Here is a 908868-nt window from a genome sequence, read left to right as displayed (position 1 = left end):
GAGGCCGCCGCCTGCGAGCGTGAAGCGTTCGGCACGCGTCGGCGTGGGGTCGTTTTCCGGCGCGAACCAGTCGCGCAGGCGAGCATGGCGGATTTGCTCGAAGTGGGATTGAAGGGCAGTCCAGGCGGGGAGCGAATTCAGCGTCATGGCGGTTCGAGTGAAGCGTGAATCGGGAGGAATGCCGCGCCGGCTCATCGGGATCGGAAGGCCGGCGGACGAGAGGGCCCGCCGTGCGGCGGGGCAGTCAGTATAGCGGCCTTATGTGTCGGCGCGCGGCGACGCGTAAAAAAGGCGATTGATCAGCGTGCGCACCATCGGCGCGAGTTCGCCGGCCGTGAGTCCGGCCGGGCCGGTGCCGTGTGCGGTCAGCGTGTCGGCCGCGAGGCCGTGCAGGTAGACGCCCGCGAGCGCGGCCTCGTACGGTGCGACGCGCTGCGCGAGCAACGCGCCGATCAGTCCGCCGAGTACGTCGCCGGTGCCGCCCGTGGCGAGCGCCGCATTGCCGGTCGGATTGATCGTCACGCGGCCGTCGGGCGCCGCAATCACCGTGCCCGAGCCTTTCAGCACGACATGCGCCGCATAACGAATCGCAAGCGCCTGCGCGGCCGCGACGCGGTCGCGCTGGATGGTCGCCGTGTCGCTGCCGAGCAACCGGGCGGCTTCGAGCGGATGCGGCGTCAGCACGCACGGATTGCCGCGCGCACCGCGCGTGGCGACGGCGGTCGCGAGATCGGCATGTGTCGCGACGAGGTTCAGCGCATCGGCATCGAGCAGCGTCGCGGCATCGTGCGCGAGCACGTCGCGCACGAGCGTCGCCGCGGCCTCGCGCGTGCCCAGCCCGCAGCCGGCCGCGATGGCGGTCATCGCGCCGAGATCGAGGCCGTCGGCCGGATGCAGCATCAGTTCGGGGAACGGTGGGTCGTACGGCGGTGCGCCGGCGCCCAGGAAGCCGACGTGCACCTTGCCGGCACCGGCGTACAGCGCGGCGCGGGCGGCCAGGATCGGCGCGCCGCACATGCCCGTGTCGCCGCCGAGTACCGCGAGACTGCCGAACGTGCCCTTGTGGGACGCGAATGCGCGCGCGGGCAGGGCGGCGGCGAACCGCGCGGGTGTGTTCAGCATGATGGCCGGCGCGGCGGGTGGCGCGGCGTCGAGCGAGGCGACGTCGATCTCGCCGGCGAGATCGCGGCCTTCGCCCGTGTAGAGGCCCGGCTTCGCGGCGATGAAAGTGAGCGTATGGGTGGCGGCGACGGCGACGCCCGCGCCGACGATCCGGCCCGTATCGCTGTCGAGCCCGCTCGGGACATCGAGTGCGAGCACGTGGCCGCCGCTGCGCGCATGCGCGGCGATGCGCTGGGCCTGCTCGGCGAATGCGCCGTCGAGCGCGCGGCCGAGACCGATGCCGAACAGCCCGTCGACGATCCATGCAAAGCTGTCCAGCGAAGCAGGCGGTGTGGCGGATACCGGTACGCCCGCCGCGCGCGCGAGGCCGAGCGCCCATTGCGCGTCGTCTGGTTTGACTGGCACCGGCATCCACGCTTGCGTGGCGACGCCAAGCTGCTGGAGGTGAGCGGCGGCAACCAGCGCATCACCGCCGTTGTTGCCCGGGCCGACCGCGAACCACACGGGCCGGTCGTCGCCGGCCATGCGCTCGGACAGCCAGTGCGCGGCGGCGGCGCCGGCGCGACCCATTAGCGTATGCGGCGGCAGCGCCGCCGCGGCGTCGATTTCGGCCGTGCGCAGGTCGGCGACGCGCAGCAGCGCGATCGGATCGGAATCGGGGAGCGGGCGGGTATTGGCGGTCATCGCGGGGTCGTGGCGGCTGGCTAGGTGGCCGCCGGGGACGGGCCCGCGGCGGTCAGGTCGTGAAGCGCCCGGCGCGCAGCGCGGCGAGCGTGTCGGCGGGCCAGTGCTGCACGTCGCCGCCCAGATAGTCGGTCACCACTTTAGCAGACCCGCAGGCGAGCCCCCAGCCGGCCGGACCATGTCCGAAATTGACGAACACGCGCGGATGCGGGGTCGGACCGACGACCGGCAGGCCGTCCGGCGACAGCAACTGCGTGCCTTGCCACGACAACGCGGCCGAGATGCGTGCGGCGCCGGGCACCCAGTCGTGGACGGCCTGGCCGAGCAGCGCGAGCGCGGCCTCGGACAGCGGCTCGGCGAGCGGCTTCGCGGTCTCGGGCAGGCTCTGCAGCACCGCGCCGCCGCCGACGCGCAGCCGCTGGTGGGTGCGCGTGATCGAGATCCGCTTGATCGAATCGATGACGTTCAGGTGCGGTGCGTGTTCTTCGTACGCGACCGGTGCGGTGAGCGTATGGACGCGCACCGGGTGCAGCGGCAGGCGCCAGCCGAGCCGGTCGAGCAGCGGCAGGCTGCCGGCGCCGGCGGCGACCACGATCGCATCGGCGGAAATCACGTCGACCTCGCGTGCGTTCGACGCACGCCGGTCGCCGGGCGGGACGAGCTCGACCGCGGCACGGCCGGTGTCGACGCGGATCGCGGCGACTTCCGCGCCGAAGCGGAACTGCACGCCATGCTCGTCGAGCGTCTGCTTGACCAGTTTCGCGAACAGCGGGCAATTGCCGGTGCGTTCGGTCTCGAGCAGCACGCCGCCGGCGAAGCCGGGCTCGGCCGGCACCGACGGTTCGAGCGCCGCGCATTCGTCGGCGGAGAGCAGGCGGTACGGCTGGTCGAGCGTGCGCAGCAGGTCGAGCGCGGGCTGCATCGCGTCCCAGTCGCGCGGATCGCGCACCACGTGCAGGATGCCGGGCTTCTGTTCGAATTCGAGTTCGAGGCGCGTCTCGATGTCGGCGAGCGTGTCGCGCGACGCATCGATCAGCGGGCGCAGCCGCGCGTACTGGGCGGCGAACGCGTCGGGTTCGCGCAGCGTGCCGAGCTGCTTGACGAAGCGGCGCACGCCGCCGTTGAAGCCCGGCTTGTAGACGATGCCGCTGTCGCGCGGCTGGCGCTGGCGCATGAAGGTCGGGCCGAACCAGACGTCGAGCGGGCTCGGCAGCAGCGCGCCGCCGTCGCCGTAGGTCGCACCCTGCGCGACGGTGGCGTGACGTTCGACCACGCACACGCGATGGCCGGCCGCGCGCAGCTGGTAGGCGGTGGCGACGCCGCTGATTCCGCCGCCGATGACGATGACATCCATGGATTGCTTCGATGACGGGCGGCGCGCAGGCGCCGCCCGGTGAGAATTCGCTGAGGGCCCCGGCCCGGTGAACCCGGAATGATAGCGCCAAAATCGCGGGAACCGGCGCCGGGAGAGCACGGACCGTGCAGCCGCGCCACGGCCGCCGGCTGCCGCGCCCGCGCGGGCGGGCTGTACACGGCGCGCACCGCGGCACCGTTGCGGTGCATGCGGGCTACCGATTGGCCGGTCTGGGGCGACCGACTTCCGGGTATAATTACGGCCTTCCTTTCGCCCCACGTCGCCACTTCGCGCGACTCATCGACGTCAGTCCAGCCCATGGCTCACTTCTCGTGTTTTCCCGGCGCTTCGGCCCTCTCCGATTTCCGTCAAACCCGTCTGCTCGACACGCTCAAGCAAATCGACGCCAACATCGTCGCGGTGCGCGGGCAGTTCCTGCACTTCGTCAATGCGGCCGAGCCGCTGTCGGCCGACGACAGCGCGCGCATCGACGCGCTGATGCACTACGGCGCGCCGTTCGAGCCGGCGGCCGAGAAGGGCACGGCCGAGACCTTCGTCGTGCTGCCGCGTTTCGGCACGGTCTCGCCGTGGGCGAGCAAGGCGACCGACATCGCGCAGCACTGCGGCCTCACGCAGGTGCGCCGCATCGAGCGCGGTGTCGAATTCACGGTCACGCTGAAGTCGGGCCTGCTCGGCGGCAAGAAGGCGCTGTCGGACGACGCGCGCGCAGCCGTGGCGGCCGCGCTGCATGACCGGATGACCGAAAGCGTGGTCGCGGCTCGCGACGACGCGAAGCACCTGTTCGACGAACTGCCGGCCAAGCCGCTCGCACGCGTCGACGTGCTGGGCGTCGGCCGCAGCGCGCTCGAACGCGCGAACGTCGAGCTGGGCCTCGCGCTCGCCGACGACGAGATCGATTACCTGGTCGACGCGTTCCGCAAGCTCGAACGCAACCCGACCGACGTGGAACTGATGATGTTCGCGCAGGCGAACAGCGAGCACTGCCGCCACAAGATCTTCAACGCGCAGTGGACGATCGACGGCGAGGCGCAGGACATGTCGCTGTTCGCGATGATCCGCAACACCGAGAAGCTGAACCCGCAGGGCACGATCGTCGCGTATTCGGACAACTCGTCGATCATGGTCGGCGCCGAAGCCGAACGCTGGTTCCCGCGCAACGCAGGCGCGGCCGGCGAGCCGGGTGAACGCTATGGCCGCCACACCGAGCTCACGCACACGCTGATGAAGGTCGAGACGCACAACCACCCGACGGCGATCTCGCCGTTCCCGGGTGCGGCGACCGGCGCGGGCGGCGAGATCCGCGACGAAGGCGCGACGGGCCGCGGTGCGCGCCCGAAGGCCGGCCTCACGGGCTTCACCGTGTCGAACCTCGATCTGCCCGACGCACGCCAGTCGTGGGAAAACGCGCGCGACGCGGCCCAGCCGGTCGGCGAGCGCAACCCGAACGAGCAGCACGGCCCGTACGGCCGCCCCGACCGCATTGCGTCGCCGCTGCAGATCATGATCGACGGCCCGCTCGGCGGCGCCGCGTTCAACAACGAATTCGGCCGTCCGAACCTCGGCGGCTATTTCCGCGTGTACGAGCAGAACGTCGGCGGGAAGGTGCACGGCTATCACAAGCCGATCATGATCGCGGGCGGTCTCGGCAACATCGCCGACCAACATACGCACAAGCACGACGTGCCGGCCGGCTCGCTGCTGATCCAGATCGGCGGCCCGGGCATGCGGATCGGGATGGGCGGCGGCGCCGCGAGCTCGATGGCGACCGGCGCGAACACGGCCGAACTCGACTTCGACTCGGTGCAGCGCGGCAACCCGGAAATCGAGCGTCGCGCACAGGAAGTGATCAACGGCTGCTGGCAGCTCGGCGCGGAAAACCCGATCCTGAGCATCCACGACGTCGGCGCGGGCGGCCTGTCGAATGCGTTCCCCGAGATCGTCGACGGGGCGGGCAAGGGCGCGCGCTTCGAGCTGCGCAAGGTCGCGCTCGAGGAATCGGGCCTGTCGCCGCGCGAAATCTGGTCGAACGAAGCGCAGGAGCGCTACGTGCTGGCGATCGCGCCGGCCGACCTGCCGCGCTTCGAGGCGATCTGCGCCCGTGAGCGCTGCCCGTTCGCGGTGGTCGGTGTCGCGACCGACGAACGCCAGTTGAAGCTCGTCGACGACGAAGCGACGGGCGCCGACGAATACCCGGTCGACATGCCGATGGAAGTGCTGCTCGGCAAGCCGCCGCGCATGCATCGCGACGTCACCCGCGTTACGACCGAGCGTGCGCCGGTCGACGTGACGGGCATCGCCTTGTCGGCGGTCGCGGTCGACGTGCTGAAGCACCCGACGGTCGGCAGCAAGTCGTTCCTGATCACGATCGGCGACCGCTCGGTCGGCGGCACGTCGGTGCGCGACCAGATGGTCGGCCCGTGGCAGGTGCCGGTGGCCGACTGCGCGGTCACCGCGCTCGACTACGCGGGCTTCAAGGGCGAGGCGATGACGATGGCCGAGCGCACGCCGCTCGCCGTGATCAATGCGCCGGCATCGGGCCGCATGGCGGTCGGCGAGGCGATCACGAACATCGCGAGCGCGCCGATCGCGTCGCTCGACAAGCTGAAGCTGTCGGCGAACTGGATGGCGGCATGCGGCACGGCCGGCGAGGACGCCGCGCTGTTCGACACGGTCAAGGCGATCGGCATGGAGCTGTGCCCGGCGCTCGGGATCGGCATCCCGGTCGGCAAGGATTCGCTGTCGATGAAGACGAAGTGGGACGAGCAGGGCGTCGCGAAGGAAGTGGTGTCGCCGGTGTCGCTGATCATCTCCGCGTTCGCGCCGGTCGAGGACGTGCGCCGTCACCTGACGCCGCAACTGCGCCGCATCGCCGACGCGGGCGACAGCGTGCTGATCGCGATCGATCTCGGCCGCGGCAAGAACCGGATGGGCGGCAGCATCTTCGCGCAGGTCACGCAGCAGGTCGGCGACACGACGCCGGACGTCGACGATGCGGAAGACCTGAAGCGCTTCTTCAACGCGATCCAGTCGCTCAATGCGCAAGACAAGCTGCTGGCCTACCACGACCGCTCGGACGGCGGCCTGTGGGCGACGGTGTGCGAAATGGCGTTCGCGGGCCACGCGGGCGTGTCGCTGAACGTCGACATGCTGACGCTCGACCCGAATCACGAATCCGACTACGGCGACGCGAAGGACTGGGCGAAGCAGACGAGCGGCCGCCGCGAGGATCGCACGCTGCGCGCGCTGTTCTCCGAGGAACTCGGCGCCGTCGTGCAGGTGCGTGCGACCGATCGCGACGCGGTGCTCGGCGCGCTGCGCGAGTTCGGCCTGTCGGCGTGCTCGCACGTGATCGGCTCGGTCAACGATCGCGACGTGATCGAGGTATACCGCGACGCGAAGAAGATCTTCGACGCACCGCGCACCGAACTCCATCGCGCATGGAGCGAAGTGAGCTGGCGCATCGCGCGCCTGCGCGACAACCCCGCGTGTGCGGATGCCGAATACGACGCACTGCTCGACGCGGCCGATCCGGGCATCTCGCCGGTGCTGAGCTTCGATCCGGCCGACGACATCGCCGCGCCGTTCATCGCGACGGGCGCACGGCCGCGCGTCGCGATCCTGCGCGAGCAGGGCGTGAACTCGCATCTGGAAACGGCCTACGCGTTCGACCGCGCGGGCTTCGATGCACACGACGTGCACATGAGCGACCTGCTCGCCGGCCGTGCCACGCTCGCCGATTTCGCGGGTGCGGTCGCATGCGGCGGCTTCTCGTACGGCGACGTGCTGGGCGCGGGCGAAGGCTGGGCGAAGACGATCCGCTTCAACGCGAACCTCGCCGACATGTTCTCGGCCTTCTTCGCACGTCCCGACACGTTCGCGCTCGGCATCTGCAACGGTTGCCAGATGCTGTCGAGCCTCGCGTCGATGATCCCGGGCGCGGATGCGTGGCCGAAGTTCACGCGCAACAAGTCCGAGCAGTTCGAGGCGCGCTTCTCGTTCGTCGAAGTGGAGAAATCGCCGTCGATCTTCTTCGCGGGGATGGAAGGCTCGCGGATTCCGGTCGCGGTCGCGCACGGCGAAGGCTATGCGGACTTCTCGCAGCAGGGCGACATCGATCGCGTCGCGGTCGCGATGCGTTTCGTCGACCACCGCGGCGAAGCGACCGAGCGCTATCCGTTCAACCCGAACGGCTCGCCGGCCGGCATCACGTCGGTCACGACGGCCGACGGCCGCTTCTCGGTGCTGATGCCGCACATGGAGCGTGTGCATCGCACGGTCGCGATGAGCTGGCACCCGGAAAGCTGGGGTGAAGCGAGCCCGTGGATGCGCGTGTTCCGCAACGCGCGCCGCTGGATCGGCTGATCGGAATGATGTTCGATCCGCACGCACCGGTCGAGGTCGTCACGCTGCGCGATGAGCGTGCCAGCGAGGCCGACGCGATCGGCCGCGTGATCGTCGCCGCGTTCGCGGGCGAGCCGGAAGGCGGCCAGTTCGAACGGCGGATCGTCGATACGCTGCGTGCCGACGGTGCGTTGAGCGTCTCGCTCGTCGCGGAGCGCGACGGCCGCCTGATCGGGCACGTTGCGTTCTCGCCGGTGTCGATCGGTGGCGAACCGTCCGGCAGCCAGGGCTGGTACGGGCTGGCGCCGCTCGCGGTGCTGCCCGATTGCCAGCGGCAGAGCATCGGTGCGGGGCTGGTGCGCACGGGGCTCGACGCGTTGCGCCGGCTTGGCGCGCGCGGTTGCGTGCTGCTCGGCGAACCCGCGTACTACACGCGGTTCGGCTTTGCGCCATCCGGCGACATTGTGTTCCCGGGCGTGCCGCCCGGGTATTTCCTCGCGCTGTCGCTCGACGATTCGGCGCCGCGGCCGTCAGGTGACGTTCGCTATCACGACGTGTTCCATCCTGCCTAGCCTGCCGCGCTTGCGGTGCGCGCGAATCCGGCACGGGAAAGGCCGCTCTTCGGAGCGGCCTTTTTCTTTTGCCGGGCTGCCAGCGAAGCGCATCGTGACTCGTCCGCAGGCAGTGTGCGCGGGCAATAAAAAACCGCTCCGAAGAGCGGCTTTTCGAGGCGCGTGTGGCGCGTGCCGGCGTTACTTGACCGTTGCCTGCTGGCGCAGACCTTCCTCGAACGCCTGCAGCTTCTGCTGCACGAGCTGCTGCGCGATCTGCTGCTTCACCTGCTCGAGCGGCGGCGGGGCGATGTCGCGGATGTCGTCGACGCGGATGATGTGCCAGCCGAACTGCGTCTTCACCGGCGTGTCGGTCATCTGGCCTTTCTGCAGCTTCTGCGCGGCCGCCGCGAATTCCGGCACGTACGCCTTCGGGTCGGACCAGTCGAGATCGCCGCCGTTCTTGCCCGAACCCGGATCCTTCGAGTATTGCTTCGCGAGATCCTCGAATTTCGCGCCGGCCTTGATCTTCGCGATCAGGTCCTTCGCCTGCTGCTCGTCGCTGACGAGGATGTGGTGCAGGTGGTATTCGCGATTGCCGCCGGCGCCCTTGACGAGGTCGTCGTAGCGCGCCTTCACTTCGGCGTCGGTCGGCTGGTTCTTCTTCAGGAAGCTCTCGATCATCGAACGCAGCACGACGGTCTGCTGCGCGACGGCGACCTGCGCCTTCACGTCCGGACGGTTCGGGATGCCTTCACGGATCGCTTCCTGCATCAGGATTTCGCGGTTCACGAGTTCCTGGCGCACGGCCTGCTGCAGTTGCGGGCTGTCGGTCTGGCCTTGCTGGACGAGCTGAGCCACCATCGCGTCGGCGCGCGACTTCGGAATCGGCGTGCCGTTGACGACGGCGATGTTCTGGGCAAATGCCGGTGCCGCTGCAAAAGCAGCCGCCGCGACCCACAGGCGGGGGGATTTCAGGATCATCGGGAATTCCTAATGAGACTAGATTGAAGATTCGTTGAATTCTTCGGGCGTGTAAGCCACGATCGCGAGCGCGTGAATGCCGCGCTGCATCGCATCAGCGAGCGCATCATACACCAGCCGGTGCCGCGCGACGCGCGGCTTGCCCGCGAAGGCGGCCGACACGATCGTGACCGTGAAATGGCCGCCGGCGGACGCGCCGGCGTGGCCCGCGTGCTGTGCGCTGTCGTCGCGCACGGTGAGCGACAGCGGGGCGAGCGCCGCGGTGAGGCGCGCTTCGATCAGCGCGATGCGCTCGTCGGGCGACGCGTGGAGAAAGGCGTCCGTCATGTCACTCGTCCTTCAGGTATTTCGTGAGCCACAGGCTCTGCAGGATGATGAATACGACCATCGCGCCCGTCGTGCCGAACAGCTTGAAGTTCACCCATTGCGATTCGGTGAAGTTGTGCACCACGTACAGGTTCGCGACACCGAGCACCGCGAAGAACAGCGCCCAGGCGACGTTCAGCTTGTCCCACACGGGGTGCGGCAGCGTGAGCTGCTTGCCCATCATCTTCTCGATCAGGTTGTTGCCGAACGCATAGCGCGCGGCGAGCAGCCCGATCGCAAACAGCCAGTACAGCACAGTCGGTTTCCATTGAATGAATTTCTCGTCATGCAGGACGAGGGTGGCGCCACCGAAAACGACGATCACGCCGAGGCTGACCCACAGCATCGTGTCGACCTTCCGGTGCCGGAAGGCAACCCAGGCGACCTGGGCCAGCGTCGCGACGATCGCGACGGCGGTGGCGGTAAAGATGCCCCAGACCTTGAAGGCGGCAAAAAACAGGATGATCGGAAACAGATCGAACAGGAATTTCATGGCGCTCGCAGCTGCGTGAAAGGCCGCTTGCGCGGCCTTTCACCGTTGTAGGGACCCGCCAGGCACCGCCGGAGCGGATCGGGGCGGCGGCGCGAGGGGCGCCCCGCGGATCCGCCCGGCGCCGCTCATTCGTTTTCGGGTCGGGACTCGAAGTTTAACGCAGCCGAATTGATGCAGTACCGCAAACCGGTCTTGTCGCGCGGGCCGTCCTCGAAGACGTGGCCGAGATGCGCGCCGCAGTGGTTGCAGCGCACCTCGACGCGCACCATCCCGTGCGAGTAGTCGACCTTTTCGTCGATCACCTCGCCGTTGAGCGGCTTGAAGTAGCTGGGCCAGCCGCAGCCCGAATGGAACTTGGCGCCGGACTCGAACAGCGGCGTGCTGCAGACGACGCATTTGTAGATGCCGTCGTCTTCGGTGTCGGTGTATTCGCCGGTGAACGCACGCTCGGTGGCCGCATGCTGCGTGACTTCGTACTGCATCGGCGTGAGCCGGCGGCGCAGCTCGGCGTCGTCCTTCTCGTACGGGAAGGTCTTGTCGTCGGAATCGTGGGACATGTGGGGTTCTCCTGATCGGTCGGTCGATACGCGCGGGTCGGGGCTCAGGACGAGCAGCTCACTTCGAGCGACCCGGCCCAGTCGGGCGGCAACGCCGCGTACGCTTCATGCTCCGGTTGTTCGTCGAACGGGCGGCGCAGGATCTGCGCGAGCCGCTCGACCTCCGAAAAATCCTTCTCCTTCGCGCGCCGGATCGCGACTTCGGCCAGATGGTTGCGCAACACGTATTTCGGGTTCACGCGGTTCATCGCGGCGGCACGTGCCGCGTCGTCGCGTGTTTCCTCGGACAGCCGCGCGCGGTAGAGGTTCGCCCACGCATCGAACGCGTCGCGGTCGATGAACAGGTCGCGCACGGGCGCGTCGCGGCTCGCGTCGTGCTTCGAGACCTGCGCGAGCCGGCGGAACGTCAGCGTGAAATCCGCGTGGCTCGCATGCATCGTCTCGAGCAGCTTGTTGGCGAGCTCGGCATCGTTCTCGCGTTCGAGCGCCAGGCCGAGCTTCGCGCGCATCGCACGTTCGAGCGCGGGGCCGAAACGGTCCGGGAACGTCGCGAGCACGGCCTGCGCGTCCTCCACCGCACGCTCGGCGCGCGCGTCGTCGTCGGCGATGCCGTGCTGCAGGCCGATCAGCGGCAGCAGCGCCTGCGCGAGGCAATAGCAGTTCCAGTGCGCGATGCGCGGCTGCATCCGGTATGCATAGCGGCCGCTCGTATCCGAGTGGTTGCAGATGTGGTTCGCGTCGAACGCGTCGACGAAGCCGAACGGGCCGTAGTCGATCGTCACGCCGAGGATCGACATGTTGTCGGTGTTCATCACGCCGTGGCAGAACCCGACGGCCTGCCACTGCGCGACGAGGTCGGCCGTGCGCAGCGTCGCGGCTTCGAGCAGCGCGAGGTACGGATCGTCGACGTGGCGGCAATCCGGATAGAAGCGGTCGATCACGTGATCGGCGAGCTGGCGCAGCAGGTCGGGGCGATCGTTCGAGAAGAAGTGCTCGAAGTGGCCGAAGCGCACGAAGCTCTCCGACACGCGCGTGACGACGGCCGACGTCTCGATCTCCTCGCGCACCACCGGCTGGTCGGAACCGATCACCGTCAGTGCGCGCGTGGTCGGGATGCCGAGGTGATGCATCGCTTCCGAGCACAGGAATTCGCGGATCGACGAGCGCAGCACCGCGCGGCCGTCACCCATTCGCGAGTACGGCGTGCGGCCGCTGCCTTTCAGCTGCAGCTCGTAGCGGCGGCCGTCCGTGCCGGTGCGCTCGCCGATCGTCAGCGCGCGGCCGTCGCCGAGCTGGCCGGCCCACACGCCGAACTGGTGGCCGGAATATACCGCTGCATACGGCATCGCGTGCGCGGGCCAGTCGCGTGTCGGGTTGCCGGCGAACAGCTCGGCGAAGCCGGGCTGCGCGGCGATCGACGGCGGCAGGTCGAGCAGTTGCGCGACTTCGTCGGAAAAGCCGACGACATACGGCGCGGCAAGCGGCGCGGCCGGCAGCCGCGTATGAAACGCGTCGCCGAGCGTGACGAACGCGCCAGTGGCGGGCTCGCCGAGCGTGGCGGCGAGGTCGGGGAGGGTGTCAGCCGGATCGGCTGCGCTTCGGGAAAACGACATGTTGAGCGCCTCTGGGTAAGCCGATATTGTAAGGCGGCGTCGCGCCGCCCGCATGGTGGCCCGCGTACCGTGCGCCACGCCCGTCCGGGGCCGCTGACGGGCGCGCCGCAGAGGCACCGATTCGCATCCTCACGGAGAACGAGACGATGGGTAAGCCGTTGCTGGGCCAGATGATGGACATGCCGTTGCTGGTGTCCTCGCTGATTTCTCACGCCGCGCGGCACGCCGGCGATACGGAGATCGTGTCGAAGCGCGTGGAAGGCGATCTGCATCGCTACACGTACCGCGACTGCGAACGCCGCGCGAAGCAGCTGGCGCAGGCGCTCGCGCGGCTCGGCGTCGAAACCGGCGATCGCGTCGGTACGCTGGCGTGGAACGGCTACCGGCATCTGGAAGCCTATTACGGGATCGGCGGCATGGGTGCCGTGTGCCACACGATCAACCCGCGCCTCTTTCCCGAGCAGATCGCGTACATCGTCAATCACGCGGAAGACCGCTACGTCTTCTTCGACATCAATTTCGCGCCGCTCGTCGAGGCCATCGCGCCGCAATGCCCGCACGTGAAGGGCTGGGTCGCGATGACGGACGCCGCGCACCTGCCGTCCGGCACGACGCCGTTCCTCTGCTACGAAACGCTCGTCGAAGCGGAGGACGGCCGCTACGACTGGCCGCGCCTCGACGAGCAGCAGGCGTCGGGGCTGTGCTACACGTCGGGCACGACCGGCAACCCGAAGGGCGTGCTGTATTCGCACCGCTCGACCGTGCTGCATGCGTACGGCGCCGCGCTGCCCGACGCGATGAACCTGTCCGCGATGGACGCCGTGCTGCCAGTCGTGCCGATGTTCCACGTCAACGCATGGGGGCTGCCGTACGCGGTGCCGCTCACGGGCGGCAAGCTGGTGCTGCCCGGCAAGGATCTCGACGGGAAATCGCTGTACCAGCTGATGGAGGCCGAGCGCGTGACGTTTTCCGCGGGCGTGCCGACCGTGTGGCTCGGCCTGCTCAACTACATGCGCGAGGCCGGCGTGCGCTTCTCGACGCTGAACCGCACGGTGATCGGCGGCTCCGCGTGCCCGCCCGCGATGCTGCGCACCTTCGAGGACGAATACGGCGTGCGCGTGATCCACGCATGGGGGATGACCGAACTGTCGCCGCTCGGCACGCTCGCGAAGCTCAACTGGGCGCAGTCGCAGCGGCCGCTCGACGCGCAGCGCAAGCTGCTCGAGAAGCAGGGGCGCGTGATCTGCGGCGTCGACATGCGCATCGTCGGCGAGGACGGCCACGAACTGCCGTGGGACGGCGTCGCGTTCGGCGAACTGCAGGTGCGCGGCCCGTGGGTGATCGATCACTACTTTCGCGGCGAATCGTCGCCGCTGTCGGACGGCTGGTTCCCGACCGGCGACGTCGCGACGATCGACCCCGACGGCTTCCTGCAGATCACCGATCGCAGCAAGGACGTGATCAAGTCGGGTGGCGAGTGGATCAGCTCGATCGACATCGAGAACGTCGCGATCGCGCACCCGGGCGTGGCCGAGGCCGCCTGCATCGCCTGTGCGCACCCGAAATGGACCGAGCGCCCGCTGCTCGTCGTGGTGCCGCGCGAAGGGGCGAACCTGAGCCGCGACGCGCTGCTCGCGTTCTACGAAGGCAAGGTCGCGAAATGGTGGATTCCCGACGACGTCGTGTTCGTCGAATCGCTGCCGCACACCGCGACCGGCAAGCTGCAGAAGCTGAAGCTGCGCGAGACGTTCCGCGACTACGTGTTGCCGACGGCGGTCTGCGAGCCGTAACGCCGGCCCGGGCCGGACGCGGCGCGTGACGCGGTCGCCCGATCCGTCCCCGGATCAGGCGACCGGCATCGGCAACAAAATTCAAATTGAACGACCGTGCTTTTTCGTTGTATGCTGACTCCGTTCATCAGGACATGCGGCTGTTCGACCGCGCACAATGAAGCGCAGCCACCCCGGCGCGCGATGCATGGAGGCAGGCAGAGATGGCAGTGGATTACTCGACTCGTGACGGCGTGGCCGTCCTTACGCTCAACAATCCGCCCGTCAACGGGCTCGGCCTGTCGACCCGTCAGGGCGTCATGGACGCGCTCGATCGCGCCGCGCAGGACCCGTCGGTCACGGCCATCGTGCTGACCGGCGCGGGACGCGCATTCTCGGGCGGCGCCGACATCACCGAATTCAATACGCCGAAGGCATTGCAGGAGCCGACGCTGCACACCGTGATCCGCGCGGTGGAGACGAGCGCGAAGCCCGTCGTCGCGGCGCTGCACAGCGTCGTGATGGGCGGCGGCCTCGAGCTCGCGCTCGGCGCGCACTACCGCATTGCCGCGCCCGGCACGCAGGTCGCGTTGCCTGAAGTCAAGCTCGGCCTGCTGCCGGGCGCGGGCGGCACGCAGCGCCTGCCGCGTGCGGTGGGGCTCGAAACCGCGCTGAACATGATCGTGTCGGGCGCGCCCGTGCTGTCGGAGCAACTGGCGAAGAGCGGGCTGTTCGATGAAATGGCCGACGGCGACCTGCTCGACGCGGCCGTCGCGTTCGCCCGCAAGGTCGGCGCGCAGAAGCGGCCGCATCCGCGCGTGCGCGATCGCAAGATCGTCCATGAGAACGCCGCGGGTTTCATCCAGTTCGCGCGCAATTCCGCGAAGGCCGCCGCACCGAATTTCCCGGCACCGCACAAGTGCATCGACGCGATCGAGGCCGGCGTGCTGCACGGCTTCGACAAGGGCAGCGTTGCCGAGCGCGAGGGTTTCGTCGCGCTGATGATGACGCCGGAAAGCCGCGCGCTGCGGCACGCGTTCTTCGGCGAGCGTGCCGCGAGCAAGATTCCCGACGTGCCGGCCGATACGCCGCTGCGCGAGATCCGCCGCGTCGGCGTGATCGGCGCGGGCACGATGGGCGGCGGGATCGCGATGAACTTCGTCAACGCGGGGCTGCCCGTCACGCTGCTCGAGACGAAACAGGATGCGCTCGAGCGCGGCGTCGCGACGATCCGCAAGAACTACGACGCGCAGGTGAAGAAGGGCAAGCTCTCGCAGGAGAAGCTCGACGCGCGCATGGCGCTGATCACGCCGACGCTGTCCTATGACGACCTGAAGGACGCCGACCTGATCGTCGAGGCCGTGTTCGAGGAACTCGGCGTGAAGGAGCAGGTGTTCAAGAAGCTCGACGAAGTCGCGAAGGCGGGCGCGATCCTCGCGTCGAACACGTCGACGCTCGACGTCGACAAGATCGCGGCGTTCACGAAGCGTCCGCAGGACGTCGTCGGCATGCACTTCTTCAGCCCGGCGAACGTGATGAAGCTGCTCGAGGTCGTGCGCGGCGCGCAGACCGCGAAGGACGTGCTCGCCACCGTGATGGCCGTCGCGAAGAAGATCCGCAAGACGGCGGTCGTGTCGGGCGTGTGCGACGGCTTCATCGGCAACCGGATGATCGAGCAGTACATCCGCCAGGCGCTCTTCATGCTCGAGGAAGGCGCGCTGCCCGCGCAGGTCGATCGTGCGATCGAGAAATTCGGTTTCGCGATGGGCCCGTTCCGGATGAGCGACCTCGCCGGCAACGACATCGGCTGGGCGATCCGCAAGCGCCGCTACGTCGAGCAGCCCGATCTCCATTACTCGAAGATTGCCGACCGCCTGTGCGAGCAGGGCCGCTTCGGCCAGAAGACGGGCGCGGGCTGGTACGACTATGTGCCGGGCGATCGCAAGGCGAAGCCGTCGTCGCTCGTCGACGAGATGGTCGTCGCGTATTCGAAGGAGCGCGGTGTCGAGCGTCGCAAGATCGGCGACGACGAGATCGTCGAACGGCTCGTATTCGCGCTCGTCAACGAAGGCGCGAAGATCCTCGAGGAGAAGATCGCGTCGAAGGCGTCCGACATCGACATGGTCTACCTGACCGGCTATGGCTTCCCGCTGTGGCGCGGCGGCCCGATGCTGTACGCGGACGTGGTCGGCCTCTACAACGTCGAGCGCGCGATTCGCCGCTATGCGGCGGCACCGAACGGCGACGCATGGCAGCTCGCGCCGTCGATCGCGGAACTCGCGAAGGCCGGCCGCGGGTTCAACGGCTGACGCGCCGGATCGCGGCGCGACGCACACCCGGAGAAATGCAATGAAACGCACCGACGACGTACTGCTCGTGATCGACGTGCAATACGACTTCATGCCGGGCGGCGCGCTCGCGGTGCCGGACGGCGACGCGGTCGTGCCGGTGATCAACGCGCTCGCGCAACGCTTCGACCAGGTCGTGCTGACGCAGGACTGGCACCCGCGCGAGCACGTGTCGTTCGCGGCGAATCACCCGGGCCGCGAACCGTTCTCCACGCTCGCGTTGCCGTACGGCGAGCAGGTGCTGTGGCCCGTGCACTGCGTGCAGGACACCGACGGCGCGGCGCTGCATCGCGATCTCGACATCCCGCACGCGCGGCTCGTGATCCGCAAGGGCGGCGACGCGCAGGTCGACAGCTATTCCGCGTTCGTCGAAGCCGACCGCACGACGCGCACCGGGCTCGCGGGCTATCTGCGCGAGCTCGGCGCGAAGCGCGTGTGGTGCTGCGGGCTCGCGACCGACTATTGCGTCGCGTGGTCGGCGCTCGATGCGCGCGCGGCCGGTTTCGAAGCAGCGGTGATCAACGATGCGTGCCGCGCGATCGACCTGAACGGGTCGCTCGCCCACGCATGGCAGCAGATGCAGGCAGCGGGCGTCGCGCATGTGACGTCCGCGGGCGCGCGCCCGGCGGCGTAGCGCATTCCCTATCCGATTCAGGACATGAGCAGGACCGAAGGAGACTCGCATGACCGAAGCCGTAATCGTATCGACCGCCCGCACGCCGCTGGCGAAATCCTGGCGCGGTGCGTTCAACATGACGCACGGCGCGACGCTCGGCGGCCACGCGGTCGCGGCCGCTGTTGAGCGCGCGAAGCTCGACCCCGCGCGCGTCGAGGACGTGATCATGGGGTGCGCGAACCCCGAAGGCGCGACCGGCGCGAACATCGCGCGGCAGATCGCACTGCGCGCGGGGCTGCCCGTGACGGTGCCGGGGATGACGGTGAACCGTTTCTGCTCGTCCGGGCTGCAGACCATCGCGCTGGCCGCGCAGCGGATCATCGCGGGCGAAGGCGAAGTGTATGTCGCGGGCGGCGTCGAATCGATCTCGTGCGTGCAGAACGAGATGAACCACCACATGATCCAGGAAGGCTGGCTCGTCCAGCACAAGCCCGAGATCTACTGGAACATGCTGCAGACGGCCGAGAACGTCGCGAAGCGCTACGGCATCTCGAAGGAGCGGCAGGACGAGTACGGCGTGCAGTCGCAACTGCGCGCGGCGGCCGCACAGGAAGCCGGGCGTTTCCGTGACGAGATCGTGCCGATCACCGTGCTCGCGGGCGTGGCCGACAAGGCGACGGGTCGCCTGTTCACGAAGGAAGTGACGGTCTCGGCCGACGAAGGGATTCGCCCCGACACGACGCTCGAAGGCGTATCGAAGATCCGGTCGGCCGTGCCGGGTGGCGTGATCACCGCGGGCAACGCGAGCCAGTTCTCGGACGGCGCGTCGGCCTGCGTCGTGATGAGCGCCGACGCCGCGCAGCGCGAAGGGCTGCAGCCGCTCGGCGTGTTCCGCGGTTTCGCGGTGGCCGGTTGCGAGCCGGACGAGATGGGCATCGGCCCCGTGTTCGCGGTGCCCAAGCTGCTGAAGCAGGCAGGGCTGAAGGTCGACGATATCGGCCTGTGGGAGCTGAACGAAGCGTTCGCGGTGCAGGTGCTGTACTGCCGCGACACGCTCGGGATTCCTGAGGATCGTCTGAACGTGAACGGCGGCGCGATCGCGGTCGGCCATCCGTACGGTGTGTCAGGCGCACGCCTGACCGGCCATGCGCTGATCGAAGGCAAGCGGCGCGGCGTGAAGTACGCGGTCGTCACGATGTGCATCGGCGGTGGGCAGGGCGCGGCCGGCCTGTTCGAAATCCTCTGATCTTTGGCACGGAGCGGCCGCGGTTTCGCTTCGGCGAGACCGGCGGCCGCGACGCGAATCGGCGCGACTGATCCGCCATTCGAAACAATCGGGAAGCAAAAGGCATGCGCCCGGCAATGCCGTTTCCCCTTACTTGTCAAACGAATTGCCCCACCTATACTTGCTCTGACATTTGCCTTTCGGCACGATGGGCCGGATCGCGCGTCGTGCGATCCGTGCCGCGAAGGTTCGAACCAACGCAGCAGACCGACCGGGGACCGAATGAGTACGACCTATGCAGCCGGGGAACCGCCGCGCGTCGTCAGCGCGGCCGCAAGGCTCTACGCGAAATGCCTGCTGGTCGGATTCGCGTTGCTGCCCGCCTATCTGATCGCCTATCTGTGGTTCTTCAGCGATCCGCACGTCGTGTTCGAGAACCACGCGTTCCATGAAATCGCGATCGCCGCCGCGACCCTCGAAGGCGCGTTCGTCACCTACGTGACGTGGGTCTGCTACCGGTCGTCCGGCGAGCCGCTGCTGCGCTGGCTGACACTTGGCTTTCTCGGCTTCGCGATGATCTATGCGCTGCACGGTGGATTCACCGGGATGGCGCATCACAACATCTGGCTGTTCCTGCTGTACGGGCCCGCGTCGCGGCTCGTGATGTCGATCCTGCTGCTCACGGGCCTGCTGTCGTATTCGCGTCCGCCCGATCGCCTCGAGAAGCGCACGAGCGTGCGCACGTGGCTGCCGTGGATCGTGTTCTTCGTGATCGTCAACGTGGTCGTGGCGTACATCGCGTATTCGCCGGTCGCGGGCGCGCCGGGCACACGGCTGTCGATGGAAGGCGGCGCGCTCCTGTTCTCGCTGCTGAACGTCGCCGTGCTGCTCGCGCGGCGGATCCGCTCGCCGCTGATGGTGATCTACGGCGTGTCGATCATGGCGTTCGCGCTGTCGTCGCTCGCGTTCATTCTCGGCAAGCCGTGGAATCACATGTGGTGGCTCGCGCATGCGATTTTCGCCGGCGGCTTCTTCCTGCTCAGCTACGGTGTCGTGCAGGCGCTGCAGACGACGCGCTCGTTCTCGGCGATCTACAGCCAGGAAGACCTGATGAGCCGGCTGTCGGAATCGATGGCGCGCACCGAGAGTGCGCTGCAGGAGCTGCGGCGCACGAACCAGAAGCTCGAATACATGGCCGCGACCGATCCGATGACGGGCGCGTCGAACCGCCGGCAGTTCATCGCGCAGGTCGAGCGCGAGATGGTGCGGGCCGAGCGCGACGGCACGCCGTTCTGCCTGCTCGCGCTCGATCTCGACAATTTCAAGAACATCAACGATGCGTACGGGCATCAGATCGGCGACGAGGTGCTGCGCGGCGTGGTGCGCCAGTGCCTCGATGCGATCCGGCCGGCTGGCGGGCTCGCGCGGGTCGGCGGCGAGGAGTTCATGGCGCTGCTGCCGGACATGCCGCTCGAAGGCGCGCGGATGACGGCCGAACGCGTGCGCTCGTCGATCGCGAGTTCGCCGTTCGGGCTCGATTTCAAGCGCGTGCAGGTGACGGTCAGTGTCGGTGTCGCGCAATACGGGGCCGACGGCAGCACGGTCGATGCGTTGCTGCGTGTGGTCGACGAACGGTTGTACCAGGCGAAGCGGGAAGGGCGGAACCGGGTCGTGGCGCGGTGATACGGGTTCGCGCGGCACACGGGCGCGGGTGAACGGACGCGGAACATTCGGCCACCCGGGCGTACAACGACTGTGTCCAACGCCTCGATCTTTGACGAAGCCCCGGAGGCGGTCACGCCCCGGGGCTTTTGCATGCCCGGTCGGCACGCGACCGGCGACGCGCTACCGCGCTGCCAGCGCCGCCGCGTTCTGCTTCGGCTGCGCATCCTGCATCCGCTGCGACGCCTGCCACCAGTACTTGCCCGCGCGCTGCTGCGGATCGCGGATCGCGAGATACGTCGTACTCCAGAGCTGTGCCGCGTTCGCCTCGGTGGCGTCCGCGCTGCGCGTGCCGAATGCATCGGTCTGGTACTTGCCGTTCACGTAGGACCACGTCCACATCTCCGACGTGCGCATGTCGCGCCCGTTCGAGATCACCTGCCAGATCGTCTGCCGTGCCTGCGTGAGCAGCGTGCGCGTCGCGGCCGACAGGTCCTGGCGCGCGAGCTGGCGATCGAGCCCGGCCACCCACATCGCCTGCTGCCACGACCAGATCACCGTCCCGTGATACGCGGAGCTCGTGAATTTCGGCCACAGCGCCTGATTCGCATAGGCCGGGTTCGCGATCAGCATGCCGGCATCGGTCACGAGCCCGGTCGGAAACGGCCGCGTGACGTCGGTGACGATCCGCTGAAGCTCGTCGTCCGGCGGCGTGCCGAACAGCAGCGCGAAGCCGCCGTCCGAATTCATCACCGGAATCGGGTTGCCCTGCTGATCGAGCGACAGCGCGTAGAACGCCAGCGGCGTGCCCGGTGCGGCGCCGGCCGGCACGCCCGCGGACGGCGCATAGGCCGACACGTCGGTGGCTGCCTGTGCAGCCGGCACGCTGACCTGGAACAGCGGCGGCGCCTGCGTTTCCCATGTGGCCGCCTGGTTCGCCGTGTTGGCGAGCGTCGCGCGCTGCCCGGCATTCAGATACGGATCGAGCAGGCCGCGCGCGAGGAATGCGTTCGCCGCACGCAACGCGGCCGGCACGAGCACCGCGTTGACGTCATACGGATAGACGCCGCCGCCGAGCCCGTCGGTGCTGTCGCGCCAGTTGCCGACGATTTCGCCGGGCCGCAGGTGGATCAGGTTCGCGACCGTCGGCTGTTGCGCGAACGGCTGCGCGGTCGTCGCGACGTGCAGCAGGTTGACGACCAGGCGGCTGCCCAGGGTCTGCCCGTCGCTGCCGCGCTGCGCGAGATAGGCGGCCGCGCGGGCCTGGCCGCGCGTATCGTCGATCAGCCACGCGGCCGCGATCGGCGCGAGCAGGTAGTCGCTGTCGATCATCTTGTAGTCGTAGGTCGGCGTCGGATCGTTCGGCCGCCCGTTCTTCTGGTTGTCGACGAGGGCGAATTCGCCGATCCCTTCCTCGTGCGCGACCTTGCCGTCGGTCGACAGCCGGCTCAGCACCGACGACAGGCCGGCCTCGATCGCCGCGGGCTCGAGCACGGGCATCAGCATGCGGACCGAGATCAGCGTGTCGCGGCCGAAGTAGGTGTCGTACTGCCACGAGCCGGCCAGCAGCTTGTCGTGGAAGCTCAGGAATTCGAGCACGTTCTGGCTCACCGGGTCGGGGTTCACCGAGGGCGCGAGCAGGTCGGCGTGCGTGATCGGTGACAACGGCGTCTCGCCCGACAGCGCATCGACATGCAGCCGCAGCGTGTGCGAGCCCGCCGGTGCGCTCAGGACGAGCTTGCCGCCCGCTGCCGGCGCGATGCTGCCGCCGTCGCGCAGCGTGATGCGCAGTGAATAGCCGGGCGCGCCGTCGATCCGGTCGCGTTGCCATTGCGCGGCGCTGCCCTGGACCGTCGGTGCGGCGAGGATCTCCTGCGGAATCGTGGCGCCGCCGTTGAAGTCGCGCAGGAAGCGCACGTTGCTGAGCACGCCCTGCCGGATCGTCAGCGTGTTGGTGTCCACCGACACGTCGGCGCCGATGCCGTACAGCGGACGGCCGTGCGTGTCGGGCGCCGATAGCGCGGACGGCGGCGTGTCGAGGCTCCAGTTCACCGGCTGCGCGGTGTCGTCGAACCACAGCCCGGTGCCGCTGTTGCCGGCGGGGAAGACCACGAGCAGACGCGGCTTCGTCGACGAGCGCACCAGCAGGTGTGCGGCGACCTTGTCCTGCCGGTAGAACGCGTTGATCTGGCCGCCGGTGTCCATGCGGAACGACAGTGCGGCGTTGTTCGACGGCGGGGTGCTCGATTTGACGTCGTCGTCATTGCAGGCCGCGAGCAGGCCGGCGCAGATGAATCCGAGACACAGCGACTTCGCAAGGCGATGCATGTTGATGTCCCTCCTGCTGACTGGCGATTTTTATGAGAATTATCGAATGAGCGGGTGCTCGATCTGCTTCGTCCGGTATTGCGGAATTCCTGGGAAATTCGGAATTAATCCGGGCGTGCTTCTGGGGTGAATTGAATGGTAATTAACCGGTTGATGGTTAATGCCGGAATTGAAAGCAAAAGGACGCGCTGCCCCGGCCAGGCATGAAACACTTCTCTGTTGGCGTTCCGGTACCGTGCCGACATGAGGGCGTGCACGGCGTGAAAAACGAAACGTAAGCTGTCGTAGGGGATTCTAAAGTTCGGATAAAGTCGAAGTCAATAATGATTTGATGGTTTTCGAATAATGTTCCGGAATGATGTCGCAATTCTTGCTTGTTGGGTCGGTAAAATATGCGGTTTCACTGGGAAATGGAGATGTTCTGATTATCGAGTTTGATGAGAATCGATTGGCAATCGATGTCGGTATTGGTGATTGATTACGAACCGGGATTGAATGGTGGCGGTTTGCCTGTCGCCGTGTCTCGGGCGTGGATTCGGCGATACGGTGAGCAACCGGCGTTCCTGCGACCGAACCGGTGGGTGATCCCGAGAACCGGACTCCATGTGATCGCGTCAATGGCGCTGGCAAGTTTGGTAGTCTTGGAGACCGCTTCCGTTTACCGAATTGAAGCAATCGGCCATTGATGCGATTCGATATTCGTCGTTTGCGGGGCTGACGATCTTGCGACCGAGCGACTTTTCATCGATGGCCGATGGTGGTTGACCTCGCCTTCACTCCGGAGAATGCACCGTGCTGCACGTGCCCGACGATTCAGTGGTCGTATTGGTTGATTTTCAGACGCGGCTGATGCCGGTGATTCACGAAGGGTCATCCGTCGTCACGCAGGCAGTCCGACTTGCCCGTATTGCGCAAATACTCGGGGTGCCGGTGATGGGTACCGAGCAGAGCCCCGTCCAGTTGGGCCGGAACGTACCGGAGATCAAGGAGCTGTGCTCGCACACCGTCGTCAAGGACCATTTCGACGCGTGCGCGGAGGGCCTGGTCGAGGCCTTGCCGGACGGGCGCAACAGCGTCATCGTCGCCGGTTGCGAGGCGCACGTGTGCGTGTTGCAAACAGCGCTCGGGCTGTTGCGCAGCGGCCGCAAAGTCACGGTGGTCAGCGATGCCGTGGGGTCGCGTAGGACGATCGACCGGGACGCGGGGATCGCCCGGCTCGGGGCGGCGGGGGTGCAAATCGCGACGGTCGAGATGATCGGGTTCGAATGGCTGGGTTCCAGCCGCCATCCGCGTTTTCGCGAGGTGCTGCGCCTGATCAAGTGAGTCGCGGCGCTCGTGCGCTGACGGGAACAGCGTTTCCTGGAGCCGGATGCGCGAATCTCGGGATGTCGGCGCATTGGCGCCGTCAGGTTTGGCAGGCTGGCTGCCGGCGGTCGTGGGCAGAATCCTCGCGTCGGCGTGCGACACGGAGAAGAATCGTGCGTGAACGCCTGGTCGCGACCCTCCGAGCGCGCGACGACAGTTCTCGTCGAACTGTCGCGCCGGCTCGAAACCTCGCCGTCGTTGAGGGCGAGGTTTCTCGGCCGCCGACAGCGTTCAGGCCGCTGCCGCCTGATGCGCCGAGTCGCGCTGCTCGCCACCCAGGATATCGATGAGGCTGGCCAACATCCGCGCCAATTCACCGGTCATCAGCGTGACATCCGAGTCGAAGCGTTCATCGTCGTTCTGCGCGGTCGGATCCGCCGCTTCCTTGATCACGTCGAGCGGCGTCACGCGCTTGATCGTCAGCGACGGCGTCAGCACGAAGGAGATCCGGTTGTCCCAGGTCATCGCCAGGCGCATGCATTGCTTGCCGGCCTCGATGTGCCGGCGCATGTCGTTCGCTTCCAGCGCGTGGCCGACATATCGCACCGTGGCGCCGCCTTCGCCGCTCGAGCGCAATTCGGCGTCCTGGTCCACGGTGAATCCGCCCGGCGCCTCGCCGGACAACAGCCAATCCGTCATCGCGGCGACCGGCGACCGCACCACCTGAACACCGGCGAGCGGCAACTGATCGATCGATTTGACGAGCAGGCCGCGAACGTCGTCGGCAACAGCCTGTGAAGCCGCATCGATGACGAGCCAGCCGTTCACCGTATCGATCCACACGCGGGTATCGCGCTGAATGGTGAACGCGCGCGGGAGCAGTTCGTCGGTCACCTGTTCCTTGAGTTCGCGCATCTGCTTTCGTCCGACCTTGAAGCCCTGCTGCTCCTCGATTTCAAGCGCGCGGGCCTTGGTCACCTGGGTGACGACCGACGCCGGAAGCAGCTTCTTCTCGGCACGAAACGTCAGCAACATCTGCCGGTTGATCGAATACACGAGTGCGCCGTCGTCACGCGGCGACGCCCATCCATGACTCTGCATTTCGACGCTGGTGCCTGGCTGAAACGCGTGGGGCGCCAGCCATTTTTCCATCTGATCGGGGGTAACGGCCCAAGGTGCAGGAAGACGATGAAGCTGAAGGTTCTTGAACCACATAGGAGTACGGGCAAAGCGCACCATTCTATATGACGGTGATGCTTCGGGTGCGGATTCGGTTGCTCGAGGTGACGGTCCGATCGTTGATGGATGTCGTGCCGGGTAGGTGGACATCGCTCACCAAATTCGCCACGGAACGGGAGCGACGCCCTGCTCGAAAAGTTGCTTTGCCTTCGCCGATGGCAAGGAGATTCTCCGTCCCGACAATTCTGTACCTGGACGGCCAGAGCCTGGAGCAGGACGGATGCGCCAACAGATCCAGCCCATCGAAGTCGGCAAGTTTGGTAGGCTTGTCGTCTGCCTTCGCTGGTCGGAACTTGATGGCATCAAGTGGCACGGTGAAAAAGCGGGTATCGCCTTCGGGTGATCGAAACGATACCCGCTTTATTACCCGCATCTTGCTCGGCCGGATGCCACTTCCGGCGAACGCAAGCGAGCGGCCGAAGGGCGTAAGATGCCCGATTGGCAAGGGTGACAGGCAAATTGCCGAACCGGAACGAACAGGAGCAACCGAAGTGATCCGTCATATCGTCATGTGGAAGTTGAAAGAATCGGCCGAAGGCGCGACGCGCGCACAGAACGCGCTGAAGCTGAAGGAAAAGCTCGAAGGCTGCCGCGACCTCGTGCCGGGCACGCTGCAGATCGATGTCGGCGTGGCGACGCCCGGCCTCGACGCGACCGCCGACATCGTGCTGGTATCCGATTTCGCGGACAAGGCCGCACTCGATGCCTACCAGGTGCATCCGGTTCACCAGGAAGTGAAGAAATTCGTCGTCGCGGTGGCCGAATCGCGCGAGTGCGTCGACTACATCGTCGACAGCGCACGATGAGCGACGCGGCAACCCCGACGGACGGCCCGTCGATCGAAAGCCCGTTCGTCGACATGCTCGGCGTGCAGCTCGTGTCCGCGAAGGACGGCGCAAGCGAGATTGTGCTGCCGCTCGAAGAGCGGCACATGAACACGTGGAGCATCGCGCACGGCGGCGTGACGATGACGCTCGCAGATATCGCGCTCGCGATGGCCGCACGCAGCCTGACCGACGACGGTATCGGCGTCGTCACGGTCGAGATGAAGGTGAACTTCATGCAGCCGGGGCGCGGCGAGCTGCGCGCTTACGGGCGCGTGATGCATCGCTCGACGACGATGGCCTACTGCGAAGGCGAAGTGCGCGACAGCGACGGCAATTTCGTCGCGAAAGCGCTCGGCACGTTCAAGTACATGCGGCGGCTCGCGGTGGGCCGCGACATCAAGCGGCAACGTTCGCGCACGGCGCCGGACGCCCAGCCCGGCCCGAGCGACGCGTAGGCGCCCGGACGCACGGCGGCCCTGCCTCTTCACCGGCAGGGCCGTTTTGTTTTGCGGCGTGCATCGGCACACCGCGGAATGCCGCAACGCACGGCGCATCACGCCCGCCTGACGCGCGCATGGCATCATGCACGCTTGTCCGTTCACGGTGCCCCGCAGGCGCCGTCCTCACCGATGCCGCTGAATCCGAAGATCGCCCAGGTGCTCGACATGATCGAGCGCGCGAAACGTCCGTCCTATCACCACCAGACGCCGCAGCAGGCGCGCGCCGCGTACGAGAAGAGCGCGCCGATCCTCGACGTCGCCCCGGCGCCGATGCATTCGGTCGAGGCGTGCGTCGTGCCGACGCGCGACGGCCGTACGATCGGTGCGAGGCTGTACCTGCCGGTCGCGCCGAGCCTCGCGGAGCCGCTTCCCGCGCTCGTCTACTACCACGGCGGTGGCTTCACGGTCGGCAGCGTCGATACGCACGACGCGCTGTGCCGGATGTTCGCGCACGATGCGCAATGTGCGGTGCTGTCGGTCGGCTACCGGCTCGCGCCCGAACACAGGTTTCCGACGGCGGTGAACGATGCCGACGACGCGTTGCAATGGCTGCATCGCGAAGCGGCCACGTTCGGCATCGATGCCGAACGATTGGCCGTCGGCGGCGACAGCGCGGGCGGCACGCTCGCGACCGTCTGCGCGGTGCTCGCACGCGACGCAGGTATTCGCCTTGCGCTGCAAATGCTGATCTACCCGGGCGTGACGGGCTTCCAGGACACCGAATCGCACGCACGGCTCGCGAACGGCTACCTGCTGACACAGGACACGATCCAGTGGTTCTTCACGCAATACGTGCGCGATCGGGCGGACCGCGACGACTGGCGTTTCGCACCGCTCGACGGCACGCGCGATGCGCCGTCGTTCGCGGGCGTCGCGCCGGCGTGGATTGCGACGGCCGAATACGATCCGTTGAGCGACGAAGGCGCCGCGTATGCGGAGAAGTTGCGCGCGGCGGGAAACGCGGTCACGCTGGTCTGCTATCCGGGAATGATCCACGAATTCTTCAAGATGGGCGGCTACGTGCCCGAGGTGCGGGCCGCGCATGCCGACGCGGTCGCGGCGTTGAGGGCCGCATTCGACGACGTTTGACAACGTTTGACGGCGGTGGTTGAGCGGCGCATGCGCCGCATGGGGGCTGCGATGACGAACGGCGTGGTGGAAACGGGCGACTGGACGGTCCTGGGCGGCGACGCCGCGCGGATCCGCGACGCGGTGTTCGTGCGTGAGCAGCAGATACCGCCGGAATGGGAACTCGACGACGACGATCCGCTGTCGCTCCATGCGGTGGCGTACCGCGTCGATGCGGCGACCGGCGCGCGCCGCGCGGTCGCGACGGGGCGGCTGCTGCCGTCCGGCACGATCGGCCGCGTCGCGGTGCTGGCCGATGCGCGCGGGCAGGGCGTCGGATCAGCGGTGCTGAACGCGCTGCTGGAGGCGGCGCGGCGCCGCGGCGAAATCGTCGTACGGCTCTACGCGCAGGATTCGGCCGTGTCGTTCTACCTGCGGCACGGCTTCGCGGCGGTCGGTGAACCGTTCGTCGAAGCCGGTGTGCCGCACGTCGAGATGGCGCGCGCGCCGTAGCGCGGCGCCTGCTCGCGTGCTCAGCGCGGCGGCGTCGCGTCGAGGTCGAACGTGAACGCGCGCTCGAACGTGCCCGGGCGAACGGTGCGGTGCGAGCCGTCGTCGTCGCAGCGCTCCTTGATCTCGACCGTCAGCCGCACGCCTTCCTTCATCGTGACGCGCAGCGCGGTCGTGCCGCGCGTACCGTATTCAGGCGTCTCGATGAACGCAGCCGACAGCGCACGCTCGCGTTCGATCGGAATGCCGGTGTGCGGCAGTGCGTCGTCGTCCGCGACATGCGGGTCGCGCATCAGCGCGATCAGTTCGTCGAGCGACGGGGTCGGATTGTCGGTGAGCAGCGTGCCGAGCTCCGCGCGCTTGCGCACCACTTTCGGCCAGGGCGTATCGAGTCGCGCGTTCGACAACGCATGCACGCCGGGCGCGATCGCGACGGGTGCGGAGACAGCACTTTCGCCCTCGGGCGCGCGATTGCAGAACCACGCGAGCTCACGCCGTCGCCAGTCTCCGACGAGCAGGTTGAAGCCGTTGTAGACGGCCGCATGCTCCGCGAGCCGCCCGAGGTAGTCGAGCGGCGCGACGGACGGGCCGCCGAGGAAGTCGGACACGAGCTTGCCGCGGGTCGGCGCGCCCGCGCGGATGTCGAACGGCGCGCGGTAGTTCGTCAGCGCGGCGAAACGGCCGTCGCGCGATACGCCGAGCCACGTGCCGCCCGCTTCGAGATCGCGGCCGGCCAGCACGCCCGGTACATCTTCCCACCACGAGAGCGGCGCGCTGGTCCGACGAAAGAACTCGTCACGGTTGGCGGTAAGGGTAAAGACGGGACCGGCGGCGACATCGGGCTGCCAGTCGAAGGCAATCAGACACATCGGGCGAATCTCTCGCAGGAAACATCGGGCGCCGGCTGCGACTCGCGAGCCGGCGCGCGAACGGGTTGTCAGTGCATCACGCTTCCGTCGGCCACGCGTACGGCAGCGTATCGAATGCGAGCACCGGGCCGTCGGCCGAACCGAGGTGCACCGTGCCGCTGTCGAGCGCGGCGAGCTTGATCTCGACGAGCGCGTCGACACCGCCCGCGGGTGCGGCCGCCGCGTTGACGATCATCCCGCAGGGCTGGCCGGGATCGTCGCTGTGGAACAGCTCGACGCCGGCATGCACGGTATCGGCCTCGCCGGCGACGTGCGCGAGCGCCGTGCGGCGCTTGATCGTGCCGCGGTACTGGCTGCGCGCGACGATTTCCTGGCCCGGGTAGCACCCTTTGCGAAAGTTGACGGCGCCGATCACGTCGAAGTTGACCATCTGCGGCACGAACTGTTCGACGGCCGGCTGCGTGATGCGCGGTTCGCCCGCGCGGATGTCGAGCCAGTCCCAGACGGCCGGCGACACGACCGGCAGCGACCCGCCGAGCGCGGCGATGCGCGCGTCGACTTCGGCACGCGGGCCGATCCACAGATAGCGCTTGCGGCCGGCTGCATCGGGTACGCGGATCAGCGTGCCGGCGGGGCCGTCGACCTTCACGTGCACGCCATCCGGCAGCGCGTCGAAGATGCCCGACAGCGCGTCGCGCACGTCGCCCGCGAAACCGACCACCGCGAGCGTGTCGCTCGCATCCGTCAGCTTCGCCTTGGCGCGCAGCACGAACATCGACAGCCGCTTCTGCACGGCGGCCTGCACGTCCTTCGACACCAGCAGGCGCACGCCGTGGCCGGCGCGCCACGCGAGGAACGAGCCGAGGAGGCGCCCCTTCGGCGAGCAATAGCCGGACAGCCGCGCGCTCGCGGCGTCGAGATGTTCGATGTCGTTGGTGAGCTGGCTGTGCAGGAACGTCGCGGCATCATCGCCGGCCACGTCGATCACGCCGAACTGCGGCAACGGCATGCAGGCGCCCGGCGCATCGAAATCGGCGGCGGACGGACGGGGGAAAACGGGGAGCGAGGCGGGTGCGGCCTGGACTGCCGGTGAAGCGAACGGTGTGCTCATGGAATGAGGGAACAGTCAACCCTGACTTTGACGGAGGCGAGCAAGTATTATATGGGTCTTACCTGAGTCACGTTTCCATGTCCCTACTGAAGAAATGCGCCGCGACGATCGTGGCGCTGGCCGTCGTCGTGGCCGCTGCCGGCGCGGGCGGCGGGTATTATTGGGCAACCCGGCCACTGCTGCTGGGTTCGGCATCGCTCGACGTCACGATCAAGCCGCGCAGCAGCGTGAAGAGCGTCGCGCTGCAGTTGAAGCGTGGCGGCGTGCCGGTCGCGCCGCTCGGCTTCGTTGCGATGACGCGCGTGCTCGGGCTGTCGAGCCGGCTCAAGTCCGGCAACTACGAATTCAAGACCGGCATCACGCCTTACGAGGTGCTGCAGAAGATCGCGCGCGGCGACGTAAACGAGTACGTCGCGACCGTCATCGAAGGCTGGACCTTCAAGCGGATGCGCGCGGAACTCGACTCGAACCCCGATCTTGCGCACGCGACGGCCAGCATGAGCGACGCCGAGCTGCTGCGCGCGATCGGCGCGCCGGACAGCGCGGTGCAGCGCGGCAGCGGCGAGGGGCTGTTCTTCCCCGACACCTATCTGTTCGACAAGGGCACGAGCGACCTGAACATCTACCGGCGCGCGTACCATCTGATGCAGACGCGTCTCGACGAGGCCTGGGCCTCGCGCGTGCCGGGCCTGCCGTACAAGACGCCTTACGAAGCGCTGACGATCGCGTCGATCGTCGAAAAGGAAACGGGCCATGCGGCCGACCGCGCGTTCGTCGCGGCCGTGTTCGCGAACCGGCTGCGCATCGGCATGCCGCTGCAGACCGATCCGTCGGTGATCTACGGGCTCGGCGACGCGTACGACGGCCGCCTGCGCAAGCGCGACCTGCAGGCCGACACTCCTTACAATACCTACACCCGACGCGGGCTGCCGCCGACGCCGATTGCGTTGCCGGGCGTGGCCGCGCTGCAGGCGGCGATCAATCCGGCACCGACGAGCGCGCTCTATTTCGTCGCGAAAGGCGATGGCACGAGCGTGTTCTCGGACACGCTCGGCGACCACAACAAGGCCGTGGACAAGTACATACGAGGTCAATAATGGCGAGCGGTAAATTCATCACGTTCGAAGGCATCGACGGGGCGGGGAAGACCACCCACCTGCAATGGTTCTGCGAACGCCTCCAGGGCAAGCTGGCCGCGGCCGGCCGGCAAGTCGTCGTCACCCGCGAGCCGGGCGGCACGCAGCTCGGCGAGAAACTGCGCGAGATCCTGCTGAACCAGCCGATGGATCTCGAGACGGAAGCGCTGCTGATGTTCGCCGCGCGCCGCGAGCATCTCGCGCTCGTGATCGAGCCGGCGCTCGCGCGCGGCGACTGGGTCGTGTCCGATCGCTTCACCGATGCGACGTTCGCGTACCAGGGCGGCGGCCGCGGGCTGCCGCGCGACAAGCTCGAGACGCTCGAGCGCTGGGTGCAGGGCGGTTTCCAGCCCGACCTGACGGTGCTGTTCGACGTCGCGCCGCAGGTGGCGAGCGAGCGCCGCGGCGCCGCACGCATGCCCGACAAGTTCGAAAGCGAGTCCGACGCGTTCTTCTCGCGCACGCGTGGCGAATACCTGCGGCGCGCGGAAGAGGCGCCGCACCGCTTCGCGATCGTCGATGCGACGCAGACGATTCCGGAGATCCGCCAGCAGCTCGAACGCGTGCTCGCCGCGCTGTAATTCGCAAGGAACGCACCCCATGATCTATCCGTGGCAGACCGACGACTGGAACCGCCTGCAGCAACTGCGTGCGCAATGGCCGCACGCGCTGCTACTGCATGGCCAAGCCGGGATCGGCAAGCTGCAGTTCGCGCAGCATCTCGCGCAGGGCTTCCTGTGCGAATCGCCACAGCCGAACGGCGAGCCGTGCGGCACCTGCGCGGCCTGCACCTGGTTCTCGCAGGGCAACCATCCGGATTACCGGATCGTGCTGCCCGAGGCGCTGGCAGGCGAGGCGCCGGGCGCCGCGGACGACGCGAAGGCGGCCGACGCGGACGAAGGCGGCAAGAAGACGCGGGCGCCGAGCAAGGAAATCAAGATCGAGCAGGTGCGTGCGCTGCTCGACTTCTGCGGGGTCGGTTCGCACCGCGGCGGCGCACGCGTCGTCGTGCTGTATCCGGCCGAAGCGCTCAACGTCGCCGCGTCGAACGCGCTGCTGAAAACGCTGGAGGAACCGCCGTCCGGCGTCGTGTTCCTGCTCGTGTCGGCGCGCATCGACCGCCTGCTGCCGACCATCATCAGCCGCTGCCGGCAGTGGCCGATGGCGGTGCCGGCGCCCGACGCGGCCGCGGCGTGGCTCGCCGCGCAGGGCGTCGATCAGGCGCCGGCGCTGCTCGCCGAGGCCGGCGGTGCGCCGCTCGCCGCGCTGGCGCTCGCGAGCGACGAGAACCGCCCGCTGCGCGACTACACGCTCGGGCAGCTCGCGGCCGGTGCGGCCTGCGACCCGTTCGCGTGCGGCGAGACGCTGCAGAAACTGCCGGTGCCGCTGGTGCTCGGCTGGCTGCAGCGCTGGCTATACGATCTGCTCGCGCAGCGGATGGCGGGCGCGCCGCGCTACTTCCCGATGCACGCGGCGGCGCTCGCGCGCTGCGCGGAAGCGGTCGATGCGAACGCGTTCGCGCGCTTCATGAGGGCCGTGACGCGGCAGCGGACGGTCGAGAACCATCCGCTCAACGCGCGGCTCGTATTCGAGGAATTGTTTCTCGGATACCGGGAAATGTTCGCATGATCCGGCATTGTTTCTCGTGGGTTGTGAAACGATGACGGGCCCACGCCGCGACGCGACCGTGGCCGTCCGGCCCGCGAACGCCGCCCGTTGCCGCATGCCGGCGCGCGCATGAGCGCCCGCCTTACGTATTCAGGAAACACGATGTTCGTCGACTCTCACTGCCATATCAATTTCAAGGGCCTGGCCGACCGCCTGCCGGCCGTTCTCGAGAACATGCGCGAGCACGACGTCACGCACGCGCTGTGCGTGTCGGTCGATTTCGAGACGCTGCCGGAGGTCCTGGCGATCGCGGACGCGCACGACAACGTCTATGCGTCGGTCGGCGTGCATCCCGATCACGAGGACGTGCACGAGCCGACGCTCGCGGAGCTCGTCGAGCTGGCCGCGCACCCGAAGGTCGTCGCGATCGGCGAAACGGGCCTCGACTACTACCGTCTCGAAGGCCGCTCGATCGCCGACATGGAATGGCAGCGCGAACGCTTTCGCACGCATATCCGCGCCGCGACCGCGACGATGAAGCCGCTGATCATCCACACGCGCTCGTCGTCGGAGGACACGCTGCGGATCATGGCCGAGGAGCGCGCGGACGTGCCGGGCGGCGTGATGCACTGCTTCACCGAGCCGTGGCCGGTGGCCGAGCAGGCGCTCGCGCAGAACTTCCATATCTCGCTGTCGGGCATCGTCACGTTCAAGAATGCGACCGACGTGCAGGACGTCGCGCGGCGCGTGCCGCTCGACCGGCTGCTGATCGAGACCGACTCGCCGTACCTCGCGCCGGTGCCGTATCGCGGCAAGCCGAATGAACCTGCGTACGTCAGCCATGTCGGACGCTTTATCGCATCCGAGCGCGGGATCGCCGTCGAGGCGCTTGCCGATGCGACGACGCAGAACTTTTTCCGGCTGTTCAAGATCGCCCGCTAACGACGGGCGCACAGCCGACAACCCAGGGAAGGAGCCCACAACAATGACGAAGCCGACCAACCATCTGCCGAAACGTGCACTCGTTGCCGCCGCGCTCGTTGCGAGCGGCCTGTTCGCGGCAGCCGGCGCGCATGCCGAATCGCTCGATGCGATCGTCAAGGCCGTCAAGTTCGACGACATCGCCGACATCGGCAAGCAGCTCAAGAGCGGCAAGCTCGACCCGAACACGATCGCGCCGAACGGCGACCCGCTGATCGTGATCGCCGCGCGCGAGAAGTCCGACAAGGTCGCGGCGGCGCTCGCCACGACGCCGAACGTCGACCTCGAGAAGGAAGACAAGGCTGGCGAAACCGCGCTGATGCTCGCGTCGCTGAACGGCGACGTCGGCCTCGCGAAGCTGCTGATCGACAAGGGCGCGGAAGTCAGCAAGAAGGGCTGGGCGCCGCTGCACTACGCGGCCACCAATGGCCAGGATGCAGTCGTGAAGCTGCTGCTCGACCACGACGCGTACATCGATACCGCCTCGCCGAACGGCACGACGCCGCTGATGATGGCCGCACGCGGCAACCATCCGTCGACGGTCACGCTGCTGCTCGACCAGGGCGCCGATCCGCAGGTGAAGAACCAGCTCGGCATCACCGCGCTCGAATTCGCGAAGCACTACAACGCGCCGGACGCGATCGAGATCCTGAGCAAGCGGACGACCCGCATCGGGGCATCGACGCCGGCAGAGGCGCAAAAGAGTGCAAAATGACGGTTTTCGGTGCGGCAGACGGTGCCCGCCCGGCCGGTTTCCGGCCGGAGCAGGGCGTCCCGGCGCCGCGCCGGCCAAGGCAGCAGGCGGCCTCGGGCCGCATTGACATAAGGAACACCATGTTGCGCGCAATGTTTTGTGCCGCGGCGTTTGCCGTGCCGTTGTCGGCGGCGGCTTTCACGGGCGCTGATCTCGACCGGCTGTGCGCGAAGACGGACGTCAAATCGCGGGCGTCGTGCGCGGCCTACATCGAAGGCGCCGCCGACGGCGTCTACAACACCATCGATGCGATCGGCGGCACGACGGGGCCGCGGGTCGGCCAGTATTTCTGCCTGCCGCCCGACATCCGGGCGCAGCAGATGACCGACGCGGTGCGCAAGTACATCGCGGAAAATCCGAAGCTGGCCGACTACAACGCGAGCACCGCGGTGTCGCTCGGTCTCGGCAAGGCGTTTCCCTGCAGGAGCGGCAACTGACCTGACGCCGTGTCCGGGCCCGCGCGCGGCCCGGGCGTCGCCGACGCATCCAGGACGAGGCGTGCGCGCCTCATAACCCACGGGCGCCGATGATTTCAATCGAGGAACTGCAGCGCATCACCGATGCGCCGTTGCATTCATGGCTCGGCACGCTGGCCGTGTCCGTCATCGTCTTGCTGGTCGTCACGGTCGTGCACCGTCTCGGCGCACGCATCGTCAAGCGCATCGCGCAGCCGTATCCGTTGATGAGCGCGATCCTGCGCTACATCGACCGGCCGTCGCTCGTCGTGCTCGCGCTGCTGGCGCTCGAATTCCTGTGGGTCCAGGCCGACGACGGCATGGCGTTCGTGCGCGGCATGCGCACGGCGGCGGCGGTCGGCTCCATCGTTTCGCTCACGTGGCTGCTGGTGCGACTGGCGGCCGGCGTCGGCGACGCCATTATCCAGGCGCATCCGATCGACACGGCCGACAACCTCCAGGCCCGGCGCATCCATACGCAGGCCAAGGTGCTCGTGCGGACCGTGATGGTGCTGATCGTGATCATCGGCACCGGCGCCGCGCTGATGACGTTCCCGAACGTGCGCCAGGTCGGCGCAAGCCTGCTGGCGTCCGCCGGCGTCGCGGGCCTGGTCGCCGGTATTGCCGCACGGCCGGTGCTCGGCAACCTGATCGCCGGGCTGCAGATCGCGCTCACGCAGCCGATCCGGCTCGACGACGTGGTCGTGATCCAGGGCGAGTGGGGGCGCATCGAGGAAATCACGGGTTCGTTCGTGTCGGTGCGGCTGTGGGACCAGCGGCGCCTCGTCGTGCCGCTGCAGTGGATCATCGAGAACCCGTTCACGAACTGGACGCGCAGCAGCTCGCAAATCATCGGCACGGTCTATCTGTCGGTCGATTACCGCACGCCGCTCGCGCCGCTGCGCGAGGAACTCGCGCGGCTCGTCCACGCGGCGCCGGAGTGGGACGGCCGCGTGCAGGTGCTGCAGGTGACCGACGCGACGGAGCGCACGATGCAGTTGCGCGCGCTCGTGAGCGCGGCCGATTCGTCATCGTGCTGGGACCTGCGCTGCCGCGTGCGCGAAGGGTTGATCGCCTACCTGCAGGACCGCTATCCGCAATGCCTGCCGCGCAGCCGGATGGAACTGTATCCGCACGATGCCGCGCCGGACGCGCCGAATCCCGAACGGCCGCACGCGCGCTCGCCTGCCGCCAGCACGGCGGCCAATACCGCGGCCGACCCGCAGACCGCCGAAGGCCGCTGACAGCGGCCCGCATGCTCACCGTCCATCGTCATGACCGCGCTGAACACGCTCGCCATCGCCAATTACCGCTCGCTGCGCGAGCTGATCGTGCCGCTCGCGGCGCTCAACGTCGTCACGGGGCCGAACGGCAGCGGCAAGTCGAGCGTGTACCGCGCACTGCGGCTGCTCGCCGACACCGCGCAGGGGCGCGTCATCCCGTCGCTCGCCCGCGAAGGCGGGTTGCCGTCGACGCTGTGGGCCGGCCCCGAGCGCTTTTCAAGGGCGATGCTGGACGGCGATATGCCGGTGACGCCCTTGGTGCGCAGCGGGCCGGTGAGCCTGAAGCTCGGCTTCGCCTGCGACGATTTTGGCTATGCGATCGATCTCGGCATGCCGGTGAAGAACGACGCGACGCAGTTCTCGCTCGATCCAGTGGTGAAGCGCGAGTGCATCTGGGGCGGCGCGATGTTGCGCCCGTCGACGTTGCTGGTCGACCGGCAGGGCGCGCAGATCCGCGCGCGCACCGCATCGGGCGACTGGCAGACGATTCCGCAGCCGGTGGCCAGCTTCGACAGCATGATGACCGAGTTCGCCGATCCGACCGGCGCCCCAGAGATGATCGCGGTGCGCGAACGGATCCGCTCGTGGCGCTTCTACGACCATTTCCGGACCGACGCGCAGGCGCCGGCGCGACAGTCGCACATCGGCACCCATACGCCGGTGCTCGCGGACGACGGCGCCGACCTCGCCGCCGCGTTGCAGACGATTCGCGAGATCGGCGACGGCGCGGCGCTCGATGCGGCGCTCGACGACGCGTTTCCCGGTGCGTCGGTCGAGATCGACAATCCGGGCGGCCGTGGCCGCTTCGACGTGCTGATGCGCCAGCCCGGGCTGCTGCGGCCGCTCGCGGCGGCCGAGCTGTCGGACGGCACGCTGCGCTACCTGCTGCTCGCGGCCGCGCTGCTGACCCCGCGGCCGCCGGCGCTGATGGTGCTGAACGAACCGGAGACGAGCCTGCACCCGGATCTGCTGCCGGCGCTCGGCCGCCTGATCGCGCAGGCGGCGCAGCGTTCGCAGGTGCTCGTCGTGTCGCACGCGGCGCGGCTCATCGCGACGCTCGAGCGCGAGGCCGGCTGCGAATCGCTGGTGCTCGACAAGCAGCTCGGCGCGACCGGGCTCGTCGATGCCGATACGCGCGACCTGCCGCCGTGGAAGTGGCCGTCACGCTGACGGGCAGGGCGGCGGCATGCGTTCGGGCGCGATCGTCGCATCGGGGGCCGGATCGGCCCGGCAGGCGGAATGTATCCTGCCTGTAACAACACCCATAAAATGAAAGACGGGCGGTTCCGCGCAGCGGGATCGCCAATAATGAAGGGATATCCGGCTGGCGCTGCATGGGGGGCCGGGGCGCGAAAGCCCGAAGGCCCGCCGGCCGTGACGCAACGGACAGGACACAGGAGACGTGGACCATGAGAATTGCCCAGATCGCGCCGCTGACCGAATCGGTGCCGCCGAAGCTGTACGGCGGCACGGAGCGCGTCGTGTCCTACATCACCGAGGCGCTCGTCGAGCTCGGCCATGACGTGACGCTGTTCGCGAGCGGCGATTCGACGACGCGGGCGAAGCTCGAGCCGGTCTGGCCGCGCGCGCTGCGGCTCGATTCGTCGATCCGCGACCGGGTCGCGCCGCACATGCTGCTGATGGAGACGGTCGCGCGCCGCGCGAAGGATTTCGACGTGCTCCATTTCCACATGGACTACTACTCGTTCTCGGTCTTCAACCGGCAGGAAACGCCCTACGTGACGACGCTGCACGGCCGGCTCGACCTGCCCGAGCAGCAGCCGGTGTTCGACACGTTCAACACGGCGCCGGTGATCTCGATCTCGAACGCGCAACGCCAGCCGCTGCCGCAGGCGAAATGGCTGACGACGGTCTACCACGGGCTGCCCGATACGCTGTACATGCCGCAGCCGGTCGAGCCCCGCTATCTCGCGTTCCTCGGCCGCATCTCGCCGGAGAAGCGCGTCGACACGGCGATCCGCATCGCCCGCCAGTGCGGGCTGCCGATCAAGATCGCCGCAAAGATCGACGCGGCCGACCAGGAATACTTCGAGCGCGAGATCAAGCCGCTCTTCGCGTTGCCGCACGTCGAATTCATCGGCGAGATCGCCGATCACCAGAAGGCCGAATTCCTGTCGGGCGCGCATGCGCTGCTGTTCCCGATCGACTGGCCGGAGCCGTTCGGCCTGGTGATGATCGAGGCGATGTCGTGCGGCACGCCGGTGATCGCGTTCAATCGCGGCGCGGTGCCCGAAGTGGTGGACGAGGGTGTGTCGGGTTTCATCGTCGAGGACGAAATCAGCGCGGTGGCCGCCGTGAACCGCCTGCACCTGCTGCCGCGAGCGCGCGTGCGGCAGCGCTTCGAGGAACGCTTCACGTCGCGCCGCATGGCGCAGCAGTATGTCGACGTCTACCAGTCGGTGATCCGCGCGCAGAAGCGCTCGCGCTTCAAGGTGATCGACTCGACGACCTGACGCGCGAGGCGCACGACGCGCGCGGATGAAAAAACGGCGATGCCCGCAAGGACATCGCCGTTTGTGCATGGCCCGCGCGCGGTGCGCACGGGCGGTGCGCGAGCGTCAGATCTTCAGCTTCGTGACCTTCGTGCCGTTGATCGACACGTCGCCCATCAGGCCCGCGTTCGTCAGCACGACGACCTGGACCGGCGCGGTGGCCGTGTTGGAGTCGACCGCGCCGTTCGCGCCCATCTTCACGAGCGCGACCGACGCGCCTGCGCCGGCTGCCCAGCCGTCCGAGCCGCGGAATTCATCGAGCGCTTCCTGCGTCATGAACAGGAACACGATCGCCTTCGACTGCGCACCGGCCTGCAGGCCGACCGACAGCGACGACGTGTTGTAGTAGCCGACCGTGCTGCCGCCGACGCGCAGTGCGCCGTTGCCGGACTGTCCGCCGACGATGAAGCCGGCCTGGATGACGTCCGGGAAGACGAGCACGCCGCGCGACTTCGCGACGAGTTCGCGTGAACCCTTGACCGTGGAGTACATGCGCGACAGCGTGGCGTCGACGCTCGAGTCGATTGCCTGGCGCTTCGACGCGTTCGTTGCGGCGTTGTCCGGCTTGTCCGGGGTGGTGGTGCAACCGGTGAGCGCGAGGCTACCGACGATGAGCGCCGCGGCGGCTTTCAGCACAAGATTCCGTTTTTGCATCGTTCTTCTCCATCGGATGATGTTCGGAGTGAGTCTCGCTCAGGGAGCGGATCACGTCGGCAGTTATATCACAGCGGATTACAGCCTCTTTTCGTTGCAGCGTGAAAAAGCGTCAAATCGCTCGGGGATGTCGCGGCGCGCCAACGGACGAACCGGCAACCGCGCGCCGACATCGCATCGGCATGCGGGAAACACGGCGCTTGATCGGACGGCGGCGGCTGCCGCGCGCATCAGTGCGTGACAGGTGGAACAGGCGGCTTGATCGGGGGACGGCGCAGCGCGCGGCGGATCAGCGCGATCACGACCCCGCAGGCGAACAGGAACGCGGCCGGCACGACCCAGTAGCCGACGAACGCATGCCACAGGTAGCCTGCGAGCGTATTGCGGCGCACCACGTATTCGTCGCGGGCTGCCTGCTGGCGCGGTGCATTGGCGGCGAGCACGTCGGCCGGGCAGCCGGCCGCGCGCGCCTCGTCAGGATCCCCGTGGCACTTCGCGGCGGCGCCGGCGGCCTGCTGCGCGTCGCTGAGCTGCCAGGTGGTCAGCGCGAGTTGCAGGTCCGCCTTGTTGTACGCCATTTCCTCGCGGATCTCGCGCACGGCGACGATCGCAACGGGCACGGCCCAGAACACGATCACGATCAGCCAGCGGCGGAACCAGCGGTGTTGTCTCCATGCCATCCATGCCTCCGTTTGACGCGTGTGCGCGTCTGTCTCGAGGGCGGCCCGATGGCGCTTCTTGTACTTGGATGGGCCGCGTTGCAGCCATCATAGAAGAAAACGCGGCGAATTGCCGCACCATATGGCGGCGCCGGTACGGCAGGCTGGAAAAGCGGGGCGGGAGGCTGTTGCAACAGCGCGGCGGCGGGGCCGAGCGGGGCGCGTCGATGCGCGTGCAACGAAAACAAAAATGCCGCGCCCGCCGAAGCGCTGCGCGGCATTCGATACGGGAGCGCCGGAACTCAGGCGGCCGGCTGGCTGCTCAGGCAGCTCTTCATGAACGCCTTGCGGTCGTCGCCCTTCTTGCCGGTGGCCTGCGTGTTGCACGCCTTCATCTTTTCCTGCTGCGACATGGCCTTCGCGGGCTTCGCCGACAGGCAGTCCTTCATGAACGCCTTGCGTTCGTCGCCCGTCTTGCCGGCTGCCTGGGTGTTACAGGCCTTCATCTTGTCCTGCTGGCTGTTCGCCGCGAACGCGGGGGAAGCCAGCATGCCGCCGAGAAGCACTGCGGCTACGAGCGATTGGATTTTCATTTCGACACTCCCATGGGGTGAATTGCGTGTTATCGACGCCGTCACGAAGCACCGTGCAATGGCGATAGGGTTGCATCGCACAGCGCGCTCCGATTATGGCAAATCAATGTGAAAACACCAAAACGGCACTTTCTATAACGTTGCGGATGCCACGGCCGTTGACGGCACGTGTTGCCGGACGATCGGGACAAACCATGATGCGCGGCGGCCGGCCTCGGTCGCCGCGCCGGAACCTGGCCGCAAGCCTTTACAATCGCGGCCATGAACACTTCGAATTCCGCATCCCCTTCGTCCGCGTCGGCCCTGCCGCGCATCGCCGTGCTCGCCACCGGCGGCACGATCGCCGGCGCCGCGCCCGACGCAGCCAGCACGGCCGGCTACCAGGCCGGCGCGCTCGGCGTCACTTTCCTGGTCGACGCAGTGCCGGCGCTTGCGTCCGTCGCGCGCATCGACGCCGAGCAGATCGCCAGCATCGACAGCAAGGATCTCGCGCTGCCGCTGTGGAATACGCTCGCCGCGCGGATCGACGCGCTGATGGCCGACCCGGCGGTCGACGGCATCGTGATCACCCACGGCACCGACACGCTCGAGGAAACCGCGTATGCGCTGCACCTGGTCGTCAACGGCGACAAGCCGGTCGTGCTGACGGCCGCGATGCGGCCGGCGACCGCGCTGTCGTCCGACGGCCCGCTGAACCTGCTGAATGCGGTGACGGTGGCCGCACATCCGTCCGCGCGCGGGCAGGGCGTGCTGGTCGCATTCAACAACCGGATCCACGGCGCGCGCGACGTCGTGAAGACGAGCACCTATGCGGTCGATGCATTCCAGTCGCCGGAGCTCGGCGCGCTCGGCTGGGTGCAGGACGGCCGGGTCGAATTCGCCCGCCACGTCACGCGTTCGCGCGACACGCAACTGGCGATCGCCGCCGCGTGGCCGCCCGTCGAAGTCGTCGCGAGCTACGCGGGCGTGACGCGCACGGCCGTCGACGCGCTCGTCGCGGCCGGCGTGCGCGGTCTCGTCGTCGCGGGCACGGGCAACGGCTCGATCCATGCGACGCTGCAGGCGGCGCTGGCCGATGCGGTGAAGGCAGGCGTCGCGGTGGTTCGCGCGTCGCGCGTCGGGTCGGGGCACGTGATGCGCAACGGCGCCGCGAGCGACGATGCGCTCGGCTTCGTGAGCGCAGGGTCGCTGAACCCGTTCAAGGCGCGGGTGCTGCTGATGCTCGCGCTCGCGAACGGCATTCACGGCCGCGACGCGCTGCAGCGCGTGTTCGATACGCTGTGACCGGCTGACCGATACGCGCGGCGCGGGCCGCGCGCGTCACCATGAAAAAAGCAGGCCATCGGCCTGCTTTTTTTGTCCGTCAGTCCGGCAACAATGCTCAGGACTGCGGCGGAATCACGAGCTTCTGGCCCGGGTAGATCCGGTCCGGGCTCGACAGCATCGGCTTGTTCGCCTCGAAGATCACCGGGTACTTGTTCGCGTCGCCGTAGACTTCCTTGGCGATCGCCGACAGCGTGTCGCCCGGCTTCACGTCGTGGTACTGCACTTCCGGATCGTCCGGCTGCAGATCGTCGTCATTGACGCCCGCGACGCCTTGCACGTTGCCGGCCGCGACCTTGACCTTGGCCTTCGTGTCGAGGTCGGCGACGCTGCCCGACAGCGTCACGGTGCGCGATGCGCCGTCGAACGCCACGGTCAGGTTCGACGTGTCGAGACCTTGCGTGTTGATGTAGTTCTTGATGGCATCGGCCGCGGTCTGGTTTGCGGCATTCGGATCTTCAGCGGCTTGCGCATCGGCATGACCCAGCAGTTTTTCACCCGCCTCTTTGATAAACGAAAGAAGACCCATCGTTGCACTCCTTAGGTGGTTGAAAAGAAAACGCGCCGTGAAGTGGCGAAAAAAACACCGCGCTGGGCGCGGTCAACGGAGGTGAACGCTAGCGCGGCGGTTTTCTCGAAAGGCGTGGCGAAAGTGTAGGCGTTCATGACGACGATTGCATGAAAAATCGCACGCTTGAACGTAAAGAAATGTAATACGCGAAATCCGACAGGCGGACACCCGACGACGACGTCTGACCGACCAAGGCTTCCCCGGCGTCGCCGGGTGCCGCTGCGGACCCCACCACGCCGCTCTCAGCCCAGAGCGGCGTTTTTCGCCCCGTCCCGCATGCCATCGGCAGTGCAGGGCGGGGCGCCCCACCGTGATGCGCGAGCGTGTCGCGCATCGATGCGACCGGCCGTGCCGGTCACGTGTGTCTGTCGCGCGCGTCCGCCATCGCAGCGGAAACGCGCATCGTTGCAGCCGTGTTACGCGGCCGGCGTCTGGCCGATCTCGAAGTTCGACATGATCTCGAGCGCGCGCACGAGTGCCGAGTGATCCCATGCCTTGCCGCCGTGCGACGCACACACGCTGAACAGCTGCTGCGCGCTGGCCGTATGCGGCAGCGCGAGGCCGAGCTTGCGTGCGCCGTCGAGCGCGAGGTTCAGGTCCTTCTGGTGCAGCTCGATGCGGAAGCCCGGATCGAACGTGCGCTTCGTCATCCGCGCGCCGTGCACTTCGAGGATGCGCGACGCGGCGAAGCCGCCCATCAGCGCCTGGCGCACACGCTCCGGATCGGCGCCCGAACGTGCGGCGAACAGCAGTGCTTCGCCGACCGCCTCGATGTTCAGCGCGACGATGATCTGGTTCGCGACCTTGCAGGTCTGGCCCGCGCCGTTGTCGCCGACGAGCGTGATGTTCTTGCCCATCTTCTCGAACAGCGGCCTGGCGCGCTCGAATGCCGCCTCCGGGCCGCCGACCATGATTGTCAGCGTCGCTTCGCGTGCGCCGACTTCGCCGCCGGACACCGGCGCGTCGAGGTAGTCGCAGCCCAGTGCGTTGATCTGCTTCGCGAATTCCTGCGTGTCGAGCGGCGAGATCGAGCTCATGTCGATCACGAGCTTGCCGGCCGTCAGGCCCTTCGCGACGCCGTCGTCGGCGAACAGCACGTTACGCACGTCCGGCGTATCCGGCACCATCGAGATGATGATGTCCGCGTTCTTCGCGACTTCGGTCGAGTTCGCGACGACCTTCGCGCTCGTGCGCAGGTCGTCCGGGATCGGGAACGCGCCGTTCACGACGAGCTGGTGGTCGCCCTTGAGCAGGTTGCGCGCCATGTGCGCGCCCATGATGCCGAGGCCGATGAAACCGATGGTTGCCATGTGAAAGTCTCCTATAGGGCTGAAAACGGAAAGGGCGGATCTCAGGCGGCGCGACGCGCCGAGCCCGGTGCGCAGCCGGCGACGCTGTGCAGCCAGCCGAGGCCTTCCGTCGTGGTGGTGCGGGGCTTGTACTCGCAGCCGACGTAGCCGGCATAGCCGAGCCGGTCGAGCAGCGCGAACAGGAACGCGTAGTTGATCTCGCCCGTGCCCGGTTCGTTGCGGCCCGGGTTGTCCGCGAGCTGGACGTGGCCGATCGATGCGAGGTTGCGTTCGATCGTCGCGGCCAGTTCGCCTTCCATGCGCTGCATGTGATAGATGTCGTACTGCAGGAACAGGTTGTCCGAGCCGACCGCGCGGATCACGTCGAGCCCTTCCGACGAGCGGTTCAGCGCGAAGCCCGGGATGTCGAAGCTGTTGCACGGCTCGACGAGCAGGCGGATGCCTTCGCGCTTCAACGCATCGGCGGCAAAGCGCAGGTTGTCGACGATCGTGACGAACGTCTTGTCGCGCGCCGTGCTGGCCGACGGGATGCCGACGAGGCAGTTCAGCTGCGGCACCTTCAGCGCCTTCGCATACTCGATCGCACGGCCAACCCCTTCCTGGAACTCGCCGACGCGATCGGGCAGGCACGCGATGCCGCGCTCGCCCTGGTCCCAGTTGCCGGCGGGCAGGTTGTGCAGCACGAGGCGCAGGCGATGCGTCTCGAGCCGCTCGGCGAGTTCCTCTTTCGCGTACGGATACGGGAACAGGAACTCGACGGCGTCGAAGCCCGCGTCGGCGGCCGCCTTGAAGCGGTCGAGGAACGGCACTTCGTTGAACAGCATGGTCAGGTTTGCAGCAAACTTCGGCATGAGCTAAGCCTCTTCGGTCGGTCAGTCAAAAAATGTCGTGCGGTTCAGTCGAGCATCGAGATCGCGGTCGGTGCGTGCTCGGCCTTTTCGGCGAGATCCTCGAATTCGTTGATCGCGTCGATTTCGGTGCCCATCGAGATGTTCGTCACGCGCTCGAGGATCACTTCCACGACCACCGGCACGCTGAACTCTTCCGCGAGCGTTTGCGCCTGGCGCAGCGCCGGCTCGATCTCTTCCGGCTTGAACACGCGCAGCGCCTTGCAGCCGAGGCCTTCCGCGACGGCCACGTGGTCGACGCCATAGCCGTTCAGTTCCGGCGCGTTCACGTTGTCGAACGCGAGCTGCACGCAGTAGTCCATGTCGAATGCACGCTGCGCCTGGCGGATCAGCCCAAGGTACGAGTTGTTCACGACGACGTGCACGTACGGCAGCTTGAATTGCGCGCCGGCGGCCAGTTCCTCGATCATGAACTGGAAGTCGTAGTCGCCGGACAGCGCGACGATCGGGCGGCTCGGGTCCGCTGCACGCACGCCGAGCGCGGCGGGGATCGTCCAGCCGAGCGGGCCGGCCTGGCCGCAGTTGATCCAGTTGCGCGCCTTGAACACGTGCAGGAACTGCGCGGCGGCGATCTGCGACAGGCCGATCGTGCTGACGTAGCACGTATCGCGGCCGAACACCTTGTTCATCTCTTCGTACACGCGCTGCGGCTTGACCGGCACGTTGTCGAAGTGCGTCTTGCGCTGCAGCGTGCGCTTGCGTTCCTGGCATTCCGCGACCCATGCGCTGCGGTCCTTCAGCTTGCCGGCGGCCTTCCATTCCCGTGCGACGGCGACGAACAGTTCCAGCGCGGCCTTCGCGTCCGACACGATGCCGAGATCCGGGCCGAACACGCGGCCGATCTGCGTCGGCTCGATGTCGACGTGCACGAACTTGCGGCCCTTCGTATAGACCTCGACGCTGCCCGTGTGGCGGTTCGCCCAGCGGTTGCCGATGCCGAGCACGAAGTCGGACGCGAGCATCGTGGCGTTGCCGTAGCGGTGCGACGTCTGCAGGCCGACCATGCCGGCCATCAGCGGGTGGTCGTCCGGAATCGCGCCCCACGACATCAGCGTCGGGATCACCGGCACGCCGATCGTTTCGGCGAACTGGACGAGCAGGTCTTCCGCTGCTGCGTTGAGCACGCCGCCGCCCGACACGATCAGCGGCTTGTCCGCGTCGTTGAGCATCGCGAGCGCCTTCTCGATCTGCGCGCGGGTGGCCGCGGGCTTGTAGACCGGCAGCGGTTCATACGTGTCGATGTCGAATTCGATTTCGGCGAGCTGCACGTCGATCGGCAGGTCGACCAGCACCGGGCCCGGACGGCCCGAGCGCATCAGGTGGAATGCCTGCTGGAACACGCGCGGCACGAGCGCCGGCTCGCGCACGGTGACGGCCCATTTCGTGACGGGCTTCGCGATCGACTCGATGTCGACGGCCTGGAAGTCTTCCTTGTACAGGCGGGCACGCGGTGCCTGGCCGGTGATCGCGAGGATCGGAATCGAGTCGGCGGAAGCGGAATAGAGACCGGTGATCATGTCGGTGCCGGCGGGGCCCGACGTGCCGATGCACACGCCGATGTTGCCCGGGGCCGCACGCGTGAAGCCTTCGGCCATGTGCGACGCGCCTTCGACGTGGCGTGCCAGTACGTGGCTGATGCCACCCGACTTGCGCATGGCCGAGTAGAACGGGTTGATCGCTGCGCCCGGCACGCCGAACGCGGTCTGGATGCCTTCTTTCTCGAGCACGAGCACAGCTGCGTCGACGGCTCTCATCTTGGCCATGAATGTCTCCTTGAATGGGGTGGATCTTGCAAATGGGTCTGTTGGGGACACTTTAGGGATGCAGGAAAGGTTTGATAAGATCAGCCGAAGTCGCTTTTTTCGAAACTAAAAGTATGGAATGACGGCCGGGCGGGGCTTTCCGTCGGTGCCGGCACAGAGACGGAGACGGGAGATGGATCGCTTCAAGCAGATCGAGACGTTCGTGCGGGTGGCCGATGCCGGCAGCCTCGCGGCGGCGGCGCTCGAGGAGGGCGTGTCGCCGGTGGTGCTCGGGCGGCGCATCGACGCGCTCGAAAAGCGTCTCGGCGTGAAGCTGATGTACCGCTCGACGCGGCGGCTGGTGGTCAGCGAGGAGGGCGCCGCGTTCCTCGAGCGTTGTCGCGGCCTCCTGTCCGAATGGGACCAGGCCGAAAACGAGCTGGCCGCCGGGCGCCGCGCGGTCAGCGGCCACCTGATCGTGTCCGCGCCGGCCGCATTCGGGCGCAAGCACGTCGCGCCGCACGCCCCCGGCTTTCTGGTCGACAAACCCGAGATGCAGCTGTCGTTCAACCTGACCGACCGCGTCGTCGATCTCGTGCGCGAAGGCTACGACCTGTCGATCCGGATCGGCGGGGCGGTCGATCCGAACTTCGTCGCGGTGAAGCTCGCATCGAACCGGCGTGTCGTATGCGGCACGCCCGAGTATTTCCGCCAGCACGGCCGGCCGAAGTCGCTCGACGACCTGCTCAAGCACAACTGCCTGGCGTTCAACCTGCAGGGCGGGCAGAACCGCGGCTGGTATTTCCAGCGCCACGGCAAGATCGCGACGATGCGCGTGGCGGGCAATCTCGACTGCAACGACGGCGAGTTGCTGCACCGCTGGGTGGCCGAAGGTCTCGGGCTCGGCTGGCGCTCCACGTGGGAGATCGCCGCGCAGCTCGAGACGGGCGAGCTTGAAACCGTGCTCGACGAATATGCGTTGCCCGACTACGACATCCTCGCGGTCTACCCGCAGCAGCGCTACGTGCCGGCGCGCGTGCGCTACTTCATCGACTACCTGCGCGCCGCTTACGCGAGCCCGGGCTACTGGAGCACCACGCCGTAACCGGCGCGGGCGGCCCGGCCGCAGGACCGACCGGCGATTTTTTACGCTTCGGGCGCGCGGCGCGGGAATAAACTCGACGCAACGACGGTAAGGTCATCAAGCGTGCACGTTGCCAGTCTGTCCGGGCGTCGTGCTCGGAACGGGCGCGGCTTCGGCCGCCGGGACCAGGGAGGCCATGTGGGGCAAGCCGGACAGGCGATCGAAGAGCGGTCGGCAGACGACGCGGTGGCGCGCGGCGAGCGGTTTCGTACGCTCGTGCTGCCGCATCTCGACGCCGCGTACAACCTCGCGCGCTGGCTGAGCGGCAACACCGGCGATGCGGACGACGTCGTCCAGGACGCGTGCATGCGCGCACTGCGCTTCGTCGATTCGTGTCGTGGCGACAACGCCCGGCCATGGCTGCTGACGATCGTGCGTCACACCTGGTACACGGAATGGCGGCGCCGCACGCATGCGCACGAGGTTGCGCTGCCCGACACGCTCGACGACACCGACGTGCCCGACGACTGGCAACCCGCGACCGACGATCCGCTCGCGCACCTGCTGCGCGGAGAGAACGTGCGGCTCGTGAACGAAGCGCTCGCGAAGCTGGCACCCGAATACCGCGAGGTGCTCGTGCTGCGCGAGATGGAGGACCTGAGCTACCGCGAGATTGCGGCGATCGCGGACGTGCCGGTCGGTACCGTGATGTCGCGGCTCGCACGCGGCCGGCGCAAGCTCGCCGCGCTGCTGGGCGGCGAGCCGGCACCGGCGGCCGAAGGCAGGCCGGGCCGTGCGCCGGCTGGCGGAACCGCATCGGAGGCTATCGATGGACTGTAACGAAGCGCGAGCGTTGCTGGACGCGGACGTCGACCGCGAGCTGTCGGCGCCCGATGCGTTGCGGGTCCAGCAGCATGTCGAAGGATGCGAAGTGTGCCGCCGCGAACGCGCGCGGATCGTCACGCTGGTGCAGGCCGTGCGCCAGGCCGACTACCACCGTGCGCCGGATGCGTTGCGGGCCAGCATTCTCGCGAGCCTGCCGGCGGCGGCCGATGCGCCCGGGCGCGAGCAGGCGCAGCCGCAGCCCGAACCGCGGTCAAGGCCGCAGCCGCGTCCGCGCGGCCGCCGCTGGTTTTCGTGGCTGACGGATCAAGGCGGGGCGGCACGCCCGGCGTCGGCCGGCATGGGGCCGCGCGTGGCCGCGCTGCCCGGCCTCGGCTGGGGCGTCGCGCTGCTGGTGGCGCTTGCCGCGGCGGGCGGGATGACGTTGTCCGCCCGCCACGCCGACACCGACCGCACGGTCGACGAACTCGTGTCGAGCCACGTGCGGGCCGACCTGTCGGCGCGCGACATCGACGTGATCTCGACCGACCGGCACACGGTCAAGCCGTGGTTCAACGGCCGGATCGACTATGCGCCGCCGGTCGAGGATCTCGCGGCGGCCGGCTTCGCGCTGGTCGGCGGCCGGCTCGACTACGTCGGGCGGCGTCGCGTCGCCGTGCTCGTCTACCGTTACCGGCAGCACGTGATCGACGTCTACGTGCGGCCGGCCGGGGAGGGGCCGGGGGCGCCGTACACGACCGTGTCGCAAGGCTACGCGCTCGACCGCTGGGAGGCGGCCGGAATGACCTGGTGGGCCGTGACCGACGCCGAACCGTCGGCGCTCGCGGCGTTCAGGACCGCGCTCGATGCGCGACTCGGCGTGACACGCACCGAGTGACGGCGGCGGGCGGCGGCCTGCCGCCTGGCGCGCGTTTCTGTTCCGACCCTGACCGGGAAATGCGCCGAAGAACGCCCGGGCTGCCCGGGTTCGCCCCTTCAAGTCTTTGAAAACATGGCCGAATCCGCGCGCGAATCGTCGATTGGCCTTGCATGCGCCCCGTATCCGGGTTAGAATCTTCGGCTTCTCACTTGCCACACCGGTTCAGACGCCCGGGTGGCTTTAATCCACAAGGAGTGTGTAATGCGTCATTACGAAATCGTATTCATCGTGCACCCCGATCAGAGCGAGCAAGTGCCCGCGATGATCGAGCGTTACAAGACCACGATCACGTCGCACGGCGGTCAGATCCACCGCGTCGAAGACTGGGGCCGTCGCCAACTGGCCTACATGATCGAGAAACTCGCGAAGGCTCACTACGTCTGCATGAACATCGAGTGCGACCAGACGACGCTCGACGAACTCGAACACGCGTTCAAGTTCAACGACGCCGTGCTGCGCCACCTCATCGTCAAGATGAAGAAGGCCGAAACCGGCCCGTCGCCGATGATGAAGGAAGTTCAGCGCGAAGAAGCCAAGAAGGCGGCTGCAGCTCAGCCGACCGAAGCGCAGGCTTAAGTTCGTCATTCATTAAGCCATCAAGGAGCGCGTCACTCACGTGAACAGGTTGCAATTGACGGCAAGCGTCGTCGAACGCGCACCGGTGCGATATACGCCGGCAGGTGTTCCGATCGCAAGCGCCACATTGCATCACCGCACGGAAGTCGTCGAAGCAGGCATTCCCCGTCAGGTCGAAATGACGATTGAGGCGGTGGCGGCCGGTGAGGCGAGTGGCAGGCTGGAGAGTCGTGAAATGGGCGTCGAAACGCTGTTCACGGGCTTCCTGGCAAAGAAAAGCCGCAACGCGAGAACCTTGGTGTTTCACATCACAGCATTGCAGGACATTGGAAAGGACTGAAATCATGCCCCGCCCGACTGGTAAGAAATTCGACAAGCGTCGTCAGCAACAAAACCCGCTCTTCAAGCGCAAGAAGTTCTGCCGTTTCACGGCTGCAGGCGTCGAGCAGATCGACTACAAGGACACGGAAACGCTGAAGGACTTCATCGGCGAAAACGGCAAGATCACGCCGGCTCGTCTGACGGGTACGAAGGCGCACTATCAGCGTCAGCTGGATACGGCCATCAAGCGTGCGCGTTTCCTCGCGCTGCTGCCGTACACCGATCAGCACAAGGCGTAATCAGGCGACGCAATAAGGAGAATTCGAATGCAAATCATTCTGTTGGAAAAAGTCGCCAATCTGGGTAACCTCGGCGACATCGTCAAGGTCAAGGACGGTTACGCTCGCAACTTCCTGATCCCGAACCGCAAGGCTCGCCGTGCAACGAAGGAAGCGATCGCCGAATTCGAAGTTCGCCGCGCCGAGCTCGAAAAGATCGCCGCTGAAAAGCTGGCAGCATCGCAGGCAGTCGGCGAGAAGCTGAACGGCCAGTCGTTCGAAATCACGCAGAAGTCGGGCGTTGACGGCCGTCTGTTCGGCTCGGTCACGAACGGCGACGTCGCGGAACTGCTGAAGAAGGCAGGTTTCGAAGTCGAGAAGCTGCAAGTTCGCATGCCGGAAGGCCCGCTGAAGATGATCGGCGAGCACAACGTCCAGGTCGCGCTGCATACGGACGTCGTCGTCGACGTCACGATCAACGTGATCGGCGACCACGCATAAGCGTACGCAAGCTTTCCGGGCGGCTTCCGCCGTCCGGACAAGGGCAGGCGCCCGGGCAACCGGGGCCTGCCTTTTTTATTGCTCGTTCGCCGGTGGCCGGTATGGCGCCGTCCTGTGTAATTCGCGATAATCCCAACCCATGAACGCGCCGCAAGATCCTCAAATCGAATCGCTGAAAGTCCCGCCGCATTCGGTCGAAGCCGAGCAGTCGGTGCTCGGCGGCCTGTTGCTCGACAACGCGGCCTGGGACCGGATTGCCGACTTCCTGTCGCAGGGCGATTTCTACCGCTACGACCACCGGATCATCTACGAGCACATCGGCCGCCTGATCGCGTCGACGCGCCCGGCCGACGTCGTGACCGTGTACGAAGCGCTGACCACGTCCGGCAAGGCCGACGACGTCGGCGGGCTGGCCTACCTGAACGCGCTCGCACAGAACACGCCGAGCGCGGCGAACATCCGTCGCTATGCGGAAATCGTGCGCGACCGCGCGGTGCTGCGCCGGCTCGTGTCGGTCGCCGACGAAATCTCGGCCGATGCGTTCAACCCGCAGGGCAAGGAAGTCCGCCAGCTGCTCGACGAGGCCGAGTCGAAGGTGTTCTCGATCGCCGAAGAGGGCGCACGCGGCAACCAGGGCTTCCTCGAGATCGGCCCGCTGCTCACGCAGGTCGTCGAGCGCATCGATACGCTGTACCACACGGCGAACCCGAGCGACGTCACGGGCACGCCGACGGGGTTCGTCGACCTCGACCGGATGACGTCCGGGATGCACGGCGGCGAACTGATCATCGTTGCGGGGCGCCCGTCGATGGGTAAGGCACAGCCGCTCGACGCGCGCGTCAGGACGTTGACTGGCTGGAAGCCGATGGGCGAGCTGGCGATCGGTGATGCGCTTGCTTCGGTCGACGGGGCATCGTCGATCGTGACCGGCATCTATCCGCAGGGCGAACGCCAGGTGTATCGGGTCAGCTTTTCGGATGGACGTTCGGCCGAATGCTGCGACGAGCACCTGTGGTGCGTCCATTTCCGCGAGTGGGAAAAGCCGCGAGTGCTGTCGACCGCGGAGATTCGCACGTTGCTGACGCGCGAACGCTACCGGAACCGGTTGTGGATCGACATGCCGACCGGCGAGTTTGGTCATTGCGAGGCGCTGCCGGTTGATCCCTGGGTACTCGGCGCGCTGCTCGGCGATGGTGCGCTCGGCGGGACTGCCGTGCGTTTCAGCGTGAAGGCCGAGGAAACGTTGAACCGGATGCGCGAGCGTGTCGACGTGTCGCTCGAACTTGAATACGCAGGCCAGTACGACTGGCGCATCAAGCGCCGGCGGTCGACGGCCGCAGAGGCCCGGCCGTCCGCCAACCCGCTCAAGGCTGCGCTCGAGCAGCTCGGTGTGTGGGGGAGGACGAGTTACGACAAGTTCATCCCGCGTATCTACCTCGATGCGGACAAGGACGCGCGGCTGGATTTGTTGCGCGGGCTGCTCGACACGGACGGCTGGGTCGAATCGTGGGGTACGGTGCGTTATTCGACCGCCAGTGCGCAGTTGGCGAGCGACGTGCGCGAACTGGCGCGTTCGCTTGGTGCGTGGTGCCAGGTGGTCGAAAAGGCGACGAGCTTCACTGTCGACGGCGAACGCAAGGCCGGTGCGACGGCTTACGTTTGCACGATCAGTCATCCAGATCCGCAGAGCCTGTTCCTGTTCGAGGGCAAGCGCGAGCGGCTGACGGCCGGCCGGACGCGCCGCAAGCTGCCGGTGATTACTGGTATCGAGCCATCGCGCCGGACTGCCACGCAGTGCATCTCGGTTTCGCATCCGTCTCGGCTGTACGTGACCGACGATTACGTCGTGACCCACAATACGGCCTTCTCGATGAACATCGGCGAATACGTCGCGGTCGAGTACGGGCTGCCGGTCGCGGTGTTCTCGATGGAAATGCCGGGTACCCAGCTCGTGATGCGGATGCTCGGCTCGATCGGCCGGCTCGACCAGCACCGGATGCGCACGGGCCGCCTGACGGACGAGGATTGGCCGAAACTGACGCACGCGGTGCAGAAGATGAGCGAGGCGCAGCTCTTCATCGACGAAACCGGCGGCCTGAACCCGATGGAATTGCGCTCGCGCGCACGGCGGCTGGCGCGGCAATGCGGCAAGCTCGGCCTGATCATCGTCGACTACCTGCAGCTGATGTCGGGTTCGTCGCAGGGCGAGAACCGCGCGACCGAAATCTCGGAAATCTCGCGATCGCTGAAGAGCCTCGCGAAGGAACTCGACGTGCCGGTGATCGCGCTGTCGCAGCTGAACCGTGGCCTCGAACAACGCCCGAACAAGCGCCCGGTGATGTCGGATTTGCGCGAATCCGGCGCAATCGAACAGGACGCGGACGTGATCCTGTTCATCTACCGTGACGAAGTCTACAACCCGGACAGCCCCGACAAGGGCACGGCCGAAATCATCATCGGCAAGCAGCGTAACGGTCCGATCGGTCCCGTTCGGCTCACGTTCCTGGGGCAATACACGAAGTTCGACAACTTTGCAGGGGCGCAGACGTTCTACGGCGAGTAACGCCGGTTGTAAAGCCCTAAATCGCCAAACGTTGTATCCAATCCCGGCGCGCGCATGTGCGCGCGTCGCGGCGCGACCGAAAACGGTACAATGTCGCCCGTTTTCGTGACAGTAGTTTGACAATCTCTCAGGAATCCCATGTTCGGTCGATTCATGCCCACCGAGGGCAAGTTCTTTGAACTCTTCAACGCGCACGCGAAGCACATCGTTTCCGGTGGCCGCGAGCTCGAACTGCTGATCGACAATCTCGCCGACGCCGAGATTCACAAGCAAAACGTGCAAACCGCCGAGAAGGCCGCCGACAAGCTCACGCACGAGGCGATCGATCTGCTGCACAAGACTTTCATCACGCCGCTCGATCGCGACGAGATCCACAAGCTGATCACGACGATGGACGACATCCTCGACCTGATGGAAGACGTCGCGACCGCCGTGTCGCTGTATGACGTCCGTTCCGTCACGTCCGAAGCGAGCCAGCTCGCGCACATCGTCACGCAGTCGGCCCAGCACGTGCAGCAGGCGGTCGGGTTGCTGTCCGACATGAAGCAGTCGGCACAGATCCTCAAGCAGTGCGAGGAGATCGACCGCTGGGAGTCGGAGGCCGATCGCGTGCTGCGCGCGGCCATGTCGAAGCTGTTCCGCGAGGAAGACGACGTGAAGACGCTCATCAAGCTGAAGGCGATCTACGAGCTGCTCGAAGAGATCACCGACAAGTGCGAGGACGTCGCGAACATCATCGAAGGCATCGTGCTGGAAAACGCCTGAGCGGACCACGATGCATTCGATACAACTCGCCCTATGGATGGTCGCGGCACTAGTGCTCGTCGCGCTCGTATTCGACTTCATGAACGGCTTTCACGACGCGGCGAACTCGATCGCCACCGTCGTGTCGACCGGGGTGCTGAAGCCCCAGCAGGCCGTCGTGTTCGCGGCCGCGTTCAACGTGATCGCGTACTTCATCTTCCACCTGAAAGTCGCCCAGACCGTCGGTAAAGGCACGATCGACCCCGAGATCGTCGACCATTACGTCATATTCGGCGCGCTGGTCGGCGCGATCGGCTGGAACGTGATCACGTGGTACTACGGGATCCCGTCGAGCTCGTCGCACGCGCTGATCGGCGGCCTCGTCGGCGCGGCGCTCGCGAAGTCAGGCTGGAGCTCGCTGAACATCGACGGGCTGCTGAAGACGATCGCGTTCATCTTCATCTCGCCGCTGCTCGGCTTCATCCTCGGCTCGCTGTTCATGCTCGGCGTGTCGTGGCTGTATTTCCGCACCGCGCCCAGCAAGGTCGACCGGCGCTTCCGGCGGCTGCAGCTGCTGTCGGCCGGGCTGTACAGCCTCGGCCACGGCGGCAACGACGCGCAGAAGACGATCGGCATCATCTGGATGCTGCTGATCGCGTCGGGCTATGCGTCGGCGACCGCCGATGCGCCGCCGGCGTGGGTGATCGGCGCGTGCTACCTGTCGATGGGCCTCGGCACGCTGTTCGGCGGCTGGCGCATCGTGCGCACGATGGGCCAGAAGATCACGAAGCTCAAGCCGGTTGGTGGCTTCTGTGCGGAAACCGGTGGCGCGATGACGCTGTTCCTCGCGTCGTTCCTCGGCATTCCGGTGTCGACCACGCACACGATCACCGGCGCGATCGTCGGTGTCGGCGCGACGCAGAAGCTGTCGGCGGTGCGCTGGGGCGTGGCCGGCAACATCGTGTGGGCATGGGTGTTGACGCTGCCCGCAGCCGCGTTGTTCGCGGCCGGCGGATGGTGGCTCGGTCACCAGATCTTCTGATCGCCGACGTAGCCGGATCGACATCCGATGCGCCGCAAGCCGAAAGGCTGCGGCGCATTTTCTTTTGGAGCGGGGAGTTTGCGACGGAACGGGCGGGGTGGCGGCACATACCGCCAACGTGATTGACTGTCGAGGTTCGGGCAGCCGGTCAGTAGCTTCCGTTCGCAAACCGCGCGATCGGATCGTCTGCCGTACTGGTGCGCGGGCTGACGGGCGCGGATTGCGTCGACGCGCGCAATACCTGCACCGGTGCGGGTTCGATACCGCGCGGAGACGCCGGCGCGGCGGCAGGCGGCGGTTCGGCATCGAACGCGGCGGCCTGGGCGGCCGTGAGCGCCGTCGTCGGAATCTGCGTGCCGGACTCGACCGGGGCGGTAGCAGGCGCTGCATTGGCCGTCATCGCGGTCATCCCGTCATTCACTGAGGTTGCCTGTTGCTGCGCGGCCTGCCTGCGCGGTGGCGGCGGTTCGTACGGATCGGCGGCCGGGGCCGCGGGTGCGGCTGCGGCGGTCGTCACGACCGGCGCGGCAGCGATAACCGGCGCGGGCGCGGGCGCTTGCGCGGTTCTCGCTTGCGACGACGCATAGGCAGGCGGCCGCGGCGCAGCGGCAGTCACGACCACCGGGGCCGGTGCGGCCGCCGGCGCGCTGCGCGGCTCGTCGCGCTTCGCCTCGTAGGTCGGCGAATCGAACGGCGTTGGCGCCCCACGCGGCGGCGCGACGCGGCGAATGCCGTCGAAACGCTTGGCCCAGTACGGGTTCGTCAGGTAGTCGAGTCGCACGGTGCCGCCCGTCGACGGTGCGTTGACGAAGCGCAGCTTGCCGACATAGATGCCGACGTGCGAATGCGGCCGTCCGGTCGTATTGAAGAAGATCAGGTCGCCCGGCGCGATCTGGTCGGGCTCGATCGACACGCCACGGCCGCTCATGTCGGCCGTCGTGCGCGGCAGGTTCACGTCGGCCGCCCGGCCGATCACGTAGCGCACGAGCCCGCTGCAGTCGAAGCCGCTCGTCGGCGTATTGCCGCCCCAGCGATACGGGACGCCGACGAGGCTCATCGCCTGGATCGAGATTTCTTCCTGGCCGACGCTGTGATCGACGAATTTCGGGAAATTGGCGGGGGCGGGGAATGCGCGCGGCGTCGTGATCCTCATGCCCGAATCGGAGCGCGAGGCCGACTGCGGCGGCACGCTGGAGCAGGCCGCAAGCAGGGAAACGACGGCGACGGGGACCCAAATTCGAAGCATGGCGAGGCGGGCGAGCGCGGCGCGCTCGCGAATCGTATGACAACAGACAGACCCGATGGTAGACGCTCCGGCGGGGCTTAAGCAACCATTCCTGAGAATTTACTTGAAGTTTCGCGCGTAAACTGCGTTGTTGCGTGACGAAGCGTTACTTACGTCTTCGACCCCAAATAAAAACGGCGCTCCTGAAAGGAGCGCCGCGATGCGTCGAAAACCGGCCGACGGGCCGGCCTGTCGCGTTACAGGATGTCCGACGCGTAGTCGGCGAGCCGCGAGCGTTCGCCGCGCGCGAGCGTCACGTGGCCGCTGTGGCCCCAGCCCTTGAAGCGGTCGACGACGTACGTGAGGCCCGAGCTGCCTTCGGTCAGGTAGGGCGTGTCGATCTGCGCGATGTTGCCGAGGCACACGATCTTCGTGCCCGGGCCGGCGCGCGTGACGAGCGTCTTCATCTGCTTCGGCGTCAGGTTCTGCGCCTCGTCGATGATCAGGTACTTGTCGACGAACGTACGGCCGCGCATGAAGTTCATGCTCTTCACCTTCAGGCGCGAACGGATCAGTTCCTGCGTCGCGGCACGGCCCCATTCGCCCGCAGCGTCGTCGGTCTTCTGCAGCACTTCGAGGTTGTCGTCGAATGCGCCCATCCACGGCTGCATCTTCTCTTCCTCGGTGCCCGGCAGGAAACCGATGTCCTCGCCGACCGGCACGGTCGCGCGCGTCACGATGATCTCGTTGTAGCGCTTGTCGTCGAGCACCTGCGCGAGGCCGGCCGCGAGCGCGACGAGCGTCTTGCCGGTACCGGCCTGGCCGAGCAGCGTGACGAAGTCGATCTCGGGGTTCATCAGCAGGTTCAGCGCGAAGTTCTGCTCGCGGTTGCGCGCGGTGATGCCCCACACGTTGTTCTTGTGGTGGCTGTAGTCGCGCAGCGTCTGCAGCAGCGCCGTCTTGCCGTTCAGCTCGCGGACGATCGCATGGAACGTCGGCTCGCCGTTCTGCGGCTCGAGATAGACGAACTCGTTGACGAGCATCGACGCGACGAGCGGGCCGGTCACGCGGTAGTACGTGGTGCCCGTCTTCGTGTCCTGCCAGCTCTCCATGCCCTTCGCATGCTTGGTCCAGAAGTCCTGCGGCAGTTCGCGCACGCCGTTGTACAGGAGGTCCTTATCCTCGAGCACCTGGTCGTTGAAGTAGTCTTCCGCGGGCAGGCTGAGCGCGTGCGCCTTGATCCGCATGTTGATGTCTTTCGACACCAGCACGACCTGGCGATCGGGTCGGTCGCGCTGCAGCGCGCGCACGACGCCGAGGATCTGGTTGTCGGCCTTGCCTTCGGGCAAGCCTTCGACGGGCGCGATGTCCGCCAGCTTCGTCTGGAAGTACAGGCGGCCGAGCGCCTCGCGGCTGCCGAGGCGCGACAGCGGGATGCCGGCCGTGATCGGGCCGGCATCGGCGACGAGCGCGTCGAGCGTGCGGCTGACCTGGCGTGCGTTGCGCGCGACTTCGGACATCCCCTTCTTGTGGTTGTCGAGTTCCTCGAGCGTCATCATCGGCAGATAGACGTCGTGTTCCTCGAAGCGGAAGAGGCTGCTCGGGTCGTGCATCAGCACGTTGGTGTCGAGCACGAACAGTTTCTGCAGTTCGGCTTCGGCGGGCTTGCGGCTGCGCGACTTCGTCGCGGCGCCGGTATCGCGCGCGGGCGCGGCGGCCGGTTTGTCGGCAGCCGGTTTGTCGTTGCGTGCAACGACGGGTGCCGCGGGTTCGGCGGGCGCCGGCATCGGCTGCAGCAGGGCAGCCGTCTGTTTGGTCTTGCGGCCGCGAGCGGGTGCGCTCGCGGCATCTTGCGCCGAAGACGCGACGGCGCGCAAAGGCGCGGCCGTGTTCGCGGCTTCGGTCATCGGTTGGGCCACGCTCGCCGGACCAAAGTCACCGGCTGTGGATGCGTCCCCTTCGGCGGATTTCTTCGCGGCTTTCGCGGGCCGCGCTTTCGCCTTGTATTCGTCGGGTGGCAGCAGGCTGCCGAGCTTGCTGGGGGGAGTAGGCAAAGGCATGGTGTCCCTCGGGAGGAATCGTGTCGCATGGCGTGCGCCGCTGATCGCATCCTGCGTGACGTAGACGCATGCAGTTTGCGCGCGGTGGCGCACAGGAAGTTCGTCTAGCCGGTTCGCCTAAGTGTCGATCAGCTCCTTGACGCGGTGAGGGCCGGACCGAGGCCCGGCGCGCAATCCATAAAAAAAGCCGCTGCCTCGTCGATAGAGGCATGCGGCTTGGCTGATACGGTCGTAATGCGCGTCAGGTGCCGGCAAGCATCGCAACGAGCACCGGCGCAGCTACGAGAAATATGGGGCGAACTGGCATTCATTGCGGCCCAATATAACGCGCCTCAAAGCGCTTGTACAGCACTTAGCACGTCGTCCACATGACCCGGTACCTTGATGCCGCGCCATGCCTGGCGAAGCACGCCGTCGGCGTCGATCAGGAACGTGGAGCGCTCGATTCCGCGCACTTCCTTGCCATACATTTTCTTCATCTTGATGACATCGAACAGCGCGCACAGCGCCTCGTCGGCATCGGAAATCAGCGGGAACGGCAGTTCGAGCTTTGCCTTGAAATTGTCATGCGAGCGCAGGCTGTCGCGCGACACGCCGATGACTTCCGCACCGGCTTTCTTGAACTTCGGATAGAGATCGCGGAACTGCAGCCCTTCGGTCGTGCAGCCCGGCGTGTTGTCCTTCGGATAGAAGTACAGCACGAGTTTCTTGCCCTTCAGGTCGGACAGCGAAATGTCGCCGCCCGTGGCCGGTGCGGTGAAATCGGGAACTTGACGGTCAACTTCGACGGACACGTGTTTCTCCTGTTGTTATGGAAAGGCGCCGCTGCGGCGGCGCGGTACGGCGGGGCGTCGCGGCATGCGCCGCAAGGGCGCAGCGGCGACGCCGGCTCGTGCGAACTCAGTCGGGCTGGACGATCAGTTCGCCGGAGCGGCCGGGGATTTCGCCCCACGTGACAGGGTACGATGGCAGCGAGTCGCGGTCCAGCGTCGCGTGGTAGTCGCCCATCGTCGCGAACGTATGGCCTTGCGCGCGCCAGCCGGCGAGCAGTTGCTCGAACACGGGCGCGAGCTTCTGGCCTTCCAGTTCCGCATGCAGCGTGAACACTTGGTCGTGCGGATTGGTTTCGGTGAACTTGAGGATGTGCGCGGCGACGTTGTGCGTGTCGACGCCGTCGATGCCGAGCACTTCGTCGAGCGTCGGCAACGTGGTGGGCATCTGCACGTGCGACAGCGTGCGGCCGTTGACGACGGGCAGGTACGGCGAATGGCCGCGGCCGTCGGATGCGTAGCGCATCCCCCATGCGTCGATCTGCTCGAACGCGGAATCGTTCATCTGCCAGCCGGCCGCGCCGTGCGTGACGGGCGGCGCGCCGAAGACCTCGATGAAGCGCGCGTGACTCTTCTGCATTTCACGCGCGGTCCAGTCGCGATCGCGCGCGCGGACGTTGTCCTGCCAGTACACGTGATCCCACGTGTGGATCCCGCATTCGAAGCCGGCCTCGTGAATCGCGCGCATGTCGGCGATCGCGCGGCGGCCGATGTCGGGGCCCGGCAGCAGCACGCCGTACATCAGCTGCTTCACGCCGTAGTGCTCGACCACCGACGTGCGCGACACTTTCTTCAGGAAGCCGGGGCGGAACACGCGCCGCAGCGCCCAGCCCGTGTGATCGGGCCCGAGGCTGAAGAGGAAGGTCGCGCGCGCATTGAAGCGGTCGAAGATGCGTGCGAGGTTCGGCACGCCTTCGCGCGTGCCGCGCAGCGTGTCGACGTCGATCTTGAGGACGATGCGAGCCAAGCGAACGTCCCGATCAGCCTTGCTGTTCGACGAGCGCGCGCGCGTCGGCGACGTGGCCGCGATACGCTTCGAAGATGTTGCGCAGCGCGTCGTCGAACGTCGCTTGCGGCGCCCAGCCGAGTTCCTGCATCGTGTTGTCGATCTTCGGCACGCGGTTCTGCACGTCCTGGTAGCCGTTGCCGTAGTAGGCGCCGGACGTCGTCTCGACGAGCTTCACCTGCTTGGCCGAATCGGCGTACTCGGGGAATTCCGCCGCCAGTTCGAGCATCTTGTGCGCGAGTTCGCGAACCGAGAAATTGTTCTTCGGATTCCCGATGTTGTAGATCTTGCCCGACGCGACGCCGTCCTTGTTCTCGATGATCTTCATCAGCGCGCTGATGCCGTCGCCGATGTCGGTGAACGCGCGCTTCTGCGAGCCGCCGTCGACGAGGCTGATGTTCTCGCCGCGCACGATGTGGCCGAGGAACTGCGTGACCACGCGCGAGCTGCCTTCCTTCGGCGTGTAGATCGAGTCGAGGCCCGGGCCGATCCAGTTGAACGGGCGGAACAGCGTGAAGTTCAGGCCTTCCATCCCGTAGCCCCAGATCACGCGGTCCATCAGCTGCTTCGAGCACGCGTAGATCCAGCGCGGCTTGTTGATCGGGCCGTAGGTGAGGGCCGATGCATCCGGGTCGAACTGCTCGTCCGAGCACATGCCGTAGACCTCGGAGGTCGACGGGAACACGAGGTGCTTGCCGTACTTGACGGCCGAACGCACGATCGGCAGGTTCGCCTCGAAGTCGAGTTCGAACACGCGCAGCGGCTGCTGGACGTAGGTGGCGGGCGTCGCGATCGCGACGAGCGGCAGGATCACGTCGCACTTCTTCACGTGATACTCGACCCACTCCTTGTTGATCGTGATGTCGCCTTCGAAGAAATGCATCCGCTCGTGGTTGACGAGGTCACCCAGCCGATCGGTCTGCATGTCCATGCCGAACACTTCCCAATCGGTGGTTTCAAGAATGCGCTTCGACAGGTGATGGCCGATGAAGCCGTTCACACCCAGGATCAGGACTTTTTTTGCTTTCATGAATGACGGGAAGAATGAATGAACTGCGCGAATTCCGCGGGCGTCACGACGGTTTCGCTGCCGTCGCGCTGCTGCCACAGCTCGAGAATGGATAGGGCGCGGCTGTCGCCGCAGACGCCGAATAGCGCATTATCGCTTACGTGCAGGCCGGGCGGCAAATCTGCCGCGGCGGCCGCAGCCGCGCTGCCGGGCGCCGCCAGGCGCGCGCGCGCGATCACGAAACGCGTGCCGTCGACGTCCGTGAACGCGCCCGGATACGGGGGCGCGACCGCGCGCACCAGGTTGTAGACCTGCGCGGCCGGCTTCGACCAGTCGACGCGGCCGTCCTCGGGCTTGCGCCCGCCGTAGTAGCTGCCGGTCGAGAGATCGTTCGGCAGGTGCGGCGCCTCGCCCGCGAGCAGCGCGGGCAGCACGCGCCAGAGCGTCTGCTCGGCGGCGACCGTGACCTTGTCGAACACCTGCGTGGCCGTGTCGTCCGGCAGGATCGGCACCGCGGTCTGGCCGATGATCGCGCCGGCGTCGGGCTTCGCCGCCATCTCGTGCAGCGTCGCGCCGGTTTCGGTTTCGCCGTTCAGCACCGCCCAGTTGGTCGGTACCCGACCCCGGTATTTCGGCAGCAGCGACCCGTGCATGTTGTACGCGCCCTTCGGCGCGATCGCGAGCAGGTCCACCGGCAGCATGTGCCGGTAGTAGAACGAGAAGATGAAGTCCGGCTGCGCGTCGGATACCGCGCGGCGCAGCGCCGGATCGGCGGGATCGGCCGGCGTGACGACCGGAATGCCGTGCTCGGCCGCGACGGCCGCGACGCTGCCGAACCAGATGTTCTCGTTCGGGTTGTCCTCGTGCGTGACGACGAGCGCGACGTCGACGCCGCGCGCGAGCAGCACCTGCAGGCAGCGCACGCCGACGTTGTGATACGCGAAGACGACTGCGCGCGGCTTCATTGCGCGGTACCCGTGCGGTTCGCGCCGGCCGGCACCGGCGGCACGCCGTCGTGCTGCTCGAGCACGGCCTGGATCAGGTAGCGCGGCCGTGCACGCACCTGCTGGTAGATGCGGCCGACGTACTCGCCGAGCAGGCCGAGCGCGAAGATGATCACGCCGAGCAGGAAGAACGTGATGGCGAACAGCGTGAACACGCCTTGCACTTCCGCGCCGACGATGAAGCGTCGCACGAGCAGCAGCACGAACAGCGCGGCGGAGCCGAGCGACAGGATCACGCCGATGAACGACAGCCACTGCAGCGGCACGACCGAGAAGCCCGTCACGAGGTCGAAGTTCAGCCGGATCAGGCTGTACAGCGAGTATTTCGACTCGCCGGCGAAGCGCTCCTCGTGCGCGACCTCGATTTCGGTCGGTTTCTGCGCGAACGTGTACGCGAGGGCGGGGATGAACGTGTTGACTTCGCCGCACACGTTGATCGTGTCGATGATGCGGCGGCTGTATGCGCGCAGCATGCAGCCCTGGTCGGTCATCTTGATGCGCGTGATGCGCTCGCGCAGGCGGTTCATCATCTGCGACGCCTTGCGCCGCCACAGGCTGTCCTGGCGCTGCTTGCGGATCGAGCCGACGTAGTCGTAGCCCTCGCGCATCTTCGCGATCAGCTTGCCGATTTCCTCGGGCGGGTTCTGCAGGTCGGCGTCGAGCGTGATGACGATCTCGCCGCGCGATTGCGCGAAGCCGGCGAGGATCGCCATGTGCTGGCCGTAGTTGCCGTTGAGCAGCACGATGCGCGTCGTGTCGGGACGGACGTGGAACTGATCGGCGAGCATCGCGGCCGAGCGGTCGCGGCTGCCGTCGTTGATCAGGATCACTTCGTATGACGTGTCGAGTGCGTCGAGCGCCGGATACAGCCGCGCGAACAGCGCAGCGAGGCCGTCTTCCTCGTTGTACACGGGGATGATGACCGATACTTCGGGCCGGCCGGCGTCCAGGTGCCCGGCGGCCGGATGCCCGGCGCGTGCTTCAAGGTGACTCATGTACGCTTATTTTCCGTATTGTTCACAAATCTGGTTGATGGCGTCGACCACGCGACGCACGTCGCCGTCCGTCATCTGCGTGAAGAGCGGCAGCGTGACGGTCGACGCGCCGTACCGTTCGGCGTGGGGGAACATGCCCTCCTTGAAGCCGCGTGCACGGTACAGCGTGAAAAGATGGATCGCCGGGTAGTGGATGCCCGTGCCGATGCCGCGTTCCTTCATCTGCGCCATGAACTCGGCGCGGGTGATCGTCAGGCGCTCGAGCGGCAGCGTGATCAGGAACATGTGCCAGTTGCCGTTCTCGAATTCGGCGATCGGCAGGCCGACGCCGAGCTTCACGGCTGCACTGCCGTCGAAGGCGGCGAAGTAGGCACGCGCAAGCGCGCGGCGCTGCGCGGTGAAGCGTTCGAGGTGCGGCAGCTGGCCGAGGCCGACGCGCGCGGCGACGTCGGTCAGGTTGTACTTGCCGCCGAGCACGTCGCAGTCCATCCCGTCGAAGCCCGTGCGCGTGATGCCCTGCAGCCGGTACTTCTGCGCGAGCGTCGCTTCTTCCTCGTTGTTCAGCACAAGTGCGCCGCCTTCGATCGTCGTCAGGTTCTTGTTCGCGTGGAAGCTGAACGACACGATGTCGCCGATCGCGCCGATGCGCTTGCCGTTCCACGTCGAGCCGAACGCCTGCGCCGCGTCCTCGATCACGCGCAGCTTGTGCGCGCGCGCAATGGCGTACAGGCGGTCCATGTCGACCGGCAGGCCGGACAGGAACACGGGGATGATCGCCTTCGTGCGCGGCGTGATCGCCTGCTCGAGCTTGTCGAGGTCGATGTTGCGCGTGACGGGATCGATGTCGGCGAACACGGGCGTCGCGCCCGTCTCGAGGATCACGTTGCTGGTCGAGACCCACGACGCCGGCGTCGTGATGACTTCGTCGCCGGGGCCGACGCCCGCGATGCGCAGGCCGATCTCCAGCGTGCAGGTGCCCGAATTGAACGCGCGGACCGGACGGCCGCCGCAGTACTCGGACAGCGCCGCTTCGAATTTCTGGCTCTGCGGGCCGGTGGTGATCCAGCCCGAGCGCAGCACGTCGACGACGCCCTGGATGGTTTCCTCATCGATCTCGGGGCGGGTGAACGGCAGAAACGGAGCGGTAGTCTGGCTCATGTACGCTTTGGGCCTGTAATGGCGTGTAATAAAAGGGTCGGGCGATCCCGGCCGAAACCGGCATTAAACACCGGTTGGCGGAATCGCACCGTGATTTTTTGTAGGCAGACGCTTAATGCGCGCGGCGGGCGTGCTCAGCTTCGCGCGAGCACCAGCACGCCGATCAGGATGATGCCGATGCCGACGAGCCGCTGGACCGAGAGCACTTCGCCGAACAGGTACCAGGCCGCGAATGCGTTGACGACGTAGCCGAGCGACAGCATCGGATACGCGATCGACACGTCGACCCGCGACAGCCCGACGATCCAGACCACGACGCTCAGCACGTAGCAGCCGAGGCCGCCGATGATCGGCAATTGGGTCGCGATCTTCAGGCCGACCGGGACAATGTTCGCACGGCTGAATTCGAAGTGTCCAACGGCGTTGACGCCGGCTTTCAGCAGAAGTTGCGCACAGGCGTTGAGCATCACGCCGGTGATGATGCAGACGAACGAAACGGGATTCATGCAGCGGGCGTCCTTACGATTGCGGTTTCTCGACGATCACGCGGCGGTTGTCGCGTGCAATCACGCGCATCGGCACGCCTTGCTTGACCAGGTTGTCGTACTCGCCGGGCGGCATGATCGCGAGCGCATGGGTTTCCTGCTTCCAGCGCGTGATCCACTCGTCGACGGTCGGAATCCACTTGTTCGGCTCCATCGAGATCCCGAACGCGAGCTCGTCCTGGCGCTGGACCATGATCGTCGTGTGGCCCATGTAGAACGGGAACGTGTGATCGAGCATCTCGATCGAGTAGAACGGCGTGTCGGCCGGCAGTTTCGCCAGTTCGGCGCGCACGGTGGGCGCGAGCAGCGCGCCGGAGCTGTAGCGGCCGAATTCGTCGTGACCGGTGCCGCCGATCGTGCCGAACGCGAGCCAGGCGGCGCCGAAGGCCGCGAGCGCGGCGGCCACGCCCGCGCGGCGGTTCAGCCATGCGGCCGCGAGGGTCAGCGCGGCCGCGACCGCGAGGCCCGCGTACAGCCACATCTGGAACGCGCGGTACAGCGCGTTCGGCGTGCGGGCATCGCCCTGGTACGCGAGGAAGATGATCCCGAACGCCGCGACGACGAGGAACACGAGGTAGCCGAGCAGGTGGCGGCGGAACCGGTCGGCGCTGATCAGCGGCAGGTACGCGCCGATGATCAGCGCGAGCGCCGGCGCGACCGGCAGCACGTACGAGATCAGCTTCGAATGCGACGCGCTGAAGAACAGGAAGATGAATGCGCTCCAGATCAGCAGCACGAGCATCGGAGAGAAGCCGTTCGGCTGGCGCGGCATCCGCAGCGCATGGCGGATGCTCTGCCACGCGACCGACAGCCACGGCAGGAAGCCGACCAGCAGCACGGGCACGAAGTAGTAGAGCGGGCCCGGGCGGTTCTGTTCCGGGGTCAGGTACCGGCGGAACTGCTGGACGATGAAGAAGAAGTTGAAGAACTCGGGGTTGCGCTGCTGGACGAGCACGAACCAAGGCGTGACGATCGCGAAGAAGATCACGAGGCCGCTCACCAGGTACAGGCGCTTCCACAGCGCCCAGTCGCGCGCGATCAGCGTATAGAGCACGAGCACGGCGCCGGGGAGGATCAGGCCGACGAGGCCCTTCGACAGCACCGCGAACGCCATCGCGGCCCAGCATGCCCACATCCAGCCGCGTGCCGCGGCCGGGCGCAGCCCGGGCCGCTGCGCGAGCAGCAGCGAGCACAGCGACAGCGCCATCCAGAACGCGAGCCCCATGTCGAGCGCGTTGAAGTGGCCCATCAGGTTCCAGTACGGCGACGACGCGAGCACGACGGCGGCGAGGAAGCCCGACAGCGGGTTGAACAGGCGCGCGCCGGTGTAGCCGACCAGCAGGATGCCGGCGAAGCTCGCGACGGCCGTGTAGAGGCGCGCCTGCCATTCGCCGATGCCGAACCACGCGAACGTGAGCGCGTTCAGCCAGGTCTGCAGCGGCGGCTTCTCGAAATACTTGTAGCCGTTGTAGCGCGGCGTGATCCAGTCGCCGGTGACGAACATCTCGCGCGCCATTTCCGCATAGCGGCCCTCGTCGCTCGGGATCAGGTGGCGCAGCCCGAGCGGCGCGAACCAGACGATCGCGAGCGCGATGACGAGGAGGACGAGCGTGATGCGATTGAGCGGTAGCCTCGACGGCGTATCGTTCATGGATTTTCAGCCTGTTGGTTATTGTGACGGGCCGCCGGCGGGTTGCGCCGGGGGCGGGCGGCCTGGCCGGGCCGATCCGGGGGATCGACCCGCTGCGCCGGCCCGAGTTTTACCGCATCGGGGATTAACGTTCAATTAAGAGCGCGGCGGCGACTTTGCGGCCCTCGGCCATCAGGATGTTGTAGGTGCGGCAGGCCGCCTGGAAATCCATCGTCTCGACGCCGATCCGCTTCGCCGTGAGCGCCGCGACGAGCCGCGGGTGCGGGAAGCGCAGCCGCGCGCCGCTGCCGAAGATCACGAGTTCGGGTGTCGGGTCGAGCAGCATCGCGAAATGCTCGGGCGCGAGCGCGTCGAACGACGACACGGGCCATGCCTGGACCGGCGCGCCGGGCAGCACGATGACGCTCGTTTCATGGCGTTCGAGATTGACGTCGACATAATCGGAGCCGTAGCCGGTGACGGTGTTGAGCGCGCCGCTCGTGTCCTGGTGCAGTTTCAAATCGGTATTCCGCGGTTCCGTAGGGGGAATGTATCGCAGGGCCACACGGGCCCGAATGGCCGGTTTCGCTTGCCCGAGCACGCGGGATGCCTGACGGCGCGGGCCCGGCGCGGCTATGGTGCATTGCGAAAGTCAGCCAAAATCCGCTAAATTATAACTTTTTGGTCGCCCCCGGGCGCCAATTGCGTCGCGCGTCGCCACAAGCCGCGCCCGACCGCCCGCTTTTTCCCCAGTCTAGACAGCGCGCACAGACCGGCCGCTTTCCAGTTTTGATCCCGTCCCCCGGCCGCAAGGCCAACCCAGGAACCGTGTCGTCGTGAAACCGATTCAGAAGTCGAACAAGCTGCTCAACGTCTGCTACGACATCCGTGGCCCGGTGCTCGAGCACGCGAAGCGCCTCGAGGAAGAAGGCCACCGCATCATCAAGCTGAACATCGGCAACCTCGCGCCGTTCGGTTTCGACGCGCCGGACGAGATCATCCAGGACATGATCCGCAACCTGCCGACGTCGTCCGGCTATTCGGATTCGAAGGGCGTGTTCTCGGCGCGCAAGGCCGTGATGCACTACACGCAGGAAAAGGGCGTCGTGGGCGTCGGCCTCGACGACATCTACATCGGCAACGGCGCGTCCGAGCTGATCGTGATGGCGACCCAGGCGCTCTTGAACGACGGCGACGAAGTGCTGCTGCCCGCGCCCGACTACCCGCTGTGGACGGCGGCGGTCAGCCTGTCGGGCGGCACGCCGGTGCATTACGTCTGCGACGAGCAGAACGCGTGGATGCCCGATCTCGACGACATCCGCCGCAAGATCACGCCGAACACGAAGGCGCTCGTCGTGATCAACCCGAACAACCCGACGGGCGCGCTTTATTCGGACGAATTGTTGCTCGAACTGCTCGAGATCGCGCGCCAGCACGGGCTGATCGTGTTCGCCGACGAGGTGTACGACAAGATCGTCTACGACGGCCTCGAGCACACGGCGCTGGGTTCGCTGTCGGAGGACGTGATCACCGTCACGTTCAACAGCCTGTCGAAGAGCTATCGCTCGTGCGGCTATCGCGCGGGCTGGATGGCCGTGTCGGGCCTCGGCGGCGACAACCGCCGGCACGCGAAGGATTATCTCGAGGGGCTCGGCATCCTGTCGTCGATGCGCCTGTGCGCGAACGTGCCCGGGCAGTTCGCGATCCAGACGGCGCTCGGCGGCTACCAGAGCATCAACGAGCTGATCGTGCCGAGCGGGCGCCTGTACAAGCAGCGCGAACTCGCGTACGACATGCTCACGTCGATCCCGGGCGTGACCTGCGTGAAGCCGCAGGCCGCGCTGTACATGTTCCCGCGCCTCGACCCCAAGCTCTATCCGATCCAGAACGACCAGCAGTTCATTCTCGACCTGCTGCTCGAGGAGCGCGTATTGCTCGTACAGGGCACGGGCTTCAACTGGACGACGCCGGATCACTTCCGCGTGGTCTTCCTGCCGAACCTCGACGACCTGACCGATTCGATCAACCGGATCGCACGCTTCCTCGACGGCTACCGCAAGCGCCATTCGGCCTGAGCGGCACGGCCACACGGACTCACTACTACTTACTCATTCGATCACACGCAGCATGGAACCGATCAAAGTTGGCCTGTTGGGCTTCGGCACGGTGGGCAGCGGCACCTTCACGGTGCTGGGCCGCAACCAGGAAGAAATCAAGCGACGCGCGGGGCGCGGCATCGAGGTGACGCGCATTGCCGTGCGCAACCCGGCCAAGGCGCTGGCCGCGCTCGGCGGCCACGCCGGCGCCGCGCAGATCACCGACGATTTCAATTCGGTCGTCGATGATCCGTCGATCGCGATCATCGCCGAGATGATCGGCGGCACGGGCATCGCGCGCGAGCTCGTGCTGCGCGCGATCGCGAACGGCAAGCACGTCGTGACAGCCAACAAGGCGCTGCTCGCGGTGCACGGCACCGAGATCTTCGAGGCCGCGCGCGCGAAGGGCGTGATGGTCGCGTTCGAGGCGGCCGTCGCCGGCGGCATCCCGATCATCAAGGCGCTGCGCGAAGGCCTGACCGCGAACCGCATCCAGTACATCGCGGGCATCATCAACGGCACGACCAACTACATCCTGTCGGAAATGCGCGATCGCGGGCTCGACTTCGCGACCGCGCTGAAGGCCGCGCAGGAGCTCGGCTATGCGGAAGCCGATCCGACCTTCGACATCGAAGGCGTCGACGCCGCGCACAAGGCGACGATCATGAGCGCGATCGCGTTCGGCGTGCCGGTGCAGTTCGAGCGCGCGTACGTCGAGGGCATCAGCAAGCTCGACGCGACCGACATCCGCTACGCGGAAGAACTCGGCTACCGGATCAAGCTGCTCGGCATCACGCGCCGTGCCGAAAACGGCATCGAGCTGCGCGTGCATCCGACGCTGATCCCGGAGAAGCGCCTGCTCGCGAACGTCGAAGGCGCGATGAACGCGGTCGTCGTGCACGGCGACGCGGTCGGCACGACGCTGTACTACGGCAAGGGCGCGGGCGCGGAGCCGACCGCATCGGCCGTGGTCGCCGATCTCGTCGACGTCACGCGCCTGCACACGGCGGACCCGGAGCATCGCGTGCCGCACCTCGCGTTCCAGCCCGACAGCCTGTCGAACACGCCCATCTTGCCGATCGAGGAAGTGACGAGCGGCTACTACCTGCGCCTGCGCGTTGCCGACCAGACCGGCGTGCTGGCCGCGATCACGCGCATCCTCGCCGAATCGGGCATCTCGATCGACGCGTTGCTGCAGAAGGAGTCGGAGCAGGTCGACGACGCGAAGGGCGAAACCGACATCATCCTGATCACGCACGTCACGGTCGAGAAGAACGTGAATGCGGCGATCGCGCAGATCGAGAGCCTCGCGACGGTGGTCTCGAAGGTGACGAAGCTGCGCATGGAAGCGCTGAACTGAGCTGAGGACGACATGAACTACATCTCCACGCGCGGCGCCGGCATCGGCGAGCGCCACACGTTCTCCGACATCCTGCTCGGCGGTCTCGCGAAGGACGGCGGGCTCTACCTGCCGGCCGAGTATCCGACGGTGTCCGCCGACGAGCTCGCGCGCTGGCGCACGCTGTCGTACGCGGATCTCGCGTTCGAGATCCTGTCGAAGTTCTGCGACGACGTGCCGGCCGACGACCTGCGCGCGATCACGCGCCGCACGTACACGGCCGACGTGTACCGCAACACGCGCCATGGCGAGAACGCGTCCGACATCACGCCGCTGAAGACGCTCGGCACCGAGAACGGCGCGCCGATCTCGCTGCTCGAACTGTCGAACGGCCCGACGCTCGCGTTCAAGGACATGGCGATGCAGTTGCTCGGCAACCTGTTCGAGTACACGCTCGCGAAGCACGGGCAGTCGCTGAACATTCTCGGCGCGACGTCCGGCGACACGGGCAGCGCGGCCGAATACGCGATGCGCGGCAAGGCCGGCGTGCGCGTGTTCATGCTGTCGCCGCACAAGAAGATGAGCGCGTTCCAGACGGCCCAGATGTTCAGCCTGCAGGATCCGAACATCTTCAACCTCGCGGTCGAAGGCGTGTTCGACGATTGCCAGGACATCGTGAAGGCCGTGTCGAACGATCACGCGTTCAAGGCGCAGCAGAAGATCGGCACGGTCAACTCGATCAACTGGGCACGTGTCGTCGCGCAGGTCGTGTACTACTTCAAGGGTTACTTCGCGGCCACCCGGTCGAATGACGAGCGCGTGTCGTTCACGGTGCCGTCGGGCAACTTCGGCAATGTCTGCGCAGGCCACATCGCGCGGATGATGGGGTTGCCGATCGCGAAGCTCGTGGTCGCGACCAACGAGAACGACGTGCTCGACGAGTTCTTCCGCACGGGCGCATATCGCGTGCGCAGCGCCGAGAACACCTATCACACGAGCAGCCCGAGCATGGACATCTCGAAGGCGTCGAACTTCGAGCGTTTCGTGTTCGACCTGCTCGGCCGCGATCCGGCGCGCGTGATGCAGCTGTTCCGCGACGTCGAGGAGAAGGGCGGCTTCGATCTCGCGGCGAGCGGCGATTTCTCGCGCGTCGCCGAGTTCGGTTTCGTGTCGGGCCGCAGCAGCCACGCGGATCGCATCGCGACGATCCGCGACGTGTTCTCGCGCTATGACACGATGATCGACACGCATACGGCCGACGGCGTGAAAGTCGCGCGCGAGCATCTCGACGCGGGCGTGCCGATGGTCGTGCTCGAGACGGCACAGCCGATCAAGTTCGGCGAGACGATTCGCGAAGCACTCGATCGCGAAGCCGAGCGGCCGGCCGCATTCGACGGTCTCGAGGCGCTGCCGCAGCGTTTCGAGGTCGTGAAGGCCGACGCGCAGCAGGTGAAGGACTTCATCGCCGCCCATACGGGCGCATGACGCACGGCCGGGCCTGCGGGCCCGGTTGAGCGGGACGGCCGGAACGCCGATTCGTCGAACGGATCGGGGTTCCGGCCGTTTCGTTTGACGGTGCCGCGCGGCTATCGACGCGCTACACCGAAACAAGTGTCAGACCGGCGTGCTCGCGCGAATCACAGTTTCCGCATGTCGGCCATATCGCGCGCCCGCGCGACGGCGTCGCTACAATGACGTATTGAATCCAACGATCCCCGATTCCATCGATGTCGAACCCGAATCCCGCGGCGCCGCGCGCGCCGATGCTGTCGACCGCCGAGGCACTCGCCGCGCTGCTCGATGCCGCGAAGCCGTTGCCCGGCGCCGAAACCGTCGCCACGCTCGACGCGCTCGGCCGCGTGCTGACGGCCGACGTGAGCTCGCCGCTCGACGTGCCGCCGATGCATACGAGCGCGATGGACGGCTATGCGGTGCGCGTCGCCGACCTGCTGCATGGCGAGCGGCGCTTGCCGGTGTCGCAGCGCATTCCGGCCGGTCATCCGGCCGCGCCGCTTGCTGCCGGCACGGCCGCGCGGATCTTCACCGGCGCGACGGTGCCGCCCGGCGCCGACGCCGTCGTGATGCAGGAACAGACTTCGGCCGACGGCGATGCAGTCGAGATCCTGCACACGCCGAAGGCCGGTGAATGGATCACCGCGCAGGGCGCGGATATCCGGCAGGGCTCGGTGATCCTGCCCGCCGGCACGCGGCTCACGCCGCAGGCGCTCGGCCTGGCCGCGTCGGTCGGCTGCGCGCAATTGCCGGTTGCGCGGCGGATTCGCGTCGCGGTGTTCTTCACCGGCGACGAACTGACGATGCCGGGCGAGCCGCTGAAGCCCGGCGCGATCTACAATTCGAACCGCTTCACGCTGCGCGGGCTGCTGGAGCGGCTCGGCTGCCACGTGACCGACTACGGGATCGTGCCCGATTCGCTCGCCGCGACGCGCGACACGCTGCGCGAGGCTGCACGCGATCACGACGTGATCCTGACGAGCGGCGGCGTGTCGGTTGGCGACGAGGATCACGTGAAGCCGGCCGTCGAGGCCGAAGGGCGGCTCGCGCTGTGGCAGATCGCGATGAAGCCCGGCAAGCCGCTTGCGTACGGCGCGGTGCGCCGCGGCGACGATCGCCCTGACGCGCACTTCATCGGACTGCCCGGCAACCCGGTATCGAGCTTCGTCACGTTCCTGCTGTTCGTGCGGCCGTTCCTGCTGCGCCTGTCCGGCGTGCGCGACGTCGCGCCGCGCGCGCTGTCGCTGCGTGCCGACTTTTCGCAAAACAAGGGCGACCGGCGCAACGAATTCCTGCGTGCGCGCGTCAATGCGGCCGGCGGCCTCGACCTGTTCCCGAACCAGAGCTCGGCGGTGCTGACGTCGACGGTGTGGGGCGATGGCCTGATCGACAATCCGCCGCAGCACGCGATCAGCGCCGGCGAGACCGTGCGTTTCATTCCGTTTTCCGAACTGCTGTCGTAACGCGACGGCTTCCCGAACCATGAAGATTCAACTGAAATTTTTTGCAAGCGTGCGCGAGGCACTGGGCGTTGCCGACGAGCAGGCCGACGTGCCGGACAGCGTCACGACCGTGGGCGACGTGCGCGCGTGGCTGCGCGTGCGCGGCGGTGCGTGGGCCGAGACACTCTCGGAAGGGCGCGCACTGCGCATGGCGTGCAATCACGAAATGACCGATCCCGACACGCGGCTCACCGAAGGCTGCGAAGTCGCGTTCTTTCCGCCGGTGACGGGCGGGTGAGGCGCCGGCGATGGCAACGGTACGAATCCAGACCGACGACTTCGACCTGAACGCCGAGGTCGCGGCGTTGCGTGCGCGCAACCCGAAGATCGGCGCGGTCGCGTGCTTCGTCGGCACGGTGCGCGACCTGAACGAAGGCGATTCGGTGGCCGCGATGGAGCTCGAGCACTATCCGGGGATGACCGAGAAGGCGCTCGAGAAGATTGCCGCCGAGGCCGGCCGGCGCTGGCCGGGCATCGACGTCGCGATCGTGCATCGTGTCGGCCGGCTCCTGCCGCTCGACCAGATCGTGATGGTCGCAACGGTGGCGTCGCACCGCGGCGATGCGTTCGCGTCGTGCGAGTTCGTGATGGACTACCTGAAGACCGAAGCGCCGTTCTGGAAGAAGGAAACGACGCCGGATGGCGAGCGCTGGGTCGATGCGCGCAGCACCGACGATGCCGCGCTCGCGCGCTGGGGCATCGAATCGGGGAATACGCGGCGCTGAGCATGGCGCCAGGGTAATGCGACGCTATGCCGCATGCGCGCCAAGCGTCGCGCGTGATGGCTGCCCGTTACGCGTCCGGATCGCCGCTGCGCCCGATGATCTTTGTCGGAAACGGCTCGCCGCGGGCACGCGACGGCAACGCGTGCGGATCGTCGCCTGCATCGCGACGGCGCGGCGCGATCGCGTCGAGCAGCGCCTGCTGCTCGGGCGGAATCGGGTAGTCCCAGCCGAACCGGCTCAACTGGAGGCTCTGCGCGATCCGCAGCGCCGGCTCCATGAAGCGGATCGCCGCGGGCGGCGCGTAGCGCGCCTCGACGGTCTTCAGGAACAGCGACAGCCAGCGGCTGAAATGGGCCGGCTCGATCCCGTCGAGCGGCTGGTGCGCCTGCTGCACGTTGCCGCGATAGCCCTTGGTGCCGAGCACGAGGCTCGACCAGAACGTGACCATCTTCGGCAGGTGGTCGTCCCAGCGGCCGGCCAGCTTTGCGTCGAACACGGGCCCGAGCAGCGGATCGGCGCGCACACGGTCGTAGAACGCGTAGACGAGATCGCGGATGTTCGCTTCGGTCGGCTCGGTGTCGCGTGGGCGGGCCGGTGCGGTATCGGGCGAGGCGGGCAGGACGGTCATGGCAAAAGGGCCGGCAGAAATAGGCAACGACAGGGGCGGCGCGGGCATCGAGTAGGACGCCGGCCGAATTTTGACGCAAAATAGCGTCCAACACCCCTGAAAAACGTGTAAGTGTCACGCATCTTATTGCGCGCGCGCCATCCCGGCAACCCGGGGCCGCGGAGCAGGGCCGTCAGACGGCCTCGTGCGCATCCCGGTCGGCCCGGCTCACGTCATCGGGGCACGATCGATTTTTTCCGTATTCGCCCATGAGACTCACCGACTACACCGACTATTCGCTGCGCGTGATGCTGTACCTTGCCGTACGCGGCGAGGGGCTCGCTACGATCCAGGAGATCTCGGACGCCTACGGCATCTCGAAGAACCATCTGATGAAAGTCGTGCAGCAGCTCGGCGAGCTGGGGTGGGTCGACACCGTCCGCGGTCGCAATGGCGGGCTGCGGCTGTTCCCGGAATCGTTGCAACTGACCGTCGGCGAGGTCGTGCGTGCGACCGAGAGCGATTTCGCGCTGGTCGGCTGCTTTTCGGCCGATGGCGAATCGCGCGGCTGCGTGATCGAGCCGCATTGCCGGCTGAAGGGCGTGCTGGCGGCCGCGCGCGATGCATTTTTCGCCGAACTCGACCGTCACACGCTCGGCGAACTGATCGAGCCCGCTTCGCCGCTCGCCGCGTTGCTCGGCATCCACCCGGTCGTGCGCCTGCGCGCCGAGCCTTTGCCGGAAGACGCACCGGCGTCCGTCGAGCCGCCGTCGACGGCCGGCTGATACGCGCTCGCCGCGCGTCTCGATCCGGCCGCGGCCCGTCCCGGGGCCGCTTCAAGGATATCCATCGATTTTTGCGCTGAATCAACCCGAATTTCGCTTGAAAGCCGCATAACCATCCTCATCTTGGTGGTAATCGAAAATTGGAGGTCTCGACTAAATGAGAATCGACAAGCTCACCACCAAGTTCCAGGAAGCACTCGCGGACGCGCAAAGCCTCGCGGCAGGCCGCGACAATCAATACATCGAACCCGTTCACGTTCTCGCGGCGCTGGTCGCGCAGCAGGACGGTTCCGCCCGCTCGCTGATGTCGCGCGCGGGCGTTCACATTCAGGCGCTGCAAGGCGCGCTGAACGAGGCTATCTCGCGCCTGCCGCAAGTGACGGGCACGGGCGGCGACATCCAGATCGGCCGTGAACTGGCCGGGCTGCTGAACCAGGCCGACAAGGAAGCGCAGAAGCTCAACGACACGTTCATCGCGAGCGAGATGTTCCTGCTCGCCGTGTCCGACGACAAGGGCGACGCCGGCAAGCTCGCCCGCCAGCACGGCCTCACGCGCAAGGCGCTCGAAGCCGCGATCGCCGCGGTGCGCGGCGGCTCGCAGGTGCACAGCCAGGACGCGGAAAGCCAGCGCGAGGCGCTGAAGAAATACACGGTCGACCTGACCGAGCGCGCCCGTGCGGGCAAGCTCGATCCGGTGATCGGCCGCGACGACGAAATCCGCCGCTCGATCCAGATCCTGCAGCGCCGCACCAAGAACAACCCGGTGCTGATCGGCGAGCCGGGCGTCGGCAAGACGGCGATCGTCGAAGGGCTCGCGCAGCGGATCGTCAACGGCGAAGTGCCCGAGACGCTGAAGGGCAAGCGCGTGCTGTCGCTCGACATGGCCGCACTGCTCGCGGGCGCGAAATATCGCGGTGAATTCGAGGAGCGCCTGAAGGCGGTGCTCAACGACATCGCGAAGGACGAAGGCCAGACAATCGTCTTCATCGACGAAATCCACACGATGGTCGGCGCGGGCAAGGCCGAAGGCGCGATGGATGCGGGCAACATGCTGAAGCCGGCGCTGTCGCGCGGCGAGCTGCACTGCATCGGCGCGACCACGCTCGACGAATACCGCAAGTACATCGAGAAGGATGCCGCGCTCGAGCGCCGCTTCCAGAAGGTGCTCGTCGACGAGCCGAGCGTCGAGGCGACGATCGCGATCCTGCGCGGGCTGCAGGAGAAGTACGAACTGCACCACGGTGTGGACATCACCGACCCGGCGATCGTCGCCGCGGCCGAGCTGTCGCACCGCTACATCACCGACCGCTTCCTGCCGGACAAGGCCATCGACCTGATCGACGAAGCCGCTTCGAAGATCAAGATGGAAATCGATTCGAAGCCCGAAGAGATGGACAAGCTCGACCGCCGCCTGATCCAGCTGAAGATCGAACGCGAAGCCGTGAAGAAGGAGCAGGACGAAGCGTCGCAGAAGCGCCTGCAGCTGATCGAGGAAGAGATCGAGCGTCTCGGCCGCGAATATGCGGACCTCGAGGAAATCTGGACCGCCGAGAAGGCCGCGGTGCAGGGCAGCGCGCAGCTGAAGGAAGAGATCGAGAAGGTGCGGGCGGACATCGCGCGGCTGCAGCGTGACGGCAAGCTGGAGAAGGTTGCCGAGCTGCAGTACGGCAAGCTGCCGCAGCTCGAGGCGCAGCTGAAGCAGGTCACGCAGGCCGAAGAGCAGGAGCAGCACAACCCGACGCGGCCGCGCCTGTTGCGCACGCAGGTTGGCGCCGAGGAAATCGCGGAAGTCGTGTCGCGTTCGACCGGGATTCCGGTGTCGCGGATGATGCAGGGCGAACGCGAGAAGCTGCTGCACATCGAGGAAAAGCTGCACGAGCGCGTGGTCGGCCAGGACGAGGCGATCAGCGCGGTGGCCGACGCGATCCGTCGTTCGCGCGCCGGTCTCGCCGATCCGAACCGTCCGTACGGCTCGTTCCTGTTCCTCGGCCCGACCGGTGTCGGCAAGACCGAGCTGTGCAAGGCGCTGGCGTCGTTCCTGTTCGATTCGGAAGAGCACCTGATCCGCATCGACATGAGCGAGTTCATGGAGAAGCACAGCGTCGCGCGGTTGATCGGCGCGCCGCCGGGCTATGTCGGCTACGAGGAAGGCGGCTACCTGACGGAAGCCGTGCGCCGCAAGCCGTACAGCGTGATCCTGCTCGACGAGATCGAGAAGGCGCATCCGGACGTGTTCAACGTGCTGCTGCAGGTGCTCGACGACGGCCGCATGACGGACGGGCAGGGGCGCACGGTCGACTTCAAGAACACGGTGATCGTGATGACGTCGAACCTCGGCTCGCAGGTCATCCAGGCGATGACGGGTGCGCCGCAGGAAGAGATCAAGGACGCCGTGTGGCTCGAGGTGAAGCAGCATTTCCGCCCCGAGTTCCTGAACCGGATCGACGACGTCGTCGTGTTCCATGCGCTCGACCGCAGCAACATCGAGTCGATCGCGAAGATCCAGCTCGCGCGCCTGCACGACCGGCTTGCGAAGCTCGACATGGCGCTCGACGTGTCGCCGGCGGCGCTCGAACAGATCGCGAAGGTCGGCTACGACCCGGTGTTCGGTGCGCGGCCGCTGAAGCGCGCGATCCAGCAGGAGATCGAGAACCCGGTCGCGAAGCTCATCCTCGCGGGCCGCTTCGGTCCGAAGGACGTGATCCCGGTCGACGTCAACGACGGCCAGTTCGTGTTCGACCGCGTCGTTCACTGATCGCAGGCCTTCGGCCGCCGCCCGGTTCGCGCCGGGCGCGCAAAAACAAACACCCCGCCTCGGCGGGGTGTTTGTTTATGGCGCGTCGCAACGACGCAGCGCGTCAGCCCTGCTTGTTGCCGCCGAACATGCCGGCGATCTGCGACAGCGAGCCGAGCACATTCGACGGGTCGACCTGTGCCTGGCCATCGGCCGGCACTGCACCGTCCGGCGTCGCATGGTTGACGACGTGCGGCAGCACCTGCGCGAGGACGGTCGAGGCCATCGACGGATCGACACCGAACTTGCTCGCGAGCGCACCGATCGCGTCCGAGCCGAGCACGTTCTGCAGTGTGTCCGGCGAGATCGGCTGGTTCTGGCCGGTGCCGACCCACGAGCCGATGATGTCGCCGGCGCCGCCGGCCTTGAACTTCTCGATCAGGCCATTCAGGCCGCCCGGCTGGTTGTTGATGAATTCGAGCGCGGTCGTGATCAGCGCGCTTTGCGAGTTGCCGCCGGCCTGGCCGCCGAGCAGACCGCCAACGATGTCGAGGAGACCCATGGTTCTTCACCTTTACCGATAAGGGCGCCACGCCGTGGGCGCCCGTTGAACGAATGCCGCGCGCACGCCGTCGCGCGCGCGGCGCACATCAGGCGCCCGACGCCGCGGCGGCGGAGGCTGCCTTGTCCTTCTTGCTTTTCTTCTTCGAACCCTTCGTCGCTTTTGTCGACGACGCTGCGGCCGGTGCGCTCGCACCCGCATCGGCGGATGCCGCCGCTGCTGCGGCCGCTTTTTCCTTCTTCGTCAGGCGCTTGGTCTTGGCCGGCTTCGCCGCCGTATCCGGCGCGCTTGCCGCCGGTGCCGGCGTGCCGGCCGTCGCGGTCGTGGACGTCGACGCCGTGCCTGCCGACGTCGTGGCCGACGTGGTGGTCGATGTCGTCGCGGCCGGCTTCGACAGCTTCACGCCCTTCGGCGGCGTCGACGCGCCGCCGATCGTCAGGCCGTTTTCCTCGAGATGCCCGACCGACTTCGTGCCGAGGCCCTTGACGCGATTCGCGAGATCGTCCGCGTCCTTGAACGGGCCGTTCTTGGTGCGTTCGTCGATGATCGCCTTCGACTTCACGGGCCCGAGACCCTTCACGGATTCGAGCGCGGCCTGGTCAGCCGTGTTGACTTCGACGGCCGCGGCAAGGCCTGCGGCGAGCGACAGCGATAGCGCGACGAACAGCATCAGCAGCTTTTTCAGCATGGCAAAGGCTCCCTGGTTCTGACGGATGAATGGCTGTTGCAACGGACGGCGGCGTGACGCCCGGCCGGGCGTCGCCGTTAAGCATAGGACAAATGCGTGCCCTTTTTAAGACAGGCTGACCGAATCTTGCTGAAGGCTTGCGGTGCTGTAAAGACCAAAACCTGCGCCGGGCGGCGGTTTTGACCATTCTTTACGGTGTCGCCGGGGTGTCGCCGGGGTGTCGCCGATGATCGTCGTACTGGCTGTTCGATAGCGCTTGACTTAGAGTGAACTCTAACTCCTAACCTTGTTCCTGCCATGTCGAAAACCGTAACCCAACCTTCCTCTGCCCCCGCCGGCCCGCTGACGATCGGCCAGGTCGCCGAAATGACCGGCCTGTCGACGCATACGCTGCGGTACTACGAGCAGGCCGGCCTGCTGCGCGCGATTTCGCGCACGGCGGCCGGGCACCGGCTCTATGCACCGGCCGACCTCGACTGGCTGGCCTTCGTGATGCGCCTGAAGGCGACCGGCATGCCGATCGCGCAGATGCAGGCGTTCGCGGCGCTGCGCGCGCAAGGCGAGTCGACTTTCGGTGCGCGGCGCAGCCTGCTCGTCGCACATCACGAGGCAGTGCGCGCACATATCGCGGAGCTGCAGGCGAGCCTCGATGTGATCAGCGACAAGATCGTGAACTATGAGGCACAGGAGCGGGAGATGGCACGACGGGCAAGACCTTCTCACTCTCTATCGGAACAGGACGGACACAATGGAACGACTCGTTGAAGACCGCTACACGCGCGGCTGGAACAAACTGAAGGAAATCGACGGCGAAGTGGGCGAGCGCGTGATCGCGGCGCTCGCGCCGATCGCGCCGGACTTCGGGCGGCTCCTGGTCGAATTCAGCTTCGGCGACATCTACAGCCGGCCGCAGCTCGACCTGAAAGCGCGCGAGATCGCGACGATCGCGGCGTTGGCCGCGCTCGGCAATGCGCAACCGCAGCTGAAGGTGCATATCGAGGCCGCACTGAACGTCGGCTGCACGCGCGACGAGATCGTCGAGGTGTTCATGCAGATGGCCGTGTACGCGGGGATGCCGGCCGCGCTCAACGCGCTGTTCGCCGCGCATGAGGTGTTCACGCGGCGCGATGAGGCGGCCGGTAACGCGGCAGATGCGAACGAAGCAGCCGTGCAGCCCGCATGACGAAGCACGCGCCGGCGTGTCACGCGCGGTGCGGCGCGACGATCCGATGCTTCGCGATGCGCCGGTACAGCGTCGCGCGCGAGATGCCGAGCGCCTGCGCGGCCGCGTCCGGCCGCCAGCGATGCGCGGTGAGCGCCGCGACGATGCGGCCGCGTTCGTCGTCGGGCAGCGTGCCGGGCACGACGCCGCCGAGTTGCGCGGCGATCCCGGCCGGCAGATCTCGCCGCGTCACGCGCGCGGCGTCGCACACCGCGCACGCATAGCGCAGCACGTTGCGCAATTGCCGCACGTTGCCGGGCCACGGATACGCGGCGAGCTGTTCGGCGAGCGTCGCATCGAGCGTCAGCACGTGGCCGGTGGCCTGCGCTTCCTCGGCGAACACGGCGGCGATCACGTCGCGCACGTCGGCACGCTCGCGCAGCGGCGGCAGTTCGAACGTCGCGCCGCTCAGCCGGTAGTACAGGTCCTCGCGGAACGTGCCGTCGGCCACCATGCGTGCGAGATCGCGGTGCGTCGCGCAGATCACGTCGAGATCGACGCGCACGGGCGTATCGCTGCCGAGCGGCACGACTTCGCCATCGGCGAGCACGCGCAACAGGCGCGTCTGCAGCGCGAGCGGCATGTCGCCGATTTCATCGAGGAACAGCGTGCCGCCGTCGGCGAGCGCGATCTTGCCGCGTGCGCCATGCTTGCGTGCGCCGGTGAACGCGCCGGCCGCATAGCCGAACAGTTCGCTCTCGATCAGCGCTTCCGGCAGCGCGCCGCAGTTGACCGCGACGAACGGCCGCGCACGCCGCGCGCCGGCATCGTGGATCGCGCGCGCGAATACTTCCTTCCCCGCACCGGTTTCGCCGAGCACGAGAATCGGCAGCCGCTTGCTTGCGACACGCAGCGCGAGTTCGGCCTGCTGCGCGATATGCGCATCGCTGCTGTGCAGAAACGGCGTCAGCGCGCCGACGTGGCGTTGTGCGCTTCCCGGGCGGCGCGAGGCCGTGCCGGGTTCGCGGCCGGTGCGTCGTAGCGGCGCACGCAGCCGCGCATAGAGCGGCGCGCCGGTCGCGCGCAGCCGCAGCGCGACGATCGCATCGAGCCGCGCGGCATCGCGCAGCGGCATCTCGGTCGCGTCGAAGATCTCGTCGATATGGCGCGGCTCGCGCAGCGCCGGCAGCGCGTCGCGCGCCTGCCGGTTCGCGGCGACGATGTTGCCGCATTCGTCGAACGCGATCAGCCACTCGGGCTGCGCTTCGACGTAGTGACGATTCGGATGCCCGAACAGGATCCAGTGCTGCGTGGTGCTGTGCACGAAATAGCCGTCCTCGATCAGCGCCGCGCTCTGCCGCACGAGCTGATAGACGAGACGCTGGCTGTCGCGGCCGTCGGGCGAATGAACGGCCGACGCGTCGAGCACGCCGATCAGCTCGCCGCCCGGCGAGAAGATCGGCGCTGCGCTGCAAGTGAGCGTCGTGAACGCCGCGCGAAAGTGATCGGTCTTGTGCACGGTGATCGGCGCGAGATCGGTCAGTACGTTCGCGACGCCACAGGTGCCTTCCTCGCTTTCCGACCAGCACGAGCCGATGTGCAGCCCCGCATGGCGGAAGTCGTTGCGGCGCTCGCGGTCGATCCGGTAGTCGATCGTCACGCCGTGCGCGTCGGTCAGCATCACGCAGTAGTCGGCGACGCGGATCATGTCGTGCAGCCGCGTCAGGCACTGGCCCGACGCGCGCAGGAAGGCCTCCTCCTTGTCGCGTACTTCGCGGAGTTCGGCCGCGGTCAGCACGCGCGGGCCGATCGACGAAGCGGGGTCGAGGCTGTAACGCTCCAGCGACCGCTGCCACGACGACACGAGGCGCGTGGAGTCGGCCGGCGCGGGCAGGCGTCCGGCGAGCGCGCCGAGCACGCGGTCGGCGTGCTGGGCCTGAGGGACGGCGTAGGGCATGGTCGGCTCCGGTTCCGTACGGCGGGGATGCGATGTTCTTGTAGCACATCCCGTTCGACGGATCACATTGCATCGCAGCACGCGGCGAGCCTGAGACGTTCGTCTCACGGTATCGCGGGCTGTCTCGTGTCGTTGAGACGCGTGCGTGTGCGACAGGCGGAGATCGTCCGGCATGACGCGGCCTGCGCGGCGCCGCGATATGGCGGGGTTTGCGGGCAGGGCGGTGCGCTTGCACCGGCGTCGCGGCGGCCGTTTCGTCGTATCGACGCTGTGAGACGAGCGGGCCGAATGGCCGCGCGCGCCGTGCTTCCCGCGGCGATTCCGGCACACCGGCATTCCCGTCGCGTCAGCATTCACAAGGGTTTCACGTTCATCGCACGCAGGGTGGCACGCCGCTTGCAGAGATCACGGGCAAGTCGGCGCGGTCGCGTCGACGACGATCCGCCGCCCGGCGATGGCAGCGGACGAGACAGGCAGAGCCGCGGCACGCCAACGCACCGCGACAGGCCAACTGGATGGAGACGAACCCGTGACGATGCCCGTTACCGTCGGCGTGATCGCGAACCCCGCATCGGGGCGCGACATCCGCCGCCTCACGACGCATGCCTCCGTGTTTCCGACGGCGGAGAAGGCAAACATGATCGTGCGCCTGCTGGCCGGCCTCGGCGCGATGGGCGTCGAGCGCGTGCTGACGCTGCGCGACCGGACGGGCATCGCGACGCTGCTGCTGCGTGCGCTCGACACGCACCGTGCGGTCGCGCCGCACGAGCGCTGGCCCGAGGTCGAATTCGTCGACCTGCCGATCACCGATACCGTCGCCGACACCCAGGCCGGCGCCGCGTACCTGCACCGGATGGAAGTCGCGCTGATCGTCGTGCTCGGCGGCGACGGCACCCATCGTGCGGTTGCCGCGCACTGCGGCGCGACGCCGCTCGTCGCGCTGTCCACCGGCACCAACAACGCATTTCCCGAACATCGTGAAGCCACGGTCGCCGGCGTCGCGGCAGGACTCGCCGCGACCGGCGCGGTGCCGGCCGAAGTCGCGTTCACGCGCAACAAGCGGCTCGTCGTGCGCTGCGTGGCGGGCGCGCAGCCGGGGCGCGAGGAGATCGCGCTCGTCGACGTGTGCGCCGCGCGGCAGCGCTTCATCGGCGCCCGCGCGATCTCGGGGTCCGACGATATCGATTCGCTGTACCTGACATTCGCGGAACCGGACGGGATCGGCCTGTCCGCGCTCGGCGGCGCGTGGGCGCCGCTCGAACGCAGCGCGCCGCACGGGCTGGCGATGCGCTTCGCGGCCGAAGGCAAGACGGCCGGCACGCCGCTCGTCGCGCCGATTGCACCGGGCCGCGTGGACCGCGTCGTGATGCGCAGTTGTGAGCGGCTCGAGCCGGGTGCGTGGCAGGCGATTCCGTTCGAGCACGGCACGCTCGCGTTCGACGGCGAGCGCGAGATCGAGGTCGCGCGCGGCGATCGCTACGAGATCTCGCTCGACTGGCGCGGGCCGCTGACGGTCGACGTCGGGCGCACGCTGCGCTACGCGTCGTCACGCCAGCTGCTGCGCGATGCCGGCGAGTGGCGCTATTGAGCAATGTTTTACCGAGTGACATTTCGACATCCATAACGATCGACAAGGAGACATCGCCATGACAGCCCCACTCGAAGGACAGGTCGCCATCGTCACGGGCGGCGCGCGCGGCATCGGCCGCGGCATTGCCCTGACGCTTGCCGGCGCGGGCGCCGACATCCTGCTGGCCGACCTGCTCGACGACGCACTCGACGCCACCGCGCGCGAGGTACGCGCGCTCGGCCGCCGGGCGGCGGTGGCGAAGGTCGACGTCACGCAGGCCGCGCAGGTCGACGCGATGGTTGCGCAGGCGCTCGCCGACCTCGGTCGGCTCGACATCCTCGTGAACTGCGCGGGCGTGATCAGCATTCATCCGGTCGGCGAACTGACCGAGCGCGACTGGGATTTCGTGATGGACGTGAACGCGAAGGGCACGTTCCTCGGCTGCCGCGCGGCGCTCGCGCCGCTGAAGGCGCAGGGCCGCGGCCGGATCATCAACGTCGCGTCGATCGCCGGCAAGGAGGGTTTTCCGAATCTCGCGCATTACAGCGCATCGAAATTCGCGGTCGTCGGCTTCACGAACGCGCTTGCGAAGGAACTCGCGCGCGACGGCGTGACCGTCAACGCGATCTGCCCCGGCATCGTGCGGACGTATATGTGGGACCGGCTGTCCGACGAATGGAAGACCGACGGCGAATCGGTCGAGGAATCGTGGCAGCGGCACCAGTTGACGCTGATTCCGCAGGGCCGTGCGCAGACGCCGGAGGACATGGGCCGGCTCGCGCTGTTCTTCGCGACGATGGACAACGTGACGGGCCAGGCCGTGAACGTCGACGGCGGCTTCACGTTCCACTGACGGCCGCCGGCCGTGTAATCCGTCGCCGCGGCCCGGCCGCGGCGGCATTCGCAGTCAGACCTACTCAGGAGACACACATGACCGCTTCGACACAGCTCAGCAGGGACAAACTGCTGGACGCCTACCGGCTGATGCGCACGATCCGCGAATTCGAGGAGCGCCTGCACGTCGAATTCGCGACCGGCGAGATTCCCGGCTTCGTTCACCTGTATGCGGGCGAGGAGGCGTCCGCGGTCGGCACGATACTGCACCTCGGGCTCGACGACTACGTCGCGACCACGCACCGCGGCCACGGGCATTGCATCGCGAAGGGCGTCGACGTGCACGGGATGATGGCCGAGATCTACGGCAAGAAGACGGGCGTCTGCCACGGCAAGGGCGGTTCGATGCACATCGCCGACCTGTCGATGGGGATGCTCGGCGCGAACGGGATCGTCGGCGCGGGCGGCCCGCTCGTCTGTGGCGCCGCGCTCGCGGCGAAGCACAGGAAGACCGGCGGCGTCGGCGTGTGCTTCTTCGGCGACGGCGCATCGAACCAGGGCGTGATCTTCGAATCGATGAACCTCGCGTCGGTGTGGCGGCTGCCGGCGATTTTCGTGGCCGAGAACAACGGCTATGCGGAGGCGACGTCGTCGAGCTGGTCGGTCGCGACCGACAACATCGCCGATCGCGCGAACGGGTTCGGGATGCCGGGCGTGATCGTCGACGGCTTCGACTTCTTCGCGGTACATGAAGCGCTCGGCGAAGCCGTCGAGCGCGCGCGCAACGGCGGCGGCCCGACGCTCGTCGAGGTGAAGTTCACGCGCTATTTCGGCCACTTCGAAGGCGATGCGCAAACCTATCGCGCACCGGGGGAAGTGCAGAAGCTGCGCGACGAGAAGGACTGCCTGAAGCATTTCGAAACGCGCGTCGTGCGGGCCGAAGCGCTGACGACCGCCGACCTGCGTGCGGTCGATGCCCAGGTGAAGGCGCTGATCGACGATGCGGTCGCACAGGCCAAGGCCGCGCCGGTACCCGACGCCGCCGACCTGCTGACCGACGTCTACGTGTCGTACCCGTGAGCGCGGCCTGATACCGCAGCCGGCACGGCGAACCGAACATTCCAGGAGACAGACATGGCAAGGAAGATCACTTATTCGCAGGCGATCAACGAAGCGCTCGCGCAGGAAATGGCGCGCGACGACAGCGTGATCGTGATGGGCGAGGACAATGCGGGCGGCGCGGGCGCGCCGGGCGAGGACGACGCGTGGGGCGGCGTGCTCGGCGTGACGAAGGGGCTGTTCCACAAGTTTCCGGGCCGCGTGCTCGACACGCCGCTGTCGGAGGGCGGCTACATCGGCGCGGCGGTCGGGGCCGCCGCGTGCGGGATGCGGCCCGTCGCGGAGCTGATGTTCATCGATTTCATGGGCGTATGCTTCGACCAGATCTTCAACCAGGCCGCCAAGTTCCGCTACATGTTCGGCGGCAAGGCCGTGACGCCCGTCGTGATCCGCGCGATGTACGGCGCAGGCCTTCGCGCGGCCGCGCAGCATTCGCAGATGCTCACGTCGCTGTTCACGCACATTCCGGGGCTGAAGGTCGTGTGCCCGTCGACGCCGTACGACGCGAAGGGGCTGCTGATCCAGGCGATCCGCGACAACGATCCCGTGATCTTCCTCGAACACAAGCTGCTCTATACCCGCGAAGGCGACGTGCCGGAGGAGTCCTATGCGATTCCGTTCGGCGAAGCGAACGTGATGCGCGACGGCGACGACGCGACGATCGTCACGTACGGCCGGATGGTGCATCTCGCGATGGACGCGGCCGCGAAACTCGCGAAGGACGGCATCCAGGTCGACGTGATCGACCTGCGCACGACGTCGCCGCTCGACGAGGACACGATCCTCGAAAGCGCGGAGCGCACCGGGCGCGTGGTGGTCGTCGACGAAGCAAACCCGCGCTGCTCGATCGCGACCGATATCGCCGCGCTCGTCGCGCAGCGCGCATTCCATGCGCTGAAGGCGCCGATCGAGCTCGTGACCGCGCCGCATACGCCCGCGCCGTTCGCAAGCGTGCTGGAAGACCTGTATATCCCGTCCGCCGATGCGATTGCGCAGGCGGTCCTGAAGACGAGGAGCTGACACGATGTCGATTCACATGATCACGATGCCCAAGTGGGGGCTGTCGATGGAGCAGGGGCAGGTCAACGGCTGGCTGAAGGCGCTCGGCGAACGCGTGACGAGGGGCGACGAAGTGCTCGACGTCGAGACCGACAAGATCTCGTCGGGCGTCGAATGCGCGTTCGACGGCACGCTGCGCCGGCAGGTCGCGCAGGAAGGCGAGACGCTGCCGGTCGGCGCGCTGCTCGGCGTCGTCGCGGCCGCCGACGCGAGCGATGCCGACATCGACGCGGCGATCGCAGAATTCCAGCGCGATTTCGTGCCGAGCGCGGCGTCCGACGAAGCCGCGGGCCCGCAGCCCGAGAAGGCGCAGATCGGCGGCCGGACGGTGCGCTTCCTGAAGCTCGGCGAAGGCAGCGGCACGCCCGCCGTGCTGATCCACGGCTTCGGCGGCGATCTCAACAACTGGCTGTTCAATCACGCCGATCTCGCCGCGCACCGGCCGGTGTGGGCGCTCGACCTGCCCGGTCACGGCGAGTCGGGCAAGGCGGTCGAGACGGGCAGCCTCGATGAGCTGGCCGACGCGGTGCTCGCGCTGCTCGATGCGAAGGGCATCGACCACGCCCACCTGATCGGCCATTCGATGGGCGGCGCGGTGGCGATGGCGGCGGCCGAGCGCGCGCCGCAACGGGTCGCGTCGCTGACGCTGATCGCGAGCGCGGGGCTCGGCACCGACATCAACCGCGCTTACATCGACGGCTTCGTCGCCGGCAACAGCCGCAATACGTTGAAGCCGCACCTTGGCGCGCTGTTCGCGGACAACGCGCTGGTCACGCGGCAGCTCGTCGAGGATCTCGTCAAGTACAAGCGCCTCGAAGGCGTGCAGGCCGCGCTGGAGAAGATCGCGCACGCCGCGTTCGACGGTGCCGCGCAGCGGCGCGTGTTCCGCGACCGGCTCGCGACGCTTGCGCCGCGCACGCTCGTGATCTGGGGCGAGCGCGACCAGGTGATCCCGGCGCAGCACGCGCAGGGCTTGCCTGACGGCGTGCGTGCCGAGGTGATCGCCGGCAGCGGGCACATGGTGCAGATGGAGGCGGCCGCCGACGTGAACCGCCTGATCGTCGCGTTTCTCGGAGACTGACGATGGCCGCCGCGCTCGAACGACCCAGCCTTACCGCGCTCGGCCAGCCGGGCGCGAGAAGCCGTGACAAGCTCGCGCGCATTCCGGTGCGCGTCGAGCCCGCGGCCGGTGCGGCGTTGCCGAAGCCGCCGTGGCTGCGCGCGCGGCCGATGATGAGCGCGGCGGTCGCCGACATGGCGGCCGTACTGCGCGATCATCGGCTGCATTCCGTCTGCGAGGAGGCGATGTGCCCGAACATCGGCGAATGCTTCGCGCAGCGCACGGCGACTTTCATGATCATGGGCGGCCTGTGCACGCGGCGCTGCCCGTTCTGCGACGTCGCGCACGGCCGTCCCGAACCGCTCGATCCCGACGAGCCCACGCGGCTGGCCGATGCGGCCGCGGCGCTCGGGCTGCGCTACGTCGTGATCACGTCGGTCGATCGCGACGACCTGCGCGACGGCGGCGCCGCGCATTTCGCCGCATGCATCGCGGCGGTGCGCGCGAGCGTGCCGGGCATCGGCGTCGAAGTGCTGACACCGGACTTCCGCGGCCGCGTGGCCCGCGCGCTCGATGCGCTGTCGACGGCCTGGCCCGACGTGTTCAACCACAACATCGAGACGGTGCCGTCGCTGTATCGCGCGGCGCGGCCGGGCGCCGACTATCGCGGCTCGCTCGAACTGCTCGCGCGGGCGAAGCAGGCACGGCCGGAGTTGGTGACGAAATCGGGGTTGATGCTCGGCCTTGGCGAGTGCGACGACGAAGTGCGCGACACGCTGCGCGACCTGCGTGCGCATGACGTCGACGTGCTGACGCTCGGCCAGTATCTCGCGCCGTCCGCGCACCATCTGCCCGTGCGGCGCTACGTGAGCCCCGACGCATTCGCCGCGTGGCGCGACGAGGCGCTGTTGCTCGGTTTCAGGGAAGTCGTCGCCGGCCCGCTCGTGCGGTCGTCGTATCACGCGGCCGACGTGCTGGAGGAGACGTAGCGGGCGGCGTGTCAGGCGGACGTGGAAGCAGCGGCATGCGCACGACTGACGCGGCGCAGGTACAGCACGAGCCCGGCGCCCGCGAGCATCAGGCTGATGGTGTTCGCGAACCAGAAGCCGCGCGCGCCGGTCAGCCACGCGGGCGCGATGCCGCCCACGTCGAAACCGAGCGCGTAGCCGCCGCTGAGCCCGACGCCCCACAGCGCGACCGCATAGATCACGGTCGGCACGACCGCGACCTTGTAGGCGCGCAGCACGAACGCCGACGTGACCTGCAGCGCATCGAAGACGTGGTAGCACGCGACGATCGCGACGAGCGGCATCGCGGCCGCGGCGACGGCCGGGTTCGGCGTATAGCCGCCGATGATCAGCGGGCGCAGCACGAACACGAGCAGGCCGTAGGTCGCGGCAATGCCGCACGCGAAGATCACGCTGTGCCGGCCGAGCAGCCGGGCTTCCTCGGGCCGTCCGGCGCCGAGCGCGCGCGCGACCAGCGTCGACGCCGCCACGCCGATCGACAGCGGCGTCATGTACAGCACCGCGCCGATGTTGCCGGCGATCTGGTGGCCGGCGAGCGTCGTCGTGCCGAACTGCGCGATGAACAGCGCCATGCACGTGTACGACGTGACCTCGATCAGGTACGACAGGCCCATCGGCACGCCGAGTTTCAGGATCGCCTTCTGGCGCTCCCAGACCGGCCAGCAAAAGCGGGAAAAGATCGCGAGCGGCGCGAACACGTCGAGCTTCGCGAGCAGCGTGTAGCCGATCAGCGCGAGCGCCCAGTTGATCAGCGTGCTCGCGAGCCCGCAGCCCGGGCCGCCGAGGGCCGGCACGCCGAACCCGCCGAAGATGAACCACACGTTGAGCGGGAACTTGAGCAGCAGCGCGCCGATCTGCAGGATCATCGCGAGGCGCGGCTTGCCGGCCGCGTTGGTCAGCGCGTTGTAGATGCGGAAGACGAGGCTGGCGGGCAGCCCGTACGACAGGATGCGCAGATAGTCGACGGTGCGGTCGTGCAGCGCGGCGGGCGTGTGCGCGACGCGCAGCAGCGGTTCGGGAAAATGCAGCAGGAGAAAGCCGGGCACCGCGAGCAGCAGCGCGAGCCACAGCGCCTGGCGCACTTCCTCGCCGATCTCGGCATAGCGCCGCGCGCCGTACAGCTGCCCGGTGATCGGCTGCAGGGCGGACAGGATGCCCGTCAGGCCGATATAGATCGAAATGTAGATCGACGAACCGAGCCCGAGCGCGGCGAGATCGACGGCCGAGTAGCGCCCGACCATCGCGGTGTCGATCACGCCGAACGCGATGATCGCAAGCTGGCCGACGAGCACCGGCCACGCGAGACCGACGATCCGGCGGATGTCGCCGAACATCGTCAATCGGCCGGCTGGCGGCGCGGGGGACGCCGCTTGACGGGCGTCTTCGGCCGTTCGATGCGCTCGTACAGGCGGAAGCGCTCGTCACGGTCGGCGGCGCGGCGGCCTTCCCACACGAGACGCCACACGTATTGCGACATCGAGCTCGGCTCGCCGAAGTCCGAGCGGTCCTGGCGCAGGATCACGTCGCAGTCGCCGGAGAAATCGAAGCGCATGTTGCCGAAATACGCGAAGGTCGCGATCTGCGCGTCACCGAGCCGTACCGGCGAGATGCACTCGTAGTCGGACGGCAGGTGCACCGCGATCTGCTGCGCGACGTCGCGATAGGTCCGGCCGTAGTTGACGATCGGCAGCCACAGCGTCATCAGCAGCACCCACATCAGCGTGGTACCCGCACCCGACAGCACGACGCTGCGCCACAGCACCTTCGGCTGCCGCGAGATGCGCCAGCGCACCAGGAAGCACCAGCACACGGTGGCGATCACCGCGCAGATGAACGACAGGATCTTGAAGTGCGGCTCGTAGCCGGGCACGAGGCGGGCGAGGTTGCGCGCGAGCGGATGCGGGAAGCCGGTGATCGAGGCGAGCCACACGAGCCACACGAAGGTGCCGAGGATCGTGAAGCTCAGCACCGCGAACCAGTCGATCGCGTTGATCGCGCCGCGCTTGAGGGTCGGCAGCGCGAACGTCGCGAGCACCGCGAGCGGCGGCAGCAGCAGCATGTACATGCGGTTCGACTGCTGGCTCTGCAGGATCACGAGCGCGACGAGCGGCACGGCGACCGACAGCGGAATCGCGACGTGCGCACGGCGGCGCATGCCGGCCCAACTCCACCATGCCCAGATCGCGAGCGGCCACGCGGGCCACGTGAACAGCGGCAGGTTCTTCGCCGCATAGCCGAGCACCGCGGTCGGCGGGCCCGAAAAGCGCATCAGGCTGCCGTGGATCCACTGGTTGAAGAACCACGCGGCATCGTCGGGCGCCGCGACGAACGCGGCCAGCGGCCACAGCGCGAAGATCGCTGCCGCGAGCGGCACGCCGACCAGCGGCAGGCGCAGGTTGCGCATCTCGGGCGTGACGAGCCACAGCACGGCCGTGCCGGCGAGCAGCGCGACGACCAGCACCGGATTGCCGGACAGCGCGACGAGGCCCATCGCGAGGCCCCACCACAGCGCGCCCTGCATCGGCTTGTCGATGCCGCGCACGATCCCGTAGACGAGCATCGCGATCCACGCGAACTGCGCGAGTTGCGGCGTCGTTTCGTGCCCGCGCTCCGCGAGGCCGAAGCAGGCGACGAGCACCAGCAGCGCGCCGTCGGCGAGCGTGCGGCCGTAGTCGCGCGGCTCGGGCTCGCCGCCGAATGCGTATTTGAACGGCTGGACTTCGGCACGCCGGCCGAGCAGGTAGGCCGCGTACCAGACGAATGCACACGCGACGCAGAACAGCACGCCGGTATCGACGCGCGACGCGTTGCTTGCGTCGACCCACGGGCCGAGGCCGCGGATCGACAGCGCGCCGAGCCAGTAGCCGAGCGGGCCGTCGGTCGTGATGAACTTGCCGACCAGGTTCGGCAGCAGCCAGTCATGCCAGCCGCCCTTGGCCATCGTCCACATCACGCCAAAGCCCGCCGCGTCCTCGTTCTTCCATGGGTCGCGGCCGAACAGGCCGAACGCGGCGTAGACGAAGCAGAGCGTGAGCAGCAGCCAGCGCGGCAGCGCGCGCGTGGCGGAGGCGGTGAGACGGACGACAGGCTTCATGCAGATGAGCGATTTGTTATGGGCGGGTGGCCGGCGCGGATGCGCGCGGTCGAACCGGTTTCGAGCATCCGGCATTGTAGACGCGCCCGCTGTTGCGCGTCAGGTCGATGCCCGGGCGCCGGCTGGCGCCTGCCGGGCGAGCAGAGACAAAAAAGGGCAGCCTGGGCTGCCCTTTTGTGCGGTACCGGTGCAATGCAACCACCGGATGCAGTGCGAAGCTTACTTCGCCTTGCCGCTGGCGCGAACGCCGAACTTGTTCTTGAACTTCTCGACACGGCCTGCCGTGTCCATGATCTTTTGCTGACCCGTGTAGAACGAGTGCGATTCCGACGACACTTCGATCTTGGCGAGCGGGTAGGTCTTGCCGTCGAGTTCGATGTTTTCGCGCGTCTGGATCGTCGAGCGCGTGATGAACTTGAAGCCGTTCGACATGTCTTGGAAGACGACTTCGCGGTAGTTCGGGTGGATGCCTTCTTTCATGGTCTTTCCTTGGTGAGAGCGGTAGCCAACCCGCCGCTTGCCGTGCCGGAACGCGCACATTGCGCAAACCAGACGACGCCAAGCCCGGCGCGAGCCACTTGCCTAAGGTCGAAAAACGGCGATTATGCCAGAAAATCAGATGGTTGACGAATAATTTTCACGGTGCGTCGAGCGCGCCGGTGCCGGCCGGATCCTGCCGGTAGTAGCGCGCGAGCAGCCGGTACAACTCCGGAAATTCGGACTCGAACGCTTTCGGCCGGACGAACAGCGCTTCACTGCATACCGCGAAGAATTCCGACGGGTGGTCGGCGGCATAGGGATCGATCAGCGAGTCCCGCTCGAAGCGCGCCCACGCACGGTCCGGCACCGCGTCGACGCGCGCGCAGAACTGGTCGTACGCGTGCTCGAACACGTCGGCCCAGGCCTGCGCATCGAGGTGCGGCGCGTGCCAGCGGCGAAATAGGGGCGGATAGCCATCGGCCGCGCCGTTGACCATATCGATCTTGTGCGCGAACTCGTGGATCACGACGTTGTACGCGTCGTGGCCGTCCGTCATCTGCGCGTCTTCCCAGGACAGGATCACGGGGCCGCCTTCCCAGGCCTCGCCGCTCGCATCCTGCTCGACTTCGTGCACGACCCCGTCCTCGTCCTGCACCGTCTTGCGGATCACGAATTCGCCCGGATACACGACGACGCCGACCCATCCGTCATACAGCGACAGATCGAGATTCAGCACGGGCAGGCAGGCCTGCGCGGCGATCGAGACGATCATCGCGTCGGTCAACTCGAGCCCGTGCGCGGTCGAGAACGATTTCTTCGCGACGAACAGGCTCGTCAGTTCGCGCAGCCGGCCGAGCGCGTCGGGCGGCAGTGCCGCGAGGAACGGCAGGCGCTCGACGGTGTCCTGCCACAGCGCGTCGGGAATCGGGTGGCTGCGCAGCGCGCGGTCGCGGCGGCGGTCGTCGAACCAGCGGGTCAGTTTCGAGAGCATGAAGGCGGCTCGCGGAAATCCAAAGCCTGTCTTTTAACTCAATCGATCTCTTTTTGCCATGCCGCGAAGAGGCCGCCGACGAGCGCCACGCCCGCCAGGAAGTAAAAGCCGTCGAGCGACGCGAGGAACGACGCCTGTTGCGCGACCATGCGCGCGATCGACGCGATCGCGAGGCCGTGCGCCTCGCTCAGCGCATGGCCGGCGGCGGCATAGCTGTGCGTCAGCGCATCGACGGTCTGCTGGAACAGCGGATCGAACACATTTGCACGCTCGACGAGCCGCGTCTGGTGCACGGCCACGCGGTGCTGTTCGACGATGATCACCGACGACGTCGCGAACGAGATCGTCAGTTGCCGCACGATGTTCTTCAGCCGGTAGCCGTGCGTATATTCGTCGATCGCGAAGATCCGGAACGTCAGGTTGGCCACCGGCAGCACGATGAAGAGCAGCAGCAATCCGCGCAGCAGCAGCGGGACGATCAGCGCGGCTTCGCCGACCTGCGGCGTCATCCGCGTCATCCACAGCGCGGCCGTGATGGCGATCGCGAACCCCGGCACGACGAACCACTTCTTGTGCGTGACGAATTTCGCGTAACGCAGGTACGCGAACAGCGCGGTGGCCGAAATCAGCGACATCGTGCCCACCAGCCGCCCGGCGTTCTCGACCGGATAGCCGAGCCCGCTTTCGAGAAAACGCGAGGTCAGGTAACTGAAGCCCGTCGACTCGTAGTAATAGAACATGTAGAGCAGCAGCCCGACCTGGAACGTCCGTTCGCGGAACGCGTGCAGGCGCACGAGCGGCGTCGGGTGATGCCACTGGTGATACGCGAACCACGCAAGCGCGCCGATCCCTGCGACCGTCAGCAGGATCAGCATCGGCGAGCCGCTATAGAGCTGGTAATGCACCTGCTGCAGCACGATCTGCAGCGCGCCTTGCGCGAGCGCGAACACGACATACGGCCAGAAGTGTCCGGAGCCGCGTTCGTCGTCGGGTGTCCTGCCCGAATCGGGCAGCGTAAGCAGCGCGAGGATCGCGAACGCGATGCCGGCCGGCGCCGAGCACGCGAACAGCGCGCGCCACGTCGAATGTGCGACGAGCAGGCCGCCCACGATTGGCGCGAGCGCGCTGCCGAGCAGGATCATGATCAGGAACGCGCGTGTCGCGGGCGGCCGTTCCTGCGGCTTGAAACTGATCTGGATCAGGATCCGGCACGCGCCCATCATCGGGCCGATGAAATAGCCCTGAAAGCCGCGCGCGAACGCGAGCTCGAGCGACGTGTCGGCGAGCGCGGCCGCGATCGCGCCGAACGAGAACATCAGCATGCAGCCGGCGACGTAGCGGCGATGGCCGAGCCGGTCGACCCACCATTGCTGCTGCAGGATGCCGAGCACGGCCGTGACCGCGTAGGCGCTCGACGACCACACGAGTTCGTCGGGCGATGCGTTGATGCCGCCCGCGATGTAGCTCGCGAAGAACGAGAAGATCGCGTTGTCGAAGTAGTCGATGCCGGTAACGAGTGCGAGCGCCCACGGGAACAGGTCCGCACGCAGGTTCGCGCGGCTCCACAGTGGCGAGCGACCGGGCATCGCGCTCACTCACGCGCCTTGCGCGTGCGCCGCGTGCCGGCTTCGGCCTGCCGCTGCGCGATCAGCGCATCGGCGTTTTCGCCGGCAAGACGCCGTTCGACGTAGTCGATGTCGTGCTGCAGCTCCTTGCGCAGCGCGACGGCTTCCTTCAGTTCGCGCTGAACGGCCGCGATCCGCCGGTCGAGCGTGTCGACCTGGTCGGCCAGGCCGGTCCGGATGTCGCGCAGCGACGCGTCCGAATAGCGGCGCCGGCCGTCGCCCGTTTCTTCCAGTGGGCGCTTCAGCATCTCGGTGATGCCATGCAGCGAGAAACCGAGCGCGCGCAGCCGCAGGATGCGTGCGAAGCGCTCGAGGTCGGCCTCGTCGTAGAGGCGGTAGCGGCCTTCGCTGCGCGACGGCGTGACGAGCCCGCGTTCTTCGTAATACTTCAGCGTGCGCGGCGTGACGCCGAGCCGTGACGCCGCATCGCTCACGGTCAGCAGCGGGGTGGAGGTGTCATTCGGCATCGGGAGGACGAGGGAGTTCGGACGATGACGCGATTATAGATCAACCTGTACGTTCACGTTCAGGTTGGCACCGAAAAACGGCCGCCGGGTAGGATGCGCGGGCGGCCGTTTTTGGAGTGCGGGGTGACGGTAATCAGCCGCCGCGGCGCATCAGGTCGAAGAACTCGGAGTTGCTCTTCGTCTGGCGGATCTTGTCGAGCAGGAATTCCATCGCTTCGACTTCGTCCATGTCGTGGATGAACTTGCGCAGCACCCAGATCTTCTGAAGGATCTCGGGCTTGATCAGCATTTCTTCGCGACGCGTGCCCGACTTGTTCAGGTTGATCGACGGATACACGCGCTTTTCCGCGAGACGGCGCTCGAGGTGCACTTCCATGTTGCCGGTGCCCTTGAACTCTTCGTAGATCACGTCGTCCATGCGGCTGCCGGTTTCGATCAGCGCGGTGCCGATGATCGTCAGCGAACCGCCTTCCTCGATGTTGCGCGCCGCGCCGAAGAAGCGCTTCGGACGTTGCAGTGCGTTCGCGTCGACACCGCCCGTCAGCACCTTGCCCGATGCCGGGATCACGGTGTTGTACGCGCGTGCGAGGCGCGTGATCGAGTCGAGCAGAATCACGACGTCGTGCTTCATTTCGACGAGGCGCTTGGCCTTCTCGATCACCATTTCGGCGACCTGGACGTGGCGCGTGGCCGGTTCGTCGAACGTCGATGCGATCACTTCGCCGGCGACCGAGCGCTGCATTTCGGTCACTTCTTCAGGGCGCTCGTCGATCAGCAGCACGAACAGGATCACGTCCGGGTGGTTCTGCTTGATCGCGTGTGCGATGTGCTGGAGCATCACGGTCTTGCCCGACTTCGGCGACGCGACGAGCAGGCCGCGCTGGCCCTTGCCGATCGGCGCGATCATGTCGATGATGCGGCCCGTGACGTTTTCCTCGCCGCGCATTTCGCGTTCGAGCGACAGCGGCTTGTTCGGGTGCAGCGGCGTGAGGTTCTCGAACATGATCTTGTGTTTCGAGGCCTCGGGCGGCTGCCCGTTGACTTTGTCGACCTTCACCAGCGCGAAGTAGCGCTCGCCGTCCTTCGGCGTGCGGACTTCACCTTCGATGGTGTCGCCGGTGTGCAGGTTGAAGCGGCGGATCTGCGACGGGCTGATGTAGATGTCGTCGGTGCTCGCGAGGTACGACATTTCCGGCGAGCGCAGGAAGCCGAAGCCGTCCGGCAGCACTTCGAGCGTACCGTCGCCGAAGATCGTCTCTCCCGTCTTGGCGCGCTTTTTAAGAATGGCAAACATCAACTCCTGCTTGCGCAGGCGGTTCGCGTTTTCGATCTCCAGGCCATTGGCCATTTCGATCAGTTCGGAGACGTGCAGAGACTTGAGCTCGGATAAATGCATACGGAGAACCCGCCAGGGAGGAGACGACGAAAGAAATAAAGGGAGGAGGGCGAGCGGAAGCGCTCAGAGACTTAAATGCGTCTTGTAGACGTTTTTTAATTCTAGCATAGGCCGATTCGCGCTTGAGCGAGCGATCGGCGGCTTGTCGACGGACGTGTTGCCGGCTGACAACACGTCCGCGGAACTGCCTGTATTACAGGTGGCTGTCCAGGAATGCGGTGAGCTGCGACTTCGACAGCGCGCCGACCTTCTGCGCGGCGGCCGCGCCGTTCTTGAACAGGATCAGCGTCGGGATGCCGCGCACGCCGAACTTCGCGGGCGTTGCCTGGTTGTCGTCGACGTTGATCTTCGCGATCTGCAGCTTGTCGCCGTAGTCCTTCGCGACTTCGTCGAGGATCGGGGCGATCATTTTGCACGGGCCGCACCATTCGGCCCAGAAATCGACGAGCACGGGCTTGTCGGATTTGACGACGTCCTGTTCGAACGATGCGTCGCTGATGTGTTTGATCTGTTCGCTCATTGGGTCAATACCTCTTACGGTTCGGGGACTGCCTGCTTGCGCGTTGCGGCGTACCGGCTGCCGTGGGCGGCCGGCCGCCGCGGCAGGTCACTCCACTCTCCGGAAAGGAGGCGTGTAAGCGCTGCATGCCGCGGCTCGCGGGTCGTTCGGGCGTCATATTAGCCTAAATTGCTATCTGCTGCGGGCGGCGATAGTAGCCGCTACGCGAGTAGGGGTACGACGCGACGTTCGACCGTTGTGTCCAGCAGGTGGAGGCCGGCTCGCGAATTACAAGGGGTGGACGTGCAGGCCATGCGCGTCGGGTGGGCTTCGTGGCCCGATGCGCGTCGGTTTGTCGGGTCATATTCGCATTGATGCGAACAAACGGTCGCATTCATCCGGAAGCGGTGATAGAATATGCCGTGACGGGCCTCCTCGCATGGTGGGGCGGTGAACCTGGTCAGGTCGGGAACGAAGCAGCCACAATCGTTTTCCGCCAGTGCCGAGGGTTGGGCTCGTCACCTTCCATCTCGCCCCGTTCGCCGGGCGTTTTTTATTTCTGCACCCCACTCCGTTTTACCTGCGCGTTGCCTGTCTTCCGCACCGTTTCGCGTGTCGGCGCGACGCAGCGTTACTGATACAATTTCCCGATGACCTATCAAGTTCTCGCACGCAAGTGGCGTCCGAAGGATTTCGCTTCGCTCGTCGGCCAGGAGCACGTCGTCAGGGCGCTCACGCACGCGCTCGACGGCGGGCGTCTCCATCACGCCTATCTGTTTACCGGAACCCGCGGTGTCGGCAAGACGACGCTGTCGCGGATCTTCGCCAAGGCACTCAATTGTGAAACCGGCGTCACGTCGCAGCCGTGCGGCGTGTGTCGCGCCTGTCGCGAGATCGACGAAGGGCGTTTCGTCGATTACGTTGAGATGGATGCCGCGAGCAACCGCGGCGTCGATGAAATGGCCGCGCTGCTCGAGCGCGCGGTGTATGCGCCCGTCGATGCGCGCTTCAAGGTCTACATGATCGACGAAGTGCACATGCTGACGAATCACGCGTTCAACGCGATGCTGAAGACGCTCGAAGAGCCGCCGCCGCACGTCAAGTTCATCCTCGCGACCACCGATCCGCAGAAAATCCCCGTCACCGTGCTGTCGCGCTGCCTGCAGTTCAACCTGAAGCAGATGCCGGCCGGGCACATCGTGTCGCATCTCGAACGGATTCTCGGCGAAGAGCAGATCACGTTCGAGCCGCAGGCGCTGCGCCTGCTCGCGCGCGCCGCACAGGGCAGCATGCGCGACGCGCTGTCGCTCACCGACCAGGCGATCGCCTATTCGGCCAACGAGGTGACCGAGTCGGCCGTGTCCGGCATGCTCGGCGCACTCGACCAGACTTACATGGTGCGCCTGCTCGACGCGCTCGCCGCGGGCGGCGGCCCGGAAATCCTCGCGATTGCCGACGAGATGTCGCTGCGCAGCCTGTCGTTCTCGACCGCGCTGCAGGATCTCGCGAGCCTGCTGCATCGCATCGCGTGGGCGCAGTTCGCGCCGGGCTCGGTGCTCGATGAATGGCCCGAAGCGGGCGACCTGCGCCGCTTCGCCGAGACGCTGAGCCCCGAGCAGGTCCAGTTGTTCTATCAGATCGCGACGGTCGGTCGCGCCGAGCTCGGCCTGGCGCCGGACGAGTACGCCGGTTTCACGATGACGCTGCTGCGGATGCTTGCGTTCGAGCCGGCGGTTGCCGCCGGCAGTGCGCCGGTCGGCCAGCCGTCCGCGCCGCGTGCGGTGCCGGGCCCGCGCGTGGCGGCGGCATCGGCCGCTGCGGCGAAGCCGGTATCGGCTGCACCTGCCGAAGCAGTGCGGTCGCAGGCTATTGCCCCGGCAGCGCCCGCGGTACCGGTTGTGCGTGCGGCGCCGGTGCAGTCCGGCGACGAAATAGACCGGCCGGCCGTGAAACCGGCTGCCGTCGAAGCTGCCGCGCCGGCCCCGGTTGACGCGCCAGTCATCGAAACGCCGCAGCCGCAGACGGCTGCAGCACCGCAAGCGGAGCCGGCCGGCGATCACCCGACGCCTGTCCGTAAGGAACCCGAGCCGCCTGCTGCCGTTGCGCAGCGAAGTGACGAGCCGGCTGCGCCGGCCGAACCGATGCCGCGCGCTGCGCCGCCTGAGCCCGCCGCGCGTCCGGCGGCGCGTTCCGGAGGAGCCGCCGCCGCGCTCGACGTGTTGCGCAATGCGGGGATGCGCGTGTCGTCCGACCGCGGGCGCGCAGGCGCCGCCGCCGTGAAGCCGGCAGCCCAGCCGGCCGCCGAGAAGCCGGCCGCGCCGCGTCCCGCCGCCGTCCAGGTGCCGACGCCGCGCGCCGCGGCCCGTGCGCCGCAGGCGGCCGATTCGCGCCAGGCGTCGCCGCCGTGGGAGGACATCCCGCCCGACGACTACGTGCCGCTCAGTGCCGATGAAATGTTCGGCGGCCCGCCCGACGACGGCTTCGTGCCGGTGTTCGACAGCGGCCCCGACGATGTGCGCGTCACGCCGAGGCCGGCGGAAACCCGTCCGTCCGCACCGGTCGACACGCGTCCGTTGCCGCCCGCGATCGCACTCGATCCGGTCGGTTTCGACGGCGAATGGCCGGCACTGGCCGCGCGGCTGCCGCTCAAGGGCGTCGCGTACCAACTCGCGTTCAACAGCGAACTGACGGCCGTCGACGCGACGACGTTGAAACTTTCCGTGCCGGTGCCGCAATATGCGGACACCGCGCAGGTGGCGAAGCTAAAGGCCGCGCTGGCCGATGCGCTCGGCAAGCCGGTCGAGGTGGCCGTCGAGGTCGGGCCCGCACGGCGTACGGCGGCGGCGCTCGATGCGGCCGCGCGCGCGGCACGCCAGCGCGAGGCCGAGCAGGAGATTCACGGCGATCCGTTCGTCCAGCAGCTCGTGCGCGATTTCGGTGCGCGCATCGTCGAGGGTTCGGTGCGCCCGCTCGCCGACGCGGCGCCGGACGGGCCGCCGCCGACGCTGCATTGAACCGAGCGCCTCGCGACAGGCACAATCACGCCCACACATTGGCCGGCACGCGCCGCGTGCCGGTTTTCACACGATCAAGAAGGAGTATTCCCATGTTGAAAGGCAACCTCGCCGGACTGATGAAGCAAGCGCAGCAAATGCAGGAAAACATGAAGAAGATGCAGGAGCAGCTTGCGCTGATCGAAGTCGAAGGGCAGTCGGGCGCCGGCCTCGTCAAGGTGACGATGACGTGCCGCAACGAAGTGCGTCGCGTGTCGATCGACCCGAGCCTGCTCGCGGACGACAAGGACATGCTCGAGGATCTCGTCGCGGCCGCGTTCAACGACGCCGTGCGCAAGGCCGAAGCGACGTCGCAGGAAAAGATGAGCGGCATGACGTCGGGCCTGCCGTTGCCCCCGGGCTTCAAGCTGCCGTTCTGAGCGTAGCGTCCGTGTCACTTTTTGCTGCCGTATGAAACAGCCGTCCGCCCTGTCCGCGCTCGTCGAAGCGTTGCGCGTGCTGCCCGGCGTCGGGCCGAAATCCGCCCAGCGCATGGCGGTCCACCTGATGCAGCACGATCGGGAGGGCGCGGAGCGGCTCGGCCGGTCGCTGCTGTTCGCGACCGAGCACCTGCAGCACTGCGAGAAGTGCAACACGTTCACCGAAGCGCAGATCTGCGAGGTCTGCAGCGACGAAGAGCGTGATCCGACGCTGCTGTGCGTCGTCGAGACGCCTGCCGACCAGATCATGCTCGAGCAGACGATGACTTACCGCGGGCTGTATTTCGTGCTGATGGGCCGGCTGAGCCCGCTCGACGGGATCGGCCCGAAGGAAATCCATTTCGACCGCCTCGTGCGGCGCGCGTCCGACGGTGTCGTCAAGGAAGTCGTGCTCGCGACCAACTTCACGAACGAAGGCGAAGCCACCGCGCACTACCTCGGCCAAACGCTGAAGGCGCGCGGGCTTGCGGTCACACGCCTCGCGCGCGGCGTGCCGGTGGGCGGCGAGCTCGAATACGTCGACGCGGGCACCATCGCCCGCGCGATGCTCGACCGCCGCACGATGTAAGCCGGGCGCCGCCGGCCGCTCGCCGCGTTACGCTCCTTGGCGATACGTCCAGTATTCGCGGCGTCGCGCGCCTCGCGAGCGGCCGTTTTCGTGGCAACGCATGCGCGTTCCATATGTAAACAGACCCTAGGAGACACATGAGCACCAGCCAGGGCCCGCTCGCGGGCGTCAAAGTGCTCGAATTCGGAACGCTGATCGCGGGACCGTTCGCGTCGCGGCTGTTCGCCGAATTCGGCGCGGAAGTGATCAAGATCGAGGATCCGAACGGTGGCGACCCGCTGCGCAAGTGGCGCAAGCTCCATCCGGAGCAGGGCGGCACGTCGCTGTGGTGGTCCGTCCAGGCGCGCAACAAGAAATCGGTCACGCTCAACCTGAAGGCCGACGCCGGCAAGGCGATCGCGCGGCAACTCGCGCGCGAGGCCGACATCGTGATCGAGAATTTCCGCCCGGGCCTGCTCGAAAAGCTCGGGCTCGGCTACGACGTGCTGTCGGCCGAGAACCCGGGCCTCGTGATGGTGCGCTTGTCCGGTTACGGGCAGACCGGCCCGTACCGCGACCGGCCCGGCTTCGGCGCGATCGCCGAATCGATGGGCGGGCTGCGTCACATCACCGGCTATCCCGAACTGCCGCCGCCGCGCATCGGCATCTCGATCGGCGATTCGATCGCCGCGCTGCACGGCGTGATCGGCGCACTGATGGCGCTGCATCACCGCAAGGTCAACGGCGGTGCGGGGCAGGTGGTCGACGTTGCACTGTATGAAGCCGTCTTCAACATGATGGAAAGCGTGGTGCCCGAATACGGCGTGTACGGGATGGTGCGCGAGCGCACCGGCGCGTCGCTGCCGGGCATCGTGCCGTCGAATACGTATGCGTGCCGCGACGGCAGCATCGTGATCGGCGGCAACAGCGACCCGATCTTCAAGCGGTTGATGAAGGCGATCGAGCGCGACGACCTCGCCGACGATCCCGCGCTCGCGCAAAACGACGGGCGCGTGCCGCGCACGCAGGAGATCGACGACGCGATTGCCGCGTGGCTTGCGCCGCGCACGATCGAAGAAGCACTCGTCGTGCTCAACGCGGCCGACGTGCCGGCCGGGCGCATCTACAGCGCCGCCGACATGTTTACCGATCCGCAGTTCGTCGCGCGGCAGATGATCCAGCGCTTCAAGCTGGCCGACGGCACCGACATCCCGCTGCCGAACATCACGCCGAAGCTGTCCGACACGCCGGGCGAAACGCGCTGGCTCGGGCCCGAACTCGGCGAGCATACGGACGAGGTGCTGCGCGGCCTCGGCTATGACGCGCCGGCGATTGCCGCACTGCGCGAAGCGGGCGCGATTTGAGCACCCTCGGCCCCGTCGCTTCGCGCCGGGCTACCGGAACTGGGCATGCCCCAACGGCGCCCCGTTGGCGGGGGAAAACCCGGGGCGGCGCAGCGTTTTCCTGAGCACGCGGAACGCCGCGCAGCAGCGCGGCGGCGCGGCGTGTCCGGGTGCTCGCGGCCGTCCATTCGCAGTCGCCGGACTGTCGCTCTCGCGCCATCTTTCCTCGGTTACAATCGCCGGATGCGAATCCTACTCAGCAACGACGACGGCTATCTCGCCCCCGGTCTCGCCGCGCTCAGCGACGCGCTGCAGCCGCTGGCCGAGCTCACGGTGATCGCGCCCGAGCAGAACTGCAGCGGCGCGTCGAATTCCCTCACGCTGTCGCGGCCGCTGTCGGTGCAGCGCGCGGCGAGTACGGGTTTCTTCTACGTGAACGGCACGCCGACCGATTCGGTACACGTCGCGTTGACGGGGATGGCCGACGCCAGGCCGGACCTCGTCGTTTCCGGGATCAACAACGGCCAGAACATGGGCGAAGACACGCTCTATTCGGGGACAGTTGCGGCCGCCACCGAAGGCATCATGTTCGGCGTGCCGGCCATCGCATTCTCGCTGGTCGACAAGGGCTGGGCCCATCTGGCGGACGCCGCGCGCGTCGCCGCGGAAATCGTCGAGCACTATCGTGCACATCCGCTGCCGGGCCAGCCGCTGCTCAACGTCAATATTCCGAACCTGCCGTACGACGAACTGAAAGGCTGGAAGGTCACGCGCCTCGGCAAGCGTCATCCGTCGCAGCCGGTGATCCGCCAGACCGACCCGCGCGGCGAACCGATCTACTGGATCGGCGCGGCGGGCGAAGCGCTGGACGCCAGCGACGGCACCGATTTTCACGCAGTGGCAAACGGTTTCGTGTCGATCACGCCGCTGCAGCTGGACCTCACGCACACGCAGATGCTGCCCGCGACGCGCGAATGGGCGCGCGCCGGAGGGCGGGCTTCATGAGCGGCGAGCGCGCGAAGCGGTTCCCGCTCGCGCTCGAAGATCTCAAGCGAGCGCCACGCAAGTCGGACGGTCGGGCCGGCGAACGCCATGCGGCGGTCTCGGCATCAAAGGCCGCCGACAAGCCTGCGGCCGTGCTGAAACCGGTTGCGGTGAAGCCTGCTGCGACGCGATCGGCCTTGCCCGGCTCCGCCGCCGCGAAGCCGGCGACCGCGCCGAAGCCGACCGCACTGAAGCCCGCGATGCCGAAGCCGGCCGCGCCGAGCGTCGCGCCGGCCGGCGCGTTCGCGCTCACGTCGGAACGTGTGCGCGAACGGATGGTCGAACGGCTGCGTGCGAACGGTGTGACCGACGCGCGTGTGCTGGAAGCGATGGCCGCGGTGCCGCGACACATGTTCGTGGATCCGGGGCTCGCGACGCAGGCCTACGAGGATTCGGCGTTGCCGATCGGCCACCAGCAGACCATTTCAAAGCCGTCGGTCGTCGCGCGCATGATCGAGCTCGCGATGGCCGGCCGCACGCTCGAGCGCGTCCTCGAGATCGGCACGGGCTGCGGCTATCAGGCCGCCGTGCTGAGCCACGTGGCACGCGACGTGTATTCGATTGAACGCATCAAGCCGCTCTACGAGCGCGCGAAGCTGAACCTGCGGCCGCTGCGCGTGCCGAACATCCGTCTGCACTACGGCGACGGGCGTGTCGGCCTGCCGTCCGCGGCCCCGTTCGACGCGATCGTGATCGCGGCGGCGGGGCTCGACGTGCCGCAGGCGCTGCTCGAGCAGCTCGCGATCGGCGGGCGGCTCATCGCGCCGGTCGGCGCGCAGAGCGGGCAGCACCAGGTGCTCACGCTCGTCGAGCGCGTCGCGCACGCGCAATGGCGAGAGTCACGGCTTGATCGCGTTTTCTTTGTCCCTTTAAAATCCGGAGTAATTTGAAACCGATGAGTATGTTGCGCGCGATGCAAAACAACCGTTCCAGGGAACCGCTCACGCTCGCCCAGCGGGCGATCTGTGTAGCTGCGTTCTCCACGCTTCTGGCCGCCTGTGCGACGCGGCTCGACAACGCGCCCGTCGTCGATCGCTCCGGTTCGCTCGGCACGACCGGCACCGCGCAGCCCGCGGCGCCGCTTCCGCCGGCGCCGCCGGGTTACTACCGGGTGAAGCCGGGCGACACGCTGTACCGGATCGCACTCGAAAACGGGCAGAACTATCGCGACATCGCCGCGTGGAACAACCTGGCGAACCCGAATCAGATTGAAGTCGACCAGCTGCTGCGCGTTTCGCCGCAGGCCGGTGCCGCCGTTGCGGGCACGCAGGTCGCCGCGCCGATCGCGGGCGCTGCCGTTGCGACCGCACCGCTCAGCAGCGGCCCGGCAACGCCGGCCGCCGGCACGTCGTCGTCGGTCGCGACGCCGCCTGCCGCGGCAGCCGCATCGAGCGATACGGCAGCAGCCGCACCGAGCGGCCCCGTGACGTTCGCATGGCCCGCGCGCGGTCCCGTGCTGAACGGTTTCGACGACGCGAAGAACAAGGGCGTCAATATCGGCGGGTCGGCCGGCGAGGCCGTGAAGGCGGCGGCCGACGGTCGCGTCGTCTACTCGGGCAATGGCCTGCGCGGCTACGGCAACCTCATTATCATCAAGCACGATGCAACTTACCTCACGGCGTATGCACACAATCGCGCTTTGATGGTAAAAGAGGGGGACGCGGTAACGAAGGGGCAGAAGATCGCCGAGATGGGGAACAGCGATTCCGACCGCGTGATGCTGCATTTCGAGGTTCGCCGGCAGGGTAAACCTGTCGATCCGCTGAAGTATTTGCCGCCTCAATAACCGAGACGACCATGCCGAAATCGAAGCGCCACGAGCCGCAAGCCGAGTCTGAGAAAATCAGTCGAGCCACGCAAGCATCGGTGGGGCGAGCTGGTGCTTCGACGGACGACGAAGACGATGTCGCGGACAACGAGCGTGACCTCGAGGCACGCGACACCGACGCGGACGGTGGCGACGACGAGCGCGAAGGCCGTGCCGAGGCGGCGCCCGATGTCGACGATTTCCGCACGATGCTGCAGGCCGAGCTCACGGCCGACACGATCCAGCATTACCTGAACCGCATCAGCGTGAAGCCGTTGCTCACCGTCGAGGAGGAGCAGCGCTATTCGCGTCTGGCCAAGGCCGGCGAATTCGAGGCGCGGCAGGTGATGATCGAGCGCAACCTGCGTCTCGTCGTCAGCATCGCGAAGGGGTATCTGAACCGTGGCGTGCCGCTGCTCGACCTGATCGAGGAAGGCAACCTCGGCCTGATGCATGCCATCGAAAAATTCGACCCGACGCGCGGTTTCCGTTTCTCGACCTACGCGACGTGGTGGATCCGGCAGAGCATCGAGCGCGCGATCATGAACCAGGCCCGCACGGTGCGCCTGCCGGTGCACGTGATCCGCGAACTGAACCAGGTGCTGCGCGCGAAGCGCCACCTTGAAAAGAACTCGATGTCGACGGGTGAAGCGGCCGAGCGCCGCGAAGCCAGCATCGACGACATCGCCTATCTCACCGGCAAGACCGCCGAGGAAGTCACCGACATCCTCGCGCTCAACGAGCACACGGCATCGCTCGACGCGCCGCTCGACCTCGATCCCGCGAGCAGCCTGCTCGACCTCCTGCCCGACGACCAAAGCCAGTCGCCCGACGCGGAGGTTCAGCACCGCGAGCTCGAGACGCTGACGCGCGCGTGGCTGTCGCGGCTGTCCGACAAGCATCGGCATGTGATCGAGCGCCGCTTCGGCCTGAACCACATCGAACCGGCAACGCTCGAGGAGCTGGCCGACGAAATGGGGCTCACGCGTGAGCGCGTGCGCCAGATCCAGCAGGAAGCGCTGGTGCGCCTCAAGCGGTTTTTCGCCTCCAACGGTGTGCGCAAGGACGCCGTTCTGTAACTGATGACTCCGATTCTTGTTTTTGACATCGAGACGATTCCCGATGTCGACGGCATTCGCCGTCTGGAAGACCTGCCCGCGACGCTCGACGATGCCGCGGTGGCCGAACATGCATTCGCCGCCCGCCGCGAGAAGACCGGCGGCGATTTCCTGCCGCACCACCTGCAGCGCATCGCGGCGATTTCCTGCGTGTTCCGCGACAACAACGGTTTTCGTGTGCGCTCGCTCGGTACGCCGCAGGACAACGAAGCGACGCTGATCCAGTCGTTCTACCGCGTGATCGAGAAATACACGCCGCAGCTCGTGTCGTGGAACGGCGGCGGCTTCGATTTGCCGGTGCTCCATTACCGCGCGCTCGTGCACGGCATCCCCGCGAGCCGCTACTGGGATCTCGGCGAGGACGACCGCGATTTCAAGTGGAACAACTACATCTCGCGCTACCACTCGCGGCATACCGACCTGATGGATGTGCTCGCGATGTATCAGGCGCGCGCGAATGCGCCGCTCGACGCGCTCGCGAAGATGTGCGGCTTTCCGGGCAAGCTCGGCATGGACGGCAGCCAGGTGTGGCCGGCGTTCCAGGCCGGGCGGATCGAGGAAATCCGCAACTATTGCGAAACCGACGTCGTCAATACCTACCTGCTGTACTGCCGGTTCCAGTTGATGCGCGGCGGCCTGACGCCGAGCGAGTATGCGGACGAGATCCTGCTCGTGAAGAACTCGCTTGCACAGGAGCCTGCGTCGCACTGGGCCGAATACCTGGCCGGTTTCGACGCATAGCGCGGGCGAGGTGCGCTGCGGCCGGCGGCCCGATCATGCCAGTTCGAGCAGCACCGGCTGGTGATCGGACGCGCGCACGTCGCCGTCGATTTCGCAGCGCGTGACGCGCGGCAGCAGCGTATCGGTCACGAACACGAAGTCGCACGCGAGCGGCCCCTCCGACCATTGCACCGTATCGTAGACACCCGCCGTCGGCGGTGGCATGCGGCCCGGGTGTCGAGCGACCCATGCGTCGATGAAGCACGGCGCGTCCGAGATCGGCTCCAGGAGTCGGCAATAGGCGTCGCTGCCGAACGCGCTGTTGAAGTCGCCGCAGACGATCGCATCGCATGGCTGGCCGGTTGCGCTGAACGGCCCCTCTGCGTTTTCGGCGGGCGCCGGTCGTGCCGCATGCGCGCAGGCCTCGCGGTGCCGGTCGCGCAATGCGTCGACCTGGGCGAGCCGCTGGCGCGCCGAATAATATTCCAGATGCGTGGTGACCACCCGCAGTAGCCCAACGGGCGTCTGCAACTCGACGTCGAGCGCGACGCGCGGCATCGACGGCGCGCCGGCGTTGGCCGGCCACGGCAGCAACTGGCGGAGCACGCGCCCGACCGGCAGCCGGGTCGCGATTGCGTTGCCGAACTGGCGGCGCGGTGCGCCGGTTTCAATGGGCGGCAAGTCGGCACCGATCGCGTCGATGATCGTATATCCGGGCAGCAGCGCCGCGAGTTCGGCGAACTGGTCGGCACCGGGCCGGCCGGGCAGTGCGCCAAAGCCGCGCGTGACTTCCTGCAGGCACAGCACGTCGAAGTCGCCGAGCGCGCGGATCGCTGCGACGGTGCGCGAAAGATCGACGCCGCCGTGCGCGTCCCGACCCCATTGGATGTTCCAGTCGATCAGTTGCATGGTCGAATCTCCTGTCGGGCGGATCTCGGGCCCCCGGGGCCGCTCCTGAGTCGGCGCCACGGGCACGCGGCCGCTGGTCTCTCGGGCCGCCTGTCTCGCCGTTCCGGCGCAATGCCGGGCCGTCTATGCTTAAGTATCGACCCTTGCCGCATGCAAAGCGGGCGATGCGGGCTCGCGTCGTCTACAATCTCGCCTTCTTCAACGTTTGTCAGGAAAAGCTGGTGTCCGAAGCCGTCCCCACTTCTGCGCGCAAATCAAGAAACGCGCCCGTCGCGCCCGGAATCGCCCCGGTTCTCGAGATCGAATCGCTCGACATGGAAGCGCGCGGTGTCGGCCGCACGATCACCGAGGACGGCGAGCCGGGCAAGGTCATCTTCGTCGAGGGTGCGCTGCCGGGCGAGCGTGTGACCTATTCGAGCTTCCGCCGCAAGCCGAGCTACGAGCAGGCGACGGTCGTCGACATTCTGCGTCCGAGCGTGATGCGCACGAAGCCTAAATGCGCGTTCTTCGGTACCTGCGGCGGCTGCTCGATGCAGCATCTCGACATGCGGGCGCAGGTGGCGGTCAAGCAGCGCGTGCTCGAAGACAATCTGTGGCACCTGGCGAAGCTGCGCGCGGAAACGATGTTCGCGCCGATTCACGGCCCGTCGTGGGGTTATCGCTACCGCGCGCGCCTGACCGTGCGCAACGTCGCGAAGAAGGGCGGCGTGCTGGTCGGATTCCACGAGAAGAAGAGCAGCTACGTCGCCGACATGACGAGCTGCGAAGTGCTGCCGCCGCACGTGTCGGCGCTGCTCGTGCCGCTGCGCCGGCTGGTCGAGGGGCTGTCGATCCGCGATCGGATGCCGCAGATCGAGCTCGCGGTCGGTTCGGAAGTCACGGCGCTCGTGCTGCGCGTGCTGGAGCCGATCAACGCGGACGACGAAGCGCTGCTGCGCGCGTTCGCGGACGAGCACAAGGTGCAGTTCTGGCTACAGCCGAAAGGGCCGGATACGGTGACGCCGTTCTATCCGCTCGACGTGTCGCTCGACTACACGCTGCCGGAATTCGGCATCCGCATGCCGTTCAAGCCGACCGATTTCACGCAGGTCAACCATCAGATCAACCGCGTGCTGGTGGGCCGCGCGCTGCGCCTGCTCGCGCCGTCGCGCGACGACCGCGTGCTCGACCTGTTCTGCGGGATCGGCAACTTCACGCTGCCGCTCGCGCGGCTGTCGCGCGAGGTGATGGGTATCGAAGGCAGCGATACGCTGACGACGCGCGCGCTGGCGAATGCGCGCGAGAACGGTGTCGACGGCCACACGACGTTCGCATGCCGGAACCTGTTCGAAGTGACGGGCGACGACATGCGTGCGCTCGGCGCATTCGACAAGTTCCTGATCGACCCGCCGCGCGAAGGCGCGCTCGCGGTGTCGAAGGCGCTGGCCGAGATCGCGCAGAGCGGTGATGGCCCGCTGCCGAAGCGCATCGTGTACGTGTCGTGCAACCCGTCGACGCTGGCGCGCGACGCGGGCCTGCTCGTGCACGAGGCCGGCTACCGCCTGAAGGGCGCCGGTGTCGTGAACATGTTCCCGAATACGTCGCACGTCGAATCGATCGCGCTGTTCGAGCGCGACTGACTCAGGCGGCGGACGTAAAAAAACCGGCCCGCGGGCCGGTTTTTTCATGGGGTGTAGCGAACGTCAGTTGCGGTTGCCGCCGAAGATGCCGAGCAGTGCGAGCAGGTTCGTGAACACGTTGTACAGGTCGAGGTAGATCGCGAGCGTGGCCGAGATGTAGTTCGTCTCGCCGCCGTTCACGACGCGCTGGACGTCGAACAGCATGTAGGCGGAGAAGATCGCGATCGCGAGCACCGACACGGTGAGCATCAGCGCCGGGAGTTGCAGGAAGATGTTCGCGACCGATGCGAGCAGGATCACGATCACGCCCATGAACAGCCACTTGCCGAGCCCCGAGAAGTCACGCTTGCTGACGGTGGCGATCGTCGCCATCGCGGCGAAGATGATGCCGGTGCCGCCGAACGCGAGCATGATCAACGACGGGCCGTTCGAGAAGCCGAGGATGAAGCTCAGCAGCCGCGACAGCATCAGGCCCATGAAGAACGTGAAGCCGAGCAGCACGAATACGCCCGCTGCGCTGTTTTTGGTCCGCTCGATCGCGAACATGAAGCCGAACGCGATCGCGAAGAACGCGAGCAGGCTCATCATCGGGCTCGTGGCCGCGAACAGCGAGAAGCCCGTCGCGACGCCGACCCAGGCGCCCAGCACGGTCGGCACCATCGACAGCGCGAGCAGCCAGTACGTGTTCCGCAGCACGCGGTTGCGAACCTCGGCGGTGCTGACGGAACCGCCGCGGCCGAAATTGTACGGATAGTCGTTCATGGTTTCTCCTAACATTGAACGCGTGGGCGTCCGGGGCCGGTTCGGCACACGCGGTGTGCGGCGCAGCAAACCGGAGCAGCTATGGCTAAGATACGTTCCGTGCCGGGAGGTTTCAATGGCCAGGCGGCACAAAACATATGGATTCGGAACCTTTCACGTGTGTAAGGGTTCAATCGCAATGATACACGGGATCGTGCTACAATAGCGGATTCATTTGAACCTGTAACTTCTTAATTTTTTGGAGTTTTTATGGCAATCGAGCGCACCCTGTCGATCATCAAGCCGGATGCGGTGGCAAAGAACGTGATCGGCCAGATCTACAGCCGTTTCGAAGGCGCCGGCCTGAAGATCGTCGCATCGCGCATGGCACACCTGTCGCGTGCTGACGCAGAGAAGTTCTACGCGGTTCACGCAGCGCGTCCGTTCTTCAAGGACCTCGTCGATTTCATGATCTCGGGCCCGGTGATGATCCAGGTTCTGGAAGGTGAAGGCGCGATTCTGAAGAACCGCGACCTGATGGGCGCAACGGATCCGAAGAAGGCAGAAAAAGGCACGATCCGCGCCGACTTCGCCGACAGCATCGACGCGAACGCCGTGCACGGCTCGGACGCTGCTGAAACGGCAGCGGTCGAAATCGCGTTCTTCTTCCCGGAAATGAACGTTTACTCGCGCTAAGCCCTGGCTGGCAGCAAGTAGGCAGGATTCAGCGCACGCGGCAAGGCAGCACATCATGACGAGCGAAACTTCCGTCAATCTTCTCGACTTCGATGCCGAGGGTCTTGTCGCGTACTGCGGCAGCCTCGGCGAGAAGCCGTTCCGCGCCAAGCAGTTGCAGCGCTGGATCCACCAGTACAACGCTGGCGACTTCGACGGCATGACCGATCTCGCGAAGTCCTTGAGAGAAAAACTCAAGGGCCGCGCGTCGATCGGCATGCCCGAGATCGCCAGCGATCACGTTTCCGCCGACGGCACGCGCAAGTGGCTGATCGACGTCGGAAACGGCAATGCGGTCGAAACCGTGTTCATCCCGGAAGAGACGCGCGGCACGCTGTGCGTGTCGTCGCAGGCCGGGTGTGCGGTCAACTGCCGCTTCTGTTCGACGGGCAAGCAGGGCTTTTCCCGCAATCTGTCGACAGCTGAAATCATCGGCCAGCTCCGGATGGCCGAATTTGCATTGCGAGCGTCCCTGGGCCGCGCGCCCGGCCCGAACGGCAAGGCCGAACGGGTCGTCACCAACGTGGTGATGATGGGCATGGGCGAGCCGCTGCTGAATTACAGCGCGGTCGTGCCGGCGATGCGGCTGATGCTCGACGACAACGCGTACGGCCTGTCGCGCCGCCGCGTCACGCTGTCGACGTCCGGCGTGGTGCCGATGATGGACCGCCTCGGCGCCGAGCTGCCGGTCGCGCTGGCCGTGTCGCTGCACGCGCCGAACGATCCGCTGCGCGACGAGCTGGTGCCGCTCAACAAGAAGTATCCGCTGCGCGAGCTGATGGCGGCTTGCCAGCGTTATCTGAAAGTCGCACCGCGCGACTTCATCACTTTCGAATACTGCATGCTGGACGGCGTCAACGACACCGAAGCGCATGCACGCGAACTGCTGGCCGTCACACGCGACGTGCCGTGCAAGTTCAATCTGATCCCGTTCAATCCGTTTCCGGAATCGGGCCTCATCCGCTCGAAGCCGGAGCAGATCAAGCGCTTTGCACAGGTCCTCATCGACGCGGGTGTCGTCACGACCGTGCGCAAGACCCGCGGCGACGACATCGATGCCGCGTGCGGCCAGCTGGCCGGCGCAGTGAAGGACCGCACGCGCCTCGCGGAACGGACGGGCGCAGCAGGAAAAATCATCGAAGTTCGGGCGATTTGACAGGGATGCCTGGCCGGGGATGCCAGGGCCTTTAAGCGGTACAACACGCGAATAGCGATCGGTCGCGGCGCCTCGGCGTCGCGCATGGTATGGACAGTTGCGGGTGCCGGCCGGCGGGAACCGGCGGCGGCCGCCAGTGAAGAAGAATCGACGCGAGGACAAGGATGAGTGAGCCGCAGCCGTCTAACGGCGCAGAGACGAATGGCGCGAAGCCGGCACCGGCAGGGTTGGAATCGCTTGCGGCAGTCGGCAGCCGACTGGCGCAGCTTCGGGAGACGCGGGGTTGGACCGTCGACGACGTGTCGGCGCGACTCAAGGTCGCACCGCAGAAGCTGCGGGCACTCGAGGCCGGTGACATCAGCCATTTGCCCGGCGTGACGTTCGCGCTCGGGGTCGTGCGCAGCTACGCGAAGATGCTCGGCGTCGATCCGGAACCGTTCGCGCAGGCGTTGCGCCGTGAGCGCGGGGTGCCGGAAGTCGACCTGTCGATGCCCGCGTCGTCGGGCACGGATCTGCCGCGCGGTCGCGTGTCGATTCCGCTGGGCGGGTCGTCGCGGCATCACCCGTGGCTCTGGGGCACGGGGATCGTCGTCGTCGCGGTGGTTGCCGTACTGATGTGGCACACTGGCGGCGATTCGTCGGGCCTGCTCGCGCGCTTCAAGAGCGGCGATGCGGAGCATGCGTCGGCCGCGAGCGCGTCGGCGGCATCATCGTCATCCGTCGAAGGGGCGGCCTCGAACGGTGCATCTGCGGTAGTTGCGAATGAGGTTCCGGCCCCGGCTGTTGCGTCTGCAGCCTTGGCGCCGGCAGTTGCGTCGGCTGCTCCGGCGCCTGCGCCCGTGGCGCCGGTCGTGACGGCAGCCGCATCGCAGCCCGTCGTTGCAACGTCGGCGGCAAGCGCCGCCGCGCCGGCCCAGCCGGCGAGCGTCGCGGTGGCGGCCGGCCAGTCGATGATCGAACTGAAGGTCAAGCAGGACAGCTGGTTCAGCGTGCGCGACAAGAGCGGCAAGGAGCTGTTCTCCGGGCTGGTGCACGGCGGCGAGGCGAAGCAGGTCGCCGGCGACGGTCCGTTCAAGGTCACGATCGGCAACAAGGCGGGCCTCGACGCGATCGCGTTCGACGGAAAACCTGTCGATCCGGCAAAATATTCGGCAGCGCGGGGTAATGTGGCGCGGTTCACGTTGCCCTGACGTCAAGCGCCGTGGCGAAGGCCTGTCGTCGATATCGGCAGGCCGTGAGGGCACGGCGCTTTTTCAATTCATGCGCCGCGTCGCGGCGCATTCCGCGTAAATGGATCTATCGATGCAATCCGAAGCTCAATCCCCACGCAGCAGTCAGATTTGTTCAACCGAGCCGGTGTTCGGCGGGCACCAGCCGCGCCGCGTATCGCATGCGGTGGATGTCCGCTGGGGCGGGCAGCTCGTGACGATCGGCGGCGACGCGCCGGTGCGCGTGCAGTCGATGACGAATACCGACACGGCCGACGCGATCGGCACGGCAATCCAGATCAAGGAACTCGCGAACGCGGGCTCCGAACTGGTGCGCATCACGGTCAACACGCCCGAGGCCGCGGCCGCCGTGCCGGCGATCCGCGAGCAGCTCGACCGCATGGGCGTGACCGTGCCGCTCGTCGGCGATTTTCACTACAACGGCCACTTGCTGCTGCGTGACTACCCGGGCTGCGCCGAGTCGCTGTCGAAGTACCGGATCAACCCGGGCAACGTCGGCCAGGGTGCGAAGCGCGATACGCAGTTCGCGCAGATGATCGAGGCGGCGGCCAAGTACGACAAGCCGGTGCGGATCGGCGTGAACTGGGGCAGTCTCGACCAGGACCTGCTCGCGCGCATGATGGACGAGAACGGTGCGCGTTCGCAGCCGTGGGATGCGCAGAGCGTGATGTACGAGGCGCTGATCCAGTCGGCGATCGGCTCGGCCGAGCGTGCGGTCGAGCTGGGCCTCGGCCGCAACCGCATCATTCTGTCGTGCAAGGTCAGCGGCGTGCAGGACCTGATCGCCGTGTACCGCGAACTCAGCCGCCGCTGCGGCTTCGCGCTGCACCTCGGGCTGACCGAGGCCGGCATGGGCTCGAAGGGCATCGTCGCGTCGACGGCTGCACTCGGCGTGCTGCTGCAGGAAGGGATCGGCGACACGATCCGCATCTCGCTGACGCCGGAACCGGGCGCATCGCGCACGGGCGAAGTGATCGTCGGCCAGGAAATCCTGCAGACGATGGGCCTGCGCTCGTTCGCACCGATGGTGATCGCGTGCCCGGGCTGCGGCCGTACGACGAGCACGCTGTTCCAGGAACTGGCGATGCAGATCCAGACCTACCTGCGCGAACAGATGCCGGTCTGGCGCAAGGCGTATCCGGGCGTCGAGAAAATGAACGTCGCGGTGATGGGCTGCATCGTCAACGGCCCGGGCGAATCGAAGCACGCGAACATCGGCATCAGCCTGCCAGGCTCGGGCGAGAACCCGGCCGCGCCTGTCTTCATCGACGGCGAGAAGGTCAAGACGCTGCGCGGCGAGCGGATCGCCGAGGAATTCCAGCAGATCGTCAGCGACTACGTCGAACGCAACTACGGCCGCGCTGAGGCCACGAACTAATTCGTCCACACACACGATGACTGAACAAAAACGCAAGATCGAGAAGCTCACCGGCGTCAAGGGCATGAACGACATCCTTCCGCAGGATGCCGGCCTTTGGGAGTTCTTCGAAGCCACGGTGAAATCGCTGCTGCGCGCCTACGGTTACCAGAACATCCGCACGCCGATCGTCGAGCACACGCAGCTCTTCACGCGCGGCATCGGTGAGGTCACCGACATCGTCGAAAAAGAGATGTACAGCTTCACCGACGCGCTGAACGGCGAGAACCTGACGATGCGCCCGGAAAATACCGCGGCCGTCGTGCGCGCGTCGATCGAGCACAACATGCTGTACGACGGCCCGAAGCGCCTGTGGTACATCGGCCCGATGTTCCGTCACGAGCGTCCGCAGCGCGGCCGCTATCGCCAGTTCCACCAGGTCGGCGTCGAGGCGCTCGGCTTCGCGGGTCCTGATGCGGACGCCGAGATCATCATGATGTGCCAGCGCCTGTGGGACGACCTCGGCCTGACCGGCATCAAGCTCGAGATCAACTCGCTCGGCCTCGCCGAAGAGCGTGCCGCGCATCGCGTCGAACTGATCAAGTACCTCGAGCAGTTTGCCGACGTGCTCGACGAGGATGCGAAGCGCCGCCTGTATACGAACCCGCTGCGCGTGCTCGACACGAAGAACCCCGCGCTGCAGGAAATCGCGCAGAACGCGCCGAAGCTGATCGACTTCCTCGGCGACGAATCGCGCGCGCACTTCGAAGGGCTGCAGCGCCTGCTGCTCGCGAACAACATTCCGTTCAAGATCAACCCGCGTCTCGTGCGTGGCCTGGACTACTACAACCTGACCGTGTTCGAGTGGGTCACCGACAAGCTCGGCGCGCAGGGCACGGTCGCCGCCGGCGGCCGCTACGATCCGCTGATCGAGCAGCTCGGCGGCAAGCCTACCGCCGCGTGCGGCTGGGCGATGGGCATCGAGCGGATCCTCGAGCTGCTGAAGGAAGAGGATCTCGCGCCCGAGCAGGAAGGCGTCGACGTGTACGTCGTGCACCAGGGCGAGACCGCGCGTGAACAGGCGTTCATCGCGGCCGAGCGCCTGCGCGACACGGGCCTCGACGTGATCTTCCACTGCAGCGCCGACGGCGCGCCGGCGAGCTTCAAGTCGCAGATGAAACGGGCCGACGCAAGCGGCGCCGCGTTCGCGGTGATCTTCGGTGAAGAAGAGGTCGCAAACGGCACGGTGGGCGTGAAAGCGCTGCGCGGTGCGGGCGGAGACGGGGAAAAGAACGTTCAGCAGACCGTACCGGTCGAAGGCTTGACCGAATTCCTAATCAATGCGATGGTTGCATCCGCCGAAGACGGCGACGACTGATCGCGCTGGCATCCGCTCGACAAGAAAAGCCTGAACAGGAAGGAATCGCTCGCCGATGAGTTACCACGACGAACAAGAATCGATTGAAAGTGTCAAGGCGTGGTGGGCCCGCTGGGGCAACCTCACCACGTGGATCGTGCTCGCGGCGCTCGTCGTCGCGGCCGGTTTCAACGGCTGGAACTACTGGCAGCGCCGTCAGGCTGCCGAGGCGTCCGGGCTGTACGAACAGGTCCAGAAGGCCGCCGCCGCGAACGACAAGGCGACGATCGCTCGTGCGGCCGCCGACATGGAAGACAAGTTCGGCAGCACGCCGTATGCGCAGATGACTGCACTCTCCGCTGCGAAGACGCTGTACGCAGCCGGCGACTCGGCCGGTGCGAAGGCGCAGCTGCAATGGGCCGTCGATCACGCCAAGGATGACGAGTACAAGCAGATCGCGAAGCTGCGTCTCGCGTCGCTGCTGCTCGACGAGAAGGCGTACGATGCGGGCCTCGCGCTGCTGTCGGGTACGCCGGTCGATGCATTCAAGGGCCTCGTGGCCGATCGCCGCGGCGATCTGCTTGCCGCGCAAGGCAAGACCGACGATGCGCGCGCGGCGTACAAGCTCGCGCTCGACGGCCTGTCGAAGGACGACCAGTCTGCGCGTCAGCTCGTGCAGTTCAAGCTGGACGCGCTCGGCGGCTGAACCCCGGTACCCTCAACCTCTTAACTCTGCTTCGCTAACCGATGAATTTGCTGAAACGTTACGCTGTGCCCGTTGCCTGCGCGGCGGCTGTCCTCGCACTGGCGGCCTGCTCGTCGTCGAAGGACGCGCGCCGCGTGCCGACGCCGCTCACCGAGTTCAAGCCCGTGATGGACGTGCAACAGGTCTGGAAGGCGAGCGTCGGCAAGGGCGGGCGCTACCTGTTCTCGCCGGTGGCCGTGGGCGACGCCGTCTATGCAGCGGGCGAGAACGGTTCGGTCGAGAAGATCGACGCGAAGACGGGCCAGACGCTCTGGCGCGCGAAGGTCGGCTCCGACCTGTCGGCCGGTGTTGGCAGCGATGGCAACCTGACCGCGGTCGGCGCGCTGAAGGGCGGCGTGTTCGTGCTGGGCCCGGACGGCAAGCAACTGTGGAAGACCACCGTGCAGGGCGAGATCTTCTCGCCGCCGCTCGTCGGCAACGGCCTCGTGGTCGTCCGCACGATCGACGGCCAGGTGATCGCGTTCAATGCGCAGACGGGCGAGCAGAAGTGGAACTACCGCAACCGTGCGGTGCCGCTGAACCTGCGCGTGTCGGCCGGCATGACGTTCGCGGGTGACGCGGCAGTGCTGGCGGGCTTCCCCGGCGGCGGGCTGGTCGCGATCAACCTGCAGACGGGCGAGCCGTTCTGGCAGACGCCGGTATCGTTCCCGAAGGGCGTGACCGAGGTCGAGCGCATCAACGACGTCAGCGGTCCGCCGACGCTCGTGGGCGCGGAAGCCTGCGCGGTGACGTTCCAGGGGCAGCTTGGCTGCTTCGATGCGAACTCGGGCCGCCCGCTGTGGGAAAAGGCGTTCTCGAGCCGCAGCGGCCTCGCGCAGGACGATTCGGTGGTCGCCGGCGGCGACGACTGGTCGGTCGTGACCGCGTACGATGCTGCGTCGGGCAACCAGCTGTGGCGCAACGACAAGCTGAAGAGCCGTGACGTCGGCGTGCCGTATCTGCTCGGGCATGCGGTCGTGTTGGGCGACTACAAGGGCTTCGTGCACTTCCTGTCGCGTGAAGACGGCAGCTTCATCGCACGGATGAAGACCGACGGCAGCGCGATTACGGCGGCGCCGGTCCTCGCGGGCAATACGCTCGTCGTGCAGACGAAGGACGGCGGCCTGTACGGATTCCGTCCGCGCTGACGCGCAGGAAACATGCGCGGCCGCGGCGCGACGGGCTTGTCCCGTGCGCCGCGGCCGCGTGACTTGAAGGCGGCCGGTGCTCCCGGCCGCTCGGTATTTGAAAGGCAGTTCGAGACGAAAGACGATGGCGTGCAACGCGCGCCAGGCGCGCGCATCCGGCGCGGCGCGAATTCGTGATATTTTCATTCAGCGCAGCCGCCCGCAGCAGCGGGCCTCCCGCTGCTGCGCTTCACCGTAGAAAACACAGATGAAACCGGTCATTGCCCTCGTTGGGCGCCCCAATGTGGGGAAATCCACGCTGTTCAACCGGCTCACGCGCTCGCGCGATGCGCTGGTCGCCGACTTGCCGGGCCTGACGCGCGATCGCCATTACGGCGAAGGGCGCGTCGGCGAGCGGCCGTACCTGGTCGTCGACACGGGCGGCTTCGAGCCCGTCGCGAAGGACGGCATCCTGCACGAGATGGCACGCCAGACGCGGCAGGCCGTCGAGGAAGCCGACATCGTCGTGTTCATCGTCGACGGCCGCAACGGGCTCGCGCCGCAGGACAAGTCGATCGCCGACTACCTGCGCAAGACCGGCCGGCCGATCTTCCTCGTCGTCAACAAGGCCGAGGGGATGAAGTACACGGCGGTCGCGACGGACTTCTACGAGCTCGGGCTCGGCGATCCGCGCGCGATCTCGGCTGCGCACGGTGACGGCGTCACCGACATGATCAACGAGGCGCTGGATGTCGCATATGCGGACCGTCCGGAGGAAGAGGACGAGAACGATCCTTCGCGCGGCATCAAGATCGCGATCGTCGGCCGCCCGAACGTCGGCAAGTCGACGCTCGTGAACGCGCTGATCGGCGAGGATCGCGTGATCGCGTTCGACATGCCGGGCACGACGCGCGATTCGATCTACGTCGACTTCGAGCGTAACGGCAAGAAATACACGCTGATCGACACGGCCGGCCTGCGCCGCCGCGGCAAGGTGTTCGAGGCGATCGAGAAGTTCTCGGTCGTGAAGACGCTGCAGTCGATCTCCGACGCGAACGTGGTCATTCTTCTGCTGGATGCGCAGCAGGACATTTCCGACCAGGACGCACACATCGCCGGCTTCGTCGTCGAACAGGGCCGCGCGCTCGTGATCGGCGTCAACAAGTGGGACGGGCTCGACGAGCATGCGCGCGATCGCGCGAAAGCGGATTTGACCCGCAAGCTGAAATTCCTCGACTTCGCGAAATCGCACTTCATTTCGGCCACGAAGAAGACGGGCATCGGCACGCTGATGCGCTCGGTCGACGACGCGTACGCGGCGGCGATGGCGAAGCTGCCGACGCCGAAGCTCACGCGCGCGCTGATCGAGGCGGTCGAATTCCAGCAGCCGCGCCGTCGCGGCCCGGTGCGTCCGAAGCTGCGCTACGCGCACCAGGGCGGCCAGAATCCGCCGATCATCGTCATCCACGGTAACGCGCTCGACGCCGTGACGGAAACGTACAAGCGTTACCTGGAAAACCGGTTCCGCGAAACTTTCTCGCTGACAGGGACTCCATTGCGCATAGAGTTCCGTTCGTCGAACAATCCGTACGCGGACAAGAGCTGAAGACGTCTGTTACACGCGTCACGCAAGGGGTTGGCCGCAAGGCCTATGCCCCGGGCGGGCCAGGCAAAATCGGCTATAGTGTAGCGATTGGCGCCGGATCTCTTTTTCTTCGCCGCCAGTCCAGATCAACCTGCAAAAAAAGATGGAGTACGCCATGAGCAACAAAGGGCAATTGTTACAAGACCCGTTTTTGAACGCACTGCGCAAAGAGCACGTTCCCGTTTCGATCTACCTCGTCAACGGCATCAAGCTTCAAGGGAACATTGAATCGTTCGACCAGTACGTCGTGTTGCTCCGTAATACGGTGACCCAGATGGTGTACAAGCACGCCATCTCGACGGTCGTGCCGGCGCGCCCGGTGAATTTCCACCCGGACGCGGAAGCCTCGTCCTAACCTATCGCTGCGGCCGGCATCCGGTCGCCGCGAGCGACCGATGCCAGCCGCCTTATCTTGACACCTGAAAATTTGATCAACGCAGCGCTCGTCGGCATCGATTTCGGCAAGACCGATTTCGAAGCCAGTCTCGAAGAACTCAGTCTTCTCGCCTCCAGCGCGGGGGCCCGTCCCGCAGTCACCCTCACGGGTCGTCGCTCCAGTCCCGATGCCAAGATGTTCATCGGCAGCGGCAAAGCCGAAGAACTCCGGCTCGCCTGCGACGCGCACAACGTCGAAATCGTCATCTTCAACCACGCATTGGCGCCGGCCCAGCAACGTAATCTGGAGCAGGCACTTAACAGGCGCGTGGTCGATCGCACCAGCCTCATCCTCGACATCTTTGCCCAGCGTGCCCGCAGCCACGAAGGCAAGCTGCAGGTCGAGCTCGCGCAGCTTCAGTACCTGTCGACGCGGCTCATTCGCGCATGGACCCACCTTGAGCGGCAGAAGGGTGGTATCGGCCTGCGCGGCCCCGGTGAAACCCAGCTCGAAACCGACCGCCGGCTGATCGGCGAACGCATCAAGATGCTGAAGTCGCGGCTCGACCGGCTGCGTCGGCAACACAGCACGCAACGCCGCCAGCGCGCGCGCAGCGGCACGATGTCGGTGTCGCTCGTCGGCTATACGAACGCGGGCAAGTCGACGCTGTTCAATGCGCTGACGAAAGCGCAGGCCTACGCGGCCGACCAGCTGTTCGCCACGCTCGATACGACGTCGCGGCGCGTGTACCTCGGCGACGAGGTCGGCCAGATCGTCGTGTCGGATACGGTCGGATTCATCCGCGAGTTGCCTCACCAGCTGGTCGCCGCATTCCGCGCGACCCTCGAGGAAACGATCCACGCGGATCTGCTGCTGCACGTGGTCGATGCGTCGAGCGCGGTCAGGCTTGAACAGATCGAGCAGGTCAATGGCGTGCTGCACGAGATCGGCGCGGACACGATCCGCCAGGTGCTGGTGTTCAACAAGATCGACGCCGTGCCTGAGCTGGCGGCCCGCGGCGACGCGGTCGAGCGGGACGAGTATGGTAATATTTCGCGCGTCTTTTTGAGCGCGCGCACCGGTCAGGGTCTTGACGCGTTGCGTGCCGCCATCGCCGAAATCGCCTCCGCGGAACACCTTTCCAGCGCGACGTTACCCAACGGCGCGCTCGACGGCGCCCCCGCTGAACCACACGAAGACCACACGATTTCCGAACACGGGCGCTAACCGGTCCCGGCCGGTTCGTCGGCGTCTAATCTGGTGAACAAACTCTGGTGAACGAATACAACGAGCGGAGTACCTGGCGGCGGATGCGCGCCTTGCTGTCGATCAACGATCCCCGCTGGGGACGCGGCGAAGGCAATGGCAAAGACGGATCCCGTCCCCGCCCGAACGAATCGAAGCGTCCGCAAGGCGGCGACGGCGATGGTCCGCCCGATCTCGACGAGATGTGGCGCAACTTCAACCGGCGCCTGAACGGCCTGTTCGGCGGCAAGGGCGGCAACGGCTTCCGTCCTGACAACGGGCGAGCCGCGCGCGTCGGCGTCGGCATCGTGATCGGCGTGCTGGTCGCGGTCTACGCGGGCAGCGGGCTGTTCGTCGTGCAGGAAGGGCAGACGGGCGTCGTGCTGCAGCTCGGCAAGCTGTCGGGCACGGTCGGCCAGGGTGTGCACTGGCGTGCGCCTTATCCGTTCGCGTCGCACGAGATCGTCGATACGTCGCAGGTCCGCTCGATCGAAATCGGCCGCAACAACGTCGTGCGTCTCGCGAACGTGAAGGAAGCGGCAATGCTGACGCGCGACGCCGATATCGTCGACGTGCGCTTCATCGTCCAGTACCGCATCCGTTCCGCGACCGATTACCTGTTCCGCAGTGTCGACCCCGAGCGCAGCGTCTCGCAGGCCGCCCAGGCCGCGGTACGTGCGATCGTCGGCACGCGCAGCGCGGCCGACGTGCTGAACCAGGATCGCGACGCGCTGCGCGAGCAGCTCTCCGCCGCGATCCAGCGCGATCTCGATCGCTACCAGTCGGGGCTCGAGGTGACGGCCGTCACGATGCAGAGTGTTGCGGCGCCCGAGCAGACGCAGGCCGCGTACGGTGAAGTCGCGAAGGCGCGTGATGAGCGCGAGGCCGCGAAGCGCGCCGCGCAAGCATATGCAAACGACCTGCTGCCGAAGGCGCAGGGCGATGCGGCGAAGCTCGTCGACGAAGCGAAGGCGTATGCCGATCGCGTGGTCACGGAAGCCGAAGGCGATGCCGATCGCTTCAAGCAGGTCTATGCGCAGTATTCGAAGGCGCCCGCGGTGATCCGCGAGCGGATGTATCTCGAGACGATGCAGGAAATCTATTCGAATTCGACGAAGGTGTTCGTCGGCAACAAGGGCGGCAACAGCGTCGTGTATCTGCCGCTCGACAAGCTCGTCGAGCAGGGGCGACAAAACGCCGCGACGTCCACGGGCGCATCCGCACCCGACGCGGCGTCGGCACCGGCGGCTGCCGCACCGGCTGCAGCGGCGCCCGCGAGTGCGGCGTCGGCCGTGGCGGCGTCGGGCACCGACGTGCTGCGATCGCGCGAGGCGTTTCGCAGCCGGTCGCGCGAAGACGATCTGAAGTAACGGGGAGCGCAGAACATGAACCGAATCATTGCGCTCGTCGTCGCAATCGTGATCGTTGCCTTCGCGGCATCGTCGACCGTCCTTACCGTCGATCCGCGCCATGCGGCCGTGCTGTCGGGGCGCGATGGCGCGCAACCCGAACTGGCGGGCCCTGGCATCCATTTCAAATTGCCGCCGCCGCTGCAGACGGCCACGCTGATCGACACGCGCCTGCAATCGCTCGAGTCGTCGGATCCGCTGCAACTGGCAACGGAAGACAAGCGCGACCTGCTCGTCGCCTACGCGGTGAAGTACCGGATCAGCGATCCGATGAAGTATTTCACGACGACGGGCGGTGACCCGTCGGCAGCCGGCGATCGTCTCGCCGGCGCGCTGAAGAGCGCACTCGGTGACGCGTTCGGCAAGCGCGCGCTCGACGACGCGCTCGGCGGCCAGCGTGCGATCGCCGATGCGGCCCGCGACGAAGTGAAGGCGAAGGCGTCCGGTTTCGGCGTCGACGTGGTCGACGTCCAGCTGACGCGCGTCGACTTGCCGGCCGCGCAGACCGATGCCGTCTATCAGCGGATGATCGGCGCGCTGCGCGATCAGGCGGCGCAGGTGCGTGCGCAAGGCGCGGCCGACGTCGAGCAGATCAAGGCGGATGCCGAACGCGAACAGCAGGCCGTGCTCGCGAACGCGTACAAGTCCGCGCAGACGATCAAGGGCGAGGGCGACGCGAAGGCCGCGACGATTGCCGCCGACGCGTTCGGCCGCGATCCGCAGTTCTACCAGTTCTACGCGAGCCTGCAGGCTTACCGGAACACGTTCAAGCGCAACGACATCATCGTCGTCGATCCCGACAGCGAGTTCTTCCGCTTCATGCGCAGCCCGACGGGCGGTGCCGCACCGGCGGCGCCTGCTCCCCGCAAACACTGACCTTGGGGCGTCGCGTCGAGCGGCGCCGTCGCTCGCATGGACCTGGCTGGCTCGTTGTTGCTCGCAGTAGCGCTGATGCTGATCATCGAGGGGGCGTTCCCCTTCGTGTTTCCCGTCGCCTGGCGCGACACGTTTCGTAGAATAGCTGAGCGGCCGCCGCATCATATCCGGATCGGCGGGCTGATCGTGATGGTGCTCGGGCTCATACTGCTGCTGCTCGCGACCTGACCGCAGACTTGATCCGGACGGCTTATCCGCCGTTCGTCCCGCCCGAATTCAGAATTTCCGATTCATATCGCGGCGCGCGTGTCGCGCGCTGTTTCCCGTCGTAGGACCGTACCGATGTCGACCTGGTTACTTCCCGAGAATATCGCCGACGTACTGCCGTCGGAAGCGCGCAAGATCGAGGAGCTGCGCCGCAGGCTGCTCGACCGCTTCCGTTCGTATGGCTACGAAATGGTGATGCCGCCGCTGCTCGAGTATCTCGAATCGCTGCTGACGAGCGGCGGTGCAGACCTGCGCCTGCGCACCTTCAAGCTGGTCGACCAGCTGTCGGGTCGCACCCTCGGCCTGCGTGCGGACATCACGCCGCAGGTCGCACGGATCGACGCGCACCTGTTGAACCGCCAGGGCGTGACGCGCCTCTGCTATGCGGGCCACGTGATGCATACGCGTCCGCGCGGCCTGCACGCGACGCGCGAGCAGATCCAGATCGGCGCCGAAATCTACGGGCATGCCGGGCTGGAAGCCGACCTCGAGATTCAGCAACTGATGCTCGACGCGCTGCATCTCGCGGGCCTGTCGCGCATTCGTCTCGACCTCGGCCACGCGGGCGTGCTCGCGGCGCTGCTGGCGCGCGATGCGCAGGCCGCCGAGCGCGGCGAGTCGCTGTACGACGCGCTGTCGGGCAAGGACGTGCCGCTGCTGAACGAGCTCACCGACGATCTCGGTGCCGATACGCGCGCCGCGCTGCGCGCGCTGCCGCATCTCTATGGCGACGCAAGCGTGCTCGCCGAGGCACGCACACGCTTGCCGGTGCTGCCCGAAATCACGCGGGCGCTCGACGATCTGGCACAGCTCGCGGCACAGGCGAAAGGTGCCGAAGTGGCGATCGATCTCGGCGACCTGCGCGGCTATGCATATCACAGCGGCGCGATGTTCAGCGCCTACATCGACGGCGTGCCGAACGCGATCGCGCGGGGCGGTCGCTACGACCACGTCGGCCAGGCGTACGGCCGTGCCCGTCCCGCTACGGGCTTCTCGCTCGACCTGCGCGAGCTCGCGCGGATTTCGCCGGTCGAGGCGCGCGGCACCGCGATTCTCGCGCCGTGGGCGCAGGACGATGCGCTGAACGCGGCCGTCGCGGCGCTGCGCGATGCGGGCGAGGTCGTGATCCAGGCGCTGCCGGGCCACGATCATGTGCTCGACGAGTTCGCGTGCGACCGTTCGCTCGTCGAGCGCAACGGCGCATGGGTGGTCGAACCCCGATAAACAGGCGTTCGCGGGACGTGCTTCGGCATGCATATCGTTGAAGCGAAACGGAAAAATTCGGAATCGCCCGCGAACATAGGTAGAATACGTTTTTAACCAGCTAACGAATCAACATGTCTGCCAGCGCAGTGAACGTGACTCCCGGGCGCAATGTCGTCGTCGTGGGAACGCAATGGGGTGATGAAGGCAAGGGCAAGATCGTCGACTGGCTGACGGACCACGCTCAGGGCGTCGTGCGTTTCCAGGGCGGTCACAACGCCGGCCACACCCTCATCATCGGCGGCAAGAAAACGATCTTGCGCCTCATTCCGTCGGGCATCATGCGTGAAGGCGTCGCCTGCTACATCGGCAACGGCGTCGTCCTGTCCCCCGAAGCACTGTTCAAGGAAATCGGTGAGCTGGAAGAAGCGGGCGTGAACGTGCGCGACCGCTTGTTCATTTCCGAAGCCACGACGCTGATCCTGCCGTACCACATCGCGATCGACCAGGCGCGCGAAGCGCGCAAGGGCGCGGGCAAGATCGGTACGACGGGCCGCGGCATCGGCCCCGCGTACGAAGACAAGGTCGGCCGCCGCGCGCTGCGCGTGCAGGACCTGTTCGACGCGAAGACCTTCGCTGACCGCCTGCGCGAAAACCTCGATTTCCACAACTTCGTGCTGACCCAGTACCTGGGCGGCGCGGCTGTCGATTTCCAGGCCACGCTCGACACGATGCTGGGCTATGCAGACCGCCTGAAGCCGATGGTGGCCGACGTGTCGCGCCGCCTGTACGACGCGAACAATGCGGGCCAGAACCTGCTGTTCGAAGGCGCACAAGGCACGCTGCTCGACATCGACCACGGCACCTATCCGTTCGTCACGTCGAGCAACTGCGTCGCAGGTGCGGCATCGGCTGGCGCGGGCGTGGGTCCGCAGAAGCTCAACTACATCCTCGGCATCACGAAGGCCTATTGCACGCGCGTCGGCTCGGGCCCGTTCCCGAGCGAACTGTACGATGCGGACAATCCGCAGCGTCAGGACCAGGTTGGCGTCACGCTCGCGAACGTCGGCAAGGAATTCGGTTCGGTCACCGGCCGTCCGCGCCGCACCGGCTGGCTCGACGCAGCCGCGCTGCGCCGCTCGATCCAGATCAACGGCGTGTCGGGCCTGTGCATGACGAAACTCGACGTGCTCGACGGCCTCGACGAAGTCAAGCTGTGCGTCGGCTACAAGATCGACGGCAAGGATGTGGACATCCTGCCGCGCGGCGCCGCTGACGTGGCCCGTTGCGAGCCGGTATACGAAACGTTTGCCGGCTGGAAGGAAAGCACGGTCGGCATCAAGACGTGGGAAGCACTGCCGGCGAACGCGCAGGCTTACCTGACCCGCGTCCAGGAAGTGGCTGGCGTGCCGGTCGACATGGTGTCGACGGGTCCGGACCGCGACGAAACGATCCTGCTCCGCCATCCGTTCAAGGTGTAATTTACAGATGACGCAGCAAATCACGATGACGGCGGCAGACTTGATGACCGATCCGCGCAACGACGACAAGAACCTGTGGGTAGGCTGGGACGAGTATCACCGTCTCATCGAGTTGCTCGCGCTCCAGGTGCATGCATCGGGCTGGAAGTTCGACCAGATCCTGTGCCTCGCGCGCGGCGGTCTGCGCGTCGGCGATCAACTGTCGCGTATCTACGATGTGCCGCTCGCGATCCTCGCGACGAGTTCGTACCGCGAAGCGGCCGGCACGGAGCAGGGCGACCTCGACATCGCGCAGTACATCACGATGACGCGCGGCAACCTGGCGGGCAACGTGCTGCTGGTCGACGATCTCGTCGATTCGGGCGTGACGCTTGCGCGCGTGCAGGAGCACCTGAAGGAGCGCTATCCGTCGGTGACGGCCGTGCGCTCGGCCGTGCTCTGGTACAAGGGTTGCTCGAAGGTCGAGCCCGACTATCACACGCAGTTCCTGCCGACGAATCCGTGGATTCATCAGCCGTTCGAGGAGTGGGACACGGTTCGCCCGCACAACCTCGAGGCGTGGATCAAGCGCGGTCGCGCGCAGCGCGACGGCTCGGGCGCATAAGCGGCCGGCCAATCGAAGGAAAGCCTTGTACGGCGCCGCTTGCGGCGCCGTTTTTCATTGGGGCGCCATCCTTGCCGGCACCGCGCGAACCGTGGATCCGGTAGGCAGGCGCCGCTGCCCCGGCTATGATTGGCAGCCCTGCCACAGCTCGCGCCGGATTGCATGCGCAGCGTGGATCACGTGGTGACAAGGCAACAGAGCAGGGCGGCGTTTCACGGGGGCGCGAGTAGAATAGCGCTCGTTTTGTCCGACCCGGACCCGATTATTACGCTTCATATGAACGACACGATCCACGCGACCGACGCAGCACACGCGCCGCATTCGACGCAACAACACTCGATGCGGGCGCTAGCGATAGCAGCCATCGGCGTCGTGTTCGGCGACATCGGCACCAGCCCGCTGTATTCGCTCAAGGAGGCGTTCAGCCCCGCACACGGCATTCCGCTCACCGAAGGATCGATTCTCGGCGTGATCTCGCTGCTGTTCTGGGCAATCATCCTGGTGGTCGGCATCAAGTACCTGCTGTTCGTGATGCGCGCGGACAACAACGGCGAAGGCGGCGTGCTCGCGCTGATGGCGCTGTCGTTGCGGCCGCTCGACTCGAAGACCCGCGTCGCGGGCGCGCTGATGGCGCTCGGGATCTTCGGCGCGTGCATGTTCTACGGGGACGCGGTGATCACGCCGGCGATCTCGGTGATGTCGGCGGTCGAAGGTCTCGAAATCGCCACACCACACCTGTCCCATCTCGTGCTGCCGATCACGATCGTGATCCTGATCGCGCTGTTCTGGATCCAGCGTCACGGGACCGCGCTGGTCGGCAAGCTGTTCGGCCCGATCATGGTGCTGTGGTTCGTCGTGATCGCGGCACTCGGCGTGTACCACATCGTGCGCGTGCCGGGCATCATGGCCGCCATCAACCCGTATTACGCGGCGTCGTTCATGGCCGATCACCTGTTGCAGGCGTACGTCGTGCTCGGCTCGGTCGTGCTGGTGCTGACCGGTGCGGAAGCGCTCTACGCGGACATGGGCCACTTCGGCGCGAAGCCGATCCGCATCGCCGCCTACGGGCTCGTGATGCCCTCGCTCGTACTGAACTACTTCGGCCAGGGCGCGCTGCTGATCCAGAACCCGAAGGCGATCGAGAACCCGTTCTTCCTGCTGGCACCCGAATGGGGGCTGCTGCCGCTCGTCGTGCTGTCGACGGTCGCGACCGTGATCGCATCGCAGGCGGTGATCTCGGGTGCGTATTCGCTGACGTCGCAGGCCATCCAGCTCGGCTACGTGCCGCGCATGAAGGTGCTGCACACGTCGGAACTCGCGATCGGCCAGATCTACGTGCCGGTCGTGAACTGGCTGCTGCTGTTCGTGATCCTCTGCATCGTCATCGGCTTCAAGAGCTCCGACAACCTCGCGGCTGCGTACGGTATCGCGGTGACGGCGACGATGGTGATCACGACCGTGCTCGCCGCGGTCGTGATGGTGAAGGTGTGGAACTGGAACCGGCTGCTGGTCGGCGCGATCATCGCGGTGTTTCTCGCAGTCGACCTTGGCTTCTTCGGCGCGAACCTGCTGAAGGTCGCGCAGGGCGGCTGGTTGCCGCTCGGCATCGGCGCGCTGCTGTTCTTCCTGCTGATGACCTGGTACAAGGGGCGTCACATCGTCAAGGAGCGCACGGCGGCCGACGGTATCCCGCTCGAGCCGTTCCTGCAGGGGCTGCTCGCGCATCCGCCGCATCGCGTGTCGGGTACCGCGATCTACCTGACCGGCAACGACAAGCTCGTGCCCGTCAGCCTGCTGCACAACCTGAAGCACAACAAGGTGCTGCACGAGCGCACCATTTTCCTCACGTTCGTCACGCGCGACTTTCCTTACGTGCGCGACGACAAGCGTCAGTCCTCGCGTGATGCGGGCGGCGGGCTGTATATCGTCAAGGCCGAGTATGGCTTCAACGAGACGCCGGACGTGAAGGCCGTGCTCGAGGAATTCGGCCGCACGCACGACATGACGTTCGAGCTGATGGATACGTCGTTCTTCCTCGCGCGCGAAACGGTCGTGCCGACGCATCTGCCCGGGATGTCGATCTGGCGCGAGCGCGTGTTCGCCTGGATGCACCAGAATGCCGCGAAGCCGACCGACTTCTTCTCGATCCCCGCAAACCGCGTGGTCGAGCTCGGGACGAAGATCGAAATCTGACGCAAGGTGTGGCGCGCGGGCCGTCGGGCCGCGCGCCGTGTTTGCCGAAGTCGTAAAAAAGCCCGCCTTTCGGCGGGCTTTTTTTTCTGTCGCGCAGGGGCTTGCGGGTGCTCAGCGCTTCAGCTTCGCGAATGCCGCGGCCATCGCGCCTGCCGGTTCCGGCTCGCGCGAACGCTGCTGCGGGCGGGCCGCGCCGCGCCCCGCGTTGCCGCGATCCTGGCCGCCGCGCGACGACATGCCGGGCGCCGCCGCGTCGTCGTCGAGGCGCATCGTCAGCGCAATGCGCTGGCGCTTCACGTCGACGTCAATCACCTTCACCTTGACGACCTGGCCGGCCTTCACGACTTCGTGCGGGTCCTTGATGAACTTGGTCGACATCGCGGATACGTGGACGAGGCCGTCCTGGTGGACGCCGATGTCCACGAACGCACCGAACGCGGCGACGTTCGTCACGACGCCTTCGAGCGTCATGCCGGGCACGAGATCCGACACCTTTTCGACGCCTTCGCGGAACGTCGCGGTCTTGAATTCGGGGCGCGGATCGCGGCCCGGCTTCTCCAGTTCGGACAGGATGTCGCGCACGGTCGGCAGGCCGAAACGTTCGTCAACGAATTCCGTCGGGGACAGGCCCGACAGCGCTTCGCGGTTGCCGAGCACGTCGTCGATGCGCTTGCTGATCTTCGCGAGCATCCGCTCGACGACCGGATACGCTTCCGGGTGCACCGACGAGCGGTCGAGCGGATTCTCACCGCCGTTGATGCGCAGGAAGCCCGCGGCCTGCTCGAAGGTCTTGTCGCCGAGGCGCGGCACCTTGCGCAGGTGCTCGCGCGACGGGAACGGGCCGTTCGCATCGCGGTAGTCGACGATGTTGCGCGCGAGCGTCGCGTTCAGGCCCGATACGCGGGCGAGCAGCGGGGCCGACGCGGTGTTCGCGTCGACACCGACCGCGTTCACGCAGTCCTCGACGACCGCGTCGAGCGAGCGGGCGAGTTCGCGCTGGTTCACGTCATGCTGGTACTGGCCGACGCCGATGGCCTTCGGCTCGATCTTCACGAGCTCGGCGAGCGGATCCTGCAGGCGGCGTGCAATCGAGACGGCGCCGCGCAGCGACACGTCGAGCTCCGGGAATTCCTTCGCGGCCAGCTCGGATGCCGAATAGACCGAAGCGCCGGCTTCCGACACGACGATCTTCTGCAGGCGCAGCTCCGGGTGTTTCGCGATCAGTTCGCCCGCGAGCTTGTCGGTTTCACGTGACGCCGTGCCGTTGCCGATGCTGATCAGCTCGGCCTGCGTCTGCGCGGCGATGCGTGCGAGTTTCGCGATCGAGCCATCCCAGTCGCGGCGCGGCTCGTGCGGGTAGATCGTGTCGGTCGCGAGCACCTTGCCGGTGCGGTCGACGACTGCAACCTTCACGCCCGTGCGCAGGCCGGGGTCGAGACCGATCACGGCCTTCGGGCCGGCCGGCGCGGCCAGCAGCAGGTCGTTCAGGTTGCGCGCGAACACGCGGATCGCTTCCGTTTCGGCCGTTTCGCGCAATTGCGTGAGCAGCTCGTTCTCGATGTGCGGCTGCACCTTCACGCGCCAGCACCAGCGGCATACGTCGGACAGCCACTTGTCGGCCGGGCGGTTCTGGTTCGCGATGCCGAAATGGCGCGCGATCATCGCCTCGCCGGGATGCGGCACCTGCGCGTCGAGTTCTTCGCCGAGGCCGAGCTTGACCGTCAGCACGCCCGCGTTGCGGCCGCGGAACAGCGCGAGGGCGCGGTGCGACGGCACGGTCTTGATCGTTTCCGCGTAGTCGTAATAGTCGCGGAATTTCTCGCCTTCCTCGTTTTCCTTGCCCTCGACGACGGCCGACGACACGACACCCTGGTTGTGCAGGTAGTCGCGCAGCTTGCCGAGCAGCTCCGCCGTCTCGCCGAACTGTTCGGACAGGATGTCGCGCGCGCCGTCGAGCGCGGCCTTGATGTCGGCTACACCCTTGTCGGCGTCGACGTACGCGGCTGCCTCGGCCTGCGGGTCGAGCAGCGGGTTCGCGAGGAGCGCCTGGGCGAGCGGCTCGAGGCCGGCTTCGCGGGCGATCTGCGCACGCGTGCGACGCTTCGGCTTGTACGGCAGATAAAGGTCTTCGAGCACCTGCTTGCTGTCGGCCGCGTCGATCGCGGCGCGCAGTTCGTCGGTCAGCTTGCCCTGTTCGTCGATGCTCGACAGGATCGACGCACGGCGATCCTCGAGTTCGCGCAGATACAGGAGGCGTTCCTCGAGCTGGCGCAACTGCGTGTCGTCCAGGTTGCCGGTCACTTCCTTGCGGTACCGGGCAATGAACGGAACGGTCGAGCCTTCGTCGAGGAGTTGCACGGCCGCCGCGACCTGGCGCGACTGGACGGACAGTTCGGTGGCGATGCGCTGTACGATCTTGAGTGCTACGGTTTCCGTCATGTCGTGGATGATCTGCCTGCTGAAATCGCGGCGGGGGCCGGCAGGCCCGAAGCGGCGGGCTGCGTGGCGGGCCCGACGGGCCGGATGCCGCGGGTGAGTGAAGCGGGGCATTTTGCCATAAATGGCGGAGCGCCCAGCCGGGGGTGATAGAATTTGACACATGTCCCGCAGCTTTCCTACGACGTTGCCAACTTCCCGAATTTCTCTCGTCGCGCTCGGCGCAGCGCTCGCCGCGGCTTTGTCTGCCGGGCCTTCCGGCGCGTTCGCGCAAGCTTCGGACGCAACCGCGCCGGCCGCCGCCGCGGCGGCGCCCGTGACGGCCACGGCCGCACCGGATTTCGACGCCCGTCAAAAAGTGCTCAATCAACGCTCCGCAGAAAACGATTATCGTTATGCGGTGGCCGAGCACGATTGCTACAGCAAGTTCTTCGTCAATCACTGTCTCGGCAAGGCGCGTGAAAAGATGCGCGACGAGCGGGCGAGCATCCGCCAGGAGCAGCTCGCACTCAACGACGAGCAGCGGGCGGTGCGTGCGCAGCAGCGCGACCAGCAGCAGGCGCTGAAGGCGGCGCAGAACGCGGCGGAAGCACCGCAGCGCGCGGCGAACGATGCGGCAAACGCGGCTGCGTTCCGCGACAAGCAGGAGCAGAATGCGCTGAAGCAGGCGCAGCGTGGCGCGGAAGGGCCGCAGCGCGCGGCGAACAAGCAGGCATACGACCAGAAGCAGGGCGACTTCCAGCGCAAGCTCGACCAGGCGCACCAGCAGGCCGCGCAGAAGGCGCAGGAGCGGGCGGACAACGCCGCGCGCTACGAGCAGAAGCAGAAGGAAGCCGTGCAGCACAAGGCCGATGTCGAGCAGCGTCAGAAGGAAGCGGCCGAGAAGGCGCAGCAGAAGCAACAGCAGGGGCAGTAACGTGTTGGATTGATCGAGATCAGTCTCGGGCGCGCTGGCACGCCAGTCGGCGCGCTGCTTCGATGAGGAGGCAAGTATGCAAAACCGTCACACGGAACAGCAGCAGGAATTGCACAACCGTTTGGCTGCATTGCAGGAGCAGCACCAGCAGCTCGCTCGGGAGATCGAGCTGAAGGAAGGGCACTCCGACATCGACGACATCACGCTGCACCGGCTGAAGAAGGAAAAGCTGGCGGCCAAGGACAAAATCATTTTGCTGCAATCGCAGCTGGAACCGGATAAGCGCGCCTGAGCGCGGCCTGGCAAGCGCCGGCGCCGCCCGGGCGCTGGACACAGGAACGCTTGCCTTGAATTCACCGCTTGAAGCCACCCCCGATGCCCGGCGCGACGTGTCGCCCGCCGGGCGCGCTCGTGCGCCCGAAGGCACCTTTGAGCTGAGCCGCAAGCGCGTCGACGAACTCGACACGATCTTCGGCGAAGGCGGATTGCTGGCGCGTGCGCTCGACGGCTACCGGCCGCGACAGTCGCAGATCGAGATGGCGCGCGCCGTCGCGTCCGCGATGGAGGCGTCCGCGCGCCGGATGCCCGAACCCGAGATCTTCGAAACCCGCAAGCGGCCGGCACGTCGCCTCGGCGACGGCGACAAGGCGGCCGAAACGGGCGCGGACGCCGCCGCGGCAGCCGAAGTCGACGGCGATGCCGGCGACAACACGCTGATCGTCGAGGCCGGCACGGGTACCGGCAAGACCTATGCGTACCTCGTGCCCGCGATGCTGTGGGGCGGCAAGGTGATCGTGTCGACCGGCACGAAACACCTGCAGGACCAATTGTTCGCGCGCGACATCCCGACCGTGCGCAACGCGCTGGCGGTGCCGGTGTCGGTCGCGATGCTGAAGGGCCGGGCCAACTACCTGTGCCACTACTACCTGCAACGCACGGCCGACAACGGCCGGTTGCCGTCGCGGCAGGATACGGCCTATCTGCAGGAAATCGTCCGCTTCGCGAAGATCACGAAGAGCGGCGACAAGGCCGAGCTCGCGAGCGTGCCGGAAACGGCACCCGTGTGGTCGATGGTCACGTCGACGCGCGACAACTGCCTCGGCCAGGAATGCCCGCATTACAAGGAATGCTTCGTGATGCAGGCGCGGCGCGAGGCGCAGCAGGCCGACGTCGTCGTCGTCAACCACCACCTGTTCTTCGCGGACATCATGCTGCGCGATACGGGGATGGCCGAGCTGCTGCCGAACGCGAACACGGTCATCTTCGACGAGGCGCACCAGTTGCCGGAAACGGCGACGCTGTTCTTCGGCGAAACGCTGTCGACGACGCAGATCCTCGAGCTCGCCCGCGACACGGTGGCGGAAGGCCTGAGCCATGCACGCGACGCGGTCGAGTGGGTGAAGCTCGGCGGCGATCTCGAGCGCGCGGCGCGCGACCTGCGCCTGGCGTTCGCGAACGACCAGATCGTCCGCATGTCGCTCGCCCAGCTCGGCGACGATCACCCGATGTTCGGTGCGCTCGACGCGCTCGAGGCTGCGCTCGACGCGCTGGCGTCGGCGCTTGCCAGCCAGGCCGAACGGGCGGAATCGCTCGGCGCATGCCTGCGGCGCGCACGCGAGCTGCAGGACCTGCTGGCCGGCTGGGTCGCACCCGGCGCGACGGAAGCGGCGGCGAAGGCCGACGCAACCGCGGCCGGCGACAAGGCGGCATCCGACGGCGATCCGAACGAGAAGGTGCGCTGGGTCGAAGTGTTCGCGCATACGGTCCAGCTGCACGAAACGCCGCTGTCGGTCGCGCCGATCTTTGCCAAGCAGCGCGCGGGCGTGCCGCGTGCCTGGGTGTTCACGTCGGCCACGCTGTCGGTGCGCGGTGACTTCACGCACTATGCGGCGCAAATGGGCCTCAGCTCGCGTCGCTCGATGACGCTCGCGAGCCCGTTCGACTACCAGTCGCAAGGGCTGCTGTACGTGCCGCGCAACCTGCCGCAACCGTCTTCGCCGGCGTTTACCGATGCCGTCTTCGACGCCGCGTTGCCGGCGATCGAGGCGTCCGGTGGCGGCGTGTTCATGCTGTGCACGACGCTGCGCGCGGTCGACCGGATCGCGTCGAAGCTGCGCGACGTGATCGAATCGCGCGGCTGGAACATGCCGCTGCTCGTGCAGGGCGATGCAAGCCGCACTGAACTGCTCGACCGTTTCCGTGCGTATGGCAACGCGATCCTGGTCGGCAGCCAGAGTTTCTGGGAAGGCGTCGACGTGCGCGGTGACGCGCTGTCGCTCGTCGTGATCGACAAGCTGCCGTTCGCGCCGCCGGACGATCCGGTGCTGGCCGCGCGGCTCGACGCGCTGACGAAGAAGGGGCTGAGCCCGTTCGCCGTGCACCAGTTGCCGCAGGCCGTGATCACGCTGAAGCAGGGCGCGGGCCGGCTGATTCGCGCGGAGACGGATCGCGGCGTGCTGATGATCTGCGACACGCGGCTCGTCGACAAGCCCTACGGGCGCCGGATCTGGCAGAGCCTGCCGCCGTTCAAGCGGACCCGCGAGATCGCGGTCGTCCAGGACTTCTTCGACGAGCACCGTTCGGCAAAGCGCACGTGACGGTGCGTGCGGCGATCGTCGCGCGATTGCACCGGCGCCGCCTGAATGCGGCGCCAATAAAAAAACCCGGCTCGATGGCCGGGTTTTTTGTTCGTGCGGCGCGTGCCGCACGGTGCTTGCGTCAGAACTGCCACCACGACTTCTTCGCGCCGGGGCGCGAGTGGCCCGTGACGTACGGGCTGTCGGGGAACGTGCCGGCGAGCACGCGCTTCGTGTCCTCGGCGAGTTCCGGCTGGTTCAGCTTGCCGTACGACAGGATCATGATGTGCAGTGCGTCCTCGATCGCCGGGGCGCCCTTGTAGTCCTTGATCGCGAGCTGCGCACGGTTGATGGCCGCGACGTAGGCGCCGCGCCGGTAGTAGTAGTCGGCCGCGTGCACTTCGTGCGACGCGAGCGCGTTGACGATGTAGCGCATCCGCGCGGCGGCGTCGGGCGCGTACTTGCTCTTCGGGAAGCGGTCGACGACGACCTTGAACGCATCGTACGATTCGCGCAGTGCCTGCGGATCGCGCTCGCTCATGTCCTGGCCGGAGAAGCGGCCGAACAGGCCGAGATCGTCGTTGAAGTGGATCATCCCCTTCAGGTAGTACGCGTACGGGATATCCGGATGATCGGGGTGGAGCTGGATGAAGCGATCGACGGCCTGGTCGGCGGCGGCCGCTTCGTTATCCTTCCAGTTGCAGTATGCAACGTTGATCTGCGCCTGCTGCGCGAAATGGCCGAACGGATCGCGACCTTGCAGCGATTCGAAATATTTCGCGCACTTGCCCCAGTCGCCGCCGGACAGTGCGTCCTGGGCCTCTGAGTATAATTTGTTGTTCGACCAGGTAGCCGTCTCGTCCTGCTTCTGCGGCAAGCCGTGGCAGCCGGCGATGAGGGCCGCGGCCGCTACCGCCGCAGCCCGGGCGGCGACGGTTCTGGCCGTGCGTTTGGTCGAATTCATCATGCTCGCATGTCCTAGCTTCAAGTCTCGGTGACCCAGTCTAAATGACCCGTTCAAGTTCGCAGAATGCCCAGCCGGGCACACCAAATCGCGAAGATTATAGCCCAAGCGATCGGCCCGCCGACGCCGCCTCGGGGGATTCCCTCGATGACGATCTGACCGGCGACGCAATGCAGCCGCCCGTCGTGCCGTCTGCGGCGGTCGATGAAGCGCCGCGCGTCGTCGAAGTGCCGCTGTCGCTCGCGGGCGAACGCCTCGACAAGGCGCTCGCCCAACTGTTCCCCGAATTCTCGCGCAGCCGCCTGCAGAGCTGGATCGAGGCGCAGCGCGTGCTCGTCGACGGCGCGCCGGCGAAGATCCGCCAGCCGGTGCCGCTCGGCGCGAAGATCGAACTCGTGCCCGACCTGCTCCCCGAGCAGCTCGCCTTTACGCCGGAGCCGGTGCCGCTCGACGTGATCTACGAGGACGACGCGCTCGTCGTCATCAACAAGCCGGCCGGCCTCGTCGTGCATCCGGCCGCCGGCAACTGGAGCGGCACGATCCTCAACGGGCTGCTGCATCGCTACGGCGACGCGGCGGCCGGCCTGCCGCGCGCAGGGATCGTCCACCGGCTCGACAAGGAAACGTCGGGCCTGATGGTGGTGGCGCGCACGCTGGCCGCGCAGACGGACCTCGTGCGCCAGTTGCAGGCGCGCACGGTGAAGCGCCGCTATTTCGCGCTCGTGTGGGGCACGATGCCCGAGGAAGGCACGATCGACGCGCCGATCGGCCGCGATCCGCGCGAACGCACGCGCATGGCCGTCGTCACGGGGGCATCGGGCAAGCCGGCGCGTACGCATTTCCGCACGGTTGACACATGCCTGTGGCAACGTCAGCCGGTTTCGGCGATCCAGTGCGATCTCGAGACCGGTCGCACGCACCAGATCCGCGTGCACTGCGCGCACGCCGGGCATCCGCTGCTCGGCGATCCCGTGTACGGCCGTGTGCGCGGCAAGCGCTCGGTCACGCCGCTGCCGGACGGGTTCGCGCGACAGGCGCTGCATGCGTGGCGGCTCGGCCTCGTGCACCCGGTCACGGGCAAGGCGATGCAATGGCGCTGCCCGCTGCCGGACGACATGAACACACTCGTCGCGGCGCTCGGCTTCGGGCAGGGCGACGAGGAATTCGACGACGATGACGGTGTCTACGACGATGACGATTTCGGCGGCGAGTATCACGATGACGAGCCGTACCTGGACGATGAGGAGGAGTGAGTGCCGATGACGAACCTGGCGCCGTTGACGTGGCAGGACTGCGTGCAGCCCGACTGGCAGGTGTCGCCGCGCGTGCGCGCGCTGATCACGACGCGTGACGGCGGCGTGAGCGAAGGCCCGTACGGGCGCTGGCAGCGCGGCGACGCGCTGCCGGGCGGGATGAATCTCGGCCTGCATACCGGTGACGACCCGGCCCATGTGGCAGGGAATCGCGCACGCTTGCTGGCGCTGGCAGGCCAGTCGAGCGCCGCGTGGCTCGAGCAGGTTCACGGCGCGCAGATCGTGCGCGCGGACGAGGTGATCGCGGCGGCGCCGATGGCGACGGCGCCGGTGCAGGCCGACGCGAGCGTCACCGACCGGGCGGGTGCCGTCTGCGTCGTGATGGTCGCGGATTGCCTGCCCGTGCTGCTGTGCGACACGCAGGGCCGCGCCGTCGGCGCCGCCCATGCGGGCTGGCGCGGGCTGGCGGCCGGCATCGTCGAGCAGACCGCGGCGCGTGTCGCGGCCCTCGCGGGCGGTGCGACGGACGCGCTGCATGCATACCTCGGGCCGGCGATCGGCCCGCGGGCGTTCGAGGTCGGCGCCGACGTGCGTGACGCGTTTCTCGACACGGCCCCGCAGTCGGAGCATGATGAAACCCGGCTTGCGTTCGTCGCGATCGATGGCGCGCCCGGCAAGTTTCTCGCCGATCTCTATGCGCTCGCGCGCCTGCGTCTCGCGCGTGCGGGCGTTGCGCACGTGAGCGGCGGGACAGCCTGCACGGTCACCGAACAGGCGCGCTTCTATTCGTACCGGCGCGATCGCGTGACGGGCCGCATGGCAGCAGCGATCTGGCTGGCCGATTGACGGAATGCGCATGCGCGTGGATTTTGGTGCGCCGCAAAATCGGGTTATCTCGATATTTCGGCGGCTATGCCGCACTGCATGCGCGATTGAATGAAGAATCCCGAAGTCAAGTCAACCAAAATGTTTTATGTTTCGCCGGAACCCTTGTCCCGTCTGTTGTGCGAGGATTATCTCCGTACGGAAATGTTCAGCGGTTTGACATGGCGCTTCACATGGGGAAAACGATAATGATAAAAATACCGCACTGCGGCAGAATCTGGAGACGCCTCTCCAGAGCATGACGGCCCGGCTCGCAGCCGGCATGCCGCGCGCGAGCAGGATTTCACGATAGACGCTCACGAATCACCGGTAAGGCAGGTAATGACAGCATCGAAAAAATCGTCGACGTCCGCTCAGGCGGGCACTTCCCCGGGCAGCATTGGTTTCGATCCGGCCGCCCAGCCGATGCAGCAGATGTTCGAGTCGTGGTTGAACGCGTGGCGCGGTTTTGCAGATCCGGCACGCGCCGCGACTGCGTCGGCCACCGTGAATCCGTTCGCGACATTCCAGTTTCCGACATCGTTCCCGTTCCAGATGCCGTCGATGCCCGATTTCGGCGCGATGGCGTCGCCGTTCGCCGGGTTGAAGCTGCCGGCCGCCGCGATTCCGCCCGAGCGGCTGCAGGCGTTGCAGGCCGACTACGCGCGCGATTGCATGGCGCTGATGCAGCAGGCCGCCGCGGCGAAGCTGGAGTCGCCCGAACTGAAGGACCGCCGTTTCAGCGGCGATGCGTGGAAGGCGTCGCCGGCGCATGCGTTCGCGGCGGCCTGGTATCTGCTCAACGCGCGCTATCTGCAGGAACTGGCCGACGCGCTGCAGACCGATCCGAAGACGCGCGAGCGCATTCGTTTCACGGTCCAGCAATGGACGGCAGCCGCCGCGCCGAGCAACTTCCTCGCACTCAATCCCGACGCACAGAAATCGATCCTCGAAACGCAGGGCGAAAGCCTGCGGCAAGGGATGATGAACCTGCTCGGCGACATGCAGCGCGGCAAGATTTCGCAGACCGACGAATCGCAGTTCGTGGTCGGCAAGAACCTCGGGTGTACTGAAGGCGCGGTCGTCTACGAGAACGACCTGATCCAGCTGATCCAGTACACGCCGAAGACGGACAAGGTGTTCGAGCGGCCGCTGCTGATCGTGCCGCCTTGCATCAACAAGTTCTACATCCTCGACCTGCAGCCCGAGAACTCGCTCGTCGCGCATGCGCTGTCGAACGGCCATCAGGTGTTCCTCGTGTCGTGGCGCAACGCGGACGCATCGGTCGCGCACAAGACGTGGGACGACTACATGAACGAAGGGCTGCTCGCGGCGATCGACGCCGTGCAGCAGGTCAGCGGCCGGGAGCAGATCAACACGCTCGGCTTCTGCGTCGGCGGCACGATGCTCGCGACCGCGCTCGCGGTGCTTGCCGCGCGCGGCGAACATCCGGCCGCGTCGATGACGCTGCTCACCGCGATGCTCGACTTCACCGATACCGGCATTCTCGACGTGTTCGTCGACGAGGCGCACGTGCAGATGCGCGAGCAGACCATCGGCGGCAAGAACGGCACGCCGCCGGGGCTGATGCGCGGCGTCGAATTCGCGAACACGTTCTCGTTCCTGCGGCCGAACGACCTCGTGTGGAACTACGTCGTCGACAACTACCTGAAGGGCCGCACGCCGGCGCCGTTCGACCTGCTGTACTGGAACAGCGATTCGACGAGCCTGCCGGGCCCGATGTACGCGTGGTACCTGCGCAATACCTATCTCGAGAACAAGCTGCGCGAACCGGGCGCGCTGACCGTGTGCGGCGAGTCGGTGGACCTGACGCTGATCGACGTGCCGACCTTCATCTACGGTTCGCGCGAGGATCACATCGTGCCGTGGCAGACGGCCTATGCGTCGACGTCGATCCTGTCGGGCCCGCTGAAGTTCGTGCTCGGCGCGTCGGGGCACATCGCGGGCGTGATCAATCCGCCGGCGAAGAAGAAGCGCAGCTACTGGGTCAACGACAGTGACCTGCCCGAATCGGCGGACGACTGGTTCGCCGGTGCAACCGAGCATCCGGGAAGCTGGTGGACGACCTGGGTCGAATGGCTCGACCAGTACGGCGGCCGCAAGGTGGAGCCGCCCGCCCAGCCCGGTACCGCGCAGTTCCCGGTGATCGAGCCGGCGCCGGGCCGCTACGTATTGCAGCGCGATTGACGAAAACCGGACAGCGGCGCAGGCTGTCCGGTGCACCGCAGTTTTTTTAACAGGGCCGGTAGCGATGCGCCGTGTCGTGCGGGCCTGGAGGAAAGGGAAATGACGGACGTAGTGATCGTATCGGCCGCGCGGACCGCGGTCGGCAAATTCGGCGGCTCGCTTGCGAAGATTGCGGCGCCCGAGCTGGGCGCGACGGTGATTCGCGCGGTGCTGGAGCGTGCGGGCGTGAAGCCCGAGCAGGTCAGCGAAGTGATCATGGGCCAGGTGCTGACGGCCGGTTCCGGGCAGAACCCGGCGCGGCAGTCGCTGATCAAGGCCGGGCTGCCGACGGCAGTGCCGGGGATGACGATCAACAAGGTGTGCGGCTCGGGCCTGAAGGCCGTGATGCTGGCGGCGAACGCGATCGTCGCGGGCGACGCGGACATCGTGATCGCGGGCGGCCAGGAGAACATGAGCGCGTCGCCGCACGTGCTGCCGGGCTCGCGCGACGGGTTCCGGATGGGTGATGCAAAGCTGGTCGACACGATGATCGTCGACGGCCTGTGGGACGTGTACAACCAGTACCACATGGGCATCACGGCGGAGAACGTCGCGAAGGAATACGGGATCACGCGCGAAGAGCAGGACGCGTTCGCGGCGCTGTCGCAGAACAAGGCGGAAGCCGCGCAGAAGGCTGGCCGCTTCGACGACGAGATCGTGCCGGTGGCGATCCCGCAACGCAAGGGCGAGCCGCTGCAGTTCGCCACCGATGAATTCGTGCGTCACGGCGTGACGGCGGAGTCGCTGGCCGGGCTGAAGCCGGCGTTCTCGAAGGACGGCTCGGTGACGGCGGCGAACGCGTCGGGGCTGAACGACGGGGCGGCGGCGGTGCTGGTGATGTCGGCGCAGAAGGCGGCGGCGCTGGGCCTGACGCCGCTGGCGCGGATCAAGGCGTATGCGAACGCGGGCGTGGATCCGAGCGTGATGGGGATGGGCCCGGTGCCGGCATCGCGCCGGTGCCTGGAGCGCGCGGGCTGGACGCCGGGCGACCTGGACCTGATGGAGATCAACGAGGCATTCGCGGCGCAGGCGCTGGCGGTGCACAAGCAGATGGGTTGGGACACGTCGAAGGTGAACGTGAACGGCGGGGCGATCGCGATCGGGCACCCGATCGGCGCGTCGGGTTGCCGGATCCTGGTGACGCTGCTGCACGAGATGGCCAAGCGCGATGCGAAGCGCGGGCTGGCGTCGCTGTGCATCGGCGGCGGGATGGGTGTCGCGCTCGCGGTCGAGCGTCCGTAAGCGGCCCTCCGTAACCGGCAGTCCGTCAGCGGTCGTTCGCCACAAGCGAACCGAATTCGTGTGCCGGCCGATTGCGGCTTCGGCCGGCGTCACGTGAAGTCAGAGGGGGCCTCCGGCAGCTCTCGAAACCAAAAAATGGAGTGAGATTTATGTCTCAGCGAATTGCGTACGTAACGGGCGGGATGGGCGGCATCGGCACCAGCATCTGCCAGCGCCTGTCGAAAGACGGCTTCAAGGTGGTCGCAGGTTGCGGCCCGAACTCGCCGCGCCGGGTGAAATGGCTCGAGGAGCAGAAGGCGCTCGGGTACGATTTCATCGCGTCGGAAGGCAACGTCGGCGACTGGGACTCGACCAAGGAAGCGTTCGACAAGGTCAAGGCCGAAGTCGGCGAGATCGACGTGCTGGTCAACAACGCGGGCATCACGCGCGACGTCGTGTTCCGCAAGATGACGCACGAAGACTGGACCGCCGTGATCGACACCAACCTGACGAGCCTGTTCAACGTGACGAAGCAGGTGATCGACGGGATGGTCGAACGCGGCTGGGGCCGGATCATCAACATTTCGTCGGTGAACGGCCAGAAGGGGCAGTTCGGCCAGACCAACTACTCGACCGCGAAGGCCGGTATCCACGGCTTCACGATGTCGCTCGCACAGGAAGTCGCGACGAAGGGCGTGACGGTCAACACCGTGTCGCCGGGCTACATTGGCACCGACATGGTGAAGGCGATCCGCCCGGACGTGCTCGAGAAGATCGTCGCGACGATTCCGGTGCGGCGTCTCGGCGGGCCGGAGGAAATCGGTTCGATCGTCGCGTGGCTCGCGTCGAACGATTCCGGCTTCGCGACGGGCGCAGACTTCTCGCTGAACGGCGGCCTGCACATGGGCTGAGCGTCCGCGCTGCGCGGGCCGGGTGGCCGCGCAGCCGGGCGTTTTCCGAAGGCCCCCGCCTCCCGGATTCGGGCGGCGGGGATTCGTCACTTCCGCTACGCTGCACTCAAAGGCGTTACATGACTACTACAAAGAAGACGGCCGAACGGCTCATCAAGAAGTACCCGAACCGTCGGCTCTACGATACCGAGACAAGCACGTACATTACGCTGACCGACGTGAAGCAACTCGTGCTGGAGCAGGAGGACTTCAAGGTCGTCGATGCGAAATCCAACGAAGACCTCACGCGCAGCATCCTCCTGCAGATCATCCTCGAAGAGGAAAGCGGCGGCGTGCCGATGTTCTCGTCGTCGATGCTGTCGCAGATCATCCGTTTCTACGGGCATGCGATGCAGGGCATGATGGGCACGTACCTGGAAAAGAACATCCAGGCGTTCATCGACATCCAGAACAAGCTCGCGGATCAGTCGAAGAACCTGTACGAAGGCAATGCGATGAATCCGGAAGTCTGGTCGCAGTTCATGAACATGCAGGCGCCGATGATGCAAGGGATGATGACCAGCTACATCGAGCAGTCGAAGAACATGTTCGTGCAGATGCAGGAGCAGATGCAGAACCAGGCAAAGTCGATGTTCAGCACGTTCCCGTTCAAGCAGCCGGGCGCGTCGGAGCCGGAAAAGAAGTAACGGTTTCGCGGCGGGCCGACCGCGGCGGGCAACCCGTCGGGCGTCGGTGCCGCGAAGCAGCGCGGCGCGGGGCGGCCGATCGTGCATTCGTGCGCGACGATGTGCGGCCGCCGCCTGCCGGATCCTCTCGCCGACGGTCGTTCATGACCGTCGGCACCGAATGCGCATGCGGGGTTCGGGCGTGCGTGGCCGTTGTCCAGTCGATCGAGATCCCGTCACTTGCGAAGGAACACCGGGGCGTGTCGTGCCTGGTGGTGCGCGTTCGTGCAGGCGCGCGTACCATGAGCGGCGCTGCGCGGTGTGGCGTGGAAGCTGCGTTCGGCGAAATGCAATGACGCCGCCCGGGCACGACAGGCCGTGATGCGCGATGCCGCGTCGAGGCAATGCGACCAAGAAAAACCGACTGAGAGAAAGCATGCGTGGGATTCGAGTGGCACCGGGTGGCCGACTGGCTGGTTTGGCTTCGATGTTCATGCTGGGTGTTGGCGTGGCGGTGCCTGCCTTTGCGATGGATTGCGCGAAAGCCGTGCAGTCGATCGAGAAGCGCATCTGTGCGAGCTCCATCCTGCGCGCAGCCGACTCGCGGATGAATTCGGCGTACGCGGGTGCGCTGAAGGCCGCACCGGACACGGCGATCCGCGACATGCTGGTGCGCAGCCAGCGCCGCTGGATCAGCGCGCGCAACAACCGTCTCGACGCTGATTACGAAGGTCGTCCGCTCGCCGTCGACGAAGTGCGCAAGGCAATCGATCGGCGCACTGCCGTACTGGCTGATCAATCGAACAAAGGGCTGATCGCGCGTGCGCAGGCCGAGCGCCAGTGGCTCGCGAAATACACGGGCGGCCCGCTTACCGGTTTCGATGCAAACTGCGACTTCATTCCCGACGATGCGACTGGTGCGCACGTTTCCTACGCATGTTTCGGCGCGGTCCATGTGCAGCATCGTGCGCGGGTCTGCAGCCAGAGCGAGGACTGGGCGACCGGGGCGGTCTATCAGTACCGGTCGGTGAGCACGGCCGATGGCGGGAAGGTGCGACCCGTTGCGTACTGCGAAGCGCAGGCCCATGGGAGTGCGTGCGACACCGGTGGCGCGCAGTCGGCGTGGACGCGTGCGGGGGCGTCCGGAGGCGATAACCGCGCGTCAGCGCCGGTAGCCGGGTTGCCGCAACTCGATGCGGAAATGTGGCCGATCGGTGACGGGGACGATGCGGTGTGGTTCGAGCGGTGCCTGACGGCTGCGAAGTTTCCGTGAGCGCCGGATTGGATTGGTCTGTTTTGTGGGCCCGCTTCGGCGGGCTTTTTTACGCGCTCTTGGTTGGCGGTTCAATACGAGGCGGGCCGGGCGTGCGCAATGGCCGACGTTACCGGCCCGGCTTGTCTTATGCCGGGAATCCTTGCTCGTCGTCGTGCGGCGGCAGATCGAGCACGAGTTTGACGGCGCTGTAGTTGGCCTTGAGCGAAAACACGCGGCCGATCACGAGGAACGTCTGGTGAGAATTCTCGAGTTCGACGAAGTCGCCCGGTTGCGGTACATGCGCGCCCTGGTCGTAGGAGAAGCTGGTGCTGGTTTGCTCGCCAATGGCTTCGGCTGCGTGTTCGGTGAATTCGATCGTGATGTGGGTGGTCATGCGAGCCCCGTTGGGTAATGGAAGAGAGGGAAGAGCGTGGACGCTGCGATTTTCGCATAGCGACGGGGCGGTTCCGGCGGAATTGTCGGGAAGCGACGCGTGCGGGTGGATCCCCGTCACTTCGCCGATTTCCGGTCGAAGGCGGACCGCATGGTCTTGGCCAGCACGTTGCGCAGCGCCAGCCAGAGCAGCTTGATCGCCGCCTCGTCGTTCGGGAAGTTGCCACGCATCTTGCCGCACATGGCGTTGACGGTAAGCCGACAGCCCCTCATCCCGCATCAAACCGACGCGAGCGGCACGCACGTTTCCTATACGTGTTTCGGCGCGGTCCATGTGCAGCATCGTGCACGGATCTGCAGCCGGAGCTAGGACTGGGCAACCGGCGCGGATTATCAAAACCGGTCGGTGATTGCGACCGTCGGCGGGAAGCTGCATCCGGTGGCGTTCTGCGAAGCGCAGGCGCACGCACGATCGTGCGATGGCAGCGGCCCGGCCGAAGCCGGGCGGGGCGCGGAACGAAGCGAGGCTGCGGTTATTTCTGCGCAAACGTGCCTGCTTCCACCAACGTCATCTTGTCGGGGTCCAGGTATGTGCGGATGGCGGTGTTGACCTGTTCGACGGTCAACGCGCGGACGCGCTCGGCATAGGTGTCCAGGTCACTCAGCGGGCGGTCCTGGAGCACCGTCTGGGCGATCATGGCGGCCATCTGCGCGGTGGTTTCCATCGCAACTTGATGGCGGCCGATCATGCCGTCCTTGCGTGCGTCCAGTTCCGCTTGGGTCACGCCCTGTTTCCACCAGGCATCCAGAATCCGGCGCGTGCTGGCGACGCCCTTGTTCAGCAGGGGCGGGGCGAAGCTGCTGGTGATGACGAATCCGCCGTCCATCAGGGAGAGCCCGGACAGGCCGGCGCGGATGCCATAGGTCAGGCCTTCCTTGTCGCGGACTCCTGCCATCAGGCGGCCGGTGAAGCCGTTGCCCAGGATGTTGACACCCGCGCTGAGGGGCAGATAGTCGGCATCGTTGGCGCGCAGGTCGATGGCCTGCCCCAGCATCACGCTGACGGATTCCTTGTCCCCCATGGCGATGCGCTGCGTGTCGGGCCGGCTTGCTTTGCGTGGCGGGCCCTGTCGCACGAGTGCCCGGCCCCCGCTCCAGCCCGCGAAGGCTTCGGTCACCATGGACTGCAGGCGGCGAGGGTCCGCGCCGCCGACCACGACGAGCGTCATGTGGGCGGGCCCGTAATAGGCTTGATGAAAGGCCTTGATGTCGTCCAGCGTGGCAGCGGCGATCGCTTCGAGCATCCGTTCGCGCGGCACCGGTGCGTTGAGGTGGGCAGCGGGGTAAATGGACCGATTCAGCGCCTCGGTGGCCCGAGCCGACGGGTTTTCTGCGGCGTTACGGACCGCGGCCTCTAGCCGGCTCTTGGCCTTGGCCAGCTCCTCCGGCTTGAAGGCCGGCAGGCGCAACTGCTCGGCCATCAGGTCGATCAGCGTCGGCAAATCCTTGGTCAGGCTTTGGCCGTGTATGCCGACGTAGCCGCCGTCGGTCTGGAACGACAACTGAGCACCCAGGCTTTCCAGCAGCGCGGAGATCGCCACCTTGTCGCGACGGGTGCTGCCCTCCTGCAGCAACATGCCCGTCAGCAACGGCACGGCGGGATTGGCCGCCTTGCTGGCCGTGTCGGCATCGCCCAGGGGCATCACCCCGGTAAGGGAGACCATTTCCTGCGGCGACATCGAATAGGTCAATAGCGTGATGCTGCCGGCCTGGGCGCGCACGACGCGCTCGGCGATGCCTGCCTGAGCGGCAACAGGCAGGCATAGCACGGCGAACCACACGAGCCACGTCCGCAGAGGGTTGAAACGAACCTGCTTCATGACGATTTCTCCGGGACGAACCAGCCGGTGGTGCTCTGGTTTTCAACGAGGTACTTGCGGGCGACGCGCTGCACATCGGCGGGCGTCACCTTTTCCAGTTCTTCGAGCTCGGTGACGAACCGTGTCCAGTCGCCCAGCGAGACCGCGTGGCCCAATCGGGCGGACGTCGCGCGGACGCCGTCACGCTGGTAGACCTGATCGGCCCGGTAAGGGCCCAGCACCCGCTGGATATCCTCGCGAGTGACGCCCTCGGTCTTGATCCGCTCCAGTTCGGTCCAGGCGAGTTTCTCGGCCTGCTCGTGTTTCGCGTCGGGCGGCAGGCTGACCGTCACGACGAACGGACCGGGATCGCGCAGCGCATGGAAGCCGGCGCCGGCTTGCGTGGCAACGGTGGTGTCGACCAGTGCGCGATACAGCCGGCTGCTCTTGCCCTGGCTCAATACCAGGCCCAGTACGGTCAACGCAGCCGCATCGGGGTCGAGCGCGCGCGGCCCCTTGAAGGCGATGATCAGACTGCCCGTTGCGCCCGCGCGTTTGAGCACCAGCCTTCGCGGCCCCTGCTGCGGCGGCTCTTCGGTCGTGACAGCGGGAATGGCCTGGGGCGCGCGCGGGATGGCGCCGTAATACTGCCTGACCCACCCCAACGCCTGGTCCGGCCGGAAATCGCCGACCAGGATGACGGTGGCGTTGTCCGGCCAGTAGAAGGTGTCGTAGAAACGGCGCAGCTTGTCCACGCTCGCATGCTCGATGTCGCTGCGCCAGCCGATGGTCGGATGGTGGTAGGGATGCGCCTGGTAAGCCGTGGCCATGACCTGCTGGAACAAGGCGGTGAAAGGACTGTTCTCGCCTCGCTCGTACTCGTTGCGTACGACCGTCATCTCGCTGGCCAGGTCTTCCGGGCGCAGCAGGAGGTTGCGCATGCGGTCGGCCTCGATCGCGATGTAGCCTTCCAGCGCATCGCGCCCGAGCGTGCCGAAGTAGTTGGTCCGGTCCATCGAAGTGGTGGCGTTGAAGGTCGCGCCCACTCGCTCCATGTAGCTGTTCAGTGAATTGCCGAGCGCCTTGTTGTAGTGCCGGCTGCCCTTGAACATCAGGTGCTCGAGCAGGTGAGTGTCGCCGGTCGTGCCCGCGGCTTCGTTGCGTGAACCCACCTGGTACAACACCTGGAAACTGACCACCGTCGCGGCGGAATCGGGCGCGGCAAGCACGGTAAGGCCGTTGGCATCCAGACGGTATTCGTCGATGCCGCCCACGGAGCGCACGTGGGTAAAGCCCGGTACCTCGACGGGTTGGGCCATCGCCGTGCCTGCAATCAACGGGCACAGCGAGAGCCAGGTGCATATCAAACGTCGTACTGACATGTAGCGTCCTTTTGTATAGGCAGGATGAACGCGGAAGATCGGGCGCCGGCCCGGCGGTCAGTTGACAGCGATGCGTCGAGCGCGGCGAGCGTGAAGTTTTTCATACTTTTCGATGCGTGTTGACCGAGGGCGCGTTGCGGGGACATCGCTGCCGTGATGCGCCCGTCGACGGCTAGACGTTGCTTGACCGTCGACGCGTAGCGACAGACAGCGCGATTTCAAAGTGAAAGGGACGCATCGGGCAGCCGTCGCATGACGGCCCGCCGGCGCGTCGCGCATCCGATTCGACGGTCGATGCCGCCGCCGATCGCCTGTTTTGCCTCGCCACCCCTAAATGGCTGTAAACTCACGCTTTTGCTGCCACGCCCCCACATTCCAGATGTCCCAATCCCCCAAAGTAGGGTTCGTATCCCTCGGGTGCCCGAAAGTGATTGAATATATACCAGCTGTTACCACCTCGGAGTGACCCTAGTCAGGGACAGAGACGATGCTGGCAGTGCTAGAATCGTCGCCACATTCTCAAAATGCTGAACAATCGGAGCTGCGGTGGACGGGGTGCGACAACTTGTCGCATCTGAGCCCCAGCCGCTTGCGGTGGGCCGCTGCGAGCAAGGCCACACGATGTTGTCAAGCTCTCCCCTTGAAGAATAACTTTTAAGTTAATATCTTGCGCGTAGAAGCCGTTATCAAACATGCGTGGTCCGTCTACGAGGTGCTTAGTGCTCGTGGCGACCGTGCGTTGGACGACATCAAAGACGGTGACATTGAGCGCTGCTGGGCATTCCTCGAACATGTCGCTAATCATGGACCGGAGGCCTTCGCGGAGAACCGAACCCACGATGTATGTGACGACCCCAAAATTTGGCAGTTTGATGTCTCTGGCACGTTGCGCCTTCTGTATTTCTATGATGACGGGCGGGTGATAGTTCTGGCAAAGATGTTCTACAAGGCGGGGGGTAAGTCTGGGAAGACGCCCAAAGCGCATATCAATGCGGTGAAAGAGGCATACACGGAGTACCAGGAAGCCAAGAAGAACGGCACCTTGGAACTTGTTGAAATCGATGGAGAGGAAGATGAAGATCAGTAGCCGCTACAAGGAAGCCTTCAAGCGCGCACAGAAATCTCCCGAATATTGGACCGAGCGTGCATTGCTCGATTTGTCCCGACAGCTTGTCGAGGCAATGAAGAAACTGGGGCTTACGCAAAAGGCTCTGGCGGAACAGATGGACAAAAAGCCGGAGTTCGTTAGCAGGGTCTTCAGCGGCCGACATAACGTGACGATGGCGACCGCTGCGCAGATCGCGCATGCCCTTGATATGCATCTGGACATCAAACTTGAACCGAACGTCGTAGTCGGTCGCAAGAAGACGTTTAGCGTAACTTCGGACAGCGAATCGTTCGTTCCTCGAGACGGGGTCGTCGTCAGAAGTCGGCGCTTTACCCTCATCCAAGGGGCGAATGAAACCTTTACGTCTGCTCCGACTATCGAGGCTCGCAAAGCGGCATGAATCGAGAACTGCTTGATAAGGTTCTGCCTCATCTGCACGTGCAGACGGCATTCCCGACGCGTATCGATGCAAAGGTCGCTACATGGTTTGACCGTCGGCAGGCATTCGAGAGTTTCACGCGGATCAATTGGGCTGTATCGGAAATATCGGTCGCGGAAGTTGTCTTTCCTGGAGCTCCCGATCAGCAACCCATCAACTTCATGAAATTCATGGCGTCTACTAGAACATGGATTGTCAAAACTGGGGATGAGGGTATTCCGGCTAATGATGCGGAGTTGAATGAAGAAGAGGTGGTCTGTGAGCTCCAAATCGACTTTGCTGTCGAGTACATTGTTGCAGGATGCAAACCGGAGGAATTGCCTCAAGAAGCGGTAAGCGAGTACGCGGCCAACAATATGCCGTACCATCTGTGGCCGTACTATCGCCAGACAGTCCAGGATATCGCGCTTCGGTTGCAGGTTCCGATGCCGACGGTTCCGTTCTTTAGAGTTCCGAAGACGCATCAGCCCGAAAAATAATATACAGAGTCGAGCGAGGCTCAGCGAGTTGAAACGGCGCCGCAAGGGCGCCGTTTCTCATTGCTTGATGTGTTCGGGCGGTTTTGCCAATACCCTCAGGTGCCCGTTGCCGATCAAGAAGTTGCGATACGACCGAATCGCGACGTCCCACACCGCACGCATTACGCTCGGGCCGGCCTCGACGATTTTTCCATTCTGGTCGACGACGGCGAGCGTTGCGGGAATGCCGTCAGGCGTCACGATGCTGAGCCCCTGAAAGCTGACAGCGCTGATCGTGCTCGAAATCGCTGCTGCAATCCGCGTGTCGGCAGTCGGGATTTCCTGTTTCGGTTGTTTCTTCGTCATTCCGACGTACCTCTCACTCGTTTGAATTCGACCACCCATACCCAGGGGTTCGTGTTCCAGCCGTAGCCTCGTGCGGCGTTGAGGCCGTCCCACAGGTCATGAAATGCGCGGATGCTCGGCGGCCGATAGGCGCCAGCGCAATACCCGCGCAGGTGGTGATCCTCGATCGTCACGCCTTCGTCGCGCGCATCCGACTCGCTGATGTTCTGCAGGCGCTCGGCGCGCACGCCGGTGATCTCGAGCGTGATGCGCGATGCCCAGCGCGGCATGTGGATCGCCGGAACCGTGGCGCCTTTCTGACCGCGGTATCCATACAGTTCGACCCACCGGCCGGCCGCGTCGCTCGAATCTTCGATCGCGCGGAACGCGCCATCGGCGGGGTAGCGCACGCCGTCGAGTCCGCTGTCGAGTTCATCCGCGCGGCATGTCTCGCGCACCCATAGCCGGTCGCCGGGCTGTCCGTGAGGGCACGAAAGCTGATGACAATGCTCATCGCCGCGCAGCGCCCACCACAAGCCGGTATTCGGGTCTTCGAAGCCCCAGCAGGTCGGGTCATTCCAGTCCGGGACGTCCTTCGGGCCGCCGCCGATGAAGTCGATACAGGTGCGTTTCGGTATCGCAATGCGGCGCGTCTGCGTCTTCCGGCCTTCGAGGATGGCGCGCACCAGCGGACCGCTGAAAAGAATGGGACGTTCGGTCATAGGTCGAGCTCCTTCGTTTCGGCGAACGTGGTCGTCGCGAGGCGGACCATTGCACCGATGTTCGACGACAGCTTCCACGACGGGTACGTGGTCGCGAGTTGAACCTGCAGCTTCTTCCACTCGCCGAGCGTCATCGTCATGGTGAGCGTCATCGGCACGTCGTCGGACCGCTGGATTTTGAACTCGGATTTCATCGAGCCTCCGGGAATTCGTCGTGAGTGCGGCCGTCGAGGTGGCGGCCGGCAGCGCGCTTGCCGCAACGCCACAAGTCGGGCGAGTCGTCGCAGTGCAGCGTCTCGGCCGCGCGCGGCGTGATCGAGCTGAACGACCACTCGCCGTCCCACCAGTGAGCGGTCGCCTCGGTGCGCTTCTGGGGGCCGGCGATCTCGCCTGGCGCCCACTCGCCCCATTGCTTGAACAGGAACGGCACGCCGGCGGCCGAGCACTGGTCGCGCAGATCGCGAGCCCAGTCGGGGTGCATCGGCCGCGCGCCGGGCCCGCTTTCTCCGCCGACTATTACCCAGTCGATTTCGGGCGAGCTGTACCCCGAACCGTCCTCGGCATATTCGGTGGTCGGCCCGTGAATCCACGGCGCGTCGGCGGGGCAGTTTTCGCAAGACTGCATTTCCCGCATGCAGCAGCCGCCAGTCGGATCGAACCATGCTTGCAGATCGACCGGCCCGAGCAGCGGCTCCATCGATAGAAACCGGCGGCGCGCCGGCGTCATCAGCAGCTTTTCAATGTCGCGATCGGCCTCGGCCTGGTTGACGATCGTCGCGCCGAGCCAGACGTTCGACCACGGCCACGGCGTATTGACGCCGCGGCCAGCGAGCTCAAGCGCCCGGGTGATCATCGGCCCAGCATTGCCGATGCGCTTCGTGAGCAGCAACCAGTCGAGGTGCGGCGTATTCCAGATCAGGTCGATCAGGTCCGCACGCCATGCATCCGGCACCGCGTTATCGAACACGTCGGCGAGCGACGCGCAGAATACGCGCTGGCGCCGGCCGTGCGCGGCGAAGAATTCGGCGTGCCGCGCGTTCCAGCGGATCGGCTCGCGCCACGTGGCCGCAGAGGTGCGCACGCGCTCGCCGTGCGGCCCCCAGACGACCTTGTGCATGCGCTTGTCCATCAGCTGCTCGGCGTAGCAGTGGTCGCACCCGGGCGACACCTTTGTGCAGCCGATAAACGGATTGAAGGTGTGATCCGTCCATTCGATCTTCGAGTTTTCAGCCATTACGCTTTCCTCTCCGCTTGGCATTGACCCGCGCCCAGTACTCCGGGCCGCGCGGGGCGCGCACCTTTTCGCGCAGCTTCATGCAGGCGCGGCAGTGGCGCGTGCCATTTCCGGCGACGTAGGTGTTCTGCTCGTCGAAGGCGTGGCCGCGGATGCAGTGCGTCTGGTTCGCGCGGGCGCTGTCGCGCTTCGCATGGCACAACGTGCACACGGCCTGTACGTCGAGGTGGTGCTCGGCCGCGTAGCCGAGGTGGTGGTCATACTCATGGCGCCGCTCGCCGATCGCGTAGATGTGACCGCAGTCAGCGCAGGGCAGATCGTTGGGGTGCGGCCGCCGGCCGGTTCGTACTTCGACATTGACGCGCTGGCGAGCTTGCACCTTGTCACCGTCGCGCGCCGGTGCAGGTGCTGGGCCGGGACGTCCGGTGGCGCGATTGATGCGCACGGCCGCCGAAGGCTTCGAGTCGCACCACTCGATTTTTGTGTTCTCGCTCATGGTCTGTTGTCCGCACCGCAGTTGGGGCAATCGATGGAATAACGGTCAGCGTCTCGCAGGAAGCGGCCGCATCCGACGCAGTTAACGCGGCCGGCGCGCTGCTTCCGCGGCTTGGTCAGCGTGATTCCGGTTCCAGCGAGCGCCTCGTCGCGCCTGATGTACTGCACGTCGACGGCCGGGCGCGTCTTGGCGTCGATGTACTCCTTCGGCCACGGGATGTCCGTCTCGCGGATGTTGTGGTGCTGCTGCGCGTCGTCGCTGGTGAAAAGCCGAGCTTTGCGCAGATCGGTCGTATAGCCGTCGGGATCGGCCCACCACAGCACGTCGTTGCCGACGAACGAACGGCTGTCCTGAAGGTAGAAAAGTGCGGTCATATCTGGATGTCCACGTATTTGGTGGTGAGGCGCGCTTCTTCGCTGTGGTGACGGCGGTAGATGATGCGAATGCCGCCGCCGAGGTCGAGCGACCGGCCGCGTCCGTTGTCGTCGTTCAGCTCGGCTTGGTGGTCGCAGCAGGCCGAGCGCAGTGTGTTGGCGAGGGCGAGGGGATCGGCCGAATCGCGAATTCGATGAAGGTCCGTTTCATGTCGTCGTGAACGCTACGCCCGAGTATCGACCAGGTGCTGCGGCAAATGTGATCGACGGATACCGTGTACAGTCCATCACTACACGCCGGGACGGGGGCGCCGTCGTAGCCAACTTCTTGCAGCATTTGATTCCGCAGGGCGGCCTCTTCCTGACGGCTGAGCAAGCACTGGATCATGGGTCTCGACTAGCACGCGATGCGATCGCTGCCGGGTTCCAGTGAATTAAGAGCGCACCCATCCTTTCGTCGTTGAACGGATCTTCCCTGCCTTGCGCACCGCCTGAAGGCGCCGGTCAACGATGCGCCACCCCACGACCTCACCGAAGGTGGTCGGCCGCGATTCCTCGCGCGCGAGGCGCTCGCTTTCCTCGCGCACTGCGCCGGTATTGACGGCTGCGAACTTCTTCGGAGTCTCGTCGATCGACTCGAGGATCAGCGCGTCGAGTTTCTGGTACTTGCTCATGATGGGTCTCCTGCGTGGGCAGCGCAGACTGGGCCGTCAGGTTTTCGCTTCCAATGCGTGTATTCGGGAAAGCCCGGGCTCACGAAATGGGCTTCGACGATCGTGGGAAAACCCGGATCGCTGTTCCATGCGAGAACGTCGTCGCACGAGACAATCCCTGCATCGCAGGGGCGTTGAACCGCAACGCTGATCCAGTCGTCCGTCACCTCGTCTCGCGGTTCCGGCAGCGCCAGTTCGCCCCGTTGGATTTTGATCGCGTTGTCGAGGGAATTGATATGCTCGGTCGTGAGCGTTTGCGCACGGTCGGCCCCGATCACGGCGATTGCTGCCGCGATGACGCCGGTCGAGGCTCGCGGCTCCGGCTGCTGGGTGGCGAGAAGGGCGCGGTAGTCGCTGCAAACCGCCTTGACCGCAGTCAGGTAGCCGTCGCTGTTCCAGTCCGCATTGGCATGCCGAGAGGCGAGGTCGTACCACTGTCCCTCGTTCAGCCCGACAGGAGCGGATGCCGGCGCTGGAGGCGCGGCAGCGGCGTCGAGCGCATCGTCCCTGTCCTTCCCCGCATGCTCGGTGGTGTTGAACGCGATGAGCGCCTTCGCACGCATCTCGTAGGAGCGCTCGATTGGCACGAGCGCATAGCCGGCCGGGCTCGCCACCGGTTCCACCGCCTGCGCGGGGCCGATCTTGCCGAGCGCGATCGAGTAGTTCGCGGCCAGCCGAGCGCCAGGCGCGCCGGCGTGCTCGATCATGTCGCGCTTCTTCGCGTCTGACACGCAATCGCGCGGATCGTCGACGTGCATCCATGCGACCGTCGCGTCTCCCGCTCCCACTGCATTGGGCGACGAGGCGCGGGCCGCTTCCACGATCTGGCGCAGCTTCTCGCGCCCGAAGAACACGGCGTTCGCCTTCAGCATCGCGTCGACTGCGTCGATCGCTGCCCGCTCGTCTGCCACTGGCGGTTCGGGCTGAGCGGCCACCACGCGGCGCGCACGCTCCTCCCATGCCGCGCACATCGACTCGTGGTACTTCGTGAAGCCATTAGCATTCGCCCAAGCGATACATGCTGTCCGCTCGTCGGCCGGCGCTGCTTCGTGCTGCTCGACAGGCGCGCTTTGCAGCGCAAGCAGAAAGGCATTCCGCAGCGCGAGACGAGCTGCCACGCGCTCTTTGAGCGGACCGTCCTGCAACGCTTCCTGATAGCCGTCCAACAGAACGTCGAACTCGGTAAGGCGATATGTCTGCGCATCAGCGCGGCTCACTTTCGAACTCGTCCCATTGCCGCTGGCGGCGCGCGCGCCGAGAATGCCGTCGGCGGTCGGGACAACCTCCATCTGATCTGCCTCCTTTCCCGGCCGTTGATTCACTGCCTCGCTAGCCTGTTGGGGAGCGGGGCCCTTTTCGTTTTCGATGCTCATGATGTGGTCCTCGGTGTTCAAGTAGCGGGGGGCAGCGTCAGTGCGATAGCGATCGGGCGCACCCAGACTGGCGTCGCGGATAGCTGGAACGTTTCGCCGGATTCGGCGAGCAGTAGCGTCGTGCCCATCACTTCCGCGATCGCCTGCGCGGCGTCCGGCGGCACTGCGTTGCCGATGCGCTCGCGCCACGCCTGGTCGGACAAGCCGTCGAGCTCGAGCTGTTCTTCCGGTTCGACGAGCGACTGCAGCACGGCCAGTTCCAGCGTCGTGAACGGTCGATGCCACGTACCGTCAAGCGCGCGGATCACGGCGACCGTCTTCTCGTTCGCCGCGGGCAGCCGAGGATCCGCGACGGACCAGCGACCGTTGTCGTGACTGGCGGCCGCCGACACGGCGCCGCTGTGCTGTTCCCAGCCGACGACGCCGTAGTGGCCGCCCGTCAGGTACGCGTCGCCGCGTTCGCGGCGCATGCCCGGGCGCGGATCGGCTACGGCGAATGCGCCTTGACCGCTGTCGCTGCGAGCGATGACCGTGCCGGCCGGCTCGTCGAAGCCGGTCACGCGGTACTTGCCGGCGCCTTCGAAGCCAGTGCTCGCGCGCGGGTCGGCGACGCCCTGACCGCCGGCGCTTGGCCCCGTGCCGCCCGTGACAACGCCGGCCGGCTGATCGAACGGCACGATGCGGAAGCAGTTGTTGTGCTTCACGCCCGTACGCGGGTCCGCAACCGAGAAGCGGCCCTGATTGGGCCACTGCTGCCCGCTGATCGTGCCGCTGGGCTCGTCCCAAGGCACAACGCCGTAGTTCTGCCCGTGGTTCCATGCCGCTGACGGGACCGCGCGCGGGTCGGCGACCGAAAAGCTCCCGTTGCCCGGGCGGCTCGCGCCGGCAACCACGCCGCACGGCTCCTCCCAGCGGTTCACGCCGAGCACGCCGTTGTGCATGTCCGGCACGATCAGGTAATCGCGCAGGTGGCCGTTCTCGATCGCGAGCTTGTTCAGACTGCGCCAGTCGCTGCCCGCTTCAACGAACGCGAGGCGCACCCACGTTTTCCACTGCAGCGACGGCACGCGGTGCATCGGGCCGGCCGCCTCGACGTCGCCGGGCAGGGGCATGCGGCCGAGCAGCGTGCCGACGCCCTGCAGGCGCTTCACGCGGGGCTCGTACAGGAACGGCGGCACCTTCGCCATATGGCGCGCGACGAGCAGGAATCGCTTGCGGCTCTGTGCGAGACCACCGATCACACCGCAGTCATGCGTCGTCTCGTTTACGGCGTAGCCGAAGTGCCGCAGTATCTGCCCGATCTGGTCGAGCAGGTGGCGACCGCGCGTCGCGAGCCGGGGCACGTTTTCGAACACGATCAGCTCGACCGGATCATCCTTCCATGCTTCGCACATCAGCCACACGCAGCGCAGCGTCAGCTCGTTCAGCGCCTGGTACTTCGGCGTTCTGCTGAGCGTTTCCGACAGCAGCCCCGATGCGCCTTTGCACGGCGACGAGATGAACACGCAGTGCGGGTGCTCATAGCCGGCCGCCCGGCGCACGTCCTCCGCAGTCGCCTCGCGCCAGCCGTGCGGCGGTTCGGCTTCGTGGAACGCGGTGTACTGAGCGCGCGTGAAGAGGTCCATAAGCGTGCACGGCGTGCCGACCAGCATTTCGAAATCGCTCGCGGCCGCCGGATCGTTGTCGATGCCGCCAATGCAGCGCCACGTCGCGGTCATGTTGCCGACGCGGGAGGTGGCTTTGGTGAACCCCTTGGCGCCGCCGCCGAGGCCGCAGCAGAAACCGAAGCTGTTGTATACGCGCTGATTGTCCATAGGTGCCACAGGTGAAATCGGAAAAAGAAGGGCGCCGGAATACGGCGCCCCCTTGAATGCCGCGCGGTCCGAGGTAAGCCACGCGGGTGTGCTCTGTTTGATCAGCGAGGCATTCGCTGCGGCTCGGCGCGGCCGCGCGCGGCACGCTTCCACCATTGATCGTCTGCGCCGGGCTTGTGGGCGGTGTACACGCGGCCCAACTGGCCCTTGTCGCGCAGAAAGCCCCATTCCTTGGTGCGGCGCGCGCGGTGCGCGAAGATCGTCCAGCACTCGTGCACGCCGTGGTCGCGCGGCAGGATCACGCGATGGAACGAATCGCCGATCAGTGCGTTGAACCAGCGAACGATCTTCGTGCCGGCACGTGTCTGCTCGTAGTACCAGCCGGCGAGAATCAGCGAGACGGCCCAGGGCCACGGGTGATCGTGCAGGCCACGATCGGGATCGCTATCGACGAAGCGGTGCAGGTACACGCGCACGCCGAAGACCGTGATCAGGTAGTAGCGCTCGAGGTAGGGCCGGCCGGCGTCGCTGATGATCCGGCACGGCAGGCGGCCGCTGACGAAGTAGAGAAGGGCGCGGAGCATGATGTCCAATTGGTCGAGGTGTGGGTGTTTAGTCCGATGAGTCGACGGTTTCGCAGAAGCCGCACATCGTGCACGTGTAGCGGTGCAGGCAGTTGCCAACCCGTTCTTCCTTCATGGAGTGATCGCAGCCGAACTGGAACGCCTTGACGGTGCCGTCGCGGTGGTTGCCGATCAGCGCGAAGCTGATCTGGTTGTTCATGAAGAAAAGCCGCGCGTCTCCGATCGTCGTGCGCAGCCAGCCGGTCGCGATCGGCGAGTACCAAAAGAACCGAGACTTCGCGAACGTATCCCACGTGATCTCGATCCATCCGTTCGGCAACATGTCGCAGCCGTACCCATATTTCGGGTGCGGCTCGCACCCGACCTTTCCGCCCCAGTAGATGTTTTCGATCTGGGCTCGAAAGGCGGCGTCGGCACCACCGATTTTGTCGAGCAACATGTCAGGCCTCCGTTGTCTTCGGCGTCGCGGCGTCGAGGTGCCGGATGAACTCCACGACTTTCTCGGGGATGTGCATGGCGTGGCTGCCGTGCATCGCGGCAAACGCCGGCCGCAGCAAGTTGCGATCGGTGTCGCTGAGCTCGGCGTGTTCGAGGCGCGCGAGCGCACGCCAAAGCGGATCTTGTGTATCGGTCATCGGGGAAACTCCTGTTGAATGACAGCCACGACGCGATCGCACGTTGCGACGTCGAACCAGCCGATGTGACATTCCTCGTGGTTTGCCATATCGAGCTGTCGAGCCAGCCAGACGTACGCGTCAGTGCGCGTCATCGCGCCGGATTGCCAGATCGGGTTGAAGGCGGCTTTCGCGCGTTTCCGCGCGTCGCGAGTCGGCCCGTCGGCCAGCGTGCCGAGTGGGATCGCGGTGAAGGGATGCAGGCCGACATATGCCCGGCAGGACCGACAGAGGAACGCCCACGGCCACTCGCCGTACTCGCGTCCGTAGATCGCCGAGTTGTTCACGATCTCGACGGGACCACCGTCGTACGGGCATGTCGTCGGAGCTGGCAGAGGGTTCTTGACGCGAGCAGTCGCGCGCCGTGATGGATTCCACGGTGTCTTCGTCGTTTGCATGATCAAGTCGAAAAAAACGGGCGCTGTGCGAGCCGCCCATAAAAGAAGCAGCGCATCCGAGGCACCGGAACTCGCGCGGCTTGGTGGGAAGGTGGTCGTGCTACGATCGCCACAAAATCACGCGGGGAGGGCCATGAAAAAGGTGTGGCAGTGGATAGAGGTCGGCTTTGCACTGTGCGCGATTGGTGTTGTGACGGTATTTCTTGTCTATGCTTTCAAAGCGCACAGTGAAGGAGCCGCCGCTTGGATCCAGGCGGTTGGATCCATCGCCGCGATTGGTGTGGCAATCTGGATCGGCAACGAGCAGAACAAGAAGGAAATGGAAAGGACTGAACGCGTTGAGCGGAAGGAGGCGCTACGCTCGCTCACGATTCTGACCGCACTTCTCGAAAATCTTCACGCTACGGCAAAGAGCACCGCCAACGCTATGGAAGATCCGAATGTTGGTGATACCCCTGAAACGCGAAAAACCCTGCTTGTTAGCGTTGAGCAACTGCGGAAGTCATTTTATGAACTGCCGTTACAGTCAATGCCGGATGTCCGGTCTGCTCGGCTGTTAGTTAATATCCGATGGTATGCAGACAATTGCGCCATGCATGCGGAGCAACGAAGCAAAATATCCGAAAGTGTCGGCGGAGCACCGGGAAGGGGGGCGGTTTGGCGTACGAAAGAGAACACGTTGCGTGAATTGCTTGAGGAACTTATCGAAGCGAAGAAGGCATTCGAGTAATCCTTGGCTAACCGTTCAGAACGGCCGGCGCCACTCAGACCGCCGCGAATGCTGCACGGACAGGGTAAATCGCGCGGCAGTGCTGCTATCGCGGCATCCACTGCGTGCCGCGCACGATCCGGCCGACCGGTTCGAGCACGAGCACCTCGGATTCCTTCTCGCTGCGTACGAGCGCGCTGCCGCGGCGCTGGGCTTTCTCGAGCGATGCGTGACGCTTCGGCTTGCAATACCGCCCGACCGTCACGAACAGCGGTGCACGCGCGCCAACCGGGCCGAGCGTCAGTTCGTCGATGCGCGCTTCGAGCGTCGCGGCATTCGCGCGCCAGGTGTCGGCTCGTTGCTGCGCGGCGTCGCGCTCGGCGGCGAGGCGCTCGACGTCGGCCCGCAGGTCCGCAATGATCCGCGCGACGTCGACGATGCCGGCATTCGGGGCCAGTGACGTCTCGACCAGGCCGACCGATACCAGAACCGGCGCTGCTGCGGCCGGCGGCGTCTCGCCGACCGGCGTGTCCGGCTGCGCAGCGCGCGCGAGCCAGTACACGTACTCATTGCCGCCGCCGGCGCGCTTCTCGCGCTCGACGACCGCTTTGCCGAGCATCCGGTTCAATTCCTTCGTCACGTCGAGATGCGGGAGCCCGGTTCCGGTCGCCACGGCCTTCGCCGTGGCTTCCGACGTCGCGGCGAGATACTTCTCGATGTCCTCTCTCACGCTGCCTCCCGTATTGTGTGCTGCGCCGCCGGCGTGACCTGACCATCCTCGACCCAGAAAGCCTCGAAGGCTTCGGGGAGGCCGCCGGGCGCCGTTTTCAGGCTCATGAACACGAGCGCCGTGTCGATCTGGTCGCTGTAGGCGAGATCATCGAGCCAGTAGAACAGACGGTCCCGCTCCGGCCCGACCAGGACGTCCGCACGATCGAGCACGAGCAGCTTCAGGCCCGAGAAGTGGCCGATCGCCGCGGCGATGTGCGCGTCAACGCGCCAGCGTTCCGATTCGGACAGCAGGGCGTACGGGCGTCCTTCGGCGAGGATTTCCATTTCGGGCGTGATCGTCACGTCTGCCCATTCGGACATCTCGGCGAGGTCCGTCAGGCGCTCGTTCATCGGTGTGAGCGCTTCGCTGAGCAGGTCGGCCGGGATGCCGTTCGGCGCGAGCGCGTCGGCGATCGCCTCGTAGGCGGCAACGTCTTCGTGCAGCGCCGCAGCCTGCTTTGCCAGGTCGGCAGCTCCGGCGGCGCGCCGCTCGATTTCGCGAAGCGTCGCGATGTCGGTGTCTAGCTGCTTGCGGCGGCGCTGAAGGTCCGCCAGTTCCGAGCGCGCGGCGTCGCCGCTCTCGCGTGCGGCGGCCGCGCCGCTTTCCTCCGCATCGTCTTCGAGCGCGCGCAGCTGCGTCGCCGCCGAGTCCGCTGCCTCGAGGTCACGTTTGCGGTTTGCGGCTGCGTTCTGCAGCGTCTTCAAACCCTGCTCGTACTCGGGCAGCTTCGCGGCCGCGTCAGCATCGCGCGCGCCGGCCGCGGCCGCCGCCGACAGCACGCCGTTGAGGTAGCGCAGGAGCGCGCCGCACTCGGGGCACGCGCATTCGGCACCGGCCGGCGCCGCGCCGGCGCGGACACGAAGCGCTTCGACCTTGGGCAGGAATTCGGCGAGCTGCTCGTCGGCGAGCTGTGCGAGCTCGACCGCTTTCGCGTAACCGGCGGCGCGCGTGCGCAGGTCGGCGATTTTCGACGCCCGCGCACGTGCCGCGGTGTCCGCCGCGTCAGCTGCGCCGATCTGCTGCTGCAGCTCGCCGATCCGGTCGTCGAGCGCCGCGCGATCACCTGTGAGCTTCCGCAATGCTGCCTCGTCGAACTCGACCGCTGCAGGGCGCCACGTCGCTCCCTTCTGGCTGCCGTAGGTCTCGCCGGTCGCTGTGCGCCACGACTGCTTCGCGCCGCGCGCGCGGTCGGCCGCTTCCTTCTGAGCTGCTTCGAAGCCGGCGCGCAACATCGGCGTGATGGCCGCGAGCCGCGCGGCGGCCGGTGCCGGCACCGCATCGGCGCGAAGCCCGAGCTTATCGAGCAGCCGGAGGCGCATTTCGTCCACGCCGATCTTCACACCCATCAGGTCGTACAGGAACGCCCGGCGCTCGGCCGCGCCAAGGTGCGCGAACCGCTGCGAGTCGAGCACCAGAGGAAGGCGCGGATCCTCGGCGAGCTCGCGCTTCAGCTTGCCGGACGGCAGCATGACGCTGTTCGCCTGCTCGCCGCATGCGACCACGATCTGGCCGCCGTCGGCCCCCTCGGTGACGAGCGAGCTGTATTCCTTCTTCAGGGTCACACGCACGGTATCGCCGGTGAGCGCCATGCGCACGGCTTCCTGCAGGCTGCTCTTGCCGGCGCCGTTCGGGCCCGTGAAGAGAGCGATGGGCTTCGCGAGCCGGATGTCCGCCGTGCGGATCCCGAGCACGTTCGCCACGTAGATGTCGGTGATTTTCACGATTCCTCTCCCTGCCGTCCGCGCGGCCGCAGCACCGTGCGGCCGCCGTCCGAATCCATCGCACTGACAATGCCCTTGGCCTCGAGCAGCTCGATCAGCCGCGCGGCGCGGTTGTAGCCGATCTTGAACTGGCGCTGTACGCTCGAAATCGTCACTTTCTGCTGCTCGATCACGAACGCTTCGACTTGGGCGTAGAGCGGATCCTCGTTGCCGGAGGCGGCTTGTTCCTCGTGCCATTCCTTCCAGCCCTTCACCCATGCGATGCACAGCTCGCCGGCCATCACGGGGCATTCGCTTTCGGGCTTCCCTGCGGCGGCAGCCTGCCGGCCGGCCTGATGCTGCTCTTCGAGCTGCGCTTGCGTCGGACCGTCGCCGAGCTTCGGCACCTCCTTGAATTCGGTGTCGACGACGTCTCCATCGGCTTTTTTGCCGTCCATACCGTCGCCGTCCTTGTCGGTGTACTCGCGACCGAGGTCGAACCCGCGCTGATCGGATTCACCACGAATCTCGTCCATGCCCCCGGTGTGTGCAGCAGCATTCGCGACGACGAGCAGGACTGCTTTGCCTTGTGCGTCGTACAGGTCATGGAGATTCGGCGCCGCGCTGCTGAACTCGACCGCAGCCTTGACGCCATCCTTGATTGTGATTTGCACGAGGTCGCCCTGCACGACAACGCGACCGTCGCTCGCGATCAGGTGCGTCGCCATCTTCACGTTGTGCTCGACGCGCGCACGCAGTCGATCGATGACGTCGTTCTGCTTTTTCTCGGACAGCTTGACCCACAGGTCCGGCAGCAGCTTGATTTCGGTGACGAGCGCGGAGAGCAGGTCTTTGCCGATCGACTCGGCGGTCATCTGGAGTACGTGTTTGTCGGTCATGTCGAAATCCTTGGCGGCGGGAGGCGCGCGTTAGTCAGCGTTGATCGGGTTGCGCGGGCGGCGGCCGGCGGGGGCGGTGTTCTGGGCGGTTGCCTTCCCTGCGGCCGCCTGTTCAGCTGCCGCGGTGATGGCGCGCATGCGCGCCGAGGCGAGGGCGTTCAGCTCGGCCTTGGCGGTTTCATCCGGCACGCCGCTGATCGCGCTGCGGGCGAGGTCGAGGTCTTCGGGCGTCTTGGCGGACTCGATGTCTTCGCGGATGCCCTGCACGAGGCCGGCGACATCGAAGTCGAAACCGCCCTGACCATCACCGCCGTCATCCTGCGGGGCGTCCTGGTCGTCGACGGGATCTGCTTGCGTGGTGGTCGTCGTATCGCCAGTGTCGGCGGAGGTCGCGGCGGTACGCGGCTGGCGTACCGTCTGCGACGTATCTCGCTCAGCGTCGTACGCGCCATGCTGCCAACCCGGCTGGGGATCGGATTGCGTTGCGCGGCCGACTTCCTCGGCCTGTTGCGAGCGTCCAGCGCGCATCTCGTCGAGAGTCGTGCGATTGACCGAGTACGATCCGTCGGGGTTGACGTCCACGATGTCAGCCGCTTCCTCAACAGTGATGAGGCCCATCAGCAGTTCGGGGGCGTAGAGCTTCCCGAAGAACGACGCGGTGCGGTACCGCAGCATCACCTCGTCCATCGTCTGCCACTTGCTGCCATTCTTCGTGTACCAACCTTCCTTGACGGCCATCTCGATCGACACGGCCGGCGATTCGATGCGCTCGCCCGTTTCTTTCTCGATCGCCCACGCAACGCAGACTTTGTCGATGATCGGCACACGCTTCGTGACGTTGCTGCGGTTGCCGTTTTCCCAGACAGTGTCGACGCGCTCCACCGTCTTTTCGCCCAGCACCTTGATGTCGAAGCGCAGCGGCGAGAAGCGGCCGCAGCCGTTCACGGCGGCGATGATCCATTGCGACGACCAGGACGGGCGGCCTTCGACGATGTACAGGTTCTGCATCACCATCAGCGGATCGGCGCCCATGCGCTGCGCCATGTTCAGCGCGACGACTGCGTTCGCGAGCGCGTTCGGGTTCTCGCGCGATTCCTTCACGTTGCCGTACTTATCGAGCTTCTCGATCACTTTGCGGTATGCGGCGGGCACTAGCGTCGACGACGCGAGAAGGTTCGCCGCGCGCTGCATCAGCTCGAACGACTGTAGCGAGCCGAAGCCGGGCGTGACGGTGGGGAGATTTGCCTCGCGCGGAAGGGGCGAGCGGACTGCTTCAAGTGTGGTCGGCGTGGACATGAATACCTCGGTTATTCGTGAAACTGGCAGGCGCCATAGCGCGGGCAGTACTTTCGGTCACAGAGGAGTGACTTCGGATTCGGAAAAAAGCGGCCAGACCGGAACATGTCCGCCGCGAACTGGATCAGTCCAGGCGTATCTTCGGTACCGACCATCACGCGCTTGGCGTTCTTCACCGGTGCGGTCGCGACTTCGGGCGTGCCCTTGGTCTTCAGACCGATGATCTCGGCGGTGTCGCTGATTTCCTCACCGGTCGTGTGCTCGTAGAGCAGCTCGTACGTGCCGATCTGCGGGCCGTGCCCCTTCGTCACTGCGACACCCTGGGCAACAGCCTTCGAACCGCTCTTCAAGTCGGCGATGCCCGGGCCCAGTGCAGTGCGCCGGATGCGCGCGCGGTCCATCGTCCCGGTGAGACGGATCACGATGCCGCCACCACAATCGATGTCGAGCGGCTTCGTCTCCATTTCGACCGCGACGAAGTTGTAGCGCGGTGCGACCTCGAGGCAGTACTTCGTCGTGAGCGAGATGCCGATGCGCTCGGCTTCCTTCAGGTTGAGATCGTCGCTTTCCGGGTTGTACTCGTTCGACGGGTCGTAGAGCTTGTCGATGAACGCGCCGGCCGCGTCGTCGACGGTCAGGCCCGAGCCATCCAGAACGCTCTGGTCATAGACGGCGGTGCCGGCGTGAATCGCGGTGCCGAGCGCGGCGCGCAGGCCGACGACGTTGCGCATGCCGAGGATGTGGATTGCTTCAAAGCGGTATGCGCATTCAAATAGCGAGGCCCATGCTGATGCACGGACGCGAAATATCGATGAAGTTGTCATCGTTGAGCTCCGAAGCCCGGGCGCGCGACTGGCACGAACTCCGGCCATGCCGGAGAATTCGCAAGACGGTGGTGCAGAGCGACGTGATACTCGTGAGTGCACACGAGCAGGTTTTCAGGGCGGTTGTCGCTCTTCACGCCATTGATGTGGTGCACGACCTCGGTGTTTGGATTGCCGGTGCCATGACTGCGCAGAGGGCGGCCAAGCGCCGCCTCGGCGACGAGAATGTGTTCGTAACGCCGCGTGTTTGCCGCGACGCGCACGACCACATAGCCTTGCGTGCTGAACGTGCGATTTCCTATCGCCGCGGCCGTCTTCGCGGCCGCCGCTTTGCCGATGCCATGGCCCTTGAGGTACTTCAGCGGTTGGCCCTTGATCCATCCCTTCGAACGATCGTTGACGGGCGCAAGGCGTGTCGGCCGGCCGCAGCCGCACTGGCAAAGGGCTACGATTGTCGCAGTGGTCATGCTTCACCCTCGACGACGGCCTGCTCGGCCGCCGGCATCTTCTCGATGCACACGTACGGGAAGCGCTGATCGAACGGCTTGATGTGCTTGTAGAAATGCGAGCCGATCGAGTCGGCCGTTCTGAGCGCATCGAAGTTCGTTTGCGTGAAGCCGGTGTAGTGGTACAGCGACGTCGGCGCGCCGGTCTTGCGATCCTTGAAGCGAACCGCGAGTGTCTCGGACTCGGCGTCGTAGCCGATGCTGTGGATCTGCGACGATTCGACGGGTTGGGTGTCGATGGTTTTCATCTCGGTTGCTCCTGACAGAGTGATCGGGGCGTGCGCCGGCAGCGCGCAAACTCGCGGCGCGGTGGCACTGGATTCGACGGGGTGGGCGGAGACTGCGGGCGCGTAATCAGGCGCCGCGGCTAGGAGGCGTTACAGAATGCTGAAGTGCTTGGCGATGCCGTCGACGGCGACAGCGAGAAAGGCGACTGCGACGAGGATCGCGACGACGAGTGCGCGCGCGGCGCGCGGGTGCCGCCGCTCGAAGAGGTCGGCATGATCGGTGAAGCGGCTCATGTGGGCCTCGTGACGAAGGCGGCGACGGCCGTGCCGTCCGCGTTCAACCGGGCGAGCACGAGCGTGCACACTGCGGCGATCGTGAGCGCCACGAGGTAGCCGATTATGGGATTCCACTCGAATAGCCGGTCTAGCAGAGCGCCGAGGAGGTCGAAGGGTGTCATGGTCGGTTGTCCGCGCCACAGTTCGGGCAGTTCTGTGAATATCGATCGGCGTCCCTCAGGAACCGTCCGCATCCAACGCAGTTGAGCTGGAAAGCATGTTGCTTCGCAGGTTTGACCAACGTGATTCCGCTATTGCGCAGCGCGGCGGCGCGATTGACGTATTGCACGTCGACTACGACTCGCGTCTTGCCGTCGATATATTCCTTGGGCCACGGAATGTCGGTCTCGCGCGCGTTGTGCTGCGCCTGGGCCTGCTCTTGAGTGAACAAGCGCGCCTTCGAAAGATCTGTTGTGTAGCCTGCCTCCGCCCACCAAAGCATGTCGTTCCCGACATATGCGCGGCTGTCTTGGACGTAGAACAGGCTGCTCATCCGAGGCTCCGCAAGTAGGGTCCGGCGATCAGTACGCCGTACCAGAGGAACCCGATCGCGACGCCGTACGCGGTGACCCATGCCGAACCCTCGATCACGTAGCGCAGGCGCGATACAGGCGATTGCCTGTATTCACGAAATACAGGCTGTAAGCTGTTGAGGGGCGAGCGCATCAGTGGTTTCTCCGCAGGGTACGCTCGGCGAACGTCGCGACGTTGTGCTTCGTACGGTCGAGGATCTGCTGGGCGATCGTCTCGCTGCCGACCATGGCGATGCCGAGTGCGGCCTTGCTGATCAGCATCTCCATCACGTTCGCGAGGGCATTCGGATTGCCGTACGCACCGGATTCGCGCACGTAGTCGGCGATCAGCTTTTCAGCGAGGTCGCCGCATTGGGCAGGGGATTTAAGCTTGCTCATCGGTCGATTCCAGCGATGGTGATGTGGCGAACGGGATCCGGCACGGGCGTCGGGGCGCGGAAACCTGCTTTCGCAAGTGCGTCGTCGACAACGGCACGGATGCCGGACGTGAGCACGGTCTTCGACGCGACTAGGTGCAGCGCGTCGATCAGGTGCGCCATCGGTTGAAGGTGCGCATCGAGCGACCGATCGGCCGCGAGCGAGCGCGCGTATGCGTCAGCCGAAGCGGTGTCGCCGGCGTCCGACGGCAACTCCCCATACGCGAAGCTCGAATCAGCCCGTTCCTGCGCGAGTTCCTTCGCGCGCTGCAGCCATGCTTGGCCGATTGAGTGCTTGTGCTCGCTCATGCTTCACCTCGCGCGCGGAGCATGGCGTCGGCGAGTTCGTACGCACGAAACACAACCGCGTCGCAGTCCCAGCCGGAAAGGTCAGGATTCGCGCGGATACCTTGCATCGCCTTCGCTGCGAAGTAGTCGCGGAGCGTCATGCCCGATGCGATGCGCTCCAGCTCCTTCTCGTAGCGCGGGCGCAATGCGAACGGGTCCGCGATCGGGAAGGCCGGGCCGCCGGTCTTGGTCGTGTCCATCATGCCTCCTTCGGCTTGTAGAGCATCCAGTCGATCCAGTTGATGCGCGCCTCTCTGCGCTCGAACTTCGTCCATGGGATGCGCCGCGCGTGTTCCGGCTTCAGTTGCTCGTGGTGCATGATCCAGTCGTCGAGGGTCCCGAACGGCGCGATCGCGTTCATGACGTGGACCTTGAGCAACAGCGCCGCCTTGCCGAGCTTCGGGTACGTCATCGATACGCTGTTCAGCGCAAGGCACAGGTGAATGCGGCGGCCTTCCGCGATGATCTGGCGGGCGCAATGCAGGGCAGTGCGCTGGTCCTGGGTGAGTGCCATGTCAGACCTCCACCGGGTTGCCGTCGAGCAGGCGGCGCTCGATCACTGCGAATGCGGGATGGTCGCGATCCGAGCCGGCCATTCGCCGGACCACGCGGATCATGGAGAAGTGCGGGAGCTCACCCCTGACGCTGCAGACGTCGTAGTCCTGCCAGCTCGCACCGCTCTCCATCGGGTGGAACGGCGTCGGCGTGATGCGCAGGGCGCCCGTCGCAGGCGGTGCCGTGAGCCTGTCGAGCGCGAGCCCGGCGTTCTCGGTTTCCAGCTTCTCGACCTTCGCCTCCAGCTCGGCAATGCGTGCAGTCGCGGCGGCGAGGCGCTTGCCGGCGTCCTCCAGCAGCGCGACCGCGAGCGCGGCGGGGTTCGGGCGGAACGCATCGAATTCGTTCAGTTGCAGGAACGCGCGGATCACCGCGAGGGCGCGCTCGTCGCTCACCAGCTTCAGGCTTTGGATGTCCATCCTTTTTCTCCAGGGGTGGGTGGTGCCCGCGCGGGGCGGGCGGCGCTGATCAGCCGTCGAGCGCGTGTCGACCGATGTGGTCGGCGCAGTGGGAGAACCCGCCGTTGCCCGGGCCGAAGCCGCGGCCGCATTGCGAGCAACCGACGTTTTCGAAGCGAGGCGCGGCGCCGGCGAGATCGGCGTCGGCGACGCGACGCTTTATCTCTGCGGCGAGCACGTCCTTGCAGACGTTCCAAACCTCGTACACGTCCTCGATGTAACCGCGGCGCAGCGCGGCGTCGAGCACGGCGATCTGCTCGACGGAGAACGGCAGCACGTCGAACGTGATGGCGTCGGCGATCGCTTCGTTGCGTTCGTCGCGCGCCAGAGCGGCATCGTCTGCCGTGGCCTGCAACTGGTCCGCACGTCGGTCTATCCGTGCGGGCAGGATGCGGACGTTGTTGTGATGAGGTAGAGGAGTGTTCATAGCGCCCTCTGTTTAAAGTAGGATTGCTAATCAAACGGCAGTCTTGAACTGCAATGCTGCGAGCGCAGCTCTCACTGGTGACGCCTCGAGATTACGAACCGCCACCGGTCAGAACTGTGAGAAGTGCCGGTTACGTTATCCGGCGCCGGTTAGCATCCCGGCCGTCCTCTTGACCTTCCGTCGGCTTGCCAAGCCCGCTTTCTGAGGTGACGGGCCCAATTCGTTTATTCCTCGCAGGGCTGGCGAGTCGCGCTCACCGATGGAGTTGGATGTCCATCTACCCGGGCGCATTTTCGATACGGGCTCATGGAGCCGGGCCGGCGCTGATCTCCGGCTTCGGGACTCCAGCATTCGACTGGGTGCGCATCAGCCTGCGCATTCCGGCTCCATGAGACTGCATCACTCGCGCGCCCGGCTACTCCCGGCCGTGCCGGCTCCGGGCCGCGCGAGGTTTGTGCCGATTACGACGCCATCGGTCACGTGGTGCTGGCTGTCTTGCATCAGGTTCGTTCAAGCCTGCAAGCGGTAGCCAAACATCGGCCTAGCGCGCTGCGCCTGTCCTGATTCACGACGCTGATCGCGCCGGCCGGTTGCTCCGCAAGTGCGGTCCCGGCTTACCTTCGATTGTTAGAGAGCGATCCGCTTTGGGCGGTGGCGCGGCGTCGGTGCCGCGTTGAACGAATAATCACATACGTGATTTAGCACAGTCAACACAAATGTGATTTTGGTGGGAAAAGTTTGTAACAAGGGGCGGTGAGCGTGCGGCTGAGGCCCCGCCATTAAGCAGTTGCTGACACCAGTTGAAAGCTACCCGGATCTGGTACTAAACTACTGTACATTCATACAGTGTTCGATGCAGAGAGACGAGGGCGACTGATGAAACAAGAAGTGAAGGTGCGTCTGCGATGCAAGCCTGGGGATTTGGCGATCGTGACGAAGTGCGGGGTGTCCGATCGGATCGGGCTACTGGTGCGGGTGATTGAGAGATGCTGGGACGGGCAGCACGACTGGCTCGTAATACTGCAAGGGCCGGGGGTTTGGGCGCGCGGCGCTGTAACGGGGGACGTTACTCTGCGCCGGCGTGCATTGCTAAACGACTGGAATTTGACGCCTATCAGCGGGACGGGTCTTCCAGGCGAAATGGCTCGTCCGGATTCGGAAGCATCCGAAGCATCAGCGCGAACGTTTGTGCCGGCTCACCAGCCTTGTCTGCCTTAAGGATGGCGTCGATTAGTGCCTTCGCGCCTGCGCTCGCGGTAACCAGCGCGGAATCGTAGCTTTCCGCGGTATCGGCATCCGACGTCGGTTTGCCTTTCCCCTCGGCGAGCCATAGCGCACTCACGCCGAGCGTGTCGGCAATTTGAGGAAGGCGGCGGGCGCTATTGCGTGTCCCGGCCTCCAAATTCCCAATCGTCGATTGGGAAACGCCGGCCTTTTCTCCCAATTCCTCTTGGGATAGGCCGGCTCGGGCTCGCGCCCATTTCAGTCTGTCGGCTAGCGTGTACATATCACAATCGTAATAGAACGACCCATTCGATTTGTGTTGACCGCATCAAACACAAATGTGATACTGGGCCATGGACATCCAAAAAGCCGTCTCCGATCTCCTTGGTTCGGGGCTCACCCAATCCCAGCTGGCCGGACTGATTCCGTGCTCGCAATCCCTCATTTCCGCGCTTCTCAGGGGAGCCCGCGGCTCGCGTGTTTCGTTTGCGATCGCGAGTCGCGTGATGGCCCTGCATGCGGAACGGTGTGCGTCCGTGAACGAGAGCGCGTGAAGCGGGTGTCCTCGGGCCGAGCGATGTTCGGGCCGCCTCGATTTTTTGTGACGTAGCCGGTTCGTTCATCGCGGCAGGACTGTTTTCTCCAATGTTGGCCAGGTGTGGACCTGGCCTTTATTTCGAGCCCGGCCTAACTGGGTAAGCAAGTGGGTAATCAACTGGGTAACGATTGATTTTTCGTATGAACCAGACCGAATTCAGGATGTTTGCGCCGTGGGTTCAGGCGGCGACGCTGCCGGACGGGGAAATCGAAGCGATGAGCTTCGAGGACTGCCTCGCGCACGCGCTCGAGCTCGGGCTGCGGCGCTTCGATCGCAAGACGCTCGCGCGCAACTGCGACATTCACTATCCGCACTTCGGCGACCTGGTCGCCGGCCGTCGGCCGTTTCCGGCGACGAAGCTGCACCTGTTCTGCATGTTCACGGGCTGCGACTACCCGCGCCAGTGGCTCGCCATCCAGGAACGCAAGGCGATCGACGAATACCGCCGGCTCAGCCAGCAGGCGATCGGCGAGTTCGTGCAGCAGGCGTTCGGCCAGCGGCAGGCGGCGGCATGACGCTGATTCTCAGCCAGCGCGACGTCGGCAAGCCGTTCGCCCGAAAGCTCGGGCGCCCCATGACCTACCTCGGCATCGTCGAGAACAAGCACCTTTTCATCTTCCGCGATCCCCCGCAGGACTACCTCGCGTTCCGTCCGGACCAGCTCTGGATGCTCGAGCGCGTGCGGCCCGAGGCGGCGCCGATCGAAGCCCAGAAGGAGGGCGGACCGTGCTGACATCGCTCACAACGTGCAATTCAGGGTTTGGTCGCAGGCGCATAGCTTTTGCGGAAGGCATGAGAGCAATCGCCGATAGTTTCCGATCCTCTGTCGATCATGTTGAACGCCTCAAGAAGAATGGAATTGACGAATTCGAGACACTCCTGCCGACTTTCCTTCGTGGGTTTGGGCTTCTCTCCTTCCGTTGCAATGATCTGTTTAGCAATTCGAATTCTGTCAAGCGCTGCCGTGAAATTCTCAGCGCAGTGATTTCCGAGAGGGATCAAAGGAGCCAGCTCGTCGATTTCGATTGCAGGGATCTCAGCAAGCACCACCCCGATTGCTGGAATAGTCGCAGGGCCGCAACCGTTTGCCAGCGCCTCCGAAATGTTCCGCTGTATCGAACGAAGCATGCCGTGAACAACGCCAATGCGTGCATACATTCCCGATGCGCTAACACGTGCGGCAGCGAGTTCATCTCGCTGCTTTCGGCGCGTATCAGCGGAGGCAATATGGAGCGCGACAATTACTGCGCCACAGGTTCCAATCGCGGCCGCGATATCCCAGAAATCCTTCGTCGATCCGACCGCCAGCGCGACGATCGTCCATACGCGGTACACAGCCAAGAATCCGATTGCGATCAGCAGCCAGACGAACGCCAGCTGCGTGACTTCCCACGCGCGTTTCATGCTTCCCCCGTTTTCAATTTTTGGGCGATCGTAGCACGCCCGGCGGAGGGCGCATGAATTGGAACCACGACGATCTCGCGCGAGATCTCGCCGCGCATCTTCGCGGCGCGTCCGATCGCCTCGTATGGACCGACATGCAGCTCGGGCCGGCCGGCTCGCCGCGGCCGGACGTCTACACCGTGCCATGCTCGTTCTCGCGGTTCCAGCCGGTCGCCTACGAATGCAAGATCAGCGTCGCCGACTTCCGCCGCGACGTGACGGCGGGGAAGTGGACGTCATACCTGCGCTTCGCCGCGGGCGTGATCTTCGCTGCGCCGGCCGGCCTGCTGAAGAAGGAAGACATCCCGGCCGGCTGCGGCCTGATCGTGCGGGGCCCGGACGGCTGGCGCTCGCTGAAGGGGCCGACGCTGAAGAACGTCGACAACCTGCCGCGCGACGCGTGGATCAAGCTGATCATCGACGGAATGGCTCGGCTCGCGAACTCGAACCTCGAACAGCTTCGGGTCGGGCTCCATAACGAGTGGACGCTCGAGAAGAAGATTCGACAGCGGCTCGGCGACATCGTCGCGGATGCCGTGAGAGATCGGCTGCACGCGGAACGGCGCCTTGAGGTTGCCACCGAGCGGCTGGAAGGGCTGGCGCAAGAAGCCGAAGACGAGCGCCGCCTGATCCTCGATCGGGCGAAGGAGAGTGCCCATCGCGATGCCGCCCAGATCGACAGCGCTCGCATCGAGCTCGCGCATGCGCTCGGGCTTCCGGGGAGCGCTGGGGCGTGGGAAATTGCCAGCGCCTGCAAGCAAGCCGCGCGCCGGGTCAGTATCGATTCCGAGGTCAAGCGACTCCGTCAGCAGCTCGAGCGCGTCCAGGTTGCGATCGAATCGGCTGCCGAGCCGCTGCCGCACATTGCGCGGGAGGTCGCGTGAACTGGATCGATAGATCACATCGCGGCGACTGCCGCGACCTGATGCGCGCGATGATCGCCGACGGCGTGCGCGTCCAGACGATCGTGACGTCGCCGCCGTACTGGGGGCTGCGCGACTATGGGGTTGACGGTCAGATCGGCCTCGAACCGACATTGCGCGAGTTCATCAGCACGATGGTCGACGTGTTCGACCTCGCGCGCCAGCTCCTCGCCGCCGATGGTATCGCCTGGGTGAACATGGGTGACGGATACATCGCGAGCCGGCCAGACGGCATCAAGCCGAAAGAACTGACCGGTCAGCCTTGGCGCTTGGCATTTGCGCTGCAGGACGCCGGCTGGTATCTGCGTCAGGACATCGTCTGGCACAAGCCGAACCCGATGCCCGAGAGCGTGCGCAATCGCTGTACAAAGGCGCACGAGTACCTGTTCCTGCTCAGCAAGAGCGAAAAGTACTTCTACGACTTTGACGCGATGCAGGAGCCTGTCAGCGGTACCGCGCATGCGCGCGGATCTGGCGTCAACCCGAAGGCGCGTGAGCCGGCTGGATGGGATACGGGCCCTGGCGGCCACCGGGAGAAGGCCGGCCGCTACGCCGGCACGGGCGTCGGTTTCGGCCGCGGCTATGACGCTGTCGCCAAGCCGCGCGCGAAGCAGAACGCGTCGTTCTCTGGCTCGGTGAACGAGCAGGTGACCACGCGCAACCGCCGAAGCGTCTGGACGATCCCGACGCAGGCGTTCGACGGCGCACATTTCGCCACATTCCCCGAAGCGCTGGTCGAGCCGTGCGTGCTCGCCGGCAGCCGGCCGGGCGACGTCGTGTTCGATCCGTTCTTCGGCAGCGGCACCACGGGCCAGGTCGCGCAGCGGCTTGGTCGGCGCTTTCTCGGCTGCGAGCTTAACCCTGAATATGAGGCGCTGCAGCGCGATCGCTTGCGGCAGCCGAGCCTGATGCTGGAATCTGCATGAATCAGCTCCCGAATCCTCTCACCCCAGCGGACTGCAATCTCCGCGACTTCCCGTTCATGCCGATCGAGGTGAAGCGGCTCCTCACGTCCGAAACGTGGATCCTCGGCAGCGGCGATGAGCGTGCGGCCGCGATCTCGTTGTGGCTGGAGAGCTGGCACCAGATCCCGGCCGCCAGCCTGCCGGCCGACGACCGCATGCTCGGCCATCTGTCGCAGGCGAAGAACTGGAAGCGCGTGAAGGACCACGCGCTGCGTGGCTGGGTGAAGTGTGCCGATGGCCGTCTGTATCACCCCGTGGCCGCCGAAAAGGTGCTGGAGGCGTGGCTGTCGAAGCTCACGAGCAGCCTGTCCGGTTCGGTCGGCAACGCCAAGCGCTGGGGCATCGAGATCGATACGGTCGCCGTGCGCGCGCAGGTTGTTGAGGCCGCCACGCTACTAAAGGGCGTCGCCCCCCAATCCGAATGGCTGCGAAAAAAGCAGGTGAAGGACATCGTATCCGATTCGCGTCGCGATCCCGACCCGATCGCCCCCCGATCACCTGAAGCATCGCCCCCCGATTCGCCCCCCGATCGCAAGAGAGAAGGAGAGGGAGAAGTAAACGTAAACCTAAGCGGCGGCGGCACAGCACAGGCAGTAGCGGGCGACCCGCCGATCGCCGCCGCCGCTTTCGTCGAAATCCTTCGCTCGTCGGGCGTCGGCTTCGCCGCCGATGACGCGCGATTGGCGAGCTGGCCCGGGCGCGGCGTGACGGCCGACGACTTGCGTGCTGCCATCGCCACGGGCCGCAAGCGGCGTGAGCGCGAGTGCTCCGAGCAGCCGCTCAACGCCGGGTTGCTCGACTTGATCCTCGGCGATCTGCTCGCCGCGCGCGCCGCGAAGCCAGTGCCCGGGACGCGCGCCGTCGGCGACTGGTGGCGCTCGTGGACCGGAATCGTCGAGCACGGCGGCACGCTCGGCGTCGAGCAGGGTCGCGACGAACCTCCGTTCGATTTCAAGCTGCGCGTGTTCGACGCCGCGGGCGACGGCCCGTGGTGGGACGACCACAACCGCGCGTTTCGCAACACTGCCGGCCCCGTCTCGGCCGGCGCTTTGATGGGGGAAGGGCGATGAACTGCAAAGTCGGCGACATGGCCGTGATCACGTGCGGCAAAGCCCGCGACCGCATCGTCGAGGTGAAAGCACCCTACGGCGACTACCTGGGCTTCGGCTTCTGCTGGTACGTCGAGGCACCGACACCGATCCCGGGGACGGACGTTCTCACGTTTCGGCCGTGCGAGCTCAAGACCGGATGGATTCCGGACGCGTGGTTGCGCCCGATCAGCGGCGTGCCGGTGACCGACGACGTGAGCGACGAGGTGACGGCATGAAGCGGATCACGAAAGCGATGAAGCAGGCCGGCGGCCATCGCTACTGCTGCGAATGCGCGGCTCATGGCCCGCGCGTGAAGGCGCAATGGACGCACAAGGGGCGCGACTACTGCGATGCGCACAAGCCGGCCGAGACGGCGGAGCGGCCCTCGCGCGAGGTGTCGGCATGCTGATCAAAATCTCCCGCGACACGTTTGTCTGCGTGCACCGGCAGGGCTTCTTCTTCCGCCTGCGCGGCAAGGGGCTTGCATTCGAGATCGACCACCGGCGCTACTTCTCGGAGCGCTATGGCTACCGCAAGGTCTACCGCTTCGGCCGGCTCTCGCTGGAGGTGCTTCGATGAGCCAGCAAACCCTCATCACGGCCTCGCCGGTCGCGCGCCGCGTCGAGTTCGTCGTTCCCGGTACGCCGGTCGCGAAGGGACGCCCGAAGTTCGCGCGCCGCGGCGCGCACGTCACGACCTACACGCCTGAGAAGACCGAGCGATACGAGAACCTCGTGAAGATGGCCGCCCGCGCAGCGATGCGCAGCGCCACGCCATACGCCGGCCCGATCCGCCTGATCGTGCACATCGGCCTGCCGATCCCGGCGAGTTGGTCGATGAGGCGCCAGGGCGAAGCTGCCGTCGGCGCCATCGGCGCGACGAAGAAGCCGGATGCCGACAACGTTGTCAAGGCGTTGAAAGACGGCATGAACGGAGTGGTGTACGTCGACGACGGCCAGGTCGTCGACCTCTGGGTGTCGAAGCGTTACGCGCGCACGCCGGGTGTGCGGGTCGAGGCGATCGAGTTGAATCTGAAGTCAGCATAAGGAGCGGGGCCTTGAAAGCAAAAAGCAAACTCACCATCAACGGGCTGATCGGAGTGATGAAGCCCGGCATCCGATATTCGGCGCACGACCTCGCTCGACGCTTGAAGCACCCCGTGTCGTCGGTGCGCCAGCTGCTCGCGCTCGACGTCGCGCTCGCGCGGCTCGACTGCCATTCGGAGAGCCGCGGCCGCGTGTACTCGCTCGCGGGCACGAGCCGCTCGCCGGGCTCGCACGTCGACACGCGCATCCGTCCGGACTTCACGAGCAACCTGACGGGTTACATGCTCGAGCTCAACACGCGGCAGGCGCTGGCGATGACGACGCGAGGTGCACGATGAGCGACGTCGTCGAGTTCAAGTCGGCGTTCGACGCCGTGCGCTTTGCGCTCTGCTACTCGGGGCAGCAGTACGGCGAGACGATGATGGCGAAGCGTCTGCGCGGCGAGTCGATCGGTACCGGCATGGGTCTGGTCGGGCTCGACGGCGCCGGCCAGGCAGGGGAGATCCGGCGGCACCTCTGGGAACTGCCCGAGTTGCACCTCTCCGTGATCGTCGCGCGCGCCGCACCGCACGACCTGCCGTGCTCATGCGGCGCGGCGTGCTGCAGCGGCCGGACGCCGAATCTCGAATGGCAGGCGGCGATCGGGTGGCTGATCCGAGCGTCTGCCGCATACTGCTCGGGCTTCTCGCACTATCGTGTGCGTCGGGCGATCATCGAGCGTCTGTTCGGCGTGAAGTGCGACCTGGTCGACATCGCGCACGACTGCGAGGCGCACGTGAACACCGTCAGCAAGCACAACTCCGCGGTGCGAAAGTGGATCGTGGGCGATAAGAAGGCCGGCGAGGCGGGCGTCGAGGGGCTCGCATGGTCGGTGATCGAGCGACGGTTCAGCGAGCTCGGATTACTGCAGGAACGATCGACCGCTTGACAATGTGTGTTTCGCACACAATAATCCGCGATATTCGATACACGTCATACGTGCGTCCAAAGCAAAAAAGCCCGCGAAAGCGGGCTTTTGCGTTTCTGCGCTCTATCCTCGGTTGCCAGCCAGCGTCCGACGATTAGGGTTTCACTGTGCTCGGGAAACCACCACCGAGCGAGCTCTTCGGGGTGAGCTCGTCGATGAGCATTTGGGCTCGGCCTTCGATCACGATCTTCGTCAGATCTTCGACGGACGTCTCGCCCTCGAACGAGGTGGCTTGTGCGACATTGGACAGCGCCTCGTCCGCGACCAATCGAACCACCTCGGGACGGTTTTCGGAGATGCGTTTCAGAATCGCATCGATGAGCAGGGAATTGGCCTCGGTGATTGCTCGGTCGACCACATCCTTCGGGTACTTTGACAGGTCCATGGCACTTCTCGGTTAGCTGGCACATGCCAGCTAAATGACGTATAGCCGTCGATCCTGAATTCAAGGGCGCCAATCCGGCCCGGAGCAAAAAAATGTCGCGTGCGCGTCGGTCCGATGTTGCGGTCGTAGCAGCCGGCACCCGTCCTGCGCCGCCCGATATGCTCTTCGACGAGTCGAACTGGTTTCGCCATCTCGCGCCAGCCGACGGCGTCGCCGAGTGGGTGACCAAAACGTTCCTGCGCGACGGCGCGCCGCTGCATAACGAAGATCACGCGCACCTGGTCGACGCGGACGTCGCCTACCTCTGGGCCGCCGTCGAGAACGTGCGCCAGATGCGCCGCGTCGTCGGCCAGTGCGAAGAGGTGATGATCCGCGCCGGCGGCTGGCAGCGCGCGCGGCAGGAGCAGCAGCTCTGCGAATGGTTCGGCCGCGTGCCGGCGTTCCTGATCACGCTCGACGCGCATTACGCGCGCGAGTGCAATGACCTGCAGTGGTGCGCGCTCATCGAGCATGAGCTGTATCACATCGGTCAGCGTGCTGACGGGTTCGGCGCGCCGGCCTTCACGAAGGATGGCATGCCGAAGCTCGGCATCCGCGGGCACGACGTCGAGGAATTCGTCGGGATCGTCCGACGCTACGGCGTCGGCGGCGGGGCCGGCGACACCGCGAAGCTTGTCGACGCCGCGCGACGCGCACCGGAGGTCGGCCACGTCAATATCGCCCGGGCCTGCGGCACCTGCATCCTGCGGGCCGCATAGCAACCTGAACGTTTTCCGCCATGGCCGCACTTCCCGAACCGATCAAGGTGTTCGTCACGCAGGCGCTCGCCTGTTTCGACACGCCGTCGCGCGCCGCGAAGGCCGTGCGCGCGGAGTTCGGCGTCGAGGTGTCGCCGCAGCAGTGCGAGCGGTACGACCCGACGAAGCGCGCCGGCTCGGCGCTCAGCAAGAAGTACCGCGAGATCTTCGAGCGCACGCGAGACGAGTTCCTGAAAGACACCTCGCGCATCGGCGTCGCGCACCGCGCGGTTCGCCTGCGCAAGCTCGACCGCGCCGTTGGCGTCGCCGAGGAGCGCGGCAACATCCCGCTGATGGCTCAACTGCTCGAACAGGCAGCCAAGGAATCAGGGGACGCATTCACGAACAAGCACCGGCTCGAACATACCGGTAAGGACGGCGCCCCAATCGATCAGAGGACGGTCGTCGTCGATGAAAAGCAGGTCGCAGACGCCGTCGCCAAGCTCGAAGACGAGTATTGACCCCGCCATCGAGTGGGCCGTCCTGAAGGCGAAGTGCGAGCGGGACCACCTGTTTTTCAGCCGGTACTTCTTCAAGCATCGGCAGGCGATCAAGTTCCGGGTCAACTGGCACCACGTGCTGATCGCCGACACGGTGCAGCGCGTGATCGACGGCAAGCTGAAGAACGTCGTCATCAACGTGCCGCCGGGCTCGTCGAAGACTGAGCTGGTCGCGATCAACCTGATCGCGCGCGGGCTCGCGCTGAACCCGCGCGCGCGATTCCTGCACATCAGCTACTCGGACGACCTGGCGCTGTTGAACAGCGAGACGGCGCGCGACATCGTCGAGTCCGGCGAGTTTCAGGCGCTGTGGCCGCTCCCGATCGCCGACGATGCGAAGTCGAAGAAGCGCTGGAACGTGATGATCGACGGCCGCAAGGCCGGCGGCGTGTACGCCGTTTCGCTCGGCGGCCAGATCACCGGCTTCCGCGCCGGGCACATGACCGAGGGCTGGCAGGGCGCGATCATCATCGACGACCCGCTGAAGGTCGACGACGCATACAGCAAGACCGCGCGCGACAAGGCGAACCGCAAGCTGCTGTCGACCGTGAAGAGCCGTAAGGCGAATCCCGACACGCCGATCATCGTGATCATGCAGCGGCTCGCCGAGGAAGACCCGACGGGCTTCATCAAGGCCGGCAAGCTGCCAGGCGACTGGGAGTTCATCGAGATCCCGGCGCTGATCACGGACGAGTACGTCGCGAAGCTGCCGGCGCACATCCGCGACCGCGTCGAGTGCGACGAGCGAGACGAGGGCGGCCGGTTCAGCTACTGGCCGTACAAGGAACCGCTGCAGGAACTGCTCGCGTCCGAGAAGGCCGACGCGTACGTGTTCAACGGGCAGTACATGCAGCGTCCGTCGCCTCTGGGCGGCGGGATCATCCAAAGCGGCAAGTTCCTGCGCTACGGCGCGCTGCCGCAGTTGCAGTACCGGAAGATTTTCGCGGACACGGCGCAGAAGACCGCCGAGCGGAACGACTACAGCGTGTTCGAGTGCTGGGGCCTCGGGTACGACAACCGTGTGTACCTGATCGACCTGGTGCGCGGGAAGTGGAAGGCCCCCGAGCTGAAGCGCCGCGCGATCGACTTCTGGAACAAGCACGCGGCGATCGGCGCAGACGACCCCGGCGCACCGGTGCTGCGGCAGATGAAGGTCGAGGACAAGTCCAGCGGTACCGGGCTGATTCAGGACATTCAGGCCGAGGGAGGCATCCCGATCGAGGGCATCGAGCGCGTGAAGGACAAGCTGACGCGTGTGATGGACGTCGTGAGCCATATCGACTCGGGCAACGTCGGCGTCCCGCTGGATGCCCCATGGGTCAGCGACTTCTTGACCGAGTGCGACTCGTTCACGGCTGACGACACGCACATGCACGACGACCAGATCGATCCGATGGTCGACGCAATCAACGACATGCTGGGAGGCGCGAAGGACCTGTCGGTCTGGGAGCGGCTTGCCGGTTGAGTACGACAGGATTTCCCGGAATGTCGAAACGGAAGCAACAGACCCGGCCGCCGCGCGCGCCGGCGGCAACGCACGCCCATCGCACGGTCGACTCGTTCGCCAACTTCGAGGCGCGGCTGGGCTGGGGCGCCGATAACCAGGCGTCGGCAGCGCAGTACACGCTGACGTATCAGAGCCGCAACCGCGTTTGGCTGGAGGCCGCATATCGTGGGTCGTGGATCGTGCGCGCCGCGGTGGACGCGATCCCGGAGGACATGACCCGCAAGGGCATCGAGATGTCCGGGCTCGATCCGACGGATGTGTCGAAGATGGAGACGGCGCTGACGCGCAAGGCGATCTGGGACCAGCTCTGCGACACCGGCAAGTGGGCGCAGCTGTACGGCGGCGCGATCGCCGTGATGCTGATCGACGGTCAGGACATGTCGCAGCCGCTTCGGCGCGAGACCATCGGGAAAGGCCAGTTCAAGGGCCTGCTCGTGCTCGACCGCTGGATGGTTGCGCCGCCGGTCGGCGAAGTCGTGACCGAGTTCGGTCCCGACCTCGGCATGCCGAAGTTCTACGATGTGCTGCCGACGGCGATCGGGTTGCCGCAGGGGCGTATTCACCACTCGCGCGTGCTGCGAATGGATGGCGAAGCACTGCCGTTCTACCAGCGCATCAGCGAAAACGGATGGGGCCTGTCGATTCTCGAGCCGATGTGGGATCGGCTGATCGCGTTCGACAGCGCGACGGTCGGCGCCGGTCAGCTCGTCTACAAAGCGCATCTGCGCACGCTGAGCGTCGAGAAGTTGCGCGAGATCATCGCGGCGGGCGGCCCGGCGCTCAATGGCCTGCTGAAGCAGGTCGAAATGATCCGGCTCGGGCAGTCGAACGAGGGCATCACTCTCATCGACTCGACCGACAAGTTCGAGACGCACCAGTACGCGTTCAGCGGGCTGTCCGACGTCTTGCTGCAGTTCGCGATGCAGCTCAGCGGCGCGACGGGCATCCCGCTCGATCGGCTGTTCGGTCAGCAGCCGGCCGGCCTGAGCGACACCGGCGAAGGGTCGCGCCTGCTGTATCACGAGAAGGTGCACACGCGTCAGGAGCGGCGGCTGCGTAACCCGCTGCACGGGCTGCTCGACGTGATGTGCCGGTCGGAAATCGGCCAGCCGCTCCCCGAGGACTTCTCGTACGAGTTCAACCCGCTGCAGGAGATGTCGGCCGCCGAGAAGGCGGAGATCGGCAACAAAACGGTCGACTCGGTGACGAAGGCCGTCGACGCCGACCTGATTCCGCGCAGCCAAGGCATGCGCGAGTTGAAGGCGTCGTCGCCCGACACCGGCATGTTCGGCGACATCCCTGACGAAGCGATCGAGCAGGCCGAGCGCGACGAGGAAGGCGAGGACCCGCCGGGAACTGATCCGGCGCTTCCGCTCGGCCCGGCGCCCGGCGCGGCCGCGCGAACGAACGATTCTCTGCTTCGCAGGCTATTCCGACGTCGATGATCCTCACCCTCGATCGAAAGCGCGACCGGCGCAAGAACCCGGTCCGGCTGAGCGGTGCCGAGCGGCAGTATGGCAGCCAGTTGCGAAAAATCGCTCATCAGGTCGGTGTTCTCGTGAACGGCTTTCCGGCCGATGACGCGTCGTATGCGCCGACGATCGAGGAACTGTTGCGTCGGTATGCCGAGGCGCTGGCCCCGTGGGCCGAGGCGACGGCGGCGCGCATGATCGCCGACCTGAATCGGCGCGACGAGCAGATGTGGATGAAGCAGGCCGCCGACATGTCGCGCGCGCTGCGCGACGAGATCCGCGGCGCGGCCACCGGCGAGACGATGCGCGCTCTCCTGTCCGAGCAGGTGCGCCTGATCAAGTCGATTCCGCTCGACGCAGCCGAGCGGGTGCATCGATTGACGCTCGAGGGAATCGTCGACGGCACGCGTGCTGCGCAGATCTCGAAGGCGATTCAGGAGTCTGGGCAGGTCGCGAAAAGCCGGGCCGACACGATCGCGAGAACCGAGGTCAGTCGAACGGCCGCGACCCTCACCGAGGCGCGTGCGCTCGACGTCGGCAGCCCGGGATATTTCTGGCGGACGTCGGGAGACTCGGACGTGCGCGAGGACCATCGCGAGCTGGAAGGCAAGTTTTTCACATGGGACAAGCCGCCGATCGCGGATAAGCGGACCGGCGCGCGGGCGCATCCGGGCTGCATCTACAACTGCCGATGCTGGGCGGAAGTGGTTTTGCCGTCGGCTTGATTTTGCGAGATGAGAGGGGCCGGTCGTTGGCCTTCGTTTTGAGTAGTTGCCGGGCCGAGCCCGCATGACCCGACAGGCCCATGGCAAAGCATCTGCATATCTACTTCCACACGTATGACACGTCGTGGGAGGAATCGAAGCACCCGCGCTCCGCGAACGGCCAGTTCGGATCTGGAGGTGCCGCAGGTGCAGCGGCGGCCGGCCCTACGACGCTGAAAGGCAACGAGCTTGGCGACTTCACCAGCATGAAGGAACTGCGCCAGAAGGCCATCGCCTACGGTAAGCAGTTCGCCGGGAAGAAGTTCAGGAATGCGGCGACAGGCAACCAGATCGAAGTGACGAACGGCGGGATCAGGCACACCGTCGCGACCGGCCACGATGAGGTGCTGCGCTCCATCCCCGCGTTGCCCGACCTCCTGACGAACTCTCGGCTGATCGACACGCAACCGGACAAGCGCAGCGATCCGAACGTCAAGGCGGTCGAGACGTACTCAGCGCCGCTCAAGCTTGACGGCAAGAGCTATCGGGCGGTGATCACGGTGAAGGTGTTCTACGACGGCCACCGGTATTACAACCAGGGCCTGGTGCGGGAAGGGGAATAGGGCCAGTCGTCGTTTAAATAAGGCACCCCCTGCCTTTCGGCAGTCGGCTCACCTCCGGCGACCGTCCCACTTCGCATTATAGCTAAGTCGTCAAGACTTGCGAAATCCCTGCCGAATCATCGACTTACTTCAAGTTTTGTTCCAGATGCGGACCATTCGAATTCCCACGGCGGACCACGCCTGCAGCTGCGGTGCTGGTGCCGCGCGCGCTCGCGCGCATACCCGCGACGGCATCATCGCGTCGGGCGTGTACGCGACCGAGCAGCTCGGCGAGCGGCAGTCGATCACGCCGGAAGGCTTCCTGCTCTGCGAGGCCGTGCCGATCGCGCGCGTCGGCGCGCAGGACTACGCCTACTTCGAGCTGCCGGAGATCGAGGCGAAGGACGGCGTCATCGTCGCCGAGCGCACGGCCGACGTGCTGTTCAGTCCCGAGACGCTCGCCAGCTTCGAAGGCAAGCCGATCACGATCGACCACCCGCCGGATTTCGTGACGCCGGCGAATTACATGTCGGTGGCGCGCGGCACGGTCCGCAACGTGCGGCAAGGCGAGGGTGACCAGGCCGAGCTGATGCTCGCCGACCTGCTGATCACCGATGTCGAGGCGATTCGCCGCGTCCAGAGCAAGGGCGCCGACGGGCTCACTCAGGTTAGCAACGGCTACGACGCCGACTACGAACAGATTGCGCCTGGGCGGGCGCGACAGGTGGTGATCGTGGGCAACCACGTCGCCCTCGTGAAAAGCGCCCGCTGTGGCCCCGTGTGTTCGATCGGGGATAGCAGTTCCAACCTACTCCCGACAGGAGATGCAAGCATGGCAACCAAGAAAGGCTCCAAGTTCGTCGACGCGTTGCGCAAGGCGTTCATGACGCGCGATTCCGAAGCGTTCGAGAAGGTCGCGAGCGAGATGACCGGCGACGAAGGTGGCGAGGGTGGCGAAGGCCAGCCTCAGATTCACATCCACATGCCCGGTACCGGTGCTGATCCGAAGGCCGGCGCCGGCGGCGTGACGGGCGACGACGCGGCAGCCGGTGGCGAAGTCGATCCGCTCAAGCAGGTGCTCGACGCGATCCAAGCCACCAACGGCAAGATCGACGCGCTCGCCGACCGTGTGACGAAGCTCGAAGGCGGCGGCACGCAGACGGGCGACGCGGACGACGATGACGAAGACCTGCTCGGTACCGGCACGACGGACAACGGCGGCGCCGGCGAGGGTGGCGGCGACGACAAGACCGGCGCACGCACGGGCGACAGCACCTCGCTGCGCGACCAGTTTCAGGACGCGCTCTCGCGCGCCGAAATCCTCGCGCCGGGCGTGCGACTGCCGACGTTCGATGCGAAGGCGGTCCGCAAGAAGACGGTCGACGCCATCTGCGTACTGCGCCGCCGCGCGCTGCGCGCCGCGCTGGACAACGAGAACGCCGAACTGGTCAAGTCGGTGGTCGGCGGCGCGAACGTCGCCAGCATGACCTGCGATTCCGTCGCGGCGTTCTTCAACGCGGCGTCGGAGGTCGTGCGCAGCAAGAACTCCGGTGTGACGCAGCGCCGGACGAACGATTCCACTCAGACCGAGCGGAAAGACATCAACGAAATCCACGCGGAATTCTGGAAGGTCCGCAAGTAAGGAGCCGACATGCCCTCGTTGCAAGCTTATCAATATCGCATGCCGGCAGGCTTTGCCGGCGACCTCCAGCGCGCCGAAGTCGCCACGATCGAGACGCAGCTGATCGACCCGGCAGCACCGCCGACGGCGTTCGGCGTTCCGGTGAAGATGGTGAACGGCAAGATCCAGCCGATCAACAACGCGGCGGACACGGCGGCGCTCGTCTACGGCGTGAACCTCCGCGCGTACCCGATCCAGGGCAACGGCACGGATCCGCTCGGCACGTCGACGCCGCCGACGAGCGGCCCGACGGACATCCTGAAGCGCGGCTACTTCAACGCCGCGCTCGGCGGCACCGCGCCGGCCACGAAGAACGGTACGGTGTACGTGCGCGTCGCGGCGGCCGCCGCCGGCAAGCCGCTCGGCGGTTTCGAAGCGGCAGCCGACGGTACGAACACGGTCGCGATGCCTGCGAACTGGTACTTCACCGGCCCGGCCGACGCATACGGCATCGTCGAAATCGCCGTCAACATCTGATCCGGCGCTGAACAGCGCTTCACCCGAAGCCCCGCAGTCGCGGGGCTTTTGCATTTCTGGAGCCATTACATGGACATGTCCGAACTGAAGCACCTGCGCCGGGCCGGGGCCTCGATCCCGATGTCGGCGGCCGTCGCGGACGCGACGCGCCGGCTGATCCGCGCGCGCACGCAGGACCAGCAGTACACCTACGATCGCCAGACGATCGACTCGACCGGCGCATTCCTCGTCGGCCAGCTCGAACGCCTCGACCAGACGCTCAACGAGCCGCTCGTCGAGTACACCTGGTCGCGCGACATCTTCATCCGCAGCGACGTGTCGGCGGCCGACGAAGTCGCGTCGTTCACGAACTCGGCGTTCGGGATGAGCGGCGGTATCAACCCGAACGGTCTGAACTGGATCTCGAACGAGGGCAACGCGCTGGCGGGCCCGTCGGTCGACATCGGCAAGACCGCACAGCCGATGCTGCTCTGGGGTGCCGAAGTCAAGTACACGGTGCCCGAGCTGATCAAGTCGCAAGCGCTCGGCATGCCCATCGACTCGCAGAAGGTCGAGGCGATGAACATGAAGCGCAACATGGACCTCGACCAGATCGTCTATTACGGCGATCCGCAGATGAGCTTCACCGGTCTCGTGAATTCGACGGCTGCCGTCGGCAGCGTTTCGAACGTCGCGAACGGCGCGGCCGGCACGCCGCAGTGGAACACGAAGACGCCGGACGAGATCCTGAAGGACGTCAACGAGATCCTGACCTCGGCGTGGCAAGCGTCGGGCTGGAAGGTGAAACCCAACCGCCTGATGCTGCCGCCGGCCACGCTCGGCGGTATCGCATCGCGCATCATCAGCAACGCTGGCAGCAAGTCGATCCTCACGTACCTGCTCGAGAACAACATCTGCACGCAGCAGGGCACGCCGCTCGAAATCCTCGAGCTGAAGTGGCTGATCGGCGCCGGCGCGGGTGGCACGCAAGGGCAGCTCAACACCGTCGACCGGATGGTCGCCTACAACAGCGACAAGAAGTACGTCCAGTTCCCGATGACGGACCTGCAGCGTACGCCGCTCGAGTACCGCTCGCTGTTCCAGATCACGACCTACTGGTCGCGTATCGGCCGCGTCGAATGGCGCTACGGCACGACGGCCGCTTACCGGGACGGGATCTGACATGGCGACGACGAAGATCAGCGTCCTGACGGCGTTCACGATCCGGCTGCTCCACGAGGGCGAGGAAGTCGTGCGCCGGATCGAGGCCGGTGTGCAGGAGGTCGAGGACTTCATTGCCGAGCACTGGTACGCGAAGGCGCACACGGGCCCGCTGCCGGAGAATTCCGGCGATTCGAGCGGCTCGCAAAGTGGCGCGGCGGACCAGGCTGCTGCGCTGGCCGCGGCAAAGGCCGATCTCCAAGCCGAGTCGGATCGCCTCGAAAAGCTGCGCACCGAGCTCGATACCTTCGGCAAGGGGCTGGACGACCGTGCGGCCGCGCTCGACGCGCGCGAAGCAGCGGTTGCCGCGAGCGAGCAGGATCTCGCCGCGCGAGTCGCAGCCTTCGAGGCAGCCCAGAAGGACGCCGCGGCGGCCGCGAAGGACGGTGCAACCGACGGCGCGACCCAGAAGTCCGGCGGCGGGAAGAAGGCATAATGGCCTACCGGCGCCGCGCCGTGCTGGCGCGCGCCGGGATTCCGCATTTTGGTAAGGTGGCATGTGGACATCGCCCAGTTCCGACAATCGTTTCCCGAGTTCAACGACACGACGACGTACCCCGACTCGCTCGTCCAGTTCTGGATGACCGTCGCGGTGTCGCTCGTCAACGCGGATCGGTGGGGCGAGCTGACCGATCTGGGTGTCGCGCTGGTCACCGCGCATCATCTCGCGTTGGCTTTGAAGGATCAGAAGACGGCGGCAGTCGGCGGCGTGCCTGGGCAGGTGACGGGGCCGCAGTCGTCGAAGGCCGTCGACAAGGTCAGCGCCAGCTACAACACCGAGGCCGTCGCCATCAAGGACGGCGGCTTCTGGAACGCCACGATGTACGGCGTCCGCTATCTCAGCCTCGCGCTGATGATGGGCTCGGGCGGCATTCAGCTGTAACGCTGCCGCAGCCCGTCGGGAGAATCCCATGGGCAGCATGAAAATTGACCGCCTCGACGAGGTGCTGAAGTCGATCAGCGGGCTCGTGCAGAAGGAGGTGCTCGTCGGCGTGCCCGACAGCACCGCCGGCCGGAAGGACGAAGGTTCGCCGCTCAGCAACGCCGAGATCGGCTACATCATGGAAAACGGCTCGCCGGCGAACAATATCCCGGCGCGCCCGCATCTGGTGCCGGGAGTTCAGGACGCGCGGCCGAAGTTCGAGCCGCAGTTGCAGAAGGGCGTCGAAGCTGCGCTCGATGGCGACCTCGAACAGGTCCAGCGCCGGCTCAGCATGGCCGGTATCGCGGCGCAGAACTCGGTGCGCGCGAAGGTCAACAGCAACGTCGCTCCCGAATTGGCTGAATCGACGCTGGCCGCGCGCCGGCGCCGCGGCGTCACGCGGGAGAACACGCTGGTCGACACGGGCCAGTATCGCAACGCGATTACGTACGTGGTTCGCAAGAAGTAGCTTCCAGTTTTTCCGCTCCAAGGGCCGCCGCGTGCGGCCCTTTTTCGTTGGTGTCCGCGCTATGGCTTTCCTCGACGTCACCGACGTTCTGCTCGATCCGGATTTCATGGACATGGGCCTGATCTGCAATCGCATGACGCAGACAGTCGACGGCCACGGCCGCGCGCAGAACACCGCGGCATCGACGCCGTTCTCGGCCGTCGTGACGAGCGACAGGGGCGACATCCTGCACCGCAACGCGGACGGCAGCCGAATCATCGGTTCGATCACTCTGCACACGCCTTTCCGGCTGCGCGACGGCGCCGTGGGTGGCGACGCCGACGAGGTGATCTGGGACGGCACCACGTACACCGTAGTCAACGTGAACAACTACTCGCACTTCGGCCGCGGCTTCGTCTGCGCGACGTGCGACATCAAACCTCTCGCGGGGACATCATGAACGACAGCTCGACCGGCGGCTACCTGGCGCCAGCCGTCGATGCGCCGCCGGCCGAGGACGATGCCCTCGACGATCTGGTCCATGACCTGATCGCGGGCATCGCGGTGCTGCCGCCCGACCTCGTGCGGCCGCGCTGGCAGCAAACCGTGCCGAAGCAACCGGAGCCGTCCGTCGACTGGTGCGCTTTCGGCGTGCAGGAGCAGGAGCCGGACGCCGGGCCGGCGATCCAGCACGACGGCACCGGCGATGGGCACGACACGTACATCCGGCATCAGGACGTCGACGTGATGTGCACGTTCTACGGCCCGCGCGCGAAGGGCTACGCGCAGCGGCTTACTGATGGGCTCGCGATTCCGCAGAACCGCGAGCAGCTTCAACTGCACGACATGGCGTTCGTCAGCGTCGGCCCGATTCGCGCAGCGCCCGACCTGGTCAACCAGCAGTGGGTGCGGCGCTACGACATTACCGTGACGCTGCGCCGCAAGATCACCCGGACGTATGCCGTTCTGAACATCGTGTCGGCAGATTTCACGCGACGGTGAGGGGGCGAGTCGTGACGTATCGATCTCTCTGGCAACTGCTTATAAGTTGTCAATCAGTGCTTTGATGAACCTGTTGTCGACCGCGGCCAAGAGGTTACGGGCGTCGGTATTGTGATCTTCCATTTCATGGTACTTGCCTCGGATTGACCGATACAGTCGATCAGCATTCCATTGCCGGAATTCGGGCAGCCATCCCTCATGGAAGCACACCCACCGGAAATGGCCGGCCAAAGTATCTCCACCAAGGCGAAGTGTGGGGATTTCCTGGGCCGCTTTATCGATAATCGACATTAATTCGTCATCGTTTAGACCGGCTATCAAATTTCGTGCCGTATCGTTGTGCGTTTGCTTGTACATGATTTCTTCGCGCAAACGCGCAATTGGACGGACGATCTGCATTATCGGATCGGCATCCCTCTTAAGCCAATGTTCGGCGGGCGTGTAGTAAATCTCTACGCCCTCATGCCAAATTGCCCAGAAAACATGTTCCTTTGCTGCGGCAGAGTTGCCCATCATGGTCTCCTTGTGGTCAACGCATACCAGTTGGCGTGCGCGAAGGCGATCTTGTCAGAGAAATATGATCGGGGGCATCCCCAAAATTGGGGATGCTCGATGACGAAGACCATTCACACTCGCTGTTGATTCCGAGTGCATATTTCCGGATCTGTTTTTACTTAGCCGCTTAAATGCGGCTTTTCTTTTTTTGGGGCTACTTATGGCAACTGGTCTCCCTGTGTCGCGTCTTATCAACGTGACGATCAACCTGGCCGCGCTCGCGGCCCAGGGTGCGAATATGAACACCGGGCTGATTCTCGGCCCGTCCGCAATCATCGACACCAACGAGCGTGCCCGATCGTATGGCGGAATCGCCGAGGTGGCGGCCGACTTCGGCACGAACACGCCGGAGTATTACGCCGCGGCTCTGTACTTCAACCAGACGCCGCAACCTCAACAGCTGATGATCGGCCGGTGGGCGAAGATGGCGACGTCCGGCTCGCTGCGCGGCGGCGTGCTGTCGACCGCGCAGCAAGATATGACTGCCTGGAAGGCGATCACGACGGGCGCATTCAACATCTCGATCGACGGCACGGCGAAGACGGTCACCGCGCTCGATTTCTCGGCGCAAACGAACCTGAACGGCGTTGCGACGGTGATCAACGCGAAGCTGACCGGCGCGACGATCGTGTGGAATGGCTCGCAGTTCGTGGTGACGTCGAGCACGTCCGGCACCAGCTCGACGGTCGGCTACGCGACTGCGCCGGGCAGCGGCACGGACGTCTCGTCCATGCTCGGCCTGACCAGCAGCCTCGCCGGTACGCCGGCGGCCGGTATTGCACCGGAGCAGCCGGTCGACGCTGCTGCGGTGTTCCTCGACCGCTTCGCGAACCAGTTCCTCGGCCTCGGCTTCGCTGACGCGTCGATCACCGACACGCAGCACATCGCGGTCGCAACGTTCATCGAGGCAGATCAGCGCCATATCTACGGCATCACGACGCAAAACCCGCAGGTGCTCGACTCGACCGTGTCGACCGACATCGCAAGCAAGCTGCAGGCGCTGAAGCTGAAGTACACGATCGTGCAGTACTCGAGCGCGACGCCGTACGCGGCGACGTCGCTGCTCGGCCGGCTGCTGACGGTGAACTTCAACGGCAACAACACGACGATCACGCTCATGTTCAAGCAGGAGCCGAGCGTCGCCGCCGAGCAGCTGACCAGCACGCAGGCGAACACGCTGCAGGCGAAGAACTGCAACGTGTTCGTCAACTACAGCAACGACACATCGATCATCCAATACGGCGTGACGCCGAGCGGCCTCTTTGCCGACTCCGTCTACAACGCGATCTGGTTCCGCAACCGCATCGAGACGGACGTCTACAACCTGCTGTACCAGAGCCCCACGAAGATCCCGCAGACCGATGGCGGCAACGCGCAAATTGCGGCGACGATCTCGTCGGCCTGCGAGGCTGGCGTGAACAACGGCTATCTCGCACCGGGCGTCTGGAACTCGGCCGGCTTCGGCGCGCTGAACCAGGGCGACACGCTGGCGCAGGGCTACTACGTCTATGCGCCGCCGATCGCCACGCAGTCGCAGGCCGACCGCGAGGCCCGCAAGTCGGTCACGTTTCAGGTCGCGGCTAAGGAAGCCGGCGCGATCCACAGCGTTGACATTCTCGTCAACGTCAACCGCTAATAGGGGCAACACAACATGACGACTTACAGCTTTCAGGACGTCGCGTCGACCATCGTCGGCCCGGGCGGCGCGTTCTCCCTCGGCTATGGCGAAGCGACTGCGGAAGAAGGCATCACGATCGTGCGCGCGGGCGACAAGAACACGATGACGATCGGCTCGGACGGCGAAGGTATGCACAGCCTGCATGCCGACAAGTCCGGTCAGGTCACGCTGCGCTACCTGAAGACCGCGCCGATCAACGCGAAGCTGATGGCGCTGTACGACGCGCAGTCGCTCGACAGTCGGCTGTGGGGCAAGAACCTGATCGAGGTTCGGCAGACGGCCGCCGGTGACGTGACGACAGCTCGCAGTTGCGCGTTCAAGAAGGCGCCGGATCTGAAGTACGCGAAGGACGGCGACATCGTCGAATGGGTTTTCGACGCGATCAAGATCGACAACATCCTCGGGACGTACTGAGCATGACGACTGAAGTCCAACTGAACGGCGCGCGGTACGCGATCGGCAAGCTGAGCGCGATGCAGCAGTTCCACGTGTCGCGGCGTATCGCGCCGATCATCCCGCCGATGATCCCCGTGCTGATGAAGTTCTACGCCGAGCTCGAGCAGGCCGACGTCGTGCGCGAGCAGGCGCGCGCCAATGCAGCGCTCGCGGCGCTCGAAGGCGCCAGCAAGACGGAAGCGTGGGGCACTGCATCGCCGGCACCCGAGGCCGAACGCTCGCGTGAGCTGCTCTCGCTGGTCGACGCGATCGCCCCGGTGCTGCAGCCGTTCGCCGACGCGCTGGCCGGCCTGAAGGACGAGGACGCCGAGTATGTCTTCGGCACGTGCCTTTCCGTTGTCGAGCGCTGGCAGGGGCCGGGCTGGGCGAAGGTATGGAACACCGCTCACAAGACATCGATGTTCGACGACATCGGCATCGACGTGATGCTGCCGCTCGTCGTGCGCGTCGTGGTGGCGAACCTCGGCCCTTTTATCAGCGGGCTGCTTACCAGCCAAGCGAGCAGCCCGGCGGCGACGTAGGCTGGATTCGCACGCTGCCCGGCGGCGAGGACTGGCTGCTCGCACCGGTGCACGCCCAGATGTGCCGTTACGAGTCGCTGCTCGACGGAGCGCTCGGCCTGGCCGACATCGCGCTCATGAACGATTCACTCGCCGTCCGGGCGGACAACGAAGCGGCGTTCCGCCGCAAGATGGAAAGAGAAAATGGCTGATTCGGTCGTCATCCGCGAGTTCCTGGTCGCGCTCGGCTTCAAGGTCGACGAGAAGGGCCTGAAGAACTTCAAGGAAGGCGTCGAAGGCACGACGAAGGGCGTCAAGCAGCTGATCGCCACGGTGTCTGGCGCCGCGCTCACGGTGAGCGCCGGCGTTGCGGCATTCGCGTCGAAACTCGAGCGCCTGTATTTCGTGTCGCAGCGCACGGGCGCGTCGGCGACCAACCTGCGCGGCTTCGAGTTCGCCGCGCGGAACATGGGCGTCTCGGCGGAGGCGGCCACCGGCACGATCGAGAACCTCGCGCGTTTCCTGCGCAACAATCCGGCCGGCGAAGGTTACCTCTCGACGCTCGGCGTGCAGACGCGCAACGCGAACGGCGAACTGCGCGACACGGTCGACATCATGTCGGACCTCGGGAAGTCGCTGGCGAACAAGCCGACGTGGCTTGCCAGCCAATACGGCAACATTCTCGGCATCGACGAGAACCTGATGCTCGCGATGCGCAACGGGGACTTCGAGAAGCTACTGGCGCAGTATCGCGAGATGTCGAAGTCGACCGGCCTCGACAAGGCGGCCGACGACTCGCACCGTTTCATGACGCAGCTGCGCGGGCTCGGCACGTCGTTCGAGAACCTCGGCATCCGCGTCGAGGGCGCGATGCTGCAGAAGATCGGGCCGCAGCTCGAACGGTTCCAGCGTTGGATGGACGAGCACGGCGATGAGATCGCCAACCGGATCACCGATGTCGCCAACGCGGTCGTGAAGGCGGCCGCAGCGATGGGGCCGCCGCTGGCATGGCTTGCGGACAAGTTCGTCGAGCTCGATCGTGGCACCGAAGGCTGGTCAACGAAGATCCTGCTGCTCGGCCTGGCGCTGAAGGCCCTGGGCGTGTTCAAGATCGTAGGTGGTATCTGGAAGATTGTCGGGGCGCTCCGCGCGGGTGGCGCAGCCGCAAGCGGCGCAACAGGTCTGCTTTCGGCGATGGGTGTAGAGCTTGCGGCCCTCGCGTCGAGCGCGGCCGCCGTCGGTGCTGCATTCCTCGGTTGGAAAATCGGAGACGGCGTCCGTGATCAGATCGACGGCCTGATCACCAAATTGTCGGGTGGCCGCTTCCGCTCGCTGTGGGACATCCTCACGCTGAAGGATCGGCGCGGCCTCGACTCGACCGGCGGCTACACGCAGGAGGAAATCGACAGCGTGAAGGACGGTGGCGGTGCAAAGCTAACACCGCCTCGAACTGATCAACCAACGACTCTGGCACCATCCGATGCGCAGGGACCGAATCCCGGCCGGGCAGCGTCGGGGGCACCGGCACCGGCCCTGGCATCGGCATCAGCTCCGGCACCGGCACCGGCACCGGCACCGGCACCGGCACCGGCACCGGCACCGGCACCGACACCAGCATTAGCTCCGGCGGTGGCATCGGCTCCGTCAGGCCCGCCGGTTCCGGCTTCAGCACCGGCGCAGCCTCGCGAAAAGGTATCCGTACCGAATTCGGAAACGTCCAGCCCGTCAAAGCCGACACCGCAGTCGCCGCCGGCGGCGCGGATCGAGCGTGTTGCGGCGCCTGGAGACAACGGTCTTGCCGGTCGGCTCGGCCAGCTCGCGGACACGGCGTTCGGCAAGTTGATCGCGCGCGGCGAAGGCGATTACAACAGCGTGAACCGCGGCGCGCGCGGTGGTTACCGTGCCGGCACTGAGAACCTCGAAGGCATGACGCTGGCGCAAGTGATGGCCGCGCAGCGCGCGGGGCAGTTCAACGCTGCGGGCCGCTACCAGATCATCGGTACGACGCTAGCCGAGGCCGCGCGCGGGTTGAAACTTAACGGGTCCGAGATATTCGACCGGAAGTTGCAGGACCGGATCTTCGAACAGTACCTTGTGCGCAATAAGCGGCGGGCAATCTCCGATTATGTCGAAGGACGTAGCGATGACTTGCGTGCGGCGTTGCGCGCGGCGTCGCGTGAGTGGGCTAGCGTGGCTGACCCGGATACCGGCCGTAGCTACTACGCTGGCAAGGGCAACAATCGCGCGAGTATCTCCGCCGCTGAGATGGAAGCCGCGCTTCGCAACACTCGCGCGACCTATCAACCTCCGGCAGCTGCGATGGCACAAGCGGCGACTGCGTCGGCGACTACGAACAAGGTCGAGGTGAACCAGACCACGCAGATTCACGTGAATGGTGCAGGTGACCCGTCCGCGGCGGGCCGCGCGGTCGAGCGCGAGCAACGTGCGGTGAATTCCGACCTGGTTCGAAACCTTCAGGGAGTAGTTGCATGATCCTCGACATGATCATGATCTCGCCGAAGAAGATCGGCAGCATTACGGTGCAGGTCGCGATCGAGGAGGTCTACAACGACGAGCTGACGATCACGGAGCATCCGGTCGAGCAAGGGGCGCAGATCACCGATCACGCGTTCAAGCGCCAGCCGGATGTTTCGATGCGCTGTGGCTGGAGCAACGCAGACTACGAGGCGCTGCTCGGCGCTGCCGAGGCGACGTTTGACGGCGGCGGCCTGCCATCGGCGCAGTACGTCAACGCGATCTACTCGCAGCTGCTCGCCTTGCAGCAGTCGCGCACGCCGTTCGACGTCACGACGAGCCGCAGAACCTACCAGAACATGCTTCTGCAGGGGCTGCGGCTAACCACTGACGAGAAGACGTCGAGCGCGCTGATCCTTACGGCGACGCTCAAGCAGATCCGCATCGTATCGACGCAGGTGACGAAGTTGCCGCCGCGCGAGGACCAGGCAGATCCGGCATCAACGGCCGAGACCGGCAACGGCGGCACGAAGGCCGCCATGCCGGCGACGCCAGCACCGGGCGGTGCAGTGCCGCCGGGGAGTATGTGATGCCGAGCTTCTTCGAGATTCCGTTTTCTCCGCGGCCGGAGCGCTTCACCGTGACGCTGAGCGGGACCGACTATCGCCTGACTGTCCAGTACCGCAAGGTGGGAGGCGCGGGATGGGTGCTGGACATCGCGGACGCCTCGGACAACCCGCTGGTGTCCGGCATCCCGCTGGTGACGGGCATCGACCTACTCGGCCAGTACAAGCATTTGGGGTTCCAAGGGCGGCTGTGGGTGCAGGGTGCTGCTGATCCGGACGACGTTCCGACTTACGAGGATCTCGGCATCGGATCGCATGTTTTCTGGGTGACGGACCAATGAGCGTTCAGCAGTTCGGCCGGAAGGTCTCGTTGATTATCGGCTTCGACAGCGGGGAGGCACTCGACCTGTCCGAGCTCCGGATCGTGTTCCGCGTGCAGCGTGGCGACCTGCAAACACCGAACTCGGCGCGCATCCGCGTCTACAACGTGTCCGCGACGACGGCGCGGCGCGCACAGAAGGAGTTCACGCGCGTCGTGCTGCAGGCCGGTTATGAGGGCAACTACGGGATCATCTTCGACGGCCAGATCAAGCAGGTGCGGCGCGGGCGCGAGAGCCAGACCGACACGTTCCTCGACATCACCGCGGCGGATGGTGACTCGGCGTACAACTTTGCCGTGGTCAACACGACGCTGGCGGCCGGGTCAGTCGCGACCGATCACGTGTCCGTGGCCACGGCAGCTATGAACCCGTACGGCGTGTCGCTCGGCTATATGCCGCAGGTGACATCGAATCCGCTGCCGCGCGGGAAGGTGATGTTCGGGATGGCGCGCGACTTCCTGCGCGGGATCGCGAAGACCACGCAGACGGTCTGGAGCATCCAGGACGGCAAGGTGGTGATGGTGCCGGAGACGGCGTACATGCCGGGTGACATCCCGGTGATCACGTCGGCGACCGGCATGGTGAGCCTGCCGCAGCAAACGGCGAACGGCATCGAGGTGAAGATGCTGCTGAACCCGAGCGTGAAGATCGGCCGGCTGATCTGGCTGGACAACGCGAGCATCCAGCAGTACGAGTACAGCCTGAACGTCGGCCAGCAGGCCGAGAACGCGCGGATCGAGATGCAGGCGAAGCTGCAAGATGACGGCTTCTACTACGTGATGCTCGCGGAGGTGAGCGGGGACACGCGCGGCGAAGAGTGGTACACGAGTGTGATTTGCCTCGCGGCTGATGTCACGGTGCTGCCCGATTCGTTCAAGGATAAGGCGGCTGTCCCGTCCGCCGACGTCATCAAGAGGTACGGCTAGCGACCATACGTCGGCAGGGCCTTGATGGTCATCGTCGTGCTCTCGCCGTTGCGCTTCACATCTGCGCGCGCGAGCACATTGAGCGGCATCGACTTCGTCGGCATCTTCGGCACGATGATCACGGCATCGCCGTCGATCGTCTCGCCCCAGCAGCCGATGTCCCACACACCGCGGTAGGACTCGTAGCGCCGCATGTTCTTCGCGTTTGCGAGCGGCAGGTCGCACTTCTTCGTCGTGTACAGGATGGTCGGGAATTCGTTCTCGACAGTCACGCCGATCTTCATGCCGGCGAACGGATAGACGTAGGCGTCGTCAGCGACGGCGGCGAGCGGCGCGAGCAGCGCAGCGGTCAACAGCAGTTTTTTCATTTTCTTCCCATGGATCGACGTGAAAGGGTAGGCGACCCGGAGGTCGCACTGCGTGAAGCGTTCGACGGTTTGCGCGCGGGCATCTGGACAGCATTGCCCGGCATCATCCAGTCGTTCGAAAGCGCCGCCGACCGGCCGCCGACGTGCAGCGTGCAGCCGGCGATCAAGGCGCAGGTGCGCGGCATCGACGGCACGATCCAGAGCGTCGCGCTACCGCTGCTGGTCGACTGCCCGGTCCAGTTCCCAGCCGGCGGAAATTGTACGTTGACGTTCCCCGTGGCGCCGGGCGACGAGTGCCTCGTCGTGTTCGCCTCGCGCTGCGTTGACGCCTGGTGGCAGTCGGGCGGCGTGCAGGAGCAGGCCGAGCTGCGCATGCACGACCTGTCAGACGGGTTCGCACTGCTCGGGTTTCGATCGCGGCCGCGCGCGCTCGCCGGCATCAGCGGCAGTTCGACGCAACTGCGTAGCGACGACGGCGCGACGTACATCGACCTGAATCCGACGGTGCAGAAGGTGAAGATCGTAGCGCCGGGCGGCTTCGACGTCGTCGCGCCGCTGTCTACGTTCTCGGCTGCCGTGACGATCACCGGTCTGCTGACGTTCGTCGGGGGCATGGTCGGTAGCGCTGCGAGCGGTGCCGCCGCGGTGTTCAACGGTATCTTGAACGTGATCGGCCAGATCACGGCGAACGGCAAGCGCGTCGACGACACGCACACGCACTCCGATCCGCAGGGCGGCAACACCGGCCCGGTCAACTGAGATTCCCATGCGATACCGAAAACTCGATGCTGAAGGCGACTATGTCTTCGGCGGGGGCGCGGCCGACTTCCTCGTGAATACTCCCGAGACGGTCGGGCAGGCTGTGTTGACACGCCTGCGCCTGCTGCGCGGCGAATGGTTCCTGGACAAGACGGCTGGCATGCCGTGGGACACCGACGTGCTCGGCAAGTACACGAGCGGCAAGTACGACGCGGCAATCCGCCAGTGCATCCTCGGCACGCAAGGCGTGACTGAGCTGACGAGCTATTCGAGCACAGCCGATCCGGAGACGCGTGTGCTGACCGTCACCGCGACGATCAACACCATCTACGGCACCACCACGGTACAGGCGACATTGTGACTATCACGACTCTCGCACCCACTATCGACGCGAACGGCATCACCGCGCCGACGTACGCGGATGTGTTCGCGTTCCTGCAGGACCAGTACCGCTCTATCTACGGCGCAGACACGTACCTGGAACCGGACAGCCAGGACGGCCAGCTGCTCGGCGTGTTCGCGAAGGCGATTAGCGATGTCAACTCGGTTGCGATCGCGATCTACCGGTCGTTCAGCCCGGCGACAGCGCAGGGCGACGCGCTGTCGAGCAACGTCAAGATCAACGGCATCGCGCGGAAGGTCGCGTCGTATTCGAGCGCCGACCTGGTACTGGTCGGGCAGGCTGGCAAGTCGATCACAAACGGAGCGGCGAAGGACGCGAACGGCGTGCAGTGGCTGCTGCCGGCCACGGTGACGATCCCGCCGAGCGGGACGATCACGGTGACGGCAACATGCGCGAACATCGGCGACGTATCCGCGCGCGCGGGCACGATCAACCAGATCGCGACGCCGGCGCTCGGCTGGCAGTCGGTGACGAACCCGGCGGATGCCGCCGAGGGTGCGCCCGTCGAATCCGACGCAGCGCTGCGCCAGCGGCAGACGGTTTCGACGGCGCTGCCATCGCTCACCGTGCTCGACGGCATCATCGGCGCGGTGGCGAACGTTCCCGGCGTCACGAGATACGTCGCCTATGAAAATGACACGAGCTCGACCGACGCCAACGGCATCCCGTCGCACTCGATTTCGCTCGTCGTCGAGGGTGGCGATGCGACGGCGATCGCGAATGCGATCGCAGCGAAGAAGACGCCAGGCGCTGGAACGTTCGGCACGACCTCGATTGTCGTCACGGACATCTACGGCCGACCGATCACGATCAACTTCTTCCGGCCGGTTGGTGCTCCGATTAGCGCCACCGTCACGATCAAAGCGCTCACCGGCTACACCAGCCAGGCGGGCCAGCAGATTCAGCAGGCTGTGTCGGACTACATCAACGGCGTGCAGATCGGCGGCGGCCTATCTGGCAGCGTCGAATGGGGTGACGCCCTGACCGCGGCGAACAGCGTCGGCGGTGGGGTGACGTTCAAGCTGTCTGGGCTGACGCTCGCTGGGCCGCGTGGCGCCGGAACTCCGGATGTCGCGCTGCTGTTCAACGAGGCTGCGTCGTGCACGCCGGCGAACGTGACGTTAGTGGTGACCTGATGGCTGACCTGACCGAATACGCCGCGCTGATCACGTCCGAGCACAGCGACAAACCGCGGTTCATGGCGGTGGTGTCGACACTGGTGCAGCCGCTCGTCGACCAGATGAACCTGATCGAGAGCATGCCTGGAAAATTCGACTTGGACGTCGCGGTAGGTGACCAGCTCGACACGATTGGGGTGTGGGTCGGTGTGTCGCGCCGTATCCGCACGCCGCTGACCGGGATCTACTTCTCGTTCGACATCGCGGGCCTCGGCTTCGATCAAGGTACCTGGAAGGGGCCGTTCGATCCTGATACCGGGCTGACCGTGCTGGACGACGACACCTACCGGCTGGTCATCCGCGCGAAGATCGGCGCGAATCACTGGGACGGGACGCTCGAGCAAAGCGCGGCGATCTTGAACAGCATCTTCGACGCGGACACGCACGTCTTCATCGAAGATCACCAGGACATGTCGATGACGATCGGCATTGCGGGAAAGGTTCCGCCAGCGACGTTCCTTGCGCTGCTCTCCGGCGGTTACATCCCCCTGAAGCCCGAAGGCGTTCGCGTCAACTACACGATCGTGACGACCGTCGACGGATCACCTCTGTTCGGATTCGACATGAGCAATCAGCTCGTGGCCGGGTTCGACGTCGGAGCCTGGAGCAGGCCCGTTTAACCACCAATCGCATTGTCTGCAAGCCACCTTCGGGTGGCTTTTTTTATGCTCGGAGCATTGATGGCAACCAACGACTTTCTCGTGTTCGGTGGGGGCAGTTCCCCGAACGTTATCGATCAGGCGACTTACGCCGCACTCACGGCCCGGTTGGGCGGTTTTCAGTCTGGTACGGCGCTGTCGGCTCAACTCAACAAGGTATGGCGTCAGAGCTCGATCATGGCCGCCGTGCTCGCGCAATTCACGGCGAACTTCTCCGGCCAGAACTCGGTCGATGACGGTACGACGGCGACGCTATTGGCAAACCTTCAGGCGGCTATCAACGCAGCGGGGATCACGGCTCCGCAGTTCGATAGCAGCACGAAGCTTGCAACGACCGCCTTCGTTCAGCAGGCGAACGGTAACTTCCAGGCGCGCCAAGTTGTTTACGGCGCCACGTCAATCACCAACGCCGCGAGTGGGTCTTGGATTGAGTGTGCTGGCGCGGGCGGCTATACGATCACGCTCCCGAATCCGTCCGCCACGAATTTGTCTCTCACGTTCTCTAACGTGAGCAATGGTGTTGTCACTCTCGCCACGCCGTCAGCAAACATCTACGATCAGGGAAACTCGGCGACGACGCTCCAGATCGATCAAAACGCAGTGGTGAAGCTGGCCAGCGACGGCAATTGGGTAGTGATCTGCAATTATTCCCCGACGCCAAAGGCGACAACCGCTGCGCAGTTCGACAATTCGACGAAGCTCGCGACGACTGCATTCACGCAGCGAGCTCTCGGTAATTACCGGTCTGCACGAGGATATGTTGGCAACGCTACTCTAAGTGCCATTGACGTTGGGGCAATGATTACTTGGGACGGCAACGGCACGTTGACGTTGCCGGATGCCACCGCCTTTCCTGGCGGATCTGCAATCCGTGTATTCAAGTATGCAGGGCCGATTGCTTCCGTTCTTGCGGCGAATAAAACCGGGCAAATGAACGTGCCTACTAGCGGGGCCGACACCTACACTTTCCCGGTCGGTGTTTTCGGCTTCTTCGAGCTGATTAACGAAAGCAGCATAAAGTGGGATGTGGCGGGAGAGTTGTTCAGCCAATTTGGAACGACGGCTGCCGCCGGAGACAATAGCTCCAGGATCGCAACGACGGCCTTCGTAAAACAGGCCGGCGAGTCGTATTCCAGCATCCAAGGTATTGCCACTACGTCATCATTGAACGGCGGTCACGTGGGGGCATTCATTTGGGCATACGGCGCCGGCATCACGCTTACATTGCCGCCGGTGGCCGGTGTTCCCAACGGCGCGACGATCACGATCGGCACGCCGATCGGCATGACCGTCAAGGGCAATGCATCGGAGAGCATCAACAATCAGTTCGGAGTGACTGCGAATACGCTCGGCCTGAACGCAGGCGAGCAAGCTCAGTTCGTCAGCAACGGCGGCGCGTGGTACTTGTCCAGCTACACGACTGTTCTCGGCACGACTCCAGCCGCCGGCGACAACAGCACGAAGCTCGCGACAACCTCTTTCGCGAACGGAGTGGGCGGTGTGGTCGGCACCACACGCAACGCTCAAATGTCCGTCGCCTCGGCGAGCGCGAGCGCGGTGTTCACGGCGGACGAGATTGTCGTTGAGACGGCACTCGGCGGTGCCCCGATCCGTCTTGCGAACTTCAACAAGGCGATCAATCTCGCGACGACCGGTGCAGGTGGCATGGATACCGGCAGCGCTCCGGCGTCCGGTTACGTTGCGCTGTACGCCATCTACAACCCCACGACGGGCGCATCGGCGCTGCTGGCGACCAACTGCACTGGCTCGGTTGCGCCGAGCGTCTACAGCGCGGGGAGCATGCCGGCCGGCTACACGGCGAGCGCACTGGTTAGCGTATGGCCGACGAATGGCAGCGGACAGTTCATCAAAGCGCTTCAGCGAGACAGACGGCTTGATTTCCAGCGAACGACGGCGGCAACGTCTACGAGCCAAGTGCCCGAATTCGCGGCCGTTTCGGTGTCATCGATCATCCCGAAGAATGCGATTTCGTGCTCAGGGTGGCTTCAGGTGACGTGCCAAGCTTCGTCGTCGTCGCAGCCGGCATTTAACGCAGCCACGAGCGTGGCTTCTGATTCGTCTGGCTTGGGGGATCAACAATTCGCAACGGCCAACGCGAGTACGAACATCTATACGTACGTCAGCATGTTCCGAGATGTTCCGGTCCTGACAGCTCAGACGCTCTATTGGGCCTCTACCATCGGTGGCGGCACGTTTAACAGCGGCAGTTTCATGATCTCTGGGTATAGCTTCTAACCATGACGACACTCAATGTGCAGTTTTCCGACTCGACCGAGTCCACGATCATTTCGTATTTCGACTGCCCGCAGGATACGGATCAATATGAAAATCTCGGTACTGTTGATACGGATGACAAACGATGGGCGACCTTCTATGCGGAGGCGGGAGGCGCGCAGTGCGGTCTTCCGTCTCCGACCGAGGCCGAGGCCGAGGCCGAGGCCTCAGTCTAGCCTTGCTGGGGCGCCGTGGCTTGGCTACGGCACCCCATGATTTTCCTCATCAGGCTCTTGCCGGGAAGTTCGATCGTGCGGTAGGTCATCCACGAGAGCACGATGGTTGCCGCCACAAAGCCAACGAAAAAGATGCGACTGCTATACGGCAACGCGTGACCGGATGCGACGCTGAAGACGTGGGTGGCGAGTTGCAACGGAAAGTGCACCAGATAAATCGAGTATGAGATGGTGCCGAGAAAAACGAGAGGCGGGAGTTTCAGCAGCTTGTTGACGGCGCTCCCCCTCATTGCTCCAACAATCAGCGTAGGGAAGCAAATCAGCGTAACTGCAAGGTCGAGAGTGCTCGAAAATCTGGCGCTGGAACAGTAGAGAAGGAAGCTCGCAATTGACGCAAGGGCGAGGACGTCGTAGGCAATTTTCGGACTCGAGATGCTGTCGAGCGTGGTGTTAACGCGAAGTAGTCCGACACCGATACAGAATCCGAACGTTGCCCTGAAGATGTCGTTACTCAAGCCGAAGAATTTCGCGTTACTCATTAGGCCGTTGTGCGATATGGCAGCGACCGCGATCCCGAATCCCGCCACCAAGAGTGCGATTGATGCCTTTCTCCGGAGGGTGACGACGGCTAAGAAAACCACGTTTACAACGAATTCTGCCGAGATCGACCACGACGGTGCATTGAACGAAAAGCCTCGTTCCAGCCCGGTTCTGTTGAGGAGCAAGAGATTGAGAACGAATTCGCGTTTGCCGTTGATTGTGTAGATGAACGGAGACGAGTTGAGTCGATGCACCAGTACCCATTGCAATATTGCCACGAGGCAGAGCATGGCGATGTGCAGCGGATACAAGCGCGCGATCCGATCGCGAAGGTTCGAAGAAAAATTCGACGAGCGCCGATCGGTCCAGTAAGTTCGAGCGAGCACGAAGCCGGAAAGCACGAAGAAAAAATCGACGAGTAGGAGCCCATGGCCGTAGAACGGGGCCATCAGGACAGGGAACGGCGACGCTTGAAAATGGTTTGTGTAGTGCCAGGCGATCACGCCGATTGCGGCTAATCCCCTGAGGCTGTCCAGTTCGTGCAGCCGTTCGTTTCTGTTCATCGCGCTATGGGGTCTCGTGTCGAATTTGCCGGATTGTATCCGAGATGAGTTTTCGGACGTGGTGATCGTAAGCGTATGAAGAAACTAGTACCAGCCGCCTCGGGCGGCTTTTTCATTTCGGGGACTCGATGAAGAACGATCTCGCGGTGAGCGCAGCCAAGGCGGCGCCGGCGGTGGGAAGCAATTTCTGGTTGTGGCTGACCGGCCACGACATCAACTGGTGGGTAGCCGTCGCGACGATAGCGTACATCGGGCTGCAGGCGTACTACCTGGTCAAGAACAAAGGTAAGAGGGCACTGCTCGATGGCTAACGTACCGAAGAAGACACTGGCGGGTGTTGTGGGGGCTGCTGCGGCAGCCCTTCTTTTTTCCATGGTCCCGAAGTTCGAGGGGCTCGAGCTCGTCGCGCGGCCCGACCCGATCGGGATCATCACGGCGTGCAACGGCGACACGAAAGATGTGCGCGCCGGCCAGCGCTTCACGCCCGACGAGTGTCGAGCTCGCCTCGAGGAACGGCTCATCGAGCATGCCGAGCCGGTCCTGAAGTGCACGCCGGTCCTGAAGGGCCACACGTACCAGCTCGCGGCCGCCGTGAGCTTCGCCTACAACGTTGGCGCCGGTGCGTACTGCGGCAGCACGACGGCGAAGCGGTTCAACGCGGGCGACTGGAAGGGCGCGTGCCGCGCGATGAACGAGGCGGACAACGGTCGGCCCCAGTGGGTGACGGCCGGCGGCCGCGTGCTGCCGGGTCTGGTGAAACGACGCGCGGAAGAGCGCGCACTCTGCGAGCGCGGCCTATGACGACCACGAAAACTCACGAGACGCGACGGACGTTGTCCGAGGACGTGTTCTACCCGGATCACGAGCCACGTACCGAGTCGGCAACGTTCCGCGCGAGCAAGCGATCGATGAAGGCGGCCGGCGGCTACGTCTGCGCGGTGTGCGGCGACGACCAAGCGGTCGAGTCGCACCACCGGTTCTTCGAGTGGGCGTTCTCGCATGCGATCGACTGGAATTGGATCCGCGAGGTCGCGCTCAACAAATGCGACACGATGTTCAGCCACAAGCTGCGGCGCATCGTGCCGATTCCGCTCCAGCACCCGATCTGGGACGTGATCCGGTTGACGCAGGGTTTCGACTGGGAGGCATTCGATCCGGTGCGGCCCGAGTCGTTCGTCGACTCGACCTACAACCAACTGCTGCTGTGCGCGCTCCATCACCGGGGCAAGGATCACGGCCGGCACGAGGAAAGCGACCCGGTCTGGAGCGTGCAGGCGTTCCTGCTGCCGGGCTTCGTCTACTCGCCCGACGAGCTGAAGCAGCTGCACGCGAAGGAGCACAAATGACCTGGTTCGATCCCCGTGTCTGGCTCACCGTCATCGTGGCGGCCATCGTCGGCCTGGCCGGCGGCTACTTCAAGGGACACGCCGACGGCATGCGCTCGACGGCTGCCGCCGCTCAGAAGGCGCAGCTCGACGCCGTCACCGCGGCGCGCGCCGAAGAACAACGCCGCACCGCGGCTCAACAGGAGATCGCAAACGATGCGAACCAACAACGCACTGCCGCGCTCGCGGATGCTTTTGCTGCTCGCGCTGCCGCTGGCAGCCTGCAGCAGCGCGTCGACCAACTCGTCGCAGCCGCCCGCCATCCCGCCGCTTCCGCCGGAAGCCCGGCAGCCGGCGACGCCCTCGATTTGCTTGCCGACGTGCTCGGCCGCGCTGACCAGCGCGCGGGCGATCTGGCAGAGTACGCTGACCGCGCCCGCATCGCCGGCCAGCAGTGCGAGCGCGATTACGATGCCTTGACGGCTTCTGCACGCTAGCGCATGCCGGCGCGCCTCATCTCTGCTCTAAGTAAGTGCATCAGCCGATGCAACTGGCCCTGCGCGCCGGCCAAGTCCCCTTTGTTCGCGACGTTCTTGTCGGTGTATTGATACCACTCTTCGACGCGCTCGAGCGATTTGCGCAACGCGAGGATCTCTAGGATCAGCCAACGTACCTGAAGATCGGAGTACTCGCGCCACAGTCTGCGCAGCTCGGCATCGTTGGGGGCATCGAACTCGGGCATCGTTGCCTTGATCTTGAAGCGCGGATCCGTCATCGGTACTCGATTGCGATCGATCCGGGTTGCCTCGATAGGCCAGCATGGGCCGAGGAACGTCGACCTTTCGTCCTCATCGATCCAAAGTTCAAACTCCTGTTTTGTGAGCTCGACAGGCGTCCTTAGGCGATTTTTATCGCCTTCGAATCCGTACTCCCAGATGTAAGCCCACTGCGGCTTGATCACATCGCCACCACTGTATAAAAACACAGTATATTTTGAGATATGCTGGTCCCGTCAAGGGCAGAAAATGGGGAGGGGGCGATGTGTACGAACTACCGGGCGCCGCATGAGGACTACGAGCTGCGAGAGCTGAACATCCAACCGTTCAGCGAGCTGTATCGGGACTTCCCGTGGAAGCCGGAGATCTACCCCGACTATCTCGCGCCGATCGTGCGTGCGGCCGGCGAGGGCGCGGAGGCGGTGATTGCGAACTTCGGGATGATGCCGAAGGCGTTCCAGCCGGCTGGAAAGAAGTTCATGACCGTGAACGCGAGATCGGAGACGGTGGCCGAGAAGCCGGCGTATCGCACGGCATGGCGTGCCGGGCAGCGTTGCCTGATCCCAGCGGCGTGGGTCTATGAACCGAACTGGGAGAGCGGGAAGCACGTGCGCTTCCGGATCGGCGTGGGCGAGTGGCAGCCATACTGCGTCGCTGGTATCTGGCGCGCGTGGCGCGGCGCGGACGGCGCCGAAACGCTCGCGATGGCGATGCTGACGGTGAACGCCGACGAGCACGCGGTGATGAAGCACATGCACCGCATCGGCGACGAGAAGCGATCTGTCGTGATCCTGTGTCCGGCCGACTATGACGAATGGCTGCACACGACGAACGTCGACGCAGCGCGCGCGATGCTGCAGCTCTATCCGGCTGACGAGATGGTTGCTGAGCCGGCAACGTCTTAACCGATTTTCCGGATGACTGATGCCGGCGCACAGATTATAGGATCACGATTGCTCTTGAATCTGAAAATTAATATTTTTATCTGTGATCAAACGATAGATGTCCGGATACCTGCTTGTCAGTGTGCCGAATTTATAGTGACCATCCTTGAATAAGCTTGAGCGATTATCCGGAGTGTGAACGATCTCGCGCATTTTAAATGCGAAGTAGTCTAGGGTGTAAATGTTTTCTGGATATACTGTCCCCACTCCACCGGACGGTCCTTTTTTAAAAACAGGGTAGCGCGGAAATTCATTAAATGGATTGAACATATCGGCGATGATCTCAATGTGCTCTCCATTTATGAATGGTTGTGATGGATCAAGTTCCCTGCATATCTGAAGAATATCCCGCAGGTCGTGGATGTCTTTGGGGGTTTGCCCTTTCTCTTTGATATACGCCTTGAGATAGGTTTCAATCATCTGCTGGCCGCAGTATGATCCATATTCCCATAGCGAGAAATGCATTAGTAGTCTTGCGATTGCATAGTGTTGCTCAGCGAATGCGAGGTAATCTGATGCGGTTGCGTTTTCCTTCTCTTGCCTGTAATCTGATTTTGTTTTTTCTGTGATGCTAGGCATATTGATTGCGTCGGGATATTGTAGCTTTGCGTCTCGATTGAAAATCAATATCCTTTCTACTTCCAAGGGATCGTTGAAATTTGGCATTATGGTCTCCGGGCATGTGATTTCACTACATCGCGACGGTTGGCGTGCGATTGGCGCATCGTATCAAAGTGCCGCGGCAAGGGCCAAAAATTTGTAGAAGATGACGATGTTGTAGGTCGCTGAGCAAGGATCTCAGAACTGCGCAAATTTCAATGCTTCGATGTAACTATATGATTCTTTTTGGTAATGAATTGGGATCGTGATTCCTGTCGTCGTGGGTGAGCGGCCATCGAGACGCTTATGCCGGTTCTGCATTGCCTAAACCGAATGGAAGGGTGTCCTCCGCGAGGTCGTGTTCTTGTGCCGCTCGCCATTCGCCAGTCTTTCGGTCGACGTGAAGCATGCGTATGGTGCCGCGCTTTGCGATCAGCAATAGTCCGATAGTCCCGTCGTCATCATCCGGGCGGAATCCAGACTGGAACACGACGATCTTCGAGAAGGTGTCTGCGACGAGTTGGCGCGCCAACATTCGAGCGTCGTAGTCGAGCTGCTCGACCCCGTTCACCAGTTCCCGCCACGCGTCTGCTGCAGCCGGCGCGACGTTCGATGCCGACGCGGCGAGTTGGTGCTCGAACGTATCGACCTCCCGTCGCTCGCTCACAAGCTGACTTTCGAGCTCGCGTACGCGCCGCAACACCGAGGCCGGCGCCTCACCGTCGTCGAATAGCAATGCGTTCGTGACGCGCTGGACCTGAGCCTCGAGCTCGGCGACGCGTTGCCGAGCGCCGGCCAACTGCGCGGCGAGCGACACCGTCCCAGAGTCGCCCTCCAGCAGGCGCGTCAAATTTATCTGGTCTGAGCAATACAGCATCAAGGCCCGTTCGACCGGTACGACGCTGCAACTTCCGCTGACCTTGCACCCGGCGCTCTGGCTGTACGTAACACAGTGCAGCCGGCGGTGGCCGGGGTATGGGCGTCCGTCGGCGGCCCGCCGGCGTCCCATGATGTTCTGCGCGACGATCGCGGCACCGCAGTAGCCGCAGTAGGTGATGCCGAGCCCCGTTACGACGCCGGGGATTTCTCCCTTGCCCTTGCGCCGTCCGCGCTGCTCGGCCAGGTATCGCAGGTCGGCGAATTCGGCGGCCGTTAGCAGGGCCGGGTAGTAGCCCTCAAGCCGGAACGTTTCCCCATCCACTTCGACGGACTTCTCGCCGATCAGCATTCGATTTGCCAGCAGCCGATAGATGTGGCTCGATGCCGATCGGCCGCTGTCCGTTATCTTGAGCTCGCGGTCGGCGAGTTCGCGCACGATCCTGACCGCGCCGTGGCCTTGCTTGAACATTTCAATGACGAGGCGTACCGCGGCCGCCCGATCCTCGGCCAGTTCGAACCGGCCGGCCTCCGTTTCCCTCACCCAATGCGGATCCTTTCCGACGCGGATCGGCGCTCGCCACGTGCCTGCGATCCAGCCCTGGCACTGCCGGCGGATCGCTGCCTTCACCCGCTTGCTCTTCGTGTCCGACTCTTCGTGCGCGCGGATCATTACCAGCAGGCTGTATACGAGGTCCATCGGCTGCGCCTTCAGGCGCTCGCGGTTGTATTCGCGGCCATCGCTGGCCGTCACGACCGTGATGCCGGCGTTCACGATCTGCGCGAGCTGCGCCTGTGCCTGCAGCGGCTCGGCGCGGCTCAACCGATCCAGACCCTCAACGATCAGTACGGAGCCGGCCGGCACCTGATCATCCTCGACAGCACGCAGGAATACGCCAAGCGCGCCTTGCCTCACATGGCGCTGGTGGTACGCCGACAGCCCTTCGTCCCGGAGTGATAGGGACGCATCAAGCTCCATCTCGTTGTCGGCCGCCCAGCGCGCGGCGTACTCAAGCTGGCGATCGACGCTGCCGCCGGCCGCTTGTTTTGGGTCGCTGAACCGTAAATAGCTGTAAACTCTCGCTTTTGCTGCCACGCCCCACACTCCAGATGTCTCAGAAAATTACACCGGCTCCCGCTCCGGCACCGCGTATAGGTATGGTATCCCTCGGGTGCCCGAAGGCGCTCGTCGACTCCGAACAGATCATCACGCAACTGCGCGCCGAAGGTTATGAAATCTCCGGCACCTACGACGGTGCCGACCTCGTCGTCGTGAACACCTGCGGCTTCATCGACGAAGCCGTGCAGGAAAGCCTCGACGCGATCGGCGAAGCGCTGACCGAGAACGGCAAGGTGATCGTCACCGGCTGTCTCGGCGCCAAGTCGAGCGCCAGCGGTTCGAACCTGATCGAGGAAGTCCACCCGAAGGTGCTCGCCGTCACCGGCCCGCACGCAGTGGGCGAAGTGATGCAGGCCGTGCATTCGCACCTGCCGAAGCCGCACGACCCGTTCACCGATCTCGTGCCCGCGGCCGGCATCAAGCTCACGCCGCGCCACTACGCGTACCTGAAGATCTCCGAAGGCTGCAACCACCGCTGCACGTTCTGCATCATCCCGTCGATGCGCGGCGACCTCGTGTCGCGCCCGGTCGCGGAAGTGATGCTGGAAGCCGAGAACCTGTTCAAGTCGGGCGTGAAGGAACTGCTCGTGATCTCGCAGGACACGAGCGCGTACGGCGTCGACGTGAAGTACCGCACGGGTTTCTGGAACGGCAAGCCGATCAAGACGCGCATGACCGACCTGGTCGCCGCGCTCGGCGAACTCGCCGCGCAGTACGGCGCATGGGTGCGCCTGCACTACGTGTATCCGTATCCGAGCGTCGACGAAGTGATTCCGCTGATGGCCGAAGGCCCGTTCAAGGGCCACGTGCTGCCGTACCTCGACGTGCCGTTCCAGCACGCGCACCCGGAAGTGCTGAAGCGCATGAAGCGTCCGGCGAACGCCGAGAAGGTGCTCGAGCGCGTGCAGAAGTGGCGCGAGATCTGTCCGGACCTGACGATTCGCAGCACGTTCATCGCGGGCTTCCCCGGCGAGACGGAAGAGCAGTTCGAAACGCTGCTCGACTTCATCCGCGAAGCGGAACTCGATCGCGTCGGCTGCTTCGCGTATTCGCCGGTCGAAGGCGCGACCGCGAACGAACTCGACGGCGCGCTGCCGGATGAAGTCCGCGAGGAACGCCGCGCGCGCTTCATGGAAGTTGCCGAGGAAGTGTCGGCGAACCGCATCCAGCGCAAGGTCGGCAAGACGCTCAAGGTGCTGATCGACGAAGTCAGCGAGGAAGGCGGGATCGGCCGCACGGCGGCCGATGCGCCGGAGATCGACGGGGTCGTCTATGTCGAGCCGGCGGCGAAGGCATCGAAGCGCTACAAGGTCGGCGATTTCGTGTCCGTGAAGATCACGGGCGCCGACGGCCACGATCTGTGGGGCGAGGTGTAAGCGATGGCCGCCGCATTTCCGGAGATCCTCGCGCTTGGCGAGGCGATGATCGAATTCAACCAGTCGCAGCCGGGCCGGCCTGAATTCCTGCAGGGCTTCGGCGGCGACACGTCGAACTTCTGCATCGCCGCCGCGCGCCAGGGCGCATCGACGGGCTTCGTGTCGGCGATCGGCGACGATCCGTTCGGCCGCCTGCTGGCCGACATGTGGCGCGCGGAACGCGTCGACACGACGTACGTGCGGATCGACCGCACGGCGCCGACCGGCGTGTATTTCGTCACGCACGGCGCCGATGGTCACCAGTTCGACTACCTGCGTGCGGGCTCGGCGGCGAGCCGTTATGCAACAGGTGATCTGCCGCTCGACGCACTGGCTGCCGCGAAAGCCGTGCACCTGTCGGGCATCAGCCTGGCGATCAGCACGGCCGCGTGCGACGCCGCGTTCGCGGGGATCGACCACGCGCGCCGTAACGGCGCGAAGGTCAGCTTCGACACGAATCTGCGGCTGAAGCTGTGGCCGCTGCCGCGCGCCCGCGCGGTGATGCGCGAGGCGCTGCGCCAGACCGACATCTGCCTGCCCAGCTGGGACGACGTGACGGCGCTCACCGGCGCGAATGATCGCGATGCGATCGTCGATGCGATGCTCGAACACGGGCCGCAGGTCGTCGCGTTGAAGCTCGGCAAGGAAGGCGCATATGTGGCGACGCCGAACGAGCGGCGCGTCGTGCCGGGCTTCGCGGTCGAAGCCGTCGACGCGACGGGCGCGGGCGACTGCTTCGGCGGTGCGTTCGTCGCGCGGATCGTCGCGGGCGACGATCCGTTCGCGGCGGCGCGTTATGCGAACGCGGCGGCGGCACTCTCGACGACGGGCTACGGCGCGGTTGCGCCGATTCCGCACCGCGATGCGGTGGAGCGCCTGATGCAGGGCTGACGCGGCATGCGCACACCGGCCACGGCAAGGCGCTCGTGACGATGTGCATGGGCGGCGGGCAGGGCATCGCCGCGATTTTCGAGCGAATCTGAAGCAAGGAGCAACACACGGTGGGTCGATATTCGCAATGGCAACGGGCGCTCGTCGTCGCGGGCGCGCTGGCGGCGGGCATGGTGATGCCGGGCGTCGTCGCGGCGCAGGCTGTCGCGCCGGGCGCGCAGCAGGATGAACCGGCAACGGCGCGGCCGCTGAAGCCGAATCCCGAGTTCGCCCGCCTGCCGCGCTACGAAGGCACGCTCGGTGACCGGCCGATCGTCGTGCATCTCGGCCCGAAGACGGACGAGGAAGGCGTGCACGGCGAATACCAGTTCGCCGATACGGGCGAGGTCGTGCTGCTCGCGGGCGATCGCGACGGCGACACGCTCGAAATCGAGGAATCGAACGACGGCACGAACATCACGGGCGTGTGGATCGGCCGCTTCGACGCGACGGGTGCCCTGAAGGCCGACCGGATGAATTCTGACGAGTCGGATCCGCAGCCCGTCGTGCTGCGTCTCGCGCCGGGCAAGCGTGCGGCGCTGCAGGTGCGCGACGGCCGCGTGCAGGAAATCGAGACGGTGGGCGGCGTCGTCAATCTGCGCACCGACGACTGAACCCGCGCTGGCTCGGTGCATGCGGCGCGCATTGTACCGGGCCAATTGCGCCGATTTTGGCTAATCTAGCTGCATATTCCGCAACCGAACGGCCTCGTGCCCGGCTTCCCGTCATGACTGCATCCACTCCCAAGCGCGCACTGCAAACCCGCATCGTTCAACCCGACGACGTGATCCCGGAAGGCTTCCGTTCGTTCGTGCCGCCGGTCGCGCGCGCGTCGACGGTCGTGTTTCCCGATCTCGCGACGATGCGTGCACTCGTCTGGCACAACGACAACCAGTGGCGCTACGGCCTGCATGCGACGCCGACGTCGCTCGCGCTCGCGCAGCGGCTTGCCGAGATCGAGGGCGGCACGCATGCGCTGCTGCAGCCGTCGGGCCTCGCGGCGATCATGAATGTCTACTTCGGGATCGTGAAAGCCGGCGACGACGTGCTGATTCCGCACAACGTGTACGGGCCGAACGCCGATTTCGGCAACTGGCTCGCGAAGGATTTCGGCATCACCGCGCGCTTCTACGATCCGCTGATCGGCGCCGGCATTGCCGACCTGATCCAGCCGAACACGCGGCTGATCTGGATCGAGGCGCCCGGCTCGGTGACGATGGAAGTGCCGGACGTGCAGGCGATCACGGCGGCCGCGAAGGCGCGCGGCATCGTTACCGCGATCGACAACACCTTTTCGGCCGGGCTCGCGTTCAAGCCGTTCGAACACGGCGTCGACATCTCGGTGCAGGCGCTGACCAAGTACCAGTCGGGCGGCAGCGACGTGCTGATGGGGGCGACGATCACCGCGAACGCGGCGCTGCATGCGCAGCTGAAGCTCGCGCGGATGCGCTGCGGTGTCGGCGTGTCGGTCGACGATTGCTCGCTCGTGCTGCGCAGCCTGCCCAGCATGCAGGTGCGTTTCGACGCGCACAGCAAGAGCGCGCTTGCGCTCGCGCAATGGCTGAAGGCGCGGCCGGAGATCGCGGCGGTATTGCACCCGCAGATCGCCGATTGCCCGGGGCACGCGTCGTTCATGCGCGATTTCACCGGCGCGGGCGGGTTGTTCTCGGTGGTGTTCGACGAACGCTACAGTGCGGAGCAGGTCGACCGCTTCGTCGAGTCGCTCGAGCTGTTCGCGATCGGCTGGAGTTGGGGCGGCGCGTGCAGCCTCGCGATGCCTTACGACGTCGCGTCGATGCGTCCGGACTGGGCGCATCGCGGCACGCTGGTGCGTTTCTATGTCGGCCTGGAAGACGAGGGCGACCTGCGTGCGGACATCGAGCGCGCGATGCAGGCTGCGCTGGGCTGATCGCCCGCCGACAACGTTCGGCAGAAAAACAAGACGCCGGCGCGATGTTGCATCGCGCCGGCGTTTTTCATTTCGGATGCCGCGGGATCAGAACAGCCGCAGCAGCCCGTCGAGGCCGACGTGATCGAACGCGACCGTCGCCGCATCGCGCACGACGGGCTTCGCGTGGTACGCGACCGACAGCCCGGCTTCGGCCATCATCTTCAAGTCGTTCGAGCCGTCGCCCATCGCGATCGCGCGGCGCGGCTCGAGGCCGAGCGACGCGCACGTCTCGCGCAGCAGGCGCGCCTTCACGTCGGCGTTGACGATCTCGCCGAGCACCTTGCCGGTCAGCTTGCCGTCGACGATCTCGAGCGTGTTCGCATGCGCGTAGTCGAGGCCGAGGCGCGCCTTCAGCCGTTCGGTGAAGAACGTGAAGCCGCCCGACACGAGCAGCGTCTTCATGCCGGCGGCCTTCACGCCGGCGAGCATCTTCTCGGCGCCCGGCGACAGTTGCAGCCGTTCCTCGTACACACGTTCGAGCGCGTGCGCGTCGAGCCCGGCCAGCAGCGCGACGCGGCGCGTGAGGCTTTCGTTGAAGTCGCGGATCTCGCCGCGCATCGACGCTTCGGTGATCTCGGCGACCTGCGTTTTCAGCCCGCAGAAATCGGCGATCTCGTCGATGCACTCGATCGTGATCAGCGTCGAATCCATGTCCATCACGGCGAGCCCGAAATCGCCGAGCGAGAGGCCGGCCTCGACGAACGCGAAGTCGAGCGCGTGCGTGCCGCAGTAGGCATCGATGTCGAGGCGCTGCGCCGGGTTCGCGTTGTCGATCCGCAGCGCATGATCGTCGGTCTGCACGATGCGGGTGCCGCGCGACAGCGCGAGCAGCGGTTTGTGATGGGTGTCCGACAGCGGCGCAAGACTCTGGATGACGAGGTTGTGGGTCATGACGGGATGGTTGGGAAGCGAATGAAATGCGTCTGCGGCCAACGGCGGCCGCCTGCCGGTGCGGGCCCTGTCCGGCGGCGGGCCCGTGCGTGGCGAACGCGCCATTGTAGCCGGTTGGCCGCACGCGGCGGTCGGGTGAGGATCGAAACCGTGCGCGGCGGGGCGGTCATGACCCGTCCGCGCGATCCCAGTACGGCGGGTCGCCGAAATGCTCGGCCAGGAACGTGATGAAGGCGAGCGTCTTCAGCGGAACGTGCGCGCGGCTCGGGTAGACGGCCCAGATCGCGATGTCTTCCGCGAACGGATAGTCGTCGAGCACCGTGACGAGCGCGCCGCTCGCGAGCAGCGGGCCGACGTCCCAGGTCGACTTGATCGCGATCCCGAAGCCGTCGACGAGCGCTTCGCGGATCGCCTCGCCGTTGCTCGCGACGAGCCGGCCTCCGACCCGCACGGTGAGCGGGCCTTGCGGCGTGGCGAACGACCAGTCGCGCTGGTCGCCGAGGATCACGCACTCGTGCTGTGCGAGGTCGGCTGGATGGCGCGGCGTGCCGTGTTCGGCGAGATACGCGGGCGAGCAGCACAGCACGCGGCGGTTCGTGGCGAGCTTGCGCGCGACGAGCGTCGAATCCTTCAGCGCGCCGAGGCGGATCGCGACGTCGTAGCCGTCGTCGACGAGGTCGACGATCTCGTCCGACAGCCGCAGGTCCAGCGACACGGACGGATAGCGGCGCAGGAACGCGGGAATCACCGGCGCGACATGCTGGCGGCCGAACGACGAGGACATCGACACCTTCAGCCGCCCGTACGGCTCGGAGCGGCCGTGGCCGACCGATGCGCGCGCGGCATCGGCGGCCGACAGCAGCGTGTCGGCGTGCGCCATGAAGACTTCGCCGTCCTGCGTGAGGCTGATGCGGCGCGTGGTGCGGTGCAGCAGCCGCGCGCCGAGCTGGCGTTCGAGCTGCGCGATGCGCGCGCTCGCGACCGCGGCCGACACACCGAATTCACGGCCGGCGGCGGTGACGTTCGCGAGCAGCGCCGCGCGCACGAACAGCGCGACGTCGAGCAGATCGAGCGGTTTATCCGGGGCCGGAATCGGATCGGAGGCCATTATTCTGAAATTCCTGAAAATGTTTCAGGAAATATAGCGCTTTTCGCGAATGATCGGGTTGCCTACGATGACGTTCATGGGGCTGCGCCGCGGCCCACAGGATTTCCTGAAGGAGTGTCGTGATGAAAGCCGTTGGACTGACCCGTTATCTGCCGATCGACGACCCGCAAGCGCTGCTCGACGTGGAGCTGCCGCAGCCCGTGCCGGGCCCGCGCGACCTGCTCGTGAAGGTCGAGGCGATTTCCGTGAACCCTGTGGACTTCAAGGTGCGCGCGCCGAAGCCGCAGGTCGAGGACACGCCGCGCGTGCTCGGCTGGGATGCGGCCGGCACGGTGGTCGCGGTCGGCGCCGACGTCACGCTGTTCCGGCCCGGCGACGAAGTGTTCTACGCGGGCAGCATCACGCGGCCGGGCGCGAACAGCGAATTCCATACGGTCGACGAGCGGATCGCCGCGCTGAAGCCGCGCACGCTCGATTTCGCCGCATCCGCCGCGCTGCCGCTCACCGCGCTGACCGCGTGGGAAGCGCTGTTCGACCGGCTTCGCGTGTCGCCGCAGGGCGCGGACGCCGGCAAGTCGGTGCTGATCATCGGCGGCGCGGGGGGCGTGGGTTCGATCGCGATCCAGCTCGCGAAGGCGCTCGGCAAGCTGCACGTGATCGCGACCGCGTCGCGACCGGCGTCGGCCGAGTGGGTGCGCTCGCTGGGCGCGGACGCGGTGGTCGACCATTTCGGCGACCTGCCTGCGCAGCTGCGCGAGGCCGGGTATTCGAACGTCGACTACGTGCTGATTTTCAACGACACGGATCGTCACTTTCCTGCCGCTGCGGAGGTCATCCGGCCGCAGGGCGGCATTTGCACGATCGTCGAGAACGACAAGCCGGTGCCGGTCGAACTGCTGAAGGCGAAGAGCGCGGCGTTTCATTGGGAATTCATGTTCACGCGCGCCATGTTCGAGACGCCGGACATGATCGAGCAGCACCGGATCCTCGGCGAAGTCGCGCGGCTCGTCGACGGCGGCACGCTGCGCACCACGGTCGGCGAGCAGCTCGGCACGATCAACGCGGCGAACGTGCGGCGCGCGCACCAGCTGCTCGAGGCCGGGCGTTCGATCGGCAAGCTCGTGCTGAGCGGCTTCTGAGCCGGCCTCGCATGTAAGGTTGCGGCGCCGCGAACGCAAGCGGGGTAACACCCGATGCGTTTGCGGCGCATTGCATCCCGCTTGGCGGTAGACTGGCAGCGCATCATGCATCGAAAACCGCGCGGCACGCGCGTGCCGCCGCATACCAAGGAGGTCAGCATGAGCCAACGCAGCTTGTCAGTCGCCGCAACGTGGTCGGTCGTGTTCGCGGCGGCGTGCGTCAGCGCGAGCGTATTCGCGGCGCCGCCGGTCAAGGGCAGCCTGAAGGGCGGCGGTACCGGGCAGCTCGAATACACCGTCAAGGTCGACTCGAAGAGCTTCGGCAATACGCAGGAGACCCGCAAGATCCGCTCGGGCGAGACGGACGACTTCAACTGGAAGTCGGTGCCGCCGAGCGGGGCGGTCGCGATGCCGGACGGTTGCCCGAACGCCGACAACCTGCCGCGCGACGAGAACGGCGCGATGGTGCGCCAGACCCAGGTGCGGCTCGCGCCGTCGATCGACGCGAAGGGGGTCGCCAACGTGCAGCTGAGCTTCCAGGCGGCCGCGCCGAAAGGCACGCGCAACGTGACGGCCGGCGGCAAGTCGCTGCAGTGTCCGGACGTCGTGTCGGTGAGCCAGGTGAAGTGGGTGTCGATCCCGACCAACGGCGGGTCGAAGTCCGTCACGATGAGCGATGGTTCGAAGGTGACGGTGTCGATCAAGCGTTGAGCGGCGCGTGCGGGCCGGCGTCGGAGCGGGTGCGCGCGCAACGGATTCGACTTGCTGCAATACCACGCGGCGACACGTGACCGTTTCGTGTCGCCGTCACCATGCTTTCTTGCGACCTGCTTCAACGGCATGGCAGCCGTTCGTCGTTCGCCGTGCGACAGCGTCGCATAGCGACCCGCATGACGTCATGCGAATGTCACGCTATGCTCGCCCGCATCATCACCTTCCTGTCACGACATCCCGATGAAATACCGAATGCGCGCGTTGCTGTACGCCATTGCGTTCGTCGCCGCGCACGCGCACGCGGCCGACGATTGCGGCTTCGTGAAGAAAGTCGGGCTGCCGTCGCAGCAGCAGGTGGCGGTCGTGTCGAGCGGCGCGCTCGAACCGTGCTCGACCGGCAGCTACGCGGTGCGCGTGTATTCGACCGCGCATGCCGCCCCCGGCTTCGATACCGATGATTACGTGACGGGCACGCTGCATGCGCGTGATGGTACGGTCACCGATGCATTCACGGCCGACCTCGGCGCACGTGCGCCACAGGCGCTCGTCGTGACGACGCGCTCGGCCGGCAGCGGCGGCTATGTCGGCGCGCAGGCCTATGTGACGACACCGCGTGCGGTAAGGCTCGTCGCGTCGGTCGACGGGCTCGCGCCGGACACGGATATCGCAGCCGCGTTGCGGCAGGCGCTCGGCAAGCGCCGCAGCGCGCGCTGACTGGCGAACCGCGCGAACGCATCGCGCGATGGGGCCGCGTGTCAGTGCGCGCGTTCTTCGAGCCGCGCGGCGAGAAAGCGGTGATCCGCCGAGAACAGCCGGCGATAGGTCATCAGCACCGCGCCGACGGTGCCGAGCGCGGAGGCCGCGGCGATCAGGAACATGATCACGATCTGGTAGCGCACGGCCTGCAGCGGCGACTGGCCGGCCAGCACCTGGCCCGTCATCATCCCCGGCAGGCTCACGACGCCGACGACGGCCATCTGGTTCAGCGTCGGCAGCATGCCGGCGCGCACGGCCTGGCGCGCGGCGTCCTGCGCGGCTTCCCAGCGCGTCGCGCCGAGCGCCAGCGCGGTTTCGACGCGGTCGCGGCGCGCCGTGAGTTCCTCCATCATCCGCTCGACACCGAGCGACACGCCCGTGAGCGTGTTGCCGAGAATCATCCCGAGGATCGGAATCGCGTATTGCGGCGCATACCAAGGGTGGATGCGGATCACGACGAACAGGCCGACCGCCGCGACGAACCAGCTGCTGAACCAGATCGACGCGATGCTGTCGATGCGCTGGCCGCGATACGTGCGCTTGCCGCGCCCCGCGCCGGCGAACCCGGCGATCAGCGTCATCAGCGCGGTGAGCGGCAGCACGATGTACCAGTGAGGATGACCGAACACCCAGCCGAGCACGTAGCCGATCGCGAGCAACTGCACGACGGTGCGCACGGCCGCGAGCGCGAGCTTGCGGCCGAGGCCGAGCGACAGGGCCATCGAGATCGCGCCGTTGACCGCGACGAGCGCGGCGGCGATGCCGACGTCGACGAGGCTCAGGTCCTGCAGGGCGGGGCTCATTGCGCGGCCTCCGTCGGGTTGGCGACGTGCATCACGCCGGCCTGCATCACGAGCCGCATCGTGCCGATCCGCGCGGCCTGGGCCGGATCGTGCGAGATCCACAAGTACGCGCGGGCGTCGGGCGCCGCGTCGAACCATGCGCCGACGAGCGCCTCGATCGCGCGCGCCGATTCGGGGTCGAGCGCGGACGTCGGCTCGTCGAGCAGCAGCACGTCGGGGTCGAGCTGCAGCACGCGCAGCAGCGCGGTGATCTGCGCTTCGCCGCCGGACAGGTCGCTCGCGCGCTTGTCGAGAAAGTCGGGACCCCGGCCGGCCTGCGCGGCGAGCGCTTCGGCGCGCGCGCGATCGAACGCAACGTCGCGATAGATTGCGAGCGAATACGGATAGCGCAGTTGCGATTCGACGGTGCCGTCCATCTGCGCGGGGCGCTGGCGTACATAGGCGACGCTGCGGCGGTAACGCGGGATCGCATTGCGCCGGATCCGTTTGCCGCGCCACAGGATGTGGCCGCCGTCGAGCGGGTCGAGCAGCGCGAGCGCGCGCAGCAGCACGCTCTTGCCCGACCCGGACGGCCCGGTGATAGCAATTCGCGATCCCGCCGCGAGGCTGAAATCGGTCGGGGCGAGCAGGGTCTTGCCGCTGCTGGCATCGCGCCGCGTGATGCGCGCTGCATCGATGAGGCCGGTGGGGGCTGTCATGTCACAAATGAAAAAAAGCGTTAATGGCGCCGAAACGTCACCATGGCGTGCGTCATAATACCGATTGAAAAGCCGCGGGTGTCGTGCGCCGTTCGTCCACGCAAGCGGCCCGGCATGGTGCGGCAACATTTCAGAACAACAACGGAACCGCCATGACGCTAGCCCGAGCCATCGGCAAATCGGCTGCATGGATCGTCGGTATCGTCGCGGTGCTCATCGCGGCGGCCGGCGTCTTTCTCTTTATCTTCGACTGGAACCGCGCGAAGCCGTGGGTCAACGAGCAGGTCACGGCCGCGCTCGGCCGCCCGTTCGCGATCAACGGCGACCTGAAGGTCGGCTGGCGCCGCCCCGACGGCGAAACCGGCTGGCGCGCCTGGGTGCCCTGGCCGAGCTTCACGGCCACGCAGCTCGAGATCGGCAACCCCGACTGGGCGAAGATGCCGAAGTTCGTCACGCTCGATGCCGCGCACTTCGATCTCGCGATCCTGCCGTTGCTCGCGCATGAAATCGTGATCCCGTCGATCGACGTCGTGAATCCGGCCGTCGACCTCGAGCGGCTCGCCGACGGCCGCAACACGTGGACCTTCCAGTTCAAGCAATCGTCGCAGCCGTCGCCGTGGAAGGTGCGGCTCGACAGCTTCGGCTTCGCGAAGGGCACCGTCACGTACCGCGACGCGATCACGAAGGCCGACCTGAGCGTCGCGATCGATACGCTCGGGCAGCCGATTCCGCTCGGTGACGTGCTGAAGGAGCAGGAGCAGACGTCGCGCGCGGCATCGGCGCAGCGGGTCGGCAAGCATGGCGCCGCGCAGTTGAGCGCGAAGGCCAACGCGGAGGCCGCGTCGAGTGCTTCTGCGGCGCAGGCTGCGAGTGCGGCATCGGCAACGGGTGCTGCGGCCGCGTCTGCCGTGGTGCCGGCGTCGGCTTCCTCGTCCACCGCTTCGGCATCGGCTGTTTCAGCCGCGTCTGGTGCAAGCAGCGTCGCAGTGCCCGCGAAGCCGTCCGGCCCGACCTATGCGTTCGGGTTGAAGGTCGACGGCCGCTACAAGAACGTGCCGATCAGCGGTACCGGCAAGCTGGGCGGCGTGCTCGCGATCCAGGACGCATCGCGGCCGTTCCCGTTGCAGGCTGACGTGAAGGCCGGCGACACGCGGCTCGCGATCGTCGGCACGCTGACCGACCCGATGCATCTCGCGGCCATCGACCTGCGACTATGGCTGCAGGGCACGTCGATGTCGCACCTTTACCAGCTGACCGGCATCACGCTGCCCGATACGCCGCCTTACGCGACGGAAGGGCGGCTGATCGGCAACTTCAAGCGCAAGGCCAGCACCTTCCGTTACGAGAACTTCAACGGTCGCGTCGGCGGCAGCGATCTCGGCGGCACGCTCGTCTACGAGCAGCGCGAGCCGCGGCCGAAGCTGTCGGGCGAACTCGTGTCCAACCTGCTGCAGTTCTCCGACCTCGCGCCGGTGATCGGCGCGGATACGGCCGCGAGCAAGGCCAAGCGCGGCGACACGACGAAACAGCCGTCGAGCCGCGTGCTGCCGGTCGAGACGTTCCGCACGGACCGCTGGCGTGCGCTCGACGCGGACGTCAAGTTCACCGGCCGCAAGCTGGTCAAGAGTTCGGACCTGCCGATCACCAACCTGTACACGCACATCGTGATGACGGACGGCGTGCTGTCGCTCGAGCCGCTGCAGTTCGGCGTCGCGGGCGGCACGCTCGCGACGACCGCGCATCTCGACGGCAGCGGTGCGCCGCTGAAGGGCCGCTTCACCGTGGCGGCGCGGCACCTGAAGCTCAAGCAGTTGTTCCCGGCGCAGAAGGTCATGCAGTCGGCGCTCGGCGAGATCAACGGCGATGCGTCGCTGTCGGCGACCGGCAACTCGCCGGCCGCGCTGGCCGCGACGTCGACCGGCGAGGTGAAGGCGCTCGTGACGGACGGCCGCATCAGTCGCCTGCTGATGGAAGCGGCGGGGCTGAACGTCGCGAACGTCGTCTACGAGAAGCTGTTCGGCAACAACGATGTGAAGATCAACTGCGCGGCGATCGACTTCGTCGCGACCAACGGCATTCTCGATCCGAAGGTGTTCGCGCTCGATACGGACGACGCGCTGATCAACGTCGACGGCCCGATCAGCCTGCGCGACGAAACGCTGAACCTGAAGATCCATCCGCACACGAAGGGTTTCCGGATCTTCTCGCTGCGCTCGCCGCTGTACGCGAAGGGCACGTTCAAGAATCCGAACGTCGGCGTCGACGCGGGCGCGCTCGCGCTGCGTGCCGGCGCGATGGTCGGCCTCGGGCTGATCAACCCGTTCGCGGCCCTGATTCCGCTGATCGCGCCGAGCAACAACCGCGACGTGCCGTGCTCGGAGCTGTTCGGCCAGATGAATGCGAAGGCGGCGCAGCGGGCGGCGGCGAAGGCCGGCAAGTGACGCGCGTGCGCGTCAGCGGCCCGCGCGCACCCAGAGCAGCACGGCATCGACTTCCCGGCCGTCGATCCGTACCGGGGCGGCCGTGCCGAGTTGCAGGCGATCGCCGTCGAGCCTGACGGCGCGCTGCTGGACGTTGCCGATCCAGTTCGGGAACAGGCTGACGTCCATTTCGTGGGTCAGCGTGCCGTCGTCGGCGACCTGAAAGGGGCCGGAATACGCAATGTAGCCGCCCGCGGCCGCCGCGCGCTCGTCGGCGGTGCCGCCCTGCAGGTCGCCGTCCGCGTAGGGCGGCCGGCCGGCGGCCATCAGCTGGGCGGACATGTAGCCGTCCGGCGTGTACAGGATCCAGCCGCGCGCGTCGCGGCCGAGCGGATAGGTGACCGCGCTGCCGTCGCGCGGGCGGATTTCGTAGGACACGAGGCGCCATGCGCCGACGAGTTGTTCGCGAAGCTGGCTGGCGAGCATGCGGGATTCCGGTAAGGCGGCGGTGGGGCGCGTGCCGTCGTGTTGGCGGGCCGCCGGGCGGCAGGCCGCGGGGGCCGGAAATGCGCTGCCGGAACGGCGTGGTCGGCAGTTTCTCCGACACCTGCTAAAATACACGGTTTTCCGTCGATTTATCCTTTAACGGGACCTGCCGTGCTTTCTACTGCCAACATCACGATGCAATTCGGGCCGAAGCCCTTGTTCGAGAATATCTCGGTCAAATTCGGCGAGGGCAACCGCTATGGTCTGATCGGCGCGAACGGCTGTGGCAAGTCGACGTTCATGAAGATCCTCGGCGGCGACCTCGAGCCGAGCGCCGGCAACGTCGCGCTGGAGCCGAACGTGCGTCTCGGCAAGCTGCGCCAGGACCAGTTCGCGTACGAAGACGTGCGCGTGCTCGACGTCGTGATGATGGGCCACACCGAAATGTGGGCCGCCATGACCGAGCGTGACGCGATCTACGCGAACCCGGAAGCCACCGACGACGACTACATGCACGCCGCCGAGCTCGAAGGCAAGTTCGCCGAATACGGCGGCTACGACGCCGAGGCGCGCGCGGGTGCGCTGCTGCTCGGCATCGGCATCGAGGAGAAATTCCACAACGGCACGATGAGCGACGTCGCGCCGGGCTGGAAGCTGCGCGTGCTGCTCGCGCAGGCGCTGTTCTCGAAGCCGGACGTGCTGCTGCTCGACGAACCGACCAACAACCTCGACATCAACTCGATTCGTTGGCTCGAGCAAACGCTCAACGAGTACAACTCGACGATGATCATCATCTCGCACGATCGTCACTTCCTGAACTCGGTGTGCACGCACATGGCCGACATGGACTTCGGCACGCTGAAGGTCTGGCCGGGCAACTACGACGACTACATGCTCGCGTCGGCACAGGCGCGCGAGCGCCAGGCCGCGGCGAACACGCGTGCGAAGGAGCGTGTCGCCGAACTGCAGGACTTCGTGCGCCGCTTCTCGGCGAACAAGTCGAAGGCCCGTCAGGCGACCAGCCGTGCGAAGCAGATCGACAAGATCAAGATCGAGGAATTCAAGCCGTCGTCGCGCCAGAACCCGTTCATCCGTTTCGAGTTCGAGAAGAAGCTGCACAACGTCGCGGTGGTCGCTGAAGAGATCACGAAGAAGTACGAGCGCACGATCTTCCAGAACTTCAACCTGTCGGTTCAGCCGGGCGAGCGGATCGCGATCATCGGCGAGAACGGCGCGGGCAAGACGACGCTGCTGCGTTCGCTGCTCGGCGCGCTCGAGCTCGAGCACGGCACGGTGAAGTGGTCCGAGAACGCGAACGTCGGCTACATGCCGCAGGACACGTACGAGGAGTTCCCGAACGACATCACGCTGATGGACTGGATCGACCAGTACCGCAAGGACGGCGACGACGAAACGATGGTGCGCGGCACGCTGGGCCGCCTGCTGTTCACGTCGGACGACATCAAGAAGTCGGTGAAGGTGCTGTCGGGCGGCGAGAAGGGGCGCATGATCTGGGGCAAGCTGATGCTCGGCCGCCACAACGTGCTGCTGATGGACGAACCGACCAACCACATGGACATGGAGTCGATCGAGTCGCTGCAGATCGCGCTCGAGCAGTTCGAAGGCACGCTGATCTTCGTTTCGCACGACCGTGAGTTCGTGAGCGGGCTGGCGAACCGGATCATCGAAGTGCGTACGGATGGCACGCTGTTCGACTTCGGCGGCAATTACGAGGAGTTCCTGACGAGTCAGGGGCAGGAGTAAGTGTCCTGACGCTTCCGTTCATGTGTTGCGGTCCGGCCGTGGTACGAAGCTGGAGCGCATAGCAACGCGAAGCCGCGAGAAGCGCATCGGGCCCGCATCGACAGTATTGTCGATGCGGGCTTTTTCATTTCCGTGCCGGTGAAGCGCGGGGGCGCACATTCCCGTTTCCTCCTCTCAATCGACTTCGGGTAAATTACGCTCCGGATACCACCCTCAATTCCGACCCGGAGCCGCCCCTCGATGCAGGACCATCCTCTCCCGCTCGATTTATCCGGCCTTGCGCCAAGCCTCTATGCACAGGGCACCGAGGAAGGCATCCTGTCGCGCCTGATGGAGCGGATCGCACCGACCAACCGCTTCTGCGTCGATATCGGCGCAAGCGACGGCCTGCGCAACAGCAACACCGCGCGGCTGCTGCGCGAACGGGATTGGTCCGGCGTGCTGGTGGAAGGTAGCGCGTACCGCTTCGGCAAGCTTGCCGCCCACTACGCGGGAGCGGAACGCGTTCGCTTGCACCATGAGCGCGTCCAGCCCGACACGATCGACACGTTGCTCGCCGATGCCAACACGCCAACCGACTTCGACCTGCTGTCGTTCGACATCGACGGCAACGACTATTGGGTCTGGCGCGGCCTGCAAGCGTTCCAGCCGCGTATCGTCGTGATCGAATACAACCCGTACTACACGCCGCCTGAACGCTGGGTCATGTGCTTCAACCCGGATCACGAATGGGACGGCTCGACGTATTACGGCGCGAGCCTCGAATCGCTCGTCCATCTCGGCCGGCAGAAGGGTTATGAACTCGTCTGCTGCGACGACATGGGCAACAACGCGTTCTTCGTGCGGCAGGACCTGTACCCGCTGCTCTGCATCGCGAACAATGATCCTTCGGTGCTGTTCCGCCCGGCGATGTACAAGGTGCGCTACGTCGGGCACAACACGTTCCTGAGCGGCCATCCGTATCGATACGGGCCGGCCGAGCACATCTGAATGGACTCGCTCGCCGCGACCTTCGACGAGATCCGCGATGCCTATGCGCTGGGCCGCAGCGGGGCGCCGCGCCAGGTCGGCGAACGCGTGTGGCACCTGCCGACCGATGACGGCGGTGTGGCGGTCAAGCTCTACGCGTCCGGGCATCATGCGCGTGCGGCCAAGGAGGCCGCCGTGCTTGCGCACTTCGAGACGCATCGCGATGCGCGTTTCCGTGTGCAGATGCTGAAACGCACGGCGTCCGGCGAGCCGCTGTGGACGGGCCAAGGCTCGCACGCGATGCTGACGCGCTGGGAAGCCGGGCAGTTCAGAACCTACGACACGTTTTCACCGGCCGAATGGGATGCGCTCGGCGCGAGCCTGGCCGCGTTGCATCTGAGTCTCGAGCCGCTTCACTTGCCGCAGCTCGACACGATCCGCGCACGCCTGACCGCGATCGACGCGGACGCGGTGCGCCGCAGCCTGCATGATGCACTCGATCGCGCACGCGCGAACCATGCCGCCGACAACCTGCGCCGCTATGTCGATCTCGCGCTGCGCCTGCTCGACCGCTACTATCCGGGCAGCATCGACGCGTTTCCCGTCGACGATCCGCAGCACCCGATCCACAACGACTACAACCAGTTCAACTATCTGTTCACGGGCACGCCGCCGCCGCTCATCCTCGACTGGGAAGCATCGATCGGCGCGCCGCGCGAATACGAGCTGGTGCGTTGCCTGAATCATCTGCCGCTGGAGGCGCCGCATCGGGCGGAAGCGTTCGTGCTGGCTTATCAGCGGACCCGGCCGGTCGATCCCGCGCGCATTGCATGGGCGGTCGATGCCGCGTGCCTGCAGCACGCGCTCAAGCTCTGGATCGTGCAAGGCTGGCTCGACGATCCGTCGCGCTTTGCATCGCATCTGAACGGCGCGGTGACGATGGCCTCCGCGATGGTGGATGCGCGCGACCGTCTGGTCGATTTCTTTTCCCGTTGTGTGGAAGCAGGACGCTGAAGTGAATGCGAATCTGAACCCGATGTCGAAGTCGACGCCGCCCACCGAGCGACAGCATGTGTTTCCGCCGCCGCTCGATCGCGATTACCGCGTCGAAGACGGGCGCGTGCTGACGCGCTCGCTCGAAGCGCACATCGTCGATCACTGCAACCTGACCTGCGCGGAATGCTGCTCGCTGTCGCCGTTGCTGCCCGAGTGGTATGCAAGCCCCGCGTCGATCGAAGCCGATCTGCGCCGCGCCGCGAAGGTGCTGCGCCCGCGCATGTTCAAGTTGGTCGGCGGCGAGCCGTTGCTGCATCCGGCGCTCGTCGAACTCGTCCAGCGCGTGCGCGCCACGGGCATCGCGCCCGTGATCTCCGTCACGACGAACGGCCTGAAGCTCGGCGAGATGACCGATGCGTTCTGGCAGGCGGTGGATGCGCTGACGATCTCGCGCTATCCGAAGCCGTCGCTGTCGCCCGACCTGGTCGCGCACATCGAGCGCCAGGCCGCGCGCTTCGACGTGCGCCTGAACTGGAAGGTGCAGGACGTGTTCACGACGATGAACCGTGCGCAGCCCGGCACCGATCGTGACGCAGCGCAGCGCCTTTATCACGATTGCTGGATCCGCGAGCGCTGCCATATGATTCGCGACGGCATGTTCTACACCTGCACGCGTCCGGCGCATTTCCATACGCTCTACCAGGGCGAGAAGGATTTTCAGTCCGACGGCCTGCCGCTGCGCGACGACGCTGGCATGCTCGACGCGATGCTCGCCTATCTGCAACGCGAGGCACCGCTCGAAGCGTGCCTGCATTGCCAGGGCGGCAGCGCGCCGGTGGCGCCGCATCGCATCCTCAAACGCATTGAAGTGGACGCCTTGAAGGCGCGTTATCCATGATCGTCGGCACGCGCGACCTGTTCGGCTTCGACCGGCTTCACTACCATCCGCGCAGCGGTGCGGCGGCGTCCGGCATCCGGGCCGTCCTGCACGCATCGGGACAACCGGCAGGCGAGCCGGACGCGGCGGCCATCGCCGGTTACCTGAGCGGCGAGCGGCTGGTCGGCCGCACCGTGTTGCGCGACGTGTGCGCGGTGCCGCCCGGCCATGCGCTGATCCGTTCGCCGCAAGGGCTGACCGTGCAGCCGGCACCCGGGCAGCCGCAGCACGCCGATCTGGAAACCGTGCTGCGCGCATCGCTGCAGCGCGCGCTCGACAGCGGCAAGCGCGTCGCGCTGGCGCTGAGCGGCGGGCTCGATTCGGCGCTGCTGCTCGCGTTGCTGCGCGAACTCGGCGCGCAGCGGCACGTGGCGTCCTATGTCCTCGTGACCGACATGCCGGATTATTGCGAGCGCGATGCCGCACTCGAACTGGCCGCGCAGATGCAGGCGAACGTGAAGATCGTGCGCGCGAACGAGGCCGATTTCGTCGCGGCGCTGCCGAGAACGACGCATGCGGTCGAGGAGCCGATGTTCAACCTGCATCCGGTCGCGAAGCTGCTGCTCGCCGAGGCGATGGCCGGGGACGGCGTCGAGGTGGCCATCACCGGCGACGGCGCGGACCAGGTGCTGCGACGCGACCATTCGGCCAACTATCTGCCGCTATGCCATGCATTGTTCGATGCGGCGTCGGTCGACCTGCATCCGCCGTTCGTCGACGCTGCCGTCGTCGCGCATCTGACGAGCATCGCGCCCGACCCGGACAAGCAATGCCTGCGCGATCTCGGTGCGCGCCTGAGCCTGCCGGACCGTCTCGTGCACGGCCCCAAGCGCGGGCGGCTCGCCCCGGCGATGGATCTCACGGCGCTGCTCGATCGCGACCGCATGCACGCGCTGGCCGACACGCTCGGCCTGGCCGCACCCACGCTGCAGGCGGATACCGAACGCGTGCTGTGGACGACGCTGTCACTGATCCTCGATCATTTCGACCACCTCGATGCCGCGCATCGCCCAACCTGAATCGTTCATGAAACGCATCCTGTTCTGCGTGGTGCCCGAAAAAGGGCACGTCAATCCGTGTATCGGCCCGGCCCAGCATCTGCGCACCGCCGGGTGCGACGTCGCGTTCTATGCGCCGGCCGATATCAGTGCGCAGCTCGACGGCGCGGGCGGTTTCACGTTTGTGGGGCCGCGCGAGACGCCCGAGCGCCATGACCTGTCACGCGGCGCGAGCTTCGCCGCGAACATCCGCGACGCGGACTGGCTGCGACACTGGATCCGCAAGCTGCTGATCGATCTCGCGCCCGCGCAGGTGGACGGCATTCGCACGGTGCTGCGTGACTGGCGGCCCGACGTGGTCGTGATCGATCCGCTGCTCTATGCGGCGGCGATTGCCGCTGAACTGGAAGGGCTGCCGTGGGTCTCGATGTCGAATTCGCTGAATCCGGTGCTGCCGGACGATCTCGATTCGGAACTGCTGCGCACGGTGCGATGGCTCACGCCGGAACGCACGCGGCTGTTCGCGCGCTACGGGCTCGATGCGCGCTTTCGCGGTTGCGACATCCTTTCGCCGCACCTGACGCTCGCGTTCACGACCGACGCGCTGGTCGGTGCGCCGCCGCCGGGTGTCGAGCTGGTCGGCCCGGCAATGCCGTCCGGCCCGCGCGGCGACGAGACGCCGTTCCCGTGGGAACGCCTCGATGCGGATCGTCCTTTGGTCTACATGTCGCTCGGCAGCCAGCTTTACTACCATCCCGACGTGTTTGCGAAGGTCATCGAGGCGACGCGCGCGACGTCGGCGCAACTGGTGCTGTCGGTGGGCGAGCTGGTCGATTCGGATCTGCTGCCGGCCGACGACGAGCGCGTGGTCGCCGTGCGTTACGTGCCGCAACTGGCGCTGCTGCAGCGCACGCACGCGTTCGTCAGTCACGGCGGCGCGAATTCGGTGATGGAGTCGCTTGCGAGCGGCGTGCCGATGCTGCTGTCGCCGTTCTGCAATGACCAGTTCCATTCGGCGCACTTCGTCGAGCGGGCCGGCGCGGGGTGCGTGCTGGATCTGCAGCAGGCCGGCGTGGCCGACATCGCCGCTGCGCTCGAACGCCTGTTGCGGCCCGGGACGTTGCGCGAGCAGGCGGCGCGGATCCGCGCGAGCTATGCGTCGCGCGACGGTTCCGCCGAGGCGGCGGGCCTGATCAGCGCACTCGCTTCAGGAAGCCTCCGGGCGACAGCGTCATGAGGACGCGGTCCTCGATGTCGTAGTCGACCTCGAAGCGCTTGTCGCGAGCGAGGTATTCATGCGCGGCGGTGGCCGGGTTGTTGCCTTTGCCGTACGGCTTGCCGTCGAACATTGACGCGGGCAGGTACTCCATGATGGTGTCCATCACGATCGCGTAACTGCCGGGCGTCACGAGCGGCGCATAGCATTCGAGTTCGCGCAGCACGTGCGCGTGGGTGTGCGTGAGATCGAGGATCGCCATCACGCGCGCGCCGTCATCGATCTGCGCACGCACCGAGGCGAGCGTGTCGGCCGCGCATGATTCGCCTTCGATCAGCGTCATCCGGTGGGCGAGCCGGTGCGATTGCAGGCGCTGCCTGACCTCGTCGCGCAGGCGCGGTTCGATCGCGACGACGCGGCCGCTGTCGCCAGCGAGCTCCAGCATCGACGCGGAGAATACGACGCCGCCGCCCGCCGCGATCCCGGTCTGCACGATGCAGTCGGGGCGCTCGCGCCAGATCAGCTCCTGGAGCGCGAGCATGTCGCCGGGCAGGTGGAAGAAGCGCTCGCCGAGCCAGCGCGTCTGGAACAGATGGTCGAATTCGGCAGCACGCGTCAGCCATTCGATATTGATGTCCCGCATGCGGGCCGAGGGACGCTCTGACATGGTCAATGCAACGAGTAGGAGTGACGTGAAAACGCTGGAACCGTGGCTTCACCGGTACTGGAACATCGGGCCGGCGCACTTGCACGCGCTGGCGTCGGGCCATACTAACAAAACGTATCTCGTCGAGTGCGATGCGGGGCGCGCGGTGCTGCGCGTGTCGTGGCCCGGCAAGGCGGTCGAGCAGGTGCATCGCGAGGCGGCGATGCTTGGCCATCTCGGCCACTCGCGTGCGGCGCCGATGCTGCCTGCGCTGCCGAAGCTGCGGCCGACCGTGGACGCACGGTCCGGCGTGCAACTGCCCGACGGGAGCTGGCTGCATCTGTTCGAGCATATCGACGGCCGCCCCGGCCTGCCGGACGAAGCGGAGGCGGGCGCGATCGATGCGATGCGTGCGCTTGCGCATCTGCATGCGGCGATGGCGGCGATACCCGTGACCGAATCGGCGCCGCTCGCGTGGCTGTCTGCGCGCCACGCACGTGTCGCGGCGCGCGCTGCGCCGTCGTTGCCGGGTGACTTGAGCGGCCACTACGAGACGATGATTCACCGGATCGGCGCACATCTCGACGCTGCTGCCCGCTGGCTGACGGGCGCGGTGCACTGGCTGCACGGCGACTATCACGCGGGCAACCTGCTGTATGTGGGGCACGCGGTGAACGGCGTACTCGATTTCGACGATGTCGGGCAGGGCGCGCAGTGGCTCGAAGCGGCTTTTGCGTTGTTCGCGCTGTCGCGCGATGCGGGCAGGGACGATGGCTTCGTATTCGATGCGCAGCGTTGGGATGCTGGCCTGCAAGCCTATACCGCGACGCGGCCCGATGACGTGCCGGACTGGATGCACGACCGACGCGATGCGCTGATGGCCCTGTTCTGCGCGGACCAGACGCTGATCCATCTCGAAGCCGCACAACGCGGGCTGTGGACACCGGGGCCGGGCATCGGCTTTCTCGGCGGCTGGTGGCAGTTGCTCGACGGTGCGGCGCCGGGGCGTTAGCCGGCTGCTTCGTCAGCGCGGGCGATTCAGGAACAGGCGCACCGCTTCGACCGTATGGGGCCGCGCCTCGCGGTGCCGCGATCCGTCGTGCATGCAGAACAGCACGTCACGTTGCCGTGCCGCGCTGGCGTCGACGTGCGCGCACATCGCGTCGAACAGCGCCTGCGGCGACGGCGCCGGCCGCTGCCAGTCGTCCAGTATCGCGGTCCAGCCCGTGTGTTCGCGCTGCAGCCGCGCCAGCACGCCGGCGCGGCTGTCCTCCGGCATCAGGCCGTAAGGCAGGCGCAATGAAATCGTGGCTGGCGCCGGAACGCCGGCTCGACGATAGGCTTCGCGGATCAGCGCGTCGGTCGTCTCGATCTCGTCGATCAGTGCATCGTCCGCCAGCGCGCCGGGCTTCGCGTGCGAATGGGTGTGATTGCCGAGCGGGTGGCCTTCGCTCGCCATTCTTGCCGCGACATCGAGTGCGCTTTCGAGATTCTGGCCGAGCAGGAAGAAGGTCGCCTGGCAGGACGCGGCGCGCAGGACATCGAGCAAGGGGAGGGTCGAGGGACCGGGCCCGTCGTCGAAACTGAGGCGAATGGACATTGCGGGTGAGTGCGCCGTTCAAGGTGTACCGGAGCAACGATAGCGCAAGTCGCGGCGAGCGGCGGCATGCGCATCCATTGGCCGGCTACTGGAGCGGCTCGATTGCCAGCGGACAGGTGCCGATCCGACGCAACTGCGTGCCGGTCCACGCGTAGAAGAACCGGGCGGCCTTCGCGCTGTTGTCGTCGCATTCGTCGTTGAAGCAGCCCGCGACGATCAGCAGCCTGCTGCCGGGACGGAAATCGACGCGCTCCTCGTCGTTGCCCATCACGCCTGCGATGGCCTGCACGCCGGGCATCGTGTACGTCGCGCCCGTGTACTTGTCGACGATCGCGAAATTCCGGCAATCCGTTCCGCAACCCCAGACCGCGACCCGGTAGTGGCCGGCAAAATTGGCCGGTTGCGTGAATTCGTCGCGAATGACGGTGCGGTAGCGGCGGGTTTCCCTGGTGGTCAGGCGGGGTGCCGCGGCCGGCTTGCGCGGCGCGCTCGCGGCGAGTGCCGGATAGCGGTCGAACGAAGGCGACGGGCATGCGGCGGCCGCCGTGGCCGTCGCCGCGCGGGCGGTGCCGGAACCGCAAAGCAGCGCGGCCGATGCGCCGGCGATCAGCAGAAGTCGATGGGCAGGCATCACGCGAGCATCCTTCAGGTTCGGGATGGGGATCGGGCCGGAGGGTCCGAACGGCCGGCGACGACGATTCTATGCCGCTTCACGCGCGCCGGCGACCTGGCGCAGCGATCGCGAGCCTGCGTCAAAACCGACGTTCCGCACACGGCCCGCCGTCAAGCTTTGTCAAATTGCGGCGATATCACGATGCCTGACGTTTCAGGCCGCCTTCGAAGGCTGTCATGCACGGGTCGATTGCGTATCCTTGGATTCGATTCGCGGTACTCATGTCATCACAACCGGGAGGCTTCACATGAATGCACGTCTATACCGCGCGACCGTTGCCGGCGCGCTGATCGGATTGCTCGCGCCGTTTTCGGTGGCGCATGCGCAACTGGGCGATGTCCTGAAGCAGGTCGGCGGCGGCGGCGATGCAGGCGGCAGCGCGGGCGGTGCGCTCGGCAATCTCGGCGGCCTCGGCGGGGCATTGACGGGCGGGGGCGGTGCGTCGCTGATGCCGGGCAGCACCGGCAACGTCGCCGGCCTGCTGCAGTTCTGCATCCAGAACAACTATCTCGGCGGGGCGTCCGGCGGCGCGTCGTCGGTGAAGGACGCGCTGATGGGCAAGCTCGGCGGCAACGCATCGTCCGACAGCGGCTATACCAGCGGCGCGAGCGGGGTCCTCGATGCCGGCAACGGCAGCAAGCTCGACCTGAGCGGCGGCGGCCTGAAGCAGCAGGTGACCAAGCAGATCTGCGACAAGGTGCTGACGCAGGCGAAGTCGCTGCTGTAAGTGTTGCGGTGCCTGGCGGCGCAGGGGGCGGTGCGATGCGTACCGTTTCCGCAGGCCATTCCGGCCGCCCCACGCACATCATCGATGAGAAGACATCGATGAGAAGACGGGCGGCCGCGCGCTGTCGCGGCCCGCACGCATGGACTCAATCGGCCAGCCGCTTGTCGGCGAGCGCCTTGCAGCAGTCTTCGTAGACCCATTGCACGAGTTTCGCCCGATAGTCGAGATCGTCGGTATCGACGATTTCCTCGACCGCGTCGCGGGCCCATGACGCATCGACGAACCCGGCATGCCGCTTCGCGATGTCCTGCGCGAGCGCCGCGAGCTTGGCAACGGCCAGCCAGTCGGCCTGACGGTGATGGCGGTCGAGCCAGCGGTGCGCGGCCTGGACCTGGAACGTGGCGTCCGGCCACGATTCGTTGAGGTAAAACGCGCCGAGATTGCCGCAGGTGAGCCAGCAAAGCAGTTCCAGGCGGTCTTGCGAGCCGAGGATATGGGGTGCGTCGGACATGGCAGCGCTCACGAAATACGTCGATTCCGGGCGGCGCCGGTTGCATTGGGCCGGTGCCGATAATAAAAACATAGCACGATGCGGGCCCGACCGCGCACCCGGGCGGATGCTGACATGGCGGCGGAGAAACGGACGCCGCGCCGGCGAGGATCGCCGACGGCGAAGTGAGGGGACAGCGGGAACGGAAAGTGCGCGCGCGTGAGGAGCGGCGGGGAATGAGGCGGCCGGGGAACGGCCGCCGGCGCCGTGAAGCGGGCCCGTTGCCGGGCCCGCCGCAGCCCGGCCCGCGAGCCCGGCTGCCGGTGAGTGGACTCAGGTCGTCGTGTGCGTGGCGCGCGCGATCGAGCGGATGCTGCGCTCGACGCGGATCAGGATGATCAGCACCGCGAGCGACACGAACGAATACAGCGCGACGAGCGCGGCGACGCCCGCGTAGCGCGCGGTCTGGCCGTTCTCGGCAGCGGTTTCTTCCGCGGCCTTCTTTTCGTCGTCGATCGCGGTGCGGCGTGCGTCGTAGCGCTGCGAGAAGTCGCGCATGACCGTCGACACGACGTCGGTGTACGCCTGCTCGCGCGCATATTCGTCGCCGTGGCCGGTGACCTTCTTCTTGACGCTGGCCGCGACGTCCGGGCGCGACAGCACCTTGTCGAGATACGCGATCTGCTGCTCGTAGTACGCGACGTCCGGGTGGTCGTCGTCGCCGAGCACGCGCTGGAACGACGGCTCGTACGCGTCGCGATCGACCGCGTAGTCCGGCGACAGGGCCGCGCGGCCGTGCTTCTGCACGATGCCCGACAGTTGCGTCGACAGGCGCAGCGCGGGCGACGCATCGTCGTCCTTGGCTGCGGCGCCGCCGGCGGCCGGCGTGGCCTTGGCGGGTGCATCGTTCTCCCACGCGAACGATGCGGGATCGACCTGGATGGCCGAAGCGACCTTCGGCGGTTTCGACAGGCGCGCATCGAGTGCGACCACGCCGAATATGACCCCGCCGATCAGGACTGCGGTCGCGAACAACAGCACGATCACGCGCAATACCTGAAGATAGCCGCCCTCGATTTTGGTCAGGATGCTCAAGGCATTCTCCTTTCTTATGATGAATGAGGCGCCGAGGCTAAAGACCTTTCGAATGGCTGTCAATCGTCACGGCGGGTCACACCGGCGGACCGAAACGCTCGCTAGAATGGCGGCTTTCCTGGAGGCGGAAAGCGATGAAAATCTACGACCAGTTCTATATCGACGGCGCGTGGCGCAAACCGGCCGGCACCGGCACGATCGACGTGATCGACTCGGGCACCGAGGCGGTGATCGGCCGGATTCCGGAAGGTGTCGCGTCCGACGCGCAGGACGCGATCCGCGCGGCGCGCGCAGCCTTCGACGCGTGGGCGGCCACGCCGCCCGCGACGCGCGCGGGCTACCTGCGCAAGATCGTCGAGCATCTGCAGGCGCGCAGCGAGGAACTCGCGCAGTCGATCACCGGCGAAGTCGGGATGCCGATCAAGCTGTCGCGCGCGATTCAGGTCGGCGGCCCGATCTACAACTGGAAGGCGTATGCGAAGCTCGCCGAGTCGTTCGAATTCGAGGCACAGGTCGGCAACTCGCTCGTCGTGCGCGAGCCGGTCGGCGTCGTCGCGGCGATCACGCCGTGGAACTATCCGCTCAACCAGATCACGCTGAAAGTTGCGCCGGCGCTCGCGGCCGGCTGCACGGTCGTCCTGAAGCCGTCCGAAGTCGCGCCGCTCAATGCGTTCATGCTCGCCGAAGCGATTCACGCAGCCGGGCTGCCGGCTGGCGTGTTCAACCTCGTGTGCGGCTATGGCCCGGTGGTCGGTGAAGTGCTGGCCACCGATCCGGATGTCGACATGGTGTCGTTCACGGGCTCGACGCGCGCCGGCAAGCGCGTGGCCGAGCTGGCGGCCGCGGGCGTCAAGCGCGTCGCGCTCGAGCTGGGCGGCAAGTCGGCGTCGGTGATCCTCGACGATGCCGATTTCGCGACGGCGGTGAAGGGCACGGTCAACGCGTGCTACCTGAACGCGGGGCAGACCTGCTCGGCGCACACGCGCATGCTGGTACCGGAAGCGCGCTACGACGAGGCGCGCGCGATCGCGAAGGCGGCGGCCGAAACCTACGTCGCCGGCGATCCGCGGCAGGATGCGACGCGCCTCGGCGCGCTGGCATCGGCCGTGCAGCAGCAGCGCGTGCAGGACTACATCCAGCGCGGGATCGACGAAGGCGCCGAACTCGTGACGGGCGGCACGGGCCTGCCGGAAGGGCTGGATAAAGGCTTCTTCGTGAAGCCGACCGTGTTCGGCCGCGTCGATCCGAAATCGACGATCGCGCAGGAAGAAATCTTCGGGCCGGTGCTGTCGATCATCACGTATCGCGATGAAGACGAGGCCGTGCGGATCGCGAACGATTCGCCGTACGGGCTCGGCGGCGCGGTATGGGCCGGCAGCGACGAACGCGCGATGGGCATCGCGCGCCGCATCCGCACCGGGCAGGTCGACATCAACGGCGGCGCATGGAACATGGCCGCGCCGTTCGGCGGCTACAAGCAGTCGGGGCACGGCCGCGAGAACGGCGTGTACGGGCTCGAAGAATATCTCGAGTACAAGTCGATGCAGCTCAAGCCCGCGAAGCCGGCCTGAGCGTTTCTCACGCATGACATGAAAACGGCACGCTCGCGTGCCGTTTTTTATTGACGGCCGTCAAGGTGCGCGTCGGTGGATCGTCGATCATCGCGGTTCCGATGTTCCGACGAGGTTTCAGATGACCGTACGCACTTCCTTTCCGCCGCTGACGATTCGCGGCCGCACCTTGTTGCCCGTCGTGCAGGGCGGCATGGGCGTCGGCATCTCCGCGCACCGGCTGGCGGGCAGCGTCGCGCGCGAAGGCGCGGTCGGCACGATCGCGAGCATCGACCTGCGCCACCATCATGCGGACCTGCTCGCGCGTTGCCGCGCGCAACCCGATCGCGCGACGCTCGAGGCCGCGAACCTCGAGGCGCTCGCACGCGAGATCCGCCTCGCGAAGACCTACAGCGAAGGGCGCGGGATGATCGCGGTCAACGTGATGAAGGCCGTGAGCGCGCATGCGGACTACGTGCGGGTCGCGTGCGACGAGGGGGCGGACGCGATCGTGATGGGCGCGGGCCTGCCGCTCGACCTGCCCGATCTCACGCAAGGGCACGACATTGCGCTGATTCCGATCCTGTCGGACAGCCGCGGGATCGCGCTCGTGCTGAAGAAGTGGATGAAGAAGGGGCGCCTGCCCGACGCGATCGTGATCGAGCATCCGGCGCATGCGGGCGGCCATCTCGGCGTCACGCAGATCGACGACATGCACGACCCTCGCTTCGATTTCGCGCGCGTGCTCGACGAGACCGCCCAGGTGATGGCGTCGCTCGGCCTCGCGCGCGAAACGATCCCGCTGATCGTTGCGGGCGGGATCAACAGCCACGACACGGTGCGCGCGGCGTTCGACGCCGGTGCGAACGGCGTGCAGGTGGGGACGCCGTTCGCGGTGACGGAAGAGGGCGACGCGCATCCGCACTTCAAGCGCGTGCTGGCCGATGCGACACCCGAGGACATCGTCGACTTCGTCAGCGTGACCGGGTTGCCCGCGCGCGCGGTGAAGACGCCGTGGCTCGATCGTTACCTGCGCAACGAGACGCGCATCCGCACCAAGCTCGGTGCGCTGAAACAGCGTTGCCCGACCGCGCTCGAATGCCTGAGCGTATGCGGCTTGCGCGACGGCATCGAGAAGTTCGGCCATTTCTGCATCGATACGCGGCTCGCGGCCGCGCTGCGTGGCGACGTGGCGAACGGGCTGTTCTTCCGCGGCCGCGAAGCGTTGCCGTTCGGCCGTGCGATCCGCAGCGTGCGCGATTTGCTCGACCTGCTGCTGACGGGCCGTGCGACGGAGCCTGCGGCAAACCGCCCCACGTTTACGCTGGCTTGACGAATATCAAGATAAAGAAAAGACCCTACAGGGAGAATGGAAACCATTCTTTGGGGGTCCGTACCATGCATAAAACGATTCGAACTTGTGTCACCGCTGCGGCCGTTGCTGCCGCTTTCGCCGCGATGCCTTCGCTGTCGCACGCAGCCTCGCCGGGGGACGGCATCAACCAGGGCGACGTCCTGGTCCGGCTGCGCGCGATCAGCATCCAGCCGAACGAACGCGCGAGCGATACGCTGGGCGCGCTCAACGTCGGGGTGAACAACGCGATCGTGCCCGAGCTCGACTTCACGTACATGATCCGCGACTACCTCGGCGTCGAGCTGATCCTGGGTACGTCGCGGCACCAGCTGACGTCGAGCGTCGGCAATCTCGGCGGCGTGGGCGTGCTGCCGCCGACGCTGCTGCTGCAGTACCACTTCAACCATGCCGGCAAGGTGCGTCCGTACGTCGGCGCGGGCGTGAACTACACGTACTTCTACAACAACGGGCTCAACGTCGGCGGGCAGGGCGTGTCGATCAACAAGAGCAGCTTCGGCCCCGCGCTGCAGTTCGGCGTGGACGTGCAGGTGACGAAGAAGATTTTCATGAACGTCGACGTGAAGAAGATCTGGATGAGCACCGATGCGACGCTGGGCGACAAGGGCATCGGCACGCTGCACATCGATCCGCTGATCGTCGGCGTGGGCGTCGGGATGAAGTTCTAGACGCGAAGGGAAAAGAACAGAGTTGGGGTTGGCGGCATGTCGGTCGGCATGCCGCTTTTTTTATGCGCGGCGGCGGCGGATTTACAGCTTGTCGTACTGGAAGCGCATCGCGGTGCCTTCGCGCGAGATGCGCTCCCACACCGCGCGCTTTTCGTCGTCGCTCAGGAACACCCAGTTCGACACTTCGGCAGCCGTGCGGCCGCAGCCCTTGCAGACTTCGTCGAAGAGGGTCGAGCACACGCCGATGCAGGGGCTGTCGGGCAGGTCGTGGAGATTGGAGGCCATCGGAAGGGTTCACGCCGTTGAATCGTCAGCCGCCATTTTAATGCATCGCGGCCGGACGGTCGGACGGGTGCGGCCGGCATGCCGTACCGGTGCAGGGGCGTGACAGTACGGCGGGTTCGGGCACAGCGCGCCAGGCGGTTCGCGTCCGGCCCGCGGACGCAGGTGCGCCGCCGCCCGTTTTTCCCGGTGGACAGCCGCCGATTACCCGATAGAATTCCCCGGGAACGCCCCGCCGCACGGGCGGCCAGCCTGGCCGGCGGCGGTAATCTGTTCCGTTTGCGCGACACCGGCATGATTTTTTTGTGACGGGGCGCGAATGATGGTAGTTTTCGGGGTTTTCGAGGGGCGGCGCGCCAGAATGCGCCGTCATGACGAGGCAGACGGCAGCCGGACACACGGTCCGGCCGTAGGGAGAACGGGATGAAAGCAAAGGTAGTGGGCCGGTTCGCAGCGCTCGCGCTGTGCGTGGGTGCATCGGCGGCAGCGGCGAAGGATACGCAGCTCAATGTCTATAACTGGTCGGACTACATTGCGAAGGACACGATCCCGAACTTCGAGAAGCAGGCCGGCGTCAAGGTCCGCTACGACAACTACGACAGCGACGACACGCTGCAGGCGAAGCTGCTGACGGGCAGCTCGGGCTACGACATCGTCGTGCCGACCAGCAACTACGCGGGCAAGCAGATCGCCGCCGGCATCTTCGCGCCGCTCGACAAGTCGAAGCTGCCTAACCTCAAGTACCTCGATCCGCAACTGATGGCGCTCGTCGCCGGCGCGGACCCGGGCAACAAGTACTCGGTGCCCTGGGCGTACGGCACGACCGGTCTCGCGTACAACCTGACGAAGGCGCAGCAGGCGCTCGGCAAGGTGCCGCTCGACAACTGGGACATCCTGTTCAAGCCGGAAAACATCTCGAAGCTGAAGACCTGCGGCGTGTCGGTGCTCGACGCCCCCGACCAGATGTTCGCGGCGACGCTGCACTACATCGGCAAGGATCCGATGAGCACGAACCCGGCCGACTACAAGGCCGCGATGGAAGTGCTGAAGAAGATCCGCCCGTACATCACGCAATTCAACTCGTCGGGCTACATCAACGACCTGGTCGGCGGCGACATCTGCTTCGCGTTCGGCTGGTCGGGCGACGTCGTGATCGCGAAGCATCGCGCGATCGAGGCGAAGAAGCCGTACAAGGTCGAGTACTACATTCCGAAGGGCGGCGCGCCGGTGTGGTTCGACGTGATGGCGATCCCGAAGGACGCGAAGAACAAGGATGCCGCGCTGCAGTGGATCAACTACATCGAGGATCCGAAGGTGCACGCGGCGATCACGAACGCGGTGTACTACCCGAGCGCCAACGCAGAGGCCCGCAAGTACGTGCGGCCCGACGTCGCGAACGACCCGGCCGTCTATCCGCCGGCCGACGTCGTGAAGACGCTGTTCCTGCTCAAGCCGCTGCCGCCTGAAATCCAGCGTCTGCAGACGCGTCTGTGGACCGAGCTGAAGTCGGGCCGCTGACGCGAGCCGGAGTGAATCAGCAGTCATGAAGCCCCTGGTGCCCCCGGGGGCTTTGTTCGTTCAACGCAGGAGAGAAGCAGCACATCATGAATAGCCAGTCGGGCGCGCCGGTCGCGGGCGCGCCGTCCTCCGTTTCCTCCTCCGGCGCCGATGCGCGCGCCGAGAACTTTGTCCAGATCGTCGACGTCGTCAAGAAATTCGGCGACACCGAAGCCGTGCGCAGCGTCAACCTGACCGTGCGCCAGGGCGAGCTGTTCGCGCTGCTCGGCAGCTCGGGCTGCGGCAAGTCGACGTTGCTGCGGATGCTCGCGGGCCTCGAGACGGTCACGTCGGGCAAGATCCTGATCGACGGCGAGGACCTCGCGCAGATGCCGCCGTACAAGCGGCCCGTGAACATGATGTTCCAGTCGTATGCGCTGTTCCCGCACATGTCGGTCGAGTCGAACGTCGCGTTCGGTCTCAAGCAGGAAGGCACGCCGAAGGCCGAGCTGAAGGAGCGCGTCGCTTCGGCGCTCGAACTCGTGCAGATGAGCAAGTACGCGAAGCGCAAGCCGCATCAGCTGTCCGGCGGCCAGCAGCAGCGCGTCGCGCTCGCGCGCTCGCTGGTCAAGCGGCCGAAGCTGCTGCTGCTCGACGAGCCGATGTCCGCGCTCGACAAGCAGATCCGCCAGCGCACGCAGATCGAGCTCGTCAACATCCTGAACAAGGTCGGCGTCACCTGCATCATGGTCACGCACGACCAGGAAGAGGCGATGACGATGGCCAATCGCCTCGCGGTGATGAGCGAAGGGCAGATCGTGCAGATCGGCTCGCCGAACGAGGTGTACGAATATCCGAACAGCCGCTTCTCGGCCGAATTCATCGGCTCGACGAACCTGTTCGACGGCGTGACCGTCGAGGACGAACCCGACCACGTGTACATCGAGTCTCCGGAGCTGCCGAGCCGGCTGTACGTGAGCCACGGGATCTCGGGCCCGCTCGGGATGCCGGTCACCGTGTCGGTGCGCCCCGAACGGATCGCGCTCACGCGCAAGCCGCCCGAAGGCGCGTTCAACTGGGCGCGCGGCCGGATCAGCAACGTCGCGTACATGGGCGGCTACTCGCTGTATCACGTGAAGCTCGACGGCGGCAAGACGGTGATCGCGAACGTGTCGAGCCTCGCGATTTCGGAGCTCGAGACGCCGGCACTCGGCGACGAGATCTACGTGCGCTGGAGCGCGACGGCCGGCGTGGTGCTGACGTCATGACCGCGTTCAAGTCCCTGCTCGAGTGGCCGGTGCGGCGCTTCAACCTGACGGGCGCCACGGCGGTTGTCGCCGGGCCGTTCACGTGGCTCGTGCTGTTCTTCCTCGTGCCGTTCGTGCTGGTCGTGAAGATCAGCTTCGCGGAGCTGCAGCTCGGCATCCCGCCGTACACGGAGCTCGCGTCGTACGCGGACGGCGTCGTGCACGTCGCGCTGAACCTGTCGCACTACGCATTCCTGTTCACGGACAGCCTGTATTTCGCGACCTACGTGAACTCGGTGTGGGTGGCCGCGATCACGACGCTGCTGTGCCTGCTGATCGGCTATCCGATGGCGTACTACATCGCGCGCTCGAACCCGGCGACCCGCAACCTGCTGATGATGGGCGTGATGCTGCCGTTCTGGACGTCGTTCCTGATCCGCGTGTACGCGTGGATCGGCATCCTGAAGAACAACGGGCTGCTGAACAACTTCCTGATGTGGATCGGGCTCACGCATACGCCGATCGAGCTGTATCGCACCAACTACGCGGTGTACATCGGGATGGTCTATTCGTACCTGCCGTTCCTCGTGATGCCGCTCTACGCCCACCTCGTGAAGATGGACCTGCGCCTGCTCGAAGCCGCGTACGACCTCGGCGCCAAGCCGTGGAAGGCATTCGTGCAGATCACGCTGCCGCTCTCGAAGAACGGGATCATCGCGGGCTGCCTGCTCGTGTTCATCCCTGCGGTCGGCGAGTACGTGATTCCCGAACTGCTCGGCGGCGCGAACACGCTGATGATCGGCCGCGTGATGTGGAATGAGTTCTTCAACAACGCAGACTGGCCGATGGCGTCGGCGGTGACCTGCGCGATGGTGCTGCTGCTGCTCGTGCCGATGGCGATGTTCCAGCACTTCCAGGCGAAGGAGCAGGGAGGCCGCCGATGAAGCCGAATCGTTACCTGCAGTTCGCGGCGCTGTTTGCCGGCTTCGCGTTCCTTTACATCCCGATCATCAGCCTGATCGTCTATTCGTTCAACGAGTCGAAGCTCGTCACCGTGTGGTCGGGTTTCTCGTTCCGCTGGTACGCGGCGCTCGTCGAGGACGACGAGCTGCTGACGGCCGCGTGGCTGTCGCTGAAGATCGGCGTGCTGACCGCGTTCGCGTCGGTGTTCATCGGCACGTGGGCCGGCTTCGTGCTCGCGCGGATGGGGCGCTTTCGCGGTTTCGCGCTGTTCAGCGGGATGATCAACGCGCCGCTCGTGATTCCCGAGGTGATCCAGGGGATCTCGCTCCTGCTGCTGTTCATCGAGCTGGCGAAGTGGATCGGCTGGCCGGCCGAGCGCGGCATGTTCACGATCTGGCTCGGCCACGTGATGCTGTGCATCTCGTACGTCGCGATCATCGTGCAGTCGCGCGTGCGCGAGCTGAACCCGTCGCTGGAAGAAGCCGCGCTCGATCTCGGTGCGACACCGCTGAAGGTGTTCTTCACGATCACGCTGCCGCTGATCTCGCAGGCGCTGATCGCGGGCTGGCTGCTGTCGTTCACGCTGTCGATCGACGACCTCGTGCTGTCGGCGTTCCTGTCGGGCCCCGGCTCGACGACGCTGCCGCTCGTGGTGTTCTCGCGTGTGCGGCTGGGCTTGAACCCGGAGATGAACGCGCTCGCGACGCTGTTCATCGTCGCGGTGACGGCCGGCGTCGTGATCGCGAACTTCGTGATGCTGCGCCAGGAACGCAAGCGGATGGCGGGGTTCGCGGCCTGACGTTCGGGTTGCGATCGCTGCTGTAAAAAAACGCCCGGTGCCGACGACGAGTCGGGCCGGGCGTTTTGTTTGGGTGGCGCTGCGTGTGGATCGGTGCCGGTCTATACGCGATTGCGACAGATGAACGGCATCGTAGACGGGACGCGGGTTCCATTCCCGCGCCGGTCGCGCACCGCCCTACGCGCCGAACGCCGCCTTCGCCAGCAGCCCGAGCGCGACGCACACAAGCACGGCCGCGAACCCGGCCTGCACGTGCCGCGCGGCGAGGTGGCGCGACGCGCCACGACCGGCGGCCATGCCGAGCGCGGTGGCGACGGTGAACCACAGCGTCACGTCGAGCGGTGCGCGCGTGCCCGACACGAGCGTGGCGAACACGCCGCCGGTGCCGACGAGCGCGATCACCATCAGCGACGTCGCGACGACACCGTGCATCGACACGTTCGTGAACTTGCGCAGCATCGGCACGATCACGAAGCCGCCGCCGACACCGAGCAGCCCCGTCATCAGGCCCGTCATCGCGCCGGTCGACGCCAGCGCGACGCCGACCGGCCAGGACCACACGAGCCGGCCCGTATCGGGATTCACGCGGCCGACGCACAGCGGCGACGCTTCCGCGTCGACCGGCGCGTGTCGCAGCGCCTGCCGCAACAGGCGGCCGGCGACGACCAGCATCGTCAGCGCGAACAACGCGAGCAGCAGGCGTTGCGGCAGCACGTGCGCGAGCCGTACGCCGAGCGTGGTCAGCGGCACGCCGGCCACGGCCATCAGCAGCGCCGCGCGATAGCGCACGAGCCCGCGGCGGAACCCTTCGAGCGCGCCGAGCGCGGCGCTGCCGGCCACTGCGACGAGCGCGACGGGCGTGGCCTGCTGCATCGGCCAGCCCATGCCGACGACGAGCGCGGGCACCGCGAGGATGCCGCCGCCGGCGCCGGTCAGGCCCAGCACGGCGCCGACGAAACCGCCCAGTACGAGGGAAATCAGCATGACGTCAGCGGGCTCCGGTCAACGTGCGATCGCGGGCTTCGCAAGCCATTCGCGGCCCTTGAGCATCGCCTTCCAGTAAAGCGGCGGCAGCACGCGTTCCTTGAGCAGCCACGCGAGCCGCGACGGGCGCTTGCCGTCGATCAGCCACGCGGGGAAGGTCGGTGCGACCTTGCCGCCGTACAGGAATTCGGCGAGCACGATCTTGCCGCGCTCGACGGTGAGCGGGCACGAGCCGTAGCCGTCATAGGCGGCATCGCCGTGCGCGCGGCCGAGCGACGCGAGCAGGTTGTGCGCAACCACCGGCGCCTGCTTGCGGGCGGCCGCGGCCGTTTTCGCGTTGGTCGTGTTGGTGGCGTCGCCGAGCGCGTAGACGTCCGGATACTGCTTGTGCCGCAGCGTCGCCGGATCGACGTCGATCCAGCCGGCCGCATCGGCGAGCGGGCTCGACCGCACGAAGTCGGGCGCCTTCTGCGGCGGCACGACGTGGATCATGTCGAACGCACGCACGACGGTTTCCTTGCCGCCGTCCGGCAGCGCGCGCGCGAACGTCGCGCGTCGCGCGGGCCCGTCGATCGACACGAGGTTGTGGCCGAACGACAGCGCGATGTCGTAGCTTTTCACGTATTCCATCAGCGCGGGCACGTAGTCGGCGACGCCGAACAACGCGGCGCCCGCATTCAGGAACTCGACGTTCGCGGCCTCGAGGCGGCCCGCGCGCCGCCAGTGGTCGCACGACAGGTACATCGCCTTCTGCGGCGCGCCCGCGCACTTGATCGGCATCGGCGGCTGCGTGAAGAGCGCGTTGCCGCCGCGGAATGCGCGAACGAGTTCCCACGTGTACGGCGCGAGATCGTAGCGGTAGTTGGACGTGACGCCGTTGCGGCCGAGCGTGTCGGCCAGGCCTTCGATCCCGTGCCAGTCGAGCTTGAGCCCCGGGCACACGACCAGCTTGCGATAGCCGATGCGGCGGCAGCCGTCGAGCACGACCGTGTGCGCGTCGGGCTCGAAGCCCGCGACGGCGGCCTGGATCCGGTGCACGCCGCGCGGCAGCACGTCGGTCATCCGGCGCGCGGTGGTCTCGGGCCGGAATACGCCCGCGCCGACCATCGTCCAGCCCGGCTGGTAGTAGTGGACGTCGGCCGGATCGATCATGGCGATGTCGAGCGATGCGTCACGCGCGAGCAGGCTCGATGCAACCGCGATGCCTGCTGCGCCGGCGCCGACGATCACGATGTCGTGCCGCGCGTCGACGGTCGGTGCCGCCTGCCTGCCGCCTTGCGCGACGCGTGAGGCGATCGCGTGCAGGTCGTAGCCGGCCGCAGCGGCCGTCGCGACGATGTCGTTCAGCGGACGCAGGCCGGCTTGCGACAGCGCCCACAGCGTGGCCGAACGCGTACCGCTGCGGCAGTACGCGAGCACCGGCCCTTCGAGCGATGCGACGAGCGCGCCGAACTGCGCGGCCTGGTCGTCGGTCACCTTGCCGGTATCGACCGGCAGGTAATGCACGTCGATGCCGAGCGGCGCGGCGGCCGCGCGGATTTCGGTGACGGTCGGCTGGTCGGGGCCTTCGCCGTCGGGGCGGTTGCAGATGATCGCGCGGATGCCGGCCGCGTGAAGCGCGGGCAGGTCGGCCGCCGCGATCTGCGGCGAGACCGACAGCGTGTCGGTCAGCTTGCGGATGGTCATGTCGGGGGTCTCCGGATGGGGGGCGTGTCGCTCAGATCGCGTCGAGCGGGATCTTCAGATAGCGCACGCCGTTGTCTTCGGGCTCGGGCAGGTGGCCGGCGCGCATGTTGACCTGCACGGACGGCAGCATCAGCACGGGCATCGCGAGCGTGGCGTCGCGCGCGGTGCGCATCGCGACGAAATCGTCCTCGGTCACGCCGTCCTTCACGTGCACGTTCGCGCGTCGCTGCTCGGCCACGGTCGTCTCGAACTGCACGTCGCGGCCGCCCGGCTGGTAGTCGTGGCACAGGTACAGGCGCGTGTCGGGCGGCAGGCCGAGCACGCGCGCGATCGAGCGGTACAGCGTGCGCGCGTCGCCGCCGGGGAAGTCGCAGCGGGCCGTGCCGTAGTCGGGCATGAACAGCGTGTCGCCGACGAATGCCGCGCGCTGTGTCGCGTCGTCGATGCAGTAGGTCATGCATGCGGGCGTGTGGCCCGGCGTATGCAGCGCGCGGATCGTCAGCGCGCCGAGCGCGAGCGTGTCGCCGTCGTCGAGCAGCCGGTCGAACTGGCGGCCGTCCTGCGCGAAGCCGGGGCCCGCGTTGAACAGCGTGCCGAACACGTGCTGCACGCGGCGCACGTGCGAGCCGATCGCGATCCGGCCGCCGACGTGTTCCTTCAGGTATGGCGCGGCCGACAGGTGGTCGGCGTGCACGTGGGTTTCCAGCAGCCAGTGCACGTCGGCGCCGAGTTCGGCGACGCGGGCGATCAGCCGGTCGGCGCTCGCGGTGTGCGTGCGGCCGGATTTCGGGTCGTAGTCGAGCACGCTGTCGATCAGCGCGCACGCGCGGCTCGCGGTATCGAGCAGCAGATAGCTGACGGTGTGGGTCGCCGGGTCGAAAAAGCCTTCGACCGACAGCGTGGTGGCATGGCTCACGGGGTGTCCTCGATCGGGTTCTGCATCTGCAATCGGGATCGGTAACTCAAGAAGCGTGCCAGCGTGCGCCGACGCACCGGCCGATCCGCCAGGGGCTTGATTCGGCTCGGGTTTTCGGTGCGGTTGCAGCGATGAACGGGTGTTGGCGGCATCCGGCTGCGGCTGCCGACTGCCATGTTTGGCAGTGTCGTGGCAGAATTGGCAGTCTGCCTGGCAGTTCGTCAGGCACTCCTTCACCGAGCGTCCGCATGAATCCGCACGACACCATCCCGATCGTCCCCGCGCCGCGCCGCGACGCCATGCCCGACGTGCGCGCGCTCGTCGCGTATCTCGAGCAGGATCCGCAGCCGATGATCGTCGTCGATCCCGACTACCGCATCCTCGCGGCGAACGATGCGTACCGGCGCCAGTTCGGGGTCGCGGGCGTCGAGCACGTGGGCCGGCACTGTTTCCAGGTCTCGCATCACTACGACGTGCCGTGCGACCAGGCCGGCGAGCATTGCCCGATGAAGCAGGCGCTCGAATCGCGCGGGCTGAACCGCGTGCTGCACATCCACCACACGCCGCGCGGCCCCGAGCATGTCGACGTCGAATTGCGGCCGATCTTCGATGCCGACGGCAACGTGATCGCGTACGTCGAGCGGCTGACGACGGTGCGCAGCGCATCCGCGCAGCCGAGCGCGGAAGGGCTCGTCGGCGGCGCCGACGCGTTCAATGCGGCGCTCGGCGCATTGCAGCGCGTCGCGCCCTCGATGCTGCCGGTGCTGCTGCTCGGCGAATCGGGCACCGGCAAGGAGCTGTTCGCCCGCGCGCTGCACGAGGCGAGCGACCGCGCGATGGGGCCGTTCGTCGTCGTCGATTGCTCGGGGATCGCCGAGACGCTGTTCGAGAGCGAGCTGTTCGGTTACGAGAAGGGCGCGTTCACCGGCGCGAACCAGCGCAAGCCGGGCCTCGTGGAGACCGCGCAGGGCGGCACGCTGTTTCTCGACGAGATCGGCGACGTGCCGCTGCCGATGCAGGTGAAGCTGCTGCGCCTGATCGAGTCGGGCACGTTCCGCCGTGTGGGCGGCGTCGAGGCGCTGCGTGCGGATTTCCGGCTGGTCGCGGCTACGCACAAGCCGCTGCGCGAGATGATCGACGACGGCCGGTTCCGGCAGGACCTCTACTACCGGATCAACGCGTTTCCGATTCCGTTGCCGGCGCTGCGCGAGCGGCGCGGGGACGTTGCGCTGCTGGCCGAATCGATCCTGCGGCGGATCGCGAACACGCGCGCCAGTGCGGGCGATGCGGGCGCGCGGCCGTTCGCGGCCCGGCCGTTCGTGCTGACCGAGCGCGCGCTCGCGTGTCTCGATGCGTATGCGTGGCCGGGCAACATCCGCGAGCTGCGCAACGTGCTCGAACGCGCGTGCCTGTTCGCGGACGACGGGACGATCCGGATCGAGCATCTGCCGGCCGAGCTGGTCGCCGCATCGGTCGCGCCGCAGGACCGGGCTGCCGATGCGCGCGGCGTGTCGGACGCGGAACTCGTGCGGATCGCGCGCACGTTCGACGGCACGCGCAAGGCGCTCGCCGAGCAGGTCGGGATGAGCGAGCGGACGTTGTACCGGCGGATGAAGGCGCTCGGGCTCGGGGCGCGCGAGCGCTGAGCGTGCGCACGCGACGGGCGGCTGGCAGCGGCTGGCGGCTTTGTCGATAATGGCGCGTTCGAATCTGCCTCCCCCTCGCCGATGAAGAGACGCCTCCTTTCGCCTTGCCTGTTTCTAGCAGCCTCTGCGCTGTGCAACGTGGCGCAGGCCGCCGCCGAGTACACGTGGACCGACGCGGCCGGCGCGCATGCGGTGACGCTCGCGAGAACCGAGTCCGGCGACGACGTCGAACTCAAGGTCGCCGCGACGCTCGACGGCCGGCCCGACTGGACCGTGCGTGACTACGTGAAGGCATGCCCGGTCGACGTGATTCTCGACGTCGTCCCCGCGTCGATCGAAATGCGCGACCTGCTCGGCAACGGCCGCAAGCAGTTCCTGTTCGCGTACAAGATCGGCTGCCGCGGCGATGTGAGCGCCGACCAGGTCAAATACTTCCTGATCGACCAGGGCACGAAGTACGTGCTGCGCGGCGAGGAAACGGTCACGGTCAACGGCAAGTTCATGGACGGCGGCGCGGCGCCCGTGCCGAATGCGGACCTGAAAGCCCAACCCGAGTTTCTGCGCTACATGACGAAGCACTGGCACGGGATCAGCGTGCGCGACTATCGGTAGGGACGCGCGCGGCGGTCGCGACGGTGCGTTCGACATGCGCCTGTCGAGGTGAATCGAGCGTGCTGTACGATAAGAAATCATGCGTATGCGATGATTAATTATCGTTTTACGATAATTTTCGGTGTACACTCAACGCACATTCATTTCCCGCCGAGGACTTCGCATGCATTCCGATCGCATTGCCCGTATCAGCCAATGCATGGCTGCCGTCACGCTGTCGTTGATCGTCGGCTTGTTGGTGCTTAACGCAGCGTTCTGGGCCTTTCCGTCGTTGATCCTGAGTCGAACTGGGCCCGGGTTTGCATTCGGCTTGTCCGACTCGGTGATCTCCAACCTGAACGTCGACGTCGCTGCGTTCCCGTGGTGGCAGAAGGTCGGCGGCTTTCTGTTGTCGGGCGTCCCGCTCGTCGCGCTTGCGAACGGCCTGCGTCACCTGCGTCTGCTGTTCCGCACGTATGCGCAGCGCGACTACTTCTCCGCGCAAGCGGCCGGCCATCTCGGCAAGACCGGGCGCGCGATCGGCCTGTGGGTATTGCTGAGCGTACTGTGCGAACCGCTCCTCAGTATGTGGGCGACGATGCTCGAACCGGTCGGCCAGCGGATGGTCAGCATCGGCTTCGGTCTGCCGTACGTCGTCGCGCTGTTCACCGCGGCCTGCATTGCCGTGATCGCACACATCCTCCGGCAGGCGAGTACGCTCGACGCCGAGCATCGGCAGTTCGTCTGAGGCGCGCCATGTCGATCGTGGTCAGGCTCGATGTGATGCTCGCGACGCGCAAGGTCCGCTCGAAGGATCTCGCGGCCGCCGTCGGCATCACCGAACAGAATCTGTCGCTGCTCAAGCAAGGGAAGGTCAAGGGCATCCGCTTCGCAACGCTCGAGGCGATCTGCCGCTATCTCGACTGCCAGCCAGGCGACCTGCTCGCGTTCAGCGATGACGGTGTCGGCGAGGCGGACTGACACACCGCGACTTCCAGGTGCCGAGGTGACGTGGTGGCGGCGTGCCGCCGGTCCCGCGCCGCGCACGGGTTGCAAAGGTGAAGCGGGCGACACGCGGAAAACCCGCCTGCCGCCCGCAACCTCATGCGCTCAACCTGCTCAACGCGCCGGCGCCAGCTGCGCCATCGCCTCCCGCACGAAGCCGATCAGCGTATCGTCGATCCACGAATCCTTCGTCAGCGACGGCTCGTTCATCATCGCGTGGCGGAATTTCGCGTGCGTGGCCGGATCGTTGCCGGCATAGCTGCAGAACAGCGTGAGCCAGCGCTGCGCGAGCGCGCGGCCTTCCGGTGAATCCGGCCGAGCGCCCGCATCGATGGCATCGCGCACGTCGCCCATCAATTGCGGCCATGCCATCGCGCTTTCACCATAGTGCGCCCGCATGAAGCGGATCTCGTCCGGCGCGAGATACTTCTCGAAGATCCGCATCTTGGTTTCCGACGACGCGCGCAGCACATAGTCGCGCAGCGCGGTCGAAATGCCGATCTTCGACTGCATCGCCGGTTCGTGTTCGTGCATCAGGTTCAGCTTCGCCAGCAGCCGCGGATCGTTGTTCGTGTCGCGCACGAGCAGCGCCATCCAGCGGCTGGCGAGCGCACGGGTGCGTTCGTCCTCGGCGGGCACGCCCGCGTCGTGCAGCGCACGCACCTCGTCGACGAGTGCGATCCATTCGGCGTCGCCCGCCTGGCTCTTCTGGTACATCGGCAGGCGCGCGAGTTCTTCCTCGGAAAAATATTTGTCGTACACGGTCATCAACTCCAGTGTGGTGAGCCAATCAGCCAGCTCCGGCTCCGTGCCCGCGGCGAGCTGCGCATGCAGGTTTACGAGCCGCTCGCGCAGCTGCGTGGTCTGCGCGAGCTGACGGTCGAGCAGCGCGATCTGCTTCGCGACGATCTCGACGAGCGGCGTGTCGGGCTGGTTCAGGTGGTCGCCGATTTCGGTGAGCGACAGGCCGAAGCGACGCAGCGCCTGGATCTGGTGGAGCCGGGCGATGTCGTGGCGGTCGTACAGCCGGTAGCCGTTGTCGGCGCGCGCCGAAGGCGTCAGCAGACCGATCGCGTGATAGTGATGAAGCGTGCGAACGGTCAGCCCGCTGCGTTTCGCCAGTTCTCCCACTTTCAGTCGCATTCGTTCCTCCATTCGGGTCGCACACTGGAGTCTCGAACGTTACGCTACGTGAGGGTCAAGCGGAAGATCGGAAATCGGGTGCGCGGCGGGATTCCGCGCACCCGATCGCAGGGCCGGCTTATTGCGGCGCAGGCGGGGTGTCGGCGCCGGCGGCGCGCGCTTGCTGGCCGGTGGCGGCCGCGTCGGCCGACTTGTCGGTCTTGCTCGACTGGTCGGCCTTGTCAGTCTTGTCGACCGGCGGCGTGCCCATCGCCTGGTAAAGCCGCGCGGTATCCGCGAACCGCGCGCCGGTCGCGCGGATCTCGTCGAGCCGTGCGTTGCGATACTGCAGCTCGCTGGCGCGCGCGGCCGACGGCGGCAGCGCGCCGAGCCGCACGCGGGCCGCCGCGTCGTCGTACGCGCCGCGCGCGGACAGCGCGGCACGGGACGACGCGTCGAGCGCCTCCGCATCGTGCTCGAGCGCGGCGAGCGAATCGGCGACGTTCTGGAACGCGCCGAGCACGGCCTGCTTGTACTGGTCGACGGCGGCCTCGTAGGTCGCCTTCGCCGCACGGCGCTGCGCGAGCAGCGCGCCGCCATGGAAGATCGGCTGGCTCAGCGACGCGCCGACGTTCCAGATCGCGCCGGCGCCCGACAGCATCGTCGGCCAGCTGAAGCCGCCTTTGCCCATCGCGGCCGACAGCGACAGCTGCGGGAACATCTGCGCGGTCGCGAGGCCCACTTCGGCCGCGGCCGCCTTCAGCCCCGCGTCGGCCGCCTGGATGTCCGGGCGGCTTTGCAGCAGGTCCGACGGCACGACGACGGGCACTTGCTCGGGCAGGTGCAGATCGGCGAGCGTCAGATCGGCTGGCGGCTGGTCAGGCGTGCGGCCGACCAGCACCGCGAGTGCGTGGCGTGCCGAGTCGCGCTGCTGGCGCAGCGCGGGCAGGCTTGCCGCGAACGTGTCGGCGCTTTGCCGCGCGTTCAGCGCGTCGCTGCGCGAGGCCGATCCGAGCGCGTAGCGGCGTTCGGCATCGTGCGCCTGGTCGTTGGCGAGCGCGACGAGCCGCTCGGTCGTGTTGATCTGCGCATTCAGCACCGACACCGTGATCGACGCGGTGACGATGTTTGCGGCCAGCGCGCGCCGTGCGGATTCGAGCTGGAACGCGCTGACGTCGACGCGGCGCGCCAGCGCGCGGTTCGCGAAACGCGACGCGCCGAACAGGTCGATCGTGTAGCTCGCCTGCAGCTGCCCGACGAATGTGTCGTACAGCAGCGTCGGCGCGCCGAGCGCGGGAATCGGCACGCCGAGCGCGCGCTGGCGCGTCGCCTGGCCGCCCGCGTCGATCGACGGCAGCATCGAGCTGCCGATCTGCCCGCGCAACTGTTCGCGCGCGGCATCGAGCGAGTGGGATGCCGCGCTCAACGTCGGGCTGTTGCGCAGCCCTTCGTCGACGAGCGCGTTCAGCGCGTCGGAGCGGTACTGTTTCCACCAGTCGGGCACCGGTTGCGCGCCGACCTCGAACTGCTGCGTGACGCCTTGCGCGGACACGGTCTGCTGGACTTGCGGCGTGGCGCCATAGTGCGCGGGCGACGGCATCGCGGGCGGCTCGCCGCTCGGCGCGAACCAGGCGCAGCCCGCGAGCGGGCCGGCGAGGCTCGCCACCGCGAGTGCCCGCACGGCGTGTGTTTTCAGGTTCATCGATCGATCCATGGTCAGGCTCCCGACGGCGCGGCAGGCGTGCCGCCAGGCGGCGGGCCGTCATGCGGGTCGCGTTCGTCGTGCTTCACGCGGAACCACGTCGCATACAGCGCGGGCAGGTAGAACAGCGTCAGCACGGTCGCGCTCGTGATGCCGCCCATCAGCGCGGTCGCCATCGGCCCGAAGAAGTTCGAGCGCAGCAGCGGGATCAGCGCGAGCACGGCGGCCGCGGCCGTCAGCGTGATCGGGCGGAAGCGCCGCACGGTCGCGCCGATGATCGCGTCGATACGGCGGTGGCCGACCGCGATGTCCTGCTCGATCTGGTCGACGAGGATCACCGAGTTGCGCATGATGATCCCGAACATCGCGATCACGCCGAGCATCGCGACGAAGCCGAACGGCTGGCCGAACAGCAGCAGCGTGGCGACCACGCCGATCAGCCCGAGCGGCGCGGTCAGCACGACCATCAGCACGCGCGAGAAGCTCTGCAGCTGGATCATCAGCAGCGTGAACACGGCGATCGCCATCAGCGGCATCTGCGCATTGATCGACTTCTGCGCCTTCGCGCTTTCCTCGACCGAGCCGCCGATGTTGATCTGATAGCCGACCGGCAGTTGCGCGCGCAACGTGTTCAGCTTCGCGTCGACCGCATGGGTGACGTCGATGCCCTGCGCGCCGGCGCGCACGTCGGACTGCACGGTGATGGTCGGCTGGCGGTCGCGCTCCCACACGACGCCGTATTCGAGCGTCGGCTTGAAGCGGCCGAGCGAGCCGAGCGGCACGGGGCCGTTCGGGGTCGGCAGCGCGAGGCCGGCGAGCTTGCCCGGATCGACCCGATCGGCGCGCGGCGCGCGCAGGTCGACCGCGATCAGCTTGTCACGCTCGCGGTACTGCGTGACGGTCGTGCCGGACAGCGTCATCGCGAGGAAGCTCGACACGTCCTGCGACGTGACGTTCAGCTCGCGCGCCTTCTTCTGGTCGATCTCGAAACGCACCGAGCGCTCGGCCGGCTCGTCCCAGTCGAACTGCACGTTGACGGTGCGTGCGTCGCCGCGCATCGTCGCCGCGACCTTCTCGGCGATCGAGCGGACCGTCGCGATGCTGTCGCCGCTCACGCGGAACTGCACCGGATAGCCGACCGGCGGGCCGTTCTCGAGCCGCGACAGCCGCGAGCGCACGGCCGGGAACTGCTCGCGCAACGTGGTGTCGAGCCAGGTCGCGAGCTTCTCGCGGTCCTTCACCGATTTCGCGGTGATCACGAACTGCGCGAAGTTCGGCAGCTGAAGCTGCTGGTCGAGCGGCAGGTAGAAGCGCGGCGCGCCGCTGCCGACGAAGTTCACCGAATGATCGATCTCGGGGCGCTTGTCGATCACTTTCTCGAGCCCTTCGGTCTCGCGCAGCGTCGCCGCGAACGACGCGCCTTCGGGCAGCCGCAGGTCGACCAGCAGCTCGGGGCGGTCGGAGCTCGGGAAGAACTGCTGCGGCACGAGCGTGAAGCCCATCAGCGCGACGACGAACAGCGCGCCCGTGATCAGCAGCACGACGAAGCGCCGTTCGATGCACCAGTCGATCCAGCCGCGCAGCCGCCGGTAGAACCGCGTGTCGTAGATGTCGTGCTCGTGGTCGTCGGGCAGGTGCGCTTCATGCGCTTGCCGCTTGCGCTCGGGCAGCAGGTGGAAGCCGAGCAGCGGGATCAGCACGACCGCCGCGAACCACGACGCGATCAGTGCGATCGCCGACACCTCGAAGATCGAGCGCGTGTATTCGCCGGTGCTCGATTTCGCGAGCGCGATCGGCAGGAAGCCCGACACGGTGACGAGCGTGCCCGTCAGCATCGGGAACGCGGTGCTCGTATAGGCGAATGCGGCGGCGCGGGCACGGGTGTAGCCCTGTTCGAGCTTCACGGCCATCATCTCGACCGCGATGATCGCGTCGTCGACCAGCAGCCCGAGCGCGAGCACGAGCGTGCCGAGCGACACCTTGTGCAGCCCGATGTCGAACAGGTACATGAAGAGGGCGGTGACCGCGAGCACCACGGGAATCGAGATCACGACCACCATCCCGGTGCGCAGGCCGAGCGACACGAGGCTCACCACCAGCACGATCGCGACGGCTTCCGCGACGGCTTCGAGGAAGTCGTCGACCGAATGCGCGACCGCATGCGGCATGCTCGATACCAGCGTCAGCTTGAGGCCGGCCGGCAGTTGCGCCTGCAGGTCCTTCGATTCGGCGTCGAGCGCCTTGCCGAGCCGGATCACGTCGCCGCCCGGCTGCATCGTGACGCCGATGCCGAGCACCGCCTTGCCGTTCGAACGCATCTGCGTGACGGCCGGATCGTCGTAGCCGCGCTTCACCGTCGCGAGATCGCCGAGCCGGAACGTGCGGCCGTTGATGCGGATCAGCGTGTCGGCGATCGCGTCGACGTTGTCGAACTGGCCGCTCGGCCGCACGAACACGCGATCGTCGCTGGTCGTCAGCGTGCCGGCCGACGAGATGTCGTTCTGCGCGTTGATCGCCTGCCCGAGCTGCTGCGGCGAGATGCCGAGGCGCGTGAGCTGCGCGTTGTTGACCTCGATGAAGATCCGCTGGCCGGGGTCGCCGAAATAGTCGACCTTGCCGACACCCGGCACGCGCAGCAGCACGGTGCGCAGCTGGTCGGCGTAATCGTGGAGCTGCGCGGGCGTGAAGCCGTCGCCTTCGAGCGTCCAGATGTTGGTATAGACGTCGCCGAATTCGTCGTTGAAGAACGGGCCCTGCACGCCGGGCGGCAGCGTATAGCCGATGTCGCCGACCTTCTTGCGGATCTGGTACCAGGTTTCCGGCACGTCCTTCACGGGCGCCGAATCCTTCATCGTGAAGAAGATCAGCGATTCGCCGGGGCGCGAATAGCTGCGCAGGAAGTCGATGGCCGGCGTTTCCTGCAGCTTGCGGCCGATCCGGTCGGTGACCTGTTCCTGCACCTGCCGCGCAGTTGCGCCGGGCCAGAACGTGCGGATCACCATCACGCGGAACGTGAACGGCGGGTCTTCGGATTGCGCGAGGCGGGTGTAGGCAAGAATGCCCGCGAGCGTCGCGAGCGCGATCAGGTAGACGACCAGCGCCTGGTGGCGCAGCGCCCACGCCGACAGGTTGAAGCGGCCTTCTTCGTAGGAAGCGCTCACGATGCGAAGTCCTCCGGATGCAGCGGCGCGATCGCGCGGACCTTCTCGCCCGCGCTGACCGTGTGCACGCCCTGCAGCACGACGCGTTCGCCGGGCTGCAGCCCGTGCGACACCGTCACCGTGCGCTCGTTGAAGCGCGCGACGTCGACGCGGCGCAGCTCGAGCGTGTCGTCCTTCGTGCGCACGACCCACACGGCCGGCTGCTGGCCGTCATGGAACAGCGCGGTCGCGGGCAGCGTGATCGACTGCGCGTCGCCGGCGGCCGGTGCGCCGTCGAACGCGACGCTGGCCGTCATCCCGAGCCGGATCGCCGGATCGGGCGCGGCGAGCGTGAGCTTCACGCGATACGTGCGGCTTTGCGGATCGGCGGCCGGTGCGATTTCTCGCACCTTCGCGGCGAACGGGCGGCCCGGCAGCGACGGCAGCGTGACGGTGGCCGCGTGGCCCGGCGTGAGCGATGCAAGCGCGGCCTCGGGCACGTCGCTGACGACGTCGACGTCGCCGGACCACGCGAGCTGGTAGACGGCCTGGCCGGCCGACACGTTCTGGCCGGTGTCGGCCTGTTCGGCGGTGATATAGCCCGCGTGGTCGGCGACGAGCGTCGCGTAGCGAAGCTGGTTCTTCGCGAGCGCGAGCTGTTGCTGCGCCTGGTCGCGCTGCGCGAGCGCCGACGTGTAGCTGTTCTCGGTCTGCTCGAGCTGCGCGGTCGCGATCAGGTTTTCGCGCGCCTGCGCGCGATCGCGGTCGAGCTGCTGCTTCGCGAACGCGAGGCTGTGCGTCGCGGCATCGAGCTGCGCCTGCGCGCTCGCGGCGTTCTTCTCGACGTCGGACGGATCGAGCAGCGCGACGACCTGGCCGACCTTGACCGTATCGCCGAGGCGCACCTTGCGCTCGATGATCTTGCCGGCGATGCGGAACGACAGCGGGGTGGCGTAGCGCGGCTGGATCTCGCCGGGGAGCGTGCGGGCGACGGCAGCGTCGTCGGCATGGGCGGGCAGCGCGACGACGGGGCGCGGGGCGGGCGGCGCGGATTCTTTCGGATGACAGGCGGCGACGACGAGCGCGGCGCCGACCAGCAGCGCGACGCGGGAACCGGAGCGATTCACGAAACCCCCAGATGAGGTGAGAGCGAGAGCGGAACGAAGCCGGCAAGCGCGGCGGGCGCTTGCCCCGAGCGGCGCCGGCACGGGCGTGCGGACACCATCTTTCAGAAACTGTGGCGAATTCTAATACACACCTGTATCTGAATGCAAAGATGAATCCGAAAGGTAAAGGGTGCTAGACTGCGCGCCATGAAACCACAGCGCTTAACTCGCGAGCAGAGCAGGGACCAGACGCGCGAACGTCTGCTGATTGCCGCGCACCGTATTTTTCTGAAGAAAGGTTTTGTCGCCGCGAGCGTCGAGGACATCGCGGCGGCGGCCGGCTATACGCGCGGCGCGTTCTACTCGAATTTCCGCAGCAAGTCCGACCTGCTGCTGGCATTGCTGGAGCGCAATCACGCGGAGGTGCAGGCCGATTTCCAGGCGATCTTCGACGGGGGCGGCACGCGCGAGCAGATGGAGTCGATGTCGCTCGCGTATTACCGGACGCTGTTTCAGGACGACGAATATTCGCTGCTGTGGGGCGAGGCGAAGCTGCAGGCCGCGCGCGACGCGAAATTCCGCGTGCGCTTCAACCAGTTCCTGCATGGCAAGCGCCTGCAGATGGCCGAGTTCATCCGGCGCTTCTCCGAGCGTGCGGGTACGCCGCTGCTGCTGCCGGCGGAGACGCTGGCGTTCGGGCTGATGTGCCTGTGCGACGGCGTGCAGTCGTACTACTCGGCCGATCCGCAGCACGTGTCGGCCGAGGTGGCCGAGTCGGTGCTGGCGGGGTTCTTCGCGCGCGTGGTGCTTGGGCGCGCGCCGGACTGAGCGGGCTCCGGCCTCGGGCCACCTTGGTCACGCTGCCGGCGACGAACCGACCGGTCAGCGCTCGCCGGTCATCCGCCGGTACGCATCGAGCAGCGACGTCTTGTAGACGACCCCGGCGAGCGTCGGCTCGGCTTCGCTTTCGATCACCGGCAGGCGTTCGCCCTGGAACGCCATGAAGCGTTCGAGCGCGGTGGCGAGCGGCATGTCGGGCGTGAGCAGCGGAAACGGCGTGTGCACATAGTGCGCGGCCGTCTTGTCGGCCGTGTCGCGCTTGTCGAGCAGGTCCGACGTGATGTCCTTCAGCGCGACCGCGCCGCGAAAGCGCCCGGCGTCGTCGGTCACGTACAGATACTTCACCGGATATTCGAGGAACACGCGCGTCATGTCGGCGACGCTCGCGGTGAGCGGCACGACCGTCTGCGCGGGCTGGATCAGCTCGCGCATCTGCGTGGTGCGGATCCGGCTGCGTTCCTCGGCATCCTGGTGGTGGTGCAGCGTGATCTCGTACATCGACGTCGTGCCGGTCGCGCGCGCGACGAAGTACGCGAAGACGCAGGACACCAGCAGCGGCAGCACGACCTGGTAGCTGAGCGTCATCTCGAAGATCATCAGGATCGCCATCAGCGGCGCCTGCGTGGCGCCCGTCAGGAACGCGCCCATCCCGACGATCGCGTACGCGAAGTACGCCGACGTATGGCCGGGCCACACGGCTTGCATCGCGAGCCCGAACAGCGAGCCGAACACCGCACCGACGAACAGCGTCGGCGTGAACACCCCGCCGATCGCGCCGGAGCCGACGGTGGCGGAGGTCGCGATCACCTTGAACACGAGCACCGCGACGAGTGCCTGCCAGGTCCACGGCGAATGGAGGATGAGGTTCACCACGCTGTAGCCGTTGCCCCACACGTCCGGCACCCAGACCGAGATCACGCCGACGACGAGGCCGCCGAGCGCGAGCCGCACGGGCAGCGGCACGGGCAGCCGCTTGAACTGGTTCTTCGACGCATCGAGCAGGTGCAGGAACTGCGGCGCGAGCACGCCGCACAGCGCGCCGAGCACGACGAACAGCAGCACTTCGGGGCCGGTGACGGCCGGAAACACCGGCATCTCGTACGGCGGCCGGTAGCCGGCGAATTCGCGCATCACGATGTTCGCGACGACCGACGAGACGATCATCGGGCCGAGACTTTCCATGGCGATGCCGCCGAGCACGATCTCCGACACGAAGAAGGCGCCGGCGATCGGCGCGTTGTACGCGGACGTGATGCCGGCGGCCGCCCCGCAGGCGACCAGCAGGCGCAGGCGCGGCGGATCGAAGTGCACGAAGCGGCCGACCAGCGACGCGGCGAGCGCCGCGAGCTGCACCATCGGGCCTTCGCGGCCGATCGAGCCGCCGCTGCCGATCGTCAGCAGCGACGACACGCTGCGCCACAGGCTCTGGCGGACCGGCACGATGCCGTTGCCGAGCGCGACCGATTCCATGTAGTCGGTCTTGGCGGCCTGCTTGGCGCCGCGGGTCGCGAGCAGCAGCACGCAGCCGGCGAGGAAGCCGCCCGCGGCCGGCATCCAGAACCGCACGTACCACGGCAGGCGCTTGGCCATCTGCACGAAGCTGCCGCTTTGCCCGGAGATCAGGTGCTGCATCAGGTCGATGCCTTCGCGGAACGCCATCGTGGCAAAGGCGCCGCCGACGCCGACGATGGCCGACCAGATCAGCATCGTATGGGCGTCCGACAGGCGGAACAGCGTTTGGGCGCGAGTGCGCAGCTTCAGCAGGAACGAGAGCACGGCTGAAAGAGGGCGATGGAAAACGACGCGAAGCATAGCACTGCGCCGCGCCCGCGGGACCTTCCCGTCGGGCGCGGCGCGCGAAGTGTCACGGGCGGGCAACTCAGCCAAGCCAGTGCTGCACGGCCCAGGTGATCCCGTAGCCGCCGGCGATCAGCCACACGTACAGGATCAGGCCGGTCATCAGCGCCCGGGGGCCGGCTGCGCGGATCTGCGCGACGCGGGTTTCGATGCCGAGCGCGGTCATGGCCATCGTCAGCGCGAAGGTGTCGAGCACGTTCAGCGTGTGCGTGACGTCGGCGGGCAGCACGTTCAGCGAATTGACGATCACGAAGCCGAGGAAGCCGAGTGCGAACCAGGGCACGGCCACCTTCCGCTTGCCGTGCGCGCCGCCGGCAGTGGCGCGTGCCGAGCGGGCCAGCCACCCGCCGAGCACCAGCAGCACCGGCACCAGCAGCATCACGCGGGTCATCTTGACGATCGTCGCGATGTGCGCGACCTGCGGGCTGATGTCGCTCGCCGCGCCGACCACCTGCGCGACCTCGTGGATCGTGCCGCCGAAGAACAGGCCGAGGCCGGCCGGATCGAGGTTCAGCAGCCCGGCGTGATACGCGATCGGGTACAGGAACATCGACAGCGTGCCGAACAGCACGACGCTGCCCACGGCCATCGCGCTCTGGTGCGGCTTCGACTGCAGCGTGGATTCGAAGGCGAGCACGGCGGCCGCGCCGCAGATCGCGCTGCCGGCGGCGGTCAGCAGCGCGGAATCGCGGTCGAGCTTCATGATCTTCATGCCGGCCCAGGTGCCGATCACGAGCGTGCTGACGACGACCAGCACCGACACCGTCAGGCCCGGCAGCCCGACCTGCGCGATTTCCTGCAGGCTCACGCGCAACCCGAAGAACGCGACCGCGATGCGCAGCAGCTTGCGCGCGGAGAAATTGACGCCGGCCGCCCAGCTGGCCGGCATGCCGTCGCGCAGCGCGTTGCCGTACAACGCGCCTGCGACGATGCCGACGATCAGCGGCGACAGGCCGAGCCCCGCGATCGCGGGAAGCTGGGACAGGCTCGTGACGGCGGCGGCGAACAGCGCGACGAACAGCACGCCGTTCAACTGGCCGCGCATCGACGGCGCGGCGGGGCTGAGATGGGGAGTCGGAGCAGTGGACATGGAAGCACCGTGATGGAGCGTGTTGCGATGCTGTAATCCTAATTTCGTTATATCGATATGAAAAATTGTGATTTGTGACGTAAACTATCCGGAAAGCCGATAATTTATCCCCATGACCCCGGATCAACTGATAACGTTCGCCGCCGTCGCCGAGCACCTGAACATCAGCCACGCCGCCGTGGCGCTGCATCTGTCGCAGCCGGCCGTGTCGGGCCAGTTGCGGCTGCTCCAGGACGAATTCGGCGAGCCGCTGTACCAGCGCGAAGGCCGCGGTATCCGCCTGACCCCGGTCGGCGAGCAGCTCGCGCAGTACGCGAAGGCGCAGCGCGACACCTTCGCGCAGGCACGTGCGTTTCGTGACGCGGTACGCGGCCTCGAGGCCGGCACGCTGCGCATCGGCGCGAGCACGACGCCCGCGAGTTACCTGCTGCCGTACCTGATCGCGGCGTTCCAGCCGCGCGCGCCGCGCGTGGCGATCCAGACGATGAGCGGCAACACGGCCGACGTGGTCGCGGCGCTGCCGTCGCTCGATATCGCGATGATCGAAGGGCCGCCCGGCGAGGCACTGCCGCCGGGCACCGCGGTGCACGCGTGGCGCGAGGACGAGATCGTGGCGATCGTGCCGACCGGTCATCCGCTGGCCGCTCCGGAATATGCGGCGGGGGTCACGCTCGACGCGCTGGCCGCCCATCCGCTCGTGCTGCGCGAGGCGGGGTCCGCCGTGCGGCAGCTCGTCGAGCGTGCGTTCGCGCAAGGCGCGGCGCCGATGCGCGTCGCGTTCGAGATCGCGGGCGTCGAGGCCGTGAAGGAAGCCGTGCGGGCCGGGATGGGCGTCGGGTTCGTATCGGCGATGTCGCTGCGTCACGACGATGCCGCGCTCGTCTTGCGCTCGCTCGCGCCCAAGCCGCTCACTCGTCACTTTTCCATTCTCGTGCCGCACGGCGGTGCGCCGTCGCGGGTCGCCGCCCAATTCCTCGAAATGAGCCTCGCGCACGACAGCGCCTGAGCGAACGAACCCGGCCCGGGAACGTGCGTTGCGCGCCGTCGGGCGCGCGTTCGCGCCGTGCACCGTCTTAGGGATTTCCTCTATGGCGTGGGTCCGAAGCGAAGCGCACCATCCGTCTCAAGCAAATGGAACCGGTTCCATTCCGGTGAAAAAGGGCAACATGACAGACATCGTGATCGTGGCGAGCGCATTCGGGATGGACCGCGTGCGTCAGGAGGGCCACAGCGCATTCATCGCGACCGCGGCGGCAGCCGGCGCGACCGGCTTCGAGGTGCGGCGTGAACTGTTCACGTCGGAAGAGGCGGCCACGCCTGGCGCGCTGGCCGCGCTCGGCGCGCAACTGGCCAGCCACGGACTGTGGTCGGTGTTCTCGACGCCGGCCAACCTGTACACGGAAACGGGCGCGCTCGATGCGGACGCATTGCGCAGCGCGCTCGCGGAAGCCGACGCGCTCGGCGCGCGCTTCGTGAAATTCCAGCTCGGCGGCTTCGCCGGCGATGCGCACGCAGCCGAGATCGTCGCGCTGTCGCGCGGCGCGCGGGCCCGCGTGGTGGTCGAGAACGGCCAGCTTCCGGTCGGCGGCGCGCTTGCGCAGTTCCGCGGGCTGTTCGACGCACTGGCCGCGGCGGGCGTGCCCGATGCGCTCGGGATGACGTTCGACATCGGCAACTGGCAGTGGCCGGGCGAAGCACCGCTTGATTGCGCGCAAGTGCTCGCGCCGCATGTGGAATACATTCACTGCAAGGCAGTCGCGGGCGAGGGCGCGCGTCGTTTCGCCACCGCGCCGGCCCCGAACGATCCGCTCGTGACCGGCGTGCTCGCGGTGCTGCCGCAGCACGCGCCGCGCGGCATCGAGTTCCCGTTCGACGCGTCCGACCTGGCGGGCGATGCATGCCGGCGCGTTGCGTGGCTCGCCACGGCGTGACGGCGCAAGGATCCTGGAGAGTACATTCATGAAAGCAGCACTCGATGTCGTGACCTACGGCGAAGCGATGGCGATGTTCGTCGCGACCGAGCCCGGCCATCTCGCGCACGCGACGCAGTTCACGAAGCGGGTCGCGGGCGCCGACCTGAACGTCGCGATCGGCCTGTCGCGGCTCGGCTTCCGGGTCGGCTGGATGAGCCGTGTCGGCCGCGATTCGTTCGGCGGCTACGTACTCGACACGCTGGCGCGCGAGGGCATCGACGCGTCGTGCGTGACCGTCGATCCGCGTTACCCGACCGGTTTCCAGCTCAAGTCGCGCAACGACGACGGCAGCGACCCGACCGTCGAATATTTCCGCAAGGGCTCGGCCGCGAGCCACCTGTCGTGCGACGACTACGTGGCCGACTACGTGCTCGGCGCGCGCCACCTGCACCTGACGGGCGTCGCACCGGCGATCTCCGCGACGTCGTGCGAGCTCGCGTTCAAGCTCGCGCGCGAAATGCGCGCGGCCGGCAAGACGATCTCGTTCGACCCGAACCTGCGCCCGACGCTGTGGCCGTCCGCCGACGTGATGGCGAAGACGCTGAACGCGCTCGCGTCGCTTGCGGACTGGGTGCTGCCGGGCATCGCCGAAGGGCGGCAACTGACCGGGCACGACACGCCGGCCGACATCGCGGGCTTCTATCTTGCGCAGGGCGCGCGCGGTGTCGTGATCAAGCTCGGCGCGGAAGGTGCGTACTACCGGACGGCCGACGGCCGTGACGGAACGGTGACGGGCGAGCGCGTGCAGAACGTCGTCGACACGGTTGGCGCCGGCGACGGCTTCGCGGTCGGCGTGGTCAGCGCGCTGCTGGAGGGCAGGACGATCGAGCAGGCGGTGGCGCGCGGCAACCGGATCGGTGCGCTCGCGATCCAGGTGATCGGCGACTCGGAAGGACTGCCGACCCGCGCCGCGCTCGATCGATTCGAAAACGTCAGCAATGGCGCCGATCGCCTAGAGGAAACCTTCACCGCGCAATGAGAGGCCGGACACGGCACAATCCGCGGACTCATTTCGTCGTGCATGCGCACGGCATGGTACGGGACCGGGACGGGCGCTGACGCGTTTGTTCTGGTCGATTGTGGAGCATGAGCCAGAGTAAGCGCTGAAGCGCCAACTCTGGTCGACCGCGAAGCATGGGATCAGAGTAAGCGCTAAAGCGCTAACTCTGATCGACCGCGAAGCATGGGGCCGGAGTAAGCGCTAAAGCGCTAACTCCGGCCGACACAGGAGACATTCTGATGGCCAACTCTCTCGCTGCCCGCCGCTGGTGGACGATCATGCCGATCGTCTTCATCACGTACAGCCTCGCCTACCTCGACCGCGCGAACTACGGGTTCGCGGCCGCGGCCGGCATCAACCAGGACCTCGGGATCAGCAAGGGCCTGTCGTCGCTGATCGGCGCGCTGTTCTTCCTCGGCTACTTCTTCTTCCAGATTCCCGGCGCGATCTATGCGGAACGCCGCAGCGTGAAGAAGCTCGTGTTCGTCAGCCTGATCCTGTGGGGCGCGTGCGCGGCGCTCACGGGCGTGGTCAGCAACATCCCGTCACTGATGGCGATCCGCTTCGTGCTCGGCGTCGTCGAGGCAGCCGTGATGCCGGCGATGCTGATCTACATCAGCAACTGGTTCACGAAGAACGAGCGCTCGCGCGCGAACACGTTCCTGATCCTGGGCAACCCGGTCACCGTGCTGTGGATGTCGATCGTGTCGGGCTATCTCGTGCACGAATTCGGCTGGCGCCACATGTTCATCGCCGAAGGCGTGCCGGCCGTCCTCTGGGCCGTGTGCTGGTGGTTCCTCGTGCAGGACAAGCCGGCCGATTCGCCGTGGCTCAACGCGCAGGAAAAGCGTGACCTCGACGCCGCACTCGCGGCCGAGCAGGCAGCGATCAAGCCCGTGCGCAACTATGGCGAAGCATTCCGCTCGCCGGCCGTGATCAAGCTGTGCGCCCAGTATTTCTGCTGGAGCATCGGCGTGTACGGCTTCGTGCTGTGGCTGCCGTCGATCGTCAAGAACGGCTCCGACCTCGGGATGGTCGCGACCGGCTGGCTGTCCGCGCTGCCGTATCTCGCCGCGACGATCGCGATGATTGCCGCATCGTGGGCGTCCGACAAGGTCGGCTCCCGCCGCGGTTTCGTGTGGCCGTTCCTGCTGATCGGCGCGGCTGCGTTCGCCGCATCGTACGCACTCGGCTCGTCGCACTTCTGGATCTCGTATGCGCTGCTGGTCGTGGCCGGCGCCGCAATGTACGCGCCGTACGGCCCGTTCTTCGCGATCGTGCCGGAACTGCTGCCGAAGAACGTCGCCGGCGGCGCGATGGCGCTGATCAACAGCATGGGCGCGCTCGGTTCGTTCGTGGGCTCGTACTTCGTCGGCTACCTGAACGGGGCGACCGGCTCGCCCGTCGCGTCGTATGCGTTCATGAGCGCCGCGCTCGTCGCCGCGGTGATCCTCACGCTGTCCGTCAAACCCCAGGCGCGCGATGCGCATCCGCTCGCGACGCCGCTGCAAGGAAAATGAATCCGATGAAGCCCCGTATCGTCGCGTACAAGCCGCTGCCCGATGACGTCCTCGCGTACCTGCGCGAGCATGCGGACGTCGTGCAGGCCGACGGCGCCGCCGCCCTTGCCGATGCACTCGGCGACGCGGACGGCGCGATCGGCGCGAGCCTGAAGGTCACGCCGCAGATGCTCGACCGCGCACCGCGGCTGAAGGCGTGGTCGACGATCTCGGTGGGCTACGACAACTTCGACGTCGCGGATCTCACGCGGCGCGGGATCGTGCTCGCGCATACGCCGGACGTGCTGACCGAGTCGACCGCCGATACGGTGTTCTCGCTGATCCTCGCGTCCGCGCGACGCGTGGTCGAGCTGGCCGAGTGGGTGAAGGCCGGCCACTGGCATCGCAGCATCGGCCCCGACCTGTACGGCACCGACGTGCAGGGCAAGACGCTCGGCATCGTCGGGCTCGGGCGGATCGGCGGCGCGGTCGCGCGCCGCGCGGCGCTCGGCTTCCGGATGCAGGTGCTGTACGCGAACCGTTCCGCGCATGCGCAAGCCGAGACGCAGTACGGCGCGCGGCGCGTCACGCTCGACGAACTGCTCGCGCAAGCGGATTTCGTGTGCCTGCAGGTGCCGCTGTCGCCGGAAACGCACCACCTGATCGGTGCGGCCGAATTCGCGAAGATGAAGCGCGGGGCGATCCTGATCAACGCATCGCGCGGGCCGGTGGTCGACGAAGCCGCGCTGATCGATGCGCTGCGCGCGGGCACGATCCGCGGCGCGGGGCTCGACGTGTTCGAGAAGGAGCCGCTGGCGGCGGATTCGCCGCTGCTGCAGATGAAGAACGTCGTCGCGCTGCCACATATCGGCTCGGCGACGCACGAGACGCGCCACGCGATGGCGCGCTGTGCCGCGGAAAACCTGGTCGGCGCGCTGGCCGGCACGCTGCGCACGAATCTCGTCAATCCGGATGCACTCGCGCGCGCTTGAGCCGCGGCGGTGGCGGGGCGACCCCCGGCCGTCCCCCGGCCGGCGGGGCGCCGGCTTCGTTAGAGTCGATGGTCTTGGTGCCGGAGGGCTGGCTGCGTTATGATCCCCGCGCGTCGCATCGACGGCCCGGCAATGCTGCCGGCGGCGTCCCGCGACGGGTATCCGCGCCAGTCCGGTGCGGCCGACTGCTGTTGCAGGTGACCGGGGCGGGTGCCGACGCGCCGGTGCTGAAGGGCAGACGCTGATCGACCGCGAAGCATGGGATCCACGTAAGCGCAAAAGCGCTAACGCGGGTCGACCGCGAAGCATGGGGTCAGCGTAAGCGCTAAAGCGCTAACGCTGACCGACAGGGAGATTCCACCGGGTGGCTTACGTTTCCAACAACAAAGGTCCGTCTGCTCACGAAGCGGCGCGGATCGTACGTCGCGAGGCACGACAGTGACCGATTCGCAACCAACCACGACGCGTCCGGCGACGATCAGCGACGTCGCGCGCGAGGCCGGCACGGGCAAGACCAGTGTGTCGCGCTATCTGAACGGCGAGACGCACGTGCTGTCCACCGATCTGCGCCAGCGGATCGAAGCGGCGATCGCGCGGCTCAACTACCGGCCGAACCAGATGGCGCGCGGGCTCAAGCGCGGCCGCAACCGCTTGCTCGGCATGCTCGCGGCCGACCTGACCAATCCCTATACCGTCGAAGTGCTGCAGGGCGTCGAGGCCGCGTGCCACGCGCTCGGCTACATGCCGCTGATCTGCCACGCGGCGAATGAAGTCGAGATGGAGCGCCGCTTCCTGCAGCTGCTCACGACCTACCGCGTCGAAGGGCTGATCGTCAACGCGCTCGGCGCCGACGAGGACGTGCTGCGCCCGCTGCGCGGCGCCGGCATCCCGGCCGTGCTCGTCGACCGCACGGTCGAAGGCTTCGAGGCCGACCTGATCGGCCTCGACAACGCCGACGCGATCGAGACGGCCCTCGCGCACCTGGTCGAACACGGTTTCGACGCGATCCATTTCGTCGTGCAGCCGTTCGAGCGCGTCAGCTCGCGGCGCCTGCGCGAGGCCGCGTTCCGCACGGCACTGGCCGCGCGCGGGCTGACGGTGCCGTCGACGGTCGTGCTCGACCTGAACGAACCCGACGCGGTCACGGCGGCGCTGGCCGACATCGATGCCCGCATCGACGACGCGGCACGGCGCGGCGTGCGCGCGGCGCTGTTCGCCGCGAACGCGCCGGTCGCACTCGCGATCGCGCGCCACCTGCGCGCGCGCTTCGGCACCGCATGGCAGCAGCGGGCGGCGCTGCTGTCGATCGACGATCCGGAATGGGCCGAGCTGATCGGGATCACGACGATCCGCCAGCCGACCTACGAAATCGGCTACAAGGCCGTCGAATTCGTGCACGAGCGGATCGACGGTGCGGCGGGTGACGTACGCGTCTCGCTGTTGCCGGGCGAGCTGGTTGCGCGCGCGTCGACCGCAAGCTGAGTATCATTCGGGGCACGCAGCGCGTCAGGTGCGCTGCCCCGAACAAGGAAATACATGACTGTCGCTCCCGTCACGCTGGCGGTGCTGATCGCCGCCACGCTGATCATCGCGCTCCTGCCGCTCGTCCTCTACCGACTCCTGCGCAAGCCGCTGGCGCTGAACCGCCGCGACACGATCGTCGGCGTGGCCGTCTTCACGCTGTTCGCGATGATCCTCGAACGCGCGTTCCACGGGCTCGTGCTGAGCCAGACGCCGCCGGACGGCTGGCTCACGCAGCCGCTCGCGTTCGTCGCGTACAGCGCGCTCGCGACCGCCGTATTCGAGGAAGTCGGCCGCTATCTCGGGATGCGTTTCCTGAGCTGCCGCTATGGCCCGTCGTCGGCCGGCGACAGCCGCGGAATCGGCTACGGGATCGGTCACGGTGGCGCCGAAGCATGGTTCGTCGGCGTACTCGTATGGGGCCAGTGGTCGTATCTCGCGTGGCTCGCGAGCCGCGGCCAGCTCGAAGCACAACTCGCCGACCTGCCGGGCGATACCGTCGTGCGGCTGCACGTGATGCTTGCGACGCTGTCGGCGCAGTCGATGCTGCTGTTGCTGCTCGAACGCTGCGCGGCATTCGTGCTGCAGCTCGCGCTGTCGGTGCTGGTCTGGCGTGGCGTGCGCGCCGGCCGCGCGGGCGTGTTGCCGCTCGCGATCGCGCTGCATGCGCTCGCGGCCGCGCCGGCATTGCTGTACCAGGTGCGCGTGCTGCCGGCCGGCGGGGTCGAGGCCGCGTATTTCGTGCTCGCCGCGATCCTGGTCGTCGTGCTGGTGAAGGCATGCCGGCCGTCGCAAGCGGCAGCCTGACGGGAGAGACGGGATGGATGACTATCTGATCGAATGCCAGAGCGCGGAATTCGACGCGCTCGCACGCGTGATCTGCGATCTCTTTCCGGAGCAGACGCGTTTCGCCGAAAGCAGCGACGCACGCGGGCGGTTCCTGTCCGTGCAGTGGCTCGCGATGCGTTTCGGCTCGGCGCCGAAGCGGATGACGCTCGATATCCGTATCGTGCCGGCCGCGCTCGCGCGCTACCTGGCGCTCAAGCCGATGCGGCGGGCGCGCAGCCATGCGGTGCTGCATGCGTATACGGAAGCGATGCTCGGATCGCTCGAGGAGCGTCACGCGGCCGGCGAGGCCGTCGAGCGCGACGCGGAACTCGTACTCGACGAAGACTTTGCGTGACCGTTCGCGCCGGCGCCATGCCGGCGCGCTGCATTACGCGTCGCGGTAGACCTGCGCGAAGCGCTGCGCCTGCACGACGCCGTAGTCGCCGGGCGCGTACTGCATCACCCAGTCGCCGGCCACGCCACGCAGCGTGTCGCCGTTTTCCGAGCGGGCGATCGTGAACGGCTCGTCCATCCGGCGGGCGAGCACGACGGCCGGCCGGTTCCGGTAGGCGCCCGGTTCGCCGTGTGCGAGTGCCGGATCGGCAGGCAGGTATTTGGCGTCGAAGCGCGCGCGCGACACGACCCAGCGGTCGCCGGTCGAGCCCGTGATCAGCGCGTCGCCCGCCGCATAGCGGTTCGGGCCTTCGAGGCTCATCAGTTCGCCGTCGGCCTGCGCGAAGGCGACGGCGACGGTTTCGTCCTTGACGACGCGACGGGCCTGCGGATCGGTACGCAGGTCGAGGTGCTTGAGTTCGAGCATGGCGGGGAAGGGCGGGAAAGCTGTAAAAGCCGGCAGCTTATCCCGAATTCGGCGCGCCGTGTGACGCGCCGGTCGCCTGGCGCGGCGCCGTTCGGCCCGGACGGGCGGTACGGCGCCGGCAGGGCGGGCGTCAGGGCTGCGCGGGGGCGCTGGCGGCCGGCGCGGCTGCCGCCTTGCCATCGGTGCCCTTCGTCTTGCCCTTGCCGCGGTGCTCGCCGCCATGGTGCAGCCAGCTGCGGAACGTCGTGTCGGCCAGCGCCTTCTGGTCGGCCGGGAAGCTCTCGTAGAGCGGTGCGAAGGCGTCGGCGAGCTTCTTCGCGCCGTCGGCGTTCGCCTGCGACAGTTCCGCGTACTGCTTCATGTCGTCGAGCGCGGAGACGTCGTGCTTCGCCATCCGTTCGCGATAGAGGCGGCCCATCGTGTCGCCGTTGTCGCGCATCGTATCCGCGAACGTCTTCCACTGCGGTTCCTGCGCCGACGTGATCTTCAACTGGTCGTGCAGATACTTGATGCGCTGCTCGACGCGCGCTTCATGGCGTGCCGCGCGTTGCTCGGCGCTCGGGGCCGACGCCGCGGCCGTCGTTGCGGGGGCCTGGGCGGGCGCTTGCGGCTGCGCCGGGGTTTGCGCGAACGCGCTGGCTGCAACGGCGAGCGTAGCGAGGGTGAGCGAGATTTTCTTCATGGTTGGCTCTCCGGGGTGGTGTCTTGCGAGCGGGCGCGGCGGCAACTGCCGCAAGCGCGTTTCTCGCGTCGCACGGTATTAGTAGCACGTTGCGTGCAGCGCAGCAGTGAATGCGACACTTGCTTACATCCGATACGAATCGAAATTGAAAGGTCCGACTCGGGTCCGGGCGACGGCGTTTGGGCGGGCCTGCGTTCGGCGCTATCATCGCGTCACCTTCCACTCAGCCGGCGCGTCGTGCCCCGGCCCAGCCTCATGCGTCCACCCCGCCTCGACCAACTCGACGATCTCGACCGGCAACTGGTCGCGCTGCTGCAGGCCGATGCGCGCGCCAGCGTCGCGGATCTCGCGCGCCAGCTCGACGTCGCGCGCACGACGGTCGTCGCCCGCATCGCGCGGCTCGAACGCACCAACGTGATTGCCGGCTACAGCGTCCGGCTCGGGCAGGACGTGCTCGATGCAAGCATTTACGCGTATGTCGGCATCATTCTCACGCCGAAGTTCGGCAAGGACGTGCTGCGCAAGCTCGACCGGATGCCCGAGGTGCAACTGCTGTGCGCGGTGAGCGGCGAGTACGACTACGTCGCGTGGCTGCGCGCCGATTCGCCCGAACGGCTCAACGACCTGCTCGACCAGATCGGCACGCTCGAAGGCGTCGAACGCACGACGACGTCGATCATCCTGTCGCGCAAGATCGATCGCGGGACCATCGGCGGCTGACGCTCAGGCGCGGCCTGCGTCGCGTCGTGCGTGTGGCGCCGGGGTATCGGCCCGGCTGTCGGGCTGCGCCGCGCCAGGCGGCCGCACGAGCGGAATCCGCACCGAGATACGCAACCCGCGCGTTTCCGTTTCATCCGCATAGGCGAGCGCAATGTCGGCACCCATCCGGTCCGCGACGATCTTCACGATCGACAGGCCGAGCCCGGAGCCGATCTGCGCGTTGCCGGGCACGCGGTAGAACGGGTCGAACACACGTTCGCGTTCGTGCGGCGCGATGCCCGGCCCGGTGTCGGCGATCGTCACGCACACGTGCGTGTCCGTGCGTTGCGTCGACAGGTCCACGCGTCCGCCCGGCGAGGTGTAGCGGATGGCGTTGTCGACCAGGTTCATCACGAGCGACACGAGTTCGAGTTCGTCGACGGGCACGTCCGTGTCCGGGCCGTCCTCGATGCCGATGTCGAGGGTTTTCGCGTCGGCGAGCGGCATCAGGTCTTCCAGCACGCGCCGATAGATCGCATGGACGGACACGTCGCCGGGCGGCGCGGCCGGCGCGCTTTGCGCCCGCGCGAGCGCAAGCAGCTGCCCGATCAGGTGGCGGCTGCGGTCGAGCCCGCCGCGCAGCGCGGCGAGCCGTGCGCGCGCATCGTCCGGCAGGTCGGCCTCGGCGAGGCGCTCGGCCTGCAGCGACATCGCCGTGAGCGGCGAGCGCAGTTCGTGCGCGGCGTCGGCGACGAAGCGGCGCTGCGCGGCGACCGACTGCGCGACGCGCTCCAGCATCCGGTTGATCGCGACGACGAACGGCCGCACCTCGACCGGCACGCGCTCGGCCGGCACCGGGCGCAGGTCGTGCTCGTCGCGGGCATCGATGCCCGCGGACAGCGCGGCCACCGGGCGGAACAGCTTGCGCACGAGATCGGCGACGAGCAGCAGCAGGATCGGGACGAGGATCAACAGCGGCAACGCGGTGCGCCACGCGCTTTCGCGTGCGACATCGTCGCGCATGCCGGCTTCCTGCGCGACCGCGATGCGCTCGCCGTTCGCGAAGGTCCGGACCATCACGCGATACGTGCTGCCGCCGGCATCGACCGTATGCAGCCCGTCGGCAAGCGTCGGCGCCAGCGCGAGCCGCGGCGTGCCGTCACTGCCCGGCTGCGGTTGCGGTGCACTGCCGAGCGGCTGCACGAACACGCGCGACAGCTCGTCGCTTTCGCGCGCGGGGCCGGTGCCGTCGGCATGGAGCGACGACGCGTGCTCGCGGTCGAGCAGCGTCGCGACCTCGCGCAGCACGTCGTCCTGCAGTTCGTGCGCTTCGTCGAATGCCGATGAAAACGCGAACGCGGCCGCGGCCGTCGCGACGACCAGGATCGCGGCCGACAGCGCGACCGACAGCCGGAAGCCGATCGACTCGCTCAGGCGCTTCTTGAAACCATCCATCCCGCACCCCTGACGTTCTTGATCACGGTGCTGCCGAGCTTGCGGCGCAGCGAATGGATCAGGAATTCGACCGCATTGCTTTCGACTTCCTCGCCCCAGCCGTACAGGCGATCCTCGAGCTCGCGCCGCGACAGGATCGCACCCGGGCGCACCAGCAGCGCGCGCAGCAGCGCGAACTCGCGATTCGACAGCGGCACCGGCGCGTGCCCGTCGACGGCGGCCTCGCGCGTCGCCGGGTCGAGCGACACGATCCCGTTACTCAACAGCGGCGCGGCCGAACCGGCCCGGCGCCGGATCGCGACGCGAATCCGCGCGAGCAGCTCGGCCATCTCGAACGGCTTCACGATGTAGTCGTCGGCGCCGCCGTCGAGGCCGGCCAGTCGATCGTCGAGCCCGTCGCGGGCGGTGACGATCAGCAGCGGCGCGCTGGCGTCCTTCGCACGGATGGCCGCCAGCACGTCGAGCCCGTCGCGGCCGGGCAGGCCGAGATCGAGCAGGACCAGGTCGTAGGGCTGCGCGGCGAACGCAGTCAACGCGCGCACGCCGTCGGTGACCCAGTCGGTGGCGTACGACGCGTCCTTCAGCGCGGCGTGGACGGCCTCGCCGATCATCGGGTCGTCTTCGACGAGCAGTATTCGCATGCGTGTTCTCCGTGCGGCGCAAACGCCGCCAGCGTATGCGATTCCCGCACGGGCGTCACGTGCGGCGGCGTGCTGCGATCCTTATTTGCCGCTGAACCGGTCGAGCGCCGCGAGCAGGTTCTTCATCGCGGCGGCCGAATCGGCCTGGGTCGGATGATCGGCGCGCAGCGCGGAGAGTGCGCGGTCGATCTCCTGGTCGACCATGTGCCAGTCGGTGGCGGCGCGCGGCTTGAGGCCGGCTTCGGCCGAGTCCCACGCGATCTCGAGATCCTTGATGCGCGTTTTCGCGCCGGGCAGGTCGCCCTTGGCGACGAGCGTGTTCACGTCGACGGCGATCGTGCGGAACGGCGACAGGTCGCCGAGCTTCGATGCGTGGGCCGCGGCAGGCGATGCGGCGGCCGAGGCAGGCACCGGAGTCGCTGCGCTTGCATCCTGCTGTTTCGAGCAGCCGGCGGCGGCGCTCAACAAGGCAATCGTGGCCGCGGCAACGGCGAGACGGGAAACGGGATGGGGGATGCGCATGGCGTGTCCTCGATTCGATGGATGGAAAGAACGGAAAGGAAAGGGCGTCATTCAGTGGTGCCGGCCTGCGTGCGCGGGCCGCTGCCGAACTGCGCGACGGCGACGAGCAGCACGATCACGGTCAGGAACAGCAGGCTCGTCCAGGCGGCGCCGAAGCCGAGCCCGCCGTAGGTGCGGGCCTGCGTGAGCAGGTCGCCGAGCGATGCGCCGAACGGGCGCGTCAGGATGTACGCGATCCAGAACGCGAGCACCGCGTTGGCACCGAGCCGCCACATCACGAACACGGCCGCGATCAAACCGCCGAAGCACAGCGCGCCGAGCGTGAAGCCGAGCCCGAGCGCCTCGGTCGCGAGATCGCCCGCGGCGGTGCCCAGCGCGAACGTGCAGAGGATCGCGGCCCAGTAGAACAGCTCGCGGCGCGGCGTGACGATCGTGTCGATCGACAGCGTGCCTTCGACGCGATGCCACACGAAGAAGATCGCGGCGAGCGCGACGGCAAACGCGGCCGTGCTCGCGTAGAGGCTGACGTTCAGGCCGTCGGTGAGCAGGTCGGTGATCTGCGTGCCGACGATGCTGACCAGCACCACCGTGAGCCAGTAGATCCACGGCACGTAGCGGCGCGTACGCAACTGCAGCCACAGCGCGATCGCGAGCAGCGACGCCATCGCGACGCGCGTGACGGTCTGGCCGAGCCCTGCGTTGACCGCGAGAAAGTCCGCGCCGGTTTCGCCGACCGTGGTCGACATGATCTTGATGATCCAGAACGACAGTGCGACGTCGGGCACCTTGTTCAGCCAGTGCGGCGAGCGATGAGCGGGCAGGGATTGCATGCGGTGCCTCCTTGGGAGTCGGGTGGTCGGCATGCAGTCTGAAACGGAAGACTTAGGCCAGCCATAGCGGGGCCGGCAGCGGTAAAAACGCGTCGTTTCGACACTTCGACGAAATGGATCGTCGAAACGTCGAAATTATCGGTCGTTTCGCATCATTCTTCGTCTTGGAACTGATTTTGCGCGTCCCTACACTGTGTTCATGGCTCAACGCCGTTCACAACACCAACCCATCATCAGGAGATAAGCGCATGAAAATCGCCATCGTCGGCGCAGGTCTGATCGGCCACACCATTGCTCACATGCTGCGTGAAACGGGCGACTACGAAGTCGTCGCGTTCGACCGTGATGCGGATGCGCTTGCGAAGCTGTCGCGCGAAGGCATCGCGACGCAACGGGTCGATTCGGCCGATGCAAACGCGATTCGCGAAGCCGTGAAGGGCTTCGATGCGCTCGTCAACGCGCTGCCTTACTACCTCGCGGTCAACGTCGCCGCCGCCGCGAAGGCTGCCGGCGTCCACTACTTCGACCTGACCGAAGACGTGCGCGCAACCCACGCGATCCGCGAACTGGCCGAAGGCTCCGACCGTGCGTTCATGCCGCAGTGCGGCCTCGCACCGGGCTTCATCGGTCTCGCCGCACACGAGCTGGTGAATGGCTTCAGCGAAGTGCGCGACGTGAAGATGCGCGTCGGCGCGCTGCCCGAGTATCCGACCAACGCGCTGAAGTACAACCTGACGTGGAGCGTCGACGGCCTGATCAACGAATACTGCCAGCCGTGCGAAGCAATCCGCGACGGTCGCAAGCAATGGGTGCAGCCGCTGGAAGGCCTCGAGCACTTCTCGCTCGACGGTACCGAATACGAAGCGTTCAACACGTCGGGTGGCCTGGGCACGCTGTGCGAGACGCTGTCGGGCAAGGTCGAGACGCTCGACTACAAGTCGGTGCGCTATCCGGGCCACCGCGATCTCGTGCAGTTCCTGCTGGAAGACCTGCGCCTGTCGACCGACCGCGACACGCTGAAGTCGATCATGCGCCGCGCGGTGCCGTCGACGAAGCAGGACGTCGTGCTCGTGTTCATCACGGTGACGGGCGTGAAGGACGGCCAGCTGGTGCAGGACGTGTTCACGCGCAAGATCTTCGCGAAGGACGTGTGCGGGATGCACATGAGCGCGATCCAGATCACGACGGCCGGCGCGATGTGCGCGGTGCTGGATCTGTTCCGCGAAAAGAAGCTGCCGCAGAGCGGTTTCATCCCGCAGGAAAAGGTGTCGCTGAAGGCGTTCCTGTCGAACCGCTTCGGCAAGCTGTACGAAGGCGGCACGATGGAGCGCGTGCACGAAGTAGCCTGACCACCTGTCAGCCTCTGGCACGAGGGCCGTACGACGCCGGGAGCGCAACAGCGCTTCCGGCGTTGTTTTTTGCGGGTGACGAAAAAGAGCGGCTGGTCACGCCGGCAGCGGCGGGACGATCGTGGCCGCGAGCGGAGGCGGCGCGATGCGGTACAGCAGCGCCTCGACGTCGGTGTCGGAGGGCGCGGTGTTGTCGAACATCACGATGCCGTCGCATTCGTGGCCGGTCGGCACGAAGCGGCGCTGCCGGTATTCATCCCAGTGCGCGAGCTTGTACGCATCGTTCGGGTTGCCGCGCGCGACGATCCGCTGGTGCGCGACGTCTTCCGACGTGTGGACCCAGACGACCGTCAGCGTGACGTCGGGCGCGATGCCGAGCCAGGCGCGATCGAGAATGCGGCGATCGCGCACTTCGCGCGACAGCGGGCCGACCACGAGCGCGCCGATGCCGAGCGCAAGATTTTCACGGGCCGTGTCGAGCAGTCCTTGATATTCGGGATCGCGCAGGTGCTTCAGGTAGAGCGGGCTGTCGCGGTCGTTCGGATCCTCGGTGAGCGCACCCATCGCGGCCGAGCTGTAGCGGCCGTACAGCGTGTCCTTGTCGAGCAGGCAGAAGGCCTCGCCGGTCGCGCGCATCAGCGGCCCGATGAGCCGCTTCGCGAGCGTGGTCTTGCCGGTGCCGGCGTGACCGCAGAAGAACACCAGATGCGTCACGAAGCCTTGCCCCCCGAGCGCGGGCCCGACGCGCCGTTGCGCTTGTCGCCGCGCGAGAAGACTTCCGCTTCCAGCCACATCGCGTTGATGATGCCGAAGCCGAGCGCCACGCCGATGCCGAGTATCCACGAGAAATACCACATGGGTCTGTCTCCTTGACGGTTGGGCCGCACGGCCGTGCGGCTGGGGGGGCCGAAGTGTCCGGGTGCGCATGCTGCGGCGCACGCAGCCCGATCATGACCAATATCGCCGAGCCGCGCAAGCCGGGCCGCCCGCGCAGCAAACCGGTAAACTGATGCGCAAACCGCAACGTCACGAACACCATGCTGATCAACTGTGCTGCATACCAGGACGGCCGCAAGCTGGCCGACATCGATATCGACGCCATCAGCGACTACGTGTCGAAGCCCGAGTGCTTCGTGTGGGTCGCGCTGAAGGATCCGACGCCCGAGGAACTCGACCTGATGGGCGAGGAATTCGGGCTGCACGAACTGGCGCTCGAGGATGCTCGCAAGGGGCATCAGCGGCCGAAGATCGAGGAGTACGGCGATTCGCTGTTCGCGGTGCTGCATACGGTCGAGCTGGACGACGAGGATGAATTCAAGGTCGGCGAGTTGAACGTGTTCGTCGGCCCGAATTACGTGCTGTCGATCCGCAACCATACCGAGCACGATTTTCGCGACGTGCGCAAGCGCTGCGAGCGCGAGCCGCATCTGCTCCAGGAAGGTTCGGCATTCGTGTTCTATGCGCTGATGGATCAGGTCGTCGACCGCTATTTCCCGATCCTCGAAACGCTCGGCACCGAGCTCGAGCAGCTTGAGGACCGCATCTTCGCGAAGGCCACGCCCGCCTCGTCGCGCGCGATCATCGAGGATCTCTATTCGCTGAAGCGCCGGCTCGTGATGCTGTACCAGCACACGGCGCCGCTGCTCGAGCCGCTGGCGAAGCTCACCGGCGGGCGCATTCCGCAAGTCTGCAGCGGCATGGAGCCGTACTTTCGCGACGTGTACGACCATCTGCAGCGGATCGTGAAGACGATCGAAGGACGGCGCGAGATGGTGGTCACGGCGATCCAGGTCAACCTCGGGATGATCTCGCTGGCCGAGAACGAGGTGACGAAGCGGCTCGGCTCGTTCGCCGCGCTGTTCGCGATCCCGACGATGATCGCCGGCATCTACGGGATGAACTTCGCGAACATGCCCGAACTGCACCTGAAATACGGCTTCTACGGCTGTATCGGCGTGATGGTCGTGGCCGACTTCGCGTTGTGGTGGCGCTTCAAGCGGGCAGGGTGGCTGTAGTCCCGCGTCACGCGTGGGGCGGCGCATGCTTGCCGACCACGACGCGCCACGGACGCACGCGCCACGATTTCACGAGGCCGTTCTGCACATACGGATCGGCGCGCGCGAACGACTCGGCCGCCTCCGGTGAATCGCCTTCGAACACGAGCACGGCCTGGTCGGCCGGGTCCGACAGCGCGCCGGCGAGCACGAGTTCGCCGCGCTCGGTCGCAGCCTGCGCAAGCGCGAGGTGCTGGGCGCGGAACGGTTCGCGACGGGACAGGTAATCGTCGACGAGTTCGTAGGTCAACTGGTAATGCATGGCGGCTCCGGGAAGAATCGCGGCGGCCGGTGCGTCAGCGCGCCGTCAGTCAGTTTGCTGCGGGCAGTATAGGGCACGCGGAGGGCGGCGACACGACGCGGAGGGCGGCGCGTTTCAGTGGTCGAAAATGCAACTAACGGTCTAAGCATCGCTCGCCTTGAAATCCCGGCCGCAACGCGCTTTCCATGCAGCCTAGGTCTACAGGCCGCGGGCGGGGAGGATCCCTACGCCTTGTAGCCGATCGTGCGCAGCAGATCCTTGCGCCAGCGGATGTCGTCGTCATTTTCGACCCCGAGCGGCCCGAAGCCGTCGACGACGCCGACGATCCCGCGTCCTTGCGCGGTTTCCGCGACGATCACCTCGGTCGGGTTCGCGCTCGCGCAATAGATCCGGCAGACCTCCGGCACGGCCTTGATCGCGTTGAGTACGTTGACGGGGAAGAATCCGTCGCCGAGGAACACGATGAACGCGTGACCGGCGCCGATCGCGCCGGCGTTGCGGCAGGCGAGGTCGACGAGCGCCGCATCGGTGCCGGAGTCGCGCACCAGCCGCTTGCCCGACGCCTCGCAGAAGGCGAGCCCGAAGCGGATGCCGGGCACGGTGCCGACGAGCGCCTCGTGGATGTCCTCGACGGATTTGATGAAATGCGACTGGCCGAGGATGAAGTTCACGGTCTCGGGCTTGTCGACGGCAACGGTTTGCAGTTGCAGCATGGCGGACCTCGTCTCGCGATGCGGCGCGTGGGCCGCAATGGGCGCTTCAAGCTTAGTACGCTGCAGCCGGCGACGAAAGCGGCGCGGGCGGCCTATCCTTCGTTGTGTGTGGCGCGCGCTGCGCGAAGGCAATGGAGGGCGACATGGACGTGCGACAAGGCTTCGTCGATTGCGTGGGGCGCACGCCGCTGATTCGCTTGGCGAAGCTCAGCGCCGAGACGGGCTGCGAGATCCTGGGCAAGGCGGAATTCATGAATCCGGGCGGGTCGGTGAAAGACCGCGCGGCACTCTACATCATCCGCGACGCCGAGCGGCGTGGCGTGCTGCAGCCGGGCGGCACCGTGGTCGAGGGCACGGCGGGCAACACCGGCATCGGCCTGGCGCATATCTGCGCGGCGCGCGGCTATCGCTGCGTGATCGTGATTCCCGACACGCAATCGCCGGACAAGATGGCGATCCTGCGCACGCTCGGCGCAGAGGTGCGCCCGGTGCCGGCGGCGCCCTACCGTGACCCGAACAACTATCAGAAGATTGCCGGGCGGCTCGCGGACGAACTCGACAACGCGGTGTGGGCCAACCAGTTCGACAACGTCGTCAATCGCCAGGCGCACTACGAGACGACCGGCCCCGAGATCTGGCGCGATACGGCGGGCACGATCGATGCGTTCGTGTGCGCGACCGGGACGGGCGGCACGCTGGCCGGCGTGAGCCGTTATCTGAAAGAGCAGAAGCCGGACGTCCGGATCGTGCTGGCCGACCCGCACGGCAGCGGGCTCTACGGGTACGTGAAGACGGGCGACCTCGGCGCGGAGGGCAGCTCGATCACCGAAGGCATCGGATCGACGCGTGTCACGATGAACCTTGCGGACACGCCGATCGACGATGCCGTGCGGATCGACGATCAGCAGTGCGTGACGATGGTCTACCGGCTGCTGCGCGAGGAGGGGCTGTACGTCGGCGGATCGAGCGGCATCAACGTCGCGGCGGCGGTCTGGCTGGCCCGCCGGATGGGCCCGGGGCACACGATCGTGACCTTGCTGTGCGACCGTGGCGACATCTATCGCACGCGGCTGTTCAGTCGGGAATGGCTACGTGACAAGGGACTGGATCCGGGGGACTGAACCCGTGTGTCGAGTCGGTGCGAAGCGCGGGAGCGGTGAGGTTTTCCATCCGCCGGAATGCGACCTATGCTGAACGAATCCGGTGCGAACGCCGTTCGCCCGTTTCGCCAAGACGAGGTGTGCCATGCCTGTATCAGCCACCCTGCAGGATTGCCTGCGTCAGAAGTCATCGCGGTACGAAGTGGTGTACCACCCCTATAGCCATACGAGCATGGAGACGGCTGCCGCCGCGCATATTCCCGGCGATCGCCTCGCGAAAACCGTGCTCCTCGAAGACGACGAAGGCTACGTCGCCGCCGTATTGCCGACCACGCACGCCGTGCGCCTGTCGGATCTCTGGGTGAAGACGGGACGCCATCTCGTGCTCGCCCGGGAGGTCGAGTTGCGCGAGCTGTTCAAGGATTGCGACATGGGCGCGTTGCCGCCGGTGTGCATGGCGTACGGCATGAAGACGTTTCTCGAGGAACGTCTCGCGCAGCAGCCGGAAGTCTATTTCGAGGCCGGCGATCACGAAGCGCTGATCCACATGATGCAGGACGAATTCCTGATGCTGATGGAGACGGCCGAGCGCGCGCATTTCTCGCACAAGATGCAGGGCATGCACTCCTGACGCGCGCGGTGCAAGGGCGCTGGTCAGTGCGTGTCTGACACGGCCGCGTATCGAGGCGGCAAGTGGTCGGGCGATATTTAATTCGATATGCGAAATTGTTTGCGGAGTTTCGTCGAGTGCCAGGCCATCATGAAAATTGCATGGCATTGCAGATCAAATTTCCGGATATCCGCAGGGTTTCGGGCGTTCCGAGGGCGCGGTGTCGGCCGGTTCGAGTCAGTTGATCAAGCGTATCCGACGACCGATGCGGGGAGGGGCGTATTCTGCCGGTCGCTTCCGGCGCAGCCCATTTTGGTGCGGTGCGGGAAATATGCCGATATTTATGTCGAAACAGATTAATATCCGTTTTCGCATATATCCATACAATTCAATTACCGTTTTTATAATAAAAGGTTGGTTTGTGCTTACCGGAATATTATTTGAATAAACCCTCCAAACTTTGTATTCGGGCATCAAATAAAGTTTGACGTCAAAATTTTTTCCTTGCTATTGTCTGCACCCAAGTGAACGGCGCCATTGACATCACCGTGTAACGGACGGCGGGTCGTCATACGAAATGTAAGGTGCCGCCCGCTCAGCTGACAATTGCCTGAACGTGCTGGCGCGTTTTTTTCGGTGCATAACCGGGCCGCGCCGGCCGGAACGATTCCTTGAAAAAGAATGAATTGGCATTCGAATTGAATTCTTTCAATTCGGATTGCTAATTGAATTTGAAATGAAATGTTCGGATTGATGCGGTGGCGATGCCGACCAGGCTTCGCCGCCGGCAGCGATCCGAAACTGGGCGAATCGCTTGGGGGATGGATAGTGGGCATGAAAGTCGAAGAACGTCTGGCTACGTCGAACAGCGGACTGGCTACGCTGGGCCGTCCGCGAGAGTTCGGCAAGAAGCAACAGAATCCGGTACGCCGGTTCGGCGGCATCGGAATCGTCCTGGTGCTGCATGTCGTGCTGATCTACGCGCTGCTCAACGGACTCGCGACGAAAGTCGTGCAGGTGATCCAGCACCCGATCGAAACCCGCATCATCGAGCCGGTCAAGCCGCCGCCGCCTCCGCCGATGCCCGTGGTCAAGCTCCCGCCGCCGAAATTCGCGCCGCCGCCGCCGCCGTTCGTCCCGCCGCCGGAGGTGCCGGTGCAGGCGCCGCCGCAGGCGACGATCACGCATCAGTCGGCCCCGGTACCGTCCGCACCCGCCGTGCAGGCGCCGGTCGTGGCGCCTCCCGCGCCGGCCAAGCCCGTCAGCCATGACGTGGGGGTGGTCTGCCCGAATTCGGACACGCTTCGCGCGTCGATCCAGTATCCGAAAGAGGCGCAGGAAAACAACATCACCGGCGACGTGACGATCGAGTTCGTCGTGGATGCGGAAGGGAACATCACGAACGAGCGTGTGGCGCAGTCGGCTGATCCGATCCTCGATCGTGCTGCCTTCAACACCGTGAAGCGCTTCAAGTGCGTCGCGCAGGGCCAGTCGGTACGGGTCCAGGTTCCGTTTTCGTTCAATCTGAATTGATGCAGTGGGCGGCCCGGCGCGATCCGGGCCGGAAAAACCATCTCGAACTGACGTGCTAAGTTCACCGAAATAACTGGAGTGGGGTATGACGAAGCGTTCACTGGCCGCGCTGGCGGCAAGCATCCTGATGTCCGTCGCCGCAATCGACGGGTTCGTTGCACCGCAGCTCGCCCACGCGCAGGCAAGCGGCGCGGCCGGCACGTCGGCGCAGGCCGCGGCGCCGTCGGCCGCGCCGGCCCCTGCCGCCGAGCCGGCTCCGCCGCCCGCGCCGGCTACGACGGAAGCGGTCGAGAATCCGTACGGGCTTGGTGCGCTATGGAAGAACGGCGATTTCGTCGCCCGTTTCGTGCTGATCCTGCTGGTGATCATGTCGATGGGCAGCTGGTACATCATGATCACGAAGTTCCTGGAACAACTGCGGGCCAATCGCCGCGCGAAGCTGGCGGACGCACAGCTCTGGACCGCGCCGTCGCTCGCCGAGGGCGCCAAGCTGCTCGACGAGGCGTCGCCGTTCCGGTTCATCGCCGAAACGGCGATCGAGGCCGGCGAGCATCATGAAGACGCGCTGCTGGAAGCAGTGGACCGCAACACGTGGATCGACGTGTCGGTCGAGCGCTCGATCACGAACGTGTCGAACCGGATGCAGGACGGGCTCGCGTTCCTGGCCACGGTGGGCTCCACCGCGCCGTTCGTCGGGCTGTTCGGCACCGTCTGGGGGATCTATCACGCGCTGACGGCCATCGGCATCGCCGGGCAGGCGTCGATCGACAAGGTCGCGGGCCCGGTGGGCGAGGCGCTCATCATGACCGCGATCGGCCTCGCCGTCGCCGTGCCGGCGGTGCTCGGCTACAACTTCCTGGTCCGGCGCAACAAGTCGGTGATGGAGCGGGTGCGCAACTTCGGCGCGCAGCTGCATACCGTGCTGCTGGCCGGCAATCGGCGCCCGGTACGCGCGTCGTCGTCGTCGCCGGCCGCGGCGTCGCTCGCGAACTGATCGGCTGACGGAGACGCGCGATGGCCATGAACGTCGGGCAGGACGATAGCGACGAGGTGATCGCCAACATCAACACGACGCCGCTCGTCGACGTGATGCTGGTGTTGCTGATCATCTTCCTGATCACGATTCCGGTCGTGACGCACACGATCCAGCTTCAGTTGCCGAAGGAGACGGTGCAGCCGCTGCAGACGACGCCGAAGAGCATCGAGATCGCGGTGAACCGCGATGGCGATTTCTTCTGGGGCGAGCAGCTGGTGGATGCCACGACCCTGCTCGCGAAGCTGAAGAGCGTGTCGCAGCAGCAGCCGCAGCCGAGCGTCCACGTGCGGGGCGATCAGAACACGCGTTATGAGTTCATCGGCCGGGTGGTCACGATGTGCGAGCGCGCGGGGATTGCGAAGCTGTCGTTCATTACGGAGCCGCCGGCGCGCGGGGGATAGTCGCGCAGCGGAATCGGGGGAACGGGGGGCCGGCGGCAAGTGGTGGAGCGCTGACGCTGGTCGACCGGGAAGCTTGGGATCCAAGTAAGCGCTGAAGCGCTAACGTGGGTCGATCGCGAAGCATGGGGCCAGCGTAAGCGCTGAAGCGCTAACGCTGGATCGACCGCGAAGCATGGGATCCACGTAAGCGCTAAAGCGCTAACGTGGATCGACCGCGAAGCATGGGACCCACGTAAGCGCTAAAGCGCTAACGTGGGTCGACAGGAGTTCGACGATGGGAATGAATGTGCCTTCGGGCGGAAGCAATGCCGAACCGGAAGTGATGGTCGATATCAACACCACGCCGCTGATCGACGTGATGCTGGTGTTGCTGATCATGCTGATCATCACGATCCCGATTCAGATGCATTCGGTGAAGATGGACCTGCCGGTGGGTAATCCGCCGCCGCCGGCCACGCCGCCGGAAATCGTGCAGATCGACATCGACTTCGACGGCACGACGACATGGAACGGCGCGCCGGTGCCGGACCGCGCGGCGCTCGAGTCGAAACTGACCCAGGTGGCAGCGGAACCCGTGCAGGCGGAGATTCATCTGCGTCCCAACAAGCTGGTGCCGTACAAGGACGTGGCCGCCGTGCTCGCCTCCGCGCAACGCGTGGGCGCGACCAAGATCGGCCTGATCGGTAACGAACAGTTCATGCAATGACGACACGGACGAGCCGATGAACCAGCGACGATGGAAACGGATGATGGCGGTGACGGCGCTCGGCGCGGCGGCCCTGCTCGGACGCCCGGCGCTACCGGCGGACGCGCTGCGGCCGGACGTGGCGAAACCGCTGGCGGCCGCGCAGGAGCTGTACCGCGCGCACAAGTATCGCGACGCGCTGGGCAAGATCGCGCAGGCGGCTGCCGTGCCGAACCGGACGCCGTACGAAACCACCGTCGTGGAGGAAATGCGCGGCGCGGCAGCGATGGCGGCCGGCGATTCGGGTACGGCCGCGCAGGCGTACGAGAGCGTGCTGAACTTGGGGCGGCTCTCGGGCGACGACGAGCAGCGAACCACGGCGACGCTGGCGGGCATCTACTTCCAGCAGAAGAACTACCCGCTGGCGATCCGCGTCGCGCAGCGCTACCTGAAGGCGGGTGGCTCGGATCCGGAAATGCGCACGCTGCTCACGCAGTCTTACTACCTGTCGAACGATTGCGCGCCGCTCGTGAACCAGTTGAAAGCGAGTACCGACGCGCAGGCGAATGGCGGACACGCACCGGATGAAGGGCAGTTGCAGATGCTGGCGACCTGCGCGCAGAAAGTGAAGGACGGCAACGCGTATCGCGGTGCGCTCGGGCTGCTGGTGGCTTATCACCCGAGCCCCGCGTACTGGGACGAAATGGTCACGGCCATTCGCGGCAACCCCGGGTATCTGCCGTCGCTCGACCTCGACATCTACCGGTTGCGGCGGGCGACGGGCTCGCTCACGACCGCCAACGCATACATGGAAATGACGCAGCTCGCGCTGGTGGCGGGCTCGCCCGCCGAGGGCAAGCAGGTGATCGACCAGGGGTTCGCATCCGGCGTACTCGGCAAGGACGCGCAGGCGGATCGCGAGAAGCGGCTGCAGACGCTCGCGGCGAAGCGCGCGCAATCGGGCGGAGACGCCACGACGCCGGCAGCGCCGATCGACGCAGGCATGAACCTCGTCTTCGAGGGCCATGCACAACAAGGGCTGCCGATGATGGAGCAGGCGATCGCGAAGGGCGGGCTCGAGCATCCCGACGCGGCGCGGCTGCGGCTCGGCGAGGCGTATTACGTGGCCGGCCAGAAAGCGCGTGCGCTCCAGGTGCTGCGCACGGTCAAGGGCACCGACGGTTCCGGTGATCTGGCACGGCTCTGGGCGGTGGTGGCCTCCCGGTAGCGCAACGGACGTGCACGGCCGCGCGCAACGCTGGCGGTCGGAAAGCGGTGTGCCGCCGCGATCGCACGGATGCACGACGGGCAGGTCAGCCGATGAAAAGGGGCAACCTTGTTAATTAGTAAGCCGAATGAAATGGGCGAGCGCTGCGCGGCCGCACGGCGCGAGTGCGTTGCCGCACCGCGCGTGGCTTGCACGTCGCGACAGCGTGCAGCGGGGGATCGCGCCGGGCCGGTCGTGTCACGGCATCGGTCGCGGCTTGACGACATCAAACCGATTTCGACTGCGAGGGACCGTCTTTCCATGGTTTTGCCCCCTGATGAGTCGGTGCTCGTCGCCGTGTCGCTCGGCAACAAGATCCGGGCGCTGCGCCAGCGCCTGAAACTCACGCTCGACGAAACGTCGACGATCGCCGGCATTTCGAAGCCGTTCCTGTCGCAGGTCGAGCGCGGGCGGGCGACGCCGTCGATCACGTCGCTGGTGCGGATCGCGAAGGCGCTGGGCGTGACGATGCAGTACTTCATCGACACGCCGACGGAAGCGCGCTCGGTATGCCGCGGCAACGCGCTGCAGTATTTCCAGTTCACGAACTCGGCCAGCCGGTTCGCCAGGCTGACGAACCTGGTGGACGGCCGCAAGCTCGACGCGATTCTCGTCCGGATGCCGGCGGGGCAGTTGTCGTCCGAGATGACGACGCACGCGGGCGAGGAGTTCGTCTACGTGTTGCGCGGGCAGGTGGCGCTGACGCTCGAGGATTGCACGTTCACGCTGAACGAGGGCGATACCGCGCATTACGAATCGACGATGCCGCATGCGTGGCGCAACACGGCCGACGAAGAGGCGGTGATCGTCTGGGTCGGCACGCCGAGGCTGTTCTAGCGAAGGCGGCCGGCAGGAAGGAGAAGTACCCGGTCGACGGAAGAGGGGGCGCGGTACGGCGCATGCACAGGTTCGCGTTGTACGGAATCCGCTGCCCGTCGAGCCGGGAAGAAGCAGGCAATGCGCTCAATGTAGGTGTTTAGTATGACGAATCAAAATAGAACAAGACGGTGATGCCGAATGGCGCTGGTGCTACGAGGCCGATCCGTTCGAGTCGTGGCAGTCGATAGCGTGGCAATCGCGGGTTCCGGTACACGGGCACCCAGGACGCGCAAGGAATTCACAAGGTTCCGGCGCACAGCAGGTGGGGTCTTACTACGAGCGAGAGGGAACAAGATGAAGCAGAGAGTTTTGGCGTTGGCCATCAACAGGATAGTCTGGGCGGAACTGGCGCTGACGGCCGCACTGGCGCCGCCGGCGTTCGCCCAGAGCCAGCCGGCGCCGGGCGCCGTTGCGATCGCGGATGCGGTCGCGAGCGGCGCGCCCGTGACCGTTGCACAGGCGGGCGGCACGGCGGGCAGCGCCGCCGCACCGGACGCTGCGGCGCCCGATGCAGCACCCGGTGCAGCGGCCGAGGCGACGCCTGCCGCACCCGCAGCGAACGGGCAGGGCAAGGTCGCGCAGATCAAGCGGTTCGAAGTGACGGGCTCGCTGATCCGGCAGGCGGACAAGACGGGTTTCCAGCAGGTGCAGACGATCACGCCGAAGGAAATCCAGGCCAGCGGCGCGGTGACCGTCGCCGACTTCCTGCGCGATGCGGCAGCCAACTCGGCGAACAGCTGGGGCGAAGGGCAATCGGGCAACTTCGCGGCCGGCGCGGCCGGCATTGCACTGCGCGGCCTCTCGGAGAAGTACACGCTCGTGCTGGTCGACGGCCAGCGCGTCGCGCCGTATGCATTCTTCTCGAACAGCGTCGATTCGTTCTTCGACCTCAACACGATCCCGCTCAACGACATCGAGCGGATCGAAATCGTGAAGACGGGCGCCGTGTCGCAGTACGGTTCGGACGCGATCGGCGGTGTCGTCAACATCATCACGAAACACAATTTCCGTGGCCTGCAGCTCGACGGCAGCCTCGGCAGCGCGATCAACGCCGGCAACGGTGACGGCACGATGAAATTCGGCGTGCTCGGCGGCTTCGGCGACCTGAACGCCGACCGCTTCAACGTGACGGCCGCGCTCAGCTACTACAAGTCGAACGGCTTCACGCTGGCCGACCGTGATTCCACGCGCAACCAGGACTTCACGGGCAAGCCGGGCGGCTTCTCGCTGCTCGCGCCGTCGTATTGGAACATGCCCGACGGCAGTGCGCAGGCGCTGACCGGCGGCTGCCCGTTCGGCGGCTCGGTTCATCAGGCCGCGACGAATTCGCTGTCGGCCGGGTTGCCGGGCACCATCTGCGGGTACAACACGGCGGAAAGCACGTCGATCCTGCCGATGACCGAGCGCCTGAACGCGAAGCTCCATGGTGACTTCAAGATCGACGACAAGACGACCGCGTTCGCCGACTTTATGGAGAGCTACAACACGACCACGACCAACGACGGCCTGTGGAACAACGTGATCGGCAACTCGCAGAACCCGGCGCTCGTCTGGAATCCGCAGACGAAGCTGCTGTCGCCGTTCAACTACACGGTGCCGGCCAGCAACCCGTACAACACGACGGGCGCGGCCACGCCGCTCACCTATGCGTTTCCGAACACGGTCGCGCAAAAGACCTGGGCCAACTACTGGCGGGCGGCCGCCGGCATCAAGGGGTCGTTTACGCTGCCGTACGGCGACTGGGACTGGGCGACGTCGGTCAGCCATTCGCAGAGCACGGTGTCGAACGTGTTCACGAACCAGCTGAACGTGAACGCGCTGAACAACATCTACCAGAACGGCACGCTGAATTTCGCGAACCCGGCCGCGACGCCGAACGCATTCAACGGGCTGTTCCAGGAAGCGAACAACCTCGGCATCTCGAAGCTCGACACGATCGATGCGACGCTGTCGACGCCGAACCTGTTCCATCTGCCGGCCGGCGACGTCGGCATCGGCTTCGGCGCGCAGTTCACGCACCAGAGCGAAACGCTGACGCCGGGCTCCGAGTACCTGAGCGGGGCCGTCATCACGCCGGACCTCGAGACGGTGGATGGCCAGCGCAACGTCGCGGCCATCTATTACCAGATCAACATACCGATCATCGAGAACCTGACGTTCAGCCAGGCAGGCCGCTACGATCATTACACCGACGTGGGCGGCGCCTTCTCGCCGCGCTTCGCGCTGCGGTACCAGCCGATCAAGGCGCTCACGTTGTATACGTCGTACAACCGCGGCTTCCGCGCGCCGACCTTCGTCGAGGACAGCAAGTCGCAGACGCTCGGCATCCAGGTCGATCCGGCCACCGGCCAGAACTATACGTCGATCACCGTCGGCAACCCGAACCTCGCGCCGGAACGCACGCGCAACCTCAATATCGGCTTCCAGGTCTCGCCGAGCCGTTACACCGACCTCGGCTTCGACTGGTACAAGATCCGCATCGACAACGTGATCGGCCAGGGCAAGCCATCGCAGGTCGTGACCGACCCGACGACCGGCCAGCTGCTGTACAAGGTGATTCCGTACCAGAACCTCGGCTACCTCGACACGAACGGCTTCGAAGGCACGTTCCGCCAGGGCCTGCCGCTGAAGGGCTGGGGCACGATTACGCTGTCGGGCGACTGGGCGTACGTCAACAGCTACAAGATCGGCTTCCCGGGCGCCGCGCCGGTCAACGGCGCGGGCAACAACTTCACGATCACGCAGCCGTTCGGCGGCAGCTTCCCGCGCTGGCGCGGCAACACGACGCTGGACTGGAACTACCGGAAGTTCGATGCGGCGCTGACGTGGCAGTTCACGGGCCCGTACGCGCAGAACCTGATGCCCGAGCCGAGCAAGGTCGGTTCGTACAGCCAGTTCAACCTGATGGTGACGTACACGGGCTTCAAGAACTGGACGATCTACGGCGGCATCGACAACCTCTTCAACCGCACGCCGCCGTACGACCCGATCTTCGCGAACGGCACGCTAAGCCAGAGCGGGTACGACACGTCGGTGTACTCGTACATCGGCCGGTTCGCGCAGGTCGGCGCGACGTACAAGTTCTGACGGCGATCGCGATGCACTGACAGGCTTTGGACAGGCCGCTCCACGTCCACTACCCCCTTTTCGGGGCGGCCTTTTTTCGCCTGGCGCCACCACGGCCCGCAACCGGGACGCGCGGCGGTGCAGTTCATCCGATCGGGACAGCACGAACCATCCGCGGGACGCGGCCGTATGCGGCGTCCGGCACGGGCATCGATTGCGTGCAGGCTTCACACCCGCACGCTTCCGGACAGACTGACCATGAGACTGTTTAATGGGCGACGGGCAAGCGCGCCGCGCCACTCGCACCTGACGCGCACGCACGGGCGGATGCGAACCGCCACGCGCGCCGCGCTGCTCGCGTGCGCCGTGTGGCTCGTGTCGGGCGGCGTCTTGCCGCAGGCCGCGCTCGCGGTGCCGGCGATCTCGCAATACGACCATCCGAAGTATCCGCCGGGCTTCACGCATTTCGACTACGCGAATGCGGATGCGCCGGACAGCGGCACGCTCCAGTTCGAAAACTACGACGAGGCGCAGAGCTACGATTCGCTGAACCCGTTCCTCGTGCGCGGCGCGCCCGCACCGGACATCAAGAACCTGATGTTCGACACGCTGATGCAGCGCAGCTGGGACGAGCTCGCATCCGAATACGCGCTGATCGCCGACGACGTCGACATCGCGCCTGACGGGCTGTCGGCGACGTTTCACATCAACCCGGCCGCACGCTTCTCGAACGGTGACCCGATCACCGCGGCCGACGTCAAATATTCGTTCGACACGCTGACGAGCCCACAGGCGTCGCCGCTGTACAACGCACAGTTTTCGATCATCAAGCGCGCGGTGGTGGTCGACGGCCACACGGTGCGCTTCGAGTTCAAGCACGCGGAGCGCGACGCCGCGCTGATCGCGGGCGACCTGCCGGTGTTCTCGCCGAAATGGGGGCAGCGCGCGGACGGCACGCGACCGCCGTTCGACCAGATCGCGAACGTACCGCCGATCGCGAGCGGCGCGTACCTGATCGACCAGCGCAGGAATGACAAGCAGATCAGCTACGTGCGTAACCCGCACTACTGGGCAGCGAACCTGCCGTCGCGACGCGGCATGTTCCGCTTCGCGCACGTGTCGTTCAAGCTGTACCTGGATCAATACACGGCGCTCGAAGCGTTCAAGGCCGGCGACATCGACGCGCGCATGGAATACAGCGCGACGCAGTGGGCGCGCAAGTACGTCGGCAAGAATTTTCGCAACGGCATGCTGAAGCGCGGCGAGTTTCCCGACGGCCCCGCGCAGATGCAGGGTTTCCTGATGAACATGCGCAAGCCGATGTTCCAGGACGTGCGGGTGCGGCATGCGCTCGCGCTGGCGTTCGACTTCGACTGGATGAGCCGGATGATGTTCTATGGGCAGTATCGCCGCACCAACAGCTTCTGGGAGGCGAGCCCGTTCGCGGCATCCGGCATGCCGAGCGCGAAGGAGCTTGCGCTGCTCGAACCGTTCCGTTCGACGCTGCCGCCCGAGGTGTTCGGCCCGATGGTCCGGCAGCCGTCGACGCTGCCGCCGAACTCGCTGCGCGCGAACCTGAAGGAGGCGCGCGACCTGCTCGCGCAGGCCGGCTGGCATTACCGCGACGGCGCGCTGCGCGACGCGAACGGCACGCCGATGACGATCGAGATCATCGACGACCAGCCCGGCATGGACCGCCTGATCCTGCCGTACACGCAGGCGCTCGCGATGCTCGGCATCCACGCGTATCTCCACGAGATCGACAGCGCGCTCTACCTGAAGCGGCTCGACAATTTCGAGTACGACATGACGACGTACATTTACCTGCCGGTGACGATTCCGGGTGCGGAGCTGACGCGCCGCTTCGGCAGTGCGGCCGCGTCGCAGCCGGGCTCCGAGAACTATCCGGGTGTGAAGTCGAAGGCGGTCGACGCGCTGATCCGCGCGGCGCTGGCGGCCGACACGCTCGACGATCTCGAGACGGCCACGCACGCGCTCGACCGCGTGCTGATCAACCTGTACGCGCTGATCCCGCAGTACTACCTGCCGAATGCGCGGATCGCGTACAAGGCGACGCTCGGTCACCCGGCGATCGTGCCGGACTCCTATCAATACGAGGACTGGATCATCGACTACTGGTACGTGAAGCAACCGGCGGCGAAACCCGCGCCGGCCGCCTGACGGAGGAACGACGATGCTGGCATACATACTCAGGCGCTTGCTGCTGATGATCCCGACGCTGATCGGGGTGGTGACGATCACGTTCGCGGTCACGCAGTTCGTGCCGGGCGGCCCGGTCGAACAGGTGCTCGCGCAGTTGCGCCACGGCAGTGCGCGCGGCGGGGAGGCGGGCGGAGGGGGCGGCGGCTACCACGGCAGCCAGGGCGTCGACCCGCAGCAGATCGAGCAGATCCGCAAGCAGTTCGGCTTCGACAGGCCGCCGCTCGAACGTTACGTGCTGATGCTGAAAAGCTATGCGACGTTCGATCTCGGCCAGTCCTATTTCGCGCACCGCAGCGTGTGGGCGGTGATCCGCTCGAAGCTGCCGGTGTCGATCACGCTGGGGATGTGGACGGTGATCCTCACGTACCTGGTGTCGGTGCCGCTCGGTATCGCGAAGGCCGTGCGCAACGGGTCGCGGTTCGACACCGTGACGAGCGTGCTGGTGCTGGCCGGCTACGCGGTGCCGGGCTTCGTGCTCGGCGTGCTGCTGCTGATGCTGTTCGGCGGCGGCACGTTCTGGCAGGTGTTCCCGATGCGCGGGCTCACGTCCGATAACTTCGACGACCTGACGCTGATCGGCAAGGCGCTCGACTATCTGTGGCACGTCGTGATGCCGGTGACGGCGTCGGTCGTCGGCAACTTCGCGATCGTCACGATCCTGACCAAGAACACGTTCCTCGAGGAAATCGGCCGGCAGTACGTGCTGACCGCACGCGCGAAGGGCGCGCCGGAGCGCGATGTGCTGTGGAAGCACGTGCTGCGCAACGCGGCGATCCCGTTGCTCACCGGGCTGCCGGCCGCGTTCGTCGGCGCCTTCCTGAACGGCAACCTGCTGATCGAGACGCTGTTCTCGCTCGACGGCATGGGGCAACTGTCGTACGACTCGGTGATCCGCCGCGACTATCCGGTCGTGCTCGGCTCGCTGTTCCTGTTCACGCTGATCGGCCTGCTGACCAAACTCATCGCGGATATCTGCTATGTCCTCGTCGACCCCCGTATCCAGTTCAACCGCCTGGACCACTGACCCGGCGTGCGTCGCGTGTGCGGCCTCGCCGTCGCCGTGGCGGCGCACGTGGCTGCGCTTTCGCGCGCAGCCGCTCGGCTACTGGAGCCTCGTGATCTTCGCGGTGCTGTTCGCGCTCAGCCTCGGGGCGGACCTGCTGTCGAACGATCGGCCGCTGATCGTGCGCTACGACGGGCGCTATTACTTCCCGATCGTGAAGGACTATCCGGAGACGGCGTTCGGCGGCGACTTTCCCGCGATGACGAATTATCTCGATCCGTATATCCGCACGAAGATCGAGTCGCACGGCAACTTCGCGATCTATCCGCCGAACCGTTACCGCTACGACACGATCGACTATTTCGCGTCGCGGCCGTATCCGGCGCCGCCGTCGTCGAGCAACTGGCTCGGCACCGACCAGTTCGGCCGCGACGTGCTTGCGCGGCTGCTGTACGGGTTCCGGCTGTCGGTGCTGATGGCGTTCGCGCTGACCGTATCGGGCGTGCTGGTCGGCGTGCTGACGGGCGCGCTGCAAGGTTTCTACGGCGGCCGCACCGACCTGGTCGGGCAGCGCCTGATCGAGATCTGGAGTGCGCTGCCGGACCTGTACCTGCTGATCATCTTCGCGTCGATCTTCACGCCGTCGCTGTGGCTGCTGTTCATCCTGCTGTCGATGTTCGGCTGGCTCGTGCTGTCCGACTACGTGCGCGCCGAATTCCTGCGCAACCGCGCGCTCGACTATGTGAAGGCCGCGCGCACGATGGGGCTGACCAACGCGCAGATCATGTGGCGCCACGTGCTGCCGAACAGCCTCACGCCGGTGATCACGTTCCTGCCGTTCCGGATGAGCGCGGCGATCCTGTCGCTGACGAGCCTCGATTTCCTCGGCCTCGGCGTGCCGCCGCCGACGCCGAGCCTCGGCGAGCTGCTGCAGGAGGGCAAGAACAACCTCGATGCGTGGTGGATCTCGATCGCGGCGTTCGCGGCGCTGGTGGTGACGCTGCTGCTGCTCACCTTCATGGGCGATGCGCTGCGCAACGCGCTCGACACGCGCACGCGCGGTTCGGCATTCGGCGGAGGGCGGTGATGACGAGACCGTTGCTGCAGATCGACGGGTTTTCCGCGCATTTCGGCGCGAATGCGGCCGTACAGGACCTGAGCCTGTCGATCGGCCGCGGCGAGCGCGTGGCGCTGGTCGGCGAATCGGGGTCGGGCAAGAGCGTGACTGCACTGTCGATCCTGCGGCTCGCGCAGCAGGCGACGCTGTCGGGGCGGATGCTGTTCGACGGCGAGGATCTGCTCGCGAAGACCGAGCAGCAGATGCGCGGGATTCGCGGCGCCGACATCGCGATGGTGTTCCAGGAGCCGATGACGGCGCTCAATCCGCTGTATACGATCGGCAAGCAGATCGCCGAGAGCCTGCGGCTGCACGAGGGGCTGCGCCCGGGCGACGCGCGCGAGCGCGGGATCGCGCTGCTGCGGCGCACCGGGATTCCCGAGCCGGAGCGGCGCATCGACAGCTTCCCGCACCAGCTGTCGGGCGGGCAGCGGCAACGCGCGATGATCGCGATGGCGCTGGCGTGCCGGCCGCGCCTGCTGCTGGCGGACGAGCCGACCACCGCGCTCGACGTGACGGTGCGCCAGCAGATCGTCGATCTGCTGATCGAGCTGCAGGAGCAGGAGGCCGCTTCGCGCGGGATGGCCGTGCTGCTGATCACGCACGACCTGAACCTCGTGCGGCGCTTCGCGCAGCGCGTGGCCGTGATGGAGAAGGGCGTGCTGGTGGAGAGCAACACGACGGCCGACCTGTTCGCGGCGCCGCAGCATCCGTATACGCGCCGGTTGCTCGACAGCGCGCCGCAACGGGCGGTCGAGCCGGTTGCCGCCGGCGCGCAGACGATCCTCGACGTGCAGCATCTCGCCGTCGACTACCGCATCGCGGCGAAGGGCTGGCGCTCGGTGCTCGGCAAGACGACGTTCCGCGCCGTGCACGACGTGCAACTGAGCCTGAAGCGCGGCGAAACGCTCGGGATCGTCGGCGAGTCGGGTTCGGGGAAATCGACGCTCGCGTCGGCCGTGCTCGGCCTGCAGCGGCCGGCGTCGGGCGGGATCGAGATCGACGGGATGCCGCTGGCGTCGCTGCGCACGACGCAGGGCCGGCGCACGCTGTACGGGCGGATGCAGGTGGTGTTCCAGGATCCGTTCGGCTCGCTGTCGCCGCGCATGACGGTCGAGCAGATCGTCGGCGAGGGGCTCGCCGTGCACCGGCCGCAGGTGGCCGGCGACGCGCGGCGGGCGCGGATCGCCGCGCTGCTGCAGGAGGTGGGCCTGCCGCCCGAGGCGATGCTGCGCTATCCGCACGAGTTTTCCGGCGGGCAGCGGCAGCGGATCGCGATCGCGCGGGCGCTGGCGGTGGAGCCGGAACTGCTGGTGCTCGACGAGCCGACGAGCGCGCTCGATGTGTCGATCCAGAAGCAGGTGCTGAATCTGCTGACGAATCTCCAAAAGAAGTACAAACTCAGCTACCTGTTCATCACGCACGATCTGGCGGTGATGCGCGCGATGGCCCACCGGGTCATCGTGATGAAGGCGGGGCGCGTGGTCGAGGCGGGCGAGACGCTCGACGTACTGCACGCGCCATCCCATCCGTATACGCGGGCGCTGCTCGCGTCGTCCATGCTGGCGCCCGAGCGCGGCCCGCAGGAGCAGCAAGAGGGAACCGATGATTGACGAGAACCGGGCGCCGGGCGCCCGAGCCGTGCAGGCAGCGCAGGGGTTGCGCAGCGACGCCGATTTCTGGTCGCTGCGCATCGTCGACGAGACGATCGACGAACACGCGGTGCGCAACGACGTCGCGCAGCCGTTTTCGCGCACGCGCGAGCGCGGTGCGATGCTGACGGCCTGGGCCGGCACGGGCGCCGGCTATGCGGCGACGCCCGACCTGTCCCCGGCCGGGCTGCAGGCAGCGCTCGACATCGCGACCGCGCGGGCCCGGGCCAGCGCGCCGTGGGCGCTGGTCGATCATCGGCAGGCCGCGCGTCCGCAGGCGAGCGGCACCTATGCGTCGCCCGATGTCGATGCGACGCTGCCGTCACGCGCGGAATGGATCGAGCGTCTCGCGCACGAATGTGCGGCGGCAAACCTCGGCGCGCGCATCGTCGAGCGTTCGGCGAGCGTGATGATCGTGCACACCGAGCAGTATTACGTGACGAGCGACGGTGTACGGATCGACCAGCGCTTCCGCTTCCTGATGCCCGAGCTGCAGGCCGTCGCCCATGGCGACGGCGACACGCAGACGCGCTCGCTCGGCCAATCGGGCACGCTGGCGCAGGGCGGCATCGACGTGCTGGCGCGATACGGCTTCGATGGCGCCGGCGCGCGTGTTGCCGACGAGGCGCTGCAGTTGCTCGCCGCGCCGAACTGCCCGACCGGCAGGCGCGACCTGCTGCTGATGCCGGACCAGATGATGCTGCAGATCCACGAGTCGATCGGCCATCCGCTCGAACTCGACCGGATTCTCGGTGACGAGCGCAACTTCGCCGGATCGAGCTTCGTCAGGCCGGAGATGGTCGGCCACTATCAATATGGCTCGCCGCTGCTGAACGTCACGTTCGATCCGGAGCCGACGGCCGAAGCCGCGTCCTACGCATTCGACGACGACGGCACGCCGGCGCGCAAGCAGTACCTGATCCGCAACGGCGTGCTCGAACGGCTGCTCGGCGGGGCGCTGTCGCAGCAGCGCGCGGGCCTGCCGGGCGTCGCCAACTCGCGCGCGTCGAGCTGGAACCGCGCGCCGATCGACCGGATGGCGAACCTGAACGTCGAACCCGGCGACCAGTCGCTCGATGCGCTGATCGCGGGCACCGAGCACGGGATCCTGATGCGCACCAACACGTCCTGGTCGATCGACGACCACCGCAACAAATTCCAGTTCGGCTGCGAATTCGGGCAACTGATCGAGAACGGCCGGCTCACGCAGGTCGTCAAGCGTCCGAACTACCGCGGCATCTCCGCCCAGTTCTGGCGCAGCCTGCGCGCGGTCGGCGATGCGAGCACGTTCGGCATCTACGGCACGCCGTACTGCGGGAAGGGCGAGCCTGCGCAGATCATCCGTGTCGGCCACGCCGCGCCGGCCTGCGTGTTCGCCGGCGTCGACGTCTTCGGAGGCGCGTGATGACGGGATTCGATCCGATGGCACGCCGCGCCGGAATCGACTGGCACGCGTATTTCGCCCGGCTCGCCGACGACGCGCAACGGCTGACCGCGCCAACCGAAACCGTCCTGCTCGGCTTCTCCGGCGAAACGTCCGACTTCATCCGTTTCAACGGCGGCAGGATTCGCCAGACCGGGTGCGTCACGCAGGGGCGGCTGTCCGTGCGGCTCATCGACGGCGCGCGGCAGGCGCACTCGGCGCTGACCGTCTGCGGCGATCCGACAGCCGACCTGCGCGAACTGGCGGACGCACTCGCCGTGCTGCGCGACGGCCTGCGCGATGCGCAGGACGACCCGCACCTGCTGTTCGATACCTCGACGTGGGTGCAGGAAACGCGCCGCACCGGGCGCTTGCCGAATGCGGACGGGCTTGCGCGAATCGTGGCCGAATGCGCGCGCGGGCTCGACTTCGTCGGCTTTTACGCGGGCGGCACGCTGGCGCGCGGCTTCGCATCGTCGACTGGCAGCCGCGGGTGGTACGAGGTCGAGAATTTCAACTTCAGCTGGTCGCTGTACGACCCGAGCGGCCGCGCGATCAAGACCGTCTATGCGGGCGACGACTGGCGCGATGCGGTATTCGCGGCGAAGGTCGACGCGGCCGCCGCGCGGCTGCCCGTGCTCGGCCGCTCGCCGAAGGCGCTTGCGCCCGGGCGCTACCGCGCGTATTTCGCGACGGACGCCATTCACGAGATGACGAGCCTGCTCGGCTGGAGCGGCTTCTCGGCGCGCGCGGTGGCGAGCGCCCGCAGCCCGTTGCATCGCCTGTACGCCGGCGAGGTCGCGCTCGATCCGCGCGTGTCGATCACCGAGGATTTCTCGCTGGGCATCGCGCCGGCGTTCAACGCGGACGGCTACCGGCGCGACAGCGTGCCGCTCGTCGTCGAAGGGCGGGGCACCGGGCAGCTCGTGTGTGCACGCACCGCGCGTGAGCACGGGCGCACGCCGAATGGCGCGGACAATGCCGAAGCGCCGCAGTCGCTGTCGATCGCGGGCGGCACGCTCGCCGACGCCGACGTGCTGGCCGCGCTCGACACGGGGCTCTATGTCGGCAACCTCTGGTACCTGAACTTCTCGGACCCGATCGCGTGCCGGATGACGGGGATGACGCGGTTCGCGACGTTCTGGGTCGAAGGCGGGCGCATCGTCGCGCCGGTCGATGCGATGCGGTTCGACGACAGCTTCTACCGGCTGTTCGGGTCGGAGCTCGAGCAGCTCGGTGCGGCGCCGGCGCTGCTCGCGAGCGACGACACGTACGGCGAGCGCGCCACCGGAGGCGCGCAGCTGCCGGGGCTGCTCGCGCGTTCGTTCGAGCTCACGCTGTAGCGCGTTCGCCGACACTCGCCGATGCCGTCATTCTTCATCGACCGTCCCGTCTTTGCGTGGATCGTCGCGCTCGCGATCGTCGTCGCGGGCGTGCTGGCCATTCCGCAACTGCCGATCGCGCAGTATCCGCGCCTGGCGCCGCCACGGGTCGTGATCACCGCGTCCTATCCGGGCGCGTCGACCGAGACGGTCGATGCCGACGTCGGCAGCGTCATCGAGGAAAGCCTCGACGGCGCCGACGGGCTGCTGTACTACGAGACCAGCAGCGACGGCCACGGCAACCTCGAGATCGACGTGACGTTCGCGCCCAGCACCGATCCGGACATCGCGCTCGTCGACGTCAACAACCGGTTGAAGCAGGTCGAGCCGCGGCTGCCGCAGCAGGTCGTCCAGCAGGGGATCGGCGTGTTCAAGGCGGCGAACACGTTCCTGATGCTCGTCACGCTGACGTCGACCGACGGCACGCGCGATTCCGCGCAGCTCGGCGATTACCTGAACCGCTACGTGCTGCGCGAGCTGAAGCGCGCGCCGGGGGTGGGCGCGGCCGAGCTGTGGGATGCCGACGAGGCGCTGCGGGTCTGGCTCGATCCGGTCAAGTTGCGCGAATACGATCTCGGCGCCGACGACGTGATCACGGCGATCAGCGCGCAGAACGCGACGGTCACCGCCGGCGCGATCGGCGACGCGCCGTTCGTGCGCGGCCAGCAGCTCACCGCGACGGTCGTGGTCAAGGGCCAGCTCACGTCGCCCGAGGAGTTCGGCCGGATCGTGCTGAAGTCGAAACAGGACGGCTCGGTGGTGCGTGTGGGCGATGTCGCGCGCGTCGAGATCGGTCGCGACGACTATTCGTTCTATTCGCGGCTGAACGGCCGGCCGGCCGCAACGGTCGGCATCCAGTTGGGCCCGCGCGGCAACGCGCTCGAAACGTCGAATGCAATCCGCGCACGGCTCGCGGAACTCTCGCGGACGTTGCCGCCGGGCGTCGCGGTCGAGATTCCGTTCGACGGCGCGCATTTCGTCAAGATCGCGATCCACGAAGTCGTGCTGACGCTCGTCGAGGCCGTCGTGCTGGTGTTCTGCGTGATGTGGCTGTTCCTGCGCGACCTGCGCTACACGCTGGTGCCGACCGTCGTGATTCCCGTCACGCTGATGGGTGCGTTCGTCGCGATGTGGGCGCTCGGGCTGTCGATCAACGTGTTCACGATGTTCGGCCTCGTGCTGGCGATCGGCATCCTGGTCGACGACGCGATCGTCGTCGTCGAGAGCGTGCATCGCGTGATGGAGGAGGGCGTGTCGCCGCGCGACGCCACGCGCCGGGCCATGAAGCGGATCGGCGGGGCGATCGTCGGCGTGACCGCGGTGCTGACCGCCGTATTCGTGCCGATGGCGTTTTTCCCGGGCAGCGTCGGCGGCATCTACCGGCAGTTCGCGGTGGCGATGATCGCGTCGATGCTGGTGTCGTCGTTCATGGCGCTGTCGCTCACGCCCGCGCTGTGCGCGAACCTGCTGAAGCCGGTCGCGCGGCACGATCGCGGCGCCGGCCGTGCGCGGCGACGCGGCATCGGCGCGCGTCTGGCCGACCGGTTTGGTACGGCTTTCGCGCGCGCCGAAACGGGTTATCGCCGCGTCGCCGTGTTTGCGGTGCGCCGCACCGGCATGGTCGTGGCCGTCTATGTGGTGCTCGTGATCGGGTGCGGGCTGCTGTACTGGATGATGCCGGGCGGTTTCCTGCCGACCGAGGACCAGGGGCAACTGCAGGTGATGATCCAGTTGCCGGCGGGCGCCACGCAGGCGCGCACGCTCGCGGTCGTCGAGCGGGTGGAGGCCATCCTGCACGGGGAGCCGGCGATTGCGAACGTGACGAGCGTGATCGGCTGGAGTTTCGTCGGCAGCGGGCAGAACGTCGGGATGGCGTTCGTGGAACTGAAGGACTGGGCGAAGCGCGACGTCGATGCGATGGCGTTGCGCGACCGGCTCAACGGGCGGTTCAGTGCGATCCTCGACGGCGACGTCGAAGCGGCGCTGCCGCCGTCGGTGCGCGGCATCGGGCATTCGGACGGCTTCACGTTCCGGCTCGAGGATCGAGGCGGGGTCGGGCTCGATGCGTTGAAGGCGGCCCGCGAGCAGCTTGCCGAGCGTGCGAAGGCGAGCCCATTGCTCTCGGCCGTGCATTTCGAAGACCTGCCGGATGCACCGCGTATCGAGCTTGATGTCGATCGCGCGAAGGCGTATGCGCTCGGCGTGCCGTTCGAGCGGATCGCGGGGCTGCTGGGCGGCACGTTCGGCTCGAACTACATCAACGACTTTCCGGCGTCGGGCCGGATGCGTCGGGTGATCATCGAGGCCGATCCGGTTGCACGCGCAACCGATACGCAGCTAATGGCGCTGACGGTGCCGAACCGCACCGGCGACATGGTGCCGCTGTCGGCCATTGCCGCGCCGCACTGGACGATCGGACCGGTGATGCTGAACCGGTACAACGGCTATCCGTCGCTCGACATCAGCGGCCGGGCGGCGACCGGCACGAGTTCGGGCGCGGCGATGGCGGAGATGGAGCGGCTTGCCGCTGCGCTGCCGGCCGGGATCGGCTTCGACTGGGTCGATGCGGCGCGCGAGGAGCAGGTTGCCGCGCGGCAGACGCCGCTGCTCGTCGGGTTGTCGGTGCTCGCGGTTTTCATGGCGCTGGCCGCGCTGTACGAAAGCTGGACGATTCCGCTGTCCGTGCTGACGATCGTGCCGCTCGGCATGATGGGTGCGATCGCGGCGGCGCTCGCGCGCGGCATGCCGAACGACGTGTATTTCAAGGTCGGGATGATCACCGTGGTCGGGCTGGCGGCGAAGAACGCGATCCTGATCGTGCAATACGCGCGTGATCTGGTCGTGCATGGCGTGTCGTTGCGGCAGGCGGTGGTCGATGCGGCCGCCGCGCGATTCCGGCCGATCGTGATGACGTCGATGGCGTTCTTGCTGGGCGTCGTGCCGCTCGTGCTGGCAACGGGCGCGGGGGCGGAAAGCCGACGGTCGATCGGCACGGGCGCGTTCGGCGGTGTGCTGGCGGCGACGGTGTTCGGGCTCGTGTTCGCGCCGGTGGCGTTTCGGGTCGTGGCGTCGGTCGGGCGACGCGGCGGGCGTAGGGCGATGACGAGATGGACCAAGACAGTACAAGACGATCTGCCTGCTGATCCGAGCCGAACGCATCGCTCGCCATGAAGCCGCAACCCGGCATCACGCCGCCAGTCTAGTCGGACACGGCGACAAGAAAAACCTGCCGAATCGGGACGCGAGGCAGGTCAAAATTCACGGGCCGATTGCTATGTCACTCGGCAAGCGAGCAATCGGAACAGCCCGACGTTGGCAACGGTTCGGCGCGAAATCATACCCGAAGCGTCCCGACGCGACGCTCGGTGCCCCTGGGTACCAGATGTGGCTTGCTCCTGCGGAAGACTATGCGGGCGTGACCAACAGGGCGGCGGCGGTAACTGCGACGGGTAAGGCCCCCAGCGTGCTTCAGTCTTATCGGACTGGTGATCCAATATACGGAATCGCTGTTCCAAAAGATGCGGTTTCTGTACGTCTTCCTGCAGCAACAGATGGGGGGCTAACGAGCATTGGCGACCAGGGGGATATACAGGTGTTCAGAATTCGAAGACGGGGGAATGGACGAGTAGTAACGTCAGAGAAGTGATCACAGATGGCGGCAAGCCAATGCCGGAAGGCTCAGTATTTTTTGAGATGAATCCAGATGGAAGCTGGACTCCAATTAGGAGATTTTGATGTCGTGCGAAAAGTGTAGAAACTTTGGCGGAACAAGCTCTAACTATGAATCCCTGGGTATAAATATTTCCAGGCATGCGGAGCTGTACCGGTGCAAGAATTGTGGTCAACTTCTCGAGATCGTTGCGGAAGCTCGAGTTCCGTACTTTCTTACGCTTGAGCAGGCTGAAGAGCACTTTCCGGATGCTCGCAAAGAGCTCCAGAAGATTGCGTCGGGGAAGTGAGAGGTCGAAGCCGCGGGAGCCGTGCTCGGGTCAGTTGCCTGGTGCGGGTGATGTATCTCGCGGTTTATCTACGCTGGCCACACGACGTCTGCAGGCGAAATATCGTATTTGACATAATCAACATTATCGCTTTTTCGCACTGTAGTGGCTAGATTGAAATGTCCGCTTTTGGCTACATAGAAATGTCCGCTTTCGGGCCGCGTAAGCTGACCGGCCGCCGGGTGTCCGGCGCCGGAGGCTGCAATGGCTGCAACGGAGCGGATCACGATGACGATGCGGGAGCTAGACAGGTTCAAGGTCATTCAGGACGTAGCGGACGGCAAGCTCAAGCCATGGCGTGCAGCGGAACGGCTGGAGTTGACGACACGCCAGGTTCGCCGACTGGTCGCCCGGCTTCGTGAGCACGGCGCGGCGGGATTGGTGTCGGGACACCGAGCGAAGCCCGGCAACCGCCGTCTCGACCCGGGAGCCGCCGACCGGGCGCTGTCGATCATCCGTGACCGCTACGCCGATTTCGGGCCGACGTTGGCCTGCGAGAAGCTCTGGGAATGTCACGGCATTCGGCTGGCCAAGGAAACGGTCAGGAAGCTGATGACGGATGCTGGGCTCTGGATTCCGCGGCGGCAACGCCCCCCGAAGGTCTACCAGCCACGAGCGCGTCGTGCGTGCCTGGGTGAACTGATCCAGATCGACGGCAGCGACCATCGATGGTTCGAGGAACGGGCGCCGGCCTGCACGCTGCTGGTGTATGTGGATGACGCGACGAGCCGGCTGATGATGCTGCACTTCACGCAGACGGAGTCGACCTTCAGCTACTTCGAGGCAACGCGGGCGTACATCGAACGCCATGGCAAGCCGGGAGCGTTTTACAGCGACAAGGCCAGCGTGTTTCGCAACGTGAAGCCGGGCAAGACTGGCAATCGCGTGACGCCGTTTGGCCGGGCGATGTACGAGCTGAACATCGACACGTTCTGCGCGAACAGCAGCTCGGCCAAGGGGCGCGTGGAGCGAGCGCACCTGACGTTGCAGGATCGGCTGGTCAAGGAGATGCGATTGCGCGAGATCAACACGGTGGCCGACGCCAACGCTTACGCGCCCTCCTTCATGGCCGCCTACAACACGCGCTTCGCGAAGCCGCCAAAGAGCGACTTCAATGCGCATCGGCCGTTACGGACCGACGAGAGCCTGGAGCGGGCGCTGACGTGGCGTGAGCCGCGGAAAGTGACGAAGTCGCTCACGGTTCAGTACGACCGGGTGATGTACTTGCTGGACGATACGCCGGTCAACCGGAAGCTGATCGACCGGCAGATCGAGGTGTGGGAGTACCCGGATGGACGGATTGAACTACGGGCTGACGACCGGGTATTGGACTACAGACAGTACGATCGCCTAACCGAAATCGATCAAGGCGCAGTCGTGGAGCACAAGCGCTTGAGTCATGTGCTGGAGGTCGCGCAAGCGCTTCAGGCGCAACGTGATAACAGCCGAATTGGCAAAGCGCCGTCACGAACGCATCGCGGCGACTCAACCCGGACCGATCGAAACGAACCCCAAGCGGGCAAGAAGAAGCAACGCGAGATCACGCAGGCCGACGTCGAGCATGTGATCGTGGAGCTGGCGCAACGTCGGCAAACCGCAAAGCCGCCAACCAAACCTGGCCGTCGGTCCGCAAAAGCTGGAGAAACAAACGTGAGCGCCCTGCCCGTTCAGGCGCCGACCTTCGACATTGCGTAACGCTCAAAACGAGGAAAAAGACGCAGCAAAACCAACCTCAAAACCGGACATTTTTAAATAGCTGGAAGGTGGACATCTGAATCCGGGTATGACATTGGTTGTAGCGGCCATATCCTAATGTCGTGTTCGGGGGTGCGGCGGAATTCTTGGGCTATCAGGAGCTAGTCCATGTACTCATACGAAGAACGCATCCGAGCAGTCAAGCTCTACTTGAAGCTTGGAAAGCGCCTTACCGCGACCGTTCGTCAACTAGGCTATCAACCACGTCATTGGATGCAGCGCCTTGACGCCACAAGACCACTCGAAGAAAACGAAGGCAGGCGTAATGCAGGCCTCGTCCCCACGGCCGTTGGCCCTGAGGCGATGCCGATCCATGATATTCAGTCATGTAACTTTCGTTGTATCCATTTGACGATTCGCCGACGAACCAATCACCTCCGGTGACCCTTTCCCTCGTTCGAGCAAAGTCGGCATTTTCCGATTAGATCGTGAAGAAATGGGCGACGCCCGCCAAGGCCGTTCCTATGGCGACGCCGAGCGCGCACACAACCCCTATTTCCCACCGCCTCCGCTGGGCGATGGCCCGGCGGATCGGTCCTTTATTTACGACGCCAGGTGCAATGAAGTAGACCGTAGCGCCTCGCTCATCGTGAACGGTACGCACGGTTCCGGCGTCCAGCGCCGTCGCCAGGGGCGCCGGCATTGGCAAGTAGGTCGCTAGTATCCAACGAAGCGTTTTCATCGGGGTTTTCCGTTACTTGAGCGCGTGAAGCAAGCAGCGCGAGTTCTGATCCACCGGCCCGTTCACTGCTGTACATCCCACGAGGTCGCTGCAATTTTTCTGAGCAACCGCGTTGGGTCCACCGCCGAGCGTGACGCGAATACCCCGGAGCGTCACGTTCTGGTCAATGACCGGGCAATGCTTCTGCTGCGAAAAGGGGCTTCTTGTGCTCATGACTTTTTCCGCTGTCCATGCTGCACCTTGTTCACGCCGAGGCGGTAGTTGTTGTCGATCCACCGCCTCGCCCACTCGATGCCGCGCTCGTAGGCTTGCCATCGATAGACTCGATTCCCCAAGTCAGTGAAAATGAACCGCTCGCTCCCACGAGAAACGATCACACCCAATGCGAAGAGTCGTTGCTTAGCAAGGCGAATCGGCGAGGCCTCGATTTGCCAGCCCTCATGCTCCGCGAATCGGTTCACGCGTTTCATGTATTCGTCCGGTCGTTTTCGGGTTCAGTCTTCCAGACGTCTGTCGCCGACTTTCAAATGCGGGTCGGTGACACAGCGATTCATCAGTCGCTTCGCATGGAGAATTGCGAAGTCTTTCACTTGGTCTAACGTCAGGCGATCGACGTTGAAAGTAAGGCTGACTGAAACTGAGCTTGTCGGGCCATCGCTCCCGGGTCGCCCCTCCACAAATTCGACTTCGACGCGGGCAAATGAGCGCAGATCGCCCTCAGAGCCGGGAGTTATGGTCAGCTTTCGCACGCTTGCCGCGGACCCTTGCGGAACCTCTTGATCATCGTCTGTCATGTGCCTAATCTGGTTGTTTTCCTAGTCGTTGCCCGCTTTGCCTGAGGCATCGGCTTTGACCTCAGGATTTTCGGCGGGGAGCCTTTGCTTAGCTTTCGCCGGGCGCGGATGCCGCGACGGAATACGCGTCGCGATCTCAAGGACGGACTTTCCGCTGATCACGGTCCGAGCTATGAATTGTTCCAATGCTGCAAGCAACTTGCTGAACTCGATTTCGTCAGGGGACCATCCGCGATGAGCCGCGGCATTTCCGGCATCCGCCACAACAGCAAGTACATCCGCCTCGGTCTCCCCAACAAAGCCGCGATCCCTCAAGCCTTGGACCTTCTTCTCGAGGGGCAAACCAGGGTCAATATTTAGAAGCTCCGTCACCCGATCGAGCGCCGTACGCAATCCCACCGCAGCAAGAATGAATGCGCTCGCAGCCTGTGCTTCGTATGTCTGCATCAGGATCGTAGCGAGCGTGGGGTCCACGCTCGACAAGTTCCAGATCCAGTCTGGCCTGTTACTGCGCTTTTCTGGCATCGGATACGTCGTAACGGTGACAGGGTGGTAGAACTGTTGCGCCCCGTCGGCACCGAGTCGAAAATCCCAGTCCTCGGTATCCCAACTGCTTCGCCAGTAGAAGACTGTATCGCAGCCTAAGCATTTCAGAAGGCGATGGTCGATCTGCCCGCTGGATGAGTTGCGCTCGTCACTCCACTCCCACGGCTCGTCGAGCATGCCGTGAACGCTGCAATTACGTTCACCGTCACATCGAGGACAATGTGCCTTGAGCATCTCCATCCGGCTTTCTCCGCTTTCAGATCACTTTTTGACGGCGCTTACTGCGGCGAGGTACTGGTCCCATATCCCCGACTCCACATCAGAACGCGCGGTCTTCACGAGTTCTTTCAGTGGATCAAGATCCGCAGCCATAGTCGCCGAGATTCCGTCTAGCTTGGTGACGGAGTAGACGTAGCCGTTGACAGGCTTCCCCACGCTATCGGTCGCTCGCACGACAAAGCGCTCACCATCGTCGTAAAGTCGGACATGAACGGTCGCACCTTTGTGATGGAAGGTATCAAGAATCATCATCCATTTGCTCCTGTTTTCCTATCTAAGAACGGTCTCGTCTTTCGACGGCCGGTCATAGCCAACTTCAATGACCCGATGCCGCTTCTCAGTGGCGCTCAAATACCACTCGTTCCAGAAGCTACGCTCGGCCGCGAAGGTGTGATACTTGATGTGATTGGGCACTTGAAGTCCGAGGGCCGCCAAATCGCCCGTCGTCCTGTCAATCACACGTACCTCGCAGTCAGCGTTCCAACGCGATCCGAATGTCTGGATTTCAATCGCGTATTGCTCCAAGAACTTGAGCCAGCTCTCCGGTGTTTCGAAATACTCCAATAGCCGAACATAGGCTCGGCTATTGTCCTTGATAGTCGGCTTCTTGAACCCGTGTGTCGTACGAATGTTCGCGTTTCCCCTCTATCGCTTCCAGTAACCGCTGACGTCCACGGTATCAGCTCCGGCATCACGCCAGCCACGCATTTCCGCGCGCAGCAGATCCATGAGCGCTTGCGTGGCTTCGTCCTGCATGTGGCGGCCACGCGCCGGGGAATTTTCCTTGGTGCCGGCCACGCCGGCGTTTTCCTATCCGTTCAGCGTGCAGCTCGAGGCGCGAATCGCCCGGCGCTCTGCCTTGTTGATTTCCTCATCGGGCCCGACGTTGCGCAGAAGTGTCAGCGTGATTCGATGGCCCACTGACACCGCCTCCGCGAGAGCGCGGTGCACACGCCGGAAGCCGTCCGGTTTGCTCTTACGATACGCCATGCCGGCGATCAACCTACGCACATTTCTTTCGTAGTGACGCAGGGGTCGCTTGCTTCCCCGCACCGCCTTGCCAATGTGGCGCGCGAGTAAGTCGCCCGTCCGCGAATCGTGGATCTCCCATTGATAGAGCAATGGCTTTGCGTCGTCGACACCGTCGCGGATCACCTCGAAGTCCATCACACATCCTTAGCCTGGTCAGACCGCTGTTTGCCATGGTGCCGGCCGCGCCGGCGGATCTACCAGCCCGTAGCCGGACCGGCGTATTTCCCGTTCTGTATTGTCGGCGCGAGCGGCGACATCAAATCTTGATGCATTTTGTGCAGCGCGGGCTCAGACCGGCTTCCCGGCGTCTACACGTGCGGTGATTGCGAGTACAACCTTCCAGGTCCGGCGCCTGTGGCAATTCTGCATCCAGAACATCGCTATGCGTTACAGGGCAGTACGACTCTGCTTCTCGCAGTCGGGCTTTCTGCCAAGCCAACGTTCCGATTGGAAGTTGTGCCGCTTTTTTCGAAGTGGACATCATTCTCTCTCCATTTTTATCGGTTTGCCGACGAGATCCTTCGCCTACCTGAACATCGAACCTAGCTTCATTGCCGTTTTCCGTTGTCAGCGAAGCCAGCCGTAATGACGCATGGCTTCCTCAATTGCCAGCCGCCACCGGGGCGGGCAAGGCTTCACTCGCTCCCCTGTCCGAGTCCCTCGGAGTGGGAGCCCGTTCAATTCCTTGACGTGCGCGATCCAGCACGTCTGCGCAACGATGCCATGCCGCTGCTTCACGATCGTTTGTATGTCCTTGCAGCTGGCCACATCGTCCTCACTTGCCTGTGTTTTCCGTTGGGTCAGCTCAGAAGCGTGGCTAAGCCCTGGCAGAGTGCTGCGGCGCTTGCTGCCAACGCTGCCCACCGGTTCCAGCGTGCTTGTTCAAGACCCGTAGCGAACGGGTTAACCAATTTGCCACTGCCAGACTGCATTGCGATGCTGCCGGGAATGAAGCCATTTTCATCAGCAGGAGGATCGACATGCTCAACTTCGACCCGCGTTGACCAAAACCACAATACAGCGGCAACGAAGGCCGCAATCGCAGAAACGATGTTGAGGAGGTGAGCGATCATTATTTTCCGTCGTATCAGTTGCCAGGGGTAATCCTCTCGATTTGCTGCTCGGCTTCCTCTGCGTTGTCAGCAAAAAACACGGGGCTCATCGCCATGTCCGCAGCGCGGCTAGCTGCCCTGCATTTCTCAGCTACTTCTCGCGTAACGTAAGGGAGCGATAACACCGCGGATCCAGGGCTGGGCCTCATGCCCTCGGTCGTCATGACCCACGTCTGTCTCAATCCAAAGTAGTACGGCATTACGTTTTCCAGTGTCAGATACGGCGTTGACGAAGCACAGTTACAGCGATCACCGGAACCGTCAGGCCGCCCCAGCGGGGGCCAAACCAGAGTGCGGCATCTGCCCCGTGCGCGAGCCAAAGAATGGGAAGCGCGAGCAAGCCAGAACCGGCAAACACCACGCAGTCGCTCCATCGCGGCAGACGTTCGGTTTTCGCAACTGCTTTCATGGTCTGCTCCGTTTTCCTACAGTTCGTGATTCGCGAGCCACATCAGCGCGCCATCACGCTCGCTACCCGCGATGCCCGTCCACATACGACCTTGCTCATCGACCGCGATGCAGCCGGGTCGCCAATGCTCAGGGTTGCGCAGTTGGTTCACCCAACCTTGAACTTCACCTTGAAACAACACCACAACCCCACCCTTACCTACCAGCGCTTCCTGTTCGCGGTAGCGACGCGCGTCATCGATCATCGTCTTTGCGTCCATCGTCGTGTTTTCCTTGCTACCGTCATCGCTGCGACACGACGGCGGCCGATTCCCGGGCAGTCGTATCGGAAAGATCATCGTGCTGGGCACCCGGATAGCCCTGTGGCCAAGTTTCCGCCTCTTGCTCGGAGCGGATGTAGCAGTCACACACGCGTCGAGGCCGGCTGCGTGCGGCAAACGGCTGATGGGCTGTACCGCGTCCCGGCGCAGCTCGGCCCGGATCTCGCCCACGAGCTCGCCGCGATAGTGCCGGCGCAGCGCATGGAAGTTCGACGGCGACAGCCCGTAGCGAGGACCGTCCGGAAGCATCACCGGCACTTCGCCTCCTCCCGCCACGAGCTCGGTCACCCGCGCGGCGTACCCGGTCGGCGACGACGTCACGCTCACGCGGTAGGTACGCGAGGTGCCGGTTAGCGGACTGCGGGACTGGAATTTGAAGCTTCTGGTTACGGATGCTGACATGGGATTTTCTGTTTTCCGCCCCATCAGTGGTTCGAGCGAACGATGGCCGCCAGCGCGTCGGCTTCGGTTGCGAAAGTCGCTTCGCGCCCATCACGCCCCTCATGCTTTCGACTGTCGAATAAGGCGAGCTACCATTGCGACGCCGATAGCAGCTAAAGGGACAGTTGGCCCCAGCCTCTTCGGCGAGCTCTGCCAATTAAAGAGTCAGATCGCTTTCGACTGTTCATCAACATCATTTTCAAGAACCTTAGCGGCAGGCTTCAATAATCCGCATGAGATCAAATACTCGACGTCACCCTTATGGCCGCGTAAGCCCTCGAACATGGCTTCTTCGGCCGTGTAGGACCAGACGGCGTTGTCGACCGGATCCAATGCTGGCCCAGAAACCGTGAGCGTTCTTGCACTCATTTGTTTGACGCGAGCGGTCGCGAAAGGGAAAGATGGAAGCTTGTAGGTAAAGTTCCGTTCTTCTTGCAGCAGACTCGGCAAGGTATTTGCCTCCTTAACGAGATCGCCCGGGACATCCTGCGCGTTCTGAAGGCGTGATGCAACTGCCAATCGAGCCTTCAGCGCTGCTATGGCAGGAATCGCGAAATCGCGCATACGGAAGTACTGCGCCATCTGCATCGAGAGGGCGTTTTCACCCGTCTCACGAAGTAGCTTGCTCTGACCATCTGATGTGCCAGTACGGAGCTTCTGGTGTTGGCAAGCTAACTTCGTATAGTCTACGGCGCTTCGCTCAAATCCTTGAGCCATGTCCGCTGCAATGAGCAACTGGCGAAAATCAGCGTTCAAGTAGTCGGTTGCCGTAACAACTTCCGTATATGCATCGGTGTTCATTACGCCTGCCATCTGATCCCGCTGCCTCTCCAGCTTCACGAGCGGCGACTTGATTGGTCTGATACAACTACCTTGCAGTTGGCTATGAAAGACAAAGGCTTTGCCGCCCATCGACTCGACGCATTTCCCATAGACACCCTGCAGTTCGTCGAGTGTCAAGACTACCTGCTGCAATCCGGATACGGTCGTACTCCGGTTTGCGTCCCTGACTGCGAGCCATTGTTCGATACGATGCGAGGCGAGTATGCCGGCGGCACCGGTGGAAGTTATCAGTAGAGCGGCCGTCACGATGAACTTCAATGAAGGTTTGCGCCACCATTGTCCATAGAAGGCCTCCATCACCCCGGGGCAGCTGCGAATCTGGTCTGACATCGACTGCCAGGCCCATAGCGTAACCGGAAACTTGCCAACGGCCTGGCGGTTTCCGCTAAGGCCGATGACGTATTGCTGGAGGACTGCGTCCTCGCTTGCGGTCGTGACGATATAAAACTCATGGAGCGGACGAGGGTACGTTTCTGCTTCTGCGATTGCATCGTCAATTTGCCGTTGCGTAAGCTTCTTCCCCATGGATGAGGCGCGGCCCTTACATTGCACGCCGATCAAAACACCAGTCCGCAGGCGCCCCAGGACGTCAATTCCGTTTTGCCGCTGCCCACCACGTCCGAATCGGGTGAACTTAGCATCGAACGCTTCACTGAAAACCGCTCGGGATAGTCTCTCAAAATGTTGCCAGTCTGCGGGCGCTGGGATATCTACTGACGTCGGTGATGTCATAAAACCTCGAGAATTTCTCAAATCTTTTTGCCGGCTGAAGAGTGTCACATCGATTGCGATGGTCTTCCTTTCAGTCGTCATAGTCACGTTCTTGGAGGCGTAACATCAAGACTCATCGCTTTGACGTGTCAGAGTGGTAGCGGATCTGCCTTTCCAATCCTTACCAGTTGCCGCAGCATGATGCGAGCGATTGCATCGACGCTGCTGCCACCGCGAGCCGTTGCTTGTACTCCTCCAGCATCCGTGTGCACCGAGACGACTCCATCGACTTCGTGGACGTCTGCGACATAGCGGAGGCCACCCTCTTCAATTTCGACTTTCATGTCTATTTTCCTATGTGATCTGCCGGCGTTCGATGCGGCCCTTCTCGCCGACAACGAGGCCGATTGACCAAAGCACATTAACAACGATCTTATCGAAGACCGCTAAAGCTATTTCGAGCGCGTTGTCGGCAGCAGCTGCGTCGCACGTATACCCCTTGTGGATGATGTCGTTCCGCAGTTCTTGTACGCGCCTGCACTCATCAATGAGCGCAACTGAAACGCCATCTCGACTTACATTTGTGATGTCTAGATTGGCCAGATCCTGAAAAAGACGCGAGAGCAGATTCCGGTAGCGGTCAAAACCTGTCTGTCCAAGTGCGTGCTTGACGATGATGTCAGCGAGACCCTCGTTGTGGACTAAGCCGTAGACGATTGGCTGCAAGAGTGTGGCCTTCAACAGCAACTCAATCGTCGTCGCGAAAAATACGACAGCGGCTGAGTGATGTCCGTTTGCCGTCAGGCACTTCGCTTCTTGGAGTGCATCGACGGCGGGCCTCATAACCATTGGATTGGCGAGATAGTACGACGTCAGTCGATCCTCCGTGAACTCGCCAATCGCCTGGACGCGGTGCTCCGGGTACAACTCATCGCCGATGCGTTGGTACATCTCGTCCCACGCCGCGTCATGCTCGTCGTAGCTCATCGCTTACCTCGAATTTTCCGATTAGATCGTGAAGAAATGGGCGACGCCCGCCAAGGCCGTTCCTATGGCGACGCCGAGCGCGCACACAACCCCTATTTCCCACCGCCTCCGCTGGGCGATGGCCCGGCGGATCGGTCCTTTATTTACGACGCCAGGTGCAATGAAGTAGACCGTAGCGCCTCGCTCATCGTGAACGGTACGCACGGTTCCGGCGTCCAGCGCCGTCGCCAGGGGCGCCGGCATTGGCAAGTAGGTCGCTAGTATCCAACGAAGCGTTTTCGTCGGGGTTTTCCGTTGTCATTTGCGTCGTCGAGCAGGTTCTTCCCACCACCAAACACGAGCACATTCCCCAAGCTTCGATCGTACATAATCGCGCAGGCTACCGACTGGATCTGCGTCGCTCCAGGTCGCCAGCTCTCGCCTGAACGGAGACCTGTCTTCGCTATCAACGCGTGGACGCCAACGCTTAGGTTGTGCTCCCGAGTGAGACTCTGTTACCTCGATTTCCATCACGACGTATCCCGGGCCAAGGCGCACCACGATTGCCTTCAATCGCCCCGATGCCGCCAAGATTTGAGCCAAGACTAGATCGAGCTGGTAACCAGCCAACTCGGAAACCAACACAAGCTTCGAATGTTCGACAGGCGGCCCACCTGCATCACTTTCCCTATGGAGCGGGTGCGACACCCCTATGTGGAAATCCGCATTGTTACTTTTACCAGTCATACGCTACTTCCATTCTCCTTGGTGTTCGAGTGTGGTCAACGGCCATCGCCTCAGGAGGCTGAGCGGGTCATGCTGTCGACGAGCCTCTTTTCGGACACCTTGAATATCACATGAAAAATCGACCAAATGAAGCCAGCCGCAGTCGAGGCAAGGACGAACCCGATCCAGGCCATCTTGTCATGATTTTGATTCACGTCATTAAACGCGATCACTAAATCTGTGAACGGTTTCAGGAGTCCGGCGGTGAGAAAAAATAGAACTGCCGCCGCACCAACCATCTTGCACCAAGCACCAATTGTCGCGAATCTCGAGGACGGAGGACTGACTTCGCATCGGGCACTTGAGTCGCCGCGATCGGATAGCGTATCCGTTTCGGCATCCGCCGAGCGAAATGGAATAGCGCGGCTTCCCACTTTGCTCGCTCCCAATCATGTTTCAACAATAAAGCGATGCGTTGCTCGACCTCTTCCATCTTCCGATGCCGCTCAGTGGAGGAGCAGCTCTCGAGCGCACGAACGGCGTCGACGAGCGCCTGATCCTCCTGATCGACAGGGTTTAGGTTCAGTGCAAGTTGATTCCGTAAAACTCGTATCGCTCGCACGTTGCCTGTACCGACGGCCTCGGTAAGCTCCCGAGCGATCGCACGAAGCATATCTCGCCAGTTGGCTCGGTGCTTAATGACATTGTCGGTCAGCGCATTACGTCCAGTAACGTGCATAGTGGAGAAGACAGATAGGACTGATGCGATGACCGTCGATGTCAGCACGACGCCAAGCAGGGTTGGAGCTTCCATGTTTTCTTCGGTCCCGGCTACCGGCCGATGCGGGCGCTTCCGCCAGTTGAGTTCTTCCAATTTCCCTAGCTAAGTGGTTCACGCCGCAAGCGACGGCGACTGCAGCACCGCGAACGGTCCTGGTCGCCCCGTATCCGTTCGAATTCTCGACACGATGTTCTCGAGCAGGCCCGGTCTGGCACTTCCGAACACCACTAAGCCGAACGCGGATCCGAACCTCGCCTGCAAGACGAGAATGCTTCGATCAGGAGCACTCGAAAGTTTGTATTCGAACTGGTCGTTGAGAAGCCGACCGGACCGTTTCAGGGGCGGCGCCTCGCCTGCCAACGACTGCAGTTGCTCGAAGACGGGGTATCGTCCTTCGCGAAGTAGGTCCGCGTTAGTAAACCAGTTGAGAAGTAAACAGCCGTCGCTGGGAAATGGCGCGCCCGCATCCTGGTAGTAGATACCTTTGGCTAGCTTTCGCGCAAATACACAGACAGCGTCGTGCAATTCGACAGGCACCCTTACAGGGCCCGCTTGCTGATGTGTCTGACCTGACTGCGGAGCAATCCCAAGGTCACGGTTTGCCCGTCGAGCCTCGACTGGGGATGGCATCATCTTCTGAAAAAATCCCGGAAACTGCTTGTTCACTGCTTGCATCAGGCCACGATGGCTGCCGTCCATGTCCCCACGATTGTGGAACGGATCCATCCTCGCCAGTACTGCTACGAGTAGATCTTCGTCACTCGAGCCCGCATTGCAAGAGTCACAGGACGGAAACTCGAATCCCTCCGGCCACTGCCGAAACTGGAACATCGCGCGCGGCGGACAGTGCTCAATCGTTGTGGCGGCCGCATTCCCACCACAAAAGGCACACACGCTATGCGCTTCCAAGAAGCTTCGTCGGTGACGTGCCGCTGCGCCCATATTCCCGCCTCTTCGCTTTTTCCTTTACCGCTTCCCGACGGCCTTGGCCGCCCAAGCTTTGGCGCCACTGACAATCGTCGGCTTACGTGCCGTTTTCTCCGCGCGACGCTCAGTGACGATCTCGGTACACGTATCTATGCATTCATCGCAAATTGCGGCATCTCCAATGCCTCGCACGAGCAGGGCCGCAACATGCTGGCTGTTTCCGCAAAAGTCGCAAAGCAAAAGGTCATTGGCGCTTTTCATCGCGTACCTCGGGTTTTCCGTGCTCAACGGGAAGCCAGGTGGAAGAGCACGTAGACGCCCCACAAGAAGTAAGTGACCGGCAAAACAGGGGCGAGCCAGCTCATGTGCCGCTCGAATAGTTCTCGAATGGTGCTATAGAAGCCGCTGACGAGTGCGAGCGCGCCGGCCGTCAGCGAAAAGACATGAAATGATGAGAGCGCCGGAATAAGAAAATACAGCACGATGAGCAGCAGCGCTGTCGAGCCTAGCCAACCCTCGACATCGAGGCTGTGGCTCGCGTGCCCGGCGTCGATAAGGCACATCGCCGCGCGGAACTGTTCGAAGATCGTCAAGATAAGGCACGCGCCGATGCGTGCTTCGCCAGAGTCCTCGACGTTCGCGCGTGCGATCAGCTTTTCAAAGTTTCCGAGCGTCACGGCAGCAGCGCCCCGGACCGGTTCCGGCCTTGTCATAAGACGTCCTTCAGTTCGATGTGCCCTTACTGTTTCCGGTTTAGACGGTGCGCTTATGGTCGTAGTCTTCGAGGTCCGGCAGTGAGTCAATCGAAGGCTCGTAGCCCCGGTTGATGTACACGTTGGGATCGACCGGCCGCTCCATTCCCGCGTCGTCTCTCACCTGGACGCTATGAACGACTCCTGTGCTAAGCCTTTGCACATACAGTCCCCGTGTTGCCATATCCGTTCTCGATTTAACCCGGCATCCGGCCGGTGCGTGCGCTTGCGCGCCGATTGTTTTCCGATGGATGGAACTTCAACGCCATTCGGGTGTGTGACCGTTGAAACCGCAACGGTCGCAGGTCCAGAACTGACCGTTCCCGGACGTTTCCATGACGCTGCCTTCGATATGTCCGTAGCGCTCACAAACCTCTTGCGGCGTGTGCGTCAATTCATAGAGCCACTTGAACATCGCTTCCCCTTGTTTTTCTATGCGGATGCCGGTTTCCGTCTCCTCGCAGCTAGCTGTCGCTCGATATCGTCACGGGCGTAAAGGCGCAGATTTCCGCGTTATCGAGTAAGTTCTGCGAAGACGTCCGGATAACCGTAGTTGACGCTCCCTCTATTGCCAGGGTTACCTGGTGATCCGGCATTGCCCGGATTCCCGCTATGGCCGACGTTTCCGTAGTTGCCCATGTGGCGATTGACGACCATGTCTTCGTAAAGCTCCCCGACATACGGGCCGCTTAGCTTGTGGACGTGTGTGCCATGAATTTGCCCAATCGCATTGCCCCGCATATCGTGGATAAACTTGCCACGGATGAAACCAACCGCGTTGCCGCGCTGGTCATAAAGGTATTGCGCCATGCGTGGCCCTTCACGTTGTTTTCCGATCTCAGCAAACGGCGTAGGCGCGCAGTGCGTCGCTGGCCGTGCGTTCGTACATCCACACCTTATCGGGGCCGTCTCCGCACGTTCGGGCAATGACATTGGCCAGATGCGATACTGCACTACGCCCTGGCTCGCCCATTTCGGCCGCCATGAGTTCGACCAGAACTGCGGCGGCCGAATGCTCGTAATCTTGCCAGCGGATCGCGTTGCCGCGCGCATCGCCCGGCTTGTCTGGCCGTTCGCCGCAAGCTACGCAGGTTGCCCGCGCTACAGCCTCCCGGACACGTTTTCGCAGATCATCCACGAGATCTTTCCTATACAGGGAATTTTGCTCGAACAACGGCCGCGAGCCGTTCATGCGACGCCCTATTGGCCGGAAAATTGCAGCCTGGAGGGGCAATCGCCCCTGCAGCGAAAAATTCACTCACTCCACATGATCGCAGCCGCTCCTTTGCCTTATTGCCCAACGCAGCGACTACGGCGTTCGGGAACATAGCCAGTTGCGCGTGCAGGAAACGCGCTCCACACTCGCGTACAACACTGATCGGCACCGATCCGCCTTCCTTGCTTGCAGAACATAACACCGAGTCAGTGATCCAAGTCCACCGCATCTGCGTATTAAAATCTGCATCTGGCCAGCACGCGTCGAGCAGCTCGCGCACGCGTCGGTGAAACAGATCCTTCCCCGTCTTGAAAGCCTCCCAGGCATACCGAGCAGCCGATTCTTGGCGCCCACGACTAGAGCCGTCGTCCATATGCGACTCGGAGTGATGGGGGTCACCCGGCTCTGCCATCACGAGCACGAGACGGACCTCAGCCAGCTCCCCGATTGCTCCACAGTATCCACGCGGCACATGCCCGCGCTCTGGCGCCCAGGAAACCTTGTTTCGGCATCCACCCGCCAAGCCCGCGCACGGCTCATAAGCTGGTGCCAAGCAGTCTAAGAGATCCGAGGATGGGAGGATGCGACTGGCACTGCCCGTCGTATTCATGTTCATTGTTTCGGCGTTTTCCTATCGTACTGTGCCGTTTTTGCAGTGACCACACCACATGCCCTTGCTGGAGCTGCACACCGCGGGTCCGCCGCAATGCGGGCAACGGATCGAGATTGCTCCCAGGTTCATTCCGTTTTCCTTCCCGTTAAATCCCGAGCGCGCGGCATGCTTCGGCCCACGCCCACGCCTCCCGCTGACCGTAGCCGAAAACCTTTCGGCCGTTCGGCTTCAGCATCACCTTGAATCTGACATTCCCACCGACGAACGTTCCGGTCTCGCGGATCGCGACCGCTTCAGGGTCACTTCGCCGGTAACCGATCCTTCGCGCGCTTCATATTTTCCGACTGATTCGCGGCCTGCCCAAGTACGCCCCCCACTGTTGCTCGCCTGTTGGCAATACAGCGGTGAGCAGCCCTAGTCGTTGGACGTCCCAACTTGAAGTGTGCAGGCCCGAACAAATTCGCGCCCCAGCACAGTGGCCCTTACAAACGTGAAATTTTTGGGCCCTGTCGAGCTACCGACACTTATACATCCCTCCCTTTCGAGAATCGCGAGCGCTAGAGCCATGGCGTGCAGCGGAACGGCTGGAGTTGACGACCCGGCAGATTCGCCGGTCCGTCCGCAGGCCACGTGAGCACGGCAAGGCGGACGCGATCGATGTCGGGACACCGGGCGAAGGACGCTAACCGCTGTCAGGGCCCGAGTGCCGCCGATCGATGACTGTTCCGTTTCCCTCCACCAGGTTGACGGAACAATCAGACCCAAGACCCAAGCCGCAAGTCAACCGATGCGGGCTTGTCAGACACACAACAGCCCGAGCGAGATGGCCTTCGTCACCGCATGACGACGGCCCTTGGCGTTGAGCTTCCGAACGACATTGCCGATATGAAAATTCACGGTTCGCTCGGTGATGCCGAGAATCTCGCCGATCTCCCAGCTCGTCTTGCCGGCGGAACACCATTGCAGGCATTGCCGTTCGCGCGAACTCATGCCCGACATCCGCGTGGTGCCCTGCCCTTTGGTCTCCCGCGCGATCATGGTGACCTTTTCCTCGATGTACGCGCAAAGCAGACTGAGTTTCGCGGTCTGGCCGAGGTCGTGCGCCGGGATGCCTTCAGAGCCGTCGGATGCCACACTCAGCACGCCGATGTCGCCGCGATGGCCGCGCACCGGCAAGCTCAGGCCGTGAACGAGACCGAAGCGACGCGCGTCCGCTTCGAGGCACCGCTGCTCACCGGAGCTGTACATCGCGCGCTCCCATCGCAGCGGCAGCGAGGACGTGCGTGCGTGGGCGAGTATCGGGTCGATGTTCGCGTAGCGGCGCTCGGCGTAGACATCCTGCCAGGCCGGGCAGTTCGAGATGATGTGACTGAAGGCCGTCTCGCCGGCGGACCCGGACGAGACAACCGAATACATATAAGTTTGGTATCCGGCCTCGCGGCAGAAACTTCCCACGTGGGCCCCGAGCTCCTCCATCGTCTGCGATTGAAGGATAGGCATGAATTCGTCTACCAATTCAAACTCCGTATTGACTCTTCACTGATCTCGAACGTAAGCACGCATCAACACCATCGGAAACGCCGCGCTCGCCCGCCGACAAGCGGCGCCCGCGCGGGTCGATCCGGTATTTCATGGCCGGTACTCGGGGCGAGTCCGGCTGGTGCCGACGGTACGGGAGCGGTTAGCTGCCCGACGCACTTTCGCGCAGCTCGCGCACCTGCTCGACACGTTCATGCACGGCGGCCGACGCGACCGGCCCTGCCTTGAGCAGGACGCGATCCACGGTAATCGGCTGCAGGTCATTCCTGTCGACGACCACGGATTCCAACACCCGACCGCTCTCCCGATCGATCTGCTGAACCGCGACACCGTCGTTGACGAGGTACTTGCTCCCCCAATCGAACAGCACGACCAGCAGCGGGAACAGGTCGATGCCCATCTGCGTCAGCACGTACTCGTAACGCGTGGGTCGCGTCATGTAGCGCCGGCGCTCCAGCAGGCCCTGATCGACCAGGCGTTTCAATCTGCGCGTCAGCGTATTGGTCGCAATCCCGACACTGCGCTGGAATTCGTCGAAGCGTGTGCACCCCTGCAACGCATCCCGCAGGATCAGGAGCGTCCACGATTCGCCGATGCAGTCGAGTGCGCGCGCGGTCGGGCACTCCATCGATTTAAAGCTGGTCGTTCTCATGGCGTGAAGGCTAACATCGTGACTTCTAATATGCAAGTGACTATCCGGACGGATGCCCTGTGGCGTCAAGGGCGTGCCGGACGGGCGTGTCCGGCACGCCCCTGGATCAGGCGTCTGCCGGCGGAGGGCCGAATATCAGCGCGGCATTCGTTCCGCCAAAGCCGAAGGAATTCGACAGCGTGTAACGCACCGGCCGCGACTTGCTGCGGTTCGGCACCAGATCGAGGCCGTCGCATTCGGGGGCCGGGCGATCGAGGTTGATCGTCGGCGGTGCGACCTGGTCGCGGAGCGCCAGCAGCGCGAACACCGCTTCGACGCTGCCGGCGGCGCCGAGCAGGTGCCCGGTCGACGCCTTCGTGGCGGACACCGACGCACCACCGAACAGATGCTCGCCAAACACGCGTTTCAGCGCGGCGATCTCGGCCAGATCGCCGGCGGGCGTCGACGTCGAATGCGCATTGATGTAGTCGATGGCGTCCGGCTCGATGCGCGCACGCTTGAGGGCGGCCAGCATCGCGCGGGCCGCGCCGTCGCCATCATCCGGCGGCGCGACGATGTGATAAGCGTCGCCCGACATGCCGTAACCGATCACTTCCGCGTAGATCCGGGCGCCGCGCGCCAGCGCATGCCCGTATTCCTCGAGCACGACCATGCCGCTGCCCTCACCCATCACGAAGCCGTCGCGGTCGGCATCCCACGGCCGCGACGCACGCTCCGGCGTGTCGTTGAAGCCCGTGGACAGCGCTTTCGCCGCGGCAAAACCGGCGATCCCGACCTCGCACGCGGCGGCCTCCGCGCCCCCCGCGATCATCACGTCCGCGTCGTCGAGCGCGATCAGGCGCGCCGCATCGCCGATCGCATGGGCACCGGATGCGCATGCCGTGACCGTCGCGTGCGTCGGGCCGCGAAAGCCGTACTTGATCGAAATCTGGCCGGCGGCCAGGTTGATCAGGTTCGATGGAATGAAGAACGGCGACAACCGCTTGCCGGGCGCGCGCTCGATTTGTCGCGACCCAGCCTCGATGCCCGGCAGGCCGCCGATCCCCGCACCGACCATGACGCCGGTGCGATTCTGCAGCGCCCGGTCGTCCGGATGCCATTGTGCGTCGTCGAGCGCTTCCGTGGCGGCCGCGATTGCATAGACGATGAACGGATCCATTTTCTTGACTTCCTTCGCCTCGACCCATTCGGTCGCATCGAAGCCGCCGTCCCGCGCATTGCCGGCGGGAATCAGCCCGGCGATCTTGCAAGGCAGATTCGACGTGTCGAAGCGATCGATGGTCGTGATGCCGCTTCGACCGGCGAGCAGGTTCCGCCACGAGTGTTCGACACCGACGCCGAGCGGAGTCACGAGGCCGAGCCCCGTCACGACGACACGCCGCAATCCCAGCGGATGAGGCAGTTGGGGAGTGTTGGGATTCATTGAATTCTCCAGTTGGTTCGCGGTGAATGACCTTGACGCGGGCTCATCGGCTGACCTCGAGTTCGACCGCCTGGTTGCAGAAGCGACCGCCCAGCACACACGCCGACACGAGCACCAGCGCGGACGTCGCGACCGGGAGGACGATCGAGTGCGGCTGCAGCAACGAGGTCACGATCGGGGCGACGCCCCAGGCAAGCGCATTGATCGACGAGACGACGCCCAGCACCTGCCCCTGATCGTCGGCAGTCGCGCGGTTCGACGCGATGCTGAGCAGTGTGACATAGCAGTTGGAGACGGCGAGCGCGAGCAGCGGCACGGCCGCCCAGAGGCTGACGGGGGCGTCGACCAGCATCACCAGTGCGATCAGGACCGGTTGCGCGATCAGGCTGCCCATGAGGTTCTGTCGCGGTGAAAACGCCTTCGCCAGTGCGGGAATGATGAACAGCAGCGACACGGCGAAGCACGCCGAGTAGAACGACAGCAGCATCGCCTCCCAGAACGCGTCGAATCCATACCGCAACAGGGAAAAGGCCGACATGTAGTTGAAGAAGATGTAGTAGCCGGTCAGGAACACCGCGAGGATGACGAGCGGCGTGCGGAGTACCGGCGATGCCGCATTCGCGACGATGCGCCGCCATGCGCCGGTGCGTCGCGCAGGCGTGGTGCCGTCGTATGCGCGACGATCGGAGAAGAACGCGATCACGAACGCGAGCGTGAGCGCCGCCAGGGCGGCACCGATGACGAACGGCAGCGCGACGCCGAACGCACCGCCGCCCGTGCCGGAAAACACACCACCGATGACCGGCCCGATCGCGAATCCCACGCCGTTCGCCGCCGTGATCATGCTGAGGTTGCCGGCTTTCGTGTCGGGCGTGCTGATGTCGATGACGGCCGCCTGCGCAACCGGCAGGCTCGCGGCGGTCAGGCCGCAGATCGCGCGGCCGACGAGCACCCCCCACAGACTGCCGGCGTACACGCCGGCAGCGGTGCCGAGCATGCCGAGCGCGTTGCCGCCCAGGCACAGCAGCAACACCCGTTTGCGGCCGTACCGATCGGACATGTCGCCGAGCAGCGGCGACGCGGCGAACATGGCCAGCGGATAGAGCGCCAGCACGATGCCGTAGATCTGATAGCGCGTGGCCTCGCTCACCGACGCTGCAAACAGGCCGGTTTCGTTGTTGAGCAGCATCGGCGTCAGCGCGGGAAACACGATGCCGATGCCGGCGGCATCGACAAAGATGGTCAGGAACAGCGACGCAATGGCAAGTTTGGATGTCTTCATGGTCAGCGTGCGGACGGACGGGCAACCGTCCATCCGGGTTCAGGGAAAAGGATCAAAGCGCCGCGAGCCGGTCCAGGCAAGCTGCGGTCGTGTCGAGCAGCCAGCTGCCCGAGTCGTCGGCGGCCGGCATTTCGAGCCGGCCGAGTTCGTCGAGATACGCGGCATGTTCGACGGGCCGCCCGCACCCCACGCCGTCGCCGAGCGCGCTGTACAGCGGCAACATCCTGAAGAACGGATCGGATTCGGGCGTCTCGTCGCGGGCACGGGCCACCCATTCGGCGGCCGGTATCCCGCGCAGCGTCGACCCGTTGCGCAGCCGCGCCACGATCGCGCGAAAATCCAGATCGTCGATATGTACGTTGCGCACGGCCGACATCATGGTGACCTTGCTGCGACGGACGATGTAGCGGGCCACGTGTTCCGTCGGCATGACCGGCACCGCAACGGGAAGATCCGGGTAAGCGCCCATCGCCACGCACTTGTTGCTGAACGCGACGAAATGGTTCTGCCGTTTCAGGTTCGGATCGCGGTCGTCGATCAGCAACGGCAGCCGATAGATCGACGTGGGATAGCCGTGCAGTACCGATTGCGCGAAGCAGGCTTCCGCCACGAACTTCGAGCGTTCGTAACCCGACGACAACGCGCGGATCGCCGCGTGGTCGAGCCATTGTTCCGGCAGCGATCCCAGCTCCGTGTACTGCGTCGAAATGTAGTGCACGTGGGCGACTTTCGCGGCCGACGCAAACGCCAGGACGTGCCGGCTCGCGCCGACATTGCCCTCGCGCATGAAGGCGTAGTCGGCCGCGTGATTGACGTGCGCCGCGCAATGCACGACCTGCGTGACATGGGTCAGCAACTGCGCATGGCTGTCGTCGTCCATGCCGAACCGCGGCAAGGTTGCGTCGCCGCGGCAGATCCGGACACGCGCGACCGGCAGCGCGCCGCCGAACATGGCGCGGTAGCGGGCGTCGAGACGCGCGCGCGCGTCGTCGTCGTCGTTGCCGCGCACCAGCACGTAGACGTCCGCGTGCGTTTCCTCGAGCAGCATCCGCAGGAGCCACGCGCCGAGGTGCCCGGTCGCGCCGGTCAGCAGATAGGCGTCCGTCGCCTTCGCCGCCGTCCCCGTGAATGCCGGCAGCGTCGCGGCGGCCGCCAGATCCGCCGCATACGGCGCATCCTCCTGCCGGCTGACGGCGTCGTTCGTCGTCGTCGCCTCGTCGGGCCGGTGCGCACATGCGGCAAGGAAACCGTCGATCGTCGGGTTGGTCAGGAAGCGGCTGAAGTCGACCTTCAGCGCGAGCTCGCGTTCGGCGGCGAGGACCATGCGCGTCAACGACAGCGAATCGCCGCCGAGCTGGAAGAAGTTCTCGCGGGTCCCGATCGAGGCCAGGTCGAGCTGTGTCTTCCATAGCGTGCACAAGGCCGCCTGTTCCGGCGACAACGCCTCCGCCGCGTCGGCGGGACGCCGTGCATCGGCGTCCTGCTCGATCCGGGCCAGCACGCGTTCCGTGAGCGCCTTCCGGTCGACCTTGCCGCTGCTGTTCGACGGAAATGCGTCGAACTGCATCAGGCGCCACGGCACCATGTAATCCGGCAACCGCGCTTTCGCGCCGGCCAACACGGCAGGCTCGTCGAACCCGTCCGCAATGACGCAGCCGACGATCTGCCGTCCGACTGACGAGGCGGCGCCGACATCGACCACGAGTGCGCTCGCGTGACGGACGCCCGGGTGCGACATCAGCACGTGTTCGATCTCGCCCAGCTCGACCAGCAGCCCGCGCAGCTTCACGCGGAAATCGTTGCGACCGATGTAGTCGAGTTCGCCGTCGCGCCGCCATTTGACGATGTCGCCGGTGCGGTACATGCGCGTCGCACCGTCCTGATACGGATTGGCGGAGAACGCGTCGGGCGCCTTGAGCGTGCCGATGTAGCCGCGCGCCACGCCGCTGCCGCCGAGGTACAGCTCGCCGGGCACGCCAGGCGGCACCGGGCGGCCGCGTGCGTCCAGCACCCAGCAGCGCACGCCGTCGCAGGCGACGCCGATCGATGCGCCCGGCCCGTCGGGTACCCGGGTGCACGCATGATGCGTCGCATAGATCGTCACTTCCGTCGGCCCGTACAGGTTGTTGAGCGTCGTGGTCGTGCCCGATGCGAGCCACGCGCGCACCACGGGCTGCATCAAGGCCTCGCCGACCGAAATCACATGGCGCAGCGTCGGGCAGCGGGTGAGCGGCTCGAGCAGCAGGTTCAGCAGCGACGGCACGGTGCTCATCATGGTCACGTCGTGGCGTACGCACACGGCGGCGTGGCCGGCCGGCCCGTCCGTTTCGTCCATCAGCACGACGACCCCGCCCGTCATCAGCGGCAGGCAGAATTCGGGCACCGAGATATCGAACGTCAGAACCGTCCCTTGCAGGAACCGGTCGCTCGCCGAGAAGCCGAAATGGCGCTCCATCCAGCGCAGGCGCTGGGTCAGGCCCAGATGCTCGACCAGCACGCCCTTCGGATTGCCGGTGCTGCCGGAAGTGAACAGCACGTAAGCGAGCTTGCCGCCGCGATCGGCGTAGTCGCCGTTCGGTTCCAGCCGAGCATGATGCTGCACGCGGCCGGCTTGCACGACGTCGCAGTCGATTGCGGTGTGGTCCGCGCGAAGCACGACGTTGCACAGCCCCAGCGCGTCGCGCTCGGCGAGCGCCTGCCGCACGTCGTCGGACAGCCGGTGCCGTTGCGTCAACACCATTGCGCAGCGGGCCGTGTCGATCATGTAGCCCGTGCGCGCCGCCGGATGCTTCAGGTCGAGTGCGACGTACGCGGCAGCGCATTTCCAGATCGCGAGGATCGCGATGATGGATTCCGGGCACCCGAAACGCGGCATCAGGATGCCGACGGTCGTCTCGCTGCCGACGCCCTGGCTTTGCAGCGTATCGGCCACCGTATCGGCCAGCGCGTTCAATTCACGATAGGTCAGCCGTCGTTCGCCCCATTCGATGGCGACCGCATCCGGCGTCTCGTGCGCGCGCCGGGCGAACTGCTCGTGCACGCATGCCGTATCGCCCGGATCGACATCCCGCGTGTCGCGCGGCACCGGGCCGTGCCCGGATGCCAGCAACTGCAGCTGGTCGGCCGGCAGCATCGTGATCGAGCCCACTTCGCGTTCGGCATGACCGGGGTCGGACAACGCAACCAGCAGCGTCGCGTAATGCTCCGCGATCTGTTCGACCGTCGCGCGGTCGAACACGGCATCGGCGTACTTGAGGTCGATCGCCCAATCGTGCTGACGTTGCGTCACCCACGCACTCAGGTCGAATTGCGCTTCCTGCTGCGTGATGTCGAGCGGTGTCGCGTCGCACCGGGCACCGACGTCGACCACCATCTCGGAGGCATCGAAGTAGTTGAAATACGTCTGGAACAGTCCTGCCGAACGGCTGGCGGAGCGCAGGCGTTCGTCGCGCATCAACAGCGCGAGCGGGACGTCCTGGTAATCGACCAACTCGAACAGTGCACGCCGGACCCGGTCGACCGCCGCCGTGACGGTCTGGTTTTCGTCGACTTCGCTGACGAGCGGCAGCACGTTGACGAAATGGCCAACCGTGTTGCGCCAGCGTTGTGCCGAACGACCGTTGAACGCGACGCCCGTGATCACGCGATTCTGGTTCGAGTATCGCGCGAGCAGCAACAGCCACGTGGCAAGATGCACGGCCGCGCGCCGTCCGCCCGGCATCGCGTTGAGCTGGTCGGCCAGGCGCCGCGACACCGGTACGCGCACCGTGCCGCCGGTCTTCGCGCCCTGCTCCGTGCGCACCCGATCCACCGGCAGGTCGACGCTGACGGGGACGCCGTCGCCGTCGATGATCCGCTCGACGAAGAATGCGCGTGCGGCCGTCAGGGTCGTCGCATCGAGTGCCCGTTGTGTGGCCACGAAGTCGCGATAGGGTGCATCGGAATCGACCAGCGGTGCCGTGGTGCCGCACATCGCCTGAAGAAGCTGGACGCCCACGATGAAAATGGTCGCGGCATCCATCACGAGGTGATTCGACGTCACGACCAGATACCATTCGTGCGGCGACACGCGCAGCACGTTCACGCGGGTCGCGAAGTCGGTCGCGAGGTCGGGCGACGCGGCCAGCAACGCCTGGATCCGGGCGTCGACGTCGACACCCGATGCGGCGTCCTCGGTCGCGATCGCGCAACGCGAGAACGTTTCGTCAAGCGAATGAATGACGTATCCCGGCTCGTGCTCGACTTCGTCGAAGGTCGCGCGCAGCAATTCGTGTTCGCCAAGCAGCGCGCGCCATCGCGCCGCCAGCCGAGCCAGGTCGAGCCCCTCGCCGGCCACGCGCCAGCCGACTGCGCAGTTGTAGGCGCGGCTGTCGCGGTGGCGGATCTGCTCGTACCAGATCGCGAACTGATTGTACGAAAGCGGTACGCGGGCCGGTGCACCGCCCTCCTTCACGGGCGCGGCCTCGGCGGGAGCCGTCGCCGTCGCCTGGCTCATCGACTCCACCAGCCGGTCGTGGATATCGGCGACCGTCGCGCTGTCGAAGAACAGGCTCGCGGGCAGGCTCAGCCCGAGCCGCCCCTGCAGTTCGCTGCGAATCCGGATCGTGCCGACCGAATCGAGCCCGAGTTCGTCCAGCGTCGACGTCCTGGCAATCTGGTGCGGCGCATGGCCCGTTTCCGCGGCGATCAGCCCGGTCAGCAGCGCGAACGCGCCATCGGCTGTCGTCGTGGCCGACGCCGGCCCGATCGCGGCCGCGTCGCGTGTCGCGAGCGTGTCGCCCGATCGTGCGGGCGCTTCCGGGACGACGCGATAAATCGCCAGATGCGCGCCGTGCCCGATGCGCGCCATCGCGGCGGTCAATGCCGCGCAGGCGGCTTGCGGGGCGAGCGGTTGCAGCCGTCGCAGCGAACGCGACGGCGCGCGCGCCCCCACCCGCTTCAACATGCCGGTGTCCGCCCACGGCCCCCAGTCGACCACGATGGCCGGCAGGCCGAGCGAAGCACCGTGCGCGGCCAGCCGTTGCAGCCCCGCGTTCGCGATCGCATACGAAATCTGGCCCGGCGACTCGACCAACGACGCCAGCGACGAGAAATACACGATGAACCCGATCGAAGGCTGCCCGCACGCGTAGTCGTGGAGCACCGAGGCCCCGCGCAACTTGGCGCCGAGAACGGTGCCGAGCTGCGCCGCGTCGGTGTCCAGGATGTTCCGGTCGGCGGTCGCGCCGGCCAGGTGAAAAATGCCGTCCAGTGCGCCCGCTTGGGCAGTCAGCCACGCACCGTCGACCTCGGCGGCGGCGAGATCCGCGACGAGCAGTTGAATCGTCGCGCCGGACCGCTCGCGCAGGCCCGCCACCCATCGGTGATCCTCGTCGTCCGGCGTCAACGCGCGTCGGCGCATCAGCACGAGGTTCCGGCATCCGCAATCGTCGACAAGATGTTCGACGAGATGTTTGCCCGCCCCGCCGAACGCGCCGGTCACGAGGTAGCGGCCGTCGCTGCGCGGCTGCAGCGCGTTGTCGCCATCGGCTTCCGGCAGGCCGGCCACGGTTTCGCGGCGCGCCAGCCCAGCGTCGTCGATACGCCATAGCGGTGTCGCGATGCGCCGCGACGTGATGCCCGGCTTGACGTCCCGTACCGCCAGGATCGCGTCGACGACGCGATCGCCCGCGACGGCGACCTCGAGCTGTGCCGCGTCCAGCGCGGGCAGTTCTGCCTGCAAGTGGACCGCGAGCGCCTGCATCGTTGCCGCGCCCAGCACGTCCGGCGCCGCATGACCCGTCTCCGTCACGAGGCAGACCTGTAGCGGCTGTCCCGGTTGCCGGTCCGACACCGTCTCGATGCTGCGCCGCACGTCTCGAACGAAAGCGGCGACCGCGCCGTAGGACGCTGCGCCGGACAGCCACGCGTGAGGCGCCCAGACGACGATCGTGCGTACTCGTGCGCCGTCCGCGTGCGGTTCGTCGATCGGCTTGCCGTCGCGCTGCGACGCTCCCGGCAACGCGAGCAAGCGGCTTGCCGCGCCGCGCGCGGTGAGGCCCTCGTGCCAGCGATCGGGCGCCGGTGCATCCGCCGGTGCGAGCAACAGCCACGTTTCGCCGGCCAGCGACGCGCCGGCCGACAATGCCGGGGCACCGTCGCGCACCCATTCGACCCGGAAGTGCACGTCATGGCGCTCGGCGGCGCTTGCCGACAGGCGCACGCAGGTCACGCCATGCAGTGTGGCAACGTCCCGGCCGGATTCGTCCTGGACGAACACGTCGCCGACCAGCATCGTGTCGCTCGACTCCCGAAGCACGGCCCGGCAAGTCAGCGCCGACGACCAGCGCGCGTGCGGATCGATCCGGATCGACTCGAGTGCGACGGGGGCATAGGCGCTCTCCGGACGGCCTCGGCATACACCGAGCGACTGGAAGCACGTGTCGATGAACGCACTGTGACTGAGCGGCAGCGCCGGCTGCGCGTCCGGCGGTGCGATGCGGCAGCGTACCTCGGTGTCGCTGACGCGCTGGTAGGCGGCGATCCGCTGGAACAGCGGGCCGTACTGGACGCCCCGACGCGCATATTCGTCAAAGAACGCGTCCGGGCGCACCCATTCGCCTGGCTGCTCGTCGAACCGGCCGCTCGACGGCGGCAGCGGCGCGTGTTCCGCTGCGACGTGCACGCGCGCCAGTTCGGCATCGCCATCGTCCGGCAGCCGATAGACGATCGTGTAGCGGCCATCGTGCGCGGGACCGGTCACCTGGCAGGCCACCTCGTGCGTCGCCGCCGGATCGTCGAAGGCGAGCGGCCGGCTGACCGTCAGATCGTCGAGCTGAATCATCGCGCCGGCAGGACCCTGTCGGGGCGCGCGCGCGATAGCCTGCATCGCGAGCGCGACACCTGTCGACAGGTAGAACGCGCCGGGCACGATCGCCCGGCCGTGAATCCGGTGCTGATTGATCCAGTTCAGCGCGGGCGTGCCGAGGTCGACCTGCAAGGTCGCGCGAAAGTCGATGCCCGACCAGGCCGGCGCATCGCGCAGCGGCTGTGGCGGCGCGGCGCGGGTGCTCGCGCGGGAGACCGTGTGCGGCCACGAAGCCGGTTGCAGCAGCGTGTGGTCGAAACGATATGTCGGCAGTTCGACGAACGGCTCGGCGGCCCGCGCATCGCCGAATGCCTGCATGGCCTTCCGGATGTCCAGTGCGCCGCCTTCCGCGAGGCGTCCTGCGGCACGCAGGAACGTTTCGTCGTCGGCTCCGCGCCGGTCGATGCTGGGCAGGCACGCCAACCCGCGCCGTGCCGCCCGCGCGGTGGCCGCGACGAGGCCGCAGAGCACCGGACGCGGCCCGATTTCGAGCACCGCGTCGACGTCGTCGCCGACGAGCCCGGCAGCGGCCGCCGCGAAATCGACGGGCCGCACGATCTGTTCGGCCCAGTAGGCCGGCGAACCCGGTGCCGCGTCCATTTGCACGGACCCGACCCACCCTTCGACGGAACTCACGAAGCGGACGGACGGTCGCGTCGCCGCGACGCCGCCGGCCAGGAGGCGCGCCGCATGCGCGGCGAATTCGTCCGCCGCGGATTGCATCAGCGGCGTATGAAATGCGCCCTGCGTGTCGAGCGGCAGGGTCGTCAGGCCTTGCCGCCGGGCATGCTCCGCGGCGGCCTGCACGGCCGCCTCGGCCCCGGCGACCACGGTCGATTCCGGTGCGTTCAGCGCCGACAGCCACAGCGCGGCCGACGGCAGGCCCTGATTGACTTCGTTGATCAGCGCCTCGACGATCTGCCGCGGCGCAGCGATCGACAGCATCTTTCCGGGGCTGACCGTACACGCCCGCTCCATGGCATCGGCGCGCGCCAGCACCAGGCGGGCCGCCGTGTCGAAGTCGAATGCGCCGGCGAACCACGCCGCCGCATATTCACCGACACTGTGCCCGAGCACGGCGTAGGGCCGGCACCCGAGTTCCTGCCAGAACCGCGCGAGTGCGCATTGCAGGACGAGCAGCGAGAGCTGGGACGTCCGCTGTTCGCGCACGAGCGGCAGCGTCGCGCCCGCAGCCTGCCCGGTGGCCAGCATGCGCGGCAGCAACGGCGTGCTCCAGCCGACGATGCTGTCGACGTGATCCGCGAATTCCGTGAGTAACGCGCGGAATCGCCGGTTGGCGTCGAACAGGCTGCGAGACATGCCGGCGTACTGGCTGCCCTGCCCGGTGAAGACCATCGCGACGCGCTGCAGCCGCGTCGTCGGGGCCGGTGCGGTGCGACGCTCGCGTAACCGTTCGACCAGTTCGGCCGGGTTGCCGGCCGCGACCGCGATCGACGCATGCGGCCACACCTGGCGGGTCGCCAGCGCCGCGTCGCACAGCGCGTGCAGGTCGATATCGGGCGATGCCTCGATCGCATCCGCATAGGCGTCAGCCAGCGCCTGAACCGACGCCGGCGTGCGGGCCGACAGGAACAGCAGGCTCGCGCCGCTGCGGCGCTCCGCCGCCGGCGTGGTCGCCCGATGGGCGCGCGACTCGCCCAGCACGACGTGCGCGTTGGTGCCGCTCATGCCGAACGAGCTGACACCCGCGATCAGCCGCCCGTGCGGATCGCCCGGCTGCCAGCACGTGGCAGTCGCAGGGATCACGCCCTGGAAGCGGGCAAGCGGCAGATCCTCGCTGATATCGTCGGCCATGCAATGCGGCGCGAGTTGCCGCGCGGACACGCACAGAGCCGCCTTGATCAGGCTGGCGATCCCGGCGCTTCCCTCGCAATGGCCGATATTGGCCTTGACCGCCCCGAGATACAGCGGATGCATGCGCTTGCCGAACACGTCGGCGAGCGCCGACAGCTCGATTCGATCGCCGAGGTCGGTGCCGGTCCCGTGTGTTTCGACATAGGAGACGTCGGCCGGCGTCAGCGCGGCGCTCGACAGCGCGTCTTCGATCACGCGCCGCTGGGCGGCCTGCGAAGGCGCGGTGATCCCGTTGCTGCGGCCGTCGCTGTTCACGGCGCTGCCGAGCAGGTTCGCGTAAATCCGCTTGCCGGTGCGCACGGCGTCCGATTGGCGCATCAACACGACGGCGCCGATGCCTTCGCCGCGCGCGAAGCCGTCGGCGTGTCGCGTGAAGGTCTTGCAGCGACCGTCGGCGGCCAGCATGCCGGCCTGCGCCAGATCCACGCTGTAATCGTGCGTCAGCATGAGCGACGCGCCGGCCACGATCGCCGCGTCGCATTCGCCCGCGGCCAGCGCGCCGAGCGCCTGGTGAACCGCCACCAGCGACGACGAGCAGGCGGTATCGACGACGAATGCCGGGCCTTCGAGGCCGAGGTGATAGGCGATCCGCCCCGCGGCCATGCTGCCCAGCGCGCCGCGGCTCAGGAAGCCGTTGTAGTCGTCGCTGCTCGCCATCCGGCGTGCATAGTCGAGCGTGCTCAGGCCGACGAACACGCCCCAGCGCTGCTTCCTCAGCGACGACGGGTCGATGCCCGCGTCCTCGATGGCGTGATAGCTCGTTTCCAGCAGCAATCGATGCTGCGGATCCATATAGATGGCCTCTTTCGGCGCGATCGAGAACACCGCCGGATCGAATGCCCACGGCGAGCGGGCAAGGAAGCCTCCATGCAGCGCTTGCGGCGGCGTCGCGGCGCCGTCCGCGCCGAAACGGCCGGCCGGCATCGGCCCGGTGGCTTCCCGCCCGTCCAGCACCACGGCACGGAAAGCATCGAGCGAATGGGCGGTTCCGGGCAACTCGCACGCCATGCCGACAATGGAGATTTCCTCCGGTACCCGTTCACGCTGCTTCATTGCTCGACTCCGTCGTTGCGTTGTGTTTTTCCGTTCCGTTCTGCGCGTCGATCTGTTGCAGCATGCATTGCACCGAACGGCAGGCGCCTTCGAAAAAGCCCTGCAGGTCCGAATAGGCCTCGCCGCAGATATGCACGCGCCGGTTGGCCGGATCGGCGCCGATGCCGAACGCGGCCAGTTGCCGAATCACGTCCGCCGAGCGGTAGCCGGGACGCCAGAAATGCACGCCGGCGCCGAACGGCGCCATGCTCCAGTCGCGAATGCCCCATTCGAGGATGCGCGGCGTGTCGTCGCGCGAGAACGTCTGCTGCAGCGTCCGGACGAGCGCCGCCTTCAGGCGCTCGCCCCGGTTGCGATACGGGGCCGACTGCCAGCCGCGGCGGCCTTCTTCCGTGTCGATCAGGTTGGCCCAGTACTGATGCCACGGTTCATCGCTGTAGAACATCGCCATGCCGTACCGCTCAGGCTGGCTGGGATGGACCTCGAAATGAGCGGCCCGAACCATCGCGCCTTCGCCGCTGCCTGGCGGCGTGTCGGCGTTCCACCACGGGTCCTCGACCACGCAGCATGCCCACGTGATCGGGAACGGGACGACGGCATCGAGGCTGGCGGTCACGGCCGGCGGCAGGCAGCGGGCAAGCGCCCGGAGCGGGCGCTGCGGCAGCGCGAGCACGACGCGCCCGCACCGGACGACGACGCGGCGCCGCTCCGCAGTCGACACCTCTTCGATCGTCGCGGCGATGGCGCCATCGGGCTGCTCCGACAAGTCGACGAGCGCGTGATCCACGACCACGTCGACGCCCAGTGCGCGCACCGCGCGCCCTGCGTAGTCGATCAGCGTCTGCATGCCGCCGACCGGCAGGTAGGACGGACGCTCGAGCAGGCGCAGGTCGAGCAGCGTCGCGATCCATTCCGCGGCATTCGGGTTCGCGTTCTTGAAGTTGTAGAACGCCCCCTTCTCGCGCGTGAACTCGACCGCTTCATGGCTCAGTACGTTCGACAGCACGTTCCAGATACCCTGCTGGTAAAGCGGCACGCCCCCGAACTGGGCGTGCGTCCGGAATCTCGCCAGTGCCTCGGCCCGGCCGGGCCGGTCGAAGCGGTCGCCGTCGAGGTCCCACTGGTCCGCGACGATCACGCGCACCGCATGCATCAGCAGCGCCCAGGGCGGATCGTGCGCGCGCGGATCCGCCAGCAGCGCGCGCTCGTCCTCGGTCAGCTTCGCCGCACACGGACGGATCGACGAACCTGCCTCGTGCGACGAAATGGGTTGCACGGGTACGCCGAGCGCCTGCACGAAGGTGTCGACGAGCGGCTGAAGATCGGGCTCGATTCGCACGGCGCCGTATTCCGCACGGAATGCGCCGGCGAGCATCTCGTCGGTCTGCACCCGGCCGCCGATGCGAGACAGCATCTCGACCAGGCGAACCCGCAGTCCGGGGTGACGCTTCTTCAGTTCATAGGCGGCATACAGGCCAGCCAGACCGCCACCGGCGATCAGTACATCGGTATCCAAATGAATTCTCCGTCTGGAAGGCCCGGTGCCGCGTGCGCCATTGCGCGCGGCGACCGGTGCCGTTCTCATGCCGTTGCAAGCCGCGAGTGGATTTCCCGCGAAAGAAGGTCGATCGTGTAGTACTCGAACATGTCTTCGGCACGGAGGGACACCCCGAAGGCGGCGCTGAGCCGCAGCGACAGCGCCTGTACGCCCAGCGAATCGAGCCCGATATCCGCGAACGGTTCGTCCCGGTCGATCAACGCATCACTGCCCAGGCCGATCAACTGGGCCAGCGCGCGGCCGATTTCGGACTCGACGTCGTTGGCCGGCACGTCATCCGCTCGGGTGCGCTCGCTGGCCTGGCGGCAGAGGTCGACGAGCGCGCGCCGGTCTGCCTTGCCGCTCGTCGCCTGGCGCGGGATCTCCGCGACCGCGACCCAGTCCTTCGGCAGCCAGGCGGCCGGCAGCGCGTGGGCCGCGGTTTCGCTCAGTGTTCGCATCCACGCGGTGTCGTGGCCGTCGGCCAGAACGACAATGGCGGTCAGCCGGTCGCCGACGACGAGCGCGGTGGCATCGCGAACCATCGGCGAGCGCAGCACCGCGGATTCGATCTCCGCCAGTTCGACGCGCTGGCCGTTGATCTTCACCTGGTCGTCCACGCGCCCCACGCAGTGAACAAGGCCGTCTGCATCGACCCGGCAGATGTCGCCCGTCAGGTAGATGCGCGAGTACACCGGCAGGTCACCGGTCTCGAACAGCGGATTCGCGATGAAGCGCCGCGCCGTTTCCGCGGCGTCGTTCACGTAGCCGTTGGCCAGCGCCGCGCCGCTGATGCAGAGCTCGCCCTCCTCCCCCGGCGTCGTGGGCACGATCGCGTCGGTCACGCCGTCCGCCGCGGTTCGACGCAGGTAGAAACGCGTGTGCGAAACCGGCGCGCCGATCGGCAGCGAATCCCGCGGCGCGTCGTCAAACGGCCATGCGCTCGCCATGATCGTCGCCTCCGTCGGCCCGTACACGTTGTGGACGACCGTGTTGGGCAACAGGTGCCGGGCGCGTTCCGCGAGCGACGGACGGAAGACCTCGCCGCCGACGCAGATCGCCTTCAGGCTCGTGCATTGATCGAAGCCCGGCGTTTGCGTGATGAGGTTGAACATCGTCGGCACGGTGGTGATGTGCGTGGCCGCATGCCGCCGGATCGCGGCCACGATCTCGACGCTGTCGATCCGGTGCGTGCCGCCGAGAAAGCACACCGTCGCGCCGATTGTCAGCGGCGCGAGCAGCTCGTGCATGGAGGGGTCGAAACACGGGTTGATGCTTTGCAGCCAGCGATCGTCCTCGCGGAAACCGAGGTAGTCGATGATCCAGCTGAAGTGATTCCACGCCGCGGCATGCGAGACGGCAACGCCCTTCGGCAGCCCGGTGGAACCGGACGTGAAGATGATGTAGAGCGGATCGTGCAGCTCGGCACCCAGCCCGAGATTGTCGGACGACAACTGGCTCGCCCGATTCAACGCCGCATAGACGTCGCTTTGCGGCACGTCGCCGAGCTGCGTCATCGCGCGACCTTCCAGGGCCGTCAGCACGAACGCGATGCGCGCGCGCTGGACCATGTGGCGCATCCGGTCCTCGGGGCACGCGGCGTCGACCGGCACGTAGACGGCCCCGCACTTCAGGATGGCCAGCAACGCGACGAGCCTGACAGGATCGTGATCCGTGCACACGCCGACGGCCTCGCCGGCGCGGATGCCGACTTCATCGCGCAGGAAACGCGCCAGCCGGTTCGCGCGCGCGTTCATCTCACCGTAGGTCACGCTTTCGCGCTCCGAGAGGGCCGCGATTCGATCGGGGGCCGCTGCGGCGCGCTGCTCGAAGGCCAGATGCGGGATGTGGGGTGAATAGATGGGTTCAGTCATCGCAGGATTCAGGACGAAGGGATTGAACGATCGAAGCGACACAGGCGACGTGCGGCTCCGAGAGCATTGAAAAGTGATTACCGGGTACTTCGATGCCCTGCACGCGATGCTGCAGCGCGTGCGCATGCCAGTCGGGCAGCAGCGGCTCGCGCGCGTGCAGGCATGCCACGCGCGCGGCCGGGGCCGCGGCGGTGCGGTGGGACTTCAGCAATGCCAGGCACGTGCGGCGCATGTCGAGCACCTCGCGCAGGCGGGCGGCGGGCATGCGCCGACGCAGGCAGGCGTCGATTTCGCTGTCGCTGGGCGATTCGGCGAGGACGCGATCGGCTTCCGCCGGCGGAAACATCGCCTTGAGCAGCGTGACGCGCTCCGTGCGGTCGTCGCTCACACGCTCGCGGGCCGCCAGGGCCAGCGACGGATCGAGACTGACCACGACGCCGAGGCGCTTGCCGCGCTGCTCCAGCAGGGCGGCCATTTCGCGCGCCACCACCGCACCGAACGAGTGACCGCCGATCCAGTGGAACGGCCGGTCGTCGATCTCGCACAGTGCATCGACATAGCGGTGCGCGAGGTCCTTCAGGTCGGTGGCCTGCGCGAGTTGCGCCGGCACCCCGCGAAACGCCCTGACGATGAACGGCAGCCGCGCGGCCAGCGGCGCGAACGGCACGACGCTGCCGTCGGCGCCGTGAATCAGGGTCAGCACGGCATCGCTTGCGTCGCGCGCCGGGCGTCCGGCGAGCACGCGGGTGACGTCGACGATCGGATCGACGGCCAGCTGATCGGCGAGCTCGGCTGCGGTGTGACGCCACCTGTCGCCGATGGCGGCCGCGAGCGCCGGCGCGTCGGCAACGCTCACCTGCCATGCGTTCGCGTGCGTCGGGTCGTGCGGCCGCAGCACGATGGGGCCGTGCGCGCCGCCGCGGACCTCGAGCTCCCATTGATCGATGGCGGCGCCGGCGTCCGCGCCCCCCGCCGCGTCGAGACGATCGGCGACCCGTCGAACCAGCATGCGGAAAGCCCCGGCGATCTCGGGCGATCCGATCGTGATCGCCGGGGGCGCAGCGCCGACGGCCGAGCGTCTGCGGATCGTGATGGTCGCGGCGTTGCCGCCATCGATGCCTCGCACCCCGGCGCGGCACAACGCCGCGAGAAAACCGTAATGGAGCGGCGCTCCGAGAACCTGGGCCATGCTGGCCCGCAGGCGCGGGGCGATATCGTCCGTCCGCATCATTCTGTATTTACCCGATTTGCAAACCGCACGTTTCTTTGAACATGCTAAAAATATATTAAATATCAAATCACTGTTGCGGAATGTGATTAGACAATCAAAATCCGTTGTCGTGAACCTGCAATATCTGACAGATATCCCTGACACAAACATCAGGTGTCGTCGGCGTGAATAAAGCTGTCTGTTCTGACAGCGATCATTTCGAGAAAATAGTCGATACAATCCTCCCCCGCTCCACCCTGATACGTCTTGAAAATCAATTAAATCAACATCGGACCATCGAGAGGTTTTAAATGGAAGTGAAAGCACCTGAGAGCGAATCGGCCCGGTCGATTCGGCAAGAAATCGCGTCGTTCCTTCGCAGCAAAAGCAATCTCCCCGTCACCGCGGAACACGCGACGGAGAAGCTTCTCGCCAAATCACTGGACCTCGACGAAATCTCGCGGCGGCGCGAGGCGTTCTCGACGCATGCGGAGATCGACAGCACCGCGGTGCTTGCGAACTACGAACTTCTGCATGGCGTGAAATACCTGGATCGACTCATAAACTGCGAAAAGCAGCAAATCGATGCAAAATGTATTGTCGCCATCTTCAGAGGGACGGAAATCTGCCTGAATAACATTTCCGTCCTCGCCGACCGGATCATCGACGACATCAGCCATTCCCGCTTCGGCGACGTGTCGGTCAAGATTTCGTGGATGAATCATTTCAACGATTCCCTGTACCGCTTTTCGCAGTTGCTGGTGCAAACGGATCTCGGGCGCAATGGCGGGGACTTTCTGTCGATCGAGGATTCGTCCACTTATCAGGCTGCCGCGAAAAAAACCGAAGCGATGTACGAAGCGCTGAAATCGGCGCCGGAAGCGGTCGGCGACGTTTCGGAGAAGGACCTCGACGATCCGCAGCGCTTCACGTTCTTTCACACCTTCGTCAATACCAATTACGAAACGATCTGGCTGGCCGTGCTGCGCCACGTTCGCGTGCCGGGCGTGTTTCGTCTCGAGGGCGAGAGCGCCGAGCAGTTCTATCAGCGGGTCGTGCAGAACGACGAGGTGCGCGATGCGGTCACCTGCGTCGACCTCAAGGATCCGACGTACCTGATGCAGTTCCGTGCGTACCACCAGATCAGCGAAGTCCTCGTGGGCCTCGTCAACGACGTGATCGCGGATTCGATCCTGGCGCTCGTGAACGAAGCGAACGAGTCGTTCGAGCATGAGGCGACGTCGCTGGCGCTGTGCAACAAGTTGCTGCAGATCGTCACCGACAACATCAAGCCGATCGTGCGGACGCTGAGTCCGAAGGCTTACTTCGCGATCCGGCCGGCGCTTGGCATCACGAGCGGGTCTCACTCGCACAATCTGCGCAAGGGGCTGTTCCTGACGATCTACCCGCTGCTGGTCCGTTCGCTCCGCCTGCGGCTGATGGCATTCAACGACACTGCCGCGCGCGACGACGACGCCGTGCTCAAGCAGGCGCAACAGGTGCTGCGCCTGAACACGCAACCGGCGCTCGCCGCGATGATTCGTCAGACGGTCTACGTGTACCAGTACGTGCGGACATGGCGTGACGAGCACATCCAGTTCGTCAAGACGCAGATCGGCGTGAGTCCGGAAGACAACACGCCGACGGCCTCGATTTCGGGCGCCGAAAACGCGGCCCAGACCGCGCACAACTTCCGCAACTCGCACATGAACGATCCGATCGGCCCGCTTTACGAGGCGACGCTCGGCAAACGACCGCCCGCCCCGTTCTCGATCGTCCATCCGGGACGTTTTGACGAGCACATGGCGTTCTTCACGGCGAATGCGGTCAAGGCGATGTATGCCGACGTGCAGCAACGCGCGCAGCGCAAGCGCGACCGCGGGGTCCGCACGGGAGGCGCGTCGTGACGACTTTGCCGCTGGTGATGGTGACGGGCGCGAGTTCCGGCATTGGCGCGGCGGTCGCGCGTGCGTTTGCCACGCTCGGGCATCCGCTGCTGCTGGTGTCGCGGCGGTTGGCCGAGCTGCAGGCGCTCGATTTGCCCAACGCCGCATGCGTCGCGGCGGACGTGACCGACGAGCGTGCGGTGCGGGCCGCGGTGCAGGCCGCGCAGGCGCAGTTCGGCGGTGTCGACTGCCTCGTGAACAGCGCGGGAACGATGCTGCTCGGCGAGCCGCTCGAACAATCGGCCGACGAACTGCGAACCATGCTGGACGTGAACGTCGTCGGGACGATGAACGCGATTCAGAGCGTGCTGCCCGGCATGATCGAGCGGCGGCGCGGCAGCATTTTCAACGTCAGCTCGATCACCGGCCGCCAGGCCTTTCCATTTCATTCGGCGTATTGCGCATCGAAATTCGCGGTGCACGGCATGTCGGCCGCGCTGGGCGCCGATCTCGGCCAGCACAATATCCGCGTGTCGACCATCGCGCCGGGCGTGGTTGACACGCCCCTGCTCGACGCCACCACGTCGGAGTCCGCCAAGACGATGTTTCGCGAGTGGATGAGTACGCTGGCTTCGGTGCTGCATCCCGATGACGTCGCACGCGCGGTGTGCTTCGCCTATGCGCAGCCGCAGCACGTCTGCATGAGGGAGATCTTCCTGACGTCCACCGCGCAAACGTCCTGAAGCCAACCCGCTCGCGATTCGTCGTGAGGCGTCGGGCAGGCGGATCGGGTGTGGGCTGCCGCAATCGTGAGGGAACTGCCGGCGGAGGTTGCCGGCTGGTTCTGCCGGTCGAAACCCTCGAAACGCGACTCGATGAACTGCGCCCCAAAGGCCGGATAGCGATCCGGCTTTTGGGGCGCTTTTCGTGGAGCGCTGTCCGCCGGTCGCGGACAGGTGCCCTGCCCCCCACCTTCCTGCCGCCTCGCAAAGACTGTCCGTCCGTATCCGGCGGGCGATGCTGACCGCGGCATGCTCGGCTACCAAGACTGACGCGTTTGCCGACTGGTCAGTTTTGAAATGAAATCAGGCTATTGTGATAAGAAAAGTTATCCCGACATCGGCATTGAGTTAGCCAACTGCGTGTTCCGCAGCAGACGAATCGGCTCGTCAAATCGTCCGAATAATCGGTCGCCTTCGGTGAGGTCGCGCCACGCTTGAGTATTCGCGCAGCGCATCGAGGCATCGAGGCGCTTGAGGCGCGTTAGGTGCTTGAGCGCGACGTCGAGCGCCGATTGGGCGGGCCGCCCTGACCGCAGTCCCTCACCCCGCCCCGCATTTGTTCCCCCGACGCAAGACTGTTGCTCCACGGTGGGTATTCAAGATCGCAACCGGCGCGCCTACAGTTCGCCCATCGGATTCACGGATCCGGTCGGCACCGAAGCCGAGAACCCTTCACCTATCGAGGCAAATCATGAGCGCATCCAAAGTCATCATCGTCACCGGCGCATCGCAAGGCATCGGCGCGGCAACGGTCGACGCATTCCGGGCCCGCGGCCATCGCGTCGTCGCAACGTCACGTTCGATCGGGCCGTCGAACGATCCCGACCTCGTCACCGTCGCGGGCGACATCGGCGACGCGGCCGTCGCACGGCGCGTGGTCGACGCCGCGATCGAACGCTTCGGCCGCGTCGACACGCTCGTCAACAACGCGGGCATCTTCATCGCGAAGCCGTTCACGCAGTACACCGCGGACGACTACGCGCAGATCACGAACGTCAACCTGAGCGGCTTCTTCCACGTCACGCAGCATGCGATCGCCGCGATGCAGAAACACGGTGGCGGCCACGTGGTCAGCATCACGACGAGCCTGGTCGATCACGCGAACAGCAACGTGCCGTCGGTGCTTGCGTCGCTGACGAAAGGCGGATTGAATGCGGCGACGAAGTCGCTCGCGATCGAGTATGCGAAGGCCGGCATTCGCGTGAATGCGGTGTCGCCCGGGATCATCAAGTCGCCGATGCATACGCCCGACACGCACGCGACGCTTGCATCGCTGCATCCGGTCGGCCGCATGGGCGAAATGAGCGACATCGTCGACGCGATCCTGTACCTGGATTCGGCGCCGTTCGTCACGGGCGAGATCCTGCATGTCGACGGCGGCCAGAGCGCCGGGCATTGAAACGCGGCGTCGACACCGCGAGCCGGCGCGCCTAGCGCGATGCGCCGGCTCGTTTGGCGCGTGTCCCGGCCGGCTGCCCGGCCGGCGCGCGCGCCAGATGCTCGACGAGAAAGTCGACGAACACACGTACGCGCGACGACAAAAAGCGCGCATGCGGATACAGCAGCATGAACGGCCGCGACCGGCCGCCGAGGCCGGGCAGCACTTCCACGAGCGTGCCGGCCCGCAGATCCTGCTCGACGATGAAGCGATAGGTCTGGAACAGGCCCGCACCGCTGCGCGCGAGCGTCACACCGGCAAGGTAGTCGCCCGACGTACCGTAGCTGCCGGTCGTCGCGACGTCGATTTCGTCCGAGCCATCGTTGAACAGCCACGGAATCGTCCGCCCGCTGCTCGGCAGCTCGAACTGGATGCATTCGTGCGCATGCAGGTCGTCGACGGCGGTCGGCATGCCTGCGCGCTTCAGGTAGCCGGGCGTCGCGACGATCACGAGTTCGGCATCCTCCAGCTTGCGTGCGATCAGGTTCGAATCGGCCGGCGCGCTGCCGCGGATCGCGAGGTCGTAGCCTTCCTCGGCGAAGTCGATGTTGCGGTTGCTCAGGTGGGTGTCGACGCGCACGTCCGGGTATCGCTCGCGAAACGCTGGCAGCAGCGGCAGCACGCGATAGTGCCCGTACGGTGTCGGCATGCTGATCCGCAGCACGCCGGCGGGCGTTGCCTGCTGGCCGGTCGCCTCGCGCTCCGCGTCGACCAGTTGCGACAGCGCGTCGCGACATTGCTCGAAATAGCGGCGGCCGGAATCGGTCAGGCGGATCTGGCGTGTCGTGCGAACGAACAGCCGCACGCCGAGACGCGCCTCGAGCCGCGCGACCGAGCGGCTGACCGCGGCCGGCGTGACGCTCGCCGCGTTCGCCGCCAGCGTGAAGCTGCCGAGTTCGGCGGCGAGGCAGAACAGCTCGATGCTGCCCAGCAGCAGATCGTCGAATTGTCGTTGCATGAGGCGATTCCTGCCGTCTGCGGCGCGTGGCGCGCGATGACGCCGAGTGTGCATGAATCTCGTGGCGGAAACCAGCGGACGCGCACGGCGCGATTCGTTACACCGCGTCGTGAATCAATTGCGAGGCTGACATTTACCGGCTTCGGACGCATGGCTACAGTGACTCACAGGCCGTACCGATCGCCCGAACCCTTTTCCCGCAAGGAGCACGACATGACCGTCGAACAGAAACTGGCCGACCTCGGCCTCGCGTTACCCGAGCCGCCGAACCCGCTCGGCAGCTATACGGCCGCCAGCGAAGCCGGCAACCTGCTGTTCGTTTCAGGACAACTGCCGCTGGTCGACGGCAAGATTGCCTATACCGGCCGTGTCGGCGAGCAGTTGAGCATCGACGAAGGCAAGCATGCCGCCCGGCTCGCGGCGCTGAACGTGCTCGCGCAGATTCGCCGGCACCTGCGCGGGTTCGAGCGCTTGCGCAAGATTGTGCGCGTCGACGGGCACGTGAGTTCGGCCGACGGCTTTGTCGGGCAGCCGGCCGTGATCGACGGCGCGTCGGACCTGTTCGCCGCCGTGCTGGGCGAGAAGTCGGGCCACGCGCGCTCGGCGTTCTCCCAGCGCCAGTTGCCGGCCGATGCGGCCGTGATCCTCGTCGTGATCGCCGAGATCGACCCGGCCTGACCGATCGCCCCCCTGCGCGGCGGCCAGCCGTTCCCGGGGCGTTTTCACCTGCCCTGCCCGGATGCGTCGCGCGTCGATTATCGGGGATCGATCGCCGGAATGCCTTTTCCCGCAAGGCGGTACACGTTCCAGATACATTGAAATACAAAATATCGTATGCGATTTAATCGAATACGCTTGACTAGGGTGGTCGTCTCGACGAAACTCCATCGTATGCGATCGAATCGCATCTGAAACAAACCACCCAACTGACGGAGCAAATGATGAGCAAGATCGAAAAAGTGCTGTACACGGGCAAGACGCATACGACTTCGGGCGGCCGCGACGGCGCGGCGCGCAGTTCCGATGGCCGCCTCGACATCCAGTTGTCGTCGCCGGGCAGCGCCGGCACCGGCACCAATCCGGAGCAGCTGTTCGCGGCCGGCTGGTCGGCCTGCTTCATCGGCGCGATGCAGCTTGCGGCGCGTGCCGCGAAGGTGACGCTGCCGGCCGATCTCGCGGTCGACGCCGAAGTGGATCTCGGCACCGCCGGCAATGCGTACTTCCTGCAGGCCCGGCTGAACGTGAGCGTGCCGGGGCTCGATCGCGACGTCGCGCAGCGCATCGTCGATGCGGCGCACCAGACCTGCCCGTATTCGAAGGCGACGCGCGGCAACATCGACGTTGACATCCGTATCGCTTGAACGATGCATCAGGCGGCCTGGCGCCGCCTTGCCGAATGCCCGATTTTCTTTCTTTCCTTTTGAGGTGAATGATGAATACCCGACTGATCGCCGCCCTTCTCGTCGCTGTTTCGGCCACGGTTGCCGCACCGGCGTTCTCCAGCGAATCCACCGTGACGCGTGCGCAGGTGCGCGCCGAGCTCGCGCAGTTGCAACAGGCCGGCTACCCGCTGAATCGCGCGACCGACGCCACCTATCCGAATGATCTCCAGGCTGCCATCACGCAGATCCATGCCACCGATGCGGTCGCCAGCAACGAGCAGGCGTCCGGCTACGGCAGCAACGGCGAGGCGGTAACGCAATCGGGCCGCCGGCATGCGGTCAGCGTGGCCGATCGCTCGGTGTATTTCGGTCATTGAGCGCGACGCATCGTCGATACGCGAACCCTGCCTTCCTTCTATTTCTCTTCTGTCGAGGTAAATGATGAAAACCCAACTGATCGCCGCCCTTCTCGTGGCCGTTTCCGCCTCCGCTGCCGCACCGGCGTTCGCCGATGCAGCCGCCGTGTCCCGCGCGCAAGTGCGTGCCGAGCTCGTCCAGCTCGAACAGGCCGGCTATCGGCCGGGCCGCGCGAACGATCCGCACTATCCGGACGATCTGCAGGCCGCACTGACGCGCATTCATGCGAACGACACCGCGGTGGCCGACGCAGCGACGTCCGGTTACGGCAGCGATGCTGCTACCGCGACGCAGTCGGGCAGCCGGCCCGCGACGCGAATCGCCGAGCGCTCGATTTACTTCGGTCATTGAACGACACCGCGAACGACGCCGGTGGCCGGCGCGCGATGCGTAACCCCTGAACTCCATTTTCTTGTCGAGGTAAATGACGAAGACCCAACTGATCGCTGCCCTTCTCGTTGCCGTGTCGGCTGCCGTTGCCGCACCGGCGTTTGCGGGTGACAGCACCGTGACGCGCTCGCAAGTGCGTGCGGAACTGGTCGCGCTGCAGAAAGCCGGCTACCTGCCGAACCGGCCCAACGACCCGAACTACCCGGACAATCTCCAGGCCGCGCTGCGCCGGGTTCACGACAACACCGCAGTCGCGGCCGAGTCGCAGGCGTCCGGTTACGGCAGCGACACCGGCAGTGCGACGCAGTCGGGCAGCCGCAGCGCGGTTCGAACGGCCGAGCGGTCGATCTACTTCGGCCATTGAGCATGGCGCGTCGGAATCGTCGTGCAAGGCTGGACAACGTATGGGAAACGGGGGCGTGCGAGCACGGTGCGTTCCTCGTCAGCCCGCGATGGAACGTGGCGTTGCAAAGTGACATGCGCGACGCGCTTGCGTCTACCCGGGATTCGATAGTGCGCGACGCCAACGCCGATATCGGTTTTCGCGACCAGTGATCCGGGAAGAAAGAAGCGGCAGCTGCCGCAGCCGGCCAAACAACACCCCATACCCGAACGCGTTCACGATGCTGGACGTCCATCCGCCGATGGCTCGACGCCTCTCGAGTCGAGTGATGGCGTGCTATCGAAGCCGCGCAAAATAGTTGCAACCGCAACCGCAACCGCAACCGCAACCGCAACCGCAACCGCAACCGCAACCGCAACCGCAACGCTCAACGGCCGCGCACCGGGCCACTGATGGCCGGCCGCATCGATCCGGCGTTCGAAGCGATACACGATGGCGGGCGGGAAGTTCATTCACGCGACGCCGATCCTGACGGCACGAATACGTATGGCCTCTAGATGGCGGGCCGGAACCGGACAGCGCCTCACATACGTGAACGGGTAGAACGCGCCGTCGGCAGCCAGAAGACGCGCGAACGCGCAATGAACGATCGCGACGGCCTGTTCGACCGGCATCGCGACGAGCGGCAGCCCGCTCACGATCGCATCCGCGCGCGCCCCGCCGAAGAAATCCCCTGTCATGCCGAGCTGCGCCGCATCCATCCGCATGATCCGCAACGCGGGAAACCGATGTCGCAACGCGTCCGCGAAAGCGGGATCGGCTTCCACCAGCACGAGCTGGTCGCTCGCGACGCCGCGCGCGGACGTCATCGATCAGTGCCGTCCATTCGTGCGGGCCGCAGCCGGCCCAGCGGCGGTCGGCACGCTGGCTTCCGGCCACCGGTTGCCGAGCACGTCATGCAACAGGCCGCCCGCGACGCTGCCGAACGCCGTGACGACGCTGGCTTCCGGCCGTGTCCGTGCGCCCGGCCCGCCCGATCCCGGTCTATGCTGTGCGATCGAAACCTTCAAACGAGGAGCAGCCGATGTCCAATGCAACGACCGGAACCGCGCCAGGCAGTGCGCACCCGCTCGACCGTGTGGTGTGGAATGCGCTGACGGGCCGGCAGCGCCGCTTTGCGGTCGGCCACGACGGTGCATGGCGGTTTCCGGCGGCGGTCGCGCCGTTTGCCGCGATCGAGGACACGAGCGCGGCATCCTTCGACGCGTTGGGCACCCTGATCGCCGCACACGGGCCGGCGGCACTGGTCACGCCGGACGCGATCGAGCCGCCGGCGGGATTGTCGGTGATCCGGCGCGCGAACCTGTTGCAGATGGTCTGGCAGCGGACGCTCGACCCGGCGCCTGAATCGGGTTACGTCACGCTCGCCGAATCCGATGTGCCGGACATGCTCGCGCTGACCACGGCCGCGCAGCCCGGCCCGTTCGGCCCGCGCACGTTCGAGCTCGGCCATTACATCGGCATTCGTAGCGAAGGCCGGCTGGCCGCGATGGCCGGCGAGCGGATGCAGGTCGACGGGTATACGGAAATCAGCGCCGTCTGCGTGGATGCCGCGTTCCGGCGGCAAGGGCTGGCGGCGCGGCTGATGCGGGCGTTGATTGCGGAGATCGATGCACGCGCGGATACGCCTTTCCTGCACGTCCTCACGTCGAACCAGGTGGCGATCGAGCGCTATCTCGCACTCGGTTTCGTCGTCCGCCGCGAGATGAACCTGCTGGTGCTGGGCGACGGGCACGCATGACGACGCGGCCGGCACGCGGGTCGTGCCGGCCGCAGTGTGACCGGGCGTTTATTCGTCGGTCGACCGGATCAGGTTGCCGCGCAGCGTGACGATCGCCTTCTGCATCTTCGCGAATTCGTCCGGCTTCAACCCGGTGGCTTCGATGAGGTTCATGTCGAGCCCCTTCTCGCGCACGCGGCGGCCGCTTTTCGTCAGGCTGACGAGCACCTGGCGTTCGTCCGACGGATCGCGGTGCCGCTCCAGGTAGCCCATCGCCTCGAGCTTCTTCAGGATCGGCGTCAGCGTATTGGATTCGAGGAACAGCTTCTCGCCGAGCTGGCCGACCGTCTGGTTGTCCTGCTCCCACAGCGCAATGATCGTGATGTATTGCGTGTACGTGAGGCCGAGCGATTCAAGGATCGGCTTGTACGCCTTGCCGAACGCGAGGTTCGTCGAGTAGATCGCAAAGCACAGGAACTCGGACAGCTTCGGTGCAGTGTCGGATGGGGCTTCGGTCGGTTTCATGAACGTCCTCCAGCGACGCGAACGGCCGCAGATGGACGCATTATATATCGCGTGCGATCTTATCGGAAGCATGATAATCGTTCTCGATGAACCGCTGCGCCGTCAGTCGGCCCTGCGGCGTTTGCCGGTCTGTGTACGGCTGACCGACAGCAGCGTGCATTGCACCGGATGCGCGATTTCGGTCGCGAGCCCGCCCGCGGCAAACAGCAGGATCATCAGCCAGCGTTTCATGCGTCCTCCACGACCGAGAGGCTCGCGCCGTCGGCGACCGTCGCGTCGAGCGCATACGGGTCGACGCCATCGAGGCAGCCGAGATTGACGCGCCAGCAGGCGGGATCCTTGCGCGTCTGATGGAACGGATAGATGCCGCAATGGCTGCAGAAATAGTGACGGGCCGTGCGCGTGTTGAACTGGTAGCACGTCAGCGCGCCCTCGCCTTCGACGATCTTCAGTTCGCTGGCGGCGAACATCGGGCTCATCAATGCGCCGCGCCGGCGGCACAGGCTGCAGTTGCAGCGCGTCGCCGGCGTAATGGCGGTTCGGACTTCGAATTTGACGGCCCCGCAATGGCAGGACCCTTTGAACCAGCTTGCAGACATGGTGCACTCCCAAAGAGGTCATGCCTGCTTTATAGCGGACGCCCGAAGCTGCGTTGTATCGCGATGTATCCGCGGTTCGTGCAGATACAGAACATTGCAAATCGGCGGCGGGCGGCGAAGTATCGGTGCGGCGATCGGGGTGCGTTCACCGATCGCCGCTATTGGCCAGCGGCTAGCCGCTCGCGAATCGTGCGATCAATCCAGCACGTGCTGCATCCGCTCGATCGTCGCCCGCGTTTCGCGTTCGAGCGCGGCGAACAGCTCGGCCGCCGGCAGCGGCCGCACGAGCGGCGCCGCCTGCCCGGCCCACTGCGCGCCGTAGCCGAATTCCCCCTTTGCCTTCGCGGCCGCGTGCAGCGCCTTGCCGGCGTCGTACGCGATCGGGTACGCAGGCGTGGCCGGCGCGTGCGGGTCGTCGCCGAGCGCGGTCAGCCGGTTCGCGAGGCCGCGTGCGATCCGGCCCGAGATCGCGGCGGTGAACGTCGTATGGCGTGCCGCATCGCCCAGCAGCGCGCGGCGATAGCCGTCGTCGATCGACGTCTCCGGGCACGCGACGAACGCGGTGCCGAGCTGGGCGGCCTGCGCGCCGAGCGCGAGCGCGGCGGCGATGCCCTCGCCGTCCATGATGCCGCCGGCGGCGATCACCGGCAGCGCGCACTCGCGCACGATCAGGCGCGTGAGTGCGAACGTGCCGAGGCGATCGTCATGCGCGGTCGAATCGAACACGCCGCGGTGCCCGCCCGCTTCGATCCCCTGCGCGACGATCGCGTCGATGCCGGCGGCGGCGATCTGGCGTGCTTCGTCGAGGTTCGTCGCGGACGCGAACAGCGTGACGCCCGCGCGCTTCAGCGCGGCGATCACGTCCGCGGACGGTAGCCCGAAATGGAAGCTGACGACGGCCGGCTTTTCTTCGACGAGCAGCGCCTGCATGGCTTCGTCCGCGACGAAGCTCGTATAGATCTCCGACAGCGAGGCGGGCGGCGTCGCGCCGTATTCGCGGAACACCGGCGCGAGCCAGTCGAGCCACGCGCGTTCGACGGCCGCGTCGGCGTGCGCCGGCTGGTGGCAGAACACGTTGATGTTGAACGGCCGGTCGGTGAGCGCGCGCGTGTCGCGGATCATCTTGCGGGCGCCGTCGGCGTTCGTCGCGCCCACGCCGAGCGAGCCGAGCCCGCCCGCATTCGACACGGCGGCCGCCAGCGCCGGCGTGCTGACGCCGGCCATCGGCGCCTGGACGATCGGGGCGCGCATGCCGAGCGTGCGCAACAGCGTCCGGTGGTCGGTCGATGGATTCATGTCGCTTGTCTCCTGCAGGATTCGTCATCGAAATGCGTGGGCCGGATGCGGGCCGACGCGCGTGGGTCGGGTTCGGATCGGTGCGCGTTCGTCGTGCGTTGCGCGCGACCGGTCACGTGAGCGTCATGTTGGAAACGATGGGTAGCCGTGCGGTGCGGCGGTGTCTGCACCTTTGGCGACGGTGCACGTTGTCGCCGCTTCCCGGTGCGACACCGGTCACTGCGCCCATCCTACGCCAGCCCGCGCTCCGCCGGCCAGCCGCTATTGGCCGCGTGCCCCATGCGCAAGCCCCGCGCAGGCCGCCAGCAGCACGCCCGTCACGAAGAACATCGAATGCAGCCCCAGCGCGACGCCGATCTGCCCGCCGAACGGCGCGGGCCACGGCCGGATGGCGTTCGATGGTGACCCGCTTTGCTCGGAGGATACTGCGCTTGCCGTTTTGGCCCTACAATGCGCAGGCGAAGCAACCGCATGATCGGCCGTCAGGATGCCGCGTTCATCGAACGCAGCGTCCGACATTCAAGCGGTTCCGCTGAATAACCAACAACATCCAACCGCACACATGAAAAGAAGAACATTTCTCGCGCTGCCCGCCGTGGCAGCGTCCGGCATGCTCGTCGGCTGCGCCGACGCCGACATCGGCCCCATCACCAATCGCATGATGAAGGATCCGGAATACCGTGAAACGCTCTCGGCATTTCTGATCAGCGCGGACGGAAAGAGCCTCGTCGTCATCGGCAAGCAGTATCACTACATTTTCGATGTGCCGCCGGCCCTCGCCGTCAATCTCACGGCACCCTATCGCTCCAAGCTGTATACCGATTTCGACGATTTCGAGACGCACGGCGACAAGATCTCGGGGCGTTACGTGTTGCGGCTCGCGCGCGAGGACGCACCGACCGGCTCCGAGCTTCGCGAGCGCGCGCTTGCCGACGGTTTCAAGGACGGGCGGTTTGAACTGACGGAGCGAGGCACGATCACCGGAAAGCGTTATCAGCCGAACGATGTCACGCCTTCGTCGATCCCTCAGGCGTTCAATCACGCGTACAACGTCACGGTGATCGAGCGACCGTCGGTGCTCGGTAAGGGGGCGAAGATCGCGCTGTCGCCGATCACGATTGCAGCCGATGGTGCGCTCGGCCTGCTGGGTGTCGCGCTGGCGCCGATCGCACTTACCACGCTCCTCGTGCTGGCTCACTAGGGCCACGGCATCGCGGCGTCACTGAACTGCGTGCCTGCGCGACGCAGCGGAAGGCATCACTGAAATGAAACGAGCCGGTACGCCGCGGTAAATTGCGGCGTACCGGCTCGTGTCGTGACGTTGCCGCATCAGACTTCATACCGCACTGCGTGCGCTTCGGTGGGCAGCGGCAAATCCCAGCGCAGCAGCATCGCCTCGAGCGCGCGGTTCGTCAGCGACGTGTCACGCCGCGCGTTGCGGCGCAACAGTTCTGCGCGCGGCTGTTCGAGGTAGACGAGCGTCACGTCGGCGTTGTATGCAAACAGCAGGTCGAGCGTCTTCTTGCGCATCAGCGGCGACAGGTTCGTCGCATTCCACACGAACGGTTGTTGTGCGCGCAACAGTGCCTTCGCGGCGTCGACCGCATGGTGCGCGACCGCGCCCTCGTTCTGCCCATGACGCAGACCCAATGCATCGCGCGCATCGTCGAACGACACGACCGGCAGATCCGGATGATGCCGCGCCACCCACGTGTTCTTGCCCGACGCGGGCAGGCCCGACATCACGACGACCTGCGCGCCCGGCGTGCGAAACAGCGGATAGTCGGGATGCACGTCCGCACCGCGGAAGTAGCTGAGCGCGGTGTGAGCGTCGGCAAATGCACGCGGCTGGCCGTAGCAGCCCTCTTCCCTCGCCAGTTCGCGCAACAGTTCGATGTTGTCGAGCGCGCGCTGCGTGTCGTCGCAGATGCGCCCGCGAATGTCGGCTTCGGCAAGCAGGCACAGCAGCGGCAGGCTGACCTGCCACGACAGCTCGCGCGCGGTGAACTCCGGTGCGCCGCGGCGCGACCCGCTCATCGCGAAGAACGGCACCTGATGCACGGCGATCATCCGGCAGATCGCTTCGCGCACCGCGAACGGCACGCCGGCATCCCACAGTGCGATCCGCGCATCGATCGCGCCCTTGCGCGAGTGGCCGGGATGGCCGATCGCACCGGTAACGGGATCGATGACCGTCGTGCCGTGCTTCGCGATGTCGTGCAGCAGCGCGGCCAGGAACACGATCTCCTGGTCGCCACGCGATGCGGCCTGGTACTCGGGCAGCGCGAGCAGCGCATCGATCACCATCATCGTATGCGTCCACACGTCGCCTTCGCCGTGGTGCGCGGGCTCCTGCGGTGTCGTTTTCGCGTGTTCGAGCGCGGGAAATGCCGCGAGACACGCGTGATAGTCCGGCTGCCGGCCGGGCGCAGGCACGAGTGCCTGAAGGTGTTCGTACTTCATGATCAAGACTCCTCTCGAAACGGCGTACGGCCGTTCCGCATTCATGGGTTCGGGCGCGCGGCGGGATTCGATGCCCACGTGAGCGTCGGGCGTGGCGCATACAGGTCGACACCCGGCGCGAGCAGGTTCGGGATGAACGGCTGCTCCGAGTGATGGCGCGCCGATTCGAGAATGGCCTGCACGAAATCGTGGCGCACCCACTTCAGGCGCGCGGTCGTCGTGTCGTCCGTCTCGACCTTCACGTAGAGCCCTTCGGAGCGCTCCGACTTGTCGCATTGCTGCCATGCACGCGCGAGGTCGAGCCCCTGCCGCCGCACCGTTTCCTCGAACGCGCGACGCCAGTCAGGCGTCTTCGCGAGCGACGGGCCGAGCATGGCCTTCAGGTCCGCGAGTCGCGCCGGCGCGATGCCTTCGTACAGCACGGGCCCCGACAGCACGGGCCCGTCGGCGAGCAGCGCGCGACGCGCGGGTGTCGACAGGAAGCGGCCCGTTGCGCGATCGAACACGTCGAACTCGAAAAAGTGATGCGGCAGCGCGTCGTAGAACACCGCGTGCTTCTTGCTCATCGTCTCGCCGTACATCACGTAGCGATCGCCGAGGCGATCGAGCAGCCAGCCGGCATGGGCAGCGGCCCAGGTCTTCACGAACCCGAACTGCCGCTCGCGGCCGCCGCCGGCCAGATAGTGGCCGCGTGACTGCAGCAGCAGTTCGCCCGCGGGGCTGAAGCTGATGCCCGTGTTCGCGCCGTCGAGCTTTTCCTCGACGACGAGATGCGCGCCCGCGAGGGTGCGATAGGGAACGTGGTCGTGACCTTCGTCGCCGTCCTGCAGGCGCGAGCCTTCGAGGTGCGGCGTGCGCGGGTAGCGAGCGAGGTCGAGCGATTGCGCGTAGGCGCGGAAATCCAGCGTCATGGTCTTTCTCCGGAAACATCAGAAAAAGCCGACGACGTGAACGAACGATGGGGTGTGCGTTGCGGTGTCAGTGCGTGTCCGGGCGCGGCCCTGCGATCACTGTTCCGGCGCCGCGAGGCAGACGGGAACGGGCAGGACGACACGCGGCCGGGACGGCAGTCGTCGGCGTATCAGGCGAAGGGACGAATGTTTGCGGGCACTTGGATCACCGATTCGATGAGGGTTCAGGGATGAAGCAGGCGGATGCTACGAAACGGCATGTGTGCTGTCAAGCGCGGCCGGGTACAGCCGTTGCGGTGGTCGGCGTGCGTCGAATGCCTGCTGCGGCGTGCCACGCGCGCCATTGACATGGAAATGATACGGATTCCTGTTTGTGTGTTTTTCGCCACATCGAACGCTGATTCGATGGGTAACGCCGCGCCACCCGCTTGCTGCGCTCGTCGCGTGCATGCTAGAGTCGCCGCCATTCCGATCAACCCCTCACTCGCAAGGAGAAGAAATCATGACGTCACGCCAGCACTCCTCCCGTCGCGGGTCGTAGTTCGGGTTTTTCGCGTCCGTTCGTTTCATCGTTCACGCCACGCAGCACACTGTATCGCCGTCACGGCGATGAGCCGGGTCGTTCCGATCCGGTCGTGCCGCCCTCTTCCCGACTTCCGATGTCGGGCAGCGCATGTGTGCGCTGCCTGCGCCATGGCCCGCCGTTCTTCCTTTTCATCGAACGGAAACCTCCATGGGCAATTCCATGCAATACCTGGGCGAGCGCATCACGTTGTGCGCTTGCGCCACCACCTGGATCGAAGGTGAGGCCATCCGGCAGCTCGAACACGCTGCCACCCTCCCCGGCATGCGGCGCGTCGCCGGCATGCCCGATCTTCACCCCGGACGCGGCTATCCCGTTGGCGCCGCGTTTTTCTCGACGGGCCGGCTGTATCCGGCGCTGATCGGCGGCGATATCGGCTGCGGGATGGCGCTGTGGCAAACCGCGCTCGATGCGCGGCGCGTCAGTGCGTCGAAGCTCGCGAGCCGGCTCGGCTCGATCGACGCCACGCCCGATGCAAGCTGGCAGCCGCTCGTCGCGGCCGCCGGGTTCGCGGATCACGCGTACGCGGCATCGCTTGGCACGATCGGCAGCGGCAATCATTTCGCGGAAGCGCAGCGGATCGACGCGGTGTACGACACCGATGCCGTCGCGGCGCTCGGCCTCGACCCCGATCGCCTGCTGCTGCTCGTGCATAGCGGATCGCGCGGCTTCGGCCAGTCGATCCTCGAGCAGCACATGCGCGAGCACGGCTACAACGGCCTCGACGACACGGATGCCGCATGCACGGCGTATCTCGCGCGTCACGATGCGGCGTTGCGCTACGCAATTACGAATCGCGTCCTGATCGCGCGGCGCATGCTGGCGCGCTGGCGCACCGATGGCCGGTGCGTGCTCGACGTGAACCACAACCTGGTGAGCCGCGCGAGGGTCGACGGCGAGCCGGGCTGGCTGCATCGCAAAGGTGCGACGCCGGCCGACGCGGGGCCGGTCGTCATTCCCGGATCGCGCGGCGACTACAGCTACCTCGTCGCGCCGGTGCGGCCCGACGATGCGGCCAGCCTGGCGTCGCTGGCGCACGGTGCGGGCCGCAAGTGGGCGCGCGGCGACTGCAAGGGGCGCCTCGAACGGCGCTTCACGCCGTCGCAGCTCACGCGCACGCCGCTCGGCAGCCACGTGATCTGCGAAGACCGCGAACTGCTGTACGAGGAAGCGCCGCAGGCCTACAAGCCGATCGACAGCGTCGTCGACGCGCTCGAAGCGGCCGGGCTGCTGCGCAAGCTGGCGCGGCTCGCGCCGGTGCTGACCTACAAGACGTCCGGGGAGGCTGGCCGATGCTGATGCAGATTTCTTCGGCGCACGGCCCGCTCGAATGCCAGCTGGCCGCGGCCAATGCGTTGCGGCGGCTGCAGGCGGAAGCCGACGCGCAGCGCGTCGTCGTCACCGTGCTCGATGCGCAGCCGGGCGAACGGCCCGGCACGCTGCGCTCGGCGCTGCTCGACCTCGACGGCGAAGGTGCGCAGGCGCTCGCGGACCGCTGGACGGGCACGCTGCAATGGATTTGCGCGAGCCCGTACCGGTTGCGCCATCCGCGCAAGAACTGGTTCATCGGCGTCACGCGCTGCGCCGACGCGCAGCCGCTGCCGGATGGCGACGTGCGGTTCGAAGCGATGCGCGCACGCGGGCCGGGCGGCCAGCACGTGAACAAGACGAGCTCCGCGATTCGTGCGACCCATGTCGCGACCGGCCTGTCGGTGCGCGTGGAAAGCGAGCGCAGCCAGCACGCGAACAAGCGCCTGGCGCTGCAGTTGCTGCAGGTTCGACTGCAGCAGGAGGCCGACCGTCACGCATCCGATGCGCGCCGGCAGCGGCGGATGCAGCACTTTGCGCTGGAGCGCGGCAACCCCGTGCGCGTGTTTTACGGGGCGGCGTTCGTGCCGGCCGACTGAGCGCGAACGCCTGGCCGCCGGTGGCTTTAGCGCCGGCGGCCAGGCCATCGGCCTCATGGTTTTCCCGGCCTGCCGGTTGCGCGAGCGCGCAATCGGCGCCGGTGCATGACCGCGCGCCAGGCAGGCTGCACGGGCCTGCCGCGTGCATGCCGGTTGCCGCGTGTTCCGCACCCTTTCTGCGCAGGAAAGGACGCTTGAGGCATCCGCAATTATCACGTGCCGTGGATTTGCCCACCATGTGTCGAACGATCGGTACAGCCCGCCTATTCGGCCCTTTCACTGGCCTTGCGGTGCCTGCCGCCACGTCGTGCGACCGGATGCAGCGCGCCGGTTGCGAACGGCCGGGCCTCGCGCCACGGCGTATCGATAATCAGGAGACACGATGAACAGCCATTCCCTCGATCTCGGCGGCAGCGCGGGCGAACCCGCGTCCGCACGGCCGCCGGCCACTGCCGCCGGCGCCGATGCGTCGGCCCTCCCCGGCCGCCGCGTCACGCTCGGCGATTTCATGGACGACCTGCCGGTCGGCGCGTTGCACCGGTTCGTCGTCTGGGTGATCGGCATCGGGCTGTTCTTCGACATGTACGAGATCTTCCTCGTCAGCACGATCGGTTCCGCGTTGCAGAACGAATACGGGCTGAGCCGGCAGAGCACCGATTTCAAGCTGCTGCTCGCATCGGCGTTCATCGGCATGTTCGTCGGCGCGATGTGCCTCGGCAGCCTCGCCGACCGCATCGGCCGGCGCAAGGCGTTCCTGCTGACGCTCACGTGGTACAGCGCATTCTCGCTGGTCGGCGCGTTTTCGGTGAATGCCGACATGCTCGTCGCGTGCCGGTTCCTGACCGGCATCGGCGTCGGCGCGATCTATCCGGTTGCCGACAGCTTCCTGTCCGAGATCCTGCCGAAGGAAAAGCGCGGCAGGCTCGCCGCGTGGGCCTATACGACTTCCTATGTCGCGGTGCCGCTCGTCGGGTTTCTGGCGCTGTGGTTGAACCCGCTTCATGTCGGCGGCGTGGCCGGCTGGCGCATCATCCTCGCGATCGGCAGCCTCGGCGCCGTGTACGTGCTGTTCGTCCAGCATCGGCTGCCGGAGAGCCCGCGCTGGCTGCTCGCGCAGGGTCGCAGCGCCGACGCGCATGCGGCATTGCGACGCTTCGCGGAAGGCACCGCCGTGCGCGTGCCCGAGCAGTTCGCGGAGCCGGTCGAGCCGCAACGGCCGCTCGGGCTTGGCGAGCGTATCGCGCTGCTGCGACGCGAACCGTACGGCGCGCGCTACGTGATGCTCGCGATCTTTCACCTGTTTCAGGGCTTCGGTTATTACGGGTTCGGTACGCTGGCCGGCACGGTCGTGAAAAGTCGCGGCTTCGACGTGACGGACAGCACGCTGTTCATCGCGCTGTCGTTCATCGGCTATCCGATCGGCTCGCTGCTGTCGATTCCGTTGCTCAACTGGATCGAGCGACGCACGCTCGTGATCGTGTCGATCCTGTCGATCGCCGCGTTCGGGCTGTGCTTCGCGTATTCGGGCAATACCGTGCTGATCGTCGGCTTCGGGTTCCTGACGACCTGTGCGTCGAACGTGTTCAGCAACGCGTATCACGTGTACCAGGCAGAGATTTTCCCGGCGCGGGTGCGCTCGACGGCGATCGGCAGCACCTATGCGCTGTCGAGAATCGTCAGCGGGGTGTTGCCGTTCGTGTTGTTGCCGGTGCTCGGCGGTTATGGCGCGGGTGCGATGTTCGGGGTGATCTCGGTCGCGCTCGGTATCGTCGCGGTCACGCTGCGCGTGCTCGGGCCGCTGACTACGCGGCGCAGCCAGGATGAGATCAATCCGGTTTGAGCGGTTGGCGCCGAGGGGACGCGGAAACGCGCTCCCTCGTCACGATTGATGTTTCGCGGTATCTGTCGCTTGCAGATCCATTGAAGTCGTTCGGCCTACCGGGAAGCGGACGCTCGACGCAACCTCAGATCTCGACCGTGATCGACCGCATGACAACCCCTGTACCGCCGGCCATCAATCGCGAGATCCTGCCACCGTCGACATCAAGGAGAACCTTGACGACGCTCGGCGAAGGTTGGGGCATCAAGTGCCCTTGTTCAATGGTGATTTCCGTGTCGCCTGCCCCCATCCGCTCGTACAGCAAGCACGCCAGCGGCCCGGCTGCGGTTCCTGTCGCCGACTCCTCGGCAATGCCGAAACGCGGCGCGAACATGCGGGCTCCTGCATGGCGACCAGGTATTTTCGTCGTCGTCGAGAATACGTAATAGCCAATCAAGTCGAGATCGTCGCTGATCGATTCAATCGCGCGCGGGTCCGGACGAATCGCTGCCACGGACTGCTCGTCGGGCAATGCAATCATCAGAAAGCTGTTGCCGGTATTGACGACGGTCGGGCTTTCGACACGATGGATCTGGGCAGTCGATACGCCAAGCGATTGAGCGATTTTCGCGGAGAACGGGGAGTCCGCTCCGATTGAGCGATAAGTTGGGGAACGCTGCTCCATTAGAACGGTATCGCCATCGATCACGATGTCTCTGCATCCGTCGATCGTCTCTTTCGACGACTTGCCGTCACCTACCCTGCCGATTGCTCTCAAGAGGGAAAATGTGGCGATCGTGGCATGACCGCAATGAGCGATCTGTCGCGTCGGCGTGAAAAATTCCAGCTTGACCGTTGCGATATTCGATTTCGATACGAATGCGGTTTCCGACAATGCGGCCTGCTGGGCAACATGCAGCTTCTGGCCTGCGGTCAGCGCATCGGCATCGATCACCACGCCCGCAGGATTGCCCCCGGCTTTTCCGTCCGTCAACGCATTGACGATCTGAACTTCAACTCGCACTAGTCCTCCCGATGAACGAACCTCAAACGAAGCGCGACGAACACATGCGTTCGTGTCATTGATCGGCGATCTTACGGTCGGCGCCGACTGACTGCAACCGGCCAAGGCGGCGCAATCGGCAGAGACCTGCCAACCGGTACTTTCCTGCCTAATCGTTGCTCGTGGTGGGGCGAGAACCATACAAGCGTCGAGTCGACCCATTCGCAATCCTCGTTCAGTCGACATTGACAGACGGAATCTTGTGAATTCACGAGCGGAACGTCAATCTTGATTTGAATAATCGATCTGCTTTCGATTGACCGTGTGCCGAAATCGCGTCGAGAACCCTCGAATGGTCAAAGCATCTTGTCGGAAACAGGGACTCGGAGGCTGCCCCGCCTCACCGCGCCGACATGAAATCGAACAGCTTCGCGATATCGGTCGTCAGCACGGCGCCCGCCCTCACCCCCACCCACAGCGTTCTCGTCGCCCACGCATCGTCGAGCTTCACGACCCCGAGCCGCGCCGCGCGCTCGCCGGTCACCGCATCGCGCGGCAGGATGCCGATACCGAGCCCCGCCTCGATCATCCGGCTCACACCGTCGAAATTCGATACCTGGATCCGCAGCTTCAGCGAGCGCTCGACCGCGAACGCCGCGTCGGTCATGCGCGCGAGCAGCGAGCTGCCGTCACTGAGCCCCACGTAGTCCTCGTCGAGCGTATCCGCGAAGCGGATGCTGCCGCGCGCGGCGAACCGGTGCGTGCGCGGCACGAGCAGCACGAGCTCGTCGCGCCGGTACAACCGCCGTTCGATGCCGGGGGCCGGCACGTTGTCGGCGAACACGCCGAGATCGGCCTTGCCGGACGCGAGCGCGTCGACGATCTCGTGGCTCAGCCGTTCCTCCAGGCTGACCTTGATGCCCGGATGGTTGGTGAGGAACGCGGCGAGATCGGCGGGCAGGAACTGCACGATCGCGGACGTGTTGGTCCACACGTGGATGTGACCGCGCACGCCGGCGACGTAATCGCTCATCTCGTGCGCCATCCGGTTGACCTGCTCGATCACCTTCGCCGCATGGTCGAGCAGCGCGCGGCCCGCGGGCGTCAGCTCGACACCGCGCGCATGCCGGACGAACAATGCACTGCCCGTCACGCTTTCCAGCTCGGCGATGCGCTTGCTGACCGCGGACAGCGTGAGCTGGCCGTGTTCGGCCGCTTTCGTCAGGCTGCCGTGCTCGGCGACGAGCGCGAACACGCGCAGCGACTGCAGATCGAAATGAAGCGGGTTCACCATGTCGTGGGTCCTGGGAAGGCCGTGCCGGCGCCTGCCGTCGGCGCGGCGGCCTGACGCCGATCATACGCCCGGCCGCCCCCGCGCGATACGGCGCGCCTAGCGCGGCGCGATCGACAGCAAGGCGGTGAGCATCGCACCGTCCGGCTTCTCGAGATCGTCGAGCACGTCGAAGTGCTGCATGCCGGGCAATCCTACGTGGACGATTCGTTCGCCGGCCGCTTCGCACGCCGTCGCGTAGTCGCGTGCTTGCCGCACGAGTTCGGGCAACTCGGCTTCGCCGACCGCGACGACCGTTGGCGCGCCGGGCCCGACATGGCGCAACGGGCTGTACGCGTCGACTTCGTGCGCGGTGAGCTGCAGCTTGTCGTTCAGGCAGCACAGCGAGATCGGTTCGAGATCGACGAGCGGACTGATCGCGAGTGCCGACACGACGGCCGGATGCGCGCGGTGCACGGCCGTCAGGTGGCCACCGGCCGAATGGCCGCTCAGGTGGATCGGCCGCTTCGCGGTGCCGAGGCCGTCAGGGTCGTTCGCCAGGTAGTCGAGCAGCGTGCCGATCTCGCCGACGATGTCGGTCATCGTCGCGATCGGCGCGAGCGTGTATTCGGCGAGTATCACGTCGAAACCGCGCGCGAGCGGCCCGCTCGCCGCGTACGCGAAATCCTCTTTCGCGCAGTGCTGCCAGTAGCCGCCGTGAACGAACACGAACAGCGGCGCATCGGGTTGACCGCACGACAGCCAGTCGAATCGCTGCGCGGGTTGCGCGCCGTGACGCAGGTCGCGCCGGACGGACGCGGCTGCATAGAGCGCTGCGCTGCGCGCCTGCATCGACGCGAGCAACGCAGGGAAATCGGGCACCACCTTCGTGTTCAGATAAGCGGCGTCGAGCGCCGCGCGGTCCATGCCGCGATAGAGGATCGTCATCGGGAATTGCCTGGGTCGGGTTGCGCAAGCGCGGACGCAAGCGTTGCGTCCGCTGCGAAGGCGGCTTCTCAGTCGCCGATGCACGCATTATCCGCAGCGCGGCACGGGCCGGCTATCCGGAATCGGCGAGCGCGGAAACCGGCTGTCCGATTTCGGCGGGAGATCGGCGCGGCATGCAGTCGCACCGTGATCAGGTCCGCTCGCGTGAGGGCGAAGCGGCGATACGACGCGGTGGTGCGCCGGTGCTCAGATCAACTCGGAGATCTCGATCAGGTTCAGGTCGGGATCGCGCACGTAGACCGACCGGATCTTCTGCGTCGCGCCCGTGCGCTCGACCGGCCCTTCGACGATCGGCCAGTCGACGCGCTTCAGGTGTGCGATCACGTCGTCGAGCGGCACGGACGCGATGAAGCACAGGTCGAGCGCGCCGGGCACCGGCACATGCGCTTTCGGTTCGAATTCCGCGCCACGCACGTGCAGGTTGATCTTCTGGTTGCCGAAGCGGAAGGCGATCCGGCCGGCGCCGAAGGTTTCGAGCCGCATCTGCAGCACCTCGGTGTAGAAATGCTTCGTCCGGTCGGGATCGACGCAGGTCAGCACGAGATGGTCGAGGTGATCGATCAGCGCCATGAGGTTCGCTCCTGTTCGTGGTTTATGAGAACGCGCGCTGCGCGGGCATGTCGCCGGCGTCCGCGCGCGGCGGCGGATGAAGGTCCGAGCGGCGCCCGGCTTTCAGGATCTGACTCGGCACGTCATGCCCGATCAGCGCGGGCAGCCGTGCCGACGCGGCCAGCACGGCCGCGAGATCGATGCCCGTATCGTAGCCGTCGAGTTCGAGCATATGCACGAGTTCTTCGGTGCATGCGTTACCGGTCGCGCCCGGCGCGTACGGGCAGCCGCCGAGCCCGCCGAGCGACGCGTCGAAGCGGTCGATCCCGGCGTCGAGTGCCGCGAGCGTATTCGCGAGCGCCATCCCGCGCGTGTTGTGGAAGTGCAGCGTGAGTTGCAGCGCGGCGAAGCGTTCGCGCGCCCGTGCCGACAGGTCGCGCACCTGCGACGGAAACGCCATGCCCGTCGTATCGCACAGCGTGAAGCCATGCACGCCGAGATCCGCGAAGCGCTGCATCCATGCGAGTACGCCTTCTGCTGCAACATCGCCTTCCATCGGGCAGCCCATCGCGGTCGACAGCGACACGTTGATCGCGACACCGGTGCCGCGTAACGCATCGATCACGTCGCGCAGTTGTGCGAACGACTGCTCGCGCGTCATCCGCAGGTTCGCGCGGTTGTGGCTTTCGCTCATCGACATCACGAGGTTCACTTCGTCGACCCGGCACGACAGCGCGCGCTCCGCCCCGCGCACGTTCGGCACGAGCACCGTATAGACGACGCCCGGTGCGCGCGCGATGCCGTGCATCACGGCCTCCGCGTCGCGCAACGCGGGGATCGCCTTCGGCGACGTGAACGACGTGACCTCGATCTTCGCGTAGCCGCACGCGCTCAGCGCGTCGACGAGCGCGATCTTGTCGTCGGTGTCGACGAATGCCGCTTCGTTCTGGAAACCGTCGCGCGTCGCGACTTCGTGGAGGTAGAGGCGTTTGCGTTGGCCGCTCATGTTGTCTTCTCCTGTTTCCGCAGCTCAGATCACGCCGCGCGTGCGCCAGTCACCGCGCGTCGCCGCATCGATGCCGAGCGATTCGAGTACCGCGTCGGTATCCGCGCCGAGCGCGGGCGCCGCGTGTTCGATGCGCCCGGGCGTCGCGCCGAGCTTCGGCACGATGCCGGGCACGAGCACCGGCGTGCCGTCGGGCAACGCGGCATCGACGAGCATGTCGCGGGCGCGGTAATGCGGATCGGCCGCGATGTCGGCCACGTCGTAGATGCGCCCGGACGGAATGCGTGCTTCGTTCAGCGCGGCCAGCACGGCATCGAGATCGTGCTGCGCGCTCCATTCGCCGATCGCCGCGTCGATGCGTTCGACCTGCGCGACGCGTCCGTCGTTGTGCGCGAGCGCGGGATCGTTGCCGAGATCGGGCCGGCCGATCAGCTCCATCAGGCGCCGGAAGATGCTGTCGCCGTTGCCGGCGATCAGTGCGTACTTGCCGTCGCGGCAGCGGTACGCGTTGGTCGGCGCGATGCCGGGCAGGCTGCTGCCGGCCGCCTCGCGCACGGCGCCGAACGCCGAGTATTCGGGCAGCAGGCTTTCCATCATGTTGAACACCGACTCGTACAGCGCGACGTCGACGACCTGCCCCTTGCCGCCCTGCTGCTCGCGATGCCGCAGCGCGAGCAGCACACCGATCACGCCGTGCAGCGCCGACAGCGAATCGCCGAGCGAGATGCCGACGCGCACCGGCGTGCGGCCGGGCTCGCCGGTCAGGTGCCGCAGGCCGCCCATCGCCTCGGCGATCACGCCGAAGCCGGGACGGTCGCGGTACGGGCCCGTCTGGCCGAAGCCCGACACGCGCAGCATCACGAGCCCCGGGTTGATCGCGGACAGCGCGTCCCAGCCGAGCCCCCAGCCTTCGAGCGTGCCGGGCCGGAAGTTCTCGATCAGCACGTCGGTTTCCGCGACGAGGCGGCGCACGACGTCCTGCCCTTCGGGCGTGCGCAGGTCGAGCGTGAGCGAGGTCTTGTTGCGCGACTGCGCGGCCCACCAGACCGACGTGCCTTCATGCAGCAGCCGCCATTTGCGCAGCGGGTCGCCGAGCCCGGGCGGCTCGACCTTGAGCACGTCGGCGCCGAATTCGGCGAGCATCCGGCCCGCGAACGGCCCGGCGATCAGTTGGCCGAGTTCCAGCACGCGGATGCCATCCAAGGGGCGTGTCATGGCTGTCTCCAATGAAATCGTGGTGTCGATGAAGGCGATCATGACGGCGTTCGCGCCCGGCGAAAATCGATCGATGCTCAACCAGCCTTTCCGTTTCGGAAAGGCGCGCGTCGCGCTCCTCATGCACGCGTTGCGTCAGCCTTTCCATCCGGGAAAGCGCGCTCGCGCAACGGGCAAACGACGCCACGCGTACCGCCGGCAGAATCGAACCCGTTCCGCGCCCGCCGGGCGCCTGTCAGCGAGACCCGCCATGTTTTCTGCTTCCTCTCCCGCGAAGATCGTGTTTCTCGACCGCGCGACGCTGTCGCCGCACACCGTGTTGAAACCCTTCCCGTTCCCGCACGTATTGCAGACCTTTGACCGGACGGCCGCGCACGAGACGGCCGCGCGCATCGGTGACGCGGACATCGTCGTGACCAACAAGGTGCGGCTCGACGCGGCAACACTCGCCGACGCGCGGCGCGTGCGGATGATCGCGATCGCCGCGACGGGCACCGACATCGTCGATCTCGACGCGTGCGCGGCGCGCTGGCTCGACAGCGGGCAGTTCTGCTTTTTCGATCATCCGATTCGCGACCTGGCCGGCTCGACGCTCGGGATCGTCGGCGACGGCGTGCTCGGGCGCGCGGTGGCCGGCATCGCCCGCGCGCTCGACATGCGGGTGCGGTTCGCGGCGCACGGCGATGCGGCAGGAGACGACTACGCGCCGCTCGACACGCTGCTGCGGGACAGCGACGTGATCACGCTGCACTGCCCGCTCACGCCGGCGACGCGGCACCTGATCGACGCGGCCGCGTTCGCGCGGATGGCGCGCCGGCCATTGCTGATCAATACCGCGCGCGGCGGGCTCGTGGATGAAGGTGCGCTCGTCAACGCATTGCAGTCGGGGCAGATCGCGGGTGCGGGGTTCGACGTGGTCACGCAGGAGCCGCTGCCGGCCGCGCATCCGTTCCACGCGATCCTGTCGCATCCGGCCTTCATCCTGACGCCACACGTCGCGTGGGCGAGTGACGAAGCGATGCAGGCGCTCGCCGATCAGCTCGTGGAGAATGTCGCCGCGTTCGTGGGCGGGATGCCGCGGCATGTAGTGTGACGCGCGTGGCGCATGGCGCTGCGGAAGGTGATGTGAACCGCGCAAACGGAACGGCCCCGCTCGATGGCTCGAAGCGGGGCCGGCTGAATTCGGGGGCTGCTTACGCCAGCGACTCGGCACGTTACGGGTTCGTGCATCCGCCCTATCTTGCGGCCGGTTTCTGAATTCCTGATGGGCTCTACTTTAAGGAATCCAGACGACCAACGATATAGGACAAGTCCGAAACTAAGTGGGGCCAATTCCGGAAACGACCGTTTCGATCGCAGCGCACCGCGACCGACGCGAATCTCAGTAAGCCGACATCTCGACGCAAGGATCGACCTTGGACGGCGAGCAGATGACCGAGTACTTGGCGCTCTCGCGCATCAGCGCTTCGCCTTCGTGCAGCGCGATCTTGATCTCGGGGTGACGCTCGTACGCGAGGAATGCCGAACACACGACGGCGGACATCACGACGAGGGAAAACACAAATTTTTCAAGGGTTTGGAAACGTTCAGGCATGGTTCGACCTATCTCTTAGGCCGTGATTATATCTCGAAATAAGGGTTTTCCCTATAACGCGGCCCGCATACCGAGGATGCGTTCGGTCTTTTGGGCCAGGTGTTCGCGCCCCTTTTCGGCGAATCGGCGTCGAACGCGGGTCGCGCCGGCCGATTGGCGCCACCCCGCCGGCCGTGGTCGTGCCTGCACGGGCGACGGTCATCGATGGCTTGAAGAAACGGAACGATCGCGGCCCGCAAGGACGAAGGCGCATGCCCGCGGAATCAGGGCGCGCCGTGCCGACGGCGCGTCACTGCGGCGCCGACGCGCCGCTCGCCGCATTGCCGGGCCACGCCTTGCCGATCTCGTCGACCAGCGACTTCGCGGTGCCCGTCACGATCGCGGCGTCGACGCCGGACGTCTGCCACGCGCCGTCGGCGGCCTGCACGAACGTCAGGTTCGCGCGCGAAGGCTTGTAGTCGGCATTGCGCCACGTGACCACGACGTCGCACGAGTAGGTGCGATCGCCGAGCTTCTTGCAGTCGCCGTCGGGCTTCGCCGACACGACATCGGCTGAGACGGGCAGCGGCTGGCCGAACAGCGCGTTCAGGCCGCCGTGGTTTTCCGCCTCGAGCGCGCGGCGCACGGCGGCGTCGACGTCGCTCGAGCCGGGGCCGTCGTGGAGCAGGTTGCAGGCAGCCAGCAGCGTCGATGCACCGGCGAGTGTCAGCAGCGTGTGGAACTTCATGGATATCCGTGATCGGGGGAACGCCGCGTAGTCTGCAACGTCCGCGCGCGGTGCGCGGTATCCATTTGTAACCAATTGCACGGAGGCGCGAGCGGCATCGCGTGCCCGAGCGTCGCGCTCGCCTACTGCCGCTCCTGCTTCACGCGGCTGACGAGCTGCGTCGGGCTCACGAACTGCAGCGCGATCACGACCCACACGAGCGTGATGGCCATGTAGATCATCGCCATCGCGTCGATCGACTGCGGCGCGCGCACGCCGGTCGAGAACACCGCGTAATACAGCGCGACGACGAGCGTCTGCGTGCTCGGCCCCGCGGTGAAGAAGGTCAGCTCGAACATCCCGATCGTGCGCACCAGCACGAGCAGCCCCGCCGCGAGCATGCCGGGCACCAGCAGCGGCAGCAGCACGTAGCGGAAATAGCGCCACGTGTTCGCGCCGAAGATGCGCGCGGCGGCTTCGAGATTCGGGTCGATCTGCTCGATGAACGGCGTCATCACGAGGATCACGAACGGCAGCGCCGGCACGAGGTTCGCGAGGATCACGCCCGGCAGCGTGCCCGCGAGCCCGACCTTGTACATCACGGTGGCCATCGGGATCCCGTACGTGACGGGCGGCACCATCAGCGGCAGCAGGAACACCAGCAGCGCGAAGCGCTTGCCGCGAAACTGCACGCGTGCGAGCGCATACGCGGCCGGCACGCCGAGCGCGATCGACAGCAGCACGACCGCGCCGACGACCTCGACGGTCACCCACAGCACGCTCGCGAGCTGGAAGTCCTCCCACGCCTTCGCATACCAGTGCAGCGTGAAGCCCTGCGGCAGCGGCGTGCCGAACCAGCGGGTCGCGATCGAATTCACCGCGACGGTCGCGATCAGCAGCATCACGTTCAGCAGGAAGAACGCCATCAGCCCCCACACGAGCGCCTTCCAGGCGCGGCCGGCGAGATTGCTTGTCATCTTCTGCGGTTTCCTCGCGTCGACGGGGCGCGCATCGGGCGCATCGGGCGTGTCGTGCTTCGGCGGCCAGGTGCGCGCGGCATGATTGTCGGTCGCCATCAGCCCTTGCCTCCCGTCACCGCGCCCGTATAGAAGAAGCGGCGCGCGCCGAGCATCGACGCGACCACCAGCAACTGCACGAAGCCCATCACGATCGCGATCGCCGACGCCAGCGAATAGTCGTAGCTCTCGAACGCGGCTTCCGCCGCCGCGATCGAGATCACGCGCGTGGGCCCGGCCGGCGCGCCGAGCAGCACGGCCGACGGGAACACCGAGAATGCCTGCACGAACGACAGGCATGCGGCCATCGTGAGCCCCGGCACGAGCAGCGGCAGGTAGATCTGCCGGAACTGCTGCCACGGGTTCGCGCCGAGCGTCGCCGCTGCGCGCGCGAGCGTCGGGTCGATGCCGCTGATGTACGACAGCATCAACAGGAACGCGAACGGAAAGCCCGACACGATCAGCGACAGCAGCACGCCCCAGTAGTTGTGCGTGAGGCGCACTTCGTCGGTGTACAGGTGCAGCCCCTGCAGCGCTTGCGGGAACCAGCCGTTCGGCCCGAAATACGTGAGCATCCCGTCGGCGACGAGCACCGTGCCGAGCGTGACGGGAATCACGAGCAGCGTCGTGACGAACTTCTGGTACGGCGAGTGGCGGCGCAGCGCGAACGCGACGGGCACCGCGATGCCGACGTTGAGCAGCGTCGCCGGCACCGCGAGCTTCAGCGTGACGAGCACGGTCGGCCACATCGCCGCGTCGGTGAAGAACTGCACGTAGTTCGCGAGCGCGCCGCCGCCGTTCATCGGCTGGAACGACAGCACGAGGCCGTACGCGAACGGATAGATGAACAGCGCGACGATGAACGCGAGCGCGGGCGTGACGAGCCACGCTTTCGCGTCGCGCGGCGTGCCGCCGGACGCGACCGTGCTCATGCGGCCTCCCGGTATGACGGCGCGGCGGCCGCGCCGCTCATGTCGGCGCTCCCGGGTAGACGAGCGTGCGTGACGGCGCAACGCGCAGCCGCAGCGGCTCGCCTTCCGTGAATTCGCCGGCGACGCGCGCCCAGATCGGGCCGAACGGCGTGACCGCGCGGATCAGCGAATCGCGGCCGCCGTACTCGACCGTTTCGACGGTCGAGTCGAACGCGTTCGTGTTGTCGCCCGCATCGTCTGCCCGCTCGACGTCGTCGGGGCGCAGCGCGACCACGACCTCCTTCGTATCGAAGCCGGCCATCGGCACGCCCGTGACGCGCACGCCACCGGCCGCGACGTTCACGTAATCGCCGGCCATCCCTTCGAGCGTGAACGGCAGCACGTTGCGATAGCCCATGAAGCGCGCGACGTGCAGGTTGTGCGGGCGCGTATAGACGTCCTTCGGCGTCGCGACCTGCTGCACGACACCCTCCTTCATCACGACGATGCGGTCGGCCATCGACAGCGCTTCGTCCTGGTCGTGCGTCACGTAGATCGTCGCGCGTTCGAGCTGCGTGTGGATGCGGCGGATCTCGGCGCGCATCTCGATGCGCAGCTTCGTGTCGAGGTTCGACAGCGGCTCGTCCATCAGCACGAGCGGCGGCTCGATCACGATCGCGCGCGCAATCGCGACACGCTGCTGCTGCCCGCCCGACAGCTGCCCGGGCAGCTTGCCCTCGTGGCCGACGAGCTGCACGAGTTCGAGCGCCTGCTGCGCGCGCCGCCGCGTTTCCTGCTTCGGCACGCCGCGCATCTTGAGGCCGAAGCCGACGTTGTCGAGCACCGACATGTGCGGAAACAGCGCGTAGTTCTGGAACACCATCCCGAAGCCGCGGCGCTCGGGCGGCAGCACGTCGATGCGCGTGTCGTCGAGCCAGATGCCGCCGCGTGTGAGCGGCTGCAGCCCCGCGATGCAGTTGAGCGCGGTCGACTTGCCGCAGCCCGACGGGCCGAGCAGCGCGATGAACTCGCCGCGCCGGATCTCGAGATCGAGCCCGTTCAGCGCGGCGACCTGCGCGCCTTCCGCATTGGTGAAGCTGCGGCACACGCCATCGAGCCGCAGCCGTTCGAAACTGTGCTTCATTGCGCGAACTCCCTCGACGCGGGCGCCGCGGCGCCCGCCGGTCCATGCGTCACTTCGACTTCTGCGATCCGATCTCGCGATCCCACTTCTGGAACGCGGCGACCATCGCCTGCGCGTTGAGCGGCTGCACGTGCGGGCGCTCCGCGAGCAGCTTCGCGTACTCGGGGCGGCCGAATTTCCTGATCACTTCCTGGCTGTGCGCGGGCGCCATCTCGAGCGTCACGCCCTTCACCGCCGGGCCCGGATAGAAGTAGCCGTCGTCGTAGGTCATCGCCTGTTGCGCCGGTTCGAGCAGGAAGTTCATCAGCTTGAACAGCACGTCGAGCTTTTCCTTCGGCACGCCCTTCGGGATCACCATGTAGTGCGCGTCGTTGACCCACGTCATGTTGTCGAAGGCCTGGATTTTGAACTCGGCCGGCACGATGCCGAGCGCGCGCGGGTTGAGGTCCCAGCCGGTGACGGTCACGGTCATGTCGCGCGTGCCCTCGCCGAGTTCCTTCATCACCGCCGACGTGCCGCCCGGGTAGTACGGCACGCAGTCGTTCAGCGCCTTGAGGAACGCCCAGGTCTTGTCCCAGCCGTTGATCGGATCCTGCGGATTCTTGTCGCCGAGCACGTACGGCAGCCCCATCAGGAACGTGCGGCCGGGGCCCGAGTTCGCCGGGCGCGCATAGATCAGCTTGTTCGGATGCGCCTTGCACCAGGCGAGCAGCTGATCGGGTGTCTTCGGCGGGTCGCTGACCTTCGCCGGGTTGTATTCGAGCAGCGGGCCGGCCGGCATGTAGGTGACTTCGAGGCCGTAGCCCTGCGCGAGATCCTGCATCTTGCGCGGGCCGGGCGCGTATTTGTCGAGCACGCCGGGGAGCGCGGCCGCGTCGTCGGGCAGCAGCTTGCGCCACAGGTTCTGCTCGATGCCGGCGGCCAGCGCGTCGGTGCCCGTCAGCACGAGGTCGATGTCGGCGCGCCCCGCCGCCTGCATCGCCTTGATCTTGCCCGGCAACTGCGGCGCGGGCGCGTTCGTGAACGTGACGTTCGAGACGAGGTTCGGGTTCTTGTCCTTGAAGGCTTCGATGGCCTTCTGCGTGAGCTGCAGGTTGCCCGCGACATCGACGATGTTCAGCGAGACGGGGGCGGCGACGGCGGCCGTGGCAGACAGCGTGAAACCCACGGCGAGTGCGATCCGGCGGACACGGCGAGCGATCGGGGTGGCGTTCATGTCTCCTCACTTCGGTCGGTGGATGGGACCTTTCTTTTCAGGAAATCATGACGGCGTTATACGATGTCGGTCAACAAAAAACCACGGCGCGCGGGGCGGGACTTTCCCTGACAAATACCTTCCGTTTGTTGACGATTTGGATGCCGACCGATGCTGGGGCGTCGTGCCGGGTCGATTGTGCTGCGTGTTAAGACGTCGTATCTCGGCGAGCGGCGAAATGGAATCGGTTCAAGGCCGCATCGCGACCCGACGGTGACGGCGCGCGCGCCGGGCGCCCGGTCGGGCGCGGCGCGCGAAAGGCGGGAATATTCAGTCAGTCAGGCCGTGCCGAGAACGGCCACTTCTTCGATCAACCGCTCTGCATCCCGCCACTCGCCATACCCCGACGCCGGGTTCAGGTGCCCGACCTCCCCCAGATCGACCAGCTTGCTCCCCCACCCTGCCGCCAGCGCCTCGACGCGTTCGAAACCCGCGAGCGGATCGTTGCGGCTCGCGGCGACGATGCTCGGAAACGGCAGCCGTTCGGTCGGTATCGGCGTCCAGCCGTTCGCGGCGATCGCATCGGGCGCCGGATAACCGGCGGGCATCGGCGACTCGAGATCGGCCGGCGCCGCGAGCAGCGCGCCGTGGATCTTGCGCGTGGCCCGGCGCGCCCAGTGCACGGTAATCATCACGCCCGCGCTGTGCGCGACGAGGATCACGGGGCCGTCGATCCCGGCCAGCGCCGCATCGAGCGCGGCGACGCGTGCGGCGCGGCTCAGCTTGTCGGCTTCGAGCGGCGCGACGGCGCGCGCGTTCGGCAGGCGCCGTTCGAGGTGCGTCTGCCAGTGGTCTTCGACGTGATCGCGCAAGCCGGGCACGATCAGGATGGTGGGGGCGGTCGTCAGGGTCATGCAGTCTCCGAAGCGGTCAGGAAAGGTGGGACGCGCGCCGGTCGCGTTCGACGCGCGCGAGGTCGGCCACGTAGCTCGCGCGTCCGATCGCGAACAGCACGGCGGCCATGAGCGGCACGACGGGAATCCATTGCAGTGAGCCGACGAGCCCGGCGCGATCGGCGACCCACCCCGTCAGCAGCGGGCCCGGCGCCATGCCGAGCAGGTTGTTGGCGAGCGTGAGCGTCGCGAACGCCGACGCGTGGATCGCGGCCGGCGTCAGGTTCGCGACCATCGCGCCCGATGCACCGGATGCGCCCGCGCCGACCAGCATGCCCACACAGATCAGCGCGAGTTGCAGTGGCCCGGGCGGCAGCCGGAACGCAATCGCGAGGCACACGCCCGTGAGTACGCAATACGCGATCGCGGTCAGCCACTTGCGCTTGCCGTCGGTCTTGCCGACGCGGTCGGTGACGATCCCGCAGCCGACCATCCCGACACCCGCGAGCAGCACGAAGCCGGCCGCGAGCACGGCCGCGCGGTCGGGCGCCATCGCGTAGTAGCGGTTCAGGTAGCTCGGCAGCCACGCGAACAGCGCGCCCGGCACGAACAGGTGCAACCCGCTGCCGAGGTACGCGCAGATCACCGAACGCGATGCGAACAGCCCCGACATCAGCGCGCGCACGTTGCCGCGCAGGTCGCGCGGTGCGCCGGCGTCGCGCCGGCACGGTTCGATCCGATACGCGGCGAGCCGCCGTTCGGTCACGACGCAGCGATACGCGACGAGCAGCACGATGCCGAGCGCGGCCATCACGCCGAACGACCAGCGCCAGCCGAGATGCGCGCCGACCAGCCCGCCGAGCGCCATCCCGAACACGGAGCCGAACGCGCCGCCGGCCATGAATGCGCCGGTCAGCGTCGCGCGCAGCCGTGCCGGAAAGATGCTGAGGATCAGCGCGACGCCGACGCTGCCGTACGCGGCTTCGCCGAGCCCGACGAGGCCGCGTGCGACGAGCATCTCCGCGTAGTTCGTCGACAGCGCGCAGCCGAGCGTCGCGACGCTCCACAACGCGGCCATCAGCACGATGCTGCGCACGCGCCCGAAGCGGTCGGCGAGTACCGACAGCGGGAACGTCAGCAACCCGACCAGCAGCGCGACGACGCCGGACAGCGAACCGAGCTGCGTGTCCGACAGCCCCCACGCGTGCTTGAGCAGCGGGAACACGGCATTGAGCACCTGCCGCGACATGTAGTCCGACAGCAGCAGGCCGACGGTCAGGCCGAACACGAGCCACGCATACGCGGGCGCGCGCCGGCCGGCGGCGGCGACGTCCTGCATCGACGGCTCGACTTGATGGATCAGCATGCGTGTCTCCTCCGGCGCCGGAGGTCGTGCTCCGGCGCGGCTTGCGTGGCACCGCTCCGTTGACCGGAGTCCGCTCCCGCGCGCTGCGCAGGGGTGGTGCCACGCCACAACGATCGGCGGGCGGCGGCCGTGACGACCGCCTGCCCGGGTGCGAGGCGCGTCAGGCGGCCCGCAGCGGCACGTTCACCTGGCCGGGGCGGCGGTTCGGCGCCATCCCGAGGTGCGCCAGCGTCTCGTCGATGCCGTCGTACTGCACGCCGATCCGGTAGATCGCCTTCGCCTCCTTGCCGGTGGCGATGTCGCGGCCGAGTTCGCGCGCGATCCGTGCGCACTGCTCGACCTGCTGCACCGACGTCATCCGGTTGCCCTTCTGGTCGATGATCGTGTCCTCGATCCCGCAGCGCGGATGCAGGCCCAGCGCCATCGCGACCGTGTTGATCGGCAGGACGTTCTTCATCAGCGATTCGAGCGTGATGCACGCGCCGTCCGGGCAGCGCCGCACGAATTCCATGAAGTTGTACGGATTCGGGCCGTCGAAGCCGCCGCCGATGCCGACCCACGTGACGTTCAGCGGGCCGCGATAGACGCCGCGGCGGATGATCCGCTCGAGCGTTTCCAGCGCGTGCATGCCGGTGAGCTGGAAATGCGGCTGGATGCCGGCCGCCTGCAGGCGGCGCAGGTGTTCGTCGACCCAGCCGGGGCCGGCCGGCACGGTCATCTCGCGGTACGCGTCCCAGTACGCGGCTTCGTTCAACGACGTGCCGGCGATGTCCTGGCGGTTCATCAGCTCGGTGATGTTCATCTGCACGGTGTTGATCGCGACCGTCACCTGGTCGGGCTTCGGCGTCAGCTCGGCAAGCATGTGGCGCGTGTCGTCGGACAGCCATTTCGCGTCCGCCCCCTCGCCTTCCGGCGCGAACGAGATCGAGCCGCCCACCTGCAGGATCATGTCGGGCACCGCCTCGCGCAGCCGGCCGAGCAGTTCGTTGAACTTCGACAGCCGCTTGCTGCCCTTGCCGTCGAGCTCGCGCACATGCATGTGCAGCACGGTCGCGCCGGCGTTGTAGCAGTCGACGGCCTTCTGCACGTGCTCGTCCATCGTCACCGGAATGTCTTCCGGAAAATCGGCCGGCATCCATTCGGGGCCGTACGGCGCGACCGTGATGACCACCTTGTCCTGGTTTTCCGGGTGCAGCGAATCGTCGAGAAATTGCATGTCGTCCTCCAGTGGAAATCGTTGTATTGCGGGCGTACGGGCGTGCGTATCCCGCCGCGCCGGGCGGCGGGCCCGGCGCGTTGCATGGGGTTTCAGAGATGGGCTACGGTGTTGGCGGGCTCAGAACGGCACGTCGCCGACGATGCCCGCGCGCTCCATCTGGCGCACGCACGGCGGGTAGTCCATCACCGCGTAGTGCTGGGTGCTGCGGTTGTCCCAGATCGCGACGCTGTGCTTCTTCCAGCGCCAGCGCACCTGGTACTCGGGGATGTACGCCTGGCTGACCAGGTATTGCAGCAACTGGCCGGCGCCGGGATTCGCGTCCTGCCCGACCCGCACGCGCGCCGGCGTGTGGAAGTTGGTGAAATGCGTGGTGAACGCATTCACGTACAGCACCTTCTCGCCGGTTTCGGGATGCGTGCGCACGACCGGATGCTCGGCGTCCGGGTACTGCGCCTTCAGCGCGAGGCGCTTGTCGATCGGCATCGCCGCGCCGAAGCTCGCCTCGATGCTGTGGCGCGCGCGCAAGTCGTCGATCTGCTGCTTCACGTGTTCAGGCAGGCGCTCGTAGGCGAGCACCATGTTCGCCCACATCGTGTCGCCGCCAACCGGCGGACCGTCGATGCAGCGCAGCACGCAGCCGAACGGCGGCGCCACGCGCCAGCTCGCGTCGCTGTGCCACGCATTCTCGTAGCGGTCGTTCGGCTGGTCGGGCGACTTGTAGATCCGCACGAGCCCCGGATGCTCGGGATCGCTGCCGGCCACCGGATGATCCTCGAGCTCGCCGAAGCGCCGCGCGAACGCGACGTGCTCGGCGCGCGTGATGTCCTGGTCGCGCAGGAACAGCACGCGATGGCGAAGCAGCTGCACGCGGATCTCGGCGAACAGGCCGTCGTCGTGCACGGCGTCGGCGAGGCTCACATCCAGCAGTTCCGCGCCGATCGCGCAGGTCAGGGGTTCGACTCGCATGCGCGTCTCCTCAGACGATGAACACCGACGAACCGGTCGTCTTGCGCGATTCGAGATCGCGATGCGCCTGCGCGGCGTCCTGCAGCGCGTAGCGCTGGTTGATCTCGATCCGGATCCGGCCGGCCGCGACGTGCGCGAACAGTTCGCCGGCCAGGTCGTTCTTCTCGGCCGGATCGGCGATGTAGTCGGCCAGCGCCGGGCGCGTCAGGTACAGCGAGCCCTTCATCGCGAGGCGCTGCGGATCGAACGGCGGGATCGGGCCCGACGCGGTGCCGACGCACACCATCAGCCCGCGCCGCTTCAGCGAATCGAGCGAGCCTTCGAAGGTGTCCATGCCGACGCTGTCGAACACGACGTCGACGCCCGCACCGTCCGTCAGCTCGCGCACGCGCTTCGCGACGTCCTCGCGGCTGTAGTCGATCGTGTGGTCGCAACCGTGTGCGCGGGCGATTTCGGCCTTGTGCTCGCTGGAGACGGTGCCGATCACCTTGAGCCCGAGCAGCTTCGCCCATTGCGACACGATCAGCCCGACGCCGCCGGCGGCCGCGTGCAGCAGGATCGTGTCGCCCGGTGCGAACGCATGGATGCGGCGCAGCAGGTAGGCCGACGTCAGGCCGCGCATCGTCATCGCCGCGGCCGTTTCGCACGTGATGCCGGCCGGCAGCCGCACGAGCGGCGCGGCGGGAATCAGCCGTTCGGTGCTGTACGCGCCGAGCGTGTTCAGGAAGCCCGTGTAGGTCACGCGGTCGCCGACGGCGACGTTCGTCACGCCCGGGCCGACCGCTTCGACCACGCCGGCCGCCTCGACGCCGAGGCCGGCAGGCAGCGGCACCGGATACAGGCCGCTGCGGAAGTACGTGTCGGCGAAATTCAGGCCGACCGCGTCGTGCCGCAGGCGCACCTGGCCGGGGCCCGGGTCGCCGAGGTCGACTTCCTCCCAGCGCAGGACTTCGGGGCCGCCGGTTTCGTGGAATCGCACTGCATGTGCCATCTTTGTTCTCCGTAGGGTGTCAGTCGGATGCGAGTTGCGCATCGTCGGGTTCGTTCGGTTCGTTCGCGCGTGGCGGCGTCGCGGCTGCGCCGTCCGCCAGCGATTCATCCAGTCCGGCCCAGTCCGCGTCGCCGAGATAGCGCCGCGCGGCCGGGAAAATCACGCCTTCCATGCGCCCCATCTGCTCGAACGCGCCGTGCGCATAGCGGGCGAGCGCCGTGTCGAACGCGGCCGACGGCAGCCCTTCCGCGGCCATTCGCATGAGCGCATCGAGCGCTTGCGCATCGCGCTGCCGCTGGCGGTCGAGTTCGTCCAGTTCGGCCGCGACGCACTCCGCACGGATGCGCAATGCCGCGAACAGGCGCGCTTCGGCGGCCGTGCCGAACCGGGCGTGCTGCAGGGCGGCGAGCGATGCCAGCGCCTCCTGCGTGTCGGCCGCGCGCTGTTGCGGCACGTCCACGCCCGTGTGCAAGCTCGAAGCCATCAGCGCACTCAGCCACCCTTCGACCGCACGATGCGCATCGAGGCAACGCGCCATCACGCGCGCCTCGGCAGGCGTGCGCCGCGACGTGCACACGAGCACCGGCACGCCGCTCGTCGCGAGCAGGTGCCGCCGTTGCGCGCAGGCCGCCGCATCGGCTTCGTGCGGCAGCGCCGCGACGCCGATCAGGTCGCAGCCGAGTTCGGCCGCCAGCGCACCGGGCGCTGCGTCGCCGGCCCCCGGATGGCCTGCCCCCGGATGGCCGGCCCCCGCGATCGCATGAGACAACCCCTGTGCGCGTGCGGCGGCTTCCACTTTCGCACCGTGCTCCGGCAGCCGCGCTCCGGATAAACGCGAGTCCGGCGCGGCGCCGGTCAGCATGAACGTGACCCGGGCGCCGACCGCACGCGCCAGTTCGAGCGCATGGCCGATCGCGTCGATGCCGCCGGGCGAGCCGTCGACCGTCACGAGCAGATGGCGGTACATCGTGCCGCTCCGCTTATCCGGCGAGCGGCGCGCTGCGCCGCGTGCCGGTCGATACGATCTTCATGGGTGGGCTCCTCGTGGTGTTCGTCATGCATCGGAACCCATGCTATCGATGCGGTGCCGGTGCGGCCCCACTCGTCGCGGGGGGGATTGACGCGCGAACGCGGTTCGGCCGATCCTTCCCCCCACACCCACCCCGGACGCTGGCCCGCACGGCACCGCCGGAATCCGACTGCTGCCCCGATGGCCCACCCACCCGATCGCGCCGACGTGCCTCCCACCGAACTGGTCCTGAAGACGACCGCGCCGCGCGTGCCGGCGCAGTTGCTGGCCCGCGCGCGGCTGAGCCTCGCCGCACCCGCTTTCGACGGCCGGCCGGTTACGCTCGTGCAGGCGCCGGCCGGTTACGGCAAGACGTCGCTGCTCGCGCAATGGCGCCGCGAAACCCTCGCGCTCGGCCGTGCGGTCGTATGGCTGTCGGCCGACGAGCGCGACGATGCGGCGCGGTTGCTGCAAGGGCTCGTGCAGGCGGTGCGGACCGGTTGCGCACGGCCCGGCTTCGGGCGCCTGATTCCGGTCGGCGCGGCCGACGCGGCGCGTGCGCTGGAGGGCGTGACCGCGTGGCTGGCCGAGGTCGCGCAGTTGTCGATCGATGCGCTGCTGATCGTCGACGATGCGGAGCGGTTGCCGCCCGCCGGCCTCGATGCGCTGACCTACGTGCTGCACAACGCGCCGCAAAACCTGCATGTCGTGGTTGCCGCGCGGCGCGGGCTCGATCACGTGGCCGGCGACCTGCTCGCCGGCGGGCAGTGCACGCTCGCGGGCCCCGACTGGCTGCGCTTCACGCTCGACGAGACGATCGCGCTGGTCGGCGCGCGCTTTGCGCAGCGGGTCGATGCCGACGCGTGCGCGCGGCTGTTCGAACGCGTCGACGGCTGGCCGCTCGGCCTGCAGCTCGCGATGGCCGCGATGGCGCGTTCGGCCGATCCGCGCCAGGCGGTCGACGCACTCGCCGCCCGCGTGGACGGCACGCGCGACCGGCTCGTCGAGCTGCTGCTCGCGAACCTGTCGGCCGACGACACTGCGTTCCTGACGCGCACGAGCGTCGCCGATCGCCTGCATCCGTCGCTGTGCGCCGCGCTGCTCGACGACGCAGGCGCACCCGACCGTCTCGCCCGACTCGCACGCGACACGCCGCTGTTCATTGCGTCGGACGATTCGGACTGGTGCCGGCTGCATCCGCTCGTGCGCGACACGCTGCGCGACCGCCTGGCCGCGGGCCCCGACGCCGAGCGCAGCGCGCTGCATGCGCGGGCGGCTGCCTGGCTCGACGCGCACGGGATGACCGAGGAAGCCGCGCGCCACGCGTATGCGGCCGGCCAGTTCGAGGTCGCGTACGCGCTCGCGCAGCGTTGCCTCGAGGATGCGATCAAGCAGGGCCGCATCAACGACGTGCTCGACTGGCTCGCGCTGCTGCCCGATGCGGAGCTCGACAAGCGCCCGACGCTGCGCGTCGCGGTGGCCTGGGCGCTGGCGCTCGGCGAGCGCCATGTCGAGGCGCAACGCCAGATCGCGGGCATCCTCGCGGATCCTGACACGCCCGCGGCGATGCGCTACGAATGCGCGCTGATCCTCAGCGCGGCCGCGTATTACGCCGACGAAATCGACCGCTTCGTCGAGCTGTTCGAGCCGTGGGCCGACTTCACGCCGCCGGCGGCGACGTGGCTCGCGCAAATGCACGCGAACCGGCTGTCGGCGCGCGCGATCATCGTCGGCGAACCGGCGCAGGCGCGCCGCTTCCAGCACGCGGCGCCGCGCGGCGAGACGGCGGCCGGGTTCGGCTACGTCGCCCGCTGGGGCGAGCTGATCACGGGCCTGAGCTACCTGCGCGAGGGCCAGGTCCGGCTGGCCGACGACGCGCTGTCGCCCGCGCTGGCGCGTGCGGAAGCCGATCTCGGGCGCCGCCATCCCCTCACCTGCATGCTCGCGGCGATGTGCGCGGCGCTCGCGTACGAGGCCGACCGCGTCGACCAGGCCGCCGCACTGCTCGCAAACCGGCTCGATGTGCTCGAACACGCGGGCACGCCCGATACCGTGCTGCTCGGCTATCGCACCGCCGCGCGCATCGCGCTGCTGCGCGGCGTCGAGCACCGCGCGATCGACCTGCTCGAAGCGCTCGACGCGATGGGTGTCGCGCGCCGCCTGCCGCGCCTGTCGGTCGCGAGCCTCGCCGAACAGGTGCGCATTCATGCGGCGCGTTATCGCGAAGCGACCTGCCACGCGCTCGTCGAGCGGATCGATGCGATCGCCGCGGCCGAGTTTCCGTCGCACGGGCCGTTGTGGCGGCGCCCCGTCGTGTTGCTGCAGGCCACCGCGCACGCGGGTGCCGCGCTGGCCGCGCGCCGCTGGGACGACGCGAGCGCGGCGCTCGACGAAGCCGCCGTGCTGGCCCGCGAAATGAGCATGGGGCAGGCGCGCATCGAGATCATGGCGCTCAGCGCGTTCGCGCGCGAACAGTCGTGCGGCGGCGGCCGTGCGTTGCTCGACGAAGCGATGAACCTCGCGGACCTGTTCGGGCTGACGCGCACGCTCGCCGATGCGCATCCGGCCATCGCCGACTGGGCGCGCCGTGCCGGCGACGAAGCGGCCGCCGGCGCCGGCCCCGCGCGGCACGCGCTGCCGCAGCCACGCATCGTGCCGCCCGCCCCGCGCGTCGCGGCCAGCCCGCGCGCGGTGCCGAGCGTCGTGCTGACGCCCAAGGAGCGCGCGATTCTCGAGCTGCTTGCGCGCAACCTGTCGAACAAGGAGATCGCGGTGGCGCTGGCCGTTGGCGAGGAAACCGTGAAGTGGCACCTGAAGAACCTGTTCGGCAAGCTCGACGCCAGTTCGCGCAAGCATGCGGTGCGCCGCGCGCTGGTGCTGGGTCTCCTCGAAAGCGCGCCCTGACGTCGTAACGCCGGTTTCGCCAGTCGGGCGCATCGTCGCGCCCGCTTTCCTTCGATTCTCCGCAACCCTGCCCCCCGCGCATGGGGGGGAGCGGCCGCCCGCCGTTGCGTAGTCTTTCCGCACGGCTCAGGCGGGCGTCGCCTGTCACACCTTCCCGCTAGCCTCCCTGCTTCACCCGGACGGGCTCGACCCCGTCCGGTCCAATACGACCCTGGAGACTTCGATGAAGACGAAACTGGCCGCGCTCGCGGCGCTTGCCGGCTGTTCGGCGCTCGCGCATGCGCAATCCTCCGTCACGCTCTACGGCGTGATCGACTCGGGCCTGCTGTACCAGAGCACGTCGGCGGCGTCGTTCAGCCCGACCGCGCCGAACACGGGCAAGGTGTTCCGCATGAAGGACGGCGGCATCTACTCGAGCTTCTGGGGCATCAAGGGCAGCGAGGACATCGGCGGCGGCTACAAGGTCAACTTCAAGCTGCAGGGCTCGTTCGACAGCGGCAGCGGCAAGCTGCAGCTGAGCGATACGCCGGGCGCCGTCGCGATCTTCAACCAGGTCGCGTCGCTCGGCGTGTCGGGCCCGTTCGGCACGTTCACGGCCGGCCGCCAGATCGTGCCGATGATCTACGCGATGGCCGACACCGACGTGCGCAACGCGCAGTTCTTCGGCAGCGTGCTGATCGCGTGGCTCGGCCTGAACACGGCGGCCGGCTGGTCGGGAACGAGCACCAACGCAGCGATCGGCGCGCTGTACGACAGCAATGCGCTCGTCTACCAGTCGCCGACCTTCGCGGGTGCGTCGATCGCGCTCGAATACGCGCCGGGCGGCGTGGCCGGGCAGTTCCAGGGCGGCACGCGCGAGTCGGTCGTGCTCAGGTATGCGAACGACGGGCTGAACGCTTCGGCCGCCTACTACAACGGCCACGACACGAGCCCGGTGCCGGGCGTCGCGCCGACCGGCGTCGACAACAACCGTTTCATCTACGTCGGCGCGAAGTACACGATCCACGATTTCTCGGTGTCGGCGTCGTACGGCAACGGCCGGAATCCGTCGCATGCGGACAAGGTGAACCTCGACATGCTGTCGGCCGGCATCGGCTATCGCTTCACGCCCGCGCTGCAGGTGACGTCCGCGGTGTATTACCTGAAGGATCGCAACGTCTCGGCGAACAAGTCGACGGCGGTCGTGCTCGCGGCCGACTACAGCCTGTCGAAGCGGACGATGGTCTATGCGCAGGTCGGCCACGTGAACAACCGCGGCACGATGGACCAGATGCTCGTGTACGGGCAGCCGGTTGCGCCGGGCGTCGGCACGACGGCCGCGATGATCGGGCTGCGGCACAACTTCTGAGTGCGCCGGGAGACCGGCAAGGAGCAGGTGGTGCAAGTCCACTGCGATGAAGGCGTAGCGAACCACATTGGCCCCGAGCCGTGCGACGGCCGCCGCGAGGCGACCGGCGAAGCGTCGGTAGGGGAACGTGCGGGCCAGCCATTGAGCCGCGATAGTTGTGTTATTCCGGGTGCCGACGCGGTTCAGAACGCGGAAGGCAACACGAAGAGGTGCGCAAGCGCGAGTGCCTCGACGACCCGGCGTGGTCGGAGAACCTGGCACGTACGGACGCTCTTTGCGCGGGAACCGGGAGGTCTCTCGTTCGGCCAACTGCAGCATGGGTTGGTCCGCGTCGGGAAGGCGAGGAGCCGTAGCCGATGATGAACGGACGAGAGAAGTCAGACTCCGCCATAGTAGCGAGGAAGCCTGCGAACAACGCCGGGAAGCCGGCTGCGGAGTGGGTGGAGCCAAGGGCGGGGACCAAGAGGAGCACGGGTCAGTCGCACACGTGCCGGGCGCAGAACCGGGCAAGCGTGTCACAGGGGCTGGACCGTGTACGGCAGGCTGCAAGGCAGCGGAAGAAGGAACGGTTCACCGCGCTGCTGCACCACGTCACGATCGATCGCCTCAGGGCGTCGTTCTTTGCGCTCAAACGCAATGCGGCCCCTGGGGTGGACGGTTTGACCTGGCGGTACTACGAGGCAGGACTGGAAGACCACCTCCAGCGCCTGCACGCGCGAGTACACAGTGGAGCGTACCGGGCACTACCCGTACGGCGACAGTACATACCGAAGCCGGATGGCAAACAGCGCCCGCTGGGGATTGCCGCGCTGGAAGACAAGATCGTCCAGCGCGCGGTGGTCGAAGTGCTGAACGCGATCTACGAGGGGGACTTCCTCGGATTCTCGTACGGGTTCCGGCCCGGGCGCAGTCAGCACGATGCGTTGGACGCGTTGGCGACAGCGATCACCGGCACCCCGGTGAACTGGATTCTGGACACCGATCTCAAGAGCTTCTTTGATTCGGTCAGTCAGGAATGGCTGGTCCGTTTCATTGAGCACCGGATCGGCGACCAGCGCATCATCCGTCTTGTGCGTAAGTGGCTCAAGGCGGGCGTGCTGGAAGACGGAGAGCTAAGCGTGAGTGAGACAGGCACTCCGCAGGGATCAGTGGCCTCGCCACTGTCCGCGAACGTGTACCTACACTACGTCTTCGATCTCTGGGCCAATCGTTGGCGGCGGCGGGAAGCCAAGGGCAACGTCATCATTCTGCGATACGCAGATGATGTCGTGGTCGGCTTCGAGCACGAAGCCGACGCACGGCGCTTCTGGGATGCGATGCGTTCGAGGCTGGAGGAGTTCGCGCTTGCGCTTCACCCGGACAAGACGAGGCTGCTGGAGTTTGGTCGCTATGCAGCGGCAAATCGCCAACACCGCGGTCTTGGTCGGCCGGAGACCTTCGCCTTTCTAGGCTTCATCTTTATCTGCGGCAGATCGCGCCGTGGTGCCTTCCAGCTTCAGCGGAAGACCCGAGGCGATCGCATGCGGGCGAAGCTCAGGGGGATCAAGGAGGAACTACGGCGGCGTATGCATGAACCGATCCCAGTGCAAGGGAAATGGCTTGGGCAGGTGGTGCGCGGCTACTTCGCGTACCACGCGGTACCGACGAACTCGCGCGCACTTGGCGCGTTCCGTTACCACGTCGTGGATCTCTGGCGACGGGCGCTTCGACGCCGTAGCCAGAAGGATCACATGACGTGGACACGGGTCGAGCGGATCGCGGATGCCTGGCTACCCCAACCTCGAATCCTTCATCCGTGGCCCGACCGGCGCTTTGCCGTCAAACACTCAAGGTAGGAGCCCGGTGCCCGAATTGGGCACGCCGGGATCTGTGCGGGGGGTGTCCAGTAATGGGCATTCCTACCGCGATCGGTTGCCGGCGGCGCCTGGCGATGCCGCGGCGGTCGCGCGTGGCCACCGCCTGCATCGATCCGCGGGATCGGCTACAGTGGGCGTTTTCGGTGCGCTCCGCCCTGCCGTCTCGTCATCGACCGTGGCGCGTGCGGCGGCAGGAACGGGGCGCGGATCCTTCACTTCGACGAGCGACCCTCCATGTCCGACCTGTCCGCCTTCCCGATCACGCAAAAGTGGCCGGCCCAGCATCCCGACCGTCTCCAGCTCTACTCGCTGCCGACGCCGAACGGCGTCAAGGTGTCGATCATGCTCGAGGAAACCGGCCTGCCGTACGAGCCGCACCTCGTGCGCTTCGACACGAACGACCAGCTGTCGCCCGCGTTCCTGTCGCTGAACCCGAACAACAAGATCCCGGCGATCATCGATCCGAACGGCCCGGACGGCAAGCCGCTGCCGCTGTTCGAATCGGGCGCGATCCTGATCTATCTCGCGGACAAGACGGGCCGGCTGATCCCGAAGGATCTCGCGGGCCGCTACGAGACGATCCAGTGGGTGATGTTCCAGATGGGCGGCATCGGGCCGATGTTCGGCCAGGTCGGGTTCTTCCACAAGTTCGCCGGCCGTGACTACGAGGACAAGCGTCCGCGCGACCGCTACGTCGATGAGTCCAAGCGCCTGCTCGGCGTGCTCGACGCGCATCTCGCGAATCGCCAGTGGGTGATGGGCGATGCCTATACGATCGCCGACATCGCGATTTTCCCGTGGGTGCGGAACCTCGTTGGCTTCTATGAAGCGGGTGATCTCGTGGGCTTCAGCGAATTCCGGAACGTCAAGCGGGTGCTCGACGCGTTCGTTGCGCGTCCGGCTGTCGAGCGTGGGCTCAATATTCCGGCGCGAGGTTGACGGGCTAAGCGGTCGCACGCCGTGCGGGCCGCGGCCCGCGACTTGCACGCCCGCCGCATTGCGCGGCGGGCTTTTGAGGTTCATCTCAAATTCGCGGGGAGCGCCGGGAAGACCGACGGCTCTCGGCCACTTCCGTCCGTTCGCCTGAGCGCCCGGATCGGCACTCGAACGTCATGCCCGCTCGGGTAGCGAACCGCAGTCAGTCGATTGCCGCCTTCGCGCCGTCAGATCTTGCGGACAGTCGCATAGCGTCCGGTCCCGCGATCCGCGTATGACTGCTTCCGAGTGAGCAGCGTTTCACTATCCCTGCAACGCCCACGCAAGATTCTTTTCGGCATCCTTGTTACCTTGTTCTGCGGCGCGGCGAAACAACTTGATCGCACGCTCCTTGTCACGGGGCACTGAAATTCCGAACCAATAGAACTTGCCCAATTCATTTTCGGAGAAATCATCGCCCAGCTCGGCGGCCTTTTCGTAATCTTTAACAGCTCGTTCGGACTGTTTCATGCCTTGATAAATTGCGCCCCTTTTGGAAAGGGCGTAACTGTTATTCGGATTCATGCCGATCAGCTTCGACAAAGGTGCGACTGCTTGCTCGTACTTGTGCTCGTGGATGAGTACGTCGCTCATTTGTGTCAGCATGTCCGGGTCGTTTGGCATCAATGCGAGCGCCTGGGCGTAAGCCTTTTCCGCGCCGGGATCATCCTTGTCGCGATACATGACCCAGGCTTTATCTGCAATGACCATCGCGTCGAACTCTCGTAGCGTCGTTGCCGGTAGAGGGAACCGCCGACACTCGTCGACAAAGGCGGCCATCTGTTTAGGGCTCCCGCCCCATCTTGTCTGTATCGAGACGAGATAGGTGCGCCTGACCACTATGTTCCCCGGGTCCCTTTTGACGGACTCGTCGAGCAACTCGCGGCTTTCCTTGTTCGTACCGGTAAGACCCTTCCAGATCTCGATCTCCTGCATATATGACACGGTGGGCTTTGCAGTCAATCCAGTCGACTTCGAGAGGTCGCGCAGCGCCATGCTGTGATAGGCCCTCATTCCCGCGAACTGTCGATCGCTGGTGCTCCGGGCATATGCACTGCCGCGCCTGACCCATCCCAACGCCTCGTAGTACATTCCGCGCGCCAACAACGCCGCATAGGACCGCGGAAACTGCGCGACCCATTGGTCGAACTTCGGCTCCAGGTCTGGGTCGGCGAAGTAAAAGGCGCGGAATGCCTCGACTAACCGCTCGTCGCTGATCGAGCCGTGCTCATAGGCCTGCTGAACGGCGGTCATGGCATGGTCCAGCTCGGCAAACCGGCCTTCCTTGAGTATGGCGCGCCTCTGCGCCGCATCGGGATCAGTCGTCTCCGCCGTGCACGCGACAGCATGGAATGCGACACATATCCAGCAACAGAGCAAGATTCTTCGAATCATTTTAGGCGCCTGGTACCCGTGAATACTTCAGATCAATCGCAATCGCAGTGTCTGGGTATTTCCTGCAGTCAGTTTTACAAGTTATGTGCCATTTTCCCAGCCATGTATGTCGGCGAATTCACCTACTTTCGAAGTCCAATATCCAGATGCGCGTTTGCCGATCGAGTCCGGTTCGACTCCGATCGGCGGTCAAACATGACGCGCTGACCATGGGCGCCCCCGTCGACGCGTTTCGACATTGAAACGTTTTTTGCGCGCGCTCGAGAGCAGGATTTCGGAATCCATGACTGAACGTCCACGGTGCGATTCGTGCACGCACGAAAATTCAAGCAGAACCTCGTGGCCCACGACGTGCGTTTGCGTCACGCATACGGCGGCGCTACTTGCTGTCCGCCCCTTTCGACGCCCCATCTCCCAACCCCGCCAGCAACTTTCCCAGCAGTTCCGACAACTGCGCCTGTTCCGCATCCGACAGCACGGCCAGCAACTCCCGCTGGTTGTCGATATGCGCGACGACTGCCTCATCGATCAGCGCGCGGCCCGCATCCGTCAGCGCGACGAGCGTGCCGCGCCCGTCGGCCGGGTTTGGCCGGCGCTCCACCCACCCTGCCTTCTGCAACCGGTCGATGCGCGCGGTCATCCCGCCCGACGACATCATCAGCGCGTCGTACAGCGCCGTCGGCGTCAGCGCGAACGGCGCTCCGCCGCGCCGCAGCGTGGCCAGCACGTCGAATTCGCCCGGCTGCATCCCGTAGCGCGCGAACAGCGGATTGAGACGGTCGCGCGCGATCACGAGCGCCGCTTCCTGCAGCCGCCCCATCACCACCATCGACGACGCGTCGAGATCCGGACGCTCGGCGCGCCATTGCGCGAGCGCATGCGCGGCTCGATCCATTAACCCTCCTCGGCTCACCAGTTATCTTGACGTCGAGATAAATCCGCATTTATCTTGATGTCGAGATACTTTACATGAAAAGCGCGGCACCTCACCGGAGCGGGCCGCGCACCGATATCGAGGGCCTTGCAATGAATCGCTTCACTTCCCCCGGATGGCGGCTTGCCGCCATCGTCCTGGTCGGGCTGAACCTGCGGCCGGCGCTTGCCGCGGTCGGCCCGCTGCTCGACATGATCCAGCGCGCGACCGGCATCAGTGACGGCGCGGCGAGCCTGCTGACGACGATCCCGATCCTGCTGATGGGCCTCGGCGCACTGAGTGCGCGGCGCCTGCAGCGCCTGACCGGCATCGCGGGCGGCGTCTGGCTCGGCGTCGCGCTGATCGGGCTCGCCTGCGTGTCGCGCATCGGCGCGCAGCACGCGTGGCTGCTGCTCGCGAGCGCCTGCTGCGCGGGCGTCGGGATCGCGATGGTGCAGGCGCTGCTGCCCGGCTTCGTGAAGGCGCATTTCGCGGCGCGGATCGGCGGTGCGATGGGCGTCTACTCGACGTCGATCATGGGCGGCGCCGTGCTCGCGAGCGTCGTCGCGCCGTTCGCCGCGGCCCAGTGGGGCTGGCTCCCCGCGCTCGCGGGCTGGGCGCTGCCGGCCGGGGTGGCCGCGCTGGCATGGCCGCTGGCCAGTCGCGGCGGCGACGCGCTCGCCGCCGGGCCGACGTCGGCGTCGAACGCGCAACCGTCGCGCTCGCCGCGCGCGTGGCGGCTCGCGCTGTTCTTCGGCATCGCGACGGGCGCGTACACGCTCGTGCTCGCGTGGCTGCCGCCGTACTACATGCGGCTCGGCTGGTCGCCGACGGCGGCCGGCAGCCTGCTCGGCGGCGTGACGCTCGCGGAAGTCGTCGCGGGGCTGACGATCTCGGCGACGATCGACCGCCTGCCCGATCGCCGGCCCGCGCTGCATGCGGCGATCGCGTCGCTGTTCGTCGGCTTGCTGGTGATGCTGGCCGCACCCGAGGCGCTCGCGCTGCCGGCCGCGCTGCTGATGGGCGCGGGGATCGGCGCGCTGTTTCCGCTGTCGCTGATCGTCACCGTCGACCATGCGGCGACGCCGGCCGATGCCGCGTCGCTGACGGGGTTCGTGCAGGGCATCGGCTACCTGATCGCCGGGCTGTTTCCGTTCGCGGCCGGCGTCGTGCGCCAGCACCTCGCGGACCTGACGCCCGCATGGATCGCGATGGCCTGCCTGTGTGTCGCGCTGTTCGCGCTGGCGGCGGGGTTTGCGCCGAAGCGGGTGCTGCGCGCGGCGCGTGCGTAGCGCGTGTCCCGCACATGTTTTCCTGTCGCGATCGGATGTGGCGGTAGTCGTGCTCAACAGCTCAACCTGATCCCCGTCGTCGGCATCGCCGCGTCGATCCTGATCTCCGGCGAATCGGCGTCGCCGCTCTGCTTCGTCGGCGGTACGGTCACGATCGGCGCGGCGCGCGACACGCCCCTGCGTGAACGCCGTACCGAACCCGGGCCGGCCCGCGCGTGATCAGTCCGCGCTCGCGTACAGCGTCGAATCCGCGAACCCTTCGGCGTCCAGCACGCGCCCGATCAGGATCAGCGCGGTGCGCTCGATCTGCGTGCCCTGCACCTTGGCGACGATGTCGGCGAGCGTGCCGGTCACGCGTTCTTCGTCCGGCCAGCTCGCGCGATAGATCACCGCGACCGGGCAATCGGCGCCGTAATGCGGCAGCACTTCGTCGACGATACGGGCGAGATGGCGCACGCCGAGATGGATCGCGAGCGTCGCGCGGTGCGCGGCGAGCGCGCCGAGCGCTTCGCCTTCCGGCATCGTCGTCTTGCCCGCGAAGCGCGTGAGGATCACCGTCTGCGCGATGCCGGGCAGCGTCAGCTCGACGCCGAGCGTTGCCGCGCACGCGGCCGTGGCCGTGACGCCGGGCACGATTTCATACGGAATCCCGAGCGCTTTCAAGCGGCGAATCTGCTCGCCGATCGCACCGTACAGCGACGGGTCACCCGAATGCACGCGCGCGACGTCCTGCCCTTTCGCATACGCGTCGGCGAGCAACGCGACGATGGCGTCGAGGTCGAGTTCGGCGGTATTGACGACCTGCTCCGCACGATGGCCGTCGAGCACGGCCGCCGGCACGAGCGAGCCCGCATACAGGATCACCGGGCACGTGCGCACGAGGCGCTGGCCCTTCACCGTGATCAGCTCCGGGTCGCCGGGGCCCGCGCCGATGAAATACACCGTCATCGAAAAATCTCCGTCAATTCAAGGGATGACCGGCCGCGCGGCGTCATGCGCGCGCGGCCGGATCGAGCGCGTCGATGAGCGCCGTGGCCGAATCGAACGCGCGGTCGGCGTCGGGCAGCGGCGGCCGGCGCAGCATCACGACCGGCAGCCTGCGTTCGCGCGCGACATCGAGCTTGGCTTCGGTGGCCGCGCCGCCGCTGTTCTTGCTGACGACGACGTCGATGCCCATCAGCGCGAACAGCGCGCGCTCGCCGTCGAGCGTGAACGGCCCGCGCGCGGCGACGATCTGCGCATGCGCATTGCCGGGATGCGCGTCGAGGCAGCGCACGAGCCAGAACTGGTGCGGCGGGATCGCGTCGAGATGCGCGAGCGGTTCGCGGCCGAGCGTGAACAGCGGCCGCCTGAACGGCGCGAGCGCGGCCTCGATGCCGGCCCAGTCGTCGACCATGCGCCAGTCGTCGCCGGGTTGCGGCACCCACGGCGCGCGGCGCAGCGCCCACAGCGGCACGCCCGCTTCACGCGCCGCGGCGGCGGCATTCGCGCTGATTTGCGCCGCATACGGATGGGTCGCGTCAATCACGAGACCGATGCCGGCGTCGCGCAGATACGCGGCCAGGCCGGCCGCGCCACCGAAGCCGCCGACGCGCACGTCGCAGCGCAGGTCGTCGGGCACCTTGCCGAGGCCGGCCAGGCTGTACACGTGACGAGGCCCGAGCGCGCGCGCGATCTTCAGCGCATCGCCGGTGCCGCCGAGCAGCAGGATGCGCGTGTTCATCGCGCCTCCCCGACGAAGCGGCCCTGCCGGTCGATCGCGAACATCTCGACCGCGACCGACGGCGGCACGATGTCGCGCGCGACGCGCAACGCCTGTGCACAGACGAGATCGCCGAGCGGCACGCCGTCGGCGTGCGCGAGCTTCAGCGCTTCCTGGCTCGTGTTCGCGGCGCGCATCGCGGCCTGCAGCGTGTCGCTTGCGCCCGCTTCGGCCGCCCACTGCGCGAGCAGCGGAAGGTCGATGCTCGAATGGCGGCTGTGCAGGTCGAGATGACCGGCCGCGAGCTTGCTGAGCTTGCCGAAGCCGCCGCACATCGACAGCCGCGCGACCGGCGCGCGCCGCAGGTGCTTGAGCACCGCGCCCGCGAAATCACCCATCTCGATCAGCGCCATGTCGGGCAGTTGATAGTGCGCGCGCATCGCGTCCTCGCTCGCGTTGCCGGTGCACGCGGCAATGTGCGCGATGCCGTTCGCGCGGGCGACGTCGATGCCCTGGTGGATCGACGCGATATAGGCCGAACACGAGAACGGCCGCACGATGCCGGTCGTGCCGAGGATCGACAGCCCGCCGACGATGCCGAGGCGCGGGTTCATCGTCTTCAGCGCGAGCGCTTCGCCGCCTTCGACGCCGATCGTCACGTCGAAGCCGCCCGCATAGCCGTGCTCGGCCGCCAGCGCGTCCAGGTGCGTCGTCATCATCTGGCGCGGCACCGGGTTGATCGCCGGTTCGCCGACCGCCAGCGTCAGCCCCGCGCGCGTGACCGTGCCGACGCCCGGCCCCGCATGAAACCGCACGCCGGGCACCGCCGCGAGCGCGACGCGCGCGAAGATCAGCGCGCCGTGCGTGACGTCCGGATCGTCGCCGGCATCCTTGATCGTGCCGGCTTCCGCACCGTCGGCGGTCGCCCGGCAGAACTCGAGCCGCATCATCACGCGCTGCCCCTTCGGCAGCACGATCTCGACCGCGTCGTCCGCACTACCCGCGAGCAGCAGCCGCGCGGCGGCGAGCGACGTCGCGGTCGCGCAGCTGCCGGTCGTATAGCCGAAGCGTAGCGGCGCGGGCTGTTCGGGAGTCTCGTCGCGCATCACGCGTCCGTTGCGTTCGTCGTGGCCGGCGATGCGGACGTGTCGGCCGCGTCGGGCTTGCGCACGTCGTACAGCGTGACCGGCAACGGTTGTCGCCACGTATCGAAGCGGCCGAGCGGCTCGGCGTGGGCGAGCGACACGCGCGTGAGCGTGCCGCCGTGCGCTTCGCGCCAGGCGGCGAGCGTCATCTCGCCCTGCAGCGTGACCGCGTTCGCGACCAGCCGGCCGCCGGGCTTCAGCGTTGCCCAGCACGCGTCGAGCACGCCGGGCGCGGTCGCCCCGCCGCCGATGAAGATCGCGTCGGGCGCGGCGAGCCCCGCGAGCGCATCGGGCGCGCGGCCCGCGACGAGCTGCAGGCCCGGCACGCCGAGCGCGTCGCGGTTGTGCTCGATGAAGCGCTGCCGCTCCGCATGCGCTTCGATCGCGATCGCCTGGCATGACGGATGCGCGCGCATCCATTCGATGCCGATCGAGCCGCTGCCGGCGCCGACGTCCCACAGCAGCTCGCCGGGCGCGGGCGCGAGGCGCCCGAGCGTCATCGCGCGCAGGTCGCGCTTGGTGAGCTGGCCGTCGTGACGGTACGCATCGTCGGGCAGGCCGGGCGTGAGCGCGCGGCGCGGCGCGTCGGGGCCGGCCTGGCAGTCGAGCGCGACCAGGTTGAGCGCGGCAGTTTCGTCGATGCGCCAGTCTTGCGCGAGGCCGTCGAGACGACGCTCGAGCGGGCCGCCCAGATGTTCGAACACGCTGATGCGCGTCGGCCCGAAGCCGCGTGCGACGAGTTCGGCCGCGACGGCGGCCGGTGTGCGGCCGTCGGCGCTCAGCACGAACAGGCGGCGCCCGGGCAGCAGGTGACGCGCGAGCGTCGCCAGCGGCCGGCCGACGAGGGAGACCGCGCCGACCTCCTGCAGCGCCCAGCCGAGGCGCGCGGCCGCGAGCGACAGCGACGACGGCGCGGGCAGTACGCGCCATTCGTCGGGGGAAAGCTGGCGCGCGAGCGTGGCGCCGACGCCGAACAGCATCGGGTCGCCGCTCGCGAGCACGCAGACGGGCGACGCGCGCCGCGCCAGCACGCCCGCGAGGTCGAACGGCGACGGCCACGCTTCGCGCGCGGCCGGCAGCCGCGCGGGCAGCATGTCGAGATGCCGCTTCGCGCCGACGACGAGCGTCGCGTCGAGCAGCGCGCGCCGCGCACTGCGTCCGAGCCCCGCGTAACCGTCGTCGCCGATGCCCACTACCGTCAGCCACGCCGTCATGCACCCTTCCCCATCGTTCGATTTCCTACCGTTGCGCCAGGCGGCCGTTGAGCCGCCGCGCGTAGGTCCGCGTTGCGAAAAAGCGCATAGTACAGCCTTCCGGGGCGCATTTCACCCTTGCGCAGCAAGACGGCAAGCCATGCCCGGCCAGTATTTTTGGTCGAAAGCCCCAGTATGAAATTATCGGCGCGTTACGTGTCTGTACGCGTCCTCGCGAACCCGCAATCGGCGGCGCAAGGCGACAATTTTTCTGTCGAGATTTCCCTTGAAGTCGCGGCGCGATATGGGATGGCGCGCCGCGTAAGGGCTATCGTCCCGGTGATTCGGCCATAAGCTCCACCGGGGAGCAGGCCGCCGGCTGACCACTCGGTTCGCGCCGTTGGTCGTGCATCAGCCAACGAATGAGCGGTGTAGCGATAAAGGTACTTGCGATCGCCATGATGACCAGCATCGTGAACGTCTGCTTCGGAAGCACACCAAGGTCGTAGCCGATGTTCAACGCGATCAACTCCATGAGTGCCCGGGTATTCATCGAAACGCCAATCGCTGCCGCGCTACGCCGGGATTCCCCCATGAGCCGGCTGGCGATGTAGGTCCCACCGAATTTTGTGACGAACGCGAGCAGGGAGACCAAGCCGCAAATCACCCAATCGCGGGCCGTTTCCAGTGTGCCTACGTCTGTACGCAGTCCGGTGTACGCGAAAAAAACGGGGATGAAAAACACATGCACGAAGCCGCTCACCCGTTCGTTCCATTGCGCCACGAACGGTCTGTTCTCGTGCAGTGCAATGCCGATCACGAAGCCACCGATGATGGCGAAGATGCCCAGGTTGCTGGTGATCGAGGCCGACACGAGCAGCACCAATAGCACCCAGGATATTGTCCCGTTGAGCTGAGAGAGTCCCAGCCCCTTGAGGAAATGAGTCGTCAATTCAACGGTCGACTCGCCAACCATCGGTCGGTCGCGGTCATGCCTTCCTATCACTACCACCTCTACATCGAGCAATCGCTTTCGGAATTACATGGCTGCCAGATTTCCCGACACGCCAGAACCGATGATTGCGATTCTTTTCATGTATAAGAGTCCTTATTTTATTGGTGGCGATAGGGAAAGCACATAGCTAAGGTCGCTCAGAGTGTATTGAGAATCCGCACGATTTCAGACGGTTCCATGCGCTTCGTATAATCACTGTCGACAAACGCATAGGCGATGAGGCGATCCTGGCCAATGACGTAAGTTGCCGCGAGCGGAAGTTCGTAGCTGGCGTCGCCGTTGACGATCGGCAAATTGGCACCGAGCTGATGGTAGATGGGGCGCATCTCGGGGGAAAGGGAGAAGACCAGTCCGTATGCTCGCGCCATATTGTTGCCGACATCGCTCAAAACGGGGAACGTCGTTCTGACCGTCTTCACGGTCGCCGCCGTGGCAACTGGAGTTTGGGGCGAGATGGCAATCAGCGTGGCACCCGCCTCCTGGATCCGAGGCAGTTCACGCTGCAACGCCGCGAGCGTCAGGTTGCAAAACGGACACCATTGTCCCCGGTAGAAAGTCAGGACGACCGGGCCGTCCTTGAGGAGATCGTTCAGCCGCACGATACGGCCGTCAGCGTCGGGAAGCTCAAAGCTCGGCACACGGGTGCCCACCTTTAAAGCCTTTTGCGCAATGCCCGAAACCGCAAGCGCCTGGGATGCGCTGCTCATGGCTTGCAGCATATCGGACGGAATCTTGTCGACCATCGAGACCTTGAGTGCGTCGATATGTGACGAGAGTGACATAACTATCTCCTTGATAACGAGTTTACGCCGCGACCGCGCGACCTTTCTTCCGCAGAGTCCGCAGCGCTCTGCCGACGATGCGATCGGTGGCGGGATTGTTTTCGCACCGCCATCGTTCGCAAAGTTCAAGCACCCATTCGGGTGACGTCTTACTGGCGTCGTTAAGCCAGTTGGCAACGGAATCCTGAACGTATCGCGCCTCGTCAGCCTTCAATGCATCCAGCAAGGGCGCTGCAATTTCAGGGTTGGTTTTCAGACACGCAATGTGCTCGCTCCAGACGCCTCGTGGCCGGATACTCTCGACCGCAAATCGCCTGATATTGGCGTCCGACGCGCGTGTCCATTCGAGTAACAACACAACGGAGCGGTCGATCTCCGCGGCAAGGTAGGGCCGCATTGCCATCCACGCCCATTCACGTACGCCGAAATGCGCGTCTGCCGCAAACGGGCGAATGGCCTGCAGGCGGTCGCCGAGCGCCAGCGACATGTCGGCACGTACCACCGCAAAGGCAGTCCACGAGCGAACCGTGTCCGAGACATGGTGGCGAAGCCGGTCCAGTACGATCGAGGCTTGACGTTTTTTCATGTCCGACAGCGTCTCGCCAATAGCCAGCCCGATTTCAGCAATCTGGCGGCTGATACCCTTGTCGGAAACTCTCTCCTGCGCCGCAAGAACAGAGCCAAGTGCGTGATCGAGCCCGACGCCCGGCAGGACGGTAGCGACCAGTACGGCCTGGTCGACCGCGAGACATTCGGTCAAGTTCTTCGTTGCTTCGATACCGCTATCCAGTGCGGCTTTTCTCTCAGGTACCAAACGGACCATTGCGTCACTCCATGCGCGGTAGTTGGGTGATGCGATCGACGTGTCTGACCGGGGCGTCCCATCTTCCAACGACGGGTGAATCTTCGACGAGTGAAATGGTGCCGATCAAACGACCGGAGCGCATCGCAATGAAGGTTGTCGTGCCGGGAAGAATGTGGTGAGGCGAGAACATCAGACCCGATCGCGCTGGAAGCGCAATGCCTCGCGCAACGTACGACTCATGCACCAATCGAAAAGCCTGCTCGCGTTCGGCTAACGTCCCAGCAAGGCCAATCGTGATGCCCTCAAGCTCGGATTTCTCTATCACCCAGCGCCGCACCATCTCCTTGCGGTAAGCGCCGGCAGGAATCAAGCTGCGCACCAGGCTTCGTCGAAATTCAACGCGGTCTCTCAGAACACTTGTGTTGGCGGTGACTCGAGTTGCGCCCCGCTCTTTATTGAAATGCAACACCTAGCCCTCCTGGCTATTGGAAACCTCGTCCACCAGTCATCCACCGTAGTTCAGCGGACATCGTTGGTCGCAAACGAGCACGACTTACCTTCCTTTTTGATTGCCGCCTAACTGTAAGGCGTCTAACTATATTGTCGATGCCCATCTTCTTTGTCAAGAATTTGTAATCGTCGCGCGCAGCACACGTCCAGTGCGCCTCACTGCATTTTCGACGGAGTCGGACCCGCGAGCCCGCCTCCTTGTCCCTCGCGATGCGTGTCAATGTCGCGCCCTCCCGCCTCCCCACGTTGCTTGACCACGCTTTCCATGACCGATAAAGTTAGCTGCCATTTAATAAGGTACGGTACAAATTGCGATGGAACAGAAATACCTGGCGTTGCTGCAAGAAGCAGCTAGGCGCAATATTCCGAACCTGGGCGGGATTCGTTTGTGCTTCCAATTGCTCTCCTTGTCGTCGGATATCGACCGCGACTGTGCGTCGCTGCTCGCACCGCACGGCTTGTCTGAAGGCCGTTTCGTCATCCTGTTTCTGCTGGAAGCGGCGGGTGAAGGATTGGCTCCGAACGTCCTGGCCGAACAGGCCGGCGTGACGCGAGCAACGGTGACGGGACTGCTGGACGGGCTGGAAAAGGATTCACTGATCGAACGCACGGCAGATCCGACCGACCGTCGTGCGCTGCGTATTCGCCTGACGCGCAGAGGTAAGCAGCTTGCCAGGAAGATCTTCGATCAACACAGTCGCTGGATCGGGGGCTTGTTCGCCAATCTGAATATGTCAGAACGTGAACAACTCGCTGCGCTGCTCACCAAAGTTGCGGCGAACGTCGGCAGCGACACGCCGCCTCGCACGCTGCGCGAAGGTTGCGATTGACGGATGTCCGGCATGGCGCACGAATCCAAGACGAATTGGCTCGTATTTCCGTTGGGAGGCTGTCGCGAATTGACCGATGGCGCGAGCCGCTGAGCCACGCCCAAAATCGGGTATCCTACGGCCGTTCGTTCGCCGGTGCCCTTCGGGGCCGAAGAGGGAACACAGGGCGCGCCACGCGCCGCTGTGGCTGCCCCCGCAACTGTAGACAGCGAGCCGATCTCCCCCTCATGCCACTGGTTCCACCGGGAAGGCCGGGAGCCGGCGCCGACCTGTCAGCCAGGAGACCTGCCGGCCAGAAAGTGCGTGCGTGCCAGTCGGCGTCGGGCGGGGTGTACCGATGCGTTGGCCGCGGCCCGACACTGTCCCGGTACCCCGTTGAGTTCCGCCCCCGTTTCGATTCCTGCGTCGCCCGTCGTGCGCCCGTCGGCCTGTCCGGGGCTCGTGCGCGTGGTCGCGGCCGCCGACGGCGGGCTGTGCCGGATCAAGCTGCCGGGCGGCCGGCTCGATGCGCGCCAGGCGCGTGCGATCGCCGCGGCCGCGCGCGCCTTCGGCTCCGGCACGATCGACGCGACCAATCGCGCGAATCTCCAGCTGCGCGGCATTCGCGACGGCGCGGCCGACGCGCTGACGCGTGCGTTGCTCGACGCGGGTCTCGGCCCGCCCGTCGACGCCACCTCGAATGCAGCCGCCGATGCGGCGGTGCTCGCCGCGAGCGACGACGTGCGCAACGTGCTGCTCAGCCCGCTCGCCGGCCACGACCCTGACGCGCTCGTCGACAGCCGCGCGCTCGCCGCGCCGCTCTTCGACATGCTGGCGCGCGAGCCCCGCCGCGGCGAGCTGTCGCCGAAATTCTCGATCCAGCTCGACGGCGGCGAATCGGTTGCGGCGCTCGATCATCCTCACGACATCTGGCTGGCCGCCTGGCGTCGCGGCGACGGCGCGGTGCGCGTCGCGGCCGGGCTGGCCGGTTGTCCGCCGGTCGCGCACGATGACCCACCCGCTTCTGTCGATGTCGCGCCCGATCAAGCTGCTGCGCTGGTCCGCGCGCTGCTGCTCGCGTTCCTCGATCTCGCACCGGCCGACGTCACGCGGATGCGCGCGCTGCTCGCAACATGCGGCGAACGCGCGCTGCTCGAACGCGCGCAGCACTACCTGCCCTTCCCGCTTGTAGCCGATCCGGCGCTTGCCGGCTGGCGCCGCACGTGCACCGACCCGACGCTGCGTTTCGGCGTGCGCCCGTCGCTCGATGCGACGCGCTGCAACGTCGGCGCGCAATTCGTGCTTGGCCGGCTCGATGCCACCCAACTGGAGCGGCTCGCGGCGCTGGCCGAAACCGACGGCGACGGCACGCTGTCGATGACGCCATGGCAAGGCGTGTTCTTGCATGACGTCTCGCGCGAACGCGCACCGGCCACGCTCGATGCGCTCGCGTCGCTTGGCCTCGTCTGCGCGTCGTCGGACCCGCTGGCGACGCTCGTCGCGTGCACCGGCAGCGCGGGCTGCGCGAAGGCGCGCGCCGACACGAAGCACGACGCACGCGCACTCGCCGCCCGCATCGGCCATGCAGTCGACGTGCACCTGACCGGCTGCGAGCGCCACTGCGCGCTGCCGCATCCCGCGACGCACACGCTCGTCGCGGTTGCGCCCGCGCACTACGACCTTTACCGGCGCGACGCCGCCGCGGGCCTTGGCGCCCCGCTCGCGCGCCATCTGACGATTGACCAGGCCGCGGCCCGACTGACGGGCGCGCGGCACAGCCAGGACACCACCGATGCTTGACTACATTCGCGACGGGCAGGAAATCTACCGCCAGTCGTTCGCGACGATCCGCGCCGAGGCCGACCTGTCGCAGGTTCCGCCCGACCTCGAGAAACTCGCGGTGCGCGTGATCCATGCGTGCGGGATGGTCGACGTCGTCTACGACCTGCGCTTCTCGGCCGGCGCCGGCACGGCGGGCCGCACGGCGCTCGCCGCCGGCGCGCCGATCCTGTGCGATGCGCGGATGGTCGCCGAAGGCATTACGCGTGCGCGGCTGCCTGCCGACAACCGCGTGATCTGCACGCTCGGCGAGCCCGAGGTGCCCGATCTCGCGCGGCATCTCGGCAACACGCGTTCGGCCGCCGCGCTCGAGCTGTGGCGTCCGCATCTCGCGGGCAGCGTCGTCGTGATCGGCAATGCGCCGACCGCGCTGTTCCATCTGCTCGACATGATCGACGCCGGCGCGCCGCGCCCCGCGCTGATCCTCGGTTTCCCGGTCGGCTTCATCGGCGCGGCCGAATCGAAGGCGCTGCTCGACGCCGACAGCCGCGGCGTGCCGTACGTCGCCCTGCTCGGCCGGCGCGGCGGCAGCGCGATGGCGGCGGCGGCGGTCAACGCACTCGCGACGGAGGTCGAATGACAACCGCGCGCGGACGCCTGTTCGGGGTCGGTGTCGGCCCCGGCGATCCCGAACTGATGACGATCAAGGCGCTGCGCGTGCTGCAGGCCGCGCCGGTGGTCGCGTATTTCGTCGCGAAGGGCAAGAAAGGCAATGCGTACGGCATCGTCGAAGCGCACCTCCAGGACGCGCAGACGCAGCTGCCGCTCGTCTATCCGGTGACGACCGAGGCCTTGCCGCCGCCGCTGTGCTACGAGACGGTGATCGCCGACTTCTACGACACGGCCGCCGAGATCGTTGCCGCGCACCTCGACGCGGGGCGCGACGTCGCGGTGATTTGCGAAGGCGACCCGTTCTTCTACGGCTCGTACATGTACCTGCACGACCGCCTCGCGCCGCGCTACGACACCGAGGTGATTCCGGGCGTGTGCGCGATGCTCGGGGGCACCGCGGTGCTCGGCCAACCGCTCGTCTACCGCAACCAGAGCCTGTCGGTGCTGTCGGGCGTGCTGCCCGAGCACGAACTGCGCGAGCGGCTCGCGCGGGCCGACGCGGCCGTCGTGATGAAGCTCGGGCGCAATTTCGACAAGGTGCGGCGCGTGCTCGACGAGCTGGGGCTCGCGAAGCGCGCGCTGTATGTCGAGCGCGCGACGATGGCGAGCCAGCGCATCGTGCCGCTCGACGAAGTCGACCCGATGGCGTCGCCGTATTTTTCGCTGCTCGTCGTGCCGGGGGAAAAATGGCAAGGATGACGACTCCGCCCGCGATCGTGATTCTCGGCGCGGGCGCGCTCGATACCGCGCGGCGCATCCAGGCGCGTTATCCGGGGGCGCTCGTGCATGGCCTCGCATCGCGTGTCGCGGCCGACGTGCCGTTCGACGATCTCGGCGCGCACCTGCGTGGACTCTATGCGCGCGGCCTGCCGATCGTCGCGCTGTGCGCGGCCGGCATCGTGATCCGCTGCCTTGCCGCCTCGCTCGCCGACAAGGGCGTCGAGCCGCCGGTGCTCGCGGTGGCGGAAGATGGCTCGGCGGTCGTGCCGCTGCTCGGCGGGCTGACGGGTGTCAACGTGATCGCGCGGGAAATCGCCGCATGCGTCGGCGTTGCGCCGGCGATCACGACGAGCGGCGAACTGCGTTTCGGCGCGTGCGTGCTCAATCCGCCGGAAGGCTATGCGCTCGCCGATCTCGGCCAGGGCAAGCGCTTCGTGTCCGATCTGCTCGCGGGCGCGTCGACGCGCATCGACGGCGCGGCGCCGTGGCTCGACGATGTCGCGCTGCCGCGCGACGAAGCCGCCGCGCATGCGATCCGCGTGACTCCCGACGCATGGCGCGGTACGCGCGACGAACTGGTGATTCATCCACGCAGCGTGGTGGTCGGCATCGATGCGCAGGCTATCCACGCGGATGAAGCGCTTGCCGCACGCATTGATGCAGCACTCGATTCGCAAGGTCTCGCACGACTGGCGCTCGCGGCCATCGTGGCGCCCGCATCGGCAATCGGTGATGCCGTGCTGGAAGAAGCGGCGCATACGCTCGACGTGCCGCTGCGCTTCGTTGATACCGATACCGACGCTGACGCTGACGCGACAGATGATGCGGCCACCCTGCTCGGCCGTGCGTTGCGCGTCGCGCACACGCTGCGCGCCACGACGGACGGCATCGCATGCGCGGTCGCGTCGCATCCGGTCGATCCCGCCACGCTCGGCCATGCACGTGGCCGGCTGACGGTGCTCGGCCTCGGCCCGGGCGGCGCCGAGTGGCTCACGCCGGCCGCGCGCGCCGCGCTCGCGGACGCGACCGACATCCTCGGCTACACGACCTACGTGAACATGGCCGGCCCGTTCCGCGACGACCAGCGCGTGCACGGCACCGACAATCGCGAGGAGATGCAGCGCGCCCGCCATGCGTTCGAGCTTGCGGCCGAAGGCCGGCGCGTCGCGGTCGTGTCGTCGGGCGACCCGGGCGTGTTCGCGATGGCCGCGGCCGTGCTCGAAGCGCTCGACGAAGCGCGCGATCCGCACTGGGCCGCGGTCGACCTGCGCGTGGAACCCGGCATCTCGGCGTCGCTCGCGACGGCCGCGCAGGCCGGTGCGCCGCTCGGTCACGACTTCTGCGCGATTTCGCTGTCGGACAACCTGAAGCCGTGGGATGTGATCGAGACGCGCCTGCGGCACGCGGCGCAGGCCGATCTGGTGATGGCGTTCTACAACCCGATCTCGCGTGCACGGCCGTGGCAGCTCGATCGTGCGCTCGATACCGTGCGCGCGCACCGCAGCGCCGAGACGGTGGTCGTGCTCGGCCGCGACATCGGCCGGCCGGGCGCGACGCTCACGACGACGACGCTCGGCGCGTTGCGCAGCGACCAGGTCGACATGCGCACGATGGTGATCCTCGGCTCGTCGACGACGCGGCGCTTCGCAATCGGCAATACACGCGAGTGGGTCTATACGCCGCGCTGGTATCGCTGAAGCCGGTCAGCGCGACGGTGTGACGCCGCGTGCGTCGGCCTGCGCGGGGCCGGCTGTGCCGTCGGCATGCCAGAACCGGTACACGAGCACGCCGACGATGGCCTGCGCCGCGACCACGAACGCGACGCAGCCGGCCCATCCCCACCGATGCCAGCCGGGCACCGGCAGGATCGAGCCGAGGCTGCCGCCGAAGTAATAGCAGGACAGGTAGATGCCGATCGCCGTCGAGCGCGCGCTCGACGCCGCCTGCGAGATGAACGTATTGGCCGATGCCTGTTCGACGAACACGGCGGTCGAGCTGAGTGCGAGGCCGGCCAGGATCACCGGCACGTGGTCGGACAGCGTGAGCAGCGCCCCGCCGATCGCGAGCGCGGCCGCGGCAAGCCCCGGCGCGCGCGGGCCGCGATGCCGCGCGAGGCGTCCTGCCAGCGGCGTCACGACCACCGCCACCAGAAACACCGCATAGATCGCTCCGATCCCGACCGTGCCGAAGTTGAACGGCGCGCGGGCCAGGCGCAGGCCGACGAACGTGAACGTCGCGACCTGCGACGCGAGCACGCATGCGCCGATCGCGAACGATGCAAGCAGCGGGCCGCGCGTGACGATGCGCCAGGACGGCCCCGCGCCGCTATCCGCAACGTGCTCGACGCGCCGCGCGATCGCGCCGGACGCCGGCAGGCTCGCGTAGATCGCGACGCCCGTGACGAGACACAGCGCCGCGACGACGTCGAGCGCATGCCGCCAGCCCCAGATCGACGTCATCAGGTTGGTCGCGAAGCGGCCGGCGAAACCGCCTAGCGTCGTGCCGGCGACGAACAGCGCGCTGATCTCGGCGGAGGTGCCACGATCGAAGCGCTCGGCGATATAGGCGATCGACAGCGCGAAAATGAAGGGCATGACGAGACCGGCCGCAAAGCGCGCGCCGAGGAACGACGCGAAACTGCCCGCCTGCGCGGACCACACGACCGGCAGCGCGACAGCCACCGCCGCGAGCGAGATCGCGACGCGCCGCTCGATGCGCGCGGCCAGCACGCCGACGAACGGCGCGATAATGGCGACGGCCGTCGTGGTGGCGCTCACGCCCTGCCCCGCGCGCTCCGCGCTGACACCGAAGGTGGCCGCGAGTTCGTGCAGGATGCCCTGCGTCGAATACAGATTGAGAAACGCGGCGAAGCCGCAGAGAAAGAACGCGATGCGCGTGGTCCTGTCGTTCATCGGAGCGGCCTGTGTCGATACCGACAGTCTGACGAGCGCGCCGCGTGCACGCCAATACCGTTTTCATCGCGATTGATACCGGAACGACAACAATGCTCGACCTGCGCCGCCTCCGCTATTTCGTGGTCGTCGCCGACGAACTGCACTTCGGCCGCGCGGCGTTGCGCCTGCGGGTCGCGCAGCCGCCGCTGACGCGTCATATCGCTGCACTCGAGAGCGAGCTCGGCGTCCGGCTGTTCGAGCGTTCGACGCGCGCGGTGCGGCTGACGCCGGAAGGCGCCGCGTTCCTCGACCATGCACGCCACGTCGTCAGCGCAGCCGCCGAGGCCGAGGCGAGCGCGCGCAAGATCGCGCAGGGCATCGCCGGGCGGATCGTGATCGGCTATGCGAGCTCGATTCCGATGTCCGACACGTTCCCGGACGTGATCCGCGTCGCGAGCCGGACGATGCCCGACGTCGAGCTGGCGTTCCGCGAGGCGGCGACCGCGAGCCAGCGCCAGCAGATCGCGGACGGCACGATGGACATCGGTTTCGGCTGGGCGTGGCACGGTGCGCCCGGCGTGCCGGTGGCATCGCTCGTCGTGTCGCGCGAACCGCTCGTCGCGGCCGTGCCGGCCGGCGATCCGCTCGCGAGCCGTGCGAGCGTCGACGTCGCGGCGCTTGCGCACGCAACCTTCGTCACCTTTCCGCCCGGTTACGGCTCGGCATTGACCGCGGCACTGGACGACCTGTGCGCGCAAGCCGGATTCACGCCGCGGATCGGCGCGACCGCCGCACAGATCACGACGCTCGTGTCGCTGGTGGCCGCCGAGCGCGGCATCGCGATCGTGCCGGGTTTCACGGCCACGCTGCAGCGTCCGGGCGTCGTCTACGTGCCGCTCGCCGGCACGCGCGCGGTCGAGCAGATCGTGTCGTGGAACGAGCCGTTCGCGTCGGCGTGCGTCGAGCGCTTCGTCGCACTGGCGCGCTCGCTCGTCCAGCCGCCATCGGCTTGAAGCGCGACGAGCGACACGCGTCGTGCCTCACCCGGTCGATCGGAAAAATCACCCGCGTCACGCATGCCGGAACTGTGTCGAATCGGCAAGATCGTTACGTATCGGGAATCAAATAACAAAAAGAACTCCTGACTATTCACTATTCGACGCGAATCCTCCAAGATGGGCACGCCGTCGGCCGGGCCTGCCCGGTCGCCCGACCGGCGGCGATACGCGGGCCAGCGTATCCCTCTTCCACTTGGAGAACACAATGAACAACAATGTGTTGCCGCGTTTCATCCCGCGCGCACTTGCAGCGGGTTGCCTGCTCGCCGTGGCGAGCGTGTCCCACGGCGCCGGCGTCTATGCGCCGTATGTCGACGTGACGCTCTACCCGACGCCGCTCGTCGACCAGATCGGCGTCCGGCAAGGCATCCAGCAGTTCACGCTCGCGTTCGTGGTCGCGGGCAACGGCTGTGTGCCGTCATGGGGCGGCGTGCAGCCGATCGGCAACGGCGCGAGCGGCGGCCTGCTGACCGCGCTGTCGACGTCGATCGCGAGCTATCGCGCGAAAGGCGGCGAAGTCGCCGTGTCGTTCGGCGGTGCGAACGGCACGCCGCTGATGCAGGCGTGCACGACGGTCCCCGCGCTGGCGAGCGCGTACCAGACCGTGATCGACACCTACGGCCTCACGCACGTCGACTTCGACATCGAAGGTGCGTCGCAAATGGACACGGCCGCGGTCGCGCGCAACTTCCAGGCGGTCACGCAGCTGCAGGCGAGCTATGCGGCGAAAGGCAAGCCGCTGCACGTCACGCTGACGCTGCCGACGATGCCGACAGGGCTCACGCAGGACGGCCTGAACGTCGTCAACGCGGCGATCGCGAACAAGACCGCGTTCGATGCGGTGAACGTGATGGCGATGGACTACGGCCCCGCGAACCTCGACATGGGCGCGGCCGCGATCAGTGCCGCGCAGGCGCTCTACTCGCAGCTCGATACGGCTTTCAAGTCGGCCGGCCAGCCGAAGACCAACGCGCAGCTCTGGCAGATGGTCGGCGTCACGCCGATGATCGGCGTGAACGACGTGCAAGGCGAAACCTTCACGCTCGCGAATGCGCAAAGCGTGCTGAACGCGGCGGTCAGCAACGGCTACGGCTTCTTCGGCAACTGGTCGGTCGGCCGCGATCAGGCGTGCCCGTCGGGTGGCACGTATGCGTCGCCGACCTGCTCGGGCGTCGCGCAGCAGCCGTACGCGTTCGCGACGATCTTCAAGCGGCTCGACGGCAAGTGGGGCACGGGCGTCACGCAGGATCCGAACTACGGCGGCGGCTCGGACGGCGGCACGCCGCAACCGGGCGCGCCCTGGGCGGCCGGCCAGGTCTATACGGCCGGCGCGACGGTCACCTACCAGGGCACGACGTACCAGGCGCAATGGTGGACGCAGGGCGACGTGCCCGGCCAGGCCGCCGTGTGGAAAGTGGTCGGCGGCGGCACGCCCACGTGGTCGGCAACCACCGCGTATTCGGGCGGCACCTGCGTGATGTACCAGGGCGCGAAATACTGCGCGAAATGGTGGACGCAAGGCGACAACCCGAGTGCGGGCGGCGTGTGGGTGAAGTCGTGATGCGGCGTAGCGGCCGGCGCTAGGCGCGAGGCCTGTGCATCCGGGGCCGTTCACGGCGATCGCCCGCTACGGGATCGCCGGCGGACGGCCCGCTGGGCGGCAGCGCCCTGCCCGCTTTCAGTCGCGCGCGTGCTCGGCCAGCAGCCTGGCCTTCGCGTCGACGAGCAGCGCCGCATGCGTGTCGCGATGCTGGCGAATCCGCTCGGTCGGCCCGACCACCGACAGCCCGTACCAGTCGCCGTCGAGCGTCAATGCAACCGCGATCGCCGACAGCTCGGGCGCGCTCTCGCCGAAGTTCTCGGCCCAGCCGAGTTCGCGAAACCGCGTGGTTTGCGCGACGAGCGCGGGTAGATCCGCCACCGTCGCATCGGTGAAGCGCTCGAACGGCAGCTGCGCGCCGAGCGCCTGCTGTGCGTCGCCGGCCAGTTCCGCGAAGATCGCCTTGCCGATCGAGTTCGCATGCAGCGGGCGCAGTTCGCCCGGCGCGCGCGTATAGCGGATCGCCTGCTCCGACTCGACGACGTCGAGATACGTGACCGACACACCCTGGATCTTGCCGAGCACGGCCGTCTCGCGGCTCGCGTCGCGCAGCGCGACGAGATGCGGATGGACGATGTCGACGACCGGGTCGGTCGCGTCGATCGCGGCGGCGAGCGTCTGCAGGCGGCGTGTCGGGTAGTAGCCGCCGCGCTTGCGTACTTCGTACAGGTAGCCGCGGCTCACGAGCGTGCGCGCCATCGCGAGGCAGCTCGACGCCGGCACATTGAGCAGGCGCGCGAGTTCGGTGAGCGGCAGCGGCCGCCGTTCGGCGGCGAACAGCTCGAACAGGTCGAGCGTGCGGGCAACGAGTTTGACGTCCATGACGAGTGCTTGAATCGGAACGGGACACCGCGCACCGGGCCGGCTGCCGGGGCGGACCGGTCAGTACGACTTCGGCAGCCCGAGCACCTTCTCCGCGATGTAGCACAGGATCAGTTGCGGACTCACGGGCGCGAGCCTCGGAATCATACACTCGCGCAGGTAGCGCTCGACATGGTATTCCTTCGCATAGCCCATCCCGCCGTGCGTCGCGACCGCCGTCTGGCAGGCCTGGAACGCGGCTTCCGCGCCGAGGTACTTCGCGGCGTTGGCCTCCGCGCCGCACGACTGCCCCGCGTCGTAGCGCGTCGCCGCCTTCATCACCATCAGCCACGCGGCCTCGAGCTGCATCCACGCCTGCGCGAGCGGATGCTGGATCGACTGGTTCTGCCCGATCGGCCGGCCGAACACGACGCGCTCGCACGCGTATTGCGTCGCGCGCCGCAGCGCGGCCTGCCCGAGCCCGATCGCCTCGGCGGCGATCAGGATCCGTTCGGGATTCAGCCCGTGCAGCAGGTAGCGGAAGCCGTCGCCTTCGTTGCCGATCAGGTCGCCTTCCGGCACGCGCAGGTTGTCGATGAACAGCATGTTCGAATCGACCGCCTTGCGGCCCATCTTTTCGATTTCGCGCACTTCGACGCGCGAGCGGTCGAGGTCGGTATAGAACAGGCTCAGCCCGTCGGTCGGCTTCGCGACCTGGTCGAGCGGCGTCGTGCGCGCGATGATCAGCATCTTGTTCGCGACCTGCGCGGTCGAGATCCAGATCTTGCGCCCGCTCAGCACGTAATGGTCGCCGTCGCGGCGCGCCTGCGTGCTCAGGTGCGTGGTGTCGAGGCCCGCATCGGGTTCCGTCACCGCGAAGCACGCCTTGTCGCGCCCGGCGATCAGCGGCGGCAGGAAGCGCGCCTTCTGCGCGTCGGTGCCGAACACCTGCACCGGGTTCAGCCCGAAGATGTTCATGTGGACGGCCGACGCGCCGGACAGGCCGGCGCCCGAAGCGCTGATCGTGCGCATCATCAGCGCGGCCTCGGTCATCCCGAGCCCGGCGCCGCCATGGGCCGGGTCCATCGCGATGCCGAGCCAGCCGGCCTCGGCGAGCGCCGCGTGGAAATCGGCCGGAAACCCGCCCGCGCGATCGCGTTCGAGCCAGTAGTCGTCGCCGAAGCGCGCGCAGATTTTCTCGATCGCGCTTTCGATCGCGCGCTGGTCATCGGTCAGGTCGAACTGCATGGCATGCACTCCTGGAAAAGGCCAAGCGGCTACGCCGCTTTCAAGAAGGAAAACGCCCGGCGGCGTCGAGGCTTGCGCTTCGACGAGCGTCCCTTGCGGGATCGCCCTCCCGGAGCGCAGGCACGAAGCGGCAGGTCCCGGGCGCTCACAACGGAAACACGCCCACGATCACGGCGGCGAACACCATCAGCACCGTGGCGGCGAACAGGAACGGAATCGTGAATTTCTGGTGCTCGGCCAGCTCGACGCCGGTCAGGCCGACGATCAGGAACGTCGCGGGGGTGAGCGGGCTCACCGGGAAGCCCGTCGTCATCTGGCCGAGCAGCGCGGCCTGCGCCATCTGGATCGGCGGCACGCCGAGCAGCTTCGCGCTTTCCGCGAGCACCGGCAGCACGCCGAAGTAGAACGAATCGGGGTCGAACAGCAGGCTGAGCGGCATCGACAGCAGCCCGAGCACGAACGGCATGTGGCGCGCATGCTCGACCGGCACGTGCGCGACGACCACGTCCGCCATCGCCTTCAGCATCCCGGTGCCGGACATGATGCCGGTGAACGCGCCGGCCGCGAGCAGCACGCTCGCCATCATCAGCGCGGCCTTGGCGTGCGCGTCGATCCGCTCGCGCTGGGCCTGTACGTCCGGGTAGTTGATCACGAGCGCGGCGACCGTGCCGAGCATGAACATCACCATCGGGTCGACGATGCCCGCCACGAGCGTGACGAGCACGACGAGCGTCAGCACGAGATTGATCCGGAAGCGCTCCGGCCGGCGCAATGCGCGCTCGTCGTCGGTCAGCGCCCGCGGCGCGATCGCGAGCGACGCCGCGCCGGCACGATCGAGCCCGAGCCGCTTCGCCTCGCGCACGCCGAGCACGTAGGCGGTGCCGAACACGAACACCAGCCCGACGATCTGCACCGGAATCATCGGCATGAAGATCGCGGAGCCGGGAATGTGCAGCGCCGCCGATGCGCGCAGCATCGGCCCGACCCACGGCAGGAAATTGACGCCGGCCGCCATCGACGCGACGCACGCGAGGATGCGGCGATCCATCCCGAGCCGCGTGTAGAGCGGCATCATCGCGGGCAGCGTGACGAGAAACGTGACGGCGCCCGAGCCGTCGAGATGGATCAGCAGCGCGAGCAGCGCCGAGCCCATCACGATACGCGGCGGATGGCAGCCGATCACGCGCAGCACGCCCGCGATGATCGGATCGAGCATCCCGGCATCGGTGAGGATTCCGAAAAAAAGAATCGCAAAAACGAACATCCCGGCGATCGGGCCGATGTTCTGCACGCCGTGCACGATGAACTTGCCGGTCGCGAGCCCGAACCCGGCCGCGAGCGACGCGGCCACCGGCACGACGATCAGCGCGACGAGCGGCGACAGCCGCTTCGTGATGATCAGGCCGAACAGCGCGACGATGGCGATCGCGCCGATCCATGCAAGCATGATGCGTCTCCTCTTCAGCCGGTGCGCGCGTCGTCGCCCGGCGTGGTGTTCGAGTGGCCGTGCGGCGCCGTCGGGCGCGCGACACGGCCGGCTGCCGCGATGCGGGTCAGTCCCGGTGCGTGTCGTGGTCGCGGTCTTCAGCGTTGGGCTCGGCGTCGGCAAACACCTGCGCCGCGTGTTCGTTCAGCGCGGGCGGCGGCCGCCGGTACGTGGCCGGCGTGCGGCCGAGCTTGATCGGCGACGCGATGCCGCGATGCCGGCCCAGCTCGACCTTCATCTGCCGATGCGCGACATGCGGATGGTCGAGCGCCGCATCGAGCCCGAGCACCGGCGCGCACGGCACGCCGCGGCGCATCAGTTGCTCGGCGAGCGCCGCGCCGTCGTGTCCGGCCAACGCCGTTTCGAGCAGCGTGCGCAGCGCGGCGCGGTTCGCGCTGCGCGCGCGGTTGTCCGCGAAACGCGGATCGTCGAGCCAGTCGCGCGTGCCGAGCACGTCGCACAAGCCCGCGAACTGCCCGTTGTTGCCGACCGCCAGAAAGATGTCGACGCTCGCCGTCGGAAAGCTGTCGTACGGCGTGATGTTCGGATGCGCGTTGCCGGTGCGCACGGGTGCTTTCCCAGAATGGAAGAAGTTCGGCGTATGCGGATGGAGGATCGACAGCGCGCAGTCGAACAGCGTCGATTCGACGAACTGGCCGCGGCCGCTCGTGTCGCGCTCGCGCAGCGCCATCAGCACGCCGAGCGCCGCGTTCAGCCCGGTGACGAGATCGACGATCGGCACGCCGACCCGCAGCGGCGCGCCGCCGGCTTCGCCATTGACGCTCATCAACCCCGCGAGCGCCTGCACGGCCGCGTCGTAGCCGGGCAGCCCGCCGAGCGGGCCGTCCGCGCCGAAGCCCGACACGCGGCAATGGACGAGGCGCGGAAACCGCGCATGCAGCGCGTCGAAGCCGAGCCCCCAGCGCTCCATCGTGCCGATCTTGAAGTTCTCGACGATCGCGTCCGCATGTTCGAGCAGGCCGAGCAGCCGCTCGCGGTCGGCCGGTTGCGTCAGGTCGAGCGCGATACCGAGCTTGTTGCGGTTCACGCCGAGGAAGTACGACGCGGTATCGCCGTCGAACGGCGGGCCCCAGGTGCGCGTCTCGTCACCGGACGGCGGTTCGATCTTGATCACCTCCGCGCCGTGGTCGGCCAGGATCTGCGTCGCATACGGGCCACCCAGCACCCGCGACAGATCGATGATGCGCAATCCCGCCAGCGCGCCCTGCTGCTCGTGTTCCGCCATGCGTCCCGCTCCTGGTTCCGGTTGATCGGACTGCCGGTCCCGGTAGGCTCGGCGCCTGAGCGCGACCGTCCGGATTCGGCGAATTATTCTTGTGCGTGAATTTATATTCACACTCAGGAAATTCGTTGTCAACCCCTGCGGCACCCTGAGGCGAAGCGAAAGACGCCGCCGTGCGCAAGTCGGGGCGACACCGAACACGGGTCGGTTGCGGTGGCATCCCGCCTTTCGTTAAGCTGGCGGGCAATCTTCATCTCAAAAAAATCGGACGGATCATTCATGAAACGGATGCTGCTGGCGGCCTTCATGCTGGCGTCGACGCTGGGCGTCGGACATGCGCAAACCCAGACGTTCCACTTCGGCGAAGGACAGACCGGGATGCCGGGGGGAGCGCCGCAGTCGGCCTCACCGACCGCCCGGCCCGCGCCCGCGCGCCGGCACGTCACGCCGCCGCCGTCCCACCATCGGCGGGCTGTCCACAAGCGCCGCCAGCCGCGCCATGTGAAGCCCACGCGCAGCGGCATCTATACGCACGCGTGACCCGGCGTTTGCCCCGCGAGGGCGTGCATGGAACTGTCATGAACGGCCGCTAAGATCGGTGCGGCTGCCTCTACGCCGTGGCGGCTGCTGGCGGGTCACGTACCGCCGACACGCATTTTCTCCACGATTCAGCACCTGTTTGACCGAACATGAGTACCGGGCTGGACACTCTCGCCGTCATCAAGGAACGCGCCACGATCGTGTGCCGTCAGCGCAGCAGCGTGCTGCTGGTCGCCCGCACCGCGTCGCGCTGGTCGCTGCCGGGCGGCACGATCCGGCGTGGCGAGACGCCGCTCGATGCTGCACTGCGGGAGCTTGCCGAGGAAACGCGGCTGGAGGGGCTCGCGCTCGACTACGCGGTGCAGTTCGGCGGGTTGACGAAGCTCCATCACGTGTTCGTGGCCGACGTGCCGGCGCACCTGACGCCGCGCGCGAGCAACGAGATCGCCCGCTGCAAGTGGTTTACCGTCGACCGGCTCGACACGCTGCGTGCGAGCGTGCCGACGCGCAAGATCATCGAGCTGCTGCGTCTCGACTGTTTCTCGGCGATCGCAAGCGGCCGGCTGCGCTGACGTCGATAGCGCTCGCGCCGGTCATGCGCGCAGCAACGGGCCGGCCTTGCGTTCGAGCAACGTGACAAGTTCCGGCTGCATGTAGGCGTATCGGTCGGGAATATCGAGGCACACGATCTTCTTGTCCCGCAGATGCGCACCGAATTGCGCTGCCAGCCGCGCCTTGTGCGCACGCTCCATCACGAATACGACATCGGCCCAGTCGAGCTGCTCGGCGGACACGCGCGTGTCGGCATCGGGCGCGAGGCCCGCGGAGTCGGTTTCGACGCCCGGCCACGCGGCGAACACCGCTTCGGCCGTCGGGCTGCGCAGCCGGTTGCGGCTGCAGAGGAAGAGTGCCCGCGTCATGTCGCTTCGCGGTTGCCCGGCGCCTGCCTGCTCACCCTTGCGGAATCGTGCCCGGCCGGACGTACGCGAGCATGTGCGGCACGTAGTCGGCCTTGCCGAGTTCGACGCCGTGGTGGCGCAGGATTGCGTAAGCGGTGATCGCGTGGAAATAGAACTGCGGCAGCGCCCAGTCGCGTGCGTACTGCTCGCCCGTCATGTCGAACGCGATTCCATTCGGCATGTCGAGCGCGATCGGCCGCGCGGCACCGCCATCGAGCGCATCCGGCGCGAGGTCGCCGAGAAACGTGAGCGTGCCGGCGATGATCGCCTGCGCATCGGCGAGCGTGCCGGGCTGCGCATCCGCATGCCATCCTGCCTCGCGCAAGGCGAGCAGTGCGGCCGGCAGCGGTTCGCCGCGCAGCCGGTGGACGGGCTCCATCGCCTGGAAGCACGAGAAGCGCACCTGTGCCGCGAGCGGATACATGTCGGGCGCCAGCTTCAGCGACATCGCCGCGTCGGGCGCGTCGCCCGCGGCCTGGCGGTGTGCGGCAGCCTTGTCGAGCCACGCGGACTGCGCGCGCAGCATCTGGGAGAAGGTCGGAACGAGAAGTTGAGTCGGTGACACGCGTGCGCTCCTATGCTGTGTTGTGGTTTGCGCCACGATAGCAGCGTAGGGACAAATCTGCATCCTCGCAGCGGCGATGCGCGCGATTGAATGCGGATTCGGTGATATAGCGCATGGCGCGCAGGTGTCGCCCCGCGCAGGGCGATCACGACACGCGGCGGCCGCGACACACCCTCAAGGCTTGCCCTGTCGCGCCAGGAACCGGTCGAACTGCGCGGCAAACGCCTTGCCGTCGCGTGCGCTGAACGGCGCCGGCCCGCCCGTGTCGATGCCCGCGCTGCGCAACTGATCCATCATCGCGCGCGTCGACAGGCGTTCCTCGATGTTCTCGCGGCCGAACCAGTTGCCGCGCGGGTCGAGCGCATGCGCGCCCTTGTCGAGCACGGCGGCGGCCAGCGGAATGTCGGCGGTGATCACGAGGTCGCCCGCTTCCACCAGCTCGACGATGCGCGCATCGGCCACGTCGAAACCGGCCGGCACCTGCACCGCCTTGATGAACGGCGACGGCGGCGTGCGCAGAAACTGGTTCGCGACCAGCGTCACGCAGATTTCGGCACGACGCGCGGCGCGAAACAGCATGTCCTTGATGACGGCGGGACACGCGTCGGCATCGACCAGTACTTGCATGGCAGGTTGTTCCAAAGGGTTGAAGCAGAAGCGGCGATCATAGCGCACCGCCGGCCGGCCCTCAGCCGGCGCGGCCCGTGCACAGTGCGTCGGCCGTCACCCACTGCGCGCCCCACGCCGCGGCCAGCCGCGCGCCCTGCCCGATCCGCACGGCCGCGTCGTCGAAGTCGACGAACACGACGTGATCGGCCGCCGCGGGTTTCGCGGGCGTCTCGCGCGTGCGGCCGTCGGACAGCACCCACAGCCAGCGCTGCTTGGCCGGCGCGCGCCGCGCCGCGCGTGCGAGCAATTGCGCGGCGGCCGCGATGCCGTCCGCGAGCGGCGTGCCGCCGCCGCCTTCGACCGGTTCAAGCCAGCGCGCATTCCACCAGCGCGGCACGGCCGGGCCGAAGCGGCGCACGGCGCCATGGCCGCCGAAACAGATCAGCGCGGTTTCGATACGGTCGCGCGCGGCCTGGTCGAAATACGCGACGATCAGCCCCTTCGCCAGTGCGAGCCGCTCGTGCGACAGCATCGACGCCGAGCAGTCGAGCACGAAGCAATGCAGTGCGTCCGGCGTGCCGGCGCGTTGGCGAAAGCGCAGATGGTGGCGCTGCAGCGGGCCGCCGCGCTTCGCGGCGAGCGTCGCCGGCCACGCCACGGCCGTGCCGGCGCGCACCATGCCCGGCACGCGCGCGGCTGCGCCTGATTGCCATCGAGGACCGCGAACGGTGTTCGCGGCGGCGCCGGCTCGATGGCTCAGCGTTTTTTTAGCGGTAGCGGCACCACGCCTTTCACGTCGCGCAGCCCGGCCGGCTCGGGTGGCAGGTAGCCCCAGTCGCCCTGGGATGCCGTGGCATTGCTTTGCGCGGCACCCGGTGAATCGTTGGGGCGATCGCGCGCATCGTGCGCAGAGCGACCGTCGCGTTCGTCGTTGGGTTGCGGCGCGCCGGACGACGGCGGTGTCCCCGCGTGGCGCCGGTGCCGCAGCACCGCGTCGGCCACCCGCTCCACATGCGACACCGTCACCGCATCCGCCTGCTCCAGCGCGGCGAGCGCACGCGCCGCGCGCAGCATCACGAGATCGGCACGCAGCCCGTCGACGGCCGCGTCGATGCACAGTGCGCTGACGCGCGCATGAACCGTATCGTCGAAGTCGAGCGCCGCGAGCCGTGCGCGTGCCGCATGAATCCGGTCGCCGAGTTCGCGTTGCGCGGACGCATGACGGGCGCGGAATGCGTCCGGATCGAGATCGAATGCAAGCCGCGCCTTCACGATCCGCTCGCGCTGCGCGGCGTCGAAGCAGTTCTCCAGCTCGACCATCAAACCGAAGCGGTCGAGCAACTGCGGACGCAGCTCGCCCTCCTCCGGATTCATCGTACCGATCAGCACGAAGCGCGCATCATGCGCGTGCGACACGCCATCGCGCTCGACGATGTTCACGCCGCTCGCGGCGACGTCGAGCAGCGTGTCGACGAGCCCGTCGGCGAGCAGGTTCACTTCGTCGACGTACAGCACGCCGAGATGCGCCCGTGCAAGCAGGCCCGGCCGGAAGCGCACGCCGTTTTCGGCGAGTGCATGCGCGAGATCGAGCGTACCCGTCACCTGCTCGTCGCTCGCCGACAGCGGCAGCGTGACGAACTGCCCTTCGGGCAACAGTTCCGCCAGGCCGCGCGCCGCGGTCGATTTCGCGGTGCCGCGCGGCCCGCTCACGAGCATGCCGCCGAGCGACGGGTCGATCGCGGCGAGCAGCAGCGCCTGCTGCAATGCGTCCTGCGCGACGAGCGCCGCAAACGGAAAAACCGCGCGGGCGCGGTGCGTCGTCGGATCGGTCATCGCCGTCCCCCTTCCTGGAGTTGTTCGCTCGCGAGCCAGACCGCTTCGATCCGCTCGCGATAGTCGCCCGGCTGCTGCCACAGGCCGCGCTGCATCGCCTCGACGAAGCGTTCGCAGATGCCGTGCAGCGCCTTCGGGTTGTGCCGTTCGAGGAACGCACGGGTGGCGTCGTCGAACAGGTACGCGTCGGCGACGAGCGCGTATTGATGGTCGGACAGCACGCGCGCGGTCGCGTCATAGCCGTACAGGTAATCGACCGTCGCGGCCAGCTCGGCCGCGCCCTTGTAACCATGGCGCTTCACGCCGTCGAGCCATTTCGGGTTGACGACGCGCGAGCGGATCACGCGCGCGATTTCCTCGCGCAGCGTGCGCATCTTCGGCGCGACCGGGTTCGCATGGTCGCCGTGGTAGATGCTCGGCTGCTGCCCGGACAGGTGCCGCACGGCCGCCGTCATCCCGCCCTGGAACTGGTAATAGTCGTTCGAATCGAGGATGTCGTGCTCGCGGCTGTCCTGGTTCTGCACGACGACGTCGATCGTCGCGAGCCGCTCGCCGAACACGTCGGCCGCGGCGTCGCCCGCGCTGTTCTGCGCATACGCATGGCCGCCCCACTGGCGGTAGGCATCGGCGAGATCGGCGTCGGTCTGCCAGCGGCGCTGGTCGATCAGGTCCTGCAGGCCCGCGCCGTAGCTGCCCGGCCGCGCGCCGAACACGCGCCAGCCGGCGCGGCGTCGCGCTTCGTCCGGCGCCACGCCCTGCGCGACCCATTTCTCGCGTTCGCGCTCGATGCGCGCGCGGATCGGGTTCAGTGCCTCGGGTTCGTCGAGCGCGGCCACCGCCTGCACGGCCGCGTCGAACAGGTGCATCAGGTTCGGGAACGCGTCGCGGAAGAACCCCGACACGCGCAGCGTCACGTCGATGCGCGGCCGGTCGAAGATCTCGATCGGCAGGATCTCGAAGTCGGTCACGCGATGGCTGCCGTGCACCCATTTCGGCCGCACGCCGAGCAGCGCGAACGCCTGCGCGATGTCGTCGCCGCCCGTGCGCATCGTCGCCGTGCCCCAGACCGACAGGCCGATCGCGCGCGGATAGTCGCCGTGATCCTGCAGATGACGCTCGATCAGTTGCTGCGCGGATTTCAGGCCGAGCGACCATGCGGCCTGCGTTGGCACCGCGCGTGTATCGACCGAATAGAAATTGCGGCCGGTCGGCAGTACGTCCGGGCGGCCGCGCGACGGCGAGCCGCTCGGCCCCGGCGGCACGAAGCGGCCGTCGAGCCCGCGCAGCAGCTGGCGCATTTCCTCGCCGCCGCACGCGTCGAGCGCGGGCAGCAGCGTCGCGCGGACGCGCTCGATCACGGCGAGCGTGTGCGGCCAATCGCCGGGCGGTGTCGCGTCCGTGCCGGTGTTGCCGCCGTCCGCTGCGCACAGCCCGTCGAGCCATTGCTGCGCGAGCCGTTCGAGCCGCTCGCGCGTATCGCCCGCGTGGCGCCACGGCGATGCGTCGAGCGCCTGCAGGATCGCCGGACGCGGGCCAACCCACGGCGCGGCCCAATCGGCCGCGAGCGGATCGAAGTCGTCGCCGAGTGCGAGATCGCGCGCCAGCGCACCGATCAGCCCGGCGCGTGCGCCCTTGCCGTCGCCCACCGGAAAGCGCGCGAGCGCGAGCAGCGTGTCGCGCCGCTGACGATCGATCGGCGACGCGCCGAACACATGCAGCCCGTCGCGAATCTGCGCTTCCTTCAGTTCGCACAGCCACGCGTCGACGCGCGTGAGCAGCGCATCCTCGTCGCCCGCGTCGCGCGGCGGCGACACGCTCAGTTCGTCGTGCAGCCGGTGCTCGGCGATCGTCGCGAGAATCGTCTTGCGCAGCAGCTTCGCGCGCCGCGCATCGACCATCAGCGCTTCGTAGTATTCGTCGACCTGCCGCTCGAGATCCTGCAGCGGGCCGTAGTTTTCCGCGCGCGTGAGCGGCGGCATCAGGTGATCGATGATCACGGCCTGCGCGCGCCGCTTCGCCTGGCTGCCCTCGCCCGGATCGTTGACGATGAACGGATACAGGTGCGGCAGCGGCCCGAGCGTCAGGTCCGGCCAGCACGCGTCGGACAGCGCGACGCTCTTGCCCGGCAGCCATTCGAGGTTGCCGTGCTTGCCGAGGTGGATGACCGCGTCGATGCGGTACGCATCGCGCAGCCAGAAATAGAACGCGAGATACGCGTGCGGCGGCACGAGATCCGCGTCGTGGTAGCTCGCGTAGTCGTTCTCGCCGCGCGAGCGCGACGGCTGGATGCCGACGAACACGTTGCCCGCGCGCCAGCCGGCGATCGTGAAACGGCCTTGCCGCAGCGTCGGGTCGGCTTCGGGCGGCCCCCAGCGTTCGTTCAGCGCGTCGCGCACGGCCGTCGGCAGCCGCGCGAAACGCGCGACGTAGTCGGCCAGCGGGAAGCTCTGGAATGCGGGGCGCAACGCATGCACGGCCGCGTCGTTGGTCACGCCTTCGGTGAGCCGCGCGATCAGCGCGTCGCCGTCGGGCGGCAGGTCGGCCACCGCGTAGCCCGCGTCGCGCAGCGCCGCGAGCACGCGCAGCGCGGACGCCGGCGTGTCGAGCCCGACCCCGTTGCCGATCCGCCCTTCGCTTTGCGGATAGTTCGCGAGAATCAGCGCGACGCGCTTGTCGGCGTTATCGAGCGTGCGCAGCCGGCACCAGCCGCGCGCAAGCGCCGCGACGAACGCGATCCGCTCGGCATCCGGCTGGTAGCGCACGACGTCGACCTCGGTGTGCGGGCAGCGGTACGCGAGCCCCTTGAAGCTCACCGCACGCGTGACGATGCGGCCGTCGACCTCGGGCAGCGCGATGTGCATCGCGATGTCGCGCGCATGCAGGCCCTGGTTGTCGGCCACCCACGCGTCGCGATTGCCGCCGGACAGGATCACCTGCAGTACCGGCGCGTCGCCGGCGAGCACGTCGTGCTCGGGGCTGTCGATCGCGCCGGCCGCGAACGCGGTCGTGTTCAGCACGAGCGCGACGCCGTGCGTGTCGCAGAGCTGCGTGATGACTTCGCGGCTCACCGCGTCCTTCAGCGACGTGACCGCGATCGGCAGCGGATTCAGCCCTTCGTCGATGAGCGCGTCGGCCAGCGCGTCGAACACGGCCGTGTTCGCGGCCTGCCAGTGCGCGCGATAGAACAGGATCGCGACGACGGGCGCGCCGGGCGTCCAGCGCGGCCGCCAGTCGTCGACGCTCGCGCGGTCGCGCGCCGGGTGATACAGCGCGGCGGCCGGCAGCGGGCGCGGCAATTCGGGTTCGTCGCCGAAGCCGAGCGTGTGGAAGGCGATGCTGCGCAGCAGCGCCTCGGCGTTGTGCACGCCGCCTTCACGCAGGTAGCGCCACCACAGCCGGCACAGGTCGGGCGCGACGGTGCTTTTCGCGACGAGGTTCGGGTCTTCCTGCAGGTCGCCCGAGAACATCGCGAGCGGCTGCCCGCGCTTCGACGCGAGCGACACGGCCTGCTCGATCCCGTACGGCCAGTACGCCTCGCCGCCGAGATGATCGATCACGACCGACTTCGCGTGCTGCAGCACGTCGTCTACATAGAAGTCGACCGACGCCGGCTGCCGCAGGAACGTGACGTTCGCGAGCCGCACGCTCGGAAAGCCGGCCGGCAGATGCGGCACGACGCTCGCGAGCAGCGACAACGTCGTGTCGGCCGAGCTCAGGATCACGATGTCGGCCGGTTGCTGGTCGATCCGGACGACGCCCTGCGTATCGTCGACGAAGCCGCCCGGCGTGGTGCGCAGCAGATGCATCGTGCGTTACGCCTGTTGCGGCTCGGCCGCGCACGCGGCGTCGAACGCGCGTTGCAGCGCGGCCGCGTCGAGATCCTCGCCGATCAGCACGAAGCGGCTCGCGCGCGTTTCGCCGTCTTGCCAGCGACGGTCGAAATAGCTGTCGAAGCGGCGGCCGACGCCCTGGATCACGAGCCGCATCGGCGCGCCGGGCAGCGCGGCGAAGCCTTTTGCGCGGTAGATCGTGTGCGCTTCGACGACGCGCTGCAGCGCGGCGATCGTCGCTTCGCGCGTGCCGGCGTCACCCGACACGACCACCGAGTCGAAATCGTCGTGATGGTGATCGTGATCGCCGTCGTCGGCCGAGCCGTGATGGTCGTGACGCACGTGGATCGTTTCTTCCGACGCCGATTCGAGGCCGAGCAGCATCGCGAGATCCAGCTCGCCGCGCGTCGCGCGCACGATTTTCACCTGCGGCGGGATTTCTTCGCGAATCGCGGTTTCGATCTGCGCGAACTCGGCGTCGCCGACGAGATCGGCCTTGTTCACGATCACGAGGTCGGCGGACGACAGCTGATCGGCGAACAGCTCGTGCAGCGGCGATTCGTGGTCGAGGTTCGGATCGGCGCGGCGCTGCGCGTCGACCGCCTGCGGGTTTTCCGCGAACTGGCCGCTGGCGGCAGCCGGCCCGTCGACCACGGTCACGACCGCGTCGACCGTGAAGCTGTTGCGGATCGTCGGCCAGTTGAACGCCTGCACGAGCGGCTTCGGCAGCGCGAGGCCCGACGTCTCGATCAGTACGTGGTCGATGTCCGCGCGGCGCTCGACGAGCGCTTCCATCACCGGATAGAACTCTTCCTGCACGGTGCAGCACAGGCAGCCGTTCGCGAGTTCGTACAGCTGGCCCGCCGCTTCGCCCTGCGCGCCGTCGGCATCCTCGCAGCCGATGCCGCAGCCCTTGAGGATTTCGCCGTCGATGCCGAGCTCGCCGAATTCGTTGACGATCACCGCGATGCGGCGGCCTTCGGCGTGCTGCAGGATGTGGCGCATCAGCGTCGTCTTGCCGCTGCCGAGAAAGCCCGTGACGATCGTGACGGGAAGCTTGCGTAGGGTCATGGTAGGTCCTGTGTCGAAAATGGAATCAGCCCGGGATCGTCGCGTCGAGGGCGGCGTGGCAGTTCATCTGGCGGATCGCGGGCATGCCGCCGCGCGATCCGCACGGACAGTCGCGGGACGGGCGGGACGACGAATCGGACATGGTGCTTCCTTGCGAACGGTCGACATCGTGAATGCCAACACGGCTGCCGCCGGCCCGGCTCGCGCTGCCTGCCATTCGCCACGCCGGCCGGCCGGTGCGGGTTCGCGGGGACGGATCGGTGGAGGAAGCGGGCAATACGCGGGCGTCGGGCCGGCTGCGGCCGTGGACGATGCGCCGCCTCCCCGCGGCGCTGAACCCCAATGTTTCGGCCGGTATCCGGGCTGACGAACACGCCGCTTCGCCTTCCCGGATGCACGGCATCCAGTGGCGGTCGTCCGCATGCGCGCGGCATGCGGCGAAGCGGCGTTGCGTGGCGCTTCTCGCGCGACGCGTTCGCTTACCGTTGCGGGGGCAGCACAGGTTGGCTCGACTGCGGCGCAGGCAGGCTCCCTGTTTCCCGTTTAACTGCGCGCACCGGAGCGGCGCGCGCGAGCACCAAAACGCGTGCGAGTGTAGGCGGCGGTGCGGGGAGCGTCAAGGCGGAGCGGGCCGCCGGGCCCGGTTCCGGATCGCCGCCGCGTGTGGCCGGAAGCCGTGCGCGGCGGTTCGCGCGGGGGAGTCGCTGTGCTATCGTAGCGCCGCGTTCGGTGCCCGCATGCGCATTCCGCGCGTGCAGTTAAACGGGAAACAGGAGGCGGACCCCCGCCCGGCCTGTGCTGTCCCCGCAACGGTACGCCGCCCGCGCGACGCGCTTCCCCGCGCACGCGCCCAGGCCGCCCACGATGCCACTGCCCGTCAGCCGGGCGGGAAGGCTGCGGCCTGGCAAGCGGCCAGCCCGGATACCGGCCGACGCAAGGGGCGAGCCCGACGCTCGCCGAACGCCCGATCCGCGGGGGACGGATGGGGTGCGCATTCCACCCGCGTCCGCGCGGGCTTCGTTCGATCCGTCATGCGTTTCCTGTCCGCTGGCCGCCGCCGTGCCGCTCGCCTGCCCTTTTCCACTGTGACGACACGGTGCACGCCGTGCCGCGCCCGATGAGCCGCGCCTGGCTCGTCGGCGCCGGCCCCGGCGACGCCGACCTGCTGACGCTCAAGGCCGTCCATGCGATCGGCGCGGCGGACGTGCTGCTCGTCGACGATCTCGTGAATCCCGACGTGCTGCGCCATGCGCGCGCCGATGCGCACATCGAGCACGTCGGCAAGCGCGGCGGTCATGCCTCGACGCCGCAGGAGACGATCGTCGCCGCGATGCTCGCGCATCTGCGCGCGGGCCGCAGCGTCGCGCGGCTCAAGGGCGGTGATCCATTCGTGTTCGGCCGCGGCGGCGAGGAGCTGGCCGCGCTCGGCGCGGCGGGATTCCCGGTCGAGGTCGTGAACGGCGTCACCGCGGGCATCGCCGCGCCGGCCGCAATCGGCATCCCGGTCACCCAGCGCGGCGACGCGCAGGGCGTGATCTTCGTCACGGGCCACGGCGCGGGTGCCGACGAACCCGACTGGCGCGCGCTAGCGGCCACGCGCATGACGATCGTCATCTACATGGGCATCCGCCGGCTCGACGCGATTGCCACCGCGCTGCGCGATGGCGGCCTGCCCGGCGAGACGCCGTGCGCGGCGATCGAGAACGCGACGCGCGCCGAACAGCGGCACGTGCTCGCGACACTCGACACGCTCGTCGAACGCATCGGCACGACCGGCATCGGTTCGCCGGCGATCATCGTGATCGGCCGCGTCGCGGCGTTCGCCGACGATCCCGCGGTACGGGCCGCGCTCGGCGGCGGCGCATGATGCGTGTCGCACTCGGCATCGGTTTTCGTGCGGGCGTGACGGCCGCGCAACTCGATGCCGCGATCCGCGCGGCGCTGATGCCGTACCCGGCCGCCGAACCCGCGCTCGTGGCCACGCTCGCGGACAAGGCGCGTGCCCGCGCGCTGCGCACGCTCTGCGCGCGACGCGGCTGGCCGCTCGTCGCGTTCGATGCGGCGCAACTCGCGAGCCGCCCGGAACTGGCCGCGAGCGGCCCGTCGGCCGCCGCGCTCGCCCGCTTCGGCGTCGCGGGCGTGGCCGAGCCGTGCGCGCAGCTCGCGGCGCCGCACGGCCGGCTGCTGGGCCCCAAATCCATCCGGGACGGCGTGACGGTCGCACTCGCCGGCCCGCTCTGAACCTTTTGTTTCGCTTTCTTTCGACAGGACGAATCCGATGAAAACCGACGCCGAATCCCATCAACGGATGACCGAACGCCGCCGTGCCGGCCACGAGAAGAAGCAGGCCGCCGCCGTCAACGAAAAGGGCCTGCTGATCGTCAACACCGGCAACGGCAAGGGCAAGAGCACGGCCGCGTTCGGCATGGCCGTGCGCGTGCTCGGCCACGGCATGCGGCTCGGTGTCGTGCAGTTCATCAAGGGCGCGCTGCACACGTCCGAGCGCGACTTCCTCGGCGCGGTGGCCGAATGCGACTTCGTGACGATGGGCGACGGCTACACGTGGAACACGCAGAACCGCGACGCCGACATCGCGACCGCGCGCAAGGGCTGGGACGAGGCGCGCCGGATGATCGAGAGCGGCGATTACCGGATGGTGATCCTCGACGAGCTGAACACGGTGCTGAAGTACGAATACCTGCCGCTCGACGAAGTGCTCGCGACGCTGACTGCGCGGCCCGAGTCGGTGCACGTCGTCGTGACCGGGCGGCATGCGCCCGATGCGCTGATCGACGCGGCCGACCTCGTCACCGAAATGCGGCTCGTCAAGCATCCGTACAAGGAGCAAGGCGTGAAGGCGCAGCGCGGCGTGGAGTTCTGAGCATGCCCGCCTGCCCCGCGCTGTTCGTCAGTGCGCCCGCGTCGGGCCAGGGCAAGACGTCGGTGACGGCGGGCCTGGCGCGGCTGCACCGCCGGCTCGGCCGGCGCGTGCGCGTGTTCAAGACCGGGCCCGATTTTCTCGATCCGATGCTGCTGGCGCGCGCGAGCGGCGCGCCCGTGCATGCGCTCGACCTCGGGATGGTCGGCGAGGCCGGCTGCCGCGCGCTGCTGGCCGACGCCGCGCGCGACGCGGACCTGATCCTGATCGAAGGCGTGATGGGGCTGTTCGACGGCACGCCGAGCAGCGCCGACCTCGCGGCCGCGTTCGGCGTGCCGGTCGTCGCGGTGATTTCGGCGAAGTCGATGGCGCAGACGTTCGCGGCGATCGCGTTCGGGCTCGCGCGGTTCCGGCCGGGGCTGCCGTTTCACGGCGTGCTGGCGAATCGCGTCGGGTCGGCCCGGCATGCGGAACTGCTGCAACAGGCGCTGCCCGACGACTTGCGCTGGCTCGGGCACGTGCCGGCCGATGCGGGCATCGCGCTGCCGGAGCGGCATCTCGGCCTGCATCAGCCGGGCGACATCGACGATCTCGACGCGCGGCTCGATCGCGCGGCCGACGTGCTCGCGCAAACGGCGCTTGCCGAATTGCCGCCGGCCGTTGCGTTCGCGGAACCGGATGCAGCGGCGCCGCTGCCGCGTGTGCTTGCCGGCAAGCGGATCGCGGTGGCGCGCGATGCGGCTTTTTCGTTCATCTATCCGGCGAATCTCGCGTTGCTCGACACGCTCGGTGCGCAGGTGCGATTCTTCTCGCCGCTCGCCGACGAACCCGTGCCGGACGACTGCGACGCACTGTTCCTGCCGGGCGGCTATCCTGAATTGCATGCGGCGGCACTCGCGGCGAATGCCGCGACCGCGCGGTCGATTCGTGCGCACGCAGCGGCCGGCCGGCCGATCGTCGCGGAATGCGGGGGGATGGTGTATCTCTGTGAATCGCTGACCGATGTCGACGGCGTGACGACGCCGATGCTTGGACTCTTGCCGGGTCAGGCGACGATGCAGCGCCGGTTCGCGGCGCTCGGCATGCAGCAGCTCGACACGCGCAGCGGGACGATGCGAGGGCATACGTTCCACTACTCGCGGCTCGCGACGCCGCTGGAACCGGTCGCGCATGCCGCGCGTCCCGATGGCGCGGCGGGCTACGGCGAAGCCGTCTATTGTTGCGATGCGATCGTCGCGACGTACATGCACATGTACTGGCCGTCGAATCCGGATGCGGTCGTGGCGTTGTTCAGCGGGGAAGCGTTCTAGATTCGGGATCGCACGAGTCATACCGGGATTGCATGCCCCGTCGCAACGATCACACGCCTGCCTTGTGCGATTACAAATGTTGTTCGATGTCCATGCGTTGATGCAGGACCCGAATCACATCGATCGTGTATTCCGTTTCACGATAGAACACGACGTGGGAGCCCACGGCGTACCGGAAATATCCATCGCGAACAATGCAAGTCCGGCCGACCTTTTCACCGCGCGCCAGCGCTTCCATGGTTCCGATCAGATCGCGGTGGTAAAGGTCGGCTTGCTTGAGCGACCCACGCCCGACGGTATCGCGCCAAATGTCTTCGAGATCGAGTTCGGCCAGCGGGGCAGGCCGAAGCTGCCTTTAACCGTCATGCGTCGCCCGCATGCGGGCCAGGAAGGCCTCGCGGTCGAATGGCCTGGGTGCTCCCGATACCTCACCGGCCTTCAACGCTGCCTGCAATGCGCGCACCTGCATGTCGCGTGATTCGAGAAGCCGCAAACCGGTTCGTTCGACGTCGCTTGTGGAACCGTATTGCCCCGATTGCACTTGGGTATCGACGAATTCGTCAAAGTGGCCGCCCCGAGAAACGGATGTGTTTTGCGACATGAGTCATTTTCCTTTCAATGTGGCCAACATTTTCCCAAGTTTGGTACTTCCGGCGCTCCGCTGTTGCGGCGACTTTGTCGATGCAGAGCCTCGCGCCGTAAGCGTCGTTTCCGCTGTCAAACCAGGAACGACTCCGCCAGCTTCACCCAGTACGACGCGCCGGTCGGCAGCGCCGCGTCGTTGAAGTCGTAGCCGGGGTTGTGCACCATGCAGCCGCCCTCCCCGTCGCCGTTACCGATGATCAGGTAGCAGCCCGGCCGCTTCTCGAGCAGGAACGCGAAATCCTCGCTGCCGGTGAGCGGCACCATCCCGTCGATCAGGTTCGCGTCGCCCACCCACTCGCGGGCGACGTTGCGCGCGAACGCGGTCATTTCCGCATCGTTGACGAGCACTGGGTAGCGGCGCTGGTAGTCGATCGTCGCGGTCGCGCCGAACACGGCCGCCTGCGCATGCACGACTTCCTTGATGCGCGTCTCGAGCAGGTCGCGCACTTCCGGCTTCAGCGCGCGCACCGACAGGCGCATCTGCGCGCGATCGGGAATCACGTTCGGCGCCTCGCCCGCGTGGATCGCGCCGACCGTGACGATCGCCATGTCGAGCGGCGACACGTTGCGCGACACGATCGTCTGCAGCGCGATGACGATCTGCGCGCAGACGACCACCGAATCGACCGCCTTGTGCGGCACCGCGCCGTGGCCGCCCCGGCCCTGCACGTCGACGATCACCGTATCCGACGACGCCATGAACGACCCCGGCAGGAAGCCGAACTTGCCCGTCGGGAAACCGGGCATGTTGTGCATCGCGAAGATCGCGTCACACGGGAACAGCTCGAACAGCCCTTCGTCGAGCATTTTCTTCGCGCCGCCGAGCCCTTCCTCGGCCGGCTGGAAAATCAGGTTCAGCGTGCCGGAGAAGCGGCGCTCGCGCGCCAGGTGCTTCGCGGCCGCGAGCAGCATCGCCGTGTGGCCGTCGTGGCCGCACGCGTGCATCTTGCCGGCGATCCTGCTTTCGTACGGCAGGCCCGTGGCCTCGTGGATCGGCAGTGCGTCCATGTCGGCGCGCAGGCCGAGACGCTGTTCGCCGCTGCCGACCTTCAACTGCGCGACGACGCCCGTGCCGCCCAGCCCGCGATGCACCGTGTAGCCCCACGACTGCAGTTGCTCCGCGACGAGGTCGCTCGTCGCGAATTCCTCGAAGCCGAGCTCGGGGTGGGCGTGGATGCGGTGCCGGATCTCGATCATTTCGTCGGCGAGGCTTGCGGGAATCACGCTGTGCGTCACGGTGTCGTCTCCTGTCCTGGGGGGAATATGCAGGCAAGGATAGTGGGTTCGACGGCAACCGGGCAGATGGAAAGTCGTCGCGGTAGCAACCGGCGGTTGCCATATTCGGCATGATGCGCGGCACGCGCGAGCCGGCCATCCGGACGACTGCCGCGCGGAAGCCGAACGCGCAAAACTGTGTGCCACCCATCGATTTCTTGCGCATGAGGGCCCCGGTGACTATCGTTCAGAATCAAAAAATAGTTCCGATACATCAATATCTTGCGAATTCTTGTTCACTTTTTGACGCTTGTACATTTTTTGTGTACGCTGACAAAAAGGTGAACAAGCGATTCCCTTTGATGCCCGTGAACACTTCCCTCTCCGTGTCGGAACAGCACGTGCTCGACGAAGCCTGCGCCGCGTTCGAAAGCTCGACCCGGCGCTTTCGTGCCCGGCCCGTGCGTGTACCGGCCGCCTGCAAGGCGCGCGCCGACGCCATGATCCGCTTCGACGTTGCCGGGCAGGCATTCGAGATGCCGGTCGTCATCAGCCTGCGCGTCGAATCGCTGGCGGGCGCGCTGGCGGAATTGCGCCGCCGCGGCGACACTGCAGCGCCCCGCGAACGGTCGCTGATGCTGGTCGCACCGTATCTTTCGGCGGAACTGGCCGCCGGCCTGACCGACCAGGGCATCCCGTTTCTCGATACCGCCGGCAACGCATGCCTGATCGAACCGGAGGCGACCGTGATGATCGCGGGCCGGCCGAAGCCCGCACGCACACCGCGCCGACAGGCGTCGCGCGCGACGACGCCGAAGGGGCTGGCCGTGATGTTCGCACTCGCGACACAGCCGGGCCTGGTCGCGCAATCGTATCGGGCGATCGCCGCTGCATCGGACGTCGCACTCGGTACGGTCAATCTCGCGATGGACGACCTGATCGCGCGTGGCCTCGTCGGGCAACGCCGCAACGGCGAGCGCCTGATGCCCGACTGGCCGCGCTTCGTGCAGGAATGGGTCGCGCTCTATCCGAGCCGCTTGCGCGCGAAACTACCGAGCCGCCGGTTTGCCAGCCTCGCGCCCGACTGGTGGCGCGGCGCAGATTTCGCGGCATTCGATGCGCGATTCGGCGGCGAGCCGGCAGCCGACCTGCTGACGCACGGCCTGAAACCCGCCGCGATCACCGTCTATACGCACGGCACCGCGTCGAACCGGCTGCTGCTTCAGGGCCGCCTGCGTCCGGACGAGCGCGGCGATGTCGAGATCGTCGAAGCGTTCTGGCCGCGGTCCGCGGAGCTTGCCTGGCGCGAGCAGGAAGTACCGGTCGTACCGCCGCTGCTGATCTACGCGGATCTCGTCGCGTCCGGCGACAGCCGCAATCTTTCCATCGCCGATCGCATCCATGACCGATACCTCGCCCAACCGCCCGCTTGAGGTCAACGCACGCCGGCCGCTGGAGCCCGCGGCGGTCGCGTTGCTGCAGGCCGTCGGCTCGGCCTGCGCGCGCCTCGACACGGCGTTCGTGGTCGCCGGCGCCACCGCGCGCGACATCCTGATGTGGCACGTGCACGGCATCCGGCCGGTGCGCGCGACGCGAGATGTCGACGTCGCAGTGTGCGCGGTGAGCTGGCCGTTTCACGCGCAACTCGTCGAGGCACTTGTCGCGACCGGGCAGTTCACGCGCGCACCGAAACAGCAGCAGAAACTGCTGTTCGAAAGTGGCGCGCACGGTTTCCGCACGGAGCTGGATCTCGTTCCGTTCGGGCCGCTCGAAACGCCTCCGGGCGAAATCGCATGGCCGCCCGACGGTGAATTCGTGCTGAACGTGCTCGGGTTTCAGGAAGCCGTGGACACCGCACTGCCTGTGTCGATCGATGCGCGCACCGTGGTACCGGTGGCCAGCCTGCCGGCACTGGCGCTACTGAAGCTGCTCGCCTGGAAGGACCGGCGTGCGCGCCAGAACAGCGATGCGTACGACCTGCTGTTCCTGCTGCGGAATTTTCACGACGCGGGCAATCGCGAACGTATCTGGGATGCCGCGCCGGACCTGCTCGAGATCCACGCGTTCCAGCCGGGACTCGCCGCTGCCGCGCTGCTCGCGCGAGAGGCGAAACGCATCGCTTCGCCGCAAACGCGTGACGCGATCCGTGCGCTGTTGTCGGACGAAGCAACTTATGCCGTGCTCGGCCAGGATCTGCTGGCACGTGCGTTTGCGCTGTTCGGTGAATTCAGCGATGACGCCGACCGGTATCTCGACGCGTTCCGCAACGCCTTTCTCGCAGACGAACCCGCGTCGCGCGCTTGACGCGCCGATGCGCAACAGCCGAGCGATCGAACAGATCCCGACCGCGTTCAGGCCGCCCAGTCTTCGAGCGACAACCCGGCGACCCGGCCGAACTCGCGGCTGTTGTGCGTGACGAGCACCGCACCGGCCGCGATCGCATGGCCGGCGATCGACGCGTCGTTCGCGCCGATCGGCGTGCCGCGCGCAGCAAGATCGGCACGAATCGCGGCGGTTGCATCGACGGCCGCCGTGTCCCACGACAGCACGCCATCCAGCCGCGCAACAAAGGCCGTCACGAGTTCCGCATGCTTCGGCGACGCCTTCCGGCCAACCGCGCCGAACCGCATTTCGGCATAGGTAATTGCCGAGACGACGATCCGGTGCTGCGCATTGACGCACGATTGCAACCGCGACAGCACCACGGGCGGCCGCTCGCGCATGATGAACGAACAGATGTTCGTATCGAGCATGTAGAGCGTGGTCACTGGCCGGACTCCGTCGGCGCGGCGCCACCGGACAGGTCGAAGCGGCCGGACTCGATGACGGCCGGGCGTTCGGCGAGGAAGTCGGCGTCGGCCGGCGGTTCGCTCGCAAACGAGACCCACGTGGGCCGCACCGGCCGCAGCAGCAGTGTGTCGCCCTCGCGGCGGATCTCGAGTTCGGTCACGCCCTCGAACTCCATGTCCTTCGGGATGCGGATTGCCTGGTTACGGGCGTTCTTGAAAATGGAAACGGTGCGCATGAGCCACTCCATGGGAGTACGATGCGTCCATTCTAGGCATATGCCGGCATATGTCAATGCGGGCGCGCGCAAACCGGATGTCGCGCCCCATGCTGTCGCGGATGTTTTTGCCATGTCGCGGGCCTGTCGTCGATGAGGAGAGCGATCCATTCTTCACGACGCAGGCCGCGCGGTCCATATCCCGGATGGCCGATGCCCGCGCGCCACCTCGCGCCGCACCGCACCCCCGCGCCGTCACGGCAATTTGAAAGTGTCGAAGAATGTATCGCGCTCGATCACGGTGAGCGCCGCGCGCTTGTGCGGGAAGTCGAACTCCTTCAGCGTGTAGAACCCGAGCCGGTGCATGTACGCGATGTGCCGCACGTGATCGACGCGTGGCTCGCCCACGAGCCGCTGCGTGCGCGGTTCGTCGACGAACATGTAGTGCAGCACCCCGCTCCACCACGCATGCAGCTTGCCGGCGCTCTGGAAGCGCGAATCGCCGATCAGCAGATGCAGCCCGCGGTCGTAGTCGTGCGCGTCGTAGAACGGCGCGAGACGGTCCTCCTTTGCCCAGTAGAACTCGAAATAGCCGAACGGCGTGTCGTCGAAATAGCCGATCATCGGGTGCATGTGCGGATCGGCGAGCCGCTCGGCGAGATACGCCGCGTGCTCGTCGCGCGTGCCGCGCTGGTCCCAGAAATGCGCGACGCGATCGAGGTTCATCCAGCCACTGAACAGGTCCGCGTGCGCGTCGACATCGACGGTGCGCAGGCTGAACGTCATCCCGACCTGCGGCATGGTGCGTGCGTAGATCTCGCCGGCCGGCGACGGCGGCCGCACCGGGTGGCGGTGGCCGTTGGTGATCACATGGCGCAGCGGCATGCCACCCGACGCGGGCGCCTTCAGCCACGGCCGCGGGTTCTGCCAGAACGTCGCACGCGACACGGTGAAGCGCAGCGCGTCGCCGGCAACCTGCGCGCCGTCGATCACGCCCTCGCGCACCGCGCGCGCGACGTACACCGCCACGGCTGCCGCGTCGGCGCCGCCGAGCGGCACCGTGATCGTCGCCGCGTCGTAGCGCGTGTCGGTGTTGAACAGCGCGACGAACGCCGTGAGCAGTTCGTCCGGCGAGTCGTCGGGCCGCCACGCGTCGAGCGTGTGCTCGGCGACGGCCATCGCCTGCCCGTGTGCGGCGCCGTCGAGCGCGGCGGCCACTTCCCCTTCGACGGCATCCGCGGCGCCGGCCGGTTTCGTCAACGTGTCTTCCATCACAGTGCTCCCGCGTCGTGGCGGTCGGCGAGGACGTGCAGCCCCCGCTCGAGTGCCGGAAACAGGCTGCGCTGGAAGTTGTTCCAGCGCAGTTCGAGAATCGTGTCGTCCGGCGCGATCGGCGTGTCGAGCACGTCGCAGATCACCTCGCCGGAATCGATGCCGTTGTCGACGTAGTGAAACGACGCGCCCGTCATCATCACGGGCTCGACGGACGACGTCGTGCCGTTCGACCAGTCGACCCGTTCGCCGCGCGCGCCGTGCAGCGCGTCGAGCGTCGCCCACGCGCCGCGCCGCTGGTACGGCGAGCCGTCGGCCGTGATGCCCGGGTGGATGTTGGCGATGCGCCGGTGAAAGCGCGCGCCGGGGCGCACGAGTTCGTCGAGGATCACGAGCAGCCCGTCGAGCACGACGACGTCGGCGTCGAGTTCGAGCAGGCGCTCGAGCAGGCGGCGCTCGAACGCCTGTTTGCCAGCCACGCGCTCGCGCGCGTCGCGCGGCAGCCGCCGGTACGTCGACGCAATCGTGCAGAACAGTTCGTCGACCGGCCGGCCCTGCACCGTCAACCCTTCCGGCAGGATCCACGGGCGGCCCGGCGTGCGGGCGAAACCGTAGTCGGCGACTTTCGCGCGGTCGGCCGGCGAACCGTCGTCGTCGTCGACGATCACGCCCTTGAGCGTGTAACGCTCGCCGAGCGGCGAGTCGTTCAGGCGTTCGACGAGATATTCGAGCGGCGCCTTCATGTAGCGCGTGCCGCCCTGATAAGCGACCGGCTGGCCGGCACGATCGGCCGCGCCGTTGCGCAGCGACTGGATGTAGACGAGATTTTTCTTCGGCATGGATGCGTCGTGGAAAAGCGGACGAAGGCGCCGCGGCCCGCCCGCGCCGGCCGCGAGGGCCGGCCGGCGGGCCGCGGCGCGCATCGTCACCAGTTGTATTTCGCGGTCGCGATCACGGTACGGTCGGTGCCGAACACACAGACGTTCGCCGACTGGCAACCGCTGATGTAGTGACGGTTGGCCAGGTTCGTTCCGTTCACGGCGAAGCGCCAGTTACGCGTGTCGTAGTGCACGCCCGCGTCGAACAGCGTGACGCTCGATACCGTCAGCGAGTTGTCGGCCGCACCGGCCGACGCGCTCTGGTAGCGCACGCCGCCGCCCAGGCCGAAGCCCGCGAGCGGCCCCGTGTGCCACGTCCAGTCGGTCCACAGCGACGCCATCTGGCGCGGGCGCGGAATGTCGACCGGCCAGTTGTTCAGCGACACGTCGTTGGCCTTCACGTTCTTCACGTCCTGATACACGTACGAGGCAATCACCGACAGGTTGCGCGTGACCTTGCCGGTCGCGCTCAGCTCGATCCCGCGCGAACGCACCTCGCCCGTCTGCACCGACTTCGTGCCGGTATTGTCCTGGCTCGGCAGCGCCGGCGTGAGCACGTTGGTCTGGTTGATCTGGTAGATCGCCGCGTTCAGCATCAGGTTCTTGCCGGGCGGCTGCCAGCGCAGGCCGGCTTCGATCTGCTTGCCGCGGGTCGGCTGCGGCAATCCGCCGCCGACCAGGTTCACGCCGATCAGCGGATTGAACGACGTCGCGTAGCTGACGTACGGCGACAGCCCGTAATCGCCCTGGTACGTAAGGCCGACACGGCCGGTGAACGCCGTGACGTCAGCCTTCGTCGACGTGCCGGCCGCGCGGTCGTCCATCCGCATGTTGACCCAGTCCTCGCGGCCGCCGAGCGTCAGCGTCCAGCGGTTCCACTTGATCTGGTCCTGCGCGTACAGGCCGAACGTGTTCATCGTCGTGTACGTGTTGGTGCGGAACGTCGAGTCCGGCGTGAACACCGCCTTCGTGACAGGCAGGTAGACCGGGTTGTAGATGTTCAGCGGCGGCGCGGCGGCGAGCCATTCGCTGTCGGTCGCGGTCTGGCGGTTGTACTGGAAGCCGAGCAGCAGCGTGTGCTGGAGCGGGCCCGTCGCGAAGCGGCCTTCGAGGTTGTTGTCGATGTCGAAGCGGCTGTAGTTCATCTGGAACACGCCGGCCCAGCGCGACACGTCGGTCGTGCTGCCGTCGACGAAGCCGTTGCCGAATACCGAGCCGTTGTCGAGCGACAGGTGCATCAGGCGCGTGTTCTGGCGGAACGTCCACGCCGGCGTCAGGTTCCGCTCGAACTGGTAGCCGACCGACCACTGCTTCTTGCGGTAGTAGTTGAAGTTCGGATCGCCTTCGTACACGTCCTTGTTGATCTGACCGTTCGGGTTCGGCAGCACCGTGCCCGCCGCGGGCAGGAAGTTCGACGAGATGTCGCCCCAGTCCTGCAGATAGGTGGCCGACAGCGTCAGCGACGTATCCGCGTTCGGGCGCCAGCGGAACGACGGCGCGAGCGCAACGCGCTGGTCGTTGTTCGGGCCGGTCAGCGCGTTGCCGTCGCGTGCGACGCCGACGAATCGGTACGCGTACTTGCCGTCCGGGTCGAGCTTGTCGCCGACGTCGATCATGAACTGCTTGCGCGCGTAGTTGCCGATCTGCACGCCGGCCTCGCGCACGCGCTCGCCGTCGGCGAGCTTGGTCTGCACGTCGACGATCGCGCCCGGGTCGCCCGCGCCGTACAGCACCGAGGTCGGCCCGCGCAGCACGCTGATGCTGTCGATCATGTACGGATCGACGCGCCAGCTCGCGAGGTTGATCGTGTTCGGCACCTGCAGCCCGTTCACGTACGCGGTCGGCGTGAAGCCGCGCAGCGCGGCGTACCAGTCGGAACGGTTGTCCGAGCCGTACGACGAGAAGCCCGGCACGTAGCGCAATGCCGCGTTCACGTCGGTCGCGCCGGTCATCTCGATCTGCTGCGCGGTGACGACGTTGATCGTCTGCGGGATCTCGTTGATCGACGTACTGGTCTTCGTGCCGGTGCGGCTGCGCTTCGCCACGAGCCCGACCGTGCCGTCTCCTTCCGAGGCCGCGTTGACGTTGATCGTCGGCAGCGTGCCGGTCGACGCACTCGCGGCCGCACCGTTCTGCGCACTGCTGGCCGCCGCCGCGCCTGCGTTCACGGCCGGCGCCGTCTGGGCCTGTGCGTGCCCTGCCGCCACCCCGAACGCCACGCTCGCCGCGGCTGCGATCGCACGCAAACGCGTGCCTGTTGCCCACTCCATCTTTCTCTGCTCCAGTTTTTTCATGCGGTCTCCGACCGCGCCTTTGTCAAAGAGCGAAAGCCATCCGGCTCGCGCTCGCCCCGTTTTCCTGTCGTTTTTCCTGTGTTGCCCGGGCCGCGCCTTCTTCATGGGCTGGTGCGATCCCGTCTTCGAGCGACGCGCAGATTTCGTCCGCGCGGCGAGCCAGTACCGACAGCAGCGTGTCGGACAGGCCGTGGCTGTCTTCGCAGCAGCCTTGCAGGTAGATGCGCGGCGCGAAGTGCGCGGGCGTCGCGAGCAGGTAGTCGCGCGTGACGTCGCCGCGTGCGAGCGCGTCGCCCAGGTGCGGCGCGAGCCCGTCGAGCAGCGCCGAATGCGTGTCGCGGCGGTAGCCGGTGGCCAGCACGAGCGCGTCGAAGCGCTCGACGCGCGTGTCGCCGCTCATCCGGTCGCGCAGCGTCAGCTCGATGCGGCCGTCGGCGGTGCGCACCGCGGCCTCGATCGCGCTGTTCGCGAGCAGCGCATGACGCGGCGTGCCGTCGATGCGCTGCAGGTACAGCATTTCGTAGATCTGTTCGATCAGCGGCCGGTCGACCACCGCGTAGTTCGTGTCGCGATAGCGCTCGAGCAGCGCGCGGCGCGCGTCGTGCGGCTGCGCATAGACGACATCGGTGAACTCGGGGCTGAAGATCTCGTTGACGAACGGGCTGTCGTCCGCCGGCTTCAGCGCGCCTGCGCGCATCACGAGGCTCGCGTCGACGTGCGGGAAGCGGCGCGCGAGATCGATGAACACCTCGGCCGCGCTCTGCCCCGCGCCGATCACCGCGACGCGGCGGCGCTCGCCGTCCGGCGATGCCACCAGCCGGTCGATGTCGGTCAGGTACGACGACGAGTGGATCACGCGGTCGCGGCCGAGCGCGGCGAACGCGTCCGGGATCGCCGGCGTGCCGCCGACGCCGACCGACAGTGCACGCGTGACGCGCTGGCGCTCGTGGCCGGCGGCGTCGCGCGACAGCACGCGCAGTGCGTCGATCTGCTCGCCGTCGCCGTGCACGGGCTCGATCGCGAGGACGGTCTCGCTGTAGTGGACGCTATCGTCGAACGCGTCGGCCACCCAGCTCAGGTAGTCGTGGAATTCGACGCGGGTCGGATAGAAGTTCTTCAGGTTGACGAATTCGTTCAGCCGGCCGCGTTCGAACAGATAGTTGATGAACGTGTAGCGGCTCGTCGGATCGCGCATCGTGACGAGATCCTTCAGAAACGAGATCTGCATCCGGCAGTCGTCGAGCAGCATGCCGCGATGCCAGCCGAATTCCGGTTGGCGCTCGATGAAGCAATGGGCGAGCGGGCGCGCCGCGCGCCGCTCCTCGAGGCGGATGGCCAGCGCCAGATTCGACGGCCCGAAGCCGACGCCGATCAGGTCGAATACGGTTTCTCTCTGCATGTCTCAGCTCCCTTGTCGGTGAATCCGGCGCGTCAGACGTGACGGCCGGAGAAGAACGTCTCGCGCAGCGTGCGCATCCACAGCGGCTGCGCGTCGGCCAGCGCGAGACGGCGCTGCCGCGCGAAGCCGTGCCGCGCGAGATGGTCGGCAACCCGCGCGTGGCCGGCCGGAACGGCACAGCCGACCGCTTCGGTACGCGGGTCGTCGAGAAACAGGTAATGCACGACGGACGGCAGCCAGCCCGCGACGCACTGCGGGCCGCGCCAGCGCGACTCGCCGACCAGCATCCGCAGCCCGCGGTCGTAGTCGCGCGCCGCGACGTGCGGCGCGAGCGCGTCTTCCTTCAGCCAGTACGCCTCGAAATATGCGAACGGTTCGCCGTCGAAGCAGCCGACGAGCGGAATCACGTGCGGATCGGTGTCGGGCGCGGTGCCTTGCTGGTCATCCGCGCCGGGCTGCGTGCCCGGCCAGCCGTCGCGCACGCGCGGTTCGTCGAACCAGCGCGCGAGGCGTTCGGCATCCTCGGCCGGCTGCCAGCCGCGCAGCGTGAAGCGCACGCCGAGCGCCGGCAGGTCGCGCGCGTAGACCTCGCCGCGCGGCGCAGGCGGCCGGCGCGGATGACGGCGGCCGTCGGTGAACATCGGCAACGTCGCGCACGGCAGATGCGCGCCGACGCGCCACAGATCGGCCTGCTGCGCCCAGCCTTCACGCATGCAGCGGCCGCCGTCGGCGAGCACGCCGCTCGCGCGCAGCGCATCGAGCGCGACCGCCGGCCACGCGGCCGGGTCGAGCCGGATCGCGGCGTGGCGCGCGCTGTCCGAAAACGCCGCGGCGAGTGCCGCCAGCAACGCACGCCGCTGGTCGGCCGCTGCCGCGCGATGGTTGTACGCGACGAGGCGCAGCGCGCCGTCGTCGCCGAGTTGTGCGCGCAGCAACTGCGCGCCGATGCCGTCGCCCTGCGCGACGCGGATCTCCGCGCCGTCGCGCACGGCGAACAGGCCGTCCGCGAATGCGACGCGGTAGGTATCGAGCATCGTGAATCCGTCCGGACGCACTTCAGCCAGCATGGCGCGCCTCCTGTCCCGTTTCCGTGTGCGCATCGAGCCGCGCGCCGAGTGCCGCGAGCGTCGGCGACGCGAACACGTCGGCGACCGTCAGCGTGTGGCCGGCGCGGCTGGCCGCGTCGACGAAGCGCACGACGTCGAACGACGTCGCGCCGGCTTCGAACAGGTCGGCGTCAGGTTCGGGCGCGGCTGTCGCGAACGTGTCGGACCACAGCGCCGCGAGCACGGCCGCCGCATGCGGTGCGCGGAATGGCGCTGCGGCGCGTGCGTTGCTTTCGGTCTGCGCGCGATGCGACGCCTGTGCAACGACGCGCTTGTCCGGCGCACCGAGCACCGCTTCCGACGCGCCGGCGAAGCGCGTGACTTCGTCGTGATAGAGATCGACGAGCGCATCGACGAAACCGCGATCGAGCAGTTCGTCCGCATACGAGAACGCGGCGCTCACGCGGCCGTCCGGATGCTCGACGACGTCCAGCTCCAGCGTAAATACGACGCGATGGCGCACATCGTCGAATCCGGCCAGCGCCAGGCCGGCCCAGTCGCGCGCCGCGGCACCGGTCGGGCGCAGGTAGTTGAACATCACCTGGAACAGCGGATTGGCCTGCGCGGCACGCGGCGCGCGCAGCGCCGCGACGACGTTCGCGAACGGCACGTCCGCATGCGCGTAGGCCGTGAGCGCCGTGTCGCGCACTTGTGCGAGCACGTCCGCACGACGCGCGGCCGGGTCGAGCCGCGTGCGCACGACGACCGAGTTGATGAAGAGGCCAAGCGCATCGCGGGCCGCATCGCCCGTCAGCTCGCGCGTCGACGCGAGCACGCCGACCGGCTGGTCGGCCACGCCCGTCGCGCGGAACAGCGCGGTGTTGAGCGCCGCGTGCAGCAGCATCGGCAGCGTCGCGTGCGCGGCCGATGCCGTGTCCCGTGCGGCGCGGATCAGCGCGCCGTCGAATTCGAACGCGATGCGGGCCGCGCGCCATTGCGGCAAGGCCGGTGCGTCATCGCGCTGCGGCAGCACGCGCGCCGGCAGATCGGCCAGCGCATCGCGCCAGTAGGCGACGCGGGCCGGATGGCACGGTGCGGGCAGCACGAGCGGTTGGGCGGCCAGCTGGACGGCCTCATCGGCCGGCACGGCGCCGGCGCCGCCCTGCACGCGGGCGACATAGCGTGCACGAACCGCATCGAGCCACAGCTCGATCGATTCGCCATCCGACACGATGTGATGAATCGTCACCGACAGCACGTGGTCTTCCGCATCCAGACGCAGCACGCGCGCACGCCACAGCGGCGCATCGGCAGCGAGGTCGAACGGTGCGAGTGCATCCTCGTCGGTCAGCGCTGCGGCGCGGGCGAGCACATCGGCTTGCGCCGACAGGTCAATCACCGGCAGTTCGACAGAAGCATTGGCATCGATCCGCTGGCCCGGCAGTGCGCCGTCACGCGCCACGAGCCGCGCGCGCAGCGCCGGATGCACGGCCGTGACATCCGCGAAGGCCGCACGCAGCGCATCGACGTCGAGCGGGCCGCGCACCCGCAGCGCGACAGGAATGTTGTACGCGGCGCTGTCCGGCTGTGCGCGCCACAGGAACCACAGGCCGAGCTGCGCCGGCGACAGCGGCCACACGCCGTGTGCATCGGGTTTGGCGACGGCCACGCCCGGCGCCGCCGCACCGGCATGCGCGGCGCGCGGCGCATCGGCCACCTGCAACGCATACTGCGCGAGCACCGGCGCTTCGAACAGCGCGCGCACCGGCACGTCGCGGCCGAGCCGTTCGGCCACGCGCGTCGCGACGCGCACGGCGGCGAGCGAATGGCCGCCGAGATCGAAGAAGTGATCGCCACGGCCCACGCGCTCGAGATTCAGCACGTCGCGCCAGATCGCCGCGAGCGCGGCTTCGTCGCCGTCGTGCGGCGCTTCGTACGCACGTTCGACGCGTACCGGCGCCGGCAGCCGTGCGCGGTCGACCTTGCTGTTCGCGTTGCGCGGCAGCGCGTCGAGCACGATCAGCTGCGCGGGCACCATGTAGTCGGGCAACGTGCGGCGCAGGTGCGCGTCGAGCGTCGCGGCTTCGACCGGCTGCGCGGCCGCCTGTGCGTCGGCGGTCAGTTCGACATATGCGACGAGCTGCGCCAGTGCGCCCTGCCCGTGCACGACCGCGCAGGCTTCGCGCACCGCGTCGTGCGCGGCAAGCTGGGCCTCGATCTCGCCGAGTTCGATGCGCAGCCCGCGCAACTTCACCTGGTGGTCGACGCGGCCGATGAAGTCGAACACGCCATCCGCGCGACGCCGCACGAGGTCGCCGGTGCGGTACAGCCGCGCGCCCGGCGCGCCGTACGGATCGGGCACGAAGCGCTCGGCCGTCAGCGCCGGGCGGTCGAGATAACCGCGCGCGACGCCGATCCCCTCGCCGCCCAGGTACAGTTCGCCGATCACGCCGACCGGCAACGGATGCAGCCGTTCGTCGAGCACGTGCGCGGTGCGTGCGCCGACCAGCGTGCCGATCGGCAGGTACGCGGCGTCGCCGAGCTTCGCGAGATCGTCGCCGGGCCGGAACATCCACAGCGTCGGCGTGATGACCGTCTCGGTCGGGCCGTAGCCGTTGACCACGCGCACGTTCGGCAGCGCGCGGCGCAGCATCGCGAACGCCTCGCGCGACGTCGCCTCGCCGCCGACCGTCAGCGAACGCAGCGTCGGCGGTGCGCCGTGCGCGAGCGCCCATTCGGCGAGCTGCGCGGCGCAGCCGGGCGGCACGTAGGTCATCGTCACGCCGTCGCGGACCATCATCGCGCAGGTCTGCGCGGGCGGCCACAGCACGTCGGCCGTCACCGACACGGCGGCGCCCGACATGTATTGCGAAAACCAGCCTTCGTGCGCGCCGTCGAAGTTGACCGACTGGAACAGCAGGAACACGTCGTTCTCGCCCGCGCCGTAACGTTCGGCGATCGCCGCGCAATGCAGCGCGAACGACGCGTGGTCGACGATCACGCCCTTCGGCTTGCCGGTCGAGCCCGACGTGTAGATCGCGTAGGCCGCGTGACCCGGCAGCACGTCCGGCAGCACGACGTGCGCGGCTTCGTCGAGGGCATCGACTTCATCGGCGCGCCACACGCGCAGCTCCGGCAGCTCGGGCAGCGACGCGGCGCTCGCGCGGTCGGTCAGCACGTGCGCGATGTTCGCGTCGCCGACGATCTGCGCGAGCCGTTCGCGCGGATGCGCGGGATCGAGCGGCACGAACGCGGCGCCCGATTTCAGCACCGCGATCAGCGCGACGAGCAGGTCGACCGAGCGCTGCAGCGCGACGCCGACGCGCATTTCCGGGCGGACGCCGGCCACGACCAGATGGCGCGCCAGGCGAGCCGCGCGTGCATCGACTTCGCCGCGCGTCAGCGCGCGGTCGATGTCGGCCACGCCGCGTGCGTCGGGCCGTGCCTGAGCATGCGCGGCGATGCGGGCATGCACCGGCACGAACGGTTCGGATTCGGTTGCGCCTGCCGGTGCGTTCCATGCGAAGAGTTGCGCGCGCTCAGCGGCGGGCAGCCAGTCGAGATCGCCGATCGGCATGTCCGGTCGCGCGAGTGCATCGGTCAGCAGCGTGACGAAGCGAGCGGCCAATCGGGCGATCGCGTCCGCCTCGAACAGGTCGAGCGCGTAGATGAAGGCGGCGTCGAACGTGCCGTCCGGCGTCGCTTCGACCGACAGCGTCAGGTCGAATTTCGCGGACGGCGTGCCCGACGGCAGCAACGCGGCCGCTGCCGCGCCGAGCGCCGGCAGCGCACGGCGCTCGCCGTACGCGGCCATCACCTGGAACAGCGGATGGTGGCTCGCGCTGCGCGGCACACCGAGTGCATCGACCACCTGCTCGAACGGCACGTCCTGGTGCATTTGCGCGTCGACGAGCGCGCGCTGGGTGCGCGCGACCAGCGACGAGAAATCGCCATGCGCGGGCACGTCGACGTCGATCGCCAGCGTGTTGACGAAGAAGCCGATCAGGCCGGCGACCTCCGCGCGTTCGCGGTTCGCGGCCGGCACGCCGACGCAGATCCGCGCGTCGCCGGTCGCGCGCGCCAGCAGCGCATCGAGTGCGGCGAGCAGCACCGCGAACGGCGTGGCGCCCGAGGCGGCCGCGAATGCGCGCAGTTGCGCGCCGATGCGCGCGTCGAGCGAAAACACATGGCGGGCGCCGCGCGCACTGCGGCGTGCGGGTCGTGCCGTCGCGCCCGGCAGCGTCAGTACGCCACGTTGCGGATCGAGCCGTTCGCGCCAGAACGCGAGCTGGCGATCGCGCTCGCCGGCGTCGAGCCAGCGGCGCTGCCACAGCGCGTAATCGGCGTACTGGATCGGCAGCGGCGCGAGCGGCACCGGCTCGCCTGACGCATAGGCGCGGTAGAACGACGCAAGCTCGAACAGCATCACACCCGACGACCAGCCGTCCGACACGATGTGATGCACGGTCAGCGCGAGCCAGTGATGCGTCGCATCGAAGCGCACCAGATGCGCGCGGACGAGCGGCGCCACGCCGAGATCGAACGGCTCGGCTTCGTCGGCCGTCGCGACGGTTTCCGCGCGCGCCATGCGCTGCGCGTCCGGCAGCGCTTCGAGATCGGTTTCACGCCACGGGCAGCGCAACGGTGCGTGGATCGTTTGCGCGACGCCGTCCTGCGCTTCGTCGAAGGTCGTGCGCAGCGCCTCGTGGCGCGCGATCAGCGCGTCGCACGCAAGACGCAGCGCATGCGCGTCGAGCGGGCCCGTCAGTGCCAGGCGCTCGGTGATGTGATATGCATCGGGCGCATCGATCAGCCGCGCGTGCAGCCACAGCCGCGTCTGCGCGAACGACGCCGGCACGCGGTCGCTGCGTGGGGTGCGCGGCGGGATCGGCAGCACGCGGAAGTCGATGCCGGCCGCGCCGAGCTTGTCGATGAAGACCGCGCGCTGCGCGTCCGGCAGTTGCGCGAAACGCGTCGCGAGCGCGAGCCAGTCGGGTTGAGCCTTCGTCATCCGTCGTCCTTATTGGGTTTCCAGTTCGCCGAGCAGCGCATCGATCGCGCTCGCCGCATCGGTCGCGCCGCGGGCCGCGCAGGCCGCGTCGATCGCCTCCGCGCAGCGTGCCAGCGTGCGTGTGTCGAACAGCGTGCGCAGCGGCAACGCGAGCCCCCAGTGCAGGTTCGCCTGCGCGTGGGCCTGCGTCGCGAGCAGCGAATGACCGCCGAGCAGGAAGAAATCGCCGTCGCGGCCGATCGCGTCCACGTGCAGCACGCGTTGCCAGATCCCGGCGAGCGCGCGTTCGGTGTCGGTCGCCAGTTCGACTTCCGCCACTGCTTCGCGCACCGGCGCGGGCAGCGCATGACGGTCGCACTTGCCGTTCGGCGTCACGGGCAACGCATCGAGTTCGATCAGTTGCGACGGCACCATGTAGGCCGGCAACTGCGCGCGCAGCGTGTCGAGCAGCGCCGCCCGGTCGAGCGGGCCCGCGTCGCCGCGTGCGACATAGCCGATCAGTTGCTCGTCGCGCACGATCACGACCGCGTCGTTCACGCCGGGCGCCGCGCGCAGCAGCGCCTCGATTTCGCCCGGCTCGATCCGCTGGCCGCGCAGCTTCACCTGCGTGTCGACGCGGCCGAGATAGTCGAGCGCGCCGTCGGCGCGCCGGCGTGCGAGGTCGCCCGTGCGGTACATGCGCGCGCCCGGCACGAACGGATCGGGCACGAAGCGCTCGGCGGTCAGCGCCGGACGGCCGAGATAGCCGCGCGCAAGGCCCGCACCCGCGAGATACAGTTCGCCGGTCGCGCCGGCCGGCACCGGCTGCCATGCCGCGTCGAGCACGTGCAGTTGCAGGTTCGCGATCGGATGGCCGATCGGCACCGCGGCCGCATGCGCATCGTCGGGGCCGCAGGTCCAGTGCGACACGTCGATGGCCGCTTCGGTCGGCCCGTACAGGTTCACGAGCGTCGCGTCCGGCAGCAGCCGCGCGATCTTCGCGACGAGTTCGGGCGCGAGCGCCTCGCCGCTCGCGACGATCAGGCGCACGCTGTCGCATTGCGCGGCGGCCGAGAAATCGTCGAGATACGCAGCGAACGCGGCGAGCATCGACGGCACGAAGTGCAGCACCGTCACGCCGTGCGCATGGATCGCGGCCGCGAGACGCGCCGGATCGCGATGGTCGCCGGGCGCGGCGATCGCGAGCTTCGCGCCGATCGCCAGCGGCCATACGAATTCCCACACCGATACGTCGAAGCCGAACGGCGTCTTGTGCAGCACGACGTCGTCGCGCGTCAGCCCGTAGGCGTGCTGCATCCACGCGATCCGGTTCGCGAGCGCGCCGTGCGTGTTGCCCGCGCCCTTCGGCTTGCCGGTCGAACCGGACGTGTAGATCAGGTACGCGAGCTGGGTGCCGTCGCTCGTGGCGGTCACCTCGACAGCGTCGCTTTCGGCTTCGTCGGCGAGCAGGTCCGCTACCGTCAGCAGCTGCGTCGTGACGCCCTCGCCGAGCGCGGCCTCGACCTGCTCGCGCAGATGGGCCTGCGTGATCGCGACGGCCGGCCGCGCGTCGCGCAGCATGTAGGCGATGCGCTCGGCCGGATAGTCGGGATCGATCGGCAGGTACGCCGCGCCGGCCTTCAGCACGCCGACCAGCGCCATCACCATGTCGAACGAGCGCTCGACGCACAGCGCGACCGGCGTGTCGGGCTGCACGCCGCGCCGGCGCAGCGCAGCCGCGATGCGTGACGTGCCGACATCGAGTTCGCGATAGGTCGCGCGATGCACGCCGCCGTGAACGTCGGCGTATTCGAGCGCGATCGCGTCGGGCGTCGCCCGTGCCGCCTCGGCGAATTGCAGGTGCAGCGGCTGTTGCTGCGACGCCGGCCATGCTTGGGTAGTGTCTTGCGCCCGCGCCAGTGCGTCACGGGTGGCTTCGTCGGCGATCGATAGCGTGCCGAGCAGCGCATCCGGCGTGCGGGCCAGTGCATCGAGGGCGCACACGAACGCGCGGTGCCACGTTTCAACCTGCCGCGCGTCGACGCGCGCGGTGTCGTAGCCGTAGTCGATCGTCAGTTCGGCACCGCTCTCGATCACGAGCGTCAGCGCGAAATCGGTCGCTTCGATGCTGCGCACGTCGCTCAATGCGAGTGCGCGCGGATCGGCGTCGCGCGCCGACTCGTCGACCGGGTAGTTCTCGAACACGACCAGCGTGTCGAACAGTGCGCCGCCGGCGCCGCGCGCCCAGCGCTGGATGTCGGCGAGCGGCGTGTGCGCGTGCTCGGCGGCGGCCGCGTTCTCGCGTTGCAGCGTTTGCAGCCAGTCGGCCGCGCATTGCTGCGGCGCGGGCGCCGTGATCACCGGCAGCGTGTTGATGAAGAGACCGAGCACCGAATCGACGTCCGCGAGTGCATCGGGACGGCCCGCGACGGTCGCGCCGAACGCGACGGCCGGCTGGTGCGTCATCCGCTGCAGCGCGAGCGCCCACGCGCCCTGCACCAGCGTGTTGACCGTCAGCTTCAGTGCGCGCGCCGTCTGCGCGACACGCGTCAGCGTGTCGGCATCGAGCGTCGCGCGCCACGTGACCATGTCGGCATCCGCGCGGTCGGCCGTGCGTTCCGCGATCAACGTCGGTGCGTCGAGGCGCGCGAGGCGTTCGGTCCAGAAACGTTCGTCGGCGTCGCGGTCGCGCGTGCCGAGCCACGCGATGAAGTCGCGATAACGCAGTGCCGGGCGGCTCGCGAACGGCGACACGGCGTCCGGGTCGCGATAGTCGCGCAGCACATCAGCGAGCAGGCGCGCGGTGCTCCAGCCGTCGAGCAGCACGTGGTGACGCGTCCACACGACGCGCCAGGCGTCGTCGGTCACGCGGATCAGCGTAAGCCGCATCAGCGGCGGCTCGCGCCAGTCGAAGCCGCGTGCGCGATCGGCGGCGAGCCATGCGTCGAGATCGGTATCGAAGGTGTCGCCGCGCGTGCGCCAGTCGAGCTGTTCGACCGGCATTTGCGCGTGGCGATGCACGCACTGCAGCGGCGCGGCTTCGTCCGGCATCACGCTCGTGCGCAGGATGTCGTGGCGCGCGATCGACGCTTCGAATGCGGCCGTGAACCGGTCGGCGTCAAGTGCTGCCGCGGTCGCGACGAGCTGATTCACGTAGCTGGCGTGACCGGGGGCGAACAGCGCATGGAACAGGATGCCCTGCTGCATCGGCGACAACGGATAGACGTCGTCGATCGTGCGCCAGTCGAGCGGCGTGCGCTCGATCGCGGCCTGCGTGAGCCCGGCGGCCTGCGCGAGCGGGAAATCGCCCGGCGTCGCGCCACCGCCGCGATGCGCGACGCGCGACGCGCAGGCGTCGACGAGCTCGCGCAGCGCCGACGCGAAGCGATCGGCGAATGCGTCGATCGTCGCACGCTCGAATTGCGGTGCGCCGTAGACCCAGTGCACTTTCAGCGTGCGTGCGCCGTCGCGATCCGTGTCGAGGTACGCGTGGATCGCGAGCGTATTGCCGAGCGGCCCCTGCGGATCGCGCTCGACGCCGGTGCCGCCGAAGCGCGGCACGAGTGTGGCGTCGCGCGGCGCGTCGAACTGGCCGAGATAGTTGAAGGTGACGCGCGGACGCGGCACGGCGGCCAGCGCCGCACGCGTCGCCGCATCGCCGTAGTCCGCGAGCACACCGAAGCCGAGCCCCTTGTGCGGCACGGCGCGCAGCGTGTCCTTGACCGCGCACAGCGTGTCACTTGCCGTGGCAGCGACCGGCAGCGTCACCGGGTAATGGCTCGTCAGCCAGCCGATCGTGCGGCTGGCATCCACGTCGTCGAACAGCGCCTCGCGGCCGTGCCCTTCGAGTTCGACTCGGCACGATGCGGCACCGCTCACGCCGGCCAGCGCCAGCGCGAGCGCCGCGCCCAGCAGTTCGATCGTCTGCGTGCGATAGGCCGCGTGCGCATCGGTCAGCGCCGCGCGGGTCAAGGCCGCGTCGATCGTCTGCACGACGACGGCCGCATCGGCGTTCGTCGCCGCTGCGTCGGGATGATCGGGCACCATGTCGTCACCCTGCGCCATGCCGGCCCAGTACGCGGCCTCGGCCGCGAACGGCGATGCCGGTTCCGTTGCCGCACGGGCAAGCCGTGCCGCCCATGCATCCGCACGCAGGCCCGGCGGCGACAGTCGGACCGGCGCGCGTTCGCATGCGGCGCGATAGGCCGTGTCGAGGTCGTCGAGCAGGATGCGCCACGACACCCCATCGACGATCACGTGGTGAATCGCGAGATAGAGCTGCGTCGAGCCGTCCGGCAAGCGTGCCGCGCAGGCGCAGGCAAGCGGCCCCCGGCCGAGGTCGAGACGGCGCTGCAACGCGTCGAAGCGCGCGAGCGCGTCGGCTGCGTCGCGGGCGGCGACTTCGACGAACGGCAGCGCGTCGTACGGCTTCGCCGCATCGCTGGCGTGCCACGTACCGTCCGCGCCGCGCGCGAAACGCTGGCGGAACGCGTCGTGATGCGTCAGCAATGCGTCGAACGCGCGCGCGAATGCCTCCGCGTCGAACGGGCCACGCACGTCGAACGCAACCGACTGGTTCCAGTGGCCCGGATGCGGGATGTCCAGCGCGAAGAAGCGCTGCTGTGCCGGCGTCAGGACCTTGGCTGTTACCGGCGCGCTGGCAGAGGCTGCGAGGGCAGGCTGCGCGGCAGCGGCAGTCACGTCCTCCGTCTTCGCGACACGCGCGAGTTCGGCGACCGTCGGGCCGTCGAACAGCTGCTTCGGCGTGAAACGCACGCCGCGTTTGCGCGCGCGGGCGATCACCTGCAGCACGAGAATCGAATCGCCGCCGAGCTCGAAGAAGTTGTCGCCACGGCCGACCTTCGGCGCTTTCAGTACGGCCTGCCAGACTTCGGCGAGCACCGTTTCGACCGCGCCCTGCGGTGCATCGCCAGCGGCGGTCACGACCGGGGCGACCGCCAGTTCACGCAATGCCGCGCGATCGATCTTCCCGTTCGCAGTGACCGGCAGGCGCGCGAGTGCCACGAATTGCGCGGGCACCATATAGTCGGGCAGCGTCGCGGCAAGCGCCGCACGCACGGCAGCCTCGTCGAAGGTCGCGCCGTCGCGCATCACGACGAACGTCGCGAGCCGCAGGCGGCCGTCGTGTTCGATCGCGAGCGTCTCGGCCTGCGCGACCGGGCCGGCCGCGCGCACCGCCGCACTCACCTCGCCCGGTTCGACGCGATAGCCGCGAATCTTCACCTGGTCGTCGATACGGCCGAGGAACGCGAGACGGCCGTCCGCACGCAAGCGCACGCGGTCGCCGGTGCGATACAGCCGCGCACCGGGCGTGAACGGATCGGGCACGAAGCGCTCGGCGGTCTGCGCCGGACGCCCGAGGTAGCCGCGCGCGACGCCCGGCCCGCCCAGGTACAGCTCGCCCGTCGCACCGGCCGGCACGCACGCGCCGAACGCGTCGAGCACCAGCGCGCGCGCATTCGGCAGCGGCAGGCCGAGCGGCACGCCGCTCGCCGGATCGCGCGCATCGGCGGCGATCGACGCCGTGTCGCAGGCGATCGCGCCGACGGTCGCTTCGGTCGGCCCGTAGTGGTTGATCACGCGGCAGGCCGGCGCCAGCGCGGCCAGGCGCGCGACGAGCGCCCACGTGAGCGTTTCGCCGCCGGTCACGAGCGCGTGGCGCGGCAGCACGTCGGCCGGCACACGTGCATCGAGCAGCGCCTGCAGGTGGCTCGGCACGATCTTCAGCACGCCGACGTCGCGGCGGCGCATTTCTTCGGCGAACAGGTCGGGATCGAACGCGCAGGCGGCCGGCAGCAGGTGCAGCGTGCGGCCCGCGCACAGCGCACCGAACAGCGTCGTGTGACCGAGGTCGGCCGCGACGGTCGACACCATCGCGAACGACGCGTCCGGGGCGAACGCGAGTTCGTCGAGCATCCCCTGCACGTAGTCGGCCAGCGCGCCGTGCGACACGACGACGCCCTTCGGCGTGCCGGTCGAGCCCGACGTATAGATCAGGTACGCGCCCTGTTCCGGATGCGGTGCGATGCGCACGCCGGTGGCGTGTGCGAGCGTCGCGTCCTGCGCGAGCGCGTCGACGTCGAGCGGCTGTGCGTCGATGCCGGCAGGCCATGCGGCCGGGTCCGCGACGAGCGCCCAGCGCGCGCCGCAGTCGGCTGCCGCCGCGGCCAGTCGCGCGGCAGGCTGCGCGGGATCGAGCAACACGGCGAGCGCACCGGCCTTCAGCGCGCCGAGCAGGCCGACGACGAAGCGCGCCGAGCGTTCGATGCAGACGATGACGGATGCTTCGGCGGCCACGCCGCGCTGGGTCAGCGCGCGGGCGATGCGGTTCGATGCGTCGTCGAGTTCGGCGAACGTCAGCGACGCCGACGCATCGGCGAGCGCGACGCGATGCGGATATGCGGCCGCCTGCCGCGCGAACGCGGCGACGATGTCCGCATGTTCGACGCGCAGCGCACGGCCGTCGCGCGGCTGGCGCGAAGCGGCCGCTGCGTCGCACGGCAATACCGCCGTCGTTTGGCGCGGATCGCGCGCGGCCGCACCGACGAGCGCCGCGTAGCTGTCGAGCCACGCCCGCGCGGTGTCGGCATCGATGCAGTCGGTCGCATAGGCCGCGACCAGTTCGATGCCGTTCGCATCGTCGGTGAAATCCACGGCGAAATCGAAGCGTGCGGCGAGGTCGGGCCCCGGCGTGGCAACGGCCGTCGCGCCCGGCAGCACGCTGTCGTGCCGCGCGTCGAACTGCTGCGCGAATTTCACGCGCAGCCATTCGTCGCCGCGCTTGACCGGCGGCTTCACCGCATCGACGACCCGCTCGAACGGCACGTCCTGGTGCGCGACCGCATCGAGCGCCGCCGTGCGCGTCGCATCGACGAGCGCGCGGAACGGCAGCGTCGGCGCCACTTGCACACGCAGCGCGACCGTATTCAGGAACAGCCCGAGCAGCGCGCGCGTTTCCGGGCGCTGGCGATGCGCGACCGGTACCGCGACGACGACGTCCGTTGCGCCGGTCAGGCGCGACAGCCACGCGTCGAGCCCGGCCAGCAGCACCGTGAAGACTGTGGCCTGCGCGTCGCGCGCGAGTTGCCGCACGTCGGCCGCGACCGCGTCGGGCAGCCGCACCGACACGCGCGCGCCTTGCAGCGTGCGTATGGCGCCCGGCTGACGATCGACCGGCAGCGCGAGCGGGCCCGGCACGTCGCGCAACGCGCCGCGCCAGTAGTCGAGCTGGCGCTCGCCCTCGCCGCCGGCCAGCATGTCGCGTTGCCAGTCCGCATAGTCGGCGTACTGGATCGGCAGGTCGGGCAGCGACGGCTCGCGGCCTTCGGCATACGCGCGATAGGCGGCCGACAGTTCGTCGAACGCGCAGCGCGAGCTCCAGCCGTCGGTGATCGCGTGATGGGCGGTCAGCAGCAGACGGTGACGGTCGTCGGCGAGTGCGACCAGCGTCGCGCGCAGCAGCGGGCCGTGTGCGAGGTCGAACGGCTCGACCGCATCGCGCTCGGCGAGACGCGCGGCTTGCGCGTCGCGGGCGGCGGGCGGCAGGTCGCGCAGGTCGAGGTCGGCGATCGACACCGGCAGATGGGCATGAATCCGCTGCATCACGACGCCGTCGTCGTTGTCGACGAGCGTCGTGCGCCAGGCTTCGTGGCGTCCGATCACGTGATCGAGTGCGCGCTGCAGCGCCGCGCGATCGAGCGTGCCGTCGATCGTCCAGTGTGCGGCGATGTGATACGCGGCGCTTGCATCGCGCGTTTGCGCGAGTACCCAGAAGCGTTGCTGGGCGAGCGACGCGGCACGGTCGACATGCGGTACACCCGCCGCAACCGCATCGGGCGTCGCACGGCGCGCGGCAATAGCGGCCAGCGGTTCGCCGGTTTCGCGTTCCGCACGATCGACCGCTTCGGCCAGCTCGAAGAGCGCCGGATCGGCGAACAGCGTGTCGAGCCGCAGGTTCACGCGCACTGCGGAACGGATCGCGGCCTGCAACTGCATCGCGGCGAGCGAATCGGCGCCCAGCGCGAAGAAACGGTCGTCACGCGACGGCGTGACGTCGAGGCCGAGCAGCGTTTGCCAGAGGCTGGCGAGCTGCTGTTCGGTCGGCGTGCGCGGGGCGTCGCCGCTGCCTTGCGCGGTGTCGCGCGCGGCGGCGATCCGCTCGCGCAGCGCGGCACGGTCGATCTTGCCGTTCAGCGTGTACGGCAGCGCATCGCACCGCACGAACCGGTGCGGCTGCCAGGCGGCCGGCAGTTGCGCGGCCACATGCACTTTCAGCGCCGCATCGTCGGCCGCCGCGCGCAGCGCGACGCACGCGATCAGCCGCGTCGGCCCGTTGCCGGTTTCGGCAACCACGGCCGCGTCGGCCACGGCCGGATGCGAACGCAGGCACGCGGCGATTTCAGCGGGCTCCACACGCACGCCGCGCACCTGGACCTGGTCGTCGAGGCGGCCAAGGTAATCGAATGCGCCGTCGTCGCGCAGCCGTGCGAGGTCGCCGGTGCGGTACACGCGCGCACCGGGTGCGCCGTCGGCATCGGGAATGAAACGTTCGGCCGTCAGCGCCGGGCGGCCGTGATAGCCGCGCGCGACGCAGACGCCGCCAAGCAGCAGTTCACCCACGCCATCGCCATCGCCGCCGTCGACACGCGCGACGCGCGGCCCGATCACGCGGCCGATCGGCAGCGACGCATACGCATCGTCGGCGGCCAGCACCGGCGTCTCGCCCGGCTCGACCGGCCACAGCATCGGCGAGATCACGGCCTCGGTCGGCCCGTAGCCGTTGATCAGGCGTACCGACGGGAACGTGCTGCGCACGAATTCGAACGCCTGCTGCGGCAGCGCTTCGCCGCCGAACGCGAGCACGCGCAGGGCCGGCGGCACGCCGTCGCGCGCGGCCACCGCCGCGAATTCGCGCAGGTACGCGGGCGGGAATGCGGCCACGTTGACCGATTCATTCACCATCAGCGCATGCGCGGCATCCGGCGCGAACGGCTGCGGCGGCGCCACGACGATGCTCGCGCCGGTCGCGAGCGGCGCGAGCCAGCATTCGTGCGCGGCGTCGAAATTGACCGACGCGAAATGCAGCAGGCGGTCGCCGGCTTCGATCGGCAGTGCGGCCGCGAGCGCGTCGCAGTGCGCGGCGAGCGGCCCGTGTTCGACGACGACCGCCTTCGGCGTGCCGGTCGAACCCGACGTATAGATCATGTAGGCGGCCGAACGCGGGTGGACGGACGCGCCCCCTTCATCGGCGGCAATCTCCTGCCCGTCCACCGCTCCGGCTTCAGCTGCCGCATCAAACGCGTGTTCGAACGGCGTGCCGAGCGCCGCACGGCCGGCCGCGTCGACGATCCCGTGCCGCAACTGCGCATCCTGGACGATCCAGTCGAGGCGCGCGGCCGGATGACGCGGATCGAGCGGCACGAACACGCCGCCCGCCTTCAGCACGGCCAGCAGCGCGACGAACAGTTCGGCCGAGCGCTCGACGCACACGCCCACCCGCACTTCCGCGCCGACGCCGGCCGCGCGCAGTTGCCGGGCCAGCCGCGACGCCCGCGCGTCGAGCGCGCCGCGCGACAGGCGCAAGTCATTCTGGAAAGGGACCGCGATGGCGGGTGCGTCGGGCGCGACGCGCGCCAGTTCGCGGATTCGATGATGCAGCGCAGTCGGGAAACTCGTCATGTGCGTGAAGTCCTTCGGTCCGGCCGCTTCGGCCAAGTCTCGGGGCCGCTTGGGGCGGCTTCACTGGTGTGACGAACGGCGCGGCCGATTTTTTACCGTTTTGTGCGCAAAGCGCGTGCGGACGCATTTTTTGAACGGGCCGCTAAATATTTGCGCGGCCCGTTCGTCTATCAGGGAGGAAAGCCGGAACGGGGCCCCCGCCTCGCCCGCCGCTTTCGCGTCAGTTTTGCCGTTTCCGCGTTTTCGCTTGCCTTCCCTTTACCGACGTTGCCGATGACAGCCGCCCACGAGCCTTCTTCCCCGCCGTCCCTCGACGCTTCCCCCGGCCGCCCCGCGGCGCGCCTGATCCTTGCGCTGTTGCGCGAAAGCCGCGTGTCGCTCGCGCTGGCGCTCACCGCGTGCGTGCTGAACGGCGTCGCGAGCGTGCTGCTCGTCGCGACGCTGAACCGCGCGCTCTCGCAGCCGGGCGCGGCCGACGCGTCGCTCGCGTGGCGCTTCGCGCTGTGCGCGGTGATCGCACTCGTCACGCGGATCGTGTCGGGCACGCTGTTTGCCCGCCTGTCGCAGGACACGATGGCGCGGCTGCGCGTGCATCTCGCGCGGCGCGTCGGCGCGGCCGAGCTGCGCGACATCGAGCGGATCGGCGCGGCGCCCGTGCAGTCGGTGCTGACCGACGACGCCACCAACGTGTCGATGCTGTTCTTCGCGCTGCCGAACCTGGTCATGCACGGCTCGATCGTGTTCGGCTGCCTCGGCTATCTCGCGTGGCTGTCGTGGCCGGTGTGCCTGCTCGCGCTGGCCGCGATCATCGCCGGCTCGCTCGGCTATCACACCGGCGACCGCCGCGCGATCGCGGCGCTCGAAGCGGCCGGCCAGGCGCAGGATCGCCTGTTCGGCTATCTCGGCTCGCTGTTTTCCGGCGCGAAGGAGCTGAAGCTGCACGATGAACGCGCCCGCCAGTTCGTCGACGGCCAGCTCGGCGCCGCGATCGGCGAAGTGCGCGACCACCGCCGCCGCGCGTTCAGTGCGTATGCGGTCGGGGTTGGCTGGATCATCTTCCTGTTCTACGTGTTCCTCGGCATCGCGTCGTTCTGGCCGCAGCTCGGCGTGCATGCCGATCCGGCCGCGGCCGCCGGCTACGTCGTCGTGTTCCTGTTCATGCTCGTGCCGCTCGACGGGCTGCTGAACAACCTGCCGACCGTCAACGCGGCCCGCGTGTCGCTCACGCGGATCGAAGGCGTGATGGCCGAATTCGGCGCGCTGCGCACGGTGCCGCCCGCGTCCGATGCACCCGACGTGCCGCCGGCCGGCGCCGTCACGCTGCGCGGCGTCACGCATGCGTACTTCCACGAGCGCGACGAACGGATGTTCAGCATCGGGCCGATCAACCTGACGATCCAGCCGGGCGAGCTCGTGTTCATCGTCGGCGGCAACGGCAGCGGCAAGACGACGCTCGCGAAGGTGCTGACGGGCCTCTACGAACCCGAGGAAGGCACGATTGAGGTCGACGGCCGCACGATCGGCTGGCGCGAGCGCGCCGCGTACCGGCAGCGCTTCAGCGCGGTGTTCAACGATTTCCACCTGTTCGATGCGCTGCTCGGCATCGTCGACCCCGACGATCCGTCCCGTGCGCAGGCCGATGCGCGTGCGAACGCGCTGGTCGCGAAGCTCGCGCTCGATCACAAGGTGAAGGTCGTCGACGGCGCGTTCTCGACCCGCGCACTGTCGACCGGGCAGCGCAAGCGGCTCGCGCTCGTCGTCGCGTACCTGGAGGACCGGCCGTTCTACCTGTTCGACGAATGGGCGGCCGACCAGGACCCGTCGTTCAAGGCCGTGTTCTACGAGCAACTGCTGCCCGAGCTGCGTGCGCGCGGCAAGGCCGTGATCGTGATCACGCACGACGACCGCTACTTCGATCTCGCCGACCGCCTGTTGAAGCTCGACAACGGGCGCATCGTCAGCGATACGACGCCGGCGCGGTCTCGCGCGCAGGATGGTGTCGACGCGCTGAGCGCGTAACACGGCAAGTCGATGAAAAAACGCCGACGCACTGCCATGGCAGCGCGTCGGCGATTTTCGTTTCAGGAAGCAATGTGGCTGGCGCGTCGCGCGATCGCAGAACGCCTGGAGCGATTCACCGCGCGTCCCGCGCACATGCAGCGGCCGCCGTCGGCGAGCACGCCGCTCGACCGAAGCGCATCACATCGAGCACAACCGCCGGCCACGCGGCCGGGTCGAGCCGGATCACCGCGTGGCGCGCACAGGCCAACCGCAACGCCCTGCCCGTCGAAGTCGAAGCGGCGTCATCCGCCGATCGACCGCAGCGCACTCCACTCAACGCACGGCCGGCAGCTTCAGCATCGTATCGGTCATCACGTCGGCCAGCTTCAGCGCCGACATCGGGCCGCCAAACCCCCAGATGTTGCGTTCGATGAGCGCAATCCGGTGTTCCTTCATCGCGGGCACGAAGCGCCACACCGGCGAATCGAGTTTCGCGGAAAGCGGCACGTCCAGCCCCGACGCGGTCACGAACAGCACGGCCAGCTCGCGCTGCCTGAGCAAGTCGGCCGACGTCACGTACAGCGTGCCTTCCCGCGTCGGCTTCTTCGGCCACGGATCGAGCCCGAGGGCCCGCGCGAGCCCGGCCGACGTGCTGTTGCCGGTATAGGCCCAGTAGCGGTCGGGCAAGCCGAGATCCTGCAGCAGCGCGACGCGCTCGCCCTTGCGACCCGCGGCCGCGAGCCGCGCCGCATTGCGTGCGATGCCCGCATCGAGCTGCGCATCGACCGCCTGCGCGCGCGCGTCGCGCCCCGTGACCGCACCGATCGTCCGAAAGATCTGCCGCATCCAGTCGAGCTGCGTGACCGGCACGCCGCCATCGGACACATTCGGGCTGAACTGGAACAGGATCGTCGGTGCGATCCGGTCGAGCGCGTCGAAGATCGGCGCATGGCGAAAACCGACACCGATGATCAGGTCGGGCTTGACCGCCGCAATTGCTTCGAGGCCCGGCTCCTGACGCGACCCGATGTCGGTCACGTTCGCGAGCCGTTCGCTTTGATAGCCGAGCCAGCCCGGATAGAACGCGGTATCGGCCATCCCGACCGGCACGAGGTCGAGCGCGATCACGCTTTCCGCGAACATGAAGTCGAGCGCGACCACGCGCTGCGGGCGCACCGGCATCGTCGCGCTCGCCTGCGACACGACGGGGTTACCGGCCAGCGACACCGCCCCCGGCGCACGCGCGCCCTGTTCGCGATGGGCATCGAGGGGCGCGGCAACCGCGCCGGACGATGCGGCAAACGCACCGCAGCACGCGGCGCCGAGCGCCGCGAGTGCGCCGAGCGCGTGCCGGCGGCCGGCATCCATCACCGGATCGCGTCCTGCTCGGCCAGCGCCGCGTCGTCCATCGTCAGTAGCAGGGGGCAGCTTCCACACAGTTGCGTTTCTCCAGGAATTTCATAGCGCAGGCAGCACACGCGGCGCGCACGAAACGGTGTCGGCAGCAGCGCCGAGCGCGGCACGGCATCGCGCACGGGCACGCGCAGCGGATTCGGCTCGCCATGCACGCAGCGCGAGCCGAACAGCCAGCTCGCATCGCGGACGGGATCGGCCGCGCAGGGCAGCGCACGATACGTATCGAGCAGATAGTCGAGCAGGTTGCCCGCGTTGCTCCACAGCACGCGCGGCGTGACGCGGCCCATCGCCGCGAGCAGGTCGATCACCGCGCCGAGATGCGCGACGAGCCCCGCATAGCGGGTCGCCGGGTCGTCGCACGGTGCGCCGAGCGCATCGTGCGGCAAGTACAGCGCGGCGGGCATCCCGTCGTCGAGCGCGACGAACGTGCGCTCGGGCGACATGTCGAGCGGCCGGCCGAGCGTCAGCGCGGCGACGACGCCGGCCGGCGCCGCCCGGCCGAAATAGTATTTGCTCCATTGCGACATCAGCGCGCGCGCATGCTGCACCGGATCGCCGCCGTAATGGCCGACCATCGCGTCGAGGATTGCCTCGCGGTGATCGGGCAGCGTGCTGACGGGTACGACGATCCGCCCCGGCGCATCGTGCGCGTCGTCCGGTATGCCGAGCCAGACGACGTCGAGGTGTTCGGCGAACGGTTCCGGCGCGAACGCCGAAAAACGCGTGGCGCGCGCGCCGTCGAGCGCGGGCGTCATCGCCCTGCGCGCCGGGCGCGGCGCCCCTCGAGGATCAGCAACCCGAGCAGATATGGCGCGCCGATCAGCGCGGTCAGCACGCCGGCCGGCACTTCGCGCGGCGCGACGACCGTACGCGCGGCGAGATCCGCCACACCGAGGATCAGCGCGCCGCACGCGGCCGCGAGCCACAGCCGCGTCCGGTGCCGGCGCGCGCCGAGCATCGTCGCGACGTGCGGCGCCATCAACCCGATGAAACCGACCGGCCCGACCGCCGCGACGGCCGCGCACGCGGCGAGCGTCGCGATCGTCAGTGCGAGCGGCCGGAGTGCAGCCACCGGCAGGCCGAGCGCGGCGGCCTGGTCGTCGCCGAGCGCGAGCATGTCGAGCGGTTTCGCGAGCCATGCGAACACGGGCACCGCGAGCACGCACCACGGCAGCAGCATCGACACTTCGCCCCAGCTCCGCCCATAGGTACCGCCGACGAGCCATACGACGAAGCGCGCGGGCTGCACGCTTTCCTGCGTGATCAGCCATTGCGCGAGCGTGGTCCACAGCGCGCCGATCACGATGCCCGTCAGCGCCACCGCGAGCGGCGCATAGCGATGCCGGTGATTCAACGCGAGCGTGACCGCGAGCGACAGCCCGCCGCCGATCAGCGCGGCCGCCGCGAGCGTCACATGACCCATCAGCGGCCACGTCGACAACGCGAACAGCGTGACGAGCCCCGCGCCCTGCGTGACGCCGAGCACTTCGGGGCCCGCGAGCGGATTGCGCACGACGCTTTGCATCGCGACGCCGCTCACCGCCAGCAACGCGCCGGCAAGCAGCGCGCACAACAGGCGCGGCATGCGCAGGTCGATCAGCATCCGCGCGAGCGCATCGTGGCCGGACAGCGCAGCGGACCAGCGTGCGATCGACAGCCACTCGGGGCCGGCCGACACGCCGACGAACACGATCAGCACGCCCGCCACGACGAACAGCGCCGTGCGCAGCGGCCAGCCGAGCCGTTCGAGCCAGCCGACGAGCCGCGTCGAGCCGCCGCCCGACGCACGTTCGGCATCCGCGTGCAGCACGCCCGACCACGCGGCGCCGCGCCGGATCATCGCCAGCATCAGCGGCGTGCCGACCAGCGCGATCGCGACGCCGGTCGACAGCGTCGCGTCGAGACCGGACGCGAGCACCGCACTGTCGGTGACCAGCACGAGCGCACCGCCCGCGAGCGCCGACAGCGGCACCAGCACGCCGAGACGCGCGGCGCGCGCGCCGCGCACCTGGCGCAGCAGGTTCGGCGCGACGAGGCCGACATACGACAGCGGGCCCGCGATACTGACCGCCACGCTCGTGAACGCGACCGCGACGATCGTCGCGGCGAGCCGCGTCGCGTCGACGCGCACGCCGGCCGCAGCCGCCGCATCGTCGCCGAGCGTGAGCGGATTCAGCGGCCGGATCACGAACGGCAACGCGACGAGCGGCACGACGAGCCAGCGCGCGGCGAGCGCGAGGCCCGTCGCGCCCGGCTGGTAGAGGCTGCCGTTGGTCCACAGCGCGGCGCCCGCGATGTTCTGCTCGAAGAACGCGAGCACGAGCGTCGACAGCGCCGCGAACAGCAGCATGCACACGCTGCCCGCGAGCACGAGGCGCAACGGCGTCGCGCGCCAGCCGCCGGCCGCGACGATCGCGCAGGCGGCCGCGGCCAGCCCGCAGACGAACAGCAGCGGCACCGATGCGACACCGGCCAGCGCCGGCACGAGCATCGCCGCGAGCAGGCCGAGCTGTGCGCCGCCCGTCACGCCGAGCAGGTCGGGCGACGCGAGCGGATTGCGCGTGAGCGACTGGAACAGCGCGCCCGCGATGCCGAGGCAGCCGCCCGCGACGAGCGCGGCCGCGACGCGCGGCAGGTTGAGGTCGAACAGGAACACGTGCGCGAGCGCGGCGGCATCGCTGCCGGGCACGGCGCTCCACCACACGCGCAGATCGGGCGCGACGCGCAGCACCGCGAGCAGCGCGATCAACGTGACGAGGCCGAACGCGATCGCGCCGGCCCGGCCCGGCGCCGTGCCCTTCCCCGCCGCCGCGAGGCGCTTGCGCATCGCGAACGTCGTCATACGGCGAGATCCCGATCGAAGACGCCGGCCGCCTGCGGCACGCCGTCGGTCGTCGGCCCGTAGGCCGGCACGCACATCGGCGCGCCCGTCTGCGGATGCGAAAGCTTCAGCATCTCGACGCCGAACGCCACGCGCAGCCGCGCCGGATCGAGCATCGCGTCGGGCGTGCCCTGCGCGACGAGGCGGCCCGCGCGCATCAGCACGATTTCATCGCTGTACGCGGCCGCCTGGTTCAGGTCGTGCAACACCCACACGATCGTCAGCCCGCGCGTGCGGTTCAGCGTGCGCAGCGCATCGAGGATGTCGAGCTGGTGATGGATGTCGAGATAGGTCGTCGGTTCGTCGAGCAGCACGATCGGCGCCTGCTGCGCGAGCGCCATCGCGATCCACGCGCGCTGGCGCTCGCCACCCGACAGCGCGCCGACGTCGCGGTCCGCGTCGTCCGCGAGGCCGCTCGTCTCGAGCGCCTCGTCGATCGCCGCGTGATCGGTGCGCGACAGGCCGCGCAGGAAGCCGCCGTACGCATAGCGCCCGTACGCGACGAGCTCGCGCACGGTGAGGCCCGATGGAATCTGGTTGAACTGCGCGAGCATCGTCAGCTCGCGCGCGAGCGCGCGACGGCGAAACGCCGCGAGCGGCTGGCCGTTGACTTCGACATGGCCGGCACGTGCGGGCTGCAGGCCCGCGAGCGTGCGCAGCAGCGTGCTCTTGCCGCAGCCGTTCGGTCCGCACAGCGCGGTTACGCGGCCGGCCGCGATCGACAGGTCCAGCCCGTCGATCACGACATGGTCGCGATACCCTACCGACAGCCCGCGCGCGGCAAGCGCGGCGGTACTACGCGTCATCAATCCTCCGTTCGGCCGCGCGGGACCGTATAACTCTGCGCCATCGCGACGACGACCTTGCGCGGCCCCTCGAACGGGTCGCGCGCATGCGCGGTCAGCATGTTGTCGAGCATCAGCACGTCGCCCGTGCGCCACGGGAACACGATGCGCTGCTGGTCGAGCACGCTGCGGATTTCCGCGAGCGCGTCGGCTTCGAGCGGTTCGCCGTCGCCGTAATACACGTTGCGCGGCACGTTCTCGAGCCCGACCGCGTCGACGAGCGCTTCCTGCATGTCATCGTCGAGCGCCGACAGGTGAAACAGGTTCGCCTGGTTGAACCACACGCGGTCACCGGTGCGCGGATGCCGCGCGACGGCCTGGCAGCGCTCGCGGGTGCGCAGCAGCAGCTCGCCATCGTCGTCGGTGCGCCATGCGCATTCGATGCCGCGCGCCGCGCACATCCGTTCGACTTCGGCCGGCTCGTCGGTGCCGAACGACTGCTGCCACGGCAGGTCGAGCCCCTGTCCGAAATTGCGCACGTACAGCAGTTCACGTTTCTCGAAACGCGCAATCAACGCCGGATCGAGCGCGCGATAGACGGCGCGGCTGTCCGCGATCGGCGTCGCACCGCCCTTCGGCGCGGCGAGCGCGCAGTGGAACCAGATCCGCAGCGGCCATTCGCGCGTATACGACTGCTCGTTGTGCAGCGGAATCGCGCGGTGCGGCGGATATTCGGTCGACGTGTAGACCGCGCCCTCGACCTGGCTGCGCGGCGTCGATGCGTATTCATAGCCGATCAGCGGATCGCCGAACGATGCCGCGAACTGCTGGAACGCGTCGATCGACGGCACGTGAAAACCCGTGAACAGCACGCCGCCCGCCCGTTCGAGCGTGTCGGCCGCGATCTCGCGCGCCAGCGGCGCGACGTCGGCGATCGACATGCCGTCACTGCCGCGCGGCGACACGACGGTGGGCAGCCCCGGCTCGATACGCAGGTCGTCGAGCGTCGGCAACGAAAGCAGGGTCATGCAACGTCCTCTTCAGGTGGCGCGCCGGAAACCCGGCGCAGCGGGTCACGACGCGCGCGATGCGCGCTCGCCGTCCATCGCGCGGCGCAGGCTCGCGGGGCGCATGTCGGTCCAGACGGTCTCGATGTGCGCGAGACAGTCGGCTTTCGGGCCGCTCACGCCGATCTCGCGCCAGCCGGCCGGCACGGGCCGGAACGCCGGCCAGATCGAATACTGTTCTTCGTCGTTGATGACGACCGTGTAGACGAGGTCATCGGTGTCGGCGGAAGGCGTCGTGGCTTGCGTCATGATCGGAAATCGCTGAGGCGGTTGAAGGTGGCGAAGCGGCGGTTTCGGCCGCTCCTGTCTGATAGACGTTTGGCCGGCGCGGTTTTTTACCGGCGCCGTGCGCGGCCGCCCAGGAACACCGGGCACGCGACGCCGCGATGGCACGCGTCGAGGCATTCCGCGCAGTGGCGTTCCGCGTCGCGCACCATGAAATGCACGAGCGTCTGCGACACGTTCAGCGCGCGCGCCGCGGTCTGCAGCGTTTCCTCGCGCAGTCGCACCATCTCGAACGCCGCACGGCTGCGCGCCGGCAGGTCGTCGAGCGCGGCCCACACGCGCCGCAGCGTGTCGCGCGTCAGCAGCGCGGCTTCCGGCGTCGGCTCGGGCGACGGCACGTCGAAGCCGTCGTCCTCTTCCGTGTGATAGACGTTCTCCAGGCTTTGCCGGCGGCACGCATCGATCGACGCATTGCGCACCATCCGCGTCACGTACGCGACCGGCTGGCGCACCGCGTCCTGGTTCGGAAATTCGACGAGCTTCACGAACACGTCGTGCACGACGTCCTCGGCGCGGCTCGCACAGCCGACGAAGCCGCGCGCGACATTGACGAGCATCGCCCGATGCGAGATCAGCACGTCCAGCAACGCGCCCTGCGCACGGGGCTCCGCGGTGCGGCGCGCACGCGGCGGCCGGTCGGGATAACTGCCGAGGAACGGGTTTGCCGCTGCCGCCGCCGGTCGGTCGAGCACTTCCGCCATCGCCATCGATCTGCTCCGTCAAATTCCGAGATAGCGAAATTTAACGTAAACGCAAATCATTCTCAATACGATTACGAAATGACCCTTTCGGTTGTCAGGATTTGTCTGAACAATCGGCGGAATCTTTGCCGGGCCAGATGGGACGCATGCCGCCGGTCGTGGCAGGAGACACCGACTCGTCTGTCCGGCGCGCACGGCTACCGCTGCTTTCACGGGGTTCTGACGAAATGCCTGGGGTGTCATGTCATGTGCGGTAGCAACTTCTTACCACGTGAAATTTTGAGGGCTCGTACGATCGACGTGCCGTTTCCCCAGGGAGAACAAACATGAAATCCATCGTGCTATCCGCTGTCATGCTGGGCGCGCTGTCGAGCGTGATGCTCACCGGATGCGTCGCCTATCCGGGCCCGGCCGAAGTCACGATCGGCTGGCATGGCGATCGTTACTGGGACGGAAATCGCTACTGGGAGCGCCGCGACTGGGAGGCTCAGCATCGCGGCGGCCATGACGACCGCCGCGACGATCGCCGGGACGACCATCGCGACGATCAGCGGCCGCAGTGGTAATGCGCTGCCGCTCCCGTGACCCACTATTCAACGACAGGACCTCAAACATGAAGACGCTACTCAAGACCCTGACCGTCGCGGCGCTCGCCGCCGCCGTACTCGTGCCGGCGATCGCCGAAGCCCATCCGCACCGCGTGTGTCACTTCGAGCATCACCATCACAAGGTTTGCCGCTGGGTGCGGTAAACGACACAAGGCGTCGGGGAACCGGCGCCTTGCTTCATCGCTTTACCTGCATGCGACCGTGATTGCTAGCGTGCGGCCGGGACCAGCCGGCATTGCACTAGCCGCGCCGGGTTGACCGGCTTGCGGCAGACGTCTCGCCGCATCGCGGCGTTCGGCTTTGCCGCCAGCATGCGTGACATCGCCTTCGGCTGCGACGTCCGTACCCGCGATGCGTCCGCACCCGGGCTCGCCGGCCGCAATGCGCGCAGCGTCGCCGCATCGATGTGCACTTGCCAGAATTGCGGCCTCCCCTCAGGATCGTCTTCGCGATAGCCCTGCCCCGTGATGGTCTGCCCGTCAGGGCTCATGCCGATCGCGCTGCTCAGATTCAGCGTGCCGACCGACAGGCCGGCCTCTTCGAGCAATGCAACGAGGCTGCGCATGCCGCTTTGCGGCGTCCAGACGAAGACACGCGTGCCGTCTATCTGCCCGTTGCTCGATGCGCCGATCACGACCCGCCCGTCTGTGCTGATCGACGACGCGTAGCTATTGTTGTCGCCGTCGAGAAAACCGAGCCGCTGGATCGTGTCACCGCCGTTCGTCCATAGCACGGCCTCCGAGTCGACCCATTGCCCATCCGGCGTGACCACCAGGGTGCCGAGCGAGCCGGCGATCGTCCGTCCGTCCTCGGTCACGCCGTTGGCCATATCCATTCTGGCCAAGCCCGCGCTGATCGTCGGCAACAGTCGCTCGCCGGATTTTTCGGTCCACAGGAGTGCACGCATGCCGTACACGCTGTCGACATTGCCGGCGTATCCGGTTGCAGCATTACCGGATGGGGTCATCGCCAGCAGCTGCGCAAGATAGTCGCCCCCTGATGGCAACTCGCGGAAGCCGGTCCGCTGGTCCCACAGGAACCGTGCACTCCATCCGTTTGTCGTCGTGAAGTCACCCGCCATCCTGGAGCCGTCGAGGTTCGCGACTTCGACCATTCCGCCCCGGCCGGCAGTATCCGGAACGAGTTTCTGTGTGCGACCGTCGCCGGGCCATCGCACCGCCCATCGATCGAGGTTGCTGCTGTCCGCCTGGCGCGCGCTGATCGAGCCGCCGATTACCTGCCCATCGGCCGACACCGTCTGTGCCTGCGAGTCATAGGCGTTCGCCGGCGCGGCCAGCCGCTGCCAGCCCGTCGCGGCCGACCAAGAGAAGGCCATCGAGCCACCGGGCTGCGCTTCGCTCCAGTAGGAACCAATGATCGTCTTGCCGTCCGCGCTGACGGCATTGCCGTTGTACTGCACGTCGCGCGGCCCGCCCAGGTCTCCAATCACCGTCAGCGAATAACCGCCGGCCGATACCGTCTGCGCGTGAACCGCGCTCATTGCCGACACGGCCAGCACGGCCGCGACGACACTGCGTCTCGGATGCATCCCCTTCTCCTCCGTCCGTACATCAATGAAAATTCAGTGCACGCAGCATGTTGCGCGGCGCACGCCGCTCACACCGCACCACGCTCAATACAGGAAAATCCGGATCGTGGCGGCTGCGTCAAACGGCCCGATCTTCGGTGGTCCGAACGACTTGAGCACCGCATCGAGCATCACGGTCTGATTCGCAACGTTGGCCGCAAACTGCGTGAGCGTGAACTGCTTGTTGAACTCGATCGCCTTGCCCTGACTATCCTCGAGGCCGATCCCGAAATTGCTGTTCGCTGCCGGCACCAGCAAACCGTTCTGTACGGTGCCCTTGGTCGCCTCGAAATAGCCGTCGACGCGAATCGGGATGCTGCATTTCTTCGTCAGCGACAACGAGAACCGCCGGCGCGGCACGGCCGGCAGGAAGCCATTGCCGGACGCCTGCACCTGACCGAAATTGACGATGCCGGGCTCGGGCGTCACCAGCACGTCGACGAGGCACGGTGTCGGCTTCAGGCGCGACAACCCGCTCAGCCGGTACTGAAAACTCGATCGGGCCGCGTTGAGGCCGTATTTGCCGTCGAACTGGAAGACCGCATAGATATCGTTCGGCGGCTGCATCCATTGACCCTTCTTGCGCACCACCACCTGATAGGTAATGCTGAGTGGCACCTTCTCGCAGCGCCCCCATGCAAAGTCCCGGGGCGAACACGGACCCACTTCGGTGGTGGTTTCCACGCGCGCGCCCAGCCCGCTACCCAGGCCGAAATAGTCCCGGCCACCATAGCGAATGCCGATTTCCAGTCCCCATGCGGCGGGATCCTGCATTCTCGGGTTCGCGTAGAAGTAAACCTTCTCGGAAAAGGCCAGTGCGTCCCCGCCGTAGTCCTTGTAGCAGTACCCCGTCGTCGTGCGCGGCGGCGATACCCAGATCACGTACCCGTCCTGCGCGTCCGTCGGATACGATGCGACGCCGCCGATCGGCTCGGTCAGCGAATCCGCGCCGCCGTCGCTCAGGCAGCGCAGCGCCCATGCCGGCTGCACCACCGCGATCAGCATCGCGAGCACGACCCAGCGCAGCCATGCCGCGAGCGGCGACAGGCGTTGTCTTGCGCCCCCGCTCATTTCTTCACGCTCTTGCAAGCCCCTGCCTCACACGCATACTCGACCGCCACCTGGCCACCGTAATCATCGACATGCGTGACGAACAGCGTCGACGGCGTCGCGGCCTTGAACGGCACGTCTGTCCTGCTCATCGGGCTCACCATCACCGGCTCCAGCGGCACGGGCGTCTTCTGCGCCCCCGAAGCCAGGTTGACGATCGTGATGTGATACGGCGTCGGATTGTCGAACACGAGCGTGTGCGCGGCCGAGTCGACCCGCAACGTCATCGGCAGCGTCCAGTCCTCGTCGCGCGCCGGCTGCACGGCCTTCGGGCGGTAGAACAGCTTCATCTGCGTATGCAGCGCGATCTGCAGCGTGTTCGGCGTGTCCGTCTTCGGCGGCACTTCGCGGATGTTCAGGTAGAACACCGTTTCGCGATCGGCCGGCAGCTCGGTGCCCGGCAGCTTCGCGATCCGCAGCACGTTGCGCTCGTTCGCCTCGACGCGCTGCAGCGGCGGCACGACCATCAGCGGCGACGTGATCTTGTTGCCCTTCGCGTCCTCGAGCCACGACTGCACGAGATACGGGTACGTCGTGCTCTTGTTGGTGATCGTGACGATCGCGGCCTGTTCGCCTTCGTTGAAGATCACGCGCGTGCGATCGGGCACGATCGCCGCCTGCGCGGCGCCTGCGAACAGCGCGCCGGCGGTCGCGAGCACGCACCATGCGCGCCGCGGAAAGGAAAGGGAGAAGCTATTTTTCATCGCTGGATCCGTGAATTCATCGTTCGACCCGTGCGGCCGCTGCATGCGACTCGCCGGGCGTCTGGCACGTCACCGGAATCGGCGTGCCTTCGAGTTGGAGCTGGTTCGGCAGCGTGTCGATCGTGCAGAGCGTGCGTTCGCCCGCACGCACCGCCAGCGTGGATTTCGGCTGAACCTGGGTCAGGAATGCCGCACCGCCCTCGCCGACGATGCCGAGTTCCTTGCCGTTCGCCACGTCCTGCACCGATGCACCGAACGGCAGCGGCTTGCCGGCCGGGTCGGTCAGCGTCAGGTACAGGTTGCTGCCGCGCGCGGCGGCAAACTTCACGAAGCCGATCGCGCCGTCGGTCAGCACCATGCGCTGGATCGGGTTCGTTACCTGCACTTCGAGCGGCAGCTTCTCGACGTTGACGGTCGCGTCGTACACGTTGTACGGCGAGATGCCGTCGAGCACCGCATAGCCGCGCGAATCGGTGTGCGAGAGCGTGCCGGACAGCGGCACGTCGGGCACGCCGTCGGTCGACACCAGCAGGCGCGTGTCGCCCGCATTGCCGTTCGCGTGCGCCGACACGCCGTATTGCGTCGCGACGAACGAACCGTCGACTTCGAGCGATGCCGCCGCATACGCATTGGCGAGCGTCGACGCCTGCGCGGTCAGCTGATACGCGGACGAGCGCTGGCGGTAGCTCGCGTTCGCTGACGCGCGTCCGTCGGTCGCACCCGCGTTGACCTGGTAGGTCCGGCCGTTCGGATCGTCGTAGATGTAGCCCGCGTTCACGCTCGTGCTGCCGCTGCCCGTCGTCAGGTTCGACGTGACGGTGTGACGGCCGCCGATCGGCAACGTCGCGGTGACCGAGACCTGGTTGCCGCTTGCACCGGCGCTCTGCGTGCGGAACGCCGACACGCTCACGTTCAGGTTGCGCAGCGTGCCGATCGAGAACGCCCGCGTCAGCGTGAGGCCGACGCGCTGTTCGTTCGCGCGTTCCCAGTAGGTCGTCTGGTCGTACGAGAAATAGGTCGAGGTGTCGCCGAAACGCTTCGACAGCGTCGCCGAGTAGCGCTGCTTGCTGTTCGCGAGGCCGTACGCGGTCGGGTCGCCCGAGAACTGCGCGAAGTTCGTGTATTCGCGTTCGGAGAAGCGATAACCGAAGAAGCGCACGTCGGCATCGAGCCCGTCGAAGTGCTTCGAATAGTTGATGCGGTACGAGTTGCCGTTGCGCGTCGCGCCGTTCCACCACAGCTTCGCCCGCGCATGCGTGACGTCGGCCGACAGCGCGCCGAACGCGCCGAAATCGCGGCCCAGGCCGAGCGCGATCGACGTATAACCCGACGCGGCGATGAAGCCGCCGTACGCCGTGACGTCGAACGGCAGACCGTAGGCGATTTCGCCAAAGCCGAAGAACGGCGTGATGCCGGCGCCGCCGAACTGGCGCGGCTTGCCGACGGCGGCCTTGTAGCGCAATTGCCCGGCGCGCGCGAGGAACGGCACGGCGGCCGTCGTCACCTGGAAGCGCTGCACGCTGCCGTCCTCTTCCTCGACCGCGACGTCGAGCGTGCCCTGCACGCTCGTATTGATGTTCTGCAGCGCGAACGCGCCCGGCGACACGCGCGTCACGTACAACACGCGGCCTGCCTGCGACACGGTCACGGTCGCGTTGGTGCGCGCGACACCCGAGATCAGCGGCGCATAGCCGCGCAGCGAAGGCGGCAGCATGCGATCGTCGCTGCGGATCGACGCGCCCGTCAACGCGAACGTGTCGAAGATGTCGGAAGTCAGGTAGTCGTCGCCGAACGTCACCGTCGACTGGATCGACGGCAACGCACGAAATGCATAAAGCCGGCTGAAGCGGAACGTGCGGTCCGCGTAGGCCGTATTGCCCACGTTCGATTGCGCCTGGTAGTCGCCGCGAAAGCGCCATGCCTCCCAGTTCGCGCCCACCGTCCCGTAGGCCTGGATCGAATTCGTCTGGCGACCGTCCGTCCCGAAGTTGCGGTTCGTGTTCGCGATCACGCGATAGTCGAGCATCGCACCCGGAATCCCTTCTGACCAGCGCGACGGCGGCAGGTAGGTCGAATCGGTGAACTCGAGCGCGGCCTGCGGAATCGTGATCTTGAGCCGCCCGTCGCTTTTGAGGTAGCGCACGGTCGCGCCCTCGATCGCGCCGAGGTCGACGCAACGTCCGCCCTGGAAGCGCGGCAGGTCCTTCAGGAGCGACGGCTTCAGCCCGAACTGAGCGACGAGTTCCGGCGGCAGGCACGGCTTGCCCGCCCCTGATGTATCGACGGCGATGAATTCGATCGCCTGCAGCCCGTAGAACAGGTCGTTGACCTGCACGTCGAGCATGTACTCGCCCGGCAGCGTGAAGTCCGCCTGCGAGAACTGCGACAGATCGACGTTGTTCGAGCCGTCGATGTTCAGGAACGACGAATTGAATTCCGTCGCATGGCTCTGGCTGCCGACCACCAGCACGGAGACGCAAAGGAAGGAATGTCTGATTCGCACGCGGCGCTACCGGAAGTCCAGGGAGGGAGAAAAGGAGGAAAAGCGAACGAGGAAGGGTGCGCGCACCCTTCCCCGGTACGGCGGCTTACTGGTAGCGAACCGTGAAGTTCGCGACGCCCTCGGCGGTACCCGGCGTCACGCCGGCTGCGGTCGCTTCGTACATCGCAGCGAAGCGCGCGATGTTCGTGCCGTTCTGCAGCACGGTCGGTGCCTTCTGCTCGGCGCCGTTGTCGAGGTATTCACCCGACGCTGCCTGCAGGCGGATACCGACGTTGGTCGCCGAACCGATCGTCGCGAGCAGCTTCGGCTGGCCTGCGCTCGACGTGCCCGTGAACGTGAAGTACGCGTTCTGCGCGACGCTCGTGTCGCAGTCGGTCAGCTTGATGTCGAAGTTGGTCGGCGTGGACTTGTCGCCAGCCTGCTTGAACACGTTGGTCGGCACCTTGCCGAGGTTCACGGTCTGGTTGACCGAACCCGAATCGATGCCGCATGCGCCCGCGACGATCTCGCCCGTGAAGTTGATCGTGCCGGTGCCCGCTGCGAAGGCCGAGGTCGACAGGGCCGCGAGTGCGACAGCGGTCAGGATGGATTTTTTCATGACGTTTCCCGTAAGGACTGCAAATGGAGTAGTTGACGTGGCGGACACAAACGGCAGCGCATGGTGGCTCCCGTCCGACACGAGGCGGCATTATCGAGATAATCGTGAAAGTTTTCTGTAAATCATTGTCAAATGCATCTGACAATGTCCGATTTACCCCTCTAAATCCACACTCTTTCCTGTCGATTTACAATCCTTCAATTTTTATCCGCAGTCCTTTTTTATTTGCGGGAAGTAACTGAAGATTAAGGAAATTTTCGATCGACAGCCGTAACCACCCTGCTGGCCCTTGCTGGGCTTGGCTCCCGCGAAATCATCGTCGAAAAGGACAAAGCATTGTCCAATGCCGCCATCGTTGCAGAACGACAACGGCAATATCAAATCATTTTCAACAAACAGGAAATTAAACCGCGATTCAATCAATTCAATTTTTTCGCGCAAACGATTGCGACATGAATACAAACGTTTTACTGCGACACTTTGCCGCCCTCATTATTTCCAATATATTGATTAATTCGACCGTCAATTCCTGATCGTAACTCACATGCATGAGCGGTCGCCGGAACCCGTCGTCCGGTCCGTATCGCGGCAGCGCAGGAAGGAAAAATGGCCCGCACACGTTTGCGCGGAATCGCGGCACGAGCGGTCGCCTGACGAGGGCTGTTCCGGAACGCGCACGTGCGCGTTCCGGCAGGATGAAAACGTCCTGGCCAGCCTGTCAGTGAGGGGGAAGATATCGCCGGAACAGCGGTATGGATCGAAGAAAGCGGCAGCGGCACGTCGAAGCGCACCGCCGCCGTCATGCCGCCCGACGCGTTGTCGCGTCAGGCGACAGGCATCACGCGGATGCCGCGGCCTCCGCCGACGCCGGCGACCAGCCGCCGCCGAGCGCACGATACAGCGTGATCGCGTTCGCGAGCCTGAGTTGCTTGAGCCGGATCAGCTCCTGTCCCGACTCGTACGTGCTGCGCTGCGCGTCGAGCAGTTCGAGATACGTCGCGACACCGCCCGCGTAACGGCGCTCGGCGAGCTTCAATCGCGCACCGTCGGCCGCATACACGTCCTGCTGCGCGGCAAGCTGGCGATCGATCCAGTCGCGCGCGGCGAATGCGTCGGCCACTTCGCGGAACGCGGTCTGCACCGTCTTCTCGTAATCGGCGACCGCGATGTGCTTGCGCGCGTTCGCGACGTCGAGGTTCGCGCGGTTGCGGCCGCCCGCGAAGATCGGCAGCGTGAGGCGCGGCGCGAACGTCCACACGCTCGTGCCGCCGGCGAACAGGCTCGAGAACGCATCGCTGACCGAGCCGTAGTCGCTCGTCAGCGTGATGCGCGGGAAGAACGCCGCGCGCGCGGCGCCGATCTGCGCGTTGGCGGCCTTGAGCCGTGCCTCGGCCTGCCGGATGTCCGGCCGCCGTTCGAGCAGCGCACTCGGTGCGCCGGGCGCGACGGGCGCGATCGACAGTGCGTCGAGCGCAGTCGTGTCATCCGGCACGTTGCGCGCGAAGTCGCCCGCGAGCAACTGCAGCGCCCGCACGGACTGCGCATGCTCGCGCTCCAGCGCGGCCTGCGACGCGCGCGCGGATGCCACCAGCATCTCGGCCGAGCGCAGCTCGATCGCGTCGCTCGTGCCGGCCGCATAACGGCGCTGCGTGAGCGCGGCCATGCGTTGGCGCGCATCCAGCGTGCGCTGCGCCAGCGCGAGTTGCTCATGCAGCGAGCGCTCCGATACATACGCGCCGGCCACGTCGGCGATCACGCCGATGCGTACCGTGCGTTGCGCGTTGGCCGTCGCGAAATATTCGGCGAGCGCCGCGTCCGACAGGCTGCGCACGCGGCCGAACAGGTCGAGCTCGTACGCGCTGACGCCGACGCCCGCGCGATACAACCCGCTGATCGCGCTTTCGCGCACGACCGGGTCGTACTGGCGCGTACGGTCATAGCCCAGGTTCGCATCGACCGACGGCAGCCGGTCCGCGCGCTGCACGCCGTACAGCGCGCGCGCTTCCTCGAGGCGGCCGGCCGCGACCCGCAGGTCGCGGTTGTTCGCGAGCGCCGCGTCGATCCACGCCTGCAGCGCGGCATCGGTAAAGTAGCTGCGCCAGTCGTCGAGCAGCGCGGCGTCGGCGGGCGACACCTCGGCCGCCGGCGCGGCACTGCCGTCGACCGGCGTATAAGTCGTCGGCACCGGCGCCGCCGGCCGCTCGTAACGCGGCGCGAGCGTGCAGCCGGCCAGCGCGAGCGCGACGGCCAGCGCAACCTGGGCCCGCAGCGCGGCGCGTGCATTCAGCGCAAACATCATTGAGAACCCTCCATCGTCGCCGGCTGTGCCCCGCCGCGCCGGCGCGGGCCGACGTCGAACAGGCGGCCGACGATCACGAAAAACAGCGGGACGAGGAACACCGCGAGCACGGTCGCCGTGATCACGCCGCCCAGCACGCCGGTGCCGATCGCCATCTGCGCGCCGGACGCGGCGCCCGACGCGAACGCGAGCGGCAGCACGCCGACACCGAACGCGAGCGACGTCATCACGATCGGCCGCAGCCGCAGACGCGCGGCCTCGAGCGCCGCGTCGACGAGCGACATGCGCTGCGCGACCAGGTCCTTCGCGACTTCGACGATCAGAATGGCGTTCTTCGCGGACAACCCGATCGTCGCGATCAGCCCCACCTTGAAGTAGATGTCGTTCGGCATCATCCGCAGCGTGACGCCGAGCACCGCGCCGATCACGCCGAGCGGCACGACCAGCATCACCGCGAACGGAATCGACCAGCTCTCGTAGAGCGCCGCGAGCGCGAGGAACACGACGAGCACCGACAGCGCGAACAGCATCGGCGCCTGCGCCCCCGACAGCCGCTCCTCGAACGACTGCCCCGACCACGAGAAGCCGGTGCCGGCCGGCAGCTTCCCGGCGAGCCGCTCGATCGCGGTCATCGCCTCGCCGCTGCTGTGGCCTGCCGCGGCCGACCCGTTGATCGTGAACGACGGAAAGCCGTTGTAGCGCGTGAGCTGCGGCGGCCCGAGCGTCCAGCGCAGCGTCGTGAACGCCGCGAGCGGCACCATCTCGCCGTGGGTGTTGCGCACCCGCAGCTTCTTCACGTCGTCCGGGTCGAGCCGGTGCAGCCCGTCGGCCTGCACGACCACGCGCCGCACCTGCGTGCCGTGCATGAAGTCGCCGATATAGTCGGAGCCGAACATCACCGCGAGCGTCGTGTTGATCTCGTCCATCGACACGCCGAGCGCGGACGCCTTCGCGCGATCGATGTCGAGCTTCAGCTGCGGCGCGTCCTGCGTGCCGGCGAACATCAGGTCGGTCAACGCCGGATCCTTGCGGCCCGTCTCGAGCAACTGCTCGCGCGCGGCGCTGAACGTCGCGTAGTCGAGCCCGCCGCGGTTCTGCAGCCGGAAGTCGAAGCCGCTCGTCGAGCCGAGATCGGGGAGCGCCGGCGAGTTCATCGCGAACACCGTCGTGTTCGGCGTGCTCGCGAAGCGCTCGTTGATGCGCGCGACGATCGCCTGCACGTGCGCGTCTTCGTTCTTGCGCTCTTTCCAGTTCTTCAGCGTGACGAAGATCATCCCGCCGTTCGGCCCTTCGCCGTACAGGTTGAAGCCGCCGAGCGCATACGTGAACGCGGTCGGCTCGTCGCGGCGGATGGTCGACTCGACTTCCCGCACGCTCTGCATCGTTTCCGCGAGCGGCGTGCCTTGCGGCCGGATCACCATCACCATGAAGTTGCCCTGGTCCTCGTCCGGCAGGAACGCGGTCGGCAGCTGTGTGAGCATCAGCGCCGCGGCGCCGGTCAGCGCGCCGTACACGACGAGCCAGCGCACCGGCTTCTTCAGCATCTTGCCGACGCGCGTGGCATAGCGTTGCGTCGAGCGCGCGACCAGGCGGTTGAACCAGCCGAAGAAGCCGCGCTTCTCGTGATGGTCGCCCGACACGGGCTTGAGCAGCGTCGCGCACAGCGCGGGCGTCAGCGACAGTGCAAGGAAGGCCGAGAAGCCGATCGACACCGCGAGCGACAGCGCGAACTGCCGGTAGATGTTGCCCACCGCGCCGCCGAAGAACGCCATCGGCAGGAACACCGACGTCAGCACCACGGTGATCCCGACGATCGCGCCGCTGATCTGCTTCATCGCCTTGACGGTCGCGTCGTAAGGCCCGAGCCCCTCCTCGACCATCAGCCGCTCGACGTTCTCGACCACGACGATCGCATCGTCGACGAGGATGCCGATCGCGAGCACCATCCCGAACATCGTCAGCACGTTGATCGAGAAACCGGCCGCATACATCACGCCGAACGTGCCCGCGAGCGCGACCGGCACGACCAGCGTCGGGATCAGCGTCGCACGCAGGTTCTGCATGAACAGGAACATCACGAGGAACACGAGCACGCCGGCCTCGATCAGCGTCGTGACGACCTTGTTCATCGATACGCGTACGAACGACGATGTCTCGTACGGGATCTGGTACGTCACGCCCGGCGGGAAATACGCGGACAGCTCGTCCATCGTCGCGCGCACGCGCTTCTCGGTGGAGACCGCGTTCGAGCCCGGCGCGAGCTTGATGCCCATCCCGGTCGCGACCTTGCCGTTCACGTACGACGGATAGTTGTAGTCGTTGCCGCCGAACTCGATGCGTGCGACGTCGCGCAGGTAAAGCGCGGCGCCGTCGGCCTGCGCGCGCAGCGCGATCGCGCCGAAATCGGCGGGCGTCTTCAGCGGCGCGTCCGCGAACACGGTCGCCGCGATCGGCGCGCTGGCCGGCACCGCGCTGCGCCCGATGTCACCGATCGTCACGCGTGCGTTGTGCGCACGCACGGCCGACGCGATATCCGACGCGGTGAGGCCGTGCCCGGCCATCTTCACCGGGTCGGGCCAGATCCGCATCGCGTACTCCGCACCCCAGAACTGCACCTTGCCGACACCCTCGACGCGGCGCAGCGCCTGCACGACGTTCGCCGACGCATATTCGCCGAGCTGCACGTCGGTCATCCGCCCGTCGTCGGACGTCAGCGACACCACGAGCTGGATGTTGTCGGCGGCTTTCTCGACCTGGATGCCGTCGCGTCGCACGGGTTCCGGCAGCCGCGCCTCGACCGTCTTCAGCCGGTTCTGCACTTCGACGGCCGCGAGATCGGCGTTCACGCCCTGCTTGAACGTCAGGTACAGCGACGCGGCCCCGGCGCTGCTGGTGGCCGACGTGTACATCAGCCCCGGCGCGCCGTTCATTTCGCGCTCGATCAGCGCGGTCACCGATTCCTCGACGACCTGCGCGGATGCGCCCGGATACGTCGCATAGATGCTGACGACGGGCGGGGCGATGTCCGGGTACTGCGCGACGGGCAGCGCGCGGATCGCGAATGCGCCGCCCAGCATGATGAAGATTGCGATCACCCACGCGAAGACGGGGCGATCGATGAAGAAACGTGCCATGGTGGTGTGGTGTTGACCAGTCAGGTTTGACGGGCGGCCGCCTGCGAAGCGGCCGCGGCCGGCGCCGCCTTCGACGGCGGCGCCTGCTCGACGGGCTTGACGGCCGTGTCGGGCGCGAACTGCGCGGCGTTGTCGACGATCACGCGCTCGCCGCCCGCGAGGCCGCGCGTGATGCGCCAGTCATGGCCGCTCATCTGGTCGGCCGTGACCTCGACGTCCTTGACCTTGCCGTTCGTGCCGACGACCCGCACCGACGTGCGGTCGGCCGTGCGCAGCAGCGCATCGCGCGGTACGAGGATCGCGCGCTGGTCGACCGCCGTGTCGAGCGCGATCCGCACATACGCGCCCGGCAGCAGCTCGCGCTCCGGATTCGGGAACAGCGCGCGCATCGCGACGGTGTCGGTGGTCGGATCGACCGCGAGATCGCTGAACAGCAGCTTGCCCTTCAGCGGATACGCGGTGCCGTCGGCGCGCAGCAGCGTCACCGCGATGTCGTGCTGCGCGATGCCCGTCGCCCGCCCGCTCTTCACCGCGCGGCGCAGCGCGTCGACGTCGGCGGCCGGCTGCGAGAAGTTCACGTAGATCGGATCGAGCTGTTCGACGGTCGTGAGCGGCGTCGCCTGGTCCTGGCCGACGAGCGCGCCTTCGGTCACGAGCGCGCGCCGGGCGCGGCCCGCGATCGGCGCGGTGACGGTCGCATAGTCGAGCTGCAACTGCGCCCGCGCGAGTTCCGCCTTCGCGGAAGCGACGTCGGCCTTCGCCTGCGTGTCGGCCGCGACGGCCTCGGTGTGATCGCGTTCGCTCACCGCGCGGTCGCGCACGAGATCGTCGTAACGGCGGCGCTTGTCGCTCGCCGCGAGCGCGGCGGCCTGCGCCTTCGCGAGCGCCCCCTGCGCGGCATCGCGCGCGGCCTTCAGCGGCGCGGGATCGATGCGGAACAGCACCGCGCCCTGCTTCACTTCCTGGCCTTCCTCGTAAGTGCGCGCGGTCACGATGCCCGCGACCCGCGCACGCACTTCCGCCTGCCGGTACGCGTCGAGCCGGCCCGGCAATTCGACGGTCATCGGCACGGCCGTCGGGCGCACCGTCACGACCGTCGCCTGTTTCGCGGCCTCCGGCGCGGCGTCCTTGTCGCCCTTTCCACATCCGGCCAGGGCCAGCACGGCCGCCAGCGCGAACGGCGCCAGTCGGTGGCGCAACAGGGAGCGATTGTTATTCATGTGTGACCTCGGATCGTTCGCCACCGATAAAATGCGGCGGCTCAGGGTGGCCGATTATAATCAGTCACGACTGATTAAATACACGCCACTTCAATCTGACCGCCACACTGTCTCAATAAAACGACAGCGAACTGTAAGGAATTTCAGGACATGGCCCGCAAGACCCGCGAAGAATCGCTCGCCATCAAGCACCGGATCCTCGACGCCGCCGAGCTCGTGCTGCTCGAGAAAGGCGTGGCGCAAACCGCGATGGCGGACCTCGCCGAGGCCGCCGGGATGTCGCGGGGCGCCGTCTACGGCCATTACCGCAACAAGATGGAAGTGTGTCTCGCGATGTGCGACCGCGCGTTCGCGCGCACGTCGGAAGGCTTCGACGCGGGCGAAGGGCTGCCCCCGCTCGCCACGCTGCGGCGCGCCGCGTCGCACTATCTGCAGGAATGCGGCGAGCCGGGCCCGATGCAGCGCGTGCTCGTGATCCTCTATACGAAGTGCGAGCAGAGTGAGGAAAACGGCGCGCTGCAGCGGCGCCGCATGCTGCTCGAATTGCAGATGCTGCGGATCACGAAGGCGCTGCTGCGCCGCGCGATCGCGGCCGGCGAAGTCGCCGCCGATCTCGACGTGCACCTGGCCGCCGTCTATCTCGTCTCGCTGCTCGAAGGCGTGTTCGCGTCGATGATCTGGACCAACCGGCTGCGCGGCAACCTGTGGAACGACGCAGAGGCCATGCTCGACGCCGGCTTCGACACCGTGCGCACGTCCGCCGCGCTGCGAAGTCGCGCGCACAAATTGCCGGACTAACGGAATTTGTCGTAATAAATGCTGATTTAACCCGATTTACCGCACTGCGAAACGAATGAGCTGACCCCCTTTAAAATTTTTAACGTTTCGCGGAACATCGGTAGACTGACGCTGTCATCTTTCTTTAGCGTCTTCGTGATAACCGGGTACGACCCGGCATGCACGCCGCCGTTCGAAGCGGGTCCGCCCCGCGCGTTGGGTCGAACGGAAACGATACAGGCCCCTGGCGGGGCCTGTTTTGTTGCACGCCCGCCGCCCGCCCCGTCGCTGCCCGACGGATGTGCCGCCGGTGGACCCTGCCCACACCCCCTTTGAACCGCTTTCCTGGATGTGGACACCTTGGTCAAGTCTGCCGCTACCCCTGATGCTTTCGCGCCCGGCCGCGCGCAGCGCATTGCGCGCGCGCTCGTGCCGGCCGCCGTGCTCGGCGCCCTCGCCGCACTCGGCCTCGCCGCGCTGCCGGCCGTGTCGCAACTGCCGGGCGCCGTCGATTCGGGCACGGCCGCGCTGCCGCAGCGCGTGCTGTCCGACACGCCGTTTCCCACCGCCCAGCATTTCGTGACGAGCGAACTCGCCCGCACGATCGGCGAGCGCAACGATGCCGGCGAACGCAACGACCGCAGCCAGCAGCCGGGGCTGTTCGCGCCGCTCAGCGCGCACCGCAACGAGATGCTCGGCTACGCGAACCTGTTCCAGTTCGCGGCCCCTGAAAACCAGCACGGGATGCGCGCGGGCGACATCGAGCTCACGCTGTCCGATACGCTGAACCGTCTCGACGTGCCGCCCGAGGTGCGCATCCAGCTCGGCGATCTCGTCAGCGGCAAGGTCGCGATGCGGGCGAGCGCGCAGCGCGGCGACTACTACCGCGTCGCATTCGATACGAGCGACGGCACGCCGCGCCTCACCGCGCTCGAACTGCGCGTCGCCGGCCGCACGTTCGGCGCGATCTGGTTCCGCGCGCCGGGCGCCGAGCACGGTGCGTACTACGCGCTCGACGGCTCGCCGCTCGAAGCCGCTGCCTTCACGATGCCGGTCAAGTGGACACGCATCAGCTCGTTCTTCGGCGAACGCATTCACCCGCTGTCGCAGGCGATGGCGTTCCACACGGGCGTCGATCTCGCCGCGCCGAGCGGCACGCCCGTCGATGCGGCGGCCGACGGCGTCGTCTCGTTCGTCGGCACCGATCCGGGCGGCTACGGCCGCTACGTGATCGTCGATCATGCCGATGGTTACTCGACCTACTACGCGCACCTGTCCGCGTTCGCGCACGGCCTCAAGACGGGCGAGACCGTGAAGCAGGGCCAGCGCATCGGCTCGGTCGGGATGACGGGCGCCGCGACGGGCCCGCACCTGCATTTCGAGGTGCGCGTCGCCAACAATCCGGTCGATCCGCTCGTCACGCTCGCGAGCGCGCAGACGGCGCTGTCCGACATGCAGCTCACCGCCTTCCGCCAGGAAGCGGCGCAATGGCGCTTCCGTCTCGCCTCGATTCGTACGGCGCCGTTCGCGTTCGCGCAGAACGACGGGCCGCTGTGGGGCGATTTCGCGACCGACTCATCGACGCTGCGCGCCGTCTTCAATACGCATTACTCGGCATCGTGATGCACGTGCTGCGCGCCGTTGCTCGACTGGCAGCGGCGCGCGGCAGGCTCTCAACCTTCCTTGCCCCTGCGCGCCGGGCCTGACCTGCCTGACGCGTGTCCGCTGCACGAATTCAACGACACGCCATCGTCGGCCATTCGAAACGGCCGCGGCATGCCGCTACCGCGCGGGTTCCGTATACTCGGCCGCCGCGTGCGCCGCACGTTCCGCGCGCGGGCGCCGCGACAGCAGCCAGCGGGCCGCGCCGTCGAGCGACGTGCACAGCACCAGGTAGATCAGCGCGACGAACAGGAAGATCGGCGCCGGATACACCATCAGCCGGTTGTTCACCTGCGTCGCGACGAACGACAGCTCCGGCACGCCGACGATATACGCGAGCGACGTGTCCTTCACGAGCGCGACCCACTGGTTGACGAACGACGGCGTCATGATCCGGATCGCCTGCGGCAGCAGCACGTAGCGCACCGTCTGCCAGCGCGTGAGCCCGAGCGACAGCCCGGCTTGCCATTGCCCGTCGCCGGCCGCGACGATGCCCGCATGCACCGCGTGCGCGAGATACGCGCCGCCGATCAGCGCGAGCGCGCACACCACCGTCGCGAGCCCCGGCACGTCCATGTGCAGCAGCATGGGCATCAGGAAGTAGGTCCAGAAAATCAGCATCAGCACCGGAATCGCGCGGAAAAAGCCGATGAACGCGAGCAGCAGCACGCGCACGGGGCCGCGCGCGAGCGCCATCGCAACGCCGAGCGCGATGCCGAGCACGGCCGACGCGACGGCCGACGCGATCGCGAGCAGCAGCGACAGCGCGGCGCCGCCGAGCGGCCCTTCCGGGAAGGCGCCGACGAGCAGGTACGGCAGATTGGCGAACAGCAGCGAAAGATCCATCGTCAACGCCCCGCTCCCAGCCGGTCGCGCCATTGCGTGGCCGCATACGCGCCCGCTTCGATCGCGGCCACCGCCGCGACGTACAGTACGGTTGCCACGCCGAACGCGGCGAAGGTCTTGAACGTCTCGGTCTCGACCTGCCGCGATGCATACGACAGCTCGGCCACGCCGATCGCCATCGCGAGCGACGAGTTCTTCACGAGATTCATGTATTGGCCGAACAGCGGCGGCAACGCGATGCGCACCGCCTGCGGCAGCACCACGTAACGCAGCGACTGCATCGGCGTGAGGCCGAGCGCGGCCGCCGCATCGTGCTGCGCGCGCCGCACGCCGCGCAGGCCGGCTTCGCACTCCTCGGCAACGAACGCGGCGGTATAGGCGCTCAGCCCGACCCAGCCCGCGACGAATTCGAACGACGGCCACGCAAGCGTGAACGGGCCGATGCTCAACGCATGACGCGCGTTCAGCCACGTGATCCAAGGTTCGGGCAGCAGCGACGCGACACCGAAATACCAGAACAGCAACTGCACGAGCAGCGGCGTGTTGCGGAACGTGACGACGTACGCGGCCGCCATCGTGCGCGGCGCCGTGCCGCGCGCATGGCGCATGACCGCGAGCAACAGCCCGCCGGCGGTCGCGACGACGGCCGACGCGGCCGCGAGGCCGAGCGTCAGCAGGAAGCCCTGCCAGAGCCAGGACAGGTATTTGGGAGCCAACCCGAGCATGCTGTGTTGCGGGCGCGAAGCGCGCGATCGGAAGAAAACGAAAAGCGCCGCGCGGCCGATGCTTTGGCCAGTCGCGGCGCGCGTGCGACGCGGATCAGGTCTTGTCGCCGATCCGGAAGATGCGCGTGAGCGGCGTCTTCGTCGTCGGCCCGAACCATGCGTCGTAAATCTGCACGGCCCGGCCGTTCGCCTCGAGCCCCTTCAGCGTGTCGTTGACGAAGCCGAGCAGGCGCGTCTCGCCCTTCGGCACGCCGACGCCCATGTAGTCGTTCGAGATCGTGAACGCCGGGATCTCGTAGTTCTGCTTGTCCGGCACGTTCGCGAGCAGCCCGATCAGCTTCGGGCCGTCCTGCGTGATGGCCTGCACGTTGCCGGCGCGCAGCGCGGCGAACGCGAACGGCGTGTCGTCGTACGCGACGATCGTCGCCTTCGGGAATTTCTCGCGCAGCGTGATCTCGTTGGTCGTGCCCTTGTCGGCGCCGACGCGCAGCGCGTTCAGCTGGTCGGCCGATTTCAGCACGCCCTTCTTCGCGAGAAACTGCTGGCCCGACGAGAAATACGGAATGCTGAAATCGACCTGCTTCGCGCGCTCTTCGGTAATCGTGAAGTTCGCGAGCACGAGATCGACCTTGCCGGACGTCAGGAACGGAATGCGGTTCGCCGGGTTGGTCGGCTGGAGCTGCAGCTTCACGCCGAGCTTGTCGGCGAGTGCCTTCGCATAGTCGACGTCGAGGCCGACGATGTGATTGCTTTTGCCGTCGACATAGCCGAACGGCGGGTTGCTGTCGAACGTCGCGACGCGCAGCACACCGGCCTTCTTGATGTCGTCGAGACGGTCCGCATGCGCGACGGTGCCTGCGGTGATGAGCGCGGCTCCGACGAGCCACGTAGCGAGCGTGTGGAATTTCATGAGCACGACCTGATTTGTTATGAAGGCCGCCGCGGATCGCGCGGCGGCCCGGTTCGAAGAACATCGCGACGGATGTGTGTCGTCGCGAAGCCGCTAACGTATCAGCACGTGCGGAAAATCCGAACCAACAAATGGTGCTTTGCTCAGCGGGTTTCGTGATGAGGCATGCGCGACGCGGCGCGCGCCATCACGGGAACGTGAACGTGAATTCCGCGGCCCCATTCGCGCTTCCCGGGCTCAGCTCGCCATCCGTGCCGGTTCGGATGTACTGGGCAAGCAGCGGGATCGTCGCCGTGTCGCCGTTGCGTATCATCGGATAGGTCGGGGCCGAGCCCGGATCGCCGTATGCAATCCGTTGCTTCGTCTGCCCATGCATCATCACGATATTGAACCCGCGTGCGACTGGCCGGCCGGCCGGTGCGCTCAACTGCAAAAGCGTTGTGTCGGGATTCGGCTGCGGGGCCTTGTCGCGGAAACTGATCGACGGCTTGGCCGCGGCCGCGCACTGGCTGAGCGTGATATCGAAACTGACGGGCTCCGACACCGCGTGCAAGGCCGGAAAACGGGTGATCGCGAAATTCCCGAGCGTCACCGGCTTGACCCAGTCCGACTGGATCTCGCAGCGGTTCGGCACATGGAATTCGCACTCGCTGCCGATGCACACGTTGCCGACGCCGACGAAGGTTTTCGTCAGCTTGCACAGATTGGAGGGCGTCGTCTGCTCCGGTACCGTCACGGTGCCGCCTACCGACGCGACGCCTTTCGGCAAGTCGATCGCATAAATCGCGACAATTGGATTGCCCGGCAGGTTCTTGACGATCAGCTTGCCTTGCGGCAACTGCGACACCGGTTTGTCGAGCACCAGATACTGCCGGAAAAGCATCATCTGCAGGTCGGAACCGCTTTCGCTCACGCGACCGAGGTTGTGCCTCGCAGTCACCATCGGCAGCCCGACTTGCGGCAACGTGTGCGTGTCGCCGTTGCCGGATACGCCAGCCCACTTGAAGCCGATGCCGTTGATGTTCGTCGGCACGGCACCATTCGTGACAAGAGGACCGCTCGTCCAGTGTCCAGCCGCTACCAGTTCGTGCGCCTCGGACGCCCTGCCGTATTTGAACGAAACGACGAGCGACACAGAGCGTTGGTACAGGATCGCGCCGACCGGTGTCGCGCTCGTCAACGGCGTAACCATCTTCCAGACTGACGCGTCGATGTTGCCGAGCGAGCAATCCAGCGCCATCGAGCCACCGACGCCCTGTGCCATCCCGTGTGCGCCGAATGCAAGCACCAGGTATCCCGCCATCGCCAGGCGACGCATGGCCCGGCCGACTCGCCCGGGTCCGCGCGATTGAATCGTCTTCATGCTACCTCCCGTTGCGGGGGCGGCGGGCGGTGGTCATGCGCGCCCGCCGCCCGTCGCATTACTCGATCACTCGATCACACCGAGATTGAGACCGGCAATCTTCTGCAGCCCGGCCTCGCCGACCGCGATGCTGTTGCGGAAGATGCCCCGGTTGATGCCGACGAGGCCGCCCAAGGTCTGGTACGACGACACGTTGATCCGCCCGCTCGCGGCCGAGCGTTCGACGAACCCCGCGTTCAGGCCGATCAGGCCGCCGAGTGTCGCGTAATAGCCTGCGCCGACCGTGCCCGACGCCGATGCGTCGTGCACGGTGCCGAGGTTTTCGCCGGCAAACCCGCCCACCGTGCTCGATGAGCCGCCCGTCACGTTGCCGGTCGCCGACGCGGTGTCGATCTCGCCGGATGTCGTGTTAGCGCCGGCGAAGCCCCCCACCGATGCACCGACACCGCCGTATACGTCGCCGCTCGCATCGACGTTGGTCAGTTCGGCCGCGTTGCTCCCGACGAAACCACCCGTCTTGCTGTAGTTGCCGCCGGTCGTCTTGCCACGCGCGACCGAGTGTGCAATCCGGCCGCCGAGATGGCTGCCGACGAAGCCGCCATTGGCGCCCTGCCCGCCGGTGACCGCGCCGTGCGCTTCTGCCATGTCGATGAACGCGTACATGCCCAGGTTGATGCCAACGAAACCGCCGGTCGAACCCGTCGATGCGTTCATGACGGCGCCCAGCGCCTTGCTGCCGGTCACGATGCCCTGGTTCAGCCCGACGAAGCCGCCGATCGCTTGCGCATATCGGCCGTCGACGACACCGCTTGCGCTCGAATTGGCGATCTTGCCGGTATTGACGCCGACGAGTCCGCCCGCCGTACCGCCCGAGCCCCCTGTCACGCGCCCCAGCGCCGTTCCGTCGTCGATCCTGCCAAGCAGGTTCGCGCCCACGAGCCCGCCGACGTTCACGCCGGCGATATTGACGCCCGACGTGGTGCCCCGACTCGTCGACCGCAGAATGTCGCCGCCCCGATTCACGCCGACGAGACCGCCGATCGATGCCTGGTTCGATGCGCCGCCCGTGACGGTGGCGTTGGATTCGCTGTCGGACACGATGCCTGCCTCCTGCCAATCCACGCGGTTTTCGCCGACCAGGCCGCCAACGGCATACGACATCCCGTTACCCGCCACGGATCCGGCAAATGACGATTGCGAAAGCTCGCCGCCATTGATGCCGACCAGGCCGCCCAGCGCATTGCTGCGGCTGGCGCCGGCACTCACCTGCATGCCCGTCGCGGTCACGTTCGTGACCTTGCCGGCGTTTTCGCCCACCAGCCCGCCGATGGCGACCGGACCGACACCGGACGCGGCACTGACGCGCAACGACGCCAGCTTGAGGTTGGCGAGCGTACCGGTGTTGCGGCCGAACAGCCCCGCATACGGATCACTGCTCGTGATGATGAGGTTGCTGATCGTGTTGCCGAGGCCATCGAACACGCCGGAGAACGACGCGCCCGAACCGAGGGTCTTGAACGTGGGGCAGTAGTAGTAGGAACAGGAACCGGCGATGTTGTTGCCGAGGACATACAAGCCATCGAGATTCGTATTGATGCCCTGCAACTGCTGCAGGTTCTGGATCACGGTGTAGCGATAACCGTTCGACTCGAAGCCGGCCCCGGTGCCCGACAGCGTCACGGCCGCGGCACCCGTCAGCGAATGCGCGACGCCGTAGTCGAGCGTCAGCAACGCATTCGCGCCGGTCAGTGCGATCGGCGCCGCGATCCGCACGTTGTTCTTCGCGTCGATGGCCACCCGCGCGTTCGCCCCCGTCGCGCGCAGCGCACCGTTGACCGACACGTCGCCTTGCCGGCTGGCCAGCGCCAGCCGGTTGCCGCTGGCCCAGGTCACCGGCCCGTCGACCGATACCGCGCCGCGTTCGGCGACCAGTTCGACATCGGTCGTCGCGAGGTTGCGCGACAGCGTGTCGGCCACGATCGTACCCGGCTGGTTCGCTCCCGCCTTGACCGACACGTCGGACGATGCGATGCGCCAGGTGCCGCCGCGCCCATTGGTCGCGCGTGTATCGACCATCGCGCCGAGCGCCACTTTCACGTCGGCGCCGCGGGTGTCGACCGTGCCGCCATTGCCCGGCGTCGTCGCGCTCGCGTTCAGCGTGCCTGCAACATTGACGGTGCCGGCGTCGTAACCGTCCAGCGAGATCCGGCCCGCGACGTTCCTGAGCGTGCGCGCCTCGATGGTGCCCTGGTTGTTGACCACCGTGCGCAACAGCGTATCAGCGGTCTTCGCGCTCATCAGCACCTGCCCGCCGTCGGCCTTCAATAGCTGTTCGTTGCTGACCAGCGCATTGATGGCGCCCTGGTCGATCTGCACGTTCAGCAATTTGCGGCCATCGAAGTTCAGCGTGGCGTCGCTGCCCGCACCCAGCGCGACGGTGCCCATCTGCGCCTGGACGATCCCCTTGTTGATGACTTTCGCGCCGAGCAGCGCGATCGCGCCGCCGTCGCTCGCCACGAGATTGCCGACGTTGTGCACTTCGCTCGGAGATTTGCCGGAAAACCGGAAGCGGCCGGCCTCGAAATCGTCGTTCTTGATGTCCAGCGTCGTCGCCACCAGGCCGCCGACGTTGACCTGTGCCCCCTTGCCGAACACGATGCCGTTCGGGTTGACGAGGAACACACGGCCGTTCGCCTCGATGTTGCCGTGGATGGCGCTGCCATCCTGGCTGATCACCCGGTTCAGTGCGATCGACCTGTCGGACGGCTGGTTGAACGTGATGCGCTGCCCTTTGTCGACGCTGAACGTCTGCCAGTCCGTCACCAGCTTGTCGGTGTGCTGGTTGACCGACATCTGCTGCCCGTTGTCGTAGCGCAGAATGTCGGCCTTCCCGGACACGATGTTCTCGCCCGTCGGCAGCGCATGCACGGACGTCGCCGCACTACCCGCAAGCAGTGTCGCCACCGCGACGACGCGCGCGCGCATCGCGGACTTGCCGTGCCGGCGTACCCGTTCACCGACTGCCTGCCAAACGCCCTGCCTGGCGTTCCATACCAAAGCGTATGTCTTGTTCATGCTCGTTTTCCTTGTTGTGGTTGAAACCCTGTCGATGCCCCGACAGGACGGGTACTGCAAGCACTGACGGTCCGTCGGTCACGGCGGCGCGAACCGCGCCCGGTATTCGTTCGATGTGCCGCTGTCGTCGACGGCGTCGAACACGATCTCCGCGTCCCCTTTCCCGTCGGGCTGCGTGCCGGCTGGCATCTCGGCCCGACCGAACGGCGCGACGTCCACCGCGCGGTTCGCCAGCACGACGGGTTCGCCGTTCAGCAGCACGCGCGTCAGCGTCACGTAGTACGGCGTGGGATTGGTGGCGACGATCGTGGCAGCAGCCTGCCGGTTCGCGCGCGTCCAGGTCAGCGCATTCGGCGCACGATCCGGCTCGCCGGCCAGGCCGGGTGGTCGATACAGGAGCTTCATGCGCAGCCGGTAAGCGATGCGCAGGGTGTTGTCGTGCGTGGGCACGGCCGGCGGCACTTCGAGCAGGTTGATCCAGAAACAGGATTCCCGGTCAGTCGGCAAATCGCCGCCGATGGACTGCACGCGAATCGCCAGCGGCCGCGCCGGATCGAGTCGCACGAGCGGCGGCGTCACGACGAACGGCACGCGCAGGCGGTCGGGATCGGCATTCGCGTCGCCCACGTCGAGCCACGCCTGAACCAGGATCGGCTCAGCGCCACCGTTGCGCGCGAGGATCGTCAGCGCACGCGCATCGCCGGGATAGACGAAGCGGGTGCCGACCACGGACAGCGCCGCGTGACCGGTGACTGCGCCGACGCTCGCCGCGCAAGCCACCACCGCCGCGCGCACGATCCTCCCGGCGCGGGTCGCGGCGAGGGCTCGGCACGACGATCGGATAACCACCGGTGCGGGAAGGAAATCGTGACCCTGCATCGACCTATTACCCCTCGCCACGGCCTGGAGCGACCGGCGCCGTCACGGGGATCGCACGGCAGACGCGCGTCAGCGTCACGTAGCCGCGCGCGGTCCGCTCCTGCGACGACACCGAGTAGTCGATCACGCACTGCTGATCAGCACGCGCGCCCCATTCGACGCGAATTTGCCCGTCGTCGTCGGCGCTGCGCGCCAGCAGGAGACTGCCCTGCCCGACCGCGCCCAGCATGGCGCCGGTGCGGGCATCGAGCGCACGCGCCGCGAACGGCAGCGGCCGGCCGTCCTCGGTCTGCGCGTCGATCAGCAGCGCGCGCGCCTTCAGCGTGTCGTACGACAGCATGACGACCGATCCCGAGCGCGGCGCGACGCTGCGCGATGTCGTCTTGAGTTCGACATCGTCCGGAATATCCTTCGGATCGAGGTCGACCTGGTTGAGCTGATACGGTGTGAGGCTCGGCACGATCGCGTAGCCGAACCGGTTGACGCGTGCGTTCGTGTTCGCCACCAGGGCGCCGCGCGCGTGCGGCGCGTGCACGACGCCGATCGTCTCGCTCAGGGTTGGCGCGAGCGTCAGGCCGCCCGGGTGCAGCACCACGGCGCCCGCCGCGTTCGCCGACGCCTGCTGATAGTCGCGCCCGAGGCCGATGTTCGCCGACACGGACGCAACGGGCAGTTGGTAGCCCACGCCGAAACTGCCCGACGACGCGCGGTTGTTGCCGTCGTAGCTCGACGACAGCGAGTACGATCCGTCGCTGCGCTCGCCGAAACGCCCGGCCAGGCTCGCCGTGGCACTCGTGCCGTTGCTGCTGTCACGCGTCATCAGCGTGCTGAAGATCGGCGCGCGCCGCGAGTCGCGTCCGAGCGGAATCGAAACGTTCACGCTGACGAGCGTGCTGCCCGCCCCGCCGCCGGACGACGCGTAACGGGTGGACAGGTTGCGCACGCGCTGCACCGACGCCGTCACGGTCGCATCGCGCCATTGCGTGCTGTAGCCGAGCGTGAAGCTGAGCGATTGCCCGCCTCCCGCCCAGTAGCTGAGCGCCGATCCGTTCGCGTAGACGCTGCCCGATCGCCCGATCTGCTGACTCACGTTGAGATCGACCCGATTGCGCAGCCGCGCGAATGCCTCGGCGCCCACGCGCTGATCGCTCCGGCCGTTCAGTATCAACGCGTCGCGCAGGCCGAGATAGCCTTTGGTCGAGTAGCGATACGCGAGCAGCGAAAAGTTCGTGCCGCTGTTCGGCAGGTTCTTGCTGTAAGACACGCGAATACTCGAACCGCTCAGGCGCTCGCTGCCTGGCGGCTGGGTTCGCGCGATCGTGACGTCCGCGGCGAAGCCGCCGATCGGCGTATTGAGCCCGACGCCCATCAGTACCGACTGGTAGCGGTTCGCAAACGCGGCGCCGCCATAGGCCGTCAGTGCATTGTTGACGCCGCGTTGCACCGTGAACTGGCCGACGTACTGCGTGCCGATGTCGCCGCCGAGCTCGATCGCCCGGCCCGCCATCGCGCTGAACCGTGTGCGGCCGGGACGCAGCAGCTGGACCGTCGTCGCGAACGGCACCACGAAGCTGCGTGTCTCGCCGTTGGCCTCGGTCACGGTCACGTTCAGATCGCCGCCGTAGCTCATCGCCTGCAGGTTGTCGATCGCGAACGGCCCCGGCGCGACCGTCGTCTCGTGAACGAGATAGCCGCGTTGATGGATCGTCACCTTGGCATTCGACTGTGCGACGCCACGCACGACCGGCGCATAGTAGCGCTGCTCGTCGGGAAGCATCCGGTCGTCACTGACGATCTGTATACCGCGGAACGACACGGCGTCGAACAGCGCGCCGCTGGTCGAACTCTCACCGGCCAGCAGTTGCGCGTGCCAGTCGGGCAAATCGGTTTGCGCGTAGATGTAGCCGCGCTGATAACGGGCACCCCCGCGCTGCGACCACGTGAGGTTGCCGTTGTGGCGAATCCGGAACCGGCCGGCGCTGGCCGCCATCGAGAGCCCCGTGTAGAGCTGCGAGGATTCGTAGCCGCCCGAACGCGTCGAAAATACACTGGCGTTGTAGCTCAGCAGCGCGGCCGGCACACCGTTCGTCCAGTTCGCCGGATCGACGTAGCTACTTTGACTGGCGACGCGCATGTAGAACTGCGGCACTGTCAGATACAGCTTCTGCTCCGCCGCGTCGAACGACAATGCGGCCCCCGGTACGTACCGGGAAGGTGGGTCGCAGATCAACCCGTCGGGCAGCGGATTCGGCGGCTGGCTGCCATCCTGGCCCCGTGCGCTCCGCTCGAGGTCGACACCGGCGCGCTGCAACAACAGCCGGTCGTAGCAAGGCTGCACGTCATCGCGCGCATCGTGGCGGAACGTGATCTCTTCCACGCCGCGCCACTGCCCGTTGACGATCAGGTCTGCACGATGCTGCCCCGGCACGACGGCGTTCGGACGTTCGAACGGCGTCGTATCGATCGGCCCGCTGTCGGGGCCGTGCATCAGCATCGAATCGTCGAAATGCGTCTTGCCCGCAGCCGGCGATGCGCCTGCGGTCTCGCGATGCGCGTCGTCCCGCACCGCCGTGTCGACCGTAGCCGCGACGGCATTCGCCCCCGACGTCATCGCGACCGACGCAAATACCGAGGCGACAGCCAGCAGGCACGGCCGCTTCGGCAGCCGCGGGGCGAGGTCCGGCGCGCATGAATGATGAAAACCTGCTGAACTGCGCATGTGGATACATTAATTTCGCATACCGAATCGATAATGCGGATCGGTATGCCGGGTCGTGCCTGCTGGATGCGTTGCGTGAAAAAACTGCTCAGTCGGTCAGTTTCTTTGTTATCGTGCTGCGGCCGCCGTAGTCGTCGATGGACATGTAGCGCACGGTCGTCGGGCGTTGCGACGGCGTGACGCCCGGCAACGGAAAGCGCTGGATACCGAACGGCTCGACCATCCCGCCACCGGCCTCGACAAAGGTGCCGCCAACCTCGCCCTCGACCCTGCCGAACGACACGTAATACGGCGTCGGATTGGACACCTCGAGCGCGACCGGGTGCCTGCCCGCATGCGCCGCACCGTCAGCCACCTTCCAGACCAGCTTGTTCTCCGCCATCCCGACGTCGTTCGCCAGCGCCGACGGCCGATAGAACAATTTGATACGGGTTCGGAAGGCAAAGCGCAGCTGGTTGTCCGCGTCTTGCTGCACCGTCGGCACCTCGAGCACATTCAGCCAGAACACCGATTCGCGGTCGGTGGGCAGCGACGCCTGCATGTTCGTGATGCGCAATACGGCGCCCCGCCCGGCTTCGACGCGCACCAGTGTCGGCGCAACGACGAACGGCGTTCGCATCTTCTCGGGCGGAACGTCGACGCGACCATCGTCGATCCAGCTCTGCGCGAGCACCGGTTCCGTGCCGGAATTTTCCATCCGGACCGTCACGTCGCGAGCCCGCTCGGGAAAGATCACGCGGGTACCGTTCAGCAGTAGAGCCGCCTGCGCCAGCGTGGCGCAGGCAGCCCACGCCACGACACCGGCCACGACTCTTGGATAAGGAATCCGAATTGACAATGTCATGACGTGCAACAGGAATGGGACCGATCAGTGGTAAGCGAGCACGTACCGGATGAACGAGTTACCGGAACCGGCCTTGATGCCGGCCGGCAAGGCCGTCGACACGTATGCCGCCTTGTAGGTCAGGGTCGCGGTGTTGTTCGCGACGGTCGCGATCTGCGGGTCGGTCTGCGGCGTGCCGAGCATGATCTTGCCGTTCTTGGTATTACCCGCGTCCTTGATCTGGATTTCGATGCCCTCCGCCGGTTTGGTGCCGAGGAGCTTCAGGTTGCCGGTCGACGGGTTGATGTTGACCGACACCGGATCGAATTCCATCACGACCTTCGTGCCGTTGGTACAGCCCGTATTGCCGCCAATCTTCACACTGAACTCGACGTCATTCGACGTCTTGCCGATCGCGTCGAACATGGCCGGGTCGACGCGATCGCCAAGTTGCACCTCTTGCCGATTGCTGGAGCCAGGTGCCTGGCCGTTGACGTTGCAGGTGACGTCGGAGATGCTGCCGTAGAAGGCCAGCTCACCGTCGAACGCGTGGGCAAGCGACGGTACCAGCGCGGCGCTAGCGATGCCTGCTGCAACGCAACCCCGAAGCAAGTTCATTTTCATCTTTGGAATTCCTCTCAAATGGATGATTTTTGTCGAAACAGTCCGATCGGCTCAGGAGTTTTCATGGGACTTGAAATCCAGAAATACAGATCGCATCGCGTCATCTCGAATAAATGAATTTTTATCCTAGAAAAACGACGACATCGCAATTCTATTTGCCCGGAAATTTTCCTCAAATAGTACGAGTAAGAAATATGAATTCCATTTAGCCATTCGGCCACCTTGCCTCACGACACTGATTCTGGCAGGCAACCCGCTGCGCTGCTTCTTGTGGCTGAAAGTACGGCGCAGACATCACTGGAATGAGACATCGCGCATCGAGGCCAATCAAAAAATAAACAATGAATTAGATTGGATCTAAAATTAAAACAACGAGATATGGAAGCGAAAATCTTAAAAATTTTCCATTTCTCAACATTTCAAAATCAGAAAAGTCAAATTTCCCGCTCTCGAACATGAGTGGGTCGCGCAAGATCGCGCATCGACATGTTGCTCGGGTTTTCGAAATCGACTTCTCGTCGCGGCGTCGCATTTCACCGAGGACGCGTGCAGTCAAATCACACACGAACCGGCTGCATGCGGCGCTGACCCTAGCCCACAAAACTGTCCCATTTGGAAGTGGAAAATTCCGGCATGACGTTGTCATCAAGACCAGGAGGTCATGCCGTGAAGAAGAGCAAGTTCACCGAAGAGCAGATCGCATACGCGTTAAAGCAAGCCGAGCTGGGCACGCCGGTCGCAGAGGTCTGCCGCAAGATGGGAATCAGCGACGCGACGTTTTACAACTGGCGGACCAAGTATGGCGGGCTATCGCCTTCGGAACTGCGCCGGTTGAAGCAGCTTGAGGAAGAGAATGCGAAGCTCAAGCGGCTCGTGGCGGACCTGAGCCTGGACAAGGCCATGCTGCAGGACGTGCTGTCAAAAAAGCTCTGAAGCCTTCCCGGCGCCGTGATCTGGTCACGGACTTGATGCAGCGTTTCGGCGCAAGCCAGCGGCAGACCTGCGCGTTGTTGCAACTTTCCCGCACGGTCTACCGTTACGAGTCGGTCGCGCGGGATCAAAGCGCGCTGGAGATGCGCATCAAGGAGATCACCGAAGTGCGGGTGCATTATGGTGCGCCCCGCGTGTACGTGATGCTTCGCCGGGAAGGCTGGCGAGACAACCATAAACGCGTCGAGCGCGTGTATCGGGAACTGGGGCTTTCATTGCGCCACAAACGACCTCGACGGAACAAGTCGGCTCGGCGCCGACAGCCAAAGCAGTCAGTGAGCGCAATCAACGAAATCTGGAGTATGGACTTCGTCGCTGATGCGCTGTTTGATGGTCGGCGCTTGCGTACGCTCACGATCGTGGACAACTACACGCGGGAATGCTTGGCGATTGAAGTCGACGGCTCATTGCGTGGCGAACACGTTGTCGCCGCGCTGACCCGGCTTGCGCAGCATCGCCCGCTTCCACGCTATATCAAGGCAGACAATGGCAGCGAGTTCATTTCGAAGGCGCTCGACAAATGGGCGTACGAGAACGACGTGGAGATTGACTTCTCGCGTCCTGGCAAGCCAACCGACAACGCGAAGAACGAATCCTTCAACGGACGTTTCCGGGAGGAGTGCCTCAATGCACATTGGTTCTTGTCGCTGGAGGACGCCAGACGCAAAATCGAAGTCTGGCGCGAGTACTATAACGAGGCGCGCCCTCACTCTGCGCTGCAGTGGATGACACCGGCGGAATTCGCCCGCCGGTGCACCGATCGGGCCGATTCGGCCCGCCCCGAAGAGCCGGAATTTTCCAGCTAAGACTGGGACGGAAATTGGGCCAGCCTCAGCGCCGCTGGCGGACAGGAAACTGTTGGCGTATGGAAGGGGTGAAGACCCGTCGCTTCGCGACGAGATGCGCGTTGCCGCACCGGCCCGGAGCGCGGCACCGCGCCGTGTCCTGCCGCTACATCACCCGGCGAGCGCGGTCGCCGCCTCGTCGATCAACGCCGCGACCGCCACCGGCTTCGACGCGAGCGACGCATGGCTTGCATCGAGCGTGATGACGTTGCGCGCGTCCATCCGCGCCGACATCCGCTGCTGGTTCTCCGGCGCGATCATCCGGTCTTCGCTCGAGATCTGGTACCACGACGGTTTCGCGCGCCACGCAGGCGCGTGAATGGTGTCCGCGAAGGTGCTCGCCACCGGCGCCTTCTGCGTGACGGCCATCACGAGCGCTTCTCTTCTTGACGTGGCATGTCATCGAACCGTCACGGGCCCGGCCGATCCGGACCGTCGCGCGGACATGCAGCAACCAGCATAGGCGAGCCGACGGGCGCGACCAATTCCGCCGAGACCGGCGTGAGACGCAGCGCACCAAAAAAGACGCCCGCTGCACGCAGCGGGCGCGAATCCCAGTCAAGGAGGTGTCACACGAACTACAGCCCCAGATTAAGGAATTCGCCCGTCATGGACAACGAATCGATTTCAATATCGATATGACGGGATTCGCTCACGCCGGCACCTCCCGCGTCGAGCAATGGATGCCGCCGCCGCCCGACGCGATGCCGAGGATGTCGACCTGCACGATCGCCCGGTTCCCCGCATACGGCCGGATCGCGGCGACCGCGGCCGCATCTGCCGCCGCGTCGTTGAACTTCGGCATGACGATCGCACCGTTGCAGGCGTAGAAATTGATGTAGCCGGCCGCGAAATTCGTCATCTGCCGGTCGGTCAGGCTGGTGCCGGCCGACGTGCCGAAATTGACCGGCGGCACCAGCTCGACGATCTGCAGCGGCCGGCCGTTCGCATCGGTCTGGCCGGCGAGCCGTTGCCGGTTCGCGTCCGTCAATGCGCGCTCGCCGGTCGAATTCGACGCGTCGTAACAGCACGCGACCACGCCGGGCGCGAGAAAGCGCGCGTAGAAGTCGACGTGCCCGTTCGTGATGTCGGTTTCGCCGGCCGGGGTCGCCGTGCCGCCGGCACCGCCCACGCCGCTGCCGCGCGGATAGGTCGCCGTACCGGGCAGCCAGATGATCTTCCGCACGCCGAGCGTGCGCTGCAGTTCGGCGAGCACCGTGTCTTTCGCCGTCGGCAGCAGCGTCGCATTCGCGATCACGCCGTTCGGGATGTCGAACAGCTGCGGATTCCGGTTCACGTGCAGCACGGACGATTCGGTGAGGATCGCCGTCGCGTCGCCGTCGAATTCGATCGCGCCGCCTTCGAGCGTCAGCGTGCTGCGGATCAGGTTTGCGCCTTTCCGCTGCGCCATCCAGCCCGCCACCGCGTTGTCGCGGCTGAACGGCTGGAAGAACTTGCCCGCCTTCGACCGGTTGCTCGCGGCCGCGACTTCCGGCGGGACCGTCGCGCCCGGGCTCATGCCGGCGCCGTCGGTATTCGCGTTGCCCCAGCCGTTGAAATTGAAGCCGACCGCATTCAGCGCATTGTCGTTCGTCGTATCCCTGACGAACAGGCACCCCGTGTCGCGCACCCAGAAATCGTTGAAGCCGTCGGCGAGCGGCACGAGGTTGATTCCGCCGGCTCCCGCGGCGCGTGCCGCATAGCGCGCGTGCAGGTCGGGATTCGCGACGCTTGCGGTCGCGAGCAGCGCGCGGGCCGCATCGAGATCCGCCGGCAGCACCAGCATGTCGACCGGCTCGGTTGCGCCGATCGCTTTCGCGACGTCCATCAGGTCGGCCCGCACGCGCTCGATGCCGGCATCCGTGCTTTGCGGCGTGACGGGCCTCCAGATGCCATCCGCGCCGGACGCGAAAGCCATGTAGGTCGACGCATGCGGCGCATCTTCGGCCGGCAGCCGGTACTTGACCTGCCGCGTCGACGGGGTCGTGCCAGATGTCGTGCCAGATGTCGTGCCTGGCGACGTGGAAGCCGCGCCGGATGCACCACCGCCACCGCCACCGCAAGCGCTCAGGCTGCCCAGCAGCGGCACGCCGAGAAAGGCGGCCGAATACCGGATGAAGCTGCGCCGGCCGTTATCGGGTGTGCGCTGCATGCGCTTGCCGGTGCTCGCATGGGTACGTCGTTTCGTCATGTTTCAACTCCTTTGTGCGGTCGGCGCGCACGCGTGCACGCCGGCTTCCGTCTCGCAAGACGGACTCCGCATTGTTTTCAGTAGTCCGGAATGAACTGTTGCCTGCTACGGTCGTACGGGCCGGTCACGCATGCCGGCCCGCGGCCGCGCTCAGGCCGGCTGCTGTTGCGTGGTGCAGTGGATGCCGCCGCCGCCCGCGGCGATGCCGTCGATGTTCAGCTGAATGATCTCGCGCCCCGGAAACAGGTCGACGAGCGTGTCGCGCGTATTGCGGTCGGCGCGGCTGTCGCCGAACGCCGGCGCGATCACCGCGCGGTTGCACACGTAGAAGTTGATGTAGCCGGCCGCGAACTCTTCGTTCTCGTATTGATGCCGGACGGACTTCGGCCCCGGCAGCACGACGACTTTCAACGGGCGGCCCTTCGCGTCGGTGGATTTCCGCAGGATCTCCAGATGCTGTCGCGTCACCGCGTGGTCGTATGAAGACGGATCCGTATCGAGCCCGGCCACCACCACACCCGGGCTCGTGAAGCGCGCATAGAAGTCGGTATGCCCGTCGGTGATGTCCTTGCCCGCGATGCCCGGCAACCAGATGATCTTCTTCAGCCCCAGCAGCCGGCTCAGCTCCGTCTCGCACTGTGCCTGGCTGACGCCCGGATTGCGGTTCCGGTTGAGCACGCAGCTGCGCGTGATGATCGCCGTGCCCTCGCCGTCCACCTCGATGCCGCCGCCTTCGAGCACCAGCCGCGTGTCGAGCAGCCGCGCACCGGCGCGCTCCGCGACGAACGGCGAGACTTCCGCGTCCTGGTCGTGCTCCTGCTTGTTGCCCCAGCCGTTGAAATTGAAGCTCACGCCGCCGAGCTGGCCCGACGCGTTCTTCACGAACACGGGCCCCGTGTCGCGCATCCACAGATCGTCGACCGGGTGCTGGACGAGCTCGACCGATGAACCGCACAGCCGCGACGCGATCGCATAGTCCTGCTCGCGCACCAGCATCTTGAGCGGCTCGTGCGCGGCGATCGCCTTCGCGATCGCGGCCAGGTTCGCGCGCGCAACGGGCAACAGCCGCGCGCCCCAGATGTCCTCGCTCGGGCCGAACGCCATCCAGGTCGCCGTATGCGGCGCACCCTCGTCCGGCATGTGCCAGGTTGCGCCCTGCTGCGCGTGCGCGGCGCGGCCGAGCAACCCGCCCAGCGCGCCGGCGGCCAGCGCCGCCCCCGATACGGACAGGCCGCGTTTCAACAGTTGACGTCTCGTTGTCATGGCATTCCTCTTTCGCTTGCCGATTGCTTCGTTAGCTTCGTTTGCTTCGGTTGTTTCAATCGTTCGGCGGCTTCACGATGCGCGTTCACGGCCGCGCCGTCTTGAAGCCGAGCCAGGTCCGGCCTTCCAGACGCATCGCGGCCGGCGATTCGGCGATCGGCGTGAACAGCGTGCGCCGCGTCGCCTCGTCCGGATAAATGCCGGGATCGCGTACCAGCGCCGGGTCCATCAGCTTCAGTGCGCCCTGGTTCGCATTCGCGTAGCGCGTCGAATTCGAGATCCTCGCGATCACGTCCGGACGCAGGATGTAGTTGATGAACGCATGCGCGTTGTCCGGATGCTTCGCGGAGGCCGGAATGACCATCGCATCGAACCACATCAGGGTGCCGATCCGCGGAATGTCGTACACGACGTCGCGTTTCGGATCGCGCGCCTTCGCCTTCTGCGCGGCCAGGTTGATCGCGCCGGAGAAGCCGACCGTCACGCACAGCTCGCCGTCGATCAGCTCGTTGGCATCGGACGAATTGACGAACTCGCGGATGAACGGCCGGATCTTCATCAGCATCGCCTGCGCGGCCGCATAGTCCTGCGCGGACGGGTGCATCGGATCGAGGCCGACATAGCGCAGCGCCAGCGGCAGCACGGTGCTCGCGGAATCCTGCAGGCCCAGCCCGCACTTCGCGGCGACGCGCGCCGCGATCTCCGGCTTGAACAGCAGGTCGAGGCTGTCGGCCGGCATGTCCTTGCCGAGGATCGCGCGCACCCTGGCGCGGTCGTAGCCGACGCCCACGGTGCCCCACATGTACGGCACGCCATACTGGTTGCCCGGATCGGATTGCGCCATCTGCTTCAGCAGCGACGGATCGAGATACTTCAGGTTCGGCAGCCGGTTCTTGTCGAGCTTGCGAAACACGCCGGCCTGGATCTGCTTGGCCATGAAGTCGTTGGTCGGCCACACGAGGTCGTAGCCGCTGTTGCCGGTCAGCAGCTTCGACTGCAGCGTCTCGTCGCTGTCGTACGCGTCGTAGCGCACCTTGATGCCGGTTTCCTTCTCGAAGCCGGCCAGCGTATCCGGCGCGAAGTAATTGCTCCAGTTGTACAGGTTCAGCACCTTCTCTTCGTCGGCGCGGGCCGTGCCGGCCAGCACGCACAGCGCGAGGCCCGGCACCACGAAGCGCAACCCTCCTTGCCGTTTCATCGGGCCTCCCTCATCGATAACACGACGACACGCCGTCGCTGGTCAGCAACGTGCGGTACATCTCCGGGCGGCGATCGCGGAAAAAGCCCCACGATTGCCGGTCGGCGCGAATCGCGTCGAGATCGAACGTGTGCACGAGCACGGCTTCATCGGTACGGTTCGCCTCGGCCCGCTTCTCGCCGGTGTGATCCGCGATGAAACTCGACCCGTAGAACACGCCCGTGAGCCCCTGCTGCGCCGGATTGCCGTTGCCGAAGCCGACTTCGCGGCCGATCCGGTTCGCGGCCACGACCGGCACCATGTTGGCGGCCGCGTGGCCCTGCATCGTGCGCTGCCAGTGGCCGGACGAATCGAACGCACTGCTGAACGGCTCCGAGCCGATGATGGTCGGAAAGCACAGGATCTCGGCGCCCATCAGCGCGAGGCTGCGCGCCGTTTCCGGATACCACTGGTCCCAGCAGATACCGATGCCGATCCGGCCGAAGCGCGTGTCCCACACCTTGAAGCCGGTGTCGCCCGGCGTGAAATAGAACTTCTCCGTATAGCCCGGCCCGTCCGGGATATGCGTCTTGCGATAGACGCCGAGCACGCGCCCGTCCGCGTCGGCCACGGCGATCGAGTTGTACGCGGCATTGCCCGCACGCTCGAAGAAGCCGATCGGCAGCACGATGCCGAGCTCGCCGGCCAGCGCCGCGAAACGGGCGATCTGCGCGTTGCCTTCGAACGGCTGCGCGAGTTCGAGATGGCGCACGTTCTGGTCGAGGCAGAAGTACGGCATCGCGAACAGCTCCGGGCACAGCACGAGATTCGCGCCCTGTGCGGCGGCCGCGCGGATCAGGCGCTCCGCGGTGGCCATGTTGTCTTCGAGATTCCAGCTGCCCGACGCCATCTGGACGGCGGCGACGGTAATGTGTTTGGACGGCATTGCGATTGCTCCTCGGTCGAACCGGAAAGCGCTGACGAAACGTCGCTCAGTCTGCGACGCACGGCTGCTGCTGCGTCGAGCAGTGGATGCTGCCGCCGCCGATCGACAACGTCGGGATCGGCAGCATCTCCACGTTGCGCCCGGGGAACGCGCGGCTGAATACCTCGCGCGCCGCTTGATCCTGCTCGACGCCGAACGCGGACACGATCACCGCGCCGTTCACCAGAATGTAGTTCGCGTAGCAATCGCAGTAACGCTCGGAGCCGAAGCGTTCGGTGACGATCGGCGACGGCAGGTCGAGCAGCTCGAAGCGGCGCCCCGCCGCATCGGTCGCCAGCTCCAGCGCGCGACGGTTTTCCCGCATCACGTGAAAATAGTCGCCCTGCTCCGGCAGCGCGGTCTGGCACAGCATCCGGCCGGGTGCGATGAACGACGCGATGCCGTCCACGTGCCCGTTCGTCTCCACTTCGTCGGGATTGCCCGGCAGCCAGATGATCTTCTCGACGCCCAGCATCCGCCGCAGCTCCGCCTCGATCTCCGCGCGGCTCAGGTGCGGATTGCGATTCGGATGCAGCAGGCAGCTCTCGGTGGTGACCAGCGTGCCCTGCCCGTCGACATAGAACGCGCCGCCCTCCAGCACCAGGTGCGAATTGAAGATCTCCGCGCCGGCCGCGCGGGCGATGTCCTGCCCGGCCTGCTGGCAGCCGTCGTACGGCTGGTACTTCTCGCCCCAGCAGTTGAAGCGGAACACGGCCGCGCCGAGTCTGCGCTGTTCGCTCACCAGGAAGACCGGCCCGCAGTCGCGCAGCCAGTTGTCCTCGGCCGCGACCGGCAGCACGTCGACGCTTGCGCCGACCATCTCGCGCGCGGCGTCGGCCTGGCTGTGGTGCGCGGCCACCACGCAGCGCTGGTAGCGGGCGATCGTCCGCGCGACCAGCGCGAATTCGCGGCATACCTGCGCGTAATGGCTCCCCCACAGATCCTCGCGATCGTGGAGAACCGGCCATCCGAGCCACGTGGCATCCATGGATTCCCATTCCGCGGGCATCCGGTAACCGCGCTGGCGAGCATCAAAGCGACCCATCGTTCAGCCTCCGTTGTGATTGATGGCCGATTGTGCGTCAGGTTAAACTTGATGAATATTGATATTTATTGGCCGAATTAATCAATCTGTCTCATACCTCGATGCAACGCGTTCCTTCCCTGAAACTGCTGACCGGCTTCGAAGCCGCGGCCCGATTGGGTAATTTCTCGCGCGCGGCCGACGAGCTGCACCTGTCGCAATCGGCGATCAGCCATCAGATCCAGCAGCTCGAAGCGCAACTCGGGCAGCCGCTGTTCCGCCGGCGCGGCCGCGGCGTCGAACTGACCATCGCCGGCGAGGTCCTGCAGCGCAGCGTGCAGCGCGCGATGGACACGTTGCGCGGCGGCCTCGACCGCATCGCGACCTACCTGAACCCGGGGCTCGTCGTGCTCGTGTGTCCCGCGCCGTTGCTGCATGGCTGGCTGCAGCCGCGCCTCGAGCAGTTGCAGCACGCGCTGCCCGACCTGTGCCCGCTGCTGTCGACCGACGAAACCGCGCGCTACGTCGACGAAATCGACGTCGACATGACGATCGGCACGCGGCCGATGCTGCAGCCCGGCCTGCTCGATATCCCGTTCATGCGCGACGAATGGGTGACGGTGTGCGCGACGCCGCTGGCAGCGCAACTCGAACGCGTGCCGCGCGACGCGCACCCGCTGCACGCGGGCGTCATCTGTCTCGAAGCCAGCCTGACCGACGAACGTCTCGCGACCGTATTCCGCGAGCGGCTGTCGGCATTCCGGATGCATGCGATCTACGACGACCAGCGGCTCGTGCTGGACGCCGTGCTGCGCGGCCGCGGCATCGCGTGCCTGCCGCGTCTCGTCGCGCAGGCGGGCATCGACCAGCGCACGCTGACCGTGCTCGCCGATTACCCGCGCCTGCCCGGCACCACGTGGTGGCTGTCGCGCATGGAAGGCCCGTCGCGCTCGCCGATCGTCGAGCGGATGTTCGAATGGCTGGTCGAGCAAGGCAGCCTGTCGAGCGCATCCGGTCCGGCGCCCGACCACGCGACGCCTCCGCCCGCGTAATCGCACGCCGCAAAAAAACGTCCCGCCGGATGGCGGGACGTTCGTCATGATGCGAATGCGCTCGATGCGCACACTGCGCAGCCGATCACGGCTCGTGACGCAGATACCCTTCCTTGCTCGGATCGCGCATCCGCCACGACACGATCAGCGAGATCGCACACAGCACGGTCACGTACCAGTAGAAGGTTTCCTCGCTGCCGATCGACTTGAACCACAGCGCGACGTACTCGGCGGAACCGCCGAAGATCGCGTTCGCGACCGCATATGACAGGCCGACGCCCATCGCGCGCACTTCCGGCGGGAACATCTCGGCCTTGATCAGCCCGCTGATCGACGTGTAGAAGCTGACGATCGCGAGCGCGACGGTGATCAGCACGAATGCGGCCACCGGGCTCGTCACGTCCTTCAGCGCATGCATCAGCGGCACCGTGCCGATCACCGCGAACGAACCGAACAGGATCATCGACGTGCGGCGGCCGATCTTGTCGGACAGCGCGCCGAACACCGGCTGCATCAGCATGTAGACGAGCAGCGCGACGGTCATCACGTTGCTGGCCGTCTTCGCATGCATGCCGGCCGTGTTCACGAGGTACTTCTGCATGTACGTCGTGAACGTATAGAAGATCAGCGAGCCGCCGGCCGTGAAGCCGACCACCGTGAAGAACGCGCCCTTGTGCTGCCACACGCCGCGGATCGTGCCTGCGTCTTTCTTGTCGCGCGATGCGGTCGTCGACGTTTCATCGAGCGACTTGCGCAGGTACAGCGAGATCAGCGCGGCCGCCGCGCCGACCACGAACGGGATGCGCCAGCCCCACGCCTTCAGTTCGTCGGCCGACAGCGTCTGCTGCAGGATCACGAGCACGAGCAGCGCGCACAGCTGGCCGCCGATCAGCGTCACGTACTGGAACGACGCGAAGAAGCCGCGACGGCCCTTCAGCGCCACCTCGCTCATGTAGGTCGCGCTCGTGCCGTATTCGCCGCCCACCGACAGCCCCTGGAACAGCCGCGCGACCAGCAGCAGCGCCGGCGCGAGCGCGCCGATCTGCGCATAGGTCGGCAGCACCGCGATCACGAGCGAGCCGCCGCACATCATCAGCACCGAGATCATCATCGCGTTGCGGCGGCCGTGGCGGTCGGCGATGCGGCCGAACAGCCAGCCGCCGATCGGACGCATCAGGAAGCCGGCCGCGAACACACCGGCCGTGTTCAGCAGCTGCGTCGTCGTGTTGCCGCTCGGGAAGAACGCCGGCGCGAAGTACAGCGCGCAGAACGAGTAGATATAGAAGTCGAACCACTCGACGAGGTTGCCCGACGAGGCGCCGACGATGGCGAACACGCGCCGCCGGGTGTCATGCGCGGACAGCGCAGCTTGGTCGGTCTGGACGTCCATGGATTGGTCAGTTCCTTTTAGTGCTTTCTGGGCGAGACGGCTGGGGGCCGCCGCGTGCGATCGTACGTGGCACCGGTTCCGGCGCACGGCGCTACGGAATTTTAGCGAAATGTAAAGTAACAGGCTCTCCGGGTTCGTCCGGATGTAGAAGATTTTTCTCCTGCCACGCGTTCGTCATATGAAAACGCCAGCCGCAAGGCTGGCGTCCGATGCAAACTTTCTGCTGGCGACGTTCAGATCCGCACCTCCGGCGGCACGTAGCGGCACTCGTAGCGCTTGCGCACGGTGCCGGCCTCGTCGACGCTTTCCAGGAACACGTCGAATTGCCAGAGCCGCGCCATGTGCTTGAGCACCTCGTCGCTGTCGTTCGACAGGTGGCGGTTGTCGGTCATGAAGTGGCGCAGCGTGAGACTGCGGTCGCCGCGCGTATTCACCGCCCACACCTGGATGTTCGGCTCGCGGTGATGGATGTCGTACTGCCGCGACAGCGCCTGCCGCACGTACTGGTAGCCCGAATCGTCGTGGATCGCCGATACCTCGAGCGAATCGCGCATGTCGTCGTCGAGCACCGAGAACAGCCGCATGTCGCGAATCAGGCTCGGCGACAGGTACTGCGCGATGAAGCTCTCGTCCTTGAAGTTGCGCATCGCGTAGTGCATCGCCGGCAGCCACGGGGTGCCCGCGATCTCCGGAAACCACTTGTAGTCTTCTTCCGTCGGCGCTTCGCAGATCCGCCGGATGTCGCTCATCATCGAGAAGCCGAGTGCATACGGGTTGATCCCGCTGTAGTACGGCTTCGTGACGGGCGGCTGGTAGACCACGTTGCTGTGCGAGTGCAGGAATTCCATCATGAAGCTGTCTTCCAGCTTCCCCTGGTTGTACAGCGTATTCAGCAGCGTGTAGTGCCAGAACGTTGCCCAGCCTTCGTTCATCACCTGCGTCTGCCGCTGCGGGTAGAAATACTGGCCGATCTTGCGCACGATGCGGATCACTTCCCGCTCCCACGGCTCGAGCAGCGGCGCATTCTTCTCCGCGAAATACAGCAGGTTCTCCTGCGGCTCGGGCGGATAGCGGTCTTCCTGCTCTTCCATCAGCTCGGGCTTCTTGCCCGGCAGCGTGCGCCACAGTTCGTTCACCTGCGACTGCAGGTACGCCTCGCGCTCGCGCCGCAGCGCGGCTTCCTTCGACAGCGAAGGCTTCTGCGGCCGCTTGTAGCGGTCGACGCCGTAGTTCATCAGCGCATGGCACGAATCGAGCAGTTCCTCGACGCGATCGAGGCCGTAGCGCTCCTCGCATTCCGCGACGTAGTTCTTCGCGTACACGAGATAGTCGATGATCGCGTGCGCGTCGGTCCACAGCCGGAACAGGTAGTTGCCCTTGAAGAACGAGTTGTGCCCGTACGCCGCGTGCGCGATGACGAGCGCCTGCATCGTCATCGTGTTCTCTTCCATCAGGTACGCGATGCACGGGTTCGAGTTGATGACGATTTCGTACGCGAGCCCCATCTGGCCGCGACGGTAGCTCTTCTCGGTCGACAGGAAATGCTTGCCGAACGACCAGTGACGGTAGTTGACGGGCATCCCGACCGACGCATACGCGTCCATCATCTGCTCGGCGCTGATCAGTTCGAGCTGGATCGGGTAGATGTCGAGCTCGTATTGTTCGGCGACCTGCGAGATATGCGTGTCGTATTCCTCGAGCAGTTCGAACGTCCAGTCGGACGGGCACGGCAGCGGCTTGCGTTCGGCAACGTTCATACGCGCTTCCTTTTGCCCAGGGCCGGGCAAGTCGGCGGCCGGCGGCGGCGGTTCGGCCTGCCCGCGTTGCTGCGATGTGGCAGGGCCGGCCGTGTCGTCGCCGGAAGGGCGCGGCGCATAGCCGCGCGACTCGTTGTGCAGATGGCGGGTCGTCATGACATTTCCACCTGCTTTTCGAACAATTCGCGAAACACCGGGTAGATGTCGGCAGCCGATTCGACTTTTTTCATCGCGAGGTGCGGCTGAGACAAGGCCAGTTGCGCGTATTCCAGCCACAGGTTCTGCTCTTCCGGCGCGACCTGGATATACGCGAAGTAACGCGTCTTCGTGAGGATATCCTCTTCCAGGATTTTGCGACACTTGGGCGAATCGTCGGTCCAGTTGTCGCCGTCGGACGCCTGCGCGCCGTAGATGTTCCACTCGGTCGGCGAGTAGCGCTCGTTCATCACCTTGCGCATCAGCTCGAGCGCGCTCGACACCACCGTGCCGCCGCTCTCGGTCGAATGGAAGAAGGTGTCCTCGTCGACTTCCTCGGCTCGCGTGTGGTGACGGATGAACACGACCTCGATGCGCTCGTAGTTCCGCTTGAGGAACAGGTAAAGCAGGATGAAGAAGCGCTTCGACAGATCCTTGCGCTGCTCGTCCATCGAGCCCGACACGTCCATCAGGCAGAACATCACGGCCTGGCTCGACGGTTGCGGCTGCTTCACGCGGTTGATGTAGCGCAGGTCGAACGGATCGATGAACGGAATCCGCCAGATGCGCCCCTTCAGATGATGGATCTCGGCCTCGAGCACCGCGATCTCCGCGCGCCGGTCTTCCGGATCGCTCTTCATCGCCTCGAGCTGCGCCTCGAGTTCGCGCAGCTCGTTGACGAGCGGCGAGCCGAGCGCGATGCGACGCCCGAGCGCACTGCGCAGCGAACGCACGACGTCGATGTTGTTCGGCGTGCCTTCCGCCGACCAGCCCGCGCGCACGTTCTTCCAGCTCGGCACCGTCAGCAGGTGCGTCTTCACGAGGCGCGGCAGTTCGAGATCGTCGAAGAAGTACTGCATGAACTCGTCGCGCGACAACTCGAATACGAAGTCGTCCTGCCCTTCGCCCTCGTTGCTCGCCTGACTACCCCCGCCGCCCGAGCCGCCCTGCGGACGCGGGATCTTGTCGCCGCGCACGTAGTCCTCGTTGCCGGGGTGCACGTATTCACGACGTCCGCCAGGGGCGTGCCGAAAATTCGGCTCCGCGATGTCCTTGCGCGGAATCGTGATGCTTTGCGTGCTCTGGATATCCTTGATGCTACGGTCGCGCACCGCGTCGGACACGGCACGACGAATGTAGTTCTTGACGCGACGCAGAAAGCGTTCGCGGTTGGCGATACTCTTGTTCTTGCCGGCCAGCCTGCGGTCGATGATTTGATGAAGCACTCCCGGTCTCCCGCTCGAAAGTCGATATGCCGGGACGCTCGCCGCACATGCCGTCTCCCGTCATGCGGGCGGCGTCTCTGAAAACACCCGTACGGCGACGCCGTACGGGCGCGGTACCGCGCGCGTCATGACGACTTGCGCACGCGCAGGTACCAGTCGCAAAGCAGCCTCACCTGCTTCGGCGTATAGCCCTTCGCGACCATCCGGTTCACAAAGTCCTCATGTTTGCGCTGCTCCTCCGCCGAACCCTTGGCGTTGAACGAAATCACCGGCAACAGTTCCTCGGTGTTCGAGAACATCTTCTTCTCGATCACGACGCGCAACTTCTCGTAGCTCGTCCACACGGGGTTCTTGCCGGCATTCGCCGCCCGCGCACGCAACACGAAGTTCACGATCTCGTTGCGGTAATCCTTCGGATTACTGATGCCGGCCGGCTTCTCGATCTTCTCCAGCTCCGCGTTCAGCGCGGCGCGGTCGAAGCTCTCGCCCGTGTCGTGATCGCGGAATTCCTGGTCCTGGATCCAGAAGTCCGCATACGTGACGTAGCGGTCGAAGATGTTCTGGCCGTACTCCGAATACGACTCGAGGTACGCCGTCTGGATCTCCTTGCCGATGAATTCCGCGTAGCGCGACGCGAGCACGTCCTTCACGAAGGACAGGTACTTCTGCTCGGTTTCCGGCGGGAACTGCTCGCGTTCGATCTGCTGTTCGAGCACGTACATCAGGTGCACGGGGTTGGCCGCGACCTCGCTCGAATCGAAGTTGAACACGCGCGACAGGATCTTGAACGCGAAGCGTGTCGACACGCCCGTCATCCCTTCGTCCACGCCCGCGTAGTCGCGGTATTCCTGGTACGACTTCGCCTTCGGATCGGTGTCCTTCAGGTTTTCGCCGTCATACACCTGCATCTTCGAGAACAGGCTCGAATTCTCCGGCTCGTGCAGGCGCGACAGCACCGAGAACTGCGACATCATCTTCAGCGTGCCCGGCGCGCAGACGGCCTCGGCCAGCGACGAGTTGCGGATCAGCTTCTCGTAGATCTTGGTCTCTTCCGACACGCGCAGGCAGTACGGCACCTTCACGACGAAGATCCGGTCGAGCAGTGCCTCGTTGTTGCGGTTGTTGCGGAACGCCTTCCACTCCGACTCGTTCGAGTGCGCGAGGATGATCCCGTCGAACGGAATCGCGCCGAAGCCCTCGGTGCCCTTGAAGTTGCCTTCCTGCGTGGCGGTGAGCAGCGGGTGCAACACCTTGATCGGCGCCTTGAACATTTCGACGAACTCGAGCAGCCCCTGGTTCGCCAGGCACAGGCCGCCCGAGTAGCTGTACGCGTCGGCGTCGTCCTGCGCGTACTGTTCGAGCTTGCGGATATCGACCTTGCCGACCAGCGACGAGATGTCCTGGTTGTTCTCGTCGCCCGGCTCCGTCTTCGCGATGCCGACCTGCCGCAGGATCGACGGATAGCGGCGCACCACGCGGAACTGGCGGATGTCGCCGTTGTATTCGTGCAGCCGCTTGACGGCCCACGGACTCAGGATGTTCTTCAGGTAGCGGCGCGGAATGCCGTACTGTTCCTCGAGGATCGGACCGTCTTCGTCGTAGTCGAACAGCCCGAGCGGCGATTCGTTGACGGGCGAACCCTTCAGCGAATAGAACGGCACGCGCTCCATCAGTTGCTTCAGACGCTCGGCGATCGACGACTTGCCGCCGCCCACCGGGCCAAGCAGATAGAGGATCTGCTTCTTCTCTTCGAGCCCTTGCGCAGCGTGGCGGAAATAGGCGACCACCTGCTCGATCACCTCCTCCATTCCGTAGAACTCACGGAATGCGGGATAGACCTTGATGACCTTGTTCGCAAAGATCCGCGACAGGCGCGGGTCGTTGCGGGTATCGATGTGTTCAGGTTCCCCGATTGCTTCCAGCATGCGTTCACCAGCCGTCGCGTACGCGGATGGATCGTTCTTGCAGAGCGCGAGATACTCCTCCAGCGAGAGCTCTTCCTCTCGCGTTTTTTCGAAGCGGTTCGCGAAGCTGCTGTAAATATCCATGCTACCTCCCTCGCCTGAGTCTGAAGACGTGCCTGCCTTCGTACGACTGCGCAGAAGCAAGCGCGTTCGAATTCATCCTAAACCCTTTCTTATTTTTTTTCACGAACTCTTCGTATGAAGTTCGTCATTCTCGACAACACCGCTTGGACAACACATTTCGTCGTTTTACAATCGACCTCCCGAGCCGCAGAAACTGCATCCGGCGCGTCTCGTCGAACAACGGAACGTCTTGTGTGTTGGACACCTCCGACGTCGTCGCTTCTCCCCTTCATCCCTATACGTTCGAGCGGTCGTTTTCGACGACACGTTGCGCGCGCCGTTACAAATTTTTTTCGCAGCGCCCTTACGGAAATACCCGTACGACGGATGCGGGAACATGACGCACCACCTGTGCACGCATCCTTCGATGCACGTTTCACCCGGCATGCGACGCGGCACGATCGTCATTCATGCCCGTCGCCTGTCACATTTCTTCCGTCGCGGAAACGACGACGCCCGCATGTCGCGGGCGTCGTCGTCACCAAATGGGGATAGATGCGCGGCGCGCGCGAATCAGAAGGTTTCCCAATCGTCCGCGTCGGCGGTAGCGGCCGCTTGCGCGGGTGCTGCAGAAGCCGCGACAGGCCGGCGTACCGGCGCCGCTGCGGCGACGCGTTTCGGGGGTGCGTCGCGCTCGTCGCGCGCAGCAGCCTGGACGGGCACCGCCACCGTTGCGGCGGCCGCACGCGGCGCGTGACGCACGGCAACCGGGGCCGCGACACCCGGGCGTGCCTCGTCTTCATTGAGCTGGAAGACCGCTGCCGTTTCGCGCAGGCGCCCGGCCTGTTCGTCGAGCGATTGCGCGGCAGCCGCGGCTTCCTCGACGAGCGCCGCATTCTGCTGCGTGACCTCGTCCATCTGCGCGACCGCGCGCGCCACCTGGTCGATCCCGCCGCTCTGCTCCTCGGACGCCGCCGCGATCTCGCCCATGATGTCGGTCACGCGCTGCACCGCACTGATCACGTCGCTCATCGTGCGCCCCGCTTCGTCGACCAGCGTGGAACCCGAGCGAATGCGCTCCACCGATGCGTCGATCAGCACCTTGATCTCCTTGGCCGCGGTCGACGAACGCTGGGCCAGGCTGCGCACCTCGCCCGCGACGACCGCGAAACCGCGGCCTTCCTCGCCTGCCCGCGCCGCTTCGACTGCGGCATTCAGCGCAAGAATGTTGGTCTGGAACGCGATTCCCTCGATGATCGCGATGATGTCCGCGATCTTGGCCGAGCTGTCGTTGATCTCGCCCATCGTGCCGACCACCTGGCCGACCACCGTATTGCCCTTGTTTGCAATCTCCGACGCGTTCGCGGCCAGCGAACTCGCCTGGCGTGCATTGTCCGCGTTCTGTTTCACGGTGCCGGTCAGCTGCTCCATGCTCGACGCGGTTTCCTGCAGCGCCGCGGCCTGCTCCTCGGTGCGCGACGACAGGTCGATGTTACCGGCCGCGATCTGGCGCGCCGCGGTCGCGATCGACTCGCTGCCGCCGCGCACGGTGCGCACCGTGTCGACGAGCCCGCGCTGCATCTTGCCGAGGCCTTCGAGAAGCTGGCCCATCTCGTCACGGCGATCCACGACGATCGGCCGGCGCAGGTCGCCCGCGGCAATCGCGTCGAAATGCGCGAGCGCGTCGGCAATCGGACGGCCGATCGCGCGGCTCAGCGTCAACCATGACACCACCGCGGCGGCGAGGCCGGCCAGCAGCGCGACGATCGCCAGCACGCGCACCGTGTCGAACGCGGATTCCGCACGGTCGAAGCCGGCTTGCGCGTCGGTGAACTGGAAGTTGCGCAGCGCCTCGCTCGCCACCGAGAGGTCGTTGTAGCGCGCCTGGAGCTGCTTCGCGCCTTCGCCGATCCGGTCGGTCTGGTTCGCCCCGATCACGCTCGCGAACGCGTCACACTCGTGCTGCAACGCCTGCCGCTTCGCGGCGACGTCCTGCGCGAGCCGGTCTTCCTCCGGGCCGCGCGGCAACGCGAGGTATTTCTGCCACCACGTGTCGGACTGCGCGCGCATCGCGCGGCTTCGTTCGACGGCGGCCGCCGCGTCGGGCGTGCCGGCCAGCAGCGCCCCACGGTCGAGCGCCAGGCGTTCGCGCGCGGCATAGATCTCGGCCACCGAAACGTCGACCGCGCTGGGCATCTGGTTCGTGAAAACCTCGCGCGTCGTGTCGTTCGCGCGCGTCATGCCGTACACGCCAAGCGCCCCGATCACCCCCAGGAGCACCGCCAGAAACGCCATCGTGAGACCGATGCGCGCACGAATCGTCAGGTTTTTGAACACCATCTTCCTTCCTGTGTTGCGTCGTGATGGACGGGACAGGCCCGTCGCTTCGAAGCATTGCTTCACTTGGTGCATTTACGACCATGCAACGCACAACTTGATGGTGTTTCCGCTATTTTTTCGAATTATTCGTCTGTTTATTACAAACAGCTAAATGAATAATGCGTGTTTCAGTGTGTTTGGAAGCCAAGGAATGGGCGGCGCTCCGCTGCCGGCGCGCGTCGCAGGTAGGCGGCCGGCCGTCGTTTGCGACGTACCGGCCGAGAGGCTTGATCGGGCCCTATTCGGCCAGTTCGGCCAGCGTGGGAATCGACGGCTGCGCGCCCGCTCGCGTGACCGACAATGCCGCGGCGCGTTGCGCGAAGCGGATGGCCGTATCGACGTCCGCGCCGGCCGCGAGCCGTGCGGAAAAGCCGCCGATGAAGGTATCGCCGGCCGCCGTCGTGTCGACGGCCTGCACGGCCGGCGCCGGATAATGCCGCGCCGCGCCGTCGGCCGTCAGCGCCAGCACGCCGCGCGCGCCGAGCGTCACCAGCACGTTGCGCGCGCCGCCTGCCTGCAGCACGCGCGCGGCGGCTTCCGCCTCCGCCGGGTCGCGCACCGGCAGCGCGGTCAGCGCGGCGGCCTCGACCTCGTTCGGGATCAGGTAATCGACGAGCGGCAGCCAGCCGTCCGGCAGCGGTGCGACAGCCGGAGCCGGATTGAGCACCACCGTGCGGCCGAGCCGCCGCCCGGCCGACAGCGCCGCGAACACCGTGTCCGGCGGTGTCTCGAGCTGGCAGATCAGCACGTCGGCCGACGCCAGTGCGGCCTCGTGCCGGGCGACCGTCTCGGTCGTGACCTCGCCGTTGCCGCCCGCGACGATCACGATCGCGTTCTGGCTCGCATCGTCGACGACGATCAGCGCGACGCCGGTCGACGCCGATGCGCTCGTCGCGAGCCCCTTACAGTCGATCCCCTCGGCTTCGAGCCCCGTGCGCAGGGCCGTGCCGTGCGCATCCGCGCCGACGCAGCCGATCATCGCGACCTGCGCGCCGAGCCGGGCGGCCGCGACGGCCTGGTTGCCGCCCTTGCCGCCCGCCGCCTGCGCGAACGCATGACCGGCGAGCGTTTCGCCCGGCAGCGGCAGGCGCGACGCGCGCACGACGAGATCCATGTTGAGGCTGCCGACCACCGTCACGCGGCCGGTGCCTGCCGCGCGCGCCGTCATGCGCGACCGCCGGAGGCCGGCGGCTCGCGGTAGACCGCCGTCGATTCGCGCAGCACGAGGCGCGGCGACACGACGCGGCGGCGGCTCGGCACGGCGGTCGAGCCGCCGCCGATGCGCTCGATCAGCGTCTGCGCGGCCATTTCGCCGAGCGCGCGCACCGACTGGCCGACCGTCGACAGGGCCGGATACGTGTAGCGGGAGAATTCGATGTCGTCGAACCCGATGATCGAACAGTCGTCGGGCACGCGCATGCCGCGCTCGGCCGCCGCGCGCAGCGCGCCGACGCCCATCAGGTCGTTGCCCGCGAAGATCGCGCTCGGTCGCACCGATTCGAACAGCCGCGACGCCGCGTGATAACCGCCGAGGCACGAGAAGTCGCTTTCCGCGATCGCGCCCGGCACGATGTCGACCCCGCGCTCGGCCATCGCGCGGATGAATCCGTGCACGCGCATGGCGCTGACCGCCGTGTCGGTCGGCCCCGTGATGCAGCCGATCTTCGCGTGCCCGAGCTCGAGCAGGTGACGCGTCGCCAGGTACGCACCGCGCTCGTGGTCGATCTGCACGAGGTCGGCCGCGAGCCCCTCGATGTTGCGGTCGACGACGACGAGCGGCGCGTGGATATCCGCGAGCGTCTGCGCGAGTACCGCATCCTCGCCCGCCGACGCGACGATCAGCCCGTCGATACGTTTTTCCTGCAGCACGCGCAGGTAGTTGCGCTGCTTGACGGGATCGTCGTCCGAATTGCAGAAGAACACGCAATAGCCGTTGGCCGCGCACTGATCCTCGATCCCGCGCGCAATCTCGGCGAAGTACGGATTCGTGCTGTTCGGCACGACAAGGCCGATGGTCGCCGTCGCACGCGCCTTCAGCGAGCGCGCCACGGCCGACGGCACGTAATTCAGCTCGCGGATTGCGCCCTCGACCTTCGCACGCACATCCGCGGACACCGGCCGCGAATTGTTCACCACGTGCGAGACGGTCGTAAACGACACGCCCGCCATGGCCGCCACATCCTTGATCGTCGCCATTTCCCGTTTCTCTCTGGTCTGTTCTGTCTGTCTTTCTACCGCACGCGGGTGCGCCGGCTGCGATACGTATCGAGCACGACCGCCACCACGATCACCGCGCCGGTGATGATCCGTTTCGTCGGCTCGTTCGCACCGATCTGCGCCAGCCCCGCGGCCAGCACGGAGATGATCAACACGCCAAAGAACGTGCTGATCACCGAGCCGCGCCCGCCCATCAGGCTCGTGCCGCCGATCACGACGGCGGCAATCACCTGCAGTTCGAGACCGACGCCCGCATTCGGGTCGGCCGCCTCGAGCCGCGAAATCTGGAACAACGACGCCAGCCCTGCGAGGGCGCCCATCAATGCGAATACGAGAATTTTATACGGCCTCGGGTTAACCCCTGCAAGTCGGACCGCTTCTTCGTTCGTGCCGATCCCGACGAGATAGCGTCCGAACACGGTGCGCGTCAGCACGAACTGGGCCGCGATCATCACCGCGACCGCGATCAGGAACGCCGGCGAGATGCCGAGCGTGATCGGGTTCGACAGGAAATCGAACGCGTCGCCGATGTAGGCCGTGCGCGAATTCGTCAGCTGGTACGCGAGGCCGCGCGCGGCCTCCAGCACGCCGAGCGACACGATGAACGACGGGATCCGCCAGCCGACGGTAACCGCGCCGGTCAGCGCGCCCGTCGCGGTCGCGACCGCGATGCCGATCAGCGCGGCCGGCAGCGGCCCCCACTGCCATTTCAGCGCGGCGACGCTGACCATCGACGCGGCGAGCGCGAGCACCGAGCCGACCGACAGGTCGATCCCGGCGATGATCAGCACGAAGGTCATCCCGACCGACATCACGACGAGATCGGGAATCTGGTTCGCGATCGTGCTGAACGTATCGTAGGTCAGGAAATGCGAGCTCAGCACCGAAAACAGCGCAATCATCGCGGCGAGCGCACCGGCGAGCCCGAGATAGTTCGACAGGCCGAGCCGCGTGCCGGACAGCGTGCGCGCACGGCGCCCCGTCACGTCCTGCTGCGCGCCTGCGTCGGTCGGGGTTACGGGAGGCTGGGTCATTGCGGTCGTCCTGTATTCGAAGTGCCGGGAGCGGCGCCTTGCGCCTGCCCCGCGTCCGGATGCTGCGCGCCGCCCGGCGGCGTCTCGCGGCCGAAGCCGGCGAACGCCGCGGCCAGCAGCGCATCCTGGGTCCAGTTGCCGCGCTCGAACACGGCGGTCATGCGCCCGGCCGACATCACGCCGATCCGGTCGCAGATCAGCATCAGCTCGCGCAGGTCGCTCGACACGACGACGAGCGCGCGGCCTTCGCGCGCGAGCGCGCCCATCAAAGTGTAGATCTCGAACTTTGCGCCGACGTCGATCCCGCGCGTCGGCTCGTCGAACAGCAGCACGCCCATGTCGCGTGCGAGCCAGCGGCCGATCACGACCTTCTGCTGGTTGCCGCCAGACAGCTCGCCGACCGCCTGCGTCGCGCCGTGCGTGCGGATCCGCAGCGCGTCGATCTGCTGCTCGGCGAGCGCCGTTTCGCGCGCGCCGTCGACGATCCCGCCGCGCGCGAGCCGGTCGAGCTGGCCGAGCGACACGTTCGCGGTGATCGACTGCGTCAGCAGCAGCCCTTCGCCCTTGCGATCCTCGGTGATCAGCGCGATGCCCTGCTTCACCGCCTCGACGGGCGAACCGATCCGCACCGGCTTCGGCGGCTGGCCGATCGCGATCGTCCCCGCGTCCGGCGCATCCGCGCCGTAGATCAGCCGCAGCAGCTCGGTGCGCCCCGCACCGATCAACCCCGAGATGCCGAAGATCTCGCCCGCGCGCACCTCGAGCGACACGTCGCGCACCGCCGTCCCGCGGCCGAGGCCCGACACGACGAGCCGCGGCGCGCCGATATGACGCTCGCCGAGATCGATGTGCTCGCCGATCTCGCGCCCGACCATCAGCGTGACGAGCCCGTCGGACGTCGTCGCCGCCATGTCGCCCGCGTGGACGAGCCGGCCGTCGCGCAGCACCGCGACGCGCTCGGCGACCCGTGCGAGTTCCTCGAGCCGGTGCGAGATGTAGACGATCGCGACGCCGCGCGCCTTCAGCCGGTCGATCTGCTCGAACAGCAGCTCGACTTCACGCGCGGTCAGCATCGCGGTCGGTTCGTCGAGAATCAGCACACGGCAATCGCCGATCAGGTTGCGTGCGATCTCGACCATCTGCTGGTGGCCGATGCCGAGCGCGCCGACCGGCGTATCGGGATCGACCGCGTCGAGCCCGACCTGCGCCATCGCGGCCCGCGCATCGTCGCGCAGCCGCACGCGATCGATGATCCCGAAGCGCCGCGGCAGGCGGTTCAGGAACAGGTTTTCGGCGACCGTCAGTGTCGGCAGCAGGTTCAGCTCCTGCATCACCATGCGCACGCCGAGTGCCTCGGCCTGCGTCCGGCTCGCCGGCGCATACGGCTTGCCGCCGAGCTGCATCGTGCCGGCGGTCGGCTCGACGAGCCCGCCGATGATCTTCGACAGCGTGCTCTTGCCGGCACCGTTCTCGCCCGTCAACGCCAGCGCGTGGCCCGCCTCGAGCGTCAGCGTGACGTCGGCGAGCACGGGTTCGGCATAGGTCTTGCCGATGCCGGAGACGGACAGCACGGGAGCGGCTGCGCGGGAGGGTTGGAAAGTCGGGTCCATCGCGATCCTGGTTGCGGCCGCGCGCACGCGGCGCGCGGGTGTGACGCTCACAAGTGCATGTGCATGCAGTGGCCGTGATCGCGCTCACCCCGGATAACGGCCGCCGCGCCCAATTCTTGAGGGCGGCGGCCGCATCGGGGCCGCGTCACTTCGTCACGAGATCCACCGGCGTCTCGACCACGCCCGACATGTCGGCCTGCTTGCGATGCTCCGCAATCGCCTTGAGCGCCGTGTCGATACCGAACACGGCCTGCTTCGCCGCGTACTGATCGGCGGTCGCGAGCACGCGGCCGTCCTTCAGCATCGGCTTGATCGCGTTGATGTTGTCGTAGCCGACCACGAGCACCTTGCCCTGCTTGCCGGCCGCGCGCACGGCCGACACGGCGCCGATCGCCATGTTGTCGTTGCCGCACAGCAGCGCCTTCAGGTTCGGGTATTCGTTGAGCATCGCGGCGGCGACCGCATTGCCCTTGTCGATCTCCCATTCACCGGACTGCACCGACACGACCTTCATCCCGCCCGCCTTCATCGCGTCCTGGAAGCCGGCCGTGCGCTGCTGCGCATTGGTCGTCGTCGACACGCCTTCGACGATGCCGACCTGGTCGCCCGCCTTCAGCCGCTTCGCGAGGTAATCGCCGATCTTGCGCGCGCCCTTGCGGTTGTCCGGGCCGACGAACGGCACGTTCAGGTTCTTCGACTTCAGCACGTCGGGATCGAGCCGGTTGTCGATGTTCACGACGACGATGCCGGCGTCGACCGCCTTCTTCACGACCGGCACGAGCGCCTTCGAATCGGCCGGCGCGAGCACGATCGCGTCGACCTTCGACACGATCATCTGCTCGACGATGCGGATCTGGTTCGCGGTGTCGGTTTCGTCCTTGATGCCGTTGGTGATCAGGTCGAACTGGCCCGCGTTGTGTTTCTGGTATTCCTTCGCGCCCGTTTCCATCGTCAGGAAGAACTCGTTGGCGAGCGACTTCATCACGAGCGCGACCTTCGGCTTGGCTGCCGATTGCGCGTGGACGGCCGGTGCGGCGGCGACCGCGACGGCGGCGAGCGCGGCGGTCAGGAAGCGACGGCGAAAGCGAACATTCATACTCATCTCCTGGCGACCGGCCCCTAAGGACCGGACTATTGTTTGACTGTTGTTTTAATGTGAGCAAACGTTTGCGCCACACTACCCGGGCAATAGCCATCGATGCTGCTGTCGGTACCACGGAAGGAAGCGAGGCAGACGGCCGACTGCCTGGCGCGTGCTGTCGTTTACGCGCCGCCGCCGGCGGGACGCCGGCGGAGTGAAGGCTATGCTGTACCGATTCGCGTCGGTGTGCAACCTGTCTGATCAATATTTAAGGGTTTATTCGGAGCGCGTGTCACGCCGGGCCCCGCGGCGCCGGTTCGTCTTCATCGGCCGACGGCGGCTCGCCGAAGCGGTTCGCGTGCGGCGTTCCGGCGATGAAGCCGTTCATCACGAGCAACGCGAGCGCGCCGACGATCGGCACGAACAGCAGCAGCATCCACCATCCCGACTTGTCGATGTCGTGCAGCCGCTTCACGCCGACCGCAATCGACGACCACACCGCGACGACCGCGATGACGACGGCCACCAGCATCACCAGCGGCGGCAGATCGTCTTCCGGCGCACCGCGGGAACCCGCATCGAAAATCGCGCTGAGTACGGTGGAAACCAGCGCGTAGATCCACCACGGCAGGCGTCCGATCCGGCCTTCGAAGGAAAAGAGAAGCCATTTCAGATTCATTGTTTACCTCTTCGTCACGCGTGTTGCGTGCTGCGCGACAGGTCTCCGAGCGTGCCGGGACCGGCGATCCACGTGCGTTGTTTCTTGAAGGCGGACGGGCTGCCGGCTTTGCCTTTCGCACTTCGTTCCGGTGTTGCGCGTTGCGTCGCTGGTGCGATCCGGCCGGCAGGATCGCGACCAACGGACGGCCCGAGTGCGCGTCACCCGGCATTCACGCGCATTGAATCACATTTGCCGGCCGATGGATCGCTCGATATGGCAGATGGCCGAACCCGACACGAAGCGTGCACGCGCACCCTCTTGTTCTTGTCGTTGGGTCGGCAAGCGAATACATGTCGTTCGCCGCGCGCGGCGAAGAATCGGAAGGAAACCGCGATGGCGGTCGATGATACGGTGAGTCGAATCACCCAGGCAGCGGCAAATCGCCTGCCGCTGCCCAATACATGACAACCCGCGCCGGTATGTCGCGCCATCCGCGGTGAGCGCGCGGATGACGCACGACGCGCTGCCGTCAAACGGCTTCGCGCAACAGCCCCGCGATTTCCGCTTCGTTCAGATGCGGCGCGAACATCTCGATCAGCCGGTACGCATACGCGCGCAGGAACGCGCCCTTGCGCAGCCCGACCCGCGTCGTGCTCGCTTCGAACAGATGCTGCGTATCGAGCGCGACGAGCCCCGTGTCGCGCTGCGGATCGTAGGCCATCGCCGCGACCACGCCGATCCCCATGCCGAGCTCGACATAGGTCTTGATCACGTCCGCGTCGATCGCGGTCAGCACGACGTCGGGCACGGCGCCCGCCTGCGTGAACGCCTGGTCGATGTGCGAGCGGCCCGTGAAGTCCTGGTCGTACGTGATGATCGGGTACTCGGCGATTTCCTCGAGCGTCAGGTTCTCGCGGCCGACGAGCGGATGGCCCTTCGGCACGACGACCGTGTGGTGCCACGAATAGCACGGGAACGTGACGATGTCCGGATAGCGGTCGAGCGCCTCGGTCGAGATGCCGAGATCGGCCTCGCCGTTCAGGATCATCTGCGCGATCTGCTGCGGGCTGCCCTGGCGCAGCGCGAGATGCACCTTCGGGAACACGTCGGTGAACTGGCGGATCACCTTCGGCAGCGCGTAGCGCGCCTGCGTGTGCGTCGTCGCGACGACGAGGTGGCCGCTGTCCTGGTCGGCGAACTGGCGCGCGACGCGGCGCAGGTTCTCGGCGTCGAGCAGCATCCGCTCGATCAGCTGGTGCACGGCCTTGCCGGGCTCCGTGAGCCCCGTCAGCCGCTTGCCGCGCCGGATGAAGATGTCGACGCCCAGCTCATCCTCGAGATCCTTGATCTGCTTCGACACGCCCGACTGCGACGTGTACAGCACGTTCGCGACTTCCGTCAGGTTCATGTTCTGGCGCACCGCTTCGCGCACGAACCGCAATTGCTGAAAATTCATGGGTATGCCTCTTAGGCTGTCGTTGTTTGATTGTCGATTCCGAGCGTATCCCGCCCCCTGCCCTGCATTTTCTCGTCAACGCGCGGGAAACACACGCACCGCGCGCGGCACCGCCGTCGCACCATCGCCGACCTGCAGCGACAGCGCACGCCATGCGTCGCGATCGAGTTCCGCCTCGAGCGCGCCGCCCGCACGCGCCTCGAGCTCCACGCGCACCGAGCCGCCGAGCGGAATCACGCGGCGCACGTCCACCGCGATGCCGTCGCGGTGCCCGGCTTCGCCAACCGGCCACAGCTGCAGGTCGTGCGGGCGCACATAGGCGTTCGCGGGGCCCGCGAAATCGGCGTCGACCTCGATCGGCGCGGCCGCCCCCTCGGCGACGAAGCCACGCCCGGCGACCGTGCCCGGCAACCGGTTGGCCGCGCCGAGGAATTCGTAGACAAACGCGCTCTGCGGATGATCGTAGACGTCCTGCGGGCTGCCGACCTGCTCGACGTGGCCGCGGTTCAGCACGACGATGCGGTCCGCGACTTCCAGCGCCTCCTCCTGGTCGTGCGTGACGAAGATCGTCGAGATGTGCAGGTCGTCGTGCAGACGACGCAGCCAGCCGCGCAGCTCCTTGCGGACCTTCGCGTCGAGCGCGCCGAACGGCTCGTCGAGCAGCAGCACCTTCGGCTCGACCGCGAGCGCGCGGGCCAGCGCGATACGCTGGCGCTGGCCGCCCGACAGCTCGGACGGATAGCGCTGCGCGAGCCAGTCGAGCTGCACGAGCTTCAGCAGTTCGTGCACCTTCTCGCGGATCGCGGCTTCCGACGGCCGCTCGCGGCGCGGCTTCACGCGCAGCCCGAATGCAACGTTCTCGAACACGGTCATGTGGCGGAACAGTGCGTAGTGCTGGAACACGAAACCGACCTGGCGGTCGCGTGCGCCGACCGATGCCACGTCGAGCCCCTGCAGCACGACCTGGCCGGCATCCGCGTGCTCGAGGCCCGCGATCACGCGCAGCAGCGTGGTCTTGCCGCAGCCGGACGGCCCGAGCAGCGCGACCAGCTCGCCCGGCGGGAAATCGAGCGATACGTTGTCGAGCGCCGTGAAATCGCCGAAGCGCTTCTGAAGGTTACGGACGGTGATACCCATTCTGGTTGCCTCTTTACGATTTCGACGAAACGGCGCCGACGGGGCCGGCATGTGCGGGAACGGCGTCGTGCGCGTCGGCCAGTTCGGCCGCCAGATGACGCTCGGCGAGCAGCTTCAGCGCGAGCGTGACGAGCGCGAGCAGTGCCAGCACCGACGCCACCGCGAACGCCGCCGCGAAGTTGTATTCGTTGTACAGGATCTCCACGTGCAGCGGCATCGTGTCGGTCACGCCGCGGATGTGGCCGGACACGACCGACACCGCGCCGAACTCGCCCATCGCGCGCGCATTGCACAGGATCACGCCGTACAGCAGGCCCCACCTCACGTTCGGCAGCGTCACGCGACGGAAGATCTGCCAGCCCGACGCGCCGAGCACGCGCGCGGCTTCTTCCTCGTCGGTGCCTTGCGCCTGCATCAGCGGAATCAGCTCGCGCGCGACGAACGGGAACGTGACGAAGATCGTCGCGAGCACGATGCCCGGCACCGCGAAAATGATCTGCACGTCGTGATCCTGCAGCCACGGCCCGAACCAGCCCTGCGCGCCGAACAGCAGCACGTACACGAGGCCCGAGATCACCGGCGACACCGAGAACGGCAGGTCGATCAGCGTCGTCAGCAGCGCCTTGCCGCGGAATTCGAACTTCGCGATCGCCCACGATGCGCACACGCCGAACACGAGGTTCAACGGCACCGCGATCACGGCGACGGTCAGTGTCAGCTTGATCGCCGACCACGCATCGGGATCGGCCAGCGATTCGAAATAGAAGCCGACGCCCTTGCGCAGCGCCTCGACGAACACCGCGGCGAGCGGCACGACGAGGAAAAACGCGAGGAACGCCAGCGCGATGCCCGTGAGCAGCCAGCGCACGACGCGCGACTCGCTGACGGGGTCGAGCCGCTTCGTGGCACGCGCGGCCGGCGACGGGGTTTTCAGCACGACGGTGGCCTCCTGGCTCATTGCTGGCCTCCTGCTGCTACGGCGACGGTGGCGGGCGCCGGGCCGCTCGCGCCCTTGCTCGTACGACGCTGCAGATACCACTGCAGCGTGTTGATCAGCAGCAGCATCAGGAACGACACGACCAGCATCACGACCGCCAGCGCGGTCGCGCCCGCGTAGTCGTACTGCTCGAGCTTGGTGATGATGAGCAGCGACGTGATCTCGGATTTCATCGGCACGTTGCCGGCGATGAAGATCACCGAGCCGTATTCGCCGAGCGCGCGTGCGAACGCGAGCGCGAAACCGGTGAGGAGCGCCGGCAGCACGGCCGGCAGCACGACGCGGCGGAACGTCAGCCAGCGCGACGCGCCGAGGCATGCGGCGGCCTCCTCCTGCTCGCGCTCGAAATCCTCGAGCACCGGCTGCACCGTGCGCACGACGAACGGCAGCCCGATGAAGGTCAGCGCGACCAGCACGCCGGCCGGCGTGAACGCGATCTTGATGCCGAGCGGCGCGAGATACTGGCCGACCCAGCCGTTGGTCGCGTAAACGGCCGCGAGCGAAATGCCGGCGACCGACGTCGGGAGTGCAAACGGCAAATCGACGACCGCATCGACGAGGCGCTTGAACGGAAACGTGTAGCGCACCAGAACCCAGGCGACAAGAAAGCCGAACACGGCGTTGATCAGCGCGCCGCCGAGCGCGGCGGAGAACGTCAGCCGGTACGACGCGAGCACGCGCGGCGACGTGACGGCGGTGACGAACTGGTCCCACGACAGCGTCGCGGTCTTCAGGAACGTGGCGGCGAGCGGTATCAGCACCACGAGGCTCAAATAGGCCACCGTGATGCCTAGCGTCACGCCGAAACCGGGCAGCGCGCTCGGCTTGCGAAAGGTGTACGTCGTCATCGGATGCTCTTGCTGGGTCGATGCTGCTCACGGGTCCGACGCAAACGCCGGCGCAGTGAATCGCGCCGGCGGCCCGTCGGGGATGCGGCGCGCTATCGTGGCGCGCCGCTGTCGTTATGGCGTTACTGCGGCTTGTAGATCGAATCGAACACGCCGCCGTCCGCAAAATGCGTCTTCTGCGCATTCGTCCAGCCGCCGAAGGTATCGTCGACCGTGTACAGCTTCAGCTTCGGGAACTGCTTCGTCAGCTCCGCCGGCACGTTCTTCGAACGCGGCCGGTAGTAGTTGCGCGCCGCGATCTCCTGGCCCTGCGGGCTGTACAGGAAGTTCAGGTACGCATCGGCCAGCTTGCGCGTGCCCTTCTTGTCGACCACCTTGTCCACCACCGCGACGGGCGGCTCGGCCAGGATGCTCACCGACGGCACGACGATCTCGAACTTGTCGGTGCCGAACTCCTTGACCGACAGGAATGCCTCGTTTTCCCATGCGATCAGCACGTCGCCGATCCCGCGCTGCACGAAGCTCGTGGTCGCGCCGCGCGCGCCCGAATCGAGCACGCCTGCGTTCTTGTAGAGCTTCGTGACGAATTCCTTCGCCGTCTGCTCGTTGCCGCCCGGCTTGTGCACCGCATACGCCCATGCGGCCAGGTAGTTCCAGCGCGCGCCGCCCGACGTCTTCGGATTCGGCGTGACGATCGAGATGCCCGGCTTGGTCAGGTCGTCCCAGTCCTTGATCCCCTTCGGATTGCCCTTGCGCACCAGGAACACGATCGTCGACGTGTACGGCGACGCGTTGTCGGGCAGGCGCTTCTGCCAGTCCTTGTTGACGAGCCCCTTGTTCGCGAGCGCATCGATGTCGTACGCAAGCGCCAGCGTGACGACGTCGGCCTGCAGGCCGTCGAGCACCGAGCGCGCCTGCGCGCCCGAACCGCCGTGCGACTGCTTGAAGTTGACGGTCTCGCCCGTCTTCGCCTTCCACTCCTTGCCGAACGCCTGGTTGAAGTCCTGATACAGCTCGCGCGTCGGGTCGTACGACACGTTCAGGAAGGTCGTATCGGCCTGTGCGTGCGTCGCGACGCCCAGCGCCGCCGCCGCGCCCAGCGCGAGTGTTGCGATCAGGCGGCCCACTCCGCCCACCAGCCCCGTATTGCGCTTGCCCATCCTTGGTTCTCCAGTGTTGTCGGTATTGCGATGTCGGGCCAGTCTAACGAACGGGTTACATGATTAAAAATAATCGTTCCTTATTTTTTAATACTCAAAAGTGCTAACGCAGACGGGATGGACGGTTGTGGCAGATGAACCGGCGTCCGGGCGTCGTGAAATCGCGTCGGAACCGGCGCGATCGCGTCGAACCTCACGTAACACTTGAAATTCGCGGACTACTGTATAAAAATACAGCTCACTGTCTATCCATACAGTTGAGCCATGACCAAACTCACCGCCCGTCAGCAGCAAGTGTTCGACTTGATCCGTCGCGCGATCGAGCGCTCCGGATTCCCGCCCACCCGTGCCGAGATCGCGGCCGAACTGGGCTTCAGTTCGCCGAATGCGGCCGAGGAGCACCTGCGCGCACTCGCGCGCAAGGGTGTGATCGAGCTGGCCGCCGGCGCGTCGCGCGGCATCCGCCTGCTCGGCATCGACGATGCCCCGCACCAGTTCACGCTGCCGCACGCCGCCCTGATGCAGTTGTCGCTGCCGCTCGTCGGCCGCGTCGCGGCCGGTAGCCCGATCCTTGCGCAGGAGCACATCTCGCAGCATTACGCGTGCGATCCCGCGCTGTTCTCCAGCAAGCCCGATTACCTGCTGAAAGTGCGCGGCCTGTCGATGCGCGACGCCGGCATCCTCGACGGCGACCTCCTCGCCGTGCAGAAGCGCACGGAAGCAAAGGACGGCCAGATCATCGTCGCGCGTCTCGGCGACGACGTCACGGTCAAGCGCCTGATGCGCCGGCCTGGCGGTCTCGAGCTGATCGCGGAGAACCCCGATTACGAAAACATCTTCGTCAAGGCCGGCAGCGCGGAATTCGCGCTGGAAGGCATCGCCGTCGGGCTGATTCGCTCGGGCGAACTCTGACATTCCGTCTCGCTGAGGAGAACATCATGGAACGCCTTGCCCGTCTGCTGCCTTTCCGTCAATTCGGCCGCCTGCGTCACCTGCGCGGCCGCACGCCCTGCGCACCGCTGTCCGCGGCCGCGCCCGTGCAAGAAGAAGTCGCAGTCGAACGGCAGGCGTCCCTGCTGCCGTCGGCGCTCCCCGCTTTCGCGCGGGTATCGCTGAACGCCGGCCTGAATCACGCCGAACCCGCGCGCCGTGCACCGGTGCGCGTCTATCACGGCCGTTCGCGCCTGATCATGGTCGGCACGATCGATGCCGTGTGCCGGATGATCGATCGCTGCATTGCAGAGGAACGATCGGCCACGCCAGGCGGTCTCTGATTGCGGAACATCCCCGCACCGGAGGCAACGTGACCGGATCTTCGGGCCGCGCATGGCGGCTCAAACCCGTGCTGATCGTCGTGATGGCCGTCGCCATCGTTGCGGCGATCGGCTATGCCTACGCGTCGCCGTACGTCGCGCTCGGTCGCCTGAAATCGGCGATCGATGCGCGCGATGCGCAGGCCATCAGTGAATATGTCGATTTCCCGTCGCTGCGCATCAGCCTGAAGCAGCAGATCACGGAAGAGTTGATGCGCCGGATCGACGCGGTGAAGAAGAACAATCCGTTCGCGGTGATCGGCGCGCTGATCGGGTCGGCACTGATCGGCCCGCTGGTCGATGCGTACGCGACCCCGGAAGGCGTAGCCGCGCTGATGAGCGGATTGCCACCGCGTGGCAATCCAGGAGAGCGTCCACCCGAATGGTCGAATCTGCCGCCAGGCAGCAATACGCCGGCGGCGCCGGCGGCCAATCCGGCTCCTCCGGCAAGCGCAGCCGCTCCGGGTAGCAACACGGCCGCTACCGCTGCGTCATCGCCGCCATCCGCCGCTGCCGCACCGGCCAGCCCGGTCGAGGCAACGCATGTGCCGCACCAGCAGCAAACCAGCGCCGGTTACCGGAATATCGATGAATTCGTCGTGACCTACCAGCGCAGTGCCAATGGCACGCGCTATGCGGCGATATTCCACCGCTTCGGCCTGTTCTCGTGGAAGTTGTCCGCGATCGACCTGCACGCTTGAGCGGTCTTGAGTGGCCGCGGTCAGCGCCCGCCCCACGGACGCGGCACGACGCCCGACCGGCGCGATTCGCCGGTCAGGCAGTCATCGAATCATTGGATCATTTGCCGTTCGCCGTGGCCGCTTCACGCTCCCGCGCGATTTCTTCCTTCTGCTCCTGCGCCGACGAACACGCAACCAGAATGCTGCAGTTCACGCGATCGAGCAGTTGCGTGTTGCCCGACCCCATCCACCATCTGGACAACCCGCTACGGCACCGATGGCCGACGACGACGAGGTCGGCCTTCAGCTCCGTCGCGAGATTCGCGATTTCGTCGATCGGATAGCCGAACGCGAAATGGCCTTCGGCCTGCACGCCGCGCTCGCGCAGCCAGTTCACCCCTTCCTGCAGGATTTCACGCGCGGTTTCCTCGAACCGACCGCACGCGACGTCGGTCAGCAGACCCGCGCTCTGTGCAATGCTCGATCGCATGTCGACCACCGACAGCAAATGCGTCTCGGCCTTCAGGTCCATCGCGAGATTGGCGCCGCAACGCAGTGCCTTGCGTCCTTCGAGCGTGCCGTCGTAACACAGCAAAATCTTGTTGTAGCTAGCCATGAAACCTCCCTGTCACAACACCGAGCCTACGCATTCATCATGGTGCGCCGCAATTCAGGACGCAAGGGATGGAAAACGCTGATTCGCCCCGCTCGGCTCGTGCGCGATGATGCAGTGCACGATCGGTGCGACCATGCATCGCACCGTGCAGGCATGCCCTGAAGAGACGCAGCCGATGCACTAGAATGGCCCGTTCGTACTCCAGCGGGCCATCCGGCGCCGGCGTCGTGCGCTTCGGTCATGCCCGTGTGACACGCAATCGTCCGATCGGTTCGTCAACCGGCCACGCATCCGGCAGCGGAACGCTTCCGCGCCGCCTACAACGACAACATGCCCATGTCCGTTGCACCGATCGATTTCCGGAACGTCGAGAAGCACTATGGCGACAAGCTCGTCGTCAACGGCCTGTCCTTCACCGTCCAGGCCGGCGAATGCTACGGCCTGCTCGGGCCGAACGGCGCCGGCAAGACCACCACGCTGAAAATGCTGCTCGGCCTCACGCATCCCGATGCAGGCACCATTTCGCTCTGCGGCGAACCGGTTCCATCGCGTGCACGGCATGCGCGCCAGCGCGTCGGAGTCGTCCCGCAGTTCGACAATCTCGACCCCGACTTCACCGTGCGCGAGAACCTGCTCGTCTTCAGCCGCTACTTCGGCATGTCGGCGCAGGCCGCGCATGCACTCGTGAAGCCGCTGCTCGAATTCGCGAAGCTCGAGAACAAGGCCGATGCGAAGGTCGGCGAGCTGTCGGGCGGCATGAAGCGCCGCCTGACGCTCGCGCGCGCGCTCGTCAACGATCCCGACGTGCTGGTGCTCGACGAACCGACGACGGGCCTCGACCCGCAAGCGCGTCACCTGATGTGGGAGCGGCTGCGCTCGCTGCTCGCGCGCGGCAAGACGATCTTGATCACCACGCACTTCATGGAAGAAGCCGAGCGCCTGTGCGACCGCCTGTGCGTGATCGAGGAAGGCCGCAAGATCGCCGAAGGCGCGCCGCACGCGCTGATCGAATCGGAGATCGGCTGCGACGTGATCGAGATCTACGGGCCCGATCCGGCCACGCTGCGTGACGAGCTGTCGGCGTTCGCGAAGCACACCGAGATCAGCGGCGAGACGCTGTTCTGCTACGTGAGCGATCCGGAACCGCTGAGCGCGCGACTCAAGGGTCGCACGGGGTTGCGCTATCTGCATCGCCCGGCCAATCTTGAAGATGTGTTCCTGCGGCTCACCGGCCGCGAAATGCAGGACTGATCGATCATGGATGTCCGCAACTATTCGACCGCCGCACCGTCGGCACCGCCGCGCGTGTCGCGCTTCGCGATCGCGATGCCCGCGAACGCGACCAACTGGATCGCCGTCTGGCGGCGCAACTATCTCGTCTGGCGCAAGCTCGCGCTCGCGTCGATGTTCGGCAATCTTGCCGATCCGATGATCTATCTGTTCGGGCTGGGGTTCGGGCTCGGGCTGATGCTCGGCCATGTCGACGGCGTGTCGTATATCGCGTTCCTCGCGGCCGGCACGGTCGGGTCGAGCGTGATGATGTCCGCGAGCTTCGAGTCGATGTATTCGGGGTTCTCGCGCATGCACGTGCAGCGCACGTGGGAAGCGATCATGCATACGCCGCTCGCGCTCGGCGACATCGTGCTCGGCGAGATCGTTTGGGGAGCCAGCAAGGCGATGCTGTCGGGGGCCGCGATCATGCTCGTCGCGGGGGCGCTCGGCTATGCGCAGTTTCCGTCGATGCTCGCGGCGCTGCCCGTGATCGCGCTCGCAGGCCTCGCGTTTGCCAGCATCGCGATGATCGTCACGGCGCTCGCGCCGTCCTACGATTTCTTCATGTTTTATCAGACGCTCGTGCTGACGCCGATGCTGCTGCTGTCGGGTGTGTTCTTCCCGATCACGCAGTTGCCGCCGATCGCACAGCACGCGGCGCAGGCGCTGCCGCTCGCGAATGCCGTCGAGCTGATCCGGCCCGCGATGCTCGGCCGGCCGGCAACCGACGTCGCACTGCATGTCGCGGTGCTCGCCGGTTACGCGGTCGGCGGATTCCTGCTGTCCGCGTGGCTGTTCCGGCGGCGGATGATGCGCTGACGGCCGGCGCACGGGCGCCGGCTTCCTGCGACGACCTTACTCGTCGTCGTCGCTCCACGGGATTTCGACGTCGGTCAGGAACGCGACGGTCGCGAGCGGGCCGCCTTCCTGGCGGCCGAGCTTGCCGTCCGCGCGATGCCATTCGACGCGGAACTGCGTGCCCGGATCGTCGGCCACCAGATACACCGTGCGCAGCTCTTCCTTGTCGGCTTCGTCCACCGGGCCGTCGAACGACACCAGCATTTTCTGCGGCCACAGGCCGTTGACCGGATCGTAAATGCGGTCGCCCTGCGGAATGTCGATGCTGGCCTCGACGCCGATCGTTGCGGAGGCCTCGATGATCATCGTGCCGAGTGCGTTCAGCACGGCAGTCGCCCGCGCGGAATTGGCCTGGCGGATCGCGAGATCGCCGCGCGTCAGCGCCTTTTCGAGTCGAGGATGGATCTTCGGTTGGGTCATGCGTTTTCCTGTTTGCTTCTTGTAAATGGCGCCGCACGCGTGAAACGGCGGCGCCGGATGAATACGACGATTGCGCCCTGCTGGCGCGCCGCCTGCGCGCGTCAGAACCCGAGCGCGACCGCGAGCAGGCCGCTCGCGATCCCGAACACGACGACGAGCGTCGCGACGATGGCCAGCATGTAAGGCTTGAACGAACGCGCGAGCATCGCGAGCGACGGCACGCTGATCGGCGGCAGCGTCATCAGCAGCGCGGCGGCCGGGCCGACGCCCATGCCGAGCGACAGCATCGCCTGGATGATCGGCACCTCGCCGGCCGTCGGGATCACGAAGAGCATGCCCGCAACCGCGAATGCAATGATCCAGCCGAGATGATTGCCGATGTCCGGGCCGATATGCGGGAACAGCCACGCGCGCGCGGCGCCGAGCAGCAGCACGAGCACAATGTATTCGGGCACGAGCCGCACGGCCATGCGCGCAAGCAGCTTCATCCAGCGAACGAACGGATTGCCGGCCGCGGCCTGCTCGGCCGCCAGCGCGGCGAGCTGCGCATCGTCGATGCTGCGGTCTTCAGGGCGTGCGATACGGTTCAGCAAATAGCCGATCCCGAACACCATCGCGATGCCGAGCACGAGGCGCAGCGCACTCCAGTGCCAGCCGAGCACGAAGCCCATGAACACCAGCGCCGCCGGGTTCAGCACCGTGTTGCCGAGCCAGAACGCGACCGCGCCGCCCGGCGATGCATGGCGCGCACGCAGCCCCGCGACGACCGGCGCCGCACAGCACGTGCACATCATGCCGGGCAGCGACAGCAGGCCGCCTGCCGCAACGCTGCCGAAGCCGGTGCGGCCGAGCACGCGCGCAACCCAGTGCGCGGGCAGCAGCGCCTGCACGGCCGAACCGAGCAGCAGGCCCAGCACCATTGCCTGCCAGATCGCCTTGCCGTACGCCCACGCGTAGTCGAGCGCGGCCTTCAGCGACGGCTCGGGCGCGGTCGCCGACGTGCCCATCAGGATCGACTGGCCGATCGAATGGTGCTCGGCGGCGACGAACGCCTTGTTGTAGTACGGAAACCATTTCACATAGAACAGTCCCGCGACCGCGATCAGCAGAAAGGTCATCCAGCCGAGGGCCGGATTGGGTTGGGTGCGTGTGGTCGTCATCGTGTGGTGGTCGATTGGTTTTGGTCAGTTTCGAATGTCGCGCCTGCAGCAAACGCGGCCGATGCGGGTAGCCCGGCCTGTGCGAGCTGGGCCAGCAGCGCACGCGCCTGCTCGCGCCCATCGGCGGCGTTGGGCCGGAACGTGAACGTCAGCGCCCGGTTCGGCTTGTTGTATGCCGCGCGGTAGGTCCGTGCGTAGGCCGGATCGTAATGCTTGTCGATCAGTTCGGTGAACAGTTCGGCCCGCGCGTCCGCATCGATCAGCGCCTTCCAGTGCGTCACCTGCTCGCGGCTGTGCAGGCCGATCAGCCGATTGAGCTGCGCCTTGAACGCATCCGGTTCGTCGAACAGGTGCGCGTAATCGTCGAGGAGAAATGCGATGCGCTCGTCATGCGCCGCGTCGACATGCACCCACGGCCCCGCGTGAAACGCTTCGATCAACGCGATCGGCAACTGCACGAGCCCGATCCGGCGGCTTTCCGACTCGACGAACACCGGCCATTCGGGGTCGAAACGTCCGAGTGTTTCGACGAGCCCCGAATCGAACCCCTTCTGCGCCGGCTGCGGCTTGCCCGGCAGCGCGCCGAGCAACGAACCGCGATGGCACGCAAGCGCCTCGAGATCCAGCGTCTGCGCGCCCACGTCGCGCAGTGCGTTCAGCAGGCGCGTCTTGCCGCAGCCCGTATGGCCGACGAGCGCGATGTAGCGAAAGCGCGTCGGCAGCGAGTCGAGCGTCGCGCACACCGATTGGCGGTACGACTTGTAGCCGCCGTCGAGCTGGCGCGCCTTCCAGCCGATCAGGTTGAACCAGGTCGTCATCGAGCCCGAGCGCTTGCCGCCGCGCCAGCAATAGATCAGCGGCCGCCAGTTGCGCGGACGGTCGGCGAACGTCGTGTCGAGATGGCGCGCGATGTTGCGGGCGACCATCGCCGCGCCGACCCGGGTCGCCTCGTACGGCGACACCTGGCGGTACATCGTCCCGACGAGCACGCGCTCCTCGTTGCTGAGCACGGGCGCGTTCAGCGCGCCGGGAATATGGTCCTCGGCGAACTCGAGCGGCGTGCGCACGTCGATGATCTCGTCGAACTCGCCGGCGCGATCGAGGGTGACAATCAGGTTCTTCAATTTGGCGTCGAACGGGGGCGATGCGGCTCGATGAGCCGCATGGGCACGGAAGGCGGATTGACGATTATCTCACGGGCCGGCCTCTCCGGCCGCGCGCGGCAGTCGGCGGCGCCGACGCGGCCTGCATCGCGTCGATCAGATGGTCGCGGAATGCGCGAACCGACGCGGGCAGATCGCGCCCCGCCATCGTCTGCACCTGGATGCTGCGCTCGCGCAGCTGCGGGTTCGTCACGGGCACGACGACGAAGCCGTCCGCGGCGCAGCGGTCACGCACCGACAGCAGCCCCGTGAACATCACCGCGCCCGTGCGGCGCGCGTAACCGTACATCGCCGCCGTGTTGTTGCTCGTCAGTTCGGGCTCGAGCAGCAGTCCGTCGAGCGCGCACGCGATGTCGATCAGCTGGCGCACCGTCGTGCCGGCCTCGGGCAGCACGTGCGGGTGACGCGCGACATCGGCGAGCGACACGGCTTCCCGCGTCGCGAGCGGATGGTCGTGCCGCACCAGCGCGAAGATCGGCGCGCGCTCGGAGTGATCGACGCGCACGCCCTTCTCCGGCGCGAGGCTGAAGCTCAACGCGATGTCCACATCGCCGTCGCGCACACGCCGCGTCGCGTCCGCCGGCGACACCACCCATACGGAGAAATCGACACCCGGATGGCGCGCCTTGAAGCTGGCCAGCGTGCCGGGCAGGAAGTCGATCGCGAACCCTTCCGAGCACGCGATCTTCAGCAGGCTGCCGTGCAGCGCGTCGAGCCCGCCGATGTCCTTCATCACGTGCTCGGCCTCCAGCAGGCTGCGCTGCGCGAACGCCAGCAGCCGCTCGCCGGCCTCCGACAACGCCATTCCGCGCGGCCGGCGCTCGAACAGCGGTGCGCCGAGCTCGCTCTCCAGTTTCGCGATCTGGCGGCTGATCGCCGATACGGCCACGTGCAGCCGCGCGGACGCGTCGCTGATCGAGCCGGTGCGCGCCACCTCGACGAAATACCGCAACGCCAGGCCATGCAGGAAAGCCGCCATCGCTCTGTCTCCGCCCGTCTGCCGGGCTTGCCGCTTTGCCTTTTCGGCAAAGAAAGGTTCGAAATTCGATCATTGTGACAAAAAAAACGACTTCCTAGAATCGATCGCACTTCACGCTGCATGCCCGATCCGGCGCGTGCGGCGAACCCGTCAGAGGAGACCCGACTTGAGCCGTACCGCCGCCATCCAGCACGCGCTGAACCAGTTCGAATCCGGTGCGTTCTTCACGACCCTGAGCCGCCGCGTCGGCCTGCGCACCGAAAGCCAGGAAAGCGGCAATGAAGCCGCGCTGCGCGCCTACCTGACCGACGAGATCGCCCCCGAAGCCGCGCGCCTCGGCTTCACGTCGCGGATCGTCGACAATCCCGTCGACGGCGGCGGCCCGTTCCTGCTCGCCTCGCGCCACGAAGACGACGCGCTGCCGACCGTGCTGATCTACGGCCACGGCGACGTCGTGCGCGGCTACGACGCGCAGTGGCGAGCGCCGCTGTCGCCGTGGACGCTGACGGCCGACGGCGACCGCTGGTACGGCCGCGGCAGCGCCGACAACAAGGGGCAGCACACCATCAACCTGGCCGCGCTGGCGAGCGTGCTCGACGCGCGCGGCGGCCGGCTCGGCTTCAACGCGAAGCTGCTGATCGAGATGGGCGAGGAAACGGGTTCGCCGGGGCTCGACGCACTGTGCCGCCAGGAGCGGGGCGCGCTCGCGGCCGACGTGCTGATCGCCTCCGACGGCCCGCGCATCGCCGCCGCGCGCCCGACGGTATTCCTCGGCTCGCGCGGCTCGGTCAATTTCAAGCTGAGCCTGCGCGCCCGTGACGGCGCGCATCACTCCGGCAACTGGGGCGGGCTGCTGCGCAATCCGGCGATCGTGCTCGCCCATGCGCTCGCGAGCCTCGTCGATGCGCGCGGTGCGATTCGCGTCGCGGGGCTGCGTCCGCCGCCGATCCCGGCCGCCGTGCGCGATGCGCTTGCCGATCTTTCCGTCGGCGGCGGCCCCGGCGATCCGGCGCTCGACGCCGACTGGGGCGAGCCCGGCCTCACCGCGCCCGAGCGCGTGTTCGGCTGGAACACGTTCGAGATCCTCGCGTTCAAGGCCGGCAACCCCGAGCACCCCGTCAACGCGATCCCGCCCGCCGCGTACGCGCACTGCCAGTTGCGCTTCGTCGTCGGCACCGACTGGGAGGCGCTGCACGCGCATCTGCGCACGCACCTCGATGCACACGGCTTCGCCGACATCGAGATCGACGTCGAACGCGGCGCACCGGCGACGCGCGTGCCGCCCGACGATCCGTGGGTGCGCTGGGCCGTCGCGTCGCTCGCGCGGACCACCGGCAAGAAGCCCGCGATCCTGCCGAATCTCGGCGGCACGCTGCCGAACGAAGTGTTCGCCGACACGCTCGGGCTGCCGACGCTGTGGGTGCCGCACTCGTACCCGGCGTGCTCGCAGCACGCACCGGACGAGCACCTGCTCGCGAGCGTCGTCAGCGAGGGGCTGCAGATGATGGCCGGCCTCTTCTGGGATCTCGGCGACGACGCACCGACCGCTCGCCGCACGGCGCCCGCCGCGTCCGACGCCGCCCTGTAACGCGCTTCGCCCCTTTCACGGGACCTGCACACACGATGAATACGACCACCCTGACCTCGCAGGAAGCCGCCCGCCCCAGCGCCGCGAAGATCCGGCGCATCATCTTCGCGGCGTCGATCGGCAACGCACTCGAATGGTTCGACCTGATCGTCTACGGCTTCTTCGCGGTGACGATCGCCAAGCTGTTCTTCCCCGCCACCAGCGAAGCGACGTCGCTGATGCTGACGCTCGGCACGTTCGGGCTGTCCTACCTGATCCGGCCGATCGGCGGCTTCGTGCTCGGCGCGTACGCGGATCGCGCGGGCCGCAAGGCGTCGCTGCTGCTGTCGATCGCGATGATGATGGCCGGCACGCTGCTGATCGCGTTGATGCCGACCTATGCATCGATCGGCCTGCTCGCGCCGCTCGGGATCATGCTGTCGCGGCTGATGCAAGGCTTTTCCGCGGGCGGCGAATTCGCGAGCTCGACCGCGTTCCTCGTCGAGCATGCACCGCAGCGGCGCGGTTTCATGTCGAGCTGGCAGTTCGCGAGCCAGGGCCTCGCGACGCTGCTCGCATCGGGCTTCGGCGCGTTGCTGACCGCCACGCTGACGACCGCGCAACTCGAAAGCTGGGGCTGGCGCGTGCCGTTCCTGTTCGGGCTCGCGATCGGCCCGGTCGGGCTGTATATCCGCCGCTACGTCGACGAGGGCGTTGAGTTCAAGACGCAGGCACGTTCGGAAGCGCCCGTGCGCGAGCTGTTCGCGGAACAAAAGGTGCGGGTGCTGCTGTCGATCGGCGCGCTCGTGATCTCGACCGCGATCAACTACATGATCCTGTACATGCCGACTTACGCGATCAAGCAGCTCGGCCTGCCCGCCTCGACGGGCTTCGCTGCCACGCTCGCGACCGGCTTCGTGCTCACGCTCGTCACGCCGGTCGTCGGCCACCTGTCCGATCGCACCGGTCGGATCCGCATGATGGCGGTCGCGGCGGTCCTGATGCTCGTCACCGTGTACCCGACGTTCGCATGGCTCACGCGTCACGCGTCGTTCGCGACGATGCTCGCCGCCCTGGTCTGGATCGGTGCGCTGAAGGCGATGTACTGCGGCGCGCTGCCGGCGCTGATGGCCGAGCTGTTCCCGTCGCAGACCCGCGCAACGGGGCTCGCGGTCAGCTACAACACGGGTGTCACGCTGTTCGGCGGCTTCGCGCCGTTCGTCATCACCTGGCTGATCAGCGCGACCGGCAACCGGCTGTCGCCGGCGCTCTATCTGATGGGGTGCGCGCTGCTGAGCCTCGCCGCGCTGTTCGTCGCGCGCACGCGGCTCAAGATGCGATAACGGAAGAACCGACGGCGCGGCGATGCGCTGCCGGTGCGGCCCGTCGCGGCATCGCCGCCGCGCGGGCCGGGCGCCGTTTACGGCGCAGGATTCGGCTGCAGTTCGTGCAGCACGTCGATCTCGGCGAGGATCTCGTCGGACAGCTTCACGTCGACGCTGCCGATGTTCTCCTTCAACTGCTCGAGCGACGTCGCCCCGATCAGGTTGCTGCGCGTGAACGGCCGGCTGTTGACGAACGCCAGCGCGAGCTGCACGGGCGACAGCCCGTGACGCCGCGCGAGCGCGACATAGCGCGACGTCGCCTCGACGGCCTGTGGCTTGCTGTAGCGCTGGAAGCGTTCGAACAACGTGATGCGGGCGCCGGCCGGACGCGCACCGTTTTCGTACTTGCCGGACAGCCAGCCGAACGCGAGCGGCGAATACGCGAGCAGGCCGACGCCATCGCGATGCGTGAATTCCGACAGCCCGTTTTCGAACGTGCGGTTCAGCAGGCTGTACGGATTCTGGATGCTCGCGATGCGCGGCAGCCCGAGCTTCTCGGCCGCGCGCAGGAACTGCGCGACGCCCCACGGCGTTTCATTCGACACGCCGATCGCACGCACCTTGCCGGCCTTCACGAATTCCGCGAGAACGCCGAGGGTTTCCTCGATCGGCACCGTATAGGCGTCGTCGACCCACGGATAGGCGGGACGGCCGAACGTCGTCGTGCTGCGATCGGGCCAGTGCAGCTGGTAGAGATCGACGTAGTCGGTCTGCAGGCGCTTGAGGCTGCCGTCGAGCGCTTCGGTCAGGTTCTTGCGGTCGAACTGGTTGCCTTCGCCGCGAATATGGCGCGGATTGTGCGGCTGCCGCGCCGGCCCCGCGATTTTCGTCGCGAGCACGATGCGCTCGCGCTGCGCGCGATGCTGCGCGAGCCAGGTGCCGATGTACGCCTCGGTGCGCCCCTGCGTATCGGGTTTCGGCGGCACCGGATACATCTCCGCGGCATCGATCAGCGTGACGCCCTGCCCGATCGCGTAGTCGATCTGCTCATGCGCATCGCGCTCCGAATTCTGCTCGCCCCACGTCATCGTGCCCAGGCCGATCAGGCTGACCTCGATGCCCGAATCGCCAAGTGTGCGGTATTCCATGCTGTTCCTGTCGCGTCGGTGGAAAGCAGGAACGCTATCACATTGAAGCGACTGCTTCAGACAGGCGCCGCCCACGCTTACAGGCGGCCTTCGGCGCCGGCAACGAGGTTCACGCGCCGGCCCGGACGATGGCGCTCCCGCCCGCCGTCACTGCGGCCGCTGGATGAAACAGGTTGCCGACGCATGCGCAACAATCTTGTCGTCCGCGGTCTTCAGCGTGCCCTCCGCGACGCCCAGCGAACGCGACAGGTGGATCACGCGCCCTTCCGCGACCAGGTCGACGTCGCGCGGCACGGGCCGCAGCATCTTCACATGCAGGTCGACCGTGCCGTAGCCGACGCCCGCATCCAGCATCGAATGCACCGCGCACCCGGTGACCGAATCGAGCACCGTCGCGGCGAACCCGCCGTGCACGCCACCGAGCGGATTCAGGTGCCGGCCGTCCGCCCGCGCCGAAAACTTCACATAACCGAGTTCGACGTCGAGCGGACGCATCGGGATCGTCTCGGAAATCGACGCGAGCGGCGCATCGCCCGATACCGCCGCGCGCAACAGATCGAGACCAGACAGGGAAAGCGGGTTCATCGGGTTGTCTCCGGGTTGAAAGCGCGTCGCCGCGCGAGTAAGTTCTAAATTGGAACTAATTATTGGCAACGACGGCGCCCGTTGTCAACGTGGCCGGGCCCGTTGCAACCGAAGACGGGTTCTATAATCGAACCCGCTATTTCGCCGAACCGCCGCAAAGGATGCAAGAGACTCGACGATGAAATGGGATGACATCGGCACGCTGAACTGTTCGGTCGCGCGTACGCTCGCCGTGCTCGGCGACCGCTGGACCATGCTGATCCTCCGCAACGCGTTCCTCGGCTGCCGCCGCTTCGACGCGTTCCAGGCCCAGCTTGGCCTCACGCGCCATGTGCTGGCCGAACGGCTCGCGCGACTCGTCGACGAAGGCGTGCTGGTCAAGCGCGCGTACCAGGAGCGGCCGCCGCGGTTCGAATACCGGCTGACGGACAAGGGCCTCGACCTCTACCCGACCCTGCTCGCGCTGACGGCGTGGGGCGACCGCTGGAAAGACGACGGCCAGGGGCCGCCGGTGCAGTTGCGTCACCGCACGTGCGGCCATCTGATGCATGCGGTCACCGTATGCTCCGCGTGCGGCGAACCGCTCGACGCACGCGACGTGCAGCCGGAGCGTGGCCCCGGGTGGATTGCAGCCGAGGCGGCCGGGGCGCCCGCGGCCGAGGATTGACGCAGCGTCGTGCATCCATGAATGAACGCGTAACGCACGCAGATCGTTAGTCGCACGCGCGCTGCTGTCACGGGCCGCATCGAACCCGCCCGGCTGCACGCGCGCAGGGCTTGCATGCCGCGATTCCCCCACCAACGCACGCGCAATCGCGCGCTGCTTTCGACTCCATCCGCTGATCAACCCGATCACGCACTCGGATCCCGCACAACGCAACTTTGCGTCACCGCCTCTGCCACCGCGGTCATCGCGATGCGTCATCCCGTCTCATCCACACGTGACCGGGCCGCCACGTCTGCGTTACACTCACGGCCCGCTGTCTCGAAATTGTTCGCTGTCCAAGATGTTGTCGCGCAATCGCCTCGCCGCTGCCTGTCTCGCCGCCTCCCTGCTCGCCACTCCGTTCGCCGCCTTCGGCAAGACGCAAAGTGAATCGCTGCTTCAGCAGGCGATCGACCTCGTGTCGCGTTGGCTGCCGGCCCCTACTCACGAAGCACCCGCGACACAGGTCGTCGAATCGGCGTTTTCGCCCGACGGCGGTGCCGAAGCGCTCGTGCTGAAAGCAATCGGCGCCGCGCGCAGCTCGATCCGCGTCGCCGCCTATTCGTTCACGTCGCCGCCTGTCACGCGCGCACTGCTCGCGGCCAAGCGACGCGGCGTGAATGTCGCGGTGGTCGTCGACGACAAGGGCAATCGCGCAAAAAGCAGCAAGCAGGCGCTGAACCTGCTCGTCAACGCAGGTATCCCGACGCGCACGATCGACGCCTATGCGATCCATCACGACAAGTACCTCGTGATCGACGCAGAGCACGTCGAAACGGGCTCGTTCAACTACAGCGCATCGGCGGCCAGCCGCAATTCCGAGAACGTCGTCGTGGTGTGGAACAACCCGCAACTCGCGTCGCGCTATCTCACGCACTGGCAAAGCCGCTTCGACCAGGGCACGCCGTACCGCTCCAGCTATTGACGCAGGCCGCGCGGCGCTTGCCCCGTGTTCGATCCGCCGTGTTGCTGATGATCGGCGAGCGCGGCGCGAAGCTCAATTCAGCCGAATGGCCAGCGCGCCGCCGCACTCAATGGATGTCGGGCGTCCGCGCGGTCGCCGCACCGGCCTGCGTCGTCGGCGCACAGCGATTCGCGTGTCCGCTCGCGCCGCTTGCCGAAGACGTCGGCAAACCGCCGGGCAGCGCGCTGCTCACGCAAACGACGCCGAATGCCAGCGTGTTCTGGACCATCGGATAAAGAAGATACAGCGCAAACGCGAGATAGCCCGCGTACAGGAATCGAACCATGGTGCGATGGGAAGCGATGAACGAATGGACTCGTCCTGTTTACGGCACTGCGCCGGGCACCTTGAGGTATCGCGCCTCCGATTGAGCATCGGGGCGAAACGCGGGCCCATGGCGCCTGCTTCGCACCCGATCTGCATCGATTCGCGCCGGGCCGAAACCACCGGCCGGCGGATTCGCAACGTGGCGATGCGCCGAACAATGCGCGATACTGTCCGACATACGATCCCGTAACCGGCGTCGCAGCCGGGACAAAAGGCAAGGCCCATGCAAATCGCACCGAAACCGGCCGACGAGGCGGCCCGGCTCGATACGCTTCATTCGCTCTCGATCCTCGACACGCCACCCGAAGAGCGCTTCGATCGCCTGACGCGTCTCGCACGCAGGCTGTTCGATGTACCGATCGCACTCGTCAGCCTCGTCGACGCCGATCGGCAGTGGTTCAAGAGCCATGCCGGGCTCGACGTCACACAAACGTCGCGCGACGTGTCGTTCTGCGCCCATGCGCTGCTCGAGGGCAATACGATGGTGATCCAGGATGCGCTGAACGACAATCGCTTCCACGACAATCCGCTCGTCACCGGCGCGCCCGGCATCCGCTTTTACGCCGGTCGACCGCTCACGGCGCCGAACGGCGCACCCATCGGCACGCTGTGCCTGATCGACACGCGGCCGCGCTCGCTCGAACCCGACGAACTCGCGCTGCTCGGCGATCTCGCCCACATGACCGAGCGCGAGATCGCCGCGCTGCATTTCGCGACCACCGACGAGCTCACGCAACTGACCAACCGGCGCGGCTTCGAGATTCTCGCCCGCCACGTGCTGAGCCTGTGCGATCGCCTCGACCGTCACGCGGTGCTGCTGTTCTTCGACCTGAACGATTTCAAGTCGATCAACGACCGCTTCGGCCACGCCGAAGGCGACCACGCGCTCAAGGCCTTCGCCGACACGCTGACGGGCGCGCTGCGCGACAGCGACGTGGTCGCACGGCTTGGCGGCGACGAGTTCGTCGTGCTGCTGAGCGCCACCGATCCGGCCGACGTTGCCGAGCCGGTCGAACGCGTGACGCAGGCGCTCGCGCTGCGCAACGCGGCCGACGCACGCGGCTATGACATCCGGTTCAGTGTCGGCCACGTCGACTACGATCCCGCACACCATCGCGACGTGGCCGACCTGCTCGCATCGGCCGATCAACGGATGTACGAGGACAAGCAGCGCGGCAAGACGGCCGGCACGTAAGCGCGGGCGGACCGGGCGCAGGCGCCTGCCACCACCCTGCCGCCCCGCCGCTCAACTGCGGCTGCGTGGTTGCGTCAGCTTCCGCACGGCGGCGCGCTGGCCATGGCCTCCGCGATCTGCTCGGGCGTCAGGTCGCGCTGATGCGTCGCGAGCGACCAGCGATGGCCGAACGGATCCTCGACCTGTCCGTAGCGATCGCCCCAGAACATGTCGGCAGCCGGAATCGTGACCGTCGCGCCGGCCGCGACCGCCTTCGCGATCGCCGCGTCGGTGTCCGGCACGTACAGGTGCAGGCACACCGACGTGCCTTTCAGTGCCTTCGGCCCGAGCGCGCCGTGCTCGGGCATTTCATCCACCAGCATCAGTGTCGAATCGCCAATCACGAGGCACGCGTGCGCGAGCCGGCCGTCGGGCATCGCCAGGCGAAACTGTTCGCTCGCATTGAACGCGCGCTTGTAGAAATCGATGGCTGCGATTGCGCCGGCGCAGATCAGGTGCGGCGTCAGCGTGCGCATCCCTTCCGGGATCGGTTTGACGGACGTAGACATGGGTGTCGCTCCTTCGGGCGGTTGTCGTATCGGAATCGGGACGGACGCGCGATGCGCACGCCTCCGATGCTACGACGGACGAACCCGGCGGAAATCGACACGGCGGCGGACATTTTTTTGTTTTCCCGGGGATCGGCGCACGCGGGTTCCCCGCATCGGGCGTCATCGGCCCGTCAGGTCGACCTCGTTGCCCGGCACGCCGAACTGCCGGCGGCATGCCTCCAGCAATCCGGCCACCGCATCGAGCGGCAGATCGGCAAACCGGGCGATCGGCAGCATCACGCCACCCGGTACCTTGTTGCGCGATGAAAGCGCCGAGAACTGGTAGCCGATGTAGCGATTTCCGGCAACGCTGATGATCCGGAATTCGGTGACGTCACGCCATCGCGTGACGGGTTGCTCGCGCAAAGCCCCGATCAGCCTGAAGCCCGTCTCGTCGACCTGCAGCGCCATCCTGCGTCGCGACGACACGAAGAAGGCGGCCCCCGCCAGCGCCAGCAACACGGCCAGTGCCGCCACCGGCCAAAGCGCCGGCGCGGCCGCGTAACCGCACAGGCTCGCCACGGCCAGCACCGCGCACGCGATCGCCCTTCCTTTCAGGCTCCGGCCGTCAACCGCCAGCGTCATCGGCAACCGGCCGACGACAGTTTCCGCGTCGGGATCGACATGCCAGCCGGAGGAATCGGTGGTTTCGCTTTCGTCGTTCATCGCGCAATCGCCCATATCGACGACAACCGGCTCATCGAGGCCGGACACCCGATCGAAGCGCCGAGACAGGCTGTCTGTCGCCGGAAAATGGTCGGGATCGACGAAGGTGAGCATCGACCCACGACAACGCGCCTTCGTCCGCGCGGAACGGGCCACGCTGCCTCGGCATCGGTCATGTTCAGTTGCACACCTTGACGGTACCGTTGGTCGTGCATTGACCAGTGGCCCAGTGGCTCTGCCCTGCCAGATGAGGTGCCTGGCCGACGCCACGGATCGGCTCGGACGGCGACGATGCCGGCACGGCCGCGGCAACCGACGCGGTGTCGGGCGACGGTAGCGGAGACGGCTCGGGCGCGGTCTGGCAAGCCGACAATGCCAGACAAAGAGCGGATGCCAACAGGGCGATGAGCGGTCTCGACATGATCTCGTACGCGTTTGCGATGTTCGCTTCCGGTAAAACGGGCTGGCTCAAGATCACGTGCCCGTCAGACCGTTCGGCGCAACCGCCAATGCAGCATGACGGTCATCCAATACTACTCCTCGCGATCGACGTCGCGCGAGCAGCCATTCGGCCAGGTGCCGCCCTCCATGCGGCGGCAAGCGCCATCGCTGACGCATGCCGCGCCGGTCAGATTTGCGGCAGGTCGCGCAAAGTACGCGACTCGTTCGTTGCATCGATGTCGAGTTCGATGCCTTCCGATGCATCGCGATACAGCACGCGCTTCAGCCGGGGCCCGATCGCGGTGGCGTCCGATGCCGAGAAGATTGCGCGGACATCGTTTCCGGACGCGAGCGCGCGCGCCACGTCCGCCACCGGTGCTTCGCTGGGCGTCGCCGCCCACGACCGGTCAGCCGGATTCACGGCCGCCCAGCGCACGTGTGTCACGCGCGCGCTGAGCGGATCGATTCGCACGCCATTCACCGCAAACATCGACATCGGCATCTCCTTCGAATTTTTTGCGGCCCGCCGTACCGATACGCGGTCACGGACGGCCCCAGATCTCGCAGACGTTTCCCGCCGGATCGGCCACGGAAATCGCGATCGTGCCGTCGCCGTAGTCCCATTCGTTCAGGATACTGACGCGACACGACTCCAGTCGCGCGACGGCTTCCGACACATGCGCCACTTCGATGGCCAACGCAATGCCATGGCCGGTCGGACGAAACCCAGGGTACGGAAACTGGCCACCGCTACCCGTATGGATGGTCAGCGTCGCCCCACCCACGACAAAGCGATGCCACGGATTCCCCGCAGCCGATACGCCTTCGGCATGCACGGGCAGCGCGAGCGCCAACCGATAGCAATCCACCACCGCCCGGAAGCGATCGTCTTCGACCGGCACCAGGATGCCCAGATTGGCGATCATGCGCGCTTCTCCGGCCCACGTGATTTTCGATGATACATTGGGACGCTTTACAACCGTCAACAGACAATCGTGCACGGGAGAAACACATGACCGACGCCTGGGGAACCTTCCCTGCCAGAATGGGCGACCATCAGGCTTTCATCAGCTTCAACCACAGCTTTGCCGAACTCGCCGAGGGCGATCCGCGCACGTCGCTGCTCAGCGTGCGCGTGCCCTTTGCGCATCCGACACCGGAAGGCCTGCCGAGCGGCGACGAATTCGCCGACCTCGCAACGATCGAGGATCTGCTCGACGCCACGATTACTGCGAAAGGCGGCGTGCAGGTGGGCCGCATCACCGTCGACGGCCACCGCGATTTCCTTTTCTACGTGCCGTTCGATGAAGAAGCAGCGGCGGAGATCGTCGACGCGCTGGCCGATCAGACGACTTACGCCCTTCAGTACGCGCATCAGGACGATCCGGACAAGGAAGCGTACTGGCAGACGCTCTACCCGACCGATGACGACTGGTTGATCATGCGCGACATGCGCGTGCTGGACGAATTGCGGAAGAAAGGCGACGCCAGCGACGTAAGCCGGCGCGTGATGCACTGGGCGTACTTCCCCGACCCGAGCGACGCGCATCAGTTCGCGGACTGGGCCGAATCGAAAGGCTATCCGGTCGAATCGGTGGCGCCCACCGAGGACGGCAAGTCGGCGGTCCGGTTTTCGCATGAAGGCACCATGGCGCTGGCCGACATCACGCGCCATACGATCGCGATCAACCACGAAGTGCGTGCACTCGGAGGGGATTACGACGGATGGGAAACCAGCGTCGAACAGGCTGGCTGAGCGAGTCGACCTGCCCGCTGTGCGACACGTGATGCAACGCATCCGGCGCAAAAAATATCCCGGCGGCCTGCTTGCGCGCCGCCGGGACCAAGGCATCACCGGCCGAAACCGGCGATGGGCCTGAGGGTTCGCCCAGGCACGAGGAAAGCGATTCGTGCGGATCAGGCGAACGGATGCCGGGGTGCGCAATCGATGCGCTCACGCCGCCCGCCGGACGCCTGTCCGGTTCCGTCGACGCAGCCTTCCCACGTCGGACGGGCAAAAAGCCCCCGCTCCTGCGCGAGCGAGCGGGGAAACGGTTGACCGGGCCGGGGAAGAACGGTCAACCGACCAAATTGTGAGCGTGGGTCGCGCAACGATCTGTGCGGCAACTCACCATTTGGTGACAATGCCGCAGCAATTGGTTCGCCCGCGTGCCGCGCGGATCGCGTCACGGTCCAAGCGCAACGCCCGCGACCGGCGCGAGCATCACCACGATGATGGGCGACAGCACCACGGCCCCGATCATCATCACGCCGTCGGCCGCGAGCGTGACAGGCGTCGCGAGCACGCGCACGGCCTTGCCCGCCGTCGTGATGTGGTCGGTGACCGGGATCTTGTACGAATGCGCAAACGACGACCATGTCTTGCCCTGCGCAAAACCATCGGCGAGATAGCGCGATCCGGCCAGTTCACCCTTCATCCCCAGATCCCAGTCTCCGAGCTTCGTGAAGCCGTCCTCCAGCGCACGATTCCAGTCCTCATCGGTCATGTGATCGCGGTGGAGCCGCAGCGAGAATTCGCCCGAAATCTTGCTGCCCTGCGCGACGAACCCAGATAGCGACGCCTCGATCGATTTCCGGTAAGGCGATGCCAGCACCGCGCCGAGATGCGCCGGCATATCGAAGATGTAGTGATATTTCTTGCCGAGCACGACGAATTGCTTGCCGTCCTCGCTGACGAGGAATCGGTCGACTGTCTCTTCGTAATGGCCGTCTTCGAACAGCATGGCAGTGCAGCCTGCCAGGCCGGCAGCGACAACGATCGCGCCCGCCGTCAACAGCGTTCTTCTTTTCATGTCTGGAGTTTTATTTTGTTTTAATTCAATCGGATATTTTCAGCCCGGGCCCAGTCTCCGGTAAGTCGCAGGCGTTGTCAAAGCAGGTTTATTCTATTTTTCCGATCGACACGATTCTGGTTTCATTTTCTTGCACCGATTTTTTCGAAACCGAATTTTGCGAACGCCGTGACTCGCGTCATGACAAGCGGGTTTCGTCATCGTGACGGTCAGCTGAAAAGCCATTCTGCGACCATCTCTATCCAGTCGAGTTCGCCCGCGATATCGATGACGGTTTCGCCGACGATTTCGGCAGTCGATGTGGTCGATACGCCCATCGCCACCGCCCCGGCAGCAACCGCGTTCGCCTTCGCCATTTCGACCGGCGCGCCCGACCTCGGATCGGCCAGCCGCTCCAGCCAGTCGACGATGTTGGCACGCGCATCCTCTTCATCGACGAAATCATGCCGCTCGAGAAAGCGATCGAACACGATCCACGCAAGCGTCTTGCTTCGCGAATCGGATTCGAGATGCCAGTCGACCACACCTGTCCGCCCGGACGCCCTGATTTCGAGCCTCGCGGTGAAACAGTAATCGAGGTACTCGATTTCAAGTTTCGACGACATGGTTTTTCTCCGGTCAATCTGCCAGCGCTGTACTTACGATGAGCCGCGCCCCGGGTTCCCCGACACTGTATGAATCTTCGATGAAATTCGCGCGGTGCATCACGTCCGCGGGCAGTATCGCGATATTCTCGTGACCTGTCGATATCGATCGCCGACACATGACCGCATGCGATTGCCCCACCCTTCCTCTCCGCGGTTTTGCTCGTTGTTCAGGTTCTGCCGCGAATCGCTCCGATTTCCTATTTCGGGTATTGTCCCGCCTCGCCGCTGCAATCGCGCTGCTAAACTGGAATCAATAAGGCCGCTTGCGACATCAGAGGAAACAATGGCACTCGCCCACGCACAGGAAAATGGCGTAGAAGTCTGGGTTATCCAGCTTCCCGGGCACACACCCTATGCCTATACGCACCTCAAGCGGGTGTTCTCGTCTGACGATACGCGCCATCGGGTCGTGACGATCGACCTGACGAAACTGCTGGCATGTGCCGACCGAGACACGACGGACTATGTGTTGCCCTCTGTTCTGTACTGGGCCCCTGGAAAAGCCGCGGGCATTCGCGAATTCCTCGATCCTGAACAGGACAGGATTGCGGACATGCCGTACATCACGTTTCGCGAGACGAGAACGCGAACGCTGCTCGGCATCCCCGGCCTGTCGAAAGTCGGCGTCGCGTCGTTCCGCAACGGCCAGCATCGCGCACGCTATCTGGCCTATGCAGGCGCAACGACCCTGCCCGTCGAGGTGCACGAGACGGAAGCCGATTTGCTCGTGCGGTACTGCGGCGAGTAGCGACGGACTCCGTTCGGCTTGCGCCCGGCGACGGCCGCACATCGTGCGACCGTTCGCTCGGATGTCGCCAGGCCGCTACGCCTGTATCGCATAGATCCGGTCCGTGACCTCCGTCTGGCCGATGCGGCTCGTCTCGATGCCCGCCAGTTGCCATCCGTTGTGTTCATAGAAACCGATCGCGCGTTCGTTGTCCTCCAGCACCTTCAGGTGGACCTTGTCCACGCCAATCGTGCGCGCCCAGGTACGAACGACTTCGATCATGCGCTTGCCCATGCCGCTTCCGTGATGCGAAGGATGGACGTGCAGGCAGTCGAGCAACAGGCCAAGCACCGGGTCGTGACGTCCGCCAGCGCCCGCCTTCTTCACGCCTGACGCGATCGCGTCAGCGCCTGCCCACCGGGCGTCGCTGCAACTCGTTGCCCGTGCAACGGGATGCAGGCAAAAAAAATCCCGACACCATCATTGGTCGTCGGGATCGAACGGCCCTGCAAAGCATGAGGGCACGAGGAAGCCGACACATTACACCAATGTAAGACTGTTGCGCGCTGTCGGTTCACGCCAAGTCCCTGTCCCATTCCGCCATTCATACGCAAAACGCGGCCGTAAACGAAAAAAGCCTGCTCACGCGGAACGCGAGCAGGCAAGAAAACGGATCAGCATTCGAGGCACGAGGGCTGTCCATGGAAGATAACGGCATGGGGCGCGAGAACCTTAGCTGGGACAGGAAACTTCGCAACATCATGTCGGCGGGATACGGCCATCCAATCTCGTGTCGAAGATCCATTGATGAAAACCGGCGACACAGTGACGATATCCTGTCGCTCGCAACGCTGGCCGACTACCAACCGTGCGAAGCTCCACCCGGCTTGCTCGTAGCAAAGCACCACTCCGTTCAATCGGCCATGTATGGCAAACTTCGGCTCCGAATCGACGCAGCGCGCACTCTTCATTGCAGGGGAATCATGTACGTCTTGATCTATATCGCAGCAGTCGCTGTCGCGAACCTGATGGTCGCTCATTTCGGACCAGCTGCTACACCGATCATCGCGTTCTTTCTGATCGGACTCGATCTCGCGATTCGAGACCGACTCCACCTGGACTGGCGCGGCCGCGCGCTTTGGTCAAGGATGCTTGCGTTGATCGCGGCCGCTGGCGTTGTCAGTTACGCGCTCAATCCGGCTGCAAAGGAAATCGCCCTCGCGTCTCTCGTGGCGTTCGGTTCGGCGGCCGTAGCAAGTGCAATCGTGTTTCAACTCGCACGTCGCTTTCCGATACTGGCGCGCGCCAACGGTGCGAACGTCGCGGGTGCGGCTGTCGACTCCATCGTCTTTCCGCTGATTGCGTTCGGGGCAGTGTTTCCGACGATCGCCGCATTGCAGTTCGTCGCAAAGGTGGCGGGTGGCGCTTTGTGGTCGTGGGTGGTTTTTAGAAACGCTCGAACGGCTCAGGCGGGGATCGCGAGCAATGTGGTTGATCGGTGACGACGAGCGCTGTCCAGCTATCGCTGACTACGCTTTTTTGATGGAAGAAGTTCGACGCGCAGGTACCAGCCCGTGTCAGCTTCAGCGCGTGGCGCAAGCATGCAGACGGTGGAAAGGTTGATTCAGCGTCCCGTCAGGAGCGGTCGCCGCGCGATTTCATATCCCAAGAACCAGCGACGCACCAGCCATATCGTCACGATGCCCACGATCACGCCGGCACCGATATCTGCCAGGTAATGACCACCTACCGAGAACGTCGATACCAGCATGACCGAATTGAGCGCAAGCGCGACGGGAAAAATGAAGCGAAGATTACGTGTGACGTAGATCAACATTACCGCGACGACTGCATGAAATGACGGTAACGAAACGATTCCCTGCATCGCCATGGGATTCATCACGATCGGCACCCCACTTCTGGCACTGAAATAATCAGAAAGGTGAGACGCCGGCCCGGAATCACTAATACCGAAGTACGGGAATGCACTCGCCGCCGGATACCACGTCGAAATCGCAACGACGAATATCAGCGAAATCACGAATATCAGCATCATCTCGCAAAGCTCTTGCTTTCGGCGCAACAGTCCGAATAAAAAGCACAACAAGACCATCTGATACGAAATGGTTTTATATGCAAACAAAAGTACTTGCTGAATAACCTCGTAACGCACGACCCATTGGTAGCTTTTCAACCAATCGAATCCGAACGATTGCTCCCATGCCAGAAGTGCATCCTGGATCTCGGGACGGCTGACGGCCGCCCCGATATACGTCGCAATCACTGCCGCCTGCGCATTCATCGTGACGGTCCGAAAGCAAAGGACCGAGAGCGCGATATCCCGACAACGAAGTTTTTCGGCAATTTCCCGATAGCGCGGGATACGTCCGATGCCGACCAAGACACCGCAGATCAGTAGCGTCATGACGCACGTCTCGACCGATTGCAGATACCACTCGTGAATGAGGGACAGCCCAAATCGGCCCATGGTCGCGAAATCGACAGCAAACATGACACCCGTCAGTATCCAAGCAATTGCAAACGCCCCCAATACTCTCGTTCTCATATTTTCCCCGGCCATACTTTTTATTGACGGTGTAGCCGTCCTGTCAGCACATATTCAATCACGCCCGGCAAAAAATTACACTGGGCGTTTGTCATAGGCCAGCCAAATCAGTCATCGCGGGAACGGCACTCGTAGCGGAGGCGGTTGCGGTATTTCCGCCGTTGGCGGGGCGTTTCCGCGTCTCGACCGCCTTGTGTCGATCGAAAGCACTCGCTTAGCCGGTCGACACTCGCACCACTGTTACCCCATTCGAGCTGTCGAGCGCGACGTGCATCGCCTCGCGCGTGCTATCCGGGGAAGGAATCGAAGGGAACGCCCAAGTGCGCGATCCGCGCAATCGCCCTGCGTTCGAATGCTCCGCTCGCCGGAAACCGCAAGATCGAATGCATCGACCTCGCGCAACCGCGAGGCCGGTCACATTCGCGTGAAGCGCGCAATGCAGTGCCGAAAGATGCGCCGCAAGGTAATCGAGCAGTTCGAAATCACGCCAACGCTCGCGGCACGCCCCGATCGGTTGGGGGCGATTCGGCATGAAGGAATGCCTGTCCGTGTTCACGCCAAAGTGCGGCACGCACTACACGCGCGACGGATTCAAGGGATGCCGAGGGAAGTTGATGAGCGAAACGATCGAGGCGAAGGTCATTGCCGGTCGATTCGCATTCCATGACTTGCGCGCGTATTACGCCCCAACATCAGAGCGAGCGCGGCGCCCTGCCCGACCTGCATGCGAACCCGGCGACGACCGCACGGTGTACGACCGAAACAAAATCGGAAAGCGCTGTGAATTCCATTTTGTGGAATGCCAAAACAAAAACGGCACTGTCTTTTGGGACAGTGCCGTCTTTAACAACTTGATACCGCTTGGAATTCTGTGGGGTGGCTGATGGGACTCGAACCCACGACGACAGGAATCACAATCCTGGACTCTACCAACTGAGCTACAGCCACCACTGTTACTGCTTTTTGTTCTTCGCTGCTTTTGTGTTTCAGCAGCGAAGAACAAGATTATACGAACACTTTTGAATCTTGCAAAGCTTTTTTTTCAAAAACTTCTTCGGCCTCGTTCAGATGCGCGCGCGCCTCGTCGAATACGGCCAGATCAGCACGCGCGAGCTTCTTGTTGTCGGACAGCACACGACGCCAGCCGCGTGCGCCGGGCATGCCGCGATACAGTCCGAGCGCGTGCCGCACGATCGCGCCGAGGTAGGTCCCGCGCTTCAGTTCGGCCGCACAGTATTCGATCAGCTTCGCCTCGGCCTCTTCGCGCGTCGGCACCGCCGCGGTCGAGCCGTAGAAGCGCGTATCCACCTCCGCGAGCACGTACGGGTTGTGATACGCCTCACGGCCAAGCATCACGCCATCGACATGCTCGAGATGCTGCGCAACCTCGTCGAGGGTCGTGATACCGCCGTTGATGACGATCTCGAGCGACGGAAAATCGCGCTTCAGCTGATACGCATAGTCGTACTTGAGCGGCGGGATCTCACGATTCTCCTTCGGCGACAGCCCCTTCAGGATCGCATTGCGCGCATGCACGACGAACGTTTCGCAGCCAGCCTCGGCCACCGTACCGACGAAGTCGCGCACGAACGCGTAGTCCTCGACCGCGTCGACCCCGATCCGGTGCTTGACCGTGACCGGCACCGACACCGCATCGCGCATCGCCTTCACGCAGTCGGCAACGAGTTGCGGCTCGTTCATCAGGCACGCGCCGAACGCGCCGCGCTGCACGCGCTCGGACGGGCATCCGCAATTCAGGTTGATTTCGTCGTAGCCCCACTGCTCGCCGAGCTTCGCCGCGCGCGCGAGATCGTCCCGCTCGCTGCCGCCCAGCTGCAGCGCGACCGGCGATTCGTTCGGCGTGAACGCGAGATGCCGCTGGGCATCGCCGAACAGCAACGCACCCGTCGTGATCATCTCCGTATACAGCCACGTGTCGCGCGTCAGCGTACGGTGGAACGACCGGCAATGGCGGTCGGTCCAGTCCAGCATGGGCGCGACGGATACGCGGCGGGGAGGAAATGAAGACGGTACGGACATGGATTTCGGGCAACAGGCCAGGCGGCGCGGAAACAACCCGGTATTTTACCGCAACACGGGCCATGCCTGCCCGGCACGCGTGCTACCCCTCGCCCAGTTCCGCATCGACCGCCCGCCGGGCCTCGTCGAGCACGCGCTCGATCACGCGCCGTTCGGTCAGCAGCATCCCGTCGACCTTGACGAGCCGCCAGTCGATCCGCACCGCGTCGCCCTGCAGCACGCGGTAATGCGCATGCTCGCCGTCCCAGACCTGCTCGGTCTTCACCTCGATCTCGAAGCCGCGGTACGGCTCGCTGAAATCGCCGAGGTCGCTGCCTCTCGGTTCCATCGCACGCTCCGTGGCGACGCAGCGCCAGGCCGCCCGAGCGGCCGGCGCCGTGCGCTCAATCGTATTCGTCGGATAAAAAGGATTTGCCATCGGCCGTCAGGTCGACCCGGTCGGCCGCCGCCTGGTAGATCAGCCCCTCGTTCAGCAACGCGTAGACGACGTCGTCGAACACGGCGGGAACCGGCCGGCTTTCACCGAACTGGTCGATCCATTTCAGTGCCTCGATGGCTTCGGGGGAAAGGATGGGGGTCATGCGTTGGCCTCCGGCATCGGTGTCGCTCCATCCTAGCACTTCGTCCGGACGTCGAATACCAAGGCAAACGCGCTGCGCCAATGCCGGGCGGCGCCAACGGGCAGGTTGCCCGCGGCGCCGCGCCGGTGCAGCACACGCGGGCTCAGAGGCGCGCGATCGAGACTTCGGTCGATTTCACGAGCGCGACGACTTCCGCACCCACCTTCAGTTCGAGTTCGTCAACCGAACGGGTCGTGATCACCGACGTGACGATGCCGAACGGCGTCTCGACGTCGACCTCGGAGACCACCGATCCGCGAATGATCTCCTTGACCTTGCCCTTGAACTGGTTACGTACGTTGATTGCAGTGATGCTCATCAGGTTGATCGCTCCGAAGAAAAAGATCTCAGAACGGGCGGCCGCTGCCGCCCGGAATTAAACGGCCCAGCGGATCTGCCCGACCGGTCGAACGTTGTCTGCCTCATGCGGTGCGTCGTGGTCGGCCGCACCGGGCCCGCCGGCGAGCACGCGTTTCAGCACGCGATCCTCGAGCGCCGCAAACGCGGCCGATGCGCGGGCGCGCGGCCGGTCGAGCGGCACCGGCTGATCCAGCGCCACCCGCCCCTGCTCGATGAGCAGGATGCGGTCGCCAAGCGCGACGGCCTCCTGCACGTCGTGCGTAACGAGGAGCGCGGTAAATCGATGCTCGCGCCACAACCGCTCGATCAGCGCATGCATCTCGATGCGGGTCAGCGCGTCGAGCGCGCCGAGCGGCTCGTCGAGCAACAACAGTTGGGGCCGGTGCACGAGCGCACGGGCCAGCGCGACACGCTGCCGCTGGCCGCCCGACAGTTGCGCGGGCCAGTCGTTCGCGCGTTCCAGCAGGCCGACTTCATCGAGCACCGCGCGTGCCTGGTCGCGCGCGCCGCGACCGAGGCCCAGCATCACGTTCTGCAGCACGGTCTTCCACGGCAGCAGGCGCGCGTCCTGGTACATGATCCGCGTATCGAGTTCGCCGCCGCCCTCGCCGCGCGTTTCGAGCGTGCCGCTGCTCGGCTGCTCGAGTCCCGCGACGAGACGCAGCAGCGTCGATTTCCCGCAACCGCTGCGGCCGACGATCGCGACGAAACTGCCGCGCGCGATGCCGAGCTCGACGTTGTCGAGCACCGTGCGTGCCCCGAAGCGCTTGCTGACACCCGACAGCGTCACGGCATCGTCGATTGCCGGGCTTCCTGGCCGTCGCCGCGCGAGCGGAACGACGGAGGCACTGGCGTCACGTTCGAGAACCGCTGCGTCCCGCGCGTCACCGTCCGCGACACGCGCCTGCGCCAGTTCGGCCTCGAGGTCTGCGCCGGCAAGCGGGCCGTAGGCGGCCGCCGAAGTCGTCGCATTCATGCCTTTGCTCCTGATTGATAAGCGGGGTGCCAGCGCAGCGTCACGCGCTCGAGCCATTTCGCCAGCACGTCGGCCAGCTTGCCGAGCACCGCGTACAGCAGGATGCCGACCACCACCACGTCGGTTTGCAGGAATTCACGCGCGTTCATCGTCATGTAGCCGATGCCCGACTGCGCGGAGATCGTTTCCGCGACGATCAGCATCACCCACATCAGCCCGAGCGCAAAGCGCACGCCGACGAGAATCGACGGCAACGCACCGGGCAGGATCACGTCGCGGTACAGCGCAAAGCCACGTACGCCGTAGCTCTTCGCCATCTCGATCAGGTTCGCGTCGACCGAGCGGATCCCGTGATACGTGTTGATATAGACCGGGAAGAACACCCCGAGCGCAACGAGGAACAGCTTCGCCTTCTCGTCGATGCCGAACCACAGGATCACGAGCGGAATCATCGCGAGCGCCGGGATGTTGCGGATCATCTGGATCGTCGAATCGAGCGCGACCTCGGCCGCCTTCGACAAGCCGGTCGCGAGCCCCAGCGCGAGGCCGACGCCGCCGCCGATCGCGAAACCGAACAGCGCGCGCCACGTGCTGACCTTCACGTTCGCCCACATTTCACCCGACGTCACGAGCGACCAGGCCGCTCGCACGACCGCCACGGGTTCGGGCAGCACGCGGGTCGACAGCCAGCCGATGCGCGCGCCGACTTCCCATGCCGCCAGCAGCGCGAGCGGCACGAGCCACGGCGCGACGCCGCGCCATGCGCGGGCGGCCAGGGCCGCGCCCGTCGTCGACGTTTTCGTTGTCATCGCAGGCCTCCTGTCGCTCAGCTCTGGGCCGCTTTCGGCAGATAGCTGTTGCCGACGATTTCGCCGAACGGGCCCGACAGCGGGCCGGTCGCCTTCGCCGCGCCGTTGCCCTTGATCAGCGGGAATACGAGTTCCGCGAAACGGTACGACTCCTCCAGGTGCGGATAGCCGGACAGGATGAAGGTCTCGATGCCGAGATCCGCGTATTCGCGCATGCGCTCGGCGACCTGCTCCGGGTTGCCGACGAGCGCGGTGCCCGCGCCGCCGCGCACGAGGCCGACGCCGGCCCACAGGTTCGGGTACACCTCGAGCGCCTCGCGGCCGCCGCGCTTGCCGCCGTGCAGCGCGGCCATCCGGCGCTGGCCTTCCGAATCCATGTTCGCGAACGCCTTCTGCGCGCGTGCGATGGTTTCGTCGTCGAGGCGGCTGATCAGGCGCTCGGCGTCGCGCCAGGCTTCGTCCTCGGTCTCGCGCACGATCACGTGCAGACGAATGCCGAACTTGATCTTGCGGCCGCGCGCCTCGGCGCGGGCGCGAATATCGGCGATCTTCTTCGCGACGGCCTCGGGCGGCTCGCCCCAGGTCAGGTAGGTGTCGATGTGATCGGCCGCGATCTGGTGCGCAGCCGGCGACGAGCCGCCGAACCACAGCGGCGGATGCGGACGCTGCACGGGCGGATACAGTGCCTTGCCGCCCTTCGACTGCAGATGCTTGCCGATGTAGTCGAACCCGCCGTTGTCGTGCGACGCGGACAGCAGCCCGCGCCAGATGTTCAGGAAGTCGTCGGTGATTTCATAGCGCGTGTCGTGATCCGCGAACAGGCCGTCGCCTTCGAGCTCGGCGGCATCGCCGCCCGTCACGACGTTGATCAGCAGGCGGCCGCCCGACAGGCGGTCGAACGTCGCGGCCATCCGCGCCGACAGCCCCGGCGATGCGATGCCGGGACGGATCGCGACCAGGAATTTCAGGCGCTGCGTCGCCGGGATGAGGCTCGACGCAACGACCCACGCATCCTCGCAGGAACGGCCGGTCGGCAGCAGCACGCCCTCGTAGCCGAGCGTATCGGCCGCTACCGCGACCTGCTTGAAGTAATCGTAATCCGCGGCGCGCGCACCTTCGGCCGTACCGAGGTAGCGGCTGTCGCCGTGCGTGGGGATAAACCAGAACACATTCATCTGCTGCTCCTGCTTGACTGTCCTTGCCGGAATTTGAAAAAGACACCGCCCTGCTCGCGTCGCGGATGCGCGGCGCATGCATGGTGTGCGTTCGAATCGGGATGGCTCGCCGGTCAGGCCGTGCAGCGGGCGAGGACGCGATTGCACGGCTGTTTCTGGGAAATCAGTCTAGGGATCGGCGCAGGGCTTTGGAACGATTTTTTTGAGCTTAGGTTTTCCGCTTTCGTGATTAGCACGACGCTGGAGCGAATATCGCGGCGGGCGGGCCCTATAATGGCGCACCTATCCGAATAACTCCGCGCGGACGGCCCCGGCCGTGCGCGCCTGCGGTGCACTCATCGATGCAGAAAGTCATCCTGCCATTCCTGTCCGGCTTCCTGGCCGCCCTGTTCTTCCGCGAAGCCACGCTCGCCCTCCTTCATACGGCCGACCTGATCGCCGCAACCGGCTTCTCCACGCAGCCGTTCGCGCCGCTCGGCATTCCTGAATTTGTCGCGAATGCGCTGATCAGCGCGTGCTGCGCGATCCCGATGGCATGGCTGCTGCGCGTCTCGCCGGAGCGCGAGGCCTCGTGGATCGGCGCGCTGGTGTTCGGCGGCATCGTGCTGACGGCCGCCCGCGTGTTCGCGATCGATCCGCTGCGCGGCATCTGGCCGTCGGGCAACATGATGCCCGTGCTCGCGGCCGGCTTCGCGGCGAACGCAGTATGGGGCTTCGGCGCCCTCGTGTTCATGCGCGCGTTCATGTCGGACGACGCGGGCGACGAATAACGCGGCGGCAAGCGCGCTGCACCCTTCGCCGCGCACCGGTCGACACCCATGCAAAAGGCCGCCTGCTCGTGCAGGCGGCCTTGTCGTTTCCGGCGCGCGCTTCGGTCAATCCAACCGACGTCAGTCCTGCAGTTTCCGCAGCGGATGCGTGTCCGGCGTCCACGGGCTGTCGAACATCGCGAGCACGTCCGCGCGGTCGATATCGGCGGACGACTTGAAACGCCAGGCCGGCTGGTGGTCCTTGTCGACGATCAGCGCGCGCACGCCTTCGATCACGTCGCCGCGCGCGAACGTCGAGCGCGTGAGATCGAGATCGCGCCGCAGGCAATCGGCCATCGTTGCCCCGCGCGCACGTTCGACGACTTCCAGCGATACGGCCATCGACAGCGGCGACAACTGTTCGCGCATCGCGTGGGTCGCCTTCTCGACCCAACCGTCGACGGCCGCGCAATCCGGCTCGGCGTCGAGCGACGCGAGGATCGCGCCGATGTCCGGCTGCGCGAAATGCCGGTCGATTCCGGCACGCGCGTCGGCCAGCGCCGACGTGTCGGGCGTCGGCACGACCTTGTGTGCGGCCGCCGCGTCGGCCACGCACGCGACCGCCTGCTCGCCGCTGTCGATGCGCGCGCTGCGCAGCGTATCGAGCAGCGCCGGCAGTGCGGCATCGGGCAGATAGACGTCGGCGAGCTGCGCGTACAGCGCGCCGGCCGCGTCGAGCGTCGCGCCGGTCACGGCGAGATAGCGGCCGAGCGCGCCGGGCGTGCGTGCGAGGAACCAGCTCATCCCGACGTCCGGGAACAGGCCGATACGGGTTTCAGGCATCGCCATCTTCGTCGAGTCGGTCACGACCCGCAGGCCGCCCGTATGCCGCGCCGCCTGCGAAATCCCCATGCCGCCGCCCATCACGACACCGTGCATCAGCGCGATATAAGGCTTCGGATAGGTGAAGATCGTGTGGTTGAGCGTGTATTCCTCGATGAAGAACGTGTCGACCGCATCGCGGTCGCCGCGCTGCCACGCATCGTGGAAGAAGCGCACGTCACCGCCCGCGCAGAACGCGCGCGGATGCGGGCTGTGCACGACGACCGCGACGACTTCCGGATCGTCGCGCCACGCGTCGAGCGCCTGCTGCATCAGCCGGATCATGCCGACCGACAGCGCGTTCAGCGCCTTCGGCCGGGTCAGTTCGAGAAAGCCGATGCGGTTCGCGACAGTCGCGCGCACGTCGGGCTGAGTGGATTCGGCGGAAACGGCAGCGGAAGTGGAATCGGTCATGAGAGTCATCCGGCAAATGGCAGTCGCACGCTCAGTGCGCCTGCATCTTCGAGAACAGGTTCAGCACCACGACGCCGGCGATGATCAGGCCGAGGCCGATCACGGCCGGCAGGTCCGGCACCTGGCGATAGAGCAGCATCGCGACGAGCGTGATCAGCACGATGCCCGCGCCCGACCAGACGGCATAGATGATGCCGACGGGCATCGTGCGCAACGTGATCGACAGGCAGTAGAACGCGATGCCATAACCGGCCACGACCAGCAACGACGGCCAGAGGCGCGTAAAGCCGTCCGCCGCGCGCAGCGCCGACGTGCCGATCACTTCCGCGACGATCGCGATCGCGAGCCAGGCGTAACCGGGAAGCTGCATCGCTCAGCTCCTTGCGAGGGCCAGCACGGCGTAGTCGTGGCCGAGCTCGGCACACAGCGCCTCGACGACGAATTCGTGGTCCGCGCGCTGCGGGAGCCCCGACGCGGTGATCGAGCCGATCACGCCGGCACCGGCGACGGTCAGCGGGAACGAGCCGCCGTGCGGCGAATATTCGGCGATCGGCAGCCCGTGCTTGTCGGCGAGCGTCGCGCCGGCCTGCTGCATGCGCAGGCCGATCGCGTACGAGCTCCGGCGGAAATGGGCGACGACGTTGCGCTTGCGGCGTACCCAGTCGGCATTGTCGGGCGTGGCGCCAGCCAGCGCCGCGTAGAACAGCGGCTGGCCGAACGTGACGATGTCGATCGCGATCGCATGGCCGCGCGACGTCGCGAGCGCGTGCATCCGGTTGCCGAGCGCCCATGCGCGGGCCGGGTCGAAATGGGGAAATACGAGCGCCTGTTCCTGCGCGCCGATCGATTGCAGATCGTGAGCGATGTCCATGAATCCGTCGATACAGTAATGAGAGTCGCAACAGCGCCGAAGCGATCGCGCACGGCCGCGCTGCCGAAGAAACGAAACAAACCGCTCGATTCTAGCGCACGCACCCGCCGTACCGGCCCCACAAGCAGCGACAAGAAATTGTCAGAAACCGCTTGCACGCATTCGGGTTACTCCTTATAATTCATTTCTTCGACGGACGCGGGGTGGAGCAGTCTGGCAGCTCGTCGGGCTCATAACCCGAAGGTCGTAGGTTCAAATCCTACCCCCGCAACCAACCGTCCAGAATTACGCAAAAAGCCCGGCTCCACGCCGGGCTTTTTGTTTTTCCGCCGCAGGCCCCGTCCCGCTTCGCGCGACACGCGGCCTGCACGCGCAGGCGTTCAAGAATGCCGCGCCCCGGTGATACACTCGCATCACCTCGTCCCTTCCATTCGACATGAAATTCTGCTCCGTCTGCGGTCACGAAGTCATCGCGCGCATTCCTCCGGGCGACAACCGCGAGCGCTTCATCTGCGATCACTGCGGCACGATCCACTACCAGAATCCGCGCAACGTCGTCGGCACGGTTCCGGTCTGGGGCGATCAGATCCTGCTGTGCCGCCGCGCGATCGAACCGCGCTACGGGTTCTGGACGCTGCCCGCGGGCTTCATGGAAATGGGCGAGACGACGGCCGAAGCCGCCGCGCGCGAAACGCTCGAGGAAGCCGGCGCGCGCGTCGAGGTGCAGAACCTGTTCACGCTGCTCAACGTGCCGCACGTGCACCAGGTTCACCTGTTCTACCTCGCGCGGCTCACCGATCCGGCGTTCGAGGCCGGCGAGGAAAGCCTCGAAGTGAAGCTGTTCGACGAAGCCGACATCCCGTGGGACGAAATCGCGTTCCCGACCGTCAGCCAGACCCTGCGATTCTTCTTCGCCGATCGCGCCGCGGGCGACTACGGCGTGCACACCGGCGATATCTTCCGCTCGCTGCGCAACGGCTGAGCCCCCGCCCCATGGTCCCCTGGCTCGGCCCGGACGATCCGTTTCCGCCCATCGAACGCGCGCTCGGTCCCGCGACCGGCGCGCCCGGGCTGCTCGCCGCGAGCGCCGACCTGCTGCCCTCGCGCCTCATCGACGCGTACCTGCGCGGCATCTTCCCGTGGTATTCGGACGGCCAGCCCGTGCTGTGGTGGAGCCCCGACCCGCGCATGATCCTCGTGCCGGCCGAATTCAAGGTGTCGCCTTCGCTGCGCAAGACGCTGAAGCGCGTGCTGCGCGAGCCCGAATGGGAAGTGCGCGTCGACCACGACTTTCCGGGCGTGATGCGCGCGTGCGCGCAGGCGCCGCGTCGCGGGCAGCGCGGCACGTGGATCACGGCCGAGATCATCGACGCGTACACGTCGCTCTACCGCTCCGGCAACGCGCACAGCATCGAGACGTGGCACGACGGGCGGCGCGTCGGCGGCCTGTACGGCGTGTCGTTCGGGCGGATGTTTTTCGGCGAATCGATGTACGCGGACGCGACCGATGCGTCGAAAATCGCGCTGGCCGCGCTCGTCGCGCACCTTCGCGAGCAGGGGCTGGAAATGATAGACTGCCAGCAGAATACGTCGCATCTAGCGTCGCTCGGCGGCCGCGAGATCGCACGCAAGGCCTTTGTCGCTCACGTGCGCAGCGCGGTAGCCGAACCGCCGATTCCGTGGCAGTTCGACAAGCGCGTGCTCGCCGCGCTGACGGGCCGCGCCGAAACGGCGGCCCCCTCCGGGATCGAGCGCTAGCGCGGCACTCCCTCCCTGCAACGAGAGCTGCCCATGACTCACCCGACTGAGCTGCCGCTTTCACCGCTTTCGGCGCTGCAATTCTATGCAACGGCGCCCTATCCGTGCAGCTATCTGGACGGCCGCGTCGCGCGCTCGCAAGTCGCGACGCCGAGCCACCTGATCAACTCCGACATCTACACCGAGCTCGTGAAGGCCGGCTTCCGGCGCTCGGGCGTCTTCACGTATCGTCCGTACTGCGACGGCTGCCGTGCCTGCGTGCCGGTGCGCGTCCCCGTCGCCGCGTTCGCGCCGTCGCGTACGCAGCGCCGGATGTGGAAGCGGCATCGCACGCTGGTCGCGACGGTTTCGCCGCTGCACTACGACGAAGAGCACTACGCGCTCTACATGCGCTACCAGTCCGCGCGCCACGCGGGCGGCGGCATGGATCGCGACAGCCGCGACCAGTACGAGCAATTCCTGCTGCAGAGCCGGATCAACTCGCGCCTCGTCGAATTCCGCGACCTCGACGCCCCGGGCGGCGAGCCCGGGAAGCTGCGCATGGTCAGCATGATCGACATCCTCGGCGACGGGCTGTCGTCCGTCTACACGTTCTTCGAGCCCGACGACCGGCACACGAGCTACGGCACCTACAACATCCTGTGGCAGATCGAGCAGGCGAAGAGCCTCGGCCTGCCCTACGTGTACCTCGGCTACTGGATCCGCGAGAGTCCGAAGATGGCCTACAAGGCGAACTTCCACCCGCTCGAAGGGCTGATCGACGGCCGCTGGAAGATACTCGATCCGGAACGGATCGACCTGCCGCCCGTCGATGCGGCGCTGGCCCGTGCGCCGTTGCCGGGCGGGCATTCCGGCTCGGGCTGACGCGCGCCGCGGGGGTGACGAAGCGAAGCGCGCCCCTGCCGCCCAACTCCCGGTAAAATAGCGGGTTGTCATTCATTCCGGCTGTCCGCCCTATTCCCGTGTTCAGTTCCCTCTATCCGCTGGCCCGCGCATCCCTGTTCAAGATGGATGCGGAAGACGCTCACCACCTCACGCTGCGCGCGCTCGGCGCGGCCGGCCGCACGGGCCTTGCCTGCGCGCTGTCGGCCCGCGTGCCCGACGCGCCGCGTACCGTGATGGGGCTCACGTTCCGCAACCCGGTCGGCCTCGCGGCCGGCCTCGACAAGGATGGCGCGGCCATCGACGGGCTCGCGGCGCTCGGCTTCGGCTTCATCGAGGTCGGGACGGTCACGCCGCGCCCGCAACCCGGCAACCCGCGCCCGCGGATGTTCCGCCTGCCGCAGGCCGAAGCACTGATCAACCGGATGGGCTTCAACAACCACGGCGTCGACCAGTTCGTGAAGAACGTCCAGGCTGCCCGCTATCGCGGCATCCTCGGCCTGAACATCGGCAAGAACGCCGATACGCCGATCGAGCGCGCCGCCGAGGACTACCTGTACTGCCTCGAGCGCGTGTACCCGTTCGCGAGCTACGTGACGATCAACATCTCGTCGCCGAACACCAAGAACCTGCGCCAGCTGCAGGGTGCGGGCGAGCTCGACGCACTGCTCGCGGCGCTGAAGGACAAGCAGCAGCGCCTCGCCGACCTGCACGGCAAGCTCGTGCCGCTCGCGCTGAAGATCGCGCCCGATCTCGACGACGAACAGGTCAAGGAAATCGGCGACACGCTGCTGCGCCACAAGATCGAGGCGGTCATCGCCACCAACACGACGCTGTCGCGCGCGGCTGTCCAGGGCCTGCCGCATGCGGACGAAGCCGGCGGCCTGTCCGGCCGCCCCGTGTTCGACGCGTCGAACGAAGTGATCCGCAAGCTGCACGCCGAAGTCGGCAGCGACGTGCCGATCATCGGCGTCGGCGGGATTTTCTCGGGCGAGGATGCCCGGGCGAAGCTCGCGGCCGGCGCGGCGCTGGTGCAGCTCTATACGGGGTTCATCTACCGCGGTCCCGCACTCGTCGCGGAATGCGTGAAGGCCGTCGCCCGCGAACGCCCCGCGTAATATAGCCATAAACAAACGATATTTAGAGGTCGATTGCATTTTTGCTATCATTGACCTCGATATCAGAATCAATGACCCGGACAGGGCAAGGAAACACACGATGAAAATTGCGCTGCTGAAGAAGCTGCTGGTTGCCGGCCTGATCGGCACGTCGTTCGCCGCTGCCACCGCGCATGCGGCCGACCTCCTCGACCAGGTGAAACAACGCGGCACGCTGCGAGTCGGCCTCGAAGGCACGTTCCCGCCGTTCAACTCGAAGAACCCGCAAGGCGAACTCGTCGGCTTCGACGTCGACATCGCGAAGGCCGTGGCCGCGAAGCTCGGCGTGAAGGCCGAATTCGTGACGACCGAATGGAGCGGCATCATCGCGGGCCTGCAGGCCGGCAAGTTCGACGTGATCGCCAACCAGGTCGGCATCACCGACAAGCGCAAGGAAACGCTCGACTTCTCGCCGGCGTACACGTACTCGTCCGCGCAGCTGATCCAGCGCAAGGACGACACGCGTGACTTCAAGTCGCTGGAAGACCTGAAGGGCAAGAAGCTCGGCGTCGCGCTCGGCACGAACTACATGGACATGGCGAAGTCGGTGCCGGGCATCGACGTGAAGACGTACCCGGGCGCGCCCGAGTACCTGCGCGATCTCGCGGCCGGCCGTCTCGACGCGGCGCTCAACGACCGCCTGATGCTCGCGTACCTGACGAAGAACTCGCAACTGCCGCTGCGCCCGGGCGCGAACGTCGGTTCGGCGAACCCGTCGGGCATCCCGTTCAAGAAGGGCAACCCGAAGTTCCAGAAGTCGATCGACGACGCGATGGCGCAACTCGAGGCCGACGGCACCTTCACGAAGATCTCGGACAAGTGGTTCGGCATCGACGTGACGAAGCCGATCAAGTAAGCACGCCTGCATTTCCCGCCTGACGGCGGGCCGGAAAGGGCGGCATCCGTGACGATGCCGCCCTTTGTTTTATTCGTCCGGTTTATGATTGCGCTTTCGCGCACGCATTCGATTCGTATTCCATGTCGACAACGTCCCTGCTCGTCCAATCGCTGCCGGTGCTCGCCCAAGGCGCCGTTCTGACCGTCAAGTTCGCCGTGCTGTCGATGGTGTTCGGCCTGCTTGGCGCCGTCGTGCTCGCGATGATGGGCATCCGGCAAAGCGAAGCGCTCGACGGCTTCGAACGCATCTGGGTCAACGCGCTCGCGTGGCTGGCACGCGCATACGTGAGCCTGATGCGCGGCACGCCGCTGCTCGTGCAGATCTTCGTCATCTATTACGGGCTGCCGAGCCTCGGCATCTCGCTCGACCCGACGCCCGCCGGCGTCATCGCGCTGTCCGCGAACGTCGCGGCCTACATGTCGGAAAGCATGCGCGGCGCGATCAACGGGATCGCACGCGGCCAATGGCTCGCCGCGTACAGCCTCGGGCTGTCGTGGGGGCAGACGCTGCGCTACGTGATCGGCCCGCAGGCGCTGCGCATCGCGGTGCCGAGCCTGTCGAACAGCCTGATCAGCCTGATCAAGGACACGTCGCTCGTGTCCGTGATCACCGTGACCGAACTGCTGCGCAGCGCGCAGGAAGTGATCGCCGCGACCTATCAGCCGCTGCCGCTCTATCTCGCCGCCGCGGCGGTGTACTGGATCCTGTGCCAGATCCTCGAATGGGTGCAGCGCTGGTACGAAAAGCGCCTGTCGCTGCCGTCGCGGCACTGAGCGCACGCCGCGCACCGGGCCGCTCGCGTGTGCCCGGCTCCCGCCTTCCCGCTTACTCGCCCGAATAACGCACGCCAAGCGCCGCTCGCGCGGCATCGGTCATCGCGATCATCTGCCGCGAATGGTCGTGCGTCATGATCGGGCTTTCGGTCTGGCCCGCGCGCAGCAGGTCGCAGAAATGCGCGGTCTCGTAGTTCAGCCCGCCGCCGTCGACCGGCGCATCGAGTTCGACGGTGCGCCCGTCCGCATAACGAATCGTCGCACGCGCGGGGTTCCACCATTTCTCGTGAATCGTCACGTGGCCGCCGGCCGCGGCGATCAGCGCGTCGCCGCGCCCCATCACGTCGAGCCCGCAAAAGAGCTGCGCGATCCCGCCGTTCGCATGCACGCTGTTCAGGCTCGCGAACAGATCGACACCCGTTGCGCCGACGCGGCCGAGCGTCTGCACGTCGCGCGCCGCGCCGAGCCAGTCCACCGCGAGAAACGCCTCGTAGATCCCGATATCGAGCAGCGCGCCGCCCGCGCGATCGAGACGATAGACGGCATGGTCGTCCGGCACCGATGATGACGCGCACCCTGCCCGCACGAGCCGGATCTCGCCGATCGGATCGTCATGCAGATGCGCACGTAACTGACGGTACAGCGGGAAGAACGGCGGCTTCATCGCCTCCATGAACAGCCGCCCGGCGTCGCGTGCCGCACGCAGCACGGTGTCGAGCTGCGCCGCGTTCAGCGTCGCGGGCTTTTCGCACAGCACGGCCTTGCCGGCAGCAAGCGCGGCCAGCGTGTACTGCGCGTGACTGTCATGGAGCGTCGCGATGTAGACCGCGTCGATATCGCTCGCGAGGAGTGCTTCGAGGCTTGCAGCAGGCGTACCGCCGTACGCTTCGCAAAAGTCTGCCGCGGCATCGGCGCGGCGGGCCCAGGCACCGGCGAGCGTGGCGCCCGGCACGTGCGCGAGGCTTTGCGCGAAACGGCGCGCGATGCTGCCTGCGCCAATGATGCCGAAGCGCACCGTGCGATGGTCGTTGTCGTTCATCCTGATCTTCCGTGTCGGTCGTATGACGATGGCCGGCACGCTGCCGGCCGGCCGTCATGATAAACGGCCCGCGGCACACGGATGAGCGATTCGCGCAGCGTCAGGCGCGCATGGGCACGTCGACGGAGAAATCGCGCGAGATCTCGTCGGCGCTGAAATCGATCAGCGCGAGCGAAGCGGCTTCGGCTTCGCGCGGGTCGCGCCGCTCGATCGCGTCGACCACACGTGCATGCGCTTTCACGACGACGTCGTGTGCACCTTCCTTCTGCACGACACGCGGATTCACGAGACGCACCGCACCGCGCACGATCGCCGCCATCTGCTGGAAGAACTGGTTGCCGCTCGCCTGCACGATCCGCGTGTGCAGCAACTCGTCCGCCGTGTCGTAGCCGGAGTCGCCCGGCTGCAGCACCTTGAACGCATCGAACGCTTCGCGGATGCTCGCGATGTCGGCAGCCGTCGCACGCACCGCCGCCTGCGCGGTCGCGCGCGGTTCGATCAGCATCCGGAATTCGATGACGTCGCGCATGAACTGCGGATCGGGTTTCGCCCGGAATCGCCAGCTCACCACGTCTTCGTCGATCATCCGCCAGTCGCGCATCGGCCGCACGCGCGTGCCGACTTTCGGACGCACGTCCAGCATGTCGCGCGCAAGCAACATCGACAGCGCTTCCCGCATCACGGTGCGACTCACATCGAACTCTTTCGACAGCACGTCCTGCGGCGGCAAGATGCCGCCGTACTTGTCCTCGACGATACCCGAGACAAGCCCATCCATCACTTTCGCGACCAGTGACCGGTCTTTGCCCTGCTCCATGACACCTCCCCGTGCGTCGATTTGCGAACACCTGCTCCGCAGTTCCGCCGGCCCTGGTTACGACTGTTCTTATGATCTATAAGTTGATGAGTTCGAGGATATTTCGCTATCTGGTAAACACCTGACAGGGTTATCCCTCTTTTTGACCGGGTGATTTATACGGCTAAAAATAAGGCCCGGGAAGCGCATTGCGCCTACCGGGCCCCGATTTCCACAAGATTTAAACATTCAGTCCATTACGACGCGACACACCATTACGGACTGCTTGCCATATCTTTCAATTAGCCGAATAAACGATCGTTTCAACGCCGTTTTCCGTGCCGAGCAAGCACAGATTCGCACCGCGCTCGGCGAACAGGCCGACCGTCACGACGCCCGGCCATCCGTTCACCTGCGCTTCGAAACCACGCGGATCGGCGATCTGCAGCCCCTTCACGTCGATGATCTCGTTGCCGTTGTCGGTGATATACGGCGCACCGTCCTTCGTCACGCGCAGCACCGGCACGCCGCCGAGCGCGGTCACGCGCCGGCCGATCGCCGTGCGCGCCATCGGCACGACTTCGATCGGCAGCGGGAACGCGCCGAGTACCGGCACGCGCTTGCTGGCGTCCGCGATGCAGACGAACGTATCGGCCACCGATGCGACGATCTTCTCGCGCGTCAGCGCGCCGCCGCCGCCCTTGATCATCGCGCCGCTCGCGTCGATCTCGTCGGCGCCGTCGACGTACACCTGCAGCGAGTCGACCTCGTTCAGGTCGAACACCTTGATGCCGTGCGACTTCAGGCGCTCGGTCGTGGCAACGGAGCTCGACACGGCGCCGCGATAGCGCGCCTTGACGACGGCGAGCGCGTCGATGAAGCAGTTGGCGGTCGAGCCGGTGCCGACGCCGATCACGGCGCCTTCCGGCACGTTCTGGATCACGTAATCAGCGGCGGCCTGGCCGACGAGGCGTTTGAGTTCGTCTTGAGTCATGGAATGGTGATGCTGCGGGATTGCGGAAAACCGCCAGTTTACCGGACTCGGATGACGGCCCGGGTTTTTCGGCGTGCCGGGCACGGCGGATTCAGGGTGCGCCCGCCGCGGGCGCGTTGTCCGCCGGTTGCGTGCCGGGAAAGTACTTGTCGAACAACGCCTGCGCGATCGCGTCGGTTTCGGCGTCCGGGTTGCCTGCATAGTCGGACGGCCTGAAATGCATCTGGAACGCCGCGAACACGCGTCGCGTGCGTGCGTCGAGCACGCCATCGGTGGCCACGTCGTAACCGTAGCGCGCGAGCTTGAGCTGCAGTTCGCGCACGTCGACCGGCGCATGCGGATCGCGACCGCCGAGCCGCACGGCCACGGCCGCATCGTCCGGCCACGCGCCGACGCCGGCCACGGCCAGCGCATGCCAGGGAAACAGCGGCCCCGGATCGATCTTGCGTTGCGGCGCGATGTCGCTGTGCCCGACCACGCGCGTCGGCGGAATCCCGTAGCGCGCGACGATGTCCTTCGACAGCCGGGTCAGCGCCGCGACCTGTTCGGGCGGATAAGGCTGCCAGGTGCGGTTTTGCGGATCGAGCGGCCCGCGGTTCACGTTCTCGATGCCGATCGACACCGCGTTCAGCTCGGTCGTGCCCTGCCACTCGCTGACGCCCGCGTGCCATGCGCGCTCCGCTTCCGGAACGAGCTGGAAGACGACCGGCATCCCGCGCTCGATGCGCGGCTGCGGCGGGATGACGTAATGCACGCTGACCGAATCGCCCGTCAGCGTGCGCAGCGATTTCGCCTCGTCGCTTTCGGTGTAATGCATCACGAGAAAGCGGATCCGCGCATCGGCGCCGCGCGCGTGCAGGCTCGTGTCGGCGTAGTAGGTACCGCGTTCGACGAGCGACGGCGACGTGCAGGCAGCCAGCAGGCACAGCACGGCGCAGGATGCGCCAGCGCGAAACAGGGTCATCGGTCGCGAGCTCCGGAGAGCCGCGTGCCACATCGGATCGCGGCACGCGTCGTTCGGGTCATTCGAGGCCCGCGCAGGGCGCGCGGGACGGGCTGCGTCAGCCCTTCACGCGCCGCTGGCGCACGGCTTCGTACAGGCACACGCCGCTTGCGACCGATACGTTCAGGCTTTCCACGCTGCCGGCCATCGGAATGCTCATCACTTCGTCGCAGGTGTCGCGCGTCAGCCGGCGCATGCCTTCGCCTTCCGCGCCCATCACGAGCGCGACGGGGCCGTCGAGCTTGGTTTCGTAGAGCGTCGCCGATGCCTCGTCCGACGTGCCGATGATCCACACGCCGGCGTCCTTCAGCTCGCGCAGCGCACGGGCGAGGTTCGTCACCGTGATGTACGGCACCGTATCCGCCGCGCCGCTCGCCACCTTGGCCGCGGTGGCGTTCAGGCCGACCGCGCGGTCGCGCGGCGCGATCACCGCATGCGCGCCGGCCGAATCGGCGACACGCAGGCACGCGCCGAGGTTGTGCGGATCGGTGACACCGTCGAGCACCAGCAACAGCGCCGGGCCCTGGATGCCGTCGAGCAGCTCGGACAGGTTCTGCGCGAGCGGGATGTCCTCGACACGCGCGACGACACCCTGGTGACGCTCGGTATGCGCGAGGCCCCACAGGCGCGTTTCGTCGGCTGCAATCAACCGCACGCCCGCTTCCTTCGCGGTGTGCAGGAAGTCCTGCATGCGGCGGTCGCGGCGCGTCTGGTCGTACAGCACCTCCGCAACCGTCGATGCATCGTGCCGCAAACGTGCGGTCACCGCATGAAAACCGTAAAGAACCTTCAGACGTGACATGACTGGAACAACCTTCGATCAAACGTGCGGCCGCGCGACGCGCGCAGCCGCGATCCATGGAAAAGGAAAGCGCCGCGTTGCCGGCTGATGACCGGTCACGCGGCGTCTCTCGATACTGCAGGGCGGGCGCTGGCGCCGCCCCGAACGCTCAATACTTCTTGCGGGCGCGTGTCTTCTTCGCGGTCGGCTTCGCCGCCGCACCGCCACCGCTGCTACCCTTCTTGCGCGCGGCGCGCGCTTCATTCACCGCAACGCTCGGCGCACTCGCGGCCTTCTTGCGGCGCGGCACGGGATCCTCCACCTGCGGCAGCGTGCGTACGCGCGGGCCATTACCGCGGTCGACACCGCCGCCAGCGGAAGCCGGCGCGGGCGACGGACGCGGCGCCTTCACCGGCGTATCGCGCACGAGGCGGAAGTCGATCTTGCGGGCATCGAGATCGACGCGGCTCACCTGCACGCGCACGCGATCCGACAGGCGATAGCGGATGCCCGTGCGTTCACCGCGCAGCTCGTTCTTGATCTCGTCGTACTGGAAGTAGTCCGAGCCGAGTTCCGTGACGTGCACGAGCCCTTCGATGAACAGCGTGTCGAGCTGCACGAAGATGCCGAACGACGTGACGCCGTTCACCATCCCGCCGTACTCCTCGCCGAGCTTGTCGCGCATGAAGTAGCACTTGAGCCAGGCCTCGACGTCGCGCGATGCTTCATCCGCGCGGCGCTCGTTCGCCGAGCAGTGCAGGCCGAGTTCTTCCCAGATCGCCGTGTTCGAACGCGAGCGGCCGCGCGATTCGTCGTCGGCCTGCTGCATCGCGCGGGCGCGCGGCGACAGCGCGGTGTTCAGCTCGAAACCGTCCGGCGCCTTCGGCACGTATTTCTTGCCCGACAGGATCGCGTAGATCGCGCGGTGCGTGAGCAAGTCCGGATAACGGCGGATCGGGCTCGTGAAGTGCGCGTACGCCTCGTAGGCCAGGCCGAAGTGACCGATGTTGTCCGGGCTGTAGACGGCCTGCTGCATCGAGCGCAGCAGCATCGGCTGCAGCATCTGCGCATCGGGCCGGTCGCGGATCTGCGCCATCAGCGCCGCGTAGTCGCTCGCATGCGGCTTGTCGCCGCCGCCGAGCGACAGGCCCATGCCGCGCAGGAACGCACGCAGGTTCTCGAGCTTCTCCGGCGTCGGCCCCGCGTGCACGCGGTACAGGCCAGGATGCTTGTTGCGCTTCAGGAAATCGGCCGCGCAGACGTTCGCGGCCAGCATGCATTCCTCGATCAGCTTGTGCGCATCGTTACGCTGGCGCGGCACGATCTGCTCGATCTTGCCCTGCGAGTTGCAGACGATGTAGGTCTCGGTCGTGTCGAAGTCGATCGCGCCACGCTTCTGCCGCGCGGCGAACAGCGACTTGTAGACGCCGTACAGATCCTGCAGGTGCGGCAGAAGATCCGCGCGGCGCGCAGCCTCCGGCCCCTTCGTGTTCGACAGCACGGCGGCGACTTCGGTGTACGTCAGGCGCGCGGCCGAATGGATGACGGCCGGATAGAACTGGTACGCCTTGATCTCGCCGCGCGCGGTGATCACCATGTCGCACGCGAGCACGCAACGGTCGACCTGCGGATTCAGCGAGCACAGGCCGTTCGACAGCTTCTCCGGCAGCATCGGAATCACGCGGCGCGGGAAGTAGACCGACGTGCTGCGCTCGAGCGCGTCGGCATCGAGCCCGCTGCCCGGCTGTACGTAGTGCGACACGTCGGCGATCGCGACGATCAGCCGGTAGCCGTCGCCGCGGCCGACCTTGACCGGCTCGCAGTAGACGGCGTCGTCGAAGTCGCGGGCGTCCTCGCCGTCGATCGTCACGAGCGGCACGTCGCGCAGGTCGACGCGGAAACGCAGGTCGGTCGGCCGCACCTTGTCCGGCAGTGCGGCGGCTTCGTCGAGCGCCGGCTGGCTGAACTCGTGCGGCACGCCGTACTTGCGCACCGCGATTTCGATTTCCATGCCCGGATCGTCGATGTCGCCGAGCACCTCGACGACACGGCCGAGCGGCTGCGAATGGCGGCTCGGGAAATCGGTCAGCTCGACGACGACGACCTGCCCGACCTTCGCCTTCTTCACGTTCTGCGTGATCAGGATGTCGTGGCCGATGCGCTTGTCTTCCGGTGCGACGATCAGCGCGCCGTTCTCGTTGAGCAGGCGGCCGATCACGCGCTTGTTCGCGCGCTCGGTGACTTCGACGACGTGCCCTTCCGGGCGACCGCGGCGATCGTAGCCGACGATCCGCGCGAGCACGCGATCGTTGTGCATCACCTTCTGCATTTCGCCGTTCGGCAAGAACAGGTCGTCCTGGCCGTCGTCGCGGATCACGAACCCGTAGCCGTCGCGATGCCCCTGCACGCGCCCGGCGACGAAGTTCGACGGATGGGTCAACTGGTAGTGGCCGCGCTTGTCGAGGCGGATCTGGCCGTCGCGTTCCATCGCGGCGACACGCCGGAAGAACCCCTCGCGCTCCTGACGCTTGATCGACAGTGCTTCTGCGATGTCGTTGGCGGCCAGCGGCGCGTCGCTCGTACGCAGCACGCCGAGAATTTCTTCACGGCTCGGAATGGGGTACGGATATTTGCTCAAGGGTTTGTCGATGGTTGTTCTCGTTGCGTTGATTGATGGTGCACGGCATCAACATAGAGGTGTCCTTCAGACAGTTCTATATTGACGGCGGCGGGTCATTCTATCACCCGCCTGTGTCGCCAAAAGACCGGAATGCCGCCGGCAGGCGCGGCGGAGCCCGGTTTGCGATGCATCGCAAAAAAGTGTTGACACGAATAATTGGGGCGCTATAATTTCGCTTCTTTGCAGCAAGCAGCTACTGCAAAACGTGCCCAGGTGGCGGAATTGGTAGACGCACTAGGTTCAGGTCCTAGCGGTGGCAACATCGTGGAGGTTCGAGTCCTCTCCTGGGCACCATCTGTTTTTAAAAAGGTCGGCTTCTAGCCGGCCTTTTTTCATTTCTAGCCCAGAAAGCATTGCGCCGGGGTCGCGCCGAGCCCTCTCCTCGGCACCTCGGTATTCAAAAAGCACAAAAGCCGGCATCGTGCCGGCCGCCTTCGTTTCCGAGCCTTGGGCGCGCCCATCGCGGCCCACCCGGCATCGTCGCGAATCAGCACCAAAGTGGTGCGCGCGTGGCGGATCGACATCCGCCTCGCGCCACGCCCTCATCAGAGCATGCGCTTCAGCACGTCGTTCTTCGACACGAAATGATGCTTGAGTGCCGCCCCCGCGTGTACCGCCACCACGAATGCCAGCGTGTAGCAGCCGAACTTGTGAAGGTCGAACCAGTGCTCGGTCACCGGCCCCGCGCTATACGGCGTCTTCACGTAAAGCACGCCAAACAGCCAGTAGCCGTCCGGCACCATCACGAACCCGCTGAACAGCACGAAAGCGACCAGCGCGTAAATCAGCGAGTGCACCAGGTGCGCGATCGATTGCTGCTGACGCGGAATCGACGCGACGTCAGGCGGCGTGCGGCGGAAGAACGACCACACATAGCGCAGCGGAAACAGCACGATCAGGCAGCTCGCGAGCGACATGTTCAGGGTCGACACAAAACGCCAGAGATCCGGCTGCGTAATGAAGTGCAGCGAAATTCCGGCCACCATCGTGTACAGGATCACGGCCGCGAAAATCCAGTGCAGCGCGCGGGAAAATCGGTCGTATCGACCGCTGGATAATATTTCGTTATGCAAATCTGTTTGGGAAGCCACCTGCATGATTCATCCTTTATCGGTTGCGAAGACATGGTTGCCATGGATATGTGGATGAAATTATCGAGGCGGAAACCCGTGTTGATAACCATTCTCAAGGATTTCCAAATACCCGGCGCAGCGTCAGCGCATCTCGATCAGGAACGTCATCACGCCGTCGCCCGACCCCGCCGTCACGCGCTCGCCGTACTGGTAGTACTGCGCGGTATACGGCAACGTGGTTGCCCCGACCGTCGCGTCGCCGAGGCTCTGCCAGGTATTCAACGTGACCGGCGCGTCGTGCTTCAGCACGCGAATGCCGACCCCCTGCGCGGCGTCGTCGCCGAGCAGCTTCAGCACGTCGGTCGTGCCCGGCACCGTCTCGCCGAGCAGCTGGATCGACAGCGGTGTCGGCCGTGCCTCGCCGAACGGGCTGCAGGTCAGGTCGATCGCGAATTCGCGTGACGCCTGGGTCGAGCCCGGACCGTCGAAGGCCGACGCGGGCACGGCGCCGAGCGGCACGACGAGATGCTTCGAGGCCGTATTGACGGTGCACGCGACGCCCCGCACGTAACTGCTCGTAATGTGCTTGCGCACCACGTAATGGCTCGGATCGCCGCTCACGGGCGACGCCTCGACGACAAACGCCTGGCCCAGCAGGAAGCCCGGCGTCACCGGCCCGATCTTCACGAGCTCCATGTCGATCACGAACGTGCGCGCCGAGCCGTCCCCCGGATGCGTCCCGAGCACGCCTTCCGTCTTGCTGCCGAGATCCTCGCCGTCGCGCACCATCCGCAACGCAAGGCCCGGGAGATTGGTTGCCCACAGGTTCATGCCCGGCGCGGGGCCGAACTCGCTCGAATAGTTCAAGGTCCGCGCCAGCGGCTCGCCCTGGCCGTTCGGCGCACAGGTGAGGGTCAGCGTGAACCGGACCGACCGGACGACGCCTCCGACCTCGACGCCGTCGGCCGCGATCGAACCGAACTCGATCGGATTGAAATCTTCAGGCAGGCTCAGGCACGCGGCAAACGCGGGCGCCGTGCAGAGCGTCAGCGTGACGAACGCCGCCCAGCGGCGCAGGCATGCGGCAAATCGGGATATCGTGGGTTTCATGAACGGGGTGAAGTAGGTGAAGCAGCGTCGGCCCGCAGCGCCGGATGCGTGCGCGAGCAGACGACCTCGAGTTCGGGGAAATTGCTGTGCGGCGTCGACTCGCCCATGTTGTACGACAGCGCGCAGCGCTCGTCCGGGCGTGCCCCCCATCGAACGAACAGGTCGCCGGCCCGGCCGACGCCGGTGACGAAGCCCTGCCCGTTCGGGCCGACCATGCCGACCTCCTTGCCGGCCGCCGTCAGCACGGCGGCACCGAACGGCACCGGCTGGCCCGCGTCGTCGGTCATGTCGAGCATCAGGCGGCCCGCCTCGACCTCGAACGGCGCCAGCACGACCGCACCGTGTGTCGGCACGACATGCACGATCGCGTTGCGGATCTCGAGCTGACGATCGAGTTCCGCCGTGCGCAACGCGATGCGGTTCTGCCGGTAAGGTGTGACGTTCGGCACGACCGCATAGCCCGCGCGGTCGGTACGCACACCGGCATGCGCGATCACGCCGACGTCGGCCGCACCCTCGCTGCGCACCAGAGCGACGGTTTCGCCGAGCGGCTGCGACAGCGTGACGCCGCCGCCGTGCACGACCATCCCGCCCGCCGCACTGACCGAGGTCTGCGAGCCGCTGCGCGTCTGGTTGTGGGTGGCCCCGAACTGGCCGGCCGTCGCACGGTAGTTCAGGTTCACCGCACCGCCCAGGCCGTGTGCCGTGCGATCGGCATCGACGCCATAGCTCAGGCGATCGTCGTCGAACAACGTGCCGAACACGCCCGCGCGCTGCTCGGTGCCCGCGGTACCGGCGATCAGCGTCGCGCTGCCGTACGCATGCGGTGTCGTCGTGCGCCCGCCGCCGAATGGAATCGACAGGTTCAGCGACACCTGCCGGCTGCGCTCGCCGCGCGCGCGCTGCTCGGCGCTCAGGCTCACGTTGTAGGACACGCGCGACACGCTGCCCGAATAGCCGAGCTGGAGCAGCCGGTCCTCGCCCGCACCGTCGCGGTAGGCGCGCCGGCTCGCGCTGACGTACAACGAGCCCGCGCGCCCCAGGCTCTGCGACACGCTCAGCTCACTGCGGCTGCGCTTGCCCGCGCGGCCCGCCCACGTGTCGACCGACGTCGCGTAGCGCACCACGACGTCGGACAGGCTGCGATAGCCGCCCGAGTACTGGTGATGCGCGGCGCGCAGTTCCGTGCCGGTCGACGCGAACGCCTTCGCGTACATTGCCCGCACGGCGCTGCCCGCACCCGCCTGCCCCGCCTGGTCCCGATAACGGGCGTGCGTCACGTCCACCGACAGTGCACCGATGCGCGCCAGGTTGCGCGCGGCGCCGGCCGCCAGCGCCGCATACCCGTTCGCGAACGTCACGCCGCCGTAGATCGTCGTCTCGCCAGGCAAGCCGTAAGCGGCGCTCGCCGACGTGAACCACTGCGATTGGGCGGAATCGGCACGCAAGCGCCCCGCGGCCGCGCGATACGACCAGGCCTTCTGGCGCAGCAGGGTCGGAATGCTCGCCGACGGCTGGATGAAGCTGCGCTTCTGGCCATCCGCCTCGACGATCGTCACCTCGAGGTCCGCATGCGCCGCGATCGCGTACAGGTCGTCGATCTCGAACGGCCCCGGCGGCACGTAGCTGCTGTAGATCAGATAGCCGTTCTGGCGAATCTCGACCTTCGCATGGCTTTGCGCGATGCCGCGCACGACCGGCGCGTAGCCGCGCTGGCTGTCCGGTTGCATCGTGTCGTCGGACGCGAGCTGCACGCCGCGGAATGCCACGCTGTCGAACACGTTGTCGGACGTGAAGTTCTCGCCGAACGTGACGCGGCTGCGCCAGCCGGGAATGTCGCGCTCGAGATAGGTATTCATGAATTGCGTCTGCAGCCCCGACGCGTTGTGGTTCACCATCGCGCTGCTGCGCAGGCGCCACGCGCCGAGGTTCAGGCCCGCGCGCACGCTGCCGTACGCTTCCGTCGCGTGGCCCGACGGCCCGTCGTAACGCCGCTGCGCGGCGTTGAAGCGATAGTCGAAGCGCAGTGCATTGATGCCTTCGTCCCAGCGCGACGGATCGACCGAGCCGCGCGGCACGCGCTTCATCTTCGCCTGCGGGACCGTCAGCGCCAGCGTCTGGCGATCCGGATCCACCGTGACCGTTGCGTCCGGCATCGCATCGCGCGGATCGACGCACGCGAGCGTAGCGCCGGCGGCATCTGCGGCATCCACCTCGGCGACGCGCGGATAGGCCGCGAGGTTCACGCCGAACCCGTCGAGCTGCGCGGCGCCCAGGCAGGGCCGTACCGCACTGCCTTGCTCGTCGCGTGGATCGCGCTCGAAGCGGATGTCGTGCATGCCCGACGCTTCGCCATTGACCGACACCTCGACCGGGTGCACGCCGGGCAGCAGCACGTTCGCTTCGGCGAACACGTCGAGATCCACGTCCGCCTGCGGGTTGCCGAACGCGAGGAACGCGGGATTGAATGCCGTGTTCGCGTGCGCATGCGCCCCCGCGGTCGGCAATCCGAACGCGAAGGTCGAAGCGAGCGCGAGCACGCATCGGCGCAGCGGGTCAAGGCATCGTGTCATGAATGGGGGAACGGCGCGCGCCGGATGAGCGCACGCCGCATGAAGTCAAAAAAATGGAAAGTCGGAAAAGCGGATCGCGGAATGGCCGCTGGCCGGCCCCGCGACCGCGTTGCGTCAAACGGCGCCGGTCGGCACCTTCATCGTGACGGACGGCGTCACCGCGCCGTAGTCGTTGATCGTGCTGAACCGCAGCGTGACGGACTGCGTCGGCACCGCGTGGATGTAGCGCAGCTTGTAGGTCGCCGCCTGCAGCGGCGGCACCATCTCGAGATCGACGTCCTCGATCGTGCCGGCGTCGATGCCGATCTTCGAGAACGTGACGTGATAAGGCGTCGGATTGTTCACCGTCAGCAGCACACCGTCGCCCGACGGCGCGATGCGCCAGGTCAGCGCCGCCGGCGCATCGGCCGACGAGCCGGTCAGGCCTTGCGGCCGATAGAACGCCTTGATCCGCGTCTGGATCGCGATCTGCAGCACGTTGTCCTGCTTCGGCGTGGCTGGAATCTCCTTCACGTTCAACCACATCAGCGACTCGCGATCGGACGGCAGCCCGTGCTTGACGGGCATCACGCGCAGCAGGTTTTCCTTGCCGGGATCGAGCCGCGACAGCGGCGGCGTGACGAAGAACGGTGCCTTCGCGCCGCCCTTCGTCGCCTCGCCGTCAATCCAGGCCTGCACGACGTAAGGCTGGCTGTCCGCATTCTTCACGGGCACGACGGCTTCGCGCCGGTCCTCCTGCAGGATCACGCGCGTCGCGCCCACCACCACGCCCGCCAGCGCGCCCTGGGTCATGCACAGCCCGAGCACGCAGGCCAGCGTACGTTGTCCGAATTGAATCGTCATCGGTCGATCCCGTCTGCTTAGCGGTAGTGCAACGTGAACGACGCCGTGCCGTTCGCCTCGCCCGCCTCGGTCTGGTTCGACGTCGAGACGTAGTTCGCGGCGAAGTTCAGCACGTTGCTGCCCGGCGTCAGCTTGAGCGTGTCGGTCTCGCTGTTGATGCCGATCTGCTTGCCGCCTTCGTCCATCAACTGGATGCCGACGCCTTTCGCGTCGTCCTGCGCGCCGGTGCCGATCGCGAGCAGCGTCGGATCGTCGCCGTTCGACGTGCCCTCGAACTGCGCGCGCACGCCGCTCAGCTGGTCGTTGCACTCGCTCAGCGCGATCTGGAACGGCACGCGGCGACTTTCCTGGCCGGCGGTGGCGAGCTGGTCGATACCGATCGCGCCGAGCGGCACCTGAATATTGCTGTTGTCGATCTTGCAGGTCGTCGCGACGATCTTGCCGTGGAAGTTGATCGTGCCATCCGCGGCGAGTGCGGACGTCGAACCGAATGCGGCCAGGAGCGCGGCCAACAGGAGGGATTTCTGGGTCTTTTTCATCGAGTATCTGGGTAGAGAATTGAGGATTTCCGCTGCCGGTCCCTGACAGCGGAACAACGAACCCGTCGAGTTCGCAGGCATTATTCCGATCCGGCCATCGCCACCCAACAAACTTAAGAAAATTCTCAACGCGTGCCGCCCGGACGGATGAATCACGATGCAATGCGACGCCCGCGACGACGCTTCCCAGCCATCACGTGCGCGCCTGTCGACGTAGCGGAAAGCACCCGGTCAATACGAAAGGAATCCTCACCATCTGGCGAAAGATGCACCGTGCAGCGATATGGCCGTCGGCACGGATGGTGCGCACAAACGCGCCCGAGGCCGGCACGGCCGAGCGTACCGCTCGCGGCGGCGATGACGAACGACGGGAGGAACGGGATGTGACCGGAACGCGGCGAGACGGGCTGCCGTGCCTCGCGAAAGCCTCAGGATAGCCTCGCGCAGGCGCGTCGGTTCAATGCCGAACGGCGGCTGAAGCGGCGTGCCGCGACAGCCTTGCCGGAACGGGAATACGGATGGGGACTGGAAGGATCGGCGATATCGATCCTGTCGTCAGCCGGCGCGCGTCGCCGCGGCCGGCCGATTGCTCAGGTCAACTCGAGCCGATACCCGTAGTTGTAGATCGTCGTGATCGCGAGCCCGTTCTTCGGCCGCAGCCCGAGGCTCGTACGCAACTTGCTGACATAGGTGGCCAGCGTCGCGTCGTACTTCCGGTCCACCACGCCCCAGATACGCTTGATCATCATGTCCTTCGACACGATCCGCCCGACGCTCTCGAACAGCATCAGCGCGAGATCGAACTCGCGCTGCGACAGCTCGACCGGCACGCCATCGACGGTCGCGGCATGCGAGCTCGTGTCGAGCACGAACTTGCCGACCTCGACGACCTTCGCGCGCTGCGTCTCCGGATAGTACTTGCGCGCCTGCGCATTGACGCGCGCGACGAGTTCGCGCTCCCGCAACGGCTTGATCAGATAGTCGTCTGCGCCGGTGTTCAGACCGAACACGATGTCGTTCTCGCCGTCGTGCTGCGTCATCATGATGATCGGCAGCGTGTCGGCGAACGATTCGCGCGCCCAGCGCATCACCTCGATTCCCGACTTGCCGGGCACGTCCCAGTCGAGCAGCAGTACGTCGACGCGCTGCGTGCGCACCAGCTCGATGAAGCTGTCGCCGTCGTGACGCACCTCCGTGTCGTAACCGGCCTTGTTGAGCCAGCCGGCCACGACGCCCGCCTGCGTCACCATGTCTTCGAGTATTGCGACAATCATGTTCGATCCAGTCTCAAGATGCCGCCCCGCCCTCGGGCCCGTTCGCCACTCCGTCGGCCGGAGCGGGCGGCAAGTAAACAAAAGCCCATTCGCCATAGGCGTCGCTGTCGCCGAACGTATCGTACCGCGCAGGGAAGCCCTGGCGCTTCAGCGGCTGCCCCGGCGCCTCGCTGAACACGCCCATGATGCCGCCGTCCGGCGCCTTCACGAGCCCCCACTGCGTCGACCCGGTCAGCGGATCGGCGTACAGGCGCCGCAAGTGACGCTGCGTCGGCAGCGCGCGGCGGTCCTCGAGCAATACGTCGAGCGACTCCGGATAGCGGCTGCCTCCCGCCGCATTGTAGTAGCTTGCGATCGCCGCGCGATACTGGTCGCCGACAAACAGCAACTGCGCCTCGCGATCGCGCTGCTGCACCGTCTGCCAGATGCGCGCGGCCTGCGTCATGCCGAGCCCCAACGCCGCGACGAGCATCAGCACGCCGAGATACGCGATGCCGCGCTGCCCGCGCGGGCCGCGGCATCGGCCGCCACGCCGCCGGTTACCATGTCCCATATGCGCTCCCGTCGAGCGCACGCCCTTTCGCGCCGCTCTTCACGTCCGCGACGCCGCCCCGGTCGCCGGCCTGCGGTTGCCAGGAGCCGCGCTTGCCCGTGACCGGGTCGAGCGGGATCTCGCGCAGATAGCGCTTGTCGACCAGCACCTCGAGCGTGTCGGGATCGCGGCCGTGATCCGCCCGATAGTCGTCGATCGACTGGCGCAGCGTGTTCAGGTTGTGGCGCAGCACCGTTTCCTTCGCGCGATCGCTCTGCTTCAGGTAGCCGGGGGCGACGAACGCGGTGAGCGACGCGATGATCGCCATCACGACGAGCAGTTCGATCAGCGTGAAGCCCGCGGTGCGGCGTGCACGCTTACCACTGGTTGTACGGGACGCCATTGAGGCTCTCCTTGCGGTTGGTCGAGCGAATGTCGAACACGTCCTCGCCGGACGAGAACGCATCGGGGTCGCTCGCATAGCTGCGCGTTTCCCAGGTGTCCTCCGGCGCCTTGCCCTCGCATTCGCACATCGGATCGGCGGGGATCTTGCGCAGGAAGTACAGTCTCGCGCCGTCCGGCGATTTCTTGTCCTCGACGCCGTCGACGAGCGCGTGCAGGTCGGGCGGATAGCCGCTCGCGTCGACACTGCGCTCGATGCGCCCGTCATCGGCCGCCGCCTTGTACGCGTCGAGCGCCGAGCGGATCACCACCAGCGCACGGCGCAGTTCGGCCTCGTCCGAGCGGCGCTTGACCAGGTCGGTCAGCGGCAGCGCGACGGTCGCGAGCAACGCGAGCAGCGTCAACGCCACCAGCAGCTCGATCAGCGTGAAACCGCGCGCGCGCGCACGTCGACGGATGCTCATGCGAAGCCCCGTGCGCGCGACGGCAGCACCGGCGCGTCGGCATACCGCACCGGCGCCGGTTCGCGCTCGCCCGTCAAACGCGCGACGAGCGCCTGGAGCGAGCCGATCAGCGAGCGTACCGCGGCGGTGATGCGATGCTCACCGCGTGCCTGCGGCTCGGCGAGCGCCGCGCGCGGCGCAGCGGCATCGGCCACGGTCACCGGCGCAACGGCGCGCACGACGGCGGGCGATTGCACCGCCTGCGGAGCCGCGTCGACGTCACCCTGCGCGGCGACGACTTCCGCACGCGGGCCGGCAGCCGGTGCCGCTGCAGCGACGGCGCGTGTGATCTCGCCGCGCGGCGCGGCCGCACGGCTCGGTGCGACCGGAGCCGCTACGGTCTTGATCGCCGCAGCCGGTTGCCGACCGGCATCCGCACGCGTACGCATCATCCCGGTGCCGCGCGCGCCGTGCTCGGCCGCCGGGCTCGTCGCGTCGCCCTGCTCGGCCTGCGCCGGCGCTTGCGGTTCCGCGTCGGCGTTGGCCGGTTCGGCGCCCACATCGTTGGCCGCGGGCTTCGACGGCTCGATCGGCGCGTTCAGGTCCGGGCCGTCCGACGACGTCATCCGCGCCGGCACGGCGCGTGCCGACTCGAGCGTCAGCGCTTCGGTGGTCACGCGCGACTCGGTGCCCGACAGGAACGTCGTCACCGCCGACGTCGGCAGGTCGAGATTGCGTTCGATATGCGGCGTGATCAGCAGCACGATCTCCGAACGCTCGCTGCTGCGGCCGTTCGAGCCGAACAGCCGGCCGAGCACCGGCAGGCCCGACATGCCCGGCAGCCCCGCGATGCTTTCACTTTCATTGCGCTTCACCAGGCCGGCCAGGATCTGCGTTTCGCCGTTCTTCGCGGTCATCAGCGTCTCCGCGTTGCGCGTCCCGAGCGAATAGGCGACGAGCCCGGTCTTCGTGGTTTCCTTCGACAGGATGCTGCTGACCTCCATGTTCACCTTGACGCTCACCTCCTCGTTCAGACTGATACGCGGCTCGACCTTCAGCATCAGGCCCACGTCCTGGTAGCTGACCGATTCGGTGACGACGCCGTTCGCATTGGTGGTCGTGACGATCGGCACACGCTCGCCGATCTTGATGTTGGCCTTCTCCATGTTGCGCACGCGGATCTTCGGATTCGCGATCGTCTTGGTCTTGCCCTGCTTCTGCAACATGTCGATCGCGAGCGCGAGCCCGCCCGATTCGCTCGACACGCCGACGCGATCGCGATTCAGGCGCAGCAGGTCGCCGAGCGTCAGTGCGCCGCCTTCCACGCTGCCCAGCGCGTTGAACTGGACCTTGCCGGGATATTGCACGCCCAGATCGAGGCTGTCGTTCATGTTGACTTCCAGCACCTGTACGTCGAGCGTCACTTCCGATTGCGGGATATCGAGGCCCATCACGACGCGCTCCGCGACCTGGATCGTCTCCGGCGTGTCGCGCATGACGACCGCGTTCACGCGCTCGTCCACGTAGACGTCCTTCGGCTTGATCATCTGGCGCAGCGCGGCCATCACCGACTTCGCGTCCGCGTGCGACAGGAAGAACGTGCGAATCGCGAACTCCGTATAGGTGCGCGCCTTGTCCGGCTGCGACGGGTAGACGAGCAGCGTGTGCTTGTCGAGCACCTTCTTCTCGAGCTGGTTGGTGCGCAGCAGCAGGTTGATCGCGTCCTCGGCGGTCGTGCGCTCCGCGAACAGCGTCGCGGCCTGGCTGGTATCCACGTCGCGGTCGAACACGAAGTTCACGCCGGACACGCGCGAAATCACGTCGAAGATGTTCATCAACGGCTGCTGCTTGAAGTTGAGCGACACCGGCTTGCGCAGCGCGTCGGCCAGTTGCGGGCGCACCGTGCGACCGGCCTGCGATTGATTCAGCAGCGTATCGCGCAGGCGCTTCGCGTCCGCATGGTTCGGCTGCTCGGCGAGAATCCGCCGCACGATCTCGAGCGCTTCCTGCGGCTTCTCGCCGCCGATGCGCTGCGCGCGAGCGAGGTCGACCGACATCTGCTGGCGGCGCTTGACCTGCTCGAGCGACTGGCTGGCCTTGAAGTTGCCCGGCTCCTCGCGCAGCACGTTGTTCAGGTGGTCGATCGCGGCGGCATGGTTGCCCTGCGCGACCTGGCGGTCGGCTGCCTTCAGCTCGGCGCGCACATACTCCTGCCGGCTGCCCTCGACGGCGGTGGTGAGGGCGATGTCGTCGGGCGCGGCCTGCTTCTGCTGCTGCAGCGTGCTGAGGCGCTCGGCGGGTGTCGTGGCGGCGGCAGGCGCGGCGTTGAACGGGGTACTCGCGCATCCTGTCAGCGCGAGCGCCGAGATCAGGAGCAAAAGACTGAGTTTACGTTTCATGATGATGTTCGGAACAGGTTCAAATCGGGGTTCATGGAGTCGGGACGGGCGGCGACAGCTCGATATCGCTGCCGCCACGGGTCACGATCACCGCGCCCTGTTTGCCCAGTTTCTTCAGCCGGTAGCCTTCGGCGATCTCGCCGCCCGGCAGTACCGCGTCACGCACGCCGCAACGCGATTCGCACAGCAGGAAAGTCTTGCCCGCGCCGTCCAGCACGACGATGCGATGACCGTTCTCGCGCCACTCGCCGGCAATGTCGAACGGCGCCGACGCAACCGGTGGCGCGTCGATCGGCGTGTCGAGCGGCGGCATGTCGGGCTCGGGCGCCGCGTCGGGCGGCGGCTCGGCGTCGGTCGCCGTCTCCGCGCCGAGCGATGCCCAGCTCTGCGCGGGAAAAAGGTCGACGACCGGCGCCAGCTCGTGCGTCTCGTTCGCCGCGCTGCCGCCGGCGACGCACGCGGCAGCCAGCGCGAGCGCGGCCGCGATCGGGATCAGGGGCGCGCGCATCATGCATCCGGCCCCAGCAGGCTGACCCGCAGGTCGGCGATCACGTCGGGACTGTCGATCCGCTCGCGCTCGACCGACAGTCCCTCGATGCGTACCATCGGCTGCTGCGTAATCTCGCGGATCGCTTCGCGCAGCCCGACATAGCTGCCGGACAGCGCGACGTTGATCGTGAGCCGGCGCAGCTTGCCCTGCACCTCGACTTCGCGGCGATAGGTCGCGTGCTTGCGCTCCATGCCGTGCTGGGACAGGATCTGGAAGATCGAGTACGCCTGCTCGGTGCTGCGCAGTTGCTGCACCTGCTGCAGCGTCATGCCGCCGGGACCGGCCTTCTGGCCCGGCTTCGGCAGCGCGGCCAGCGCCTTCGTCCGCGCGTCGCGATCGGCTTCGAGCTGCTCGGCGCCCGGCTGCAGGTAGCACGCGTGCACGCCGATCAGCGCCACGACGAGCCCCCCTGCCACCAGCCCCGGCATGCCCAGCTTGCGGGACGCCGCGTAGGCGCCCCAGCGCAGCCGCTCGGCGAGCGCGGTCATGTCGATTGATTTCAGGTTCGTCATGGGTGTTCGATGTTCAGGCTGAAATAGAAAATGTTCTTGCCGTCCTCGGCTTTCGTCCGGTGCTGCATCAGGCGGACCTTGCGGTCGGGGTGGCGGTCCTTCAGGCGGTCGACGAACATGTAGATGTGCGACAGATGCGCGGCACCGCCTTCGAGGCGCGCTTCCTGTCCGGCCTTGTCGACCGTCAGCAGCTTCAGCGCGATCTGCGGCGTCCACGCCTGCTCGATCCAGTCGACCACCGCCGGTCCCGCGCCGGTCGCACTCGTGCGCTGCTGGTCGAGCACGCGCGCGATGCGGCGCTCCTCCGCCGTCATGTTCTTCTGCCGGCGCTGCTCGCGCTCGATCGCGCGCTGGCGCTGGTCGATGCGGCTTTCGATGCTGTCGACCTCGTCGCGCAACTGCTCGACGTTGGACCACTCGCTCGCGACGAACGCGCCGGTCAGCAGCGCGCAGCACAGCGCGACGGCCGCCCACGGCGTGACACGCGTGCGAGGCGCCGCGAAATCCAGTTCATTCAGGCGTTTCATGCCGGCTCCTCCTGCGTGGGCACGGCCTGGCCCATGTCGTCGTCGAGCAACGTGACGCCCTCGGCGGCCGCGCTCGGCAGCGTGCCGTCGAGCGCGCTCGCGAAGGCCGCGCCGGCCAGCGGCTGTCCGGCCATCAACGCCGCGGCTGCGAACCAGTCGTCAAGACGGCTGCCCCCCGCGCGCGGCAGCGTGACCACGTCGGCCCACTCGCCCGCACGACGGAACACGCACGTGACGATGCGCGGCTGCAGCAATGCATAGCGGTAGTCGTCGCCGCCCAGGTGCTTCGCATGCGTGGCGAGCGCCACCGACAGCGCGTCGCGCACGCTGACGAGCCGCCAGCCGGCTGCGCGGCACGTCTCGTCGAGCGACACCAGCAACGTGTCGCAAGCCGCCACCGCGAGCTGCGCGCGGCCGCGCCGCCCGCCTTCGAGGCGAATCCGCAGCGCGCCGCGCTGCGCACGGGCAGCGAACAGCGCGCGCGCATAACCGTCCCACGCGGCGTCCGACACCAGCCCGTCCTGCCAGGGCAGCACGACGCCATGCGTCCACGGATGCCCCGCGACGACGTGCACGCGGTTCAGCATCGGCAGGCGCGCCTTCGGCAGGTCGCCGAGCACCTGCGCCAGCGCTTCGGCGGGCGCGCCGTCGTGCGCGACGACGATCCGCGGCTCGCCGGCGCGCCGTGCGCGCCAGTCGCCGCTCGCCCATACGCGCAGACGGTCGGCGTCGAGCACCGCGAACACGTTATTCCACGGCGATCGCACGCTGCACCTCCTGAAACGTCGTCAGTCGCGCGCGAATCGCGGCGAGGCCCGCATCGCGCATCGACTGGTAGTCGGCGTTGTCCGCGAGCGCCTGCGCGCGCTTCTCGATCGAACGCTCGAGCAACGCGGCCTTCATCGCCGCGTCGAGCGTCAGCACTTCGGCGAGGCCGATCCGGCCGTGATAACCGGTGCCCCGGCAGGTTTCGCAACCCTCGCCGGGCGTGACCACGTGCTTCAGGTCGTCGAGCGACGCACCCGCCAGATCGGCACCATCGGCCGCCGCGCCGCCGCAGCTTTCGCAAATGCGCCGCACCAGCCGCTGCGACACGACGCCGTTCAGCGCCTCGAGAAACGTCGACGGCTCGACGCCCATGTAGATGAAACGGTCGATCACGCTGAAGCCGTCGTTCGCGTGCACCGTCGACAGCACGCGGTGGCCCGTGAGCGCCGATTGCACCGCGATCGACGCGGTCTCCTCGTCGCGAATCTCGCCGACCATCACCGTGTCCGGATCGTGCCGCAGGATCGCGCGCAGCCCGCGTGCGAAGGTGAGCCCCTTGCGCTCGTTGACGGGGATCTGCAGCACGCCCTTCAGTTCGTATTCGACAGGGTCCTCGATCGTGATGATCTTGTCGTCGCCGGTGTTGACTTCCGACAGCACCGCATACAGCGTCGTCGACTTGCCGCTGCCGGTCGGCCCCGTCACGAGCATCAGCCCGTACGGCCGGTGCGCGAGCGCACGCACGCGCCGGGCCGTCTGCGCGTCGAAGCCGAGCACGTCGAGGCTCACGCTGTCGCCGCGCTGCGACTTGTCGAGCACGCGCATCACCGCGTTCTCGCCATAGGTGCCGGGAATGATGGACACGCGGAAATCGATCTCGCGGCCCTGCATCACGACCTTGAAGCGGCCGTCCTGCGGCACGCGCTTTTCCGCGATGTCGAGCGCCGCCAGCACCTTGAGACGCGACAGCGTCTGCGCGGCCGTCTCGAGCCCCGGGATGTGACGGATCGACTGCAGCACGCCGTCGATCCGGTAGCGGATCGCGAGGCCGTCGGGTACCGCTTCGAGGTGGATGTCGCTCGCGCGGCTCTGCAGCGCGTCGTAGAGGGTTGTATTGACGAGCCGGATGATCGGGCTTTCGTCCTTCGCGATGCTCGCGAGCGAGATCGACTCGATCGCCTGCGCGAGCGAATCGCCCTGCGCGTCGATGGTCACATCGTCCATCAGACGCTCGTTCGACTCGACGTCGCCGAGCAGCCGCTCGACCTCGCCCGGCACGCTCATCGCCATCTGCACCGGCTGTGCACCAAAGCGCGCGAGCAGTTCGTCGCGCACCTGGCGCGCGAACGGATCGGCCAGGACGACGCAGGCCGCGCCGTCGCGCTCGATCGGCAGCACGCGCCAGGTCAGCGCATCGTGCAGCGGCAGCAGGTCGAAGCGCGTCGGCGCCGCCTGCAGCGTCTGCGCGTCGACCGCGTCGACGCCGAGGCAGGCCGCCACTTCGGCGAGCACCGATGCGTCGCCGCTCAGCAGGCCGTCGACGTATTGCGCGAAGCCAACGCCGGATGCCTCCGATTCCGACTGCCAGCGTTGAGCGATGTGTTCCGTTTTCATTCAGTTTTCTCCTGTTGGTCAGCGGGATCGCGAGAGCCGGGTCGGCCCGGATCGCTATCCGACGCTGCCGGCCAATTCGAAGATCGGCATGTAGAGCAGCAGGACCACCGCGCCCACCGTCGCGCCCACCGCCAGCATCAGCACCGGTTCGAAGACCTTGCTGAGCATCTCGATCGCGCGGTCGAGCGCGCCGTCATGAAACTGCGCGATGTGTTCGCACATCCCGCCCAGGTCGCCGCTCTGTTCGCCGACGCGCAACAGCCGTTCGGCAACCGACGTCGTCAGTGCATGCGCGGCGAGCACGGCGGCGACCGGACGCCCTGCGCGCATGTCGGTCAGGGCCGCCGCCAGCCGCCCGCGGAAATGCTCGGGCAACACCTTGCCGGACAGCTCCAGCGCGACGATCACCGGCGTGCCGCCCGCGATCAGCAGGCCCACGGTCCGGTAGAACCGCGTGAGTGCGAACAGCGCGCAGATGTCGCGCACTTTCGGCGCGCGCCACATCAGCCGCTGCGCGGCGCGCTTGACGGCCGCCGAGCGCACCGCCAGCCCCATGCCGACGAACGACGCCACGACCGCCAGCCCGACCGCCATGCCGTTCTCGCGCAGCAGGGTCGCCCACCAGAGCATCGCCTGCGCGGTCGCCGGCAGCGTGGCCAGCGACTCGAACACCACCGCGAAGCGCGGAATCACGAAGAACGCCATGAACAGCAGGATCGCGATACCCACGCCGATCACGACGACCGGATAGATCAGCGCGCCGGTGACGCGCTTGCGAACCTGTTCGATTCGCACTTCGTACTGTTGGTAGCGCTTCAGCACGACCGGCAACTGGCCGCTGCCCTCCGACGATTCGATCGTCGCGACGAGCAGCGGCGGAAAGATCGCCGGTTGCTGCGCCAGCGCCTTCGACAACGGCTGCCCTTCGACCATCACCGCGAGAATCCGGTCGATCACGTGTTTCGCGTCCTTGCCCGAATCCGCCTTGTCGCGCAGCGCTTCGAGCGCCTCGATCAGCACGAGGCCCGCATCGAGCAGCGTCGACAACTCCTGCAGGAACAGCGTCAGCGCAAACTTCGGCGCCGCGCGGCGACGCCCGAAGCCCGCCTCGCGCCGGATCTCGACCACGACCCAGCCCTGTGCCGCGAGCCGCGCACGCACCTCCGTCTCGCTCGCCCCTTCGGCCGTCTGCTGCGAGACCTTGCCGTCGGCAAGCACCCGTACCCGAAACGTGTTCATCGCGACGTCCTCCGCCATTCGTCGAGTTTCGCGAGGCTCGCTTCACGATCGCTCGTCAGCACCCGGTATTCCTTCCAGACCTTGGTCGCGTAGGCCTTGCGGGCCGGCTCGCGCTTCGGCGAAGACCCGGCGTTGTACGCACCGACCGCGTTCCAGGTATAGCCGTGCCGATCGATGAAATCGGCGAGAATCGATGCGCCGGTGGCAATCGACGTGCACGGCTCGTCGATCAGCCGCCTGTGCGTCACGCCGACCTTGACCAGACGCGGCAGATGCGTGCTGTTGATCTGCATGAGCCCGATGTCGTAGGTGCCGTTCCGGTTCCAGTTCATCGCGCGCGGATTCATCGACGATTCCACTTTCGCGATCGCGACGAGCAGCAGCGGATCGATGCCATGCTGCTCGCCTGCCCAGGTCCAGCAATCCCTGGCAGCGACGCCGGAGGTGCCGGCGGCGAACAGCGCCACCGCGGCCACCCAGCGACGCAGGCCCTTACATGCCGTAGACGAGGTCTGCATCGAGACCACTCCCGCCAACCCGACCGTCGCGCCCGAGCGATACGATCTCCGCTTCGCCGTCGCGGCCCGGCACGTTCCACTGGTACACGCGGCCCCAGCCGTCCTTCGGCACGGCCTTCGCGAGATACGGGCCGTTCCAGCCGTCGGTGCCCTGCGGCGCCGCGACCAGTGCGTCGAGCCCTTCGTCAGCCGTCGGATAGCGGCCCATGTCGAGCCGGAATTGCGAGACCGCGTCGCCCAGCGTCTTCATCTGCGCTTCCGTCGACTTGACCTTCGCCTTGTCGACCTGCGAGAAGAGCTTCGGTCCGACATAGCCGGCCAGCAGCGCAATGATCAGCAGCACGACCAGCAGCTCCAGCAGGGTGAAGCCCTTCTGGCCCCGTCGTTTCGTCCATTTCAGATAGTTCGGTTTCACGTCGTATGCCCTCGGTAGAGATCCCGGCGCGGCATCGCGGCCGGAGGCCGTCGTGTCGCAGACGGCAGGTGAATCGCGCTTTCGCTGATGCGTATTCGATTGAAGGAAAGCGCCGATCGATGACGTCATTTTCCCGGGGGGCGCCCTGCGCCACCACCTTCCTCAACGAAATATCAATAAGGTTTTCAAGGTGCGGGGCGGTACGCGCCGACACCAAAAGAAAAGCCGCACGCATTGCTGCGTGCGGCTCGTCTCAACGCCCGTTCAGGTCGTTACTTGGCGCAGGCGCCCAGGTCCTTCCACACCTTGCCGGTGTGGTCCGCACCCGTCGAGGCCGGGCTGCCCGGAACCTCGTTCTGCGTCCACCAGCGCGCCTCGTACGTGCGGCCGTTGTGCTGCACCTTCGCGCCGCCCGTGTAGGCCGTGCCCTGCTTCCACTCGGCCTGGCATTGCGCGCCTTCACCGCCGCCCGCGTCGCCGGTCAGCTTGAACGTGGTGGTTTCCTGCTTCAGCGTGCCGCCTTCGATCTGCGACGTCGCCACGGCCGTGTGCTGGCCGGCCTTCGCGTTCGCGATGTCGACGCTCACGTCGCCCTGCATGCGCATCGTCGACGACTTCGAGCCGACCAGCGAATTCGACGCGTCATAGACCTTCACGTTGACGTTCGTGTCCTTCGCGTGATTGAACTTCAGGAAGAACTTCGCGGTCGCCTTGCCGTTCTGGATCTTGAATTCACCGTTGTTCGAGATGCTGAAGCCTTCGTCGAGCCCGCTTTCCGGCTGGTGATCGATCGTCGTCTCGGTGCGCACGATGCCGCTGCCCTTCTTCGAGAACACGTCGTTCTTGCCGAGCGACGGCTCGATGCGACCGTCGCGCTCGACGCCGGCCATCAGGTTCGCCGACTGCACGCGGTTGATTTCCTTCGCGAGCAGCATCGGCCACATGTTGCGTTCGCCCTGCTGCGCGGAGCCGATCGTCACCGTGGTCTTCATCGACGGCACTTCGCCGCTCGACTTGAACACGCGGTTCGTGACCTTGTCGCCGGCCTTCAGGTCCATGATCGGCGCGATGCTGCCGACATTCGACCACGAGGGCTTGCCCGGATCGGTCGCGCCGCCGTCGTCGGTGATGTTCAGGTCGGCGACGTTGTAGAACATGCCGGCCGTATCGCCGACGTGCCACGTCGTCAGCATCACGTGATGCCCCTTCTTGTCCGCCGGAATCGTACAGTTGTGCGGGCCGATCTCGTCGGCTTTCTTCATCCCGCCGTCGACCGTGCAGAACGGGTTCAGGTCGAACTGGTCGCGCGTGAGCTTCGCGTTCGGATTCCAGCCCTGCTTCGTCAGGTAGTACTTGAATTCCTTCGTCACGTGCGCCGCGGTGAACGTCCACTTGAACTTCTGCGCGCCCGGCTTGATGCTGGTCTGCTTCCAGCGATCGACCGACTGCTCGTTGAGTTCGCTGAACTGCGTCACGCCGCCGCTCGCGATTTCGCCGTCCTTCGGGCCGGCTGCCGGGAAGCCTTGCTTGCCTTCGATACTTTGCGGCTCATAGGCAACCGAGCCGCAGTTGAAGTTTTCGATCTTCCCCGACTTCGCGCTGCACAGCAGGCCGCGCGACGGCGGCTCGGACAGGTAGCCATGCGCGAATGCGGCCTGGGCGAAGAACATCGACGCGCAGGCAACGAGCGGCGACAGGGTAAAGAGGGTCTTTTTCGCAGTTCGGGTTCTCATCTGATTTCGTTTGGTTGAAAGTTGGTCAGGGTTGGCTTCGTTCGACGGATCGCGTTCGAACGTCCGGAATGGCGTGACGCATGTTCTGCTGACGAAACGCTGAGTGAAGTATCGGCAAGCGTCTTTCGATCGAGAATCTTCCTCAACGATCTCTAAACGATTCCCTGCCGAGTCATCCGCAGTCCTGACATAGGCATGTCCCGCGCTGACCGGCCCGCGTTTAGATTGCATTGAGATTCGTTGCCGCCCCGCCATCCACGAAGAAAAATGCGCTGGCATTCGCGACACTTTTTTCAACACCAGGATGGATGGCTATCAAATTGAATTCGAAGAAACCGACTCTTGATCTCGTGGTTCGACGCCGCTCGCTGCGCCGCACGCACATCGCCTATGCGGCACTCGCCGCGGCCAGCGCACTCAGCTTTGCCAACGCCGCATTCGCCGCACCCGGCAAACCCAGCCTCAAACAGTACGAAATCACCTCGCAGCCGCACGGCTTCGTCGAAATCGACATGCAGAAGGCAGGCGTCGCGCCGTACAAGGACATCGTCAAGCTGAACAAGAAGGTCGACGTACCGCTGCCGTTCGACATCTGGAGCAACGGCACCGCGGTGAAGGCGGTCGCGCTGGTCGACGGCGTCGTCGACGCCACGTCCGAAGTGAAGATGACGCCCGGCGGCACCCAGAGCGGCCAGGTGGTCGCGAACGTGAAGACGCCCGGCGTGAAGAAGATGCAGGTGCGCGTGATCGACGCGAACGGCGCGGCGACCGACAGCGCCCCGCTCGACGTGGTCGTGTTCGACACGATTCCGGAGCTCGCCGACGACCTGCCGAACAACGCGAGCAAGAACCACAAGCCGTACGCGAACACGTCCGGCTCGGTGGTCGGCACGTACTTCGCGACCTGGTCGATCTACGACCGCAAGTTCAACGTCGACAACGTGCCGGTCGAGAACCTCACGCACATGCTGTACGGCTTCATCCCGATCTGCGGCGGCGCGGACGTGAACGCCTCGCTCGCGAAGGACCTGCCGGGCTCGTTCAACACGCTTCAGCAGAGCTGCAAGGGCCTGCCCGACTTCAGCGTCGCGATCCACGACACCTACGGTGAAATGGCCAAGGCATTGCCGGGCCAGACCGCGAACTCGAAGCTCAAGGGCGTGCTCGGCCAGATGATGGCCGCGAAGAAACGCAACCCGAACATGAAGATCCTGCCGTCGATCGGCGGCTGGACGCTGTCCGATCCGTTCTTCAAGTTGCATGACCCGGCGAAGCGCAAGGTGTTCGTCGACTCGACCGAGCAGCTGCTGCGCACGTGGAAGTTCTTCGACGGTGTCGACATCGACTGGGAATTCCCCGGCGGCAAGGGCGTGAACCCGTCGCTCGGCGATCCGGTGAAGGACGGCCCGCTGTACGTGACGCTGATGAAGGAACTGCGGCAGATGCTCGACAAGCTGTCGCAGGAAACCGGCCGGACGTACGAACTGACGTCGGCGATCGGCGCGGGCAAGGACAAGATCGACGTGGTGAACTACAAGGAAGCCACGAAGTACATGGACTACATCTTCGACATGACGTACGACTTCTACGGTGCGTTCAGCCTGAAGGAACTCGGCCACCAGACCGCGCTGTATGCCCCGGGCTGGAAGCCGGACACCGCGTACACGACGCACAATTCGATCAAGGCGCTGCTCGCGCAGGGCGTCGATCCGAAGAAGCTCGTGGTCGGCGCAGCGGCCTACGCCCGCGGCTGGACCGGCGTACACGGCTATGCCGACGGCAATCCGTTCACCGGCACGGCGACGGGTGCGCACAAGGGTCAGTGGGAGCCGGGCATCCTCGACTACAAGAAACTCAAGGCGGAGATGATCGGGCCGAACAACGCCGGCATCAACGGCTACGAGTACCACTACGACCAGACGGCCGAAGCACCGTACGTATTCAACAAGAGCACCGGCGAGCTCCTCACCTTCGACGACGAGCGCTCCGTTCTCGCGAAGGGCGACTACGTGCGCGCACACCAGCTGGGCGGCCTGTTCTCGTGGGAAATCGACTCGGACAACGGCGACATCCTGAATGCGATGCACAAGGGCCTCGGCCACGGCAATGAAGGCGGCGGCGCGGAAAACCATCCGCCGATCGCGAACGCCGGAGCCCCCATGACCGTCACCGGGCCGGCGATGGTGACGCTCGACGCGTCGAAGTCGCGCGATCCGGACGGCGACAAGCTGACCTACAAGTGGGAACAGGTCGCCGGCACGCCGCTGCAGCTCGCCAACGCGACGAGCGCGAAGGCAAGCGTCGACATTCCATCGGTCAAGCAGGACACGAAGTACACGTTCCGCGTGACGGTCACCGATCCGGCCGGCCTGAAGGACAGCGCGCAAGTCGTCGTGACCGCCAAGGCCGACACGGCCGTGGAACCGCCGCCGGCGGAAAACCGCCCGCCGGTCGCGCAACTCGGCGGCCCGGCAACGGCTCAGGCCGGCCAGGCTGTCGTGCTGTCGGCCGAGAAATCGACCGATCCGGACGGCGACAAGCTGAGCTTCAAGTGGAACGTCCCGACCGGCATCCAGGCGACGCCGGCCGGCGCGAAGCTGAACTTCAACGCGCCCACGCTCGCGAAGGACCAGTCGTTCACGTTCTCGGTCACGGTCAGCGACGGCAAGCTGTCGAGCACCGCGAAGCACACCGTCCTCGTGAAGGCCAAGGATGCGGGCGGCGGTAACGGCGGCGAAGGCGGCGGCAACGGCGGCAACGGTGGCGGCGAAGGCGGCAAGTACCCGGCGTACAAGGCCGGTACGCAGTACAACGCCGGCGACATCGTGTCGAACCTCGGCAAGCTTTACCAGTGCAAGCCGTTCCCGAACAGCGGCTGGTGCTCGGGCGCGCCGACGGCGTATGAGCCGGGCAAGGGCTTCGCGTGGAACGACGCGTGGACGCTCTACGGTAACGACGGCGGTAACGGCGGCGGCGGTAACGGCGGCGAAGGCGGCGGCGGCGAAGGCGGCGGTGGCGAAAGCGGCGGTGGTAACGGTGGTAACGGTGGTAACGGTGGTAACGGTGGTAACGGTGGTAACGGTGGCAACGGCGGCAACGGCGGCGGCGAAGGTGGCGGCAGCGGTGGCAACCACCCGCAGTACAAGGAAGGCACGAAGTACAACGCGGGCGACATCGTTTCCAATTACGGCAAGCTGTTCCGTTGCAAGCCGTTCCCGTACACCAACTGGTGCTCGATGGCAGCCTGGGCGTACGAGCCGGGCAAGGGCACCGCGTGGGACCAGGCATGGGATGAACACAAGGAGTAATGCCCGGTCCGACCGGCGGCGCCATCGCGGCGCCCCGGTCAATCCGAACCCGCGTCTTCCGACGCACAACGGCTGATGCCGATATCGCCCTCGCCTCGCGCGAGGGCGTTTTCGTTTGGGTTTAGGTTGGCGGATTGGCATCCGCAACGCTGCGGACGGTTGTGAAGGTGCGGGCGATGCACAAGGAATGCGCGGACCGCAAACGCCACCGCCAGGGCCGACGTCGCCCCGGTGTCATCGCATCATGTCGATGGCTTCCTCGACCTTTCCGCTGTTTCGCGTCCGTGGTCGCATCGCGCCTGCGGGATCGAAGTCCGGCTTGACGGCAGGTCCGCGTCGGAAGACGACACGCGGCGCCCGTGCCTTCGTCCCTCGTGCCGACGTGGCAAGCCATCGCCGCACTGTCCGTTATCGCGCGGTTCTCGGCGACGAGCCTCCATCCGCAAGTCTCGTCAGGTCGGCACCGCCCCGGGACGGCGCGATCGTCACGCAGTCCGAAGCACCGACAGGCACGCCCGTCTCGTCATCCGCCGTGTCGCGCCACTCGCCGGGCCAGAACGCAAAAAAGCCGGGCCCTTGTGCGATACAGGGCCCGGCTTTCCATCCATCCGGTTCAATCTCTACCCGACCTCGACGAAGCTGGCGGCCGCGCTACCGTTGCGGCCCGGCACGGCTCACGCGTCTTCGAGCGCTTCCGCAGCGGTTCTCGGCAAGCGCACGATGAAGCGGCTGCCCTGCCCCGGCGTCGACGTCACGTCGATCGAGCCGCCATGGCGCACGACCACGGCCTTCACGAACGGCAAGCCGAGGCCAACGCCGCGGCTGGCGTCGCGGTGCGAGCCGTCGACCTGAAAGAACGGCTCGAACAGGCGCGGCAGCGCGTCGGCGGGGATGCCGATCCCCTGATCCTGCACCGTCATCGTCACCTGCCGATCGTCGGCAGCGATCCACACGTCGACCACCGTCTCCTCGTCCGAGTACTTGATCGCGTTGTCGAGCAGATTGGTCAACGCACGCAGCAGCATGTCGCGATTGCCGGACACGAACACGTCGTCGCCCTCGTAATGCGGGCCTTCGACGCGGATTCGCTTCGCATTCGCGCTGTGCCACAGATGATCGACCGCTTCCGTCGCCAGATCGTTGGCGGACACGGCCACGTAGGCACGGGTGTCGAGATGCTCGGCGCGCGACAACTGCGTGAAATCCTGTGCGACGCGCAGGCTGTAGTCCACCAGCTTGTGCAGGTCCGTCAGGAAATCCTCGTCGGTCGCGCCGTCGGCGCGGTTGCGCTCCTCGAGCAGCGACAGCACGGTCGACAGCGGATTGCGCAGGTCGTGCGCCATGTGTCGCAGCGTCAGCCGGTCGCTTTCGACCGCGGCCTTGATGTTGTGGATGTCGACGAAGCAGATCATGCTCGCCGTGGAACGATGCTGCTCGCCGTCGCCGAACGGTGTCACCATCATCATCTGCGTGCGCCCGTTCAGCGTCAGCTCCGCCGAGTGAATCTTGCCGCTCGCCTTCGCGATCTGCACTTCGTCGTGCGCAATCGACAGCACGTGCCGGACGGCCGCGTCGCGGTCACCCTCGGTGTCGAACGTCTCCAGCATCGCGCGGCCGCCCGCGTTGCACAGCAGCAGCCGGCCGTGCTGTTCGACGAAGATCGGATACGGCAACGTCTCGATCATGTCGACATAGGCCGTCTGCCAGGCGCGAATCTGCTGCATCGCGATCTCGACTTCGTCCGCGCTCGGCAGCTCGGCATCGGCGCCCGCCGCGTGCGGCAAGCCGGCGAACGCATGCTTGCCGGCCAGCCGGTGCAGCAGCCCGTATTCCTTCAGCATGAACGTCCGCAGGCTGCCGGCACGCCGCCAGCCGCAGAACGCGAAAATCAGCGCGCACACGGCAAACATCGGCCCGAGCGGCATCCAGTACGACCAATGCACCAGCAGCACCAGCGAGACGGAGACGAACGTGGCCATCCACGCGAGCGCGAATGCGTACATGCGCCAGCCCGGCACCAGCATGCAGATCAGCAGCATTCCCGTCGCGACCGCGACGCTGACGCCAACCTGGATCGCCGCCGGCTCGCGCCGCAGAATGCGGCCATCGAGCAGCGCCTGCGTCACCAGTGCATCGACCTCGACGCGCCGCAGCCGCCCCCCTTCCGACGTCGACAGGTCGTACACCCCGGAAAGGTCCGACATCGCGTCGCCGATGAAGACGATGCGACCGCGCCACGCCGACTCGGGAATGCGCCCTTTCAGCACGTCGACGTATGAATAGCGATCGAGGTCGAAGCGCGCAGGCAGGAACAGCGCGAGCGAACCGGTCTCGACGTGCCCCAGATTCGACACATGGTCCTGCACCTGGTGACGCACGTCCCCGGCCGGCAGCGACGCGCCCGCCACGCGAATCGCCTCCAGCGCCACGTGCGGCAGTTCCGCCTCCGCGTTGTCCGCGTGAATATAAGGCACGATGCCCTGCACCAGATGGTCGCTGCCCAGCATCACGCTGCGCTGGCCGATGGCCGCGGCCGCGGCACGCAACCGCGCCTCGGGCAACAGCACGGTGTCGGCACGCGTGGCCTCCTGCGATACGTGGGCAGGCAGCACGACGTGCCCTTGCCGCGCGATCGCGCCCGCCAGCGGCCGATCGCCGGACGCCGCGCTGAACATCGTCATGTCGAGCACGACACTCGCGGCGGCACCCAGCCGATCGAGCACCTGCGCATGGGACGTGCGCGCATAGCTTTCGCCGCTGCCGAGTTCGGCAATGGTCTTCTTGTCGATCGAGATGACGACGACCTCGTCACGATCCCCGTGATCGACGCCGGTCACCACCAGGTTCCAGTACAAACGGTCGAGCGGCGACAGCAACGCCTCGGCGGTCGGCGTGCAGCTGAGCACTGCCAGCAACACCGCGCCGGCCGTGAGCGGCCATACGGCAGGTCGAACGGATGTTGCAATTTTCAAGACTCGATTGAGCCAGTCAGGCATGGTTTGGTCCACGTTATTGTTTTATTCGCCCGAGTTCGTTGCAGTCGCGCACTTCCTGCATGGTTGCGGCCATGGCCACATTATTCGTCGCGCTCGCGATCCCGCCATGCGACTTGCGCTCAGGCGGCCCCGGGTCCCTCAACAGGCAACCGCACGGCATGCTGCCGCGGGTTCCAATGCCGCCATGTTGCCGGAACTATCTCGATTTTTATTAGGCACCGGGTCCAATTAGACCTTGTCCCATATGGTTTCTATTTCGTTTCGGACTCGTCCGAATATTTACCATTCGGACGGTCGTCAGGACGCGTCGATACCGTGCCGGTGCGACCCGTTCGGGACCTTCGATCCCAGGTGAGTTCGTGCAGACAATGCGGTTGTTTGCCCTGGTGGTTCACCCGTGAAGCGATCCTGCCAAACTTTGATGAACGGCGGGAAATTTCGCAACACGTTTTTCCCGACCGAATGGTTTGCCGACGCGCGTCGAGACGAAGCCGGCGTCGGGCTGAATTTTCGCAGCGAGACTGGCCGGCGCCGGCCAGTGTGTGGCAGACCGTTCGACGTGAACACTTTTCGTCGCTTTCGATGAAATTGTGTTGACAGCCTCTTCGGACACGCTATAATTGCGTTCTTTCGCGATGCAGCAACAAGCGAAACGTGCCCAGGTGGCGGAATTGGTAGACGCACTAGGTTCAGGTCCTAGCGGTGGCAACATCGTGGAGGTTCGAGTCCTCTCCTGGGCACCATCTGTTTTTGAAAAGGTCGGCTTCTAGCCGGCCTTTTTTCATTTCAAGCCCAGGAAGCAAAGCGCCTGCGCGCTTTGCGTGAGGACTCGAAAGGCTGCGCTTGCAAGCGCAGCCGGGGTCGCGCATGTGTGACCGAGTCCTCTCCTGGGCACCATCTGTTTTATAAAAAGGTCGGCTTCTAGCCGGCCTTTTTTCATTTCCGGCGCCGAAAATACGCGTCAATCGCAAGATGGCGTCGCCGCACATGCAAGCGGCTCGCATGCCCACCTCCCCCTCCTTCGCCCGACCGAACAGCGTGCTCAATTATTTTCGTTCGCGACCTGAAATTGTATTGACAGCCCCTTCGGACACGCTATAATTGCGTTCTTTCGCGATGCAGCAACAAGCGAAACGTGCCCAGGTGGCGGAATTGGTAGACGCACTAGGTTCAGGTCCTAGCGGTGGCAACATCGTGGAGGTTCGAGTCCTCTCCTGGGCACCATCTGTTTTATAAAAAGGTCGGCTTCTAGCCGGCCTTTTTTCATTTCCGGCGCCGGAAACACACCTTCCCCATCCCAGAGAGCAAACCAGTCGCTTTGGTTTGCGCACCCGGTGCCAGCGAGCTCCAACGGCAGTGGCAAATTCGGCAACAACCCGGCGCCACACGCTCGTACTCCCCCCTCAAGCACCTGCGCCCGATTTTCTCGATCTCCGCGAACCATCCCCGATTCCGAACACCCCGCACCAACCTCCCGCCCCCACCGAAACCGGGATTTCCCTAGGCTGACACGCCGACGTGCGCGCGGTTAAATAAATCAACGTGATTTATTTAATGCGCTGCCGGATAGCGCACCATGGAAGGAGACGCCATGAGAAGCCCGCACTTCGGCCAGGGAAGCAACTCGGCCAACGTGCGCCGTTACAACGAGCGCCTGCTGCTGAAGACGCTGCGCCGCGCAGGCAGCGCGTCGAAGGCCGACCTCGCCCGCCTCGCGAGCATGACGGGTACGGCAGTCGGCAGCATCATCGCGTCGCTCGCCGATGCGAAGCTGATCGAATTCGCTGGCCGCACCGAAGGCCAGCGCGGCCAGCCGGCCTCGCTGATCCGCCTCGACCCGCGCGGCGCATTCGGCATCGGCGTCCATCTCGACCGCATGCGCATCGAAACGGCGCTCGTCAACTTCGCCGGCGACGTGCTCGGCCGCCGCTCGCACGACACGCTGCTGCCGCCGCCCGCCGACGTGCTCGAGATCGTCCGCCACGACATCGACGCGATGCAGGCGCTGCTCCCCGACCACGAGCGCGCCCGCCTGACCGGTATCGGCGTCGCGCAGCCCTACAACCTCGGTGCGTGGATGCGCGAACTCGGCCTCGCACCCGACACGTTCCGCGCGTGGGAAGACGTCGATTTCGCGGCCGACCTCGGTCGCGCGTTGTCGCTTCCGGTATTCGGCGAAAACGACGGCAACGCAGCCGCGATCGCCGAGCTGTTCTACGGATACGGCCGGCAGTGCGACGACTTCGTCTACCTGTTCATCGGGCCGGCCATCGGCGGCGGCATCGCGATCGACGGCGACTGCCTGCGCGGCGTGACCGGCAATGCAGGCGACATCGCCGTGATTCCCGTGCCGCCGAGCCGGCTGGCTTCCGCGCCGCCCCCACGCGGCCCGTGGGACATCCTGCTCGCGCGCGCGTCGCTGCATGCGCTGGTGCGCCATCTGCGCCATCACGGCGAAACGGTCGACAACCGGGCCGATCTCGAAGCATGCATCGCCCGCGGCCTGCCCGCCGTCGACGAATGGATCGACGATTGCGTCGACGCGCTGGCGCCGGCATTGCGCGCGGTGCTGTGCGTGGTCGACGCGCCGGTGGTCGTGCTCGACGCCGATACCGACGCGGGCCTGCTCGACGCGGTCACGACGCGCCTGCGCGCCGCGCTCGTGGCCACCGCGCCCGAAGCGCGCGGCACGCCGGTGCTCGTACGCGGCACGTTCGGCGCCGACGCCGGTGCGATCGGCGCGGCCACGCTGCCGATGTTCTTCAACTTCTCCCCGCGGGCCGGCATCCTCAAGGGCGCCCGCACCGACTCGCAGGAGGTCAACCATGTCGCGATCTGAGTCGCCCCGTCCGTTGCTCGAGATGCGCGGGATCAGCAAGACGTTCCCGGCCGTGCGCGCGCTCGACAACGTCAGCCTGACCGTCTATCCCGGCGAGATCCATTCGCTGATGGGCGAAAACGGCGCCGGCAAATCGACGCTGATGAAGATCCTGTCGGGCGCCTACCGTGCCGACGCCGGCGGCGAGATCCTGATCGACGGAGCCCGCATCGACATCGACGGCCCGCTTGCCGCGCGCGATGCAGGCGTCGCGGTGATCTACCAGGAACTGTGCCTGTCGCCAAACCTGAGCGTCGCGGAAAACATCTATATCGGCCGCGAACTGCGGCGCGGCAACCGGCGCTGGGGCACGATCGACCGCGCGGCGATGGCGCGCGGCTGCGAGGACGTGCTCGCGCGCCTGGGCGCATCGTTCGGGCCCGACACGCTCGTCGACACGCTGTCGATCGCGGAGCAGCAACTCGTCGAGATCGCACGCGCCGTGCACACCCGGGCGCGCATCCTCGTGATGGACGAGCCGACCACGCCGCTGTCGTCGCGCGAAACCGAGCACCTGTTCCGCCTGATCCGCCAGTTGCGCGAGGAAGGTCTCGCGATCATCTACATCAGCCACCGGATGGCGGAGATCTATGAACTCTCCGACCGCGTGTCGGTGTTGCGCGACGGCGCGTACGTCGGCACGCTCGAACGCGCATCGCTGTCGGCCGAGCGCCTCGTCGCGATGATGGTCGGCCGCGACATCTCAGGCTTCTACAAGAAGGAACACGCACCGTACGACCCCGGCCACCTGCTGCTGTCGGTCCGCGACATCGCCGACGGCGCACGCGTGCGCGGCTGCAGCCTCGACCTGCACGCCGGCGAAGTGCTCGGCATCGCGGGGCTCGTCGGCGCAGGCCGCACCGAACTCGCGCGGCTGATCTTCGGCGCCGAACCACGTGTGCGCGGCGACGTGAAGGTGGGCGAACGCACGTTCGGCGCGCACTCGCCGCGCGACGCGATCGACGCGGGCCTCGTCTACCTGACCGAGGACCGCAAGCGCCAGGGCCTGTTCCTCGACATGAGCGTGCGCGACAACATCAACATCTCGGTCTGCAACCGCGATGCGCGGCTCGGTGCACTCGATCTCGCGCGCGGCGCCGAACGCGCGCGGGACGCCATTGCGTCGCTGTCGATCCGCGTGCCGAACGCGAACGTCAACGTCGGCGCGCTGTCGGGCGGCAACCAGCAGAAAGTGTTGCTGTCGCGCCTGCTCGAAACGAAGCCGCGCGTGCTGATCCTTGACGAGCCGACACGCGGCGTCGACATCGGCGCGAAATCCGAGATCTACCGGATCATCAACGAACTGGCCCGGGCCGGCGTGGGCGTGATCGTGATCTCGAGCGAACTGCCGGAGATCATCGGTGTCGCCGACCGCGTGCTCGTGATGCGCGAAGGCGAGATCGCCGGCGAACTCGGCGGCTACACGCAGACGCCCATCACGCAGGAAGCCATCATCGCGCTCGCCACCGGCTCGCAGGCCGAACTCGCCGACGCGCACTGAGGCTCGCCCTTTTTCATTTCCTTCTTACATCCAGGTTACCGAAATGATCAACCCGACCAAGCAGCGGAACCTCGCTTCCGCGACGGCCCAGCCGGTGGCCACCCGCACGCCGCTGTTGCGCGGCGCCGATCAACGCGCCCGCATGCAATCGCTGATCCGCACCGCCGGCATGCTGCCGGTGCTGCTGGTCCTGTGCATCGGCTTCGGCTTCCTGACCGACGGTTTCTTCACGCTGCAGAACCTGTCGATCGTCACGCAGCAGGCGTCGATCAACATCGTGCTGGCCGCCGGCATGACCTTCGTGATCCTGACGGGCGGCATCGACCTGTCGGTCGGCTCGGTGCTCGCCGCCGCGGCCGTCGCGGCACTGCTCGCATCGACCATCCCGGGCTGGGGCTGGCTCGGCGTGCCGTTCGCGCTCCTCGTCGGCCTCGTGTTCGGCGCGATCAATGGCGGCCTGATCTCGTTCCTGCGCCTGCCGCCGTTCATCGTCACGCTCGGCGCGATGACCGCCGTGCGCGGCGTCGCGCGCCTGATCGGCAACGACACGACCGTGTTCAATCCGCAGTTGCCGTTCGCGTTCATCGGCAACGGCACGATCCTCGGCGTGCCGTGGCTCGTCGTGATCGCGTGCGCGGTGATCGCGATCTCGTGGTTCATCCTGCGCCGCACGGTGCTCGGGATGCGCATCTATTCGGTCGGCGGCAATCCGGAAGCCGCCCGCCTGTCGGGCATCAACGTGCGGGCGATCCAGCTGTTCGTGTATGCGGCGTCGGGGCTGCTCGCCGGTCTCGGCGCGGTGATGTCGGCCGCACGGCTCTATGCGGCCAACGGCCTGCAGCTCGGCCAGTCGTACGAACTCGACGCGATCGCCGCGGTGATCCTCGGCGGCACGAGCTTCGTCGGCGGTGTCGGCTCGATCGTCGGCACGCTGATCGGTGCGCTGATCATCGCGGTGCTGACCAACGGGCTCGTGCTGCTCGGCGTGTCCGACATCTGGCAGTACATCATCAAGGGGCTCGTGATCATCGGCGCCGTCGCGCTCGACCGCTACCGCCAGCGCGATTCGGCGCGTACCTGAGCCCCTGCCCGTCCATTCAACCTGGCGGCGCAGGCCGATCCCTGCGCCCGCCCGCCAAGCCACTTCACGGAGACACCACGACATGTTCAAGCACAAAGCCGCCCTGACCGCCGTCGCCTGCGCACTCGCCTTCGGCGCTTCCGCCGCGCACGCGGCCGACAAGCCGCTCAAATCGATCGGCGTCACGGTCGGGTCGCTCGGTAACCCGTACTTCGTCACGATCGTCAAGGGCGCCGAGGCGCGCGCCAGGCAGATCAACCCGAATGCGAAGGTCACGGCCGTGTCGGCCGACTACGACCTGAACAAGCAGTTCACGCAGATCGACAACTTCATCTCCGCGCACGTCGACATGATCCTGCTCAACGCAACCGATCCGAAGGCGATCGAGCCGGCGGTGAAGAAGGCGCAGGCGGCCGGCATCACGGTCGTCGCGGTCGACGTCGCGGCGGCCGGCGCGAACGCGACCGTGCAGACCAACAACGTGAAGGCCGGCGAGCTGGCATGCGACTACATCGCGAAGAAACTCAACGGCAAGGGCAACGTGATCATCGAGAACGGCCCGCAGGTGTCGGCCGTGATCGATCGCGTCAACGGCTGCAAGACCGTGCTCGCGAAAAGTGCCGGCATCAAGGTGCTGTCGAGCGACCAGGACGGCAAGGGCTCGCGTGAAGGCGGGATGAACGCGATGCAGGGCTACCTGACGCGCTTTCCGAAGCTCGACGCGGTGTTCACGATCAACGACCCGCAGGCGATCGGCAGCGATCTCGCCGCGAAGCAGCTGAACCGCCCGAACATCGTGATCACGTCGGTCGACGGCGCGCCCGATATCGAGGTCGCGCTCAAGTCGAATACGCTCGTGCAGGCGTCGTCGAGCCAGGACCCTTGGGCGATGGCGCAGCAGGCCGTCAACGTCGGCTACGGGATCATGAACGGCCAGAAGCCGGCCAACCCGATGATCCTGATCGAGCCGACGCTCATCACGCGCGACAACGTGAAGAGCTACAAGGGCTGGAGCACCCCGCGCTGATCGCCCCCCGTCCGCCCGAGCAACCGGGCGGTGCCTGGCTGCGTCGCTGCATGCGACGGCCCGCACTGCCCGCCTTTTCAGATCAATCGCTGCATCGCCGCGCACAGCGGCGCGGCACAAGGTTTCGACATGACGACGACGTTTCCCCGCCTGATCGTATTCGGCGAAGCACTGACCGATTTCATCCGCGACGACGACCAGCACTGGCATAGCGTCGCCGGCGGCTCATGCTGGAACGTCGCGCGCGTCGGTGCGCGACTCGGCGTGCCGACGGCCTTCGCCGGCACGGTCAGCCGCGACACCTTCGGTGACGAGCTGATGCGCAAGAGCGCCGACGCGGGGCTCGACCTGCGCTTCATCCGGCAGGTCGATCGCGCGCCGCTGCTCGCGATGGTCGTGTCGAAGCAGCCGCCCCACTACTTCTTCATCGGCGAGAACAGCGCCGATCTCGCGTTCGATCCGGCGGACCTGCCCGCCGGCGCACTCGACGCGGCCGAGATCGTGCACGTCGGCTCGCTCGGCGTCGTGCGCGAGCCGCTGGCGTCGCGCCTGATCGACGTGGCGCAAGCGGCGCGCGCGGCCGGCAAGCGGATCTCGTTCGACCCGAACTTCCGCGCACCGATGGCCGCGCCGTCGTATCGCGACACGCTGCGCCGGCTGGCCGGGCTCGCCGACTGGATCAAGGTATCCGACGAGGATCTGCGCGGGCTGTTTCCCGAACTCGATGAAGCCACCGCGCTCGCCCAACTGCGCACGTGGGCGCCGGACGCCGCGATGCTCGTCACGCGCGGCGCATCCGGCATGCAGCTCCTGCATCGCGACATCGTGCTGTTCCAGCCCGCGTTCCCGACCGAAGTGGCCGACACCGTCGGTTGCGGCGATGCCAGCATCGGCGGCTGGCTCGCGAGCCAGCTCGCGCGTCCCGATGCATCCGCCGCCGAGCATCTGCGCTACGCAGCCGCCTGTGCGGCGGTTGCCTGTGCGCATGCAGGCGCCTATGCGCCGACGGCGGACGAAGTGACCGACATGATCGATCGCTCGGCCGACGCCGCGGTTTCGCCATAGCACTCACCGGCGCGGCGCCCCCGCGCCACGCCGTCACGCGGCGGTCGTGCCGTCGCTGCCGTCCGGCGGCATCCGGGCCTGCAGCAGTTGCAGGCTCTCGTCGACGCTCAGTTCGGACATCGCATCGTCGTGCAGCGTATCGTCGGCCGCGCGGCGCAGCGCATGCAGCGCGTGCACCTTGAGCCGCACGATCGCGAGCCGCAACCCGCGCGCCGTGCATTCGGCCGCGAACGTGCGCAGCGATTCGATCGTCGTGCTGTCGACATCCGGCGTTTCCTCGAGGCTCAGCATCACGGTATGCGCGTCCGGCGCGGCCTTCATCAACGCACGCACGCGGTTCAGCATCCGGTCCGCATTCGCGAAGAACAGTTGCGCCTCGGGCCGCACGATCAGCACGCCGGGCACCGGCTTCGCGTCGGCATGGCTCGCCACGTCGACGAAATCGTGACTGTCGCGCAGCCTGCCGAGCACGCTGACGTTCGGCTCGGACAGCTTGCGCAGCGTCAGCAGCAGGCTCACGCCGATGGCCGCGAGCAACCCGTGCAGCACGCCGAGCACGAGCACCGCGAGCAGCGCGGCGATCACCACGAGGCGATCGCGATGCCAGGCCCAGTACGGCCGGAATACCGACGGATGCAGCGAGTGACTGACCGCGAAGATCACGATCGCCGCGAGCACGGGCTCCGGCGTGCGCGCGAGCTGCGGCAGCAGCAGCCAGACGATCAGCGCGACCACGCCCGCCGCCCACAGGCCGGCAAAGCGCGACTGCGCGCCGGCCGCTTCGTTCGCCGAGGTCGCCGAATAGCCGGCGCCGACCGGCATCCCGTGCAGCAGGCCCGACACGAGGTTCGCGCAGCCGAGCGCGACGAGGTCGCGGTTCGGCGACACGCTGTCGCCATGCTTCAGCGCGAAGTTGCGGATCGATCCGTACGATTCCGCGTACAGGATCAGCATCAGCGCGAACGCAAGCTCGATGGTCTGCATCCACGCGTTGCGGTCGAGGGTCGGCAGGCCGAACTCGATATGCTTGAAATCGATATGGCCGACGATCGCGATCCCGTATCGCTGCCAGTCGATCGCGTAGCCGGCCGCGATCGACAGCACGATCACGACGAGCGTCGCGGGCACGCGCGAGCTGCGCCCGAGCGTGAACAGCAACGCCAGGGCAATGGCGCCGAGCACGACGCTCGCGAGATTCGCATGCGGCGCGCCGGTGATCAGGTCGAGCGCGACATGCGGCGCATCGCTGTGCTGCACGGAGATCGCGAGGATCTTCGGCAACTGCTTGATGACGATCGTCAGCGCGAGGCCGAACGTGAAGCCGCGCAACACCGGCCGTGCGACGAAATCCGACATGCCGCCGAGCCGCGCGGCACCGGCCAGGATGAACAGCACGCCCGTCATCGCGACGAGCGCCGCCGCGAGCGCGAGCTGCGCGGCGAGCGCCATCCCCGATTCCGCGAGCACGGTCGCCGCAAGCACGGCAGCCGACGACGACGTCGACGACACGATCGCGAAGCGGCTGCTGCCGGTGAGCGCATAGACGACGAGCCCCGACAGCAACGCGATGAGACCGGCCTGCGGCGGCAGGTTCGCCAGCCCCGCGTACGCGACCGCCTCGGGGATCAGCAGCCCCGCGATCGACAGGCCGGCCAGCGCATCGAGACCGATGCGTCGCGTGGGCGGCGGCGAGGCCGTGTCGAGCGCGGCGAAATGGTCGGCATGCTGCGGGCCGGCATCGGGGCGGATCGGGGCGGTCGTCATGTGGCGGTCAGGGCTTGACGGCGATGACGCCCGACCAGCCGGGCAGATAGCGTGCATCCTGGTCGTGCGCGCGATGCAGTGCGAGGTCGAGCGCCTTCGCGAAGTTCTTGCGGATCTGGTCGAGCGACACGTGCTGGCGCAGGTAGTCGGCCCACAGGAATTCGCTGAACGGCGTCGCATCCTTCGCATAGCCGCCCGCCGTACGCAGCTCGCCGGCGAGGCTGCGGTACGGATCGTCCACGAGCCCCGTCAGCGCCTTCGGCAGATTCGCGTAGTCACGGCGCGTGCCGTCCGCGCCGAACGGATGCACCCACTGGTTGTGTTCCATCATCCGCCAGAAGATCGTGTCGTCGAGCCACGACAGGTCCTTCAGCAGCATCGCGTTCACGTGTGCCTCGCCTTCCTCGATCAGCGCGAGGCCGAGGTGGTGGTGATCGGTGATGTAGTGCAGCCCGCCCGGGCCGAGCACGGCCGGGAACCAGTGCGATTCGATCGCGGCCTTGCGTGCCCGCTTGTTGAGCGCCTTCCAGTGCTTGCGCTTCGCCTTGACTTCGCGATAGCCGACCGTCATCTGCGTGGGACGCAGTTCTTCCAGCTTGACGGGAATCAGGTGAACATCGTTGCCGAGAGCCATGGTCGTACCCCATGTTGCGAAATTCCGGCAACGATACTCCTGATCACGCGAGCCGTTAATACGTCATGACCTCGATACGCCTGCGGTTGACGATCTCTGACAACCGCCCGACGGACCGCCCACGCACGACGCCGCGCTACGCGCGCAGATCGTTGCGTTCGAGACGATGTCGAATGTAAGGAATGCCATCGTGCACGATGCTCACGCGACGCATCCCGAGCTTGCGCGCGACATTCAGCGAGCCGCTGTTGGCCTCGGCGATATCGGCGATCACGCGCGGCAGCCGCACGGTGTCGAACGCGTGACGCACGACGGCTGCCGCGGCTTCGCTCGCGATGCCGCGCCCCCACGTCGCACGCACCAGCCGCCAGCCGATCTCGACGTCGCGCGCGCCGTCCGCATAGTCGGGAATCAGCAGGATCCAGCCGATGAACGCATCGGGGGCGGCCTTCTCGAAGATCGACCAGTAGCCGAGGCCCGGCGGATAGTCGCACGTGATCCGGTGCGTGACGAAGCGCCGATGCTCGACGGGATCGTGCCACGGGCCCGCGATGTGCCGCGTGACCTCGGGATCGCGATCCATCGCGAGGCATGCGTCGCGATCGGCCAGCACACGCGGACGCAGCCACAGCCGGGCAGTCTCGAGCACGGGCAGCGTGGCGGCGGAACGTTCGGTCATCGGGACTCCTGATTCGGTGACGATGCGCATCGGGCGCATTACAAAACAGATACAAACAGCCTTCCGGAATGATACAGAGGCCTGTCGCCGGCTTGGTACGACGGCATTGCCATTTCCGAAACAGTTCATTTCCTAGGGATTATTCCCGATTCGACGTTATCGCGCCCCACATCGTCCGGCGCCGCCGCCTACACTCGATCCATGCCCCCGCACCGCGCGCAAGCCGTGCCGGCATCCGCATGCATAACGTGAGCGCGCAAGCCAACGAGGAGACCTCGGACATGAGCTGGACCCGCGAACAACGCAACGTCACGATCGCCGCCTACCTCGGCTGGACACTCGATGCGTTCGATTTCTTCCTGATGGTGTTCGTGCTGAAGGACATCGCCGCCGAATTCGGGTCGACGATTCCCGCCGTCGCGTTCGCGCTCACCCTGACGCTCGCGATGCGCCCGCTCGGCGCACTGATCTTCGGCCGGCTCGCCGATCGCTTCGGCCGCCGCCCGACGCTGATGGTCAACATCGCGTGCTATTCGCTGCTCGAACTCGCATCGGGTTTCGCGCCGAGCCTGACCGCGCTGCTCGTGCTGCGCGCGTTGTTCGGCGTCGCGATGGGCGGCGAATGGGGGGTCGGCTCCGCACTGACGATGGAAACCGTGCCGACCCATGCGCGCGGCTTCGTGTCGGGGCTGCTGCAGGCCGGCTACCCGAGCGGCTACCTGCTCGCGTCCGTCGTGTTCGGCCTGTTCTACCAGTACATCGGCTGGCGCGGCATGTTCATGGTCGGCGTGCTGCCCGCGCTGCTCGTGCTGTACGTGCGCTCGCACGTACCCGAATCGCCGGCATGGAAGCAGATGGAAAAGCGCCCGCGCCCGAGCCTTGGCACCACACTGAAGCAGAACTGGAAGCTCACGATCTACGCGATCGTGCTGATGACAGCGTTCAATTTCTTCTCGCACGGCACGCAGGATCTCTATCCGACGTTCCTGCGCGAACAGCATCACTTCGATCCGCATACCGTGTCGTGGATCACGATCGTGCTGAACATCGGCGCCATCGTCGGCGGCCTGTCGTTCGGCGCGATCTCGGAGCGGATCGGCCGGCGTCGCGCCATCTTCATCGCCGCGTTGATCGCCCTGCCCGTGCTGCCGCTGTGGGCGTTCTCGAGCGGCCCGGTTGCCCTCGCCGCGGGGGCGTTCCTGATGCAGATCTCGGTGCAGGGTGCGTGGGGCGTGATCCCGGTTCACCTGAACGAGATCTCGCCCGACGAGATCCGCGCGACCTTCCCCGGCGTCGTCTACCAGCTCGGCAACCTGCTCGCGTCGGGCAACGCGACGATGCAGGCGTCGCTCGCCGTTTCGCACAACAACAATTACAGCTTCGCGCTCGCGCTCGTGGCCGGCATCGTCGCCGTCGTGATCGCCGTGCTGATCCAGTTCAGCCGCGAGCGGCGCGGCATCGACATGACGCAATCGGTCAATACGCGTAGCACGGTCGGCTGATCCCGCGCATTGCCGCACCGCATCATCACGCGTGCCCCGTCCCGCCGAGGGCACGCGCGATACTTTCCGCATTCGCACATCGAACTAGAGGAATTTGTCCAGATTCCCCGCTTGCCCGCTCGGTGCGCGATTTTTTATCTTAATAAAAACGGCTGTTTGAATCAGACAAACAAATCACCAGTTCGCGGCCGGGCGACCGGCATGGGAGGCGGGACATGGCAGTAAGTCAGGAAGGGCGGCCATCCGCGGGACGGCCGTCCGGGGCACGGTCATCCGGCACGCGGCAGACCGGCGGGACGAAGGCGCGCATCCTCGATGCGGCCGAGGACCTGTTCATCGAGCATGGCTTCGAGGCGATGTCGATGCGCCAGATCACCTCGCGCGCGGCGGTCAACCTCGCCGCGGTCAACTACCACTTCGGCAGCAAGGAAGCGCTGATCCACGCAATGCTGTCGCGCCGGCTCGACCAGCTCAACCAGGAGCGCCTGGGCATCCTCGACCGCTTCGATGCGCAACTCGGCACGCACATCACCTGCGAGCACGTGCTCGGCGCGATGTTCATTCCCGCGCTGAAGGCCTCGCGCAATCCCGAACGCGGCGGGCCCGGCTTCCTGCGCCTGATCGGCCGTGCGTACACCGATCCGTCGCCGTTCGTGCGCAACTTCCTGACCGCGCACTACGCGAGCGTCGCGGGCCGCTTCTTCGACGCGTTCCAGCGCGCATTGCCGCACCTGCCGCGCACGGAGCTCGGCTGGCGGCTGCACTTCGCGATCGGCGCGCTGTCCGGCGCGCTCGCGGGCGCCGAAACGGAAAGCCTGATCGACGAGTTCTCGCAAGGCCGCACGATGAACGACGTGCAGATGATCGCGCGACTGTCGTCGCTGATCGTCGCCGCGCTGAAAGCGCCGATGCCCGACAGCGCGCAACTGTCGATCTTCGCGGCCGTGCTCGACGATGCGGGGGCCAGCGAAGCGTTCGGGCTGCCGCAGTCGGCTGCGCCCGCCGTCGATACGGCGACGCTGCATTCCACGAACTGAGCGCGCGAGGCCACGCGCCGCTTCCTGTTCACGATTTGATTGAAACGCGCGGTCGTGCGGGGCGTCGAGGCGTCCCGTCGATCGACCGTGCGGCACGGGGCACGGGCCGGCGCCGAAGCGCCCGTCCTCGCCGAGAGCAAAGACCGGAGACTCGTCATGTCATCTTCCGCAGCAACCGCAGCGGCCCAGGTTCCGCCGAACACCGACGGCATCTGGTACGCGTCATACCCGCCCGGCGTCCCGCACGAGATCGACGTCACGCAGTACGCATCGCTCGTGCAGTTCTTCGACGAATGCACGAGCCGCTTCGCCGAGCGCGTCGCCTACGTGAGCGCCGGCGCATCGATGACCTATCGCACGCTCGCGCAGAAGGTCGACGCGTTCGCGTCGTACCTGCAAGGCATCGGCATCAAGCCCGGCGACCGCGTCGCGATCATGCTGCCGAACACGTTCCAGTACCCGGTCGCACTGTTCGGCACGCTGAAGGCCGGCGCGATCGTCGTCAACGTCAATCCGCTCTATACCGTGCGCGAACTCGCGCACCAGCTGAAGGACAGCGGCGCGCAGACGATCGTCGTATTCGAGAACTTCGCGCGCACGCTACAGGACGCGCTGCCGGAAACGCAGGTGAAGAACATCGTCGTCACCGCGCTCGGCGACCTGCTCGCCGACGGCTTCAACGCGAAAGGACGCCTGATCAATTTCGTGCTGAAGCACGTGAAGAAGCTCGTGCCGGCCTACCACCTGCCGCAGGCCATCCGGTTGCGCTCGGCGCTTGCGCTCGGGGCCCGCGGCAAGCCGCAGCCGGTGCCGATCACGCGCGACGACCTCGCGTTCCTGCAGTACACGGGCGGCACCACCGGCGTCGCGAAAGGCGCGATGCTCACGCACGGCAACCTGATCGCGAACCTGCTGCAGGCGAAGGCCTGGATCGCCGACCAGGTCTCGGGCGACGTCGAAACCGTGCTCACGCCGCTGCCGCTGTATCACATCTATTCGTTGACGGTGAACGCCTTCATCTTCATGGGCCTCGGCGGCCGCAACATCCTGATCGCGAACCCGCGCGACATGACGATGGTGATGAAGATCATCCGCAACGAGACGTTCACCGGGATCACCGGCATCAACACGCTGTACAACGCGTTCCTCGACAACGAGGAATTCCGCAAGCGCGATTTCTCGAAGCTGAAGCTCGCGATGGCCGGCGGGATGGCGATGCAGCGCGCGGTCGCGGAGCGCTTCCAGCAGGTGACGGGCCGGCCCGTCGTCGAGGGCTACGGCCTGACCGAGTGCTCGCCGATCGTCACGATGAACCCCGTGGACCTGAACGACATGGCCGCGTTCAGCGGTTCGATCGGCCTGCCGGCGCCGTCCACCGTCGTGCGCTTTCGTCGCGAGGACGGCACCTGGGCGCCCGTCGGCGAACCGGGCGAGCTGTGCGTGCGTGGCCCGCAGGTGATGCGCGGCTACTGGCAGCGCCCCGACGAGACGGCCAAGGTGATCGACGCCGACGGCTGGCTCGGCACCGGCGACATCGGCGTGATGGACGAACGCGGCTTCATCCGCCTGATCGACCGCAAGAAGGACATGATCCTCGTGTCGGGCTTCAACGTGTATCCGAACGAGATCGAGGAAGTGCTGGTGATGCATCCGGGCATCAGCGAAGCCGCGGCGATCGGCATTCCCGACGAGGTGCAGGGCGAACGGATCAAGGTGTTCGTCGTGCGCCGCGACCCGGCGCTGACGGTCGACGACGTGCTCGCGCACTGCCGCAAGAACCTGACCGGCTACAAGATGCCCAAATTCGTCGAGTTCCGCGACGCGCTGCCGCAGACGAACGTCGGCAAGATCCTGCGCCGTGCATTGCGCGACGAGGAACTCGCCAAAATCAAGGCCGCGAAGCAAGGCTGAACGATCCATCGCCCCGGGAGACGCCGTCGATGAACGAAGGAAAGAAGCGCCACGCGCAGCATGCCGCCGCCGTGGCAGTCGCGTGCATGCTGTCGCTCGCCCAGACTGGCCTGCATGCGCAGGAAGCGGCCAGCGCGGTGAGCGCGGCGCAGGAGGTCGCCCTGCCGGCCGATCTCGCGAAAGTCACCCGCGAACCGGTCGCGCAACAGGCGCGCTGGCTACGCACGGCCGCGCAGCGCGGCACGCTCGCGCAACTCGATGACGCGACGCTCACCGCGCTCTTCAAGGCGCTCGATCCGCTCGCCGTGCCGCTCTATATCCGCAATGGTCCCAACGGCTATCCGTCCTACCAGTTCACGATGGTGCGCCAGGAACGCATCAGCGGAAAATGGTCCGATACGCCCGACCGCATGCTCGTGAAGACCACCCGCGAGCCGCTGCGCGTCTATGCGAAATGGCTGCCGGGCGGCGCGCACGCCGGACAGGAGACCATCTACGACACGACGCAGCGCAAGGACGAGATGTACGGCCACCTCGGCGGCCTGCTCGGCAAGATTCCGCTGTGGACGGCCATTGATGGTGCACTCGCGCGCGCCCAGTCGAATCACCAGGTGAAGGATCTCGGCACCGAATTCATCACGAACCTGTACCTGACCGAAGGGAAGAAATATCTGGAAGCCGGCGTGCAGCGGCCGACCAATGTGGAAGCCAGAACGATCAACGGCGTGCGCGTGGTTACGCTCACCTACGAAACACCGACCGGCCGGCCGCAGTTCTACGCGAAGAAGGAAGTTTTGGGGCTCGACCTGCACGCGCCCTATTTCCGGACCGTCGAGTCGTATGACAACGACGGCAAGATCTTCGAGCGGATCGTCATCGAGAAAATCGCACCGGCGACGCTCGACGATACCGCATTCGACCCGAAAAACCCCGACTACGCGTTCTGATGCGCGCCGGCGGGGTGGATCTCGGGCTCAATCGTCATCGTCGTCGCCGTGGTGCCGGTGCCCATGCTTGTAATAGTGCTTGCGCCACTTGCGATAGCGATCGTCGTCGTCATCGCCGTAGTAGCCGTATCCGTAGCCTGGATAGGCGACCACGGCAGGTTGCGGCGCCACATAGACCGGGGCCGGCTCGACATAGACCGGCGCGACCGGTACGCCGATGCCGACCGACAGGTCGACATGCCCCGCCATCGCACTGCCCGAAGCCAGCAACGCCACGCTCCCGACCCACCCTGCCCATCGTCTCTTGTTCATGTTCTGAATCCCTGATATGCCGGCCGGCCCGCCCGGCTCGCGCGACTAAAGTAAACGTCGCGCGCGAACCCAGGTGATACGGCCTTGCGAGAGTCGTAACGCAACGTAACGAAATGGCATTAGCCGTTTGGCCGAATCGCGAAAATGCGCTGGAACGTCTATAGTGGGTTACGGTTCGACACAATCACGACTTCGCGCTCCCCGATCGAACAGGGTAGAATCCCGCCAAACACCTTGTGGACGAACACGCCACACACACGCACAACATATTCTCTGACGCAGGCTCCTGCCGCACCTCAATGGCCAATCCCGCAGAATCCCATCCGCAAAACGACTTCATCAATTCGGCGCGCAAGGAACGTAAGCGCGTTGAAATCTATCTCGTCAACGGCATTCGTCTGACGGGGTGCATCGAGTCGTTCGACCAGTACCTGGTGATGCTGCGCACCCCCGTGGGTCTGCAAGGCATCTACAAGCGCGCGATTTCCACGATCCAGCTCGACACGGGCGGCTCGCGCCCGGGCGGCAGCGGCCCCCGCGGGCCGCGCACCGGCGGGCGCCCCGGCGGCCGTGAAGGCGGCGGTCACAGCCCGTACGGCTCGCACGGCGGCCCGCGTGAATCGCGCGGCGACGGCGGCTACGGCTCCCGCGAACCGCGTGAAGGCTATGGCTCGCGCGAACCGCGCGAGGGTTACGGCTCGCGTGAGCCGCGCGAAGGCTACGGTGCCCCGCGCGAACCCCGTGAACCGCGCGAAAGCTACGGCGCACCGCGCGACACCGGCGACGCATCCGGCAACGCCTCGTCGTCGGATTCCCGCGGCGGCAGCGGGCCGGTCATCGTGACGCGCCGCCGGCGAATCGTGCCGGACGGCCAGTAAAGCAAAAGGGCAAGCCAACCGGCTTGCCCTTTTTACTGGTGCCGCCGGCGCGGCATGTCGCCGCACCGCCGCCGGGTTCAGCGTGCCGTCGTCGGCAGGCCTGCATCGGCCTCACGCTGCAACGAACGCACCTGCTGCTGCAACGCGCGCAGTTGCGACTGAAGCTCGGCCTGCTGCGCCTGCAAGGCGGCCGTCTCGTTGCGTACGCTCTTCTGGCGATCCGCGACCGCCGCCTGCTGCTGGCGGGCGATCGAGATATCCGCCTGCAGACGCCGCGCGCGATCCTGCGTGACCTCGATCTGCTTGTCCATTTGCGCCTTCTGCGATTCCAGCTTCGCCGCCCGCAGTTCGTTCACGGCCAGCCGCTCCGCCTGGCGCGAGAAATCGCGATAGATCGCTTCCGCACGCGTTTCGTCGTAAGTCTTGATGACGCGCCAGAACGCCTTCTGCTGGAACAGCGCGACGAAGTACGCACCGTCCTTCACGTTGAACAGCAGGCTCGCGCCGTAGCTGCCGTTGTAGCTCGTGCGCATTTCCGTCAGCGAGTGCGCCTGGATCTGGCGCTGCAAGTCGTCGACCGTGCTCGGCCCCGTCGACTCGCCCGCCTGCGGCTGCAGCGACGTCTGCGAATCGATCACCGGAATCGCCGCCACCGGCGCCGATGCCTGCTGTACGACGGGCGAACCGCTGTCCGCCAGACTTTGCGCGTATGCGCCCTGCATGCCTCCCGCCAGGGCGAACAATACGCACGCCCTTCCCAACCCCGTCATATGGCTCATGAAGTTCTATTCCCGCCCGAGTCGTTGTAATTCAGCGCGATTTTATCTCATTAATTACTCACTTTCGCGGGTCTCGGGCTCCTCGTCGAAGATCTGGTATTTGCGCATTTTTTCCCACAGGACCTTGCGGCTGATGCCGAGTTGCTGGGCCGTATCCTGACGCCGCCAGCCGTTTGCGTCGAGCGCCGCAATGACGCGGTTGCGCTCGTTCATGTCCCACTTGCTGCGATCGACGAACACCTCGGCCGCACTCTCCGCCGGGACCGGCTGGGCCGAACTGCGCGCGTGCGCGATCAGCCGCTGCAGCCGCGCGGCATCCCACCCGCCCGTCTGCCGCACCGTCACGCCGACACGCTCGGCGAGGTTGCGCAGTTCACGCACGTTGCCGGGGAAATAGCTGTCCGCGACGGAATCCGTCAGCCAGTACGGCAGATCGGACAACTGAGCGAGCCGCTCCTCGCCGACGACCTGCGCGACGAATGACTTGAACAGCGCGATCTTGTCGACGGCGCCGCGCTCCTCCAGCGACGGAATGCTCAGCTCGATCACCGCGAGCCGGTAGTAGAGATCGGCGCGGAACAGGCCATCCTTCACGAGCTGCGGCAGCTTCTTGTTGCTCGCCGCGACCAGGCGGAAATCGACCTTGACCGGCGACGTCGCGCCGACGCGCAGCACCGCGCCGTCCTCGAGCACGCGCAGCAGCTTGACCTGCTGGTACAGCGGCAGATCGCCGACTTCGTCGAGGAACAGCGTGCCGCCGCCCGCCTGCTCGAAATAGCCTTTATGCGCAACAACCGCGCCCGTGAACGATCCCTTCGCATGACCGAAGAACAGCGATTCGAACAGGCCGTCGGGAATCGCACCGCAGTTCACGGGCACGAATTCGCCATGCCGGTAGCGCGAATGTTTTTCGTGCAGCAGTTGCGCGATGCGCTCCTTGCCGACGCCGGTTTCGCCGTGCAGCAACACGTTGGTGTCGCAATCGGCGAACGTATCGACTTCGTGCAGCAGGGCCTGCATCGATTCCGAGTGCGCGACGAGTTCGGTCGGATGCGACGTTTCGGCCGTATGCGCCCGTAGCTGCGTGACGAGCTTGCCGATCATCCCGCGCAGTTCGGCACACGTGAAGTCGAGCGGCAGGATGTGCGAATACTCGGGCGGATACTGCGACGCGTCGTGATCGCGCGCCGCGCCGACCCAGACGACCGGCATGCCGATGTTGGCCTGCCAGTCGCGCAGGAACGCGGCGCCGATTTCGATCATCGTCACGCTGATGATCGCCAGCGACGGCCGCAAGGCGGCGCGCTCGGGCGAGATCTCCGCGTTGTCGGCGCGGATCACTTCGACGTCGAAGCTCGCCATGCACCGGGCGACGCGGTCGACAATGTCCGCCTTGCCTTCCCAGACGTACAGGTCGAGCTCTTCGATTGCGGGCGTGGTTCTCATCGGGTGGTCTTGCTTCTCTAATTGCTGACTGTTTGCGCGACGCCGCAGGTCAGCGACATCTGATGCACCGTGGCGGCACCGAGCTGGACACCGAGCAAGTCCAGCAACGGGTCGATGATACCGTCGAGCGCGGTCAAAAGCGGGCTCAGAACGGTGGTCAGTACCGACAGCAGTGACGAAATGAAATCCGGCGGGATCGTGACGGTGACGATCCCGAACAGCAGGCTCACGGTCGGCGTGATCTGGGCCGCTTTCAGGCCTGCCAGCGCGTTGTTCACGGCCGAACCCAGCGCGTTCGTATTGGTTGTCCAGTAGTACGACGGATCGCTGCCGCCGCGCCCGTAGAACGTATTGGTTGCGGGGCTGCCGGCCAGATTTACCGACACGTTGGAAACGGTCGCGGACACCTCGACGGCGCCGGCCAGAACCAGCACGTCGAGCACCTTGGCCGGCGTCGAGCAACTGTAGTTCGCCGGCAGGTTCAGCAGATTGCCGGCCGTGAGCGGCGGCTGGCCGATGCAGAGATTGGCGACGCTCGGCTGCGCGGTGATCGTCGCGGAATTCGGCGATGTCAGGCAGTTGGTCGACAGCAGCGTCGCACTGCCGGCACCCAGTTGCACGTAAAGCGGCAGATACACGTTCGCGGACACCATGACCGGCAGCGGATTCACGCCCAGGTTGACGACGAGATACAGGCCGACCTGCGCGTTCGTCGCAACCGTCCGCCACGCACCGTTCTTGTCCTTCCCGCCTTCGCCGACCGCAATGGTCGGCGGGCTGATGACCTGCGCCTGCAACTGGACGATCGAAACCGAGTTGCCGTTCGGCAGCGTTAGCGGCACGTTGGCGCCGATCACCACGCCCGGCTTGCCGGCCTGCGAGATCTGCGCCATCGCCATCACGAGATCGAGCACGTTCACGGTCGCGTCGGCCGCCGCCTGCGTGTTCGCGAGGCCGAGCGTCAGCAGCGACGTCGCGCCCTGACCGGTCAGGCTGGCGACCTTGAGCGCCGTGTTGCTGAGCAGGTTCAGGTTGGCGAGGGTGGTCAGTGCGCCGGTTGCGCTGGTCTGCAGCGTCGTACCCAGCGTGGTCGTCTTGTTGACGGCCGCCACCATCGCGTTGAGCAAGGTGCCGACCGACGCGTTGGCATTGACCAGCCCGCCGATCGTACCGTTGCCGACCGACAGCGACTGCAGCGCGACGGCGATGTCGCCGAGCTTGACGTTCGCACAGGCGAGCCCCTGGTAGGACACGAGATTGAGGTTCAGCGGCGTGCCGCCCTGCCCCTGCAACAGCGAGCCCAGCAGCGCGTTCACCAGGCCGGGGTTCCCGCTCGGCGCGCCCGAGCAGCCGACGCCGCCCACCGCGGCCAGCGTCGCGCCGATCGAGAAGGTATCGATGTTGGTTGCCTTCGCGGTCGACGTGGCGGTCACGGTGCGGGTCGGCCCGAAGAAGAAATACGGCAGCGTCTTGGAGACCGTCACCCGCACGGCATTCAACTGCGTCGCGAGCGGCACCGTCGATTTCGACGAATAGAACGAACTCGCCGTCCCGGTCGCCGACGGCGCCCAATAACCGCATTCGGCCGCCAGCGACGTGGTGCCGCTGCCGTCCAGCGTGAAGCCGTTCGTCGTGGCGTTGCTCGTGGCCACGGAGGTCACGTTCGCACACGTGTCGTCCAGCTTCTGAACCGCGGCGAGCGCAGCAAGATCGGCCACGCGCTGCATGTCGCGGCGCGTGAAAAAGACGTTGCCGATATCGACCGAACCGAGAATCACCATCGACAGCAGGATCCACACGGCCGCCGTGACGACGACCGAACCCCGCTGCCGCCGCGGCGACGCGCGACCGGGTCCGGCCATCCGGTTCGATGCATGTCGAGCAGTGCTCATCGAAGCTCCGCTCAATACGATTGCGATGAACCCTGCCCGCCGGACGATCCGTTGCCGTTAGCGTTGACCGGCGACCCCATCGATTCCGGAATCTTGTGCTTGAACGATTCGAGATAGCGCTGATAGGACAGCGACGCGGTATCGCCCAGTGCCGGCAACGCCGGCCCGGCCGCACGTCCGTCACGCTGGAATGCCAGCAGTGCGTTCGTTGCATGACCGATTTCCGACGCGTCGGGCGCCGGCTGATCGCTATACGCCGCGGTAGCGGCCCCCATGAGCACGAGAAGCGCGACACCCTGGCACACGCGTGCCACGCGACCGGGATTCTTGTTGTTCGTCATGTCAGTTCTCCCCAATGCCTTTTTTCATTGTGCAAACCGCTGCAGCAGCGGCGCAGTCGGATCGAATCCCTGGATGTTCGCCACCGGGGACGGACGCTTCGCGACATCCGAGCCCGACACGTCGACCACGCTCCCCGAACCGATCGGCGTGGAAACCGACGCCGAAGCCGGCGCCTGGGACGCGCGACGCCACGTGCGTGCCGCCGCGGTGATCCTCGTCGCGTCGTTGCGGATGTCGTTGCGAACGTCCGCCGACAGCTTCTGCTGCGCCATCAGCTTCTGCGCATCGTGGGTGCGGCCGGATGCGAGCAGGTACAGCACCAGGTTGCTGATGATCTTCGGATTGCTCTGATCGAGCTCCGCGGCCTTCATCAATGGAATGCGCGCCCCCTCGACATCGCCGCTGCGCAGCTTCGCGTAGGCGAGGTCCGAAAGCGTCGACGCATCGGTCGGCGCCAGCACGGTGGCCTGCGACAGCGCCTGCGCGGCGCGCGGAAAATCGCCCGCGCCGCCGGCAATCAGCCCGAGACCGCGATAGCCGCGCGCGGCGAGCGTCGTGTTGAGCAGTTGCGTATACACCGCGGCGCTCGCGGCGGGCTGGTCCGTCATGCGCAAGGCATCGGCGCGCAGCAGGATCGTCTGCGGCGATGCGCCGTACTGTTTTTCGTATGCGTCGATATGCGCCAGCGACGCGTAATACAGCCCTTGCGACTGCATCCGCTCGATCAGGCCGAGATACATGCCAGGCGTATCCGGCGCCGCCTGCTTCTGCGCCGCCGCGTCCATCAGCGCCGCGCGCTCGGCCTGCGGACCGACGCCGTACCCGCTTTCCTTGAACGCCGAGCATGCGCCGAGCAGGCCCACCATCGCCAGCACGCCGGCCACTTTCATGATTTCATCGATGCGTCTCATCTTGCTTCCTTGGCTTTCCGGCATCAGGGCTGCGCCTGGCTCAGCGCGCGCAACACCGAGATCATTCCCGGCCCGGCCGTCACGATCAGCAGCGCCGGCAGCAACGTCAGGATCATCACGCCCGTCATCTTCACCGTCAGCTTGCCGATCCGTTCGCGCAGCATCGCGCGGCGCGCCTCGCGCAACCGGTCACCGAACTGCTTGAGCGGCTCCTGTACCGCGCCGCCGTGTTTGTCGACCTGGATCAGCAACCGCACGATCGCACGCAGATCCTCGTTCTCGAAACCGGACGACAGCCGCTGCAGCGATTGCTCGCGCGTCCGGCCGGCAGCGAATTGCCGCTGGGCGATTTCCATTTCCAGCGACAGCACGGGCATCATTCCCTTGAAGTCGTTCGTCAGGACCTGGATGCTCTGATCGAGCGACAATCCGACACCCTGCAGCAAGCGAAGCATGTCGACCAGCAGCGGCAGTTCGTCGATTACCGATTGCCGGCGCTGTGCCGCACGACGTCGCAGGTAGAGCTTCGGCAACATGAAGCCGGTGACGAGCGCGATGCCCCCGCCGGCCCGCCATTGCGCGCCGGTCAGGTGCGAGCCCATCAGCACGAGGAAAAGCAACGGCACGACGATCGCGCAGGCGAGCCGTGCGCTCAGGAACAGCCCGCGGGTACGCGTGTCGGCGTAGCCGCACTGCTCCAGCAACAGCCGATCTTCGTCGGCGACGAGATACCGGCCCAGACGGGTGTCGAGCAGGCGCGTCCCGACCATCGACAGGCGGTCCAGCCATTGCACGACGAACGACGGCCTGGCTCCGGCATCGCGCCCGACCGGATTCGGCCGGGATTCATCGGACTGCTGGGCGGCCCGTGCGCCCGCTGCCTCGAGCGTCGCGGTGCGCCGCTCGAGCGCGCTGGCCAGCGTGCGATCGCTGCGCGTCTGCGCCCCCGCGCGGCGCACCGCGAGCCATGCCAGCAGCACGACGCCGAGTGCGCCGAGAGCCAGTGCGAGCGAACCGAGTTGATTGGCGGTCATGCCGTCACCTGAGTTTGGCCATGTGGTACAACCAGATCCCGCCCGCGAACTGCAGCATGAAGGCGACGAACAACAGCTGACGTCCCGTGTAGTCGTTCCACATCGACTGGAGATAGAGCGGATTCGTCGCGATCACGAAACTGCCGATCGCAATCGGCAACATGACCAGCACCCACGCGGACAACCGCGTCTCCGACGACATCGCCGCCAGCTCCCGCTCGGCCTGCTCGAGGTCGCGCATGAACGTCGACATCCGGTCGAGCATGACATCGGCGCGGCCGCCGTACCGGACCGAGAGCCGCAGCACCGAACCGACCAGTTCGAACTCCTTGGTCTGATAGACGCTCGCGATATGCCCCATCGCACGGTCGATCTCGACCCCCGTGCGCAACATCCGCGATACGTGGTCCAGACACCCGCGCAACGGCGCCTCCGTCGTCAGCAGCGCAGCCTGGAACGCCGCCGGCACGCTGTTGCCGAGCGTGACGAGACGCACGATGCCGTCGAGGAACGACGGCAACTGGCGCACGATCGTCAGGCGCCGCCGCTGAATGCGGGACACGAGCCAGAACACGAGCAGCGACGCGCCGCACACGAGCGCGGCGATGCAAGCGAGCCAGCCGCCCCGGTTACCGGCCAGGAGCCCGACCGCGGCCAATCCCAGTAGCGCGAGAAGCGCCTTGCCGCGGGCATCCTCGATCCCTGCACGACTCGCCAGGTTGGCGAGGTATTCCGTCGCGATCTCGCGCCAGTGTGCCCAGCGCGAAGCCGGCGCGGCGGATTGCGCGCGCGCCGCGCCGGGCGCGGGCGCGACGTTCGGCGCCGGCCGCGCGTCGCGCTGAATCGCACCCGCCGCCCGCGCGGCCGGCTCGATGCGGCTATCGATGAAGCGCTGCACGTCGGCGCGGCCGCGTTTCGCCTCGCCATGCCGCCACAGCATCAACGCGGCGGCCACGCAAAGCAGTGCCATGGCAAGCGCGCCGGCCATCAGGCTATACATTGAAGCCCCCGCCCCCGCGACCGAATCCGCCGCCGAAACCACCACCGCCGCCGCTACCGCCGAAGCCGGCAGCCTGCAGTGACTGGCGGAAGCGTGCGAGCTTCGGCGAATGCGGATGAATGCCGAGCGACTCCCAGTTGTCGACCTCTTCGCCCTCGGGCGTCACGCGCGCCTCGTAGCGATACAGTTCCTGGGTCGCGATGATGTTGTCCGACAGCCCGGTCACTTCGGTGATCGAAAGAATCCGGCGCCGGCCGTTCGACAGCCGGCCGATCTGCACGATGAAGTCGATGGCATTTGCGATCTGCCGGCGCAGGCTCGATTCCGTTCCCTGGAAACCCGCGAAACCGGCCAGCATCTCGAGGCGATACAGACACTCGCGCGGCGAACTCGCGTGGACGGTACCCATCGATCCGTCGTGCCCCGTATTCATCGCCTGCAGCATCTCGAGCACCTCGCCGCCGCGCACTTCGCCGACGATGATGCGATCCGGCCGCATCCGCAGCGTATTGCGCAGCAGGTCGCGGATCGTCACGACGCCGTTGCCGTCGAAGCCGCCCGGGCGGCTTTCGAGACGCACGACATGGGGGTGATTCAGCGAAAGCTCGGCCGTGTCCTCGATCGTCACGACCCGCTCGTGCTCGGGAATGTAAAACGCGAGCGCGTTGAGCAGCGACGTCTTGCCGGAGCTCGTGCCGCCCGACACGAGGATGTTGCAGCGCGCCTCGACCGCCGCTTCCAGCAACGTACCGATTTCCGTATTGAACGTGCCGTTGGCGAGCAGGTCCGCCGGTTTCAGCGGGTCCTTGCGGAATTTCCGGATCGAGACGACCGGCCCGTCGATCGACAGCGGCTCGATCACGACATTGACGCGCCCGCCGTCCGGCAGCCGCGCGTCGACCATCGGATTCGATTCATCGAGACGTCGGCCGATCGGCGCGAGGATGCGGCGCACGATCCGCAGCAGGTGCGCGTTGTCGGTGAAACGGATCGGCAGCTTCGCCAGGATGCCGTGGCGCGACACGTAGATGTCGTTGTAGCCGTTGATCAGGATGTCCTCGACGTGCGGATCGGCGAGCAGGTCCTCGATCGGACCGAATCCGGCGAGCTCTTTCGTCAGCGCCTCCGCAATCGCCCTGACCTCTGTCTCGTTCAGGGGAATGCGCCGCAGACGCACGAAGCTGTCGATTTCCAGATCGACGAACTGGTTGATCGCCTGGCGCGACCAACGGCCGAATTCGGCGCCGAGTTCCTCGATGCGCGTCAGCAGATGCTCGTGCGCGGCATTCTTGATGTCGTGAAACTGCTGCGACTGGGAGAACGGCGCTGCGCCGTCGGCAAATTGGATGTCGTGTGCCATCGCTTACGATCGCCTGGACGAAGGTTGAATGAAACGCTTCAGGGCGGACAAGCCCAATGCGGTGCGCTGGCCCGCGGAAACCGGGCCGGCCAGTCGATCTGCGAGCGGCTCGAGGGCACGCACATACGGATCGCGTTCGGCCGTATCGACGATCAGCCGCCCCTGGTTGGCCGCCTGGCCGATTGCCACGCGACGCGCCGGCAGCGTCGCCAGGTGCGAAATGCCGAGCCGTTCCGCGATCTGGGCCGGCGTCAGGCTCAGCGTCGCGTCGTACTGGTTGACGACGAGACGAATCTTGCCGATGTCGACGCCCGCATCGCGCAGCCCTTCCAGCAGGTCGACCGCCGAGACGATCGAGGCGACGCCCTGGTCGCACACGAGCCACGCCTCGTCGGCCACCGCCGTGATCTGCGCAACGAATTCATGGTTCGTGAATCCGCCGAGATCGATGATCTGCTGATCGAAGAACGCGCGCAGCCGGTTCAACAGCCCCACGCATGCGGCGTACGACACGTCGCGCAGGTCGGCGAGATTGGGCGGCAACGTGGTCAACGCGACGCCGCTCGCGTGGCGCGTCAGCGCGGTATTGACGAACGTCCGGTCGATGCGCCGCAGGTTGCGCACGGCTTCGACGAAATGGAATTCGCAGCGTGTGTTGAGGAACAGCGCACTGTCGCCCGCGGGAAGCCCGAGATCGACCAGCGCCGTCTGCCGCGCGTGAGGCGCTGCGACGCCGAATGCAGGCGTGCCGCCTTCCGGGTCGGCCGAACCCATCCGCTTGTGCAGCCACACGGACAGATTCGAGGCGAGCGTGCTGACGCCCATCCCCGCGCGTGCGCCGAGCAACGCGACGACTTTGCCGTGCCGGTTGGCCGGCTCGGTGCCGGTATGCTCCAGCAACCCGCGGGTGATCCGCAACGCATCCTCTGCACTACCGGACACGTCGATGAAATCGCGTACGCCGGCCCGCAGTGCGGCCAGCGCGCTTTCCGGCTCCGAGAGCGTGCCGAGCGCGACGACCGGCAGGCCCGGATGGGCCAGCCGTACGGCAGCCGCGGCAGCGCTCGCCGCGCTGTGCGCACGGGAAAAATCGATGAAGACGATCGCTGGATTGAGCCCCGTGATGCGCTGGCTCAGCGCGCCCGGTTCGAGCGACAAGGCTTCCACCGTGCCGGCCGACACGAGTGTCTCCCCCAGCCAGCGGGCATGCTCGTCCTGCTGCGAGGCGCACACGAAATAATCGGTCACGGCAGGCTCAGCCAACGATAGGGTTCTCGCGTTCATGTTGAACACCCCCGGTTACATATCGCGCGACATCTCGTCCCGCATTCATTTCGAAAATCCGGGCGCCGCATCGGGTGATGCGATACCGCCAAGATACGACCGCCACACCGGACCATCGCGCTGTTCGGACAGTTCGCCCGGCGTGGTCGGCAACGGCGCGCCCTTCGCGATCGGCGCAACGAGATGCGGCGTCACGATGATCACCAGTTCCTTGTCGTTCTGCTGATAGTTCAGCGACTTGAAGAAGGCGCCGATGATCGGCAGGTCGCCCAGGACCGGCACCTTGTTGATGTTCGACATCGTTTCGCGGTCGATCAGGCCGCCAATCACGAAGCTTTCCCCGTCGCCGAGCTCGACCGTGGTGTCGGCGCGCCGAGTCGTGATCGCCGGCACCGAGACGCTGTTGATCGTGACGCCATGCTGGAAGTCGAGCTGGCTCGATTCGGGCGCCACCTTGAGTGCGATGCGCCGCTGGCTCAGCACGGTCGGCGTCAGGGTCAGGCCGACGCCGTACTGCTTCCAGTCGATCGCCGTCGAGCCGAGCGCCTGCGGCACCGGCACGGGAATTTCGCCGCCGGCGAGAAAGCTGGCGCTTTGCCCGGACAACGCCACGAGGGTCGGCTGCGCGAGCACACGGGCCAGATTGTTCGCCTCGAGAATCGAAATATTGCCGAAGATGCCGCGCCCCGCCGAATTCACCACCAGGTTGAACGCGGACGCGATCGGAATGCCCCCCGTCGCCTGGAATGCCCCCGTCCCCCCGCCGGTCACCGACTGGAGACCGCCCGGCGAAAATGCGCCGAAAGCGAATCCGTTGCTCTGCTTGAAGAAATTCAGCCCCGCTTCCTTCAGCACCGAACGGCTGAATTCGACGACCCGGACGTCGACTTGCACGACGTTCCGATTGCCGACCGTCGACGCATCGATCACCGCCGCATCCTTGCCGCCCATCCGCTTGCCGACGGCAACTGCCCGCTCGTGCGCGTCAAGCGACGCTGCCGCGCCCGACACGACTGCCGCACCGCCATACGCCCTCACGGACGGTCCCGCACCGTCCAGCACGGCCTGTGCGGCTGCATCGACGACATTGACGTTCCACACGGTCGGCTCGTCGCGACCGCGCTCCCACAGCATCACATTCGTCGAACCCGGTGCCTTCGCAACCAGCAGCACATTGCCGGCGCGACTGCCCTTCATGACCAGCACGTCGACGACCGACGGATCGCCCACCGCGATCCGCTGCAGCGTGCGGCCGGTAGCGACCTGTCGCTGCGAGCCGACCGCCAGATCGATCGACCCGTTTGTGCCGGCAGCCCCGGACAACACGGCGAAGGTCATGGCCCAGATGGCAATCGCGTATGCAATCAGTTTTTTTGTCATTGTGTCGGAGACCGTCATACGGCCTTCTCCCTTCCGTTACTGCTGTCGATGACCGTGTTTAGGTTGTCAATAAGCGACCGTTTCGGTTCGCCCACCCCGAATCACTTCAATGCTGCTCCCGCCTTCGCGCGCGACGATCGGTGCGCGCGGCGCACGCGCCGGCGCCTGCACGCGGGGCGCATTGCGTGCCCGCCCGCCTGAAAGTTCATCGAGCCACACGCCGGCGGCCGCCTGCCCGGAAGGCGTCAGGTCACCGGCCGTGCGGATCGCGACCGTCTGCGTCGCGACTTCGTCATCGCGCGGATTGCGCAGTGCCAGCGTCAGCCGGCCGCTCGATTCCGCGAGCGTCAGCGCATCGACCTGTGCCGTCGGCACGGCGAGCACGGCGGTCCGTACCGCGCCGCCCGGGCCGCCGCTGCCGTCACGATCGGGCGTCGCGTCGCCGAACGACAGGATCCGCAGCTTCGACATCAGCAATCGCGCCTGTGAATTGGGAATTTCCGAGCCGGTTTGCGCCATCCCCGAGTTGTCGCGCCGCAAATTCAGGAACACGTCGACAAAGTTGCCGGGGCGCAACCGGTTTCCGACCGCATTCGTCTCGTCGACCTTGATGGCCACCGCCCGTTCGCCGGGCGCCACCTGGTTCGCCAGCCCCGACGTCAAGCCGCCCTCGACGACCGGCGCGGCGGCAAGAATGTCGTTCGCCGGAATACGCCCGACGGGCAGCGACGGATCGCTGAAGCCGCCGGTCGGCATCATGGGTGCCGAAGCCAGCTTCAGGGCATCGGCCGGAATCGGTTGACCGGCCGGCAGCAGGCGCGTCGCCACGACCACCGGCACCGTCTGCACCATCGCGACGGCGGGCGCCGCGGCCGGCGGATGGGCCGGCGCGCGGCCGAGCATCCACGCATAGATCCCGAGCAGCACGGCGAGCGCAATCAGCAGCCCGGCGATGATCTTCGTCAAGTTGTTGCCCATGGTGAATGTCGAGTGCCGTAAATGTTGTTATGTCGATATGCGAACGCCGCTTGCACCTGTTACCGCGCGCTGCCCGGCGTCCGTTTCATAAAATGGTTGCCGGGTTGATCTGGACGGTTGCCGTGCCGGTCAACTGCGTCGGCGTAACGAGTCCCAGCAGGGGCAGCGACGGAACCAGCGGGCTGGTCTTGTACGGGTACGTCACCGTGACCGTCACGCAATACATGGTTGCGTCGTAACTGCATGCCCCCGACACCGGCGTCGGAACCTGAACGTTGGCCAGCCACGTCGTGAGCCCGACCGCCGTCGACTGTGCCGCCTTCGCCCGGTCCGTCAGCGCCTGCGCCCCCGACCCGTTGGACTCGTAGACATAATTCAGCGCCGTACGCGCCCCTTCGGTCGCCGCGAGCGTCAAGCCCTGCTGAACGGCGAAGATCAGCCCGTACGTCACGATCGCGTACATGATCAGGAAGAACAGCGGAAACACCAGCGCGAACTCGACCGCCGTCGCCCCGTGCTGACGCCGCCACGACCGCGGCTGGCACTGTCGCTTCATTGCACTCCCCCGGTAACGACGAGATAGGCCAGCCATATCGCTGCAGGCGCGACGAGACAGGCCGCGTACGGCGTCGCCCGTCGCGCACCAAGTGCGAATGTCGGCGAACCGCGCGACCACAGCGCGCCCAGCGGCGTATGGGACAGCGTCATCAGCGCGAGGACATGTATACCGGCCACCAGGCTGGCGACAACCCACAGCCACGGCAGTATCGACAAACCGCACCACGCGCCGAGAACCGCGAACACCTTCACGTCCGCCGCGCCCATCACGCGAAATGCAAAAAGCGGGAAAAAGCTCACGAATCCGACGAGCATGCCGACCAATGCCTGCTCGACTGAAATACCGAACGGATTTGCATTGGCCAATGCACTGGCAAGCGCCGCCAGGAGTCCGACGACGACAAGCGCATTTCGAACAAGCCGAAATCGAATATCACCGGCGGCAACGAGCGTCGCCCAGGCAAAAAAAATGCTGGTGCTGAGAAGATGTGCCATATCGCAATCGACCGACCATGTCGACGTAAGGGCGAGCGGGCCGCGAAAACGGACCGCTCGCCACCCATCGAACTACCGAGGATCAGCCGGTCGGCAACGTATTGGCAATCGTGGTGAACAGCGCCGAGATCTTGGTACCGATAGTGGTGACGCTACCGATGATCAAGGCCGCAATCAGACCCGCAATCAGACCATACTCGATCGCGGTAACCCCGTCTTCTTCCCGAAGGAAGCGAATCATCATTGCTTTCATTTTATTCCTCGTGCCTGTATTTACGTTCTTTGGCCTTTTATACGTATACGTCCCCGCATATCTGGCCCTTGCCCCGCGCTGTTCGCCACATCTGCTGTAACGACAACCGGGTGCGCTTTCTTTATAGATTGCCCCGAGGGGCATGGCTCAACATTTGATGCAAGTTAACATTCGCGATAGTGACCCTCCTCGAACGTTGTGTACCGAACCGTACATTTCCTTACATCTGCTCCGGATTCTATCTCCGATCCTATTTAACTTCCAACCTCTTTTAACGGCTTGGATAGAAAAAAATGACCAGGAGCACAACGTATTTGTACGGCGTTTCGGTACGACTTACACATAGGATTTACGATAGGTTAGATGTGCACACCTAATCCACCAGTAAAACAATTGCCTCGTCCACCAAGCCTGCGCGGCCCCCACGTTACGCCGCACGCGTAACGCCAATGTTGTGACGTTACGTTACGAAACGCGCGAAACCGTTCTCATTCGTCTGTCCTTAAACAGATTCAACAATCTTTCAATTTCCATAACCTCCTTTTCCGACAAGGAATTGCCCCGTTTAAAACCTGTTGTCGAACCGTCGAGCATCGAAATGGCACGACAGTTGCAGAGTAGTCCGCGCACCACTCAACACAACGAAGTTCACAACACATTTTTAATGCGAGGACGAAATGGACATTAAGGTTATCCCTCATGGCGTGTTCCGGACGACTCTGATCGCGGCCACCGTTTCAGCCATGCTTTCCCTCTCCGCGTGCGGCGGTTCCGGCTCCATCAGCCAGGGTCTCGGCGGCGGCTCGAGCTCGGGCGGCGGCGATACGATCTCCACCTCCGGCACGAGCGGTACTTCGGGCACGAGCGGCACCAGCGGTACCTCGGGCACCAGCGGTACGTCCGGTACGAGCGGTACGTCCGGCACCAGCGGCACCTCGGGCACGAGCGGCACCTCCGGCACCTCCGGCACCTCCGGCACCAGCGGTACGTCGGGCACGAGCGGCACCTCGGGGGTGTCGTCAAACGCAGTGGGAACTGTCCTCGCAAGCAGCAGCAACATCCTCACGAGTGCCGGCGGGACCGTCTCCGGCCTCGGCTCCGTCATCGCCAACCAGTCGCTGCCGGGTGTCAACCCGGCGACCACGCAAGCCGCGGGCGGCATCGTGCAGAGCGTTGGCGGCGCCGTGACCGCACTCGGCAACGGCCTTGGCAACGGTCTCGGCCAGCTTGGCGCGACGAAGGATCCGCTCGGCACCACGCTCGCCAGCACGGGCGGCGTGGTCAACCAGCTCGGCGGCGCGGTCACGCAGACGGGCAACCTGGTCTCGAGCCTCGGCAGCGGTCCGCTGACGCCGCTCGCACCGGTCACGGGCGCCGTCGGCGGCCTCGTGTCGACGCTCGGCGGCGCCGTATCGAACGGCGGCACCACCCTCACCAACGCACTGTCGACCGGCCCGATCCAGCAAGTCACGCAGACGGTCAGCTCGGCCATCACGCCGATCACGACGATGGTCGGCCAGACGACCCAGACGATCGGCACCGCGACCGGCCTCGGCGCGCCCGTCAACACGCTGCTCGGCACGGTCGGCAACGGCCTGAACCAGGCCGGCGCCCTGCTCGCGTCGGCGGGCGGCAACCCTGTCACGACCGGCCTTGGCAACACGGTCTCGTCGACGGGCAACACCGTGAAGGCCGTCGGCGGCCTGCTCACGGGCGGCAGCGGCGGCGTGACCAACCCGCTCGCCCCGGTTACCGGCCTCGTCTCCACGGTCACGGGTGCACTTGGCGGCGCAGCAGGCGGCGGCAGCGGCCCGCTCGCTCCGGTCACCGGCCTTGTCTCCACGGTCACGGGCGCACTCGGCGGCGCAGCAGGCGGCAGCGGCGGCCCGCTCGCCCCGGTCACCGGCCTCGTCTCCACGGTCACGGGCGCACTCGGCGGCGCAGCAGGCGGCAGCGGCGGCCCGCTCGCCCCGGTCACCGGCCTCGTCTCGACGGTCACGGGCGCACTCGGCGGCGCCACGGGCGGCACGAGCGGTGGCCCGCTCGCCCCGGTCACCGGCCTCGTCTCGACGGTCACGGGCGCACTCGGCGGCGCCACGGGCGGCACGAGCGGTGGCCCGCTCGCCCCGGTCACGGGTCTCCTCGGCGCGGTCACGGGCGCACTCGGCGGCGCGACGGGCGGTGCAGGCGGCAGCAGCCCGCTTGCTCCGGTGACGAACGTCGTGTCCACGGTGACCAGCACGGTCGGCGCACCGGCATTGACCGGCGGTACGGGCGCCGTCACGAACTCGGGTTCGTCGTCGAATCCGCTCGCGCCCGTCACGTCGCTGATCGGCGGCCTGCTCGGCGGCACGCACGGCAAGTAAACCAAGATCCATCAATCGACAAGACAGCGAGGAGTCCATCATGTCCCAGCAACGTTCTCTCACGACAGCCGCCCTGCGCCAGTGGCGCGCGCCCCTCACGGCCTTCGCCGCCGCCTGCCTGCTGGCCGCCTGCGGCGGCGGTGGCGTCAGCTCGCCGCCGACCAGCAGCAACGACAATAACAACCCGAGCACGAGCGGTACGCCAGGCACGAGCGGCACCAGCGGTACGTCCACCGGCACCAAGGGCGTGGTCAGCACGGTCGGCCAGACGGCCACCGACCTCGGCAGCACGGTCGGCAACATCAGCGTGCCGGGCCTCGGCGACGGCGTGACGAAGGGTGTCGGCAGCACGCTCTCCAGCACTGGCACGATCGTCGGCGCCGCCGCCGATGCGGTGAGCAACGGGCTGGGACAGATCGGCACGACCAAGGATCCGGTCGGCACGACCGTCGCGGGCCTCGGCAACGTGGTCGGCGCGACGAGCAACACGGTGTCCGGCCTGAGCTCGACGGTCAAGGCGCTTGGCACCGGCCAACTCGCGCCGCTCGCGCCCGTCACGACGCCGGTCGGCACCGTGCTCGACACGGTGGCCAACGGCTTGACGGCTGCCGGCACGACGATCGGCTCGACGCTGTCGTCGGGCGCCGTGCAGCAGGTCACGCAACCGCTCAGCTCGGCAATCACGCCGCTCGTGATCACCGCCGGCCAGGTCACGCAACAGGTCGGCACGACGACCGGCCTCGGCCAACCCGTCTCGGGCCTGCTCGGCCAGGTCGGCGGCGCGATCAGCTCGGCCGGCAAGCAGGTGGGCGGCACGTCGAGCCAGCCGCTCGTCGGCGACGTCGGTCAGCTCGTCACTGCGGTCGGCAACACCGTGACCAACGCGGGTGGCCTCGTCAACCCGAACGGCCCGAACGGCGCGGCACCGATCCCCGGCCTGATCACGAGCCTCGTCGGCGGCTCGACGGCGACCGTACAAAACGGCACGTCGTCGGGTTCCGGCTCGACGAATCCGCTCGGCGGCCTGCTGTCGGGTCTCGGCTCGACGCCGCTCGGCTCGCTCACGGGCGCACTCGGCGGCGCGACCGGCGGTTCGGGCAGCAGCCCGCTCGCGCCGGTCACCGGCCTAGTCTCCACCGTCACCGGCGCACTGAGCGGTGCGGCGGGCGGCAGCGGCGGCCCGCTCGCCCCCGTCACGAATCTCGTGTCGACGGTCACGGGCACGCTCGGTGGCGCAACGGGTGGCGCAGGCAGTGCAAACCCTCTCGCGCCTGTCACCGGTTTGCTGAATACTGTCACCGGAGCAGCGGGCGGCGCAGCAGGATCCGGGGGATCGAGCCCGCTCGCACCGGTCACGTCGCTGGTTGGCGGCGTCACGGGTACGGCAACGTCGGGCGGCGGCTCGACGGGGCTGCTGGCTCCGGTAACGGGGTTGCTGGGTACGCTGGGTAGCGTTGGCAAGTAAGGAGGACGGTCGCACCTTCGCAGCCGGAGCGGATGGCGCGGCCGTACAAACACAACCGGCATTGCGGCACGCGGCGCGCGGCACCCTGGTGTCGCGCGCCGGCATTACAAAGAAGACGAAGAGCAAGGCCAACGAGGAAGAACAATGAAATCCAGACTCGACAGATGGATGATGCTGCTCGCCATCGCGGCAGCAGGCACGGCACATGCACAAACGCGCGTCGGCGGTAACCCGCTCGACTCCCTGCCCCAGATCAATGCGCCGAAAACCGGCCCGAACGTGACCGTGCAGGTCGCACCGCAAGCGCCGCAATTGCAGGAGTTGCTGTCGCGCCACCTGACGCCGACCACATTCCAGGTCGAAGGCGTGAAGTCCATTCCGTTCGACGAGATCTCGCGCCGCTTCACCCCGCTCGTCGGCAAGGACATCACGATCGGCGAGCTGATCGAAACCGCCAACGGCGTGACGAAGCTGTACCAGGATCGCGGCTTCGCGCTGTCGTTCGCGTTCGTCCCGGCGCAGACGTTCGAGAACGGCGTCGTGCGCATCACGGTTGTCGAAGGCTATGTATCGGACGTCAAGGTCACCGGCAAGCCCGGCGCGATGGAATCGAAGATTCGCGCAATCGCCGCGCATATCACTGCCGATCGCCCGCTGCGGCGCGCGACGTTCGAACGCTACGTGAACACCTTCGGCCTGTTGCCCGGCCTCACGGTCAAGGCGAACGTACCGCCGCCGCAAACCACCGACGGTGCCACGACGCTCGAACTCGCGGTCGACCGCAAGCCGTTCAACGTCAGCACCGGTATCGACTTCAACCACCCGGGCGTCCAGGGACTCATCACCGCGACCGAAAACGGCCTCACGTCGTTCGGCGAGCAACTGAGCATTTCCGCGCTGGCGCCGCCGGGGCGCGACAAGCAAACTTATTTCGCATTCAGCGGCGCGGTACCCGTGGGCAGCAGCGGCCTGATCACGCGCCTCGACGCGAGTACCTATCGCGGCAAGCCGACGGACAATCCTGGCTTGCCGTCGTACATCCAACGTACGGTCAAGAACGAGAAGCTCGGTCTTTCGGCATCCTATCCGATACTGCTGAACAACCAGCGCAGCCTGCTCGGCACGGTATCGGGCTACGCAGCGCACAACGAGGACAATTACCAGAACCAGATCACCGGCGCGACCCTCAACAATCGGTCGCAGGTTCGCGTGCTGCAACTGCAGCTCGACTACACGAACGTCCAGCCGAAGCAAGTGCGAAAGTTGAGCGTCAACGTGGCCAAGGCGTTCGACATCCTCGGCGCGTCGAAGTCTCAGACCGCCCAGGCCAACGGCTCGACGATCACGTACGCCGACCCGACCTCACTGACCTTCGTCCGTACCGGCGCGACCTTCACGCAAACCAACGAGTGGCCGTTCCGGATCGGCACGTCGGTTTCGCTGACCGGGCAATACAGCCCCGACTCGCTGCCGACGTCCGAGCAGATCTCGTTCGGCTCGACGCGTTACGCGCTCGGCTATCAGCCGGGCGAAGCGTCGGGTGACTCGGGATGGGGGATGTCGCTGGAGGTCAACCGCGGCTTCACGCCGGGCTGGACGTACATGAAATCCATTACGCCGTACATCGCCTATGACATGGCGCGCGTGTATCTGCACGCAGGCACACCGTCGCCGAACCGCATGTCGTCGGTCGGTATCGGCGTGCGTTTCACCGACAGCCGCTTCTACAGCCTCGACCTGAACGTCGCGAAGCCGGTGGGTGACGCACCCGTCGAAAGCGCGTCACGCAGCCCGCGCATCAACGCCGCATTCTCATATCAGCTCAACTGATCGGTCACCAAACAGCCCGCACCACGCGGGCTGTTTCGATTAGAGTCCCCTCTATCAAACGTGGCACGCGGTTTCACGTATTCTGGCAAAGCTCGCAACATGCCCGCCCAATGCAGACGGTCGTGCGGGCAAATCGAACACGACATGCAAAACAAGGAGGACGACAATGATTCAACTGACCCGCCCGTTTCGTGCCATCGCCGTCGCCGGCGTACTGCTTGCTTGCGCCGCTCCCACGTTCGCACAGGCAGACAGCCCCATCGGCATGTGGCAGACGATCGACGACAACACGCATCAGCCGAAGGCACTCGTGCAGATCGCCGAGGACGGTGACGGTGCGCTGACCGGCAAGGTCGTGAAGGGCCTCGGCGCGAACGATACGCCCGATCGCCGCTGCACCGCCTGCACGGACGAACGCAAGGATCAGCTCATCAAGGGCATGACGATCATCAAGGCCATGAAGAAGGAAGGCGACCACTGGGACGGCGGCAACATTCTCGACCCGGAGAACGGCAAGGTCTACAAGTGCAAGATGACGCTTGAAGACGGCGGCCAGAAACTCGTCGTGCGCGGTTACATCGGTGTGTCGCTGCTCGGTCGTTCGCAGACCTGGGTTCGCCAGCAGTAATGCGGCTCGCGCTTAAATGCGCGGCGCAATGAAAAAATCGGCCTGCGACGAAGTCGTCAGGCCGATTTTGTTTTGGTGCATGCGTGGCGGGAACTGATGAACATCACGCGGCATGCTTCAGCGCGTCCGACGCATAGATGCCAGGTGCGCGATACGCGGGCGCCGCATTGCTGCGTGCTTCCGCCGCCTTCGATTGCGTGTGCTTGCGCATCCGCGTGGACAACTCGTTGCACAGATTCACGCCTGCGTCGCCATAGAGTTCACGCATGACACTCATCAACGTGCCCGTCTCGTGCCAGACCTTGAAGCGACGATGGCAAGTTTGGTACGACGGGTAACGACGCGGCATGGCCGACCACGTTGCGCCGCTGTAGATCACCCAGAGCACGCCGTTCAGGACGGCACGCGTATTGGCCAACGGGCGGCCGCGCAACTCGGTGCGCGGCTGCATTTCGGGCAGAAGCGACGCAACGCAGCGCCACTCTTGATCGGTCAGATCGCGATACGGTGTCATGGATATCTCCAGCCTTAGTAACCATGACACAACGATATCGGCTCACCTCAACAATGAATATAAGACAAATCCGAAATTACCCTGAGATTGCCTTAATTTGACCGGAATTGACGTTTGAATCCCGTCAATTGCCGGAATTCGCACTCAGGTCAGCGACGTATCGACGATGCGGCGCGGCGTTTCGATGTATTCCTTCGACTGCATCTCGACGATTCGCGAGACCGTGCGTGCAAACTCGTTGGCCATCGGGCCTTCGATGTACAACTGCTCCGCCGGCACCGCCGCGGACATCAGCAGCTTGACCTTGTGGTCGTACAGCACGTCGATGAGCCACGTGAAGCGCCGCGCCTCGGACGCCATCCGCGGCGACATCTGCGGCACTTCGGACAGCACGATCGCGTGGAAGCGGCTCGCCAGCTCGAGATAGTCGTTCTGCGAGCGCGGGCCGCCGCACAGCGTCGCGAAGTCGAACCATACGACGCCGTCCGCCTTGCGCAGTGCCTTCAGTTCGCGCTTCTCGATATGCAGGAGCGGGCTTTCGTCGGGAACGGCAGCGAGCTTCTGGAACGCATGCCGCAATTCGCGATCGGCATCCGCGCCGAGCGGCGTGTGATACATCTTCACCTGCGCGAGCGTGCGCTGGCGATAATCGACGCCCGCGTCGACGTTGAGCACGTCGAGCCTGGACTTGATCAGCGCGATCGCCGGCAGCATGCGGTCGCGATGCAGGCCGTCCGGATACAGGTCGTCGGGATCGTAGTTGGACGTCATCACGAACTGCACGCCGTTGTTGAACAGGCGGTCGAGCAGGCGGTAAAGGATCATCGCATCGGCAATGTCCGACACGTGGAACTCGTCGAAGCAGATCAACCGGTAGCGCTTCGCGATGCGCCGTGCGAGTTCGTCGAGCGGATCGGCCTGCCCTTTCAGTTCCTCGAGCTCACGGTGCACTTCGCGCATGAATTCGTGGAAATGCAGGCGCGTCTTGCGCTGCACGGGCACGACCGCGTAGAAGCTGTCCATCAGGAAGCTCTTGCCGCGACCGACGCCGCCCCACATGTAGACGCCGCGCGGGAGGTCGGGATGATTGATGAGCTTCTTGAATGCGTTCGAGCGGCGCGCCTTGTACTCGACCCACTCGTCGAAACATTGCTGCAGGCGATCGACGGCCGCGCGCTGTGCGGGATCGGACTGATAGCCGCGCGTGGTCAGTTCGCGCGTGTAGTATTCGGTGACGTTCATCGGGCAAACCGGAAAAAACGAAGGCGGGCGGGAATCCCCGCCCGCCTTCGTCATGAGACGGCTGCGCCGGCCGATGGCCGGCCGGCGCTATACCGCGCTCAGCTGTTCAGCGAGCGCTTGTCGACGGCGAGCGCCGCTTCGCGCATCACTTCCGACATCGACGGGTGCGGATGGCAGATGCGGGCGATGTCTTCCGACGCCGCCTTGAATTCCATCGCCACCACGGCTTCCGCGATCAGGTCCGACGCGTTCGCCGCGATCACGTGCACGCCGAGCAGTTCGTCGGTCTTCGCGTCCGCGATCATCTTCACGAAGCCGTCCGGCGCGTTCATGCCGAGCGCGCGGCCGTTGATCGAGAACGGGAACTTGCCCGACTTGATCTCGCGGCCTTCCGCCTTCAGCTGCTGCTCCGTCTTGCCGACCCAAGCGATTTCCGGGTACGTGTAGATCACCCACGGAATGCAGTTGTAGTCGATGTGCGGCTTCTGGCCGTCGATCACTTCCGCGACCAGCACGCCTTCGTCTTCCGCCTTGTGCGCGAGCATCGGGCCACGGACCACGTCGCCGATCGCGTACACGTTCGGCACCGCCGTGCGGCAGTGGTCGTCCACGTCGATGAAGCCGCGCTCGTTCGCCTTCAGGCCGATTGCCTCGAGGCCGAGGTTGTCGGTGTTCGGCACGCGGCCGACCGACACGATCAGGCGGTCGGCGTCGAGCGTCTGCGCGTTGCCGTCCTTGTCCGTGTAAGCGATCGACACGCCGTTCGCGGTCGTCTTCACTTCGCCGATCTTCACGCCGAGGTTGATGTCGAGGCCCTGCTTCTTGAACAGCTTGGCCGCTTCCTTCGCGAGCGCTTCGTCAGCTGCGCCGAGGAAGGCCGGCAGCGCTTCGAGCACCGTCACTTCGGCACCGAGGCGACGCCACACCGAACCGAGCTCGAGGCCGATCACGCCTGCGCCGATCACGGCGAGCTTCTTCGGCACCGAGTCGAACGTCAGCGCACCTTCGTTGTCCGACACGATCTTGTTGTCGACCGGAATGCCCGGCAGGTGACGCGCCTTCGAGCCCGTCGCGATGATCACGTTCTTTGCGGTGACGACTTCGGTTTCACCTTCGCCGCTCACTTCGATCTGCACGCCGGCATCGGTCTTGCCGGTGAACTTGCCATGGCCCTTCAGCCAGGTGATCTTGTTCTTCTTGAACAGGAACTCGATCCCGCTCGTCATCTTCTCGACGATCGCGTCCTTGCGGCCGAGCATCTTCGCGACGTCGATCTTCACGCCGTCAACCGTGATGCCGTGGTCGGCCAGGTGGTGCGACGTGTTCTCGAACTCTTCCGACGATGCGAGCAGCGCCTTCGACGGGATGCAGCCGACGTTCAGGCACGTACCGCCAAGCTTCAGCGCGCCGGCCGGGTTCTTCCACTTCTCGATACAGGCAACCGTCTTGCCGAGCTGCGCGGCACGGATCGCGGCGATGTAGCCGCCGGGGCCGGCGCCGATCACGACGACGTCAAATTCCTTGGACATGACAATCCTTTCTTCTTGTGCAGCCGCACGGGCCGCGCGTGTCGCGCGCCCGTGCGGTGCGGGTCAATGCGGTGAAACTCGGCTTACAGGTCGAGCAGCAGGCGTGCCGGATCTTCCAGCGCATCCTTCATCGCGACGAGCGACAGCACGGCTTCGCGGCCGTCGATGATGCGGTGGTCGTACGACAGCGCGAGGTAGTTGATCGGACGGATCACGATCTGGCCGTTTTCGACGACCGGACGCTCCTTCGTCGCGTGCACGCCGAGGATTGCCGACTGCGGCGGGTTGATGATCGGGGTCGACAGCATCGAGCCGAACACGCCGCCGTTCGAGATCGAGAACGTACCGCCCGTCATTTCCTCGATCGACAGCTTGCCGTCCTTCGCCTTCTGGCCGAACTCGGCGATCTTCTTTTCGATCTCGGCAAGGCTCAGTTGATCCGCGTTGCGCAGGATCGGCACGACGAGGCCGCGCGGCGAGCCGACAGCGATACCGATGTCGAAGTAGCCGTGGTAGACGATGTCGTTACCGTCGATCGACGCGTTCACGAGCGGGAACTTCTTCAGCGCGTGGACGGCCGCCTTCACGAAGAACGACATGAAGCCGAGCTTCACGCCATGTTCCTTCTCGAACTTGTCCTTGTACTTGTTGCGCAGTTCCATGACCGGGGCCATGTTCACTTCGTTGAACGTCGTCAGGATCGCGTTGGTCTGCTGCGACTCGAGCAGACGCTCGGCGATACGCGCACGCAGGCGCGACATCGGCACGCGCTGTTCCGGACGGTCGTTCAGCCAGGTCGCGGCCGATGCCGGCACCTTCACTTCAGGCAGCGACGGCTTCGCAGCGGCGGTCTTCGCCGGTGCGGCAGCCGGTGCGGCCTTCGGTGCGCTGCCTGCTGCCAGCGCGTCGCCCTTCGTGACGCGGCCGTCGCGGCCCGAACCTGCGACGTCGCCCGCCGACAGGCCCTTCTCGGCCAGCAGCTTCGATGCGGCCGGCGATGCGGTGGTCGACGATGCGGCTGCAGCGACCGGCTGTGCTGCGGGTGCGGCTGCAGCAGGCGCTGCTGCCGGCTTGACTTCGGCGGCGCCTGCCGCGGCTTCGGCTGCACCTGCCTTCGCTTCGGTGTCGATCGTTGCGATCAGCTGATCGGCAACGACGGTGTCACCGTCGTTCTGCAGCACTTGCGCGAGCACGCCCGCGGCCGGTGCCGGCACTTCGAGCACGACCTTGTCGGTCTCGAGTTCGATCAGGATTTCGTCTTGAGCAACTGCTTCGCCCGGCTTCTTCTTCCACTGCAGCATGGTGGCTTCCGAAACCGACTCCGAAAGCTGGGGGACTTTGACTTCTACGATAGCCATGTGATTTTCCTGGATGCTTAATCTGGGGTGTGACGAGGTTCGTGCGATTCCTTCGGCCGGTGCGGCGCGCAACGCGCCCGGCGGGCCAAAAGAGACGGGAAAGCGCATGGCGCCTTCCCGTTTCGCTTCCGTCGGTTATTTCGCGATCGATGCGCTCTTCAGGCGGCCGAAAGCACCTTCGATCAGGGCCTTCTGCTGCTCGTAGTGCTTCGCGTAGTAGCCAACCGCCGGCGAGGCCGAAGCCGGACGGCCGCTGTATGCCAGCTTCTGCCCTTCCTTCATGCCTTCCTTCAGATGGTGCTCGACGTAGAACCAGGGGCCCTGGTTCTGCGGCTCGTCCTGCACCCAGACCACTTCAGTCGCGTTCTCGTACTTCTTCATTTCGGCTTCGAACTGCTTGTGCGCGAACGGATACAGCTGCTCGATACGGATGATCGCGACGTCGTTCGCCTTCGCTTCGCGGCGATGCGCGACGAGGTCGTAATACACGCGGCCCGAGCATGCCAGCACGCGCTTGACCTTCTTCGCGTCGATGCCGCCGTCGGTTTCGCCCAGCACCGGCTGGAACGAACCCTTCGCGAGTTCCGACAGGTCCGACACCGCTTCCTTGTGACGCAGCAGCGACTTCGGCGTCGCGACGATCAGCGGCTTGCGGAACAGGCGGATCATCTGGCGACGCAGCAGGTGGAAAATCTGCGCCGGCGTCGTCGGTTGAACGACCTGCATGTTGTGATCCGCGCACAGTTGCAGGAAACGCTCGATACGCGTCGACGAGTGCTCCGGACCCTGGCCTTCGTAGCCGTGCGGCAGCAGCATCGTCAGACCCGACACGCGGCCCCACTTCACTTCGCCCGACGAGATGAACTGGTCGATCACGACCTGTGCGCCGTTGACGAAGTCGCCGAACTGCGCTTCCCACAGCACGAGCGTGTTCGGCTCGGCGGTGGAGTAACCGTATTCGAAGCCCAGCACCGCTTCTTCCGACAGCACCGAGTCGATCACCGTGAACTTCGCCTGGCCTTCCGCGATGTTCTGCAGCGGCACGTACGTGCCGTCGTTCCAGCGCTCGCGGTTCTGGTCGTGCAGCACCGCGTGACGGTGCGTGAACGTGCCGCGGCCCGAGTCCTGGCCGGTCAGGCGCACCGAGTAACCCGATGCGACGAGCGACGCGAACGCGAGGTGTTCGCCCATGCCCCAGTCGAGCGGCTGGTCGCCACGCGCCATGTTGCGGCGGTCGTTGATCACGCGCTCGACGAGCGGGTGGACCTTGAAGTTTTCCGGGACCGTCGTGATGCGTTCGCCGAGGCGCTTCAGTTCCGCGAGCGGCACGGCCGTGTCGGCTGCATCCGTCCACTTGCGGTTCAGGAACGGAACCCAGTCGACCGCGTACTTGCTCTTGTAGTTCGACAGGACCGGGTCGACCGTGTGGTGACCGTCGTCCATCGCCTTGCGGTACGCCTTCACGAAGTTGTCGGCGTCTTCCGCGGTGATCACGCCCTGCTGCACGAGCTTCTCGGCGTACAGCGCACGGGTGCCCGGGTGCTGCGCGATCTTCTTGTACATCAGCGGCTGCGTGACCGCCGGCGTGTCCTGCTCGTTGTGGCCCAGCTTGCGGAAGCAGACGATGTCGATCACGACATCCTTGTGGAACTGCATCCGGTAGTCGATCGCGATCTGGATCGCGAGCACGACAGCTTCCGGATCGTCGCCGTTCACGTGCAGCACCGGCGCTTCGATCATCTTGACGACGTCGGTACAGTACAGCGTCGAGCGCGCATCGCGCGGGTCGGACGTCGTGAAGCCGATCTGGTTGTTGATGACGATGTGCAGCGTGCCGTGCGTGCCGTAGCCGCGCGTCTGCGCGAGGTTCAGCGTTTCCATCACGACGCCCTGGCCAGCGAAGGCCGCGTCACCGTGGATCTGCACCGGCAGCACTTGCAGGCCGTCTTCGTCGCCGCGACGGTCCATCCGCGCCTTCGCGGAACCTTCGACCACCGGGTTCACGATTTCGAGGTGCGACGGGTTGAACGCGAGCGACAGGTGGACCGGGCCGCCTTCCGTCGACACGTCCGACGAGAAGCCCTTGTGGTACTTCACGTCACCGGCCGGCAGGTCGTCGACGTGCTTGCCTTCGAATTCGGCGAACAGGTCGGCCGGCATCTTGCCCAGCGTGTTGACCAGCACGTTCAGACGGCCACGGTGGGCCATGCCGATGATGATTTCCTGCACGCCGCGCTTGCCCGCGTGCTGGACGACTTCGTCCATCGCCGCGATGAAGCTCTCGCCGCCTTCGAGCGAGAAGCGCTTCTGGCCGACGTACTTGGTATGCAGGTAGCGCTCGAGGCCTTCAGCGGCCGTCAGGCGATTCAGGATGTGCTTTTTCTCGTCTGCCGAGAAGTTCGGCGTCGCGCGGGTCGACTCCAGGCGCTCCTGCCACCAGCGCTTCTGTTCCGGGTCGCTGATGTACATGTACTCGGCGCCGATCGTGCCGCAGTACGTGTCGCGCAGACCCTTGACGATGTCACGCAGCGAAGCCTGGTCGAAACCGAAGTACAGGTTGCTTGCGCTGTACGTCTGGTCGAGGTCGCCTTCGGAGAAATCGTAGAACGCGGGTTCGAGCTCGGGAATGGCGGGACGTTCGCGACGCTTCAGGGGATCCAGATTGGCCCATTGCGAGCCGAGGAAGCGATACGCGCTGATGAGGGACTGGACGTGCACCTGCTTGCGTGCCGCAGCCAGGTTGGTCGTGCTTTCGCGCGGGATGAAGGCATTGGCCTTCGCGCGCTCGGCGAACGATTCGACGATCGGAAAATGGGCGACGTCATTGGCATTCGAACCGTCCGTTGCAGGCACATTCTGCAGCGCGTCGAAATACTCTCGCCAGTTCTCCGGCACCGATGCCGGATTGTTGAGGTATGCATCGTACAGTTCTTCAACGTACGAAGCATTGCCGCCGAACAGATAGGAGTTCAGCTGAAACTGCTTCATTACATCTGACATTTTACGCTCACCTTTCTTCGAGCTTCTCGAGAAATAGCGGGTTACTCAACCTTCCGCGACACGGCCTGACCGTTTAGCGGATTGCGAATCAAGTCTTGCTTGGAAGGACCTAAAACTTGCGTGCGCGCAGCATATCACAGAACCGATACCGGAGTTCACGGCGAAATGTGCCTGAAAGCACCGCGCGACGGGGTTTTGCCGGATTGCCACGACCCGCGGGAACAGTGTTTTGCAGACCGCCCGATTGCGCATCGCGCAGATGCAAAAAAGGCTGCCCGCAGGCAGCCTTTTCCGTGATGCAGCAAACGGCCGGAACGCTTAGTCGACCGCGCCTTCGCGGCTCGCGCGGCGACGCTCGTGTTCCTTCAGGAAGCGCTTGCGCAGGCGGATCGATTGCGGCGTCACTTCGACGAGTTCGTCGTCGTCGATGAATTCGACCGCGTATTCCAGCGACATCTGGACCGGCGGCACGAGGCGCACGGCTTCGTCGGTACCCGACGCGCGCACGTTGGTCAGCTGCTTGCCCTTGATCGGGTTCACGACGAGGTCGTTGTCGCGGCTGTGGATACCGATGATCATGCCCTCATAGAGCGCGTCACCCGGCTTCACGAACATGCGGCCGCGATCCTGCAGCTTCCACAGTGCATAGGCCACGGCAGCGCCGTCGTCCTGCGAGATCAGCACGCCGTTGCGGCGCTCGAATACCGAGCCGTCCTTGACCGGTGCGTACGAGTCGAAGATGTGGCTCATCAGGCCCGTGCCGCGCGTGAGCGTCAGGAATTCGCTCTGGAAGCCGATCAGGCCACGTGCCGAGATCTTGTACTCCAGACGCGTGCGGCCGCGGCCGTCCGACGCCATGTCGAGCATCTCGCCCTTGCGGCGGCCGAGCTCTTCCATCACGCCACCCTGATGCTCGTCCTCGACATCGACGGTCAGCAGTTCGTACGGCTCGTGACGCACACCGTCGATTTCCTGCATCACGACGCGCGGACGCGACACGGCCAGCTCGTAGCCTTCACGACGCATGTTCTCGACGAGAATCGTCAGGTGCAGCTCACCACGGCCCGACACTTCGAACACCGTTTCGTCGCCGGTGTCCTTCACGCGCAGCGCGACGTTGTGGTTCAGTTCCTTCATCAGGCGATCGCGGATCTGGCGGCTCGTGACGAACTTGCCTTCGCGGCCGGCGAGCGGCGACGAGTTGACGAGGAAGTTCATCGTCAGCGTCGGCTCGTCGACGGTGATCATCGGCAGCGCTTCCGGCGTATCCACCGCGCAGATCGTTGCGCCGATGCCGACGTCTTCAATACCGTTGATCAGCACGATGTCGCCCGCTTCGGCCGATTCGACCTGCACGCGCTCGAGACCCGTGAACGACAGCACCTGGTTGATCTTGCGGTTCAGCACGTCGCCTTCCGGGCCGAAGCGCATCGCGACCGGCTGGCCCGGCTTGATGCGACCGCGCGTGATGCGGCCGACGCCGATCCGGCCGACGTACGTCGAATAGTCGAGCGACGTGATCTGCAGCTGCAGCGGCGCGTCCGGATCCGCCGGGCGGACCGGCACGTGCTCGAGGACTGCCTCGAACAGCGGGCGCATGTCGCCTTCGCGCGCGGCCGGGTCGAGCGACGCATAGCCGTTCAGGCCCGATGCGTAGACGATCGGGAAATCGAGCTGCTCTTCGGTTGCGCCCAGCTTGTCGAACAGGTCGAAGGTCTGGTTGATGACCCAGTCGATCCGCGCACCCGGACGGTCGATCTTGTTGACGATGACGATCGGCTTCAGGCCGAGCGCGAGCGCCTTCTTCGTGACGAAGCGGGTCTGCGGCATCGGGCCCTCGACCGCGTCGACGAGCAGCAGCACCGAGTCGACCATCGACAGCACGCGCTCCACCTCGCCACCGAAGTCCGCGTGCCCCGGCGTGTCGACGATGTTGATGTGCGTGCCTTCGTACTCGACCGCGCAGTTCTTCGCGAGAATCGTGATCCCGCGCTCTTTTTCGATGTCGTTCGAGTCCATCACCCGTTCGGCAATCTGCTGGTTCTCGCGGAAGGTGCCGGACTGGCGAAGCAGTTGGTCGACGAGCGTGGTCTTGCCGTGGTCGACGTGGGCGATGATGGCGATATTGCGAAGGGCGCGGGTCATAGAAACCTGGAAATCGTTTGAACGCGCAAAAGCGCCCGCTCTCGTTTGTCACGGGCGCGCGCATTGCAGCTTGGAAAGCCACAAATTATAGCACGTGCGGATGTCGCGAGCTGACGGGCACGTTGCGACGCGACACCAGACGGCCGGCACGCCCTCCCCTTGAACCCGCCGGTCGGCCGAAGCCCGCATCATTGGCACGCCCAAAAACCTTATCGGGATAGTGGATTTATGGGACACAAAGCGCGCCCTTTGCCGTTCGATTAACATTTGCCGCGGCAAGCAACTGTGCCTATACTGCTGCCTAGTCAACTATTGCAGCTTCAGGGTTTTATGCCGGATTCTTCTACCCAACCACCCGTCTCGCAGCTGTCTTCATATCAGATGAACGACAGCGTCGGTTATCTGATGTCGCGCGTGAAGTCGGTGATGACCAACCTCGTCACGCAACGCACGCAGGAAGAGCTCGGCATCACGGGCACGCAGGCGAGCATGCTGTTCATGATCGCGGTCGGCAAATGCTCGACGGCCGCCGAGCTCGCGCGCGAGTACGGGATCGACGCGAGCGCGGTCACGCGCCTGCTCGACCGGGTCGAGAAACGCGGCCTGCTGTCCCGCGTGCGCAGCATCGAGGATCGGCGTGTCGTGCGCCTCGAGCTGACCGACGAAGGCCGTGCGCTCGCCGAACGGCTGCCGCCGATTTTCCGCAGCGTGCTCGACCAGGTGCTGGACGGGTTTACGCCGGAAGAAGTCGGGTTCCTGAAGAGCATGCTGCGCCGCATTCTCAGCAACTACTGCGAGACCGCCGGCGGCAGCATCACGTAATAGTTGCCATAACAATTACTTTTGACAGATTAATGTAAGGAAATCCTTGCAGTGTCCATCATTCATTCCGAGTCAGGGATCAGCGCGATGAAATCCACCCCGTTGTCCGTGCGCGCCGGGTCGTGCCGCGCCGCCGTCGCCGCCGCGGTCGCCGCACTGGCGCTGGCGGGCTGCGCGAACTACATCGGCATCAAGAGCGACAAGCAGATCGCCCCCGCGTCGCAATTCGAATCCGCCCAGAGCCTGCCAGCCCAGGGCGGCCAGTGGCCGGCGCTCGACTGGGCCAGCCAGTTCGGCGATCCGCAGTTGCCGAAGCTGATCGACGAAGCCCTGCAGGGCAATCCGTCGATCGCACAGGCGCAGGCGCGCATCGCAAAGGCGTCGTCATACATCGAATCGTCGCGCTCGAACCTGATGCCGAAGGCGGAAGCCAGCTATTCGTGGACGCGCGAGCTGTATTCGTCGAACGCGCTGTTCCCGCCCCCGTACGGCGGCCAGTGGTACAGCGAGAACAACGCGCTCGCGAGCGCGTCGTGGGAGCTCGACCTGTGGGGCAAGAACCGCGAACGCCTGCACACCGCCGTATCGCAGGAAAAGGCGGCCGAAGCCGACATGCAGCAGGCACGCATCACGCTCGCGTCGTCGGTCGCACGCACCTACAACTCGCTCGCGCAACTCTATGCGCTGCGCGATATCGCGCAGCGCGAGATCACCAACCGCGAGACGGTCGGCAAGATCACCGACGGCCGCGTGTCGGCCGGTCTCGACACCAACGTCGAACGCCAGACGGCGCGCGGCAATATCGCAACGACCCAGGCTTCGCTGTCCGATCTCGACGGCCAGATCACGACGGTGCGCTACCAGCTCGCCGCGCTGCTCGGCAAGGGCCCGGACCGCGGGCTGCAGATCGCGGCGCCCGTTGTGAACCCGAGCGGCGAAGTCGCGCTGCCCGGCAACCTGCCGGCCGATCTCGTGTCGCGCCGCCCCGACATCGTCGCCGCGCGCTGGCAGGTCGAAGCCGCGATGCACGACGTGAAGGAAGCGAAGGCCGAGTTCTATCCCGACGTGAACCTCGCGGCCGGCTTCGGCTTCGATGCATTCGGCTGGGGCAAATTCCTGAACTTCGCGAGCCGTCAGGCGCAGTTCGGCCCGGCGATCCACCTGCCGATTTTCGACGCCGGCGCGCTGCGCGCGCAGCTCAAGGGCCGCTACGCGGACTTCGACCTGTCGGTGGCGAACTACAACCAGACGCTGATCAGTGCGCTGAACGACGTCGCGACGCAGGTCGCATCGATCCGCGCGGTCGATCGCCAGATGGGCGATGCGCAACGCGCACTCGACGCATCGACGCGCGCCTATGACCTCGCGGTCATCCGCTACAAGGCCGGCCTGTCGCCGCAGCTGCAGGTGCTGACCGCGGACAGCAACCGCCTCGCGTCAGAGCAGACGGTGACCAACCTGAAGATGCGCCGCCGCGACATGCAGCTCGCGCTGATCAAGGCGCTGGGCGGCGGGTTCGACGCGACCGGCACGCCGCTCGCCGCGCCCGATGCCGACAAGCCGACAAAACAGGCCGCCAACTGATCCGGCGCCACCACTACGCAGACACTCGAAATAACGGACGGAGAAAATCGCCATGAGCGACCAACAAAACGCCGCCAGCGCGCAGCCGCAGAACAACGGCAAGCGCAAACGGATGATGACGCTGCTCGTCGCGGTCATCGTGATCGCGGCCATCGCGTATGGTCTGTACTACTTCCTCGTCGCCCGCTTCCATGAAGGGACCGACGACGCGTACGTGAACGGCAACGTCGTGCAGATCACGCCACAAGTCACCGGTACCGTGATCGCGGTGAAGGCCGACGATACGCAGACCGTCAAGGCCGGCGATCCGCTCGTCGTGCTCGACCCGGCCGACTCGCAAGTCGCGCTGCAGCAGGCCGAAGCCAATCTCGCGCAAACGGTGCGCCAGGTGCGCGGCCTGTTCGTCAACGACGACCAGTACCGCGCGCAAGTCGCGCTGCGCCAGTCCGACCTGTCGAAGGCCGAGGACGACCTCCGCCGCCGCGTGGCCGTCGCGCAGACGGGCGCCGTGTCGCAGGAAGAAATCTCGCACGCTCGCGACGCCGTTCGCGCCGCCCAGGCATCGCTTGACGCCTCGCAGCAACAGCTCGCGTCGAACCGCGCGCTGACCGCGAACACGACCATCGCCTCGCACCCGAACGTGATGGCCGCGGCCGCGAAGGTTCGTGACGCGTACCTGGCGAATGCCCGTAACGTGCTGCCCGCGCCGGTCACCGGCTATGTCGCGAAGCGCTCGGTGCAGGTCGGCCAGCGCGTGTCGCCGGGCACGCCGCTGATGTCGGTGGTGCCGCTGAACGCCGTGTGGGTCGATGCGAACTTCAAGGAAGTCCAGCTCAAGCACATGCGCATCGGCCAGCCGGTCGAACTGACGGCCGACATCTACGGCTCGTCGGCGGTCTACCACGGCAAGGTGGTCGGCTTCTCGGCCGGTACGGGCTCGGCGTTCTCGCTGCTGCCGGCGCAGAACGCGACGGGTAACTGGATCAAGGTCGTGCAGCGCCTGCCGGTGCGGATCGAACTCGATCCGAAGGACCTCGACAAGCACCCGCTGCGCATCGGCCTGTCGATGCAAGTCGACGTGGACATCAAGGACGAACGCGGCGACCAGCTCGTGAACGCGCCGAACACCGTCTACGAGACCAACGTGTTCGCGAAGTACGGCGACGAAGCCGATGCCGAAATCGCCCGCGTCATCGCCGAGAACGCAGGCGGCAACGCACCGGCACCGGCCGCGTCGAAGTCGAATGCCGTCGCGAAAATGATGTAACCGTTCCGACTCCGGAAAAACAACCGACATGGCACAGGCTCCTGTCTCTCACCCGCCCTTGCAGGGCGGGCAACTCGTGATCGGGACGATCGCGGTATCGCTCGCGGTGTTCATGAACGTGCTCGACACGTCCATCGCGAACGTCGCGATCCCGACCATCTCGGGCGACCTCGGCGTGTCGTCCGACCAGGGCACGTGGGTCATCACGTCGTTCGCGGTCGCGAACGCGATCTCGGTGCCGCTGACCGGCTGGCTGACCGACCGCTTCGGGCAGGTGCGCCTGTTCCTCGCGTCGATCATCCTGTTCGTGATTTCGTCGTGGATGTGCGGTCTCTCGCCCAACCTGCCGTTCCTGCTGGGGTCGCGCGTGCTGCAAGGCGCGGTGGCGGGCCCGATGATTCCGCTGTCGCAAGCGCTCCTGCTGTCGAGCTATCCACGCGCCAAGGCACCGATGGCGCTCGCGCTATGGGCGATGACGACGCTGATCGCGCCCGTCGCCGGCCCGATCCTCGGCGGCTGGATCTCGGACAACTACTCGTGGCCGTGGATCTTCTACGTCAACATCCCGGTCGGCATCGCCGCCGCCGCCGCGACGTGGATGATCTATCGCAATCGGGAGTCGGCCGTGCGCCGCGCGCCGATCGACGGCGTGGGCCTCGCGCTGCTGGTCATCTGGGTCGGATCGCTGCAGATCATGCTCGACAAGGGCAAGGATCTCGACTGGTTCGCGTCGACGACCATCATCGTGCTCGCGCTGACCGCCGTCATTGCGTTCGCGTTCTTCGTCATCTGGGAATTGACTGCGGAGCACCCGGTCGTCGACCTGTCGCTGTTCCGCATGCGGAACTTCACCGGCGGCACGGTTGCGCTGTCGATCGGGTACGGTCTGTACTTCGGCAACCTCGTACTGTTGCCGCTGTGGCTGCAGACGCAGATCGGCTACACCGCGACCGACGCCGGTCTCGTGATGGCGCCGGTCGGGCTGTTCGCGATCCTGCTGTCTCCGCTCACCGGGAAGTATCTGCCGCGCACCGATCCGCGCTTCATCTCGACGGCGTCGTTCCTGACGTTTGCGCTGTGCTTCTGGATGCGCTCGCGCTACACGACGGGCGTCGACGAATGGTCGCTGACGCTGCCGACGCTCGTGCAGGGCATCGCGATGGCCGGCTTCTTCATCCCGCTGGTGTCGATCACGCTGTCCGGCCTGCCCGGCCACCGTATTCCCGCGGCATCGGGCCTGTCGAACTTTGTGCGGATCATGTGCGGCGGCATCGGCACGTCGATCTTCCAGACGGCCTGGGACCATCGCAACAACTTCCATCACGCGCAACTGGTCGAGCAGACGAACGTCTACAACCCGACGTTCAACCAGGCCGTCACGCAGATGGGCAACCTCGGGCTGACGCAGGACCAGGCGCACGGGCTGATCAACAACATGGCCACGCAGCAGGCCGCGCAGCTCGGCGTGAACGACCTGTTCTACATCTCGGCGGCGATCTTCGTGCTGCTGATCGGGCTGATCTGGATCACGAAACCCGAGCGCTCGGGCGGCGGCGATGCAGGTGCCGCGGCATCGGCTGCACACTGAACACGCAGCCTGGACGCAAACAAAAAGCCCGGTCGACATCGACCGGGCTTTTTCATTCGAGCGGGAGCGTTCCCGCGGCGGCGTCAGGCCGCCGTGACGACGAGCCGTTCCGGCGCCAGTACGCCGTTCGTCTTGCGCGCCACGCCGAGCAGCCGAGTGGCGTCATAGACGCGCACACGCTCGCCTTCGGCCGCGTCGATCGGATCGAGCGCCGACAGCGGCAGGCGCTGGCCGTGCAGGAACCGTTTCGCGCTGGTTTCATCGAGACGAACCAGCGGAAACGTCGACAGCAACGCGTCGACCGGCTGGAGCCACGCATCGCGCGACGCTTCGTCTGCATCGGACAGCGCATCGAGCGTCACCGCATGCTCGAGCGTCAGCGCGCCGACGCCCGTGCGACGCAGCATCGTCAGATGCGCGCCGCAACCGAGCGCCTCGCCGATATCCTCCGCCAGCGTACGCACGTAAGTGCCCTTGCTGCAGGTCACGCGAAACGTCACGTCAGGCAGGTCGCACGCAAGCAGGTCGAGTGCGAGGATCGTCACGTTGCGGCCCTCGCGCTCGACGGTCTGCCCCGCCCGCGCATATTCGTACAGCGGCTTGCCGTCACGCTTGAGCGCCGAATACATCGGCGGCACCTGCACGATCTCGCCGGTGAAGCGCACGAGTGCGGCTTCCACCGCCGCGTGGTCGCATTCGACGGGCCGCGTCTCGATCACTTCGCCTTCCGCGTCGCCGGTGGCCGTACGCTGACCGAGACGCATCGTCGCCTCGTAGGTCTTGTCCGCTTCGAGCAGATCCTGCGAGAACTTCGTCGCCTCGCCGAAGCACAGCGGCAGCAGGCCGGAAGCCAATGGATCGAGCGTGCCGGTGTGACCGGCTTTTTTCGCGAGCAGCAGACGCTTCGCGCGAATCAGCGCATCGTTACTCGACAGGCCGACCGGCTTGTCGAGCAGGAGGACACCGTCCAGCACGCGCCGGGGCACGCGCGGACGTTGGGGTGCTGCAGTCGTCATAGGCCGGTCGAGCTCAGTCGTCCTTGGCGGCCGAATCGGCCTCGTCGTCGTCCTTCGCGCGCGTCGAGTTCGCTTCCTTGATCAGGCGCGACATTTCCACGGCCTTCTCGATCGTCTGGTCGTAGTGGAAATGCAGCGTCGGCACCGTATGGATGTGCAGGCGCTTGAACAACAGGTTGTGCAAGTGACCCGACGCGTGGTTCAGCGCTTCCTGCGTCTTGTCCGGATCGCCGGTCAACGCGGTGAAGTAGACCTTCGCGTGTGCGTAATCCGGTGTGAGCTCCACGCTCTGGATGGTCACGATGCCGATGCGCGGGTCTTTGACCTCGCGCATGATGAGTTCGGACAGATCGCGCTGAATCTGGTCAGCGATCTGCACGTTGCGATTGGGGGAAGTACGTTTCCTGGACATGATCGATCCGTGATCCGTTTATCAGGATAAAGCGGCGGCCAGTGTTGGCACGCCACCATGAAAATGGGCGGGACAGGCCCAAGCCTGCCCCGCCCATGAGCCGATGCGCGAGGGTTACAGCGTACGCGCGACTTCGGTCACTTCGAAGACTTCGAACTGGTCGCCTTCGACGATGTCGTTGAAGTTCTTCACCGACATACCGCACTCGAAGCCTTGCTTCACTTCCTTCACGTCGTCCTTGAAGCGCTTCAGCGATTCGAGTTCGCCCGTGAAGATCACGACGTTGTTGCGCAGCACGCGCACCGACGACGAGCGCTTGACGACACCGTCCGTCACCATACAGCCGGCGACTGCACCGATCTTCGGTACCTTGAAGACCTGGCGCACCTCGACCATGCCGGTGATGACTTCGCGCTTCTCCGGCGCCAGCATGCCCGACATCGCCGCCTTCACCTCATCCACTGCGTCATAGATGATGTTGTAGTAACGGATGTCGATGCCGTTCGACTCGGCCAGCTTGCGCGCCTGTGCATCTGCACGCGTGTTGAAGCCGATGATAACCGCCTTCGATGCCGTCGCGAGGTTGACGTCGTTTTCGCTGATGCCACCCACCGCGCTGTGCACGATCTGCACGCGCACTTCGTCGGTCGACAGCTTGAGCAGCGATTGCACGAGTGCTTCCTGCGAGCCTTGCACGTCCGCCTTGATGATGAGCGGCAGGTTCTGCACTTCGCCTTCGCCCATCTGCTCGAGCATGCTTTCCAGCTTCGCGGCCTGCTGCTTCGCAAGCTTGACGTCGCGGAACTTGCCCTGGCGGAACAGCGCGATTTCACGCGCCTTGCGCTCGTCCGGCAGCACGATCACTTCTTCGCCCGCACCCGGCACTTCCGACAGACCCTGGATTTCGACCGGGATCGACGGGCCGGCTTCCTTCGTCGGCTTGCCGTTTTCGTCGAGCATCGCGCGCACGCGGCCATAGGCCGTACCCGCCAGCACGACGTCGCCTCGGTTCAGCGTACCGGACTGCACCAGGATCGTCGCGACCGGGCCCTTGCCCTTGTCGAGCTTCGCTTCGATCACGATGCCCTTGGCCGGCGCCTCGACCGGTGCCTTCAGTTCCAGCACTTCGGCTTGCAGCAGCACGTTCTCGAGCAGATCGTCGATACCCGCGCCCGTCTTCGCCGAAACCGGCACGAACGGCGAATCGCCGCCGTACTCTTCCGGCACGACGCCTTCCGCGACCAGCTCCTGCTTGACGCGATCGAGATTCGCGTCCGGCTTGTCGATCTTGTTGATCGCGACGACGATCGGCACACCGCCTGCCTTCGCGTGGGCGATGGCTTCCTTCGTCTGCGGCATCACACCGTCGTCGGCTGCCACCACCAGCACCACGATGTCGGTCGCCTTCGCGCCGCGTGCACGCATTGCCGTGAACGCTTCGTGACCCGGCGTATCGAGGAACGTGATGACGCCGCGCGGCGTTTCGACGTGGTATGCGCCGATATGCTGCGTAATGCCGCCCGCTTCGCCCGCTGCAACCTTCGCGCGGCGGATGTGGTCGAGCAGCGAGGTCTTGCCGTGGTCGACGTGACCCATGACCGTGACGACCGGCGGACGCGGCAGTTGCTCCGCATCGGTACCGGTTTCGCCTTCGACGAGCAGCGCTTCCGGATCGTCCAGCTTCGCGGCAACCGCGCGGTGGCCCAGTTCTTCGACGATGATCATCGCCGTTTCCTGGTCCAGCACCTGGTTGATCGTGACCATCTGGCCCATCTTCATCATCACCTTGATGACTTCGGAGGCCTTGACCGACATCTTGTGCGCGAGGTCGGCAACCGACACGGTTTCCGGCACGTGCACTTCACGAACGATCGGTTCGGTCGGCGCCTGGAACGTCGAGCTGTCCTGGTGACGGCCGCGACCCTTCGGGCCGCCGCGCCAGCCGCGGTCGACACCGCCGCTCGAATCGCCGCGCGTCTTGATACCGCGGCGCTTCGACGCGTCGTCCTGCCAGCCGCCCTTGCCCGCGCCCGGCTTCTTGTTGCGGTCGCCCGCGCCTGCCGGCGCAGTCGTAGCCGGCGCTGCCGCACCGGCCGGCTTCTTCACGGCCGGACGCGCCTGCGCACCTTCCGGCTTTGCCGGCTTGTGCAGCGTGCCCTTCGCTTCGGCCGGCTTCGGCGGCTCGACCGGCTTCGGCGGCTCGACTGCCTTGACCACGGCCTTGCGCGGCGTGTTCATCATTTCGCGGATCGCACGCGCCTCGGCTTCTGCCGCTGCACGACGCTTGCTGATCTCTTCCTGCTCGGCGCGCGCCTTGTCCGCCGCCTCGCGGGCAGCGTCTTCAGCCTTCTTCGCCGCTTCGCGCTGAGCCGCACGTTCGGCGGCTGCGCGTGCTTCGTCCTGCGCGGACTGCGTGCTGGCCGCTTCCTGCTGCTCGGCTGCAGCAGCCTGCTGTGCGGCTGCCTGCTGCTGTGCCGCCGCAGCTTCGGCCGCGGCACGCTTCGTCGCTGCCTCTTCCTCGGCGCGACGACGCTCGGCTTCAGCCGCTTCCTCGCGGGCGCGGCGCTCTGCTTCCTCGCGCTCGAGGCGTTCCTGACGCTCGCGAAGCTCCTGCGCCTGCTTCTCGAGCAGCTCGGCCTCACGGCGCGCTTCTTCTTCACGACGCTTCAGTTCCGCATCGTCGTCCGCTTCGGCGACCTGCGCCTGACCCTGTTCCGCACCCTCGCTCACGTCGTCGCGCTTGACGAACGTACGCTTCTTGCGGACCTCGACCTGAATGGTGCGAGCCTTGCCCGTCGCGTCAGATTGCTTGATCTCCGACGTATGCTTGCGGGTCAGCGTGATCTTGCGCTTGTCGCCGTCGGTTGCGCCGTGCGACTTGCGCAAATGATCGAGCAGACGCGCCTTGTCCGTTTCGGACAGCGCATCGTCTTCACTCGCTTTCTGGACGCCCGCTGCCTGCAGCTGTTCGAGCAGCACACCAGCAGGCATTTTCAGTTCCGCGGCAAATTGGGCTACGTTGTTACTCGCCATTCATTCCTCTTAGTGCAAGGACCGATTCCTTGCGGTTAGCATCGGGTCAGGCCATACGGCCGCCATCAAATCAGTGCGCCATGGTCATTTCTCACTGGAACCAATGTTCACGTGCTTTCATGATCAACGCCTTAGCGGCATCCTCTTCCATCCCGGTCATGTCGACCAGTTCATCTACAGCCAGCTCGGCGAGATCGTCGCGCGTCTGCACGCCGTGTTCGGCCAGCTTCGCGAGCAGCTCCGGCGTGATGCCGTCGAGGCTCTTGAGATCCAGCGCTGCGTTCTCGACCTTTTCTTCGTTCGCGATGGCCATCGTCAACAGCGCGTCGCGTGCGCGATTGCGCAGTTCGTGCACGGTGTCCTCGTCGAACGCCTCGATTTCGAGCATTTCGTTGAGCGGCACGTACGCGATCTCTTCCAGGCTCGTGAAGCCTTCGTCGATCAGGATGTCGGCAACTTCTTCGTCGACGTCGAGACGCGCCATGAACAGTGCACGCAGCCGGTCGCGCTCTTCACCCTGCTTCAGGGCGGATTCGTCCGGCGTCATGATGTTGATCTGCCAGCCGGTCAGTTCGCCTGCAAGACGAACGTTCTGACCGCTGCGGCCGATCGCGACAGCCAGCTCGTTCTCGTCGACGACGACGTCCATCGAGTGCTTTTCTTCATCGACGACAATCGACTGAACAGCTGCCGGCGCGAGCGCGCCGATCACGAACTGGGCGGGATCCTCCGACCATAGCACGATGTCGATGTTTTCGCCACCGAGCTCGTTGCGCACGGCCTGCACGCGGGAACCGCGGATGCCGACGCAGGTGCCGATCGGATCGATCCGCTTGTCGTACGCGATGACGCCGATCTTCGCGCGCACGCCCGGGTCACGGGCAGCCGCCTTGATTTCGAGCAGGCCCTGCTCGATTTCCGGCACTTCCATCTCGAACAGCTTCATCAGGAACTCGGGCGCCGTACGCGACAGCTCGATCTGCGGGCCGCGCGCGGTGCGGTCGACCTTCGCGATGTAGGCGCGCACGCGGTCGCCCACGCGCAGGTTTTCCTTCGGGATCAGCTGATCGCGGCGCAGCAGCGCCTCGACACGGCCCGATTCGACGATGAAGTTGCCCTTGTCGAGGCGCTTCACCGTACCCGTCATGATCTTTTCACCCCGCTCGAGGTAGTCGTTCAGGATCTGCTCGCGCTCGGCGTCGCGCACCTTCTGCAGGATCACCTGCTTGGCCGCCTGCGCGCCGATGCGACCGAACTCGATCGACGGAACGGGTTCCTCGACATACTCGCCGACTTCGACGTCGGGCTTCTGCTCACGTGCTTCGAACAGCAGGATCTCGCGATCCGGCTCCTGCAAGCCTGCCTCGTCGGGCACGACGAGCCAGCGACGGAAGGTTTCGTGCTCGCCGCTTTCGCGATCGATATGGACGCGGATTTCGGCGCCTTCGTCGAACAGCTTCTTGGAAGCGGACGCGAGCGCAGCCTCGAGGGCGCCCAGCACCACATCCTTGTCGACGTTTTTCTCGCGCGCCAGCGCATCCACCAGCATCAACACTTCGCGACTCATTATTTGCGGCTCCTAAAGTCAACTTGCGGAATCAGGCGGGCTTTGTCGATATCGGCCAGCGTGAAATCCAGCATGGCCGCCTCGCCCTTCTTCCTCTCAAATTCCAAACCGATCGTTTCGCCATTCGGCGCGTGCAGAATGCCCCGGTACGTCTTGCGCCCGTCCAGCGGCTTTTTCAAGGTCACGGAAACTTCGCTGCCAGCGAAGCGCTCGAAGTCGGCCAGCTTCTTCAACGGGCGGTCGAGCCCCGGGGACGAGACTTCGAGCCGTTCGTAATCGATGTTTTCGACCGTCAAGACGTGCTGGAGCTGACGCGTGACCTTTTCGCAATCTTCGAGCGAGATGCCGGCAGGCTGATCGATATAGATGCAAAGCATGCCGCGCCCGGTGCGCTCGAGATCCACCAGCTCGTAGCCGAGCCCGGTGACCGTGGTTTCTATCAGTTCCGTCAGTTGCACTGTGTCCTCTCAGGTGTTCGCGCCCGCCGCTCGCGATTACACCCGCGGGCGCGCGCCTTAGCCGGCGCAGGAAGCGCTACCCGAGATGCCTAACCGTTTCAGCAAAAAAAAATGGGCGGAACGCCCATCTTCTTACTGGTGGTCGCACCTGAGCCGCACATTGAATCCGTACGCCCAGCGACTTCGCGATTATAGCGATTTTTGGCGCAAACGCCAAGCCAGCCGGCAAAAGCAGCGTGTCGCCTGCCTTTACGGGCCCAAAAATGCGAAATCGGGCTGCACGATCAACCGGCGCCATGACGGCAAGCCGGAGATCGGTCATGCCAGCGGCCATCCAGCACCGCGTGACATATATACAGTCGAAAGCAATAAACGCAATGCCTCGCGCCGACAAGACCGGCCGGATACCGATCCGGCCGTCACACCGGCGGCCTTGCGCCGCATGCCTGATTGCTCAGCGGCTGCGCGTGCGGCTGCGCTGCGGACGCTGACCGCCACGCGGGCCGCCGCCGTTGCCGGCACCCTCGGCACGATTGCCGTTCGGGTTGCGGTTACCGCCCTTGCTGCCGCCGCGCTTGGGGCCCGCGCCGTCGCGCTTGGGGCCTGCGCCATACGATGCGCGGTTGCCGTCGACATCGCCACGGCCACCGCCAGCGCGATTGCCATCGCGCCCGCCTCCGCCCGCACGGTTGCCATCCCGGCCGCCGCCGGCGCGATTGCCGTAGCCCGACGGCGCGACCGGCAGGCTGCCGTAGCCGCTCAGACCCGGCAGGCCCGGCCCGCCGCGACGACCGCCGCCGCGACGCGGCTGATCCAGCTGCCCGTGTGTCGTCAGCACCGGCTCTCGGCCGATGAAGCCCATCGACGTCTGCATCGGATCGGGCTGGCGACGCTCTGCCTGGCCGGCACCGCCGCGCTTGCCCTTCTCCTCGGTCGGCGCCTTCAGGCCGACGGTCGCCATCAGCTTGCGCACCTGCGTGTCGTCGAGCTCTTCCCAGCGACCGCGCTTCAGGCCGCGCGGCAGCGGAATCGGGCCGTGACGCGTACGGATCAGGCGGCTCACCATCAGGCCGACCGCCTCGAACATCCGGCGCACCTCGCGGTTGCGGCCTTCTGCCAGCGCAACGTGATACCAGTGGTTCGTGCCTTCGCCGCCGCCGTCGCGGATGCGCAGGAAGTTCGCCGGGCCGTCATCGAGCTCGACGCCGTGCAGCAGCTTCTGCCGCATGCCTTCGGCCAGCTCGCCGACGACGCGCACCGCGTACTCGCGCTCGACACTGTAGCGCGGGTGCATGAAGCGGTTGGCGAGGTCACCCGAAGTCGTCAGCATCAGCAGACCTTCGGTATTGAAGTCGAGGCGGCCCACCGCGAGCCATTTCGCCGTCTTCATCGGCGGCAGGCGGTCGAACACCGACGGACGGCCTTCCGGATCCGCGTGGCTGACGATCTCGCCCGTCGGCTTGTGGTACAGCAGCACGCGCGGCGGCTTGTTCGGCAGCTTGCGCTTGACCGGCTTGCCGTTGATCCGCACCTGGTCGGTCGGCATGATGCGCTGGCCGATGTGCGCGGGCTCGCCGTTCACCGACACGCGGCCGGCGACGATCAGTTCTTCCATTTCGCGGCGCGAGCCCATGCCCGCTTCCGCCAGCACCTTGTGAAGCTTCGGCGCGTCGTCGTCCGGCGACAGCACGCGCTTGTTCGCCGGCTGGCTACGGCCGCGACGCAGCATCGGTGCACGCACGCCGCTACCGCCCGCGGAGTTGTCCGCGTCGAATGCCGGCGACGTCACGTAGGCGAACAGTTCGTCCTGGGACGCATCGCCCTCCGCCTTTGCCGCACCGCTTTCAACCTTCGGCGCGCTGCCGCGACGGCCCTGGCCGCCTTGGCCACCCTGAGCCTTGGCCGCGCCTTCGCGCTTGGCCGCCGGCTTGCGAGCACCCTTGGCCGCACCTTCCTTGCGCGGCGCACGCGTCGGCTGCTGCGCTTCGGTGGCTTCGGCCGGCTGCGCGTCAGCGCCTTCGCCGCCCTGCGGCTCGCCTTCGGCGCCCTTCGACTTGGCCGCCGCGCGACGCCGCGCGATCAGGCTGCGCGGGCCTCGCCGCAGACCGCGGCGGGGACGCTCGTCGCCGCCCTCGGCCGAAGCGCCCTGCTCCGGTGCATCGTCGGCACGCGCTGCCTGTACGGCAGGCGCGGACGATTCAATATCGTGGATATCTGTCAAAACAACCTCAAAATGTCAGGTCTCGCGCCCGGCGCGGGCGCGGCAAGAAGTTGGCCGCGATCAGGCGCGACGCTGTTCAGGTTCTGCTTCGTCGTCCGGCAGCGCATCGGCACCGATGGGTGCACTGGCGCTTCGTACGGCATCGGCGAGACTGTCGGACGTGTCGTCCAGCCTCTCGTCGTCCGCAGGACGGGAACGGGGGGCGTCGGCCTGGCCGGCCTCGCCGGGCATGTCGCCGGCCGCTTCCGCTCCGTCTCCGGCAACCGCTTCGGCAGCCGGCTTGCGATCTTCCTCGCTCCAATCCGCACGCAGCGGCTCGGGCTGCACACCGGCTAGCGCTGCTTCGGCGCCAGCCTGTTCCATTCGTTCCGCTTGCCCGCGAACAGCATCGAGCGTATCGCGGCTCGCGATTTCATGCGTCGACGCGACGCCCGCCGCAGGATCATCCGGCAAGCCTGCCGATTGATCGCTGGATGCCTCATCCGTTTGCGGCGCGTCGCCCGTTGCGTCACCGGCAACCGGCATGCCCTCGTCGAAATCCATCGCCTGCTGCGCCAGCAGCGCGGCCTCGATGTTCGCGGCCGGCTCTTCGAGTGCAGGCAGATCATCGAGCGCCTTCAGGCCGAGGTCGTCGAGGAATTGCTTGGTCGTCGCATACAGCGCCGGGCGTCCCGGCACGTCGCGATGACCGATCACCTCGATCCAGCCGCGATCCTCGAGTTGCTTGACCACCTGCGTATTGACCGTCACGCCGCGAATCTCTTCGATGTCGCCGCGCGTGACAGGTTGCCGATACGCGATGATCGCGAGCGTTTCGAGCACCGCACGCGAATATTTCGGCGGCTTCTCGGGATGCAGGCGATCCAGATAGTGGCGCATCGCCGGCTTGCTCTGGAAGCGCCATCCGGTTGCCAGCGCCACGAGTTCGACGCCGCGGCCGGACCAATCCTGTTTCAGATCTTCGAGCAACGTGCGGACCGTGTCAGCCGACACGCCGTCGGCAAAGAGCTTGCGCAAATCGCCGAGTTTCAGCGGTTCCTGCGCGCAGATCAAAGCAGTCTCGAGGACGATCTTCGCCTCTTGGGTATTCATGCAGCTAGGCCAGACCCTGTGGTCAAACGAACCGGATCAACAAACAGACGAAAGGAACGGAAGACGCGCTCGCCCGATTCTGATCGGTCATATTGATGGGAGCACGAACCGGGGGCGGCGAACCAACTTCAGGCCAGGCCCAAACCGGACGGAACAGCACGGCTCAACGACGGAACCGCGTGACTGAGCGCCATATTACGCAAAATTGCCCGGTGCGTAAAGATGAGCCGAACGGGGTGCCGCCAGCACGCCGTGCCCGCTCCGGCCCCGCTTCAGCGGTCGGCCACGCCCCGTGCGAGGAACCGCCGCAACCGCTCGACACCCGCGTCGAGCCGCGCCGGATCGCATGCGTAGCACCAGCGCACGAACCCTTCCCCCTCCGGGCCGAATGCACGCCCGGGCGCGAGGCCGAGCCCCGCCTCGCGCACCAGCGTCTTGCAGAACGCGAGGCTGTCTGACGCGCCCGGCAGGCGCAGGAACAGGTACATCGCGCCCGGCGGAGGCGGCACCTCGACACCCGGCAGCGTGCGCAGCGCGGCGACCAGGTGATCGCGCGCATCGCCAAGCGCCGCGACGAACGACCGCACGAACGGTTCGCCATCGCGCAGCGCGACCTCACCCGCGGCCTGCACGAAGGCCGGCGCACACGACGTGTTGTATTCGACGAGCTTCGACAGGTCAGCCATCACCGCTGCCGGCGCGATGAGCCACCCCAGGCGCCAGCCCGTCATCGCCCATGCTTTCGAAAACGAATTCACGACCACGACCCGCTCGTCGCGTGACGCAATGTCGAGGAACGATGGCGCACCGTCCGCGCCGCCTGCGTCGAACGCGAGCCGCTCGTACACCTCGTCGGCGACCAGCCAGATGCCGTGGCGGCGGCAATGGGCGAGCACCGCTTGCTGGTCGTCGCGCGACATCGTCCAGCCGGTCGGATTGTTCGGCGAGTTGATCAGCAGCATCCGCGTATCGGGCGTCAGCGCCGCAAGCAGCCGCCCGACATCGAGCTGCCAGCCCGCATCGCCATAGCCGAGCGGTACGCATTCGACCTGCGCCCCAAGGATCTTCGGAATCTCGACGAGATTCGGCCATAGCGGCGTGACCGCGACGACACGCTCGCCCGGACCGACCAGCATCTGCGCGGCCAGCATCAGCGCGCTCACGCCCGAACTCGTCACGGCGACGGTGTCGGCCGCCGTCGCACCGTGACGGGCGCTGACGTAGGACGCGATCGCATCGCGCAGCGGCGCAGTGCCGAGGTTGTGCGTGTAGAAGGTTGCGCCATCGCGCAGCGCCGCCGCGGCGGCGTCCCGGATGAAGTCCGGCGTCACGCGATCGGATTCGCCGAACCAGAACGGCAACATGTCCGGCACGCCAAAGCCGGCGTTTGCCACTTCCCGGATCAGCGACGGACGCAACGCGTGCACGGCGTCGCGGGCCGCCGGCGAACCGGCCACCGGAAGAGAATCTGCGGAATGCACCATCGAGAACCACCTTCGAGGAACACGATCCGCGTAGTGTACCGGCCCGCAAGCAGGGCCGGCGCACGCCGATCCGCGTCAGTCGAGGTCCTCTGCCCTCGCCGGCATTTGCCGCACGAGTTCCCAGATCGCCTGCGCAGCGGGCGACAACGACCGGTCGCGGCGGCGCACGAGTTCGACCGTGCGCTCGGTGCGCGGCGTGAGCGGCCGCGCGACGAGCGTCGAGCCGGCTGGTAGCGGCAGCGACAGCCACGGCTGCACGCTCACGCCAACGCCGGCCTCGACGAGTCCGAACACGGTCGCCGAATGCCCGAGCTCCTGCATGACCGTCGCGTTGACATGATGAGCGGCCAGTGCGGCGTCGATCAGCGGCCGGCTTCCCGATGCATGATCGAGGAGCACGAGGCGCTCGCCATCCAGCGCCGTCCAGGGCACCTCGGCGCGCGCCGCGAGCGGATGGTCGGCGCGTGCGACCAGGCAGAACGAATCGGTCATCAACGATTCGCAGACGAGATCGGCCACCGTGAGCGGACCGATCACGACGCCGAAATCGACCTCGCTCGACTTCACCTTGCGCAACACGTCGCTCTGCACGTCGTCGCGCAAACCCAGCGTCACGAACGGAAACTGGCGCTCGCACGACGCAACCACGCGCGGCATCAGCCGGCACGCGATCGTCGGACTGGCTGCGACGATCACGCGCCCGCGGCGCTGCTCGCCGATTTCGCGAATCTCGCGCAGCGTATCGTCGAGATCGTCGAGCAGACGGGACACGCTCGCGATCAGGTTCGCACCGACATCGGTCAGCTGCACGTCGCGCGTCGTTCGATCGATCAGCTTCAGCCCGAGCTCGGCCTCGAGCTCGCGCACGCAGCGACTGACCGCGGACTGCGTGAGCCCGATCTCGTCACCCGCGCGACTGAAGCTCTTGAGCCGCGCGACCTCGATGAAGACGCGAAGCTGGCGCAGCGTGACGTTCATTTCCTGACCTCATCAATCGTCGATATCGATGCGCGATTTTAATGCGCGAATCCGGCTTCGAGGTGCGAATCAGGCACCTGCCCCACATGTTTCGCTGCGGTGCAATACATCCGCGAACGCACGTGGTGCGGGCGAACTGCACAAGATTGGTGATTGTCCCGATTTGCTGGCGGGTTATTTTGGCGTCTTATACGCCCCTAGCTGACTTAGCCGTTAGCTCGCTGCCAAGCGGCTCTCGAGGGAATTACCTCCGACATGGCACGCTTCGTGCATTACCTGGCGCACAGGGCACAGGTTTGGTCGGACGGAAGAGCAGAAACGCCGCTGCCGGCCAACCGGACGCCCCCACCCGGCACTCGACGATCGAGTGCCTGAAGAGTGCGCGGCGCAGGGCAGCGCACCGGAGTTAGCTTCGCTGAGGTGAGGACATGATGCTGTTCGACGATTTGAGAGATAACGAGTGGGCGCTGGTCGAGGGTCTGTTTTGCTCTGAACCCGCACGGAGTGAGCGGCGCGGCCGCCCCCGCGTGGAAGCCCGCTCGGTGGTGAACGCCGTGCTGTGGGTGCTGTCGACGGGTGAAGGCTGGTCGAAGCTGCCGGGCCGCTATCCGTCGCCGCCGACTTGCCGCCGTCGCTTCGACGAATGGCAGGCGGACGGCACGCTCGCCGAAATCGTGAAGCGACTCGGCACGAGCGGCCGGCAGATCTCCCTGCGCGGGCGCATCGGCGCAAGCGCCGCGAAGCCGCCCGCACCACCGAGCCGCGACCGGCTGCGCGGCGCCTTCTGGACCAATCCGGAATCCTGGCGCGCGCCCGTCAAGATGGCGTAACGAATGCTCGATCGGGCGGCTTCGGCCGCCCGGTTTCTTTCAGCGACGCGACCCGTTCGCGACGCCCGCATTGCCGTCGATTACCGTTGTCGTGCCGCGATACATCTATTTACCAATATTTACAGCAAGCCTGCACTCCCACGCTTACCTTAGCGAAATATCAACAGGCCGCATCGACGGCTTGAAGGGAGCCCCGCCATGAAACCAATGTCACTGCTCGTTGCATGCGGCATTGTCATTTCCGTGGCGTTGTCGGCTCCAGCCCACGCCGACGATCGCGTGAAGCCGCCCCACCGCCAGCAGGATCACCGGAACACCCTCCGCCAGCCGCCGTCCGCCAATCCGCCCGGCCGGCAAACCGTGCCGCGTGGCGACCTGCGTGGCGACATCGCCAGCAACGCGCGAGCGCGCATCGGCTCGCAGCCGACCGACGTACCGCGTCATCCGTAGTCCTGCCAATTTCGGGGATTTCGCCAAAGAAAATGCCCGCGATCGGGAACTGCGCCGCATGCGACGAGTCAGAACCTTGCCATGAGCACAGCGTGGCAACAGCAAAAGTATCCGGTACGCCCGTATCCTCGCGATACGGGCTTTTTTTTGGCGCATCGCCAGCCGCACGGCGATGCGCGTGGCGGGATGATCGACCGCTACAGGCGGCTTTCGAGAATCGCCACGGCGCTCGCTTCGCTCAATGCGTAGTCGGCCATGCGGCGATCGGTCCAGGAAAGTAATTTCTCGTCGCGCTCGAGGCGCGAGAATTCGGCTCGACCGCTTTCGGTCAGTACGGCAATGTCGACCGGTGCATGGAAGCCCGGTGCGGGGGCAACGGTTTTCTGCCTGACCGTGTCCATCAGCCCGAGCGAACGGAGATACTCGAACACGCCCGGGCGGCGTGCCCACGGTACCTGGCGGTACTGCACTCGTCTCAATGCGTCGAGCACCGCTTCGTTGGAATACGTGGCCATCTCGATTCTTTCTTAAAGTGCAGCGACAATGCGAAGCGGCGCGCCGGGCGGTGTCTCCGCCCGCCGATACCGCCACCGATTCTGGACGCCGACGTTCGGCGTCGCGTCAGGGCCGGATCGTCAGCCGTCCATAAAAAGACACCATACCCCAATCAAATTGATTCTGTTCGATTCATTTGTACTTCTCTTCATCGGTTTCATGCTCTGCCGCAAGCGGCGACGAATCATCTCGATCGCCGCCGTTGCGCTGTTCTGGCTGCTCGCGACAGGCTGGCTCGCCGCGCCGCTGATCGCCTGGACCGAGGCGGGCGTCGCACCCGTCGAGCACCCGGACATGCATGGACGGACCACACTGATTCTCATCGGCGCAGGGACGAAGCACACCGACTCCGGGCTGCGGCCGCCACCTGACGGAACCGCCCGCATCCACAAGGTCGCAGCGCTCTACCGCACCTGCCGGCAGCAAGCCGAGCGCTGCACCGTGGTGATGTCGGGCGGCGACCCGCAGCATCACGGCGAAACCGAGGCTGCCGTATACGGGCGCCAACTCGTCGCCGAAGGCGTCGCGCCCGCGGACCTCGTTCTGGAACCGGATAGCCGCACAACCTACGAAAACGCGAAATTCACTGCGTCTATACTACGCTCACAGTATGACGACGCACGCATTCTCGTCACTTCCTCATACCAGATGCGCCGCGCGTTGCTCGATTTCCACCGTTTCGGGATCGATCCGCAGCCCGTTTATGCGAATCGCCGGCCTGCGCAAACGGGCTGGCTGCCGCGCTGGCGCAATGTAGTCAACGCCGAGCAGGCGCTGCACGAACTGGTCGGCATCGCGCAGTTCCATGTCTATCGATGGCTCGGGTGGTTCTGACGACTCCGGGGAAACCGGAGCGGAAATGACTGCGACGACGACGATGGCAGCCGCGTGACGAAGCGCGCGAAGTGTTGCGCGACTTCAACGGGGCGTTGCGTCGCGCCACGATCCGGTGCACATTGATCCGTCACTTTTGTTACACTCGACACGCACTCGATTGCAGTCGCCAGACAAAACGGCAACACTCGGGTTCATCACCACTTAGCGGAGGTAAAGCAATGAAGAAGACGTCCCTGGCTATCCTGGTAGCGATGTCGGCGCTGACTGGCGCAGCGTATGCGCAAGAGAGCACGGAAATCAAGACGATTACCGATCCGGCCAAGATCTCCGAGATCGAGCAGCGCGCACAGGCGCTGCAGCAGCAGCAAGCGGCGGAAGCCGCACAGCCGGCGGTGCAGGAAGAGCATCACCACGGCAAGAAGGCTGCTCACCACAAGGCTGCTGCGAAGAAGGCCGGCAAGAAGGCTGCCAAGGCCGCAGACGCCGCCAGCCAGTAAGTTCGGCGGCACCGCACAAGCGAAAAGCCGAATCCGGGCAACCGGGTTCGGCTTTTTTGGTTGCGGTGCTCGTGCGCTGTGCTAAAGTCGCGCACCGAAATTTTCCACCCGTGCGCACCCCGGTGCGGAGGACAGCATGAGCAACATTCAACTCGACATCGAGTGGACCGAAGCCGCCACTCGCCAGATCAAGCAACTGATGCCCCGCGGCTCGGCTGACGCGTTCCTCGCGCTGCCGCCGATCGAGTGCCTGCCGATGGAGGGCGATGTGCTTTTCCTCGGCCCGCAAGGCAAGCAGCAACCGTTCATCGTCGCCGAGCGCCAGTACCATCACGACGGCGACGCCGACTGGACGATCATCCTGATCCTCGACGTACCCAACACGTCGCACTGACGCATCCCGCGACCGGACACGTCCGGTCGCCCCGCCCGGCTCAGACGAGCTTCGACAGCACGCGGATTTCGGAACGCTCGATCCAGTCCGCGGCCGCTTCCCGATAAGCGAGAATGTGCGCAGAACGCGCATGAGCAGCCAGCGCCTCCTCGCTTTCCCAGCGCTCGACGAATACGAATCGCGCCGGCTCCTTCAGATCCCGATGCAGGTCGTACTGCAACGCCCCTGCTTCGTTGCGGGTCGGCTCGACGATCCCTTCGAGCTGGGCACGCAACTTCTCCTCGGCGCCCGGCTTCGCCACGATCAGCGCCACGACTGCAATTTCCGCCATTCCCGTTCCCCCTTCATCTGGAAAAGCCCGAGAATACGCGAATCGCGCATTGGCTGCGCCAGCACGGCGTCACACGACGGCCCCAAAAAAATAGCCCGCGCTTCAGAGAAGCGCGGGCGAAACCGTCGCCCTACGAGGATAGGCGACGGGGCCATCGGGATCCGCACGCTGGCGCGGATCGTCATCCGTTGCGCCGACGCTTGTCGCGTCGACATTCGAAGACGTCGATACCGTTGTTCGGGCGCTCGCGGCGCACCCCCGGCATCTGACGCCATCCTCCCTGTTTCAACAATTCCAATATATAAAGCAGGTTGCGTGCCAACTGCCACAAACCGACCACCTCATTGATTTATAAGGATAAATTTTTGGCTTTCGACGATGCGACATGGGTTTTGCCGCCGTAACGCGCGGATGTTACGTAACGTCACGAGGAGGGACCGAACCTCCGGCACACATGCGCGCCAGCGAGCGGCAATGAAAAAGCCCGCCATGTGGCGGGCTTTTTCATTGCCGCGGAGAAAGTCGAGATCAGCGAAGCTGATTCACGAGCAGCCCCATGATCTGGCGAGCCGGCGACGACGTATCGATCGCACCCGAATCGTCGACGATCGCGATGCGCGTCTGGTCGGCCGTGAGTGCCTTCACGTTGACACGGTACTGCTTCGCCTGCTTTTCCTTCTTGCCGTGGAACAACTGGCTCCAGAAGCCCTGCTCGGCCGAGGTCAGATCCTTCGGATCGACATAGCGCACGAAATACAGGCCCTTCGTGCGATCACGATCGTCGACGGTGAAGTTCGCACGATCGAGCGCGAGACCGACGCGCAGCCACGACCGGTCGTACGGCTCGCCAAGCGTGACTTCCGACGGAACGGCAGCATCAGCCGCATCGTTGCCTTGCGCCGACGTGCGGGACACGTTTTGCGCGGCAATCGCTGCAGCAGCCTTCGACGATGCGTCGTCCGCCTTCTTGTCCTTGGCCACCGGTACCGTGTTGTCCTTGATGTTCGCGATTGGCGGCTCGCCGTTCTTCGCGCGCTGCTCGTTCTGTGCGAGCACCGCCATCAATCGCTTCAGGTATTCGGTCTCGAGCGCGGGATCATTCGGCTTCGGTTCCCACTTGCTCGAATCGTTGTTCGAGCCCGTGATCGCTTCGCGCATCCCCTTCTGGCTGATGAACACGTAGGTGCCGCCATTCGGCGCCGAATCGAGACGCGTACGGTACTTGTTGCGCTCGGCCGTCACGTACGAGTTGCCCATCGCCTTCGAGATCACGCTACGGATCAGGCCGTCGTTGATCTGCGGATGGGTTTCGTTCCAGTCGGTTTCCATCACGCCCTTGTCGCGCTGGTCGACGACGAGCAGGAAGCCCTGCTCCTGCCAGAAGCGGCGAACTTGCGGCCAGACGGCGGCGGGCTGCTTGCCGTCGATCACGAGCCAGCTCTCGGTGCCGTCGCGCTGGATATGCATGCCCGCGACGGCCGGAGCAACAGTGTCCAGCGCAGGCGCTGCCTGCTGGACCTGCTGAAGCGCGGACAGGGAAGTCGCGCCGCCCTGGGGCGGCAGCGAACGCTGATCGGCCGTCTCGTCGAGCATGTTGGGCGGCACTGCGAGCGACGCTTCCTTCGATTTCGAATCGCTCTTGTAGTCCACTTTCGTGGGCGACGACGTACCGCAACCGGCGACGAGCGCGCCGGTGGCGAGCACTGCAGCGAACCGCATGGTAAGACGAAGATCAGTCATGTTCGGGGAATCCTCTTCCGCTAAATCACGGCGCTTTCCGTGGATCAACCTTGCATTTTACCGGGGCCGCGCCGCGATGTGCAAAAAAGCGACCGGCAAGAAAAAACCCGCGTCAGCCTGAGCTGACGCGGGTTCTTTGTCTGGTCGGGGCGAGAGGATTTGAACCTCCGACCACCTGCACCCCATGCAGGTACGCTACCAGGCTGCGCTACGCCCCGAAAGAAAAAAATTATAACAGACAGTTTTGCGATTTAGAACGGGTCGCATGCATTTTGTGAATATTCTTGTGAAATTTTTTGGCGTGAAGGCGCCGATGCGAGCAACGACGCGCGTGGCATGGACGAATTGCCCACCAACCACACGACTCGGCCTCGCCGTCACCGCTTGCGCGCAACGCAGATGACCGTCAGCCCGGCGACGCGGTTGAAGCGGAATATCGGTAACTCGATCCGACAGATCGACTTGAGCAAGCCGTTGACGAACGGATGGTGACGACGCAATTGCGACGCCGGCTCGCTCGGCTGCCGACGCACCCGCTCGCCGAGCCGCAACGCTGCCGCAAGCGGAAACGTGAGACCGAAATAATAGGCGCCGTGCTCGACGTCGAGCCCCGAGCGACGCACCACCTCCTCGAGACTGCCCAGCGTATATCGGCGCTTGTGTTCGAGAAAATCGTCATGACCGCTCCAGAGGAACTGGAACGCGGGAACCGTGATCAGAAAGCGGCTACCCGACGGCGCACCCTTCACGTACTGCGTGAGCAGACCGACATCGTCGTCGACATGCTCGAGCACGTCCATCAGCAACACGAGATCGGCGTCGAATCGATCAATGGATCGCCGAAAGTGGATGGGCTTGCCGGACGCTTCGCCGTCGGTATCGTCGGCGTAGCTCGTATCGACACACCACGCCTCCGTCGCCTGCGTACGCTCCAGCAAGTGCTTCGAGAAAAAGCCTGAGCCTGCACCGACATCGAGTATCCGGTTTGCACCTGGCACCCCCAGGAACCGACGGATCGCACTCGCCTTCGACGCGTAGTACCAGTGATCGCCCACGCCCGCACCCAATACGTCGACTTCCTTGAGATCCATGACGTTTCCCCGTGATGGCTACTGTGCTTTGGTCGATACAGCCACTGATGCCGATCTTACCTCGCTGCTGCCGCCGATCCTACCTGTCGACAACGCGCAGCCGACACCGGCAACCGGCATTACGACCTAATCGAAAAGGACGATGGCCGGTTCGCCGCAAATCGCTACCGTGCGGTTACCCGGCGCGAGATCGATGCGCAGGGGCGAACCGTCCGACTGCATGCCGATCGATCCGGCCCGCCCCGGCTTTGCCGCGTCGCGTGATACAGGGGCGACTTCGGTCACCACCGCAGTCGCGACCTCTTGTAACCGTCTCCGACACAGGGCATTGAATGCATCAGAAAAACGAAATTTCCCGTCGACATTTTCTCCGGCTGGGCGCCGGCACGATAGGCGTGGCGCTGGGAAGCGCATCGCTTCTGTCGGCATGCGGAGGCGACTCGATTTCGGTCGCGCCGGTCACGACACCGCGGCTGAGTTCCGCATCGAATTTTCGCGACACGGCCGGGCCGGACGGAACCGGCTACGTGACAACGAGCGGCGCGAAGATGAAAAAAGGCGTGCTCTATCGTTCATCCGCGCTCGCGTTGTCGGCCGCGGACATCGCCACCGTCGGCACCCTCGACATCAGGCAGGTCTGCGACCTGCGCACGCCCGCCGAGATCAAGACGCAACCGGATGTGCCGCTGGCCGGCGCCACCTGGCAAAACCTCAACGTGCTCGGGGCTGCCAGCATCGATCCGATCCCGACCACCGGCGCCACCGCGACGGCATTCATGTTGAGCATGTACCGCGCGTTCGTCACGTCGGACACCGCGCATGCCAGCTATCACGCGCTCTTCACCGGCTTCGCCGGCTCCGGCGAAAACCTGGTGTTCCACTGCACGGCCGGCAAGGATCGCACGGGCTGGGCAACCGCGATCCTGCACACGATCCTCGGCGCGTCCGAGCAGACGATACTCGCCGACTATCTGCTGACGAACGTCTATAGCGCATCGGAAATCGCCGCTTCGGTCGCCCAGGCGCAGAAAGCCGGCGGGCAAAATGCGGCAGACATGATGACCGCGCTGCAAGGCGCGCACACCGACTATCTGCAGGCAGCATTCGACCAGGTCGCCGCGTCCTACGGCTCGATGACGTCGTATATCGCGAACGGGCTGCAACTCGACCAGGCGACGCTGAACGCAATTCGGCAGCATATGCTGGTCTGATCGACTCGCGGCAGTTGCGACGGGGGCCGGATCGCATCCTCGCTTCGACCGCCGCGGCCGCTGCCCGTCGCATCCGGCGAAACCCGCATCGGCCAAGGCTGCGGCGGATTTTCCCGATCGCAGAAACATTCGCCAACGACGGGCCGCGCAAACCAAACGACCGTTTGATCCGGCCGCCCAACCACCCCGAATCCATTGTCCCGCAGCCCGCCGGACGGGCGCACCCCGGCGCCCGTTGTTTGGTAACGCCGCTCTAGCACGCTATGCCACACTGCACGGCATCGACGCTCGCGCCGTGCAGTGGCGCGCGCCGCCGTCGATCACGACAAGACATGGAGACAGACGATGCGGAATGCGGTCCGGCGCGGCCATCGCTCGCCTTTGGCAATTTTCGACTGGATTTCCGGCCCGCCACGTGCGGCCCGCCCCCTCTCGCCCAAGACGTCCCGCGTGTTCGGCTGCGGCGTGCTGGCGCTCGCGCTGCTATGCGCCGGTTGCGCGGAATCATCCGCGCAGCGTGACGGCAACACGTCGGTCGCGTCGACGAAGATCGAACGCACCAAGGCCGAACGCCTCGCCCGCGAGCAGCAGGTCGCACGCACCGTGCCGTCGCTCGCATCGATCAGCCTCACGCAACCGCGTCCGTTCACGCTGCGGGACTCGGGCCAGAACGGCGCGATGACGTTCCTGCGCGACGTCGATTTCCGCATCGTCAACAATCTCGGCTTCTTCATCCATCAATTGTCGGCCACCTTGGTACCGACGCAAGCCGGCGCGCCGATCGTGTTCGACGATCCGACCAGTTTCCAGATCGACGTGCATGAAGGCACGGTCACGCTCGACGACGCGAAGCTCACCGCCCTCTTCAACACGTACATCTTCGGCTACCGCAACGCACCGCTGCGCAAGCTCGCCGTGTCGGCCGGCGACGGCGTGATCCACCTGCAAGGCGAGATGCAGCGCGACGGCTGGGTGCCGTTCTCGCTGACCGGCACCCTCGCGATCCGTGACGGCAGCCAGCTCGTGTTCCATCCGACGGGCGTGCGCGTATCGGGCATCAACGCGCAGCCGGTGATGCGCGCGGCCAACGTGAAGATGGCCGACCTGCTGAAAGTCCAGACGCCGATCGCGCAACTCGCCGGCGACGATCTCGTGATGTCGGTCGACAAGCTGATGCCGCCGCCGCGCCTGAAGCTCACGATCACCGCGCTGCGCGTGACGCCGGCCGGGCTCGACCTGAAGCTCGACGACGGCACGCATGCCGGCTTCGCGATGCCCGCGAACGCGCCGCAGCAAGCGATGTACATTCGCGGCGGCGACGTGAAGTTCATGCGCTCGATGCCGATGAACGCGGACATCCTGATCGGTCCGGTCGATTCCACGAAACGTGACCAGACTTTCGTATTCGACCTTTATCACTATCGCGACCAGGTGTCGGCCGGCTACTTCAATTTCGACGAAAGCGGCGCGATGGCGATCCGGATGCCGTCGTATGCGGGCCCGGCCAGCGGCGCGCTGCTCGGCAACGCGACTGCGCGCCTGAACGACAGCTTCCTCGCCGCGCAACAGAGTGCGTTGCGCGACATACGCCAGCACTGGGAAGCCTACGCACTCGCGGCGAACCCCGCCCACCCCGGCATGCAGAAGGTCGCGATGCGGCGCACGTCGACCACGCCGTTCAACGAACGGCACGTGTCGAACCGCAACCCGACGATCCATCTGCGCAACGTCGACTTCAACCTGTCCGGGGATATCGGCTTTCACGTCGAGGACCTCGACGTCGAGCTCGTCTCGAAGCGGCCTGGCGAACCCGTCGACCTCGACGATCCGAACCAGTACGACATCCGCATTCTCGGCGGCACCGTCGTCGAGTCGTGGAAGGCGATGTCGGCGCTCTTCAACAACTATCTGCTCGACTACTCACCCCGCTCCCTCAACGACCTGCAACTGAGCGCGGACGGCACGAACCTGCGCGTCCAGGGCGGCATCAAGCTGTGGAACCACGTGCCGGGCGTCTGGCTGCCGACCGACATGAAGGGCACGCTGTCCGTGCTCGACGACCGGCATCTCGCATTCAAACCGTCCCAGGTGTCGGTGCTCGGCATCCCGCAGGCGAAGCTGCTGCGTTCGCTCGGCATCGAGCTCGCGTCGCTGACGCCGTTGCAGCGGCGCGGCGCGGAACTGCGTGGCGACACGCTCGTGCTCGACCAGTACACTGTGTTCCCGCCCCCCGTGCTGAACGGCAAGCTCGGACAGGCAACGGTCGAGCGCGACGGGCTGCGCCTCACGTTCAGGCGCATGGCGGGCGCGCCCGCGCCGCAACGGCCGCAGATCGATGCACCGAGCTACATGTGGATGGAAGGCGGCGACATGAAAATGTTCAACGTGCTCGAACTGAACGTGCGCGCGCTGATCCGGAATTCGGCCGAGGCCGGCCCGATGCGTTTCGACCTGTACGGCTACCGCGGCCAGGTCGCGCAGGGCTCGGTGCGAATGCTGCCGGACGGCACGCTGGTCGTCGACATGGGGCAGAAGAACCCGCTCGCGTCACGCTGAAACGCACGCGGCACGCATGAAAAAAGCCCGGCGGCACGCTGCCAACCGGGCTTTTCACTTCATTCTTCGCGCTTCGCACTCAGTCGTGCTTCAGTCCATCGATCACGTCGAGCAGCGCCTGCCGCAATGCAATGACGTCGACGGTCGTGCCTGGCTTGCCCGGTGTGCGTGCATCGGCGGCCTGCGCCTCGGGCTCGACGGCTGCTGCCGCGGCCCGCTCGCCGGCCGGCGAATCGAGCCGGTTGCGCGCGCCGTTGATCGTGAATCCCTGCTCGTACAGCAACTCGCGAATCCGCCGGATCAGCAGCACTTCGTGGTGCTGGTAATACCGACGATTGCCGCGCCGCTTCACCGGCCGCAGTTGAGTGAATTCCTGTTCCCAATAACGCAGCACATGCGGCTTGACCCCGCACAGCTCGCTGACTTCACCGATCGTGAAGTAGCGCTTCGCGGGAATCGGAGGCAAGACGACTTTCTCAACCGTAGTGGTCATCGTCGGTTAACCGTCGGTAAAGGGTGCGCGGCGGCCGCGCGGAGACGTCAGCGCGCGGGGCTTACTCCGCGCCGTTTTCGACCAGCGCCTTCAGCTTCTGGCTCGCGTGGAAGGTTACCACCCGGCGGGCCGCGATCGGAATCGCCTCGCCCGTCTTCGGATTGCGGCCCGGGCGCTGCGGCTTGTCGCGCAACTGGAAATTGCCGAACCCCGACAGCTTGACGCTCTCGCCGTTTTCGAGCGCGTCACGGATCACCTCGAAAAACGCCTCGACCATGTCCTTCGCTTCACGCTTGTTCAGCCCGACGCTGTCGAACAGCAGCTCCGCCAGTTCCGCCTTCGTCAGCGTGGGCGTCTCGGTGGACGCCGGCGCCGAAGCGTCGCGGTTCATGGCGCTGCGTTGCGCCGTCAGGAGGGCTTCGAATTCACTCGAGGTCATGTCGTTCATATCTGCCATACAGCGCGTTAAATCAAAACTTACGATCGGAAAAGGCCGCCCGCGAGCGGGCGGACCTCCTCCTTAGCCGCGCAGGCGCGCACCGGCACGAGCCATCCGCTCGACCAGCGTCTGGATCGCCTGATCGACGACCTCGTCCTGTAGCGTGCCAGCCGCGTCCTGCAGCGTCACGCGGAAGGCAAGGCTCTTCTCGTGCGCGGCAAGACCACCGGAAGTATTTGATTTTGCACGAAATTCGTCGAAGAGTACAACCTTCTGAACGAATCGGCAGGCCTCTTCGGCAAGCGCCTTCTTCATTACGTCGAAAAGTGCCTGAACCTCGACCGCCTGATCGACGACAACGGCGATATCGCGACGAACCGGCGGGAATTTCGATACGTCGGTCGGCGCGGGCAACGCACGTGCAATCAGCGCGTCCGCGTCGACCTCGAACATCACCGGCGCGTGCGGCAGCTCGTACTTCTGCATCAGGCGCGGGTGCAACTCGCCGATCCAGCCGACCGCACGGCCATCGACTTCGATGCGCGCGCTGCGGCCCGGATGGAGGGCCGGATGCTCTGCCTTCACGAAGCGTGCGGTTGCGGGCGCGAGCAGTGCTTCGAGATCGCCCTTCACGTCGAAGAAATCGACCGCGCGGGTCGCCGTGCCCCATTGCTCGTCGAGCGCCGGACCGTAGGCAAGCGCGCCGACGCGCTTCGGCTGCACGTAGCCCTCGACCGTCAGCTCGCCGGCCTTCGCCGCCGTATCGGTGAGGAACACGCGGCCAGCCTCGAACACCCGCACGCGATCCGCGCGGCGGTTCAGGTTGTGGCGCAGCACGGAAATCAGGCTGCCGAACAGCGTCGTGCGCATCACCGACAGCTGGCTCGCGATCGGGTTCAGCAGGCGAATCGGATGGTCGTTGCCCGCGAAATCCTGCTCCCACTCCGCATCGACGAAGCTGAAGTTGACGGTTTCCGCGTAGTCGCGCGCGGCCAGCGCGTGGCGGATGTCGTGGATCGAGCGCCGCGTCTCGTTGGTCGCGCGCATTTCGCTCGTCGCGACCGGCGGACGCGCCGGGATCTTTTCGAAGCCGTAGATGCGCGCCACTTCCTCGATCAGGTCTTCCTCGATCTCGATGTCGAAGCGATGCGACGGCGGCGTGACGAGGAACGCGTCGTCTGCACGCTCGAACGGCAGCCCGAGGCGCGTGAAGATGCTTGCGATCTCGTCGGCGCCGATCTGCACGCCGATGATGCGGTTCGCGCGCGATACGCGCATCTTCACCGGCGCGCGCTGCGGCAGGTTCACGGACTGATCGTCGACCGGGCCGGCCTTGCCGCCGCAGATCTCGAGAATCAGTTGCGTGATGCGCTCGACGTGCTCGACGGTCGTCGCGTAGTCGACGCCGCGCTCGAAGCGATGCGCCGCATCGGTCGAGAAGTTGTACTTGCGCGCGCGGCCGCGGATGCTGTCCGGCCACCAGAATGCGGCTTCCAGGTAGATGTTGGTCGTATCGAGCGTGACGGCCGTGCTGTCACCGCCCATGATGCCGGCCAGGCTTTCGACCTGACGGTCGTCGGAAATCACGCCGACCGTTTCGTCGAGTTCGACCGTGTTGCCGTTGAGCAGCTTCAGCGATTCGCCACGCTTGCCCCAGCGCACCTCGATGCCGCCGTGGATCTTGTCGAGATCGAACACGTGCGACGGACGGCCGAGCTCGAACATCACGTAGTTCGAGATGTCGACGAGCGCCGACACGCTGCGCTGGCCGGAACGCTCGAGGCGCTCGACCATCCACTGCGGGGTCTTCGCATGCGCGTTCACGCCGCGGATCACACGACCCGAGAAGCGGCCGCACAGATCGGGGGCGGCAATGCGCACCGGCAGCGTCTCGTCGAGCTCGGCGCGCACCGGGCGGATGTCGACCGGCGTCAGCGGTGCGCCGGTGATCGCAGCCGTCTCGCGTGCGATGCCGAACACGGACAGGCAGTCGGCCTTGTTCGGCGTCAGCTTGATTTCGAAGATCGTGTCGTCGAGATTGAGCGTCTCGCGGATGTCCTGGCCGACCGGCGTGTCTTCCGGCAGCACCAGCAGGCCGCTGTGATCCTCGGACAGCTTCAGCTCGCGCGCCGAGCACAGCATGCCCTGGCTCTCCACGCCGCGCAGCTTCGACAGCTTGATCGCGAACGGCTTGCCGCCCTCTTCTGCCGGCGGCAGTTCCGCGCCGACCAGCGCGACCGGTACCTTGATGCCCGGCGCGACGTTCGGTGCGCCGCAGACGATATTCAGCGTCGCGCCGGTGCCGGCGTCGACCTGGCAGACATTGAGCTTGTCCGCATCCGGATGCTTGACGACTTCGAGCACGCGGCCGACGACGATCTTCGACGTCGGCGGCGCAGCCTTGCTCAGCGATTCGACTTCGAGCCCCGCCATCGTCAGCGCGTGCGACAGTTCGTCGGTCGTCAGCTGCGGGTCGACAAAGGTTCTCAACCAGGATTCAGGGAATTGCATGGATGTCTACGTTCGAAACAGGTTAGATCGACGCCCGGGCCCCTCGGAAACGTCCGTCGGGGGCGTGCACGGGCACAGGTCGGCGCGGCGCGCGGCGTTACGCGAACTGGCGCAGGAAACGCAGGTCGTTCTCGAAGAACAGCCGGAGATCCTGGACGCCGTAGCGCAGCATCGTCAGGCGCTCGAGGCCGCTGCCGAACGCAAAGCCGATGTAGCGCTCGGGATCGAGGCCCATGTTGCGAATCACGGTCGGATGCACCTGCCCCGAACCGGAGATCTCGAGCCACTTGCCGGCGTTCTTGCCTTGCTCGAACATCATGTCGATCTCGGCCGACGGTTCCGTGAACGGGAAATACGACGGACGGAAGCGCACGAGAATGTCGTCGCGCTCGAAGAATTTTTTCAGGAAGTCGGTATAGACGCCCTTGAGGTCGGCGAAGCTGATGTTTTCGTCGATCCACAGCCCCTCGACCTGATTGAACATCGGCGAGTGGGTCGCATCGCTGTCGACGCGATACGTGCGGCCCGGCGCGATCACCTTGATCGGGGGACGGTTCATGCGCGCGTAACGCACCTGCATCGGGCTCGTGTGCGTGCGCAGCAGCAGCTGGCGGCCGTCGGCATCCTTGCCTTCGACGTAGAAGGTGTCCTGCATCGAACGCGCCGGATGGTTCTCCGGGCTGTTCAGCGACGTGAAGTTGTACCAGTCGGTCTCGATTTCGGGGCCGTCGGCCACATCGAAACCGATCGAGCCGAAAATCTGTTCGACACGCTCCCACGTGCGCATCACGGGGTGCAGGCTGCCTGCACCGGCGCCGCGGCCCGGCAACGTCACGTCGATCGCTTCGGCAGTGAGGCGCTGATTCAGCAGCGCGTCGGCCAGTGCCTGGCGACGGGCGGTCAGCGCGGCTTCAACCTGCTGCTTCGCGACGTTGATGCGTGCGCCTTCGGTCTTGCGTGCTTCGGGATCGAGCTTGCCGAGGCCCTTCAGCAACTCGGTCAGCGCACCCGACTTGCCGAGAAATCGTGCTTTCTCGTTTTCGAGCGTGGTGATGTCGGCAGCCTGTTCGAAGGACTGCTGCGCGTCGGCGACAATCTGGTCCAGATCCATAGATCCCATCATTTCCAACGTCATTCGGTCTTGGCGAGCGAAATCGCCCACCAAACAAAAAAGGGGCTCGGAAGAGCCCCGTTTTCGCTGCAGCGGCCGAGACTACCGGAACCTCGCTGCAACTAACCACGCAGTGCTAATTTCGCAATTAGGCTGCAACGGCGGCTTTCACCTGCTTGACGATCGCAGCAAAAGCAGCCTTGTCGAACACCGCCATGTCGGCCAGAACCTTACGGTCGAGTTCGATCGACGCCTTCTTCAGGCCGTTGATGAACACGCTGTAGGTCATGTCGTGCTGGCGAACTGCCGCGTTGATACGCGTGATCCACAGTGCGCGGAACACACGCTTCTTGTTGCGGCGATCGCGGTACGCGTACTGACCAGCGCGCATCACCGCCTGCTTGGCGATGCGGTAGACGTTATTGCGGCGGCCGCGATAACCCTTGGCCAGGTTGATGATCTTCTTGTGGCGGGCCCGTGCGGTTACCCCACGTTTGACTCGAGGCATGTTTCTCTCCTTAGAGTATCAGTTAGGGGTTACGCGAACGGCAGCATCGCGCGGACGGAGTTCAGATCGGAATCATGAACTGCCGTTGCGCCGCGCAGGTGACGCTTGTTCTTCGTGGTTTTCTTGGTCAGGATGTGACGCTTGAAGGCTTGACCGCGCTTGACGGTACCGCCCGGACGCACCACGAAGCGCTTTGCAGCACTCTTCTTGGTCTTCATCTTAGGCATGACGAACAACTCCAGTTTATTAGATGGCGATGGGTGTGCGGTTGGCTTGCGCCCTTGACCCGCCCTTCGAAACCCAGTCCACTTGTGTACGGCGAACCGCTTGCGCAGCCGCCGTCATTGTTGGCGCGCCGCCCTGACCGGGCAACGCGCCGAACCTCTGCGAACCTGCGCGCGACGCGCGCGGGCCCGTTACTTCTTTTTCTTCGGCGAGAGCACCATGATCATCTGGCGCCCTTCCATCTTCGGCATCTGCTCGACCTGGCCGACTTCCTCGAGATCCGTGCGCAGACGCTCAAGCATCCGCATACCGATTTCCTGGTGAGCCATTTCGCGGCCGCGGAAACGCAACGTGATCTTCGTCTTGTCGCCTTCTTCGAGGAAGCGCACGAGATTGCGGAGCTTGACGTTGTAGTCACCGTCATCGGTACCCGGGCGGAACTTGACTTCCTTGACCTGGATGACCTTCTGCTTCAGCTTCGCTTCGTGCTGCTTCTTCGACTCCTGGTACTTGAACTTGCCGTAATCCATCAGACGGCAAACCGGGGGAACCGCTTGCGGCGCGATTTCCACCAGGTCAACATCCAGTTCTTCCGATTTACGGAAAGCATCAGCGAGTTTTACGATACCGAGCGGTTCGTTCTCGATCCCGACCAGGCGCACTTCCGGCGCAGTGATTTCACCGTTGATGCGGTGCGACGACTTATCAGTAGCGATGTTACGTTTCCTCTAAAAATTAAAAAAACGAGCCGCGCTGCCAGGGCGGTTACTTGAACGAGCGCAGGTCTTCCTGCAGACGCTCAACGAAGGCTTCGACCGGCATCACGCCAAGATCGACGCCGCCACGGGCACGCACGGCTACCGTTTGCGCATCACGCTCCTTATCCCCCACGACGAGGAGATAAGGCACCTTTTCCAGCGTGTGCTCGCGTATTTTATAGCTAATCTTCTCATTGCGCAAATCGGCCGTCACTCTAACCCCTTGTTTTTGCAACGTTTGGGCCAGAGATTGCGCATATTCGGCCTGACTTTCGGCGATATTGAGCACAACTGCCTGGAACGGCGCGAGCCAGGCAGGCATCGCACCAGCGTGGTGCTCGATCAAAATGCCGAGGAAACGCTCCATCGAACCGACGATCGCACGGTGCAGCATCACCGGACGGCGACGGCTGCTGTCATCCGCGACATACTCGGCGCCGAGGCGCTCCGGCAGGACCATGTCGAGCTGCAGCGTGCCGCACTGCCACGAACGGCCGAGCGCATCCTTGATGTGGTACTCGATCTTCGGACCGTAGAACGCGCCTTCACCCGGCAGCTCTTCCCACGTGAGGCCGCACGCCGTCAGCGCGTCGCGCAGGCCCTGCTCGGCGCGATCCCAGGTTTCGTCCGTACCGGCGCGCTGCTCGGGGCGCAGCGACAGCTTGATGTCGATGTGATCGAAACCGAAGTCCTTGTACACGCTCATCGCCAGCGTGTTGAACGCGATCGATTCCGAGATGAACTGGTCTTCCGTACAGAAGATGTGCGCATCGTCCTGCACGAAGCCGCGCACGCGCATCAGGCCGTGCAGCGCGCCCGACGCCTCGTTGCGGTGGCACGAACCGAATTCCGCGTAACGCAGCGGCAGGTCGCGATACGAGCGCAGGCCGTGCTTGAACACCTGGACGTGGCCCGGGCAGTTCATCGGCTTGATCGCGTAGTCGCGCTTCTCCGACTCCGTCGTGAACATGTTCTCGCGGTAGTTCTGCCAGTGACCCGACGCTTCCCACAGCGAGCGGTCCATGATCATCGGCGTCTTGATCTCGAGGTAGCCGGCTTCGTTCACGCGGCGGCGCATGTACTGCTCGACCTGCTGCCACAGCGCCCAGCCCTTCGGATGCCAGAACACCATGCCCGGCGACTCTTCCTGCATGTGGAACAGGTCGAGCTGCTTGCCGAGCTTGCGGTGGTCGCGCTTTTCCGCTTCCTCGAGCATGTGCAGGTACTGGTCCTGGTCTTCCTTCTTCGTCCAGGCCGTGCCGTAGATGCGCTGCAGCTGCTCGTTCTTCGAATCGCCGCGCCAGTACGCGCCGGCAACCTTCATCAGCTTGAAGACCTTCAGCTTGCCGGTGGACGGCACGTGCGGGCCGCGGCACAGATCGGTAAAGCCGCCGTGCGAATACAGCTTGATTTCGTCGCTTTGCGGAATCGACTCGATGATCTCGGCCTTGTACTTTTCGCCGATGCTGCGGAAGTAGCCCGCCGCTTCGTCACGCGACACGACACGACGCGTCACGGGCTCGTCCTTCTTCACGAGCTCCTGCATGCGCTTTTCGATCTTTTCCAGATCTTCGGGCGTAAACGGGCGGTTGTACGAGAAGTCGTAATAGAAACCGTTGTCGATTACCGGGCCGATCGTCACCTGCGCGTCCGGGTACAGTTCCTTCACCGCGTACGCGAGCAAGTGCGCCGTCGAGTGACGGATGATGTCGAGGCCGTCGGCGTCCTTGTCGGTCACGATCGCGAGCGACGCGTCGCGGTCGATCACGGCCGACGTATCGACGAGCTCGCCATCGAGCTTGCCACCAAGCGCAGCCTTCGCAAGGCCGGGACCGATCGAGGCTGCAACCTCGGCAACTGTCACCGGATGCTCGTATTGTCGAACTGAGCCGTCAGGCAAGCGTATCGAAACCATAGCAATCTCCGTGATGCCGACAGTGGGCGGCAGACCAGGTACGCGATATAAAAATCACGCGGGAAAATGTCGCGACAAAAAAAATGCGGCCCCGCTTTCGAGGGGCCGCATTCGATACTTCACTCAAACTGAAAGGGCGAAAGGGTTCCTCGACTAGCGTCGCTCCGAAAAGGTTTCGGTCAACGTTCGCGGTGTCATAACCGTATTCGCCTTGTTCGCGTTGAGTTATTTGCTGCATCGAACACCCGGAGGCCGGGCATTCTCAATTCGTTGGTAGGCTCGATTGGACTCGAACCAACGACCCCCACCATGTCAAGGTGGTGCTCTAACCAGCTGAGCTACGAGCCTAGTGAAGCTAAGATTATATGGAGCCGTTACCCGCTTGGCAAGTATTTTTATGCGGTCGCAGCAAAATAACGGTGTTCGAACCCCACATCAGGCCTTCCGCCCCGCCCGCACGACGCCTTGCACCTCGCCGAGCAGCGTGCACGCGCGCTGCACCTGCGCCGAGTTCGACACCTCGACCGTGAACTGCATGAATGCCGCATTGCGGCGGCTCTGCGTCTTCACGCCGACCACGTTCATCTTCTCGCGCGCGAACACTTCGGAGATGTCGCGCAGCAACCCTTGCCGGTCGCTCGCCTCGATCATCAGGTCGACCGGATAGACGGACGCACCGCGCCCGCCGAGCACGTCGGCCGACCAGGTCGTCTGCAGTACGCGCTCCGGCGCGCGCTCGACCATCCGGCGGAACGTCGGGCAATCGGTGCGGTGGATCGACATCCCCTTGCCGCGCGTGACGAAACCGCTGATCGGATCGGGCGGCGCCGGACGGCAGCAGCGCGCGAGCTGGGTCAGCAGCGCGTCGACGCCCACGACCAGCACACCGGTCGACGCGCCATGCGCCACGCTGGCGCCGCTGCTGCGCTTCTCGAAATCGGCAGGCGCCTCGGGCGCCGGTTCGGGCGGCGGCGCATCGGACAGCGCGTGCTCGACATTGCGCAGGCTGAACTCTTCCTTGCCGACGACCGAGAACAACTCCTCGGGCGACTTGAAGCCGAGCTTCGCAGCGAGATTGTCCAGGCTGACCGACGTCTTGCCCTCGCGTTGCAGCGTCTTTTCGACGAGCGCGCGGCCATGCGCGACGTTTTCTTCCTGCTCGATCGAGTTGAACCACGCCCGCACTTTCTGACGCGCGCGCGGGCTCTTCATATAGCCGAGCTGCAGGTTCAGCCAGTCGCGCGACGGCCCGCCCTCCTTCACCGCAACGATCTCGACCGTCTGGCCGTTTGCGAGCGGCGTATTGAGCGGCACCATCGCGCCGTCGACACGTGCGCCACGGCAGCGATGGCCAAGCTCGCTGTGCAGGTGGTATGCGAAATCGACCGGCGTCGCGCCCTGCGGCAACGCGATCACGCGCGCCTGCGGCGTCAGCACGTAGATGTGATCGTCGTCGAGCGACGTCTCACGCAATTGCGCCCACGCCTTGTCGCCCGACTGTTCCGCGCCGTCCTCGACGTCATCCTTCCACGCGAGCAGCTGGCGCAGCCATGCAATCTTCTCGTCGTACTTGTCGCTTGCCGAGAACTGGCCGCCGTAGCCGCGCGCGCCGGCTTCCTTGTAGCGCCAGTGGGCGGCGACGCCGTACTCGGCGAAGCGGTGCATCTCCTGCGTGCGGATCTGCACTTCGAACGCGCGGCCGTCGTCGCCGATCACGACCGTGTGCAGCGACTTGTAGCCGTTCGGCTTCGGCCGCGAGATGTAGTCGTCGAATTCCTTCGGCACCGGCTGCCACAGGTGATGCACGATGCCGAGCACCGCGTAGCAATCCTTGATGTCCGGCACGATCACGCGAAACGCGCGCACGTCGTACAGCTCGGAGAAGTCGAGTTCCTTGCCGCGCATCTTGCGCCAGATGCTGTAGATATGCTTCGGCCGGCCGCTCACGTCGGCCTGGATGTGCGCATCCGCCAGCTCTTGCTGCAACCGGTCGATCGCCTGCTTGACGTACGCTTCGCGCTCGATGCGCTTCTCGTCGAGCAGCTTCGCGATCCGCTTGTAGGTGACGGGATCCTCGAAGCGGAACGCGAGATCCTCGAGCTCCCACTTCAATTGCCAGATGCCGAGACGGTTCGCGAGCGGCGCGTAGATCTCGAGCGTCTCGCGCGCGACGTCGGGCGGCGGGTCGATCTTCGCGGCCGCGTAGTAGCGCAGCGACTGCAAGCGCGACGCGAGCCGGATCAGCACCACGCGGATGTCTTGTGCGAACGCCAGCAGCATCTTGCGCAGCGCCTCGATCTGCGTGCGCCGCTCTTCGGCCGCATCGCGCCCCGCGTCGGCCCCCGCGTTCTGCGCGGCACGCAGGCTGACGGTACCGAGCCGCAACAGCTTGCGCACGTCGGACACGAGCCGCGCCACTTCGTCGCCGAAACGCTCGGTGAGCTCGCGCTCGGGGTCGCTCAGGTGCGGCGTCAGCACGAACAGCGCGGCCGCCTGCATCGCGGACGGATCGACATTCAGCGTGCGCATGATCGACGCCGTGCCCGCCGAGTGATCGGCGAGCAGTTCGCCCGACGACAGGCGCACGTCGCCGGCCCGCTCGCGCACGAACGCGAGCACGTCGTCGAACGACGGCGCCGCGACGGGGGAGGCGGAAACGGACTCGGTCATTGCTCGGCCTGGCGAAATGCGATCATCGTCGGGTTGCGTTCAGCTCCGCTGCGCAGCGACGACCACGATCTCGACGAGCAGTGCCGGATCCGCGAGCTTCGCCTCGACAGTGGCGCGCGGCGGCGTGTTGCCGTGCGCGACCCATGCATCCCACTCCGCATTCATGCCTTCGAAGTTCGCCAGATCCGAGATGTAGATCTGAACCGACAGCAGATGCGCCTTGTCGCTGTTCGCTTCGGCGAGCAGGCGATCGATGTGGCCGAGCACTTCGCGCGTCTGGCCCCTGATGTCCTGTGTGGTGTCTTCGGCGATCTGGCCGGCCAGATACACGGTACCGTTGTGGATCGCGGTTTCGGAGAGACGGGCCCCGACGTGGTGACGAATGACTGCCATGGAATGTTCCGGTCGTGAGTGGATGGAGATTCGGTCGGCGGCACGGCCCGCGTGCCGCCGAACCGCATATTATGACGCGTTTATGCGCCGCCTTCGACGAAAAACCGCCGCGCGAGCGCAATCTGGCTTGCGTCGATGAACGCCGGCGCGTGGCCCGCCCCTGGGATCTCGGCGTGTGTCACATGCCGGCCGCGACGCTCCATCTCGGCCACCGTCTCGCGCGACAGCAGGTCGGACGCCTCGCCACGCACGACGAGCAGCGACGCGTTCGTCGTCTCGATCGCGTGCCAAAGCGCAGCCTCGCCGAGCGCCGCCAATTCGGGCGTCGTCGCCTTGAACGGTTCGGCGATGCGCGGATCGTAGCGAACCGTCCAGCCCCCTTCGGGCAGCTCGCGCAGCAGCGGCCCGTTGATCTCGCTCCACTCGTCGGCGGTCAGCGCCCCGAACGGCAGCGACAGCGACGTCAGATAGTCGATGCCCTCCTGCCGGGTCGCAAAGCGCGGCTGCACGCCGAGATATTCGCCGATGCGCGTGAGCGACTCGGGTTCGATGCGCGGGCCGACGTCGTTGACGATCATCCGGCGCAGCGGCGAACCCGGTAGCCCCGCGAACGCCATGCCGATCAACCCGCCCATCGACGTGCCGAACCAGTCGACCGATTCGACGTCGAGCCGCGCGATCAGCGTCACCATGTCGGACACGTATTGCGGGATCGCATAGAGCCGCGGATCGGCCAGCCAGTCCGACTGGCCGCGCCCGACGACATCGGGGCAGACGACGCGATACGTATCGGACAGCGCCGCGGCGAGCCGGTCGAAATCGCGCCCGGAACGGGTCAGCCCATGCACGCAGACCAGCACGCGCGGGTTGGCGGGATCGCCCCACTCGGTATAGGCGACGTGGTGAAGGCCGGCAGCGCTCGCACACTGCACGCGCCGCTGGCGAGGAACCTGGGAATTCGCTGGGGTCGTTGGCATCGTTGGCATCCTGTCGAACGGGGGCGACGCGCAGGGCAACGCTTGCGACGCCCGATGCAAACGATTGTAAACCGCTTCAGCCGCACGGGTCCGCTCGTCGGGCACCCGACGAGCGGCCTGACCGAGGACACCATGACAAACGCCCCGCATGCCGTCGTCCGGCATGCGGGGCGTCGACGCTGCGCGTACGCGCGTAGCCTTATGCGACCGCGCTGATGTCGAGCGGCGCACCCGTCTTCGCCTGGATCTCGTCGGCGCTCACGCCGTCGGCGAGTTCAAGCACCTTCAGGCCGGACGGCGTCACTTCGATCACGCCGAGATCGGTGATGATCAGGTCGACCACGCCGACGCCCGTCAGCGGCAGGTTGCATTCCTCGAGGATCTTGTGCTGGTCGCCCTTCGCCACATGCTCCATCAGCACGACGACGCGCTTCACGCCGGCGACGAGATCCATCGCGCCGCCCATCCCCTTGATCATCTTGCCGGGGATCATCCAGTTCGCGAGGTCGCCCTGCTTGCTGACCTGCATTGCGCCGAGGATCGCCAGGTTGATGTGGCCGCCGCGGATCATCGCGAACGAATCGGCCGACGAGAAGATCGACGAGCCCGGCAGCGTCGTGACGGTCTGCTTGCCGGCGTTGATGAGATCGGCGTCGACTTCGTCTTCGGTCGGTGACGGGCCGATGCCGAGCAGGCCGTTCTCCGATTGCAGCCACACCTCGACACCTTCCGGCACGTGGTTCGCAACGAGCGTCGGCAAGCCGATGCCGAGGTTCACGTAGAAGCCGTCCTGCAATTCCTTCGCCGCGCGCGCGGCCATCTGGTCACGATTCCAGGCCATGTCAGTCTCCTTTCGCGCGTACGACGCGTTGTTCGATGCGTTTTTCGGGCGTCGCGTTCAGCACGATGCGTTGCACGAAAATCCCCGGCGTGTGGATGTGGTCGGGATCGAGCTCGCCGTTCTCGACGATCTCCTCGACCTCGGCGACGGTGATCTTGCCGGCCATCGCGCACATCGGGTTGAAGTTGCGCGCGGTGCGGCGAAAGATCAGGTTGCCGGACTTGTCGGCCTTCCAGGCCTTCACGAGCGCGACATCGGCCGTCAGCGACGGCTCGAGCACGTAGTGGCGATCGCCGAACTGGCGCGTTTCCTTGCCTTCCGCGATCACGGTGCCGTAGCCCGTGTTCGTGAAGAACGCCGGGATGCCCGCACCACCCGCGCGCAGCTTCTCGGCGAGCGTGCCTTGCGGCGTGAATTCGAGCTCGAGTTCGCCGGCCAGGTACTGGCGCTCGAACTCCTTGTTCTCGCCGACGTACGACGAGATCATCTTCTTGATCTGGCGCGTTTCCAGCAGCAGGCCGAGGCCGAAACCGTCGACGCCCGCGTTGTTGCTGATGCAGGTGATGCCCTTGACGGCCGTATCGCGCAACGCCGCGATCAGCGCCTCGGGAATCCCGCACAGGCCGAAGCCGCCCACCGCGAAGGTCTGTCCGTCGCGGACGATCCCTTCCAGCGCGGCAGCCGCGCTTGGATAGACTTTGTTCATCAGTTGTCCCTTCCTCTATGGAAACCAGCGAAACCGGTTCACGCGCCCACGTGGCCCGCAAGCCCGCCGCATCATTCTATGCATGCACGGCGATGCCTGCGTCGAGGCGCGCTGTTTTTATACCGCGGCAGACCGCCACGAGATGCCTGAAAGGGTACGATGCGGCGCGGATGCGGCACAATACGCAAAAATACATAAGCGTTTGCCTCCGCTTGCCTGCGCCATGCCCGCTCTCGATTACCAGACTGCCTTCCACCTCGCGCCGCTCGGCCTCGTGCTGTCGCGCGACCGCGTGATCGAGGACTGCAACGACGCGCTCGCGTCGATCTTCCGCTGCGCGCGGGCCGACCTGATCGGGAAATCGTACGAGGTGCTCTACCCGTCGACGGACGAATTCCAGCGCATCGGCGAACGTATCGCGCGCGTGATGGCCGCGAACGGCATCTACTCGGATGACAGAATCATGAAACGGGCGGACGGCGAGCTGTTCTGGTGCCACGTCACCGGCCGTGCGATCGACCGCACCGCCCCGCTCGCAGCGGGCGTGTGGACCTTCGAGGATTTGAGCGCGACGCGCCGGGTCGCCGTCGAACTGACCCCGCGCGAGCGCGAGATCGCCGCGCAGCTCGCGACCGGCAAGACCAGCAAGCAGATCGGGCGCGTGCTCGACATCAGCTCGCGCACGGTCGACATCTACCGCGCACGGCTGATGCGCAAGTACGGGACCAACAATACGCCGGAGCTGCTGCAGCGCCTGCTCGGGCAGTGAGTGTCGGCGCCGGATGACAATCGGCCGCACCGGGCGGCCGATTCGGGAAACAACGGGTACGGCGTGACGCCCCGGCGACCTTGTGCCGGCCCGGACTCGCCGACTCGACGCTCAGCCGACCTTCGCCGCGAGCGCACGCTCGATCGTGTCGCGCAGCAACTGGGGCAGCGGCACCGACTTGCCGAGCGCGTAGTCGACCCACACGCAGCGTGCATTGCCGCGCGCATAGACATGCTGCGGATCGTCGGCGCGCGTCAGCTCGAAACCCGTATCGAAGCTGCTGCGGCCGGGCTTCGCAGCCGACATCTTCGCGATCACGTCGCCCGGATAGTGCAGCTGCTTGAGAAATTCCATCGACGCCGTGACGATGACGGGCCCCTGCCCCTCGCCGTTGCCGCCGGCAATGCCGAGCTCCTCGAACCACGAGATCCGCGCCTGCTCCATGTAGCGGAAATAAACCGTGTTGTTCACATGGCCGAACGCGTCCATGTCGCCCCAGCGGATCGGCATCGACATCTCAAAAACGGGGGAATAATCACTCATTGCAGTCTTCTTTGTTGCGGTATGTCGTCCGCTCAGGCGAGGCCGAAGCCGTCGTCGGCGGAGATAATCGAGCCATTGATGAACTGCGACTCGTCGGCCGCGAGCAGCAACAACAGCCCGTCGAGATCCTGCGGCTTGCCGACGCGCCGGCGCGGCAGCATCGACTGCAGCTTCTGGCCCTGCTCGGTTTCCCACAGATAATGATTGATTTCGGTATCGATATAGCCCGGACAGATCGCGTTGACGTTGATCCCGTGGCGCCCCCACTCGAGCGCCATCGCGCGCGTCATCTGCACGACCGCGGCCTTGCTCATCGCGAACAGGCCGATCTGCGGAAACACGCGCAGCCCGGCCACCGACGCGATGTTGATGATCCGGCACGGCGGCTTGCCGTTGCCGCTTCCGTTCGCGCGCATGATCATCCGCTTCGCGACTTCCTGCGCGACGAAAAACGCACCGCGCGTGTTGGTGTCGAATACGAACTCGAAATCCGCCGGCGTCACGTCGACGAGCTTCTGCATCGTCGAGACACCCGAATTGTTCACGAGGATGTCGATCGTACCGGCTTCCGTCTCCGCGTGCGCGACCGCCGCCTTGATGCTCTGGACGTCGGTGACGTCGAGCGACACGACGTGCGCGGCGCCGCCCGCCGCCTCGATCTCGGCACGCAGCTCCTTCAGGCGCTCGACCCGACGGCTCGCGAGCACGACCTTCGCACCGGCCTGCGACAGCACCTGCGCAAAGCGCTGCCCGAGGCCGCTCGACGCGCCCGTGACCAGCGCAACCTTGCCTTCCAGATTGATCGACCGACCCATTTGCACTTCCCCTTTCGATATCGTTTCGCCGCCACGAGCAACATGGTTCGAGCGGCATTACCCTAGCACGAAAATAGAACGATCGTGCTAATCTAGCCGCATGCTGTTGCGGCAAGCGTTTCGTTTCGCAGACAATACGCTCCCGAATAAAAGCATTCTAACGGTTAGAGGAACGCCAATGACCCCCGCAAGCCTCATCGAGCAATACGGCCCGCGCGAATCGATGGAATACGACGTCGTGATCGTCGGCGGCGGCCCCGCCGGGCTGTCGGCGGCGATCCGGCTCAAGCAGCTGGCCGCCGAGAAAGGCACCGAGATCGGCGTGTGCGTGCTCGAGAAGGGTTCCGAGATCGGCGCGCACATCCTGTCGGGCGCGGTGATGGACCCGCGCGCGATCAACGAACTGTTCCCCGACTGGAAGGAACGCGGTGCACCGCTCGACGTCGAGGTGACGGAAGACCGCTTCCTGTTCCTGTCCGAGAAGAGCGCGGTCACCACGCCGAACTGGGCGCTGCCCGCCAACTTCCAGAACCACGGCAACTACGTGATTTCGCTGGGCAACGTCACGCGCTGGCTGGGGGCACAGGCCGAAGCGCTGGGCGTCGAGATCTTCCCGGGCTTTCCCGCTGCGGAGATTCTCTATAACGACGACGGCTCGGTCAAAGGCGTCGCGACCGGCAACATGGGCGTGGGCAAGGACGGCGAGCCGACCGAGAACTTCCAGCTCGGCATGGAGCTGCACGCGAAATACACGCTGTTCGCCGAAGGCTGCCGCGGCCACCTCGGCCGCCAGCTGATCTCGAAGTTCAAGCTCGACGCGAACGCGGATCCGCAGGCCTACGGGATCGGCATCAAGGAACTGTGGGAGATCGACCCGGCCAAGCACAAGCCGGGCCTCGTGATCCACACGGCCGGCTGGCCGCTGAAGTCGGACACCTACGGCGGCTCGTTCCTGTATCACATGGACAACAACCAGGTCGTGGTCGGCTTCGTGGTGGGCCTCGGCTACACGAACCCGTACCTGTCGCCGTTCGAGGAATTCCAGCGCTACAAGACGCACCCGTCGATCCGCGCGTTCCTGGAAGGCGGCAAGCGCGTGTCGTACGGCGCACGCGCGATCACGGCCGGCGGGCTGCTGTCGCTGCCGAAGACGGTGTTCCCGGGCGGCGCGCTGATCGGCGACGACGCAGGCTTCCTGAACGCGTCGCGGATCAAGGGCAGCCACGCGGCGATCAAGACCGGCATGCTGGCGGCCGACGCCGCATTCGACGCGGTGCAGGCCGGCCGCCAGAGCGACGAGCTCAACGCGTACCCGGACGCCTTCAAGCAGTCGTGGCTGTACACGGAGCTGTATCGCGCGCGCAACTTCAAGCAGTGGATGGCCAAGGGGCTGTACCTCGGCACGCTGATGGTCGGGCTCGAGCAGAAGGTGATGGGCGGCAACGTGCCGTGGACGCTGCACCACAAGCATGCGGACCACGAAATGTTGAAGCCGGCGTCGCAATGCCAGCCGATCGAGTATCCGAAGCCGGACGGCAAGCTGACGTTCGACCGGCTCTCGTCGGTATTCATCTCGAACACGAACCACGAAGAGAACCAGCCGGCGCACCTGACGCTGAAGGATGCGAGCGTGCCGGTGAACGTGAACCTGCGTACGTACGCGGGGCCGGAGGCACGTTTCTGCCCGGCGGCCGTGTATGAGTTCGTGAAGAACGACGACGGCAGCGATCGCCTGGTGATCAACGCGCAGAACTGCGTGCACTGCAAGACCTGCGACATCAAGGACCCGACGCAGAACATCGTGTGGGTCACGCCGGAAGGCGGCGGCGGGCCGAATTACCCGAACATGTAATTGCCGGAACGCGCCGCCACGAGCGGCACGCTTTTGGGTTGCCGCAAACGAAACGGGGCGCTGCTTGATGCAGCGCCCCGTTTTGCCTGCTCCGCGCAACTGCCGGCGAGACGCGCTGCGCCCCGCCCGCTTGCGTCAGGTCGCGCTGCCCGCGATCTTCGGCGTCGGCGTCTCTACATCGCCGCACTGCGCGCGATGGCGCAATGCATGGTCGATCAGCACCAGCGCGAGCATCGACTCCGCGATCGGCGTCGCACGAATGCCGACGCACGGATCGTGGCGGCCGAACGTTTCCACCGTCGCTTCCTCGCCGGCCTTCGTGATCGAACGGCGCGGCGTGCGGATGCTCGACGTCGGCTTGATCGCGATCGACACGGTGATGTCCTGCCCCGTCGAAATCCCGCCGAGCACGCCGCCCGCATGGTTGCCGACGAAACCGCCCGGCGTCAGCTCGTCGCCGTGCACCGAACCACGCTGCGCGACGCTGTCGAAGCCCGCACCGATCTCGACGCCCTTCACCGCGTTGATGCTCATCATCGCCTTTGCGATGTCCGCATCGAGACGGTCGAACACCGGCTCGCCCCAGCCGACCGGCACACCCGATGCGACGACGTCGATGCGCGCGCCGATCGAATCGCCATCCTTGCGCAGCGCATCCATGTACGCCTCGAGCTCCGGCACGACGGCCGCATTCGGCGAGAAGAACGGATTCTCATGGACGTGCGACCAGTCGATGAACGGCACGTCGATCTCGCCGAGGCCGCTCATGTAGCCGCGCACCTCGACGCCGAAGCGCTCGCGCAGCCACTTCTTCGCGACCGCACCCGCGCCGACGATCGGCGCGGTCAGGCGCGCGGACGAGCGGCCGCCGCCGCGATAGTCGCGGATGCCGTATTTCTGCCAGTAGGTATAGTCGGCGTGGCCGGGACGGAACGTCTCGACGATGTTGCCGTAGTCCTTGCTGCGCTGGTCGGTGTTGCGGATCAGCAGCGCGATCGGCGTACCGGTCGTCACGCCTTCGAACACGCCCGACAGGATCTCGACCTCGTCGGCCTCCTGCCGCTGCGTCACGTGGCGCGACGTGCCGGGCTTGCGGCGATCGAGTTCGACCTGGATGTCGGCTTCGGTCAGCCCCATTCCCGGCGGGCAGCCGTCGATCACGCAGCCGATCGCGGGACCGTGCGATTCGCCGAAGGTCGTGACAGTGAAAAGCGTGCCGAGGGTATTGCCGGACATGATGGAACCGCCCAAAGAGAAATGGACAAACCGATGCGCTGCCCGGGCCGCAGGCAGGTCGATCGTTTGCCGGTCGAGAAAAAGAGGTAAGCCGCTATTATGCCAGCCGTCCCGGGCACGCGGGCCGTGTGAACCGTCCGGACCACACCGGCCGGCCACGGGAACGGCCCCGGGCGACGATTGCCGACCCGCGCCGTTCCGGTCGAACGGGCCCGTTCACGGCGGCCATGACGGCCCGGGGCGATGCCGCTGGGCCCGCCCCGCCTACTTCCGTGCGCCGCGCAGTTCGGTGACTGCCGCCTGAAGCGCTTCGGGTGTCGCGACCGACGCCGGGATCGGCTCGCCGACCGCCAGCGTCAGCCGGCTCATCACGCCGCGCTTGATGGGCCGCGGCATCCGCGCATCGGAATGCCGCGAAAAATAGCTGCCCCACAGCCCGCGCAGCGCCATCGGGATCACCGGCGCCGGCGTGCGGCCCAGGATCTCCGTGATGCCGTGGTGGAACGTGTTGATGTCGCCCGTCTTCGTCAGCTTGCCTTCCGGGAAGATGCACACGAGCTCGCCCTCCTTCAGCGCGGCCTCGCATGCGTCGTACGCGCGCGCGAGCATCTCGGGATCCTCGTGGCGCGGCGCGATCGGGATCGCCTTCGCATGCCGGAACACCCAGCTCGCGAAGCGCGTCTTGAAGATCCGGTGGTCCATCACGAAACGGATCGGGCGCGGGCTCGCGGCGGCCAGCACGAGCGCATCGACGTAGCTGACGTGGTTGCACACGAGCACGGCCGCCCCTTCCGCCGGAATCCGCTCCGCGTGCACGAGGCGAATCCGGTAGAACGTATGCACGAGCACCCATGCGACGAAGCGCAGCAGGAACTCGGGCACGAGCAGGTAGATGTACGCGGCGACGATCACGTTCAGCAGCGCGGTGACGAGGAACAGCCCCGGGATGTTGACGCCGGCCTTGGTCAGCCCCATCGCCATCACGGCCGACAGGATCATGAACAGCGCGTTCAGGATGTTGTTCGCGGCGATGATCCGCGCACGGTGCGTCGGTGCGCTGCGGCTCTGGATCAGCGCGTACAGCGGCACGCTGTAGAAGCCGCCGAACATCGCGAGCAGGAACAGGTCCGCCAGGATGCGCCAGTGGCGCGCACCGGCCAGAAACTCGCCGACCGACAGCAGATGGCCGGGCGACGGCAGCGCATGGCTCGCGAAATACAGCTCGATCGCGAACACGCTGATGCCGATCGAGCCGAGCGGCACGAGGCCTATCTCGACGCGCCGCTGCGACAGCCGCTCGCACAGCAGCGAGCCGAGGCCGATACCGACCGAGAACGTCGCGAGCAGGATCGTGACGACGTCGGGGCTGGCGGACAGCACGTCCTTCGCGAAATTGAAGAACGACGTGAGGAACGTCGCACCGACGAACCACAGCCACGAGATGCCGAGCAGGCTCAGGAACACGGTGCGGTTCTGCCGGGCGAGACCGAGGTTGCGCCAGGTCTCGCTGACCGGATTCCAGTTGATCACGAGGTCGGGCTGCGGCGCCGGTGTGGACGGCACGCGCTGCGCGACGAACCGCCCCGCGAGCGCGATGACGACGACGCTCACCGCGAGCACGCGCTCGCCGTTGCCTTCGATGCCCGCGGCCGCGCCGCCGATGATCGTGCCGATCAGGATCGCGATGAACGTGCCCATCTCGACGAGGCCGTTGCCGCCGACCAGTTCGTGCTCGCCGAGATGCTGTGGCAGGTACGAATACTTGACGGGCCCGAACAGCGTCGAGTGCATCCCCATCATGAACGTGCACAGATACAGCAGCGGCGCGCTGTGCGTGACGAAACCGGCCGCGCCGACCAGCATCAGCACGATCTCGAAGGTCTTCACGAAACGCGTGAGGGTCGCCTTGTCGTACTTGTCGGCGATCTGGCCGGAGGTGGCCGAGAACAGCACGAACGGCAAGATGAAGATCGCGGAAATCAGGAAGGCCGCCGTCTTCGCATCGACGCCGGAGAACCGCGCGGTGTGATAGGTGACGAGCGACGTGAAGCCGATCTTGAAGACGTTGTCGTTCAGCGCGCCGAGGAACTGGGTCGTGAAGAACGGCGCGAAACGGCGCTCGCGCAGCAGGTCGAACTGCGACGCGTGCGCGCGCCGTTCGTCACGCCGCCTGGAAGTGGCTTGCGTTTGATCGCTCATGCGGAATACGCGCGCGCCGTCTGGGCAGCGCTGCGCGGGCCTCGTGTGGTCAATGAAAAAAAGGCGGCGCAGGACCAACCTGCGCCGCCGCGTGCCGGGTGGCGGCGCCCGCGCATGACGGCGACGGGCGCGGCATGGTTCACGGCTTGTGCGCTTCGGCTTCCGATTCCGGCCAGTCGCGGATGTATGCCTTCAGCATCCGGTTCTCGAAGCTCTGCGCCTCGACGACCGTCTTCGCGACGTCGTAGAACGAAATGACGCCCATCAGCACCTTCTTGTCGAGCACCGGCATGTAGCGCGCATGGCGCTCGAGCATCATCCGGCGCACTTCGTTGACGTCCGTTTCCGGCGTGCACGTGAGCGGCTCGTCCATCACCTTGCGCACCTGCACGTCGCCGATCGCGCCGCCGTTCACGTGCAGACGCAGGATGATCTCGCGGAACGTCAGCATCCCGACGAGATCGCCGTACTCCATCACGACGAGCGAACCGATGTCGTGTTCGGCCATCGTATCGACCGCTTCGCGCAGCGGCTTATCGGGCGTCACCGTAAACAGCGTGTTGCCCTTCACTTTCAGAATATCGCTGACGCGCATCGTAGTCCCCTCATGCTTGAATGCAAAACCTCGTTCGATCGTATCGGAAAGCCTGTCAAAAGGAAAGCGCGAGCCCGCCCCGGCGGCCCCGCCCCGCTTGCGGAAGCGGACTGCCGGCAGCACAATGGCCCCATGAACAGCGGCCAGAGGAGACGTCCATGGCGCATACGCATTCGGAGCAATTCGCCAGCTTCGCCGATTTCTACCCGTATTACCTGAATGAACACCAGAACCAGACGTCGCGGCGGCTGCACTTCATCGGCTCGCTCGGCGTGATCGGCTGCGTCGCGATGGCGGTCGCGACCGGCGACTGGCTGTGGCTGCCGGCAGCGATCGTCTGCGGCTACGGCTTCGCGTGGGTCGGACACTTCTTCTTCGAGAAGAACCGCCCGGCCACGTTCCGGCACCCGATCTACAGCCTGATGGGCGACTGGGTGATGTTCAAGGATATCTGTACGGGCAAGATTCCGTTATGACGCGGCCGGGCGCCCCGCTCATGCGGGGCGCGGCGGCCGCGCGTGCGGATCGGGCACGCCGCCCGGCGCCTGCCCCGGCATCGCCGTCGGCTGCGCACCCGCGAGCCGGTGCGCGGCGATCAGCGTCGCGAGCGACACGTCGAAGCGGTCGCTCGACAGCACCGCGAGCAACGCAGCGCCATCCACGTGGCTGCGGCGCCGCTGCAGCTGGTAGGTGAGTTCCGTGCGGTCGATCACCAGCACGTCGAACAGTTGCGCAAGCGTCAGCTGCTCCGGGTTCGCGAGCAGGATGTAGCGCGGCGTGGTCTCGCCGCCGCCGTCGAGCCGCGCAATCCATTCCCGCTCCTCCATCGTCGTCAGCAGGCGCTGCGCGGTTTCCATGTCGCAGCGCAACATGGTCGCGAGCCGCAGCGCCGTGTAGCCGCGCTTGCCGGCCGTGCGCGCCTCGGCCAGCCGCGCGAGCATTTCCAGCGCGTCGAGCAGGTCGCTGCCCGGGTAGTGGATGCGGTGGAACTGGCCGACGCGGATCGCCGGTAGCGCGGACGCCACCATCGCGCCGAGCAGCGCGATGAACCAGCTCAGGTACACCCACAACAGGAACACGGGCAGCGCCGCGAACGCGCCATAGACGGCCGTATAGGTCGGAATGCGCCGCACGTAGTAGCCGAAGCCGCGCTTCGCGAGCTCGAACGCGACGGCCGCGAACAGCCCGCCGATCACCGCGTCGCGCCATGCAACCGTGCAGTTCGGCAGGTACACGTACAGCAGCGTGAACGCGAGCACCGTCAACGGCAGCGAGACGAGCGCGAGCAGCCACTCGACGATCGACGTGGACGGCGCGGCGCCGGTAAACGCCAGCGACTGCGTGAACAGGTACGACGAGATCGACAGGCTCACGCCGAACAGCAACGGGCCGAGCGTGATCAGCGCCCAGTACGCGAGCACGCGCTGCGCGAACGGCCGCGGCTTGCGCACCCGCCAGATCAGGTTGAACGCCGACTCGATCGTCATCATCGTCATCACCGACGTGACGACGAGCACGATCAGGCCGGCTGTCGTCAGCCCCTTCGCCTTCGACGCGAACTGGTTCAGGTACTTGAAGATCTGGACGTTGAACTGCGCGGGCATCAGGTGATCCGCGAGGAACCCCTGCAGCGAGATCTGGAACGACGCGAACATCGGGAACGCGGTGAACAGCGCGAACGCGACCGTCACGAGCGGCACGAGCGCCAGCATCGTCGTGAATGTGAGGCTGCCCGCCACTTGCGGGATGCGATCCTCGGCGCTGCGCCGGGCCGCGAACTGCGCGAGGCGCTTGATGGTGTCGAGATCGACGCTCAACTTCGGCAAACGACTTCTCCTTCTTGATGCCGCGCGCCCGACGGCGCGCCGCCGTCGCGCTGCGCGACGGCTTCAGCCCCTATAATAGCCGCTCGATTCCAGCAGGGGCCGACTGCACCGGGCACGCGCGCGGCCGCACGCGGCTCCGTCGCCCCCATGAAAGACATCCTCGTCCTCTATTACAGCCGCCACGGCGCCACGCGCGATCTCGCGCTCGCGATCGCGAACGGCATCGACAGCGTGCCGGGCGTGCAGGCCCGCATCCGCACCGTGCCGCCCGTGTCGGCCGTCTGCGAAGCCACTGCCCCCGACATCCCCGCCGACGGCCCGCCGTACGCGGAACTGCGGGATCTCGAGGAGTGCGCGGGCCTCGCGCTCGGCTCGCCGACCCGCTTCGGCAACATGGCCGCCTCGCTCAAGTATTTCCTCGACGGCACCACACCGCAATGGCTGTCGGGCGCACTGACCGGCAAGCCGGCCTGCGTGTTCACGTCGACGGGCAGCCTACACGGCGGCCAGGAATCGACGTTGCTGTCGATGATGCTGCCGCTGCTCCATCACGGGATGATGATCGTCGGGATCCCGTACACGGAATCCGCGCTCACCACGACGCGCACCGGCGGTACGCCGTACGGCGCATCGCACGTCGCGCAGCACGATCGCTCGGCAGCCGCCGGGCTGTCGGCGGACGAAAAGGCGCTCGCGGCCGCGCTCGGCGTGCGGCTCGCGCGCGCGGCGGCCGCCCTGTCCAGCGCCCAGGCCGCCGAGACCGCATGACCGCCCCCGCCCGCCCCGCCGTCGCGGCCCGGCCGCGCCACGCGCTGGTCGCCACCGCGTGCCTCGTCGCACTGATCGCGCTGTCGCTCGCGTGGGAGCTGTGGCTCGCGCCGCTGCGCCCGGGCGGCTCCGCGCTGATGCTCAAGGCGATCCCGCTCGCGCTCGCGCTGCCCGGCGTCTGGCGGCGTAACATCTATACGATGCAGTGGGCGAGCATGCTGATACTGGTCTATTTCGCCGAAGGCGTCGTGCGCGGCATGTCCGATCGCGGACTGTCCGCGACGCTCGGCTGGTGCGAGACCGCGCTCGCCGTCGTCTTCTTCGTGGCGGCGCTGGCGTACGTCGCGCCGTTCAAGCGCGCGGCGAAAAAGTCGCGCGCCGCGTCCTGACCCTTACGCGACAAGGTGATGATGTCCTACGAAGCTTTCGTTTCCGCGTGCCGTGACGCGATCGGCGCCGATCATGTGCTGACCGACCCGCACGATACCGAACCGTTCCTGACCGACTGGCGCCGCCGCTACAAGGGTGCCGCATGCGCGGTGCTGAAGCCCGCGAGCACAGCCGAAGTCGCCGCGCTCGTCAAGCTGGCCAACGCACACGGCATCGCGCTCGTGCCGCAAGGCGGCAACACGGGCCTGGCCGGCGGCGCCACGCCCGACGCGAGCGGCAGCCAGGCCGTACTGAGCGTCGCGCGCCTGAACCGCGTGCGCGCGCTCGATCCGCACAACAACACGATCACCGTCGAAGCCGGCGTGATCCTCGCCGACGTGCAGGCGCGCGCCCGCGAAGGCGACCGGCTGTTCGCGCTGAGCCTCGCGGCGGAAGGCAGCTGCACGATCGGCGGCAACCTGTCGACCAACGCGGGCGGCACCGCGGTGCTGCGCTACGGCAACGCGCGCGAGCTGTGTCTCGGGCTCGAGGTCGTGACGCCGCAAGGTGAAATCTGGGACGGCCTGCGCGGGCTGCGCAAGGACAATACGGGCTACGACCTGCGCGACCTGTTCATCGGCGCGGAAGGCACGCTCGGGATCATCACGGCGGCCGTGATGAAGCTGCATCCGCTGCCGGCCGCGCAGGTCACCGCCCTCGCCGCGCTCGAATCGCCGCACGCGGCGCTCGATTTCCTCGCCCTCGCGCAGCGCGCGGCCGGGCCGCTGCTGACCGGCTTCGAGCTGATGTCGGACTTCTGCATGCAGCTGGTCGGCAAGCACTACCCGCAGCTGCGCTACCCGTTCGCGCAGACGCATGCGCAGACGGTGCTGCTCGAACTGTCCGACAACGAAAGCGAAGCGCATGCGCGCGCGCTGTTCGAGAAACTGATGGAAGAAGCGTTCGAGGCCGGGCTCGTGGTCGACGCGGTGGTCGCTGAGAATCTCGCGCAGTCGCGTGCGTTCTGGGACCTGCGCGAACACATCCCGCTCGCGCAGGCCGACGAGGGGCTCAACATCAAGCACGACATCGCGGTGCCGATTTCGTCGATCGCGCGCTTCATCGACGAGACCGACGCGGCGATCCAGCAAGCCGCGCCGGGCGCGCGGATGGTCACGTTCGGCCACCTCGGCGACGGCAATCTCCACTACAACGTGCAGATGCCCGAAGGCGGCGACCCGAAAGCGTTCCTGGCCGCATTCCAGGCGCCGATCAACCGGATCGTCTACGACAACGTGCATCGCCACCACGGCACGATCAGCGCGGAGCACGGCATCGGCCAGCTGAAGATCGACGACGCGCAGCGTTACAAGTCGCCGGTCGAAACGACGCTGATGCGCACGCTGAAGACCGCGCTCGATCCGCGCGGCCTGATGAATCCCGGCAAGGTCCTGCGCTGAAGCCGTCCACTCCGGAGTCCCGCCCGTGAAAGTCCGCGTCCTGTCCGACCTGCATCTCGAAAGCAACCTGCCCGACGCGATCCCGCATGCCGACGCGGATCTCGTCGTGCTCGCCGGCGACATCCACAATCACGCGGAAGGCCTGCGCTGGGCCGCCGAAACGTTCGATCCCGCGGTGCCGGTGATCTACGTGCCGGGCAACCACGAGTACTACGACGGGGAATTCGGCGCGCTGGAGTCGGCAATGCGCGATGCGGCGCAGGCGCTCGACAACGTGCATTACCTGAACAACGACGTCTACGTCGATCCCGGGCAGCACTACCGCGTGCTCGGCACGACGCTCTGGGCCGATTTTTCGCTGTTCGGCGCCGACGAAGCCAGCCTTGCCGGTTCGATCGAGGCCGGGCAGCGCGTGATGCTCGATTTCAAGGGATTGATCCAGGTGACCTGGCCGCACGATGCGGCGCTGCATGGGGCGCCGGGCACGCCGGAGCGGGATTTCTCGCCGGCGGACGCGATCGCGCTGCATCGACGCAGCCGCGCGTGGCTCGAAGCGCAGTTCGCCACACCGTTCGCGGGCCAGACGATCGTCGTGACCCACCATGCGCCGCACCGGCGCTCGCTGGCGGAGCGCTATGCGGAAGATCTTGCGTCGGCGGGATTCGTAACGGACATGGCGGAGCTCGTGCAGCCGCCGGTCAATCTGTGGCTCCACGGCCACACGCATACGTCATTCGACTATGTGGCGGACGGCGGCACGCGCGTGGTGTGCAACCCGCGCGGCTACATCCACCGGCGCACCGGCGAACTGGAAAATACCGCGTTCGCGTGGGACAAGGTCGTCGAACTCGGCTGAGCGCCGAGCCCGCGCGGCCGCGTTGCACGGCCTTTTTCGACCCGGAGCGTGACGGCCGGATCAGCGGCCGGGGCGGCGTTGCTCGCGCACCCGCACCGGCACCGGCTTCATCTGCGCCTTCGCCTTCATCGCGCGCAGCAGGTCGCGGGTCGCCGCGGCGGCCGCGGCCGCGCCCAGCAGGACTCCAAGGCCGATCATCAGGTGCGTATCCATTGCTACTCCGGGGTTGCGTATCTCGTTAATTCCCACAGTATCAAACTGTCTGACACGCGTTCGTAAAAAAATGTTGCGTGAAGGACAAATCTCGTCAGATCGCGGTCAACCGCGCTGTCATGTCGCACGCGTGTACTGCTCGAGCGCGGCTTCGTCGGCGGCGAGCGTGGCCGGCAGTTCGTCACGCAGGAAATCGACCCAGGTGCGAATTTTCGCGTCGAGGTACTGGCGCGACGGATACAGCGCGTAGATGTTCATCACGTGCGACCGGTACTCGGGCATCACGCGCACGATGTGCCCGCTGCGCAGCCAGCCGATCGCCGAATAGAGCGGCAGGCCGCCGATCCCCATCCCTTCCCGCACGGCCACCGCGAGCGCCTCGGCGACGTTCACGCGAAACGGCGGCGCCGTGACCGGCACGACCTCGTCGCCGTTCGGCCCCGACAGCGCCCATTCGTCGAAGTGAAAGCCCGGCGCGATCATCCCGAGGCACACATGCTGCGCGAGGTCGGCCGGCCGCTGCGGCACGCCGTGCGACTCGACATACCCGGGCGATGCGCACACGACGCTGTAGCTCACACCGAGCCGCTGCGACACGAGCCCCGAATCGGGCAGGTCGCGGCCGACGACGATCGCGACGTCATACCCCTCGTCGAGCAAATCGGGCATCCGCTGCGCGAGGGTCAGCTCGACGTGCACGTCCGGGTAGCGCTCGCGATAGCGCGCGATGGCCGGCACCAGGTAGTGCTGGCCGAGGCTCGTGAAGCAATGCACCTTCAGCTTGCCCGACGGGCGCGCATGCGCGTCGCCCGCCTCGGCTTCGGCCTGGTCGACATACGCGAGGATCTCTTCGCAGCGCTGCAGATAACGCTCGCCGGCTTCGGTCAGCGCGATCCGGCGCGTCGTGCGGTTCAGGAGACGCGTGCGCAGGTGCGCCTCAAGGTCCGAGACCGCGCGCGACGCGTAGGCGGTAGTCGAATTCATCTGCTGGGCGGCCGCGGTAAAACTTCCCGCGTCGACCACGCGGACGAACACCCGCATGTTTTGTAACGTATCCATCCCATTGCCCGTTTGAATCCGGACGGATTGTTGCACAGAGGCGAACAAGTATTGTCTCAGGATTCGTAAAAATGACTTGCACCCTTGTCCATTTATTCAGGAATCACTGAAAAATATAATCGCATCCGACTCATCTATATCCGAAAGGGAGAAAATCGTGCAGTCTCCGGCGACAAAAGGGACGCTCGCACTGGCGGTTCTTGCAGTCTCATTAATAATGGCCGGATGCGCGAGCATGGGCGACAACAAGCCGCAGTCGGCCCGCATCGAGGCGAACGCGCTCGATGCCGGCGCCGCGATCCGCGCGGCCGACCGTGACGCGGGCTGGCCCGCGGCCGACTGGTGGCGCGCCTACCGCGATCCGCAACTCGACGCCTGGATCGCCAACGCCCAGGCCGGCAACCCGACGCTCGCGGCCGCCGAGGCACGGGTACGCGAAGCGCAGGCGATGGCGCGTGTGGCCCGCTCGGCCGAGCTGCCGCAAATCAACGGCAACCTGTCGCTGATGCGCCAGCACTGGCCGGACAACGTGTATTACGGCCCCGGCCCGCTCGCGAACACCGATACCTGGAACAACACCGGCACGCTCGGCCTGTCGTACCACCTCGACCTGTGGGGCAAGGACAAGAACGCGACCGAGCGCGCGCTCGACACCGCGCATGCAACCGCCGCCGACGCGCGTGCGGCCAAGCTCGAGCTCGAAGTCAACGTCGTGCGCGCGTACGTCGGCATGTCGATGAACTATGCGCTGCTCGACCTCGCGCACGAAACGTTCGAACGCCAGCGCTCGCTCGCCGATCTGGCGCGCAAGCGGCTGCAGGCCGGCCTCGGCACGCAGCTCGAAGTGAGCCAGGCGGAATCGACGCTGCCCGATTATGAGCGCCAGATCGACAGCTATGAGGAAGCGATCCAGCTCGCACGGCATCAGCTCGCCGCGCTGGCCGGCAAGGGCCCGGGCGCGGGCGATGCGATCAAGCGGCCGCAGCTGTCGCTCGACGCACCGGCCGGCCTGCCGTCGGCGATGCCGGCCGACCTGCTCGGCCGCCGCCCCGACGTCGTCGCGGCGCGCTGGACGGTCGACGCGCAGGCGCGCGGCATCGATGTCGCGAAGGCGTCGTTCTACCCGAACATCGACCTGCTCGCGACGGTCGGCGGCTTCGGCGTGACCGCGCCGTTCACCGACTTCCTGCGCGCGATGAACGGCGGCTGGACGGCCGGCCCCGCGCTGTCGCTGCCGATCTTCGAAGGCGGCAGGCTGCGTGCGCAGCTCGGCGCCGCGAATGCCGGCTACGACCAGGCGGTCGAGCGCTACAACCAGACGATCGTCGGCGCGCTCAAGGACATCGCCGACCAGGTCGTGCGGATCCGTTCGCTCGATACGCAGAAGAAGGACGCCGCACGCTCGGTGGCCGCCAACGACCGCAGCTACCAGCTGTCGCGCGAAGGCTTCCGCCGCGGGCTGACCGACTACGTGAACGTGCTGGTCGCGCAGCAGCAGTTGCTGCGCGCGCAGGAAACGGCCGCCCGCATCGATGCGGAACGCCTCGCCGCGCATGCGCAGTTGATGGCCGCGCTCGGCGGTGGGGTCGAGACGGGTACGGACGTTCGGGGCGGCCATCCGCAGGGCGGCCATCCGTCGCGCGACGAATCCGCCGCGGGCGCAGCCGCGCCTGCCGCCGCGTCGGGCGCGAAGCCCGTGGCGGCCGTCGCCCGGCCCGCGCAGGTGGCCGCCGCCGGTGCGTCCGGCGTGCCGGCCGCACGGTAACGCGGAGCGACGCCATGTCAGCCTCCTCCCCCGCTTCCACACCCGCCGGCGGCCCGTTCGCGGCCTGGGCCACCGCGTTCGGCGACTGGGCCCGCACCGACGGCGCCGCGTGGCTCTATCTGTTCAAGGCGCTGCTCGCGACTTTCATCGCGCTCGGCGTGTCGATGCGGCTCGACCTGCCGGCACCGAAGACGGCGATGACGACCGTCTTCATCGTGATGCAGCCGCAAAGCGGCGCCGTGCTCGCGAAGAGCTTCTACCGGGTCGCCGGCACGATCTTCGGGCTCATCGCGACGCTCACGTTCGTCGGGCTGTTCCCGCAGCAGCCGCAGCTGTTCCTGCTGGCGATCGCCATCTGGATCGCGCTGTGCACCGCCGGCGCCGCACGCAACCGCAACTTCCGCAGCTACGGCTTCCTGCTCGCCGGCTATACGACCGCGCTGATCGGCCTGCCCGCGTCGCAGCACCCGGACGGCGCCTTCATGAGCGCGATGACGCGCGTTTCCGAAGTCATCATCGGGATCGTGTCGGCCGGCGTCGTCAGCGCGCTCGTGTTTCCGCAGTACACGGGCGAGCAGATGCGCACGACGGTGCGCAAGCGCTTCGGCAGCTTCGTCGACTACGTCGCGTCGGCGCTGTCGGGCCAGCTCGACCGCGCGCATATCGAGACGATCCACACGCGCTTCGTCGCCGACGTGGTCGGCTTCGAGGCCGCGCGCAGCATGGCCGTGTTCGAGAATCCGGACACGCGCATGCGCAGCGGCCGGCTCGCACGGCTGAACAGCGAGTTCATGAGCGCATCGAGCCGCTTTCACGCGCTGCATCAGTTGATGAACCGGCTGCACGCGGCCGGTGCGCAGGCCGCGATCGATGCGATCGAGCCGTATTTCCGCGAAATCGCGCCGCTGCTCACGCGCCATGGCGAACCCGTGCGCACGTCGATCGACGCCGCGCATTCGGCCGAGCAACTGCTCGCGTGGCGCGACGCGCTGCCGCGCCGCATCCGCGCGACGCGCGCGGAGCTCGAAACGCAGCCCGGCTTCCCGCTGCTCGACTTCGACACGGCCGCCGAGCTGCTGTACCGCTTCATCACCGACCTGCAGGAATACGCGGCGACCTATGCGTCGCTCGCGACCGCGACGCACGAGCGCGAACGCTGGATCGAGCGCTACGAGCCGCGCACCAACCGGACGGCCGCCACGATCGCGGGGATCCGCACCGCGACGGTGATTCTCGCGCTGGGCTGGTTCTGGATCGAGACCGCGTGGCCGAGCGGCGTGATGCTGGTGCTGAACGCCGCGGCGACCTGCGCGCTCGCGTCTTCGGCACCGCGCCCGACCGCGATGGCCGCGCAGATGGGGATGGGCACGGCGCTGGCCGTTTGTACCGGCTTCCTGCTGATGTTCGGCATCTACCCGCGGATCGACGGCTTCTGGCTGCTGTGCGCGGCGCTCGCGCCGTTGCTCGCGATCGGCATCTACATGACGCTGAAGCCGAAGCTCGCGGGCTACGGGATGGGTTACCTGATCTTCTTCTGCTTCCTCGCCGGCCCCGACAGCATCACGCACTACGATCCGATGAGCTTCATGAACGACGCGCTCGCGCTGCTGCTGTCGATGCTGGTATCGGCGATCGCGTTCGCCGTGCTGTTCCCGCCGACCGCGCCGTGGCTCAAGAAGCGCCTGCTCGCCGACCTGCGTCACCAGGCCGTCGCGGCCTGCCATGCGCGGCTCGCCGGCTTGCGCACGCGCTTCGAGAGCGGCGCGCGCGACCTGATGTACCAGGCGCACACGCTGTCGGCCGACCAGCCCGACGTGCAGCGTGACGCGCTGCGCTGGATGTTCGCGGTGCTCGAAACCGGCAACGCGGCCATCGACCTGCGCCATGAGCTGGCCACGCTGCCCTCCGATCCGCGCTATGCGCCGACGACGCCGTGGCGACGCGCGATCGAGACGATGCGCGCCGCGCTGTCGTCGCTGTTCACGCGGCCGGACGCCGAACGCTTCGACGCCACGCTCGCCGCGGTCAACGATGCGATCGATGCGACCCGGCAGACGCTCGACGCGTTCACGCCGACGCGCGAGGAACGCCACCGGCTGCAGCGGATCCTGAGCCACCTGCATTTCGTGCGCACGGCGCTGCTCGATCCCGAATCGCCGCTCGCCGCGCTCAACCGCAACCGCCCCGTGCGTCCCCAACCAGGAGCCTCGTCATGATGCCGCGTGAAATCGCCATTCTCGATGCCTACATGCCCACGGTGGTGCTGATGTTCGTCCTCGGCGCGCTCGCGACCTGGGCCATCGACCGCCTGCTCGCCTACACGGGCCTCTACCGACTCGTCTGGCACCCGTCGCTGTTCCGGGCCTGCCTTCTCGTCTGCATTTGCGGCGGACTGAGTCTTGCCGTTTACCGTTGATTCCGAACCATCATGATTCTCAGAAAACTCTTCGGCTTCGTCGCGACCGCCGTCATCCTTCTCGTCGCGATCCTGATCGGGCGCTCGCTGTGGGTGCACTACATGGATGATCCGTGGACGCGCGACGGGCGCGTGCGCGCCGAGATCGTCAACGTCGCGCCGGACGTGTCGGGCGCGATCGTCGAGCTGCCCGTGCATGACAACCAGCTCGTCAAGAAAGGCGACCTGATCATGCAGATCGACCCGTCGCACTACCAGATCGCGGTCGAGCAGGCGCAGGCGGCCGTCGCCGCCCGCCGCGCGGAACTGCAGATGCGCCGCGACGACGCGGCGCGCCGCGCGGATCTCGATGCGCTCGTCGTGTCGAAGGAAAACCGCGAGAACGCCGCGCACAGCGCGTCGAGCGCCGATGCGCAGTACCAGCAGGCGATCGCCGCACTCGATGCCGCGAAGCTCAACCTCGAGCGCACGCGCGTCGTCGCGCCGGTCGACGGCTACATCACGAACCTGCAGACCTTCAAGGGCAATTATGCGGTGGCCGGCCAGGCGAAGCTCGCGATCGTCGACAGCCACTCGTTCTGGGTCTACGGCTACTTCGAGGAAACCAAGCTGCCGCGCGTGAAGATCGGTGCGCCGGCCGAGATGCGGCTGATGAGCGGCGGCGTGATGAAGGGCCACGTCGAGAGCATCTCGCGCGGCATCTACGATCGCGACAACCCGCAGAGCCGCGACCTCGTCGCGGACGTGAACCCGACCTTCAACTGGGTGCGCCTCGCGCAGCGCGTGCCGGTGCGCATCAAGATCGACGACGTGCCGGCCGACGTGGTGCTGTCGGCGGGCACGACCTGCACGGTCATCATCGATCCGGACAAGCAGAAGAAGTCGTAAACCCCGGATGGCCGGGGGCGCTTACGCGGCGATGCGGAAACGCCCGACCAGCGACTTCAGCGCCTGAGCCTGCTCGTCGAGCGCATTCGCGGCCGCGGCCGCCTGTTCGACGAGCGCCGCGTTCTGCTGCGTGCCGGCATCCATCTGCGTGACCGCACGGCCGATCTCCTCGATACCGGCGCTCTGCTCGTCGGATGCCGCCGAAATCTCGCCGATGATGTCGGTCACGCGCTTGACCGCGCGCACGACGTCGCCCATCGTGCGGCCCGCATCGTGCGCGAGCGTCGCGCCGTTCGCGACGCGTTCGACCGATGCACCGATCAGCTCGCGGATCTCCTTCGCCGCGGTCGCCGAACGCTGCGCGAGCAACCGCACCTCGCCCGCGACCACCGAAAAACCACGCCCCTGTTCGCCCGCGCGCGCCGCCTCGACCGCCGCGTTCAACGCGAGAATGTTGGTCTGGAACGCGATCCCCTCGATCGTGCCGATGATGTCGCGGATGTTCTTCGCGCTGTCGTCGATCTCGCTCATCGTCGCCACCACACGCCCGACGACTTCCCCGCCCGTCTCCGCGACCGCCGACGCATTGGCCGCGAGCGCGCTCGCCTGCCGCGCGTTCTCGGCGTTCTGGCGTACGGTCGACGTGAGCTGCTCCATGCTGGCCGCGGTGCGTTCGAGCGCGACGGCCTGCTGCTCGGTGCGCTTCGACAGGTCGAGGTTGCCGGTGGAAATCTCGCCCGACGCCGCCGCGATTGCCTCGGCGCTGACGGCGATCTCGCCGACGGTCGCCGCGAGCCCCGTCTGCATCTCGGCCAGCGCACGCACCATGCTGTCGCGGTCGTGCCGGCCCAGCGTGATCGGTCGCGTCAGGTCGCCGCGCGCGATGTCCGCGGCGATCGCCTTCGCGTGCGCGGGTTCGCCGCCGAGCTGCGACGCGAGACGGCGCACGACGCGCTCGGCGATCACGATCGCGAGCACGATCAGCGCAACCGTCATCGCCGCGATCATCGCGAACGACGACGAGAAAATGGTGGCGGACGCATCGAGCGTCGCCTTCGACTTCGCGCCGCGCGTCTTCACGAGTTCGGCGACGAGTTTCTCGAGCTTGCCGGTTTCGACCAGCAGCGACACGTCCTGCGTGCCGACCTGCCAGTTCATCTGCGACAGGTCGAGCGGCTGCGCACGCACGAGTTCGACGAAATCGCGCAGATGCGCGCTCCAGGTGCCGACCGCCGTCGAGAACGCGTGCAGCCGCGCCGAATCGTCGGCGTCGGCCGGATCCGCGTAGCGCTGCAGCGTGCCGAGCGCCTGGCCGATCGACGCGAGCCCCGCGCCCACGTCGGCACCCAGTTCGTCGCGCTCCTTCGCGGTGGTCGCGGTCAGCAGCATCTTCTGGGCACGGCTCGCGCGCAGCACTTCGGCCCGAACCTCCGCGGCCGCGCGGCTCGCGACGTGGCCCTGCTCGTAGACCGACGCGATCGACGCATTCAGCCGGCTGATCTGCCAGAGCGAAAACATGCCGATCGCCAGCGTGCCGGCGAGCAGGATCGCGAAGGCGGCGCGCAACGTCGCCTTGACGGTCCACGGCCGGCGCTCGCGACGCGCCACGCGCAGGCGCCGTGCGGCGCGGCCGGCGGCAACGTCGGGGGCGGCGGCGGCCGCACCCGGCTGTGGATGCAAAGATGCTGCTTTCATCGAACTATCCCCGTATTGATCACGCGGCCGGAAAGGTCGGTCCCGGCATTCCCGCGATGGCTGGCCTTGCCGCGCGTCCTGCGCCCGCACCGGCGGATAGCCGGTGCCGGGCGCGGCGCGCCTGTTGTCATTGGGTCGTTCTACGGCCGCCACCGCCGTTTCTTGAGTCCGGGAAACCACGCACCGGCCCCGGGCGCGCCCTCCCATGACGGGCAGGCGCGCCGCCAGCGTTATACCCGGCCAAAAAAGCGCGTACCTGACGATCCATCAGATGAATGTCCGATTCACGATAAAAGTTGTCCGGACATTCTCGATACGCCACATTACACTTCTTTGACGCAGCAACGAATCAAGACGCGCCAATCCCCAGCAGAGCGCGCCCGCCACCTCAACTCGTTCAGCTCTCACATGGAAACCAGCCTCGACACCGGCTCCGCCGGCGCAGCCGCCGCCCAGCCATCCGCACCACCCGTCGCCCGCACCGTATACCCGGTGCTCGGCGCGATCAGCTTCTCGCACATGCTCAACGACATGATCCAGTCGTTGATCCTCGCGATCTATCCGATGCTCAAGAGCCAGTTCGCGCTGTCGTTCGCGCAGATCGGCCTGATCACGCTCACCTACCAGATCACCGCGTCGCTGTTGCAACCGCTCATCGGCCTCTATACCGACAAGCGTCCGAAACCGTATTCGCTGCCGGTCGGCATGGGCTTCACGCTCGCGGGGCTGCTGCTGATGTCGGTCGCGCCGAATTTCCCGATGCTGCTGGTGGCCGCCGCGCTGGTCGGCTGCGGTTCGTCGGTGTTCCATCCCGAGTCGTCGCGCGTCGCGCGGATGGCGTCGGGCGGCCAGCACGGGCTCGCGCAGTCGGTGTTCCAGGTCGGCGGCAACGCGGGCTCCGCGCTCGGGCCGCTGCTCGCCGCACTCGTGATCATTCCGCACGGCCAGCACAGCATCGCGTGGTTCTCGGCGGCCGCGCTCGTCGCGATGATCGTCCTCACGCAGATCGGCCACTGGTACAAGAAGCATCCGTCGATGAAGAAGAAGGCCGCGGCGGCCGGCCACCCGACGCTGTCGCGCGGCCGCGTGCTGGGCGCGATCGGCGTGCTGGTGCTGCTCGTGTTCTCGAAGTACTTCTACCTCGCGAGCATCAACAGCTATTTCACGTTCTACCTGATCGACAAGTTCCACCTGTCGGTGCAGGCCGCGCAGATCCACCTGTTCGTGTTCCTCGCGGCCGTGGCGGCCGGCACGCTGATCGGCGGGCCGGTGGGCGACCGGATCGGCCGCAAGTACGTGATCTGGGTGTCGATCCTCGGCGTCGCGCCGTTCACGATGCTGCTGCCGTACGCAAACCTGTTCTGGACCAGCGTGCTGACCGTGATCATCGGCGTCGTGCTCGCGTCGGCGTTCGCCGCGATCCTCGTCTATGCGACGGAGCTGATGCCCGGCAAGGTCGGGATGGTCGCGGGCCTGTTCTTCGGCTTCGCGTTCGGTCTCGGCGGGGTCGGCGCGGCTGTACTCGGCCAGCTTGCGGACGCGACGAGCATCCCGTTCGTCTACAAGGTGTGCTCGTTCCTGCCGCTGATCGGCGTATTCACCGTGTTCCTGCCGAACCTCGAAAGCAGCCGGCGCAAGCAGGCGTGACGCACCGGCCGCGGCGTGCGCGCCGCGGCCGGTCGAACGGCTCGAATGAAGGAATGAAGAAAACGGCGGCGGCTTCAGGCCGCCGTCGTCGCATGCAGCGTCAGGAAACGCTTGAGGATGCCCGACGAATAGCTGCTCGCGATCGCCGACAGGAAGTGCGAGAACGACTGCGTCGCGTGATCGTCGGCCGTATCGGAGATCGTGCGCACGAGCGCGAACGGCACGTCGTGCTCCGCGCACACCTGCGCGATCGCGGCGCCTTCCATCTCGACCGCGAGCGCATCCGGCAGCGCGTCGCGCAGCGCGACGACCTCGCGCTCGCTCGACACGAAACGATCGCCGCTGATGATGAGCCCCGCATGCAGCGTCGCACCGGCCAGGCCGAAACGCGCGGCGAACTGCGCGCCCTCTTCCTCGACGAACTGCGTGCACGCCGCCCGCAGGCTGGCGGTCAGCGCCGCGTCGGTCGCGAAACGCGTGATGCCGAGCAGCGGCACCTCGTAGCGCGGAAAGAGCGGCGACGCGTCGAGATCATGCTGCAGCAGCGTATCGGCCACGACGACATCGCCGACCCGCACCGTGCGCGACACGCCGCCCGCGACGCCGGTGAACACGACGCCCGCCACGCCGAACACGTGGATCAGCGCGCTGACCGTAGCGGCGGCCGCGACCTTGCCGACCCGTGCGAGCGTCACGACGCAGGCCGCGCCGTGCACGGTGCCGACGTGATAATCGCGACGGCCGAGCGTGACCGTCTTCATCGCGCCGTCGGCGCGCATCGCGGCGATCAGGTCACCGAGTTCCTCGGGCAGCGCGGCCAGAATGCCGAGCGGGCGGGCCGCAGGCGTCACATCCAGGTCGATGCCCATCATTCCACCGCCTGCAGTTTCGCGACCGCGAGCGCGAGCCACTTCTCGCCGTGCCGCTTGAATTTCACCTGCGCCTTTGCATCGGTGCCGTTGCCTTCGAGCGCGGTGACCGTGCCTTCGCCGAACTTGGTGTGGAACACCTGCTGGCCGACCCGGAAGCCGGCATCGGCCGCGCGCTGCTTGTCCGCGAACGCGGGCAGCGGCGCGGATACGGCCGGGTCGACGATCTGCTCGCGACTGCCGCCGCCCGGCCGCGCGAACCAGTCGCGCCCGTACCCGGCGTTGTCCGACCGGCCGCCCCAGCGCGAACCGGCCTCGACCTTCGGCGTCAGCCACTTCAACACGTGCTCGGGCAATTCGTCGAAGAAACGCGAGCGCACGTTGTAGCGCGTCTGGCCGTGCAGCATCCGGCTCTGCGCGAACGACAGGTAGAGCCGCTCCTTCGCACGCGTGATCGCGACGTACATCAGCCGGCGCTCTTCCTCGAGGCCGTCCGATTCGAGCACGCTGTTCTCGTGCGGGAACAGCCCTTCCTCGAGGCCCGTGATGAACACGGCCGAGAATTCGAGCCCCTTCGCCGCGTGCACCGTCATCAGCTGCACGGCGTCCTGCCCGGCCTGCGCCTGGTTGTCGCCGGCCTCCAGCGACGCATGCGACAGGAAGCCGGCGAGCGGCGTCATCGTGTCGGGGTTCTGTGCCGGGTCGGCGGGCGATACCGGGTCGAGCACGTCGACCGCCGGATCGTCGGTCGCGGTGCCGAGCTCGGGCGCCGCGATCGCACCCGCGCGCAGCGGGATCGAACGGGCTGGCGTGTCGAGGCCGTAGCCTTCCTCGGCGATGAACGCGGTGGCCGCGTTCACGAGTTCCTGCAAGTTCTCGAGACGATCCTGGCCTTCGCGCTCGCCCTGGTAGAAATCGGCGAGGCCGCTGGCGCGCACGATGTGCTCGACGGTGTCGGGCAGGTTCATGTGCTGCGTGTCGGCGCGCATCTTCGCGACCAGGTTCGCGAACCCGCCGAGGCTCGTGCCGGCCTTGCCCGTCACGTACGGGATCGCGGCGGCCATCGAGCAGCCGTACAGGCGCGCGGCGTCGGCCAGCTGCTCGATCGAGCGCGCACCGATGCCGCGGGTCGGGAAGTTCACGACGCGCACGAACGCGGTGTCGTCGTTCGGGTTGTCGATCAGGCGCAGGTACGCGAGCGCATGCTTCACTTCCTGGCGCTCGAAGAAGCGCAGGCCGCCGTACACGCGGTACGGGATGCCCGACGACATCAGCGTGTGCTCGATCGAGCGCGACTGCGCGTTGCTGCGGTACAGGACGGCCACTTCGCTGCGTGCCATCCCGGTGTTGATCAGCGAGCGGATCTCCTCGACGATCCAGCCGGCTTCCTGCGAATCGGTGCTCGCTTCGTACACGCGCACGGGCTCGCCGTGGCCCGCGTCGGTGCGCAGGTTCTTGCCGAGGCGGTGCGCGTTGTTCGAGATCAGCTGGTTCGCCGCGTCGAGGATGTTGCCGTGCGACCGGTAGTTCTGCTCGAGCTTGATCAGGTTGCGCACGCGGAATTCGTCTTCGAAGTCGCGCATGTTGCCGACGTTCGCGCCGCGGAACGCGTAGATCGACTGGTCGTCGTCGCCGACCGCGAAGATCGCGTTTTCGCCGCCCGCGAGCATCTTGAGCCACGCGTACTGCAGTTTGTTGGTGTCCTGGAACTCGTCGACGAGGATGTGCCGGAAGCGCGCCTGGTAGTGCGCGCGCAGCGGCGCGTTGTACGCGAGCAGTTCGTAGCAGCGCAGCAGCAGCTCGGGGAAATCGACGACGCCCTCGCGCTGGCACTGCTGGTCGTACGCCTGGTACAGCTCGACGAACTTGCGGTTGAAGTTGTCGGACGCGTCGACCTTGTCGGGACGCAGCCCCTGCTCCTTCGCGTTGTTGATGAAGTACTGCACGTTCTTCGGCGGGTACTTTTCATCATCGACGTTCGCCGCCTTCATCAGCCGCTTGATCGCGGACAGCTGGTCGGCCGTATCGAGGATCTGGAAGGTCTGCGGCAGGCCGGCATCGCGCCAGTGCGTGCGCAGCATCCGGTTGCACAGGCCGTGGAACGTGCCGATCCACATCCCGCGCGTGTCGATCGGCATCATCGCCGACAGGCGCGCCATCATTTCGCGCGCGGCCTTGTTCGTGAAGGTCACGGCGAGCACGGTGGGCGGCGACGCGTAGCCCTGCTGGATCAGCCACGCGATGCGGGTGATCAGCACGCGGGTCTTGCCGCTGCCCGCCCCTGCGAGGATCAGCGCCGGTTCGTTCGGCAACGTGACGGCGGCGAGTTGTTCGGGGTTCAGATTGGCGAGCAGGTCGGGCATGGAGCGGCAGCTAACGGGCGAGAAAAATGCGGACCCGACATTATAAGTCGGCCGCGCGATGCCGTTCCCGATCCGTTCGGCGGCACGTCGCGGGCGTGCTGCGGCGGCGTCCCGAGAGGCCTGCGCCGGCAAGGCGATGGCTGGTCGATGTGCATCCATTTATAATTGTCAGATTCGGCATCCAATTCACGCATTTTTCGGCAGATTTCCAACATGAGCGACAACACGCTTGCGAAGAGCTTCGAGCCCCACACCATCGAGTCCCAATGGGGGCCGGAGTGGGAAAAGCGCGGCTATGCGGCCCCGGCCTTCGATCCGGCCCGCCCCGATTTCTCGATCCAGTTGCCGCCGCCGAACGTGACGGGCACGCTGCACATGGGCCACGCGTTCAACCAGACGATCATGGACGGCCTCACCCGCTACCACCGGATGCTCGGCGAGAACACGCTGTGGGTGCCCGGCACCGACCACGCGGGGATTGCGACCCAGATCGTCGTCGAGCGCCAGCTCGACGCGCAGGGTGTGTCGCGCCACGACCTCGGCCGCGAGAAGTTCGTCGAGCGCGTGTGGGAATGGAAGGAAAAATCGGGTTCGACGATCACCGGCCAGGTGCGCCGCCTCGGCGCATCGCCCGACTGGTCGCGCGAATACTTCACGATGGACGACAAGATGTCGGCCGCCGTGCGCGACGTGTTCGTCACGCTCTTTGAACAGGGCCTGATCTACCGCGGCAAGCGGCTCGTGAACTGGGATCCGGTGCTGCTGACCGCCGTGTCGGACCTCGAAGTCGTGAGCGAAGAGGAAAACGGCCACCTGTGGCACATCCGCTACCCGCTCGTCGACGGCTCGGGCTCGCTGACCGTGGCCACGACGCGCCCGGAAACGATGCTCGGCGACGTCGCGCTGATGGTTCACCCGGAAGACGAGCGCTACGCGCACCTGATCGGCAAGCTCGTCACGCTGCCGCTGACGGGCCGCGAGATCCCGGTGATCGCCGACGACTACGTCGACCGCGAGTTCGGCACGGGCGTCGTGAAGGTCACGCCCGCGCACGACTTCAACGACTACCAGGTCGGCCAGCGCCACAAGCTCGCGCCGATCGAGATCCTGACGCTCGACGCGAAGATCAACGACAACGGCCCCGAGCAGTATCGCGGCCTCGACCGCTTCGACGCGCGCAAGGCGATCGTCGCCGACCTCGACGCGGAAGGCTTCCTCGACTCGGTGAAGCCGCACAAGCTGATGGTGCCGCGCGGCGACCGCACGGGCGTCGTGATCGAGCCGATGCTGACCGACCAGTGGTTCGTCGCGATGACGAAGCCGGCGCCGGAAGGCACGTTCAATCCGGGCAAGTCGATCACGGAAACGTCGCTCGACGTCGTGCGCAGCGGCCAGATCAAGTTCGTCCCGGAAAACTGGACGACCACCTACTACCAGTGGCTCGAGAACATCCAGGACTGGTGCATCTCGCGCCAGCTGTGGTGGGGCCACCAGATTCCCGCGTGGTATGGCGAGAACGGCGAGGTGTTCGTCGCGCGCAACGAGGAAGAAGCGCGCGCGCAGGCTGCCGCGAAGGGTTACACGGGTGCGCTGAAGCGCGACGAAGACGTGCTCGACACGTGGTTCTCGTCGGCGCTCGTGCCGTTCTCGTCGCTCGGCTGGCCGAACGAAACGCCTGAACTGAAGCACTTCCTGCCGTCGTCGGTGCTCGTCACGGGCTTCGACATCATCTTCTTCTGGGTCGCCCGGATGGTGATGATGACCACGCACTTCACGGGCAAGGTGCCGTTCCACACCGTCTACGTGCACGGCCTCGTGCGCGACGCGGAAGGCCAGAAGATGTCGAAGAGCAAGGGCAACACGCTCGACCCGATCGACATCGTCGACGGCATCGACCTCGACACGCTGGTCGCGAAGCGCACGACGGGCCTGATGAACCCGAAGCAGGCCGCGACGATCGAGAAGAAGACGCGCAAGGAATTCCCGGACGGCATCGCCGCGTTCGGCACCGACGCGCTGCGCTTCACGATGGCGTCGATGGCGACGCTCGGCCGCAACGTGAACTTCGACCTCGCGCGCTGCGAAGGCTATCGCAACTTCTGCAACAAGCTGTGGAACGCCACGCGCTTCGTGCTGATGAACTGCGAAGGCCACGACTGCGGCAGCGACAAGCCGGAAGTCTGCGGCGCGGGCGATTGCGGCCCGGGCGGCTACCTCGACTTCTCGGCGGCCGACCGCTGGATCGTGTCGCTGCTGCAGCGCACGGAAGCCGACATCGCGAAGGGCTTCGCCGATTACCGCTTCGACAACATCGCCAGCGGCATCTACAAGTTCGTGTGGGACGAGTACTGCGACTGGTATCTCGAACTCGCGAAAGTGCAGATCCAGAACGGCACGCCGGAACAGCAGCGCGCGACGCGCCGCACGCTGCTGCGCGTGCTCGAGACGGTGCTGCGCCTCGCGCACCCGATCATCCCGTTCATCACCGAAGCGCTCTGGCAGAAGGTCGCGCCGCTCGCCGGCCGGTATCCGCAAGGCAAGGCCGAAGGCGAAGCGTCGCTGATGACGCAGGCGTACCCGATCGCGAACCTGCAGAAGATCGACGAGGTGTCCGAACAGTGGGCGGCCGACCTGAAGGCGATCGTCGACGCATGCCGCAACCTGCGCGGCGAGATGAACCTGTCGCCGGCCACCAAGGTGCCGCTGCTCGCAGCCGGCGATGCCGAGCGCCTGCGCTCGTTCGCGCCGTACGTCCAGGCCCTCGCGCGGCTGTCGGAAGTGCAGATCCTCGCGGATGAAGCGACGCTCGACAAGGAAGCGCACGGCGCGCCGATCGCGATCGTCGGGCCGAACAAGCTGGTGCTGAAGGTCGAGATCGACGTCGCGGCCGAACGCGAGCGCCTGTCGAAGGAAATCACGCGCCTGACGAACGAGATCACGAAGTGCAATGCGAAGCTCGGCAACGAGGCATTCGTCGCGAAAGCGCCGCCGGCCGTGGTCGAACAGGAGCAGAAGCGCGTCGCGGAATTCCAGAGCACGCTCGACAAACTGCGCGCTCAGCTCGATCGGTTGCCTGCGTAACAAAGGGTAAGGTCGTTTGCGTTCACTATAATGGGGACGTGAACATAGACCATCTGACAAGTCGATTACAGGAATAAAGGTTCGATCATGTTGAAAGTTACCAAGGCAGTGTTCCCCGTTGCTGGTCTCGGCACGCGGTTCCTCCCGGCAACGAAAGCGAGCCCCAAGGAAATGCTGCCGGTCGTCGACAAGCCGCTGATCCAGTACGCTGTCGAAGAAGCGATCGCCGCCGGCATCACCGAGATGATCTTCGTCACCGGGCGCAGCAAGCGCGCGATCGAGGACCACTTCGACAAGTCGTACGAGGTCGAGGCCGAACTCGAGGCGCGCGGCAAGGAAAAGCTGCTCGAACTGGTGCGCAGCATCAAGCCGAGCCATGTCGACTGCTTCTACGTGCGCCAGCCGGAAGCGCTCGGCCTCGGCCATGCGGTGCTGTGCGCGGAAAAGCTGGTGGCCGACAACCCGTTCGCGGTGATCCTCGCGGACGACCTGCTCGACGGCAACCCGCCCGTGATGAAGCAGATGGTCGACGTGTTCGACCACTATCACAGCTCGGTGATCGGCGTCGAGGAGATCCCGCCGTCGGAGACGAAGTCGTACGGGATCGTTGACGGCAAGGAGTGGGAAGAGTCGATCGTCAAGATGTCGGCGATCGTCGAGAAGCCGGCGCCGGAAGTCGCGCCGTCGAACCTCGGCGTGGTCGGCCGCTACATCCTGAAGCCGCGGATCTTCGAGCACCTGCGTGCGCTGAAGCCCGGCGCGGGCGGCGAGCTGCAGCTCACCGACGCGATCCAGGCGCTGCTCGCCGACGAGCAAGTGCTGGCCTACAAGTACCAGGGCACGCGCTACGACTGCGGCAGCAAGCTCGGCTACCTGAAGGCGACGGTCGAATTCGCGCTGCGCCACGCGGAAGTCGGCGCGGAGTTCGACGCGTACCTGCGCACGCGCGACGGCGCACACCCGGCCGCCTGAACGCGGCAAGGGCAAGGGCCCGCTCCGGCGGGCCCGCCCTCACCTCACCGGCCGACGCTCAGCGCGCTTCGACCGGCTTCACCGAGACGACGCCCGGCATCCCGCCCGCGTCGTCTTTTTTCGTCTTGACGAGCCAGCCGCCGCCGTCGCCGAACGGCACCTTCGCGAGCGCGCTCTTCACGAGCGCCGGCGCGGCCTGCTGCGTGCCGGGATCGCGATCGCGCAGCGCGGCCGATACGCGGTAGACGTCGGCGCCCGATTTCGCGTCGACGAAGCGCAGCGTCAGCACATGGCGATACACGCGACCCATGAACGGCAGCGCGAACGGCGCCGGCCCGTCGACCGTCACGCATGCGCTGCTCGCGGCCCCGCACCCGTCGGCGATCGCCGCGACCGAGGCCGGCTGCGTCGCATACGCGATCGACAGCCGGTAGCGCGCGGCCGCGAGCGGCTTCGCATCGAAGCCGCGGTGCGCGAGTTCGTCGCGCACGAGCGTCTCGATCTGCCGGTATTCGGCATCATCGGCCTGCGCGGCCGTCCGCACGAAATCGTAGCCGTGCGCACCGGATGCGAACGCGTTCGGCTGCCCGACCGCACTGACGCCGCTCGTCACGCCGGCGCAACCCGTCAACAGCGACGCCGCCAGCGCGGTCGCTGCCCATTCCTTTCTCATGGCTTTCCCCAAATGCCTGCCGTCGCGCCCGGCCCTGTCAGGCGGACGGCTCGTCGATCGCGGGCAGCGACACCGTCACCGCGGTGCCGACACCCACCTCGCTGTCGACCGACACGCTGCCCCCATGGCGCGTGACGACCGTCTTCACGAATGCCATGCCGAGCCCGGAGCCCGAGATTTCGGGCCGCTCGCCGGCATGGAATCGCTTGAAACGCTCGAACAGATGCCGCTGATCTTCCGGCGCAATGCCGTATCCCTGATCGCGAATCGTACAGAACATCCGTTTCGACGCGTGCTCGACCGCCAGCGTACACGTGATCACGGTATCGGACGGACTGTATTTGACTGCGTTGTTCAGCAGGTTCACGAACGCGCGCGTGATCAGCGAGCGGTCCGCGCGCACCCAGCACATGTCGGTGCCGACGTCGGTGTCGACGCGAATGTGCTTCGCCTGCGCCTGCGGCCACACCTCGTCGCTCGCATCGATCAGCACGTCGACGAGGCTCGTCACCTCGAGCTGGTACACCTGCGACTCCGCGCGCGCCAGCTGCACGAACTCGTCGGCCAGCGACAGCGCACGGTGCGCATAGCGCTCGATCCGCGCGAGCAGCCCGCGCATCGCGTCGGTCTCGGCGCGGTCGCGCTCGATCTCGACGAGCGCGAGAATCGACGACTGCGGAGAGCGCATGTCATGCGACAGCAGGTGCAGCGCTTCCTCGCGCTGCCGCTCGGCCGCGTGCAGTTCGGTCACGTCGACGAGGCCGGCGATCCAGCCCGTCACGCGGCCCTGCGCGTTCGTGCACGCCGCGTAGCGTAGCAGATGGTCGAGCCCGTCACGATCGCGCACCTCGATGCCGCGCGCCATCGCGTCGTGCTCGGCCTCTAGCGTTGGGTCGAGTGCCGCCGGCCAGTGTTCGCGGATCACCGCGTCGTGTTCGGCGTTGCCGTCGACGGTCTTCATGAAGGTCAGCTCGCCGAGCGCGGTGCGCAGCGGCCGGCCTTCCGGCAGCGGCAGCGACAGGCGCGACCCGTAGCGCTTGGCCGCATGGTTCGCGATCAGCACGGTGCCGGCCAGGTCGGTCACGAAGATCGGCTCGGGCATGCTGTCGAGGCTGTCCCACACGAAGCGCTTCATGTCCTGCACGCGCTGCGCGGCTTGCGCCATCAGCGCCATCTGTCGCTCCAGCGCGTCGCCGCCGACGCTGCGCGTGCGCGGCGCCTCGGGCAGCAGGTGCGGCTCGTCGGCGAGCCGCTGCAGCTCGCGGCGCAGATACGACATCGTCATTTCCAGGCGCCGCCAGTTCCAGATCGGGTAGACGGCGATCAGCCCGAAGATCGCGGGCGCCGGCGACAGCCAGATGCGCGCCTCGAACAGCAGCGCCATGCTCGCGACGACGGCCAGCGCGGCCAGGCTCAGCGTCAGCAGCAGCGCGCGCCACGGCGACAGCATCAGGAAGCCGCCCAGCAGCGCGGCGAGCGGCAGCAGCGACGCGACGAACAGCCCGGCGCGCGACGCCGGCGAGATCGCACTGCCGGTCGCCAGCATGTCGAGTACGTTGGCATGGATATACACGCCGGCGAGCGGCCCGAACTCGCCGGACACGGGCGTGGCGAAGCGGTCGTACAGCCCCGACGCCGTCACGCCGACGACGACGATCTTGCCGCGCAGCGCATCGGGTTTCACGCGCCCTTCGAGGACGTCGTCGAACGACAGCGTCGGATACGCGGGCGTGTTGCGGCTGAACGGGATCAGGTAGCGGCCCTCGCCCGCCGCATCGCGCGACAGGTCGTGCGCATCCGCGCCGGGCATGCCGCCGACCGGGTGCAGCCGGCCGGCCTGGATCGCGCGGTAGACGGGCACCATCAGCTGCGGCCAGCGCACGCGGCCGTCGCTTTCGTACAGCGCCACGCTGCGTACGATGCCGTCGCGGTCGACTTCGAGGTTGATGTGGCCGAGCCCGACCGCGCGCGCCGCGAGCGCGGCCACCGGCGGATCGACCGCGCGCGTGCCGTCCGCCTGCTCGGGGCTCAGCAGCACGGGCAGGAAGGTCGGCACGTGGGTCATGGCGTCCGCGAACGCGCGATCTTCCGGCGACGGTTCGGTAAACAGCACGTCGTAGACGACGGCGGCCGGCTGCGCGCGCGCCAGCGTGTCGAGCAGCCGTGCATGCACGTCGCGCGACCACGGCCAGCGGCCAAGCGCTGACACGCTCTGGTTGTCGATGTCGACGACGACCACGTCGGGTGACAGCGGCAGGCTGCGCAGCATCAGCAGCCGGTCGTAGATCAGGCCGTCGACGCTCGCCGACAGCCGGCCGAGCGCGCACGCGAGGATCACCGCGATCCCGAGGCAGCCGATCGCGATCCATTCGATCAGGAAGCGGCGGCCGAGGCGCCGCCGCGGAGAAACGGAATCGGGTTTCATGCGCCGCGGATCAGCGCGACAGCGTGAACGCGCTGACCGGACTGGTCTTCTCGTAGAACTTGCCGCCTTCGAACTCCTCGACGGTCACGGCCCAGAAATACTCGCCCGGCGGCAGGTGCGCGACGGTGATCTGGCGCGTATGCAGGCCGACCTGGTCGACGACCGGCGCGCTCAGGTCCTTCGAGCGCGACAGCACGAACCGGTAGCGCGCACCCTCGCCCGAACCGTTCGGCGACCAGCGGAACTCGTAGCCGCCGGCGCCGGGCGACGCGCTCGCGTCGAGCCCCATCACGCGGCGTTCGAACGCGTACGTCCGCGGCCGGCCCTCGAGGCCGTTCGCATCGATCGCGGCGACCCGCACGAAGTAGTTCCCGTTCGGCACGTCGCGGAAGACCGCGCGCGGCGAATCGGTGCGCGTTTCACGGAACAGGTCGAGCAGCCCGGCGTCGTGCGCGAGTTGCACGCGGTACGCATGCGCGTCGGCGAGCGGCGCGACGTCGAAGGCGACCTCGGGCTCGTCCTGCACCTTGTCGGGATGCGCGAGCGCCGGTGCGGGCAGCAGCTCGACGGGCGCGCCGACCGCGCCGGACGATGTCGCGACGCTGCCGAAATTCGCATGCACGAGCGTCGGATCGGCGGGCTTGCGGCCGCCCGCGACGCCGACGGTGCCGTCGAGCACTTCGACGCGCGTCGACGCACTGCCGGCCGCGTCGTAGTTCACGCGAAAGTGCGTGCCGCGCACGCCGGCCACGACCGACGGCGACCGGATCTGGAAGCGGTCGTCGCGTTTCTTCAGATGGGTGACCTCGCTGTCGACCGAGCCGCGCGTGAGTTCGAACTCACGATCGAGCGTGCCGGTCAGCACCGTGCGGCGCAGCGCCTTCAGGTCGAGCTGGCTGTCGGGCGGCAGGCTCATGTGCGTGCCGTCGGCGAGCTCGAGCGTCACGAAGCCGTTCGGGCCCGTGCGCACGCGGTCGCCCTCGGCGAGCGTCGCGTCGTTCGCGAGCGGCGCAAAAGCATCGCCGGACGCGCGTTCGGCCGTGCCCTGCACCGCGACGACGCGGGCGGTCAGCTTTTCCTTGCGCAGGCGCGCCACCGGCAGCTTCAGCGCGATGCCGGGCTGCAGATGCTTCGGCGCGGGCACGCCGTTGATCTGTTGCAGCAGTTGCCAGTCGTCCGCGCCCTGCAGATAGCGCGCGGCGACGTCGTACAGCGTGTCGCCCGCCTGCGTGCGGTAGACGACCATCTTGCCCGCCGCCGCGGGCGGCTGGGCCGCCGCATGCTGCGCGGCGAACGCAAACGCGACCGCGCAGGCTGCGCGCAGCGCGACCGTGCGCAGGTTCGCCGTGCGCTGCGTGATTCCCGTGGTCACTCCGGTTCTCCCTGCCCGACCCGTTCGAGCCGGTAGCCGTAGCCGTAGATCGGCGCGAGGCGATAACCGTTTTCGGGCCGCAGGCCGAGCTTGGTGCGCAGCATCGAGATGTGCGTATCCATCGTGCGCGACGGGATGTCGGTCGCCTGCTTCCACACGAGATCGAGAATGTGCGCGCGCGACAGCGGCCGGTCGAGGTGCTGGAACAGCAGCAGCGCGAGTTCGAATTCCTTCTGCGTGAGGCTCACGGCCTTGTCGCCGACGTAGGCCTGCTTCAGGTTCACGTCGAAACGGAATTGATCGAATTCACGAACGGTGGCCTCGGCGTTGACCGGATACGCGCGACGCAGCAGCGAGCCGATGCGCGCGCGCAGGATCGGGCCCGACACCGGCTTGACCACGTAGTCGTCGGCGCCGGCGTTGAGGATCTGCGTGATCCCCGCCTCGTCGTCACGGCTCGTCATGAAGATGATCGGCAGGCTGTGCTCGGTCTGATTGGCGCGCACCCACTTCAGCACTTCCTCGCCGGACATGTCGGGCACGTTCCAGTCGAGCACCAGCAGATCGAACGTCTCGCGCTGCAGGCGCTTCTTCAGGGCCTTGCCTTCCTTGAACGCGTAGCACGTATGGCCAACGGCCGTCAGCGTTTGACTGACGAAATCCGTCTGGGCCGGATCGTCATCCAGTACAGCAATTCTCATAGCACCCCGCAAATCGAAATCGATTCGTCCTGTTCAGCTCCCCGCCCCACCCGGCCGCGCAGCACGTGCGCGGCTTCCGGATACCGGCCGGCGAGCCGTCATTCGCCGCTCGCGCCACCTGCGCAAACCGGCGACCCCAGCCAAATATCTCAAAAACGGGGTACGGACGAACCGGCGATTTCATCATAGTAGTATGAAATTCGCCAATAAATTGCGCGGACTACCGTCTTTTCTTCGAATAATCCTACCCACCGCGCAATCGAGCGCCTAATCGGCGCCCGTGATGCCCGCCACCGGCTCGACAGCATCGTCGGACGGCACGCGATGCGCCAGCGGCTCCGGACGCGCCGGCTGGGCAAGCATCCGCTGCAACTGGCCGCGCACGCGCTCCCACGCGGTGGCCGCGTAGTCCGGCTGGCTCGCTGCCCACGCCTGCGCCAGATCGAACACACGCTCGATCGTCGCACCGCAGTAGGTCAGGCCCGAGCCGTCGTCCTGCGCGGCATCGCGCAGCCGTTCGTCGAGCCATTCGGCCAGCCACGGCATCTCGGCCGCGGCGGAATCCGCGTAGGCTTCCAGCGCGGCACGCGCGTGGCGATCCTGTTGCGGGTCGAGCTCGATACGGCTCAGTCCCGATACGCTGCGTTCCGCTCCGGACGGACTTCGAATGGTCCCTGGTCTGAAGGACATGTCCTCTCCCCGTTGTACGACGGTAGCATCAGGCATGGCCCCCGTGCCCGCCGTACGACGTACCGTGGCCGGCGCATCCGCTGCGAGCGGACGACCGGCCGGGTCAGTATACGCAGCCGATCACGCAGCGAGGTTTAAGAATTGTCAGAAAAGTGTGACCGGCGCCAGGCGCTGCCGGCACCGCGATACGGGCCGTCAGCGGCGGCGCATCAGGAACACGAAGGTCTTGTCCTGCGTCGTCGATTCGACGATCTCGTTGCCCGTCTGCTTCGCGAACGCGGCGAAATCGCGCTGCGAGCCGGGATCGGTCGCGAGCACCTTGAGGATTTGCCCGCTTTCCATATCGGCGAGCGCTTTCTTGGCACGCAGGATCGGCAACGGGCAATTGAGCCCGCGCGCGTCCACTTCCTTGTGAATCTGCATCGGCTGTCGACCTTCGAATGACGCGCCGTTCAAGGCGCGGAGAGAAGCCGCGATTTTACCGCAGCGCCGCCGCGCCTGCCCGGGCCGCCACCAAGCGGACGCCCGCAAACACCGGGCTCAGGTGCCCGAAAAGCCGCCCGCGAGCCGTTCGCGCAGGTGCCGCACGAGCGCGCGCACCGCGCTCGGCACGACCGGGCTGTACGGACGGATCGCGAAGATGTGGTCGCCGAACGCGCCCGACGGCCGCCAGCCGTCGAGCAGCGCGACCAGCCGGCCGGCGTCGAGATCGCGCTGCGCGCTGAAATCCGGCAGCAGCGCGATGCCGAGCCCGCCGAGCGCGGCCTCGCGCATCGCCTCGCTGTTGTTCGCCGCGAAGCTGCCGCGCACCGGCACGCTCACGCGCTCGCGCCGCCGGCCGTGCGGCTCGAAGCTCCAGGCGGCCGGCTCGTTGTCGCGCAGGTAGCACAGGCAGCTGTGCTCGACGAGTTCGCTCGGGTGGCGCGGCGCGCCACGCGCGTCGAGATAGTCGCGGCTCGCGACGAGCAGCGAGCGCGTGTCGCACAGCTTCCATGCGACGTGGGTCTGCGGCGCGGTGGTCGTATGGCGGATCGCGAGATCGAAACCCTCCTGCGTCAGCGAATGCAGCCGGTCCGACAGGTCGAGCTCGATCTGCACGCCAGGATGCTGCCGCAAAAAATCGGGCAGGTGCGGCACGACCTGCTGGCGCCCGAGCGCAACCGGCACCGTCAGGCGCAGCAGGCCGCGCGGCTCGCCGGCCAGGTCCTTCACGCGCGCGAAGTGCTGCCCGATCGACTCGAACGCGTCGCGCGTGCTGTCGACGAGCGTCTGGCCCGCGTCGGTGAGCCGCACGCTGCGCGTCGTGCGCCGCACGAGCGGCACGCCGGCGGCCTTTTCGAGATCGGCGATGCGCTGGCTCATCGCGGCCTTGCTGATGCCGAGCCGCTGCGCGGCCGCCGTGAAACTGCCGGCCGCGGCCAGCACCGTCAGCGAATGGATATGCGGCCAGAGCGCCTGGACATTTTGCTGATTCATCCGGTGATTATTCAGAATTCTGAACAGTGAATCAAGCTGCGCGGCCTTCTCCCGCCCTGTCCGTTTGCCTAGACTGGGCGCTGTCCACCCTCACCCGATCCCCCAGGAGACACGATGAATCCGGTTCCCGCGTACACCTCCGACGCCGACGTCGGCCACTATGTCGACGGCGCGCCCGTCGCCGGCCGCAGCGGCCGCTTCCAGGACGTCCTCAACCCGGCGCTCGGCCGCGCGGTGCGCCGCGTGGCGCTCGCCGACGACAGCGAAGTGCAGCAGGCCGTCGCGTCGGCCCACGCCGCGTTCACGGCCTGGGCCGCGACACCACCGATCCGCCGCGCGCGCGTGCTGCACCGCTTCCTGCAACTGATGAACGAGCACCGCGACGCCCTCGCGGCGATCATCACGGCCGAGCACGGCAAGGTGTTCTCCGATGCGCAAGGCGAAGTCGCGCGCGGCATCGACATCATCGAATTCGCGTGCGGCGTGCCGCAGCTGCTGAAGGGCGACTTCACCGACCAGGTCAGCACCGGCATCGACAACTGGACGATGCGCCAGCCGCTCGGCGTCGTCGCGGGCATCACGCCGTTCAACTTCCCGTGCATGGTGCCGTGCTGGATGTTCCCGGTCGCGATCGCGACGGGCAACACGTTCGTGCTGAAGCCGAGCGAGCGCGACCCGTCGGCGGCCCTGTTCATCGCCGACCTGCTCACGCAGGCCGGTCTCCCGGCCGGCGTGTTCAACGTCGTGCAGGGCGACAAGGGCGCGGTCGACGCGCTGCTCGACCACCCGGACGTGCAAGCCGTCAGCTTCGTCGGCTCGACGCCGATCGCGGCCTACGTGCAGCAGCGCGCCGTGCAATCGGGCAAGCGCGTGCAGGCACTCGGCGGCGCAAAGAACCACCTCGTCGTGATGCCCGACGCGAACCTCGAGCAGGCTGTCGATGCGCTGATCGGCGCCGCGTACGGCTCGGCCGGCGAACGCTGCATGGCGATCAGCGTCGCGGTGCTGGTCGGCGACGTCGCGGACCAGATCGTGCCGCTGGTGGCCGAGCGTGCACGCAAGCTGGTGATCGGCGACGGCATGTCGCCGGAAGTCGAGATGGGCCCGATCGTCACCGGCGATGCGCTGAAGCGCATCGAAGGCTATATCGAGCAAGGCGTGAACGAAGGCGCGCAACTGGTGGTCGACGGCCGCGGGCTGCGCGTGCCGGGCCGCGAGGCCGGCTTCTTCACCGGCGGCACGCTGTTCGATCACGTGACGCCCGACATGCGCATCTACCAGGAAGAAATCTTCGGGCCCGTGCTCGGCTGCGTGCGCGTGAAGGATTTCGGCGAAGCGGTCGACCTGATCAACGCGCATGAATTCGGCAACGGCGTGTCGTGCTTCACGAGCGACGGCGGCATCGCGCGCGAGTTCGCGCGGCGCATCCAGGTCGGCATGGTCGGCATCAACGTGCCGATTCCGGTGCCGATGGCGTGGCATGGCTTCGGCGGCTGGAAGAAGAGCCTGTTCGGCGACATGCATGCGTACGGCGAGGAAGGCGTGCGCTTCTACACGCGCCAGAAGTCGGTGATGCAGCGCTGGTCGTCGAGCATCGGCAAGGGCGCCGAATTCGCGATGCCGACCGCGAAGTAACCGCCTGACGGTACACCGCCCGCTGCGCTGTCGCGCGGGCGGCACACCAGCAACACCGGCAGGAGGCGTCAGCCGGCCTGCGTGCCGTGCGCGCCGTCGGCGGTCGGCAGGTACGACAGTTCGAGCCGGTACGCGAGCGCGACGAACAGGCTCTGCGCAAGACCCATCGTGGCCGTCAACGCGCGGAAGCCGAACGTCGCGCTGTCCTGCACCATCAGCGTCACCTCGGCCTCCCGCGCCAGCGGACTCATCCGGCTGTCGGTGATCGCGATCAGCCGTGCGCCGCGCTGCACGGCCTGCTGCGCGACCTGCACGGTTTCCTCCGCATACGGCATGAACGAGATGACGATCATCACGTCGCCCTCGCGCACCGAGCGGATCTGCCCGAGATGCATGCTGCCGAGCGCGCTGAACAGCCCGATGCGCTTGTCGGTGTGCTGCAGCGCGTAGTCGAGATACACCGCAATCGGAAACGCGCGCCGCGAGCCCGCGATCCAGATCGCCTGCGTATCGGCGAGCAGGTCGACGGCCTGCGCGAGCGCCTGCGAATCGAGCGTCTGCCGCAGCTGCTGCATCCCGGCAATGCTGCCCTTGATGAATTCGTCGGCGATCTGCTCGGGCTGCAGGCTCGACGAGCCCGATTCGATCACGTCGCGCAGCCGCAGGTTGTACGCGCGCCCCGGCGCGATCTGCTGCGCGAGCCCCTCGCGGAACAGCTTCTGCATCTCGGAGAAGCCGGAAAAGCCGAAGTGCTTCGCGAAGCGCACGACAGCCGACGGCTGCACGCCGCACGCCTGCGCGAGCGTCTGGATGCCCTCCAGGCCAAGCTGGTCCCGATGCGTTTCCACGTGGCGCGCAATCACCTTCAGGCGATTGCTGAGGCCGTCGTACTCCTGCGTCAGGTGCTGCAGGAACTGCTCGACGGTGGCGGGAGGTTTCTCGGATGAACTCATCGGATAGCGCGAAGTTGACGGCCCCGATGTGCGCGCGATACTGGCGGGCGCGGCCCGGGACTCGACTGGAACCATGCATGAAGGGCGAATTTAATCACGTTTGCGACGCGGCCCGCGCCGCGTGCTCGCTCCCACGCGCTCGATCATCACTTGCCTACGCTCCACGGCAACACTGGAAGCGATTGTCCAACGCTCACGCGGCGTCGTAAAGATTAGGGTGTCTACCAACGCCGGCCGACGGCGCAAAGCCTTGCGCGACGGGCGCGCGGCGCACCGCAGCGGGCCCGTCGCGCGCGGTTCGACCGGTTCAACGATAGTCGACCCACACGCCGCCCGCATCGGCGGAGCGCACGCAGTTCTCGACCCAGCGCACGCCTTCCACGCCCGCATGGACGTCCGGATAGCGGATGTTCTTCAGTGCCGCGACGTCGCCGCGGTCGGCCGCATCCATCGCGAGCGCGAAGCGCGCATACAGGTTCGACCAGGCCTCGAACAGCCCCTCCGGATGCCCGGCGCCGATGCGATCCTCGCGCAACGCGTGCGGATGCAGATAACCCATCCCGCGATCGAGCACCTGCGCCGGCTGCCCCTGCACTTCGTAGCGCAGCTGGTTCGGATGCTCGTCCCACCACTCGACGCTCGCCTTCGAGCCGATCACCCGCACCTTCTGGCTGTGCATCGAACCCGCGTTCACCGCGCTCGACCACACGTAGCCGACCGCACCCGTGTCGTATTCCATGATCGTGAACGCGTTGTCTTCCAGCGGCGCGCGGCTCTTCACGAAGCTCTGCCGCGAACACATCAGGCGCCGGATCTTAAGCTCGGGCGCCATCACCTCGGAGATGTACAGCGGATGCGTGCCGATGTCGCCGAGCACGTAGCTCGGGCCCGCGAACTTCGGGTCGACGCGCCAGCGCGCCGCCGCGCTCGCGGCCTCGACTCCCTCGCTGTGGAACCCGTGCGCGAACTGCATCTGCACGATGCGGATTTCGCCGAGATCGCCGCTCGCGATCATCTCGCGCGCCTGCTCGATCATCTGGTGTCCGGAATAACCGTACGCGACGCCGACGATCCGGTTCTTCTCGACCGACAGCCGCTGCAGCGCCTCGGCCTCCTCGGTCGTGAAGCACAGCGGCTTCTCGCAGACCACGTGCAGCCCCGCGTTCAGCGCGGCGCGGCAGATCTCGAAGTGCGTGTTGTTCGGCGTCGCGATCGAGACCGCGCGAATGCCGTCGGGGCGGCGCGCCTCGGCGTCGAACATCGTCGCGTAGTCGGGATAGCAGCGCTCGGCCGCGACGCCGAGCTTCACGCCGAACTGGCGGCCGCGTTCGGGATCGATGTCGAACGCGCCCGCGACCAGCTGGAAGCTGCCGTCGCGCAGCGCGGCCGACCGGTGGCTGTAGCCGATCTGGCTGCCGAGCCCGCCGCCGACCATGCCCCAGCGAATCGAATGTCCAAGCAGAATCTGTCCGTCAATCATGATGAGGGTGTTCCTGGTCCGTGTTCAGTTCAGGGTGGGCGTGATGCGGTGGATCACGCGAAGCCGGCCGATGCGAGAAACGCGCGGCTCGCCGCGACGTCGCGCAGGCTCGTGCCGGCATTGCGCGGGTCGCGCTCCTGCTCGATCGTGATGTATCCCGCGTAGCCGATGTCGTCGAGCGCGTGCCGGATCGACCGGTAGTCGAGCACGCCGGTGCCGATCGGGCACATCACGCCGCGCGCGCACGCGGCGAAGAACGCGATGTGCTCGCCCATCACCGCGTCGTACACGGCCGCGTCGATGTCCTTGAAATGCACGTAGTCGAGGCGCGCCGCGTGGCGGCGCAGCCACGCCTCCGGATCCATGCCCGAGTAGTACAGGTGGCCCGTGTCGAGACAGAGGCCGGCCGTGTCGGCCGGAATGTCGGCCACGATCCGGTCGATCTCGTCCGCGAACTCGATGTAGCCGCCCGCATGCGGATGAATCACCGTGCGCACGCCGAATTCGTCGCGCGCGATCGTCGCGATCTGCCGGATGTGGTCGACCATCGCCGCCCAGCGTTCGTCCGACAGCCGCGGCGCGCGATCGCCGTGGCCGGCCGCGTAGTCGCGTTCGTCGTGGCCCCAGTCCATCACGACGAGGTACGGCGCCGCATAGCGCTGGCCGTCCTGCGTCGGCAGCTTCGGCAGCCGCGTGATCAGCGCGCAGATCTCGCGCGTCTGGCGCAACAGGTTCGGCAGGTTCTCAGGCGACACGAGATCGTCGAAGATCGTGCCGGCGGTGATGCTCAGGCGTTGCCGTTCGAGCTCGGCGCTCACCACGTCGAGTTCGAGCGGGATGTAGCCGTACGGCCCGAGCTCGATGCCCGAGTAGCCGGCCTCGGCGGCTTCGGCAAGCACCTGCCGCCACGGCGGCAGGTGCGGGTTCTTCACGTCGTCGACACCCCAGCAGCACGGTGCGCAACCCATCTTCATCGTCATGTCGGTCAGTCCGGCAAGTAGGCGGCTGCGGTTCAGCCGCGATAGAACGCAGGGCGTTCGGCCATCGCGATCGGCTCGACCGCCCCGCTCTTTTGCGCACGCACGCAGGCGTCGGCCGCGACCGCCGCCGCGTAGCCGTCCCAGGCCGACGGCCCGGTGAGCGCATGCGCGCGCACGCCGTCGATGAACGCCTGCAGCTCGACGTCGTACGACGCGATGAAGCGCTCCTTCCAGTCGGTCATGATCTCGACCGACTGCCGCGCCGAATGCTTGAGCCCCACGGCCGGCGGATCGGGCAGCTTCGCGATGCCCTGCTCGCCGACCACCTCGCACTGGATGTCGTAGCCGTACTGGCAGTTCACGAAGATCTCGACGTCGATGCGCACGCCGCTCGCGGTTTCCAGCAGCACGATCTGCGGATCGGCGAGATGCGCGGACGCATGGCGCGTCTTCCTCGGATAGACGACCTGCGTGCTCACGTAGTCCTCGCCGAGCAGCCAGCGCAGCACGTCGAGCTCGTGGATCAGCGTGTCGGTGATCGCCATGTCGGTCGTGTAGCGCTCGCCGACCGACTGGTTGCGGTGCGCGCAATGCAGCATCAGCGGTGCGCCGATCTCGCCGCTGTCGATCACGCGCTTCAGCGCGCGATAGCCTTCGTCGTACGGCCGCATGAAGCCGACCTGCACGAGCCGCTTGCCGTGCGCGACTTCCGCTTCGACGATCCGCATGCAGCCTTCGGCCGTCACGGCGAGCGGCTTCTCGCAGAACACCGGCTTGCCGTGCGCGATCGCGTCGAGCACGAACGCTTCATGCGTCGGCCCCCACGACGTGACGAGCACGGCCTGCACGTCGGCGGCCGCGACCACCTCATGGCCGTCGCCGTAGATCTCGGCGTCGAGCCCATACTTCGTCACCGCGTCGCGCGCCTGCTGCGGATCGATGTCGTTGACGGCCACGACGCGCGCGCCGGACAGCGTGCGGGTCAGTCTGCGAATATGGTCCTGGCCGATCGCACCGCAGCCGATCACGCCGATTTGCAAGGTCATCTAAAAGTCTCCACTCGTTCATTGGCGGTGCGGCACGCGCCGCACCGGTCAGTCATCCGTCAGCGCGCGGTACGATCGAAATGACGATCGACGTAGCGCCGGATCGTGTCGCGCATGTAGCGCGACGACGCTTCCGCACGGTCCTCCCACGCGAACACGCACGACGACATCACGCCGTCGAAGCCTGCCGCGCCGAGCGCGCGAAAGAACACGTCCCAGTCGATCTCGCCCTGCCCGATGTCGAGATGCTGGTGCACGCGAATCTGGTTCGAACCGGGCGGGTTCACGATGTAGCGCAGCTGGCTGCTCTTGCGATGGTCGAAGGTGTCGGCCACGCGCACGTGCGCGAGGATCGGCGCGGCCTGCGCGATCATCGCGGCCATGTCGTCGCCGTAGTAGAACGTGTGCGGCGCGATGTACGACAGCTTCAGCGACGGCGAGCCGATGTTCGTGACGATGTCGATCGCGGGCTGCAGCTGCTCGATCCAGTCCTCCGGATGCGGCTCGACCGACAGCACGATGCGTTCGCGCTCGAGGATCGGCAGCAGCTCGTCCATCGACCGGAACCACGCGGCTTCGCACAGCTCCTTCGGGTTCGCCCCCGGCCGTTCGCCGACCGAGCGCTCGGGCGACGCGCCGCGCCCGAACTCCGACACCATCAGCGCGCACTCCATCTCGACCGCCACCTCGATCGCCTGCTTCCAGCAGCGCACCGCCCATTGCCGCTCGTCCTCGAACGGGCTCGCCCAGCGGTACATCGGCTGCAGCGACGCGAGGCCGACGCCGCTCGCGCGCATCGCCTGCCGGAACGCGGCCATCCGCTCGCGCGTCGCGCGCGGCATCACCCACCAGTCGAGAAAGTCGCTGCGCGGCGACAGCTCGATCTGGTCGTAGCCGAGCTCGGCCACCGCATGCGGCAGGCGGTCGAGCGGCAGGTGGCGAATCATGTACGGGTCCAGCGCGATCTTCATCGAATATCCTCGACGGTGGCGGGTTCCAGGCGAAGGCGGCGGCACGTGCCACCCTCGACCTGCGATGCACGAAGGGTTAGCGGCGCTTCTTCTTGTTGCGGTACTGGTCGGCGATCACGGCCGCGACGATGATCGCGCCCTTGACCATCTCCTGGTAATACGCGTCGATGCGGATGAACGTGAAGCCCGACGTCATCACGCCGAGGATCAGCACGCCGATCACGGTGCCCGTCACGCGGCCGAGGCCGCCCGACAGCGACGTGCCGCCGATCACGACCGCCGCGATCGCATCGAGCTCGTACATCACGCCCATGCCCGACTGGCCGGAGATCGCGCGCGCGGCCGTCACGGTGCCGGCGATCCCGCTCAGCAGGCCCGCGATCGCGTAGACGAAGATCAGGTGGCGCGTGACGTTGATGCCCGATACGACGGCCGCATGACGGTTCGCGCCGATCGCATAGGTGTACTTGCCGAAACGCGTGTAGCGCAGCACGACGTGGAAGATCGCGGCGATCACGAGAAAGATGATCACCGGGTTGGCGCCCGCGCCGATCGCCGCGAACTGGTCGGTCAGCATCGACACCGGCATCCCGTTGGTGAACCACTTCGCGAAGCCGCGCGCGGCGACCATCGTGCCGAGCGTCGCGATGAACGGCGGGATGCCCGTCATCGCGATCAGCGAGCCGTTCAGCAGGCCGACCAGCAGCCCGACGCACACGCCGGCGAGCACGGGCCAGATGATCGGCAGGTCGGTCAGGTGCGGAAACACCGCGCGCGGGAAGTCGGACACCTGCGCGAGACTCGCCGAGACGACCGCCGCCGCGGCCACGACCGAGCCCGACGACAGGTCGATCCCGCTGGTGATGATCACGAGGTTCACGCCGACCGCGATGATGCCGATCACGGCCATCTGCAGCACGATGATCTCGAGCCGCTCGGTGTTGAACAGGAAGCTCTGGCCGACGACGATCCAGCCGACGATCTCGAAGAACAGGCTGATGCCGACGAGCACGAGGAAGATGCTCAGCTCGGGCGGCCACTTCGTGTGCCGCGTCTTGAGGGTCATGGTCTGCGCATCCGCGACCGGGTTCAGGTTGCCCATTGCTTTGTCTCCAATCTTGGTTCGGCTCAGCGCGACGCGAGATCCATGATGCGGACCTGGTCGGCGTCCTTGCGATCGACGATGCCGGTCATGCGCCCTTCGTGCATCACCATCACGCGATCGCTCATTCCCAGCACTTCCGGCATCTCCGACGAGATCATCAGCACCGCGACGCCCTTGCCGGCGAGCGCGCTGACGAGCCGGTGGATCTCGGCCTTCGCGCCGACGTCGATGCCGCGCGTCGGTTCGTCGAGGATCAGGATGCGCGGCTGCGTGAGCAGCCACCGGCCGATCAGCACCTTCTGCTGGTTGCCGCCCGACAGGTTCTGGATTTCCTCGTGCAGCCCGGGCGACTTCACGCGCAGCATCCGGCTCATTGCCTCGCAGTCGCGCTTCAGCTGCGCCTGCCGCACGAAGTTGAACTTCACGTAGCGGTGGCTGAGCACCGCCGCTTCCATGTTCGCGAGCAGGTCGAGATTCAGGAAGCAGCCGGTGTCCTTGCGGTCTTCGGTGAGAAAGGCCATCCCGTGCTTCATCGCCTGCGCGGGCGTCGTGATGCGCACCGGCTTGCCGTCGATGCGGATCTCGCCCGACGTGGCCGGCACGACGCCGAACAGCGCCTCCGCGACGTTCGAGCGCCCCGAGCCGACGAGGCCGGCCACGCCGAGGATCTCGCCCGCGCGCAGCTCGAAGCTCACGTCGCGGAACACGCCGTCGACGCCGAGGTTCCGCACCGACAGCACGACGTCGCCGATCGGCACCTCTTCCTTCGGAAACATCTGCGTGATCTCGCGCCCGACCATCATGCGGATGATGTCGTCGCGCGTGACGTCGCTCGATGCATGCGTGCCGATGTACTTGCCGTCGCGGAACACCGAGAACTCGTCGGCGATCTCGAACAGCTCGTTCATCTTGTGCGTGATGTAGACGATGCCCTTGCCCTGCTCGCGCAGCTGGCGAATGATCCGGAACAGGTGCGTGACTTCCTTGTCGGTCAGCGCGGAAGTCGGCTCGTCCATGATCAGCACGTCGGAGTCGAACGACACCGCCTTCGCGATCTCGACCATCTGGCGGCTCGCGACCGTCAGCGTGCGCACGTCGGTTTCCGGATCGATGTCGATCGACAGCCGCTCGAACAGCTCGGCCGTCTGGCGGCGCAGCGCGGCGTGATCGATCAGGCCGAAACGGTTCTTCGGTTCGCGGCGGATCCAGATGTTCTCCGCGACCGTCATGTACGGCATCAGGTTGAGTTCCTGGTGGATCATCGCGATGCCGCGGTCGAGCGCATCGAGCGGGCCGTTCAGCACGACCGGCTCGCCGTTGATCAGGATCTCGCCCTGGTCGGGCGTGTAGACGCCGGCAATGATCTTCATCAGCGTCGACTTGCCCGCGCCGTTCTCGCCCATCAGTGCGTGGACGGTGCCGCGGCGCACGCGGAACTGCACGCCGTCGAGCGCCACGACGCCCGGAAAGGACTTGCCGACACCGCGCACCTCGAGCACGCAGTCGGCCGCGGAAGAAGCCGGCGGGGCCGACGCGCCGGTCGGGCCGGACGAAGCGGCCCGCGCATCGTCGCCGGCCATCGGGCGCGCGACTCTGGCTGTAAACATGGACGTTCCTCGACAAGTCGTGCGCGAACCCGGTCGTGCCGGGCCCGCGCCATTCAACGGATCACCGGTCAATGCTTCGCGTACTGGTTCATGTTCTCGGGAGTCACGAGCTCGAACGGCACGTTCACGTAGCGGTCGACGGGCTGTTTCTTCGCGAGCTTGAGCGCGGCCGCGACGGCCTGCTGCCCCTGCCCGGATGCGTTCTGGTACACCGACACCTTCAGCTCGCCGCTCTTCATCGACGCGAGGCCGTCCGGCGTCGCGTCGATGCCGGCGACGATCGTCTTCGGCGTCCACTTGCGCGCGGCCTTCAGCGCGTTGATCGCGCCGATCGCCATCTCGTCGTTGTTGGAGATGATCGCGTCGTACTTCGTGCCGGAGCTCAGCCAGTTCATCGTGATGTCCTGGCCCTGCGTGCGGCTCCACTTGCCCTCGCGCTTGTCGACGATCTTCATGCCCGAGCAATCCTTCGTCGCGATCACGTCCTCGATGTCCTTGGTGCGGGCGCGCGCCGACTCGTTGGACAGCTCGCCCATCAGCACGAGAAGGTCGCCCTTGCCGCCGAGCAGCTTGCACACCTGGCGTGCCTGCAGCGTGCCCGACTGCTTCTCGTCGGACGCGACGACCGCGACGCCCGCCGGCAGCTTGTCGAAATCGACCGGCTTGCGGTTCACGTAGACAAGCGGAATCTTGGCCGCCGTCACCATCTTGGTGATCTTCGGCGTCGCGTCGGTATCGACCGCGTTCACGATGATCGCGTCGACCTTCTGCGCGATCATGTTCTGGACCTGGCTCAACTGCTTGCCGACGTCGTTGCCGCCGTCCTCGATCTGCACCGTCGCGCCGTCCTTCTTCGCCGAATCGGCGATGCTGTTGCGCAGGATGGTCAGGAACGTGTCGTCGAACGACGCCATCGTCACGCCGATCTTCTCGGCATGCGCGAGCGGCGCTGCCAGGATCGCGGCGGCCGCGACGGCCATCAGCTTGGTCTTCATGATCAATCTGTCTCCTCATCTCCGGGGGGCGGAAGACGGCGCGTTGCGCGCCGCCGGGCCGAGTCCGATCGAATCCGATACGGACTGAAGCATCCGGATGAAACTGTAGATCACTTCCTCGAAAATTTGGAAATTTATTTCTACGTGATTTCACCTAGGGAACTGGATTTCCAAAAAGTCTAGACTCCGTTCCGTAGCCCGATTCCTTGCGGCAGGCAGTCCCGCGTCGTGCCCCACACGGTGCGGAGCGCCGCCCGAGGTTCGGTCCCCTAATCCGCCGGCATCGCCGAACGCCGGCCGCGAGCGTGACACGTGATATGAGCCTGCTGACCTTTCCGAGTGACCGCCCCATCGATCTCGCCTGCCTCGGCCGCGTGGCCGTGGATCTCTATGCGCAGCAGTACGGCAGCCGCCTGGAAGACGCGCGCAGTTTCCAGATGTATCTCGGCGGCTCGTCCGGCAACGTCGCGTTCGGCGTGGCCCGGCTCGGGCTGAAGACCGCGATGATCTCGCGCGTCGGCGACGAGCAGATGGGCCGCTTCCTGCGCGAGACGCTCGAGCGCGAAGGCTGCGACACGAGCCAGTTGCAGACCGACCGCGAGCGCCTCACCGCGCTGGTGCTGCTCGGGCTGAAGGACCGCGACACGTTCCCGCTGCTGTTCGTGCGCGAGAACTGCGCGGACATGGCCGTGCGCGCCGACGAGATCAGCGAGGATTTCATCGCCGGCTGCCGCGCACTCGCGATCACCGGCACGCACCTGTCGACGCCGGGCACGCGCGAGGCGTCGCTGACCGCGCTCGGCTATGCGCGCCGCCACGGCGTCGTGCGGATCCTCGACATCGACTACCGGCCGGTGCTGTGGGGGCTGACCGCGCGCGGCGCGGGCGAAAACCGCTACGTGCCGGACGCGCAGGTGACGCGGCAGCTGCAGCAGGTGCTCGGCGAATTCGACCTGCTGGTCGGCACCGAGGAGGAATTCCTGATCGCGGGCGGCGTGCCGCACGACGTGATCGGCTCGTTGCAGGCGGTGCGCAAGATCACGAACGCGACGCTGGTCGTCAAGCGCGGCGCGCTCGGCTGCTGCGTGATCGAGGGCGACATTCCCGCCCGCATCGACGATGCGCCGACCTATCTCGGCGAGCGCGTCGAGGTGCTCAACGTGCTCGGCGCGGGCGATGCGTTCCTGTCGGGCCTGCTGTCGGGGCTGCTGCGCGGGCGCGACTGGGCCGAATCGACGCGCATCGCGAACGCGTGCGGCGCGATCGTCGTGTCGCGCCATGCGTGCTCCGCCGCGATGCCGACGCCGGCCGAGCTGGCACACTGGTTCGACGGCAGCCGCAATCCGGTGGTCGACGCCGACCACACGCTCGCGCACCTGCATCGCGTGACGGTGCCGCGCCGCGAATGGGACGACCTGTGCGTGATGGCGTTCGACCATCGCAGCCAGTTCTATGAACTCGCGGTGCAGGCCGGCGCGGACGAAGCGCGGATCAAGACCTTGAAGCGCCTGCTCGTGCGCGCGGTCGAACAGGTCGAGCGCGATCGCCACATCGAAGGCCATGTGGGCGTGCTGATCGACGGCGGCGGCTACGGCAGCGACGCGCTGGCGTCGGCGACCGGACGCGGCTGGTGGGTCGGCCGCCCGGTCGAGCTGCCGGGCTCGCGGCCGCTGCGTTTCGACGAAACGCGCTCGGTCGGCTCGTCGCTCACGCACTGGCCGACCGAACAGGTCGTGAAGTGCCTCGTGCACTATCACCCGGACGACCCGGTCGACCTGCGCGTCGAACAGGAGCAGCGCGTGCTGGAGCTGTGGGAAGCCACGCGCGCGAGCGGCAACGAGCTGCTGCTGGAAATGATTCCGCCGCGCGCGGTCACGCCGGCCGGCACCGAGGACGACGCGGTGCTGCGCACGATCGCGCGCTTCTACAACCTCGGCGTGAAGCCCGAATGGTGGAAGCTCACGCCGCTCACCGCCGACGGCTGGACGCGGCTCGCCGCGCTGATCGCCGAGCGCGACCCGCATTGCCGGGGCGCCGTGATCCTCGGGCTGAACCAGCCGCTGCAATACCTCGTCGACAGCTTCCGCTCGGCGACCAACCCGATCGTCAAGGGCTTCATGGTCGGGCGCACGCTGTGGGCCGATGCGTCGCTGAACTGGTTCGCCGGCCGGATCGACGACCAGGCGCTGATCGACGAAGTCGCCGGCAACTTCGCGCAGCTGGTCGACGCGTGGCTCGGCCGCCGTGCCGCGGCCGCCCGCGCCGCCGCGGCCTGACGCGACGCCTGCGATGACCCTTTCCTCTTCACCGACCGACATGACCTCTACCGTGAGACTGACCGTCAGCCAGGCGCTCGTGCGCTACCTGGCCGCCCTGCGCGCCGAAGTCGTCCAGCCCGACGGCCGCACCGAGATCCTGCCGTACTGCGGCGGCGTGTTCGCGATCTTCGGCCACGGCAACGTGGCCGGGCTCGGCGAGGCGCTGCACGCGGAAAAGGACCGCCTGCCGACCTTCCGCGCGCACAACGAGCAAGGGATGGCCAATGCGGCCGTCGCGTTCGCGAAAGCGAATTTCCGCCAGCGGATGATGGCCGCGACGTCGAGCATCGGCCCCGGCGCGACCAACATGCTGACGTCGGCCGCGCTCGCGCACGTCGGCCGGCTGCCGCTGTTGCTGCTGCCCGGCGACGTGTTCGTGTCGCGGCTGCCCGACCCGGTGCTGCAGCAGGTCGAGGATTTCGAACAGGGCGACGTCAGCGCGAACGACTGCTTCCGGCCGGTGACGCGCTACTTCGACCGGATCACGTCGCCCGAGCAACTGCTCGTCGCGCTGCCGCGCGCGATCCAGGTGATGACCGATCCCGCGCAGTGCGGCCCGGTGTGCCTCGCGCTGCCGCAGGACGTGCAGACCTTCGCATACGACTGGCCCGAGGATTTCTTCGCGCCGCCGGTGATCCGGATGCGCCGGCCGCCGGCCGACGCGCTCGAACTCGCCGATGCGCTCGACGTGCTGAAGGCCGCGAAAAAGCCGCTGATCGTCGCGGGCGGCGGCGTGCTGTACAGCCAGGCGTGGGATGCGCTGCGCGCGTTCGCCGATACGCATGGCGTGCCGGTCGCCGAATCGCAGGCAGGCAAGGGCAGCCTCGCGTGGGACCATCCGCTGAATCTCGGGTCGATTGGCGTGACGGGCTCACCGGCCGCGAACCGTGCGGCCGCGCAGGCCGACGTGGTGTTCGCGGTCGGCACGCGGCTGCAGGACTTCACGACCGGCTCGCATGCGCTCTACGGCAATGCGACGCTATTGAGCCTGAACGTGCAGCCGTTCGACGCGGGCAAGAAACGCGGCAGGCAACTGGTGGCCGATGCGCGCACGGGCCTCGGCCAGCTGTCGGCCGCGCTGGCCGGCTGGCAAGCCGATCCGGCATGGACCGCCAGCAACCGCGACCAGGCCGCCGCATGGAACGCGCGCGTGACCGAGCTCACGACCCGCATTCCGAAGGACACGCTCCCGTACGACGCGGAAGTGATCGGCGCGGTGCGCGACTCCGCGGTCGACGCGGGCCGCGACAGCGCGCGCGATGATCTCGTCGTGTGCGCGGCCGGCACGCTACCGGCCGAACTGCACAAGCTGTGGCGCAGCGGCGCGCCGGGCAACTACCACATGGACTACGCGTACTCGTGCATGGGCTACGAGGTCGCGGGCGGCCTCGGCGCGAAACTCGCGCGGCCCGAACGCGAAGTGATCGTGATCGTCGGCGACGGCTCGTACATGATGCTCAACGCGGAACTCGCGACGTCGGTGATGCTTGGCCGCAAGCTCATCGTCGTGATCCTCGACAACCGCGGCTACGGCTGCATCGAGCGGCTGCAACTGAATTGCGGCGGCGCGAGCTTCAACAACATGCTCGACGACTGCGTGCCGGAGGGCGGCGAGCGCTCGACGATCGACTTCGCGATGCATGCGCGCGCGATGGGCGCCGAAGCCGTGCACGTGCGCGACATCGGCGAGCTGCGCAGCGAGATGAAACGCGCCCGCGCGGCGAAGAAGAGCCAGGTGCTCGTGATCGACACCACGCACCGGCGCACGACCGACGACGGCGGCGCATGGTGGGAAGTCGCGGTGCCGCAAGTATCCGAGCGCGCCGGCGTCGACGCGGCGCACCGCGCGTATCTCGATGCGAAGACCCGGCAGCGGCGCTGATCGCGCGCACGGCCCACGCACCCTCCCCGCGAACAACACATTCGAACCAAGGAAGCACGTCATGAGCTGGAACGTCCGCATCGGTATCAATCCCCTGTCGTGGATGAACGACGACCTGCCGTCGCTCGGCGGCGAGACGCCGCTCGAAACGGCGCTGAAGGAAGGCGCCGAAATCGGCTACGCGGGCTTCGAGCTCGGCAACAAGTTTCCGAAGACCGGCCCCGAGCTGAAGGCGAAGCTCGCCGAGTTCGGGCTCGTGTGCGTGTCGGGCTGGTATTCGGGCTTCCTCGCCGAGGTCGAGCCGGGCATGAGCGACGCCCACGCGGTCGCCGCCGAGATCGAGCGCTGCCGCGCGCACCTGACGAAGCTGAAGTACAACGACGTGAAGGTCGTCGTGTACGGCGAATGCGCGGGCACGATCCAGGGCAACATCGACACGCCGGTCGCGAAGCGGCCGCGCTTCGTCGACGACGCAGCCTGGCGGCGCTACGCGGCGCGCCTCGACGCGTTCGGCGCGCACCTGCTCGACACGTACGGCATCAAGCTTGCCTACCATCACCACATGGGCGCGTACGTCGAGTCGCCCGACGACGTCGACCGGCTGATGGCGCTCACCGACCCGACGAAAGTGTTCCTGCTGTTCGACACCGGCCACGCGTATTTCGGCGGCGCGGCCGACCCGGTCACGCTGCTGAAGAAGCATGTGTCGCGCGTGGTTCACGTGCATTGCAAGGACGTGCGGCCGCAGGTCGTCACGCAGGCGCGCAACGACGGCTGGAGCTTCCTGAACGGCGTGATCAACGGCACCTTCACCGTGCCGGGCGACGGCGCGCTCGATTACGAGGCGACGCTGCACACGTTGAAGGACGCCGGCTACGAAGGCTGGCTCGTCGTCGAGGCCGAGCAGGATCCGGCCGTCGCGCCGAGCTATGCGTATGCGAAGAAGGGTTACGAATCGCTGCGCGCGATCGTCGACCGGTTGAGCGCGTGAACGCATGAACGCGTCAACGCATGAGCCCTATCCTGTTGCGGAGCCCCACCCCATGACGATTTCTCCCCTGCTGATCAAGGCCTCGGCCGACCGCGAGATCTGCAACGTCACGCCCGAGTCGGCCGGCTGGAAGCACGTCGGCTTCCGTGCGCTGCGCCTGAAGGCCGCCGACACCGAAACGCTCGACACCGGCGCGCGCGAGCTGTGCGTCGTCGTGCTCACCGGCACGGTGCGTGCGGAGGTCGACGGCAACACCTACGATGCGCTCGGCAAGCGCGACAGCGTCTTCGAGGATGTATCGCCGGACGCGCTGTACGTGCCGGGCGGCAAGACGGTCAAGCTGGTCGCGACGCGCGATGCGGAAATCGCGCTGTGCACCGCGCCGTACGCGAGCGGCGACAAGCGCGTGCAACGCCTCGACGGCGAGCGGATGCGCCGCTCGATACGCGGGCAAGGCACCAACACGCGCTACGTGTGCGACATCCTGATGGGCGACAACCCGGCGGCCGACCGGCTGCTCGTGGTCGAGGTCGTCACGCCCGCGAGCCATTCGAGCAGCTATCCGCCGCACAAGCACGACCGCGACGCGGCACCTGACGAAACGTCGCTCGAGGAAACCTACTACCACCGGATCGATCCGCCGCAAGGCTTCGCGTTCCAGCGCGTGTACACGGACGACCGCAGCCTCGACGAAGCGTGCGCGGTCGAGGACCACGACGTCGTGATGGTGCCGCGCGGTTACCACCCGGTGGTCGCGCCGCACGGCTACAAGCTGTACTACCTGAACGTGATGGCCGGGCCGAGCCGCGCGTGGGCGTTCAAGAACGATCCCGCGCACGAGTGGATGCTCGACGCCCCGAAGCGCTGATGGAAAGACGGGCCCGCGCGCGGCCCGTGACGATGCGACGCCCGGCACGCGCACCCAGCGCCGGCGACGCCACGGAGCCGCCATGGTGACGACCCTCTTTCGCCTCGAACCCCATCCCTTCGACGACGACGCGTCGAACCCGGCGCTGCCGCGCTTCGATGCTGCGGTCGCCCGCCGGATGGGTGAAATCGCCGTCAACCTTGCGTCGCGCCGCGGGCTGCCGATCGCGGTGAGCATCGTCGGCGAGCAAGCGCCGCTGTTCTACTGCGCGCTCGACGGCAGCGATTCCGGCGACAGCGACGCGATCCGCCGGCGGCAAAACACGGTATTGCGCTTCGGCCTGAGTTCGCTCGCGGTCGGCGAGCGGTTTCGCCGCGCCGGCTGGTCGCTGCAGTCGCAGGGGCTGTCGGATGACGACTATGCGCTCGACGGCGGCGGCGTGCCGTTGCGGATCGCCGGCACCGGCATCGTCGGCGCGATGACGATCGCGGGTCTCGACTCCGAGCACAATCACGCGCTCGTCGTCGAGAGCCTGCAGTGGCACGTCGGCCGCTACGCGCTCGCGATGCACGCGTAACGAAACGGGCGGCACGACCGGCGCACGCGCGCCGCTGCACCGCCCTCGCCGGATCAGTTCAACCCGCCGCTCACGACGAGATGCTCGCCGGTCATCCAGCGCGCATCGTCCGACGCGAGGAACACGGCGACCGACGCGATGTCGTCCGGCTCGCCGAGACGGCCGAGCGGCGTCTGGCCGAGCACCTGCGCTTCGAGATCGGAACCGATGATGCCCGCGCTGTGCGTGCCTTCGGTCACGACCATCCCCGGGTTGATCGCGTTCACGCGGATCTTGCGCGGCGCGAGTTCGAGCGCGAGCACGCCGGTGATCGCGTCGACCGCGCCCTTGGTGCCGCTGTACACGGCGCTGGCGGGCGGCGTGATGCTGGTCACCACCGAGCTGATGTTGATGATGCTCGCGCCTTCGCCGAGATGCTTGACCGCGGCCTGCGTGGTCAGCAGCACGCCGAACACGTTCGTGTCGAACTGCCGGCGGTAGTGCTCTTCGGTGATCGCTTCGATCGGCGCGAATTCGTACACGCCGGAATTGTTGACGAGCACGTCCAGACGCCCGTACGTGTCGATCGCCGTATCGACGATGCGTTGCGCGTCGGCTGCCTTCGACACGTCGCCGCCAACCGCGACCGCGCGGCCGCCGGCTTCGACGATCGCGCTCACCACCGCATCGGCGCCCGCCTTGCTGCTTGCGTAGTTGACGACGACCGACGCGCCTTCCGCGGCCAGTGCCTTCGCGATCGCCGCGCCGATGCCCTTCGATCCGCCCGTGACGATCGCGACCTTGTTTGCCAGCTTGCTCATGATTTCATTCCTCAGTCAGAAGACTTTCGATGGAGGGTGCCGGTTGCCGCGTTGCTGCGTCGTTGCGTCGTTGCGTCGTTGCGTCGATATGCAACCGGTATGACTGGCAATTTACTGTGCGGTACTGCGGCGATAAAGCGGCTCGACGCGAATTGACTGGCGGAGTTTTCCGAACAATCGCTCGCGCGCCGTCAGCCGGCGCTCAGCCACGCGTTCGCGACCTCGCCGCCCAGGCCGTCGAGCGCGCCGTCATAGACGATCCGTCCGCGCCCCATGACCGCGACGCGCCGCGCGAGCCGCGGCGCGAACTGCAGCCGCTGCTCGATCAGCACGATCGCGACACCGTCGGCCTGCAGCGCGGCGAGGCACGCGCCGACTTCGTCGACGGCGAGCGGCGCGAGCCCTTCGGCCGGTTCGTCGACGATCAGCACGCGCGGGCGGCCGGCCAGCGCCCGCACCAGCGCGAGCACCTGCTGCTCGCCGCCCGACAGCCGCCCCGCTTTCACGTCCGCGCGCGCGGCCAGCAACGGAAAGCGGTCGAACAGCCGTTCGAGCGCCGTGCGTTCGGCCACGCCGCTGACGCCGCGCAGCCCGAGCCGCAGGTTGTCGCGTACCGTCAGCAGCGGAAACACGTCGCGGCTTTCGGCGACGTAAGCAACGCCGCGCCGCGCGATCTCGAACGTGCGCGCCCCCACGCATTCGGCGCCGCCGATGCGCACCGAGCCGGCCGTGCGCACGAGCCCCATCACGGCCTTCGCGAGCGTCGAGCGCCCCGAGCCGTTGCGGCCGAGCAGCGCGAGCGTCTCGCCTGGCGCGAGCGCGAGATCGACGCCGTCGAGCACGGGTTGCAGCCCGTACCATGCGCGCAGGTCGCGAATATCGAGCAGCGCGCTCATGGGCCGCCCTCGCCCAGATAGGCGGCCCGCACGGCCGGATCGGCGCGGATCGCATCGGGCGCGCCGGTCGCGACCACCGTGCCGCGCACGAGCACCGTGATGCGTTCGGCGAAACCGAACACCGCATCCATGTCGTGTTCGATCAGCAGGACCGTGCGCCCCTGCGTCGTCGCGCGAATCAGCGCGATCATCCGCGCCGCCTGCGCGCGGCTCATCCCGGCCGTCGGCTCGTCGAGCAGCAGCGTGCGCGCGCCGCTCGCGAGTGCGATCCCGAGATCGAGCGCGCGCTGTTCCGCATAGCTCAGTTCGCCGGCCGGCGTGTCGCGGTGCGCATCGAGGCCGATGTCGTGCAGCACGCGAGCGGCCGCGAGATCGACCGATGTCGATTCGCGCAGCCGGTTCCACCAGCGCCGCCGCTCAGCCGGCGCATGCAGCGCCGCGCAGCGCAGGTTGTCGAACACGGTCAGCCGCGCGAACGCGCTCGTCTGCTGGAAACTGCGGCCGATGCCGAGCCGGCTCGCGACGACCGGCCCGCGCCCGCGCAGCTCGACGCCATGCAGCACGACGCGCCCGCGCGTGGGCCGCACCGCGCCGGCGATCACGCCGAACAGCGTCGACTTGCCCGCGCCGTTCGGCCCGATCAGCGCATGACGCTCGCCGGCCGCGATGCTCAGTTCGACGCCGTCGAGCACCGCCTGCGCGCCGAAGCGCTGCACCACGCCGTGCAGCGCGATCGCGTTGCCGTTCATCGCCCGTCCTCCCGCTGGCCGGCCTGCCCGCCCGGCGCGAGCCGCGTGCGCCAGCCCCACAGCAGCGTGCCGATGCCGAACGCGGAGCACGCGACGGCCCAGCCGGCCGGCGTATCGGCGTCGACGCTCCAGGCGCCGAACGCGAAGCCCGCGCCGTCGTCCTGCGCGAAGCGCCACGCGTAGCCGAGCTCGGCCGCGCAGACGACAGCGACGCCCCAGAACACGCACGCACCGACCGCGCACAGCATGCGCCACCGTTCGGCCGCCGGCGCGCCGCGCCGCAACGCCTGCGCGAGCGCTTGCACGATCCCGGCGATCCCGCGCGGCGCGGCCACGACGACCACGACGAACAGCACGCCGAGATACAGCGCCCACGCGCGCGATACGCCCGCGACGACGATGCTCAGCACCGTGAGCACGGCCGCACCGGCCGCCGGCCCGAAGAACGCGCCGGTGCCGCCGATCACGGCAGCGATCAGCACGGTCGCCGAACGCGCCATCGATACGCTGTCGGGCGTCGCGATCTCGACGTCGATCAGCGTCAGCGTGCCGGCGACGCCGGCGAAGAACGACGCGCAGGTGACCATCGCGAGCCGCACGCGGCGCGGATCGGACCCGAGCGCGGCAACGCGCACCGGGTTGTCGCGCACCGCATTCGCGAGCCGCGCGAGCGGCGTGCGTGTCAGCGCGTGCATCGCCCACGCCGACGCGAGGCACCACGCGGCGATCACCGCATACGCCTGGACGGGTGCGCCGAAATGCCAGCCGCCCCACGGCGTGCCGCTCGCCCGGTCGATCGGCACGCCGCCGATTCCGCCGAACCAGGCCGGCACGCTCCACGCGGCGGCGGCGACGCACTCGCCGAGCCCGAGCGTGATCATCGCGAACGCGGTGCCCGAGCGGCGCGTCGCGAGCAGCCCGGCGGCAAAGCCGAAAGCGGCGCCGGCCACGCCGCCGACGAGCGGCAACAGCGGCAGCGGGCCGCCAAAGTGGTTGAACCAGTGCGCGGCCGCGAACGCGCCGAGGCCCGCGAACGCCGCGTGCCCGAACGACAGCAGCCCGGTCGTGCCGAGCTGCAGGTTGTACGACAGGGCGAGCACGACGAGCGCGGCCGTCTGTGCGAGATAGCCGAGCATCGCGCCATGCGGCCACAGCCAAGCGGGCAGCACGACGCAGGCGGCGAACAGAGACCAGCGCATGACGCCGGCGAGCATGCGGTTACGCATCGGCACGCTCGCCGAACAGCCCGCGCGGCCGCGCGACCAGCACCGCGACGAGCAGCAGGTACGGCACCAGCGGCGCCAGCTGCGCGATCGACACCGCGGCCACGCTGTCGGGCAGCGCGATGCCGGCCCATTCCGCGAGGTCGCGCAGCGACGTGTCGCTCGCGGCCGCGAAGGTCTGCGCGAAGCCGACCGCGAGCGACGCCGCGAACGCGCCGCCGAGCGAGCCGAGCCCGCCGATCACGACGACCGCGAACACGACCGACCCGACCGTTTCGGCCAGCGCGGGTTCGATCACCGCGAGCGGTGCGCCGATCACGCCGGCGAGCGCCGCGAGCGCGGTGCCCGCGCCGAACAGCGCCGTCATCACGCGCGGCACGTCGTAGCCGAGCGCCTCGACGGCCGCGCGGTGCGTGAGCGCCGCGCGCACGACGAGCCCGATGCGCGACGCGCGCAGCAGCGCGCCGAGCGCGACCAGCATCGCCGTGGACATCCCCATCATGAACAGCCGGTAGCGCGGCAGTGCGAGGCCGAATACGGTCACGGGCGCGCCGTCGAACAGCGCCGGCACGGGCGCCGGCAACGGCGCGAGGCCCCACACGAGTTTCGCGCCCTCGCCGATCAGGTACGCGAGGCCGAAGGTCAGCAGCAGTTCGCTCGTATGGCCGCGCGCCTGCACGCGGCGCAGCAGCATGCGTTCGCAGCCGGCGCCGAGCAGCCCGACCGCGAGCGGCGCGAGCACCAGCGCGGGCCAGAAGCCCGCGCCGGCCGCGATGCTGTAGCCGACGTACGCGCCGAGCATGTAGAAGCTCGCATGCGCAAAATTGAGCACGCCCTGCACGCTGAAGATCAGCGTGAGGCCGGCCGACAGCATGAACAGCAGCAAGCCGTAGCTGAGGCCGTTGAAGGCCTGGAGCGCGAACGCGTGCACCGCGCCGTCAGGCCGCGAGCGGCTCGAGCGCGGCGCGCAGCGCATCGGGCAGCGGCACCGGCCGGCGCGTGCCGCGATCGACGTACACGTGCACGAAATGCCCCTGCGCGGCGGGCGTGGCGTCGCCCTGCGCGAACAGCCCGACCTCGTAGCGCACGCTCGACGTGCCGAGCTTCACGACCCGCAGCCCGGCGTCGACCGACTGCGGGAACACGAGCGGCGCGAAGTAGTTGCACTGCGTCTCGACCACGAGGCCGATCGTCTGCCCGTGCTCGACGTCGAGCACGCCGGCGCGGATCAGGTATTCGTTCACGACCGTGTCGAAGTAGCTGTAGTAGACGACGTTGTTCACGTGCCCGTAGACGTCGTTGTCCATCCAGCGGGTCGTGATCGGCAGGAAGTGGCGATAGGCGTCGCGCGGGCGCGGTTGCGGCTTGTCGGACATGGCGATGGCGGTCAGGACGAGGGAAGCGAGGTGGACGACGCGCGGCGGCCGCGGGACACGGCGCACCGGCAGGTAGCGGAACGCCGCGCCGCGATCGCTCGCGGCACGGCGGATGCAACGCGGCTGACGGGCCGGCCCGTCACTGCCCCGGCCGGTCGACGAACTCGAAATCGAGGCCGCGCGCGCGCATCCAGTCGGCGAGCGCGACGCCCGTGCCGGCGCGCCACGGGCGCAGCAGCGGCGGATCGACGAGCTTGTATTCGAGCAGTTCCGGCGACAGCGCGACCGTGCCCGACGCCCGCACGTGGTACGCGATGATCAGCTCGTTCTTGCGGATGAATTCGTAGACGCCGACCAGCGACACGTGCTCGGCCTTCAGCGCCGTTTCCTCGAACACCTCGCGCGCGATGCCGTCCTCGGGCGTCTCGCCGTTCTCGAGGAAGCCGGTGATCAGCGCGAACATGCCTTCGGGCCAGGCCGCGTTGCGCGCGAGCAGGATCTTGCCGTCGAGCTCGACGATCGCCGCGACGACGGGCAGCGGGTTGTTCCAGTGCACATAGCCGCAGGTGTCGTCGGGGCACGCCTGGCGAATGCGGCCGCCTTCATGGTCGGGATCGGCGCGCTCGGTGAGCGGGCTCGCGCAGCGCGGGCAAAAGCGGTAATCGGCGGTGGTCATCGATGGGAATCTGGCAGGCGCCGGACGGCCGCCTGCCGGCTGCCCGCGCACCCGCTCGGCGCGGGAAAGGCTTCATTCTAGCGAGTTTGCCCGTGCCGCAGACGATCCGGCCCCGCCGACATCAGGGTTGCCGCCGCCCGCGTGCGGCGGTCGCCGCGAAACCGGCGGCGCCCAGCAGCAGCGCGGCCACCGCGACCCACAGCGCGGGGGAAAACGACCCGAAGCGCGCGGCGAGCGGCGCCGCGACGAGCGGGCCGAGAATCTGCCCGACCCCGTACGACGCGGTCGCGTAGCCCATCAGCCCGGCAGCCCGTTCGCCGTGCAGCCGCCGCGCCTCGCGCATCGCGAACAGCGTGATCGCGGTGAACGGCAGGCCGAGCAGCGCGCTGCCGACCGAGAAACCGGCCGCGTTCGGCCACACGATCCCGGCGGCAATGCCGAGCGCCTGCGTCGTGCAGCCGGCCGCCAGCAGCAGCCGGTTGTCCCAGTGCGCGGGCAGCCGCGCGGCGGTGATCGCGCCGACGATCAGCGCCGCGCCGAACATCGGCCAGAACAGGTCGGGCCATGGCGAGCCGGCCGGCAGCGCGGCGCGCGCGATCACCGGCAGGAACGTCGCGGTGATGATGTAGCCGAAGCCCGGCATGCCGTACAGCACGACGAGCCAAGCGGCGTCCGCGCGATGGCGCTGGTGCGCGTGGTGCGACACGGTTGCGGCGGCCGCCTGCGGCGCGGCGCCGCCCGACGGCACGGCTTGCGCCGGGGTGGCCGCAAACGTGCGCCAGATCACGACCGACAGCACCGCGGACAGCGCGGCAAAACCGAGCCAGCCCGACGCCGCGCGCTGGCCGGCCAGCGCGCTGCCGATCAGGCCCGTCACCACGATGCCGACGCCGGGGCCCGCATAGATCACCCCGCTCCACTCCGGCGCATGCAGGTCGGCCAGCCGGCGCAGCCCCCATTGCGACACGAACACGAACGTCCATGCGCTGACGACGCCCGCGACGAAACGCACCGCGAGCCACACCGGCAGCAGGTGGCCGACACCCATCGCGGCGGTGAGCAGCACGGTGGCCACGAGCCCGACGCGCACCATGCGCGCGGGCGCCACCCGTAGCGCCGCGCAACTGACCGCGCCGACGAAATAGCCCGCGTAGTTCGCCGACGCGAGCCAGCCGCCGGCCTTCAGGCCGATCGAGCCGTCCGCGAGCATCAGCGGCAACAAGGGCGTGAACGCAAAGCGGCCGACACCGAGCACGACCGCGAGGCCGACCATGCAGGCCAGCGCGGCCGTGCGGGCGCGGCGGTCGGCATCATCGACGAAAGGCGCGCCGGCGGCGGCGGTCGGGGTATCGGAGCGGGACATGGCGGCAAGGGCCGGCGTTCAACGCGCCGGCCGGATCGGAAATCGGAATGCTTCCATCCTAGCTTGACCAAACGTTCTCGAAAAATGAATAATTGAGAATCCAATCATCGCTCGGAGAGAATCATGGACCTGGCGGCGCTGGCGATTTTCCGGGCCGTGGTGCGCGAGAACGGCGTGACGCGCGCGGCGGCCAAGCTCAATCGCGTGCAGTCGAACGTCACGACGCGCATCAAGCAGCTCGAGGAGGAACTCGGCGCGGCGCTGTTCGTGCGCGACGGCCGCCGGCTCGTGCTGACGCCGGCCGGGCACACGCTGCTGCCGTATGCGGAGCGCCTGCTCGCGCTCGCCGACGAGGCGCGCGACGCCATACGCGAGGACACGCCGCGCGGGCGGCTGCGGCTCGGCACGATGGAGAGCACGGCCGCGAGCCGCCTGCCGACCGTGCTCGCGCGCTATCACCATGCGTGGCCCGACGTGTCGCTGGAGCTGCTGACGGGCACGACGGGCTGGCTGATCGACCGCGTGCGCGACTTCGAGATCGACGCCGCGCTGTTCGGCCGCCCGCCCGCGCCGGAGACGCTCCCCGACACGTTCGAGACGGTGCCGGTCTTCCGCGAGGACCTGGTGCTGCTCACGCCGCGCGGCCACCCGCCGGTGCGCACGCCGCGCGACGTGATCCTGCCGACGCTGATCGCGTTCGAGCGCGGCTGCACGTATCGCAAGTACGTCGAGCAGTGGTACGCGGGGCACGGCGTCAAGCCGGCCCGCGTGCTCGAACTCGGGTCGTATCACGCGATCGTCGCGTGCGTCGCGGCAGGTGCCGGCATCGCGGTCGCGCCGCGTTCGGTGCTCGACCTGCAGCCCGAGACCGGCAACATCACCGCGCACGTGATCCCCGAACTGGAAGGCATCGATACGCTGCTCGCGTGGCGCCAGGGATATGCGTCGGCCGCGTTGGCCGCGTTGCGCGATGCACTCACCGAGGCCGCACGGCAGGCGGACGGTGCAGCGAAGCCGCCGGTCACCGTGCCGGCCTGAATCGTCGGGCGGCGGCCGGCACGCATCGTTCCGGCGTACCAACAAAAAAAAGACCCGACCGGCGCATGCCGATCGGGTCTTTCTTATTTCAAGCGATGCCGTAACGAGACGGCATCGCATCGGTCGGAACGATCAGAGCCGCTCTTCGACCCAGCCCTTCACGCCGGCCAGCGCGCCCGGCAGGTTCGCCGGCTCGGTGCCGCCTGCCTGCGCCATGTCCGGACGGCCGCCACCCTTGCCGCCGACCTGCTGCGCGACGAAGTTCACGAGCTCGCCGGCCTTGACCTTCTTGCTCGCGTCGGGCGTGACACCCGCGATCAGGCTGACCTTGCCGCCTTCGACGGCGGCCAGCACGATCGCCGCGCTCTTGAGCTTGTCCTTCAGCTTGTCGACCGTTTCACGCAGCGTCTTCGCGTCGGCGCCGTCGAGCGTCGCGGCCAGCACGAACACGCCGCCGATTTCGACCGCCTGTTGCGCGAGCTCGTCGCCCTGGCTCGACGCGAGCTTCGACTTCAGCGCGCCCAGCTCCTTCTCGAGCGACTTCACCTGGTCCTGCACCTGCGCGATGCGCTGCGTGAGCTCCGACGGCTGCGCCTTCAGCGCGGCCGCGGCTTCGTTCACGCGCGCGTCGAGTTCCTGCACGTAGCGCACCGCGTTGTCGCCGGTGATCGCCTCGACGCGGCGGATGCCGGCCGCGACGCCGCCTTCGACGACGATCTTGAAGAAGCCGATGTCGCCGGTGCGATGCACGTGCGTACCGCCGCACAGTTCGCGCGAGAAGCCGAGGTCGAGCACGCGCACTTCATCGCCGTACTTCTCGCCGAACAGCGCCATCGCGCCGCCCTTCACGGCTTCGTCGTACGGCATCACGCGCACGATGCCGGGCGCGTTCGCGAGGATTTCGTTGTTGACGATCTGCTCGACGCGACGGATTTCGTCGTCGGTCATCGGCGCGTTGTGCGCGAAGTCGAAGCGGGTCTTTTCCGCGTCGACCAGCGAACCCTTCTGCTGCACGTGCGCGCCGAGCACTTCGCGCAGCGCCTTGTGCATCAGGTGGGTGGCCGAGTGGTTGCGCTGCGTGCGGGCGCGGCGATGCGCGTCGATTTCCGCGCGCAGCACGTCGCCCACTTTCAGCGTGCCCTGCTCCAGCGTGCCGTGGTGGCCGATCACGTCGGCCTGCACCTTCAGCGTGTCGGCCACCGCGAAGCGCGTCGCGGCGTTCGCGAGCACGCCCTGGTCGCCCACCTGGCCGCCCGATTCCGCGTAGAACGGCGTGTGGTCGAGCACGACGACCGCGTCCTGACCGGCCTTCACTTCGTTGACCGACGAACCGTCGACGTACAGCGCGACGACCTTCGCGTCGTCGAACGCGATTTCTTCATAGCCGTGGAAGGTGGTCTTCGCGCCCGTGTATTCGAGGCCCTGCGCGGCCTTGAACTTGCCGGCCGCACGCGCCTGCTCGCGCTGGCGCGCCATCGCATCGTCGAACGCCGGCTCGTCGACCGTCATCCCGCGCTCGCGGCACACGTCGGCCGTGAGGTCGAGCGGGAAGCCGTAGGTGTCGTGCAGCTTGAACGCGAGCTCGCCGTCGAGCACCTTGCCGCCCTTCGCCTCGACGTCGGCGAGCGCGGCTTCGAGGATCGACATGCCGTGCTCGATCGTCTCGAAGAAGCGCTCTTCCTCCTGGCGCAGCACGTCGGTCACGCGCTGTTCGGCTTCCTTCAGCTCCGGATAGGCCGTGCCCATCTCGGCGACGAGGTCGGCCACCAGCTTGTGGAAGAACGAGCCCTTGCGGCCGAGCTTGTAGCCGTGGCGGATCGCGCGGCGCACGATCCGGCGCAGCACGTAGCCGCGGCCTTCGTTGCCGGGAATCACGCCGTCGACGATCAGGAACGAGCAGGCGCGGATGTGATCGGCGATCACCTTCAGCGAGTTGTTCGTGAGGTCGCTGATTTCGGTCACGCGCGCGGCGGCCTTGATCAGGTTCTGGAACAGGTCGATCTCGTAGTTGCTGTGCACGTGCTGCAGCACCGCGGCGAGACGCTCGAGGCCCATGCCGGTGTCGACCGACTGCTTCGGCAGGCGCGTCATGTTGCCCTGCGCGTCGCGGTTGAACTGCATGAACACGAGGTTCCAGATCTCGATGTAGCGGTCGCCGTCTTCCTCAGGCGACCCCGGCGGGCCGCCCCACACGTCCGGGCCGTGGTCGTAGAAGATTTCGGTACACGGGCCGCACGGGCCGGTGTCGCCCATCGTCCAGAAGTTGTCCGACGCGTAGCGCGCGCCCTTGTTGTCGCCGATGCGGATGATGCGCTCGGTCGGCACGCCGACTTCCTTCGCCCAGATGTCGTACGCCTCGTCGTCTTCCTGGTAGACCGTGACCCACAGCTTCTCCTTCGGCAGCTGGTAGACCGTGGTCAGCAGCTCCCACGCGAACTTGATCGCGTCGTGCTTGAAGTAGTCGCCGAACGAGAAGTTGCCGAGCATCTCGAAGAACGTGTGGTGGCGCGCCGTGTAGCCGACGTTCTCGAGGTCGTTGTGCTTGCCGCCCGCGCGCACGCTGCGCTGCGCCGTCGTGGCGCGCGAGTACGGACGCGGGTCCGTGCCGAGGAACACGTCCTTGAACTGGACCATGCCCGAGTTCGTGAACATCAGCGTGGGGTCGTTACCGGGCACGAGGCTCGACGAGCGGACGATCGTGTGGCCCTTCGATTCGAAGAATTTGAGGAATTTCTCGCGGATTTCGGCAGCTTTCATGGCGTGCGGGGACAGTCTGGCAAAGACGGCTTTAAACGCCGGCGCCCTTGTCGGGGCGCGCGGCGGCATGGATTCGGAAACGATCGATTATACGGGATCGGGGCCGGCTTCCGGGCAAAGCGGCGGAAAGCGGCTCGGCCCTCCCGCCGGGCCGGGTGGGCCACTCGCGCAGCCGATTCGCCTTAAGATGCTCGGCATGCCAACCGGCCCTGCCCGACAAGGCGAGCCATGAAAGGAGACGATTCGACGATGGGTGCCCTGAGCCATATCCGCGTGCTGGACCTCACCCGCGTGCTCGCGGGCCCGTGGTGCGCGCAGACGCTTGCCGATTTCGGCGCGGACGTGATCAAGGTCGAGCGCCCGGGCGCCGGCGACGACACGCGCCACTGGGGGCCGCCGTACCTGAAGGACGCGGACGGCGCGGATACCGCCGAGGCCGCGTACTACCTCGCGGCGAACCGCAACAAGCGCTCGGTGACGGTCGACATCGCGACGCCCGAGGGCCAGCAGATCGTGCGCGAGCTCGCCGCGCAGAGCGACGTCGTGCTCGAGAACTACAAGGTCGGCCAGCTGAAGAAATACGGGCTCGACTACGATTCGCTGCGCGCGGTGAAGCCCGACCTCGTCTACTGCTCGGTCACCGGGTTCGGCCAGACCGGCCCGTACGCGCACCGCGCGGGCTACGACTTCATCATCCAGGGGATCGGCGGCTTCATGAGCATCACCGGCGAGCGTGACGGCGAGCCGGGCGGCGGCCCGCAGAAGGCCGGCGTCGCGATCGCCGACCTCGCGACCGGCCTCTATTCGACGATCGCGGTGCTCGCCGCGCTCGCGCACCGCGACCGGACCGGCGAAGGCCAGTACATCGACATGGCACTGCTCGACGTGCAGGTCGCGCTGCTCGCGAACATGAACACCAACTTCCTCGCGAGCGGCAAGCCGCCGGTGCGCTGGGGCAACGCGCATCCGAACATCGTGCCGTACCAGACGTTCCAGACGCGCGACGGCTGGATCATCGTCGCGGTCGGCAACGACGGGCAGTTCCGCAAGTTCGTCGAGGCCGGCGGCCGGCCCGAGCTGGCGGACGACGAGCGTTTCGCGACGAATCCGTCGCGCGTGCGCCATCGCGACACGCTGGTGCCGATCCTCGCGGAGATGGTGAAGGCGCGCGACAAGGCCGACTGGATCGGTGCGCTCGAAGCGGCCGGCGTGCCGTGCGGCCCGATCAACGATCTCGACGAGGTGTTCGACAACGAGCAGGTGGTCGCGCGCGGGATGCAGGTGTCGCTGCCGCACCCGTGCGGCGCGGACGCGAAGCTCGTGCGCAATCCGATCCGGATGAGCGCGACGCCGCCCGAAGCACGCACGGCCCCGCCGCTGCTCGGCGCGCAGACCGACGACGTGCTGCGCGACATGCTCGGCTACGACGACACGAAGATCGCCGCGCTGCGGGCGAAACAGGCGATCTGAACGCGGTGGGTGGTGCGGGTGCGGACGGCCGGCGTGGCAGCGGCCTCAACCGCCGCCCCGCCCCGCGCGATCAATCGAGCGGTGAATCGATCTTTCAATCGCGACGGGCGAGCGCGTCGAGCCAGCCGCGCGCCTCGGGCCAGTCGCCGAGCCCGCTGTCCGCGTTGATGTGGCCGCGCGGGCCGATGTCGTGGAAGGCGCTGCCCCATGCATTCGCGCAGTGTCGGGCGAACGCGAGCGAGCCATACGGATCGTCGCTGCTGGCGACGACGCAGGTCGGAAACGGCAGCCGTTCATACGGCACGGGCCCGAAGCCGTACGCGTCGGCCGGAAACGCGGGACCGTCGGGATCGGGCAACGCGACGAGCAGCGCGCCGTGCACTTTGGCGAGCGCGGCCGGGCGCGCATAGCGCGTCGCCCACCACGCGGTGGTGAGCGTACCGAGGCTGTGGCCGGCAATCAGCACGGGCCCGCGCGCGGCCTCAACCGCGCGATCGAGCGCGAGACACCAGCCGTTGCGGAACGCGCGGTCCCAGTCGGGCATCGCGACGCGCGAGAAACGTGCATCGGCACGCTCCCAGCGGCTCTGCCAGTGAAGCGGGCCCGAATTGGCGTAGCCCGGCAGGACGAGAACGGGGAATCGGCTCATGGAAAGTGCGTCGACGAGTGAAATCGTTATATGGCGTCGGCGCAGTGTCGCACACCCGTTCCTCCCTGATGCTGCCTGTCTGATACCGGAAGGATGTGCGTGGGGTCGGGACGCGTCGAGCGCAGCGTCGCGACCGACGTCGAGCCGCCGTGCAGGCGGCTCGCGTCATGTCATCGGTCAGCGTACGTTCGCGCCGACGATGCCGCCAGCCGCGGCGCCGGCGACCGTGCCGAGCGGGCCGCCCGTGACCAGGTAGCCGAGCGCGCCGCCCGCGGCTGCGCCGATACCGGCATTGCGCTGCGTATGCGTCATGGCGCACGCGCCGAGTTGCGACAGGGCCGCGACGATCACGGCGGTACGAACGATAAACGTGGTCTTCTTCATCATGATTTTTTTGTCCTCCCGCCGCGCGGCATCCCGAACGGCGGCATTGATTTGGTGAAGCCATCATAGGCAACGCCAAACGGCACGGGCAATCCGATTTACGTCGTGTTACAGCCGACACAATATCGAGATAATCGGTCGAAACCCGCCCCCGTCATGCCGCAAGCCGCGCGGGACGGACCCCGGTCAGGTAGAATCACGGGATTAAACCGGCGCGACGCGCCGACACAACCTGACGCCATCCGCATGAGCACCGAACGCAACGACGCCCCCGCGGCTTCCAATTTCATCCGCAACATCATCGACGACGACAACCGCACCGGCAAATGGGGCGGACGTGTCGAGACGCGCTTTCCGCCCGAGCCGAACGGCTATCTGCACATCGGCCATGCCAAGAGCATCTGCCTGAACTTCAGCGTCGCGCGCGACTACGGTGGCGTGTGCCACCTGCGCTTCGACGATACGAACCCGGAAAAGGAAAGCGTCGAGTACGTCGACTCGATCGTCGACGCGGTGCGCTGGCTCGGTTTCGACTGGCGCAAGGACGCGGTCGATCACCAGTACTTCGCGAGCGACTACTACGACAAGCTGTACGAGTTCGCCGAGCTGCTGATCCAGCGCGGCAAGGCCTATGTCGACAGCCAGAGCGCCGATGAAATGCGCGCGAACCGCGGCTCGCTGACGGAAGGCGGCAAGCCGTCGCCGTTCCGCGATCGCACGCCGGCAGAAAACCTCGACCTGTTCCGCCGCATGAAGGCCGGCGAGTTCAAGGAAGGCGAGCACGTGCTGCGCGCGAAGATCGACATGGCTTCGCCGAACATGAACATGCGCGACCCGGTGATCTACCGGATCCGCTACGCGCATCACTACCGTACCGGCGACGCATGGTGCGTGTATCCGATGTACGACTACACGCACTGCATCTCGGATGCGCTCGAAGGCATCACGCATTCGCTGTGCACGCTCGAATTCGAGGATCACCGCCCGCTGTACGACTGGGTGCTGAACGAACTCGCGGAAGCCGGCAAGTTCACGCGCCCGCTGCCGCAACAGATCGAATTCTCGCGACTGAACCTCACGTACGCGATCACCAGCAAGCGCAAGCTGCTGCAGCTCGTGACCGAAGGCCACGTCGACGGCTGGGACGACCCGCGGATGCCGACGATCGTCGGCGTGCGCCGCCGCGGCTTCACGCCGGAGAGCATCCACCTGTTCTGCGAGCGGATCGGCGTGACGAAGATCGACTCGTGGATCGACATGAGCATCTTCGAAGGCGCGCTGCGCGACGACCTCGACGACAAGGCGGCGCGTACCGTCGCCGTGCTCGATCCGCTGAAGCTCGTGATCGACAACTACCCGGAAGACCTCGAGGAAGCGTGCACGGCGCCCGTGCACCCGCACCACCCGGATCGCGGCGTGCGCACGTTCCCGATCTCGCGCGAGCTGTGGATCGAGCGCGAGGACTTCGTCGAGAACCCGCCGAAGGGCTATTTCCGCCTGTTCCCGGGCAACAAGGTGCGCCTGCGCTACGGCTACGTGATCGAATGCACGGGCTTCGACAAGGACGCCGACGGCAACGTGACGGCCGTGCACTGCAACTACTTCCCGGACAGCAAGTCGGGCACCGAAGGCGCGAACACGTACAAGGTCAAGGGCAACATCCACTGGGTCAGCGCGAAGCATGCGCAGCCGGCCGAAGTGCGGATCTATGACCGCCTGTTCAAGGAGCCGCATCCGGACGCGGGCGGCGCGAACTTCCTCGAGGCGCTGAATCCCGACTCGAAGAAGATCGTGCAGGCATACATCGAACCGGGCAATGACGACATCGCACCGGAGACGCGCCTGCAGTTCGAGCGTCACGGCTACTTCGTCGCCGATCGGGTCGATTCGAAGCCGGGCAAGCCGGTGTTCAACCGGATCGTCGGGCTGCGCGACAGCTGGGGCAAGCCGGCTTGACGGCTTGAGTCGACCGCACGACCAAGAAACGGCATCCGGGCTCATGCCGTTCAGTTATCGCGCCTGTTGAGAAACAGGACGGTACGACGAGAAGAGCGAGCCTTGACGATCCGGTCGCATTTGCGGCCGGATCGTTTTCACATCGGCCATGGATCTCAAGCGCTCGCACAAGCGTTGCAAACAGGCGAGCACCGTGGCAAATGCGGGCGCGGCGGCGCCCCACATCATCTCGCACTGACCAACGTGGAACGCCCGCCCGAGCCTCCCTGCACTCGGGCAGCGCTGGACACTTCCAGCGTGCCCGGGCGGTGACGCGCATGCACACGACAGCATTCCCGTCAGTACCGACCACGACCTCCCCGCGAGTATTGGATCTGGCCGGAATCTCGCCTGCACCGACTGCCGTCATGCCTCACGCACATAAGGACGGCCGCCGGTTCGCCCACGGTCTCGCGGCCTCCAGCTCATAGGCGAGTTCGAACAGGGTCCGTTCATCACCGACACGGGACGCGAATTGAACGCCAATCGGCAAACCCGTCGTGCTCCAGTGAAGCGGGACACTCATGGCCGGGGCGCCAAAGGCATTCTGGATCTCGGTGTAGACCGCGAAACGACTCGCGCGCTCGAGGACCGTCTCGAATGGCAACGCACCGTGTATCGTGCCAATCCGAACAGGCGGCTGGGCAAGCACTGGTGAGACGATGACATCGAAACGATTGAACCATGCGTCATAGGACGATGCCGCTGCCTTCAGTCTGGCCTTCGCATTCTCCAGTTCGTCGGCGGGCAGTCTTTGGGCATGAACGGCCATTCCCAGCGTGAATGGCTCAAGGAAAAACCGGTTGGGCCCGAAGCCCCACAACGCCTTGCGAGCCAGTTCGACGGCTTCCGCAGCGGAGTTCGTGAAGAGCGTCACAAAATCCCTGAACGCAATGGTGCCGTCGAAAGGAAGTGACGTCGACTCCACGTGATGCCCAAGCCCTTCCAGCAGGCGAAGCGTGCTCTCTATGGACGACACAACCTCCCGGTCCGGTGCCTGACCGTCGGCTATGCTGTTCATGAAGTAACCGACACGCAAGCGTCGCGCGGACGGGCCGACAACCGCACCGACAGGCGGTAGCGCCGCCGATGCGCCAGTGCGCTCCATCGCTGCAAACAGACCCGCGGAGTCCCGTACCGTGCGCGATACGCAGTGTTGAGCGGTCAGGTCGAATCCCGCTGCCTGCGCCTGATCCCCGATCAAACGACCAAACGACGGTTTCAGTCCGAACAGGCCGCAGCATGCCGCCGGAATACGGATCGAGCCGCCACCGTCGGCTGCATCGGCCATCGGAACGACCCCGGCAGCAACGGCCGCGGCAGCGCCTCCCGACGATCCTCCGGGTGTGCGATCCACGTCCCAGGGGTTCCGTGTCGGCCCGCAAGCCAACGATTCGGTGGTCGGCAAATAGCCGAACTCGCTCATCGACGAGCGTCCAATGATCACCAGGCCCGCGGCCTCATAAGCGTCCACCTGCGGGCTGTTCTTCCGGGCGACCGGTGTCAACCAGGTCAGCCGCGAGCCCCAGCGGGTTTTACTCCCCTTCATGTCGTACATGTCCTTGAGCAGGAACGGCACGCCTGCAAAGGGTCCGGTGAGGGTGCCTGCTCTGGCGCGCTGACGCGCACGCTCGTATAGCGGCTTCGCCATGAAGTTGAGTTGAGGCTGAACGGCTTGTGCGCGCACGATGGCTGCGTCCACCGCTTCCAGCGCACTGATTTCGCCGCGCCGGATCAGGTTCGCCAGTTCCGTGGCGTCTACCGACGCCAAGTCGTCGCTGTATTGGGTATTCATGCTTTCCTTGCCAATCGAAGGTCGAATCTGATTGATCCGTCCGGGCCTCACCAAACAAGGAGATCCGCCCGGCTTGTCAGCAGTCCTCAGAACGCGTGCGTCATGCCCACGGTGAGGCTCATCCGGGTATCGCTGCCGTTGGCAACCGGATTCCCTGGCGCAAGTTCACCGGATTCCGCCGACGACCCCCAGTAGCCCGCATATGAACCGGTCCATCGATTGAAGTTGATGCCGCCGGCCAGGAAGGTCCGCTTCGACACCGCGTAGTTGAGTACCGAATACGCCGTCTGGAGTTTTCCGTTTCCAGGCATACCCAGCACGGAGCCCCCTGTCACAACGGCCTGCATGTAGGCGTTCTTCCAAGTCAGCACCGGGGTCACTGACCAACTGACACCTGCCTCGAAGAAATTCACTTTCTGATCGACGGGCGAGCCGGCAATCAAGCCGCTGTTATTGATTCCCGTGAATCCGGCATCACGTGCGACGTGCATGTACGATCCAGACAGCGTGACCTTGCTGAACGTATACGCCGCGGCAACGGAGAGGACATCATTCGTCTTGCCCGTATTTTGCTTGGTGGTCTGATACGCACCCAGCAACGCGAGCGGCCCTGTTTCGTACCCCAACGTACCTGCCAGCGTATGCCCACCCAAAGTGGCTTCCGTTTGTCCGCCAAAAGCGTACATCGCACCCAGCGTGATGCCATTCGTTACTGCCCGATAGCGGATCGCGTTGTCGAATCGCGTACCAGAGTAAACCACCGGCCAGATGTCTTCGGTCGTGATCCCTCCTCCGTGCACCGGATCGGCAAGCGCCAGCGGTTCAGCCGCGCTGCCGTATGTGTTCAGGCGCCCCATGTCGACGCGACCGTACCGGGTCGTCAGGCCGACACTGGCTTCGCTGCCAAACAAACCTTGAGTAAAGCCTGCCGTCGGGAGGGAACCGTTGTTGATATTGAAGTTATTCTCCAGCTTGAAATGCGCGCTCGTGCCCTCGCCGAGTTCCTCATTGCCCGTGAGGCCCCAGAAGTTCGCTGCGCCGATGGTTCCGGGCTGCATCGAGAACGCATGGTCGCCTGCAGGGTTGGCGTGGGTCGCGTAGTTGATGGCGGCTGACACCGTACCGTACAGGGTGACACTGGTTTGCGCATGCACGGCGGTCGATACAGCACCGACGAGCGTAACCGGCAGCAAATATTTTTTCATTCGAACGCCTCGAAATTCGTTGAACAACCATCGCTGGAATGGGAAGAATCAATCAGGTCACCCATTGCCCGCCCTTCCTCGATCGGGCAACCCTGCTCTTACATAAAATCAACAGGAGAACTAAGCGCAACACTCCTAACCCGGGCAGTTCAGCGTCGGCCCCGGTTGCCACCTCATATCCGTCGTGCTCGGGCGCCAATCACACCGCCGCATAGGCAACGCGACACATTGGTCATCGACGCGATGACTCGCGATTCAAGAGACGCTAATCTGAATGTGATTCAGATTTATGAAAACTACGGCGCCAAATGTGTTCCGTCAACGAGGTTTACCCTCTGGTGACGATGAGCGGGTCTTCGCCCATGGACCAAAATTGATGCTTTCGTCGAGGCCAGCTGCTCAGCCGGGCCGTCGCGGCGAGCGCCTTCCGGTATGATCGAGACCATGGGGTGATCAGGCACAGTGATCGGCAGGGGTTTCCCCCATTTGAAAACGTGATTTATATTTATTTATGATCATCCATGCGCCGAACCACTCCCGAATATCCCGACAATCAGGACCCGTTCGAACTCCCGGCGACGGGCAAGGCAAGACGCCAGCCCCAGCAGGCGCGAAGCCGGGCGATGATGGCTCGTGTGATCGAAAGTGCAAGCCAGCTTGTGGTTGAGCGGAATCCGGAAGAAGTCACGACGAGTCTCATCGCGGAGCGGGCCGGTGTGTCAGCGGCCTGGATCTATCAATACTTCGAAAGTCGCGAGCAGATTTTCGACGTGATCGTGCTTGACGCAACCCGGCGAGTGTTCGAACTCACCCGGCAAAGCGTAATGGGCGCAGTCGAGCGCCCGCTGCGTGAAATCGTGCAATCGTCGCTCGAAGCGAGCTTCCATTTTTGTGCCCGCGAACCGGCGTTCAGGAAGCTCTATATGAACCACTGGTACAGCAAGCACGTCTTGCACGAGCACGAACTGACCGACCTGGCTCAAGCCAGGTGGCTGTATGCCGAGATGACCCAACGAGGGCTTCTCTGCCCCGGAGAGTCGACACAATGCGCCATCGAACTCGCCGTCGTCCTGAGCAACCGGGGGCTTGAGCAGGCGTTCAAGACCGACCCGCGCGGAAACGCGATGGTCATCCACCAACTGGTTGATGCAGTGATCGGAATACTAGACCGTTACCGTGTTTCGCCGGACGCGAATTCGGCATCCTCGCCATCGAGCCCGGCAGCCGGCAAGAGGTAAGTATCGACTGCACCGCGACCCGATGCAAAATCGGACGCGGAATAACAGCACAAAAACAGGCCGGGCGAGCAAGTCGATGGGGACAAGGTAGTCAAGCCACCCCACCCTCAGAAAATGCCGTTCAATTGCTTAACTGAACGGCATGACGGCCTTCGGGCCGATTCTTGTCGGGCGCTTCGACGCGCGCGAACCCTGCGCCCCCGCACTTATGCGAACGGCAACCGCCCGTGCAAATCCGCCAGCGACAGCTTCGTGCGAAACAGCCGCGCGAGGCTGCGGCTCGCATACGCGTCGATGTCGGCGGGCACGGTCCAGCGATACGCATCCATCTCGGGAATCATCGAGCCGTCGCGACGGCTCGGAAACAGCGACGTGCACGTACAGTGCGCGAGATCGACTTCGTCGTCGGCCACGCGCACCGCGAACAGGTGCAAATCCTTGTCGTGCCGGTACGCGAAGCGGCCAAGATCGAGCAGCCGCTCGGCGCCGATCACGATGCCGGTTTCCTCGAGCAGTTCACGCAGCGCCGCGTCGGCCGGCGTCTCGCCCGGCTCGCCCTGCCCTTTCGGGATGTCCCAGTGCGTGGTGTCCGTTGCGTGCGCGAGGAACACGCGGCCGGCCGCATCGAGGATCACGACGCCGCACGACACCGTGCGCGGCGCGGCGCCCCGCTTCATCACGCGCGTGCTCAGCGCTTCTGCAACTGCCACTTGCCCGCGGCCGTCTTGCAGTAGACGGGCTTGAGCGTCATCGTCTGGCCCTTCGCGGTGATTTCGGTCGCGATTTCGCGGCAGGTCTTGCCGTCCGTCTCGGTCGTGCTCGGCGTGAGCTTCGCATCGATCTGCGTGCCGCGGCCGCTGCTCTGCCACGTCGTGGTTTCGCCGTCCTTGCCTTCGTCGCGCACCTGCACGACCGCCTTCGACAGCGACGCGCGGTCGGTCTTGCTGAAATAGCTGATCGGCGTGTCGTTCAGGAAGTTCAGGTTGTTCTGTGCATGGGCGGGCAGCATCGCGGCTGCGCACGCGGCGCCGGCCAGCACGCGCGTGACGACGGAAAGGGATGCACGCATCGACATGTTTTTTCTCCTTGGATGTTCGATCGAACGGCGTGGTGCATGCCGGCGAACCGGGGGCCGGCCATCCGGTACGCACCACGCCCGTCAGCGAGCGAGCATAGCATGCGTGCTGTAATGAATGCCTCTACGGCTTGGCCGGTGCGGCCGTTTGCTGATATCCGTCAGTCAGCGTGCCGAGGAACGCGATCACGTCCTTGATCTCGGCCGCGTTCAGCGCCGGCTGGTCGCCGCGCTTGCGGTCGAACGGCGGCTCGCGGTTGATGTTCGGCCAGTAGCGCTTCGGCAAATCGTCGTAGATCTGCACCTTGCCGTGCACGACCGGATAGAACTTCTCCGGGTGGATGTCGCGTTCGACGTAGAAGCGCATCACGTCCTCGAGCGAGTGATACACGCCGTTGTGGAAGAACGTCTTGCGCAGCGCGACGTTGCGCAGCGACGGCGTGCGGAACAACCCGCAGAATTCGTCGCGCCCCTTCAGGTCGGTGCGCTCGGGGCCGCAGGCGCCGAGATCGTAGAAGCGCGGGTCGCGATTGACGGGCAGCGCGCGGTTGCGCGGCACCGCGACCGCGATCAGCCCGAAATCGCTGAACTGCGGCGGGCCGCCTTCGAGCGTGCGCTGGCTCACGTGGCAACTCGCGCAGTTGCCCTTCTTCTCGTCGTTGAACAGCTGCAGCCCGCGCAACTCCGCGGGCGTGAGCTGCGCGTGGCCGGCCAGATACGCGTCGTACTTGCTCGTGTACGGATCGAACAGCGCCGGCTGTTGCTGGAACGCGTCGAGCGCGCGCAGCACCGCGTCGAAGGTCGCCTGGTCGTTGCCGAGCACCTGAGCGCCGAACGCCTTGCGGAACGCGTCCGCATAAGGGGCGGCGCGGACCGCCTGCGCGACCCTCGCCGGCGAGCTGCTCATCTCGAATGGCGACGTGAGCGGAATGCGCGCCTGCGCATCGCGCGTATCGACGCGGCCGTCCCAGGTCAGGCCGCCGGTCGGACCCGCGTCGATGCTTTCGTCACCTTCGTCCGGCGAATCGTGGAAGTGCTCGCTGAACGGCGGGATGCCGCGCAGGTACTTCAGCGACGGCACCGCGCGAAAGCCCGTGCGATGCATGTCGTCGCCGCCGAGCTGCACCGACAGCGCGTTCGGCGGCCCGAACGCATGCTCGGCGCTATGGCACGACGCGCAGGCGAGCTTGCCGGAGCCCGACAGCGACGGATCGAAGAACAGCTGCTTGCCGAGCGCCGTCATCTGCTTGACGCCCTCGAATACCTGCGCGCGCGTCTGCGGCTGGCTGGCCGGCGCGACCGCGGGAGCGGGAGCGGCCGGGGCCGCTTGCGCCGCCGGCACGACGGACGCGGCCGGCGTAGTCGCGCCGGGCCGCGCATCGCAGCCGGCGAGCGCCGCGAGCCCGGCGGCCAGCGCCAGCGCGGCCGCGGCAGGGGTCAACGATCGCGCGAACGCGAGGGGTTTCAGAAGGCTGTGCATCGTCGTTCTTCTTGTAGCGGTGGGCAATCGGCCGGAGCTTATGTCAGTTCCATGACCGTTGCATGACGTTCCACCGACAGTCAATTGAAAGCGGCCCTACACCCGCCTGTCAAATCGGTTCCAGATAATGCGCGCAACCGGTCGGTGCCTCGCAGTGCCCGCACCGGCCGTACATCAACCCGGTTCCCACACGCGACAAACGACGAAAGAGAGAACATCGCATGAAGAAGCACGCCTGGATTCGCTATACGCCGATCGCCCTCGCGGCCGCGCTCAGCCTGACCGCCTGCGGCGGCGACGATGTCACGCAGCAAGGCCTGTCGGCCGTCAAGAACGTGGTCGTGATCTACGCGGAAAACCGCAGCTTCGACAACCTGTATGGCAACTTCCCCGGCGCGAACGGCCTGCAGAACGCCACGGCCGCGAACTCGGTGCAAAAGGATCGCGACGGCTCGACGATGGCGACGCTGCCGAAGATCTGGGGCGGCCTGACCGCGACCGGCATCACGCCGGCGGTGACCGAGGCGATGACGGCGAACCTGCCGAACACGCCGTTCGCGATCGACGATCCGAAAGGCTTCAACCAGTCGATGAGCATCGCGACGCGCGACATCGTGCATCGCTTCTACCAGGACCAGATGCAGATCAACGGCGGCAAGAACGACATGTATGCCGCGTGGACCGATGCGGGCGGCCTGACGATGGGCCACTACACCGCCGATCCGTCGAAGCTGCCGCTGTGGAAGGTCGCTCAGCAGTACGTGCTGGCCGACAACTTCTTCATGGGTGCGTTCGGCGGCTCGTTCCTGAACCACCAGTACCTGATCTGCGCGTGCGCGCCGTTCTATGCGAACGCCGACAAGAGCCCCGCGGCCGGCAAGATCGCAGTCCTGAACGCCGACGGCAAGTCGCTGAAGGTCGCCGCGAACTCGCCGGCCTCCGCGCTGAGCGGGCCGCCGAAGTTCGTCAACGACGGCGCGCTGACGCCTGACTTCTACGGCATCAACACGATGCAGCCGGCGTACCAGCCGAGCGGCAACAAGGCGGCCACGGGCGGCGACCCGCTGCTCGCCGACCCGGCCAACCCGTCGACGATGCCGCCGCAGACGGCGACCAACATCGGCGACCTGATGACCAACGCGGGCGTGTCGTGGGCATGGTACGGCGGCGCGTGGGGCCAGGCGCTGCAGGCGAGCCAGAACGGCACGTCGAACGTGATCTACGGTGCCGATCTGTCGACGCCGAACTTCCAGCCGCACCACCAGCCGTTCAACTACTTCGCGAACCAGGCGCCGGGCACCGCGAGCCGCGCGCAGCACCTGCTCGACGGCGGCGCGAACGGTGCCGAGTTCATCAAGGCGATCGACGCGGGCACGCTGCCGCAGGTCGCGTTCTACAAGCCGCAAGGCAACCTGAACGAGCACCCGGGCTACACCGACGTCACCTCCGGCGACCAGCACATCGCCGACGTGATCGCGCACCTGCAGGCAAGCCCGCAGTGGAAGAACATGGTCGTGGTCGTCACGTACGACGAAAACGGCGGCTTCTGGGATCATGCCGCGCCGCCGAATGCCGACCGCTGGGGCCCGGGCACCCGCATTCCGGCGCTGATCGTGTCGCCGTACGCGAAGAAGGGCTTCGTGGACCACACGCAGTACGACACGGGTTCGATCCTGCGCTTCATCACGCGCCGCTTCTCGCTGCCGCGCCTCGCGGGCCTGCAACAGCGCGACGACGCGCTGAAGGCCAACGGCGGGCAGCCGATGGGCGACCTGACGAACGCGCTGCAACTGTCGCCGAACCTGTAACGGCCTGGCGGCTCTGCAATGAACCGGCCGGCGCGATGCCGGCCACCTCATGACACAGGGCGGCTTCGGCCGCCCTGTGTCATGGCGCACACGCACCCATGCGAACATCGGCACGTGCGCGCCGCATCACCCGCCGTGCGTCAGCCCGACGGTATCGAGTGCGATGGCCAGGATCATCGCGCGCGCATTCGGCGGCGTGGGGCGGCCACTCGGGCGGAACACGTCGTCCCCGCACGCGATCCGCGCGCCCGACAGCACGCAGACCCCGGCCTGCCGTGCGCGCCCCGGTTTCCAGTGCTGCTCGCCGAAATGCGCACGCCCCGGCTCGACCCAGCGCACGACCAGCAGTTGCGCCGAGCGCTCGAGCACCTGCACGTGCGGGCGAACCGTCGACACGCGCGGACGGTCGAGCGCCGCCGCCAGGATCATCGCTTTCGATTCGAATGGCGCCCGCCCGCGCGGGCTGAACACGGCGTCGCCGCAGACGATCTTCTCGCCGGACAGCGCGCAGTGGCCCGAGCGCAGCGCACGCGCCGGCGCCCAGCGCTGTTCCGCGCCGCCCGGCGCGAGCCAGCGCACGATCAGCATCTCGTCCGAATACGCGAGCACCTGCACACGCGCATTCATCCGGCACCACGCATCGGGCAGCGCTTCGCCGGCGCACGCGCCGCGGCGCGCGTGCTACCACCCATACTTCAGCTCGACGCCGACATAGTCGGCGTTGTGCCCGCCCGCCTGGCGGATCGCATCGCCGACCTGGAAATGCACGGCCTCGATCGCACCGATGAGGTTCGCGGCAATCGTCCAGTCCGCGCGCAGCTGCACGTACATCCCGGTCCACAATCCGCCCTTGCCCGCCGTGCCCGGCACCGGGATGTTCGGCTGCTGATAGACGGCGTCGCCGGTCGTCTCGCGCCACTGGAAGCCGAGCGCACCGAGCAGCGACAGGTTCGCCGACGGCTTCAGCGTCACGGACGGCTTCACGTGAATCAGGTTCGCGTAACTCGTATAGCCGGCCAGCGTGAAGTAATAGCCGTTCGGAAACAGCGGGTTGAAGGTGCTCACGCGGCCGTCGTGCGGATGCCGGTCGCCCGACGCCGCGTCGACCTGCAGCGCGATACGCGGCGACCACGGCGCATCGAGCTTGTAGCCGGCGATCGACCCCACGGCCCACGCCCCGATCGTCGCGTTGCCGACCGTGCCAGTCTGCAGCATCGTTTCGAGATCCCAGTCGAAGCGACCCAGCGTGCCCGTGTAGCGCACGTCCCACACGTCGCGATGCTCGGGACCGCTCGCGTCGAGGAACCGCGCGTTGTTGCGGTTGTAGCGCGACCAGTAGCCGGACAGGTCGCCCGGCCCGACCGACTGCCGCTCGAAGCGCACGCCGCTGAACGTGAGGTCGCGATTCGACACGTCGTCGAAATCGGACGCGTTGCGGTTCTGCACCGGCTGCGTCGCATAGCCGATGAAGCGCCACTTCTGGTACTCGTAAACGGCCCAGACCGCATCGAACGCCTGCCGTACGTTCGGGCCGTCGCGCGTGGCGATGAAACGCTGCAAGTCGAACGCCATCTCCTGGCGGCCGACGCGGAACTTGAACGTGCCGCCGCCGAGTGCGCCCGTGTAGGTCGCGAACGCCTGCTCGAGATCGAGCGGGTTCTTGTCGACCGGCGACACGGTGTTCTTGCCGAACGCGCGGGCGTCCTGCAACTGCACGAAGAACTGCCAGTGCTGGCCGAGATGCGCATCGGCATGCACTTCGATGCGCTGGATCAGGTACGTATCCGATTGCGCGGAACCGATCCCGAACAGCGGCGCGTCATTGGTCTCGAGACGCTCGCGCAGGTTCACGCCGAGCGACAGATAGGAGGCCGGATCGTTGCCGAGCGGAAGGTATTTCAGGCCGTCGAGCGGTGCGCGCGGCACGCACGGATTCGCGAGCACCGACCAGTCTTCCTGCCAGCGGTTGAACAGCACCACGGGGCGCTTGGCCGTACAGGTCGATGCGGCAGCGGCGGTGGTCGTTGCCGATGACGCGGCCGGCGCCGGCTCCTGCACCGGCGTGGAAGCCGGCGTGGAAGCCGGCGTCGATGCCGGCGCCGTTTGCGCGCATGCCGCGTCGGCGCCCGCGAACAGCAGCCCCGCGACGATCGACGCGCGCGCGGCCCGTGCGGCGTGCTGGCCGTGATGTCTGCCCCCTGCCCGCTCGATCATGCGCGCTCCTGTGTGGTCGTACCCGCCGTTCGTGCCGCGCACAGGGCAAGCGTCGCGAGCGCGCCGACCGGCGCGAGCAGCGCGAAAAACCCGACGAAGCGGAACCCGAGCGCGCCGCATGCGGCACCGAGCGCGAACGCCACGATCGCCGGCAGCATCTTGCCGAAGCGCGCCCGCGCCGCCGCGCGCGCGGCCTCGGCCGTGCCGGCGGACAGCATGTCGACGACGTCGAGGATCGCCTGCGTCACGTTGCCGGTCATCACCGTGTTCGGCACGCCGCCGGCGCGCGCAATCACGCGCGGATGCGCGTTCTGCACGCCCATCGCGAACGTGCCGACGATGCCGGCCACGAGCGCCGGCAGGCTGTCGGGCTGCGTGACGGGCGTCGCCCATACGCCGGCCGCGCAGAAGCCGAGCAGCAGCACGGCCTGCACCGCATGCAGCGTGCGCGTGCCCTGCCAGGCGGGCCGCCCGGACATCGACCGCGCGATCAGGCTGCTCGCGATCACGCCGCAGACGAACGCGGGAAACACGCTGAGCTTCAGCACGACACCCTGGCCGAAGCCCGCGATGCCCGCGCCGATCAGCACGAAGTTGCCGGTCACGTGCGCGGTGAACAGCCCGAACAGCGCGACGAAGCTCAGCGTGTCGACGAAGCCGGCCACCGCGGCAAGGATCGTGTCCTCGTGCTTCATCGCGCGGCGCTCGCGTGGATCTCGGCGACGTAGCCGCCCGGGAACTGCACGAGCGCCGCGTCGCGGCCGTCCGACGTGAACGGCGGCACGAGCACGGTCACGCCGGCCGCCTTGGCCTTCTCCAGCGTCGCGGCGAGATCGTGCACTTCGTAACCGGTCATCTCGCGCCCGAACGGATACGGCAGGTGGCCGTCGGTCACGAGCACGGTCATCTTGCCGAAGCCCGATTCGATGCGGATGCGGCGATACGTGTCGTTCGGCCGGCCGATCTCGATGCCCGGCGCCTTGAGGGTGTCGGACACCACCTTGCCGTTCGAGAACTTCACGAAATCGTGCACCAGCTTGCGCACGCTTTCCGGCGACACGTACACGCGGTTCTCGGGCACCGTCTCCAGCGCGTCGTAGTGCGGCGCTTCCGTATGCCAATAGAGTTGCATGTTCAGGCCGCCGGCCCAGCGGATGATCGCGTCGCGGCCGATCGGATCGGGGAACGTGTCGACGATCACGTCTGCACCGTGCGCGCGCGCCGTCTTCATCGCGACGTCCATGTCGGTGACGAGATAGCCGGTGCGCTCCGCGCAGAACGGATACGGGATCGGCGTCTTGAAGCCGAACACCGACACTGTGCCGACCGGCGTGAGCACGAGCTGCGACATCGTCTGGCTCGGCGTGGGCGTGACCTGGAACACGCCCTGCTTCGACTTCTTGCCGCCGAACGTCGCGACGAAGCTGTCGGTGAAGCGGTCGAAGTCTTCCGGCGCCACGCACACGTGCGTCGTTTCGTATTGCGGACCGACGGCCACCGTCGGCGTGGCCGCCGGCGGCACCGGCGGTTTCGCGAACGCCACCGGCGCGACGGCAAGACCGCCCGCGAACAGCGCGGCGAGCAGCACGGAACGAATGGATTTCATCACGGGATTCCCTGGTTGTTTCATTGTCATCGGATGGAGCGGCCGTCATCGGCCGGTTGCCGTGCATCGCCGAGCACGGTCGCAAGCACGAGGGCCGCGATCAGCCCAAGATGCTCGAAAAAGCTGTTGAGTGCCATGAAATGTTCGGCACCCGAGCGGTTCCAGAAATCGTTCGCCACGACCATCGCGACCAGCGTCAGCATGCCGAGCGCGCCGGCGCCGAGCCACGTGAAGCGGCGAAACACCACGCACAACGAGCCGACGATCTCGACCACGATCGCCAGCGCCGCCCACAGCGCGGCCGGCTGCAGGCCGAAATGCGCCTGCTCGGCCACCGCGTCGCCGAAGTGCATCGCCTTGTTGACGCCACCGATGAGGAACGCGGAAACGAGCGCCAGACGCGCGAGCGGCAGGACCCACGGCTGCGACAGCAGCGCGCGGATCCATGCCGGGTTGCCATGGGCAGTGCGCGCCGTCATGTCAGACCGCCCAGCACGAACAGCCGAACGCGCCCCAGAAGCCCTTCGCGTCCGAGGTCGGCAACGCGCGGCTCCACGCGCTGGCATGCGCATGGCCGTGCAGGCCGCACGCACTCGCGCAACCGCACATCGCCGCGGCCGCCGCGGCGCGCTGCAGCGGCGCGCCGTCGCGCTGCGTCGCGCCCCAGCCGCCGTAGCCGCCGTACTCGCGCACCGGCGACCAGTCGGGCATCGCGGGCGGAATCGGCGCGTCGTGCGACGCGAACGGCCCCGCCCCCCACACGATCCGGCCGCCGACCACCGTCAGCAATGCAGTCGTATCGACGATATCGTCCTCCGCGCACGTGAAGAAATCGCGATCCGGGACCATCAGGTCGGCCAGTTGCCCGACCGCGATGCGCCCTTTCTTGCCCTCTTCGTTCGAGAACCACGTCACGTACTCGGTCCACATCCGCAGCGCGGTCTCGCGATCGAGCAGGTTGCGTTGCGGATACAGGCGCATCCCGCCCACCGTCTTGCCCGTCACCAGCCATGCGAGCGACACCCACGGGTTGTACGACGCCACCCGCGTCGCATCGGTGCCGGCCGAGACCTTGAGGCCTTTCGACAGCATCTTCGCGACCGGCGGCGTCGCTTCGGCCGCCTGCGCGCCGTAGCGCTCGACGAAGTACTCGCCCTGGTACGCCATCCGGTGCTGCACCGCGATGCCGCCGCCGAGCGCCGCGATCCGGTCCATCGACTTCTCGGAGATCGTTTCCGCATGATCGAAGAACCAGTTCAGCCCTTCAAGCGGGATGTCCTTGTTGACCTTCTCGAACACGTCGAGCGCGCGGCTAATCGTTTCGTCGTAGGTCGCATGCATGCGCCACGGCCAGCGGTTCTGCGCGAGCACGCGCACGACGCCTTCGAGATCGTCCTCCATCTGCGCCGGCAGGTCCGGGCGCGCGACGCGGAAATCCTCGAAGTCGGCTGCCGAGAACACCAGCATCTCGCCTGCGCCGTTGTGACGGAAGTAATCGGTGCCGTCGTGGTACTTGCTGCTCTTCGTCCAGTTGACGAAGTCTTCTTTCTCCGCGTTCGGCTTCTGCGTGAACAGGTTGTAGGCGATGCGGATCGTCATCTCGCCCGCGTCATGCAGCTTGCGGATCACCTCGTAATCGTCGGGATAATTCTGCGAGCCGCCGCCTGCGTCGATCACGCCCGTCACGCCGAGCCGGTTCAGCTCGCGCATGAAGTGACGCGTCGAGTTGTACTGATACTCGAACGGAAGCTTCGGGCCTTTGGCGAGCGTCGCGTAGAGGATCGTCGCGTTCGGGTTCGCGAGCAGCAGGCCGGTCGGGTTGCCCGCGGCGTCGCGCAGGATCGTGCCGCCCGGCGGCTCGGGCGTGTCCTTCGTATAACCGACGACACGCAGCGCGGCCGCGTTCAGCAGCGCACGGTCGTACAAATGCAGGATGAACACCGGCGTATCGGGCGCGACCGCGTTGAGCTCGTCGATCGTCGGCAGGCGCTTCTCGACGAACTGGTGTTCGGTGAAGCCGCCGACCACGCGCACCCATTGCGGCGCAGGCGTGATCGCCACCTGGTGCTTCAGCATTTCCATCGCGACCGTGAGCGAGCGTACGCCGTCCCAGCGCAGCTCGAGGTTGTAGTTCAGGCCGCCGCGAATCACGTGCGTGTGGTTGTCGATCAGGCCGGGCAGCACGCTGCGGCAATCGAGATCGACGACCTTCGTCGCACGGCCTGCGAGCGGCATGACCTCCGCGTCGCTGCCGACCGCGACGAAGCGGCCGTCCTTGATCGCCACGGCGGTGGCGACAGGGTTCGCACGATCGAGCGTCGTGATGCGCCCGTTGTGCAGGATGAGATCGGGTTGAGTAGCGGTTGCGCTCATGAAATGTCCTCGATGCGGTCAGAAGCCGAGCCAGTGACGGACCGGCGCGATGGCCTGGGCGCCGATCAGCATGCCGCCCAGGCCGACCAGCGCGATCAGCGGCGGGGCCGGCGAACGCACCTTGATCACGCTGTACACGACGCCGATCAGCACGCCGGCGCCCAACGAAAGTAGATAAGATTCCATAACGATTTTTCTCCCGGCCGGATTAGAATCCCCTGCATCGCACGCCCGCTTTCGCGGTGCGCTGCATCCGTTCCGCTTCCCTGCCATGTATCCCGACCATGCAACACCTTCCTGATCTCGAAGCCTGGGCCATCTTTGCGCGCGTCGCGGAGACGGGCTCGTTCGCGAAAGCCGCCGACCTGCTCGGCGTCACGCAGCCGACGGTGTCGAAGGCCATCGCGCGCCTCGAAAAACGCCTCGGCGCGATGCTGCTGTACCGCACGTCGCGCAAGCTGTCGCTCACGCCGACCGGCGAACTGCTGCGCGACCGCGCGATCCGGCTGCTCGCCGATGCGGAACTGATCGAGAGCGAGGCGTCCGCGCAGGCGCTCGAACCGCACGGCCTCGTGCGCGTGAATGCGCCGATGTCGTTCGGGGTGCGCCACCTGTCGCCGGTGCTGCCCGCGTTTCTCGAACGCTATCCGCGCGTCGACGTCGACCTCGTGCTCACCGATCACATCGTCGACATCGTGTCCGGCGGCTTCGACGTCGCGATCCGCATCGCCGAGCTCAGCGATTCGTCGCTGCGCTCGCGCCGGCTGTGCGCGGTGCGCCGGCCGCTCGTCGCGTCGCCCGCGTACCTCGACCGGCACGGCCGCCCCGCGCACCCGCGCGACATCGAACAGCACGTGTGCCTCACCTACACGAACCTGCCGACGCCCGAACACTGGCGCTTCCGCCACCCGGCATCGGGCGACGAGGTCGGCGTATCCGTGCACGGCCGCATTCGCACCAACAACGCGGACGTGATCGTCCCCGCGCTCATCGCCGGTCATGGCCTCGCCCTTCAGCCCGAGTTCCTGGTGTGGGAAGCGATGCAGCGCGGCGAGCTCGAGGAAGTGATGTCGGACTGGAAGATCGCCGACATCAACGTCAACCTCGTCACGCCGCCCGGCATGCTGCGCGCCGCGCGCGTGACGGTGCTGCTCGACTTCCTCGCGGAACACTTCGCGCACGCGCCGTGGGCGTTGCCAGCAGCCTGAGCGGGCGACGGCCGGCGACAGCGGATCGCCGCGGCCGGCCGTTGCCACGATCGCGGCCGGTGTCCGTTACTTCGCCGGTACCGCCGCGAGCGACTCGTGCGGCGTGGCGGTGCGTTGCGCGGCCTTGTGAACCATCGTGTACGCGTAGTCGACGCCCATCCCGTACGCGCCCGAGTGCTCCTTCGCGATCGCCATCACCGCGTCGTAGCTGTCGCGGCGCGCCCAGTCGCGCTGCCATTCGAGCAGCACCTGCTGCCACGTGACGGGCACGACACCGGCCTGCACCATCCGCTGCATCGCGAAGTCGTGAGCGGCCTGCGACGTGCCGCCCGATGCGTCGGCCACCATGTAGATCTCGTAGTCGCCTTCGAGCATCGCGCACAGGGCGAACGTGGTATTGCAGACTTCCGTCCAGAGGCCCGACACGACCACCTTCTTGCGGCCGTTCGCGGCCAGCGCGTCGCGCACCTTCTGGTCGTCCCACGAGTTCATCGACGTGCGTTCGAGCGTCTTCTGGTTCGGGAACACGTCGAGCAGCTCGGGGAAGGTATGGCCGGAGAAGGCCTCGGTCTCGACCGTCGTGATGGTGGTCGGCACGTTGAACGCCTTGGCGGCCTTCGCGAGCCCGACGACGTTGTTCTTCAGCGTCTGGCGATCGATCGACTGCACGCCGAACGCCATTTGCGGCTGCTGGTCGATGAAGATCAGCTGGCTGTTCTGCGGCGTCAGTACTTCAAGTTTCGGATTGCTCATGGCGCAAGGTGTCCTGTGAACGAGAAAAGGGGGGCCTGCCTCGACCGTCGAAACGGGAGGAGCCGGAGGTATGTCGGCGCCGGATCGTCATCCGGGCCGAAATATTTAAGCCGCAAACGCGCGGCGCGAACACCCGAGAAACGGAATCGAACCGATTCCCGGATCGATGCCTGTTCGGGGCTGCCCGCCCTTTTTTTCTTCACGCAAACCCGATACGCTTTCGAAATCTTGACGGCGCGCACCGCGCCATTCGTCTGCCATCACGGGCCCGCCATGAAACCGTATTTCCTGTCGCTGTTCGCCGGCATCCTCGCCGGTGTCATCTACGGCGCGCTTGGCGTGAACTCGCCGGCGCCGCCGATCATCGCACTCACCGGCCTGCTCGGCATGCTGGCCGGCGAACAGATCCTGCCGGTCGCGCGACGCATGCTCGCGGGCCACCGGCTGAACACCGCATGGCGCGACGCGAAGTGCAGCCAGCACATGTTCGGCGCACTGCCCGGCGGCACCACGAACGATCGCAAGCCGTCGTGACGCAATCGTTCATCACCGGCCACGCATGACCAACGTCGAACTGTTTCATTACCTGCTGCTGTTGATCTGCGGTGCCGGCGCACTCACGTGGCTCGCCGAACGGATCTCGATTCCGCCGGCCGTCGTGCTGCTGCTCGGCGGCTGCGTGGTCGCGGTCGCCGGCAAGCGCGTGCCCGACATGGACCCGGCGCTGCTGCTCGCGGCCGTGCTGCCGCCGCTGCTGATGTCGAGCGGGTTCTACACCGCGTGGAAGGAATTCCGGCAGGAGCTGGCGTCGATCGCGTCGCTCGCGCTCGGGGCCGTGGTGTTCACGACCGTCGCGGTCGCGCTCGCCGTGCATGCGGTGAACCCGGCGCTGCCGTGGGCCGCCTGCTTCACGCTCGGCGCGATCGTGTCGCCGCCCGATGCGGTCGCCGCGAAGGCGATCCTGCAGCGCCACCCGCTGCCCGCGCGGCTCGTCGCGGTGCTCGAAGGCGAAAGCCTCGTCAACGATGCGTCGGGCCTGCTGCTGTACCAGATGGCCGTGTCGGCCGCGCTCGCCGTGTCGATCACGGCCGCGAGCGCCACCGGCCTGCTCTTCTCGCTCACGCTGATCGGCATCGCGGTCGGCCTCGCGTGCGGCCATGCGATGAGCTGGGTGCTGCCGCGCCTGCGCGACCCGATGCTCGGCATCGTCGTGACCTTCGCGATGGCATGGGGCAGCTACGGGATCGCGGAAGCCGTCGACGGCTCGGGCGTGCTGTCGGTCGTCACCTGCGGGCTCGTGCTCGGCGTGCGCCAGCATCGCGTGTTCGACGCCGACATGCGGATCAAGGCGAAGGCGACCTGGGAAGCGATCGTGTTCGTGCTCGACGCGCTCGTGTTCATCCTGATCGGCCTCGCGCTGCACGCGATCCTCGCACGCGTGAACCACGAAGGCGCGGTGCTGATGGCCGGCCTGCGCGTCGCGCTGCCCGCCACCGCCGCCGCGATCGCCGCGCGCATCGCATGGGTGTTCGTCGCGATGTGGCTGCCGGGCCGCCTGCGCACGCCGCGCGCCGGCCACGCACCGTGGTCGTGGCGCGAGGCCGTCGTGCTCGGCTGGTCGGGCATGCGCGGCGTCGTGAGCCTCGCGGCCGCGATCGCGTTGCCCGCCAACTTCCCCGGCCGCGACCTGATCCTGTTCAGCACGTTCCTGCTGATCATCGCCACGCTCGTCGTGCAGGGCGGCACGCTCGCGCCGCTGATCCGCGTGCTGAAGCTGCGCCCGGCCGCGCGGCACACGATGTCCGAGCATGCGGTGCGCGCACACGCGTTCGGCGCGGCGCTCGCCGAACTCGACGCGCTCGAACAGCGCGGCTCGACCCTCGAGCGGCCGTCGCTCGACCGCCTGCTCGCCGAATACCGGAACCGCGTCACCTTCAACGAACGCGCGCATCGCCAGGGTGCCGAGCCGGCCAACGTGCGTGCGCGCATGCTGCGCGTCGAACTCGACCTCGTCGGCGTGTCGCGCCGCGCGCTGCTCGACCTGCATCGCGACGGCAAGGTCGACGACGCCGCGCTGCACCGGATCGAATCGGAACTCGATTTCGAGGAACTGCGGCTGCAGCGGCTGCTCGAACCGTGACGCCCGGCCCGGCCGCCGGCCTCCCCTTTTTTCACATGGAACTGCAATGAGCGAACTGTCCGTCGAAGCGAGCATCGGCTCCGTCGATTACCTCGTCCACTTCAGCGATGGCGTCCACCAGTGGCGCGCCGACGAACCGGCGTCGCTCGGCGGCGGCGATGCGGCGCCCGCGCCCGTCACGCTGCTGCTGTCGAGCCTCGGCGCGTGCACCGCGATCACGCTGAAAATGTACGCACAGCGCAAGGGCTGGCCGCTCACCGAAGTGCACGTGAAGCTCGCGCACGAATCGTGCAGCGCGGGCAGCACGATCGTGCGCCGCATCACGCTCGAAGGCGACCTGTCCGGCGAACAGCGCGAACGGCTGCTGCAGATCGCGAACGCATGCCCGGTGCACAAGATCCTCACGCATCCGATCACCATCGACACGGCGATCGCCTGACGCGCCCCGCCTCGACTACCAGAGCCCCACCATGTCCGCCTCGATCAAGACCCTGCTCACGCCGCGCGAAAGCGACATCGGCAACCTCGTCGTGCGCCGCGTGCTGCCCGCGCGCGCCGCCCGCCTCGTCGGCCCGTTCATCTTCTTCGACGAGATGGGGCCGGCCGTGCTGCCGGCCGGCAGCGGCATCGACGTGCTGCCGCATCCGCACATCGGCCTCGCGACCGTCACCTACCTGTTCGACGGTTCGCTGATGCATCACGACAGCCTCGGCTTCCGGCAGAAGATCGTGCCGGGCGACGTGAACTGGATGACCGCCGGCCGCGGCATCGTGCATTCGGAGCGCTCGCCCGACGAAGACCGGCCGCGCGATCAGCCGGTCCACGGGATCCAGACCTGGGTCGCGCTGCCGGTCGAGCATGAAGACACCGCGCCCGCGTTCGTCCATCATGCGGCCGACACGCTGCCGTCGTTCACGCGCGACGGTGCGAGCGTGCGCGTGATCGCGGGCACCGCGTTCGGGCTCACGTCGCCGGTCGCCGTGTTCTCGCCCACGCTCTATGCGGTTGCGGAATTCGCGGCAGGCGGCACGCTGGCGCTCGATGCCGAACATGAGGAGCGCGGCGTGTACCTCGTCGACGGCGATCTCTCGATCGACGGCACGCCGCTCGCCGCCGCGACGATGGCCGTGCTGGAGCCGGGCGCGACCGTGACGCTCGCCAGCACGAACGGCGCCCGCGTGATGCTGCTCGGCGGCGCCCATCTGCCGGGCGAGCGGTTCATCGAATGGAATTTCGTGTCGAGCGCGCGCGCGAAGATCGATGCGGCCCGTGCGGCGTGGGCCGATCAGACCTTCGGCAAGGTGCCGGGCGAAGAACACGAGTGGACGCGCCAGCCGGAACGCAAGGCGCAGTAAGGTCACAACGCACAGCCAGCGGGTTCGCCCGCGGGCAAGCCACGCAACGGCCGGCTCCCATGCCGGCCGTCGTGCGTTTACCGCTTCAATCCCATCAGCTTCGCGAGCGTCGGCCAACGGTCGAGCGACTCGATGAACGCGCGGCGCGCCTGCTCGTCGACGTAACGCTCGGGATCGAGCGCGGGCAGGTGCCGCGCGAGGCCGAGCACGTCGTTCGGTTGCGACAGGCGATCATCGTCGCTGTCGGCGGGGAGCATTACTGTTCGTCGATCCATACGCCATCCGGAGTTTTCACCGCGTAGCCCGCGGCCGTCTGCATCGTCACCGTGCCCTCGTTCTCGCCCACCATCCGCGTGCGCGGCAGGTCGGCCGCGTACTGCGCGAGCGTCGTGCCCGGCTTGAACGGGCTGTTCGACACGAGGTTCGACAGCAGTTGCGCGAGCGCGAGGAAGCTGGTCGGCTGGTCGATCACGGTCGTCGCGCCGTGGTTGCCGGTAAAGCCGACGAGCCGCACGCCGACCGGCCCGTGCACGATGCGCGGCGTCGGGATCTCGCGCAGGCCCGCGACCTGGTACTTGTCGCCGCGCAGCGCGGCGCCGTGCTCCGGCACGAACACGATCACCGCGCGGCGGCCCGATTGCGCGATCAGGTCGGCAAGGTGATCGAAGTCGTCCATCAGCTTCGTCACGCGCTGCGGATACGAGTCGATGCTCGTCAGCGCGCTGCCGACGACGCGGTTGCCGTCGTGCAGGCTGATCGTGTTGTAGTACAGCGCGACCGGGCCCGGCACCGACGCGCGCTGCGCGTACCAGTTCGCGAGCGTCGCGTAGTCGCTCTTGATCTCCGAGCCGTCGAACGCGTGCATCGCGACCGGCGCGGCCGCGTTCGACACCGGCGGCGCGTCGGGCACGCCGATGTTGTCGTGGATCACCTGCAGGAAGTTGTCGAAGTGGCCGTCGTGGTTCAGCAGCGACTGCACCTTGTAGCCCGCGCTCGCCAGCTGCGAGAACAGGTAGCACTGCTGCGGCGCCGGCTTGTACAGATCGGCGTGCGCTTCCTGCCCGCAGCTCGCGCGCAGCACGCGGATCGCGGCCGGGCCGCTGTAGCTCGCGGCCGTGCTGAAGTTATTGAACAGGTAGTCGAAGTGACTCAGCATCGGGTGGTTGCGCACCTTCGCGGCATCGAGGTCGTCCCACGACAGCGAGCAGATGTGCAGCACGATCACGTCGAACTGTGTGGATGGATCGTTGCCGAGATGGCCGAACGCGACCTGCCGCTGCGATTCCTGCGTGCGGAACGTCGCGAGCGCGGCGTTGTGATCCTCCGGCTGGCCGGCGAGCGTCGTGCCCGTGGCGCTCGCCTGCTGCGGAAGCGGTGCGACGACGCGCGCCATCAACCCGCTGCCGGCCTGCCACAGCGGCATCACGACCAGCACGGCCAGCACGAACGTCGCGACGCGCAGCCAGCGATTGACGATGAAGTAGACGATCAGCGCACCGGCCACCGTCAGCAGCAGCACCGGCGGCAGCAGGCGCGGCAGCAGCTCCATCCAGTACTCGAGGCGGAACGTGCTCACTTCGCGCGCGGCTTCGGCGAGCCGCGCGAGCGGCGGCGCATGCATCTCGCGCGCGAGCAGCGGCACCGCGATCGCGATCGCCACGACCTGCCGGACGATGCGCCACGCGCGCCGCCGGATCGGCGCGCTCGCCGCGAGCGCCACCGCGAACGCGAGGTTCGCGAGCCAGAACGGCTGCAGGTGCCCGGTCGCGAACAGCGCGAACTTCAGGATGAAATACAGATTCCAGAACGTCATCTAACCCACTCCATGATGAGCGCCGCGTCAGTCGCGCGCCCGATCGAGTTTCGGCGCCAGCATGGCCAGCAGGCCGCGCGCCGCACCCTTCCACATCCGTACGTTGCCGTCCAGGCCGATCCGCAACACTTCCTTCAGCCCGCCCAGCGGCGTGTCGACCCGCTGGCCTTCGTGCCAGTCGAGCCACGCATCCGCGCGGCCGAACGTGCATTGCACGAGCTGGCGCTCCTGTTCGAGCGTGAGTTCGTCGAAGCTCACGCCGACATGGGTCGGCGTCACGCGGCTCACGCGCACCGGGAACGGGAACGGCCGGTCGCCGCGCGTCACGCACACCGTCAGCGTGTCGCCGACGGCGAGCGAGAGCCCCGGCACCGCTTCGAGGCCGAGGCCGCCGGTCGAGTAGTCGCTCGTGAAGCACGCGGCGGTCGAGCCGTCGGCGAGCAGCAGCATGGCCGGCACGCGCATCGCGATCCGGTGCGTGACGCGCACCTGCTTGGTCTCGCGCGCCACGGCCAGCGCCGCGCCGAGCATCGCGAGGTTGTACACGGTCCAGCCGAGCGTGATCAGGATCGTCGACGCCTCGTCGCCCTGGTCGGCCACGAGCCGCCACAGGCCGGCGAGGATCGCGAGCACGTTCATCCCGAACAGCACCAGATACGGCTTCGACGTCGACCAGTCGACGTAGCCTTCGTCGATCTTGCCGCCCTTGTCGGTCACGTTGAACTTGCCGTGCTTCGGGCTGAAGAACGCGACGGTGGTCGGCAGCGCGATGTACCACGCAAGTACCGATTCGTAGACCTCGGCCCAGAACGAATGGCGGTAGCGCCCCTGCATCCGCGAGTTCGCGACGTTCGCGAGCACGAGATACGGGATCACGTAGCTCGCGAGCGCGAGCGCCGACGCGTTGATGAAGTACAGGTGGAAGAACAGGTACGCGAGCGGGATCGTCAGGAACACCAGCCGCGGAATCCCGTAGAAGAAGTGCAGCATCGCGTTGCCGTAGCAGATCCGCTGGATGAGGCCGAGCCCGCGCCCGAGGAACGGGTTGTCGATGCGGAAGATCTGCGCCATCCCGCGCGCCCAGCGCGTGCGCTGCTTCACGTGGCCCGCGAGGCTTTCGGTCGCGAGGCCGGCCGCCTGCACGGTCGGCAGATACGCCGACGTGTAGCCGCGCCGGTGCAGCTTGAGCGCCGTGTGCGCATCCTCGGTCACGGTCTCGACCGCGACGCCGCCCACCTCTTCCAGCGCGCTGCGCTTGAGCACCGCGCACGAGCCGCAGAAGAACGTCGCGTTCCACAGGTCGTTGCCCGACTGCACGAGGCCGTAGAACAGGTTGCCTTCGTTCGGGATCTCGCGGAACGTGCCGAGGTTGCGCTCGAACGGATCGGGCGAGAAGAAATGGTGCGGCGTCTGCACGAGCGCGCACTTCGGGTCGCGCAGGAACACCCCCATCGTCGTCTGCAGGAACGAGCGCGTCGGCACGTGATCGCAGTCGAAGATCGCGATGTATTCGCCGTGCGTCTTCGGCAGCGCGCGGTTGATGTTGCCGGCCTTCGCGTGGCGGTTGTCGTCGCGCGTCACGTAGTCGATGCCGGCCTCGCGCGCGAACGCCTCGAATTCGGGGCGCTTGCCGTCGTCGAGCAGATACACGCGCAGCTTGGCCGTCGGCCAGTCGATGCTCTGCGCGGCAAAGACCGTCGGCTTCACGACCGACAGCGGCTCGTTGTAGGTCGGGATGTAGATGTCGACGGTCGGCCAGGTGTCGGGATCGTCGGGCAGCGGCACGATCGGCCGGTCGAGCGGCCAGGCGGTCTGCACGAAGCCGAGCAGCAGGATCATCCACGTGTAGGCTTCCGCGCCGTACAGCAGATAACCGGCGACGGCCTCGACCGGGCTGCGGAAATCGAGCGTCTGCGTGGTGCGCCACCACATGTAGCGCACCGTCGCGAGCAGGGCGAGCGACGCGAGCGCGAGCGTCGGCAGATGGCCCGGCAGGCGGCGCAGCGCGAGCGCCAGCACCGCGACGATCGCGAAGAACGCGAACTGCGCGCCCGGCATCAGCGGCGACATCCCGGCCGCGGCCCACAGCAGCGCGCCGGCCACCAGCAGCAGCGGCGCGAGCCAGCGGTGCCGGCCGACACCGTTCGCGCGCGCATCGAGCCAGCCGCCCCAGCGCACCCACGGCAGGCGCGCGAGCAGCGCGTCGATGCGCCGGCCGACCGCGCGCCCGGCCACGTAGACGGGCACGACATACCGGTCGAACCACGCGAGCGGATCGCGCGCGGGCCGGCCTTCCGCCGAGCGCGGCGCCCGCACGATCGCGCGCCACAGCCATTCGCGCGGGCTGAGCGGCTGCAGCACGCCCCACTCCTGCGCCAGCCGCAGCGACGCGACGCGCACCCAGCGGCGCACGTGATCGGGCCGGCCCGGCGGCGGCGCGTGGAAGAACAGCCGCACGATCCAGTCGACCAGCGTGCGTTGCGCCGGCAACCCGATGCCGCGTGCGAGCCAGTCGGCCGCACGACGGCCGAGCGCACGCAGGCGCAGCGCGAAGCCCGCGTTCATCGCGCCGCTCCGCGGCGACCGGCGGCGCCTGCCGCCAGCCACGCATCGACCCAGTTCGCGACGCCGTTCAGGTCGTGCGACGCCTGCGAATACGGCGCGTCGTCGAAGATCCAGCTGCCGCGCGCGAGCGCCTCGGGCACGGCCGCATCGACGTGGATGCGCTGCTCGAGCATCGACGCCGGCCCCGCGACCGCGCGCAGCATGCCGAGCGCGTCGCGCTGCATGTCGCGCGCCGGATTCAGCCGGTTCACGACGATCTGCAGTTCGCCGCCGCCGGCCCGCAGCGCGCCGAGCCGCGCGGCCGTCGTCGCGCACGCGGTCGGCTCGGGCGGCACGACGACGAGCGTGAGGTCCGCGCGGCGAATCGCCTGTTCGGCCTGCGTCGACGGATAGCGCGCGGTGTCGATCAGCACGACGCCGTCGGCCGGCAGCGCAATCTCGTCGAGCGCGCGCGCGAGCCACGCGGGATCGGCCGCGAGCCGCGCATCGCACGCGGCGGCGCCGGCCGCGTCGACCTGCCCGTACGGGACGAACAGCACGCCGTCGGCGTTGCGCCACGTATGGGCATGCCACGGCTCGCCGCCGAGCAGGCTCTGCGCGAGGCCATGCTCGGCCAGCGAGTCGAGGCCGAGCGTCGCGCCCATCAGGTTCTGTGCATCGAATTCGACCGCGACGACCGGCCGGCCGCGACGCGCGAGCAGCACCGCGAGCGCGGCCGTAAGCGTCGTGCGGCCCGCGCCGCCCGTCGTCGACGCAATGGCGATCGTCTTCATCGGGCCGCCTCGCCGCTACGCTCGCCGCGCGCCGCATCGGGCAGCAACCGTCCGCGCAGCGCGACCGGCACGAGTTCGCAGGGCACCGCGTCGCGCCGGTCGATGCCGCGCGGCGCATGAAAACCGCGGCCGATGCCGAGGTGCTGTGCGACGATCCACACCGGCACCGCGATCACGATGCCGACGATGAAACCGATGACGATTTCGGCAATCATGCGACTCCCTCCTTGCGCAGCGGCATCGCGCTGCGGACGGCGCTGCGCTTGCGCGCGGCGGGAATGACGGGTTCCGGCGCCGATGCATCGACAGCCGCGGCCGCCGGTGTCGCACCGATCGCCTCGAGCGCGACGATCGTATCGATCGCGTCGATCGCGCCGCTCACTTCGCCCGCGTCGGGCACCGCCGCGCCGAGGTCGGTGCGCACCGACGGTTGGCGCGTCGCGCCCGCCGGCTGCGTGGCCGCGAACAGGTCGCTGTAGTCGGCGATCGGCGCGCGCCGGTTCTCCGCCTTCAGCGCATTGAGCTCGGTGTCGATGCTGCCGTGGCCGAGGCACACGACGCGGTCGGACAGCGTGTCGACCGGCACGTCGAAGATGCGCGCGAGCGCGTCCTCCGCATCGGCCGGCTCGCACGCGAACAGGAACACGTACAGGTGCGCGGCATCGGCCGTCACGACGTCGCCCGCGCGGCGCGGCCGGCAACACCGCAGCGCGTCGACGTGCGACACGCCCGGCAGCAGCGCGATCTTCGCGAGCGTGTGCGGCAGCGCGAGCACGGCGCCGCGATCGAGCACCGCGCGAATCCGCAGGCAGAACGCGCCGACCGGCAGGTAGCCGAGCACGGAATCGCCGAGCGCGGCCGCGAGCGCCGCACGATAGTCGGCCGCGACGGGCCGCGCATAGAGCTGGCCGCGCAACGCGTGCACGGCGGCCTGCATCCGCGAGACCGGCAGGTCACGCGCGACGACGCGGCTCGCGCCGACGCTCAGCACGAGCATCTCGAACTGCTGGCGCAGCACTTCGCCGCGCTCGACGACCGCGATCTTCAGCGCACCGCCGCACTGCCGGCGCAATGCGTGCACGTCCGCGCAGAGTGCTTCGAGCTGCGCATGCGAGCGGAACACGAGCACCGCGGTCGCGGCCTGCGCATGCGCGCAGGCGGCGACGACGGCCGCGTTGTCCTCGACGATCTCCCAGCCATCCGGCACGCGGTTCGTGCCTTCGAGCACCGCGCGGCTGACGACCACGCGATCCTCGTCGCTCGCGAGCTTCATCCGGCGCGCGGGCTCGGTCGCGCCGCCGTCGACGTTCGCCGACAGCCGGCCGCCCGGCGCAAAGCGCAGCGGCCGCACTTCGCCGGCCGCGAGCGTGTCGCCCGCCCGCCAGAAATCGACGACCCACAGCAGCTCGCCGTGCGTGCGCTGCAACTGCGCGACGCCCGAGCAGATACCGTGGAAACCGCTGCGCGGCGTGCGATCCGCATCGCGCACGAGCGGCGCATCGTCGGTGCGCGCCGCGCCGCCCGCACGGGTCGCCTCGGGATCGAGCAGCAGCACCAGCGCGATCCGGCGCGTGCGGCACCAGTCGGCGAGTGCGTGCGCCTCGTCGGCGAGCGCGATCGGGTCGTCCCAGCTGAACCAGCGCTGCGCGCCCTCGACGAAATACAGCGAGCGCGCGCGAAAGCCGTAGCGCTTCAGCGCTCGCAGGCCGCCGGTCAGTCGTGCGAACGGGCCCGGCGCCGCGCGGCGCGGGGCGTCCGCGGTTGCGCCGGCGCCGGGGTTGTCACCGTTGGCCGGCTCGGCCGCGGGCGGCATCGCCAGCACGTTCAGGTTGCGCGGCCAGCCGGCCGGCTGCGCGCCGCCTGCAAAGCCGCGTGCCTGCATCTGGTCGGCAACGTGCGCCGCGTCGCGCGCGAGCACGACCGTCACGTCGCGCGTGCGCGCCTGTCGCGCGCTCTCCCACACGAGCGCATCGCAGGCCGGCGTGCCGCCGGCCGCATAGATCGCGTACAGGCCGCCGGCTTCCAGTTGCGTCCACGTATCGGGCAAGCCGTCGATCGCGAGCCGGCTCACCGTGCCGATACGGCCGCCGGCCGGCGCGCCCAGCAGCGCACGTAGGCGGCCCAGCAGGCGGGTGGCGCCGAGCGCGGGACGGGTGGCATCGAGTTCCGTGTTCACGGCGTTCCCCTAGTAACCTAGTAATCCGAATAAAGCCGCACCGGCGTCGGCGTGACGAGCCAGCTGCGTTGCGCGCGCGCGTCGAACGCATAGCGCAGGTACACGAGCGCCGAACTCGGCGCGTAGTCGTGCGACCGGTCGACCTTCAGCTGCGCGCCGACGCTCAGGTGCGGGTTCACGCGGTACTCGACGATCCCGTTGATCCCGTACGAGAACGACACGCCGCGCGTCGAGCTGCCCGTGTACACGAACCCGGCCGCCACCTGCGCGGCCCGCTGGTCCGACGACATCGGGTAATACAGCGAATCCTTCTCGTAGCTGTTCGAGATCCCGCCCGTGACGGTCAGATCCCACGACAGCGCATCGTGCCGCCCCGCCCATTCGATCGGCACGCCGAGCGACAGGTAGCGTTGCGGGCTGTAGTAGCCGCCCTGCCCGTACGTGTAGTAGCGCAGGTTCTCCGCGTAGTGCCATGCGTTGCCGACGAGCCCGGTGCTGACCTTCATCGTCGCGCGCTCGTACACGGGTACCGTGAAGCCGGTGCGCAGCGTGACTTCCGCGTTGCGTTCGACGTTGCGGCCGGACAGCACGCCCGCGCCGAGTTCCGCGAACAGGTTCGTGCGGCCGACGTCGACCGACGCGCGCACGGTCACGCCGTCGCGGCGCACGCCGCCCCAGACCGCGCCCGTCCACGGGTCGCGCATCCCCGAGTACGACAGCACGCTGCTCGTTTCCGGCCGCCGCGACGCATTCACCGAGAAACTGGCCGGGCCGGCGTCGAAGCGATAGCGCACGCCGCCGACCAGGTAATGCACGGGGAAACCGAGCGGCGACGTGCCGAAATCGAAGCGCCATGCGTCCGTCAGGTAGCCGGCGCCGAGCGCGACGCCCGTGGCCGTCTGGTGCAGCGAGCCCGGCGGATTCGCGATCGATGCGGGGGTCAGCGCGTTCTTTGCCTTGAGATCCGCGTAGCTGCCGAACGTGGTGAGCGAATACGCGTTCGGATTGCTCGTGTCGAGCGTGCCCGGGTCGAGATGCACGGTGTCGATCTGCGCGAACACGTGCCCGTCGTAGCGGATCGGCATCTGCATGTAGATCGGCACCTGCTGCGCGCGATACGACGAGATGCCTTCGTCGCCCGACTTGTAGGCGGGCGTCCAGCCGGTTTCGATCTCGGGATTGCGCCGCTGCTGGAGATCCGCGAACGCGGCCTGCGCAGGCGTCAGCCCGTCACGGCCCGGGCTCACGCCTGTCGTGCGCTCCTGCGACTGCGACAACCGGTACAGCGACGCCGCATCGTCATAGCGCCCCTGCGCCTCGGCCACGCGGCCGGCCGCGACCGTCACGTCCGGGCGCGACGGATACGCGGCATGCAGCCGGTCGGTCACCTGCCCGGCTTCGTCCGGACGGCGCAGCGCATTCAGGCGACGCACGGCCGACAGTTGCGTGTCGACGTCGTCGTCCGGCGTGCGGGCCAGCACCGCCTGCACGCGCGCAAGCGCCGCGGCCCGATTGCCGCTGTCCTCGTCGATGCGGGCCAGCGCGAGCTGCGTATCCGCATCGTCCGGCGTGCGCGCGACGACCGGCGCAAGCGCGGCGCGCGCCGGATCGTAATGCCCTTGCGCGCGTTCGAGATCGGCCAGTTCGAGCGCATAACGCTTGTCCGCGCGGCCGGCCGGGCTCGCGCGATCGAGCCGCTTGCGCGCCTGCGCGTAATCCTGCTGCGCGATCGCGTCGTCCGTCTGCCGCAGCACGAGCCGCAGCGACTGGTCCTCGATCCTCGCCGTCTGTGCGGGCGTCAGCGACGGTTCCCGGCGCAGCGTGTCGAGCCACGCGGCGAGCGCGTCGTCGCGCCCCGCGCTGCCGAGCAGGTCGCCGTAGCGCAGCCGCACGTCCGCGTCGGCGTCGCGCGGGTGTGCGGCGATCCAGTCGTGCAACGGTGCGAGCCCGCGGTCGGGTTCGCCCGCGTCGATCCATTGCGCGCCGATCGCGGCGAGCATGTCGGGATCGTCCGGCGCGCTGGCCTGCGCATGCGCGAGCGTGGCGGCGAAGGCCGCGCGATCGCCGCGTGTGTACGCGCCGCGCGCGTCGGCCAGCGCGCTTTCGGCATCGAGCTTGCGCGCAAGCGCCCGCATCCCGTCCGAACGCTGCGCATCGTCGACCGGGGCCAGCGCGGCCTGCGCGCCCGCGACGTCGTCGAGCGAATTGCGGTACAGCGCGGTCGCGTAGCGCATCTCGGGCGTCGCGCTCTGCGCCAGCCCGTCGTCCATCACCGTGCGGCCGAGCTGCGGCAGCCCCATGTCGCGATAGAGGCGCGCGAGCGCGAAGCGCGTCCACGGCGCGTCGGGCGCCGCGCGCACGGCCGCCTCGTAACGCTGCGCGGCGGGCCCGCGTTCGCCCTTGTCCGCCAGCGCGCGCGCCTGGTCCGCGAGCAGGTCGGCACGCAGGCCGTCGAGCGCGCGTCGATCGTCGCGGCCCGTCACGCGGCCTTGCAGCGCATCGAGCAGCGGGCCGATCTGGTCCGCGCGGCCGGTGTTCTCGTACAGCGTGGCCGTGCCGCGCACGGCCGCGAGGTCCGGCGAACGAGCGGCGAGCAACTCGCGCAGCAACGGCTCCGCGCGCGTCCAGTCGCGCTGCGCGAGCAACGCGTCGGCAAGCTGCAGCTTCGCGTCCGGGCTGTCCGGCTGCATCGCGAGTGCCGCCCGTGCGGCACGCTCCTCGTCCTGCGGACGGCCTGCCGCGGCCGCCGCGCGGCCTTGCGCGAGCAGCCCCCAGAACTGCGCGGTGCGTGCGAGGCCCTGCCATTTGCCGCGCTGGTCGGTCGACAGCGTCGCGGCACGCGCGAACAACGTGCGCGCTTCGTCGTGCCGCCCTTCGCGCAGGCGCAGCAGGCCGAGCCCGCCGACCGCGTCGGCGTCGTCCGCCCGCGCCCGCGCGGCACGCGTGAGCAGCGGATCGGCGCCGGCCAGGTCACCGCGCGCGAGCGCCTGCAGGCCGCGCTGCTGCGCGATGTAGTCGGGATTGCGTTCGAGCTGGCGCTGCGCGTCGCGCTGGCGATCCAGTTCCGCGACGCGGTCGACGAATTCGGTATCGTCCGGCACGAGCACGAGATACGCATGCAGTGCATCGAGATACGCGGGATCGCTGCCGGCCGACTGCAGCACGCGCCGCCACAGCGCCATCGCCTCCGTATGGTCGGCGTCGGCGCGCTTCGCGAGCGCCCAGGCGATCCGGTTCGCCTCCGGCCGCGTGTCGGCACGCTGGTTCAGGAGCCGCGCGAGCGCCATCGTCGCGCTCGTGTCCTGCGGATCGGCCGCGACCGCGCGGCGCAGCGCGGCGATCGCCGGCTCGCGTCCGCCCGGCGCATTCGACACGATCTGGTAATACTCGGCGCCGAGCGCACCCGACGGCGCGCCGTTCGGAAACAGCGCGACGATCCGCCGGGCCGCTTCGTCCGCGCGGCCGCTGCGCGCGAGCAGGCGGATCTGTGCCATCTCGCCGCGCCCGCTCGTCGCGACGCGGTATTCGTCAGCCACCCGCCGCGTGGCGGGCGCGTTCGGCGACTGCGCCTGCAAGCGTGCGAGCGACGCCTGCGCGCCTTTCGCATCGCCGAGCCGCAACAGCACGCGCACTTGTTCGGCCAGCAGCTCGGGATCGCCCGGCGCGATCAGCAGCCCCTTGCGCAGCGCGTCGCGCGCGAGGTCGTCGCGATGCTTGACGCCCCACATCCGCGCGGTGTCGAGCAGACGCTGCGCATCGACGGACGCGGCAGTCGCCGGCGCTGCGGGGTTCGCCAGCGGCGCGTGCGCGGCGGTGCCCGGCGCCGCCGCGCACACCGACGACGCGAGCCACGCGAATCCCGCGACGTGCGGCGCGGCGCGCTTCAGCGGGCGGCGCACGAGCGGCCTCCCCAGCGGGTGTCGAGCGTGCCGTCCGCGCCGAACCGGTAGCGCCCGTCGCGCCAGCCGAGCCCGAACAGCGTCAGCACGCTCGTGTAGTAACCGGGCGGCGACTGGCGCGCGAGCGTATCGACACGCGCCGCCTGGGCATCGGCCAGCGCGCGCTGGCCGCGCGCGTCGAGGAACGGCACGGCCGCCGCCGAGAAGCCGCCGTTGCCGTCGTTCGGCCCGGCGACGCCGGTCGTCGTGTCGACCTTCTCCGGCGGCGCGCCATGCGCGGCGATATGGTCGGCGAACGGCGCAAAACGCGCGAGCATCGGCGCGGCGAGCGGATCGGCGCGGTCGAGCATGCCGGCCCACAGATACACGCGGATCGCGTTGTACGCGCTCTCCGCATGCGTGTCGCGATCGGGCCCGAAACCCGTGCCCGCGCGATACAGCGCCCAGTCGGGCGAGAAGCCTTTCGGTGCGGTGTCGAGCAGCACGCGCCCGGTGCTGGAGACGAGCGCGGCCCAGCGCTTGTCGTCGGGCAGGCGCGCGCCGAGCGCACGGATCACCTGCGGCGGCGAATAGCTCGGGTTCACGCGCCACTGGCCGTCGGCGAGCTTGAACCCCGTCGGCCCGGGCAGCAGCGTGAGGCCGAGGCCCGGCACGGTCGCCGTCTCGACGTCGAGCACGCGCTTCGCGAGCAGCGCGCCGCGCGCCGTGTAGCTGCGTTCGTGCCACAGCCGCCCGGCCTCGACGAGCGCATACGCGATCCACAGGTCGGCGTCCGACGCCGCGTTCGCGTCGAGCACGCGCCACGCGCCGTCGGGCGCGCGGCCCCACAGCCACGCGGGCAGGTGCGCGCTCAGGTCGCCCTGCGCGAGATTGTTCTCGGTCCATGCGAGGATCGTGTCGAACATGCGCCGGTCGTTCGCGACCAGCGCGAAGAAAAGTCCATACGCCTGCCCCTCCGATACCGTGCGTGAATCGGCCGAGCCGACGTCGATCACGCGGCCGTCGGCCGAGATGAAATCGCGCTTGAACGCGTCCCAGCGCGGCCACGACGCACTGCAGCCCGCGTCGGCCGCAGCGGCTCCCGCGGCCTGCGCGCGCGTGGCCATGCCGGCCGCCGCGCACGTCATCGCCACCGCCAGCGCGAGGGCCGCGCCGACGCGCCGCGCCGGCCGCGTTGCCCGTCGCTTCGCCATTGCCCGCGCCATCCGTTACATCCCCCGTCGACGCGCGGCGATTCTCTGCAGCACGCTGAACACGCCGAGCGCGAGCAGCAGCCCCGCCACGACGCCGACCGCACCCAGCACGACCGGATGCCGCGCCGCCTGCGTCCACACCCGCGCATACCACGGCACGAACCCGACCACGTAAGGCTCGCCGACGCGCAGGCTGTCGACCTGCCCCGGCCGCACCAGCGCCAGGTCGCCCTGCAGCTGCGACACGAGCCCGGCGTTCTCGAACACGTTGAGCAGATCGCCGAGGCGCGGCTGGTCGGTCGCCGTCAGCGCGACGACGCTGCGCCCCCGGCTGCCCGGCAGCTCGAACCCGGCAAGCGCCGCGAGCGAGCCCGTCTGCTCGATGTGCGCGCCGCCTTCGGTCAGGCCGACGCCGTTGCGCCAGCGCTCCTTCACCGAGAAGGCGATGCGCGCGGCGCCCTCGCCGCCCGCGCTGCCCTGCTCGCCGATCACGAGCGGCAGCGCCGAGCGCCAGTGCGCGAGCAGCGGCGACGCGGGCGAGCCGTCGATCACGAGGAGATCCTTGCTGCCCGACAGCGCGGCGACGTCGCCGGGCCGCGCGACCTGCACGCGCAGCGCCGGGAAGCCGGTCCATTCGCCCATGTGGCCGAGCATCGTCAGGTAGGCCTCGAGCTCCTGCGGCGACGGCCGGTCGGGCATCACGACGGCCGTCTGCGACAGGTCGGCGAAGCGCGTGAACGGGAAGCCGCTGTTCGCGAAGAACGCGAGGTTCGGCAACTGTGCGTAATGGACGAAGTGCGAGAAGTCGATCGTCGAATCGGGATCGATCGCCGCACGCTGCGGCTCGGTCGCCGTGCTCGAGCACAGGCCCGTCTTCTGCGAGTCGAGCGTGAAGCGGAACTGCAGCTGGTTGCCGCTGCCGACCCGGAACGCCGGGATGTCGACGTCGCTCGTCACGCGTCCTTCCGGCACCGACAGCAACGGCAGCTGCATGCGGCCGTGCGCGTCCTCGGCATGGGCCGGCCCGAGCCGGTACGACTTCACGAGCTGGTCGTTGATCTCGACGGCAAGCGTCGAGTTGTCCTGCACCGTCGGCGCCGTGTAGCGGTAGCGCAGCGTGATCGGCACGCCCGCGCCGTTCCACGAATGCAGGTCGGACGGCACGCGCAGGTTCAGGCGAATGGCGTCGGGCGACGTGCCGCGCACTTCCAGCTCGCGCGTATCGGACACGAGCTCGCGGAACGTGATCGGCCGGTTCACCGGCAGCCAGCGCGGCGCGTCGTACGGTTTGCGCGGCGCGCCGAGATCGACGTGCGCGACCGTTGCCGACGGCCCCGACAGCGCCGCGCGGCCCAGCACGAGCGTCGCGACCGCATCGTCGACCTCGGCCGCCGTGCGGCCCGTGACGACGAGCAGCTTGCGCCCCGGCGCGGCCGGGTTGTCGGCCACCGCGAGCAGCGGGCCGTTGATCGACGGCAGCGCGAGGCCGGCCGGCAGCGTCGCGGCCGTGCCGATCACCACCGCCTGGTCGTCGGCCGGCAGCCCGGTCGACACCGGGAAGCGCGCATGCCGGTAGTCGGCCAGCGCGCCGAACCACGACGCGAGCACGCCCGCGCTGCGCAGCGTCGCCGAATCGGGCGACGCCGGCAGCACGAACGGCAGCCGCACGCGGCCGTTGTCGCGCCGGTCGAAGAACGGCGCGGGCAGCAGCGCGAGATCGTTCGGCAGGCGGACCGGCGATTCGTCGAGGATCAGCTCGCTCTTCGGGCTCACGTCGGCCCACAGCGCCGAGTTCGACGGATCCTCGCAATGGTCGAGCGTGTAGTGCGCGATCAGGCGCAGGCCGATCTGGTTGAAATCCGAGAAGTAGCGCGGATCGATCGGGATCTCTTGCGTGACCGTGCGGCCCGCCTGCGCGGCGTCGAACGGGACGGTCGCGATGACCTCGCCGTTCACCGACACCTTCAGGTGCGACATCGGGAACACCAGCGACGGCGAATACGCGTAGGTCAGGCGCAGCCGCGCGCCGGTGACCACGCGGTCGAGCCGCACGCCCGCATTGATCGTGCGTGCGTCGTCGGCGCCGCGCAGGCGCAGCGGATCGAACGCGCCGAGCGACGCGAACGGCAGGCGCACCGTCGTCGCCGGCAGCGCGGCTGGGCTCGCGCTGGCCGCCGCGGGCGCGGCCGCCAGCACCGGCGCCGGCGCAGCGGCGGGCGCGGCCGCAACTGGCACGGCCGGCATCGGCGCGGCCGACAGCGCGGCGGCATGAAAAGCGCCGGCCATCGCGGCCGAGAGGACGAGCAGCGACACGGCCGGCTTCATGCGGCACTCCGTTTCATCAGGATCATCCGGTCGTCCGTCGCATCGAAATCGATGCCCGCAAAGCAGCTATGCCCGTGAGTGAACATCCCCACTGCTTCCCTCATATGTATCCAACTGACCTGATTCATTTATCGAAACGATGCGGCGATTTCTTTAATCGCGCGGCATCGTGCTACGCGCGCCTGGCACCGGCACACGCCCATTCGTCACACTATCTCAAAAACAGGACAAAACTCACCACGATTCGCGACATTGAAGCGAAAAAACCTCAATCCGGTCGGAAATGCTGCGCGAGAGGGATGAATGGTAAGAATTGCGCCGTTGTCGCCCGGCAGGCCGAACGGCATACTGCCGGCGCGGATCGGCTGGCCGGCGGCGGTCCGTTGCAGACCACCCCGGCTGAACACGCGGCCGCGAGGCGGCGCGTATGCTACCGCAATCCGCGCTGCCGGACGTGCTTTCTTTCACGGAAAACTGACTTGAATCAAATCGTCGACACTGCCACCCCGTCCCCCGATACGCTGCTGCGCATCATCACCGTGCAGACCGAGATCGCGAAGCTCGGCCTCGATCTCGGCAGCGTGATGGCCTACGTGGCCGAGCAGGTGCCGCAGCTCACCGGCGCGAGCGCCGCCGCGGTCGAATTCGCCGAGGGCGACGACATGGTGTACCGCGCCGCGTCGGGCACGGCCGCCGGGATGCTCGGCCTGCGGTTGCGGCGCTCGGGCAGCCTGTCGGGCCTGTGCGTGCAGCAAGGCGCGTTGCTGCACTGCATCGATTCGGAAACCGACCCGCGCGTCGACCGCGACGCCTGCCGGCGGGTCGGCCTGCGCTCGATGCTCGTGATGCCGCTCACCCATGCCGACACGACCGTCGGCGTGCTGAAGGTGATGTCGCCGGAAGTCGACGGCTTTTCGCAGGCCGACGCGGGCACGCTGCGGCTGACGGCCGACCTGATCGCCGCCGCGATGTTCCATGCGGCGCGCAACGAGGCGAACGAACTGTACCTGCGCGCGACACACGACGCGCTCACCGGCCTGCCCAACCGCGCGCTGTTCTACGACCGCCTGCGGCAGTCGATGCACACGACGCTGCGCGCGAACGGCCGGCTCGGCATCCTCAACATCGACATGGACGGGCTGAAGCCGATCAACGACGGGTTCGGCCATCGCGCGGGCGACGCGGCGCTGCGCGAGATCGCCACGCGGATGCAGGGGGCGGTGCGGCGCTCGGACACGGTCGCGCGCATCGGCGGCGACGAATTCGCGGTGATCCTGCCGAACATCGGCAATCGCGACGATGCGCATGCGCAAAGCACGCGGCTCGCGCGCCAGGTCAGTGAACCGTTCGAATTCGAGGGGCGCCCGATGCGGCTCGGCGTCAGCGTCGGGATCGCGCTGCTGCCCGACGACGGCACCGACATGAACGCGCTGATCGAGCATGCGGACCAGGCGATGTATGAAGTGAAACGCACGCGGTCGCAGCGGGTCGCTCACGCGTAACGCGGCTCGACCAGCCGGCGGCGGCTGCGTTGAACGGACGCTAGCCGATCTGCGGAACGGCGATCGCGAGCCCGACCACGAGCCACTGGACGATCGCGACGAGCACACCGGCCCGGCACAGCCCGACCGCACCGCGCACGCGTGCGTCGAGTGCGCGCCCAGCCTTCGACGCATCGATCCAGCCGAGATCGGCGAGCGCGCGGTCGAGCGCCGCGAGGCCGTCGTCGACCGATCCGTCGCCCGCCGCCGCACGCGCGAGCGCGGCGAACAGCCGGCGGTCGATCTCGATGCGCACCGCGTACCACAGCGCCGCGATCCCCGACCCGGTGCTGACCACCGCCAGCAGCACGCGGGCGATCGTCGCCGGCGCCCAGCCCGACGCGATCCACCAGCCGGCGCCGGCCGCGGCCAGCGCGGCCGCGATCGCCCACGCACCCGCATCGAGCGCGCCGCGCGCGGCGGCAATCCTGAATGGCGCGGACGGGTCGCGCATCACGCACCTCCCGCGCCGCGACGGCGATCGATCCACTGCTGCAGCACGGCCACGCCGTCGTCCGACCACACCGCGTGCGGCCGTACCGCGCGCACGGCGGCCAGCGCGTCGCGCGCATCGCCGAGCCCGCGTCGCGCCGCCAGCCACGCGGCCGCGCACAGCACGCTGCGCCCGTAGCCGAGCGCGCAGCATACCAGCACGTCGCGCCCTTCCCCATGCAGGCGTTCGAGCGCCGCGACGGCCTGCGCGAGTTGCCCGGCCGTCGGCGCGACGAGATCGAGCTGCGGCACGGTCGCATACGCGAGCGACGCATCCACCGACGCCCAGCGCGGCATTTCGGCGGTCAGGTCGACCAGCGCCGTGAAGCCGTGGCGGCGCACGTCGCGTGTCGTCGGTGTGCGCCCGATCGACACGCGCTCGTCGATCCGCACCGGCGCCGGCTGCCGGAACGTCCACAGCCGCGAATTGACGAATGCGCCGGCGATCGTCGGCGCGAGCAGCCAGCGCATGACGACCGGGAACCGCCCGAGCGCGTCCTTCTGGAAGGCGCCGGGCGCGCCGCGCCGGTAGATCCACGCGACACAGGCGAGCGCCAGCGCGGCCCACCCTGCCGCCAGCGCCCAGCCGGGTGCGCGCGGCACGCACCCGAGCGCCACGAGCGCGAGCGCCGCCGCGCCGAGCGCATAGCGGCGCGCGAGCGCACGGCCGGCCGCGCCCGGCGACGCATCGGCGCCCGGCAGCCGGCCCGCGGCATCGCGCAATGGAAACAGGAACAGCGCGAGACAGCCGACGGCCGCGCCGGTCGGCACGTCGATCGCGTGATGCTGGTAGGTGGTCAGCACCGACACGCCGATCGCCGCGAACCACAGGTGCAGCACGCCGCGCGCGAGCGTGCCGCGCAGGTGCTTCGCATACACGGCCCACAGCACGACGAGCAACCCGATGTGCAGCGACGGTGCCTGGTTGAACGGCTTGTCGAAGCCCATCAGCAGCGTGAACAGCGCACCGGCCACGCCGCCCGCGTCGGGCCGCTCGAACCCGAAGCGCAGCGGCCACGCGATGAAGCACGCGACCGAGATCAGCTGCACGGTCAACAGCCGCTTCACGTGATCGAGCAGGTCGGCGCGGCGCGTCCAGAAAAAGAACGACAGCGCATACAGCAGGTCGATCGACCAGTACGGCACGATCGTCCACGGCACGAACGGGATCGCGTACTCCCAGCCGAACGCGAAGGTCGGCACCGCCGCGCGGCGCGCGGCGAGCCAGTTCGCGAAACCGTAGGTCGAGAAGAACACGGCCCCCATCACCGCGAGCCAGCCGAAGCGCAGCGCGAACGACGCGTCGCGCGCGCCGGCGCCGGCCGCCGAGGCCGGTTCGGCGAGGTCGCTCGCGCCGCCGCCGAGCGCGCTCATGACGCGTCGACCCGCTGCGCGAGGCTGACCGTGAAGATGCCCATTTCGTCGATCCGCTGGTCGAGCTTGCGGAAGCCCGCGCGCGCGACGAGCTCGTCCATCTCGGCCTGCGAGCGGCGGCGCATCACCCAGGTCGCTTCGCCGCGGTGATTGTTCAGCGCACGGGCGATGAACTCGAGCTGCGGATGCCACGGCTGCCCCGTATAGACGAGATAGCCGCCCGGCGGCACGGCCTGCGCGAGCCCGCGCAGCGAGCGCTCGATCAGCGCGTTCTCGCCGAACAGTTCGTAGAGGCCCGACACGATCGCGAGCGTCGGACGCGGCTCGAGGGTCGCGAGCGACGCCTCGTCGAACGCATCGCCGCGCTCGAAGCGCGCGATCGACTCGAGGCCGCGCTGCGCGATCAGCACGCGCCCGGCCTCGACGTTCGGCGGGCTGTAGTCGCGCAGCGTGATGTCGTCGGGCGCCGCGCCGTCGCGCTCGGCGGCCGACGCGATCGCGTCGAGCACGTAGCGCCCGTGCCCGGCCGCGATGTCGACGATCCGCACCGGTGCGCCGTGGCCGCGCAGGCGGCCGATCGCCGCGCCGATCAGTTCCTGCAGATGCACCTTGCGCTGGCGGATGCCGACCCAGCCCGGCGAATCGAGATAGGTGCGGTCGATCAGCGCGCCGACGCCGAGCCGCCCTTGCGCGCGGTTGCGGTACACGTAGTCGAGTGTCGAGCCCGAATCGAAGCCGAGACGCAGCCCGAGCGCGATGCCGTCCGACAGCGCGCCGCCGGCCTTCAGGCCGGCGCGCGTGAGCGCCCAGTACGCCCGAGTGAACGCATTCGCGGGCGGCCGGCCGAGCGCCGCGTATTCGTCGTGGAACGCGCCGCGCCGGTCGGCGTCGGCAAGCGACACGCGCGGGCTCGGCGCATCGAATTCGCGCAGCACGAATGCACGCAGCGGGGCGAGCGCCTGCGCGCGGTCGCGTTCACCGAGCGTGTCGTGATAGAAGCCCGGCAGCACGATGCGCTCCTTGCGCGCGGCGCCGAGGCGTTCGAAGAAGCGATCCTGCGGGCCGCGATGCACGACCCAGTCGGCGCCGGAGATCAGCAGCTGCGTCGGCACGGTGATCGCGGCCGCGTCGGCGACGATCCGCTGCGCGGTGTCGTGCAGGTCGAGCAGCATGTTCACCGCGATCGGCCGCGTGATCAGCGGATCGGACGCATAGCTCGCGATCCGCTCGGGATCGTGGGTGAGGAATTTCGGCTTCACGTAGCTGTTCACGTAGAACAGCCCGCGCAGCTTGTGCATCAGCCGCAGGCCCGGCCGCGCGAACGGCACGTAGAGCTTGATGTGGAACGCCGGCGATGCGACGACGAGCGCGCGGATCGGCGGCGCGTAGTCGTGCGCCCAGGTGGCCGCGAGCACCGCGCCGACGCTCTGGCCGACCACCGCCATGTCCTCGATCGCGATGCCGTGCGTGTCGCGGATATGTTCGACGAAGGTCTGCAGGTCACGCACCGACGCGGCCGCGCTCGGGCTGTAGCCGCGCGCGCCGGGCGAGCGGCCGTGGCCGCGCGCATCCCACGCGAAAAATGCGAAATCGGGCAGGTCGAGCTCGTCGACCAGGTGCGCGACGCGCGCCGAGTGTTCGTGGCCGCGGTGCAGCAACACGATGGCGCCGCGGCAGCGCGGGCCCGTGGCGGGCCAGTGACGATAGAACAGCGTTTCGCCGTCGTGCGTGATGAAGTCGGCCTCGCGGGCCATGCGTGCGCTCATGCGTTTCTCTCTCGTTTCGTTATTCGAATCTTGGTGCGCCGCCCTCCGGCGCCCGGTACCGCAACTGTGTTGACGACTGTTTCAACCGCTGCTTCAACTGCCCTTTCAACCGCCCTTTTCCGCGATGCCGGCCTGCACGCGCCGCACCACGGTCACGATCGACAGCACGATCAGCAGGCGCCACAGCCAGACGGCGACGCCGCCAACCGGAAAGCCGAGCCCGATCCACAACGCGAACGCACCGAGCGCGAGCGCGCGGTCGCTCTTGCCGAACGGGCCGTCGTAGCGGCGGCTCACGCCGACCAGCGGGCCGATCAGCCCCGCGCATTCGACGATCACCGCCGTCAGCGCGAACAGCCAGACGTCTGCCGGAGCGAACGCGGAAATCGCGAGAAACGGCAGCACCAGCGCGACATCGGACACGACGTCGCCGAGCTCGTTCAGGTACGCGCCGAGCGTGCTCTTCTGGCCGTGCTCGCGCGCGAGCATCCCGTCGATCGCGTTGAGCGCCATCCGCGCGAACAGCCACAGCGGGATCAGCAGGAACAGCGCACGGGCAAACACGCCGAGGCCGGCGAGCGCGCCGACGACGATCGAGCCGCCGGCCGCGAACAGCGTGACCTGGTTGGCCGTGACACCGCGTTCCGCGAGCGAGTTCGCGAACGGGCGCAGGGTGTTCTGGAATTTGGGTTTGAGTGCGTAGAGGCTCATCGTTTTATTTGCGCGGCACAGTCGGATACGTTTCCCGCCGCCATGCCCCGGGCGGCGAAACGGCCTTGGACGGCCTTCCATGGACGGCCCTCATCGTCGCCGAGCGGCCCCGATGCGTCAAGCACGCGCCCGGCCCGCACGCGCGGCGCCAATCTGGCGTTTTTGACGGAAACTCGCGATAATCCGCTGGCCCGATCGCGGCGAGATCCATTCGAACTGCAAACGGGCACGCGTGCAACAGCCGATTATCACGCCGCCGACCGGCGCATTCGCCGCGACGCAACAGCGTATGACGGCGACTCGTCCGATTATCGCGGACCTGCGACAGGCAGCCACGAATTTGAAAAAATTTAAACAAGGGCCGTCCGGCGCGCATCCTGCCGCGCCGGCATTCCGGGGTCCCGCCCGCCGCTCATGCGCAGCGGGCCATACAGGCAGGCAGGAGGCGCAGCGCCGATGAACATCCTCAACGTCTGGCAGCGCGATTTCCTGCTGTCCATCGTGCGGCTCGTCGCCGGTGCGTATCCGGTCTGGCATCAGGCGCCGCCGTCCCCGACGCAGAAGATCTACTTCTCGAACCACACGAGCCACATCGACACGCTCGCGATCCTCGCCGCGCTGCCGCGCAACGTGCGCGCGGTCGTTCGGCCGGTCGCCGCGCGCGACTACTGGGACAGCAGCGACATGAAGCGCCACATCGCGCAGAAGCTGCTGAACGTCGTGCTGATCGACCGCCACCGCGAATCCGGCGGTGACCCGCTCGATCCGGTGCGCGACGCACTCAAGCAGGGCCATTCGATCATCATCTTCCCGGAAGGCACGCGCGGCGCCGAGATCCTGCCGCAGCCGTTCAAGAGCGGGCTGTTCCACCTCGCGACCGAGTTTCCGGACGTCGCGCTCGCGCCCGTCTATCTCGAGAACCTGCAGCGGATCATGCCGAAGGGCGCGATCTGGCCGGTGCCGCTGATCTGCAAGGTGCACTTCGGCGCGAACGAACAGCGCGGCGCCGACGAGGACAAGCCGACGTTCCTCGCCCGCATGCGCGACGCGGTCGTCGCGCTCGCGCCGCCGCAGCGGCCGGCCGGCTGAACGCGGCGCCCTCTTCTCCCTTTTCCGGATATCAATGATGCGAACCATTTTCTGGGAACTGGTCGCGGGCGTCACGGGCGTGCTCGTCGTCGCGACCGTGATCGGCGCGATCCTCGGCGCACGCAGCGGCGGCACCAGCGCGACCATCGTCAACCTGAACCAGCGCATCCGTGCGTGGTGGGCGATGATCGCGATCATGGCCATCGCGATCGGCCTCGGCAACAACATCACGTATCTGGTGTTCGCGGTGCTGTCCTACCTGACGCTGCGTGAGTTCATCACGCTCACGCCAACCACCGCGAGCGACCATACGACGCTGTTCATCGCATTCTTCGTCGCGATCCCCGTGCAGTACCTGCTGCTCGGGATCAACTGGTACGGGATGTATTCGATCTTCGTACCCGTGCACCTGTTCTTCGCGATGTCGCTCGTGTCGGCACTCACGCAGGACACGCGCGACTTCCTGAGCCGCAACGCGAAGATCAACTGGGCGCTGATGGTGTGCGTGTACGGGCTGAGCCATGCGCCGGCCGTGCTGATCCTCGACATTCCGCACTACGCGGGGCAGAACGCGCTGCTGCTGTTCTTCTTCCTGTTCGTCGTGCAGATCAGCGACGTGCTGCAGTACGTGGTCGGCAAGCTGTTCGGCAAGCGCAAGATCGCGCCGCAGCTGTCGCCATCGAAGACGATCGAGGGTTTCATCGGCGGCGGCCTGCTGGCCACGCTGTGCGGCGCCTCGCTGTATCGCGTGACGCCGTTCAGCTTCGGGTCGGCGTTCGGCATCTCGCTCGCGATCGTGATCGCGGGCTTCGTCGGCGGCCTCGTGCTGTCGGCCGTCAAGCGCTCGCTCGGCACCAAGGACTGGGGCTCGATGATCGCGGGCCACGGCGGGATGCTCGATCGCGTCGACTCGATCTGCTTCGCCGCGCCGGTGTTCTTCCACCTCGTGCGGTATCTGTACGTGTGATGCGCGGGCGGCGCCACGCCGCCCGTTCCTGCGCGCGATGGATCAGTACCCTTCGCGCAATGCCTTCGGCACGACGTAGCGGCCACGCGCCGCGTCGAACTTCACCGTATGGCGCGCGCGGATCGTCTGGTCGCCGCGCGTGCCCGTTTCCGTGACCGTCAGCGGATAGACGTCGCCGGCGCCGGTCAGGTCCGGCGCGATCTCGAAGCGGCGTTCCTCGCAGCGCGCCCGCGCGTGCGCGCATTCGGTCGACTCCGCGTTGTCGAGGGCCTCGTCGATGCGCGCCGCCGCCAGCACCAGTGCATTGCCGACCGGCAGCCAGATCGCGCGGAAGCGTTGCGAATAGCCTTGCCGCGTGTCGCTTTCGCCGATGACGAACCCGAACAGATGCGGCCCGAGCCGCTCGATACGCACCGTGCCCGGCTCGCCGCGCCCGCCCGACGCGATCTCCGTTTTCTTCATGACCGGCTCGAGCGTCTTGCCGTCCGCCGCCGGTTTCAGCACGTACAGGTCGATCGTGCCGGTCGTCGCGTCCGTATCCATGCCCGGCATCCCGTTCTGCACGGCCGCCTCGGTCTCGCCGCACATCGCGAGCAACGTGCGCGGGCCCTCCGCGGTCGCGACGCGCAGCGAGCCGCACGGCGAATAGACAAGATCGCCGCCGTCCGCCTGCCAGCCCTTGCGGTCCGCGCGCCAGTTGCCATAGCTGTCGTGGATGAACGTGCGCAGCAGGCGGTCGGCCACCGCCGGCTCGATCGCGTGCGCCGCAGCCGGCAACGTCAACGCCGGCACCGCACACGCAGCGGACAGCGCCAGACGTCGCACCAGGGGATGAATGGATGAAATCATGTCGGCGTCGCCAGGAATGAGAAACAGTGCGGGAAGCAAACGGCCAGCGGCATCACGGCATCAACGCGGTTGCGCGACCGGCTCGGGATCGAACGCCGCCAGCCCCGGCCACGCCGCCGCCCCCCATGCACCGCCACCCGGTGCGAGCCAGCCTTGCAGCGTCGCGTCGTCGAACGCCTTGCCGAACGGGTCGGCGCGAAATCCCGCCACCCACTGCCTGCGGCCCGCGATGTACGCGTGGCCGAAATCCGTCCAGCTGTCGAAGCAGTCCTGGGCGCGCTGCGCGTTGAGCAACAACACGCGCCAGGCGGTGTCCGGCTCGGTCCAGCCCATCAGCATCGCCACGCGCGCGAGGAACGCCATCCGCGCACAGGCGAACGCGAGCGCCGCACGCGGGTCGTCGGTCGGCCGCAGCGCATGCAGGTCGGCGCGAAACCACTGCGTCTCGAGCACGCGCGCCAGGTGCGCGCGCGCATCGTCGTCCGTCGCGTCGGTGCGCAACTCCATCTGGTGCAGCATCTGGGCACGCAAGAACTTGCGCGACGTGTCGTTCAGGTGGCTCGTGTCCGCATCGTCGAAACCCGAGAATCCCGTCGCTTCCACGTACGGGTGCGCGAGCAGCAGCGCCCAGTGCTTGCGGGCCGGCAACGCCGAATAGCGCCCACCGCGCCGGCGGAAGTAGCGCACGATGCGCCACAGCACGAACAGGGCAACGATCAACTTGAATATCATGGTCTTCGCCCCGTCATTGCGCGGCACCGACGCCACGCGGCGCGTCGTAGCCGGGCCAGCGCACGCCCTCGGTGGCAAAGGCAGGCTGCGCGTCCTCCGGCCGTGCGGACGGCACCGCCGGCGCCAGCGTCGCGCGCACCGCGTAACGCACCGAACCGGCACGCGGCGGCCGCGCGTGCAGCAGTTCAGGCTGCCGCGCGGCGACCAGCCACTCGACGGTCGGCGTCGGCTCGGCGAGCCGTCCGAACAATTGCGGATGGCGCGCGACGAGCCGTGCTTGCGACGCGGCATCCGTCACGTCCTCGATCCTGCACCACCCCGACGGCGTATGGACGACACCGAGCGCGATGCAGTCGGGCGGCGTGCGATCCGTCGTCCCCAGCGCATTCAGGCAGGCCAGCACGTCGTCGACGTAGCGCTCGACCGGCGGCCGGTTCTGCTTGCCCTTGACCTGATCGACGTCGAGGCTGCCGTCCGCCTGCACCGCGACGCTGATCGTGATGTGCGGCTGGCCGCCCGCATCCCGAAAGCTCAGCAACCGCAACGTGCGCGCCTCGATCGCTTCCGCATAGCGCCCGCCGTAGCCGCCCGTCAGCGCTTGCCGGTCGGCGAACTGGCCGAGGCAATGGCGCATCACGTAACTCTCGAACGCCATTTCGGCGCGCAGCAGCGCGCTGTCGGGCAGGAATTCGACAAAGCGCCCGTTGGCGGTTTCGCACCACGTGCGCAGCGCATCGGGCTGGCTCTCGCGCCAGCCCCGCGCGATCCGGTCCGCCATCTCCGCATGCTCGCGTTCCCACATCGCGAGCGCCTGCGGGCAATTGACACGGTCGAGCTTGCCCTCGAGCCCGGTGCCCTTGCGCGATTCGAGAAACTCGACGAGCGTGGTTTCGAGTGCGAGAAGGTGCGGATCGGCCGGGTCGACCCAGACGACGGGGGCCTGCCTGCCGGCGTCGCCCTCGCCGATCGTCTTCGCGCCGGGCCCGAAGCGCCGCGCGACCCACGCCGGCGGCGCAGCCTGGCCGAGCGCCTGCCGCGCCTCGTCGAGCGACCCGATCGTGCGCGCGGGCTCGAAGTTGGCGACGACATGCCGGTAGAAATGATTGAGCAGCCACGCGCGCACCGCGTCGGCATCGCCCCGCGCGATGCTGCGCGCGGCGATCGCCGCTTTCAGCGCATCAGCGTTCAGCGCGTTGCGCGGCGCGTAGCCGGCCCGCCGATCGACGGCCGTCATTGCCAGAACTTCCACCAGCGCTTGTTCGGCGCGGCGGTCGCTGAATCCGGCGAGGCCGGCGCACCGGCCTCGCGGATCCGTCGCTCGATCACGTCCTCCATCAGGTCGAGCGGTTCCGCAGCGTGCCGGTTGCCGGCAAGCACACGCTCGTAGAAATACTTCGCATCCGACTGCCGGCCCAGTTCGTATGCCGCGTCGGCAGCCCGGAGCAGGACATCCAGATCGTGCGACGCATCGGCCTGCCCGCGCGCGGCGTCGTACAGCGCCGACGCCTGATCCGGATGCGATGCCGCCATGTGGGAGGCGAACACGAAGCGGGCGATCAGCGCCTCGTCGGGCAGGCTGCCGTCGACCTGATCGTGTTCCCGCTGCCAGCCGACGAGGCGTTCGAGCCAGATCGGCAATTCGTTGCAACGATCGAGGCGATACAGCGCGCGCACCACGTCGCGCACGTACCGGTTCGGGTCATGCCGGCTGAAACCGTATTCGGCGGCGTAATGCCAAAGCTGCTCGGCGGCCTCGACCATCTCGTCGTCCTTGCCCTGGCACGCGAGCACGTAGCGGACACCGGAGTAATGCTCGGCAAACGAGCTCGCCGCAATCCCGTTGCGATGCAGGACCAGCGCCTCGTCGTAACGGTCCTCGTCTCGGTAGAGAATCGCGAGGTTGTTGCAGAGCATCGAATACAGGTGCGCACAAGAATCGTACGGGTGCCCTTTGCCGGTCTCGAAGAAGCGCTCCATGCACGCACGGCCCTGCTCGTACGCGGCGATCCGCAGGCGCTGAAGGTCGGCACGCACCGGCGCCCGTTCCGCGGCCGGCAGTGCCTCGATCGCCTCCTCGACCCGGTCCTCGATCCAGCCCGAGAATGCGTAGCTCCACAAGCCGCTGCGCAGCGACGGCGGCGGCAGTCTCAGCGCGGCGGCGACCCCCAGCGCACGTATGCGCGCCTCGGTCAGCGTGAACGCGGTGCGGTTGTCGTGCATCTCGCCTTCCTGCGCGGCCGCGAACAGGCGCGCGGCCTGGGTCGTCGCATCGATGCGGCCGGTTTCGCCGTCGTAGACCGCCGCGAGCCGCGCGATCCACGGATGGCCGGGCGCGCGCCGCAGCGCGACCTCGCGCGCGGCGTCGGCGACCGCGTAGCGCAACGCGTCGCCCTCGAGCGAGCCGAGCGCGGCAAAGATCTCGCCGTGCGTCGGTGAACGCGCGGCCAGCGCGTCGGGCTGTTCCGCGCCGAGTTCGACGAGCCGTTCGAGCGTCGGCGCGAAACCGGCTGCGCGCATCGCGCACAGCGGCCACCAGACCGATGTGTCGGTCGGCTCGGCGAGGCGTGCGTGGATGATCTGCCCCACCCGGTCGAGCATGCTGCTTTCGAGCTGGTACACGTGGAAGAACGCGCGGCGCCCCGCGTCGTCGAAGCGGCCCGCCTCGAGCAGCCACGGCAGTTCGTATTCGATGAAGTCGTCGCCGCCGTCCGACTCGAGGCTGTGACTCGCCATCTCGCACCGGGCGAGCGCGCCGTCGAGATCGCCTTGCGCGTGTGCCGCCCGCGCGGCAAGCCGCGCCAGCCTCACCTCGGCCTCGCGGCGCGGCGGCAGTGCCCAGTCAGCGATGCGCGACTCGACGGCCCGGCGAATCGTGTCGAACTGCAGCGGCGCAATCTCGATCATCGCCCGGCCGATCCGCAGCCAGTCATCGGCGTCGATGTCCTGGTCCGCGCCTGCCGACGCGATGGCCGCCACCGCGGCCTCGGCCGCCGCCCGCGCGTCGTCGTCCCGGCCAAGCCGCCGCAAGGCCCACGCACGCAGGCATTGCCGGTTCGCTTCGTCCCAGGCGCGAAACGTGGCGCGGTCGGCCAGCGCGCCATTCAATGCGTGACGCAGTTCGATCGCGTCGAGCGCGTGCTCCGCGTGGTCGTATTCCAGCGTATCGAGAATGCGGGCGCGGACGAAGCGATCGGCATCGAGCGTCGGCGACGTGCGCACGACGTCATGCATCTCGCCGATCGCGTGGGTGACGGCGTCGTTCTCGCCCAGGTGCCGGGCGATCTGCAACCGGTACAGCGCGAGTTGCATGCGGATGTCGGGCCGCGCGTCGGGCGGCGCCGCGTCGTGCACGCCTGCGCCGTCGTCGTCGAGCACGGCGCGTGCAGCGGCCGGATCGCCGGCGTGCATCCAGAGCGTGTGCAGGCGCTCGATCGCGTCGAGCGAATCGGCACGCAACGGCTGGGCCCGCAGTCTTGCCGCAAGGTCGCTCTCGCGGCTCGAGTCGCTTTCTTCGAGATCGGCTTCGAGCCGGTTCATCAGCGTGTCGAGCGACTGGCCCGTCAAAGGCATCGTTGTCATATCGTTATGAGTCTTGGTCTTGGTATAGGCACTGGGAGTCAACGGCTGCCCCCCTCTCGGAATCGCGATAGCTTATCAGGAGACGGAGGCGGTGCGCGGCCTCGCCATTCGCGTCGTCCGGCGTTACGATCTCGTTCTTCATTCCCCGATCCGGTCGATGCGCATGGCGCGACGGCGCGATGCGTCCCGACCGGTCCCGCCCGACCCGGAACACGCATGAACCTCACGTTGCAGGACGTCGCCTGGCACCGCTCGGTCGGGCGGCTCATCGAGTCGCTCGACCAGCCGGGCTTCTGGCTGGCGCTGATCCGGCTGATCGAGGAATACGTCGCGGTCGACAGCTGGGTCGCGCTGACGTTCGGCGACGGCCGCCCGCACGTGTTCGCCGAATGCCCGTACGAAGGCGGCGGCCCGGACCCGCTGTTCCGCGACTACGTGCAGGGCCTGTACCAGCTCGACCCGTTCTACATCGCGAACCGCGACGCGCCGAAGAGCGGCCTGTTCCGGCTGTCCGACGTCGCGCCCGAATGCTTCCGCGATACCGAGTACTACACGCTCTATTTCACGCACAACGTCGTCGAGGACGAGGTGCAGTTCAACGTCGTGCTCGACGATGCGCGCACGCTGTGCCTGTCGCTCGGCAGCAAGCGACGCTTCGGCCCCGAGCAGGTGGCGCTGCTCGACCTGATCCGGCCATGGGTGGCCGGGCTGATGCGGCAGCGGCTCGCGTTCGAGCCGGCCGCCGTCGAAGCCGCGGTGCCGCCGCGGGCCGGCCCCCGTGCGCAGGACGGCTTCGAGCGCGCCATGGCGCGGCTCGGCACGCCGCTCACCGCGCGCGAACTCGACGTGATCCGGCTGATCCTGAGCGGGCGCTCGAACAAGGAAGTCGCGAACAAGCTGGCGATATCCGCCGAAACGGTCAAGGTCCATCGCCGCAACATCTACGGGAAGCTCGCTATCAACTCGCAATCGGAGCTGTTCTCGCTGTTCCTGAACGCGCAAGCCGGCACCTGACGCGTATCGCGAGCCGCGCGTGCCGGTGCTCGCCGGCACCGGCGGCGTCACAGATCAATACCCCCGAAGGGTTAACGCGCCGGCGGGATGGGAAATCCGCCGCTTCGGCGCATACTGGGGCCTCCTTACCCACCCTTCCGGCGCCATCGGCGACGGGCCCCTGCTACCGAAATCGCCATGAAACTGAAGCTCGATATCGTCCAGCTCGCCGGTCGCGACGGCGACACGCCCTACAACCTGCAACGCACGCTCGACGCGATCGCAACCTGCGCACCGGGCACCGACATCGTGATGTTTCCGGAAGCGCAGCTCACCGGCTTCCTCGATCGGTCGAATCTGGCCGAATGCGCCGAGCCGCTCGACGGCCCGAGCGTCGGCGCCGTCATGGCAGCCGCACGCGCCCGCGATGTGGCGGTCGTGGTCGGACTGATCGAGAACGACGGCGGCCGCTTCTACAACACGACCGTCTTCGTCACGCCGGACGGCATCGCGCTGCGCTACCGCAAGACGCATCTGTGGGTGAGCGAGCACGGCGTCGTGCTGCCCGGCGACCGTTTCGCGACGATCGAATGGCGCGGCGTGCGGATCGGCCTGCTGATCTGCTATGACAACGAATTCCCCGAAACCGGCCGCGCGCTCGCCGCCCTCGGCGCCGAGCTGATCCTCATCACCGACGGCAACATGGAGCCGTACCGCCCCGTCCACCGCACGTCGGCCACGGCGCGGGCGATGGAGAACCAGGTGTTCGCGGTGGTCGCCAACCGCGTCGGCGGCAGCGCGCACGACATCGTGTTCGCGGGCGGCAGCCTCGCGGCCGATCCGTTCGGCAACCTGATCTTCGAGGCCGGCAATACCGAATCGCGTCACGCGGTCGAACTCGATTTCGACCAGCTCGCCGCGTCGCGCGCGGTCTACGACTATCGCCGCGATCAGCGCCTGCACATCGCAGGCGAACGCATCGAGCATGCCAACGGCCTGCGCGAACTGCTGATTCCGTAAGCGTTTGCGCGCCTCCGGCGGCGACGTCCGTCACGCCGGGTCGGGCACCTCGATCGCCAGCAGCGCCGAACTGACCGACTTGCCGTGCGCGTCGAGCGCGAGCGAGCGCGTGACGCCGCCGCCGAGCGCATCGCGCAGCACGAAATTGAATGCGCCGAGCGCCGGCAATTCATAGCGCACGACGTCGCCGTGCACGATGCCCGCGAGCCACGCCCTCACTCTGTCGGCATCCAGATGCGTGCGCAGGTGATCGTAATGACGCGGATCGTGGCAGATCACCGACACGTTCAGCGTATTGCCCTTGTCGCCGGTGCGCGCATGCGCGAGTTCACGCAGTTGCATCATGCCTCCACGAATGAAAACGACGGCGTCACGGCCGCGCGCGGCAGCAGCACCGACTGCACCGCGATCACCTCGCGCGTCGACTTGAACGCACCGCCGCCGCCGGCCGGCCCGTTCGTATAGAGCGTCTCGACCTCGTTGCCGATGCGCGCGGCTTCGGCGGCGCTCGCCGCACGGCCGGCCACCCGCACGCGCACCTCGGCCGGCTCGCCGCGCACGGCCGGCGTCGCGTCGCCATACAGCGAATCGACACCGATCAGGTCGAAGCGCAACTCGGTCGCGGCGACGCCGGTCATCGCCAACCGCTCGCGAACGATCTCGAGCGCGAGACGCGCACGTTCGAGCGCACCCGGGCCGCCGTACGACATCTGGCCTTCACCGATCCAGCCGTCGACGTAAGCCACCGAACCCTTCAGCGTATCGGGCCGCGCGGCGCCGCGCCCGCCCGTCACGCGCACGCGATCGGTCGTCTCCTCGGCAACGGTGACCTGCGTGAAATCCGCGACGACATCGGGCTGCAGATACCGCGCCGGATCGTGAATCTCGTAGAGCAGCTGTTCCTTGCAGGTCGCCGCGCTCACGCGGCCGCCCGCGTGCGGCACCTTGGTGATCACGAGCGTGCCGTCGGCCGCGACTTCGCCGATCGGAAACCCGAGCCGCGCGAGGTTCGGCACGTCCTTGTAGCCGGGATCGGCGAAATAGCCGCCCGTCACCTGCCCCGCGCATTCGAGCAGGTGGCCGACGACCGTCGCGGCGCCAAGCGTGTCCCAGTCGTCCATCCGCCAGCCGAACGCGTGGATCAGCGGCGCGGCGAACAGCGACGGATCGGCGACGCGCCCGGTCAGCACGACATCCGCGCCGGCCGCGAGCGCATCGACGATCGGCGCGGCGCCGAGGTACGCGTTCGCGGACACGATGCGGTCGCGATAGGCGGCGACGTCGTCGCCCGATTCCTCGAAGCGGAATGCGCCGCGCAGCACGACGTCGAGCACGTCGTCGCCTTCGACCGCCGCGACCTTCAGCTTCGTGAAACCCAGCGATTGCGCGATTTGCGCGGTGCGCCGCGCGGCCGCACGCGGATTCGCCGCGCCCATGTTCGACACGATGCGCACGCCCTTCGGCACGGCGACCGGCAGCACCGCCTGCATCCGCGCGTCGAGCAGCGGGTCGTAGCCGAGTGCCGGGTCCTGGCGCCGCGCCTGCTGCGCGATCGCGATCGTGCGCTCGGCCAGGCATTCGAAAACGAGATAGTCGAGCTGCCCGTGTTCGGCCAGTTCGACCGCGGGCTCGATCCGGTCGCCCGAGTAGCCGGCGCCCGCGCCGATGCGCACGCGCCGTTCAGGTTGCTTTGCTGTCATGTCCGTACCGTCGTCCGGCGGCGGTCACCGCCGGGAAAGATCAAAAGATGCCCAGCGCGACGCACGCGATCGTCATCACGATCGAGGCGCCGAACAGCAGCGGGAACGTGAATTTCTGGTGCTCGGCCAGCTCGATGCCGCACAGGCCGACGACGAGGAAGGTCGCGGGCGTCAGCGGGCTGACCGGGAAGCCGGTCGTCATCTGCCCGAGCAACGCAGCCTGCCCGACCTGCACGGCCGGCACGCCGAGCTGGCCGGCCACTTCCGCGATCACGGGCAGCACGCCGAAATAGAACGAATCGGGATCGAACAGCATGCTGAGCGGCATCGACGCGAGGCCGAGCACCACCGGGATGTGGCCGGCCATCGACGGCGGCACGAAGCCGACCGCCGCCTGCGCCATCGCCTTCAGCATTCCGCTGCCCTGCATGATCCCCGTGAACACGCCGGCCGCGAGCAGGATGCCGGCCATCATCAGCGCGGCGCGCGCATGCGCGTCGATGCGCTTTCTCTGCATGTCGACGTCCGGGTAGTTCACCATCAGCGCGATGCACAGCCCGACCATGAACATGATCGCGGGCGGGATCTTCTCGCCCATCACGACCATCGTGCCGAGCACGACGAGCGTCAGCACCAGGTTGAACCAGAACAGGTGCGGCCGGCGCAGCGCCTGCTCGTCGGGCGTCAGCTCGCGCTTCGGCAGCGGAATCGACGCGTCGTCGCGCGACAGGCCGAGCCGCTTCTCCTCGCGCCGCCCGAGCCAGTACGCGACGCCGAACACGAACACGAGCCCGATCGCCTGCACCGGGATCAGCGGATTGAACAGCGCCGACACCGGCAGGTGCAGCGACGCCGACGCGCGGATCATCGGCCCCGTCCACGGCAGGAAGTTGATGCCCGCGGCCATCGACACCGCGGCGGCCAGCACGCGCCGGTCCATCTTCAGCCGGTCGTACAGCGGCAGCACGGCCGGAATCGTCACGAGGAAGCAGACGGCGCCCGAGCCGTCGAGGTGAATCAGCAGCGCGAGCAGCGTCGTGCCCATCACGATGCGCGTCGGCCGCGTGCCGACCGCGCGCAGGATGCGGTCGATGATCGGGTCGAGCGTGCCGGCGTCGGTGATCGTCCCGAAATAGAGGATCGCGAACACGAACATCCCGACGACGGGCGCGAGCCCCTTCAGCCCGTCGATGACGAACTTGCTGGTGTGCAGCCCGAAGCCGCCGATCAGCGACGCGGCGATCGGCACGATGATCAGCGCGACGAGCGGCGACATCCGCTTCGACAGAATCGCGGCCAGCAGCACGACGATCGTGCCCAGCCCGAGTAACGGCAGCATCCGTGTCTCCTACCTTGTCTTTTGTTGGAGACGAGCGTAAGGTCGGCGCAGCGATAGCACAATTGAAATGATTTGATCGCAGCAATCACGAACCGTTATGGATCTGAATCTTCGCGACATTCGCGCGTTCGTCACCGTCGCGCAGGCCGGCAACTTCACCCGTGCGGCCGCGCGCCTGCACCTGTCGCAGCCGGCGCTGACCGTGCAGATCCGCCGGCTCGAGGAGATCGTCGGCGCGCGCCTGTTTGACCGCAACAGCCGCAGCGTCGCACTCACGCAGACCGGGCGCGAGCTGCTGCCGCTGCTGCAACGCTCGCTCGACGACATGGAGCGCGTGCTGCGCGACGCGCGTGCGCTCGGCGAAGGCACGAGCGGCACGGTGCGGCTCGCGTGCCTGCCGACCTTCGCGTCCAGCGTGCTGCCCGAGCTGATCCAGTCGTTCCGGCGCGAGGTGCCGCTTGCGGGCTTCGAGATCCGCGACGGCGTCGCGAGCCTCGTCACCGCGCTCGTGCGCAACGAGGAAGCCGATCTCGGATTGACGGGTGGCGACACCTTCGATGCGTCGCTGGAGGTGCTGTATGCGGGCGCCGACCGGCTCGTCGCCGTGTGCCCGAAGGATCATCCACTCGCGCGCAAGCGCCGCTTGACCACCGCGGACGTCGCAGCCGTGCCGCTCGTGCTCACCGCACGAGGCACGAGCGTGCGCAGCGTCGTCGATGCCGCGCTGGACGCGGCCGGCTGCACGCCCGCCATCGCGTGCGAGCCGACCTACATGATGACGGCCGTCGCGATGGTGCGCGGCGGCCTCGGCGTGACGATCCTGCCGGCAACCGCGCGCGAGGTGCGCGCCGAGCCCGAGCTGGTCGCGAAGCCGATCGACGACCCCGCGTTCGTGCGGCCGATCGCGCTCGTCACGAAGCGCGGCCGCACACTGCCGCGCGTCGCGCAGGCGTTCGCCGAAGCCATGCTGATGGAATTGAACAAGCGCGCGTGAACCGCGCGCCCGGATCGGTGCTTACTTCGCGTCCGGATCGACGTGCAGCGATTCGCCGATCGCGTAGAAATTGCCGCCCGCGATGTAGTGCAGGCTGCGCAGCGCCGGATCGGCCGATTCGAAATACCAGTGGCCGTCGCGGAACACGCGCGTGTCGGACCACGCCGCGACCACCTCGCCGATGAACAGGTCGTAGGTCTGCTGGTTGTGCGGCTCCGGAATCAGCTTGCACGCGAGCCAGCCCGAACAGCCGGCGACGAACGGCAGGTCGTGGCCTTCGACGTCGAACAGCGTGACGCCCGCTTCGCGCAGCTTGTCGGGGCGCTCCGCGAGACTGTGGCTGCCGACCGCATGCGTGAGGCGAAGCTGCGCGGCCGTCGGCACCTGGATCACGAACGTGCCGCTGCGCTCGACGAGCTCGCGCGTCTTCGCGGTCTTGTCGAGCACGACCGTCAGCTTCGGCGGCAGGAAGTCCAGCGCGCACGCCCAGGCGGCGGCCATCACGTTGTCGACGCCAGCGTGGCGGGCCGACACGAGCACCGTCGGGCCGTGGTTGAGGAGACGGTAGGCTTTCTTCAGCTCCACCGGAGCGATGTGACTGTCCATACGGGTTCCTTGGAGAACGGCTCGCACGGACGGATGCCGTGCGGCACGGCGCCGGCCGGTGCACAGGCGCGCAACCGGGCCGGAGGCCGCATTCTCGCACCCAATGTCGATCGGCGCTGACCGCGCCGCCGGTCACTTCGCGAACAACTGGCCGATATCGCGGAACGCCTTGAATTCGAGCGCGTTGCCGCACGGATCGAACAGGAACATCGTCGCCTGTTCGCCGACCTGCCCCTGGAACCGCACATACGGCTCGATCACGAAGGTCACGCCGAACGACTTCAGCCGCTCGGCCAGCGCTTCCCAGCTCGGCCAGTCGAGCACGATTCCGAAATGCGGCACCGGCACGTCGTGACCGTCCACTGCGTTCGTATGCGCGCCTTCCTGCGACGCGGTCTTCGGATGCTCGTGAATCACGAGCTGGTGCCCGTAGAAGTCGAAGTCGACCCACTGCGCGCTCGAGCGCCCTTCTGCCAGCCCGAACACACGGCCGTAGAAATCGCGCGCGGCCGGCAGGTCGTAGACGGGAATCGCCAGGTGAAACGGGGAAAGACTCATGATGGCCTCGTGAAGGAATGCTCGCGTGGCGCGAGGACGGCACCATGGTAGTCAAGGACAAGCAAAAATTAAATCAATATATAGTTGCATCACTCACAAACAAAATTGATGAATGATCCGCGAACTGAAAACCCTCGTCGCCGTCGCCCGGGAAGGCACGTTCGCCGCGGCCGGCAACCGTATCGGGCTCACGCAGGCTGCCGTGAGCGCGCAGATGCAGCGGCTCGAAGCGGAGCTCGGCTTCGCGCTGTTCGACCGGCAAGGCCGCTCGGCGCGGCTCAACGAGATGGGTCATCACGTGCTCGACCAGGCGCAGGCGCTGATCGGCCTGTACGAGAACCTGAGCTCGACGTCGCCCGGCTCGCCGGCCGCCGTGCGCGTGACGATCGGCGCGATCGCATCGGTGCAGAGCGCGCTGCTGCCGGCCGCGCTCGCCGATTTCCATCGCCGCCATCCCGCGTGCCGCACGCGCGTGATCCCGGGGCTGTCGATCGAGCTGGTCAACCGGGTCGATGCGGGCGAGATCGACATGGCCGCGATCATCCGGCCGCCGTTTTCGCTGCAGAGCGACCTGCACTGGACGACCCTCGCGCAGGAACCGTTCCGGCTGATCGTGCCGCGCAGCGTGAAGGGCAAGGACTGGGCCGAGCTGCTCGCGCACGAGCCGTTCGTGCGCTACGACCGCGCGTCGTTCGGCGGCCGCCAGGTCGACCGCTTTCTGAGGAAGATGCACATCGCGGTGCGCGACACGTGTGAGCTCGACGAGCTCGACGCGATCGTCAAGCTGGTCGAGAACGGCGTCGGCGTCGCGATCGTCCCGCAGACCGCCGTGTATCGCCGCTGGCCGGCCGGCGTACGCGCGATCGACCTCGGGCATCACACGTTCCACCGCGACATCGGGCTCGTGCATCGCGCGCGGCGCACGATGTCGGAGCCGGCGCAGAAGCTCGCGCAACTGATCGAAGCGGCGGCACGGCAGCCGGCCTAGCGCCGGCGTTGCCGATCAGCGCCGCCCGGCCGCCCAGTCGACGGCCGCGTCGAACAGCGCGACACCGGCCGGCGACAGGTTCACGAACGTGTCGTTGTCGAGGAAGAACATCACGCGACGCGCGGGCGCGAGCGCTTCGTAATCCATCGTCGCGCCCTTCTCGTACGCGAAGATCGCGGCCTTGTCGGGCTGGCCGTACACGGTCGCGATCGTGATCGCGCCGAGCCCCGGCTTGCCCCAGCTCATCGGCGCCTGCTTGCCGTACACGTTCGTCGCGCCGGCCGGCAGCCCTGCCGCGATCGGGTGCGGCGCATTGACGAGCCACAGGTAGCGCTCCTTGCCCGTTTCGCCGAAGTCGACGTCGTGGCGCTTGCCCGTCATCGCGAAATCGTCGAGCAGGTCGTTTTCCCAGGTCACGAGCGGCTTGTCGAGCGTGCGCCAGCCGGGTCGCACGTTCTTCGACGACACCGTCGACGAAATCACGACCAGGTCGGCATCGCGCGCCGCGTCGGGCGTCGACGACTCGTCGATCAGGCGCACCGCGTAGCCGCGTTCGCCGAGATGCTGGCTGATGCGTTCGTCAACCTTCAGGTTCGGCCCGCGCTGCTGCACGAGCATCGCGACGCGCGTAGCGGCCTGCGACGCATCGGCCGCCAACGCGGGCGCGGCCACCGCCGCGCCGAGGCCCAGGCCCGCGCCGATCGCGAGCACCGAGCCCGCGATCGCACGCAAGGCACGACGCCGCGCGCTCGCGGCCACGGCGCGCACGGCGCCGGTCTTCATGTTCCGGTTCATCTGGATCTTCTCCGAAGCCGCGCGCCGCCGTGACGGCCGCGCGGTAATTGCGTGGTCAGAACTGCAGCGTGGTGAGCAGCGACACCTGCCGCGCATCGCCGATCGCGACGAAGTAACGGTTCGCGCTCGACGGGTAGTACGTGCGATTGAAGAGGTTCTTCACGTTGAGCTGGAACGACAGCTTCTGCTTGCCGATCCGCGTGTCGTACGTGGCGAACGCGTCGGCGAGCACGTACGACGGCAGCGTGAAGCTGTTCGCCGAATCGCCGGGCCGCGCGCCGACGTAGCGCATGTCCGCGCCGATGCGCAGGTCGTCGCCGCCTGCCACCGTGCCGAAGTCGTAGACGGCCGCGAGCGACGCGGTGTGGCGCGCGACGTTCCACAGCTGGTTGCCCGCGTACAGCGGATCCTCGGTCGTCTTCGCGTCGATGTACGCGTAGCTCGCGATCACGTTCACGCGCTCGCCGATCTTGCCCGACACGTCGAGCTCGATCCCGCGCGAGCGCGCCTTGCCCGACGTGCGCCAGTCGGTCAGCTTGGTCGCGTCGTTGTACTGCGACACGAGCACGTTCTTCTTGTCGATGTTGAAGAGCGCGAGCGTGCCCGTCATCCCGCCCGGCAGGTCGAGCTTGCCGCCCACTTCCCACGCGGTCGCTTCCTCGGGCGGCGTCGCGCCGTCGATGATGTAGCCCGTCATCGGCGCGATCGACGACGACGGCTTCAGCGATTGCGAATAGCTGCCGTACAGCGAGAACGTGTCGGTCCACTTGTAGACGACACCCGCGCGCGGCAGCCACTTCGAACCGCTGAGATCGGTGTTCGCGACGAACGGCCGGCCGCGCCCCGCGACCTGGTTGTACGTGATGTAGCGCAACCCGCCCGACACGATCCACTTGTCGGTCAGGTGGATCGTGTCCTGCACGAACGCCGACGCATCGTGCAGCGTGTCGGTCTGGTCGCTGTCGCTCGCGGACACCGTGCTCGACGGCGGCAGCAGCCCGTAGACGGGGTTGAGATAGTTGAACGGCGTCTTCACCGCCTGCCGCAGCATGTCCTTGCGGTAGATGCGCCGGTATTCGGTATCGAAGCCGACCTGCACGTCGTGCCGCATCCCGCCCAGCATCAGCTTGCCGTTCACGTAGCCGATCCCGTAGCTGTCGGTGCTGAGCGAGCCGTGCGTCGCGTCGTTGCTGCGCGTCATCGTGCCCTTCACCGGATCGACACCGGTCGTGCGCAACTGGTTCGCGTCGTAGGTCTCGCGGTTGTAGCTGTAGCCGAAATGCGCGCTCCAGTCCGCGTTGAACTGGTGATCGACGCTCACCTGTGCAAGGTGCGATTCGCCGTCCATGTTGTTGAACGGCTCGTCGATGCGCCGCCGCGCGGGAATGTCGAGCGGCGCGTTGGTGCGCGGGTCGAGCGCGGTGCCGCGATCGAACGGCGTATGGAACTTGCGGTATTGGTAGGACACCGCGACCTGCGTATCGCGGCCATACCATGCGAGCGACGGCGCGACGAAGGTCTGCCGGTATTCGCCGAAGTTGCGCCAGTACTGCTCGTTCGACTGGTCGACGATCAGCCGGTACGCGAGCCGCGAATCGCCGACCGGCCCGGTCGAATCGAAGGTCGCGCTGCCGCCGTTCTTGCCGTGCCCGAACGTCGACGCGCCGAGCGAGATCGCGTTGTAGCGCTTGAGCTGCGGCTGTTTGGTGACGACGTTGACCACGCCGCCCGGGTCCATCAGCCCGTACAGCAGCGACGTCGGCCCCTTCAGCACCTCGACGCTGTCGACCGCCGCGTTGAACGCGCGCCCCTGCACGAGCGGCATCCCGTTCTGCATGATCGAGCCGTCGCGGTTGCCGCCGAAGCCGCGCTTCATGATCGTGTCCTGCGTGCCCGCGAGCGTGTTGCCCTGCGTGATGCCGCTGACGTTGCCGAGCGCGTCGTCCAGGTTGCGCGGCCGCTGGTCGCGCAGCACCTGCGCGGGCACGATGTTGACGGCCTGCGCGGTGTCGAGCAGCGGGATCTCGGAACGCAGCACGCCCGCTTCCTTCGGCGCGCGATAGCTTTCGGCGCGCAGCGCGCGGGTGCGCACATTGATCGCGGGCAACTCGGCGCCCGCCGCGACGCCGGCCGCCGCGGGCCGTGCGACCGAACCGTCGGCGCGCTTGAGCGTGTAGCCGCCGCCCGATTGCCGCAACGCGACGAGCCCCGTGCCCGCGAGCAGACGGTCGAGCGCGCCGTCGACGTCGAAGCGCCCCTGCACGCCGCCGCTCGTCAGGCCGGCGGTCAGCTCGGCCGGAAACGCGAGCAGGATCCCCGCGTCGCGGCCGAACCGGTTCAGCGCCGCTTCGAGCGGCCCGGCCGGAATGTCGAACGCACGGCGCGCCGCGCGCTGCACGGCCGGCGCCGCATCGGTGTCAGTGTCGGCCAGCGCGGGCAGCGGCAGCAGCGCCGACACCAGGACGGCGCCGGCCAGCCGGCGCGCGAGACGACCCGGCGCGGCCGATGCGTCGGATGCGGCCGGGCGCGACGCGCGCGGCAGATGGCGGGCAGGCGCCGGACGGCGCCGATACGTGAGACGGATGGAAACCATGATCGGGAGGTCGGTGGACGATGGGCCAGTGCTGCTTTCATTACCCATGTCACGCGAACATCGAGAAACAGCTCAGGTCAGCGGAAATATTTTTTGAAACGCTCACGAACGGGCCGGCACGACCGTCGCCCAGTAGCGCGTCAGGTAGTGAACGTCGATCGGCAGCGTCGCCTTCAACGTGTCGAGCACGCGCGCGGGATCGTCGAGCGGATAGGTGCCCGACACGCGCAGGTCGGCCACGGCCGCATCGCAGTGCAGGCTGCCGCGGCGGTAGCGGTCGAGCTCGGCGACGAGGTCGGCCAGCCGCATACGCGACGCGACGAGCATGCCGCCCGTCCACGCGGACGCATACGCATCGAGCGGCGCCGGCGCGTCGATCGTGTCGCGCGTGAAATCCGCGCCCTCTCCGGCTGCGATCACGCGCGCGTCGGCCGTCGCATCGTCGGGCTGCACGCGCACGGCACCGGCGAACACCTCGATGCGGGTCGCGCCGTCGCGCTGCCGCACCGCGAAGCGCGTGCCGAGCGGCCGCAGTTCGCCCTGTGCCGTCGCGACGACCAGCGGCCGCGCGGGCACGCGATCGTCATGGCCGCTCGTCACCATGATCGTGCCGCGCAAGAGGCGCAGGCCGCGCGTCGTATCGTCGAAGCGCACGTCGAGCGCCGTGTCGGTATCGAGGACGACGACCGTGCGATCCGCGAGCGTCACCGTGCGCCGCTCGCCGACCGCCGTGCGCAGGTCCGCCGGCCAGATCGCCGCGCGCCGCGCGGGTTCGGCCATCCATGCGGCACCGCCCGCGAACAGCAGCACGGCCAGCGCCTTCACGGCCGCGCGGCGGCGGCCCGCCCGCGGCGGCAGCAGCGCCGCCTGCGCGGCCTGCGCGGCCTGCGGGTCGAGCCCGGCCGCCAGCCCGCCGAACCTGCGCTGCATCGTTTCGATATGACGCCATGCCGCGTCGTGCGCCGGATCCTCGGCGCGCCAGCGCGCGAGCGCGGCGTCGAACGCTTCGTCGGTGCGGCCGGCCTGCCGGTCGACCCACCATTCCACCGCGCGCCGCGCCACTTGCGGCGGCACCACCGGCGCTCCCGGGGCAGCCATCGGTCAGGCCGCCATCGCGAAGAAGCACTGTGTGCCGGCCTTCACGAGATAGCGTTTCACCGTCGCCAGCGACACGCCGAGTTCGCGCGCGATCTCGGCCTGCGTGAGCCCGTCGAGCTGCGCGAGCAGGAACGCCCGCTTCGCCGCGAGCGGCAGGCCGTCGAGCAGCCGGTCGATTTCAAGCAGCGTCTCGAGCACGACGGCCCGCTCCTCCGGCGACGGCGCATGCGCTTCGGGGCGCAGTGCGAGCGCATCGAGATACGCGCGCTCGATCTGCTCGCGCCGCCAGTGGTTGCTCAGCACGCGCTGCGCGACCATCGTCAGGAACGCGCGCGGCTCGTCGGCGCCGATCGGCTCGTCGCGCGCAAGCAGGCGCATGAACGTGTCATGCGCGAGATCGGCCGCGCGGTGCGCGCAACCGAGCTTCCGGCTCAACCAGCCGCGCAGCCACGCGTGGTGGTCGATGTAGAGGGCGTCGATTTCTCGATGGAGAGACAGCTTGTCAGCAGACATGGCCGGGTTCCGGGAGGCGCAGGCGTCAACGATTTTGTAAATGAGAATGATTATTATATACAAAACCAGATCGGCGACCGGCGTTTCGGTGCGCGGGGTGGTGGCCGCGCTGGGGCGGGCGGCGTGGTGCTGTCGGTCACGCCGGCGTGACACACGCACGACGTTCCACACGCGCAGCACCCATGATGAGGAATCGGTCACCCAACCATGAGGCCGTCGCCGGCCGCACGCGCCGCGTAATTAACACATTCATTACCCCCGGGCCAATTCGATTCATTCAATAATTATTTGACGGATCGATAACAATATCCCGGCCATCCCGATTCCTCCGCGAAATGCCCGAAATTATCGCGAGATATGCAAGCCGCAATGGCCAAATCGCGAAATGCCAATCGATTGATACGCAATTTTCAACAATTCAAATCCCTCGATCGCGGTAATCGGAGGACATCCCTGTCTGCGTCAGGCCACAAAAGAGAATTTCATTTTTGCCGTTTTAATCGGGCTCGGTAGTCTCCTGCCATTCCGGATCACGCACACAAGCCAATGCGCAAGGAGATGACAATGAAACGCACGACCCTCTCGCTGATTTCCGTCGCGTCATTCGCGGCGATACCCGTCGCGCAGGCGCAGTCGAGCGTCACGCTGTATGGCGTGATCGACACGTCGATCACCTACGTGAACCATGCGCAGGGCAAGGACAACGCGTGGATGCTCGGCAACAGCAGCGCGGGCAACCTGGCCGGCAGCCGCTGGGGCGTGAAAGGCACCGAGGATCTCGGCGGCGGGCTCAAGGCGCTGTTCCAGCTCGAGAACGGCTTCGACCCGAGCAACGGCCGGATGGGCCAGGGCGGCCGCCTGTTCGGCCGGCAGGCGTTCGTCGGCCTGACGAGCGACCGCTACGGCACGCTCACGTTCGGCCGCCAGTACGATCCGCTCGTCGATCTCGTGCAGGGCATCACCGCCGACAACTATCTGGGCAGCGTGTTCGCGACGGCGGGCGACGTCGACAACTACGACAACAGCTTCCGCGTCGACAACGCGGTGAAGTACACGTCGGCCGTCTATTCGGGTTTGCAGTTCTCGGCGATGTACTCGTTCGGCGGCATCGCCGGCAGCACCGGCGCCGCGAATTCGTATTCGGCCGCCGTGTCGTACAGCAACGGGCCGTTCAGCGTCGCGGGCGGCTACTTCCACACGACCAACAGCCCCGCGTCGAACACGCAGCGCACCGGCTGGACCAGCTCATCGGACGGCACGTTCGACGGCCCGGTCAACAGCGGCTATGCGAGCGCGCATTCGATCGGCATCGCGCGCATCGCGGGCCAGTACGTCGCCGGCCCGTTCACGGTCGGCCTCGGCTACAGCAACGCGCAGTACCGCCGCGATGGCAGCTCGGTGTTCGGCTCGAACGAGCACTACAACACGGGGCAAGGCTTCGTGAACTACCAGGCAACGAACGCATTGCTGGTCGGCGTCGGCTACAGCTATACGCGCTCGGGCGGCGACACGTCGGCCACCTATCACCAGGTATCGGCCGGCGCGGACTACACCCTGTCGAAGCGCACCGACGTCTACCTGAGCGCCGCATACCAGCACGCCAGCGGCCAGACCGGCGACGGCCAGGGCGGCTCGATGGCCGCGCAGGCGTCGATCGGTTCGTACGGCTATGCGGGCACGAGCTCGCAGACGATGGTCAACCTCGGCCTGCGGCACCGCTTCTGATGCGAGACGGCCGGCTGCGCGCCGCGCGGCCGGTCGAATCCGCTTTCACCGATACGGCGGCTTCGGCCGCCGTTGCTTTTGAATCGCCCTTCCCTTTTCATCCCGGATATCGACTTCAGCGCGATTTCCATCCGGTTTGATGCAGCACCGATTTCCGCGAGTAAATGACGCGACGCGTCAGTATTCCGGCCCCGCCATTACGCTGGTATTCGCGCGAAAATCCGGCCATTTTTACCGATAATGCGTCGCCGAACCGCGTGATCCGACGCGATAAAAATGCGTGGCGAACGCTTGGGGCAAATGCAAAGGAAAGTTTGACGTGAGCCATTTGCGTGCGCGCTATGGCACACTTCGCGTCTGCGTAATTTCCTTGCACCGGGCGGCCGGTTTCCGCCCCATCCTGCCATGCCGCGTCAGACAACCCGTTCGATCAGCCGAGATACGCTGAAAATCGCCGCGACGATTGCGCTGTCGTGCGCGCTCGCCGGTGTCGCGCGGGCCGATTGCCTCGACGACGCGGCCGCGTTCCAGCACGTGAGCGTCAGCCTGATGCGCGGCATCGCGCAGGTCGAGTCGGGCATGAATCCGAGCGCCGTCAACACCAACACGAACGGCACGGTCGACATCGGCCTGATGCAGATCAACAGCACCTGGCTGCCGACGCTCGCGCGCGAAGGCATCACGCGGGAGAGCCTGTTCGATGCCTGCACGAACGCGTACGTCGGCGCGTGGATCCTGTCGCAGAACATTCGCCAGCTCGGCGCCAACTGGAACGCGATCGGCGCGTACAACTCCGCCTCGCCCGACAAGCGCCTCGCGTATGCGCGCAAGGTCTATGATGCAATCCGGACCATGCCGGATTCGCCGGATACTCCCATGCCCATCCTTCCCCCATCCTTTACGCCGCCGCAACAGGCCCAGGCGTACAACCCGTTCGCGAGCCTGAGCGTGTCCGCCCCGCAGCAGGTCACGCGTCCGCGCACGATTTCGTCGGCTCCGCCGCCTCCGCCGCCGCAGGGCGGCCCCGCCGGCCCGGCCGGCTCGTACAACTTCGGATGGACGGTCACGGGGGCGGACCAGGCGAAGCCGACCCAGGTGTTCGACGACGGCGCGCGGATCTACGTGCAGTTCAGCGACATGAAGCACGTGCCGGCGATCTTCACCGAGACGTCGTCCGGGCGCGTGCTGATGTCGTGGGAGCTGCAGTTTCCGTATGCGGTCCTGACGCGTCCCGCGCAAACGTTGATCTTCCAGCTCGGGCCGTTCGAGGCGCGCGCGCAGCGTAGCGCGGGCAATGGCGCCGGGATGACGGCGCAGGCCGGGACGGGGGGCGCGGCGGCGGCCGCCGGGGCGAAAAAGTCGGCGAATGCGGCGACGAGTACGGCAGCCAATCCGGCGGCGGCAAAACGCACGGCGTCGGCCGATGCGCTGTGGTACGTGAATACGCCTTCGACGTCGGGAACCGCGGCGGCCTCGCCGTCGACCGCGAACATTCCGGCCACGCTGCCGACCGCGATCACGTCGAACACGCCACCGCCCGCGCCGGCCCAGGTGCCCGCTGCAACCGCTCAGCCGTCGCGCGCCAGCGCGGATGCGCTGTGGTACATCTCGAAGTAGCGCACCGCCGATCGCACGCGTCGCGCGGCGATCATTGCGCCACGGTCGGCGGCAGCTTGGGCGCGTTCATGTCGTCCACCCATTGCAGTTCGGCCGTGCCGTTCTTCCTGAAATACACGCGCAAATAGCGCGACGTCGACGATTCCGGCTGCGGAATCGTCACGTCGATCGTCTTGTGTTCCGCCGCGACGCCACGCTCGATCTCGTCCAGCGGTTGCGCGAACACCCACGCGAGCTTCACTGTTTGCCCCGGCGCGACCTTGCAGCCACAGGCGAACCCGCCGCCCCCGCCGAAGGCTTCACCGGCTTCCCGCGCGGACGGATTGCCGAAGCATCCCGACTTGTGTTCATTGTCGAGCCAGAACTCGTGAAGCTTGCGGGTGTACTCGTTATAGCCGGTGACGCAAACGGTGCGACGCGCCGGCGATGCTGCGCCGTCGTGTCGTTCGCATCCGGCCAGCATGCCGAGCACGCCCAGCGCCGCCAGTGTCAGCGCGCGGGCCCCTGCCCTGGTCTGCGTCGACAGCCTCGCAAACGCGGCAATCCCGGACACCGCACGCATGCCGCCCACATTCACGCGCATGCCCGCACGCACGCCGCCACCGGCCACACCGCTCACCCGCGCCGCACCCAGATCACCTTGCCGTCGCGAATGCCGAGATTGCGGCGTTCCTGCCGGTAATCCATCGTGCCCGGCAACGACTTGCCGTCGCGCTCGAGCACGCGCCACAGGCAGCCGTCCAGTTGCGCCGCCGCATCGGCCTCGGTCTTGCCGACCAGCGCGTCGTCCGGCCCCGCGTCCGCCTTGCAGGCCTGCGACGTGCGTGCCGGCTCGCCATTCATCACCATGCCGCCCGCGGTCGCGTTCTTCGTTTTCATGTCCGTGCATCCCGCAAACGTTGCGCCCGCAACCAGCGCCATCATCATCGCGATCGTCTTCTTCATCGGATTCTCCCTGTTGCGCCCGGTGGAACCTGTGCGGCGTTCCCGCCGACCGGGCATTGCATGCATGTTCGGTCCGCGCGCCCGGGCCACGCCGATTCCGCGTGTCCCCAGCCGCGGGTTCGGCCTGCCGCCGAAGCCGCCTGCATGTTACCGCACGCCGCGCGGCGTGACGGCACGTGCAGGCCGGCTGCGCCACACGATGCGTGCCGCGACGATTCGCTCAGAACTTGTAGGTCGCGCCCGCGATGGCGTAGTAGTTGCTGCGCGACTGGACGATCGGGCTGTCGCCGTAGCGGCCGAGCAATCGCGTCACACCGCCGGTCGCGAGCACCGACCAGTGCTGCGAGAGCGTCCAGTTCCACGCGAGCGCCATCGACGCGCTGTCGATCCCGCCGCGCGTCGAATACGGCCGGAACCGGCTCGTCATCGACTGCGCATCGGTCACGCCGTAGTACGTCTGCGTGTAGCGCCCCGAGCCCGCATGCACGGTGCCCGTCACGATGATCTCGTGCTGCGCGGTCTTGAACACCGGCACCGCAAGGTCCATGTGCCCCGACACGCCGCGCGACGTGTGCGTCACGGGTGAGTCGATCGTGACGCTCAGTTCCGCCGCGTTGAACAGCGTCACGCCCGCGCGCACGCCGACCAGCACCGAGCCCGGAACCCGGCCCATGCCCTTTAGGTAGTCGGAGCCAGGCAAGTCTAGGCGGTTCTCGTCGGCGCGACCCGGGTCGTAGCTCACCGCCGCCGACACGAACGCGCCGTGCGGCAGGTCCAGCCGGTAACCGGCGCCCTGGGTGCTGTCGATGAAGAAGCCATTGCCGAACTTCGCGGAAAACCCCGGCGCAACGACGCCGCGAGACTGGTTGCTGCCCGGGTAGCGCGGCGCGATACCGCCACCCAGCGACAGCGAATACTGGTTTTCCGCGTGGGCGGCGGCGGCAAGGGTCAGGCCGGCGAGCGGCATGCAATAGCGGTAGCGGCGGAGTATTGGGCGCACAATATTGAGATAAAAGTGACGGAGCCCGCAGTCTAGGTGTCGCCTCGCGCCGCGACTGTCCTGAATATTCGGGGAATCTGTGCTCAATTGTGTTCGATTGTTCGAGATTGTCGCCCCGCTCCCCCGGCCTTCGATGCGCCGGATAGAATTCGCGTGCCGCGCCGCGCACCGGCCTGCCCGGATGTGAAACGGCGCGTGCATATTGACGAGACCATGAACGAAGACCCGCTCAAATACCGCGTACTGCTGATCGAGGACGACGACCGCCTGGCGCAGCTCGTCCGCGAATACCTCGACGGTTATGAATTCACGGTGACGGTCGTCCGGCGCGGCGACCTCGCTGTCGCCGCGGTGCGCGAGCACCAGCCGGCCCTCGTGATACTCGACCTGATGCTGCCGAACCTCGACGGCATGGAAGTCTGCCGGCGCATCCGCGCGTTCACCAACGTCCCGGTGCTGATCCTGACCGCGCGCCTGGATGTCTACGACCAGGTCGCGGGCCTCGAGACGGGCGCCGACGACTACGTGACGAAGCCGATCGAACCGCGCGTGCTGGTCGCCCGCGCCCGCGCGCTGCTGCGCCGCGCGCAGCCGGCCGTCGCGGAAGCGCCGGTGGCCGCGCCCGAAGCGCTCGTGTTCGGCGAACTGGCGATCTCGCCGCCGAACCGCACCGTCACGTGGCGCGGCGAGCCGGTCGACCTGAAGACCGCCGAATTCAACCTGCTGCTGATCCTCGCGCGCGCGGCCGGCACCGTGCTGAGCCGCGACGACATCCTGAAGCAGCTGCGCGGGATCGAGTTCGACGGACTCGACCGCTCGGTCGATTCCGGCATCTCGAAGCTGCGCCGCCGCTTCGAGGATGCGTCGTCGGAGCCGCACAAGATCAAGACGATCTGGGGCCGCGGCTACCTGTTCAGCCCTTCCGCGTGGGACGAATAAATGCTCCGCCCATTGATTCGGCTGTACCTCGTCGTGATCCTGTTCGTCGCGGCGTCGATCATCTTCATCCAGCTGTCGTTCGACCGGATCTTCTACGATCGCAGCGCGCAGGCGGAGCGCGACGCGTTGACGACCTACGCGTTCGTGCTCAACGACTACCTCGAACGCCATCCGGGCGAGCAGCGCAAGGTGGCGCTGCGCGAGCTCGCGAAGCACGGCAACGAACGGTTCGACTTCATGCCGATGGCCACCGCCCGCGCACAGTTGAGCGGCGAGCCGCTGCGCGATCTCGACGCCGGCCTGATCGCGATCAGCTACGACGCCAAGGATTACTACATGCCGCTCGCGGATGGTTCGGTGCTGCATGCGCGGCCGATCGAAGCATTCAGCCTCGACATCAGGATCTATGCGTACATGCTGCTCGCGCTCAGCACGCTGTTCGCGGTGGTGCTGTGGATTCACTATCACTGGCGCGACCTGCGCAGGCTGCAGGAAGCCGCCCGCGCATTCGGCGCCGGTACGCTGTCGACGCGCGTGAAGCTGTCCGGCAAGTCGAACATCTACGAGCTGTCGCAGCAGTTCAACGACATGGCCGAGCGCATCGAGGCGTCGATCAAGCAGCAGCGCGAAATGATGCACGGCATCTCGCACGAACTGAAGACGCCGCTCGCGCGGCTCGAATTCGGGCTCGCGCTGCTCGCCGAGCCTGACGAAACGGCCCGGATGCGCGAACGCCGCGACGCGCTGCGGCGCGACGTGCGCGAGCTCGACGAGCTCGTCACCGAGCTGCTGACGATCGGCCGGCTCGAACAGGGCGCAAGCCAGCTCGCGCCGATGGAAGTCGTCGTCGACGCGCTGCTCGACAGCGTCGCCGGCAACGTCGCGAACGACATCGTCGATCGCGGCATCACGCTCGACGTGTCGGCCCTCGACGCGCCCGCGACCCACGTATGCGACCCGAAGCTGGTCGCCCGCGCATTGCTGAACCTGATCCGCAACGGCGCACGTTACGCCTCGCGCACGGTGCTGCTCGCCGCCGAGCGCAACGCGTCCGGCGCGCTCGTGTTGAGCGTCGACGACGATGGCCCCGGCATTCCGGCCGCCGAACGCGCCCGCGTGTTCGAACCGTTCCAGCGGCTCGACTCCAGCCGCGACCGGCAGACCGGCGGCTTCGGGCTCGGGCTCGCGATCGTGCGGCGCGTCGCGCAGGTGCATGGCGGTGACGTGCGGCTCGAGGATTCACCGCTCGGCGGCGCACGCTTCGTGATCACGCTGCCCGCGCTGTCGCTGCCGGACAACCTGTTCGACTTGCCGGCTACCCTCGCGCATGCCGACGCGTTCGGCGCCAGCACCGGCATGGCCCTCCCGCGGCAATGAAGCGCGCGGCAGGCGGCGCCCCGGCCGCCCTCGCCTGACCTGCGCGCCGCTCAGCGGCGGCGCAGCAGCGCGACGAAGAACAGGCTGCCGAACATCGCGGTCACGATCCCGATCGGCAGATCCTCCGGCGCCGCGAGCGTGCGGGCGGCCACATCGGCCCAGACGAGCAGGATCGCGCCCGTCAGCGCGGCCACCGGCAGCAGCCTGCCATGCTCGGCGCCGACGACGCGACGGCACAGATGCGGCGTCACGAGCCCGACGAAGCCGATCGCCCCGCTCACCGCCACCATCGCGCCCGTCGCGAACGACGCGACGACGAACACCTCGCGCCGCAGCCGCGCGCTCGGCACGCCGAGCGCAGCCGCGGCAACATCGCCCGACATCAGCGCATTCAGTTCGCGCCGGCGCGCGTACAACGCGCCGCCGGCGAGCGCCGCGCACACGGCCGGCACCGGCAGCAGGTCCCAGCGCGCCAGCCCGACGCCGCCGAGCATCCAGAACAGCACGGAGGACGCGGCGCGCTGGTCGCCGAGATACAGCAGCAGGTTGCCGAACGCGGCCATCATGAACGACACCGATACCCCCGCGAGCAGCAGCCGGTCCGATTCGAGCCGGCCGCGCCGGTAAGCGAGCGCGACGACGCAGGCGGTCGCCGCGAGCGCGCCCGCGAACGCGGCAGCCGACAGCGTGAACGGGCCGAATGCCGCACCGGCCATCACGGTGACCGCGACGGCACCGAGCATCGCCCCCGCGCTCACGCCGAGCAGGTGCGGATCGGCCAGGCGGTTCGCGGTCGCGGCCTGCAGCGCCACGCCGACCGCCGCCAGCGTCGCGCCGACGAGCGCGGCCAGCAGCGCGCGCGGCATCCGGATCAGCCAGACGATGCTGTCGTCGCCCGCCCCCGCCGCAACCGCGCCGGCGTCGCCGAACGCCGACACGATATGCGTGGCGACGATCCGCACCGCCGCCGGCATCGCGATCGGCGCCGGCCCGAACGCGGCCGACGCGACGATCGACACGATCAGCAGCAGCGCCAGCGCCGGCAGCACCACGCGCATGGCGGGCCGCGCTGCACGCGCGTGCATGCTCATCGCGCCGGCCCGGCGAACGCGGCCGGATACAGCGCGCGCGCCAGCGTCTCGACGGCTGCGACGTTCTCGGGGCCCGGCGTCGCCGCATCGTACGGAATCACGATGAAGCGCCGGTCGCGGATCGCGGCCACGCGTGCGAGCGACGGCTGGCTCAGCAGGAACTGCTGCTTCTGCGCGGCCGTCACGGCCGAATAGTCGACGATCACGATCACCTGCGGATCGCGCGCGACCACGCTTTCCCAGCTCACCTGCGTCCAGCTGCGCGGCAGGTCGGCCATCACGTTGCGCGCGCCGGCCGCCGCCAGCAGCGCGGTCGGCATCGCGAGCCCGCCGGCCGTCATCGGCTTGTCGGTGCCGCTGTCGTAGACGAACACGCGCAGCGGCTCCGGATGCCCGATCGTGCGCGACACCGCCGCGAGACGCGTGCGCATCGACGCGACGACCTGCGCGGCGCGCGCGTCGACGCCGAAGATTCGCCCGAGATTGTTCAGGTCGCGGAACACGTCGTCGAACGACGCGGCCGCCTGCTTCATCACGTGCGAACACGATTCGGTCAGCTCGTACGCACGGATGCCGAACGGCGCGAGCGTCGCGGGCGTCACCGGGCCGCCGACATGCATCCCGTAGTTCCAGCCCGCGAGATAGAAGTCGGCGCGCGCGGCCGCCAGCACCTCGAGCGACGGATACTGGCTCGCCAGTTCGGGCACGCCGCGCAGCGCATCGCGCACGCGCGCGGTGCCCGTCTTCCAGCCGCCGATCCCGGTGTAGCCGACGAGCCGGTCCTTCAGGCCGAGCACGAGCATCATCTCGGTCAGGTTGACGTCGTTGCTCACCGCACGCGTCGGCGCGCGCTCGAACGTCACGTCGCGATCGCAACTGCGCACGGTGACGGGATAGGCGCCCGCCTGGGCGGCCGCGCAGCCGAGCACGGTCGCGGCAAGCAGCCGGCGAAATACAGGCGACAAAGCAGAGGACAAGACAGGAAACGGCATGGCGGTCATTCCGGATGAAGCGGCGTGATGCGCGGCCGGCCCGTGACGGGATGGCGATCGACGAGCGCGGCGACGCCGAACACGTCGCGCAGCAACGCTTCGGTCAGCACGTCGGCCGGCACGCCCGACGCGACGACCCTGCCGTGCGCGAGCACGTGGAGCCGGTCGCAATACGCGGCCGCGAGATTGAGGTCGTGAATCGTGGCGAGCGTCGCGATGCCGAGGCGCCGCACGCGCGCGAGCAGTTCGAGCTGATGGCGCAGGTCGAGGTGGTTGGTCGGTTCGTCGAGCAGCAGCAGTTCGGGCTGCTGAGCGAGTGCGCGTGCCAGCAGCGCGCGCTGCTTCTCGCCGCCCGACAGCGACGCGAAGCGCTGCGCACGGCGCTCGACGAGGCCGACGTCGTGCAGCGCGGATTCGACGATCCGGCGATCGTCCGCCGTCTCCGCATCGAACGGCCGCTGGTGCGGCGTGCGCCCCATGCCGACCAGTTCGTCGACGGTCAGCCCGAAATCGTCCGGCGTCTCCTGCTGCAGCACCGCGATGCGCTGCGCAACCGCGCGCGGCCGCATGCGCCACACGTCCTGTGCATCGAGCGCGACACGGCCGGCATCGGGCCGCGCGTAACGGAACACGCAGCGCAGCAGGCTCGTCTTGCCGCTGCCATTCGGGCCGACCAGCCCGACGAACTCGCCGTCGGCCACGCTCAGCGTCACCGAATCGAGCACGGTGATCGCGCCGCCGGGAGACCAGCTCACGCGTTCGATGTCGAGCATGTGCGTCACGGGAGGTGCGCCGTGCCGCATCAGAAGCGCATCGTCGCGACGAGCTCCGCCGAGCGCGACGGGCCGAGCAGCCATTGCTCGCCGGCGTTCGACGTCGTCACCGCATACGTGCGGTTCGCGAGGTTGCGCAAGGTCAGCGCCAGCTCGGTGCGGGCCGTCGGCTGCCAGCGCAGCGACGCGTCGAACACCGTGTACGACGGCACCTGCACGCGGTTCGCGTCGTCGCCGTAGGTCGCGCCGACGTAGCGCACGCCCGCGTTCGCCTGCCAACGCTCGGCAAACGCCCAGCCGAGCCAGAGGTTCATCGTCTGCTGCGGCACGTTGGCCGGTGCATTGCCGGCACGCGACACCGTCGCGCTGCCGACCTTCTGGTTGAACGCGTCATAGCGCGCGCGCAGCAGCGCGACGTTCGCATCGACCGTCCAGCCGTGCGGCAGCCGCGCGCCGCCCGTCAGCTCGATGCCGCGCGACGATTGCCGGCCGACCTGCTGACGCAGCGCGGGATTGAACGGATCGGTGCTGAGCAGGTTGCGCTTCGTGATGTCGTACACGGCGACCGTCCAGTATGCGCGGCCGTCGAGCAGCGTCTGCTTGACGCCGGCTTCCCACTGCTCGCCGGTCGCGAGCCGGTAGCTCGCCTGCGACGCGGACAGCGTCACGAGCGAGCCGAGGCCCTCCGCGCCCGTCGTGTACTGCGCATATGCGCTGAGCGTCGGCGCGACTTCGAACACGAAGCCGGTGCGCCAGCCGACGTTCGCGAAACGCTTGTCGAAGCCCGCGCCGGTCGCGGCCTGCTCGCGGTTGAACGCGATGTGGTCGTAGCGCAGCCCGCTCACCCACGCGAGCCGCGGCAGCAGTTCGAGCCGGTTCTCGGCGAACACCGCGGCCTGCCGCGCGCGCGTGCTGAACTGCGGCACCGTCGGGTCGGGGCTCGTGAACACGCCGGGGTCGAAGCCGTGCGCGGGCACCGTCGACTCGCCGCCGTACGGCGAATTGTTGGTGCCGCTGAACGTGATCTGGCTGAATTCCGTGCCGACGACGAAGCGGTTCGCGCGGCCGAACAGCGTGCCGTCGAAGCGTGCGCTCAGCCGATCGCCGATCTGCCGCTGGTGGTGGCCGATGTCGAGATAGTCGCCGCGCGTGACGCGCCCCGTCGCGGCATCGAGCGCATACGATTCGGCGTTGCGCCAGTGGCGATTCGACGTCAGGTAGTAGAGCTGGTTGTCGATCGTCACGCCGGCTGTCGGCCGGTAGGTCGCCGACAAGCGCGTCCACTGGTCGTAATAGGAAATCGACGCGTCGGCGACGTTGTAGTTGCGCTTGCGCAGCGACGGATCGAGCACGCCGTTCGGCGCCGGCACGCCATAGTAGGTCGCCGGCATCTGGCGGCCGTAGTCGAAGTCGAGCGTCAGCGTGAGCGTCGGGCTCACGTCGAACTTCAGCGCGCCGCCGACGGCCGTCGTATGCGTATCGGCCCGCTCGGCGAGACCGTTCGCGCGCGCATCGCTTGCATGGAAGCGATACGACAGCTTCGGGCCGAGCGCGCCCGTCGTATCGAACGCGGCGCGCTTCGCACCATCCAGGCCGACCCCGACCTGCAGCGTCGTCTCGCGCGTGCGCTGCGGCCGCTTCGGCACCACGTTCACGACACCACCGATCGCCCCTTCGCCGTACAGCACCGACGCCGGGCCGCGCAGCACCTCGATGCGCTCGACCGACCACGTATCGAACGGGAACGTGATCGTGCCGGCGGCCGGCATCAGCCGCACGCCGTCGAGCAGCGTCATCACCGATTCCTGCCCGCTGAAACCGCGCACGCTCAATGCGGTGCCGCCGGTGCCGGGCGCCATCGCGCTGGAGAAACCCGCGGTGCGCGTCACCGCGTCGAGCACCGTGCGATCGCCGCGCGCGTCGATCGTGTCGGCCGTGACCGTCTCGACGCTCGCGGGCGTGTCGAGGCTCGCGAGCCCGAGCCGCGAGCCGGTTTCGAGCGGTTGCGTCAGCGGGTCGGCCGGTGCGGATGGCGCGCTGACGTTGATCGCCGGCAGCGCATGCCGTTCGTCCGGTGCGGGTGCGGCCGCTTCGGCAGCCAACGCGCCGGAGGTCGCCATCGCGCAGCCCAGCAGGGTCGTGCAGCCGCGGGCCGCGCGAACACGCCAGGCGTCGCCGTTCCGGCGCGACGCGGCGTGGTGCCGCTCCCCGCGCGCCGGGGTGTGTCTGGTTTTCGTCACGTCGTATCGATCTTCGGAGGGTGGCGTCGCACGCGGCCGTGCCAGGCAGCCCGTCGGTGGCGCAAACCTCAGATGATACAATATATCAATTTGATTCGTCAGGATTTCGTCAGGTTGTCCCGGCCGGGTGCGTGGCCGGGGCCGTACGCCGCGCCTACAGCGGAAAACTGAACTGCACCCACAGCTTGTCGCCCTGCGGCCGGTTGCGCACCGCGAACTCGTGCTGGTATTTCACGACCACGCCCGACGCCGGCCCCCACATGACACGCAGCTGCGGACCGATCGCGACCGATTGCCCGCGAAAGCCGTCCGACGCGACCTTGACGCCGGCCTGCGATCAACGGCCGACTTCCTTCCATTTGCGCGCGAGGCCGAGGCGTTCGACGCGCTCGATCAGGAACTCGGTGAACACGCGGATCTTCGCCGGCTGGTGACGGCGGCTCTGGTACGCGATGTTGACGGTGAGCGCCGGCAGTTGCCAGTCGGTGAGCACCGGCACCAGCTTCCCCGCGACGATGTCGTCGTGAATGATGTAGAGCGGCTGGATCAGGATGCCGAGCCCGGCAAGTGCCGCGGCGCGAATCACCTGCCCTTCGTTCGCATCGAGCACGCTCTTGATCGTGACCGACTGCTTCTTCGCGCCGTGGCGGAAATGCAGGACGTACGGATCGTTCGCGAGGTTGTACACCAGCAGCCGTTGGTCGCACAGCGCATCGGGCGTCGCCGGCGCACCGTGCTTTGCCAGATACCCGGGCGACGCGGCCAGCACGCGCCGCGTCTCGGCGAGCTTGCGCACGGTGATGCCCGAATCCGCTTCATGCTCGCGCGTGCGGATCGCCACGTCGATGCCGGCCTCGATGAAATCCGGATAGCGGTTCGCCGCGACGATCTGCACGTTCAGGTTCGGGTAGCGCCGATGGAACTCGGGCAACGCGGGCGCGATATAGATCGATGCGAACGATACCGACGCCGTCACGCGCAGCGTGCCGGCCGGATTGACGCTCGCTTCGTTGACCGCCGCATCGGCCTCCGACAGTTCCATCAGGATCGCGACACAACGCCGGTGGTATTCATGCCCGGCGTCGGTCAGCCACAGGCGCCGCGTGGTGCGCTCGACGAGCCGCGCCCCCAGCCGCTCCTCCAGCGCGTTCAGGCAGCGGCTCGCCGCCGCGCTCGACATCCCGAGCCGCTCGGCGGCCTTCGACAGGCTGCCCAGCTCGGCGACCTGCACGAAAAATTCGATTTGCGTCCACTTGTCCATGCGTTCGATTCTTCCACCTGGCGGAGAACAAAACTCCTCCAAACCCTCTTTTTTACGATCCGGGGAGGAATTAATGTTACGTCAACGCGCTATCCAACGACATCAGGAGACACCCCCTATGCGCAATCTCAACGAAGACACCATCACACAGGCCGTGATCGCGTCGCTGGGCGGCTGTCGCGACGAGCGGTTGCGCACGGTGATGACCAGCCTCGTCCAGCACCTGCACTCGTTTGCACGGGAGACGAAGCTCACCGAGGCCGAATGGCAAGCCGCGATCGGCTTCCTGACGGCCGTGGGCCACATCACCGACGACACGCGCCAGGAGTTCATCCTGCTGTCCGACGTGCTCGGGCTGTCGACCCTCGTCACCGCGCAGAATCACGCGAAGCCGGCCGGCTGCACGGAGGCGACCGTATTCGGTCCGTTCTACGTCGAAGGCAGCCGCGATTTCGGCATGTTCGACGACATCGCGAACGGCGCCTGCGGCGAGCCCTGCTTCGTGTCGGGCCATGTGCGCGGCATCGACGGCATGCCGATCGCGCACGCGTCGCTGGAAGTCTGGCAAGCCGACGAGGACGGGCACTACGACGTGCAGCTTCCGGCCGACGACGGCTCGGTCACGCACCGCGCGCGCGGCCGGCTGCGTACCGGTGCCGACGGCCGTTACGCATTCCGCTCGATCCTCGCCGAGCCGTATCCGATTCCGCACGACGGCCCCGTCGGCGCGATGCTCGACGCGCTCGGCCGTCATCCGTGGCGCCCCGCGCACCTGCACTTCATGATCGAGGCGCGCAGCTACGAAACGCTGATCACGCACGTGTTCCGCGACGGCGACCGCTATCTCGACTCCGATGCGGTGTTCGGCGTACGGTCGACGCTCGTCGCCGACTGGGTCCGGCACGCGCCCGGCAGCGCGCCGGACGGCTCGCGCATGGACACGCCGTTCTACACGCTCGATTACGACTTCGTGCTCAATCCCGCGGAGCGCGCCGCATGATCCGCCACGTCGTGATGTGGAACGTCGCCGGCGCCACCGAGCCCGAGCGCGCGGTGGCACGCACCACCGTCAAGACCGCCTTCGAAAGCCTGCGCGGCCGGATTCCGGGCATGACGCACCTCGAAGTCGGTGCGGATTTCAGCGCGGCCGACTACGCGTGCGACCTGATTCTCGTCGCCGACTTCGAGTCGCGCGAAGCACTCGACAGATACGCGACGCATCCCGAACACACACGCGTACGCGACGCACTGACGGGCCTGCGCATCGCGCGCCATCAGGTCGACTACGCAACGGAGTGACGACGACATGAACTTCATCTACCAGGCCCGCCCCGCCCGCGTGATCTTCGGCGCAGGCAGCCTCGAGCATCTCGAACGCGAAGTGCTGGAACTGGGCGCGCAACGCGCGATCGTGCTCTGCACGCCGGAACAGCGCGATCTCGCACAACGCATCGTCGAGCGGCTCGGCGCGCGCGCGGCCGGGCTGTACGATCGCGCGACGATGCACGTACCGATCGAGATTGCCCGCGATGCGCAGACGTTCGCCAGGTCGTGCGATGCCGACTGCGCGATCGCGATCGGCGGCGGTTCGACGATCGGCCTCGGCAAGGCGATCGCGCTCGAAAGCAGCCTGCCGATCCTCGCGATACCGACGACGTACGCCGGCAGCGAGATGACGCCGATCTACGGCCTGACCGAAGGCGGCCTCAAACGCACGGGCTCCGACGCTCGCGTGTTGCCGAAGACGGTGATCTACGATCCCGCCCTCACCGTCACGCTGCCCGTCGAGCTGTCCGTGACGAGCGGCCTCAATGCGATCGCGCACGCGGCGGAAGGCCTCTACGCGAACAACGCGAATCCGGTGATGAGCCTCGTGGCCGAAGAAGGCATTCGCGCGCTCGCGCGCGGCCTGCCCGGCGTGCGGCGCGACCCCGCCGATCTCGACGCGCGCAGCGACGCGCTCTACGGCGCGTGGCTGTGCGGCATGGTGCTCGGCAACGTCGGCATGGCGCTGCACCACAAGCTCTGTCACACGCTCGGCGGCAGCTTCAACCTGCCGCACGCGCCGACCCACACGGTCGTCCTGCCGCATGCGCTCGCGTACAACGCCGCGCACGCGCCGGAAGCAATGCAGCGGATCGCCCGCGCGATCGGCACGAACGACGCCGCACGCGGCCTCTACGCGCTGGCGCTCGACAACGGCGCGCCGGTCGCGCTGAAGGCGATCGGGATGCAGGAAGCCGACCTCGATCGCGCCGCCGACCTCGCGGCCGCCAATCCGTACTGGAACCCGCGCCCGATCGAACGCGACGGCCTGCGCGCGCTGCTGCAGGACGCGTTCGACGGCAACCTGCCCGGTACGACCGCGCGCTGAATCGAACACTGTGACGTCGCCATCGTCGGCTACGGCCCGACCGGCCTCGTCGCCGCATCGATGCTGGGCTGCCCCCGCCATCGCGTGACCGTCCTCGAACGCTGGCCGACGCCCTATGCGGCGTCGACCGTGCGGACGGTCGACGCCACGCGCGGCATTACGGCTTCGCGCCGCCGTTCTCCACCACGCCGTCGATTTCCGCGCGCGTGAAGCCGTACTTCGCCATCCGCTCGCGATGATCGGCCGAGCCGAGATACTCGCGCAGCTTCGCGTTCACCGCCTGCACGAGCGGGCCGCTGTTCTGGCCGAACGAAAACCCGCCGACGGGCACGGTCGCACCCGCATCACGCTCGTGCGACACAGACTCCAGCCGCGCGTCCGTGTCGGCGACCGCGCGTGCCCCGATCGCCGTGCTCGCGAACGCGTCGACCTGCCCCGTAAGCACCGCAGCCACTGCATCGGGTTGATCCTTGAAGATGACGATCTGGCCGTCGCTAACGCCGGCCGCCCTGGCCGAATCGATCTGCACCTGGTCGGTCACGCACGCGAGCCGCGCATCGCTGCGAGCCGCGATGGCCGCGTAGCTCGTCAATCGCTTCGGATTGCCGGCCAGCAGCACGAAGCCATCGCCGATCGCCCACACCGGCACGCTGAACGTCACGTACCGTGCCCGTTCGGCCGTCACGAAGATCGGCACGTTCATGTCCCAGCGCCCGGCCTGCACACCCGGCAGCAGCGCCTCGAACGACGTCGGGTGATATTCGATTTCGGTCACACCGATCGCGCGCAGCACCACCTCGGCCAACTCGATGTCCGCGCCGGTCACGGTACCGTCTGCTGCCGTCCAGTAGAACGGCGGCTCCTCGATGTACGCAATCCTAACCTTCATGGTGTCACTCCTGACGTTCAATGATATTCGTCGTGCCCGGACGCCGGGCACCCGATTCATGCAGCCGCTGCATCCATCGCCCGGGACAGCGCCATCAACGCAGGCGGCAGCCGCTCCAGCGGAAGGTAACCGAACCCCAGCCTGAACACGCGGCTGCTTTCGCCGAACCACGTCCCGGATGCGAGCTGCACGTCGTGATCCGGCAACTGCTGCCAGAAGCGCGCCACGGCCTGCTCGTCGAAAGCATCCTGGCGCAACCGCACGCAGCATAGTGCGCCCGCATCGGGCCGCACCCACTCGACCCGCGCACGTTCACGTTCGCACCAGCCCGACACGATATCGCGCGCGTCCGCAAGCAGCCGGCGCCGAGGCGCAAGCACGTGTTCACGGTGACGCAACACGGTCGCCGCCAGCGTCTCGTCGAGCACCGAACCCGAGATCACGGTATTCAGCTTTGCGACGAGCAGACGCGCCCGAAGCGCCGCGTCGGCCACCGTGAGCCACCCGGTCCGCAGACCGGGTGCGCCCAGCGCTTTCGACACCGACGAACCCGTGACGATGCACGGATCGACCGCCGCGAAACTGGCCGCCACGGCAGCATCGCCATAGCATGCTTCGCGATAGGTCTCGTCGACGAACAGTATCGCGTCCGGACACCGTCGCGACATCAACGCAAGCAATGCATCGATCTCGGCGCGCGATGCCTGCACGCCGCCGGGGTTCTGCGGCGATGCGATGCTGACCAGCCGCGTCTTCGACGACAGCCGCGCGTCGAACTGCGCAAGGTCCAGCCGGTAGCCGTTCTCGAACGATAGCCGCACTTCTCGCACCGTCGCGCCGGCGCCGACCAGGCAGTCGCGACTCGGCGGAAAGCACGGCGTCGCGAGCACGGCCTCGTCGCCGGGGCGGCACACTTCATAGGCCAGCAGAAACAGCCCGAGCGCGGTGCCTTGCGTCGTCACGATCTGCTCGGCGGGCACTTCGCAGGAATCGGCAATCGCGTCGCGCAGCACGGCGGCACCCGCCGACTGGCTGTAGCCGAGCTTCAGGTTGCGGACCGCGTCGACGCCGGCCAGATCCAGCAGCTCGCCGACCGTCAGGTCCTGCGACGTGCTCTCCGCCAGGTTGAACGTCCGGTTCACGTCGAGCAGCGAGATGATTTCGTTGTACGGAAACCGTCCGCGCCACTCGCCGGAATGCGCTTGTGTCGTCTGCATGGGCAAGCCTCGCAATGGTCGATCGATGGATCGAATCAACGCCATCGTAGCGCCCGCACAAAAACCATAACAGCCACAATTTTCCGCCGATTGGACCGACACAATTCTGCGTGGCAAGATCGCGCCGAACGGTCGATAATCGGGCACTCCCCTGCCGCCGATACCCCATGGAAACGCAGACGTCATTCCGCTACAGGCAACTGGCCGATCTCATCGTCGGCATGATCGAGAACGGTACGCTGGCGCCGGGCACCCGGCTGCCGTCCGTGCGTGCCGTCAGCGAGCAGCAGCGCATCAGCGTGTCCACCGCGCTGCAGGCGTACCGCCTGCTCGAAGATCGCGGCGTGCTCGTCTCGCGGCCGCAGTCGGGCTTCTATGTCACGGCCGCGCGCGGCGGCACGCTGGCATTGCCGAGCGCGTCGCGCTCGCGCGCGAAAGCATCGACGGTGTCGATCAGCGGCGCGGTCGCCGCGATGCTCGAACATGCGGCCAATTCGGCGCTCGTGCCGCTCGGATGCGCGGTGCCCGATCCGGCGCTGCTGCAATCGAAGCGGCTCGACCTGGCCCTCGCCCGCGCCGCGCGCCAGCACGGCACGCGCTACAACGTGTATTGCGCGCCCTACGGCGAGCCGGCGCTGCGCCGCGAAATCGCGCGGCGGGCCATGCGCTTCGGGCATCCGCTGTCCGCCGACGACATCCTCGTCACGAACGGCTGCACCGAAGCGTTGACGCTCGCGCTGAATGCCGTGGCAACGCGTGGCGATACGATCGCGGTGGAATCGCCGACCTACTTCGGTCTGCTTCACACGCTGGAGGCGCTGGGATTGAAGGCGCTGGAGTTGCCGACCGACCCGCTGCGCGGCGTCGACGTCGGCCTGCTCGCGCAGCGGCTCGAATCGGAATCGATCGCCGCCTGCGTGCTGTCGTCGAGCTTCGGCAATCCGCTCGGCTCCGCGATGAGCGAGGACGACAAGCGGGCGCTGCTCGCGCTGCTTACGCGCCACCGGGTGCCGCTGATCGAAGACGACGTCTACGGCGACATCCACTTCGGCCGGGATCGGCCGCGGCCGTTCAGCGCACTCGACAGTGATGCCGATACGATCTACTGCAGTTCGTTCTCGAAGAGTCTCGCCCCGGGATACCGGATCGGCTGGATCGCGGCGGGCGCGCGCACTCAGCAGGTGATGGAACGCAAGCTCGCGCTCAGCCTGTGCGGCCCCGTGTTGCTGCAGGTCGCGCTGGCCGACTTCCTTGCGAGCGGCGCATACGACGCGCATTTGCGCCGCGTCCGGCGCGTGTTCGAGGACAACCTGGCGCGGATGACGCGCACGATCGAGGCCAGCTTTCCGGCCGGCACGAAAGTGAGCCGGCCAGCCGGTGGTTTCGTGCTCTGGCTCGAACTGCCGAAGCGATTCGATTCACGCGCGCTGTTCGATGCCGCGCTCGAACAGGGTATTTGCTTCGCGCCGGGTGACATCTTCTCGGCCAGCCGGCGCTTTCGCCATTGCCTGCGCCTGAGCGCGGGGCACGTGTGGAACGAACACATCGAGGACGGCGTCCGCTGCCTGGGCCGGCTCGCGCAGGCACAACTCGCGCGCTAAGCGCGCGGCGGCCACTGCGCCGCAATCGCCCCGCTCAACCGCCGAGCTTGAACGACGGCAACTGCTGCGCGAGCCGCGCGCCCATTTCGGCACCGAGTGCCTGCAGCGCATTGAACGGCCGGATCATGACCTCGAACTCGACGATCCGCCCTTCGTCGTCGAAGCGGATCATGTCGATCCCCTTCAGCGCCTTGTCGCCGATGGCCGCACTGAACTCCAGCACCACGCTCTTGCCGTCGTCGGTGACGAACTGGCGGTGATAGGTGAAATCCTCGAGGATCGTGATCACCGTGCGCAGCGCCAGCAATAGCGCGGGCGCCGGCCCGTACGGCTTGAACGCCATCGGCGAGCGGAACACGGCGTCCGGATGGACGATCGACTCCAGTGCGCCGAAATCCTTGCGTTCGACCATCGCGTGCCACGTGTCGAGCGATTGCGCGACAGCGGGTTGAAGATGCAGCGGTGCGTTCGTCATCGAAGACTCCTGTATCGTCGGGCGGAAAAGAAACGTATCGGTCTCAAAGGGTCGCGGCCAGCGTCGTGCCCTGGTGAATCGCGCGCTTCGCGTCGAGCTCGGCCGCTTCGTACGCGCCGCCGATCACGTGCACCTTGCGCCCGGCGGCCTCCAGTTGCTCCGCCAGTTCGCGCAACGGCTCCTGCCCCGCGCAGATCACGACGTTGTCCACCGGCAGCGTCTGCTCGACGCCATCGATCGTCACGTGCAATCCTTCGTCGTCGATACGCCGGTAGGTCACCGCCGACGACATCCCGACCCCGCGCGCCTTCAGCGCCGTACGGTGGATCCATCCGGTGGTCTTGCCGAGCCCGTCGCCGACCTTCGACGCCTTGCGCTGCAGCAGATGAATTTGCCGCGCCGCCGGCTCGGGGTGCGCACGACGCAGGCCGCCCGCGTTCGCATACGACGGGTCGACACCCCACTCGGCGAAAAAGCGGTCCGCGTCGACGTGCCCGGCGCCCGCACGATGCACGAGATATTCCGCGACGTCGAAGCCGATCCCGCCGGCGCCGACGATCGCAACGCTGCGTCCTACCGCCTTGCCGTCGCGCAGCACGTCGAGATAGCCGAGCGCCTTGGCGTGCCCGACACCGTCGATCGGCGGCGTGCGCGGCACGATGCCCGTCGCGATCACCACTTCGTCGAATTCGTGTTGCAGCAGCAGCTCGGCGGTCGCGCGCGTATTGAGGTGGAGCGTCACGCCGCGCAGTTCGATCTGCCGACGGAAATAGCGCAGCGTCTCGTTGAACTCCTCCTTGCCGGGCACCTTCTTCGCTATGTTGAACTGGCCGCCGATCTCGGCGCCGGCTTCGTACAGCGTCACCGCATGGCCGCGCTCGGCCGCGGTGACCGCGAAGCCGAGGCCTGCGGGCCCGGCGCCGACCACGGCGATCCGCTTGCGCTGCTGCGCGGGGCGAATCACGAGCTCGGTTTCATGGCACGCACGCGGATTCACGAGGCACGACGTGATCCTGCCGCTGAACGTATGGTCGAGGCAGGCCTGGTTGCAGCCGATGCACGTGTTGATTTCGTCCGCGCGCCCTTCCCGTGCCTTGCGCACGAACTCGGCATCGGCGAGAAACGGCCGCGCCATCGACACCATGTCGCAATAGCCGTCGGCCAGCAGTTGCTCGGCGACGTCCGGCGTGTTGATCCGGTTGGTCGCGACGAGCGGGATGCCAACCTTGCCCATCAACTGCCGCGTGACCCACGCGTACGCGGCGCGCGGCACCTTCGTCGCGATGGTCGGAATGCGCGCCTCGTGCCAGCCGATGCCCGTATTGATGATCGTCGCACCGGCCGCTTCGATCGCCTGCGCGAGCCGGATCACTTCGTCGAGCGTCGAGCCGCCTTCGACGAGATCGAGCATCGACAACCGGTAGATGATGATGAAGTTCGTGCCGACCCGCTCGCGCACGCGCCGCACGATCTCGACCGCGAAACGGATGCGGTTCTCGTACGCGCCGCCCCATGCGTCGTCGCGATGGTTCGTGCGCGCGGCGATGAATTCGTTGATCAGATAGCCTTCGGATCCCATGATCTCGACGCCGTCGTAACCCGCATGCTGCGCGAGCGCCGCACATCGCACGAAATCGGCAATCGTCTCGTCGACTTCGTCGCTCGTCAACGCATGCGGCGTGAACGGGTTGATCGGCGCCTTCAGCGCGCTCGGCGCGGCGAGCGCCGGGTGATACGCGTAGCGCCCGAAATGCAGGATTTGCAGCGCGATCTTGCCGCCCTCCGCATGCACCGCGCGCGTCACGACACGATGACGCTCGGCTTCCGCTTCGGTCGTCAGCATCGCGCCGCCGGGCGCCGGACGGCCCCGCTCGTTCGGCGCAAATCCGCCCGTGACGATCAGGCCGGCCTCGCCGCGCGCACGCTCCGCATAGAACGCCGCCATCCGCTCGAAGCCGTTCGGCGCTTCCTCTAGGCCCACGTGCATCGACCCCATCAGCACGCGGTTCCTGAGCGACGTGAAGCCAAGTTCCAGCGGGGTCGTCAGATGCGGAAAACGCGATGTCATGGGGTGTCTCCAATTTTTATGCAACAAGTTGCACAGATAGTAGTCGACCGCTTTCGTTTATGCAACCCGTTGCATAAACGCATCCGTCATCTTGTACTGTGGCCCCGATATGGCAAGATGCGGTTCATTCCGCGGCCTCCTCCGATCCGACATGTCCCTGCCCCACGCACTCCTCACCGCGCTTGCCGAACGCCCGGGTTCCGGCTCCGAACTCGCCGACCGTTTCGATCGCTCGATCGGTTATTTCTGGCAGGCGACGCACCAGCAGATCTATCGCGAGCTGGGGCGTCTCGAGGAAACGGGCTGGATCGAATCGTTGCCGGCCGAATCGGGGCGCGGCCGCAAGCGCGCGTACCGGATCCTGCCGGCCGGCAAGAAGGAGTTGCGGCGCTGGATCGCCGAACCGGAAGACCCGACGCCGCTGCGCGAAGCGTTGATGGTGCGCCTGCGCGCGGAAGCAGTGCTCGGCCCGGCCGGCCTCGAGGACGAAATCAGGCGGCGCATCGCGTTGCACCAGGAGAAGCTCGACCTGTATCTGCAGATCGAGGCACGCGATTTTTCGGAAAGCGCCGATTCGCGCACGAAGCGCCTTCAGCACCTGGTCCTGCAGGCCGGCATCGCGAACGAGCGGTTCTGGGTCGAATTCTCGCAGCACGCGCTCGACGTGCTGCGCTTGCCGAAAGACTGAACGACTGACGGAGGACATGACGATGACGCAGAAAACCGTGCTCTGCTACGGCGATTCGAACACGCACGGCACCCGCCCGATGACGCGTGCCGGCGTACTGGAGCGGTTCGCACGCGAAGAACGCTGGACCGGCGTGCTGGCGCAAACGCTCGGCGCGAGCTGGCGGGTCATCGAAGAAGGGTTGCCCGCGCGGACGACCGTGCATGACGATCCGATCGAAGGCCGGCACAAGAACGGTTTGTCGTATCTGCGCGCGTGCCTCGAAAGTCACTTGCCCGTCGATGTCGTCGTGCTGATGCTCGGGACCAACGATCTGAAGACACGCTTCTCGGTCACGCCCGCCGACATCGCGACGTCGGTCGGCGTGCTGCTTGCCGAGATCGCCGCGTGCGGTGCCGGCCCGTCCGGTGCGTCACCGACGCTCGTGCTGATGGCGCCTGCGCCGATCGTCGAGGTCGGCTTCCTCGGCGAGATCTTCGCGGGCGGCGCAGCGAAGTCGCGGCAGCTCGCGAAGCGGTACGAACAGGTGGCAAGCGACGCCGGTGCGCACTTTCTCGATGCCGGCGCGATCATCGAGGTGAGCCCGGTGGATGGCGTTCACTTCGCGGCCGATCAGCATCGTGCGCTCGGGCAGCGGGTCGCCGCCCTTCTGCAGCAGATCGCGTAACGCGCGCGAGCGCCGAACGGCAGCCGCGCGGCGTGTGCCGGAACACGGCACGCCGCGCGCGGAAAGCCGGTCACGCGTCCGGCAGGATCACCACCTTGCCCTTCACCTGCCGGTTGGCCATCCGCGCGATCGCATCGGCCGCATCGGCCAGCGACACACGCTCGGTGATCGCGGGTCGTACCTTGCCGGCCGCGAACCATTCGGCCAGCAGGCGCATGTTCGCGACATGCTGCTTCGGATCGCGGCGCACCGCATCGCCCCAGAACACGCCCAGAATGTCGCGCTCCTTGAGCAGTGCCAGGTTCAGCGCGAGCTTCGGAATCTCGCCAGCCGCGAAGCCGACCACGAGGAACCGGCCGCGCCACGCGGTCGCGCGCAACGCCGCTTCGCTGTAGGCACCGCCCACCGGATCGTAGACGACGTCCGCACCGCGCCCGCCGGTCAATTCGTCCACGCGGCGGCGCAGGTCTTCGGTCGCATAGTCGATCGTCTCGTCGGCGCCCGCTTCACGGCACAGCGCCAGCTTGTCCGCGCTCGACGCCGCCGCGATCACGCGCGCGCCGAGTGCCTTCGCGATCTCGATCGCGGCGAGGCCAACGCCGCCCGCCGCGCCCAGCACGAGCAACGTCTCGCCTGCTTGCAGCCGCGCGCGCTGCTGCAACGCGTGCAGCGACGTGCCGTACGCCAGCACGAGCGCCGCGCCCTGCTCGAATGTCATGCCCGGCGGCAGCGCGGCAAGCTGGTGCACGTCGGCCACGCACTGCTGCGCAAAGCCGCCGTGCCCGGTGAACGCGACCACCGCATCCCCCGGCTGCCACGCGGTCACGCCCTCGCCCACCGCGTCGATCACGCCGGCAAATTCCGCGCCCGGCGAAAACGGCAGCGCCGGCTTCACCTGGTACAACCCCTGGACGATCAGCGCGTCGGGGAAATTGAGCGACGCGGCCTTCACCCGAACCCGGACCTGGCCCGCGGCCGGCTCGGGAATCGCCACGTCCTCGATGCGCAAGCTGTCGATCGGGCCGAATGCGGTACACAACAGGGCTTTCATGTTCGTCTCTCTCCTTGTGCGGCGTGGCCGCGCATCGAGTCATCCCGCGGGGCGCGCCCGCATGGCCGGTTCACAACGAATCCGCAACGGCCGATGGAGTCGGCATCCGCGACATCGTCTGCATTCCGGAATGTCGGTGAAGCAATGATCAGAACCACGTGTCGCGCATGTCGAGCGTCGTCGTGTCGACGCTCGCGAGCAGATCGAGCTGCGCATCCACTTTCGGCAATTCCCAGTTGAAGAAATAGCGGGCCGCCGCACGCTTGCCGTCGTGGAAATCGTCGGCGTGCCCGTGCGCGGCGAGCGTCACCTCGAGCCACAGCCATGCCACGACAAGATGGCCGAACGCTTCCAGATAGACGCTCGCGTTCGCGAGCCGCGCCTGCGGATCGCCGATCGCGCCGAGTTGCCGTGTGACGTCGACCAGCCGCGCCCAGCGCCGCGCCAGCGCATCGGCCCGCTCGCGCAGGTCGGCATCGAGCGTCCGCGCGCGTTCGACAGTCGCGCCGATCCGCGCATCGAGCGCGTGCAGCAACGCGCCATCGTCCTGTGCGACCTTGCGGCCCAGCAGGTCGAGCGCCTGGATGCCGTGCGTGCCTTCGTGGATCGGGTTGAGACGATTGTCGCGATAGAGCCGTTCGACCGGATAGTCGCGCGTGTAGCCATAGCCGCCGTGCACCTGGATCGCGAGGTCGTTCGCCGCGAGACACCACTGCGACGGCCAGCTTTTCGCGATCGGCGTCAGGATGTCGAGCAGGCGCGTGGATTGAGCGCGCACGTCCGCATCGTCGTGTGCGCGTGCTTCATCGACCAGTTTCGCGCAATACAGGATCAGCGCGAGACCGCCTTCGACATAGGCCTTCTGCGCGAGCAGCATGCGCCGCACGTCCGGATGGTCGACGATCGGCGCCTGCGGCGCGGCGGCATCCTTGCCCGCCGGCCCGAGCGGGCGCCCTTGCGGCCGGTTGCGCGCATAGTCGAGCGCGTGCAGGTAACCCGTGTAGCCGAGCGCCACCGCGCCCGCGCCGACACCGATGCGCGCTTCGTTCATCATGTGGAACATGTAGGCGAGGCCGTGGTTCGGCTGGCCGACCAGATAGCCGATCGCGCCTGCGCGCCCTTCCGGGCGGTAGCGCGTGCCTTCGCCGAAGTTCAGCAGGCAGTTGGTGGTGCCGCGGTAACCCATCTTGTGGTTCAGCCCCGCGAGCACCACGTCGTTGCGCTCGCCCTGCGCCGCACCGTCGGCGCCCGGCAGGTACTTGGGCACGATGAACAGCGAGATGCCGCGTGTGCCGGGCAGCAGCCGGCCGTGTTCGTCGGGAATCTTCGCGAGCACGAGGTGGACGATGTTCTCCGTCAGCTCGTGTTCGCCACCCGAGATCCACATCTTGTTGCCGGTCAGCCGGTAGCGCGGGCCGAGCGGCGAGTCGCCCTCGAAATCCGCGCGCGTCGCGATGTCGGACAGCGACGAACCGGCCTGCGGCTCGGACAGGCACATGGTGCCGAGATAGCGCCCTTCCAGCTCCGGGCGCGCAAATGCGTCGATCTGCGCGGGGCTGCCATGCGCGACGAGCAGGTTCGCGTTGGCGGCGGTCAGGAACGGATAGGCGGACGTGGCGATGTTCGCGGCCTGGAAGAACAGGAACGATGCGGCTTCGACCAGCTTCGGCAAGCGCATGCCGCCGAGCGCTTCGTCGTGACCCGCGGCGATCAGCCCGGCATCCGCGAACGCGCGCACGGCCGGTTCGACGTCGGGGATCAGCGTCACGCGCTCGCCGTCGAACTGCGGTTCCTCGCGATCGCCACGCGCCGCATGCGGCGCGAACAGGTCTTCGGCGATCCGCTCGCTGGTGTCGAGCACCGCGTCGAACGTCTCGCGACTGTGCTCGGCGTAACGCGGCAGCGCGACGAGCGCTTGCGCGTCGAGCCAGTCATACAGCAGGAACGCGAGATCGCGTCGCGACATCAACAAGCTCATCGTGCTGCCTCCCGGGGCCGGCTTCGTCAGCCGAATGAAGGATTCCGTGACGGAAAGTGCTGGCAGGAATTTAGCACGGTCGTTCTAAAACGACAACGACGGATGCGCTAGTCCGCGTAACCGGGATTGCGCCGGTCGAGCCGGCGCAGCAAGCCGGGCCAGACGAGCGCCCCGGCGCCCATCCCGCGCGTCACGGCGGCGATCTGCTGCTTGATGCCGTCGAGAATCGGCTGGCCGATCGGCAACAACGCCGAACCGCCCGCCTGCGCGCGGACCTGGATCATGCAGGCCGCTTCGAAGAAGTACATCGCGACGAACGCGTCTGCCGGCGTCGCGCCGACGGTCAGCAGGCCGTGGTTGCGCAGCATCAGGTTCGTGTTGGCGCCGAGGTCGTGCACGAGGCGCGCCTTCTCGCCCTCGTTGAGCGCAATGCCCTCGTAGTCGTGATACCCGAGCGACGCCAGCACGCCGAGCGACTGCTGCGACAGCGGCAGCAAACCCCCTTCCTGCGCCGACACGGCGACGCCGTTGATCGAATGCGTATGCATCACGCACAGCGCGTCGTCGCGGGCCGCATGCACCGCGCTGTGAATGGTGAAGCCGGCCGGGTTGATCTCGTAAGGTGATTCGGACACCTTGCGTCCGTCGAGATCGACCTTCACGAGCGACGATGCCGTGATCTCGTCGAACATCATCCCGTACGGGTTGATCAGGAAGTGGTGCTCCGGGCCGGGCACGCGCGCGGAAATATGGGTGAACACGAGGTCGTCCCAGCCGAACAGCGCGGTGAGGCGGTAAGCCGCCGCCAGGTTGACTCGCGCGTCCCATTCGGTGGGGGAAACCGACTGCTTCACACTGACTTCGGAAGAGGCCACGTCACGCTCCTTGCTCAGGGGTCGATGTGCACCGGGCCGCACGATGCGGCCCGGCGTGGGGAATATCGTGCGTCAGCCCGCGTGCGGCTTCGCGAGCTGATCGGCAACCGGCAGGCTGCGGATGCGCGTGCCGGTCGCCGCGAAGATCGCATTGGTCAGCGCCGGCGCGACGGGCGGCAGGCCCGGCTCGCCCACGCCGCCGAGCGGCGTCGCAAAATCGTCCGGCGCGACGAGATGCACGCGGATTTCGCGCGGCACCTCGTTCATGCGCAGCACCTGGAAGCCGTTGAAGTTGCTCTGCTCCGGATGGCCGTCCTTGAACGTGATCTCGCCGTGCAGCGCGATGCCGAGCCCCATCACCACCGCGCCCTCGAGTTGCGAGCGTACCCGCTCCGGATTGACCTGCGGGCCGCAGTCGATCGCGATGTCGACTCGCGGCACCGTGATCTTGCCGTCGGCATCGACCTGCACCTCGCACACCACCGCCGTGTACGACACGAAGCTGCGATGCGCGGCGATCCCGAGCCCGTGCCCCTTCGGCAGCTTGCGCCCCCAGCCGGCGCCGCGCGCGACCGTCTCGACCACGCGCCGCAGCCGGCCGGTATCGATCGGATACAGCGCCGGATCCTCGCCGTAGTTCGTGTTCTTCACCGTGACGTGCGGCTCGAATCGCCGCGCGGGCCCGATCAGTTCGAGCAGGAAATCCTTCGGGTCACGACCGGCCGCGTGCGCCAGCTCCGACACGAAGCTCTGGATGCCGAACGCATGCGGGATGTTGTAGACCGAGCGGAACCAGCCGATTCGCGTGTGCGCTTGCGCGGCCGGATTCTCGATCCGCACGTTCGGAATCGCGAACGGCAGGTCCGCGATCCCCTGCGCGAGCTCGCCCGGCTGCTCATGCACGACACCGGCCCTGAACGTCGACTGGATCGACGGCGCGACCGTGCGATGCTGCCACGCGATCACTTTCCCCGATGCATCGATCCCGCCGTCGAACGCCTCGAGCGACACCGCGTGGAAATAGTCGTGCGCGATGTCGTCCTCGCGCGTGAACGTCAGCTTGACGGGTGCGCCGACCGCCTTCGACAGCAGCGCCGCCTCCACCACGTAGTCGGGCTTCGACTTGCGGCCGAAACCGCCGCCGAGCAGCGTCACGTTGACCGTCACGCGCTCCGTCGGCAACCCGAGCGCCTTCGCGACCTCGTCACGCGTGGTCTGCGGCGCCTGCGTGCAGGTCCACACTTCGCAGCGGCCGTCGGCCACGCGCGCGACGGCCGCGGGCGGCTCCATCGTCGCGTGCGCGAGATGCGGGATGTAGTACGTCGCGCGCACGCGCTTCGCGGCGCCGGCCAGCGCCGCCGCCGCATCGCCGTCGTTGCGGATCACGTCGCCCGGTTGCGCGGCAGCCGCTTCGAGCGTCTTGCGATACGCGGCGGAATCGTAGTTCGCGTTGGGCCCGTGCTTCCAGTCGATCTTCAGTTGCGCGCGCGCCTGGATCGCCGTCCACGTATCGCGCGCGACGACGGCCACGCCGCCGAGCGGCTGGAAACCGGACGGCAGCGGTGTGGGCGCCAACTGCACGACCTTGACGACACCCGGCAGCTTCTCCGCCGCCGATGCATCGAACGACGCGACCGTGTCTCCATAGGCCGGCGGTCGCGCGACGACCGCATACAGCATCCCGTCGAGCCGCGTGTCGATCCCGTAGTGCGCGCGGCCGCCGACAATGTCGCGCCCGTCGATCAGCGCCGTTTCGCCCTTGCCGATATAGCGGAATTCGGCCGGCGCCTTCAGCGCCACCGTGGCCGGATCCGGCACTGACAACGCGGCCGCCTTCGCCGCCAGTTCGCCGAAGCCGAGCTTGCGCCCGCTTTTCGTGTCGACGACCTCATGCACCGTCGCCTTGACCTGACGCGCATCGACGCCCCACGCCGCGGCTGCCGCCTGTTCGAGCATCGTGCGCGCGGCCGCACCCGCGCGACGCAGTGCGGCGAAGCTCTGGCGCAGGCTGCGCGATCCGTCGGTGTTCTGGTTGCCGTAGCGCGGCTCGTCGCCCACGGCCTGCGCGACCTTCACGCGCGCCCAGTCGGCGCCCAGTTCGTCCGCCACGACGAGCGCGACGCTCGTGCGCACGCCCTGCCCCATCTCGGAGCGGATGCAGGTCACGGTGACCGTGCCGTCCGGCGCGATCGCGACGAACAGGTGCGGATCGTCGCGCAACCCGTGCGGCATCCCGGCGCCGCCATACTGCGGATTCGCGCTGACGGGTGGCTGCACCGGTGTCGCCGCACGGACGAGCGACGGCACGCCGAACGCGAGCAGCAGCCCGCCGGATGCGAAGCCGAGCAGCCATGCGCGACGGCTTTCGTTGTGGACGGAGAGTTCGGGCGCGCTCATGCGGCACCTCCGCGGCGTACGGCCAGGCGGATCGCCGCACGAATGCGCGTGTAGGTGCCGCAGCGGCAGATGTTGCCGGACATCGCATCGTCGATGTCGGCGTCGGTCGGATGGGGATTCGTCTTCAGCAGCGACGCGGCCTGCATGATCTGCCCGGACTGGCAGTAGCCGCACTGCGCGACGTTCAGTTCCTGCCAGGCCTGCTGCAGCGGATGATTGACGTCCGTCGACAGTCCCTCGATCGTCGTCACGCGCTTGCCGGAAGCGGCCGCGACCGGGGTGATGCACGAGCGGATCGCAACGCCGTCGAGGTGCACGGTGCATGCGCCGCACAGCGCCATACCGCAGCCGAACTTGGTGCCGGTGTCGCCGAGGACATCGCGCAGATACCAGAGCAACGGCATGTCGGGATTGCCGTCGAAGTGCTGCTCGCTACCGTTGACGGTCAGCGTGATCATCGTTCACCTCCTGGTCGAGGCGCCCGCATCGCACCACGGGTGCCGGGTGGGGATTCGAACGGCGGCGGGTGCGTCCTGCTGCGCCGGCCCGATGCCGTCTTGTGGACTGCTCCGCCGGCAGGACCGGCGGTCAATGCGTGGTGATCGGTGCGGCTGGCTGGGGATGGCCATCGGGCATGCGAGCCGGATGGATAGCGGGCACGCACCAGCCCGGATTCTGCCCCATGCAAACCGTCACTCAGGCAACGCGATCATGTCGGAACTGCCAGAAATGGCGACTCGGATCGCAGCACTTGCGTGCCACGTCCGGCCCCCGGCGGCTTCGACATTGCCCGGGGAGCCAGAATCGTATGCGGAATCGCCCGGGCTCCAACTCTAACTGATGTGCGGCAGTTTTGCGTCGTCGGTGCATAACGGCACGGGCGAGAGACAAACCGGGAGATGTTGAAAGGGAATCGATGACGCATGACGTTTGTCATGCGAGTGGAATCGACTGACGCGCCTGTTCCGGCGAGCGATGAGGGGGGCAACGCTAGCGCGAGAACCCACGCGCCGACCGTTCGCAGCTGTGCTTCGTGATATCCGGACCACTTCCGCAACGGCCTTCTTGCGATCCCTGCCGCGATAGATCGTGATCGCAGCCAGCTTCAGGTCACCGTGCGAACCGAGCGCAATTTTCTCGATCACGCCGTCTTGGCGGATGAATCGCGAACGAAGCTCGCGTGCGCCACATGGCGCCGACATCGAGCGCCAATGCTTCAAGCCGATTGCACGAGCTTCAATGGATTACCGACGCGGGCCGGGAACGATGCCGCGCCGGGTGACCCGGTACGATTCCCGACCTGCGTGGCCTCGATCGGCGCTCAAGTGATTGCCGGGCACCTCGCTCGTACGGCATGCGGGCACGCACCACGCTCACGGCGATCGCAACGCCTGCAACCCGAGTGTGAGCGCATTGAACGGCATCTCCGACGACCCCATCGAAAAGCTCGTCGCCTTCGTGGGTGCCCCCGGATTGCGCATCAGCGCGTGAACGATCCGCTCGCTCGCATGACCGTCGCCGTACGGATTGCTCGCGCGCGCCATCTCCCCGTACGCGCTGTCGCTATCGAACAACCGTGACGCCTCCCACACGATCCGTTCGTGATCGGTGCCGACGAGCCGCGCGGTGCCGGCCTGGATCGCCTCGGGCCGCTCCGTCGTCTCGCGCGTGACCAGCACCGGCTTGCCCAGCGCGGGCCCTTCCTCCTGAATGCCGCCCGAATCGGTGATGATGAAATGCGCGCGCGACATCAGGAATACGAACGACAGATATTCCTGCGGCTCGATCAGGTAAATGTTCGGCAGGTGGCCGAGCCGTGCACGCGCCGGCTCCCGCACGTTCGGATTCATGTGCAGCGGATAGACGAACTGCGCGTCGGGATAACGGTTCGCGAGCGTGCACAGCGCATCGCAGAAATTCTGGAACGGCTCGCCGAAACTTTCGCGACGATGCCCGGTGATCAACACGACGCGCCGCGACGGTTCGAGAAACGGAAACTGTCCCGCAACCTTTTCCGACAACGCCGTGGTGTGATCGAGCATGCGCTTCACCTCGTGCAATGCATCGATCACGGTATTGCCGGTCAGCACGACCGCCCCACCCGGTACGCCCTCGCTGAGCAGGTTGTCGCGTGCTTGCCCGGTCGGTGCGAAATGCCACGACGACACTGCGTCGGTCACACGGCGGTTCAGCTCCTCCGGCCACGGCGACCAGATGTCACCACTGCGCAGGCCGGCCTCCACGTGCCCGACCGGCAGATAGCGGTAGAACGCCGCGAGACTGACCGCCAGCGTGGTCGTCGTATCGCCGTGTACCAGCACGACGTCGGGACGCAATTCGTCGAACACGATGCCGATTGCCTGCAGAATGCCCGTCGTCACGTCGGTCAGTGTCTGACTTTGACGCATCACGTTGAGATCGTAGTCGGGCTTGATGTCGAACAGCGTCAGCACCTGATCGAGCATTTCGCGGTGCTGCGCGGTTACGCATACCCTGGCGTCGACACCGGCTTGTGCCTTCAACGCACGCACCAGCGGTGCCATCTTGATGGCCTCCGGCCGAGTCCCGAACACAAGCAAAATCTTTTTCATCGTTATCCTCGTTGAGCCATTTCGCGCTGAATGACCCTGCTCGTGGCGCGAAGCATGTATTCAGGCGGCGCCTCCCGTACTCGCACGCGGTCGACACGTTGCGGTGTCGCGGAGCGAGCGCGCCGCCCGGTTCGCGCGGTCCACGCCACGCGAATCCTCGTACTACCGGCGTCCCGTTGCACTTGATCAGTCACGTCATGAGTCGTTCCTCGTTTGGCCAGGCGTCGGTTCTTCACGTCTTTTCCTCTACAGCAATATTCAAACCAGCCGCCCTGCGACCGTATCCGGTTCACGCTGCATGCACCGCGCACCTGCAGTGCGCGACGGAATGTTTCACAACTGCTACGCGTGTCGCCGCGCCAATCAGGCGCGATACACGCAAACACCGGGGCAGTCGCACGGTCCCTTCGACGACGTCGTCCGACGAATCTCGAACGCATGTCGAGCATCCATTGCGCATCGAATCGCTCGCATCTGTCGAAGCGCGTTGCGCTTCCTTGATCCGCCACTTTTGTCTGTGCAGACGGCGGCAAGATCGATCGCCTGGCGGTGGTCATCCTCGATGGTTCAACCCGACACGCAACGTCATTCACGTCGCACGAATCGACGGGGCGGGAAATGTTGCGAATGTGTAACGCGGGTCCGGAACGGGGTCGTTGCATCGGCGTCCGGCCCATCTAACCCACGCGCGCTCATGAAGCACACCGGCACGCCAGCCGATGCACACGTCACGCACGACGCGATGCGCATCACCGCGCGGCATCGCACTGCCAAGGCGGCGCAGGTTCGGCAGACGATTCGCTCCACGCACGACACGTCCATGCCTCGACGCCGATCAAGTGCGGGCATTCGGCGGGTGCGCACGCTGATTCTTCGTTGAATCAAAAATCATCGCCGTCGTTCGCGCCAGGCGCCCACCCTCCATCCCCGCCCCTTGCCGCGCGTGGCATCCCGGCCGATGGCTCACGCCTTGCTTAATGACGGACAGGTGTGCCCCGAAACACTCGCCCGGCAGCGGACGAACCGGGGCACCCAGGTAACGAAACAGGAGGGAAACGCGACGCGTCCGCGTGGAGCGAACGAGTGCTCCAGCGATCCGAACGCGCCGACGCGCCCCGTTGAAGTACGCGCGATCCACGAGCCTGGTTCCGGCGTCGAAGCCAGGAGCCGGCCCGTGAACGCAAACATCGGTACCAGCCTCGGGTTCACCCGCACTACGGCGGCCCGAGCCACAACGTCGACACGCACGCCAGGCGCGACGCGGCCAACGCCGCGCCCGGCGACGATTGCACAGGACCGCCGCGCAGGAGCCCAAGACCATGAACCGGCCCGCGCTTTGCCCGACCATACGCTCGCGCGTAGCGGCCACCGTCGCACTGTGTCGCCTGTGGCACGTCGCCTGCTGTATCGCTGCGTGCGGCTTCGCGCTGCACGCAAGCGCCGCCGAACTTCGCCTCGACGGGCTGTACCAACGCGCCGACGGTGCGATCACCGTGCGCCTGAACGGCGTCGGCATCGACCCGTATTTCGCGGCGAAGGCGCTGCTCGCCGCGTCCGACGCGCAACTCGATGCCCGTCCGGCGGCACTCGCGTGGATCGCATGGCTGCTGCCGCGCCAGCGCCCGGATGGCAGCTTCGATCGTTACTGCGTGAAGAATGGCCGCTACCGCGCATGCGCCGACGCGGAAACCGACGACGCGATGATCGCGACCTGGATCGAACTGCTCGCTCGCTTCGCGCCGCCCGACGGCTTGCCCGCCGCGTGGGAACTCAGCCTGAACCGCGCCGGTTTGCACCTGGACACGCTGCTCGACAAGGCCTCCGGCGTCTATCAGATCTCGTCGTCGCTGCATGTCGCGTTGCTGATGGACAACGTCGAAATCCACAGCGCGTTCCAGGCCCTCGCGGCGTACTACGTCCGACGCGCCGACTACACGCATGCGGGACCGTGGAGCCAGCGTGCCGACCAGCTGGCATCCGCGATCCTGAGAGTCTTCTGGCGCGGCAGCGGATCGGGGTTTCGTGCGAGCACGCAGCAGGTCAGCGATACGAGTTTTTATCCGGCGAAGATCGCGCAGATCCTCCCGCTCCTATCCGGTATTCAGGTACCCGAACAATCCGGCGAGACGTTCTACGCGCAGTGGATGCGGAAGCACGGCAAGAGCTGGCCGCAACTCGCCAACACCGATTATCCGTGGAGCTTGATCGCGCTGGTTGCGCTCAAGATGAACGATTGGGGCACCGTCGCCTGCTGGCAAGCGCGATCGGCCCCATACCGGCACGGCGCGCACTGGAACGTACTGGAGGAGTCGCTTTATCTGGCATTCGAAAGCCGGATGGCCGCGCCCGTCATCCCCGCTCGATGCGGATTCACGACGGCAGCGGCAACGGCCACCGCATCGCGCTGACGCAACGGCGTGCGCGGTCCATGAGGACTAACAGGGAGGAGACGTGTCATGTGTGGCATCGTCGGCGCGGTCGCGCAACGGGACATCGTCCCGATTCTGATTGAAGGTTTGCGTCGCCTCGAGTATCGCGGCTACGATTCATGCGGCGTGGCGACGGTCGTGAACGGCCAGGCGCGCCGCGAACGCAGTGTGTCGCGTGTCGCCGATCTCGACGCGCACGTGCGCACCGCCGGCCTGACCGGCAGCACCGGCATCGCGCACACGCGCTGGGCGACGCATGGCGCACCGGCAACCTGCAACGCGCATCCGATCTTCTCGCGCGACGAAATCGCGCTCGTGCACAACGGCATCATCGAAAACCACGAAACGTTGCGCAGGCAACTTTCAGACGCGCACTACGAATTCGACGGCCAGACCGACACCGAGGTCGTCGCGCACCTGATCCACAGCCAGTATCGCGGCGACCTGCTCGCCGCCGTGCGCGCGGCGACATCGCAGCTTCACGGCGCCTACGCGATCGCCGTGTTCAGCAAGCATGAGCCGCAACGGCTGATCGGCGCGAAGGTCGGCTCACCGCTCGTCGTCGGCTTGAAGGACGGCGAATGCTTTCTCGCCTCCGACGCACTCGCGCTCGCCGGCATCACCGACCGCTTCATCTTTCTCGAGGAAGGCGACATCGTCGAACTGACGCCGGGCGGCGTGCGCGTACTCGATCGTGGCGGCGTACCGGTCGAGCGCGCGGTACAAACCATTTCCTCCGCGCAGGCCGCGGTCGAACTCGGGCCGTACCGGCATTTCATGCAGAAGGAGATTTTCGAGCAACCGGAGGCCGTGGCCGCGACCATCCCGGACGCGGGGCTGTTCGATCCGGCTGTATTCGGCCCCGACGCCGCGCGGGCGTTCGAGCAGATCGACAACGTGCTGATTCTCGCGTGCGGCACGAGCCACTATTCCGGCCTGACCGCGCGCCGCTGGCTCGAAACGATCGCGCGTGTGCCCGCGCAGGTCGAGATCGCGAGCGAATACCGTTACAGCGACGCACTCGCGATGCCGAACACGCTGGTGGTGAGCGTGTCGCAATCCGGCGAGACCGCCGACACGCTCGCCGCGCTCAAGTACGCACAGGCGTTGGGCCATATCGACACATTGGCGATCTGCAACGTGCCGACCAGCGCGATGATGCGGCAGACCGGCCTGCGCTTCCTGACGCGGGCCGGCCCGGAAATCGGCGTCGCGTCGACCAAGGCGTTCACGACGCAACTCGTTGCGCTGTTCATTCTCGCGGTCACGCTCGGCCGGCTGCGGGGCTACGTCGACGATGCGCAGCTCGCGCGCTACACGATGCAATTGCGGCGGCTGCCCGGTGCGCTCGAGGATGTGCTCGGGCTCGAACCGCAGATCGAGCGCTGGGCGGAGGAATTCTCGCAACACGAGAATGCGCTGTTTCTCGGGCGCGGGCTGCACTATCCGATCGCGCTCGAAGGCGCGCTGAAGCTGAAGGAGATTTCGTATATCCACGCGGAGGCGTATCCCGCGGGCGAGTTGAAGCATGGGCCGCTCGCGCTCGTGACGCACACGATGCCTGTTGCCACGATCGCGCCGAACGACGCGTTGCTCGAGAAGCTGAAGTCGAACATGCAGGAAGTGCGGGCGCGCGGCGGGCAGCTTTACGTGTTCGCCGATGCCGATACGCGGATCGACAACAGCGAAGGCGTGTCGGTGCTGCGGATGCCGGATTATTACGGGTTGTTGTCGCCGATCCTGCATGTGGTGCCGTTGCAGCTGCTTGCGTATCACGCGGCGTGTCTGCGTGGCGCGGATATCGACAAGCCGAGGAATCTGGCGAAATCGGTGACGGTTGAGTGACGGGGGCTGCGTAACCGAGGCGGACTGGTGAAGGTCCTTGAGGAATCAAGCTGGCCCGCCCTACACGATTCGAACGTGTGACCTACGGCTTAAGCGGCCGCGGTCCGGGATCCGGATCGAGATTGATCGCCATCCCGACAAACCATCATCGAGACACGCGCTCGACACAACCCAGCAAGATGTACAGCCAGGAATCAACGCTGATGACCTGGCAAGCGTGTCCAAGAGCCATCTCAATTTCTCGGCAGTTCGGAATGGTCCATTCCCTGAATCCATCCAATCATCATGAGTTAATAAATTAACTCATTTGTTTCACCCAATGCATCTATCGAAGTTAATAAACAGCAAAAAGAGATTTCCAAATATTGGGAAGCCAATCCAAAATCACGGCCGCGATTTAACATGCTCAAATTTTCCGGTCAACGAAATTTTCTAGTCGAAAGTTTTAATAAAAACCCCTTGATTCCCGGTTGTATCGCTTAAAAATTTACATATACTTTGCTCACAATTTCGTCAGGAGATTTCGGCGTCACTTCTCTCGGAAATTGAAAACTATTTGAAAGAAAAGATGTATTGAAGGTGACACGGGCATGAAATGCTTTTGCCGTTCGATTCCCGAAAATCAGCACCAAGCAATTGATAAGTCGGTTACGTTCAGATAACCGTCGAGGTAGTTATTGCCGAACCCGGTCAAATTGCCCTCAGCACTATTCCGAAGGGTCGATATCCGTCGTTTCGAGTTCCGCCGATGTCAGGGCGGGTAAGGAGATGCCGATGAATAAGCCAGCGGGTGCTTTCCGAGTAGTGGAGTTGGCATATCCACGTGATGTTGATTTATCCATTGGACATACGTGACGTTCGAACACAACTCACGGTGCACATTTTGAAATCCGGCGTTGCATCGCCGATCTCACCACAAATCCCCACAGCTTCCCGAGCGAATGCCGATCTTGCCGACATTGATCCGGCCGCCTGGAGTTTGACTACGCCATGCTGACACTAAGACTCGCACCCGCGGCCCCGCCTGCATTGCGCGGCTTGCTAGAGAATCTTTCACACGAGGAGCGTCGCGTCGACGACTGCATTCCCCTCACCGCCAACGAGAACCGCATGTCGGATCTCGCCTGTGCGGTACAGGCCAGCCTGCTCTCGCACCGATATCTCCTCGGCCAGGCCGACGAGCGCGGCGAGCAGGGCCGCGATTTCGTCAAGGGCGGCCTCATGCTTGATGGCCTTCCCGCCGTGACGGCGCTCGAGCAGCGGGCGGTCGCGGCAGCACGTGCGATGTACGGAGTCGAGGCCGTCGAATTGCGCCCCCTCTCCGGGCTGCATGCGACGCTGGCGACGCTGCTGTCGCTGTCGCGGCCCGGCGCCGTGGTGCTGTCGATCGATCCCGCACACAACGGACATTTCGCAACGCGCGGCCTCGTTACCGCGCTCGGCCGCCGCTCGGCATACCTCGCGTGGGACAAGGCGCGCGACATAATCGACGCCGAGGCCGCGGCGCGCCAGGTCGAGGCCCTGCCCGACGGCTCGCTCGTGCTGATCGACCACAGCGCACCTCGTTTCCCTCAGCCCGTCGCCGCTTTGCGCGCGGCCGTGCGCAGCGACGTGCGCATCAGCTACGACGCATCGCATACGCTCGGCCTCATCGCGGGCGGTCAGTTCCAGGATCCGATCGGCGAAGGCGCCGACGTCCTCCAGGGCAACACGCACAAGACATTCCCCGGCCCGCAGAAAGGCATGATCCTCGCGGCACGCGAGGCCGTGGGCCGGCGAATCGGCGAGACGATGTGCGACTACGTCATCTCCAGCCAGCACACGCATCACGCGCTCGCGCTGTACGTGACGCTGCTCGAGATGGAAGTGCACGCCAGGGCGTATGCGCGCCAGGTCGTGACCAACGCGCTCGCGCTGGCCGATGCCCTCAGCGCGACGGGTTTCGCGGTGCGTCGGCGCGCTGACGGCGCGGCCACGGCGTCGCACATGCTGTTGATCGGCGGCTTCGAGGGCGGGCGTGCCTACGAGTTCTGTGCGCGCTTGCGCGCGTGCGGCCTGTCTGTCAACGCGCGGACCGATCGCGCCGGCGAATTGATCCGCATCGGCATCCAGGAACTCACGCGTCGCAACGTGCGGGCCCGCGACATCAAGCCGCTCGCGGACCTGATCCGACGCGCGGGCAGGACGGACGAATCGCCCGACCGCATCCGTGCCGACGTGCGCGAATACCTCGGCCAGTTCGCGGCCGTGGGCTATTCGTTCTGCGAGCCGGAGCTTACCTCGGCGACCCGCGCTGCGCCGCGCCCATCCGGCGACCACCCCATCGAATGTGCATCCGATTGTTGAGAGGGACTCCCCCATGCAACCCGCAACCACGCCCCGCCTGCCGACGATTGGCTTTTCCACCAACGTCCTGAACCATCCGACCAACACGGCGCTCGCTCCGGCCGATGTTGCCACCGCGGTCGCCTTCCTGTCCGAACGTTTCGGCGCCGTGGAGATCGAGATATCGGAAGACGCCCAGCCCGCCGTCCTCGAATGCGGCCGCGAGCGTTACGACGCACTCGTCGCCTCCCTGCGCGAAACCGCGCAACGCACCGGCGTGCGCCTGAGCGTGCACGCGCCCTGGTTCGGGGAGGCCACGAACCTTGCGTCGCCCAGCGCCGACGAGCGCGCGCGTTCGATCACCCTGCTCTCGCGCGCCGTTGACTTCGGCGCCGACATCGGTGCGCGCATCGTGACCTGCCACCCGGGTTACCACGAAGGCCAGGAACGCGAAATCTTCAACCGCCACTTGCACGAATCGTTGGTGAAGGCGGTGCGCTACGCCGAGTCGCGCGGCGTGCAGATCAGTCTCGAGAACATGGGCGACGAACGCCCTTCCTACATCGTCCACTCGGTCGAGGAACAGATCGCCATGTGTCAGGCCACGGGCGCTCGCGTGACCCTGGACGTGATCCATCTGCGCTCACGCTACGACAGCGAGGCCGACTTCCTCGACGCGTTGACGCAGATTGCGCCCTACGTCGCCAACGTCCACATCGCCGACATGAAGGGGCGCAACCATGCCCACGTACCGATCGGCGACGGCGACTTCCCGCTCGACGAAGTCCTGCACCGTCTCGGCGCTGCGGGCTATGAGGGCGGAGCGATCGTCGAGGAGTTCGTGCGCAACTGCGACTTCCAGCGCTTTCTGGACAAGGCCATCGACTACCGCGCCCGCTTCGAGGGTCATGACCGGGCACGCGACGTCACCGGCCCTTCCACCACGCCCGGCGGGACTTCCCTGCGTGAGGGCGACGTTCGGACCGTCGCGATCGGCGCGGCGCCGGGTGGCAGCACCATCGTCGTCATCGGCCATGCCGGCACGACGACCTTTGTCAACTCCTGCCCGCACACGGGTGCCCGCCTGGACTCGATGTCGCCGCTCTGCACCGAAAACGGCTACCTTGTCTGCAGCGTCCACGGTGCCCTCTTCGACGCATCGGGCCACTGCGTCAAGGGCCCGTGCGCCGGCCGCTCCCTGACATCGGCGCACGACGAGGTGAGCGGCGAATCGTGGACCGACGCCGCGGCATCCAACAGCGCCCAGGAACTGCCCGCCCAATGACGCGCGCGCGCCTCGATCTCGCTGCCTTGCGTGCGGCGGCCGCGCCTACGCTGCCGCTGCTCGGCTCCATCGTCGTATCGTTCATGACGGTGGGGGCGGCTGCGCGCAGCGCGGGCTTCAACCTGCCCGACGCCGTCGCCATGACGGCATTCGTGTTCGCGGCGCCCGCACAGCTCGTGATGATCGACATGCTCAAGTCTGGCGTCGGCATCGGCGCGGTGAGCGCGGCCGTCGTGATCATCAACCTGCGCCTGCTGTTCATGGCCTTCACCGTGGTCAGCAGCCTGCGCACGGTGCCGGCGCGGCGCATGGCGATCTGGTGCGCGATGCTGAGCGGCCTGTCGTTCACGCGCTTCAAGCTGCACCAGCGCGATAGCGAGGCGGAGGAGGACGCGTGGCGCGAGGAGCTTGAGCTCGCAGTGTCCTGCGTGCTGCTGTATGTCGCTGCAGTGCTGTCGACGGCCGTGGGCAACGCACTCGGCGGCCTGGCGACGCCGGTGTGGGTCGATGGCCTCGACGTGATGGTCGCGATGCTGCTCGTGGGCCGCATCTTCAACGCCGGGGGCGGCCCGGGCTTCGTGACCGTGGCGATCGCCTGCGCGGTGCTGACCCCGTTGTCCAAGACGCTGAACCCGGCCTTCGGCACGCTGCTGATGGTGTTCGTGCTGTCCTGGCTGTTCGCGGTCTCGCCGCGCATCGTCGACGTCTTGGGCCTCCCTCGGCGTCAGGCGCATTCGCAAAAGCCATGACACACCTTGCCATCTGGTCCGTGATCGCGGTTACCGGCGGCCTCACGCTGGCGCTGCGCCTGCTCCCGCTGCTTGCGAGGCGTCGCATGACCGGAGAGATCTCGCCGACCATGGATCGCTTCAACCGCGCCTTCCTGGCTTGCTGCATTGCCTCGATGGTGGTCGGCCTGCTGCTCCCGGGCGGCATCTCGCCGCTCTCGGGCGGCTGGCACCGCGAGGCAGCCCTGGTCAGCGTCATCGCCCTGTACCTCGTGATCTCCCGCTTCTACGACGGGCTGCTGCTTGCGCCGGCGCTCGCGCTCGCCTTCGTAGCCGTCCGAACCTATTTTCCCTGAATGCTCCTCATGACTGAAGACGACAAGATCCTTATCCTCGGCGGCCGCGACTCAAGCGTCGAGTGGCTGACCGAACTCGGTTGCCGCGCCGACCTGATACAAAGCGAGAAAGGCCTGACCGAGCGCCAGCGCGCTGCTGCAATCGAAGTCTTCCTCGCCGAGCACGACGACGTCTCGCACATCGCCGACTTCGCCCGCCGCGAGCATGCGCGCAGGCCTTATGCGAGCGTCATTACCTTCCAGGAACCCTGGCTCCTCGCGGCGGCGGCCGTCGGCGAAGCGCTCGGCGTGTGCTGGAATCCGCCCGCGGCCATCCGCACCGCGTGCGACAAGGCCGCGACGCGCGACGCTCTTGCCGCCGCTGGCTGCAACGGCGTGCGCTACCGCCGCTGCGCTGACCTGGACGACGCACGGGCCTTCCTCGCGGAGATTGGCGAGCCGATTATCGTCAAGCCGGTGGGCGCGAGCGGGAGCCGCGGTGTCGGTCTCGTGCGCGACGCTTCCGAGCTCGAGGCCGCCTGGCGGCACGCCACCGGCGCGAAGGGCGGCGCCATCATCGTCGAGGAATACGTCGAAGGCCCGGAGTTCAGCGTCGAAACCATCAGCGCGGACGGCGTGCATGAGGTGCTGGCGGTGACGGAGAAGCTGACCACGGGCGCGCCGAACTTCGTCGAACTCGGGCACGTGATCCCGGCCTCGCGCGGCGTGCACGATCTCGAAGCCCTCGGTGCTGCGGCGATCGATGTGCTGACCGCAATCGCCCATCGCAACGGGCCCTGCCATTCCGAGTTCCGGCTCACGCCGCGCGGGCCGAAGGCCATCGAGACGCAGACGCGTCCAGGCGGCGACCAGATCTGGGAGCTCGTGCAGATCGTGACGGGCCGCAACGTCTATCGCGAAACCCTGGCGCGCCTGTGCGGGCGCGCCATCGAGCCCCTGCCGCGACAGGCACCGGCCGCGGCGATCCGCTTCCTCTTGAGCCCCGGCGCCGGCACGGTCAAGGGTATCGACAACATCGAGCACGCCGCGGCGGTGCCGGGCGTGCGCGCCGTGCATCTCGACGCCAAGACGGGCAGCCGCGTCGCGCCGGCCGCGAGTTCCAGTCAGCGACTGGGTTATTGCCTGGCCGTTGGCACGACGCCTGGTGAAGCGGCCACCGCTGCAGAGAATAGTCGCGATCGGCTGCGAGTCGTCCTCGACACCACCGCAGCCTGACTTGCCGGCCTCGACAACCCCCTTTGCGCCGGGCCTTGCCGCTGCGGCTTCCGCTATGAGAAATCTTCTTTTCGTTACGCCCAAGGTACTGATGTCTACCCCCGCTGCGGAGTGGCGGCGATCGGTCGGCCCCGATGCCATCCTCTTCACCGGTGCGGACACCGACGACGCGCGTCAGCGCATCGAGACCCACGTGGACGGCGCGTTTTCCCGCGTCCACACCTTCTGCAATTACGAGCACAACGATCTGCCGGAGAAGCGAGCGCACGAGATCCACGCGGCCACGCCGCTGCGCAACGTGGTCTCGCTGTCGGAGGTCGACGTGCTGCGCACCGCGCGCATTCGCGAACGCTGCGGCATCCCGGGGCACTCCGAAGCGAATGCGTGGATCTTCCGCGACAAGCTGCTGATGAAGGAACGCGCACGCGCGGCGGGCCTCGGCACGCCGCGGTTCGCCCGCGTGGAAAGCGCCTTCGACCTGCTGCACTTCGTGCGGGCCAACGGACTGCCCGTCATCGTGCGCCCGATTTCGGGCCGTGGTTCGGCGCAGGTTGGCGTCCTGCGCACCGAGGAGGAGCTCGAGGCCTACCTCGCGTCCGGTGCGATCGCCGCGACGGATTTCCGCCCGCAACTGTTCGTGGAGACCTTCTGCGACGGCCCGATGTTCCGCATCGACGGTCTCGTGCTGCGCGGCGAGCCCGCGTTCATGCAGGTCGCCAAGTACATCAACACCACGCTGGACTTCATGAAAGGCCAGGCCGTCGGCACGTATTCGCTGCCCGCGGACGATGCCGAACGGCTCGCGGTGGAAGAGTTCGTCACGCATCTGGTCGGACGCGCCCTGCCGTCGGCGCCGACCATGATGTTCCATGCGCAGTTGCTGCAGGACAGGCACGAGGGATTGATGCTGTGCGAGATTGCCGCGCGCATCGGCGGTGGCGCGATCAATGACGAGATCATGGCGGCCACCGGCGTCGACCTGAAGATGGAATACGTGCGCTGCTGCTGCCTGCCCGGATATGCCGAAGCGTGGCGGCCCGCACTGCGCGAGCGGCTGGCCGCCCGCATCCTCTTGCCGCCGCAGCCCGCCGTGCTGGAGGCCATTCCCAAGGACTGCGATATTCCCTGGGTCGTCAAATACACGGCCTACGGTCAACCCGGGCGCGCGTACAACGGCCCGGCGATGACCAACGCCGAGGTTGCGAGCTTCGTCTACCACGCGGACACCGTCGGTGAAGTCACGTCGCGCTGGGACAAGCTTGTCGACTGGCACGCGCAACGCACGATCTGGCGCTCGTGATGCGCACGACGGACAGCAGGTCGGAGGACGGGATGCGTGAACCCTGCGACATTGCGCTCGTCGGCTGCGGCGCGGTCGGGGCGTCCTTCCTCGCGAGGCTGGAAGTCGACGCCGGCGGCTTCATCGGCAGCGTGGTCATCGTCGATCCGGCGGAAGAGCCGGGGCGCGGCATCGCCTATGGCCGCGACGCGAACAACAACCTTCTCAATCGCGCGAACGCCGCCATCTCGGTGCGCGCCGACGATCTCGGCGAGTTCTTCCGCTGGTTCGCCGAGGAGCGCGCTGCGGGACGCCTCGAGCCCCAGCACGCCAACGTGCCGCTCGAGGCGGACGGCTATGCCCCGCGTCCCCTGTTCGGGGACTACCTGGTCAGCCGCGTGCGCCGTACGTTGGCGGCACTGGCGGCGCTGGGCTGGCGCGTGCGCAAGGAGCGCGGCACGGTCATCGATATCGATGAGGAATCCGGATCATACCGGGTCACCGTATCGAACGGCGCCAGCTTCGTCGCGCGCAGCGTGGTGCTTGCCACCGGCAACGGGCCGTCATCGGCGTTCCGGCGCTTCGAGGGGCAGGAAGGCTACGTCGCCCTGCCTTATCCGAACGAAGGGCTCTCGCGGCGCATCGGTGCCGACGCGCCGGTCGCGTTGCTGGGCAGCCGCCTGAGCGCGGTGGACACGGCCATCGCGCTGACGGACCAGGGGCATCGCGGGCCCGTCTTCCTGGCCTCGCGCACCGGTCAGTTGCCCATGGTGGGCGGCGGTAACGGCAATCATGTGTTGGCGCCGGCGACGCTGGAGGTCGCTCGATACGCACGCCACGCCGGTCCCGGATCGGTCTCGCTGGTGCGCCTCATGCGCCTGATGTTGCGCGAGATGGCGCGTGCCGAGGGCAGACGCCTGCCGGTGCGCAGCATCACGCGGCCCGAACTCTCGCCCACGCAGGCCTTTCTAGCCTGCGTCGAGGAGCGCGAAGCCAACGTACGCAAGCCCTGGCAAGACGCCCTGATTCCCTTCAACGACTTCGTCGCGGATTTTTGGAACGCCCTGCCCGACGACGACCGCCGCCGCCTCATGCGCGGCGCCTACGGCGCGTACATGGGCTACCGTGTCTCCATACCGCTCGAGAACGGCCGCAAGGTGGCAGAACTGCTGCGGGCCGGCCGCGTCACCAATCTCTGGCCCCTGAAGGAGGTGACTCACGACGGCGAGGCCTTCGTGCTGCGCTTCGGAACGGGGGGGCCGACGCAGGCCCCGGATCTGCGCGTGCCGGTGCTCGTGAATTGCACCGGTCTGGTGGGCGGCCCGGACGCGTCGGCCGGGCCGCTCTATCCGAGCCTGATCGCCGGGGGGCTCGCGCGTCGTCACCCTTTCGGCGGCATCGACGTCGATCCGCATACCAACCGCCTGATCGGCGCTCACGGAAGCGCGCACCGATTATTCGCGATCGGGAACAGCACGCAAGGTGTGTTCTTGCTCACCAGTAACCTCGTGCTGAACGCAGCTCACGCTGCCCGCGTTGCGGATCTGCTGCTGGCGGATCTCGCGTCCGCTGCGGCACCTTCGTCCCGTGCCACAAACGCCTGCAGCAACGGCGCGCAAAATGTCGCGTTGTGAGCCTGCAGGCCCTGACACCGTCCTAACACCAGACCTATGCACATCGACACCGATTTCGAAGCCGCCGCCATCGATCACGTTGCCTCTCCCACCAGCGGCTCGCCCCTGCGTTTGCGTCTGCGCAGTGACAACGCCGCCGAATTCGCCCAATGGTTCGCGTTCGAGCTAGTCGATCTGCCGCCCGGTGGCATCGACGTGCGCATCGAGGGTTTGGCCGGCTCGTCCTACCCTAAAGGCTGGGTCGACTACCGCGTCTGCATGCGCGCCGATGGCGGCGAGGCGGCGGCCTGGCGCCGCCTGCCAACGGACTTCGATGGCGATGCGCTCGCCTTCCACGCGCCCGGCCCGGCCCGGCGCCTGCGCTTTGCCTATTTCCCGACCTTCGACCGCGTCGCCGAGGACAACCTCGTCGCTCAAGCGACACAGGCGGGCGCAACGCTGGAGATACTCGGGACCTCCGCGCTCGGCGAACCGATCCGCATGCTCTCGTTCGAGGGCCATGCGCCACGCACTCGCCTGTGGTTCATGGCTCGCCAGCATCCCGGCGAATCGCAGGGCGGTTATTGTCTCGAGGGCCTCGTGCAGGGGCTTTGCGGCGCGCTGCGTCCTGCTTGGGAGAACGGTGGCTCAGCCGTGCATGTCGTCGTCAATGCCAATCCGGACGGCGTGCGCCTGGGCAACCTGCGCACGAATGCGCGGGGCGCCAACCTCAACCGCTGCTGGGACCGCGAGTATCCGGATGCGCCCGAGACGGCCGCCGTGCGCCGTCGCATGCAAGCGCTCGGGCTCGACCTGCTCGTCGACTTCCATGGCGACGAGGTCCTGCCCCACGTCTTCTCGGTGGGCGCCGACGGCAGCCCCGCCTGGACGCCACGCTTGCAGGCCCTGCGCCGCACGTTCGACGAGGACCTGCTGCGACGCTCGCCAGTGTTCCAGACGGCGCGCGGCTATTCCGTCGACCGACCTGACCACGCGAGCCCAAGGAAGTGCATCCCGTGGGTCGCGGAGCAATTCGATGCGCTGGCGATGACCATCGAATTGCCGTTCAAGGAGAGCGCCGACCGACCGCGTGACGACGCCGATGCGACCGCATACGCCCGCACATTCGGACGGGCCGTGCTCGAGACCGCCCTGGCGCTTGCGCCGTCCGTGCGGCCTTGAGGTCCAGCTCGCCTTCCGTCGGGCACGCATGGACGCCTCCGGGGTGCCAAACCTTCGTTTGCGCGACGGTTTGAAGGTCAGGATGCGGCCCTGCGTCCGGACTTCGATTCCGGCACAAGCCCGCTATCTCGGGTGCGATACGCGGGTCAGCGGTATAAAAAAAAAGCCAAGACGTGGAGCGTCTTGGCATCTGCGGTTACATCGAGCGGTGTTGGAAGTCAGCCGACCAAGCACCTCCGCCTCGATCTTGTCGTGCGGCGGGCTTGGCATTTCAGCGTATGACGCCATCAAAGTGTCTGTCAGTGAGAGCAGCCGATCTCGCATGGATGGGTGGCGATCCGGTTGAATGCAAACACCTGCATGCTGCCTACACGAGCATGGCGACAAAGGATGGGAAATTTGAAAATATCAGCTGATGAACTGATTTCATTGGCCCGCCCTACACGATTCGAACGTGTGACCTACGGCTTAGAAGGCCGTTGCTCTATCCAACTGAGCTAAGGGCGGTCGGGGAGAAAAGACACGGCCGGCGCGGGCTACATTTGATGCAAGGCTTCAAGCGGCAGCAAGAACCACTAACCTCGAAGCCCCGAAACAAAACGGGCCCGGCATGAAGCCGAGCCCGAAATTATACCCGATCATCGCGCCACATCACGCGAGATCGACCTTCTCAGCCTCAAACCGGCTGCGGATGCAGCATGAACCAGCCAAGGCAGAACACACCGGCGATCACGCAATACACGCCGAACGAAGCCAGCCGGCCACGCCCTTCGAAGTAGCGCATCAGGAACCGCACGCTCAGGTACGCGGCGATCGCCGTCAGCACGCCGCCGAGCAGCGCATCGGCGAGCTGGTCGCGCGCATGGAACAGCTTCGGCAGCTCGAGCACCCCCGCCGCGAAAATGATCGGCGTACCGAGCAGGAACGAGAATTCCGCGGCCTTCTCCGCCGTCAGCCCCGCGGCGTTGCCGGCGATCATCGTCAGCCCGCTGCGCGAGAAGCCCGGAATTAGCGCGCCGATCTGCGCGAGACCCACGAAGAACGCCTGCTTGAACGTCATCTTCTCCGGAGCCTGATGCGCGCGGCTGCGCTGGATGCGATCGCCGAGCCACAGCAGCACGCCGTTCACGATCAGCGCGACCGCGACGATCCGCAGGTCGTGGAACACGCGTTCGATGCGCTTCTCGAGGAGCAGCCCGACGATGCCGGTCGGGATCGTACCGATGATGAGCGCCCACATCAGGTGCCCGTCGTCGTTCTTGCGGCCGCCGAGCTGCGCGAAGAAGCCGCTGATCAACGCAATCCAGCGCGCGCGGAAATACCACAGCAGCGCCAGCGCGGTGCCGAGGTGCAGCGCGACGAGGAACGGCAGCAGTTGCGGTGCGTGCTTGTCGATGTGCATGCCGAACAGCGCCGGCACGAGCAGCGTATGGCCAAGGCTGCTGACGGGGAAGAGTTCGGTGACGCCCTGCAGGACGCTCAGGAATACCAGAAACCAGAGACTCACGCGTCGGTCCTTTTAGTGAAAATTAAGCGGAAAGAGAAGCGGACGACGCGATGCGCGTCCGTAAAAACGCGCCCCGATTATGCCGAGCCCGGATTACTGCGCCAAGGCATTTGGCTGGATATTGCGGCAATGCACACAAACGCTTGCAATTTGTAAGCACTCAGAAAGCAAAAAGCCCGCCATTTGCATGGCGGGCCTTTCGACTTCGGCAGGAATTGCCGTCAGCGGCCGAGCTGATAGAAAAATAATACCGTGCTGCCGGTGAACATGCCGAACAGTGCGATACCCATTGCCATTGCCAGATCCATGGCCCCCTCCACGAAGTGTCATGACCCGGCAACATCACCGGTTTAGAGGCATTATCCCGACCGATGACAGTCTTAAAAACTCGCAATTTCCCGAGAAGGGTTTTCCCCGAGCCGCCACGGCCCGATAATGGAGCGCGCCGTTCCCGTCCACCCGCCCAACCCGATTCGCCATGCCGACCTTCCAGCAACACGACATTCACGAACTTCACGCCGGCCCGTCGCTCGTCCGGGTCGCTCCGCAATTCGGCGGCCGCCTGCTGTCATGGGATGTCGACGGCGAACCGGTGATCTTCTGGCCGGACACGGCCGACTGGAGCAACCTCGCACGCGTGCGCGGCGGCAACCCGCTGCTGTTCCCGTTCCTCGGCCGTCATCGCGTCGACGGCGAGCTCGGCCGCTGGCGCGATGCCGCCGGCGTGGTGCGCGACCTGCCGATGCACGGGTTCGCGCGCGACCTGCCGTTCGCCGTGCAACCGTCGGCCGATGGCACCGCGCTGTCGATGACGCTCGACGCGACCGACGCGCTGCGCGCCAGTTACCCGTTCGACTTCCGGTTCGAAACGACCTACCGGCTGGCCGACTCGCACACGCTCGAAGTCGCGCTGACGACGACCAATCGCGGCGACACGCCGCTGCCCTACTACGCCGGTCACCATTTCTACTTCGCGTTGCCGCACGGCGAACGCGCCGAAACCACGCTCGAGCTGCCGCCCACGCATCGTTGCGCGCAGCAGGCCGATGGTTCGATCAGCACGCCCGAGCCGGGCGAAGCCCGTTATCACCTCGACAACCCGGACATCCTCGACCGCTTCCACTGCCTCGACAGCGTGCCGGCCACACCGGTGCGCATCGTGATGCCGGGCCGCCGCCGCACGATCGAGATCGCGCTCGACGTGCCGGGCTCGATCCCGTGGTACGCGGTCACGACCTGGACCGAGAAGCCGGATTCGGACTTCTATTGCGTCGAGCCGTGGCTCGGCCTGCCGGACGCGATCCACAACGGCCTCGGGCTGCGCCTGCTCGCGCCGGGCGCGACCGAAACGGCCACGCTGCGGATTCGCGTCCTTCCGCTCGCCGGCTGAAACGCAGGCTTGATACGCAGGCTGAAACGCCGTCAGGCAACGCGTGGAACCGGCGCGCCGCAGCCCCGAGAACAGCCCAAACTGCGGTGCGCGGGTCGAACCCGTTAAAATCGGACGTTTTGTGTTGCCTGCCGCGTCACGCGCGGCAGGGTTTTGCGAGGTTCAATGTTCGGAACAACAACGAAGCGACTCTTCGCAGCCGCCTGCGCCGCCCTGCTCGTCGCGTGCGGCTCCGCGCCCGTCGGCCCCGGGTTCTATCGCGTCGAGCGCGGCGATACGCTCTACAAGATCGCGCGCGACAACCGCACGTCGGTATCGAACATCGTGCGCTGGAACCAGATGACGAACCCCGATGCGATCGAAGTCGGCCAGGTGCTGCGCGTCGCGCCGCCGCCCGGCACGACCACCGCATCGACGCCGTCGACCACCGGCACCGGCAGTGCCGGCCGGGCCCGCCCCGCGCCTTCCGCGCCGGTCGAATCGGCCGTCAAGCCGGCCTCGAGCATCGCGCTGATCTGGCCGGCAGCCGGCAATGTGGTCCGCACGTTCGACGGTTCGAAATCGAAGGGCATCGACATCGCGAATTCGCCGGGCACGCCGGTGGTCGCGGCTGCGCCCGGTGTGGTGGTCTATGCGGGTAACGGGCTGCGCGGCTACGGCAACCTGATCATCCTCAAGCACAACGCCGACTACCTGACCGCCTACGCGCACAACCGCGCGCTGCTGGTGAAGGAAGGCCAGTCGGTCACGCAAGGGCAATCGATCGCCGAGATGGGCAACAGCGACAGCGATCGGGTCGCGCTGCATTTCGAGCTGCGCTACGGCGGCCGATCGATCGACCCGTCACGCTACCTGCCGGCGCGCTGAGCACCCGATGGACGACACGCGATGCCGGCACGCATCGCGTGTCGTCGCGGTGAAAACCGGGAAAGGTGATGTCAGCGCTTGCGCAGACGTCCGGTGAACCGGCCGGACAACGGATCGACGTGACGGGCAAACGCTACCAGTACGCCGATTCCGATCAGGCTGAACCCCGCAGCTATCAGAAGCAAATCCATGGTCACACACTGATTTTTTCGTGATCTTATGCGTCATTGTGGAATCGTGCACTGAGCCGAGGCTATTGGACGAGTACGAAGATTCCCTACCCTCAGACGCCATTGTGGATTCGTTTGCGTGAAATCCTGATGTAAGCCGCTCGCGCGACGCCACGTTCGTCCCCAGGAGACACCTCGATGCTGCCCGCCGCCGACCGCTACGACGACCTGCTCTCCCGCTTCGCGTGGGACGTTCCGGCGCGTTACAACATCGGCGTGGATGTCTGCGACAAGTGGGCGGACGGCAGCGGACGTCTCGCGCTGATCCATGAAACGGCGCAAGGCGACGTTGTTCGCATCACGTTCGACGACTTGAAGAATGCTTCTAACCGGCTCGCGAACAGCTTTGCGCGCGCCGGCCTTCGGCGCGGCGACCGGATCGGCATCTTTCTCGCGCAGGGCCCCGAAACGGCCGTCGCGCACCTCGCCGCATACAAGCTCGGCGCAATCGCGGTGCCGCTCTTCACGTTGTTCGGCGTCGATGCGCTCGAATACCGGCTCGCGAACAGCGAGGCGGCTGCGCTCGTCACCGATGCGGCCGGCTACGCGAAAATCGCGCCGCTGCGCGCACGGCTGCCGGCACTGCATACCGTCTACTGCATCGGCGACGATGCGCCCGATCCCCCGGGCGTACTGCGCTACGACGCGGCGCTCGCCGCCGAAACACCCGACTTCGTGCCGGCCGATACGGCCGCCGACGATCCGGCGGTCATCATCTATACGTCCGGCACGACGGGCAAACCGAAAGGCGCGCTGCACGCGCATCGCGTGCTGCTGGGCCACCTGCCGGGCGTCGAGATGTCGCAGCAGTGCTTCCCGCGCGACGCGCGCCTGTTCTGGACGCCCGCCGACTGGGCATGGATCGGCGGCCTGCTCGACGTGCTGCTGCCGTCATGGCATCACGGCGTGCCCGTGCTTGCGCGCCGCTTCGAGAAATTCGACGGCGACGCGGCGTTCGCGCTGATGGCGCGGCACGGTGTCACCCACGCATTCCTGCCGCCCACCGCGCTGAAGCTGATGCGCACCGTCGCGGCGCCGCGCGAACGCTACGCGCTGTCGCTGAAATCCGTCGCGAGCGGCGGGGAATCGCTCGGCACCGAGCTGACGGCCTGGGGGCGCGACGCGCTCGGCGTGACGATCAACGAGTTCTACGGGCAGACCGAGTGCAACATGGTGCTGTCGTCGTGCGCCGCGCTGTTCGATGCGCAGCCCGGCGCGATCGGCAAGGCGGTGCCCGGCCATGCGGTCGCGATCGTCGACGCGGACGGCACGCCGCTGCCGCCCGGCGTCGAAGGGCGCATCGCGGTGCGCCGCCCCGACCCGGTGATGTTCCTCGAATACTGGCGCAACGCCGACGCGACGCGCGACAAGTTCGCCGGCGACTACCTGCTTACCGGCGACACGGGCACGATCGATGCCGACGGCTTCGTGCGCTTCGTCGGCCGCGACGACGACGTGATCACGAGCGCCGGCTACCGGATCGGCCCGGGCCCGATCGAGGACTGCCTGCTCACGCATCCGGCGGTGCGGATGGCGGCCGTCGTCGGCGTGCCCGACGCGACGCGCACCGAGATCGTCAAGGCGTTCGTGGTGCTGAATCCCGGCCACACCGGCGACGAGGCGCTCGTGCAGGCGCTGCAGGCACATGTGCGCACGCGCCTCGCCGCGCACGAGTATCCGCGCGCGATCGCGTTCGTCGACAGCCTGCCGATGACCGCGACCGGCAAGATCGTGCGCCGCGCGCTGCGCGACGCGTAGGCCGGCCGCCCCCCGTGCCGCCGGCCCGGCCGGATGGTTTATAGTGGCGCCACCACGCAGTCTTTCCTAGAAAACGATGTCCTCTGATCACCACTCCGACGCGGGCGCGTCGCCCAGCCCGCTCTATACCAAACTCCTCGGCGAAACCGCCAAGATCGACTGGTGCGATCTCGAGCGCTTCTTCGCGCAGGGCAAGCTGCTGTCAGTGGCACGCGACCTCGATCTCGTCAGCGTCGCGGAAGCCGTTGCCGACGACGATGCCGAACAGGTCACGCGCTGGCTGTCGGCGGGCCTCGTCGCGCGCATGCCGGCCGAAACCGCTGCCGATTACGCGGCGCGCAACCCGGAGCTGTGGGCGGTCGTCGTCTCGCCTTGGGTTTGCGTGCAGGAACGCGCCTGACGCGTCCGCCATGTCCGAAGCCGCGTTACCGCACGGGGCCGGCACGGCCGCCGTCACGCATCGGCGCGTCCTCGCGCTCGCGTTCCCGATCGTCCTCGCGAACCTGACCCAGCCGATCCTCGGTGCCGTCGACACGGCCGTCGCGGGCCACCTCGACGGCACGCAGTACCTGGGCGGCGTCGCGCTCGGCGGGCTGTTCTTCAATTTCGTGTTCTGGGGGTTCGGTTTCCTGCGGATGGGGACGACGGGCCTCGTCGCGCAGGCGCATGGCGCCGGCGACGCCGCCGGGATCCGCCTGAACCTGCTGCGCGCGTTGATCGTCGCGTTCGCACTCGGCGCCGCGGTACTGGCGCTGCAGGTGCCGCTGCTGTCATTTGCGCTGTCCGCGCTCGGCGGCAGCGACGCCGTCCGCACCACGGCGCTCGCCTACAGCCACGCGCGAATCTGGAGCGCCCCGTTCGCGCTCGCGAACTACGTCGTGCTCGGCTACCTGCTCGGCATGCAGCGCGTGCGGCTCGCGCTCGTCGCGCAGGTGTTCATCAATGCGGTGAACATCTGCGCCGTGCTGCTCTACGTGTATGGCTTCGGCTGGGGTATTGCCGGTATCGGCGCCGCGACGGCCACTGCGGACGCATGCGGTTTCGCGCTCGGCGCATGGATGCTGTGGCGGCTGCGGCCGCGCGGCCTTGCGCCGATTGCGGTGCGTGCACTCGCCGACCGCGTCGCGCTCAAACGGCTGATCGTGCTCAATCGCGACATCTTCCTGCGCACGCTGTGCCTGCTCGGCGCATTCGGCTGGTTCGCGCACCTCGGTGCAAAACAGGGCGATGCGACGCTCGCGGCGAACGCGCTGCTGCTGAATTTCCAGACGTTCATGGCGTACGGCCTCGACGGCTTCGCACATGCGGCCGAGGCGCTCGTCGGCGCGGCGGCTGGCGCGCGCGACCGCAGCGCGTTCCGGCAGGCCGTACGCGTCACGCTGTTCTGGTCGGCACTCGGCGCGCTGCTGTTCACGCTCGTGTACTGGGCCGCCGGCGGCTGGATCGTCGCGCGCCTGACCGATCAGGCCGAGATCCGCGAAACGGCGCTGCGCTACCTGCCGTGGGCCGCGCTTTCGCCGATCGTGTCGGTCTGGGGCTTCCTGCTCGACGGCGTGTTCATCGGCGCCACGCAGACGCAATCGCTGATGCGTGCGATGGTCGCGTCGCTCTCGATCTTCGTCGTGGCCACGCTCGCCGCCGTCGGCACGTTCGGCAATCACGGTCTCTGGTTCGCGCTGCTGCTGTTCATGGCCGCGCGCGGCGCGACGCTGGCGCGCTACCTGCCGGCGCTGTTGCGGCACATCGGCGCCGACGCGCCCGCGGCCCGCGCCTGACGGCGGGCCGAACCGGCCGTTACTGCGTGGGTTTCGGCGGCGGCGCGTCGAGCATCGACGGTGGCGTCATGTCGGTCGGCACGCCGTGATAGTCGGCCGGATCTTCCGGCGGATGGCCGCGACGGGCCTGATGCGGATCGCTGGTACAGCCGGCGAGCAAGGATGCGGCCAGCACGGCCAGCATGAAACGGGGCATCGGGTAGGGCTCCGGAAATCGGCGCGCCCATCGCACGCCGGGACCGCGCCGAGTCTAGCGGAAATCTCGCTTCGGAGTCGTGCCGCGCATGTCCTACTATGTACGCATGGCGCTGTGCCGTGGAAAGGAGGCTGCCATGTCGTCTGAAGAAATTGCCGGCCTGATCGGGCTGTTCGTCGGTCTGATGGTGCTCGTCGCCCTGTCGTTCTTCGAGTCGCGCGAATACAAGCGCAACCACGAAGGCGAAGGGATGATCCACCACTGGATGGCCGAACACCACCTGCTCGACTGGCGGCGCAAGCACTAAGCGCGCCGCTGCCGTCCGGCCCTTCCCCGGGCCGTTCTCGAACGTGCCGTCGCGCGGCACGGTGGTGATCGCGTATCGCCGAAATTAACAGGGTCCGACTCACACACATCGATCAGATGGACGAACGCCGTCGCGCGGCTCGTGCCACGCGACGGCGTTTGCTTGCGCGCGCCCGGGCGAGCGGGCGCGACGCGATTCCGACGGCTCAGCCCAGGAAGTGGCGGGCGTAGCGCGCGTTGATGTCGGACAGGCGGAACAGCGTCAGGAAATCCGCGCAGTTGAAGTCGGGATCCCAGGCCGGCGCACCGCAGATCTTCGCGCCGAGACGCAGGTAACCCTTGATCAGCGGCGGCGGCGCCACGACGGTGCCCGTCTGCAGTTCGTCAACCGGCAGGGCCGTGTGCGGGAACGCGCGATATTCCGGCGCCGTCAGCGAGCCTGCCGACAGCGACTGGTACAGGTTCGCCGCATAGTGGCCGCCGTCGGCCATCGACACGCTCGCGCAGCCGAGCATCGTCTCGTAGCCGTTCTGCATCATGTACGCGCCAAGGCCGCCCCACAGCGCCATGATGACGGCGCCGCTGCGGTAGTCGCTGTGCACGCACGAGCGGCCCACCTCGACCATCTTGCCGCGCAGGTGCGTGAGGCGCGACAGGTCGAATTCGCCTTCGGCATACAGGCGGCCGACACGCGCCGCCTGGTGCGGCGGCAGCACGCGATACGTGCCGACGACCTTCAGCGTGTCGAGATCGCGAACCAGCAGGTGGTCGCAGTACGCATCGAACGGATCGACGTCGAGACCGGAGGGGCCGCTGACCTGCGCACCCATCTCTTCGGCGAACACGCTGTAACGCAGGCGCTGGGCTTCGCGCAATTCGTCTTCCGTGCGCGCCCACGCGGCGCGCAGGCGATACTCCGATGTGACGGTTTCAGCAGCGCGCGGCAGGTGGCGCCGCGACGTGTCGAGGGGCAGCGAGGCAAAGGGGAGCGTAGGCGTCGGCAGTTCTCGCATTAGGCTTTCCTGGTCGTAAGGAATAGGGCGACATGCCCGCCAATGTAGTAATCGGCCGTGACCGTTATGTGGCACGACCATGTCCTTTCAATGACGTGTCGCCGAATTGACTTTAGCAGAAAGCTTGCGAAACCGTATGATCAATCCCTTCAAAGCTCTTCAGGCGGGCCTCAGAGCAGGTCGGGCGTCAATACCGCGCGCAATACGGCCTGCCGGCTGCCGTCACGCGTGCGGCTCGCCAGCCACACGATTCCGCCCTTCTTGACGCTCCAGCTGTCGTCGCCGCCGGCGATCAGCTGCGCGGCGACGCTGCCGAGCGTCGGCTGGTGCCCGACGATCACGACCGTCGGCGCGATACCTTCCGGCCAGCCGGCCGCCGCCAGCACGTCATCGACGCTGCCGCCCGGCGCAAGCGCGTCGACCGTCCGGTACTGGTCGGTCAGCGCCTCGACCGTCTGCACGGTGCGGGCCGCCGGGCTCGCGAGGATCACCGCGTTCGTCTCGAGCCGGCCACGCAGCCATTTGGCCATCGCCTGCGCGTCCTTGCGGCCCCGGACGGTCAACTGGCGTGCGAGATCGCTCGCCGCGTAGTCTTCGGCTTCGGCGTGGCGCCACAGGATCAGGTTCATCATGATGTTCTCCTTGCTGCGGCGAGCGGGCCCGCCGATGACCGGGCGAATTGTCGCAAATTGCGGGCGTTTGCCGCCGCGGCATTTACCCGCATATAGGGATTGACCGGGTCAGATGTTCAACGATACAATCTTTGGCTCGTCGGAGCGTAGCGCAGCCTGGTAGCGCATCTGATTTGGGATCAGAGGGTCGTAGGTTCGAATCCTATCGCTCCGACCAAGGAATCAAGGGGTTACGGTTAATACCGTAGCCCCTTTTCCGTTTCTGGGCCCTTCAAGCGTCAACCGGGATTCCCCTGTTAGCAGCGCCTCGATTCATTGTAGGGATCAATTGGGGCATCGACGCTACAACGATCCACGCAGCCCCTCCGGCGGCCATATTTCGAAGGTCGACACAAAGCAAATGGCTGACGGCCCTGCGCTTTAAATGCAGGAAAGACTGACCGGAAAGGATCGAGCGCCCGCCTGGCCGGCCCGTCGAATCACCGACATACGGGCCAACGAGCCATCCGCAGCCCGCATACGGCACTTGCCGGAACACGCGATAATGCGCGTGGACAACCCTGCCTTCGCGCATGAAAAACAACATCCTCAAGACCGCCCTCTGCGCATCGCTGCTCGCGCTCGCGACTGCCGGCACCGCGTCGGCCAAGGCGCTCGACGACGCACTCGACTGCCACTCGACCGGCCACAAATTCGTCGCGCCGCTGCTCGCCGCCGGCGACATCCAGTCGGAGCCGATGCATGTCGAATCGAACTCGGTCAATGCATTCCGCACGAGCCACGCGCTGACGGCGTACGGCTTCGGCGTCTATGTCGTACTCGGATACCAGGCGAACGACCCGATCTTCCGCGCGGGCAACGGCACGCCGATCGGCGACTGGGCCTATGGCGTCGTGGTGCGGGGCACGAAAAGCGCGGTGGAAGAAGCCGTGCGCAAGGCCGGCAGCGACGCGACCGTCAAGCAGGCGTTTCCGTTCCTGACCGCGATCGTCTGCTCGTCGGACTGAGCGGTCGCCACGACGATCACGCGGCAAGCCTGAGGGGCACCAAGCCTGCCTGCCGCCCCGCCCCTCCCAGTCCCTCTATCGACCTCGCTGCGGCCTCGCTTCGATCTGTTACGCGCCGGTATACACCACGCGATACGGGATACCGACCTTCTCCCACTCGGCCGCCTCCTGGCTGAGGCTATAGTCGGTCAGCGGGTTCTGCTCGACCCACGCGCTGGGCAGGCGCACTTCATACCCGCCCTTCTTCATCTGCGAAACGGAAATGTCCGGCAGCCCGGCATCGGTCCGGCGCCGGCACAGCAGCGCCGCGAGTCGCAGGCAGAACAGCAGCGGCCACTCGACCTCGCGCGCCTGCGACAGCTTGCCGAGCTTGCCCGCGTGACCGAGCACGAGCGCGGCGAGGCGCGCCTGGTCGGTGCGCGAAAAACCCGGCATGTCCGCGTTGCTCGCGATATAAGCCGAGTGCTTGTGATACGCGCTGTGCGAGATCGACAAACCGATCTCGTGCAATGCGGCCGCCCAGCCGAGAAACATCCGCCCTTCCTCGCGCGCTTCTTCGTCGGCTTCCTCGAGTTCGTCGTAGAAACGCCCCGCCAGCGCGCCGATCCGCTCGGCCTGCGCACGGTCGACACCGTAGCGGCGCGTGAAGCCCTCGACGGTCACCGCACGCATGTCCTCGTGCTGCGTCCGGCCGAGCAGGTCGTACAGCACACCGAGGCGCAACGCGCCGTCGGTCGTATCGACGTAGTCGACACCGAGTTCCTCGAACACCGCGAGCATGATCGCGAGGCCGCCCGCGAGCACCGGCACGCGATCGGGCTTCAGCGCGATCAGCTTCAACCGGTTGACGTTCTCCGACTTGATCAGCGCACGCTTGAGCCGCTCGAGGCCGCCGCGCGAAATGCCGTGCGTGATGCCCGGATCGTTGAAGCCGTTCGCCTCGACGAGTTCCGCGAGCGCACGCGCGGTGCCCGACGAGCCGATCGCCTGGTCCCAGCCGGCCTTCTTGTACTCGCTCGAAATGATCTGGATCTCGCGCTTGGCCGCGAGCTCGGCCTGCCGCATCGTGTATTCGTCGACGTTGCCGGCCGGGAAGAAGGTGCGGCTGTGGCTCACGCAGCCGATATAGAGGCTCTCCATCACGATCGGCGTGTAGTGCGAGCCGATGATGAATTCGGTGGAGCCGCCGCCGATGTCGACGACGAGCCGCTTGCCCGCGCTCGCCGGCACCGAGTGCGCGGCGCCCGCATAGATCAGCCGCGCTTCTTCGCGGCCCGCGATCACTTCGATCGGGAAACCCAGTGCCGCTTCGGCTTCGCCGAGAAACTCGGCCGCGTTCTTCGCGACGCGCAGCGTGTTGGTCGCCACCGCGCGCACGTGATCGGGATGGAAATCGCGCAGGCGCTCGCCGAACCGCTTGAGCGCTTCCCAGCCACGCTCCTGCGACGCGCGATCGAGCATCTTGTCGCTCGACAGGCCCGCGGCCAGCCGGACGGGCTCGCGCAGCGCGTCGACGGGATAGATCTGGCTGCCTGCCGGCGTTTCCTCGACGCGACCGACGATCAGCCGGAAGCTGTTCGAGCCGAGATCCACGGCAGCCAGCAAGTGGGGGGTTGTAACCATCAGAAGGGGGCTCCGTGCGCGTTCACCCGCGGCGGCCGGTGCGGCAACCGCGGGCGATCAATCAAAGGCAACATTTTAAGCGTGGAACGCTTGCCATTGCCACGCTTCACGGGCATGCATCCTGCTCGATTGCATATAGCCGAAACATTTATGAGACGAAACGGTTACAGCGTAGAATTTCCCGATATAAATACATCATTGTCATTCGCACGTCATCGTACCGTGAGAGTTTCCGAGCGTCCTTTCGAATCATCGCCCGAATCACCCCCTACTCTGCCGATGTCCGTCCGTTATCCGCTTCTCAATCGTGAACTCGGCATCCTCGGTTTCAACGAGCGCGTGCTGGCCCAGGCCGCTGATCCGCAAGTCCCGTTGCTCGAGCGCCTTCGCTTCATCTGCATCACCAGCAGCAACCTCGACGAATTCTTCGAAGTCCGGATGGCCGGGCTGCAGGAGCAGATCCGCGACAACCCCGGCGCACTGACGCCCGACGGCATGTCGTTACAACATGCTTACGACCTCGTCGTCGAACGCGCGCAGCGGCTCGTCCATCGACAGTACACGATGCTGCACGAAACCGTGCTGCCCGCGCTCGAACAGGAAGGCATCTACTTCCACGCGAGCGACACGTGGAACGACGAGCAGCTCGAATGGGCGCGGCACTACTTCCTCGACGAGCTGCTGCCCGTGCTCACGCCGATCGGTCTCGATCCCGCCCACCCGTTCCCGCGCGTGCTGAACAAGAGCCTGAACTTCGTCGTCGAGCTCGAAGGCCGCGACGCATTCGGCCGTCAGGCGGTGATGGGTATCGTGCAGGCGCCGCGTGCGCTGCCGCGCGTCGTGCGCATGCCGCACGCGCTGTCGGGCTTCGAGCACGGCTTCGTGCTGCTGAGCTCGTTCATGCAGCGCTTCGTCGGCGAACTCTTCCCGCAACTGAGCGTGAAGAGCTGCAACCAGTTCCGCATCACGCGCAACAGCGAGCTGTTCGTCGACGAGGACGAAATCACGAACCTGCGCGTGGCGCTGCAGGGCGAACTGCCCGCGCGCCACCTCGGCAATGCAGTGCGCCTAGAGGTGTCGGCCGACACGCCGCCGCACATCGTGCGCCGCCTGCTAGAGGAAAGCGAACTCGGCGAGAAGGACTGCTATCGCGTGGCCGGATCGGTGAACCTCGTGCGGCTGATGCAGATTCCCGATCTCGTCGATCGCCCCGACCTGAAGTTCACGCCGTTCACCGCGTCGACGCCGTCCGCGATCACGAACGCGCCGACGATGTTCGACGCGATCGACAACGGCGACATCCTGCTGCACCACCCGTACGAGAGCTTCCAGCCGGTGCTCGAACTGCTGCAGCAGGCCGCGAAGGATCCGAGCGTCGTCGCGATCAAGCAGACGATCTACCGCACCGGCACCGATTCGCCGCTGATGGACGCGCTGATGGAAGCCGCGCGCAACGGCAAGGAAGTGACCGTCGTCGTCGAACTGCTCGCGCGCTTCGACGAGGAAACCAACATCAACTGGGCGTCGCAGCTCGAAGCCGTCGGCGCGCATGTCGTGTACGGCGTGGTCGGCCACAAGTGCCACGCGAAGATGATGCTGATCGTGCGGCGCGTCGTGCAGGCCGGCAAGGCGTCGCTGCGCCGCTACGTGCACCTCGGCACCGGCAACTACCACCCGCGCACCGCACGCCTCTACACCGACTTCGGCCTGATGACGGCCGACCAGAAGATCTGCGAAGACGTCCATCACGTGTTCCAGCAGCTGACCGGCATCGGCGGCGAACTCACGCTGCACGAGCTGTGGCAGTCGCCGTTCACGTTGCATCCGCGCATCATCGATTCGATCCGCTCGGAGATCGACAATGCGCGCGCCGGCAAGCGCGCACGCGTCGTCGCGAAGATGAACGCGCTGCTGGAGCCGACGGTGATCGCCGCGCTGTACGAAGCGTCGCAGGCCGGCGTCAAGGTCGACCTGATCGTGCGCGGTGTCTGCGCGCTGCAGCCCGGCGTGCCGGGGCTGTCGGAAAACATCACCGTGCGCTCGATCGTCGGCCGCTTCCTCGAGCACCACCGGATCTACTACTTCCACGCGAACGGCGCCGAGGAGGTCTATCTGTCGAGCGCCGACTGGATGGACCGCAACCTGTTCCGCCGCGTCGAGGTCGCGTTCCCGATCCGCGATCGCAAGCTCAAGCGGCGCGTGATCGCCGAAGGCCTGTCGGTGTGCCTCGGCGACAACCAGTCGGCGTGGCAGATGCACAGCGACGGTCACTACCGCCGCCGCCGCGCCGGCAAGACGATCCGCAACGCGCAACTCGGGTTGCTCGCGAAGTTCTGCTCCTGAAGAATCGGCCGCGCGGCACAAGTCGCGCGCCGCGTCGCTCCCAACAAAAAACGCAGCCGACTGGCTGCGTTTTTTGTTGCGGAGCCGGCATACCTCCGCTCATCGAACGAGCGACGGATACCGTTACGCGATCATGCCTCGTAAGCGGCCGGCCGGATCGCGATGATGCGCGAGCCCGGGAAGCGTGCGGTGAATGTGCTGCCGCGCCCTTCCTCGCTCTGCACGTACAGGTGCGCGTCATGCCGCTGCAGCACGTGCTTGACGATCGCAAGGCCGAGCCCCGTGCCGCCGGTGTCGCGCGAACGGCTGCGGTCGACGCGATAGAAGCGCTCGGTGAGCCGCGGCAGGTCGGCGGCCGGAATCCCGAAGCCGCTGTCGGTGACGGAAAACACGCCCTGCGCGCCTTCGCGCCGCCACGTCACGACGATCTTGCCGCCTTCCGGCGTATAGCGGATCGCGTTCGTGACGAGGTTCGCGAACGCGCTGAACAGCTCCGTCTGCGCGCCGGTGACGCCGAGCGTCTCGTCGATCGAGAACGCGATGTCGTGATGCCCGTTCGACAGCGTCTGCGCGTCCTCCTTCAGATGGTCGAACACGGCCCGCATGTCGATCGCGCGATCGAGCGGCGGCTTGCTCTCGCCTTCCAGCTTCGCGAGCACCAGCAGGTCGGTCACGATGTGCCGCATCCGCGAGGCCTGCTGCTCCATCATGTCGAGATAGCGCGCGCGGTCTTCCTCGTTCAGCGGCAGCTCGCGCATCGTCTCGAGGAACCCCGACAGCACGGTGAGCGGCGTCTTCAACTCGTGCGACACGTTCGCGACGAAGTCGCGCCGCATCGCGTCGGTCCGCTCGAGCTCGGTGATGTCCTGCGTGAGCAGCAGCTTGCGATTCTCGCCGTACGGAAACACCTGCACTTCCAGCACGTTCTGCCGCGAATCGCCCATGCCGCGCATCACGAGCGTCTCCTCGTAATGCTGCGCGTTCAGATAGCGGACGAACTCGGGATGGCGCACCAGGTTGGTGATGTGCTGGCGCAGGTCACGCTTCGCGTCGAGGCCGAAATGGACCTCGGCGATCGCGTTGCACCACTCGATCTGGTCGTGATCGTCGAGCATCGCGACGCCGTTCGGCGACGCCTGGATCGCCTGGATGAAGCGCGAATGCTGCTGCTCGACCTGCCGCACCTGCGCATGCCACTGCTTCGCGAGTTTGTGCAGACGATAGTAGATCTCGCCCCAGATGCCCGGCGCGCTCGGCACCTCGCCATAGACGGGCGCATCGAGCAGACGCCACAGACGCTGCGTATGAAAGGTGCTGAAAAAGCCCTGCGCGACCAGCATCACGACCACGAACACGAGGCCCGCGGTCGGGCCGGCGAAGACGCCGACCAATACGCCGATCAGCACGAGCAGCACGAGCGACACCAGAAAGCGCGCCCAGATGATGTTCATGATTCAGCGCCCGAAAGAATGAACGGCATGCCGTGGCACACGGCATGCGTGGATACGTTACGCGTGCTTGGCGAGCCGGTAGCCGCTGCCGCGCACGGTCTCGATCATCGCATCGCAGCCGGCCGGTTTCAAGGCCGCGCGCAATCGTTTGATGTGCACGTCGACAGTGCGCTCCTCGACGAATACATGGTCGCCCCACACCTGGTCGAGCAGTTGCGTGCGGCTGTGCACACGCTCCGGATGCGTCATGAAGAAATGCAGCAGGCGGAACTCGGTCGGGCCGAGATCGAGCTTGATCTCGCTGCCTTCCGCATGCGCGGCGACGCGATGCGTGGCCGGGTCGAGGCGCAGCCCGTTGATCGACACGACGTCCTCGGTCAGCTGCGGCGCGCGACGGCGCAGCACGGCCTTGATCCGCGCCATCAGCTCCTTCGGCGAGAACGGCTTCGTCACGTAGTCGTCCGCGCCGATTTCGAGGCCGAGCACCTTGTCCTGCTCATCGCCACGTGCGGTCAGCATGATGATCGGGATGTGCTTGGTCCGTTCGTTGTTGCGCAGGTCGCGCGCGAACGCAATGCCGGACTTGCCCGGCAGCATCCAGTCGAGCAGCACGAGATCGGGCAGCACGTCGCTGATCAGGTTCTGCGCCTGTTCGGCGTTGTACGCCCGAATCGGGCAGTGACCGGCGTGCTGGAGATTCACCGAGATCAGTTCGGAAATCGCGGGCTCATCTTCAACGACGAGAATGTTGCTGGGCATCGGCACCTCTGTTCTTCCTTACGGAGTCGATTAACTGTTGGCTTCGCGATCGAGCGTGTCGCGCGGCTGGTGCCGCACGTCGGTGCCCTTCACGATGTAGATGATGAATTCGGCGATGTTCTTCGCGTGGTCGCCGATCCGCTCGATCGCCTTCGCGATGAACAGGTACTCGAGGCCCACCGAGATCGTGCGCGGATCTTCCTGCATGTACGACACGAGCTTGCGCACGAACGCACGGAATTCCTGGTCGATTTCCTTGTCGTCCTTGACGATCTGCGCGGCGGCCACCGTATCGAGACGCGCAAACGCGTCGAGCGCGCGGCGCAGGATCGTCACGGCCATCTCGCCCGACACCTTGATCTCGGCGATGTTGACCGTGCGCGCGGCCGGCTCGTCGACCAGGCGGCGCACGCGCTTCGCGATCTTCTCGGCCTCGTCGCCTGCGCGCTCGAGGTTCGTAATCGTTTTCGAAATCGACATCAAAAGGCGCAGGTCACGCGCGGCAGGCTGCCTCCGCGCGATGATGTTGCCGCACTCCTGGTCGATGTCGACTTCCATCGTGTTCAGGACTTCTTCGTTCGCGATCACCTTCTCGGCCGCATCGCGATCGAACTCGTTCAGCGCGTGCATCGCGCCGACGATCTGCGACTCGACGAGCCCGCCCATTTCCAGCACTTTCGACGACACCGCGTTGAGATCGGCGTCGAACTGGCTCGACAGATGTTTATCCGACATGGCTGTTGTTCTCCGTCATCAGCCGAAGCGGCCGGTGATGTAGTCTTCCGTTTCCTTGCGCACCGGCTTGATGAAGATCTTTTCGGTCTCGCCGAATTCGATCAGCTCGCCCAGGTACATGTAGGCCGTGAAATCCGAGCAGCGTGCGGCCTGCTGCATGTTGTGCGTGACGATCACGACCGTGTAGTCGCTCTTGAGCTCCGCGATCAGCTCCTCGATGCGGCCCGTCGAGATCGGGTCGAGCGCCGAGCACGGTTCGTCGAGCAGCAGCACTTCCGGACGGATCGCGATGCCGCGCGCGATGCACAGACGCTGCTGCTGGCCGCCCGAGAGGCCGTAGCCGCTCTGGCTCAGCTTGTCTTTCACTTCGTTCCACAGCGCGGCCTTCGTGAGCGCCCACTCGACGCGATCGTCCATTTCCGAGCGCGTGAGCTTTTCGAACATCTTCACGCCGAACGCGATGTTGTCGTAGATCGACATCGGGAACGGGGTCGGCTTCTGGAACACCATGCCGATCCGCGCGCGCAGCAGCGAGATGTCGCGCTTCGTCGTCAGCAGGTTCTCGCCGTCCATCAGGATTTCGCCTTCGGCGCGCTGCTCCGGATAGAGCGCGAACATCTTATTGAACGTGCGCAGCAGCGTCGACTTGCCGCAGCCCGACGGGCCGATGAACGCCGTCACCTTCCCTTCGGGAATGCTCAGGTTGATGTTCTTCAGCGCGTGGAACTTGTTGTAGAAGAAGTTGAGGTTGTTGACCTCGATCTTCGCGTTCAGCGGCTCGAGCGGACGGCCGTGCGCCGCGTCGTGCGTGCCGGCGGGCGCAGCGGTGCGCTCGACGGGATTCAGGTGGCTTTCTGCCATATTCATCGGATTGCTCCGCCGTTACTTTTTCGAGAAGATCGAGCGCGCCAGGATGTTGAGTCCAAGCACCCCGAGCGTGATCAGGAACACGCCCGCCCATGCGAGCGACTGCCATTCCGCGAACGGGCTCATCGCGAACTTGTAGATCGTGACGGGCAGGTTCGCCATCGGCTGGCTCATGTCGACCGAGAAGAACTGGTTCGACAGCGCGGTGAACAGCAGCGGCGCCGTTTCGCCGGCGATCCGCGCGACGGCAAGCAGCACGCCCGTGATGATCCCGCCGACCGACGCGCGCAGCGTGATCTTCAGCACCATGCGCCATTTCGGCGTGCCGAGCGCGAAGGCCGCTTCGCGCAGCGCGTTCGGCACGAGCTTCAGCATGTTCTCGGTCGTGCGGATCACGATCGGAATCTGCAGCAGCGCGAGCGCGATCACGCCGGCCCAGCCCGAGAAGCGCCCCGACTTTGCAACGACGATCGCGTACACGAACAGGCCGATGACGATCGACGGCGCGGACAGCAGGATGTCGTTGATGAAGCGGATCGTGCTCGCCAGCAGGTTCTTCTGGCCGTATTCGGCGAGATAGACGCCCGCCAGGATGCCGATCGGCGTACCGACCAGCGTGCCGAAACCGCACAGCAGCAAGCTGCCGACGATCGCGTTCGCAAGACCGCCGCCTTCCGTGTTCGGTGCCGGCGTCGATTCCGTGAACAGTTGCAGCGACAGGCCGCCGACGCCGAGATGCACCGTCGTGTAGAGAATCCACACGAGCCACAAGAGGCCGAATGCCATCGCACCGAGCGACGCGGCGAGCGCGATCGCGTTGATGGCCTTGCGCTTGCGCTGCAGGCGGTTGCGCATCGCGTCGAGCACGGCGCCGTCCGGACCCGGGAAATTCATGATGGGCTCGCTCATTTCTTGCCCTCTCCCTTCTCGAGACGAAGCAGCAGCAGTTTGGAGATGGTCAGCACGATGAACGTGATCACGAACAGGATCAGGCCCAGTTCCATCAGCGCGGACGTATGCAGGCCCGGTTGCGCTTCCGCGAATTCGTTCGCGAGCGCCGACGTGATGCTGTTGCCCGGCGCGAACAGCGACACGCTGTCGAGCAGGTTCGTGTTGCCGATCACGAAGGTCACGGCCATCGTCTCGCCGAGCGCGCGGCCGAGGCCGAGCATCACGCCGCCGATCACGCCGGTCTTCGTGTAGGGCAGCACGACCTTCCACATCACTTCCCAGGTCGTGCAGCCGATCCCGTACGCCGATTCCTTCAGCAGCACGGGCGTGACCTCGAACACGTCACGCATCACCGATGCGATGTACGGGATGATCATGATCGCGAGGATCACGCCGGCGGCCAGGATGCCGATCCCGATCGGCGGGCCGGCGGTCAGCGGGCCGAGCACCCACACGTCCTTGAACAGGCGGCCGATCGGCTTCTGGAAATATTCCGCGAAGATCGGCGCGAACACGAGCAGGCCCCACATGCCGTACACGATCGACGGAATCGCGGCGAGCAGCTCGATCGCGATGCCGAGCGGGCGGCGCAGCCACACGGGCGACAGCTCGGTGAGGAACAGCGCGATGCCAAAACTGACCGGCACCGCGATGACGAGCGCGATGACCGACGTCACGATCGTGCCGTAGATCGGCACGAGCGCGCCGTAGATGTCCGAGTTGGGATCCCACTCGGATTGCCACAGGAAGCCGAGGCCGAACTTCTGGATGGTCGGCATCGACGCGATGATCAGGGAAACGATGATCCCGCCGAGCAGCAGCAGGGTCACGATGGCGGCAAGCCGTGCAAGACCGCCGAACACGACATCCCCGAGGCGGCTCGGCGCGCGTTGCTGCGCAACGTCGGCGGACCGTGAGGACGTATAGGAAATATCAGACATGGGTGCCTGCTTTTGATTGCCGGGCGCCGTAACGCCCGGCTTTACCGCACACACTGCCCGACCGGCACGGCCGGGCAGCGAACCGCTGCAATGCTTACTCTGCGGCGACCGGCTTGCCCGAAGCGTCCGTCACCTTGACCTTCCACTGCTTGCGGATTTCCGCTTCGACTGCCGGCGGCAGCGAGATGTAGTCGAGGCTGTCAGCAGCCTTCTCGCCGTTCTTGAACGCCCAGCTGAAGAACTTCAGCGTTTCCACGCCCTGCTCCGGCTTGTCCTGCTTCGCGTGCAGCAGCACGAACGTCGCGCCGACGACCGGCCATGCTTCCTTGCCCGGCTGGTTCGTCAGGATCTGGTAGAACGACTTCGACCAGTTCGCGCCAGCAGCAGCGGCCTTGAACGTTTCCGTCTTCGGCTCGACCACCGTGCCCGTCGAGTTCTTCAGGGCCGTGTAGACCATGTTGTTCTTCTTCGCGTACGCCCATTCGACGTAGCCGACCGCGCCCGGCAGGCGCTGCACGAACGCTGCGACGCCGTCGTTGCCCTTGCCGCCCGTGCCCGTCGGCCAGTTGACCGTCGTGCCTTCGCCGACCTTCGACTTCCACTCGTCGTTGACCTTCGACAGGTAGTTCGTCCAGATGAAGCTCGTGCCCGAGCCGTCAGCGCGGCGAACCACGGCGATGTCCGTGTCCGGCAGCTTGACCTTCGGGTTCAGCGCGGCGATCGCCGGGTCGTTCCACTTCTTGATCTTGCCGAGGTAGATGTCGCCGAGCACCGGGCCCGACAGCGTCAGTTCACCCGGCTTCACGCCCGGCACGTTGACGACCGGCACCACGCCGCCGACCACCGTCGGGAACTGGAACAGGCCTTCCTTCGCGAGCTCGTCATCCTTCAGCGGAGCGTCCGAACCGGCAAAATCGACCGTCTTCGCGACGATCTGCTTCAGGCCGCCCGACGAGCCGATACCTTGGTAGTTGACCTTCGCGCCGCCGGTCTGCTGGTAGTCAGCAGCCCATTTCGTATAGATCGGCATCGCGAACGTGCTGCCTGCGCCCGTGATGTCGGCAGCGTGGGCGGCGACGGCGAAAAGCGCGCCAGCCAGGCCGGCAATCGCGGTTTGCATCAATTTCATGAGACCTCCAGTGTGTGAGCGGATGACTACGGCACCGCGAAGGTTAGGGGCTCCTCATGACGGTAATGTGACAATCGATGAAACTGGCGTGACAGTAACATGACTGGTTGAAAGGGAGTATCGGGTGCGGCGGGCGCGGCGCCCGGGCGGCGCCGGAATGGCGGTGGCGGCAAGAATTGCCTGCCTGGAAGGACGTGGATGACGACCCGTTTTCACCTGGGTGCGAGCGGATCGTAGCGCGGTGTCTGCGCCATGGATAGCCCTCCGGTCGTGGCGGGCCGATATCAGGGGTCGGACGATTTTCCGGCCGGGATTGCGGTGGCGACGCGCCCTTCTTTATAGGTATCGCAAACCTTTGCGTCTGACGAAAACACGGCGCCCCGAAGGCGCCGTGTACGGGTTCACCGGAACACCGACGCGCAGGTGTTTGACCTGACGCGCCGGGCCCGCGCGTCAGGTCGTCGCCGCGCGCACCGCGTCGGCGATCGTCTCCGCATGGCGCACCGCGTCGGCCGCCTGCTGCGCCTCGACCATCACGCGCAGCACGGGCTCCGTGCCCGATGCGCGGATCAGCACGCGGCCGCTGCCGGCGAGCGCGGCTTCGGCGGCGTCGATCGCGGCGCGAATCGACGTACTGCCCTTCCAGTCGGCGCCCGGCTTCATTCGCACGTTGATCAGCTTCTGCGGGAACAGCGTGACGCCGTCGAGCATCTGCGCGAGGGTCTTGCCGCTGCGCTTCAGCGCGGCCAGCACGAGCAGCGCCGACACGATGCCGTCGCCGGTCGAGTGGCGATCGAGCGACAGGATGTGGCCCGACCCTTCCGCGCCGAGCTGCCAGCCGTGTTCGCGCAACTGCTCGAGCACGTAGCGATCGCCGACCGCCGCGCGGACGAACTTCACGCCCTCACGCTGCAGCGCGACTTCGACCGCGAGGTTCGTCATCAGCGTGCCGACCGCGCCTTCGACCTTGCCGTCGGTCGCGATCCGGTCCTTCACGAGCACGTAGAGCAGTTCGTCGCCGTTGTACAGGCGACCGGTCGAGTCGACGACCTGCAGGCGGTCCGCATCGCCGTCGAGCGCAATGCCGAGATCGGCGTGGTTCGCACGCACCGCGCGCACCAGCGCGTCCGGCGCCGTCGCACCGACACCATCGTTGATGTTGAAGCCGTTGGGCGCGACACCGATCGGGATCACGTCCGCACCGAGCTCGTGGAACACGTGCGGCGCGATCTGGTACGCGGCGCCGTGCGCGCAGTCGATCACGAGCTTCAGCCCGCGCAGGTTGAATGCGGCAGGGAACGTGCTCTTGCAGAACTCGATGTAGCGGCCGGCCGCGTCGTCGAGGCGGCGCGCCTTGCCGAGACCGTCGGACGATGCGCACTCGAGCGGCTTGTCGAGCCACGCTTCGATCTCGGCTTCGGTGTCGTCCGGCAGCTTGTTGCCGTCGGCGGAGAAGAACTTGATCCCGTTGTCGTGATACGGGTTGTGCGATGCACTGATCACGACGCCCGCCGACAGGCGCAGCGCACGCGTCAGGTACGCGACGCCCGGGGTCGGCATCGGGCCGGCCAGCATCACGTCGACGCCGGCCGCCGAGAACCCGGCCTCGAGCGCGGCTTCGAGCATGTAGCCCGACACGCGCGTGTCCTTGCCGATCAGCACGGTCGGGCGCGAGCCTGCCGCGACATCGGCCGAGCTGGCCAGTACCTTGCCGGCCGCGTAGCCGAGACGCAACACGAAGTCCGGCGTGATGGGCGCCTCGCCCACCGTGCCGCGAATGCCGTCCGTGCCGAAATATCGACGTCCCATGGTGAATCTTCCTCCTTCGTCTTCTGACTTATCGTTGCCGCGCGGCTTCGCGCACGGCAACCCAGATTTTCAGCGCGTCGACCGTTGCCGCGACGTCGTGCACGCGCACGATCGCCGCCCCACGCTCGACCGCGCACACCGCGGCCGCCACGCTCGCCGCGACGCGCTCCATCGGCGGCTTGCCGCCGATCACCACGCCGAGCATCGACTTGCGCGACATGCCCGCGAGTATCGGGTACGCGCGGCCGTCGGGCCGCACGGGTGCCGTGTCCGGCAACGCGGCCAGCAACGCATAGTTGTCGTCGACAACCGCCTTGCCGAATCCGAAGCCGGGATCGACGCAGATCCGCTCCGGCGCAATCCCCGCATCGCGCAGCGCCTGCGCGCGCTCGGCGAGAAAATCGCGCACATCGGTCACGACGTCGCCGTAATCGGGTTCGCCGACCTGCATCGTCTGTGGCTCACCAAGCATGTGCATCGCACACAGCCCGCAGTTGCCGTCGCGCACCGCGTCGATCGCGCCCGGCTGGCGGAACCCCCAGATGTCGTTGATCAGGTCGGCGCCGGCGGCCAGCGCCGCACGCATCACGGCCGGCTTGTAGGTATCGATCGACAGCGGCACGTTCAGCGGCCGCAGCGCTTCGACGAGCGGGATCACGCGTGCGAGCTCCTCGTCGAGCGGCACGGGCGGCGCGCCGGGGCGCGTCGATTCGCCGCCGATATCGAGAAGGTCGACGCCTTCGGCAATCATCCGCTCGGCCTGGCGCAGCGCATCGTCGCGCGCGAGGAAGCGGCCGCCGTCGGAGAACGAATCAGGCGTGGCGTTGAGGATGCCCATCACGAGCGGGCGTTCGAACGTCAGTTCGAATCGGCCGCACCGGAGTGGCGCGGGAGTGTTTGGGGAAACAGCGGAATCGGACACGAGCAACTGGCGTGAATGAATGCAAAACGGGCCGGTGTGAAGCCACACCAGCCCGTGAACGGCGCTAAAGCGGAGATTATGCCGCCGGCGAAGCAGGCGCCGGCGCGTTGCCGGGCTTCACCTCGGCGCTGCTGCCACCACCCGACGAATCGCCGCCGACAGCCGGCGAGCTCTTCGGGGAGCGCGGCGGACGGCCTTCCATGATGTCGTTGATCTGATCGGCATCGATCGTCTCCCACTCCATCAGCGCGGCGGTCATCGCTTCGACCTTGTCGCGGTTCTCTTCGAGCAGTCGGCGCGCAAGGCCGTACTGTTCGTCGAGCACACGGCGGATTTCCGAATCGACCTTCTGCTGCGTCGCTTCCGAGATCGTGCGCGTGAAGCCACGGCCGAACGGCGATGCATCGTTCTCATCGTCGACGTAGACCATCGGCCCGAGCGCGTCGGTCATGCCGAAACGGGCCACCATCGCACGCGCCGTCTGCGTTGCCTTGTTGAAGTCGTCCGATGCGCCGGTGCTGACCAGGTTCATGAACAGCTCTTCCGCCACCCGGCCACCGAACAGGATCGCAAGGCGGTCCATCAGGTAGTCCTTCGAGTACGTTTCGTTGTCATGCTCCGGCAACTGCCACGTGACACCCAGCGCGCGACCGCGCGGGATGATCGTGACCTTGTGCACGGGGTCCGCCTTCGGCAGCAGCTTTGCGATCACCGCGTGGCCCGACTCGTGATAAGCGGTCGCACGCTTCGCTTCTTCGCGGATCACGGCCGACTTGCGCTCCGGACCCATGAAGATCTTGTCCTTCGCGTCTTCGAAATCCTGCATCTCGACGATGCGCTTGCCGCGACGTGCGGCGAACAGCGCAGCCTCGTTCACGAGGTTCGCGAGATCGGCGCCCGAGAAGCCCGGCGTGCCGCGTGCGATGACTGCCGCGTCGACGTCGTTCGCGATCGGCACCTTGCGCAGGTGCACGCGCATGATCTGTTCGCGGCCGCGGATGTCCGGCAGACCGACGTAGACCTGGCGGTCGAAACGGCCCGGACGCAGCAGCGCCTTGTCGAGCACGTCGGAACGGTTGGTCGCGGCGATCACGATCACGCCCGAGTTCGCCTCGAAGCCGTCCATCTCGACGAGCATCTGGTTCAGCGTCTGTTCGCGCTCGTCGTTGCCGCCGCCCATGCCGGCGCCGCGATGACGGCCGACCGCGTCGATTTCGTCGATGAACACGATACACGGTGCATGCTTCTTCGCCTGCTCGAACATGTCGCGCACACGCGCCGCGCCGACGCCGACGAACATTTCGACGAAGTCCGAACCCGAGATGCTGAAGAACGGCACCTTCGCTTCACCCGCGATCGCACGGGCCAGCAGCGTCTTGCCGGTACCCGGAGGGCCGACTAGCAGCACGCCGCGCGGAATGCGCCCGCCCAGCTTCTGGAATTTCTGCGGATCGCGCAGGAAGTCGACGAGCTCGGACACTTCCTCCTTCGCTTCGTCGCATCCCGCGACGTCGGAGAAGTTCACCGCGTTGTTGTTCTCGTCGATCAGCCGCGCGCGCGATTTCCCGAACGAGAATGCGCCGCCTTTGCCGCCCCCCTGCATCTGCCTCATCATGTAGAACCAGAACACGATGATCAGGATCGTCGGCCCGAGGTAGTACAGCGCGGACATCAGCGCGTTCGGCTCGTCGTCGGCCTTGCCGCTGACCTGCACGCCGTACTTCATCAGATCGCCAACCATCCAGATGTCGCCGGGCGACACGATCTGGTATTTCTGGCCATCAGCCGGAGTGACGGTGAGGTTGCGCCCCTGAACGATGACGTTCTTGACCTTGCCGTTCTTGGCGTCGTCCATGAACTGCGAATAGGACACGCCTTCCTGGACGCGGGGCTTGTCGAACTGCTTGAACACCGTAAACAGCACCAGTGCGATCACCAGCCACACCGCTGCCTTCGAAAACATATTGTTGTTCAAAGCACCACTCCTTCACTCGTAGACGAGCGCCTACATTTTCCTTGCGGCGCCCCTCGGTCATTCTAATCCAGTCCGACCACCCTCGCCATAAGCATTGACAACCGCCGCGATAGCGCTTCGCTTGTCTGGCAAGGGCCGGAGCCCGTTTGCGGCACCTCGCTGCGCATCAGCGCGGACGTTTCAGATGCCGACCCAAAATGAACGTTTCGGACGATTTGTCGCGGGACGCCTTCGGCTTGCGCGGCGCGACGGTCTTAAACTGCTGTTTGAATTTCTCGACGATCTGGCTGTAGCCGCTGCCGTGAAAGCATTTCACGAGCAGCGCACCATCCGGCTTCAGATGATTCTGCGCAAATTCGAGCGCCAGATCGCACAGATGCTCGATGCGCGCCGCGTCTGCCGAGGCCACGCCAGAGAGGTTGGGGGCCATGTCGGAAATAACAAGGTCCACCGCGCGCCCTTCGAGCACTTCTTCGAGCTGGTGAAGGACTTCGTCCTCGCGGAAGTCGCCCTGCAGGAAGTGGACGTCGGCGATCGGCTCCATCGGCAGGATGTCGAGCGCCACGATCGTGCCGTCGATGCCGCCTTCGCGCTCCGCGTCACGCTTCTTGCCCTGCGCGAGCTTGTTGCGGGCATACTGGCTCCAGCTGCCCGGCGTCGCGCCGAGGTCGACGATCACCTGGCCCGGACGGATCAGCTTGTCCTGTTCGTCGATTTCCTTCAGCTTGTACGCGGCGCGCGCGCGATAGCCCTCCCGCTGCGCCATTTTGACGTAGGGGTCGTTGATGTGGTCGTGCAGCCAGTGCTGGTTGAAGCGGTTTTTTGCCATTCGAGAGAGAGATTGCTGCCAATTGCTTCGTGAAGCCGCGCTTTTAGCGGATAATACGCGTCTTCTTCGCGCGGCTGCGGCCCCTTTTCAGGCCCAAGCCGCGATTTTACGTGGTTTCGGCGCACGGCTGACGCGGTAACTACCCGCGATCGCTATTCAGTCAGCGCGCCCTTATTTAGATTTCGACATTTCCATGCCCGCCCTTTCGCTTTCTCCCGCCGAGCGCTCCGCGCTGCGCTCCCAGGCCCATGCGCTCAAGCCCGTCGTGCTGATCGGCGCCGAAGGGCTCACCGACGCCGTGCTGAAGGAAATCAAGGTGCACCTCGACGCGCACCAGCTGATCAAGATCCGCGTGTTCGGCGACGAGCGCGACGAGCGCATCGCGATCTACGACGAGATCTGCGACCGCCTGAGCGCGGCGCCGATCCAGCACATCGGCAAGCTGCTGGTGATCTGGAAGCCCGAAGCCGCCGCAGCGGCTCCGGCTCGCGGCCGTCGTGCCGGTACCGTGCCCAGCGCGGCCGAAGCCGTCGACGACAAGAAAGGCCGTGCACCGCGCACCGTCAAGGTCGTCAAGGTATCGCCGAACGCGAGCCCCGTGCGTCGCCCGCGGCCGGTCAAGGTCACGGTGCGCGGCAACGAGCGCGTGACGGCAGGCGGCAACGTGAAGCGCGCCAAGAAGCGCCAGGCCAGCACGAAGCGTCCGTTCCAGGACAAGTAAGCATCGAGGCGGCACGGCTCACCGTGCCGCCACCCTGCCCGCGGGCCCGGCATCGACCGGGCCCGCGCGGCATTCGCGTCAGGCGTCGCGCGCCGGCAGACGCCAGATCAGCATCAGCCCCAGTACGCTCTCGACGAGGTAGAACACGCTCGAGACGCCGTGCAGCATCCCGAAGCGGCTCGCATACGGCGAGTTCGCGATATCGGTGCCCGCGTCCATCGCGGCCACCCGCAGCGCATTCATGAACGGCTGCAGCGCGAAATACCCGACCAGCACGCACACGACCATCGCGGCGACGATCCAGCGCACGCGGCGATATTCGCCGCTGCCGCGCCGCACCTGCTGGTTCGACAACGCGAGCAGCAGCACGCCGCACACGACACCGAGGATCGCCTCGATACGGAACAGCTGGCCGGCGACCGAACCGGCCGTCATCCGCTCCAGCGTCTTGAACAGCACGGGCGCGACCGCATACCCGATCGTCAGCAGGCTGCCGACCCACACGGCCGACAGCAGACGGAACACGCGATGCGGCATCACGTCGCCTCGCTTCAGATGTAGCTGACCGAGATGATTTCGTACTCGCGCACGCCGCTCGGCGCCTGCACGGCCGCGACGTCGCCTTCGGACTTGCCGATCAGTGCGCGCGCGATCGGCGAGCTGACCGAGATCAGGCCGTGATCGATATCGGCTTCGTCGTCACCGACGATCTGGTACTTGACGGTGTCGCCCGACTCGAGATCCTCGAGTTCGACGGTCGATGCGAAAACCACGCGGCCTTCGGCATCGAGCACGGTGGGATCGATGACCTGCGCGGCCGACAGCTTCGATTCGAGTTCCGCGATACGACCCTCGATGAAGCCCTGCTTTTCCTTCGCGGCATCGTATTCGGCGTTTTCGGACAGGTCGCCCTGTGCGCGGGCCTCCGCGATCGCGTTGATCACGGCCGGCCGCTCGACGGACTTGAGGCGCTGCAATTCATCGCGCAGGAGTTCCGCGCCACGCTTTGTCAACGGAATGGTGCTCATAAACGGCTCAATCGCTAAAAACGGCTATAAAAAAAATCACCGCGATTAAGCGCGTTTCCGATGCACTGGAAACACCGCCTAATCGCGGCACGTGTTGCTTCGACAGGTAACTGACTGCTTAGTTTAGGCGAGCGTGAAGACCTTGTAAATCATAGACTTCCAGATCCTTCAGGTAGCGCAAGCCTTCAACCGCCGCGCGCGCGCCCGACATCGTCGTGTAGTACGTGACCTTGTGCGCCTGCGCGCTCATGCGGATCGAACGCGAATCGGCGATCGCCTGGCGCGTCTCGTCGACCGTCGTGAACACGAGTGCGATCTCGCCGTTCTTGATCATGTCGACGATGTGCGGACGGCCGTCCTTCACCTTGTTCACGACCTTCACCGGCACGCCGGCCGCTTCGATCGCGGCAGCCGTGCCCTTGGTCGCGACGATCGGGTAGCCGAGGTCGTGCAGCATGCGCGCGACTTCGACCGCCTTCGGCTTGTCGGCGTCCATCACGGTCAGCAGCACCGTGCCCGACTCCGGCAGGCGCGAGCCGGCCGCGAGCTGCGACTTGAACAGCGCTTCGCCGAACGTCTGGCCGACACCCATCACTTCGCCGGTCGAACGCATTTCAGGCCCGAGGACCGGATCGACGGTCGGGAACTTGACGAACGGGAACACCGCTTCCTTCACGCTGAAGTACGGCGGCTCGACTTCCTTCGTCACGCCCTGCTGCGCGAGCTTCTGGCCGACCATCGCACGCGCCGCGATCTTCGCGAGCGGCAGGCTGGTCGCCTTCGACACGTACGGCACCGTGCGCGATGCGCGCGGGTTCACTTCCAGCACGTAGATGATGTCCTGCTTCGAACCGTCCGCCTGCGGCACCTGCTGGATCGCGAACTGCACGTTCATCAGGCCGACCACGTTCAGCGCCTTCGCCATCGCGCCCGTCTGGCGCTTCAGCTCGGCCACGGTTTCCTTCGACAGCGAGTACGGCGGCAGCGAGCACGCCGAGTCGCCCGAGTGGACGCCCGCCTGCTCGATGTGCTCCATCACGCCGCCGATGAACACGGCTTCGCCGTCGCAGATGCAGTCGACGTCGCACTCGATCGCGTCGTTCAGGAAGCGGTCGAGCAGCACCGGCGAATCGTTCGACACCTTCACGGCCTCGCGCATGTAGCGCTCGAGGTCGCGCGGCTCGTGGACGATTTCCATCGCGCGGCCGCCCAGCACGTACGACGGGCGCACGACCAGCGGATAGCCGATCTCTTCCGCGAGCGCGAGCGCTTCGTCTTCGGCGCGTGCGGTGCGGTTCGGCGGCTGGCGCAGGCCGAGGTCCTGCAGCAGCTTCTGGAAGCGTTCGCGGTCTTCGGCTGCGTCGATCATGTCCGGCGACGTGCCGACGATCGGCACACCGTGCGCCTCGAGGTCGAGCGCGAGCTTCAGCGGCGTCTGGCCGCCATACTGGACGATCACGCCGACCGGCTTTTCCTTGTCGACGATCTCGAGCACGTCTTCCAGCGTCAGCGGCTCGAAGTACAGGCGGTCGGACGTGTCATAGTCGGTCGACACCGTTTCCGGGTTGCAGTTGACCATGATCGTTTCGTAACCGTCCTCGCGCATCGCGAGGGCCGCGTGCACGCAGCAGTAGTCGAACTCGATGCCCTGGCCGATCCGGTTCGGGCCGCCGCCCAGCACCATGATCTTCTTGTTGGTGGTCGGCTGCGCCTCGCACTCTTCCTCATAGGTCGAGTACATGTACGCGGTCTTCGTCGCGAACTCGGCCGCGCAGGTGTCGACGCGCTTGTAGACCGGGCGCACGTTGAGTTCGACGCGGCGCTTGCGGACGTCTTCCGGCGTCGCGCCGAGCAGCTTCGCGAGGCGGCGGTCGGAGAAGCCGCTCTGCTTCAGGTAGCGCAGTTCGTCGAACGACAGCGATGCCAGCGTGCGGCCGCCGAGCGCCTTTTCCTTCAGGATGATCTGCTCGATCTGCTCGAGGAACCACGGGTCGATCGCGGTTTCCGCGAAGATTTCCTGGGCCGTCATGCCGATCCGGAACGCATCGCCGACGTACCAGATGCGGTCCGGGCCCGGCTCGTGGATCTCGATCGCGATCTCGTCGCGGTTGGTCGACTTCTCGTCGAGACCGTCGACACCGACTTCGAGGCCGCGCAGCGCCTTCTGGAACGATTCCTGGAACGTGCGGCCGATCGCCATCACTTCGCCGACCGACTTCATCTGCGTGGTCAGGCGCGAATCGGCTTCGCGGAATTTCTCGAACGCGAAGCGCGGGATCTTCGTGACGACGTAGTCGATCGTCGGCTCGAACGACGCCGGGGTCTGGCCGCCGGTGATTTCGTTCTTCAGCTCGTCGAGCGTGTAGCCGACCGCCAGCTTCGCCGCGACCTTCGCGATCGGGAAGCCCGTTGCCTTCGATGCGAGCGCCGACGAGCGCGACACGCGCGGGTTCATCTCGATGACGACCATGCGGCCGTCCTTCGGGTTGATCGAGAACTGCACGTTCGAGCCGCCCGTGTCGACGCCGATCTCGCGCAGCACCGCGAGCGATGCGTTACGCAGGATCTGGTATTCCTTGTCGGTGAGCGTCTGCGCCGGCGCGACCGTGATCGAGTCGCCGGTGTGCACGCCCATCGGGTCGAGGTTCTCGATCGAGCACACGATGATGCAGTTGTCGGCGCGGTCGCGCACGACTTCCATCTCGTATTCCTTCCAGCCGAGCAGCGATTCTTCGATCAGCAGCTCGCGCGTGGGCGAGAGGTCCAGGCCGCGCTTGCAGATCTCTTCGAACTCTTCGCGGTTGTAGGCAATGCCGCCGCCCGAACCGCCGAGCGTGAACGACGGACGGATCACGACCGGGTAGCCGCTGCCGCCGGTGAGCGCCATGATCTCGGCGTGCACCTGGGTCGCTTCTTCCATCGAGTGCGCGATGCCCGACTTCGCGGAACCGAGACCGATCTTGGTCATCGCTTCCTTGAACTTCTGGCGGTCTTCCGCCTTGTCGATCGCTTCCGGCGACGCGCCGATCAGCTCGACGCCGAACTTCTCGAGCACGCCGTGGTGGTGCAGGTCGAGCGCGCAGTTCAGCGCGGTCTGGCCGCCCATCGTCGGCAGGATCGCGTCCGGGCGCTCCTTCTCGATGATGCGCGCGACGACTTCCCACGTGATCGGCTCGATGTAGGTCACGTCGGCCGTGTTCGGGTCGGTCATGATCGTCGCCGGGTTGCTGTTGACGAGAACGACCTTGTAGCCCTCCTCACGCAACGCCTTGCAAGCCTGCGCGCCCGAATAGTCGAACTCGCACGCCTGGCCGATGATGATCGGGCCGGCGCCGATGATGAGGATGCTTTTGATGTCTGTGCGTTTTGGCATGGCTGGTGAATTCAATAAGTAATCGTTGTCGTGGGTCGGCCGGCTGCGCTCAGCTCATCGTCGCCAGCGCGAGCTTCACCGAAAATCCGATGAACAGGCCGCCCACGCTGCTCGCCGCGCCTGCTGCAAGCTTGCGGCGGCGGCGGAAGTGCTCGGCAAGCCGCGCACCCGCGAAGATCAGCGTACTCAGGTACAGGAAGCTCGCGCATTGCGCGATCGCCCCGAGCACGACGAACGACAGCGCGGGATGCGGGAATGCCGGGTCGACGAACTGGATGAAGAACGAGATGAAGAACAGGATCGCCTTCGGATTCAGCAGGCTCACGATCAGCGCCTTGCGGAACGGCCGCTCGCCATCGACCGCGGGCGCTGCCTCGACCGGCGCATTCGCCGGCGCGCGCAGCTTCTGCCACGCGCTGCGCAGCATGCCGGTGCCGATGTAGAGCAGATACGCGGCGCCGCCGTACTTGACGACGGAGAACAGCAGCGGGTTCGCCTTCAGCAGCGACGCGACGCCGGCGGCGGACAGCACCATCAGCACCGTGTCGCCGACGAACACCCCGCACGCCGCGCGATAGCCGGCCTTCACGCCGCGCTGCGCCGCGAGCGACAGCACATACATCGAGTTCGGCCCCGGCAGCAGGATGATGAAGATCACGCCGAACACGTAGGTCCAGATATCCGTGATGCCGAGTGCGTGGCCGAACATGATGCGAATCTCCCGTTCTTCGGTTGCGTCGTTGACGTCAGGCGTTGCGCTGCTTCGCCGCGTCCATCAGCGCGGTGAAACGGTCGAACAGGTAGCCGATGTCGTGCGGGCCGGGCGACGCTTCCGGGTGACCCTGGAAGCAGAATGCCGGCTTGTCGGTCAGCTCGAAGCCCTGCAGCGTGCCGTCGAACAGCGACACGTGCGTCACGCGCGCGTTGGCCGGCAGCGAATCCGCATCGACCGCGAAGCCGTGGTTCTGCGACGTGATCACCACGCGACCGTCGCCGAGATCCTTCACCGGGTGGTTCGCGCCGTGGTGGCCCGTCTTCATCTTCAGCGTCTTCGCGCCGACCGCGAGGCCCATGATCTGGTGACCCAGGCAGATGCCGAAGGTCGGCACGCCGCGCTCGATGAACTGCTTCGTGGCCGCGATCGCGTAGTCGCACGGCTCCGGATCGCCGGGGCCGTTCGACAGGAACACGCCGTCCGGATTCAGCGCGAGCGCATCTTCCGCGCTCGCCTGTGCCGGCAGCACCGTCACGTGGCAGCCGCGCTCCGCGAGCATGCGCAGGATGTTGTACTTGACGCCGAAATCGTACGCGACGACGCGATACTTCGGCGCTTCCTGCATGCCGTAGCCGCCTTCGAGGCGCCATTCGGTCTGCTTCCACTCGAACGGCTTCGTGGTCGACACGACCTTCGCGAGATCCATGCCCGCGAGACCCGGGAACGAGCGCGCGAGCTCGATCGCCTTCGCTTCGTCGTCCGAGCCCGTCAGGATGCAGCCGTTCTGCGCGCCCTTGTCGCGCAGGATACGGGTCAGCTTGCGGGTGTCGATGCCGGCGATCGCGACGACGCCTTCGTCGCGCAGGTAATCGCCGAGCGTGCGGTCCATGCGGAAGTTCGATGCGAGCGAGGGCAGATCACGGATGATCAGGCCGGCGGCATGGACTTTCGTGGCTTCGACGTCTTCGGCATTGACGCCGACGTTGCCGATATGCGGATAGGTGAGCGTGACGATCTGGCGCGAGTAGCTCGGGTCAGTCAGGATTTCCTGATAGCCGGTGATCGCGGTATTGAACACGACTTCGCCGATCGTGTGGCCTTCGGCCCCGATCGAATAACCACGAAAGACCGTGCCGTCGGCGAGTGCAAGCAAGGCGGGAGTAAAAGACGGCAACACGGGAGGCTCCTTGGGGAACACCCTGCTGCCGACCTGTTTACCCTGCCGCGCGAGCGCCGCGCTGCGTGGGCGCGCGTGGTCGCTTGCTGGACGCGACCTGCGTTGTCGAGACGCGAACCCGGCGCGTGGCGCACGAGGATTCGCGGCATCGCCCGGCAGGCGGCGTGCGGCGGATGAACGGGATGAATGAGGTAGGCGCTAGGGTGCGAGGTTGATCAGCACAAACTCTCAAATTATAGCCTGAAAATGGCCCTATCTTCAATTGATATGGCCGTCCGATCGTGCGCGCGCCGCGTCCGGCGACGCGGCGCAACGCGCTGCGGCCCCGTTTACGCGGCCGCCCTACCCGCCAGCGTACCGCCGGATCAGTGCGCTTGACCAGCGCCGCGCGCGGGCCAGACGTACCAGACCGCGCTCGCGAGCTGCAGCGCGAGCAACATGCCCCATGCAGTGAAATGCGCGGCGGCCGGGTAGCGGCCGTCGACTGCCGGCCAGTGCGACAGCACCGCGCCGACCCCGATCTGGAACGCAAAGATCAGCAGGAAGATCACGAGCGTGAGCGTCGTGTTCGCGCGGCCGATCAGGTGAGCGGGAAAATGGCCGGCCATCACCGCATAGGTCAGGATGCCGACGCCGCCGAACATTCCGTATGCAGCCCACAGCACGGCCGGCGGCAACGGCACGCGCGCGACGATCGCGGCCTGCGTCGCGACGAACAGCGCCATGCCGACGCCGCTGAATGCGTACACGGACACGCCGCGCCGCTCGAGCACCCGCGCCGCGGCGCCAAAGCCGACGCAGCCGGCCATCATCGCGAAGCCGAGCACCGACACGAGACGCGCGGCATGCGGCGCATCGAACCCCGCGACATCGCGCAGGTACGGCCCGACCCACAGCGACTGCATCGCGTAGAACACGCCCTGCGTGACGACGGAGAACGACGAGATCTTCCAGAACGCGCGGCTGCTCAGGATATGCCACGTGCCCTTGAACTGGCTGACGAGCCCGCCCTGGTGGCGCACCTGCTGCGCTTCCGGCGCACCGAGGCCGATCGAGGCCGCGACGATCACCGTCAGCACCGCGAGGCCGAAACAGATCGCGCGCCAGCTCGTCCAGCCGAGCAGCCAGGTCAGCGGCGAGCCGACCATCACGCCACCCAGGCCGCCCACGGCCATCACGAGGCCGTTGACGAGCGGCAGCCGGCCGACCGGGAAATGCTGCGCGAGCGCCTTGAACGCCGCGCCGAGACACACCGAGACGCCAACGCCGATCAGCAGCCGGCCGACCATCATCGTGCCGAGGCTGTGCGCGACGCCGAACACGGCCGCGCCGGCGGCCGCGAACAGCAGCATGCCGGCCGTCACGCGGCGCGGGCCGAAGTGGTCGAGCATCACGCCGGCCGGGATCTGCGCGCCCGCGAAGCCGAGGAAATAGAGACTGGTGAGCAGGCCGAGATCGGCGGCCGACAACCCGAGCTCGTGCGTGACGAACGGCGCGAAGCCCAGATTGACGCCGCGAAACACGTACGACACGAAATACCCGACCGAAAACAGCGCGAGCACCCTCACCTGCACCGACGACATCTCTTCCCCTTGTTATATGAAGACCTTCGAAGCAGCGCCCCCGCGCCGCGCACAAACAAAAACGCCGTCACCTCGGTGACGGCGTTTCTTGCATTTCGTCGGATGATACCGCAACCGCGCGAACCGGGCCGGCCGCACGATGCGCGCGACTGCGTTACCTCTTCTTGCCCTTGTGCGCGGCGGCCTTGGCCGGTGCCGCCTTCGCGGGGGCCGCCTTCGCCGATTTGGCCGCCGGCTTCGCCGCGCCGCGCTTCGCGCCGTGCGACTTGCCGCCCACCGCCAGGCTCGCGCGCTCGATGTGCGCCCCGCCGGCCGACGTCGCGATCCGCTCCGGACCGGGTTCCGCCGGCACCGAACGGCCGACCGGCACGTGCAGCACGAGCGCCTGGCCCGGCATCACGAGATCGCGGTGCGTACGGTTCCACGCCTTGAGCTGGCCGACCGACACGCCGTAGCGGCCGGCGAGCGCCGCCATCGACTGCTTGCGGCGCACGCGGATCAGCATCTTGCGCGTGTCGGGTACGTCGGGTTCCATCGCGAGCGCGCCGTTTTCGGCGACGTCGGCGCTGATGTCCTCGTCGTCGTCATCGCCGCGCGGCACGACGATCGTCGAGCCCGGCTTCAGGCGCATGCCGGCCGGAATCTTGTTGATCGACATCAGCGTATCGGCGTCCACGCCGATCTTCTCGGCGATCGCGGCCGGCCGTGCCCGCTCGCTGACCGTATAGGTGGTCCACGACGACAGCTGGCCGTTGTACGCCTTCAGGTTCTTCTCGAACGCCGACGCGTTGTCGAACGGCAGCAGGATCTGCGGCTCGGTCGCGCCGAGGATCACCGGCTTCGAGAACGACGGGTTCAGCGAGCGGAATTCGTCGAGCGACAGGTTCGCGAGCTTCGCCGCCACCGCCACGTCGATGTCGCGCGACGTCGTGACCGTCACGAAATACGGGTGGTTCGGGATGTCCGGCAGCGCAAGGCCGTACTGCTGCGGATTCGCGATGATGTTCTTCACCGCCTGCAGCTTCGGCACGTAGTTGCGCGTCTCGTTCGGCATCCGCAGGTTCAGGTAGTCGGTCGGCAGGCCGGCCGCCTGGTTGCGGGCGATCGCGCGCTGCACGTTGCCCTCGCCCCAGTTGTACGCGGCCAGCGCGAGATACCAGTCGCCGAACATGTCATGCAGGCGCGACAGGTAGTCGAGCGCGGCGCTCGTCGACGCGAGCACGTCGCGGCGCTCGTCCTGCCACATGTTGCGCTTCAGGTTGTACGTGCGGCCCGTGCCGGGCATGAACTGCCACATGCCGGCCGCCTTCGCGACCGACAGCGCCTGCGGGTTGTACGCGGACTCGATGAACGGCAGCAGCGCGAGCTCGGTCGGCATGTGACGCGCCTCGAGTTCCTCGACGATGTGGTACAGGTACTTCTGCGAGCGCTCGGTCATGCGCTGCACGTAGTCCGGGCGCTGCGTGTACCACGTGGTCTGCATGTCGACGAGGTCGGTCTGCAGGTCGGGCATCTGGAAACCGCGGCGGATGCGACCCCAGAGATCGGAGTCCGCACTGGTCAGGTCGCCGACGGATTGCTTGTCGACGTCGACAGTTTCTTTGGCGGTGGCGGATTTACGGAGGTAGGTGGACGTCGCCTGCGAATCGGCGGCGTTGTTGGCGACAGGGGCCTGGCTCGCACAAGCGGCGAGCAGCAGAACCACCATCGCACTCAATATAAGTCGCATGAAAATCTCTGCTTCCGACGGCTGGAAATTGCAGGCGATACTACGGAAGTGCGTGCTTCACGTCAATAAAAACACCGAAAACTCAGCGAAATCCTACATTTGGAGCAATTTTTACAGACTCCGCTTGAGCTTTGGAGTCCTCCGGAAATCATCATCGGAACCGGTTTTTCCACTCGCGCATCAGCGTGAACGCCGTCAGACGATCCGGCACCGTTTCATGCAGTTCGGCCTCGAGCGTCGCGCGGATCGCCTCGCTGTCCGCCCGCATGAACGGGTTAACGGCACGCTCATGCGCGATCGTAGTGGGCAGCGTCGGCACGCCGCGCGCGCGCAGCGCCTGTGCGTCGTCGCGCCACGTGGCGAGCGCCGCGTTGCCGGGTTCGCATGCGAGCGCGAAGCGGATGTTGGACAGCGTGTATTCGTGTGCGCAATGCACGTGGGTGTCGCCCGGCAACGCCGCGAGCGCGTCGAGCGAAGCGAGCATCTGCGCGGGCGTACCCTCGAACAGGCGCCCGCAACCGCACGAGAACAGCGTGTCGCCGCAGAACACGTGCGGCGCCGCGTTGCCCGGCCCGGCCGCCTGGAAATAGGCGATGTGGCCGCGCGTATGGCCGGGCACGTCGAGCACGTCGAACGTGGCGGCGGGTGCCTCGAGCGTGACGCGCGCGCCGCCCGAAAGCGGCCGCGTGACCACGCCGATCGCCTCGGCCGCGGGGCCGTAAACGACGAGCGGAACATCGTCCGGTTGGCTATCGCGCAGGGCCGCGACACCGCCGACGTGGTCGGCGTGATGGTGCGTGAGTAAAATAGCGGTCAACCGCCAGCCTCGTTCGGCTAGAACCCGGCGCACCGGCGCGGCTTCCCCCGGATCGACGGCAATCGCATCGCGGCCGTCCGAGACGAGCCAGATATAGTTGTCATCGAATGCCGGAACCGGCATGTATTCCAGCTCGTTCATGGGCGCGCAATCATCGTTATGTCCGATCGTCAAATTATAGACTGGCCCGCCTGGACCGACTCACCACCCGGCCGCTACGTGCTGGGCTGGGAGCAGGCGCAGCTCGACCGGATCGTGTCCGACGTCTTCGGGTTCCACGCGCTGCAGCTCGGCCTGCCGCAGCTCGACGCGCTGCGCGAGAACCGCATGCCGTATCGCGGCCTCGTGCTCGATCCGGCGAGCGGCGCGAGCGCGCCGTACCAGTATCCGTGGGCGCGCGAAGCGCATGCGCCCGAGCACGCGCCCGACGGCCGCAGCACGACCTGGTGCGACCTGCTCGACCTGCCGTTCGAGTCGCAGAGCGTCGACCTGATCGTGATGCCGCACACGCTCGAATTCACGTCCGATCCGCACCGGCTGCTGCGCGAGGCCGAGCGCGTGCTGATGCCGGAAGGCCAGCTCGTGATCACCGGCTTCAATTCGCTCAGCCTGTGGGGCATGCGGCAATCGTTCGGGCGCATGGCGAACCGCCCGTTCGTGCCGGCCACGCGCGACCAGATCGCGTTCATCCGGCTCAAGGACTGGATCAAGCTGCTCGGTTTCGACCTCGAACGCGGCCGCTTCGGCTGCTACCGGCCGCCGCTCGTCACCGACCAGTGGCTGGCCCGCTACGGCTTCATGGAAGCCGCCGGCGACCGCTGGTGGCCGATCTTCGGCGCCGTCTACATGGTGACGGCCGTCAAGCGCGTGCGCGGCATGCGCCTCGTCGGCCAGATCCGGATGAAGAAGCCCGTGCTCGCACCGGGCCTCACGCCGGCGGCCTCCCCGACCACCCATCAAGAACATTCATGACTACCGATACCATCGACATCTATACCGACGGCGCCTGCAAGGGCAACCCCGGCCCCGGCGGCTGGGGCGCACTGATGCGCTACGGCGACAAGGAGAAGGAGCTGTTCGGCGGCGAGCCCAACACGACCAACAACCGCATGGAGCTGATGGGCGTGATCGCCGCGCTCGAAGCGCTGAAGCGGCCGTGCCAGGTGATCGTGCACACCGACTCGCAATACGTGCAGAAAGGCATCAGCGAGTGGATCCACGGCTGGAAGAAGAAAGGCTGGGTCACCGCGGCGAAGACGCCCGTGAAGAACGCCGACCTGTGGAAGCGGCTCGACGCGCTCGTCGCGCAGCACGAGGTCGAGTGGCGCTGGGTCAAGGGCCACGCGGGCCATCCCGAAAACGAGCGCGCGGACGCACTCGCGAATCGCGGCGTCGAATCGCTCACGGCCTGAACGCGGGCCGCTCCCCTGTTTCCTACGTATTTCCCGACATGCGCCAGATCATTCTCGATACCGAAACCACCGGCCTGAACGCCCGCACGGGCGACCGCCTCATCGAAATCGGCTGCGTCGAGCTGCTGAACCGGCGGCTCACCGGCAACAACCTGCACTTCTACGTGAACCCGGAGCGCGACAGCGATCCGGGCGCGCTGGCGGTGCACGGGCTCACGACCGAATTCTTGAGCGACAAGCCGAAATTCGCGGAAGTCGCCCACCAGATCCTCGACTTCGTGAAGGATGCCGAGCTGATCATCCACAACGCGCCGTTCGACCTTGGCTTCCTCGACGCGGAATTCGCTCGGCTCGGCCTCCCGCCGTTCACCGAGCATTGCGGCGGCGTGATCGACACGCTGGTGCAGGCCAAGCAGATGTTCCCGGGCAAGCGCAACTCGCTCGACGCGCTGTGCGACCGCTTCGGCATCAGCAACGCGCACCGTACGCTGCACGGCGCACTGCTCGACTCGGAGCTGCTCGCCGAGGTGTATCTGGCGATGACGCGCGGCCAGGACAGCCTCGTGATCGACATGCTCGACGACATGGGCGCCGACGGCGGTGCGGGCAACGGCCAGCGCGTGTCACTCGCCGCGCTCGATCTGGTCGTGGTGACCGCGAGCGACGACGAACTCGCCGCGCATCAGACGCAGCTCGACGAACTCGACAAGTCGGTCAAGGGCACCTGCGTGTGGCGCACGTCCGCCGACGCGGGCGCCGCCGAAGCGGCTTGAAGCAGGCGGCCGGCGGCACGCGCCGCCGCCGCGCTCACGCGCGCGGCTGCAGCGCGATGACCGCCATTCCGCCGAGCGCGAGCACCGCGCCGGCCACGTCCCAGCGGGTCAGCGCGACACCGTCGACTACCCGCAGCCAGACCAGCGCCACCGCGATATACACGCCGCCGTACGCGGCATAGGTGCGTCCCGCCGCACTCGGGTGCAGCGTCAGCAGCCACGCGAACAGCGCGAGCGACAGCGCGGCCGGCACCAGCAGCCAAAGCGGCCGCCCCTCCTTCAGCACGAGCCACGGCAGGTAACAGCCGACGATTTCGGCCAGCGCGGTGGCGGCAAACAGCGCCGCGATCCTCATCAGTTCGGTCATCCGGTTCCTCGTGAATTCGGCCCCGTCACCCGAGGCCGCACGGCCCCGCCGTGCGCCGCCGATCATACCCGAGCCACCCTCGCCGGACGCCCCGCCAGCCGGGCGTTTCCCGGCAATTTGCACGATCATCCGTCATCGTGCTATCATGTCGCCTGTTTCAACATTCAATCTCTGTCTATTCGATTTCGAGAGAAGTCCGTCCGCGCGTTGCGGGCCGGCGCTTCGACCGAAATTGCACACACAGGAAAGCCCGCCCGACAGGCCCGCTTTTCTCGTTTCGTTGCCCCTCCGGGGCGCTTGCCGGAACGCTGGACACCGTCCGCACCGGCAGCTGCCGCCAGCATCACGCGGCCCATTCTTCATGAGCGCACTGTCGCGACGGCCCATCGGGCCCGCGTCGAAGCAGCCCCTTACGGCCCTTTACCGCCTGCAATGCAGTAAGTGCTTAAAGGTCTGCCCCGACGCGCCGCATCCGACACCGCGCTCGCCGGCAAACCGTGTCGGACGGCCCGCCCGTTCGGCGCAGTCAAAGGAGTGCATGACCTTGACCGCAACACACGTCAGCCCGACCGCTGCTTCTTCCACCGCTTCGTCGTCCGGCGAAGCCCCGCTCGTCGCGGACGACATCACCGTCGTCGACCAGAGCCTCCTCAAGCGCGCCGTCAGCGCCATGGCCATCGGCAACGCGATGGAATGGTTCGACTTCGGCGTCTACAGCTATATCGCCGTCACGCTCGGCAAGGTGTTCTTCCCGTCCAGCAGCCCGTCCGCGCAGCTGCTCGCGACCTTCGGCACGTTCGCGGCCGCGTTCCTCGTGCGCCCGCTCGGCGGCATGGTGTTCGGCCCGCTCGGCGACCGCATCGGCCGCCAGCGCGTGCTCGCCGCCACGATGATCATGATGGCCGTCGGCACGTTCGCGATCGGCCTGATCCCCAGCTACGCGTCGATCGGCATCATGGCGCCCGTGCTGCTGCTCGTCGCCCGCCTCGTGCAGGGCTTCTCGACCGGCGGCGAGTACGGCGGCGCCGCCACCTTCATCGCCGAATTCTCGACCGACAAGCGCCGCGGCTTCATGGGCAGCTTCCTCGAGTTCGGCACGCTGATCGGTTACGTGATGGGTGCGGGCGTCGTCGCGCTGCTCACCGCGTCGCTGTCGCAGGAGGCGCTGCTGTCGTGGGGCTGGCGCGTGCCGTTCCTGATCGCCGGCCCGCTCGGCCTGATCGGTCTCTACATCCGGATGCGGCTCGAGGAAACGCCCGCGTTCAAGCGCCAGGCCGAAGAGCGCGAGGCGCAGGACAAGGCCGTGCCGAAGGCGCGCTTCCGCGAAACGCTGATGCGCAACTGGCGTGCCCTGCTGCTGTGCGTCGGCCTCGTGCTGATCTTCAACGTGACCGACTACATGGTGCTGTCGTACCTGCCGAGCTTCATGTCGTCGACGCTGCACTTCGACGAATCGCACAGCCTCGTGCTCGTGCTGATCGTGATGGTGCTGATGATGCCGCTGACGCTCGCCGCCGGCCGCCTGTCGGACAAGGTCGGCCGCAAGCCCGTGATGCTGGCCGGCTGCGTCGGCCTGCTCGTGCTGTCGATCCCGTCGATGATGCTGATCCACGCGGGCACCACGGCGTCGGTGTTCGGCGGCCTGCTGATCCTCGGCGTGCTGCTGTCGTGCTTTACCGGCGTGATGCCGTCGGCGCTGCCGGCGCTGTTCCCGACCGAGATCCGCTACGGCGCGCTCGCGATCGGCTTCAACGTGTCGGTGTCGCTGTTCGGCGGCACGACGCCGCTCGTGACCGCCTGGCTGGTCGACGTCACGCACAACCTGATGATGCCCGCGTACTACATGATGGGCGCCGCCGTGATCGGCATCGTGTCGGTCGTCGCGCTCGCCGAAACCGCGCGCCAGCCGCTCAAGGGCTCGCCGCCGGCCGTCGCGTCGCGCCGCGAAGCCCACCAGCTCGTGCGCCAGATGCGCGAGGACGACGAAGCGGATATCTACAGTGTCGGGTCGCCGGCACGCGCCTGAGCGTCACCCATGAAAAAGCCCCGGCCGAAGCCGGGGCCCGATCGAACCGATCCGCCCGACCGGCTTGCGCCGGCCGGGCTTTTTTCATCCATTCGACGCCGGCGCGCTCATGCCTGCGCTTCGCAGTGGCGGCAGAAAATCAGCGCTCGCGAGCGCGACACGGCGGCCTGCGCACCGCGCGCCGCGACGATCAGCCCGACCTGACCCAGATTGAAATCGCGCTCGACCATCAACTGCGTCAGCGCGGCAAGCGGCAACACGAGGGACGGGTGGTACAGGCTCGATTCGATCAGGGCTTTCATCTGCGGCTCCATCAGGCAAGGCGTCATTCGATGGAGTGGATTCTAGGGACCGGCCGCATCCGGATAAACAGCGCGAATGCGAAGTCACTTGTCAGCCGCCGAGAACAATCGACAGCGCCTTGCCTGACAAGGCTGAGCAGGCGACGGGCCGCGGCGCGGGGCCCCGCCGCAGGTCGCCGCTGCGCCTAGACGAGCGGTGCTTCGACGAACGCCGGCAGCGCTTCCGCCCGCGCCGAATGCGCGGCCAGTGCCGGATAACGGGCCGGATCGATCCGCGCGAGCACCGGGTAGTCGGCCGCCATGAACTGCGTGAAGCGCCATGCGACCGCGACCGTCACATCGGACTGCAGCAGGCGCGCGCCGCCGAACCAGCCGTTCGCGGCCGCGACGAGCGGCTCCAGGGCGCCGTATGCGCCCTCGATCTGGCTCAGCACGCGCTCGAGCCACGGCGCATGCTGCTTGTCGGCCGGACGCAGCGCCTGCTCGTAGACGACCTGAACGGTCTTCTCGGCGGCCGCCAGCGCGAAGCCGACCGGCACGAGCGTGCGCAGCCGAGCATCGGCGGTATCGGGCAGCAAGCGCCGCTCGGGCGCGACCAGGTGATCGAGATAGTCGACGATCAATGACGAATCGAGCAGCGTCGCGCCGTCGTCGGTCACGAGCGTCGGCGCCTTGACGACCGGGTTGGTCGCCCTGAACTGCTCGAAATGACGGAACACCGAGATCGACTCGTGTTCGAACGGGAGGTCGAGCAGTTTCGCCGAAATGGCGACCCGACGCACGAACGGGGAATCCAGCATGCCGATCAGCTTCATCGCGAACACTCCGCTTGAGGGGAATGGGAGCGACGACTGTAGCAGCGTCGCGCGGCATCGCCTAGGGCCCGTTCCCGCCCGCAACGAGCGGGGGCCGGCTCCGCGACCGCGTTTGCCGAAATAGCGGAACGTGCTCGGCCGGCCTTCGCGCCCGTGCGCCCGATGCGCATCAACCCGCCGCGCGCGGGACTCACGATGTCCGGCCACAGTGACCATAATGCAAGTTCACCCCCCTTCCGCCTCAAGGTTCGCCATGTGGTATGCCCTCGTCGAGCAGCAGCGGGAATGGATGCGCGCGTGGCGCGCTGCGACGCGGCACGCGTTCGACGCGTGGCCCACGGCCACGCTGCCGCACGCGGCGGCGTCGTGCTACGACGACCTGTTCGAGCCGCTGCTCGGGCCGCCGGACGGGCCCCCGCACTTCGACATCGGATGGCCGGCGCTCGGCGAGCGCGTCGTCGCGCGCACGCCGTTCTGCGACCTGCGGCGCTTCACGCGGGCCGACGCGCAGCGCACGGTGCTGCTGTGCGCGCCGCTCGCCGGGCACGCGGCCGTGATGATGCGGGAAACCGTCGAGACGCTGCTCGCGGACGGCGATGTCTGCGTGACCGACTGGCGCAATGCACGCGACGTGCCGCTCGCGTCGGGCCGTTTCGGGCTCGACGAGTACGTCGCCACGCTCGACGGCTTCGTCGACGGGCTCGCGCACGACGACCGGCCGCTGCATGTCGTCGCCGTGTGCCAGGCGACCGTGCCGGCGCTCGGCGCGCTCGCGCTACGGGCGGCGCGCGGTCTCCCGTCGCCCGCGAGCATCACGCTGATCGGCGGCCCGCTCGATGCGCGCCGGAATCCGAGTGCGCTCGGCACCGCCGCTGCCGCCCATTCGCTCGGCTGGTGCCGCCGCCACCTGATCGACGTCGTGCCGCCCGGCTTCGCGGGGCACGGCCGCCACGTGTTTCCCACCTATCTGCAACAGGGCGAGATCGCGCTCGTGTACCCGCAGCGCTTCCTGTCGCTGATCGAAGCGTACGCGCTGGCCGCGTCGCGTTTCGACGTGACCGGACTCGCCGGCGCGAGGCGCGCGCTGCTTGAATACACGGCGCTGCTCGACATGCCGGCCGAGTATTTCCTCGACACGGTCGACATCGTGTTCCAGCGCATGAGCCTCGCGCTCGGCACGTGGGACGTGGGCGGCCGGCGCGTCGAGCCGGCGGCTATGCGCGGCATCGTCCTGCTGACCGTCGAAGGCGCATGCGACAAGGTCACGGGCGCCGGCCAGACACATGCTGCGCTCGACCTGTGCAGCGGCCTCGCCGACGACGAGCGCTTTCGCATCGACATCGACGACTGCGATCACTACGGGCTGTTTACGGGGGCACGCTGGCACGGGGACGTGCATCCGATGCTGCAGCGCGTGTTCGCGTGGGCCGAAGCCCGCCGCCCTCGCCCGCGCCGCATCAGGCGGACGTGACACCGAATCAGCGCCGCGCCGCGTCGAGCAACGCGCGCACCTCTTCGTCACTCGTCTGCTCGAAGCGCACGTAGAACTGGCTGATCCCGAAGAACACCAGCGGCAGCATCACCGTGACGAACGCGTCGGCCAGATCGTCGAACCCATGCCGTGTACCTGCCGGCGCGACCGGTGCAGCCGCGATGATCCGCGCCGGATGACGCTCGCGTAACGCCTGCAGCGCGACACGCATCGACGCGCCGGTCGCGACGCCGTCGTCGACGACGATCGCAATGCGCCCTTCGACCGGCAGCGGCGGCTCGGCGCCGCGGTACAGCGCTTCGCGTCGATGCAGCTCGGCCGTCTCGCGCGCGATCACGTCGGCGAGCTCGGCGTCGGGCACGTTCATCGAGCGGAGCACCGAACGCTGCAGATGAATCGCCCCGCCCGTCGCGATCGCGCCCATCGCGAGCTCGGGATCGTACGGCACGCCGAGCTTGCGCACGACCAGCACGTCGAGCGGTGCATGCAGCGCACACGCGACCGGATAGGCGACAGGCACACCGCCGCGCGGCAACGCGAGCACGACGACATCGCCTCGCCCCGCGTATTCGCGCAAAGCACCGGCCAGCTGGCAGCCGGCATCGGCGCGATCGGCAAAACACTCGAACACGATCGGCTCCCTGCCGTTGCGCCGGATGCGCGAAACCCGCGTCGGCGCCTGTCAACGAGCATGGTTCATCGGCCGCGCCGATGCAAGCAGGGTCACACCGGCACGCGCGGCGCCGACGGAAAGGGTCAGAGGCCGCCGGCCTGCCGGTACAGCCGCCAGAACGACTGGGCATAGGATTGCGCAAGCTCGGGCGCACGCTGGAACACGTTCACCGTTTCCGCATGCGCGGCCGCGCCTTCGGACAGCGTGGTCAGCGCGACGCTGTCGTCGACGATCACGAAGCGCGGCGCGGGATCGCCGTGCCGCGAATCGATCGCCACGTCGATACCGGAAGCTTTCAGATAGCCGGCGCCGCTGTACCGGCCCGCGCGCGGCGAACGCACGAGCACGACACGCACCTCGACCCCGCGCGCGCGGGCCGCGCGCAGCGCGCTCGCGACCGCCGGCGGCACGTGCGTGTAGCCGGCCAGCAGCACGCGGCGCTGTGCCTGCCCGATCAGGTCGACGGTCGCGTCGGCCGCCGCATTGTCATACGAAAAGTATGTGCCGACCGATGCGGCATCGGACGGAATCTGGGCGGCGTGGGCGCTCGCCGCGCAGCAAAGCGCGGCGAGAAGGAAGGCGGCTGGTCTCATGGCGGGCGCCATTGTAGCGACGCCAATTCGCGTGGCAAGCACCACCTGAGAGGCTGCTGCGCCGGCGCAACACACAGCGCAAAACGGGTGCCCGGCGAACGGGTCAGCGCGCGTTTTTCATGCGGCCGATCAGCCCGCCGCGACGCGTGAGAGCCAGCTCGCCACGCCGTCGACGGAGCGGAAATCCGCGAGGCTGCGCGCCGGCAGCGCCGGATAGGCACCACCGGCCATCTCGGCCAGCGCGCGGCCGGGACCAAGCTCGAGGAACGCGGTCGCACCGGCCTCCACGCACGCGGCAAGGCAGGCCGCCCACTCGACCGGCTCCGCGATCTGCCGCGCAAGCTTGTCTAGCCCGGCGTCGACGTCCAGCACCGATGCGCCATCGATCCCCGAAAACAGCCGCGTGCCGGGCAGCGGCCGCCGCACGTCAGTCGCAGCGAGCGACGCGCGAAACACCGGCACGGCCGCGGCGAGCCGGCGCGTGTGCGACGCGATCCGCACGCAAACGGGCGCGACGCGCAGCGCGCCGGCGCGCGACGCATCGTCGGCCACCGCGTCGACATCGGCCTGCCGCCCCGCGACCACGAACGCGTCGCCGGGATTCGCGATCGCGATCGCCGCGTCGCGACCGTCGCACAACCGCGCGAGTTGGGCACGCGTCAGGCCGCGTACGAACACCATCCGCTCGTCGCCGCCGCTCGCGGCATCCATCGCGCGCGCACGGGCATCGGCCAGGTCGAGCGCGGCGTCCGGCTCGATCATCCCCGCGACGCTCCACGACGCGACTTCGCCGACGCTGTAGCCGGCGACGCAGCGCCGGCGCGGCCACACCGCGTCGAGCAGCGCGGCGGCGGCGAGCGCCTGGACCGTGCAGAGAATCTGCGCGGCACGGTTCTCGCGCAGCGCGTCCGGCCCGGCCTGCCGGACCCACGCGCGCGGATCGTCGCCGAGGAGCCGGCCGGCGTGCGCGAACAGCGCGTCGGCCTGCGGCGCGGTGCCGGTCAGGTCGAACATGTCGGCGCGCTGCGCGCCCTGCCCCGAACAGAGGATGGCCAGCGTCATCGCGCACCCTCGTCAACTTCGAGCGCATCGACGAAGACGCTCATCGCGAGCAGGTCGGCCGCGCCGCCCGGGCTCAGCCGCCGTGCCACGAACGCCCGATGCGCGGCGGCCGCGCGCAGCCGCCAGTCGCGCGCCCGCACGCCGCCACGTGCCACGAACGCGCGTGCGGTTGCCCGCGCGAAGTCGAGGCCGGCCTGCCCGCCCCGGTGCAGCAGGTTCGTATCGTCGAGCGCGGCGATCAGCGCGAAGCACGCATCGACGCGCGCGGCTTCCGGGTCGCCCGGCAGGTCACGCTGCGCGCGACGCAGCGCGGGCAGCCCGACCGCATAGACGGTCGTGAAACCGTCGGCCGCCTCGCGACGTGCGCCGCCGACGCCGTAGCGGCGGCTCGCGCGTTCGCCGTGGCTGTCGGGCAAGCGCGGGCCGCCGAGGATCTCGGCACCCCAGCGGCGGGAGACGAACGCACCGAGCGTCATTCCGGCCGGCACGGCCCCCGGCATCGCGCGCCGACCGGCTGCCGCGCACAGCAGCCCAAGCCCGAAGATCGCGCCGCGATGCGTGTTGACGCCACCGGTCGCGGCGAGCATCGCGTGCTCGGCACGCAGCCCGATCTTGCGCAGTACGGCCATGTCCGCATCGCGCGCGCCCGCGTCGGCCAACTCGGCGAAGTACGGCCGCAGCACGGCGGCGCTGCGGGCGAACGTCGCGGCATCCATGTCGGTGTGACTGCCGGTGTCGACGTGACTGACGAGCCCCGGCTTCGGATAGGTCTCGATTTCGAGCACGAGGCTGCGCTCGGCCAGTTCGGCGATGCGCTCGGCTTCGGACGGCGCCGGTACGCGGCAGGCAGCCCATGCACTCATCGCATACCTCCGATGAATGCGTCGGCCGGCATCAGTTCGACGGTGATCGCGGTCTTGACCGCGACTTCAGGCTGCCGCGTGTGCAGTTCGCGCCAGTTGACGCCCGCGCCATCATCGCGCAGCAGTTCGCCGTCGATGCGCATCGGCGCGCGCGCGTCGATCGCCGCGAGGCCGTCGAGCAGCGGCGCGAGCGATGCAGGGTCCGGCAGCGGGAACACGATGTCGAGATCGGACGACGCCCCCAGGTAGGCTTCGCCCGTCAGCGCCTGCCATGCGAGGCTGCCGAACACGCGGCCCTGCACGCCGTAACGCACGCCGAGCGCATCGAGTTCGCGCAACGCCGTGTGCCATGCGTCGGGCGCGGCGACAAGCACGTCGGACAACGCCGGTAGCGGGCCGACCGTCGCGAGCGCGTCAGCCGCCGCGTTCAGCGCGATGCGCCGCTTGCCCGCGGAAGGCGGCAGCGGCAGGCCAAGCGGCACGCGACCGGCATCGGCCTCGTCGGGCGACGCGCGACGCACGATCAGCGGCCAGCCGCGCTCGGCCCACGCCTGCACGAGCGGATCGGCCGCGAGCGCGGGATCGCGCGCGAATGCCGCGCCCCACCCCGCCGCCGTCAGCGTGACGAGCGTGTGGCGGCGCAGCGGCAGCTCAACGTGCGGCACGCGCGAGTGCCTCGACGCGCTGGGCGACATCGGCGGCAACCGGCCGGCCGCGTGACGCACGCCGGTCGACGCGGTCGGCCGGCTTGCCGAGCCATTCAACGACCTGCGCGTCAAGCGCGCGGGCCGGATCGAGCACGGCGTCGACGGCGCCCATCTTCACGAGATTGTCGAGCCCCGGCGCGAACACCGGCGTCGAGCGCGACATCTCCTTCAGCACGTCGATCGGCAGCTTGGTCACGCGCGACATCGACGGCAGGTCCATCACCTCCGGCTCCGCGCCCGGCACCGCGAGCAGCGTGCGGGTCGCGAGCGCGGTCGCGATGAAGGCGCCCGCGGCCGTGTGGCCATACAGCACGCCGATCGTCCGGTGCCCGGCGAGATCCGCGTGCATCAGGCACTTCGCGAGATGCGACAACCCTTCGTTCAGGCCGAGCAGCTCGTCGCGCTTGCTCATCCGCTGGCTGTCGCTGTCGACCAGCACGAGGATCGGCGTGTCGCCGCCGCGTGCGATCGTGTCGAGCACGTGCGACGCGAGCGTCAGCGCCTCGTCGATGCCGAACGGCAAACGGTCGGCGACGCCGATCACGTCGACACGCGTGCCGGCCAGTTCCGCGTGGCCGGTCAGCAGCCCGCCGTGACGGGCGATCGAATGGCCTTGCGGGAACAGTGAATTCAATACTTCATCGAGCGTCATGCGGGCTCTCCTGCAGTTGGTCCGCGAGCGTGGCGAACGCATCGTCCGGCATCCCCGGGATCGCTTCCGGCGCGCTTGCACCGAGCGTGCGCCACACGTCGAGCGCATCCTTGCACGCGCCGAACCGTTCGACCCGCGCTTCGAGGCGGGCCTGCTCCGCGCGCAGCATCGCCGCATCGAACGTCGGCGCACGGCCGATCAGCGCGAGCGCCGCCGCACGGAACGCGTCGGGCGTGTCGGCCACGTAGCGATCCGCACCGCCGATCAGCCGTCGGTGCTTGCCGCCCATCGTGCGCCAGATCAGCGCGCGGTCCTTCGCATCGAATTCCTCGACGCCGCGATTGGTCTCGATCACTTCGGGGCCCGACACGCTGATGCGGCCCTGCTCCGATACCGCGAGCGCCGAGCAGCACGCGGCGAGCAACCCGCCGCCGCCGTAGCAGCCCGCACGCCCGCCGATCAGACCGATCACCGGCACGCCGGCCGCGCGCGCTTCGACGAGCGCGCGCATGATCTCGGCGATCGCGAGTTCGCCCGCGTTCGCCTCCTGCAGCCGCACGCCGCCCGTATCGAACAGGATCAGCACCGGCTTGCCGGTGTCGCGCGCGGCACGCAGCAGCCCGGTGAGCTTCGCGCCGTGCACTTCGCCGAACGCGCCGCCCATGAAGCGGCCTTCCTGCGCGGCGACGAACACCGGCTGGCCATCGAGCCGGCCGTGGCCGACCACCATCCCGTCGTCGAACTGCTGCGGCAGGTCGAACAGCGGCAGGTGCGGGCTCGTCACACGCTCGGCCGGGCCCAGGAATTCGCTGAAACTGCCGGCGTCCAGCAGCCCGTCGATGCGCTGCCGCGCCGATGCTTCGTACCAGCTCGCGGCGTTCGCGACGAACGCGGGCGTATCGCGCGTATCGTGGATCGCGTCGTTCATCATGCGTCCCCCTCGATCGCCCGCACCGCTTGCGCGAGCCGCAGCGACACCATGTCGGGCCGCGCGCCGCCGTCGTTGATCGACAGCTTCAGGCCGCCCGGCGTGCGCCGCTCGACGAAATCCGCGACGACGGCCTGCCACACCGCGCCGAACCCGACCGCCGCCGTGCGGATGTCGATCTCGCATTCGTTGCCCGGCAGCACGCGTTCGACGAGTACTTCGAGATTGCCGGATGCCACCACGCCGACGAGCGCCGCGGCCTGCTCGCCTTTCGCGCGCTCGCGCGCGGTGAAGCGATAGTTCAACTGTTCCATGCCCTTGTCCTTACCAGTTGCGGAACCGGGCCGGCGGCGCATACAGGCCGCCCGACCAGTGCACGAGATCCTTGATCGAACGCGCGGCGAGCCAGCGGCGGTCGGCGTCGAGCGGATCGATGCCGAGATCCTCCGGGCGACGGATCACGCCGCGTTCGCGCAGCCGCTCGACCATCTTCCGGTCGCGGCCGCGGCCGATTTCCGTATAGCCGGCGACGCCGCGGATCGCGTGCTCGCGTTCGTCCTTGTCGCGGCACATCAGCAGGTTCGCGATCCCTTCCTCGGTGACGATGTGCGTGACGTCGTCGCCGTAGACCATGATCGGCGCGAGGTCGAGCTGCAGCTTGTCGGCAAGCTTCAGCGCATCGAGCTTCTCGACGAACATCGGCACGTTCTTGTCGCCGAACGTCTCGCCGATCTGCACGACGAGCTTGCGGCCGCGCCTGAGCGCCGCCGGCGTGTCGGGGTCGGCCTCCGCGCCCGCCTTCAGCCACGGCTCGCTCGGATGGCGCCGGCCGCGCGCGTCGCTGCCCATGTTCGGCGCGCCGCCGAAACCGGCGATACGCTCGGCCGTGACCGTCGACGAATGGCCGGACAGGTCGATCTGCAGCGTCGAGCCGATGAACATGTCGCACGCATAGAGGCCGGCGGTCTGGCAGAACGCTCGGTTCGAGCGCAGCGACCCGTCGGAGCCCGTGAACCAGATGTCGGAACGCGCGCGGATGTAGTCGTCCATCCCGACTTCCGAGCCGAAGCAGTGGATCTGCTCGACCCAGCCCGACTCGATCGCGGGAATCAGCGTCGGGTGCGGATTGAGCGCCCAGTGCGAGCACACCTTGCCCTTCAGCCCGAGCTTCTCGCCGTAGGTCGGCAGCAGCAGCTCGATCGCGGCCGTGTTGAAGCCGATCCCGTGGTTCAGGCGCTTGATGCCGTACGGCGCGTAGATGCCCTTGATCGCGAGCATCGCGGTGAGGATCTGCGTTTCGGTGATCGCCGCCGGATCGCGCGTGAACAGCGGCTCGACGTAGAACGGCCGGCCTGCCTCGACGACGAAGTGCACACGATCGCCCGGGATGTCGACGCGCGGCACCTTGTCGACGATGCGGTCGACCTGCGCGATCACGATGCCGTCCTTGAACGCGGTGGCTTCGACGACGGTCGGCGTGTCTTCGGTGTTCGGGCCGGTGTAGAGATTGCCGTCGCGATCGGCGCTGACCGCGGCGATCAGCGCGACCTGCGGCGTGAGGTCGATGAAGTAGCGTGCGAACAGCTCGAGATAGGTGTGCACCGCGCCGAGCGCGATCTTGCCGCCGAACAGCAGCTTCGCGATGCGCTGCGACTGCGGGCCCGAATACGCGAAGTCGAGACGCTTCGCGATGCCGCGCTCGAACACGTCGAGATGCTCGGGCAGCACGACGCCCGACTGCACCATGTGCAGGTCGTGGATCTTCGCGCTGTCGACGTCGGCGAGCGCGGTGGCGAGCAGGTCGGCCTGCTTCTGGTTGTCGCCTTCGAGGCAGACGCGGTCGCCGGGCCGCAGCACCGCTTCGAGCAACGCCACGGTGTCGCGCGCATCGACCCGCTTGCCCTGCGCGTAAGCCGCGCCGACCGCGAGGCGTGCATCGCGCGCCTGCCGCGCGTGATTCCATCCCGTCATGAACAGTTCTCCCGCTTCGATGGTTCAGCGGCATTCTAAGCCTGGCGCCGCCGCCGATTGATGATGTTGACGAATGCGACTCAGAGGACGCCGCGATGGATACGGCCCACGCACGGGCCGCCCATCGGTCGGGCCTACGCGCCGACCAGCGCGCGCGTCGTGAAGAACAGCAGCGACGGCCCGAGCAGGCAGCCGACGCCCGTATGGAACGTCGCGACCAGCGCGCCGTACGGGACGAGCCGTCGGTCGGTCGCGGCGAGCCCCGCGCTCACGCCGCTGACGGTGCCGGCCAGGCCGCCGAAGATCATCGCGGAGCGCGGTGTCTTCAGGCCCATGAAGTTGGCCGCGACCGGCGTGCCGACCATCACGATGATCGCCTTGACCAGCCCCGTCGCGATGCTGAGCGCGATCACGTCGGAGCTTGCACCGATCGCCGCGCCCGTGACGGGGCCGACGATGTAGGTGACGGCGCCCGCGCCGATCGTCGTCATGCTGACCGCGTCGGTATAGCCGAAGGCGCGCGCGATGCACGCGCCGACGATGAACGGCAGCACGGTGCCGAGCAGCAGCGACACGACGCCGACGAGCCCGGCCTTGCGCGCCTCGGTCGGCTGCACTTCGAACGCGGTCGCGACGATCGCGAAATCGCGCAGCATCGCGCCGCCCATCAGGCCGATGCCGGCGAACAGCTTGACGTCGGCCAGCCCCTTCTCGCCGCCGGTGAATGCGCCGCCGACATAGGCCAGCACGAGACCGATCACGATCGCGATCGCGGAGCCATGCACGCGGCCGAACGTGAGCTTGCGCGACGCGATCGACGACAGCCACATGATCAGGCCGACCAGCGCGAACGACGCGACGAGCCCGTTGTGGGCGACGGTTTTTTCGAGCATCTGCAGCATGGCGGCCTCCGTTACCGTTCTTCGAATTGCGGCACGCCCGCGAAGGCCGTGTCGTCGCGCCCGGTGCGCACGAGTACCGCGATGCAGCATGCGCAGATCGCGACCGCGCCGACGGCGGCCAGCAGCGCGACCGGGCCGCCCTTCAGCGCGGCGACGACGTTCTGGTTCGCGGCCATCGCGACGACGACGGGAATGTACATCGCGCCCCAGAAACCGACGCCGGCCTCGGTCTCCTTCGGCAGCCAGCCGCGGCGGTGCAGCCACAGGCGCAGGCAGATCAGCAGCAGCATCGCGATGCCGACGCCGCCGACGTTGGTCTTCACGCCGATCGCGCTGCCGAGCAGGTCGCCGAGGAACAGTCCGGCCAGGTGGCAGAACGCCAGCAGCGCGGTTCCGTAGATGATCATGAGTCGTCTCCAGTCTCTTCGTGACGGGCGCCTGACGCGTGCGGGAGCCAGGCCCGCACGCCGATCCCGGGCGGACTGTCTGTCTCCTGCGGCGGGGCGCCGCGGCCCGGCGGCTCGTCGTGCGAGCGCGTTCTCGGGGTCGATGGGATGATGCGGGTTCGGGCCGGACGCCGGATGGCTTAGACTGACCGATACCATCGGCGGCGCGACACGGGCTACGCGTCCGGTGCCCCCCATTGGCGGAGGCCGCACTGGCGCGTGATCCGATACTAGCGCCGCATAATCCGGCCATTTATGAAGTTGTCGAAACCGATTCAGTGGATTTAGCAATGCGCCCGTTACCGCCCGAGCTCCTGCGCAGCTTCGTCGCCGTCGCCCAGTCCGGCAGCTTCACCGCCGCGTCCGAGCGCGTGAGCCTGTCGCAGTCGACCGTCAGCCAGCATATCCGCCGCCTCGAGGAGCTGCTCGACCGGCCGCTGTTCGAACGCGACACGCGCAACGTGCACCTGTCGCAGCACGGCGACGCGCTGTTCCGCTACGCGGTGCGCATTCTCGAACTGATGGACGAGGCCGTCACGTCGGTGTGCGGGCCGCCGCTGTCGGGCAAGGTGCGGCTCGCGATGTCGGAGGATTTCGCGTCGGCGCACCTGACGGCCGCGCTCGCGAGCTTCGTGCAGCGCAATCCGGAAGTCGAGCTCGCGATCTCGACCGGGCTGTCGGGCGACCTGTTCGACGCGCTCGACGAGGGGCGGCACGATCTCGTGTTCGCGAAGCGCATCGCCGGCAGCCGGC

843 protein-coding genes, 9 tRNA genes, 1 other RNA gene, 6 pseudogenes and 3 riboswitches (2 of these 862 running past the window's edge) are annotated in these 908868 nt (G+C 66.8%); of the genes and pseudogenes, 361 read left to right on the top strand and 498 right to left on the bottom strand.

What is annotated here, in order from left to right; all coding sequences use genetic code 11:
- From pgi to CFB39_RS10945, 3 genes are all read right to left on the bottom strand, one after another.
- A protein-coding gene (gene pgi, locus CFB39_RS10955) for a glucose-6-phosphate isomerase (protein WP_089473046.1) crosses the window boundary here: on the bottom strand, positions 1–147 show its start. It extends 1476 nt beyond the left edge of the window; 147 of the gene's 1623 nt are visible here — the first part of the coding sequence; the start codon lies at positions 145–147; its stop codon lies beyond the left edge, outside the window.
- Between the two features lie 111 nt (positions 148–258).
- Positions 259–1806, bottom strand: coding sequence for an NAD(P)H-hydrate dehydratase (locus CFB39_RS10950; RefSeq protein WP_089473045.1), 1548 nt, complete (start codon positions 1804–1806; stop codon positions 259–261).
- Between the two features lie 52 nt (positions 1807–1858).
- A complete protein-coding gene (locus CFB39_RS10945; RefSeq protein ID WP_089473044.1) occupies positions 1859–3160 on the bottom strand; it encodes an FAD-dependent oxidoreductase in 1302 nt (433 codons plus the stop codon).
- Between the two features lie 318 nt (positions 3161–3478).
- Here CFB39_RS10945 and purL point away from each other — a divergent pair, with 318 nt between their 5' ends.
- A complete protein-coding gene (purL, locus tag CFB39_RS10940; RefSeq protein WP_089473043.1) occupies positions 3479–7543 on the top strand; it encodes a phosphoribosylformylglycinamidine synthase in 4065 nt (1354 codons plus the stop codon).
- 5 nt (positions 7544–7548) lie between these two features.
- Positions 7549–8094, top strand: a complete 546-nt coding sequence (locus tag CFB39_RS10935; protein ID WP_089473271.1) for a GNAT family N-acetyltransferase — start codon at positions 7549–7551, stop codon at positions 8092–8094.
- 180 nt (positions 8095–8274) lie between these two features.
- On the opposite strand, the gene CFB39_RS10930 is transcribed toward CFB39_RS10935, so the two are convergent.
- The 5 genes from CFB39_RS10930 to CFB39_RS10910 form a co-directional block, all read right to left on the bottom strand.
- Positions 8275–9057, bottom strand: coding sequence for a peptidylprolyl isomerase (locus CFB39_RS10930; RefSeq protein ID WP_089425616.1), 783 nt, complete (start codon positions 9055–9057; stop codon positions 8275–8277).
- 18 nt (positions 9058–9075) lie between these two features.
- Positions 9076–9384, bottom strand: coding sequence for a BolA family transcriptional regulator (locus CFB39_RS10925; protein ID WP_021163397.1), 309 nt, complete (start codon positions 9382–9384; stop codon positions 9076–9078).
- A gap of 1 nt (position 9385) precedes the next feature.
- Entirely contained in the window at positions 9386–9916 is a 531-nt protein-coding gene (locus tag CFB39_RS10920; RefSeq protein ID WP_011352350.1) for a septation protein A, read from the bottom strand.
- Positions 9917–10041: 125 nt separating this feature from the next.
- Entirely contained in the window at positions 10042–10473 is a 432-nt protein-coding gene (gene msrB, locus CFB39_RS10915; protein ID WP_046545914.1) for a peptide-methionine (R)-S-oxide reductase MsrB, read from the bottom strand.
- A gap of 44 nt (positions 10474–10517) precedes the next feature.
- Positions 10518–12086, bottom strand: a complete 1569-nt coding sequence (locus CFB39_RS10910; RefSeq protein WP_089473042.1) for a YdiU family protein — start codon at positions 12084–12086, stop codon at positions 10518–10520.
- 146 nt (positions 12087–12232) lie between these two features.
- Between CFB39_RS10910 and CFB39_RS10905 the strand changes: the two genes are divergently transcribed.
- The 5 genes from CFB39_RS10905 (at position 12233) to CFB39_RS10885 (ending at position 19727) form a co-directional block, all read left to right on the top strand.
- Entirely contained in the window at positions 12233–13876 is a 1644-nt protein-coding gene (locus CFB39_RS10905) for a 3-(methylthio)propionyl-CoA ligase (RefSeq protein ID WP_069248205.1), read from the top strand.
- Between the two features lie 203 nt (positions 13877–14079).
- Entirely contained in the window at positions 14080–16164 is a 2085-nt protein-coding gene (locus CFB39_RS10900) for a 3-hydroxyacyl-CoA dehydrogenase NAD-binding domain-containing protein (protein WP_089473041.1), read from the top strand.
- Positions 16165–16204: 40 nt separating this feature from the next.
- Complete coding sequence (gene pncA / locus CFB39_RS10895; RefSeq protein WP_046545910.1) at positions 16205–16837, top strand: bifunctional nicotinamidase/pyrazinamidase; 633 nt, start codon at positions 16205–16207, stop codon at positions 16835–16837.
- A 49-nt stretch (positions 16838–16886) separates the two neighbouring features.
- Positions 16887–18065, top strand: a complete 1179-nt coding sequence (locus CFB39_RS10890; protein ID WP_069248202.1) for an acetyl-CoA C-acyltransferase — start codon at positions 16887–16889, stop codon at positions 18063–18065.
- 261 nt (positions 18066–18326) lie between these two features.
- Positions 18327–19727 (top strand): GGDEF domain-containing protein, encoded by a 1401-nt coding sequence (locus tag CFB39_RS10885; RefSeq protein ID WP_089473040.1) that lies wholly within the window; start codon positions 18327–18329, stop codon positions 19725–19727.
- Positions 19728–19889: 162 nt separating this feature from the next.
- On the opposite strand, the gene CFB39_RS10880 is transcribed toward CFB39_RS10885, so the two are convergent.
- A complete protein-coding gene (locus CFB39_RS10880; protein ID WP_089473039.1) occupies positions 19890–22034 on the bottom strand; it encodes a hypothetical protein in 2145 nt (714 codons plus the stop codon).
- Positions 22035–22826: 792 nt separating this feature from the next.
- Between CFB39_RS10880 and CFB39_RS10875 the strand changes: the two genes are divergently transcribed.
- Complete coding sequence (locus tag CFB39_RS10875; RefSeq protein ID WP_089473038.1) at positions 22827–23357, top strand: isochorismatase family protein; 531 nt, start codon at positions 22827–22829, stop codon at positions 23355–23357.
- 273 nt (positions 23358–23630) lie between these two features.
- Here CFB39_RS10875 and CFB39_RS10870 read toward each other — a convergent pair whose 3' ends face one another.
- Positions 23631–24554 carry a recombination-associated protein RdgC gene (locus tag CFB39_RS10870; RefSeq protein WP_089456365.1) on the bottom strand — a complete coding sequence of 308 codons (924 nt, stop codon included), beginning with the start codon at positions 24552–24554 and terminating at the stop codon, positions 23631–23633.
- Between the two features lie 244 nt (positions 24555–24798).
- Here CFB39_RS10870 and CFB39_RS40790 point away from each other — a divergent pair, with 244 nt between their 5' ends.
- The 5 genes from CFB39_RS40790 (at position 24799) to CFB39_RS10850 (ending at position 27486) form a co-directional block, all read left to right on the top strand.
- A complete protein-coding gene (locus tag CFB39_RS40790) occupies positions 24799–24921 on the top strand; it encodes a hypothetical protein (RefSeq protein ID WP_256991392.1) in 123 nt (40 codons plus the stop codon).
- A 148-nt stretch (positions 24922–25069) separates the two neighbouring features.
- Positions 25070–25384: a Dabb family protein gene (locus tag CFB39_RS10865; protein ID WP_027787175.1), complete on the top strand. Its 315-nt coding sequence runs from the start codon at positions 25070–25072 to the stop codon at positions 25382–25384.
- Positions 25381–25860 (top strand): PaaI family thioesterase, encoded by a 480-nt coding sequence (locus tag CFB39_RS10860; RefSeq protein WP_046545900.1) that lies wholly within the window; start codon positions 25381–25383, stop codon positions 25858–25860. The genes CFB39_RS10865 and CFB39_RS10860 overlap by 4 nt, the downstream gene beginning before the upstream one ends.
- A gap of 174 nt (positions 25861–26034) precedes the next feature.
- Positions 26035–26994: an alpha/beta hydrolase gene (locus CFB39_RS10855; RefSeq protein ID WP_089473037.1), complete on the top strand. Its 960-nt coding sequence runs from the start codon at positions 26035–26037 to the stop codon at positions 26992–26994.
- Between the two features lie 51 nt (positions 26995–27045).
- Complete coding sequence (locus tag CFB39_RS10850) at positions 27046–27486, top strand: GNAT family N-acetyltransferase (protein ID WP_069248160.1); 441 nt, start codon at positions 27046–27048, stop codon at positions 27484–27486.
- Between the two features lie 20 nt (positions 27487–27506).
- Here the strand turns inward: CFB39_RS10850 and CFB39_RS10845 are convergent, their stop codons facing one another.
- On the bottom strand, positions 27507–28352 hold the full coding sequence (locus CFB39_RS10845; RefSeq protein WP_089473036.1) for an NRDE family protein: 846 nt from the start codon (positions 28350–28352) through the stop codon (positions 27507–27509).
- Positions 28353–28428: 76 nt separating this feature from the next.
- Complete coding sequence (locus tag CFB39_RS10840; protein ID WP_089473035.1) at positions 28429–29463, bottom strand: folate-binding protein YgfZ; 1035 nt, start codon at positions 29461–29463, stop codon at positions 28429–28431.
- A 77-nt stretch (positions 29464–29540) separates the two neighbouring features.
- Here CFB39_RS10840 and mltG point away from each other — a divergent pair, with 77 nt between their 5' ends.
- The 9 genes from mltG to CFB39_RS10795 all read left to right on the top strand — a co-directional run bounded on the left by mltG (position 29541) and on the right by CFB39_RS10795 (position 38154).
- Entirely contained in the window at positions 29541–30560 is a 1020-nt protein-coding gene (gene mltG, locus CFB39_RS10835; RefSeq protein ID WP_089473034.1) for an endolytic transglycosylase MltG, read from the top strand.
- Positions 30560–31180, top strand: coding sequence for a dTMP kinase (gene tmk / locus CFB39_RS10830; protein WP_069248156.1), 621 nt, complete (start codon positions 30560–30562; stop codon positions 31178–31180). Before mltG ends, tmk begins: the two co-directional genes overlap by 1 nt.
- 19 nt (positions 31181–31199) lie before the next feature.
- The gene (locus CFB39_RS10825) at positions 31200–32228 is read left to right on the top strand and encodes a DNA polymerase III subunit delta' (RefSeq protein ID WP_089473033.1); all 1029 of its coding nucleotides are present in this window, start codon (positions 31200–31202) and stop codon (positions 32226–32228) included.
- A 141-nt stretch (positions 32229–32369) separates the two neighbouring features.
- Entirely contained in the window at positions 32370–33149 is a 780-nt protein-coding gene (locus CFB39_RS10820; RefSeq protein WP_089473032.1) for a TatD family hydrolase, read from the top strand.
- A gap of 43 nt (positions 33150–33192) precedes the next feature.
- The gene (locus CFB39_RS10815) at positions 33193–33903 is read left to right on the top strand and encodes an ankyrin repeat domain-containing protein (protein WP_089425602.1); all 711 of its coding nucleotides are present in this window, start codon (positions 33193–33195) and stop codon (positions 33901–33903) included.
- 119 nt (positions 33904–34022) lie between these two features.
- Positions 34023–34379: a Rap1a/Tai family immunity protein gene (locus CFB39_RS10810; RefSeq protein WP_006485939.1), complete on the top strand. Its 357-nt coding sequence runs from the start codon at positions 34023–34025 to the stop codon at positions 34377–34379.
- 89 nt (positions 34380–34468) lie between these two features.
- Positions 34469–35641 (top strand): mechanosensitive ion channel family protein, encoded by a 1173-nt coding sequence (locus CFB39_RS10805; RefSeq protein WP_089473031.1) that lies wholly within the window; start codon positions 34469–34471, stop codon positions 35639–35641.
- A gap of 30 nt (positions 35642–35671) precedes the next feature.
- Complete coding sequence (locus CFB39_RS10800; RefSeq protein ID WP_089473030.1) at positions 35672–36850, top strand: AAA family ATPase; 1179 nt, start codon at positions 35672–35674, stop codon at positions 36848–36850.
- 239 nt (positions 36851–37089) lie between these two features.
- Positions 37090–38154, top strand: a complete 1065-nt coding sequence (locus CFB39_RS10795; protein ID WP_089425599.1) for a glycosyltransferase family 4 protein — start codon at positions 37090–37092, stop codon at positions 38152–38154.
- Between the two features lie 105 nt (positions 38155–38259).
- On the opposite strand, the gene CFB39_RS10790 is transcribed toward CFB39_RS10795, so the two are convergent.
- The 3 genes from CFB39_RS10790 to CFB39_RS10780 form a co-directional block, all read right to left on the bottom strand.
- Positions 38260–38847 carry a YSC84-related protein gene (locus CFB39_RS10790; protein WP_069248150.1) on the bottom strand — a complete coding sequence of 196 codons (588 nt, stop codon included), beginning with the start codon at positions 38845–38847 and terminating at the stop codon, positions 38260–38262.
- Positions 38848–39077: 230 nt separating this feature from the next.
- Positions 39078–39527, bottom strand: coding sequence for a hypothetical protein (locus tag CFB39_RS10785; RefSeq protein ID WP_175237174.1), 450 nt, complete (start codon positions 39525–39527; stop codon positions 39078–39080).
- Between the two features lie 281 nt (positions 39528–39808).
- Entirely contained in the window at positions 39809–40099 is a 291-nt protein-coding gene (locus CFB39_RS10780; protein ID WP_043188161.1) for a PsiF family protein, read from the bottom strand.
- A gap of 261 nt (positions 40100–40360) precedes the next feature.
- On the opposite strand from CFB39_RS10780, the gene CFB39_RS10775 reads away from it, so the two are divergent.
- Positions 40361–41383, top strand: a complete 1023-nt coding sequence (locus tag CFB39_RS10775; RefSeq protein ID WP_089473029.1) for an asparaginase — start codon at positions 40361–40363, stop codon at positions 41381–41383.
- Positions 41384–41480: 97 nt separating this feature from the next.
- Here CFB39_RS10775 and lysM read toward each other — a convergent pair whose 3' ends face one another.
- The 5 genes from lysM to gcl all read right to left on the bottom strand — a co-directional run bounded on the left by lysM (position 41481) and on the right by gcl (position 45974).
- Positions 41481–41951, bottom strand: a complete 471-nt coding sequence (lysM, locus tag CFB39_RS10770; RefSeq protein WP_039367010.1) for a peptidoglycan-binding protein LysM — start codon at positions 41949–41951, stop codon at positions 41481–41483.
- A gap of 11 nt (positions 41952–41962) precedes the next feature.
- Positions 41963–42088, bottom strand: coding sequence for a hypothetical protein (locus CFB39_RS40785; protein WP_256991391.1), 126 nt, complete (start codon positions 42086–42088; stop codon positions 41963–41965).
- A 321-nt stretch (positions 42089–42409) separates the two neighbouring features.
- Complete coding sequence (locus CFB39_RS10765; protein WP_089456353.1) at positions 42410–43303, bottom strand: 2-hydroxy-3-oxopropionate reductase; 894 nt, start codon at positions 43301–43303, stop codon at positions 42410–42412.
- Positions 43304–43344: 41 nt separating this feature from the next.
- A complete protein-coding gene (hyi, locus tag CFB39_RS10760) occupies positions 43345–44154 on the bottom strand; it encodes a hydroxypyruvate isomerase (protein ID WP_021162122.1) in 810 nt (269 codons plus the stop codon).
- Positions 44155–44198: 44 nt separating this feature from the next.
- On the bottom strand, positions 44199–45974 hold the full coding sequence (gene gcl / locus CFB39_RS10755; RefSeq protein WP_089425596.1) for a glyoxylate carboligase: 1776 nt from the start codon (positions 45972–45974) through the stop codon (positions 44199–44201).
- A 172-nt stretch (positions 45975–46146) separates the two neighbouring features.
- Here gcl and CFB39_RS10750 point away from each other — a divergent pair, with 172 nt between their 5' ends.
- The 10 genes from CFB39_RS10750 (at position 46147) to CFB39_RS10705 (ending at position 54824) form a co-directional block, all read left to right on the top strand.
- Complete coding sequence (locus CFB39_RS10750) at positions 46147–47058, top strand: LysR family transcriptional regulator (RefSeq protein WP_089473028.1); 912 nt, start codon at positions 46147–46149, stop codon at positions 47056–47058.
- 177 nt (positions 47059–47235) lie between these two features.
- Positions 47236–47877, top strand: a complete 642-nt coding sequence (locus tag CFB39_RS10745; protein ID WP_089473027.1) for an RNA polymerase sigma factor — start codon at positions 47236–47238, stop codon at positions 47875–47877.
- On the top strand, positions 47867–48757 hold the full coding sequence (locus tag CFB39_RS10740) for an anti-sigma factor (RefSeq protein ID WP_089473026.1): 891 nt from the start codon (positions 47867–47869) through the stop codon (positions 48755–48757). The genes CFB39_RS10745 and CFB39_RS10740 overlap by 11 nt, the downstream gene beginning before the upstream one ends.
- Positions 48758–49000: 243 nt before the next feature.
- The gene (rpsF, locus tag CFB39_RS10735; protein ID WP_006402295.1) at positions 49001–49375 is read left to right on the top strand and encodes a 30S ribosomal protein S6; all 375 of its coding nucleotides are present in this window, start codon (positions 49001–49003) and stop codon (positions 49373–49375) included.
- A 40-nt stretch (positions 49376–49415) separates the two neighbouring features.
- Positions 49416–49715 (top strand): primosomal replication protein N, encoded by a 300-nt coding sequence (gene priB / locus CFB39_RS10730; protein ID WP_011657069.1) that lies wholly within the window; start codon positions 49416–49418, stop codon positions 49713–49715.
- A gap of 4 nt (positions 49716–49719) precedes the next feature.
- On the top strand, positions 49720–49995 hold the full coding sequence (gene rpsR / locus CFB39_RS10725) for a 30S ribosomal protein S18 (protein WP_006486248.1): 276 nt from the start codon (positions 49720–49722) through the stop codon (positions 49993–49995).
- 27 nt (positions 49996–50022) lie between these two features.
- Positions 50023–50475 (top strand): 50S ribosomal protein L9, encoded by a 453-nt coding sequence (gene rplI, locus CFB39_RS10720; RefSeq protein WP_021156519.1) that lies wholly within the window; start codon positions 50023–50025, stop codon positions 50473–50475.
- A gap of 139 nt (positions 50476–50614) precedes the next feature.
- A complete protein-coding gene (gene dnaB / locus CFB39_RS10715) occupies positions 50615–53038 on the top strand; it encodes a replicative DNA helicase (RefSeq protein ID WP_089473025.1) in 2424 nt (807 codons plus the stop codon).
- A 138-nt stretch (positions 53039–53176) separates the two neighbouring features.
- The gene (locus tag CFB39_RS10710; RefSeq protein WP_034188683.1) at positions 53177–53803 is read left to right on the top strand and encodes a DUF47 domain-containing protein; all 627 of its coding nucleotides are present in this window, start codon (positions 53177–53179) and stop codon (positions 53801–53803) included.
- A 10-nt stretch (positions 53804–53813) separates the two neighbouring features.
- Entirely contained in the window at positions 53814–54824 is a 1011-nt protein-coding gene (locus tag CFB39_RS10705; protein WP_046543500.1) for an inorganic phosphate transporter, read from the top strand.
- Between the two features lie 148 nt (positions 54825–54972).
- Here CFB39_RS10705 and CFB39_RS10700 read toward each other — a convergent pair whose 3' ends face one another.
- Both CFB39_RS10700 and CFB39_RS10695 read right to left on the bottom strand, forming a co-directional pair.
- Entirely contained in the window at positions 54973–56070 is a 1098-nt protein-coding gene (locus tag CFB39_RS10700) for a C40 family peptidase (protein WP_089473024.1), read from the bottom strand.
- A gap of 236 nt (positions 56071–56306) precedes the next feature.
- Positions 56307–58109 (bottom strand): PhoH family protein, encoded by a 1803-nt coding sequence (locus CFB39_RS10695; protein WP_089425590.1) that lies wholly within the window; start codon positions 58107–58109, stop codon positions 56307–56309.
- Here CFB39_RS10695 and CFB39_RS41145 point away from each other — a divergent pair.
- A pseudogene (locus CFB39_RS41145) lies at positions 58005–58249 on the top strand (hypothetical protein); the annotation flags it as partial. The gene CFB39_RS10695 and the pseudogene CFB39_RS41145 sit on opposite strands and share 105 nt — an antisense overlap.
- 192 nt (positions 58250–58441) lie before the next feature.
- Here the strand turns inward: CFB39_RS41145 and CFB39_RS10685 are convergent.
- From CFB39_RS10685 to CFB39_RS10645, 9 genes are all read right to left on the bottom strand, one after another.
- Complete coding sequence (locus CFB39_RS10685) at positions 58442–58903, bottom strand: peroxiredoxin (protein ID WP_006756046.1); 462 nt, start codon at positions 58901–58903, stop codon at positions 58442–58444.
- 106 nt (positions 58904–59009) lie between these two features.
- Entirely contained in the window at positions 59010–59906 is an 897-nt protein-coding gene (locus CFB39_RS10680) for a polysaccharide deacetylase family protein (RefSeq protein WP_089425589.1), read from the bottom strand.
- 13 nt (positions 59907–59919) lie between these two features.
- Complete coding sequence (locus tag CFB39_RS10675; RefSeq protein ID WP_006482864.1) at positions 59920–60975, bottom strand: bifunctional UDP-4-keto-pentose/UDP-xylose synthase; 1056 nt, start codon at positions 60973–60975, stop codon at positions 59920–59922.
- The gene (locus CFB39_RS10670; RefSeq protein WP_089473023.1) at positions 60972–61919 is read right to left on the bottom strand and encodes a formyltransferase; all 948 of its coding nucleotides are present in this window, start codon (positions 61917–61919) and stop codon (positions 60972–60974) included. The genes CFB39_RS10675 and CFB39_RS10670 overlap by 4 nt, the downstream gene beginning before the upstream one ends.
- Positions 61916–62953 (bottom strand): glycosyltransferase, encoded by a 1038-nt coding sequence (locus CFB39_RS10665; RefSeq protein WP_089425587.1) that lies wholly within the window; start codon positions 62951–62953, stop codon positions 61916–61918. The genes CFB39_RS10670 and CFB39_RS10665 overlap by 4 nt, the downstream gene beginning before the upstream one ends.
- Before the next feature lie 6 nt (positions 62954–62959).
- On the bottom strand, positions 62960–64111 hold the full coding sequence (locus CFB39_RS10660; RefSeq protein WP_089473022.1) for a DegT/DnrJ/EryC1/StrS aminotransferase family protein: 1152 nt from the start codon (positions 64109–64111) through the stop codon (positions 62960–62962).
- Positions 64112–64245: 134 nt separating this feature from the next.
- Positions 64246–64617 carry an EamA family transporter gene (locus CFB39_RS10655; RefSeq protein ID WP_089473021.1) on the bottom strand — a complete coding sequence of 124 codons (372 nt, stop codon included), beginning with the start codon at positions 64615–64617 and terminating at the stop codon, positions 64246–64248.
- Between the two features lie 13 nt (positions 64618–64630).
- Positions 64631–66307, bottom strand: coding sequence for a glycosyltransferase family 39 protein (locus CFB39_RS10650; RefSeq protein ID WP_089473020.1), 1677 nt, complete (start codon positions 66305–66307; stop codon positions 64631–64633).
- Positions 66308–66431: 124 nt separating this feature from the next.
- The gene (locus CFB39_RS10645; RefSeq protein WP_089473019.1) at positions 66432–66806 is read right to left on the bottom strand and encodes an Mth938-like domain-containing protein; all 375 of its coding nucleotides are present in this window, start codon (positions 66804–66806) and stop codon (positions 66432–66434) included.
- Between the two features lie 316 nt (positions 66807–67122).
- Here CFB39_RS10645 and CFB39_RS10640 point away from each other — a divergent pair, with 316 nt between their 5' ends.
- The 6 genes from CFB39_RS10640 (at position 67123) to CFB39_RS10615 (ending at position 73460) form a co-directional block, all read left to right on the top strand.
- The gene (locus tag CFB39_RS10640) at positions 67123–68361 is read left to right on the top strand and encodes a pyridoxal phosphate-dependent aminotransferase (protein ID WP_089425584.1); all 1239 of its coding nucleotides are present in this window, start codon (positions 67123–67125) and stop codon (positions 68359–68361) included.
- A gap of 52 nt (positions 68362–68413) precedes the next feature.
- On the top strand, positions 68414–69742 hold the full coding sequence (locus CFB39_RS10635; protein WP_089473018.1) for a homoserine dehydrogenase: 1329 nt from the start codon (positions 68414–68416) through the stop codon (positions 69740–69742).
- A 12-nt stretch (positions 69743–69754) separates the two neighbouring features.
- Positions 69755–71206 (top strand): threonine synthase, encoded by a 1452-nt coding sequence (gene thrC, locus CFB39_RS10630; protein ID WP_089425583.1) that lies wholly within the window; start codon positions 69755–69757, stop codon positions 71204–71206.
- 242 nt (positions 71207–71448) lie between these two features.
- Positions 71449–72696 carry a gephyrin-like molybdotransferase Glp gene (gene glp / locus CFB39_RS10625; protein WP_089473017.1) on the top strand — a complete coding sequence of 416 codons (1248 nt, stop codon included), beginning with the start codon at positions 71449–71451 and terminating at the stop codon, positions 72694–72696.
- A gap of 19 nt (positions 72697–72715) precedes the next feature.
- Positions 72716–72973 carry a molybdopterin converting factor subunit 1 gene (gene moaD / locus CFB39_RS10620; protein ID WP_089425581.1) on the top strand — a complete coding sequence of 86 codons (258 nt, stop codon included), beginning with the start codon at positions 72716–72718 and terminating at the stop codon, positions 72971–72973.
- A 10-nt stretch (positions 72974–72983) separates the two neighbouring features.
- Positions 72984–73460 (top strand): molybdenum cofactor biosynthesis protein MoaE, encoded by a 477-nt coding sequence (locus CFB39_RS10615; RefSeq protein ID WP_043188206.1) that lies wholly within the window; start codon positions 72984–72986, stop codon positions 73458–73460.
- A 67-nt stretch (positions 73461–73527) separates the two neighbouring features.
- On the opposite strand, the gene CFB39_RS10610 is transcribed toward CFB39_RS10615, so the two are convergent.
- Positions 73528–74088: a group III truncated hemoglobin gene (locus CFB39_RS10610; protein ID WP_089473016.1), complete on the bottom strand. Its 561-nt coding sequence runs from the start codon at positions 74086–74088 to the stop codon at positions 73528–73530.
- Positions 74089–74336: 248 nt separating this feature from the next.
- Between CFB39_RS10610 and CFB39_RS10605 the strand changes: the two genes are divergently transcribed.
- Both CFB39_RS10605 and clpB read left to right on the top strand, forming a co-directional pair.
- Positions 74337–74852: an Rrf2 family transcriptional regulator gene (locus tag CFB39_RS10605; protein WP_089473015.1), complete on the top strand. Its 516-nt coding sequence runs from the start codon at positions 74337–74339 to the stop codon at positions 74850–74852.
- 157 nt (positions 74853–75009) lie between these two features.
- Positions 75010–77607 carry an ATP-dependent chaperone ClpB gene (gene clpB / locus CFB39_RS10600; RefSeq protein WP_089425578.1) on the top strand — a complete coding sequence of 866 codons (2598 nt, stop codon included), beginning with the start codon at positions 75010–75012 and terminating at the stop codon, positions 77605–77607.
- 103 nt (positions 77608–77710) lie between these two features.
- Here clpB and CFB39_RS10595 read toward each other — a convergent pair whose 3' ends face one another.
- Together CFB39_RS10595 and CFB39_RS10590 are read right to left on the bottom strand one after the other, a co-directional pair.
- Positions 77711–78148 carry a YidB family protein gene (locus tag CFB39_RS10595; protein WP_069248127.1) on the bottom strand — a complete coding sequence of 146 codons (438 nt, stop codon included), beginning with the start codon at positions 78146–78148 and terminating at the stop codon, positions 77711–77713.
- Positions 78149–78236: 88 nt separating this feature from the next.
- Positions 78237–78836 carry a helix-hairpin-helix domain-containing protein gene (locus tag CFB39_RS10590; RefSeq protein WP_089473014.1) on the bottom strand — a complete coding sequence of 200 codons (600 nt, stop codon included), beginning with the start codon at positions 78834–78836 and terminating at the stop codon, positions 78237–78239.
- Between the two features lie 297 nt (positions 78837–79133).
- On the opposite strand from CFB39_RS10590, the gene CFB39_RS10585 reads away from it, so the two are divergent.
- The gene (locus CFB39_RS10585; protein ID WP_089473013.1) at positions 79134–79601 is read left to right on the top strand and encodes a MerR family transcriptional regulator; all 468 of its coding nucleotides are present in this window, start codon (positions 79134–79136) and stop codon (positions 79599–79601) included.
- Positions 79585–80019 carry a carboxymuconolactone decarboxylase family protein gene (locus tag CFB39_RS10580; RefSeq protein ID WP_089473012.1) on the top strand — a complete coding sequence of 145 codons (435 nt, stop codon included), beginning with the start codon at positions 79585–79587 and terminating at the stop codon, positions 80017–80019. The genes CFB39_RS10585 and CFB39_RS10580 overlap by 17 nt, the downstream gene beginning before the upstream one ends.
- A 19-nt stretch (positions 80020–80038) precedes the next feature.
- Here the strand turns inward: CFB39_RS10580 and CFB39_RS10575 are convergent, their stop codons facing one another.
- Positions 80039–81955, bottom strand: coding sequence for a sigma-54-dependent Fis family transcriptional regulator (locus CFB39_RS10575; protein ID WP_089473011.1), 1917 nt, complete (start codon positions 81953–81955; stop codon positions 80039–80041).
- 529 nt (positions 81956–82484) lie between these two features.
- Between CFB39_RS10575 and CFB39_RS10570 the strand changes: the two genes are divergently transcribed.
- The 6 genes from CFB39_RS10570 (at position 82485) to lipA (ending at position 88586) form a co-directional block, all read left to right on the top strand.
- A complete protein-coding gene (locus tag CFB39_RS10570) occupies positions 82485–83543 on the top strand; it encodes an ATP-NAD kinase family protein (RefSeq protein ID WP_089473010.1) in 1059 nt (352 codons plus the stop codon).
- A gap of 58 nt (positions 83544–83601) precedes the next feature.
- Positions 83602–84378, top strand: coding sequence for an SDR family NAD(P)-dependent oxidoreductase (locus CFB39_RS10565; protein WP_089473009.1), 777 nt, complete (start codon positions 83602–83604; stop codon positions 84376–84378).
- A gap of 77 nt (positions 84379–84455) precedes the next feature.
- Complete coding sequence (locus tag CFB39_RS10560; RefSeq protein WP_089440245.1) at positions 84456–85439, top strand: thiamine pyrophosphate-dependent dehydrogenase E1 component subunit alpha; 984 nt, start codon at positions 84456–84458, stop codon at positions 85437–85439.
- 54 nt (positions 85440–85493) lie between these two features.
- Entirely contained in the window at positions 85494–86498 is a 1005-nt protein-coding gene (locus CFB39_RS10555) for an alpha-ketoacid dehydrogenase subunit beta (RefSeq protein WP_089440244.1), read from the top strand.
- Positions 86499–86502: 4 nt separating this feature from the next.
- On the top strand, positions 86503–87618 hold the full coding sequence (locus CFB39_RS10550) for an acetoin dehydrogenase dihydrolipoyllysine-residue acetyltransferase subunit (RefSeq protein WP_089473008.1): 1116 nt from the start codon (positions 86503–86505) through the stop codon (positions 87616–87618).
- Between the two features lie 2 nt (positions 87619–87620).
- Positions 87621–88586 (top strand): lipoyl synthase, encoded by a 966-nt coding sequence (gene lipA, locus CFB39_RS10545; RefSeq protein WP_089473007.1) that lies wholly within the window; start codon positions 87621–87623, stop codon positions 88584–88586.
- A gap of 11 nt (positions 88587–88597) precedes the next feature.
- Here lipA and CFB39_RS10540 read toward each other — a convergent pair whose 3' ends face one another.
- The 8 genes from CFB39_RS10540 to trxA form a co-directional block, all read right to left on the bottom strand.
- Positions 88598–89959, bottom strand: a complete 1362-nt coding sequence (locus tag CFB39_RS10540; protein WP_089473006.1) for an MATE family efflux transporter — start codon at positions 89957–89959, stop codon at positions 88598–88600.
- 2 nt (positions 89960–89961) lie between these two features.
- Complete coding sequence (locus tag CFB39_RS10535; protein ID WP_089473005.1) at positions 89962–91794, bottom strand: glycosyltransferase family 39 protein; 1833 nt, start codon at positions 91792–91794, stop codon at positions 89962–89964.
- A 144-nt stretch (positions 91795–91938) separates the two neighbouring features.
- Entirely contained in the window at positions 91939–92199 is a 261-nt protein-coding gene (locus CFB39_RS10530) for a type B 50S ribosomal protein L31 (protein ID WP_006753671.1), read from the bottom strand.
- Positions 92200–92356: 157 nt separating this feature from the next.
- On the bottom strand, positions 92357–93190 hold the full coding sequence (locus tag CFB39_RS10525; protein ID WP_089456330.1) for a zinc-dependent peptidase: 834 nt from the start codon (positions 93188–93190) through the stop codon (positions 92357–92359).
- A gap of 38 nt (positions 93191–93228) precedes the next feature.
- Entirely contained in the window at positions 93229–94785 is a 1557-nt protein-coding gene (locus CFB39_RS10520; protein WP_089473004.1) for an MFS transporter, read from the bottom strand.
- Positions 94782–95282: a MerR family transcriptional regulator gene (locus CFB39_RS10515; RefSeq protein ID WP_089431164.1), complete on the bottom strand. Its 501-nt coding sequence runs from the start codon at positions 95280–95282 to the stop codon at positions 94782–94784. The genes CFB39_RS10520 and CFB39_RS10515 overlap by 4 nt, the downstream gene beginning before the upstream one ends.
- A 133-nt stretch (positions 95283–95415) precedes the next feature.
- Positions 95416–96678, bottom strand: coding sequence for a transcription termination factor Rho (rho, locus tag CFB39_RS10510; RefSeq protein ID WP_006478662.1), 1263 nt, complete (start codon positions 96676–96678; stop codon positions 95416–95418).
- A gap of 193 nt (positions 96679–96871) precedes the next feature.
- Complete coding sequence (gene trxA, locus CFB39_RS10505; protein ID WP_006402348.1) at positions 96872–97198, bottom strand: thioredoxin TrxA; 327 nt, start codon at positions 97196–97198, stop codon at positions 96872–96874.
- Positions 97199–97601: 403 nt separating this feature from the next.
- On the opposite strand from trxA, the gene ffs reads away from it, so the two are divergent.
- The 10 genes from ffs (at position 97602) to CFB39_RS10450 (ending at position 107270) form a co-directional block, all read left to right on the top strand.
- An RNA gene (gene ffs / locus CFB39_RS10500) (signal recognition particle sRNA small type) lies at positions 97602–97700 on the top strand.
- 127 nt (positions 97701–97827) lie between these two features.
- Positions 97828–100191 carry a DNA polymerase III subunit gamma/tau gene (locus tag CFB39_RS10495; protein ID WP_089473003.1) on the top strand — a complete coding sequence of 788 codons (2364 nt, stop codon included), beginning with the start codon at positions 97828–97830 and terminating at the stop codon, positions 100189–100191.
- A gap of 92 nt (positions 100192–100283) precedes the next feature.
- Positions 100284–100610, top strand: a complete 327-nt coding sequence (locus tag CFB39_RS10490; RefSeq protein WP_006482124.1) for a YbaB/EbfC family nucleoid-associated protein — start codon at positions 100284–100286, stop codon at positions 100608–100610.
- Positions 100611–100641: 31 nt separating this feature from the next.
- Positions 100642–101238, top strand: a complete 597-nt coding sequence (gene recR, locus CFB39_RS10485; RefSeq protein ID WP_006478665.1) for a recombination mediator RecR — start codon at positions 100642–100644, stop codon at positions 101236–101238.
- Between the two features lie 137 nt (positions 101239–101375).
- The gene (locus CFB39_RS10475; RefSeq protein ID WP_089425563.1) at positions 101376–102581 is read left to right on the top strand and encodes a CaiB/BaiF CoA-transferase family protein; all 1206 of its coding nucleotides are present in this window, start codon (positions 101376–101378) and stop codon (positions 102579–102581) included.
- Positions 102582–102803: 222 nt separating this feature from the next.
- A complete protein-coding gene (gene surE / locus CFB39_RS10470) occupies positions 102804–103565 on the top strand; it encodes a 5'/3'-nucleotidase SurE (protein WP_089473001.1) in 762 nt (253 codons plus the stop codon).
- On the top strand, positions 103562–104494 hold the full coding sequence (locus CFB39_RS10465; protein ID WP_089473000.1) for a protein-L-isoaspartate(D-aspartate) O-methyltransferase: 933 nt from the start codon (positions 103562–103564) through the stop codon (positions 104492–104494). Before surE ends, CFB39_RS10465 begins: the two co-directional genes overlap by 4 nt.
- Before the next feature lie 5 nt (positions 104495–104499).
- Positions 104500–105390 carry a peptidoglycan DD-metalloendopeptidase family protein gene (locus CFB39_RS10460; protein ID WP_089472999.1) on the top strand — a complete coding sequence of 297 codons (891 nt, stop codon included), beginning with the start codon at positions 104500–104502 and terminating at the stop codon, positions 105388–105390.
- 11 nt (positions 105391–105401) lie between these two features.
- Entirely contained in the window at positions 105402–106490 is a 1089-nt protein-coding gene (gene rpoS / locus CFB39_RS10455; RefSeq protein ID WP_089472998.1) for an RNA polymerase sigma factor RpoS, read from the top strand.
- A gap of 3 nt (positions 106491–106493) precedes the next feature.
- On the top strand, positions 106494–107270 hold the full coding sequence (locus CFB39_RS10450) for a 3'-5' exonuclease (protein WP_039360281.1): 777 nt from the start codon (positions 106494–106496) through the stop codon (positions 107268–107270).
- Positions 107271–107303: 33 nt separating this feature from the next.
- On the opposite strand, the gene CFB39_RS10445 is transcribed toward CFB39_RS10450, so the two are convergent.
- On the bottom strand, positions 107304–108158 hold the full coding sequence (locus CFB39_RS10445; protein ID WP_089472997.1) for an endonuclease/exonuclease/phosphatase family protein: 855 nt from the start codon (positions 108156–108158) through the stop codon (positions 107304–107306).
- 164 nt (positions 108159–108322) lie between these two features.
- Here CFB39_RS10445 and rlmD point away from each other — a divergent pair, with 164 nt between their 5' ends.
- Complete coding sequence (rlmD, locus tag CFB39_RS10440; protein WP_306426920.1) at positions 108323–109777, top strand: 23S rRNA (uracil(1939)-C(5))-methyltransferase RlmD; 1455 nt, start codon at positions 108323–108325, stop codon at positions 109775–109777.
- Positions 109778–109840: 63 nt separating this feature from the next.
- Here the strand turns inward: rlmD and CFB39_RS10435 are convergent, their stop codons facing one another.
- Entirely contained in the window at positions 109841–110539 is a 699-nt protein-coding gene (locus CFB39_RS10435; protein ID WP_006761414.1) for a Bax inhibitor-1/YccA family protein, read from the bottom strand.
- Positions 110540–110788: 249 nt separating this feature from the next.
- Here CFB39_RS10435 and ndk point away from each other — a divergent pair, with 249 nt between their 5' ends.
- From ndk to CFB39_RS10345, 17 genes are all read left to right on the top strand, one after another.
- A complete protein-coding gene (gene ndk, locus CFB39_RS10430; protein WP_006478674.1) occupies positions 110789–111214 on the top strand; it encodes a nucleoside-diphosphate kinase in 426 nt (141 codons plus the stop codon).
- Between the two features lie 55 nt (positions 111215–111269).
- The gene (gene rlmN, locus CFB39_RS10425) at positions 111270–112409 is read left to right on the top strand and encodes a 23S rRNA (adenine(2503)-C(2))-methyltransferase RlmN (RefSeq protein ID WP_046545853.1); all 1140 of its coding nucleotides are present in this window, start codon (positions 111270–111272) and stop codon (positions 112407–112409) included.
- A 164-nt stretch (positions 112410–112573) separates the two neighbouring features.
- Positions 112574–113599: a helix-turn-helix domain-containing protein gene (locus tag CFB39_RS10420; RefSeq protein ID WP_089472996.1), complete on the top strand. Its 1026-nt coding sequence runs from the start codon at positions 112574–112576 to the stop codon at positions 113597–113599.
- Between the two features lie 112 nt (positions 113600–113711).
- Complete coding sequence (gene ispG / locus CFB39_RS10415) at positions 113712–115016, top strand: flavodoxin-dependent (E)-4-hydroxy-3-methylbut-2-enyl-diphosphate synthase (RefSeq protein ID WP_089425933.1); 1305 nt, start codon at positions 113712–113714, stop codon at positions 115014–115016.
- 16 nt (positions 115017–115032) lie between these two features.
- Positions 115033–116373, top strand: a complete 1341-nt coding sequence (gene hisS, locus CFB39_RS10410) for a histidine--tRNA ligase (protein ID WP_039360260.1) — start codon at positions 115033–115035, stop codon at positions 116371–116373.
- A 55-nt stretch (positions 116374–116428) separates the two neighbouring features.
- On the top strand, positions 116429–117058 hold the full coding sequence (locus tag CFB39_RS10405; protein WP_039360256.1) for a tetratricopeptide repeat protein: 630 nt from the start codon (positions 116429–116431) through the stop codon (positions 117056–117058).
- Between the two features lie 41 nt (positions 117059–117099).
- Positions 117100–118245, top strand: coding sequence for an outer membrane protein assembly factor BamB (bamB, locus tag CFB39_RS10400; protein ID WP_089425558.1), 1146 nt, complete (start codon positions 117100–117102; stop codon positions 118243–118245).
- Between the two features lie 247 nt (positions 118246–118492).
- A complete protein-coding gene (der, locus tag CFB39_RS10390) occupies positions 118493–119830 on the top strand; it encodes a ribosome biogenesis GTPase Der (protein WP_046545849.1) in 1338 nt (445 codons plus the stop codon).
- A 154-nt stretch (positions 119831–119984) separates the two neighbouring features.
- Positions 119985–120224 (top strand): RNA chaperone Hfq, encoded by a 240-nt coding sequence (gene hfq / locus CFB39_RS10385; RefSeq protein ID WP_006399927.1) that lies wholly within the window; start codon positions 119985–119987, stop codon positions 120222–120224.
- A 72-nt stretch (positions 120225–120296) separates the two neighbouring features.
- Complete coding sequence (hflX, locus tag CFB39_RS10380; RefSeq protein WP_174946413.1) at positions 120297–121472, top strand: GTPase HflX; 1176 nt, start codon at positions 120297–120299, stop codon at positions 121470–121472.
- Positions 121473–121519: 47 nt separating this feature from the next.
- On the top strand, positions 121520–122860 hold the full coding sequence (hflK, locus tag CFB39_RS10375) for an FtsH protease activity modulator HflK (RefSeq protein WP_089425556.1): 1341 nt from the start codon (positions 121520–121522) through the stop codon (positions 122858–122860).
- A 15-nt stretch (positions 122861–122875) separates the two neighbouring features.
- Complete coding sequence (gene hflC, locus CFB39_RS10370; protein WP_089431157.1) at positions 122876–123775, top strand: protease modulator HflC; 900 nt, start codon at positions 122876–122878, stop codon at positions 123773–123775.
- Between the two features lie 36 nt (positions 123776–123811).
- Complete coding sequence (locus tag CFB39_RS10365; protein ID WP_011352254.1) at positions 123812–124003, top strand: DUF2065 domain-containing protein; 192 nt, start codon at positions 123812–123814, stop codon at positions 124001–124003.
- Between the two features lie 114 nt (positions 124004–124117).
- Entirely contained in the window at positions 124118–125266 is a 1149-nt protein-coding gene (locus CFB39_RS10360; RefSeq protein ID WP_089472995.1) for an ATP phosphoribosyltransferase regulatory subunit, read from the top strand.
- Between the two features lie 113 nt (positions 125267–125379).
- Positions 125380–126726: an adenylosuccinate synthase gene (locus tag CFB39_RS10355; protein WP_039360238.1), complete on the top strand. Its 1347-nt coding sequence runs from the start codon at positions 125380–125382 to the stop codon at positions 126724–126726.
- Positions 126727–126733: 7 nt separating this feature from the next.
- Positions 126734–127330: a phosphoribosyltransferase gene (locus CFB39_RS10350; protein ID WP_179257668.1), complete on the top strand. Its 597-nt coding sequence runs from the start codon at positions 126734–126736 to the stop codon at positions 127328–127330.
- Positions 127331–127606: 276 nt separating this feature from the next.
- Positions 127607–129523, top strand: coding sequence for a potassium transporter Kup (locus tag CFB39_RS10345; RefSeq protein ID WP_069248096.1), 1917 nt, complete (start codon positions 127607–127609; stop codon positions 129521–129523).
- Between the two features lie 111 nt (positions 129524–129634).
- On the opposite strand, the gene CFB39_RS10340 is transcribed toward CFB39_RS10345, so the two are convergent.
- Positions 129635–131962, bottom strand: a complete 2328-nt coding sequence (locus tag CFB39_RS10340; RefSeq protein WP_089472994.1) for a Tex family protein — start codon at positions 131960–131962, stop codon at positions 129635–129637.
- 160 nt (positions 131963–132122) lie between these two features.
- Here CFB39_RS10340 and CFB39_RS10335 point away from each other — a divergent pair, with 160 nt between their 5' ends.
- The 3 genes from CFB39_RS10335 to CFB39_RS10325 all read left to right on the top strand — a co-directional run bounded on the left by CFB39_RS10335 (position 132123) and on the right by CFB39_RS10325 (position 135472).
- Entirely contained in the window at positions 132123–132875 is a 753-nt protein-coding gene (locus CFB39_RS10335; protein ID WP_089472993.1) for a hypothetical protein, read from the top strand.
- A 76-nt stretch (positions 132876–132951) separates the two neighbouring features.
- The gene (locus CFB39_RS10330) at positions 132952–133167 is read left to right on the top strand and encodes a YdcH family protein (protein ID WP_006478692.1); all 216 of its coding nucleotides are present in this window, start codon (positions 132952–132954) and stop codon (positions 133165–133167) included.
- A 55-nt stretch (positions 133168–133222) separates the two neighbouring features.
- Positions 133223–135472 (top strand): ATP-dependent DNA helicase, encoded by a 2250-nt coding sequence (locus tag CFB39_RS10325; RefSeq protein WP_089472992.1) that lies wholly within the window; start codon positions 133223–133225, stop codon positions 135470–135472.
- 121 nt (positions 135473–135593) lie between these two features.
- On the opposite strand, the gene CFB39_RS10320 is transcribed toward CFB39_RS10325, so the two are convergent.
- Positions 135594–136418, bottom strand: a complete 825-nt coding sequence (locus tag CFB39_RS10320; protein WP_011549700.1) for an outer membrane protein assembly factor BamD — start codon at positions 136416–136418, stop codon at positions 135594–135596.
- Positions 136419–136459: 41 nt separating this feature from the next.
- Here CFB39_RS10320 and CFB39_RS10315 point away from each other — a divergent pair, with 41 nt between their 5' ends.
- The 7 genes from CFB39_RS10315 (at position 136460) to CFB39_RS10285 (ending at position 144849) form a co-directional block, all read left to right on the top strand.
- Positions 136460–137668 (top strand): RluA family pseudouridine synthase, encoded by a 1209-nt coding sequence (locus CFB39_RS10315; protein WP_089472991.1) that lies wholly within the window; start codon positions 136460–136462, stop codon positions 137666–137668.
- A gap of 6 nt (positions 137669–137674) precedes the next feature.
- On the top strand, positions 137675–138514 hold the full coding sequence (gene pgeF / locus CFB39_RS10310; protein WP_089473268.1) for a peptidoglycan editing factor PgeF: 840 nt from the start codon (positions 137675–137677) through the stop codon (positions 138512–138514).
- Positions 138515–138874: 360 nt separating this feature from the next.
- The gene (locus CFB39_RS10305; protein WP_089440220.1) at positions 138875–140740 is read left to right on the top strand and encodes an alpha/beta hydrolase; all 1866 of its coding nucleotides are present in this window, start codon (positions 138875–138877) and stop codon (positions 140738–140740) included.
- A gap of 99 nt (positions 140741–140839) precedes the next feature.
- Complete coding sequence (locus CFB39_RS10300; RefSeq protein ID WP_089472990.1) at positions 140840–142021, top strand: acetyl-CoA C-acetyltransferase; 1182 nt, start codon at positions 140840–140842, stop codon at positions 142019–142021.
- Positions 142022–142170: 149 nt separating this feature from the next.
- Complete coding sequence (locus tag CFB39_RS10295) at positions 142171–142911, top strand: 3-ketoacyl-ACP reductase (protein ID WP_027784565.1); 741 nt, start codon at positions 142171–142173, stop codon at positions 142909–142911.
- A gap of 119 nt (positions 142912–143030) precedes the next feature.
- Entirely contained in the window at positions 143031–143597 is a 567-nt protein-coding gene (gene phaR, locus CFB39_RS10290; protein ID WP_006485265.1) for a polyhydroxyalkanoate synthesis repressor PhaR, read from the top strand.
- A 466-nt stretch (positions 143598–144063) separates the two neighbouring features.
- Positions 144064–144849 (top strand): lysozyme inhibitor LprI family protein, encoded by a 786-nt coding sequence (locus CFB39_RS10285; protein WP_241025730.1) that lies wholly within the window; start codon positions 144064–144066, stop codon positions 144847–144849.
- Positions 144850–144976: 127 nt separating this feature from the next.
- Here CFB39_RS10285 and CFB39_RS10280 read toward each other — a convergent pair whose 3' ends face one another.
- The 4 genes from CFB39_RS10280 to CFB39_RS10265 all read right to left on the bottom strand — a co-directional run bounded on the left by CFB39_RS10280 (position 144977) and on the right by CFB39_RS10265 (position 148402).
- Positions 144977–145225, bottom strand: coding sequence for a hypothetical protein (locus CFB39_RS10280; RefSeq protein WP_089472988.1), 249 nt, complete (start codon positions 145223–145225; stop codon positions 144977–144979).
- Positions 145226–145341: 116 nt separating this feature from the next.
- Positions 145342–145467 carry a hypothetical protein gene (locus CFB39_RS40780; protein WP_256991402.1) on the bottom strand — a complete coding sequence of 42 codons (126 nt, stop codon included), beginning with the start codon at positions 145465–145467 and terminating at the stop codon, positions 145342–145344.
- A gap of 290 nt (positions 145468–145757) precedes the next feature.
- A complete protein-coding gene (locus CFB39_RS10270; protein ID WP_089472987.1) occupies positions 145758–147104 on the bottom strand; it encodes a pitrilysin family protein in 1347 nt (448 codons plus the stop codon).
- Positions 147101–148402 carry a pitrilysin family protein gene (locus CFB39_RS10265; RefSeq protein ID WP_256991390.1) on the bottom strand — a complete coding sequence of 434 codons (1302 nt, stop codon included), beginning with the start codon at positions 148400–148402 and terminating at the stop codon, positions 147101–147103. The genes CFB39_RS10270 and CFB39_RS10265 overlap by 4 nt, the downstream gene beginning before the upstream one ends.
- A gap of 802 nt (positions 148403–149204) precedes the next feature.
- On the opposite strand from CFB39_RS10265, the gene CFB39_RS10260 reads away from it, so the two are divergent.
- Genes CFB39_RS10260 through CFB39_RS10250 form a run of 3 tightly spaced genes read left to right on the top strand, consistent with a single transcriptional unit; the run spans position 149205 to position 150491 of the window.
- Positions 149205–149552, top strand: a complete 348-nt coding sequence (locus tag CFB39_RS10260) for a type II toxin-antitoxin system RelE/ParE family toxin (protein ID WP_226242061.1) — start codon at positions 149205–149207, stop codon at positions 149550–149552.
- Positions 149539–149973, top strand: a complete 435-nt coding sequence (locus CFB39_RS10255; RefSeq protein WP_179257667.1) for a helix-turn-helix transcriptional regulator — start codon at positions 149539–149541, stop codon at positions 149971–149973. The genes CFB39_RS10260 and CFB39_RS10255 overlap by 14 nt, the downstream gene beginning before the upstream one ends.
- Entirely contained in the window at positions 149970–150491 is a 522-nt protein-coding gene (locus tag CFB39_RS10250; protein ID WP_089472983.1) for a hypothetical protein, read from the top strand. The genes CFB39_RS10255 and CFB39_RS10250 overlap by 4 nt, the downstream gene beginning before the upstream one ends.
- A 57-nt stretch (positions 150492–150548) precedes the next feature.
- Here CFB39_RS10250 and CFB39_RS10245 read toward each other — a convergent pair whose 3' ends face one another.
- From CFB39_RS10245 to CFB39_RS10220, 6 genes are read right to left on the bottom strand one after another with little or no spacing between them, the layout of a single operon-like run.
- The gene (locus CFB39_RS10245; RefSeq protein ID WP_089472982.1) at positions 150549–150836 is read right to left on the bottom strand and encodes a hypothetical protein; all 288 of its coding nucleotides are present in this window, start codon (positions 150834–150836) and stop codon (positions 150549–150551) included.
- Positions 150833–151537: a hypothetical protein gene (locus CFB39_RS10240; RefSeq protein ID WP_089472981.1), complete on the bottom strand. Its 705-nt coding sequence runs from the start codon at positions 151535–151537 to the stop codon at positions 150833–150835. Before CFB39_RS10240 ends, CFB39_RS10245 begins: the two co-directional genes overlap by 4 nt.
- Positions 151534–151731 carry a hypothetical protein gene (locus CFB39_RS10235; protein ID WP_089472980.1) on the bottom strand — a complete coding sequence of 66 codons (198 nt, stop codon included), beginning with the start codon at positions 151729–151731 and terminating at the stop codon, positions 151534–151536. The genes CFB39_RS10240 and CFB39_RS10235 overlap by 4 nt, the downstream gene beginning before the upstream one ends.
- Positions 151728–152771 (bottom strand): phage Gp37/Gp68 family protein, encoded by a 1044-nt coding sequence (locus CFB39_RS10230; RefSeq protein ID WP_089472979.1) that lies wholly within the window; start codon positions 152769–152771, stop codon positions 151728–151730. Before CFB39_RS10230 ends, CFB39_RS10235 begins: the two co-directional genes overlap by 4 nt.
- Positions 152764–153267, bottom strand: a complete 504-nt coding sequence (locus tag CFB39_RS10225) for a hypothetical protein (RefSeq protein ID WP_089472978.1) — start codon at positions 153265–153267, stop codon at positions 152764–152766. The genes CFB39_RS10230 and CFB39_RS10225 overlap by 8 nt, the downstream gene beginning before the upstream one ends.
- Positions 153264–153641: a hypothetical protein gene (locus tag CFB39_RS10220; protein WP_089472977.1), complete on the bottom strand. Its 378-nt coding sequence runs from the start codon at positions 153639–153641 to the stop codon at positions 153264–153266. Before CFB39_RS10220 ends, CFB39_RS10225 begins: the two co-directional genes overlap by 4 nt.
- On the opposite strand from CFB39_RS10220, the gene CFB39_RS10215 reads away from it, so the two are divergent.
- Positions 153632–153862: a hypothetical protein gene (locus CFB39_RS10215; protein WP_089472976.1), complete on the top strand. Its 231-nt coding sequence runs from the start codon at positions 153632–153634 to the stop codon at positions 153860–153862. The genes CFB39_RS10220 and CFB39_RS10215 overlap by 10 nt on opposite strands.
- Before the next feature lie 213 nt (positions 153863–154075).
- Here CFB39_RS10215 and CFB39_RS10210 read toward each other — a convergent pair whose 3' ends face one another.
- From CFB39_RS10210 to CFB39_RS10180, 7 genes are all read right to left on the bottom strand, one after another.
- Positions 154076–154315, bottom strand: coding sequence for a hypothetical protein (locus tag CFB39_RS10210; protein ID WP_089472975.1), 240 nt, complete (start codon positions 154313–154315; stop codon positions 154076–154078).
- The gene (locus CFB39_RS10205) at positions 154312–155727 is read right to left on the bottom strand and encodes a hypothetical protein (RefSeq protein ID WP_144030251.1); all 1416 of its coding nucleotides are present in this window, start codon (positions 155725–155727) and stop codon (positions 154312–154314) included. Before CFB39_RS10205 ends, CFB39_RS10210 begins: the two co-directional genes overlap by 4 nt.
- 17 nt (positions 155728–155744) lie before the next feature.
- Positions 155745–157541, bottom strand: coding sequence for a DNA cytosine methyltransferase (locus CFB39_RS10200; protein ID WP_089472973.1), 1797 nt, complete (start codon positions 157539–157541; stop codon positions 155745–155747).
- A 101-nt stretch (positions 157542–157642) separates the two neighbouring features.
- Entirely contained in the window at positions 157643–158125 is a 483-nt protein-coding gene (locus tag CFB39_RS10195) for a hypothetical protein (RefSeq protein ID WP_089473267.1), read from the bottom strand.
- A gap of 28 nt (positions 158126–158153) precedes the next feature.
- Positions 158154–158564 carry a hypothetical protein gene (locus CFB39_RS10190; protein ID WP_089472972.1) on the bottom strand — a complete coding sequence of 137 codons (411 nt, stop codon included), beginning with the start codon at positions 158562–158564 and terminating at the stop codon, positions 158154–158156.
- 1 nt (position 158565) lies between these two features.
- Positions 158566–158760, bottom strand: a complete 195-nt coding sequence (locus CFB39_RS10185; RefSeq protein ID WP_089472971.1) for a hypothetical protein — start codon at positions 158758–158760, stop codon at positions 158566–158568.
- On the bottom strand, positions 158757–159197 hold the full coding sequence (locus CFB39_RS10180) for a zinc-finger-containing protein (RefSeq protein ID WP_089472970.1): 441 nt from the start codon (positions 159195–159197) through the stop codon (positions 158757–158759). Before CFB39_RS10180 ends, CFB39_RS10185 begins: the two co-directional genes overlap by 4 nt.
- A gap of 133 nt (positions 159198–159330) precedes the next feature.
- Between CFB39_RS10180 and CFB39_RS10175 the strand changes: the two genes are divergently transcribed.
- Positions 159331–159927: a hypothetical protein gene (locus tag CFB39_RS10175; protein ID WP_089472969.1), complete on the top strand. Its 597-nt coding sequence runs from the start codon at positions 159331–159333 to the stop codon at positions 159925–159927.
- A gap of 85 nt (positions 159928–160012) precedes the next feature.
- Here CFB39_RS10175 and CFB39_RS10170 read toward each other — a convergent pair whose 3' ends face one another.
- From CFB39_RS10170 to CFB39_RS10095, 18 genes are all read right to left on the bottom strand, one after another.
- A complete protein-coding gene (locus CFB39_RS10170) occupies positions 160013–160636 on the bottom strand; it encodes a 1-pyrroline-5-carboxylate dehydrogenase (protein WP_089472968.1) in 624 nt (207 codons plus the stop codon).
- Positions 160633–162369: an AAA family ATPase gene (locus tag CFB39_RS10165; RefSeq protein ID WP_373452725.1), complete on the bottom strand. Its 1737-nt coding sequence runs from the start codon at positions 162367–162369 to the stop codon at positions 160633–160635. Before CFB39_RS10165 ends, CFB39_RS10170 begins: the two co-directional genes overlap by 4 nt.
- A 26-nt stretch (positions 162370–162395) precedes the next feature.
- Positions 162396–163277, bottom strand: a complete 882-nt coding sequence (locus tag CFB39_RS10160) for a DNA translocase FtsK (RefSeq protein WP_089472966.1) — start codon at positions 163275–163277, stop codon at positions 162396–162398.
- Between the two features lie 30 nt (positions 163278–163307).
- Positions 163308–164573, bottom strand: coding sequence for a hypothetical protein (locus CFB39_RS10155; protein ID WP_089472965.1), 1266 nt, complete (start codon positions 164571–164573; stop codon positions 163308–163310).
- 11 nt (positions 164574–164584) lie between these two features.
- Complete coding sequence (locus tag CFB39_RS10150) at positions 164585–165397, bottom strand: PD-(D/E)XK nuclease family protein (RefSeq protein ID WP_089472964.1); 813 nt, start codon at positions 165395–165397, stop codon at positions 164585–164587.
- A complete protein-coding gene (locus CFB39_RS10145) occupies positions 165394–165864 on the bottom strand; it encodes an HNH endonuclease signature motif containing protein (protein ID WP_089472963.1) in 471 nt (156 codons plus the stop codon). The genes CFB39_RS10150 and CFB39_RS10145 overlap by 4 nt, the downstream gene beginning before the upstream one ends.
- A complete protein-coding gene (locus CFB39_RS10140; protein ID WP_089472962.1) occupies positions 165861–166151 on the bottom strand; it encodes a KTSC domain-containing protein in 291 nt (96 codons plus the stop codon). The genes CFB39_RS10145 and CFB39_RS10140 overlap by 4 nt, the downstream gene beginning before the upstream one ends.
- Before the next feature lie 129 nt (positions 166152–166280).
- A complete protein-coding gene (locus tag CFB39_RS40195; RefSeq protein WP_179257666.1) occupies positions 166281–166424 on the bottom strand; it encodes a hypothetical protein in 144 nt (47 codons plus the stop codon).
- The gene (locus CFB39_RS40190) at positions 166421–166588 is read right to left on the bottom strand and encodes a hypothetical protein (protein WP_179257665.1); all 168 of its coding nucleotides are present in this window, start codon (positions 166586–166588) and stop codon (positions 166421–166423) included. Before CFB39_RS40190 ends, CFB39_RS40195 begins: the two co-directional genes overlap by 4 nt.
- Positions 166585–166959 carry a hypothetical protein gene (locus tag CFB39_RS10135; RefSeq protein WP_089472961.1) on the bottom strand — a complete coding sequence of 125 codons (375 nt, stop codon included), beginning with the start codon at positions 166957–166959 and terminating at the stop codon, positions 166585–166587. Before CFB39_RS10135 ends, CFB39_RS40190 begins: the two co-directional genes overlap by 4 nt.
- Positions 166956–167132 (bottom strand): hypothetical protein, encoded by a 177-nt coding sequence (locus CFB39_RS40185; RefSeq protein WP_179257664.1) that lies wholly within the window; start codon positions 167130–167132, stop codon positions 166956–166958. The genes CFB39_RS10135 and CFB39_RS40185 overlap by 4 nt, the downstream gene beginning before the upstream one ends.
- Positions 167132–167377 carry a hypothetical protein gene (locus tag CFB39_RS10130; RefSeq protein ID WP_089472960.1) on the bottom strand — a complete coding sequence of 82 codons (246 nt, stop codon included), beginning with the start codon at positions 167375–167377 and terminating at the stop codon, positions 167132–167134. The genes CFB39_RS40185 and CFB39_RS10130 overlap by 1 nt, the downstream gene beginning before the upstream one ends.
- Positions 167374–167724, bottom strand: coding sequence for a hypothetical protein (locus CFB39_RS10125; protein ID WP_089472959.1), 351 nt, complete (start codon positions 167722–167724; stop codon positions 167374–167376). The genes CFB39_RS10130 and CFB39_RS10125 overlap by 4 nt, the downstream gene beginning before the upstream one ends.
- The gene (locus CFB39_RS10120) at positions 167721–167963 is read right to left on the bottom strand and encodes a hypothetical protein (protein ID WP_089472958.1); all 243 of its coding nucleotides are present in this window, start codon (positions 167961–167963) and stop codon (positions 167721–167723) included. The genes CFB39_RS10125 and CFB39_RS10120 overlap by 4 nt, the downstream gene beginning before the upstream one ends.
- Positions 167963–168277, bottom strand: coding sequence for a hypothetical protein (locus tag CFB39_RS10115; protein ID WP_089472957.1), 315 nt, complete (start codon positions 168275–168277; stop codon positions 167963–167965). The genes CFB39_RS10120 and CFB39_RS10115 overlap by 1 nt, the downstream gene beginning before the upstream one ends.
- A 1-nt stretch (position 168278) precedes the next feature.
- Entirely contained in the window at positions 168279–168737 is a 459-nt protein-coding gene (locus CFB39_RS10110) for a hypothetical protein (RefSeq protein ID WP_089472956.1), read from the bottom strand.
- A gap of 49 nt (positions 168738–168786) precedes the next feature.
- Positions 168787–169203 carry a hypothetical protein gene (locus CFB39_RS10105; protein WP_089472955.1) on the bottom strand — a complete coding sequence of 139 codons (417 nt, stop codon included), beginning with the start codon at positions 169201–169203 and terminating at the stop codon, positions 168787–168789.
- 1114 nt (positions 169204–170317) lie between these two features.
- The gene (locus CFB39_RS10095; RefSeq protein WP_089472953.1) at positions 170318–170710 is read right to left on the bottom strand and encodes a helix-turn-helix domain-containing protein; all 393 of its coding nucleotides are present in this window, start codon (positions 170708–170710) and stop codon (positions 170318–170320) included.
- A 455-nt stretch (positions 170711–171165) separates the two neighbouring features.
- Between CFB39_RS10095 and CFB39_RS10090 the strand changes: the two genes are divergently transcribed.
- A complete protein-coding gene (locus tag CFB39_RS10090; protein ID WP_089472952.1) occupies positions 171166–171540 on the top strand; it encodes a hypothetical protein in 375 nt (124 codons plus the stop codon).
- Positions 171537–171758, top strand: coding sequence for a hypothetical protein (locus tag CFB39_RS10085; RefSeq protein WP_179257663.1), 222 nt, complete (start codon positions 171537–171539; stop codon positions 171756–171758). Before CFB39_RS10090 ends, CFB39_RS10085 begins: the two co-directional genes overlap by 4 nt.
- 20 nt (positions 171759–171778) lie before the next feature.
- On the opposite strand, the gene CFB39_RS10080 is transcribed toward CFB39_RS10085, so the two are convergent.
- Positions 171779–172429 (bottom strand): hypothetical protein, encoded by a 651-nt coding sequence (locus tag CFB39_RS10080; RefSeq protein WP_089472951.1) that lies wholly within the window; start codon positions 172427–172429, stop codon positions 171779–171781.
- A gap of 134 nt (positions 172430–172563) precedes the next feature.
- Here CFB39_RS10080 and CFB39_RS10075 point away from each other — a divergent pair, with 134 nt between their 5' ends.
- From CFB39_RS10075 to CFB39_RS10045, 9 genes are read left to right on the top strand one after another with little or no spacing between them, the layout of a single operon-like run.
- Complete coding sequence (locus CFB39_RS10075; protein WP_256991388.1) at positions 172564–173352, top strand: hypothetical protein; 789 nt, start codon at positions 172564–172566, stop codon at positions 173350–173352.
- Positions 173349–174317, top strand: a complete 969-nt coding sequence (locus CFB39_RS10070) for a site-specific DNA-methyltransferase (protein ID WP_089472949.1) — start codon at positions 173349–173351, stop codon at positions 174315–174317. Before CFB39_RS10075 ends, CFB39_RS10070 begins: the two co-directional genes overlap by 4 nt.
- Positions 174314–175426, top strand: a complete 1113-nt coding sequence (locus CFB39_RS10065; protein ID WP_089472948.1) for a DUF1376 domain-containing protein — start codon at positions 174314–174316, stop codon at positions 175424–175426. Before CFB39_RS10070 ends, CFB39_RS10065 begins: the two co-directional genes overlap by 4 nt.
- The gene (locus CFB39_RS10060; RefSeq protein ID WP_089472947.1) at positions 175423–175683 is read left to right on the top strand and encodes a hypothetical protein; all 261 of its coding nucleotides are present in this window, start codon (positions 175423–175425) and stop codon (positions 175681–175683) included. Before CFB39_RS10065 ends, CFB39_RS10060 begins: the two co-directional genes overlap by 4 nt.
- A complete protein-coding gene (locus tag CFB39_RS40180; protein WP_179257662.1) occupies positions 175680–175856 on the top strand; it encodes a hypothetical protein in 177 nt (58 codons plus the stop codon). Before CFB39_RS10060 ends, CFB39_RS40180 begins: the two co-directional genes overlap by 4 nt.
- Positions 175850–176026, top strand: coding sequence for a hypothetical protein (locus CFB39_RS40175; RefSeq protein ID WP_175878880.1), 177 nt, complete (start codon positions 175850–175852; stop codon positions 176024–176026). The genes CFB39_RS40180 and CFB39_RS40175 overlap by 7 nt, the downstream gene beginning before the upstream one ends.
- The gene (locus CFB39_RS10055; protein WP_089472946.1) at positions 176023–176493 is read left to right on the top strand and encodes a RusA family crossover junction endodeoxyribonuclease; all 471 of its coding nucleotides are present in this window, start codon (positions 176023–176025) and stop codon (positions 176491–176493) included. The genes CFB39_RS40175 and CFB39_RS10055 overlap by 4 nt, the downstream gene beginning before the upstream one ends.
- An 11-nt stretch (positions 176494–176504) precedes the next feature.
- Positions 176505–176831 (top strand): hypothetical protein, encoded by a 327-nt coding sequence (locus CFB39_RS10050; RefSeq protein WP_089472945.1) that lies wholly within the window; start codon positions 176505–176507, stop codon positions 176829–176831.
- Complete coding sequence (locus CFB39_RS10045; RefSeq protein WP_089472944.1) at positions 176828–177421, top strand: DNA-binding protein; 594 nt, start codon at positions 176828–176830, stop codon at positions 177419–177421. Before CFB39_RS10050 ends, CFB39_RS10045 begins: the two co-directional genes overlap by 4 nt.
- A 133-nt stretch (positions 177422–177554) precedes the next feature.
- Here the strand turns inward: CFB39_RS10045 and CFB39_RS10040 are convergent, their stop codons facing one another.
- Positions 177555–177845, bottom strand: a complete 291-nt coding sequence (locus CFB39_RS10040) for a hypothetical protein (protein WP_089472943.1) — start codon at positions 177843–177845, stop codon at positions 177555–177557.
- A 92-nt stretch (positions 177846–177937) separates the two neighbouring features.
- On the opposite strand from CFB39_RS10040, the gene CFB39_RS10035 reads away from it, so the two are divergent.
- From CFB39_RS10035 to CFB39_RS09970, 14 genes are all read left to right on the top strand, one after another.
- Complete coding sequence (locus CFB39_RS10035) at positions 177938–178603, top strand: putative metallopeptidase (RefSeq protein ID WP_089472942.1); 666 nt, start codon at positions 177938–177940, stop codon at positions 178601–178603.
- Between the two features lie 20 nt (positions 178604–178623).
- A complete protein-coding gene (locus CFB39_RS10030; protein ID WP_089472941.1) occupies positions 178624–179103 on the top strand; it encodes a DUF2280 domain-containing protein in 480 nt (159 codons plus the stop codon).
- A complete protein-coding gene (gene terL, locus CFB39_RS10025) occupies positions 179054–180607 on the top strand; it encodes a phage terminase large subunit (protein ID WP_089472940.1) in 1554 nt (517 codons plus the stop codon). The genes CFB39_RS10030 and terL overlap by 50 nt, the downstream gene beginning before the upstream one ends.
- A 20-nt stretch (positions 180608–180627) precedes the next feature.
- Entirely contained in the window at positions 180628–182094 is a 1467-nt protein-coding gene (locus tag CFB39_RS10020; RefSeq protein ID WP_089472939.1) for a DUF1073 domain-containing protein, read from the top strand.
- Positions 182091–182846, top strand: a complete 756-nt coding sequence (locus tag CFB39_RS10015; RefSeq protein ID WP_089472938.1) for a phage minor head protein — start codon at positions 182091–182093, stop codon at positions 182844–182846. The genes CFB39_RS10020 and CFB39_RS10015 overlap by 4 nt, the downstream gene beginning before the upstream one ends.
- Before the next feature lie 80 nt (positions 182847–182926).
- Entirely contained in the window at positions 182927–183448 is a 522-nt protein-coding gene (locus tag CFB39_RS10010) for a hypothetical protein (protein ID WP_089472937.1), read from the top strand.
- A 145-nt stretch (positions 183449–183593) separates the two neighbouring features.
- On the top strand, positions 183594–185069 hold the full coding sequence (locus CFB39_RS10005; protein WP_089473265.1) for a DUF2213 domain-containing protein: 1476 nt from the start codon (positions 183594–183596) through the stop codon (positions 185067–185069).
- Between the two features lie 9 nt (positions 185070–185078).
- Positions 185079–185585 (top strand): hypothetical protein, encoded by a 507-nt coding sequence (locus tag CFB39_RS10000; RefSeq protein ID WP_089472936.1) that lies wholly within the window; start codon positions 185079–185081, stop codon positions 185583–185585.
- A 69-nt stretch (positions 185586–185654) separates the two neighbouring features.
- Complete coding sequence (locus CFB39_RS09995) at positions 185655–186746, top strand: DUF2184 domain-containing protein (protein ID WP_089472935.1); 1092 nt, start codon at positions 185655–185657, stop codon at positions 186744–186746.
- Between the two features lies 1 nt (position 186747).
- Positions 186748–187221 carry a hypothetical protein gene (locus tag CFB39_RS09990; RefSeq protein WP_089472934.1) on the top strand — a complete coding sequence of 158 codons (474 nt, stop codon included), beginning with the start codon at positions 186748–186750 and terminating at the stop codon, positions 187219–187221.
- A 63-nt stretch (positions 187222–187284) separates the two neighbouring features.
- Positions 187285–187668: a DUF4054 domain-containing protein gene (locus CFB39_RS09985; RefSeq protein WP_089472933.1), complete on the top strand. Its 384-nt coding sequence runs from the start codon at positions 187285–187287 to the stop codon at positions 187666–187668.
- A 28-nt stretch (positions 187669–187696) separates the two neighbouring features.
- Positions 187697–188176: a hypothetical protein gene (locus CFB39_RS09980; protein ID WP_089472932.1), complete on the top strand. Its 480-nt coding sequence runs from the start codon at positions 187697–187699 to the stop codon at positions 188174–188176.
- 61 nt (positions 188177–188237) lie between these two features.
- Positions 188238–188615 carry a hypothetical protein gene (locus CFB39_RS09975; RefSeq protein ID WP_089472931.1) on the top strand — a complete coding sequence of 126 codons (378 nt, stop codon included), beginning with the start codon at positions 188238–188240 and terminating at the stop codon, positions 188613–188615.
- A complete protein-coding gene (locus CFB39_RS09970) occupies positions 188612–189157 on the top strand; it encodes a hypothetical protein (RefSeq protein WP_089472930.1) in 546 nt (181 codons plus the stop codon). The genes CFB39_RS09975 and CFB39_RS09970 overlap by 4 nt, the downstream gene beginning before the upstream one ends.
- Positions 189158–189196: 39 nt before the next feature.
- Here CFB39_RS09970 and CFB39_RS09965 read toward each other — a convergent pair whose 3' ends face one another.
- Complete coding sequence (locus CFB39_RS09965; protein ID WP_089472929.1) at positions 189197–189670, bottom strand: hypothetical protein; 474 nt, start codon at positions 189668–189670, stop codon at positions 189197–189199.
- Positions 189671–189872: 202 nt separating this feature from the next.
- On the opposite strand from CFB39_RS09965, the gene CFB39_RS09960 reads away from it, so the two are divergent.
- From CFB39_RS09960 to CFB39_RS09925, 8 genes are read left to right on the top strand one after another with little or no spacing between them, the layout of a single operon-like run.
- Positions 189873–191348, top strand: a complete 1476-nt coding sequence (locus CFB39_RS09960; RefSeq protein ID WP_089472928.1) for a DUF3383 domain-containing protein — start codon at positions 189873–189875, stop codon at positions 191346–191348.
- A gap of 15 nt (positions 191349–191363) precedes the next feature.
- Entirely contained in the window at positions 191364–191804 is a 441-nt protein-coding gene (locus CFB39_RS09955; protein WP_089472927.1) for a phage protein, read from the top strand.
- A 2-nt stretch (positions 191805–191806) separates the two neighbouring features.
- Entirely contained in the window at positions 191807–192367 is a 561-nt protein-coding gene (locus tag CFB39_RS09950; RefSeq protein ID WP_089472926.1) for a phage tail assembly chaperone, read from the top strand.
- A 59-nt stretch (positions 192368–192426) separates the two neighbouring features.
- Positions 192427–192558, top strand: a complete 132-nt coding sequence (locus CFB39_RS40775) for a hypothetical protein (protein ID WP_256991387.1) — start codon at positions 192427–192429, stop codon at positions 192556–192558.
- The gene (locus CFB39_RS40770; protein WP_256991386.1) at positions 192551–194839 is read left to right on the top strand and encodes a mannosyl-glycoprotein endo-beta-N-acetylglucosamidase; all 2289 of its coding nucleotides are present in this window, start codon (positions 192551–192553) and stop codon (positions 194837–194839) included. The genes CFB39_RS40775 and CFB39_RS40770 overlap by 8 nt, the downstream gene beginning before the upstream one ends.
- Entirely contained in the window at positions 194836–195411 is a 576-nt protein-coding gene (locus CFB39_RS09935) for a phage baseplate protein (RefSeq protein WP_089472925.1), read from the top strand. The genes CFB39_RS40770 and CFB39_RS09935 overlap by 4 nt, the downstream gene beginning before the upstream one ends.
- Entirely contained in the window at positions 195411–195728 is a 318-nt protein-coding gene (locus CFB39_RS09930; protein ID WP_089472924.1) for a hypothetical protein, read from the top strand. The genes CFB39_RS09935 and CFB39_RS09930 overlap by 1 nt, the downstream gene beginning before the upstream one ends.
- Complete coding sequence (locus CFB39_RS09925; protein ID WP_089472923.1) at positions 195725–196693, top strand: hypothetical protein; 969 nt, start codon at positions 195725–195727, stop codon at positions 196691–196693. Before CFB39_RS09930 ends, CFB39_RS09925 begins: the two co-directional genes overlap by 4 nt.
- On the opposite strand, the gene CFB39_RS09920 is transcribed toward CFB39_RS09925, so the two are convergent.
- On the bottom strand, positions 196690–197061 hold the full coding sequence (locus CFB39_RS09920; protein WP_089472922.1) for a hypothetical protein: 372 nt from the start codon (positions 197059–197061) through the stop codon (positions 196690–196692). The genes CFB39_RS09925 and CFB39_RS09920 overlap by 4 nt on opposite strands.
- Positions 197062–197070: 9 nt before the next feature.
- Between CFB39_RS09920 and CFB39_RS09915 the strand changes: the two genes are divergently transcribed.
- Genes CFB39_RS09915 through CFB39_RS09890 form a run of 6 tightly spaced genes read left to right on the top strand, consistent with a single transcriptional unit; the run spans position 197071 to position 202531 of the window.
- Entirely contained in the window at positions 197071–197820 is a 750-nt protein-coding gene (locus tag CFB39_RS09915) for a Gp138 family membrane-puncturing spike protein (RefSeq protein WP_089472921.1), read from the top strand.
- A gap of 7 nt (positions 197821–197827) precedes the next feature.
- Positions 197828–198181 carry a hypothetical protein gene (locus CFB39_RS09910; protein ID WP_089472920.1) on the top strand — a complete coding sequence of 118 codons (354 nt, stop codon included), beginning with the start codon at positions 197828–197830 and terminating at the stop codon, positions 198179–198181.
- The gene (locus CFB39_RS09905) at positions 198178–199359 is read left to right on the top strand and encodes a baseplate J/gp47 family protein (protein WP_089472919.1); all 1182 of its coding nucleotides are present in this window, start codon (positions 198178–198180) and stop codon (positions 199357–199359) included. The genes CFB39_RS09910 and CFB39_RS09905 overlap by 4 nt, the downstream gene beginning before the upstream one ends.
- The gene (locus tag CFB39_RS09900; RefSeq protein WP_089472918.1) at positions 199359–200021 is read left to right on the top strand and encodes a DUF2612 domain-containing protein; all 663 of its coding nucleotides are present in this window, start codon (positions 199359–199361) and stop codon (positions 200019–200021) included. Before CFB39_RS09905 ends, CFB39_RS09900 begins: the two co-directional genes overlap by 1 nt.
- 60 nt (positions 200022–200081) lie before the next feature.
- A complete protein-coding gene (locus CFB39_RS40765) occupies positions 200082–202316 on the top strand; it encodes a hypothetical protein (RefSeq protein ID WP_256991385.1) in 2235 nt (744 codons plus the stop codon).
- A gap of 2 nt (positions 202317–202318) precedes the next feature.
- A complete protein-coding gene (locus tag CFB39_RS09890; protein ID WP_089472917.1) occupies positions 202319–202531 on the top strand; it encodes a hypothetical protein in 213 nt (70 codons plus the stop codon).
- Here the strand turns inward: CFB39_RS09890 and CFB39_RS09885 are convergent.
- Positions 202528–203634, bottom strand: coding sequence for an acyltransferase (locus CFB39_RS09885; protein WP_089472916.1), 1107 nt, complete (start codon positions 203632–203634; stop codon positions 202528–202530). The genes CFB39_RS09890 and CFB39_RS09885 overlap by 4 nt on opposite strands.
- Positions 203635–203762: 128 nt before the next feature.
- Between CFB39_RS09885 and CFB39_RS09880 the strand changes: the two genes are divergently transcribed.
- Genes CFB39_RS09880 through CFB39_RS09865 form a run of 4 tightly spaced genes read left to right on the top strand, consistent with a single transcriptional unit; the run spans position 203763 to position 205456 of the window.
- Complete coding sequence (locus CFB39_RS09880) at positions 203763–203945, top strand: hypothetical protein (RefSeq protein ID WP_006495243.1); 183 nt, start codon at positions 203763–203765, stop codon at positions 203943–203945.
- Entirely contained in the window at positions 203938–204435 is a 498-nt protein-coding gene (locus CFB39_RS09875) for a lysozyme (protein WP_089472915.1), read from the top strand. The genes CFB39_RS09880 and CFB39_RS09875 overlap by 8 nt, the downstream gene beginning before the upstream one ends.
- Positions 204432–204980, top strand: a complete 549-nt coding sequence (locus tag CFB39_RS09870; RefSeq protein WP_089472914.1) for a hypothetical protein — start codon at positions 204432–204434, stop codon at positions 204978–204980. Before CFB39_RS09875 ends, CFB39_RS09870 begins: the two co-directional genes overlap by 4 nt.
- Positions 204977–205456 (top strand): DUF2514 family protein, encoded by a 480-nt coding sequence (locus CFB39_RS09865; RefSeq protein WP_089472913.1) that lies wholly within the window; start codon positions 204977–204979, stop codon positions 205454–205456. Before CFB39_RS09870 ends, CFB39_RS09865 begins: the two co-directional genes overlap by 4 nt.
- Here CFB39_RS09865 and CFB39_RS09860 read toward each other — a convergent pair.
- A complete protein-coding gene (locus CFB39_RS09860) occupies positions 205453–205944 on the bottom strand; it encodes a hypothetical protein (protein ID WP_089472912.1) in 492 nt (163 codons plus the stop codon). The genes CFB39_RS09865 and CFB39_RS09860 overlap by 4 nt on opposite strands.
- A gap of 54 nt (positions 205945–205998) precedes the next feature.
- Between CFB39_RS09860 and CFB39_RS09855 the strand changes: the two genes are divergently transcribed.
- The gene (locus CFB39_RS09855) at positions 205999–206640 is read left to right on the top strand and encodes an SOS response-associated peptidase (RefSeq protein WP_089472911.1); all 642 of its coding nucleotides are present in this window, start codon (positions 205999–206001) and stop codon (positions 206638–206640) included.
- A gap of 42 nt (positions 206641–206682) precedes the next feature.
- Here the strand turns inward: CFB39_RS09855 and CFB39_RS09850 are convergent, their stop codons facing one another.
- Complete coding sequence (locus CFB39_RS09850; RefSeq protein ID WP_089472910.1) at positions 206683–207345, bottom strand: HEPN domain-containing protein; 663 nt, start codon at positions 207343–207345, stop codon at positions 206683–206685.
- 238 nt (positions 207346–207583) lie between these two features.
- Complete coding sequence (locus CFB39_RS09845; RefSeq protein ID WP_089472909.1) at positions 207584–209251, bottom strand: recombinase family protein; 1668 nt, start codon at positions 209249–209251, stop codon at positions 207584–207586.
- Between the two features lie 14 nt (positions 209252–209265).
- Between CFB39_RS09845 and rimO the strand changes: the two genes are divergently transcribed.
- The 4 genes from rimO to CFB39_RS09825 all read left to right on the top strand — a co-directional run bounded on the left by rimO (position 209266) and on the right by CFB39_RS09825 (position 213529).
- Positions 209266–210651 (top strand): 30S ribosomal protein S12 methylthiotransferase RimO, encoded by a 1386-nt coding sequence (gene rimO / locus CFB39_RS09840; protein ID WP_089472908.1) that lies wholly within the window; start codon positions 209266–209268, stop codon positions 210649–210651.
- A 3-nt stretch (positions 210652–210654) separates the two neighbouring features.
- Positions 210655–211581 carry a sugar kinase gene (locus CFB39_RS09835; protein ID WP_089472907.1) on the top strand — a complete coding sequence of 309 codons (927 nt, stop codon included), beginning with the start codon at positions 210655–210657 and terminating at the stop codon, positions 211579–211581.
- Positions 211582–211691: 110 nt separating this feature from the next.
- Entirely contained in the window at positions 211692–212234 is a 543-nt protein-coding gene (locus CFB39_RS09830; RefSeq protein ID WP_089472906.1) for a hypothetical protein, read from the top strand.
- A 113-nt stretch (positions 212235–212347) separates the two neighbouring features.
- Positions 212348–213529, top strand: coding sequence for a cystathionine beta-lyase (locus tag CFB39_RS09825; RefSeq protein ID WP_069248082.1), 1182 nt, complete (start codon positions 212348–212350; stop codon positions 213527–213529).
- 87 nt (positions 213530–213616) lie between these two features.
- Here CFB39_RS09825 and serB read toward each other — a convergent pair whose 3' ends face one another.
- Both serB and CFB39_RS09815 read right to left on the bottom strand, forming a co-directional pair.
- Positions 213617–214462, bottom strand: coding sequence for a phosphoserine phosphatase SerB (gene serB / locus CFB39_RS09820; RefSeq protein WP_089425542.1), 846 nt, complete (start codon positions 214460–214462; stop codon positions 213617–213619).
- A 166-nt stretch (positions 214463–214628) separates the two neighbouring features.
- Positions 214629–215570: a LysR family transcriptional regulator gene (locus tag CFB39_RS09815; protein ID WP_089472905.1), complete on the bottom strand. Its 942-nt coding sequence runs from the start codon at positions 215568–215570 to the stop codon at positions 214629–214631.
- 122 nt (positions 215571–215692) lie between these two features.
- On the opposite strand from CFB39_RS09815, the gene CFB39_RS09810 reads away from it, so the two are divergent.
- From CFB39_RS09810 to CFB39_RS09800, 3 genes are all read left to right on the top strand, one after another.
- The gene (locus CFB39_RS09810) at positions 215693–216709 is read left to right on the top strand and encodes a zinc-binding alcohol dehydrogenase family protein (RefSeq protein ID WP_089472904.1); all 1017 of its coding nucleotides are present in this window, start codon (positions 215693–215695) and stop codon (positions 216707–216709) included.
- A 159-nt stretch (positions 216710–216868) separates the two neighbouring features.
- Positions 216869–217420 carry a DUF6013 family protein gene (locus CFB39_RS09805; protein ID WP_089473263.1) on the top strand — a complete coding sequence of 184 codons (552 nt, stop codon included), beginning with the start codon at positions 216869–216871 and terminating at the stop codon, positions 217418–217420.
- Between the two features lie 243 nt (positions 217421–217663).
- Complete coding sequence (locus tag CFB39_RS09800; protein WP_089472903.1) at positions 217664–218137, top strand: PliI family lysozyme inhibitor of I-type lysozyme; 474 nt, start codon at positions 217664–217666, stop codon at positions 218135–218137.
- A gap of 41 nt (positions 218138–218178) precedes the next feature.
- On the opposite strand, the gene fetB is transcribed toward CFB39_RS09800, so the two are convergent.
- Positions 218179–218982 (bottom strand): iron export ABC transporter permease subunit FetB, encoded by an 804-nt coding sequence (fetB, locus tag CFB39_RS09795; RefSeq protein ID WP_039357836.1) that lies wholly within the window; start codon positions 218980–218982, stop codon positions 218179–218181.
- Positions 218979–219680, bottom strand: coding sequence for an ATP-binding cassette domain-containing protein (locus CFB39_RS09790; RefSeq protein ID WP_089425537.1), 702 nt, complete (start codon positions 219678–219680; stop codon positions 218979–218981). Before CFB39_RS09790 ends, fetB begins: the two co-directional genes overlap by 4 nt.
- A 152-nt stretch (positions 219681–219832) precedes the next feature.
- On the opposite strand from CFB39_RS09790, the gene CFB39_RS09785 reads away from it, so the two are divergent.
- The gene (locus CFB39_RS09785; RefSeq protein WP_089472902.1) at positions 219833–222121 is read left to right on the top strand and encodes an AsmA family protein; all 2289 of its coding nucleotides are present in this window, start codon (positions 219833–219835) and stop codon (positions 222119–222121) included.
- A 12-nt stretch (positions 222122–222133) separates the two neighbouring features.
- Here CFB39_RS09785 and CFB39_RS09780 read toward each other — a convergent pair whose 3' ends face one another.
- Positions 222134–222586: a lipocalin-like domain-containing protein gene (locus CFB39_RS09780; protein ID WP_089431143.1), complete on the bottom strand. Its 453-nt coding sequence runs from the start codon at positions 222584–222586 to the stop codon at positions 222134–222136.
- A gap of 171 nt (positions 222587–222757) precedes the next feature.
- Between CFB39_RS09780 and CFB39_RS09775 the strand changes: the two genes are divergently transcribed.
- The 6 genes from CFB39_RS09775 to CFB39_RS09750 all read left to right on the top strand — a co-directional run bounded on the left by CFB39_RS09775 (position 222758) and on the right by CFB39_RS09750 (position 229487).
- Positions 222758–224350 carry an ABC-F family ATPase gene (locus CFB39_RS09775; protein ID WP_069248073.1) on the top strand — a complete coding sequence of 531 codons (1593 nt, stop codon included), beginning with the start codon at positions 222758–222760 and terminating at the stop codon, positions 224348–224350.
- A gap of 240 nt (positions 224351–224590) precedes the next feature.
- Complete coding sequence (locus CFB39_RS09770) at positions 224591–225340, top strand: FkbM family methyltransferase (protein ID WP_089472901.1); 750 nt, start codon at positions 224591–224593, stop codon at positions 225338–225340.
- Positions 225341–226333 carry a phosphotransferase enzyme family protein gene (locus CFB39_RS09765; protein ID WP_089472900.1) on the top strand — a complete coding sequence of 331 codons (993 nt, stop codon included), beginning with the start codon at positions 225341–225343 and terminating at the stop codon, positions 226331–226333.
- 22 nt (positions 226334–226355) lie between these two features.
- Positions 226356–227213 carry a 4Fe-4S cluster-binding domain-containing protein gene (locus CFB39_RS09760; RefSeq protein ID WP_089473262.1) on the top strand — a complete coding sequence of 286 codons (858 nt, stop codon included), beginning with the start codon at positions 226356–226358 and terminating at the stop codon, positions 227211–227213.
- Positions 227210–228271, top strand: coding sequence for an asparagine synthase-related protein (locus CFB39_RS09755; RefSeq protein ID WP_089472899.1), 1062 nt, complete (start codon positions 227210–227212; stop codon positions 228269–228271). Before CFB39_RS09760 ends, CFB39_RS09755 begins: the two co-directional genes overlap by 4 nt.
- Positions 228272–228278: 7 nt before the next feature.
- A complete protein-coding gene (locus CFB39_RS09750) occupies positions 228279–229487 on the top strand; it encodes a glycosyltransferase (protein ID WP_089473261.1) in 1209 nt (402 codons plus the stop codon).
- Here the strand turns inward: CFB39_RS09750 and CFB39_RS09745 are convergent.
- On the bottom strand, positions 229444–230133 hold the full coding sequence (locus CFB39_RS09745; protein WP_089472898.1) for a cephalosporin hydroxylase family protein: 690 nt from the start codon (positions 230131–230133) through the stop codon (positions 229444–229446). The two genes, CFB39_RS09750 and CFB39_RS09745, sit on opposite strands and share 44 nt — an antisense overlap.
- 25 nt (positions 230134–230158) lie before the next feature.
- Between CFB39_RS09745 and CFB39_RS09740 the strand changes: the two genes are divergently transcribed.
- Positions 230159–231124, top strand: a complete 966-nt coding sequence (locus CFB39_RS09740; RefSeq protein ID WP_089472897.1) for a phosphotransferase — start codon at positions 230159–230161, stop codon at positions 231122–231124.
- 12 nt (positions 231125–231136) lie between these two features.
- Here CFB39_RS09740 and CFB39_RS09735 read toward each other — a convergent pair whose 3' ends face one another.
- Positions 231137–231712, bottom strand: a complete 576-nt coding sequence (locus CFB39_RS09735) for a polysaccharide deacetylase family protein (protein WP_089472896.1) — start codon at positions 231710–231712, stop codon at positions 231137–231139.
- 85 nt (positions 231713–231797) lie between these two features.
- Complete coding sequence (locus tag CFB39_RS09730; protein ID WP_089472895.1) at positions 231798–232346, bottom strand: hypothetical protein; 549 nt, start codon at positions 232344–232346, stop codon at positions 231798–231800.
- Between the two features lie 286 nt (positions 232347–232632).
- On the opposite strand from CFB39_RS09730, the gene CFB39_RS09725 reads away from it, so the two are divergent.
- Positions 232633–233112, top strand: a complete 480-nt coding sequence (locus CFB39_RS09725; protein WP_089425527.1) for a DUF2501 domain-containing protein — start codon at positions 232633–232635, stop codon at positions 233110–233112.
- A gap of 145 nt (positions 233113–233257) precedes the next feature.
- On the opposite strand, the gene CFB39_RS09720 is transcribed toward CFB39_RS09725, so the two are convergent.
- Positions 233258–233623, bottom strand: a complete 366-nt coding sequence (locus CFB39_RS09720) for a hypothetical protein (protein ID WP_069248063.1) — start codon at positions 233621–233623, stop codon at positions 233258–233260.
- A gap of 312 nt (positions 233624–233935) precedes the next feature.
- On the bottom strand, positions 233936–234697 hold the full coding sequence (locus CFB39_RS09715) for a hypothetical protein (protein ID WP_089472894.1): 762 nt from the start codon (positions 234695–234697) through the stop codon (positions 233936–233938).
- 134 nt (positions 234698–234831) lie between these two features.
- Here CFB39_RS09715 and CFB39_RS09710 point away from each other — a divergent pair, with 134 nt between their 5' ends.
- The 3 genes from CFB39_RS09710 (at position 234832) to CFB39_RS09700 (ending at position 238287) form a co-directional block, all read left to right on the top strand.
- A complete protein-coding gene (locus CFB39_RS09710; protein WP_089472893.1) occupies positions 234832–236268 on the top strand; it encodes an aldehyde dehydrogenase family protein in 1437 nt (478 codons plus the stop codon).
- 121 nt (positions 236269–236389) lie between these two features.
- Entirely contained in the window at positions 236390–237580 is a 1191-nt protein-coding gene (locus CFB39_RS09705; RefSeq protein ID WP_089472892.1) for a nitronate monooxygenase family protein, read from the top strand.
- A gap of 65 nt (positions 237581–237645) precedes the next feature.
- The gene (locus CFB39_RS09700) at positions 237646–238287 is read left to right on the top strand and encodes an OmpW family protein (protein WP_089431137.1); all 642 of its coding nucleotides are present in this window, start codon (positions 237646–237648) and stop codon (positions 238285–238287) included.
- 81 nt (positions 238288–238368) lie between these two features.
- Here the strand turns inward: CFB39_RS09700 and CFB39_RS09695 are convergent, their stop codons facing one another.
- Entirely contained in the window at positions 238369–238572 is a 204-nt protein-coding gene (locus CFB39_RS09695; protein WP_010095552.1) for a DUF1289 domain-containing protein, read from the bottom strand.
- Between the two features lie 420 nt (positions 238573–238992).
- Between CFB39_RS09695 and CFB39_RS09690 the strand changes: the two genes are divergently transcribed.
- The 4 genes from CFB39_RS09690 to CFB39_RS09675 all read left to right on the top strand — a co-directional run bounded on the left by CFB39_RS09690 (position 238993) and on the right by CFB39_RS09675 (position 243075).
- Complete coding sequence (locus CFB39_RS09690; protein WP_047900781.1) at positions 238993–240087, top strand: polyamine ABC transporter substrate-binding protein; 1095 nt, start codon at positions 238993–238995, stop codon at positions 240085–240087.
- Positions 240088–240173: 86 nt separating this feature from the next.
- A complete protein-coding gene (locus CFB39_RS09685; protein WP_089472891.1) occupies positions 240174–241334 on the top strand; it encodes an ABC transporter ATP-binding protein in 1161 nt (386 codons plus the stop codon).
- A complete protein-coding gene (locus CFB39_RS09680) occupies positions 241331–242257 on the top strand; it encodes an ABC transporter permease subunit (protein WP_089425520.1) in 927 nt (308 codons plus the stop codon). The genes CFB39_RS09685 and CFB39_RS09680 overlap by 4 nt, the downstream gene beginning before the upstream one ends.
- On the top strand, positions 242254–243075 hold the full coding sequence (locus tag CFB39_RS09675) for an ABC transporter permease subunit (protein WP_089472890.1): 822 nt from the start codon (positions 242254–242256) through the stop codon (positions 243073–243075). Before CFB39_RS09680 ends, CFB39_RS09675 begins: the two co-directional genes overlap by 4 nt.
- 177 nt (positions 243076–243252) lie before the next feature.
- Here CFB39_RS09675 and CFB39_RS09670 read toward each other — a convergent pair whose 3' ends face one another.
- From CFB39_RS09670 to CFB39_RS39305, 4 genes are read right to left on the bottom strand one after another with little or no spacing between them, the layout of a single operon-like run.
- A complete protein-coding gene (locus CFB39_RS09670; RefSeq protein ID WP_089425518.1) occupies positions 243253–244059 on the bottom strand; it encodes a sulfite exporter TauE/SafE family protein in 807 nt (268 codons plus the stop codon).
- Positions 244060–244077: 18 nt separating this feature from the next.
- On the bottom strand, positions 244078–245745 hold the full coding sequence (locus CFB39_RS09665; RefSeq protein WP_089472889.1) for a bifunctional protein tyrosine phosphatase family protein/NAD(P)/FAD-dependent oxidoreductase: 1668 nt from the start codon (positions 245743–245745) through the stop codon (positions 244078–244080).
- A 31-nt stretch (positions 245746–245776) separates the two neighbouring features.
- Positions 245777–246661 (bottom strand): MBL fold metallo-hydrolase, encoded by an 885-nt coding sequence (locus CFB39_RS09660; protein ID WP_089472888.1) that lies wholly within the window; start codon positions 246659–246661, stop codon positions 245777–245779.
- Positions 246658–246837, bottom strand: a complete 180-nt coding sequence (locus tag CFB39_RS39305; protein ID WP_144030249.1) for a hypothetical protein — start codon at positions 246835–246837, stop codon at positions 246658–246660. Before CFB39_RS39305 ends, CFB39_RS09660 begins: the two co-directional genes overlap by 4 nt.
- Positions 246838–246909: 72 nt before the next feature.
- Here CFB39_RS39305 and CFB39_RS09655 point away from each other — a divergent pair, with 72 nt between their 5' ends.
- From CFB39_RS09655 to CFB39_RS09640, 4 genes are all read left to right on the top strand, one after another.
- Positions 246910–248307 carry a sigma-54-dependent Fis family transcriptional regulator gene (locus tag CFB39_RS09655; protein ID WP_089472887.1) on the top strand — a complete coding sequence of 466 codons (1398 nt, stop codon included), beginning with the start codon at positions 246910–246912 and terminating at the stop codon, positions 248305–248307.
- Positions 248308–248388: 81 nt separating this feature from the next.
- A complete protein-coding gene (locus CFB39_RS09650; RefSeq protein WP_089472886.1) occupies positions 248389–248919 on the top strand; it encodes a M949_RS01915 family surface polysaccharide biosynthesis protein in 531 nt (176 codons plus the stop codon).
- A 163-nt stretch (positions 248920–249082) separates the two neighbouring features.
- A complete protein-coding gene (locus CFB39_RS09645) occupies positions 249083–249646 on the top strand; it encodes a DUF2975 domain-containing protein (RefSeq protein ID WP_089472885.1) in 564 nt (187 codons plus the stop codon).
- A gap of 8 nt (positions 249647–249654) precedes the next feature.
- On the top strand, positions 249655–249879 hold the full coding sequence (locus CFB39_RS09640) for a helix-turn-helix transcriptional regulator (RefSeq protein WP_089472884.1): 225 nt from the start codon (positions 249655–249657) through the stop codon (positions 249877–249879).
- 138 nt (positions 249880–250017) lie between these two features.
- On the opposite strand, the gene CFB39_RS09635 is transcribed toward CFB39_RS09640, so the two are convergent.
- The 4 genes from CFB39_RS09635 to CFB39_RS09620 form a co-directional block, all read right to left on the bottom strand.
- Positions 250018–251046 carry a MerR family transcriptional regulator gene (locus tag CFB39_RS09635; protein WP_089472883.1) on the bottom strand — a complete coding sequence of 343 codons (1029 nt, stop codon included), beginning with the start codon at positions 251044–251046 and terminating at the stop codon, positions 250018–250020.
- Positions 251047–251164: 118 nt separating this feature from the next.
- Positions 251165–252739 (bottom strand): efflux transporter outer membrane subunit, encoded by a 1575-nt coding sequence (locus CFB39_RS09630; RefSeq protein WP_089472882.1) that lies wholly within the window; start codon positions 252737–252739, stop codon positions 251165–251167.
- A gap of 2 nt (positions 252740–252741) precedes the next feature.
- Positions 252742–255888, bottom strand: coding sequence for an efflux RND transporter permease subunit (locus CFB39_RS09625; RefSeq protein WP_089472881.1), 3147 nt, complete (start codon positions 255886–255888; stop codon positions 252742–252744).
- Complete coding sequence (locus CFB39_RS09620; protein WP_089425510.1) at positions 255885–256994, bottom strand: efflux RND transporter periplasmic adaptor subunit; 1110 nt, start codon at positions 256992–256994, stop codon at positions 255885–255887. The genes CFB39_RS09625 and CFB39_RS09620 overlap by 4 nt, the downstream gene beginning before the upstream one ends.
- A gap of 186 nt (positions 256995–257180) precedes the next feature.
- Between CFB39_RS09620 and CFB39_RS09615 the strand changes: the two genes are divergently transcribed.
- The gene (locus CFB39_RS09615; protein WP_089425509.1) at positions 257181–257801 is read left to right on the top strand and encodes a TetR/AcrR family transcriptional regulator; all 621 of its coding nucleotides are present in this window, start codon (positions 257181–257183) and stop codon (positions 257799–257801) included.
- A gap of 54 nt (positions 257802–257855) precedes the next feature.
- Here the strand turns inward: CFB39_RS09615 and CFB39_RS09610 are convergent, their stop codons facing one another.
- Together CFB39_RS09610 and CFB39_RS09600 are read right to left on the bottom strand one after the other, a co-directional pair.
- Positions 257856–259589: a ClcB-like voltage-gated chloride channel protein gene (locus CFB39_RS09610; protein WP_208450617.1), complete on the bottom strand. Its 1734-nt coding sequence runs from the start codon at positions 259587–259589 to the stop codon at positions 257856–257858.
- Between the two features lie 103 nt (positions 259590–259692).
- Positions 259693–260760, bottom strand: coding sequence for a YeiH family protein (locus CFB39_RS09600; protein WP_089425506.1), 1068 nt, complete (start codon positions 260758–260760; stop codon positions 259693–259695).
- Positions 260761–260872: 112 nt separating this feature from the next.
- Between CFB39_RS09600 and CFB39_RS09595 the strand changes: the two genes are divergently transcribed.
- From CFB39_RS09595 to CFB39_RS09560, 8 genes are all read left to right on the top strand, one after another.
- A complete protein-coding gene (locus CFB39_RS09595; RefSeq protein ID WP_089472880.1) occupies positions 260873–261766 on the top strand; it encodes a LysR family transcriptional regulator in 894 nt (297 codons plus the stop codon).
- Positions 261767–261926: 160 nt separating this feature from the next.
- A complete protein-coding gene (locus CFB39_RS09590; protein ID WP_089472879.1) occupies positions 261927–262691 on the top strand; it encodes a TIM barrel protein in 765 nt (254 codons plus the stop codon).
- Between the two features lie 28 nt (positions 262692–262719).
- A complete protein-coding gene (locus CFB39_RS09585) occupies positions 262720–263712 on the top strand; it encodes a sugar kinase (RefSeq protein WP_089472878.1) in 993 nt (330 codons plus the stop codon).
- A gap of 260 nt (positions 263713–263972) precedes the next feature.
- The gene (locus CFB39_RS09580) at positions 263973–265253 is read left to right on the top strand and encodes an MFS transporter (RefSeq protein WP_039357927.1); all 1281 of its coding nucleotides are present in this window, start codon (positions 263973–263975) and stop codon (positions 265251–265253) included.
- A gap of 5 nt (positions 265254–265258) precedes the next feature.
- The gene (locus CFB39_RS09575; protein ID WP_089473260.1) at positions 265259–266224 is read left to right on the top strand and encodes an NAD(P)-dependent oxidoreductase; all 966 of its coding nucleotides are present in this window, start codon (positions 265259–265261) and stop codon (positions 266222–266224) included.
- A 438-nt stretch (positions 266225–266662) separates the two neighbouring features.
- Positions 266663–267706, top strand: coding sequence for a LacI family DNA-binding transcriptional regulator (locus tag CFB39_RS09570; RefSeq protein WP_089472877.1), 1044 nt, complete (start codon positions 266663–266665; stop codon positions 267704–267706).
- Between the two features lie 54 nt (positions 267707–267760).
- Complete coding sequence (locus CFB39_RS09565) at positions 267761–268552, top strand: YhfC family glutamic-type intramembrane protease (protein ID WP_089472876.1); 792 nt, start codon at positions 267761–267763, stop codon at positions 268550–268552.
- A 13-nt stretch (positions 268553–268565) separates the two neighbouring features.
- Positions 268566–268928 carry a DUF3022 domain-containing protein gene (locus CFB39_RS09560; protein ID WP_089472875.1) on the top strand — a complete coding sequence of 121 codons (363 nt, stop codon included), beginning with the start codon at positions 268566–268568 and terminating at the stop codon, positions 268926–268928.
- Between the two features lie 33 nt (positions 268929–268961).
- Here the strand turns inward: CFB39_RS09560 and CFB39_RS09555 are convergent, their stop codons facing one another.
- Positions 268962–269393, bottom strand: a complete 432-nt coding sequence (locus tag CFB39_RS09555) for a PGDYG domain-containing protein (RefSeq protein ID WP_089472874.1) — start codon at positions 269391–269393, stop codon at positions 268962–268964.
- A gap of 130 nt (positions 269394–269523) precedes the next feature.
- On the bottom strand, positions 269524–270075 hold the full coding sequence (locus CFB39_RS09550) for a Spy/CpxP family protein refolding chaperone (RefSeq protein WP_089425500.1): 552 nt from the start codon (positions 270073–270075) through the stop codon (positions 269524–269526).
- Between the two features lie 255 nt (positions 270076–270330).
- Between CFB39_RS09550 and CFB39_RS09545 the strand changes: the two genes are divergently transcribed.
- Positions 270331–270795, top strand: a complete 465-nt coding sequence (locus CFB39_RS09545) for an Lrp/AsnC family transcriptional regulator (RefSeq protein ID WP_006481526.1) — start codon at positions 270331–270333, stop codon at positions 270793–270795.
- A 3-nt stretch (positions 270796–270798) separates the two neighbouring features.
- Here the strand turns inward: CFB39_RS09545 and CFB39_RS09540 are convergent, their stop codons facing one another.
- The 4 genes from CFB39_RS09540 to CFB39_RS09525 all read right to left on the bottom strand — a co-directional run bounded on the left by CFB39_RS09540 (position 270799) and on the right by CFB39_RS09525 (position 274222).
- A complete protein-coding gene (locus CFB39_RS09540; protein WP_089472873.1) occupies positions 270799–272229 on the bottom strand; it encodes a HAMP domain-containing sensor histidine kinase in 1431 nt (476 codons plus the stop codon).
- Positions 272205–272870, bottom strand: coding sequence for a response regulator transcription factor (locus CFB39_RS09535; RefSeq protein ID WP_089440160.1), 666 nt, complete (start codon positions 272868–272870; stop codon positions 272205–272207). Before CFB39_RS09535 ends, CFB39_RS09540 begins: the two co-directional genes overlap by 25 nt.
- A gap of 81 nt (positions 272871–272951) precedes the next feature.
- Positions 272952–273392 (bottom strand): hypothetical protein, encoded by a 441-nt coding sequence (locus tag CFB39_RS09530; RefSeq protein WP_089472872.1) that lies wholly within the window; start codon positions 273390–273392, stop codon positions 272952–272954.
- A 47-nt stretch (positions 273393–273439) separates the two neighbouring features.
- On the bottom strand, positions 273440–274222 hold the full coding sequence (locus CFB39_RS09525; RefSeq protein ID WP_089472871.1) for a hypothetical protein: 783 nt from the start codon (positions 274220–274222) through the stop codon (positions 273440–273442).
- 248 nt (positions 274223–274470) lie between these two features.
- On the opposite strand from CFB39_RS09525, the gene CFB39_RS09520 reads away from it, so the two are divergent.
- Entirely contained in the window at positions 274471–275571 is a 1101-nt protein-coding gene (locus tag CFB39_RS09520) for a saccharopine dehydrogenase family protein (RefSeq protein ID WP_039357959.1), read from the top strand.
- 96 nt (positions 275572–275667) lie between these two features.
- On the opposite strand, the gene CFB39_RS09515 is transcribed toward CFB39_RS09520, so the two are convergent.
- Positions 275668–276285, bottom strand: coding sequence for an ATP-binding protein (locus CFB39_RS09515; RefSeq protein WP_089472870.1), 618 nt, complete (start codon positions 276283–276285; stop codon positions 275668–275670).
- Positions 276282–276428, bottom strand: a complete 147-nt coding sequence (gene cydX, locus CFB39_RS09510; protein ID WP_089472869.1) for a cytochrome bd-I oxidase subunit CydX — start codon at positions 276426–276428, stop codon at positions 276282–276284. The genes CFB39_RS09515 and cydX overlap by 4 nt, the downstream gene beginning before the upstream one ends.
- Positions 276429–276608: 180 nt before the next feature.
- Here cydX and corA point away from each other — a divergent pair, with 180 nt between their 5' ends.
- Positions 276609–277586 (top strand): magnesium/cobalt transporter CorA, encoded by a 978-nt coding sequence (corA, locus tag CFB39_RS09505; protein WP_089472868.1) that lies wholly within the window; start codon positions 276609–276611, stop codon positions 277584–277586.
- A gap of 7 nt (positions 277587–277593) precedes the next feature.
- On the opposite strand, the gene CFB39_RS09500 is transcribed toward corA, so the two are convergent.
- Both CFB39_RS09500 and CFB39_RS09495 read right to left on the bottom strand, forming a co-directional pair.
- On the bottom strand, positions 277594–277887 hold the full coding sequence (locus CFB39_RS09500; RefSeq protein WP_089472867.1) for a YciI-like protein: 294 nt from the start codon (positions 277885–277887) through the stop codon (positions 277594–277596).
- 224 nt (positions 277888–278111) lie between these two features.
- Positions 278112–278600, bottom strand: coding sequence for an adenosine-specific kinase (locus tag CFB39_RS09495; RefSeq protein ID WP_089472866.1), 489 nt, complete (start codon positions 278598–278600; stop codon positions 278112–278114).
- A gap of 143 nt (positions 278601–278743) precedes the next feature.
- On the opposite strand from CFB39_RS09495, the gene CFB39_RS09490 reads away from it, so the two are divergent.
- From CFB39_RS09490 to CFB39_RS09410, 17 genes are all read left to right on the top strand, one after another.
- On the top strand, positions 278744–279721 hold the full coding sequence (locus CFB39_RS09490) for a cysteine synthase A (RefSeq protein ID WP_089472865.1): 978 nt from the start codon (positions 278744–278746) through the stop codon (positions 279719–279721).
- 124 nt (positions 279722–279845) lie between these two features.
- Positions 279846–280331 carry an aminoacyl-tRNA deacylase gene (locus CFB39_RS09485; protein WP_031401741.1) on the top strand — a complete coding sequence of 162 codons (486 nt, stop codon included), beginning with the start codon at positions 279846–279848 and terminating at the stop codon, positions 280329–280331.
- Between the two features lie 813 nt (positions 280332–281144).
- Positions 281145–281843, top strand: a complete 699-nt coding sequence (locus tag CFB39_RS09480; protein WP_089472864.1) for an energy transducer TonB — start codon at positions 281145–281147, stop codon at positions 281841–281843.
- Positions 281844–281928: 85 nt separating this feature from the next.
- Complete coding sequence (locus CFB39_RS09475) at positions 281929–282837, top strand: MotA/TolQ/ExbB proton channel family protein (RefSeq protein ID WP_089472863.1); 909 nt, start codon at positions 281929–281931, stop codon at positions 282835–282837.
- 20 nt (positions 282838–282857) lie between these two features.
- Complete coding sequence (locus CFB39_RS09470; RefSeq protein WP_089472862.1) at positions 282858–283280, top strand: biopolymer transporter ExbD; 423 nt, start codon at positions 282858–282860, stop codon at positions 283278–283280.
- 274 nt (positions 283281–283554) lie between these two features.
- Positions 283555–283986 (top strand): biopolymer transporter ExbD, encoded by a 432-nt coding sequence (locus CFB39_RS09465; protein WP_011352157.1) that lies wholly within the window; start codon positions 283555–283557, stop codon positions 283984–283986.
- A 16-nt stretch (positions 283987–284002) separates the two neighbouring features.
- Positions 284003–285193 (top strand): tetratricopeptide repeat protein, encoded by a 1191-nt coding sequence (locus CFB39_RS09460; protein ID WP_089472861.1) that lies wholly within the window; start codon positions 284003–284005, stop codon positions 285191–285193.
- Between the two features lie 300 nt (positions 285194–285493).
- Complete coding sequence (locus tag CFB39_RS09455) at positions 285494–286069, top strand: helix-turn-helix domain-containing protein (protein ID WP_027787334.1); 576 nt, start codon at positions 285494–285496, stop codon at positions 286067–286069.
- A gap of 336 nt (positions 286070–286405) precedes the next feature.
- Positions 286406–289198, top strand: coding sequence for a TonB-dependent receptor (locus CFB39_RS09450; RefSeq protein ID WP_089472860.1), 2793 nt, complete (start codon positions 286406–286408; stop codon positions 289196–289198).
- A gap of 306 nt (positions 289199–289504) precedes the next feature.
- A complete protein-coding gene (locus CFB39_RS09445) occupies positions 289505–291358 on the top strand; it encodes an extracellular solute-binding protein (protein WP_089472859.1) in 1854 nt (617 codons plus the stop codon).
- 13 nt (positions 291359–291371) lie between these two features.
- On the top strand, positions 291372–292424 hold the full coding sequence (locus tag CFB39_RS09440) for a microcin C ABC transporter permease YejB (RefSeq protein WP_089472858.1): 1053 nt from the start codon (positions 291372–291374) through the stop codon (positions 292422–292424).
- Entirely contained in the window at positions 292378–293490 is a 1113-nt protein-coding gene (locus tag CFB39_RS09435; protein WP_089472857.1) for an ABC transporter permease, read from the top strand. The genes CFB39_RS09440 and CFB39_RS09435 overlap by 47 nt, the downstream gene beginning before the upstream one ends.
- Positions 293490–295133, top strand: a complete 1644-nt coding sequence (locus CFB39_RS09430) for an ABC transporter ATP-binding protein (RefSeq protein WP_089472856.1) — start codon at positions 293490–293492, stop codon at positions 295131–295133. The genes CFB39_RS09435 and CFB39_RS09430 overlap by 1 nt, the downstream gene beginning before the upstream one ends.
- On the top strand, positions 295126–296577 hold the full coding sequence (locus tag CFB39_RS09425) for a TldD/PmbA family protein (RefSeq protein WP_089472855.1): 1452 nt from the start codon (positions 295126–295128) through the stop codon (positions 296575–296577). Before CFB39_RS09430 ends, CFB39_RS09425 begins: the two co-directional genes overlap by 8 nt.
- A complete protein-coding gene (locus tag CFB39_RS09420; RefSeq protein ID WP_089472854.1) occupies positions 296577–297938 on the top strand; it encodes a metallopeptidase TldD-related protein in 1362 nt (453 codons plus the stop codon). The genes CFB39_RS09425 and CFB39_RS09420 overlap by 1 nt, the downstream gene beginning before the upstream one ends.
- Before the next feature lie 21 nt (positions 297939–297959).
- Positions 297960–301148 (top strand): multidrug efflux RND transporter permease subunit, encoded by a 3189-nt coding sequence (locus tag CFB39_RS09415; protein ID WP_256991382.1) that lies wholly within the window; start codon positions 297960–297962, stop codon positions 301146–301148.
- 1031 nt (positions 301149–302179) lie between these two features.
- The gene (locus tag CFB39_RS09410; RefSeq protein ID WP_089472853.1) at positions 302180–303670 is read left to right on the top strand and encodes an ISNCY family transposase; all 1491 of its coding nucleotides are present in this window, start codon (positions 302180–302182) and stop codon (positions 303668–303670) included.
- 754 nt (positions 303671–304424) lie between these two features.
- On the opposite strand, the gene CFB39_RS39295 is transcribed toward CFB39_RS09410, so the two are convergent.
- The 29 genes from CFB39_RS39295 to CFB39_RS39265 all read right to left on the bottom strand — a co-directional run bounded on the left by CFB39_RS39295 (position 304425) and on the right by CFB39_RS39265 (position 336851).
- Positions 304425–304625, bottom strand: a complete 201-nt coding sequence (locus CFB39_RS39295) for a hypothetical protein (RefSeq protein ID WP_144030248.1) — start codon at positions 304623–304625, stop codon at positions 304425–304427.
- Positions 304622–304882 (bottom strand): hypothetical protein, encoded by a 261-nt coding sequence (locus CFB39_RS09395; protein WP_089472850.1) that lies wholly within the window; start codon positions 304880–304882, stop codon positions 304622–304624. Before CFB39_RS09395 ends, CFB39_RS39295 begins: the two co-directional genes overlap by 4 nt.
- 24 nt (positions 304883–304906) lie before the next feature.
- Positions 304907–305206: a hypothetical protein gene (locus tag CFB39_RS39290; protein ID WP_144030247.1), complete on the bottom strand. Its 300-nt coding sequence runs from the start codon at positions 305204–305206 to the stop codon at positions 304907–304909.
- A gap of 21 nt (positions 305207–305227) precedes the next feature.
- On the bottom strand, positions 305228–305992 hold the full coding sequence (locus CFB39_RS09390) for a DUF4145 domain-containing protein (protein WP_089472849.1): 765 nt from the start codon (positions 305990–305992) through the stop codon (positions 305228–305230).
- 21 nt (positions 305993–306013) lie between these two features.
- The gene (locus CFB39_RS09385) at positions 306014–306283 is read right to left on the bottom strand and encodes a hypothetical protein (protein ID WP_089472848.1); all 270 of its coding nucleotides are present in this window, start codon (positions 306281–306283) and stop codon (positions 306014–306016) included.
- A 393-nt stretch (positions 306284–306676) separates the two neighbouring features.
- Positions 306677–306829 carry a hypothetical protein gene (locus CFB39_RS40170; protein ID WP_179257661.1) on the bottom strand — a complete coding sequence of 51 codons (153 nt, stop codon included), beginning with the start codon at positions 306827–306829 and terminating at the stop codon, positions 306677–306679.
- A gap of 12 nt (positions 306830–306841) precedes the next feature.
- Positions 306842–307198, bottom strand: coding sequence for a hypothetical protein (locus CFB39_RS09375; RefSeq protein WP_089472846.1), 357 nt, complete (start codon positions 307196–307198; stop codon positions 306842–306844).
- A gap of 665 nt (positions 307199–307863) precedes the next feature.
- Entirely contained in the window at positions 307864–308136 is a 273-nt protein-coding gene (locus CFB39_RS39285) for a hypothetical protein (RefSeq protein WP_144030246.1), read from the bottom strand.
- A gap of 253 nt (positions 308137–308389) precedes the next feature.
- Entirely contained in the window at positions 308390–308584 is a 195-nt protein-coding gene (locus CFB39_RS09360) for a hypothetical protein (RefSeq protein ID WP_089472843.1), read from the bottom strand.
- 16 nt (positions 308585–308600) lie between these two features.
- Positions 308601–308843 carry a hypothetical protein gene (locus tag CFB39_RS41140; protein ID WP_089473259.1) on the bottom strand — a complete coding sequence of 81 codons (243 nt, stop codon included), beginning with the start codon at positions 308841–308843 and terminating at the stop codon, positions 308601–308603.
- Positions 308844–309509: 666 nt separating this feature from the next.
- Complete coding sequence (locus CFB39_RS09350; protein WP_144030245.1) at positions 309510–311000, bottom strand: hypothetical protein; 1491 nt, start codon at positions 310998–311000, stop codon at positions 309510–309512.
- A gap of 47 nt (positions 311001–311047) precedes the next feature.
- Positions 311048–311242 carry a hypothetical protein gene (locus CFB39_RS39280; protein WP_144030244.1) on the bottom strand — a complete coding sequence of 65 codons (195 nt, stop codon included), beginning with the start codon at positions 311240–311242 and terminating at the stop codon, positions 311048–311050.
- 10 nt (positions 311243–311252) lie between these two features.
- Positions 311253–311885 carry a hypothetical protein gene (locus CFB39_RS09345; RefSeq protein ID WP_089472841.1) on the bottom strand — a complete coding sequence of 211 codons (633 nt, stop codon included), beginning with the start codon at positions 311883–311885 and terminating at the stop codon, positions 311253–311255.
- Positions 311886–312840: 955 nt separating this feature from the next.
- The gene (locus CFB39_RS39275; protein ID WP_144030243.1) at positions 312841–313404 is read right to left on the bottom strand and encodes a hypothetical protein; all 564 of its coding nucleotides are present in this window, start codon (positions 313402–313404) and stop codon (positions 312841–312843) included.
- A gap of 78 nt (positions 313405–313482) precedes the next feature.
- On the bottom strand, positions 313483–314097 hold the full coding sequence (locus CFB39_RS39270; RefSeq protein WP_144030242.1) for a hypothetical protein: 615 nt from the start codon (positions 314095–314097) through the stop codon (positions 313483–313485).
- A 240-nt stretch (positions 314098–314337) separates the two neighbouring features.
- Positions 314338–314559, bottom strand: coding sequence for a ClpX C4-type zinc finger protein (locus CFB39_RS09330; RefSeq protein WP_089472838.1), 222 nt, complete (start codon positions 314557–314559; stop codon positions 314338–314340).
- A 23-nt stretch (positions 314560–314582) separates the two neighbouring features.
- Positions 314583–315011: a hypothetical protein gene (locus tag CFB39_RS40165; protein ID WP_179257660.1), complete on the bottom strand. Its 429-nt coding sequence runs from the start codon at positions 315009–315011 to the stop codon at positions 314583–314585.
- 298 nt (positions 315012–315309) lie between these two features.
- Positions 315310–315465 (bottom strand): hypothetical protein, encoded by a 156-nt coding sequence (locus tag CFB39_RS40160; protein ID WP_179257659.1) that lies wholly within the window; start codon positions 315463–315465, stop codon positions 315310–315312.
- Positions 315466–315563: 98 nt separating this feature from the next.
- The gene (locus CFB39_RS09320; protein ID WP_089472837.1) at positions 315564–315860 is read right to left on the bottom strand and encodes a 4-fold beta flower protein; all 297 of its coding nucleotides are present in this window, start codon (positions 315858–315860) and stop codon (positions 315564–315566) included.
- 28 nt (positions 315861–315888) lie between these two features.
- Positions 315889–316188, bottom strand: a complete 300-nt coding sequence (locus CFB39_RS09315) for a hypothetical protein (RefSeq protein ID WP_089472836.1) — start codon at positions 316186–316188, stop codon at positions 315889–315891.
- Between the two features lie 1489 nt (positions 316189–317677).
- A complete protein-coding gene (locus tag CFB39_RS09305) occupies positions 317678–318394 on the bottom strand; it encodes a LuxR family transcriptional regulator (protein WP_089431111.1) in 717 nt (238 codons plus the stop codon).
- A gap of 166 nt (positions 318395–318560) precedes the next feature.
- A complete protein-coding gene (locus CFB39_RS09300; RefSeq protein WP_218829804.1) occupies positions 318561–319106 on the bottom strand; it encodes a helix-turn-helix domain-containing protein in 546 nt (181 codons plus the stop codon).
- A 70-nt stretch (positions 319107–319176) separates the two neighbouring features.
- Positions 319177–320460, bottom strand: coding sequence for a beta-ketoacyl-ACP synthase II (gene fabF / locus CFB39_RS09295; RefSeq protein WP_218829805.1), 1284 nt, complete (start codon positions 320458–320460; stop codon positions 319177–319179).
- A gap of 76 nt (positions 320461–320536) precedes the next feature.
- Positions 320537–321775 carry an MFS transporter gene (locus tag CFB39_RS09290; RefSeq protein WP_179257658.1) on the bottom strand — a complete coding sequence of 413 codons (1239 nt, stop codon included), beginning with the start codon at positions 321773–321775 and terminating at the stop codon, positions 320537–320539.
- 52 nt (positions 321776–321827) lie between these two features.
- Entirely contained in the window at positions 321828–331550 is a 9723-nt protein-coding gene (locus CFB39_RS09285; RefSeq protein ID WP_089472833.1) for a hybrid non-ribosomal peptide synthetase/type I polyketide synthase, read from the bottom strand.
- Entirely contained in the window at positions 331537–333066 is a 1530-nt protein-coding gene (locus tag CFB39_RS09280) for an FAD-dependent oxidoreductase (protein ID WP_179257657.1), read from the bottom strand. The genes CFB39_RS09285 and CFB39_RS09280 overlap by 14 nt, the downstream gene beginning before the upstream one ends.
- Before the next feature lie 65 nt (positions 333067–333131).
- Entirely contained in the window at positions 333132–334961 is a 1830-nt protein-coding gene (locus tag CFB39_RS09275; protein WP_256991400.1) for an amino acid adenylation domain-containing protein, read from the bottom strand.
- On the bottom strand, positions 334954–336150 hold the full coding sequence (locus CFB39_RS40755; protein WP_256991380.1) for a thioesterase domain-containing protein: 1197 nt from the start codon (positions 336148–336150) through the stop codon (positions 334954–334956). The genes CFB39_RS09275 and CFB39_RS40755 overlap by 8 nt, the downstream gene beginning before the upstream one ends.
- A gap of 458 nt (positions 336151–336608) precedes the next feature.
- Complete coding sequence (locus tag CFB39_RS39265) at positions 336609–336851, bottom strand: hypothetical protein (RefSeq protein ID WP_144023049.1); 243 nt, start codon at positions 336849–336851, stop codon at positions 336609–336611.
- 36 nt (positions 336852–336887) lie between these two features.
- On the opposite strand from CFB39_RS39265, the gene CFB39_RS09265 reads away from it, so the two are divergent.
- From CFB39_RS09265 to CFB39_RS09255, 3 genes are all read left to right on the top strand, one after another.
- Positions 336888–338078 carry a hypothetical protein gene (locus tag CFB39_RS09265; RefSeq protein ID WP_144030241.1) on the top strand — a complete coding sequence of 397 codons (1191 nt, stop codon included), beginning with the start codon at positions 336888–336890 and terminating at the stop codon, positions 338076–338078.
- Positions 338075–338800 (top strand): SDR family oxidoreductase, encoded by a 726-nt coding sequence (locus CFB39_RS09260; RefSeq protein WP_206148698.1) that lies wholly within the window; start codon positions 338075–338077, stop codon positions 338798–338800. Before CFB39_RS09265 ends, CFB39_RS09260 begins: the two co-directional genes overlap by 4 nt.
- A 730-nt stretch (positions 338801–339530) precedes the next feature.
- The gene (locus CFB39_RS09255; protein WP_089472829.1) at positions 339531–340238 is read left to right on the top strand and encodes an SDR family NAD(P)-dependent oxidoreductase; all 708 of its coding nucleotides are present in this window, start codon (positions 339531–339533) and stop codon (positions 340236–340238) included.
- Positions 340239–340269: 31 nt separating this feature from the next.
- Here the strand turns inward: CFB39_RS09255 and CFB39_RS09250 are convergent, their stop codons facing one another.
- Positions 340270–341235 (bottom strand): LysR family transcriptional regulator, encoded by a 966-nt coding sequence (locus CFB39_RS09250; RefSeq protein ID WP_089472828.1) that lies wholly within the window; start codon positions 341233–341235, stop codon positions 340270–340272.
- Between the two features lie 213 nt (positions 341236–341448).
- Between CFB39_RS09250 and CFB39_RS09245 the strand changes: the two genes are divergently transcribed.
- The 5 genes from CFB39_RS09245 to CFB39_RS09225 all read left to right on the top strand — a co-directional run bounded on the left by CFB39_RS09245 (position 341449) and on the right by CFB39_RS09225 (position 343788).
- Complete coding sequence (locus tag CFB39_RS09245) at positions 341449–341913, top strand: RidA family protein (RefSeq protein ID WP_089472827.1); 465 nt, start codon at positions 341449–341451, stop codon at positions 341911–341913.
- 263 nt (positions 341914–342176) lie between these two features.
- Positions 342177–342596, top strand: a complete 420-nt coding sequence (locus tag CFB39_RS09240) for an organic hydroperoxide resistance protein (RefSeq protein WP_011352035.1) — start codon at positions 342177–342179, stop codon at positions 342594–342596.
- A gap of 71 nt (positions 342597–342667) precedes the next feature.
- On the top strand, positions 342668–342994 hold the full coding sequence (locus CFB39_RS09235; protein WP_089473256.1) for a DUF4148 domain-containing protein: 327 nt from the start codon (positions 342668–342670) through the stop codon (positions 342992–342994).
- A 61-nt stretch (positions 342995–343055) separates the two neighbouring features.
- Positions 343056–343385 carry a DUF4148 domain-containing protein gene (locus CFB39_RS09230; protein ID WP_089472826.1) on the top strand — a complete coding sequence of 110 codons (330 nt, stop codon included), beginning with the start codon at positions 343056–343058 and terminating at the stop codon, positions 343383–343385.
- Positions 343386–343458: 73 nt separating this feature from the next.
- Entirely contained in the window at positions 343459–343788 is a 330-nt protein-coding gene (locus CFB39_RS09225; protein WP_089472825.1) for a DUF4148 domain-containing protein, read from the top strand.
- A 254-nt stretch (positions 343789–344042) separates the two neighbouring features.
- Here CFB39_RS09225 and CFB39_RS40580 read toward each other — a convergent pair.
- Positions 344043–344627 (bottom strand): annotated as a pseudogene (locus tag CFB39_RS40580) (class I SAM-dependent methyltransferase); the annotation flags it as partial.
- Between the two features lie 224 nt (positions 344628–344851).
- Between CFB39_RS40580 and CFB39_RS09210 the strand changes: the two are divergent.
- On the top strand, positions 344852–345568 hold the full coding sequence (locus CFB39_RS09210) for a GNAT family N-acetyltransferase (protein WP_089472823.1): 717 nt from the start codon (positions 344852–344854) through the stop codon (positions 345566–345568).
- 48 nt (positions 345569–345616) lie between these two features.
- Here the strand turns inward: CFB39_RS09210 and CFB39_RS09205 are convergent, their stop codons facing one another.
- From CFB39_RS09205 to CFB39_RS09190, 5 genes are all read right to left on the bottom strand, one after another.
- A complete protein-coding gene (locus CFB39_RS09205; RefSeq protein ID WP_089472822.1) occupies positions 345617–346072 on the bottom strand; it encodes a MarR family winged helix-turn-helix transcriptional regulator in 456 nt (151 codons plus the stop codon).
- Between the two features lie 102 nt (positions 346073–346174).
- On the bottom strand, positions 346175–346303 hold the full coding sequence (locus CFB39_RS40750) for a hypothetical protein (RefSeq protein WP_256978857.1): 129 nt from the start codon (positions 346301–346303) through the stop codon (positions 346175–346177).
- The gene (locus tag CFB39_RS09200) at positions 346300–346671 is read right to left on the bottom strand and encodes a GFA family protein (protein ID WP_089472821.1); all 372 of its coding nucleotides are present in this window, start codon (positions 346669–346671) and stop codon (positions 346300–346302) included. The genes CFB39_RS40750 and CFB39_RS09200 overlap by 4 nt, the downstream gene beginning before the upstream one ends.
- Positions 346672–346866: 195 nt before the next feature.
- The gene (locus CFB39_RS09195; RefSeq protein WP_089472820.1) at positions 346867–347967 is read right to left on the bottom strand and encodes a nitronate monooxygenase family protein; all 1101 of its coding nucleotides are present in this window, start codon (positions 347965–347967) and stop codon (positions 346867–346869) included.
- Between the two features lie 261 nt (positions 347968–348228).
- On the bottom strand, positions 348229–348486 hold the full coding sequence (locus tag CFB39_RS09190; RefSeq protein WP_089472819.1) for a hypothetical protein: 258 nt from the start codon (positions 348484–348486) through the stop codon (positions 348229–348231).
- Positions 348487–348562: 76 nt separating this feature from the next.
- Here CFB39_RS09190 and CFB39_RS09185 point away from each other — a divergent pair, with 76 nt between their 5' ends.
- Complete coding sequence (locus CFB39_RS09185) at positions 348563–349168, top strand: 5-formyltetrahydrofolate cyclo-ligase (protein ID WP_256991379.1); 606 nt, start codon at positions 348563–348565, stop codon at positions 349166–349168.
- Positions 349169–349296: 128 nt separating this feature from the next.
- Here the strand turns inward: CFB39_RS09185 and CFB39_RS09180 are convergent, their stop codons facing one another.
- Entirely contained in the window at positions 349297–350430 is a 1134-nt protein-coding gene (locus CFB39_RS09180; protein WP_089472817.1) for an AAA family ATPase, read from the bottom strand.
- 41 nt (positions 350431–350471) lie between these two features.
- Complete coding sequence (locus tag CFB39_RS09175) at positions 350472–351341, bottom strand: RNA ligase family protein (RefSeq protein ID WP_089472816.1); 870 nt, start codon at positions 351339–351341, stop codon at positions 350472–350474.
- 733 nt (positions 351342–352074) lie between these two features.
- Between CFB39_RS09175 and CFB39_RS09170 the strand changes: the two genes are divergently transcribed.
- From CFB39_RS09170 to CFB39_RS09155, 3 genes are all read left to right on the top strand, one after another.
- On the top strand, positions 352075–353223 hold the full coding sequence (locus CFB39_RS09170; RefSeq protein WP_089472815.1) for an RNA ligase RtcB family protein: 1149 nt from the start codon (positions 352075–352077) through the stop codon (positions 353221–353223).
- Positions 353223–353831 (top strand): peptide chain release factor H, encoded by a 609-nt coding sequence (gene prfH / locus CFB39_RS09165; protein WP_306426919.1) that lies wholly within the window; start codon positions 353223–353225, stop codon positions 353829–353831. The genes CFB39_RS09170 and prfH overlap by 1 nt, the downstream gene beginning before the upstream one ends.
- Positions 353832–354213: 382 nt before the next feature.
- Positions 354214–355671 carry an MFS transporter gene (locus CFB39_RS09155; protein ID WP_089472812.1) on the top strand — a complete coding sequence of 486 codons (1458 nt, stop codon included), beginning with the start codon at positions 354214–354216 and terminating at the stop codon, positions 355669–355671.
- A gap of 124 nt (positions 355672–355795) precedes the next feature.
- Here CFB39_RS09155 and CFB39_RS09150 read toward each other — a convergent pair whose 3' ends face one another.
- The 6 genes from CFB39_RS09150 to CFB39_RS09125 form a co-directional block, all read right to left on the bottom strand.
- Positions 355796–356674, bottom strand: a complete 879-nt coding sequence (locus CFB39_RS09150) for a PhzF family phenazine biosynthesis protein (protein ID WP_089472811.1) — start codon at positions 356672–356674, stop codon at positions 355796–355798.
- A gap of 379 nt (positions 356675–357053) precedes the next feature.
- Positions 357054–357947 (bottom strand): LysR family transcriptional regulator, encoded by an 894-nt coding sequence (locus CFB39_RS09145; protein ID WP_089472810.1) that lies wholly within the window; start codon positions 357945–357947, stop codon positions 357054–357056.
- Between the two features lie 96 nt (positions 357948–358043).
- Positions 358044–358871 carry an alpha/beta hydrolase gene (locus CFB39_RS09140; RefSeq protein ID WP_089472809.1) on the bottom strand — a complete coding sequence of 276 codons (828 nt, stop codon included), beginning with the start codon at positions 358869–358871 and terminating at the stop codon, positions 358044–358046.
- Between the two features lie 246 nt (positions 358872–359117).
- Positions 359118–359501: a VOC family protein gene (locus tag CFB39_RS09135; protein ID WP_089472808.1), complete on the bottom strand. Its 384-nt coding sequence runs from the start codon at positions 359499–359501 to the stop codon at positions 359118–359120.
- 22 nt (positions 359502–359523) lie between these two features.
- Positions 359524–360486, bottom strand: coding sequence for a hydroxymethylglutaryl-CoA lyase (locus tag CFB39_RS09130; protein ID WP_089472807.1), 963 nt, complete (start codon positions 360484–360486; stop codon positions 359524–359526).
- Between the two features lie 24 nt (positions 360487–360510).
- A complete protein-coding gene (locus CFB39_RS09125; protein WP_089425923.1) occupies positions 360511–361701 on the bottom strand; it encodes a CaiB/BaiF CoA-transferase family protein in 1191 nt (396 codons plus the stop codon).
- A 250-nt stretch (positions 361702–361951) separates the two neighbouring features.
- Here CFB39_RS09125 and CFB39_RS09120 point away from each other — a divergent pair, with 250 nt between their 5' ends.
- A complete protein-coding gene (locus CFB39_RS09120; RefSeq protein WP_089472806.1) occupies positions 361952–362794 on the top strand; it encodes an NAD(P)-dependent oxidoreductase in 843 nt (280 codons plus the stop codon).
- A gap of 288 nt (positions 362795–363082) precedes the next feature.
- On the opposite strand, the gene CFB39_RS09115 is transcribed toward CFB39_RS09120, so the two are convergent.
- The 12 genes from CFB39_RS09115 to CFB39_RS09060 form a co-directional block, all read right to left on the bottom strand.
- The gene (locus CFB39_RS09115; RefSeq protein ID WP_006497261.1) at positions 363083–363295 is read right to left on the bottom strand and encodes a hypothetical protein; all 213 of its coding nucleotides are present in this window, start codon (positions 363293–363295) and stop codon (positions 363083–363085) included.
- Between the two features lie 289 nt (positions 363296–363584).
- On the bottom strand, positions 363585–364022 hold the full coding sequence (locus CFB39_RS09110; RefSeq protein ID WP_089425443.1) for a hypothetical protein: 438 nt from the start codon (positions 364020–364022) through the stop codon (positions 363585–363587).
- A 122-nt stretch (positions 364023–364144) separates the two neighbouring features.
- Positions 364145–365077 carry an ABC transporter permease gene (locus CFB39_RS09105; RefSeq protein ID WP_089425442.1) on the bottom strand — a complete coding sequence of 311 codons (933 nt, stop codon included), beginning with the start codon at positions 365075–365077 and terminating at the stop codon, positions 364145–364147.
- Positions 365077–365949 (bottom strand): ABC transporter permease, encoded by an 873-nt coding sequence (locus tag CFB39_RS09100; RefSeq protein ID WP_089431089.1) that lies wholly within the window; start codon positions 365947–365949, stop codon positions 365077–365079. Before CFB39_RS09100 ends, CFB39_RS09105 begins: the two co-directional genes overlap by 1 nt.
- 37 nt (positions 365950–365986) lie before the next feature.
- Positions 365987–367072 carry an ABC transporter ATP-binding protein gene (locus CFB39_RS09095; RefSeq protein WP_089472805.1) on the bottom strand — a complete coding sequence of 362 codons (1086 nt, stop codon included), beginning with the start codon at positions 367070–367072 and terminating at the stop codon, positions 365987–365989.
- A gap of 49 nt (positions 367073–367121) precedes the next feature.
- Positions 367122–368288, bottom strand: a complete 1167-nt coding sequence (locus CFB39_RS09090) for an ABC transporter substrate-binding protein (RefSeq protein ID WP_089472804.1) — start codon at positions 368286–368288, stop codon at positions 367122–367124.
- A gap of 317 nt (positions 368289–368605) precedes the next feature.
- Positions 368606–369181: an alpha/beta hydrolase gene (locus tag CFB39_RS09085; RefSeq protein ID WP_089472803.1), complete on the bottom strand. Its 576-nt coding sequence runs from the start codon at positions 369179–369181 to the stop codon at positions 368606–368608.
- A gap of 16 nt (positions 369182–369197) precedes the next feature.
- Entirely contained in the window at positions 369198–370526 is a 1329-nt protein-coding gene (locus CFB39_RS09080) for an MFS transporter (RefSeq protein ID WP_089472802.1), read from the bottom strand.
- Between the two features lie 160 nt (positions 370527–370686).
- Positions 370687–371742 carry a 3-keto-5-aminohexanoate cleavage protein gene (locus tag CFB39_RS09075; protein WP_089472801.1) on the bottom strand — a complete coding sequence of 352 codons (1056 nt, stop codon included), beginning with the start codon at positions 371740–371742 and terminating at the stop codon, positions 370687–370689.
- Between the two features lie 120 nt (positions 371743–371862).
- A complete protein-coding gene (locus CFB39_RS09070) occupies positions 371863–372711 on the bottom strand; it encodes a TauD/TfdA family dioxygenase (RefSeq protein WP_089472800.1) in 849 nt (282 codons plus the stop codon).
- 10 nt (positions 372712–372721) lie between these two features.
- Positions 372722–373702: a quinone oxidoreductase gene (locus CFB39_RS09065; protein WP_089472799.1), complete on the bottom strand. Its 981-nt coding sequence runs from the start codon at positions 373700–373702 to the stop codon at positions 372722–372724.
- 19 nt (positions 373703–373721) lie between these two features.
- Positions 373722–374669 carry a universal stress protein gene (locus CFB39_RS09060; RefSeq protein WP_089472798.1) on the bottom strand — a complete coding sequence of 316 codons (948 nt, stop codon included), beginning with the start codon at positions 374667–374669 and terminating at the stop codon, positions 373722–373724.
- Between the two features lie 243 nt (positions 374670–374912).
- On the opposite strand from CFB39_RS09060, the gene CFB39_RS09055 reads away from it, so the two are divergent.
- The 4 genes from CFB39_RS09055 (at position 374913) to CFB39_RS09035 (ending at position 381758) form a co-directional block, all read left to right on the top strand.
- Complete coding sequence (locus tag CFB39_RS09055) at positions 374913–377615, top strand: LuxR C-terminal-related transcriptional regulator (RefSeq protein WP_089472797.1); 2703 nt, start codon at positions 374913–374915, stop codon at positions 377613–377615.
- A gap of 223 nt (positions 377616–377838) precedes the next feature.
- Positions 377839–378963 (top strand): porin, encoded by a 1125-nt coding sequence (locus CFB39_RS09050; protein WP_089472796.1) that lies wholly within the window; start codon positions 377839–377841, stop codon positions 378961–378963.
- A 359-nt stretch (positions 378964–379322) separates the two neighbouring features.
- Positions 379323–380798, top strand: a complete 1476-nt coding sequence (ltrA, locus tag CFB39_RS09040; RefSeq protein ID WP_373452724.1) for a group II intron reverse transcriptase/maturase — start codon at positions 379323–379325, stop codon at positions 380796–380798.
- Positions 380799–381053: 255 nt separating this feature from the next.
- Complete coding sequence (locus CFB39_RS09035) at positions 381054–381758, top strand: glutathione binding-like protein (RefSeq protein ID WP_089472794.1); 705 nt, start codon at positions 381054–381056, stop codon at positions 381756–381758.
- Between the two features lie 300 nt (positions 381759–382058).
- Here CFB39_RS09035 and CFB39_RS09030 read toward each other — a convergent pair whose 3' ends face one another.
- Positions 382059–383189 carry a DUF4034 domain-containing protein gene (locus tag CFB39_RS09030; RefSeq protein WP_089472793.1) on the bottom strand — a complete coding sequence of 377 codons (1131 nt, stop codon included), beginning with the start codon at positions 383187–383189 and terminating at the stop codon, positions 382059–382061.
- Positions 383190–383568: 379 nt separating this feature from the next.
- Positions 383569–384084, bottom strand: a complete 516-nt coding sequence (locus tag CFB39_RS09025) for a MarR family winged helix-turn-helix transcriptional regulator (protein WP_089472792.1) — start codon at positions 384082–384084, stop codon at positions 383569–383571.
- Positions 384085–384215: 131 nt separating this feature from the next.
- On the opposite strand from CFB39_RS09025, the gene CFB39_RS09020 reads away from it, so the two are divergent.
- Entirely contained in the window at positions 384216–385394 is a 1179-nt protein-coding gene (locus CFB39_RS09020) for an MFS transporter (protein ID WP_089472791.1), read from the top strand.
- 3 nt (positions 385395–385397) lie between these two features.
- Positions 385398–385613 (top strand): hypothetical protein, encoded by a 216-nt coding sequence (locus CFB39_RS09015; RefSeq protein ID WP_089472790.1) that lies wholly within the window; start codon positions 385398–385400, stop codon positions 385611–385613.
- On the opposite strand, the gene cobM is transcribed toward CFB39_RS09015, so the two are convergent.
- The 8 genes from cobM to CFB39_RS08975 form a co-directional block, all read right to left on the bottom strand.
- Positions 385614–386342, bottom strand: coding sequence for a precorrin-4 C(11)-methyltransferase (gene cobM, locus CFB39_RS09010; RefSeq protein ID WP_089472789.1), 729 nt, complete (start codon positions 386340–386342; stop codon positions 385614–385616).
- A 43-nt stretch (positions 386343–386385) separates the two neighbouring features.
- A complete protein-coding gene (locus CFB39_RS09005) occupies positions 386386–387117 on the bottom strand; it encodes a cobalt-precorrin-6A reductase (RefSeq protein WP_089472788.1) in 732 nt (243 codons plus the stop codon).
- The gene (locus CFB39_RS09000) at positions 387114–388202 is read right to left on the bottom strand and encodes a cobalt-precorrin-5B (C(1))-methyltransferase (protein ID WP_089472787.1); all 1089 of its coding nucleotides are present in this window, start codon (positions 388200–388202) and stop codon (positions 387114–387116) included. Before CFB39_RS09000 ends, CFB39_RS09005 begins: the two co-directional genes overlap by 4 nt.
- Positions 388202–389455, bottom strand: a complete 1254-nt coding sequence (gene cbiE, locus CFB39_RS08995) for a precorrin-6y C5,15-methyltransferase (decarboxylating) subunit CbiE (protein WP_089472786.1) — start codon at positions 389453–389455, stop codon at positions 388202–388204. The genes CFB39_RS09000 and cbiE overlap by 1 nt, the downstream gene beginning before the upstream one ends.
- Positions 389456–389762: 307 nt before the next feature.
- Entirely contained in the window at positions 389763–390410 is a 648-nt protein-coding gene (locus CFB39_RS08990; RefSeq protein ID WP_179257656.1) for a cation:proton antiporter, read from the bottom strand.
- 176 nt (positions 390411–390586) lie between these two features.
- Positions 390587–391231: a peroxiredoxin-like family protein gene (locus tag CFB39_RS08985; protein WP_089472785.1), complete on the bottom strand. Its 645-nt coding sequence runs from the start codon at positions 391229–391231 to the stop codon at positions 390587–390589.
- A 22-nt stretch (positions 391232–391253) separates the two neighbouring features.
- Positions 391254–392054 (bottom strand): hypothetical protein, encoded by an 801-nt coding sequence (locus CFB39_RS08980; protein WP_089472784.1) that lies wholly within the window; start codon positions 392052–392054, stop codon positions 391254–391256.
- A 4-nt stretch (positions 392055–392058) separates the two neighbouring features.
- Entirely contained in the window at positions 392059–392505 is a 447-nt protein-coding gene (locus tag CFB39_RS08975; protein WP_144030240.1) for a hypothetical protein, read from the bottom strand.
- Between the two features lie 349 nt (positions 392506–392854).
- Between CFB39_RS08975 and CFB39_RS08970 the strand changes: the two genes are divergently transcribed.
- The 5 genes from CFB39_RS08970 to cobJ all read left to right on the top strand — a co-directional run bounded on the left by CFB39_RS08970 (position 392855) and on the right by cobJ (position 398223).
- The gene (locus CFB39_RS08970; RefSeq protein ID WP_089472782.1) at positions 392855–393376 is read left to right on the top strand and encodes a MarR family winged helix-turn-helix transcriptional regulator; all 522 of its coding nucleotides are present in this window, start codon (positions 392855–392857) and stop codon (positions 393374–393376) included.
- Between the two features lie 116 nt (positions 393377–393492).
- A riboswitch (cobalamin riboswitch) is annotated at positions 393493–393684 on the top strand.
- A gap of 106 nt (positions 393685–393790) precedes the next feature.
- Complete coding sequence (gene cobG / locus CFB39_RS08965; protein WP_306426923.1) at positions 393791–395155, top strand: precorrin-3B synthase; 1365 nt, start codon at positions 393791–393793, stop codon at positions 395153–395155.
- Positions 395148–395774, top strand: coding sequence for a precorrin-8X methylmutase (locus CFB39_RS08960; protein ID WP_046545711.1), 627 nt, complete (start codon positions 395148–395150; stop codon positions 395772–395774). Before cobG ends, CFB39_RS08960 begins: the two co-directional genes overlap by 8 nt.
- Entirely contained in the window at positions 395771–396505 is a 735-nt protein-coding gene (locus CFB39_RS08955; RefSeq protein ID WP_089425417.1) for a precorrin-2 C(20)-methyltransferase, read from the top strand. Before CFB39_RS08960 ends, CFB39_RS08955 begins: the two co-directional genes overlap by 4 nt.
- Positions 396502–398223, top strand: a complete 1722-nt coding sequence (gene cobJ, locus CFB39_RS08950; RefSeq protein ID WP_089472780.1) for a precorrin-3B C(17)-methyltransferase — start codon at positions 396502–396504, stop codon at positions 398221–398223. Before CFB39_RS08955 ends, cobJ begins: the two co-directional genes overlap by 4 nt.
- 6 nt (positions 398224–398229) lie before the next feature.
- Here cobJ and CFB39_RS08945 read toward each other — a convergent pair whose 3' ends face one another.
- Complete coding sequence (locus tag CFB39_RS08945; RefSeq protein WP_089472779.1) at positions 398230–399438, bottom strand: MFS transporter; 1209 nt, start codon at positions 399436–399438, stop codon at positions 398230–398232.
- 92 nt (positions 399439–399530) lie between these two features.
- On the opposite strand from CFB39_RS08945, the gene CFB39_RS08940 reads away from it, so the two are divergent.
- Together CFB39_RS08940 and CFB39_RS08935 are read left to right on the top strand one after the other, a co-directional pair.
- Positions 399531–400433, top strand: a complete 903-nt coding sequence (locus CFB39_RS08940; RefSeq protein WP_089472778.1) for a LysR substrate-binding domain-containing protein — start codon at positions 399531–399533, stop codon at positions 400431–400433.
- 250 nt (positions 400434–400683) lie between these two features.
- Positions 400684–402039 (top strand): chitinase, encoded by a 1356-nt coding sequence (locus CFB39_RS08935; protein WP_089472777.1) that lies wholly within the window; start codon positions 400684–400686, stop codon positions 402037–402039.
- A 117-nt stretch (positions 402040–402156) separates the two neighbouring features.
- Here CFB39_RS08935 and CFB39_RS08930 read toward each other — a convergent pair whose 3' ends face one another.
- The 4 genes from CFB39_RS08930 to CFB39_RS08915 form a co-directional block, all read right to left on the bottom strand.
- Complete coding sequence (locus tag CFB39_RS08930; protein WP_089472776.1) at positions 402157–402900, bottom strand: IclR family transcriptional regulator; 744 nt, start codon at positions 402898–402900, stop codon at positions 402157–402159.
- Positions 402901–402960: 60 nt separating this feature from the next.
- Positions 402961–404127, bottom strand: coding sequence for an acyl-CoA dehydrogenase family protein (locus CFB39_RS08925; RefSeq protein ID WP_089431073.1), 1167 nt, complete (start codon positions 404125–404127; stop codon positions 402961–402963).
- A 145-nt stretch (positions 404128–404272) separates the two neighbouring features.
- Positions 404273–405574, bottom strand: a complete 1302-nt coding sequence (locus CFB39_RS08920) for a CitMHS family transporter (RefSeq protein ID WP_089425410.1) — start codon at positions 405572–405574, stop codon at positions 404273–404275.
- 106 nt (positions 405575–405680) lie between these two features.
- Positions 405681–406859 (bottom strand): CaiB/BaiF CoA-transferase family protein, encoded by a 1179-nt coding sequence (locus CFB39_RS08915; RefSeq protein WP_089472775.1) that lies wholly within the window; start codon positions 406857–406859, stop codon positions 405681–405683.
- A 276-nt stretch (positions 406860–407135) separates the two neighbouring features.
- Here CFB39_RS08915 and CFB39_RS08910 point away from each other — a divergent pair, with 276 nt between their 5' ends.
- Positions 407136–407396, top strand: coding sequence for a hypothetical protein (locus CFB39_RS08910; RefSeq protein WP_089472774.1), 261 nt, complete (start codon positions 407136–407138; stop codon positions 407394–407396).
- A 149-nt stretch (positions 407397–407545) separates the two neighbouring features.
- Positions 407546–407968: an NUDIX hydrolase gene (locus CFB39_RS08905; protein WP_089472773.1), complete on the top strand. Its 423-nt coding sequence runs from the start codon at positions 407546–407548 to the stop codon at positions 407966–407968.
- A 21-nt stretch (positions 407969–407989) separates the two neighbouring features.
- On the opposite strand, the gene CFB39_RS08900 is transcribed toward CFB39_RS08905, so the two are convergent.
- From CFB39_RS08900 to cobW, 7 genes are all read right to left on the bottom strand, one after another.
- Positions 407990–408316 (bottom strand): low molecular weight protein tyrosine phosphatase family protein, encoded by a 327-nt coding sequence (locus CFB39_RS08900; RefSeq protein WP_089431071.1) that lies wholly within the window; start codon positions 408314–408316, stop codon positions 407990–407992.
- Positions 408317–408347: 31 nt separating this feature from the next.
- Positions 408348–408920: a DUF1993 family protein gene (locus tag CFB39_RS08895; protein ID WP_089472772.1), complete on the bottom strand. Its 573-nt coding sequence runs from the start codon at positions 408918–408920 to the stop codon at positions 408348–408350.
- Between the two features lie 174 nt (positions 408921–409094).
- A complete protein-coding gene (locus tag CFB39_RS08890; protein WP_089472771.1) occupies positions 409095–409547 on the bottom strand; it encodes a YaiI/YqxD family protein in 453 nt (150 codons plus the stop codon).
- A 61-nt stretch (positions 409548–409608) separates the two neighbouring features.
- Positions 409609–410217: a VWA domain-containing protein gene (locus CFB39_RS08885; RefSeq protein WP_089472770.1), complete on the bottom strand. Its 609-nt coding sequence runs from the start codon at positions 410215–410217 to the stop codon at positions 409609–409611.
- Between the two features lie 68 nt (positions 410218–410285).
- The gene (locus CFB39_RS08880) at positions 410286–411362 is read right to left on the bottom strand and encodes an ATP-binding protein (RefSeq protein ID WP_089472769.1); all 1077 of its coding nucleotides are present in this window, start codon (positions 411360–411362) and stop codon (positions 410286–410288) included.
- A complete protein-coding gene (gene cobN / locus CFB39_RS08875; RefSeq protein WP_089472768.1) occupies positions 411359–415168 on the bottom strand; it encodes a cobaltochelatase subunit CobN in 3810 nt (1269 codons plus the stop codon). Before cobN ends, CFB39_RS08880 begins: the two co-directional genes overlap by 4 nt.
- Before the next feature lie 6 nt (positions 415169–415174).
- Positions 415175–416263: a cobalamin biosynthesis protein CobW gene (cobW, locus tag CFB39_RS08870; protein WP_089472767.1), complete on the bottom strand. Its 1089-nt coding sequence runs from the start codon at positions 416261–416263 to the stop codon at positions 415175–415177.
- A 331-nt stretch (positions 416264–416594) separates the two neighbouring features.
- A riboswitch (cobalamin riboswitch) is annotated at positions 416595–416860 on the bottom strand.
- A 113-nt stretch (positions 416861–416973) separates the two neighbouring features.
- A riboswitch (cobalamin riboswitch) is annotated at positions 416974–417211 on the top strand.
- A gap of 169 nt (positions 417212–417380) precedes the next feature.
- Here cobW and cobA point away from each other — a divergent pair.
- Genes cobA through CFB39_RS08850 form a run of 4 tightly spaced genes read left to right on the top strand, consistent with a single transcriptional unit; the run spans position 417381 to position 420451 of the window.
- Positions 417381–418130, top strand: coding sequence for a uroporphyrinogen-III C-methyltransferase (gene cobA, locus CFB39_RS08865; RefSeq protein ID WP_089473255.1), 750 nt, complete (start codon positions 417381–417383; stop codon positions 418128–418130).
- The gene (locus CFB39_RS08860) at positions 418127–418504 is read left to right on the top strand and encodes a cobalamin biosynthesis protein (protein ID WP_089456203.1); all 378 of its coding nucleotides are present in this window, start codon (positions 418127–418129) and stop codon (positions 418502–418504) included. The genes cobA and CFB39_RS08860 overlap by 4 nt, the downstream gene beginning before the upstream one ends.
- Positions 418505–418541: 37 nt before the next feature.
- Positions 418542–419144, top strand: a complete 603-nt coding sequence (gene cobO, locus CFB39_RS08855; protein WP_089425397.1) for a cob(I)yrinic acid a,c-diamide adenosyltransferase — start codon at positions 418542–418544, stop codon at positions 419142–419144.
- Positions 419145–419146: 2 nt separating this feature from the next.
- Positions 419147–420451, top strand: a complete 1305-nt coding sequence (locus CFB39_RS08850) for a cobyrinate a,c-diamide synthase (RefSeq protein ID WP_089472766.1) — start codon at positions 419147–419149, stop codon at positions 420449–420451.
- A 70-nt stretch (positions 420452–420521) separates the two neighbouring features.
- On the opposite strand, the gene CFB39_RS08845 is transcribed toward CFB39_RS08850, so the two are convergent.
- The 3 genes from CFB39_RS08845 to CFB39_RS08835 form a co-directional block, all read right to left on the bottom strand.
- On the bottom strand, positions 420522–420761 hold the full coding sequence (locus tag CFB39_RS08845) for a type II toxin-antitoxin system RelE/ParE family toxin (protein ID WP_256991399.1): 240 nt from the start codon (positions 420759–420761) through the stop codon (positions 420522–420524).
- A gap of 45 nt (positions 420762–420806) precedes the next feature.
- Entirely contained in the window at positions 420807–421052 is a 246-nt protein-coding gene (locus CFB39_RS08840; protein WP_089472764.1) for a type II toxin-antitoxin system ParD family antitoxin, read from the bottom strand.
- 116 nt (positions 421053–421168) lie between these two features.
- On the bottom strand, positions 421169–422332 hold the full coding sequence (locus CFB39_RS08835; RefSeq protein WP_089472763.1) for a M20 aminoacylase family protein: 1164 nt from the start codon (positions 422330–422332) through the stop codon (positions 421169–421171).
- Positions 422333–422673: 341 nt separating this feature from the next.
- Between CFB39_RS08835 and CFB39_RS08830 the strand changes: the two genes are divergently transcribed.
- Together CFB39_RS08830 and CFB39_RS08825 are read left to right on the top strand one after the other, a co-directional pair.
- Positions 422674–423744 (top strand): type IV toxin-antitoxin system AbiEi family antitoxin, encoded by a 1071-nt coding sequence (locus tag CFB39_RS08830; RefSeq protein WP_089472762.1) that lies wholly within the window; start codon positions 422674–422676, stop codon positions 423742–423744.
- The gene (locus CFB39_RS08825; protein ID WP_089472761.1) at positions 423713–424615 is read left to right on the top strand and encodes a nucleotidyl transferase AbiEii/AbiGii toxin family protein; all 903 of its coding nucleotides are present in this window, start codon (positions 423713–423715) and stop codon (positions 424613–424615) included. Before CFB39_RS08830 ends, CFB39_RS08825 begins: the two co-directional genes overlap by 32 nt.
- A gap of 47 nt (positions 424616–424662) precedes the next feature.
- On the opposite strand, the gene CFB39_RS08820 is transcribed toward CFB39_RS08825, so the two are convergent.
- The 9 genes from CFB39_RS08820 to CFB39_RS08780 all read right to left on the bottom strand — a co-directional run bounded on the left by CFB39_RS08820 (position 424663) and on the right by CFB39_RS08780 (position 446893).
- Positions 424663–425079 (bottom strand): PIN domain-containing protein, encoded by a 417-nt coding sequence (locus CFB39_RS08820; protein WP_083265877.1) that lies wholly within the window; start codon positions 425077–425079, stop codon positions 424663–424665.
- Positions 425076–425336, bottom strand: a complete 261-nt coding sequence (gene vapB / locus CFB39_RS08815; protein WP_089472760.1) for a type II toxin-antitoxin system VapB family antitoxin — start codon at positions 425334–425336, stop codon at positions 425076–425078. Before vapB ends, CFB39_RS08820 begins: the two co-directional genes overlap by 4 nt.
- 234 nt (positions 425337–425570) lie before the next feature.
- Positions 425571–426587, bottom strand: a complete 1017-nt coding sequence (locus tag CFB39_RS08810; RefSeq protein ID WP_089472759.1) for a GNAT family N-acetyltransferase — start codon at positions 426585–426587, stop codon at positions 425571–425573.
- Positions 426587–427426, bottom strand: a complete 840-nt coding sequence (locus tag CFB39_RS08805; RefSeq protein WP_089472758.1) for a formyltransferase family protein — start codon at positions 427424–427426, stop codon at positions 426587–426589. The genes CFB39_RS08810 and CFB39_RS08805 overlap by 1 nt, the downstream gene beginning before the upstream one ends.
- A gap of 86 nt (positions 427427–427512) precedes the next feature.
- The gene (locus CFB39_RS08800; protein ID WP_089472757.1) at positions 427513–429759 is read right to left on the bottom strand and encodes a TonB-dependent siderophore receptor; all 2247 of its coding nucleotides are present in this window, start codon (positions 429757–429759) and stop codon (positions 427513–427515) included.
- 22 nt (positions 429760–429781) lie between these two features.
- The gene (locus CFB39_RS08795) at positions 429782–431158 is read right to left on the bottom strand and encodes a lysine N(6)-hydroxylase/L-ornithine N(5)-oxygenase family protein (protein WP_089472756.1); all 1377 of its coding nucleotides are present in this window, start codon (positions 431156–431158) and stop codon (positions 429782–429784) included.
- Between the two features lie 32 nt (positions 431159–431190).
- Positions 431191–432225: a GNAT family N-acetyltransferase gene (locus CFB39_RS08790; protein ID WP_089472755.1), complete on the bottom strand. Its 1035-nt coding sequence runs from the start codon at positions 432223–432225 to the stop codon at positions 431191–431193.
- Positions 432215–437215 (bottom strand): non-ribosomal peptide synthetase, encoded by a 5001-nt coding sequence (locus tag CFB39_RS08785; protein ID WP_089472754.1) that lies wholly within the window; start codon positions 437213–437215, stop codon positions 432215–432217. The genes CFB39_RS08790 and CFB39_RS08785 overlap by 11 nt, the downstream gene beginning before the upstream one ends.
- 9 nt (positions 437216–437224) lie before the next feature.
- Positions 437225–446893, bottom strand: a complete 9669-nt coding sequence (locus CFB39_RS08780) for a non-ribosomal peptide synthetase (protein ID WP_089472753.1) — start codon at positions 446891–446893, stop codon at positions 437225–437227.
- A 273-nt stretch (positions 446894–447166) separates the two neighbouring features.
- Here CFB39_RS08780 and CFB39_RS08775 point away from each other — a divergent pair, with 273 nt between their 5' ends.
- Complete coding sequence (locus CFB39_RS08775) at positions 447167–448912, top strand: cyclic peptide export ABC transporter (RefSeq protein ID WP_089425385.1); 1746 nt, start codon at positions 447167–447169, stop codon at positions 448910–448912.
- A gap of 315 nt (positions 448913–449227) precedes the next feature.
- Here the strand turns inward: CFB39_RS08775 and CFB39_RS08770 are convergent, their stop codons facing one another.
- The 7 genes from CFB39_RS08770 to CFB39_RS08740 form a co-directional block, all read right to left on the bottom strand.
- Entirely contained in the window at positions 449228–450265 is a 1038-nt protein-coding gene (locus CFB39_RS08770; RefSeq protein ID WP_089472752.1) for an ABC transporter substrate-binding protein, read from the bottom strand.
- Complete coding sequence (fhuF, locus tag CFB39_RS08765; protein ID WP_089472751.1) at positions 450262–451065, bottom strand: siderophore-iron reductase FhuF; 804 nt, start codon at positions 451063–451065, stop codon at positions 450262–450264. The genes CFB39_RS08770 and fhuF overlap by 4 nt, the downstream gene beginning before the upstream one ends.
- Complete coding sequence (gene fhuB, locus CFB39_RS08760) at positions 451062–453152, bottom strand: Fe(3+)-hydroxamate ABC transporter permease FhuB (RefSeq protein ID WP_089472750.1); 2091 nt, start codon at positions 453150–453152, stop codon at positions 451062–451064. The genes fhuF and fhuB overlap by 4 nt, the downstream gene beginning before the upstream one ends.
- Positions 453149–453997: an ABC transporter ATP-binding protein gene (locus CFB39_RS08755; RefSeq protein ID WP_089472749.1), complete on the bottom strand. Its 849-nt coding sequence runs from the start codon at positions 453995–453997 to the stop codon at positions 453149–453151. The genes fhuB and CFB39_RS08755 overlap by 4 nt, the downstream gene beginning before the upstream one ends.
- On the bottom strand, positions 453997–455004 hold the full coding sequence (locus CFB39_RS08750) for a TauD/TfdA family dioxygenase (protein ID WP_089472748.1): 1008 nt from the start codon (positions 455002–455004) through the stop codon (positions 453997–453999). The genes CFB39_RS08755 and CFB39_RS08750 overlap by 1 nt, the downstream gene beginning before the upstream one ends.
- Before the next feature lie 45 nt (positions 455005–455049).
- Positions 455050–455292: an MbtH family NRPS accessory protein gene (locus CFB39_RS08745; RefSeq protein ID WP_089472747.1), complete on the bottom strand. Its 243-nt coding sequence runs from the start codon at positions 455290–455292 to the stop codon at positions 455050–455052.
- A gap of 86 nt (positions 455293–455378) precedes the next feature.
- On the bottom strand, positions 455379–456035 hold the full coding sequence (locus CFB39_RS08740; RefSeq protein ID WP_089425379.1) for an RNA polymerase factor sigma-70: 657 nt from the start codon (positions 456033–456035) through the stop codon (positions 455379–455381).
- 320 nt (positions 456036–456355) lie between these two features.
- On the opposite strand from CFB39_RS08740, the gene CFB39_RS08735 reads away from it, so the two are divergent.
- Positions 456356–456595, top strand: a complete 240-nt coding sequence (locus CFB39_RS08735; RefSeq protein ID WP_046545673.1) for a hypothetical protein — start codon at positions 456356–456358, stop codon at positions 456593–456595.
- A 47-nt stretch (positions 456596–456642) separates the two neighbouring features.
- A complete protein-coding gene (locus tag CFB39_RS40155; protein WP_163008971.1) occupies positions 456643–456780 on the top strand; it encodes an HHHH-motif protein in 138 nt (45 codons plus the stop codon).
- Positions 456781–456845: 65 nt separating this feature from the next.
- On the opposite strand, the gene CFB39_RS08730 is transcribed toward CFB39_RS40155, so the two are convergent.
- The 8 genes from CFB39_RS08730 to CFB39_RS08690 all read right to left on the bottom strand — a co-directional run bounded on the left by CFB39_RS08730 (position 456846) and on the right by CFB39_RS08690 (position 469793).
- Positions 456846–458186, bottom strand: a complete 1341-nt coding sequence (locus tag CFB39_RS08730) for a calcium-binding protein (protein WP_089472746.1) — start codon at positions 458184–458186, stop codon at positions 456846–456848.
- 84 nt (positions 458187–458270) lie between these two features.
- Positions 458271–459296, bottom strand: coding sequence for a fimbrial protein (locus CFB39_RS08725; RefSeq protein WP_089425377.1), 1026 nt, complete (start codon positions 459294–459296; stop codon positions 458271–458273).
- Complete coding sequence (locus tag CFB39_RS08720; protein WP_089473254.1) at positions 459293–460039, bottom strand: molecular chaperone; 747 nt, start codon at positions 460037–460039, stop codon at positions 459293–459295. Before CFB39_RS08720 ends, CFB39_RS08725 begins: the two co-directional genes overlap by 4 nt.
- Positions 460040–460055: 16 nt before the next feature.
- Positions 460056–462509, bottom strand: coding sequence for a fimbria/pilus outer membrane usher protein (locus CFB39_RS08715; RefSeq protein ID WP_089472745.1), 2454 nt, complete (start codon positions 462507–462509; stop codon positions 460056–460058).
- 118 nt (positions 462510–462627) lie between these two features.
- Positions 462628–463140 (bottom strand): fimbrial protein, encoded by a 513-nt coding sequence (locus CFB39_RS08710; RefSeq protein ID WP_089425375.1) that lies wholly within the window; start codon positions 463138–463140, stop codon positions 462628–462630.
- 838 nt (positions 463141–463978) lie between these two features.
- Entirely contained in the window at positions 463979–465436 is a 1458-nt protein-coding gene (locus tag CFB39_RS08700) for an efflux transporter outer membrane subunit (RefSeq protein WP_089473253.1), read from the bottom strand.
- Positions 465436–468573 carry a multidrug efflux RND transporter permease subunit gene (locus CFB39_RS08695; protein WP_089472743.1) on the bottom strand — a complete coding sequence of 1046 codons (3138 nt, stop codon included), beginning with the start codon at positions 468571–468573 and terminating at the stop codon, positions 465436–465438. Before CFB39_RS08695 ends, CFB39_RS08700 begins: the two co-directional genes overlap by 1 nt.
- 20 nt (positions 468574–468593) lie before the next feature.
- Positions 468594–469793 (bottom strand): MexX/AxyX family multidrug efflux RND transporter periplasmic adaptor subunit, encoded by a 1200-nt coding sequence (locus CFB39_RS08690; protein WP_089472742.1) that lies wholly within the window; start codon positions 469791–469793, stop codon positions 468594–468596.
- Between the two features lie 150 nt (positions 469794–469943).
- Between CFB39_RS08690 and CFB39_RS08685 the strand changes: the two genes are divergently transcribed.
- A complete protein-coding gene (locus CFB39_RS08685) occupies positions 469944–470591 on the top strand; it encodes a TetR family transcriptional regulator (RefSeq protein ID WP_089425370.1) in 648 nt (215 codons plus the stop codon).
- A 339-nt stretch (positions 470592–470930) separates the two neighbouring features.
- Positions 470931–472193 (top strand): M23 family metallopeptidase, encoded by a 1263-nt coding sequence (locus tag CFB39_RS08680; protein WP_089472741.1) that lies wholly within the window; start codon positions 470931–470933, stop codon positions 472191–472193.
- A gap of 159 nt (positions 472194–472352) precedes the next feature.
- On the opposite strand, the gene CFB39_RS08675 is transcribed toward CFB39_RS08680, so the two are convergent.
- From CFB39_RS08675 to CFB39_RS08635, 9 genes are all read right to left on the bottom strand, one after another.
- Complete coding sequence (locus CFB39_RS08675; RefSeq protein ID WP_089456601.1) at positions 472353–473078, bottom strand: amino acid ABC transporter permease; 726 nt, start codon at positions 473076–473078, stop codon at positions 472353–472355.
- A 2-nt stretch (positions 473079–473080) separates the two neighbouring features.
- Entirely contained in the window at positions 473081–473803 is a 723-nt protein-coding gene (locus CFB39_RS08670) for an amino acid ABC transporter permease (protein ID WP_089472740.1), read from the bottom strand.
- 94 nt (positions 473804–473897) lie between these two features.
- Positions 473898–474713: an ABC transporter substrate-binding protein gene (locus CFB39_RS08665; RefSeq protein ID WP_089425367.1), complete on the bottom strand. Its 816-nt coding sequence runs from the start codon at positions 474711–474713 to the stop codon at positions 473898–473900.
- A 187-nt stretch (positions 474714–474900) separates the two neighbouring features.
- Complete coding sequence (locus tag CFB39_RS08660) at positions 474901–476031, bottom strand: fimbrial protein (RefSeq protein ID WP_256991377.1); 1131 nt, start codon at positions 476029–476031, stop codon at positions 474901–474903.
- Between the two features lie 111 nt (positions 476032–476142).
- Positions 476143–479151 (bottom strand): GLUG motif-containing protein, encoded by a 3009-nt coding sequence (locus CFB39_RS08655; protein WP_089472738.1) that lies wholly within the window; start codon positions 479149–479151, stop codon positions 476143–476145.
- A gap of 78 nt (positions 479152–479229) precedes the next feature.
- Positions 479230–479946, bottom strand: coding sequence for a molecular chaperone (locus CFB39_RS08650; protein ID WP_256991376.1), 717 nt, complete (start codon positions 479944–479946; stop codon positions 479230–479232).
- A 91-nt stretch (positions 479947–480037) separates the two neighbouring features.
- Positions 480038–482749: a fimbria/pilus outer membrane usher protein gene (locus tag CFB39_RS08645; protein ID WP_256991375.1), complete on the bottom strand. Its 2712-nt coding sequence runs from the start codon at positions 482747–482749 to the stop codon at positions 480038–480040.
- Positions 482750–482837: 88 nt separating this feature from the next.
- The gene (locus CFB39_RS08640; protein WP_256991374.1) at positions 482838–483557 is read right to left on the bottom strand and encodes a molecular chaperone; all 720 of its coding nucleotides are present in this window, start codon (positions 483555–483557) and stop codon (positions 482838–482840) included.
- A 60-nt stretch (positions 483558–483617) separates the two neighbouring features.
- Positions 483618–484196 carry a fimbrial protein gene (locus tag CFB39_RS08635; RefSeq protein ID WP_089472735.1) on the bottom strand — a complete coding sequence of 193 codons (579 nt, stop codon included), beginning with the start codon at positions 484194–484196 and terminating at the stop codon, positions 483618–483620.
- Positions 484197–484862: 666 nt separating this feature from the next.
- Here CFB39_RS08635 and CFB39_RS08630 point away from each other — a divergent pair.
- Positions 484863–485992, top strand: a protein-coding gene (locus CFB39_RS08630; RefSeq protein ID WP_089472298.1) for an IS3-like element ISBcen15 family transposase whose coding sequence is annotated in 2 segments (ribosomal slippage) — positions 484863–485115 and positions 485115–485992 — 1131 coding nt in all. Because the reading frame shifts where the segments join, the coding sequence is not laid out codon by codon here.
- Positions 485993–486142: 150 nt separating this feature from the next.
- Here the strand turns inward: CFB39_RS08630 and CFB39_RS08625 are convergent.
- From CFB39_RS08625 to CFB39_RS08600, 6 genes and pseudogenes are all read right to left on the bottom strand, one after another.
- Positions 486143–486412 (bottom strand): annotated as a pseudogene (locus CFB39_RS08625) (alpha/beta fold hydrolase); the annotation flags it as partial.
- Positions 486413–486683: 271 nt separating this feature from the next.
- On the bottom strand, positions 486684–488222 hold the full coding sequence (locus CFB39_RS08620; protein ID WP_089472734.1) for an agmatine/peptidylarginine deiminase: 1539 nt from the start codon (positions 488220–488222) through the stop codon (positions 486684–486686).
- Positions 488223–488372: 150 nt separating this feature from the next.
- A complete protein-coding gene (locus CFB39_RS08615; protein WP_089472733.1) occupies positions 488373–489485 on the bottom strand; it encodes an agmatine/peptidylarginine deiminase in 1113 nt (370 codons plus the stop codon).
- Between the two features lie 85 nt (positions 489486–489570).
- Complete coding sequence (locus tag CFB39_RS08610) at positions 489571–490683, bottom strand: polyamine ABC transporter substrate-binding protein (protein WP_089472732.1); 1113 nt, start codon at positions 490681–490683, stop codon at positions 489571–489573.
- A gap of 10 nt (positions 490684–490693) precedes the next feature.
- A complete protein-coding gene (gene aguB / locus CFB39_RS08605; RefSeq protein ID WP_089461011.1) occupies positions 490694–491608 on the bottom strand; it encodes an N-carbamoylputrescine amidase in 915 nt (304 codons plus the stop codon).
- A 46-nt stretch (positions 491609–491654) separates the two neighbouring features.
- A complete protein-coding gene (locus CFB39_RS08600; RefSeq protein ID WP_256991398.1) occupies positions 491655–492656 on the bottom strand; it encodes an agmatine/peptidylarginine deiminase in 1002 nt (333 codons plus the stop codon).
- Positions 492657–492793: 137 nt separating this feature from the next.
- Here CFB39_RS08600 and CFB39_RS08595 point away from each other — a divergent pair, with 137 nt between their 5' ends.
- The gene (locus tag CFB39_RS08595) at positions 492794–493723 is read left to right on the top strand and encodes a LysR family transcriptional regulator (protein ID WP_089472730.1); all 930 of its coding nucleotides are present in this window, start codon (positions 492794–492796) and stop codon (positions 493721–493723) included.
- 85 nt (positions 493724–493808) lie between these two features.
- Here the strand turns inward: CFB39_RS08595 and CFB39_RS08590 are convergent, their stop codons facing one another.
- From CFB39_RS08590 to CFB39_RS08510, 16 genes are all read right to left on the bottom strand, one after another.
- On the bottom strand, positions 493809–495113 hold the full coding sequence (locus CFB39_RS08590) for an MFS family transporter (protein WP_089472729.1): 1305 nt from the start codon (positions 495111–495113) through the stop codon (positions 493809–493811).
- Between the two features lie 233 nt (positions 495114–495346).
- Positions 495347–497026 (bottom strand): SpoVR family protein, encoded by a 1680-nt coding sequence (locus CFB39_RS08585; protein WP_089472728.1) that lies wholly within the window; start codon positions 497024–497026, stop codon positions 495347–495349.
- Entirely contained in the window at positions 497023–498291 is a 1269-nt protein-coding gene (locus CFB39_RS08580) for a YeaH/YhbH family protein (protein ID WP_039358726.1), read from the bottom strand. The genes CFB39_RS08585 and CFB39_RS08580 overlap by 4 nt, the downstream gene beginning before the upstream one ends.
- A 125-nt stretch (positions 498292–498416) precedes the next feature.
- A complete protein-coding gene (locus CFB39_RS08575) occupies positions 498417–500339 on the bottom strand; it encodes a PrkA family serine protein kinase (RefSeq protein WP_011351905.1) in 1923 nt (640 codons plus the stop codon).
- Between the two features lie 552 nt (positions 500340–500891).
- Positions 500892–502658, bottom strand: coding sequence for a methyl-accepting chemotaxis protein (locus tag CFB39_RS08565; protein WP_089472727.1), 1767 nt, complete (start codon positions 502656–502658; stop codon positions 500892–500894).
- A 277-nt stretch (positions 502659–502935) separates the two neighbouring features.
- A complete protein-coding gene (gene rbsK / locus CFB39_RS08560; RefSeq protein ID WP_089472726.1) occupies positions 502936–503865 on the bottom strand; it encodes a ribokinase in 930 nt (309 codons plus the stop codon).
- Positions 503862–504893 (bottom strand): LacI family DNA-binding transcriptional regulator, encoded by a 1032-nt coding sequence (locus CFB39_RS08555; protein WP_089472725.1) that lies wholly within the window; start codon positions 504891–504893, stop codon positions 503862–503864. Before CFB39_RS08555 ends, rbsK begins: the two co-directional genes overlap by 4 nt.
- Positions 504894–504928: 35 nt before the next feature.
- On the bottom strand, positions 504929–505948 hold the full coding sequence (locus CFB39_RS08550; protein WP_089425354.1) for an ABC transporter permease: 1020 nt from the start codon (positions 505946–505948) through the stop codon (positions 504929–504931).
- Positions 505945–507558, bottom strand: coding sequence for a sugar ABC transporter ATP-binding protein (locus CFB39_RS08545; RefSeq protein ID WP_089472724.1), 1614 nt, complete (start codon positions 507556–507558; stop codon positions 505945–505947). Before CFB39_RS08545 ends, CFB39_RS08550 begins: the two co-directional genes overlap by 4 nt.
- A 145-nt stretch (positions 507559–507703) precedes the next feature.
- Positions 507704–508654, bottom strand: a complete 951-nt coding sequence (locus CFB39_RS08540) for a sugar ABC transporter substrate-binding protein (protein ID WP_089472723.1) — start codon at positions 508652–508654, stop codon at positions 507704–507706.
- Positions 508655–508931: 277 nt separating this feature from the next.
- A complete protein-coding gene (locus CFB39_RS08535) occupies positions 508932–509318 on the bottom strand; it encodes a DUF805 domain-containing protein (RefSeq protein WP_089472722.1) in 387 nt (128 codons plus the stop codon).
- Positions 509319–509829: 511 nt separating this feature from the next.
- Positions 509830–510756 (bottom strand): CysB family HTH-type transcriptional regulator, encoded by a 927-nt coding sequence (locus tag CFB39_RS08530; protein ID WP_006484201.1) that lies wholly within the window; start codon positions 510754–510756, stop codon positions 509830–509832.
- 75 nt (positions 510757–510831) lie between these two features.
- On the bottom strand, positions 510832–511893 hold the full coding sequence (locus CFB39_RS08525) for a sulfate/molybdate ABC transporter ATP-binding protein (RefSeq protein ID WP_089431032.1): 1062 nt from the start codon (positions 511891–511893) through the stop codon (positions 510832–510834).
- Positions 511894–511906: 13 nt separating this feature from the next.
- A complete protein-coding gene (gene cysW / locus CFB39_RS08520) occupies positions 511907–512851 on the bottom strand; it encodes a sulfate ABC transporter permease subunit CysW (protein ID WP_089472721.1) in 945 nt (314 codons plus the stop codon).
- Positions 512848–513738, bottom strand: coding sequence for a sulfate ABC transporter permease subunit CysT (gene cysT / locus CFB39_RS08515; RefSeq protein ID WP_089425348.1), 891 nt, complete (start codon positions 513736–513738; stop codon positions 512848–512850). The genes cysW and cysT overlap by 4 nt, the downstream gene beginning before the upstream one ends.
- 122 nt (positions 513739–513860) lie before the next feature.
- Entirely contained in the window at positions 513861–514898 is a 1038-nt protein-coding gene (locus CFB39_RS08510; protein ID WP_011351893.1) for a sulfate ABC transporter substrate-binding protein, read from the bottom strand.
- Between the two features lie 264 nt (positions 514899–515162).
- Here CFB39_RS08510 and lexA point away from each other — a divergent pair, with 264 nt between their 5' ends.
- The 3 genes from lexA to CFB39_RS08495 are packed head-to-tail and all read left to right on the top strand — an operon-like array spanning position 515163 to position 516912.
- Entirely contained in the window at positions 515163–515810 is a 648-nt protein-coding gene (lexA, locus tag CFB39_RS08505) for a transcriptional repressor LexA (RefSeq protein ID WP_089425347.1), read from the top strand.
- Between the two features lie 26 nt (positions 515811–515836).
- The gene (locus CFB39_RS08500; RefSeq protein ID WP_006476078.1) at positions 515837–516172 is read left to right on the top strand and encodes a hypothetical protein; all 336 of its coding nucleotides are present in this window, start codon (positions 515837–515839) and stop codon (positions 516170–516172) included.
- Between the two features lie 29 nt (positions 516173–516201).
- Positions 516202–516912, top strand: a complete 711-nt coding sequence (locus CFB39_RS08495) for a DUF2939 domain-containing protein (protein ID WP_089472720.1) — start codon at positions 516202–516204, stop codon at positions 516910–516912.
- A gap of 97 nt (positions 516913–517009) precedes the next feature.
- On the opposite strand, the gene CFB39_RS08490 is transcribed toward CFB39_RS08495, so the two are convergent.
- On the bottom strand, positions 517010–517507 hold the full coding sequence (locus CFB39_RS08490) for a universal stress protein (protein ID WP_039358765.1): 498 nt from the start codon (positions 517505–517507) through the stop codon (positions 517010–517012).
- A gap of 336 nt (positions 517508–517843) precedes the next feature.
- Here CFB39_RS08490 and nodI point away from each other — a divergent pair, with 336 nt between their 5' ends.
- Together nodI and CFB39_RS08480 are read left to right on the top strand one after the other, a co-directional pair.
- Positions 517844–518758, top strand: a complete 915-nt coding sequence (gene nodI, locus CFB39_RS08485) for a nodulation factor ABC transporter ATP-binding protein NodI (protein ID WP_244115410.1) — start codon at positions 517844–517846, stop codon at positions 518756–518758.
- A gap of 6 nt (positions 518759–518764) precedes the next feature.
- Complete coding sequence (locus CFB39_RS08480; protein WP_089472719.1) at positions 518765–519598, top strand: ABC transporter permease; 834 nt, start codon at positions 518765–518767, stop codon at positions 519596–519598.
- A gap of 36 nt (positions 519599–519634) precedes the next feature.
- On the opposite strand, the gene CFB39_RS08475 is transcribed toward CFB39_RS08480, so the two are convergent.
- The 4 genes from CFB39_RS08475 to CFB39_RS08460 all read right to left on the bottom strand — a co-directional run bounded on the left by CFB39_RS08475 (position 519635) and on the right by CFB39_RS08460 (position 523359).
- Positions 519635–520057: a hypothetical protein gene (locus CFB39_RS08475; protein ID WP_034174145.1), complete on the bottom strand. Its 423-nt coding sequence runs from the start codon at positions 520055–520057 to the stop codon at positions 519635–519637.
- Between the two features lie 101 nt (positions 520058–520158).
- Complete coding sequence (locus tag CFB39_RS08470; protein WP_089472718.1) at positions 520159–521217, bottom strand: permease; 1059 nt, start codon at positions 521215–521217, stop codon at positions 520159–520161.
- On the bottom strand, positions 521214–522341 hold the full coding sequence (gene mnmH / locus CFB39_RS08465; RefSeq protein ID WP_089472717.1) for a tRNA 2-selenouridine(34) synthase MnmH: 1128 nt from the start codon (positions 522339–522341) through the stop codon (positions 521214–521216). Before mnmH ends, CFB39_RS08470 begins: the two co-directional genes overlap by 4 nt.
- 64 nt (positions 522342–522405) lie before the next feature.
- On the bottom strand, positions 522406–523359 hold the full coding sequence (locus CFB39_RS08460) for a LysR family transcriptional regulator (protein WP_089472716.1): 954 nt from the start codon (positions 523357–523359) through the stop codon (positions 522406–522408).
- A gap of 166 nt (positions 523360–523525) precedes the next feature.
- Here CFB39_RS08460 and CFB39_RS08455 point away from each other — a divergent pair, with 166 nt between their 5' ends.
- Positions 523526–524947 carry a M20 family metallopeptidase gene (locus tag CFB39_RS08455; RefSeq protein WP_089472715.1) on the top strand — a complete coding sequence of 474 codons (1422 nt, stop codon included), beginning with the start codon at positions 523526–523528 and terminating at the stop codon, positions 524945–524947.
- 35 nt (positions 524948–524982) lie between these two features.
- Entirely contained in the window at positions 524983–526269 is a 1287-nt protein-coding gene (locus CFB39_RS08450; protein ID WP_089472714.1) for an MFS transporter, read from the top strand.
- Positions 526270–526346: 77 nt separating this feature from the next.
- Here CFB39_RS08450 and CFB39_RS08445 read toward each other — a convergent pair whose 3' ends face one another.
- Both CFB39_RS08445 and CFB39_RS08440 read right to left on the bottom strand, forming a co-directional pair.
- On the bottom strand, positions 526347–527399 hold the full coding sequence (locus tag CFB39_RS08445) for an NADP(H)-dependent aldo-keto reductase (RefSeq protein ID WP_089472713.1): 1053 nt from the start codon (positions 527397–527399) through the stop codon (positions 526347–526349).
- A gap of 147 nt (positions 527400–527546) precedes the next feature.
- The gene (locus CFB39_RS08440; RefSeq protein WP_039358790.1) at positions 527547–527984 is read right to left on the bottom strand and encodes a PaaI family thioesterase; all 438 of its coding nucleotides are present in this window, start codon (positions 527982–527984) and stop codon (positions 527547–527549) included.
- 178 nt (positions 527985–528162) lie between these two features.
- Between CFB39_RS08440 and CFB39_RS08435 the strand changes: the two genes are divergently transcribed.
- Both CFB39_RS08435 and CFB39_RS08430 read left to right on the top strand, forming a co-directional pair.
- Positions 528163–528651: a helix-turn-helix domain-containing protein gene (locus CFB39_RS08435; RefSeq protein ID WP_069247882.1), complete on the top strand. Its 489-nt coding sequence runs from the start codon at positions 528163–528165 to the stop codon at positions 528649–528651.
- Positions 528652–528991: 340 nt separating this feature from the next.
- Positions 528992–529615, top strand: coding sequence for a phospholipase D family protein (locus CFB39_RS08430; protein WP_034201824.1), 624 nt, complete (start codon positions 528992–528994; stop codon positions 529613–529615).
- A gap of 106 nt (positions 529616–529721) precedes the next feature.
- Here CFB39_RS08430 and CFB39_RS40745 read toward each other — a convergent pair whose 3' ends face one another.
- Positions 529722–529940, bottom strand: coding sequence for a hypothetical protein (locus CFB39_RS40745; protein WP_089472712.1), 219 nt, complete (start codon positions 529938–529940; stop codon positions 529722–529724).
- Positions 529941–530204: 264 nt separating this feature from the next.
- On the opposite strand from CFB39_RS40745, the gene CFB39_RS08420 reads away from it, so the two are divergent.
- Positions 530205–531176, top strand: coding sequence for a diguanylate cyclase (locus tag CFB39_RS08420; protein WP_089472711.1), 972 nt, complete (start codon positions 530205–530207; stop codon positions 531174–531176).
- Between the two features lie 74 nt (positions 531177–531250).
- Here the strand turns inward: CFB39_RS08420 and CFB39_RS08415 are convergent, their stop codons facing one another.
- The 5 genes from CFB39_RS08415 to CFB39_RS08395 form a co-directional block, all read right to left on the bottom strand.
- Complete coding sequence (locus tag CFB39_RS08415; RefSeq protein WP_089472710.1) at positions 531251–531724, bottom strand: VOC family protein; 474 nt, start codon at positions 531722–531724, stop codon at positions 531251–531253.
- A 162-nt stretch (positions 531725–531886) separates the two neighbouring features.
- Positions 531887–532432: an aspartyl-tRNA synthetase gene (locus CFB39_RS08410; RefSeq protein ID WP_089473250.1), complete on the bottom strand. Its 546-nt coding sequence runs from the start codon at positions 532430–532432 to the stop codon at positions 531887–531889.
- A gap of 178 nt (positions 532433–532610) precedes the next feature.
- Positions 532611–532853 (bottom strand): hypothetical protein, encoded by a 243-nt coding sequence (locus CFB39_RS41135; RefSeq protein ID WP_089473249.1) that lies wholly within the window; start codon positions 532851–532853, stop codon positions 532611–532613.
- A gap of 207 nt (positions 532854–533060) precedes the next feature.
- The gene (locus CFB39_RS08400) at positions 533061–533369 is read right to left on the bottom strand and encodes a phosphatidylserine/phosphatidylglycerophosphate/cardiolipin synthase (protein WP_046546333.1); all 309 of its coding nucleotides are present in this window, start codon (positions 533367–533369) and stop codon (positions 533061–533063) included.
- A 46-nt stretch (positions 533370–533415) separates the two neighbouring features.
- Positions 533416–533799 carry a VOC family protein gene (locus tag CFB39_RS08395; protein ID WP_089472709.1) on the bottom strand — a complete coding sequence of 128 codons (384 nt, stop codon included), beginning with the start codon at positions 533797–533799 and terminating at the stop codon, positions 533416–533418.
- An 86-nt stretch (positions 533800–533885) separates the two neighbouring features.
- On the opposite strand from CFB39_RS08395, the gene CFB39_RS08390 reads away from it, so the two are divergent.
- The gene (locus tag CFB39_RS08390; protein ID WP_089472708.1) at positions 533886–534629 is read left to right on the top strand and encodes a DUF695 domain-containing protein; all 744 of its coding nucleotides are present in this window, start codon (positions 533886–533888) and stop codon (positions 534627–534629) included.
- Positions 534630–535059: 430 nt separating this feature from the next.
- Here the strand turns inward: CFB39_RS08390 and CFB39_RS08385 are convergent, their stop codons facing one another.
- Both CFB39_RS08385 and CFB39_RS08380 read right to left on the bottom strand, forming a co-directional pair.
- Entirely contained in the window at positions 535060–535617 is a 558-nt protein-coding gene (locus tag CFB39_RS08385; RefSeq protein ID WP_256991372.1) for a hypothetical protein, read from the bottom strand.
- Between the two features lie 278 nt (positions 535618–535895).
- Entirely contained in the window at positions 535896–536291 is a 396-nt protein-coding gene (locus tag CFB39_RS08380) for a hypothetical protein (protein WP_089472706.1), read from the bottom strand.
- 325 nt (positions 536292–536616) lie between these two features.
- Here CFB39_RS08380 and CFB39_RS08375 point away from each other — a divergent pair, with 325 nt between their 5' ends.
- A complete protein-coding gene (locus CFB39_RS08375) occupies positions 536617–537081 on the top strand; it encodes a hypothetical protein (RefSeq protein ID WP_089472705.1) in 465 nt (154 codons plus the stop codon).
- 75 nt (positions 537082–537156) lie between these two features.
- Here CFB39_RS08375 and CFB39_RS08370 read toward each other — a convergent pair.
- Positions 537157–537417: pseudogene (locus CFB39_RS08370) on the bottom strand (GNAT family N-acetyltransferase); the annotation flags it as partial.
- Positions 537418–537761: 344 nt separating this feature from the next.
- Between CFB39_RS08370 and CFB39_RS40740 the strand changes: the two are divergent.
- A complete protein-coding gene (locus tag CFB39_RS40740) occupies positions 537762–538562 on the top strand; it encodes a VUT family protein (protein WP_256991370.1) in 801 nt (266 codons plus the stop codon).
- Positions 538563–538684: 122 nt separating this feature from the next.
- Here CFB39_RS40740 and CFB39_RS08360 read toward each other — a convergent pair whose 3' ends face one another.
- On the bottom strand, positions 538685–539485 hold the full coding sequence (locus tag CFB39_RS08360) for a phosphatase PAP2 family protein (protein WP_179257653.1): 801 nt from the start codon (positions 539483–539485) through the stop codon (positions 538685–538687).
- 755 nt (positions 539486–540240) lie between these two features.
- Between CFB39_RS08360 and CFB39_RS40735 the strand changes: the two genes are divergently transcribed.
- The gene (locus CFB39_RS40735; protein ID WP_256991369.1) at positions 540241–540510 is read left to right on the top strand and encodes a hypothetical protein; all 270 of its coding nucleotides are present in this window, start codon (positions 540241–540243) and stop codon (positions 540508–540510) included.
- Here CFB39_RS40735 and CFB39_RS08350 read toward each other — a convergent pair.
- From CFB39_RS08350 to ssuD, 8 genes are all read right to left on the bottom strand, one after another.
- A tRNA-His gene (locus CFB39_RS08350) sits at positions 540499–540574 on the bottom strand. The genes CFB39_RS40735 and CFB39_RS08350 overlap by 12 nt on opposite strands.
- Positions 540575–540631: 57 nt before the next feature.
- Entirely contained in the window at positions 540632–541618 is a 987-nt protein-coding gene (gene dusA / locus CFB39_RS08345; protein ID WP_071334403.1) for a tRNA dihydrouridine(20/20a) synthase DusA, read from the bottom strand.
- A gap of 130 nt (positions 541619–541748) precedes the next feature.
- Positions 541749–541994 carry a hypothetical protein gene (locus CFB39_RS08340; protein WP_089425275.1) on the bottom strand — a complete coding sequence of 82 codons (246 nt, stop codon included), beginning with the start codon at positions 541992–541994 and terminating at the stop codon, positions 541749–541751.
- Positions 541995–542049: 55 nt separating this feature from the next.
- The gene (locus CFB39_RS08335) at positions 542050–542247 is read right to left on the bottom strand and encodes a hypothetical protein (RefSeq protein ID WP_089425274.1); all 198 of its coding nucleotides are present in this window, start codon (positions 542245–542247) and stop codon (positions 542050–542052) included.
- A gap of 142 nt (positions 542248–542389) precedes the next feature.
- The gene (locus CFB39_RS08330) at positions 542390–542605 is read right to left on the bottom strand and encodes a molybdopterin-binding protein (RefSeq protein ID WP_006476104.1); all 216 of its coding nucleotides are present in this window, start codon (positions 542603–542605) and stop codon (positions 542390–542392) included.
- Positions 542606–542662: 57 nt separating this feature from the next.
- Positions 542663–543622 (bottom strand): ATP-binding cassette domain-containing protein, encoded by a 960-nt coding sequence (locus tag CFB39_RS08325; protein WP_089472701.1) that lies wholly within the window; start codon positions 543620–543622, stop codon positions 542663–542665.
- Positions 543619–544431, bottom strand: coding sequence for an aliphatic sulfonate ABC transporter permease SsuC (gene ssuC / locus CFB39_RS08320; RefSeq protein WP_039358823.1), 813 nt, complete (start codon positions 544429–544431; stop codon positions 543619–543621). Before ssuC ends, CFB39_RS08325 begins: the two co-directional genes overlap by 4 nt.
- 17 nt (positions 544432–544448) lie before the next feature.
- Positions 544449–545606, bottom strand: coding sequence for an FMNH2-dependent alkanesulfonate monooxygenase (gene ssuD, locus CFB39_RS08315; protein WP_059496210.1), 1158 nt, complete (start codon positions 545604–545606; stop codon positions 544449–544451).
- 341 nt (positions 545607–545947) lie between these two features.
- On the opposite strand from ssuD, the gene CFB39_RS08310 reads away from it, so the two are divergent.
- Positions 545948–546376, top strand: coding sequence for a hypothetical protein (locus CFB39_RS08310; RefSeq protein WP_006484223.1), 429 nt, complete (start codon positions 545948–545950; stop codon positions 546374–546376).
- 120 nt (positions 546377–546496) lie between these two features.
- On the opposite strand, the gene CFB39_RS08305 is transcribed toward CFB39_RS08310, so the two are convergent.
- From CFB39_RS08305 to CFB39_RS08295, 3 genes are read right to left on the bottom strand one after another with little or no spacing between them, the layout of a single operon-like run.
- Positions 546497–547651 carry an enoyl-CoA hydratase/isomerase family protein gene (locus CFB39_RS08305; RefSeq protein ID WP_089472700.1) on the bottom strand — a complete coding sequence of 385 codons (1155 nt, stop codon included), beginning with the start codon at positions 547649–547651 and terminating at the stop codon, positions 546497–546499.
- Positions 547652–547682: 31 nt separating this feature from the next.
- Positions 547683–548021 carry a multidrug efflux SMR transporter gene (locus tag CFB39_RS08300; RefSeq protein ID WP_039358831.1) on the bottom strand — a complete coding sequence of 113 codons (339 nt, stop codon included), beginning with the start codon at positions 548019–548021 and terminating at the stop codon, positions 547683–547685.
- 3 nt (positions 548022–548024) lie between these two features.
- Complete coding sequence (locus CFB39_RS08295) at positions 548025–548522, bottom strand: heme-degrading domain-containing protein (RefSeq protein ID WP_011351856.1); 498 nt, start codon at positions 548520–548522, stop codon at positions 548025–548027.
- Between the two features lie 197 nt (positions 548523–548719).
- Between CFB39_RS08295 and CFB39_RS08290 the strand changes: the two genes are divergently transcribed.
- The 7 genes from CFB39_RS08290 to CFB39_RS08260 all read left to right on the top strand — a co-directional run bounded on the left by CFB39_RS08290 (position 548720) and on the right by CFB39_RS08260 (position 553990).
- Positions 548720–548796, top strand: a tRNA-Met gene (locus CFB39_RS08290).
- 162 nt (positions 548797–548958) lie between these two features.
- Positions 548959–549504: an NUDIX hydrolase gene (locus CFB39_RS08285; protein ID WP_089425269.1), complete on the top strand. Its 546-nt coding sequence runs from the start codon at positions 548959–548961 to the stop codon at positions 549502–549504.
- Positions 549505–549515: 11 nt separating this feature from the next.
- Positions 549516–550280 (top strand): leucyl/phenylalanyl-tRNA--protein transferase, encoded by a 765-nt coding sequence (gene aat, locus CFB39_RS08280; protein WP_069247864.1) that lies wholly within the window; start codon positions 549516–549518, stop codon positions 550278–550280.
- A gap of 33 nt (positions 550281–550313) precedes the next feature.
- The gene (locus tag CFB39_RS08275; RefSeq protein ID WP_089425267.1) at positions 550314–551144 is read left to right on the top strand and encodes an arginyltransferase; all 831 of its coding nucleotides are present in this window, start codon (positions 550314–550316) and stop codon (positions 551142–551144) included.
- A gap of 98 nt (positions 551145–551242) precedes the next feature.
- Positions 551243–552280: a quinone-dependent dihydroorotate dehydrogenase gene (locus tag CFB39_RS08270; RefSeq protein WP_089472699.1), complete on the top strand. Its 1038-nt coding sequence runs from the start codon at positions 551243–551245 to the stop codon at positions 552278–552280.
- A 100-nt stretch (positions 552281–552380) separates the two neighbouring features.
- Positions 552381–553175: a cystine ABC transporter substrate-binding protein gene (locus CFB39_RS08265; RefSeq protein WP_089472698.1), complete on the top strand. Its 795-nt coding sequence runs from the start codon at positions 552381–552383 to the stop codon at positions 553173–553175.
- Between the two features lie 122 nt (positions 553176–553297).
- A complete protein-coding gene (locus CFB39_RS08260; RefSeq protein WP_006484207.1) occupies positions 553298–553990 on the top strand; it encodes an amino acid ABC transporter permease in 693 nt (230 codons plus the stop codon).
- Between the two features lie 52 nt (positions 553991–554042).
- Here the strand turns inward: CFB39_RS08260 and CFB39_RS08255 are convergent, their stop codons facing one another.
- The 6 genes from CFB39_RS08255 to rnr form a co-directional block, all read right to left on the bottom strand.
- A complete protein-coding gene (locus CFB39_RS08255; RefSeq protein ID WP_089431016.1) occupies positions 554043–555029 on the bottom strand; it encodes a Gfo/Idh/MocA family protein in 987 nt (328 codons plus the stop codon).
- 100 nt (positions 555030–555129) lie between these two features.
- Positions 555130–555846: a FadR/GntR family transcriptional regulator gene (locus tag CFB39_RS08250; RefSeq protein WP_089425265.1), complete on the bottom strand. Its 717-nt coding sequence runs from the start codon at positions 555844–555846 to the stop codon at positions 555130–555132.
- Positions 555847–556123: 277 nt separating this feature from the next.
- The gene (rpiA, locus tag CFB39_RS08245; protein WP_089472697.1) at positions 556124–556819 is read right to left on the bottom strand and encodes a ribose-5-phosphate isomerase RpiA; all 696 of its coding nucleotides are present in this window, start codon (positions 556817–556819) and stop codon (positions 556124–556126) included.
- 91 nt (positions 556820–556910) lie between these two features.
- Complete coding sequence (locus tag CFB39_RS08240) at positions 556911–557783, bottom strand: N-acetylmuramoyl-L-alanine amidase (protein WP_089472696.1); 873 nt, start codon at positions 557781–557783, stop codon at positions 556911–556913.
- A gap of 97 nt (positions 557784–557880) precedes the next feature.
- Positions 557881–558624 carry a 23S rRNA (guanosine(2251)-2'-O)-methyltransferase RlmB gene (gene rlmB, locus CFB39_RS08235; RefSeq protein ID WP_039358863.1) on the bottom strand — a complete coding sequence of 248 codons (744 nt, stop codon included), beginning with the start codon at positions 558622–558624 and terminating at the stop codon, positions 557881–557883.
- A gap of 148 nt (positions 558625–558772) precedes the next feature.
- A complete protein-coding gene (gene rnr / locus CFB39_RS08230; RefSeq protein WP_089472695.1) occupies positions 558773–561241 on the bottom strand; it encodes a ribonuclease R in 2469 nt (822 codons plus the stop codon).
- 249 nt (positions 561242–561490) lie between these two features.
- Here rnr and CFB39_RS08225 point away from each other — a divergent pair.
- Positions 561491–561577: transfer RNA gene (locus tag CFB39_RS08225), tRNA-Leu, on the top strand.
- A 251-nt stretch (positions 561578–561828) separates the two neighbouring features.
- On the opposite strand, the gene CFB39_RS08220 is transcribed toward CFB39_RS08225, so the two are convergent.
- From CFB39_RS08220 to gbpA, 19 genes are all read right to left on the bottom strand, one after another.
- Positions 561829–562380, bottom strand: a complete 552-nt coding sequence (locus tag CFB39_RS08220) for a cytochrome b (protein ID WP_089472694.1) — start codon at positions 562378–562380, stop codon at positions 561829–561831.
- Between the two features lie 117 nt (positions 562381–562497).
- Positions 562498–563466: a fimbrial protein gene (locus CFB39_RS08215; protein ID WP_179257652.1), complete on the bottom strand. Its 969-nt coding sequence runs from the start codon at positions 563464–563466 to the stop codon at positions 562498–562500.
- Positions 563463–566039, bottom strand: coding sequence for a fimbria/pilus outer membrane usher protein (locus CFB39_RS08210; RefSeq protein ID WP_089472692.1), 2577 nt, complete (start codon positions 566037–566039; stop codon positions 563463–563465). The genes CFB39_RS08215 and CFB39_RS08210 overlap by 4 nt, the downstream gene beginning before the upstream one ends.
- Before the next feature lie 114 nt (positions 566040–566153).
- Entirely contained in the window at positions 566154–566882 is a 729-nt protein-coding gene (locus tag CFB39_RS08205; RefSeq protein WP_089472691.1) for a molecular chaperone, read from the bottom strand.
- 17 nt (positions 566883–566899) lie between these two features.
- On the bottom strand, positions 566900–567421 hold the full coding sequence (locus tag CFB39_RS08200; protein WP_175237217.1) for a fimbrial protein: 522 nt from the start codon (positions 567419–567421) through the stop codon (positions 566900–566902).
- Between the two features lie 590 nt (positions 567422–568011).
- The gene (locus CFB39_RS08195; RefSeq protein ID WP_089425257.1) at positions 568012–568695 is read right to left on the bottom strand and encodes a response regulator transcription factor; all 684 of its coding nucleotides are present in this window, start codon (positions 568693–568695) and stop codon (positions 568012–568014) included.
- A 13-nt stretch (positions 568696–568708) separates the two neighbouring features.
- Positions 568709–569248: a type II secretion system protein gene (locus CFB39_RS08190; protein ID WP_089472689.1), complete on the bottom strand. Its 540-nt coding sequence runs from the start codon at positions 569246–569248 to the stop codon at positions 568709–568711.
- A complete protein-coding gene (locus tag CFB39_RS08185) occupies positions 569235–569630 on the bottom strand; it encodes a type II secretion system protein (RefSeq protein WP_089425255.1) in 396 nt (131 codons plus the stop codon). The genes CFB39_RS08190 and CFB39_RS08185 overlap by 14 nt, the downstream gene beginning before the upstream one ends.
- Positions 569605–570093: a prepilin-type N-terminal cleavage/methylation domain-containing protein gene (locus CFB39_RS08180; protein ID WP_089472688.1), complete on the bottom strand. Its 489-nt coding sequence runs from the start codon at positions 570091–570093 to the stop codon at positions 569605–569607. The genes CFB39_RS08185 and CFB39_RS08180 overlap by 26 nt, the downstream gene beginning before the upstream one ends.
- Positions 570090–572471 (bottom strand): secretin N-terminal domain-containing protein, encoded by a 2382-nt coding sequence (locus CFB39_RS08175; protein ID WP_089472687.1) that lies wholly within the window; start codon positions 572469–572471, stop codon positions 570090–570092. Before CFB39_RS08175 ends, CFB39_RS08180 begins: the two co-directional genes overlap by 4 nt.
- Before the next feature lie 31 nt (positions 572472–572502).
- On the bottom strand, positions 572503–572979 hold the full coding sequence (locus CFB39_RS08170; protein ID WP_244115240.1) for a hypothetical protein: 477 nt from the start codon (positions 572977–572979) through the stop codon (positions 572503–572505).
- A complete protein-coding gene (locus CFB39_RS08165; RefSeq protein WP_089472685.1) occupies positions 572979–573533 on the bottom strand; it encodes a hypothetical protein in 555 nt (184 codons plus the stop codon). Before CFB39_RS08165 ends, CFB39_RS08170 begins: the two co-directional genes overlap by 1 nt.
- Positions 573530–574060, bottom strand: a complete 531-nt coding sequence (locus CFB39_RS08160; protein ID WP_089472684.1) for a hypothetical protein — start codon at positions 574058–574060, stop codon at positions 573530–573532. Before CFB39_RS08160 ends, CFB39_RS08165 begins: the two co-directional genes overlap by 4 nt.
- The gene (locus CFB39_RS08155; RefSeq protein WP_256991368.1) at positions 574057–574827 is read right to left on the bottom strand and encodes a hypothetical protein; all 771 of its coding nucleotides are present in this window, start codon (positions 574825–574827) and stop codon (positions 574057–574059) included. The genes CFB39_RS08160 and CFB39_RS08155 overlap by 4 nt, the downstream gene beginning before the upstream one ends.
- Complete coding sequence (locus CFB39_RS08150; RefSeq protein WP_089472683.1) at positions 574808–576442, bottom strand: GspE/PulE family protein; 1635 nt, start codon at positions 576440–576442, stop codon at positions 574808–574810. Before CFB39_RS08150 ends, CFB39_RS08155 begins: the two co-directional genes overlap by 20 nt.
- A gap of 54 nt (positions 576443–576496) precedes the next feature.
- On the bottom strand, positions 576497–577681 hold the full coding sequence (locus CFB39_RS08145) for a type II secretion system F family protein (RefSeq protein ID WP_089473247.1): 1185 nt from the start codon (positions 577679–577681) through the stop codon (positions 576497–576499).
- Positions 577678–578199: a lytic transglycosylase domain-containing protein gene (locus tag CFB39_RS08140; RefSeq protein WP_089472682.1), complete on the bottom strand. Its 522-nt coding sequence runs from the start codon at positions 578197–578199 to the stop codon at positions 577678–577680. The genes CFB39_RS08145 and CFB39_RS08140 overlap by 4 nt, the downstream gene beginning before the upstream one ends.
- On the bottom strand, positions 578174–578614 hold the full coding sequence (gene gspG / locus CFB39_RS08135) for a type II secretion system major pseudopilin GspG (protein WP_089425248.1): 441 nt from the start codon (positions 578612–578614) through the stop codon (positions 578174–578176). The genes CFB39_RS08140 and gspG overlap by 26 nt, the downstream gene beginning before the upstream one ends.
- 272 nt (positions 578615–578886) lie before the next feature.
- On the bottom strand, positions 578887–580347 hold the full coding sequence (gbpA, locus tag CFB39_RS08130) for an N-acetylglucosamine-binding protein GbpA (protein ID WP_089472681.1): 1461 nt from the start codon (positions 580345–580347) through the stop codon (positions 578887–578889).
- A 308-nt stretch (positions 580348–580655) separates the two neighbouring features.
- Here gbpA and CFB39_RS08125 point away from each other — a divergent pair, with 308 nt between their 5' ends.
- Positions 580656–583655 carry a glycosyl hydrolase family 18 protein gene (locus CFB39_RS08125; protein WP_089472680.1) on the top strand — a complete coding sequence of 1000 codons (3000 nt, stop codon included), beginning with the start codon at positions 580656–580658 and terminating at the stop codon, positions 583653–583655.
- A 674-nt stretch (positions 583656–584329) separates the two neighbouring features.
- On the opposite strand, the gene CFB39_RS08120 is transcribed toward CFB39_RS08125, so the two are convergent.
- Positions 584330–586627 carry a CHASE2 and HATPase_c domain-containing protein gene (locus tag CFB39_RS08120; RefSeq protein ID WP_256991367.1) on the bottom strand — a complete coding sequence of 766 codons (2298 nt, stop codon included), beginning with the start codon at positions 586625–586627 and terminating at the stop codon, positions 584330–584332.
- Between the two features lie 680 nt (positions 586628–587307).
- On the opposite strand from CFB39_RS08120, the gene CFB39_RS08115 reads away from it, so the two are divergent.
- From CFB39_RS08115 to CFB39_RS08085, 7 genes are all read left to right on the top strand, one after another.
- A tRNA-Leu gene (locus CFB39_RS08115) sits at positions 587308–587394 on the top strand.
- A gap of 394 nt (positions 587395–587788) precedes the next feature.
- Positions 587789–587875: transfer RNA gene (locus tag CFB39_RS08110), tRNA-Leu, on the top strand.
- A gap of 367 nt (positions 587876–588242) precedes the next feature.
- Entirely contained in the window at positions 588243–589490 is a 1248-nt protein-coding gene (locus tag CFB39_RS08105) for an ROK family protein (RefSeq protein WP_089472678.1), read from the top strand.
- The gene (locus CFB39_RS08100) at positions 589477–591030 is read left to right on the top strand and encodes a sugar ABC transporter ATP-binding protein (RefSeq protein WP_089425244.1); all 1554 of its coding nucleotides are present in this window, start codon (positions 589477–589479) and stop codon (positions 591028–591030) included. The genes CFB39_RS08105 and CFB39_RS08100 overlap by 14 nt, the downstream gene beginning before the upstream one ends.
- A gap of 43 nt (positions 591031–591073) precedes the next feature.
- Positions 591074–592111: a ribose ABC transporter permease gene (locus tag CFB39_RS08095; protein WP_039358899.1), complete on the top strand. Its 1038-nt coding sequence runs from the start codon at positions 591074–591076 to the stop codon at positions 592109–592111.
- A gap of 82 nt (positions 592112–592193) precedes the next feature.
- A complete protein-coding gene (locus CFB39_RS08090; protein WP_089425243.1) occupies positions 592194–593138 on the top strand; it encodes an ABC transporter substrate-binding protein in 945 nt (314 codons plus the stop codon).
- 129 nt (positions 593139–593267) lie between these two features.
- On the top strand, positions 593268–594203 hold the full coding sequence (locus CFB39_RS08085) for a carbohydrate kinase (protein ID WP_089473246.1): 936 nt from the start codon (positions 593268–593270) through the stop codon (positions 594201–594203).
- Positions 594204–594236: 33 nt separating this feature from the next.
- Here the strand turns inward: CFB39_RS08085 and CFB39_RS08080 are convergent, their stop codons facing one another.
- The 3 genes from CFB39_RS08080 to CFB39_RS08070 form a co-directional block, all read right to left on the bottom strand.
- Entirely contained in the window at positions 594237–595967 is a 1731-nt protein-coding gene (locus tag CFB39_RS08080; protein WP_089472677.1) for a SulP family inorganic anion transporter, read from the bottom strand.
- A 7-nt stretch (positions 595968–595974) separates the two neighbouring features.
- Complete coding sequence (locus CFB39_RS08075; protein ID WP_089472676.1) at positions 595975–596601, bottom strand: ParB-like protein; 627 nt, start codon at positions 596599–596601, stop codon at positions 595975–595977.
- 136 nt (positions 596602–596737) lie between these two features.
- The gene (locus tag CFB39_RS08070) at positions 596738–597280 is read right to left on the bottom strand and encodes a GNAT family N-acetyltransferase (protein ID WP_089472675.1); all 543 of its coding nucleotides are present in this window, start codon (positions 597278–597280) and stop codon (positions 596738–596740) included.
- Positions 597281–597561: 281 nt separating this feature from the next.
- Here CFB39_RS08070 and CFB39_RS08065 point away from each other — a divergent pair, with 281 nt between their 5' ends.
- The 4 genes from CFB39_RS08065 (at position 597562) to CFB39_RS08050 (ending at position 602677) form a co-directional block, all read left to right on the top strand.
- Positions 597562–598782, top strand: coding sequence for an MFS transporter (locus CFB39_RS08065; protein WP_089472674.1), 1221 nt, complete (start codon positions 597562–597564; stop codon positions 598780–598782).
- Between the two features lie 215 nt (positions 598783–598997).
- The gene (locus CFB39_RS08060; protein ID WP_089425240.1) at positions 598998–599819 is read left to right on the top strand and encodes a TetR/AcrR family transcriptional regulator; all 822 of its coding nucleotides are present in this window, start codon (positions 598998–599000) and stop codon (positions 599817–599819) included.
- 156 nt (positions 599820–599975) lie between these two features.
- Positions 599976–601730, top strand: a complete 1755-nt coding sequence (locus tag CFB39_RS08055) for an AMP-binding protein (RefSeq protein ID WP_089472673.1) — start codon at positions 599976–599978, stop codon at positions 601728–601730.
- A gap of 29 nt (positions 601731–601759) precedes the next feature.
- A complete protein-coding gene (locus tag CFB39_RS08050; RefSeq protein ID WP_089472672.1) occupies positions 601760–602677 on the top strand; it encodes a DUF1571 domain-containing protein in 918 nt (305 codons plus the stop codon).
- 27 nt (positions 602678–602704) lie between these two features.
- Here CFB39_RS08050 and CFB39_RS08045 read toward each other — a convergent pair whose 3' ends face one another.
- The gene (locus CFB39_RS08045) at positions 602705–602989 is read right to left on the bottom strand and encodes a hypothetical protein (protein WP_089472671.1); all 285 of its coding nucleotides are present in this window, start codon (positions 602987–602989) and stop codon (positions 602705–602707) included.
- Positions 602990–603288: 299 nt separating this feature from the next.
- On the opposite strand from CFB39_RS08045, the gene hfq (CFB39_RS08040) reads away from it, so the two are divergent.
- A complete protein-coding gene (gene hfq / locus CFB39_RS08040; RefSeq protein ID WP_069247846.1) occupies positions 603289–603867 on the top strand; it encodes an RNA chaperone Hfq in 579 nt (192 codons plus the stop codon).
- 77 nt (positions 603868–603944) lie between these two features.
- On the opposite strand, the gene CFB39_RS08035 is transcribed toward hfq (CFB39_RS08040), so the two are convergent.
- From CFB39_RS08035 to CFB39_RS07970, 14 genes are all read right to left on the bottom strand, one after another.
- Positions 603945–604646 (bottom strand): DUF2968 domain-containing protein, encoded by a 702-nt coding sequence (locus CFB39_RS08035; RefSeq protein ID WP_089472670.1) that lies wholly within the window; start codon positions 604644–604646, stop codon positions 603945–603947.
- Positions 604647–604700: 54 nt separating this feature from the next.
- On the bottom strand, positions 604701–606092 hold the full coding sequence (locus CFB39_RS08030) for a sigma 54-interacting transcriptional regulator (protein ID WP_089425235.1): 1392 nt from the start codon (positions 606090–606092) through the stop codon (positions 604701–604703).
- A 17-nt stretch (positions 606093–606109) separates the two neighbouring features.
- Positions 606110–607984 carry a TadG family pilus assembly protein gene (locus CFB39_RS08025; RefSeq protein ID WP_089472669.1) on the bottom strand — a complete coding sequence of 625 codons (1875 nt, stop codon included), beginning with the start codon at positions 607982–607984 and terminating at the stop codon, positions 606110–606112.
- 11 nt (positions 607985–607995) lie between these two features.
- Positions 607996–608325 (bottom strand): DUF3613 domain-containing protein, encoded by a 330-nt coding sequence (locus CFB39_RS08020; protein WP_089472668.1) that lies wholly within the window; start codon positions 608323–608325, stop codon positions 607996–607998.
- A gap of 24 nt (positions 608326–608349) precedes the next feature.
- Positions 608350–609237, bottom strand: a complete 888-nt coding sequence (locus tag CFB39_RS08015) for a pilus assembly protein (RefSeq protein WP_089472667.1) — start codon at positions 609235–609237, stop codon at positions 608350–608352.
- A gap of 23 nt (positions 609238–609260) precedes the next feature.
- Positions 609261–610271, bottom strand: a complete 1011-nt coding sequence (locus tag CFB39_RS08010; protein ID WP_089472666.1) for a type II secretion system F family protein — start codon at positions 610269–610271, stop codon at positions 609261–609263.
- 4 nt (positions 610272–610275) lie between these two features.
- On the bottom strand, positions 610276–611271 hold the full coding sequence (locus CFB39_RS08005) for a type II secretion system F family protein (protein WP_175237234.1): 996 nt from the start codon (positions 611269–611271) through the stop codon (positions 610276–610278).
- A complete protein-coding gene (locus tag CFB39_RS08000) occupies positions 611264–612631 on the bottom strand; it encodes a CpaF family protein (RefSeq protein WP_089472665.1) in 1368 nt (455 codons plus the stop codon). The genes CFB39_RS08005 and CFB39_RS08000 overlap by 8 nt, the downstream gene beginning before the upstream one ends.
- A 3-nt stretch (positions 612632–612634) precedes the next feature.
- A complete protein-coding gene (locus tag CFB39_RS07995) occupies positions 612635–613915 on the bottom strand; it encodes a fimbrial protein (protein ID WP_089473244.1) in 1281 nt (426 codons plus the stop codon).
- Between the two features lie 45 nt (positions 613916–613960).
- On the bottom strand, positions 613961–615295 hold the full coding sequence (locus CFB39_RS07990) for a type II and III secretion system protein family protein (RefSeq protein WP_089472664.1): 1335 nt from the start codon (positions 615293–615295) through the stop codon (positions 613961–613963).
- A gap of 66 nt (positions 615296–615361) precedes the next feature.
- Positions 615362–616273 carry a Flp pilus assembly protein CpaB gene (gene cpaB, locus CFB39_RS07985; protein WP_089472663.1) on the bottom strand — a complete coding sequence of 304 codons (912 nt, stop codon included), beginning with the start codon at positions 616271–616273 and terminating at the stop codon, positions 615362–615364.
- Between the two features lie 85 nt (positions 616274–616358).
- Positions 616359–616829: a TadE/TadG family type IV pilus assembly protein gene (locus tag CFB39_RS07980; RefSeq protein ID WP_089472662.1), complete on the bottom strand. Its 471-nt coding sequence runs from the start codon at positions 616827–616829 to the stop codon at positions 616359–616361.
- Entirely contained in the window at positions 616826–617326 is a 501-nt protein-coding gene (locus CFB39_RS07975) for a prepilin peptidase (RefSeq protein ID WP_089472661.1), read from the bottom strand. Before CFB39_RS07975 ends, CFB39_RS07980 begins: the two co-directional genes overlap by 4 nt.
- Before the next feature lie 82 nt (positions 617327–617408).
- The gene (locus tag CFB39_RS07970) at positions 617409–617579 is read right to left on the bottom strand and encodes a Flp family type IVb pilin (RefSeq protein ID WP_089472660.1); all 171 of its coding nucleotides are present in this window, start codon (positions 617577–617579) and stop codon (positions 617409–617411) included.
- A gap of 677 nt (positions 617580–618256) precedes the next feature.
- Here CFB39_RS07970 and CFB39_RS07960 point away from each other — a divergent pair.
- From CFB39_RS07960 to CFB39_RS07945, 4 genes are all read left to right on the top strand, one after another.
- On the top strand, positions 618257–619945 hold the full coding sequence (locus CFB39_RS07960) for a collagen-like triple helix repeat-containing protein (protein ID WP_089472659.1): 1689 nt from the start codon (positions 618257–618259) through the stop codon (positions 619943–619945).
- Positions 619946–619985: 40 nt separating this feature from the next.
- Positions 619986–621410, top strand: coding sequence for a collagen-like triple helix repeat-containing protein (locus CFB39_RS07955; RefSeq protein ID WP_089472658.1), 1425 nt, complete (start codon positions 619986–619988; stop codon positions 621408–621410).
- 144 nt (positions 621411–621554) lie between these two features.
- The gene (locus CFB39_RS07950) at positions 621555–623240 is read left to right on the top strand and encodes a ShlB/FhaC/HecB family hemolysin secretion/activation protein (protein ID WP_089472657.1); all 1686 of its coding nucleotides are present in this window, start codon (positions 621555–621557) and stop codon (positions 623238–623240) included.
- Positions 623241–623406: 166 nt separating this feature from the next.
- The gene (locus tag CFB39_RS07945; protein WP_046545504.1) at positions 623407–623868 is read left to right on the top strand and encodes a DUF2147 domain-containing protein; all 462 of its coding nucleotides are present in this window, start codon (positions 623407–623409) and stop codon (positions 623866–623868) included.
- Positions 623869–623971: 103 nt separating this feature from the next.
- Here CFB39_RS07945 and CFB39_RS07940 read toward each other — a convergent pair whose 3' ends face one another.
- From CFB39_RS07940 to typA, 6 genes are all read right to left on the bottom strand, one after another.
- The gene (locus tag CFB39_RS07940; RefSeq protein WP_089472656.1) at positions 623972–624382 is read right to left on the bottom strand and encodes a transposase; all 411 of its coding nucleotides are present in this window, start codon (positions 624380–624382) and stop codon (positions 623972–623974) included.
- A gap of 144 nt (positions 624383–624526) precedes the next feature.
- Entirely contained in the window at positions 624527–625624 is a 1098-nt protein-coding gene (gene zapE / locus CFB39_RS07935; RefSeq protein ID WP_089425220.1) for a cell division protein ZapE, read from the bottom strand.
- 98 nt (positions 625625–625722) lie between these two features.
- On the bottom strand, positions 625723–627153 hold the full coding sequence (lpdA, locus tag CFB39_RS07930; protein WP_089425219.1) for a dihydrolipoyl dehydrogenase: 1431 nt from the start codon (positions 627151–627153) through the stop codon (positions 625723–625725).
- Positions 627154–627236: 83 nt separating this feature from the next.
- On the bottom strand, positions 627237–628511 hold the full coding sequence (gene odhB, locus CFB39_RS07925; protein WP_089456100.1) for a 2-oxoglutarate dehydrogenase complex dihydrolipoyllysine-residue succinyltransferase: 1275 nt from the start codon (positions 628509–628511) through the stop codon (positions 627237–627239).
- A 135-nt stretch (positions 628512–628646) separates the two neighbouring features.
- Entirely contained in the window at positions 628647–631511 is a 2865-nt protein-coding gene (locus CFB39_RS07920) for a 2-oxoglutarate dehydrogenase E1 component (protein WP_046545499.1), read from the bottom strand.
- A 318-nt stretch (positions 631512–631829) separates the two neighbouring features.
- On the bottom strand, positions 631830–633656 hold the full coding sequence (typA, locus tag CFB39_RS07915) for a translational GTPase TypA (protein ID WP_039358989.1): 1827 nt from the start codon (positions 633654–633656) through the stop codon (positions 631830–631832).
- Between the two features lie 330 nt (positions 633657–633986).
- Here typA and CFB39_RS07910 point away from each other — a divergent pair, with 330 nt between their 5' ends.
- From CFB39_RS07910 to CFB39_RS07895, 4 genes are all read left to right on the top strand, one after another.
- On the top strand, positions 633987–634478 hold the full coding sequence (locus tag CFB39_RS07910) for a MarR family winged helix-turn-helix transcriptional regulator (RefSeq protein ID WP_089425217.1): 492 nt from the start codon (positions 633987–633989) through the stop codon (positions 634476–634478).
- A gap of 87 nt (positions 634479–634565) precedes the next feature.
- Positions 634566–636062: an efflux transporter outer membrane subunit gene (locus tag CFB39_RS07905; RefSeq protein ID WP_089472655.1), complete on the top strand. Its 1497-nt coding sequence runs from the start codon at positions 634566–634568 to the stop codon at positions 636060–636062.
- 52 nt (positions 636063–636114) lie between these two features.
- Positions 636115–637329 carry an efflux RND transporter periplasmic adaptor subunit gene (locus CFB39_RS07900; protein ID WP_089472654.1) on the top strand — a complete coding sequence of 405 codons (1215 nt, stop codon included), beginning with the start codon at positions 636115–636117 and terminating at the stop codon, positions 637327–637329.
- 28 nt (positions 637330–637357) lie between these two features.
- On the top strand, positions 637358–638917 hold the full coding sequence (locus tag CFB39_RS07895; RefSeq protein ID WP_089472653.1) for a DHA2 family efflux MFS transporter permease subunit: 1560 nt from the start codon (positions 637358–637360) through the stop codon (positions 638915–638917).
- A gap of 83 nt (positions 638918–639000) precedes the next feature.
- Here CFB39_RS07895 and truB read toward each other — a convergent pair whose 3' ends face one another.
- The 9 genes from truB to CFB39_RS07850 form a co-directional block, all read right to left on the bottom strand.
- Positions 639001–639933: a tRNA pseudouridine(55) synthase TruB gene (gene truB, locus CFB39_RS07890; protein ID WP_089456097.1), complete on the bottom strand. Its 933-nt coding sequence runs from the start codon at positions 639931–639933 to the stop codon at positions 639001–639003.
- Positions 639934–639946: 13 nt separating this feature from the next.
- Positions 639947–640345 (bottom strand): 30S ribosome-binding factor RbfA, encoded by a 399-nt coding sequence (rbfA, locus tag CFB39_RS07885; RefSeq protein ID WP_089425212.1) that lies wholly within the window; start codon positions 640343–640345, stop codon positions 639947–639949.
- A gap of 114 nt (positions 640346–640459) precedes the next feature.
- Positions 640460–643378 (bottom strand): translation initiation factor IF-2, encoded by a 2919-nt coding sequence (gene infB / locus CFB39_RS07880; protein WP_089472652.1) that lies wholly within the window; start codon positions 643376–643378, stop codon positions 640460–640462.
- A 91-nt stretch (positions 643379–643469) separates the two neighbouring features.
- The gene (nusA, locus tag CFB39_RS07875) at positions 643470–644945 is read right to left on the bottom strand and encodes a transcription termination factor NusA (protein ID WP_006476166.1); all 1476 of its coding nucleotides are present in this window, start codon (positions 644943–644945) and stop codon (positions 643470–643472) included.
- Complete coding sequence (gene rimP / locus CFB39_RS07870; protein WP_014897219.1) at positions 644945–645403, bottom strand: ribosome maturation factor RimP; 459 nt, start codon at positions 645401–645403, stop codon at positions 644945–644947. The genes nusA and rimP overlap by 1 nt, the downstream gene beginning before the upstream one ends.
- Before the next feature lie 454 nt (positions 645404–645857).
- Positions 645858–647624: a 23S rRNA pseudouridine(2605) synthase RluB gene (gene rluB, locus CFB39_RS07865; protein ID WP_089472651.1), complete on the bottom strand. Its 1767-nt coding sequence runs from the start codon at positions 647622–647624 to the stop codon at positions 645858–645860.
- 60 nt (positions 647625–647684) lie between these two features.
- Positions 647685–648716 (bottom strand): SMC-Scp complex subunit ScpB, encoded by a 1032-nt coding sequence (scpB, locus tag CFB39_RS07860; RefSeq protein WP_089472650.1) that lies wholly within the window; start codon positions 648714–648716, stop codon positions 647685–647687.
- A 272-nt stretch (positions 648717–648988) separates the two neighbouring features.
- Positions 648989–650200 (bottom strand): pyridoxal phosphate-dependent aminotransferase, encoded by a 1212-nt coding sequence (locus CFB39_RS07855; protein ID WP_089472649.1) that lies wholly within the window; start codon positions 650198–650200, stop codon positions 648989–648991.
- A 75-nt stretch (positions 650201–650275) separates the two neighbouring features.
- Positions 650276–651178: a LysR family transcriptional regulator gene (locus CFB39_RS07850; protein ID WP_071334368.1), complete on the bottom strand. Its 903-nt coding sequence runs from the start codon at positions 651176–651178 to the stop codon at positions 650276–650278.
- Between the two features lie 431 nt (positions 651179–651609).
- Here CFB39_RS07850 and CFB39_RS07845 point away from each other — a divergent pair.
- Positions 651610–652005: pseudogene (locus tag CFB39_RS07845) on the top strand (transposase); the annotation flags it as partial.
- 201 nt (positions 652006–652206) lie between these two features.
- A complete protein-coding gene (locus CFB39_RS40725; protein WP_089425207.1) occupies positions 652207–652458 on the top strand; it encodes a hypothetical protein in 252 nt (83 codons plus the stop codon).
- A 197-nt stretch (positions 652459–652655) separates the two neighbouring features.
- Here CFB39_RS40725 and CFB39_RS07835 read toward each other — a convergent pair whose 3' ends face one another.
- Positions 652656–652973: a hypothetical protein gene (locus CFB39_RS07835; RefSeq protein WP_011351791.1), complete on the bottom strand. Its 318-nt coding sequence runs from the start codon at positions 652971–652973 to the stop codon at positions 652656–652658.
- 157 nt (positions 652974–653130) lie between these two features.
- Here CFB39_RS07835 and CFB39_RS07830 point away from each other — a divergent pair, with 157 nt between their 5' ends.
- The 3 genes from CFB39_RS07830 to CFB39_RS07820 all read left to right on the top strand — a co-directional run bounded on the left by CFB39_RS07830 (position 653131) and on the right by CFB39_RS07820 (position 654741).
- Complete coding sequence (locus tag CFB39_RS07830) at positions 653131–653847, top strand: YdcF family protein (RefSeq protein ID WP_089472648.1); 717 nt, start codon at positions 653131–653133, stop codon at positions 653845–653847.
- Between the two features lie 221 nt (positions 653848–654068).
- Positions 654069–654347 (top strand): hypothetical protein, encoded by a 279-nt coding sequence (locus tag CFB39_RS07825; protein ID WP_039339310.1) that lies wholly within the window; start codon positions 654069–654071, stop codon positions 654345–654347.
- A 136-nt stretch (positions 654348–654483) separates the two neighbouring features.
- Positions 654484–654741, top strand: a complete 258-nt coding sequence (locus CFB39_RS07820) for a hypothetical protein (protein ID WP_021162409.1) — start codon at positions 654484–654486, stop codon at positions 654739–654741.
- 40 nt (positions 654742–654781) lie between these two features.
- On the opposite strand, the gene CFB39_RS07815 is transcribed toward CFB39_RS07820, so the two are convergent.
- The 5 genes from CFB39_RS07815 to CFB39_RS40140 form a co-directional block, all read right to left on the bottom strand.
- Complete coding sequence (locus CFB39_RS07815; RefSeq protein WP_039339313.1) at positions 654782–655072, bottom strand: putative quinol monooxygenase; 291 nt, start codon at positions 655070–655072, stop codon at positions 654782–654784.
- Positions 655073–655600: 528 nt separating this feature from the next.
- Positions 655601–656812 (bottom strand): outer membrane protein assembly factor BamC, encoded by a 1212-nt coding sequence (gene bamC / locus CFB39_RS07810; RefSeq protein ID WP_089472647.1) that lies wholly within the window; start codon positions 656810–656812, stop codon positions 655601–655603.
- 141 nt (positions 656813–656953) lie between these two features.
- A tRNA-Pro gene (locus CFB39_RS07805) sits at positions 656954–657030 on the bottom strand.
- 159 nt (positions 657031–657189) lie between these two features.
- Positions 657190–657903 (bottom strand): bifunctional 2-polyprenyl-6-hydroxyphenol methylase/3-demethylubiquinol 3-O-methyltransferase UbiG, encoded by a 714-nt coding sequence (locus CFB39_RS07800; protein ID WP_089472646.1) that lies wholly within the window; start codon positions 657901–657903, stop codon positions 657190–657192.
- A 126-nt stretch (positions 657904–658029) separates the two neighbouring features.
- On the bottom strand, positions 658030–658191 hold the full coding sequence (locus tag CFB39_RS40140; protein ID WP_175867779.1) for a hypothetical protein: 162 nt from the start codon (positions 658189–658191) through the stop codon (positions 658030–658032).
- A 107-nt stretch (positions 658192–658298) separates the two neighbouring features.
- Here CFB39_RS40140 and CFB39_RS07795 point away from each other — a divergent pair, with 107 nt between their 5' ends.
- Positions 658299–659114 (top strand): tyrosine-protein phosphatase, encoded by an 816-nt coding sequence (locus CFB39_RS07795; RefSeq protein WP_256991366.1) that lies wholly within the window; start codon positions 658299–658301, stop codon positions 659112–659114.
- A 345-nt stretch (positions 659115–659459) separates the two neighbouring features.
- Positions 659460–661670 (top strand): hypothetical protein, encoded by a 2211-nt coding sequence (locus CFB39_RS07785; protein ID WP_089472644.1) that lies wholly within the window; start codon positions 659460–659462, stop codon positions 661668–661670.
- Between the two features lie 79 nt (positions 661671–661749).
- On the opposite strand, the gene CFB39_RS07780 is transcribed toward CFB39_RS07785, so the two are convergent.
- From CFB39_RS07780 to CFB39_RS07710, 14 genes are all read right to left on the bottom strand, one after another.
- The gene (locus CFB39_RS07780; protein ID WP_089472643.1) at positions 661750–662163 is read right to left on the bottom strand and encodes a MerR family transcriptional regulator; all 414 of its coding nucleotides are present in this window, start codon (positions 662161–662163) and stop codon (positions 661750–661752) included.
- Positions 662164–662224: 61 nt separating this feature from the next.
- Positions 662225–662611: an integration host factor subunit alpha gene (locus CFB39_RS07775; protein ID WP_006486093.1), complete on the bottom strand. Its 387-nt coding sequence runs from the start codon at positions 662609–662611 to the stop codon at positions 662225–662227.
- Positions 662612–662683: 72 nt separating this feature from the next.
- Complete coding sequence (gene pheT / locus CFB39_RS07770; protein WP_089472642.1) at positions 662684–665113, bottom strand: phenylalanine--tRNA ligase subunit beta; 2430 nt, start codon at positions 665111–665113, stop codon at positions 662684–662686.
- Positions 665114–665210: 97 nt separating this feature from the next.
- Entirely contained in the window at positions 665211–666224 is a 1014-nt protein-coding gene (gene pheS / locus CFB39_RS07765) for a phenylalanine--tRNA ligase subunit alpha (protein WP_006486107.1), read from the bottom strand.
- A 148-nt stretch (positions 666225–666372) separates the two neighbouring features.
- Positions 666373–666732 carry a 50S ribosomal protein L20 gene (rplT, locus tag CFB39_RS07760; RefSeq protein ID WP_004192938.1) on the bottom strand — a complete coding sequence of 120 codons (360 nt, stop codon included), beginning with the start codon at positions 666730–666732 and terminating at the stop codon, positions 666373–666375.
- A gap of 29 nt (positions 666733–666761) precedes the next feature.
- The gene (gene rpmI / locus CFB39_RS07755) at positions 666762–666959 is read right to left on the bottom strand and encodes a 50S ribosomal protein L35 (RefSeq protein WP_004191477.1); all 198 of its coding nucleotides are present in this window, start codon (positions 666957–666959) and stop codon (positions 666762–666764) included.
- Between the two features lie 189 nt (positions 666960–667148).
- Positions 667149–667673, bottom strand: a complete 525-nt coding sequence (gene infC / locus CFB39_RS07750; protein WP_071734130.1) for a translation initiation factor IF-3 — start codon at positions 667671–667673, stop codon at positions 667149–667151.
- 49 nt (positions 667674–667722) lie between these two features.
- Entirely contained in the window at positions 667723–669630 is a 1908-nt protein-coding gene (thrS, locus tag CFB39_RS07745; protein ID WP_089425200.1) for a threonine--tRNA ligase, read from the bottom strand.
- Positions 669631–669901: 271 nt separating this feature from the next.
- A tRNA-Val gene (locus tag CFB39_RS07735) sits at positions 669902–669978 on the bottom strand.
- An 87-nt stretch (positions 669979–670065) separates the two neighbouring features.
- Positions 670066–672300, bottom strand: a complete 2235-nt coding sequence (locus CFB39_RS07730) for a bifunctional (p)ppGpp synthetase/guanosine-3',5'-bis(diphosphate) 3'-pyrophosphohydrolase (protein WP_089425199.1) — start codon at positions 672298–672300, stop codon at positions 670066–670068.
- 39 nt (positions 672301–672339) lie between these two features.
- Positions 672340–672693, bottom strand: a complete 354-nt coding sequence (locus tag CFB39_RS07725; RefSeq protein WP_069247804.1) for a RidA family protein — start codon at positions 672691–672693, stop codon at positions 672340–672342.
- An 80-nt stretch (positions 672694–672773) separates the two neighbouring features.
- Positions 672774–673670: an alpha/beta fold hydrolase gene (locus CFB39_RS07720; protein WP_089472641.1), complete on the bottom strand. Its 897-nt coding sequence runs from the start codon at positions 673668–673670 to the stop codon at positions 672774–672776.
- Between the two features lie 199 nt (positions 673671–673869).
- A complete protein-coding gene (locus tag CFB39_RS07715; protein WP_011351774.1) occupies positions 673870–674511 on the bottom strand; it encodes a CoA transferase subunit B in 642 nt (213 codons plus the stop codon).
- A 1-nt stretch (position 674512) separates the two neighbouring features.
- Positions 674513–675217 carry a CoA transferase subunit A gene (locus CFB39_RS07710; RefSeq protein ID WP_085038865.1) on the bottom strand — a complete coding sequence of 235 codons (705 nt, stop codon included), beginning with the start codon at positions 675215–675217 and terminating at the stop codon, positions 674513–674515.
- 223 nt (positions 675218–675440) lie between these two features.
- Between CFB39_RS07710 and CFB39_RS07705 the strand changes: the two genes are divergently transcribed.
- On the top strand, positions 675441–675986 hold the full coding sequence (locus tag CFB39_RS07705; protein WP_089425197.1) for a LuxR C-terminal-related transcriptional regulator: 546 nt from the start codon (positions 675441–675443) through the stop codon (positions 675984–675986).
- Between the two features lie 111 nt (positions 675987–676097).
- On the opposite strand, the gene CFB39_RS07700 is transcribed toward CFB39_RS07705, so the two are convergent.
- Together CFB39_RS07700 and CFB39_RS07695 are read right to left on the bottom strand one after the other, a co-directional pair.
- Positions 676098–676529 carry a thioesterase family protein gene (locus tag CFB39_RS07700; RefSeq protein ID WP_069247799.1) on the bottom strand — a complete coding sequence of 144 codons (432 nt, stop codon included), beginning with the start codon at positions 676527–676529 and terminating at the stop codon, positions 676098–676100.
- Between the two features lie 32 nt (positions 676530–676561).
- Positions 676562–677344 (bottom strand): SDR family oxidoreductase, encoded by a 783-nt coding sequence (locus CFB39_RS07695; RefSeq protein WP_089425196.1) that lies wholly within the window; start codon positions 677342–677344, stop codon positions 676562–676564.
- A gap of 178 nt (positions 677345–677522) precedes the next feature.
- On the opposite strand from CFB39_RS07695, the gene CFB39_RS07690 reads away from it, so the two are divergent.
- On the top strand, positions 677523–679196 hold the full coding sequence (locus CFB39_RS07690) for an electron transfer flavoprotein-ubiquinone oxidoreductase (protein WP_089430981.1): 1674 nt from the start codon (positions 677523–677525) through the stop codon (positions 679194–679196).
- Between the two features lie 135 nt (positions 679197–679331).
- On the opposite strand, the gene aroC is transcribed toward CFB39_RS07690, so the two are convergent.
- From aroC to CFB39_RS07675, 3 genes are all read right to left on the bottom strand, one after another.
- Entirely contained in the window at positions 679332–680432 is a 1101-nt protein-coding gene (gene aroC, locus CFB39_RS07685; protein WP_089472640.1) for a chorismate synthase, read from the bottom strand.
- Between the two features lie 264 nt (positions 680433–680696).
- Positions 680697–682631: an MFS transporter gene (locus tag CFB39_RS07680; RefSeq protein ID WP_089472639.1), complete on the bottom strand. Its 1935-nt coding sequence runs from the start codon at positions 682629–682631 to the stop codon at positions 680697–680699.
- A gap of 139 nt (positions 682632–682770) precedes the next feature.
- Entirely contained in the window at positions 682771–683226 is a 456-nt protein-coding gene (locus CFB39_RS07675) for a CBS domain-containing protein (RefSeq protein ID WP_006488504.1), read from the bottom strand.
- 158 nt (positions 683227–683384) lie between these two features.
- Here CFB39_RS07675 and CFB39_RS07670 point away from each other — a divergent pair, with 158 nt between their 5' ends.
- Positions 683385–683702: an Mpo1-like protein gene (locus tag CFB39_RS07670; RefSeq protein ID WP_089472638.1), complete on the top strand. Its 318-nt coding sequence runs from the start codon at positions 683385–683387 to the stop codon at positions 683700–683702.
- A gap of 18 nt (positions 683703–683720) precedes the next feature.
- Here CFB39_RS07670 and CFB39_RS07665 read toward each other — a convergent pair whose 3' ends face one another.
- Positions 683721–685052 carry a YihY family inner membrane protein gene (locus CFB39_RS07665; protein WP_089472637.1) on the bottom strand — a complete coding sequence of 444 codons (1332 nt, stop codon included), beginning with the start codon at positions 685050–685052 and terminating at the stop codon, positions 683721–683723.
- Positions 685053–685199: 147 nt separating this feature from the next.
- Between CFB39_RS07665 and wrbA the strand changes: the two genes are divergently transcribed.
- Genes wrbA through CFB39_RS07645 form a run of 4 tightly spaced genes read left to right on the top strand, consistent with a single transcriptional unit; the run spans position 685200 to position 688505 of the window.
- Entirely contained in the window at positions 685200–685820 is a 621-nt protein-coding gene (gene wrbA / locus CFB39_RS07660; protein ID WP_089472636.1) for an NAD(P)H:quinone oxidoreductase, read from the top strand.
- Positions 685817–686209, top strand: a complete 393-nt coding sequence (locus CFB39_RS07655; protein WP_089439866.1) for a DUF2069 domain-containing protein — start codon at positions 685817–685819, stop codon at positions 686207–686209. Before wrbA ends, CFB39_RS07655 begins: the two co-directional genes overlap by 4 nt.
- An 18-nt stretch (positions 686210–686227) precedes the next feature.
- Positions 686228–687649: an FAD-binding oxidoreductase gene (locus tag CFB39_RS07650; protein WP_089472635.1), complete on the top strand. Its 1422-nt coding sequence runs from the start codon at positions 686228–686230 to the stop codon at positions 687647–687649.
- A 25-nt stretch (positions 687650–687674) separates the two neighbouring features.
- On the top strand, positions 687675–688505 hold the full coding sequence (locus CFB39_RS07645) for a metallophosphoesterase (RefSeq protein ID WP_089472634.1): 831 nt from the start codon (positions 687675–687677) through the stop codon (positions 688503–688505).
- Positions 688506–688565: 60 nt separating this feature from the next.
- Here CFB39_RS07645 and CFB39_RS40135 read toward each other — a convergent pair whose 3' ends face one another.
- Both CFB39_RS40135 and CFB39_RS07640 read right to left on the bottom strand, forming a co-directional pair.
- Positions 688566–688718, bottom strand: a complete 153-nt coding sequence (locus tag CFB39_RS40135; protein WP_163008969.1) for a hypothetical protein — start codon at positions 688716–688718, stop codon at positions 688566–688568.
- Between the two features lie 117 nt (positions 688719–688835).
- On the bottom strand, positions 688836–689777 hold the full coding sequence (locus CFB39_RS07640; protein ID WP_089425187.1) for a LysR family transcriptional regulator: 942 nt from the start codon (positions 689775–689777) through the stop codon (positions 688836–688838).
- Between the two features lie 157 nt (positions 689778–689934).
- Between CFB39_RS07640 and CFB39_RS07635 the strand changes: the two genes are divergently transcribed.
- Genes CFB39_RS07635 through CFB39_RS07620 form a run of 4 tightly spaced genes read left to right on the top strand, consistent with a single transcriptional unit; the run spans position 689935 to position 694846 of the window.
- Positions 689935–691542: an efflux transporter outer membrane subunit gene (locus CFB39_RS07635; protein WP_089472633.1), complete on the top strand. Its 1608-nt coding sequence runs from the start codon at positions 689935–689937 to the stop codon at positions 691540–691542.
- A 14-nt stretch (positions 691543–691556) separates the two neighbouring features.
- The gene (locus CFB39_RS07630) at positions 691557–693758 is read left to right on the top strand and encodes an FUSC family protein (protein WP_089472632.1); all 2202 of its coding nucleotides are present in this window, start codon (positions 691557–691559) and stop codon (positions 693756–693758) included.
- Positions 693755–693958, top strand: a complete 204-nt coding sequence (locus CFB39_RS07625; protein WP_089472631.1) for a DUF1656 domain-containing protein — start codon at positions 693755–693757, stop codon at positions 693956–693958. The genes CFB39_RS07630 and CFB39_RS07625 overlap by 4 nt, the downstream gene beginning before the upstream one ends.
- A gap of 12 nt (positions 693959–693970) precedes the next feature.
- Positions 693971–694846 (top strand): HlyD family secretion protein, encoded by an 876-nt coding sequence (locus CFB39_RS07620; protein ID WP_011351755.1) that lies wholly within the window; start codon positions 693971–693973, stop codon positions 694844–694846.
- Between the two features lie 21 nt (positions 694847–694867).
- On the opposite strand, the gene CFB39_RS07615 is transcribed toward CFB39_RS07620, so the two are convergent.
- Complete coding sequence (locus CFB39_RS07615; protein ID WP_089425184.1) at positions 694868–696541, bottom strand: methyl-accepting chemotaxis protein; 1674 nt, start codon at positions 696539–696541, stop codon at positions 694868–694870.
- 408 nt (positions 696542–696949) lie between these two features.
- Between CFB39_RS07615 and CFB39_RS07610 the strand changes: the two genes are divergently transcribed.
- Entirely contained in the window at positions 696950–698188 is a 1239-nt protein-coding gene (locus CFB39_RS07610; RefSeq protein WP_089472630.1) for an MFS transporter, read from the top strand.
- Positions 698189–698262: 74 nt separating this feature from the next.
- Here the strand turns inward: CFB39_RS07610 and CFB39_RS07605 are convergent, their stop codons facing one another.
- Both CFB39_RS07605 and CFB39_RS07600 read right to left on the bottom strand, forming a co-directional pair.
- Positions 698263–699060 (bottom strand): 5'-methylthioadenosine/adenosylhomocysteine nucleosidase, encoded by a 798-nt coding sequence (locus tag CFB39_RS07605; protein WP_089472629.1) that lies wholly within the window; start codon positions 699058–699060, stop codon positions 698263–698265.
- Positions 699057–701420, bottom strand: a complete 2364-nt coding sequence (locus tag CFB39_RS07600) for a UvrD-helicase domain-containing protein (protein WP_085043069.1) — start codon at positions 701418–701420, stop codon at positions 699057–699059. Before CFB39_RS07600 ends, CFB39_RS07605 begins: the two co-directional genes overlap by 4 nt.
- 213 nt (positions 701421–701633) lie before the next feature.
- Between CFB39_RS07600 and CFB39_RS07590 the strand changes: the two genes are divergently transcribed.
- Together CFB39_RS07590 and galU are read left to right on the top strand one after the other, a co-directional pair.
- Complete coding sequence (locus CFB39_RS07590) at positions 701634–704501, top strand: valine--tRNA ligase (RefSeq protein ID WP_089472628.1); 2868 nt, start codon at positions 701634–701636, stop codon at positions 704499–704501.
- An 87-nt stretch (positions 704502–704588) separates the two neighbouring features.
- Positions 704589–705473, top strand: coding sequence for a UTP--glucose-1-phosphate uridylyltransferase GalU (galU, locus tag CFB39_RS07585; RefSeq protein ID WP_089425179.1), 885 nt, complete (start codon positions 704589–704591; stop codon positions 705471–705473).
- A 58-nt stretch (positions 705474–705531) separates the two neighbouring features.
- Here the strand turns inward: galU and CFB39_RS07580 are convergent, their stop codons facing one another.
- The 7 genes from CFB39_RS07580 to CFB39_RS07550 all read right to left on the bottom strand — a co-directional run bounded on the left by CFB39_RS07580 (position 705532) and on the right by CFB39_RS07550 (position 712810).
- Positions 705532–706146 (bottom strand): DUF4136 domain-containing protein, encoded by a 615-nt coding sequence (locus tag CFB39_RS07580; RefSeq protein ID WP_089425178.1) that lies wholly within the window; start codon positions 706144–706146, stop codon positions 705532–705534.
- Positions 706147–706183: 37 nt separating this feature from the next.
- Positions 706184–708571 (bottom strand): CHASE2 domain-containing protein, encoded by a 2388-nt coding sequence (locus tag CFB39_RS07575; protein WP_089472627.1) that lies wholly within the window; start codon positions 708569–708571, stop codon positions 706184–706186.
- Positions 708572–708581: 10 nt separating this feature from the next.
- A complete protein-coding gene (locus tag CFB39_RS07570) occupies positions 708582–709943 on the bottom strand; it encodes a FecR domain-containing protein (protein ID WP_089472626.1) in 1362 nt (453 codons plus the stop codon).
- Entirely contained in the window at positions 709940–710644 is a 705-nt protein-coding gene (locus CFB39_RS07565) for a response regulator transcription factor (protein WP_006490421.1), read from the bottom strand. Before CFB39_RS07565 ends, CFB39_RS07570 begins: the two co-directional genes overlap by 4 nt.
- Positions 710645–710911: 267 nt before the next feature.
- On the bottom strand, positions 710912–711334 hold the full coding sequence (locus CFB39_RS07560; RefSeq protein ID WP_089472625.1) for a peptidase: 423 nt from the start codon (positions 711332–711334) through the stop codon (positions 710912–710914).
- 195 nt (positions 711335–711529) lie between these two features.
- Entirely contained in the window at positions 711530–711757 is a 228-nt protein-coding gene (locus CFB39_RS07555; RefSeq protein ID WP_006402122.1) for a sulfurtransferase TusA family protein, read from the bottom strand.
- A 117-nt stretch (positions 711758–711874) separates the two neighbouring features.
- Positions 711875–712810 carry a LysR family transcriptional regulator gene (locus CFB39_RS07550; protein WP_089439849.1) on the bottom strand — a complete coding sequence of 312 codons (936 nt, stop codon included), beginning with the start codon at positions 712808–712810 and terminating at the stop codon, positions 711875–711877.
- Between the two features lie 114 nt (positions 712811–712924).
- Here CFB39_RS07550 and CFB39_RS07545 point away from each other — a divergent pair, with 114 nt between their 5' ends.
- Positions 712925–714445, top strand: coding sequence for a CoA-acylating methylmalonate-semialdehyde dehydrogenase (locus tag CFB39_RS07545; RefSeq protein WP_089472624.1), 1521 nt, complete (start codon positions 712925–712927; stop codon positions 714443–714445).
- Positions 714446–714513: 68 nt separating this feature from the next.
- Here the strand turns inward: CFB39_RS07545 and CFB39_RS07540 are convergent, their stop codons facing one another.
- From CFB39_RS07540 to CFB39_RS07505, 8 genes are all read right to left on the bottom strand, one after another.
- The gene (locus CFB39_RS07540) at positions 714514–715398 is read right to left on the bottom strand and encodes a MurR/RpiR family transcriptional regulator (protein WP_089425172.1); all 885 of its coding nucleotides are present in this window, start codon (positions 715396–715398) and stop codon (positions 714514–714516) included.
- Between the two features lie 307 nt (positions 715399–715705).
- On the bottom strand, positions 715706–716878 hold the full coding sequence (locus CFB39_RS07535) for a Gfo/Idh/MocA family protein (RefSeq protein ID WP_089472623.1): 1173 nt from the start codon (positions 716876–716878) through the stop codon (positions 715706–715708).
- Between the two features lie 53 nt (positions 716879–716931).
- Positions 716932–717858 (bottom strand): TIM barrel protein, encoded by a 927-nt coding sequence (locus CFB39_RS07530; protein WP_089472622.1) that lies wholly within the window; start codon positions 717856–717858, stop codon positions 716932–716934.
- A 32-nt stretch (positions 717859–717890) separates the two neighbouring features.
- A complete protein-coding gene (locus CFB39_RS07525) occupies positions 717891–718904 on the bottom strand; it encodes a Gfo/Idh/MocA family protein (protein ID WP_089430967.1) in 1014 nt (337 codons plus the stop codon).
- A gap of 59 nt (positions 718905–718963) precedes the next feature.
- On the bottom strand, positions 718964–719875 hold the full coding sequence (locus tag CFB39_RS07520) for a sugar phosphate isomerase/epimerase family protein (protein ID WP_089472621.1): 912 nt from the start codon (positions 719873–719875) through the stop codon (positions 718964–718966).
- 76 nt (positions 719876–719951) lie between these two features.
- Positions 719952–720977 carry an ABC transporter permease gene (locus tag CFB39_RS07515; protein WP_089425167.1) on the bottom strand — a complete coding sequence of 342 codons (1026 nt, stop codon included), beginning with the start codon at positions 720975–720977 and terminating at the stop codon, positions 719952–719954.
- Positions 720978–721003: 26 nt separating this feature from the next.
- The gene (locus CFB39_RS07510) at positions 721004–722587 is read right to left on the bottom strand and encodes a sugar ABC transporter ATP-binding protein (protein ID WP_089472620.1); all 1584 of its coding nucleotides are present in this window, start codon (positions 722585–722587) and stop codon (positions 721004–721006) included.
- Between the two features lie 68 nt (positions 722588–722655).
- On the bottom strand, positions 722656–723582 hold the full coding sequence (locus CFB39_RS07505) for a sugar ABC transporter substrate-binding protein (RefSeq protein ID WP_089473243.1): 927 nt from the start codon (positions 723580–723582) through the stop codon (positions 722656–722658).
- 317 nt (positions 723583–723899) lie between these two features.
- Between CFB39_RS07505 and iolC the strand changes: the two genes are divergently transcribed.
- The 5 genes from iolC to CFB39_RS07480 all read left to right on the top strand — a co-directional run bounded on the left by iolC (position 723900) and on the right by CFB39_RS07480 (position 730218).
- Positions 723900–725858, top strand: coding sequence for a 5-dehydro-2-deoxygluconokinase (gene iolC, locus CFB39_RS07500; protein WP_089472619.1), 1959 nt, complete (start codon positions 723900–723902; stop codon positions 725856–725858).
- Positions 725859–725898: 40 nt separating this feature from the next.
- Entirely contained in the window at positions 725899–727782 is a 1884-nt protein-coding gene (iolD, locus tag CFB39_RS07495; RefSeq protein WP_089472618.1) for a 3D-(3,5/4)-trihydroxycyclohexane-1,2-dione acylhydrolase (decyclizing), read from the top strand.
- A gap of 61 nt (positions 727783–727843) precedes the next feature.
- Positions 727844–728773, top strand: coding sequence for a myo-inosose-2 dehydratase (gene iolE / locus CFB39_RS07490; protein WP_089472617.1), 930 nt, complete (start codon positions 727844–727846; stop codon positions 728771–728773).
- 52 nt (positions 728774–728825) lie between these two features.
- A complete protein-coding gene (gene iolB, locus CFB39_RS07485) occupies positions 728826–729641 on the top strand; it encodes a 5-deoxy-glucuronate isomerase (RefSeq protein ID WP_089472616.1) in 816 nt (271 codons plus the stop codon).
- An 82-nt stretch (positions 729642–729723) separates the two neighbouring features.
- Positions 729724–730218, top strand: coding sequence for a heme-degrading domain-containing protein (locus tag CFB39_RS07480; protein WP_089472615.1), 495 nt, complete (start codon positions 729724–729726; stop codon positions 730216–730218).
- 53 nt (positions 730219–730271) lie between these two features.
- Here the strand turns inward: CFB39_RS07480 and CFB39_RS07475 are convergent, their stop codons facing one another.
- The 8 genes from CFB39_RS07475 to CFB39_RS07440 all read right to left on the bottom strand — a co-directional run bounded on the left by CFB39_RS07475 (position 730272) and on the right by CFB39_RS07440 (position 737301).
- Complete coding sequence (locus CFB39_RS07475; RefSeq protein WP_089425159.1) at positions 730272–731018, bottom strand: SDR family NAD(P)-dependent oxidoreductase; 747 nt, start codon at positions 731016–731018, stop codon at positions 730272–730274.
- Between the two features lie 191 nt (positions 731019–731209).
- Complete coding sequence (locus CFB39_RS07470; RefSeq protein WP_089425158.1) at positions 731210–731914, bottom strand: ABC transporter ATP-binding protein; 705 nt, start codon at positions 731912–731914, stop codon at positions 731210–731212.
- Positions 731911–732663 carry an ABC transporter ATP-binding protein gene (locus tag CFB39_RS07465; protein ID WP_089472614.1) on the bottom strand — a complete coding sequence of 251 codons (753 nt, stop codon included), beginning with the start codon at positions 732661–732663 and terminating at the stop codon, positions 731911–731913. The genes CFB39_RS07470 and CFB39_RS07465 overlap by 4 nt, the downstream gene beginning before the upstream one ends.
- Positions 732660–733889 carry a branched-chain amino acid ABC transporter permease gene (locus tag CFB39_RS07460; RefSeq protein ID WP_089472613.1) on the bottom strand — a complete coding sequence of 410 codons (1230 nt, stop codon included), beginning with the start codon at positions 733887–733889 and terminating at the stop codon, positions 732660–732662. Before CFB39_RS07460 ends, CFB39_RS07465 begins: the two co-directional genes overlap by 4 nt.
- Positions 733882–734817: a branched-chain amino acid ABC transporter permease gene (locus CFB39_RS07455; protein ID WP_089473242.1), complete on the bottom strand. Its 936-nt coding sequence runs from the start codon at positions 734815–734817 to the stop codon at positions 733882–733884. Before CFB39_RS07455 ends, CFB39_RS07460 begins: the two co-directional genes overlap by 8 nt.
- Before the next feature lie 7 nt (positions 734818–734824).
- Positions 734825–735262 carry a thioesterase family protein gene (locus CFB39_RS07450; protein WP_089425894.1) on the bottom strand — a complete coding sequence of 146 codons (438 nt, stop codon included), beginning with the start codon at positions 735260–735262 and terminating at the stop codon, positions 734825–734827.
- A 139-nt stretch (positions 735263–735401) separates the two neighbouring features.
- Positions 735402–735938: an NUDIX domain-containing protein gene (locus CFB39_RS07445; RefSeq protein ID WP_039347430.1), complete on the bottom strand. Its 537-nt coding sequence runs from the start codon at positions 735936–735938 to the stop codon at positions 735402–735404.
- Between the two features lie 121 nt (positions 735939–736059).
- Positions 736060–737301 carry a YbfB/YjiJ family MFS transporter gene (locus CFB39_RS07440; RefSeq protein WP_089472612.1) on the bottom strand — a complete coding sequence of 414 codons (1242 nt, stop codon included), beginning with the start codon at positions 737299–737301 and terminating at the stop codon, positions 736060–736062.
- Positions 737302–737424: 123 nt separating this feature from the next.
- On the opposite strand from CFB39_RS07440, the gene CFB39_RS07435 reads away from it, so the two are divergent.
- Positions 737425–738339, top strand: coding sequence for a LysR family transcriptional regulator (locus CFB39_RS07435; RefSeq protein ID WP_089472611.1), 915 nt, complete (start codon positions 737425–737427; stop codon positions 738337–738339).
- 132 nt (positions 738340–738471) lie between these two features.
- Here CFB39_RS07435 and alaS read toward each other — a convergent pair whose 3' ends face one another.
- Positions 738472–741096, bottom strand: a complete 2625-nt coding sequence (gene alaS, locus CFB39_RS07430; RefSeq protein WP_089472610.1) for an alanine--tRNA ligase — start codon at positions 741094–741096, stop codon at positions 738472–738474.
- Between the two features lie 249 nt (positions 741097–741345).
- Between alaS and CFB39_RS07420 the strand changes: the two genes are divergently transcribed.
- Positions 741346–742566, top strand: coding sequence for a CaiB/BaiF CoA-transferase family protein (locus CFB39_RS07420; RefSeq protein ID WP_089439828.1), 1221 nt, complete (start codon positions 741346–741348; stop codon positions 742564–742566).
- Between the two features lie 94 nt (positions 742567–742660).
- Here CFB39_RS07420 and CFB39_RS07415 read toward each other — a convergent pair whose 3' ends face one another.
- Entirely contained in the window at positions 742661–743215 is a 555-nt protein-coding gene (locus CFB39_RS07415; protein WP_089472609.1) for an alpha/beta hydrolase, read from the bottom strand.
- A 177-nt stretch (positions 743216–743392) separates the two neighbouring features.
- The gene (locus CFB39_RS07410) at positions 743393–743602 is read right to left on the bottom strand and encodes an ornithine acetyltransferase (protein WP_011351716.1); all 210 of its coding nucleotides are present in this window, start codon (positions 743600–743602) and stop codon (positions 743393–743395) included.
- A 243-nt stretch (positions 743603–743845) separates the two neighbouring features.
- On the opposite strand from CFB39_RS07410, the gene CFB39_RS07405 reads away from it, so the two are divergent.
- The gene (locus tag CFB39_RS07405; RefSeq protein WP_089439826.1) at positions 743846–745555 is read left to right on the top strand and encodes a glutamine--tRNA ligase/YqeY domain fusion protein; all 1710 of its coding nucleotides are present in this window, start codon (positions 743846–743848) and stop codon (positions 745553–745555) included.
- A 412-nt stretch (positions 745556–745967) separates the two neighbouring features.
- On the opposite strand, the gene CFB39_RS07400 is transcribed toward CFB39_RS07405, so the two are convergent.
- Positions 745968–747389, bottom strand: a complete 1422-nt coding sequence (locus CFB39_RS07400; RefSeq protein WP_089472608.1) for an amidase — start codon at positions 747387–747389, stop codon at positions 745968–745970.
- 86 nt (positions 747390–747475) lie between these two features.
- Positions 747476–748594, bottom strand: coding sequence for a porin (locus tag CFB39_RS07395; protein WP_089472607.1), 1119 nt, complete (start codon positions 748592–748594; stop codon positions 747476–747478).
- Between the two features lie 521 nt (positions 748595–749115).
- Between CFB39_RS07395 and CFB39_RS07390 the strand changes: the two genes are divergently transcribed.
- Positions 749116–749832, top strand: a complete 717-nt coding sequence (locus tag CFB39_RS07390) for a TetR/AcrR family transcriptional regulator (RefSeq protein ID WP_089472606.1) — start codon at positions 749116–749118, stop codon at positions 749830–749832.
- Positions 749833–750038: 206 nt separating this feature from the next.
- Here CFB39_RS07390 and CFB39_RS07385 read toward each other — a convergent pair whose 3' ends face one another.
- From CFB39_RS07385 to CFB39_RS07375, 3 genes are all read right to left on the bottom strand, one after another.
- Complete coding sequence (locus CFB39_RS07385) at positions 750039–750509, bottom strand: NUDIX hydrolase (protein ID WP_089472605.1); 471 nt, start codon at positions 750507–750509, stop codon at positions 750039–750041.
- An 11-nt stretch (positions 750510–750520) separates the two neighbouring features.
- Complete coding sequence (locus CFB39_RS07380; protein ID WP_089425147.1) at positions 750521–750907, bottom strand: hypothetical protein; 387 nt, start codon at positions 750905–750907, stop codon at positions 750521–750523.
- Positions 750908–751031: 124 nt separating this feature from the next.
- On the bottom strand, positions 751032–752387 hold the full coding sequence (locus tag CFB39_RS07375; protein ID WP_089472604.1) for a cytochrome-c peroxidase: 1356 nt from the start codon (positions 752385–752387) through the stop codon (positions 751032–751034).
- Between the two features lie 221 nt (positions 752388–752608).
- Between CFB39_RS07375 and CFB39_RS07370 the strand changes: the two genes are divergently transcribed.
- Positions 752609–754195 carry an acid phosphatase gene (locus CFB39_RS07370; RefSeq protein ID WP_174975609.1) on the top strand — a complete coding sequence of 529 codons (1587 nt, stop codon included), beginning with the start codon at positions 752609–752611 and terminating at the stop codon, positions 754193–754195.
- 126 nt (positions 754196–754321) lie between these two features.
- On the opposite strand, the gene CFB39_RS40720 is transcribed toward CFB39_RS07370, so the two are convergent.
- From CFB39_RS40720 to CFB39_RS07335, 7 genes are all read right to left on the bottom strand, one after another.
- Entirely contained in the window at positions 754322–754783 is a 462-nt protein-coding gene (locus CFB39_RS40720; protein ID WP_373452723.1) for a DUF3331 domain-containing protein, read from the bottom strand.
- Between the two features lie 93 nt (positions 754784–754876).
- The gene (locus CFB39_RS07360; protein ID WP_089472602.1) at positions 754877–756409 is read right to left on the bottom strand and encodes an alginate export family protein; all 1533 of its coding nucleotides are present in this window, start codon (positions 756407–756409) and stop codon (positions 754877–754879) included.
- Positions 756406–757104: a YoaK family protein gene (locus CFB39_RS07355; RefSeq protein ID WP_089472601.1), complete on the bottom strand. Its 699-nt coding sequence runs from the start codon at positions 757102–757104 to the stop codon at positions 756406–756408. The genes CFB39_RS07360 and CFB39_RS07355 overlap by 4 nt, the downstream gene beginning before the upstream one ends.
- Positions 757101–758015, bottom strand: a complete 915-nt coding sequence (locus CFB39_RS07350; RefSeq protein WP_089472600.1) for a glyoxalase — start codon at positions 758013–758015, stop codon at positions 757101–757103. The genes CFB39_RS07355 and CFB39_RS07350 overlap by 4 nt, the downstream gene beginning before the upstream one ends.
- A gap of 26 nt (positions 758016–758041) precedes the next feature.
- The gene (locus tag CFB39_RS07345) at positions 758042–758494 is read right to left on the bottom strand and encodes a DoxX family protein (RefSeq protein ID WP_089425140.1); all 453 of its coding nucleotides are present in this window, start codon (positions 758492–758494) and stop codon (positions 758042–758044) included.
- A gap of 1 nt (position 758495) precedes the next feature.
- Entirely contained in the window at positions 758496–760388 is a 1893-nt protein-coding gene (locus tag CFB39_RS07340; protein WP_089472599.1) for an amidohydrolase, read from the bottom strand.
- An 18-nt stretch (positions 760389–760406) separates the two neighbouring features.
- Positions 760407–760574 (bottom strand): DUF1427 family protein, encoded by a 168-nt coding sequence (locus tag CFB39_RS07335; RefSeq protein ID WP_059557006.1) that lies wholly within the window; start codon positions 760572–760574, stop codon positions 760407–760409.
- 98 nt (positions 760575–760672) lie between these two features.
- Here CFB39_RS07335 and CFB39_RS07330 point away from each other — a divergent pair, with 98 nt between their 5' ends.
- The gene (locus tag CFB39_RS07330; protein ID WP_089472598.1) at positions 760673–761596 is read left to right on the top strand and encodes a LysR family transcriptional regulator; all 924 of its coding nucleotides are present in this window, start codon (positions 760673–760675) and stop codon (positions 761594–761596) included.
- Positions 761597–761662: 66 nt separating this feature from the next.
- Here CFB39_RS07330 and CFB39_RS07325 read toward each other — a convergent pair whose 3' ends face one another.
- Positions 761663–762349: a hydrolase gene (locus tag CFB39_RS07325; RefSeq protein WP_069247732.1), complete on the bottom strand. Its 687-nt coding sequence runs from the start codon at positions 762347–762349 to the stop codon at positions 761663–761665.
- Between the two features lie 273 nt (positions 762350–762622).
- On the opposite strand from CFB39_RS07325, the gene CFB39_RS07320 reads away from it, so the two are divergent.
- Genes CFB39_RS07320 through CFB39_RS07305 form a run of 4 tightly spaced genes read left to right on the top strand, consistent with a single transcriptional unit; the run spans position 762623 to position 765844 of the window.
- Positions 762623–762883, top strand: a complete 261-nt coding sequence (locus tag CFB39_RS07320) for a XapX domain-containing protein (protein WP_089473241.1) — start codon at positions 762623–762625, stop codon at positions 762881–762883.
- A gap of 25 nt (positions 762884–762908) precedes the next feature.
- Positions 762909–764489: a sodium:proton antiporter gene (locus tag CFB39_RS07315; RefSeq protein ID WP_089472597.1), complete on the top strand. Its 1581-nt coding sequence runs from the start codon at positions 762909–762911 to the stop codon at positions 764487–764489.
- A 46-nt stretch (positions 764490–764535) separates the two neighbouring features.
- Positions 764536–764928, top strand: coding sequence for an OsmC family protein (locus CFB39_RS07310; RefSeq protein ID WP_089472596.1), 393 nt, complete (start codon positions 764536–764538; stop codon positions 764926–764928).
- Between the two features lie 31 nt (positions 764929–764959).
- On the top strand, positions 764960–765844 hold the full coding sequence (locus CFB39_RS07305; RefSeq protein ID WP_089472595.1) for a pirin family protein: 885 nt from the start codon (positions 764960–764962) through the stop codon (positions 765842–765844).
- A gap of 77 nt (positions 765845–765921) precedes the next feature.
- Here the strand turns inward: CFB39_RS07305 and CFB39_RS07300 are convergent, their stop codons facing one another.
- The 9 genes from CFB39_RS07300 to bcsB are packed head-to-tail and all read right to left on the bottom strand — an operon-like array spanning position 765922 to position 780588.
- Positions 765922–766119 carry a hypothetical protein gene (locus CFB39_RS07300; protein WP_089425132.1) on the bottom strand — a complete coding sequence of 66 codons (198 nt, stop codon included), beginning with the start codon at positions 766117–766119 and terminating at the stop codon, positions 765922–765924.
- Positions 766101–767657: a cellulose biosynthesis protein BcsG gene (gene bcsG / locus CFB39_RS07295; RefSeq protein ID WP_089472594.1), complete on the bottom strand. Its 1557-nt coding sequence runs from the start codon at positions 767655–767657 to the stop codon at positions 766101–766103. Before bcsG ends, CFB39_RS07300 begins: the two co-directional genes overlap by 19 nt.
- A 27-nt stretch (positions 767658–767684) precedes the next feature.
- Positions 767685–770222: a UDP-forming cellulose synthase catalytic subunit gene (bcsA, locus tag CFB39_RS07290; RefSeq protein WP_089473240.1), complete on the bottom strand. Its 2538-nt coding sequence runs from the start codon at positions 770220–770222 to the stop codon at positions 767685–767687.
- Positions 770219–770995 (bottom strand): cellulose biosynthesis protein BcsQ, encoded by a 777-nt coding sequence (bcsQ, locus tag CFB39_RS07285; protein ID WP_089472593.1) that lies wholly within the window; start codon positions 770993–770995, stop codon positions 770219–770221. Before bcsQ ends, bcsA begins: the two co-directional genes overlap by 4 nt.
- Entirely contained in the window at positions 770992–771210 is a 219-nt protein-coding gene (locus CFB39_RS07280) for a hypothetical protein (protein WP_089472592.1), read from the bottom strand. Before CFB39_RS07280 ends, bcsQ begins: the two co-directional genes overlap by 4 nt.
- On the bottom strand, positions 771207–773171 hold the full coding sequence (gene bcsE, locus CFB39_RS07275) for a cellulose biosynthesis protein BcsE (RefSeq protein WP_089472591.1): 1965 nt from the start codon (positions 773169–773171) through the stop codon (positions 771207–771209). Before bcsE ends, CFB39_RS07280 begins: the two co-directional genes overlap by 4 nt.
- Before the next feature lie 17 nt (positions 773172–773188).
- Positions 773189–777070, bottom strand: a complete 3882-nt coding sequence (locus CFB39_RS07270) for a cellulose synthase subunit BcsC-related outer membrane protein (protein ID WP_089472590.1) — start codon at positions 777068–777070, stop codon at positions 773189–773191.
- Positions 777055–778275 (bottom strand): cellulose synthase complex periplasmic endoglucanase BcsZ, encoded by a 1221-nt coding sequence (gene bcsZ / locus CFB39_RS07265; RefSeq protein ID WP_089472589.1) that lies wholly within the window; start codon positions 778273–778275, stop codon positions 777055–777057. The genes CFB39_RS07270 and bcsZ overlap by 16 nt, the downstream gene beginning before the upstream one ends.
- Before the next feature lie 3 nt (positions 778276–778278).
- On the bottom strand, positions 778279–780588 hold the full coding sequence (bcsB, locus tag CFB39_RS07260) for a cellulose biosynthesis cyclic di-GMP-binding regulatory protein BcsB (RefSeq protein WP_089472588.1): 2310 nt from the start codon (positions 780586–780588) through the stop codon (positions 778279–778281).
- Positions 780589–781067: 479 nt separating this feature from the next.
- Between bcsB and CFB39_RS07255 the strand changes: the two genes are divergently transcribed.
- On the top strand, positions 781068–782090 hold the full coding sequence (locus CFB39_RS07255) for a sensor domain-containing diguanylate cyclase (RefSeq protein ID WP_089472587.1): 1023 nt from the start codon (positions 781068–781070) through the stop codon (positions 782088–782090).
- A gap of 40 nt (positions 782091–782130) precedes the next feature.
- Here the strand turns inward: CFB39_RS07255 and CFB39_RS07250 are convergent, their stop codons facing one another.
- From CFB39_RS07250 to CFB39_RS07235, 4 genes are all read right to left on the bottom strand, one after another.
- Positions 782131–782583 (bottom strand): hypothetical protein, encoded by a 453-nt coding sequence (locus CFB39_RS07250; protein WP_089472586.1) that lies wholly within the window; start codon positions 782581–782583, stop codon positions 782131–782133.
- Positions 782583–783995: a phosphatase PAP2/dual specificity phosphatase family protein gene (locus CFB39_RS07245; protein WP_089472585.1), complete on the bottom strand. Its 1413-nt coding sequence runs from the start codon at positions 783993–783995 to the stop codon at positions 782583–782585. The genes CFB39_RS07250 and CFB39_RS07245 overlap by 1 nt, the downstream gene beginning before the upstream one ends.
- Positions 783992–785761, bottom strand: coding sequence for a bifunctional alpha/beta hydrolase/class I SAM-dependent methyltransferase (locus CFB39_RS07240; RefSeq protein WP_089472584.1), 1770 nt, complete (start codon positions 785759–785761; stop codon positions 783992–783994). Before CFB39_RS07240 ends, CFB39_RS07245 begins: the two co-directional genes overlap by 4 nt.
- Positions 785762–785866: 105 nt before the next feature.
- Complete coding sequence (locus CFB39_RS07235; protein ID WP_089425120.1) at positions 785867–786472, bottom strand: CDP-alcohol phosphatidyltransferase family protein; 606 nt, start codon at positions 786470–786472, stop codon at positions 785867–785869.
- Positions 786473–786928: 456 nt separating this feature from the next.
- Here CFB39_RS07235 and CFB39_RS07225 point away from each other — a divergent pair, with 456 nt between their 5' ends.
- Together CFB39_RS07225 and CFB39_RS07220 are read left to right on the top strand one after the other, a co-directional pair.
- Complete coding sequence (locus CFB39_RS07225; RefSeq protein ID WP_071334306.1) at positions 786929–787561, top strand: lysophospholipid acyltransferase family protein; 633 nt, start codon at positions 786929–786931, stop codon at positions 787559–787561.
- A gap of 37 nt (positions 787562–787598) precedes the next feature.
- Positions 787599–788528, top strand: coding sequence for a phosphatidate cytidylyltransferase (locus CFB39_RS07220; RefSeq protein ID WP_089473239.1), 930 nt, complete (start codon positions 787599–787601; stop codon positions 788526–788528).
- A gap of 42 nt (positions 788529–788570) precedes the next feature.
- Here the strand turns inward: CFB39_RS07220 and CFB39_RS07215 are convergent, their stop codons facing one another.
- Genes CFB39_RS07215 through CFB39_RS07200 form a run of 4 tightly spaced genes read right to left on the bottom strand, consistent with a single transcriptional unit; the run spans position 788571 to position 793679 of the window.
- A complete protein-coding gene (locus CFB39_RS07215; protein WP_089472583.1) occupies positions 788571–789377 on the bottom strand; it encodes a topoisomerase IV in 807 nt (268 codons plus the stop codon).
- 60 nt (positions 789378–789437) lie between these two features.
- The gene (locus tag CFB39_RS07210) at positions 789438–790109 is read right to left on the bottom strand and encodes a DUF1266 domain-containing protein (protein WP_218829803.1); all 672 of its coding nucleotides are present in this window, start codon (positions 790107–790109) and stop codon (positions 789438–789440) included.
- 13 nt (positions 790110–790122) lie between these two features.
- A complete protein-coding gene (locus tag CFB39_RS07205; RefSeq protein ID WP_089472582.1) occupies positions 790123–791343 on the bottom strand; it encodes a hypothetical protein in 1221 nt (406 codons plus the stop codon).
- Complete coding sequence (locus CFB39_RS07200; RefSeq protein ID WP_144030239.1) at positions 791340–793679, bottom strand: hypothetical protein; 2340 nt, start codon at positions 793677–793679, stop codon at positions 791340–791342. The genes CFB39_RS07205 and CFB39_RS07200 overlap by 4 nt, the downstream gene beginning before the upstream one ends.
- Positions 793680–793904: 225 nt before the next feature.
- On the opposite strand from CFB39_RS07200, the gene CFB39_RS07195 reads away from it, so the two are divergent.
- Positions 793905–794702 carry a response regulator transcription factor gene (locus CFB39_RS07195; protein ID WP_089472580.1) on the top strand — a complete coding sequence of 266 codons (798 nt, stop codon included), beginning with the start codon at positions 793905–793907 and terminating at the stop codon, positions 794700–794702.
- A 177-nt stretch (positions 794703–794879) separates the two neighbouring features.
- The gene (locus CFB39_RS07190; protein ID WP_089472579.1) at positions 794880–795701 is read left to right on the top strand and encodes a carbon-nitrogen hydrolase family protein; all 822 of its coding nucleotides are present in this window, start codon (positions 794880–794882) and stop codon (positions 795699–795701) included.
- Between the two features lie 30 nt (positions 795702–795731).
- Here CFB39_RS07190 and CFB39_RS07185 read toward each other — a convergent pair whose 3' ends face one another.
- The 3 genes from CFB39_RS07185 to CFB39_RS07175 are packed head-to-tail and all read right to left on the bottom strand — an operon-like array spanning position 795732 to position 798740.
- On the bottom strand, positions 795732–796043 hold the full coding sequence (locus tag CFB39_RS07185) for a hypothetical protein (RefSeq protein ID WP_089472578.1): 312 nt from the start codon (positions 796041–796043) through the stop codon (positions 795732–795734).
- Positions 796043–797401 carry an acyclic terpene utilization AtuA family protein gene (locus CFB39_RS07180; protein WP_089472577.1) on the bottom strand — a complete coding sequence of 453 codons (1359 nt, stop codon included), beginning with the start codon at positions 797399–797401 and terminating at the stop codon, positions 796043–796045. The genes CFB39_RS07185 and CFB39_RS07180 overlap by 1 nt, the downstream gene beginning before the upstream one ends.
- Positions 797402–797441: 40 nt before the next feature.
- The gene (locus CFB39_RS07175) at positions 797442–798740 is read right to left on the bottom strand and encodes a CitMHS family transporter (protein ID WP_089472576.1); all 1299 of its coding nucleotides are present in this window, start codon (positions 798738–798740) and stop codon (positions 797442–797444) included.
- 97 nt (positions 798741–798837) lie between these two features.
- Between CFB39_RS07175 and CFB39_RS07170 the strand changes: the two genes are divergently transcribed.
- Complete coding sequence (locus tag CFB39_RS07170) at positions 798838–799734, top strand: LysR family transcriptional regulator (protein ID WP_089472575.1); 897 nt, start codon at positions 798838–798840, stop codon at positions 799732–799734.
- A 21-nt stretch (positions 799735–799755) separates the two neighbouring features.
- Here CFB39_RS07170 and CFB39_RS07165 read toward each other — a convergent pair whose 3' ends face one another.
- Positions 799756–800340, bottom strand: coding sequence for a flavin reductase family protein (locus CFB39_RS07165; RefSeq protein WP_089472574.1), 585 nt, complete (start codon positions 800338–800340; stop codon positions 799756–799758).
- 132 nt (positions 800341–800472) lie between these two features.
- Positions 800473–800898: a VOC family protein gene (locus CFB39_RS07160; protein WP_011351673.1), complete on the bottom strand. Its 426-nt coding sequence runs from the start codon at positions 800896–800898 to the stop codon at positions 800473–800475.
- Positions 800899–801010: 112 nt separating this feature from the next.
- On the opposite strand from CFB39_RS07160, the gene CFB39_RS07155 reads away from it, so the two are divergent.
- Positions 801011–801886: a LysR family transcriptional regulator gene (locus CFB39_RS07155; RefSeq protein WP_089472573.1), complete on the top strand. Its 876-nt coding sequence runs from the start codon at positions 801011–801013 to the stop codon at positions 801884–801886.
- A 15-nt stretch (positions 801887–801901) separates the two neighbouring features.
- Here CFB39_RS07155 and CFB39_RS07150 read toward each other — a convergent pair whose 3' ends face one another.
- The 4 genes from CFB39_RS07150 to CFB39_RS07135 are packed head-to-tail and all read right to left on the bottom strand — an operon-like array spanning position 801902 to position 806885.
- Positions 801902–802681, bottom strand: a complete 780-nt coding sequence (locus tag CFB39_RS07150) for a hypothetical protein (protein WP_089472572.1) — start codon at positions 802679–802681, stop codon at positions 801902–801904.
- 55 nt (positions 802682–802736) lie between these two features.
- Positions 802737–805322: a TonB-dependent receptor gene (locus CFB39_RS07145; protein WP_089472571.1), complete on the bottom strand. Its 2586-nt coding sequence runs from the start codon at positions 805320–805322 to the stop codon at positions 802737–802739.
- A gap of 54 nt (positions 805323–805376) precedes the next feature.
- Positions 805377–806372 carry a FecR domain-containing protein gene (locus tag CFB39_RS07140; protein ID WP_089472570.1) on the bottom strand — a complete coding sequence of 332 codons (996 nt, stop codon included), beginning with the start codon at positions 806370–806372 and terminating at the stop codon, positions 805377–805379.
- Positions 806373–806375: 3 nt separating this feature from the next.
- The gene (locus tag CFB39_RS07135; protein WP_089472569.1) at positions 806376–806885 is read right to left on the bottom strand and encodes a sigma-70 family RNA polymerase sigma factor; all 510 of its coding nucleotides are present in this window, start codon (positions 806883–806885) and stop codon (positions 806376–806378) included.
- Between the two features lie 564 nt (positions 806886–807449).
- Here CFB39_RS07135 and CFB39_RS07130 point away from each other — a divergent pair.
- Together CFB39_RS07130 and CFB39_RS07125 are read left to right on the top strand one after the other, a co-directional pair.
- Positions 807450–808610: a porin gene (locus CFB39_RS07130; RefSeq protein WP_089472568.1), complete on the top strand. Its 1161-nt coding sequence runs from the start codon at positions 807450–807452 to the stop codon at positions 808608–808610.
- A 405-nt stretch (positions 808611–809015) separates the two neighbouring features.
- Positions 809016–810227: a transglycosylase SLT domain-containing protein gene (locus tag CFB39_RS07125; RefSeq protein WP_089472567.1), complete on the top strand. Its 1212-nt coding sequence runs from the start codon at positions 809016–809018 to the stop codon at positions 810225–810227.
- A 31-nt stretch (positions 810228–810258) separates the two neighbouring features.
- On the opposite strand, the gene CFB39_RS07120 is transcribed toward CFB39_RS07125, so the two are convergent.
- From CFB39_RS07120 to CFB39_RS07110, 3 genes are all read right to left on the bottom strand, one after another.
- Complete coding sequence (locus CFB39_RS07120) at positions 810259–810810, bottom strand: hypothetical protein (protein WP_256991365.1); 552 nt, start codon at positions 810808–810810, stop codon at positions 810259–810261.
- Positions 810811–810842: 32 nt separating this feature from the next.
- Positions 810843–811172: a hypothetical protein gene (locus CFB39_RS07115; protein WP_039347574.1), complete on the bottom strand. Its 330-nt coding sequence runs from the start codon at positions 811170–811172 to the stop codon at positions 810843–810845.
- Positions 811173–811392: 220 nt separating this feature from the next.
- Positions 811393–812139: a MipA/OmpV family protein gene (locus tag CFB39_RS07110; RefSeq protein WP_089472566.1), complete on the bottom strand. Its 747-nt coding sequence runs from the start codon at positions 812137–812139 to the stop codon at positions 811393–811395.
- 246 nt (positions 812140–812385) lie between these two features.
- Between CFB39_RS07110 and CFB39_RS07105 the strand changes: the two genes are divergently transcribed.
- Both CFB39_RS07105 and CFB39_RS07100 read left to right on the top strand, forming a co-directional pair.
- A complete protein-coding gene (locus CFB39_RS07105) occupies positions 812386–813111 on the top strand; it encodes a response regulator (RefSeq protein WP_089472565.1) in 726 nt (241 codons plus the stop codon).
- Complete coding sequence (locus CFB39_RS07100) at positions 813112–814488, top strand: ATP-binding protein (protein ID WP_089472564.1); 1377 nt, start codon at positions 813112–813114, stop codon at positions 814486–814488. It abuts the gene before it with no gap.
- Positions 814489–814538: 50 nt separating this feature from the next.
- Here CFB39_RS07100 and CFB39_RS07095 read toward each other — a convergent pair whose 3' ends face one another.
- The 6 genes and pseudogenes from CFB39_RS07095 to CFB39_RS07070 all read right to left on the bottom strand — a co-directional run bounded on the left by CFB39_RS07095 (position 814539) and on the right by CFB39_RS07070 (position 820845).
- The gene (locus CFB39_RS07095; RefSeq protein ID WP_179257651.1) at positions 814539–815579 is read right to left on the bottom strand and encodes an iron ABC transporter permease; all 1041 of its coding nucleotides are present in this window, start codon (positions 815577–815579) and stop codon (positions 814539–814541) included.
- Positions 815576–816571: an ABC transporter substrate-binding protein gene (locus CFB39_RS07090; protein WP_373452721.1), complete on the bottom strand. Its 996-nt coding sequence runs from the start codon at positions 816569–816571 to the stop codon at positions 815576–815578. Before CFB39_RS07090 ends, CFB39_RS07095 begins: the two co-directional genes overlap by 4 nt.
- 5 nt (positions 816572–816576) lie before the next feature.
- Positions 816577–817374 (bottom strand): ABC transporter ATP-binding protein, encoded by a 798-nt coding sequence (locus CFB39_RS07085; RefSeq protein WP_089472562.1) that lies wholly within the window; start codon positions 817372–817374, stop codon positions 816577–816579.
- Complete coding sequence (locus CFB39_RS07080; protein WP_089472561.1) at positions 817374–819464, bottom strand: TonB-dependent siderophore receptor; 2091 nt, start codon at positions 819462–819464, stop codon at positions 817374–817376. Before CFB39_RS07080 ends, CFB39_RS07085 begins: the two co-directional genes overlap by 1 nt.
- Before the next feature lie 274 nt (positions 819465–819738).
- Positions 819739–819921 (bottom strand): annotated as a pseudogene (locus CFB39_RS07075) (transporter); the annotation flags it as partial.
- Positions 819922–820845: a LysR family transcriptional regulator gene (locus tag CFB39_RS07070; RefSeq protein WP_089472559.1), complete on the bottom strand. Its 924-nt coding sequence runs from the start codon at positions 820843–820845 to the stop codon at positions 819922–819924. It abuts the pseudogene before it with no gap.
- A gap of 118 nt (positions 820846–820963) precedes the next feature.
- Between CFB39_RS07070 and CFB39_RS07065 the strand changes: the two genes are divergently transcribed.
- The 4 genes from CFB39_RS07065 to CFB39_RS41245 are packed head-to-tail and all read left to right on the top strand — an operon-like array spanning position 820964 to position 823429.
- Positions 820964–821845, top strand: coding sequence for an intradiol ring-cleavage dioxygenase (locus tag CFB39_RS07065; RefSeq protein WP_089472558.1), 882 nt, complete (start codon positions 820964–820966; stop codon positions 821843–821845).
- Positions 821842–822144, top strand: a complete 303-nt coding sequence (locus CFB39_RS07060) for a Dabb family protein (RefSeq protein WP_089472557.1) — start codon at positions 821842–821844, stop codon at positions 822142–822144. Before CFB39_RS07065 ends, CFB39_RS07060 begins: the two co-directional genes overlap by 4 nt.
- A gap of 7 nt (positions 822145–822151) precedes the next feature.
- Positions 822152–823219, top strand: a complete 1068-nt coding sequence (locus CFB39_RS07055) for a maleylacetate reductase (protein WP_089472556.1) — start codon at positions 822152–822154, stop codon at positions 823217–823219.
- Positions 823220–823429 (top strand): FAD-dependent monooxygenase, encoded by a 210-nt coding sequence (locus CFB39_RS41245; protein ID WP_373452722.1) that lies wholly within the window; start codon positions 823220–823222, stop codon positions 823427–823429.
- On the opposite strand, the gene CFB39_RS07050 is transcribed toward CFB39_RS41245, so the two are convergent.
- Positions 823377–824108, bottom strand: a complete 732-nt coding sequence (locus tag CFB39_RS07050) for a transporter substrate-binding domain-containing protein (RefSeq protein ID WP_089472555.1) — start codon at positions 824106–824108, stop codon at positions 823377–823379. The two genes, CFB39_RS41245 and CFB39_RS07050, sit on opposite strands and share 53 nt — an antisense overlap.
- A 56-nt stretch (positions 824109–824164) precedes the next feature.
- Positions 824165–825325, bottom strand: coding sequence for a pyridoxal phosphate-dependent aminotransferase (locus CFB39_RS07045; protein WP_089472554.1), 1161 nt, complete (start codon positions 825323–825325; stop codon positions 824165–824167).
- A 167-nt stretch (positions 825326–825492) separates the two neighbouring features.
- Between CFB39_RS07045 and CFB39_RS07040 the strand changes: the two genes are divergently transcribed.
- Positions 825493–826926, top strand: a complete 1434-nt coding sequence (locus CFB39_RS07040) for a PLP-dependent aminotransferase family protein (protein ID WP_089472553.1) — start codon at positions 825493–825495, stop codon at positions 826924–826926.
- 34 nt (positions 826927–826960) lie between these two features.
- Here the strand turns inward: CFB39_RS07040 and CFB39_RS07035 are convergent, their stop codons facing one another.
- Together CFB39_RS07035 and CFB39_RS07030 are read right to left on the bottom strand one after the other, a co-directional pair.
- Positions 826961–827401, bottom strand: a complete 441-nt coding sequence (locus CFB39_RS07035) for a nuclear transport factor 2 family protein (protein WP_089472552.1) — start codon at positions 827399–827401, stop codon at positions 826961–826963.
- Positions 827402–827444: 43 nt separating this feature from the next.
- Positions 827445–829469 carry an FAD-dependent oxidoreductase gene (locus CFB39_RS07030; protein ID WP_089472551.1) on the bottom strand — a complete coding sequence of 675 codons (2025 nt, stop codon included), beginning with the start codon at positions 829467–829469 and terminating at the stop codon, positions 827445–827447.
- A gap of 151 nt (positions 829470–829620) precedes the next feature.
- On the opposite strand from CFB39_RS07030, the gene CFB39_RS07025 reads away from it, so the two are divergent.
- Positions 829621–830157, top strand: a complete 537-nt coding sequence (locus CFB39_RS07025) for a PadR family transcriptional regulator (protein ID WP_174975641.1) — start codon at positions 829621–829623, stop codon at positions 830155–830157.
- Positions 830158–830179: 22 nt separating this feature from the next.
- A complete protein-coding gene (locus CFB39_RS07020; RefSeq protein WP_089473235.1) occupies positions 830180–830824 on the top strand; it encodes an SGNH/GDSL hydrolase family protein in 645 nt (214 codons plus the stop codon).
- 70 nt (positions 830825–830894) lie between these two features.
- On the opposite strand, the gene CFB39_RS07015 is transcribed toward CFB39_RS07020, so the two are convergent.
- From CFB39_RS07015 to wecB, 6 genes are all read right to left on the bottom strand, one after another.
- On the bottom strand, positions 830895–831875 hold the full coding sequence (locus CFB39_RS07015) for an NADPH:quinone oxidoreductase family protein (RefSeq protein WP_089472550.1): 981 nt from the start codon (positions 831873–831875) through the stop codon (positions 830895–830897).
- Between the two features lie 148 nt (positions 831876–832023).
- A complete protein-coding gene (locus CFB39_RS07010; protein ID WP_089472549.1) occupies positions 832024–833853 on the bottom strand; it encodes an acyl-CoA dehydrogenase in 1830 nt (609 codons plus the stop codon).
- Positions 833854–833960: 107 nt separating this feature from the next.
- Positions 833961–834728: a class II aldolase/adducin family protein gene (locus tag CFB39_RS07005; RefSeq protein ID WP_089472548.1), complete on the bottom strand. Its 768-nt coding sequence runs from the start codon at positions 834726–834728 to the stop codon at positions 833961–833963.
- A 72-nt stretch (positions 834729–834800) separates the two neighbouring features.
- Complete coding sequence (locus tag CFB39_RS07000; RefSeq protein ID WP_089472547.1) at positions 834801–837125, bottom strand: xanthine dehydrogenase family protein molybdopterin-binding subunit; 2325 nt, start codon at positions 837123–837125, stop codon at positions 834801–834803.
- Positions 837122–837583 carry a (2Fe-2S)-binding protein gene (locus CFB39_RS06995; protein WP_089472546.1) on the bottom strand — a complete coding sequence of 154 codons (462 nt, stop codon included), beginning with the start codon at positions 837581–837583 and terminating at the stop codon, positions 837122–837124. The genes CFB39_RS07000 and CFB39_RS06995 overlap by 4 nt, the downstream gene beginning before the upstream one ends.
- A gap of 915 nt (positions 837584–838498) precedes the next feature.
- Entirely contained in the window at positions 838499–839716 is a 1218-nt protein-coding gene (gene wecB, locus CFB39_RS06990) for a non-hydrolyzing UDP-N-acetylglucosamine 2-epimerase (RefSeq protein WP_089472545.1), read from the bottom strand.
- Positions 839717–840410: 694 nt separating this feature from the next.
- Between wecB and CFB39_RS39235 the strand changes: the two genes are divergently transcribed.
- The 11 genes from CFB39_RS39235 to CFB39_RS06940 all read left to right on the top strand — a co-directional run bounded on the left by CFB39_RS39235 (position 840411) and on the right by CFB39_RS06940 (position 853973).
- Positions 840411–840596, top strand: coding sequence for a hypothetical protein (locus tag CFB39_RS39235; RefSeq protein WP_144030238.1), 186 nt, complete (start codon positions 840411–840413; stop codon positions 840594–840596).
- A 439-nt stretch (positions 840597–841035) separates the two neighbouring features.
- A complete protein-coding gene (locus tag CFB39_RS06985; protein ID WP_089472544.1) occupies positions 841036–842124 on the top strand; it encodes a hypothetical protein in 1089 nt (362 codons plus the stop codon).
- Positions 842125–842172: 48 nt separating this feature from the next.
- On the top strand, positions 842173–843990 hold the full coding sequence (gene glmS / locus CFB39_RS06980) for a glutamine--fructose-6-phosphate transaminase (isomerizing) (protein WP_089472543.1): 1818 nt from the start codon (positions 842173–842175) through the stop codon (positions 843988–843990).
- A 990-nt stretch (positions 843991–844980) separates the two neighbouring features.
- Positions 844981–846336, top strand: a complete 1356-nt coding sequence (locus tag CFB39_RS06975; protein WP_089472542.1) for a hypothetical protein — start codon at positions 844981–844983, stop codon at positions 846334–846336.
- 13 nt (positions 846337–846349) lie between these two features.
- Positions 846350–847600, top strand: coding sequence for a TIM barrel protein (locus CFB39_RS06970; RefSeq protein ID WP_089472541.1), 1251 nt, complete (start codon positions 846350–846352; stop codon positions 847598–847600).
- Positions 847597–848349 (top strand): AzlC family ABC transporter permease, encoded by a 753-nt coding sequence (locus tag CFB39_RS06965; RefSeq protein WP_089472540.1) that lies wholly within the window; start codon positions 847597–847599, stop codon positions 848347–848349. Before CFB39_RS06970 ends, CFB39_RS06965 begins: the two co-directional genes overlap by 4 nt.
- Positions 848346–848684, top strand: coding sequence for a hypothetical protein (locus tag CFB39_RS06960; protein WP_089472539.1), 339 nt, complete (start codon positions 848346–848348; stop codon positions 848682–848684). Before CFB39_RS06965 ends, CFB39_RS06960 begins: the two co-directional genes overlap by 4 nt.
- A gap of 9 nt (positions 848685–848693) precedes the next feature.
- Entirely contained in the window at positions 848694–849899 is a 1206-nt protein-coding gene (locus tag CFB39_RS06955; RefSeq protein WP_179257650.1) for an ATP-grasp domain-containing protein, read from the top strand.
- Positions 849900–849990: 91 nt separating this feature from the next.
- Positions 849991–851199, top strand: a complete 1209-nt coding sequence (locus CFB39_RS06950) for an acetyl-CoA carboxylase biotin carboxylase subunit family protein (RefSeq protein WP_179257649.1) — start codon at positions 849991–849993, stop codon at positions 851197–851199.
- Between the two features lie 32 nt (positions 851200–851231).
- On the top strand, positions 851232–852812 hold the full coding sequence (locus tag CFB39_RS06945) for an FAD/NAD(P)-binding protein (RefSeq protein WP_179257648.1): 1581 nt from the start codon (positions 851232–851234) through the stop codon (positions 852810–852812).
- A 36-nt stretch (positions 852813–852848) separates the two neighbouring features.
- Positions 852849–853973 (top strand): M14-type cytosolic carboxypeptidase, encoded by a 1125-nt coding sequence (locus tag CFB39_RS06940; protein ID WP_089472535.1) that lies wholly within the window; start codon positions 852849–852851, stop codon positions 853971–853973.
- Between the two features lie 430 nt (positions 853974–854403).
- Here the strand turns inward: CFB39_RS06940 and CFB39_RS06935 are convergent.
- Both CFB39_RS06935 and CFB39_RS06930 read right to left on the bottom strand, forming a co-directional pair.
- Positions 854404–854480 (bottom strand) — tRNA-Arg (locus tag CFB39_RS06935).
- A gap of 169 nt (positions 854481–854649) precedes the next feature.
- On the bottom strand, positions 854650–855480 hold the full coding sequence (locus tag CFB39_RS06930) for an undecaprenyl-diphosphate phosphatase (RefSeq protein WP_039347620.1): 831 nt from the start codon (positions 855478–855480) through the stop codon (positions 854650–854652).
- 478 nt (positions 855481–855958) lie between these two features.
- On the opposite strand from CFB39_RS06930, the gene CFB39_RS06925 reads away from it, so the two are divergent.
- The 5 genes from CFB39_RS06925 (at position 855959) to CFB39_RS06905 (ending at position 861500) form a co-directional block, all read left to right on the top strand.
- Positions 855959–856870, top strand: a complete 912-nt coding sequence (locus CFB39_RS06925) for an aldose epimerase (RefSeq protein WP_089472534.1) — start codon at positions 855959–855961, stop codon at positions 856868–856870.
- 165 nt (positions 856871–857035) lie between these two features.
- Positions 857036–857737 carry a peptidoglycan DD-metalloendopeptidase family protein gene (locus CFB39_RS06920; protein WP_039347625.1) on the top strand — a complete coding sequence of 234 codons (702 nt, stop codon included), beginning with the start codon at positions 857036–857038 and terminating at the stop codon, positions 857735–857737.
- A 368-nt stretch (positions 857738–858105) separates the two neighbouring features.
- Complete coding sequence (locus CFB39_RS06915) at positions 858106–859725, top strand: acyl-CoA synthetase (protein WP_089472533.1); 1620 nt, start codon at positions 858106–858108, stop codon at positions 859723–859725.
- Between the two features lie 76 nt (positions 859726–859801).
- Positions 859802–860125, top strand: a complete 324-nt coding sequence (locus CFB39_RS06910) for a DUF2288 domain-containing protein (RefSeq protein WP_089472532.1) — start codon at positions 859802–859804, stop codon at positions 860123–860125.
- 10 nt (positions 860126–860135) lie between these two features.
- Complete coding sequence (locus CFB39_RS06905) at positions 860136–861500, top strand: MATE family efflux transporter (protein ID WP_089472531.1); 1365 nt, start codon at positions 860136–860138, stop codon at positions 861498–861500.
- A 19-nt stretch (positions 861501–861519) separates the two neighbouring features.
- Here the strand turns inward: CFB39_RS06905 and CFB39_RS40130 are convergent, their stop codons facing one another.
- The gene (locus CFB39_RS40130; protein ID WP_089472530.1) at positions 861520–861696 is read right to left on the bottom strand and encodes a hypothetical protein; all 177 of its coding nucleotides are present in this window, start codon (positions 861694–861696) and stop codon (positions 861520–861522) included.
- 136 nt (positions 861697–861832) lie between these two features.
- Between CFB39_RS40130 and CFB39_RS06895 the strand changes: the two genes are divergently transcribed.
- Positions 861833–862003 carry a hypothetical protein gene (locus CFB39_RS06895; RefSeq protein WP_171026759.1) on the top strand — a complete coding sequence of 57 codons (171 nt, stop codon included), beginning with the start codon at positions 861833–861835 and terminating at the stop codon, positions 862001–862003.
- A 205-nt stretch (positions 862004–862208) separates the two neighbouring features.
- Here CFB39_RS06895 and CFB39_RS06890 read toward each other — a convergent pair whose 3' ends face one another.
- Positions 862209–863015 carry a GNAT family N-acetyltransferase gene (locus CFB39_RS06890; protein WP_011351620.1) on the bottom strand — a complete coding sequence of 269 codons (807 nt, stop codon included), beginning with the start codon at positions 863013–863015 and terminating at the stop codon, positions 862209–862211.
- A 170-nt stretch (positions 863016–863185) separates the two neighbouring features.
- On the bottom strand, positions 863186–863647 hold the full coding sequence (gene sixA, locus CFB39_RS06885) for a phosphohistidine phosphatase SixA (protein WP_089472529.1): 462 nt from the start codon (positions 863645–863647) through the stop codon (positions 863186–863188).
- Between the two features lie 140 nt (positions 863648–863787).
- Here sixA and CFB39_RS06880 point away from each other — a divergent pair.
- Together CFB39_RS06880 and CFB39_RS06875 are read left to right on the top strand one after the other, a co-directional pair.
- Positions 863788–863864 (top strand) — tRNA-Pro (locus tag CFB39_RS06880).
- Positions 863865–864219: 355 nt separating this feature from the next.
- The gene (locus tag CFB39_RS06875) at positions 864220–864654 is read left to right on the top strand and encodes a hypothetical protein (RefSeq protein WP_089472528.1); all 435 of its coding nucleotides are present in this window, start codon (positions 864220–864222) and stop codon (positions 864652–864654) included.
- A gap of 108 nt (positions 864655–864762) precedes the next feature.
- Here the strand turns inward: CFB39_RS06875 and ppx are convergent, their stop codons facing one another.
- Positions 864763–866277, bottom strand: coding sequence for an exopolyphosphatase (gene ppx, locus CFB39_RS06870; RefSeq protein ID WP_089455972.1), 1515 nt, complete (start codon positions 866275–866277; stop codon positions 864763–864765).
- A gap of 279 nt (positions 866278–866556) precedes the next feature.
- Between ppx and ppk1 the strand changes: the two genes are divergently transcribed.
- Positions 866557–868620, top strand: a complete 2064-nt coding sequence (gene ppk1 / locus CFB39_RS06865) for a polyphosphate kinase 1 (protein WP_089472527.1) — start codon at positions 866557–866559, stop codon at positions 868618–868620.
- A 131-nt stretch (positions 868621–868751) separates the two neighbouring features.
- On the opposite strand, the gene phoR is transcribed toward ppk1, so the two are convergent.
- The 11 genes from phoR to CFB39_RS06805 form a co-directional block, all read right to left on the bottom strand.
- Entirely contained in the window at positions 868752–870071 is a 1320-nt protein-coding gene (gene phoR / locus CFB39_RS06860; RefSeq protein ID WP_089425008.1) for a phosphate regulon sensor histidine kinase PhoR, read from the bottom strand.
- A 57-nt stretch (positions 870072–870128) separates the two neighbouring features.
- Positions 870129–870830: a phosphate regulon transcriptional regulator PhoB gene (gene phoB, locus CFB39_RS06855; protein WP_027787869.1), complete on the bottom strand. Its 702-nt coding sequence runs from the start codon at positions 870828–870830 to the stop codon at positions 870129–870131.
- A gap of 30 nt (positions 870831–870860) precedes the next feature.
- On the bottom strand, positions 870861–871565 hold the full coding sequence (gene phoU, locus CFB39_RS06850) for a phosphate signaling complex protein PhoU (RefSeq protein WP_089425007.1): 705 nt from the start codon (positions 871563–871565) through the stop codon (positions 870861–870863).
- 18 nt (positions 871566–871583) lie between these two features.
- On the bottom strand, positions 871584–872432 hold the full coding sequence (pstB, locus tag CFB39_RS06845; RefSeq protein ID WP_089425006.1) for a phosphate ABC transporter ATP-binding protein PstB: 849 nt from the start codon (positions 872430–872432) through the stop codon (positions 871584–871586).
- A 15-nt stretch (positions 872433–872447) separates the two neighbouring features.
- Positions 872448–873341: a phosphate ABC transporter permease PstA gene (pstA, locus tag CFB39_RS06840; RefSeq protein WP_089425005.1), complete on the bottom strand. Its 894-nt coding sequence runs from the start codon at positions 873339–873341 to the stop codon at positions 872448–872450.
- Positions 873338–874324 (bottom strand): phosphate ABC transporter permease PstC, encoded by a 987-nt coding sequence (pstC, locus tag CFB39_RS06835; RefSeq protein WP_089430885.1) that lies wholly within the window; start codon positions 874322–874324, stop codon positions 873338–873340. The genes pstA and pstC overlap by 4 nt, the downstream gene beginning before the upstream one ends.
- Positions 874325–874418: 94 nt before the next feature.
- Positions 874419–875453 carry a phosphate ABC transporter substrate-binding protein PstS gene (gene pstS / locus CFB39_RS06830; RefSeq protein ID WP_089472526.1) on the bottom strand — a complete coding sequence of 345 codons (1035 nt, stop codon included), beginning with the start codon at positions 875451–875453 and terminating at the stop codon, positions 874419–874421.
- A gap of 453 nt (positions 875454–875906) precedes the next feature.
- Positions 875907–877262, bottom strand: coding sequence for a phosphoglucosamine mutase (glmM, locus tag CFB39_RS06820; RefSeq protein WP_089425002.1), 1356 nt, complete (start codon positions 877260–877262; stop codon positions 875907–875909).
- 28 nt (positions 877263–877290) lie between these two features.
- Positions 877291–878232, bottom strand: a complete 942-nt coding sequence (gene folP / locus CFB39_RS06815; protein ID WP_089472525.1) for a dihydropteroate synthase — start codon at positions 878230–878232, stop codon at positions 877291–877293.
- A gap of 28 nt (positions 878233–878260) precedes the next feature.
- Entirely contained in the window at positions 878261–880159 is a 1899-nt protein-coding gene (gene ftsH / locus CFB39_RS06810) for an ATP-dependent zinc metalloprotease FtsH (RefSeq protein ID WP_069247647.1), read from the bottom strand.
- Positions 880160–880325: 166 nt separating this feature from the next.
- The gene (locus CFB39_RS06805; protein WP_046545366.1) at positions 880326–880988 is read right to left on the bottom strand and encodes an RlmE family RNA methyltransferase; all 663 of its coding nucleotides are present in this window, start codon (positions 880986–880988) and stop codon (positions 880326–880328) included.
- Between the two features lie 193 nt (positions 880989–881181).
- Between CFB39_RS06805 and CFB39_RS06800 the strand changes: the two genes are divergently transcribed.
- Entirely contained in the window at positions 881182–881709 is a 528-nt protein-coding gene (locus CFB39_RS06800) for a YhbY family RNA-binding protein (RefSeq protein ID WP_089439703.1), read from the top strand.
- Positions 881710–881787: 78 nt separating this feature from the next.
- Here CFB39_RS06800 and CFB39_RS06795 read toward each other — a convergent pair whose 3' ends face one another.
- The 8 genes from CFB39_RS06795 to gloB all read right to left on the bottom strand — a co-directional run bounded on the left by CFB39_RS06795 (position 881788) and on the right by gloB (position 892272).
- Positions 881788–882246, bottom strand: coding sequence for a DUF4149 domain-containing protein (locus CFB39_RS06795; RefSeq protein ID WP_089472524.1), 459 nt, complete (start codon positions 882244–882246; stop codon positions 881788–881790).
- Between the two features lie 14 nt (positions 882247–882260).
- A complete protein-coding gene (gene greA / locus CFB39_RS06790) occupies positions 882261–882737 on the bottom strand; it encodes a transcription elongation factor GreA (RefSeq protein ID WP_057927897.1) in 477 nt (158 codons plus the stop codon).
- Positions 882738–882855: 118 nt separating this feature from the next.
- On the bottom strand, positions 882856–886110 hold the full coding sequence (gene carB / locus CFB39_RS06785) for a carbamoyl-phosphate synthase large subunit (protein WP_089424998.1): 3255 nt from the start codon (positions 886108–886110) through the stop codon (positions 882856–882858).
- Positions 886111–886159: 49 nt separating this feature from the next.
- Positions 886160–886819, bottom strand: a complete 660-nt coding sequence (gene leuE / locus CFB39_RS06780; protein WP_046545364.1) for a leucine efflux protein LeuE — start codon at positions 886817–886819, stop codon at positions 886160–886162.
- A gap of 37 nt (positions 886820–886856) precedes the next feature.
- A complete protein-coding gene (gene carA, locus CFB39_RS06775) occupies positions 886857–888002 on the bottom strand; it encodes a glutamine-hydrolyzing carbamoyl-phosphate synthase small subunit (protein ID WP_041492797.1) in 1146 nt (381 codons plus the stop codon).
- Positions 888003–888367: 365 nt separating this feature from the next.
- On the bottom strand, positions 888368–889585 hold the full coding sequence (locus CFB39_RS06765; RefSeq protein WP_089472523.1) for a nitrate/nitrite transporter: 1218 nt from the start codon (positions 889583–889585) through the stop codon (positions 888368–888370).
- 154 nt (positions 889586–889739) lie between these two features.
- Positions 889740–891314, bottom strand: coding sequence for a transglycosylase SLT domain-containing protein (locus tag CFB39_RS06760; protein WP_089472522.1), 1575 nt, complete (start codon positions 891312–891314; stop codon positions 889740–889742).
- Positions 891315–891465: 151 nt separating this feature from the next.
- Entirely contained in the window at positions 891466–892272 is an 807-nt protein-coding gene (gloB, locus tag CFB39_RS06755) for a hydroxyacylglutathione hydrolase (RefSeq protein WP_089472521.1), read from the bottom strand.
- Between the two features lie 18 nt (positions 892273–892290).
- On the opposite strand from gloB, the gene CFB39_RS06750 reads away from it, so the two are divergent.
- From CFB39_RS06750 to dnaQ, 3 genes are read left to right on the top strand one after another with little or no spacing between them, the layout of a single operon-like run.
- Positions 892291–893103: a class I SAM-dependent methyltransferase gene (locus CFB39_RS06750; protein WP_089439696.1), complete on the top strand. Its 813-nt coding sequence runs from the start codon at positions 892291–892293 to the stop codon at positions 893101–893103.
- Positions 893100–893543, top strand: a complete 444-nt coding sequence (rnhA, locus tag CFB39_RS06745) for a ribonuclease HI (protein WP_039347704.1) — start codon at positions 893100–893102, stop codon at positions 893541–893543. The genes CFB39_RS06750 and rnhA overlap by 4 nt, the downstream gene beginning before the upstream one ends.
- A gap of 38 nt (positions 893544–893581) precedes the next feature.
- Positions 893582–894316 (top strand): DNA polymerase III subunit epsilon, encoded by a 735-nt coding sequence (gene dnaQ, locus CFB39_RS06740; RefSeq protein WP_089472520.1) that lies wholly within the window; start codon positions 893582–893584, stop codon positions 894314–894316.
- A 34-nt stretch (positions 894317–894350) separates the two neighbouring features.
- On the opposite strand, the gene CFB39_RS06735 is transcribed toward dnaQ, so the two are convergent.
- Complete coding sequence (locus CFB39_RS06735) at positions 894351–894683, bottom strand: YnfA family protein (protein ID WP_089460768.1); 333 nt, start codon at positions 894681–894683, stop codon at positions 894351–894353.
- A gap of 538 nt (positions 894684–895221) precedes the next feature.
- On the opposite strand from CFB39_RS06735, the gene proP reads away from it, so the two are divergent.
- Complete coding sequence (gene proP, locus CFB39_RS06725; RefSeq protein ID WP_089472519.1) at positions 895222–896709, top strand: glycine betaine/L-proline transporter ProP; 1488 nt, start codon at positions 895222–895224, stop codon at positions 896707–896709.
- A 107-nt stretch (positions 896710–896816) separates the two neighbouring features.
- Here proP and CFB39_RS06720 read toward each other — a convergent pair whose 3' ends face one another.
- Together CFB39_RS06720 and CFB39_RS06715 are read right to left on the bottom strand one after the other, a co-directional pair.
- A complete protein-coding gene (locus tag CFB39_RS06720) occupies positions 896817–897011 on the bottom strand; it encodes a hypothetical protein (protein WP_069249260.1) in 195 nt (64 codons plus the stop codon).
- Positions 897012–897196: 185 nt separating this feature from the next.
- Positions 897197–897826 (bottom strand): glutathione S-transferase family protein, encoded by a 630-nt coding sequence (locus CFB39_RS06715; protein WP_089472518.1) that lies wholly within the window; start codon positions 897824–897826, stop codon positions 897197–897199.
- Between the two features lie 253 nt (positions 897827–898079).
- On the opposite strand from CFB39_RS06715, the gene CFB39_RS06710 reads away from it, so the two are divergent.
- Positions 898080–899297, top strand: a complete 1218-nt coding sequence (locus tag CFB39_RS06710) for a polyhydroxyalkanoate depolymerase (protein ID WP_089472517.1) — start codon at positions 898080–898082, stop codon at positions 899295–899297.
- Positions 899298–899304: 7 nt separating this feature from the next.
- Here the strand turns inward: CFB39_RS06710 and CFB39_RS06705 are convergent, their stop codons facing one another.
- The 11 genes from CFB39_RS06705 to madL form a co-directional block, all read right to left on the bottom strand.
- Entirely contained in the window at positions 899305–899949 is a 645-nt protein-coding gene (locus CFB39_RS06705) for a phosphoribosyltransferase (protein WP_089472516.1), read from the bottom strand.
- A 125-nt stretch (positions 899950–900074) separates the two neighbouring features.
- Positions 900075–900596 (bottom strand): phospholipase D-like domain-containing protein, encoded by a 522-nt coding sequence (locus CFB39_RS06700; RefSeq protein WP_089472515.1) that lies wholly within the window; start codon positions 900594–900596, stop codon positions 900075–900077.
- A 117-nt stretch (positions 900597–900713) separates the two neighbouring features.
- On the bottom strand, positions 900714–901646 hold the full coding sequence (gene mdcH, locus CFB39_RS06695) for a malonate decarboxylase subunit epsilon (protein WP_089472514.1): 933 nt from the start codon (positions 901644–901646) through the stop codon (positions 900714–900716).
- Complete coding sequence (gene mdcB, locus CFB39_RS06690) at positions 901643–902509, bottom strand: triphosphoribosyl-dephospho-CoA synthase MdcB (protein ID WP_089472513.1); 867 nt, start codon at positions 902507–902509, stop codon at positions 901643–901645. The genes mdcH and mdcB overlap by 4 nt, the downstream gene beginning before the upstream one ends.
- Complete coding sequence (gene mdcG / locus CFB39_RS06685; protein ID WP_089472512.1) at positions 902506–903174, bottom strand: malonate decarboxylase holo-[acyl-carrier-protein] synthase; 669 nt, start codon at positions 903172–903174, stop codon at positions 902506–902508. The genes mdcB and mdcG overlap by 4 nt, the downstream gene beginning before the upstream one ends.
- A complete protein-coding gene (gene mdcE, locus CFB39_RS06680; RefSeq protein WP_089472511.1) occupies positions 903161–903868 on the bottom strand; it encodes a biotin-independent malonate decarboxylase subunit gamma in 708 nt (235 codons plus the stop codon). The genes mdcG and mdcE overlap by 14 nt, the downstream gene beginning before the upstream one ends.
- Complete coding sequence (locus CFB39_RS06675; RefSeq protein WP_089472510.1) at positions 903855–904799, bottom strand: biotin-independent malonate decarboxylase subunit beta; 945 nt, start codon at positions 904797–904799, stop codon at positions 903855–903857. The genes mdcE and CFB39_RS06675 overlap by 14 nt, the downstream gene beginning before the upstream one ends.
- Complete coding sequence (gene mdcC / locus CFB39_RS06670; protein ID WP_047900325.1) at positions 904796–905110, bottom strand: malonate decarboxylase acyl carrier protein; 315 nt, start codon at positions 905108–905110, stop codon at positions 904796–904798. The genes CFB39_RS06675 and mdcC overlap by 4 nt, the downstream gene beginning before the upstream one ends.
- A gap of 10 nt (positions 905111–905120) precedes the next feature.
- Positions 905121–906767, bottom strand: coding sequence for a malonate decarboxylase subunit alpha (mdcA, locus tag CFB39_RS06665; protein WP_089472509.1), 1647 nt, complete (start codon positions 906765–906767; stop codon positions 905121–905123).
- 134 nt (positions 906768–906901) lie between these two features.
- Positions 906902–907669 carry a malonate transporter subunit MadM gene (gene madM, locus CFB39_RS06660; protein WP_027784056.1) on the bottom strand — a complete coding sequence of 256 codons (768 nt, stop codon included), beginning with the start codon at positions 907667–907669 and terminating at the stop codon, positions 906902–906904.
- Positions 907670–907680: 11 nt separating this feature from the next.
- Complete coding sequence (madL, locus tag CFB39_RS06655; protein WP_089472508.1) at positions 907681–908076, bottom strand: malonate transporter subunit MadL; 396 nt, start codon at positions 908074–908076, stop codon at positions 907681–907683.
- Between the two features lie 329 nt (positions 908077–908405).
- On the opposite strand from madL, the gene CFB39_RS06650 reads away from it, so the two are divergent.
- Positions 908406–908868: the 5' portion of a LysR substrate-binding domain-containing protein gene (locus CFB39_RS06650; RefSeq protein ID WP_085040476.1), read on the top strand. 386 nt of this gene lie beyond the right edge of the window; the window shows 463 of its 849 coding nt (coding positions 1–463); its start codon is at positions 908406–908408; its stop codon lies off the right edge, out of view.

Source organism: Burkholderia sp. AU6039, from assembly GCF_002223365.1.
Taxonomy (GTDB): Bacteria; Pseudomonadota; Gammaproteobacteria; order Burkholderiales; family Burkholderiaceae; genus Burkholderia.
Note: the sequence above shows the minus strand (reverse complement) of the source record. Positions and strands in the feature narration are given on the sequence as shown.

Coding starts and splice junctions, on each gene's coding strand:
- CFB39_RS10950 (WP_089473045.1), bottom strand. CDS start 1,806: ATGACCGCCAATACCCGCCCGCTCCCCGATTCCGATCCGATCGCGCTG.
- CFB39_RS10945 (WP_089473044.1), bottom strand. CDS start 3,160: ATGGATGTCATCGTCATCGGCGGCGGAATCAGCGGCGTCGCCACCGCC.
- purL (WP_089473043.1), top strand. CDS start 3,479: ATGGCTCACTTCTCGTGTTTTCCCGGCGCTTCGGCCCTCTCCGATTTC.
- CFB39_RS10935 (WP_089473271.1), top strand. CDS start 7,549: ATGATGTTCGATCCGCACGCACCGGTCGAGGTCGTCACGCTGCGCGAT.
- CFB39_RS10930 (WP_089425616.1), bottom strand. CDS start 9,057: ATGATCCTGAAATCCCCCCGCCTGTGGGTCGCGGCGGCTGCTTTTGCA.
- CFB39_RS10925 (WP_021163397.1), bottom strand. CDS start 9,384: ATGACGGACGCCTTTCTCCACGCGTCGCCCGACGAGCGCATCGCGCTG.
- CFB39_RS10920 (WP_011352350.1), bottom strand. CDS start 9,916: ATGAAATTCCTGTTCGATCTGTTTCCGATCATCCTGTTTTTTGCCGCC.
- msrB (WP_046545914.1), bottom strand. CDS start 10,473: ATGTCCCACGATTCCGACGACAAGACCTTCCCGTACGAGAAGGACGAC.
- CFB39_RS10910 (WP_089473042.1), bottom strand. CDS start 12,086: ATGTCGTTTTCCCGAAGCGCAGCCGATCCGGCTGACACCCTCCCCGAC.
- CFB39_RS10905 (WP_069248205.1), top strand. CDS start 12,233: ATGGGTAAGCCGTTGCTGGGCCAGATGATGGACATGCCGTTGCTGGTG.
- CFB39_RS10900 (WP_089473041.1), top strand. CDS start 14,080: ATGGCAGTGGATTACTCGACTCGTGACGGCGTGGCCGTCCTTACGCTC.
- pncA (WP_046545910.1), top strand. CDS start 16,205: ATGAAACGCACCGACGACGTACTGCTCGTGATCGACGTGCAATACGAC.
- CFB39_RS10890 (WP_069248202.1), top strand. CDS start 16,887: ATGACCGAAGCCGTAATCGTATCGACCGCCCGCACGCCGCTGGCGAAA.
- CFB39_RS10885 (WP_089473040.1), top strand. CDS start 18,327: ATGAGTACGACCTATGCAGCCGGGGAACCGCCGCGCGTCGTCAGCGCG.
- CFB39_RS10880 (WP_089473039.1), bottom strand. CDS start 22,034: ATGCATCGCCTTGCGAAGTCGCTGTGTCTCGGATTCATCTGCGCCGGC.
- CFB39_RS10870 (WP_089456365.1), bottom strand. CDS start 24,554: ATGTGGTTCAAGAACCTTCAGCTTCATCGTCTTCCTGCACCTTGGGCC.
- CFB39_RS40790 (WP_256991392.1), top strand. CDS start 24,799: ATGCGCCAACAGATCCAGCCCATCGAAGTCGGCAAGTTTGGTAGGCTT.
- CFB39_RS10860 (WP_046545900.1), top strand. CDS start 25,381: ATGAGCGACGCGGCAACCCCGACGGACGGCCCGTCGATCGAAAGCCCG.
- CFB39_RS10855 (WP_089473037.1), top strand. CDS start 26,035: ATGCCGCTGAATCCGAAGATCGCCCAGGTGCTCGACATGATCGAGCGC.
- CFB39_RS10850 (WP_069248160.1), top strand. CDS start 27,046: ATGACGAACGGCGTGGTGGAAACGGGCGACTGGACGGTCCTGGGCGGC.
- CFB39_RS10845 (WP_089473036.1), bottom strand. CDS start 28,352: ATGTGTCTGATTGCCTTCGACTGGCAGCCCGATGTCGCCGCCGGTCCC.
- CFB39_RS10840 (WP_089473035.1), bottom strand. CDS start 29,463: ATGAGCACACCGTTCGCTTCACCGGCAGTCCAGGCCGCACCCGCCTCG.
- mltG (WP_089473034.1), top strand. CDS start 29,541: ATGTCCCTACTGAAGAAATGCGCCGCGACGATCGTGGCGCTGGCCGTC.
- tmk (WP_069248156.1), top strand. CDS start 30,560: ATGGCGAGCGGTAAATTCATCACGTTCGAAGGCATCGACGGGGCGGGG.
- CFB39_RS10825 (WP_089473033.1), top strand. CDS start 31,200: ATGATCTATCCGTGGCAGACCGACGACTGGAACCGCCTGCAGCAACTG.
- CFB39_RS10820 (WP_089473032.1), top strand. CDS start 32,370: ATGTTCGTCGACTCTCACTGCCATATCAATTTCAAGGGCCTGGCCGAC.
- CFB39_RS10815 (WP_089425602.1), top strand. CDS start 33,193: ATGACGAAGCCGACCAACCATCTGCCGAAACGTGCACTCGTTGCCGCC.
- CFB39_RS10810 (WP_006485939.1), top strand. CDS start 34,023: ATGTTGCGCGCAATGTTTTGTGCCGCGGCGTTTGCCGTGCCGTTGTCG.
- CFB39_RS10805 (WP_089473031.1), top strand. CDS start 34,469: ATGATTTCAATCGAGGAACTGCAGCGCATCACCGATGCGCCGTTGCAT.
- CFB39_RS10800 (WP_089473030.1), top strand. CDS start 35,672: ATGACCGCGCTGAACACGCTCGCCATCGCCAATTACCGCTCGCTGCGC.
- CFB39_RS10795 (WP_089425599.1), top strand. CDS start 37,090: ATGAGAATTGCCCAGATCGCGCCGCTGACCGAATCGGTGCCGCCGAAG.
- CFB39_RS10790 (WP_069248150.1), bottom strand. CDS start 38,847: ATGCAAAAACGGAATCTTGTGCTGAAAGCCGCCGCGGCGCTCATCGTC.
- CFB39_RS10785 (WP_175237174.1), bottom strand. CDS start 39,527: ATGGCATGGAGACAACACCGCTGGTTCCGCCGCTGGCTGATCGTGATC.
- CFB39_RS10780 (WP_043188161.1), bottom strand. CDS start 40,099: ATGAAAATCCAATCGCTCGTAGCCGCAGTGCTTCTCGGCGGCATGCTG.
- CFB39_RS10775 (WP_089473029.1), top strand. CDS start 40,361: ATGAACACTTCGAATTCCGCATCCCCTTCGTCCGCGTCGGCCCTGCCG.
- lysM (WP_039367010.1), bottom strand. CDS start 41,951: ATGGGTCTTCTTTCGTTTATCAAAGAGGCGGGTGAAAAACTGCTGGGT.
- CFB39_RS40785 (WP_256991391.1), bottom strand. CDS start 42,088: ATGAACGCCTACACTTTCGCCACGCCTTTCGAGAAAACCGCCGCGCTA.
- CFB39_RS10765 (WP_089456353.1), bottom strand. CDS start 43,303: ATGGCAACCATCGGTTTCATCGGCCTCGGCATCATGGGCGCGCACATG.
- hyi (WP_021162122.1), bottom strand. CDS start 44,154: ATGCCGAAGTTTGCTGCAAACCTGACCATGCTGTTCAACGAAGTGCCG.
- gcl (WP_089425596.1), bottom strand. CDS start 45,974: ATGGCCAAGATGAGAGCCGTCGACGCAGCTGTGCTCGTGCTCGAGAAA.
- CFB39_RS10750 (WP_089473028.1), top strand. CDS start 46,147: ATGGATCGCTTCAAGCAGATCGAGACGTTCGTGCGGGTGGCCGATGCC.
- CFB39_RS10740 (WP_089473026.1), top strand. CDS start 47,867: ATGGACTGTAACGAAGCGCGAGCGTTGCTGGACGCGGACGTCGACCGC.
- rpsF (WP_006402295.1), top strand. CDS start 49,001: ATGCGTCATTACGAAATCGTATTCATCGTGCACCCCGATCAGAGCGAG.
- rpsR (WP_006486248.1), top strand. CDS start 49,720: ATGCCCCGCCCGACTGGTAAGAAATTCGACAAGCGTCGTCAGCAACAA.
- rplI (WP_021156519.1), top strand. CDS start 50,023: ATGCAAATCATTCTGTTGGAAAAAGTCGCCAATCTGGGTAACCTCGGC.
- dnaB (WP_089473025.1), top strand. CDS start 50,615: ATGAACGCGCCGCAAGATCCTCAAATCGAATCGCTGAAAGTCCCGCCG.
- CFB39_RS10710 (WP_034188683.1), top strand. CDS start 53,177: ATGTTCGGTCGATTCATGCCCACCGAGGGCAAGTTCTTTGAACTCTTC.
- CFB39_RS10705 (WP_046543500.1), top strand. CDS start 53,814: ATGCATTCGATACAACTCGCCCTATGGATGGTCGCGGCACTAGTGCTC.
- CFB39_RS10700 (WP_089473024.1), bottom strand. CDS start 56,070: ATGCTTCGAATTTGGGTCCCCGTCGCCGTCGTTTCCCTGCTTGCGGCC.
- CFB39_RS10695 (WP_089425590.1), bottom strand. CDS start 58,109: ATGCCTTTGCCTACTCCCCCCAGCAAGCTCGGCAGCCTGCTGCCACCC.
- CFB39_RS10675 (WP_006482864.1), bottom strand. CDS start 60,975: ATGAAAGCAAAAAAAGTCCTGATCCTGGGTGTGAACGGCTTCATCGGC.
- CFB39_RS10670 (WP_089473023.1), bottom strand. CDS start 61,919: ATGAAGCCGCGCGCAGTCGTCTTCGCGTATCACAACGTCGGCGTGCGC.
- CFB39_RS10665 (WP_089425587.1), bottom strand. CDS start 62,953: ATGAGTCACCTTGAAGCACGCGCCGGGCATCCGGCCGCCGGGCACCTG.
- CFB39_RS10660 (WP_089473022.1), bottom strand. CDS start 64,111: ATGAGCCAGACTACCGCTCCGTTTCTGCCGTTCACCCGCCCCGAGATC.
- CFB39_RS10655 (WP_089473021.1), bottom strand. CDS start 64,617: ATGAATCCCGTTTCGTTCGTCTGCATCATCACCGGCGTGATGCTCAAC.
- CFB39_RS10650 (WP_089473020.1), bottom strand. CDS start 66,307: ATGAACGATACGCCGTCGAGGCTACCGCTCAATCGCATCACGCTCGTC.
- CFB39_RS10635 (WP_089473018.1), top strand. CDS start 68,414: ATGGAACCGATCAAAGTTGGCCTGTTGGGCTTCGGCACGGTGGGCAGC.
- thrC (WP_089425583.1), top strand. CDS start 69,755: ATGAACTACATCTCCACGCGCGGCGCCGGCATCGGCGAGCGCCACACG.
- glp (WP_089473017.1), top strand. CDS start 71,449: ATGTCGAACCCGAATCCCGCGGCGCCGCGCGCGCCGATGCTGTCGACC.
- moaD (WP_089425581.1), top strand. CDS start 72,716: ATGAAGATTCAACTGAAATTTTTTGCAAGCGTGCGCGAGGCACTGGGC.
- CFB39_RS10615 (WP_043188206.1), top strand. CDS start 72,984: ATGGCAACGGTACGAATCCAGACCGACGACTTCGACCTGAACGCCGAG.
- CFB39_RS10610 (WP_089473016.1), bottom strand. CDS start 74,088: ATGACCGTCCTGCCCGCCTCGCCCGATACCGCACCGGCCCGCCCACGC.
- CFB39_RS10605 (WP_089473015.1), top strand. CDS start 74,337: ATGAGACTCACCGACTACACCGACTATTCGCTGCGCGTGATGCTGTAC.
- clpB (WP_089425578.1), top strand. CDS start 75,010: ATGAGAATCGACAAGCTCACCACCAAGTTCCAGGAAGCACTCGCGGAC.
- CFB39_RS10595 (WP_069248127.1), bottom strand. CDS start 78,148: ATGGGTCTCCTCGACATCGTTGGCGGTCTGCTCGGCGGCCAGGCCGGC.
- CFB39_RS10590 (WP_089473014.1), bottom strand. CDS start 78,836: ATGCTGAAAAAGCTGCTGATGCTGTTCGTCGCGCTATCGCTGTCGCTC.
- CFB39_RS10585 (WP_089473013.1), top strand. CDS start 79,134: ATGTCGAAAACCGTAACCCAACCTTCCTCTGCCCCCGCCGGCCCGCTG.
- CFB39_RS10580 (WP_089473012.1), top strand. CDS start 79,585: ATGGAACGACTCGTTGAAGACCGCTACACGCGCGGCTGGAACAAACTG.
- CFB39_RS10575 (WP_089473011.1), bottom strand. CDS start 81,955: ATGCCCTACGCCGTCCCTCAGGCCCAGCACGCCGACCGCGTGCTCGGC.
- CFB39_RS10565 (WP_089473009.1), top strand. CDS start 83,602: ATGACAGCCCCACTCGAAGGACAGGTCGCCATCGTCACGGGCGGCGCG.
- CFB39_RS10560 (WP_089440245.1), top strand. CDS start 84,456: ATGACCGCTTCGACACAGCTCAGCAGGGACAAACTGCTGGACGCCTAC.
- CFB39_RS10555 (WP_089440244.1), top strand. CDS start 85,494: ATGGCAAGGAAGATCACTTATTCGCAGGCGATCAACGAAGCGCTCGCG.
- CFB39_RS10550 (WP_089473008.1), top strand. CDS start 86,503: ATGTCGATTCACATGATCACGATGCCCAAGTGGGGGCTGTCGATGGAG.
- lipA (WP_089473007.1), top strand. CDS start 87,621: ATGGCCGCCGCGCTCGAACGACCCAGCCTTACCGCGCTCGGCCAGCCG.
- CFB39_RS10540 (WP_089473006.1), bottom strand. CDS start 89,959: ATGTTCGGCGACATCCGCCGGATCGTCGGTCTCGCGTGGCCGGTGCTC.
- CFB39_RS10535 (WP_089473005.1), bottom strand. CDS start 91,794: ATGCCGGATGCTCGAAACCGGTTCGACCGCGCGCATCCGCGCCGGCCA.
- CFB39_RS10530 (WP_006753671.1), bottom strand. CDS start 92,199: ATGAAAGAAGGCATCCACCCGAACTACCGCGAAGTCGTCTTCCAAGAC.
- CFB39_RS10525 (WP_089456330.1), bottom strand. CDS start 93,190: ATGCTCTCGAAACTGACCCGCTGGTTCGACGACCGCCGCCGCGACCGC.
- CFB39_RS10515 (WP_089431164.1), bottom strand. CDS start 95,282: ATGCCGAATGACACCTCCACCCCGCTGCTGACCGTGAGCGATGCGGCG.
- rho (WP_006478662.1), bottom strand. CDS start 96,678: ATGCATTTATCCGAGCTCAAGTCTCTGCACGTCTCCGAACTGATCGAA.
- trxA (WP_006402348.1), bottom strand. CDS start 97,198: ATGAGCGAACAGATCAAACACATCAGCGACGCATCGTTCGAACAGGAC.
- CFB39_RS10495 (WP_089473003.1), top strand. CDS start 97,828: ATGACCTATCAAGTTCTCGCACGCAAGTGGCGTCCGAAGGATTTCGCT.
- CFB39_RS10490 (WP_006482124.1), top strand. CDS start 100,284: ATGTTGAAAGGCAACCTCGCCGGACTGATGAAGCAAGCGCAGCAAATG.
- recR (WP_006478665.1), top strand. CDS start 100,642: ATGAAACAGCCGTCCGCCCTGTCCGCGCTCGTCGAAGCGTTGCGCGTG.
- CFB39_RS10475 (WP_089425563.1), top strand. CDS start 101,376: ATGAGCACCAGCCAGGGCCCGCTCGCGGGCGTCAAAGTGCTCGAATTC.
- surE (WP_089473001.1), top strand. CDS start 102,804: ATGCGAATCCTACTCAGCAACGACGACGGCTATCTCGCCCCCGGTCTC.
- CFB39_RS10465 (WP_089473000.1), top strand. CDS start 103,562: ATGAGCGGCGAGCGCGCGAAGCGGTTCCCGCTCGCGCTCGAAGATCTC.
- CFB39_RS10460 (WP_089472999.1), top strand. CDS start 104,500: ATGAGTATGTTGCGCGCGATGCAAAACAACCGTTCCAGGGAACCGCTC.
- rpoS (WP_089472998.1), top strand. CDS start 105,402: ATGCCGAAATCGAAGCGCCACGAGCCGCAAGCCGAGTCTGAGAAAATC.
- CFB39_RS10450 (WP_039360281.1), top strand. CDS start 106,494: ATGACTCCGATTCTTGTTTTTGACATCGAGACGATTCCCGATGTCGAC.
- CFB39_RS10445 (WP_089472997.1), bottom strand. CDS start 108,158: ATGCAACTGATCGACTGGAACATCCAATGGGGTCGGGACGCGCACGGC.
- rlmD (WP_306426920.1), top strand. CDS start 108,323: ATGCGGGCTCGCGTCGTCTACAATCTCGCCTTCTTCAACGTTTGTCAG.
- CFB39_RS10435 (WP_006761414.1), bottom strand. CDS start 110,539: ATGAACGACTATCCGTACAATTTCGGCCGCGGCGGTTCCGTCAGCACC.
- ndk (WP_006478674.1), top strand. CDS start 110,789: ATGGCAATCGAGCGCACCCTGTCGATCATCAAGCCGGATGCGGTGGCA.
- rlmN (WP_046545853.1), top strand. CDS start 111,270: ATGACGAGCGAAACTTCCGTCAATCTTCTCGACTTCGATGCCGAGGGT.
- CFB39_RS10420 (WP_089472996.1), top strand. CDS start 112,574: ATGAGTGAGCCGCAGCCGTCTAACGGCGCAGAGACGAATGGCGCGAAG.
- ispG (WP_089425933.1), top strand. CDS start 113,712: ATGCAATCCGAAGCTCAATCCCCACGCAGCAGTCAGATTTGTTCAACC.
- hisS (WP_039360260.1), top strand. CDS start 115,033: ATGACTGAACAAAAACGCAAGATCGAGAAGCTCACCGGCGTCAAGGGC.
- CFB39_RS10405 (WP_039360256.1), top strand. CDS start 116,429: ATGAGTTACCACGACGAACAAGAATCGATTGAAAGTGTCAAGGCGTGG.
- bamB (WP_089425558.1), top strand. CDS start 117,100: ATGAATTTGCTGAAACGTTACGCTGTGCCCGTTGCCTGCGCGGCGGCT.
- der (WP_046545849.1), top strand. CDS start 118,493: ATGAAACCGGTCATTGCCCTCGTTGGGCGCCCCAATGTGGGGAAATCC.
- hfq (WP_006399927.1), top strand. CDS start 119,985: ATGAGCAACAAAGGGCAATTGTTACAAGACCCGTTTTTGAACGCACTG.
- hflC (WP_089431157.1), top strand. CDS start 122,876: ATGAACCGAATCATTGCGCTCGTCGTCGCAATCGTGATCGTTGCCTTC.
- CFB39_RS10365 (WP_011352254.1), top strand. CDS start 123,812: ATGGACCTGGCTGGCTCGTTGTTGCTCGCAGTAGCGCTGATGCTGATC.
- CFB39_RS10360 (WP_089472995.1), top strand. CDS start 124,118: ATGTCGACCTGGTTACTTCCCGAGAATATCGCCGACGTACTGCCGTCG.
- CFB39_RS10355 (WP_039360238.1), top strand. CDS start 125,380: ATGTCTGCCAGCGCAGTGAACGTGACTCCCGGGCGCAATGTCGTCGTC.
- CFB39_RS10350 (WP_179257668.1), top strand. CDS start 126,734: ATGACGCAGCAAATCACGATGACGGCGGCAGACTTGATGACCGATCCG.
- CFB39_RS10345 (WP_069248096.1), top strand. CDS start 127,607: ATGAACGACACGATCCACGCGACCGACGCAGCACACGCGCCGCATTCG.
- CFB39_RS10340 (WP_089472994.1), bottom strand. CDS start 131,962: ATGACGGAAACCGTAGCACTCAAGATCGTACAGCGCATCGCCACCGAA.
- CFB39_RS10335 (WP_089472993.1), top strand. CDS start 132,123: ATGTCCCGCAGCTTTCCTACGACGTTGCCAACTTCCCGAATTTCTCTC.
- CFB39_RS10330 (WP_006478692.1), top strand. CDS start 132,952: ATGCAAAACCGTCACACGGAACAGCAGCAGGAATTGCACAACCGTTTG.
- CFB39_RS10320 (WP_011549700.1), bottom strand. CDS start 136,418: ATGATGAATTCGACCAAACGCACGGCCAGAACCGTCGCCGCCCGGGCT.
- CFB39_RS10315 (WP_089472991.1), top strand. CDS start 136,460: ATGACCCGTTCAAGTTCGCAGAATGCCCAGCCGGGCACACCAAATCGC.
- pgeF (WP_089473268.1), top strand. CDS start 137,675: ATGACGAACCTGGCGCCGTTGACGTGGCAGGACTGCGTGCAGCCCGAC.
- CFB39_RS10305 (WP_089440220.1), top strand. CDS start 138,875: ATGACAGCATCGAAAAAATCGTCGACGTCCGCTCAGGCGGGCACTTCC.
- CFB39_RS10300 (WP_089472990.1), top strand. CDS start 140,840: ATGACGGACGTAGTGATCGTATCGGCCGCGCGGACCGCGGTCGGCAAA.
- CFB39_RS10295 (WP_027784565.1), top strand. CDS start 142,171: ATGTCTCAGCGAATTGCGTACGTAACGGGCGGGATGGGCGGCATCGGC.
- phaR (WP_006485265.1), top strand. CDS start 143,031: ATGACTACTACAAAGAAGACGGCCGAACGGCTCATCAAGAAGTACCCG.
- CFB39_RS10285 (WP_241025730.1), top strand. CDS start 144,064: ATGTTCATGCTGGGTGTTGGCGTGGCGGTGCCTGCCTTTGCGATGGAT.
- CFB39_RS10280 (WP_089472988.1), bottom strand. CDS start 145,225: ATGACCACCCACATCACGATCGAATTCACCGAACACGCAGCCGAAGCC.
- CFB39_RS40780 (WP_256991402.1), bottom strand. CDS start 145,467: ATGTGCGGCAAGATGCGTGGCAACTTCCCGAACGACGAGGCGGCGATC.
- CFB39_RS10270 (WP_089472987.1), bottom strand. CDS start 147,104: ATGAAGCAGGTTCGTTTCAACCCTCTGCGGACGTGGCTCGTGTGGTTC.
- CFB39_RS10265 (WP_256991390.1), bottom strand. CDS start 148,402: ATGGCCCAACCCGTCGAGGTACCGGGCTTTACCCACGTGCGCTCCGTG.
- CFB39_RS10255 (WP_179257667.1), top strand. CDS start 149,539: ATGAAGATCAGTAGCCGCTACAAGGAAGCCTTCAAGCGCGCACAGAAA.
- CFB39_RS10250 (WP_089472983.1), top strand. CDS start 149,970: ATGAATCGAGAACTGCTTGATAAGGTTCTGCCTCATCTGCACGTGCAG.
- CFB39_RS10245 (WP_089472982.1), bottom strand. CDS start 150,836: ATGACGAAGAAACAACCGAAACAGGAAATCCCGACTGCCGACACGCGG.
- CFB39_RS10240 (WP_089472981.1), bottom strand. CDS start 151,537: ATGACCGAACGTCCCATTCTTTTCAGCGGTCCGCTGGTGCGCGCCATC.
- CFB39_RS10235 (WP_089472980.1), bottom strand. CDS start 151,731: ATGAAATCCGAGTTCAAAATCCAGCGGTCCGACGACGTGCCGATGACG.
- CFB39_RS10230 (WP_089472979.1), bottom strand. CDS start 152,771: ATGGCTGAAAACTCGAAGATCGAATGGACGGATCACACCTTCAATCCG.
- CFB39_RS10225 (WP_089472978.1), bottom strand. CDS start 153,267: ATGAGCGAGAACACAAAAATCGAGTGGTGCGACTCGAAGCCTTCGGCG.
- CFB39_RS10220 (WP_089472977.1), bottom strand. CDS start 153,641: ATGACCGCACTTTTCTACCTTCAGGACAGCCGTTCGTTCGTCGGCAAC.
- CFB39_RS10210 (WP_089472975.1), bottom strand. CDS start 154,315: ATGAGCAAGTACCAGAAACTCGACGCGCTGATCCTCGAGTCGATCGAC.
- CFB39_RS10205 (WP_144030251.1), bottom strand. CDS start 155,727: ATGAGCATCGAAAACGAAAAGGGCCCCGCTCCCCAACAGGCTAGCGAG.
- CFB39_RS10200 (WP_089472973.1), bottom strand. CDS start 157,541: ATGGACAATCAGCGCGTATACAACAGCTTCGGTTTCTGCTGCGGCCTC.
- CFB39_RS10195 (WP_089473267.1), bottom strand. CDS start 158,125: ATGCTCCGCGCCCTTCTCTACTTCGTCAGCGGCCGCCTGCCGTGCCGG.
- CFB39_RS10190 (WP_089472972.1), bottom strand. CDS start 158,564: ATGTTGCTCGACAAAATCGGTGGTGCCGACGCCGCCTTTCGAGCCCAG.
- CFB39_RS10185 (WP_089472971.1), bottom strand. CDS start 158,760: ATGACCGATACACAAGATCCGCTTTGGCGTGCGCTCGCGCGCCTCGAA.
- CFB39_RS10180 (WP_089472970.1), bottom strand. CDS start 159,197: ATGCAAACGACGAAGACACCGTGGAATCCATCACGGCGCGCGACTGCT.
- CFB39_RS10175 (WP_089472969.1), top strand. CDS start 159,331: ATGAAAAAGGTGTGGCAGTGGATAGAGGTCGGCTTTGCACTGTGCGCG.
- CFB39_RS10160 (WP_089472966.1), bottom strand. CDS start 163,277: ATGACCGACAAACACGTACTCCAGATGACCGCCGAGTCGATCGGCAAA.
- CFB39_RS10155 (WP_089472965.1), bottom strand. CDS start 164,573: ATGTCCACGCCGACCACACTTGAAGCAGTCCGCTCGCCCCTTCCGCGC.
- CFB39_RS10150 (WP_089472964.1), bottom strand. CDS start 165,397: ATGACAACTTCATCGATATTTCGCGTCCGTGCATCAGCATGGGCCTCG.
- CFB39_RS10145 (WP_089472963.1), bottom strand. CDS start 165,864: ATGACCACTGCGACAATCGTAGCCCTTTGCCAGTGCGGCTGCGGCCGG.
- CFB39_RS10140 (WP_089472962.1), bottom strand. CDS start 166,151: ATGAAAACCATCGACACCCAACCCGTCGAATCGTCGCAGATCCACAGC.
- CFB39_RS40195 (WP_179257666.1), bottom strand. CDS start 166,424: ATGAGCCGCTTCACCGATCATGCCGACCTCTTCGAGCGGCGGCACCCG.
- CFB39_RS40190 (WP_179257665.1), bottom strand. CDS start 166,588: ATGACACCCTTCGACCTCCTCGGCGCTCTGCTAGACCGGCTATTCGAG.
- CFB39_RS10135 (WP_089472961.1), bottom strand. CDS start 166,959: ATGAGCAGCCTGTTCTACGTCCAAGACAGCCGCGCATATGTCGGGAAC.
- CFB39_RS40185 (WP_179257664.1), bottom strand. CDS start 167,132: ATGCGCTCGCCCCTCAACAGCTTACAGCCTGTATTTCGTGAATACAGG.
- CFB39_RS10130 (WP_089472960.1), bottom strand. CDS start 167,377: ATGAGCAAGCTTAAATCCCCTGCCCAATGCGGCGACCTCGCTGAAAAG.
- CFB39_RS10125 (WP_089472959.1), bottom strand. CDS start 167,724: ATGAGCGAGCACAAGCACTCAATCGGCCAAGCATGGCTGCAGCGCGCG.
- CFB39_RS10120 (WP_089472958.1), bottom strand. CDS start 167,963: ATGGACACGACCAAGACCGGCGGCCCGGCCTTCCCGATCGCGGACCCG.
- CFB39_RS10115 (WP_089472957.1), bottom strand. CDS start 168,277: ATGGCACTCACCCAGGACCAGCGCACTGCCCTGCATTGCGCCCGCCAG.
- CFB39_RS10110 (WP_089472956.1), bottom strand. CDS start 168,737: ATGGACATCCAAAGCCTGAAGCTGGTGAGCGACGAGCGCGCCCTCGCG.
- CFB39_RS10105 (WP_089472955.1), bottom strand. CDS start 169,203: ATGAACACTCCTCTACCTCATCACAACAACGTCCGCATCCTGCCCGCA.
- CFB39_RS10095 (WP_089472953.1), bottom strand. CDS start 170,710: ATGTACACGCTAGCCGACAGACTGAAATGGGCGCGAGCCCGAGCCGGC.
- CFB39_RS10090 (WP_089472952.1), top strand. CDS start 171,166: ATGAACCAGACCGAATTCAGGATGTTTGCGCCGTGGGTTCAGGCGGCG.
- CFB39_RS10085 (WP_179257663.1), top strand. CDS start 171,537: ATGACGCTGATTCTCAGCCAGCGCGACGTCGGCAAGCCGTTCGCCCGA.
- CFB39_RS10080 (WP_089472951.1), bottom strand. CDS start 172,429: ATGAAACGCGCGTGGGAAGTCACGCAGCTGGCGTTCGTCTGGCTGCTG.
- CFB39_RS10075 (WP_256991388.1), top strand. CDS start 172,564: ATGCAGCTCGGGCCGGCCGGCTCGCCGCGGCCGGACGTCTACACCGTG.
- CFB39_RS10065 (WP_089472948.1), top strand. CDS start 174,314: ATGAATCAGCTCCCGAATCCTCTCACCCCAGCGGACTGCAATCTCCGC.
- CFB39_RS10060 (WP_089472947.1), top strand. CDS start 175,423: ATGAACTGCAAAGTCGGCGACATGGCCGTGATCACGTGCGGCAAAGCC.
- CFB39_RS40180 (WP_179257662.1), top strand. CDS start 175,680: ATGAAGCGGATCACGAAAGCGATGAAGCAGGCCGGCGGCCATCGCTAC.
- CFB39_RS40175 (WP_175878880.1), top strand. CDS start 175,850: ATGCTGATCAAAATCTCCCGCGACACGTTTGTCTGCGTGCACCGGCAG.
- CFB39_RS10055 (WP_089472946.1), top strand. CDS start 176,023: ATGAGCCAGCAAACCCTCATCACGGCCTCGCCGGTCGCGCGCCGCGTC.
- CFB39_RS10045 (WP_089472944.1), top strand. CDS start 176,828: ATGAGCGACGTCGTCGAGTTCAAGTCGGCGTTCGACGCCGTGCGCTTT.
- CFB39_RS10040 (WP_089472943.1), bottom strand. CDS start 177,845: ATGGACCTGTCAAAGTACCCGAAGGATGTGGTCGACCGAGCAATCACC.
- CFB39_RS10035 (WP_089472942.1), top strand. CDS start 177,938: ATGTCGCGTGCGCGTCGGTCCGATGTTGCGGTCGTAGCAGCCGGCACC.
- CFB39_RS10030 (WP_089472941.1), top strand. CDS start 178,624: ATGGCCGCACTTCCCGAACCGATCAAGGTGTTCGTCACGCAGGCGCTC.
- terL (WP_089472940.1), top strand. CDS start 179,054: ATGAAAAGCAGGTCGCAGACGCCGTCGCCAAGCTCGAAGACGAGTATT.
- CFB39_RS10020 (WP_089472939.1), top strand. CDS start 180,628: ATGTCGAAACGGAAGCAACAGACCCGGCCGCCGCGCGCGCCGGCGGCA.
- CFB39_RS10015 (WP_089472938.1), top strand. CDS start 182,091: ATGATCCTCACCCTCGATCGAAAGCGCGACCGGCGCAAGAACCCGGTC.
- CFB39_RS10010 (WP_089472937.1), top strand. CDS start 182,927: ATGGCAAAGCATCTGCATATCTACTTCCACACGTATGACACGTCGTGG.
- CFB39_RS10005 (WP_089473265.1), top strand. CDS start 183,594: ATGCGGACCATTCGAATTCCCACGGCGGACCACGCCTGCAGCTGCGGT.
- CFB39_RS10000 (WP_089472936.1), top strand. CDS start 185,079: ATGCCCTCGTTGCAAGCTTATCAATATCGCATGCCGGCAGGCTTTGCC.
- CFB39_RS09995 (WP_089472935.1), top strand. CDS start 185,655: ATGGACATGTCCGAACTGAAGCACCTGCGCCGGGCCGGGGCCTCGATC.
- CFB39_RS09990 (WP_089472934.1), top strand. CDS start 186,748: ATGGCGACGACGAAGATCAGCGTCCTGACGGCGTTCACGATCCGGCTG.
- CFB39_RS09980 (WP_089472932.1), top strand. CDS start 187,697: ATGGGCAGCATGAAAATTGACCGCCTCGACGAGGTGCTGAAGTCGATC.
- CFB39_RS09975 (WP_089472931.1), top strand. CDS start 188,238: ATGGCTTTCCTCGACGTCACCGACGTTCTGCTCGATCCGGATTTCATG.
- CFB39_RS09970 (WP_089472930.1), top strand. CDS start 188,612: ATGAACGACAGCTCGACCGGCGGCTACCTGGCGCCAGCCGTCGATGCG.
- CFB39_RS09965 (WP_089472929.1), bottom strand. CDS start 189,670: ATGGGCAACTCTGCCGCAGCAAAGGAACATGTTTTCTGGGCAATTTGG.
- CFB39_RS09960 (WP_089472928.1), top strand. CDS start 189,873: ATGGCAACTGGTCTCCCTGTGTCGCGTCTTATCAACGTGACGATCAAC.
- CFB39_RS09955 (WP_089472927.1), top strand. CDS start 191,364: ATGACGACTTACAGCTTTCAGGACGTCGCGTCGACCATCGTCGGCCCG.
- CFB39_RS09950 (WP_089472926.1), top strand. CDS start 191,807: ATGACGACTGAAGTCCAACTGAACGGCGCGCGGTACGCGATCGGCAAG.
- CFB39_RS40775 (WP_256991387.1), top strand. CDS start 192,427: ATGTGCCGTTACGAGTCGCTGCTCGACGGAGCGCTCGGCCTGGCCGAC.
- CFB39_RS40770 (WP_256991386.1), top strand. CDS start 192,551: ATGGCTGATTCGGTCGTCATCCGCGAGTTCCTGGTCGCGCTCGGCTTC.
- CFB39_RS09935 (WP_089472925.1), top strand. CDS start 194,836: ATGATCCTCGACATGATCATGATCTCGCCGAAGAAGATCGGCAGCATT.
- CFB39_RS09930 (WP_089472924.1), top strand. CDS start 195,411: ATGCCGAGCTTCTTCGAGATTCCGTTTTCTCCGCGGCCGGAGCGCTTC.
- CFB39_RS09925 (WP_089472923.1), top strand. CDS start 195,725: ATGAGCGTTCAGCAGTTCGGCCGGAAGGTCTCGTTGATTATCGGCTTC.
- CFB39_RS09920 (WP_089472922.1), bottom strand. CDS start 197,061: ATGAAAAAACTGCTGTTGACCGCTGCGCTGCTCGCGCCGCTCGCCGCC.
- CFB39_RS09915 (WP_089472921.1), top strand. CDS start 197,071: ATGGATCGACGTGAAAGGGTAGGCGACCCGGAGGTCGCACTGCGTGAA.
- CFB39_RS09910 (WP_089472920.1), top strand. CDS start 197,828: ATGCGATACCGAAAACTCGATGCTGAAGGCGACTATGTCTTCGGCGGG.
- CFB39_RS09900 (WP_089472918.1), top strand. CDS start 199,359: ATGGCTGACCTGACCGAATACGCCGCGCTGATCACGTCCGAGCACAGC.
- CFB39_RS40765 (WP_256991385.1), top strand. CDS start 200,082: ATGGCAACCAACGACTTTCTCGTGTTCGGTGGGGGCAGTTCCCCGAAC.
- CFB39_RS09890 (WP_089472917.1), top strand. CDS start 202,319: ATGACGACACTCAATGTGCAGTTTTCCGACTCGACCGAGTCCACGATC.
- CFB39_RS09885 (WP_089472916.1), bottom strand. CDS start 203,634: ATGAACAGAAACGAACGGCTGCACGAACTGGACAGCCTCAGGGGATTA.
- CFB39_RS09880 (WP_006495243.1), top strand. CDS start 203,763: ATGAAGAACGATCTCGCGGTGAGCGCAGCCAAGGCGGCGCCGGCGGTG.
- CFB39_RS09875 (WP_089472915.1), top strand. CDS start 203,938: ATGGCTAACGTACCGAAGAAGACACTGGCGGGTGTTGTGGGGGCTGCT.
- CFB39_RS09870 (WP_089472914.1), top strand. CDS start 204,432: ATGACGACCACGAAAACTCACGAGACGCGACGGACGTTGTCCGAGGAC.
- CFB39_RS09865 (WP_089472913.1), top strand. CDS start 204,977: ATGACCTGGTTCGATCCCCGTGTCTGGCTCACCGTCATCGTGGCGGCC.
- CFB39_RS09855 (WP_089472911.1), top strand. CDS start 205,999: ATGTGTACGAACTACCGGGCGCCGCATGAGGACTACGAGCTGCGAGAG.
- CFB39_RS09850 (WP_089472910.1), bottom strand. CDS start 207,345: ATGCCAAATTTCAACGATCCCTTGGAAGTAGAAAGGATATTGATTTTC.
- rimO (WP_089472908.1), top strand. CDS start 209,266: ATGTCTCAGAAAATTACACCGGCTCCCGCTCCGGCACCGCGTATAGGT.
- CFB39_RS09835 (WP_089472907.1), top strand. CDS start 210,655: ATGGCCGCCGCATTTCCGGAGATCCTCGCGCTTGGCGAGGCGATGATC.
- CFB39_RS09825 (WP_069248082.1), top strand. CDS start 212,348: ATGACTGCATCCACTCCCAAGCGCGCACTGCAAACCCGCATCGTTCAA.
- serB (WP_089425542.1), bottom strand. CDS start 214,462: ATGACCCACAACCTCGTCATCCAGAGTCTTGCGCCGCTGTCGGACACC.
- CFB39_RS09815 (WP_089472905.1), bottom strand. CDS start 215,570: ATGGCCTCCGATCCGATTCCGGCCCCGGATAAACCGCTCGATCTGCTC.
- CFB39_RS09810 (WP_089472904.1), top strand. CDS start 215,693: ATGAAAGCCGTTGGACTGACCCGTTATCTGCCGATCGACGACCCGCAA.
- CFB39_RS09805 (WP_089473263.1), top strand. CDS start 216,869: ATGAGCCAACGCAGCTTGTCAGTCGCCGCAACGTGGTCGGTCGTGTTC.
- CFB39_RS09800 (WP_089472903.1), top strand. CDS start 217,664: ATGAAATACCGAATGCGCGCGTTGCTGTACGCCATTGCGTTCGTCGCC.
- fetB (WP_039357836.1), bottom strand. CDS start 218,982: ATGAGCCCCGCCCTGCAGGACCTGAGCCTCGTCGACGTCGGCATCGCC.
- CFB39_RS09790 (WP_089425537.1), bottom strand. CDS start 219,680: ATGACAGCCCCCACCGGCCTCATCGATGCAGCGCGCATCACGCGGCGC.
- CFB39_RS09785 (WP_089472902.1), top strand. CDS start 219,833: ATGACGCTAGCCCGAGCCATCGGCAAATCGGCTGCATGGATCGTCGGT.
- CFB39_RS09780 (WP_089431143.1), bottom strand. CDS start 222,586: ATGCTCGCCAGCCAGCTTCGCGAACAACTCGTCGGCGCATGGCGCCTC.
- CFB39_RS09770 (WP_089472901.1), top strand. CDS start 224,591: ATGCAGGACCATCCTCTCCCGCTCGATTTATCCGGCCTTGCGCCAAGC.
- CFB39_RS09765 (WP_089472900.1), top strand. CDS start 225,341: ATGGACTCGCTCGCCGCGACCTTCGACGAGATCCGCGATGCCTATGCG.
- CFB39_RS09760 (WP_089473262.1), top strand. CDS start 226,356: ATGTCGAAGTCGACGCCGCCCACCGAGCGACAGCATGTGTTTCCGCCG.
- CFB39_RS09755 (WP_089472899.1), top strand. CDS start 227,210: ATGATCGTCGGCACGCGCGACCTGTTCGGCTTCGACCGGCTTCACTAC.
- CFB39_RS09750 (WP_089473261.1), top strand. CDS start 228,279: ATGAAACGCATCCTGTTCTGCGTGGTGCCCGAAAAAGGGCACGTCAAT.
- CFB39_RS09745 (WP_089472898.1), bottom strand. CDS start 230,133: ATGTCAGAGCGTCCCTCGGCCCGCATGCGGGACATCAATATCGAATGG.
- CFB39_RS09735 (WP_089472896.1), bottom strand. CDS start 231,712: ATGTCCATTCGCCTCAGTTTCGACGACGGGCCCGGTCCCTCGACCCTC.
- CFB39_RS09725 (WP_089425527.1), top strand. CDS start 232,633: ATGAATGCACGTCTATACCGCGCGACCGTTGCCGGCGCGCTGATCGGA.
- CFB39_RS09720 (WP_069248063.1), bottom strand. CDS start 233,623: ATGTCCGACGCACCCCATATCCTCGGCTCGCAAGACCGCCTGGAACTG.
- CFB39_RS09710 (WP_089472893.1), top strand. CDS start 234,832: ATGAAAATCTACGACCAGTTCTATATCGACGGCGCGTGGCGCAAACCG.
- CFB39_RS09705 (WP_089472892.1), top strand. CDS start 236,390: ATGACCGTACGCACTTCCTTTCCGCCGCTGACGATTCGCGGCCGCACC.
- CFB39_RS09700 (WP_089431137.1), top strand. CDS start 237,646: ATGCATAAAACGATTCGAACTTGTGTCACCGCTGCGGCCGTTGCTGCC.
- CFB39_RS09695 (WP_010095552.1), bottom strand. CDS start 238,572: ATGGCCTCCAATCTCCACGACCTGCCCGACAGCCCCTGCATCGGCGTG.
- CFB39_RS09690 (WP_047900781.1), top strand. CDS start 238,993: ATGAAAGCAAAGGTAGTGGGCCGGTTCGCAGCGCTCGCGCTGTGCGTG.
- CFB39_RS09685 (WP_089472891.1), top strand. CDS start 240,174: ATGAATAGCCAGTCGGGCGCGCCGGTCGCGGGCGCGCCGTCCTCCGTT.
- CFB39_RS09680 (WP_089425520.1), top strand. CDS start 241,331: ATGACCGCGTTCAAGTCCCTGCTCGAGTGGCCGGTGCGGCGCTTCAAC.
- CFB39_RS09675 (WP_089472890.1), top strand. CDS start 242,254: ATGAAGCCGAATCGTTACCTGCAGTTCGCGGCGCTGTTTGCCGGCTTC.
- CFB39_RS09670 (WP_089425518.1), bottom strand. CDS start 244,059: ATGCTGATTTCCCTCGTACTGGGCGGTTTCGTCGGCGCCGTGCTGGGC.
- CFB39_RS09665 (WP_089472889.1), bottom strand. CDS start 245,745: ATGACCATCCGCAAGCTGACCGACACGCTGTCGGTCTCGCCGCAGATC.
- CFB39_RS39305 (WP_144030249.1), bottom strand. CDS start 246,837: ATGGCAGTCGGCAGCCGCAGCCGGATGCCGCCAACACCCGTTCATCGC.
- CFB39_RS09655 (WP_089472887.1), top strand. CDS start 246,910: ATGAATCCGCACGACACCATCCCGATCGTCCCCGCGCCGCGCCGCGAC.
- CFB39_RS09650 (WP_089472886.1), top strand. CDS start 248,389: ATGAAGAGACGCCTCCTTTCGCCTTGCCTGTTTCTAGCAGCCTCTGCG.
- CFB39_RS09645 (WP_089472885.1), top strand. CDS start 249,083: ATGCATTCCGATCGCATTGCCCGTATCAGCCAATGCATGGCTGCCGTC.
- CFB39_RS09640 (WP_089472884.1), top strand. CDS start 249,655: ATGTCGATCGTGGTCAGGCTCGATGTGATGCTCGCGACGCGCAAGGTC.
- CFB39_RS09635 (WP_089472883.1), bottom strand. CDS start 251,046: ATGCGACTGAAAGTGGGAGAACTGGCGAAACGCAGCGGGCTGACCGTT.
- CFB39_RS09630 (WP_089472882.1), bottom strand. CDS start 252,739: ATGGATCGATCGATGAACCTGAAAACACACGCCGTGCGGGCACTCGCG.
- CFB39_RS09615 (WP_089425509.1), top strand. CDS start 257,181: ATGAAACCACAGCGCTTAACTCGCGAGCAGAGCAGGGACCAGACGCGC.
- CFB39_RS09600 (WP_089425506.1), bottom strand. CDS start 260,760: ATGTCCACTGCTCCGACTCCCCATCTCAGCCCCGCCGCGCCGTCGATG.
- CFB39_RS09595 (WP_089472880.1), top strand. CDS start 260,873: ATGACCCCGGATCAACTGATAACGTTCGCCGCCGTCGCCGAGCACCTG.
- CFB39_RS09590 (WP_089472879.1), top strand. CDS start 261,927: ATGACAGACATCGTGATCGTGGCGAGCGCATTCGGGATGGACCGCGTG.
- CFB39_RS09585 (WP_089472878.1), top strand. CDS start 262,720: ATGAAAGCAGCACTCGATGTCGTGACCTACGGCGAAGCGATGGCGATG.
- CFB39_RS09580 (WP_039357927.1), top strand. CDS start 263,973: ATGGCCAACTCTCTCGCTGCCCGCCGCTGGTGGACGATCATGCCGATC.
- CFB39_RS09575 (WP_089473260.1), top strand. CDS start 265,259: ATGAAGCCCCGTATCGTCGCGTACAAGCCGCTGCCCGATGACGTCCTC.
- CFB39_RS09565 (WP_089472876.1), top strand. CDS start 267,761: ATGACTGTCGCTCCCGTCACGCTGGCGGTGCTGATCGCCGCCACGCTG.
- CFB39_RS09560 (WP_089472875.1), top strand. CDS start 268,566: ATGGATGACTATCTGATCGAATGCCAGAGCGCGGAATTCGACGCGCTC.
- CFB39_RS09555 (WP_089472874.1), bottom strand. CDS start 269,393: ATGCTCGAACTCAAGCACCTCGACCTGCGTACCGATCCGCAGGCCCGT.
- CFB39_RS09550 (WP_089425500.1), bottom strand. CDS start 270,075: ATGAAGAAAATCTCGCTCACCCTCGCTACGCTCGCCGTTGCAGCCAGC.
- CFB39_RS09545 (WP_006481526.1), top strand. CDS start 270,331: ATGCGTCCACCCCGCCTCGACCAACTCGACGATCTCGACCGGCAACTG.
- CFB39_RS09540 (WP_089472873.1), bottom strand. CDS start 272,229: ATGGATGGTTTCAAGAAGCGCCTGAGCGAGTCGATCGGCTTCCGGCTG.
- CFB39_RS09535 (WP_089440160.1), bottom strand. CDS start 272,870: ATGCGAATACTGCTCGTCGAAGACGACCCGATGATCGGCGAGGCCGTC.
- CFB39_RS09530 (WP_089472872.1), bottom strand. CDS start 273,392: ATGCGCATCCCCCATCCCGTTTCCCGTCTCGCCGTTGCCGCGGCCACG.
- CFB39_RS09525 (WP_089472871.1), bottom strand. CDS start 274,222: ATGCAATCCCTGCCCGCTCATCGCTCGCCGCACTGGCTGAACAAGGTG.
- CFB39_RS09520 (WP_039357959.1), top strand. CDS start 274,471: ATGAAAATCGCCATCGTCGGCGCAGGTCTGATCGGCCACACCATTGCT.
- cydX (WP_089472869.1), bottom strand. CDS start 276,428: ATGTGGTATTTCTCGTGGATACTCGGCATCGGCGTGGCGCTCGGCTTC.
- corA (WP_089472868.1), top strand. CDS start 276,609: ATGCTGATCAACTGTGCTGCATACCAGGACGGCCGCAAGCTGGCCGAC.
- CFB39_RS09500 (WP_089472867.1), bottom strand. CDS start 277,887: ATGCATTACCAGTTGACCTACGAACTCGTCGACGATTACCTGTCCCGT.
- CFB39_RS09495 (WP_089472866.1), bottom strand. CDS start 278,600: ATGCTGCAACTGCAAACCGTTGCCGTCGACAAGCCCGAGACCGTGAAC.
- CFB39_RS09490 (WP_089472865.1), top strand. CDS start 278,744: ATGGACGTGCGACAAGGCTTCGTCGATTGCGTGGGGCGCACGCCGCTG.
- CFB39_RS09485 (WP_031401741.1), top strand. CDS start 279,846: ATGCCTGTATCAGCCACCCTGCAGGATTGCCTGCGTCAGAAGTCATCG.
- CFB39_RS09480 (WP_089472864.1), top strand. CDS start 281,145: ATGAAAGTCGAAGAACGTCTGGCTACGTCGAACAGCGGACTGGCTACG.
- CFB39_RS09475 (WP_089472863.1), top strand. CDS start 281,929: ATGACGAAGCGTTCACTGGCCGCGCTGGCGGCAAGCATCCTGATGTCC.
- CFB39_RS09470 (WP_089472862.1), top strand. CDS start 282,858: ATGGCCATGAACGTCGGGCAGGACGATAGCGACGAGGTGATCGCCAAC.
- CFB39_RS09465 (WP_011352157.1), top strand. CDS start 283,555: ATGGGAATGAATGTGCCTTCGGGCGGAAGCAATGCCGAACCGGAAGTG.
- CFB39_RS09460 (WP_089472861.1), top strand. CDS start 284,003: ATGAACCAGCGACGATGGAAACGGATGATGGCGGTGACGGCGCTCGGC.
- CFB39_RS09455 (WP_027787334.1), top strand. CDS start 285,494: ATGGTTTTGCCCCCTGATGAGTCGGTGCTCGTCGCCGTGTCGCTCGGC.
- CFB39_RS09450 (WP_089472860.1), top strand. CDS start 286,406: ATGAAGCAGAGAGTTTTGGCGTTGGCCATCAACAGGATAGTCTGGGCG.
- CFB39_RS09445 (WP_089472859.1), top strand. CDS start 289,505: ATGCGAACCGCCACGCGCGCCGCGCTGCTCGCGTGCGCCGTGTGGCTC.
- CFB39_RS09440 (WP_089472858.1), top strand. CDS start 291,372: ATGCTGGCATACATACTCAGGCGCTTGCTGCTGATGATCCCGACGCTG.
- CFB39_RS09435 (WP_089472857.1), top strand. CDS start 292,378: ATGTCCTCGTCGACCCCCGTATCCAGTTCAACCGCCTGGACCACTGAC.
- CFB39_RS09430 (WP_089472856.1), top strand. CDS start 293,490: ATGACGAGACCGTTGCTGCAGATCGACGGGTTTTCCGCGCATTTCGGC.
- CFB39_RS09425 (WP_089472855.1), top strand. CDS start 295,126: ATGATTGACGAGAACCGGGCGCCGGGCGCCCGAGCCGTGCAGGCAGCG.
- CFB39_RS09420 (WP_089472854.1), top strand. CDS start 296,577: ATGACGGGATTCGATCCGATGGCACGCCGCGCCGGAATCGACTGGCAC.
- CFB39_RS09415 (WP_256991382.1), top strand. CDS start 297,960: ATGCCGTCATTCTTCATCGACCGTCCCGTCTTTGCGTGGATCGTCGCG.
- CFB39_RS09410 (WP_089472853.1), top strand. CDS start 302,180: ATGGCTGCAACGGAGCGGATCACGATGACGATGCGGGAGCTAGACAGG.
- CFB39_RS39295 (WP_144030248.1), bottom strand. CDS start 304,625: ATGAGCACAAGAAGCCCCTTTTCGCAGCAGAAGCATTGCCCGGTCATT.
- CFB39_RS09395 (WP_089472850.1), bottom strand. CDS start 304,882: ATGAAACGCGTGAACCGATTCGCGGAGCATGAGGGCTGGCAAATCGAG.
- CFB39_RS39290 (WP_144030247.1), bottom strand. CDS start 305,206: ATGACAGACGATGATCAAGAGGTTCCGCAAGGGTCCGCGGCAAGCGTG.
- CFB39_RS09390 (WP_089472849.1), bottom strand. CDS start 305,992: ATGGAGATGCTCAAGGCACATTGTCCTCGATGTGACGGTGAACGTAAT.
- CFB39_RS09385 (WP_089472848.1), bottom strand. CDS start 306,283: ATGATGATTCTTGATACCTTCCATCACAAAGGTGCGACCGTTCATGTC.
- CFB39_RS09375 (WP_089472846.1), bottom strand. CDS start 307,198: ATGGACTTCGAGGTGATCCGCGACGGTGTCGACGACGCAAAGCCATTG.
- CFB39_RS39285 (WP_144030246.1), bottom strand. CDS start 308,136: ATGATCGCTCACCTCCTCAACATCGTTTCTGCGATTGCGGCCTTCGTT.
- CFB39_RS09360 (WP_089472843.1), bottom strand. CDS start 308,584: ATGAAAGCAGTTGCGAAAACCGAACGTCTGCCGCGATGGAGCGACTGC.
- CFB39_RS41140 (WP_089473259.1), bottom strand. CDS start 308,843: ATGGACGCAAAGACGATGATCGATGACGCGCGTCGCTACCGCGAACAG.
- CFB39_RS09350 (WP_144030245.1), bottom strand. CDS start 311,000: ATGACGACTGAAAGGAAGACCATCGCAATCGATGTGACACTCTTCAGC.
- CFB39_RS39280 (WP_144030244.1), bottom strand. CDS start 311,242: ATGAAAGTCGAAATTGAAGAGGGTGGCCTCCGCTATGTCGCAGACGTC.
- CFB39_RS09345 (WP_089472841.1), bottom strand. CDS start 311,885: ATGAGCTACGACGAGCATGACGCGGCGTGGGACGAGATGTACCAACGC.
- CFB39_RS39275 (WP_144030243.1), bottom strand. CDS start 313,404: ATGGAAGCTCCAACCCTGCTTGGCGTCGTGCTGACATCGACGGTCATC.
- CFB39_RS39270 (WP_144030242.1), bottom strand. CDS start 314,097: ATGGATCCGTTCCACAATCGTGGGGACATGGACGGCAGCCATCGTGGC.
- CFB39_RS09330 (WP_089472838.1), bottom strand. CDS start 314,559: ATGAAAAGCGCCAATGACCTTTTGCTTTGCGACTTTTGCGGAAACAGC.
- CFB39_RS40165 (WP_179257660.1), bottom strand. CDS start 315,011: ATGACAAGGCCGGAACCGGTCCGGGGCGCTGCTGCCGTGACGCTCGGA.
- CFB39_RS40160 (WP_179257659.1), bottom strand. CDS start 315,465: ATGTTCAAGTGGCTCTATGAATTGACGCACACGCCGCAAGAGGTTTGT.
- CFB39_RS09320 (WP_089472837.1), bottom strand. CDS start 315,860: ATGGCGCAATACCTTTATGACCAGCGCGGCAACGCGGTTGGTTTCATC.
- CFB39_RS09290 (WP_179257658.1), bottom strand. CDS start 321,775: ATGAAGACATCCAAACTTGCCATTGCGTCGCTGTTCCTGACCATCTTT.
- CFB39_RS09285 (WP_089472833.1), bottom strand. CDS start 331,550: ATGAAGCAGCGTGAACGGGTACCGGAGGAAATCTCCATTGTCGGCATG.
- CFB39_RS09275 (WP_256991400.1), bottom strand. CDS start 334,961: ATGACTGAACCCATCTATTCACCCCACATCCCGCATCTGGCCTTCGAG.
- CFB39_RS40755 (WP_256991380.1), bottom strand. CDS start 336,150: ATGGCCCAGGTTCTCGGAGCGCCGCTCCATTACGGTTTTCTCGCGGCG.
- CFB39_RS39265 (WP_144023049.1), bottom strand. CDS start 336,851: ATGGCTGATGTCGTCGATGATCCGGTCGGCGAGGACGGAAATGTTATT.
- CFB39_RS09265 (WP_144030241.1), top strand. CDS start 336,888: ATGAATCATTTCAACGATTCCCTGTACCGCTTTTCGCAGTTGCTGGTG.
- CFB39_RS09255 (WP_089472829.1), top strand. CDS start 339,531: ATGAGCGCATCCAAAGTCATCATCGTCACCGGCGCATCGCAAGGCATC.
- CFB39_RS09250 (WP_089472828.1), bottom strand. CDS start 341,235: ATGCAACGACAATTCGACGATCTGCTGCTGGGCAGCATCGAGCTGTTC.
- CFB39_RS09245 (WP_089472827.1), top strand. CDS start 341,449: ATGACCGTCGAACAGAAACTGGCCGACCTCGGCCTCGCGTTACCCGAG.
- CFB39_RS09240 (WP_011352035.1), top strand. CDS start 342,177: ATGAGCAAGATCGAAAAAGTGCTGTACACGGGCAAGACGCATACGACT.
- CFB39_RS09235 (WP_089473256.1), top strand. CDS start 342,668: ATGAATACCCGACTGATCGCCGCCCTTCTCGTCGCTGTTTCGGCCACG.
- CFB39_RS09230 (WP_089472826.1), top strand. CDS start 343,056: ATGATGAAAACCCAACTGATCGCCGCCCTTCTCGTGGCCGTTTCCGCC.
- CFB39_RS09225 (WP_089472825.1), top strand. CDS start 343,459: ATGACGAAGACCCAACTGATCGCTGCCCTTCTCGTTGCCGTGTCGGCT.
- CFB39_RS09210 (WP_089472823.1), top strand. CDS start 344,852: ATGTCCAATGCAACGACCGGAACCGCGCCAGGCAGTGCGCACCCGCTC.
- CFB39_RS09205 (WP_089472822.1), bottom strand. CDS start 346,072: ATGAAACCGACCGAAGCCCCATCCGACACTGCACCGAAGCTGTCCGAG.
- CFB39_RS40750 (WP_256978857.1), bottom strand. CDS start 346,303: ATGAAACGCTGGCTGATGATCCTGCTGTTTGCCGCGGGCGGGCTCGCG.
- CFB39_RS09200 (WP_089472821.1), bottom strand. CDS start 346,671: ATGTCTGCAAGCTGGTTCAAAGGGTCCTGCCATTGCGGGGCCGTCAAA.
- CFB39_RS09195 (WP_089472820.1), bottom strand. CDS start 347,967: ATGAATCCATCGACCGACCACCGGACGCTGTTGCGCACGCTCGGCATG.
- CFB39_RS09190 (WP_089472819.1), bottom strand. CDS start 348,486: ATGTCGGACGCTGCGTTCGATGAACGCGGCATCCTGACGGCCGATCAT.
- CFB39_RS09180 (WP_089472817.1), bottom strand. CDS start 350,430: ATGAAGTACGAACACCTTCAGGCACTCGTGCCTGCGCCCGGCCGGCAG.
- CFB39_RS09175 (WP_089472816.1), bottom strand. CDS start 351,341: ATGACGCTGGATTTCCGCGCCTACGCGCAATCGCTCGACCTCGCTCGC.
- CFB39_RS09170 (WP_089472815.1), top strand. CDS start 352,075: ATGGGCAATTCCATGCAATACCTGGGCGAGCGCATCACGTTGTGCGCT.
- prfH (WP_306426919.1), top strand. CDS start 353,223: ATGCAGATTTCTTCGGCGCACGGCCCGCTCGAATGCCAGCTGGCCGCG.
- CFB39_RS09155 (WP_089472812.1), top strand. CDS start 354,214: ATGAACAGCCATTCCCTCGATCTCGGCGGCAGCGCGGGCGAACCCGCG.
- CFB39_RS09145 (WP_089472810.1), bottom strand. CDS start 357,947: ATGGTGAACCCGCTTCATTTCGATCTGCAGTCGCTGCGCGTGTTCGCG.
- CFB39_RS09140 (WP_089472809.1), bottom strand. CDS start 358,871: ATGACGATCCTCTATCGCGGCATGGACCGCGCGGCGCTCGACGCCGCT.
- CFB39_RS09135 (WP_089472808.1), bottom strand. CDS start 359,501: ATGGCGCTGATCGATCACCTCGACCATCTCGTGCTGACCTGCGTCGAT.
- CFB39_RS09130 (WP_089472807.1), bottom strand. CDS start 360,486: ATGAGCGGCCAACGCAAACGCCTCTACCTCCACGAAGTCGCGACGCGC.
- CFB39_RS09125 (WP_089425923.1), bottom strand. CDS start 361,701: ATGACACGCCCCTTGGATGGCATCCGCGTGCTGGAACTCGGCCAACTG.
- CFB39_RS09120 (WP_089472806.1), top strand. CDS start 361,952: ATGTTTTCTGCTTCCTCTCCCGCGAAGATCGTGTTTCTCGACCGCGCG.
- CFB39_RS09115 (WP_006497261.1), bottom strand. CDS start 363,295: ATGCCTGAACGTTTCCAAACCCTTGAAAAATTTGTGTTTTCCCTCGTC.
- CFB39_RS09110 (WP_089425443.1), bottom strand. CDS start 364,022: ATGAAGTTCCACACGCTGCTGACACTCGCCGGTGCATCGACGCTGCTG.
- CFB39_RS09105 (WP_089425442.1), bottom strand. CDS start 365,077: ATGGCGACCGACAATCATGCCGCGCGCACCTGGCCGCCGAAGCACGAC.
- CFB39_RS09100 (WP_089431089.1), bottom strand. CDS start 365,949: ATGAGCACGGTCGCGTCCGGCGGCACGCCGCGCGACGCGAAAGCGTGG.
- CFB39_RS09095 (WP_089472805.1), bottom strand. CDS start 367,072: ATGAAGCACAGTTTCGAACGGCTGCGGCTCGATGGCGTGTGCCGCAGC.
- CFB39_RS09090 (WP_089472804.1), bottom strand. CDS start 368,288: ATGAACGCCACCCCGATCGCTCGCCGTGTCCGCCGGATCGCACTCGCC.
- CFB39_RS09085 (WP_089472803.1), bottom strand. CDS start 369,181: ATGACCCTGACGACCGCCCCCACCATCCTGATCGTGCCCGGCTTGCGC.
- CFB39_RS09080 (WP_089472802.1), bottom strand. CDS start 370,526: ATGCTGATCCATCAAGTCGAGCCGTCGATGCAGGACGTCGCCGCCGCC.
- CFB39_RS09075 (WP_089472801.1), bottom strand. CDS start 371,742: ATGCAATTTCTCGACGATTCGCTGCACCCGGAAAACCAGGACAAGGTG.
- CFB39_RS09070 (WP_089472800.1), bottom strand. CDS start 372,711: ATGCGAGTCGAACCCCTGACCTGCGCGATCGGCGCGGAACTGCTGGAT.
- CFB39_RS09065 (WP_089472799.1), bottom strand. CDS start 373,702: ATGGCACATGCAGTGCGATTCCACGAAACCGGCGGCCCCGAAGTCCTG.
- CFB39_RS09060 (WP_089472798.1), bottom strand. CDS start 374,669: ATGTACCGCCATCTGCTCGTGACGGTCGACGGCTCGCCCGGCGGCATC.
- CFB39_RS09055 (WP_089472797.1), top strand. CDS start 374,913: ATGGCCCACCCACCCGATCGCGCCGACGTGCCTCCCACCGAACTGGTC.
- CFB39_RS09050 (WP_089472796.1), top strand. CDS start 377,839: ATGAAGACGAAACTGGCCGCGCTCGCGGCGCTTGCCGGCTGTTCGGCG.
- ltrA (WP_373452724.1), top strand. CDS start 379,323: ATGAACGGACGAGAGAAGTCAGACTCCGCCATAGTAGCGAGGAAGCCT.
- CFB39_RS09035 (WP_089472794.1), top strand. CDS start 381,054: ATGTCCGACCTGTCCGCCTTCCCGATCACGCAAAAGTGGCCGGCCCAG.
- CFB39_RS09030 (WP_089472793.1), bottom strand. CDS start 383,189: ATGATTCGAAGAATCTTGCTCTGTTGCTGGATATGTGTCGCATTCCAT.
- CFB39_RS09025 (WP_089472792.1), bottom strand. CDS start 384,084: ATGGATCGAGCCGCGCATGCGCTCGCGCAATGGCGCGCCGAGCGTCCG.
- CFB39_RS09020 (WP_089472791.1), top strand. CDS start 384,216: ATGAATCGCTTCACTTCCCCCGGATGGCGGCTTGCCGCCATCGTCCTG.
- cobM (WP_089472789.1), bottom strand. CDS start 386,342: ATGACGGTGTATTTCATCGGCGCGGGCCCCGGCGACCCGGAGCTGATC.
- CFB39_RS09005 (WP_089472788.1), bottom strand. CDS start 387,117: ATGAACACGCGCATCCTGCTGCTCGGCGGCACCGGCGATGCGCTGAAG.
- CFB39_RS09000 (WP_089472787.1), bottom strand. CDS start 388,202: ATGCGCGACGAGACTCCCGAACAGCCCGCGCCGCTACGCTTCGGCTAT.
- cbiE (WP_089472786.1), bottom strand. CDS start 389,455: ATGACGGCGTGGCTGACGGTAGTGGGCATCGGCGACGACGGTTACGCG.
- CFB39_RS08990 (WP_179257656.1), bottom strand. CDS start 390,410: ATGGTTGGCGAGTCGACCGTTGAATTGACGACTCATTTCCTCAAGGGG.
- CFB39_RS08985 (WP_089472785.1), bottom strand. CDS start 391,231: ATGTCACTCTCGTCACATATCGACGCACTCAAGGTCTCGATGGTCGAC.
- CFB39_RS08980 (WP_089472784.1), bottom strand. CDS start 392,054: ATGGTCCGTTTGGTACCTGAGAGAAAAGCCGCACTGGATAGCGGTATC.
- CFB39_RS08960 (WP_046545711.1), top strand. CDS start 395,148: ATGCTTGACTACATTCGCGACGGGCAGGAAATCTACCGCCAGTCGTTC.
- CFB39_RS08955 (WP_089425417.1), top strand. CDS start 395,771: ATGACAACCGCGCGCGGACGCCTGTTCGGGGTCGGTGTCGGCCCCGGC.
- cobJ (WP_089472780.1), top strand. CDS start 396,502: ATGACGACTCCGCCCGCGATCGTGATTCTCGGCGCGGGCGCGCTCGAT.
- CFB39_RS08945 (WP_089472779.1), bottom strand. CDS start 399,438: ATGAACGACAGGACCACGCGCATCGCGTTCTTTCTCTGCGGCTTCGCC.
- CFB39_RS08940 (WP_089472778.1), top strand. CDS start 399,531: ATGCTCGACCTGCGCCGCCTCCGCTATTTCGTGGTCGTCGCCGACGAA.
- CFB39_RS08935 (WP_089472777.1), top strand. CDS start 400,684: ATGAACAACAATGTGTTGCCGCGTTTCATCCCGCGCGCACTTGCAGCG.
- CFB39_RS08930 (WP_089472776.1), bottom strand. CDS start 402,900: ATGGACGTCAAACTCGTTGCCCGCACGCTCGACCTGTTCGAGCTGTTC.
- CFB39_RS08925 (WP_089431073.1), bottom strand. CDS start 404,127: ATGCAGTTCGACCTGACCGATGACCAGCGCGCGATCGAAAGCGCGATC.
- CFB39_RS08920 (WP_089425410.1), bottom strand. CDS start 405,574: ATGCTTGCATGGATCGGCGCGATCGCCATCGTCGCGCTGTTCGGCCTG.
- CFB39_RS08915 (WP_089472775.1), bottom strand. CDS start 406,859: ATGGCGGAACACGAGCAGCAGGGCGCGCTGGCGGGATTGCGCATCATC.
- CFB39_RS08910 (WP_089472774.1), top strand. CDS start 407,136: ATGAAACGGATGCTGCTGGCGGCCTTCATGCTGGCGTCGACGCTGGGC.
- CFB39_RS08905 (WP_089472773.1), top strand. CDS start 407,546: ATGAGTACCGGGCTGGACACTCTCGCCGTCATCAAGGAACGCGCCACG.
- CFB39_RS08900 (WP_089431071.1), bottom strand. CDS start 408,316: ATGACGCGGGCACTCTTCCTCTGCAGCCGCAACCGGCTGCGCAGCCCG.
- CFB39_RS08890 (WP_089472771.1), bottom strand. CDS start 409,547: ATGCAAGTACTGGTCGATGCCGACGCGTGTCCCGCCGTCATCAAGGAC.
- CFB39_RS08880 (WP_089472769.1), bottom strand. CDS start 411,362: ATGACCGATCCGACGACGCACCGCGCCCGCGCGGTTTTTCCGTTTGCG.
- cobN (WP_089472768.1), bottom strand. CDS start 415,168: ATGCATCTGCTGCGCACCACGCCGGGCGGCTTCGTCGACGATACGCAG.
- cobW (WP_089472767.1), bottom strand. CDS start 416,263: ATGACCCTACGCAAGCTTCCCGTCACGATCGTCACGGGCTTTCTCGGC.
- cobA (WP_089473255.1), top strand. CDS start 417,381: ATGAGCCGCGCCTGGCTCGTCGGCGCCGGCCCCGGCGACGCCGACCTG.
- CFB39_RS08860 (WP_089456203.1), top strand. CDS start 418,127: ATGATGCGTGTCGCACTCGGCATCGGTTTTCGTGCGGGCGTGACGGCC.
- cobO (WP_089425397.1), top strand. CDS start 418,542: ATGAAAACCGACGCCGAATCCCATCAACGGATGACCGAACGCCGCCGT.
- CFB39_RS08850 (WP_089472766.1), top strand. CDS start 419,147: ATGCCCGCCTGCCCCGCGCTGTTCGTCAGTGCGCCCGCGTCGGGCCAG.
- CFB39_RS08840 (WP_089472764.1), bottom strand. CDS start 421,052: ATGTCGCAAAACACATCCGTTTCTCGGGGCGGCCACTTTGACGAATTC.
- CFB39_RS08830 (WP_089472762.1), top strand. CDS start 422,674: ATGCCCGTGAACACTTCCCTCTCCGTGTCGGAACAGCACGTGCTCGAC.
- CFB39_RS08825 (WP_089472761.1), top strand. CDS start 423,713: ATGACCGATACCTCGCCCAACCGCCCGCTTGAGGTCAACGCACGCCGG.
- vapB (WP_089472760.1), bottom strand. CDS start 425,336: ATGCGCACCGTTTCCATTTTCAAGAACGCCCGTAACCAGGCAATCCGC.
- CFB39_RS08810 (WP_089472759.1), bottom strand. CDS start 426,587: ATGGAAGACACGTTGACGAAACCGGCCGGCGCCGCGGATGCCGTCGAA.
- CFB39_RS08805 (WP_089472758.1), bottom strand. CDS start 427,426: ATGCCGAAGAAAAATCTCGTCTACATCCAGTCGCTGCGCAACGGCGCG.
- CFB39_RS08800 (WP_089472757.1), bottom strand. CDS start 429,759: ATGAAAAAACTGGAGCAGAGAAAGATGGAGTGGGCAACAGGCACGCGT.
- CFB39_RS08795 (WP_089472756.1), bottom strand. CDS start 431,158: ATGCAGAGAGAAACCGTATTCGACCTGATCGGCGTCGGCTTCGGGCCG.
- CFB39_RS08790 (WP_089472755.1), bottom strand. CDS start 432,225: ATGCTGGCTGAAGTGCGTCCGGACGGATTCACGATGCTCGATACCTAC.
- CFB39_RS08785 (WP_089472754.1), bottom strand. CDS start 437,215: ATGACGAAGGCTCAACCCGACTGGCTCGCGCTCGCGACGCGTTTCGCG.
- CFB39_RS08780 (WP_089472753.1), bottom strand. CDS start 446,893: ATGACGAGTTTCCCGACTGCGCTGCATCATCGAATCCGCGAACTGGCG.
- CFB39_RS08775 (WP_089425385.1), top strand. CDS start 447,167: ATGACAGCCGCCCACGAGCCTTCTTCCCCGCCGTCCCTCGACGCTTCC.
- fhuF (WP_089472751.1), bottom strand. CDS start 451,065: ATGACGCCCGCGCTCGACGGCGCGCGCGCCACGCGTTTTTCGGCGTTC.
- fhuB (WP_089472750.1), bottom strand. CDS start 453,152: ATGACGACGTTCGCGATGCGCAAGCGCCTCGCGGCGGCGGGGAAGGGC.
- CFB39_RS08755 (WP_089472749.1), bottom strand. CDS start 453,997: ATGACGCGTAGTACCGCCGCGCTTGCCGCGCGCGGGCTGTCGGTAGGG.
- CFB39_RS08750 (WP_089472748.1), bottom strand. CDS start 455,004: ATGACCCTGCTTTCGTTGCCGACGCTCGACGACCTGCGTATCGAGCCG.
- CFB39_RS08745 (WP_089472747.1), bottom strand. CDS start 455,292: ATGACGCAAGCCACGACGCCTTCCGCCGACACCGATGACCTCGTCTAC.
- CFB39_RS08740 (WP_089425379.1), bottom strand. CDS start 456,035: ATGGCGATGGCGGAAGTGCTCGACCGACCGGCGGCGGCAGCGGCAAAC.
- CFB39_RS08735 (WP_046545673.1), top strand. CDS start 456,356: ATGAAATCCATCGTGCTATCCGCTGTCATGCTGGGCGCGCTGTCGAGC.
- CFB39_RS40155 (WP_163008971.1), top strand. CDS start 456,643: ATGAAGACGCTACTCAAGACCCTGACCGTCGCGGCGCTCGCCGCCGCC.
- CFB39_RS08730 (WP_089472746.1), bottom strand. CDS start 458,186: ATGCATCCGAGACGCAGTGTCGTCGCGGCCGTGCTGGCCGTGTCGGCA.
- CFB39_RS08725 (WP_089425377.1), bottom strand. CDS start 459,296: ATGAGCGGGGGCGCAAGACAACGCCTGTCGCCGCTCGCGGCATGGCTG.
- CFB39_RS08720 (WP_089473254.1), bottom strand. CDS start 460,039: ATGAAAAATAGCTTCTCCCTTTCCTTTCCGCGGCGCGCATGGTGCGTG.
- CFB39_RS08710 (WP_089425375.1), bottom strand. CDS start 463,140: ATGAAAAAATCCATCCTGACCGCTGTCGCACTCGCGGCCCTGTCGACC.
- CFB39_RS08700 (WP_089473253.1), bottom strand. CDS start 465,436: ATGTTTGCGCTGAATGCACGCGCCGCGCTGCGGGCCCAGGTTGCGCTG.
- CFB39_RS08695 (WP_089472743.1), bottom strand. CDS start 468,573: ATGGCACGTTTCTTCATCGATCGCCCCGTCTTCGCGTGGGTGATCGCA.
- CFB39_RS08690 (WP_089472742.1), bottom strand. CDS start 469,793: ATGAATAACAATCGCTCCCTGTTGCGCCACCGACTGGCGCCGTTCGCG.
- CFB39_RS08685 (WP_089425370.1), top strand. CDS start 469,944: ATGGCCCGCAAGACCCGCGAAGAATCGCTCGCCATCAAGCACCGGATC.
- CFB39_RS08675 (WP_089456601.1), bottom strand. CDS start 473,078: ATGGATCTTTCGCTGCTGTTCGCCAATCTGCCGTACCTGCTCGTCGGC.
- CFB39_RS08670 (WP_089472740.1), bottom strand. CDS start 473,803: ATGCTCGGGTTGGCTCCCAAATACCTGTCCTGGCTCTGGCAGGGCTTC.
- CFB39_RS08665 (WP_089425367.1), bottom strand. CDS start 474,713: ATGAAATTCCACACGCTCGCTACGTGGCTCGTCGGAGCCGCGCTCATC.
- CFB39_RS08660 (WP_256991377.1), bottom strand. CDS start 476,031: ATGCGTCGCCTGGCGATGGCGGGATACCTGGTGCTTGCATTCGGCGCA.
- CFB39_RS08655 (WP_089472738.1), bottom strand. CDS start 479,151: ATGAACAAGACATACGCTTTGGTATGGAACGCCAGGCAGGGCGTTTGG.
- CFB39_RS08645 (WP_256991375.1), bottom strand. CDS start 482,749: ATGCGCAGTTCAGCAGGTTTTCATCATTCATGCGCGCCGGACCTCGCC.
- CFB39_RS08635 (WP_089472735.1), bottom strand. CDS start 484,196: ATGAAAATGAACTTGCTTCGGGGTTGCGTTGCAGCAGGCATCGCTAGC.
- CFB39_RS08620 (WP_089472734.1), bottom strand. CDS start 488,222: ATGACGAAACGACGTACCCATGCGAGCACCGGCAAGCGCATGCAGCGC.
- CFB39_RS08615 (WP_089472733.1), bottom strand. CDS start 489,485: ATGACAACGAGACGTCAACTGTTGAAACGCGGCCTGTCCGTATCGGGG.
- CFB39_RS08610 (WP_089472732.1), bottom strand. CDS start 490,683: ATGAAACGGCAAGGAGGGTTGCGCTTCGTGGTGCCGGGCCTCGCGCTG.
- aguB (WP_089461011.1), bottom strand. CDS start 491,608: ATGCCGTCCAAACACATTACCGTCGCCGCCGTCCAGATGGCGTCGGGC.
- CFB39_RS08600 (WP_256991398.1), bottom strand. CDS start 492,656: ATGCCCGCGGAATGGGAATCCATGGATGCCACGTGGCTCGGATGGCCG.
- CFB39_RS08595 (WP_089472730.1), top strand. CDS start 492,794: ATGCAACGCGTTCCTTCCCTGAAACTGCTGACCGGCTTCGAAGCCGCG.
- CFB39_RS08590 (WP_089472729.1), bottom strand. CDS start 495,113: ATGGACGTCCAGACCGACCAAGCTGCGCTGTCCGCGCATGACACCCGG.
- CFB39_RS08585 (WP_089472728.1), bottom strand. CDS start 497,026: ATGACGACCCGCCATCTGCACAACGAGTCGCGCGGCTATGCGCCGCGC.
- CFB39_RS08575 (WP_011351905.1), bottom strand. CDS start 500,339: ATGGATATTTACAGCAGCTTCGCGAACCGCTTCGAAAAAACGCGAGAG.
- CFB39_RS08565 (WP_089472727.1), bottom strand. CDS start 502,658: ATGGTGTTCAAAAACCTGACGATTCGTGCGCGCATCGGTCTCACGATG.
- rbsK (WP_089472726.1), bottom strand. CDS start 503,865: ATGACGGCGCGCGCGGCAGGCACCGGCCGCGTGACGGTGGTCGGCAGC.
- CFB39_RS08555 (WP_089472725.1), bottom strand. CDS start 504,893: ATGGCGACGATCAAGGATGTGGCGGCCATGGCGGGCGTGTCGTTTACG.
- CFB39_RS08550 (WP_089425354.1), bottom strand. CDS start 505,948: ATGACCCAGCCTCCCGTAACCCCGACCGACGCAGGCGCGCAGCAGGAC.
- CFB39_RS08545 (WP_089472724.1), bottom strand. CDS start 507,558: ATGGACCCGACTTTCCAACCCTCCCGCGCAGCCGCTCCCGTGCTGTCC.
- CFB39_RS08540 (WP_089472723.1), bottom strand. CDS start 508,654: ATGAATGTTCGCTTTCGCCGTCGCTTCCTGACCGCCGCGCTCGCCGCC.
- CFB39_RS08535 (WP_089472722.1), bottom strand. CDS start 509,318: ATGAATCTGAAATGGCTTCTCTTTTCCTTCGAAGGCCGGATCGGACGC.
- CFB39_RS08530 (WP_006484201.1), bottom strand. CDS start 510,756: ATGAATTTTCAGCAATTGCGGTTCGTGCGCGAAGCGGTGCGCCAGAAC.
- CFB39_RS08525 (WP_089431032.1), bottom strand. CDS start 511,893: ATGGGTATCACCGTCCGTAACCTTCAGAAGCGCTTCGGCGATTTCACG.
- cysW (WP_089472721.1), bottom strand. CDS start 512,851: ATGAGCCAGGAGGCCACCGTCGTGCTGAAAACCCCGTCGCCGGCCGCG.
- cysT (WP_089425348.1), bottom strand. CDS start 513,738: ATGACGACGTACACCTTTCGCAAGCCGAGCGCGCTGCCCGGTTTCGGC.
- CFB39_RS08510 (WP_011351893.1), bottom strand. CDS start 514,898: ATGGGCAAGCGCAATACGGGGCTGGTGGGCGGAGTGGGCCGCCTGATC.
- lexA (WP_089425347.1), top strand. CDS start 515,163: ATGACCAAACTCACCGCCCGTCAGCAGCAAGTGTTCGACTTGATCCGT.
- CFB39_RS08500 (WP_006476078.1), top strand. CDS start 515,837: ATGGAACGCCTTGCCCGTCTGCTGCCTTTCCGTCAATTCGGCCGCCTG.
- CFB39_RS08490 (WP_039358765.1), bottom strand. CDS start 517,507: ATGGCTAGCTACAACAAGATTTTGCTGTGTTACGACGGCACGCTCGAA.
- nodI (WP_244115410.1), top strand. CDS start 517,844: ATGTCCGTTGCACCGATCGATTTCCGGAACGTCGAGAAGCACTATGGC.
- CFB39_RS08480 (WP_089472719.1), top strand. CDS start 518,765: ATGGATGTCCGCAACTATTCGACCGCCGCACCGTCGGCACCGCCGCGC.
- CFB39_RS08475 (WP_034174145.1), bottom strand. CDS start 520,057: ATGACCCAACCGAAGATCCATCCTCGACTCGAAAAGGCGCTGACGCGC.
- CFB39_RS08470 (WP_089472718.1), bottom strand. CDS start 521,217: ATGACGACCACACGCACCCAACCCAATCCGGCCCTCGGCTGGATGACC.
- CFB39_RS08460 (WP_089472716.1), bottom strand. CDS start 523,359: ATGGCGGCTTTCCTGCATGGCCTGGCGTTGCGGTATTTCGTCGAGGTG.
- CFB39_RS08450 (WP_089472714.1), top strand. CDS start 524,983: ATGAATACGACCACCCTGACCTCGCAGGAAGCCGCCCGCCCCAGCGCC.
- CFB39_RS08445 (WP_089472713.1), bottom strand. CDS start 527,399: ATGGAATACCGCACACTTGGCGATTCGGGCATCGAGGTCAGCCTGATC.
- CFB39_RS08440 (WP_039358790.1), bottom strand. CDS start 527,984: ATGAACCCGCTTTCCCTGTCTGGTCTCGATCTGTTGCGCGCGGCGGTA.
- CFB39_RS08435 (WP_069247882.1), top strand. CDS start 528,163: ATGAAATGGGATGACATCGGCACGCTGAACTGTTCGGTCGCGCGTACG.
- CFB39_RS08430 (WP_034201824.1), top strand. CDS start 528,992: ATGTTGTCGCGCAATCGCCTCGCCGCTGCCTGTCTCGCCGCCTCCCTG.
- CFB39_RS40745 (WP_089472712.1), bottom strand. CDS start 529,940: ATGGTTCGATTCCTGTACGCGGGCTATCTCGCGTTTGCGCTGTATCTT.
- CFB39_RS08420 (WP_089472711.1), top strand. CDS start 530,205: ATGCAAATCGCACCGAAACCGGCCGACGAGGCGGCCCGGCTCGATACG.
- CFB39_RS08415 (WP_089472710.1), bottom strand. CDS start 531,724: ATGTCTACGTCCGTCAAACCGATCCCGGAAGGGATGCGCACGCTGACG.
- CFB39_RS08410 (WP_089473250.1), bottom strand. CDS start 532,432: ATGAACGACGAAAGCGAAACCACCGATTCCTCCGGCTGGCATGTCGAT.
- CFB39_RS41135 (WP_089473249.1), bottom strand. CDS start 532,853: ATGTCGAGACCGCTCATCGCCCTGTTGGCATCCGCTCTTTGTCTGGCA.
- CFB39_RS08400 (WP_046546333.1), bottom strand. CDS start 533,369: ATGTCGATGTTTGCGGTGAATGGCGTGCGAATCGATCCGCTCAGCGCG.
- CFB39_RS08395 (WP_089472709.1), bottom strand. CDS start 533,799: ATGATCGCCAATCTGGGCATCCTGGTGCCGGTCGAAGACGATCGCTTC.
- CFB39_RS08390 (WP_089472708.1), top strand. CDS start 533,886: ATGACCGACGCCTGGGGAACCTTCCCTGCCAGAATGGGCGACCATCAG.
- CFB39_RS08385 (WP_256991372.1), bottom strand. CDS start 535,617: ATGCTGTTCGAAGACGGCCATTACGAAGAGACAGTCGACCGATTCCTC.
- CFB39_RS08380 (WP_089472706.1), bottom strand. CDS start 536,291: ATGTCGTCGAAACTTGAAATCGAGTACCTCGATTACTGTTTCACCGCG.
- CFB39_RS08375 (WP_089472705.1), top strand. CDS start 536,617: ATGGCACTCGCCCACGCACAGGAAAATGGCGTAGAAGTCTGGGTTATC.
- CFB39_RS40740 (WP_256991370.1), top strand. CDS start 537,762: ATGGAAGATAACGGCATGGGGCGCGAGAACCTTAGCTGGGACAGGAAA.
- CFB39_RS08360 (WP_179257653.1), bottom strand. CDS start 539,485: ATGACGCTACTGATCTGCGGTGTCTTGGTCGGCATCGGACGTATCCCG.
- CFB39_RS40735 (WP_256991369.1), top strand. CDS start 540,241: ATGAGCGAAACGATCGAGGCGAAGGTCATTGCCGGTCGATTCGCATTC.
- dusA (WP_071334403.1), bottom strand. CDS start 541,618: ATGCTGGACTGGACCGACCGCCATTGCCGGTCGTTCCACCGTACGCTG.
- CFB39_RS08340 (WP_089425275.1), bottom strand. CDS start 541,994: ATGGAACCGAGAGGCAGCGACCTCGGCGATTTCAGCGAGCCGTACCGC.
- CFB39_RS08335 (WP_089425274.1), bottom strand. CDS start 542,247: ATGACCCCCATCCTTTCCCCCGAAGCCATCGAGGCACTGAAATGGATC.
- CFB39_RS08330 (WP_006476104.1), bottom strand. CDS start 542,605: ATGAGCATCACTGCAATCAACGTACGTAACCAGTTCAAGGGCAAGGTC.
- CFB39_RS08325 (WP_089472701.1), bottom strand. CDS start 543,622: ATGAATGCGACGACTTCGGCGGCCGCCTACGGCCCGCTTGCCGGCGCA.
- ssuC (WP_039358823.1), bottom strand. CDS start 544,431: ATGACAACGAAAACGTCGACGACGGGCGCGGCCCTGGCCGCCCGCGCA.
- ssuD (WP_059496210.1), bottom strand. CDS start 545,606: ATGAATGTGTTCTGGTTTATCCCCACGCACGGCGACAGCCGCTACCTC.
- CFB39_RS08310 (WP_006484223.1), top strand. CDS start 545,948: ATGCAGAAAGTCATCCTGCCATTCCTGTCCGGCTTCCTGGCCGCCCTG.
- CFB39_RS08305 (WP_089472700.1), bottom strand. CDS start 547,651: ATGACCGATTCCACTTCCGCTGCCGTTTCCGCCGAATCCACTCAGCCC.
- CFB39_RS08300 (WP_039358831.1), bottom strand. CDS start 548,021: ATGCAGCTTCCCGGTTACGCCTGGCTCGCGATCGCGATCGTCGCGGAA.
- CFB39_RS08295 (WP_011351856.1), bottom strand. CDS start 548,522: ATGGACATCGCTCACGATCTGCAATCGATCGGCGCGCAGGAACAGGCG.
- CFB39_RS08285 (WP_089425269.1), top strand. CDS start 548,959: ATGAAATTCTGCTCCGTCTGCGGTCACGAAGTCATCGCGCGCATTCCT.
- aat (WP_069247864.1), top strand. CDS start 549,516: ATGGTCCCCTGGCTCGGCCCGGACGATCCGTTTCCGCCCATCGAACGC.
- CFB39_RS08275 (WP_089425267.1), top strand. CDS start 550,314: ATGACTCACCCGACTGAGCTGCCGCTTTCACCGCTTTCGGCGCTGCAA.
- CFB39_RS08265 (WP_089472698.1), top strand. CDS start 552,381: ATGAAAATTGCGCTGCTGAAGAAGCTGCTGGTTGCCGGCCTGATCGGC.
- CFB39_RS08260 (WP_006484207.1), top strand. CDS start 553,298: ATGTCGACAACGTCCCTGCTCGTCCAATCGCTGCCGGTGCTCGCCCAA.
- CFB39_RS08255 (WP_089431016.1), bottom strand. CDS start 555,029: ATGAACGACAACGACCATCGCACGGTGCGCTTCGGCATCATTGGCGCA.
- CFB39_RS08250 (WP_089425265.1), bottom strand. CDS start 555,846: ATGGAGCAGGGCAAAGACCGGTCACTGGTCGCGAAAGTGATGGATGGG.
- rpiA (WP_089472697.1), bottom strand. CDS start 556,819: ATGACTCAAGACGAACTCAAACGCCTCGTCGGCCAGGCCGCCGCTGAT.
- CFB39_RS08240 (WP_089472696.1), bottom strand. CDS start 557,783: ATGACCCTGTTTCGCGCTGGCGCATCCTGCGCCGTGCTGTGCCTGCTG.
- rlmB (WP_039358863.1), bottom strand. CDS start 558,624: ATGTCACGTCTGAAGGTTCTTTACGGTTTTCATGCGGTGACCGCACGT.
- CFB39_RS08220 (WP_089472694.1), bottom strand. CDS start 562,380: ATGCAGGTGGCTTCCCAAACAGATTTGCATAACGAAATATTATCCAGC.
- CFB39_RS08215 (WP_179257652.1), bottom strand. CDS start 563,466: ATGAAACCCACGATATCCCGATTTGCCGCATGCCTGCGCCGCTGGGCG.
- CFB39_RS08210 (WP_089472692.1), bottom strand. CDS start 566,039: ATGACACGATGCCTTGACCCGCTGCGCCGATGCGTGCTCGCGCTCGCT.
- CFB39_RS08205 (WP_089472691.1), bottom strand. CDS start 566,882: ATGACGATTCAATTCGGACAACGTACGCTGGCCTGCGTGCTCGGGCTG.
- CFB39_RS08200 (WP_175237217.1), bottom strand. CDS start 567,421: ATGAAAAAGACCCAGAAATCCCTCCTGTTGGCCGCGCTCCTGGCCGCA.
- CFB39_RS08195 (WP_089425257.1), bottom strand. CDS start 568,695: ATGATTGTCGCAATACTCGAAGACATGGTGACGCAGGCGGGCGTCGTG.
- CFB39_RS08190 (WP_089472689.1), bottom strand. CDS start 569,248: ATGGGACATGGTAACCGGCGGCGTGGCGGCCGATGCCGCGGCCCGCGC.
- CFB39_RS08185 (WP_089425255.1), bottom strand. CDS start 569,630: ATGGCGTCCCGTACAACCAGTGGTAAGCGTGCACGCCGCACCGCGGGC.
- CFB39_RS08180 (WP_089472688.1), bottom strand. CDS start 570,093: ATGAGCATCCGTCGACGTGCGCGCGCGCGCGGTTTCACGCTGATCGAG.
- CFB39_RS08175 (WP_089472687.1), bottom strand. CDS start 572,471: ATGAAACGTAAACTCAGTCTTTTGCTCCTGATCTCGGCGCTCGCGCTG.
- CFB39_RS08170 (WP_244115240.1), bottom strand. CDS start 572,979: ATGCGCGCGCCCCTGATCCCGATCGCGGCCGCGCTCGCGCTGGCTGCC.
- CFB39_RS08165 (WP_089472685.1), bottom strand. CDS start 573,533: ATGACGAACCTGAAATCAATCGACATGACCGCGCTCGCCGAGCGGCTG.
- CFB39_RS08160 (WP_089472684.1), bottom strand. CDS start 574,060: ATGAAACGCCTGAATGAACTGGATTTCGCGGCGCCTCGCACGCGTGTC.
- CFB39_RS08150 (WP_089472683.1), bottom strand. CDS start 576,442: ATGAAAACGGAACACATCGCTCAACGCTGGCAGTCGGAATCGGAGGCA.
- CFB39_RS08145 (WP_089473247.1), bottom strand. CDS start 577,681: ATGAACACGTTTCGGGTACGGGTGCTTGCCGACGGCAAGGTCTCGCAG.
- CFB39_RS08140 (WP_089472682.1), bottom strand. CDS start 578,199: ATGCAGACCTCGTCTACGGCATGTAAGGGCCTGCGTCGCTGGGTGGCC.
- gbpA (WP_089472681.1), bottom strand. CDS start 580,347: ATGAGAACCCGAACTGCGAAAAAGACCCTCTTTACCCTGTCGCCGCTC.
- CFB39_RS08125 (WP_089472680.1), top strand. CDS start 580,656: ATGGCTATCAAATTGAATTCGAAGAAACCGACTCTTGATCTCGTGGTT.
- CFB39_RS08105 (WP_089472678.1), top strand. CDS start 588,243: ATGAGAAGCCCGCACTTCGGCCAGGGAAGCAACTCGGCCAACGTGCGC.
- CFB39_RS08100 (WP_089425244.1), top strand. CDS start 589,477: ATGTCGCGATCTGAGTCGCCCCGTCCGTTGCTCGAGATGCGCGGGATC.
- CFB39_RS08095 (WP_039358899.1), top strand. CDS start 591,074: ATGATCAACCCGACCAAGCAGCGGAACCTCGCTTCCGCGACGGCCCAG.
- CFB39_RS08090 (WP_089425243.1), top strand. CDS start 592,194: ATGTTCAAGCACAAAGCCGCCCTGACCGCCGTCGCCTGCGCACTCGCC.
- CFB39_RS08085 (WP_089473246.1), top strand. CDS start 593,268: ATGACGACGACGTTTCCCCGCCTGATCGTATTCGGCGAAGCACTGACC.
- CFB39_RS08080 (WP_089472677.1), bottom strand. CDS start 595,967: ATGACGACCGCCCCGATCCGCCCCGATGCCGGCCCGCAGCATGCCGAC.
- CFB39_RS08075 (WP_089472676.1), bottom strand. CDS start 596,601: ATGGCTCTCGGCAACGATGTTCACCTGATTCCCGTCAAGCTGGAAGAA.
- CFB39_RS08070 (WP_089472675.1), bottom strand. CDS start 597,280: ATGACCGAACGTTCCGCCGCCACGCTGCCCGTGCTCGAGACTGCCCGG.
- CFB39_RS08065 (WP_089472674.1), top strand. CDS start 597,562: ATGAGCTGGACCCGCGAACAACGCAACGTCACGATCGCCGCCTACCTC.
- CFB39_RS08060 (WP_089425240.1), top strand. CDS start 598,998: ATGGCAGTAAGTCAGGAAGGGCGGCCATCCGCGGGACGGCCGTCCGGG.
- CFB39_RS08055 (WP_089472673.1), top strand. CDS start 599,976: ATGTCATCTTCCGCAGCAACCGCAGCGGCCCAGGTTCCGCCGAACACC.
- CFB39_RS08050 (WP_089472672.1), top strand. CDS start 601,760: ATGAACGAAGGAAAGAAGCGCCACGCGCAGCATGCCGCCGCCGTGGCA.
- CFB39_RS08045 (WP_089472671.1), bottom strand. CDS start 602,989: ATGAACAAGAGACGATGGGCAGGGTGGGTCGGGAGCGTGGCGTTGCTG.
- hfq (WP_069247846.1), top strand. CDS start 603,289: ATGGCCAATCCCGCAGAATCCCATCCGCAAAACGACTTCATCAATTCG.
- CFB39_RS08035 (WP_089472670.1), bottom strand. CDS start 604,646: ATGAGCCATATGACGGGGTTGGGAAGGGCGTGCGTATTGTTCGCCCTG.
- CFB39_RS08030 (WP_089425235.1), bottom strand. CDS start 606,092: ATGAGAACCACGCCCGCAATCGAAGAGCTCGACCTGTACGTCTGGGAA.
- CFB39_RS08025 (WP_089472669.1), bottom strand. CDS start 607,984: ATGAGCACTGCTCGACATGCATCGAACCGGATGGCCGGACCCGGTCGC.
- CFB39_RS08020 (WP_089472668.1), bottom strand. CDS start 608,325: ATGACGAACAACAAGAATCCCGGTCGCGTGGCACGCGTGTGCCAGGGT.
- CFB39_RS08015 (WP_089472667.1), bottom strand. CDS start 609,237: ATGAGACGCATCGATGAAATCATGAAAGTGGCCGGCGTGCTGGCGATG.
- CFB39_RS08010 (WP_089472666.1), bottom strand. CDS start 610,271: ATGACCGCCAATCAACTCGGTTCGCTCGCACTGGCTCTCGGCGCACTC.
- CFB39_RS08005 (WP_175237234.1), bottom strand. CDS start 611,271: ATGTATAGCCTGATGGCCGGCGCGCTTGCCATGGCACTGCTTTGCGTG.
- CFB39_RS08000 (WP_089472665.1), bottom strand. CDS start 612,631: ATGGCACACGACATCCAATTTGCCGACGGCGCAGCGCCGTTCTCCCAG.
- CFB39_RS07995 (WP_089473244.1), bottom strand. CDS start 613,915: ATGAACGCGAGAACCCTATCGTTGGCTGAGCCTGCCGTGACCGATTAT.
- CFB39_RS07990 (WP_089472664.1), bottom strand. CDS start 615,295: ATGACAAAAAAACTGATTGCATACGCGATTGCCATCTGGGCCATGACC.
- cpaB (WP_089472663.1), bottom strand. CDS start 616,273: ATGGGCAACAACTTGACGAAGATCATCGCCGGGCTGCTGATTGCGCTC.
- CFB39_RS07980 (WP_089472662.1), bottom strand. CDS start 616,829: ATGAAGCGACAGTGCCAGCCGCGGTCGTGGCGGCGTCAGCACGGGGCG.
- CFB39_RS07975 (WP_089472661.1), bottom strand. CDS start 617,326: ATGGCACATCTTCTCAGCACCAGCATTTTTTTTGCCTGGGCGACGCTC.
- CFB39_RS07970 (WP_089472660.1), bottom strand. CDS start 617,579: ATGAAAGCAATGATGATTCGCTTCCTTCGGGAAGAAGACGGGGTTACC.
- CFB39_RS07960 (WP_089472659.1), top strand. CDS start 618,257: ATGGACATTAAGGTTATCCCTCATGGCGTGTTCCGGACGACTCTGATC.
- CFB39_RS07955 (WP_089472658.1), top strand. CDS start 619,986: ATGTCCCAGCAACGTTCTCTCACGACAGCCGCCCTGCGCCAGTGGCGC.
- CFB39_RS07950 (WP_089472657.1), top strand. CDS start 621,555: ATGAAATCCAGACTCGACAGATGGATGATGCTGCTCGCCATCGCGGCA.
- CFB39_RS07945 (WP_046545504.1), top strand. CDS start 623,407: ATGATTCAACTGACCCGCCCGTTTCGTGCCATCGCCGTCGCCGGCGTA.
- CFB39_RS07940 (WP_089472656.1), bottom strand. CDS start 624,382: ATGACACCGTATCGCGATCTGACCGATCAAGAGTGGCGCTGCGTTGCG.
- zapE (WP_089425220.1), bottom strand. CDS start 625,624: ATGAACGTCACCGAATACTACACGCGCGAACTGACCACGCGCGGCTAT.
- lpdA (WP_089425219.1), bottom strand. CDS start 627,153: ATGTCCAAGGAATTTGACGTCGTCGTGATCGGCGCCGGCCCCGGCGGC.
- odhB (WP_089456100.1), bottom strand. CDS start 628,511: ATGGCTATCGTAGAAGTCAAAGTCCCCCAGCTTTCGGAGTCGGTTTCG.
- CFB39_RS07920 (WP_046545499.1), bottom strand. CDS start 631,511: ATGTCAGATGTAATGAAGCAGTTTCAGCTGAACTCCTATCTGTTCGGC.
- typA (WP_039358989.1), bottom strand. CDS start 633,656: ATGACCCGCGCCCTTCGCAATATCGCCATCATCGCCCACGTCGACCAC.
- CFB39_RS07910 (WP_089425217.1), top strand. CDS start 633,987: ATGCCGGATTCTTCTACCCAACCACCCGTCTCGCAGCTGTCTTCATAT.
- CFB39_RS07905 (WP_089472655.1), top strand. CDS start 634,566: ATGAAATCCACCCCGTTGTCCGTGCGCGCCGGGTCGTGCCGCGCCGCC.
- CFB39_RS07900 (WP_089472654.1), top strand. CDS start 636,115: ATGAGCGACCAACAAAACGCCGCCAGCGCGCAGCCGCAGAACAACGGC.
- CFB39_RS07895 (WP_089472653.1), top strand. CDS start 637,358: ATGGCACAGGCTCCTGTCTCTCACCCGCCCTTGCAGGGCGGGCAACTC.
- truB (WP_089456097.1), bottom strand. CDS start 639,933: ATGACGACTGCAGCACCCCAACGTCCGCGCGTGCCCCGGCGCGTGCTG.
- rbfA (WP_089425212.1), bottom strand. CDS start 640,345: ATGTCCAGGAAACGTACTTCCCCCAATCGCAACGTGCAGATCGCTGAC.
- infB (WP_089472652.1), bottom strand. CDS start 643,378: ATGGCGAGTAACAACGTAGCCCAATTTGCCGCGGAACTGAAAATGCCT.
- nusA (WP_006476166.1), bottom strand. CDS start 644,945: ATGAGTCGCGAAGTGTTGATGCTGGTGGATGCGCTGGCGCGCGAGAAA.
- scpB (WP_089472650.1), bottom strand. CDS start 648,716: ATGAATACCCAAGAGGCGAAGATCGTCCTCGAGACTGCTTTGATCTGC.
- CFB39_RS07855 (WP_089472649.1), bottom strand. CDS start 650,200: ATGGTGCATTCCGCAGATTCTCTTCCGGTGGCCGGTTCGCCGGCGGCC.
- CFB39_RS07850 (WP_071334368.1), bottom strand. CDS start 651,178: ATGAACGTCACGCTGCGCCAGCTTCGCGTCTTCATCGAGGTCGCGCGG.
- CFB39_RS40725 (WP_089425207.1), top strand. CDS start 652,207: ATGAAACCAATGTCACTGCTCGTTGCATGCGGCATTGTCATTTCCGTG.
- CFB39_RS07835 (WP_011351791.1), bottom strand. CDS start 652,973: ATGGCCACGTATTCCAACGAAGCGGTGCTCGACGCATTGAGACGAGTG.
- CFB39_RS07825 (WP_039339310.1), top strand. CDS start 654,069: ATGAAGAAGACGTCCCTGGCTATCCTGGTAGCGATGTCGGCGCTGACT.
- CFB39_RS07820 (WP_021162409.1), top strand. CDS start 654,484: ATGAGCAACATTCAACTCGACATCGAGTGGACCGAAGCCGCCACTCGC.
- CFB39_RS07815 (WP_039339313.1), bottom strand. CDS start 655,072: ATGGCGGAAATTGCAGTCGTGGCGCTGATCGTGGCGAAGCCGGGCGCC.
- bamC (WP_089472647.1), bottom strand. CDS start 656,812: ATGACTGATCTTCGTCTTACCATGCGGTTCGCTGCAGTGCTCGCCACC.
- CFB39_RS07800 (WP_089472646.1), bottom strand. CDS start 657,903: ATGGATCTCAAGGAAGTCGACGTATTGGGTGCGGGCGTGGGCGATCAC.
- CFB39_RS07785 (WP_089472644.1), top strand. CDS start 659,460: ATGCGGAATGCGGTCCGGCGCGGCCATCGCTCGCCTTTGGCAATTTTC.
- CFB39_RS07780 (WP_089472643.1), bottom strand. CDS start 662,163: ATGACCACTACGGTTGAGAAAGTCGTCTTGCCTCCGATTCCCGCGAAG.
- CFB39_RS07775 (WP_006486093.1), bottom strand. CDS start 662,611: ATGAACGACATGACCTCGAGTGAATTCGAAGCCCTCCTGACGGCGCAA.
- pheT (WP_089472642.1), bottom strand. CDS start 665,113: ATGCAATTCCCTGAATCCTGGTTGAGAACCTTTGTCGACCCGCAGCTG.
- pheS (WP_006486107.1), bottom strand. CDS start 666,224: ATGGATCTGGACCAGATTGTCGCCGACGCGCAGCAGTCCTTCGAACAG.
- rplT (WP_004192938.1), bottom strand. CDS start 666,732: ATGCCTCGAGTCAAACGTGGGGTAACCGCACGGGCCCGCCACAAGAAG.
- rpmI (WP_004191477.1), bottom strand. CDS start 666,959: ATGCCTAAGATGAAGACCAAGAAGAGTGCTGCAAAGCGCTTCGTGGTG.
- thrS (WP_089425200.1), bottom strand. CDS start 669,630: ATGGTTTCGATACGCTTGCCTGACGGCTCAGTTCGACAATACGAGCAT.
- CFB39_RS07730 (WP_089425199.1), bottom strand. CDS start 672,300: ATGACCGAGTCCGTTTCCGCCTCCCCCGTCGCGGCGCCGTCGTTCGAC.
- CFB39_RS07725 (WP_069247804.1), bottom strand. CDS start 672,693: ATGGCAGTCATTCGTCACCACGTCGGGGCCCGTCTCTCCGAAACCGCG.
- CFB39_RS07720 (WP_089472641.1), bottom strand. CDS start 673,670: ATGCCAACGACCCCAGCGAATTCCCAGGTTCCTCGCCAGCGGCGCGTG.
- CFB39_RS07715 (WP_011351774.1), bottom strand. CDS start 674,511: ATGGCCTGGAATCGTGACCAGATGGCCGCGCGCGCGGCGAAGGAATTG.
- CFB39_RS07710 (WP_085038865.1), bottom strand. CDS start 675,217: ATGAACAAAGTCTATCCAAGCGCGGCTGCCGCGCTGGAAGGGATCGTC.
- CFB39_RS07705 (WP_089425197.1), top strand. CDS start 675,441: ATGCCCGCTCTCGATTACCAGACTGCCTTCCACCTCGCGCCGCTCGGC.
- CFB39_RS07700 (WP_069247799.1), bottom strand. CDS start 676,529: ATGAGTGATTATTCCCCCGTTTTTGAGATGTCGATGCCGATCCGCTGG.
- CFB39_RS07695 (WP_089425196.1), bottom strand. CDS start 677,344: ATGGGTCGGTCGATCAATCTGGAAGGCAAGGTTGCGCTGGTCACGGGC.
- CFB39_RS07690 (WP_089430981.1), top strand. CDS start 677,523: ATGACCCCCGCAAGCCTCATCGAGCAATACGGCCCGCGCGAATCGATG.
- aroC (WP_089472640.1), bottom strand. CDS start 680,432: ATGTCCGGCAATACCCTCGGCACGCTTTTCACTGTCACGACCTTCGGC.
- CFB39_RS07680 (WP_089472639.1), bottom strand. CDS start 682,631: ATGAGCGATCAAACGCAAGCCACTTCCAGGCGGCGTGACGAACGGCGC.
- CFB39_RS07675 (WP_006488504.1), bottom strand. CDS start 683,226: ATGCGCGTCAGCGATATTCTGAAAGTGAAGGGCAACACGCTGTTTACG.
- CFB39_RS07670 (WP_089472638.1), top strand. CDS start 683,385: ATGGCGCATACGCATTCGGAGCAATTCGCCAGCTTCGCCGATTTCTAC.
- wrbA (WP_089472636.1), top strand. CDS start 685,200: ATGAAAGACATCCTCGTCCTCTATTACAGCCGCCACGGCGCCACGCGC.
- CFB39_RS07655 (WP_089439866.1), top strand. CDS start 685,817: ATGACCGCCCCCGCCCGCCCCGCCGTCGCGGCCCGGCCGCGCCACGCG.
- CFB39_RS07650 (WP_089472635.1), top strand. CDS start 686,228: ATGATGTCCTACGAAGCTTTCGTTTCCGCGTGCCGTGACGCGATCGGC.
- CFB39_RS40135 (WP_163008969.1), bottom strand. CDS start 688,718: ATGGATACGCACCTGATGATCGGCCTTGGAGTCCTGCTGGGCGCGGCC.
- CFB39_RS07640 (WP_089425187.1), bottom strand. CDS start 689,777: ATGGATACGTTACAAAACATGCGGGTGTTCGTCCGCGTGGTCGACGCG.
- CFB39_RS07630 (WP_089472632.1), top strand. CDS start 691,557: ATGTCAGCCTCCTCCCCCGCTTCCACACCCGCCGGCGGCCCGTTCGCG.
- CFB39_RS07625 (WP_089472631.1), top strand. CDS start 693,755: ATGATGCCGCGTGAAATCGCCATTCTCGATGCCTACATGCCCACGGTG.
- CFB39_RS07620 (WP_011351755.1), top strand. CDS start 693,971: ATGATTCTCAGAAAACTCTTCGGCTTCGTCGCGACCGCCGTCATCCTT.
- CFB39_RS07615 (WP_089425184.1), bottom strand. CDS start 696,541: ATGAAAGCAGCATCTTTGCATCCACAGCCGGGTGCGGCCGCCGCCGCC.
- CFB39_RS07610 (WP_089472630.1), top strand. CDS start 696,950: ATGGAAACCAGCCTCGACACCGGCTCCGCCGGCGCAGCCGCCGCCCAG.
- CFB39_RS07605 (WP_089472629.1), bottom strand. CDS start 699,060: ATGATGGGCATCGACCTGGATGTGACGCCTGCGGCCCGCCCGCTCGGC.
- CFB39_RS07600 (WP_085043069.1), bottom strand. CDS start 701,420: ATGCCCGACCTGCTCGCCAATCTGAACCCCGAACAACTCGCCGCCGTC.
- CFB39_RS07590 (WP_089472628.1), top strand. CDS start 701,634: ATGAGCGACAACACGCTTGCGAAGAGCTTCGAGCCCCACACCATCGAG.
- galU (WP_089425179.1), top strand. CDS start 704,589: ATGTTGAAAGTTACCAAGGCAGTGTTCCCCGTTGCTGGTCTCGGCACG.
- CFB39_RS07580 (WP_089425178.1), bottom strand. CDS start 706,146: ATGAGAAAGGAATGGGCAGCGACCGCGCTGGCGGCGTCGCTGTTGACG.
- CFB39_RS07575 (WP_089472627.1), bottom strand. CDS start 708,571: ATGAAACCCGATTCCGTTTCTCCGCGGCGGCGCCTCGGCCGCCGCTTC.
- CFB39_RS07565 (WP_006490421.1), bottom strand. CDS start 710,644: ATGAGAATTGCTGTACTGGATGACGATCCGGCCCAGACGGATTTCGTC.
- CFB39_RS07560 (WP_089472625.1), bottom strand. CDS start 711,334: ATGTCCTTCAGACCAGGGACCATTCGAAGTCCGTCCGGAGCGGAACGC.
- CFB39_RS07555 (WP_006402122.1), bottom strand. CDS start 711,757: ATGCAGATTCACAAGGAAGTGGACGCGCGCGGGCTCAATTGCCCGTTG.
- CFB39_RS07550 (WP_089439849.1), bottom strand. CDS start 712,810: ATGAATCAGCAAAATGTCCAGGCGCTCTGGCCGCATATCCATTCGCTG.
- CFB39_RS07545 (WP_089472624.1), top strand. CDS start 712,925: ATGAATCCGGTTCCCGCGTACACCTCCGACGCCGACGTCGGCCACTAT.
- CFB39_RS07540 (WP_089425172.1), bottom strand. CDS start 715,398: ATGAGTTCATCCGAGAAACCTCCCGCCACCGTCGAGCAGTTCCTGCAG.
- CFB39_RS07535 (WP_089472623.1), bottom strand. CDS start 716,878: ATGATTGACGGACAGATTCTGCTTGGACATTCGATTCGCTGGGGCATG.
- CFB39_RS07530 (WP_089472622.1), bottom strand. CDS start 717,858: ATGACGATGAAGATGGGTTGCGCACCGTGCTGCTGGGGTGTCGACGAC.
- CFB39_RS07525 (WP_089430967.1), bottom strand. CDS start 718,904: ATGACCTTGCAAATCGGCGTGATCGGCTGCGGTGCGATCGGCCAGGAC.
- CFB39_RS07520 (WP_089472621.1), bottom strand. CDS start 719,875: ATGAAGATCGCGCTGGACCCGTACATGATTCGCCACCTGCCGCTCGAC.
- CFB39_RS07515 (WP_089425167.1), bottom strand. CDS start 720,977: ATGGGCAACCTGAACCCGGTCGCGGATGCGCAGACCATGACCCTCAAG.
- CFB39_RS07510 (WP_089472620.1), bottom strand. CDS start 722,587: ATGTTTACAGCCAGAGTCGCGCGCCCGATGGCCGGCGACGATGCGCGG.
- CFB39_RS07505 (WP_089473243.1), bottom strand. CDS start 723,582: ATGAAGACCAAGCTGATGGCCGTCGCGGCCGCCGCGATCCTGGCAGCG.
- iolC (WP_089472619.1), top strand. CDS start 723,900: ATGAGCCTGCTGACCTTTCCGAGTGACCGCCCCATCGATCTCGCCTGC.
- iolD (WP_089472618.1), top strand. CDS start 725,899: ATGACCTCTACCGTGAGACTGACCGTCAGCCAGGCGCTCGTGCGCTAC.
- iolE (WP_089472617.1), top strand. CDS start 727,844: ATGAGCTGGAACGTCCGCATCGGTATCAATCCCCTGTCGTGGATGAAC.
- iolB (WP_089472616.1), top strand. CDS start 728,826: ATGACGATTTCTCCCCTGCTGATCAAGGCCTCGGCCGACCGCGAGATC.
- CFB39_RS07480 (WP_089472615.1), top strand. CDS start 729,724: ATGGTGACGACCCTCTTTCGCCTCGAACCCCATCCCTTCGACGACGAC.
- CFB39_RS07475 (WP_089425159.1), bottom strand. CDS start 731,018: ATGAGCAAGCTGGCAAACAAGGTCGCGATCGTCACGGGCGGATCGAAG.
- CFB39_RS07470 (WP_089425158.1), bottom strand. CDS start 731,914: ATGAGCGCGCTGCTCGATATTCGCGACCTGCGCGCATGGTACGGGCTG.
- CFB39_RS07465 (WP_089472614.1), bottom strand. CDS start 732,663: ATGAACGGCAACGCGATCGCGCTGCACGGCGTGGTGCAGCGCTTCGGC.
- CFB39_RS07460 (WP_089472613.1), bottom strand. CDS start 733,889: ATGCGTAACCGCATGCTCGCCGGCGTCATGCGCTGGTCTCTGTTCGCC.
- CFB39_RS07450 (WP_089425894.1), bottom strand. CDS start 735,262: ATGTCCGACAAGCCGCAACCGCGCCCGCGCGACGCCTATCGCCACTTC.
- CFB39_RS07445 (WP_039347430.1), bottom strand. CDS start 735,938: ATGACCACCGCCGATTACCGCTTTTGCCCGCGCTGCGCGAGCCCGCTC.
- CFB39_RS07440 (WP_089472612.1), bottom strand. CDS start 737,301: ATGTCCCGCTCCGATACCCCGACCGCCGCCGCCGGCGCGCCTTTCGTC.
- CFB39_RS07435 (WP_089472611.1), top strand. CDS start 737,425: ATGGACCTGGCGGCGCTGGCGATTTTCCGGGCCGTGGTGCGCGAGAAC.
- alaS (WP_089472610.1), bottom strand. CDS start 741,096: ATGAAAGCTGCCGAAATCCGCGAGAAATTCCTCAAATTCTTCGAATCG.
- CFB39_RS07420 (WP_089439828.1), top strand. CDS start 741,346: ATGGGTGCCCTGAGCCATATCCGCGTGCTGGACCTCACCCGCGTGCTC.
- CFB39_RS07415 (WP_089472609.1), bottom strand. CDS start 743,215: ATGAGCCGATTCCCCGTTCTCGTCCTGCCGGGCTACGCCAATTCGGGC.
- CFB39_RS07410 (WP_011351716.1), bottom strand. CDS start 743,602: ATGATGAAGAAGACCACGTTTATCGTTCGTACCGCCGTGATCGTCGCG.
- CFB39_RS07405 (WP_089439826.1), top strand. CDS start 743,846: ATGAGCACCGAACGCAACGACGCCCCCGCGGCTTCCAATTTCATCCGC.
- CFB39_RS07400 (WP_089472608.1), bottom strand. CDS start 747,389: ATGAATACCCAATACAGCGACGACTTGGCGTCGGTAGACGCCACGGAA.
- CFB39_RS07395 (WP_089472607.1), bottom strand. CDS start 748,594: ATGAAAAAATATTTGCTGCCGGTTACGCTCGTCGGTGCTGTATCGACC.
- CFB39_RS07390 (WP_089472606.1), top strand. CDS start 749,116: ATGCGCCGAACCACTCCCGAATATCCCGACAATCAGGACCCGTTCGAA.
- CFB39_RS07385 (WP_089472605.1), bottom strand. CDS start 750,509: ATGAAGCGGGGCGCCGCGCCGCGCACGGTGTCGTGCGGCGTCGTGATC.
- CFB39_RS07380 (WP_089425147.1), bottom strand. CDS start 750,907: ATGTCGATGCGTGCATCCCTTTCCGTCGTCACGCGCGTGCTGGCCGGC.
- CFB39_RS07375 (WP_089472604.1), bottom strand. CDS start 752,387: ATGCACAGCCTTCTGAAACCCCTCGCGTTCGCGCGATCGTTGACCCCT.
- CFB39_RS07370 (WP_174975609.1), top strand. CDS start 752,609: ATGAAGAAGCACGCCTGGATTCGCTATACGCCGATCGCCCTCGCGGCC.
- CFB39_RS40720 (WP_373452723.1), bottom strand. CDS start 754,783: ATGCTGATCGTGCGCTGGCTCGCGCCGGGCGGCGCGGAACAGCGCTGG.
- CFB39_RS07360 (WP_089472602.1), bottom strand. CDS start 756,409: ATGATCGAGCGGGCAGGGGGCAGACATCACGGCCAGCACGCCGCACGG.
- CFB39_RS07355 (WP_089472601.1), bottom strand. CDS start 757,104: ATGAAGCACGAGGACACGATCCTTGCCGCGGTGGCCGGCTTCGTCGAC.
- CFB39_RS07350 (WP_089472600.1), bottom strand. CDS start 758,015: ATGAAATCCATTCGTTCCGTGCTGCTCGCCGCGCTGTTCGCGGGCGGT.
- CFB39_RS07345 (WP_089425140.1), bottom strand. CDS start 758,494: ATGACGGCGCGCACTGCCCATGGCAACCCGGCATGGATCCGCGCGCTG.
- CFB39_RS07340 (WP_089472599.1), bottom strand. CDS start 760,388: ATGAGCGCAACCGCTACTCAACCCGATCTCATCCTGCACAACGGGCGC.
- CFB39_RS07335 (WP_059557006.1), bottom strand. CDS start 760,574: ATGGAATCTTATCTACTTTCGTTGGGCGCCGGCGTGCTGATCGGCGTC.
- CFB39_RS07330 (WP_089472598.1), top strand. CDS start 760,673: ATGCAACACCTTCCTGATCTCGAAGCCTGGGCCATCTTTGCGCGCGTC.
- CFB39_RS07325 (WP_069247732.1), bottom strand. CDS start 762,349: ATGAGCAATCCGAAACTTGAAGTACTGACGCCGCAGAACAGCCAGCTG.
- CFB39_RS07320 (WP_089473241.1), top strand. CDS start 762,623: ATGAAACCGTATTTCCTGTCGCTGTTCGCCGGCATCCTCGCCGGTGTC.
- CFB39_RS07315 (WP_089472597.1), top strand. CDS start 762,909: ATGACCAACGTCGAACTGTTTCATTACCTGCTGCTGTTGATCTGCGGT.
- CFB39_RS07310 (WP_089472596.1), top strand. CDS start 764,536: ATGAGCGAACTGTCCGTCGAAGCGAGCATCGGCTCCGTCGATTACCTC.
- CFB39_RS07305 (WP_089472595.1), top strand. CDS start 764,960: ATGTCCGCCTCGATCAAGACCCTGCTCACGCCGCGCGAAAGCGACATC.
- CFB39_RS07300 (WP_089425132.1), bottom strand. CDS start 766,119: ATGGATCGACGAACAGTAATGCTCCCCGCCGACAGCGACGATGATCGC.
- bcsG (WP_089472594.1), bottom strand. CDS start 767,657: ATGACGTTCTGGAATCTGTATTTCATCCTGAAGTTCGCGCTGTTCGCG.
- bcsA (WP_089473240.1), bottom strand. CDS start 770,222: ATGAACGCGGGCTTCGCGCTGCGCCTGCGTGCGCTCGGCCGTCGTGCG.
- bcsQ (WP_089472593.1), bottom strand. CDS start 770,995: ATGAAGACGATCGCCATTGCGTCGACGACGGGCGGCGCGGGCCGCACG.
- CFB39_RS07280 (WP_089472592.1), bottom strand. CDS start 771,210: ATGATTGCCGAAATCGTCATCGGTTTCATCGTCGGCATCGTGATCGCG.
- bcsZ (WP_089472589.1), bottom strand. CDS start 778,275: ATGGCGCGGGCAATGGCGAAGCGACGGGCAACGCGGCCGGCGCGGCGC.
- bcsB (WP_089472588.1), bottom strand. CDS start 780,588: ATGAAGCCGGCCGTGTCGCTGCTCGTCCTCTCGGCCGCGATGGCCGGC.
- CFB39_RS07250 (WP_089472586.1), bottom strand. CDS start 782,583: ATGCGCGACCCGTCCGCGCCATTCAGGATTGCCGCCGCGCGCGGCGCG.
- CFB39_RS07245 (WP_089472585.1), bottom strand. CDS start 783,995: ATGAGCGCGCTCGGCGGCGGCGCGAGCGACCTCGCCGAACCGGCCTCG.
- CFB39_RS07240 (WP_089472584.1), bottom strand. CDS start 785,761: ATGAGCGCACGCATGGCCCGCGAGGCCGACTTCATCACGCACGACGGC.
- CFB39_RS07235 (WP_089425120.1), bottom strand. CDS start 786,472: ATGAGCCTCTACGCACTCAAACCCAAATTCCAGAACACCCTGCGCCCG.
- CFB39_RS07225 (WP_071334306.1), top strand. CDS start 786,929: ATGAACATCCTCAACGTCTGGCAGCGCGATTTCCTGCTGTCCATCGTG.
- CFB39_RS07220 (WP_089473239.1), top strand. CDS start 787,599: ATGCGAACCATTTTCTGGGAACTGGTCGCGGGCGTCACGGGCGTGCTC.
- CFB39_RS07215 (WP_089472583.1), bottom strand. CDS start 789,377: ATGATTTCATCCATTCATCCCCTGGTGCGACGTCTGGCGCTGTCCGCT.
- CFB39_RS07210 (WP_218829803.1), bottom strand. CDS start 790,109: ATGATATTCAAGTTGATCGTTGCCCTGTTCGTGCTGTGGCGCATCGTG.
- CFB39_RS07205 (WP_089472582.1), bottom strand. CDS start 791,343: ATGACGGCCGTCGATCGGCGGGCCGGCTACGCGCCGCGCAACGCGCTG.
- CFB39_RS07200 (WP_144030239.1), bottom strand. CDS start 793,679: ATGCCTTTGACGGGCCAGTCGCTCGACACGCTGATGAACCGGCTCGAA.
- CFB39_RS07195 (WP_089472580.1), top strand. CDS start 793,905: ATGAACCTCACGTTGCAGGACGTCGCCTGGCACCGCTCGGTCGGGCGG.
- CFB39_RS07190 (WP_089472579.1), top strand. CDS start 794,880: ATGAAACTGAAGCTCGATATCGTCCAGCTCGCCGGTCGCGACGGCGAC.
- CFB39_RS07185 (WP_089472578.1), bottom strand. CDS start 796,043: ATGCAACTGCGTGAACTCGCGCATGCGCGCACCGGCGACAAGGGCAAT.
- CFB39_RS07180 (WP_089472577.1), bottom strand. CDS start 797,401: ATGACAGCAAAGCAACCTGAACGGCGCGTGCGCATCGGCGCGGGCGCC.
- CFB39_RS07175 (WP_089472576.1), bottom strand. CDS start 798,740: ATGCTGCCGTTACTCGGGCTGGGCACGATCGTCGTGCTGCTGGCCGCG.
- CFB39_RS07170 (WP_089472575.1), top strand. CDS start 798,838: ATGGATCTGAATCTTCGCGACATTCGCGCGTTCGTCACCGTCGCGCAG.
- CFB39_RS07165 (WP_089472574.1), bottom strand. CDS start 800,340: ATGGACAGTCACATCGCTCCGGTGGAGCTGAAGAAAGCCTACCGTCTC.
- CFB39_RS07160 (WP_011351673.1), bottom strand. CDS start 800,898: ATGAGTCTTTCCCCGTTTCACCTGGCGATTCCCGTCTACGACCTGCCG.
- CFB39_RS07155 (WP_089472573.1), top strand. CDS start 801,011: ATGATCCGCGAACTGAAAACCCTCGTCGCCGTCGCCCGGGAAGGCACG.
- CFB39_RS07150 (WP_089472572.1), bottom strand. CDS start 802,681: ATGAACCGGAACATGAAGACCGGCGCCGTGCGCGCCGTGGCCGCGAGC.
- CFB39_RS07145 (WP_089472571.1), bottom strand. CDS start 805,322: ATGGGTAATGAAAGCAGCACTGGCCCATCGTCCACCGACCTCCCGATC.
- CFB39_RS07140 (WP_089472570.1), bottom strand. CDS start 806,372: ATGGCTGCCCCGGGAGCGCCGGTGGTGCCGCCGCAAGTGGCGCGGCGC.
- CFB39_RS07135 (WP_089472569.1), bottom strand. CDS start 806,885: ATGTCTGCTGACAAGCTGTCTCTCCATCGAGAAATCGACGCCCTCTAC.
- CFB39_RS07130 (WP_089472568.1), top strand. CDS start 807,450: ATGAAACGCACGACCCTCTCGCTGATTTCCGTCGCGTCATTCGCGGCG.
- CFB39_RS07125 (WP_089472567.1), top strand. CDS start 809,016: ATGCCGCGTCAGACAACCCGTTCGATCAGCCGAGATACGCTGAAAATC.
- CFB39_RS07120 (WP_256991365.1), bottom strand. CDS start 810,810: ATGCGCGTGAATGTGGGCGGCATGCGTGCGGTGTCCGGGATTGCCGCG.
- CFB39_RS07115 (WP_039347574.1), bottom strand. CDS start 811,172: ATGAAGAAGACGATCGCGATGATGATGGCGCTGGTTGCGGGCGCAACG.
- CFB39_RS07110 (WP_089472566.1), bottom strand. CDS start 812,139: ATGCCGCTCGCCGGCCTGACCCTTGCCGCCGCCGCCCACGCGGAAAAC.
- CFB39_RS07105 (WP_089472565.1), top strand. CDS start 812,386: ATGAACGAAGACCCGCTCAAATACCGCGTACTGCTGATCGAGGACGAC.
- CFB39_RS07100 (WP_089472564.1), top strand. CDS start 813,112: ATGCTCCGCCCATTGATTCGGCTGTACCTCGTCGTGATCCTGTTCGTC.
- CFB39_RS07095 (WP_179257651.1), bottom strand. CDS start 815,579: ATGAGCATGCACGCGCGTGCAGCGCGGCCCGCCATGCGCGTGGTGCTG.
- CFB39_RS07090 (WP_373452721.1), bottom strand. CDS start 816,571: ATGCCGTTTCCTGTCTTGTCCTCTGCTTTGTCGCCTGTATTTCGCCGG.
- CFB39_RS07085 (WP_089472562.1), bottom strand. CDS start 817,374: ATGCGGCACGGCGCACCTCCCGTGACGCACATGCTCGACATCGAACGC.
- CFB39_RS07080 (WP_089472561.1), bottom strand. CDS start 819,464: ATGGCGACCTCCGGCGCGTTGGCTGCCGAAGCGGCCGCACCCGCACCG.
- CFB39_RS07070 (WP_089472559.1), bottom strand. CDS start 820,845: ATGGACAAGTGGACGCAAATCGAATTTTTCGTGCAGGTCGCCGAGCTG.
- CFB39_RS07065 (WP_089472558.1), top strand. CDS start 820,964: ATGCGCAATCTCAACGAAGACACCATCACACAGGCCGTGATCGCGTCG.
- CFB39_RS07060 (WP_089472557.1), top strand. CDS start 821,842: ATGATCCGCCACGTCGTGATGTGGAACGTCGCCGGCGCCACCGAGCCC.
- CFB39_RS07055 (WP_089472556.1), top strand. CDS start 822,152: ATGAACTTCATCTACCAGGCCCGCCCCGCCCGCGTGATCTTCGGCGCA.
- CFB39_RS07050 (WP_089472555.1), bottom strand. CDS start 824,108: ATGAAGGTTAGGATTGCGTACATCGAGGAGCCGCCGTTCTACTGGACG.
- CFB39_RS07045 (WP_089472554.1), bottom strand. CDS start 825,325: ATGCAGACGACACAAGCGCATTCCGGCGAGTGGCGCGGACGGTTTCCG.
- CFB39_RS07040 (WP_089472553.1), top strand. CDS start 825,493: ATGGAAACGCAGACGTCATTCCGCTACAGGCAACTGGCCGATCTCATC.
- CFB39_RS07035 (WP_089472552.1), bottom strand. CDS start 827,401: ATGACGAACGCACCGCTGCATCTTCAACCCGCTGTCGCGCAATCGCTC.
- CFB39_RS07030 (WP_089472551.1), bottom strand. CDS start 829,469: ATGACATCGCGTTTTCCGCATCTGACGACCCCGCTGGAACTTGGCTTC.
- CFB39_RS07025 (WP_174975641.1), top strand. CDS start 829,621: ATGTCCCTGCCCCACGCACTCCTCACCGCGCTTGCCGAACGCCCGGGT.
- CFB39_RS07020 (WP_089473235.1), top strand. CDS start 830,180: ATGACGCAGAAAACCGTGCTCTGCTACGGCGATTCGAACACGCACGGC.
- CFB39_RS07015 (WP_089472550.1), bottom strand. CDS start 831,875: ATGAAAGCCCTGTTGTGTACCGCATTCGGCCCGATCGACAGCTTGCGC.
- CFB39_RS07010 (WP_089472549.1), bottom strand. CDS start 833,853: ATGAGCTTGTTGATGTCGCGACGCGATCTCGCGTTCCTGCTGTATGAC.
- CFB39_RS07000 (WP_089472547.1), bottom strand. CDS start 837,125: ATGAGCGCGCCCGAACTCTCCGTCCACAACGAAAGCCGTCGCGCATGG.
- CFB39_RS06995 (WP_089472546.1), bottom strand. CDS start 837,583: ATGATCACGCTGACCGTCAACGGTAGCGAGCAGCACTTCGACGGCAAT.
- wecB (WP_089472545.1), bottom strand. CDS start 839,716: ATGAAAAAGATTTTGCTTGTGTTCGGGACTCGGCCGGAGGCCATCAAG.
- CFB39_RS39235 (WP_144030238.1), top strand. CDS start 840,411: ATGAAGCACACCGGCACGCCAGCCGATGCACACGTCACGCACGACGCG.
- CFB39_RS06985 (WP_089472544.1), top strand. CDS start 841,036: ATGAACCGGCCCGCGCTTTGCCCGACCATACGCTCGCGCGTAGCGGCC.
- glmS (WP_089472543.1), top strand. CDS start 842,173: ATGTGTGGCATCGTCGGCGCGGTCGCGCAACGGGACATCGTCCCGATT.
- CFB39_RS06975 (WP_089472542.1), top strand. CDS start 844,981: ATGCTGACACTAAGACTCGCACCCGCGGCCCCGCCTGCATTGCGCGGC.
- CFB39_RS06970 (WP_089472541.1), top strand. CDS start 846,350: ATGCAACCCGCAACCACGCCCCGCCTGCCGACGATTGGCTTTTCCACC.
- CFB39_RS06965 (WP_089472540.1), top strand. CDS start 847,597: ATGACGCGCGCGCGCCTCGATCTCGCTGCCTTGCGTGCGGCGGCCGCG.
- CFB39_RS06960 (WP_089472539.1), top strand. CDS start 848,346: ATGACACACCTTGCCATCTGGTCCGTGATCGCGGTTACCGGCGGCCTC.
- CFB39_RS06955 (WP_179257650.1), top strand. CDS start 848,694: ATGACTGAAGACGACAAGATCCTTATCCTCGGCGGCCGCGACTCAAGC.
- CFB39_RS06950 (WP_179257649.1), top strand. CDS start 849,991: ATGTCTACCCCCGCTGCGGAGTGGCGGCGATCGGTCGGCCCCGATGCC.
- CFB39_RS06945 (WP_179257648.1), top strand. CDS start 851,232: ATGCGTGAACCCTGCGACATTGCGCTCGTCGGCTGCGGCGCGGTCGGG.
- CFB39_RS06940 (WP_089472535.1), top strand. CDS start 852,849: ATGCACATCGACACCGATTTCGAAGCCGCCGCCATCGATCACGTTGCC.
- CFB39_RS06925 (WP_089472534.1), top strand. CDS start 855,959: ATGCCGACCTTCCAGCAACACGACATTCACGAACTTCACGCCGGCCCG.
- CFB39_RS06920 (WP_039347625.1), top strand. CDS start 857,036: ATGTTCGGAACAACAACGAAGCGACTCTTCGCAGCCGCCTGCGCCGCC.
- CFB39_RS06915 (WP_089472533.1), top strand. CDS start 858,106: ATGCTGCCCGCCGCCGACCGCTACGACGACCTGCTCTCCCGCTTCGCG.
- CFB39_RS06910 (WP_089472532.1), top strand. CDS start 859,802: ATGTCCTCTGATCACCACTCCGACGCGGGCGCGTCGCCCAGCCCGCTC.
- CFB39_RS06905 (WP_089472531.1), top strand. CDS start 860,136: ATGTCCGAAGCCGCGTTACCGCACGGGGCCGGCACGGCCGCCGTCACG.
- CFB39_RS40130 (WP_089472530.1), bottom strand. CDS start 861,696: ATGCCCCGTTTCATGCTGGCCGTGCTGGCCGCATCCTTGCTCGCCGGC.
- CFB39_RS06895 (WP_171026759.1), top strand. CDS start 861,833: ATGTCGTCTGAAGAAATTGCCGGCCTGATCGGGCTGTTCGTCGGTCTG.
- CFB39_RS06890 (WP_011351620.1), bottom strand. CDS start 863,015: ATGCGAGAACTGCCGACGCCTACGCTCCCCTTTGCCTCGCTGCCCCTC.
- sixA (WP_089472529.1), bottom strand. CDS start 863,647: ATGATGAACCTGATCCTGTGGCGCCACGCCGAAGCCGAAGACTACGCG.
- CFB39_RS06875 (WP_089472528.1), top strand. CDS start 864,220: ATGAAAAACAACATCCTCAAGACCGCCCTCTGCGCATCGCTGCTCGCG.
- ppx (WP_089455972.1), bottom strand. CDS start 866,277: ATGGTTACAACCCCCCACTTGCTGGCTGCCGTGGATCTCGGCTCGAAC.
- ppk1 (WP_089472527.1), top strand. CDS start 866,557: ATGTCCGTCCGTTATCCGCTTCTCAATCGTGAACTCGGCATCCTCGGT.
- phoR (WP_089425008.1), bottom strand. CDS start 870,071: ATGAACATCATCTGGGCGCGCTTTCTGGTGTCGCTCGTGCTGCTCGTG.
- phoB (WP_027787869.1), bottom strand. CDS start 870,830: ATGCCCAGCAACATTCTCGTCGTTGAAGATGAGCCCGCGATTTCCGAA.
- phoU (WP_089425007.1), bottom strand. CDS start 871,565: ATGTCGGATAAACATCTGTCGAGCCAGTTCGACGCCGATCTCAACGCG.
- pstB (WP_089425006.1), bottom strand. CDS start 872,432: ATGAATATGGCAGAAAGCCACCTGAATCCCGTCGAGCGCACCGCTGCG.
- pstA (WP_089425005.1), bottom strand. CDS start 873,341: ATGAGCGAGCCCATCATGAATTTCCCGGGTCCGGACGGCGCCGTGCTC.
- pstC (WP_089430885.1), bottom strand. CDS start 874,324: ATGTCTGATATTTCCTATACGTCCTCACGGTCCGCCGACGTTGCGCAG.
- pstS (WP_089472526.1), bottom strand. CDS start 875,453: ATGAAATTGATGCAAACCGCGATTGCCGGCCTGGCTGGCGCGCTTTTC.
- glmM (WP_089425002.1), bottom strand. CDS start 877,262: ATGGGACGTCGATATTTCGGCACGGACGGCATTCGCGGCACGGTGGGC.
- CFB39_RS06805 (WP_046545366.1), bottom strand. CDS start 880,988: ATGGCAAAAAACCGCTTCAACCAGCACTGGCTGCACGACCACATCAAC.
- CFB39_RS06800 (WP_089439703.1), top strand. CDS start 881,182: ATGCCCGCCCTTTCGCTTTCTCCCGCCGAGCGCTCCGCGCTGCGCTCC.
- CFB39_RS06795 (WP_089472524.1), bottom strand. CDS start 882,246: ATGCCGCATCGCGTGTTCCGTCTGCTGTCGGCCGTGTGGGTCGGCAGC.
- greA (WP_057927897.1), bottom strand. CDS start 882,737: ATGAGCACCATTCCGTTGACAAAGCGTGGCGCGGAACTCCTGCGCGAT.
- carB (WP_089424998.1), bottom strand. CDS start 886,110: ATGCCAAAACGCACAGACATCAAAAGCATCCTCATCATCGGCGCCGGC.
- leuE (WP_046545364.1), bottom strand. CDS start 886,819: ATGTTCGGCCACGCACTCGGCATCACGGATATCTGGACCTACGTGTTC.
- CFB39_RS06765 (WP_089472523.1), bottom strand. CDS start 889,585: ATGTCGTCGGTGCAGGTGAGGGTGCTCGCGCTGTTTTCGGTCGGGTAT.
- CFB39_RS06760 (WP_089472522.1), bottom strand. CDS start 891,314: ATGCGACTTATATTGAGTGCGATGGTGGTTCTGCTGCTCGCCGCTTGT.
- gloB (WP_089472521.1), bottom strand. CDS start 892,272: ATGAACGAGCTGGAATACATGCCGGTTCCGGCATTCGATGACAACTAT.
- CFB39_RS06750 (WP_089439696.1), top strand. CDS start 892,291: ATGTCCGATCGTCAAATTATAGACTGGCCCGCCTGGACCGACTCACCA.
- rnhA (WP_039347704.1), top strand. CDS start 893,100: ATGACTACCGATACCATCGACATCTATACCGACGGCGCCTGCAAGGGC.
- dnaQ (WP_089472520.1), top strand. CDS start 893,582: ATGCGCCAGATCATTCTCGATACCGAAACCACCGGCCTGAACGCCCGC.
- CFB39_RS06735 (WP_089460768.1), bottom strand. CDS start 894,683: ATGACCGAACTGATGAGGATCGCGGCGCTGTTTGCCGCCACCGCGCTG.
- proP (WP_089472519.1), top strand. CDS start 895,222: ATGACCTTGACCGCAACACACGTCAGCCCGACCGCTGCTTCTTCCACC.
- CFB39_RS06720 (WP_069249260.1), bottom strand. CDS start 897,011: ATGAAAGCCCTGATCGAATCGAGCCTGTACCACCCGTCCCTCGTGTTG.
- CFB39_RS06715 (WP_089472518.1), bottom strand. CDS start 897,826: ATGAAGCTGATCGGCATGCTGGATTCCCCGTTCGTGCGTCGGGTCGCC.
- CFB39_RS06710 (WP_089472517.1), top strand. CDS start 898,080: ATGTGGTATGCCCTCGTCGAGCAGCAGCGGGAATGGATGCGCGCGTGG.
- CFB39_RS06700 (WP_089472515.1), bottom strand. CDS start 900,596: ATGGCGCCCGCCATGAGACCAGCCGCCTTCCTTCTCGCCGCGCTTTGC.
- mdcH (WP_089472514.1), bottom strand. CDS start 901,646: ATGACGCTGGCCATCCTCTGTTCGGGGCAGGGCGCGCAGCGCGCCGAC.
- mdcB (WP_089472513.1), bottom strand. CDS start 902,509: ATGAGTGCATGGGCTGCCTGCCGCGTACCGGCGCCGTCCGAAGCCGAG.
- mdcE (WP_089472511.1), bottom strand. CDS start 903,868: ATGACGCTCGATGAAGTATTGAATTCACTGTTCCCGCAAGGCCATTCG.
- CFB39_RS06675 (WP_089472510.1), bottom strand. CDS start 904,799: ATGATGAACGACGCGATCCACGATACGCGCGATACGCCCGCGTTCGTC.
- mdcC (WP_047900325.1), bottom strand. CDS start 905,110: ATGGAACAGTTGAACTATCGCTTCACCGCGCGCGAGCGCGCGAAAGGC.
- mdcA (WP_089472509.1), bottom strand. CDS start 906,767: ATGACGGGATGGAATCACGCGCGGCAGGCGCGCGATGCACGCCTCGCG.
- madM (WP_027784056.1), bottom strand. CDS start 907,669: ATGCTGCAGATGCTCGAAAAAACCGTCGCCCACAACGGGCTCGTCGCG.
- madL (WP_089472508.1), bottom strand. CDS start 908,076: ATGATCATCTACGGAACCGCGCTGCTGGCGTTCTGCCACCTGGCCGGA.